The organism is Streptomyces sp. NPDC050509 (assembly GCF_044457965.1).
Lineage (GTDB): Bacteria > Actinomycetota > Actinomycetes > Streptomycetales > Streptomycetaceae > Streptomyces.
Map to the genome: position 1 here is coordinate 401,528 of NZ_JBITHL010000001.1, position 749,706 is coordinate 1,151,233.

Annotated in this window: 562 protein-coding genes, 3 tRNA genes, 14 pseudogenes and 1 riboswitch (1 of these 580 running past the window's edge); of the genes and pseudogenes, 247 read left to right on the forward strand and 332 right to left on the reverse strand. The window is 72.2% G+C overall.

The window, feature by feature from the left end; translation table 11 throughout:
- Both ACIBJC_RS01485 and ACIBJC_RS01490 read right to left on the reverse strand, forming a co-directional pair.
- Positions 1-18, reverse strand: partial view of a DUF5133 domain-containing protein gene (locus ACIBJC_RS01485; RefSeq protein ID WP_399286135.1) — the 5' portion only. Its footprint begins 282 nt before the window's first position; the window shows 18 of its 300 coding nt (coding positions 1-18); its start codon is at positions 16-18; its stop codon lies beyond the left edge, outside the window.
- Between the two features lie 137 nt (positions 19-155).
- Complete coding sequence (locus ACIBJC_RS01490; protein WP_399286138.1) at positions 156-1,454, reverse strand: alpha/beta fold hydrolase; 1,299 nt, start codon at positions 1,452-1,454, stop codon at positions 156-158.
- Positions 1,455-1,690: 236 nt separating this feature from the next.
- Here ACIBJC_RS01490 and ACIBJC_RS01495 point away from each other — a divergent pair, with 236 nt between their 5' ends.
- Complete coding sequence (locus ACIBJC_RS01495) at positions 1,691-2,866, forward strand: ABC transporter ATP-binding protein (RefSeq protein ID WP_399286140.1); 1,176 nt, start codon at positions 1,691-1,693, stop codon at positions 2,864-2,866.
- A gap of 146 nt (positions 2,867-3,012) precedes the next feature.
- Positions 3,013-3,984: an acetylxylan esterase gene (locus ACIBJC_RS01500; RefSeq protein ID WP_399286143.1), complete on the forward strand. Its 972-nt coding sequence runs from the start codon at positions 3,013-3,015 to the stop codon at positions 3,982-3,984.
- Between the two features lie 4 nt (positions 3,985-3,988).
- On the opposite strand, the gene ACIBJC_RS01505 is transcribed toward ACIBJC_RS01500, so the two are convergent.
- From ACIBJC_RS01505 to ACIBJC_RS01515, 3 genes are read right to left on the reverse strand one after another with little or no spacing between them, the layout of a single operon-like run.
- Positions 3,989-4,948: an ABC transporter substrate-binding protein gene (locus tag ACIBJC_RS01505; protein ID WP_399286145.1), complete on the reverse strand. Its 960-nt coding sequence runs from the start codon at positions 4,946-4,948 to the stop codon at positions 3,989-3,991.
- Positions 4,945-5,619 carry an ABC transporter permease gene (locus ACIBJC_RS01510; protein ID WP_399286148.1) on the reverse strand — a complete coding sequence of 225 codons (675 nt, stop codon included), beginning with the start codon at positions 5,617-5,619 and terminating at the stop codon, positions 4,945-4,947. The genes ACIBJC_RS01505 and ACIBJC_RS01510 overlap by 4 nt, the downstream gene beginning before the upstream one ends.
- Positions 5,616-6,296: an ABC transporter permease gene (locus ACIBJC_RS01515; RefSeq protein ID WP_399286150.1), complete on the reverse strand. Its 681-nt coding sequence runs from the start codon at positions 6,294-6,296 to the stop codon at positions 5,616-5,618. Before ACIBJC_RS01515 ends, ACIBJC_RS01510 begins: the two co-directional genes overlap by 4 nt.
- Before the next feature lie 322 nt (positions 6,297-6,618).
- Between ACIBJC_RS01515 and ACIBJC_RS01520 the strand changes: the two genes are divergently transcribed.
- The 3 genes from ACIBJC_RS01520 (at position 6,619) to ACIBJC_RS01530 (ending at position 9,958) form a co-directional block, all read left to right on the forward strand.
- A complete protein-coding gene (locus tag ACIBJC_RS01520; RefSeq protein ID WP_399286152.1) occupies positions 6,619-7,827 on the forward strand; it encodes a cytochrome P450 in 1,209 nt (402 codons plus the stop codon).
- Between the two features lie 9 nt (positions 7,828-7,836).
- On the forward strand, positions 7,837-8,937 hold the full coding sequence (locus tag ACIBJC_RS01525) for a type III polyketide synthase (RefSeq protein WP_399286155.1): 1,101 nt from the start codon (positions 7,837-7,839) through the stop codon (positions 8,935-8,937).
- 232 nt (positions 8,938-9,169) lie between these two features.
- Positions 9,170-9,958 carry an SAM-dependent methyltransferase gene (locus ACIBJC_RS01530; protein ID WP_399286158.1) on the forward strand — a complete coding sequence of 263 codons (789 nt, stop codon included), beginning with the start codon at positions 9,170-9,172 and terminating at the stop codon, positions 9,956-9,958.
- Positions 9,959-10,058: 100 nt separating this feature from the next.
- Here the strand turns inward: ACIBJC_RS01530 and ACIBJC_RS01535 are convergent, their stop codons facing one another.
- Positions 10,059-10,460, reverse strand: a complete 402-nt coding sequence (locus ACIBJC_RS01535) for a DUF6221 family protein (protein WP_399286161.1) — start codon at positions 10,458-10,460, stop codon at positions 10,059-10,061.
- A 215-nt stretch (positions 10,461-10,675) separates the two neighbouring features.
- On the opposite strand from ACIBJC_RS01535, the gene ACIBJC_RS01540 reads away from it, so the two are divergent.
- From ACIBJC_RS01540 to ACIBJC_RS01550, 3 genes are read left to right on the forward strand one after another with little or no spacing between them, the layout of a single operon-like run.
- A complete protein-coding gene (locus tag ACIBJC_RS01540) occupies positions 10,676-11,512 on the forward strand; it encodes an alpha/beta fold hydrolase (protein ID WP_399286164.1) in 837 nt (278 codons plus the stop codon).
- Entirely contained in the window at positions 11,500-12,768 is a 1,269-nt protein-coding gene (locus tag ACIBJC_RS01545; RefSeq protein WP_399286166.1) for a hypothetical protein, read from the forward strand. The genes ACIBJC_RS01540 and ACIBJC_RS01545 overlap by 13 nt, the downstream gene beginning before the upstream one ends.
- Positions 12,769-12,809: 41 nt before the next feature.
- Entirely contained in the window at positions 12,810-13,337 is a 528-nt protein-coding gene (locus ACIBJC_RS01550; protein WP_399286169.1) for a GNAT family N-acetyltransferase, read from the forward strand.
- Between the two features lie 14 nt (positions 13,338-13,351).
- Here the strand turns inward: ACIBJC_RS01550 and ACIBJC_RS01555 are convergent, their stop codons facing one another.
- From ACIBJC_RS01555 to ACIBJC_RS01585, 7 genes are all read right to left on the reverse strand, one after another.
- Positions 13,352-14,620 (reverse strand): cytochrome P450, encoded by a 1,269-nt coding sequence (locus tag ACIBJC_RS01555; protein WP_399286172.1) that lies wholly within the window; start codon positions 14,618-14,620, stop codon positions 13,352-13,354.
- 117 nt (positions 14,621-14,737) lie between these two features.
- Complete coding sequence (locus ACIBJC_RS01560) at positions 14,738-15,601, reverse strand: SAM-dependent methyltransferase (RefSeq protein WP_399286175.1); 864 nt, start codon at positions 15,599-15,601, stop codon at positions 14,738-14,740.
- 26 nt (positions 15,602-15,627) lie between these two features.
- Positions 15,628-17,061 (reverse strand): NAD(P)/FAD-dependent oxidoreductase, encoded by a 1,434-nt coding sequence (locus ACIBJC_RS01565; RefSeq protein WP_399286178.1) that lies wholly within the window; start codon positions 17,059-17,061, stop codon positions 15,628-15,630.
- Between the two features lie 81 nt (positions 17,062-17,142).
- Positions 17,143-23,232, reverse strand: coding sequence for a type I polyketide synthase (locus tag ACIBJC_RS01570; RefSeq protein ID WP_399288036.1), 6,090 nt, complete (start codon positions 23,230-23,232; stop codon positions 17,143-17,145).
- 35 nt (positions 23,233-23,267) lie between these two features.
- On the reverse strand, positions 23,268-44,999 hold the full coding sequence (locus ACIBJC_RS01575; protein ID WP_399286180.1) for a type I polyketide synthase: 21,732 nt from the start codon (positions 44,997-44,999) through the stop codon (positions 23,268-23,270).
- 27 nt (positions 45,000-45,026) lie between these two features.
- The gene (locus tag ACIBJC_RS01580) at positions 45,027-64,244 is read right to left on the reverse strand and encodes an SDR family NAD(P)-dependent oxidoreductase (RefSeq protein WP_399286183.1); all 19,218 of its coding nucleotides are present in this window, start codon (positions 64,242-64,244) and stop codon (positions 45,027-45,029) included.
- Positions 64,245-65,441: 1,197 nt separating this feature from the next.
- Positions 65,442-66,470: a LacI family DNA-binding transcriptional regulator gene (locus ACIBJC_RS01585; RefSeq protein ID WP_399286185.1), complete on the reverse strand. Its 1,029-nt coding sequence runs from the start codon at positions 66,468-66,470 to the stop codon at positions 65,442-65,444.
- 181 nt (positions 66,471-66,651) lie between these two features.
- Between ACIBJC_RS01585 and ACIBJC_RS01590 the strand changes: the two genes are divergently transcribed.
- Both ACIBJC_RS01590 and ACIBJC_RS01595 read left to right on the forward strand, forming a co-directional pair.
- Entirely contained in the window at positions 66,652-67,452 is an 801-nt protein-coding gene (locus ACIBJC_RS01590) for a TIM barrel protein (protein WP_399286188.1), read from the forward strand.
- A 69-nt stretch (positions 67,453-67,521) separates the two neighbouring features.
- Positions 67,522-68,544 (forward strand): Gfo/Idh/MocA family oxidoreductase, encoded by a 1,023-nt coding sequence (locus ACIBJC_RS01595; protein ID WP_399286191.1) that lies wholly within the window; start codon positions 67,522-67,524, stop codon positions 68,542-68,544.
- On the opposite strand, the gene hypB is transcribed toward ACIBJC_RS01595, so the two are convergent.
- Positions 68,545-69,354, reverse strand: coding sequence for a hydrogenase nickel incorporation protein HypB (gene hypB, locus ACIBJC_RS01600; protein WP_399286194.1), 810 nt, complete (start codon positions 69,352-69,354; stop codon positions 68,545-68,547).
- A 4-nt stretch (positions 69,355-69,358) separates the two neighbouring features.
- A complete protein-coding gene (locus ACIBJC_RS01605; RefSeq protein WP_399286197.1) occupies positions 69,359-69,688 on the reverse strand; it encodes a hydrogenase maturation nickel metallochaperone HypA in 330 nt (109 codons plus the stop codon).
- A gap of 176 nt (positions 69,689-69,864) precedes the next feature.
- On the opposite strand from ACIBJC_RS01605, the gene ACIBJC_RS01610 reads away from it, so the two are divergent.
- From ACIBJC_RS01610 to ACIBJC_RS01700, 19 genes are all read left to right on the forward strand, one after another.
- Positions 69,865-70,920, forward strand: a complete 1,056-nt coding sequence (locus ACIBJC_RS01610) for a hydrogenase expression protein HypE (RefSeq protein WP_399286200.1) — start codon at positions 69,865-69,867, stop codon at positions 70,918-70,920.
- Positions 70,921-70,949: 29 nt separating this feature from the next.
- Positions 70,950-72,722 carry a nickel-dependent hydrogenase large subunit gene (locus ACIBJC_RS01615; RefSeq protein WP_399286203.1) on the forward strand — a complete coding sequence of 591 codons (1,773 nt, stop codon included), beginning with the start codon at positions 70,950-70,952 and terminating at the stop codon, positions 72,720-72,722.
- Position 72,723: 1 nt separating this feature from the next.
- Positions 72,724-73,734, forward strand: coding sequence for a NifU family protein (locus ACIBJC_RS01620; protein ID WP_399286206.1), 1,011 nt, complete (start codon positions 72,724-72,726; stop codon positions 73,732-73,734).
- Positions 73,731-74,441, forward strand: a complete 711-nt coding sequence (locus ACIBJC_RS01625; protein ID WP_399286209.1) for a DUF5947 family protein — start codon at positions 73,731-73,733, stop codon at positions 74,439-74,441. Before ACIBJC_RS01620 ends, ACIBJC_RS01625 begins: the two co-directional genes overlap by 4 nt.
- A complete protein-coding gene (locus tag ACIBJC_RS01630) occupies positions 74,438-75,154 on the forward strand; it encodes a DUF6084 family protein (protein ID WP_399286212.1) in 717 nt (238 codons plus the stop codon). Before ACIBJC_RS01625 ends, ACIBJC_RS01630 begins: the two co-directional genes overlap by 4 nt.
- The gene (locus ACIBJC_RS01635; protein WP_399286214.1) at positions 75,151-76,620 is read left to right on the forward strand and encodes a hypothetical protein; all 1,470 of its coding nucleotides are present in this window, start codon (positions 75,151-75,153) and stop codon (positions 76,618-76,620) included. The genes ACIBJC_RS01630 and ACIBJC_RS01635 overlap by 4 nt, the downstream gene beginning before the upstream one ends.
- Positions 76,602-76,721, forward strand: a complete 120-nt coding sequence (locus ACIBJC_RS01640) for a DUF6893 family small protein (protein ID WP_399286217.1) — start codon at positions 76,602-76,604, stop codon at positions 76,719-76,721. The genes ACIBJC_RS01635 and ACIBJC_RS01640 overlap by 19 nt, the downstream gene beginning before the upstream one ends.
- 51 nt (positions 76,722-76,772) lie before the next feature.
- On the forward strand, positions 76,773-77,315 hold the full coding sequence (locus ACIBJC_RS01645; protein ID WP_399286219.1) for a hydrogenase maturation protease: 543 nt from the start codon (positions 76,773-76,775) through the stop codon (positions 77,313-77,315).
- A 4-nt stretch (positions 77,316-77,319) separates the two neighbouring features.
- Complete coding sequence (hypF, locus tag ACIBJC_RS01650) at positions 77,320-79,911, forward strand: carbamoyltransferase HypF (RefSeq protein ID WP_399286222.1); 2,592 nt, start codon at positions 77,320-77,322, stop codon at positions 79,909-79,911.
- Between the two features lie 77 nt (positions 79,912-79,988).
- Entirely contained in the window at positions 79,989-80,285 is a 297-nt protein-coding gene (locus ACIBJC_RS01655; protein ID WP_399286225.1) for a HypC/HybG/HupF family hydrogenase formation chaperone, read from the forward strand.
- Positions 80,282-81,385, forward strand: a complete 1,104-nt coding sequence (gene hypD / locus ACIBJC_RS01660; protein WP_399286228.1) for a hydrogenase formation protein HypD — start codon at positions 80,282-80,284, stop codon at positions 81,383-81,385. Before ACIBJC_RS01655 ends, hypD begins: the two co-directional genes overlap by 4 nt.
- The gene (gene hypE / locus ACIBJC_RS01665; RefSeq protein ID WP_399286231.1) at positions 81,382-82,515 is read left to right on the forward strand and encodes a hydrogenase expression/formation protein HypE; all 1,134 of its coding nucleotides are present in this window, start codon (positions 81,382-81,384) and stop codon (positions 82,513-82,515) included. Before hypD ends, hypE begins: the two co-directional genes overlap by 4 nt.
- Positions 82,516-83,256: a DUF6390 family protein gene (locus ACIBJC_RS01670; RefSeq protein ID WP_399286234.1), complete on the forward strand. Its 741-nt coding sequence runs from the start codon at positions 82,516-82,518 to the stop codon at positions 83,254-83,256.
- A 61-nt stretch (positions 83,257-83,317) separates the two neighbouring features.
- On the forward strand, positions 83,318-84,871 hold the full coding sequence (locus tag ACIBJC_RS01675; RefSeq protein WP_399286237.1) for an SDR family oxidoreductase: 1,554 nt from the start codon (positions 83,318-83,320) through the stop codon (positions 84,869-84,871).
- Between the two features lie 126 nt (positions 84,872-84,997).
- Complete coding sequence (locus tag ACIBJC_RS01680; RefSeq protein WP_399286240.1) at positions 84,998-86,383, forward strand: cryptochrome/photolyase family protein; 1,386 nt, start codon at positions 84,998-85,000, stop codon at positions 86,381-86,383.
- A 66-nt stretch (positions 86,384-86,449) separates the two neighbouring features.
- Positions 86,450-87,997 carry a trypsin-like serine protease gene (locus tag ACIBJC_RS01685; protein WP_399286243.1) on the forward strand — a complete coding sequence of 516 codons (1,548 nt, stop codon included), beginning with the start codon at positions 86,450-86,452 and terminating at the stop codon, positions 87,995-87,997.
- A 147-nt stretch (positions 87,998-88,144) separates the two neighbouring features.
- Complete coding sequence (locus tag ACIBJC_RS01690; RefSeq protein WP_399286246.1) at positions 88,145-88,453, forward strand: trypco2 family protein; 309 nt, start codon at positions 88,145-88,147, stop codon at positions 88,451-88,453.
- Between the two features lie 15 nt (positions 88,454-88,468).
- Positions 88,469-92,449 (forward strand): tetratricopeptide repeat protein, encoded by a 3,981-nt coding sequence (locus ACIBJC_RS01695; protein ID WP_399286249.1) that lies wholly within the window; start codon positions 88,469-88,471, stop codon positions 92,447-92,449.
- Entirely contained in the window at positions 92,433-92,882 is a 450-nt protein-coding gene (locus tag ACIBJC_RS01700) for a DUF4913 domain-containing protein (protein WP_399286252.1), read from the forward strand. The genes ACIBJC_RS01695 and ACIBJC_RS01700 overlap by 17 nt, the downstream gene beginning before the upstream one ends.
- 53 nt (positions 92,883-92,935) lie before the next feature.
- Here ACIBJC_RS01700 and ACIBJC_RS01705 read toward each other — a convergent pair whose 3' ends face one another.
- From ACIBJC_RS01705 to ACIBJC_RS01750, 10 genes are all read right to left on the reverse strand, one after another.
- Positions 92,936-96,133 carry an amidohydrolase family protein gene (locus ACIBJC_RS01705; protein WP_399286254.1) on the reverse strand — a complete coding sequence of 1,066 codons (3,198 nt, stop codon included), beginning with the start codon at positions 96,131-96,133 and terminating at the stop codon, positions 92,936-92,938.
- 69 nt (positions 96,134-96,202) lie between these two features.
- On the reverse strand, positions 96,203-96,601 hold the full coding sequence (locus ACIBJC_RS01710) for a VOC family protein (RefSeq protein ID WP_399286257.1): 399 nt from the start codon (positions 96,599-96,601) through the stop codon (positions 96,203-96,205).
- Positions 96,602-96,730: 129 nt separating this feature from the next.
- Positions 96,731-98,110, reverse strand: coding sequence for a carotenoid oxygenase family protein (locus ACIBJC_RS01715; RefSeq protein WP_399286259.1), 1,380 nt, complete (start codon positions 98,108-98,110; stop codon positions 96,731-96,733).
- A gap of 227 nt (positions 98,111-98,337) precedes the next feature.
- Positions 98,338-98,850 carry a DUF4232 domain-containing protein gene (locus tag ACIBJC_RS01720; protein WP_399286262.1) on the reverse strand — a complete coding sequence of 171 codons (513 nt, stop codon included), beginning with the start codon at positions 98,848-98,850 and terminating at the stop codon, positions 98,338-98,340.
- Positions 98,851-99,039: 189 nt separating this feature from the next.
- Positions 99,040-100,077, reverse strand: coding sequence for a MerR family transcriptional regulator (locus ACIBJC_RS01725; RefSeq protein ID WP_399286265.1), 1,038 nt, complete (start codon positions 100,075-100,077; stop codon positions 99,040-99,042).
- Positions 100,071-100,754 (reverse strand): HEAT repeat domain-containing protein, encoded by a 684-nt coding sequence (locus ACIBJC_RS01730; protein WP_399286268.1) that lies wholly within the window; start codon positions 100,752-100,754, stop codon positions 100,071-100,073. Before ACIBJC_RS01730 ends, ACIBJC_RS01725 begins: the two co-directional genes overlap by 7 nt.
- A 164-nt stretch (positions 100,755-100,918) precedes the next feature.
- A complete protein-coding gene (locus ACIBJC_RS01735; protein ID WP_399286271.1) occupies positions 100,919-102,565 on the reverse strand; it encodes an MFS transporter in 1,647 nt (548 codons plus the stop codon).
- 130 nt (positions 102,566-102,695) lie between these two features.
- On the reverse strand, positions 102,696-104,024 hold the full coding sequence (locus ACIBJC_RS01740; RefSeq protein ID WP_399286273.1) for a hypothetical protein: 1,329 nt from the start codon (positions 104,022-104,024) through the stop codon (positions 102,696-102,698).
- 150 nt (positions 104,025-104,174) lie between these two features.
- Positions 104,175-104,540, reverse strand: coding sequence for a cupin domain-containing protein (locus ACIBJC_RS01745; RefSeq protein WP_399286276.1), 366 nt, complete (start codon positions 104,538-104,540; stop codon positions 104,175-104,177).
- 265 nt (positions 104,541-104,805) lie between these two features.
- Positions 104,806-105,309, reverse strand: coding sequence for a GNAT family N-acetyltransferase (locus ACIBJC_RS01750; protein WP_399286279.1), 504 nt, complete (start codon positions 105,307-105,309; stop codon positions 104,806-104,808).
- Between the two features lie 134 nt (positions 105,310-105,443).
- Here ACIBJC_RS01750 and ACIBJC_RS01755 point away from each other — a divergent pair, with 134 nt between their 5' ends.
- Positions 105,444-105,611: a 6-pyruvoyl trahydropterin synthase family protein gene (locus tag ACIBJC_RS01755; RefSeq protein ID WP_399286282.1), complete on the forward strand. Its 168-nt coding sequence runs from the start codon at positions 105,444-105,446 to the stop codon at positions 105,609-105,611.
- Between the two features lie 148 nt (positions 105,612-105,759).
- Here ACIBJC_RS01755 and ACIBJC_RS01760 read toward each other — a convergent pair whose 3' ends face one another.
- Together ACIBJC_RS01760 and ACIBJC_RS01765 are read right to left on the reverse strand one after the other, a co-directional pair.
- Entirely contained in the window at positions 105,760-106,725 is a 966-nt protein-coding gene (locus ACIBJC_RS01760; protein ID WP_399286284.1) for a pirin family protein, read from the reverse strand.
- A 76-nt stretch (positions 106,726-106,801) separates the two neighbouring features.
- Positions 106,802-108,208, reverse strand: a complete 1,407-nt coding sequence (locus ACIBJC_RS01765) for an NADP-dependent succinic semialdehyde dehydrogenase (protein WP_399286287.1) — start codon at positions 108,206-108,208, stop codon at positions 106,802-106,804.
- Between the two features lie 252 nt (positions 108,209-108,460).
- On the opposite strand from ACIBJC_RS01765, the gene ACIBJC_RS01770 reads away from it, so the two are divergent.
- Positions 108,461-108,922 carry a DUF5709 domain-containing protein gene (locus ACIBJC_RS01770; RefSeq protein WP_399288039.1) on the forward strand — a complete coding sequence of 154 codons (462 nt, stop codon included), beginning with the start codon at positions 108,461-108,463 and terminating at the stop codon, positions 108,920-108,922.
- Positions 108,923-109,003: 81 nt separating this feature from the next.
- Here ACIBJC_RS01770 and ACIBJC_RS01775 read toward each other — a convergent pair whose 3' ends face one another.
- Positions 109,004-109,390: a hypothetical protein gene (locus ACIBJC_RS01775; protein WP_399286289.1), complete on the reverse strand. Its 387-nt coding sequence runs from the start codon at positions 109,388-109,390 to the stop codon at positions 109,004-109,006.
- A complete protein-coding gene (locus ACIBJC_RS01780) occupies positions 109,387-110,442 on the reverse strand; it encodes an amino acid ABC transporter permease (RefSeq protein WP_399286292.1) in 1,056 nt (351 codons plus the stop codon). Before ACIBJC_RS01780 ends, ACIBJC_RS01775 begins: the two co-directional genes overlap by 4 nt.
- Before the next feature lie 591 nt (positions 110,443-111,033).
- On the opposite strand from ACIBJC_RS01780, the gene ACIBJC_RS01785 reads away from it, so the two are divergent.
- From ACIBJC_RS01785 to ACIBJC_RS01810, 6 genes are all read left to right on the forward strand, one after another.
- Positions 111,034-112,170 (forward strand): LLM class flavin-dependent oxidoreductase, encoded by a 1,137-nt coding sequence (locus ACIBJC_RS01785; RefSeq protein ID WP_399286295.1) that lies wholly within the window; start codon positions 111,034-111,036, stop codon positions 112,168-112,170.
- Entirely contained in the window at positions 112,167-112,730 is a 564-nt protein-coding gene (locus ACIBJC_RS01790; protein ID WP_399286298.1) for a GNAT family N-acetyltransferase, read from the forward strand. The genes ACIBJC_RS01785 and ACIBJC_RS01790 overlap by 4 nt, the downstream gene beginning before the upstream one ends.
- A 4-nt stretch (positions 112,731-112,734) precedes the next feature.
- The gene (locus ACIBJC_RS01795; protein WP_399286301.1) at positions 112,735-113,691 is read left to right on the forward strand and encodes an ABC transporter substrate-binding protein; all 957 of its coding nucleotides are present in this window, start codon (positions 112,735-112,737) and stop codon (positions 113,689-113,691) included.
- A gap of 16 nt (positions 113,692-113,707) precedes the next feature.
- Complete coding sequence (locus tag ACIBJC_RS01800) at positions 113,708-114,682, forward strand: amino acid ABC transporter permease (protein WP_399286304.1); 975 nt, start codon at positions 113,708-113,710, stop codon at positions 114,680-114,682.
- A gap of 83 nt (positions 114,683-114,765) precedes the next feature.
- On the forward strand, positions 114,766-115,518 hold the full coding sequence (locus ACIBJC_RS01805) for an amino acid ABC transporter ATP-binding protein (protein WP_399288041.1): 753 nt from the start codon (positions 114,766-114,768) through the stop codon (positions 115,516-115,518).
- Positions 115,519-115,588: 70 nt separating this feature from the next.
- Positions 115,589-116,593 (forward strand): ABC transporter substrate-binding protein, encoded by a 1,005-nt coding sequence (locus ACIBJC_RS01810; protein ID WP_399286307.1) that lies wholly within the window; start codon positions 115,589-115,591, stop codon positions 116,591-116,593.
- 188 nt (positions 116,594-116,781) lie between these two features.
- Here the strand turns inward: ACIBJC_RS01810 and ACIBJC_RS01815 are convergent, their stop codons facing one another.
- The 9 genes from ACIBJC_RS01815 to ACIBJC_RS01855 all read right to left on the reverse strand — a co-directional run bounded on the left by ACIBJC_RS01815 (position 116,782) and on the right by ACIBJC_RS01855 (position 126,360).
- Complete coding sequence (locus tag ACIBJC_RS01815; RefSeq protein WP_399286310.1) at positions 116,782-117,219, reverse strand: RidA family protein; 438 nt, start codon at positions 117,217-117,219, stop codon at positions 116,782-116,784.
- On the reverse strand, positions 117,216-118,364 hold the full coding sequence (locus ACIBJC_RS01820) for a M24 family metallopeptidase (protein WP_399286313.1): 1,149 nt from the start codon (positions 118,362-118,364) through the stop codon (positions 117,216-117,218). Before ACIBJC_RS01820 ends, ACIBJC_RS01815 begins: the two co-directional genes overlap by 4 nt.
- On the reverse strand, positions 118,339-119,310 hold the full coding sequence (locus ACIBJC_RS01825) for a carbon-nitrogen hydrolase family protein (protein WP_399286316.1): 972 nt from the start codon (positions 119,308-119,310) through the stop codon (positions 118,339-118,341). Before ACIBJC_RS01825 ends, ACIBJC_RS01820 begins: the two co-directional genes overlap by 26 nt.
- Positions 119,301-121,853 (reverse strand): ArgE/DapE family deacylase, encoded by a 2,553-nt coding sequence (locus ACIBJC_RS01830; RefSeq protein ID WP_399286319.1) that lies wholly within the window; start codon positions 121,851-121,853, stop codon positions 119,301-119,303. The genes ACIBJC_RS01825 and ACIBJC_RS01830 overlap by 10 nt, the downstream gene beginning before the upstream one ends.
- Complete coding sequence (locus ACIBJC_RS01835; RefSeq protein ID WP_399286322.1) at positions 121,850-123,076, reverse strand: pyridoxal phosphate-dependent aminotransferase; 1,227 nt, start codon at positions 123,074-123,076, stop codon at positions 121,850-121,852. Before ACIBJC_RS01835 ends, ACIBJC_RS01830 begins: the two co-directional genes overlap by 4 nt.
- A 129-nt stretch (positions 123,077-123,205) precedes the next feature.
- Positions 123,206-123,934: a GntR family transcriptional regulator gene (locus tag ACIBJC_RS01840; RefSeq protein ID WP_399286325.1), complete on the reverse strand. Its 729-nt coding sequence runs from the start codon at positions 123,932-123,934 to the stop codon at positions 123,206-123,208.
- A gap of 4 nt (positions 123,935-123,938) precedes the next feature.
- Positions 123,939-124,715 carry an amino acid ABC transporter ATP-binding protein gene (locus ACIBJC_RS01845; protein WP_329826537.1) on the reverse strand — a complete coding sequence of 259 codons (777 nt, stop codon included), beginning with the start codon at positions 124,713-124,715 and terminating at the stop codon, positions 123,939-123,941.
- 77 nt (positions 124,716-124,792) lie between these two features.
- Positions 124,793-125,509: an amino acid ABC transporter permease gene (locus tag ACIBJC_RS01850; protein WP_399286328.1), complete on the reverse strand. Its 717-nt coding sequence runs from the start codon at positions 125,507-125,509 to the stop codon at positions 124,793-124,795.
- Positions 125,509-126,360, reverse strand: a complete 852-nt coding sequence (locus ACIBJC_RS01855; protein ID WP_399286331.1) for an ABC transporter substrate-binding protein — start codon at positions 126,358-126,360, stop codon at positions 125,509-125,511. Before ACIBJC_RS01855 ends, ACIBJC_RS01850 begins: the two co-directional genes overlap by 1 nt.
- A gap of 633 nt (positions 126,361-126,993) precedes the next feature.
- Between ACIBJC_RS01855 and ACIBJC_RS01860 the strand changes: the two genes are divergently transcribed.
- The 5 genes from ACIBJC_RS01860 (at position 126,994) to ACIBJC_RS01880 (ending at position 132,050) form a co-directional block, all read left to right on the forward strand.
- Positions 126,994-128,874 carry an APC family permease gene (locus ACIBJC_RS01860; protein WP_399288044.1) on the forward strand — a complete coding sequence of 627 codons (1,881 nt, stop codon included), beginning with the start codon at positions 126,994-126,996 and terminating at the stop codon, positions 128,872-128,874.
- A 121-nt stretch (positions 128,875-128,995) separates the two neighbouring features.
- Positions 128,996-129,178, forward strand: coding sequence for a hypothetical protein (locus ACIBJC_RS01865; protein WP_384918554.1), 183 nt, complete (start codon positions 128,996-128,998; stop codon positions 129,176-129,178).
- Complete coding sequence (locus tag ACIBJC_RS01870; RefSeq protein ID WP_399286334.1) at positions 129,175-129,939, forward strand: hypothetical protein; 765 nt, start codon at positions 129,175-129,177, stop codon at positions 129,937-129,939. The genes ACIBJC_RS01865 and ACIBJC_RS01870 overlap by 4 nt, the downstream gene beginning before the upstream one ends.
- A gap of 66 nt (positions 129,940-130,005) precedes the next feature.
- Positions 130,006-130,929 (forward strand): DUF6895 family protein, encoded by a 924-nt coding sequence (locus ACIBJC_RS01875; RefSeq protein WP_399286337.1) that lies wholly within the window; start codon positions 130,006-130,008, stop codon positions 130,927-130,929.
- Positions 130,926-132,050 carry a serine hydrolase domain-containing protein gene (locus tag ACIBJC_RS01880; protein ID WP_399286340.1) on the forward strand — a complete coding sequence of 375 codons (1,125 nt, stop codon included), beginning with the start codon at positions 130,926-130,928 and terminating at the stop codon, positions 132,048-132,050. The genes ACIBJC_RS01875 and ACIBJC_RS01880 overlap by 4 nt, the downstream gene beginning before the upstream one ends.
- Before the next feature lie 24 nt (positions 132,051-132,074).
- Here ACIBJC_RS01880 and ACIBJC_RS01885 read toward each other — a convergent pair whose 3' ends face one another.
- Positions 132,075-133,445 carry an LCP family protein gene (locus ACIBJC_RS01885; protein WP_399286343.1) on the reverse strand — a complete coding sequence of 457 codons (1,371 nt, stop codon included), beginning with the start codon at positions 133,443-133,445 and terminating at the stop codon, positions 132,075-132,077.
- 247 nt (positions 133,446-133,692) lie between these two features.
- Between ACIBJC_RS01885 and ACIBJC_RS01890 the strand changes: the two genes are divergently transcribed.
- Positions 133,693-134,160: a hypothetical protein gene (locus tag ACIBJC_RS01890; protein WP_399286345.1), complete on the forward strand. Its 468-nt coding sequence runs from the start codon at positions 133,693-133,695 to the stop codon at positions 134,158-134,160.
- Between the two features lie 38 nt (positions 134,161-134,198).
- Here ACIBJC_RS01890 and ACIBJC_RS01895 read toward each other — a convergent pair whose 3' ends face one another.
- Positions 134,199-137,426, reverse strand: coding sequence for an alpha-L-rhamnosidase (locus tag ACIBJC_RS01895; protein WP_399288047.1), 3,228 nt, complete (start codon positions 137,424-137,426; stop codon positions 134,199-134,201).
- A gap of 252 nt (positions 137,427-137,678) precedes the next feature.
- Between ACIBJC_RS01895 and ACIBJC_RS01900 the strand changes: the two genes are divergently transcribed.
- Positions 137,679-139,457 (forward strand): hypothetical protein, encoded by a 1,779-nt coding sequence (locus ACIBJC_RS01900; protein WP_399286347.1) that lies wholly within the window; start codon positions 137,679-137,681, stop codon positions 139,455-139,457.
- An 80-nt stretch (positions 139,458-139,537) separates the two neighbouring features.
- Here ACIBJC_RS01900 and ACIBJC_RS01905 read toward each other — a convergent pair whose 3' ends face one another.
- Positions 139,538-139,702, reverse strand: a complete 165-nt coding sequence (locus ACIBJC_RS01905) for a hypothetical protein (RefSeq protein ID WP_399286349.1) — start codon at positions 139,700-139,702, stop codon at positions 139,538-139,540.
- Here ACIBJC_RS01905 and ACIBJC_RS01910 point away from each other — a divergent pair.
- Genes ACIBJC_RS01910 through ACIBJC_RS01920 form a run of 3 tightly spaced genes read left to right on the forward strand, consistent with a single transcriptional unit; the run spans position 139,686 to position 140,543 of the window.
- The gene (locus ACIBJC_RS01910) at positions 139,686-139,889 is read left to right on the forward strand and encodes a thiamine pyrophosphate-dependent enzyme (protein WP_399286352.1); all 204 of its coding nucleotides are present in this window, start codon (positions 139,686-139,688) and stop codon (positions 139,887-139,889) included. The two genes, ACIBJC_RS01905 and ACIBJC_RS01910, sit on opposite strands and share 17 nt — an antisense overlap.
- A gap of 7 nt (positions 139,890-139,896) precedes the next feature.
- Positions 139,897-140,313 carry an ATP-binding cassette domain-containing protein gene (locus ACIBJC_RS01915; protein ID WP_399286355.1) on the forward strand — a complete coding sequence of 139 codons (417 nt, stop codon included), beginning with the start codon at positions 139,897-139,899 and terminating at the stop codon, positions 140,311-140,313.
- Complete coding sequence (locus ACIBJC_RS01920; protein WP_399286358.1) at positions 140,310-140,543, forward strand: hypothetical protein; 234 nt, start codon at positions 140,310-140,312, stop codon at positions 140,541-140,543. The genes ACIBJC_RS01915 and ACIBJC_RS01920 overlap by 4 nt, the downstream gene beginning before the upstream one ends.
- Here the strand turns inward: ACIBJC_RS01920 and ACIBJC_RS01925 are convergent.
- From ACIBJC_RS01925 to ACIBJC_RS01945, 5 genes are all read right to left on the reverse strand, one after another.
- Entirely contained in the window at positions 140,529-142,325 is a 1,797-nt protein-coding gene (locus tag ACIBJC_RS01925) for a hypothetical protein (protein ID WP_399286361.1), read from the reverse strand. The two genes, ACIBJC_RS01920 and ACIBJC_RS01925, sit on opposite strands and share 15 nt — an antisense overlap.
- Positions 142,326-142,353: 28 nt before the next feature.
- Positions 142,354-143,370, reverse strand: a complete 1,017-nt coding sequence (locus ACIBJC_RS01930) for a carbohydrate ABC transporter permease (RefSeq protein WP_399286364.1) — start codon at positions 143,368-143,370, stop codon at positions 142,354-142,356.
- Positions 143,367-144,182, reverse strand: a complete 816-nt coding sequence (locus ACIBJC_RS01935; RefSeq protein WP_399288049.1) for a carbohydrate ABC transporter permease — start codon at positions 144,180-144,182, stop codon at positions 143,367-143,369. The genes ACIBJC_RS01930 and ACIBJC_RS01935 overlap by 4 nt, the downstream gene beginning before the upstream one ends.
- A 137-nt stretch (positions 144,183-144,319) precedes the next feature.
- Complete coding sequence (locus tag ACIBJC_RS01940; RefSeq protein WP_399286367.1) at positions 144,320-145,567, reverse strand: ABC transporter substrate-binding protein; 1,248 nt, start codon at positions 145,565-145,567, stop codon at positions 144,320-144,322.
- A gap of 147 nt (positions 145,568-145,714) precedes the next feature.
- Positions 145,715-146,635 carry an ROK family protein gene (locus ACIBJC_RS01945; protein WP_399286370.1) on the reverse strand — a complete coding sequence of 307 codons (921 nt, stop codon included), beginning with the start codon at positions 146,633-146,635 and terminating at the stop codon, positions 145,715-145,717.
- Between the two features lie 112 nt (positions 146,636-146,747).
- Between ACIBJC_RS01945 and ACIBJC_RS01950 the strand changes: the two genes are divergently transcribed.
- From ACIBJC_RS01950 to manD, 3 genes are all read left to right on the forward strand, one after another.
- The gene (locus ACIBJC_RS01950) at positions 146,748-147,950 is read left to right on the forward strand and encodes an ROK family transcriptional regulator (protein ID WP_399286373.1); all 1,203 of its coding nucleotides are present in this window, start codon (positions 146,748-146,750) and stop codon (positions 147,948-147,950) included.
- 351 nt (positions 147,951-148,301) lie between these two features.
- Positions 148,302-149,855, forward strand: coding sequence for a mannitol dehydrogenase family protein (locus ACIBJC_RS01955; RefSeq protein ID WP_399286376.1), 1,554 nt, complete (start codon positions 148,302-148,304; stop codon positions 149,853-149,855).
- Between the two features lie 65 nt (positions 149,856-149,920).
- Positions 149,921-151,135, forward strand: coding sequence for a D-mannonate dehydratase ManD (gene manD, locus ACIBJC_RS01960; RefSeq protein ID WP_399286378.1), 1,215 nt, complete (start codon positions 149,921-149,923; stop codon positions 151,133-151,135).
- Positions 151,136-151,211: 76 nt separating this feature from the next.
- On the opposite strand, the gene ACIBJC_RS01965 is transcribed toward manD, so the two are convergent.
- Positions 151,212-154,544, reverse strand: coding sequence for a glycoside hydrolase family 2 TIM barrel-domain containing protein (locus tag ACIBJC_RS01965; RefSeq protein WP_399286381.1), 3,333 nt, complete (start codon positions 154,542-154,544; stop codon positions 151,212-151,214).
- A 137-nt stretch (positions 154,545-154,681) separates the two neighbouring features.
- Positions 154,682-156,115, reverse strand: coding sequence for a dihydrolipoyl dehydrogenase family protein (locus ACIBJC_RS01970; protein WP_399286384.1), 1,434 nt, complete (start codon positions 156,113-156,115; stop codon positions 154,682-154,684).
- 136 nt (positions 156,116-156,251) lie between these two features.
- Between ACIBJC_RS01970 and trxA the strand changes: the two genes are divergently transcribed.
- Positions 156,252-156,632, forward strand: coding sequence for a thioredoxin (gene trxA / locus ACIBJC_RS01975; RefSeq protein WP_329826508.1), 381 nt, complete (start codon positions 156,252-156,254; stop codon positions 156,630-156,632).
- A 109-nt stretch (positions 156,633-156,741) separates the two neighbouring features.
- Here the strand turns inward: trxA and ACIBJC_RS01980 are convergent, their stop codons facing one another.
- From ACIBJC_RS01980 to ACIBJC_RS01995, 4 genes are all read right to left on the reverse strand, one after another.
- The gene (locus tag ACIBJC_RS01980) at positions 156,742-158,178 is read right to left on the reverse strand and encodes a benzaldehyde dehydrogenase (protein WP_399286387.1); all 1,437 of its coding nucleotides are present in this window, start codon (positions 158,176-158,178) and stop codon (positions 156,742-156,744) included.
- A gap of 133 nt (positions 158,179-158,311) precedes the next feature.
- Complete coding sequence (locus tag ACIBJC_RS01985; protein ID WP_399286390.1) at positions 158,312-159,502, reverse strand: thiolase family protein; 1,191 nt, start codon at positions 159,500-159,502, stop codon at positions 158,312-158,314.
- A gap of 182 nt (positions 159,503-159,684) precedes the next feature.
- The gene (locus tag ACIBJC_RS01990) at positions 159,685-159,966 is read right to left on the reverse strand and encodes a hypothetical protein (protein ID WP_399286392.1); all 282 of its coding nucleotides are present in this window, start codon (positions 159,964-159,966) and stop codon (positions 159,685-159,687) included.
- A 107-nt stretch (positions 159,967-160,073) separates the two neighbouring features.
- A complete protein-coding gene (locus tag ACIBJC_RS01995; protein WP_399286395.1) occupies positions 160,074-161,120 on the reverse strand; it encodes a LacI family DNA-binding transcriptional regulator in 1,047 nt (348 codons plus the stop codon).
- 125 nt (positions 161,121-161,245) lie between these two features.
- On the opposite strand from ACIBJC_RS01995, the gene ACIBJC_RS02000 reads away from it, so the two are divergent.
- On the forward strand, positions 161,246-161,725 hold the full coding sequence (locus ACIBJC_RS02000; RefSeq protein WP_399286398.1) for a type II toxin-antitoxin system PemK/MazF family toxin: 480 nt from the start codon (positions 161,246-161,248) through the stop codon (positions 161,723-161,725).
- On the opposite strand, the gene ACIBJC_RS02005 is transcribed toward ACIBJC_RS02000, so the two are convergent.
- On the reverse strand, positions 161,691-162,653 hold the full coding sequence (locus ACIBJC_RS02005) for a TIGR02452 family protein (protein ID WP_399286400.1): 963 nt from the start codon (positions 162,651-162,653) through the stop codon (positions 161,691-161,693). The two genes, ACIBJC_RS02000 and ACIBJC_RS02005, sit on opposite strands and share 35 nt — an antisense overlap.
- Before the next feature lie 172 nt (positions 162,654-162,825).
- Here ACIBJC_RS02005 and egtA point away from each other — a divergent pair, with 172 nt between their 5' ends.
- Genes egtA through egtD form a run of 4 tightly spaced genes read left to right on the forward strand, consistent with a single transcriptional unit; the run spans position 162,826 to position 167,190 of the window.
- The gene (egtA, locus tag ACIBJC_RS02010; RefSeq protein WP_399286403.1) at positions 162,826-164,121 is read left to right on the forward strand and encodes an ergothioneine biosynthesis glutamate--cysteine ligase EgtA; all 1,296 of its coding nucleotides are present in this window, start codon (positions 162,826-162,828) and stop codon (positions 164,119-164,121) included.
- Positions 164,118-165,473: an ergothioneine biosynthesis protein EgtB gene (gene egtB, locus ACIBJC_RS02015; protein ID WP_399286405.1), complete on the forward strand. Its 1,356-nt coding sequence runs from the start codon at positions 164,118-164,120 to the stop codon at positions 165,471-165,473. Before egtA ends, egtB begins: the two co-directional genes overlap by 4 nt.
- On the forward strand, positions 165,473-166,231 hold the full coding sequence (gene egtC, locus ACIBJC_RS02020; RefSeq protein ID WP_399286408.1) for an ergothioneine biosynthesis protein EgtC: 759 nt from the start codon (positions 165,473-165,475) through the stop codon (positions 166,229-166,231). Before egtB ends, egtC begins: the two co-directional genes overlap by 1 nt.
- The gene (gene egtD / locus ACIBJC_RS02025; RefSeq protein WP_399286411.1) at positions 166,228-167,190 is read left to right on the forward strand and encodes an L-histidine N(alpha)-methyltransferase; all 963 of its coding nucleotides are present in this window, start codon (positions 166,228-166,230) and stop codon (positions 167,188-167,190) included. The genes egtC and egtD overlap by 4 nt, the downstream gene beginning before the upstream one ends.
- Here the strand turns inward: egtD and ACIBJC_RS02030 are convergent.
- The 3 genes from ACIBJC_RS02030 to ACIBJC_RS02040 all read right to left on the reverse strand — a co-directional run bounded on the left by ACIBJC_RS02030 (position 167,085) and on the right by ACIBJC_RS02040 (position 169,712).
- Entirely contained in the window at positions 167,085-168,089 is a 1,005-nt protein-coding gene (locus ACIBJC_RS02030; RefSeq protein ID WP_399286414.1) for a lysophospholipid acyltransferase family protein, read from the reverse strand. The two genes, egtD and ACIBJC_RS02030, sit on opposite strands and share 106 nt — an antisense overlap.
- Positions 168,086-168,889: a GNAT family N-acetyltransferase gene (locus ACIBJC_RS02035; RefSeq protein ID WP_399286417.1), complete on the reverse strand. Its 804-nt coding sequence runs from the start codon at positions 168,887-168,889 to the stop codon at positions 168,086-168,088. Before ACIBJC_RS02035 ends, ACIBJC_RS02030 begins: the two co-directional genes overlap by 4 nt.
- A gap of 169 nt (positions 168,890-169,058) precedes the next feature.
- Positions 169,059-169,712: a histidine phosphatase family protein gene (locus tag ACIBJC_RS02040; RefSeq protein WP_399286420.1), complete on the reverse strand. Its 654-nt coding sequence runs from the start codon at positions 169,710-169,712 to the stop codon at positions 169,059-169,061.
- 172 nt (positions 169,713-169,884) lie between these two features.
- Here ACIBJC_RS02040 and ACIBJC_RS02045 point away from each other — a divergent pair, with 172 nt between their 5' ends.
- Positions 169,885-170,100: a dodecin gene (locus tag ACIBJC_RS02045; protein ID WP_329826494.1), complete on the forward strand. Its 216-nt coding sequence runs from the start codon at positions 169,885-169,887 to the stop codon at positions 170,098-170,100.
- Positions 170,101-170,160: 60 nt separating this feature from the next.
- Here ACIBJC_RS02045 and ACIBJC_RS02050 read toward each other — a convergent pair whose 3' ends face one another.
- The 4 genes from ACIBJC_RS02050 to ACIBJC_RS02065 form a co-directional block, all read right to left on the reverse strand.
- Positions 170,161-171,105: a hypothetical protein gene (locus ACIBJC_RS02050; RefSeq protein WP_399286424.1), complete on the reverse strand. Its 945-nt coding sequence runs from the start codon at positions 171,103-171,105 to the stop codon at positions 170,161-170,163.
- A gap of 85 nt (positions 171,106-171,190) precedes the next feature.
- Positions 171,191-171,937, reverse strand: coding sequence for a succinate dehydrogenase/fumarate reductase iron-sulfur subunit (locus tag ACIBJC_RS02055; RefSeq protein WP_399286427.1), 747 nt, complete (start codon positions 171,935-171,937; stop codon positions 171,191-171,193).
- Entirely contained in the window at positions 171,934-173,892 is a 1,959-nt protein-coding gene (locus tag ACIBJC_RS02060) for a fumarate reductase/succinate dehydrogenase flavoprotein subunit (RefSeq protein ID WP_399286430.1), read from the reverse strand. Before ACIBJC_RS02060 ends, ACIBJC_RS02055 begins: the two co-directional genes overlap by 4 nt.
- 1 nt (position 173,893) lies before the next feature.
- Positions 173,894-174,601 carry a succinate dehydrogenase gene (locus tag ACIBJC_RS02065; protein WP_399286433.1) on the reverse strand — a complete coding sequence of 236 codons (708 nt, stop codon included), beginning with the start codon at positions 174,599-174,601 and terminating at the stop codon, positions 173,894-173,896.
- A 93-nt stretch (positions 174,602-174,694) separates the two neighbouring features.
- Here ACIBJC_RS02065 and ACIBJC_RS02070 point away from each other — a divergent pair, with 93 nt between their 5' ends.
- Entirely contained in the window at positions 174,695-175,654 is a 960-nt protein-coding gene (locus ACIBJC_RS02070; RefSeq protein ID WP_399286436.1) for a LysR family transcriptional regulator, read from the forward strand.
- A 30-nt stretch (positions 175,655-175,684) separates the two neighbouring features.
- Here the strand turns inward: ACIBJC_RS02070 and ACIBJC_RS02075 are convergent, their stop codons facing one another.
- The 3 genes from ACIBJC_RS02075 to ACIBJC_RS02085 all read right to left on the reverse strand — a co-directional run bounded on the left by ACIBJC_RS02075 (position 175,685) and on the right by ACIBJC_RS02085 (position 179,864).
- Positions 175,685-177,853: a putative bifunctional diguanylate cyclase/phosphodiesterase gene (locus ACIBJC_RS02075; RefSeq protein ID WP_399286439.1), complete on the reverse strand. Its 2,169-nt coding sequence runs from the start codon at positions 177,851-177,853 to the stop codon at positions 175,685-175,687.
- Positions 177,850-178,662, reverse strand: a complete 813-nt coding sequence (locus ACIBJC_RS02080) for an SAM-dependent methyltransferase (protein WP_399286442.1) — start codon at positions 178,660-178,662, stop codon at positions 177,850-177,852. The genes ACIBJC_RS02075 and ACIBJC_RS02080 overlap by 4 nt, the downstream gene beginning before the upstream one ends.
- A 206-nt stretch (positions 178,663-178,868) precedes the next feature.
- On the reverse strand, positions 178,869-179,864 hold the full coding sequence (locus ACIBJC_RS02085) for an SCO0930 family lipoprotein (RefSeq protein ID WP_399286444.1): 996 nt from the start codon (positions 179,862-179,864) through the stop codon (positions 178,869-178,871).
- Between the two features lie 875 nt (positions 179,865-180,739).
- Between ACIBJC_RS02085 and ACIBJC_RS02090 the strand changes: the two genes are divergently transcribed.
- Together ACIBJC_RS02090 and ACIBJC_RS02095 are read left to right on the forward strand one after the other, a co-directional pair.
- Positions 180,740-181,507, forward strand: coding sequence for a hypothetical protein (locus ACIBJC_RS02090; RefSeq protein WP_399288052.1), 768 nt, complete (start codon positions 180,740-180,742; stop codon positions 181,505-181,507).
- A 175-nt stretch (positions 181,508-181,682) separates the two neighbouring features.
- Positions 181,683-182,213, forward strand: coding sequence for a hypothetical protein (locus ACIBJC_RS02095; RefSeq protein ID WP_399286447.1), 531 nt, complete (start codon positions 181,683-181,685; stop codon positions 182,211-182,213).
- A gap of 162 nt (positions 182,214-182,375) precedes the next feature.
- Here the strand turns inward: ACIBJC_RS02095 and ACIBJC_RS02100 are convergent, their stop codons facing one another.
- A complete protein-coding gene (locus ACIBJC_RS02100; protein WP_399286450.1) occupies positions 182,376-182,861 on the reverse strand; it encodes a hypothetical protein in 486 nt (161 codons plus the stop codon).
- A 331-nt stretch (positions 182,862-183,192) separates the two neighbouring features.
- Here ACIBJC_RS02100 and ACIBJC_RS02105 point away from each other — a divergent pair, with 331 nt between their 5' ends.
- Complete coding sequence (locus tag ACIBJC_RS02105) at positions 183,193-183,855, forward strand: class F sortase (RefSeq protein WP_399286453.1); 663 nt, start codon at positions 183,193-183,195, stop codon at positions 183,853-183,855.
- A gap of 82 nt (positions 183,856-183,937) precedes the next feature.
- Here ACIBJC_RS02105 and ACIBJC_RS02110 read toward each other — a convergent pair whose 3' ends face one another.
- Complete coding sequence (locus tag ACIBJC_RS02110) at positions 183,938-184,822, reverse strand: polysaccharide deacetylase family protein (RefSeq protein WP_399286456.1); 885 nt, start codon at positions 184,820-184,822, stop codon at positions 183,938-183,940.
- A gap of 270 nt (positions 184,823-185,092) precedes the next feature.
- Between ACIBJC_RS02110 and ACIBJC_RS02115 the strand changes: the two genes are divergently transcribed.
- Positions 185,093-185,551, forward strand: a complete 459-nt coding sequence (locus ACIBJC_RS02115) for a universal stress protein (RefSeq protein ID WP_399286459.1) — start codon at positions 185,093-185,095, stop codon at positions 185,549-185,551.
- A gap of 51 nt (positions 185,552-185,602) precedes the next feature.
- Here ACIBJC_RS02115 and ACIBJC_RS02120 read toward each other — a convergent pair whose 3' ends face one another.
- Entirely contained in the window at positions 185,603-186,787 is a 1,185-nt protein-coding gene (locus ACIBJC_RS02120; protein WP_399286461.1) for a CapA family protein, read from the reverse strand.
- Between the two features lie 321 nt (positions 186,788-187,108).
- Between ACIBJC_RS02120 and ACIBJC_RS02125 the strand changes: the two genes are divergently transcribed.
- A complete protein-coding gene (locus tag ACIBJC_RS02125; protein WP_399286464.1) occupies positions 187,109-187,687 on the forward strand; it encodes a sigma-70 family RNA polymerase sigma factor in 579 nt (192 codons plus the stop codon).
- Here ACIBJC_RS02125 and ACIBJC_RS02130 read toward each other — a convergent pair.
- Complete coding sequence (locus ACIBJC_RS02130) at positions 187,624-187,848, reverse strand: zf-HC2 domain-containing protein (protein ID WP_399288054.1); 225 nt, start codon at positions 187,846-187,848, stop codon at positions 187,624-187,626. The genes ACIBJC_RS02125 and ACIBJC_RS02130 overlap by 64 nt on opposite strands.
- A gap of 142 nt (positions 187,849-187,990) precedes the next feature.
- Here ACIBJC_RS02130 and ACIBJC_RS02135 point away from each other — a divergent pair, with 142 nt between their 5' ends.
- Positions 187,991-188,551 carry a hypothetical protein gene (locus ACIBJC_RS02135; protein WP_399286467.1) on the forward strand — a complete coding sequence of 187 codons (561 nt, stop codon included), beginning with the start codon at positions 187,991-187,993 and terminating at the stop codon, positions 188,549-188,551.
- A 55-nt stretch (positions 188,552-188,606) separates the two neighbouring features.
- Here ACIBJC_RS02135 and ACIBJC_RS02140 read toward each other — a convergent pair whose 3' ends face one another.
- From ACIBJC_RS02140 to ACIBJC_RS02155, 4 genes are all read right to left on the reverse strand, one after another.
- Positions 188,607-189,797, reverse strand: coding sequence for a sensor histidine kinase (locus ACIBJC_RS02140; RefSeq protein WP_399286470.1), 1,191 nt, complete (start codon positions 189,795-189,797; stop codon positions 188,607-188,609).
- Positions 189,798-189,846: 49 nt separating this feature from the next.
- A complete protein-coding gene (locus ACIBJC_RS02145; protein WP_399286473.1) occupies positions 189,847-191,346 on the reverse strand; it encodes a cation acetate symporter in 1,500 nt (499 codons plus the stop codon).
- The gene (locus ACIBJC_RS02150; RefSeq protein WP_399286476.1) at positions 191,343-191,708 is read right to left on the reverse strand and encodes a hypothetical protein; all 366 of its coding nucleotides are present in this window, start codon (positions 191,706-191,708) and stop codon (positions 191,343-191,345) included. Before ACIBJC_RS02150 ends, ACIBJC_RS02145 begins: the two co-directional genes overlap by 4 nt.
- Before the next feature lie 118 nt (positions 191,709-191,826).
- The gene (locus ACIBJC_RS02155) at positions 191,827-192,576 is read right to left on the reverse strand and encodes a LytR/AlgR family response regulator transcription factor (RefSeq protein WP_399286479.1); all 750 of its coding nucleotides are present in this window, start codon (positions 192,574-192,576) and stop codon (positions 191,827-191,829) included.
- Positions 192,577-192,677: 101 nt separating this feature from the next.
- Here ACIBJC_RS02155 and ACIBJC_RS02160 point away from each other — a divergent pair, with 101 nt between their 5' ends.
- A complete protein-coding gene (locus ACIBJC_RS02160; protein ID WP_399286482.1) occupies positions 192,678-193,343 on the forward strand; it encodes a zf-HC2 domain-containing protein in 666 nt (221 codons plus the stop codon).
- Positions 193,344-193,420: 77 nt separating this feature from the next.
- On the opposite strand, the gene ACIBJC_RS02165 is transcribed toward ACIBJC_RS02160, so the two are convergent.
- Positions 193,421-194,317 carry an Fpg/Nei family DNA glycosylase gene (locus ACIBJC_RS02165; protein WP_399286484.1) on the reverse strand — a complete coding sequence of 299 codons (897 nt, stop codon included), beginning with the start codon at positions 194,315-194,317 and terminating at the stop codon, positions 193,421-193,423.
- A 176-nt stretch (positions 194,318-194,493) separates the two neighbouring features.
- On the opposite strand from ACIBJC_RS02165, the gene ACIBJC_RS02170 reads away from it, so the two are divergent.
- Complete coding sequence (locus tag ACIBJC_RS02170) at positions 194,494-195,216, forward strand: alpha/beta fold hydrolase (protein ID WP_399286486.1); 723 nt, start codon at positions 194,494-194,496, stop codon at positions 195,214-195,216.
- Here ACIBJC_RS02170 and ACIBJC_RS02175 read toward each other — a convergent pair.
- The 5 genes from ACIBJC_RS02175 to ACIBJC_RS02195 form a co-directional block, all read right to left on the reverse strand.
- Positions 195,204-196,055: an amidohydrolase family protein gene (locus tag ACIBJC_RS02175; RefSeq protein WP_399288057.1), complete on the reverse strand. Its 852-nt coding sequence runs from the start codon at positions 196,053-196,055 to the stop codon at positions 195,204-195,206. The two genes, ACIBJC_RS02170 and ACIBJC_RS02175, sit on opposite strands and share 13 nt — an antisense overlap.
- 5 nt (positions 196,056-196,060) lie before the next feature.
- Positions 196,061-196,372 (reverse strand): L-rhamnose mutarotase, encoded by a 312-nt coding sequence (locus ACIBJC_RS02180; protein ID WP_329826468.1) that lies wholly within the window; start codon positions 196,370-196,372, stop codon positions 196,061-196,063.
- Positions 196,369-197,361 (reverse strand): aldo/keto reductase, encoded by a 993-nt coding sequence (locus ACIBJC_RS02185; RefSeq protein WP_399286489.1) that lies wholly within the window; start codon positions 197,359-197,361, stop codon positions 196,369-196,371. Before ACIBJC_RS02185 ends, ACIBJC_RS02180 begins: the two co-directional genes overlap by 4 nt.
- Before the next feature lie 153 nt (positions 197,362-197,514).
- Entirely contained in the window at positions 197,515-199,671 is a 2,157-nt protein-coding gene (locus ACIBJC_RS02190; RefSeq protein ID WP_399286491.1) for a SpoIIE family protein phosphatase, read from the reverse strand.
- A 148-nt stretch (positions 199,672-199,819) separates the two neighbouring features.
- The gene (locus ACIBJC_RS02195; RefSeq protein WP_399286494.1) at positions 199,820-201,049 is read right to left on the reverse strand and encodes a DUF6777 domain-containing protein; all 1,230 of its coding nucleotides are present in this window, start codon (positions 201,047-201,049) and stop codon (positions 199,820-199,822) included.
- 167 nt (positions 201,050-201,216) lie between these two features.
- Between ACIBJC_RS02195 and ACIBJC_RS02200 the strand changes: the two genes are divergently transcribed.
- Positions 201,217-202,059 (forward strand): YndJ family protein, encoded by an 843-nt coding sequence (locus ACIBJC_RS02200; RefSeq protein ID WP_399286496.1) that lies wholly within the window; start codon positions 201,217-201,219, stop codon positions 202,057-202,059.
- Positions 202,056-202,571: a DUF1990 family protein gene (locus ACIBJC_RS02205; RefSeq protein ID WP_399286498.1), complete on the forward strand. Its 516-nt coding sequence runs from the start codon at positions 202,056-202,058 to the stop codon at positions 202,569-202,571. The genes ACIBJC_RS02200 and ACIBJC_RS02205 overlap by 4 nt, the downstream gene beginning before the upstream one ends.
- A 57-nt stretch (positions 202,572-202,628) precedes the next feature.
- On the opposite strand, the gene ACIBJC_RS02210 is transcribed toward ACIBJC_RS02205, so the two are convergent.
- The 4 genes from ACIBJC_RS02210 to ACIBJC_RS02225 form a co-directional block, all read right to left on the reverse strand.
- The gene (locus ACIBJC_RS02210) at positions 202,629-202,820 is read right to left on the reverse strand and encodes a hypothetical protein (protein WP_399286500.1); all 192 of its coding nucleotides are present in this window, start codon (positions 202,818-202,820) and stop codon (positions 202,629-202,631) included.
- Positions 202,821-203,108: 288 nt separating this feature from the next.
- A complete protein-coding gene (locus ACIBJC_RS02215) occupies positions 203,109-204,638 on the reverse strand; it encodes an SDR family NAD(P)-dependent oxidoreductase (RefSeq protein WP_399286503.1) in 1,530 nt (509 codons plus the stop codon).
- Between the two features lie 133 nt (positions 204,639-204,771).
- Positions 204,772-205,485 (reverse strand): GNAT family N-acetyltransferase, encoded by a 714-nt coding sequence (locus ACIBJC_RS02220; RefSeq protein WP_399286506.1) that lies wholly within the window; start codon positions 205,483-205,485, stop codon positions 204,772-204,774.
- 213 nt (positions 205,486-205,698) lie between these two features.
- Positions 205,699-208,284, reverse strand: coding sequence for a PA14 domain-containing protein (locus tag ACIBJC_RS02225; RefSeq protein WP_399286508.1), 2,586 nt, complete (start codon positions 208,282-208,284; stop codon positions 205,699-205,701).
- A gap of 124 nt (positions 208,285-208,408) precedes the next feature.
- Between ACIBJC_RS02225 and ACIBJC_RS02230 the strand changes: the two genes are divergently transcribed.
- The 5 genes from ACIBJC_RS02230 to ACIBJC_RS02250 all read left to right on the forward strand — a co-directional run bounded on the left by ACIBJC_RS02230 (position 208,409) and on the right by ACIBJC_RS02250 (position 214,276).
- A complete protein-coding gene (locus tag ACIBJC_RS02230) occupies positions 208,409-209,449 on the forward strand; it encodes a LacI family DNA-binding transcriptional regulator (RefSeq protein WP_399286511.1) in 1,041 nt (346 codons plus the stop codon).
- Between the two features lie 188 nt (positions 209,450-209,637).
- A complete protein-coding gene (locus ACIBJC_RS02235; RefSeq protein WP_399286514.1) occupies positions 209,638-210,723 on the forward strand; it encodes an ABC transporter substrate-binding protein in 1,086 nt (361 codons plus the stop codon).
- A gap of 49 nt (positions 210,724-210,772) precedes the next feature.
- Complete coding sequence (locus ACIBJC_RS02240) at positions 210,773-212,302, forward strand: sugar ABC transporter ATP-binding protein (protein WP_399288060.1); 1,530 nt, start codon at positions 210,773-210,775, stop codon at positions 212,300-212,302.
- Positions 212,295-213,260 carry an ABC transporter permease gene (locus ACIBJC_RS02245; RefSeq protein WP_399286517.1) on the forward strand — a complete coding sequence of 322 codons (966 nt, stop codon included), beginning with the start codon at positions 212,295-212,297 and terminating at the stop codon, positions 213,258-213,260. Before ACIBJC_RS02240 ends, ACIBJC_RS02245 begins: the two co-directional genes overlap by 8 nt.
- Entirely contained in the window at positions 213,257-214,276 is a 1,020-nt protein-coding gene (locus ACIBJC_RS02250) for an ABC transporter permease (RefSeq protein ID WP_399286520.1), read from the forward strand. Before ACIBJC_RS02245 ends, ACIBJC_RS02250 begins: the two co-directional genes overlap by 4 nt.
- A 68-nt stretch (positions 214,277-214,344) precedes the next feature.
- Here the strand turns inward: ACIBJC_RS02250 and glgC are convergent, their stop codons facing one another.
- Both glgC and glgA read right to left on the reverse strand, forming a co-directional pair.
- The gene (glgC, locus tag ACIBJC_RS02255) at positions 214,345-215,562 is read right to left on the reverse strand and encodes a glucose-1-phosphate adenylyltransferase (protein ID WP_399286523.1); all 1,218 of its coding nucleotides are present in this window, start codon (positions 215,560-215,562) and stop codon (positions 214,345-214,347) included.
- An 11-nt stretch (positions 215,563-215,573) separates the two neighbouring features.
- Positions 215,574-216,785 carry a glycogen synthase gene (glgA, locus tag ACIBJC_RS02260; protein WP_399288063.1) on the reverse strand — a complete coding sequence of 404 codons (1,212 nt, stop codon included), beginning with the start codon at positions 216,783-216,785 and terminating at the stop codon, positions 215,574-215,576.
- 327 nt (positions 216,786-217,112) lie between these two features.
- On the opposite strand from glgA, the gene ACIBJC_RS02265 reads away from it, so the two are divergent.
- Positions 217,113-218,141 (forward strand): DMT family transporter, encoded by a 1,029-nt coding sequence (locus tag ACIBJC_RS02265; protein ID WP_399286525.1) that lies wholly within the window; start codon positions 217,113-217,115, stop codon positions 218,139-218,141.
- Here the strand turns inward: ACIBJC_RS02265 and ACIBJC_RS02270 are convergent.
- The 7 genes from ACIBJC_RS02270 to ACIBJC_RS02300 form a co-directional block, all read right to left on the reverse strand.
- Positions 218,022-219,356, reverse strand: a complete 1,335-nt coding sequence (locus ACIBJC_RS02270) for a transglycosylase family protein (RefSeq protein ID WP_399286528.1) — start codon at positions 219,354-219,356, stop codon at positions 218,022-218,024. The two genes, ACIBJC_RS02265 and ACIBJC_RS02270, sit on opposite strands and share 120 nt — an antisense overlap.
- Positions 219,357-219,647: 291 nt before the next feature.
- Complete coding sequence (locus ACIBJC_RS02275) at positions 219,648-220,583, reverse strand: carbohydrate kinase (RefSeq protein WP_399286530.1); 936 nt, start codon at positions 220,581-220,583, stop codon at positions 219,648-219,650.
- A complete protein-coding gene (locus ACIBJC_RS02280; RefSeq protein ID WP_399286533.1) occupies positions 220,580-221,569 on the reverse strand; it encodes a zinc-dependent alcohol dehydrogenase family protein in 990 nt (329 codons plus the stop codon). The genes ACIBJC_RS02275 and ACIBJC_RS02280 overlap by 4 nt, the downstream gene beginning before the upstream one ends.
- On the reverse strand, positions 221,569-222,459 hold the full coding sequence (locus ACIBJC_RS02285) for a carbohydrate ABC transporter permease (RefSeq protein WP_399288066.1): 891 nt from the start codon (positions 222,457-222,459) through the stop codon (positions 221,569-221,571). Before ACIBJC_RS02285 ends, ACIBJC_RS02280 begins: the two co-directional genes overlap by 1 nt.
- A gap of 5 nt (positions 222,460-222,464) precedes the next feature.
- Complete coding sequence (locus ACIBJC_RS02290; RefSeq protein WP_399286535.1) at positions 222,465-223,445, reverse strand: carbohydrate ABC transporter permease; 981 nt, start codon at positions 223,443-223,445, stop codon at positions 222,465-222,467.
- The gene (locus tag ACIBJC_RS02295) at positions 223,442-224,800 is read right to left on the reverse strand and encodes an ABC transporter substrate-binding protein (protein WP_399286538.1); all 1,359 of its coding nucleotides are present in this window, start codon (positions 224,798-224,800) and stop codon (positions 223,442-223,444) included. The genes ACIBJC_RS02290 and ACIBJC_RS02295 overlap by 4 nt, the downstream gene beginning before the upstream one ends.
- Before the next feature lie 139 nt (positions 224,801-224,939).
- Complete coding sequence (locus tag ACIBJC_RS02300; RefSeq protein WP_329826446.1) at positions 224,940-225,701, reverse strand: DeoR/GlpR family DNA-binding transcription regulator; 762 nt, start codon at positions 225,699-225,701, stop codon at positions 224,940-224,942.
- A gap of 481 nt (positions 225,702-226,182) precedes the next feature.
- On the opposite strand from ACIBJC_RS02300, the gene gndA reads away from it, so the two are divergent.
- Positions 226,183-227,625, forward strand: a complete 1,443-nt coding sequence (gene gndA, locus ACIBJC_RS02305; RefSeq protein ID WP_399286541.1) for an NADP-dependent phosphogluconate dehydrogenase — start codon at positions 226,183-226,185, stop codon at positions 227,623-227,625.
- A gap of 411 nt (positions 227,626-228,036) precedes the next feature.
- Here the strand turns inward: gndA and ACIBJC_RS02310 are convergent, their stop codons facing one another.
- Together ACIBJC_RS02310 and ACIBJC_RS02315 are read right to left on the reverse strand one after the other, a co-directional pair.
- On the reverse strand, positions 228,037-228,684 hold the full coding sequence (locus ACIBJC_RS02310) for an arylsulfatase (RefSeq protein ID WP_399286544.1): 648 nt from the start codon (positions 228,682-228,684) through the stop codon (positions 228,037-228,039).
- Between the two features lie 45 nt (positions 228,685-228,729).
- A complete protein-coding gene (locus ACIBJC_RS02315) occupies positions 228,730-229,080 on the reverse strand; it encodes a GNAT family N-acetyltransferase (RefSeq protein ID WP_399286547.1) in 351 nt (116 codons plus the stop codon).
- Positions 229,081-229,552: 472 nt separating this feature from the next.
- Here ACIBJC_RS02315 and ACIBJC_RS02320 point away from each other — a divergent pair, with 472 nt between their 5' ends.
- Positions 229,553-230,503 carry an MIP/aquaporin family protein gene (locus ACIBJC_RS02320; protein WP_399286550.1) on the forward strand — a complete coding sequence of 317 codons (951 nt, stop codon included), beginning with the start codon at positions 229,553-229,555 and terminating at the stop codon, positions 230,501-230,503.
- 81 nt (positions 230,504-230,584) lie between these two features.
- Here ACIBJC_RS02320 and ACIBJC_RS02325 read toward each other — a convergent pair whose 3' ends face one another.
- From ACIBJC_RS02325 to ACIBJC_RS02395, 15 genes are all read right to left on the reverse strand, one after another.
- A complete protein-coding gene (locus ACIBJC_RS02325) occupies positions 230,585-231,136 on the reverse strand; it encodes a DoxX family protein (RefSeq protein WP_399286552.1) in 552 nt (183 codons plus the stop codon).
- 127 nt (positions 231,137-231,263) lie between these two features.
- Positions 231,264-232,484, reverse strand: a complete 1,221-nt coding sequence (locus tag ACIBJC_RS02330) for an SGNH/GDSL hydrolase family protein (protein ID WP_399286554.1) — start codon at positions 232,482-232,484, stop codon at positions 231,264-231,266.
- A gap of 201 nt (positions 232,485-232,685) precedes the next feature.
- A complete protein-coding gene (locus ACIBJC_RS02335; RefSeq protein WP_399286557.1) occupies positions 232,686-232,889 on the reverse strand; it encodes an antitoxin in 204 nt (67 codons plus the stop codon).
- A gap of 97 nt (positions 232,890-232,986) precedes the next feature.
- Positions 232,987-235,290 (reverse strand): MMPL family transporter, encoded by a 2,304-nt coding sequence (locus ACIBJC_RS02340; RefSeq protein ID WP_399286560.1) that lies wholly within the window; start codon positions 235,288-235,290, stop codon positions 232,987-232,989.
- A 121-nt stretch (positions 235,291-235,411) separates the two neighbouring features.
- Positions 235,412-237,724 (reverse strand): alpha-xylosidase, encoded by a 2,313-nt coding sequence (gene yicI / locus ACIBJC_RS02345; RefSeq protein ID WP_399286563.1) that lies wholly within the window; start codon positions 237,722-237,724, stop codon positions 235,412-235,414.
- An 83-nt stretch (positions 237,725-237,807) separates the two neighbouring features.
- On the reverse strand, positions 237,808-238,680 hold the full coding sequence (locus ACIBJC_RS02350; RefSeq protein ID WP_399286566.1) for a carbohydrate ABC transporter permease: 873 nt from the start codon (positions 238,678-238,680) through the stop codon (positions 237,808-237,810).
- Entirely contained in the window at positions 238,677-239,684 is a 1,008-nt protein-coding gene (locus ACIBJC_RS02355; protein WP_399286569.1) for a carbohydrate ABC transporter permease, read from the reverse strand. Before ACIBJC_RS02355 ends, ACIBJC_RS02350 begins: the two co-directional genes overlap by 4 nt.
- Positions 239,685-239,700: 16 nt before the next feature.
- Positions 239,701-240,927: an ABC transporter substrate-binding protein gene (locus ACIBJC_RS02360; RefSeq protein WP_399286572.1), complete on the reverse strand. Its 1,227-nt coding sequence runs from the start codon at positions 240,925-240,927 to the stop codon at positions 239,701-239,703.
- A 296-nt stretch (positions 240,928-241,223) separates the two neighbouring features.
- A complete protein-coding gene (locus ACIBJC_RS02365; protein WP_399286575.1) occupies positions 241,224-242,333 on the reverse strand; it encodes a LacI family DNA-binding transcriptional regulator in 1,110 nt (369 codons plus the stop codon).
- Between the two features lie 147 nt (positions 242,334-242,480).
- Complete coding sequence (locus ACIBJC_RS02370) at positions 242,481-242,978, reverse strand: hypothetical protein (protein WP_399286578.1); 498 nt, start codon at positions 242,976-242,978, stop codon at positions 242,481-242,483.
- Positions 242,979-243,103: 125 nt separating this feature from the next.
- A complete protein-coding gene (locus tag ACIBJC_RS02375) occupies positions 243,104-243,904 on the reverse strand; it encodes an SDR family NAD(P)-dependent oxidoreductase (RefSeq protein WP_399286581.1) in 801 nt (266 codons plus the stop codon).
- A 45-nt stretch (positions 243,905-243,949) separates the two neighbouring features.
- Positions 243,950-244,723: an SDR family NAD(P)-dependent oxidoreductase gene (locus tag ACIBJC_RS02380; protein WP_399286584.1), complete on the reverse strand. Its 774-nt coding sequence runs from the start codon at positions 244,721-244,723 to the stop codon at positions 243,950-243,952.
- A gap of 89 nt (positions 244,724-244,812) precedes the next feature.
- Positions 244,813-246,162: an MFS transporter gene (locus tag ACIBJC_RS02385; RefSeq protein ID WP_399286587.1), complete on the reverse strand. Its 1,350-nt coding sequence runs from the start codon at positions 246,160-246,162 to the stop codon at positions 244,813-244,815.
- 266 nt (positions 246,163-246,428) lie between these two features.
- Entirely contained in the window at positions 246,429-247,307 is an 879-nt protein-coding gene (locus ACIBJC_RS02390; RefSeq protein ID WP_399286589.1) for a polysaccharide deacetylase, read from the reverse strand.
- A 111-nt stretch (positions 247,308-247,418) separates the two neighbouring features.
- Complete coding sequence (locus ACIBJC_RS02395; protein ID WP_399286592.1) at positions 247,419-248,474, reverse strand: asparaginase; 1,056 nt, start codon at positions 248,472-248,474, stop codon at positions 247,419-247,421.
- Positions 248,475-248,671: 197 nt separating this feature from the next.
- Between ACIBJC_RS02395 and ACIBJC_RS02400 the strand changes: the two genes are divergently transcribed.
- From ACIBJC_RS02400 to ACIBJC_RS02415, 4 genes are all read left to right on the forward strand, one after another.
- Positions 248,672-249,706, forward strand: a complete 1,035-nt coding sequence (locus ACIBJC_RS02400; protein WP_399286595.1) for a LacI family DNA-binding transcriptional regulator — start codon at positions 248,672-248,674, stop codon at positions 249,704-249,706.
- 141 nt (positions 249,707-249,847) lie between these two features.
- Positions 249,848-251,488: a phosphoglucomutase (alpha-D-glucose-1,6-bisphosphate-dependent) gene (pgm, locus tag ACIBJC_RS02405; protein WP_399286598.1), complete on the forward strand. Its 1,641-nt coding sequence runs from the start codon at positions 249,848-249,850 to the stop codon at positions 251,486-251,488.
- A gap of 192 nt (positions 251,489-251,680) precedes the next feature.
- Positions 251,681-252,994 carry an MFS transporter gene (locus tag ACIBJC_RS02410; protein ID WP_399286601.1) on the forward strand — a complete coding sequence of 438 codons (1,314 nt, stop codon included), beginning with the start codon at positions 251,681-251,683 and terminating at the stop codon, positions 252,992-252,994.
- A 27-nt stretch (positions 252,995-253,021) separates the two neighbouring features.
- Positions 253,022-253,771, forward strand: a complete 750-nt coding sequence (locus tag ACIBJC_RS02415) for an SDR family oxidoreductase (protein WP_399286604.1) — start codon at positions 253,022-253,024, stop codon at positions 253,769-253,771.
- Between the two features lie 33 nt (positions 253,772-253,804).
- On the opposite strand, the gene ACIBJC_RS02420 is transcribed toward ACIBJC_RS02415, so the two are convergent.
- Positions 253,805-255,985, reverse strand: a complete 2,181-nt coding sequence (locus ACIBJC_RS02420) for a SpoIIE family protein phosphatase (protein WP_399286607.1) — start codon at positions 255,983-255,985, stop codon at positions 253,805-253,807.
- Positions 255,986-256,282: 297 nt separating this feature from the next.
- Here ACIBJC_RS02420 and ACIBJC_RS02425 point away from each other — a divergent pair, with 297 nt between their 5' ends.
- Entirely contained in the window at positions 256,283-258,736 is a 2,454-nt protein-coding gene (locus ACIBJC_RS02425; protein ID WP_399286610.1) for a SpoIIE family protein phosphatase, read from the forward strand.
- Positions 258,737-258,828: 92 nt separating this feature from the next.
- On the opposite strand, the gene ACIBJC_RS02430 is transcribed toward ACIBJC_RS02425, so the two are convergent.
- The gene (locus tag ACIBJC_RS02430) at positions 258,829-260,622 is read right to left on the reverse strand and encodes a bifunctional sugar phosphate isomerase/epimerase/4-hydroxyphenylpyruvate dioxygenase family protein (protein WP_399286612.1); all 1,794 of its coding nucleotides are present in this window, start codon (positions 260,620-260,622) and stop codon (positions 258,829-258,831) included.
- A 143-nt stretch (positions 260,623-260,765) separates the two neighbouring features.
- Between ACIBJC_RS02430 and ACIBJC_RS02435 the strand changes: the two genes are divergently transcribed.
- Complete coding sequence (locus tag ACIBJC_RS02435) at positions 260,766-261,593, forward strand: IclR family transcriptional regulator (protein WP_399286615.1); 828 nt, start codon at positions 260,766-260,768, stop codon at positions 261,591-261,593.
- Positions 261,594-261,778: 185 nt separating this feature from the next.
- Here ACIBJC_RS02435 and ACIBJC_RS02440 read toward each other — a convergent pair whose 3' ends face one another.
- Positions 261,779-263,479, reverse strand: a complete 1,701-nt coding sequence (locus tag ACIBJC_RS02440) for an acyltransferase (protein ID WP_399286617.1) — start codon at positions 263,477-263,479, stop codon at positions 261,779-261,781.
- 309 nt (positions 263,480-263,788) lie between these two features.
- Between ACIBJC_RS02440 and ACIBJC_RS02445 the strand changes: the two genes are divergently transcribed.
- On the forward strand, positions 263,789-264,223 hold the full coding sequence (locus ACIBJC_RS02445; RefSeq protein ID WP_399286619.1) for an excalibur calcium-binding domain-containing protein: 435 nt from the start codon (positions 263,789-263,791) through the stop codon (positions 264,221-264,223).
- 16 nt (positions 264,224-264,239) lie between these two features.
- Here the strand turns inward: ACIBJC_RS02445 and ACIBJC_RS02450 are convergent, their stop codons facing one another.
- A complete protein-coding gene (locus ACIBJC_RS02450; RefSeq protein ID WP_399286621.1) occupies positions 264,240-264,635 on the reverse strand; it encodes an HIT family protein in 396 nt (131 codons plus the stop codon).
- A gap of 128 nt (positions 264,636-264,763) precedes the next feature.
- Between ACIBJC_RS02450 and ACIBJC_RS02455 the strand changes: the two genes are divergently transcribed.
- Positions 264,764-265,228 (forward strand): DUF1801 domain-containing protein, encoded by a 465-nt coding sequence (locus ACIBJC_RS02455; protein WP_399286624.1) that lies wholly within the window; start codon positions 264,764-264,766, stop codon positions 265,226-265,228.
- 152 nt (positions 265,229-265,380) lie between these two features.
- Positions 265,381-265,647: a hypothetical protein gene (locus ACIBJC_RS02460; protein WP_399286627.1), complete on the forward strand. Its 267-nt coding sequence runs from the start codon at positions 265,381-265,383 to the stop codon at positions 265,645-265,647.
- A gap of 419 nt (positions 265,648-266,066) precedes the next feature.
- Here ACIBJC_RS02460 and ACIBJC_RS02465 read toward each other — a convergent pair whose 3' ends face one another.
- On the reverse strand, positions 266,067-266,675 hold the full coding sequence (locus ACIBJC_RS02465; RefSeq protein WP_399286630.1) for a TetR/AcrR family transcriptional regulator: 609 nt from the start codon (positions 266,673-266,675) through the stop codon (positions 266,067-266,069).
- A gap of 159 nt (positions 266,676-266,834) precedes the next feature.
- Between ACIBJC_RS02465 and ACIBJC_RS02470 the strand changes: the two genes are divergently transcribed.
- The 3 genes and pseudogenes from ACIBJC_RS02470 to ACIBJC_RS02480 form a co-directional block, all read left to right on the forward strand.
- Positions 266,835-267,548: an SDR family NAD(P)-dependent oxidoreductase gene (locus ACIBJC_RS02470; protein WP_399286632.1), complete on the forward strand. Its 714-nt coding sequence runs from the start codon at positions 266,835-266,837 to the stop codon at positions 267,546-267,548.
- A gap of 137 nt (positions 267,549-267,685) precedes the next feature.
- Complete coding sequence (locus ACIBJC_RS02475) at positions 267,686-267,880, forward strand: hypothetical protein (protein ID WP_399286635.1); 195 nt, start codon at positions 267,686-267,688, stop codon at positions 267,878-267,880.
- 15 nt (positions 267,881-267,895) lie between these two features.
- Positions 267,896-268,855: pseudogene (locus ACIBJC_RS02480) on the forward strand (IS630 family transposase); the annotation flags it as partial.
- Positions 268,856-268,999: 144 nt separating this feature from the next.
- Here ACIBJC_RS02480 and ACIBJC_RS02485 read toward each other — a convergent pair.
- The 3 genes from ACIBJC_RS02485 to ACIBJC_RS02495 are packed head-to-tail and all read right to left on the reverse strand — an operon-like array spanning position 269,000 to position 272,339.
- Positions 269,000-269,836 carry an ABC transporter permease subunit gene (locus tag ACIBJC_RS02485; RefSeq protein WP_399286637.1) on the reverse strand — a complete coding sequence of 279 codons (837 nt, stop codon included), beginning with the start codon at positions 269,834-269,836 and terminating at the stop codon, positions 269,000-269,002.
- On the reverse strand, positions 269,833-271,395 hold the full coding sequence (locus ACIBJC_RS02490; protein ID WP_399286640.1) for an ABC transporter permease subunit: 1,563 nt from the start codon (positions 271,393-271,395) through the stop codon (positions 269,833-269,835). The genes ACIBJC_RS02485 and ACIBJC_RS02490 overlap by 4 nt, the downstream gene beginning before the upstream one ends.
- Entirely contained in the window at positions 271,392-272,339 is a 948-nt protein-coding gene (locus ACIBJC_RS02495) for an ATP-binding cassette domain-containing protein (protein WP_399286642.1), read from the reverse strand. Before ACIBJC_RS02495 ends, ACIBJC_RS02490 begins: the two co-directional genes overlap by 4 nt.
- A gap of 119 nt (positions 272,340-272,458) precedes the next feature.
- On the opposite strand from ACIBJC_RS02495, the gene ACIBJC_RS02500 reads away from it, so the two are divergent.
- Positions 272,459-273,715 (forward strand): sensor histidine kinase, encoded by a 1,257-nt coding sequence (locus ACIBJC_RS02500; protein ID WP_399286645.1) that lies wholly within the window; start codon positions 272,459-272,461, stop codon positions 273,713-273,715.
- A complete protein-coding gene (locus ACIBJC_RS02505) occupies positions 273,712-274,389 on the forward strand; it encodes a response regulator transcription factor (RefSeq protein WP_399286647.1) in 678 nt (225 codons plus the stop codon). The genes ACIBJC_RS02500 and ACIBJC_RS02505 overlap by 4 nt, the downstream gene beginning before the upstream one ends.
- Positions 274,390-274,431: 42 nt before the next feature.
- On the opposite strand, the gene ACIBJC_RS02510 is transcribed toward ACIBJC_RS02505, so the two are convergent.
- Positions 274,432-274,599 (reverse strand): hypothetical protein, encoded by a 168-nt coding sequence (locus ACIBJC_RS02510; protein ID WP_399286650.1) that lies wholly within the window; start codon positions 274,597-274,599, stop codon positions 274,432-274,434.
- A 95-nt stretch (positions 274,600-274,694) separates the two neighbouring features.
- Positions 274,695-274,802: pseudogene (locus ACIBJC_RS02515) on the reverse strand (hypothetical protein); the annotation flags it as partial.
- Between the two features lie 310 nt (positions 274,803-275,112).
- Between ACIBJC_RS02515 and ACIBJC_RS02520 the strand changes: the two are divergent.
- Positions 275,113-275,271 (forward strand): hypothetical protein, encoded by a 159-nt coding sequence (locus ACIBJC_RS02520; protein WP_399286653.1) that lies wholly within the window; start codon positions 275,113-275,115, stop codon positions 275,269-275,271.
- A 74-nt stretch (positions 275,272-275,345) separates the two neighbouring features.
- A complete protein-coding gene (locus ACIBJC_RS02525) occupies positions 275,346-275,609 on the forward strand; it encodes a hypothetical protein (RefSeq protein ID WP_399286656.1) in 264 nt (87 codons plus the stop codon).
- A gap of 239 nt (positions 275,610-275,848) precedes the next feature.
- Here ACIBJC_RS02525 and ACIBJC_RS02530 read toward each other — a convergent pair whose 3' ends face one another.
- From ACIBJC_RS02530 to ACIBJC_RS02550, 5 genes are all read right to left on the reverse strand, one after another.
- Positions 275,849-276,934: a Dyp-type peroxidase gene (locus ACIBJC_RS02530; RefSeq protein ID WP_399286658.1), complete on the reverse strand. Its 1,086-nt coding sequence runs from the start codon at positions 276,932-276,934 to the stop codon at positions 275,849-275,851.
- A 280-nt stretch (positions 276,935-277,214) separates the two neighbouring features.
- Positions 277,215-277,889, reverse strand: coding sequence for a hypothetical protein (locus ACIBJC_RS02535; protein WP_399286661.1), 675 nt, complete (start codon positions 277,887-277,889; stop codon positions 277,215-277,217).
- Positions 277,890-277,897: 8 nt separating this feature from the next.
- Positions 277,898-283,390, reverse strand: a complete 5,493-nt coding sequence (locus ACIBJC_RS02540) for an RHS repeat-associated core domain-containing protein (protein ID WP_399286664.1) — start codon at positions 283,388-283,390, stop codon at positions 277,898-277,900.
- The gene (locus ACIBJC_RS02545; RefSeq protein WP_399286667.1) at positions 283,387-285,813 is read right to left on the reverse strand and encodes an IPT/TIG domain-containing protein; all 2,427 of its coding nucleotides are present in this window, start codon (positions 285,811-285,813) and stop codon (positions 283,387-283,389) included. Before ACIBJC_RS02545 ends, ACIBJC_RS02540 begins: the two co-directional genes overlap by 4 nt.
- A gap of 482 nt (positions 285,814-286,295) precedes the next feature.
- Positions 286,296-286,369, reverse strand: a tRNA-Pro gene (locus ACIBJC_RS02550).
- Between the two features lie 106 nt (positions 286,370-286,475).
- Between ACIBJC_RS02550 and ACIBJC_RS02555 the strand changes: the two genes are divergently transcribed.
- Positions 286,476-286,949 (forward strand): DUF309 domain-containing protein, encoded by a 474-nt coding sequence (locus ACIBJC_RS02555; protein WP_399286669.1) that lies wholly within the window; start codon positions 286,476-286,478, stop codon positions 286,947-286,949.
- A 34-nt stretch (positions 286,950-286,983) separates the two neighbouring features.
- Here the strand turns inward: ACIBJC_RS02555 and ACIBJC_RS02560 are convergent, their stop codons facing one another.
- From ACIBJC_RS02560 to ACIBJC_RS02570, 3 genes are read right to left on the reverse strand one after another with little or no spacing between them, the layout of a single operon-like run.
- Positions 286,984-287,628 carry a lactate utilization protein C gene (locus ACIBJC_RS02560; protein ID WP_399286672.1) on the reverse strand — a complete coding sequence of 215 codons (645 nt, stop codon included), beginning with the start codon at positions 287,626-287,628 and terminating at the stop codon, positions 286,984-286,986.
- Complete coding sequence (locus ACIBJC_RS02565; RefSeq protein ID WP_399286674.1) at positions 287,625-289,196, reverse strand: LutB/LldF family L-lactate oxidation iron-sulfur protein; 1,572 nt, start codon at positions 289,194-289,196, stop codon at positions 287,625-287,627. The genes ACIBJC_RS02560 and ACIBJC_RS02565 overlap by 4 nt, the downstream gene beginning before the upstream one ends.
- Entirely contained in the window at positions 289,193-289,912 is a 720-nt protein-coding gene (locus tag ACIBJC_RS02570) for a (Fe-S)-binding protein (RefSeq protein ID WP_329823778.1), read from the reverse strand. Before ACIBJC_RS02570 ends, ACIBJC_RS02565 begins: the two co-directional genes overlap by 4 nt.
- Before the next feature lie 139 nt (positions 289,913-290,051).
- Between ACIBJC_RS02570 and cobF the strand changes: the two genes are divergently transcribed.
- Positions 290,052-290,831, forward strand: a complete 780-nt coding sequence (gene cobF, locus ACIBJC_RS02575) for a precorrin-6A synthase (deacetylating) (protein ID WP_399286678.1) — start codon at positions 290,052-290,054, stop codon at positions 290,829-290,831.
- A 133-nt stretch (positions 290,832-290,964) separates the two neighbouring features.
- On the opposite strand, the gene ACIBJC_RS02580 is transcribed toward cobF, so the two are convergent.
- Both ACIBJC_RS02580 and ACIBJC_RS02585 read right to left on the reverse strand, forming a co-directional pair.
- Complete coding sequence (locus tag ACIBJC_RS02580) at positions 290,965-294,222, reverse strand: family 78 glycoside hydrolase catalytic domain (RefSeq protein WP_399286681.1); 3,258 nt, start codon at positions 294,220-294,222, stop codon at positions 290,965-290,967.
- Between the two features lie 245 nt (positions 294,223-294,467).
- Positions 294,468-294,863 (reverse strand): ATP-binding protein, encoded by a 396-nt coding sequence (locus tag ACIBJC_RS02585; protein ID WP_329823781.1) that lies wholly within the window; start codon positions 294,861-294,863, stop codon positions 294,468-294,470.
- Between the two features lie 404 nt (positions 294,864-295,267).
- Here ACIBJC_RS02585 and ACIBJC_RS02590 point away from each other — a divergent pair, with 404 nt between their 5' ends.
- Positions 295,268-296,407, forward strand: coding sequence for a phosphatidylserine/phosphatidylglycerophosphate/cardiolipin synthase family protein (locus tag ACIBJC_RS02590; protein ID WP_399288069.1), 1,140 nt, complete (start codon positions 295,268-295,270; stop codon positions 296,405-296,407).
- Positions 296,408-296,510: 103 nt separating this feature from the next.
- On the opposite strand, the gene ACIBJC_RS02595 is transcribed toward ACIBJC_RS02590, so the two are convergent.
- Both ACIBJC_RS02595 and ACIBJC_RS02600 read right to left on the reverse strand, forming a co-directional pair.
- Positions 296,511-296,885, reverse strand: coding sequence for an STAS domain-containing protein (locus ACIBJC_RS02595; RefSeq protein WP_399286684.1), 375 nt, complete (start codon positions 296,883-296,885; stop codon positions 296,511-296,513).
- Between the two features lie 206 nt (positions 296,886-297,091).
- Positions 297,092-297,607: a MarR family winged helix-turn-helix transcriptional regulator gene (locus ACIBJC_RS02600; protein WP_399286687.1), complete on the reverse strand. Its 516-nt coding sequence runs from the start codon at positions 297,605-297,607 to the stop codon at positions 297,092-297,094.
- 103 nt (positions 297,608-297,710) lie between these two features.
- Here ACIBJC_RS02600 and ACIBJC_RS02605 point away from each other — a divergent pair, with 103 nt between their 5' ends.
- Positions 297,711-298,865, forward strand: a complete 1,155-nt coding sequence (locus tag ACIBJC_RS02605) for a PP2C family protein-serine/threonine phosphatase (RefSeq protein ID WP_399286690.1) — start codon at positions 297,711-297,713, stop codon at positions 298,863-298,865.
- Positions 298,866-298,944: 79 nt separating this feature from the next.
- Here the strand turns inward: ACIBJC_RS02605 and ACIBJC_RS02610 are convergent, their stop codons facing one another.
- The 4 genes from ACIBJC_RS02610 to ACIBJC_RS02625 form a co-directional block, all read right to left on the reverse strand.
- Positions 298,945-299,412, reverse strand: coding sequence for an ATP-binding protein (locus ACIBJC_RS02610; protein ID WP_399286693.1), 468 nt, complete (start codon positions 299,410-299,412; stop codon positions 298,945-298,947).
- A gap of 103 nt (positions 299,413-299,515) precedes the next feature.
- Positions 299,516-299,980, reverse strand: coding sequence for a response regulator (locus ACIBJC_RS02615; RefSeq protein WP_399286696.1), 465 nt, complete (start codon positions 299,978-299,980; stop codon positions 299,516-299,518).
- Entirely contained in the window at positions 299,977-301,722 is a 1,746-nt protein-coding gene (locus tag ACIBJC_RS02620) for an ATP-binding protein (RefSeq protein WP_399286699.1), read from the reverse strand. The genes ACIBJC_RS02615 and ACIBJC_RS02620 overlap by 4 nt, the downstream gene beginning before the upstream one ends.
- Entirely contained in the window at positions 301,719-303,017 is a 1,299-nt protein-coding gene (locus tag ACIBJC_RS02625) for a PP2C family protein-serine/threonine phosphatase (protein WP_399286702.1), read from the reverse strand. Before ACIBJC_RS02625 ends, ACIBJC_RS02620 begins: the two co-directional genes overlap by 4 nt.
- Positions 303,018-303,329: 312 nt before the next feature.
- Between ACIBJC_RS02625 and ACIBJC_RS02630 the strand changes: the two genes are divergently transcribed.
- The 4 genes from ACIBJC_RS02630 to ACIBJC_RS02645 all read left to right on the forward strand — a co-directional run bounded on the left by ACIBJC_RS02630 (position 303,330) and on the right by ACIBJC_RS02645 (position 307,125).
- Positions 303,330-303,743, forward strand: a complete 414-nt coding sequence (locus ACIBJC_RS02630; protein WP_399286705.1) for an ATP-binding protein — start codon at positions 303,330-303,332, stop codon at positions 303,741-303,743.
- Between the two features lie 221 nt (positions 303,744-303,964).
- Complete coding sequence (locus ACIBJC_RS02635; protein ID WP_399286708.1) at positions 303,965-305,596, forward strand: PP2C family protein-serine/threonine phosphatase; 1,632 nt, start codon at positions 303,965-303,967, stop codon at positions 305,594-305,596.
- Positions 305,597-305,672: 76 nt separating this feature from the next.
- Positions 305,673-306,059 (forward strand): STAS domain-containing protein, encoded by a 387-nt coding sequence (locus ACIBJC_RS02640; RefSeq protein ID WP_399286711.1) that lies wholly within the window; start codon positions 305,673-305,675, stop codon positions 306,057-306,059.
- A 145-nt stretch (positions 306,060-306,204) separates the two neighbouring features.
- Positions 306,205-307,125, forward strand: a complete 921-nt coding sequence (locus ACIBJC_RS02645; RefSeq protein WP_399286714.1) for an AEC family transporter — start codon at positions 306,205-306,207, stop codon at positions 307,123-307,125.
- Positions 307,126-307,157: 32 nt separating this feature from the next.
- Here the strand turns inward: ACIBJC_RS02645 and ACIBJC_RS02650 are convergent, their stop codons facing one another.
- From ACIBJC_RS02650 to ACIBJC_RS02680, 7 genes are all read right to left on the reverse strand, one after another.
- On the reverse strand, positions 307,158-309,020 hold the full coding sequence (locus ACIBJC_RS02650) for an FAD/NAD(P)-binding protein (RefSeq protein WP_399286717.1): 1,863 nt from the start codon (positions 309,018-309,020) through the stop codon (positions 307,158-307,160).
- The gene (locus ACIBJC_RS02655; RefSeq protein WP_399286720.1) at positions 309,017-310,057 is read right to left on the reverse strand and encodes a dipeptidase; all 1,041 of its coding nucleotides are present in this window, start codon (positions 310,055-310,057) and stop codon (positions 309,017-309,019) included. The genes ACIBJC_RS02650 and ACIBJC_RS02655 overlap by 4 nt, the downstream gene beginning before the upstream one ends.
- 59 nt (positions 310,058-310,116) lie before the next feature.
- Positions 310,117-310,917 (reverse strand): ABC transporter permease, encoded by an 801-nt coding sequence (locus tag ACIBJC_RS02660; RefSeq protein WP_329823795.1) that lies wholly within the window; start codon positions 310,915-310,917, stop codon positions 310,117-310,119.
- Positions 310,914-311,900, reverse strand: a complete 987-nt coding sequence (locus ACIBJC_RS02665) for an ABC transporter permease (protein WP_399286723.1) — start codon at positions 311,898-311,900, stop codon at positions 310,914-310,916. Before ACIBJC_RS02665 ends, ACIBJC_RS02660 begins: the two co-directional genes overlap by 4 nt.
- On the reverse strand, positions 311,897-313,030 hold the full coding sequence (locus tag ACIBJC_RS02670; RefSeq protein WP_399286726.1) for an ABC transporter ATP-binding protein: 1,134 nt from the start codon (positions 313,028-313,030) through the stop codon (positions 311,897-311,899). Before ACIBJC_RS02670 ends, ACIBJC_RS02665 begins: the two co-directional genes overlap by 4 nt.
- The gene (locus ACIBJC_RS02675; protein WP_399286729.1) at positions 313,023-314,129 is read right to left on the reverse strand and encodes an ABC transporter substrate-binding protein; all 1,107 of its coding nucleotides are present in this window, start codon (positions 314,127-314,129) and stop codon (positions 313,023-313,025) included. The genes ACIBJC_RS02670 and ACIBJC_RS02675 overlap by 8 nt, the downstream gene beginning before the upstream one ends.
- An 83-nt stretch (positions 314,130-314,212) precedes the next feature.
- Positions 314,213-315,424, reverse strand: coding sequence for a peroxidase-related enzyme (locus tag ACIBJC_RS02680; RefSeq protein ID WP_399286732.1), 1,212 nt, complete (start codon positions 315,422-315,424; stop codon positions 314,213-314,215).
- A 391-nt stretch (positions 315,425-315,815) separates the two neighbouring features.
- Here ACIBJC_RS02680 and ACIBJC_RS02685 point away from each other — a divergent pair, with 391 nt between their 5' ends.
- The 4 genes and pseudogenes from ACIBJC_RS02685 to ACIBJC_RS02700 all read left to right on the forward strand — a co-directional run.
- Positions 315,816-316,700 (forward strand): GntR family transcriptional regulator, encoded by an 885-nt coding sequence (locus tag ACIBJC_RS02685; protein ID WP_399286735.1) that lies wholly within the window; start codon positions 315,816-315,818, stop codon positions 316,698-316,700.
- A gap of 134 nt (positions 316,701-316,834) precedes the next feature.
- Positions 316,835-319,219, forward strand: a complete 2,385-nt coding sequence (locus ACIBJC_RS02690; RefSeq protein WP_399286738.1) for a zinc-dependent metalloprotease — start codon at positions 316,835-316,837, stop codon at positions 319,217-319,219.
- Positions 319,220-319,388: 169 nt separating this feature from the next.
- Positions 319,389-320,384 (forward strand): lytic polysaccharide monooxygenase, encoded by a 996-nt coding sequence (locus tag ACIBJC_RS02695; protein ID WP_399286741.1) that lies wholly within the window; start codon positions 319,389-319,391, stop codon positions 320,382-320,384.
- Positions 320,385-320,432: 48 nt separating this feature from the next.
- Positions 320,433-321,677 (forward strand): annotated as a pseudogene (locus ACIBJC_RS02700) (pyridoxal phosphate-dependent aminotransferase); the annotation flags it as partial.
- A gap of 50 nt (positions 321,678-321,727) precedes the next feature.
- On the opposite strand, the pseudogene ACIBJC_RS02705 reads toward ACIBJC_RS02700, so the two are convergent.
- Positions 321,728-322,350 (reverse strand): annotated as a pseudogene (locus ACIBJC_RS02705) (substrate-binding domain-containing protein); the annotation flags it as partial.
- A 119-nt stretch (positions 322,351-322,469) separates the two neighbouring features.
- On the opposite strand from ACIBJC_RS02705, the gene ACIBJC_RS02710 reads away from it, so the two are divergent.
- Together ACIBJC_RS02710 and ACIBJC_RS02715 are read left to right on the forward strand one after the other, a co-directional pair.
- A complete protein-coding gene (locus tag ACIBJC_RS02710; protein ID WP_399286744.1) occupies positions 322,470-323,648 on the forward strand; it encodes a phytanoyl-CoA dioxygenase family protein in 1,179 nt (392 codons plus the stop codon).
- 127 nt (positions 323,649-323,775) lie between these two features.
- Positions 323,776-324,672: an LLM class F420-dependent oxidoreductase gene (locus ACIBJC_RS02715; RefSeq protein ID WP_399286747.1), complete on the forward strand. Its 897-nt coding sequence runs from the start codon at positions 323,776-323,778 to the stop codon at positions 324,670-324,672.
- Between the two features lie 6 nt (positions 324,673-324,678).
- Here ACIBJC_RS02715 and ACIBJC_RS02720 read toward each other — a convergent pair whose 3' ends face one another.
- Complete coding sequence (locus ACIBJC_RS02720) at positions 324,679-325,587, reverse strand: YceI family protein (RefSeq protein WP_399286750.1); 909 nt, start codon at positions 325,585-325,587, stop codon at positions 324,679-324,681.
- A 440-nt stretch (positions 325,588-326,027) separates the two neighbouring features.
- Here ACIBJC_RS02720 and ACIBJC_RS02725 point away from each other — a divergent pair, with 440 nt between their 5' ends.
- Positions 326,028-326,528 (forward strand): hypothetical protein, encoded by a 501-nt coding sequence (locus ACIBJC_RS02725; RefSeq protein ID WP_399286753.1) that lies wholly within the window; start codon positions 326,028-326,030, stop codon positions 326,526-326,528.
- A gap of 119 nt (positions 326,529-326,647) precedes the next feature.
- On the opposite strand, the gene ACIBJC_RS02730 is transcribed toward ACIBJC_RS02725, so the two are convergent.
- On the reverse strand, positions 326,648-327,553 hold the full coding sequence (locus ACIBJC_RS02730; RefSeq protein ID WP_399286756.1) for a LysR family transcriptional regulator: 906 nt from the start codon (positions 327,551-327,553) through the stop codon (positions 326,648-326,650).
- Between the two features lie 119 nt (positions 327,554-327,672).
- Here ACIBJC_RS02730 and ACIBJC_RS02735 point away from each other — a divergent pair, with 119 nt between their 5' ends.
- The 9 genes from ACIBJC_RS02735 to ACIBJC_RS02775 all read left to right on the forward strand — a co-directional run bounded on the left by ACIBJC_RS02735 (position 327,673) and on the right by ACIBJC_RS02775 (position 338,052).
- Positions 327,673-329,799 carry an acetate--CoA ligase family protein gene (locus tag ACIBJC_RS02735; protein WP_399286759.1) on the forward strand — a complete coding sequence of 709 codons (2,127 nt, stop codon included), beginning with the start codon at positions 327,673-327,675 and terminating at the stop codon, positions 329,797-329,799.
- The gene (locus ACIBJC_RS02740) at positions 329,796-330,668 is read left to right on the forward strand and encodes a MaoC/PaaZ C-terminal domain-containing protein (RefSeq protein WP_399286762.1); all 873 of its coding nucleotides are present in this window, start codon (positions 329,796-329,798) and stop codon (positions 330,666-330,668) included. Before ACIBJC_RS02735 ends, ACIBJC_RS02740 begins: the two co-directional genes overlap by 4 nt.
- Positions 330,669-330,721: 53 nt before the next feature.
- Positions 330,722-331,471 carry a 3-oxoacyl-ACP reductase FabG gene (gene fabG, locus ACIBJC_RS02745; RefSeq protein WP_399286765.1) on the forward strand — a complete coding sequence of 250 codons (750 nt, stop codon included), beginning with the start codon at positions 330,722-330,724 and terminating at the stop codon, positions 331,469-331,471.
- Positions 331,472-331,680: 209 nt separating this feature from the next.
- Positions 331,681-333,057, forward strand: a complete 1,377-nt coding sequence (locus tag ACIBJC_RS02750) for an MFS transporter (protein ID WP_399286768.1) — start codon at positions 331,681-331,683, stop codon at positions 333,055-333,057.
- A complete protein-coding gene (locus ACIBJC_RS02755) occupies positions 333,054-333,902 on the forward strand; it encodes a MaoC family dehydratase N-terminal domain-containing protein (protein WP_399286771.1) in 849 nt (282 codons plus the stop codon). The genes ACIBJC_RS02750 and ACIBJC_RS02755 overlap by 4 nt, the downstream gene beginning before the upstream one ends.
- The gene (locus ACIBJC_RS02760) at positions 333,899-334,858 is read left to right on the forward strand and encodes an HpcH/HpaI aldolase/citrate lyase family protein (RefSeq protein ID WP_399286774.1); all 960 of its coding nucleotides are present in this window, start codon (positions 333,899-333,901) and stop codon (positions 334,856-334,858) included. Before ACIBJC_RS02755 ends, ACIBJC_RS02760 begins: the two co-directional genes overlap by 4 nt.
- A complete protein-coding gene (locus tag ACIBJC_RS02765) occupies positions 334,855-335,691 on the forward strand; it encodes an enoyl-CoA hydratase/isomerase family protein (RefSeq protein ID WP_399286777.1) in 837 nt (278 codons plus the stop codon). Before ACIBJC_RS02760 ends, ACIBJC_RS02765 begins: the two co-directional genes overlap by 4 nt.
- Complete coding sequence (locus ACIBJC_RS02770; protein ID WP_399286780.1) at positions 335,688-336,884, forward strand: acetyl-CoA C-acetyltransferase; 1,197 nt, start codon at positions 335,688-335,690, stop codon at positions 336,882-336,884. Before ACIBJC_RS02765 ends, ACIBJC_RS02770 begins: the two co-directional genes overlap by 4 nt.
- Complete coding sequence (locus tag ACIBJC_RS02775; RefSeq protein ID WP_399286783.1) at positions 336,859-338,052, forward strand: CoA transferase; 1,194 nt, start codon at positions 336,859-336,861, stop codon at positions 338,050-338,052. The genes ACIBJC_RS02770 and ACIBJC_RS02775 overlap by 26 nt, the downstream gene beginning before the upstream one ends.
- A gap of 16 nt (positions 338,053-338,068) precedes the next feature.
- On the opposite strand, the gene ACIBJC_RS02780 is transcribed toward ACIBJC_RS02775, so the two are convergent.
- Positions 338,069-339,136, reverse strand: a complete 1,068-nt coding sequence (locus ACIBJC_RS02780; RefSeq protein WP_399286786.1) for an Lrp/AsnC family transcriptional regulator — start codon at positions 339,134-339,136, stop codon at positions 338,069-338,071.
- 166 nt (positions 339,137-339,302) lie between these two features.
- Between ACIBJC_RS02780 and ACIBJC_RS02785 the strand changes: the two genes are divergently transcribed.
- The 4 genes from ACIBJC_RS02785 (at position 339,303) to ACIBJC_RS02800 (ending at position 344,974) form a co-directional block, all read left to right on the forward strand.
- Positions 339,303-340,205 (forward strand): polysaccharide deacetylase, encoded by a 903-nt coding sequence (locus tag ACIBJC_RS02785; RefSeq protein ID WP_399286789.1) that lies wholly within the window; start codon positions 339,303-339,305, stop codon positions 340,203-340,205.
- A 418-nt stretch (positions 340,206-340,623) separates the two neighbouring features.
- A complete protein-coding gene (locus tag ACIBJC_RS02790; protein ID WP_399286792.1) occupies positions 340,624-341,928 on the forward strand; it encodes an MFS transporter in 1,305 nt (434 codons plus the stop codon).
- Positions 341,928-342,734, forward strand: coding sequence for an SDR family NAD(P)-dependent oxidoreductase (locus tag ACIBJC_RS02795; protein ID WP_399286795.1), 807 nt, complete (start codon positions 341,928-341,930; stop codon positions 342,732-342,734). Before ACIBJC_RS02790 ends, ACIBJC_RS02795 begins: the two co-directional genes overlap by 1 nt.
- Positions 342,731-344,974, forward strand: a complete 2,244-nt coding sequence (locus tag ACIBJC_RS02800) for a 2-dehydropantoate 2-reductase (protein ID WP_399286798.1) — start codon at positions 342,731-342,733, stop codon at positions 344,972-344,974. Before ACIBJC_RS02795 ends, ACIBJC_RS02800 begins: the two co-directional genes overlap by 4 nt.
- A 295-nt stretch (positions 344,975-345,269) precedes the next feature.
- On the opposite strand, the gene ACIBJC_RS02805 is transcribed toward ACIBJC_RS02800, so the two are convergent.
- Entirely contained in the window at positions 345,270-345,764 is a 495-nt protein-coding gene (locus tag ACIBJC_RS02805) for an Lrp/AsnC family transcriptional regulator (protein ID WP_399286800.1), read from the reverse strand.
- A 312-nt stretch (positions 345,765-346,076) separates the two neighbouring features.
- Here ACIBJC_RS02805 and ACIBJC_RS02810 point away from each other — a divergent pair, with 312 nt between their 5' ends.
- On the forward strand, positions 346,077-346,565 hold the full coding sequence (locus ACIBJC_RS02810) for a DUF2000 domain-containing protein (protein ID WP_399286803.1): 489 nt from the start codon (positions 346,077-346,079) through the stop codon (positions 346,563-346,565).
- Positions 346,566-346,607: 42 nt separating this feature from the next.
- Here the strand turns inward: ACIBJC_RS02810 and ACIBJC_RS02815 are convergent, their stop codons facing one another.
- The 5 genes from ACIBJC_RS02815 to ACIBJC_RS02835 all read right to left on the reverse strand — a co-directional run bounded on the left by ACIBJC_RS02815 (position 346,608) and on the right by ACIBJC_RS02835 (position 350,916).
- Entirely contained in the window at positions 346,608-347,357 is a 750-nt protein-coding gene (locus ACIBJC_RS02815; RefSeq protein WP_399286806.1) for a sulfite exporter TauE/SafE family protein, read from the reverse strand.
- Complete coding sequence (locus ACIBJC_RS02820) at positions 347,354-347,737, reverse strand: rhodanese-like domain-containing protein (RefSeq protein WP_399286808.1); 384 nt, start codon at positions 347,735-347,737, stop codon at positions 347,354-347,356. The genes ACIBJC_RS02815 and ACIBJC_RS02820 overlap by 4 nt, the downstream gene beginning before the upstream one ends.
- Positions 347,738-347,787: 50 nt before the next feature.
- Positions 347,788-349,164: a rhodanese-like domain-containing protein gene (locus ACIBJC_RS02825; protein ID WP_399286811.1), complete on the reverse strand. Its 1,377-nt coding sequence runs from the start codon at positions 349,162-349,164 to the stop codon at positions 347,788-347,790.
- A gap of 463 nt (positions 349,165-349,627) precedes the next feature.
- Entirely contained in the window at positions 349,628-350,032 is a 405-nt protein-coding gene (locus ACIBJC_RS02830) for a nuclear transport factor 2 family protein (RefSeq protein WP_399286814.1), read from the reverse strand.
- Positions 350,033-350,070: 38 nt separating this feature from the next.
- The gene (locus ACIBJC_RS02835) at positions 350,071-350,916 is read right to left on the reverse strand and encodes a DUF1684 domain-containing protein (protein WP_399286817.1); all 846 of its coding nucleotides are present in this window, start codon (positions 350,914-350,916) and stop codon (positions 350,071-350,073) included.
- A 346-nt stretch (positions 350,917-351,262) separates the two neighbouring features.
- On the opposite strand from ACIBJC_RS02835, the gene ACIBJC_RS02840 reads away from it, so the two are divergent.
- Positions 351,263-351,922, forward strand: coding sequence for an NADPH-dependent FMN reductase (locus ACIBJC_RS02840; RefSeq protein WP_399286820.1), 660 nt, complete (start codon positions 351,263-351,265; stop codon positions 351,920-351,922).
- An 82-nt stretch (positions 351,923-352,004) separates the two neighbouring features.
- Here the strand turns inward: ACIBJC_RS02840 and ACIBJC_RS02845 are convergent, their stop codons facing one another.
- A complete protein-coding gene (locus ACIBJC_RS02845) occupies positions 352,005-352,301 on the reverse strand; it encodes a VOC family protein (protein WP_399286823.1) in 297 nt (98 codons plus the stop codon).
- Positions 352,302-352,396: 95 nt separating this feature from the next.
- On the reverse strand, positions 352,397-353,047 hold the full coding sequence (locus ACIBJC_RS02850; RefSeq protein WP_399286826.1) for a TetR/AcrR family transcriptional regulator: 651 nt from the start codon (positions 353,045-353,047) through the stop codon (positions 352,397-352,399).
- Positions 353,048-353,208: 161 nt separating this feature from the next.
- Here ACIBJC_RS02850 and ACIBJC_RS02855 point away from each other — a divergent pair, with 161 nt between their 5' ends.
- Positions 353,209-354,771 carry a serine hydrolase domain-containing protein gene (locus tag ACIBJC_RS02855; RefSeq protein ID WP_399286829.1) on the forward strand — a complete coding sequence of 521 codons (1,563 nt, stop codon included), beginning with the start codon at positions 353,209-353,211 and terminating at the stop codon, positions 354,769-354,771.
- Positions 354,772-354,845: 74 nt separating this feature from the next.
- Here the strand turns inward: ACIBJC_RS02855 and ACIBJC_RS02860 are convergent, their stop codons facing one another.
- Complete coding sequence (locus ACIBJC_RS02860; protein WP_399286831.1) at positions 354,846-356,066, reverse strand: glycosyltransferase; 1,221 nt, start codon at positions 356,064-356,066, stop codon at positions 354,846-354,848.
- A gap of 310 nt (positions 356,067-356,376) precedes the next feature.
- Here ACIBJC_RS02860 and ACIBJC_RS02865 point away from each other — a divergent pair, with 310 nt between their 5' ends.
- The gene (locus ACIBJC_RS02865; RefSeq protein WP_399286834.1) at positions 356,377-357,066 is read left to right on the forward strand and encodes a hypothetical protein; all 690 of its coding nucleotides are present in this window, start codon (positions 356,377-356,379) and stop codon (positions 357,064-357,066) included.
- A gap of 68 nt (positions 357,067-357,134) precedes the next feature.
- Here ACIBJC_RS02865 and ACIBJC_RS02870 read toward each other — a convergent pair whose 3' ends face one another.
- Entirely contained in the window at positions 357,135-357,506 is a 372-nt protein-coding gene (locus ACIBJC_RS02870; RefSeq protein ID WP_399286837.1) for a signal peptidase I, read from the reverse strand.
- A gap of 61 nt (positions 357,507-357,567) precedes the next feature.
- Positions 357,568-358,179 (reverse strand): hypothetical protein, encoded by a 612-nt coding sequence (locus ACIBJC_RS02875; protein WP_399286840.1) that lies wholly within the window; start codon positions 358,177-358,179, stop codon positions 357,568-357,570.
- Positions 358,180-358,446: 267 nt separating this feature from the next.
- Between ACIBJC_RS02875 and ACIBJC_RS02880 the strand changes: the two genes are divergently transcribed.
- The 3 genes from ACIBJC_RS02880 to ACIBJC_RS02890 all read left to right on the forward strand — a co-directional run bounded on the left by ACIBJC_RS02880 (position 358,447) and on the right by ACIBJC_RS02890 (position 361,452).
- Complete coding sequence (locus ACIBJC_RS02880; RefSeq protein WP_399288071.1) at positions 358,447-360,213, forward strand: histidine kinase; 1,767 nt, start codon at positions 358,447-358,449, stop codon at positions 360,211-360,213.
- A 108-nt stretch (positions 360,214-360,321) separates the two neighbouring features.
- The gene (locus tag ACIBJC_RS02885) at positions 360,322-360,984 is read left to right on the forward strand and encodes a response regulator (RefSeq protein WP_399286843.1); all 663 of its coding nucleotides are present in this window, start codon (positions 360,322-360,324) and stop codon (positions 360,982-360,984) included.
- 186 nt (positions 360,985-361,170) lie between these two features.
- Positions 361,171-361,452: a DUF6234 family protein gene (locus tag ACIBJC_RS02890; RefSeq protein ID WP_399286846.1), complete on the forward strand. Its 282-nt coding sequence runs from the start codon at positions 361,171-361,173 to the stop codon at positions 361,450-361,452.
- 71 nt (positions 361,453-361,523) lie between these two features.
- Here ACIBJC_RS02890 and ACIBJC_RS02895 read toward each other — a convergent pair whose 3' ends face one another.
- Positions 361,524-363,098: a hypothetical protein gene (locus ACIBJC_RS02895; RefSeq protein ID WP_399286848.1), complete on the reverse strand. Its 1,575-nt coding sequence runs from the start codon at positions 363,096-363,098 to the stop codon at positions 361,524-361,526.
- A 168-nt stretch (positions 363,099-363,266) separates the two neighbouring features.
- Here ACIBJC_RS02895 and ACIBJC_RS02900 point away from each other — a divergent pair.
- The 5 genes and pseudogenes from ACIBJC_RS02900 to ACIBJC_RS02920 form a co-directional block, all read left to right on the forward strand.
- Positions 363,267-366,059: pseudogene (locus ACIBJC_RS02900) on the forward strand (RHS repeat-associated core domain-containing protein); the annotation flags it as partial.
- Positions 366,060-366,520: 461 nt separating this feature from the next.
- A complete protein-coding gene (locus tag ACIBJC_RS02905) occupies positions 366,521-366,784 on the forward strand; it encodes a hypothetical protein (RefSeq protein WP_399286851.1) in 264 nt (87 codons plus the stop codon).
- A gap of 293 nt (positions 366,785-367,077) precedes the next feature.
- Positions 367,078-369,378, forward strand: coding sequence for an N-acetylmuramoyl-L-alanine amidase (locus ACIBJC_RS02910; protein WP_399286854.1), 2,301 nt, complete (start codon positions 367,078-367,080; stop codon positions 369,376-369,378).
- Between the two features lie 408 nt (positions 369,379-369,786).
- Positions 369,787-370,305 carry a PfkB family carbohydrate kinase gene (locus ACIBJC_RS02915; protein WP_399286857.1) on the forward strand — a complete coding sequence of 173 codons (519 nt, stop codon included), beginning with the start codon at positions 369,787-369,789 and terminating at the stop codon, positions 370,303-370,305.
- 211 nt (positions 370,306-370,516) lie between these two features.
- Entirely contained in the window at positions 370,517-372,598 is a 2,082-nt protein-coding gene (locus tag ACIBJC_RS02920; protein WP_399286860.1) for a pectinesterase family protein, read from the forward strand.
- Positions 372,599-372,692: 94 nt separating this feature from the next.
- Here ACIBJC_RS02920 and ACIBJC_RS02925 read toward each other — a convergent pair.
- The 3 genes and pseudogenes from ACIBJC_RS02925 to ACIBJC_RS02935 form a co-directional block, all read right to left on the reverse strand.
- Positions 372,693-373,772: pseudogene (locus ACIBJC_RS02925) on the reverse strand (multicopper oxidase family protein); the annotation flags it as partial.
- Positions 373,773-373,895: 123 nt separating this feature from the next.
- On the reverse strand, positions 373,896-374,561 hold the full coding sequence (locus tag ACIBJC_RS02930; RefSeq protein ID WP_399286862.1) for a DUF305 domain-containing protein: 666 nt from the start codon (positions 374,559-374,561) through the stop codon (positions 373,896-373,898).
- A gap of 95 nt (positions 374,562-374,656) precedes the next feature.
- Entirely contained in the window at positions 374,657-375,121 is a 465-nt protein-coding gene (locus tag ACIBJC_RS02935) for a DUF6153 family protein (protein WP_399286866.1), read from the reverse strand.
- A 159-nt stretch (positions 375,122-375,280) separates the two neighbouring features.
- Between ACIBJC_RS02935 and ACIBJC_RS02940 the strand changes: the two genes are divergently transcribed.
- Positions 375,281-375,763 carry a DUF4396 domain-containing protein gene (locus ACIBJC_RS02940; protein ID WP_399286868.1) on the forward strand — a complete coding sequence of 161 codons (483 nt, stop codon included), beginning with the start codon at positions 375,281-375,283 and terminating at the stop codon, positions 375,761-375,763.
- 51 nt (positions 375,764-375,814) lie between these two features.
- On the opposite strand, the pseudogene ACIBJC_RS02945 reads toward ACIBJC_RS02940, so the two are convergent.
- Positions 375,815-376,200 (reverse strand): annotated as a pseudogene (locus ACIBJC_RS02945) (MFS transporter); the annotation flags it as partial.
- Positions 376,201-376,523: 323 nt separating this feature from the next.
- A tRNA-Pro gene (locus tag ACIBJC_RS02950) sits at positions 376,524-376,597 on the reverse strand.
- A gap of 259 nt (positions 376,598-376,856) precedes the next feature.
- On the opposite strand from ACIBJC_RS02950, the gene ACIBJC_RS02955 reads away from it, so the two are divergent.
- From ACIBJC_RS02955 to ACIBJC_RS02965, 3 genes are all read left to right on the forward strand, one after another.
- Positions 376,857-377,504, forward strand: a complete 648-nt coding sequence (locus tag ACIBJC_RS02955) for a transketolase (RefSeq protein ID WP_399288073.1) — start codon at positions 376,857-376,859, stop codon at positions 377,502-377,504.
- A 94-nt stretch (positions 377,505-377,598) separates the two neighbouring features.
- Entirely contained in the window at positions 377,599-378,498 is a 900-nt protein-coding gene (locus ACIBJC_RS02960) for a transketolase family protein (RefSeq protein ID WP_399286871.1), read from the forward strand.
- A gap of 61 nt (positions 378,499-378,559) precedes the next feature.
- Positions 378,560-379,087, forward strand: a complete 528-nt coding sequence (locus ACIBJC_RS02965; RefSeq protein ID WP_399286874.1) for a DinB family protein — start codon at positions 378,560-378,562, stop codon at positions 379,085-379,087.
- A 35-nt stretch (positions 379,088-379,122) separates the two neighbouring features.
- Here the strand turns inward: ACIBJC_RS02965 and ACIBJC_RS02970 are convergent, their stop codons facing one another.
- Positions 379,123-380,010, reverse strand: coding sequence for a LysR family transcriptional regulator (locus ACIBJC_RS02970; RefSeq protein ID WP_399286877.1), 888 nt, complete (start codon positions 380,008-380,010; stop codon positions 379,123-379,125).
- Positions 380,011-380,296: 286 nt separating this feature from the next.
- Here ACIBJC_RS02970 and ACIBJC_RS02975 point away from each other — a divergent pair, with 286 nt between their 5' ends.
- The 3 genes from ACIBJC_RS02975 (at position 380,297) to ACIBJC_RS02985 (ending at position 385,702) form a co-directional block, all read left to right on the forward strand.
- A complete protein-coding gene (locus ACIBJC_RS02975; RefSeq protein WP_399286880.1) occupies positions 380,297-381,154 on the forward strand; it encodes an aldo/keto reductase in 858 nt (285 codons plus the stop codon).
- A 180-nt stretch (positions 381,155-381,334) separates the two neighbouring features.
- Positions 381,335-384,799: a ThuA domain-containing protein gene (locus ACIBJC_RS02980; RefSeq protein WP_399286882.1), complete on the forward strand. Its 3,465-nt coding sequence runs from the start codon at positions 381,335-381,337 to the stop codon at positions 384,797-384,799.
- A gap of 177 nt (positions 384,800-384,976) precedes the next feature.
- Complete coding sequence (locus ACIBJC_RS02985; RefSeq protein WP_399288076.1) at positions 384,977-385,702, forward strand: sugar phosphate isomerase/epimerase family protein; 726 nt, start codon at positions 384,977-384,979, stop codon at positions 385,700-385,702.
- Between the two features lie 292 nt (positions 385,703-385,994).
- Here the strand turns inward: ACIBJC_RS02985 and ACIBJC_RS02990 are convergent.
- From ACIBJC_RS02990 to ACIBJC_RS03035, 10 genes and pseudogenes are all read right to left on the reverse strand, one after another.
- A pseudogene (locus tag ACIBJC_RS02990) lies at positions 385,995-386,180 on the reverse strand (transcriptional regulator); the annotation flags it as partial.
- Between the two features lie 46 nt (positions 386,181-386,226).
- Entirely contained in the window at positions 386,227-387,072 is an 846-nt protein-coding gene (locus ACIBJC_RS02995; RefSeq protein WP_399286885.1) for an ABC transporter ATP-binding protein, read from the reverse strand.
- Between the two features lie 13 nt (positions 387,073-387,085).
- Complete coding sequence (locus ACIBJC_RS03000; protein WP_399286888.1) at positions 387,086-388,108, reverse strand: ABC transporter substrate-binding protein; 1,023 nt, start codon at positions 388,106-388,108, stop codon at positions 387,086-387,088.
- Positions 388,109-388,145: 37 nt separating this feature from the next.
- Positions 388,146-389,003 carry an ABC transporter permease gene (locus tag ACIBJC_RS03005; protein ID WP_399286891.1) on the reverse strand — a complete coding sequence of 286 codons (858 nt, stop codon included), beginning with the start codon at positions 389,001-389,003 and terminating at the stop codon, positions 388,146-388,148.
- A 212-nt stretch (positions 389,004-389,215) separates the two neighbouring features.
- Positions 389,216-389,746 (reverse strand): GAF domain-containing protein, encoded by a 531-nt coding sequence (locus ACIBJC_RS03010; RefSeq protein WP_399286894.1) that lies wholly within the window; start codon positions 389,744-389,746, stop codon positions 389,216-389,218.
- A 196-nt stretch (positions 389,747-389,942) separates the two neighbouring features.
- Positions 389,943-390,539, reverse strand: a pseudogene (locus ACIBJC_RS03015) (GTP-binding protein); the annotation flags it as partial.
- Complete coding sequence (locus ACIBJC_RS03020) at positions 390,517-390,888, reverse strand: DUF742 domain-containing protein (RefSeq protein WP_399286896.1); 372 nt, start codon at positions 390,886-390,888, stop codon at positions 390,517-390,519. The gene ACIBJC_RS03020 and the pseudogene ACIBJC_RS03015, both read right to left, overlap by 23 nt.
- Positions 390,889-390,890: 2 nt before the next feature.
- A complete protein-coding gene (locus tag ACIBJC_RS03025; RefSeq protein WP_329827633.1) occupies positions 390,891-391,328 on the reverse strand; it encodes a roadblock/LC7 domain-containing protein in 438 nt (145 codons plus the stop codon).
- 7 nt (positions 391,329-391,335) lie between these two features.
- Positions 391,336-393,180, reverse strand: a complete 1,845-nt coding sequence (locus ACIBJC_RS03030) for a sensor histidine kinase (RefSeq protein WP_399286899.1) — start codon at positions 393,178-393,180, stop codon at positions 391,336-391,338.
- A 309-nt stretch (positions 393,181-393,489) separates the two neighbouring features.
- Complete coding sequence (locus ACIBJC_RS03035; protein WP_399286902.1) at positions 393,490-394,389, reverse strand: SIS domain-containing protein; 900 nt, start codon at positions 394,387-394,389, stop codon at positions 393,490-393,492.
- 187 nt (positions 394,390-394,576) lie between these two features.
- Between ACIBJC_RS03035 and ACIBJC_RS03040 the strand changes: the two genes are divergently transcribed.
- Positions 394,577-395,359 (forward strand): DeoR/GlpR family DNA-binding transcription regulator, encoded by a 783-nt coding sequence (locus ACIBJC_RS03040; RefSeq protein ID WP_399286905.1) that lies wholly within the window; start codon positions 394,577-394,579, stop codon positions 395,357-395,359.
- A gap of 193 nt (positions 395,360-395,552) precedes the next feature.
- Here ACIBJC_RS03040 and ACIBJC_RS03045 read toward each other — a convergent pair whose 3' ends face one another.
- The gene (locus ACIBJC_RS03045; RefSeq protein ID WP_399286908.1) at positions 395,553-396,821 is read right to left on the reverse strand and encodes an MBL fold metallo-hydrolase; all 1,269 of its coding nucleotides are present in this window, start codon (positions 396,819-396,821) and stop codon (positions 395,553-395,555) included.
- A 322-nt stretch (positions 396,822-397,143) separates the two neighbouring features.
- Here ACIBJC_RS03045 and ACIBJC_RS03050 point away from each other — a divergent pair, with 322 nt between their 5' ends.
- On the forward strand, positions 397,144-398,022 hold the full coding sequence (locus tag ACIBJC_RS03050) for a carbohydrate kinase family protein (RefSeq protein WP_399288079.1): 879 nt from the start codon (positions 397,144-397,146) through the stop codon (positions 398,020-398,022).
- A gap of 133 nt (positions 398,023-398,155) precedes the next feature.
- Here ACIBJC_RS03050 and ACIBJC_RS03055 read toward each other — a convergent pair whose 3' ends face one another.
- Together ACIBJC_RS03055 and ACIBJC_RS03060 are read right to left on the reverse strand one after the other, a co-directional pair.
- Positions 398,156-399,247, reverse strand: a complete 1,092-nt coding sequence (locus tag ACIBJC_RS03055) for a DUF6745 domain-containing protein (protein WP_399286910.1) — start codon at positions 399,245-399,247, stop codon at positions 398,156-398,158.
- A gap of 99 nt (positions 399,248-399,346) precedes the next feature.
- Positions 399,347-399,685 (reverse strand): hypothetical protein, encoded by a 339-nt coding sequence (locus ACIBJC_RS03060; RefSeq protein ID WP_399286913.1) that lies wholly within the window; start codon positions 399,683-399,685, stop codon positions 399,347-399,349.
- Positions 399,686-399,865: 180 nt separating this feature from the next.
- Here ACIBJC_RS03060 and ACIBJC_RS03065 point away from each other — a divergent pair, with 180 nt between their 5' ends.
- The 5 genes and pseudogenes from ACIBJC_RS03065 (at position 399,866) to ACIBJC_RS03085 (ending at position 405,168) form a co-directional block, all read left to right on the forward strand.
- Entirely contained in the window at positions 399,866-400,819 is a 954-nt protein-coding gene (locus ACIBJC_RS03065) for an STM4015 family protein (protein WP_399286915.1), read from the forward strand.
- 3 nt (positions 400,820-400,822) lie between these two features.
- Positions 400,823-401,989 (forward strand): STM4014 family protein, encoded by a 1,167-nt coding sequence (locus tag ACIBJC_RS03070; RefSeq protein WP_399286918.1) that lies wholly within the window; start codon positions 400,823-400,825, stop codon positions 401,987-401,989.
- 92 nt (positions 401,990-402,081) lie between these two features.
- Positions 402,082-402,894, forward strand: a complete 813-nt coding sequence (locus ACIBJC_RS03075) for an STM4013/SEN3800 family hydrolase (RefSeq protein WP_399288082.1) — start codon at positions 402,082-402,084, stop codon at positions 402,892-402,894.
- Positions 402,891-404,259 (forward strand): annotated as a pseudogene (locus tag ACIBJC_RS03080) (STM4012 family radical SAM protein). Before ACIBJC_RS03075 ends, ACIBJC_RS03080 begins: the two are co-directional and overlap by 4 nt.
- Positions 404,260-404,322: 63 nt before the next feature.
- Positions 404,323-405,168: an STM4011 family radical SAM protein gene (locus ACIBJC_RS03085; protein ID WP_399286921.1), complete on the forward strand. Its 846-nt coding sequence runs from the start codon at positions 404,323-404,325 to the stop codon at positions 405,166-405,168.
- Positions 405,169-405,245: 77 nt separating this feature from the next.
- Here ACIBJC_RS03085 and ACIBJC_RS03090 read toward each other — a convergent pair whose 3' ends face one another.
- Both ACIBJC_RS03090 and ACIBJC_RS03095 read right to left on the reverse strand, forming a co-directional pair.
- Positions 405,246-406,082 (reverse strand): SGNH/GDSL hydrolase family protein, encoded by an 837-nt coding sequence (locus tag ACIBJC_RS03090; protein WP_399286924.1) that lies wholly within the window; start codon positions 406,080-406,082, stop codon positions 405,246-405,248.
- A 213-nt stretch (positions 406,083-406,295) separates the two neighbouring features.
- Positions 406,296-407,303, reverse strand: coding sequence for a peptidoglycan DD-metalloendopeptidase family protein (locus tag ACIBJC_RS03095; protein WP_399286927.1), 1,008 nt, complete (start codon positions 407,301-407,303; stop codon positions 406,296-406,298).
- A 4-nt stretch (positions 407,304-407,307) separates the two neighbouring features.
- A riboswitch (cyclic di-AMP (ydaO/yuaA leader) is annotated at positions 407,308-407,474 on the reverse strand.
- A 460-nt stretch (positions 407,475-407,934) separates the two neighbouring features.
- Between ACIBJC_RS03095 and ACIBJC_RS03100 the strand changes: the two genes are divergently transcribed.
- Positions 407,935-408,747: a tyrosine-protein phosphatase gene (locus tag ACIBJC_RS03100; protein ID WP_399286930.1), complete on the forward strand. Its 813-nt coding sequence runs from the start codon at positions 407,935-407,937 to the stop codon at positions 408,745-408,747.
- Between the two features lie 31 nt (positions 408,748-408,778).
- On the opposite strand, the gene ACIBJC_RS03105 is transcribed toward ACIBJC_RS03100, so the two are convergent.
- The 18 genes from ACIBJC_RS03105 to ACIBJC_RS03190 all read right to left on the reverse strand — a co-directional run bounded on the left by ACIBJC_RS03105 (position 408,779) and on the right by ACIBJC_RS03190 (position 428,945).
- Positions 408,779-408,952 carry a DUF6126 family protein gene (locus ACIBJC_RS03105; RefSeq protein WP_399286933.1) on the reverse strand — a complete coding sequence of 58 codons (174 nt, stop codon included), beginning with the start codon at positions 408,950-408,952 and terminating at the stop codon, positions 408,779-408,781.
- Positions 408,953-408,974: 22 nt separating this feature from the next.
- Positions 408,975-409,598, reverse strand: coding sequence for a helix-turn-helix domain-containing protein (locus ACIBJC_RS03110; RefSeq protein WP_399286936.1), 624 nt, complete (start codon positions 409,596-409,598; stop codon positions 408,975-408,977).
- 116 nt (positions 409,599-409,714) lie between these two features.
- Positions 409,715-411,124: an aspartate aminotransferase family protein gene (locus ACIBJC_RS03115; RefSeq protein ID WP_399286938.1), complete on the reverse strand. Its 1,410-nt coding sequence runs from the start codon at positions 411,122-411,124 to the stop codon at positions 409,715-409,717.
- Positions 411,121-413,016, reverse strand: coding sequence for a 1-deoxy-D-xylulose-5-phosphate synthase (gene dxs, locus ACIBJC_RS03120; RefSeq protein WP_399286940.1), 1,896 nt, complete (start codon positions 413,014-413,016; stop codon positions 411,121-411,123). The genes ACIBJC_RS03115 and dxs overlap by 4 nt, the downstream gene beginning before the upstream one ends.
- Before the next feature lie 94 nt (positions 413,017-413,110).
- On the reverse strand, positions 413,111-414,130 hold the full coding sequence (gene hpnH, locus ACIBJC_RS03125) for an adenosyl-hopene transferase HpnH (protein WP_399286943.1): 1,020 nt from the start codon (positions 414,128-414,130) through the stop codon (positions 413,111-413,113).
- A gap of 5 nt (positions 414,131-414,135) precedes the next feature.
- Positions 414,136-414,792, reverse strand: coding sequence for a 1-hydroxy-2-methyl-2-butenyl 4-diphosphate reductase (locus tag ACIBJC_RS03130; protein ID WP_399286946.1), 657 nt, complete (start codon positions 414,790-414,792; stop codon positions 414,136-414,138).
- Entirely contained in the window at positions 414,792-416,807 is a 2,016-nt protein-coding gene (shc, locus tag ACIBJC_RS03135) for a squalene--hopene cyclase (protein WP_399286949.1), read from the reverse strand. The genes ACIBJC_RS03130 and shc overlap by 1 nt, the downstream gene beginning before the upstream one ends.
- Before the next feature lie 101 nt (positions 416,808-416,908).
- Positions 416,909-418,024, reverse strand: coding sequence for a polyprenyl synthetase family protein (locus tag ACIBJC_RS03140; protein ID WP_399286951.1), 1,116 nt, complete (start codon positions 418,022-418,024; stop codon positions 416,909-416,911).
- Entirely contained in the window at positions 418,021-419,409 is a 1,389-nt protein-coding gene (gene hpnE / locus ACIBJC_RS03145; protein WP_399286954.1) for a hydroxysqualene dehydroxylase HpnE, read from the reverse strand. Before hpnE ends, ACIBJC_RS03140 begins: the two co-directional genes overlap by 4 nt.
- A 148-nt stretch (positions 419,410-419,557) precedes the next feature.
- On the reverse strand, positions 419,558-420,508 hold the full coding sequence (hpnD, locus tag ACIBJC_RS03150) for a presqualene diphosphate synthase HpnD (protein WP_399286957.1): 951 nt from the start codon (positions 420,506-420,508) through the stop codon (positions 419,558-419,560).
- Positions 420,505-421,425 (reverse strand): squalene synthase HpnC, encoded by a 921-nt coding sequence (gene hpnC, locus ACIBJC_RS03155; RefSeq protein ID WP_399286959.1) that lies wholly within the window; start codon positions 421,423-421,425, stop codon positions 420,505-420,507. Before hpnC ends, hpnD begins: the two co-directional genes overlap by 4 nt.
- Before the next feature lie 397 nt (positions 421,426-421,822).
- The gene (locus ACIBJC_RS03160) at positions 421,823-422,608 is read right to left on the reverse strand and encodes an ABC transporter ATP-binding protein (RefSeq protein ID WP_399286962.1); all 786 of its coding nucleotides are present in this window, start codon (positions 422,606-422,608) and stop codon (positions 421,823-421,825) included.
- Positions 422,601-423,530, reverse strand: a complete 930-nt coding sequence (locus ACIBJC_RS03165; protein ID WP_329827657.1) for an ABC transporter permease — start codon at positions 423,528-423,530, stop codon at positions 422,601-422,603. The genes ACIBJC_RS03160 and ACIBJC_RS03165 overlap by 8 nt, the downstream gene beginning before the upstream one ends.
- Positions 423,531-423,628: 98 nt before the next feature.
- Positions 423,629-424,534, reverse strand: a complete 906-nt coding sequence (locus tag ACIBJC_RS03170; protein ID WP_399286965.1) for a glycosyltransferase family 2 protein — start codon at positions 424,532-424,534, stop codon at positions 423,629-423,631.
- A gap of 5 nt (positions 424,535-424,539) precedes the next feature.
- Positions 424,540-425,325: a CDP-alcohol phosphatidyltransferase family protein gene (locus ACIBJC_RS03175; protein WP_399286967.1), complete on the reverse strand. Its 786-nt coding sequence runs from the start codon at positions 425,323-425,325 to the stop codon at positions 424,540-424,542.
- Entirely contained in the window at positions 425,303-426,364 is a 1,062-nt protein-coding gene (locus ACIBJC_RS03180) for an iron-containing alcohol dehydrogenase family protein (protein WP_384917133.1), read from the reverse strand. Before ACIBJC_RS03180 ends, ACIBJC_RS03175 begins: the two co-directional genes overlap by 23 nt.
- Positions 426,352-427,101 (reverse strand): sugar phosphate nucleotidyltransferase, encoded by a 750-nt coding sequence (locus ACIBJC_RS03185; RefSeq protein WP_399286971.1) that lies wholly within the window; start codon positions 427,099-427,101, stop codon positions 426,352-426,354. Before ACIBJC_RS03185 ends, ACIBJC_RS03180 begins: the two co-directional genes overlap by 13 nt.
- Positions 427,098-428,945 carry a DUF5941 domain-containing protein gene (locus ACIBJC_RS03190; RefSeq protein ID WP_399288085.1) on the reverse strand — a complete coding sequence of 616 codons (1,848 nt, stop codon included), beginning with the start codon at positions 428,943-428,945 and terminating at the stop codon, positions 427,098-427,100. Before ACIBJC_RS03190 ends, ACIBJC_RS03185 begins: the two co-directional genes overlap by 4 nt.
- Positions 428,946-429,253: 308 nt before the next feature.
- On the opposite strand from ACIBJC_RS03190, the gene galE reads away from it, so the two are divergent.
- The 3 genes from galE to idi all read left to right on the forward strand — a co-directional run bounded on the left by galE (position 429,254) and on the right by idi (position 432,085).
- Positions 429,254-430,237 (forward strand): UDP-glucose 4-epimerase GalE, encoded by a 984-nt coding sequence (gene galE / locus ACIBJC_RS03195; RefSeq protein ID WP_399286974.1) that lies wholly within the window; start codon positions 429,254-429,256, stop codon positions 430,235-430,237.
- 195 nt (positions 430,238-430,432) lie between these two features.
- Positions 430,433-431,371, forward strand: a complete 939-nt coding sequence (locus ACIBJC_RS03200; RefSeq protein ID WP_399286977.1) for a cation diffusion facilitator family transporter — start codon at positions 430,433-430,435, stop codon at positions 431,369-431,371.
- 120 nt (positions 431,372-431,491) lie between these two features.
- Positions 431,492-432,085, forward strand: a complete 594-nt coding sequence (gene idi / locus ACIBJC_RS03205) for an isopentenyl-diphosphate Delta-isomerase (protein WP_399286980.1) — start codon at positions 431,492-431,494, stop codon at positions 432,083-432,085.
- 112 nt (positions 432,086-432,197) lie between these two features.
- Here the strand turns inward: idi and ACIBJC_RS03210 are convergent.
- Positions 432,198-432,635 (reverse strand): annotated as a pseudogene (locus ACIBJC_RS03210) (ATP-binding protein); the annotation flags it as partial.
- Between the two features lie 234 nt (positions 432,636-432,869).
- Here ACIBJC_RS03210 and ACIBJC_RS03215 point away from each other — a divergent pair.
- A complete protein-coding gene (locus tag ACIBJC_RS03215) occupies positions 432,870-433,646 on the forward strand; it encodes an enoyl-CoA hydratase/isomerase family protein (RefSeq protein WP_399286983.1) in 777 nt (258 codons plus the stop codon).
- On the opposite strand, the gene ACIBJC_RS03220 is transcribed toward ACIBJC_RS03215, so the two are convergent.
- On the reverse strand, positions 433,624-434,268 hold the full coding sequence (locus ACIBJC_RS03220) for a DJ-1/PfpI family protein (protein ID WP_399286986.1): 645 nt from the start codon (positions 434,266-434,268) through the stop codon (positions 433,624-433,626). The genes ACIBJC_RS03215 and ACIBJC_RS03220 overlap by 23 nt on opposite strands.
- Positions 434,269-434,306: 38 nt before the next feature.
- A complete protein-coding gene (locus ACIBJC_RS03225; RefSeq protein WP_399286988.1) occupies positions 434,307-435,272 on the reverse strand; it encodes a GlxA family transcriptional regulator in 966 nt (321 codons plus the stop codon).
- Between the two features lie 189 nt (positions 435,273-435,461).
- Between ACIBJC_RS03225 and ACIBJC_RS03230 the strand changes: the two genes are divergently transcribed.
- The gene (locus ACIBJC_RS03230; protein WP_399286991.1) at positions 435,462-437,879 is read left to right on the forward strand and encodes a Tex family protein; all 2,418 of its coding nucleotides are present in this window, start codon (positions 435,462-435,464) and stop codon (positions 437,877-437,879) included.
- A gap of 99 nt (positions 437,880-437,978) precedes the next feature.
- Here the strand turns inward: ACIBJC_RS03230 and ACIBJC_RS03235 are convergent, their stop codons facing one another.
- Positions 437,979-439,616: an ABC-F family ATP-binding cassette domain-containing protein gene (locus tag ACIBJC_RS03235; RefSeq protein ID WP_399286994.1), complete on the reverse strand. Its 1,638-nt coding sequence runs from the start codon at positions 439,614-439,616 to the stop codon at positions 437,979-437,981.
- Between the two features lie 185 nt (positions 439,617-439,801).
- On the opposite strand from ACIBJC_RS03235, the gene ACIBJC_RS03240 reads away from it, so the two are divergent.
- The gene (locus ACIBJC_RS03240; RefSeq protein ID WP_399286997.1) at positions 439,802-440,764 is read left to right on the forward strand and encodes an FAD-dependent oxidoreductase; all 963 of its coding nucleotides are present in this window, start codon (positions 439,802-439,804) and stop codon (positions 440,762-440,764) included.
- Positions 440,765-440,844: 80 nt separating this feature from the next.
- Here ACIBJC_RS03240 and ACIBJC_RS03245 read toward each other — a convergent pair whose 3' ends face one another.
- Positions 440,845-442,230, reverse strand: a complete 1,386-nt coding sequence (locus ACIBJC_RS03245; RefSeq protein WP_399286999.1) for a M14 family metallocarboxypeptidase — start codon at positions 442,228-442,230, stop codon at positions 440,845-440,847.
- Between the two features lie 8 nt (positions 442,231-442,238).
- Entirely contained in the window at positions 442,239-444,266 is a 2,028-nt protein-coding gene (locus tag ACIBJC_RS03250; protein ID WP_399287002.1) for a Xaa-Pro dipeptidyl-peptidase, read from the reverse strand.
- A gap of 231 nt (positions 444,267-444,497) precedes the next feature.
- Between ACIBJC_RS03250 and ACIBJC_RS03255 the strand changes: the two genes are divergently transcribed.
- On the forward strand, positions 444,498-445,538 hold the full coding sequence (locus tag ACIBJC_RS03255; RefSeq protein WP_399287005.1) for a LacI family DNA-binding transcriptional regulator: 1,041 nt from the start codon (positions 444,498-444,500) through the stop codon (positions 445,536-445,538).
- Between the two features lie 130 nt (positions 445,539-445,668).
- Here ACIBJC_RS03255 and ACIBJC_RS03260 read toward each other — a convergent pair.
- Positions 445,669-447,918, reverse strand: a pseudogene (locus ACIBJC_RS03260) (glycosyl hydrolase); the annotation flags it as partial.
- 304 nt (positions 447,919-448,222) lie between these two features.
- On the opposite strand from ACIBJC_RS03260, the gene ACIBJC_RS03265 reads away from it, so the two are divergent.
- The 8 genes from ACIBJC_RS03265 (at position 448,223) to ACIBJC_RS03300 (ending at position 456,857) form a co-directional block, all read left to right on the forward strand.
- Complete coding sequence (locus ACIBJC_RS03265) at positions 448,223-449,524, forward strand: ABC transporter substrate-binding protein (RefSeq protein ID WP_399287008.1); 1,302 nt, start codon at positions 448,223-448,225, stop codon at positions 449,522-449,524.
- Between the two features lie 94 nt (positions 449,525-449,618).
- Entirely contained in the window at positions 449,619-450,587 is a 969-nt protein-coding gene (locus ACIBJC_RS03270) for a carbohydrate ABC transporter permease (protein WP_399287011.1), read from the forward strand.
- Positions 450,584-451,495, forward strand: a complete 912-nt coding sequence (locus tag ACIBJC_RS03275) for a carbohydrate ABC transporter permease (RefSeq protein WP_399287014.1) — start codon at positions 450,584-450,586, stop codon at positions 451,493-451,495. The genes ACIBJC_RS03270 and ACIBJC_RS03275 overlap by 4 nt, the downstream gene beginning before the upstream one ends.
- Positions 451,496-451,626: 131 nt before the next feature.
- Complete coding sequence (locus tag ACIBJC_RS03280; RefSeq protein ID WP_399287017.1) at positions 451,627-453,024, forward strand: GH1 family beta-glucosidase; 1,398 nt, start codon at positions 451,627-451,629, stop codon at positions 453,022-453,024.
- A gap of 326 nt (positions 453,025-453,350) precedes the next feature.
- Complete coding sequence (locus tag ACIBJC_RS03285) at positions 453,351-454,724, forward strand: MFS transporter (protein WP_399287020.1); 1,374 nt, start codon at positions 453,351-453,353, stop codon at positions 454,722-454,724.
- A 29-nt stretch (positions 454,725-454,753) separates the two neighbouring features.
- Complete coding sequence (gene aroQ, locus ACIBJC_RS03290) at positions 454,754-455,224, forward strand: type II 3-dehydroquinate dehydratase (RefSeq protein WP_399287023.1); 471 nt, start codon at positions 454,754-454,756, stop codon at positions 455,222-455,224.
- A complete protein-coding gene (locus ACIBJC_RS03295; protein ID WP_399287026.1) occupies positions 455,221-456,090 on the forward strand; it encodes a shikimate dehydrogenase in 870 nt (289 codons plus the stop codon). Before aroQ ends, ACIBJC_RS03295 begins: the two co-directional genes overlap by 4 nt.
- A gap of 107 nt (positions 456,091-456,197) precedes the next feature.
- The gene (locus ACIBJC_RS03300) at positions 456,198-456,857 is read left to right on the forward strand and encodes a TetR/AcrR family transcriptional regulator (protein ID WP_399287030.1); all 660 of its coding nucleotides are present in this window, start codon (positions 456,198-456,200) and stop codon (positions 456,855-456,857) included.
- 75 nt (positions 456,858-456,932) lie between these two features.
- Here the strand turns inward: ACIBJC_RS03300 and ACIBJC_RS03305 are convergent, their stop codons facing one another.
- The 5 genes from ACIBJC_RS03305 to ACIBJC_RS03325 all read right to left on the reverse strand — a co-directional run bounded on the left by ACIBJC_RS03305 (position 456,933) and on the right by ACIBJC_RS03325 (position 462,919).
- On the reverse strand, positions 456,933-459,152 hold the full coding sequence (locus tag ACIBJC_RS03305) for a 3-hydroxyacyl-CoA dehydrogenase NAD-binding domain-containing protein (protein ID WP_399287033.1): 2,220 nt from the start codon (positions 459,150-459,152) through the stop codon (positions 456,933-456,935).
- A gap of 124 nt (positions 459,153-459,276) precedes the next feature.
- Positions 459,277-460,491, reverse strand: a complete 1,215-nt coding sequence (locus tag ACIBJC_RS03310) for an acetyl-CoA C-acetyltransferase (protein WP_399287036.1) — start codon at positions 460,489-460,491, stop codon at positions 459,277-459,279.
- An 82-nt stretch (positions 460,492-460,573) separates the two neighbouring features.
- Positions 460,574-461,713, reverse strand: a complete 1,140-nt coding sequence (locus tag ACIBJC_RS03315) for a CaiB/BaiF CoA transferase family protein (RefSeq protein ID WP_399287039.1) — start codon at positions 461,711-461,713, stop codon at positions 460,574-460,576.
- Between the two features lie 249 nt (positions 461,714-461,962).
- Positions 461,963-462,139: a morphogenic membrane protein MmpA gene (gene mmpA / locus ACIBJC_RS03320; protein ID WP_399287042.1), complete on the reverse strand. Its 177-nt coding sequence runs from the start codon at positions 462,137-462,139 to the stop codon at positions 461,963-461,965.
- A gap of 48 nt (positions 462,140-462,187) precedes the next feature.
- Positions 462,188-462,919, reverse strand: coding sequence for an endonuclease V (locus ACIBJC_RS03325; RefSeq protein WP_399287045.1), 732 nt, complete (start codon positions 462,917-462,919; stop codon positions 462,188-462,190).
- A gap of 46 nt (positions 462,920-462,965) precedes the next feature.
- Between ACIBJC_RS03325 and ACIBJC_RS03330 the strand changes: the two genes are divergently transcribed.
- A complete protein-coding gene (locus ACIBJC_RS03330; RefSeq protein ID WP_399287048.1) occupies positions 462,966-463,262 on the forward strand; it encodes a YciI family protein in 297 nt (98 codons plus the stop codon).
- Positions 463,263-463,347: 85 nt separating this feature from the next.
- Here the strand turns inward: ACIBJC_RS03330 and ACIBJC_RS03335 are convergent, their stop codons facing one another.
- A complete protein-coding gene (locus tag ACIBJC_RS03335; RefSeq protein ID WP_399287051.1) occupies positions 463,348-464,472 on the reverse strand; it encodes a WD40/YVTN/BNR-like repeat-containing protein in 1,125 nt (374 codons plus the stop codon).
- Positions 464,473-464,730: 258 nt separating this feature from the next.
- On the opposite strand from ACIBJC_RS03335, the gene ACIBJC_RS03340 reads away from it, so the two are divergent.
- The 5 genes from ACIBJC_RS03340 (at position 464,731) to ACIBJC_RS03360 (ending at position 470,264) form a co-directional block, all read left to right on the forward strand.
- Positions 464,731-465,147, forward strand: a complete 417-nt coding sequence (locus ACIBJC_RS03340; protein WP_329828118.1) for an SsgA family sporulation/cell division regulator — start codon at positions 464,731-464,733, stop codon at positions 465,145-465,147.
- Positions 465,148-465,430: 283 nt separating this feature from the next.
- Positions 465,431-467,068 (forward strand): ABC-F family ATP-binding cassette domain-containing protein, encoded by a 1,638-nt coding sequence (locus ACIBJC_RS03345; protein ID WP_399287054.1) that lies wholly within the window; start codon positions 465,431-465,433, stop codon positions 467,066-467,068.
- A gap of 127 nt (positions 467,069-467,195) precedes the next feature.
- Positions 467,196-467,972, forward strand: a complete 777-nt coding sequence (gene ddaH, locus ACIBJC_RS03350) for a dimethylargininase (protein WP_399287057.1) — start codon at positions 467,196-467,198, stop codon at positions 467,970-467,972.
- A gap of 266 nt (positions 467,973-468,238) precedes the next feature.
- Positions 468,239-469,213 carry an acyl-ACP desaturase gene (locus tag ACIBJC_RS03355; protein ID WP_399287060.1) on the forward strand — a complete coding sequence of 325 codons (975 nt, stop codon included), beginning with the start codon at positions 468,239-468,241 and terminating at the stop codon, positions 469,211-469,213.
- 127 nt (positions 469,214-469,340) lie between these two features.
- Complete coding sequence (locus ACIBJC_RS03360) at positions 469,341-470,264, forward strand: chitosanase (protein ID WP_399287063.1); 924 nt, start codon at positions 469,341-469,343, stop codon at positions 470,262-470,264.
- 70 nt (positions 470,265-470,334) lie between these two features.
- Here ACIBJC_RS03360 and ACIBJC_RS03365 read toward each other — a convergent pair whose 3' ends face one another.
- The 3 genes from ACIBJC_RS03365 to ACIBJC_RS03375 all read right to left on the reverse strand — a co-directional run bounded on the left by ACIBJC_RS03365 (position 470,335) and on the right by ACIBJC_RS03375 (position 472,625).
- Positions 470,335-470,592 (reverse strand): WhiB family transcriptional regulator, encoded by a 258-nt coding sequence (locus tag ACIBJC_RS03365; protein ID WP_329827690.1) that lies wholly within the window; start codon positions 470,590-470,592, stop codon positions 470,335-470,337.
- A gap of 74 nt (positions 470,593-470,666) precedes the next feature.
- On the reverse strand, positions 470,667-471,464 hold the full coding sequence (locus ACIBJC_RS03370; RefSeq protein ID WP_399287066.1) for a VOC family protein: 798 nt from the start codon (positions 471,462-471,464) through the stop codon (positions 470,667-470,669).
- 120 nt (positions 471,465-471,584) lie between these two features.
- A complete protein-coding gene (locus ACIBJC_RS03375; RefSeq protein WP_399288088.1) occupies positions 471,585-472,625 on the reverse strand; it encodes a multicopper oxidase domain-containing protein in 1,041 nt (346 codons plus the stop codon).
- 230 nt (positions 472,626-472,855) lie between these two features.
- Here ACIBJC_RS03375 and ACIBJC_RS03380 point away from each other — a divergent pair, with 230 nt between their 5' ends.
- On the forward strand, positions 472,856-475,372 hold the full coding sequence (locus tag ACIBJC_RS03380; RefSeq protein WP_399287068.1) for a ThuA domain-containing protein: 2,517 nt from the start codon (positions 472,856-472,858) through the stop codon (positions 475,370-475,372).
- 86 nt (positions 475,373-475,458) lie between these two features.
- Complete coding sequence (locus ACIBJC_RS03385; RefSeq protein WP_399288091.1) at positions 475,459-477,636, forward strand: OmpL47-type beta-barrel domain-containing protein; 2,178 nt, start codon at positions 475,459-475,461, stop codon at positions 477,634-477,636.
- A gap of 115 nt (positions 477,637-477,751) precedes the next feature.
- On the opposite strand, the gene ligD is transcribed toward ACIBJC_RS03385, so the two are convergent.
- Entirely contained in the window at positions 477,752-478,771 is a 1,020-nt protein-coding gene (gene ligD, locus ACIBJC_RS03390; protein WP_399287071.1) for a non-homologous end-joining DNA ligase, read from the reverse strand.
- A 99-nt stretch (positions 478,772-478,870) separates the two neighbouring features.
- Between ligD and ACIBJC_RS03395 the strand changes: the two genes are divergently transcribed.
- Both ACIBJC_RS03395 and ACIBJC_RS03400 read left to right on the forward strand, forming a co-directional pair.
- The gene (locus ACIBJC_RS03395) at positions 478,871-479,935 is read left to right on the forward strand and encodes an ATP-dependent DNA ligase (RefSeq protein WP_399287074.1); all 1,065 of its coding nucleotides are present in this window, start codon (positions 478,871-478,873) and stop codon (positions 479,933-479,935) included.
- A 70-nt stretch (positions 479,936-480,005) separates the two neighbouring features.
- On the forward strand, positions 480,006-482,126 hold the full coding sequence (locus tag ACIBJC_RS03400) for an MDR family MFS transporter (protein WP_399287077.1): 2,121 nt from the start codon (positions 480,006-480,008) through the stop codon (positions 482,124-482,126).
- 3 nt (positions 482,127-482,129) lie between these two features.
- Here the strand turns inward: ACIBJC_RS03400 and ACIBJC_RS03405 are convergent, their stop codons facing one another.
- The 4 genes from ACIBJC_RS03405 to ACIBJC_RS03420 form a co-directional block, all read right to left on the reverse strand.
- Positions 482,130-482,612, reverse strand: coding sequence for a YchJ family protein (locus ACIBJC_RS03405; protein ID WP_399287080.1), 483 nt, complete (start codon positions 482,610-482,612; stop codon positions 482,130-482,132).
- A 178-nt stretch (positions 482,613-482,790) separates the two neighbouring features.
- Positions 482,791-483,669 (reverse strand): ATP-binding cassette domain-containing protein, encoded by an 879-nt coding sequence (locus tag ACIBJC_RS03410; RefSeq protein WP_399287083.1) that lies wholly within the window; start codon positions 483,667-483,669, stop codon positions 482,791-482,793.
- A gap of 5 nt (positions 483,670-483,674) precedes the next feature.
- The gene (locus ACIBJC_RS03415) at positions 483,675-484,769 is read right to left on the reverse strand and encodes an ABC transporter permease (protein WP_399287085.1); all 1,095 of its coding nucleotides are present in this window, start codon (positions 484,767-484,769) and stop codon (positions 483,675-483,677) included.
- Positions 484,769-485,791: a sugar ABC transporter substrate-binding protein gene (locus ACIBJC_RS03420; protein WP_399287088.1), complete on the reverse strand. Its 1,023-nt coding sequence runs from the start codon at positions 485,789-485,791 to the stop codon at positions 484,769-484,771. The genes ACIBJC_RS03415 and ACIBJC_RS03420 overlap by 1 nt, the downstream gene beginning before the upstream one ends.
- Before the next feature lie 386 nt (positions 485,792-486,177).
- Here ACIBJC_RS03420 and ACIBJC_RS03425 point away from each other — a divergent pair, with 386 nt between their 5' ends.
- A complete protein-coding gene (locus ACIBJC_RS03425; RefSeq protein WP_399287091.1) occupies positions 486,178-487,203 on the forward strand; it encodes a LacI family DNA-binding transcriptional regulator in 1,026 nt (341 codons plus the stop codon).
- Between the two features lie 193 nt (positions 487,204-487,396).
- On the forward strand, positions 487,397-488,413 hold the full coding sequence (locus ACIBJC_RS03430; protein WP_399287093.1) for a sugar phosphate isomerase/epimerase family protein: 1,017 nt from the start codon (positions 487,397-487,399) through the stop codon (positions 488,411-488,413).
- A 57-nt stretch (positions 488,414-488,470) separates the two neighbouring features.
- Here the strand turns inward: ACIBJC_RS03430 and ACIBJC_RS03435 are convergent, their stop codons facing one another.
- Positions 488,471-489,226, reverse strand: a complete 756-nt coding sequence (locus ACIBJC_RS03435; RefSeq protein WP_399287096.1) for a GntR family transcriptional regulator — start codon at positions 489,224-489,226, stop codon at positions 488,471-488,473.
- Between the two features lie 173 nt (positions 489,227-489,399).
- Positions 489,400-490,170, reverse strand: coding sequence for an IclR family transcriptional regulator (locus ACIBJC_RS03440; RefSeq protein ID WP_399288094.1), 771 nt, complete (start codon positions 490,168-490,170; stop codon positions 489,400-489,402).
- A gap of 165 nt (positions 490,171-490,335) precedes the next feature.
- On the opposite strand from ACIBJC_RS03440, the gene ACIBJC_RS03445 reads away from it, so the two are divergent.
- The 6 genes from ACIBJC_RS03445 to mmsB all read left to right on the forward strand — a co-directional run bounded on the left by ACIBJC_RS03445 (position 490,336) and on the right by mmsB (position 497,615).
- Complete coding sequence (locus ACIBJC_RS03445) at positions 490,336-491,499, forward strand: mandelate racemase/muconate lactonizing enzyme family protein (protein ID WP_399287099.1); 1,164 nt, start codon at positions 490,336-490,338, stop codon at positions 491,497-491,499.
- Entirely contained in the window at positions 491,496-492,557 is a 1,062-nt protein-coding gene (locus ACIBJC_RS03450) for a zinc-binding dehydrogenase (RefSeq protein WP_399287102.1), read from the forward strand. The genes ACIBJC_RS03445 and ACIBJC_RS03450 overlap by 4 nt, the downstream gene beginning before the upstream one ends.
- Positions 492,558-492,693: 136 nt before the next feature.
- Positions 492,694-493,671, forward strand: coding sequence for a hypothetical protein (locus ACIBJC_RS03455; RefSeq protein ID WP_399287104.1), 978 nt, complete (start codon positions 492,694-492,696; stop codon positions 493,669-493,671).
- A gap of 7 nt (positions 493,672-493,678) precedes the next feature.
- Positions 493,679-494,785: a multiple monosaccharide ABC transporter substrate-binding protein gene (gene chvE / locus ACIBJC_RS03460; protein WP_399287107.1), complete on the forward strand. Its 1,107-nt coding sequence runs from the start codon at positions 493,679-493,681 to the stop codon at positions 494,783-494,785.
- A gap of 53 nt (positions 494,786-494,838) precedes the next feature.
- Entirely contained in the window at positions 494,839-496,359 is a 1,521-nt protein-coding gene (gene mmsA / locus ACIBJC_RS03465) for a multiple monosaccharide ABC transporter ATP-binding protein (protein ID WP_399288097.1), read from the forward strand.
- Between the two features lie 5 nt (positions 496,360-496,364).
- A complete protein-coding gene (gene mmsB, locus ACIBJC_RS03470) occupies positions 496,365-497,615 on the forward strand; it encodes a multiple monosaccharide ABC transporter permease (protein WP_399287110.1) in 1,251 nt (416 codons plus the stop codon).
- A gap of 148 nt (positions 497,616-497,763) precedes the next feature.
- Here mmsB and ACIBJC_RS03475 read toward each other — a convergent pair whose 3' ends face one another.
- Both ACIBJC_RS03475 and ACIBJC_RS03480 read right to left on the reverse strand, forming a co-directional pair.
- On the reverse strand, positions 497,764-498,000 hold the full coding sequence (locus ACIBJC_RS03475; protein WP_329827709.1) for a DUF397 domain-containing protein: 237 nt from the start codon (positions 497,998-498,000) through the stop codon (positions 497,764-497,766).
- Positions 498,001-498,864, reverse strand: coding sequence for a helix-turn-helix transcriptional regulator (locus tag ACIBJC_RS03480; protein WP_329827710.1), 864 nt, complete (start codon positions 498,862-498,864; stop codon positions 498,001-498,003).
- A gap of 208 nt (positions 498,865-499,072) precedes the next feature.
- Here ACIBJC_RS03480 and ACIBJC_RS03485 point away from each other — a divergent pair, with 208 nt between their 5' ends.
- Together ACIBJC_RS03485 and ACIBJC_RS03490 are read left to right on the forward strand one after the other, a co-directional pair.
- Positions 499,073-499,624, forward strand: coding sequence for an ATP-binding protein (locus tag ACIBJC_RS03485; RefSeq protein ID WP_399287113.1), 552 nt, complete (start codon positions 499,073-499,075; stop codon positions 499,622-499,624).
- Entirely contained in the window at positions 499,618-500,085 is a 468-nt protein-coding gene (locus ACIBJC_RS03490; RefSeq protein WP_399287115.1) for a hypothetical protein, read from the forward strand. Before ACIBJC_RS03485 ends, ACIBJC_RS03490 begins: the two co-directional genes overlap by 7 nt.
- Here ACIBJC_RS03490 and ACIBJC_RS03495 read toward each other — a convergent pair.
- From ACIBJC_RS03495 to ACIBJC_RS03505, 3 genes are all read right to left on the reverse strand, one after another.
- A complete protein-coding gene (locus tag ACIBJC_RS03495) occupies positions 500,082-500,804 on the reverse strand; it encodes a FadR/GntR family transcriptional regulator (RefSeq protein ID WP_399287118.1) in 723 nt (240 codons plus the stop codon). The two genes, ACIBJC_RS03490 and ACIBJC_RS03495, sit on opposite strands and share 4 nt — an antisense overlap.
- Positions 500,805-500,849: 45 nt before the next feature.
- Positions 500,850-501,608 (reverse strand): SDR family NAD(P)-dependent oxidoreductase, encoded by a 759-nt coding sequence (locus tag ACIBJC_RS03500; RefSeq protein ID WP_399287121.1) that lies wholly within the window; start codon positions 501,606-501,608, stop codon positions 500,850-500,852.
- Positions 501,609-501,697: 89 nt separating this feature from the next.
- Positions 501,698-503,782 (reverse strand): alpha-galactosidase, encoded by a 2,085-nt coding sequence (locus ACIBJC_RS03505; RefSeq protein ID WP_399288100.1) that lies wholly within the window; start codon positions 503,780-503,782, stop codon positions 501,698-501,700.
- Between the two features lie 227 nt (positions 503,783-504,009).
- Here ACIBJC_RS03505 and ACIBJC_RS03510 point away from each other — a divergent pair, with 227 nt between their 5' ends.
- Positions 504,010-505,293: an ROK family protein gene (locus ACIBJC_RS03510; protein ID WP_399287124.1), complete on the forward strand. Its 1,284-nt coding sequence runs from the start codon at positions 504,010-504,012 to the stop codon at positions 505,291-505,293.
- 103 nt (positions 505,294-505,396) lie between these two features.
- On the opposite strand, the gene xylA is transcribed toward ACIBJC_RS03510, so the two are convergent.
- Entirely contained in the window at positions 505,397-506,566 is a 1,170-nt protein-coding gene (gene xylA / locus ACIBJC_RS03515) for a xylose isomerase (RefSeq protein ID WP_399287127.1), read from the reverse strand.
- 223 nt (positions 506,567-506,789) lie between these two features.
- Here xylA and xylB point away from each other — a divergent pair, with 223 nt between their 5' ends.
- Together xylB and ACIBJC_RS03525 are read left to right on the forward strand one after the other, a co-directional pair.
- Complete coding sequence (gene xylB, locus ACIBJC_RS03520) at positions 506,790-508,265, forward strand: xylulokinase (protein WP_399287130.1); 1,476 nt, start codon at positions 506,790-506,792, stop codon at positions 508,263-508,265.
- A 198-nt stretch (positions 508,266-508,463) separates the two neighbouring features.
- On the forward strand, positions 508,464-509,648 hold the full coding sequence (locus tag ACIBJC_RS03525) for a hypothetical protein (RefSeq protein WP_399287133.1): 1,185 nt from the start codon (positions 508,464-508,466) through the stop codon (positions 509,646-509,648).
- A gap of 14 nt (positions 509,649-509,662) precedes the next feature.
- On the opposite strand, the gene ACIBJC_RS03530 is transcribed toward ACIBJC_RS03525, so the two are convergent.
- From ACIBJC_RS03530 to ACIBJC_RS03545, 4 genes are all read right to left on the reverse strand, one after another.
- The gene (locus ACIBJC_RS03530) at positions 509,663-510,577 is read right to left on the reverse strand and encodes a LysR substrate-binding domain-containing protein (RefSeq protein ID WP_399287136.1); all 915 of its coding nucleotides are present in this window, start codon (positions 510,575-510,577) and stop codon (positions 509,663-509,665) included.
- A gap of 73 nt (positions 510,578-510,650) precedes the next feature.
- Positions 510,651-511,850 carry a glycine C-acetyltransferase gene (locus ACIBJC_RS03535; protein ID WP_399287139.1) on the reverse strand — a complete coding sequence of 400 codons (1,200 nt, stop codon included), beginning with the start codon at positions 511,848-511,850 and terminating at the stop codon, positions 510,651-510,653.
- Between the two features lie 83 nt (positions 511,851-511,933).
- Positions 511,934-512,968 (reverse strand): L-threonine 3-dehydrogenase, encoded by a 1,035-nt coding sequence (gene tdh / locus ACIBJC_RS03540; protein ID WP_399287141.1) that lies wholly within the window; start codon positions 512,966-512,968, stop codon positions 511,934-511,936.
- 189 nt (positions 512,969-513,157) lie between these two features.
- Entirely contained in the window at positions 513,158-514,240 is a 1,083-nt protein-coding gene (locus tag ACIBJC_RS03545) for a DMT family transporter (RefSeq protein ID WP_399287144.1), read from the reverse strand.
- 463 nt (positions 514,241-514,703) lie between these two features.
- Here ACIBJC_RS03545 and ACIBJC_RS03550 point away from each other — a divergent pair, with 463 nt between their 5' ends.
- The 4 genes from ACIBJC_RS03550 to ACIBJC_RS03565 all read left to right on the forward strand — a co-directional run bounded on the left by ACIBJC_RS03550 (position 514,704) and on the right by ACIBJC_RS03565 (position 518,686).
- Positions 514,704-515,300 carry a TetR/AcrR family transcriptional regulator gene (locus tag ACIBJC_RS03550; RefSeq protein WP_399287147.1) on the forward strand — a complete coding sequence of 199 codons (597 nt, stop codon included), beginning with the start codon at positions 514,704-514,706 and terminating at the stop codon, positions 515,298-515,300.
- Positions 515,301-515,515: 215 nt separating this feature from the next.
- The gene (locus tag ACIBJC_RS03555; RefSeq protein WP_399287150.1) at positions 515,516-515,956 is read left to right on the forward strand and encodes a hypothetical protein; all 441 of its coding nucleotides are present in this window, start codon (positions 515,516-515,518) and stop codon (positions 515,954-515,956) included.
- On the forward strand, positions 515,953-517,164 hold the full coding sequence (locus ACIBJC_RS03560; RefSeq protein WP_399287153.1) for an epoxide hydrolase family protein: 1,212 nt from the start codon (positions 515,953-515,955) through the stop codon (positions 517,162-517,164). Before ACIBJC_RS03555 ends, ACIBJC_RS03560 begins: the two co-directional genes overlap by 4 nt.
- Before the next feature lie 439 nt (positions 517,165-517,603).
- A complete protein-coding gene (locus ACIBJC_RS03565) occupies positions 517,604-518,686 on the forward strand; it encodes a hypothetical protein (RefSeq protein WP_399287156.1) in 1,083 nt (360 codons plus the stop codon).
- Between the two features lie 30 nt (positions 518,687-518,716).
- Here the strand turns inward: ACIBJC_RS03565 and ACIBJC_RS03570 are convergent, their stop codons facing one another.
- From ACIBJC_RS03570 to ACIBJC_RS03610, 9 genes are all read right to left on the reverse strand, one after another.
- A complete protein-coding gene (locus ACIBJC_RS03570; RefSeq protein WP_399287159.1) occupies positions 518,717-520,351 on the reverse strand; it encodes a cytochrome P450 in 1,635 nt (544 codons plus the stop codon).
- A gap of 138 nt (positions 520,352-520,489) precedes the next feature.
- On the reverse strand, positions 520,490-521,104 hold the full coding sequence (locus ACIBJC_RS03575) for a GTP-binding protein (protein WP_399287162.1): 615 nt from the start codon (positions 521,102-521,104) through the stop codon (positions 520,490-520,492).
- On the reverse strand, positions 521,085-521,459 hold the full coding sequence (locus ACIBJC_RS03580; RefSeq protein ID WP_329827729.1) for a DUF742 domain-containing protein: 375 nt from the start codon (positions 521,457-521,459) through the stop codon (positions 521,085-521,087). The genes ACIBJC_RS03575 and ACIBJC_RS03580 overlap by 20 nt, the downstream gene beginning before the upstream one ends.
- Positions 521,456-521,863 (reverse strand): roadblock/LC7 domain-containing protein, encoded by a 408-nt coding sequence (locus ACIBJC_RS03585; protein WP_329827730.1) that lies wholly within the window; start codon positions 521,861-521,863, stop codon positions 521,456-521,458. Before ACIBJC_RS03585 ends, ACIBJC_RS03580 begins: the two co-directional genes overlap by 4 nt.
- Complete coding sequence (locus ACIBJC_RS03590; protein WP_399287165.1) at positions 521,860-523,584, reverse strand: sensor histidine kinase; 1,725 nt, start codon at positions 523,582-523,584, stop codon at positions 521,860-521,862. The genes ACIBJC_RS03585 and ACIBJC_RS03590 overlap by 4 nt, the downstream gene beginning before the upstream one ends.
- 360 nt (positions 523,585-523,944) lie before the next feature.
- Positions 523,945-524,751, reverse strand: a complete 807-nt coding sequence (locus ACIBJC_RS03595; protein WP_399287168.1) for an ABC transporter ATP-binding protein — start codon at positions 524,749-524,751, stop codon at positions 523,945-523,947.
- A complete protein-coding gene (locus ACIBJC_RS03600) occupies positions 524,748-525,512 on the reverse strand; it encodes an ABC transporter permease (RefSeq protein WP_399288103.1) in 765 nt (254 codons plus the stop codon). The genes ACIBJC_RS03595 and ACIBJC_RS03600 overlap by 4 nt, the downstream gene beginning before the upstream one ends.
- An 86-nt stretch (positions 525,513-525,598) precedes the next feature.
- Positions 525,599-526,390, reverse strand: a complete 792-nt coding sequence (locus tag ACIBJC_RS03605) for an ABC transporter permease (protein WP_399287170.1) — start codon at positions 526,388-526,390, stop codon at positions 525,599-525,601.
- Complete coding sequence (locus tag ACIBJC_RS03610; protein ID WP_399287172.1) at positions 526,387-527,370, reverse strand: ABC transporter substrate-binding protein; 984 nt, start codon at positions 527,368-527,370, stop codon at positions 526,387-526,389. Before ACIBJC_RS03610 ends, ACIBJC_RS03605 begins: the two co-directional genes overlap by 4 nt.
- 362 nt (positions 527,371-527,732) lie before the next feature.
- Between ACIBJC_RS03610 and ACIBJC_RS03615 the strand changes: the two genes are divergently transcribed.
- Complete coding sequence (locus ACIBJC_RS03615) at positions 527,733-528,521, forward strand: IclR family transcriptional regulator C-terminal domain-containing protein (protein ID WP_399287175.1); 789 nt, start codon at positions 527,733-527,735, stop codon at positions 528,519-528,521.
- A gap of 90 nt (positions 528,522-528,611) precedes the next feature.
- On the opposite strand, the gene ACIBJC_RS03620 is transcribed toward ACIBJC_RS03615, so the two are convergent.
- From ACIBJC_RS03620 to ACIBJC_RS03630, 3 genes are all read right to left on the reverse strand, one after another.
- A complete protein-coding gene (locus ACIBJC_RS03620) occupies positions 528,612-529,001 on the reverse strand; it encodes a roadblock/LC7 domain-containing protein (protein ID WP_329827738.1) in 390 nt (129 codons plus the stop codon).
- Between the two features lie 175 nt (positions 529,002-529,176).
- Positions 529,177-530,088: a hypothetical protein gene (locus ACIBJC_RS03625; protein ID WP_399287177.1), complete on the reverse strand. Its 912-nt coding sequence runs from the start codon at positions 530,086-530,088 to the stop codon at positions 529,177-529,179.
- 98 nt (positions 530,089-530,186) lie between these two features.
- Entirely contained in the window at positions 530,187-530,552 is a 366-nt protein-coding gene (locus ACIBJC_RS03630; protein WP_399287180.1) for a hypothetical protein, read from the reverse strand.
- Between the two features lie 115 nt (positions 530,553-530,667).
- Here ACIBJC_RS03630 and ACIBJC_RS03635 point away from each other — a divergent pair, with 115 nt between their 5' ends.
- Positions 530,668-531,033, forward strand: coding sequence for a hypothetical protein (locus ACIBJC_RS03635; protein WP_399287183.1), 366 nt, complete (start codon positions 530,668-530,670; stop codon positions 531,031-531,033).
- A gap of 388 nt (positions 531,034-531,421) precedes the next feature.
- On the forward strand, positions 531,422-532,957 hold the full coding sequence (locus tag ACIBJC_RS03640; protein WP_399287186.1) for a hypothetical protein: 1,536 nt from the start codon (positions 531,422-531,424) through the stop codon (positions 532,955-532,957).
- Here ACIBJC_RS03640 and ACIBJC_RS03645 read toward each other — a convergent pair.
- Positions 532,941-535,127 carry a tetratricopeptide repeat protein gene (locus tag ACIBJC_RS03645; protein WP_399287189.1) on the reverse strand — a complete coding sequence of 729 codons (2,187 nt, stop codon included), beginning with the start codon at positions 535,125-535,127 and terminating at the stop codon, positions 532,941-532,943. The genes ACIBJC_RS03640 and ACIBJC_RS03645 overlap by 17 nt on opposite strands.
- Before the next feature lie 366 nt (positions 535,128-535,493).
- On the opposite strand from ACIBJC_RS03645, the gene ACIBJC_RS03650 reads away from it, so the two are divergent.
- Both ACIBJC_RS03650 and ACIBJC_RS03655 read left to right on the forward strand, forming a co-directional pair.
- On the forward strand, positions 535,494-536,408 hold the full coding sequence (locus ACIBJC_RS03650; RefSeq protein ID WP_399287192.1) for a helix-turn-helix transcriptional regulator: 915 nt from the start codon (positions 535,494-535,496) through the stop codon (positions 536,406-536,408).
- Between the two features lie 126 nt (positions 536,409-536,534).
- Entirely contained in the window at positions 536,535-537,896 is a 1,362-nt protein-coding gene (locus tag ACIBJC_RS03655; RefSeq protein WP_399287194.1) for a D-alanyl-D-alanine carboxypeptidase, read from the forward strand.
- 53 nt (positions 537,897-537,949) lie between these two features.
- On the opposite strand, the gene ACIBJC_RS03660 is transcribed toward ACIBJC_RS03655, so the two are convergent.
- The 5 genes from ACIBJC_RS03660 to ACIBJC_RS03680 form a co-directional block, all read right to left on the reverse strand.
- Complete coding sequence (locus ACIBJC_RS03660; RefSeq protein ID WP_399287196.1) at positions 537,950-538,798, reverse strand: pentapeptide repeat-containing protein; 849 nt, start codon at positions 538,796-538,798, stop codon at positions 537,950-537,952.
- 114 nt (positions 538,799-538,912) lie between these two features.
- Positions 538,913-541,612 (reverse strand): ATP-binding protein, encoded by a 2,700-nt coding sequence (locus ACIBJC_RS03665; protein ID WP_399287199.1) that lies wholly within the window; start codon positions 541,610-541,612, stop codon positions 538,913-538,915.
- 266 nt (positions 541,613-541,878) lie between these two features.
- Positions 541,879-548,028 (reverse strand): hypothetical protein, encoded by a 6,150-nt coding sequence (locus ACIBJC_RS03670; protein ID WP_399287202.1) that lies wholly within the window; start codon positions 548,026-548,028, stop codon positions 541,879-541,881.
- 89 nt (positions 548,029-548,117) lie between these two features.
- Positions 548,118-550,412, reverse strand: coding sequence for a hypothetical protein (locus ACIBJC_RS03675; protein WP_399287205.1), 2,295 nt, complete (start codon positions 550,410-550,412; stop codon positions 548,118-548,120).
- 347 nt (positions 550,413-550,759) lie between these two features.
- Positions 550,760-550,885 (reverse strand): hypothetical protein, encoded by a 126-nt coding sequence (locus ACIBJC_RS03680; protein WP_399287209.1) that lies wholly within the window; start codon positions 550,883-550,885, stop codon positions 550,760-550,762.
- Between the two features lie 503 nt (positions 550,886-551,388).
- Here ACIBJC_RS03680 and ACIBJC_RS03685 point away from each other — a divergent pair.
- Entirely contained in the window at positions 551,389-552,252 is an 864-nt protein-coding gene (locus ACIBJC_RS03685) for a helix-turn-helix domain-containing protein (RefSeq protein ID WP_399287212.1), read from the forward strand.
- A 162-nt stretch (positions 552,253-552,414) separates the two neighbouring features.
- Here the strand turns inward: ACIBJC_RS03685 and ACIBJC_RS03690 are convergent, their stop codons facing one another.
- The 4 genes from ACIBJC_RS03690 to ACIBJC_RS03705 all read right to left on the reverse strand — a co-directional run bounded on the left by ACIBJC_RS03690 (position 552,415) and on the right by ACIBJC_RS03705 (position 556,435).
- Positions 552,415-553,383 carry an aldo/keto reductase gene (locus ACIBJC_RS03690; protein ID WP_399288106.1) on the reverse strand — a complete coding sequence of 323 codons (969 nt, stop codon included), beginning with the start codon at positions 553,381-553,383 and terminating at the stop codon, positions 552,415-552,417.
- Between the two features lie 126 nt (positions 553,384-553,509).
- On the reverse strand, positions 553,510-554,988 hold the full coding sequence (locus ACIBJC_RS03695; protein WP_399287215.1) for an MFS transporter: 1,479 nt from the start codon (positions 554,986-554,988) through the stop codon (positions 553,510-553,512).
- A complete protein-coding gene (locus tag ACIBJC_RS03700; RefSeq protein ID WP_399287218.1) occupies positions 554,985-555,662 on the reverse strand; it encodes a TetR/AcrR family transcriptional regulator in 678 nt (225 codons plus the stop codon). The genes ACIBJC_RS03695 and ACIBJC_RS03700 overlap by 4 nt, the downstream gene beginning before the upstream one ends.
- A gap of 86 nt (positions 555,663-555,748) precedes the next feature.
- Positions 555,749-556,435, reverse strand: a complete 687-nt coding sequence (locus ACIBJC_RS03705; protein ID WP_399287221.1) for a DUF2848 domain-containing protein — start codon at positions 556,433-556,435, stop codon at positions 555,749-555,751.
- Positions 556,436-556,581: 146 nt separating this feature from the next.
- Between ACIBJC_RS03705 and ACIBJC_RS03710 the strand changes: the two genes are divergently transcribed.
- The gene (locus ACIBJC_RS03710) at positions 556,582-557,958 is read left to right on the forward strand and encodes an MFS transporter (protein ID WP_399287224.1); all 1,377 of its coding nucleotides are present in this window, start codon (positions 556,582-556,584) and stop codon (positions 557,956-557,958) included.
- Between the two features lie 70 nt (positions 557,959-558,028).
- Positions 558,029-558,832 (forward strand): carbon-nitrogen hydrolase family protein, encoded by an 804-nt coding sequence (locus ACIBJC_RS03715; RefSeq protein WP_399287227.1) that lies wholly within the window; start codon positions 558,029-558,031, stop codon positions 558,830-558,832.
- Positions 558,833-558,900: 68 nt separating this feature from the next.
- Here the strand turns inward: ACIBJC_RS03715 and ACIBJC_RS03720 are convergent, their stop codons facing one another.
- Positions 558,901-559,527 (reverse strand): GntR family transcriptional regulator, encoded by a 627-nt coding sequence (locus ACIBJC_RS03720; RefSeq protein ID WP_399287230.1) that lies wholly within the window; start codon positions 559,525-559,527, stop codon positions 558,901-558,903.
- A 717-nt stretch (positions 559,528-560,244) separates the two neighbouring features.
- On the opposite strand from ACIBJC_RS03720, the gene ACIBJC_RS03725 reads away from it, so the two are divergent.
- From ACIBJC_RS03725 to ACIBJC_RS03740, 4 genes are all read left to right on the forward strand, one after another.
- Complete coding sequence (locus ACIBJC_RS03725; protein ID WP_399287233.1) at positions 560,245-561,432, forward strand: S1 family peptidase; 1,188 nt, start codon at positions 560,245-560,247, stop codon at positions 561,430-561,432.
- Between the two features lie 132 nt (positions 561,433-561,564).
- Positions 561,565-562,491, forward strand: a complete 927-nt coding sequence (locus ACIBJC_RS03730; RefSeq protein WP_399287235.1) for an XRE family transcriptional regulator — start codon at positions 561,565-561,567, stop codon at positions 562,489-562,491.
- A gap of 89 nt (positions 562,492-562,580) precedes the next feature.
- Complete coding sequence (locus ACIBJC_RS03735) at positions 562,581-562,946, forward strand: ArsR/SmtB family transcription factor (RefSeq protein ID WP_399287238.1); 366 nt, start codon at positions 562,581-562,583, stop codon at positions 562,944-562,946.
- A 162-nt stretch (positions 562,947-563,108) separates the two neighbouring features.
- Entirely contained in the window at positions 563,109-563,480 is a 372-nt protein-coding gene (locus ACIBJC_RS03740) for a hypothetical protein (protein WP_329827767.1), read from the forward strand.
- Positions 563,481-563,581: 101 nt separating this feature from the next.
- On the opposite strand, the gene ACIBJC_RS03745 is transcribed toward ACIBJC_RS03740, so the two are convergent.
- Positions 563,582-563,953, reverse strand: coding sequence for an ArsR/SmtB family transcription factor (locus ACIBJC_RS03745; RefSeq protein WP_399287242.1), 372 nt, complete (start codon positions 563,951-563,953; stop codon positions 563,582-563,584).
- A 166-nt stretch (positions 563,954-564,119) separates the two neighbouring features.
- Between ACIBJC_RS03745 and ACIBJC_RS03750 the strand changes: the two genes are divergently transcribed.
- The gene (locus ACIBJC_RS03750) at positions 564,120-564,884 is read left to right on the forward strand and encodes a class I SAM-dependent methyltransferase (RefSeq protein ID WP_399287245.1); all 765 of its coding nucleotides are present in this window, start codon (positions 564,120-564,122) and stop codon (positions 564,882-564,884) included.
- Here the strand turns inward: ACIBJC_RS03750 and ACIBJC_RS03755 are convergent.
- Positions 564,871-566,052: a Gfo/Idh/MocA family protein gene (locus ACIBJC_RS03755; RefSeq protein ID WP_399287248.1), complete on the reverse strand. Its 1,182-nt coding sequence runs from the start codon at positions 566,050-566,052 to the stop codon at positions 564,871-564,873. The two genes, ACIBJC_RS03750 and ACIBJC_RS03755, sit on opposite strands and share 14 nt — an antisense overlap.
- 132 nt (positions 566,053-566,184) lie before the next feature.
- Here ACIBJC_RS03755 and ACIBJC_RS03760 point away from each other — a divergent pair, with 132 nt between their 5' ends.
- Both ACIBJC_RS03760 and ACIBJC_RS03765 read left to right on the forward strand, forming a co-directional pair.
- Positions 566,185-567,288, forward strand: coding sequence for a LacI family DNA-binding transcriptional regulator (locus tag ACIBJC_RS03760; protein WP_399287250.1), 1,104 nt, complete (start codon positions 566,185-566,187; stop codon positions 567,286-567,288).
- Positions 567,289-567,385: 97 nt separating this feature from the next.
- Positions 567,386-567,511, forward strand: a pseudogene (locus ACIBJC_RS03765) (MBL fold metallo-hydrolase); the annotation flags it as partial.
- A gap of 165 nt (positions 567,512-567,676) precedes the next feature.
- Here ACIBJC_RS03765 and ACIBJC_RS03770 read toward each other — a convergent pair.
- The 6 genes from ACIBJC_RS03770 to ACIBJC_RS03795 form a co-directional block, all read right to left on the reverse strand.
- Positions 567,677-568,702, reverse strand: a complete 1,026-nt coding sequence (locus ACIBJC_RS03770; protein WP_399287252.1) for a hypothetical protein — start codon at positions 568,700-568,702, stop codon at positions 567,677-567,679.
- 51 nt (positions 568,703-568,753) lie between these two features.
- Entirely contained in the window at positions 568,754-570,040 is a 1,287-nt protein-coding gene (locus ACIBJC_RS03775) for a transporter (RefSeq protein WP_399287255.1), read from the reverse strand.
- Positions 570,041-570,043: 3 nt separating this feature from the next.
- Positions 570,044-570,676, reverse strand: a complete 633-nt coding sequence (locus tag ACIBJC_RS03780; RefSeq protein WP_399287258.1) for a hypothetical protein — start codon at positions 570,674-570,676, stop codon at positions 570,044-570,046.
- Entirely contained in the window at positions 570,673-572,802 is a 2,130-nt protein-coding gene (locus ACIBJC_RS03785) for a hydantoinase/oxoprolinase family protein (protein WP_399287261.1), read from the reverse strand. Before ACIBJC_RS03785 ends, ACIBJC_RS03780 begins: the two co-directional genes overlap by 4 nt.
- A gap of 137 nt (positions 572,803-572,939) precedes the next feature.
- Complete coding sequence (locus tag ACIBJC_RS03790) at positions 572,940-574,550, reverse strand: FAD-dependent oxidoreductase (RefSeq protein WP_399287263.1); 1,611 nt, start codon at positions 574,548-574,550, stop codon at positions 572,940-572,942.
- 38 nt (positions 574,551-574,588) lie between these two features.
- On the reverse strand, positions 574,589-575,692 hold the full coding sequence (locus ACIBJC_RS03795) for a LacI family DNA-binding transcriptional regulator (protein WP_399287265.1): 1,104 nt from the start codon (positions 575,690-575,692) through the stop codon (positions 574,589-574,591).
- Positions 575,693-576,218: 526 nt separating this feature from the next.
- Here ACIBJC_RS03795 and ACIBJC_RS03800 point away from each other — a divergent pair.
- Positions 576,219-576,587, forward strand: a complete 369-nt coding sequence (locus ACIBJC_RS03800) for a peptidase inhibitor family I36 protein (RefSeq protein ID WP_399287268.1) — start codon at positions 576,219-576,221, stop codon at positions 576,585-576,587.
- Between the two features lie 161 nt (positions 576,588-576,748).
- Here the strand turns inward: ACIBJC_RS03800 and ACIBJC_RS03805 are convergent.
- The 4 genes from ACIBJC_RS03805 to sucC form a co-directional block, all read right to left on the reverse strand.
- Positions 576,749-576,836: transfer RNA gene (locus ACIBJC_RS03805), tRNA-Leu, on the reverse strand.
- Between the two features lie 176 nt (positions 576,837-577,012).
- A complete protein-coding gene (locus ACIBJC_RS03810) occupies positions 577,013-578,554 on the reverse strand; it encodes an aldehyde dehydrogenase family protein (protein ID WP_399287271.1) in 1,542 nt (513 codons plus the stop codon).
- 127 nt (positions 578,555-578,681) lie between these two features.
- On the reverse strand, positions 578,682-579,584 hold the full coding sequence (gene sucD, locus ACIBJC_RS03815; RefSeq protein ID WP_399287274.1) for a succinate--CoA ligase subunit alpha: 903 nt from the start codon (positions 579,582-579,584) through the stop codon (positions 578,682-578,684).
- A 13-nt stretch (positions 579,585-579,597) separates the two neighbouring features.
- Positions 579,598-580,731: an ADP-forming succinate--CoA ligase subunit beta gene (gene sucC, locus ACIBJC_RS03820; RefSeq protein ID WP_399287277.1), complete on the reverse strand. Its 1,134-nt coding sequence runs from the start codon at positions 580,729-580,731 to the stop codon at positions 579,598-579,600.
- A 161-nt stretch (positions 580,732-580,892) separates the two neighbouring features.
- On the opposite strand from sucC, the gene ACIBJC_RS03825 reads away from it, so the two are divergent.
- From ACIBJC_RS03825 to ACIBJC_RS03845, 5 genes are all read left to right on the forward strand, one after another.
- Entirely contained in the window at positions 580,893-582,575 is a 1,683-nt protein-coding gene (locus ACIBJC_RS03825; protein WP_399287279.1) for a thiamine pyrophosphate-binding protein, read from the forward strand.
- Between the two features lie 12 nt (positions 582,576-582,587).
- On the forward strand, positions 582,588-583,853 hold the full coding sequence (frc, locus tag ACIBJC_RS03830) for a formyl-CoA transferase (RefSeq protein WP_399287282.1): 1,266 nt from the start codon (positions 582,588-582,590) through the stop codon (positions 583,851-583,853).
- Positions 583,850-586,006 carry an acetate--CoA ligase family protein gene (locus tag ACIBJC_RS03835; RefSeq protein WP_399288109.1) on the forward strand — a complete coding sequence of 719 codons (2,157 nt, stop codon included), beginning with the start codon at positions 583,850-583,852 and terminating at the stop codon, positions 586,004-586,006. The genes frc and ACIBJC_RS03835 overlap by 4 nt, the downstream gene beginning before the upstream one ends.
- 85 nt (positions 586,007-586,091) lie before the next feature.
- Entirely contained in the window at positions 586,092-587,486 is a 1,395-nt protein-coding gene (locus tag ACIBJC_RS03840) for an OFA family MFS transporter (RefSeq protein ID WP_399287285.1), read from the forward strand.
- Between the two features lies 1 nt (position 587,487).
- On the forward strand, positions 587,488-588,906 hold the full coding sequence (locus ACIBJC_RS03845) for an OFA family MFS transporter (RefSeq protein ID WP_399287288.1): 1,419 nt from the start codon (positions 587,488-587,490) through the stop codon (positions 588,904-588,906).
- Positions 588,907-588,990: 84 nt separating this feature from the next.
- On the opposite strand, the gene ACIBJC_RS03850 is transcribed toward ACIBJC_RS03845, so the two are convergent.
- The 19 genes from ACIBJC_RS03850 to ACIBJC_RS03940 all read right to left on the reverse strand — a co-directional run bounded on the left by ACIBJC_RS03850 (position 588,991) and on the right by ACIBJC_RS03940 (position 612,760).
- A complete protein-coding gene (locus ACIBJC_RS03850) occupies positions 588,991-590,046 on the reverse strand; it encodes a sugar phosphate isomerase/epimerase family protein (protein WP_399287291.1) in 1,056 nt (351 codons plus the stop codon).
- Between the two features lie 18 nt (positions 590,047-590,064).
- Positions 590,065-591,501 carry a nucleotide pyrophosphatase/phosphodiesterase family protein gene (locus ACIBJC_RS03855; RefSeq protein ID WP_399287294.1) on the reverse strand — a complete coding sequence of 479 codons (1,437 nt, stop codon included), beginning with the start codon at positions 591,499-591,501 and terminating at the stop codon, positions 590,065-590,067.
- Positions 591,498-592,667, reverse strand: coding sequence for a metabolite traffic protein EboE (gene eboE, locus ACIBJC_RS03860; RefSeq protein WP_399287297.1), 1,170 nt, complete (start codon positions 592,665-592,667; stop codon positions 591,498-591,500). Before eboE ends, ACIBJC_RS03855 begins: the two co-directional genes overlap by 4 nt.
- Positions 592,668-592,671: 4 nt before the next feature.
- Positions 592,672-593,520, reverse strand: a complete 849-nt coding sequence (locus ACIBJC_RS03865; protein ID WP_399287300.1) for a TatD family hydrolase — start codon at positions 593,518-593,520, stop codon at positions 592,672-592,674.
- Positions 593,520-594,122, reverse strand: a complete 603-nt coding sequence (locus ACIBJC_RS03870) for an EboA domain-containing protein (protein ID WP_399287303.1) — start codon at positions 594,120-594,122, stop codon at positions 593,520-593,522. Before ACIBJC_RS03870 ends, ACIBJC_RS03865 begins: the two co-directional genes overlap by 1 nt.
- Positions 594,119-594,964 (reverse strand): sugar phosphate isomerase/epimerase family protein, encoded by an 846-nt coding sequence (locus tag ACIBJC_RS03875; RefSeq protein ID WP_399287306.1) that lies wholly within the window; start codon positions 594,962-594,964, stop codon positions 594,119-594,121. The genes ACIBJC_RS03870 and ACIBJC_RS03875 overlap by 4 nt, the downstream gene beginning before the upstream one ends.
- Entirely contained in the window at positions 594,961-595,920 is a 960-nt protein-coding gene (locus tag ACIBJC_RS03880; RefSeq protein ID WP_399287309.1) for an SCO3242 family prenyltransferase, read from the reverse strand. Before ACIBJC_RS03880 ends, ACIBJC_RS03875 begins: the two co-directional genes overlap by 4 nt.
- A complete protein-coding gene (locus ACIBJC_RS03885) occupies positions 595,917-597,092 on the reverse strand; it encodes an inositol-3-phosphate synthase (protein ID WP_399287312.1) in 1,176 nt (391 codons plus the stop codon). Before ACIBJC_RS03885 ends, ACIBJC_RS03880 begins: the two co-directional genes overlap by 4 nt.
- A gap of 160 nt (positions 597,093-597,252) precedes the next feature.
- Positions 597,253-600,954 carry a ThuA domain-containing protein gene (locus ACIBJC_RS03890; RefSeq protein WP_399287315.1) on the reverse strand — a complete coding sequence of 1,234 codons (3,702 nt, stop codon included), beginning with the start codon at positions 600,952-600,954 and terminating at the stop codon, positions 597,253-597,255.
- 393 nt (positions 600,955-601,347) lie between these two features.
- Positions 601,348-602,352, reverse strand: coding sequence for a sugar phosphate isomerase/epimerase family protein (locus ACIBJC_RS03895; protein WP_399287318.1), 1,005 nt, complete (start codon positions 602,350-602,352; stop codon positions 601,348-601,350).
- A 43-nt stretch (positions 602,353-602,395) separates the two neighbouring features.
- Positions 602,396-603,640, reverse strand: coding sequence for a Gfo/Idh/MocA family protein (locus tag ACIBJC_RS03900; protein ID WP_399287321.1), 1,245 nt, complete (start codon positions 603,638-603,640; stop codon positions 602,396-602,398).
- Between the two features lie 109 nt (positions 603,641-603,749).
- A complete protein-coding gene (locus ACIBJC_RS03905; protein ID WP_399287324.1) occupies positions 603,750-604,790 on the reverse strand; it encodes a substrate-binding domain-containing protein in 1,041 nt (346 codons plus the stop codon).
- A gap of 57 nt (positions 604,791-604,847) precedes the next feature.
- Entirely contained in the window at positions 604,848-606,017 is a 1,170-nt protein-coding gene (locus ACIBJC_RS03910) for an ABC transporter permease (protein WP_399287327.1), read from the reverse strand.
- A complete protein-coding gene (locus ACIBJC_RS03915; protein ID WP_399287329.1) occupies positions 606,014-607,558 on the reverse strand; it encodes a sugar ABC transporter ATP-binding protein in 1,545 nt (514 codons plus the stop codon). The genes ACIBJC_RS03910 and ACIBJC_RS03915 overlap by 4 nt, the downstream gene beginning before the upstream one ends.
- Positions 607,559-607,960: 402 nt before the next feature.
- On the reverse strand, positions 607,961-609,145 hold the full coding sequence (locus ACIBJC_RS03920) for an ROK family protein (protein WP_399287332.1): 1,185 nt from the start codon (positions 609,143-609,145) through the stop codon (positions 607,961-607,963).
- Positions 609,146-609,428: 283 nt separating this feature from the next.
- Positions 609,429-610,106, reverse strand: a complete 678-nt coding sequence (locus tag ACIBJC_RS03925; RefSeq protein ID WP_399287334.1) for a GntR family transcriptional regulator — start codon at positions 610,104-610,106, stop codon at positions 609,429-609,431.
- A 127-nt stretch (positions 610,107-610,233) separates the two neighbouring features.
- Positions 610,234-611,181, reverse strand: a complete 948-nt coding sequence (locus ACIBJC_RS03930; RefSeq protein WP_399287336.1) for a beta-ketoacyl-ACP synthase III — start codon at positions 611,179-611,181, stop codon at positions 610,234-610,236.
- Positions 611,182-611,295: 114 nt separating this feature from the next.
- On the reverse strand, positions 611,296-611,442 hold the full coding sequence (locus ACIBJC_RS03935; protein ID WP_329827818.1) for a hypothetical protein: 147 nt from the start codon (positions 611,440-611,442) through the stop codon (positions 611,296-611,298).
- A complete protein-coding gene (locus ACIBJC_RS03940) occupies positions 611,405-612,760 on the reverse strand; it encodes an OFA family MFS transporter (RefSeq protein ID WP_399287339.1) in 1,356 nt (451 codons plus the stop codon). The genes ACIBJC_RS03935 and ACIBJC_RS03940 overlap by 38 nt, the downstream gene beginning before the upstream one ends.
- A gap of 225 nt (positions 612,761-612,985) precedes the next feature.
- On the opposite strand from ACIBJC_RS03940, the gene ACIBJC_RS03945 reads away from it, so the two are divergent.
- The 5 genes from ACIBJC_RS03945 (at position 612,986) to fdhD (ending at position 619,704) form a co-directional block, all read left to right on the forward strand.
- Complete coding sequence (locus tag ACIBJC_RS03945; RefSeq protein WP_399287341.1) at positions 612,986-613,969, forward strand: 2-dehydropantoate 2-reductase; 984 nt, start codon at positions 612,986-612,988, stop codon at positions 613,967-613,969.
- Positions 613,970-614,036: 67 nt separating this feature from the next.
- Entirely contained in the window at positions 614,037-616,010 is a 1,974-nt protein-coding gene (locus ACIBJC_RS03950; protein WP_399287345.1) for a molybdopterin oxidoreductase family protein, read from the forward strand.
- Positions 616,011-616,016: 6 nt separating this feature from the next.
- A complete protein-coding gene (locus ACIBJC_RS03955; RefSeq protein WP_399287347.1) occupies positions 616,017-617,975 on the forward strand; it encodes an NAD(P)H-dependent oxidoreductase subunit E in 1,959 nt (652 codons plus the stop codon).
- Positions 617,972-618,829 (forward strand): 2Fe-2S iron-sulfur cluster-binding protein, encoded by an 858-nt coding sequence (locus tag ACIBJC_RS03960; RefSeq protein ID WP_399287350.1) that lies wholly within the window; start codon positions 617,972-617,974, stop codon positions 618,827-618,829. The genes ACIBJC_RS03955 and ACIBJC_RS03960 overlap by 4 nt, the downstream gene beginning before the upstream one ends.
- A gap of 35 nt (positions 618,830-618,864) precedes the next feature.
- Positions 618,865-619,704 carry a formate dehydrogenase accessory sulfurtransferase FdhD gene (gene fdhD, locus ACIBJC_RS03965; RefSeq protein WP_399287353.1) on the forward strand — a complete coding sequence of 280 codons (840 nt, stop codon included), beginning with the start codon at positions 618,865-618,867 and terminating at the stop codon, positions 619,702-619,704.
- Between the two features lie 279 nt (positions 619,705-619,983).
- Here fdhD and ACIBJC_RS03970 read toward each other — a convergent pair whose 3' ends face one another.
- Entirely contained in the window at positions 619,984-621,027 is a 1,044-nt protein-coding gene (locus tag ACIBJC_RS03970; RefSeq protein WP_399287355.1) for a bile acid:sodium symporter family protein, read from the reverse strand.
- A gap of 135 nt (positions 621,028-621,162) precedes the next feature.
- Between ACIBJC_RS03970 and ACIBJC_RS03975 the strand changes: the two genes are divergently transcribed.
- The gene (locus ACIBJC_RS03975; RefSeq protein ID WP_399287358.1) at positions 621,163-622,056 is read left to right on the forward strand and encodes a LysR substrate-binding domain-containing protein; all 894 of its coding nucleotides are present in this window, start codon (positions 621,163-621,165) and stop codon (positions 622,054-622,056) included.
- 87 nt (positions 622,057-622,143) lie between these two features.
- A complete protein-coding gene (locus ACIBJC_RS03980) occupies positions 622,144-622,389 on the forward strand; it encodes a hypothetical protein (protein ID WP_399287361.1) in 246 nt (81 codons plus the stop codon).
- A 489-nt stretch (positions 622,390-622,878) separates the two neighbouring features.
- Here the strand turns inward: ACIBJC_RS03980 and ACIBJC_RS03985 are convergent, their stop codons facing one another.
- Both ACIBJC_RS03985 and ACIBJC_RS03990 read right to left on the reverse strand, forming a co-directional pair.
- Positions 622,879-623,514 (reverse strand): NADPH-dependent F420 reductase, encoded by a 636-nt coding sequence (locus tag ACIBJC_RS03985; RefSeq protein ID WP_399287365.1) that lies wholly within the window; start codon positions 623,512-623,514, stop codon positions 622,879-622,881.
- A 34-nt stretch (positions 623,515-623,548) separates the two neighbouring features.
- Positions 623,549-624,283 carry an SDR family NAD(P)-dependent oxidoreductase gene (locus ACIBJC_RS03990; protein ID WP_399287368.1) on the reverse strand — a complete coding sequence of 245 codons (735 nt, stop codon included), beginning with the start codon at positions 624,281-624,283 and terminating at the stop codon, positions 623,549-623,551.
- A gap of 144 nt (positions 624,284-624,427) precedes the next feature.
- On the opposite strand from ACIBJC_RS03990, the gene ACIBJC_RS03995 reads away from it, so the two are divergent.
- Entirely contained in the window at positions 624,428-625,039 is a 612-nt protein-coding gene (locus ACIBJC_RS03995) for a TetR/AcrR family transcriptional regulator (RefSeq protein WP_399287371.1), read from the forward strand.
- Positions 625,040-625,606: 567 nt separating this feature from the next.
- Here ACIBJC_RS03995 and ACIBJC_RS04000 read toward each other — a convergent pair.
- Positions 625,607-626,518: a LysR family transcriptional regulator gene (locus tag ACIBJC_RS04000; RefSeq protein ID WP_399287373.1), complete on the reverse strand. Its 912-nt coding sequence runs from the start codon at positions 626,516-626,518 to the stop codon at positions 625,607-625,609.
- Between the two features lie 192 nt (positions 626,519-626,710).
- Here ACIBJC_RS04000 and ACIBJC_RS04005 point away from each other — a divergent pair, with 192 nt between their 5' ends.
- The 5 genes from ACIBJC_RS04005 (at position 626,711) to ACIBJC_RS04025 (ending at position 632,376) form a co-directional block, all read left to right on the forward strand.
- Positions 626,711-627,343 (forward strand): NADPH-dependent F420 reductase, encoded by a 633-nt coding sequence (locus ACIBJC_RS04005; protein ID WP_399287376.1) that lies wholly within the window; start codon positions 626,711-626,713, stop codon positions 627,341-627,343.
- Between the two features lie 92 nt (positions 627,344-627,435).
- Complete coding sequence (locus ACIBJC_RS04010; protein WP_399288112.1) at positions 627,436-628,371, forward strand: SDR family oxidoreductase; 936 nt, start codon at positions 627,436-627,438, stop codon at positions 628,369-628,371.
- A 79-nt stretch (positions 628,372-628,450) separates the two neighbouring features.
- Positions 628,451-629,110, forward strand: a complete 660-nt coding sequence (locus ACIBJC_RS04015; protein WP_399288115.1) for an NADPH-dependent F420 reductase — start codon at positions 628,451-628,453, stop codon at positions 629,108-629,110.
- 508 nt (positions 629,111-629,618) lie between these two features.
- Positions 629,619-631,442 (forward strand): AMP-dependent synthetase/ligase, encoded by a 1,824-nt coding sequence (locus ACIBJC_RS04020; protein ID WP_399287379.1) that lies wholly within the window; start codon positions 629,619-629,621, stop codon positions 631,440-631,442.
- 106 nt (positions 631,443-631,548) lie between these two features.
- A complete protein-coding gene (locus ACIBJC_RS04025; RefSeq protein WP_399287382.1) occupies positions 631,549-632,376 on the forward strand; it encodes an aldo/keto reductase in 828 nt (275 codons plus the stop codon).
- A gap of 49 nt (positions 632,377-632,425) precedes the next feature.
- Here ACIBJC_RS04025 and ACIBJC_RS04030 read toward each other — a convergent pair whose 3' ends face one another.
- Positions 632,426-632,731: a 4a-hydroxytetrahydrobiopterin dehydratase gene (locus tag ACIBJC_RS04030; RefSeq protein WP_399287384.1), complete on the reverse strand. Its 306-nt coding sequence runs from the start codon at positions 632,729-632,731 to the stop codon at positions 632,426-632,428.
- A 122-nt stretch (positions 632,732-632,853) separates the two neighbouring features.
- Here ACIBJC_RS04030 and ACIBJC_RS04035 point away from each other — a divergent pair, with 122 nt between their 5' ends.
- From ACIBJC_RS04035 to ACIBJC_RS04045, 3 genes are all read left to right on the forward strand, one after another.
- On the forward strand, positions 632,854-633,711 hold the full coding sequence (locus ACIBJC_RS04035) for a helix-turn-helix domain-containing protein (protein WP_399288118.1): 858 nt from the start codon (positions 632,854-632,856) through the stop codon (positions 633,709-633,711).
- Between the two features lie 117 nt (positions 633,712-633,828).
- Entirely contained in the window at positions 633,829-634,725 is an 897-nt protein-coding gene (locus ACIBJC_RS04040; protein ID WP_399287387.1) for an RNA polymerase sigma factor SigF, read from the forward strand.
- 112 nt (positions 634,726-634,837) lie between these two features.
- Positions 634,838-635,098 (forward strand): hypothetical protein, encoded by a 261-nt coding sequence (locus ACIBJC_RS04045; RefSeq protein ID WP_399287390.1) that lies wholly within the window; start codon positions 634,838-634,840, stop codon positions 635,096-635,098.
- Positions 635,099-635,192: 94 nt separating this feature from the next.
- On the opposite strand, the gene ACIBJC_RS04050 is transcribed toward ACIBJC_RS04045, so the two are convergent.
- The 5 genes from ACIBJC_RS04050 to ACIBJC_RS04070 all read right to left on the reverse strand — a co-directional run bounded on the left by ACIBJC_RS04050 (position 635,193) and on the right by ACIBJC_RS04070 (position 642,920).
- A complete protein-coding gene (locus ACIBJC_RS04050; protein WP_399287392.1) occupies positions 635,193-638,270 on the reverse strand; it encodes an alpha-mannosidase in 3,078 nt (1,025 codons plus the stop codon).
- Between the two features lie 185 nt (positions 638,271-638,455).
- Positions 638,456-639,709, reverse strand: a complete 1,254-nt coding sequence (locus ACIBJC_RS04055) for a glycosyl hydrolase (RefSeq protein ID WP_399287394.1) — start codon at positions 639,707-639,709, stop codon at positions 638,456-638,458.
- Between the two features lie 60 nt (positions 639,710-639,769).
- Positions 639,770-640,630: a carbohydrate ABC transporter permease gene (locus ACIBJC_RS04060; RefSeq protein WP_399287397.1), complete on the reverse strand. Its 861-nt coding sequence runs from the start codon at positions 640,628-640,630 to the stop codon at positions 639,770-639,772.
- Positions 640,627-641,610, reverse strand: a complete 984-nt coding sequence (locus ACIBJC_RS04065; protein WP_399287400.1) for a carbohydrate ABC transporter permease — start codon at positions 641,608-641,610, stop codon at positions 640,627-640,629. The genes ACIBJC_RS04060 and ACIBJC_RS04065 overlap by 4 nt, the downstream gene beginning before the upstream one ends.
- A gap of 17 nt (positions 641,611-641,627) precedes the next feature.
- Positions 641,628-642,920, reverse strand: coding sequence for an ABC transporter substrate-binding protein (locus ACIBJC_RS04070; RefSeq protein ID WP_399287403.1), 1,293 nt, complete (start codon positions 642,918-642,920; stop codon positions 641,628-641,630).
- A gap of 457 nt (positions 642,921-643,377) precedes the next feature.
- Here ACIBJC_RS04070 and ACIBJC_RS04075 point away from each other — a divergent pair, with 457 nt between their 5' ends.
- Positions 643,378-644,394, forward strand: coding sequence for a LacI family DNA-binding transcriptional regulator (locus tag ACIBJC_RS04075; RefSeq protein ID WP_399288121.1), 1,017 nt, complete (start codon positions 643,378-643,380; stop codon positions 644,392-644,394).
- A 59-nt stretch (positions 644,395-644,453) separates the two neighbouring features.
- Here the strand turns inward: ACIBJC_RS04075 and ACIBJC_RS04080 are convergent, their stop codons facing one another.
- The 4 genes from ACIBJC_RS04080 to ACIBJC_RS04095 all read right to left on the reverse strand — a co-directional run bounded on the left by ACIBJC_RS04080 (position 644,454) and on the right by ACIBJC_RS04095 (position 647,976).
- Positions 644,454-644,642 (reverse strand): hypothetical protein, encoded by a 189-nt coding sequence (locus ACIBJC_RS04080; RefSeq protein WP_399287406.1) that lies wholly within the window; start codon positions 644,640-644,642, stop codon positions 644,454-644,456.
- An 81-nt stretch (positions 644,643-644,723) separates the two neighbouring features.
- Complete coding sequence (locus ACIBJC_RS04085) at positions 644,724-645,119, reverse strand: hypothetical protein (protein ID WP_399287409.1); 396 nt, start codon at positions 645,117-645,119, stop codon at positions 644,724-644,726.
- Positions 645,120-645,211: 92 nt separating this feature from the next.
- Positions 645,212-647,473: a phage holin family protein gene (locus ACIBJC_RS04090; protein WP_399287412.1), complete on the reverse strand. Its 2,262-nt coding sequence runs from the start codon at positions 647,471-647,473 to the stop codon at positions 645,212-645,214.
- A 95-nt stretch (positions 647,474-647,568) separates the two neighbouring features.
- On the reverse strand, positions 647,569-647,976 hold the full coding sequence (locus ACIBJC_RS04095) for a hypothetical protein (RefSeq protein WP_399287414.1): 408 nt from the start codon (positions 647,974-647,976) through the stop codon (positions 647,569-647,571).
- A 247-nt stretch (positions 647,977-648,223) separates the two neighbouring features.
- Here ACIBJC_RS04095 and ACIBJC_RS04100 point away from each other — a divergent pair, with 247 nt between their 5' ends.
- Both ACIBJC_RS04100 and ACIBJC_RS04105 read left to right on the forward strand, forming a co-directional pair.
- Complete coding sequence (locus ACIBJC_RS04100) at positions 648,224-649,030, forward strand: MBL fold metallo-hydrolase (RefSeq protein WP_399287417.1); 807 nt, start codon at positions 648,224-648,226, stop codon at positions 649,028-649,030.
- Complete coding sequence (locus ACIBJC_RS04105; protein WP_399288124.1) at positions 649,030-649,782, forward strand: DedA family protein; 753 nt, start codon at positions 649,030-649,032, stop codon at positions 649,780-649,782. The genes ACIBJC_RS04100 and ACIBJC_RS04105 overlap by 1 nt, the downstream gene beginning before the upstream one ends.
- Before the next feature lie 11 nt (positions 649,783-649,793).
- Here ACIBJC_RS04105 and ACIBJC_RS04110 read toward each other — a convergent pair whose 3' ends face one another.
- Positions 649,794-651,011, reverse strand: coding sequence for a pyridoxal phosphate-dependent aminotransferase (locus ACIBJC_RS04110; RefSeq protein ID WP_399287420.1), 1,218 nt, complete (start codon positions 651,009-651,011; stop codon positions 649,794-649,796).
- 242 nt (positions 651,012-651,253) lie between these two features.
- Between ACIBJC_RS04110 and ACIBJC_RS04115 the strand changes: the two genes are divergently transcribed.
- The 6 genes from ACIBJC_RS04115 (at position 651,254) to ACIBJC_RS04140 (ending at position 655,964) form a co-directional block, all read left to right on the forward strand.
- Complete coding sequence (locus ACIBJC_RS04115; protein WP_399287423.1) at positions 651,254-652,756, forward strand: bifunctional phosphatase PAP2/diacylglycerol kinase family protein; 1,503 nt, start codon at positions 651,254-651,256, stop codon at positions 652,754-652,756.
- Positions 652,757-652,816: 60 nt separating this feature from the next.
- Entirely contained in the window at positions 652,817-653,392 is a 576-nt protein-coding gene (locus tag ACIBJC_RS04120) for a GNAT family N-acetyltransferase (protein WP_399287426.1), read from the forward strand.
- Between the two features lie 18 nt (positions 653,393-653,410).
- The gene (locus ACIBJC_RS04125) at positions 653,411-654,187 is read left to right on the forward strand and encodes a VOC family protein (protein WP_399287428.1); all 777 of its coding nucleotides are present in this window, start codon (positions 653,411-653,413) and stop codon (positions 654,185-654,187) included.
- 73 nt (positions 654,188-654,260) lie between these two features.
- A complete protein-coding gene (locus ACIBJC_RS04130) occupies positions 654,261-655,070 on the forward strand; it encodes a methyltransferase domain-containing protein (RefSeq protein WP_399287431.1) in 810 nt (269 codons plus the stop codon).
- 63 nt (positions 655,071-655,133) lie between these two features.
- Positions 655,134-655,493, forward strand: coding sequence for a VOC family protein (locus tag ACIBJC_RS04135; protein WP_399287434.1), 360 nt, complete (start codon positions 655,134-655,136; stop codon positions 655,491-655,493).
- A gap of 120 nt (positions 655,494-655,613) precedes the next feature.
- Complete coding sequence (locus ACIBJC_RS04140; RefSeq protein WP_399287436.1) at positions 655,614-655,964, forward strand: DUF6204 family protein; 351 nt, start codon at positions 655,614-655,616, stop codon at positions 655,962-655,964.
- Here ACIBJC_RS04140 and ACIBJC_RS04145 read toward each other — a convergent pair.
- The 7 genes from ACIBJC_RS04145 to ACIBJC_RS04175 all read right to left on the reverse strand — a co-directional run bounded on the left by ACIBJC_RS04145 (position 655,930) and on the right by ACIBJC_RS04175 (position 664,698).
- Positions 655,930-656,484, reverse strand: a complete 555-nt coding sequence (locus tag ACIBJC_RS04145) for a GNAT family N-acetyltransferase (RefSeq protein ID WP_399287438.1) — start codon at positions 656,482-656,484, stop codon at positions 655,930-655,932. The genes ACIBJC_RS04140 and ACIBJC_RS04145 overlap by 35 nt on opposite strands.
- A 42-nt stretch (positions 656,485-656,526) precedes the next feature.
- Positions 656,527-657,474, reverse strand: a complete 948-nt coding sequence (locus ACIBJC_RS04150) for an LD-carboxypeptidase (RefSeq protein WP_399287441.1) — start codon at positions 657,472-657,474, stop codon at positions 656,527-656,529.
- Positions 657,471-659,489 (reverse strand): S9 family peptidase, encoded by a 2,019-nt coding sequence (locus ACIBJC_RS04155; RefSeq protein ID WP_399288127.1) that lies wholly within the window; start codon positions 659,487-659,489, stop codon positions 657,471-657,473. The genes ACIBJC_RS04150 and ACIBJC_RS04155 overlap by 4 nt, the downstream gene beginning before the upstream one ends.
- A gap of 93 nt (positions 659,490-659,582) precedes the next feature.
- Positions 659,583-660,923 (reverse strand): M20/M25/M40 family metallo-hydrolase, encoded by a 1,341-nt coding sequence (locus ACIBJC_RS04160; RefSeq protein ID WP_399288130.1) that lies wholly within the window; start codon positions 660,921-660,923, stop codon positions 659,583-659,585.
- Position 660,924: 1 nt separating this feature from the next.
- On the reverse strand, positions 660,925-661,758 hold the full coding sequence (locus ACIBJC_RS04165; protein ID WP_399287444.1) for a M55 family metallopeptidase: 834 nt from the start codon (positions 661,756-661,758) through the stop codon (positions 660,925-660,927).
- 211 nt (positions 661,759-661,969) lie between these two features.
- The gene (locus ACIBJC_RS04170) at positions 661,970-664,060 is read right to left on the reverse strand and encodes a SulP family inorganic anion transporter (protein ID WP_399287447.1); all 2,091 of its coding nucleotides are present in this window, start codon (positions 664,058-664,060) and stop codon (positions 661,970-661,972) included.
- A complete protein-coding gene (locus tag ACIBJC_RS04175) occupies positions 664,054-664,698 on the reverse strand; it encodes a carbonic anhydrase (RefSeq protein WP_399287450.1) in 645 nt (214 codons plus the stop codon). The genes ACIBJC_RS04170 and ACIBJC_RS04175 overlap by 7 nt, the downstream gene beginning before the upstream one ends.
- A gap of 236 nt (positions 664,699-664,934) precedes the next feature.
- Between ACIBJC_RS04175 and ACIBJC_RS04180 the strand changes: the two genes are divergently transcribed.
- Together ACIBJC_RS04180 and ACIBJC_RS04185 are read left to right on the forward strand one after the other, a co-directional pair.
- Positions 664,935-665,981, forward strand: a complete 1,047-nt coding sequence (locus ACIBJC_RS04180; RefSeq protein ID WP_399287453.1) for a response regulator transcription factor — start codon at positions 664,935-664,937, stop codon at positions 665,979-665,981.
- Complete coding sequence (locus tag ACIBJC_RS04185; RefSeq protein WP_399287456.1) at positions 665,981-667,459, forward strand: sensor histidine kinase; 1,479 nt, start codon at positions 665,981-665,983, stop codon at positions 667,457-667,459. Before ACIBJC_RS04180 ends, ACIBJC_RS04185 begins: the two co-directional genes overlap by 1 nt.
- A gap of 46 nt (positions 667,460-667,505) precedes the next feature.
- Here the strand turns inward: ACIBJC_RS04185 and ACIBJC_RS04190 are convergent, their stop codons facing one another.
- The 4 genes from ACIBJC_RS04190 to ACIBJC_RS04205 all read right to left on the reverse strand — a co-directional run bounded on the left by ACIBJC_RS04190 (position 667,506) and on the right by ACIBJC_RS04205 (position 674,131).
- Positions 667,506-668,225, reverse strand: coding sequence for a class I SAM-dependent methyltransferase (locus tag ACIBJC_RS04190; RefSeq protein ID WP_329827863.1), 720 nt, complete (start codon positions 668,223-668,225; stop codon positions 667,506-667,508).
- 96 nt (positions 668,226-668,321) lie between these two features.
- Entirely contained in the window at positions 668,322-670,781 is a 2,460-nt protein-coding gene (locus ACIBJC_RS04195; protein WP_399287460.1) for a SpoIIE family protein phosphatase, read from the reverse strand.
- Between the two features lie 135 nt (positions 670,782-670,916).
- Positions 670,917-673,430: an MFS transporter gene (locus ACIBJC_RS04200; protein ID WP_399287462.1), complete on the reverse strand. Its 2,514-nt coding sequence runs from the start codon at positions 673,428-673,430 to the stop codon at positions 670,917-670,919.
- Positions 673,431-673,684: 254 nt separating this feature from the next.
- Positions 673,685-674,131, reverse strand: a complete 447-nt coding sequence (locus ACIBJC_RS04205; RefSeq protein ID WP_329827866.1) for an SRPBCC family protein — start codon at positions 674,129-674,131, stop codon at positions 673,685-673,687.
- A 139-nt stretch (positions 674,132-674,270) separates the two neighbouring features.
- Here ACIBJC_RS04205 and ACIBJC_RS04210 point away from each other — a divergent pair, with 139 nt between their 5' ends.
- Positions 674,271-675,362, forward strand: a complete 1,092-nt coding sequence (locus tag ACIBJC_RS04210) for an Rv2578c family radical SAM protein (protein WP_399287465.1) — start codon at positions 674,271-674,273, stop codon at positions 675,360-675,362.
- A gap of 22 nt (positions 675,363-675,384) precedes the next feature.
- Here the strand turns inward: ACIBJC_RS04210 and ACIBJC_RS04215 are convergent, their stop codons facing one another.
- On the reverse strand, positions 675,385-675,957 hold the full coding sequence (locus ACIBJC_RS04215) for an adenylosuccinate lyase (protein WP_399287468.1): 573 nt from the start codon (positions 675,955-675,957) through the stop codon (positions 675,385-675,387).
- A 388-nt stretch (positions 675,958-676,345) separates the two neighbouring features.
- Between ACIBJC_RS04215 and ACIBJC_RS04220 the strand changes: the two genes are divergently transcribed.
- From ACIBJC_RS04220 to pssA, 9 genes are all read left to right on the forward strand, one after another.
- Positions 676,346-678,127, forward strand: a complete 1,782-nt coding sequence (locus ACIBJC_RS04220) for a 3-hydroxyacyl-CoA dehydrogenase family protein (protein WP_399287470.1) — start codon at positions 676,346-676,348, stop codon at positions 678,125-678,127.
- Positions 678,128-678,266: 139 nt separating this feature from the next.
- The gene (locus tag ACIBJC_RS04225) at positions 678,267-679,079 is read left to right on the forward strand and encodes a TetR family transcriptional regulator (protein ID WP_399287473.1); all 813 of its coding nucleotides are present in this window, start codon (positions 678,267-678,269) and stop codon (positions 679,077-679,079) included.
- 388 nt (positions 679,080-679,467) lie between these two features.
- Positions 679,468-680,805: a crotonyl-CoA carboxylase/reductase gene (gene ccrA / locus ACIBJC_RS04230; RefSeq protein ID WP_399287476.1), complete on the forward strand. Its 1,338-nt coding sequence runs from the start codon at positions 679,468-679,470 to the stop codon at positions 680,803-680,805.
- Positions 680,806-680,878: 73 nt separating this feature from the next.
- Complete coding sequence (locus ACIBJC_RS04235; protein WP_399287479.1) at positions 680,879-682,891, forward strand: protein meaA; 2,013 nt, start codon at positions 680,879-680,881, stop codon at positions 682,889-682,891.
- Positions 682,888-683,874: an HpcH/HpaI aldolase/citrate lyase family protein gene (locus ACIBJC_RS04240; RefSeq protein WP_399287482.1), complete on the forward strand. Its 987-nt coding sequence runs from the start codon at positions 682,888-682,890 to the stop codon at positions 683,872-683,874. Before ACIBJC_RS04235 ends, ACIBJC_RS04240 begins: the two co-directional genes overlap by 4 nt.
- 3 nt (positions 683,875-683,877) lie before the next feature.
- Positions 683,878-684,384 carry a MaoC family dehydratase gene (locus ACIBJC_RS04245; protein ID WP_399287485.1) on the forward strand — a complete coding sequence of 169 codons (507 nt, stop codon included), beginning with the start codon at positions 683,878-683,880 and terminating at the stop codon, positions 684,382-684,384.
- 4 nt (positions 684,385-684,388) lie between these two features.
- Entirely contained in the window at positions 684,389-685,594 is a 1,206-nt protein-coding gene (locus ACIBJC_RS04250; protein ID WP_399287488.1) for an acyl-CoA dehydrogenase family protein, read from the forward strand.
- A 180-nt stretch (positions 685,595-685,774) separates the two neighbouring features.
- Positions 685,775-686,422, forward strand: coding sequence for a phosphatidylserine decarboxylase (locus ACIBJC_RS04255; RefSeq protein ID WP_365808997.1), 648 nt, complete (start codon positions 685,775-685,777; stop codon positions 686,420-686,422).
- Positions 686,415-687,269 carry a CDP-diacylglycerol--serine O-phosphatidyltransferase gene (pssA, locus tag ACIBJC_RS04260; RefSeq protein WP_399288133.1) on the forward strand — a complete coding sequence of 285 codons (855 nt, stop codon included), beginning with the start codon at positions 686,415-686,417 and terminating at the stop codon, positions 687,267-687,269. The genes ACIBJC_RS04255 and pssA overlap by 8 nt, the downstream gene beginning before the upstream one ends.
- An 82-nt stretch (positions 687,270-687,351) precedes the next feature.
- On the opposite strand, the gene ACIBJC_RS04265 is transcribed toward pssA, so the two are convergent.
- The 23 genes and pseudogenes from ACIBJC_RS04265 to ACIBJC_RS04375 all read right to left on the reverse strand — a co-directional run bounded on the left by ACIBJC_RS04265 (position 687,352) and on the right by ACIBJC_RS04375 (position 749,503).
- A complete protein-coding gene (locus ACIBJC_RS04265) occupies positions 687,352-688,506 on the reverse strand; it encodes a glycerate kinase (RefSeq protein ID WP_399287490.1) in 1,155 nt (384 codons plus the stop codon).
- A gap of 169 nt (positions 688,507-688,675) precedes the next feature.
- Complete coding sequence (locus ACIBJC_RS04270) at positions 688,676-689,680, reverse strand: SMP-30/gluconolactonase/LRE family protein (RefSeq protein ID WP_399287493.1); 1,005 nt, start codon at positions 689,678-689,680, stop codon at positions 688,676-688,678.
- A 248-nt stretch (positions 689,681-689,928) separates the two neighbouring features.
- Positions 689,929-692,133: an MMPL family transporter gene (locus tag ACIBJC_RS04275; RefSeq protein WP_399287496.1), complete on the reverse strand. Its 2,205-nt coding sequence runs from the start codon at positions 692,131-692,133 to the stop codon at positions 689,929-689,931.
- Between the two features lie 12 nt (positions 692,134-692,145).
- Entirely contained in the window at positions 692,146-693,003 is an 858-nt protein-coding gene (locus ACIBJC_RS04280) for a TetR family transcriptional regulator (protein ID WP_399287499.1), read from the reverse strand.
- Between the two features lie 84 nt (positions 693,004-693,087).
- Positions 693,088-693,855: a DUF4097 family beta strand repeat-containing protein gene (locus ACIBJC_RS04285; RefSeq protein ID WP_399287501.1), complete on the reverse strand. Its 768-nt coding sequence runs from the start codon at positions 693,853-693,855 to the stop codon at positions 693,088-693,090.
- 291 nt (positions 693,856-694,146) lie between these two features.
- On the reverse strand, positions 694,147-695,406 hold the full coding sequence (locus ACIBJC_RS04290; RefSeq protein WP_399287503.1) for a hypothetical protein: 1,260 nt from the start codon (positions 695,404-695,406) through the stop codon (positions 694,147-694,149).
- Positions 695,399-696,751: an MFS transporter gene (locus ACIBJC_RS04295; protein WP_399287506.1), complete on the reverse strand. Its 1,353-nt coding sequence runs from the start codon at positions 696,749-696,751 to the stop codon at positions 695,399-695,401. The genes ACIBJC_RS04290 and ACIBJC_RS04295 overlap by 8 nt, the downstream gene beginning before the upstream one ends.
- A gap of 253 nt (positions 696,752-697,004) precedes the next feature.
- Positions 697,005-697,766, reverse strand: a complete 762-nt coding sequence (locus tag ACIBJC_RS04300; RefSeq protein WP_399287508.1) for a thioesterase II family protein — start codon at positions 697,764-697,766, stop codon at positions 697,005-697,007.
- 31 nt (positions 697,767-697,797) lie between these two features.
- Positions 697,798-698,868, reverse strand: a complete 1,071-nt coding sequence (locus ACIBJC_RS04305; protein WP_399287511.1) for an HAD-IIIC family phosphatase — start codon at positions 698,866-698,868, stop codon at positions 697,798-697,800.
- The gene (locus ACIBJC_RS04310) at positions 698,865-700,010 is read right to left on the reverse strand and encodes an acyl-CoA dehydrogenase family protein (RefSeq protein WP_399287514.1); all 1,146 of its coding nucleotides are present in this window, start codon (positions 700,008-700,010) and stop codon (positions 698,865-698,867) included. The genes ACIBJC_RS04305 and ACIBJC_RS04310 overlap by 4 nt, the downstream gene beginning before the upstream one ends.
- Before the next feature lie 12 nt (positions 700,011-700,022).
- Positions 700,023-700,283 (reverse strand): acyl carrier protein, encoded by a 261-nt coding sequence (locus ACIBJC_RS04315; protein WP_399287516.1) that lies wholly within the window; start codon positions 700,281-700,283, stop codon positions 700,023-700,025.
- Positions 700,284-700,428: 145 nt separating this feature from the next.
- Complete coding sequence (locus tag ACIBJC_RS04320; protein WP_399287519.1) at positions 700,429-701,301, reverse strand: 3-hydroxyacyl-CoA dehydrogenase family protein; 873 nt, start codon at positions 701,299-701,301, stop codon at positions 700,429-700,431.
- Positions 701,302-701,387: 86 nt separating this feature from the next.
- Positions 701,388-705,164, reverse strand: a complete 3,777-nt coding sequence (locus tag ACIBJC_RS04325) for an SDR family NAD(P)-dependent oxidoreductase (RefSeq protein WP_399287522.1) — start codon at positions 705,162-705,164, stop codon at positions 701,388-701,390.
- Positions 705,161-714,889 carry a beta-ketoacyl synthase N-terminal-like domain-containing protein gene (locus ACIBJC_RS04330; protein ID WP_399287525.1) on the reverse strand — a complete coding sequence of 3,243 codons (9,729 nt, stop codon included), beginning with the start codon at positions 714,887-714,889 and terminating at the stop codon, positions 705,161-705,163. The genes ACIBJC_RS04325 and ACIBJC_RS04330 overlap by 4 nt, the downstream gene beginning before the upstream one ends.
- Positions 714,886-725,934, reverse strand: a pseudogene (locus ACIBJC_RS04335) (SDR family NAD(P)-dependent oxidoreductase); the annotation flags it as partial. The gene ACIBJC_RS04330 and the pseudogene ACIBJC_RS04335, both read right to left, overlap by 4 nt.
- A 103-nt stretch (positions 725,935-726,037) precedes the next feature.
- Positions 726,038-731,635: an SDR family NAD(P)-dependent oxidoreductase gene (locus tag ACIBJC_RS04340; protein ID WP_399288136.1), complete on the reverse strand. Its 5,598-nt coding sequence runs from the start codon at positions 731,633-731,635 to the stop codon at positions 726,038-726,040.
- A gap of 24 nt (positions 731,636-731,659) precedes the next feature.
- Complete coding sequence (locus ACIBJC_RS04345) at positions 731,660-741,712, reverse strand: type I polyketide synthase (protein ID WP_399287528.1); 10,053 nt, start codon at positions 741,710-741,712, stop codon at positions 731,660-731,662.
- A gap of 359 nt (positions 741,713-742,071) precedes the next feature.
- Positions 742,072-742,644 carry a response regulator transcription factor gene (locus tag ACIBJC_RS04350; protein ID WP_329827907.1) on the reverse strand — a complete coding sequence of 191 codons (573 nt, stop codon included), beginning with the start codon at positions 742,642-742,644 and terminating at the stop codon, positions 742,072-742,074.
- A 351-nt stretch (positions 742,645-742,995) separates the two neighbouring features.
- Positions 742,996-744,666: a LuxR C-terminal-related transcriptional regulator gene (locus ACIBJC_RS04355; protein ID WP_399287531.1), complete on the reverse strand. Its 1,671-nt coding sequence runs from the start codon at positions 744,664-744,666 to the stop codon at positions 742,996-742,998.
- A gap of 160 nt (positions 744,667-744,826) precedes the next feature.
- Positions 744,827-745,687: a 3-hydroxybutyryl-CoA dehydrogenase gene (locus tag ACIBJC_RS04360; RefSeq protein WP_399287534.1), complete on the reverse strand. Its 861-nt coding sequence runs from the start codon at positions 745,685-745,687 to the stop codon at positions 744,827-744,829.
- Entirely contained in the window at positions 745,684-746,694 is a 1,011-nt protein-coding gene (locus ACIBJC_RS04365; RefSeq protein ID WP_399287536.1) for a 3-oxoacyl-ACP synthase III family protein, read from the reverse strand. Before ACIBJC_RS04365 ends, ACIBJC_RS04360 begins: the two co-directional genes overlap by 4 nt.
- A gap of 5 nt (positions 746,695-746,699) precedes the next feature.
- On the reverse strand, positions 746,700-748,163 hold the full coding sequence (gene ccrA, locus ACIBJC_RS04370) for a crotonyl-CoA carboxylase/reductase (protein ID WP_399287539.1): 1,464 nt from the start codon (positions 748,161-748,163) through the stop codon (positions 746,700-746,702).
- Positions 748,164-748,357: 194 nt separating this feature from the next.
- Positions 748,358-749,503, reverse strand: coding sequence for an IS4 family transposase (locus ACIBJC_RS04375; RefSeq protein WP_399287542.1), 1,146 nt, complete (start codon positions 749,501-749,503; stop codon positions 748,358-748,360).
- Positions 749,504-749,706 lie beyond the last annotated feature (203 nt).

Consider the following 749,706-nt stretch of genomic DNA (forward strand, 5'->3'; position numbering starts at 1 on the left):
TCTGTCGGGCAGCAGCATGTCCACCACCTCCGCTTCCGCGGGACCGGCCGTCGCGCGCAGCGTCGCACAGTCCCCTGTCCGCCATTCTCCACCCGGCGCGCCGCATCCGCGCGACGAGCCCCGCGCCCGCTCCACGCGCCCGGCCCGCCCCGCGCTCAGTCCTCCCCGCGCGCCAGTGCCAGCAGCCGGTCCAGGACGCGCGGCCCGCCCGCCCGTACCCCGTCGTGCTCGAACTCGTCGGTTACCCAGGTGCGCAGGCCGCGGATCGCGCGCGCGGTGCGCAGCGAGTGCTCCGTGTCCACGTACATGTCGTCGTGGTAGACGGCCGCCGCCACGGGCACCTCGTTGGCGGCGAGCCGGGCCGTGTCGTACAGGGCGGGCCAGTCGGTGCGGGTGGCGAACAGTTCCGCGGTCTCGCGCAGCGGGCGCAGCGCCGGGTCGTTGTCGAAGTGCCAGGGGTGGATGGACTCGCCCGTGAAGTAGAGCGGGCCTTCCCCGGCGAGGGTCTTGGCGGCGTCGAACCGGGCGAACTCGCCCCGTACCCGCTCGGCGGCCCAGTCGGTGCCCCGGCCGCCCTGCGCGTAGATCGCCTCGTGGACCAGGGCGTACAGCGGGTGTCCCGCGAAGGAGAGGGAGGAGGCCACGTTCTCCTGGAAGGCGTCGGAGAGGGCGGGGCCCTTGGGCGTACGGACGAAGGCGTTCTCCAGCAGGTAGTGGAGTTGATGGCTGCCGTCGCCGGAGCCGAGCACGATGCCGAGGGACTGGAACGCCTCGGGCGTGAGGGTGTAGCCGCCCGGAAGGACGGGCCGGTGCTCGGCCACGTACCACGCGACGGCGCGGGCCCGCTCGACGTCCTGGGGGTAACGGGCGTAGTGCGCCTCCACCTTGCGCGCGATCCGCGGGTACGCGGCGCGGTAGACCTCGTCCGCGGTGGCGTCCAGGGACGGCAGCCCACCGGTGATCAGTACGGTGTCCAGGCCCTCGGGCGCGGCGCAGAGGTAGTGCGTGGCGCAGAAACCGCCGAAGCTCTGGCCGAGTACGGTCCAGGGCGCGCCGCCGGTCAGCAGGGGGCGGATGGTCTCGCAGTCGCGGACGATGGAGTCGGCGCGGAAGTGGGCGAGGTGGTCGGCCTGTTGGAGCGGGCCGCCGTGCAGCGGCAGGGTCTGCCGGTTGACGGGTGTGGAGAGGCCGGTGCCGCGCTGGTCGAGCAGGAGCACCCGGAACTCCTGGAGGGCGCGGCCGAGCCAGGCCTGTCTGCCGATGAAGCGGCGGGCGCCGAAGCCGGGTCCGCCCTCCAGGTACACCAGCCAGGGCAGGTCCGCGCCGGCCCGGGCGCTCGCCACGGCCTCGCGCGCGAACAGCTCGATCCGCTCGCCCCCGGGATCGTCGTGGTCCAGCGGGACCGTGAAGCGGTGGTCGGTGAGGACGACGCCGGGCTGGCGGTAGCTGGTCAAGGGGGCTCCTGTTCTCGGTCGCCCCTGGGGGCGGTCACGCGCCACCGGGGCGGGCACGCCGGACATTTCAGCACACGAGCGACGGGCGTCCCCCGCCCGCCCCGGTGGATACGGACCGGACACGGGGCGTGTTCAGCCCGGGACGGCCGGGAACCGTCCGGGACCGGCCCCGGACGGTCGCCGGACGGCCGCGGCCCGGTGTGCGCGCGGGGCCGGCCGGTCCTAGCGTGAGGGGCATGATCCGGTTCGAGCAGGTCGGCAAGGTCTACCCGGACGGTACGGCCGCCGTGGACGACCTGTCCTTCGAGGTGCGCGAGGGCGAGCTGGTGACGCTGGTGGGCCCCTCGGGGTGCGGCAAGACGACCACGATGATGATGGTGAACCGGCTGATCGAGCCGACCTCGGGGCGGATCTTCGTCGAGGGCCGGGACATCTCCGGGGTCGACCCGGTCGCGCTGCGCCGCCGGATCGGCTATGTCATCCAGCAGGTCGGGCTGTTCCCCCACCGTACGGTGCTCGACAACACCGCGACCGTCCCCGCGCTGATCGGCTGGAAGAAGGCGCGGGCGCGCGAGCGGGCGGCTGAGCTGCTCGATCTGGTGGGGCTCGACCCGGCGACGTACGGTCCGCGCTACCCCGCGCAGCTCTCGGGCGGGCAGCGCCAGCGGGTCGGGGTGGCGCGCGCGCTGGCCGCCGATCCGCCGGTGCTGCTGATGGACGAGCCGTTCGGCGCGGTGGACCCGGTGGTGCGCGAGCGGCTGCAGAACGAGTTCCTGAAGCTCCAGGCGACGGTGCGCAAGACCGTGCTGCTGGTGACCCATGACATCGAGGAGGCGGTACGGATGGGCGACCGTATCGCCGTGTACGGGGAGGGGCGCATCGAGCAGTTCGACAGCCCTGGCACGGTTCTCGGTACCCCGGCGACGCCGTACGTGGCCCGGTTCGTCGGCGCCGACCGGGGGCTCAAGCGGCTCTCGGTGACTACGGTCGAGCCGGCCGATCTGGAGCAGCCGCCGGTTGCCAGGACCGGTGAGCCCGCGCGGGACGCGGCGGCGCGGATGCGCGCGGAGGGGGCTCGCTGGGCGGTGGTGCTCAACGACGACGGGGAACTGCACGGCTGGATCGCGGCCGACGCGCCGGCCCGCGCGGGGGCGGACGGGTCGGAGCCCGGTTCGGTGGGGGATCACGCCCGGCGGATGGAGGCGTGGGTGCCGCTCGGCTCGCCGTTGAAGCAGGCGTTCAGCGAGATGCTGCAGCACGACGCGGGGTGGGTGGCGGTGCTGGACGGGGCGCGCTTCGTGGGGGTGCTGACCCCGGCGAAGCTCCATGAGGCGCTGCGCCGCTCGGTCGACGCGGACGCGCAGGGCATCGGGCGGGGCGAGGTCGACTTCGACTCGGTCTCGGACGCCTAGACGAGTTGGGGGCTCGTGAGCCGGCGTGCCGTCGCCCGTGCCCCCGTCGTGCTCAGGGTCTCGCGGTCTTCTGCGGCCCGCCCTCCGGTCGTACGGTGTGATCTTCCGATGTCCCTGAGTGATTCAGCCGACCGAGGTGGTCCCGCATGCCCCAGTCCGATCTGCCCCTCGACCAGCTCCGCGCCTACCGGAGCACGTCCGAGGAGCCCGAGGACTTCGACCGGTTCTGGGCGAAGACCCTCACCGAGACACGCGGTCACGATCTCGACGTCCGTTTCGAACCGGTCCCGACGGCGCTGGCGACGCTGGACGTCTTCGACGTGACCTTCGCGGGATTCGGCGGCCACCCGGTCAAGGGCTGGCTCGTGCTGCCCGCATCCGCCCGTGAGCCGCTGCCCGTGGTGGTGGAGTACATCGGGTACGGCGGCGGGCGCGGTCTGCCGCACACCCATCTGCTCTGGGGTTCGGCCGGGTTCGCACACTTCGTGATGGACACCCGGGGGCAGGGCGCCGGGTGGAACGGCGGCGACACCCCCGACCCGGTGGGCAGCGCCTCCTCCTACCCCGGCTTCATGACCCGGGGCGTCGAGGACCCGCACGACTACTACTACCGGCGGCTGTTCGCCGACGCGGTACGCGCGGTGGAGGCAGCCCGGTCCCACCCGCTGGTCGACGCCGCGCGCACGGCGGTCGTCGGCGCCAGCCAGGGCGGCGGGATCGCCCTCGCGGTGGCCGGTCTCGTACCGGATCTGACGGCGGTGGCGCCGGACGTGCCGTTCCTCTGCGACTTCCCCCGGGCGACGACCATCAGCGCCCGTCATCCGTACCGCGAGGTGGGTCTCTACCTGAAGACCTACCGGGGCCGGACGGAGCAGGTGTGGCGGACGCTCGGCTACTTCGACGGGGTGCACTTCGCGGCGCGCGGCAGCGCCCCCGCGCTGTTCTCGGTGGCCCTGGAGGACGAGACCTGCCCGCCGTCGACGGTGTTCGGCGCCTTCAACGCGTACGCGCACGAGGACAAGGCGATCGAGGTGTACGACTTCAACGACCACGAGGGCGGCGGCGCGTACCAGCAGGCCGCCCAACTGGCCTGGCTGCCGGGACGCTTGACGGGCTGACCGGTCAGTTCCCGCCCGGCGCCAGCAGTTTCCGCGACTCCAGATAGCTTCTGGCGACGTCCTCGGGCAGCCGCCGCCAGCCGTCCACCCGCTGGTTCATGCCGGCCAGGTCCGCGGTCGTCAGTACGGTGTTCAGCCGGTCCAGGGCTTCGGTGACGCCTTTCGCGCCGGCCCTGGCACGGTTGACGACGGGCACGATGTTGTCGGCGTTCTGGAGGTGCTTGTCGTCCGCGAGGAGCACCAGCCCGAACTGACCGAGGGTCGCGTCGGTGGTCGTGGTCAGCACCATCTGGTCCTGGCCGCGCTGGACGGCCTGTTTGGCCGGTGTGGTGCCGACGCCCTTGGGGTCGATCCCGGTGATGTCGATCCCGTACGTCCTCCTCAGCCCCGGCGCGCAGTACGGGCGCCGTACGCACTCGTCCCCGGCGGCGAGCCGTACGGGCAGCCGGGAGCGGCCCAGGTCGCTCAGGGTTCTGAGGTGGTGCTTCCTGGCGTAGGCGGCGGAGACGGCGAAGGCGTTCTGGTCGACCGCCCGGCCGGGGTCGAGGACGGTGAGCCCGCGCGCCGAGGCGAGGGTGCGCAGCGCCTTCATCGTGGTGGCCAGGTCGGGCGAGCCGACCGGCCGGGCGTCGGGGCCGTGGGCCTTGGCGTTCAGCCAGTCGGCGAAGGTGGCCGCGTACTCCGGCACGACGTCGATCCGGCCGCTCTCCAGGGCCGGTTCGTACAGCTCCCGGTTGGTGACCGAGAGGATCCGGGTGTGGTACCCGGCCCGTTCCAGCAGGAGCGCGTACATCTGGGCCAGCAGGTCGCTCTCGGTGAAGCCCGCGGTCCCGATGGTGAGGTGTTTGCTGTCGCCCGGCGGGGCGGTGACGGCGCCGCGGTCCTCCAGGGACGGCCCGGTGGTGCAGGTGGCGGTCGCCAGGAGCAGGGCGCCGCAGACGGCGGCGGTACGCAGCGCTCTCACCCGGCGCCGCCCCGCACCCAGCGCGGTCCCAGCCGCAGCGCCGCCTCGAACGCCCCCTCCACCAGCAGCGCGAGCACGGCGACCAGGACGGCGCCCGCCACCACCTGGGCCGTGTCGGCGAGGTTGAATCCGGCGGTGATGATCCGGCCGAGTCCGCCGCCGCCGATCAGGGCGGCCAGCGTCGCGGTCGCCACGAGCTGGACGGCGGCGATCCGTACGCCCGTGAGGATCAGCGGCAGCGCGAGCGGCACCTCGACCCGGCACAGGCACTGGCGCGCGGTCATCCCCATGCCCCGGGCGGCCCGGACGACATCACGGTCGACGCCCCGCATCCCGACGTAGGCGTTGGTGAGCAGGGGCGGGATCGCGAAGAGGACCAGCGCGATGATCGTCGGCCACTGTCCGTACGCGCCGATGGGGGTGAGGAGCAGCAGGACGAGGACGGCGAAGGTGGGGACGGCGCGGCCCGCGTTGGAGATGTTGACGGCGAGGGCGCCGCCCTTGCCGAGATGACCGAGGACCAGGGCGACGGGCAGGGCGAGCGCGCAGCTCAGGGCGAGGCAGACGACGGTGAGGTAGAGGTGTTCGGTGAGCCGGTTGGCGATGCCGTCGGTGCCCGGCCAGTGGGCGGGGCTGGTGAGCCAGGACCAGGCGGCGGCGAGGGTGTTCACGCGGGGGCCCGCCTGGTCCAGGGGGTGAGCCGGCGCTGGAGCAGGAGGAGGGCCACGTCGGCCACGACGGCGATGAGGACGCACAGCACGGAGGCGGTGAGTACCTGCGCCTTGAAGAAGGTGTTCATCCCGGCGTAGATGAGGTTGCCGAGTCCGCCGTGTCCGACGATGGCGCCGATGGTGACGAGGGAGACGGCGGAGACGGTCGCGATGCGCAGCCCGGCCATGGCGGCGGGCAGGGCGAGCGGCAGTTCGACGGTGAGCAACAGCCGGAGCGGGCCGTATCCCATGCCGCGGGCGGCCTGCCGGGTCTCCTCGGGGACGCCGCGCAGTCCGGCGAGGATGTTCCGTACGAGGAGGGTCAGCGAGTAGAGCACGAGCCCGGCGACGACGAGTGAGGCGGACAGTCCGTAGAGCGGCAGCAGCAGCGAGAACATGGCGAGCGACGGGATGGTGTAGAGGACGGTCGTGACGCCGAGCACGGGGGCCGACGCCGCCTTCCAGCGCCGGGCGGCGAGCGCGAGGGGTACGGCGATGACCAGGCCGATCAGGACGGCGGCGAAGGTGAGCCGGAGGTGCTCCAGCACCGCGTCCCACAGGATCGTGCGCCGGCTGGAGAGGTAGGCGCCGCAGATCCACTCGTTGCGCGCGAGGCAGTCGTCCGGAGGCGCGGTCACCTGCCCATTGGAGCGCCGCCCGGTGCCGGGCGCGCGCCGTGCTGGACCGTACGGGTGGACGCGGGGCGTCGCCCGGGGGCGTCGCGGTGGAGTGCGCGGAGTGTTCCCGTGGCAGCCGCCGGGGCCGGACGAGTCATGTCGCCGGGACATGCCGCCGGGTCCCAATTTGCCTGAATGATAAGGATGTTGCGTGAGATTACCGGGAAATAGCTCTTACGGGTGAACTAAGCGGAATTACTTGCGCTCGGCGTGGATCACCATGGCATGCTCCGATCAATCAGGACTACTCGCCTTCTGTCCCTTTCCCCGAGGAAGTGCCGCGATGACCCCTTCGGACTCCGTGCGAACCTGCCCGGTCCGTCATGACAACGCTCTGGAACCCGACCCCTTCATGACCCGGATGCGGACCGAGGCACCGGTCACCCGGGTCCGTATGCCCTACGGAGAGGGCGACTGCTGGCTGGTCACCCGGTACGCGGACGTACAGACCGTCACCTCGGACCGGCGGTTCAGCCGGGCCGCGCTGATCGGCAAGGACTTCCCGCGGATCACCCCCGCCCCCATCGCCCAGTCCGAGGCCATCAACCTCATGGACCCGCCCACGCTCAACCGGGTGCGCCGGCTGATCATCAAGGCGTTCACCACCCGCCAGGTCGAGGAGCTGCGGCCCTGGACACAGCGGAGCGTGGACCGCCTGCTCGACACGATGGCCGCGGAGGGCGAGCCGGGCGACGTGGTCGCCGCTCTCGCCGACCGGCTGCCCCTGATGTCGATCTGCGAGCTGCTCGACATACCCGAGGAGGACCGCCGCCAGTTGCGTGACTGGGCCATGGCGATGATGTCGATGAACGCCGCGGACCGCGACTCCGCGGTCGGTGCGAAGGCTGGGCTGCGGGCGTACTTCACCGAACTGACCGCGGCGCGCCGGCGCGACCCGGGGGACGATCTCATCAGCGCGCTCGCCACCGCCCGGGTGGGCGAGGAGATGCTCGACGAGGCGGAACTGGCCGTACTGGCGATGCTCCTGGTCGTCACCGGCCACGACACCACCACGTACGAGATCAGCAACATCGTCTTCACGCTGCTGACCCACCCAGCGCACCTGTCGCAGCTACGGGCCCGCCCCGAGCTGCTGCCCCAGGCCATCGAGGAACTGCTGCGGTACATCCCGTTCCGCCAGGGCGTGGGCATCCCGCGCGTGGCCCTGGAGGACGTCGACTTCGACGGGGTGACCGTCAAGGCGGGCGACACCGTCCATGTCTCCTATCTGACGGCCAACCGCGACTCCCTCGTCTACGAGCGCCCGGACGAGCTTGACTTCGGGCGGGAGAGCCTCGGCGTCCACATGACGTTCGGGTACGGAAGCCACCACTGCCTCGGTTCCCATCTCGCGCGGATGACCCTCCAGGTCGCCGTCGGCACCCTGTTCACCCGGTTTCCCGCGCTGCGGCTGGCCGTTCCCGAGGACGAGGTGCGGTGGAACACCGACTCCATCTGGCGCTATCCGCTGGCGCTTCCGGTCGCCTGGTGAGGAGCTGACATGGCAATCCTGTGCAGACCGGCGATCGCCGTGCCCGAGCACGTCATCACCCGGGAACAGACCCTGGAGTTCGCGCGCACCCTGCACGCCGGACACCCGCAACTTCCGCTGGCCCTGCGGCTGATCGGCAACACCGGGGTGCAGACCCGGCATCTCGTCCAGCCCATCGAGGACACGCTCCGGCACCCCGGCTTCACGGCCCGCAACGCCCTCTACGAGACCGAGGCCAAGTCCCGGCTGCCCGAGGTCATCCAACGGGCGCTCGCCCACGCCGAGCTGACGCCCCACGACATCGACATGATCGTGTACGTGTCGTGCACCGGCTTCATGATGCCCTCGATGACCGCGTGGCTGATCAACACCATGGGGTTCAGGTCCGCCACCCGCCAACTGCCCATCGCCCAGCTCGGCTGCGCCGCCGGCGGCACCGCCATCAACCGCGCGCACGACTTCTGCATCGCGTATCCGCACGCGAACGTGCTCATCGTGTCCTGCGAGTTCTGCTCGCTCTGCTACCAGCCGGAGGACCTGGGCGTCGGCAACCTGCTCTCCAACGGGCTCTTCGGGGACGCCGTCGCCTCCGCCGTCGTCCGCGGTGAGGGCGGGGCGGGGGTACGGCTCGTACAGAACGGCTCGCACCTCGTGCCCGGCACCGAGGAGTGGATCTCGTACGCCGTCCGGGACACCGGATTCCACTTCATGCTCGACAAGCGGGTCCCCGGCACGATGTCCATGCTCGCCCCCGCCATGCGGGACATGGCGGAACCGTTCGGCTGGGACATCTCCGACCTGGACTTCTACATCGTCCACGCGGGCGGGCCCAGGATCCTGGACGACCTGAGCAAGTATCTGATGCTGCCGTCGGAGACCTTCCGCTACAGCAGGGCCACCCTCACCGAGCGCGGGAACATCGCCAGCGCGGTCATCTTCGACGCGCTGGACCGGCTCTTCGAGGAGGGCGGCGCCGCCGAGGGGGCCCGCGGGCTGATCGCGGGCTTCGGTCCCGGCATCACCGCGGAGATCTCCCTCGGACGCTGGACCCGGCCGGACACCGCCCCGGTGTCCGCCGGCCACGCGAGCGCCCCCAGGACCGCCGCGTGACCGCCCGGGAGATCCGGGCGGCCCGCTCCGAACGGCCCCCGGCTCTCCCGGGCCCGCACCACCTGTGCCGGTGAACCGGCAGGCTCCTGGCGGGTGTCCGGGCCGCTTCGTGATCACAGCCTGGTCCCGGGCCGCCCCTGTCGCCTAGGCTGTCCGCCCGCCTGTATCGCACCGCGCCCACCCGGCGCGTCGGCGATCGCGGCGGCCCCGGTCACCCACACAGGAGCGCCTCATGACGGCACACCCGCCGCCCCAGACCCGGATCGACACCAGCAAGGCCCACCCGGCACGGGTGTACGACTGGCTTCTCGGCGGCAAGGACAACTACGCGGTCGACCAGGTGGTCGGGGAGCGAATACCCCCGGAGGCCAAGGGCAACGCCTTACGGAACCGGGCGTACATGCGGCGCGCCGTCGCCTGGACGGCGCGGCAGGGCGTCGACCAGTACCTCGACATCGGTACGGGGATCCCCACCGAGCCGAATCTCCATCAGGTCGTGCAGGAGATCATCCCGACGGCCCGGATCGTGTACGCCGACAACGACCCCATCGTGCTGCGCCACGCCGAGGCCCGGCTCACCAGCACACCGGAGGGCGCCACCGACTACATCCAGGCGGACGTCCGGCAGCCGGAGACCATCCTCGGCCACGCCCGCACCCTGCTGGACTTCGACCGGCCCGTCGCGCTCTGCCTCATCGCGCTGCTGCACTTCGTCCCCGACGAGGACGACCCGTACGGGATCACCCGCACCCTGGTGGACGCCCTGCCCTCCGGCAGCTATCTGATCTTCTCGCACACCACCTTCGACGAACATCCGCAGTACAAGGACGTCGTCACGACCGCCTACAAGGAGGGCGAGATCCCGCTGCGGATGCGGGACCGTACGGAGGTGGCGCGCTTCTTCGACGGTCTCGACCTGGTGGAACCCGGGCTGGTGACGGCCGCCCACTGGTACAAGGACGGACCTGCCCCGGCGCCCGAGCTGAGCGGGTTCTACGCGGGCGTCGCCCGCGTCCCGTAGCCGCCACGCGCTCCGTGGCCGCCGCGCGCGTTCCGTGGCCTCCCCCGGCGGGCCGGCACCGGACCGGTCCGCCGGGGAACTCCCCTGGTGGGGAACGTCCCTAGTGGGAGAACCGGGGAAGCCACTTCACCTGGTAGTCCGCATGGTGGGCGTGCTCCGCGGCCATCTGGCGGACGACGAAGCCCAGCCCCACCGCGCGGCCGGAGGCGAAGCCGTCGTCGGGGCGGTCCACGTCCAGGGCCGCGACCTCCGCGTACTCGTCGAGCAGCACCCGGCTCGTCTCGATACGCCGGAGCGTGTACGCCGGGTCCTGACGGGCGATGTGGCCGTCGTACCCGTGGGTGCGCAGGCTGAACGCGATACTTCCGGTGCGGTCGTGGATCTCACCGGGCTGCTCGGGCGGGCACCTCCAGGAATCGCCGCCGGCTTCGCGCGCGATCCCCTCTTCCTCGTCGAGGCGTGCCCGCACGAACGCCATCAGTCCAGCGTTGTGGTCTGTCATCTGGTTCCGGTCCTTCTGGCCATGACGGATCCGCTCCGGGCAGTGCCCGTGCCGGGTCCGTTCCACTCGTCCCGCAGAGCATGCCGCACTTCGCGGGCCGCCCGCTGCGCCGTCCACCCCGACCATCACCCGTACGAGGTCGGCGGAACCCGGTGACCGGCCCGCGCCACGGGTAGCTACCTGACGTACACACATCGTGAGGGGGCTGGAGTGTGATGGACCCACGGGAGAGCGGCAGCGGCACCCTGGCCGTACCGGGAGCCAGGCTCCACTACGAAGTGCGCGGCGAGGGTCCGCTGCTGATACTCATAGCCGGCGGCAACTCGGACGCGGACGTGTTCGGAGGGCTGGCCGCCGTGCTCGCCGCCGGCCACCGCGTCGTCTCCTACGATCCGCGCGGCAACTCGCGCAGTGTGCTCGACGGGCCGCCCGCCGACCAGCGGATCGAGGTGCACGCGGACGACGCGTACCGGCTGCTGGACGCGGTGGCCGCGCCGGGCGGGACGGCGTCGGTGTTCGGAAGCTGCTCGGGCGGGCTCATCGCGCTCGAACTGACACTCCGCCATCCGGAGAGGGTCGGCGCCGTGGTCGTCCACGAGCCGCCGTCGCTGAGCCTGTTGCCGGACGCCGAGGGCCAACTGGCGTTCATCGAGGAGGTCCACGCGGTGTTCCGCCGGGAGGGGGTCGGGGCGGCGATGGCGAAGTTCAGCGCCCTCTTCGGCGGCCGGGCCGCGCCCGTACTGCCCGAGGCGCAGGACAACAGCGCGTTCTTCCTGGCGCACACGATGCGGCCGTTCACCCGCTACCTGCCCGACACGGCGGCGCTCGCGCCGATGGCGGGGCGCGTCGCGGTCGCGGGCGGCCGGGAGTCGCGGACGCAGGTGGCGCACCGTCCCGCGGTCGTCCTCGCCGAACGACTGGGCCGGGAGCTGGTGGAGTTCCCCGGCGGTCACTCCGGCTACGCGAAGTGGCCGGCGGAGTTCGCCCGACTGCTCCTCGGCGTGTTCGCCGCGCTGCCCACCGGCCGGGGGCGGGCGCCGTGCGGATCGTGATGGGGGCGCAGAACTGCGGCTTCGGACCGGCGGCCGAACTCGTCGCGGTCTCCCGGCTGCTCCCCGGCCACCACCGGGTGTTCGTGGGGGACGGCGTGGCGGCCTCGTTCGCGCGCCGTAACGCGGACGCCTTCGACGTCATCCACGAGATGTCCCGGTCGGAACCGGTCCAGGCCGCCGCGCTCGACGGGCTGCTGGCCTCCTGCGACCAGGTCGTCTCGGTCATGGACGCCGAACTGGCCCTGCGGGCCGTGGTGGCGGGCCGGCCCGTCGTCATGGTGGACAGCCTCTTCAGCTTCTGGCGGACGGAGCGCCCACCGGCCGCGATCGGCGCCTTGTGCGCGAGCCTGCCGCGCTCCTCCTTCGCCGCCGCGGACCGGCATCTCGCCGTGCTCTCCCCGCACGAGCGCGTGCTCGCCGCGCATCTGCTCGCCCACCACAGCGTGGTGCAGAACTTCCCGGGCGTCGCCGACCGTACGGCCGCGTTCGCCGCCCTCGGCAGCGGCCCGGTGACGCATCTGTCCGGGCCGGTCATCGACCTCGCCGGGGTGCGCGACGTACCGCGCGGCGGCGCACCGGAGTACGACCTGCTGATCAACGTCGGCGGGTTCAAGAACTTCCTGCTGGACTTCGACGTCAACAACGACTACCTGCGCCTGCTCGACCGGTGGATTCCCGATCTGCTGCGCGACTGGCCCCGGTTCCGGCGTGTCCTGGTCTGCGGCGGCCCCTACGGCGCGCGCCGCGAACGGAGCTACGAGAGCGCCGGAGGGCGGGCCGACTGCCGTTTCCTGCCGCAGCGCGCCCTGCTGCGGCAAGTCGCGACCATCCCGTACCAACTGCTGGCGCCGGGGCTCACGGCGCTCCACGAGGCGCTGGCGCTCGGCCGGCTGCCGCTCGGGCTGCACGAGCAGCACTACGCGCACGTCTTCACCGTACGGCGGCTCGGCTCCACGCTCTTCGGCCGGTCGGCCGGGCGGTTCGCGGATGTGCTGCCGCGGCACCGGATACCCGAGGACGACCTCGCCGGGACCGCGGCCCTCGTCGAGATCGCCGCCCGGGTCCGTACCGACGACACGCTCTACGCGCTGTTCCGGCGCACGCTCAACGAGCGGATCGAGCGGTACGTCGCGCTCACCCCGGCCGAGCTGCGCCACGGCGTGGCGGAGCTGCGGGAGGTCCTCGGCGGTCCGCCGGTCTCCTCGGTGCTCGCCACGATCTTCGGCGAGGCGAAGGGCGGGGCGCCTGCGGAGTAATCCCATTGCCTCGCGGCGCGGCGTGGTTCCAGACTGTGCCGGTGCTGATCCGACGCGAGACCCCCGCAGACCATGCCGCCGTACGGGCCGTCACCACGGCCGCCTTCGCGACACCGGAGAGGCCGGAGCCCGTGGAGGCCCCGCTCCTCGACGCGCTGCGCACCTGTGACGACTGGCTGCCGGCGCTGTCGCTCGTCGCCGTCGGCGACCGGGGCGGGGAGGAGGGTCAGGTCGTCGGGCATGTGGCGTGCACACGCGGGCGGGTCGACGGCGCCCCGGCGCTGCTGCTCGCTCCGCTCAGCGTGCACCCCGGCCATCAGCGGCGCGGCGTCGGGCTGGCGCTCGTCCACTCCGTGCTCGGCGCGGCGGACGCCCTCGGCGAACCGCTCGTCGCGCTGCTGGGCGACCCCGCGTACTACGGCAGGTACGGCTTCCGGACCAGCACGGAGTACGGGATCGTGCCGCCGGAGCCGTCGTGGCGCGCGTACTTCCAGGTCCGTACGCTGTCCGCGTACCGGGAAACACCGCGGGGCACCTTCCGGCTCGCGGAGCCGTTCGACCACATCTGACTCCGGGCGTCACCTCAGACCGGCCCGGTGAGCGCGACGGGAAGTTCCTCCAGGCCGCGCATGATCGCGATCTCCCGCCAGCGGATCTCGTCCTCCGGCACTCCGAGGGAGAGCCCCGGGTACCGGCGCAGCAGTGAGCTGATCGCGATCTCGGTCTCCATCCGGGCGAGGAAGGCGCCCAGACAGTTGTGGATGCCGTGGCCGAACTGGAGATGGCCCTCGTTCTTCCGGGTGATGTCGAGCGTGTCGGGCGCGGCGAACCGGTCCGGGTCCCGGTTCGCGGCGGCGAGGACCACCTTGACCAGGGCTCCGGCCGGGACTACCTGGTCGCCCAGCGGGATCGGCTCGGTCGCGACGCGCAGGATCGCGGTCTCCAACGGGCCTTCGAAGCGCAGCAGTTCGTCCACGGCCCTGGGCAGCAGGGACGGTTCCGCCCGGAGCGCCGCGAGCTGGTCCGGATGGCGCAGGAGGTTGAGCACGGCGTTGCCGATGCCGTTCACCGTGGTCTCGTGTCCGGCGATGAGCAGTTGTACGGCCATGCTCACCAACTCGTGCTCGGAGAGCCGGCCTTCGTCGGTGTCCCGGACCGCGATCAGCGCGGAGAGCAGATCCCCGGACTCCTCGGTGCCCGCCGCCCCCCGGCCGGTCTCCGGCCGCTCGGCGCGCTTGGCGGCGATGAGTTCGCTGAGGTAGCGGCGCAGGTTGCGCATGGCGTCGGTCGGTGACATGCCGTCCCCGACGTCGGCGGGGAGCACGAACATCGTCGTCGTCCACCGTTTGAAGCTGTCGTAGTCCTCCGGGGGCACCCCGAGCAGTTCGCAGATCACCGCGATGGGCAGCGGCGCGGCCACCGCCTCGATCAGGTCGGCGTGTGCGGTGTCCGGTCCGAGCGCGTCGAGCAGTCCGTCCATCAGCTCCTGCACCCGGGGGCGCAGGGCCTGGATCCGGCGGGCGGTGAAGGTCCGGTTGACCAGTCTGCGCAGCCGGGTGTGGTCGGGCGGGTCGCTCGACAGCAGGGTGTGCGGCGCCTCGTTCTCCGGGTCCAGGTAGCCGTACGCGAAGGCCCCCAGCGCCTTCTGGACGACCTCGCCGTCCATGGATAGGCGGGAGTCACCGAGCGCCGCCTGTGCCTCGGCGTAGCGGGTGATCAGCCAGACGACGAGCCCGTCGGGGCGCTCGACGCGGTGCACGGGGCCGGCGTCCCTGAGCCGGGTCAGCGCGGGGTAGGGGTCCTTGAAGTACGCGGGGGTGTAGAGGTCGTGCGCGGGGCAGGTCTCGGTCATGGTGTCCTCCGGGAGGCGTTCGTCGGCCGGGGCTGGGCGGGGCGGTCGGCCGGTCAGCGGCTCGGGCGGTGGGCGGCACAGGCGGTAGGCAGCTCTGGCGGTGGGCGGTTCGCGCGGTCAGCGGTTCGGGCGGTGCGCGCTGATCAGGAGGTAGCCGAACTCGGGGATCTCCGCGAGGCGTTGCCAGCCGCGCAGCTCCTCCGCCACGGCCGCCGGGGGCGACCCCAGGTCGTTGAGGATCGTGTCGAGGCGGTCGTTCGCCTGACGCCAGAGGGTGCGGAACGTGGGGCGGACGGTCCGGTCGGTGAGGTCCGTGATCGCCTCGGGCTCAAGACCGGCGCCCGTCAGCAGCTCCGGGTACGCCTCCGGGGTGGCCAGGGACCTGATCATGTTGGCGCGCAGATAGCCGGCGACGGTCTCGTCGTCCTCGGCGCGCTCGGCGGGGATCGGCGCGCGGAGGACCTCGTCGGTCAGGACGAGCCGGCCGCCGGGCCGCAGCACCTTCGCGATCTGCGCGAGCACGGCGGGCCGGTCCATGTGCATGATCGATTCAAGACCGAAGACCGCGTCGAACGCCCCCTCCTCGAACGGCAGGTTCATGGCGTCGGCGTACTGGAACACCACCTGCCCGGCCAGGCCCTCGGCCCGGGCCAGGCCGGTGGCCTTCGTGATCTGTTCCCGGCTGACGGTGATGCCGACGACCTCGGCGCCGGTGGCGGAGGCGAGCTTGACGGCGGGGCCGCCGACCCCGCACCCGAGGTCGAGCACCCGGCTGCCGGGGCCGGCGTCCAGCCCGCCGATGACCAGATCGGTGAGGCGTCCCATCGCGTCGGAGAGACCGCCCTCGTCCTCGGGGTGCTCCCAGTACCCGAAGTGCAGGCTCTCACCGAACGCCAGCAGTTCGGGCACCCGCGACAGCCGGTCGTAGCGGTGACCGACCTCCTCCGTCGTCCACAGGGTCTCCTCGGTGCTTCGACTCATCTCGCTGCCCTTCCGGTCGCCGGTGATCACTGCGTGGTGTCCTGTTCCGTTTTCCGTGCGGGCTCCCGTGGGTCGCGGGAGAAGAGCGCGCGCTCCCTCTCGGTGAAGGGCGGGGCCGTCAGGGGCGGGGCGCCGGGCCCCCGCAGGGCGCCGAGCACCGCCTTCGGTGCCAGCAGGCGGGACACCGGCGCCGACAGGGTGAAGATGTCGGCGATCGCGGCGGCGACGGCGGGCCGGGTGGCGGAGGCGCGCGCCGCGCGGGCGGAGTAGCGCCGCATCAGCTTCGCCGCGACGCCGGGCCGGGGGCCGATGACGTCCGGGTACTGGACGTCCTGGCCGACGGCGAGGGCCCAGGCGTCGTTCACGGTGGCCGCGACGGCGCGCTGGACGTGCCGTGAGCGCTCCGGTAGGTATCCGTACCGTTCCAGGTCCGTACGGAGCGCGGTCGCGGCCTTCGCCGCCACGGACATGCCGTGCCCGTACACGGGGTTGAACGCGGCCAGCGCGTCCCCGAGGGCCACGAACCCGTCGGGCCAGACGGGGAGTTCCTCGTAGTACCGGCGGCGGTTGGCCGTGCTGCGGGAGCCGCACACCGGGCCGAGCGGCTGTGCCGCCTCGATGAGGTCGCCGATGACGGGGGTGCGCAGGGTGCGGGCGAACGGCAGGAAGCCCGCGTCGTCCGTCGGCGGCTGCGCGGGCCTCAGGCCCGTCAGGGTGACCAGCCACCGGCCGTCCTCGATCGGCAGCAGGGTGCCCGAGCGGCCGGGGACCGGGTCGGCGGGGCTCGGCATCACGGTCACGGCCGGGAAGTCCCGCTCCGCACCGGGCGGCACCCGGAACAGGCGGGTGGAGTAGGCGAGTCCGGTGTCGACGGTCTCCTCCCGTACCCGGGGTGTCCCCAGCTCCTCCAGCCAGGTGCGCGCGGCCGAGCCGCGGCCGGTCGCGTCGACGACGAGGTCCGCCCCGATCAGCGACGCCTCGCCGGTGGCGCGGTCGCGGACCCGGACGGCCGTGACACGGCGGCTGTCGCCGTCGAGCCCGGTGACGTCCGTGCCCTGGAGCAGGGTCACGCGCGGGTCCAGGAGGACCTGTTCCCGTACGGTCCAGTCCAGCAGGGCCCGCCCGCAGGTGATGACGTACTGGAGGTCCGCGGACCTGGGCACCCAGCCCTGCGCGGTGGAGGAGACGAGGCCCTTCCGTACGCTGACGCGGTGCGCCCCGGCGGCGTAGAGGCTCTTGGTGACGCCGGGGACGAGCGCGTCGATCGCCTCCGCTCCGCTGGACATCAGCATGTGCGCGTGGCGCGCCTGGGGCACCCCTGTGCGCTCCTGGGGGCCGGCGGGCATCCGGTCGCGTTCGACCAGGGTTATGTGGTCCGCGTGGCCCGCCAGTGCGGCGGCGGCCAGGGTGCCGGCCAGACCACCGCCCAGGACCACCGCGCGGGTCGCTCGTGCTGCCATCGCCGTGACGTTCCTTCCTCGTGTGAACCAGGGGACGTGAGGTGGCGCGTACGTGAGTCGGTGTGTACGTCGGTACGTGGGTCAGGAGAGGCCGGACAGCCACTCCTGGACCAGGCGGGCCGTCTCGCCCGCATGGGTCTCCAGCATCGTGAAGTGGTCGCCGGGCGCGTCCACGGCCGTGTGCGGGTGCGGCCAGGCCGAGGACCAGTGGTTGTCCGCCGCCCGCACCAGCAGGGTGGGTACGGAGATCTCCGCGGGCTCCCAGGTCGCGAAGGCCCGTACGTAGCCGCCCATGGCGGTGAGGCGTTGGTCGTCCGGCGACGCGGCGTCCCCGTCCCGCTCCCGCAGACCGGCGGCCAGATCGGACTGGAAGCCGGGGAGCGCGTGCACGTCCGTCGGGACGACGTCCAGGAGCACCACGGCCCGTGGCGGGGCGCCGAGTTCTTCCAGGCGGGCGGCGACGGCGTACGCGATCATCGCGCCCGAGGAGTGGCCCAGCAGGGCGTACGGGGCGGGGCCCGCGTGGCGCCGTACGGTCTCGGCGTGGAGCGCGACGAGCGCGCCGACGCCGGCCGGGAGGGGGCCGCCGTCCGTGAAGCCCGGTTCGGGGAGCACCGTCACGTCCCGTACGCCGCGGAAGGCGGCGGCGAACCGCGCGTACTGCTGGGGTCCCGCGATGGCCAGGAACGAGGGGAAGCAGAAGAGCCCGGGGGTCTCCTCCCCCGTCGCGAGCCGCAGCGGCCTCGGCGCCGGGCCCGTACCGTCGGTGAAGGTGGGCCGGAACGAGGCGGCGTCGCCCAGCAGTTGGACGAACGCCTCGAACCGGCCGTCGTCGCACGCCGTGCGGAACAGGGCACTCAGGCCGGCGCCGGACGCGGCCGACGGCCTTGGTCCGGCGCTCTGTTCGGGTACCGCCACCACGGAGCGCAGCCGGGCGGCGAGGGCGCGGGGCGTCGGGCACTCGAAGAGCAAGGTGGCCGGGAGCGGTGAACCGACGGCCTCCGCAAGGCAGTTGCGCAGTTCCACGGTGGTCAGCGAGTCGAACCCCAGCTCGATGAAGTCCTGTTCGGGGCCGACCGCGTCCGGGGACCCGTGGCCGAGCACCTCGGCCGCGAGGCCCCGGACCAGTTCGAGTACCGCGCCGTCCCGCTCGTCCTCGGTGAGGCCGGCCAGGCGCCGGGCGAGCGAGGGGGCGTCGGCGGGTGCGCCGGCCCGGCGGGGCGGCGGGGGCACCAGGGTACGCAGCGGCCCGGGGACGCCGCCGGTGCGGGCGCGGGCCCGCAGCCCCGCGAGGTCGAACGCCGCGGGGACGACGACCGCCTCGTCCTGGGCCCAGCCGAGATCGAACAGGGCGAGTCCGTCCTCGGCGGACAGGGCCCGCATCCCGGAGCGCGCGATCCTGGCCCGGTCGGAGTCGTCCAGGGTGCCGGTCATGCCGCCGCCCGGTGCCCAGAGCCCCCAGGCCAGCGAGGTGGCGGGCAGCCCGGCCGCGCGCCGGTGGCCGGCGAGGGCGTCCAGGAAGGCGTTGGCGGCGGCGTAGTTGGCCTGGCCGGGGGTGCCGACGATGCCCGCGACCGAGGAGAAGAGCACGAAGGCCGTGAGGTCGGCGTCGGCGGTCAGTTCGTGGAGGTTGAGCGCGCCGTCGACCTTGGGGCGCAGCACCCGGTCGAGCCGGCCGGGGGTGAGCGCGGTGACGACGGAGTCGTCGAGGACGCCCGCCGTGTGCACCACGGCGGTCAGCGGACGGTCGGCCGGCACGCGTCCCAGCACGTCGGCGAGGGCCGCGCGGTCGGCGGTGTCGCAGGCGGCGAACTCGGCCTCGGCGCCCAACTCCCTCAGTTCGGCGAGGAGATGGTCCGCGCCGTCGGCGGCGGCTCCGCTGCGGCTGAGCAGCAGCAGCCTCCGTACGCCGTGCGCGCGCACGAGGTGCCGGGCGACCAGGCCGCCGAGCGACCCGGTGGCGCCCGTGACGAGGACGGTGCCCGCCGGGTCCGTGGTGACGGTACGGCCGGAGGCGGCGAGCCGCGTGAGGCGGGGCGTGTACGGGGTCCCGGCGCGGACGATCACCTCGGTCTCGCGGTGGGCGAGGGCGGCGGGCAGCGTACGGTGCCGGTCCGCCGGGTCGTCGAGGTCCACCAGGGCGAAGCGGTCCGGGTGTTCACTCGCGGCCGACCTGACCAGGCCCCACAGGGGCGCGTGCACCAGGTCGGTGACGCCCTCCCCCACCGCGCCGCTGGTGAGGAAGACCAGCCGGGACGGGGCGAACCGGTCGTCGGCGAGCCATTCCCTGACGAGGTCGAGCGCCCGGTGGGTGGCCCCGTGGGCGTCCCGGCCCGACAGGCAGGGCACGACGACCGCGTCGGGGACGCGCAGGCCGTCGTCGATCGCCTTGGTGAGTGCTTCGAGACCGGCGTACGAGGCGGTGCCGGGCGCCCCGTACGCGGTGCCGTCCTCGTCCTCCAGCGCGGCCAGCCGCAGGGCCCGGAACTCCTCCCCCGCCGGGGGCAGTTCGGCCAGGGTGATACGGAACAGGGCGTCGCGGACGGCCCCTGTCGCGGCCCTGAGCCGGTCAGCGGCGACGCTCCGCAGGGCGAGGGAGCCGATGGACACCACGGGTCGGCCGGTGGCGTCGGCCGCGTCCAGGGCGACGGAGTCGGGCCCGGTGGACGTCATGCGTACGCGCAGCTCGGCGGGGCCGCTCCCGTGGAGCCGTACGCCGTTCCAGGAGAAGACGAGCCGGTGCGAGGCGGCGCCCCGGTCCTCGTCCCCGGCCGACAGGCCCAGCACGTGCAGGGAGGCGTCCAGCAACGCGGGGTGCACACCGAACCCGCCCGCGCTCTCGCGCTGTTCGCCGGGGAGGCGGACCTCGGCGAAGGTCTCCGCGCCGCGCCGCCAGGCACGCCGTACGCCCTGGAACGCGGCGCCGTAGTCGTAGCCGAGGTCCGCGACGGAGGCGTAGAGCCCGTCGACCTCAAGCGGGGCGGCCCCGTCGGGCGGCCACGTGGTGAGGTCGAAGCCGGCCGGTTCGGTGTCCGGTGCGAGCACGCCGCTCGCGTGGAGCGTCCACGGCAGGTCGGAGCCGTCGGGCCTGGCGTGGACGGAGACGGTACGGGTGCCGTGCTCGCCCCTTTCGCCGACGGCGACCTGGATCCGGGCGGCGCCCTCCTCGCCCAGGACGAGGGGCGCCTCGACGAGGAGTTCGTCGACGCGTCCGCAGCCGACGTACGCCCCGGCGTGGAAGGCCAGTTCGAGGAAGCCGGTGCCGGGGAAGAGGACCGTACCGCCGACGGCGTGATAGGCGAGCCAGGGGTGGGAGCGCAGCGAGAGCCGTCCGGTGAAGACGGGGCCTCCCCCGGCGGCGGGCTCCAGGGTGGCGCCGAGCAGCGGGTGTCCCGCCGGGGTGAGCCCGGCGGCGCCGACATCGGCCGACGGGCCGGGGCTCGCCCAGAAGCGGCGGCGGCGGAACGCGTACGTGGGCAGGTCCACGCGCCCGGCGCCGGGGAACACGGCGCGCCAGTCCACGGGCACGCCGTCCGCGAAGAGTTCGGCCAGCGCGGTGTACGCGCCGAGCGGACCGCCGCTGTTCCTGCGGACGGCCGCGACCAGGGCCGCGGGTCCGGTCAGGCAGGTCTCGGCCATCGTGGTGAGGACCGCGTCGGGGCCGATCTCCAGATAGGCGCGGGCGCCGAGCCGTTCCAGGGCGCGGACGCCGTCGCGGAACCGTACGGGCTCCCTGACCTGCCGTACCCAGTACTCCGGCTCGTCCAGTCGGGTCGCGGGCTCTCCGGTGAGGGTGGAGACGACCGGGACGCGGGGCGCGGAGAAGGTGAGGCCCGCGACGACGGTCCGCAGCTCCGCGAGCATCGGTTCCATCAGCGGCGAGTGGAAGGCGTGGCTCACGCGCAGCCGCCGTGTCCTGCGCCCCCGCGCCTCCCAGTACCGGGCGGCTTCCATGACAGCCTCCTCGTCCCCGGCGATGACCGTGGAGGCGGGCCCGTTGACGGCGGCGACACTCAGGCGGCCGGTCCGGCCGGTCCGTCCGGTCAGCGAGGCGACGACCTCGTCCTCCTCGGCCCTGACCGATACGACGGCGCCGCCCTCGGGCAGTGCCTGCATCAGCCGGCCCCGGGCCGCGACCAGCGCGCACGCGTCAGGGAGGGACAGCACACCGGCGACGTGCGCGGCGGCGATCTCGCCGATGGAGTGGCCGAGCAGCAGGTCAGGGGTGGGCCCCCACGACGTGAACAGCCGGAACAGGGCCACCTCGAAGGCGAACAGCGCGGGCTGGGTGAACTCCGTACGGTCCAGGAGCGCCGCCTCCGGTGTTCCCTCGGCGGCGAACATGACCTCCTTCAGCGGGCGGGGCAGTCGCGGGTCGAGCTGCGCGCACGCCTCGTCCAGGGCGTCCGCGAAGGCGGGGAACGCGTCGGCCAGGTCCCGTCCCATGCCGGGCCGTTGGGCGCCCTGCCCCGAGAAGAGCCAGGCCGTCCTGGGGCCGGGGCGCGCGGTGCCCCTGACCGGTCCGGGCGCGCCGGTGGCGAGCGCGTCCAGGCCGCGCAGGAACGTCTCCCGGTCGGCGGCGACCACGGCCGCCCTGTGCGGAAAGGCGGAGCGGGTCGTGGCGAGGGAGAAGCCGATGTCGGCGAGGCTGTCGCCGGGCCTGGCGGCGAGATGGGCGGCCAGCCGCGCCGCCTGGGCGCGCAGCGCCTCCTCGCTCCTGGCCGACAGGATCCAGGGCAGGGCGCCGGGGCGCGCGTCGACCGGTGGTGGCGCTGGCTCTCCCGGCGCGGGCTCCTTCCGCGCGGTCGGTGCGGGTGCCTCCTCCAGGACGACGTGGGCGTTGGTGCCGCTGACGCCGAACGAGGACACCCCGGCCCGCCGGGGGCGCCCGTGCCGTACCCAGAGCCGTGCCTCGGTCAGCAGCGACACGGCGCCCGCCGCCCAGTCCACCCGCGGGGTCGGCGCGTCGACGTGCAGCGTCCTCGGCAGTACGCGGTGGCGCAGCGCCAGCACCGTCTTGACCACGCCCGCCAGCCCGGAGGCGGCCTGGGTGTGGCCGATGTTGGACTTGACCGAGCCGAGCCACAGCGGGCGTTCGCGGTCCTGCCCGTACGTGGCGAGCAGCGCCTGCGCCTCGATCGGGTCGCCCAGGGCGGTGCCGGTGCCGTGCGCCTCGACGGCGTCCACATCGGCCGGGGTGAGCCGGGCGGCGCCCAGCGCCTCGCGGATGACGCGCTGCTGTGCGGGGCCGTTCGGCGCGGTCAGGCCACTGCTGGCGCCGTCCTGGTTGACGGCGCTGCCGCGCACGAGGGCCAGTACCGGATGGCCGTGGCGTTCGGCGTCCGAGAGCCTTTCCAGCAGCAGCATGACGGCGCCCTCGCCCCAGCCGGTGCCGTCGGCGGCGGCGGCGAAGGACTTGCAGCGGCCGTCGGCGGCGAGCCCGCGCTGCCTGCTGAACTCGACGAAGGTGCCGGGGGTCACCATGACGGACACCCCGCCCGCCACGGCGAGCGAGCACTCGCCGCGGCGCAGCGCCTGTCCGGCGAGGTGGAGGGCGACCAGCGACGAGGAGCACGCCGTGTCGACGGTGAGCGCCGGGCCCTCCAGGCCGAGCGTGTAGGCGATCCGCCCCGAGATGACGGAGGCGGCGCTGCCGGTCAGCAGATATCCCTCCAGGTCCTCGGGCGGGGGCCGCAGCCGGGTGCCGTACCCCTGGTCGGCGGCGCCGACGAAGACGCCGGTCCGGCTGGAGCGGAGGGTCGCCGGGTCGATTCCGGCGTGCTCGAACACCTCCCAGGCGGTCTCCAGGGAGAGGCGCTGCTGCGGGTCCATCGCGGCGGCCTCGCGGGGCGAGATGCCGAAGAAGGCCCCGTCGAACCCGGCCACGTCGTGGAGGAAGCCGCCGACGCGCACGTACGAGGTGCCGGCCCGGTCCGGGTCGGGGTCGTACAGCGCCGCCAGGTCCCAGTCGCGGTCCGCGGGGAACGGGGTGAGCGCGTCCCGCCCCTCGGAGATCAGCTCCCACAGCTCGTCGGGGGTGGCGACCCCGCCGGGGAAGCGGCAGCTCATGCCCACGATCGCCAGCGGCTCGGCGGAGGCGGCGGTGAGTTCGTCGTTCTGCCGCCGCAGTCTCTCGTTGGCCTTGAGGGAGGCCCGGAGCGCGTCGACGATCCTCTGCTCGGTTCCGGTGGGGGCGCCGGTGCCGGTCATGACATCTCCAAGTCCGAGTCGGCGTTCTCGTACGCCAGCTCAAGCAGTCCGTCGAGCCCCATGGAGTCGATGGGGTTCTCCGACGGGGGTTTCGCGGGGTCGGTGCGGTCGGCGGCGCCGGTGGCGGTGGGACCCGCCGGATCCGTCCCGGGGTCCGGGGCCAGTGCGTCGCGCAGGTGCCGGGCGAGGGCGAGCGGGGTCGGGTGGTCGAAGACGAGGGTGGCGGGGAGGCGGAGCGCGGTGGCGGCGTTCATCCGGTTGCGCAGTTCCAGCGCCGTCAGCGAGTCGAAGCCCAGGTCGAGGAAGCCCCGGTCGGGGTCGATGGCGTCGGCCGTGGCATGGCCGAGGACGGCGGCGGCCTCGGTCCTGACGAGTTCGCCGAGGACCTGCTCGCGTTCGGCGGCGGTCAGGGCGGCAAGCCGGCGCGGCCACTCGGGGGCGGTCGCGGACGCCGTCGTTCCGGCCGGGGACGCCGGACGCCGGGCCGGCGCGGTGACGAGGCCGCGGAGCAGGGCCGCGGGTCCTTCGGTGCCCGCCGCCGGGGTGCGCAGCGCTGCGAGGTCCAGGAGTACGGGGACGACGAGGGCCTGGTCGGCGGCGCCGGCCGCGTCGTACAGCGCCAGGCCCTGGGCCGGTGTCAGGGAGGCCATGCCGCCGCGGGCGACGCGGGTGAGGTCGGTGGACGTGAGGTGCTGGGTCATGCCGTCGTCCGGGGCCCAGGGGCCCCAGGCGAGCGACTGGGCGGGCAGTCCGGCGGCGCGGCGCCGCCGGGCCAGGGCGTCGAGGAAGGTGTTCCCGGCGGCGTAGGCGGCCTGCCCCGGGCTGCCGAAGACGGCGGCGGCCGAGGAGAACAGGACGAACGCGGCGAGGTCGTGGTGGGCGGTCAGTTCGTGCAGATGGAGCGCGGCGTCCACCTTGGGGCGCAGGACGGCCTCGATCCGCTCGGGGGTCAGCGCGGTGACCACGCCGTCGTCGAGGACGCCGGCGCAGTGGACGACGGCGGTCAGGGAGAGCCCGGAGAGCAGCCGGGCCAGGGCGTCGCGGTCGGTGACGTCGCACGCCGCGGAGGTCGCGTCGGCGCCGAGCGCGAGCAGTTCGTCGCGCAGGTCGTCGGCGCCGCGGCGGCCGACGAGGAGCAGGGTGCGGGCGCCGTGTTCGGTGACGAGGTGGCGCGCGACGTGGGAGCCGAGAGCGCCGTTCGCGCCGGTGATCAGGACGGTGCCGGCCGGGTCGAGCGGGCGGGGCACGGTGAGGACGACCTTGCCGATGTGCTTGGCCTGGCCGAGGTGGCGGAACGCCTCCCGGGCGCGGCGCACGTCCCAGGTCCTGACGGGCAGCGGGGTCAGCGCGCCGGACGCGAACAGGCCGAGGATGTCGGTGAGCATCTCCCGGATGCGCGCGGGCCCCGCCTCCATGAGGTCGAACGCCCGGTAGGCGACGCCCGGATGGCCGGTGCCCACCGCGTCGGCGGTCCTGATCTCCGCCTTGCCCATCTCCAGGAAGCGGCCTCCCCGGGGCAGCAGGCGCAGCGAGGCGTCGATGAACTCGCCGGTGAGCGCGTTGAGGACCACGTCGACGCCGCGTCCTTGCGTGGCGGTCAGGAACTGGCCGGCGAAGTCGGTCGTACGGGAGGAGGAGACGCGGGCGGCGGGCAGCCCCGCCCCGGTGAGGGTGGCCCACTTGCCGGGGCTCGCCGTGCCGTACACCTCGGCGCCCAGATGCCGGGCGAGCTGTACGGCGGCCATGCCGACCCCGCCGGCCGCGGCGTGGACGAGGACGGACTCGCCCTCCTTCAGGCCGGCGAGGTCGGTGAGGGCGTAGTACGCGGTCAGGAACGCGACGGGGACCGATGCCGCCTGTGCGAAGGACCAGTCCTCGGGGAGTCGCGCGACCATCCGGTGGTCGGTGACGGCGGTCGGTCCGAACGCGCCGGAGAAGATGCCCGCGACCCGGTCGCCGGGGGCCAGGTCGGGTACCCCGGCGCCGGTTTCGGTGACGATGCCGGCGCCCTCGATGCCGATGACGGCGGGGCCGGGATAGGCGCCCAGCGTGGTGAGGACGTCGCGGAAGTTGACGCCCGCCGCGCGGATCGCGACCCGGATCTCGTGGTCGTCCAGGGGTGCGGTGGCGGCCGGTTCCGCGACCAGGCGCAGATTGTCCGGGGTGCCCTGGACGGGGATGTCGAGCCGCCAGGCGGCGGTTCCGGCGGGGGGCACCAGCGCGTCGTCGGAGGAGAGCCGGGTCAGCCGGGGCACGGTGACCGCCCCGGCGCGTACGGCCAGTTCGGGTTCGTCCAGCGTGGCGAGGGACGGGAGCAGGCCGAGGCAGGCGGCCGGGTCGTCGGCGTCCACGAGGAGGAACCGGCCCGGGTGTTCGGCGCGCGCCGAGCGGACCGCGCCCCAGACCGGCGCCTGGCCGAGGCCGTCGAGCGTGCCGGCGCCGTATGGACCGTCGGGGCTGTCGGGGCTGTCGGGGCTGTCGGGGCCGAGGGTGGTGGGACCGTCGGGGCCTGCCGCGCCGCTGGTCAGGAAGGCGAGACGGGATCCGGCGCACCGGGGGTCCGCGAGCCAGGCCTGAAGCAGCTCCACCGTCCGGTGCACGGCGCCGCGGGCCTGGTCGGCCGCCGTGCCCGCCGTGCGGGGCAGTTCCACGGCGACGAGGCCGGGGACGTCGTCCAGCGCGGCGAGATCGGCGGCCGTGGCGATCCGTACGACGGATGCGACAGGTGCTACGGGTGCTACGGGTGCGATGGAGTTGTCGACGGGCTTGTCCACAGGCTTGTCCACAGGCTTGTCCACGGGCTCGTCGACGGGCTCGTCGACGGGCTTGTCGACGGGCGTCGTCTCCAGCGGGGTCCACTCCACCGTGTGGAGTGCGTCGGTCCTGGCGGGGGTCGCGCCGAGCCCGGCGGCGACCGGGCGGAGTTTCAGCGACTCCACGGTGGCGACGCTCACCCCGGCCGGGTCGGCGACGGTCAGGGCGACCGTGTCCGTCCCGGTGGCGGTGAGCCGTACGCGCAGCGCGGCGGCGCCCGAGGCGTGCAGTGCGACCCCGGACCAGGAGAACGGCATCCGTCCGATGCCGTCCTGGCCGGCCCGGGAGAGCGCGACGGTGTGCAGCGCCGCGTCGAGCAGGGCGGGGTGCAGGCCGAACCGGCGGGCCTCGTCGGCCGCCCCGTTCCCCTCGGGGAGGGCGACCTCGGCGTACACCTCGTCGCCCCGGCGCCACGCGGCGCGCAGCCCGCGGAAGACCGGTCCGTAGCCGAACCCGGCGTCGGCGACCGTACGGTACAGGTCGTCGACCGGCACCGGCTCGGCGCCGGACGGCGGCCATGCCGTGAGGGCGTCCCCCGGCGCGGTGGCGCCCCGCGCGAGGACTCCGCCGGCGTGCCGGGTCCAGGCGCCGGGCGCGTCCGGGTCGTCGTTCCCTGCCCGTCCGTACAGGCTCAGTGCGCGGCGTCCCGAGGCGTCGGGTCCGTCGACCCAGAGCTGGATCTGGACGGCGCCGCGCTCCGGGAGCACCAGGGGTGTCTCGATGGTGAGTTCTTCCACGGTGGCGCAGCCGACCTGGTCCCCGGCGTGCACCGCGAGTTCCACGAAGGCCGTGCCGGGCAGGACGGTCACGCCGGAGACCGTGTGGTCGGCCAGCCAGGGGTGGGTCCGTACCGCGAGCGAGCCGGTGAAGAGCGCGCCCGGGCCGTGTGCGAGCGGCACCCCGGCGCCGAGCAGCGGATGCCCGGAGACGGTGAGCCCGGCGGAGCCGAGGTCGGCGGCGGGTGCGGGGCGCTCCATCCAGTACCGGCTGCGCTGGAAGGCGTACGAGGGGACGGGGACGCGCGCCGCGCCGGAACCGGCGTGGAAGGCGGCCCAGTCGGGGCTCACCCCGGCGACGTGCAGCCGGGCCAGCGCGTCGAGCGCGCCGTCGGTCTCCGTCCGGTCCCCGCGCAGTACGGGGAGGGCGCTCGCCCCGTCGCCGAGGGATTCCAGCACCATCGGGGTGAGCGCGCTGTCCGGGCCGAGTTCGACGAAGACGGTGACGCCGAGGTCCCACAGGGTCCCGACGGCGTCGTGGAACCGGACGGCGTCGCGGGCGTGCCGGGTCCAGTACTGGGCCGTGCCCATCTCGTCCGTGACGCTCCGGCCGGTGAGCGCCGACACGACGGGGATACGGGGCGTGCCGTACGTCAATCCGGCGGCGATGCGGCGGAACTCCGTCAGCATCCCGTCCATGTGCGGCGAGTGGAAGGCGTGGCTGACCCGCAGTCGCCTGGTCCGTACCCCGGAGGCGGTGAGGAGTTCACCGATCCGGGTGACCGGGCCCTCGTCACCGGCGAGGACCACGGAGGTCGGCCCGTTGACGGCGGCGACGGCCACGCGGCCCTCGTGCTCCGCCAGCAGGGGGAGGACGGCCGCTTCGGGGGCGTTCACGGCGAGCATCGCGCCGCCGCCGGGCAGTGCCTGCATCAGCCGTCCGCGCGCCACCACCAGGGCGGCGGCGTCGGGCAGCGACAGGACGCCCGCGACGTGCGCGGCGGCGATCTCGCCGACGGAGTGGCCCGCGACGTACTCCGGGGTGATGCCCCAGTGTTCCCACAGCCGGTGGAGGGCGGCCTCCAGGGCGAAGAGGGCGGGCTGGGTCAGCTCGGTGCGGTCGAGCGGGTCGCTGTCCTGCTCGGGGCCGCTGTCCCGCGCGGGGCCGTGGAACATGGCCGTGCGCAGGGACCCGCCGAGCCGGGGGTCGAGGAGCGGGTCGAGTTCCGCGCAGATCTCGTCGAGCGCGCGGGCGAACACGGGGTACGCGTCGTACAGTTCGCGCCCCATGCCCGCACGCTGCGAGCCCTGCCCGGAGAACAGGAACGCGACGCTCCGCCCGGTCCTGGCGGCGCCGGTGACGACTCCGGCCGCGCTCCGGCCCTCGGCGAGCGCGTCGAGTCCGCTCCGCAGCGTGTCGCGGGAGCCGGCGAGCACCACGGCGCGCCGGTCGAGCGCGGAGCGGGTGGTGGCCAGCGAGAACGCGATGTCCCGGAGCGCGTCGTCCGGACGCGCGTCCAGATGCGCGCGCAGCCGCACCGCCTGGGCGCGCAGGGCCGGTTCGGTCCGCCCGGACAGGACGACCGGCAGGGGCGGGGAGCCGGGTGCGGCGGGGTGTACGGGACGGGACGGGGCCGCCGGTCCCTGTTCGAGGATGACGTGGGCGTTGGTACCGCTCACCCCGAAGGACGACACCCCGGCGCGGCGCGGCCGTTCGCCCGCGTCCCACGGCCGCTCCTCGGTCAGCAGCGACACCGCGCCCGCCGACCAGTCGACCTGGGAGGTCGGCGCGTCCACATGGAGGGTCCTGGGCAGGGTCGCGTGCCGCATGGCCTGCACCATTTTCAGCACCCCTGCCATGCCCGCCGCGGCCTGGGTGTGGCCGAGGTTGGACTTGACCGAGCCGAGCCACAGGGGGCGTTCGCGGTCCTGCCCGTACGTGGCGAGCAGCGCCTGTGCCTCGATCGGGTCGCCGAGGGTGGTGCCGGTGCCGTGCGCCTCGACGGCGTCGATGTCGGCCGGGGAGAGCCGGGCGTGGGCGAGGGCCTGGCGGATCACCCGCTGCTGCGCGGGGCCGTTCGGGGCGGTCAGGCCGTTGGAGGCGCCGTCCTGGTTGACGGCGCTGCCGCGCACGAGGGCCAGTACCGGATGGCCGTGGCGTTCGGCGTCGGAGAGCCGTTCCAGCACGACCAGTCCGGCGCCCTCGCCCCAGCCCGTACCGTCGGCGGAGTCGGCGAACGCCTTGCACCGGCCGTCGGGGGCGAGGCCGCGTTGCCGGGAGAACTCCACGAACGCGGCCGGGGTCGACATCACCGACACCCCGCCGGCCAGCGCGAGCGTGCACTCGCCCTGGCGCAGGGCCTGGGCCGCCCAGTGCAGGGCGACCAGCGCGGAGGAACAGGCGGTGTCCACGGTGACGGCCGGGCCCTCCAGGCCGAAGGTGTAGGCGATGCGTCCGGACACGACGCTGGCCGCGTTGCCCGCCAGCAGATAGCCCTCGGTGCCTTCGGGCGCGTCGCCGGGCCCGCCCGCGTAGTCCTGCCCGTTGGTGCCGACGAAGACCCCGGCCCGGCTGCCCCGCAGGGTGGCCGGGTCGATGCCCGCGCCCTCGAACGCCTCCCAGGCCGTCTCCAGGAGCACCCGCTGCTGCGGGTCCATGGCCAGGGCCTCGCGCGGCGATATCCCGAACAGGTCGGCGTCGAAGTCGGGCGCGTCGTGGAGGAAGGCGCCGTGCCGGGTGTACGTCGTGCCCCGGTGGTCCGGGTCGGGGTGGTGGAGCGCGTCGAGGTCCCAGCCGCGGTCGTCCGGGAACGCGCCGACGGCGTCGCGCCCGGCGGCCAGCAGCTCCCACAGGTCGTCCGGGTTCCGTACGCCACCGGGGAACCGGCAGCTCATGGCGACGATCACGACGGGGTCGCTGTCGGTCGCGGCGAGCGGCGCCGCCGCGTCGTCCGGGGCGGGCGCGTCGTTCGGGGCGGGCGCGTCGTTCGGGGCAGGCGCCTCGTCCGCGCCAAAGAGTTCGCGCTCCAGGCGGTCCGCGAGCAGGGCGGCCGTCGGATGGTCGAAGACCAGGGTGCTCGGCAGTTTCAGTCCGGTGGCCGCGCCGAGCCGGTTGCGCAGTTCGACGGCGGTGAGGGAGTCGAAGCCGAGTTCGCGGAACGCCCGTTCCGGATCCACGGATGCGGGGCCGGGGTGGCCGAGGACGACGGCGGCCTGGGTCCGGACGAGCGTCCGCAGGGCGCGGGCGCGCTGGGCGGCGCCCTGTCCCTTGAGTTGCCGGACGAGATCCGGTGCCGCGTGCGGTGCGGTCCTGTCGGGGGCGGTCGGGGCGCCGGCGAGCCGGCCGAGCCAGGGGCGGGTACGGCCCGCGCCCGCGCCGGTGAAGCGCTGCCAGTCGATGTCGGCGACCATCACCGCCGTATCGCCCTGGTCCAGGGCCTGTTGGAGCGCGCCGAGGGCGAGGTCGGGGGCCATCGGTACGACCCCGCCCTGCTGGAGGCGCCGCTCCACGACGCCCGCGTCCATGGCGAGCCCGCTGTCCGCCCAGGCACCCCAGGCCACGGAGGTGGCAGGGAGGCCGTCGGCGCGGCGCTGTTCGGCGAGCGCGTCGAGATGGGCGTTGGCGGCGGCGTAGTTGGCCTGTCCGGCGCTGCCCAGTACTCCGGCGGCCGAGGAGAACAGGACGAACGCCGAGAGGTCGAGGCCGAGGTCGCGGGTCAGCTCGTCGAGGACGGTCGCTGCGGCCGTCTTGGGGCCGAACACCGTCTCCAGCCTGCCGGTGTCGAGGTGGTCGAGGACGCCGTCGTCCAGGACGCCCGCGGTGTGGACGACCGCGGTCGGCGGGTGCTCGGCCAGCAGCCGCCCCATCGCGTCACGGTCGGCGGCGTCGCAGGCGGCGACGGTCACCTCGGCGCCCGACGCCCGCAGTTCGGCGGCGAGTTCGGCCGCGCCGGGCGCCTCGGAGCCACGCCTGCTGGTGAGGACGAGGTGGCTCGCCCCGGACGCCGCCAGCCAGCGGGCGGCCCGGGCACCGAGGGCGCCGGTGCCGCCGGTGACCAGGACGGTCCCGGACGGGCGCCAGGTCGCGTCCGCGACCCTCGCGGACGCCGCCTCGGGTGCACGGGTGAGGCGCCTGGCGTACACACCGGAGGCGCGGATCGCGAGTTGGTCCTCGTCGTCGGTACGGGTCAGCGCCCCGGCCAACCGCTCCGCCGCGGCCCCGTCGGGCGACTCGGGCAGGTCGATCAGGCCGCCCCAGCGTTCCGGGTGCTCCAGGGCGACGACCCGGCCGAGCCCCCAGATCTGCGCCTGGGGCACCCGTGCGAGCCGCTCGGGGCCGACCGCGACGGCGCCCCGGGTCAGCAGCCACAGCGGGGCGTCCACATCGGCATCGCCGAGGGCCTGCACCAGGGTGAGGGTCGCGGCCGTACCCACGGGCACGGCGGTTCCGGCCGGCCCGGCGCGGCCGTCCAGGGCCAGCAGCGAGACCACGCCCGTGATCCGGCCGCCGTCGGGCAGCGCGTCCCGTACCGCACGCAGCCGGGCGGCGAGGGCGGCCCGGTCCTCGCCGTCCACCACGATCCGTACCGTGGCGTCGCCAAGCGCGTCGCCGAGCGCGTCGGCCCACGCGGCCCCGTCGCCGGTGGCGGGCAGCAGGACCAGCCGGGTGCCTGCGGCCGGCCGGCGCGTGGCGGCGACGGGCTGCCAGGTGATCCGGTAGCGCCAGCCGTCCGTGCGGGAGCGTTCCCGGTGGCGTCGCCGCCAGGAGGAGAGCGCGAGCAGTACGGCGCTGAGGGGTTCGTCCCCGGTCAGGGCGAGGGTGCCGGTCAGCTCGGCCAGGTCCTCGCGCTCGACGGCGGCCCAGAACGCGCGGTCCGCCGCGTCCCTCGGAGCCGTTGCGTCCCTCGGAGCCGTCGCGCGCTGCCTGCCGGACTCCAGCCAGTAGCGCTCGCGCTGGAAGGCGTAGGTGGGCAAGGCGATACGACGGCCGCCCGGGAACGCGGGCGTCCACTCGACGGCCAGCCCGCGCACATGCCCCTCCGCCAGTGACCGCAGGAAGCGATCAGGTCCGCCGTCGTCGCGGCGCAGCGAACCCAGGGTGACGGCGGGCGAGTCGAGGGCGTCGAGCGTCTCGCGTACGCCGACGGTCAGCACCGGATGGCCGCTCGTCTCGACGAAGAAGTCGAAGCCCTGGGTGGCGAGTTCCCGGACGGCTTCCTCGAAGCGGACCGGTTCGCGCAGATTGCGGTACCAGTACACGGCGTCGAGTCGGGTGCCGTCGAGCCATCCGGCGGTGACCGTCGAGAAGAACGGCACGGTGGCGGCTCTCGGCGCCACATCGGCCAGGGTGGTGAGGAGTTCGGCCTCGACCGCCTCGACCTGGGCGGTGTGCGAGGCGTAGTCGACCGGGATCCGCCGGGCCCGCCGGCCGCTCTCCTCGACGGCGGCCCGCAGCTCCTCCAGGGCGGTTGGCTCCCCCGCCACGACCACGGAGCGGGGGCCGTTGACCGCGGCGAGGGTGATCCGGCCGTCCCGGTGCGCGAGTTCGCTCTCGGCCTCGGCGACGGAGAGCGCGAGCGACACCATGCCGCCGTGGCCGGCCAGGGTCGCGGCGATGGCCCGGCTGCGCAGCGCGACGATCCTGGCGGCGTCGGCCAGCGACAGCGCGCCCGCGACACAGGCGGCGGCGATCTCCCCCTGGCTGTGCCCGACGACCGCCGCCGGCTCCACACCGTACGAGCGCCAGAGCGCGGCCAGCGACACCATCACCGCGAACAATGCGGGCTGCACCACATCCACCCGCTCCAACGCCACACCATCGCCCAGCACTTCGGACAACGACCAGCCCGTGTACGGCGCCAGCGCGTCCCCACACTCCGCCATCCGCGCCGCGAACACCGGCGAGGACTCCATCAACTCGCCTGCCATACCCACCCATTGGGAGCCCTGGCCGGGGAAGACGAAGACGGTACGGCCACGCAGGTCCGCGACGCCCTCGACGACATCGGCCCTGGGCTCGCCGTGCGCCAGGGCGTCCGTGCCCGCGAGCAGCGCGGCGCCGTCCGCGCCGATCACCACCGCCCGGTGCTCGAAGCGGGTACGGGTGGTGGCGAGGGACAGGCCGACATCGGCCGGAGAACGGTTCACGGCCAGCGCGGCCAGCCGCTCGGCCTGGGCGCGCAGCGCCTCGGGGGTCTTCGCCGAGAGCACCCACGGCACCGCACCGGGGGCCGGGCTGTCCCGATGGTCGGGCAGGGGCACTTCGGGGGCCTGTTCGAGGATGGCGTGCGCGTTGGTGCCGCTCACCCCGAACGAGGAGACACCGGCGCGGCGCGGCCGTCCCGTCCCGGGCCACGGCCGGGCGTCGGTGAGCAGGCGTACCGCTCCCGCCGTCCAGTCGATGTGCGGGCTCGGTTCGTCCACGTGCAGGGTGCGGGGCAGCAGGCCGTGCCGCAGCGCCTGCACCATCTTGATGACGCCCGCGACCCCGGCGGCGGCCTGGGTGTGCCCGATGTTCGACTTCAACGAGCCTAGCCAGAGCGGGTGTTCACGGTCCTGCCCGTACGTTGCCAGGAGCGCGTCCGCCTCGATCGGGTCGCCGAGCGTGGTCCCCGTACCGTGCCCCTCGACCACGTCCACGTCGGCGGAGGAGAGCCGGGCGTTGGCCAGGGCCTGGCGGATCACCCGTTGCTGGGCGGGGCCGTTGGGCGCGGAGAGGCCGTTGGAGGCGCCGTCCTGGTTGATCGCGGTGGACCGGACGATCGCGAGCACGTCGTGGCCGTTGCGTTCGGCGTCGGAGAGCCGTTCCAGGAGGAGCACTCCGGCGCCCTCGCCCCAGCCGGTGCCGTCGGCGCCCGCGGCGAAGGACTTGCAGCGGCCGTCGGCGGCGAGGCCGCGCTGCCGCGAGAACTCAATGAAGGTGCCGGGCGTCGACATCACCGTGGCGCCGCCCGCGAGCGCCATGGTGCAGTCGCCGGCCCGCAGCGCCTGCGCGGCGAGGTGCAGGGTGACCAGCGAGGAGGAGCAGGCGGTGTCGACGGTGACCGCCGGGCCTTCGAGACCGAGGGTGTAGGAGACGCGGCCGGAGGCGACACTGCCCGCCGTACCGCCGCCGAGATACCCCTCGACGTCCTCGGGTACGGCGTCCGCCCCGGCGCCGTAGTCGTGGTACATGACGCCGACGAACACACCGGTCCTGCTGCCGCGCGCCGTCGCGGGGTCGATACCGGCCCGTTCGAACGCCTGCCACGAGGTCTCCAGCAGCAGGCGTTGCTGCGGGTCCATGGCCAGGGCCTCACGCGGGGAGATCCCGAAGAACGCCGGGTCGAACGCGGCGGCGTCGTAGAGGAATCCGCCCTCGCGGGTGGAGAAGGTGCCGGTGCGGTCCTGGTCGGGGTCGTGGAGCGCGTCGATGTCCCAGCCCCGGTCGCCGGGCATCGCGGCGATCGCGTCGCCGCCCGCCGCCACCAGTTCCCACAGGTCCTCGGGCGAGCGCACCCCGCCGGGGTAGCGGCACGCCATCCCGACGACGGCGATCGGGTCGTCGGACGGTACGACGGTCCCGGCGACCGGCGCGGCCGGTGCCTCGGACGTGCCGGTCAGCCGGGTGCGCAGGGTGGCGGCGAGCGCGGCCGGGGTCGGGTGGTCGAAGACGAGGGTGGCGGGCAGCCGCAGCCCGGTGGCCTCGGCGAGCTGATTGCGGAGCGCCACGGCGGTGAGCGAGTCGAAGCCGAGGTCGCGGGTGGCCGTGTCCGGGTCGATCGCCTCCGGTCCCGGGTGGCCGAGTACGGCAGCGGCGTGGCCCCGTACCAGGTCGAGGAGTTCGCGGTGCTGCTGCTCGACGGGGAGGGCGGTCAGCCGGTGGGCGAGCCCGGAGCCGTCGGCGGTGGCCGTACCGGCGGTGGGGCGCGCGGCGGTCCTGACGAGTCCGCGCAGCAGCGCGGGGACGGGGGCGGCGGAGGCGCGCAGCCGGGCGAGGTCCAGCCGCAGCGGCAGGAGAAGTGCCGGATCCTGAAACGCCGTTGAGTCCGCGCCGGTCACCGAGTCCGTGCCCCGCGTGGCCGTCGCCGCGTCGAAGAGCCGTAGCCCCTCCGCCGACGGGAGCGCGAGGGCTCCGGTCGCCCGCTGCCGGGCGAGGTCGTCCGCGCCGAGGTGGCCGGTCATCGCGCTGGACTGCTCCCACAGGCCCCAGGCGAGCGACACGGCGGGCAGCCCGCCGGCCCTGCGGTGCTGGGCGAGCGCGTCGAGGAAGGCGTTGCCCGCCGCGTAGTTGCCCTGTCCGGGGGCGCCGAACGCGGCGGCGGCCGAGGAGAACAGCACGAACGCGTCGAGATCCTGGGTGAGTTCATGGAGGTGGAGTGCCGCGTCGGCCTTGGGCCGCAGGACGGTGTCGACGCGTTCGGGGGTGAGTGCGCCGATGACCCCGTCGTCCAGCACACCGGCGGTGTGCACGACGGAGGTGATCCGGTGGCCGGCCAGCAGGGCCGCCAGGGCGTCCCGGTCGGCGGCGTCGCAGGCCGCGACGGTCACCTCGGCGCCCAACGCCTCCAGCTCCGCGGCGAGTTCGGTGGCGCCCGGGGAATCGGCGCCGTGCCTGCTGGTCAGCAGGAGATTCCGTACCCCGTGCGTGGCGGCGAGATGCCGGGCGACCAGGCCGCCCAGCACACCGGTGCCACCGGTGATCAGCACCGTACCGTCCGGATCCCAGGACCCGGTCGGCGCCTCGGCGTCCGCCGGCACGCGGTCCAGTCGCGGTGCGCGCAACTCCCCGCCGCGTACGGCGACTTGCGGCTCACCGGAGGCCACCGCGGCGTACAGCAGGGCCGCCGGGTCCCCGGTGTGGTCGATGTCGACCAGGACGATCCGGTCGGGGTGCTCCGACTGCGCCGAGCGCAGCAGCCCGTGTGCGGCTGCCGCGGCCAGGTCGGGCACGTCCTCGTCACCGGTCGCCGCGACCGTGCCCCGGCCCACCACGACCAGGCGGGACCCGTCGAAGCGTTCGTCGCCGGTCCACGCCCGGGCCAGGGCCAGCGCCTCGTGCGTGGCGGTGTGGACGGCGTCCGCCCCCGGCCCGCCCGACAGGGTGGCGAACACCGGCCCGGCCGCCGGGCGGGCGGCGGCGAGCGTGTCGAGGTCGGGGTACGCGGGCAGTCCGAGGCCGAGAATGTCCTCGCCCAGGACCACCCCGCCCGTACCGGGTGCGTCACCGGCCGGGTCCGGGGCGAGCGGCTGCCAGACGATCCGGTACAGCGGGCCGTGTGCGGCGAGTCCGGCGACGGGGACAGGCCGGGAGGTCAGGCCGCCCACGGTCGCCACCGGCGCGCCCCTTTCGTCGGCGGCCTCGACGCGGCCTCCCTGGGCGAGCCGGACCCGTAGCGCGCTCGCGCCCGTCGCGTGGAGGGCCACCCCGGTCCACGCGAAGGGCAGCGACACCTGTCCGTCGTGCGTGTCGCCGTCCAGGACGCCGGTCAGGGACGGGTGGAGCGCCGCGTCCAGCAGGGCGGGGTGCACTCCGAACAGCCCTGCCTCGTCGCGCTGTTCGGGGGCGAGCCGTACCTCGGCGAACAGGTCGTCGCCACGCCGCCAGAGCGCGCGGAGGCCCTGGAAGGCGGGGCCGTACCGCAGCCCGATGCCGGGCAGCCGGTCGTAGAGGTCGTCGACCGCGACGGGGGTGGCGCCGGGCGGCGGCCACGCGGTGAAGTCCGTGGCGTCGGGGCCCGGTCCCGGCGCGGCGGCCGTCGGTTCCAGGACGCCGGTGGCGTGCCGGGTCCATGGCTCGTCGTCGTCCTGCCGGGAGCCGGCCGTGAGGGGCCGCCTGCCGTGTTCGTCCGGCTCCCCCACCGTGAGCTGGAGGCGTACGGTGCCCCGGGCGGGCAGGATCAGCGGTGCCTGGAGGGTGAGTTCGGCGAGTCCGGCGCAGCCGACGTGGTCCCCGGCGCGCAGCGCCAGTTCCACGAAGGCCGTGCCGGGCAGGAGGACCGTGTCCCCCACGGTGTGGTCGGCCAGCCACGGGTGGGTGGCCAGGGAGAGCGCGCCGACGAGGAGTACGCCGTCGCCCTCGGCCATCGGGACCCCGGCGCCGAACAGCGGATGGCCGCTCGCGCTCAGTCCGAGGGCGGTGAGGTCGCCGCGCCGTCCGGCGCGCGGGGCGGGCCAGTACCGCTCGGCCCGGAACGGGTACGTCGGCAGCGGGACGCGGCGCGCGCCGAGCCCGGCGAAGACCGCCTGCCAGTCGAGCCGTTGGCCTCCGGCGTGTGCTTCGGCGAGGGAGAGCAGCAGGCGCTCGGGGCCGCCGTCGTCGCGGCGCAGCGAGCCGAGGACCTGGCCGTCGGCGCCGAGCTCTTCCAGGGTCTCGCGGATCCCCACGGCGAGGACGGGGTGCGGTCCCATCTCGATGAAGCGGTGGTGGCCGCTGTCGGAGAGGGCCCGGGTGGCCTCGTCGAACCGTACGGTCTCGCGGAGGTTGCGGTACCAGTAGGCGGGGTCGAGTGCGGTGGTGTCGAGGAGGCCGCCGGTGACGGCCGAGTAGAAGGCGACGCGGCCGGGGCGTGGTGCGATGCCGTCCAGGACGGTACGCAGCTCCTCCCGGACGGCTTCGACGTGCGCGGAGTGGGAGGCGTAGTCGACGGGGACACGGCGGGCGCGGATGTCGTCGGCCTCGCAGGAGGCCAGCAACTCGTCGAGGGCCTGGTCGTCGCCGGCCACCACGACGGAGCGGGGTCCGTTGACCGCGGCGACCGACAGACCGTCCCAGCGGGCGAGGCGCCCGGCCGCCTCGGCGGCGGACAGGGGCAGTGACACCATGCCGCCGCGTCCGGCGAGTGCCAGGATCGCCCGGCTGCGCAGGGCGACGACCTCGGCCGCGTCGGGCAGGGAGAGTCCGCCCGCGACGCAGGCGGCGGCGATCTCGCCCTGGGAGTGTCCGACGACGGCGGCGGGCTCCACACCGTACGAGCGCCACAGTGCGGCGAGCGAGACCATCACGGCGAACAGCGCGGGCTGGACGACGTCCACGCGCCGCAGCGCCTCGGCGTCGCCCAGGACGTCCCACAGGGACCATTCCACATGGGGGGCGAGCGCGGCGGCACACTCCTCCATCCGGGCCCGGAACACCGGGTGTCCGAGCAGGTCGACGGCCATGCCGGGCCATTGGGAGCCCTGACCGGGGAAGACGAAGACGGTCTTGCCCGTGGGGCGCGCGGTGCCCCGTACGATCCGGTCCGAGACGGTGTCGGTCGCCAACGCGTCGAGCAGGGTGCGGAATGCGGTGTGGTCGTGGCCGACGAGGACGGCCCGGTGGTCGAAGGCGGACCGGGTGGTCGCCAGGGACAGTCCGACATCGGCGGCGGTGGCGCCGGAGGCCTCCGGGTCGTCGTCCAGGTGCCGGGCGAGCCGGACGGCCTGTTCGCGCAGGGCCTGCGGGGTCTTCGCGGAGAGGATCCAGGGCACCGGCTCCGTCAGCGGCGGCACCTCGCGGGCCCGGGGCGGGGCGGCCTGGCGCGGGGCCTCTTCGAGGAGGGTGTGCGCGTTGGTGCCGCTCACCCCGAAGGAGGAGACACCGGCGCGGCGCGGTCGTCCCGTCCCGGGCCACGGCAGGTTCTCGTGGAGCAGCGAGACGGCGCCTGCGGACCAGTCCACGTGCGGTGACGGCTCGTCCGCGTGCAGGGTCCTGGGCAGGACGCCGTGCCGGATGGCCTGCACCATCTTGATGATGCCGCCGACGCCCGCGGCGGCCTGGGTGTGCCCGATGTTGGACTTCAGCGAGCCCAGCCACAGGGGGCGGTCCCGGTCCTGTCCGTACGTGGCGAGCAGGGCCTGCGCCTCGATCGGGTCGCCCAGGGTCGTCCCCGTACCGTGTCCTTCCACAATCTCGATGTCGGCGGCGCCGAGCCCGGCGTTGGCGAGGGCCTGGCGGATGACGCGCTGCTGGGCGGGGCCGTTGGGGGCGGTCAGTCCGTTGGACGCGCCGTCCTGGTTGACCGCGCTGCCCCGGACGACGGCGAGGATCTCGTGGCCGTTGCGCTCGGCGTCGGAGAGCCGTTCCAGCAGGAGCAGGCCGACGCCCTCGGACCAGCCGGTGCCGTCCGCGTCCGCGCCGTACGCCTTGCACCGGCCGTCGGGCGAGAGGCCCCGCTGGCGGGAGAACTCGACGAAGGTGGTGGGGGTGGACATGACGGTGACGCCGCCCGCGAGCGCCAGGGTGCACTCGCCCTGCCGCAGCGACTGGGCGGCGAGGTGCACGGCGACCAGTGAGGAGGAGCACGCCGTGTCCACGGTGACGGCGGGGCCTTCGAGGCCGAAGGTGTACGAGAGGCGCCCTGATGCCACGCTGGCGGCGCTGCCGCCGGCGATGTGCCCTTCCAGGTTCTCCGCCAGGCACTGTGCGTAGTCGTTGTACATGACCCCGACGAAGACACCGGTCGGGGTCCCCTTCACTGTCGCCGGGTCGATACCGGCGCGTTCGAACACCTCCCAGGTGGTCTCCAGCAGCAGCCGCTGCTGCGGGTCGGTGGCCAGCGCCTCGCGGGGGCTCATCCCGAAGAAGGCCGGGTCGAACAGGCTCGCGTCCCGCAGGAATCCGCCGTGCCGGGTGTACGAGGTGCCCGGCCGGTCGGGGTCCGTGTCGTACAGCGCGTCCACGTCCCAGCCCCGGTCGTCCGGGAAGGCGGAGACGGCGTCGACGCCACCGGTGACGAGGGACCACAGCTCCTCGGGCGAGCGCACCCCGCCGGGGAGGCGGCACCCCATCGCGACGATGGCGATCGGCTCCTGGTCGGTACGGGCGCGCGTCTGGGCGGCGGGGGCGGCGGCGCCCGGTTCGCCGGTCCCGGCGAGTTCGGCGGCGAGCCGGTCGGCGAGCACCAGCGGGGTGGGCGCGTCGAACAGGAGGGTGGCGGGCAGCCGGAGCCCGGTCCGCGTGTGCAGCGCGTTGCGCAGCTCCACGGCGGTCAGCGAGTCGAAGCCCAGCTCCTTGAACGCCTTGTCGGCCTCGATGGTCCCCGGATCGGCGTACCCGAGGGCGAGGGCGACCTCGGTACGGACGAGGGTGAGCAGTTCGGCCGCGCGGTCGGCCGGGTCGAGCGCGGCCAGCCGCCGCGCCAGGGCGGTGGTGCCGCCGTCCCCGGCCCCGCCCGCCGCGCCGCGCCGACGGGGCGGCCGGACCAGGCCGCGCAGGAGTTCGGGCACGGGCTCGCCGGAGTCCCGTACGGCGGCGGTGTCCAGCAGCATCGGGACGAGCAGCGGCCGGTCCGCCGCCTGTGCCAGGTCGAGGAGGCCGAGTCCGCGCTCGGCGCCGAGCGGCAGCATTCCGCCGCGCGCCATCCGCCGGGTGTCGGCCGCGTCCAGGGCGCCGGTCATGCCGTGGTCACCGGCCCAGGCTCCCCAGGCGAGGGAGAGCGCGGGCAGTCCCTGTGCGGTACGGGCAGTGGCGAGGGCGTCGAGAAAGGCGTTGGCGGCGGCGTAGTTGGCCTGTCCGGCGCCGCCGAGCAGTCCGGACGCCGAGGAGAAGAGGACGAACGCGTCGAGGTCCGGGGCGAGTTCGTGCAGGTTGACGGCGGCGTCCACCTTGGGCCGCAGGACGGCGTCGAGGCGCTCGGGGGTCAGCGAGGCGATGACACCGTCGTCCAGCACGCCCGCCGTGTGCACGACGGCGTTCGGCGGGTGCGTGGCCAAGAGGGCGGCCAGGGCGTCCCGGTCGGCGGCGTCGCAGGCCACGACGGTCACCTCGGCACCCAACGCACCTAATTCCGCAGTGAGTTCGGCCGCGCCGGGGGCCTCGGGTCCACGCCTGCCGGCCAGGACGAGCCGGCGCATCCCGTGCGCGGTGACGAGATGGCGGGCGACCAGGCCCCCGAGTCCGCCCGTACCGCCGGTGATCAGTACGGTTCCGGACGGGGACCAGGGGGCGGGGCGCTCCGCGCCACCGGCGGCGCCCGCCCTGGTGAGTCGGGGAACCCTCAACCGCCCTTCTGTCAGCTTGAGTTGGGGATGATCGACGGCCAGTCCCGCGCGGACGCCCTCGGGGGTGATCTCGTCCAGGTCGAGCAGGGTGAACCGGCCGGGGTGCTCCGACTGCGCGGCGCGTACGAGGCCCCAGACCGGCGCGTTCGCCAGATCGGCGGTGAGCGCGCCACGGGTGAGAAAGACCAGCCTGGACGCCGCGAACCGTTCGTCGGCGAGCCAATCCTGTACGAGCGCGAGCGCCCGCCGGGTGGCGGTGTGGGCGGCGCCCGCGAGGTCCGTGCCGCCCGCACCGGGGGTGAGGAACGGCGCGAGGACGGTGTCCGGCACGGTGTCCAGCTCCGCGAGTGCGGCGTGGACGCGCGCGGCGGGACCGACACCGACACCGGCATCGAGGTCGAGTCCGAGGCCGTCGCCACCGAGCACCACCAGGCTCCCGGGTTCCCGTTCCGGAGTGTCGGCGGGCGGGAGTTCGGTCCAGTCGAGCCGGAACAGCGCGTCGTCGCCCCCTCCGGCCGCCGTGAAGTCGCCGGCGCCGGCCGCCCGTACGGTCAGCGCGTCGACCGAGGCGACGGGGCGCCCCTCGTCGTCCGTCACGTACACGGAGAGCGCGCCGTCGTCCGCCGGGGCGACCCGCACGCGCAGCGCGGTCGCGCCCGAGGCGTACAGCGACACGCCGTTCCAGGAGAACGGCAGCAGCCTCGCGCCCCCGTCGCCGAGGGTCCGTACGGCGGTGGCGTGCAGGGCGGCGTCCAGCAGCGCCGGATGGAGGCCGAACGCCGCAGCGTCCCGCTGCCCCACCGGGTCCAGGGCGACCTCGGCGAAGACCTCGTCGCCGCGGGTCCAGGCCGCGCGCAGCCCCTGGAACGCGGGCCCGTATCCGTAACCCCGTTCGGCCAGGCGCGCGTAGACCCCGTCGACCGGCAGCGCCGTGGCGCCCTCGGGCGGCCAGACCGCGAGGTCGTCCGGTGGCGGGGTGGTGGACGGGGCGAGGAGACCGCTCGCGTGCAGCGTCCACGGTTCGTCCGCGCCGTACCCCTCGGGCCGGGAGTGCAGGGTGACGGCGCGCCGGCCCGCGGGATCGGGCGCGCCCACCGCGATCTGGAGGCGTACCCCGTCGTGCGCGGGCAGGACGAGCGGGGCGAGCAGGGTGAGTTCGTCGACGCGGTCGCACCCCGCCTCGTCCCCGGCGCGTACGGCCAGTTCCACGAAGGCGGTGCCGGGCAGCAGGACGGTGCCGTCGACGACGTGGTCGGCGAGCCACCGGTGGGTCGCGGTGGCGAGCCGGCCGGTGAACAGCAGCCCGTCGCCCGCGGCGAGGGTGGTGACGGCGCCGAGCAGCGGGTGGTCGGCGGCGCCGAGCCCGAGGGCGCTCGCCCGGCCGGGCGCGGACGTGACGGGGTCGAGCCAGTACCGCTCCCGCTGGAAGGCGTAGGTGGGCAGGTCGGCGGGGCGCGGGTCGGTGCCGGCGAAGTACGCGGGCCACGCCACCGGTACGCCGTGCGCCCACAGGCCGGTCAGCGCGGCGGCGGCGGAACGCTCCTCGTCACGGTCCTTGCGCAGCACCGGCAGGACCAGCGGGGCGGCGCCCGCGGCCATGGCGGAGAGGGTCGCGTCCGGGCCCAGTTCCACGAGCGCGGTGACGCCGAGGGCGGCCAGTTCGGTGACGGCGTCCGCGAACCGAACGGCGTCCCGCGCGTGGCGGACCCAGTAGGCGGGGGTGGCCAATTCATCGGTCACGGCCCGGCCGGTGACGGTGGAGACGAAGGTGAGCTCGGGCGGGGCGAACGACAGGCCCTCGACGACCGCGGCGAACTCGGCGAGCATGGGCTCCATCAGCGGGGAGTGGAAGGCGTGGCTCACCCGCAGCCGTTTGGTGCGGACGCCTCGCTCCTCGAAGTGCGCGGCGATCTCCCGTACGGCGCTCTCGTCTCCCGAGACGACGGTGGACGTCGCGGTGTTGACGGCGGCGACGGACGCCCGGGCCGCCGCCACGGACGCCCGGGCGCCGGTGACCGAGGCGCGGATGCCGGTCGGCGGGCCGGTGAACGGGGCGACGAGCGGAAGGACTTCGGCCTCCGGGGCCTCGATCGCCACCATCGCGCCGCCCTCTGGCAGGCACCGCATCAGCCGCCCCCGGGCGGTCACCAGCAGCGCGGCGTCGGCGAGCGTCAGCACCCCGGCGATGTGCGCGGCGGCGATCTCCCCGACCGAGTGCCCGGCGACCGCGTCGGGCCGGACACCCCACGACTCCAGCAGCCGGTGGAGCGCCACTTCCAGCGCGAACAGCGCGGGCTGGGCGTGGTCGGTGGAGTCCAGGGTCGGCCCGTCACCGTCGATGACATCACGCAGCGCCCGGTCGAGATACGGGTCGAGGGCCGCGCACACCGTGTCGAGCGCGGCGGCGAACACCGGGAAGCGCGCGGCGAGTTCCCGGCCCATACCGACGCGCTGGGAGCCCTGGCCCGCGAAGAGGAACGCGACCTTGGGGCCGGAGCCGGCCACGGTGGTGGCCGCCGATCCGTCGGCGATGGTCCGCACCGCGGCGAGCAGGCCGTCCCGGTCCCCGGCGACGGCCGTGGCGCGGTGTTCCAGCGCGGCCCGCGTGGTCGCCAGGGAGAAGGCGAGGTCGGTGTCGGTGACGGCAGCATCGGTGTCGGCGGCGGTGTCGGTGACGGCAGCATCGGTGTCGGCGGCGGTGTCGGTGTGCGTGTCGGTGGGGTCGGCGTGGTGGTCCCGGCGCGGGTCCAGGAAGGCGAGCAGCGCCTCGGCCTGGGCCCGCAGGGCGGGCGCGCTCCTGGCGGAGAGCACCCAGGGCGTCGCGGCCGGTGCCCGCCCCGGCGCCCGAGGGGTCCCCTGGCGGGCGGGCGGCTCCTCCAGGATGACGTGCGCGTTCGTACCGCTGATACCGAAGGAGGAGACGCCGGCCCTGCGGACGCCTCCGGCGCCGGGCTCCCACGGCCGGGGCTCGGTGAGCGGTTCCACCGCCCCGGCCGACCAGTCCACCCGGGGCGAGGGCTCGTCGGCGTGCAGGGTCCTCGGCAGGACACCGTGGCGCATCGCCTGCACCATCTTGATCACACCGCCGACACCCGCGGCGGCCTGCGTGTGCCCGATGTTGGACTTCAACGAGCCCAGCCACAGCGGACGTTCACGGTTCTGCCCGTACGTCGCGAGGAGCGCCTGCGCCTCGATCGGGTCGCCGAGTGTGGTCCCCGTACCGTGCGCCTCGACGGCGTCGACCTCGGCCGGGTCGAGCCCGGCGGCGGCCAGCGCCTCCCGGATGACGCGCTGCTGGGCGGGGCCGTTGGGGGCGGTCAGCCCGTTGGACGCGCCGTCCTGGTTGACCGCGCTGCCCCGGACGACCGCCAGCACCCGGTGTCCGTTGCGCTCGGCGTCCGAGAGCCGTTCCAGCAGCAGGACGCCGACACCGTCGCTGAACCCGGTGCCGTCGGCGCCCGCGCCGAACGCCTTGCACCGGCCGTCGGGGGCCAGTCCGCGCTCCCGGCTGAACCGGGTGAAGGCGTTCGGGGTGGCCATCACGGTGGCCCCGCCCGCGAGCGCGAGGGTGCACTCCCCCGTGCGCAGCGACTGCACGGCGAGGTGCAGGGCGACCAACGACGACGAGCAGGCGGTGTCGACGGTGACCGCGGGCCCCTCGAAGCCAAAGGTGTACGCGACGCGGCCGGACATCACACTGACGGCGTTGCCCGTCATGAGGTGTCCCTCGGAGACCTCGGCGGAGGTGTTCAGGCCCAGCGCGTAGTCCTGGTGGCTGATCCCGGTGAAGACTCCGGTCCTGCCGGCGCGCAGGGCGGCCGGGTCGATGCCCGCCCGCTCCAGGACCTCCCACGACGTTTCCAGCAGCAGCCGCTGCTGGGGGTCCATGGCCAGCGCCTCGCGCGGCGAGATGCCGAAGAACGGCGCGTCGAAGTCGGCGGCGCCGGCGACGAAGCCGCCCTCCCTGCCGTAGGACGTGCCGGGCACATCCGGGTCCGGGTCGTAGAGCCCGTCGAGGTCCCAGCCGCGGTCGTCGGGGAAGGGCGTCACGGCGTCGGTACCGGAGGCGACCAGCTCCCACAGGTCCTCGGGTGAGCGCACCGCGCCGGGGTAACGGCAGGCCATCGCGACGATGGCGACGGGCTCCGGCGACTCCAGTTCACGGACCCGGCGCCGGGCTTGCTGAAGATCGCTGGTGGCTTTCTTGAGGTAGGCGAAGAGTTCTTGTTCGGTCGCCACGGTGTCTCCTAGCAAGTGGGGGGAGCCTCAGACGTCGTCGTGCTGCCCGTCGATGAGTGCGAAGATTTCGTCGTGCGTGGCCGAGGAGAGGTCGAGTGCGCCGTCGGGCCCGGCCCGCCCGTTCGGTTCGGCACGCTCGGCCCGCTCGACGCGCTTGAGGAGCGCGCGCAGCCGGGTGGTGACCTGGGTCCGGTCGAACGTGTCGGGGGCGGCCAGGGCGAGGGCCGCTTCGAGCCGTTCCAGTTCGGCCGCCGGGGAGGCGCCCGCCGGTTCCTCGTCCGCGAAGAGTTCGGCGCGCAGATGTTCGGCCAGGGCGAGGGGCGTCGGGTGGTCGAAGACGAGTGTCGCGGAGAGCCGCAGTCCGGTGGCGCCGCTCAGCCGGTTACGGAGTTCCACGGCCGTCAGCGAGTCGAACCCGAGTTCCTTGAAGGGCCGTCCCGGTGTGACGGAGGCGCTGTCGCCGTGTCCGAGGACTGTCGCCGCGTGGTCGCAGACCAGTTCGCGCAGCGCGCGCTCCCGGTCAGCCCCGCGCAGGGCGGCGAACCGGTCGCGTACCCCCTCGGAGGCCGGTGGTGCCTCGGCCGCCCGGGGCGCCGGGGCCCGGACGAGACCGTGGAACAGGGGCGGGAACGCCGGGTCCCCGGCGTGTGACCGGAGCGCCGCGAGGTCCAGCCGCAGCGGTACGACGGCGGCCTCGACGGCGGCGCGGCCCGCGTCGAAGAGCGCGAGGCCGTCCTCGGTGGTGAGCGGCACGATGCCCGAACGGCCCATGCGGGCCAGGTCGTTGTCGTCCAGATGCCCGGTCATCGCACTGCGCTCGGCCCATAGCCCCCAGGCCAGCGAGGTGGCGGGCAGGCCCGTCGCGCGGCGGTGCTGGGCGAGGGCGTCCAGATAGGCGTTGGCCGCCGCGTACGCCGCCTGGCCCGCGCTGCCGAGCGTCGCGGCGGCGGAGGAGAAGAGGACGAACGCCGACAGGTTCAGGTGGCGGGTCAGTTCGTGGAGATGGGCCGCGCCGTCGGCCTTGGGCCGCAGGACCGTGTCGATACGTTCCGGGGTCAGCGAGTCGACCATTCCGTCGTCGAGGACCCCGGCCGCGTGGACGACCCCGGTGAGCGGATGGGGGCCGGGGACCGCGTCCAGGAGGCGGGCCAGCGCCGTACGGTCGGCGATGTCGCAGGCGGCGGCGGTCACCGTGGCGCCGTGCGCGGTGAGTTCGGCGCACAGTTCGGCACAGGGGCCGCTGCGGGAGGCGAGCACCAGGTGGCGTACGCCGTGCCGGGTCACGAGATGGCGGGCGACGGCGCCGCCCAGGGTCCCGGACGCGCCGGTGACCAGGACCGTTCCGTCCGGGTCGAGCGGGGCGGGCAGGGTGAGGACGAGCTTGCCGAGGTGTTTGGCCTGGCTGAGAAAGCGTACGGCGTCCGGCGCCCTGCGGATGTCCCAGGTGGTCACGGGCGCGGGGGCGAGGACGCCGCGTTCGAAGAGGGTCAGCAGCTCGGCGAGGATCGCACGGACCCGGTCGGGGCCGGCGTCCATCAGCTCGAACGCCCGGTAGGTCACGCCCGGGTACCGCGCGGCGACCTCGTCGGGGTCGCGGAGGTCCGTCCTGCCCATCTCGGTGAACCGGCCGCCTTCGGCCAGCAGCCGCAGGGAGGCGTCCGTGAACGCGCGGGCCAGGGAGTTGAGGACGACGTCGACGCCACGTCCGCCGGTGGCGTCGCGGAAGCGCTCCTCGAAGTCGAGATCGCGGGAGGACGCGATGTGGTCCTCGTCCAGGCCGAGGGCGCGCAGCGCGTGCCATTTGCCGGGGCCCGCGGTCGCGAAGACCTCCGCGCCGAGGTGCCGGGCGAGTTGGACGGCGGCCGTACCGACGCCGCCGGTCGCGGCGTGCACGAGCACCGACTCGCCGGGGCGCAGCCCCGCCAGGTCGACCAGGGCGTGGTAGGCGGTGAGGAAGGTGACGGGGACGGAGGCGGCGTCGGAGAAGGACCAGCCGGCCGGGACCTTCGCGACCAGCCGCCGGTCGGCCACCACACGGGGCCCGAAGGACCCGGCGAGGAACAGGCCGAACACGGCGTCGCCGACGGCGAGTCCGGTGACTCCGGGACCGGTTTCGAGTACGGTTCCGGCGCCCTCGCTGCCCATGATGCCCGCGCCCGGATACATGCCCAGCGCGATGAGGACATCGCGGAAGTTCAGCCCGGCGGCCCGTACGGCGACCCGTATCTCGCCCTCGTCCAGGGGCGCTTCGGCCTCCGGCGCGGGCAGGAACGCCAGGTTCTCCAGGGTGCCGGGGCTGGTGACGTCGAGCCGCCACGCCTCGTCCGGGGGTGGCAGCAGGGTGCCGTTCCGGTCGAGTCTGTCCAGGCGCGGGACGAGGAAGCCGCCGGAGCGCAGGGCGAGTTGGGGTTCGCCCGACGCCAGCGCGGCGGGCAGCCCGGTGAGGGGCGGCTCCCCGGCGCCGAGGTCGAGCAGGGCGAACCGGCCGGGGTGTTCCGCCTGTGCCGTACGGACGAAGCCCCACACCGCGGCCTGCGCGAGGGAGGTGATGTCCTCGTCGTGGCGGGTGGAGACCGCGCCGCGGGTCACGAGGACCAGACGCGAGGCGGCGAACCGGTCGTCGGCGAGCCAACTCCGTACGAGGGCGAGGGCTCGGTGCACGGCCTCGCGCGGGGTGCGTCCCGGCAGGTCGCCGGTGAGCACCGACAGGGGAACGGGTGCGTCCTCGGTGGGGTTCCAGTCGACCAGGTCCTGGCAGACCTTCACCGGAGCGCCGGCCGTCTCCAGCGCGGCGCGCATCCCGAGGCGGTCCGCGCCGAGCACGAGGAGCGGGCCCTCGACGGCGCCGTGTGCGGCCGGCCGGGGCTGCTCACGCCATGCGACGTGGAACAGCGCGTCGCGTACGGCGGGGGCGGCGGCGGGCCGCTCCGGGGAGAGGGGCCGTACGGTGAGGGAGGCGACCGTGGCCACCGGCGCCCCGTCGGGTCCCGCCAGGGTGAGCGACACGGTGTCGGGTCCGGTGAAGCGGGTACGGACCCGCAGCGCGGCGGCGCCGACCGCGTGCAGGCTCACCCCCTGCCAGGAGAACGGCAGCAGCGGCCGGTCGTGCCCGCCCAGGGCCTTGCCGAGCCCGACGGTGTGCAGGGCCGCGTCGAAGAGGGCGGGGTGCAGCCCGAACAGCGCGGCCTGCGCGTGGTGTTCCTCGGGCAGCGCGATCTCGGCGACGATGTCCTCGCCGTCGCGCCAGGCGGCGCGGAGCCCCTGGAAGGCGGGCCCGTAGCCGTAGCCGCGGTCGGCGAGCCCGGGGTAGAAGGCGCCGAGGTCGAGCGGGGTCGCGCCGGTGGGCGGCCATGCGGTGAGCGCTTCGCCGGCCTGTTCCGGGGCGGGAGCCAGGACACCGGTGGCGTGACGCGTCCAGGCGTCCTGACTGTCGGAACCGTACGCGTGCACGCTCAGGGTGCGCCGGCCCGACGCGTCGGGCGCGCCGAGTTCGAGCTGTACGGGTACGCCGCCGCTCGCGGGCAGCGCGAGCGGCGCGTGGAGGACGAGTTCTTCGAGGTGGGGGCAGCCGACCTGGTCCCCGGCCCGGACGGCGAGTTCGGCGAGCGCGGCGCCCGGGAGCAGGACCGTGCCGAGCACGCCGTGGTCCGCGAGCCAGGGGTGGTCCTCCCGGGAGAGCCGTCCCGTGGCGAGGTGGCCGCCCGATCCGGGCAGGGCCACGGTCGCGCCCAGCAGGGGGTGTTCGGCGGGGTGGAGTCCGGCCGAGGTGACATCGACGGGCCCGCCGGGGGTCTGCTCCAGCCAGAACCGTTCACGCTGGAAGGCGTAGGTGGGCAGGCCGACCCGGCGGTACGTACCGGGGAACGCGGGCGTCCAGGTGACGTCGACGCCCCGGACGTGGGCCTCGGCGAGGGAGGTGAGGAAGCGGCGCGGCCCGTCCTCGTCGCGGCGCAGCGAGCCGACGACGACGGCGTCCTCGGCGCTCTCCTGGAGCGCGACGGTGAGGACGGGGTGCGGGCTTGCCTCGACGAAGACGCCGTACCCCTCCGCGACGAGCGCGCGGGTGGCGGCCTCGAACTCGACGGTCCCCCGCAGGTTCCGGTACCAGTAACCGGCGTCGACGGGCTCGGTGAGCCAGCTCGCTGAGACGGTCGAGAAGAAGGGGATGCGCGGGGCGCGGGGGGTGATCGGGGCGAGGTCGTCGAGCAACCGGGCCCGCACGGACTCCACATGGCCGGAGTGGGAGGCGTAGTCCACCGCGATACGGCGGGTGCGTACCCCTTCGGCGGTGAGGGTGCCGAGGAGCGCGTCGAGGGCGAGGGGGTCTCCGGAGACCACGGTGGACGCGGGCCCGTTGACGGCGGCGACCGACAGCCGCTCGGAGAGCCGGGGCCCCAGCGCGTCCCTGCCGAGCGCCACCGAGGCCATGGCGCCGCGCCCGGACAGTTCGGTCAGCGCCTGACTGCGGAGCACGACCACCCGGGCGGCGTCGGCCAGGGAGAGCGCCCCGGCGACACAGGCTGCGGCGATCTCCCCCTGGCTGTGCCCGAGCACGGCGGCGGGCTCCACACCGTACGAGCGCCACAACGCGGCCAGCGACACCATCACCGCGAACAACGCGGGCTGCACCACGTCCACCCGCTCCAACGCCTCGCTGTCGCCCAGCACTTCGGACAGCAACCAGTCCGTGTACGGCGCCAGCGCGTCCTCGCACTCCGCCATCCGCGCCGCGAACACCGGCGAGGACTCCATCAGTCCGAGGGCCATTCCGGCCCACTGGGAGCCCTGGCCGGGGAAGACGAAGACCGTACGGCCGTGGCCGCCGGCGCTGCCGACGACGGCGGGTCCGCCACCCTCGGCGAGTGCGGTGAGGCGCGCCAGGAACTCGGGGCGGTCGGCGGCCACGAGGACCGCACGGTGGTCCAGGCAGGCGCGGGTGGTGACCAGGGAGTGGCCGACCTCGGCGGGACCGAGGCCGTCGTGGGCCGCGAGGAAGGAGAGCAGCCGGGCGGCCTGGGCCCGTAGCGCCGGCTCGCTCCTGGCGGAGAGCACCCAGGGCAGCGGGGCGGTTTCCCCGGCGGAGGCCGTGGCAGCGGGAACGGCGGGCGTTTCGGCGGTCGGGCCCTGCTCCGTGATCAGGTCCTGCTCCGTGATCGGGCCCTGCTCCGTGATCGGGCCCTGTTCGATGATGACGTGGGCGTTGGTACCGCCCGCGCCGAAGGAGGAGACCCCGGCGCGCCGGGGTGTCCCGCCGGGCCACGGCCGGGCCTCGGTCAGCAGTTCCACCGCGCCGCGCTCCCAGTCCACTTCGGGCGAGGGCTCGTCGGCGTGCAGGGTCCTCGGGAGGGTGCCGTGGCGCATGGCCTCGACCATCTTGATGACGCCGCCGACCCCGGCGGCGGCCTGGGTGTGCCCGATGTTCGACTTCAACGAGCCCAGCCACACCGGGCGTTCACGGTCCTGCCCGTACGTCGCCAGTACGGCCTGCGCCTCGATCGGGTCGCCCAGCGTCGTGCCCGTACCGTGCCCCTCGACCACGTCGATGTCCTGGGTGGTCAGCCCCGCGTCGGCCAGGGCCCCGCGGATCACGCGCTGTTGAGCGGGGCCGTTGGGCGCGGTCAGGCCGTTGGACGCGCCGTCCTGGTTCACGGCGGTGCCGCGCAGCAGGGCGAGGACCTCGTGGCCGTTGCGTTCCGCGTCCGAGAGCCGTTCCAGCAGCAGGACGCCGACGCCCTCGCCCCAGCCGGTGCCGTCGGCCCCCGCGCCGAACGCCTTGCAGCGGCCGTCGGCGGAGAGCCCGCGCTGCCGGGAGAACTCCACGAACAGGGTCGGTCCTGCCATCAGTGTCACCCCGCCCGCCACCGCCAGCGAACTCTCGCCCTGGCGCAGCGATCTGGCGGCCAGGTGCAGGGCGACGAGCGAGGAGGAGCACGCGGTGTCGACGGTGATCGCCGGGCCTTCGAGACCGAAGACGTAGGCCAGCCGCCCGGAGGCGACACTGCCCGCGCTGCCGGTGAGCAGTTGTCCTTCGACGGTGGCGGGGGCCTGGTGGATGCGGGAGGCGTAGTCGTTGTACATCGCGCCGACGAACACCCCGGTGCTGCTGCCCTTCACCGACAGCGGGTCGATGCCCGCCCGTTCGAAGACCTCCCAGGTGGTCTCCAGGAGCAGCCGCTGCTGTGGATCGGTGGCCAGGGACTCGCGGGGGCTCATCCCGAACAGTTCGTGGTCGAAGTCCGCCGCGTCGTGGAGGAACGCGCCGCTCCGCGTGTACGACGTGCCGGTCCTGGCGGGGTCCGGGTCGTACAGCGCCTCGACGTCCCAGCCCCGGTCGGCGGGGAAGTCGGACACCGCGTCCGTACCGGCCGCGACCAGCTCCCACAGCTCCTCGGGCGAGGTGACACCGCCCGGGTAGCGGCAGGCCATCGCGACGATCGCGATGGGCTCGTCGCCGGGGACGGGGGCGGGGACGGGGACCGGGACCCGGGCGGCGGGCGGGGCGGAGGCGCCGGTGGTGGTACCGGTCAGCCGCCGCGCCAGGTCGGCGGCGAGCGCGAGGGGGGTGGGGTGGTCGAAGACCAGGGTGGCGGGCAGCCGCAGCCCGGTCAGGGTGGTGAGCCGGTTCCGCAGTTCGACGGCGGTCAGCGAGTCGAACCCGTTGTCCCGGAAGGGCCGTCCCGGCAGCAGTCCGGCGGAGCCGGTACGGCCGAGGACGGCGGCGGCGTGGCGCAGCACCTCGGCGAGAAGGAGCTGTTCGCGCTCCGGTACGGAGAGCCCGGCGAGCCGGTCCGGCAGCGCGGTCCCGCCTGCCGTGGCGGCGGGGCCCCCGACGGCGCGCCGGGCGGGTGTCCTGACGAGGTCGCGCAGCAGGGCGGGGACCTGAGCCCGGGGTGTGGTGTCGAGCCGCGCCGCGACCGCGAAGGGTTCCGCCAGGCCCTGCGCGGCGTCGAAGAGCGCGAGTCCGCGCCCGGTGGTAAGCGGAAGCACCCCCGTACGCTCCAGGCGGGCGATGTCACCGGCGGCGAGGCCACGGGTCAGCTCGCTGGTCTGCTCCCAGTAGCCCCAGGCCAGGGAGACGGCGGGGAGTCCTGCTGTACGGCGGTGGTGGGCGAGCGCGTCGAGGAAGGCGTTGGCGGCGCAGTAGGTGGCCTGTCCTGCGGTGCCGAAGGTGGCCGACGCCGAGGAGAACAGTATGAACGCCTCCAGATCGTCGGTGAGTTCGTGCAGGTTGAGGGCGGCGTCGACCTTGGGCCGCAGGACGGGGGCTAGCCGGTCGGGGGTGAGTGATTCCAGGACGCCGTCGTCCACGGCGCCCGCCGTGTGCACGACGGCCGTCAGCCTGACCGGGAGGTCCGCCAGCAGCGCGACGAGCTCGTCCCGGTCGGCGGCGTCGCACGCGGCGATGGTCACCTCGGCGCCGAGGGCGGTGAGTTGGGCGCTCAGCTCGGCGGCGCCGGGCGCGTCCGGGCCCCGGCGGCCGATCAGTACGAGGCGGGCGACCCCGTGGGCGGTGACGAGGTGCCGGGCGACGAGGCCGCCGAGGGTGCCGGTGCCTCCGGTGATCAGTACGGCGCCGTCCGGGTCGAGCGCGGGGACGGGGACACGGGTCGCCGTCGGCCGGGCGAGCCGCGGCACCAGTACGGCGCCGCCGCGCAGCGCGGCCTGCGGCTCGCCGGCCGCGAGCAGGGCGGCGACGGCCGCGTCGACAACCGGTTCCGCATCCGAGTCCGTGCCGGTGTCCGTGCCCGTATCCGTGTCGAGGAGCAGGAACCGGTCGGGGTTCTCGGTCTGCGCCGCGCGGACGAGTCCCCACAGGGGCGCCTGCGCGAGATCGAGGATGTCCTCGTCCGCCCGGACGGCGACGGCGCCCCGGGTGAGGATCACCAGTCGGGTGGCGGCGCGCCGGTCGTCGGCCAGCCAGGTGCGCAACAGCTCCAGCAGGCGCCCGGTCGCCGCGTGGACGCGGGCAGCCATATCGCCCTCGACCGGCGCGTCGGGCAGCACGGCGACGACGGCGGGCAGCGACGCGCCCGCCGCGAGGGCCGCGTCCAGCGCCGCCGTACCCATGAGGGGGATCCCCCTGACGGGCCCGGCCTGAATCGACGACGGGATCGGAGCCGGGGCGGTGAGCGGGTTCCAGACCAGTCGGAACAGCGCGTCGTGGTCGTCGTGGCGTACGGCGGTGAGCTGCCCGGCGGCCAGGGGCCGCAGGACCAGGCCCTCCACCGTGGCGACCGGTGCGCCCGCCGGGTCGCTGACCGTGACGGAGACCGCGTCACCGCCGGACGGGGAGATCCGTACGCGTACGGATGTGGCGCCCACCGCGTGCAGCCGGACCCCGGTCCAGGCGAACGGCAGCCGTGTCCCGGCCCCGGCGCCCGGCTCGGACCCGAGGCCCTTTCCGAGCCCCTGTCCGATCCCCGTTCCGAGCCCCAGCGGATGGAGGCAGGCGTCCAGCAGCGCGGGGTGGAGCGCGAACCCGTCGGCCGACTCGCCGTCCGGGAGCGCCACTTCGGCGAGGAGGTCGTCGCCGTCCTGCCATACGGCGCGCAGGCCCTGGAAGGCGGGGCCGTAGTCGTAGCCGGTCGCGGCGAGCGCCGTGTAGAGGCCCGCCTGTTCCACGGGACGTGCCCCGGGCGGCGGCCAGGCCGCCTCCGCCCCGGCCGGGGACGGGGACGGCGCTTCTCCGGCGCACAGGGCACCGTCCGCGTGCCGGGTCCAGGGCGCGCCCGGGGCCGTACGGGAGTGCACCGTCACGGCGCGTCGCCCGTCGGCGTCGGCGGCCCCGACGAGGACTTGGAGGGTCACCTCGCCGTCGATCAACAGCGGTTCGCTCAGGGTCAGTTCGTCGATCCGGTCGCAGTGCGCCTCGTCCCCGGCGCGCAGCGCGAGTTCGACGAACGCGGTGCCCGGCAGCAGTACGGTGCCGGACACGGCGTGGTCGGCGAGCCAGGGGTGGGTACGGAGGGACACCCGTCCGGTGAGGACGTACTCGTCCGTGCCGGCCATCTCCACGGCGGCGCCGAGCAGCGGGTGGGCCGCGGACCTGAGCCCGAGGCCCGCCGCGCCGTCCGCGAGGGCGCGCCCGGACGTGGTGACCGGGTCCAGCCAGTACCGCTCGTGCTGGAAGGCGTAGGTGGGCAGATCGGTCCTGCGGCCCCCGGTGAGAAGCCCGGACCAGTCGACGGGGGCGCCGTGGACATGGGCCTCGGCGAGGGAGGCCAGCCAGCGGTCGGCCGCCCCGTCCTCCCTGCGCAGGGTGCCTAACGCGGCGATGGGCCGTCCGGCCCGCTCGGCGGTGTCCTGAACGGCGGTGGTGAGGACGGGGTGGGCGCTCGGCTCGATGAAGATGCCGTGTCCCGTGTCGATCAGGGCCCGTACGGTCGGTTCGAAGAGGACGGGCCTGCGCAGGTTGGTGTACCAGTACGCGGCGTCCAGCCCGGTGGTGTCGAGCGGTGCGCCGGTGACGGTGGAGTGGAACGGTATGCCGGCCCGGCGCGGGGTGATCGGGGCCAGGTCGGCGAGCAGCCGGTCGCGGATCTCCTCGACCTGCGGCGAGTGGGAGGCGTAGTCGACGGCGACGCGGCGGGACTGGATCCGTTCGCGCTCGCAGTGGGCGTGCAGCGCGTCGACGGCCTCGGGGTCCCCGGCGACGGTGGTGGAGTTCGGGCCGTTGTACGCGGCGATGGTGAGCCGGCCGTCCCAGGGTTCGATCAGCCGGGCGGCCTCGTCGGGCGCGAGCAGCAGCGCCACCATCGCGCCACGTCCGGAGAGTTCGCGCAGAGCCTGGCTGCGCAGGGCGACGACGCGCGCGCCGTCCTCCAGCGACAACGCACCCGCCACACACGCCGCGGCGATCTCCCCCTGACTGTGCCCCACCACCGCAACCGGCTCCACACCGAACGAACGCCACACCTCCGCCAACGACACCATCACCGCCCACAACACCGGCTGCACCACATCCACCCGCCCCAACACCTCACCGTCGCCCAGCACCCCGGACAACGACCAGTCGACGAACGGACCCAACGCCTCCGCACACTCCGCCATCCGCGCCGCGAACACCCCCGAAGACTCCATCAACTCCACCGCCATCCCCACCCACTGGGAACCCTGACCGGGAAAGACGAAGACGGTTCCGGCGTCCTCGTCGGCGATGCCCCGGGCGCAGATGCCCCGGGCGCCTACGTCGTCGCCGATGGCCAACGCGTCGAGTGCGGCGGCGAACCCGGCGCGGTCGGCCGCGACCACGACGGCCCGGTGGTCGAGCGCGGTCCGGCCGGTGGCCAGGGTGTACGCCACGTCGAGCGGGGTCGTGTCCGGGTGGGCGGCGAGATGTGCGGAGAGCTTCCGCGCCTGGTCGCGCAGGGCCTGTTCGGTACGGCCCGACAGCAGCCAGGGCAGCGCGCCGGGGGCGTCGGCGGGCGGGGTGACGGGGGCGGGCTGCGGGCCCTGTTCGACGATGACATGGGCGTTGGTCCCGCCCACACCGAATCCGGAGACGGCCGCGCGGCGCGGGCGGCCGTCGTCGGGCCAGGCCCGCTCCTCCGTGAGCAGTGACACGGCGCCCGCCGACCAGTCGATCCGGGGCGAGGGCTCGTCGGCGTGCAGGGTCCTCGGCAGGACGCCGTGGCGCATCGCCTGCACCATCTTGATCACACCGCCGACCCCGGCGGCGGTCTGGGTGTGGCCGATGTTGGACTTCAACGAGCCGAGCCACAGCGGACGTTCACGGTTCTGCCCGTACGTCGCGAGCAGCGCCTCGGCCTCGATCGGGTCGCCGAGTGTGGTGCCCGTACCGTGTCCCTCGACCGCGTCGACCTCGGCCGGGGTGAGTCCGGCGTCGGCCAGGGCGCGCCGGATGACGCGCTCCTGCGAGGGGCCGTTGGGTGCGGTCAGCCCGTTGGACGCGCCGTCCTGGTTGACGGCGCTCCCCCGGACGACGGCGAGGATCTCGTGGCCGTTGCGTTCGGCGTCGGAGAGCCGTTCCAGCAGGAGCAGGCCCACGCCTTCCGACCAGCCGGTGCCGTCGGCGCCCGCCCCGAACGCCTTGCACCGGCCGTCCAGGGCGAGTCCGCGCTGCCGGGAGAACTCGATGAACACGCCGGGGGTGGACATCACGGTCACCCCGCCCGCGAGGGCCATCGAACTCTCGCCGCGCCGCAGGGACTGCGCGGCGAGGTGGAGTGCGACGAGGGAGGCGGAGCATCCGGTGTCGACGGTCATCGCCGGGCCTTCGAGGCCGAAGGTGTACGAGACGCGGCCGGAGGCCACACTGCCGATGTTGCCGGTGAGCAGATAGCCCTCCAGGTCCTGCGGTGCCTCGTGCATCCGGGGCCCGTAGTCCTGGGACATCGCGCCGACGAACACCCCGGTCGGGGTGCCCGCCAGCGACCGGTGGTCGATGCCCGCGCGCTCGAACGTCTCCCAGGCCGTCTCCAGCAGCAGCCGCTGCTGGGGGTCGGTGGCCCGTGCCTCGCGGGGGCTCATCCCGAAGAGTTCGGCGTCGAACTCGGCGGCTTCGTACAGGAATCCGCCGTGCCGTACGGAGGAGGTGCCCGGCCGGTCGGGGTCGGCGTCGTACAGGGACTCCACGTTCCAGCCCCGGTCGGCGGGGAACTCGGACACCGCGTCCGTGCCGGCGGCGACCAGCTCCCACAGGTCCTCGGGGGAGCTGACGCCGCCCGGGTAGCGGCAGGCCATCGCGATGATCGCGACGGGTTCGTCGGAGACCTCGGTGGTCCCGGTCCCGGTGGTGGCGGCGCCGAACAGCAGGGTGTCGAGGTGGCGGGCGAGCGCGGTCGGTGTCGGCCGGTCGAAGACGAGGCTCGTGGGAAGCCGCAGGCCGATGGCGGAGACCAGCCTGTCGCGGAGTTCGACGGAGGTCAGCGAGTCGAAGCCGCTCTCCTTGAAGGGCCGTCCCGGCCGTACGGAGCGGGGGTCGGTGTGGCCGAGTACGGCGGCGGCCTCGGCGCGGACGAGTTCGAGCAGGGCGGCGGTGCGCCGGGCCTCGGGCAGGCCCTCCAGCTTCCGGATCCGTTCGGGCCGCCGGGTCGCGGCGGCCGGGTCCGTGGTGGTGTCATCGGTGGGCCCGTTCAGGGCGCGCCGCGCCTCGGGCAGGTCGGTGAGGAGCGGCCGGGGTCCGGCGGACGCGAAGGCCGGGGCGAAGCGGCGCCAGTCGATGTCGGCGACGGTGAGGGTGTTCTCCCCGGCGTCCAGGGCCCGTTGGAGCGCGGTGACGGCGGATCCGGGGTCCATGGGGAGGACGCCGAGGCGCCGCCAGAGGTCCTCGGCGCCGTCGACGGCGCCCATCCCGCCGCCGCCCCACGCGCCCCAGGAGACGGCCGTGGCGGGCAGCCCGTGGTCACGGCGGTGCCGGGCGAGCCCGTCGAGGTAGGCGTTGGCCGCGCCGTACGCGCCCTGTCCGCCGCTGCCCCAGACACCGGCGCCGGAGGAGAAGAGCACGAACGCGTCGAGTTCTCCGGTGAGTTCGTGGAGATGACGGGCGGTCTCGGTCTTGGCGCGCAGGGTCTGTTCGAGTTCTTCCGTGGTGAGGGTGCGCACGGCGGACTCGACCAGGACTCCGGCGGTGTGCACGACCGTGCGCAGCGGACGGTCCTCGGGTACGGAGTCCAGCAGCGCGGCCAGTTCCTCGCGGCGGGCGGTGTCGCAGGCGACGATCTCCACCGAGGCGCCGAGCGCGGTGAGTTCGGCGCGCAGCGCGGCGGCTCCCGGTGCCCCGGGGCCGCTGCGGCTCGCCAGGACGAGGTGTCCGGCCCCGGCGGCGGCGAGCCAGCGGGCCACATGCGCGCCGAGCGCGCCGGTACCGCCGGTGATCAGCGCGGTGTCACGGGGACGCCAGGCGGCAGCCGTGACCGGCGGGAGCGCGGCCCGCACCAGTCGCCGTACGAAGAGACCGGCGGGGCGTACGGCCACCTGGTCCTCGTCGCCGTCGCCGGTGAGCGCGGCGGCGAGCAGAGCCGCCGCAGTGTCGTCGAGGTGGGCGGGGAGGTCCACCAGACCGCCCCGGTCCCGGGGGGATTCGAGGGCGAGGGCGCGGCCCAGGCCCCAGACGGCCGCCTGTTCGGGGTGGTCGAGCCGGTCCTCGGGGTCCACGGCGACGGCGCCCCGGCTGGCGAGCCACAGCGGTATCTCCCGCCCCGCCAGTGCCTGGGCCAGCGCGACGGTGTCGAGGAGTCCGCGCGGCGCGGAACGGTCCGGTACGCGGCGCTCGTCGAGGGCGAGCAGGGAGAGGACCCCGGCGGGCGTTCCCGCAGTGAGCAGGTCGGTGAGCGCCGCCGGGTCGCCTGCGGCCGGCCGGAGGACCTCGGCTCCCGCCTCCATCAGCGCCCGTTCACACCGCGCGACGAGGGGTGCGCCGATGCCCTCGGCGGGGGCGAGCAGCAGCCACTGTCCGGCCGGTCGCGGTGCGGGCCGGGGGATGACGGGGCGCCAGGTGACGCGGTAGCGCCAGTCGTCCGGTCCGCTCACGGCCCGGCGCACCGGCTCGGGCAGCAGCCAGTACCGTTCGCGCTGGAAGGCGTACGTGGGCAGCTCGACCCGGGGTCCCGTGCCGAGGAGGCCGGACCAGTCCGGGGTGCCGCCCTGGGTGTGGGCCGTCGCGAGCGAGGTGAGGAACCGTTCCTGCCCTCCGTCGTCGCGGCGCAGCGACCCGAGGGCCACGGCGTGTGCCTCGGTGGCCTCGATGGTCTCCTGGAGGCTGGGGACGGTCACCGGATGCGGGCTGACCTCGATGAACAGGTCGTACCCCTGGTCGAGCGCGGCCCGGGTGGCCTGCTCGAAGCGGACGGTGGTACGCAGGTTGGTGTACCAGTACGTGGCGTCCAGGGCGGCGGTGTCGAGCGGTCCGCCGGTGACGGTGGAGAAGAAACGGACGGGAGCGGTGCCGGGAGCGGTGCGCGGCCGTACGGTGGCGAGGGCGTCCAGGAGGTCGTCGCGGATCTCCTCGACCTGCGGGGAGTGCGAGGCGTAGTCCACCGGGATCCTGCGGACCCTGACCTGCTCGGCGGCGAGCGTGGCCAGCAGTTCGTCCAGCGCCTCCGGTGTACCGGAGACGACGGACGCCGTGGGCCCGTTGAACGCGGCTGCGGAGAGCTGTCCGTCCCAGGCTTCGAGGCGCGGCACCAGCTCCTGGGGGGCCAGCGCGACCGAGGCCATGCCGCCCCGGCCGGCGAGTTCGGCGAGGATCAGCTTGGCGCGCAGGGCGCTCACCCGGGCGGCGTCCTCCAGCGAGAGGGCCCCGGCGACGCAGGCGGCGGCGATCTCGCCCTGGCTGTGCCCGAGCACGGCGGCGGGCTCCACACCGTACGAGCGCCACAGCGCGGCCAGCGACACCAGCACCGCGAACAGCGCCGGCTGGACCACGTCGACCCGCTCCAACGCCTCGGCGTCGGAGAGCACTTCGGGGAGCGACCACGTCACATGCGGGGCGAGGGCGCGGGCGCAGTCGGCCATGCGCGCGGCGAACACCGGCTCGCTGGCGAGCAGTTCGACGGCCATCCCGGCCCACTGGGACCCCTGGCCGGGGAAGACGAGGACGACGCGTCCGGTGGTGCCGGCGCTGCCCTGGACCAGCCGGGGGTCGGTCCGCCCGTCGGCCAGTGCGGTGAGCAGCCCGCGCAGTTCGTCGCGGTCGCGGCCGAGCAGTACGGCGCGGTGCTCGAAGGCGGACCGGGTGGCGGCGAGGGAGCGGCCGACGTCGGCGGCGCCGAGACCGGGCCTGGCGTCGAGATGGCCGGCGAGGCGCCGCGCCTGGGCCCGGAGCGCCTGGGGCGTACGGCCGGAGAGCTGCCACGGGAGGGGCCCCGGGCCCGCGGCTTCGGCGGGCGGTGGGCCGGGCACGGACTCCGGTGCCACCTCGGTTTCCGGCGGGGCCTGTTCGATGATGGTGTGCGCGTTGGTGCCGCTGACACCGAACGACGACACGGCGGCCCGGCGCGGGCGCCCGGTCTCCGGCCAGGCCACGTTCGCGGTGACGGGCGCGACCTGCCCCGCCGACCAGTCCACCTGGGGCGAGACCTCGTCCGCGTGCAGGGTCCTGGGGACGATCCCGTGGTGCAGGGCCAGGACCGTCTTGATCACCCCGCCGACCCCGGCGGCGGCCTGGGTGTGGCCGATGTTGGACTTCAACGAACCGAGCCAGAGCGGCTGTTCACGGTCCTGTCCGTACGTGGCGAGCAGCGCCTCGGCCTCGATCGGGTCGCCCAGGGTGGTGCCCGTACCGTGTGCCTCCACCGCGTCCACGTCGGACGGGGCGAGTCCGGCGTCGGCGAGCGCGCGCCGGATCACCTCCTGCTGGGAGGGGCCGTTGGGCGCGGTCAGGCCGTTGGACGCGCCGTCCTGGTTGACGGCGGAGCCGCGCACGAGCGCCAGCACCGGGTGTCCGTTGCGCCGTGCGTCGGAGAGCCGCTCCAGGACCAGCATCCCGGCGCCCTCGGCCCACCCCGTACCGTCGGCGCCCGCGCCGAACGCCTTGCACCGGCCGTCCGGCGCCAGTCCGCCCTGGCGGGAGAACTCGACGAACATGCCAGGGTTGGCCATCACCGTCACACCGCCCGCCAGCGCCAGGGAGCACTCGCCGCGCCGCAGGGCCTGGGCGGCGAGATGCTGGGCGACCAGCGAGGAGGAGCACGCGGTGTCCACGGTCAGCGCGGGGCCGCGCAGGCCCAGGACGTACGAGATGCGGCCGGAGGCGACGGAGCCGGTGGAGCCGGTGAGCCCGTACCCGGCGAACCCCTCCGGCGCCTCGTGCAGGCGGGGCACATAGTCCTGGGCCATCGCCCCGACGAACACACCGGTGTCGCTGTCGCGCAGCGTGGCCGGGTCGAGACCGGCGCGTTCCAGCGCCTCCCAGGAGATCTCCAGCAGCAGCCGCTGCTGAGGGTCGGTCGCGAGCGCCTCGCGCGGGCTGATACCGAAGAACGCCGCGTCGAACTCGGCCGCGTCGTGCAGGAATCCGCCGTGCCGGGTGTGGCTGGTCGCGGCGAGCGCGTCGAGGTCCCAGCCCCGGTCGGCGGGGAACGCCGAGATCGCGTCCGCGCCGGAGACCACCAGGTCCCACAGGTCCTCCGGGCTCCGTACGCCGCCGGGAAAGCGGCAGCTCATCCCGACGATCGCGATCGGGTCACCGTCTGTTGCGGAGCCGCCGGAGCGGGCGGCGGGGCGGGGTGCGGGGGCGCCGGTGAGATGGGTGATGAGCGCGTCCGGCGTCGGATGGTCGAAGAGCAGGGCGGACGGCAGCCGCCGGCCGAGCGCGCCGCTGAGGCGGTTGCGCAGTTCGACGGTCATCTGGGAGTCGAAGCCGAGGTCCTTGAAGGGCAGGTCCGTCTCGACCGCTGCCGGGGTGGTGTGACCGAGGACGGCGGCGGCGTGGGCCCGGACGAGCTGCCGCACCCGTCCGGCGTCGAGGACGTCCGGCCCGAGGGGGGTGTCCTCGTACGCCGGTTGCCCGTCGTCCACCCGTTCGCCCGCGCCCGTCGGCTCCCTCGCGCCCACCGGGTCACCGGCATCCGCCGACTCGCCTTCGTACGCAGCCGCTTCGGGCGCCGGAGCGATCCAGTAACGCTGTCGCTGGAAGGGATAGGTGGGCAGCTCGACGCGGCGTCCACCGGGGAAGACCGCCGTCCAGTCGATACCGGCCCCGCGCACGGACAGTTCGGCGAGCGAGGCCATCACACGCGCCCGCGTGCCGTCGTCCCGCCGGGACGAGGGCACGACGACCACGGGGACGCCCACGGCCTCGGCGGTCTCCTGGACGGCCATCACCAGTACGGGGTGCGGGCTCACCTCGATGAACGCCCGGTGGCCCGCTGCGAGCAGCCCACGGACCGCCTCCTCGAAGCGGACGGTGCGGCGGAGGTTCCGGTACCAGTAGTCGGCGTCCGTCGCACCGGCGTCGAGCCACTGCCCGGTCAGCGTCGAGAAGAACGGGACCGAGGCGGTCCGTGGTGTGATCGGGGCCAGCGCGGTGCGCAGCCGGTCGCGGATCGTCTCGACGTGGGCCGAGTGCGAGGCGTAGTCGACGGCGATACGGCGGGCCCTGACGCCCCGGTCGGTCAACTCCGCCACCAGGGCGTCGATCGCGCTCTCGTCACCGGCGACCACCGTGGAGCGCGGTCCGTTGACGGCGGCCACCGACAGGGAGCCGCCCAGGGTCAGTTCACCGGCGGGCAGGGCGACGGAGGCCATCGTGCCGCGCCCGGAGAGTTCGCGCAGGGCCTGGCCGCGCAGGGCGACGACGCGCGCGCCGTCCTCCAGCGACAACGCCCCCGCCACACACGCCGCCGCGATCTCCCCCTGACTGTGCCCCACCACCGCCACCGGCTCCACACCGAACGAACGCCACACCTCCGCCAACGACACCATCACCGCCCACAACACCGGCTGCACCACATCCACCCGCCCCAACACCACACCGTCGCCCAGCACCTCGAACAACGACCAGTCGACGAACGGACCCAACGCCTCCGCACACTCCGCCATCCGCGCCGCGAACACCCCCGAAGACTCCACCAACTCCACCGCCATCCCCACCCACTGGGAACCCTGACCGGGAAAGACGAAGACGGTGCCGCCCGGGACGTCGGCCGTGCCCTCGACCACCCCCGGGGCCGCGTCGCCGGAGGCGAGGGCGTCGAGTCCGGCCAGGTATCCGGCCCGGTCGGCGGCGGTCACGGCGGCCCGGTGGCGGAAGGCGGTCCTGGTCCTGGCGAGGGAGCGGCCCAGGTCGGACAGGTCGGTCTCCGGCTGGTCCGCGACCTGCGCGCGGAGGCGCGCGGCCTGTTCCCGTACCGCCGCCACCGAACGGCCGGAGACCACCCAGGGCGCCCCGCCGCCCCCGGACCCGGCCGAGGCCTCGGATGCGACCTCGACCGCCACGTCAGCCGAGGCCCCGGCTTCGGTCTCGGCCGCGGCCTCGGAGAGGACGACGTGGCAGTTGGTCCCGCCCACCCCGAACGAGCTGACCCCGGCGACCAGCGGCCGGTCCGGTGCGGGCCACTCCCCGTGTGCGACGCGGACTTCGAGGTTCAGGTCGGCCAGCGGGATCCGCGGGTTCGGCGCGATGAAGCCGAGGCTCGGCGGCAGCAGTCGGTGCCGTATCGCCAGCGCGGTCTTGATGAGCCCGGTGATACCGGCGGCGGATTCCAGGTGGCCGACGTTGGTCTTGACCGAACCCACCTGGAGCGGGGCCGCCTCGCCGCGCGCCGCGCCCAGCACGGCGCCGAGGGCCGCGGCCTCGATCGGGTCGCCGAGCCGGGTACCGGTGCCGTGCAGCTCCACGTACTGGACCGAGGCGGGGTCCACCCCCGCCCGCTCGTACGCGAGGCGCAGCACCTCTTCCTGCGCGGGGCCGCTGGGCACCGTCAGCCCGTCACCGCCACCGTCGTTGTTGACGGCGCTGCCGTTGATGACGCAGTGGACACGGTCCCCGTCGGCGAGCGCGGCGGCCAGGGGTTTCAGCACCACGACACCGCCGCCCTCGCCGCGGACGAAGCCGTTGGCCCGGGCGTCGAAGGTGTAGCAGCGGCCGTCGGGAGAGAGCGCGCCGAGCTTGGCCGCGCCGACGGCGCCCTCGGGGGTGAGCGTGAGGTTCACACCCCCGGCCAGGGCGATGTCCGCCTCTCCGGTCCGCAGGCTCTGTACGGCCATGTGCACCGCGACCAGGGAGGACGACTGTCCGGTGTCCATGGTCACGCTGGGCCCGCGCACGCCGAGGAAGTAGGAGACCCGGTTGGCGATCAGGCTGCGCTGCACTCCGGTGAAGGTGTGCTGGTCGACCTGGCGCAGCCCGGCGCGGCGGGTGAGTGTGGCGTACTCGTCGTTCATCGCTCCCATGAACACGCCGGTCCTGGTGGACGCGAGGCTGCCGGGGACGATCCCCGCGTCCTCGATCGCCTCCCAGCTCAGTTCGAGCGCGAGGCGCTGCTGCGGGTCCATGGCGGTGGCCTCGCGCGGCGAGATCCCGAAGAAGGCGGGGTCGAACCGGTCGACCTGGTCCAGGAAGGCGCCCCTGCGGGTGTTGACCTTCCCCGGTGCGCCGGGGTCCTCGTCGAAGTACTCGGCATGGTTCCACCGGTCCGCGGGGACGTCCGTCACCCCGTGGGCTCCGTCGGCCAGCATCGTCCAGAACGCGTGCCTGTCGGCGGCCTTCGGAAGACGGCAGGACAGCCCGACAATGGCAACAGGTCCTTTATGACCATGGCCGTCAATTGTTGAATCAGCCACGTCCCCAGCCGTCCTCACGCGCCCACCACCGTTTCTCTCCCGTTTTCAACAGAGATTGCAAGCAGCACACATCATCGGTGCGGCGCACCGGGCTCCCACTTCGCCCGAGCGCGATCCGGTGGCTCTCCCGGATTTGTAAAGTTCCGGAAAACTCTCGATTACGGTTCGCCGGATCGATATCCGTCATCGGGGCTTCGTCGCCGGAATGCCGGAAGGCTCCCGCACCGCTCCGACCTCGGGACGAAGAGCGCCGGTCCGGTCCGGGGACGTAGGGGTGACCCGCGGGTTCACGCCCAGCGCCGCCCCGCCCTCAGTCGCCGATGACGGAGAACGGACCGGTCCACGAAGGCTCACCCGGAGCCGGCGGGCCGACGGCTGAAGAAACGTAGCGGATCTCGCCGATCAGGGGAAGAACGCCTTTTCCCTCTGATCCAGAAGAACATCGCGTGCGTCTGCGCGCCAGGAGTTCACCACGCACTTACGCCCTCCCCGCCATCAGTCATTCGATTTCTCACTGCAGACCATACGAGCCCGCGGCGACAAATCTGAAGGGGCGAAAACTGGACAGTCCGAGCGTCCCGCGCCTCAGGAACGTCCGGCCGGGTCGGCGCGACCGTCGAAACGGACGGGACGCCGAGGATCAAGGAATTAGATCTTTCCAGCCGGATCATGGGAAATTGACGTGGTCATATTGCTTCATGGATTCAGGGCGAACAGGATACGGAGGAGATGCGCCCCCGCGCTCCCCTCCGGACTCCGACCGCCCGGCTCCGCCCGGCCGCGACGGCGCGAACCGCGCAGGCCAGGTCCCGTACGCCAGAGCCCGTGAGGATCAAGTGACTTGGCGTACGGGAGTGACCGGTGCCGCCTGCCCTCACCCGGTCAGCCGAGGGCGGCTCCCGCGAGAGCGGCGGCGGAGACCGGCGACAATCGGTCATCGACCGTGCCGACCCGCCGAACACGGGCGAGACCGCCCGTCTCGTGCGGAAGCGGCCGACACGGGACCAAGTCATCGCACCCTGGCCGGAATTGACTCCGCCGCTTCGGTCCAGGAGGTGGAGAGAACCGGTAATCCAGCACAAAGCGGCCACCATTGCCGTAGATCTGTCCGGAAAAACGTAGTGACAGAGCCGATGTTCTGTAAGGGGCGGCCCGGCGGCCCCTCTGTTCAGGCCCACCGCACGCCCAGGCCCGGGGCTACCCGGGCGGCGCCGCCGTGGTCGTGCGGATGACGAGACGCGGGGCCACCACGGTCTCCCGGTCGGGGACCGGATCGCCGTCGAGCCGTCCCACGACCCGTGCGACGGCCTCCCGGGTGAGGCGGGCGACGTCCTGGCCGACGGTGGTGAGGTCGATGTGGGCCAGGCGCGCGAGCCGACTGTCGTCGAAGCCGACGACGGAGACCGCGCCGGGGACGGCGACACCGGCGCGCAGGAAGGTGTCGAGGACGCCCGTGGCACAGCGGTCGTTGAAGGCCAGTACGGCGGTGGGGCGGGTCAGGGCGGCCGACAGCGTGCGGGCGGCTGCCGCACCGTCCTCCTCGGTCGGTCCACCGGGCAGGACATACGTGTGCCGGGCCAGCCCGTGGCGGTTCATGGCGGTGCGGTAGCCGCGGCGCCGGTCGGCCGCGCCCGGGGCCCGGCCGCCGTCGATGTGGGCGATGGCCCGGTGGCCGAGTTCGACCAGGTGGTCCACGGCCTGGCGGGCACCCTCGTCATCGGCGGTCCGTACCACCTCGACGGCTCCGGACGGCTGCCGGAGTCTTCTGGCGACGGAGACGACCGGCATCTGGCCGGCGAGTTCAGTCAGGCGTGCGGCGGGGAGTTCGGGACCGAGCAGGATCAGCGCCTCGCAGCGGTCGGCGAGCAGCGTCTCCAGGGCGTGCTGTTCGCCGCGGCTGGGCGCGACCGCGCTCAGCGCGACCTGGTACCCGGCGGACTCGGCCGCACCGTAGACGCCTTCCACCAGGTCGGCGTGGAAGGGGTGCTGGAGTCCGAACTGCACCCCGAGCAGACGGGAACGGCTGCTGCGCAGCAGCCGCGCCCGGGTGTCGGGCCGGTAGCCGATCTCCCGCGCGGCTTCGAGGACCCGCTCACGGGTGGCGGCGCCGGCGCCCTTGGCCCCGCGCATCACGACGGAGACGAGCGCCGTGGAGACGCCCGCGCGCGCCGCGACATCGGCGAGGGTGGGCCGTTTCCGGTCCCCCGCCGCGGAGATCGGTGGCACGCCTGGCCTCCTCGGTAGACAACTCCCCCGGCCGCCGATCGTAGACCAGATGGTACGGCCGCCTCCCCGCCCTACTGCAACGTTCCAGTTCCGGCGCTCCCGACCCTTGACAGCCAGGGCGGCGGACTGGCGTACTGCAACCCCGACTAGAACGTTATAGAAGATGAGAGGCGGGTGGCGGATGTACTCGTTGGCGATCTGCGCCGAGATGGTCTTCCGGGACCTTCCGATCCAGGAGCGGGCCCGGCGCATCCACGACGCCGGCTTCCAGGTCGAGATCTGGGACTGGAGCCGGCATGACCTCGACGCGCTGGCCAGGACCCCGGCCGCCTTCTCCTCGATGACCGGCTACCTCCGCGGCACCCTGACCGACGAGGACGGGGCGGCGGAGCTGCTGCGCACGGCCGAGGAGTCGGTCAAGGCCGCCGAACATCTGGGCTGCCCGCGGCTGAACCTGCACGGCACCGGCCTGGACGGCGCGGGCCTGCCGGTGGTGCCGGTCTCCGGTGAAACCACCGCCTCCATGTGGTCGGCCGCCGTGCGGACGCTCGACAGGATCGCGGAGCTGGGCGAGCGCGCCGGAGTCGTCTTCACACTGGAGAACCTCAACACCGCGGTCGACCACCCCGGGGCGCCGTTCGCCAGGGCCGCCGACACCCTGGCCCTGGTCGCCGCAGTGGACCGGCCGGGCCTGCGGATGAACCTCGACCTGTACCACGCGCAGATCGGCGAGGGGAACCTCGTCGAACTGGTCCGGCGGGCGCACGGCCTGGGGCTGATCGGCGAGATCCAGGTCGCGGACGTCCCCGGCCGCTGCGAGCCCGGGACCGGCGAGATCCACTACCCGGCCGTCGCCCGCGCCCTCACGGACCTCGGCTACGAGGGCACCGTGGCCATGGAGGCCTGGGCCTCCACCGACAGCGACCTGGCCATGGAGCGCTTCCGTACCGCCTTCACCAGTACCGCCTTCACCACCACCTGAACACACTCCCCCGGCCAGGGCCCGGCCCTGCCCGGTCACCGCGTACGTACGGAGATACGGAGATTCCGCATGCCCTCTCAGCCACCCCTCGCCGTCGGCCTGATCGGCGCCGGACGGATGGGTTCCTTCCACGCCACGACCCTCGCCCAGCGCATCCCCGGCGTCCGTCTCGCCGCAGTCGCCGACCCCGTACCGGACGCGGCGCGGCGCCTCGCGGACCATCTGGGCGCCCCCGTGGCGTACACGGACATCGCCGCGTTCCTCGCCGACCCGGAGATCGACGCGGTGGTCATCGCCACCCCGGCCCGCACGCACGCCGATCTCGTCGAGGCGGCGGCGCGGGCCGGCAAGGCGGTGTACTGCGAGAAGCCCATGGCCGTCACCCTCGCGGACGCCGACCGCGCCGTCTCCGCGGCCCGCGAGGCGGGCGTGGCCCTCCAGGTGGGCTTCAACCGCCGCTACGACGCCGGTTTCCGCGCCGCCCACGACAAGGTCGCCGCCGGCTCCATCGGCACCCCGCAGCTCCTGCGCTCACTGACCCGCGACCCGAAGCTGGCCGACCCCGCGCCCATCCCGCCATGGACGATCTTCCTGGAGACGCTGATCCACGACTTCGACACCCTGCGCTTCCTCAACCCCGGTGCCGAGGCCGTCGAGGTCTTCGCCCTGGCCGACGCCCTGGTCCGCCCCGACTTCAAGGACCGCGGCCTGCTGGACACCGCCGTGGTCACCATCCGCTTCGACAACGGCGCCCTCGCCACCGCCGAGGCCAACTTCCAGGCGGTGTACGGCTACGACGTACGCGGCGAAGTCTTCGGCTCGGCGGGCATGCTCACCATGGGCGAGGTGCGCCGTACCCATCTCACGTCCTACGGCCCGGACGGTGTCAGCTCCGAGAGCGTCAGCTACGACCAGGACCTGTTCCGCGACGCCTACGTCGCCGAACTCGCCGACTTCACCGACAGCGTCCGCACCGGGCGCGCCCCCGCGGTCACCGGCGAGGACGCCCGCGCCGCGCTGGCCATCGCCCTCGCCGCGATCGGGTCCGTCACCACCGGCGGCCCGGTCCGGGTGGAGCGGCCGGCGGAGTGATCAGGGGCGCGCGACCCAGTCGTACCAGGCCGCCATCCCCTCGCCGGTGGTCGCCGAGACGGTCAGCACCCGCAGCTCCGGATTGACCGACCGGGCGTACTTCTCGCACTGCTCGACGTCGAAGTCGACGTACGGGAGCAGGTCGATCTTGTTGATGATCACGAGGTCGGCGGCGGCGAACATGTACGGGTACTTGAGCGGTTTGTCCGTGCCCTCGGTGACCGAGATGATCACGGCCCGGCTGTGCTCCCCGAGGTCGAAGAGCGCGGGGCAGACCAGATTGCCCACGTTCTCGACCAGGATCAGCGAGCCCGGCTCCGGCTCCAGGGCCGTGAGCGCGCCCCGCACCATCTCCGCGTCGAGGTGGCAGCCGGCGCCGGTGTTGATCTGGACGACGGTGCCGCCCGCCCGCCTGATCCGCTCCGCGTCGAGCGCCGTCTCCTGGTCGCCCTCGATGACGGCGACCGGGCGGCGGCCTGCGAAGTCCCTGAGGGTGCGTTCGAGGAGGGTGGTCTTGCCGGCCCCGGGCGAACTCATCATGTTCACGGCCACGATGCCCCGTTCCGCGAGCCAGGCGCGGTTACGGACGGCCAGGTCGTCGTTCTTGACGAGGACCTTCTGTTCGAGGGTGATGGTCTCGCCGTCCCCCGCGCTCCCTCCCCCGGCCGACGGATGGTCCCGTACGCCGGTGTGGTCATGGCCGTGACCGGCGTGAACCAGGTCGTGGTCGTGCGGGTGGGCGTGCGGTACGGCGATCCTCGCCCCGCCGCCCTCACCGCTTCCGCCGACGCAACCGCAAGTACCGCACATGGGGTCAGCCCACTCTCATCGAGACGATCTGCAGCTCCCGCCCCGACGTGATATTCACGTCGGCGCTGCCGCACGGACACAGCAATACAAGATCGGTCAGGGTGAAGTCCTGCTCACACGCCCGGCAGTGCGCCGTTCCGGGGGGCTGGTCGATCTCCAGGAGCGCGCCTTCCGCGACCGTGCCCGCGGTGGTCAGATCGAAGCAGAACCGCATCGCGTCGGGCACCACCGCGGTCAGCGCCCCCACCCGGAGCCGGACGGTACGCACGGGTCTTCCCGCGGCACGCTCACACACCGCGTCGACCACGCTCTGGGTGATTGATAATTCATGCATCAATGACCAGCTTTCCCTTGCTCACCCATTCGGCCCTGGCCGGACCGGGGCTAATGGATGGTCACCCGGAACAATCTCGTGTTGACAGAACAACCGGGCGGATTCTAGATGGTAGCAAGGTGAGTGTCGCCACCCTCACTGGTATCGGGCGGTCCCATCCCGGAAGGCAGCGGGCTATGCCGACAGAAGCAGCGGTAAAAGCGGAGAACACTCTCATCCATGTCCTGTGGATCAACGCGGGGCTGAGTTGCGACGGGGATTCGGTGGCACTCACCGCCGCCACGCAGCCCAGCATCGAGGAAATCGCGCTCGGCGCGCTGCCCGGTCTGCCGCGGATCGCCGTGCACTGGCCGCTCATCGACTTCGAGTGCGGCCCCACCGGTGGCGCCGACGATTTCCTCGAATGGTTCTTCAAGGCCGACCGGGGCGAACTGGAACCGTTCGTCCTGGTGGTCGAGGGGTCGATCCCCAACGAGAAACTGCACGAGGAGGGGTACTGGTCGGGCTTCGGCAACGACCCGGCGACCGGGCAGCCGATGACCACCAGTGAGTGGCTCGACCGGCTCGCGCCCAAGGCCACGGCGATCGTCGCGGTCGGTACGTGCGCCACGTACGGCGGCATCCATGCCATGGCGGGCAACCCCACCGGCGCCATGGGCGTGCCGGACTACCTGGGCTGGGAGTGGAAGTCCAAGGCGGGTATCCCGATCGTGTGCGTCCCCGGCTGCCCCATCCAGCCGGACAACCTGTCGGAGACCCTCACCTATCTGCTCTACATGGCCACCGACCAGGCCCCCATGATCCCTCTCGACGAGTCGCTCCGTCCGACCTGGCTGTTCGGCCGTACGGTGCACGAGGGGTGCGACCGGGCCGGCTACTACGAGCAGGGCGACTTCGCGACGGAGTACGGCCAACCCGAGTGCATCGTCAAGCTGGGCTGCTGGGGCCCCACCGTGAAATGCAATGTGCCCAAGCGCGGCTGGATCAACGGTATCGGCGGCTGCCCCAACGTCGGCGGAATCTGCATCGGCTGCACCATGCCGGGATTCCCCGACAAATTCATGCCGTTCATGGACGAGCCCCCCGGCGGAAAGCTCTCCACGAATGCCGTCGGGCTGTACGGCTCGACGATGCGGCGGCTGCGGAACATCACCACGCACACCCTCGACCGCGAGCCCAAGTGGCGTACACGCGGCAAGAAACTGACCACCGGCGCCACCCGCACCTGGTAACGCACCGAAAAGGAAAAAGAGGCGGCCTCATGACGACGACGAGCCAGGGTAAAGACGAGCTGGTGGAGATGGCGTGGGATCCCATCACCCGTATCGTCGGGAGTCTGGGCATCTACACGAAGATCGACTTCAAGCAGAAGGTCGTCGCCGAGTGCCACAGCACCAGCTCGATCTTCCGCGGCTACTCGGTCTTCATGAAGGGCAAGGATCCGCGCGACGCCCACTTCATCACCAGCCGGATCTGCGGGATCTGCGGTGACAACCACGCCACCTGTTCCTGTTACGCGCAGAACATGGCGTACGGCGTGAAGCCCCCGCACATCGGCGAGTGGATCGTGAACCTCGGCGAGGCCGCCGAGTACATGTTCGACCACAACATCTTCCAGGAGAATCTGGTCGGGGTCGACTACTGCGAGAAGATGGTCGCCGAGACCAATCCCGGCGTCCTCGAACAGGCCAATCGCACCCCTTCGCCGCACGCCGACGCCCACGGGCACCGGACCATCGGCGACATCATGCGCGCGCTGAACCCGTTCACCGGCGAGTTCTACCGCGAGGCCCTCCAGGTCAGCCGCATGACCCGCGAGATGTTCTGCCTGATGGAGGGCCGCCACGTGCACCCCTCCACGCTCTACCCCGGTGGTGTGGGCACGGTGGCGACCATCCAGCTCATGACGGACTACATCACCCGTCTCCAGCGCTACGTGGAGTTCATGAAGAAGGTCGTGCCGCTGCACGACGACCTCTTCGACTTCTTCTACGAGGCGCTGCCCGGCTACGAACAGGTGGGCAACCGCCGTATCCTGCTGGGCTGCTGGGGCTCCTTCCAGGACCCGGAGCACTGCAACTTCGAGTACCGGGACATGACCGCCTGGGGCCGGAAGATGTATGTGACCCCCGGCATCGTCGTGGACGGCAAGCTCGTCACCACCGACCTGGTGAAGATCAACCTCGGTATCCGCATCCTGCTCGGCTCGTCGTACTACAACGACTGGGAGGAGCAGGAGATGTTCGTGACCCACGACCCGCTCGGCAACCCGGTCGACCGGCGGCATCCGTGGAACCAGCACACCAACCCGCAGCCCCAGAAGCGCGATCTGGGTGACAAATACAGTTGGGTGATGTCGCCGCGCTGGTTCGACGGCACGGACTACCTCGCGCTCGACACCGGCGGCGGGCCGCTCGCCCGGCTGTGGACCACCGCGCTGGCGGGTCTGGTCGACATCGGCTACATCAAGGCCACCGGCACGAGTGTGCGGATCAACCTCCCCAAGACCGCCACCAAGGGCCCGGTCGAGTTCGAGTGGCACGTCCCGCGGTGGAGCAACACCATCGAGCGCAACCGGGCGCGCACCTACTTCCAGGCGTACGCGGCGGCCTGCGCGCTGCACTTCGCGGAGAAGGCGCTCGTGGAGATCCGGGCCGGCCGCACCAAGACCTGGGAGAAGTTCGAGGTGCCGGAGGAAGGTGTCGGCTGCGGCTTCACGGAGGCCGTGCGCGGGGTGCTCTCGCACCACATGGTGATCAGGGACGGCAAGATCGCCAACTACCACCCGTACCCGCCGACCCCGTGGAACGCGAGCCCGCGTGACTCCTACGGGACGCCCGGACCGTACGAGGACGCGGTGCAGGGCCAGCCCATCTTCGAGGAGAACGACCGGGAGAACTTCAAGGGCATCGACATCATGCGTACGGTACGCAGCTTCGACCCCTGCCTCCCCTGCGGCGTCCACATGTATCTCGGTGAGGGCAAGAAGCTGGAGCTGCTGCACTCGCCCACGCAGTCCGCGGGCAGTGAGTGACATGGCGGAGCGGCAGACGCAGGAGCCCGCGCCGTCCGAGGCCTGGCGGGCGACCGGGGAACGCATCGACGCACTGATCTCGGCCGGCGCGGCGGGCGGCCCGGCGGCGCGCGAGCGCGGCGAGGAGCTGGTTCGGCTGGTCACCGACTTCTACGGGGCCGGACTGGAGCGGCTGCTCGACCTCGTCCACGAGCACGGCGGGCTGGACGACAGGGTCCTGGCCGCCCTCGCCGACGACGATCTGGTGGCCAGCGTGCTGCTGGTGCACGGACTGCACCCGTACAGCGTGGAGAGGCGGGTCGAGACCGCGCTGGAGAGCGTCCGGCCGTATCTCGGCTCGCACGGCGGTGACGTGGAGCTGCTCGGCGTCACGGCGGACGGGGCCGTACGGCTGCGGCTGCTGGGCAGTTGCGACGGCTGCCCGTCCTCCTCCGCCACGCTCGCGCTCGCCGTGCGGGGCGCGGTCGAGGCGGCGGCGCCGGAGATCAGCACCATCGAGGTGGAGGACGCGGCCGGGACGGAACAGGCGCCGGGTCCGCTGGTACCGGTGGACTCCCTGTTCTCGCGGCTGCGCGAAGCGGCTCCGGCCGGTACGGATGGCGGTACGGCCGCCGAGGCCGGCACCGCCGATGCCGGCGCCGGCGGCTCGGGGGCGAGTTGGCAGCCGGTGCCGGCGCTGCTCGCCCTGGAGTCCGGCGGGGTCGAGCGGCTGAGCGCCGCCGGGTTCCCCTTGGTGGCCTGCCGGATCGGCCCCGACGTGTTCGCCTTCCGCGACCGGTGCGCCCGGTGCGAGCAGCCGATGAAGGGCGCGACGCTGGCCCGGCGGCTGGGCGGCGGCGCCGGGGACGGGGTGCTGCGGTGCTCGGCCTGCCGCGCGCACTACGACGTACGGCGGGCCGGTGCCTGTGTCGACACGGACGCGGACGGCGCGCACCTGGACCCGCTGCCCGTACTGGCGGACGGGGCCTCGGTCTCGATCGCCGTACCGGCCGCGCCCGCGGTCGCGACATGAGCGCGCCGACGGGCCGTTCGAGGTCGCCGGTCGCGGCGCTGCTGCGGGTCACCCGCAACCGTCCCGAGCCGGTCACCGGGGAACGCTGCGAGATGTGCGCCGCGCCGGTCGGTGCGGAGCACCAGCATGTGGTGAACCTGGAGAGCCGGGGGCTGATGTGCTCCTGCCGGGCCTGCTACCTGCTGTTCACGGAGGACGGCGCGCATCTGCGCTACCGGGCGGTGCCCGACCGGTATCTGAGCTTCGACGGGCTCCCGCTGGACGCGCGGAGCTGGGACGAGCTGCAGATCCCGGTGGGGCTGGCCTTCCTGTTCCGCAACTCGACGCAGGACCGCACCGTCGCGTTCTACCCCGGCCCGGCCGGGGCGACGGAGTCCGAACTGCCGCTCGACGCCTGGACCACGCTGGTGGCCGCCGCCCCCGAACTGGCGGTGGTGCGCGCCGATGTCGAGGCGCTGCTCGTGCGCCGTACCGGACGGGACGGACGCGAGGGCGTGGCGTCGTGCCATCTGGTGCCGATCGACGCCTGCTACGAACTGGTGGGCCGGCTGCGTACGGTGTGGCGCGGCTTCGACGGCGGCCAGGAGGCGCACGCCGCGATGGACGCGTTCTTCGAGCGGGTCAGGGCGCGCAGCAGGCCCGCGCACCCCGAGCGGACGACGGCGGCAACGACGACAGGCGCGACGGCCGTGGAGGGTTCCTCATGAGCCTTCCCGCGGCGCCCGGCCTGGAGTTCTCCGTACGCGACATCGTCGCCGAACCGTACAGCGCGGCGCCGCAGCTCACCGCGCGGCTGCGGATCGAGGACGGTTCCGACGAGCCGGTCCATGCGATCGTGCTGCGCTGCCAGGTCCGTATCGAACCGCAGCGCCGCCCGTACGACCAGGCCGAACAGGACGGGCTGCGGGGCCTGTTCGGGGAGCGGGAGCGGTGGTCGGACACGCTTCGGCCGTTCCTGTGGATGCAGTGCAACACGACGGTGCAGGGGTTCACCGGCTCCACCGAGGTCGATCTCGCGCTGCCCTGCACCTACGACTTCGACGTCGTCGGCTCCCGCTATCTGCACGCGCTCGGGGAGGACGGGACGGTACCGATCAGTCTGCTGTTCTCGGGCACCGTCTTCGCCCGGGGCGGGGGCCGTTCGGGGCTCGGCGTGCGGCAGGTGCCCTGGGACCGTGAGGCGCGGTACGAGCTGCCGGTCGCCGTGTGGCGGCAACTGATCGCGTTCCACTTCCCCCACTCCGGCTGGATCAGGCTGGATCACGACGTGCTCGCCGGTTTCGCGGACTTCCGTGAGCGGCGCGGGCTGATCAGTTGGGACGAGACGGTGCGGACGGTGCTGGCCGACGCGGGTGCGGACGGGGGCGTGGGGGCGTGCGCCGCGGCCGCCTCCGATGATCTCGACGAGGTGGTCCGGTGACCGGGACGACTCCGGTGGGCCTCGACCACGTACGTGAGGTCGCCGACGCGGTGCTGTACGAGGGCTACTTGCTGTACCCGTACCGCGCCAGCGCCCACAAGAACCGGTCCCGTTGGCAGTTCGGCGTCCTCGGGCCGCCCTCCGCGACCCCCGCGAGCTTCGCCGAGGAACCGGGCATGGCGATGGAGTGCCTGCTCTCGGTCCCGGCCGACGCGCCGGGGACGGCCGGGGTGACGGTACGGCTGCGGTTCCTCCAGCATCAGGTGCGCGAGGTACGGCGGCGGACCGAGGACGGCGGCCATGTCGCCGTCGGCGAACTCACCGTGGCCGGTGTGGCGGTGCTGAGCTGGGACGAGGCGGTCGAGCGGGAAGTCGACCTGGGGGCGGTCCCGTTGAACGGGGCGAGCGATCAGCTCTGTACGGTCGCCGGGGGCGAGGAGACCGAGCCCCTGACGGACGCGGACGGGGTGGCGGTCGGCGCGGTCGTACGGCGCCGCGAGCCGCTGGTGGCCCGGGTCCGTACCCGTACCACGGAGGACGGCGGATTCCTGCGGCTGTCGGTCTCGGTGGAGAACGAGCACGCCGGGACCGTCGCCGGCAAGGACGCCGCGATCCGCGTCTCGCTGATCGGCACGCATCTGCTCCTCCAGGCCCGGGGCGCCCGCTTCGTCTCCCTGCGCGAGCCCCCGGACGCGGCGGCCCTCGCGGCGGCCCGGTGCGCACAGCACCGGTGCTGGCCGGTCCTGGCCGGGGCGAAGGGCGCCACGGACACGGTGCTCGGCGCGCCGATCATTCTCTACGACCACCCGGAGATCGCCGAGCAGAGCGCGGGCGCCCTGTTCGACTCGACCGAGATCGACGAGATCCTGACGCTCCGGGTGATGACGATGACGGAGCGGGAGAAGGCGGAGGCCCGGGCCACCGATCCCCGCGCCCGCGAGATCATCGACCGCTGTGACGCGATGACACCCGGGGACCTCCAGCGGCTCCACGGCCTGCTGCGCGACCCGCACGGTCCGCTCCCCGCCCCGGGTCCGGCGACCGACCCGGACACACCCGGGGCGACCGCCGCCTTCGACACCGGGGGCGCCCCGTGGTGGGATCCGGCGGCGGACGCCGCCGTGTCACCGGGTTCCGACAGCGTGGTGATCGACGGGGTCCAGGTCGCCAAGGGCAGTCTCGTACGGGTGCGTCCGACCCGCCGCGCCGACGCGCAGGACCTGTTCTTCGACGGTCAGGTGGCGCGGGTGACGGCTGTGCTCTCGGACGTGGACGGCGGTGTGCATGTCGCCCTCGTCCTCGTCGACGACCCGGCGGCCGACCTGCACGACTGGTACGGCCGCTACTTCTACTTCGCCCCCGAAGAGCTGGAACCGCTGCCCGCCGGCGATCCCGGCCCGCCCATCCCCGATCCCCCGTCACCGGAGTTCCGGAAGGAGAACCCATCGTGCGATTCCTCGGACTGATCACCACGGGTGTGGTCGCCGCCATGGCGGCGGTCGCCGTCGCCATCGGCGTGCGCTCGATCCCCGACATCCGCAGGTACCTGAGAATGCGCTCCATGTGAGCGCGCGGCAGGAACCACCAGCGCGGCCACCCGCCGAGAGCCGGTCCTGACATGACCGGAGGCGTGCTCGTCGCGGGCATCGGCAATCTCTTCCTCGGCGACGACGGTTTCGGCCCCGAGGTCGTACGGCGGCTCGCCGCCGACCCGGGGCCGCCGCTGCCCACCGGGGTCCGGATCGTCGACTACGGCATCCGGGGCATGCACCTCGCGTACGACCTGCTCGCCGGGTACGACGCGCTGGTGCTGGTGGACGCGTATCCGGGGGGCGGGCCACCGGGTGAGCTGACGGTGCTCCGGATCGGCCCGGACGACCTCGGTACGGGTGAATTCGACGCACACGGCATGAATCCGGTCGCGGTGCTGGCAAATCTGGACCAACTAGGCGGTACGCTCCCGCTGACCCACCTCGTGGGCTGCACCCCGGCCGGTGTCGAAGAGGGCATCGGTCTCAGCGAGGCGGTCACCGCGGCCGTCCCCCGGGCGGTGTCGGCGGTGCGGGCGCTGGTCCGCCAACTGCCGGCGGCCGGAGCCGGACCGTCCTCGGAGCCCGACCCCGCCCTCACATCCGCGCCCGACCGGCCCCGGAGGTCCTGATCCCATGTGTCTCGGCATTCCCGGGCGAGTCGTGGAGACCGTCGAGGGGTACGCGGGCCAGCTCGCCCTCGTCGATGTGGAGGGCGCCCGGCGCCGTGTCAACGTCGGCATGCTCGACGCGCCGCCGGCCGCCGGTGACTGGGTCCTGCTGCACATGGGCTTCGCTCTGGAGATCATCGACGAGGCGAAGGCCGCGCAGGCGCTGTCGGGGCTGGAGATGATGGGCAGCGGCGCTCGCGAGGAGGACACGCGGGAGGCGGATCCGGTACCCCGACAGCCCCGTGTACGCCGCCGGTTCGAGGTGCGCGGCGTCGTCCAGGGCGTGGGCTTCCGCCCCTTCGTCTATGTCACGGCCGCCGAGCTGACCCTCACCGGCACGGTGTCCAACACCGGCGCCGGCGTGATCACCGAGGTGGAGGGCGACCCCGAAGCGGTGACGGAGTTCGGCCGGCGCTTGCGGGACCGGCCGCCCCCGCTCGCGGTCGTGGAGTCAGTGACGGAGACCGACCTGCCGCTCGTCGGCGGCGCCGGGTTCACCATCGAGGACTCCAGCGCGAGCGACCGGGCCCGCACCCTGGTCTCCCCCGACATCGCGACCTGTCAGGACTGCCTGACCGAACTGCGCGATCCGGAGAACCGTCGCCACCGCCACCCCTTCATCACCTGCACCCACTGCGGACCACGGTTCACGATCGTCACCGGCCTGCCCTACGACCGCGCGGCGACGACCATGGCGGCGTTCGCGATGTGCGCGGACTGCCGCACGGAGTACGGCGATCCGCGCGACCGCCGCTTCCACGCCCAGCCGATCGCCTGTCACGCCTGCGGCCCCCGTCTCGAACTGATCACCAAGGACGGCGGAACGCCGCTGCACGGCGACGAAGCGCTGCGTGCGGCACGGCGGTTGCTCGCCGAGGGGCGGATCGTCGCGGTCAAGGGACTCGGCGGCTACCACCTCGCGTGCGACGCCCGCGACGAAGCGGCGGTCGCCCGGCTGCGCCGCCGCAAGCACCGGGGTGGCAAGCCCTTCGCGGTCATGGTCGCGGACCTCGGTACCGCCGGGGAGCTGGTGACCCTGACGGAGGGCGGGACAGCGCTGCTCACCGGCGCGCGGAAGCCGATCGTGCTGCTCCCCCGCCGGGCGCCCGCCCCGGCCAGGGGGATCGCGCACGCCGTGGCGCCCGGCAGTCCGGATCTCGGGCTGATGCTCCCGTACACACCCCTGCATGTCCTTCTCCTCGGCCTCGACGGCGACACCCCGGGGCCCGACGCGCTCGTGATGACGTCCGGCAACCGCTCCGGCGAACGGATCGTCACCGACGACGCGAAGGCGCTGAGCGAACTCGCACCGCTGGTCGACGCCTGGCTGCGGCACGACCGGGCGATCCAGGTGCCGTGCGACGACTCGGTCAGCCGGTTCGTCGCCGACGCCGAACTGCCCCTGCGCAGATCGCGGGGGTACGCGCCGCTCCCCCTCGCCCTGCCCTTCGAGGTGCCGCCGCTGCTCGCGGCGGGCGCCGATCTCAAGAACACCTGCGCGCTGGGCGAGGGCGGCTACGCCTGGGTCAGTCAGCACGTCGGCGACCTGGACGACCTCTCCACGGTCGAGGCACTGACCCGTACGGCGGACCATCTGGCGCTGCTGACCGGTGTCGCACCCGAACAGCTCGTGGCCGACCGGCACCCCGGCTACCGCTCCGGCGTCTGGGCCCGTACACACGCCAGGGGCCGCGCCGTGCGCACCGTACAGCACCACCACGCGCACATCGCCTCCGTGATGGGCGAGCACGGCCTGGGCGCCGGCGAGAGCGTCATCGGCTTCGCCTTCGACGGCACCGGCCACGGCACCGACGGTGCGGTGTGGGGCGGCGAGGCCCTGATCGCCGGCTACAAGTCGTTCCAGCGGGCGGCGCACCTGGCGTACGTGCCGCTGGCGGGCGGCGACGCGAGTGTGCTGCGGCCGTACCGGATGGCGCTCGCGCATCTGCGGGCCGCGGGTGTCGCCTGGGACGAGGAGCTGCCCTCGGTGGCGGCCTGCCCGGCCCCCGAACGGGGCGTGCTGGCCCACCAGTTCGCGACGGACTTCGGCTGTGTACCGACATCGAGCATGGGGCGCCTCTTCGACGCGGTGGCGTCGCTGGCGGGGGTGCGGCACGAGGTCGCGTACGAGGCGGAGGCGGCGACCGAGCTGGAGGGGCTGGCCCGGGCGGCGCCGAAGGAGCCCGCCGGGAGCGGCTACGCCTTCGGCATCCGCCCGGCGCCGGGGCCCGGCGAACCGGTCGTCGCCGACCCCGGTCCGGTGGTCCGCGCGGTGGTGTCGGACGTACGGGCGGGCGTCGCACCGGAGTTGATCGCCGCGCGTTTCCACACGGCCGTCGCCCGGCTCACCGCCGACCTCGCCGAGCTGTGCCGGAAGCAGACCGGACTCGGGGTGGTGGCGCTGGGGGGCGGGGTCTTCCAGAACGCCGTCCTCCTCGAAGCGACACAACACGCCCTGGAGGAACGGGATTTCACCGTGCTGCGCCCGCGCCTGCTGCCGCCCAACGACGGCGGTCTCGCCTTCGGCCAACTGCTGATCGCGGCGTCGGGCGGCTGACAGCACACGTGAAACCCACCGACGAACCGTGATGACCGATGACGACCCGCGATGACCCGCGGAGTGAGGAAGGCACCATGTGTCTGGCAGTTCCGGGGCGCGTCCTGCGCACCACCGAGGTCGACGACACCCTGATGGCGGAGGTCGACTTCGGCGGTGTGCGTAAGGAGGTCTGCCTCCAGTACGTACCCGACGCGGCGGTCGGCGAATACGTCGTCGTCCATGTCGGCTTCGCCATTCAACGGCTCGACGAGAAGTCGGCCCAGCAGACCCTGGCCACCTTCGAGAAGCTCGGACTCCTGGAGGAGGAGTTCGGTGACGGCTTCGAACTGGCCGCCAGACAGCGTGACACGGTGAAAGGAACCGACCGGTGAAGTACCTGGACGAATTCAGCGACCCCCAACTGGCCGAGCGGCTGCTGGAACAGATCCACGCGGCCTCCACCCGTCCGGTGGCGATGATGGAGGTCTGCGGCGGGCAGACCCACTCGATCATCCGGCACGGCATCGACCAACTGCTCCCCGATCACATTGAGTTGATCCATGGACCGGGCTGCCCGGTCTGTGTGACCCCGCTGGAGATCATCGACCGGGCGCTGGCGATCGCCGCCCGCCCCGGCGTCATCTTCTGCTCCTTCGGCGACATGCTGCGGGTGCCGGGCAGCGGCCAGGACCTGTTCTCCGTGAAGAGCGCGGGCGGTGACGTACGCGTCGTGTACTCGCCGCTCGACGCGCTGAAACTGGCCCGCGAGAACCCCGACCGGGAAGTCGTCTTCTTCGGTATCGGATTCGAGACGACCGCCCCCGCCAACGCCATGACGGTCCACCAGGCGCGGCGGCTGGGCGTACGCAACTTCTCCCTGCTCGTCTCGCACGTCCTCGTACCGCCCGCGATCGCCGCCATCATGGAGTCCCCCACCTGCCGGGTGCAGGCCTTCCTGGCCGCCGGACATGTGTGCAGTGTGATGGGGACGTCGGAGTACCCGGCGCTGGCGGAGAAGTACCAGGTCCCCATCGTCATCACCGGATTCGAGCCGCTCGACATCCTCGAAGGCGTCCGCAGGACGGTCATCCAGTTCGAGGAGGGCCGGCACGAGGTGGAGAACGCCTATCCCCGCGCCGTGCGCGCCGAGGGAAACCTGCCCGCCATGGAGATGCTGCGGGACGTCTTCGAGGTCACCGACCGGACCTGGCGCGGCATCGGGATGATCCCCGCCAGTGGCTGGCGACTGTCGGAGAAGTACCGGGAGTTCGACGCCGAGCTGCGGTTCGACGTGGCGGAGATCCGTACGGCCGAGTCGCCGCTGTGCCGGTCGGGAGAGGTGCTCCAGGGGCTGATCAAGCCGCACGAGTGCCCCGCGTTCGGCAAGGAGTGCACGCCGAGGAATCCGCTGGGCGCCACGATGGTGTCCTCCGAGGGCGCGTGCGCCGCGTACTACACGTACCGCCGACTGGAACTGGTCGATGCGAAGTGACTGAGACGAAGAATCACGTACCCGCCCCCGCCCCCGCGATCTCGCTGTCCGCCGCCTCGGACGTCGGGCCGGACACCGTGCTGGACTTCGAAGGCTGGGCCTGCCCGGTCCCGCTGCGCGAGACCCCGACGGTGGTGATGGGGCACGGCGGCGGCGGTGCGATGTCGGCCGAACTGGTCGAGCACCTGTTCCTTCCGGCGTACGGCTCGGCGGCGGCGTCCGAACTGGGCGACTCCGCCGTGCTCACCGTCGGGGACGGCACACGACTGGCCTTCTCCACGGACTCGTTCGTGGTGAAGCCGATGTTCTTCCCCGGCGGATCCATCGGTGACCTCGCGGTGAACGGAACCGTCAACGACCTGGCGATGTCGGGCGCCGTACCACTCTTCCTGTCCTGTGCGTTCATCCTCCAGGAGGGGACCGCGCTGAGCGAACTCGGCCGGATCGCCCAGGACATGGGCGCGGCGGCGCGGGCGGCGGGCGTGCGGCTGGTCACCGGTGACACCAAGGTCGTCGACAGCGGCAGTGGCGACGGCGTCTACGTCAACACCTCGGGGATCGGTGTGATCCCGGACGGTGTCGACATCGGCCCGCACCGCGCCGGGCCCGGTGACGCCGTGCTGATCAGCGGCGACATCGGGGTGCACGGCATCGCGGTGATGAGCTGCCGGGAGGGCCTGGAGTTCGGCACCACGGTCGAGAGCGACACCGCGGCCCTGCACGACCTGGTCGCCGCGATGATCGCCACCGGCGCCGGGATCCACGTACTGCGCGACCCCACCCGCGGTGGGGTCGCGGCCTCGCTCAACGAGATCGCCACCGCCTCGGATGTCGGCATCGAACTCGTCGAGCGGGATCTGCCCGTACCGCAGACCGTGCGCGACGCGTGCAGCCTGCTGGGACTGGACCCGCTCCAGGTCGCGAACGAGGGCAAACTGGTCGCCATCGTGCCGGCCGATTCCGCCGACCGGATCCTCGCGGCGCTGACCGCGCACCCGCTGGGCCGCGGGGCCCGCCGGATCGGCACCTGTGTGTCCGGCCACCCCGGCATGGTGGTGGCCAGGACCGGCCTCGGCGGCTCCCGGGTGGTCGGCCTCCCGGTCGGTGAACAGCTCCCGAGGATCTGCTGAATGAGCGAACGGGGCGCGGTCCTCTTCGCGCGGTACGCGTACCCGCCCAACGAGCTCGGCTACTGCGGGCCCGCCGACGCCGCGGCGCTGCTCCGCACCGAGGAGACGGCGGGCATCGAGCGCCACGCCCGCCGGTTCGAGGGCGCCTGGTGCTACCTCGAACTGCTCGCTGAGACGGCCGGCCTCGCCGATCCGCTCGACGAGCGGGTGGTCGAGGCGTACTGGATCGGGAACGAACTCCTGGACCTGACGGCCCCGGAGGCCCTGCTGGCCCGGCTGCGGGACCGTTTCGGCGGCCAGCAGGGCGGTACGTGGCGCGAGGCGTCCGACCGCGCCCTCGCGCACCACAGTTTCCAGGTCTTCGACGTGTACCCGTGGGCCCGGCTGCTGCGTACCCCGGCCACCCCGACGGCGCTCTCCGTCCTCGACCGGTGCCGTATCCGTACGGGTGTGGTCCACTCGGTCAGCGGCGAGAGCGCCACGGTCGAGTCCCGTCCGCTGCGCTGGACGGGCACCCATCTGGCCCCGGGACCGCCCCGCCGGGAATCCGTACGCTGGTCGACGGGCGGCCGGTCCCTGCTCCCGGGGCTCGCGCCCGGCGATCTGGTGGCGCTGCACTGGGACTGGGTGTGCGACGTCCTCACGCAGCCGCAGGCGGCGCGCATCGAGTCGACGGAGACCCGCCAACTGACGGCACTGGGGCTGGCTCCTCACCGGCCGCCCTGTCCATGGCCGTCGTGAGGCGGAATGAGCTCGGTGCGTACACGGTGGGAGTACCTGTACGAGCCGATACGGAGGCACCATGGAAGCCGAGGAGACCGGGACCGGAAGCGAGGCCGGATCCGAGGCCGGGCTGCGCTGCCTGGTGACGGGGGCGACGGGGTACATCGGCGGCCGTCTCGTCCCCGAGTTGCTGGAGGCGGGCCATGCGGTGCGCTGTCTGGCCCGTACCCCGCGGAAGCTGCGGGACCATCCGTGGGCGCAGCGGGTCGAGATCGTCGAGGGGGACGTCACCGACGCGGCCTCGGTCGGCGCGGCGATGCGGGGCATCGATGTCGCCTACTACCTGGTCCACGCCCTCGCCGCCGGACCGGGTTTCGAGGCGACCGACCGGACGGCGGCACGGGTCTTCGGCGAGCGGGCACGGGCCGCGGGCGTGCGGCGCATCGTCTACCTGGGCGGTCTGACGCCGGACGACGTCCCCGTGGAGGAACTCTCACCGCACCTGCGCTCCCGCGCGGAGGTGGGCCGGATCCTCCTCGACTCGGGCGTGCCGACGACCGCGCTGCGCGCCGCGGTCATCATCGGTTCCGGCTCGGCCTCCTTCGAGATGCTGCGCTATCTCACCGAGCGCCTTCCGGTGATGGTCACCCCGAGCTGGGTCTCGACGAGGATCCAGCCGATCGCCGTACGCGACGTGCTGCGCTGTCTGGTGGCCGCCGCGCGGATGCCCGAGGACGTGAACCGCGCCTTCGACATCGGCGGCCCCGACATCCTCACCTACCGCGACATGATGCAGCGGTACGCGCGGGCCGCCGGGCTGCCCCGCCGGCTGATCGTGCCGGTCCCGGTGCTGACGCCCCGCCTGTCGAGTCACTGGATCGGCCTGGTCACCCCGGTCCCGCGGTCGATCGCGCGCCCCCTCGCGGAATCACTGCGCTACGAGGTCGTCTGCCGGGAGCACGACATCACGCGCTATGTCCCCGAACTGCCCGGACGGCCCTTCACCTTCGACCGGGCGCTCGCGCTGGCGCTCCAGCGGGTGCGCGAGGCGAAGGTCACCACGCGGTGGTCCTCGGCCTCGGTCCCGGGGGTGCCCAGCGATCCGCTGCCGACCGACCCCGACTGGGCGGGTGGCAGTCTCTACACCGACGTACGGGAACGGGACGTGGATGCCTCACCGGGCGCCCTGTGGCGGGTCGTCGAGGGCATAGGCGGTGATCACGGCTGGTACTCGTTCCCCCTCGCCTGGGCCGTCCGGGGCCGGCTGGACCGGCTGGTCGGCGGGGTGGGGCTGCGCCGGGGCCGCCGGGACGCCGAGCGGCTCCGGGTGGGGGACTCGCTGGACTTCTGGCGCGTCGAGGAGATCGAACCGGGGCGGCTGCTGAGGCTGCGCGCCGAGATGCGGCTGCCGGGGCTGGCGTGGCTGGAGATGTACGTGGAGGAGGGGGAGGGCGGCGGCTCCCGCTACCGCCAGCGGGCCCTGTTCCATCCGCGAGGGCTCCTGGGGCACGCCTACTGGTGGAGCGTCTCCCCCTTCCACGCGGTGGTCTTCGGCGGGATGGCACGCAACATCGCCCGCGCGGCGATCCAGGGCGCGGAACCCGCCCGGGCCGTATCCGCCACGTCCCGGTGACCGTCGCGTCCCGGTGACCGTCGCGTCCCGGTGACCGTTGACCGTCGCGCCTCCTGGCTCCGGTGGGGCCGACGTACCAGTGTCCGGAGGATCCGTGTCCGTCCGGCCCGTCACAGGAGCAGCCGTATGAGTGTGGCCGTCGTCCTCTTCACCTCCGATCTGCGTCTGCACGACAACCCGTCCCTGCGCGCGGCGCTCGCGGCGGCCGACGAGGTGGTCCCGCTCTTCGTCCGGGACCGGCGCATCGAGGAGCTGGGCTTCGCCGTGCCCAATCGCCGGGCGTTCCTCGCGGACTGTCTCCGGGACCTGGACGCGGGGCTCCGGGAGCGCGGTGGCCGGCTGGTGGTCAGGTCGGGCGAGGTGGCCGAGGAGGTCTGCCGGGTCGCCGCGGGTACGGGGGCGCGGGACGTGTACGTGGCCGGTGGTGTGAGCGGTTACGCGCTGCGTCGCGAGGGGAGGCTGCGCGGGGCCCTGGAGTCCCAGGGCCGCCGGTTGCACGTGCACGACGCCGTGGTGACCGCCGTGGCGCCGGGTGCGGTGACACCGGCGGGTTCCGGTACGGATCATTACGCGGTGTTCACGCCCTACTTCCGGCGGTGGTCCCGGGAACGGATCCGGGACCCGCTCGGCGCGCCGCGCACCGTGCCCGTACCACGGGACGTGGGATCGGAGGCGCTGCCGTCCCGCGCGGAGGTCACCGGTGTCTCGGAGGGGCTCGCCGAGGGCGGTGAGCGGGCGGCACGGCGGCGCTTGACGGCCTGGCGCCGTACGGGGCTCGCCCGGTACGAGGACCGCCATGACGAGCTGGCGGGCGACGCCACCTCGCGGCTCTCGCCCCATCTGCATTTCGGCACCCTCTCCCCCGCCGAGCTGGTCCACCGGGCCCGGGCGGCGGGCGGACCGGGCGCGGAGGCCTTCGTACGGCAGCTCTGCTGGCGGGACTTCCACCATCAGGTCCTGGCGGCGCGCCCGTCGGCGGCCCGCACCGACTACCGCACGCGGCACGACCGATGGCGCACGGGGGCGAAGGCCGCCGCCGAGATCGAGGCGTGGAAGGCGGGACGCACCGGCTATCCGGTGGTCGACGCGGCCATGCGGCAACTGCGGCACGAGGGGTGGATGCACAACCGGGGGCGGCTGCTCACCGCGAGCTTCCTCGTCAAGACGCTGTACGTGGACTGGCGCGTCGGGGCCCGCCACTTCCTGGACCTGCTGGTGGACGGCGACATCGCGAACAATCAGCTCAACTGGCAGTGGGTGGCGGGAACCGGGACGGACAGCCGGCCCCATCGCGTACTGAACCCGGTGGTCCAGGGGAAGCGGTACGACCCGGACGGCGGGTACGTACGCCGCTGGGTGCCCGAACTTCGGGGGATCGACGGCGGCGCGGTCCACGAACCGTGGAAATCGCGCGGGCGGGGGCCGGAGCGCGCGCGGTACGGCTATCCGGAGCCCGTGGTGGAGCTGTCCGAGGGGCTGGCCAGGTTCCGGCACGCCCGTGGCCGGGACTGAGCGCTGTCGCGAGACGGTCATACGGTGATCCCGGGGCGCGCACATCGGCTGCCTAGCGTGCGGCGCATGCGAAGTCGTTCTCTCCTGCTCGGTGCCGTGCTCGCGCTGGCCGCGCCCCTGATGGCCGCCTCTCCGGCGCAGGCCGTCGTGGGGGGCACCGAGTCAACTCAGGCCTACTCGTTCATGGGCTCGTTCCAGCCCTCCTTCCCCGCGCCGCCGCGCCCGGACCGGCACGGCTGCGGGGTGGAGGTCCTCGCTCCGCAATGGGTGCTGACCGCCAGTCACTGCGCCGGCCGGAACCCGACCGGGGCGAGGGTGGGTGTCCCGCGTGGCTGGAAGGTCCGGGTCGGGTCACTGGACACCACGTCCGGAGGCGAGGTCGCCGAGGTCGACCACTACTACCGGCTGGCGACCAACCACGACGAGGGCGGGTTCTGGGGCAAGGACCTCGCGCTGCTGCACCTGCGGACCCCGGTTCGGGCCGAGCCCGTACGGATCGCCTCGACCACACCCCCGGACAACACGCCCGTCCGCATCATGGGCTGGGGCATGACCTGCGACGACGGCGAAGATCCCGCGTGCTTCCCCACGCGGCTGCGGGAGGCCGACACCGTGGTGCAGCCGACCTCGGCGTGTCCGGTGGCCGAGCCCACCGGAGAGCTGTGCGTCGGCAGCCGCGACGGCAGCGTCGCCGCGGCCAACATGGACTCCGGCGGGCCCGCGCTGGTCCGCGAGGGCGACGCGTGGGCGGTGGCCGGTGTGGTCAGCGGCCCCGGCGGCGAGAACGCGCCGACGCTGTACACCGATGTCACCCGGCACGCCGGCTGGATCAACGGCATCATCTCCGGCTCCGACGTGCCCCCGGACGACGAGATCCCGAACGTGGAAGGGGCGGTGGAGCTGAACGGCTGTGTGGGTTCGGTGGTCCGCACCCCCGCCTCCCGGCCGAAGGACCCCGCGCTGATGCTGACCAACGGTCACTGCGTACAGGAGCAGTGGGCCGCGCCCGGAGCCGCGCTGGTGGACCGGCCCGCCGACCGTGAGGTGCCGGTCGCCGACCGCCAGGGCTACCCCCGGGCCACCGCCCGTGCGAACCGGCTGGTGTACGCGACGATGACCGGCACCGACATCGCCCTCTACCGACTGGACAAGACCTACGCGCAGTTGCAGGCGAAGGGCGCGAAGGTCTTCCGGCTCACCTCCACCCCCGTGCGCGCGGGTGACCCGCTGACCATGGCCTACACCAGCCTCCGGCTGAACTGCACCGCCGAGGCCGTGGTCCCGCACCTGCGGGAGGGCGGCTACCAGCAGGACGACTCGATCCGCTACGCCACCGGCGAGGACTGCGCCCCCTGGTCCGGCACGTCGGGTTCGGCGCTGCTGGCGCCCGACGGCACCACGGTCGTGGGGATCCACAACACCCACAACGACGCCGGCGAGCAGTGCACGGACAACAACCCCTGCGAGGTGGGCCCGGACGGGGCCGTGACCTCCGTACAGGGCCGTGGCTACGGCCAGCAGGTCCACATGATCGCGGACTGTCTGACCGAGGGGTCGAAGCTGAACCTGTCCGGCAAGGGCTGCACCCTCCCCGGTGGCGCCCCCACGCGCTGACCCGATCGCCCCCGGAGGCGGGGCGTCACCGGCCACCGGGCCGGCGGCGCCCCGCGTCGTGGTGACCGATGGCGGTCGTCAACGGCACATCCCCGACAGGGGCACTAGCATGGCCACCGGCCAAGAACGCGGTGACGGGGGTAGGGCATGGCACGCGAGGAGTACGGTGACGGCTGGCTGGACCTGGCCGACGCCATCGAGGTACTGCGGTCCCAGCTTTCGGAGGCTCAACGGCGCGGTCAGGACTCCTCGTTGCGCTTCGTCCTGGGGGAGATCACCGCGGAGTTCGAGATCGAGTTGGTCCGGGCGAAGAACGGTGGCGGGAAGCTGCGGTTCGGGGTCGCCGAGGCGGAGGCCCGCGGCGAGCGCTCGACACGCTCCGCACAGCGTGTGACCCTGCGCCTGACCCCGGAGCACCGCGGTGGCGGCGACGTGGCCGTGGGCGACGTCGAATAGTCCGGGGACAGGCTCATGGAGTGGAAGCAGGTCGTCCAGGTCCGTGGCGCGAGCTTCGGCAGCGGTTACCTCATCGCGCCCCGGCTCGTCCTGACCGCCGCGCATCTGCTGGCGCCGGACGCGTACGGAGACATCACGGTGTCCCTCCCGGACGCAGCGGCGCGGTTCCCCGTGGAGGCGCGGTGGCGCCGGCTCGACGAGACGGTGGACGCCGCCCTGTTGGAGATCCCCGCGGATGTCCGGGACTGGCCGACGCCGGACACCCTGCTCGGCGCCCGGGGCCGCCACCCGCAGCGCTGGGGCCACTGTGTGACGGGCGGGACCGAACTGCGGCTCACCGCCACGGGGTTCCCCCGGCAGGAGCGGACAGCGGACCGCCGGAACCAGGCGGCGCTGGTCGGCCGGGTCAGGCCGCACGGTGGCCCGACCTTCGAAATCCTCGACGACATCGGCCTGTTGGACATCGACACCTCGGGCCTGGACCCCGGAACCGCCGACCGGACCACCCCGTGGTCCGGGATGTCGGGCGCGGCCGTCTTCCCGCTCGGCGAGAAGCTGCTCCTGGGCGTGGTGCGAGCGGACCGCCGACCGCACCAGGGCACACGGCTGACGTACACCCGCAGCGAGGACCTGCTGGCCTCCGACGGCTTCCGCGAGGTCGTCCGCCAAGCGGCCGGCGTCGACCCGCGGCTCGAACCGGCGGAGCTCGTCGGCCTGCTGGATCCGGCGCCGCCCCGACGCGACGTGCCGTCCCCCATCATGCTGCTGCGGGCCGATGCCGAGGTCGTGTCGTTCCACGGCAGGGAGGACACGCTCGCCGACCTGGAGGAGTGGTGCCGGGCGGATCCGGACGGTCCGCTCGCCGCCCGCGTGCTCACCGCTCCGGGCGGCCAGGGAAAGACGCGGCTGGCACGGCAGTTGATGGCCCGGATGCGGGACCACGGCTGGGTCGTAGGACAGGTGGCCCACGACCCTCGTGACCTGCGGGCGCTGCGTTCGGTCCAGCATCCGCTGCTGCTGGTCATCGACTACGCCGAGACCCGGCCCGAGCTGGTCAGGAAGGTTCGGGAGCAGACCCGGGAGGTCAGGCATCCGGTGCGGCTGCTGCTGCTCGCCCGGTCGCTCGGCTCCTGGGGGACCCGGGCGACCGGCGCTCTGCCCGAGACCAGGCTGCACGCGCTCAGCCTCGGCGCCGTCGACCGGGAGGAGGCGTTCCGGACGGCGGTCAGGGACCTCTCCCGTCATCTGGCGGAGGTGACCGGCGGGGCGGACGTCGACTGGTCCGGGCTCGCCGATACCCTTCCGGCCGCCCGCCCCGCGACGGGCCTCGGGGCCGAGACGGCGCTGACCGTGCAGATGGCGGCGCTGGCCGCGCTGTTGAGCCGCGTACGGCCGCTCCAGCGGGACGGGAGGACGCTGGAGGACGAACTCCTGGACCACGAGAGGAAGTACTGGCAGGAGACCGCCGACGGGTGGGACCTGGGGTCCCGGGGAATCCGGCATCTCGAACCGGCGGTGGCAGCGGCCGTGCTGTGTCCCGCACAGGACGAGCGGGAGGCGCGGGAGACCGTCGCACGGCTGCTGCCCGACGAACCGCCCTGGCTGGTCACGGACCTCGTCGGCTGGCTGCGCGACCTGTATCCGCCGCCCGAGGGCCGCCACTGGGGCCAGCTCGAACCGGACCGGCTGGCGGAGTACCACGCCTCGGAGCAGATCGTCGCCGACCGCGGGCTGCTGGGGAGAGTGTTCGGCCGGGCCCCGGACCACCAGCGGGTGCAGACCCTCACCGTACTGGCCCGGTCCGCCGTGGCCCACGCCAACGAGGGCCGCCCGGACCAGGCGCACACCATCGTCGGCCGGCTGCGCGAGGCGCTGCGCTCCGTTCCCGCCGACGCACCGCTGACCGCCACCGTGCTGCGCGCGCACTCGGACGCGCTGCCGATACAGTCCCACGTCCTGCGCGACCACGCCCTCGATGTCGCCCGCGAGTTGAGCGGCCTGTGCCGTGCCACGAGCGACGACCCGCAGGCCCTGAGCGACCGGGCGTGGGCGCTGCACAACCTGGCCGAGCGGCATCTGGCGCTCGGCGACTGGGGGGACGCCCGGGAGGCAGCCGTCGAGGCGGTGGCGATTCGCCAGGGCACGGCGGACGACGGGGCGATGACACACCGCACGGAGCTGGCCGACGCGCTGCTGGTGCTGTCGGACGCCTGCCGTATGACCGGGCATCTGATGGAGGCGTACGACGCGGGCGACAAGGCGTTGAACCTCTTCCGGGCACTGGCGGCGCAGCACGGCGAGGGGTGGGAGAACCGCGAGCGCGGACTGGTGCGGGCGCTCGTCAACCAGTCACAGGCGGTCTGGCAGCTCGATCCGAGCGCGATTCCCTTCGACCAGATCGCCCGCTCCGACGCGCACACGGAGGAGGCCGTCCGGCGCGCCCGCCCGCTGGTGGACCGGTACCCCGAACTGGATCCGCTGCTGCTCGCCACGACGCTGACGGAGCGCGGCGCGAACCTCTGGCGTCTGCGGCGGCATCCGGAGGCGCTGACGCTGGGCGAGGAGGCGGTGGAGACCTCGCGCCGGCTGGCGAAGGAGAATCCCGACGCGTACGCCGCCGACCTCGCGCGCGCTCTGATGGGCCTCGCGGTCGACTACAGCGTCGCCTCGCGACCGTACGGTGAGGTGATGGCGCTGGAGCAGGAGGCGAAGGAACTGCTGCGCCCGCTGGCCGGGGAAGCTCCCGAGGCCCACGGCTCCACCCTGGCGCAGATCCTGCACAACCTGGCCTGGGGGCATTCCAACGAGGGGGACCACGCGGCGGCGCAGGAGTTCATCCGCGAGGCCATCGGGTACCGCCGGGCCCTGGCGCGCGCCCCATACGGCGTCGCGGACCCCCGCCTGGCCCATTCGGTCAGCGCGCTCGCCACCTTCCATGTGCGCACGGGCGACCACCGAGCGGCGGTGGAGGGCTTCGAGGAGGCCCTGGAGATCTACGCACACGCCCCGTTGCCGCTCAGTGCGAGCAATCTGAACGCCCGGTCCGGAACGGCGCTGGATCTCGCCCTCGCCTACGACGCCCTCGGCCGCCGGACGGACGCGGTGGCTCCCCTGGGACAGTCCCTCGCCATCCTGCGGCAGCTCAGCGAGTACGCCCCCGGTTTCTACGCGGAGGGGTACGCCCTCAGCCTCCTCGACGGCGCCTACCTGTACCGGAGGCTCGGCCGTCCCGTCGCGGAGCGCATCCTGCTGCGCCAGGCCCTGCCGCACCACCGTCGGCTGTCCCGCGACAGCGAGGAGGGCCGCGAGTGGCTGGCGCTGTGCCTGCACAACCTCGGTACGAGCTACGCGAGGTCCTGGACGACGGAAGAACGCGCGGTGCGCGCGCTGCGGGAGGCGTACGAGCTGCGCGTGGAGCTGGCGGCGGAGAAGGCGAGCCACGAGGCGAACCTGGCGGACACCTGCGCGGAACTGGCATACGCGCTCCTGGAGACGAGCCGCTTCCGCGACTGCGTCCCAATCGCGGAGCACGAGGTGCGCCTTCGCCGCAAGCTGCTCGTCGCGGACCGTGACGGCCAGGAGCAGCCGCTCGCCCATGCCCTGTTGCGGCTGGCCGAGGGGCAGACGATGGCGGGACCCCTTTCCACGGCCTGGCGCACCGTCCTCCGGGCCGAGGAGGTGTGCCGGGTGCTGGCCGACCGCCCTGGCCGGCCACCGGACCAGGTGGCGCTGCTCCTCAAGCGACTGGCCCACACGGTGAGCCTGTGCGGGCGGCACGACTGGCGCCGGGCGGTCCGTGCGGTGGAACCGGCCCGACAGGCCGTCCGAATCTACGAGGGCCTGGTGGATCAGGACCCGGGCAACGCTCAGGCCCAGGCCAACCTGCGATGGACCCTCATCGTGCTCGCCAGGGTCCTGGACCGGATCGGCCACCACGACGAGGCTGTCGACGTACAGCTGGGCAGAGGAGCAGGACACCATGACAGCACCCCGTGAAGAGGGACAGGACGAGTCGCTCGACGCCATCCGGCGCGATGAGGAGAACGTTGCCCGATCGGCAGAGCTGTTCTACGCGAACGTCCAGGAATTCGTCACCGATCGGTTCGCCTACTTCGTTCCCCGCCCGGCCCCCGGCTCCGGGCAGGTCTGGTGCCCGCAGTGGTTCACCCATGTTCCGGCGCTCTCCCGGCTGGACGCGGTCTGGCGGGCCTGGGAGATGTTGCGCTTCGACGGCGCCCTGGGCATGTCGAACTGGTGGATCCACCACGTGGACCCGCATATGCGTGCCCTGATGGACCCGGTCACCGGCCCGTTCGCCCAATGCGTCGACGGTCATCAGAGCGGCGAACCGCTGCCGCTCGCAACCCCGCCGGAAGGGCTGTTCAAGGACCAGAGGGAGACGCCCAGGGACCCGTTCGCCTTCGACTGAGCCCGTGCCCGGCGCCGGTGGTGCGACGCCGGGGTCACCTCACGCGTCCTCGCTCAGACCCCCGCATCGCAGCATCCGTCCCGCCTCATCAGCCGTCCCACCGCGAGCCAGTCGTCCTCGCCGCCGTCGGCGGCGGTACGGCGTGCCGGGGTCTCGAACGCGGCCACCAGGTCCTCGGTCGTGTACAGCACACCTCCCCTGAGCACCGACACGGTCCGTACGAGCGTGTCGAAGTCCGTGAACGGGTCGCCGTCCACCACCGTCAGGTCGGCGATCCTGCCCTGCTCCACCGTGCCGAGGTCCCGGTCGACTCCGAAGAGCCGGGCCGGCAGTACGGTCGCGGTGCGCAGCGCCGCCGCCGGCGACAGCCCGCCCCGGTGCAGCGCCCGGAGGCCCAGGTGCAGGGAGAGGCCGACGGGGACGAGGGGCGCGTCCGTGCCGAGGGCGACCAGACCGCCCGCGGCCAGCACCCGCCGGTAGACGTCGGTCTCCGTGCGCAGGGTCGCCAGTTGGGCCGGGGTCGGCGCCACGCCCGCCGACTGCCGTACCGCCGCGACGTCCCACGGCGGCATCACGGCGGTGACCCGGGGGTCGTCGGCGAGCCCGGGATCCGCGCCGAGCAGGGGCACAGCGGTGAACGGGGTGGCGATGAGGCCGAAGTTGACTCCTCGCGCGCCGTAGATCTCCACCACGTCCTCGAAGGCGTGCCCTGACGCGGTCACCGCGTGCCCGGACTCGCCTCGCTGAGTGGCCTGCAGATGTGTCGTCAGGTCCTGCCCCAACTGGACGCCGGGCGAGAGGAGATGGCTGCCGGCCCGTACACCGAGTCGCTCGTGCGCGAACCGGGCCGCTTCCTCCATCACCCAACCGGGGGCTCTGACATAGGTTTTGACGAAGTCCCAGTCGAGCGCGGCGCCTCGCTCCAGGGAGCGCCGCAGCCCTTCGCGGGTGCGGTGGGCGCGCCCCATGCTGTAGGCGACGCGGGCCCCGTCGAGGAGTTCGCCGGTGGTCAGCAGCCGGGGACCCGCGAGCTGTCCGGCGGCCACCGCCTCGCGGATACGGGCCTGTTCGTAGGCGAATCCGCCGAGGGACACGGCGGTGGTGATCCCGTAGGTCAGTTGGCCGACGCTCTGGCGTCCGCCGTAGGTGCTCTGCCACGGGTGGGTGTGGGTGTCCCAGAGGCCGGGGACGACCGTGCGCTCCGAGGCGTCGATCCGCCGGAGGGCGCCGGGGCGCGCGGCGCGGTGCGGTTCGACCGCCGCGATACGGCCTGCGCGTACGACGATGTCGACGTCGTCCCGTACGGCGTCACCGGTGCCGTCCCACAACCGCCCGGCGTGCACCACGGTGTCGGCGGGGGTGGGCGTGCGCCGGTCCAGCGGTACCCGGACGGTGCGGGCGTGGGTGCCGTCGGTGCCGATGAGCCGCAGTTTCGAGCCCGACAGGTACATCAGTGTGCCGGAGTCGCCGGACCAGGAGGGGTGGTCGGCCGGTTCGTCGGTCAGGGTGCGGAGTGCTCCTCGCGGGGTGCCGTCGGACGCGACGGGCAGCAGACACAGCGCGGACTCCACGATCACCGCCATCCAGCGTCCGTCGGGTGACCAGACGGGCCCGGAGTCGTACCGGTCGGCGATCGACACATGGGGCGCGACGGCGTGCAACCGGTCGGCGCCGGTCGTGGTGTCCACGACGCGGATGAGGTTGTAGCCCTCCCTGAAGCGCAGGTTGAGGCGGTTGCGGTCGCAGAAGGCGAGGTACCGCCCGTCGGGCGACCAACTCGGCCGGCCGGGCAGCCCGCCCCCGCCGAGCGGGGCCACGAGGACACGTTCCGCACCGGTCGCCAGGTCGCGGACGACGAGTTGGCCGGTCATGTCGAGGCAGGCGAGCCTCGTGCCGTCGGGCGAGAGCGCCGGATGCACCCGGCCGCCCGTCGCGAGCGCGGTCTCGTCGCCGGTGGCCAGATCTCGCCGGTACACGCCGAGGAGTCCGTCGCGGTCGTCGGCGTACAGCAGGGAGCGCCCGTCGCGCGCCCACACCGGTCCGAGCGGATAGCGGGTGGCGGACGACCGGCGCAGCCGCTCGGGCGGGCGTGCGCCCGAAGTACCGGCCAGCCAGATCGTGTTGAGGGCGGCGAAGGCCACCCGCCGTCCGTCGGGCGAGAGCGCGGGCAGATGGATGCCCCGCACCGGCCGCACCCGCGCTTCCCCCAGGTCGTACTCCTTGACGCGGTACCGCGGCCGGTCCACGGGGAGCACCCCCTCGAAGGGGATGGTCTCCGGTTCCTCCGGCTGTCCGGGGCGTACGAGGGTGAAGCGGCCGTCGACCGTGAGCAGCAGTTCTCCCCGGTCCGTCCAGCGCGGGGGGACGGCCGCGAGGTCCCCGGCGACGGTGACCGGCTTGCCGTCGACGACGAGCGCGCAGGAGGCGTGGGGCGCCGCCGTGGTCCGCAGATAGGCGAGCCGGCGGCCGTCCGGCGCGAGGGCCGGTGTCATGACCTGCGCGGCCTCGGTCTCGGTGTGTGCGACCACGACCGGTCCCGCTCCCCCGGCCGGGACGGCGGCGACGGTACGGGCGTCCAGGCCGAGCCCGGTGGCGGTGGTGACGGCCCGCGCCCGTACGAACAGGATCCGCTCGCCGTCCGGCGCCCAGGTGGGGTCGAAGTCCTCCCAGGCACCGTCCTGAAGGGGGCCTTCCTGTCCGGCGAGCCCGCTGACGCGGGTGATGTCGCCGGTCCGCAGGTCCAGGACATGGATGCGGTACGGTCCGCCGGTCACCGGGTCCCCCGCGCGCTCCGAGGCGAAGGCGACCCGGGTGCCGTCCGGGGACCAGGCCGGGCCCCGGTCGTCCCAGGGCCCTTCGGTCCGCTGCCGTACATCCGTTCCGTCCGGCCGCATGGTCCACACGTGGTATCCGCCGCCCTGGTAGGCGCAGAACAGGATGAGGGTGCCGTCCGGGGAGTGTGTGGGACGGTTGGGTTCGAGGCCCGCCGGGGTGAGCGGCACGGCCGTACCGCCGGTACGCGGCACCGACCACAGGACGTTCTGGATCTCGGCGATCAGCCGGTCCCCGTCGGGTGAGAGCGTCGCCGCGCCGTTGGTGGCCGTCGTGAAGGACAGCGAGAGCCCGGTGTGCGACCGTGCCGCCGCCGGAGTGGCACCGATGACGGCGACCCCGGTGGTGGCGCCCGCGGCGGCCAGCAGTTGACGGCGGGAGAGCGAGAAGGCGGCGGTGTTGCTTCGTTCGCGATCCATGACGAAGCAGGCTCGCGCACCTCGAAGCACAGGGGCAACACCGCCATTCACGCCAAACGGGGACTACCGTCACTCGGGCAGATTGAGCTGCCAGGAGACGCCGAAGCGGTCGTTCACCCAGCCGAACTTGGGGCTGAAGCCGTACGAGCCCAGGGGCATGAGCTCCGTGCCCCCTTCGGCGAGGGCGCCGTAGAGGCGGTCGAGCTCGGCCTCGGTGTCGCACTCGACGAACAGCGATACCGCGGGAGTGAACCCGAAGGCGTGCTTGACGTGGCTGTCGATGCACATGAACCGCTGTCCGGCGAGCGAGAACGTGGCGCGCTGAACCGTGCCCGCCTCGCCGGGACCGTCGGCGCCGTAGCGGGAGATGTCGACGATCTCGGCGTCCTCGAACAGGGACATGTAGAAGGTCAGCGCCTCCTCGGCCCTGCCCTCGAACATGAGGAACGTGGTGATCTTCTGTGGCATCGAGGCCATGATGCTGCCCTTCGGGTGCTGGCGTGCGTCCGTCGAGGACGAGGTTAGTGCCTGTCCGGGCGCGGAAGCGGTGGCCGGGCTCTGTGACCAGGTGTGCGCAGGCGGCGGTCGGTGGCGGGGTCAGACGGGGTCGGGGATCCAACTGCCGTGGAAGCCGGCCGGGACCCGGACGGGCAGGTGGACGGTGGCGACCGGTGGGCCGGTGAAGTCCTCGGCGGAGAGGATGACGAGGTCGGTGGCGCCGCGCCCGGGGTCGAAGACGAGGACCAGCAGGTAGCCGTCGTCCTCCGCGCGGGCCTCGGCGGTGGGTACGAAGGCGGCCTCGCCGGTGTAGTGTCCGTCACCGAACGCACGTACCACGGTGGACTGTTGAGAGACGTCATGTTTGATCAGCGCGTCGCCGGAGGCGGTCGGGGGCGACCCGTCGAGGGCGTCTGCCGGGCCCAGGGCGCGGAGCAGCGCGGAGGCGACGGCGGAGTATCCGTAGCGGTGGGCGCGGCCGATGACGGCCGGGTTGACCGCGGGGAACTCCTGGGGGCGGTCATCGAGCCGGGTCTCCTTGGCCTCGCCGGTGAGGGTGTCGAGCTCCCAGCGGTCCAGAGTGGGGGAGTCCGGGCTGTTCAGCGCGGAGCCGATGAACATGCGCGGGTAACGGACGACGTCGATGATCACCCGATGGCCGTCCTCGTAGGCGTTGAGGGTGTGGAAGACGAAGCAGGGCTCGACGTCGAACCAGCGCACCTCGGTGCCGTTCCTGGGCAGCAGCCCGACGCGCGCGCCGCGGGCTTCGTTCCACATGACCGGGAACGGCTTGCGCGCCACGTCGGAGACCGGGTCGACCGTGACGGAAAGGTCGTAGACGACCACGTGGCGGGGGGTGAGGGCCATGTCGTGGACCACCGGCATGTGCGGCGCCGGGATGTCGGCCGCGCGGACGACTCTGCCGTACGGGGAGATCACCACGTGCCGCAGCCGGTCGCAGCCGGCCCGCTGCCAGGTGATGGCGTGCAGTTCACCGGTGGCCGGATCGAGCTTGGGGTGGGCGGCGAACCCGTCGGGCAGGGTCCCGCCGAAGTCGGTGGCGCCGACGGTCTCGATCTCGTAGGAGAGTTCGTAGGGCCGGAAGCCGCCCTCCACCAGGGCGAAGGTGCGGTCCGCGTGGCCGATGACATGGGTGTTGGGCCCCACGTCGCCGATCCGTACCGCGGCGCCGGGGCGAGGCCGCTCACCCAGCGCCTCGGCCACGGCGGCGCTGCGGATCCAGCGGTTGCGGTACCACTTGGCCCGGCCACCGCGCAGCCGCACCGCGTGCACCATGGCGGTGCCGGCGAAGAGATGCGGCCGGCCCGGGGCGCCGGGGTCGATGGGGTTGGGACCGTTGCGCAGATAGCGGCCGTTCAGGTCGTCCGGGATCGTGCCGGTGACCGGCAGGTCGTAGACGGTGACCTCGTCCCGCACCGGAGCGTAGGCGCCGGTGAACGGGTTTCCGGTGGCGGGCATCGTGGTCCTTCCGGTCCGTCCGACCCCTCCGGGGGCCGGACGGACCGGGTGAGGAGGAGCACTGGCTGCTCCCACTGTGCCCGCCCGACGGCGGCGCCGGGAGACCGGTCATGGCGGTTACCCCGATCGAGCGAACTCCCGCACGACGCGTCGGTCCGCCGCGTCCTGCCATATCCCGAGGTACGGGCGACGAGCGAAATCGTGGCCGGCCGATGGCGCCCCCGCGCTCAGGAGGCGCCGCTCTGGACGGGACCGATGACGGTGCCCTTGGCCACCTTGAGCGCTCCCTCGGCGAAAGATGTGCCGGGGATCTGCCCGCCCGGGGCCTGGAGGGCGAACGATGCCTCGTTCGCGGGAGTGCCGAGGTCGCCGCTCGGAACCTGGATGTCGAAGTGCACCGGGCGGCCCGGGCCGAAGGTCACCACGGTTTCCTGGCTGCCGTAGCGGCCGGCGGTGACTCCGCTGTCCGAGCCGTGGTTCGAGAACCGTACGTCGGTGGGCGAACCGGCCAGCGTGCACGGCTCGTACCCGCGCGGCGCGGTCAGGGTGACGCGGTAGTGACGGTGCCCTGAGCTGGCGGCCGCCTCGGTGATCTTCGCGGTGTGGTTGGCCGGACGACAGGCCGAGGGAGCGGCCCCGCTGCCCGCGGTCGGTGAGGCCTGCGCGGCTCCCGCACCGGCAGCGCCCGCCAGCACCGTGGCGGCGAGGGCGACGGCGATCCCGCTGTTGGTACGCATCATGAACGCTCCTTGCCTTGCTCGTCGGCCCTGCGGGGGTGTTCCGTCAGAACCATGGTCGACGCCATCCCTGCCCGCCTTCCCGCGCGGGAAATGTCCCAGGATCGCCACAGCCGGGTCTCCGGTACGTGAGGTGCAGGCTCCTCGGCCCGGGCATCGCGGGGTCGCCCCACGCGCCTCGATGGCGCGCTTTCAGGAATCCTCGTCGGCTCGGTCCTGGGGTGACCGCTCTTCGAGGACTCCGGCGAGGGCCGAGGCGACAAAGGCGACGGCGCGGTCGTCGTCCTGGGCCAGTTGGTGAAGGATCTTCTGCGCGGTGGTTCCGCCGAGCTCGAAGAACGCCTGGGCGAGGCGGATCCGCGTCGCGGAGTCCGCGGTGGGCGCGGCGAGTTCGTCGACCAGGGCGGTCGTGATCCGGTCCGCGCACCCGGGGTCCCGGAACAGCGTTCCCAGCGCCTCCGCCGCGTCCACGTCGTGGGAGCCCTCGACCACCATGGCGACGAGTGTGGGCACGGCCGCGGCCACGCCATGCCTGCCCAGAGCCAGAGCGGCGTGCCCGCGCACCGTCGTGTCCGGGTCCCCGAGGGCGTCCGCGAGCACCGCGGTCGCACCCGGAGCCTCGGGCATCTCGGCGATCGCCCGCACCGCGCGCCGCCGGATGTCGACGTCCTGCGAGTGCGCGCCGGCGTCCAGTGCCGCCACGACGTCGCCGCCCGATCGGGCGAGCGCCCAGCGCAGGGCACCTGCGACGTGCGGGTCCGATTCGACCAGGACCGCCGCGGCCAGCAACTCGGCGGGAACCGACGCGCCCTCCGACCGGGCCAGGACGGCCTGCTGCCTGCGGGCGGCGCTGGTCGAGTTGAGTGCCCGCATGAGTTCGACGGTACGCAGGACGCCCTGCCAGCCGGTGGGCGCCGACGCGTCGATCGCACGGAGCCGCACAAGCAGTTCCTGTTCCCGCGCCAGGCGGTCCTCCGTGGAGCGGATCAGGCCGCTGACCAGGGCGGACGGCGTGAAGGCCGGGTCCTCCAGCGCGCGCACGACCTGCTTGAGCGAGAGCCCGAGGGACCGCAGGCTCTCCACGTGGAAGATCCTGCGGATGTCCTCGGCGGAGTACTCGCGGTAGCCGCCGGCGGTGCGGCCCGTCGGCCGCACCAGCCCCAGGGCGTCGTAGTGCCGAAGCATCCGGGTGCTCACCCCGGAGTGGCGGGCCACCTCACCGATCAGCAATCCGCGGTCTCCGAGGTCCCGGTGCCCACCGACGCGGCCACGGCGGCGGCAGCGGCTCGTTCCGGGCCGAGTGTGACCACGCGCTTCGCCTCTTCGACGGCCGCGTCGAAACCGGCCTCCGGGTTCTGCCGGAGCAGTTCGGTGGCACGGGCGTGCGCGGCCACCGCCGGGTCGGGATGCTCCGCGGCCTTCTCCAGGGCGGGCCCGATCACGTCGCCGAGGTCGACGAAGGCCCGGCTCAGGCTCATCCGTACGTCGCGGTCGCCGCGGCCGAGCTGCGGAACCAATGCGTCGACCAGGCCCTTTTCCTCGTCCTCGGGCACGAGGACGACCGCGACGCGCCACGCGGTCCGTGCGACCTCGTCGTCGGCGTCGCGCAGCAGGTCGCGGGTGATCCAGGCCCAGGTGCCCTTGTCGCCGATCTTGGAGAGCGTGTGGAGCGCCTGGCTGCGGGCCTGGGTGCGTTCGGAGCCGAGCTCCTGGCGGATCCGGGGCAGGGTGATCTCCGGCGAGAGGCGGGTCAGCGCCCAGGACAGCATGTCCCGTACGTAGAAGTCCGGCTCGACCGCGCACCGCTCGACAAGCGTCTCCAGGAACACGGGGTCGGGGTTCGAGCCGACCGCCAGGGCCGCCTGTAGCCGGATCGACGAGTCCTCGGCGCCCAGGGCATGGGCCACGCGGGTGTTCCGCGGGGTTACGTTGGTCGTGTTGATCAGGACCACCTCCTGCGCCCGATGGAAAACCCTATCACCGTGTCAAGGTCAAGCCCGTGACCAGCGCATGGGGAAATCCGCTGGTCACAGGCGCCCCCAGGACGCTGGGTGACCGTACGCACTCTTGCTCAGGTGCGGGGACCACGGCCAGGAGATCCGCCGCCTGCCGACGAGCCGGGCTGGGCCGTCGGGATTCGGTGGGTGAAGAACAGCGCGACGAGGGCGGCGAGCGCGAGGACGGCGAGGGCGGCGCGCAGACCGTCGAGTCTCGCCGCGGCGTTCGCGTCGAGCGCGGCGGCGGTCACGTCCGCACTCGCGTCGGCGTCCTTGAGGGCGGTCTTGAGCTGGGCGTCCGACAGGAAGGGCACGCCGCTCTGGAGCTGGACGTTCGCCTGGGTCTTGACCGCGGTCGGGACTGCCGGATTCTGTTCGATGCTGGTCAGGAACGATGTGGTCAGCGTGGCGATCAGGATCGACCCGGCGAGTGCCGTACCGATCGAGGCCCCGAGGTTGGTGACGGAGTTCTGGACGCCGCCGACCTCCGCGCTCTGCTCGTCCGGCACCGAGGACACGGTGACCGAGCCGAGCTGGGAGGCCAGCGCGCCCATGCCCAGCCCGATCAGCAGCAGCGGGATCGTGACGATCTCCGCCCCCGCGCCCGCGTCGAGCGCGGCCATCAGGGACACGGCCCCCGCGAACATGGCGAGGACACCGAGCCGCACCACCCGCCGCGGTGAGACGTCCGGGAGAAGGCGCGGGATCAGGATCGCGGCGGCCAGCAGCGTCAGCGAGAGCGGAAGAATACGCGCGCCGGTGTCGAGCGCGGAGAGGCCGAGCGCCACGGACAGATAGAGCGGTACGACGAAGAACACGCCCATCTGTACGAGGTACTGGAAGAAGAACATCGTCAGGCCACCGGTGAGTTGCCTGTTGCCCAGCAGCGCCGGGTCCACCAGCGGTTCCCTGCCCTGGGCGACGAGCCGGGCCTCCCAGCGGAGGAAGACCCAGATCAGGAACAGGCCCGCCAGCATCAGCCACACGACCGGCGAGACCCCCAGCCACGAGGGGGCGTCAGGTTTCGGCCGGAACCAGCCCCACTGGTCCGAGCGCAGGACGCCGAACACGAAGATCCCGAGCCCCAGGGCGGAGAGCACGGCCCCGACGAGATCGAGGCGCGGACGCCGGTCGGGCACCGCGTCGGCGACCCGCCGGGCGAGCACCAGGATGCCGAGCACGAGCACCACCTCACCGGCGAACACCCAGCGCCAGGAGAAGTACGTCGTCGCCACACCCCCGATGAGCGGCCCCACCGCGATCGCCACGGCCCCGGCGGCGGCGACGAGTCCGTAGGCGCCCGGACGGCGTTCCACGGAGAAGTTCCCGGCGACGAGCGCCACGATCGCGGGCAGGATCAGCGACGCCCCGACCCCCTCCAGGAACGCCCAGCCGATCAGCAGCACCGGCAGGTTCGGAGCGAGCGCGGTCGTCAGCGAACCGCAGCCGTAGATCCCGCAGCCGATCATGAACGCCCGCTTGCGACCGATCAGCGCGCCGACCTTGCCACCGGGGATCATGAGCATCGCCATCACGAGCGTGTACGCGGTGATCGCGCCCTGGATCCCGGTCACGGTACTGCCGACGTCGTCGGCCACCGTCGCGATCGACACGTTCATGACGGAGCTGTCGAGCGCCATCAGGAACTGGCCCGCCGCGAGCGTCGGCAGGACGACCCGCGTCGATGTCGAACGCCCGCCCGTGTCTGCCTTGGGGGTCATGGCCGCATTGTCACCACGGTCGTGGTCCACTCCTCCGGCGACCCGCCATGAAGATCATCCGATTGGCCGCTGGTCGCTTCGACACATCGCGGTGTGCCACGCGGCAGCGTCGAGCGGACTCCGCGGCGCTTCAGCGTGCGGCGTCACCGGCACGTGTTCCGGCGGGCGGGGTGGTGCCGGCATCCAGGAATTCGCGGATCGCGAAGGCGACCAGTGTGAGTACCGCCGTCCACACCACGACCATCGTGGTCGGGTAGGTCCAGGTGAACAGGACGATCGCCGCGACCACCAGGATGGCGACCCCGATCCAGCGCTTGAAGCGGTGCACGAACCGCCCGACCGCACCCAGAGGAAGTCCCGCCGACACCGCCACCTCGCGCAGAGCGGCAACGCTTCTGCGGCAGCCCGTACGCGTGAGTACGGCGACCCGGGACGGACCGGCGAGGAAGGCGCCGACGGCGGTGAAGAGAGCGACCGCGGCAAGCGACCGCACACCGGCGCGCAGGAACCTGACCAGCGCGTCGTACACGGCTCCGGCAGCCGCCCGGGACGCCCCCGGAGGCAGATGATCGAGGTAGACGTCGCGCGCGACGGTGAGGGAGACGCCGAGAACCAGCATGGCGACGAACACCGCCAGCGCGGCCCCGGTCAGCGCATGACGGCGGTTGAACGCCGCGTACACCCCGGCGGCGGCGACCAGCAGGGCGATGACGGGCAGCCAACCGCCGAGGATCTGCAGCACCCGCAGCCACGTCTTGACCTTGCCGACATCCTCCGACTCGAACACGACGAAGCTCGTGTGGACGGCCGGGATCTTCGCGGCGGGAGCGAAGCCGGCGCCGACCAGCCGGTCCTTGACCTCAGCGACGATCGGAGCCACGTCAATGGCGACCTGGTTGTCCTTCAGCGAGACCGCGCCCTCGGCATGCCCCGTCAGCGCCTTGTCGAAAGCGGCGTGCGCACGGCGGTTGCCCTTCACCCAGACCGTCTCGAAGGCACTGCTGGTGACCACCCGCTTCACCGTGCCGCCGATCAGTTGTTCGAGACCCTTGGTGATCGGCCCGTCCAGGCTCTTCAGCGACTTCGCCACCCGCGGCGGAACGCCCTTCTGCGAAGCCGCCGTCGACACTTCCTTGACCAGAGCATCCACGTTGATCTGTGCCAGTACTACAGCCGTGACACGGTTGGTGACCGCCTTCTGCACAGCGGGGTCGCCGGCCAGCGGCCCGACGGTGGCGACGTAGCGATCCGTGTCCCGCACGATGCTGTTCGCCCACACCGCCACGACGGACAGCAGTGTCAGCAGCGCGGCGAAAAGGATCAACAAGGCCGAGCTGAGCGAACGGACCCGGTGATGCCCCGGCGGCCCGGCCCTCTCCAGGACGCTCAACCGCTTTCGCAGTGCGTCCAGCTCGCCGCGCTCCCGGTCGGAAAGCCGGGCGTCGCCATCGTCACTCATGACGCCAAGGGGACGCCCCCGGCGCGGAACGCGCGACCTGGGCGAACCGTGCGTGTGAACGCACTCGGCCATTGGCCGTCGGGCGCGGTACGCGGGAAGCCGCACCGTGCCCGACGGCTGCCGGACCTGACGTCACCGCTCCGACAGCCCTCAGCTCTGCTGGGGCCGGCCGTACTCCTGCGCCATCGCGCCCGCGAAGTCGTACACGATGACCTGTTCGTCGCCGACAACCCAGGCATCGTGACCGGGCGGGCAGACGAAGACGTCCCCGGGGCCGATCTCACACTCGGCGCCGTCGTCCATCCGGAGGCCCATCCTGCCCTGGACCACGAAGCCGTTGTGATGGACCTCGCAGCTCTCCGTGCCGGCCAGGGGACCCACCGACTCGGTCCAGTGCCATCCGGGCTCGAACGTGGCCACGGCGAAATCCAGCCCCGTCAGGTGAAGAGCTTCGAGGTGGCCGCGCGGAAAGTCTCGCCGTTCATCAGGCTTTTCGATCGTCTTGACTTCCATCATGAGGGATTCCTCCAACCGCCCCCCTCGTCCTTCCATGGTGCTGCTACCGGAGGGCCGCTGGCTACCCCTGGCGGCAAAAGCCTCGGAAGCGGTCCGGAGCAGCGCCGTATCCCCCTGCGCGCCCCATCGGCACGGGGAGCCCGCCGGGGCGGGACAGGCGAAATCGCACGATCGTGCGATTCCCTACGCTTGGAGTCGTCACTCACCATCTCTGCCTGAGCACACTCGATCAGGTAAGCATCAGTTCCTGGGGCGCGACCCCGCGTCACGGCAACGAGCGCGTGAGCCACACCACTTCACCACTGTCCTCCGTGGAAACGTGATCCCGCTCGAACCCGAGCTTCTCCAGGACACGGAGCGACGGTGTGTTCCACACACCGACGGTCGACCAGAGCCGTTTGCGCCCCGTCGCCACAGCGGCATCGAGTACCGCGCCGGCCGCCTCGGTGGCGTAACCACGCCCATGCGCGCGCTGGAACAGCTCATACGCGATTTCCGGCTCCTCCACGGTGGAGCGACCGATGATCAACCCGCAATAGCCGATGAAGTCGCCCTCGTCACGGCGCTCGATGGGCAGCAGGGCGATCCCCGTTGCCGCCGTCGCGGCGAGCAGCTTCGCGATGGACGTCCGGGTGTGCTCAACCGTGGGCGTCCCGTTGCCGCGTTCGGAGAGGAGCGCGCTGAACTCGGCGGCGTCCGACTCGGCCCACGGCCGCAGTATCAGCCGCTCGGTCTCCAGGTGGAACGACATCGTCTCGTACGTAGCCATGGGACCTACTCTGCACCACGGGTCACCACGGGTCACATGTGGCGCTGCTTCGGTAGACGGGCCGGTATCTCTCGGTATCAGCCCGTGATGTGCGCGGACGCCGGTTCCTCCAGCCTGGGGACAGGAGGCGAACCATGACCTGTCACATCAGCAAGGAGTTCCACTTCTCCGCGAGCCACCAGCTCGACGGGCTGCCGGAGGACCACCCGTGCGGACGCCTGCACGGCCACAACTACGTAGTGGCGCTGGAGCTTTCCGCGCCCACGGACGGGCTGGACACCACCGGTTTCGTGCGTGACTAAGGGGATCTCAAGGAGTTCAGCATCTGGCTGGACCATGAAGTGGGCCACCAGCGGATGTCGTACCCGGCGAGTCGCCATGCGCCACCGATATACGACACGACCGACTACCCCTGCGCAGGCGTAGGGCGAGGGGCGACGTCGCCGCGGGTCAGCGCACCCGGCCCCGTGGTTTCAGCGCCACCGGGGGCAGTTCCGGGGCGGGCAGCCGGGCGCCGTCGTAGCCGGTGACCTCTCCGAAGCGGGAGGTCTCCGTCCAGTCCTTGCGGGCCTGCTCGATCTCTTCGTGTGATCGCGCCACGAAGTTCCACCACATGACCAGTTCCTCCTCGAAGGGCTCGCCGCCGAGGAGCATCAGTCCGGCGTCGGACTCGGCGCGCAGGGGGAGTTCGGTACGGCCGCAGCCCAGGTAGAGCATGGAGCCGGGGAGTACGGGCACACCGTCGACCTCGGTCTCGCCGGACATGCACAGGACCGCGTACTCGAAGTCGGGTTCGAGGGGCAGCCGGGTCTCGGTGCCGCGGGCCAGTGTGAGGTCAGCGCCGACCAGGGGGGTGTAGGTGGTGCCGGGTGAGACCGCGCCGTCGAGTGTGCCCAGGATGACGGTGGCGGTCAGGCCGGGGGCGGTGACTTCGGGCAGGTCGGCGTGGTGCTGGAAGTGCGGGGTGACCTCGCGGTGGGCGTCCGGGAGCGCGACCCAGAGCTGCGCGCCGTGCAGGAAGCGGGCGTGGGAGCGGGGGCTCTCCTCCGAGTGGGAGATCGCCCGGCCCGCGGTCATCAGGCCGAGTTCGCGCGGGCGTACGGTCTGGAGGCTGCCGAGGCTGTCGCGGTGCAGCACTTCGCCGTCGTGCAGCCAGCTCACGGTCTGGAGACCCATGTGCGGGTGCGGCGGGACCTGCATGCCGGGCTCGTCGGCGATGTCGTCGGGCCCGTAGTGGTCGACGAAGGCGAACGCGCCCACCATGCGGCGGCCGAGGTTGGGCAGCAGTCTGCGGACTTCGGTGGATTCGCCCAGCCGGACCGCGCGGGGACTCAGCAGTTCTCGTACCGGCTCGGCGACGACGAAGCCGCGACCGCCGCAGACGGTGGCGGTGGCCTGACGATCAAGATTGCTCATGGCGCCCAATCTAGCGCCCCTCCCGGCACGCTTGGCCGGTCGCGGCACGAGCTCTGTGACAGGGGCAGAGGTCCTGTCACGGGTCGATGGTGTCCGGGGCGTGCCACACCGTGGTCGTGTTGCAGAACGCGCGGATGCCCTGCCCGGACAGCTCACGCCCGTATCCCGAGCGCTTCACGCCGCCGAAGGGGAGGGCGGGGTGCGAGGCCGTCATCCCGTTGAAGAACACACCGCCCGCCTCCAGGTCGCGTACGAAGCGGTCCGCCTCGGCCTCGTCGCGCGTCCATACGTTGGAGCTCAGGCCGAACGGTGTGTCGTTGGCGAGTGCCACGGCCTCGTCCAGATCCTTGATCCGGTAGAGCGTGGCGACGGGGCCGAACGTCTCCTCGTGGTGGATGCGCATCGCGTCGGTGATGCCGGTGAGGACGGTCGGCTCGTAGAACCAGCCCTTGCCGTACTCGTTGGGCCGCTGTCCGCCGCACAGCGCGGTCGCTCCCTGCCGTAGCGCGTCCTCGACCAGTTCCTCCAGATCGGCGCGGCCCCGTTCACCGGCGAGCGGGCCGATGTCCGTGGACTCGTCCAGCGGGTCGCCGACCGTCAGATCGCGCATCCCTGCGGTGAACAGGGCGGCGAAGGTGTCGAACACGTCCTCGTGGACGATGAAGCGCTTGGCGGCGATGCACGACTGGCCGTTGTTCTGCGTCCTGGCGGTCACGGCGGTCCGCGCCGCGCGTTCGATGTCCGCCGAGGGCATCACGACGTACGGATCGCTGCCGCCCAGTTCCAGGACGGTCTTCTTGATCTCGTCGCCCGCGACGGCGGCGACCGCGCGGCCGGCCGGTTCGCTTCCGGTGAGGGTGGCGGCGGCCACGCGGGGGTCGCGCAGGACGGTCTCGACCGCGTCCGACCCCACGAGCAGGGTCTGGAAGCAGCCCTCGGGGAAGCCGGCCCGGCGGAAGAGATCCTCCAGGTAGAGCGCGGTCTGCGGGACGTTGGAGGCGTGTTTGAGCAGGCCCACGTTGCCGGCCATGAGGGCGGGGGCCGCGAACCGTACGACCTGCCAGAGGGGGAAGTTCCACGGCATGACGGCGAGAATCACCCCGAGCGGGCGGTGGCGGACGAGGGCCCGGGCGGCGCCGGAGTCCTTCACGTCGGCGTCCGAGGGGTGTTCGTCGGCGAGCAGTTCGGCGGCGCGGTCCGCGTACCAGCGCATCGCCTTCACGCACTTGGCGGCCTCGGCCCGGGCGGCGGCGACCGGCTTGCCCATCTCGGTGGTCATGGTGCGGGCGATGTCGGCCTCGTCGTGCTCCAGCAGGTCGGCGGCGCGGTTGAGCAGTCCCGCCCGCTCGTCGAAACCGGTCGTGCGGTACTGCCGGAACGCGCTGTGGGCCGCCGCCAGGCGGGCCTCGATCTCGTCGGCCCCCAGCGGGTCGAAGGTCAGCAGCGTCTCTCCGCTGGCGGGGTTCACCGTCGCGATGGGCATGGCGATTCCTCCTCGAATTCGGCCGTCGGCCCCGTACTCCCGGCTCTTCAGGACCCTTCCCCGACTCGCCGTGGCGCGCAACAGGGGAGGTACGGCGTACGGGTCCTGGCGGGCGCCGTACGGCCTCTCACCGGCCGTTTGACACGGTGGTGAGAGGTGGGAGGGTGGGAGGACGGAGGGACGGGCACGCCCGTCCTGGCCACGGGAGCGAGGAGAACGGAGAGCGACGTGAGCGGCGACAGCGGCCCGGTGATGGGGGACGAGGTCTACCAGCCCGACGGCTCCGACATCGGCGAGGACGAGGGCATCCTCGACGACGAGGACACCTTGCAGAACCGTGGCTCCGACCCCTTCGACGAGGGCTGGTCGCCGCCCGAACGGCCCCTGGGCGTCGAGAGCACGGGGACGACCGCCGCCGAACGCTCCGCCGGCGAGTCGCTCGATCAGCGGCTCGCCGAGGAGGTCCCCGAGCTGAGCCCGCTGGACGGGGACGGCATCGGGGACCTGCCGTACGGCGAGGGTGAGCAGTTGGACGACGAGGTGGGCGACGACCGGTCCGGGCGGCTGGTGGCCCCCGACGAGGGCGCCCACGAGGATGCCGAGAAGGACATGATCGCCAGCGATGTGGGGATCGACGGCGCCGCCGCTTCGGCGGAGGAGGCAGCCGTACATCTGATCGCCGAGGCTCCCGAGGGCGAGGGCGACGGGGAGTGACCTTCGGACGCGTACACGCGTCCGAAGGAGCGATCGTCAGGGATGCGGAGGGGTGCGGCCGAACGGGCCGACGCGCCCGGCTCAGCGGTTCTCCAGCCGTACCTGGATCTCCTCCTCCTGGTCGCCGGAGGCCTTGCCGACGACCCGTACGGTGAACGCCGAGGTCAGGGTCTTGCGTACGTGTTCCACCGCCGTGTAGCCGCCCTGGAGGGTGGCCTCGACCGGCGCCGTCAGCCGGGTGGCCGCGGGGTCGTGCCGCAGCTCCGTCGAGTCGAAGGTGGCGATCCACACGGTCGAGCGCACGCCGGGCACGTCCTGCGGGAGGTCGTCGGGCGCCCGGTCGCAGGTGTAGGCCGTACGGAGCGCGCCGAACACCGCGTGCGCGTCCTCCTTCGCCCCGCCGGTGAGGGCCACGACGACCTCCGCCCCCGCGTGGTCCACCGCTCCGGCCTCGTCCGCACTGTTCACGTGGATCGTTCCTCTCCGTCGTCGCCTCGGGGACTCCCCCTTCCAGGCTCTCCCCGGCGGCGCGAGGCCGCGACCCGGACGCGCACCGCGGTGACCTCTGCGCGCAGCCGGTCCAGCGGGGTGGGCGGCAGTTCGCGGGCGGCGCCGCGTGCGTAGTGGCGCTCGACGAAGAACTGCGCCACCGACAGCACGGTGGTGACGATGACGTACCAGAGGGTCGCGACCATCAGCAACGGGATGATCTGGTACGTGCGGTTGTAGACGAGCTGTACGGAGAACAGCAGGTCCTGGACGGCGAGCACACTGACGATACTGGTGCCCTTGAGGGTGCCGATGAGCATGTTGCCCGCCGTGGGGACGATCGAGCGCATCGCCTGCGGCACGATCACCCGGCGCAGCACCCGCCACCGGCTCAGGCCGAGCGAGGCGGCGGCCTCCGACTGGCCCGCGTCCACGGAGAGGATGCCGCCGCGCACCACCTCGGCCGCGTAGGCGGCCTCGTGCAGGGTCAGTCCGATCAGCGCGGTGAGGGCGGGGCCGAAGAGGTTCACGGTGGTGAAGGTGAGGAACTCCGGGCCGAAGGGGATGCCGATGCCCAGGGTCGGGTAGAGCGCGCCGATGTTGAACCAGAACAGGAGCTGCACCAGCAGCGGTGTGGCGCGGAAGATCCAGATGTAGCCCCAACTGATCGTGTTCAGCACGGGGTTGGCGGACAGACGCATGACGGCGAGGGCGGTGCCGATGAGGAAGCCGAGCACCATGACGGCGGCGGTCAGCCACAGGGTGAGCAGCAGGCCGTCGAGGACAGCGGGGGTGGTGAAGTACCGCCCGACCACGCCCCATTGGAACCGTTCGTTGCGGATGACGGAGTTGACGGCCATCCCGAGGACCAGCAGGGCGACGGCGGCCGACAGCCGGCGTCCGGGGTGGCGGCGGGGGACGATGCGGGTGATCTCGTCGGGTTCCTTCGGGGCCGTGGGCCGCGGGGAGGTTCCGGGCGGGGCGGACGCGCGGGTGGTCCGGGGGCCGTCGAGCGAGGGCGAGAGGGACATGTGAGGGCTCCGGCGGGGAGGCGGCGGGGTGCGGTCGATGGCATGGACCGGGCGGCAGGGGTCGTCACGCACACCGCGTCCCTCAACGCGGCCGGTGCGTACCGGAGTTCACACGGAAGCGGCACAGCGGCCGTCCGTGCCGGCCGGTGCCGCACACCCCTGGATCGTACGGGTGTACGACGGATCGCTGTCAAGTGCGCCCGACGGTCCTGGCGCACCGGGGCGGCGCCCGGCCGCCTGCCCACAGGGCGAGCACGTGTTGACTTCGTGTGACGTCCCGTGCTCAATTGACACCATGCAGAAGCAGCAGCCGTTGGTCACCCGCGGCCACATCGACTTCGGTCGCGTGTGGTCCGCCTCTTGTTGCGCCTGACCCGGCAGCGGGCCGCCTGACCGGCCCCTCCCTCCCTCGGTGACCCCGTCGCGGGCCGAGCTCCACCCTCTCACCGGGCGCACGCTGCCGCTCTCCCCCGGCTTCACCTGACGCACCTCCGTCGTCACGCACCCTCTCACCTCCCCCTGCCACGGGGTCCGTTCGGCATGCCTTCCCCTGCCGCGCCCCGGCCCCGGCCTCCGTACGAAAGGTCCGTCATGCCTGTGGAGTTCCTCGGTATCGCCGCCACCCACAACGGGTCGGAGACGACATCCCGCTCCGGCGCCTCGTTCGACAAGGAGTACACGCTCAAGCTCGCCCGGGCCCACGAGGACCACGGCTGGGACCGGGTGCTGTTCGCGTACGGATCGGGCTCGCCCGACCCGGCGCCGGCCGCCGCGTACATCGCCTCCCGTCTGGACCGGCTCCAGATCCTGCTGGCACACCGGCCGAACGTCTCGTACCCGACGTTCGCCGCGAAGACCTTCGCCACCCTGGACCGGATCAGCGACGGACGTCTCACCGTCCACTTCATCACCGGTGGCAACGACCACGAGCAGGGCCGGGAGGGCGACACGCTCACCAAGGACGAGCGCTACGCCCGTACCCGGGAGTACATCGGCATCGTCAAGCGGATCTGGACCTCGCACGAGCCCTTCGACCACGAGGGCGAGCACTACCGGTTCCACGACTTCGTCAGCGATGTCTTCCCGGTCCAACAGCCGCGTCCCGACGTCTCGTTCGGCGGCTCCTCGCCGGCGGCGTACGCGGCGGGCGGCGCCGAGGCCGACATCTACGCCCTGTGGGGCGAACCGCTGGCGAGGACTGCGGAGCAGATCGAGGCGGTGAAGGCCGCCGCGCGGGCCGCCGGGCGCACCACGCCGCCGCGCTTCCAGGTGGCCTTCCGACCGATCATCGCCCCCACGGAGGAGCTGGCCTGGGAGAAGGCACACCGTACGGTCGCGGCGATCAAGGACCACACCGCGCGGGGCGCGGCGAGCGTCGTACGGCACCACTCCCGGCTCGCCCCGGAGAACACCGGGGCGCAGCGGCTGATCGCGATCGCCGAGGCGGGCGAGCGGTTCGACCGGGCCCTGTGGACGCCGACGGCCGCCGCCACCGGTGGCGCGGGCAACTCCAACGCGCTGGTCGGCACACCGGAGACGGTCGCCCAGGCCCTGCTGGACTACTACGACCTCGGCGTGGACATCATCTCGGCCCGCGGGTACGACCTGCTGGACGACGCCATCGACTTCGGACGCCATGTCATCCCGCTGGTGCGCGCCGAGGTCGCCAGGCGTGAGGCGGCGGGCGCTCCGCGCGGCCCGCAGACCCTGGTCGGGGCGGGCCGATGACCTCCGTCGCCGAACCCCGTGGGCTGACCTGGCGGCGGACCGTGGTCTCGGATCCGCTGGTGCGGCCGATGCTGGAGGAACTGGGCAACGAGTACTCCGCGCGCTACGGCAAGGACGCGCACGGCGAGCTGGCCCGGTATCCCGCCGAGGAATTCGCCCCGCCGCACGGCGAGTTGCTGCTGTTGCTGGAGCACGGTGTGCCGGTCGCCGGGGGCGCGTTCCGCCGCTTCGACGAGCACACCGCGGAGCTGAAGCGGATCTGGACGCACTCCGCGCACCGGCGGCGCGGGCTCGCCCGGCAGGTCGTCGCGGAGCTGGAACGCGTCGCGGCCGTACGCGGCTACCGCCGGATCCACCTCACCACCGGACCACGCCAGCCGGAGGCGCGCGGGCTCTATCTGGCGGCCGGGTACACACCGCGGTTCGACACCGCGGCGGACCCGGAGACCATCGGCCCGCTGCCGTTCGAGAAGCGTCTGGTGGCTCCGGCTCCGGCACCGGACGCCGCCGGGCGGCCCACCGGAAGCTCCGCCGAGAACTCCACGGAAAGAGAGGGATGACCGCGTGCGCACCCTGATCCCGGGCCGCTCCCGGACCGCGCTCCGCGCCGCGGCGGGCGCGCTGACGGCCGCCCTGGTCCTGCCGCTCCTGACGGGCTGCGGCTCGGACGCGGTGACGTCCGAGGAGGCCGGCGCCGCCCCGCCCTCCTCGGATGTCACCGCCGCCCTGAAGAAGAACCCCGCGCTGGCGAAGCTGCTGCCCGAGGAGGTACGGAAGCGGGGGACGCTCACACTCGGCGCCTCCGTGGGCGCGGCGCCCAGCTCCTACTTCCCCAGCACGTCGAGCAAGGTCCCGGCCGGTCAGGACGTCGACATCGCCGACGCCATCGGCAAGCTGCTGGGGGTGCGGCTGACGCGGCAACAGGCGAGCTTCGACGCGATCCTGCCCGCGCTCGGCAGTGGGAAGTACGACGTGGGCACCGGCAACTTCGGGGTCACCGACGAGCGCAGGAGAACGATCGACTTCGTCACGTACATCAACGACGGGCAGGGGTTCGCCGTCCGCGAGGACGACACGAGCCTGGACAAGGTGACCCGGCTCGACCAGCTCTGCGGAAAGTCGATCGGGGTGGGCGCGGGGACCACGTTCGAGGCGACGCTCGAAGCCGAGAAGAAGGTCTGCGCCGCCGCGGGCAGGAAGCCGTACACGGTGCACGTCTACTCGGACAACGGGTCGCTGCTCACCAGCCTCCAGCAGCACCGGGTCGAGGTGGTGATGTCGACGATCAACGGGCTGCGTTACCAGGCGGCCCGGCCCGCCGCCGGTACACGGTTCCTGAACGAGTACCACCGGCTCGACGTGGGGTTCGCGTTCAAGAAGGGGTCCCCGTTGCCGAAGGCGTTCCAGGCGGCCGTCAACGAACTGATCCGGGACGGTACGTACCGGAAGATCCTCGACCGGTGGGGGACACGGGAGTCCGCCATCGAGGAGTCCCGGATCAGTCCCCCCGAGCAGAAGTGACCGGCAGGAGCCTCTGATGAACGTCTCGCCGCCGGCCCCCTCCCCGGTTTCGTACGAGGTCCCGTACGAGGAGGACGGGTACGCGTCGCTCACGGTCGTTCCGGCGCGCCACTACTGGCGCTGGGCGGCCGGTGTGGCGGCGCTCGTCCTCGTCACCCAGTTCGCGCACGGCCTGGTCACCAACCCGGGCTGGGAGTGGGACACCTTCTTCCTCTATCTGACCGCCGACACGATCCTCAAGGCCGTCTGGGTAACCCTCCAACTCACCCTCTACGGAACGGCCCTGGGCTTCGCGCTCGGTGTCGTCCTCGCCTTCATGCGGCTGAGCAGGAGTGTGATACTCCAGACCGTCGCATGGACGTACATCTGGGCGTTCCGCTCGATCCCGCTGATCGTCCAGCTCCTGTTCTGGTTCAACCTGGCCTATCTCTACAAGGAGTTGGGGATCGGTATCCCCTTCGGTCCTGTGTTGTGGAGCTTCGACACGATGAACCTGGTCGGCGCGCTCTCCGCCGCCGTCATCGGTCTCGCGTTGCATCAGGCCGCCTACGCCGCGGAGATCGTCCGCGGCGGGATCATCTCCGTCGACGGCGGGCAGTTGGAGGCCGCGGCGGCGCTGGGCATCCCCCGGGCGCGCCAGCTCCGGCGCATCCTGCTGCCGCAGGCGATGCGCGGGATCCTGCCCAACGCGGCGAACGAGGTGATCTCGCTGTTCAAGGGCACCTCGATCGTCTCGGTGATGGCCATCGGCGAGCTGTTCTACCAGGTACAGGTGGTCTACGGCCGGAACGGGCGGGTCGTACCGCTGCTGATGGTCGCCACCGTCTGGTACATCCTGCTGACCACGCTGCTCTCCGTCGTCCAGTACTACGTGGAGCGGCACTTCGCGCGCGGCGCCGAGCGCACTCCCCCGCCCACCCCGCTCCAGCGGGCCAGGGCCTTCACCCACAGGATGCGGGCTGCCGCCGCCACCGGAGGTTTCCAGAAATGAGCACGGTCCCCGTCTCCGCCCCGACGGCCCCGGACACGGACGCGACCCCGGCTCCGGGCACAGCTCCGGCCGGCGCCGGTCCGATGGTCGACATCCGCGGCGTTCACAAGAGCTTCGGCCCCCTCGAAGTGCTGCGCGGGGTCGATCTTCAGGTACGCACCGGAGAGGTCGCCGTCGTCCTCGGCCCCTCCGGCTCCGGCAAGTCGACCCTGCTGCGCAGCATCAACCATCTCGAAAAGCTCGACCGCGGCCGCATCTCCATCGACGGCGAGCTGATCGGCTACCGGCGTTCCGGCTCCAAACTGCACGAGCTCAAGGAGCGGGAGGTGCTGAAGCAGCGTCTCCACATCGGATTCGTCTTCCAGAACTTCCATCTCTTCCCGCATCTCACGGTGGTCGAGAACATCATCGAGGCGCCCATCTCGGCGCTGCGCCGGCCCCGCGCGACGGCGCTCGCGCAGGCCGGGGCGCTGCTGGAGCGGGTGGGGCTCAGCGACAAGGCCGACACCTATCCGCGGCAGCTCTCCGGCGGCCAGCAGCAGCGGGTGGCCATCGCCCGCGCCCTCGCCCTGGAGCCCAAGGTGCTGCTCTTCGACGAGCCGACCTCCGCGCTCGACCCCGAGTTGGTGGGCGAGGTACTCGATGTGATCAAGGACCTGGCCCGCAGCGGCACCACCATGATCGTCGTCACCCATGAGATCGGCTTCGCCCGTGAGGTCGCCGACACCGTCGTCTTCATGGACGACGGTGTGATCGTCGAGCAGGGTCCGCCCGCCGAGGTGCTGGACCGGCCGCGCCACACACGTACCAGAGCCTTCCTGTCGAAGGTCCTCTGAGGCCGCCGGCCTCCCCTCCTCATTCCCTTCCCTGCTTTCTCTCCGCCCGCCCCCGTCAAGGAGCCGTCCCGTGCCACCCCGACGTACTCTCCGTATCACCGCCGCCCTGCTCGGCCTCGTCTCCGCCCTCTCGCTCACCGCCTGCGGCAACCCGGCCGACGGCACGGGTTCCGGACCGGGCGGCGCCGCGGCCTCGTCCGGTTCCGGCGACGGCAAGGGCCTCCAGATCGATCTGGGACCCGACCAGAAGCGGGTGTCCACCTCCACGGTGGACTCCATCGCCGCTCTCGTCCCTGCGGAGATCCGCCGCAAGGGCACCCTGGATGTCGTCAACTCTGCTGGTTCCGTACCCCCGTTGACGTTCCACGCCACCGACGACAGGACCGTGATCGGGGTGGAGCCGGACATCGCCTCGCTCGTCGCGGACGTACTCGGGCTGAAGCTGCGCTACCACCCGGTCGACTGGGCGAACATCTTCGTCGGGCTCGACAGCGGCAAGTACGACCTCGGGCTCAGCAACATCACGGTGACCGAGGAGCGCAAGGAGAAGTACGACTTCGCGACCTACCGGCTGGACAACATCGCGTTCGAGGCGAAGAAGGGCTCCGGCTGGAAGGTACGGGGGCCGCGCGACGTCGCGGGCAGAACCATCGGTGTGGCCTCCGGCACCAACCAGGAGAAGGTGCTGGTCGACTGGAGCACGTCCAATGTGGAGAAGGGGCTCAAGCCCACCGACATCAAGATCTACCAGAACACCAGCGACTACTACCTGGCACTCGGTTCCGGCCGGCTCGACGCCTACTTCGGGCCCAACCCGGTCGCCGCGTACCACGCCGCCTCCACCGGACAGACCGAGATCGTCGGTACGTTCTCGGGGGCAGGGGACGCGGTCCAGGGCAAGATCGCGGCCACCACGAAGAAGGACAACGGCCTGATCAAGCCCGTCCACGAGGCGCTGAACACCGTGATCAGGAACGGGACGTACGGAAAGGTCCTGAAGCGCTGGGGACTGGCGAACGAGGCGGTTCCGTCCTCGGAACTGAACCCCGCGGGGCTGCCGAAGACCGCCTCGTAGGGCTTCCGGCAGGGCTGCTGAGGCCATCCCGTCAGGCCGTCCCGCGACGTCCTCCGGCTCCGTCCCCAGGGTCGGTGGGGTTCCGCGACCGCGCGTACTTCAGCCGGGTGTTCCGCCGGGTCACCGGCGAGGCGCCGCACGCCTTCCGCAGCCGGGGTCCCGAGGAGCACGTGGGCTGACGGGGCGACCTAGAAAGCCTCCGTGGTGAGAACGAGCGTCACCTCCACCGGCGCTCCGGACGGCAGGCTCGCCACGCCGACGGCCGTACGGGCCGGGGGCGGGCCCGCCAGCAGGTGGCGGATACGGGCGCTGGCGCCGTCCGCGACCCGGCTGTGCGCGGTGAAGGCGGGCGTCGCGGCGAGATGGACGGTCATGGAGACCGCGGGGCCGAGCCGCAGCCCCGCCCCGGCCGCCGCGATCCGGCCCGCCTCGACGGCGCGCTCCGCCGCGAGCGCGGCCAGCGGGACGGCGTCCTCGACGGAGAGGTCCGCGCCGAGCGTCCCCGCGGCGAGGACGGCGCCACCGGCGCGCGGGGTCATCCCGGCGGTGAAGACCAGCCCGCCCGCCACGCGCGCGGCGGCGTAGTCGCCCGCGGGGACGGGCGCGTCCGGGACCGTACGGGTCACCGGCCCGGCTCCGTGTCGCAGACGGTGAGGACCTCGTGTCCGGTCTCGGTGATCAGGACGGTCGCGGAGAAGCCGATTCCGGCGGTGTCCCGCAGCCGCAGCGTGGGGACGACGTGGACGACCATGCCGGGGGCGAAGCGGCGCTGTTCGTTCTCGCCGAGGGAGAGCAGGTGGCCCTCGCCCCAGTCCGGCGCGAAGGCGATGCCGACCGAGTAGCCGCTGCGCTTGCGGTACGTGTGAGCGAGGCCCGCGTCCGCGATGGCCGCCTTGCACGCCGCGTGCGCCGCGGCCGGGGAGCCGCCGGGCACGACCTCGGCCAGGGCCGCGTCCCTGGCCGCCGCGCAGGCCGGGGCCATGGCCGCCGCCTCACCGGTCAGCGCGCCGGTCCATACGGTGTGCATGAGGGGCGCGTTGTAGCGTCCCGTGGTGGCCGACATCTCCAGCAGGACGGCCTCGTTCGCGCCGATGACCCGGTCGGTCCAGCTCGCGTGGATGGTGCCGGCGCGCGGCCCCGAAGCGACGAACGGCTCCATGCCGAAGTACTCGGAGCCGGACGAGATGAGCCCGCCGAACGCGGCGGCGGCCACGTCGCGCTCGGACGCGCCGGGGACCGCGGCGGCGGCCGCCGCGGCCATGCCCGCGTTGGTGCTCCGCGCGGCGGCCCTGATCTGTTCGATCTCCAGCGGTGACTTGACGAGCCGGGCCGCGGCCAGCGCGTCGTCGATGTGGGTGACCCGGGCGCCCGCGGCGTCCAGCAGCGCGCCGAGCCGCAGGAAGGGCTCGGGCGGCAGGAACCAGGAGCGTGCCTCGACCCCGACCGCCCGTGCGCCGGGGGCGAGTTCGGCGAGGAGGGCGGCGGTGGCCAGGACGGGGTCGGAGCTGTCCGGGTAGCCGGTGATCCGCTCGAAGTAGGTGGTCTCGGCCGCGTTGACGGTCTCGGTCTCCCGCATGAGCAGGGCCGCTTCACCGTCGGCGGTGACGATCAGACACTGGTACGTGTAGTAGCCGGGCGTGGCGTGGCCGGAGAGGTAGCAGACGTTCTCCGGGGTGTGCACGACGACGGCGTCCAGCTCCTTCTCCTTGAGCGTGGCGCGCAGCGCGGTGAGCCGCCGGTCGTACTCAGTCGCGGGAAAGACGGGAGGCATGGAGGGCTCCTGGGGTGGTGTGGTCGGGGTGCGGGACAGCAGAGGCGGGTGCGGCCGTTACGGAGCCGGCCCTTACGGGGGCGAGGGGTGCGGGGGCGGAGAGGCGGGTGAGCGGGGGCGTCGGCGGCTCGCCCAGCAGATCGGTGCGCAGATCGCCGAGGTACGGGAGCTCGCGCCGTACGGCGGCCGTCTCCGGGGCCGAGACGGTCACGACGCGCAGTTCGCTCACGTCGTCGGCGCACCGGGCCAGCGGCCGGCCGTCGGGGCCCCAGGCCCCGCTGCGGCCGAAGTAGTGCTCCCCCGCGAGGTCGCCGACCGCGTTGACGACGAGCACGCAGACGGTGTTCTCGACCGCCCGCGCCGGGTGGTAGACCCCGTAGCGGTACTCGGTCGGTCCGGTGGCGAACGCCGAGCCGAACAGGACGGCGTGGGCACCGGCCCGGGCGTAGGCGCGGGTCAGTTCGGGGAAGCCGGCGTCGTAACAGATGCCGAGCCCGACGGAGACTCCGCCGTCCTCGATCAGGACGAGTCCGGTGCCGGGGTCGAAGGCGTCGCGTTCGCCCTGCCACAGGTGGGACTTGCCGTAGTGGCCGCGCACGGTGCCGGTCGGGTCGATGACGAGCAGGGCGTTGTGCGGCCGTCCCGCCGTGGCGACGGCGGCGCCGAGGAGGACCCAGACCCCGGCCGTGGCCGCCGCCTCCGCGAGGGGCGCGAGCGGCGATCCCGGGGCGGGCACCGTACCGTCGGGCGGCGGTGTCAGGGACCACCCTTGCGGGTCGGCGGCGATCGACTCCGGGTCGTATCCGCAGGCGAACAGCTCGGGCAGGGCCAGGACACGGGCTCCGCGCCGGCCCGCCTCGGCCGTCAGCCGGGCGGCCAGGGCGAGGTTGGCGGGGAGGTCTCCGGGGGTGCTCGGCGCCTGGCCGAGGGCGATCCTCAGCTCCATACCGGTCCCTCCCCGGTCTGTGCCCCGGTCCCGTCCGCCGTGCCGAACGCTTCGGTGAGGACGGCCCGGTAGAGGCCGACGGCGTCGACGAGTTCGTCGACGACGATGTGTTCGTCCACCGCGTGCATCACTTCGAGCCGGCCGGGTCCGCAGACCAGGGCCGGTACGCCCGCCGCCCTGAAGTGCGTCATGTCGCAGTTGACGGTGAGTCCGCCCAGGCTGTCGTCGGCCCCCGCCGCCGCCAGCGCCCGGCGGCACAGCGCCACGAAGGGGTGGTCGTCGGGTGTCTCGGAGGGGCCGCCGGTGCTGGGGGCGCACGCGACGACGGAGGCGCTCGCGCCGTGCCCGCCGTCCGCCGCGCCCGCGTTGAACTCCGCGAGGACCGCGCCGACCTCGGCGAGCACGGACTCCTGGGTCTCGCCGGGCAGCAGTCGCCGGTCCAGGGTGATCCGGCAGCGTTCGGGGACGGCGTTGGGTGCCTCGCCGCCCTCGATCAGTACGGGGGTGCAGGTGGGCGCGCCGAGCAGCGGGTGGCCGTGGGCGGCGAGGGAGTCGGCGTACCGCTCCAGCAGGGCGATCACGGTGGCGGCGGCGGTCACGGCGTTGACGCCCTGAGCCGGGGTGGCGGCGTGCGCGGCCCGGCCGACGACCTCGACGACCGGGCGGACCGAGCCCTTGTGCGCGGTCAGCAGCCGCATCCCGGTGGGCTCCCCGACGATGACGGCGTCGGGCAGCCGGCCCTCAGCCGCCAGCAGGGGTACGAGATGGCGGGCGCCCAGGGAGTCGCCCTCCTCCTGCGACACGGCGGAGAAGACGATCTCCCCGCGTACGGGGCCCGTGCCGGCGTCGGCCGCCCGCGCCACCTCGATCGCGGCGCAGGCCATGGCGGCCAGTGGACCCTTGGCGTCCGCGGTGCCCCGGCCGTACAGCTTGCCGTCGCGCAGGGTGGGGGCGAACGGCGGGCTGGTCCAGCCGCCGCCCGCGGGGACGACGTCCAGATGCGAGTTGAGCATGACGACGGGCCCTCCCGCGCCGAACCGGCGGCGTGCGGTGAGGTTGACGCGTCCCGGGGCCAACTGTTCGGTCTCCACCGCGAATCCGGCGCCGGAGAGTACGTCGGCGAGGAGCGCGGCGGTGGACTCCTCCTCGCCGGTCGGGGTGGTGGAGTCGCAGGCGACCATGGCGCTGAGGAGGGCGGTCACGTCGACCGTGTCGGTCCTGCCGCTGCTGACAGTGGTGCTGGTGGTGGTGCTGGTGGTGCTCATGGAGAATATGTCCTTGCTCGGTCCGGAGGGCTCGGAAGAGGGGCGCGGGCCGTGCCCCACAGGGGTCAGTGCCGCCGGGTCCACACCGACGCGTACGCCGAGACCCGCGCCGTCCGGCAGCCGGACGGCGCCCCGGTGCAGGGTGAGGCCGTCGGTGACGTCGTGCGCGAGATGGGCGCAGCCCCAGAGTTCGGCGACCTCGATACGGAGGCCGGCGGCGAGGTGGGCGGTGGTCGCGCAGCCCAGGCGCCCGCAGTCCATCTGGCCGAGGCCGACGGCGAGTCCACGGGAGCGGGCCGCGCCGACGGCCGCCGCCAGCGCTGCGACGGTGCCCGCCTTCTCCAGTTTGAGATGGACGCCGTCGACGGCGCCCGCGTCGGCGACGGCGTGCACCGAGGCCGCGTCGCGCACCGACTCGTCGGCCCAGACGGGCACGGGCGAGGCGACGCGTACGGCGGCCATCGCGGCCAGGTCGCCGGGCGGGGTGGGCTGTTCCAGCCAGGCGACGCCGTGGTCCGCGAGCCATCGCGTGGCGGCGCGGGCGGTGTCCACGTCCCAGCCGCCGTTGGCGTCGACGGCGAGAACGACCGTGCCGGCGCCCGCGACCCGGTCGACGGCGCCGCGTACGGCGCTCACCCTGGCCCGGTCGCGGTCCTGGTCGCCGCCGACGCGGATCTTCACCCGGCCGAAGCCGGCCTCAGCGGCGGCGACCGCCAGCGCGGCGGCCTCCTCCGGTGTGCCGAACCCGATCGGAGCGTGGGTCGGCAGCGGCGGGTGCGCGACACCTACGGGAGCGGTGAGGGGTACGGACGCGGGGGCCGGTTCCGTACGGACGGCTTCCGTCCCCGGGCCGCTCCGGCCGTCCCGCTCGTCCGGCTCGTCCGGCGCCCTCAGCGTCGCCCACAGCGGCAGGCCCCGGGAGCGGGCCGCCGCGTCGCGCCAGGCGATGTCCAGCAGTGCGGCGGCCGGTGGGCAGTGGGCGGCCAGGCCCGTGGCGAGCGCGGCGGGGTCGGCCCAGGCCGGGTCGCTGGCCTGGGGCAGTCCGGCCAGCGCGGCGCTGATGGAGTCGGCCGTGTGGTGGGTGGCGTACGCGCCGTTTCCCCGGGTCTCGGCCCAGCCGGTCGCCCCGTCCGCGAGCCGCACGCGGAGGAAGACCTCCGTCAACTCCGCGGTGTCCACGGAGTGGTGACGGAGCTTCAGTCGCAGGGGGAGCCCGACGACGCCGTACTCCGCCCCGGTCACCGCCGGTGGTGCGGTGGGCCGGCCGCCGGCCGTCATGCGGGGTCCAGCGAGCCCACGACCTCGATGACGCGGTCGAGCGCCGCGTCCCACACGGTCTCCTCCTGGGCGAAGCAGAGCCGCATACGGCCGGTGCCCGCGAGGCCGAACTGGTAGCCGGGGTTGACGACGACTCCCGCGTGCTCCTTCAGCGCGAGCGCCACGGCCTGGTCACTCGCTCCGGTCAGCACCTCGGGGAAGAGGTACGCCGTGCCGTAACTCGCGTTGACCCGAAGGACGGAGGAGGCGTTGATCTTCTTGACGGTGGTGTCGCGCAGCGCCTGGTACTCCACGAGCCGCCGGTCGAGGAAGTCGCCGTCCTCCGCGATCCAGCGCGCCAGCAGGTGCTGCGCGTAGGCGGGGGCGCGCAGCGCGGTGCAGGACTGCACGTCCTCCATGGCGTCGACCAGCGCGGTGGGCGCGACGGCGACGCCGAGCCGGTACCCCGACAGGGATTCGGTCTTGGAGGGGCCGAGGAGGGTGACCGTACGTTCGGCCATGCCGTCGAAGGCGGCGAGGTGGTGGAAGCGCTCGCCCTCGTACACCAGCCGGCAGTACAGCTCGTCGGCGATGACGGTGAAGTCGTGGCGCCGGGCGGCGTCCGCGATGGCCTCGATCGTCTCCTCGCCGTAGATGGCGCCCGTCGGGTTGTTGGGGTGGGAGAAGACCATCAGGCGTGGTCCCTCGGCGGCGGCGTCCTCCAGCGCCTGGAGGTCCAGGGTCGGGCGGGTCCTGGCACCGCCGGTGGACTCGTCCGGCCAGATCATCGGGATGCGGCGGACGCGGGCGCCGAAGTAGCGCAGCATCCGTTCGGTGGAGAGGTAGTCGGGGTCGGGGAGCAGGACCAGGTCGCCGGGCGAGAGGATCGCGGCGAGCGCGGTGAACAGGGCTCCCTGGGTGCCGGGGGTGAGGATGACGTCGGCGGGTCCGGCGGCGGGTATGCCGAGTCCGGTGGAGACGTTGTGGGCGACGGCCTCGCGTACGGCGCGGTCGCCTCGGTAGGGGGTGTACGTCATGCCGTCGCCGCCCGCGGCGGCGGTGAAGGTGGGCAGCGCCCACTCGGGTGCCGGGAAGCGGTGGGTGTCGGCGTAGGTGGCGTCGAGGAGGACGTCCGGCCCCGGGCCGTTCTCCAACTGGCGTTCGGCGTCGCGTACGGACATCCCGAGCCGTTCGGTGTGTTCGGGCAGGGAGAGTCGCGCGATGGCCTCGGGCTGGTTGATCACGATCTGGTTCCTCACTGTGGTGCGTGCGTCGGGGCGGTGGGGTGACGCGGGTCGGGATGCGCGGGGTCGGGGTGACGCGGGGTCGGGGTGACGCGGGGTCGGGGTGACGCGGGGTCGGGGTGACGCGGGTCAGCCCGGGTCCGAGAGGGTGGCGGGCTGGCGGTCGATGGATCCGGTCAGTACGCCGAGGCCGCCCAGCACATGGGCGCGGGTGAGCGCGGCGGACTGTTCGGCGTCGCCGCCGAGGAAGGCGTCGAGGATGGCGGTGTGTTCGTCCACGGAGTTCTGCGCGCGGTGGGCGTCGGCCAGGTAGAGCGCCACGTACCGGTCGCTCTTCGCGCGGAGCTGGTCGAGCGCGGCCAGCGTGGCGGGCATGGCGGCCTGCGCGTAGAGGGCGTCGTGGAACTGCCGGTCGAGCAGCCGTACCTGTGCGGTGTCGCCGAGGGAGACGGCGACGCGCTGGCGTTCCAGCAGCAGCCCGAAGTCGGCTGCCAGGGAGCCGCGTTCACCGAACGTGGCCTGGGCCGCCGCCGCCGCGAGGACGCTCTCCAGGGCGGCGCGTCCGTTGTAGATGTCCCTGGCGTCCGCGACGGAGACCTCCGCGACGACGGACTTCTGGTGCGGGCGGTCCACGATCAGGTGCTCGGCGGCCAGCCGGGACAGTGCGTCGCGCAAAGGGCCGCGGCTGATGCCGAGTTCACCGGCGAGGGCTTCCTGGCTGAGCTGTTCGCCGGGTGCGAGAGCGCCGGTGAGGATGCGCTCGCGCAGTTGCTGGTAGGCCCAGTCCTGCTTGCGCAGGCTCCAGGGGGCGTGGGGGCGGGTGGTGTTGAGGCGGCCCGGAGGGGGCGGGGTGGTCATGGTCCTACTCTCCGAGGATCTGCTCGAAAAAGACGCGTGTTCGCTCCTGCCGGGGCGTGTTGAAGATCGTCTCGGCGGGTCCGTCCTCGACGATCCGGCCGTCGGCCATGAACACGACGCGGTCGGCGCTCTGCCGGGCGAAGCCCATCTCGTGGGTGACGACGACGATGGTCATGCCGCTGTCGGCCAGATCCCGCATGACGGCGAGCACTTCGCGGGTGAACTCGGGGTCGAGGGCCGAGGTGGGCTCGTCGAAGAGCATCAGCTCCGGGCTCATCGCGAGGGCGCGGGCGATGGCGACGCGCTGCTGCTGGCCGCCGGAGAGTTCGTACGGATAGTGGTCGCGGCGCTCGGCGAGCCCCACCCGTTCCAGCAGGGTGTGCGCCTCCTCCCTGGCCCGCTGCCGGGGGACGCCCCGTACCCGGACGGGGGCGAGCGCGACGTTCTCGGTGGCGGTGAGATGCGGGAAGAGGTTGAACTGCTGGAAGACCATGCCGATCCGGCCGCCGACCGAGCGCGGTTTGGTGCCGGCCTTCGACAGCAGTTCGCCCTGGAAGCCCACGCTGCCGGTCTCCAGGGGTTCGAGCCCGGCGAGACAGCGCAGCATGGTGGACTTGCCGGCCCCCGAGGGGCCGAGGACGGCGACGGTCTGGCCGGCCGGGATGGTCAGGTCCACCCCGCTGACCACGGCGTTGCCGTGGTAGCTGCGGCCCAGGTTCTCCGCCACGAGGACGGTCCGTCCCTTGGTGGTCACGGCGGCGCCCGGTGCGGTGGTGCTCATGGCGGTGCCCTTTCCGGTTCGGGTCCCGGCTGTGTGGCCGGTGGCGATGGCGGCCCCGGTCGCCGGCCGCGCGGCCCTCATCGGGCCGCCGGGTCGAGGGCCGCCGTGCGGCCGGGGTCGGGGTCCTTGGCGCGGCGTGCCGAGGCGCGCCGGTTGACGTCGAGGCGTCGCTCCACCTGCCGCAGGGCGAGGGTGAACACCGTGGTCAGGACGAGGTAGTGGACGGCGGCGGCGCCGAGGGAGCCGACGTAGTCGAAGTCGGCGGCGGCCTGCCGCTGGGCGGTGAGCATCAGGTCCTGGACGCTGACGACGGAGGCCAGCGCCGAGGTCTTCAGCATCCCGATGAACTGGTTGCCGGTGGGCGGCAGGATCAGCCGGGTCGCCTGTGGGAGGACCACCCAGCGCAGGATGCCCGTCTCGGAGAGTCCGAGCATGTGGGCGGCGGTGCGCTGGCCCTTGTCCACGCCGAGCAGTCCGCCTCGTACGATCTCCGCCATGTAGGCGACCTCGTTGAGGCTGAGCGCGATCACGGCGCAGGTGAACGGGGACAGGCTCAGCCCCCACAGCGGGAGCACGTTGAAGACGAAGATGAGCTGGAGCAGGACGGGTGTGCCGCGGAAGAACCAGATGTAGGCGTCCGCGAGCCACCGCAGCGGGGCGAACGGGGCCCCCTTGACGAGGGCGAGCAGCATCCCGCCCACGATGCCGAGGGCCATCGACAGGACCGTCAGGGCGAAGGTCAGCAGGGAGGCCGTGAGGAAGTCGGCGGAGAGCGCCTTGTCGAGGAATCCCATCAGGACCCACCGGCCGGGGCGGAGGTGGCGGGGGACGACGGGGCGGAGGCCGTGAAGTAGTCGGAGGACTTGGGCAGTTTGTACGTGGCCATCAGCTCGGCGTAGCCACCGCCGCGTACGAACCGGTCCAGCGCCTTCCTGACGGCGGTGGCGGTCGCGGTGTCCCCCTTGCGGACGGCTATGCCGATCTTCGTCTCGTTCTTGAAGGTCGCGGCGAGGGTGAACCTGCCCTTCGTCCCGGCGAGCGTGGCCGCCGCGCCCGGGGTGGAGGTGTCGAAGGCGTCGGCCCGGCCGCTCCGGACGGCGAGCATCGCGTCCTGGTTGTTGGGCAGAGACATGATCTTCATCTCCGCGCGGCCCTGCTTCTTCAGGTCCTTGTTGAACTCGTTCATGTACGTCTCGCCGATCGCGCCCCGGGTGACGGCGACGGTCCTGCCGGAGAGGTCCTCGGGTACCCGGGAGATCTTCTTCGGGTTGCCCGACGGGGTGAGCAGGGTCTCCCCGATGATCATGTAGGGGACGAAGTCGACCTGCTTCTCCCGCTCGGGCGTGATGTACATGGCCGAGTTGATGATGTCGGTCCGTTTTCCGGCCAGCGCCGGGATGAGTCCGTCGAAGTCGATGTCCAGGGGCTTGGCCTTCAGCCCCATCGACTTCGACAGGGCGGAGATCATGTCGATGTCGAAGCCCTGCAGATCGCCGTTGCCCGCCTTGGACTCGAAGGGCGGGAAGGTGGCCGCCGTACCGTAGGTGAGGGTGCCGGACGAGGCGAGGTCCTCAGGGGGTGCGACCTCGGCCGGGGTGGCCGGCGCGGCCGTCCCCGACCCGCCGCAGGCGGACAGGACGGCCATCAGGACAACAGCCGTGCACACCGCGGCTGTTCGCGTGGTTCCAACTCTCACCGGACTGCTCCCTACTGGCGTTCTCCCTGTTCAGGAGGTTCTGTAAACAGTTGCCAGTCACTGTCGCCGCGCTCCGGGTCCGGCCGGTTGCGCTTCCGTTAAACCAAGGTTTCCGGTCACCCCGCGCTCATTCACTCACCCGGCGTGACCGGATCCGTTCGGTTCGGCCGTACGGGTTGTCGCCATGTCCGCGCGGGTGTCACGGGTGTCAGCCGGGGCGGTGGGCGCGGTCCTGCGCGGAGACTCGTCGGCGTGACGGATCCTCAAGCGTCCCGGGCATCCGGGAGAGACGACGAGACGCTGCGCCTGATCGGGCAGGAGTGGGGGCGGGCGTCCGCCGCCCCCGCCGCGTGGCGTGGCGCGCTGCCCGTCGACCCGGACCTGGGCAGCTACCCCGAGCCGGAGCAGATCGTGCCGCCCCGCTTCGGCAGGTTCGTCCATGTCACCACGGTCGGCGGGCCGCCGGGAGCGGTGGTGGGCACGAGCCGTACGGGACCGGCCGCGGCCGGCGGGTTCGGCGCCCGGCTGCGCAGGGCCGTCCTGGGCGCGCCGCTGCGGTCCACGGCCATCGTGCGGGAGCGGATGCGCAAGCTGGTGGCGCTGCCGGTGCTCTCGGCGGACGCCCTGTCGTCGGTGGCGTACGGCCCCGAGGCGCTGCTCGCGGTGCTGGTGCTGGGCGGTACGGCGGGGCTGGCCTACTCGGTGCCGGTGGCGCTGGCGATCGTCTTCCTGATGCTGGCCGTGGGGCTGTCGTACCGTCAGACGATCCGCGCGTACCCGCACGGCGGCGGCTCGTACATCGTCGCGACCGACAATCTGGGGCGGATCCCGGGACTGGTGGCGGCGGCCGGGCTGATGACGGACTACATCCTCACCGTGGCGGTGTCGGTGTCGTCGGGGATGGCCGCGGTCACCTCGGCGCTCCCCGGCCTGTCCGGGGATGTGGTGCTGATCGGCGTGCTGGTCATCGCCGTACTGCTGGCGGGGAACCTGCGGGGGGTCAGACAGGCGGGCGCGCTGTTCGCGGCGCCCACGTACGCCTTCATCGTCGCCGTCCTCGCGCTGGTGGCGTTCGGGCTGTACGACGCGGCGGGGCGCGGCTTCGAGCCCGTTCCGCATCCGCCGCTGCACGCGGTGGAGGGGGTGGGGCTGCTGCTGGTGATGCGGGCGTTCGCGTCGGGGTCGACGGCGATGACCGGGATCGAGGCGATCTCCAACGCCGTGCCCGCGTTCAAGCCCGTCCCCTGGCGCAACGCGCGGACGACGCTGTCGTGGATGATCGGTCTGCTGATCGCCCTGTTCGCCGGCACGATCGCAATGGTCCATCTGGAGGGGGTCGTCCCCCGGTCGGGCGAGACGGTGCTCTCGCAGCTCGCCCACCGCAGTTTCGGCTCCGGCGGGATGTACGTCTTCACGCAGGCGGCCACGGCGCTGGTGCTGCTGCTCGCGGCGAACACCGCGTACAACGACTTCCCCCGGGTGCTCTTCCTGCTGGCGCGCGACAACCACGCGCCACGCATCTTCCTGCGGCTGGGCGACCGGCTGGCGTTCAGCAACGGGATCATCGTGCTCTCCGTGGCGGCGGCGCTCGTCTATGTGGCGTTCGACGGCGACACGGCGGCGCTGATCCCGCTGTACGCCGTGGGGGTGTTCCTCGCCTTCACCCTGTCGCAGAGCGGCATGGTGGTGCACTGGTGGCGCCGGAGGGACCGGCACTGGCGCAAGGGCCTCGGCTTCAACGCCACCGGCGCCGTGCTGTCGGCGCTCGTCTTCATCACGGCGGGCATCACCAAGTTCACCGAGGGCGCGTGGCTCGCGATCCTCACCGTCGGGGTGTTCCTGCTGGTGACGACGCGGATCCACCGTCACTACGCGCGGGTGACCGAGGCGCTGCGGCTACGGCCGCAGAAGATCGAGATCCCGAGCCGTACGATCGCGCCCCTGTCGGACGGGGAGCCGGGCCCGGCCCGGGAGGCAGGGGACGCGGAAGGTACGGAAGGTACGGGGAGCGCGCGGGACGCGGAGCCGGAGGAGTCCCCCGAGGAGATCCGTCATCTGTCCGTCGTGGCGCTGGACTCGCTGCACCGGGCGAGCATGCGCGCCCTGGCCTACGCCGCCTCGCTCCAGCAGCCCGTCCTCGCGCTGCACGTCAGCCCGAGCGACGAGGACGCCGAGCGGTTCCGTGCGGCGTGGCTGCTGTGGGGCGACCATCTGCCGCTGCGGATCATCGTCTCTCCGTACCGGGCGATCGTCACACCACTGATCAGTTATGTGGAGTCGCTGCATCATCAGCGCCCGGATCTGACCATCACCGTCATCATCCCGGAGCTTGTCGTACGCCATTGGTGGCACCGCGTTCTGCACAGCCGGCTGGCGGGGCGGCTGCGGCGCGCACTCCGGCCGCTGCCGAAAATCGTGGTGACCACGGTTCCCTTCCACATCCCTGACGGACGATCGACTTAGAACGGACATACGGAATGAAGTATCAAACTCTTGTCCCAACTGGTTGATTTGTCGATACATGCCTAAAGTTGGCTTCGGCATAGCCCACAAAGGGCGATGGCATCTACATGAGGAGCCCACCATGCTTTCTCAGACCATGAGGCCGACCGAAATCACTCTGGACACCGACGCGTTGGGTACGGCGATGGCCGAACCCGAGGCACCCCTGAGCGACGCCCCGGTGTACGCGCCGGAAGCGGCCGGGGTTCTGCTGCTGCTGGCCCTTCTGTCCCCGAAGGAGCCCAAGGAGCCGAAGGGCCGATGAGCCCCGACCGGTCGCAGACCTCCTATCAAGAATCAGCGGCCGGCCTGGCACGACGTGCCCTCGGTGCCCTTCGGGGCGCCGGGGGCACGGCCATGGTCGCCGAACACGTCGAGAGCGCACCCGACCCCGGGGCGGCGCTGGCCGCCATCAGGATCCTCGGCGCGGACGCCCTCGCCCCCGCCCTGCTCTCCGGAGGCACCGTGCACCCCCGGGACGCGGAGGCCGTCGCGCTGGCCTTCACCGCCCTGCCGCCCGCCCGGGACGTCACCCCGCCGCCGCCCGCCGGGCCCGCGAACCCCTGGCTGATGGCCTGGCGCGACTGGGGCACCGTCACCCTGCTGGCCGTGCTGTCCGACGAGACCGCCGGAGGCAGGGTCCGCGGAACGGACGGGCGGCTCACGGTCGTTCAGCCCGCGCCTCCCCCGCCCGCCGGAGCCGCCACGGGGAACGACGACGCCTGGGCAGCCTGGTCCGTGACGATGGGACAGCTCTCCACCCTGGCCCTGCCAGGACTCGACGGCCCGGTGCACGACGCGGCGCGCAGCTCCCCGCTCGGCCTGGCGCGCGGCGCGACCCGCGCCGTACTGCGCCGGGACTACCCGACCGCCGCCCGGATCGTCCGCTGGCTGGCCTGGCTGCACAGCGACGGGGTACGGACACCGCTCGACCCGGCGCCGCTCGTGGAGCACATCTCCCTGCTGGCGGGCGGTGACCGGCTCGCGCTGGACACCGCGATCGCCCGCAGGCTGCTCACCGTATGACTCCGGTGGCCCCCGCCGCCGTCCGACCCGCACCCCGCCGAACCGCCCCGATCGGACCGAGACCCGATGGCCATGTCCGTCACACAGACCGCCCACCTCGTCAGCCTGCACGCCCTGAACTGGCTGCACACCCATCGCGAGCACGGCGCGCTCCCGCCCGACACCACCGCCGAACTCGCCGAGCCCAACACCGTCTACAAGCCCCTGGGCGAGACCGCGCTCGCCGCCTCGCTGGTGCTGCGGGAGGCGGTGGCCGGCAGTACGGAGCTACGGCTCGCCCGCGAGCTGCTGGACTTCACCTGGAAGCAGCTCGGCGGCGGGGACATGCTCCATGAGCGGCTGCTGCGCTACCCGCTGATGAGCGACCCGCTGGAGACGTACGCGCACTTCGCGCGCAGCGGCTACCGCCACGACGACCTGGACCGGCTGCTCGACCACACCACCTCGCTGCGCTCGGCGCGCGCCATGGAGATGGTGCCCAACCGGCGTCTCGCCGTCGCCAACGCGGCCCGCATCAGCGGCTTCGACGGGGGCGAGCGCGCCGCCGACTGGGACCGGCTGACCCGGGAGACCTGGCTGGGCGCGCTCCCCGAGCCGTGGCTCATCGACTGGATGACCGCGTACAACATGACGCACACCGTCTTCCACATCACCGACTGGGGACGTCTGCCCGGGGACCTCCCCGCCGATCTGGCCGCCTACCTCGTCCGCTGGCTGCCGGCCTGGATCGACATCTGGGCCGAGATCGGCGAATGGGACCTGGTGGCCGAGCTGATGATCGTGGGCAGTTGTCTGCCCGAGCCGCACATCGACCCGGCCGACTGGGCGCGGCTCGCCGCCGTCCAGCAGGAGGACGGGCTCATGCCCAGGGACGGCGCTCCCCTCGAGGGCGACCCGGGGGAACGCTTCGAGACGCACCACCACACCACCGTGGTGGCGGCCGTCGCCGGCACCCTCACGGTCGCGCGCGCCCTCGGCGGCGACCGGTGACGGCACCGGCGCCGTCCGTCCGGCCTGCGGACGGCGGTGGTGAGCGCGAACCGACCCCCGCGCCACCGCCCGCGTGGGCGCGCGCCCCCGCCGACGCCCTCGCCGCCGCGGCCCGCGGCGCCTGCGCGGTGGTGGTCGCGCTGCGCCGGGGCGAGGAGCGGGCCGTCGTGCCGTACGGCACCACCGCGTTCGGCGGCGGCGAACCGGTCACGGCGGACACCCGGTTCGAGATCGGCTCGCTCACCAAGTGCTTCACGGCGCTGCTCCTCGCCGAACAGGCCGCCAGGGGCGAGGTCGGCTACGGCGATCCGCTGTCCCGCTTCCTGCCGCCCGAGGTACTGCCACAGCAGCGCGGCGCCCCCATCACCCTGCTCCATCTCGCCACGCACACCGCGGGGCTGCCCCGGCTGCCGCCCGGTCTGCTCGCCGGGGCGGCGTCCCACTGGTTCTCCAACCCGTACGCCGCGTTCTCCACCGAGGACCTGCTGCGCTCCCTCGCCCGGACCCGGCCGGGCGCCCGCCCCGGCGACCGGGTGCGGTACTCCAACTTCGGTGTGGGGCTGCTCGGTCACCTCCTCACCCGGGCCGCCCCGGACGGCCCGGAGTACGGGGAACTCCTCGCGGAGCGCGTCCTCGGCCCCCTCGGGCTGCGCCGCACCGGAGGCGATCCCGACCTCCCCCAGGCAACCGGCCACTGGCACGGCAGGCCGCGCCCGTCCTGGCGGATCCCCGGCCTCCCGGGCGCGGGCGCGCTCCGCTCCAGCGCGCCCGATCTGCTGGCCTTCCTCGACGCCCTGGCGGACGGGGCGGCGCGCGGGGCGACGGTGGACGGAGTGGCGGTGGACGGGCCGCTGGGCGCGGCGCTCACGGAGGCGGTACGGCCCCGGCTCGCCCTGCGGGGCGGCACACGGCGGCTGGCACTGGTCTGGAACATCCGTGTCCGGCCGGAGGGGGCGGCGTACCACCACTCCGGCGGCACCCGGGGCTTCACCGCCTTCGCCGGTTTCGTCCCGGACCGGCGCACCGCCGTGGTCGCGCTGGCGAACACCACCCCGGCCGTCGACCAGGCGTTCCTCCAGCTCGCGTACACCACCTTGGTCACCCTCCACCGGCAGGGGTGAACCCCTCAGCGGCGGTGCGCGCGTTCATCCCGTGGGCTCGGGCAGGTCCGGGCCCACGGTGAGCGTCACCGTGCCCGGGGCCGCCGTGTCGTCGGGGAGCGGTTCCATCCCGGGGAGCCGCTCGGCCAGCGTTCTCGCCTGCTCCGCGAGCCCCTCGGGGAAGGTGAGGGAGGAACTCCCGGCCGGTACGGGGGCGTTGCCGGTGGCGGCGATACGGAAGCCGAGCGCCCGCAGCCGGTCGGCGGTCGCGCGGGCCCTGCCGGGGACGCCGGTGCCGTTGAGGACGGTCACCGTCACGGCGCCCGCGGCCGGGGGCAGCGGCGGCGTCGCCCCCGCGAGCCGGGCGCGGGTCAGCTCCCGGTCGTGGGTGAGCGCGGTGAAGAGCGTCCGGGCGGCGGACGGGTGCCACAGGACGTTGGCCATGTCCTCCGGCACATCGCGCTGCCGGGGGTAGTTGGGCACGGTCAGGAACGAGATCCGGTCGGTGGGCAGGCCCCTGAGGCCGGCGGCCAGTTCGTGCAGCGGCGCGAGGCCGGCCAGTTCGGGGTCGGTGGTGAGCGCCCCGGTGGCGGAGTCGAGGAACCGGTAGAGCGCGGTCGGCCGGTGGAGCGCGGCCTTGGCCTTGGTGGCGAGCGCCCGCATGAACTCCTGCTGACGGCCGATCCGGCCGAGGTCCGTGCCGTCGCCGAGGCTGTAGCGGGCCCGTACGTATCCGAGCGCCTGCTCGTTCCTGACCGTCTGGCAGCCCGCTTCGAGATCCAGCCGGGCCCGCGTGTCGTGGATCGGCGCCGTGGGGCAGACCTCGACGCCGCCGAGGGCGTCGACCATGCCCGTGAACCCCCGGAAGTCCACGATCACGAAGTGGTCGACCCGTACCCGGGTGTTCTGTTCGACGGTTCTGATCGTGCAGGCGGCGGCCTTGGCCGTGTCACCGCCGGAGCCACCGATCGCGAACGCCTCGTTGATCTTGAAGTGGTGGGGGGCCGAGGTGGCGCCGCCGCCCTGGTCGCAGGCGGGGATCGAAACCCAGGAGTCACGGGGGAAGGAGACCACGGTGGCCCATCGGCCGCTGCCGCCGAGGTGCAGCAGCATCAGCGTGTCGGACTGCATCGAGGTCAGTCCGCTGCCGTAGGCGTCACCGGAGCCCGCCCGGCTGTCCGAGCCGATGACCAGGATGTTCTCGCCGCCCTTGGTGGCGCGCGGCCGGTTGTCGCCGAGTGCCCCGGCCACACCCGCGCCGTGGATGTTGCCGCTGAGCCGGGTGTAGATCCAGCCGCCCGTGGTGGCCGCGCCCAGGACGACGAGCGCCGCCGCCAGCGCGAACCAGCGGCCGATCCGGCGGCGGGGGCGCGGGGCCGGCAGGGTCCACACCAGGCTCTTGTCGCTCGGATTCACTGCGTCAGACTCCTCACTGCGTCACTGCGGTGTCACCGTGCCAGCGCGTCGCCGCGCGGACCGGCCATCAGGTCAACAGCGGAGCGGGCCCGCTGGGCACGGCCATCGCGTACGTACCTCGGCGGGACGGGAGCTGTCCGCGGGCCGGTACGCCGGACGGCTCCGTCCCGGTGGCCCGGCGGCGGGGCGTGCCGTGTAGTGGGAGGTGCCGTGCGGGGAGGTGCGGACGCCGAGCCCGGGAGGAACGATGTCCTCAAGCCAGTTCACCGCGCCAGCGCGTCCGCGCCGGACCCTGCGTCTGCTGCGCGCCGCGGCCCGGCTGCTGGCCGCGGCCGGGCTGGCGGTGGACGCGTATCTGCACGCGCGTCTCGCGGACCGGTACGACACCGTCTCCGCCGTTGTCAGCCAGGGCGACCTGTTCCGCGTCGAGGCCGGTCTGGCGGCGCTCGCGGCGCTGCTGGTGCTGGTCTGGCGCCGGGTGCCCGGCGACGTCTTCGCCTGGCTGGTCGCGGCGGGCGGCCTGGCGCTCCTGCTGGTGTACCGCTATGTCGACGTGGGGACGCTGGGGCCGGTCCCCGACATGTACGAGCCCGTCTGGTTCGGCGAGAAGCGGCTGACGGTCGTCGCGCAGGCCGTCGCCGTTCTCGCCACGATCTTCCTGCTGTGCACCTATCCGCGGGGCGGCGCCCACGCGCGGCGCGACCGCCTCGGGTGAAGGCCGGCCCTCCCCGCTCCAGGAGGGCCGGCCTTGGGTCAGCTCGTGAAGTGGTGGCTGCCCGGTCCCGCGGCGTAGACCGCGCAGCCGTCCGCCGTCCGCAGGAAGCGGGTCTCCCCGTGGCGTACGCGCGCCGCGTCCGTGGTGGGGATCCAGACCTCGGCGGTGGTGTTGGCCGGCAGGGTGACCGTGAGCCGGAAGCCGCCGGAAGCCGCCTTCCAGCGGGTGGTGACCGGTCCGTAGAGGGAGTCGAAGCGCCCGCTCGCCTCCGTCACCCCGCCGCCGGGACGCGGCCGGACGATGATCTTCCGGAAACCCGGGGCGCCCGGTGCGATGCCGGCGATGTGCGCGTACATCCACTCCCCCACCGAGCCGTACGCGTAGTGGTTGAAGGAGTTCATACCGGCGTCCTGGAAGGTGCCGTCGGGCCGGATCGAGTCCCAGCGCTCCCACATCGTCGTGGCGCCCTGGTCGATCTGGTACCCCCAACTGGGGAAGGTCCGCTGGAGCAGCAGCCGGTACGCGACGTCGATGTGTCCGGTGTCGGTGAGTACGGGCAGCAGCCGCGGGGTGCCGAGGAACCCCGTCGACAGGTGCCAGCCCTTGGCCTCGATGAGCTGGACCAGCCGGTCCGCGGCGGGCGCGCGGTCGGCGTCGGCCAGCAGGTCCATGGAGAGGGCCAGGACGTACGCGGTCTGGGTGTCGCCCTTGATCCGCCCGTTCGCGGAGACGTACGCGGCGCGGAAGGCGTCACGGACCGCGCCGAACAAGGTGGTGTACGGCTCCGGGTCCTTGCCCAGGACCGCGGCGGTCCGCGCGACGAGGTCGGCGCTGTGGGCGAAGTAGGCGGTGCCGATGACGTCCCTGGGCGTCTCGTCCTCGATGTTGAGCCAGTCCCCGAACCCCTCGTCGGGGCGGAGGAGTCCGCTGCTGTGCGCCTTCAGGTAGTCGAGCCAGGCGAGCATCGGGGCCCAGGACTCCTCCAGGACGCGGGTGTCCCCGTACGCCTGGTAGAGCGCCCAGGGCACGGTGACCCCGGCGTCCCCCCAGCCCGCCACCCCCGCGCCGACGTTCTCCCCGCCGATGTCCGGCGCGACATTGGTGAACGCGCCGTCGGGATGCTGGCCGTCGCGCAGGTCGCCCAGCCACTTGGTGAGGAAGCGCGCCGACTCCATGGTGTAGGCGGCGGTGGGGGCGAAGACGTTGATGTCGCCGGTCCAGCCGAGCCGTTCGTCGCGTGCGGGGGTGTCGGTGGGTACGGAGAGGAAGTTGCCGCGCTGTCCCCAGGTGATGTTGCTGTGCAGTTGGTTGAGGAGGGGGACGTCCGTCCTGAAGTCCATGGTGAACGGCGCGGAGGTGTGGATGACCTGACCCACGACCGCGTCGGGTGACGGCCTGCCCTGGACGCCCGTCACCTCGACGTAGCGGAAGCCGTGGAAGGTGAAGCGCGGCTCGTACGTCTCCGTGCCGCCGCCCTTGAGGGTGTACGTGTCGGTGGCGCGGGCGGTGCGCAGATTGGCGGTGTAGAGGGTGCCGTCGGGGTTCAGGACCTCGGCGTGGCGCAGCCGTACGGTGGTTCCCGCGGCGCCCGAGACGGTCAGCCGGACCGTGCCGACCATGTTCTGGCCGAGGTCGAAGACGAAGACCCCCGGCTTGGGCTCGGTGACCTTTTTGGCGCGGAGTTCGGTCTCCACCCGTGAGGGGGCGTCGATCTGGGCGACCAGCGCGGCGGGGGCGCGGTCGGCGGTGTCGACGGGCAGCCACCCCGTCGTGTCGAACCCCGGGCGCGTCCAGCCGTCGGTCTCCAGCCGGGCGTCGTACGCCTCGCCCATCACCAGATCGGCGGCGGTGACCGGCCCGGTGGCCGCGCGCCAGTCGGTGTCCGAGACCACCCGCTCGGTGGTGCCGTCGGTGTAGGTGACCTCCAACTGGGTGAGCAGGGCCGGGCGTTCGCCGTAGTTGTGCGCGCCGAACCAGGCGATGTTCCCGGCGTACCAGCCGGCCGCGACGGTGACGCCGAGCGCGTTGGCGCCGGGGCCGACCAGGGCGGTGACGTCGTACGTCTGGTACTGGGCCCGCTTGCCGTAGTCGGTCCAGCCGGGCGCGAGCCGGTCCTCGCCGACCCGCTCGCCGTTGAGGTGGGCCTCGTACAGGCCGAGGGCCGTGGCGTAGAGGCGGGCCCGCGCGACCTTCTTGCGCGGCAGCCGGAAGGCGCGGCGCAGTTGGGCGGCGGGGGCGTACGCGACGCTGACCTTGCCCCAGGGTCCTGATCCCCACGGGGCGAGGACCCGGGCGGCGGACCAGGAGGCGTCGTCGTAGCCGGTGGACGTCCAGTCGGCGGAGGGCTGGCGGTCGGTGGTGCGCCAGGTGGCGTCGGTGGGCAGGACCCGTACGCCGTCGGCGGTGGTCAGCTCCAGCAGGCCGAGCAGACCGGCGGGGCTCTCCGTCGCGTTGACGGCCGACACGGCGATCACATTGGCGCCGGGGCGCAGCGCGTCCGTCACCTCGGCGACGAAGGGGCGGCGCCAGTTCTCGGCGGGGCCGTCGGCGTCGGTGTGCGCGACCTCCACGCCGTTCACCAGGGCGGTGCAGCCGTCGTCCGCGGTGAGGACGAGGCGGGCGCGGGTGACGCCCTCCGGTACGTCGATCCGGGTACGGAACCAGCGGGTGGCCGCCGGGACGTTGCCCCCGGGGACACCCTCGGGGAACCAGATCCAGGAGGCGGCGTTCAGCGCGGGGGCGCCGACCAGCGCGGCGGGCGCGCCGATCCAGCGCGCCGACCAGTCCGAGGGTGCGAGGAGTCCGGTCTCCCACCAGGAGGGGGTGGTCCACTCGGAGGGGGAGCCATCGGCGCCCCAGACGCGCACGGTCCAGTGGTAGCGGGTGCGCGAGGCGAGCGCCGGGCCCGCGTACGGCACCAGGACGGATTCCGTCGAGACCACCTTGCCGCTGTCCCAGACGTCGGGCCGGCCCAGGCGTCGCGGGGCGGTGGCGACCCGTATCTGGTAGGCCGTCTGCCGCTGGCCGGGGCGGGCGGACACGAAGGGCCAACTCAGCCTGGGACGCGGAGTGTCGAGGCCCAGCGGCTGCCGTACGTACTCGACGGTCGGCGCGGTCACCCGCAGGGCCGCCGCCGCGGCCCCCGTCGTCCCCGCGGCGGGGGCGGTGGTGGCGGTGGCGGCCCGCGCGACGGGAAGGGGCCCCGCGGCCAGGGTGGTGCCCAGGACTGTTGCGGTGGTTCCGAGCAGTCGTCTTCTGCTGATCACCATGCGGCTCCGATACGACTCGGCAGTGAATCGTTTCACTTGCCCCGTGAAAGTAGGGAGCCCCGTGGGGCCTGTCAAGGGTCCTGTGGTGAAGGAGCAAGCGGACAACGGCAGTTGCTCCCGGTGTCCTACGAGGTTTCGCCCCAGGTCATGGGCGTGCGTGCGGGGGCTCGCTACGGGGCAAACATGGTCGGGAGGGGCACTACAATGCGGGTCCGCATCGAGTGTGTTCGACGACTGGGGGGAGTCGCGATGTCTTGGGACGAGCAGCGCGGGAACGGGGAATCCGGCAGAGCCGGCGGGTTCGGCGGAGCGGGCGGGAACGGTGGGGCCACGGGTCCCGGTGAGTTCGGCAGGCCCGAGGAGCCCGGCGGTCTCGGTGGGCACGGCGGGGCCGGTGGATACGGCGGGCCCGGTGGATACGGCGGGGCGGGCGGCTACGGCGGGGCGGGCGGCTACGGCGGGGCGGGCGGCTACGGTGCGGGCGGCGGCTTCCCGGTGCCTCCGCCGCCGCCCGCACCGCCCGCCGTACCCCGGGGACCGGCCGACCCGCTGCGCGCCGTGGCGGTGGGACTGCTCAACCTGAGCGGTCTCGGGCTCGGTTACGCCCTGGTGCGCCACTGGCTCGCGATGGTCGTCTGCTGGGTGGCGACCGGCGCCCTGCTGCTGATCGCCCTGCCCGCTGACCCGGACGGTGTCTCCGGCGGCGTGGTCACCGCGTACCTGCTCTTCCTTGCGCTCGCGGCCGTTCACGGCGCCGCCCGTGGGCTGCGCACCCCGTCGGCCTGGCCGCCGAGGGCGCCCGTCGCCCTCGCGCTCGCCCTGGTGCTGCTCGCCGCGCCCGTCGGCGGTGTGGTGCTGTACGACCGGGCGCGCGAGGAGGCCACGCAGAAGCTGCTGCTGGACCGGCTCGGCGAGGCCGACCAACTGGTCGAGAGCGCGCGGATCGAGCCGTTCGCCACGGCCAAGCCCTCCTTCACCCAGGCGCTCGCCACCTACCGGACCCTCCAGAAGGACCACCCGGACTCCCGGGCCGCGGGGCGCGTCCCGAGCAGGCTGACCGCGTACTACGAGGCGGTGGGGACGCCGTACGGGGAGAAGGACTACTGCGGTGCGATAGAGCCGCTGAAGTATCTGCGGACGGTCCCGGGCACGATGGACAAGAAGCAGCTCGGCCCGCTGGTCACCTGGCCCGACGACCGGCTCGCCACCTCGCTGTACGAGTGCGGTGTCGGCGACCTGGGCAAGAGCACCGCCGTCACGCAGGACGGCGGCAACCTCGCCGAACTGCTCACCACCTTCCCGAAGTCCGGCCAGGCAGCGAAGGTCGAGCCGGCCGTCCGCACCACGATCGAGACGAAAGCCAAGGGCCTCAAGGGCTCCAGCCCCTGCGCGGTCACCGATGAGCTGCGTACGCTCAGGGCGCAGGCGGCGTCGCTGCCCGGACAGCAGGCGGGCGTGGCCGACGCGCTCACCGAGGACACCGGGAAGGCGGACGCGCACATCCGGTCCGGTACGTACGCGTGCGGCGTCGATCAGTACAAGGACGGCGACTTCGACACGGCGCTGACCACCATGAACGACTTCCTGACCACGTACAAGCACGACAAGAACCGGGCGCGCGCCGAGAAGATCGCCATCGCCGCGGAGATCGCCCAGGACGAACCGGCCGCGGGCAAGCGGCTGCCCACGACGGCCTCCGGTGGCTCCATCTCGGTCACGATCAAGAACGACAGCCCCGACGAGGTCGAGGTCCTGTACACGGGCCCGGTCACCGGCAGTGTCACCCTCAAGGGCTGCGGAAGCTGCTCGCGGTACTCCACCGCGGTCACCGCCTCGCTCACCGCCTGCAAGGGCAACAAGAACTACCCGCAGAAGACGATCAGTCTTCCGGCCGGCACCACGTACTTCCTGCACAAGTCCAGGAGCAGCACGGCCACGTCCTCCGGCGCCGACACCGCGAAGATCCAGTCCGGCTACATCTACACGGAGTGCGCGTACGTCGTGGAAGGTCTCGGAACCGGGTTCTAGGAGCAGGGTTTCCGGGTGTACGGATTGGGCGGGGCCCGCCGGTCGACGGCCGGGCCCCGACCCGTGAGGTCCGCCGCCTGTCAGACGACCAGCCGGAGCAGGCCGGTCAGGGCGAAGCCGATCACGCCCATCGCCGTGGTCAGCACGGTCCAGGTGCGCAGACCGTCCCGTGGCCGACCAGTTGGCGGCGCGGTGCGGGCGCTGGGGCACCGGATCGGGGTGGCTCCGGTGCCGGGTACGGACATCGCCGGGATCGACTTCGCCGCGCTGGCCGCCTCGTTCGGCTGTCCTGGCAGTGCGGTCGAGCGCCCGGAGGAGCTGCCCGCGGCGCTGGACCGGGTCCTCTCCCTCGGCCCCGACGAGGGTCCCGCGCTGCTGCGGATCCGGGTCCCGGCCGACGGCTCCCCGCTCTACGAGCCCTGGGCCAGGTGACCGGCGCATGCTGCGTATCGAAGGACTCGGCCACCGCTACGGCGCCGGGGCGGGCGGGTCCGCCTCCGCCGACGACGGGACCGAAGCGCTCCGGGACATCGAACTCACCGATCCGAAAGGGCAGTTGCTCACCATCGTGGGGCCCTCCGGATGCGGCAAGTCCACACTGCTGCGGTGTGTCGCCGGACTCGTCCGGTCGACCTCGGGCCGGATCACCCTGGACGGTGTCCCCGTCGACGGTGTGCCCGAGCGGCTCGGGATCGTCTTCCAGGACTACAGCCGCTCGCTCTTCCCGTGGCTGTCCGTACGGGACAACGTGGCGCTCCCGCTGCGCCGCCACGGCCTCGGCCGGGCCGAGCGCCACACCGCGGCGGCCCGCATGCTGGAGCAGGTCGGGCTGGCCGGCGCCGCGCGGCGGGCATGACGGTCCTGCTGGTCACCCATGACATCGACGAGAGCGTGTACGTGGGCGACCGTGTCGTCGTCCTGGCGCCGGGCCCCGGCCGCGTCCGCGCCGATCTGCCCGTACACCTCCCGGCGGAGCGGGACCGGATCGCCACCCGCCGGCTGCCGGAGTTCACCGAACTGCGCTCCGAGGTGGGCCGGTCGGTACGGGGGGCCACCGCGCCGGAGGCGGGATCACCGGGCGGGTGAGGAGGACTCCCCGGAGGCGCCCTCTCCCGTGAGCGTCAGCGTGTAGACGCCGGGGACCCGCCCGGTGACACGGACCCGGGTGCCCGGTGCGGGGTCGCGCGCGCCCAGGTAGGTGAAGCGCTCGCCGTCGTCGAAGTGGGCCGGCTGCGCGGGCCCCGTACCGTTGCCGGGTCCGAAGCGGATGGTGTCCTCGCCCACGGTGTAGCTGCCGACGCCGTCGACCAGTTCGAAGGCCTCGCTCTCCGGCAGGGGGCGGGCGCCGGTGAGAACTCCCCCGGTCCGGAAGGTGAGTTCGAGGACGAAGGAGGTCGGGACGCCGGTCAGGTCGAGCCGTACGTCCACCCCGGATCCGGTCGGTACGATCTCGGCGTCGATACGCAGCCGGTGCTCGTCGGCGGGGCGGTGCGCGAAGTCCATGGCGGCGAAGAAGCGTCCCTCGCCACCCAGTCGGTATCCGCCACCGGTGCGGAGCCGCTCCTCGGGCAACGGCTGGTAGAAGTGGGCGGTGGTGGTCCGGGTGAGCGAGCAGCGGCCGTCGTCCGCCACCCGCAGGGACTCGCCGCGGAAGGGGCCGAGGCCGAAGAAGTTCGCCGACAGCCGGACCGCGTCGAGGACGGCGGCGCCCTGCCGGAACCTCAGGAAGGTGGGGTTGGTGGCGAGGCCCGAGGCGATGTCGGGGAAGCGGGCGTTGTCACCGCCGCCGAAGACGGTGACGGTGCGGCGTCCCGTACGCCACCTGGCCAGGCCGGATTCGGCGAGGACCGTCCGCGGGTCGGCGGGCCCGGCCGCCGGGGGCACGGGCAGGGGCTGCGCGAGGGTGGGGTCGAGCAGGATCTCCGCGAGGGCGTCGGCGGCGAGTTCCGCGCCGATGGGGCGCGCGAGGATCCCGGTGACGATCGCCGCGTAGTCGCCGCGCCGCTCCCGTACGGCGAAACGGCGGTACGGGAGGAGGAATCCGGCCCCGTCGAAACGGCCGCGCTGGTCCTGGCGCCGGGAGTGCACGGACTCCACCGTGCCGTCCTCGTCGAAGAGGCCCGCGAAGGCGTCGAGGTTGCGCCGTACGGGATCGAGCAGCGCGGGACGGTCGAGGGCGTCAGCGACGGCGATGAGCGACGGGTTCGTCACATGCGCGGCGTAGAGCGGGCTGCGTTCGGAGTACATGCCGTCCGGCTGGAGGTCGATCCCCTCCGCGAGCCACTGGTCGACGCGGGCGGGCAGCCGCGGGTCGGGGTCGATGCGGTGGAGCCGGGCGAGGGCCGCGCACAGCTCCCACCGGTGGTTCGGTGTGTGCACCCCGCCGCTCAGCAGCGCCGGCGTCACGGCGCGCCGGATCGCGGCCAGTCCCGAGCGCAGGTCGGCCAGTCCTGAGCGCGGGTCGGCCGGCCCCGTACCGCCGGGGGAATCGGCGGAGTCGGCGTGCGTGTCGATCAGCCGGGTGGCGATACAGACGTCGTTGATGGTGAACGACGAGTCGGGCGGCGAGGCGAGGTTGTCACCGCCGAAGAGTCCGTCCGCCCCCTGGAGCGTGGCGAGCTGGTCGAGCAACCGCTGCGCGGGAGGCAGGAGTTCGGGGTCGGCGTGCCAGCGGGAGCGCGGGCTCAGATACGCGGTGAGGAGCGCTTTGACACCGCTCGCGAGGGCGCGGTGCTGGGCGGTGTCGTACGCGCCGTCCGCGAGCGCGGCGCGCAGTTCGGGCACGTACCGGTCGAGCGGCGCCACCAGGCGGTCCACGAAGGGCAGATCGGTGCGGGGCGGCGGCGCCTGGGTGTGCTGTCGGGTCATCGGGTGGTTCACAGTCCTCGGCTCGTTCTCAGTCTTTCAGGCCCGCGTTGATGTCGGCGTTCATGACGTAGCGCTGGAACACCAGGAACATCACCAGCAGGGGCAGCAGCGAGATGACGGACGCGGCGATCAGCACCGGCCAGTCGATGTTCTGCGCGCCGATGAGGTTGCGCAGCGCGACCTGGAGGGTGAAGCGCTTCTGGTCGCCGAGCACGATCAGCGGCCAGATGTAGTCGTTCCAGCGCCATTGGAAGGAGAAGATCGCCAGGGTCACCACGATCGGCCGGGCGATCGGCAGCATGATCCTCACGAAGATGCCGATCTCGCTCGCGCCGTCGATGCGCGCCGCCTCCAGGATCTCGTCGGGGACGGTCATGAAGAACTGGCGGAACATGAAGATGCCGGTCGCGGTGATGATCGACGGGACGATGATCCCGGCGAGGGAGTCGTACAGCCCGAGTTCGCGTACGACGGCGAAGGACGGGGTGAGGATGACCTCGGTGGGCAGCATCGTCGTCGCCAGGACACAGACGAAGAAGATCCTGATCCAGCGGGCGGAGTACTTCGCGAGGGCGTACCCGGTACCGGCGCTGGCGAGGACGGTGAGGACGGTCGTGATGGACGCGACGAGCAGGGTGTTGCCGAAGTAGCGGGCGAAGTGGATGCGCTGCCAGGCGTCGGCGAAGCCCTGGACCGTCCAGTCGCGGGGCAGGACGGAGAGCGGATAGCTGAAGAGTTCGCTGCCCGGTTTGAAGGCGCTGAGGACGAACCACACCACCGGGAACGCGAAGCAGGCGGCCAGCGCCCACAGGACGAGGGTGACGGCGACCGTACGGGTGCCGTTCCCGCCGCTCCGGTCCGACCGGGCCGCGGGCGCGCGGGGCGCGTCGGGGCCGTCCGGTGCGCCGGGGCCGTTCGAGGGCCCCTTCGTGAGCGTCGTTCCGTCGTCCTTCATGACGCCGTTGTCTTTTATGAGGCCGTCGTCCTTCATGAGGCCGTCGTCCTTCATGAGGCCGTCGTCCTTCATGAGGCCGTTGTCCTTCATGAGGCTCCCCGCCCTCGGCCGATACGCATCTGCACCAGCGCGACCACCAGCAGGATCGCCATCAGCACCATGGAGACGGCGCTGGCGTAGCCGACCTCGGCCTTTTTGAACCCGGTCTCGTAGATGTACTGCACGATCAGGCGGTTGTCGGTGCCGGGACCGCCGCCGTTGAGCGCCTGGACCATGGCGAATTCCTTGGTGGCGTTGATCGTCGACAGCAGGATCACCATGAAGGAGGTCGGGGCGATCGCCGGCAGGGTGATGTGGCGGAACCGCTCCCAGCCGTTGGCGCCGTCCAACTCGGCCGCCTCGTAGTACGACGTCGGTACGTTCTTCAGGGCCGCGATGAACAGCAGCATGTTGAACGCGGTGCCTCCCCACGCCGTGGCGAGGACCACCACGGCGAGCGCGAGATCCCCGTCCGAGGACCACTGGACGTCCGAGACGCCGATCGTGCCGAGGACGAAGTTGACGAAGCCGAAGTTCTCTCCGAAGAGCCAGCGCCAGATCACACCCGTGACGATCGGGGAGATCAGCCACGGGAAGAAGAAGACGACCTTGGCGACGGTCGTGCCACGGGCGAACCGGCTGACGAGCAGTACGGCGACGAGCAGCGAGAGGACATAGGTGAGGGGGACGGACAGCACGACGTACACCGCCGTCCGTCCCAGGGCCGCGTAGAAGTCCGCGTCCTCGAACAGGGTGCGGTAGTTGTCGAACCCGACGAAGTCCGGCTGTCCGAAACCCCGGTAGTTGGTGAAGGAGTAGAGCAGTCCGAGCGCGCCCGGCCAGACGAAGAACAGGAGGAACATCACGATGTTGACCGCGGCGAGCACGAGCGGTGCCAGGGTGTAGCGGCCCCGCCGTCGTCGGCGGGGCGCCGCGGGAAGCGGTGGTGGGCTGCTGGGGCGGCGTTCCGCGACGGCCGCCGCCGACGTCGGCTTCATCCTCAGCCGCCGGCCTGCTCGGTGAACGCCTTCTCGATGGCGGAGACGGTCGTCCTCACGTCCTGGTCGCCGTTCAGGTACTTGACGGTCTCGTCCCTGATCGGGTCGTCGGTGGAGCCCTTGCCCTCGTAGGCCGCGGTCAGTTCGCTGCGCATCTGGAGGGAGTCGATCGGGGCGGACTCGGCGATCTCGTCGTTGTAGACGTCGAAGGCCTCCTTGTCGGCGGCGTACTTCACGTCGGTGCCGTCCTCGACCGGGAGGAAGCCGGAGATCTCGCAGAGCTTCCGGTAGTTCTCCGGGGTGTACAGCCAGTCGATGAACTTCGACGTCTTCTCGGCGGCCGGGCCGTCGAATCCGACGAGGTAGTTGGTGCCGAGGTTCGTGGCGCGTACGGGCTGCTTCGGCATCAGGACGGACTTCCACTCGAAGTCCTTGATGTTCTGGGAGAAGTCGGTGATCTGCCAGACGCCCGAGTAGTACGCGGCGACCCGGCCGCTCTTGAACAGGGCGTTGGCGTCGTCCCCGGAGAGCCAGACGGAGCGGGGCATCAGCTTGTCGTCGTTCATCGCCTTGAAGCGTTCCAGGGCGGTGGTGGTCTGCGGGTTCGCGGCGTACTTCCCGCTCGCGTCCGGACCGAAGCCGTTGCTGCCGTGCTGGTAGAGGAAGGAGCGCAGCCGGTGGCTCGAACCGTCCATCACCATGCCGTACTTGGCGCCCGCCGACTGCTGGACCTTCTTCAGGGAGGCGGTGAACTCGTCCCAGGTCCACTGATCGGCGGCCGACTTCGGGTAGGGGACCTTCGCCTTGTCGAAGAGGCTCTTGTTGATGAACAGGCCGACCGCCGTCAGGTCGGTCGGGATCGCGTTGATCTCTCCCTTCGACGACTTCGCCAGGAGGTTCGCCTTGACCTTGTTCTTCTCGGCGGTGGCGGTCAGGTCCAGCAGGGAGCCCGCCCAGAGGGGGTCCACCGAGGACACACGGGCGAGCGCGGGCAGGTCGTTGGCCTGGGCGGCGTTGCGCAGCTTGGTGCGCAGATCGTCGTAGGGGATGTCGACGACATCGATCTTGACGCCGGTCTCCTTGGTGTACTCCTTCGCCATCGCGGCGAACCCACCACCCTGGTTCCCGTCGCCGGAGAGCCAGAACTTCAGGGTGTCGGAGTCTCCCCCCGCGCTGCTCTCACCGCCGAACGCGCAGCCCGTGAGGGCGAGCGAGAGGACGGTCGCTATCGGGATGAGCTTCTTTCGCATGCGGCCAACTTTCTTTGCGCTCGACCGAGCACAGGTTCTGCCTCGGCTCGGGCATCGGTGCGGACGGAGGCGAGGGGGTTGTGGGGGTGGGGTGGTGGTGGTGTCGGGGGTACGGCTCCGCGGGAGGCGGTGCGCCCCGCCGTCTCCTCACGGCTCCGGGCTCAGCGCTTCCCGCGCCGCGATCAGCGCCCCGGTGAGGGCCGCGTCGTCGTAACCGCGGGAGCGCAGCAGTGCGGGCGGGAAGGGGACGAGCCGTTCCAGCGCCGCGGTGAGCGCCGTGAACACCTCGTCGTGCCGGGCCATTCCGCCGCCGACGACGATCCGCGCCGGGTCGAAGGCGATAGCGAGATTGGCGACGGCGGCGGCGAACCTGTCGATCCGTCCGCCGATCTCCTCGCCGAAGGCGGCCTCGGTGCCCGCCAGTTGGAACGCCGTGCCCGCGGTGGCGCCGTCCCCCGCCCTGGCGCGGGCGAGTGCGGTCAGCGCCGCGCCGGAGAAGGCTTCCTCCAGGGGCGCCCTGCCCTCCCGTACGCCCGGCTCCGCCGGGTCGAGGACCTGGTAGCCGATCTCGCCCGCGGCCCCGTGCTCGCCGGTCAGCACCGTTCCGCCGACGACCAGGGCGCAGGAGAGGCCGGTCCCGACGTTGAGGTAGATGCCGTGTCCGACATCGGCCAGCCCGCCCTGTCTGGCCTCGGCCAGCGCCGCCGCCTTGACGTCGTTCATGACGGCGATCCTGGCCTCGGGGAAGAGCGTGGCGACCACCTGGCGCACCCGCAGTTCCTCCCAGCCCGGTGTGTGGGGCGCGTACAGCACGCCGGTCCCGGTGACGATCCCCGGGCAGACCAGCCCGACGGCGGTCACGTCCGCGCGGTGCACGCCGGGGCCGAGCAGGGTGTCCACCGTGTCCGCGATCCGCGCGAAGAGGGGGTGCGGGCCCTCCTCGGGGAGCGTGGGTATGCGGTCGGTACGGCACGTCGAGCCGTCCTCCGCGTCGGCGACGAGGAGCGCGGTCTTGGTTCCGCCGATGTCGACGGCCACGACGGGCCCCGAGATGGCAAGCGCTTTCATGAGCGATGATTGTAAGGGAGCCTCCTAAATAAACAAGAGGTTCAACCGATGTCCCCTTCACCGACCGCAGAGCAGAAGTACGACCACCAGTCCGACCTGAAATGAGGGTCCGTTGCCGAAGTCGTCCCCGATCGCGACCAGCACGACGTACATGCGTCACCTCAACGAGCGCTCCGTCTTCCACCACGTCTACGCGGCCGGATCCGTCTCCATCCCGCAGCTCGTCACGGCGTCGGGCCTGTCGAAGCCCACGGTGAGCGCGGCGGTCGCCGCGCTGATCGACAACGGGCTGCTGCGGAAGCTGGGGGTGCGGACGGGGCAGGCCGGCCGGTCACCGCAGCTCTTCGGCCCCGAACCCACCGCTGGCTGGGTCGCCGTGCTGGACATCGGGCGGCGCTGGGTCAGGCTGGCGCTGACCGATCTCACCGGTGACATCGTGCGGTACGTACGGGTTCCCTCCGCCCAGGACGCGGAGGAACTGGTCGGCGTCATCGAGGAGTTGGTGTCGTCCGTCCTCACCGAGCGGTCGCTGGCGATGTCGGACCTCCTCCAGGTCGTCGTGGGCAGCCCGGGGGTCTACGACGCCGGGGAGGAGTCCTTCCGGCTGGCCTCGAACCTGCCGGGATGGGGGTACTCCCTGCATGTCAGGAGGCTCCGCGAGTTCTTCACGGAGGCGGGCGCCGTCCGCTTCGAGAACGACGTGGACCTGGGCGCGCTCGGCGAGCGGACGAGGGGGCTGGGCCAGGACGTCGACAACTTCGTCTATCTGCACGTCGGTTCGGGGGTCGGCGCCGGAATCATGGTGAACGGCAGACCGCTGCGCGGCACGCGCGGCATGGCCGGCGAGATCGCCTTCATGCCGGTGCTGCCGGTGCCGCGGCGCGGGCTGCCCGCCGAGGTGCGCGAGCGCGGCATGCTGGAGACGGCGGCGGCGGCCGACGCGATCGTCGGCGCGGCGCGGAAGAACGGGCTGGTGCACGCGACGACCGCCGAGGAGGTGATGGCGGCCGCGGCGGCGGGCGACCCGCGGGCCCGTGCGGTACTGACCGAGGAGGCCAGGCTGCTGGCCCTGACGGTGGCATCGGTCATCACCGTGGTGGACCCGGCGCTGGTCATCCTCGGCGGCGGCGTGGGCCGCCGGCTCGGCGACTACGTCCCGGTCATCCAGGAGCGGTTGTCCCAGATCCTGCCGTTCGAGCCGCCCGCGCTGGAGGCGTCGTTCCTCGGGGACCGGGGAATCCTGTACGGCGGGGTCGCGGCCGGGGTCGAGCTGGCGCGGGAGATCGCCCTGGCGCGGCGCTTCGCCAACGGCTGAGGCGGCGCGGGCCGGGGCGCGCCGTAGGGGCCGGGGGCGACCGGGCGCACGGGGCGCGCCAGGGCCGACCGGCCGGGCGCGCCGTACGGTCCGGAGCCGGGCGCGCCGTACCGTCCGGAGCCGGGCGCGGCGTACGGTCCGGAGCCGGGCGCGCCGTACGCCCGTCCGGAGCCGGGCGCGCCATACACGCCCGTCCGGAGCCGTCGGGGTCGCCGGGCCTGTGCCCACGTCCTCCCGACACCACCGTTGCCCCTACCATACAAGGCTTGTATGGTAGTCCTCGCCGGAGATCGAGGGCGCCGCGACGGACCGGCGTCCACCCCGTCGGCGAGACCCATCGAGGAGCCCCGCGTGAACACCGACCCGAGCCAGAGCCGGAGCCCGAAGCCGAGCGCGCCGCCGCTCTCCCGCTCCCGGCTTCCCGTACCCGGCCTGGCCCGTCCCCGCACCGCTCCGGAACGGGGCATCGTCCATCTCGGGCTCGGCAACTTCCACCGGGCCCACCAGGCCGTCTACACCGCGGAGGCGCTCCGGCACGCGGAAGGCCCCTGGGGCATCACCGGGGTGGTCACCGGGCCGACACAGCGCTCCAGGACCGTCGTGGAGGGCATGACCGCCCAGGACGAGCTCTACACCGTCCTCACGCTGGACGGCGACGGCTCCGTACGGGCGGACGTCCCCGGCGTGCACCACGCGGGGCTGCTCGGCGGGGACCAGGCCGAGGCCGTGGTGGACGCCATCGGCGCGGCCGGCACCCGGATCGTCACCCTGACCGTCACGGAGAAGGGGTACACCTTCACCCCGTCCGGCGGCCTGGACCTGGACGACCCGCGCGTCGCCGCGGACCTCACCGGCGAGGCCGCCCCGCGCTCCCCGCTCGGCCTGCTGCTGCGCGGTCTGCAGCGCCGGGTACGCACCCACGCCGCCCCGCTGACCGTACTGACCTGCGACAACCTGATGGACAACGGCAGCAGGCTGCGGCGGCTGCTGGACGAGTTCGCGGCGGCCCTGCCGTCCGGTGAGCGCGAGGAGCTGGCCGCCTACCTCGCCGCCTCCGTGTCGACCCCCAGCAGCATGGTCGACCGCATCGCGCCCGCCACCACCGACGCGCACCGCGCCCTGGTCACCCGCCGCTTCGGGGTGCGCGACGCGGTACCCGTGCCGGCCGAGCCGTACCGGCTGTGGGTCCTCCAGGACGACTTCCGCGCCGGGCGGCCCGCCTGGGAGAAGGCCGGCGCGATCCTCACGCCCGAGGTCGCGGGCTACGAGACGATGAAGCTACGGCTCCTCAACGGCGCCCACTCCCTGCTCGCCTACCTCGGACTGCTGCTCGGCCACGCCTCCGTCGACCGCGCGGTCACCGACCCGGTCCTCGGCGCCGCGGTACGGCACGCCATGACCCGGGAGATCCTGCCGAGCCTCGACGTGCCGGACGGTGTGGACGGCGCCGAGTACATCGGGGAACTCCTCGAACGCTTCGCCAACCCGGCGCTGGGCCACCGCACCGCGCAGGTCGCCACCGACGGCTCGCTGAAGATCCCGGTGCGCTGGGCGGGACCGCTCGCCCACCACCTCGCCTCCGGCACGGTGCCCGATGTGCTGGCGCTCGGTGTGGCCGCGTACGTCCGGGTCGTCACGCGGGGCGAGGACGCCTACGACGAGCGGGCCCTCGGCGCCGTACGGGACGACGCCACGCCCAGGCTGCGCGAGCTGGCGGACCGCGCCGGTGAACCCGGCGCCGCGGCGCGACTGGTGGTGGAGGCGGGCGACCTCCTGCCCGAACCCGTCGCGGGGTGGCGGGAGTTCACCGACCGGGTCGCCGCCCACGCACGGGACCTGGACCGGCACGGCGCCCGCGCCACCCTGGACGCCGCGCTGCGCGGAGCCCCGACTCCCCCTTCCTGAACGCCTCTTCCCCATCCGCACACCCGACTCCTCCACCCACACACCCAGAAAGGCGGGCCGCCCGCATGGCCACCATCGTCGACGCCCAGGTGTTCGTCACCAGCCCTGGACGCAACTACGTCACCCTGAAACTGACCACGTCCGACGGCGTGACGGGCATCGGCGACGCCACCCTCAACGGCCGCGAGCTGTCGGTGGCCTCCTACCTCAGCGACCATGTCTGCCCCACCCTGATCGGGCAGGACGCGGACCGGATCGAGCAGATCTGGCAGTACCTCTACAAGGGCGCCTACTGGCGTCGCGGACCGGTCACCATGACCGCGATCGCCGCCGTCGACGTGGCGCTGTGGGACATCAAGGGCAAGGTCGCCGGGCTCCCCGTCTACCAGTTGCTCGGCGGCGCGGCCCGGGACGGCGTCACCGTCTACGGCCACGCCAGCGGCAACGACATCCCCCAGCTCCTCGACGACGTGGACCGCTTCCTCGGCCGCGGCTTCCGCGCGGTCCGGGCGCAGGCCGCGGTGCCCGGACTGGAGCGCGTGTACGGCATGCGCAAGGGTGACGGGGTCACCTACGAGCCGGCCGACGGGAGCCTGCCGAGCGAGGAGAACTGGGACACCGGCGCCTACCTCGACTTCGTGCCCACCTACATGGCCGCGGTCCGGGAACGGTTCGGCTACGGCTTCCAGCTCCTGCACGACGTGCACCACCGGCTCTCCCCGATCGAGGCGGCGCGCCTGGGCAAGTCCCTGGAGCCGTACCGGATGTTCTGGATCGAGGACCCCACCCCCGCCGAGGACCAGGACGCCTTCCGTCTCATCCGCCAGCACACCACGACCCCGCTGGCGGTCGGCGAGATCTTCAACAGCATCTGGGACTGCCAGCACCTCATCACGGGCCGGCTGATCGACTACATCCGTACGTCGGTGTCGCACGCCGGCGGGATCAGCCACCTCCGCAAGATCTTCTCCCTGGCGGAGCTGTACGGGGTGCGTACCGGCTCGCACGGCGCGGGCGACCTCTCGCCCGTCTCCTTCGCCGCCGCGCTCCATGTCGACCTCTCCGTGGCCAACTTCGGCATGCAGGAGTACATGAGCCATCTCAGCCCGTACGAGGAGGTGTTCCAGACGTCGTGGCGGTTCGAGGACGGTCTGATGCACCCCGGTGACCGGCCCGGGATCGGCGTCGACTTCGACGAGAAGGCCGCCGCCCGCTTCCCGTACAACCGCAAGTACCTGCCCGTGAACCGGCTGCGCGACGGCAGCGTCCACGACTGGTGACGGCGGCGGCTCTCCCCCGCCGCGAGGGGCGGGTCCGCACACGGACCCGCCCCTCGTGGCGCCACGGGTTCCGCTCTCACTCCTCCTGGACGCGGGGCAGGGCGGCGGGCCGCAGCCGGTAGGCGTACGTGTAGGCGCGGCCCGCGTGCAGGAGGTACTGCTCCAGCGGGGCGGCGCCCCAGGAGTTGATGCCGCCCACCCCGGTCTGCCGGTGGTTGACGCCGAGCACCGTCTCGGGGCGCCGGGTCAGTTCGTACGGGTGCCGGGGCCCGTCCAGGTCGGACGGCGCGTAATGCAGGGCGCTGGTCTCCAGCAGGGGTTCGCCGGGCGCCGGATCGGCGGCCACGAACAGGCCGTCGCCGGTGCGGTCGGTCAGCGCGAGATGGCGCACGTCCGTCATGTTGCCCATCTGCTGCGGGCGGACGTACGGCGGCGGCTGGTCGTCGACCGTGGAGCGGTAACGGCCCACGAACGCGGCGGACTTGCGGTCCCAGTAGTTCTCGTGCGGGCCGCGTCCGTACCAGTCGATCCGCTCGAATCCGGCGGGAACGGTCAACAGGACGCCCACCATGGGCAGATCGGGCAGTCCCGCGGGCGCCCGCAGGGTGTGTCTGATCCGCAGCTCCGCGTCGCCGCGCACGGTGAGCACCGTGTGCCAGTCGGAGACCGCCGGAGCGGTGGGCAGGGTGGCGCCGATCTCGATGGTGACCTCCCCCGGTGCGGAGTGCCGGGCGGTCACGGAGGTCACGGTACGGCGCGCGCCCGCGTCCCGCCAGGTCTTCGCGGTGTTCTGGGCGCCGCGTCCGATGTCGTTGTCGGTGGGCGCGCGCCAGAAGTTGGGCACGGGCCCGGCGGTGAGCAGCGGTTTGCCCCGGAAGCGGTACGCGGAGAGGGTGCCGGCCGCCTTGTCGAGGACGACCTCCACGTTCCGGCCGCTCACCCTGATCTCGCCCGCCGATTCGCTGAGTTGGAGATCGGGCAGCGGACGCCGGGACGCCGAGGGGCCCGGGGCGGGAACCGCCGCCGTCCGCCGCTCCAGGGCCAACTGCTCGGCGGCCACCGTGTGTCCGGCCCCGGCCCAGTCGGTCTTCTCGCGCAGCACGAACGCCAGGTTCAGCCAGTGTTCCGCGCCGGGCGCGGACGGCCCCGGGGCGCGGAACGGGATGTGTACGGTCCCGGTGGCGCCCGGTGCCACGTCCGGCGCGGGCAGGGTGCCGTGCTGGATCCGCTCGCCGTCGCGGGTGAGCGTCCAGCGGAGCTCGTACGCCTCCAGACCGGTGAAGAGCTGCTTGTTGTGGACGCGCACCGTGCCGCCTGCCGTGTCCCCGGACAGCTCACCCGCGGTGATACCGACCGGCTGGTACATCTGCTTGATCTCCAGCAGCCCGGGGTGGACGGAGCGGTCCGCGTCGACCAGACCGTTGCAGGAGAAGTTGCCGTCCGTCGGATATCCGGGCTTCCAGTCGCCCCCGAACGACAGGTAGGTACGTTTCGGGTCCCCGGGCACCGGCAGCCGGATCGCCTGGTCGACCCAGTCCCAGACGAAGGCTCCGTGCAGGTTGGGGTAGCGTTCGAGGACGTCCCAGTACTCCCGCACATTGCCGCCGCTGTTGCCCATCGAGTGGTTGTACTCGCACAGCAGATACGGCTTGGGGTTGCCCGACCTGCCGTACGCCTCGACGCCGGCCGGGCTCGTGTACATCTCGCTGTGCAGGTCGGCGACGGCGTTCATGCCCTCGTAGTGCACCGGCCGCGAGGGGTCACGGCCGTGCGTCCACTCCGCCATGGCACGGAAGTTGGAGCCCTGGCCCGCCTCGTTGCCGAGCGACCAGACGATGACGCTGGCGTGGTTCTTGTCGCGCTCGACGACCGCGTGCATCCGGTCGAGGCAGGCGTCGGTCCACTCGGGCAGCGAGCCGGGCACCCGGTCGCGCACCCCGTGGGTCTCCAGGTTCGCCTCGTCGATCACGTACAGGCCGTACTCGTCGCACAGCTCCAGCCAGCGCGGGTGGTTGGGGTAGTGCGAGGTGCGCACGGCGTTGATGTTGTGCCGCTTCATCAGGACGATGTCCTGGACCATCCGCTCCTCGCGCACCGCCTGACCGTGGTCCGGGTCGCTCTCGTGACGGTTGGTGCCCCGGAGCATGACGGGCGCGCCGTTGACCGTGAACCGGCCGGGCCCGTACTCCACTTGGCGGAATCCGATCCTGGTGCGCTGGATGTCGACGGCCCGGCCCGCCTCGTCCGCGAGGGTCACGACGAGTGTGTAGAGGTGCGGCGCCTCCGCCGACCAGAGCGCGGGGGACGGGACGGCCGCTTCGAGAGTGACGGCCACGTCCCCGCCGCCCTTCGCACCCGGGCCCCTCTTCGTGCCCTCGCCGCCGAACGCGACATCGCCTTCGAGCGGCCCGCACCGTACGCGGCGCCCCTTCGCGTCGTACAGCGTGGCGGTGAGCCGGTGCCCGGCCGGGCGGCCCGGGGCCAGGTTCCGTACGGTGACGTCGAGGGTGAGCACGGCGTCCCGGTAGGCCGCGTCCAGCGCGGTGTGCGCGAAGAGGTCCTGCACCCGCACGGTCGGGGTCGCGTACAGATAGACGTCCCGGAAGATCCCGGACAGGTCGATCATGTCCTGGTCCTCCAGCCAACTGCCGTCGGACCAGCGGAAGACCTCCACCGCCAGGGTGTTGCGGCCGGGGCGCAGCCGCTCGGTGATGTCGAACTCGGCGGGGGTGTAGCTGTCCTCGCTGTAGCCGACGCGCTCGCCGTTCACCCAGACGAAGAACGCGGACTTCACCCCCTGGAAGGAGAGCAGGGTGCGCCGCCCGTCCCAGGAACGTGGCACGGTGAAGACCCGGCGGTAGGAACCGACAGGGTTGAACTCTTTGGGAATGTCCGGGGGTTCGGGGGTCTCGTATCCGACCCACGGGTATTTGATGTTGAGGTAGATCGGCTCCGGGTAGCCCTTCATCTCCCAGTTGGACGGGACGGGGATACGGTCCCAGCCGCTGTCGTCGAAGTCGGGGGCGTGGAAGCCGACGGGGCGCCTCTCCGGGTTCTTGGCCCAGTGGAAGCGCCATGTGCCGTTCAGGGAACGGTAGTAGGGCGAGCGGGTCAGGTCGCCGCGCAGGGCGTCGGCGATCCCCGCGTACGGTACGAGCCGGGCCCGGTGGTCCTCCCGGTTCACCTGGAAGACCCGCGGGTTCGCGTCCCACTCCGTACCGTCGGCGGGTACGGCGCTCGGGGTACTGGTGGTGCTCGTGGTGCTCTCCGTGGCGAACGCGCGCTTCTGCGAGGTGAACACGGACCAGCCCGCGAGGCCGGCGGCCCCGGCGGCGAGGAGGGCCCGGCGGCGAGGCCCGGCACCGTACGGGAGGTTCTGGGCGAGGTCGTTCGATCGGTCTGCACTCATCCGGCGGCTCCGAACGGAAGGCGACAAGAACCACCAGCTTCCGACCGAACCACCCACCACACAAGGCCCGATGGCCGACTTTCGGCCCACCGGGCCCGAGCCCGGGCCGGGTGGGCCGTGCCGTCCCCGGTGTCAGCTCACCGGTCGCGGTACGTCTCCAGCAGCCGCAGCCAGATCTCGCTGATCGTGGGGAACGAGGGAACGGCGTGCCACAGCCGGTCGATCGGGACCTCACCGACCACCGCGATGGTCGCGGAGTGCAGCATCTCGCCGACCCCCGGGCCGGCGAAGGTCACACCGCGCAGGATCTCCCGGTCCAGGTCGACGACCATACGGGCGCGCCCGCGGTAGCCGTCGGCGTACAGGGCCGCGCCCGAGACGCCGGAGAGGTCGTAGTCGACCGCGTGGACCCGGTGGCCCGCCGCCTCGGCCTCCGCGAGGCTGAGACCGACCGCGGCCACCTCCGGGTCCGTGAAGACGACCTGGGGGACGGCGGTGTGGTCGGCGGTGGCGGTGTGGTCGCTCCACGCGTCCGAGGCGGACACCGTGGCGCCCTTGGCCCGCGCGGCGATGGCGGCGCCCGCCGTGCGGGCCTGGTACTTGCCCTGATGGGTGAGGAGCGCGCGGTGGTTGACGTCGCCGACCGCGTACAGCCAGTCGCTCCCCTCCACCAGACAGGTGTCGTCGACCGTCAGCCACGAGCCCGGCTCCAGGCCGACCGTCTTCAGTCCGAGGTCGTCGGTGCGCGGGGCGCGACCGGTGGCGAAGAGGATCTCGTCGGCCTCGATCCGCTCGCCGTCCGCCAGCACGGCGGTGACGGGCCCGGTCCTGCCGTCGCGTTCGACCGCGGCGACCGACACGCCCGTACGGACGGTGGCGCCCGCCTCGGTGAGCGCCTCGGTGACCAGCTCGCCCACGAACGGCTCCATCCGCGGGAGCGGTCCGCCGCCCCGGATCAGCACGGTGACCTCCGAGCCGAGCGCCCGCCACGCGGTCGCCATCTCCATGCCCACCACGCCGCCGCCGACGACCACGAGCCGCGCCGGGACGGTCGGGGAGCTGGTGGCCTCCCGGCTGGTCCACGCGCCGGCCCCGTCGAGTCCGGGCAGTTCGGGCAGGACGGCCCGGCTGCCGGTGCAGACGGCGACGGCGTGCCGCGCCGTCAGCGTCCGCCCGGCACCGTCGGGGCCCGTCACCGTCACCCGCCGGGGGCCGTCCAGTCGGCCGTGGCCGCGGTACAGGACCGCGCCGGTCCCCTCCAACCAGCCGACCTGGCCGTCGTCCTTCCAGTGCGACGTGAAGTAGTCGCGGTGCGCGAGCACGGCCGCGGCGTCCAGCGGACCCCGGGCCGACTCGCTCAGCCCCGGCACCCTGCGCGCCTCGGCGCGCGCGAGGGCCGGGCGCAGCAGCGCCTTGCTGGGGATGCAGGCCCAGTACGAGCACTCACCGCCGACGAGTTCGCTCTCCACCACCGCCACGTTCAACCCGGCCGACCTGGCCCGGTCGGCGACGTTCTCCCCGACCGGGCCCGCGCCCAGGACCACCACGTCGTACTCCACCGCTTCAGTCATGGGGCCAGTCTGGAGGTGAGTGGGCCGCATGGCCACACGATCACCGGGCAGGGGCCCGGGGTATCAGGAATACGGCGACGGCACGGACCGTTGTCGCAGGCGGCTTCACCCGGAGAGCAGGAAGAGGTACCAGGCCATGGCCACAGTGGAACTCACCAAGGAGAACTTCGACCGGACGGTGTCGGAGAACGACTTCATCCTGATCGATTTCTGGGCTTCCTGGTGCGGTCCGTGCCGCCAGTTCGCCCCGGTCTACGAGAAGGCGTCGGAGCGTCACGACGATCTGGTCTTCGCCAAGGTCGACACGGAGGCCCAGCAGGAGCTGGCCGCGGCCTTCGAGATCCGTTCGATCCCGACGCTGATGATCGTCCGGGACAATGTCGCGGTCTTCGCCCAGCCGGGCGCGCTGCCCGAGACCGCCCTGGAGGACGTGATCGGCCAGGCGCGCGCGCTCGACATGGACGAGGTGCGCAAGTCGGTGGCGGAGGCCGAGGCGAAGGGCGCGGACGAGGGCTGACCCCGGGTCGAGGGCGCCGGGGCCAGGGGCAGCCCTGGCCCCGGCGCACCGGCCCCGAGGGCACTCGCCGGAAGGCTGAGAGCCGAAGAGGCCGGGAAGGCCGAAACGGCTAGAAGGGGTGCCCCGCCGGTTCGCGTCGTACGGTCGTCCAGCGCAGCTCCGTGAACGCCTCCAGGTTGGCCTCGCCGCCGAAGCGCGCGCCCGTTCCCGACGCGGCGACACCGCCGAAGGGCGCGACCGCCTCGTCGCTGACGGTCTGGTCGTTGATGTGGGCGATCCCGGTGGGGATACGGTCCGCCAGCTCCAGGCCGAGCGCCGTGTCCCGGGTGACGATGCCCAGGGAGAGGCCGTACGGGCCCGCCGCCGCGAGCGAGGCGGCCTCGTCCAGGCTGGTGAACGGGCGTACGGGTGCGACGGGGCCGAAGACCTCCTCCGTATAGGCGGGAGTGTGGTCGTCGGCGTCGGCGAGGACCGTGGGCCGGTAGAAGAGGTCGCGGTGGGTACCGCCCGCGACGACCCTGGCCCCGCGCGCCGCGCTCGCCTCCACCAGGGCGTCGATCTTGGCCAGTTGGGCCGCGTCGATGATCGGGCCGAGATGGACCTGCTCACGGTACGGGTCCCCCACGGCCAGCGACTCGGCCTTGGCGGCCAGCCGCTCCACGTACTCCTCGTACAGCGAGGCGTGGACGAGGTGGCGTCCGGTGGTCATGCAGATCTGGCCCTGGTGGAAGAAGGATCCCCAGGACGCCTGGGCGACGGCGGCCTCGATGTCGGCGTCTTCCAGGACGACGAGGGCGGAGTTGCCGCCGAGTTCGAGATGGGCGCGTTTGAGGGCGCCGCCCGCCGCCCGGCCGACCACGCGCCCGGCCGCCGTGGAGCCGGTGAAGGAGATCACCGGCACCCGCGCGTCCGCGACCAGCGCCTGTCCGGTCTCGGCGCCGCCGGGCAGGATGTGCAGCAGCCCCTCCGGCAGTCCGGCCTCCGCGAGGACGGCGGCGAGCGAGAGGCCGCCGCAGACGGCGGTGCGCGGGTCCGGCTTGAGCAGCACCGCGTTGCCGAGGGCCAGGGCCGGGGCGACCGACCGGATGGAGAGGATCAGCGGGGCGTTGAACGGGGCGATGACGCCGACGACACCGGCCGGGACCCGGCGGGTGTAGGAGAGCCGGGGCTCCTCGCTGGGCAGCACCTGGCCGGTGGGGCGGGAGGCGAGCGCCGCGGCCTCGTAGCACTCCTGCGCGGCGACGTGCAGTTCGAAGCCCGCCTTGCCGGGGACGGCCCCTGACTCCCGTATCAGCCAGTCGCGCAGTTCGTCGGCGTGCGCGGCGAACAGGTCGCCCGCGCGCCGCAGCACCCCGGCCCGTACCAGGTGCGGGGTGGCCGACCAGGCCCGCTGCGCCGCCTCGGCGGCTTCCGCGGCGGCGGCGACGTCCTCGGGAGAGGCGAGGGCGATCGTGCCCAGGACGTCGCCGGTCGCGGGCTCCACGACCGCGGACTCACCTCCCGACAGTCCGACGGGCTGCCAGGTCTTGGGGTCGAGCAAAGTCATGGAGGCTCTCCAGTGGCTCGGATGATCGGGTACGGTACAGCGGATCCGGGGCCGTGGCGGCGGGTTCCGCGAACACGGCGTCCCGCCACCTTCGGCCGAACTCCGTTTCCTCTGGCGGGAGTTGGCGTCGTGGTCAGCGTTCGAGGACGAGCGCGAGCCCCTGGCCCACCCCGATGCAGAGCGCGGCGAGCCCCGTGCCCGAGCCGGCCGCGGCGAGCTGGTGGGCGACGGATCCGGCGAGCCGGGCCCCGGAGGCGCCCAGCGGATGGCCGATCGCGAGGGCGCCGCCGCGCGGGTTGACGAGGGCCGGGTCCAGCTCGGGCCACTCGGCGAGGCAGCCCAGCGACTGGGCGGCGAACGCCTCGTTCAGCTCGAAGGTGGTGAGGTCGGCGAAGGTGCGGCCGGCCTTGCCCAGGGCGCGCCGGACGGCCTCGACCGGGCCGAGGCCGAAGAGCTGCGGCTCGATGCCGGTGACCGCGGAGGCGCGGATCCGGGCGAGCGGTTCGCGGCCGGTCTCGCGCAGGCCGTCCTCGTCGACGAGGAGCAGGGCGGCGGCGCCGTCGTTGAGGGGTGAGGCGTTGCCCGCCGTCACCGTCCCGGTGCCGTCCTTGCGGAACGACGGCTTCAGCTTGGCGAGCGCCTCCATGGACGTGGTGTCGCGGACGCATTCGTCCCGGGTGAGTTCCACCCCGTCGTACGGGACGACCTCGCCGTCGTACAGTCCGGCCGCCCAGGCGTCGGCGGCCTTGCGGTGGCTGGCGAGGGCGAAGGCGTCCTGCTGTTCGCGGCCGATGGCGTGCTGGTCCGCGATCAGTTCGGCGCCCTCGCCGAGCGGCACGCTCCACTGAGCGGGCATCCTCGGGTTGGTCATGCGCCAGCCCAGGGTGGTCGAGTGGAGCTGCTGGTGGCCGGCCGGGAAGGCGCGTTCCGGTTTCTGGAGCACCCACGGGGCGCGCGACATGGACTCGACGCCGCCCGCCACGACGACGGAGGCGTCGCCGAGGGCCACCGCGCGGGCGGCCTGGATGACCGCTTCGAGGCCGGAGCCGCAGAGCCGGTTGACGGTCACGCCCGGGACGGAGACGGGGAGTCCGGCGAGCAGCACGGCCATCCGCGCCACGTCGCGGTTGTCCTCGCCCGCACCGTTGGCGTCCCCGAGGACCACGTCGTCGATCCTGGCCGGGTCGAGGTCGGGCGAGCGGTCCACCAGCGCCTTCACCACATGGGCGGCGAGGTCGTCGGGGCGTACGGAGGAGAGGGCGCCCCCGAACCTGCCGATCGGGGTACGGACGGCGTCGACGATGTAGACGTCGCGAATGCTCATCGGATCTCCGGCTTCTCTCCCCTGGCGCACGCCCGCCACCTCGGCGGCTGTTCGCCTGGTGAACTTTGGTTCATAACGGCGACCGTCAGAGTCTCTGCCCGCCGCCGACCGCTGTCAACGGCCGTCACGGGGGCGCCAAGGGCCGTCAAAGGGCGTCAAGGGGCGGAGAGAAGCCGCGGGAATCAGGCAGGGGCCTGGTCCGGCGGTACGGCGACCACCCGCACCGACAGCCCGTAGTCCAGCTCGTCCCCGTCGACCAGCAGCGCCTCCACGGTGCGGGTCTCGGGGTCGATGTCCGCCTCCATCCCGTTACCCGCGTACCGCGGATAACCGGAGGCCCCGGTGTCGCCCGTCGCCTCGACCACGGCCGAGCGCAGGGCGTTCTCCGCCCAGGGCGGCCCCTCGTGCTCCTCGGTGAACTCGGCGACCAGCAGAAGCTCGAAGCGGCGCGGAACAGTAGTCATACCGCCGACGCTAGCCATCCGGCCGGGCCACCGCACCTCGCGTGGCCGCCGCACCTCGCGTGGCCGCCGCACGTCGCGTGGCCGCGCGAAAGACCTCCACCGGCCCGTCAGCTCGACTCGCGGTGGACGACCCGCGCCCCCATCAGGTCATGGCGCTCCGGTTCGGCCTCCGGGTCGCGGACCGCGCGGTCGACGAGCTGGGCCAGCCGCGGCCCGGTCGCCATGTCGACACGGATCGTGGAGAGCCGGGGGCGCAGCAGCCGCCCGAGCAGCAGATCGTCGGCGCCGATCACCGCGGTCTGGGCCGGTACGCCGATCCCCTCGTCCTGGAGGGCCCGCATCAGAAGCATCGCGTACTCGTCGTTGTACGCGAAGACGGCGTCGAGGCCGAGACCGCGCCAGCGGGCCGCGAGGGCGGCGGCGGACTCCTCCGTGTACGCCAGGGGCAGCGGCGTGACGCGGACGGCGCCGCCCGGATCCAGGGCCGCGGCGCGGGCGCCCGCGAGGCGCGGGGCGGCGTACAGCTCCAGGCCCGGTTCCCGCGGCATCACCACCCCGATCGCGCGGCGCCCGCGTGCGACGAGATGGGCGACCGCCCGGCCGCCGATGGTCCGCTGGTCCATGACCAGCGCGTGCGCGCCCGCGATCCGCTGCGAGCCGAGCGTGATCACGGCCCGGGCCCCTGACCTCTTGAGCAGGTCCACCGCCTCCGGGGTGAGGAGCGTCTCGCCGAGCGAGACCACGGCGACGGGCCGCAGTTCGGCCCAGGCGCGGGCCGCGCCCGCCGCGTCCAGGCCGAGGCCGCCGTACTGCACCACCGTGTAGCCGAGCCGGCGCAGCGCCCGCTGGAACTCTTCGAAGATCCGGCTGTAGAGCGGGCCCACGGGGACATGGCCGGTGGGCAGCAGCACCGTCCGGGTGTGTCCGGCGCGCAGGCTGCGGGCGGCGGCGTGCGGCACGTACCCGAGCCGCTCGGCCGCCTCCCTGACCCGCAGCCGGGTGGGTTCGCTGATCCGTACGGCGGTGATGCCGTTGAGCACGTACGAGACGGTGGCCCGGGACACCCCCGCCAGCCGTGCGACATCGGAACTGGTCGGCAGGGGCCCGGCCGCCGGGGCGGCTCGGTCGGCGGAGTGCTCGGTGGGCTGGCTCATCGCACCCGGCATCCTGCCAGAACGGCCCCCGGCGGGGCACCCGGCGGACCGATCCGGTCCGCGATCCGGTGCGCTCCGGCCGACCCGCCCGGCGATCGCGGCCGGCCACGTTCTACCGTCTACGGATGATCGCTTCGTCCCCCGGCTCTCCCGGTTCCTCCAGCTCCTCCGCGTCTCCCGACTCCCCCGGCCGCAGCGGGCCCGGCGCCACGGCCGAGGCCGACCCGCGCGCCGTCGGCCCGGTCCGTACCTCCTACGCGCCCGAGCACGACGGCGACCCCGACCCCGGCGAGATCGTCTGGACCTGGGTGCCGTTCGAGGAGAACGACGGGCGCGGCAAGGACCGTCCGGTCCTGGTGGTGGCGCGCGAGGCGGCGGGCACCCTGCTCGCCGTGCAGCTCTCCAGCAAGCGCCATGACCGGGACCGCGAGTGGGTGCCGATCGGGGTCGGGCCGTGGGACCGCGAGGGGCGCGAGTCGTGGGTGGACGTGGACCGGGTGCTCCGCGTCCACGACCGGGGGATGCGGCGCGAGGCGTGCGCCCTGGACCGGGGGCGGTTCAATCTGGTCGTCAACCGGCTGAAGGAGCTGTACGGCTGGAAGTGAGCTCCTGGCCCCCCGGGCCCGGCGGGTCCTGGACGGGCCGGCCCGTGGCCCGTGGGCCCAGGACCCGCCGGAACGCCCCCAGGGTTGTGGCCTCCCGCGTCCGGTCCAGCACCGCGAAGACCGTCTCGTCGAAGGCCCCGGCGAACCGGCCCGCCCCCGTGAGCAGCGCCCGGAAGGCCTCCGCGACGGCCGCCGGGTCGTTGCGGAACACACCGCACCCCCAGGCGCCCAGCACCAGCCGCCGGTAGCCGCCCGCCACGGCCGTCTCCAGGACCCGTTCCGCGCGGGCGGCGAGAGCGGCCGGGACGCGGTGGACGTCCTCGGGGGCGCGCCGCGCGATCACCCCGGCGTTCGGCGCGGGCGAGGTGAGGAAGCCCACCTGGTACGGGGTGTCGAGCAGCCGGCCCCGGTCGTCGCGGAAGACCGGCACCCCCGGTGAGTGGATCACCCGGTCGGTGTAGAACGGGTCCCGGTCGGCGCGGTGGTGGGCGTAGAACTCCGGCGCCGCCCGCAGCGTGGTGTGGAGCGCGGAGGCCCGGCACAGCGCCTCCTCCTGGGCCTGCGCGCCGTTCAGATAGCCGCCGCCCGGGTTCCGCGCGGACGCGAAATTCAGTACGGCCACGGGCGCCCCGGGATCCGCCGCCGTCAGCCGGCGCGCCGCGTCCAGGCTGCTCTCGCCGGTGACCTCGACGGCCGGCGCGCCACGGTCCGTACCCCCGGAAGCGGCCCGGTCCGTACGGCCGGACGGAGACGGCGCGGCGGGCGGACCCGCCGGGCCGACCGGCCCCGGGCCGTACATCCTCGTGCCCGCCACCGCCGCGTCCACCGCGGCGCGAAGGAACACCTCACGGCCGTCCGGAGCACGGTAGACCCCCGATCGGACGATCTCCTCTGTTTCCTTCGCAATGCCCCGCAGCCGTGCGCTCATACGGGAATTCTGCGTGAACGATCTCTCCCGGGGCAATGGCATTTCTGACGATAAAGTGACCGCGCGGGCACTCTTGTGCGAAGCGGCGAGAGTGGCTTTAGGTTGGACGAAGCGCTCGCCCCGAACCCGGGGCGGAGTACGGTCACGCGGTCTTCGACAGGAGGATCCGCACATGCCACCCGACAGTTTCAACGAGGGATCACCGCTCGGTGAGGACGACGCCGAGGACCTGCTGCGCGGCATCTGTTTCAAGACGGGCCCGCCCCGCACCGTGGGTGTCGAACTGGAATGGCTCGTCCACGATCTGCGTACCCCCGAAATCCCCGTCCCGGCCCACCGCCTCCGAGAGGCGTTCGAGGGGCTGCGGGCCCTGCACCTCCGATCCGCGCTCACCTTCGAACCCGGCGGCCAGGTGGAGCTCAGCTCCGCGCCCGCCGCGTCCCTGACGGAGTGCGTCACCTCCACCTCCGCCGACCTGGACGCCGTGCGTCCGGTTCTGCGTGCGGCGGGACTCACCCTCACGGGGCTGGGTCAGGACCCCTGGAACTCCCCGGAGCGGATGCTGCGGGAACCCCGCTACGACGCCATGGAGACCTATCTCGACCGGATCGGTCCGGCCGGCCGCGCCATGATGCGGTCGACCGCCTCCATCCAGGTCTGTCTGGACGCGGGGCACGAGGAGCCGGGGCCGCTCGGCCACGGACGGCGCTGGCAGCTCGCCCACCTGCTGGGCGCGGTGCTCGTCGCCGCCTTCGCGAACTCTCCGATGCGGGAGGGCGAGGAGACGGGATGGCGCTCCACCCGGCAGGCGATGTGGACCCAGCTCGACCCGCCCCGTACCGCCGCGCCGTCCTCCGCGCTGTCACCGCGGGACGCCTGGGCCGCGTACGCGCTCGACGCGCCGGTGATGTGCGTACGGGCCGCCGAGGGGCCCTGGACCGTTCCCGAGGGGCTGACCTTCCGGGAGTGGATCCGCTCCGGGCTGCCGCGTCCGCCGGTCCGCGCCGACCTCGACTACCACCTCACGACGCTCTTCCCGCCGGTCAGACCGCGCGGCCATCTCGAACTGCGGATGATCGACGCGCAGCCCGGTGAGGACGGCTGGCTGGTGCCGCTCGCCGTCACCACCGCGCTGTTCGACGACCCCGAGGCGGCGGAGACGGTGTACCGCACCGTCAAACCACTCGCCGAGACGGCGGGCCCACTGCCCGCCCCGGCCAATCCGCTCTGGGTCAACGCCGCCCGGTACGGGCTGGCCGACCCGGAGCTGCACGCGGCGGCGATCTCCTGTTTCGCCGTCGCACGGGAAGCGCTGCCGCGCATCGGCGCGACACCCCAGGTGCAGGAGGTGGTCGACCGGTTCTTCGACCGTTACGTCCTGCCGGGCCGGTGTCCGGCCGATGATCTGCGCGCGCCCGTGGCAGGGAACGCGCCAGGGAACGCGCCAGGGAAGGACCTCCGCACATGACCGACCTCGCCGGCCTGTCCACCGAGGAGCAGCTCAAGCAGCGTGCCGTCGACTCGCTGACGGCGGCCCGGGCCCGTACCGCCCTGCTGACCTCCTGTGTCGACGACCACGACCTCACCGCACAGCACTCGCCGCTGATGTCCCCCCTGGTCTGGGACCTCGCGCACATCGGCAACCAGGAGGAGCAGTGGCTCCTGCGGACCGTCGGGGGCCGCCCCGCCGTACGTCCCGAGATCGACTCCGTGTACGACGCGTTCGAGCACCCCAGGGCCGCCCGGCCCACCCTGCCGCTGCTGCCGCCCACCGAGGCGCGGGCGTACGCCGCCGACGTACGCGGCCGGGTCCTCGACATCATCGAGCGCACCCCGCTGCACGGCGGTCCCCTGCTGGACGCGGGGTTCGCCTTCGGGATGATCGCGCAGCACGAACAGCAGCACGACGAGACGATGCTCATCACCCACCAGTTGCGCACGGGACCGACCGCGCTGACCGCGCCCCCGCCGCCGACCGGGGACACGACGGGGCTGCCCGCCGAAGTCCTCGTACCCGGGGGCCCGTTCACCATGGGAACCTCCACGGAGCCATGGGCGCTGGACAACGAGCGGCCGGCCCACCAACGGATCGTCCCGGCGTTCTGGATCGACACCGTGCCCGTGACCAACGGCGACTACCAGCGGTTCATCGAGGACGGCGGCTACACCGAGGAGCGCTGGTGGGCGCCGGAAGGATGGGCGCAGATCCGGGAACACTCCATCGGCGCCCCGCTTTTCTGGCGGCGCGACGGCGGACAGTGGCTGCGCCGCCGCTTCTCGGTGCTGGAACCGGTCCCGGCGGACGAGCCGGTGCTCCATGTGAGCTGGTACGAGGCCGACGCCTACGCCCGCTGGGCGGGCCGGCGGCTGCCGACCGAGGAGGAGTGGGAGAAGGCCGCGCGGCACGACCCCGTCTCGGGACGGTCGCTGCGCCATCCCTGGGGTGACGGCGAGCCCACCGAACTCCACGCCAACCTCGGCCAGCGCCATCTCCAGCCGGCCCCGGCGGGCAGCTACCCGGCGGGCGCGTCGCCGCTCGGGGTACGGCAGTTGATCGGGGACGTGTGGGAGTGGACGTCGAGCGACTTCCTGCCGTACCCGGGCTTCGCCGCCTTCCCCTACCGCGAGTACTCGGAGGTGTTCTTCGGCAGCGCGCACAAGGTGCTGCGGGGCGGGTCGTTCGCGGTGGACCAGGTGGCCTGCCGTGGCACCTTCCGCAACTGGGACCTGCCGGTGCGCCGGCAGATCTTCTCGGGGTTCCGAACGGCGCGCACCGCGGCCCCCGGCGCCCTGACTGCCGCTGCCACCGGAGATGTCTGATGTGCCGTCATATCGCGGCCCTGGGAACGCCGATGACACTCGGCGCGGTGCTCATCGAGCCGCCGCACGCGCTGTACCGGCAGTCCTGGGCGCCGCGCAGACAGCGCAACGGGACGGTCAACGCCGACGGTTTCGGCGTCGGTTGGTACGCCGAGGGCGATCCGGTGCCCGCGCGCTACCGCCGCGCGGGCCCCATCTGGGGCGACCTGGGCTTCACCGACCTGGCCCGGGTGATCCGTACCGGCGCGCTGCTCGCGGCCGTACGGGACGCCACCCTGCCCGGCGCCGACGGGGAGGCCGCCGCGGCGCCCTTCGCCGCCGGGACCTGGCTGTTCAGCCACAACGGCTCGGTGGGCGGCTGGCCCGGCTCGCTCGCGGGCCTGGCCGCGGCGCTGCCCGCCGAGGAGCTGCTCTCGCTGGTGGCGCGCAGCGACTCGGGGCTGGTGTGGGCGCTGGTGCTGCACCGGCTGCGGGCGGGCGACGACCTCGGTCAGGCGCTGGCCGACACCGTCGTCGAGGTGGCGGACGCGGCGCCCGGGTCCCGGCTCAACCTGCTGCTCACCGACGGCGCCCGGATAGCGGCGACAGCCTGGGGGGACACACTCTGGTACCGCGCCGGATCCGGTGACGATCCCACCCTGGTGGCCTCGGAGCCGTACGACGACGACCCGCGCTGGCGCGAGGTCCCCGACCGCACGCTGCTCGTGGCGAGCCGCGGCGACGTCCTGCTCTCCCCTCTCAAGGAGCTTCCCGCGTGAGCCCGTTCCTGCTGACCCGCACGCTGCCCGAGGACGCCACGGACGCCGCGCTGCGCGCCGATGTGCTCCACGGGCTGACCCGTACGCCCAAGACACTGCCGCCCAAGTGGTTCTACGACGCCCGGGGCAGTGAGCTGTTCGAGGAGATCACCACACTGCCCGAGTACTATCCGACGCGCGCCGAGCGGGAGATCCTGCACGCCCGCGCGCCCGAGATCGCGGCGGCGACGGGCGCGCGCACCCTGATCGAGCTGGGGTCGGGGTCGTCCGAGAAGACCCGTCTGCTGCTGGAGTCGGCGCCCGACCTGACCAGTTACGTACCGGTCGATGTCAGCGAGAGCGCGCTGAGCGGGGCCGCCGAAGGGCTGCTCGCCGACCATCCGGGGATCGACGTGCACGCGATCGTCGCCGACTTCACCGGCGGCCTCTCGCTGCCCGGCACCCCGGGGCCCCGGCTGGTCGCGTTCCTCGGCGGCACGATCGGCAATCTGCTGCCCGCCGAGCGCGCCGCGTTCCTCGCCTCGGTCCGCGGGCTGCTGGCCCCCGGCGACGGGCTGCTGCTCGGCACGGACCTGGTCAAGGAGGAGTCCGTACTGGTCAGGGCGTACGACGACGCGGCCGGTGTGACGGCCGCGTTCAACAAGAACGTGCTGACCGTCATGAACCGTGAGCTGGGCGCCGACTTCCCGCCGGACGCCTTCGACCATGTGGCGCTCTGGGACCCGGAGAACGAGTGGATCGAGATGCGGCTGCGGGCCCGCTCCCGGCTCACCGTGAAGATCCCGGAGCTGGATCTGGTGGTGCACTTCGACGCGGGTGAGGAGGTACGTACGGAGGTGTCGGCCAAGTTCCGTCAGGACCGGGTGAGGTCCGAACTGTCCGCCGCGCGGATGGAGTTGACGCACTGGTGGACCGACGGGGCGGACCGGTTCGCCCTGTCGCTCGCGAAGGCGGTCTGACGGGGGACGCCCCCGGCCCTCGCGTACGGCGCGGCGCCCCCACGGGCGCCGGCGCCGTACGCGAGGGCGCCGTATGTGATCGCGCGGTGCGCCGTACGGGCCAGCGCGCGGCGATCGGTGTGGTGGCCGGCCGGGATCGGCGGCAGGAGGGTGATCTCCGCGATGAGCCCGCCGGCCGCCACGACCCGCCACAGCGACGCGGGCAGTGTGTCGTCCCCGACGAAGGCCGGCGCCCCCGAGGGCTCCCCGTCCGGAGCGCGGTAGGTGATCCGTACGGGCCGGACGGCGGCGCCCGCGTCCACCGCGGCCTGGAAGACGGCCGAGGTGAACCGGCCCTGCTCCCGGCCGCACCAGGTGCACGCCTCGGGAAAGGCGATCACCCGCGAGCCCGCCCCGAGGGCGCCGGAGAGGGTGCGTACGGCGTCGGGCAGCGCGCGCAGCCGCTCACGCTCCACGAACAGCGTGCCGCCCCGGGCGGCGAGCGCGCCCAGCAGCGGCCAGCGCCGGATCTCGCTCTTGGCCAGCATCCGGCCGGGGAAGACGGCGGCGAGGAGCGGGATGTCCAGCCAGGAGATGTGGTTGGCGACGACCAGCACCCCGGCGCCGCGTGGGGCCACGGCGCCCGCCGCCCCGCGCGCCCCGGTCCCGTACTCCCCCGCACCGCGCACCGTGATCCGCAGACCGAAGGCGCGCAGTACGGTACGGGACCAGCTCCGGGTGAGCCGGTCCCGTACCGCCGCGCCCAGCGGGGCGAGGAGCGGCGCGAGCAGCGCGCCGCACAGGACGAGCGGGATCCCCAGCAGCAGACGGCCCGCCCCGGTCGCCGTACCGGCCGCCGGGCCGGGGTGGCGCGAGCAGTCGCGCGGGGTGCAGGGCGCGGCGGGCAGCCAGGCGCTCATGCGGCGGGGGCGAGGGAGAGGAAGTGCCGCAGATAGCGCGGGTTGGTGCGGCGCATCGACAGCAGGACGTACAGGTCGGCGACGCCGAACTCCGGGTCGTGCGCGGGCGCGCCGCACACCCAGGCGCCGAGCCGCAGATAGCCGCGCAGCAGCGGCGGCAGTTCGGCGGGGGCGGCGGCCACGGCGGCGGGCTCCGGGGTCCAGAGCCGGTGCGGGGTGACCCAGTACTCCTCGGGGGCGAGGTGCTTGTCCTTGACGCGGTTCCAGGTGGAAGCGGCCAGCGCGCCGCCGTCGGCGAGGGGCACCGAGCAGCAGCCCGCCAGCCAGTTGTGTCCTGTGGTGGTCATGTAGCGGGCGAGCCCGGCCCAGATCAGGGCGATGACGCCGCCGGTGCGGTGCAGCGGGTGGACGCAGGAGCGGCCCACCTCTACCAGGTCGTGGCGGATCGGGGCGAGCCGGGCGAGGTCGAACTCGCTGTCGGAGTAGATCCGTCCGGCGGCCCTGGCGCGCTCGGGCGGCAGCAGCCGGTACGTGCCGACGACCTCGCCGGTGGACTCCTCCCGGACCAGCAGATGGTCGCAGTACGCGTCGAACGCGTCGGTGTCGAGACCGGGCTCGGGTCCGTCGAGCCGGGCGCCGAGCTCCCCGGCGAAGACGAGGTGCCGCAGGCGCTGGGCGGCCCGTACGTCCTCCTGGGTACGGGCGAGCTGGAGGAGGTAGCGCGGCTCGGCACCGGCGGCGGGGCCCGGAGTGGGGAGCGGGGCGGGGGAGAGCACGGTGGCGGGAGCGGGGGCGGGCATGGCGGACTCCTGTGCCGTAGGGAGGGCAGGGTGCCGGGTCCGTCGCGGGCGCGTGGACCCGGCACCTCGTTTCTTCCGTGACCGACTGGATTTGACATGACCACACGGCGGAGTGCGGATGTGAGGCGGCTGAATGCCGGGGACCGCACCACGCCGGGGCGCTCCCGCGCTACAGCGCGCGGCCGGCGGGCCCACCGTCCTCGGCCACGACGTCGCGCGGGGAGACCACCGTGCCCGCCCAGGTCAGGGCCTTCCACCCCGCCTCGGAGGTGCCTTCCAGGGCCACGACGCCCGTGTTGGCCAGCGCGTGGGCGGCGGCGAAGTCCACCTCCACGTTCTGCGCGCGGGCGGCGGTCCACATCCGGATCGCCGCGCCATGGCTGACCAGCGCGACCGTACCGGCGCCCGTCGCCGCCGCCTCCGCGACCACCGCGTCGAACCGGGCCAGCGCCTCGGCCCCGCTCTCGCCGCCCGGCATCCGCAGCTCCGTTTCGCCCGCGGACCAGGCGAACGCGGTGGTCAGATAGCGCCGGACCGACTCCTCGTCGCCGCGCATCTCCAGCTCTCCCGCCGCCAGCTCCCTGATCCCCTCCCTGACCCGGATCTCCAGACCGCGCGCGGCGGCCAGCGGGGCCGCCGTGAGCCGCGTACGGACCAGGGTCGACACGTACAGCGCCCCGATGTCCTCGTCGGCCAGCACGGCGGGCAGCGCGGCGGCCTGCCGCTCCCCCGTCCCGGTGAGCCCGGGACCGGGCGCGGCGGTGTCCAGGAGGCCGGCGAGGTTGGACGGTGTCTGGCCGTGGCGGATCAGCAGCAGGCGCATGAGGTCGCATCCCTCCGGATGGGCGTACGGGTACCCGTACCACTCTCCCAGAGGGCGGCGGGTGCCATCGTGGCCTCGCGGGGAACGGCGGGGTGGGGCACGGTGGAGTGACGTCGCGGGCCCCGCGACGTGTGAAGGCGTGAACGTGAAACCTGCAGAGGAGAACGGCCCCATGTCGCACCACACCTACCGGGTCACCGAGATCGTCGGCACCTCGCACGAGGGCGTCGACGACGCCATCCGCAACGGCGTCAGCCGCGCGGCCCAGACGCTGCGCGGGCTGGACTGGTTCGAGGTGACACAAGTACGCGGCCACATCGTCGACGGCGACATCGAGCACTACCAGGTCGGCATGAAGGTCGGATTCCGGCTCGACGACACGGAGTGACGCTCCCGTGCGCGACACGGAGTGACGCTCCCGTGCGCCCAGCGCCGGTCAGGCCGGCGCTCAGGCCGTGAACCCCGCGTGGACGTGGTCGTGATGGGTGGCGTCGCTGAAGAACTGGCCCGCGGCGCCGCCGGAGAGCTGGACCGGACCGCCCACGTTGTACGAGCCGGCCGCCGCCGCGTCCCGCATGAAGGCCTCCACGAGCCTGCGCGAGGTGGCCGGGTCCACGACCGCGTGGCCGTCGATCTGCCAGACGTCGAAGGCCCGGCCGCGCGGATGGTCGCTGGGCCGGTCGGTGCCGAAGACGTCCAGCGGATGGCCGGAGCGGATCACACTCACGTACATCCGGTACGTACCGGCCAGTCGCAGCAGTGCCCGCAGCACGCTCTCGTGGATGTGGCCGCTGCGGATGTCCGCCTCCGCGGCGGGCGGCAGGGTGATCCGGGGTTCCTTGAGGACCTGGCGCGCGGCGGCGGGCAGCGCGGGGACGGCGGCGCCGGGCCTGGCCGGGTGGAGCGCGGTGACCTCCCAGCGGGGCCGCGCCCGACTGAGCCGTACGTCCACGGTGGTACCGGTCGTGCCGGTCGGGTGTTCCTGGGTCCACTGCCGGCAGACCACCAGCACACTGGCCGAGTCCGCCAGGATCCCGCCGTACTGGGCGTCGACCACCTGGAGCGCGGCCTCGTCGGCTGCGGGCAACAGCGCCCCCGCCGCGTCCACGAGCGCGGGCGCCGCGCCCAGCGCGGCCACCCGTCGCCTCGCCGCCGCCGCGCCGCCCTGCCCGGCCGGCCAGGCGCCGATGGCCTCCACGACCTGTACGGCGCGCAGCTTGACCGCGGGGTCCACGTCGTCGCGGTCGGGCCGCCACGGGGTGGTCGTCGGCAGCGGTACGGGCGAGCGTGTCGCGACGGCGGCTTCCGTCCGCGCGGCCCCGGAGCACCCGGTGGCGGCTCCCGCCAGCAACCCGCCGGTGCCGAGCAGCAGTGCCCGCCGTCCGAGTCCCATGGCTCCACCCGTTCCCTGGTCGCTCCTGTGCTCCAGGGTGCGGGACATCGGCTTCGGCCGCACGCCGCCGGGGTCCGACGGGCCGTCAGCGGGCGACTTTACGGGTGGCCCGCAGCCACTCCTTGTTCATCGCCGCGATCGACGGCAGGGGGATCCCCTTCGGGCAGGCGGTGGCGCACTCCCCCGCGAGTGTGCAGCCGCCGAAGCCCTCCTCGTCCATGGTGGCGACCATGTCCAGGACGCGGGTCTCGCGCTCGGGCGCGCCCTGCGGCAGGACATTGAGGTGGTTGATCTTGGCCGAGGTGAAGAGCATCGCGGAGCCGTTGGGGCAGGCCGCGACGCAGGCGCCGCAGCCGATGCACTCGGCGTGCTCGAAGGCGGAGTCGGCGTCGGGTTTGGGCACCGGGGTGGCGTGTGCCTCGGGGGCAGCGCCGGTGGGGGCGGTGATGTAGCCGCCGGACCCGATGATCCGGTCGAAGGAGGAGCGGTCCACGACCAGGTCCTTGACGACGGGGAAGGCACCGGCCCGCCAGGGTTCGACGTCGATGGTGTCGCCGTCGTCGAAGTGACGCATGTGGAGCTGGCAGGTGGTGGTGCGTTCGGGGCCGTGGGCGTCCCCGTTGATGACGACACCGCAGGCGCCGCAGATGCCCTCGCGGCAGTCGTGGTCGAAGGCCACCGGCTCGTCGCCCTTGAGGATCAGCTCCTCGTTGAGGGTGTCGAGCATCTCCAGGAACGACATGTCCTCGGAGATGCCGTCGAGCCCGTAGGTGACCATGGCGCCGGGGGTGTCGGCGTCGGGCTGGCGCCAGACGCGCAGGGTGAGCCTCATGCGTAGCTCCGCTGGGTGGGGTGGACGTACTCGAAGACGAGGTCTTCCTTGTGCAGGACGGGTGCGCGGCCGGTGCCGGCGAACTCCCAGGCGGCGGCGTACGAGAACTCCTCGTCCCTGCGGGCCGCCTCGCCGCCCTCGGTCTGCGACTCGTCACGGAAGTGGCCGCCGCAGGACTCGGTGCGGTGCAGGGCGTCCAGGCACATCAGCTCGGCGAGTTCCAGGTAGTCGACGACGCGATTGGCCTTCTCCAGCGACTGGTTGAGCTGTTCGCCGGTGCCCGGCACCTTGATCCGGCGCCAGAACTCCTCGCGGATCTGCGGGATGCGGTCGAGCGCCTTGCGCAGCCCGCTGTCGGTGCGGGCCATCCCGCAGTGTTCCCAGAGGAGTTCGCCGATCTCCTTGTGGAACGACTCGGGCGTACGGTCGCCGTCGACCGCGAGCAGCAGCCGCAGCCGGTCCTCGGTGTCCGCGACGGCCTCGGCGACATCGGGGTGGGAGTCGTCAACCGTGTCGTGGTGCGGGTGGCGGGCGAGGTAGTCGTTGATGGTGGACGGCAGGACGAAGTAGCCGTCCGCGAGCCCCTGCATGAGGGCGGACGCGCCGAGCCGGTTGGCGCCGTGGTCGGAGAAGTTGGCCTCACCGATCGCGAACAGGCCTGGCACGGTGGTCTGGAGGTCGTAGTCGACCCAGAGTCCGCCCATGGTGTAGTGGATCGCCGGGTAGATCCGCATCGGGACCTCGTACGGGTTCTCGGCGGTGATCCGCTCGTACATCTCGAAGAGGTTGCCGTACTTCTCCTCGACGGCCCCGCGGCCGAGCCGGGCGATGGCGTCGGCGAAGTCGAGGTAGACGCCCTGGCCGCCGGGGCCGACGCCGCGCCCCTGGTCGCAGACGTTCTTCGCGGCGCGCGAGGCGATGTCGCGGGGGACGAGGTTGCCGAAGGACGGGTAGATCCGCTCCAGGTAGTAGTCGCGCTCGTCCTCGGGGATCTCGGCCGGCGGGCGGGTGTCACCGGGCGCCACGGGCACCCAGATCCGGCCGTCGTTGCGCAGCGACTCGCTCATCAGGGTCAGTTTCGACTGGTGGTCGCCGGAGCGCGGGATGCAGGTGGGGTGGATCTGGGTGAAGCAGGGGTTGGCGAAGTGGGCGCCGCGCCGGTGTGCCCGCCAGATCGCGGTGGCGTTGCTGTTCTTGGCGTTGGTCGACAGGTGGAAGACGTTGCCGTAGCCGCCGGAGGCGAGGACGACCGCGTCGGCGAAGTACGGGGTGATCTCGCCGGTGATCAGGTCGCGGGCGACGATGCCGCGCGCCCGCCCGTCGATGACGAGCAGGTCGAGCATCTCGGTGCGGGCGTGCATCTCGACGGCGCCGGCGGCGATCTGCCGGGAGAGCGCCTGGTAGGCGCCGAGCAGGAGTTGCTGGCCCGTCTGGCCGCGCGCGTAGAACGTACGGGAGACCTGGACGCCGCCGAAGGAGCGGGTGTCGAGGAGTCCGCCGTACTCCCGGGCGAACGGGACGCCCTGGGCGACACACTGGTCGATGATCTCGACGGAGACCTCGGCGAGCCGGTGCACGTTGGACTCGCGGGCGCGGAAGTCGCCGCCCTTGACGGTGTCGTAGAAGAGCCGCTGGACGGAGTCGCCGTCGTTACGGTAGTTCTTCGCGGCGTTGATGCCGCCCTGGGCGGCGATGGAGTGGGCGCGGCGCGGGGAGTCCTGGTAGCAGAACTGGACGACGTGGTAGCCCTGTTCGGCGAGGGTGGCGCCCGCGGCGCCGCCCGCGAGGCCCGTGCCGACGACGATCACGGTGTGCTTGCGGCGGTTGGCGGGGTTGACGAGCTTGGCCTCGAAGCGGCGCCGGTTCCACCGCTCGGCGACGGGCCCGTCCGGTGCCTTGGTGTCGGCGAGCGGCGCGCCGGTGGTGTACTCGGTGTAACGGGTGGGTTCGTTCATCTCAGCTCACCACTCCGGTCATGACGGCGACGGGTACGGCGACGAAGCCCGCGGTCAGCGCCAGCGCCAGCACGTCGGCCGTGGCCTTGAGGACACGGTCGCGGGCGGCGCTGCCCACGCCGAGGGTCTGCGCGGCGCTCCAGAAGCCGTGCCGGACGTGGAGTCCGAGGGCGACCATCGCGGTGATGTAGACCGTGTTGCCGTACCAGGTGGAGAAGGTGTCCACGACGTTCTGGTACGGATGGCCCGGCTGGAAGCCGCCGGGGTGCGCGGTGCCGGTCGTCAGGTCGAGGATGTGCCAGACGATGAACAGGGCGAGGATGATCCCGCCCCAGCGCATGGTGCGGGTCGCGTAGCTCGTGCGCGCCCGCCGGTGGACGTAGCGGCTGGGGCGCGCCGCGATGTCGCGGCGGCTGAGCTGGTACGCGCAGACCCCGTGCAGGACGACGGCGGCGACGAGGACGATCCGTACGAGCCACAGGGCCCACTCGTAGTGCAGCAGCGGCTCGCCCAGGGTGCGCAGCCAGTGGGCGTACCCGTTGAACTCGGAAGCGCCGAAGAAGATCTTGAGATTGCCGAGCATGTGCGCGACGAGATAGCCGAGCATGATCAGGCCGCTCACGGCCATGACCGTCTTTTTCCCTATCGTCGATCCCCAGAGGGTGCGGGGCATGGACGCCCGTTTGTCCGTCCGCGTTGCCAGAGCCATGTTCATGACGCTAGGCCGCCGCACCCGAGAGGTCCAAGACATGGTCCGGCTGATGTCCATAGGCAGTGCCTATCGTGGTCGTACCCTGGGGAGATGCAGTTCCAGCAGCTCGTCTATTTCGTGGCCGTCGCCGAGACCCGCCACTTCACCCGCGCCGCCGAGCGCGTGCACGTCTCACAGCCGTCGCTGTCGCAGCAGATCAGGGCGCTGGAGAAGGAGCTGGGCGCCGAGCTGCTGAGCCGCGCCCGGGGCAATGTCGCCCTCACCGACGCGGGCGAGGCGCTGCTCCCACTGGCCCGGCGGATCCTCGCCGACGCGGAGACCGCGCGGGTCGAGGTCCAGGAGCTGGCGCAGCTCCGGCGCGGCCGGGTCAGGCTGGGCGCGCCGCCGAGTCTGTGCACCAGCCTGCTGCCCGAGGTGCTGCGCGCCTTCCACGATCAGCATCCCGGCATCGAGCTGCTGATCGAGGAGAGCGGTTCGCACGATCTGGTGCGGGAGCTGGCCCGCGGCGCGCTCGATCTGGCGTTGGTGGCGATGCCGCTGCCGGCCGCGTCCCCCGCGCTGACCACGGTCGAACTGCTCCACGAGGACCTGGTGGTGGTCTCCTCGCCGGGCGCCCCGGCCCCCGGGAGTCCGGTGCGGATCGCCGATCTGGAGGGCCGGCCGCTGGTGATGTTCCGGCACGGCTACGACCTGCGCGAGCTGACCGTGGCCGCCTGCCGGGCCGCCGGGTTCGAGCCGTCGTTCACCGTGGAGGGCGGCGAGATGGACGCCGTGCTCGGTTTCGTACGGGCCGGGCTCGGCATGGCGGTGGTGCCGAGCATGGTGGCGGCGCGGGCGCACGATCTGCGGGTGACGCCCCTGGCCAGGCCGGGGCTGAGCCGTACGATCGCGCTCGCCCACCGCAGCGATGTCGCGCCGCCGCGTGCCGCCCGGGAGTTGCAGAGGGTGCTGCTGTCCACGCAGGGCGAGGCCGGGACGGCGGCGGCCCGGACCGCGGGGTCGTCGCCGTCCGGCCGCCGCTCCGCTCGGAGCCTGTCGGGTGACCTCTGACCGGGCGGCCACGGGTCACCCGACAGGCTCTCAGACCGCGTCCGCCAGCGACAGGGTGTGAAGGTGCTCGGGCGGCCCCGGCCTGGCGTAGTACCAGCCCTGCGCCGTGTCGCAGCCCAGCCGGCGCAGATGCTCCGCCTGCGCCCCGGTCTCCACGCCCTCCACCGTCACGGCCAGCTCCAGGCTGTGCGCCAGGGAGACGATCCCCTCGACGATCTTCAGATCGACCGGGTCGGCCGGATGCTGCTGCATCCCCTGGGTGAAGGAACGATCCAGCTTGAGCACGCTCACCGGCAGCCTGCGCAGATTGGCCAGGTTGGAGTAGCCGGTGCCGAAGTCGTCGAGCGCGATGTCCACGCCCATCTCGGCGAGCTGGCGCAGCGGTTTGAGCAGATCCTCGTCGGCGCCGATCAGCGCCGACTCCGTGACCTCCAGGCAGAGCGCGCCCGGCGGCAGCCCGACCCGCTCCAGCACCTCGACCGTGTCGGCGACGAGTCCGGGGTGGTGGAGCTGGGCCGGGGAGAGGTTCACATTGATCCGCAACGGTCCGCCGAGCGCGCCCTCCGGGAGCTCCTGCTGCCAGAACCGGGCCTGCCGTACGGACTGTTCCAGCACCCAGCGGCCGAGCGGCACGATCAGCCCGGTGTGCTCGGCGAGCGGGATGAACCGGTCAGGGCCGAGCACGCCGTGCTGCGGATGGGCCCAGCGCACCAGCGCCTCCGCGCCGTGCACGGTGCCGTCGTCGAGATGGACCAGCGGCTGGTACTCGATGAAGAACTCACCGCGTTCCAGGGCGGTCGGCAGCGCCGTGGTCAGCCCGTGCCGGGTGATGGCGCGGGCGTCGGCCTCCGGGTCGGCCAGCTCGAAGCGGTTGCCGCCCGCCGCCTTGGCCCGGTACATGGTGATGTCCGCGCTGCGCAGCACCTCCGCGGGGCTCCGCCCGGCGGCCGGCCCCTCCACGATGCCGATGGAGCCGCGTACGGTGAACTCCCGGCCCTCCAGCCGGATCGGGGTGGTCAGCACGCCGAGGATCCGGGAGGCGAGGTCGGTCACCTCGCTCTCGGTGCCGGGCCCGGTCGTCAGGGCGACGAACTCGTCGCCGCCGATCCTGGCCACCATCTCGCCCGGCGCGGTGGCGCACGACTGGAGCCGGTCCGCGACCTCGACCAGCAGCCGGTCGCCCGAGGAGTGGCCGAGACTGTCGTTGATCGCCTTGAAGCCGTCGAGATCGAGGTAGCAGAGGCCGAAGCGCGCGTCGCCGCCCGCGGCGAGCGTCTTCTCCAGGCGCTCGAAGAACAGCGTCCGGTTGGGCAGTCCGGTCAGCGCGTCGTGGGTGGCCTCGTACCGCAGCCGCAGATTGAGCAGCCGCCGCTCGGTGGTGTCCTCCATCAGCGCGAGCTGGTACTGCGGGGCGCCCTCGGTGTCCCGGAGCAGCGAGAGCGTCAGGTTGGTCCAGAGCACGGTGCCGTCGTTGCGGTAGAACGCCTTCTCGACCCGGAAGTGCTCGCGCTCGCCGCGCACCAGTTCGCCGTACAGACGCCACACGTGGGGGCCGTCCTCGGGATGGACCCACTCGCTCACGTTGCGGCTGCGGACATGGTGTTCGAGCCCGCCGAACATCTCGGTGAGGGTGTCGTTGACCTCCAGGACGTTGCCGTCGAGGTCGGCGATGCCGATCCCGATGGCCGCGCCCTCGAAGACCGCGTGGAAACGGGCCTGGGTGGCGTGGAGGGCGTCCTCCGCGTCGCTGCGCGCCGCCAGCGCGGAGCGTGCGACGGCCTCCTGCTCGGCGAGGGTCCGCTCACGCAGGGCCAGGGCGTACCCGGCGGCCAGGGCGTGCTGGAGGCGGGCGCACCGGGCGCGGCTCTCCTCCCCGGGCAGTTCGTCCGTACCGCAGTACAGGACCAGGTACGAGTCGATGACGCCGAGGGTACGGCTCAGGGCCTCGGGGTCGGTGCAGTGCGCGGCGACCAGGGCGGTGCCCGCCGCTCCCGCGGGGGTGCTGTCGAAGGGGCGGGCGTGCAGCGCCTCGCGCAGCGCGCGGGCCAGCGGCAGCAGGCACTCCTCGAACTCGGCGCGCGTGAGCGACGTGGCCGTCGCCGGGAAGATCGCCCGGCTCCAGATCGTCGCGAACCTTCTGATTCTGTCCTCCAGGCCGTCCGGGTCCGCCGGGCCCGGCTCCCGCTCCTGCTCCCTCACGCCTTGCGTCCCACTCCGGCGAAGCCCGAGTAGGCGTACGGATCCTCCTGGTCGGCGGGGCTGCCGGGGCGCCAGTCGGGCAGGGACACCAGGCCGGGCGGGACCAGCTCGAAGCCGTCGAAGAAGCGGGCTATCTGCTCGCGGGAGCGCATCACCAGCGGGCTGCGGGTCTCCGTGTAGACGGCGACGGCGGCGTCCGTGTCCTCCACGGAGGCCGGGACACCGTCGTAGGAGGCGTGGGTGACGGTGATGAGGCTGCCGGGGGCGAGCGCGTCGCGCAGTTCGGCCACGGCCCGGTAGGGCTGGTCCTTGTCCTCCAGGAAGTGCAGGACGAAGTTGAGCAGCACCGCCACGGGCCGCTCCAGGTCGAACAGTCCGGCCGCCTCCTGGCTGTGCAGGATCTTGCGGGGCTCGCGGAGATCGGCGTTCACGACGGCGGCGTTGGCGTTGCCTTCGAGGACGGCCCGGCTGTGGGCGACGGCGACCGGGTCGTGGTCGACGTAGAGCACCGTGGCGTCCGGGTCGAGCGAGGCGGCGACTTCGTGGACATTGCCGAAGGCCGGAATCCCGGATCCGATGTCGAGGAACTGGCCGATGCCTTCGGCGGACGCGAATTCCACGGTGCGGCGCATGAACGCGCGGTTCGCTTTCATGATCTTGGGCAGTCCCGGCATGAAACCCATGGCCCGGCGCGCGGCTTCCCTGTCGACCTCGAAATTGTGCGAACCGCCCAGATAGTAGTCATAAATGCGGGAAACGCTCGGCACCGAAATGTCGATGCCCTGCGGGGCCCAGGCGGGACGCTCCATCGATGTCTCCAACAAGTCGCCACGGGGTGCGGCCTGATAACGGCCGGTTGTTCGAGCCGAGGCTACTGATCGACCGCCAAGAGAGCGAGCCCAAACGGAAATTAGCGATCCGTTCTTGGTCACATACAGTCGGCATGTGCATGTGGTCCGCCGCCACACCGAGGAGTGTGACGGCGGACCGTTGGGCCGGAGACGCGGCGTGGGAACTACTCGGATGCTCCGACCAGCTCATTGTCGGGAGAGACGGCGAACCAGGTGCCGCCGACGCCCTGACCGTTGGTGTCGCCGGGCTTCTTGTCGCCCGCAAAGGTGTAGATGGGCGAGCAGTTGAGGGTCTGCTGCTTGATTCCGTCGGGCCGGTCGAAGGTGACGAAGCCCTTGGTGGTGACGCCGTCGACGTCGTTCTTGGAGACGGGGGCGACCACCGGCCACTTGTCGAGGCAGGCGCCGGTGCAGGCGGTCTTCATCGGCCATGCCGTGTCCTTCGTGAACCGGTAGACCGTCATGCCCTTCGCGTCCACCACGACGTCGCCGAGCTTCGGGTCCTTGCGGACCGAGAGGCCCGCCAGGTCGCCCGAGGGCTCCTCGGCCGCGGCGCCCGAACCGCCGCCGGCGGCCGCCGGGGAGGCCTTCTTGCCGTCGGGGGCTGACGCGAACCAGGTGCCGCCCACGGCCTGGCCCTTGGCGTCGCCGGGGCTGGTGTCCTTGACATAGCGGTACATCGGCCAGCCGTCGACGGTGAGTTGCTTGGTCCCGTCGGTCCTGGTGACCTCACCGAGCAGGGAGGCCTCGGTGCCGGCGGCGGCCTTGGCGTCGCCCGCGGTCACGACGGGCCACGTGGTGGCGCAGTCGCCCTCGCAGTTGGACTTCGGCGGGGCCGGTGTGTCCTTGTCGAAGCGGTAGAGGGTGAAGCCCTCACTGTCGGTGAGGACCTTGCCGAGCTTCTTGCTGTCCCACACGGCGAGTTGCCCCGCGGGCTTGGCCGCCGCCGCCGTGCCGGCCCCGGCGGCGCCGGCCCCTGTTCCCGCCCCGGCGCCGGTGCCGGTGCCCGCGCCGTATCCGCTGTCGGCGGCGCCGGCCGGGTTCGCGGCGCCGACGGACTGTCCGTTGGTGTTGGTGCCCGGGTCCTGACCGCACGCCGTCGTCAGGGCCAGTACGGCCGCCGCGGTGACCGCGAGCGAGGCGTTCCGCCAGGTGTTCATGTCAACTCCTGATATCCATGGGCCGGTTGAGGCGCTCGGGTGCGCTGCTCATGGTCCTAAGTACGGAGCGGAGACGGCATCCCGTTCAACGCGGCCGGAAAAAACTTCCGCGGCGTGTTCTCGACGGCGCCAAATACCCCCTATCAGGGGGAATCCGAGCAACTTCCGGCGTGCCGGGGCCCGATCATGACCAAGCTCCTGCCCGTGTATGGATCGCTCGTCGGACGGCTGCTCACAGCCGCCGCACTCATCTCGCTGTCGGCCGCCGCCCCGGCGCCCGCCGCGGCGGACAGTTGCGCCTACGCCTCGACCGGTACGGGCGACGCGGTGGAGGCGGTGGCCGTGGCGGGCAGCGGCGGCTGCCGGCCGACACCGACGCCTCCCCCGCCACCCGAACCACCGCCGAAGCCACCACCCCCACCGCCCCCGCCACCGCCGCCTCCACCCCCTCCCCCACCACCTCCTCCGCCGACTCCACCACCGCCACCACCGACGCCACCGCCCGTGGTGGTCACGCCGAAGCCGCCGCCCCCGCCCGTCGTCCGGCCCACCCCGCGACCGCCCCGCCCGGCACCGGCACCGCCGCCCGCCGCCGCGCCCCGGCCGCGTCCGGTGACGGTCGCGCCCGCGCCGCCCCGTCCCGCGCCGCCCCCGCCCGCTCCTTCTCCGACACCGACACCGAGCCCGACCCCGTCCGCCGAACCGTCGCCGCCCGCCGTGGCCCTGCCGGCCTACCGCCAGGCGACCCGTCAACAGCCGCCGAGCGGCGCCTCCCCCGTCCTGCGGATGCTTCTGATCACGGCCCCCGCCGTACTCGCCGCGGCCGTGCTGCGTCCCCGCTCCCGCTCCCGTTCCCGCTGATCCACGGAGGTCCCATGTCGGACTGGCTCGTCCTGGGCATCGCGATGGCCGCCGCCTGCGCGGTCGTCCTCACCATCGTCATCTTCAACAACCGGGGCGTCAGCGAGGAAGCCGACGACCCCGCCGAGGTCCCCGGTGTCATGGACTACATGACCATGATGATCGGCGTGGTCTACGCGATCGTCCTCGGTCTCGCGATCGCCGGCGTCTGGGAGGCCAGGGGCGCCGCCCAGGAGTCGGTGCGCCAGGAGGCACAGGCGCTCCACGAGATCCAGCAGCGCGTTCAGGTCTACCCCACAGAGGTACGGGAGCAGATCCGCGGCGACGTCGACGCGTACGTCTCGTACGTCGTGCACACCGAGTGGCCGCACATGTCCCGGCACGAGGCGCTCAGCGCGAAGGGCACCCAGCTCCTCGACAAGCTGCGCGCCGATGTCTCGCAGTACGCGCCGCGCACCGACCTGGAGGGCCAGGCCTACCAGCCGCTGGTCGACCAGGTGGCCACCGCCGACGACGCCAGAGGCGCCCGGGGACAGAACGCGGGCGACACGATGCCGGGGGTGGTCTGGTTCGGCCTCATCATCGGCGCGGTGGTCACCGTGGGGATGATCTTCGTCCTGCAGATCCGCCGCTCGTTCCGTGAACTGCTGCTCGCGGGGCTCTTCAGTGTGCTGATCGCCTTCCTCCTCTTCCTCATCTGGGACTTCGACGCCCCGTACGGGCGCGGCATCGGCGCGACCACGGCGCCGTTCCTCGAACTGTTCCCGCAGATCGGCCGCTGACCGGCGGCGAACGGGGTACGACTGTCCGCCGCCCGGGGGACGGCCGTGCCCCATTCGCCCGTCAGCGATCGCGGCTGTGGTAGGGCGCTCCTAGCGTTTCCGGCATCGAGGCGCATGTACCGGCTTCTGTGGAAATAGGTTCCACTGCTGCTCCTCGGAGACCCGGAGGCTCATCATGCGCGCGATACGTGCCACGACCACCGCTCTGCTGGGAGTGGCCGCACTCGCCCTGACGGCGCCCACCGCGGTGGCGGCGGTGCACGGCGGCGCCACGCCGTTCGGGTTCACCGTCACGCCCTCCACCGTGGCCCCGGGCGGGAGGGTGACCCTCGGCGTCACCAACTGTGCGTCCTCCGCGACCGCTTCCTCCGCGGTCTTCGACACCGTGAACATCCCCTCGGGCCGTACGGGGACCGCCACCGTGGACTGGGACGCGAAGCGGGGCGCGGTGTACCAGGTCTCGTTCACCTGCAACGGGACGACGGGCCGCACCAACCTCACCGTCGCGGGTGCGGCGACCACCGCGCCCCGCGCGCCGACCGTGTCCGCCACGAGCGTCTCACCCGCCGGGGTACGGGGCGGTCTGGGCGGCAGCATGGACGGTGTCGGCACGGGCGAACTCGCCGCGGGCACGGCGCTCGTGGTGGCCGCCGCGGCCGGAACGGTCTGGACCGCGCGCCGGCGGGCGGAGGGCCGCGGCCACTGACCGCACCCACGCCCCCGCACCCGCCCGGCACCCGACGCCGGACGCCCGTCGCCCCGAGCCACGTTCCGGCTCGGGGCGACGGGCGTCCGGCGTCCGGCGTCCGCGCTCCGCCATGCCCGTTCGGGTTCTCCCGGCCGGGGCGGCCCGCCGGGACCCGTCCGGTCAGACGCCCACGGTGTTCAGGCGCCGACGACGGGTGAGGAAGAACGATCCGCCGACGGCCGCCGCGGCGACCAGACCGCCGCCGAGCACCATCTCCGTGGAACTGGGTCCGACGGAACCGCCGAGCCCGCCGAGCGCGCCCCGGCCCTCCAGCACCCGGAACTGGTGCGTGACGGTACGGGGGTCGTCGCTGCACCGGACCGCCAGGTTGTAGTGCCCTGGCGTGGTGAAGTCGTGGATCCGGGCGCGCGCCGAGGAGTGCCCCGACGAGTTGACGGACAGTTCGACCCGGGAGAAGGCGTTGGAGGTGACCGTGCCTCCGTGACCACAGCCCTCCACCCGGATGTGGAGTGTGCCGCCCCGGTGGACCTCGAACGGGTTGACGGAGACATCGCGGGGGCCATTGGTGGCGCCGGCCAGCGGAGCGGAGAGCGCCACGGCCGCGCAGGCGGTCGCGGTCACCGCGAGAGCGCGTGAAGCACGCATCGTTGAACCTCCAGCGGAAGACGCCCCAAAGCGGCGCTCCGGGAAATTCGACGAGAACGCCTTCCATGACGAACCCTCACGGGGCAACCGGAAGCGCGCATTTCGACCCGGTAGGCGCAGGTGTGCCGACACGCCGTCAGAAGGCCCCCCGGCCGGGCAGAGCCGCAGGTCACGGACCGTCAGAAGTTTTGTCGGCGGGTTACTCGGTTGGAGCGTTCCGGTTACTCGCCTGGGGTACTCCGGGCACCCGCGCCACCCGTTCGCCCGCCAGTGATCGCCGGTCGGCCACTCCGCCCTTACCGTGCGTGCAGGCGTCCACGAAGGGAGAAACATGGGCCAGGACCATCACGCCCCGGAGTCGAGGAAGCGCTCGCCCTGGGGCGTACTGGCTCTCGTCATGCTCACGGGAATCGCCGTGATGCGCAACGGGGTGGACGTACCGCTGGGACCGCCGCAGCCGGCGGCCGCGGCGGCGCCGGTCAGCAGGCCCGACCCGGCCGCCCTGGCCACCTCGGCACTGCCGGACATCAAACCGCTGCCGTACGCCCCGATGTCCCGGATCCGCATTCCGGCGATCAAGGTGGACGCGCCGGTGATGGACGTGGGGCTCGACCCGGACGGCTGGATCGCCGCGCCGCCCCCGCAGGACCCCAATCTGGCCGGCTGGTACCAGAACGGGGTGTCACCGGGACAGCGCGGTACGGCGGTGGTCGTCGGCCATGTCGACAACCAGGCGGGTCCCACCGTCTTCTACGGTCTGGGCGCGGTGGCGAAGGGGCGGCACGTCGAGGTCGACCGGTACGACGGCAGCACCGCCGTGTTCGAGGTGTACGGGGTCGAGGTCTTCGCCAAGAACGACTTCCCCGGCTCCCGGGTCTACGGTGACACCGGCCACGCCGAGCTGCGGGTGATCACCTGCGGCGGCGGTTACTCCAGGACTCAGGGGTACGACGGCAACGTCGTCGTCTTCGCCCGAATGGTCGGCACCCGCTGACGGTACGGGGCCGGTCCCGCGGCGGGACCGGCCCCGTACCCACGCACCCCCGTACACACCCCCCGTCCCCCGCCCCCGCGATTCAGCGGTGCGGCACCGCGATGCGGTAGCCCTCGTCCAGCAGCCGGGGCAGATACCGGCGCAGCGCCGTCACGCTCTGCGAGCGGTCGCCGCCCGCGTCGTGCGAGAGGATGACGACGCCCGGTCCCGCGCCGTCCAGCACCCTGCGGACGATGGTCCGGGTGCCGGGCGTGGTCCAGTCGAGGGAGTCGACGGTCCAGGCGAGGGGTTCCATGCCCATTTCCGCGCCGAGCTCGAAGGAGTGCCGGTTCCAGGCGCCGTACGGCGCGCGGTACCAGAGCGGCGCGGCCCCGACGGTCTCCTCGACCACCTCGCTGGTCCGTTCCAGCTCACCGCGGATCCCGGAGCGGGTGAGCTTGGTCATCTGCGGATGCGACCAGGAGTGGTTGCCGATGACATGGCCGTCGTCGGCGATCTCCCGCAGCAGGTCGCGGTGGACGTCGACCATCTCGCCGCAGACGAAGAACATCGCGCGGACGTCGTGGTCGCGCAGGGTGCGCAGGATGCCGGGCGTGTACGCGGGGTCGGGTCCGTCGTCGAAGGTGAGCACCATGGTGTGGCCCAGTTCGGGCAGTTCGAGGAAGGGCTTGCGGCGTACCGGGGGCAGGGGTCTGCCGAGGCCGCTCGGCGCCCCTTCGGTCATGGGCTGGAGCCGGTACGCGGAGGGCCGCAGCCCGACGCCGGCCGGCGGCCCCGCGGCGCCCTGTGGGGGCATGTCCGGCACCGGCACCGGCACGTCCGGCCCCGCCGCGGGGGGCGGCCCCGCGGGGCGGCCCGGTGTCCCGGCCTCGCCCGCGGTCAGCAGCCGGGCGGTGACCGCGACGCCGAGACAGGCGGCGAGCCGCAGCACACCACGGCGCCCCAGAATCATCTGATCCTTTTTCATGACCAATGGTTCGTACGGCGGATGCTCCGCGCCGTTCACCAACACTGGTTATCCCGGGGAAAGCACCCGATGGGATGAGGGAGCGAGCGCGACTCGGCCCCCGCGCGCCAGCGGGACCGGCAGTGTCTCACGGCAGGGTCGGCCCGGTGAGGACCATGACGCGCCGGTCAGCACCGGTGCCGGGCCCGCCGGTGGGCGGCGTCGCGTACTCCAGCGCCGACGGGCGGCCCGGCGCCGGGCCGCCCGTCGGGAGCGGATAACCTGCGTGCCGTGACTCAGCAGCCAACCAAATTCGAACGCGGGACCGACGGCCCGAAGGTGATCGTCGTCGGTATGGACGGTTCCCAGTCCTCGTTCCGTGCCGCCGCGTACGCCAGTGGTCTCGCCCGGCGGCAGAACGCGCTGCTGGCGATCGTCTACGTACAGCCCGTGCTGGCGGCGGGCGCCGCCCTGGGGGCCCCGGTCGCGGAGGCGACCGGGGAGATCGCCGAGGGTCTGGTGGCCGAGATCCGCGGGTCGCTGGAGCGGGTCAAGGACACCTGGAACGTCCGCTGGGAGTTCCACACCTTCCACGGCGATCCGTACAACGGCCTGGTCACGGCGGCCGAGGAGCTGACGGCGGACGCGGTGGTGGTCGGCGCGTCGGAGTCGGCGGGGCACCGGTTCGTCGGTTCGGTGGCGGTACGGCTGGTCAAGGCGGGCCGCTGGCCGGTGACCGTCGTTCCGTAGGGGCCTGCGTAGGGGCCCTGCCACGGGGGCGCGTCCACCGCCCCGCTCCCGTCAGCCGGCGCCCTCGGTCAGTCCGTCGGCGGCGGCGCCGCGGCTCAGCACCGCCGAGCTGATGGACGACCTGGCCTCCTGGTAGTCGTCGCGGTCGGGCTCGTCGCGCAGGGCGCGCGGCAGGCTGACGACGCGGCCGGACGTGAGGTCCATGAGCTGCGGGACGAACTCGGCCTTCTCGACGCGCCAGCGCTGCCCCGGCGCGGCGGGCGGCGCGAAGGTGAAGCGGCCGATCGAGCCCTGGTTGCCGCGTCCGTCCTGGTCGCCGTCGTCGTTGGCCATCGTGCCGGCGATCTGGTCGCCCATCCCGTAGATGATCCACGTCCCGTTGACCTTCTCGTACGCCTGCGGGACATGGGCGTGGGTGCCCAGGATCAGGTCGATGTCGGGACGGCCCCCGGTGCGGGACGCGGTGAGCTTCCGGCCGAGGACGAGCTGATCGTCGTCCGGAGCGGTCTGCCATTCGGTGCCCCAGTGCAGGCTGACCACGACGACATCGGCGCCGGCTGTGCGGGCGGCGCGCGCGTCGGCGACGATCCGGCGCTCGTCGATGAGGTTGACGGCCCAGGGCTGCCCGTCGGGGAGCGGCTGGTCGTTGATGCCGTAGGTGTACGCGAGCTGCGCGACCCGGGCGCCGCCCGCGGTCAGCAGGGCGGGGCGGCCGGCCTCGGCCGCGGAGCGCGCCGAGCCCGTGTGCTTCACCCCCGCCTTGTCGAAGGCGCCGAGGGTGCGGCGTACACCGTCGGCGCCGTCGTCCAGGGCGTGGTTCGAGGCGGTGGAGCAGGAGTCGTAGCCGGTCGCGCGCAGGCCCGCGGCGATCTGGGGCGGGGAGACGAAGGCCGGGTAGCCGGAGAACGGCCCTTCCTCCTCGCCGTACACGGTCTCCATGTGGCAGATCGCCAGATCGGCCCCGGACACGACCGGTTTCACCCCCGCGAGCATGGGCCGGAAGTCGTAACCGTCACCGTCGGCGGCCTCGTTGCCCCACGCGATGACGGAGTCGTGCGGCAGGACGTCGCCGGAGGCCACGAGCGTGAAGCCGCGCTGCGCGGCGGGGCCGTGTGCCGGTGGTCCGTGCGGGGCGGGCGGCTGTCCGGGGCCGGCACAGGCCGCCGTGGTGCCGAGGAGCAGGGCGCCGAGGAGCAGGGCGGTGGCCACGGCTCCCTGTCGCATGCGCTGGGTCATCGGGTGGGCTCCGGTTTCCGTGATGACGGACGAAACGACGGACGAGGTAGCGGGACGAGGCAGCGGGACGAGATGGCGGAATACCAACCCAATGAATCCATATAGTCATATAAATGCATGTCAAGGAGCCAAGCCGACAGCACGCCCGAATGGGGCCGAACGCCACCGCCCGACCGTTCACCGCACCACTCGCCGCAGTGAGCGACCGCTCGTCGCAGATCTCGGTGCGCTCCCTGTCCCTCGGCGCCGCCATGGGTTCGTATACGGCAGGCGGCAGCGCACACCGCAGGACAGCGACCCCGACGGGAAAGGGCGTTCACCATGACCACCGCCACGGCCACGGAGACGACCGACGAGCGGGCGCTGACGGAGCTTCAGCGCGACCACGGACCCGCCCTGCTGAACTTCCTGCTGGGGCTCACCTACGGCGACCGGCAGCGGGCCGAGGATCTGCTCCAGGAGACCCTGGTACGGGCCTGGCTCCACCCCGAGGCGTTCGAGGGACCCTTCGAGTCGATGCGGCCCTGGCTCTTCACCGTCGCCCGCAGGCTGGCGATCGACGCGCGCCGCTCACGCCTCGCGCGCCCCCCGGAGGTCAGTGACGGGATCCTCGCCGCCACGGCCGACCCCGAGGACCGTACGGAGAGCACGGTCGCGGCGCTCGACGTACGCCAGGCGGTGCGGGCGCTGAGCCGTGAGCACCGCGCGGTGCTGGCCCAGATCTACTTCCGCGGACTGAGCGTGAACGAGGCGGCGCGGGCGCTGGGCATCCCGCCCGGCACGGTCAAGTCCCGCTCGTACTACGCCCTGCGGGCGCTCTCCCGCGAGCTGCCCGGCTACAGCAGGTCGCCCTCGTCCAGCAGCGCGAGCAGCGACGGCGCGTCGGCCACCTCCAGATAGGCGGCGCCGCACGCGTCGCACCCCGCGAGGTGGTCCGCGACCCGCCGGTCCTCCGCCGGCTCCAGCGCCTCCAGCACGTAGGCGCCGAGAAGCGACCGCACATGCGGACCGGAATCGTCCGCTCCATCGCCGGGCGCGTCACTCTCGGCCTCACCCGTCACAATCCGCTCCCGTCCGCCACCGGATCCTGCTCTTCTGGCCACGCGGGGCGGTCTCCGCCGGTTCAATGCTCCCTTAAGACCGACCGGCAATTGGTGGTCGGTCTCAGCAGGCTTCGGGGGAGGAAAGGAAGGCGGAAGAGCAATGCGTCCGGAATGTACCGAAGGGGCCGGCGGCGGCCTTCTGGTGCCCATGGCTTGGATGTACGCCGAGTACATCGCCGACGAGCTGCTGCGCACCGGGGATCTGATGCCGCCGACGACACTGGAGTACCGGGCGGGCCGGGACGCGCTCGCCCTGACCATTTTCCTCTCGGACGGCTCGGTGGGCGGCCCGCGTGTCGTGGCCAGAATGGAGGAGTGGCGCTCACTGACGGCGTACGGGACGTCCTGGCGGGACTGGGTGTGCGGACGCCTGGACCTGTTGGAGGCGGCCGACTTCGAGTCGGCCTCGGAGGTCCGCGACCCCGATCTGGCACTGGCCGGTGACGCCTGGCGCTGGCTGGAGGAGACGGAGCTGCTGGCGCCGGACCTCGACGCGGTGGCGCCACCGCGCGGGAGCGCGCTCCGCCCGGGTGGTTACGCGGCGGAACCTGCCCCGGAGTGCACGGGCGAGTTCCCGGGAGAGGAACAGGGACCGCGGGTGTGGACCCCGGCCTGGCAGCTCGGGCTGCCGCTGGGCCATCTCGCGATCCATCTCTTCTGACTGTCCCGGCGCCCAGCCCCGCCGCCCTGTGCCCGCGGTACGGACCGGCCGCCGGTCAGGTGCCGTGCACCCCCGCGCGGTACTTGGGCACCCGTACCGTGATCTTCGTACCCGCGCCGACCCCGGTCTCGATGACCAGGCCGTACGCGTCGCCGTAGACCTGGCGCAGCCGCTCGTCCACGTTGAGCAGCCCGATGCCGGTGGAGGCGTCGCCCTCGCCGCGCAGGATCCGGCGCAGCCGGTCCGGCTCCATGCCGACCCCGTCGTCCTCGATCACCACCTCCGCCTCGGCGCCCGCGTCGAGCGCGCTGATGGTGATCCGGCTCGTGGTGACGGCGCCTTCGAGTCCGTGCTTGACGGCGTTCTCGACGAGCGGCTGGAGACAGAGGAACGGCAGTGCCACGGGCAGCACTTCGGGGGCGATCTGCAGGGTGACCGAGAGCCGTTCGCCGAACCGGGCCCGGACGAGGGCCAGATACTGGTCGATGGAGTGGAGCTCGTCGGCGAGGGTGGTGAACTCGCCGCGCCTGCGGAACGAGTAGCGGGTGAAGTCCGCGAACTCCAGCAGCAGTTCACGGGCCCGTTCCGGGTCGGTGCGGACGAACGAGGCGATGGCGGCGAGCGAGTTGAAGATGAAGTGCGGGGAGATCTGCGCCCGCAGCGCCTTGATCTCCGCCTCGATCAACCGGGTGCGGGAGCGGTCCAGTTCGGCGAGTTCGAGCTGCACGGAGACCCAGCGGGCCACCTCGCCGGCCGCGCGGGCGAGCACCGCGGACTCGCGCGGCGCGTAGGCGATCAGGGTGCCGAGCACCCGGTTGTCGACGGTCAGGGGGGCGGCCACGCCCCAGCGCAGCGGGCAGTCGAGATCGTCGCAGCCGTCGCTGAAGGCCGTGCCGCGCCCGCTGGCGAGCAGCTCCCCGGCCCGCTCCATCGCCCGCTCTGCGTGGTGTCCGCCGAGCCCGTCCCAGGCGAGGACCCGCTCGCCGTCGGTGAGGCAGAGCGCGTCCGTGCCGAGCAGGGAGCGCAGCCGGTGGGCGGCCTTGCGGGCGCTCTCCTCGGTGAGGCCGGCCCGGAGCGGAGGCGCGGCGAGCGACGCGGTGTGCAGGGTCTCGAAGGTGGCGTGCTCGACGGGGGTGCCGACGTCGCTGGTCCGCTCGGGGCGCGCGGTGCGGCGGCCGAGGACGAAGCCGCCCGCGAGGAGCAGCGGGCCGAGCACGATCAGCACGGCGAGGGCGGCTCCGCTCATCGCACGCCCCCCGCGGCTCCGCTCATGACCTGCCTCCCGGCGGCTCCGCTCATCGCGTGCCTCCCGTACTGTCCCGGCCGCCCGGCATCAGCGTCTCCGGGAGGTGGAAGCGTGTCATGGCGGCGTTGGTGCCGGGCGGTATCCGGCTCCGGGTGGCCAGGGACACCAGGATCATCGCGAGGAAGCCGACCGGTACGGACCACACGGCGGGCCAGGCCAGCAGCGCGTGCGGCCAGCCGGACCGTACCGTACCGCTCACCGTGATCACGGTGGCCGCGAACGAGAGACCGCCGCCGAGCAGCAGCCCGGCGATCGCGCCGGGCGGGGTGAGCCGCCGCCACCAGATCCCGAGCACGAGCAGCGGACAGAACGACGACGCGGAGACCGCGAAGGCCATCCCGACCGAGTCCGCCACGGGGATCCCGCTGACCAGCAGGGAGCCGCCGAGCGGGACGGCCATGGCGAGCGGGGTCGCCAGCCGGAAGTCCCGTACGCCACGCGAGGGCAGGACGTCCTGGGTGAGCACCCCCGCGACGGCTGTCGTCAGCCCCGAGGCGGTCGACAGGAACGCCGCGAACGCCCCGCCCGCGACGAGCGCGCCCAGCAGATCCCCGCCGAGCCCGCCGATCGCGCGCTCCGGCAGCAGCAGGACGGCGGCGTCGGCGTACGCGCCGTGCGGGAGTTCGGGCACGTACAGCCGGCCCAGCGCGCCGTAGATCGGCGGCAGGAGGTAGAACGTGCCGATCAGCGCCAGGACGAACACGGTGGTGCGGCGGGCGGCCCGCCCGTTGGGGCTGGTGTAGAAGCGGACGACGACATGGGGCAGTCCCATCGTGCCGAGGAAGGTCGCCACGATCAGCCCGTAGGTCGCGTAGAGGGGATGGTCGGCGCGTCCGGCGACGGCGGCCGTCAGATCGAGGTCCACGGGCGGCCGGCCGTCGCCCTGCCAGGCCAGCAGCAGGAAGATCGCGGGCACGAGCAGCGCGGTGAGCTTGAGCCAGTACTGGAACGCCTGCACGAAGGTGATGCTGCGCATCCCGCCCGCCGCGACGGCCACCACCACGACAAGGGAGACCAGCACCCCGCCGAACCAGTCGGGCGCGCCGGTGAGGATCTTCAACGTCAGCCCGGCGCCCTGGAGTTGGGGTACGAGATAGAGCCATCCGGCGCCGACCACGAAGACGCTCACCAGCCGCCGCACCGCCCGGGACTCCAGCCGCCCCTCCGCGAAGTCGGGCAGGGTGTACGCGCCCGACCGGCGCAGCGGGGCGGCGACGAAGACGAGCAGCACGAGATAGCCGGCGGTGTAGCCGACCGGGTACCAGAGCATGTCGGGGCCGTGCAGCAGCACCAGTCCCGCGACCCCGAGGAAGGAGGCGGCGGAGAGGTATTCGCCGCTGATCGCGGCGGCGTTGAGGGCCGGCCCGACGGTGCGGGAGGCGACGTAGAAGTCGGAGGTGGTACGGGAGATCCGCAGCCCGAAACCGCCGACGAGGACGGTGGCGAGGACGACGACGGCGATCGCCACCGCCGGATGGCTCTGGCTCACGGAACGGGCCGGCCCTTCACCAGCCGGGCGAAGTCACGTTCGTTGCGCTCGGCGCGCCGTACGTACCACCAGGCGAGCAGGGTGAGCAGCGGATAGGCGGCGAAGCCCAGCACGGCCCACACGACGGTGGCGTCGCGCAGCGTGGCGAAGGCGAGGGGCAGGGTGCCCGCGACGAGGGCGAGGACGGCGAACGCGGTGAGTCCGGCGCGCAGTTGACTGCGCATCAGGGAGCGTACGTACGCGTCGCCGAGCGCGGTCTGCTCGGCTATCTCCGCCTGGGCGCGGTAGCGCGGCAGGGGCCGTACCCGCCGGGGCTCCCCGGTGACGATCTCGCGGCGCGGCGCCGCGGGGTCCCCCGCCATGGTGCCCCCTCCCCCGCCGTACCCGTCGTACCGCCGTGCCCTCCGTACCGCGCCCCGGTCGGGCAGCGGCTCGCGCCCGGAGTGTACGCAGCCCGGCGATCCGAGGGGAAGGCCCTGGTCAGCGACTGGTCTGCCGCATCAGCAGATCCCTCAGCGCACGGGCGTGCCGACGGCTGACAGCCAGCTCCGCGTCGCCGACACGCACGCTCATCGCGCCCGCGTCCAGCCGCATCTCGTCGATCCTGGCCAGCGCGACGAGATGGCGGCGGTGGATCCGTACGAACCCGCGCGCCCGCCAGCGTTCCTCCAGCGTGGTCAGGGGGATCCGCACGAGATGGCTGCCGGTGCCGGTGTGCAGCCGGGCGTAGTCGCCCTGCGCCTCCACGTAGGCGATGTCGTCGACGGCGACGAAGCGGATCACCCCGCCCAGCTCGACGGCTATCTGGTCGGCGGCCGGGGCGGCGTGCGGCGTACGCTCCCCCACCAGTTCGGCGACCCGGCGGACGGCCTCCGCCAGCCGCTCCCTGCGGACGGGCTTGAGGACGTAGTCGACGGCCTTCAGGTCGAACGCCTGGACGGCGAAGCCCTCGTGGGCCGTGACGAAGACGATCAGCGGGGGCTCGGCGAACCCCGCGAGCAGCCGGGCGACGTCGAGTCCGCTCAGTCCGGCCATGTGGATGTCGAGGAAGACGACGTCGACGGCGGCGGAGTCGTCCGGCCCGGCGTCGAGCGCCGCGCCGATTCCGCGCAGCGCCTCGGTCGCGCTGGTGGCGCCCTCGGCCCGCCGGATCCGCGGATCGGCCCTGAGCAGGTAGAGAAGCTCCTCCAGGGCCGGTTCTTCGTCGTCCACAGCCAGTACACGCAGCATGACGCCGGAGTGTAACGACCTGGTCGTCGGTGGTGGACACGGCTTCTCTGTGTGATTCGGCTTCTTTGAGTGATTCGGCGCCCGGCTGCGTACCAGACACCATGCGGACCTTGGACCTCCATCGCGATGTCGGCGCCTATGCACTGGGCGTGCTCGACGCCGCGGACGCCTTTCGCTTCGAGGATCACCTCATGGAGTGCCCGCAGTGCACCCTGTCGCTGAGTGACTTCGGCGGGGTGAAGACACAGCTCGACCTCTACGCGCGCCAGACCCCGGCGGGGATGGCGCCGGTCGCCGTCGCGGGCCCGGAGATGCTGGCGCGGCTGCTCGGGCGTACGGCGGAGGGGCGGCGCCGCAGCCGCAGGCGGCGGCTCGCGCTGGTGGCCGTGGCGGCGGCGCTGGTGGTGGGCGGTCCGCTCACCGTCCTCGGGGTGACGCGTACGACGGTCGCGGGCCCCGCGGCGAGCACGCAGTGGACGGCGTCGGACCACACGACGGGGACGGCGGCGATGGTGACGACGACGGAGACCGACTGGGGCACGAACATCGATCTGGAGCTGGTGCGGCCCGCCGTCACCGGGGTCTGCGCGCTGATCGCCGTGGGCGTGGACGGCTCCTGGGAGACGGTGACGACCTGGGCGTCCCGCACGGAGGACGGCGAGCGGCTGATCACCCGTGGGGGCGCCTCGATGCGGCCCGGCCAGATCGACCACTTCGAGGTACGGGCCGTGGACGGCCACACGCTGGTACGGATCGGCGGCGGCTGACCGGCCCGACCGTACCGCCGCTGACTTCGCTGCTTCCGCTGCCGTGAGCGTCGTACGCACCCGTCCCGGCTATGTGGCTATTTGAGCAGCCGGGACATCCTGCGGTCGGCGAGCGGTTTGCCGCCCGTCTGGCAGGTGGGGCAGTACTGGAGCGAGGAGTCGCTGAAGGAGACCTCCCTGATGGTGTCCCCGCAGACGGGGCACGCCTCGCCGGTACGGCCGTGCACCCGCAGCCCGGTCTTCTTCTCCGCCTTGAGCGCTCCCGCGGCCACCCCGCGCGAGCGCTCGACGGCGTCGCCGAGGGTGGTGCGCAGCGCCTCGTACAGCTCGGTGATCTCGTCCTCGGAGAGGTTCTTGACCGGTTTGAACGGCGACATCCGCGCGGCGTGCAGGATCTCGTCGCTGTAGGCGTTGCCGATGCCCGCGAGGAGCCGCTGGTCGCGCAGGGCGCCCTTGATCTGGCGCCGTTCTCCGGCGAGCAGCCGGGCGAACGCGGCGCGGTCGAAGGAGGCGGCGAGCGGATCGGGGCCGAGCCGGGCGATACCGGGGACGTCCGCCGGGTCGCGGACGAGGTGGACGGCGAGGCGCTTGGTGGTGCCCGCCTCGGTCAGGTCGAAGCCGTCGCCCTCGGCGAGGACGGTCCGCCAAGCGAGGGGTCCCTTGCCGGGGCGCGGCGGGGCGCCGGAGAACGAGTCCTTCCAGCGCAGCCAGCCCGCACGGGCCAGATGGACGGCGAGATGGAGTTCTCCGTCCCCCGTACCGTCTGCGCCTGCGCCTGCGCCTGCGGTGACGATGTCGAGATACTTGCCGTGGCGGCCGACGGTGGTGACCGTGGTGCCTTCGAGCGCCGAGAGCGGCGGATCATAGGTCTTGAGGACATTGACCGTCAGCGGCAGGACACGGACGATTTCCTTGCCGACCAGGTGGCCGTCGAGAAAGGTGCGCAGCGCTTCGACTTCGGGTACTTCCGGCATGGTTCCAGCGTGCCGCAGGGGCCCGGGGAACGCCCGGCGGGCTCTCCTCCCGGTGTACGGGTGATCCACGGCACACCGGGGGGCCGGGAGGCGTCCGGGGCCGCCGCGGCTCCGAATCGTCCGGGAAGGGACGGCCCTCACCGGGGTTTCCCGCACCCGCAGGAAGGAAGGCCCACGTGCCCGTAAGCGACCGGCGAGCCGCCGTCCGGCCCGCCCTTGTCCTCGACAGGACCGCCGCGCGCCCCCGCGCCGTCGTCCTGATGCTGCACGGCGGACGTTCGGAGAGCGAGCGTCCGCCGACCCGGCTCAATTCGCCGGGGGTGCGCATGCGGCCGTTCACCCGCGCGGTGCTCCGTGCCACCGAGGGGTACGACGTGGTGGTGGGCCGGGTCCGCTACCGCCACCAGGGGTGGAACGGGGCGCGCGCCGACGCCGCGCGGGACGCCCGGCGGGCGCTGGACGAGCTGGAGCAGTTGGTCGGACCGGTGCCCGTGGTGCTCGTGGGGCATTCGATGGGCGGGCGCGCCGCACTGGCCGCCGCCGCGGCCGAGCAGGTCGTCGGCGTGGTGGGGCTCGCCCCGTGGTGCCCGCCGGGCGAACCGGCGGACCATCTCGGGGGCCGCCGGATCGTTCTGCTGCACGGCGACCGCGACCGGACGACGGATCCCCGGGAGAGCGTGGCGCTGGCCGCCCGCGCCAGGGACGCGGGCGCCGAGGCGTGTGCCGTGCTCCTGGCCGGCGGCGATCACCCGATGCTGCGCAGGTCCGGGACCTGGCACGCGCTGGCGACCGGTTCGGTCACCGGGCTGCTCGGGCTCGGCCGGTTCCCCGACGAGGTGCGGGACGCCTTCGCGCGGGCCGCCGCCGGAGAGGAGACGGATCCGGTTCAGAGGGTGTAGACGCGGCGCGCGGTGCCTCCGAAGACGGCGTCACGCTCCGCCGCGCCGAGCCCGTCGGTGACCGTACGCGCCGCGTCGAGGACGTCGCCGTACGGTGCGGCCAGCCGGCACACCGGCCAGTCGGAGCCGAACATCAGCCGCTCGGGCCCGAAGGCGTCGAGCGCGATGTCCGCGTACGGACGCAGGTCCTCGGCCGTCCAGGAGTCCCAGTCCGCCTCCGTGACCATCCCGGAGAGCTTGCAGACGGTGTTGGGCAGGGCGGCCAGCTCCCGGAAGCGCTCCGCCCAGGGGGTGGTGCGGCCCTCGGCGACGGGCGGTTTGGCGAGATGGTCGAGGACGAAGGTGAGCCCCGGCAGGGACCGGGCCGCCCGGGTCGCGGCGGGAAGCTGATGCGGGCGCACCAGCAGGTCGTACGCGAGCCCGGCGTCCGCGACGGCGGCCAGCCCGCGCAGCACGTCGGGACGGAGCAGCCACGCCGGGTCGGCCTCGCTCTCCACCGGATGGCGTACGGAGACGAGCTTCCGGCCGCCGGGGCGGGCGCGCAGTTCGGCGAGGGTGTCGGCGACGCCGGGCGCGGTGAGGTCGGTCCAGCCGACGACGCCCGCGACGAGACCGCTGCCGTCGGCGAGGGCCAGGAACTCGGGGGTCTCCTCGGCGACGGCGACGGTCTGGACGAGGACGGTGGCGCCCACCCCGGCGGCCCGTGTCTCGACGGCCAGTTCCTCCAGGGTGAAGTTCCGGCGGATGGGGTCCATCCGGCTGCCGGTCATCCACTCCTGAGGTCGTACGGACAGGTCCCAGACGTGGTGGTGGGCGTCGACGACGGGGGCGGGGGTCACCGGGGTCACAGCTCCCACACCACGGGCAGTCCGGCGTCCGCGCCGCCTTCGGAGTAGTCGTGGACGACATCGAGGAGTTCAGCCATCCGCGCCTGCCAGGCGATGTTGACCGGGAGCCGGTCCAGGGCGGCGAGCAGGGCCGCGTAGTCCGCGCACTCCAGCAGGTGGAACAGGTCGGTGCCGCTGCGCCAGATCGTCCAGGAGGTGGCGCCCGCGGCACGGATCGCTGCGGTGAGTTCGGCGGGCACCTCGCGGTGGGCCTCCTCGTACGCCTCGATCCGGTCGGCGCGGACCCTGGTGTGCAGGGCGACTCTCATGCGGGGGCTCCGTTCTCGGTGAGCAGTCCCTCGGCGCGCAGTTCGGCCCAGAGGTCGTCGGGAAGGGTCAGTTCGGCCAGTGCGGCGGCGTCCCGTACCTCGGCGGCGGATCTGGTGCCGACCAAAACGCTCGCGACGGCCGGATGGCGCAGGGCGTAATGGAGGGCGGCGGCGCGCAGCGGCACGCCGTACCGCCGGGTGACGGCGTCCATGCGCAGGGCCCGGTCGAGCAGGGCGGGCGGCGCGGCGGTGTAGTCGTACGTCGCGCCGGGGCGCGGGTCGGCGAGCAGCCCGGAGTTGAAGACCCCGCCGACCACGACGCTCCTGCCGCGCGCCGTGGCCTCGGGGAGCAGTTCGGTGAGCGCCGACCCGTCGAGCAGGGTGAGGCGGCCGGCGCACAGCACGACATCGGTGTCGGTGTCGCGCAGGAAGCGGGTGAGCATCGCGGTCTGGTTCATCCCGGCGCCGATGGCGCCGACGGTCCCCTCGGCGCGCAGCCGCTCCAGCGCGGGGTACGCCTGGGTGAAGGCTTCCTCGGCGTGGTCGTCGGGGTCGTGCAGATAGACGATGTCGATCCGGTCGAGGCCGAGCCGGGTCAGGCTCTCCTCGACGGAGCGGCGTACGCCGTCGGCGCTGAAGTCCCACACCCTGCGGTGCGTCGCCGGTACGGCGAAACCGTGGGCCAGGTCGTCGGGCACGGTGGTGGCGGCGCCCTGCACGGGTTCGAGGATCCGGCCGACCTTGGTGGAGAGCGTGTACGCGCTCCGGGGCCGCTCGCGCAGCGCCTCGCCGAGCCGCCGTTCGGAGAGGCCGAGGCCGTAGTGGGGCGCGGTGTCGAAGTACCGGATGCCCACCTCCCAGGCGGCGTCGACGGCCTCGCGCGCCTGCTCGGGGTCGACCGGGGTGTAGAGATTGCCGATCCCGGCCGCCCCGAAGGACAGGCCGGTCACCCGGACCGTGCCGCCGGTCCTGAGCGTGGTGTGCCGCATACCGCTGCCGCCTCCCCTGTGCCGACGTCCGTCCGTCGTCGATCACGACGAATATTCATCGGATGACTGAGGACGTCAACACCCCTGAAGCAGCCTTCGGGGATTTTTCCCCGCCGACCTGTCCGATCTATCGGCCGAGTGCGGGGAAGCGCTTCAGCGCCCGGGCCGGTCCGGGACGACGAATTCGCACCACACGCACTTGCCGCTGCCGCGCGACTCCACACCCCAGTCGTCCGCCAGCTCGTCCACGAGCAGCAGTCCGCGCCCCGAGACTCCGGACTCCCCGGCCTCGCGGCGGTGCGGCAGGGCGCTCGAACCGTCCTCGACCTCCACGCGCAGCCGCCGGCCCGTCCCGGGCCGCTCCGGCTCCGGCGGCCCGGCGCCCGGCGCCCCCGGGTACCCCGGCTCCCGCTGCTCCGGCTCCGGGCGCTCCGCCCGTGGCAGTACGCGGACCACGACGGCCGCGCCGCCGTCGGTGTGCACCAGGGCGTTGGTGATCAGCTCGTCGGCCGCCAGTTCGATCGCGTCGGAGCGCTCCCGGGCGCCCCAGGCGGTGACCGCCGCCCTGATCATGTGGCGGGCGGTGGCCAGCCCCTCGGCGTCGTCCCGCGCGACCCGCTGGTAGAGCCGGCCGCCGGAGCGCGGGGCACGCGTACCGCCACGGCGCAGCAGCAGGACGGCGACGTCGTCCTCGCCGCCGCGCGCGTCCACGACCTCGCAGAGCCGGTCGGCGAGGTGCTGGAGATCGCGCGGCCCGTCCCGTACCAGCGTGGCCAGCATCTGCATCCCGTCGTCGAGATCGGCGCCCGGCTGCTCCACGAGGCCGTCGGTGTAGAGCAGCAGGGTCTGTCCCGGGTCCAGTTCGACGGTCTCGACCGGGTAGTCGAGCCCACCGAAGGCGGCGGAGAGCCCGAGCGGCATCCCGCCGGGCAGCGGCAGTCTGCGGCAGGTTCCGTCGGTGTCCCTGAGGAGCGGATCGACATGGCCGGCCCGGACGAGCTGGACGACCCCGGTCGTCAGGTCGGCCTCCGCGTAGGTGCAGGTCGCGAAGCGGTCGGTGTCCAGTTCGTGCAGGAAGACCGAGGCGCGGGCCATCACGGTGGCGGGCTCGTGCCCCTCGGCGGCGTACGCGCGCAGCACGATCCTGAGCTGTCCCATCACGGCGGCGGCGTGGGTGTCATGGCCCTGGACGTCCCCGATGACCGTCCCGACCCGGCCGCCCGGGAGGGGGATCACGTCGTACCAGTCGCCGCCGATGTCCCGGCCGAGCCGCGCGGAGCGGTAGCGTACGGCGATCTCGGCCCCCGGCACCGCCGGGATCCGGCGCGGCAGCATCGCCTGCTGGAGCCCCTCCGCGAGGTCGTGCTCCTGCTCGAAGAGCACGGCGCGCTGGAGGCTCTGCGCGATGCTGCTGCCGAGGGCGACGAGCAGATTGCGGTCCTCGGCGCTGAAGCCGATCCTGTCGCGGTAGAGCAGCCCGAGCGCCCCGATGGGCCGCGCCTGGGCGATCAGCGGCAGATAGGCGGCGGCGTTGATGCCGAGGCCGTTGATGGAGGGCCAGAGCATGGGGTAGCTGTCCGCGAACTCCTGGGCGGATTCGATGAAGCGGGGCACGAGCGTGCGCACCACCTCGCTCATCGGGTACGCCTCGTCGGTACGGGTGACCCGGGTACCCGGTACGTAGGAGCCCTCGGGGCCCTCGGCGACCAGATGGATACGGCCCGCGTCCACCAGTCCCATGACCAGGCTGCTGGCGCCGAGGTGGGCCAGCCCGTGGGACTGCTTGAGGACGTCGATGACGTCCTGGACGGTCCTCGCGTGGGCGAGCGCGGCGGTGACGCCCTCGACGACGCCCGCGCCCACCCGGCGCAGGGCGCCCAGTTCATGGCGCGCGACGGAGTCGGCCAGCTCCTGGGCCGCGTCGCGGACGAGACCGATCACACGGTGGGGCCGCCCCGCGGCGTCCCGGCGGATGACGCCCTGGACGTGGGTCCAGCGCAAGCCGCCGTCCCGCCGCCGGACGCGGAAGTACGCGCCGTACCCCTCGCTGCCGTCCCGGAGCGCCTGGGAGACCAGCTCGTCAAGACGGATGGACTCGGTGGGCGGAACCCGGGGCGCCAGGCCCTCGGGGCGGCCGTCGTACTCGTCGGGGCAGAGGTCGAAGACGTCCAGGGCCGGGGCGTCGAGATGCAGCCGCCCGCTGTCGAGATCCCAGTCGAAAGTGCCCATCCGGTTGAGGGACAGGCTGATGTCGGCGTGGGCGGGCCAGTCGTCGGGGAGCGACAGGGGACCCGCTGCCCGTTCAACCATGTGGACACTCTGTCATCATTTGTCGGATTTTTCGAGTGATCCCGGTGCGCCCGGGACGTACGGCGGGCCCGGTCGGCCCGACGAGCCCGGCGAACCCGCCCGGCCAGGTCGGCCCGGGTCGGCCCGGTCGGCCAGGGAACGCGCCCGGTCAGCCCGGAAACGCGTCGGCGGCGGCCGGCCCGTCGGGCAGGACCGGCCCACCGGGGTCCGGCCGCCCGTCGGGCTCCGGCCGCCCGTCAGGCTCCGGCTGCCCGTCGGGCTCCGGCGGGTACAGCTCGTCCACGGGCGGGGCGAGGTCGTCACCGGGCACCCCGCCGGATCCGCCGCCGGGGCCGGCATCGGCCTCCGGCAGGGGCTCCGCCTCGTCCACGGGGAGCGGCGGCCGCTCCGGTACGGCGGGCCGCTCCCGCCCGGCCGGGGCGCCCGACGGTGAGGCGCCGACGCCGCCGGGCGGCGCGGACTCCGCGCGGCCGGCGGCGTCGGGGGCGACCGCTCCCGGCGCCTTCACCGCCTCGGGGTCGGTGATGTCGGCGTCCGGGGCGTACGGCGGCGGCGTCCCGGGGGTCCGGTCCTCGCCGCCGTCGGTACCGATCCGCCGCTCGACCCAGGCATGGTCGACCAGGTCCACGATGACCAGGGCGTCGACGGGGCGCGCGGCGCGGTTGACGACGACGACCCGGTCGGCCTCGTAACCCCGCCAGGGCTTGCCCCGGTAGGTGACGGAGCCCTGGGCGGCGACCGGCGCGCCGAGGGGGCTGCCGCCCGCGCAGCGCACCCTGGGCATGCCGTACTCGTCCACCATGACGGCGGTGCCCGCCTGGAGCACGGACTGGAAGGCGGTGGCCGCGCCGTCGCGGTAGCCGTGGGCGGTGACCCGGACGTCCGCCCGGACCACCACGGGGGTCAGCCCGCGCAGGAAGTCGGGGACGGGCGCCCGGCCGAGCGCCGCGCCCCGCGCGAAGGCGCGGGCCTTCGCCGGGTCCCCGGCGAGCAGGGCGACCTGCCGCTCCACATCGCAACTGGCCGACGGGGAGCCGCCGTAGAGGCCGGGGGTGGAGCCGGGCAGGGCGCGTGGCTTCCGTACGTCCGCGCTCGCGCCCCGCGCGCCCTCCCGCCCCCGTGGGGCCACCGGGCTCGGGGAGCTCCGCGCGTCGCGCTCCGCCGGCCCCACGGGAGCGGGCAGGGTCACGGCGGTCGAGGAGGTGAAAGGGTCGGGCCCGGAGGCCGCGACGGGCTGGAAGTGCAGGTCCTTGCCGGTCGGCGCGCCCTCCCCGCCGCCACCGCCACTGCCGCCGCCCCATCCGCAGCCCGCCGTGATCAGAACGCCTGTGGACAGCGCGACGAGCGCGGCACTCCGTCGACCGATGGGTGAGCGCACCAGAATCTCCTGCCTTTTCCTCCATGGATGACCCCCTATGTCTGCCGGATACACCCGCGGCCCGCAAGCCGGACGAGCCCGACGCGCCCGGGACTTGAACGCGTTCAATAAACGACTTAGGCTCGCCGAAGAAACTGAACGCGTTCAAGTCCGGGGGGTGGCGTGGGATGTCCGTGCTGGTCAGCATGATCGTGACGGTCGGCATGCTGGCGATCGTGCCGCTGGGGCTGCGGCTGCTGGAGACACCGGAGAGGCCCGCCACCGCCGGCCTGCGGGCGCTACGCCGCCTGTGGCCCCTGCCGGGCCTGCTGGGCGCCATCTCCCTCTGGCTGCCACGCGGGGCGCCGGCCACCGCACTCGCCGTCTGCTACGCCCTCGCCACTCTCGCCCTGGCGCTGCTCGCCGTGATCCGCGCCGCGCGAAGCCGGACCCCGCTCCCGGCCCCGGCGGAGGTGGCGGCGCTCACCGCGCTCGTGACCCCGTCGATCGCGGGGGTCGCCCTGGTCGCGGAGCGGTGGGGGCATCACCTGCTCGGCTTCGACCTGACGACCCTGCGGCTGACGGTCGCGCACTTCCACTTCGCCGGCTTCGCCGCGGCACTGACCGCCGGCCTGGTCTGCCGTACGGTGCCGGGCCCCGCGGGCCGGTTCGCGGCGCTGAGCGTCCCGCTCGGCACCCTGACGGTCCTGATCGGCTACTTCACCGGCGAGGCGACCGAGCTGGCCGGTGCGGTCGTGCTGACCGCGGGGATGTGGACGGTCGCGGTGCTGACCTGGCGTGACATCAGACCCGGCGCGCGGGACCGGTGCACGCGCGCGCTGCTCGCCGTCTCCTCCGGTGTGCTGGCGGCGACCATGGTCCTCGCGCTGAGCTGGGCGCTCGGCGAGGCCACCGGGCTCCCCCACCCCACCCTCACCTGGATGGCGGCCACGCACGGCCTGGGCAACGCCCTCGGTTTCGCCCTCTGCTCGATCCTGTCCTGGCGACGACTCAAGGAGACCGCCGCATGAATGCCGCCACCTTCACCTACCCCGACGTGGGCGCCACCCGGCTCGGCCCCCTGCCGGACGGTTACCACCATCTCCACCACCGGACCAGGATCGGCCGGGGCCGCCCCGCCTTCGAGGCGGCGGGAGCGGCCGTCACCACCTTCGCCCTGCACCGGCGGTCGGGCGCCGGGGTCGCGGCCACCTCTCCCCGGGCGGAGCAGGGCACCGGGGTGCGGGTCTCGCTCGGGGTGGGGCGGCTGCGGGTGACCGCGCCGTGCCAGGTGGTGTGGACCGCGTACGAGAAGGACCGTACGGGCTTCGCGTACGGCACCCTGACCGGGCATCCGGAGTGCGGCGAGGAGTCCTTCGTGGTCGAGCTGGGCGAGGACGGCTCCGTCTGGTTCACCGTCACGGCCTTCAGCCGCCCGGCCCGCCGGTACGCCCGGCTCGCGGGCCCGCTGGTGCCGGTGCTCCAGCGCGCGTACGCCCGGTGGCTGGGCCGGACCCTGACCAGGATCGCGCGCGACGCCTGAGGCGCGCCGTCCCGTACCCCGGCTCGCGCGGGGGTACGGGACCGAACCGCGGGCCGGTCAGTCGACCCCGGGCAGGATGTGCGGTTCGGCGAGGTCGTCCTCGTACCCCGCGAGCCGGATCGGGGCCGACCGGGCCCAGACCTCCAGATTGCCGATCTTCTCGGGACCTCGACCACGCTTCTCGGGCCCGCACCCACGCTCGACGGACTCCGTCGGACGTTGTTCTCGCTGCGTCAGATCTGGTGTCACCGCGCACTCCTCTGTGTCGGGTAACTCTGGGACAGGTGGTTCCGTCGCGGTGGCGCCGTTTTGTCGGACGGGACCGCGGCCGTGGTAGGGGGCCTGTCCCAGCACGGCCGTGGGGATGGTGTGTCCCCTGCTTGGCCGTCCGTGCGCATCAGAGTAACCAGATGAGCGCCAGTCCGCTCTATAGGGCTGGCTTTCGGGTGAACTTCCGGCCAACCGGACCAGTTCCGGTCGGCCGGGGTTCCGTCGGTGGTGTAGCGGGAGCCCTGTGACGGGGTGTCGGTCCCGGGGCTACCAATTGGCGGGCGCGTAGTCCTTGAGGAAGCAGCCGTACAGGTCCTCGCCGCTCTCGCCCCGCACGATGGGGTCGTACACCCGGGCGGCGCCGTCGATCAGGTCGAGCGGGGCGTGGAAGCCCTCGTCGGCGAGGCGCATCTTGTCCGGATGCGGGCGCTCGTCGGTGATCCAGCCGGTGTCGACGGCCGTCATCAGGATGGAGTCCGACTCGAACATCTCCTGCGCGCTCGTGCGGGTGAGCATGTTCAGCGCGGCCTTGGCCATGTTCGTGTGCGGGTGTCCCGCGCCCTTGTAGCCACGGCTGAACACTCCTTCCATCGCGGAGACGTTGACGACGTAGGCGCGGGCGGCGGCGGCCCGGGCCATCGCCGGGCGCAGCCTGCTGATGAGGATGAACGGCGCGGTGGAGTTGCACAGTTGCACTTCGAGGAGTTCGACCGCGTCCACCTCGGAGACGGTCTGCACCCAACTGTTGGAGTCGTGCAGATCGGGGACGAGGCCGCCCGCGTCGATCGCCGTGCCCGCCTCGATCCTGGCGAGCGTGGCGGAGCCGCCGACCAGGGCGAGCCCGGTGACGTCGGACGCGCTCAGGGCCTCGGCGCCGCCCGCCGACAGCACGGCCTGGGAGCCGCTGCCGAACGCGCCGATGACCTGCGAGGCGGGCAGCTCGCCCGCGGGCAGGGGCGCCGACTCGGCGGCGAGCAGTTCGCTGTAGGCCTGCGGGGAGCGGCGTACCGTCTGCGCGGCGTTGTTGATCAGGATGTCCAGCGGTCCCGCGGCGGCGACGGAGTCCGCGAGGGCCACCACCTGCGCCGGGTCCCGCAGGTCGATGCCGACGATCTTCAGCCGGTGGATCCAGTCGTCGCTGTCCGGCATGGCCTTGAAGCGGCGGACCGCGTCGGCGGGGAACCGGGTGGTGATGGTGGTGTGGGCGCCGTCGCGCAGCAGCCGCAGCGCGATGTACATGCCGATCTTGGCCCGGCCGCCGGTCAGCAGCGCGCGGCGTCCCGTCAGATCCGTACGGGCGTCACGGCGGGCCCGGTTCTCCGCCGCGCACGACGGGCAGAGCTGGTGGTAGAAGGCGTCGACCTCGGTGTAGCGGGACTTGCAGATGTAGCAGGAGCGGGGGCGCTGGAGGATGCCCGCGATCTCCCCGGCGGCCGAGGAGGACGGCAGCAGGCCCTGGGTCTCGTCGTCGATACGCTCGGCGGAGCCGGTGGCGGTGGCCTCGGTGACGGCCTTGTCGTGGGCGGTCTTGGCGGCCCTGCGCTCCTGGCGGCGGCGCTGCTTCACCGTCCGGTAGATCCCGGCGGTGGCGCGCCGGACCGCGATCGCGTCGGGGTGGTCGACGTCCAGCTTGTCGAGTTCGTCCAGCACGCTCAGGCAGACGGCCATCCGCTCGGCGTCGATGCCGGGACCGAACTCCGGGCCGCCGTCCCGGGGCTCCGGGATGCCGCCCCCGGCCGGGCCGGCCGGGTCCGCCTGGCCGCCGCCGTACGCCGGGCTGTCCTCTGTCACCGTCATCGTTGTTGCCGTTCCTCGAAACACTGATCACTGATCACTGGGGGTGGTGCCGGCCGCCGAGATCGTCACCGCGGGTCAGGAGCGTACCGACGGAGCGGGAGCCAACAAAATCCCATCATCCTATCCCGTCGTGCTATCCCGTCGTGACGGCCGTCCCGGCCGGGACCCGTACGCCCAGGAACTTCATGGACCGGCGCAGCCGGAAGCCGAGCGACTCGTAGAGCCGTACGGCGTTGGTGTTGTCGGCGGCGGCGTGCAGGAAAGGCGTCTCACCGCGGGACCGTATGCCGTCGGCGACGGCCAGGACCAGCCGGGCAGCGAGTCCCTGGCCACGGAATTCCGGGGCGGTGCAGACGGCGCTGATCTCGGTCCAGCCCGGCGGGCGCATCCGCTCCCCCGCCATCGCGACGAGCGCGCCGCCTCGGCGGATGCCCAGGTAGGTGCCGAGTTCGACGGTGCGGGTGAAGAAGGGGCCCGGCCGGGTGCGCTCGATCAGGTCGAGGATCTCCGGCACGTCGGCGGGGCCGAGGCGTACGGCCTCCTCGTCCGGCTTCGCGGCGAGTCCGGCGTCGACCATCTGGACGCCGTCGCCCTGGAAGGTGACCTCCCAGCCGGCCGGCGGCGCCCCGGCGAACCCGGCGAGCGCCAGGGCGCCGCCGGGCCCGGCGAACGCGGCGACGTCGGCCCAGTCGGTCTCTTCCGGGTCGGCGGGCAGCGCCAGCCAGGGAGCCATGTCGGCCGGGTAGCGCAGCAGCGCGCCGTACCGCTCGGCGACGTGCGCGTGCGGTCCGGTGAGGGCGGCGCGCGCGGGGTTGTCGAGCGGGTGCGGCACAGGGGCGTGGGGCATGGACGGGGCTCCTCCATCTGACCGGTGGGATCGGTCGCCCCTGAGGCAACCTCCCCTTGGTAATGCGGACAGGTGGCAGGCTATTCCGGCCGCCCGGAGTGCCCCGCCCCGGCCCCGGCGGCCCTGAGCGTCCGACGCCGGCGGCCCCGGTCCGTCCCTGGCGGGGGCGGACCGGGGCCACCGGTGTCGATCGTCAGGGCCGTGGGACGGCCGTCAGGAGGTGCCGCACTCCATGGCGGCCGGGTTCTCGGCGTCGCGGATCAGCGCCTCGTGGGCCGCCTTGAGCCGCTGGGTGTCGGGCTTCAGCACCTTCCGGTCGTAGGTGAGCAGTCCGTTCAGCTCGCCCTCCACATCGGCGATCTGGGTGTAGACCGCGCCGTTGCTTCCCTTGCAGGCGAGCGCGCGCACCTTGTCGAGTTCGGCCAGATACGCGTCGGTGTACGCGGCCTGGTCCACCCCCACGTAGGTGTGCTGCACCGGCCAGGCGTGGCCGGGAACGGCGAGGCCGAGGCCGCCGTACTCCCCGCTGACCAGCGCCCGCTTGCCGTCGGGCGCGGGCAGTTGCGCGCTCGGATAGCCGTGGGCGTCGGCGATGTCCCCGTTGCGGCCGTCGACCGCGCCGCAGCAGTTCACCCCGCTCATGTTGTTGATCAGCCGGGTCGGGTCCCAGGCCTTGGCCTGGTCGGCGACGCGTGCCTGGTCGTACTGGCCCCAGCCCTCGTTGAAGGTGACCCACATGATCACCGAGGGGCTGCTGCTGTGCTGGTCGATCATCCGCTTCATCTCGTGCTCGTACTGGGTACGGGACGCCGCGTTCGGATTGATCGTGTTCATGGCGGGCATGTCCTGCCAGACCAGCAGCCCGAGCCGGTCCGCCCAGTAGAACCACCGGTCGGGTTCGACCTTGATGTGCTTGCGTACGGAGTTGTAGCCGAGCTTCTTGTGCGCCTTGAGGTCGTACGCGAGGGCCTCGTCGGTCGGTGCGGTGTGCAGCCCGTCCGGCCAGAAGCCCTGGTCGAGCGTGGCCATCAGGAAGGTGGGCTTGCCGTTGAGGACGGTCCTGGGGGTGCCGTCGACCTTCTCGACCGTGAGCGAGCGCATCCCGAAGTAGCTGCCGACGCGGTCCTTGCCCGCCGTCACTTCGAGACGGTAGAGGTACGGATCGTCCGGCGACCACAGGTGCGGGTCACGGACCGGCACGCTGAGGGCGGTGCCGCTGCGGCCGGTGACCGTGCCGACCTTGCGCCGGCCGTCGTAGGCGGTGGCCGTGACGCGCACGCCGTCCCGTATGCCGCGCACCTCGACGGCGAGCTTCTCGCCCGCGACGTCGGGGGTGAGCTTCAGGGAACCGATGTGGTCGGCCGCGACCGGCTCCATCCACACCGTCTGCCAGATCCCGGAGGACGGGGTGTACCAGATGCCGCTGGGGTCCAGGCGCTGCTTGCCGATCGGCGGGTTCTCGCCGTCCTTGGAGTCGGTGGGGTCGTAGACGCCGACGATCAGCTCCTGGGTGCGGCCGGGCTTCAGCGCGTCGGTGACATCGGCGCTGAAGCGGTCGTAACCGCCCTTGTGCTCGGTGACCTTGGTGCCGTTGACATAGACCTCGGCCTGCCAGTCGACGGCGTCGAAGTTGAGGTTGAGCCGCTTGCCCTGGCCCACCTGCCAGGTGGACGGCACGGTGAAGGTGCGGCGGTACCACATCCGGTCCTCGTGCCGTTCGACGCCGGAGAGCTTCGACTCCACGGGGTAGGGGACGAGGATCTTCTCGCGGAGGTTCTTGCCGACCGGCGGGCTCTCGCCCTTCGTAGCGGCGGCGAACTGCCACTGCCCGTTGAGGTTCTGCCAGGCGTTACGGGTCAACTGCGGCCTGGGGTACTCGGGAAGGGCGTTGCGGGGCCCGACCTCCTTGGCCCAGGGGGTGGTGAGCTGGTACTCCGAGGTGTTGGGTCCGCTGCTCCAGAAGGGGTCGACGGGTGCGCCGAGGTCGGCGGTGAGACCGCCGGCCCCGTCGTAGCGGAGGTCGGCGCTGCCGCCCCTGCCGACGACCGGTTCCTTGAGCGTGACCAGCAGCCGCCGGGCGTCCTTCGGGTCCCTCTTGACGGTGCCGAGCGGCCACTGCGCGCCGCCGATGACAGCGCTGAGGTGGCCGGCCAGACCGGCGGGCGGGGCGGCGAGCTTCTGCCCGAAGTCCAGGCGCAGGGTGCGGCCGTCGGGCAGGACGGTGGTGGCGAGGGCTCCGTTGTACGCGAAGCCGTCGGGCAGCCGGAACGCGGAGGAGGGCACGGGCTCCTTGGTGCCGCCGGGCTCGGTCCACCGCAGGCGGAGGTTGGAGCCGCCGTAGTGCTCGAAGTACTCCACCTTGATGTCGTAGGCCTGCCCCTTCGTCAGGTCGAGGGGCTGGGCGGTCTGTTCCTTGTCCCAGTCGTCGACCCAGTGGTCGATGGCGAGGCGTCCGTCGACCCAGAGCCGGAAGCCGTTGTCGCCGATCATCGAGAACGTGTGGGCGCCGGAGGTCTCCGGGACGATCTTCCCGGTCCAGCGTACGGAGACGTCGTCGGCCCGTCCGGTGGTGGCGGTCAGTCGCGGCTCCAGATTGACGAAGTCGATGACCGGGTCGAACACGGTGGCCTTCAGCTCGTGGAAATCGAAGGCGCCGGGGGCGGACTGGGCGTAGTACTCACCCTTGAGTCCACGTGCCTCGGCCGGGTCGTCCGCGGCCGAGGCGGCGGGGACCGCGGTGAGTCCGGCGACGCCGAGGACGGCGGCGAGCAGGAGGGCCAGTTTTCTTCGGATGCGCACGAATCCTCCTTGCGAAGAGAGGGTGGCGGCTCGTTGCGTCAGTCTGTACAACGTTGGAAGGAACGGCAGTTGGCATGACAGCACGCCATTTGCGGCACTGTCCAGAGTCGGGGAGCAGATATCGGTGAGCGTCAGCCTCAAGGACGTCGCGGAACGCGCGGGCGTCTCGATCAAGACCGTGTCGAACGTGGTCAACAACTACCGGCACGTCACGCCCTCGATGCGGTCCCGGGTGCAGCGGGCCATCGACGAGCTGGGGTACGTGCCGAACCTGACGGCCCGCCACCTCCGCAAGGGCCGTACGGGCATCCTCGCGCTGGCCGTGCCCGAGCTGGGCAACCCGTACTTCGCCGAGCTGGCGGGCGCGGTCATCGACGCCGCCGCCGAGCACGAGTACACCGTGCTGCTCGACCACACCGGGGGCAGCCGGGAGCGGGAGATCCTGGTCAGCCAGGGGTTCCGGGCGCGGGTCATCGACGGGCTGATCCTGAGCCCGATCGAGCTGGAGGCGGAGGATCTGCACGGCCGTGACCAGGACGCGCCGCTGGTGCTGCTCGGCGAGCGGGAGTACGACCTGCCCTACGACCACATCGCGATCGACAATGTCGCGGCGGCCAGGACGGCCGTACGTCATCTGCTCGCGCTGGGCCGGTCGCGGATCGCGTTCCTCGGGGCGCGCACGGACATGGTCAACGAGCCCTCCCAGCTCCGACTGCGCGGCTGGCGTGCGGAGTTGGCGGCGGCGGGGATGCCGGCGCCGGACTCGCTGATCGCGCCGACCGGCGGCTGGGCGCACGCGGACGGCGCGGCGGCGATGGCCCGGCTGCTGGACTCGGGCGAGCTGCCGGACGCGGTCTTCGCGTACAACGACCTGATCGCCATCGGCGCGATGCGGGTGCTCTCCGAGCGCGGGCTGCGGGTGCCCGAGGATGTGGCGGTGGTGGGCTTCGACGACGTCACGGAGGGCCGGTACGGGACGGTCACCCTGACCACGGTCTCGCCCGCGAAACACACCATCGCGCGGCTCGCCGTGCAGTCCCTCGTGGAGCGGCTGCACGGCGGCCGGGAAGAGGCCGGTGGCCCGGGCACGGGCCAGCGGCCGGCGCGTGAACTCCGCGCGGAATTCCGGCTGGTGGAGCGTGAGAGCACCCGCGGCAGAGCGTGACGTGCCCGTACGGAGTGTTCGCGGGACCGTGTGGCGCCGTTCTCGCGCGAAGGGTTTACAGGATCCGTACAACGATGTAAAAAACCTTCCGAACAAGCGCAGCAGACCGTGCAGACCAGCAGACCGTACGAGCAGATCTCCCGGGCGGTGTTCCTCGCGCCGGGGCCGTGCCGAGATGGGGTTCCGCCATGAAGTCTTCCGCTGTCCGCTCCACCACCACGACCGTTCTCGCCGCGAGTCTCGTCGCCGCACTCGCCCTGTCCGGCTGCGCCAAGTCGGAGGACGACGCCTCCGGCGACAGCAAGGCGGCGGCCGGGGGCGGCGACCAGGTGGTGGCCTCCCCCAGCGCCGGGACCGACAAGACCTGCGCCCTCGACCGGTTCGGCGGGAAGAAGCTGGACCTCGCCGGCGCGACCGTCGGTTTCTCCCAGTCCGAGAAGGAGGCCAACCCCTTCCGGATCGCGGAGACGGCCTCCATCAAGGCGGAGGCGGCCGACCGGGGGATCAAGCTCCTCACGGCCAACGCCCAGTCGCAGTTCTCCAAGCAGATCAGCGATGTCCAGGACCTGATCACCAAGGGGGCGGACCTGCTGGTCATCGCCCCGCTCAACTCGGACGGCTGGGGCCCGGTGCTGCGCTCGGCGGCGGCGAAGAAGATCCCGATCGTCACCATCGACCGGAAGATCAACGCGACGGCCTGCAAGGACTATGTGAGCTTCATCGGCTCGGACTTCGTCGAGCAGGGCAGCCGCGCGGCGGACCGGATGATCGAGGCGACCGGCGGCAAGGGCAAGGTCGCCATCCTGCTCGGCGCCGCCGGGAACAATGTCACCACCGAACGCACCAAGGGGTTCAAGGACCGGATCAAGGCCGAGGCGCCCGGACTCCAGGTGGTGTTCGAGCAGACCGGCGAGTTCGCCCGGGAGAAGGGCCAGCAGGTCACCGAGCAGCTTATCCAGTCCAACCCGGACATCACCGGGATCTACGCCGAGAACGACGAGATGGGCCTCGGCGCCGTCAACGCCCTCAAGAGCGCGGGCAAGAAGGCGGGCGACATCAAGATCGTGACGGTCGACGGCACGCGCAACGCGGTGCAGGGCATCGTGGACGGCTGGATCTCCGGCGTCATCGAGTCCAATCCGCGCTTCGGGCCGCTGGCCTTCCAGACCCTGGACACCTTCACCCGGGGCGAGAAGGTCTCCCAGGACATCGTCATCCAGGACACCGCGTACACCCCGGAGAACGCCAAGGCCGATCTGGGCAAGGCCTACTGACGTGCCGTCGAACGCCCTCACGGACCCGACGGACGGCGTACGGCCGCATCTGCTGTCGGTCACCGGGCTGACCAAGTCCTTCCCCGGCGCGCGGGCCCTGGACGGCGTGGACCTCGCCGTCGGCCCCGGCGAGGTCCACGCGCTGATCGGCGAGAACGGCGCGGGCAAGTCCACCCTCATCAAGGTGCTCACCGGTGTGTACCGGCCCGACGGGGGCGAGATCGTCCTGCGCGGCGAGCCGGTACGGTTCGCCACCCCGCTGGAGGCGCAGCACGCCGGGATCTCCACCATCTACCAGGAGGTCAACCTCGTCCCCCTGATGAGCGTGGCCCGCAATCTCTTCCTGGGGCGCGAGCCCCGCGGCCGGTTCGGGCTGATCGACTTCGGGCGGATGCACCGCGCCGCCGACGAGGCGCTGCGCGGTCTCGGACTGCGGGTGGACGTCCGCCGGCCGCTGCGCTCGCTCGGGGTCGGCGCCCAGCAGATGGTGGCCCTGGCGCGGGCGGTCTCGGTCGACGCGCGGGTCGTCGTCATGGACGAGCCCACCTCGTCGCTCGAACCGCGCGAGGTCCGCACCCTGTTCGGGGTGATCAGGATGCTCAGGGAGCGCGGGATCGCGGTGATCTACGTCAGCCACCGGCTGGACGAGCTGTACGAGATCTGCGACACCGTCACCGTGCTGCGCGACGGCCGCCGGGTCCACACCGGCCCGATCGCCGGACTGGACCGGCTGCGGCTGGTCTCGCTGATGCTGGGGCGCGAGATGGGCGAGGTGCGCGGCGAAGGGCTCACCAAGTTCTCCGGCGGGCACGACACGGGCGGCGAACCCGTCCTGGAGGCACATGACCTGACGGTCCGTCAGATTTTGCACAGAGTGTCGGTACGGGTACGGCCCGGCGAGGTGGTGGGGCTGGGCGGGCTGCTCGGTTCGGGCCGCAGCGAGACCGCGAAGGCCATCGCGGGCGCGCTGCCGCCCGACTCGGGCCGGGTGGTGGTGGCGGGGGCGCCCGTACGGACCGGGTCCACGCCCGCCGCGATCCGGGCCGGTATCAGCCTGCTGCCCGAGGACCGCAAGGCCGAGGGCATCGTGCCCGGGCTCTCCGTACGGGAGAACATCGCGCTGGCCGCACTGCCGGGGCTGTCCCGTTTCGGGCTGGTCGACGACGCGCGGATCGACCGGCTGGTGGACACCTTCATGAAGCGGCTGCGCATCAAGGCGTCGGGTCCGCACCAGAAGGTCGGTGAGCTGTCCGGCGGCAACCAGCAGAAGGTGCTGCTCGCCCGATGGCTGGCGATGCGGCCCAAGGTGCTGCTCCTGGACGAGCCCACGCGCGGTATCGACGTCGGCGCGAAGGCGGAGGTGCAGGGGCTGATCGACGAACTCGCGGGCGAGGGGCTCGGGGTGGTGCTGATCTCCTCCGACATGGAGGAGCTGATCGAGGGCTCCGACCGGGTCGTGGTGCTCAAGGACGGTGCGGTGATAGCGGAGTTGACCGGCGCCGAGGTGACGGAGGACCGGCTGCTGCACGCCATCGCGGCAGGGAGCGCACCCCAGGAGGACGAGGGCCGTCATGACTGATCTCGCGGCGCCGCGGCGCGTACCCCTGGACCGGGCACGGCTGTTGACGCTCCTCCAGGAGTACGGCGTCTACGCGGGCGTGGCCGTGCTGCTGCTGGCCAACACCCTGCTCACCCCGCACTTCCTGTCCGCGGAGAACTTCCGTACCCAGGCCGTGCAGGTCGCGCCCGTCATCATCGTGGCGCTCGGGATGGCGCTGGCCATCGGCAGCGAGGGCGTGGACCTCTCCGTGGGCGCGGTGATGGCGCTCTCCACCTCGCTGCTCTCCCTCTATCTCGGGTACGGGCCGTGGATCGCGCTGCTCGTGGCCGTGATCGGCGGGGCCGCCGTCGGGCTCGCCAACGGTTCGCTGATCGCGTTCATCGGGGTGCAGCCCATCGTGGCGACGCTCGCCCTGATGGTCGCCGGGCGCGGTCTCGCGCTGGTCCTGCTCCCCCAGCTCAAGGACGTCAGGGACCCGGGTCTCGCCGCGCTGGGCTCGGGCGATCTGCTGGGCGTCCCGTACCTCGTACTGATCGCCGCCGCGCTGGCGCTGGCGGTGGGCTTCACCGTACGGCGCACGACCTTCGGCCGGCAGCTCCTCGCGATCGGCGACAGCAGACCGGCGGCCCGGCTCGCGGGGCTGCCGGTGCGCCGGGTGCTGATCCTCGTCTACGTCGGCTCGGGCGTCCTGGCCGCGGTGGCCGGGGTGCTGGCCACCGCCAGGCTCCAGGCGAGCGACCCGACCTCGCTCGGCACGCTGATGGAGCTGTCGGCCATCACCGCCGTGGTGGTGGGCGGTACTCCGCTGAGCGGTGGCCGGATCAGGATCGGCGGGACCGTGGCGGGCGCCGTGCTCATCCAGCTCCTGACCGCCACGCTCATCAAACACGACCTGCCGCCGTCCTGGACCCAGATCGCCCAGGCCGTGGTGATCGTGCTCGCGGTGTACGCGGCACGGGAACGGGGGAAGCGGTGACCACGGTGGATACCCGGGAGGCCAACTCCCTGAACGACGAAGGGGATCCGTTCGGCGTGAGCCGGGCCGAGCGGCTGAGCGCGCTCGCCCAGCGGCACGGCGCGCTCGTCACCCTCGTGGTGGTGGCCGTCGCCGCGTCCGTCGGCTTCGACACCTTCGCGACCGGCGACAACGTGGCGAACATGGCGGTCTCCTCGGCGTTCCTCGCCGTCGTCGCCCTCGGTATGACCTTTGTGATCATCACCGGCGGGATCGATCTCTCGGTGGGTTCGCTGTTCGCGCTCGGCGGGGTGCTCGCCGCCTGGGGTTCGCGGTACGGCACGGCCGTCGCGCTGCTGCTGCCGCTCGCGGTCTGCGGGCTGATCGGCCTGGTCAACGGCCTGCTCATCGCACGGGCGCGGCTGGCCCCGTTCATCGTCACGCTCGCCGCGATGCTGCTGGCGCGCGGGGTGCTGCTGTCGGTCACCGACGAGGGCGCCAACACCTATCTGGTGGACGGGACGTCCTTCTTCGCCCGGCTCGGCCAGGACACCCTGTTCGGGATCGGCCTGCCGGTGTGGATCACGGCGGCGCTCTTCGTGCTGGGCGCGGTCGTGCTGCGCCGCAGCCGCTTCGGCCAGTACGTGTACGCGGTCGGCGGCAACGAGGACGCGGCGGCGCTGATGGGCGCCCCGGTGGCCCGTACGAAGATCGCCGTCTACACCCTCTCGGGGCTCTGCGCCGGGCTCGCCGGGGCGCTCAACGCGGCCTGGCTGGTCTCCGGGGTGACCATCCTCGGTACGGGGATGGAGCTGGAGGCGATCTCCGCCGTCGTCATCGGGGGCACCCTGCTCACGGGCGGCTTCGGGTTCATCAGCGGATCGCTCGTCGGGGTGCTGCTGCTGAAGGTCATCCAGAACGTCATCAACCAGATCGGCTCGCTGGACTCCGCCTACCAACAGGTCGTCAGCGGCGCCTTCCTGGCGGTGGTGGTGATCGCCCAGACCTGGCTGGGACGCCGGCGCCGAATGCTCTGAGGCCCGGTCCGCCGCCCGGAGAGGAACCGGGCGGCGGACCGGACCACGGATCCCGGCCCCGGCCCCGGTCAGACCACCCGCTGGCCCTTGCCCAGCGCGATGACACCGTTCTTCGACACGGTGTACAGCTCCCGGTCGCGCCCGGGGTTGACGCCGATCGTCGCCCCGGGCGGCACGTCCACGTTCTTGTCGAGGATCGAGCCGCGCACCACCGCCCCGCGTCCGACCCGTACGTTGTGGTGGAGCACCGAGCCCTGCACCATCGCGCCCTCGGCCACCACCACACCGGGGGAGAGCACGGACCGGCTCACCTGGCCCCGGATCACACAGCCCGGACCGACGACGGAGTCGGTCGCGATACCGCCCGCTACGAAGCGCGCCGGGGGCAGTTGGCCGGGGTGGGTGTAGATGGGCCAGCGGCGGTTGTCGAGGTCGAACTCCGGCTGGGGCGAGATCAGGTCCATGTGCGCGTCGTAGTACGAGTCGAGGGTGCCCACGTCGCGCCAGTAGCCGTGCTGGCGCGCCGACTCGCCCGGTACGTGGTTGTTCCGGAAGTCGTAGACCTGGGCCATGCCCCGCTCGGTCAGCATCGGCAGGATGGAACCGCCCATGTCGTGCACGGAGTTCTCGTCCTCGGCATCCCGGTGCAGCGCGTCGACGAGGACCTTCGTGGTGAAGAGGTAGTTGCCCATCGAGGCGAACACCTGCTCGGGGTCGCCCGGCAGCCCCGGCGGATCGGCCGGCTTCTCCAGGAACCGTTCGACCTGGACGCCGTCGGCGCCCGGGGTGATGACCCCGAACGACGACGCCTCGGCGCGCGGCACCCTGATGCCCGCGACGGTGGCGCCCGCGCCGTTCTCGACGTGCTGGGCGAGCATCTGGCGCGGGTCCATCCGGTAGACGTGGTCCGCGCCGAACACCGCGATGTAGTCGGGGCGTTCGTCGTGGACGAGGTTGAGGGACTGGAGGATCGCGTCGGCGCTGCCCAGGTACCAGCGCGGTCCGAGCCGCTGCTGCGCGGGCACGGGGGTCACATAGTTGCCGAGCAGGCTCGACATCCGCCAGGTGGTGCTGACATGGCGGTCCAGCGAGTGCGATTTGTACTGGGTGAGCACACACATCCGCAGGATGTCGCCGTTCACCAGATTCGACAGGACGAAGTCGACGAGCCGGTACGTACCGCCGAACGTCACCGCCGGTTTGGCCCGGTCGGCGGTGAGCGGCAGCAGACGCTTGCCCTCCCCGCCGGCCAGGACGATCCCGAGCACCGAAGGTCCACCGCGCATGGCCGCTCCCTCTACTGGGTCCTGAGAAGCTCCTGGTACACCTCGTACGTACGGCGGGCCACCTGGTCCCAGCCGAACTCCCGTACGGCACGTTCGCGGCCCGCGGCGCCCATCCTCCGCGCCGACTCGGGGTCGTCGAGCACCCGGTTGACGGCTTCGGTGAGCCCCGACTCGAAGTCCTCCGGGTGGCGTTCGTCGTACGGCACGAGGAGCCCCGTACCGCCGTCGTCGACGACCTCGGGGATCCCGCCGACCGCCGAGGCGACCACGGCGGTCCCGCACGCCATGGCCTCCAGATTGACGATGCCGAGCGGCTCGTACACCGAGGGGCAGACGAACACCGCGGCGTGGGAGAGGAGTTGGATCACCTCGGGGCGCGGCAGCATGTCGGGGATCCAGTGCACCCCGTCGCGGGTACGGTCCAACTCCTCGACCAGTTCCCGGAATTCGGCGCCGATCTCCGGGGTGTCCGGCGCGCCGGCGCAGAGGACGAGCTGAGCCTGCGGGTCGAGGGCGCGGGCCGCGCGCAGCAGGTGCGGGACGCCCTTCTGGCGGGTGATCCGGCCGACGAAGAGCACGTAGGGCCGGTCCGGGTCGAGACCGATCCGCTCCAGTACGCCGGTGCCGGGGTCGGGGCGGTAGAGCCGGGTGTCGATGCCGTTGTGGACGACGCGCACCCGCTCGGGGTCGAGGGCGGGGTAGCACGCGAGGATGTCGGCGCGCATCCCCCGGGACACGGCGATCACGGCGTCCGCCGCCTCGAAGGCGGTGCGCTCGGCCCAGCGCGACAGCGCGTAGCCGCCGCCGAGTTGCTCGGCCTTCCAGGGGCGCAGGGGTTCCAGGGAGTGCGCCGTCACCACGTGCGGGATGCCGTGGAGCAGTTTGGCGAGATGTCCGGCGAGGTGGGCGTACCAGGTGTGCGAGTGGACCAGGTCGCGTCCGCCGAGCGCGGCGGCCATCGACAGGTCGACCGAGAAGGCGCGCAGGGCGTCGTTGGCGTCCGCGAGCCCCGGCGCGGCCCGGTGGCGTACCACTCCCCCGGCGCCCGTGCCCGCGGCGGGGCCGGCCGCGGCAGTGGTCTCCGCGGTCTCCGTGGTCTCCGTCCAGCAGTGCACTTCGAGGTCGGCCAGCGAACGCAGTTCCCCGGCCAGGAACTCCACATGGACGCCCGCGCCGCCGTAGACCTCCGGCGGATACTCGCGGGTGAGCAGACCGATCCGCACGCCCCACCCCCGTCCTCGCCCGGCGATCGCACGCGGCCCTGTCATGGTCACCCGGAATCCGTCCGCGCGGAAGACCGCCGCGGCGCCCGGTCGGCGACCCGGCCCACCCGGGCGGTCACGCTCCGCGACCGCTGGTCGGCGCGGAGTGGGAACGTGCCCGGTTCGTCCCGTCCGGGTGCCGCCCGTCCCGGGACCATGGGGACGGCGCTGACCTGGAATACCGCCCACGGGTGGAGATCGGCCCTGCTCCGTCCTCCTGCGGCATTACGCCGGATTGACCTCTCCAGGACGACGCGCGAACCGTCCGGGCGAGAGATCGTGGAAGGCATGAGTGCACTCGCCCTGTCCGTTCTCCTGTCGCTGGTCTCCGCGGTCGCCTACGCGTCCGGGGCGATCCTCCAGGAGCATGTCGCCGCGGACACCCCCGCCCGCCCGTACGCGCCGCTGCACCACGGGGTGTGGTGGGCCGCCGTGGCCCTCAACGGGCTCGGGGCGGCGCTGCACGTCGTCGCGCTGGCCTACGGGCCGCTCAGCGTCGTCCAGCCGCTCGGCGCGCTCACCATCGTCTTCGCGCTGCCCATGGCGGCGCTCTTCGTGGGGCGCAGGGCCGGACGCACCGCGTGGCGGGGCGCGCTCATGGCGTCCGTGGGGCTGGCGGGGCTGCTCGCCCTCACCGAGGGTACGGACACGCACTCGCTGGACGGCGGGGAGCGGCTGGTCCTGGCCGCCGGCACGTTCGGCGCGGTGGGGGTGCTCTTCCTGGTCGCGCAGCTCGTGGGGCGGCCCGCCGTACGGAGCATGCTGCTGGCGGCCTCGGCCGGGGTCGCGTTCGGCATCGCCTCGGTCTTCACCAAGACCGTCGCGGTGGACTGGACCTCGGACCGTCCGACCGTGCAGGTGCCGAGCCTGGCGGTGATCGCGGTCCTCGCGGCGGGCGGGCTGCTGCTCTCGCAGGCGTCGTACCGGGGCGCGGGGCTGGCGGGCCCGCTGGCCACGGTCACGGTCGTGAACCCGGTGGTGGCGGCGGCCGTGGGACTGACGCTGTTCGGTGAGGAGTTCCGGTACGGGGCGCTGGGTACGGCGCTGGCACTGACCTCGGGTGCGGTCGCGGCGGGCGGGCTGATCCTGCTCACCAGGGAGCGGCTGGCCGCGTCCCGGGCGGCGCGGCGGGGCAGCGCGGGGTCATCGGTCCCGGCTGCCCGGACGCCACGGGCGCCACGCCCGCCGGAGCGGGGCTCAGAGGCGGACGCCGCCCGCGCGCAGGTAGGCGAGCGGGTCGATGTCGGAGCCGTAGCCGGGCCCCGTACGCATCTCGAAGTGGAGATGCGGTCCCGTGCTGTTGCCGGTGGATCCTGACCGGGCGATCCGCTGGCCGCCGCCGACGTTCTGGCCCTCGCGCACGGTGAGCGCGGAGAGGTGCGCGTACTGGCTGTACTTGCCGTCCGCGTGCCGGATGACGACCTCGTAGCCGTACGCCCCGGCCCAGCCCGCCGAGACCACGCGGCCGGCGGCGACGGCCTTCACCGAGGTGCCGGTGGGGACGGGGAAGTCGACGCCCGTGTGGTAGCCGCTGGCCCACGAGCCGGACTGGCGGTACTGGGTGCCGGTGGAGGCGGAGACCGGGGCGGACATGCCGGCCGTCTTCGGTTTCGCGGCCGGGGCTTCCGCCTTGACCTGCCGCTTCTCCTCCTGCTTGGGCTTCTGTTCCTGCTTCCGTTCCTGCTGCTGCTTCGGCTTCTCCTGCTGCTGCGGCTTCTCCTGCTGCTTCGGCTTCGCCGTCTCCTGGGCCTTGGCGGTCCGCTTCGGCGCCTCGGTCCGCTTCTGCTTCTCGGCGGGGACGGGCGTGGCCGTCTCCTTGGGCCCGGTGGCGGTGCCCTTCGCGGGCGCCTGGAGCACGAGCTTCTGCCCCGGGAAGATGAGATCGGGGTCGCTGCCGATGACGCGGCGGTTCTCCTCGTACAGCCGCTGCCAGCCGCCCTTGACGGACTCCTCGGCGGCGATCCCCGAGAGGGTCTCGCCCCGGGCGACGGTGTACCCCTCGCGCTGTGTCGGTACGGAGGTGGGCGAGGCGGCCTTCCTCGTGTCGGCCTTCTTCGGTTCGGCCTTCGCGGGGGCGCTCTTCGTCCGTGCGTCGGCCTGGACCGCGGTCCCGGTGTCGCGGGCCTTCGCCGGGGTGATCTCGGGCGCGTCGCCGCCCCGGGTCAGCCCGGCGCGGACCGAGCAGGCGGGCCAGGCGCCGGGGCCCTGCCCCTTGAGCACCTTCTCCGCGACGGCGATCTGCTGGTCCTTGGTGGCGAGGTCGGCGCGCGGCGCGTAGCGGGCGCCGCCGTACGCCTCCCAGGTGGACTGGGTGAACTGGAGCCCGCCGTAATGGCTGTTGCCGGTGTTGATCTGCCAGTTGTTGGTCGACTCGCAGGCCGCGACCTTCTCCCACACGTCCACCGGCGCCGCGTGCGCGGTCGCCGCGGCGAGGAGCGGCAGCGCCATGCCCGCCCCGCCCGCCGTGACGGTGAGCGACGCACGGTTGATACGGCTCGGCTGGTATCGGCGATGCCGACCGGTTGCGGCCATGATGTGGCTCCCCCACTGGCTGTAGGACACGTCGCGGCGGCCAACGTAAAGGCTCCGCAAGGACCGTGACAAGGCCTCACTGGCCGCGTCCGGGTCACCGGACGGCCGCGTATCGGCACACAGCGTGCCATCCCGGAACCCGTGGCGTCCCCGGAGTCGCGAAATTCGCCACCGGTATCTCAGCGGTCGGGTACGGGGGCGTCCGCACACGCCGTGGGCCGCCGTCCCGCGGGGAGGCGGGGCGGCGGCCCACGGCGTGGTCCGGGTACGGCGTCCGCCGTACGGGGATGGTCAGGTGCCCGGCGGTCTCGTCGGCTCCGTGCCGGTCTGGGCGCAGACCGAGGCGGCCACCCGGGACGCGAAGTCGAGCATCTCCGTCACCCGCTCGCGGGGCAGCCCGGCGACGCCGCCGGCCCCGTCCACGCCGTGCGTGGTCAGCCAGTTGACGACGCCCGCCATGAAGGCGTCACCGGCGCCGATCGTGTTGACCACCTCGACGGGCACCGCGGGCACGGAGACCGGCTCCGCGCTCCCCGCGAACGCCGTGGCGCCCTTGGCGCCCCGGGTGAGCACCACGAGGCGCCCCTCCGCGGCCAGCCGCCGGCCGCTCTCGTCGGGGTCCGTGCCCGGCCAGAGCCGGACAAGGTCCTCGTCGCTCGCCTTGACGACATGGGCCAGCGAGCAGAGCTCGCGCAGCCGCCGCAGGGCGGGCTCCGGGTCGATCGTCCGGTCCTCGCGCACATTGGGGTCCACCACCAGCAGCGAACGCGCGGCGCCCGCGCGGGCGGTGGCCTCGACGGCCCCGGCCGCCGGCTCGACGACGGCGGCGACCCCGCCCACGTACACGGCGGCGAACCGTTCCACCCGGGCCGAGAGGTCGGGCAGTTGGAAGGTCGCCGTCCGACTGACGTGGAAGTGGTAGCCGGTGCCGTCCGGGCCCGGGTCGGCGACCGCGAGCGTCGTGGGCAGCTCCGAGCGCGCGCAGAGGCCGAGTTCCGTACCGGCGTCGGCCAGCCGCCGCTCGATCATGCGGGCGAAGCCGTCGCCGCCGAGCGCCCCGGCGAACCAGCTCGGCGTACCGAGCCGGGCCAGCCCGGCCGCGACGTTGGCGGGCGCGCCGCCGGGCTGGGCCCGGTACGTCTCCGGGTCGTCCGGCACGGGGACGAGGTCGATGAGCGCCTCGCCCATCACGAGCACGGCGCCGGGGGCGGGGACGGCCTCGGTCACGGCTGGACCACGATCTTGCGTCCCTGGCCCGCCTTGAACTTCTCGATGGCCTGCGGGTACTCCTCCAGGGACAGCCGGTCGCTGATGAAGACCGCCGGGTCGAGCACCCCGGAGGCGAAGAGCGCGGCGGCCCGCTCGTAGCTGTGCAGCACGGCCATGGAGCCGGTGATCGTGATCTCCTGGTTGTAGATCCGGTACGGCTCGATGACGGCGGTCGTCGCGTAGTCGGCGACCCCGAACTGGAGGAACGTACCGCCCTTGGCGACCCGGCCCAGACCGTCCTGGATGGCGCCCGCGTTGCCGGTGGCGTCGATGACGACGTCCCAGCCGGTGGGCCGGTCGAACTCGTCCGCGGAGGAACCGGAGCGCGAGCAGCCGAGCTTCCCGGCGGTCGCCAGCCGCTCCGGGTTGATGTCGAGGACGTCCACGGAGGCGGCGCCGGTCCGCTTGGCCAGCTCCAGCATCATCAGGCCCATGGTGCCGGAGCCGTAGATCAGCACCTCGGCGCCGAGGGTCGACCTGAGCACGTCGTATCCGCGTACGGCGCAGGAGAGCGGCTCGATCAGCGCCGCGTCCTTGACGTCGATGTGGTCGGGCAGCTTGACGCAGTTGGCGACGGGCGCGACGGCGAACTCCGCCGCACCGCCCGGCTTGCTGACCCCGATGGCGTTCCACCGGTCGCACAGGTTGCCCCGTCCGGTACGGCAGTAGCGGCATTCGTGGCAGTACAGGGACGGGTCGACGGCGACCTTGTCGCCGATCGCCAGTTCGGTGACGTCGGCGCCGATCCCGACGATCTCACCGGCGAACTCGTGCCCCGGAATGATCGGCAGGGTGGGCGCGAACTCGCCTTGCAGGATGTGCAGATCGGTGCCGCACAGTCCGCACGCGGCGACGGAGACGACCACGTCCCGAGGGCCAGGGGTGGGGTCGGGAACCGTCGTGACGGAGACCTTGCCGACGGCTTCGACGATCGCAGCCCTCATTACTTCACAGCTCCAAGAGAAAGGCCCTGGACCAGCTTGTCCTGGGCGGCGAATCCTGCGGCGAGCACAGGAAGGGACACAACGACGGAGGCCGCGCACAGTTGGGCCAGGAAGAGCCCCTGGCTGGTGACGAAGCTCGTCAGGAACACGGGAGCGGTCTGCGCCGTGACCCCGGTGAGGACCCGGGCGAAGAGCAGCTCGTTCCAGCTGAAGATGAAGCAGATCAGCGAGGTCGCCGCGATCCCGGGCGCGGCGACCGGCGCCACCACCCGCAGCAGGACGGTCGGCAGCCTGGCCCCGTCGACCTGCGCGGCCTCGATGATGGAGACCGGCACGTCCGCGAGGAAGGACTGCATCATCCACACGGCGATCGGCAGGTTCATCGAGGTGTAGAGGATGACCAGCAGCCAGATGTTGTCCAGCATGCCGACGTTCTTCGCGAAGAGGTAGACGGGCAGCAGCCCGGCGACCACCGGCAGCATCTTCGTGGAGAGGAAGAAGAACATGACGTCCGTCCACTTCTCCACCCGCTTGATGGAGAGCGCGTACGCCGCCGGGAGGGCCAGCAGGAGCACGAAGAGCGTGGAGAAGAGCGACGCGGTCACGGAGTTGATCAGCGGCGGCCAGGGGCTCGCGCCGCCGCCCTCGCCGAAGAACACCCGGTAGCTGTCGAGGGTGAGTCCGGCGGTGAGCGAGGGCGGGTTGGTCGCCGCGTCGGCCTCCGAGTGGAAGGAGGTCAGCAGCATCCAGAGGGCCGGCAGGCAGAAGACGATGCCGACGATCCAGGCCAGCAGGCCCAGTCCGGCGGAGCGCCGCCTGGCCCGCCGGGCGGCGGGGGCGTACTTGTCGACATGTGGCCGGGCGGCCACACCGGTGGTGGACACGGACAGAGCGCTCATGCGCGGTTCGCCTCCTCACTGAAGAGGGACGAGACGACGCGCAGGGCGAAGGTCGCGATCACGATCGTACCGATCACGACGACGACTCCGGCGGCGGAGGCCAGTCCGTACTCGTGAGCCTGGTAGAAGGTCTGGTAGATGGTGTACGGCAGGTTCGCGGTGCCGAGTCCCCCGGAGGTGAGGGTGAACACGGCGTCGAAGTTCTGCACGATGTAGATCGAGCCGAGCAGGATGCCCAGTTCGAGATAGCGGCGCAGGTGGGGCAGGGTCAGATAGCCGAACATCTGCCATCCGGTCGCGCCGTCCAGCTTGGCCGCCTCCATGATCTCGACGGGCCTGCTCTGGAGTCCGGCGAGCAGGATGAGCATCATGAACGGCGTCCACTGCCAGATCAGCGCGGCCTCGACCGCGAGCAGCGGCATGTCGGAGATCCAGTCGGGCTGGGTGGGGTTCTCCACGCCGAAGAGCCCGGTGAACCAGGCCCAGCCGCCGTTGAGGAGCCCGTACTCCGGGTTGTAGAGGACGTGCTTCCACATGAGCGCGGCCGAGACCGGGACCAGCAGGAACGGTGTGATCAGCAGCGTACGGACGAAGCCGCGGCCGATGAACTTGCGGTCGAGCAGCAGCGCGAGCAGCAGTCCGAGCACCACGCTGACGATCACGACGGTCGCGGTGAGCAGCACGGTGGTGAACACCGATTCGCGCAGGGCCGCGTCCGTGAACACCGAGCCGTAGTTGCTGATCCCGGCGAAGCTGCGGTCGTCGGGGGCGAGCGAGTTCCAGTCGAAGAGCGAGATCACCAGGGTTGCCACGAAGGGCAGTTGGGTGACCGCGACGAGGAAGATCAGGGCGGGCAGCAGGGGGGCCCGGGTGGCCCATGCGCGGGCCTTGGAGCCGCCCCGGCCGGAATGGTGCGACGCGGAGGGGCGCGGCGCTCCGGCCGGGGAACGTGGGGGTGTGCCGACGGAGGTACTCACTTCTGGTCCTTGCCCACCTTTTCGGCCAGCGCCTGCGAGTTCTTCAGCGCTTCGGCCACGGTCTTCTTGCCGGCGATGGCGGCACTGATCTCCTGCGAGACCTTGGTGCCGAGGTCGGTGAACTCGGGGATGTCGACGAACTGGATGCCGACGGTGGGACGGGGCTGGGTGCCCGGGTCGGTCGGGTTGGCGTTGGCGATGGCGTTCTTGGTCACCTCGGCGAACGCGGCGGCTTCCTTCAGGTACTCCGGGTTCTCGTACGTCGAGGCACGCTTGCCGGCCGGGACGTTCGACCAGCCGACCTTCTCGCCGGCGAGGGTCTCGTACTCCTTGCTGGACGCCCAGGAGATGAACTTCCAGGCGTTCTCGGTCTTGCTGGACGCCTTCTGCATGCCCCAGGCCCAGGTGTAGAGCCAGCCGGAGTTGTCCGTCTTGTCGACCGGGGCCGGCACGTAGCCGATCTTGCCCTTGACCGGGGAGCCCTTGGCCTCCAGCGAACCGGCGCCGGCGGTGGCGTCGTACCACATGGCCGACTTGCCCTGCGTCATGTTGTTGAGGCACTCGGCGTAACCGGCCTGCGGGGCGCCGGCCTCACCGTGCTCGCGCACCAGGTCGACGTAGAACTGGGTGGCCTTGGTGAACTCGGGCGAGTCGAGCTGCGCCTCCCAGTCCTTGGTGAACCAGGTGCCGCCCATGGTGTTGACCACGGTCGTCAGCGGCGCGATGACCTCGCCCCAGCCGGGCAGCCCGCGCAGACAGATGCCCTTCATACCCTTCTCCGCACCGTCCGCCTTGGCGGCGAGGTCCGCGACCTGCTGCCAGGTGGGCTTGTCGGGCATGGTCAGCTTCTTCGCCTCGAAGACGTCCTTGCGGTACATCAGGAAGGACGACTCGCCGTAGAAGGGCTGGCCGTAGAGCTTGCCGTCCTCGGCGGTGAGGGAGTCGGAGAGGGGCTTGAGTATGTCGCCCTGGTCGAACTTCGTGTCCTTCTCGGTGTACTCGTCGAGCGCGTGCAGCCAGCCGTTCTTCGCGAAGAACGGCACCTCGAAGTTGCTGATGGTGGCGACGTCGTACTGGCCGGCCTGGTTCGAGAAGTCCTGGGTGATCTTGTCCCGGACGTCGTTCTCCGGCAGGACGGTGAATTTCACCTCGATGCCGGTCTCCTTGGTGAAGTTGTCCGCGGTCAGCTTCTGCAGGTCGACCATCTGCGGGTTGTTCACCATGAGGACGTTGAGCGTGTCGCCGCCGGCGGAGGAACCCCCACCCGCGCCACTGCACCCCGCGAGAAGCGCCGTCAAGGCCACGCTCGCGCCCATACGCATGCGGACTCCACGACGTCGTTGTTGGAAGTGCATGTGAGATCTCCTGATTGTTCGGGTGGGAATTGGGGGATGGTCAGAGAGAGGACGGTGCGCCGGGGTGGCCGGTGCGCCGCAGGGGGGTGACGGGATGTCAGGGGTGGTGCGGTGCGCGGTCGGTCGCGGGGCCGCGCCGTCAGACGCGTATGACCTGCGGCCCGAGCAGCGAGTACCGCTGGGCCTCCGCCGAGGGCAGCCCGGAGTCCGTGACGATGGACTCGAAGTCGCCGACCTCGGCGAAGCGGCAGAAGCTCACCGCGCCGAACTTGGTGTGGATCCCGGCGAAGACCCGGCGGCGGGCGCTGCGCATCGCCTGCGCCTTCACCTCGCTGACGGCCGGGTCGGGGGTGGTGAGCCCGTACTCGCGTGAGATGCCGTTCGCTCCGACGTACGCGAGGTCGATGACGAATTCGGAGAGCATCCGGGTGGTCCAGTGGTCGACGGTGGCCATCGTGGAGCCGCGCACCCGGCCGCCGAGCAGCAGTACGGCGATCTTCTCGGCGTCGGCGAGGGCGGTGGCCACGGCGAGCGACGCGGTGACCACGGTCAGCGGCCGGTCGCGGGGCAGTGCCTCGGCGACGAGCTGCGGGGTGAACCCCTCGTCGACGAAGACCGTCTCGGCGTCGCCGAGGAGATCGGCGGCGGCGGCCGCGATCCGGGACTTCTGGGGGACGAGCCGGGTGGTGCGTTCCGCCAGGGTCGTCTCGAACCCGGCGCTCTCCACCGGATAGGCACCGCCGTGGGTGCGCCGTACCAGCCCGTGCCCCTCCAGGGCGTGCAGGTCCCGCCGTACGGTCTCCTTGGCGACCTGAAGCCTCCCGGCCAACGCGGTGACTTCCACCGACCCGTCGCTTCGGGCGATCTCCAGGATTTCTCGTCGACGCTCGTCGGTGTCCACGACCACACACTTCCCTGCTTTGCTGCGGCTCAGCACCCGTTCGGGCTCATGCGTCGTTTGTACAAGCAGGGAACCCGCTGCGACCAGGCTCTTCGCAGCATTGAGTGAGTCCGAGTCTGCCCGTTTGACCAAGGACGTATGCCCTGTTCACACCCACTGTCGGGGCCGGTGTTACACGGATCACTGCCCGAATGGGGTCACTTCGGCGCCCGATCGGTGCCCGGTGCGGTCCGGGCCATGACGGCAAACGGAGCCCGTTTCCGGGCGGGCGCGGGCAGGTGCTGGCGCGGGCGGGGCGTGTCCCGCGCCGGGCGCGGGCGGCCCCGGACGCGGTGAACAGCCGTGTTCGGAGGTACGTATCCCTCCCCGGCGGCCCGGTCAGGCCGGCCCCGTGACCGCGGGTATTTCTTGGCGTGCCCGGGTGTGGGGGTCTTTACTGGCGGTGCACGGCACAATTCGACGGATATCCAGGAGCACACGCATGAGTGGTACAGCCCAGATCGGTGTCACGGGGCTCGCGGTGATGGGCCGCAATCTCGCCCGGAACTTCGCCCGCAACGGATTCACCGTCGCTCTGCACAACCGCACCGCGTCGAAGACCCGTGCACTGGTGGACGAGTTCGGTGACGAGGGCACGTTCGTCGCCGCGGAGTCGGCCGAGGAGTTCGTGGCGGCGCTGGAGCGGCCCCGCCGGCTGGTCATCATGGTGAAGGCCGGCGACCCGACCGACGCCGTGATCGAGGAGTTCGCCCCGCTGCTGGAGGAGGGCGACGTCATCATCGACGGCGGCAACGCCCACTTCGCGGACACCCGGCGGCGCGAGAAGGACCTGCGCGAGCGCGGCATCCACTTCGTCGGCGTCGGCATCTCCGGCGGCGAGGAGGGCGCGCTGCACGGACCGAGCATCATGCCGGGCGGCTCCACCGAGTCGTACGCCTCGCTCGGCCCACTGCTGGAGAAGATCGCCGGCAAGGCGAAGGACGGCACGCCGTGCTCCACGCACATCGGCCCGGACGGCGCCGGCCACTTCGTCAAGATGGTGCACAACGGCATCGAGTACGCCGACATGCAGCTCATCGCCGAGGCGTACCACCTGCTGCGGTCCGTCGCCGGCTACTCCCCCGCGAAGATCGCGGAGACGTTCAAGGCGTGGAACACCGGCCGCCTCGACTCGTACCTGATCGAGATCACGGCCGAGGTGCTGGCCCATACGGATGAGGCGACCGGCAAGGCGTTCGTGGACGTCGTGACCGACCAGGCCGAGCAGAAGGGCACCGGCCGCTGGACCGTGCAGATCGCCCTCGACCTGGGCGTCCCGGTCTCCGGCATCGCCGAGGCGGTCTTCGCCCGTTCGGTCTCCGGCCACGCCGGGCTGCGGGAGGCCTCGCGTACGCTGCCGGGCCCGTCGGCGGCGCCGCTGGGCGAGGCCGACGCGGCCCGCTTCGCGGACCAGGTCGAGCAGGCGCTGTACGCGTCGAAGATCGTGTCGTACACGCAGGGCTTCCACCAGCTCCAGGCGGGCAGCGCGGAGTACGGCTGGGACCTCGACCTCGGTTCGATCGCGGCGATCTGGCGGGCGGGCTGCATCATCCGCGCCGCTTTCCTCGACCGGATCCGCGAGGCGTACGACACGCAGCGCGACCTGCCGAGCCTGCTCTCCGACAAGCAGTTCGCCGAGGAGATCGGCGCGGCTCAGGAGGACTGGCGCGCGGTGGTCGCCTCCGCCGTGCACCAGGGCGTCCCGACGCCGGGCTTCGCCGCGGCGCTCGCGTACTACGACGCGCTGCGCGCCGAGCGGCTGCCCGCCGCGCTGACCCAGGGCCAGCGCGACTTCTTCGGCGCGCACACCTACCGGCGTACGGACCGTGAGGGCTCGTTCCACACGCTGTGGGGCGGCGACCGTTCCGAGGTCAAGACGGACTGATCCGGCGACGCCTCGGCCGGACCGGCAGAGGTCCGGCCGGGGCCGGTCTCAGCCGAGGGGCCCCGGCGCCGGCTGTGGCTCCGGCTGCGGCAGGGGGCCGGGGTCCGGCGGGCCCGGGACCGGGTCGGGGCCCGGGACGGGCGCCGGACTCGGCGGCGTGGGCACGGGGGACGGCGCGGGGCCCGGGGGTACGGGATCCGGCGCCGGCCCCGGTCCTGGCGGGCCGGGCGGCGGGGTGGGCGACGGCGGAACCGGGTCGGGATACGGGCTGGTCATGCCTGTCCTCCTGAAGTGCGGGAGTCGTGCCTTCCCAATGTCTCCCGGTGCGCGTGCCCACGCGCGCCGGGTCCACGCATGATCCCGTGATCCCGCTGCACGGATCGCGCGGCGTACCGGGTCGTACGGCCGCGATCAGCGGCCGGCCGCCGCTGCGGCCACGGCCACCGCCGCGGCCAACCCGCTCCCGGGGCCCGCGAGCACGGGCACATCGCCTCGGACCCGCCCGGCCGCGTCCGCCATCGACACCTGGGCGAGGACGACCACCTCGTCCGCGCCGGGCTCCGTGGACGCGTCGACGGCCGCGGCGACCGCGTCCAGATAGCCGTCCCGGTCCCCGGCCTCGAAGCGCTCCCAGGCACCGTCGGCCAGCACCGTACGCAGTTCCAGGGGCCGGGCCCCAGCCGCCTCGCGGATCAGCGCGGCCGTCGGCCCCAGGGTGGACTCCAGCGCCGCGACCACCACGACCCGGCCCGCCGCCGCCGCTGCCTCGGCCATCGGCCGGTCGACCCGCAGCACGGGCACGCCGAGCGCGGGCCCGGCCTTCTCCGCCACCTCCCCGATCGTCGAGCAGGTGCACAGCACGGCGCTCGCGCCCGCGGCCACGGCCGGGGCGAGCACGGCCCGGATCTCCGCCGCGACGGCCTCGGGCCCCTCGGCCCTGGCGCGGGCGAGCAGTTCCTCGGCGACGAGATGGCGCAATGTCACACCGGGGTGGCCGGCGTCCCGCAGGGCGTCGAAGACCGGGACATGGACCGGGGAGGTGTGCAGCAGAACGAGCATGGCCCGATGCTATGCCCGGGGCCGCGCCTCCCCTCATCCGCCGTTTCACGCGTTCCTCACCTGCGCCTTCGCGGCCTCGACCACCTCCGGCGGGGCCTCCGGCGCCGATTCGGGATGGCGCTGCGCCCAGCGGGCCGCGTACGGGCAGAGCGGGACGACGAAGGCGCCCTCGCGCGCCGCCATCGCGTAGAACTCCCGCACGAGGGTGCCCGCGATGCCCTTGCCCTCGTACCCCTCGTCCACCGCGGTGTGCACCGCGACCAGCGCGGCGGGCACGGCGGGGGTCTCCGGGGTGGCCTCCAGGGCGACGTACGCGATGGTGCCGACGGCGTGACCGTCCTCGTACGCCTCGAAGCGGCCCTTGGGCCGGTTGTCACGGATGTTCAGGTCTGCCATGGGGCCTGTCTCCCTGCTGGTCGGTCGGATCCGGGCCGGTTCTGGTCCGGACCGGTTCTGCCCCGGACCGGTTCTGCCCCGGGCCGGATCGAGTTGCGGACCGGTCCCGGTGGGTCCGGATCCCGTACGGTACGGGCGCCGCTCGGGCCGGGTGCGCGGCGCGATCGCCCGGACGGCCGACGGGCCCGCGAGGAAAACCCACGCGTTTCCCGCGAAGCTCCGCCGCGTTCCCCGGACACGGGTGGAGTGCGCGCCGGTGTCCGTGCGTTCCCTGCCCTCCGGCGGCCGTTCTGATTCCCTTTCCGTAATTCCCGGCCCCCGCGCGGCGCGTGGAATCACCGGTCTGCCGTACGCCGTCGGACGGAACGGACGGCTTTTCCGACCGGCCGTCCGGACGCGGTGGCCCGGCTCGGCACCTAATGTCAGGCAGGTGTGATGCGCGGTGCGGAACCGCCCGGGAAAAGGAGAGCACATGGCCGTACGCAGTCCACGCCGAAGAGGTTATCCGGAAGGCCTCGGCGGCGAACTCGTCGCCGAGTTCCTGGGCACTCTCGTCCTGCTCCTGCTGGGCTGCGGATCCGTGGCCGTCGCCGTCGTCGGCCTGCCGGGTTCGGGCCGTCAGGTCGCGGCTTTCGGGCCCGCCAACTGGCTCATCATCTCGTGGGGATGGGGCCTCGCCGTGGTGTTCGGCGTCTATGTCGCCGGCGGTATCAGCGGCGCGCACATCAACCCCGCGGTGACCCTCGCATTCGCGGTCCGGCGGACCTTTCCGTGGCGGAAGGTCCTCCCCTACTGGGGCGCCCAATTGGTGGGCGCTTTTGTCGGCGCCGCGCTCGTCTATGCCACCTATCGGTGGGCGATCGACGCGTCCAACGCCAAAGCGGGAATCGGGCGGGAACAGTCCCTTTCCACCTACTCGATCTTCGCCACGTTCCCCGCGGAGTATTTCGGCAATTCCTGGTGGGGACCACTGCTGGACCAGATCGTGGGGACCGCGGTCCTGCTCCTGCTGATCTGCGCGCTCATCGACACGAAGAATCTGGCACCGGGGTCCAACCTCGGCCCGTTCCTCACCGGTCTGGTCGTCTTCGCGATCGGCCTGACCTTCGGCACGAACGCCGGTTACGCGATCAACCCGGCCAGGGACTTCGGTCCCCGGCTCTTCACCTTCTTCGAGGGCTGGGGCTCCATCGCGCTGCCGGGCAGCTACCAGTGGTTCAGCCACTACTGGTGGATCCCCATCGTCGGCCCGCTCATCGGCGGCGTCATCGGATCCCAGCTCTACGAGCGGCTGATCGCCCCGATCATCAGGGCGCGCGGCGGACCGACCGAGGAGGGCCGCGTCCCGGCCAAGGACGCCCCCGTGCCGTCGGGCCCTTCCGCCGGCAGGCCGCCCGTCAACGAACCCCCGACGGAGGCGTAGCGCCACCGCACGGACGAACCGCACGGACGAGGGGTGGGCCACCACGGAAGGTGGCCCACCCCTCGTCCGTGCACCGGCGGGTCAGTGCGGCGCGGAGCCGTCGTCCGCCGCGCCGTTCCCGGCCTCCGCCGCCAGGGCCCTGGCTCGCTTGCCGATCACCACGACCGCCGCAGCCGCGCTGGCGGCGAAGGCCACGGGGACCATCCAGTGCCGGTCGAGCACATGGCAGGTGGCGTGGTCGAGGGAGTAACGGCCCGCGCCCATCAGCCCGATGGAGGCAGCCGTCCAGCCGAGGAAGCCGGGGTACTCGAAGCCGCCCGACTGGGCGAAGAACCCGCTGGGCGCGTGTACGGACGCCGCGCCCGCCATGCCGCCCGCCGCCGCCGCGCCGGCCGCCGGGGTGGCGAGGCCGAGCGCCAGCAGGACGCCGCCGCCCGTCTCGGCGAGCCCGGCGGCGATCGCGCTCTCCCGGCCGGGGCGGAAGCCCATGGCCTCCATCCCCTGGGCGGTTCCGTCGAGCCCGGCTCCGCCGAACCAGCCGAACAGTTTCTGCGTGCCGTGCGCGGCGAGCACCGCACCGGTGCCGAGTCGCAGGGCGAGCAGGCCGAGGTCGCGTCGGACGGAACAGGTCATGGCGTGGCTCCGGGGGTCTCGGTGGCGCGGACGTGATCGGGCGTACGTCTCCACTCTCGGCCGCGCGGCGCCGGAGGGGGGCCCGTTGCTGGGCCGTACGGGTCCTCCGCGCCGCGCGGCCCGCGGTCTACCTTCCGCAGCGCAGGGCGCGGATGTCGACGGTGTCCGCCATGGCCTTCATGCCCGCGTCGTTCGGGTGCAGATGGTCCCCGCTGTCGTACGCGGGCAGCAGGCGCGCCGGGGCGGCCGGGTCCCCGGTCGCCGCGTCGAAGTCGACGACGGCGTCGAACGCGCCGCTCCGGACGAAGGCGTTGACCTCCTGGCGTACCGCCTCACCCTTCGCGTTCCACTCGCCCCAGCCCTGGTACGGCATGACGGTCGCCCCGACCGCGCAGGCCCCCGCGGCGTGCGTCCGCGCGATGATCCGCCGGTAGCCGTCGATCAGCTCGGCGGCCGTGGGCGCCGGGGTGGCCTTGATGTCGTTGACGCCTTCGAGCAGGATCACCGTCCGCAGGCCGCGCTGGGACAGGACGTCCCGGTCCAGCCGCTTCAGCGCGCTCTCCCCCGCGCCGTCGGAGAGGAGCTTGTTGGCGGAGATCCCCTCGTTGGCGACGCCCTTGACCGTGGTCCGCCGGTCGTCGCCGAGCCGGTGCGCGAGGAAGTCGGGCCAGCGGCGGTTGGTGTCGGCGGTGGAGCCGGCGCCGTCGGTGATCGAGTCGCCCAGCGTGACGACGGCCCCGGTGCCGCGCGGCGCGTCGGCCACCACGGCGTCGAGGTAGTAGCGGAAGCTCGTGCCCCGGGTGTACGCCGTGGCGTCGTCCTCGGCGGCGTGGTCGCCGGTGGGCGCGATGTACGAGGTCTGGTGCCCCATCCGGTGACCGGTGGCGGTGCCGGACGCGTCCCGTACGTACAGGCTGACGGCCAGGTCCGCGTGCGGCCGTACGGTGCCCGGCAGCGGATCGCTGTAGACGGAGCCGCCCGCCGGTACGGTGACGGACGCGGCGCCGCGGAAGGTCAGCGGGCGGTTGGTGCCGGGCACCACGGAGGCGCCCGAGGCCACGGTGCCCGCGTAGGCGCGGCCGAAGGTCACCGGCTGCTCGCCGAAGGCGTTGGAGAGCCGGATCCGCAGGGCGCTGCCGCCCGCGCTGGTGCGGACGAGGACGCGGTGCGTCCGTTCGGGGACGGCGGTGTCCAGCCGGTCGGCGCTGGCGGCCCAGGTGACCACGGGGGTGGTGCGCGCGGCGGGGGCGGCCGAGGCCGCCGGGGGAACGGTGGCGACGGCACCGAGGGCGAAGGCCATGACGACGGCCGCGCGCCGGGCGCGGCGAGGTAACTCCACACTTCTCATTGCGGGTTGATGCCTCTCGTAGCGACAGTCGTGCCCATGTCATGAAGCAAGGCCACCTCCAGGTGTGACCTCACTTCATGACACGGGCACGGGGCGCTTCCGGTTCGACGCCCCCGGCGGTCCTGCCGTACGGCGGTCCTGCCGTACGCGTACGGCGTGTGCCACGCTCGCGCGCGGCACACGCCGTATCGACCGGGAGGGTCAGCTCTGCGGCGGACGGTCACCGCCCCGGGGCGGCTCCTGCGTCCCGAGCTCTTCGTTGATCTTCTTCTGGGCGGTGTCGACCTGGCCCTGGTACTTGTTCCCCGTCTTCCGGTCGAACGCGTCACCGGCCTTCTCCACCCCTTGTCGGGCGGTGCTCTCATGCCCCTTGATGAGGCTCTTCAGCTTGTCGAGCATCGACATGTTCGGCTCCTCGCTCGGAACGTATCCCCGACCACCATCACCGCTCCCCGGCCATCGCGCACCCCGGCGCGGTCCACCACGGGGATACCCGCGGCTCTCAGCGCGGCGGGGTGGCGGCCCTCGCCTCCACCGCCTCGCCCTCCGTGTCCACGTGCGGCAGGACGCGGTCCAGCCGGCGGGGTGTCCACCAGGCGGCGGGGCCCAGCAGCGTCATGACCGCGGGGACCATCAGCAGCCGGACGACCGTGGCGTCGATCAGGACGCTGACGGCCAGACCGAGGCCGAGCATCTTGACCACGATGTTGTCGCTCAGGATAAACGCGGCGAAGACGCTGACCATGATGAGCGCCGCGCAGGTGATCACCCGCGCGGTGATCTCCAGACCGTGCGCGACGCTGCCCCCGCTGTCGTGGGTGCGCCGCCACGCCTCGTGGACCCGGGAGAGCAGGAAGACCTCGTAGTCCATGCTCAGTCCGAAGACGATGGCGAACATCATCATCGGCACGTAGCTCTCGATGGGCACGGTCCCGGAGACGCCCAGCGCGGGCCCGCCCCAGCCCCACTGGAAGACGGCGACGACCACTCCGTACGACGCGGCGATCGAGAGGAGGTTGAGCACGGCGGCCTTCAGCGCGACCAGGATCCCGCGGAACACGATGAGCACGATGAGGAAGGCGAGGGCGACGACCGCGCCGATGATGAGCGGCAGCCGGGCCGAGATGAGGTCGAGGAAGTCCTCCTGGGCGGCGGTCGTGCCCGTCACATAGGTCGCCGCGTCGGTGCCCGCGGCGCCGCGCGGCAGGACGTCGTCCTTGAGGTGGCGGAAGAGCGCGGCGGTCCCGGCGGACTGCGGTGAGGTACGGGAGAGCACCGTGGCGGTCAGCACCTGGCCGTCGCTGGTCGGGGCGAGCGGGCCGACGCTCGCAGCGCCGGGGACGCCGGTGAGCGCCTTCGTCATGTTCGCCGCGAGCGCCGAACGGTCGGCCGACGGGACCTTGCTCTGGTCGACGACGACGGTGAGCGGGCCGTTGGCGCCGGGCCCGAAGCCCTCGGAGATCAGGTCGTAGGCGCGCCGGTCCGTGAAGCTGGTGGGGTCGGCCCCGTCGTCGATATGGCCGAGGCGGATGGAGAACAGGGGGATCGCGAGGACGCCGACGACCACCAGCCCGGCCAGCAGGAACCACCAGGGGTGGTGCTCCACGCGCTGGGCGTACCGGTGCCAGCCGCCGCTCGTCCCGGTGTGGACCCGCGTACTTCCGGCCCGCCGCTCGGCGCGTACGACCGCCGGATCGGCGACACCCTCGGCGACCGGGCGCCGGACCCGGTAGCGGTCGATACGGCGCCCGGCGAGCCCGAGCAGGGCCGGTACGAGGGTGACCGCGCCGATGACGGCCGTGACGACGGTGACGGCCGCCGCGGCGCCGAGCTTGCCGATGAAGCTGATCTGGGAGACGTACAGCCCGGCCAGGGCGACGATGACCGTACAGCCGGAGACGATGACGGCCCGGCCGCTGGTGGCGACGGCGCGGCCCGCCGCGGTCACCGGGTGGGCGCCGTCCATCGACTGCTGGCGGTGGCGGGTGATCAGGAAGAGCGCGTAGTCGATGCCGACGCCGAGGCCGATCATCGTGGCCAGGGTGGGCGAGACGCTCGCGAAGGTGAAGGCCGCGGCGATCAGGCCCAGGCAGGCCAGCCCGACGACGACCGCGATCAGCGCGGTGAGCAGCGGGATCCCGGCGGCGATGACGCTGCCGAAACCGATCAGCAGGACGATCACCGCCACGCCGAACCCGATGACCTCGCTGGTGAGCTCCTCGGCCTTGGGGCGGGCCAGTTCGCCGAGCGGTCCGCCGTACTCGACCTCGACGCCCGCGGCGCGCAGTGGTTGTACGGCCCGGTCCACGCCGTCGAGATAGGAGTGGCCGAACGTGGTGGGGCTGCTGCTGAAGCGGACGGTGATGTAGCCCGTCCGCCCGTCGGAGGTGAGCGCTCCGGTGGGCGGTGAGGAGGGCGTGGCTGGCAGCGGGTTCGCCACGGACAGGACGTGCGGGAGTTCCTGGAGGGAGGTGACCGTCCGGTCGATCTGGCTCTGTACGGCGGTGAGGGACTGCCGCCCATCGTGCAGGACGATCTGGGCCCCGGTGCCGCCCGCCCCGGGCGCGTGCTCGCTGAGCACCCGGGCGCCGGTGTCCGACTGGGTTCCCGGGAGGACGAAGTCGTCGGAGTACGTGCCCCCGAAGGAGTTCGCGAGCACGTGCAGCCCGCCGAGGGCGACCAGCCAGGCGACGACGACCACGACGAAGTGGCGTGCGCACCACTCCCCGAGGCGCTGGAGGCCGGGCCCCGCCCGGTCCGCCGGCGGCGTCCTCTCCGTACCGTCCGTACCGCTCGGTGCGGTCATGCGTACCCCCAGAGGGTGCGAACATCAGCCGTCCATGACACATGCGGTCATCCACATGCGATCATTTCTCCCCATTTGATCAGGACGGCGGTGGTGACGCTCTGGGGGAACGCGGAGGGGCTCAGCTCAGGCGGACCGCCAGCCGGTGGGTGCCCGCCGGGGCGCTGTGGAGGGCGCCGAGCGGATCGGGGGCGGCGTCCCCGGTGGGTTCGGCGCCCACCAGCAGGACCTTCCAGGGCAGTGCGCTCCCCGTCTCCACGACGATCTCGTCGCCGTCGCGCCGGGTGGTGAAGACAGCGGCGGGTCCTGATCCGTCGGGCGCGGGGACGGTCGTGACCACCTCGGCGCCGTCCGCCGGGGTGTGCACGCGCAGGGTGACGCCGTCCGCCCAGTCGTACTCGGGGCCCTCGTCCACGGCGCCGAACGGCAGCACCGCGCCCGGCCTGGCCAGCAGCGGCAGGGTGTCGAAGCCGTGGGTCTCGCTCCGCCAGCCGGGTCCGGTGACCTGGGCGCCGGTGAGGATGTTGGTCCAGACGCCGTCGGGCACGTAGTACTCGACGGAGCCGTCCTCGGTGAAGACGGGGGCGACCAGCAGGTCGTCGCCGAGCAGGTACTGCCGGTCGAGCGGGCGGCACGCCGGGTCGTCGGGGAACTCCAGCACCATGGCGCGCATCACGGGGGTGCCGGTGTCCCTGGCCTGGGTCGCGGCGCGGTAGAGGTACGGCATCAGCCGGTGCTTGAGCCGGGTGAAGTCGCGGGTGACGGCGACGGCCTCGTCGCCGTAGTCCCACGGCACCCGGTAGGACTTGGAGCCGTGCAGCCTGCTGTGCGAGGACAGCAGACCGAACTGGACCCAGCGCTTGAAGAGCGCGGGCGTCGGGGTGCCCTCGAACCCGCCGATGTCATGGCTCCAGAAACCGAATCCCGACAGGCCCAGCGACAGCCCGCCGCGCAGCGACTCGGCCATGGCCTCGAACGTCGACTCGCAGTCGCCGCCCCAGTGCACGGGCAGCCGCTGGCCGCCGGTGGTCGCGGAGCGGGCGAAGACGACGGCCTCGCCCTCGCCACGCTCCTCGCGCAGCAGTTCGAAGACGGTCTCGTTGTAGATCTGCGTGTAGTAGTTGTGCATCCGCTCCGGGTCGGAGCCGTCGTGCCACGCGACATCGACGGGCACCCGCTCGCCGAAGTCCGTCTTGAAGCAGTCGACGCCCTGGTCGAGCAGGACGCGCAGCTTGTCGGCGTACCAGGCACGGGCGGCCGGGTTGGTGAAGTCGACCAGCGCCATGCCGGGCTGCCAGCGGTCCCACTGCCAGACGTCGTCGTCGGGCTTCCTGAGCAGATACCCCTCGGCCATCCCCTCGGCGAAGAGGGGAGACTTCTGCGCGATGTACGGGTTGATCCAGGCGCAGACGCGCAGCCCGCGCTCACGCAGCCGGGCGAGCATGCCCTCCGGGTCGGGGAAGACGTCCGGGTCCCAGACGAAGTCGCTCCACTGGTACTCGCGCATCCAGAAGCAGTCGAAGTGGAAGACGCTCAGGGGGATTTCGGCGTCGGCCATGCCCTGGACGAACCGGTTGACGGTGGCCTCGTCGTACGAGGTGGTGAAGGAGGTCGAGAGCCACAGGCCGAAGGACCAGGCGGGCGGCAGCGCGGGGCGGCCGGTGAGCGCGGTGTACCGGGCCAGGATCTCCCGGGGTCCCGGGCCGTGGATGACGTAGAACTCCAGGCTCTGGTCCTCGACGCTGAACTGGACGCGGCCGACGGCCTCGGAGCCCACCTCGTAGGAGACCTGGCCCGGGTGGTTGACGAAGACGCCGTAGCCCCGGCTGGTGAGATGGAACGGGATGTTCTTGTACGCCTGTTCGCTGCTGGTGCCGCCGTCCGCCTGCCAGATGTCCACGGTCTGGCCGTTCTTGACGAACGGGGTGAAGCGTTCGCCCAGCCCGTACACGCTCTCCCCGACGGCGAGGGAGAGCTGCGCGAGCATGAAGTGGCGGCCGTCGGCGTCGGTCGCGAAGCCGGCGCCGCGGCTGCCGATCGAGGTCAGGGTCTGTCCGCCGGCCGTGAAGTCGAGCTGCCAGGGCGCGTCGGTGTCGGTCCTCAAGGAGAGCTCACCGGAGGCGAGTTCGATCGTGGAGCCCTCCCTGACGACCTTGCCGGCATCGGTCGTGGAACCGGTGGTGAGCGCGAACTCCGGTGTCCTCGGGGCGCGTCCGCCGTGGTGGGTGACGCGGACACCGATGACGCCCTCGGCGGGCGACCAGCAGTCGACGGTCACGAGAGGGGCGTTGAGAGTGTCTCCGCGGTGGGTCACCCGCCCCACCGGAGCGTGGAGGGTGACGCGGTCGTCGGTGACATCGGCGTCGGCGACGGAGACCGCGTACCGGGCGGTCACGCCGGGGCGCATCTGCCAGTACCCGTCGGTGAACTTCATCAGTGCTCCTGCTCTGTGGAAGGGGCTGGTGGGCAGGGGTGGCCCATCGGGTCGATGGTCCCTGTTCGGCGGGGCGGCGGCCGTTATTTGACGGACCCGCCGGTGATACCGGCGGCCACGTACTTCTGGGCCACGACCAGCAGGATCGCGGCGGGGACCGCGGAGACGACCGCGGTCGCCATCACCGCGCCCCAGTCGCTGACATGGGCGCCGATGTACTCGTACATGGCGAGCGTGATCGGTTTGACGTCGTCCGTGGTGTTGAGCGTCAGCGCGAACATGAAGTCGGACCAGGCGAAGAGGAAGGTGAACAGGCCCGCAGTGATCAGGGCGTTGCGGCTCATCGGCAGGACGATCCGGACGAAGGCGGTGAACCGGTTGGCGCCGTCGACGAGCGCCGCCTCCACGATCTCGCGCGGGATCGACACCATGAAGGCGCGCAGCAGCACGATGGAGAACGGCAGTCCGAGCGAGGCGTCGGCGAGGATCAGCCCCAACGAGGAGTTGACCAGCCGCAGTTCGACGTAGGCGCTGTAGAGGGCGTTGGCGATGACGATGCCCGGGACCATCTGGGTGATCAGCGTGGCGAACACGATCGTACGGCTGCCGCGCAGCCCGAGCTGGGCCAGGCCATACGCGGCGGGCGCGGCCAGCGCCAGACAGACCACGACGGCGCCGAGCGCGACGACGAGGCTGGTCACCAGCGAGCCGCCCTGACTGCTCAGCGCCCGCTGGAAGTTGTCCCAGCCGGGCGAGGTGGGCAGCCAGTGGGTGGCGGCCAGGCTCTCGCCGGGCTGGAGGGCGATGTTGACCATCCAGTAGAGCGGGAAGAGCAGGACGGCGAGGACGAGGAGCGCGAAGGCGGTGGAGAGGCCGCCGCGCGGGCGGCCGACGGAGTGGACGGTGGAGTGGGGGGCGGAGTGGGTGGTGGAGTTGGTGGCGGACATGGCGGTCACTTCCCCTGGCCGAAGTCGGAGCGGTTGGCGCGCAGATAGAGCACGGCGAAGACCGCGCTGACCAGGATGAGAACGTTGCCGACCACCGCGCCCTGCCCGAAGTTGAGCTGCTGGAAGGAGAGTTGATAGGTGACGGTGCCGAGGGTCTGGGTGGAGTCTGCGGGGCCGCCACCGGTCAGGGCGAGGATCAGGTCGAGGATCTTCACCGTGGACATGAAGCCGAGGATGAGGACCACGGTGACGACCGGGCGCAGCAGCGGCAGGGTGAGGCCGCGGAAGGTGCGCCAGGGACCGGCGCCGTCGAGCGCGGCGGCCTCGTACAGGTCGCGGGGTATCTCCTGGAGCCCGCCGTAGAGGATCACCATGTTGAACGGGATGCCGATCCAGATGTTGACGAGGATCGCGGAGAGCAGGGCCACACTCGGGCTGCTGAGCCAGGGCACGGCGGACGAGGTGAGGTGCAGGTCCATCAGGAGTGTGTTGAGGACGCCGGTGTCCTGGTCGAGGAGTTTGCGCCAGACGACGGCCGAGACGACCATCGGGACGAGCCAGGGCAGCAGCAGGACCGCGCGGACGAAGCCGGAGAGCCGGAAGCGGCGGGAGAAGAAGACGGCGAGCGCGAGGCCGATGACGAACTGGCCGAGCAGGGAGCCCGCGGTGAAGAGCAGGGTGTGCCAGAGGGAGCCGGTGAAGAGCGGATTGCCGAAGACCCCGCGCCAGTTGTCGAGCCCGTTGAAGGGGGCCTCGCCGGTGAAGTAGGTGCGCGGGGTGAAGCGCTGGAAGCTCATGACGACGTTGCGCACGAGCGGATAGCCGAAGAAGGCCAGCATGTAGAGGACGGCGGGGGCGACGAAGAGCAGCCGCAGGAGCGCGGTCCGGCGTCCGGGCCGTGCGGGCGCGCCGGTGGCGCCCGAGGTGAGGGTGCCGGTGGCGGTATCGGCGTCGGCGTCCCCGGAGGGAGTTGGGGCGGGCGCCGGGACGGCGGCCGGTGTGGTGGGTGTCATGGCGGGTCTCCTCACGTCACTCACCGGCCGTGGCCCGTGACTGGGCCTGCTTCAGGGCGGCTTCGGGTGTGGAGCGTCCGGTCAGTACGGACTGGAAGGCGCCCGCGAGGGCGTCGGAGACGACCGGCCAGCGGGAGCCGACCCGGTCGGTGCGGGAGCGTGCGGTGGCGACCTCGTCGGCGAACGCGCCGAGCTTGGGGTTCTGGGCCTTGTACGCGGCGGCGGCGGCCGTACGGGTGGGCACGTTGTAGACGGCCTCGCCCCAGGCGACCTGGTTGCGCTGCTCGTTGAGGCAGTCGATGATCCGTGCCGCGGTCTTCTGGCGCCCGGTGTCGCCGGTGCGGGGAAGGGCCATGACCGTACCGCCGATCGGTGGCACCGGAGGGCGGCCGGCCTCGGGGACGGGGATCGCGGCGACCGCCCAGTCGAGGTCCTTGTGCTCGCCGAGCACCGGGACCTGCCACGGTCCGTTGATCATCATCGCGGCCCGTCCCGCGATGAACTGGTCGTTGACGTCCTGCTGGTTCCAGGTGACGACGGCGCTGGAGGCGGACTTGTCGTCGATCAGGTCCTTCCAGAGGCGCAGGGCGGGGGCGCCCCGGCCGTCGTCGAGCCGCGCCTCGTCGCCGCCGGCCGACCAGAAGAACGGCAGGAACTGGTAGACGCCGTCCGCGTCGGGGGTCGCGCTGAAGGCCATCCCGAACGTCCGGCCCTGGGTGAGCTTTCTGGCGGTCGTCTTCAACTCGTCCCAGGTGGTGGGTGGTTCGACGCCCGCCTTGCGCAGCAGATCGGCGTTGTAGATCAGCGCGAGGGAGTTGACGGAGCGGGCGATGCCGTACTGGTCGCCCCGGAAGCTGCCCAGGGAGACGGCGCCGGGTGACATCCCGGTCACGTCCACGCCCGCGTCCTTCAGCGGGACGAGACCGCCGGTGTCGGCGAACTGCGGGAGTTCGGAGCCGTCCAGTTCGAGGATGTCCGTCAGCGAGTGGGACGAGGCCATCCGCAGGGCCTTGGACACCACCTGGTCGGCGGGGACGCTGGTCTGTCTGACCTTCACGCCGAGCGGCTTCGCGCAGCGGTCGAAGAACTTCTGCTCCTGGTCGTGCTCGTGGGTGTCGGTGGCCGAGTTGAGAACCGTCAGCGTGCCGGGGTCGGGCAGCCGCGCGCAGCCGGCGAGAGGGGCGAGGGCCACGAGCGCGGTGAGGAGCACGGCCGGCGCCGGAAGGCGGCGGATCGGGTGCATACGAGGGGCTCCGTTCGGTCTACAACGCTGTATGGAGACGGAGAGGTACGGAGGTACGGGGAGGTGTACGGACGTGCGGTGGGGGGTGAGCGGCGACGGAGGGAACGGGCGGGAGAACAAGTGCCGAGCGGGCGGAAGAACACGGGGTGAGCGGGCGGAAGAAACAGGGCGAGCGGGCGGGAGAAACAGGCGTCGAATCGATTCGATTGAGCGCTGCGGCGATGGTAGGCGCTCGCCGAAACGGCGACAAGAGCCGAGCGGTGTCTTCGGTGCGTACGGGCGGGATCCGGCCGGGGTCAGTCGCGCGGCGCGCCGAGCGGCAGCGCGCCCGCCAGCAGGACCGGTGCGATCAGCAGATGTCCGACGGAGTCGGCGAGCAGCCGCGCGCCCGGCTCCGCGTGCTCCGTACCGCGCGCGGTGTCCTCCCGCAGCACGGCGGCGGCGGCCACGGCGAGCCGGGTGACCTCGGTGGCCAGCGTCCGTACCGGCAGGTCGATCCGGGGCAGCCGGCTGCTCGACGGATCCCCGGGGAGCGTGCCGATGACGACGACGGTGACGTCCTCCGGCACCCGCAGTCCGGCCGCGGTCACGGACGCCAGGATGTGGTGGTGCGCGGAGGGGTGCTGCACGATCAGGGCGGTCGGCGCCGCGCCGGTCCCGGCGTCGCCGCCCGGCCGCCGGGTCCCGTCGGCCGTCCGCTCCCCCAGCAGCGTACGGAGCCGGTGCGCCAGCTTGGCCGGATCGCCGACGGAGTGGACGACCCGGACGGCCGCGCCGGTGGTACGGGCACCCCGGCGGGCGCCGGCGATCCCGCGCAGCGCGTAGCTGCGCCGCCCCCGTACCTCCGGTTCGCCGGGCGCGAGATAGACCAGCTCGCGGTGGCCGGCGGCGGCGAGTTCACGGACTGCGAGCGCCGCGGCCTCCTCCCAGTCGAGGTCGGTCCAGGGCAGGGCGTCCTCGTCGGCGGGCCGCCCGATCAGGGCCGCGGGGAAGACCAGTTCGCGTACGACGTCGATCCGCGCGTCCTCCATGTCGACCGCCATCAGGACCGCCGCGTCCGCGAGTCCGCTGAGCGCCACGCGCCGCAGCCCCTCCGCCTTGTCCTGGGAGGTCGTCAGAAGCAGGTCATGGCCGAGGGTGTTGGCGGCGTCGCTGACCTCGATCGCGAACCGGCCGTCCACGGCGTGCCGTTCACCGGCGGCGCGGGGAAGCGCGAGGGCGATCACACGGGTGCGGCTGCTGCGCAGGGTCCTGGCGCTGGCGCGCGGGTGGTAGCCGAGCGCGTCGACGGCCTCCTGGACGCGTCGGCGGGTCTCCTCGGAGATCGAACGGGAGCCGTTGAAGACATAACTGACGGTGCTGGGCGCGACCCCGGCCCGCTGGGCGACGTCCCTGATGGTAGCCATCTCGACCCCTTCGGTGATGCGGGAACGACGCCGGAGGACGTGCGGCAGCCCTGGTCGTTCATCGTATCGAACGGGCTGACGCACTGGTCGGCGCACGCCCCTGAGCAGGCAGCTCCTGAGCAGGCAGCTCCGCAGCAGGCACAGGGGTCATGCCGGCTCGTCCGGCGGCGCGCACACCCGCGCCAGGTGCGTGGCGAGCGTGCGGGCGCCCCACGGTGCCTCGACGCGCACACCGCCGGCCGCCGGATCGCTCTCCTCGCGGTGGAGCACGGGAGCGGTGTCCGGATCCGCCCCACCGGTCAGCGACCAGCCCGCCGCCCGTACGGTGAGCGCGCCGGACGCCGGGCCCGCGCGCAGCGCCGCCGCCGTCCAGACGACCAGCGTGTGCGGATCGGGCGCGTACGGCCGGGGCAGGCTCCAGTCGCGGGTGGTGTCCCCGGGGTCAGGGGTGATCACCGGCCCCGACAGGGCGCGTACGGCGGTCCAGAGCGCGTCGAGCCCTTCGCAGTGGCGCCAGCGCCCGGCCCGGTCGGCGAGCTGCCAGCCGCCGCCGGGCCACGGCCTGGCGGTCAGCCGGGTCCTGGCGAGCAGCCGTCGTACGGCGCGGTGCCGGGCGGCCGTACCGCCGGGGCCGAGCGGCGCCACACGCTCCGTCCAGCGGGTCGCGGGACGGCCGCACCCTCCGCACACGGCCGGTCAGCCCCTCGCCGTACGGCGGGCCACCGGGGCGCGGCGGCCCGCGAAGCGCCCGGCCGGCTCCTGGCCGGCCGTCATGCCATCACGTCGCCGCTGTTGGGACCGAGGGTCTGCCCCACGTAGAGGTTGCCGCCGGGGTCGGAGGCGAGGAGCAGCACGGTCGGCGCGATCTCCTCCGGCCGTCCGAACCGGCCGAGCGGCAGCTCCGCCTGCTTGGCACGCTTCCACTCGGGGCTGAGACCGTCCACCAGCGGGGTCTCCACCGGCCCCGGGGCGACCGCGTTGACCAGCACGTGGTGCGGGGCGGCCTCGCGGGCGAGCGCCTTGGTGAAGCCGATGACCCCGGCCTTGGCGGCCGAGTAGTGGGTCAGCCCCTCACCGCCCTTCTGACCGAGCTGCGAGGCGATGTTGACGATCCGGCCGCCGCCCCGCTCGATCATGTGCGGAAGGGTGTAGCGGCAGCTCAGGAAGACGCCGCGCAGATCCACGGCGATGGTCTCGTCCCAGACGGCCGGATCCATCTCCGCCAGCGGGACCTCGGTGAGGATGCCCGCCGAGTTGACGAGGACGTCCACCCCTCCGTGGCGGCGTACGACCTCCTCGACCGTCTCCCTGACCTGGTCGGCGTCGGCGACGTCGAGCGTGTGCAGGGTGACGGCGGACGTACGGGGCAGCCGGTCGCGCAGGGCTTCCAGCCGGTCGGTGTCGCGGTCGGCGAGGGCGAGCCCGGCCCCCTCGCGGGCGAACGCCTCGGCGACGGCGGCGCCGATGCCACTGGCCGCGCCGGTGATCAGAACGGTGCGCGGGGCCGAGGTCGGGGCTGGGGGCGGGGTCGGGGCTGGGGACGGGGGCGGGGTCGGGGTCGGGGTGGTCATGGTGTCTCCGTGAGGTGGGTCGGGCCGGGGTGGGGCGGGGCGGAGTCAGTCGGGGAAGCGGACCGTCAGACCGCCGTCCACGACGAGCTGCTGTCCGGTGATGTACGAGGCCTCGGGCGCGCACAGGAAGCGGATGGCGGCGGCCACCTCCGCCGGGCGTCCGACCCGGCCGGCCGGGATGGACGCGCCCGCCGCGCGCAGCCCCTCGGGGCCGAGCGAGTTACGCGCGTCCAGCGACTGCGGCGTCTCGATCAGCCCGGGGATCACGGAGTTGGCGCGGATGCCCCGGGGCGCCAGCTCCACGGCGAGGGAGCGGACCAGGCCCAGCACCCCGGCCTTGGCGGCGGCGTAGTGGGCGTGCTCGCCCCAGCCGTACACCCCGCCCGCGATGGACGAGACGGCGAGCAGCGCGCCAGGTCCTGTCATCCGCGCCGCCGCGGAACGGAAGGTGCGCATGACGCCGGTGAGGTCGACACCGAGCATGTCCTGCCAGGCGTCGTCGGTGAGTTCGGCGAGCGGCGCCCGGCGCAGGATGCCGGCCGCCGCGACGGCGATGTCGAGCCGGCCGTACGTGTCCACGGCGGCCCGCGCCAGCCGTTCGGGGCCCGCTTCGGCCGCGACGTCCGCCTCGACGGCGAGACATCGGCCGCCGGCCGCGCGGACCGCTTCGACGGTCTCGGCCGGGTCGTGCGGGTCGGCGGTGTGGAAGCCGATCACGGTGTCGACGCCCGCTTCGGCGAAGGCGACCGCCGTCGCCCGGCCGATACCGCTGGCGCCTCCGGTGATGAGGGCCGCGCCGCGCTGTCGTTCTCCGGTCATGGTGTCGGGATCTCCTTGTCGGACGGGCTGGGTTTGAAGGGTGGACCGGACGTGAAGGACGGGCTGGACGTGAAGAGGAGGTGTAGGGGTCAGACGGCCGCGGGGGCCGGTACGGGCGTACGGCGGCGGTCGACGTCCCGGGCGCCGAGCATCACCAGTCCGGAGCCGAAGATGCCGACGGCTCCGGCGACGAAGGCGGCGACGGTCATCGAGGCACCGGCCGAGAGCAGCGCGCCGAGCAGCGCGGAGCCGACGATGGCGCCGACCGGGCCCATGGTGTGGGCGACGTTGGAGCCGACCCCGCGGACCTGCTCGGGGAACGACTCGCTCATGTAGAACAGCATCGCCGAGTAGGGGCCGGTCAGGAAGAACAGCCCGAGCGCGTAGAGGCCGATCACGGCCGCCGTCGAGGTGGGGCCGAAGAGCATGGCGGTCATGGCGACGCCGCCGCAGCTCCAGCCGATGATGATGGTCGTACGGCGGCCGATCCGGTCACCGAGCCAGCCGTGGAAGACGTAGCCGAAGAAACCGGCCAGGTTGGCGAGGACGAGGACCAGCAGCGCGCTGCTGAACGAGACACCCTTGGCCTCGACGAGCACGGTCGTGCCCAGCACCGAGAAGATCTGGATGCCCATCCAGTTGAGCAGCCAGGCGGCCGAGAGGCAGAGCGTGTGACGGCGCAGCGCGGGCGCGAAGACCTCCCGCAGACCGGCCTTGGACGCGTCGGTCTCGATCCCGGCCGATTTCTCGACGGCCTCGGCCTCGGCGCGGCGTCCCTCGGCGCGCAGGGCGCGGGCCTTCTTCAGGCCGAGGAAGACCGGGGACTCGGGCAGGGTGCGCATCAGCAGGGCGATGACGAGCGCGGGGACGGCCGCGATCACGAAGCTGCCGCGCCAGCCGAAGGTGGGCAGGGTCAGGGCCGTCACTCCGGCGCCGACCAGGGCGCCGACCGGCCAGCCGCTCTGGACGAAGCTGAAGAGCAGTCCGCGCCGGGGGTGCTTCCCGTAGATCTCGTTGAGATAGACGGTGTTGACGACCTCCTCGGAGTAACCGAACCCGGAGAAGGCGCGGATGCCGACCATGGAGATCGCGCCGCCTGCCAGGGCGGTCGCTGCGGAGGTGAGGGCGGCCCCGGCCGAGGTGATCATCAGGGCCGGGCGGCGCCCGAAGCGGTCGAGGATCGGGCCGACGCAGAGTGAGACGACGAAGGTGCCCGCGGTGACGCCGGTGACGACATTGGCCGCGGTGGCGGTGGACCAGCCGAAGTCCTCGGCGATCTTGGGGAGCAGGGTTCCGAAGAGGGTGAAGTCGTACACGCTGAAGACCCAGGCCAGGAAGCAGATGACCGACGCGCGGACGACGAGCTTGCGGGGCGGGGTGTCCGGGTCGGTTATGCCGGGGGTTTCGGCGGCGGACGAGGATGTCGCTGACGTGTTCACGGGCGGACTCCGATACGTACGAAGAGGACGCGGGGACGGTGCGATGCGCTGCGGGGAGGCGCGGTGGGGTGCGCGGCGCGGGGCGGCGCCGTGACAGCGCGGGTGCCGGAGGCCGGGAGCGGGCCGGGCCCCGGCGCCGGACCGGGGACGGGGCCGGCGCCGCGCCGGTGGCCGGGGCACGGAGGGCGGCGGCCACCACGGGGAGGAGCGAGGAGCGGAAAGCGGAAAGGGGAAGGGAACGCGAACGGGAACGGGACGGGGCCGGGTCAGCCGCGGGGACGGCGGCGGACGAAGTCCTTGGCGATCTGGTCGAAGGTGACCCAGCGGACGCCCTCGTGGCCGCCGATGTGGTCGATCAGCCGCTCGTGCATCAGCAGGTTCTGCGGCCGTCCCGACACGTCGGGGTGCACGGTCATGGTGAAGACGGCGTAGTCGTTCTCGCGGTAGACCCAGTCGAACTGGTCGCGCCACGTCTGTTCGAGCTCACGGGGGCTGACGAAGCCGTGGCTGTTGGGGCTGGCCTTGACGAACATCATCGGCGGCAGGTCGTCGAGGTACCAGTTGGCGGGGATCTCCACCAGGTCGGTCTCCTCGCCCCGTTCCAGCGGCTTCATCCACTCCGCCGCCGGACGGTCGTAGTCGATCTTCGACCAACTGTCGCCGACCCGCACGTAGTACGGCTCGAAGTCGCGGTGCATCAGGGAGTGGTCGTACGCGATGCCCCGCTCCAGCAGGAGTTCGTTGGTGACCGGGGAGAACTCCCACCAGGGGGCGACATAGCCGGTGGGCCGCCGTCCGGTGCGGGTGGTGATGAGGTCGATGCAGTGGTCGAGGATGTCGGACTCCTGCGTCCGGCTCATCGCGATCGGGTTCTCGTGGCTGTAGCCGTGCACCCCGATCTCGTGACCGGCGGCCGTACACGCCTCGAACTGCTCGGGGAACGTCTCGATCGAGTGGCCCGGCCAGAACCAGGTGGTGGTCATCCCGCGGCGCCGGAACAGCTCCAGCATCCGGGGCACGCCCACCTCGCCCGCGAACAGGCCGCGCGAGATGTCACAGGGGGAGTCCTCTCCCCCGTACGAGCCGAGCCAACCGCCGACCGCGTCGACGTCGACGCCGTAGGCAACCAGAATCTCTTTCGCCATGTCGGTTCTCCTCTGGGTGTGCTGGTGGGGGTGTCTTCCGGTGGTGGTGGTGTACGTGGTGGCCGGTCGCCCGTGAGGGAGGCGCGCCCGGCCGGTGGTGGGCCGTCGTGATCAGCCGCCGGGGTGCGCGGCATCGTGGTGCCCGCTCTCGGGGTGCGCGGCGTCGTGGTGTCCCGCGTCGGCGAGCCAGTCGCGGATCAGCGCGGCGGCCCCCGCGGGCCCCCGCCCGGCGGCCCGGTGCAGCGCCGCGGCCAGGAGCAGCCGCAGATGCCACGGGGAGAGGTCGGCGGCGAAGACCGCGCCCGCCCGCAGCAGGTCGGCGCCGCCGCCCGCGCCGTACGCCGCCGAGGTCGCCCCGGCCGGCACCCGGCTGGCGACGGCGACCGCGACCCCGTCCGCCACCAGCCGCGCGACGGCCTCGGTGACGTCCGGCGGGGCGTTGCCCGCCCCGAAGGCGCACAGCACCACGCCGCGCGCGCCGGCGGCCACCGCGGCGTCGAGCAGCGCGGTGTCGCAGCCGACGTAGAGCGGGACGATGTCCACCCGGGGCAGCCGGCCGAGGTCGTCGGCCCGGATCAGCGGGGCGGGGCGGGGCGGCCGGCCGATCAGCCGGACGCGGCCGTCGTCCACGCGGGCGACGGGCCCCCGGCCCGGTGCGCCGAAGGCGGCGGGGGCCAGGGTGTCGGTCTTGCGGAGCCCGATGGCGGGCCAGACCGCGCCGTCGAAGACCGCGCTGACGCCATGGCCGCGGGCCGCGGGGTGCGCGGCCCAGGTCAGGGCGGTGGCGAGATTGCGCGGCCCGTCGGCCGCCGGGTCGTCGGCGGGGCGCTGCGCGCCGGTGAGCACGATGGGGCGGTCGTCGGCGTGGACGAGGGAGAGCGCGAAGGCGGTCTCCTCCATGGAGTCCGTGCCGTGGGTGATGACCACCGCGTCGGCCCCGTCGCGCAGGCTCTCACCGACGGCTGCGGCGAGCGCGGCGAGGTCGGGGAGGCCGAGCGAGAAGCTGGCCCGCAGGCCCATCTCCGCGCAGGTCACCTCGGCACACTCCGGCACGGGGAAGGCGCGCGCGGTCTCCAGCAGCTCCTTCACCGTGACGGAGGCGACCCTCCCGGTGGGCGTGGAGCGGCTGGCGATGGTGCCACCCGTGCCGATGAGACGAAGCTGCATACGAGGCTCCACAATCGATTGCGAGAACGATTGCGCAACCATGCTCCACACTCACCCCGGAGGGCAACCCCCTTGATCGGATCTTCATGGAAGATGATGGCTCCCGAAACACGGCCACCCGGGCCGACGGCGCCGGCGCCGTGACGGGCCGCTCCCGGCCCGTCACCCCCAGCAGGACAGGAACGAGGACCACGGCCTTGATACGACAGCCCGCAGCCGGCCGCGACCCGGGCGAGAACGGTGTGACCCTGGCCGATGTGGCCGCCGACGCGGGTGTGCACCAGTCCACCGCGTCCCGGGCGCTGCGCGACGGGGCCGGAGTGGGAGCCGCCACCGCCGACCGCGTACGGGAGTCCGCGAGACGGCTCGGCTATGTCGTGAACCCCGCCGCGTCCAGCCTGCGGACCGGCCGCTCCCGGCTGCTGGGCGTGCTGGTCCCCCGGCTCACGGACATCGTGCTGGCCACGGTCTACGAGGGCATCGAGGCGGGCGCGGCGGCGGCCGGGTACCAGGCCGTCGTCGCCAACACCGGGGACGATCCGGCGGTCCAGCGGGCCAAGGTGGAGCGGCTGCTGGCCCTGCGGGTCGACGGCCTGCTCCTCGGGGACGCGCGGGGCGACACGACGCTCGCCTCCGAACTGGTCGCGCGCGGGGTGCCGGTGGCGCTGGTCTCCCGACGGCTGCGCGGGGTCACCTCCTTCACCTGCGACGACATCGTCGGCGGGCGTCTGGTGGCGGAGCATCTGCTGTCGCTGGGGCACCGCAGGGTGGCGGTCGTGGCGGGCGAGCCGTACGCCTCCACGGGGGTCGAGCGGACGAAGGGCTTCACGGACGCGTACGCGAAGGCGGGGGTGCCGGTGGATCCGGCGCTGGTCGTCAACGCGCCGTTCGACGTGTACGGCGGCGAGCGCGCCGCGCACCGGCTGCTGGCCGCCGAGCCCCGCCCCACGGCGGTCTTCGCGGTCAACGACTTCGCCGCGATCGGAGTCATGGGCGCGCTGCGCGCCTCCGGTCTGGTGCCGGGGCGGGACGTCGCGGTGGCGGGCTTCAACGATGTCCCGCTCTCGGCCCAACTGCCCATCCCCCTCACGTCCGTACGCTCGCCGATGCGCGCCATGGGAGAGCGGGCGGCGACCGCGCTGGTGGGGATGGTCGAGGGGCGCCCTGCGCGGTCGCGCCGGTTCACCCCGGAGCTGATGGTGCGCGCGTCCACGGTCGACCCGGACCGGTAGGACCGGCAAGACAGGCAAGACAGGCAGGACCGGTGGGACCGGCCGGCCTGACGGGCTGTCCGGCGGGGCGGTCGCCGGTCACGGCGGCGACCCGCGAAGATGAACCGACAAAACGATCGACCGATCTGGAGGAGTGGGCAGATGCCGCACGAACGAGCGGGACAGCCGGCCCGGCCGGAGGACCTCATCGATGTCGCCAAGCTGGTGACCGCGTACTACGCGCTGCATCCCGACCCCCAGGAGCCGGGCCAGCGCGTGGCGTTCGGGACGTCGGGGCACCGCGGTTCGTCCCTCGCCACCGCGTTCAACGAGGACCACATCGCCGCGACCAGCCAGGCGATCTGCGAGTACCGGTCCCTCCAGGGCACCGACGGACCGCTCTTCCTCGGCGCCGACACCCACGCGCTCTCCGAGCCCGCCCGGGTGACCGCCGTCGAGGTGTTCGCGGCCAACTCCGTGACCGTGCTCATCGACAGCGCCGACGGCTACACCCCCACCCCTGCGGTCTCGCACGCGATCCTCACGCACAACCGCGGCCGTACGGTGGGTCTCGCGGACGGCGTGGTGGTCACCCCGTCCCACAACCCGCCCGCCGACGGCGGTTTCAAGTACAACCCGCCGAGCGGCGGCCCCGCCGGGTCCGACGCGACCAACTGGATCCAGGACCGCGCCAACGACATCATCGCGGGCGGCCTCAAGGACGTCCGCAGGCTGCCCTACCGGCGCGCCCTGGCCGCCCCCGGCACCGGGCGGTACGACTTCCTCGGTACGTACGTGGCCGATCTGCCGTCCGTGCTCGACCTGGACGCGGTGCGCGCGGCGGGGGTACGGATCGGCGCGGACCCGCTGGGCGGCGCGTCGGTCGCGTACTGGGGCCGGATCGCCGAGGAGCACCGGCTCGACCTGACCGTGGTCAATCCGCTGACCGATCCGACCTGGCGGTTCATGACGCTGGACTGGGACGGGAAGATCCGGATGGACTGCTCGTCGCCGTACGCGATGGCCTCGCTGATCGAGCGGCGCGACCGGTTCGCGATCGCGACGGGCAACGACGCAGACGCTGACCGGCACGGCATCGTCACCCCGGACGGCGGGCTGATGAACCCCAACCACTATCTCGCGACCGCGATCTCCTATCTCTACGCCCACCGCGAGCGGTGGCCCGCGGGCGCCGGGATCGGCAAGACACTGGTGTCGTCGGGGATGATCGACCGGGTCGCCGCGGACCTCGGCCGGCCGCTGGTGGAGGTGCCCGTCGGCTTCAAGTGGTTCGTGGACGGGCTGGCCGGTGGGTCGCTCGGCTTCGGCGGGGAGGAGTCGGCCGGGGCGTCGTTCCTGCGCCGCGACGGCTCGGTGTGGACCACCGACAAGGACGGCATCATCCTGGCGCTGCTCGCCTCCGAGATCCTCGCGGTGACCGGGAAGACCCCTTCGGAGCAGTACGCCGCGCTCACCGCGCGGTTCGGGGAGCCCGCGTACGCCCGGATCGACGCGCCCGCCACCCCGGCGGAGAAGGCGGTCCTCGGGCGCCTCTCGCCGGAGCAGGTCACCGCGGACACCCTCGCCGGGGAACCGGTCACGGAGGTGCTCACCGAGGCGCCCGGCAACGGCGCGCCGATCGGCGGCATCAAGGTGTCCACGGAGAACGCCTGGTTCGCCGCCCGCCCCTCCGGCACCGAGGACGTCTACAAGATCTACGCGGAGTCCTTCCTCGGCGCGGACCATCTCGGCCGGGTCCAGGAGGAGGCGAAGGCCGTGGTCTCGGCGGCTCTGGGCGGCTGACCCCGTCCGGCGGGGCCCGGGGCCCGGGGCGGCGCGACCGGGCGGATCTCGGCGGCGCGGCGCTCCGGAGCCCGCCGCCGGGCGACGCGGACGGCACAATGCGCGGCGGGCACCGAGCCACGGGGCCCGCCGGCCGCCGTGGTCGTCCGCCGCCGTCGGCGGCGGCGCAGGCCGCCGCGACCCGGAGGAAGCATGGCCACCGCCGTCAGCCCGACCGTGCCGGAGCCGGACCCCGCCACCCTCCGGCGCGTCACCCTCGCGGGGTCTGTCGGTGTCTTCGTCGAGCTGTACGACAACGGTGTGTACGGGTTCCTCGCCGGCACCCTCGCCGTGGTCTTCTTCCCGGAGCGGAGCCCGCAGGCGGCGCTGCTGCTCACCTTCCTGACCTTCGGCATCCCCTTCTTCGTCCGGCCGCTCGGCGCCATGGTCTGCGGGTACCTGGGCGACCGCGTCGGCCGGCAGCGGATGCTGGTCTTCGTCATCCTGCTGATCAGCGCCGCCACCGCGGCGATCGGCCTGCTCCCCGACCACGCGGCGATCGGGATCGCGGCGCCCGCCCTGCTGATGCTCCTCCGCTTCGCGCAGGGCTTCTCGGTCGGCGGCGAGGCGGCGGGCGCCGTGACCTTTCTCGCCGAGTACGCGCCCGAGGGCCGTCGCGGCAGGCTCACCAGCTACGCCCAGATCGCCTCGTTCACCGCGCTGCTCGCCGGTACGCTCACCGCCGCCCTGCTCAACGCGGCGCTGAGCGACGAGGCCATGCGGTCGTGGGGGTGGCGGATCCCCTTCCTGCTGGCCGTCCCGATGGGCGCCGCCGGCTTCTACATCCGTAACCGGATCGCGGACACCCCGCGCTTCGAGCGGCTCAGGGCGGCGCACGGGCTCTCCCGCAACCCGCTGCGCGAGGCGTTCACCAGCCCCGTCCACCGCAGGGCGATCCTGCTCGCCGTGGTCATCCCGCTGCTCAACGGGTCCGGCTACTACGTGCTGTTCGCGTACATGCCGACCTATCTCAACAAGGAGCTGCACTTCAGTGTGGTGCAGGGCCTGATCGTCACCGCGTGCTCCCTCGTCGCGGTCATCGCGGCCATCCCGTACGCCGGCCGGCTCTCCGACCGGCTCGGCCGCCGCGCGGTCGTCGGGGGCTCCGCCCTGGCCATGGCCGTGCTCGGCTACCCGTGTTACCTGCTGCTCGTCCAGGGGTCCATGGCCTCGGCCGTCCTCGGCGCGGTCCTGCTGGCGGTGGTCTTCGCGGGCCACACCGGAGTGATCCACATCCTGCTGGTCGAGCTGTTCCCGACCAGGGTCCGCTACTTCGCCTACGGGTTCGGCTACAACGTCTCCGCCGCGCTCTTCGGCGGCTCCGCCCCCTTCCTGATGACCTGGCTCATCGGGCTGACCGGCGACACCCGCGTCCCCGCCTACTACGTCGTCGCCACCGCGCTCGGCACGTTCCTCGCGGTGCTGACCATCCGCGAGACCGCCCACACCCCGCTGCGCGACCGGTGACACCCACCTGAGGAGAGAACACCCGCCATGACCTTTTCCGACTACAGGACCGCGCTGGTGACCGGCGCGTCGACCGGGATCGGCGCCGTCGTCGTCGAACGCCTCGCGCGCCAGGGGCTCCGGGTCCACGCCGTGGCGCGTGACACGGACCGGCTCGCCGCGCTCGCCGCCCGCACCGGCTGCGTACCGCACGCCGTGGACATCACGGACACCGACGCGCTGGCCACGACGGTCGCGGGCATCGACGTCGACGTGCTCGTCAACAACGCCGGGGTCTCGCGCACCGGCACCGTACTGACCGCCGACGCGTTCGCCGTGGACGAGCAGATCGCGGTGAACCTCCGGGCCGTGCTCCATCTCGTACGGCTGCTCGTGCCCGGCATGGTGGAGCGGGACCTCGGCCATGTCGTCAACGTCAGCTCGATCGCCGGGATCTACCACTTCGCCGGCAACACGGTCTACCACGCGACCAAGTCCGCCGTGCACACGCTCTCCCGCCAGCTCAGGATCGACGCGTTCGGCACGCGGGTCCGGGTCACCGAGATCTGCCCGGGACGGGTCGAGACCGAGATGTTCGGGCGGCTGCTCGGCGACATGGAGAAGGCCAGGCGCCTCTACTACGAGGGCTACGAGTGCCTGAAGCCCGAGGACATCGCCGACGCCGTCGACTACGCGATCGGCGCGCCCCGGCACGTCAACATCGGTCACCTTGAGATCCTGCCGACCTTCCAGGTGCCGGGAGGGCTGGGCTTCCACCGGGAGCGGGAGGAGGTCTGAGACGGCCCTCCCCGAGCGGGTCTGGGCGCCGGGTCAGGGCTCCTGGCCAGGCTCCGGGTCAGGGCTCGGGAGGGGCTGCTCCGCCCAGATCGCCTTGCCGCCGGGGAGCTGGCGGGTGCCCCAGCGCTGGGTGAGCCGGGCGACCAGCAGCAGCCCGCGCCCGCCCTCGTCGTAGACCCGGGCCCGGCGCAGATGCGGGGCGGAGGTGCTGGTGTCGCAGACCTCGCACAGGAGCGTACGGTCGCGGATCAGCCGGAGCTGTACGGGGCCGCGGCCGTGCAGGATCGCGTTGGTGAACAGCTCGCTGACGACCAGTTCGGTGGTGAAGGTCAGCTCTTCGAGTCCCCACACGGCCAGTTGGCCGGAGACACGCTCGCGCACCTCGGCGACGAGTTCGGGCTCCGCGGCCAGTTCCCAGGTGGCGACCTGGTCCGCGTCGAGGGCGCGGGTACGGGCGAGCAGCAGGGCGACGTCGTCGGTACGGGACGGCGAGAGCAGCTTGTCGAGGACGGTGTCGCAGGTGGTCTCCAGCGAAGGGGACGACGCGGCGAGGATCGCGCAGAGGCCGTCGACGCCGGAGCCGGGGTCCGTGCCCATCCCCCTGCCGGTGCCCGCGCCGTGCTCGTGGGACTCGATCAGTCCGTCGGTGTAGAGGGCGAGCGTGCTGCCCACGGGGACCTCGAACTCGGCGCACTCGAAAGGCAGACCGCCCAGGCCCAGCGGCGGACCCCCGGGCAGGTCGAGCAGGCGCGCCACGCCGTCGGGGGTGGCGAGCACGGGCGGCGGATGACCGGCCCTGGCCGCGCAGCAGGAGCGGGAGACCGGGTCGTAGACCACGTACAGACAGCTCGCGCCGGTGTACTCGTCGGTGCCGGGGGCGCCGTCCGGGCCCGTACTCCCGGAGTTCTCCGAGGCGAGCCGTACGACCACGTCGTCGAGGTGGGTGAGGAGTTCGTCCGGCGGCAGGTCGATGTCGGCGAGGGTGCGCACGGCCGTACGGAGCCGGCCCATGGTGGCGGACGCGTGGATGCCGTGCCCGACGACGTCCCCCACCACCAGCGCGACCCGGGAACCGGCCAGCGGGATGACGTCGAACCAGTCGCCGCCCACACCGTGCCGGGGGTCGGCCGGGCGGTAGCGCGTGGCGACCTCGGCGGCCGACTGCGCGGGCACCCCGCGCGGCAGCAGGCTGCGCTGGAGGGTGACGGCGGTGGAGCGCTCGCGGGTGTAGCGGCGGGCGTTGTCGATGCAGATCGCCGCCCGGGCCGCCAACTGCTCGGCGAGGGCGAGATCGTCCTCGGTGAAGGGCTCCGGGTGCAGGCGCCGGGTGAAGAGCGCCGCGCCCAGGATGTTGCCCCGGGCTACCAGCGGCGCCGCCACCATCGACTCGGCCCCGAAGTCGGTGGTCTTCGATCTGCGCCGGGGATCGCGCGCCATCCAGTCGGTGTACGCCTGGTCCCCGGGGCCGGTGAGCACGGCGCGGCCGGTGGCGAGGCAGCGGGCCGGGGGCGAGAACTCGGGGTAGCTGTCGACGTCCCCGACGGCGACGGCGGCCTCGCGGGCGTCCGGGTGCTGGGCGGACTCGTGGGCGACACGGCGCAGCGGTACGTCGCCGGAGACCGGTCCTGAGGTCGGTTCGTCGCCGCGCAGTACGGAGTCCAGGAGGTCGACGCTGATGAAGTCGGCGAAGGCGGGCAGCGGTGTGCTCGCCAGTTCCTGGGCGGTGCGGGTGACGTCCAGGGTGGTGCCGATCCGCATGCTGGCCTCGTTGAGCAGGGCGAGGCTCGCGCGGGCCCTGCGCTGCGCGCTGTTCTCGAAGCCGGTCACGGCGAGGGCGTACACCCGTCCCGCCGTGTCCCTGAGCGGCGAGAGGGAGAGGGCCCAGGAGCGGGCTTGCCGCTCGCCGTGGGCGCGGCGGGAGGTCTGCAGGGACTCGGCCTCGCCCGTGCGCAGCACCCTGCGCATGGCGGCTTCGATCCCCCCGGCCGGTGCCGCGGTGCCGCCCGCGTCGTCCGTACGGTCGACGTCGGCTCCGTCGTACAGCAGGAAGCCCGAACGGTGGCCGCGCATCCGGTCCCCGGTGCGGCCGGTGATCCGGCCCATCCGGTCGTTCGCGTGGAGCAGCCGCAGGTCGGCGTCGTACACCGCCATGGGCAGGTCCGACTGGGTGAATGACAGCGCCTGCCAGAAAGCCGCTCCGCGCGTGTCATCCATCGTGCTTCGCTCCCCGCCGGGCTATGCCCTGGGCTTCCGGACAACCACCGGCAGCCCAGGGGGTCAAGGCTACAACTCGGGATGAACCACCCCCTTCCCTCAGTTTTCCCCTTTCTCCTCCGTCCCACCCTCTCCCCACCCTCTCCCCGCCCTCTCCCCGCCCTTCTCGGGAGCAGCCTTAAGGAGCAGCCCCGGTTGTTGGGGAGCCCCGTGTGCACCACGCTGGGGACGTGGTTCCGTACGGCGTGGCGCCGAGCCACGTGTGGGGGCAGTGCGGCGAACGTGGGACGGTCGACGATGACGCGCCAAGGCAGTCCTCCCTCTGGCCCCGGCGACCGGCCCGGCGACCCCTTCGACCACGCCGCCGCGGCCAGGGCCACGGTGGACGGGCGGGGCGTCCTCACCTCGTGGAGCGAGGGCGCCGAGCGGCTGCTGGGGTACCCGGAGTCGGAGGCCGTGGGGCGCGGGGCCACGATGCTGCTGGCGGACGGGCTGCCCGAGGGGGGTCTGCCCTCGGGTCTGCTGCCCGACGGCGGGGCGCCGCGCTGGAACGGTACGGTCACGCTGCGGCACCGGGACGGCCGTCCGCTGGACGTCCGGGTCCTGGCCCACCGGCAGGACGCGACGGACGGTTCCCCGGGCGGCTGGCTGCTGGTGTCCGCGCTGCGCGGTACGGAGGCCGTGGCCGAGGACGCCGAGCTGGGCCGCTGGGCGTTCGACCAGTGCCCGAGTGCCATCGCCGTGTACGACACCCGGCTGCGGCTGCGCCGGGTGAACACGGCGATGGGCGGGGTCATCGGACTCCCGGAGGACGAGATCCGCGGTCTGAGCCTCCCCGAGATCGGCGGCAAGCCGCAGAGCCGTGAGCTGGACGAACAGATGCGCGCGGTGCTGACCAGCGGCACCGGGATCGACGCCCGCACCTACATGCGGACCGGTGGCGAGGCCGAGGAGCACGCCTGGTCCGCCCGGCTCGCCCCACTGCGCGACGAGGAGGGCCGGGTACGGGGTGTGTGCCTGGCCGCGCACGACGTCACCGAGGAGGTCCTGGCACGGGAGCGGCTGCTGCTGCTCAACAGTGCGAGCCTCCGGATCGGCACCACCCTGGACGTGAACCGGACCGCGTGGGAGCTGGCCGACGTGTGCGTGCCGCAGCTCGCGGATTTCGTCAGCGTCGATCTGCTGGAGCATCTCAGCGCCGGAGCCGAGCCGCCGCCCGGCCCGGTCAACGGCCCCGTACCGCTGCGCAGGGTGGCGCACCGCTCCCGTTCGGAGGAGGGCGCTCCCGACGCCTGGGTGAGGGAGGGGGCCGTACAGGTCTATCCGGACTTCACTCCCCTGGCGGCCAGTCTGGCGTCGGGCCGTCCCGTCCTGAACGTGATGACCGACCCGGCCATGCGCCGCTGGGCCGACCTGATCCCCGAACGCGCCGCGTACGCCAGGAAGCACGGCTTCCACTGGGTGATGGCCGTACCGGTCCTGGCGCGCGGTACGACGCTCGGTGTGGCGGTCTTCTCCCGGTTCCTGGGCGCCGTGCCGTTCGCCCCCGACGATGTGCTGCTGGCGGAGGAGATCACCGCGCGGGCGGCGGTGTGCATCGACAACGCGCGCCGCTTCACCCGGGAGCAGAACACCTCGCTCGCGCTCCAGCGCAGTCTGCTGCCGCACCATCTGCCCCGGGCGAACGCCGTGGAGATCGCCTCCCGCTATCTGCCGGCCTCCCCGCACCCCGGGGTCGGCGGGGACTGGTTCGACGTGATCCCGCTCTCCGGCGCGCGGGTCGCGCTGGTGGTGGGCGACGTGGTGGGGCACGGCATCCAGGCGTCCGCCACGATGGGCCGGCTCCGTACAGCGGTGCGCACCCTCGCCGATGTCGATCTGCCGCCGGACGAACTCCTCACCCATCTCGACGATCTCGTGATCCGGCTCTCCGCCGAGGCGGGCGCCGAGCAGACCTCGGGCGAGGTGGGCGCCACCTGTCTGTACGCGGTGTACGACCCCATCTCGCGGCGCTGCACCCTGGCGGGGGCGGGCCATCCGCCGCCCGTCACGGTCACCCCGGACGGCCGGACGCACCCCGTCGAGATGTCGGTCGGCCCGCCGCTCGGGGTCGGCGGGCTACCCTTCGAGTCGGTCGACTTCGAGCTGCCCGAGGGCACCGTGCTCGCGCTGTACACCGACGGTCTGGTGGACGGCAGGGGCCGTGACGCCGACGAGGGCCGCCGGGTGCTCGGCGAGATCCTGGCGCGCCCCGCCGCGTCGCTGGACGCGGTCTGCGGGGCGGTCCTGAGCGCGCTGCTGCCGGACGGCGGCGCGCCGGACGACGTGGCGCTGCTGCTGGCCCGTACGAAGGTGCTGGACGCCGCGCACGTGGCCACCTGGGACGTGCCCGCCGACCCCGCCGAGGTGGCCAGGACCCGCGGCTATGTCACCGAGCAGCTCAGGGACTGGCGGCTGGAGGACGCGATCTTCGCGACCGAGCTCATCACCAGCGAGCTGGTCACCAACGCCATCCGGCACGCCGCGCCGCCGATCCAGCTCCGGCTGATCCACGACCTGACGCTGATCTGCGAGGTCTCCGACTCCAGCACGACCGTGCCGCACCTGCGCCGGGCGCGCGCCTTCGACGAGGGCGGCCGGGGGCTGCTGCTGGTCGCCCAGCTCACGCAGCGCTGGGGCAGCCGGCACAACCCGACGGGCAAGACGATCTGGGCGGAGCAGATCCTCCACGAGGAGAACGGCCAGGCGTAGGCGTGCAGGGGCAGGGCGTCAGGGCGTCAGGGCGTCAGGGGGGAACGAGACGTAGCGCGGGCAGGGCAGGGCGGGCGGCGCCGCCGGTCCGCTCAGTGGTCCGCCGCGCTCTGGGCCGCGAGCCGGACGGGGGCGTTGGCCGCGCCGTACCCCTGGTAGCCGCCGGTGCGCTGGACCACCTCGAAGAAGATCCGGCCGGTCGACGCCGTGTAGAAGTGGCGGAACTCCCCGCCCCGTTCGTCGCGGTCGTAGAGGATGCCCAGTTCGCGGTAGGTGTCCAGCTCGCCGGGGGCGAACACGAAGCGGGCGTCGAGGTCGTCGTGGTAGTTGGCCGGGATGTCCAGCAGCGCCGCGCCCCTCTCCCGTACCAGCCGGGCCGTGGCGACGATGTCGTCCGTGGCGAACGCGAGGTGCTGTGCGCGTCCCGCGTCGCCGGTCGGTACGGGGGCGAGGTTGAGGACGAGCCGCGCCTCCCCCGTACCGCCGGTCAGCGCGCGGCTGCGGAACAGGCCGTACGGGTCGGCGATCTCGACGCTGTCGTGCGGGCTCAGGCCGAGCACGGTGCGGTGGAACAGGACCGCCTCGTCGTACTGGTGCCACGGCTGGGTGAGCGCCACGTGGTCGACGCGGCCGATCCCGGTCCCCCGGGCCGCGCCCCGGGCGGGCACGGTGGGGAAGTCGCCGGTCCAGTCGGGCAGTCCACCGCGGCCGGTGGCGCAGAAGAAGAGCGCGGTGCCGTCGGGGGCCGCGACCGCGTCCAGCGGTACATCGCCGCCGGCGCGGCGGCGCGGCAGCACCGGAGCGAGCAGCGCCTCGGCCCGCCGGGCGGCGCCGCCGGGGTCGGGGGTCTCCAGGCCGATCGCGGCGAGCGCGGTGGAGGCGCGCCGGCCGCCCGCCGCGGTGTTCAGCAGGACCCGCGCCTCGCCCTGGGTCCACAGCTCCACCGGCTTCGTGGTGTGCTTCCCGGTACGGGCGAAGCCGAGGGCGCCCAGCAGTTCCCCGACGGGTCCGGGGTCGGGGGTGGCCAGTTCGGCGAAGGCGACCCCGGAGGGCACCACGGGTCCCGGCAGTCCGGCGATCCCGGCGGCGTCCTCCAGGGCGATCAGCGAGCGCAGCGCGTCCACGGCCGTGGAGCCCGCCTCCGCCTGCCGGAAGACATCGTTGAAGACCTCCAGCGAGAGCGGCCCCTCGTATCCGGCGCGGACCGCCTGGCGGACCAGTCCGGCGACATCGAACCCGCCCTGCCCCGGGAAGCAGCGGTAGTGCCGGCTCCACTGGAGGACGTCCATCGCCATCAGCGGGGCGTCGGCGAGCTGGAGGAAGAAGATCTTCTCGCCGGGGATGTCCGCGACACCCCGGGGGTCTGAGCCCCGGGACAGGATGTGGAAGCTGTCGAGGCAGACCCCGAGCGCCGGGTGCCCGGCCGCCGCCACGATCCGCCAGGCGTGGTCGTACGTGGAGACATGGCGCCCCCAGGCCAGCGCCTCGTAGGCGATCCGTACCCCGGCCTCCCGCGCCCGTTCGGCGAGGGCGTGGAGCTGGGCGGCGGCGAGCGCGTCGTCGTCCTCGGCGTGCGGGGAGACGCTGGAGCAGACCAGCAGCGTGTCCGTGCCGAGCCGGCGCATGACATCGAACTTCCGCTCGGCGCGGCGCAGGTTGCGCGCGAACAGCTCCGCGGGGACGGCCTCGATGTCCCGCATCGGCTGGTACAGGTCGATGGTCAGGCCCAGGTCCGCCGCGCGGTCCCGTACCTCTTCCGGCGCGAGCGGGGAGGCGAGCAGGTCGTTCTCGAAGATCTCGACGCCGTCGAAGCCCGCGCGCGCGGCGGCGGCGAGCTTCTCACCGAGCGAGCCGCTCAGCGAGACGGTGGCGATGGACTTGCGCACAACAACCTCCGATGGTCCACTCTGCGGATCAAATGGTCCGTCCTGCGGAGCGTACGGCGGACGGACGGGACCGGCAAGGGCCCCGCGCCCACGGGGATAAGGTGCGGGGGACGCGGTACGACGGGAGCGTGGAGGCGGTGGCGGTGGACGACGGAACCGACCGGTCCGACGGCGAACGGGACGCCGGTGGCGCGGGGGTGCGCAGTGTCCGGCGGGCCCTGGACATCCTCACCCTGCTGACGGAGGACCGGCCGGTCGTCTCACTCCGGGAGATCACCGAGGCCACCGGGCTGCCGAAGACGACGGTGCTGCGGCTGGTCCACACACTGGAACAGAGCGGGCTGCTGTGGTCCGCCGCGGGCGGCTACACCGCGGGGCCCGGGCTGTGGCGGTGGGCGCATCTCGCGCGCAGTCAGTGGGAGGTGACCCGGGAGACCCGCGGGCTGATGCGGGAACTCGCGGACCGGACCCGGGAGACGGTCAACCTCTTCGTCGCGCACGATCTGCACCGGGTGTGCGTCGCGCACGAGGAGAGCCCGCATCCGCTGCGCCATGTGATCGAGGTGGGCGACCAGCAGCCGCTGTGGGCCGGCGCCTCCTCGAAGATCCTGCTCGGTGACGCCCCGGACGCGCTGCTGCGGCGTGTCGCGCTCGCCTCACCGGACGGTGAGCCCGCCGTGGCGGACCTGCGCACGACGGCGCGTGAGGCGCGGCGCCGCGGCTACGCGGTGAGCAGCGGCGAGTGGGACGACGGACTGACCGCCGTCGCCGTACCGGTCACCGGCCGGTCGGGCGCCGTGATCGCCTCGCTCTCCCTGAGCGGTCCGAGCCACCGCTTCCCGTACGAGGCGATCGAGCGGTTCGCTGCCGATCTGACCGAGGTGGCCGGGCTGATCTCGGAACAGGGCTTCAGCCATCCGCTGACCGGAGCGGCCGAATCCGTCCACCGGAACGTGGCGCGCCGCGCCTGACGCGCGGCGGCGGGGTGCCGCGTGGCGGGTCGCCCTGGCGCCGGACACGCTGGAGGACGTACTGCACCGGGCGGAGCTGTCGGACGGCGCGGAACCGGACCTGCTGCACCGGATCGGCGAGGGCGTACCGCTGGAGGAACTCCTCCCTCTCGGCCAGGAACCAGGAAGGCCCCCGGTCGCCGCTCTCAGCCGCCCCAGGGCCGCCCGGCAGGTTCCGGACGGTGGACGCCGCGCGGCCGGTAGCCCAGCCGGTCCGCCACGCCGACCAGATCGGCCAGCAGCCAGATGATGGCGAGCCACATCTCGGTGCCCTGCAGCCCCGGCTCCCGGCCGGGTCCCGCGCCTCCCTCACCCGCCGGACCGAAACCGAAACCGGCCCCGTCCCGCCAGCGCCCCAGCGCGCGCGTCAACCGCTCCTCGGCCCATGCCCGTACCTCGGCCGCCCGATGGCCGGTCTGCCGCCCGGCGAGCCACAACGGATGTGCGACGTCCAGCACGTTGCAGGCGTTCTCCCGGCCCGCCGCGAACCAGCGCGGATCACGGCCGTGGTCCAGTACGGTGTCCACGACCCGCTCCGGGTACGGCACCGCCAGCCCGAACTGCGCGAAGGAGCCGCGGGTGAGGCGGTAGTAGCCGTTGACCAGTTGCAGCCGTCCCTCGGCCGGCGAGGCGGCCTCGCCCCACATCCCGGTCCACGGATCCACCCGCGTGGTCAGCCAGCCGAACAGCGTCTCCAACGCGCCCGGGGCTCCGGCCCCCCACGCGAGGTTGCGGTGGGCGGCGGTCGCCCAGCAGTCCACCCAGGCGCCGGCCGACCAGGCCCGGGTCCGCCACGGCAGCTTCTCCAGCCGGGCGACGAGCTGTTCGGGCGTCATCCGCGCCGCGACGTGGACCGGGTGGGCGAAGCGGGAGTCCAGCAGCTCCAGGGCGTAACCCACCGCCAGAACGTGGTACTCGGCGCCGCCGTCCTCGACCCAGCCGTCGTGGGCGGGTGCGGGCAGCAGACCGGGCCCGCCGTCGGGAGCCAGTTCCGGGACGAGTCCGCCGGTGGGGTCCTGGAGGCTCCGTAGCCGCTCGGCGTGCTCGGCGGCGGTCATGTGCGCGGGCGGCGAGCCCAGCAGCAGGTCGGCGACCTCGATGGCGTCGCAGTGCGCGCGTACGGTCGCCGCGACGCCGGGACGGTCGCTGTACCGGCCGGTGCCGGCGTTCCAGCAGCGTTCGACGACCTCCGCGGCCTGTGCTCGGGCCCGGTCGCCGAAGCGGGCGACGGCATCCCCCGTACCGCCCGACGGCGCCCCGCCACGCGACGCGCCGGGCGCACGCCGGTCGCGCATCGGCCGGGCCGGGTTGCCGGCGGCGATCGTCCACGGCGGCAGGTCCTTGGTGACGACGGAGCCGGCCCCCACCACGCAGTGGTCGCCGATCGTCACCCCGTCCAGGACAACGACGTTCGACCCGATCCACACGTCGTCGCCGACGGTGATCCCTTTGCTGCTCAGGGGCTGCCGGTGGACGGGCTCGTCGGGGGCGAAGCCGTGGTTGAAGCCGAGCAGGGAGCTGTGCGCACCGATCCGTACGCCGTCGCCCAGGGTGATCCGCCCACGGACGGTGGCGTACGGATTGACGGTGCAGTCGGCGCCGGTCGTCACCTCGCCGGTGACGTAGGCGTGCCCGGCGAGGTAGGAGCCCGCCCCCAGGGAGAGGGCGTCCGGGAAGACTCCGGCGGCCTCGGAGACGAAGCAGCGCGGCCCGAACCGCGCGCCCGCTTCGGACAGGCGTCGCTGGCGCGCGGCTTGCGCGGCGCGCTGCGCGGCGGAGGCATGGCGAGGGAAGTCCCAGGGGCAGTAGTCGAAGTAGGCGTCCTCGAAGGACGGTTCCGAGTCCATCACCCCAGCCTATAGAGAGCGCTTACTTCGAGTGGCTCGACGTCCGGCCGCCGATACGAGCGCCTCGTACGACAGCGACGCAACCTCCACGTGATAGTCACAACTCCATCACTACCTGTGCGCATCTCTCACACGCTGCGGCATTCCCTGGTTACGGTCGTCGCTTCACGAACTACCTCAGGGGGACTCATGTCGCACAATCCGCCACCGCAGCCGCCGCCTTGGGGACAGCCGCCCCAGCCCACCGGGCCCACCCCCTCCGTACCGCCCGGACCGCCCGAGCGCCGGTCGAGGTGGACGCGGAAGCGGGTGCTGATTCCGGCCGCCGGTCTCCTCTTCTTCATGGGCGTCGGCATCGGCGGCGCCGACGACCCGGCGCAGGCGGAGAAAGCGGCCGAGGTGAGAAGCGCGCCCAACGCCACGGTCACCGCGACGGCCACCGAGACCACCGCGCCCGTTCCGGCGGTCACGGAGACCGTCACCGCCGACCCCGAACCCGCTCCCACCGTCACGGAGACGAAGACCGTCAAGGTGACCGTCGCACCGGCCGCCGACAGCGACGACGACACCGCCGGATCGGGCGGATCCGGGTCGGGGTCAGGGTCCGGGTCGGGCCAAGGCGGCTCCGTGTACTACGAGAACTGCACGGCGGCCCGCGCCGCCGGCGCCGCCCCCGTCCGCACCGGCGACCCTGGCTACGGGCGTCATCTCGACCGCGACGGTGACGGAGTGGGCTGCGAGTAGGGGGCGGCCACCGCCGTCAACCCGCTGTGGTGCTGAGCGAGGATCCGTTCGTGCTCGGCGGTGAAGCAGCGGCGCCCGGCACCCACCTCCAGCTCATCGGCGGCACCGCTGGGCGCGGTGTCCGGTACGAGGGCTCGGCGAACTGCGCCACGTAGGTCTTGACGCAGCCCGTCACGTCGCGCAGTGCCCGGGACAACCGCACCTGCCACGTTCCCAGCGTCGCCGCCTCGGCGTCGGTGAGTTCATGAACCGCTGTGACATGACGGCGGGGCAGCAGAACCAGCCAGCCAGGCAGTGCGGTGTCAAAGGCATGAGCCACACGCCAGTGCCGGTCCAGAACGATCCGTTCACTGAGCGGCAACTCTTCAATACGGGCTTCCTGGCCGCAGGTGTAGCAGTCCGGGGACGTCATGACCGGATCGTAAGGCCATGGAGCCGTTCACGGGACACGCATCGATCAGGAATCGAGAAGCACCGGTTCCCCGACACGGCTGGCGTCAGCAGCACTTCACACCCTTCACGACCAGGAAGGTGACCATGATGGGCGCGGACGCCGGCGCGAAAGGCAAGAAGAGCACGGACGGCTTCTCCGAGGAGGAGCGCGCTGCCATGCAAGAGCGGGCCACGGAGCTGAGGAAAGAGGCGAACCGTGGTCGCGGCAACAAGGCAGCCGTCCAGGAACTCGACGTGCTGGCGAAGATCGCGGAGATGGAGGCTCCGGACCGGGCAGTGGCCGAACGTATCCACGCCCTCGTCACCACCAACGCCCCGGAGCTGTCGCCGAAGCTGTGGTACGGGCAGCCGGCCTACGCCAGGAAGGGAAAGGTCGTGTGCTTCTTCCGCAGCGGGCACGTCGACAAGGAGCGTTACTCGACCTTCGGATTCACCACCGAAGCGAACCTCGACGACGGAAGCGGCCTGTGGCCCACGTCCTACGCCGTGACCGAGTTGAGCGACCAGGCCGAGGAGACGATCACCAGCCTCGTCAAGAAGGCCATGCGCTGACCGCGCGCCGCGTACCGACCCCCACCGCGCCCTACGCGCCCTCCGCCGAACGGCGCCATCGGCATACGACGCCTGTGTGTCGGAGCGCGCCGCATGCCAACGGCCCCTACGTTCTGCGTTGTAGCCCCTGACTCCTTCCGGAAGGCACTGTCATGAACCGTTCCCTGCGCAGACCCGCCCTGGCCGCCCTCACCGTACTGGTCGCCGCGGCCCTGGCCTCCGTGTCCGCCCCGGCGTTCGCCGCGGGCCCGGGAGACACGAACGTCTACATCATCGGCAGCAAGGTGCAGTACGCCGGGGACGACAACTTCAACGCGGGCCGCGACAACACTGTCGGCTCCAACAACGGCACCGCGCCCCCGGCGACCGCCCTGGGCACCGCCCTCTTCGACTCCGCCGACCTGGCCGTCGACTTCTAGACGAGGCCACCGCACCGCCGGGGGCCCGGCCTGTGAGGGTACGGCCGCGCGCCGGCCGCCAGGCCGCCCCCGGCACGCCGCTACGGGGAACGCGTACGCGCCGACGATGGCGACAGGGGTCCTGCCGCCCGTCGGCCTTGTGGGTTTCACCGCGCCCGCCCTACCCACATTCGGCGACATCGTAGGCGTCGATGTATGCCACCCGCCCCGCACCGTAAGTGGTCGGCGCTGGAAGTTCTTCGGGGGTTGGCTTGAAGCACTCGTCTTGTGGAGTCCAGGTAGCGGACCGGACGTGCCACTGGTGTCGTTTCGCATGACGCCAGCGTGGCCCACTGGGAGATCCGGATCTGGACCCGTTCTGTGGCAGCGGATGTGCCCAGTTTCCGTCCACGGTTTCCGGGCTGGTTGGCCGCTGCGGGTCAGCCGCGCACCGCAGCCAGGCACTCGTCGTACAGGTCCATGATTTCGCCCTTGCCGTCGTTGGCGACCCACGTGATCGATGCGGCATCCAGGCACGCGAACGCCGTCGCAATTACCGCGCGGGCCTTCGCGCCCTCGTTGCCGGTAGCTGCGTCCATACGGGTCTCGATGAGCGGCAGCAGGTCCTCCTGGAACCGCAGTCGCTTTTCGAGCCAACCGGCACGCAGCGAGGCGGTGTTGTGCAGGAGACGGAACCGCTCCAGGGTCTGTTCGCGGCTGTCGTGCAGGGTCAGTACGGCAGCAACCCCTGCGCGCAGGGCCTCCCAGACGCCGACGTCGGCCGGCAGTTCGCTGATCGTGTCTGTCAGGACCTGCCCGAAGCGCTCCTGGTCGCCGCCGAGAAGGTCCTCCTTGGTGCCGAAGTAGCGGAAGAGGGTGCGCTGGGAAACGCCGGCCTCCCGGGCGATCTGGGCGATGGTCGTCTCGTCGTAGCCCTGCTCGATGAACAGGCGCAGGGCCGTCTCGAGGATCTCTCGGGAGGCCATCTGTCGTGTCCGGTCCCACAGCGTGGTCGGAGTCCTCGTCGCTGCCTTGGCGTCCTGCTGCATACCACCAGATTACCCGGCGCTGCCAGGACGGCATGCACATCCCATGTGACAGTCACCGCCAACCTGGCATACGCCGCCAGGAGCGGTGTGCGGCACCGCCCACTGCTCCCCGGACAGAGCCGCTCACCCCCCGCCCAGAAGTACGCAAAGGAGCGCATCATGCCTGCACCCACAGCTCTGATCACCGGTGGAACCAGCGGCATCGGCAAGGCGACCGCCGAACTACTCCACTCCCGCGGCTACCGCATCATGGTCACCGGCCTCGGCAATGTCGCCAACGCCGGACTTCCCGAAGACGTCACGGTTGTCCGGGCCGACGCACGGTCCCTGCCGGACATCGACCAGGCGATGAACCAGGCGCGCCGGCAACTCGGCTCCCTCGACCTGCTCTTCCTCAACGCGGGCATCTCCCGCCCCGGCCCGATCGAATCAACCGACGAAGACGCCTTCGACGCCCTGTTCGACATCAACGTCAAGGGAAACTTCTTCACCCTGCAAAAGGCGCTGCCGCTCCTCAACGAGGGTGCCTCGGTCGTGTTCACCGTGGGCGCCGCCGAAGGGCTCGGGGCCGCGATGACAGCCGCCAAGGGCGCTCTGCTGCCCCTCATACGGTCCCTCGCACTCGAACTCGCCCCCCGCCGCATCCGCGTCAACGCGGTCAGCCCGGGACTGATCAACACCCCTGCCTACAGCAAAATGGGTGTCTCCCAGGAAATGATCGACTCCTGGGCCCGGGACGTCCCGCTCGGCCGCGTCGGCGCTCCCGCCGACATCGCCGAAGCCGTGGCCTTCCTCGCCTCGGACGCCGCCGGCTACATCACCGGCGGCAACCTCACCGTCTCCGGCGGTATCGGTGTTCACTCCAACGCCTGACGAGTAATTTGGCTCTGACCTGGAAGGTTCACCGGGTCCAATGCTCAGGCTGTGGCCCGGGCGAGCCGACGGCCCGTGCGGGAAGCCGGCCCCGCAACTTCGTTCTCCACCACGGATAGATGGGCCGCCCTCCTTCCATGCCCGTGTGCTCCGCCGTGCCCTTGGAACTGACCGCTGCCGAGCGCCACCGGCTCAAGAAGATGGCCTACGGTCACAAGACCCCGCACCAGGCACGCCAGCGGGCGACGATCGTGCTCCTGGCAGCACGAGGCCGCAGCAACGCCCGGATCGCCGCTGAAATCCACCTGCACATGGACACCGCGCGCCGCTGACGCGGCCGATTCGCGGCCGGCCGGGTGCCCGCCCTGGCCGACCGCAAGCGGTCGGGGCGGCCTCCGACATTCACCGCGCTGCAGATCGCCGAAGTCAAAGCACTGGCCTGCCAGTTACCGGCCGAGACCGGCGTGCCGCTGTCGCGCTGGTCATGCCCGGAACTGGCAGCCGAGCTGACCGCGCGTGGAATCACCGACAGCATCTCGGCGTCCACGATGCGCCGCTGGCTGGCCCAGGACGCACTCAAACCCTGGCGGTACCGCTCCTGGATCTTCATCACCGACCCGGACTTCCGCGCCAAAGCCCAGCGGGTGCTGGACCTGTACGCCCGCACCTGGCAGGGCGAGCCCCTGGGCACGGACGAATACGTCATCAGCGCCGACGAGAAGACCTCCATCCAGGCCCGCTGCCGCTGCCACCCCGCCCTGCCACCGAGGCGGGCCCGAGCAATGCGGGTGAACCACACCTACGGGCGCGGCGGCGCGCCGGCCTACCTGGCCGCCTACGACGTCCACGCCGCGCAGGTATCCGGCCGCTGCGAGCCGACCACCGGCATCGACCCGTTCATGAGCCTGGTCACGCAGGTCATGAGCCAGGAGCCCTACGCGAGCGCGAAGCGAGTGCTCCGGGTCGTCGACAACGGTTCCTCCCACCGCGGCAGGAAGGCCGCGGACCGACTGTCGGCCGCCTTCCCGAACGCAATCCTGGTCCATACCCCGGTGCACGCCTCCTGGTTGAACCAGATCGAGATCTTCTTCTCCGTCGTGCAGCGCAAGGTCGTCTCACCCAGCGACTTCACCGACCTGGCCCAGGTTGGGGCCCGGCTCCGAGCATTCGAAGACCGCCACAACGCCACGGCACAGCCGTTCCAGTGGAGGTTCACCACCTCCGACCTGGACGATCTACTGACCCGGCTCGACCGACACACACCCGCCGACCGACACCAAGAATCCTCCGCTGCCCTGGCAGCCTGATCAACCCCCGAAGGACTTCCAGCCCCGCACCGTAAGGACCTGCCAGGGCCAGGAGCGGCGGCCCCGGTCGTCCTCACGTTCCACCCGCAGCCCGGCCTTCTGGAGTCGCAGTCCTCGTGGCTGGACCGGCTCGGCCGCAATCCGCTACGCGTCGCGCCGGTGCAGCAGCAGGCCGCCGACCAGCAGCGCGGCCACGGCCCACGCCGCGAGCACGCCCAGGCCGGCCCATGGGCCGATGGGCAGATCGGCCAGACGGACGGTGGCCTGGACCGCGAGTCCGGCGGTCATGGGCGAGACCTGCTGGAGGTGACGCTGCCACTCCGGGTCGTTGACCACCTGGGTGACGACCGGGAAGAGGTAGAGCAGCCCGAGCACGATTCCGATGGCGGTCGCCGCCTCCCGTACCGCCGTCGCCACGCCGAGGCCGATCAGGGCGATCAGGGCGAGGTAGAGGACCGAGCCCACGGCCGCGCGCAGGGTCGGGCCGTCGGCCAGGGACAGCGGAGCATAGCCGTGCGCCTCGGTGAATCCGTTGCCGGGCAGGAGGAAGCGGCCGGCGAGGAGGGAGGCCAGGACGGCGGCCGTCCCGGAGGCCAGGACGACCGTGGTGAGGACCGTCGCCTTGGCGGTGAGGACGGTGAGCCGGTTCGGCACCGCCGCGAGCGTGGTGCGGATCATCCCGCTGCCGTACTCGCCGCTGACGGTCAGCACCGCGAGGACGGCGATGACCGCCTGCCCGACGGTGACGCCGGTCAGGGCGAGCCTGACGGCGTCCTGGCCGCACCCCGCGTCCGGGCACTTCACGGCCTTGGCGGCGCCGCAGCCGACGGCCACGGTCAGCGCGACGGCGAGCAGGAGCAACCTCCCCGTCTCCCCCGCGGTACGCAGCTTCGTCCACTCCGCGCGCAGGGCGCGGCCGAAGTCCCCTCGCCACGCGCCGTCCACCGTGCTCGTGCGTCGTGCGCCGCTCAGGAGCCTCATACGTCCCTCCCGCGCAGCCGCACCACGGCCAGACCGAAGGCGAGCGCGGCGTATCCGCACAGCACGGCGAGGCCGGCCCAGGGCGCCAGCGGGTAGTAGCCGGTCGACGGCTCGTACACGCTGAGCACCTGCGCGTACCGCGGCAGGGTCTGCTGGACGGCGAAGCCCGCGGACGGAGTCACCCGCAGCAGCCACTCCGCGACGCCCGCGGGCAGTACGCCGGAGGTGGCGAGCAGGAAGGGCAGCACGATCGACCCGATGACCAGGGCGACCGCCGTACCGCTGCGACGCAGCAGGGCACCGACGCCCAGAGCGAGCACGGCGGTGGCCGCGCAGAGCAGGCCGGTGCCGACCATGACGCGCACTTCGGTCGCCGACGTGACGGGGAAGACATGGAAGCCCCTGCCGCGCGCGCTCCGTTCCCCGAGAGGAAGGGTGATCGCGGCGGCCACCAGGCCGACGGCGAACGCGACGCCCCCGGCCACGAGCGCCTTGGCACCGAGCACCCGGCCGCGCAGGGGAGTTGCCGCCATGGTCGTACGCAGCAGACCGCGCCGGTACTCGCCGGTGATGAACACCGTGCCCACGGCGATCACCACGATCAGCCCGGCGAAGGTGCCGACGAGGAAGTTCTCGACGGAGAAGCCGACGCCCATGACGGGCCCGCCGACGACCGGTGCGATGTCACCGGCCCCGGTCACGGTGAACCCGCCGTCGTCGGTCCGGGTGAAGCCGCCCTTGGTGGTGTTCGTGTAGCTGCCGGAGGTGCCCGCGTCGCCGCCCACCTGTGTGCCGCTCCACGCGCTCCCCGACCAGTCGCCGGCGAGGCCGGGACGGCCGAAGGCGCCGGTGGCCACGGCGGGGCTGAAGCCCGTGCCCGCCGCGGTGTCCCGCATCGCCTCCGGTGACGTCGCGAAGAGCCCGGCCTGCACGGTGCGCGCGAGCCCCGGCAGCCTCGCCTGGCCGACCTCGGTCCAGTGGGAGCCGTCGGTGGAGGTGGAACCGGTGAGACGGTCGCCGGAGCGGACCAGGCGCAGCCAGCGCGGGGACTCCTGGGAGACCTTGCCGGAAGGGCCCGCCGTGTCGTGCGTGTAGTCGTACTGCATGCGCACGCCGTGGCCGCCGGTGGCCATGACCGCCGCGTACGGGGATCCCTGGGTGAGGCTTTCCTTCACGATGATCCCGGCCTTCGCCCAGGGCTGGGCGCTCCGGGCCGCCTTGCCGGTCCCGGTGCCGGCCACACCGGTCAGCGAGCGCAGGGGAACGGTGAGGGTGCCGTCGCCGGTGAGCGTCTTGCGGACGAAGAAGAAGCTGTCGTTGACGGCCTCGCCGCCGGGGCCCTGCGGGTACGAGGCGGAGTCGGCGCCGCGACCGCCGGGGGCGGGGGCGGCCGTGCCGAGCAGGCCGACCACGATCGTCACCAGGAGCGCCCCCGCCATGGCGAGGACCCAGCCGCGTACCGTACGGAACTTCGTCCACTCGGCGTGCAGCGTCCTGAGGAACCCGCCCCGCTCGGGGCGCCTCGTGGCCGGGGGGCGAGGGGTGAGGGTGGCGGTCATCGCGTGGCCTCCCCCGCCGGGACGCCCCGGTACTCCACCGCGTCCCGGGTGAGCTCCATGTACGCCTCTTCGAGCGTCGCCCGGTGCGCGGACACCTGGGAGAACGGCACCTCGTTCCGGGCGAGCAGGGCCACGATCTCCTCGTCGGGCAGGCCCGTGACGCCGAGGGTGTCGGGGCCGGTGGCGACCACGGTGGCGCCCGCGCCGTGCAGGACCTGGGTGGCGCGCGGAGGCGCGGAGGTACGCAGGGTGACCCGGCCGCCGGACGCCTCGGCGAGCAGTGCGGACACGCTGGTGTCCGCGACGACCCGGCCGCGGCCGATCACCACGAGATGGTCCGCGGTGTCTTCGAGTTCGCTCATCAGGTGACTGGAGACCAGGACGGCGCGGCCCTGCCGGGCCAGCGACGACAGGAAGCCGCGCATCCACACGATGCCGTCGGGGTCGAGGCCGTTGAACGGCTCGTCCAGCATGACGACCGGCGGGTCGCCGAGCAGCGCCGCCGCGATCCCGAGGCGCTGGCGCATGCCCAGCGAGAAGCCGCCTGCCTTGCGCCGGGCCGCCGTGCCCAGGCCGGCCTGTTCGATGACCTCGTCCACCCGCCGGGCCGGCACGCCCTGTGAGTGGGCCAGCCACAGCAGGTGGTGACGGGCGGTGCGGCTCGGCTGCAGCGCGGAGGCGTCGAGCAGCGCCCCCAAGTGCCGAAGCGGGCGACGCAGGGTGCGGTACGGCACCCCTCCGACCAGTGCCTTTCCCTCCTCGGCCGCGTCAAGGCCCAGGATCACGCGCATGGTGGTGGACTTGCCCGCGCCGTTCGGGCCGACGAAGCCGGTCACCCGTCCGGGCCGCACGGTGAACGTCATCCCGTCCAGAGCCACCTGTGGCCCGAAGCGTTTGCGCAGACCGATGACCTCGATCGTCGCCTTCGTACTCTCGTTGTTCATGGGCCCCACCCTGTGACGGAGCGCGTTACAGGGGCCGAACGGCCGCTGTCATCTCGCTGTTAGGCGCCTCGGCTTAGCCTGGCCCGGTACGTGTCCTGGTGCGGTGGCGAGAGGGGAGCATGCGCATGGAATGGGGTTCGCCCCCACGGCTCGCGGGCCTGACCGCCCGGATCGGCCTGCGCCGTGGCACTGCCCGCACCCGCTTCACCGCCTTGTACGTGACCCTGTTCCTTCTGTCGGGAACGGCGCTGCTCGCCATCGTGGCCGTGGTGGCGTCCGGCGGATCGCGCTCCAGCCGGACCGCCCCCGGCGGCGGCGCCCGGCCCGCCACGGCGGCACAGGCCCAGGGCCGCATCGACGACCTGGAGCAGCAACTCGCCCAGGCGCACGGCACCCAGTCCCAGCAGATCCTGATCGGCTCCGCCATCGCCCTCGGCGTCATGGCGGTGATCTCGGTCGGCCTCGGCTGGTTCGTCGCCGGCCGGGTGCTGCGCCCGCTGCGCGTGATGACAGCGGCCACCCGCCGGATCACCGCCGACAGCCTGCACGAACGCCTGGCCATCGGCGGCCCCGGCGACGAGGTGAAGGACCTCGCCGACACCATCGACGGCCTCCTCGGCCGCCTGGAGGGCTCCTTCGACGCCCAGCGCCTCTTCGTCGCCAACGCCTCCCACGAACTGCGTACCCCACTCACCACGATGCGGGCCTCCCTGGACGTGGCGCTCGCCAAGCCGGGCCCCGTACCCGGGACCACGGCCACGCTGGCTGCCCGGATGCGCGCCGAACTCGACCAGGTGGACCGGCTGCTGGAGAGTCTCCTCGTCCTGGCCCGCAGCCAGCACGGCGAGTTCACCGACCGGGCACGCCTCGCTCTCGGCCACCTCGCGCAGACCGCCCTGACCGGACGGGCGAAGGACATCGCGGCCAAGGGCCTGACCGTGCGCGAAGACCGGATCGACGGCTCCGCGTGGGTGTGGGGCAGCCGGACGCTGCTGCGCCGCGTGGCCGACAACGTGGTCGACAACGCGATCGCGCACAACGACCCCGGGGGCTGGATCAGTGTCGCGGTACGGGCTGAAGGAGACGACGCGGGCGCGGTGTCCCTCGTCGTCGAGTCCGGCGGACCGGTTCTCGACCAGCAGCGGGTGGCGGAGCTCGCGCGGCCTTTCCGCCGCCTCGGCGCCGACCGGACCGGCACCGGCCGGGGCAGCGGCCTCGGCCTCTCCATCGTCGCGGCCATCACCCGGGCCCACCACGGCACCCTGGACCTGCGCGCCCGCCCCGACGGCGGCCTGCGCGTCACCATCACCCTCCCCCGTACGGACGGCGGGGCGACGGCGGAAGCCCCCGGCGCGGAGACGGGCGTGGCGCGTTGAGAGTCCTGGTGGTCGAGGACACCCGCCCCCTCGCCGAAGTCATCGCCGAAGGGCTGCGCGACCAGGGCATGGCCGTGGACGTGGCGTACGACGGGCTCGACGCCGCGGCCAAGCTGGACGTCACCACGTACGACGTCGTCGTGCTCGACCGCGACCTGCCAGGCATCCACGGCGACACCCTCTGCCAGATGATCACCGAGCGGGACGGCCGTGTGATGGTCCTGATGCTGACCGCCGCCGACTCGCCCGGCGACCGCGTCAGCGGCCTGACCCTGGGCGCCGACGACTACCTCGCCAAGCCCTTCCACTTTCCCGAACTCGTCCTGCGCATCCGCGCCCTGGCCCGCCGCCGCCCCGCCGCCCGATCCCGCACCCTGCGCGCGGCGGGTATCGAACTCGACCCGATGCGCCGCACCGCCGGCCGCGACGGCCGCCAACTCGACCTATCCGTCAAGGAGTTCGCGCTACTCGAAGCCCTCCTGAACGCGAGCCCCGCCTTCCTCAGCACGGAGGACCTCCTCGAACAAGTCTGGGACGAACACGCCGACCCGTTCACCAACACCGTCACGGTGACCATCAGCCGCCTGCGCCGCAAACTCGGCGGCCCCCCGGTCATCGCCACCACACCCGGCGTGGGGTATCGGATCATCGACCCGGCCGTCCCACCCGGCTGAGCAGCCGACAGGGGCCGGCGGCCCGGCGAGCGGAGGCCGCGCTCAGCGCACCCGACTCCAGTCATCTGTGCGGCCGACGTCGGGGAAGGACCGCAGGCCGCCGATGGAGGGGAAGTTGACGATGGTGCCGCTGCGGCGGGCGCGGGCGCGCATGCCGGGAAGTGCGGCGCGGTCCATCGCGGGCAGGCCGACGACGTTGCTCTCGAACATGCGGCGAATCTCGTCGTGGGTGCTCTCCTCCCCACCGCGGCGAAATTGCCGATGCCCACGTTGTCGACCAGCACGTCGATGCTGCCGAAGCGGTCCTCGGCCGTATCGACGGCGGCCTGGCTCTGACTCTGGGTCGGATCGGTGACGTCCAGGGCCAGGCCCAGAGCCCGGTCGGGCGCGGCGGCGACCAGGTCGTTGCCCTGCTCGGGGCGGCGGGCGGTGACAACAGCGCGGTCGCCGCGGGCCGGCGCGGTGGCGGCCGAAGCCCGTCGAGTAGCCGGTGATCAGCCAAGTGGTCATGAAAGAAGTCCTTGCCGACACGCTGCGCCTGGACGACGCGGAGCGGGCGCACCTGCACGACCTGGTGAAGACCAGGCCCGGCCGCCACGACCGGCGCACCGCGCCCAGCGTGCAACGCGCCCGTCCTGGCCTACTGCGACTCCTGGAATCCTTCCAGGACCACGCCGCCTTCATCCTGTGCAAACGCGGCGGCATCCTGGCCACCAACCACCTGTGCCGAATATCTACTACCAGGCCCTCATCCCGCCCGGCGAAGACGACCAGCCCCTCTTCCTCTACTGCCCGCCCCTGGCCCTGGTCACCGGCGCCTCGGGCGGCATCGGCTACGAGATCGCCCACCTCTGCGCCGCCAACGGCAGCGGACGGACCTGATCACCTCGTCGCTGTCCGCGACCCTGCCCACCCCGGACAAGACCGAGTACGGGCCATCCCCTGCCCTCACCCGCATGTTCAACCTCGGCCTGCGCGAAGAGCTGAAGGAACACAGTGTCAGCGTCACCACGCTCATGCCCGGTGCCACCGACAGCGACTTCCACACCCGCGCCGGCATGAACAACACCGCCTTCGGCCTCGAACCGCTGCGGACTCGCGACCACAACCGGTACCGCGAGGTCGACCATCCTGAAGTCGGCCTTGAAGTAAGCGAGGACTTTGGCCTGTTGCGGCGGACAGAGGCAGGCGAATTTCCGCAGCTCTGGTACGCGGCGTAGTGCTTACGTTGAACCCGGTTGACGCCGCCGCCCCGGCGGTCGGACGCGTGACCAACAGCGCCCAGGACCGGCAGGCTTACCTGCGTCTCTTCGACGCCTTCGCGGCCGCCGACACCACCAGCCACGAATACGCCACAGCACAACCCCTGCTACCCCACCGCCTGTTTCGGCGCAGACAGATGGCAGGTGCGGACGGGCGCGAACGGCAGGCACTCATAGTGGGTGTCGGCCCACAGACTTCAGCGGGGCGCCAGCGCGTCCGCCCACCCGTCGCCTGGCGGGGGAACGAAGAAGTAACCGCCTCCGGTGGTCAGCAAGTACTTGGCCATCGCTTCGCCCTCCAGGCGTTTCTGTACGGCCTCGAAGCCCTGGGCCAGGTCGCGCTGGAAGCAGGAGAAGACGAGCCCGGTATCCCCGTCACCCCGGTCGTAGCTGTATCCGCGCCGCACGAGAGGTGCGGGGGTACGGCGGTCCGGCGTGGCGAGCCGTACGTGGGAGCCGAGCGGGGTCAGCCGGCCCCGGGGGTCGGCACGGTAGTTCGGCTGCTCGTCCGCAGGCGCCCCGTCGAGCCAGCGTCCGTCCCGGCGGCGCCCGATGATCCGCTCCTGCTCGTGCACGGAGTCCTTGTCCCACAGTTCGGTCGCCAGCCGGATGATCCGTACGACCTGGTAACTCCCGCCGACGGCCCATGGGGGCTCGCCTTGGCCGTCCCGTACGAGAGCACGGTCCAGGGCTTCCCGCTCCTCAGTCGGATTCCCGAACCCCTCGGTGAAGTGAAACGGATTCCGGGCCAGACCTCTGCCGCCCTCCACTCGATTCTCCGCCCGAAACCCCTCGATCCGCCACCGTTCTGCCCATCCGGGCAGGCCCGTCGCCAACCGCTCGACGGCCGTGCGCACATCAGCGGTTCGCTCCCCCGCGACCTGCACCAGCACATCACCATGCGACTGACCGGGATCCAGCAAATCACCTGCGAACCCCGGCATCTCGACCAGTTGCCGTGGCCGTTCAGCGGCGGCTCGAAACAGCCCGCCTCCCAACGCCACTCCGACGGATACGCCACGCCCCTCAACACGTCGAACCCCCGACACCAACTCCCGCAGCGAACTGGCCCCTTCGCCCGCTCCGGGCCGCCGGTCGAACGTCACCAAGGCTACCCGCCTCTCGGGCAGCGATCTGCTCAGTTGCATCGGCTGCACAGCCCCGCCAGAAATAACCCCGATTCCGGCACCAACAGCACTGCTCCGCACGCCGTAAACGGCAGCGCCGCCGACTGCAAGCCCCACGGCCGAGGAGCCAAGCAACAAGGTCCTCCGCTGCACCATTTATACCCCCTGCCGCTTCCACCTTGCCGAAAAATTTCCGTGAAGCCGTCAGGGAAACCGTTGGTCCACTCTCCGGTGATCAAGCAGAATTTCTTGCAACCCAACAAGTACCAGAATGACTCCAACTTCCCAGCCCTGAGCCCTTAGAGCTCACCCCTGCCACAGAAATCATGTTTACCTACCCCAGCAACATTTCCGCAACCTGCTTCCAATTTCGAGGGTGAATCTAATTTCCACCCGGACAATCCGAAATATTCACCTTGACTTCGATTCACATACCCTAATCAGATTCGAGGGCAGTATCGAGAGTCAAGAAATCAAGAGAAGATATTAGATCTTCTCCGAGCGCCAGCCGGGAGGCGATTTTTTCATACTCGACCCGGGAGTCACGGGACACCGGAATAAAATTGGATACATGAGTCCTCAAGAGGATTCTAAATGCAAGGTCAGGGGAAGCTGATTGCGCACAGACGTCAAGCGCATCGCGCATTTCCATGACATTGGATTCGAAATATCTGCGAAGTTCATCAGGGATACGCAGGGGGGTGTTGGCGATAGCGTTACGCACCTCGTTCACTGCGTCGAGAGAAAACCATGCCTGGTCATCCTCCGCAGACACGTATCCATACGTATCCTGCCATCGCTGACAAACCCTACTGACGCGACCCAAAAATGTGCGGCCCGTCCCCTCATCCCGAAAGCGATAATTCCATGAAGTCGACATCGAGACCAGGGTCTCAATTCTGCGGTCACTCAGAGAAGAATCGGCGAGCTTAGTGACGTCACGTTTGAGCTCGGCGGCCTCCTTTCGTTGCGCCTCGTCGGCGGCAATATCCTCCCCGACGGAAAGATAAGAATGAACGACGCCCTCCACCCCTCCTAGGCGAACCCAGTCCTCATGAAACAGGGCAGTCAATGCCGACAAGCCGAAGTCGAAACTCGTGAACCTTTCCATGACATTCCTCACTTCGGGTAAAGAGTCGAGATATAGAATCCACCCGGATGCCCCTTGGCTCGCGTCAACTGAACAAAATACCCATTCCCTGTAGCGGCACGCGACCCATCTCCATGGAACGTAACTCCAAGAGGATTATTGGCGCCAAACCTTCCAGAGAACGTCAGCTGCTGCTGTGACCCTCGCAGCCATTTACCAATACGGGCCTGATTGAAAGCGACGGCGTAATCCGCAACCTGCTGCGCTGTCTGGTGATCAATGAAAACGCTGTTCCTCCCGCCCGGCTTGCCTGCGGCCAAGGCGATTGCTCTGGCATCCGATATCCCGACGTGTTCATCAAGGGTATGAGCCACCCCAGGGAAGCTATTGCCAGCAGTCGTGAGGCAAGACGAGTTGTGTACGAGGACCGGCGTCTGCCCCGCCAGCACATAGTACGTGTGGAGGTCATCGACGGTGAGGTTGTAGACCGTGGTCGACTCGGCGCGGTGGCTGACCGCCTTGATCTGTGTCCACGTGCCTGCGCTCGTGCGGAGCCATTGTCCTGGCTGGAGTTTGCCCGCGTCGATCCAGGCATCCAGTTCGGGGACCCAGAAGGGGTGGCCGTCCGTGGCGGTGATCGTGCTGGGTTTGCTGCTCTCCTTGGTGGTGAGGGTGATGTCCGTCAGGCTTTTGTCGCCGGTGGCTTCGATGAGTGCCGTGACTCGGCGTGGTCCGCTCTCTCCCGTCTCCGGGTCCGTTGCGTGGACCTCGTCGCCGACCTTGACGTCCTTGATGGGCTTGCGGGTGCTGTCCGCCATCAGGACCGGGGTGTCGGCCGTGAAGCTGTTGGGCAGAAGGCTGCCTGGGCATCCACCACGCCCTGCCCACTTCGCTCCGCCCGCCGCTCCCAGCATGCCGCCCAGGCATCCCATCGCTGCCGCGCCGCCGACCTGGCCCCAGTTGACCTTCCGGCCGGAGAGGCGCTGCGTCAGCCAGTCGATGCCGCCGTCGAGCAGGCCACCGCCCAGGCAGCCCGCGATCATCGGGTTGTTGCCGCTCGGGTCGGTGTACGTCGTCGGGGAGCTGAGTGCGTACTCGTAGAGGTTGGTGCCGCCTGCGTAGCCGATGGGGTCCTGTGAGATGAAGCGGCCTGTCTCGGGGTCGTAGTAGCGGTTGCGGTAGTGGAGCAGGCCCGTGCCGTCGTTCTCGCGGCCCGTGAAGGTGTAGGGGTTGGTCGAGGCGGCACCCGTCGTGGTGGGCTGGCCGTTGGGGTCGTACGTGTAGCGGGTGGCGACCGTGCCGTCCGGGTCGGCCAGGCCGACCACCGTGCCCAGTGCGTCCGTCAGGTAGACCTGGGTCCTGCCGTTCTCCGTGCGGGTCAGGTACTCGTCCAGGCCCGATGTCGCCACCGTGGCCTTCGTCTCGCCCGAACCGGACTGCTGCGTCAGCGGGTTGGAGCCGTCGGTGAGGAAGCGGTTCGTCGTGCCGCCCACCGTTGTGGAGGAGCGTGTGCCGAGCGGGTCGTAGGTGAAGGTGCTGGCCAGGCCGGTGCCGGCCGTAGTCAGACCGGTCAGTTCGCCTCGGGCGTTCCAGGTGTACGTGCGTTTGCCGTCGGAGGTGAGCTGTCCTTCGTCGTCGTAGGTGAAGGAGCGGCCGTTGAACGTGGTGAGCCGGTTGTCCTTCCCGTATTCCGCGCCCGTCTCGCCTGCCGGGAGTGCCACGCTTGCCAGGGAGCCGGTCAGGCCGGTCTGGAGGCCGCGTTCGTCGCGGGTGTAGGTCAGGTCGCCCATGGGTGCGGTGCCCCGGGCATAGGAGATCGCTCGTGTCGTGCCGGTCTTGTCGTGGTCCGTGGTGCGGGTGATCCCGCCGGGCAGCGTCGCCGTCTTCTCCCGGCCTACCGCGTCCAGGGCGAAGGCGACCGTCTGGTTCCCGGTGGTGACCGAGGTGAGGATGCTGGAGGCGTCGTAGCCGTAGCGGGTCGTCGTACCGGCGGGCGTGCCGGAGGCCGTCATCTGCGTGCGCCGGTCGGCGGCGTCGTAGTCGTAGCCGACCGTGCCGGTCGGGCCGGTCACCGTCTTCGTACGGTCGTAGGCGTCGTACGTGAAGGACTGTGCGACGGCGGCCTGGCCGGCCACCGTGTCCGTGACGGTCTTCGGGAGGTCGACGCCGTCGTAGGCGTAGGTCGTCGTCGATTCGGCGCCGCCCGCTACGTTCACGCCGTACTTGGCGTTGGTCGGCCTGCCCAGCAAGTCGTACTCGGCCGTCGCGACCTGCCCTGTACGGCTGGTGGCCCGTGTCGGGCGGCCCGCCGCGTCGTAGCCGAACAGTGCCTGCGCGCCGAGTGGGTCCGTGGCCGACTTCGGGCGGTCGGCGTTGTCGTAGGCCCAGGTCGTGGGGTTGCCGCGGGCGTCGGTCAGTGTGGTGAGGTTGCCGTTGTCGTCGTAGTCGAGGGCGGTCGTACGGCCGAGTGGGTCGGTGACTTTGCGGGGCTGGTTGAGGACGTCGTACGTCACCTCCGTACGCGCGCCCGCCTCGTCCGTCGTCGCCGTGGGCCGCCCGGCCGCGTCGAGGAAGCGTCGGGCCGTGCGGCCTTCCGCGTCCTTGACCGATACCAGGTCGCCACGGGTGTAGGTGTACGTGGTGACCGCGCCGGACGCGTCGGTGACCGTCGCGAGCTGCCCCTGTGGGGTGTGGGTGAAGGTGGTGGCCCGCTTCTCCGGGTCGGTGACCGTTTGGAGATCACCGTCGGCGTCGTAGGCCAGTCTGGTGGTGTGGCCCAGCGGGTCGGTGACGGAGGTCGGCTGGTCGTACGGGCCGTTGAAGACCGCCGTCCCGGAGGAGCGGGCCTGCGGCGTGCCGGCCTGTTCCTTCGTGGAGGTGACGTAGCCGTTGGCGTCATAGGTGAGTTCGGTACGGCGGCCGTACGGATCGGCCACCGCGTCGATCCGGTGGTAGGGGCCGCGTTCGTACATGGTGGTGCGGGCCAGAGGGCTGCCGTGGGCCTGGGTGTCCTTCACCCCGTATCCGTCCGCGTCGAACTCGACCCGCCGCACGGAGCCGCCGGGCTGGGTGACGGTCGCGGAGGTGACCTTGCCCGCGCCGGTCTGCGTGTACTCGAAGGCGTACTTGGCGCCCTCGGTGAGGGTCTGGTCCTTGACGCGGCCATCGGTGTCGAAGGTGTTGGTCATGTACGTGATGCCGCGCGCGTCGACGGCTGTCTTGACGCGGTTGGAGGTGCCGTCGTACGTGTAGCGGCTGACCTTGCCCGCGGGATCGGTGACGGTTTCCAGGCGGCCCGCCGAGTCATAGGCGTAGCGGGTGGTGCGGCCAGTGTTGTCCTTGGCCGACGAGACGCGGTGGTTGGTGTCGTAGGCCAGGGAGATCCAGCGGCCGGAGGGGCCGGTGATGCGGGTGATCTCGCCCCGCCCGGCCGCCGTCAGGCGGGTCAGTTTGATGGTGTTGCCGTGGCGGTCGCGGATCTCCCGCAGCGGTGCGTACATGGGGAAGACCCACACGCCCCCGTCGCGGAACCTGAGTTCCCAGGTTGTGGCAGTGCTGACGATCTTCGAGCCCCGGAACGCGGAGGGCGTGTCGAGGGGTTCGAAGACTGCGTCCGAGTAGCTGGTGCCGGCCGACGTCCGGACGAAGTGGACCTTCGCGCCGCCCGGCAGATACAGATCGACTTGCTCCCACTGTTTTTCGGAGTGCAGGAAGGCGTTGTACGACAGGTCGCGGCCGATCCCGAAGGCGCGCTTACGGGTGTCTCCCTGCCAGTAGGTGCGGTTGACCTCGACCGATCCCAAGGGGTCGGAGACCGCCAGGTCGGTGCGGGAGTCCGTGAGCATCCCGGTGGACAGGTCCACCGGATCTCCGGAGAGCCAGTCGAGCACGTCCTGGGCCCAGGAGAGATCCCAGGGCACCAGGTCGGAGACGTTGAACATCGCCCCGTGGAAGGCCCAGACGCGCGTCTTGGGATCCGGGACGACCTGTCGGCCGTCCGCGCTGACCTGGCCGTGTCCGTAGACGTACCAGCCCTTCTTCTTCGGGTCGTAGTCCATGAACTCGACGCGACTGCCCGGGGCTTCGCGTGTGTAGTTCGGGTAGATGACCCGCGCGCCCTCGGGGAAGACGTAGGTGCCGCCGGGCTGGACGGTGAAGTAGACCGGCACGACACCGTTGGTGGGCAGCGGGAACGGCGGCCGGTCGATCGGGATGGCCGTGATCCCCAACTCGGTCACGGGCTTGCCGTGTTCGTCGCGGACGACCGAGCCCTTGGGGATCCGGACCTCAAGGCCGGGGATCTTCGGGGTCTTCAGTACGACCTCGGCTTTGGCCGGGGCGTCGAACCGTACGGTGTGTTTGGTGTCCAGCGGTGTCATCCACACCGGAAAGCCCAGGTCGGTGGTGCGGCCGGGCGTAGGCTCGATGTGGATGTCGAAGCGGCCGTACTGACGGTCCGCGGTGTTCGCGCTCGTCCCGTCCACCACCAGGGTGGGCGTCTCCGCGTCGATCCCCGCCAACAGGAATCTGCCGCGCGCATCGGTCTGGGCCGCCTTCTTGCCGGCCCTGACGGTGACTGCGGCCAGCGGCTTTCCGTCGAGCTTCAGGACACGGCCGGTCAGCGCCGTCTTCCCGGGCGGGCCGCGCAGCGCGGGCGGGGCCTTGGGGGCCTTGCCGCGAGAGGTCAGCCAGTCCCGGCCGGCGAGTTGCGAGGTGCCGGGCTGCCAGGCGTCGGGGCCGGTGGGAACTGTGGCCGCGGAGGTGGTGGGGGTGGCTGAGTCGGGGGGTGTCTTCTCCGTCCTGTCCGACTCCGTCCTCTGTGCTGCCGCTGTCGAGGTGGCGGTCAGGCCCACTTGGTACGTACCCGTCTGGGACGAACTGGGGTCGACCGTCACCGTGTACGTGCCGTCCGCCGGAAGCGCGGCCAGCGCGTACGAAAGCGTCGTGGCGCTCATCGTGCGAGCGTTCTCCAGCCAGGTGCCGGTCGGGGTCCGGACGGAGAGGGCCCATGCCGAGGGCGGCTGACCGTAGTTGAGCGTGAGCTTCTGTCCCTTGACCCCGGTGAAGGCATAGTGGCCGTGGCCTCCCGCAGTGGCGATCGCTACCGGCCGGGTCCCGCCTCCCACCGTGAGTGTCCCGCCGTCCACGTCCGGTATCAGCACCGCCGTCAGCTTGCCGGTGGCGGGAGAGAGGGGCCGCGCGTACAGGTGGTGTGTGCCACCGGCCAGCGGGGCCCGCAGGGCCAGGTCGATGGCCGCGCTACCCACCGACCCGAGCGTCACCTCGCTGGTTGCACCCGGCGCGAGATGGCTGACGCGCGGCGACGAGGTGAGAGTGGAACCGCTGAACATGACCGCCGCGCCGTCACCCTCCCTCGCTTGGACGGTGTACCGGAGCTGGCGCCCGGGCCGGTCGATCTCACCGGTGACGGCCGTGCCCGATGCGGAGAGGTTCAGGGTGACGGGCGCGGAGAACCAGAGAGACAGCGCACCGGTCACCGGGGCGTCGGGTGTCACCGTCACGGTGTACTTCGTACCGGGGTGAGCCCGGTGGCGTACGCGACGTCGTTGCTGTTCTTGGTCACGAGGGTGAGCAGGGTTCCGGTGCCGCCCGTCGGCCCGACCAGCCGCAGCCAAGTCTGTTCCGGCACGGTGTTGTCGGTGACACCGAACCCGAGTGTTCCGCTGTCCGGTGCGGTGAATTGGGCCGTGGCGCGCTGCCCGGGCCGGGCGAGATCAAGCTTCGCCGAGGCCCCGTCGATCTCGGGGCCCGCCCGCACATCGGCGGAGAGTGTCAGGAACAGGCCACCGGTAGCACCCTGGTACGCGTCCACCACCAGCCGGTAGACACCGGACTCCGGCAGGCCCGGAAGGGACACCACGGACGCCAAGCCGGCGGCAACATACTGCTGGTTGACGACCTTGGCACCAGAGGGCGCGAGGACGGTCACATACGAGAAGGACGTAAAAGTATTCTCGGTGATACCGACCGAGAGAGCATCCCCTGCCTGCGCCCGGAACGTCGCCTCGCCGTCCTGGCCGAAGCGATCGATCACCAGTGGCGTCTTCGCACCGGCCGTCGTCAACTCACCCGCGTACGAGGGGAGCGAGAGGGCAAGGGTGAGCGTCCCTGTCCCGAGCGAACTCGGCTTCATCTGGACGGTGTACGTACCGGACACGGCCAAGGTGGGGCTGTCCCATTCCGTACGGGATCCCGCGGCGACAATGAAGCTGTCGCCGAACCGCTTCCCGTCGGGACCCAGGACCTCCACCGCGGTGTACGCGGTGAATCCCTCCGCTGCCATGCCGAGCGACACTCGCTGGCCGGCCTGGCCGGTGAAGCGGGCGATGCCGTACTGGCCCGGCCGAGTGACCGGCAGCGTGCTCTCGGGCCCCACCATGCCGAGGGTGCCCGCGTCGGCGATGCGGGAGAGGGTGGCCAGGACCCGTCCCGTACCGGCCTGGGTGGGATCGACCCGTATCGTGTAGCGGCCCGACCGCGCCAACGTCTCCAGGTCGATGTTGCCGGTGAACCCGCCCGGCACATACGCGCTGTCCACCTGGGCCCCGTCCGGCCCGTACACCAGGACCGTGGTGGTCTTCGTCATCCCGGTCATGTCGAAGCCGAGGGTCCGCGATTCCCCCGCCGTGCCGTCGAACGTCAGCTTCGCGTCCTGGCCCACCCGAGTGAGCTGCAACTCGCTGGTCGGCTCGTCCGGGTCGAGCGTCCGGGTCACCGGGCTGGAGAAGGTTACCTTCGCAGCGCCGAGATTGTTCGTGCCCGGTTTGAGGATCAGTGAATACCGCCCGCTGAGCGGCAGATCATGGAATTCCAGGTCAGAGACGGAGTCGTAGAAGGACCCGCTTCCCACCTGGTTTCCCTGGGGGTCGATGAGCTGGATCGCCACGGTGGTGTTGAAGGTACTGTCGGTGAAGGCGAAATTGGCGTCGTCGCCCTCGTCGGCGTCGAAGAGTACTTCGGCCCAGTTCCCGGGCGTCGTCACCGCCACCGTCGACGGCGAGTCGTCCGTCACCGAGACGGTCACCGACGTTTCCAGCTCACCGTTTCCGCTGCCCGACATCATGATGAACCTGTTCGTGGAAACAGCCTTTCCCTCGGCCGTCTCCACCTCGACGGGGCCCGTCTCCGCGTCGGTCGGCACCCTTACGGTGAGCGCCGTGTCTCCGCGCTCGGTCACCTCGGCCACAGCGCCGCCGCCGAACCGGACCACGTTGCCGGGGACGGAAGCCGCGAACCCTGCGCCGCTCAGCGTGACGACTGTGCCCACCGGGCCCGTCTCCGGGGCCACCTTGGTGATCGACGGTCCGGCTGCCGCCAGGGCGAAGGTCTCCGGGGTCTGCTCCGTCGCGCCGCCCGCCGTCACCGAGACCTTGCCGTCGGCCGCACCCGCCGGGACCGTGATGACCAGGCGTGTCCTGGACGCCGAGACGACCTCGGCCAGCTTGCCGCCGAACGAGACGGTGTTGGACACCGGTGTGGTGGCGAAGCCCGTACCGGAGAGAGTGATCCGTCCGCCCGCCGCCGCGCGGACCGGCACCAGGGAGAGGACCGACAACTGGCTGGACGGATAACGGTCGACGCCCACACGGTTGCCCGCCGCGTCATAGCGATAACGGGCCGTCTCACCGTCCGGGTCGGTCACACCGACCAGGCGACGCGCGGCATCGTACGCGTAGACGGCGTTGCCGGTCGCCGGCGCTTCGGCAGCACGGGCAGGGCCAGAGGCGGGTGCGGGCGGGCCGCTCTTCGTGGGCTTCGGCGTCGGCGCCTGCTCTGTACGTGACGGAGGCGCGGGCGACGCCGTATCCGCCACAGCCTCCGCCGATACGAGGCCGGCCGACAGGGCCACCACCAGCAGGCCGACCGTCAGCGCTCTTGCTCGTGCCGACAGTTGAACCCCGAACCGCTCGCCGTGCAGACGCACGTGCCCTCCCCAGAGCAGCAGCAACACGCAGGTCACAGAAGACCCACAGCGCCCACACAACACATGCGGACCGTCACGACCTATCCACAACTCGTCACCAAGGGAACAGGATTAGGCGCGGTCACGCCAAGTTCATTCCCGCGTCATCACCGGCTGGTGGACCCACGAGTACGGCTACCCACACGGGCCCGGCGCCTTTGGACGGCCATCAGCCTGTGCCCGGCCACCCGCTACAACGAAGCTCCCGGCGACGAACTCGACACGCTGGTCACCTACCTGGAGGAAGCCGCCGACATGCTCGAAGCCCGGGCCCGGGCCCTGGCCCTGGCCACGCGGGACAGGCCCGGCCTGATCGGCGGGACACTGGTGTGGGGCAGCAGCACGGCGCTGCCAGACCCCGTGGTCCCCGACTGGTCCCCAAGAAACACCGAAAGGCGGCACCGGATTTCTCCGATACCGCCTACGACCTGCGAAAACACAAGTCGGGACGACAGGATTTGAACCTGCGACCCCTTGACCCCCAGTCAAGTGCGCTACCAAGCTGCGCCACGTCCCGGCGTCCTGCCTCCCGGGGAAGATCTCCCCGGCGGCTGGCCACGCAGAGAACATTACCCCACTCCGCGCTACGGAAAGACGCGGCCCGTCCGCGCGACAATCGGTACATGAAGGAAGAGCGGCGGGATCGTGACAGCGAGGGGCGGGCGCGCAGTGCGCGGCCGCGGGACGGGTTGGGGCGGCCGTTGGCGTACGGGGCTGCTGGGGTGGAGCGGCAGCCGGAGGGGGTGGTGCGTACGCCCGCGGAGACCCTGCGGGAGGCGCAGCGGCTGCTGGACTCGGGGATGCCGTTTCACGCGCACGAGGTGTTCGAGGACGCGTGGAAGTCCGGTCCTGAGGCGGAGCGGTCGCTGTGGCGGGGGATGGCCCAGCTCGCGGTCGGGCTGACGCATGCCGCCCGGGGCAATACGGCGGGCGGGGCGCGGCTGCTGTTGCGCGGGGCGGGGGTGATCGACGCGTATCCGGACCGTTCTCCGCACGGCATCGACGTGGCCGGGCTGACGGCGTGGGCCTCGGAGCTGGCGGGGCGCGTCGGTGACGGGCCGGTGGACGCCGCCCGTGAGGCGCCCCGGCTGACGTGACCCGGCCTCGCCGATCCCCCCGCCGTAGCCGTGGTCAGTCGGTGAGCAGGACTACTTCGAGTCTCCGGGGGCCGTGTACGCCCTCGACCCGGTCGAGTTCGATATCGCTGGTGGCGGACGGGCCGGAGATCCAGGTGAGCGGGCGGGTCGGGTCCAGGCGCGGCATCGCCTGGGGTACGGAGCCGACCACCTGGTCCAGGGTGCGTACGACGCAGATGTGGTGGTCGGGTACGAGGGTGATCCTGCGGCGGCCCTGGTCCGGCGCCGCGTCGAGGACGAGGGTGCCGGTCTCGGCGATGGCCAGGGCGCAGCCGGTGACGACGCTGTCGACCGTGTCGAGGGCGCCGGCGCTCGCGCCGGGTTCGTCCTGTACCCGGGTCACCGTCTCCGGTGTCGCGGAGAGCCAGGTCTCCGGCAGCAGCGGGGGTACGAGGACGGTACGGGCGCCCCGTTCGGCCAGGAGGCGGGCGACGAGGGCGGGGAGCCCCGCGGTGTCCGTGCGGTGGACGAGGGCGCGGTAGTCGGCGAGGTTCTCGGCGAGCAGGTCGACGATCCGGCTCCCCGGGGTGTGCGTGTCGAGGTAGTCGCGGGGGGCCTCCGGGGCGTCCGGGGCGTCGGCGACGGCGCTGCGGATACGGGCGAGGATCCGCTCGCGCGAACCGGAAGCGGTGCTGGTCATGTCCCGGTGTCCTTACGGTTGTTGTTCTCACCGTTACGGTTGTTGTTCTCGCCGCTACGGCTGATGTTCTCGCCGCTACGGCTGATGTTCTCGCCGCTACGGCTGATGTTCTCGCCTTCGCCGCCGGCTTTGCCGGAGTTGTCGGCGCCGTTCTCGCGGTGGTGCTTCCACCAGTCGCGGAACGACTCGGCCGGCATCTTCGGCAGGTCCCGCGCGTCCGTCCAGGCCCCCGCGCCCGGCAGTTTGGCGGGGTGCAGCGCCCGGGTCCTGGACGCGACGCGCTCCCCCGCCGCCAGGACGCGCGGGTGGTCGAAGACCCAGCCCGCCGCCTTCATCGCCGCCTTCTCCAGCCGGTGCCCCTTGCCTCCCTGGTCCGCGACCCGTTCGCGGAGGTGGACCAGGACCTCGGGGATGTCGATGGCCACGGGGCACACTTCGTAGCACGCCCCGCAGAGCGAGGAGGCGTACGGCAGCGAGGCGTCGATCTCGCTCCGCGTGCCCCGGAGTTGGGGGCTGAGGATGGCGCCGATCGGGCCGGGGTAGACCGAGCCGTACGCGTGTCCGCCGGCCCGCTCGTACACCGGGCAGACGTTGAGGCAGGCCGAGCAGCGGATGCAGCGCAGCGCCTGTCGGCCGACCTCGTCGGCCAGGGTGTCCGTGCGGCCGTTGTCGAGCAGGACCAGGTGGAAGGTGCTCGGGCCGTCGGTGTCATGGGTGCCCGTCCACATGCTCGTGTACGGGTTCATCCGCTCCGCCGTCGAGGAGCGCGGCAGCGTCTGGAGGAAGACCTCCAGGTCCCGCCAGCTCGGCACCACCTTCTCGATGCCCACCACCGAGATCAGTGTCTCGGGGAGCGTCAGGCACATCCGTCCGTTGCCCTCGGACTCGAAGACCACGAGGGTGCCGGTCTCGGCGACCATGAAGTTGGCGCCGGAGACGCCGACCTTGGCGCGCAGGAACTTCTCGCGCAGGTGCAGCCTCGCCGCCTCGGCGAGTTCGGCGGGGGTGTCGGAGAGGCCGTCGGGGGCGGCCTTGCCCCAGTCGGCCATCCGGTCGCGGAAGATGTCGCGGATCTCGCCGCGGTTGCGGTGGATCGCCGGGACCAGGATGTGGGAGGGCCGGTCGTCGCCGAGCTGCACGATGAGTTCGGCGAGGTCGGTCTCGTACGCGGAGATGCCCTCGGCGGCGAGTGCTTCGTTGAGGCCGATCTCCTGGGTGGCCATCGACTTGACCTTGACGACTTCCGTCTCGCCGGTGGCCTTGACCAGGTCCGCGACGATCCGGTTCGCCTCGTCGGCGTCGGCGGCCCAGTGGACGGTGCCGCCCGCCGCCGTGACGGACTCCTCCAACTGGACCAGGTAGCGGTCGAGATGGCGCAGCGTGTGGTCCTTGATCCGCTTGCCCGCCTCCCTGAGCCGGTCCCAGTCGGCCAGTTCCGCCACGGCCACGGCGCGCTTGTCGCGGATGGTGTGGGTGGCGTGGCGCAGGTTGCCGCGCAGTGTCTCGTTGGCGACGGCTTCCTTGGCGGCCACCGGGAAGGCCGGCATCCCCAGATACGTACCGCTCATGACCAGGGCTCCTCTTCGGTCGACGCCAGGATCTCCGCGAGATGCACGGATCGCAGCGGGGCGGCCTCGCGGCTCGCGATGCCGTCGATGTGCATCAGACAGGAATTGTCGGCGCCGCACAGCACCTCGGCTCCGGTGGAGACCGCGTGCTGGACCTTGTCCTGGCCCATCGCGGCGGAAACATCGGAGTTCTTCACGGCGAAGGTGCCACCGAAGCCGCAGCACTCCATCGCGCCCGGCAGCTCTCTCAGCTCCAGCCCGCGCACCGCTTCGAGCAGTGTGCGGGGGCGCTCGCCGAGGCCCAGCAGACGCACTCCGTGACAGGAGGGGTGGTAGGTGACGGTGTGGGGGAAGTACGCCCCGACGTCGGTCACGCCGACCACGTCGACCAGGAACTCGGTCAGCTCATAAGTGCGCGCGGCCAGTGACGCCGCCGCCTCGTCGCCGATCTTCGGGTAGTGGTGGCGGACCATCGCCGCGCAGGAACCGGAGGGGGTGACCACATAGTCGTACCCCTCGAAGGCCCTGGTCATCCGCCGTACCAGCGGCTCCGTCTCGCGCCGGTAGCCCGTGTTGAACTGCGGCTGGCCGCAGCAGGTCTGCGCCTCGGGGAAGTCGACGTCGACGCCGAGGCGTTCGAGGAGGCGTACGGTCGCGATCCCGGTGGACGGGTACACGGCGTCATTGACGCAGGTGACGAAGAGGGCGGCGCGCATGGGCGGAGCATATGTCGGCTCCGGTTCCGCAGGGTAGTCCCCCGCGCCGGGTGATGGGTTCTCAGACATCCTATGAATGTGTCCGCTCTCGTGGTGCTGTCCCCTGCGGAACCGGCCGCCGTGCGGCAGACTCCGCAGGGTGAGGAAGATCTATGTCATCGGTATCGGGGCGGGCGACCCCGACCATCTGACCGTCTCGGCGGTCAAGGCGCTCCAGCGGGTGGATGTGTTCTTTCTGCTCGACAAGGGCGGGGAGAGGGCCGGTCCCGTCGACTTGCGCCATGAGATCCTGCGCCGCCACACGGGCGGGCACGCCCATCGGCTGGTCGAGATCCCGGACCCCGAGCGGGACCGGAGCACCGACGGCGCCGGTTATCCGGGGGCCGTCGACGCCTGGCGCGGTCGACGGGCCGCGCTGATCGAGCGTGCCATCGCCGGCGAACTGGACGGGGACGCGGGCCCGGACGGCGCGCGGACCGGGGCGTTCCTGGTCTGGGGCGATCCCTCCCTGTACGACTCGACGCTCGCCGTGCTGGAGGAGGTCCTGGCCCGTGGCACCGTCCGTTTCGAGTACGAGGTGATCCCCGGCATCAGCAGCGTCTCCGCGCTGGCCGCCCGCCACCGCGTCGGGCTGACCAGGGTGGGCCGGTCCGTGCAGATCACCACGGGGCGGCGGCTGGCCGAGGGCTGGCCGGACGGGGTGGACGACGTCGTGGTCATGCTCGACGCGCAGCAGGCCTATCTGCGCCATCTGGATGCCGACCCCGTCATCCACTGGGGCGCCTATGTGGGCACCGAGGACGAGATCCTGGTCTCCGGCCGGCTCTCCGAGGTGGCGGAGCGGATCGGGGAGCTGCGCGCCGCGGCGCGGGCCCGCAAGGGCTGGATCATGGACACGTATCTGCTGCGACGGGAGTGAATCGTTCCCGCGCGGGGGCGGCGGGGCCGGGGCGCGGGCCGTCGACAGGGTCCACGCCGCCGTCACCGCCATCACCGCCGTCGCTGTCGGCACCGCCGTCGCTGTCGTCGCCGTCATCCGGGCAGGGCTCTCATCAGGCGCGCCCCACGAAGTCCCAGGCTCCGTGGCCCGCCCGGTAGACCACGAACCCCGGCTCCGTGCGCAGGTAGGCGGCGCCGCCGGGCGCCTTGACCTGGTCGGGGTGGGCGGCCGGTACGTGGATCTCCGCCGTCGCCCCGACGGGGACGTGTACGGAGAGCCGCAGCGCGCCGCCGATCGCCGACCAGGCCACCGACGCCTCGCCCCGGACGGTACGGATCCAGGTGCGGGCCCAGGTGACCCCGGTGCGGCCGTCGGGCCGTACGGTGAAGGTGCGGTAGCCCGCGTCCCCGGGGCGCAGCCCGGCCACGTTCTCGTACAGCCACTGGGCGACCGTGCCCTGGAAGTAGTGGTCGCGCGAGCGCGAGTCGACGGGCCACATCTCCCACATGGTGTCCGCGCCGTTGTCGAACCAGTAGCCCCAACTCGGGTACGTACGCTGGGTGGCGATGGCGTGTGCCACCTCGGGGTGGCCGTGTGCGCACAGGACGCGCAGCAGCACGCTCGTGCCGAGCGCCCCGGTGTTGAGGTGGTTGCCGCGCGCGGTGATGTCCGCGACGAGGCTGTCGACGACCGAGGCACGGGCGCCGCTCGGGACCAGTCCGAAGGCCAGCGGGAGGGCGTTGGACGTCTGCCGGTAGTCGGGGTCCTTCGCCGTTCTGTAGTGGCCGGAGGCGTCGAGGAAGGTGGCGTTGAAGGCGTCCTTGAGACCGTTCGCCGCGCTGCGGTAGCGCGCCGCTGTCCCTCCGTGGCCCAGCAGTTCGCCCATCTCGGCCGTCTGGATGAGCGCGCGGTGCAGATAGGCGGTGGCCGTCAGCCGGGTGTCCTCGGGCGGGTTGCCGCCGTAGCCGGGCGGCAGGTAGTCGCCGAGCGCGGTGATCGCGAGACCGCCGACCAGCCGCTCCAACTCCCAGTCCAGATAACGGGTCAGGGTGGTCCAGTGCTCCCCGGCCACCCGGTCGTCGCCGTAGATCCGGTACATCTCCCGTATCAGGAACGGGTATACGGTCGTCCACTCGGGCGAGGGGCCGAGGTCGCCGTAACCCCAGCCGCCGCTGGGGACGATCACCGGCAGTTGCCCGTCGGGGTTCTGGCTGTCCGCCAGGTCGCCGAGCCACTTGGTGAGGAAGCGGTGCACTCCGAAGGCGTACTCCATGACGGGCGCGCCGAGTTGGGCGTCGCCGGTCCAGCCGTTCTTCTCGTACATCGGGGTGTCGGTGGGTATCCCGTGCAGGTTGTTGAGCAGGGTGCGGCGCATCGCCCGGTCGAGCTGTTCGTAGAACGGCTCGGAGCAGTCGAAGCCGCTGACCTCGGCCACCTTCGTATGGACCGTCCTGCCCATCACATCGGACGGGCGCGGACGGGTCGGCAACCCGCTGACCTGCACATACCGGAAGCCCTTGTACGAGAACGACGGCTCCCACACCTCGGTGGCGCCCCCGCCCGCGCAGATGTACTCGTCGCGCTGGAACCGGCCCGGCACATGCCCGGTCTCGGCGTGGACGCTGCCGTCCTCCTTCAGTTTCTCGCCGTGGACCAGGGAGACGACGGTGCCGGCCGGTGCCCGTACGCTCAGCCGGGTCCACCCCGCCGTCGTACGGCCCATGTCCACGACGTACACCCCGGGGGCCTGCTCGGTGATCGCGGTGGGGGTGTGGGTCTCGATGACCTCGATGGGGTCGTGCGGCTGGGCGCGCAGGGTGCCGCCGGGTGCGGACTGCTCGGCGGGGTGGCGCCAGGAGCTGTCGTCGAAACCGGGCAGGGTCCAGCCCGCCGGGGCCAGCCGGGCGTCGTAGGTCTCCCCCGCGTAGAGGGAGTTGGTGAGGGTCGGGCCCTCGGTGAGGCGCCAGTCGGTGTCGGAGACGACGGTGGTACGGGAGCCGTCGGGGTGGTCGGCCTCCAGCCGGCACAGCAGACGCGGTTCGCCGTGCCACGGGGGCCGGTGCCAGTTCCACACGTTGGGGGTGGTCATGCCGTAGAAGCCGCGCCCCAGGGTGACACCGATCGCGTTGGCGCCGCGCTTCAGGAGCGCCGTCACATCGTGCACCGCGTACATGACGGTCTCGTCGTAGTCGGTGAAGGCCGGGTCGAGTACCTGGCTACCGACCCGCTCTCCATTCAACTCGGCCACGTAGTAGGCCAGTCCGCTGATGTAGAGACGGGCGCGGCTGACGGGCTTGGGTACGGTGAACGCGCGGCGCAGCAGGGGCGCGGGCGCCTCCGGTACGGCGACGGAGACCCCGCTGCCCCACGGTCCTTGGCCGTAGGGCGCGAGCACGGTGGCGGCGGTCCAGCCGGTGTCGTCGAACTCGGGCCGCTCCCAGCCCGGTTGCCCGGTGTCGGTGGCGCGCCACCGCTCCCCGGTGGTCAGTTGACGGGTGGCGCCGTCGGCGGCCTCGACCAGGAGCCGCACGAGCAGTCCGGCCGGGTTGACGGAGGCGGCGCCGCGGTTGGTGGCGACCGCCGCCAGGACGACCGGACCACCGGCCGCGGCGCGTACGGCGGCGGTGACATCGGCGGCCCTGCCGGTGCGCCAGGCGTCCACCTGCTCGGGTGCTTGCAGGACCTGGCGGCCGTTCAGATGGAGGGTGAAGTCGTCGTCGGCGGTGGCGACGAGAGTGGCCCGGGTGATCTCCGTACCCTCGGGAAGCGTGAGGGAGCCGCGGAACCAGCGCGGGCCGACCGGGGCGCCGCCGGTGGTCGCCCCCGCCGTCCAGATCCAGGACGCTCCGTCGAATCCCGGCGGCGCGGCGGGCTGGTCGGCGCCTATCCACCGCGCGTGCCACCGCTCCGCACCGAGCGCGGTCTCCCACCAGCCGGGCTCGCTCCACGCCGAGGCGCGCCCCTCGTGGTCCCAGACGCGGACCTGCCAGTGGCAGCGGGTACGGGGCGGCAGCACGGGGCCCGCGTAGGGCACGGCGACGGTTCGGTCCGAGGCCACGCGGCCGGTGTCCCAGAGGAGTTCACGGCCGGCCGCGAGGGCGCGCCGGCCGGTGGCGGCCCGGATCTGGTACCCGCTCTGCCGTGCGCCCCGGCCGCCGTCGAGCACCCAGGACAGCAGGGGCGCGGCGGCATCGGTGCCGAGGACGTGATCGGCGTACTCGACGGTGGCGGAGGCGATACGGAGCCGCCCGGCCCGGCCCCCCGTCGGGGCCGCCGCCGCGGCCGGGGAGCCCACGGCCGGACCGGCGAGCAGGCCCGCCCCCGCCCCCAGCGCGGAGGTGTGCAGAAGACCCCGGCGTGTCCAGCCCATGCCCATCGCAGCCCCCAGGATTGAAACGTTTCATGTCTCGGGTATGCATCGTAGGGCCGACCTGTCCGCGCTACAAGAGGTGCGGACGCTGCAAGAGGTGCGGGAGGGGTGGCCGCCCGCGCGGGGCGTCAGGCCGGGTGCGTGGCCGCACGGCCGCTGCCCGCCACGCGGAACGTGGCGGCACAGTCGCGCTGCCCACCACGGAGGACGTGGTGGGCAGCGACCCCGCGCCGGGCGCCCGCGCGCTAACGGGTGAGCACGGCGCGGATGGTCTTGCCGCCACCCGCGCGCGGCAGGACGGTGACCCTCTCGGCCAGGCGCTGGATCATCGGCCAGCCGAAGCCGCCGGTCCGGCCGGTGAGATCGGGGGTCCGGTCCTGCGGCGGGGTGGGGCTCGGGTCGTGCACCACGATCTGCAGGCTGCGACGGTCCGCACGCAGATGCAAAGAGGTCACCTCGCCCGCGTGCCGGATCGCGTTCGTCACCAGCTCGGAGACCAGCAGGACCAGATTCTGGGAGGTGTGCGCGGAGGGCTCGGGGGAGAGACCGGCCAGAAATCCGTAGGTCGCCTCCCGTGCCTCTGCCGCCAGCTCCGGGCGCAGCGCCCACTCGACATGGTCGTGGGGCCGCGTGTCGCTCATGGGAGGTTGTTGCATCGGACTCACCCCGTCGTTCGGATGTCGGTGCGGCTGTCTCCTGCCGTCGTTTACCCCAGCAATCACCATCGAAGAGTGTCCGAGTGCATCTTGTTTTCGGTGAGTCGTACAGGAAGTCCGCTATGCGAGCACATGGTCTCCACCGGCGGGGGCAGACGCGAGCACGGCGGACGGCGGCGCCCGGCGTGCGGACCACGCCACGCGCGCCCTCCGCACCACCATCCGACGACGGAAGGCACGTCCGTGCACATGACCCACCTCGCGATACCGCCCGCGCTCCCCGTTCCGAGGGTCCGATGACGGTCTGCCAGGAGCCGCCGGAGCCCACCGTCCCGACACCCGCTCCGGTCACCTCGCCGGTCGCCGCCGCTCCGGCCGCGGGGCCTCGGATGCTGCGCCGCCGGCTGGAGCGGCTGATCGGGATCGCCGCGACCGAGGGCAACGAGCTCGTCAGGCTGCGCAACGGCGATCAGATCTTCGCCGCGATGCTGGCGAGCATCCGGGGCGCGGAGCACACCGTCGACATGATGACCTTCGTCTACTGGCGCGGTGACATCGCCGCGGAGTTCGCCGGGGCGCTCGCCGACCGGGCCCGCGCGGGGGTACGGGTGCGGCTCCTGCTGGACGGTTTCGGCAGCCGGCTGATCGAGCGGGGGCTGCTGAGCGCGATGACGGAGGCCGGGGTCGAGGTGGCCTGGTTCCGCAGACCGCTCTGGATCACCCCGCTCAAACAGAACCACCGCTGCCACCGGAAGGTCCTGGTGGTGGACGAGTCGACCGCGTACACCGGCGGGGTGGGAATCGCCGAGGAGTGGTGCGGCGACGCCAGGAACGAGCACGAGTGGCGGGACACCCATGTACGGGTGCGCGGCCCGGCCGTGGACGGTATCGCCGCCGCGTTCTCGCAGAACTGGGCGGAGTGCCACGACACGCTCTTCGACGAGCGGGACCGGTTCGTCGAGCACCCGCCGCGGGGTGGCGCCGCCGTACAGATCGTGCGGGGTTCCGCCAGCTTCGGCTGGCAGGACATGCAGACCCTGATGCGGGTGGTGATCGAGTCCTCGCAGGAGCGGCTGCGGCTGGCCACCGCCTACTTCGCGCCCGACCCGTACTTCGTCGAGCTGCTCTGCCGGGCGGCCGGGCGCGGGGTGGAGGTGGAGATCCTGCTGCCGGGGCCGCACACCGACAAGCGGGTCTGTTCGCTGGCCGGGCAGCGTCACTACGAGGATCTGCTCGCGCGCGGTGTACGGATCTGGGAGTACCGGCCGACGATGATGCACGCCAAGGTAATCACCGTGGACGGGCAGGCCGCGCTCGTGGGCTCCAGCAACTTCAACCGGCGCTCGCTGGACCATGACGAGGAGGTCATGCTCGCGGTGCACGACCAGGAGTTCACCGCCGTCCTGGACGCCGACTTCGACGAGGACCTGCGGGTGAGCGAGCGGATCGAGCCGGCCCGCTGGAAGCGGCGCTCCGTGGGGCGGCGCGCGCTGGAACGGGCGGTCGCCCCCATCCGCCGCTACCTCTGAGAGCCGGGGGCGTCCGGCCGCTCACCCCGGCCGGGACGGTCGCGCACCGGCCGGGACGGTCGCGCACCGGCCGGGACGGTCGCGCACCGGCCGGCGCCCCGCGTCAGCCGGTCGCGTCGGTCCCGTCGGCGGGCGCCCCCGGCGCCCCCGCGGCTCCTTCGGGCGCGAGCGCGGCCTCGATCGTGGCGTACACCGGCACGGCCTGCTCCAGTCCGATGACGTCGAACAGGCGCTGGACGAAGGAGGAGGGCCGGGCGAGCCGCAGCCTCGGGCCCAGCGTGCCGTGGGCCTGGAGGAGCACGTTCACCGTGGTGGAGTCCGCGAAGGTGATGCGGGACAGATCCACGACGACGGGGCCCGGGGCGCTCTCGCCCGCCTCGGCCAGCGCGGTGACGAGCGGGGCGATGTTCTCCACGTCGAGATCACCGCTGACGGTGACCACGACCGCGTCGCCGTTCTGTCCTGTGGCCAGTCCCATGGCCTGACCTGCGCTGTGATGAGGTTGCACAGGATTCCTTCGTGGGCTGTAGAGGTCAGGAGTGGCACCACGATAGAAGTGATAGTTGCCATTTGACAACATTCTCTGGTGCGCAACAATCTGTTCACTGCTTCCGCACAAGTGCTCTGCGCGGAGAGTAACGCGTCGATGCCAGGAAGTGGGCCCGAATGAAGCTAAGCGCCGAGCTACGCGCTGTCCGCCACGTGGCTCCGTACAGAGGCCTCGGCCGCCTCGGCCCCGACCCCCTGAGCCTGACTCGCCGCGGCCCGGAAGGCGCTCAGCCCCTCCGCGAGCATCAGCACGTCCGACGGCTCCATCCGCTCCAGCACCAGCCCCACCTCACGGGTGCGGAAGGCGCGGTACTCGTCCAGCGCCTGGTGGCCGCGCCGGCTCAGCCGCAGCTCGACCTCACGACGGCTCGCACGGCTCTGGGAGCGGGTCACGAGCCCCATGGCCTCCATCCGGTCGCAGAGTCTGCTCACGGAGGAGGGACGCGAACCGAGGGCCTCGCCGAGGGTCCGCAGATTGGCGCCCTCATGCGTTTCGATGACGAGAAGGGCCCGTAGCTGGGACGGCGGGACCGGACCCGACGGCGCGGCCTCCTGGCCACGTCCCCACAGCACTTCGAGCAGTTCCGAGGCGGCACAGGCGGCCTCGGCGACCTGCTCACGACGGCACGGCTGACCGGTGAAACGGGACATCGATCCACCCTTTCATCCGGCGTTGCCCTTTGCCAGCCCGGACCGACCCCGGACCGAACCGCCCCTTGAGGAAAGCCGAACGACAGTGACTCTACTCGCGGATGTGGAAAGAGCGGTCCGCGCGGCGGCGCCGCACGACCTGGTGGACACGTTGCGCGGCGTGCTCGCGACGGCGTACGGCACGACCTCCGTCACGCTGTACCTCGCCGACTACGCGCTCACGGTGCTCCGTACGGTCGACGACCCCATGGCCCCCGCCGCCGACGGGCTGTCGCTGCACAACACCCCGGAAGGCCGGGCGTTCGGCAGCCAGGAGCCGCGTGAGCAGCAGGTCAGGCACCGGGACGCGGTGGACCACCACCTTCCGGTCACCGTACGCGGCGAACGGCTCGGCATCCTCACGGTCCGGCTGCCGAGCGAGCTGTCCACCCCGGGGACCGTCGACGACCTGACCCAGGTCGCCGATCTGCTGGGCCACGAGATCCTGGTGGCGGAGCGGGACACGGACCTCTACCAGCGGGCGCGCAGAGCGAGCCGGCTGACCCTGGCGGCCGAGATGCAGTGGGAGCTGCTCCCGGCCCGCGCCTGCACCGCCCGGGAGTACGCCATCGGCGCCCAGCTCGAACCCGCCTACGCGATCCATGGCGACAACTTCGACTGGGCGTCGGACGCGGACGAGCTGACCCTCGCTGTGACCAACGGGATGGGCGAGGGCATCCAGGCCTCCCTGCTGACCAATCTCGCCGTCAACGCCCTGCGCAACGCGCGCCGGGCGGGCATCGGCATCGCCGACCAGGCGGCGCTGGCCGACCAGGCGCTGTACGAGCAGCACCGGGGCATCTCGTACGTGTCGACGCTCCTGCTCCGTTTCGAGCTGGCCACGGGGCGGGTCGAGGCGGTGGACGCAGGGTCGCCCGAGCTGTGGCGGCAGCGCGACAAGACCGTGGAACGCATCGACCTCGACGCACAGCTCCCGCTGGGCATGTTCGAGGAGTCGGACTACGTGGCGCAGTCGCTCCAGGTGCTCCCCGGCGACCGGCTGCTCTTCGTGAGCGACGGCGTGTACGCGGCGCTCTCGCCGCAGGGCGAGGCGTACGGGGACCGGGCGCTGGCGCGGGCGATCAGCGCGACGAGTCTGCTGCCGGCGGCCATGGTGCCGCGCGCGGTGCTGCGGGAGCTGGCGGCCTACCGGGACGCCGAGTCGGCGGACGACGCGCTGGTGCTCTGCCTGGACTGGTTCGGCCGCCAGGAGGAGTGACCCGGGCCGAGTCGCCCAGGAGAGCCGGGTACCCCGGGAGAGGTGACGGCGAAGGCCCGTGCGGTACGGGCGGCGGGTGTCAGGCCGGGACCTCGCGGGCCGCCAGGTCGAAGACGGCCTGGACCCGCTTGCCCACCGGGACGCGCTCCGCCGTGAGCCGGTCGGCGAGGGCGTGGACGATCTCCAGACCGTGCCCGCCGAGCCGGGCGGGGTCGCGCGGGTAGCGGCGCGGCAGGGCCGAGCTGCTGTCGTACACGGTCACGAGCACCTGCTGGTCCGTGCCCTCCAGCTCCAGCAGATACGGTCCGTGGCTGTGCCGCTCGGCGTTGGTGACCAGCTCGCTGACGACCAGCAGCAGATCGCCGGTGGCGCGGTCACCGAGGGTGGCGAACCACTCGGCCTCCAACTGCTGGAGAAACCGTTCGGCCAGCAGCCGGGCCTCGGCGATACAGCCGGGCTCCCCGCTGAACTCGCCGGCCCGCCGCAGTGGCTGTACGGAATCGGCCATGGCCGTGAGGGCCGTTCCCGTGATGGTCTGTTCGTTCATAGCTCCTGCCCGCGCACCGGTGAGGCGATCGGGGGACCCCCTTCTCCGATTGCCCTTATGCCCTCACACGCCGCCGGTATGCCCGCCGGTTTCGTGAAAGGTGTCACCTGTGCCCGGGAATCCGCCCGGGAAGGCGGACCACGGAGACGAAGAACTCATCGATCTGCCGGACGGCTGCGATGAATTGATCGAGGTCGACCGGTTTCGTCACGTAAGCGTTCGCGTGCAGTTTGTAGCTGCGCAGGATGTCCTCCTCCGCCGACGAGGTGGTGAGGACGACGACGGGGATGAGGGCGAGCTCGGGGTCGGTCTTGATCTGCTCCAGGACCTGGCGGCCGTCGTACTTCGGCAGATTGAGGTCGAGCAGGACCAGATCGGGCCGGGGCGCGTCCGTGTGGGCCCCTCGCCGGTAGAGGAAGTCGAGGGCCTCCTCCCCGTCGCGCACCACGTGCAGGGTGTTGCGGATCTTGTTGTCCTCGAACGCCTCGCGGGTCATCAGCTCGTCGCCGGCGTCGTCCTCGACGAGCAGGACCTCGATCGGCTCGACGCGCGGGGGGTGCGAGTTCACAGGGCGGCTCCAGGGGAGGTGTGCGGCGGCCTCGCCTGACCGGCCGCCTCGTCGGGCGACTCGGCCGGCTCGGGACGATCGGGTTGATCGGACTGATCGGCGGATTCGAACTGATCGGTCCGATCGGCGGATCCGGGCTGATCGGCGGACTCGGACGATCCGGCGGACGGCTCGGGCTCGTCCGGGATGGCGGGCAGCGTGAAGTGGATACGGGTGCCGCCCTCGGCCACGGACTCCAGCCAGATCCGGCCCCCGTGGAACTCGACGATCTTACGGCAGAGCGCCAGCCCGATGCCGGTGCCGTCGTACTCGTCCCTGGCGTGCAGCCGCTGGAAGATGACGAAGACCTTCTCGGCGAACTCGGGCGCGACGCCGATGCCGTCGTCGGTGACGGTGACGTGCCACTCCTCGCCCTCGGCGACGCATCCGACGGTGATCCGCCCGGGGCCGTCCGGGCGGCGGAACTTGACCGCGTTCCCGACGAGGTTCTGGAGGAGCATGGCGAGGGTGGTCGGGTCGCCGGTCACACGGGGCAGCGGGTCCTCCCGTACGACCGTGACCCCGGACTCCTCGACGGCGAGCGCGAGATTGCCGAGGGCGCGGTCCAGGACCTGGTCCAGTTCGACGGCCTGCCACGCGTCGTGCACGCGGCCCACCCGGGAGAAGGTGAGCAGATCGTTGATCAGGATCTGCATGCGCTTGGCGCCGTCGACGGCGAAGTCGATGTACTGCTTGCCCCGGCCGTCGAGCTGCTCGCCGTACCGCTTCTCCAGCAACTGGCAGAACGAGGCGACCTTGCGCAGCGGCTCCTGGAGGTCGTGCGAGGCCACGTAGGCGAACTGCTCCAGCTCCGAGTTCGAGCGGCGCAGTTCCTCGGTCTGTTCCGCGAGCAGGTCCTCGCGCAGTCGCGTGGCCGCGATCTCGTCGACCAGCCGGCGGCGCATGTCCTCCACCGCGGCGCCGACGGCCCGCAGGTCGGAGGGGCCCCGTACCTCGATGCGCCGGTCGAACGCCCCGTCGCGTACGCCGTCGGTCGCGGCCCGCAGCGCGTTCAGCGGCCGGCCGACCATCCGGTGCAGGACGACGGCGAGGCCCAGCACCGCCAGGACGAAGCCGCCGAGGATCACGAGGAAGACGGTGTCGCGCAGCGCGCGGGCGTCGCTCAGATCGGCGCGTGCGTGGTCCCTGGACTCGTCGAGATGGCGCTGCTGGACGGTGAAGAGCCGGCGCAGTTCGTCGAACGCGGCCTTGTTCCCGGCGAGCCGTTCCCCGGACGCCGTGACGGTGCCCATGGTCCGTACGGACTCGATCAGGGGCTCCGCCTCGTCGCGCCGCCACTGTCCGGCGGCGCGGGTGAGCCGGTCGAGGTCGGCGGCGGCCCGCCGGTCGGACCCGACGATGGCGCGCATCCGCGCGGTGAACCGCTCCTCGTCGGCGCGGCCCTGGTCGTACGGCGCGAGGAACGACGGGTCGGCGGTCAGCGCGAAGCCGCGCACCCCGGTCTCCTGGTCGAGCAGGGCCCGCTGGAGCTGGAAGGCGGTGGACCGGGCGGGCTGGATCCGGTCGACGAGTTCGTTGGTGCGGTCGTTGGTCCGGGACAGCAGCACGCCCGCTATGACGGTGCAGCCGCAGACGACCAGCACCAGGGTGACCAGGATGAGGCGCACCCACCCCTGGACCGAGAGCCGGGCGCGCGCGGTGCGCCACACCGAGGAGGGGCTCGCCCACGGAGGCCGCGTCACGGGGTGCCGCCCCAGCCGAGGTGGAGCACGGCGACGTCGTCCGCGAGTCCACCGTACGGCGCCGCCCCTTCGGTGGCGCCGTCGACCAGCGCGTCCACGAAGGCGCGCGCGGGCAGTTCGCCGTGGAGCCGCGCCAGTCGCAGGAGCCCGTCCTCGCCGAGCCGGGTCGTCGGCCCCGTACGGCCTTCGAAGAGGCCGTCGGTGAAGAGCACCACATGGCCGCCGGGCGGCAGCGGGATGGTGGTCTCGGTCCAGCGGCCCGCGCCGGGCAGCAGCCCGAGGGCCATGCCGACCTGGGGCTCCTCCCAGGCGACGGCGGCACCGTGGCGTACGAGCAGACCGGGGTGCCCGGCGCGCACGACGCGGAACTCGCGGCCCCCTGGCGGGAAGACCAGGGAGGTGACGGTGGCGAAGAGGTGGTGGTCGGACCGTTCCGCGACGAGGATCTCCTCCAGGAGCCGTACCCGGTCCAGCGGCGGTGTCCCGCACAGGACGGCGGTGCGCCAGGCGACGCGCAGGCAGACCCCGAGGGCCGCCTCCGCGGCTCCGTGGCCGGACACGTCTCCTATCACCGCGTGGACGGTGCCGTCCTCGGTCTGGACGACGTCGTAGAAGTCTCCGCTGAGCAGGCCGCGGACCCGGCCGGGTTCGTACCGCGCCCTCGCCTCGAAGTCGTCGCCGCGCAGCAGGGGAACGGGCAGCAGGCCGCGTTCCAGCCGGGCGTTCTCCTGGGCGATCAGTTCATTGGCGCGCAGGGCCGCGGCGGCCTGTTCGACCTGCTTGCGCTGGAGGGCGTAGCGGACGGCGCGGCTCAGCGCCTCCGGATCGATGCGCCCCTTGACGAGGTAGTCCTGCGCGCCGGTGGCCACGGCGGAGAGCCCGGTCTCTCCCTCGGCCATGCCCGTGAGGACGACGATGGCTGCGTCCGGGGCGGTGCGCAGGATACGGGTGACCGCGTCGACGCCGTGGACGTCCGGGAGGTGGAGGTCGAGCAGGACACAGACGGGAGCGGTGCGGTCGGCGAGGAACCGCTGGCCCTCGGCGAGCGTCTGGCACCACGTGAGCGAGGAGTCGAGATCACTGTCGGCGAGCATCTCCTCGACGAGCAGCGCGTCACCCGCGTCGTCCTCGACGAGCAGCATGACCGCGTCGACGGCCCACAGGGAGTCACGTACGACGGCGGGGGTGGCTTCCCGTACAGATGTGCCCTCGCGCGGGGCGGGCGGGGACAGGGCCCCGGAGGTACGGCGCCCTCGCACCGGACGCGACGAGAAGCCCACGGGCAACTCGACCACACTCCACCCCCTCACCCGGCGTCGCCGGTCACCCGGCGTCATCCCGGCGGGAAGCATATGCGACATCCGGAGTACCGCTCCGCACACGGTGTGAGGAACGCTCCCCCGGGAGAAGTTACGGCAAACCGGCGGAGCGGAACGCGGTGTTCCCGCACACTGGTTCCCGCGCACCGGTCCGCGCGCGGGGGAAACATGCGATGCTCTCCGCCGGGCTCGGGGCCGTGTGCGGTGTGACACGGAGCTGACGCCGGGCAGAACTCGGCGGGCGGACTCAGCGGCAGGGAAGCCGGAGCCGTACGGGGGGGTGCGGGGATGACAACGGTCGACGACGGGGCGGACAACGCGGTGTCGGGGGCGCAGTCGTGGCTGGACGCGCGCCCGGCGGGTACGGCGGAGGCCCGCGCGCTGGCGCGCTCCTTCCTGGACCGGCACGCGCCGGGCGTGCCCGAGCAGGCGGCGGTCGATGTACTCCTGGTGGTGTCGGAGCTGGTGACGAACGCCATACGGCACGCGGGTGGGGTGACGGGCTTCCGGATCTCGGCGGGTACCGGAGTGGTCGAGATCGCGGTACGGGACGCGAGTTCGCGGCTGCCCGCGCTCGCGCAGCGGCGCGAGGAGTGGCTGCCGGGCGGCTACGGCTGGCCGCTGGTGCACCGGCTGGCCGAGGTGACGGTCACGCTCCTCGGGGACGGCGGCAAGCTGATCAGGGCGCTGGTACGGCACTGAACGGGGCGGTGGCGCCGCCGGGTCGGGGCCGTTCGCGCCTCCCCGTTCCGGGCCTCCCCCATGGCCGCTCATGGCATGCTGATGCTCCCTGAGTTCCGGCCGCCCCGGAAGGGGATTCCATCCCCATGACGACGGCGACGACGACGGCGACGATGACAACGACGTACGCGAAGCAGTGAGAGGGTGAAGGGGATTCGTGCCGAGGCACGGCGTCCCACTATGTGAGGCATTCACCGAAGACCTCCTCCGCGACCGGCGGGGCCGTGGGCGACGTGGCCCTGGAGTCCTCGCCGCACCCGGTGATCGTGGCCGACAGGACCGGTGTGGTCCGGCTGGCCAACGCGGCGGCCGCCACCCTGCTGCCCGGTCTCACCGCGGGCAGCGACCTCTCCCGGCGGGGCCCGCACTGGCTCGCCGAGGCGCACGCGGGGCGCGAACACACCGCGTACGGAGCCGTGGGCGAGCGCTCGTACCGGGCGCGCGGCGCCGAGACCGGCTCCGGCTCCCTGACGACCTGGTGGCTCAGCGACGAGACGGACCACCGGGCCACGCAGCAGGCCCTGGACACGGAGCGCAAGCGCACCGCGTTCCTCATCGAGGCGTCCGACCAACTGCTGTCGTCCCTCAACGCCCGCACATGCGTGGACACCACGGTGCTGCTCGCCGCCGCGCACCTCGCCGACGCGGCGGTCGTCGTCGGTCCGCGTACGGGCCGCCGGACGCCGCTCACCCGCGCCACGCGGGACGGCTCCCTCACCCACGGGTCGCTGGCGGCCGACCCGGCGGACGTGCCCGGTCTCGCCGAGGCGCTCCGGGGCTTCCCGCCGGCGCCCTCGCGCCGGATCGCCCCGGGGAGCACCCCCGCGTGGCTGGCGCCCGAGGGGTTCGGCGAGATCGGCCCGGTCGTGGTGACGCCGCTGCCCGGCAACAGGGTCCCCGCGGGCGCGCTGATCCTGCTGCGCCGGCCCGGCCGTACCCCGTTCACCGAGGGCGAGGAGACCTTCGCCCGGATCTTCGCCGCTCGCGCGGGCGCGGCCGTCTCGGCCGCCCTGCTCTTCGCCGAGCAGTCCTCCGTCGCGGATCTGCTGATGCGCGATCTGCTGCCGCCCCGGCTGCACCACTACGACGGGGTGGAGTTCGCCGGGGGCTACCGGCCCTCCCGTGACGGTCAGCGCGTGGGCGGGGACTTCTACGACTTCTACCCGGCCGAGCAGCGGGGCGGCGAGACCCAGGCCGTGCTGGGCGACGTCTGCGGCAAGGGGCTGGAAGCCGCCGTACTGACCGGCAAGATCCGCAACACCCTCCAGGCCCTGCGGCTGGTCGAGCCCGACCACGAGCGGCTGCTGAAGCTCCTCAACGGGGCGCTGCTCACCTCGCACCACACCCGGTTCGCGACGCTGGTGCTCGCCTCGGTGACGCGCCGGGCGCACGGGGTGGAGCTGCGGCTGACCAGCGGCGGTCATCCCGCGCCGCTGATCGTACGGTCCGACGGCACCGTGGAGGTGGCGCGGACCAGCGGCACCCTCATCGGAGCGCTGCCCGAGGTGTCGGCGCTGACGTTCCGTACGGTCCTGCGTCCTGGCGAGACCTGCCTCCTGTACTCCGACGGGATCACGGAGGCCAGGGGCGGGCCGTTCGGTGACGCCCTGTTCGGCGAGGAGCGGCTGATGTCCGCCCTCGGCGAGTGCGCCGGTATGCCCGCGGAGGCGGTCGTCGAGCGCGTCCAGACGCTCGCGACCGAGTGGGTGGGCCCGGGCAGCCACGACGACATGGCGCTCGTCGCCGTCACCGCGCCGCGCCGGAACCTGCTCAGCGCGGTGGGAGGCCACGGACCGGGCAGGTTCACCCCATGACCCGTACCCACCCGGCTCCGGCGCATCGCCGCGGAGCCCCGCCCGCCCGGCCGGTCCCGTCCCGAGGGCGGCCCGGATGACCGCCACACCGCCGGAACCGCTGGCCGTCGTCGTCACCACGCCCTCACCCGACACCGTCGAGGTGCGGCTCGACGGCGAGATGGACTACGAGACCTCGTACGAAGTGATCGACACCGTACGGCAGTTGCTCCGTACCCACCGGGGTGTGGCACGGCTGGAGCTGCGCTGCGGCGGGCTCACGCTGTGCGACTCGATGGGCCTCTCGGCGCTGCTGATGATCCGGCGCCTCGCGGAGTCCGACGGCGTGCGCCTCGTGCTGACGGAGCGCCGGCCGTCGCTGGAGCGGGTGCTGCGGGTCACCGGCACCCTGGGCCATCTGGACGGGGAGGAGGGGGACGGGCGCGAGGAGCGGGCGCCGTCGAGCGACACCGGCCCCGGGTGAGATCGTCCGCCGTTCCCACCGCTCCCGGCCCGGGGTGAGCCAGCCCACGTTGACCCGGAGCGATGTTCCTCGGGAGGGTTGGCTGCATGGCCCACCTATGTGCTCCACCGCCGTCGTCCGCGCTGCTCTGTGACGGGGACATGCCGTGCAGGGAGTACTGACCGGCTTCGCCGTCATCGCCGTCGTCATCGGGGTCGGGTACGTGATCGGGCGGCGCAGGTATCTCGGCGACAACGGGCGTGAGGTGCTCACCAAGCTGGCCTTCCACGTGGCCACGCCCGCCCTGCTCTTCACCACCCTCGCGCGGGCCGATCTCTCGGTCGTCCTCTCCAGCCGGCTGCTGATCACGGCGATCAGTACGGCCGTTGCGGCCGGCGCCTTCGTGGCCGTCGCCCTGGTCCGCCGCTGGGACCTCGGACGTACCACGATCGGCGCGCTGTGCTCCAGCTATGTCAACGCGGGGAATCTCGGGATCCCGATCGCCGTGTACGTCCTCGGGGACGCCTCGCTCGTGGCACCCGTCCTGCTCTTCCAGCAGCTCGTGATGACACCGATCGCCCTGACCGTGCTCGACCTCGCGCGGCCGGGCGAGAAGCTGCCGCTCTGGCAGCGCCTGACCACACCGCTGCGCAACCCGATCGGCGCGAGCTCGCTGTGCGGGGTCGCCGTCGCGGCCACGGGGTGGACGGTGCCGGGTCCCGTACTCGACCCGCTGCTGCTGATCGGCAACATGTCGGTCCCGGCCGTCCTGCTGGCGTTCGGGATCTCGCTGTGCGGCTCCACGCTGCCGGGGCGCGGCCCCGACCGTCACCCCGTGCTGCTCTCCGCCGCGCTGAAGTCGGTCGGCCAGCCAGCCGCCGCCTGGGCGCTGGGCGCCCTGGTGTTCGGGCTGCACGGCGCCGCGCTGCTCGACGTCGTGGTGACCTCGGCGCTGCCCGCGGCGCAGAACCTGTTCACGTACGCCTCGCGCTACCGGGTCGCCGAACGGCTGGCCCGGGAGTCGATCCTGCTCTCCACACTGCTGTCGGTACCGGTCCTGGTGGTGATCGCGGCGCTCCTCGGCTGAGGGCGTCGCGATCACCCCGGCGCCCCGGCGTGTTACGGCCGGCCGGTCGCCGCTCCGAGCGCGGAGCGGGCGATCGTGTCGGCCTGCCGGAACATCGCGGCGTTGCCGCGCGCCCGCGCGCCGATGGCGGTGTTCCACTCCACGCCCTCGACGGGGATGCCGAACGCGAAGAGATGCGGATGCGGCCGGCCCGAGGCGTCGCGCACCCGCAGCTCCGCGGGGACGATGTCGAGCGCGCCGGTCGCCGTGGCGTCCTCCCCCACGCCCGCCAGGTGCGGGCGGGCCAGCCCCGATGCGACGAGCCCGGCCAGCAGCGGGTCGGCGGTACGGGCCAGGTCCTGGCCGGGCAGCCAGGCGTCCAGCAGGGCGCGGGCGGTGGCGGGCGGGCCGCCGGTGGTCGGGGAGAGCGCGGTGAAGCGGCCCGCCCCGCCGTCGACGGTGACGGTGGGGCGCGCGCCCAGGAACTCGACGACGCCCGCCTCGCTGAGCGCGATCAGTTCGGCGATCCTGCGGGCGGGCGGGCCGCTGGCGACATGGGCGCCGTACGACCGGAACCAGGCCAGTTCGGGGTGCGAGGCGCCGGTGAGCACGCCTGCGGCGACGACCCGCCGTATCTGCCCCTTCACCGCGGCGATCGCCGCCGCGGCGGCCTTGACCGGGCTGCGCCCCGGCGCGCGCGCCGCCGCCAGGTCCGTACGCATCCACTCCCGCGCCCAGACGCCGAACGCCGCCCGGTCGGGGAAGGTCCGGCCGGCCAACGGGGTGTCGAGGTCGAGCGCGTCGAAGCGGTCGGCGGGGTCGCGCAGCCCGTCGGCGAGCAGCTCCGCCTGGGCGTCGGAGCCGTGCCCGGCCGCCGCGTACCGCTCCAGGAACGTCCCGGCCGGCAGTCGGGCCGCCGAAGGCCGGAGGTCGAGGAGCGTCCGGTACCAGGCCGCGCCCGCCTCCTGGGCGATCAGCGGCCACACCTCGGTACGGAAGCCGACCGTGCCCGGCGCGCGGGCGGTCAGCCGTCCGACCGCCGCGTCGTCGAAGAAGGCCAGGGTGTGTCCCGGTGGCATCCGGCCCGGTGTCTCGGCGCGCGCGAGGTACGGCACGCCCCGGCCCGAGCCCGCGATCAGGCGCGGTTCGCGTCCCGAGGGCAGATAGCGCAGCGCGCCGCTCCCCGTCTCCTCGAACCGGCCGCCGCGCCCGGCGGTGACCAGGGTGAGCTGGTCGAAGAAGTTGAGCGCGAGGCCGCGTACGAGGACCGGCTCGGCCGGCTCCAGCAGATCGAGCGGGGCCTCGTGCGGATGGCCGGGCGGCAGATACCGCAGCCCGTAACGCTCGGCGGTGGCGGTCAGCGTCCGTACCTCGTCCGAGGGGCGCTGGTCGGTGTGGCCGGTGGCGAGGACGGCCGCGTCGACGAGCAGGCGCGTGCCGTCGTCGAGTCGGAGCAGCAGCCGCCCGTCCGCGGCCTCGTCCAGGGCGACGGCGCGCCTCGGGTGCGGGACGATCCGGAGGGAGGGGGCGGCGCCCCGGACGATCCGGTCGTGGGCCCAGGCGAGATAGCGGCCCATGAGCGCGCGGGAGGGGAACTCCCAGGCTTCGGTGCCCGGTTCGTGTTCGCTCGCCCACTGGGCCAGGGAGGGCCCGGTGGTCGCGGGCCCCGCCATCGTCACGGTGTCGTCGGGGAACGCGGTGGCGTGCCCGGAGAGCGTGTTCATGAGCAGGTGTCCGGACTGCCCTGGGTGCCAGATCCGCCCGGCGCCCGGCGGGTGCTCGTCCACGACGTGCACCTCGGCCGGGGTGTCCGACCAGGGCCCCGCCGGGCCGAGGTTGGCCGTGAGGCGCTCCAGTACGGCGGTGCCGCGCGGCCCGGCCCCGATGACGGCGATACGGAGCGGCCGGGCGCTCACGCCTCGGTGTCCCAGATGTCGGTCAGCACACGGTGCATGTTACCGCCGAGGATCTTGGTGATGTCCTCGGCGGTGTAGCCGCGGGCGGCCAGCAGCTCGGTGATGAGGGGCAGGTCGGCGGGGGTGCCGAGGCCCTCCGGGTGGATCCGGTCGAGGTCGAGGTCCTCACCGACGATGGGGATCTCCGGGTAGAGCCTGCGCACCCGCGCCATGCCCTCGCGGGAGTACTTGCGCTCGTCGCCGACGTCCGTGCCGACGATGACGTGGTCGATGCCGATCAACTCGACCAGGTAGTCGATGTTGTCGGCGAAGACATCGGCGCCCGGCTTGCGGGTCAGCCCGTCGGGGGTGAGGAAGCCGGACTTGGCGGCGAGGCCGAACACACCGCCGCGTGCGGCCAGTTCACGGGCGACGACATCGCTCTTGTTGCGCGGGCTGTCAACGAAGTGGGTCAGGCCCGCGTGGGTGACGAGGACGGGCTTCCCGGAGACCTCGATGGTCTCCAGAGTGGAGCGCTCGCCGGTGTGCGACAGGTCGAGTGCGACGCCGAGCCGGTTGGACTCCTTGACGAGGGAGCGGCCGAAGCGGCTCAGCCCGCCGTTGGCGCTCTCGCCGCTGCCGTCACCCGCGTAGTTCCGGTTCTGGTACGTCAGCCCCATGAAGCGCAGGCCCAGTTGGTGCAGGGCCTCCAGCCGCCACAGGTCCTCCCCCACCGGCTTGCTGTCCTCGAACCCGGCGAACCAGGCCACGCTGCCCTCGCGCTGGGCGCGGGCGACATCGTCCAGACCGTACGCCTGGAAGACCCGGCCGCCGGTCTCGGCGAGCCGGTGCCGCCAGCCGACGATGGCCGCCGCGGCGGCGTCGTACCCCTGGGAGATGGAGACCGCGTGGTTGATCGCCGTGACCCCGGAGACGGCGAGCTTGCCGAGGTAGGTCTCGTCGGCCCAGGGCAGCGGGGTGCAGTCGAGCGCGTTGAAGACGACGCTGTCGCGGTGCAGTGCGGTGGCGTCGAGGGGCTGCGCCGGGGTGACGGGCACGGTGTTCTCCTTGCGGCGGGTGGGGCGTTCGGTCGAAACGTGGGGGGCGTGGGTTCCGCTCAGCCGGATCGCAGGGTGCGACGCAGCCCGAGTCCGCGTTCCACCAGGACGACCACGACGACGGAGAGCAGGACGAGCAGGACGGAGAGGGAGGCGACGGACGGGTCGCTGCGGTACTCGACGTACTGGAGTACGGCCACCGGCAGCGGCACGGTGTTCTGCCCGGAGACGAACAGGGAGATGACCGTCTCGTCGAAGGAGAGCAGGAACGCGATGATCGCGCCGGAGAACAGACCGGACCTGATGGTCGGCAGGGTGATCCGCCAGAACGTGACGAGCCCGTTCGCGCCGAGGGTCCGCGCCGCCTCCTCCGCGCGCGGGTCCGCCGAGACCAGGGAGGCGGCGACCGTCCGTACGACATAGGGGACGGTCACCCCGAGGTGGGCCAGGATCAGCCCCCAGTAGGTGTCGGTGAGCGGGATCGGCGCCAGGATCAGCAGCAGCGCGAGGCCGAGCACGATGTGCGGCACGAGCAGCGGCGAGAGGAAGACCGCTTCCAGGGCGGCGCGGCCCCGGAAGCGCAGCCGGGTCAGCGCGAGGGCCGCCGGTACGCCGGTGACGACGGCGAGCAGGGCGGTCACCGCGGCGGTGACCCCGCTGACCTTGAAGCCCTCACGGAAGGCGTCGTTGGCGAAGACCTGCCGGTAGGCGTCGAGGCTGAAGCCCTCGGGTGGGAAGCGCAGATAGGTGGAGGTGTCGAAGGACTCCACGAGCACGATGAGGATGGGCGCGAGGAGGAACAGATAGAGGACGGTCAGAACGACGGCCCACACGGCGCGGGTCGGACGGCTCGCGTTCATGAACGGGCCTCCCCGGGTCCGGTGAAGCGTGCTTCGAGGGCGCGCTGGGCCCACAGGTAGACCGTGATGACCACGCCGAACACGGCGAGCAGCAGCATCGACAGGACGGCCGCGACCGGCCAGTCGAGGCTGGTGATGGCCTCGTCGTAGATCTCGGTGGCCAGGACGAAGACCCGCCCACCGCCGATGAGCCGGGGGGTGACATAGCCGCTGAGGCTGAGCACGAAGACCAGCAGCGCGGCGGTGAGCACCCCGGGCAGGGTGAGCGGCAGGACGACGCGGCGGAAGACGGTACGGCGGGGCGCGCCCAGGGACGCGGCGGCGTGCTCCAGCGCGGGATCGAGCCGGCCGAAGCCGCTGATCATCGCGAGGATGGCGAACGGCATGTAGATCTCCGTCGAGGCGATGACCACACCGGTGAGGTTGTTGGCGAGATGGAGCGGGCTGTCGATCACTCCGATGCCGGTGAGCGTCTTGTTGACGACACCCTGGCTGCCGAGGATCGCCATCCAGCCGAAGGTGCGCGCCACGGAGGAGATCAGCAGCGGCGCGATGGCGAGCGCGACGAGCAGGCTGCGCCAGCGGCTGGTGGTACGGGAGAGGAAGAGCGCCACCGGATAGGAGACGACGAGGGTGAACACGGTGACGAGGGCGCCGAGTTCGATCGTCTGCCCGATGACGTTCCAGTAGTGGGAGCTGGACAGCACCTCGCCGAAGGTGGCGAGGGAGAAGGTCTGCCGGATGAGACCGCCGTCCACCGACTCGTTGAACGACATGCGCACCACCCAGACCAGCGGCAGGGCGTACGTCAGCAGGAGCGCCAGCAGTCCGGGCAGCAGCAGCGCGAGGGCGAGCCGGGCGGTGCCGCCGCGTCGCGGGGACGTCTTCGCGGGGGCCTGCGCCGTTGCGGGTGCCTGCGGCTCCGTGGGTGCCGATGTCTCCGTGGGGGCTTCCGTGGGTACGGAATCGGGGTCCGCCGTCATGACGGGTCCTCCGGGTGGTCCGTGCTCTCCTGACCGGCCACCAGTCGCGGCGCCGCCGGGTCCCAGGACAGCTCCACCCCGGCGCCGGGGCCGAACGGCTCCTGCGTCCCGGTGGGCCGCTCGACGTCCAGGACGGGCCCGTCGGCGCCGACGCGCACCCGGTAGGCGACGGTCTCGCCCGCGTACCCGGCGGAGAGCACCGTACCGCGCGCGCCGCCGCCGCTGCCCGGGGTGGCCGGGGCGAGGGTGATGCGGTGCGGGCGCAGCATCACGGTGGCCGTACGGCCGGACTCCGCCGCGTCGCCCGCCGCGGGGACGGTGCCGAGACCGGGCAGGTCGACCGGCGTCCGGCCACCCTCGCGGTCGCGGGCCGTACCGTCCAGCAGGTTGGCGCGGCCGACGAAGCGGGCGACGAAGGCGCGCTCCGGCCGCTCGTAGATGTCCTCGGGGGTGCCCACCTGTTCGATCCGGCCCTGGTTCATGACGGCGACGCGGTCGGCCATGGAGAGGGCTTCCTGCTGGTCGTGCGTGACGAAGACGGTGGTGACACCGGTCTCGCGCTGGATCCGGCAGATCTCGTCGCGCATCGCGGAGCGCAGTTGCGCGTCCAGGTTCGACAGGGGCTCGTCGAGCAGCAGCACGGCCGGCTCCACGACCAGCGCGCGGGCCAGGGCCACGCGCTGCTGCTGGCCGCCGGAGAGCTGGGCGATCCGGCGCCCGGCGAGATGGCCGAGCCGTACGAGCGTGAGCGCGTCGTCGACCCGGCGCTTCAGCTCGGCCTTGGGGATCTTGCGCATCTCCAGGCCGAAGGCGATGTTGCGGGCGACGTCCAGGTGCGGGAAGAGCGCGTACGACTGGAAGACCACGCCCATGTCGCGGCGGTGCACGGGGGCGTCGGTGATGTCGCGGCCGTCGACCCGTACCCGCCCGGCGGTGGGCGGGACCAGCCCCGCGATCATGCGCAGCGTGGTGGACTTGCCGCAGCCGGAGGGACCGAGGACGGCGAGCATCTTCCCGCGTTCCACGGCGAGGTCGATACCGCGCACGGCGGCGCCGTCCTTGCCGGGGTAGATCTTGGCGAGCCCGTCGAGCACCAGGTGCCCGGTGGCCGCCTCCGGCGCGTCAGCCACCGATGACCTCCTGCTTGATGCGGTCGACCCAGCCGGTGTAGCGCGTGGTGAGCCAGCGCCAGTCGACCGGGATCTGGTTCTTCTGCTGCTGGTCGGAGGCCGTGGTGCGCTCCTTGGTCGCCGCGGCCAGCTCGACGTCCTTGTTGACGGGCGCGTAGAACGCCTCGTCGTCGAACGCCTTCTGGGCCTCGGCGCCGATGGCGTAGTTGATGAACTTCTGCGCGGCGGCGCTGTGCCGGGACTTGTTCACCAGGTTGATCGTGTTGACCTGGGTGACGGTGCCCTCCTTGGGGAGGACAGGCTGGACGACGCCCTTGGAGGCGTCCTTGTAGTACTGGCCGCGGGCGTTCCAGCCGACGGCGACGTCCGCGTCACCGGACTGGATCGCGGTGTAGACGTCCGGCGAGGGCTGCCAGGTCTGGACGGCGGGCGACAGCTTCTTCAGCTTGTCGATCGCCGGGTCGATGTCCTTCTTGTAGTCGCCGCCGAGGATCTTCTCCAGGGCGATGATCAGGGCGACGCCGCGGGTGTCCGCGATGGGCATCGCCAGCTTGCCCTTGTACTGGGCGTCCCAGAGGTCGTTCCAGCTCGTCGGCGCCTTCTTGACGTTCTTCGCGTTGTAGAGGATCGAGAGGCTGTCGAAGGTGACGGCGGGGCCGTAGCCGTCCGGGCTCTTCGCGGTGTCGACGAGGTGCGTGAGGTTGCCGACCTTCGACGCGTCGATCGGGGCGAAGAGCTTCTCCTTGTTGGCCGTCGGGGCCACGGAGCTGTCCATGAGGGCGACGTCGGCGACCGGCCGGCCGCTGCTCGCGCGCAGCTTGGCCAGCACCTCGGCGGAGTTCTGGATGGGGACGTACTTGACCGTGATGTCGGGGTTGGCCTTCTCGAAGGGCTTGATCACGGTCTTGGTGAAGGAGTCCTGGAAGGTGCCGTAGAACCCCATGAACGTGATGGTCTGCTTGCCCCCGGCGTTTCCGCCGTCCGCCGCCGCACCGGACGGGTCGGCGGCGTTGGAGGTGCAGGCGGTGGCCAGCAGGGCGGTGGTGGTCAGCGCGGCTGCGGCGGTGAGGGTGGTGCGGAGGGTACGGCGGGAAGGCATGGCGGTCTCCGGTCGGGCGGATCGGGAGATACGGGCGAGGGGGCGGAAGCCGGAGCGACGTCGGGCCGGGGCCACGGGGACGGCTATGCGTCGCCGGTCCGTGGCGCGGGGGCCGACGTCCCACTACAGGACTCCCGTGCGTCGGTGCGCGGGGATCCGGCGTCCGGGAGCGGGGAACCGGGGTGGTGCGCGTCGCCGAGGACGAGCATCAGCCGGTTGGCCCAGCCGAAGAGGGCGACGGCGTGGACCAGGTCGGTCAGTTCGGCGTCGTCGAGTCCGGCGGCGCGCAGTGCGGCGAGGTGACGGGCGCCGGCCTCCGGGGGTGTACGGGTCTGGGCCTCGGCGAAGCGGGCGACGGCGGAGCCGCGCGCGTCGGTCTCCGTTTCCGCCGCCTCGGGTGTCCCGGGGGCGGTGAACGCGTCGGCCCCGTCGCGCAGGACGCGCAGCGCCCTCGCCTCGTCGCGGGAGAGCTGGGCGTACTTCCGGCCGTGCACGGAGGCGCAGTACACGCACCCGTTGACCCGGGAGACCACCAGCGTGGCCAGCTCGCGCTCGGCGCGGGGCAGGCCGCCGCGGCCGTACATGACCGCGTTGTAGACATGGGTCCGGTGGTCGAGCGCGGCCGGGTCGTGGAGCAGGGTGCGGTAGTACGGAGAGGCCGTGGAGAGCGTGGCGTGCGCGTCGATGACGGCGCGCTGCGCCGCGGTGAGCGCGTCCGCGTCGACGGCGGGGATCCGCGGCTGCCAGGTGAGCTGGTCGAGCGTGAAGGGCGCGGCGTCCCCGGCCCCGGGCGCTTCCGTGACCGGCGCTCCCGTGACCGGCGCTTCCGGCTCGGTGACGGGCAGGCCGTCGGTCCGTACGGCCGGGCCGCCGGCCAGGAGCGCGAGCCCTGCGGCGACGCGCGCCTCGTACGCGACGAAGGCGCAGATCTGGGCAAGGGCGACGACGGCCGGCGCGTCGAGCCCCTGGGCGCCCAGGGAGGCCAGCAGGTCGGCTCCGGCCCGGTCAGGGGCGAGGGTGACGCGGTCGGTGAAGGCGAGGACGGCGGCGGTCCGCGCGTCGTTCCGCTCCTCCCCCGCGGTGTGTCCGGGCGCCAGGTCGCGGTAGGCGGCGGCGAGCGCGGGCTGTCCGGCGAGTTCGGCGGCGCGGGCGGCGGCGGCGATCCGCAGCCCGGTGGCGAGGGTCCCGGGGAGCGACGGTGCGAGCAGGACGCGGCGGGTGGCGGCCGTGTGCTCGCCGATTCCGGCGCGGGGGGCGGTGCCGGTTCCGGCGTGCTGCCCGATGTGCTGGGTCATGATCCGTCCTCCTCACCTGTCGTCCGGGTGGGCCGTGCCTCTGTCCACCGTTCCGTCCGCCTGGTGAGACGCCTCGTGCGGACAGGCCTCATGCGGACAGGAAGTGAAAGTTAGCCCCGGCAGGAGCCCCGCGCAAAGCCCTGTCCGATCCCGAACAGCGCTGTTCAGACCCCTCGCACGGCGGTACGGGGCCGCGTGCGGGCGGCCCCCTGATGCATCAGGTTCCGCGAGGGGCGTGACAGACTGCCGTGGAAAGTGGATTTTCGGCCTCACCTGATGCATCAGGCCATCGGCGAACCATCCGGAAGATCCGTTTCGGGCGGACTCCGGCCGGGCCGGCCCAGGAAAAACTTCTCGCATGGTGAGACGCAGTCCAGAAAGTGAGACAGGGATGGCGGTCGCGGCGTACCGGACGGTCGCGGAGGATCTGCGGCGCCGGATCGACGAGGGCGAGTTCGCCCCGGGCGATCCGCTCCCCTCGCGCGCCGCTCTCGCGGACCACTACGGCGTCGGCTCGAACGTCGCCACGGCGGCGGTACGGCTGCTCACCACGGAGGGCCTCGTCAAGGGGCGCGCGGGGCGTGGTGTGTTCGTACGGGAGCGGGCCTCCTCCGGGACGATGGCCCGTTCCTGGACCCAGGAGCGGCTGCAGGGCAGGCTCGCGGTCACGGCGGGCGGCGGGGAGGCGTCCGGCACGGGCGCCCAGGGAAGCCCTTCGGACCCCGAGCGCGCCGTGCTCGACACCGGCCACCCCGGCGGCACCGGTCGCCCCGGTCGCCCTGGTCACCCCGGCGACGGATCCCCCGCCGACGACGGCCGTACGGTGCGCGGCGCCCCCCGTTCCACCACCGGCGAGGCCCCCGAGGAGATCGCCCGGCGCCTCGGGGTCCCCGCAGCGGAGCCGGTGATCCGCAGCGAGTACCTGCTCACCCGGGACGGCAGACCGGCCATGCTCTGTGTGAGCTGGGAGCCGCTGGGCATCACCGGCGGCACCCCCGTCTCGCTGCCCGGCGCCGGTCCGCTGGCGGGCAGCAGCGTGGTGGCGCGGATGTCGTACATCGGGCTGCAGATCACCCGTTCCACCGAGACCGTCACCGCGCGGGCCGCCACCCGTGAGGAGGCGGACGCCCTCGATCTGACGCCCGGCGCGCCCGTCGCCGCCATCGAGCGCACGTACTTCGCCGGGGAACGCCCTCTGGAGACCGCGGATCTCGTCGTCCCCGGCGAGCGCTTCCGGCTCGCGTACGAGATCCCCGCCGAGCCCGCCGGCGGCTGAGCACAGCTGCTGAGCACAGCTGGGAGCACAGCAACCGCCGAGCACAGCGAACGCCGAGCACACCGCGGGCCGCGCGGGCCGGGGACGTACCATCTCCCCTGCCCTCAGATCCCCCAGCGAGAAGCGAGCCCGGCGTGAACGACCTGTCGCCCGCACCGACACCGGGCGCGGCCCCGGACCCTCACCCCTTCCTCGAACTGTGCGCGGACACCGAGGGGCACCGGCTGCTCCTCGCCGTCCGGCGGTTCGACGAACCCTTCCTGCTGATGGCCTCGCTCTCACACGGCGTGGGCTCCAGCCGGCTCGCCCTGGACCGGGGCAAGGCGGGAAAGATGCGGGTCGCCGTGTTCCGGCGGATCGCCGGACGGGTCGTGCTCGTCCAGCGCAACAAGCACCATCTCGCCACCGGTGACGCCGCCGCCGTCCGCGCGGGCGAGGAGTCCTTCGCCACGTCGGTGCTGTGGAGCGGCCCGGCGCTGCGCGAGCAGGACGGCGCCGTGGTCGTGGACGCGACCGGGCTGACGCTCACCGATCACCACGGCGTGGCCGCGCAGTTGGCGGCGCTGGAGCAGGGCGCGTACGAGATCGACCCGGACGCCTCCTTCCCGCTGGCGGACGAGGCGGGCCTCGGTGCGCGCGGTCTCCGGCTGCCCGCCCTGCTGACCTTCCGCGGCTCCTCGCCGGGCGCGGCGGTGCGGGACGTGGTGCCGGTGCCGGGCTCGCTCAGCGTCGTCCAGCAGCTCCATCTGGTCCCGCTGCCCGACCCGCCGCTGCCGGTGCGCCGTTACCACCCGGGCTCCGGCGGGTACGGCATCGGCCACGACGACCACGGCGCCGGTACGACGGCCGGCCGCCGGGTGAAGGTCCAGCCGCGGTTCCGGCTGGAACCGCTCGACCCGGCCGCCCCGTCGGGCCCGGTGCGCCGCCCGATCGTCTTCAGTGTCGACCCGGCCGTCCCCGAGCCCGTACGGAGCGCCGTCGTGGAGGGCGGCAACTGGTGGAGGGAGGCCTTCGAGCAGGCCGGGTTCACCGACGCCTACCGGGTCGAGGTGTCGCCCGAGGGGATCGACGACAACGATCTCGCCGTCAACTCCGTGCGCTGGGTGCACCGGGACGGCCGCGGCTGGTCGCACGGCCAGGCCCTCACCGACCCCCGTACCGGCGAGATCATCAGCGGCCGGGTCCGGCTCGGCTCGCAGCGGGTGGAGCAGATCACCGCGCTCGCCGAGGCACTGCACGCCCCGTACGGGCAGCCCGACGAGCCGGAGCGGCTGGCCGCCGTGGAGCGGCTGGTGCTCGGCCGGATGCGGCAGCTCGCGGCGCACGAGATCGGTCACGCGCTGGGCTTCATGCACAACTTCGCCAGTACGCACCATCCCCGTCCCTCCGTGATGGACTATCCGCATCCCCGGGTCACCGTCACGCCCGACGGGCGGATCGACTCCTCGGAGGCGTACGGCGAGGGGCTCGGCCCGTGGGACCACTTCCTGGTCGCCCACGCCTACGGCCGCTTCCCCGGCCGGGCCGACGGTCATGCCGACGGCCACGACGACGCTGGGGCCGACGAGAGCGCGCTCGCCGAACTGCGGCGGGCGGCGGCCGAACAGGGCCTGGTGTACGTCACCGACGAGGACGCCCACGCCCCCGACGCCGCGCACGCCGACGCGGTGCTCTGGGTCTCCCCCGTCGCCGACCCGTTCGCCGCGCTGGACGAGGCACTGGCCGTACGGCGGGTCGCGCTGGCAGGGTTCTCGCGCGCGGTGCTGCCGCCCGGCCGGCAGACCGGCGAGCTGGAGGAGCGCGCGGTCCTCGTCCAGCTCTACCACCGCTCCCAACTCGCCGCCGTGGCCCGGCTGATCGGCGGTACGCGGTACGGGTACGGGCTGGCGGGCGAGGCGGGCGGCGGCGGCGTACCGGTGGCGGGCGAGGAGCAACGGCGGGCCCTGGCACGGCTGTCGGAGCTGCTGCGCCCCGAACACCTCGCCCTGCCCCGGCAGATGCTGGACGCGCTCACCCCGCCCGCCATCCGCTACGGGCGGAGCCCCGAGTACTTCGACACCCGGGCCGGGCGGGTCTTCGACCCGTTCGGCGCGGTGGAGGCGACGGCGGCGCTCGTCACGCAGGAGCTGCTGGATCCCGCCCGGCTCAACCGGCTGGGCTGGCAGCACGCGGCGGATCCGGCCGTGCCGGGCCCCGGGGAGGTCCTGGACGCCCTGCTGGACACGGTGTGGCGGGGGGACCCTCCGGCGGACGACGGCCCGGTCGCGGCGGCGGCGGTGCGGGAGACCGCGGGGTGGGTGGTGCTGCGCTCCGCCGTCGACGCGGTGCGGGGCGACCTGCTGCACGGTGCGGTACGGACGCGGCTCACCGCCGTGCTGCGCCGGCTCGCCGAGGAGTTGCGCGCGGCGGACGGTACGGCGGAGCGCGAGGCGTCCGCGACGCTGAGCGCGTTCCTGGCGGGCGACGACTCCGTACGGCTCGGCCCGCCGCCCCGTATCCCGCCCGGCGCGCCGATCTAGACCGGGTTCGTAAGGCACCCGCCGGGTCCGACCGGCGGTCCTGAGTGCCCCGCGTACGCCTCCTGAAGATCGTTGGTTTCTCGCTGAACACCCGGCGGGCCCCGGCCGTAATACACAGCACGCTGCTGGGGCCGAGGCTGTCGGGGCCCGCCGAGGAGGTCTGTCAGGTATGTTCCGCCAACGCACCGTCGCCACGGTTCTCACCGGGGCCGTGCCCCTGCTGCTCGCGGTCTCGGCGGTGCTGACGGCGGGACCGGCGTACGCGCACGGTGCGCCGACCGACCCGCTGAGCCGTACCGCCGCGTGCGGCCCGGATGGTGGTGCCGCGGCGTCAACAGCGGCCTGCCAGGCGGCCGTCGGCGCCAACGGCGGCCAGACGTTCGAGGCGTGGGACAACCTCCGTATCGCCGATGTCAACGGCAGGGACCGGCAGTTCGTGCCGGACGGACAGCTCTGCAGCGGCGGCCTCGACGCGTACCGGGGCCTCGACCTCGCCCGCGCGGACTGGCCGGCCACCCGGCTGAGCCCCGGCGCGGGCCTCACGGTCACCTATCGGACGACGATCCCGCACACGGGAACGTTCGACCTCTACCTCACCCGGGAGGGATACGACCCGACCACCCCGCTGCGCTGGGACGATCTGGCCGGGAAGCCCTTCATCTCGGTCACGGACCCGCCGGTCGTGAACGGCGCGTACCGTCTCTCGGGCACGCTTCCGGCGAACCGTACCGGCCGGCACGTGCTCTACACGGTGTGGCGCAACACCAGTACCCCGGACACGTACTACTCGTGCTCCGACGTCGTCTTCCCCGAGGGTTCCGGCGACTCCGCGGGGTCCGGCGACTCCGCCGGTTCCGCCGGGCAAAACGCCCCCGGGCAGCCCACGGTCCCGACCGCGCCGGCGTCCCCCACCGCCGTCACGGATCCGGTCCCCGAGACCCCCGCCGCTCCCTCGTCGCCCGAAGCGGCCGTCGTACCGCCTTCCGACGCCGCCACCGTCTCCCCCACGCCCCCCGACGGCCGGCCCGTCCCCGTGGCCGCCGCTCCCCAGGCCGTCCCCGTATCCGCGAACTCGCCGTCCGAGTATTTGCCGGTGGCAGTGGGCGGGGTCATGACGGTCGTGGGCATCGGAATCTTCGTGATGCTCAGGCGGCGCGCCCGCTGATCACCGCGCGCCTCCCCCGCAAGCACCGACCGTAAGGAGACCTCCTTCATGTCCCAGCCCCTCGAAACGGGCCTCCTTCGTGCCACCGCGCACAGTCCGTCCTGGGCCATGCTGAGCCGCCTGTCGCCGGGCACCGGCCCCTCGGACCCGTCAGGACAGGAGCCCTATCGCAGGGCCGAAACCACGCATGAGCAGCGTGTCGACTTCTGCATCCCGTGCAACCCCTACTTCCCCACGCCCGAGATGTTCGGCCGTATGCAGGGGTCCCTGGAGTCGATCCTCAAGTACTACCCGAGCGACGCCGACACCGTCACCGCCGAACTGTGCTCGGTACTCGGTCTCAACCCCCAGACGGTCGCCATGGGCAACGGCTCCACCGAGCTGATCACCTGGATCGACCATCTGCTGGTCCGCGAGAGCCTGGCCATCCCGATCCCCACCTTCGGGCGCTGGACGGACCAGCCGCTGGAGACCGGCAAGCGCGTGGACATGTTCCCGCTCCAGGAGGAGCAGGACTTCACCCTGGACCTCCAGGAGTACGTACGGTTCATCCGCCAGCGCGGGTCACGGGTCGCGGTCATCTGCAACCCCAACAACCCCGACGGCGGCTATCTCAAGCGGCATCAAGTGGTCTGGCTGCTGGACGAGTTGTCGGATCTCGACCTGGTGGTGGTCGACGAGTCGTTCATCGACTTCGTCGACGCGGAGCGTGCCCCGTCCGTCGCCGACGAGGCGTCCATCCGCTCGAACGTGATCGTGCTGAAGAGCCTCGGCAAGAACTTCGGGCTGCACGGCATCAGATTCGGCTATCTGGTGGCCAACCCGGCGCTGGCGGCGAAGGTACGCAAGGCACTGCCCAAGTGGAACCTCAACTCCTTCGCCGAGAGCGTCGTCTTCATGCTCAAGGAGTACGGGGTCGAGTACCACCAGTCCCTGGCGCTGCTCTCCCGCGACCGGGCCGGCATGGCGCAGACCCTCGCCGCCGTTCCCGATCTGGTGGTCTTCCTGTCCCAGGGGAACTTCCTGCTGGTCAAGTTGCCCGACGGGGTGGACGGAGCGGCGCTGCGGGACCGGATGCTCACCCAGTACGGCGTCTTCATCCGCGAGTGCGGCAACAAACTCGGCAGCACCAGCCAGTTCCTGCGGCTGGTGGTCCGACCGCAGGAGGACGTCCAGCGGCTGGTGGCCGCGCTCCAGGCCTGCCTCCCCGCGGGCCCCACCGGCCTGGCCCGGCAGCAGGGGCACACCGCCGCGCCGTCCCTCACGTCGTCACTGCCCGCGCTGGCCCCGGCGCGCTAGGGTCCCCCGCGTCGGCCGGTCAGCCGCCGGCCGGCGCGGGGGCCGTCACCTCCGGGGGCAGGTTGTACGGCGTGACGACCTGGATCGCGGAGGGCAGCGCGGGCGAGACCGTCGCTGCCGGTGACCTCCACGAGGGTGCGCCCGGGGTGCGCGGCGCGCATCGCGGCGCGGAACGCCATCTCGCGCTCCTCCTCGCCGCGGAAGAACCCGCGGCTCACGGTGGTCAGGACATGTGCGGGGCGCTCGCCCAGCCACTGTCCGACGAGATACGCGGCGGTGGCCCCCGCGGCCCGGTTGTCGATGCCGACGTAGGCGAGCCGGGCGATGCCGGGCAGATCGGTCACCAGGGTCACCACCGGGATGCCCGCCGCGACCAGCCGGCCGCCGGCGGCGCCGGTCTCGGGAGTGTCCGGCGCCTTCAGGATCACCCCTGGGAGCCGCGCGCGGCGATCCGGTCCAGTGTCCCGGTCAGCTCGGACACCGGGCCCGTCTCACGGAAGTGGAAGCGCGAGCGCAGCACGGCGGGGCGCGGGGAGGGCAGTTGGGACTCCAGGGCCTCCCGCACGGAGGAGGGGAACCGCTCGGGTGCCCGCATCACGATGTCGATCACGAAGGTGCGTCCGCCGAGGCGTACCTGGGTACGCTGCCGGTCCAGATCCCTGACACTTCCTGAACTGGGCCGACGGGGTTCGGGCCTGAGGGGTTTTTGATGGCTTTCTGCGGGTTGCCCACCACCCCTCGGCCCCTGAGACTGACAGAAACCACCGCTTCCGGGAAGGATCCGCCATGTCCAGCACCCCCACGGGACCCTCGGCGTGGCTGCGTGCGGACGACTGCGATCTCGCGGAGCTGCGCGCCCTCGTCTCGACGCGGACGGACCCGCGCGACTGCCCGTCCGCCGAGGGTGTCGAGCGGAACGTGCCGCTGTACGACAGCGCGCGGCTGCGCGCCCTGGCCGCCACGCCCGAGGGGTTCCGTACGGTGAGCGGCGAGTTGGCCGGCGTACTGCTGGAGGGGCCTGGCATCGTCGTCCTCAAGGGCGCCTTCGCCGATCACGGTGTGGTGGACCGGGCCACGGCGGTCTTCCGGGCGCTCATCGAGGAGGAGCGCGCGACGGGCGCTGCCCGCGGTGACCACTTCGCCGAGGCGGGCGCGAACGACCGGCTGTGGAACGCGCTGGGCAAGATGGCCGTACGGGATCCCGAGGTCTTCGCCGACTACTACGCCAACGAGGTGCTGGCGCTCGTCGCCACGGCGTGGCTCGGCCCCGGGTACCAGGTGACCTCGCAGATCAATGTGGTCAACCCCGGCGGCGCCGCGCAGCGCGTGCACCGTGACTACCACCTCGGTTTCCTCTCCCAGGAGCGGGCGGCCGGCTATCCGGCCCAGGTCCACCGGCTCTCCCCCGCGCTGACGCTCCAGGGCGCGGTCGCCCACGGCGACATGCCCGTGGAGTCGGGGCCGACGCTCTACCTGCCCCACTCGCAGAAGTACGCGCCGGGCTATCTCGCCTGGCGGCTCCCGGAGTTCGTCGCGTACTTCGAGGAGCACCACGTCCAGGTGCCGTTGGAGAAGGGCGACGCGGTCTTCTTCAACCCGGCGCTCTTCCACGCCGCGGGACACAACAGGTCCGCGGAGATCCGGCGGATGGCGAACCTGCTGCAGATCTCCTCGGCGTTCGGCCGCGCGATGGAGAGCGTCGACCGTGCGGCGATGTGCGAGGCCGTCCATCCGGTGCTGCTGCGGCGCAAGGAGGAGGGCGCCGACGAGGGGTGGCTGCGCCGCGTGGTCGCCGCCACCGCCGAGGGGTACGCCTTCCCCACCAACCTGGACCGCGACCCTCCGGCCGACGGGCTGGCGCCGCCGTCCCAGGCCGACCTGGTGTGGCGCGCGCTGGCCGAGGAGTGGTCGCCGGACACACTGCGCGCTGAGCTGCGGGCCGGCGCGGAGCGCCGCCGTCCCTGACGGATACACGGAACACACCGGACACACGGACAGGGCGAAGGACGAGAGGCACCGGGATGAGGGGCCGAACGGAGTAACTTCCGCCGGGCCCGGAATAGGGCGGGCGCGGGCCCTGGTTGGCAGACGTATGACTTCTGACACCGCTGACCGCACCGCCCGCTTCGGCCCTATCGGCATCTGGAGTCCGGCCCTGCACCGGCCCGCCCCCGGTGACGCCGGAGGCGTCGCGGAGGCCGTGGCCGAACTGGACGAGCTGGGGTACGGAACGATCTGGGTGGGCGGCAGCCCCTCGGTCGAGGAGGCCGGGGCCGTCGTCGGGGCGACCCGCCGGATCACCGTGGCGACCGGCATCCTCAGCATCTGGCAGCACGAGGCGCCGGCCGTCGCGGAACAGGTGGCCGCGATCGAGCGGACCGCGCCGGGGCGGTTCGTCCTGGGGCTCGGGGTGAGCCACGACGCGCTCACCCCGCGGTACGCGCGCCCGTACTCGACGATGGTGTCGTATCTCGACGCCCTGGACGCCGCCCCCGAGCCGGTGCCCGCCCGGAGCCGGGTGCTCGCCGCGCTGGGCCCGAAGATGCTGGCGCTGGCGAGTGAGCGGTCGGTGGGCGCGCATCCGTACCTGGTCACGCCGGAACACACCGCCCAGGCCAGGGCGGCGCTCGGTCCTGACGCCCTGCTGGCGCCCGAACTCGGTGTGGTCCTGGACACCGACCTCGACCGGGCCAGGACCACCGCGCGCGCCATGCTCTCGTTCTACCTCGGGCTGCCCAACTACACGGACAATCTGCTGCGCCTCGGCTTCGCCGAGGACGACTTCACCGACGGTGGCAGTGCCCGGCTGCTGGACGCCCTGTTCGCGCTGGGCGACGCGGACGTGGTGCGCGCCCGCGTCGACGCGTACCGGGCGGCGGGCGCGGACCATGTCGCGCTCCAGGTGCTCCACCACGACCCGGCCGCGGGACTGCCGCGCGCCCAGTGGCGTGAACTGGCCGGCGTCTTCTCCCTGTCGGGCTCCGCGTAGGGACGGCTATTCCGGTGGGGTCGGCGTCTCGTCGCAGCGGAACATCACCTGAATGTCCAGTTCGAGCTGGATGGTCGGCCCCACGATCGCGATCCCCCTGGCGAGCATCGAGCGCCAGTTCAGCGTGTAGTCCTCGCGATGGAGTTCGGTGCGCGCCTTGGCGGCGCACCGCAGTTCTTCCCCGTAACCGCCATTGACGGATCCGAGATAGTCGGTTTCGAGACTGATGGTGCGGCTGATTCCGTGCAGGGTGAGGCTGCCGTGCACGGTCCACCGGTTGCCCGCGTGGCGCTGGAAACGTTCGCTGACGAACTGGATGTACGGATAGTTCTCCACATCCAGGAAGTCCGCGGAGCGGAGATGGGTGTCGCGCGTATTGTTTCCGGTGGTGATACTGGCCGCGTCGATGGTGCACTCGGCGTAGGAATCCTCCGGCCGTTCCCCGACGCGTACGCCGCCGTCGAACCGGGTGAACCGGCCGTGCACATTGGCCATGCCGACATGCCGCGCGATGAACCGAATGGCGGTGTGCGGCGGGTCGAAGAGCCAGATTCCGGGCTGCGGCGGTTCCAGGGGGCGCGAGTGCTCCAGCGTGACCCGGAAATGGCTCTGGCGGCCCGCGTCGACATCGACGGTGAGGTGGGTCGGGAGCAGGCCGTCCGAGGTGATCAGGACGGTGTACCGCCCGGTGGGCAGGCCGACGGTGAAGGTGCCGAACGGGTCGGTGCGGCCCTGCATCACCACGTGCCCGGTGTGGTTCGCCTTCACCTGGACGCCCGCGCCGTCCAGGGGATGGCCATTGGGCTGGCCGACCTCCAGGGCGAACGCCCCGGCCGTCAGAGGTATCCGGGACAGCAGGTCCGCCCGCTTGCCGTCCGCTTTCGACTTCCCCCGCCGCAGCAACGAGAGGCCCATGTTGACACCCTTCTTCAGACACCGAAAGGGAGTCGCGAGACCCCCGGAGAAGCAGTGGGCCCCCTTTCACGAGAATATCGGCCGCGTTTCGCCGCACGGCCGTTCCGCCACTGCCCCGCCGAGTGTCCGGCCGTACGTCAAAGAGGTGGCCCCGAGAGATAGTAGACCAATCGTCCACGCTTCAACGACCAGGTTCCCGTATATCCGGCCTGTGTTTATCGGGTGAAGGTTTCCACGCACCCGAAACAATTATCCTCACATTGTGAGGGTGCGTGGAATTTCGAGCCGGGCGATGGACCGGCGTTCGGCGCTGAAGGTGCCGGTCCGCCCCTGACCGGTCGTCGGCCCCGGAGGAACGGGACGCCGACGCTCCGGTGACGATTCCCCTACGATGAGTGAGCAGCGCGGGGAAGGGTCCCCGGCATCGTGGGGAGGCTCCTGTGGACGCTGGGCTCGGCGGCGGCCGCGACTACCCGCCGAAGACACCGCCTCCGCCCAAGAAGCCCGTCTCGCCGCCGTTTCCCGACCCGCCCGGGCCGAGGGCGGACCGCCGTGTCGCGACGCGGGACCGGCGCCGGGTGATGATGGCCGGCCGCCGTGGCGTCAACTGGCCGCTGGAGCGCCAGGAGTGGACGCCGGCCGTCGCCGGCCGACGAGTGGTCGACCAGCTCAGGACCTGGGGGCACCGGCCGGACGAGGAGACCGTCGCCGGGGTCGTCGCGCTCCTCGTCCGTACCGCCGCGGCGGACGGCGGTACGCGGGTGAGCCTGCACCTGGCCGACGAGAAGCGGCACGCCCTGGTCCTGGTCCTGAACCACTGCCCCGGCATGGCGGCCCCCTCGGACCAGGTCCTTCAGGACCTCGTGGCGCTCGGTGCGACCGACTGCGGGACCGACACCGGCGAGGACGGGCGCCGCGTCTGGGCGCTGCTGGACCTGTAGGCCCACTGGACCTGTGGATCCACTGGACCTGTAGATCCACTGGACCTGTGGATCCACTGGACCTGTAGATCCACTGAATCTGTGGCTCCACCCCTGACGGCTCTGCGCTCCGCCACCCCTCAGGACAGGGCGGCCTCGGTGCCGACCTCTTCGGCCAGTGCGCGGAAGCGCAGTCCGGCCTGGCTCTCGTAGCGGGGGTTCCAGGCGACGGCGAGGCCGAGCCGGGGCTGGGGCACCTCGGTGATGAGTTCGCGGAACTCCACACCGTCGCGGCCCTTCCGGGCGGCGCTGGAGGGGACGAGGGCCACCCCCATCCCGCTGCCGACCAGGAAGAGCACGGTCTCCACCTGCACCGCCTCCTGGGTGACCCGCGGCGTCACCCCTGCCTCCCGGAACAGCATGGTGGACAGGGCGTGCAGACCGGGGATGGCGTGCTGGGTGTAGTCGATGAACGGCTCGTCCGCGAGATCCCGGAGTGTGATCCGCTTCTGGCGTGTGAAGCGGTGTTCCTTCGGCAGGGCGAGGACGAAGCGGTCGGCCTCCACCGTGACGTACTGGAGGTCGCTGCGGCGGACGAGGGGGACACGGACGATGCAGACGTCCAGTGTGTGGCGTTCCAGGGAATCGATGAGGCCCGTGTTGGTGTCCTCGGTGAACTTCAGTGTGACGCCCGGGTAGGTCCCGCGGAAGGCGCGCAGCAGCAACGGCAGCAGCCGGTTCTTCGCGGACCCGACGAAGCCGACGCGCAGGGTGCCGGTGGCGCCCGCGGCGGTGGACTCGGCGACCCGCGCCAGTTCCGCCGCGTGGAAGACGGCGGCGCGGGCGTGTTCCAGCGCCGCCTCGCCGGCCGCGGTCAGTTCGACGCTGTGGGTGGACCGGACGAAGAGCCGGGCGCCGATCTCGTCCTCCAGCTTCCGGATGGAGACCGAGAGCGGGGGCTGTGTCATGTGCAGACGATCCGCCGCCGTACGGAAGTTGAGGGTTTCGGCCACCGCCAGAAAATGCCTGAGCTGCCGCAGCTCCATGGTGATACCTCACGTGTATCAAGAGTTGGCGAATGGGCTGCGGGCATTGTATGACCACGGCGGGGTCGGCAGGGTGACTCGCACCACACACGCACGGACAGCACCCAGGGAGCCGCCCCATGTCAGCCGTGCCGTCTCCGCCTGTTCCGACAGGCTTCGAGCAGGCATTCCGTCCGCGTTCTGTCGCCGTGATCGGCGCTTCGGACGACCCGAGCAGGATCTCAGGACGGGCCTTGCACTACCTGCGCCGTGCCGGTTACCGGGGCAGCGTCTACCCCGTCAACCACAAACGGTCGACGGTGCAGGGGCTGCCGGCGTACCCCACGCTGGACGCGGTGCCCGAGGTGCCGGACATGGCGCTGATCGGCCTCCCCTCGCGTCTGCTCAAGCAGGCGGTCACCGACTGTGTGGCGAAAGGCGTGGGCGCCGCGGTGATCTACGCGGCCGGCTTCGCCGAGACGGGCGAGGAGGGCCAGGCGCTCCAGGAGGAGCTGGCGGACATCGCCCGGCGGGGGAATCTGCGGCTGTTCGGCCCCAACTGTCTGGGCCTGCTGCACGCGGCCAGTGGCTTCGTCGGCACCTTCAGCAGCGCCTTCGACGAGGCGATTCCCACCGGCGGCAACGTCGCGGTGGTCAGTCAGAGCGGTGCGTACGGCGGTCATCTCGCCTATCTGTGCCGTCGCCGTAACATCGACGTCGGCTATTGGGTGTCGACCGGGAACGAGGCCGGCACCGATGTCGCCGAATGCATCCACTGGCTCGCCCTCCAGGACGACGTGTCGGTGATCCTCGCCTATGCCGAGGGTGTACGGGACGCCGGGCGGCTGCGTACCGCGCTGGCGGTGGCGCACGAGCGGCGCAAGCCGGTGGTGTTCATGAAGGTCGGGTCCTCCGACGTGGGCGCCGCCGCGGCGCAGTCCCACACCGCCTCGCTGGTGGGCAGTGACACCGTCTACGACGCGCTCTTCCGGCAGTACGGCGTGCACCGCGCCCGTACCACCCAGGAGCAGGTCGATCTGGCGTACGCGTGCAGCAGGGGTGTGCTGCCGGCCGGGCGCAGGGTGGGCGTCGTCACCGTCTCCGGCGGCTTCGGTGTGCAACTGTGCGACGCCGCCGAGCGGTACGGGCTGGACGTCGCGGGCCTGCCCGAGGAGGCCAGGGCCCGGCTGCGCGAGATCAACCCGATGGGAAGCGACGACAACCCCTGCGACACCACGGCGGGCTGGCTCAACGACATGAGCCTGATCACCGACACCTACCGCGTCATGTACGCCCAGGGGGACTACGACAGTGTGATCGGCTCGTTCACCATGCTGCCGGACTCGCCCACGTACGGCGAGTCCATCAAGGAGGCCATCCGCAAGGGCACGTCGGACTTCATGGACCGGCCGACCGTGCTGTGCATGGAGGCACGCCCCGAGGTCGTACGGTCCTACGAGGAGGCGGGCTTCCTCGTGTACGACGACTCCGAGCGGGCCGTCGCGGCCCTCGACGGGCTCGCCCGGCTGCGGGAGGGGTTCGAGCGTCCGCTGCCCGCGCCGGACGGGGCGGCGGCGCCGCGCCGGGAGGTGCCGGACGGGCCGCTGTCCGAGGCCACCGCACAGCGGCTGCTCGCCTCGGTGGGTGTGCCGTTCCCCGACTCCCGGCTGGTGACCTCGGCCGCGGAGGCCGCCGAGGCCGCGACGGCGACCGGGTTCCCGGTCGTCATGAAGATCGTCTCGCCCGACATCCCGCACAAGACGGAGATCGGCGGTGTGGTGCTCGGTGTCGCGGACGCGGAGGCCGCGTTCACCGCGTTCACCGCGCTGACCGGCCGCGCCGCCGCGGCTCGGCCCGACGCCCGGGTGGAAGGGGTGCTCGTCTCGCGGACGGCGCCGCCCGGCGCGGAGGTGATCGTGGGTGTACGGCGCGACCCGGTCTTCGGCCCGGTCGTGATGTTCGGCACCGGCGGGGTGCGGGCGGAGCTGTTCCGCGACGTCGCGACCCGGGTCGGCGCCGTCGACCGGGACGAGGCGCTGCGGATGATCACCGAGACGCGGGGGCACGCCCTGCTGACCGGCTTCCGCGGCCTGCCCGAGGCCGATGTCGACGCGGTCGCCGATCTGCTGGTGACGGTCTCCGCGTTCGCGGTCGCCCACGCCGACCGGATCGAGACCCTGGAGCTGAACCCGGTGGTCGTCCGGGAGGCCGGACAGGGTGTGCTGGCCCTGGACGCCCTGGTGGTGCCGCGCGGGGTGACCTCATGACGATGGATCCGCAGAGGCTGCTGCGGCGGGAGTTCGCACCGGTGCGCCAGCGGTACACCGCCCGGGACTCCGCCCTCTACGCGCTGAGCCTGGGGGTCGGCGCCGATCCGCTCGACGCCCGCCAGCTCGCGTATGTGAGGGAGGAGGACGCGCGGGTCTTCCCCACCCTGCCGAACGTGCTCGGCTACCCCGGTTTCTGGGCCCGCGAGGCGGACACCGGGATCGACTGGCGGCGGCTGCTGCACGTCGAGCAGTCGATGACACTGCACGCGCCCCTGGCGCCGCAGGGCGAGGTGGTGGGCCACACCCGGGTCACCGGCGTCGTGGACAAGGGCGTGGCGAAGGGCGCGCTGCTCCACCAGGAGCGGCGGATCGTGGAGGCCGGCAGCGGACGGCTCCTGGCGGAGGTCGGCCAGGTCAGCCTGTTGCGCGGCGACGGCGGCTGCGGCAGCACGCGGGACGCCGCCGCGCCGCCGCACCGGATGCCCGGGCGGCCCCCGGACGCGGTCCGCGATCTGCCGACCCTGCCGCAGGCGGCGCTGCTCTACCGGCTCAACGGCGACACCAATCCCGTGCACGCCGACCCCGCGACCGCGCGTGCGGCGGGGTTCGACCGGCCCATCCTGCACGGGCTGTGCACCTTCGGCGTGGCCGTGCACGCCCTGCTGGCAGGCGCCCTGGACTGGGACGAGTCCCGGCTGCACCGGCTACGGGTCCGCTTCACCGCCCCCGTACTCCCCGGGGAGACGCTGCGGACCGAGTCCTGGACCGACGGGGACGTCGTGTCCTTCCGCACCACCGCGATCGAACGCGGCACGGTCGTCCTGGACGCCGGCCGCGCCGACCTGATCCGGCCCGACACGGCCTGATCCGACCCGACCCGATACGACCTGATCCGCCCCGACACAGCAGGAGCCGCACCATGGATCTGGAACTCAGCGACAAGACCGCCGTCATCACCGGCTCGGCCCGGGGACTGGGCGCGGCGACAGCCCACCGGCTGGCACGGGAGGGCGCGCGCGTCGTCATCACCGACATCGACGGGGCGGGCGCGGAAGCGACCGCCAGGGAACTCACCGATCTGGGCCACCGGGCGATCGCGGTCCGGGCCGACATCACCTCGGGCGCGGATGTGGAGGCCCTGGTCTCGACGGCCGTCGAAGAGTTCGGCGGGGTGCACATCCTCGTCAACAACGCCGGCTTCCCCCGCGACACCCTCCTCACGAAGATGACGGACACCGACTGGGACTCGGTGATCGAGGTGATCCTCAAAGGGTCGTTCCTGGCCACCCGGGCCGTCATGCCGCATCTGATCGAGCAGCGCTGGGGCCGGGTGGTCAACATCTCCTCACGCAGCTATCTGGGCAACCCCGGCCAGGCCAACTACTCCACCGCCAAGGCCGGCGTTCTCGGCTTCACCCGTGCGCTCGCCGCCGAGCAGGGGCGGTACGGCATCACCGTGAACGCCGTCGCCCCGGGCTTCATGGAGACCGAGGCCGTCCGCGCGCTGGACCACTACGAGAAGATCCGGGAGAAGGCGGTGGCCGCCCAGCCGCTGCGCCGTACCGGGCAGCCCGCGGACATCGCGGACGCGGTGGCGTTCCTCGCCTCGGAGCGCGCCTCCTTCATCACCGGCGAGACCCTGCACGTGACCGGCGGCCGCTTCGGCTGACCGTCCGGCGCCGGGGCACCCGCCCCGTCCACACCACCCGCCCGTCCACACCGCCCGCCCGTCCACACCGCTCACACCGTCCACTCCGTCCCCGTAACTCCTCCTTCGCCGCCGCAACCCCCCACGGGCCGCGCCGACTTGCCCGCACGAATTCCGCGGTGCCGCCGAAGTTCCCCAAGCCTGCCCGATGATGTCAATGGAGATATCCCATGGCCGCTTCCCAGGAAGCCGTCGCCGGGGCACGACGCCCCGTCGGCTCGTCACCGTCCCCTGGCCGCAGCAGAGCGCGTTTCCTGATCGTGGCGCTGCTGTTCCTGGTGTCCACGCTCAACAACGCCGACCGGGCGATCCTGTCCATCACCGGCACCGAGATCCAGGACCAGGTCGGCATCAGCGATGTCACCCTCGGCTACCTGTTCTCCGCCTTCTCCTGGGCCTACATGCTGGCCCAGTTGCCCGGCGGCTGGATCGTGGACCGGTGGGGCGCCCGCCGGGTGTACGCGGGCAGCATTCTCGCGTGGTCGGTGGCGACCCTGCTCCAGGGCTTCGTCCCGCTGTTCGGACTCGCCTCGGCGATGATCGCGCTGTTCGTCCTGCGGATCGCGGTCGGCCTGGCCGAAGGTCCCGCCTATCCGGCCAACGGACGTGTGGTGGCGACCTGGTTCCCGGCCGCCGAACGCGGCACCGCCTCCGCGATCTTCAACTCCTCGCAGTACGCGGCGCCGGTGGTCTTCACCCCGTTCATGGCCTGGCTCACACACGGCTGGGGCTGGCCGTCCGCGTACTTCGTCATGGGCGGTGTCGGTGTCGTGCTCAGCGTCTGGTGGTGGATCGCCTACCGCCAGCCACGTGAGCACCCGCGCGTCAACCAGGCCGAGTTGGACCACCTGGTCGAGGGCGGCGCGCTCGTCGACATCGAGGAGGCCGCCGCGGTCGGCACCAAGGACGGTGTCGACACCTGGTCCGTCGTACGGCAACTTCTCAGCAGCCGGATGATGATCGGCATCTACCTGGGCCAGTACTTCATCACCACGATCGTCTACTTCTTCCTGACCTGGTTCCCGATCTACCTGATCAAGGAACTGGGCATGCCCCTGCTGGAAGCCGGGTTCACCGCGTCCATCCCCGCCCTCTTCGGCTTCGTCGGAGGCATCCTGGGCGGTCTGCTCTCCGACGCCCTGCTGCGCCGCGGCATGTCGGTGACCGCGGCCCGGAAGATCCCCATCGTCACCGGGCTCCTCCTGTCCACCTGCATCATCGCCTGCGCCTGGACCTCGACACAGACCGTCGTCATCGTCCTGATGGCCGTGGCGTTCTTCGGCAAGGGGCTCGGCAGTCTCGGCTGGACCGTCGTCTCCGACACCTCCCCGAAGGAGGCCGCGGGCCTCTCCGGCGGCCTGTTCAACACCTTCGCCAACCTGGCCGGCATCACCACCCCGATCGTCATCGGCTACGTCGTCGACATCACCGGGTCCTTCGACGGCGCGCTGATCTTCGTCGGCGCCTCCGGCCTCGGCGCGGCGCTGTCCTTCCTGCTGGTCGTCGGCCGTATCGAACGCATCCGTCTGAAGGAGACCACCGCATGACGGCAACGGACGCCTACGCGGCCTGGAAGGGGCGGCGCGAGAAGGCCGAGGACACACTGAGCGCGGACACCGCGTCCCGGCTGGCCGCGACCTTGGACCATGCCCCGGCCGGGACGGACGTCGCACCGCTCCTCGCCCACTGGCTCTGTTTCCTGCCCTGTACACCGCACAGCGACCTGGGACCCGACGGACACCCCCGGCGCGGCGGCTTCCTGCCCCCCGTCCGGCTGCCCCGCCGCATGTGGGCCGGCGGCGCGCTCCGCTTCCCGGGGGCGCTGCGCACCGGTGTGCCCGTGCGCCGTACGTCGGTCGTCGCGGACGTACGGGAGTCCGAGGGGCGCAGCGGCCCCCTGGTCTTCGTCTCCGTCGACCACGAACTGCGGCAGGAGGGCGCCCTGGTCCTCACCGAGCGGCAGGACATCGTCTACCGTGCCGCCGCCGGCCCCGCGGAATCCGTCGCGGCACGGGAGCGGTCGCCGGAGGAGGCGCCCGCGCCCGGAACCTGGCAGCGCTCCCTCGTACCGGACCCGGTGCTGCTGTTCCGCTACTCGGCGCTGACGTTCAACGCGCACCGCATCCACTACGACCGTCCCTACGCGCGGCAGGAGGAGGGCTACCCCGGACTGGTCGTGCACGGGCCGCTGACCGCGACGCTGCTGCTGGACCTCTACGTACGGCAGCGGCCCGACGCTCGGGTCACCGGCTTCCGCTTCCGCGGGGTACGGCCCGCCTTCGACGGCCGGGAGCTCACCCTGCACGCCACGCCGACCGGGGCCGGCGCGGTCCTGTACGCCGCCGACGACCGGGGCCGGACCGTGATGAGCGCCGAGGTGGACGCCGTATGACCGGCACGGACCTCACCGCGCGGCGGTCGCTGCTGTTCGTCCCCGCCGGCGACGAACGCCTGCTGGCGGGGGCCCATCGGCGGGGCGCGGACGGGCTGATCCTCGATCTGGAGGACGCCGTCCCGGAGTCCGGGAAGGAAGCGGCGCGCCGCGAACTGCCCGGCCATGTCGACCGGCTGGCTTCGGAGGGCCAGTACCTGGTGGTACGGACCGGCTCGGCCCGCGAGGACTGGGAGAAGGATGTGCGGGCCGCGCTCCGTCCTGGCCTGCGGGCGGTGATGCTGCCCAAGGCCGAGCGTCCGGAACAGCTCGCCGGGATGGCCGCGTTCCTCCGCGTGCTGGAGGAGGAGCGGGGGCTGCCCGACGGCTCGGTCGGGCTGATCGCGCTGATCGAGTCGCCGGCCGCGCTGTTCGCGCTGACCGCCCTGGCAGGGGCGCCCCGGGTGTGCGCGCTGGCGTTCGGCAGTGAGGACTTCTCGCTGGCGCTGGGCGTGGCGCCCACGCCGTCGGTGCTGACCGAACCGTGCCGCTGGATCGCACTGGCCGCCTCGGCCGCCGGAATCGCCTCCTTCGCGCTGCCGCTCTCCCTGGCCCTTCTGGACCGGCCCGACGCACTGGCGGACGCCGCGCGGCAGGCCCGGGAGCTGGGCGTCACCGGAGCCCTGTGCGTCCACCCGAAGCAGGTGGCGGCCGTCCACGCGGCCCGGGCCCCGGACGAGGCCGGGACCGCCTGGGCCCGCAGGGTGACCACCGCCTGGGACACCGCCCGCGCCGGCGGGCACACCCCGGGCGTCCTGCGCGTCGACGGACAGATGGTCGACGCGCCCGTCCTGCGCCGCGCACGCGCCCTTCTCTCCGCGGCCGAGGCCGCGGAACAACACACAGGAACAGGAACAGGAACAGGAACCGGAACCGGAACCGGAACCGGAACCACCGACCATGGAGGTGACAGATGAGCGGCGCACAGGTCCGCCTGGACGTCACGGACGGGGTGGCGACCGTTGTCTTCGACAACCCGCCCCTGCACGTGTGGAACGCCGCGATGACCCGCGGCCTGACCGAGGCGCTGGACGCCGTGGAGAACGATCCGTCCGTCGGCGTCGTGATCCTGACCGGCGCCGGGGACCGGGCGTTCTGCGCGGGGTCCGACATCGTCGAGTTCGCGCCGATGCGGGCGCCGGGCGAGGCGGTGGCGAAGAAGCTCCGCCCGCAGCACGAGCTGTTCGCGCGGCTGGCGGCCTTTCCCCGGCCGGTGATAGCCGCGCTGAACGGGCACACGCTCGGCGGTGGTCTGGAGATCGCCGTCTGCTGCGATCTGATCGTCGCCGAGGAGCAGATCAGCATCGGCTCGCCGGAGATCACGCTCGGAGTCTTTCCCGGCAGCGGGGGCACGTTCCGCGTCGCCCGTCGTATCGGGACCGGGCGCGCCAAGGAGATGCAACTGCTGGGCGAGCCGGTGGACGCGGCGACCGCGCTGGCCTGGGGCCTGGTCAACCGGGTCGCGCCGCGTGGCGGTGCGGTCGGGGTCGCCAGGGAGCTGGCGGACGTTCTGCTACGGCGTCCGCCCCGCGCGACGGTCCTGTGCAAATCGGTGATCGACGCGGCCCACGACCTCACCGAGGAGGAGCTGATCGAGCGTTCGCTGGCCGCGAGCGACGAGGCGTTCACCTCCGCCGAGAGCGCCGAGGGTGTGCGGGCGTTCCTCGCCAAGCGTGCCCCCGACTTCCGGGCCCGCTCCGTCAGCACCGTCGAGCCCGTCAGCAGCGTAGAGAAGGAGACCCCCGCATGATCCGCGCGGCGATCGTCGCCCCTGTCCGTACCCCCATCGGCGCCTTCGGCGGCGGCCTGCGGCACGTTCCCGTCGAGAAGCTCGGCGCCGCCGTCGCCACGGCGGCGGTCGAGCGGGCCGGTCTCGACCCCGCCCTGATCGAGGATGTGGTATTCGCGCAGTCCTACGCCAGCAGTGAGACGCCCTGCGTCGGACGCTGGATCGCGCTGGAAGCCGGATTCCCGGTCGAGGTCGCCGGGATGCAGCTCGACCGGCGCTGCGGCGGCGGGCTCCAGGCGATCGCGACGGCGGCCATGATGGTGCAGTCGGGGGCCGCCGAGGTCGTCATGGCGGGCGGCGTCGAGAGCATGAGCAATGTCGAGTACTACACGACCGACATGCGCTGGGGCGGACGCTTCGGCTCCACCGTCTTCCACGACCGGCTCGACCGGGGCCGCGAACGGGCCCAGCCCGTGGAGCGGTTCGGGGAGATATCCGGGATGATCGAGACCGCCGAGAACCTGGCCCGTGACTACGGGATCAGCCGCGAGGAGGCCGACGCGTACGCCGTGCGCAGCCAGCGGCGGGCCGCGGCGGCCTGGGACTCCGGCGCGTTCGCGGGCGAGGTCGTCCCGGTGACGGTGCCACGGCGCAAGGGCGCTCCCGTAGTCGTCGACCGCGACGAGGGCCTGCGTCCCGACACCACGCCGGAGAAGCTGGCGGGGCTGCGTACGGTGGAACCCGGTGGGACCGTCACCGCCGGGAACGCCTGTCAGCAGAACGACGCCGCTGCGGCCTGCCTGGTCGTCGCCGAGGACCAGTTGGAGCGGCTGGGACTGACCCCGATCGCGTACCTCAAGGGCTGGGCCGCGGCGGGGTGCGAGCCCTCCCGGATGGGTATCGGCCCGGTCCCCGCCACCGGTCGGCTCCTGAAGCGGCTGGGTCTGGGTCTGGCGGACATGGACCTGATCGAGGTCAACGAGGCGTTCGCCTGCCAGGTGCTCGCGGTGCTCAAGGAGTGGGGCATCGACGACGCGGAGCGGGTCAATGTCAACGGTTCGGGTATCTCGCTGGGCCACCCCGTCGGTGCGACGGGCGTACGCATCATGACCACGCTGCTCCATGAACTGGAGCGCAGAGAAGCCCGGTTCGGACTGGAGACCATGTGCGTCGGAGGAGGTCAGGGCATTGCTGCCGTCTTCGAACGCCCCTGAGGAACGGCGCGGCCCGCTGGCGGGGCTGCGCGTCGTGGAGGTCTCGGCCTTCGTCGCGGCCCCGCTGGCGTCCATGACCCTGGCCCAGTTGGGCGCCGAGGTGATCCGTATCGACCCGGTCGGCGGAAGCATCGACTACCACCGCTGGCCGGAGACCCAGGACGGGACCAGCCTCTACTGGGCCAGCCTCAACAAGGGCAAACGGTCGGTCACCCTGCCGCTGGACACCCCCGAGGGGCAGCGGGCGGCGGCCGACATCATCTGCGCGGACGGCCCGGGCTCCGGCATCCTGATCACCAATCTGCCGGGGCGCGGCTGGCTCGACTACGCGCGGCTCTCCGCGCGGCGGCCGGATCTGATCATGATGCGCCTGCTCGGGGACCACGACGGCTCCCCTGCGGTCGACTACTCCGTCAACTGCGCCAGCGGCTTCCCGCACGCCACCGGTGAGGGACCGGCGCCGGTCAACCATGTCCTGCCGGCCTGGGACGTGGCCGCCGGGCTCTACCTGACGGTCGGGCTGCTGGCCGCCGAGCGCCGCCGGCGGGCGACCGGAGAGGGCCAGGAGGTGTCGCTGGCCCTCTCCGACGTCATGCTCGCCACGGTGGGAAACCTCGGCTACCTGGCGGACGTCCAGATCAACGGCGCCTCCCGGGAGCCGATCGGCAACAGCCTCTACGGCGCCTTCGGACGGGACTTCGGTACCGCCGACGGCCGCCGGGTCATGGTGGTGGCCCTCACCACCCGCCAGTTCCGGTCCCTGGGCCGGGCCACCGGTCTCACCGAGAAGCTGGAGATGACCGGCCCGCTGATGGACGTGGACCTGACGACGGAGGGCGGGCGGTACACCGCCCGGCATGCCATCGCCGCGGTGCTCGAACCATGGTTCGCGTCCCGGACGCTGGACGGGGTGCGCGCCGTACTCCAGGGCTCGGGGGTGCTGTGGGGCCCGTACCAGACCTTCCGGCAACTGTACGAGGAGGATCCGCGCTGCTCGGCGGAGAACCCGCTCTTCTCCTGGATCGAGCAGCCGGGCATCGGCAAGCTGCTCGCCCCGGGGTCGCCGCTGGTGTTCTCCGGCGACCCGGCGCCCGCCGCCGCGCCGGCGCCCCGGCTCGGCGCGGACACCGGAACCGTCCGCTCCCGGGGAGAGGCCACGAGGAAATAAACGGGACGGCGGCGGGTCAGCCGGTCTCCGGGGGCGCGATGTCCCCGTCGCTCCACGGATCGATGGGCGCGCTCTCCAGGCGGCGCCCCAGCTCGTCCAGGATCCATCCCTGCCGCTTCACCGTCCGCAGCACGATGCCGTGGTCGACGATCTCCAGCCCCGGGCACTGGGCCCCGATCCGGTCCTCCAGGTCGTGGGCGCTGTCCACGGAGTGCAGCCAGGTGGAGAGGAGGATGTTCGTCTCGCCGCTGGTCGCGGTCAGCAGCCGGACGTCCGGCATCCGGCTGAGCCGTTCACAGACCTGCCGCCGCCGCGGGACCGCCACCCGCGCCCACATGAGGGAGGTGACCGGCCACCCCGTGATGTGCTGGGCGATCTCGCAGCGGAACGCGACGGCGCCCGTACGCTCCAGCCGCGCGAGACGGCGACGGGCCGCCGTCTGACTGGTGCCCGTGCGCTCCGCCAGATCGGAGACGGGCAGCCGGCCGTCGGGGGCGAGGGCCAGCAGCAGTTTCCTTTCCGGGCCGTCCAGCGTGCCGGGTACGGCCTGGCGCGGCGCGGTCTCGTCCGCGACGGCCTGGAGGAGCATCTGCTCCGCGCGGGGGAGCGCGTCCAGCCGCCAGTCGCTCCCGGCGACGAGGATGCGCGTGGTGATCTGGGTGTTGACCCGCACCACACCGGGCAGGCGGCTCACCCGCTCCAGGATGAACCGGGAGAGGCCCGGAAGATCCCGGGTGACGGCGTTGACGTGGATGTCCCGGCCGCTGGCCAGCTCCATCACGGACTTCGTCCGCGGGTCCCTGGCCAGCGCGAGCGCCACCGTGTGCCGGGCCGACGGCTCGCAGTCCACGTCGATGAACGCGTTGCACAGCGAGCGCCACAGGCCGGGGCTGCCGGTCGCCGTCACCCAGGCCAGGCCGCGGTCCGAGATCCGCCCCCAGCGGCGGGCGACCGTCACCGCGCTGAGGCCGAGCACCTCGCTGATCGCCGTCCAGGAGGCACGTGGCGCGATCTGCAGGGCGTGGGCGATGGCCAGGTCCGTCTCGTCCAGCTCGGCCTGGAGCGAGGCGGCGGAATCCTTCACGCGAGGACGATCCATGGCGATTCTCGTCGATTTCCCGGGTTGGTGAACAGGAGATGGCCACGATGGACCATCACCAACGGGCCACGCAAGAGCAGTGGCGGACGGAGTGGTACCTCTTCGGGCACGCCCCGGAGCACACATATCTCTCACGGAAGGCCGGATTCTGATGCCGCAGAGCGAACAGCAGCCGTGGGAATGGGACGAACCGACCTGGCGCGGCCATGTCGGACACGTACGCGCCGGGCGCTCCCTCGCGCCGGACATCTGGCCCGGCGGGGCCCGCTGCGCGGTGGCCGTGTCCTTCGACTCGGACCACGAGACCCCGGCCCTGCGCGACGGCGAGACGCGTCCGGCGAAGCTCGCCCAGGGCGAGTACGGCGCCCGCGTCGCCGTGCCGAAGATCCTCGCCCTGCTGGAGCGCCACCGCGTACCCGCGAGCTTCTTCATGCCCGCCGTCTGCGCGCTGCTGCGTCCGCAGGAGGCGAAGGCCTACACGGCCGCCGGCCACGAACTGGCCGTCCACGGCTGGATCCACGAGCGCAACACGTCGCTCCCCCCGGAGACCGAGCGTGAGCTCCAGTTCAGGGCCGCCGACGCCCTGGAGCGGATCGGCGGCGTACGTCCTGTCGGCATCCGCACGCCGAGCTGGGACTTCTCACCGCACACCCTGGCGATCACCCGTGAGATGGGCCTGCTCTACGACTCCTCGCTGATGGCCGACGACGAGCCGTACGAGCTGGTCGAGGACGGCGAGGCGACCGGCGTGGTGGAGATCCCCGTGGAGTGGATCCGCGACGACGCGCCCTACTTCATGATGGAGCGCTTCGCCTCGCTGCGGCCCTACATCGCGCCGCGCGACGTGCTCCGGATCTGGCAGGACGAGTTCGCCGCCGCGTACACGGCCGGCGGCCTGTTCCAGCTCACCATGCACCCGCACATCATCGGCCACCGCTCGCGTCTGGTCGTACTGGACGAGCTGCTCGCGCACATCGGCGAGCACGACGGGGTGTGGTTCGCCACCCACCGGGAGATCGCCGAGTACTGCCTCACGCGGCACCCGGCCCACTGACCCGCACACCCGCGCGCCGCGCCGTACCCCCGGAACCCGGGGAGGACCGGCCCGTACGGTTGCTCCTCCGGTCCTCCGGTCCCCCGGTCCTCCGATCGCCTGATCCCCTGATCCTTGACGACGACGGCGCCCCCTTGCCCACCCGGCACGGGCCCCGTCCCCGTCACCGGCCGGTCGCACCCCGGCGTCCCGAACCCCCGGGACACCCTCGCGGCCCCCGCTCCCCCGCCGCCGTACCCGCTCCCCCGGCGGCGCGGGCGCACACCGCGCGCCTGTCTCCGGCGCGCCCGTTCCACCAGGTTCCGTCCCGCCTGTCCCGGCACGGCGGAACCGCACCCCCCCACAGGAATCAGGACCCGCACTCCCGCATCCCGATCCGTCCCCCTGTGACGCTCCAAGGAAGGCGAGGAACCCCCTCGTGACAACCGACACCGCCGCATCCGGTACCGCCCCGTCCACCAAGCTGACGCCCAAGCAGCGCAAGGCCATCGTGGCCGGATCCGTGGGCAATACCGTCGAATTCGTCGACTGGGCCCTCTACGGCATCTTCGTGAAGATCATCGCGGATGTCTTCTTCCCGAAGGCCGAAGGAGCTGTCGCACTCCTCTCCACCCTCGCCGTCTTCGCCGTCGGCTTCGTGATGCGGCCGGTGGGGGCCGCCGTCCTCGGCGCGTACGCCGACCGGCACGGCCGCAAGAAGGGGCTCGCCCTCACCATCGGTCTGATGGCGGGCGCCGGTTTCGTCATCGCGATCACCCCCGGATACGAGACGATCGGCATCGCCGCCCCGGTGATCCTGCTGCTGGCGCGGCTCGCCCAGGGCTTCTCCGCGGGCGGTGAGTTCGGCTCGTCCTCGGCGTTCCTGGTGGAGTCCGCCGCGCCGGGACGGCGCGCCTTCGCCGGGTCCTGGCAGCAGGTGTCGGTCGCGGGCGGTGTCCTGATCGCCTCGCTGCTCGGTACCACCTTCACCTCGCTGCTCAGCGAGGACGCCCTGCACTCCTGGGGCTGGCGGGCCGCCTTCATGATCGGCGCGCTGCTCGGCCTCGTCGGGCTCTGGCTGCGCGTCACCGTCGAGGACACCGACTCCTTCAACGAGACCAAGGCCGGCGGACAGGACAGGAAGAACCCGCTGAAGGCCATGTTCGTCGAGCACCCGGCCGCCGCGCTGCGGGTCGCGGGCATCACCGTGGCCGGCACACTGACGTACTACATCTGGGTCAACTACCTGCCGACCTACGCCAGTCTCACCACCGGTATCCCGCTGGAGCGGGCGCTGCTCTCGCAGACCCTGTGCCTGATCGTCTTCATCGTGCTGCTGCCCTTCGCCGGGCTGCTCTCCGACAGACTGGGGCGCAAACCCACCCTGTCGGGGTTCGCCGTGGGATTCGTCCTCCTCTCCTGGCCGATGCTGCACCTCCTGAACGACAGCTTCCTCGTCCTGTTCCTGGTCCAGCTCACCGGCATGCTGCTGATCCTCGGCTACTCCGCGAACTGCGCGGTGATCATGGCCGAGCAGTTCCCGCCGGAGGTGCGCGCCACCGGCATCGCCCTCCCGTACGCGCTGGCCGTCGCCGTCTTCGGCGGAACCGCCCCGTACATCACGACCTGGATGAGCGACTCCGGCCACGCCGACAAGCTCTGGATGTACGTCTCCGGCGCCGCCCTGATCTCCCTCATCATCTACCTGACCATGCCCGAGACGAAGGACAAGGAGTTCGCCTGATGGCGCACGTACTGGTCACCGGCGCCGCGAGCGGCATCGGACGGGCCGTGGCCGAGCACTTCGCCGCGGCCGGCCACCGACTGACGCTCGTCGACATCGACGCCACCCGGCTCGCGGACACCGCGAGCGCCCTGGGCGCGGCCTGCCAGGTCCGCGACCTGTGCTCGGCCGAAGGACCGGCCACCGCCGTCGGCGACGGCTGGCAGACCCACGGTCCTGTGGACGTGCTGGTCAACGCGGCCGGCATCTACCCGTCGCTCGACATGACCGAGGTCACCGCCGAGGGCTGGGACCGCGTCTTCGCGCTCAACACCCGCGCCCCGGTGCTCGCGACGGCCGAACTGGCCCGGCGCGCCATCGCCTCGGGCCGGACCGCCTCGGTGGTCAACATCTCCTCCGGCGCCGCGCTGCGCGCCCGGCCCGGCGGGGGCCCGTACGCCAGCTCCAAGGCGGCGCTGGAGATGGCGACCCGCGCGGCGGCCCTCGAACTGGGCCCGCACGGCATCCGCGTCAACGCCGTCAGCCCCGGCTTCATCGGCGTCGACAGCACCTGCAACCCCGTGGCCGACGAATACGCGGCGGCCGTCTCCGTCAACCCGCTGGGACGGCCGGGGACCCCGGCGGACATCGCCCGCGCGGTCGTGTGGATCGCCGGTCCCGACGCCTCCTGGGTGACCGGCGAGATCCTGCGGGTGGACGGCGGCAGCGGCACCGGCGCGACCCACCTGCCCCGGCTGTGGCCCCCGGCCGGCGGCTCCCCCACGCAGGACACGCACGCGAACACCCCGAAGGGACACACCTCATGACCGGCGATGCCTACACCGTGGTCGGAGCGGGCGCCATCGGCGGCACCCTCGCGCACCGTCTCGCGGCGGCCGGACACCAGGTCACCGTCATCGACACCGACGCCGCCCACGTGGCCGCGATCCAGACGGACGGGCTGACCATCCTGCGCGGCGAGGAACGCGAGAGCGTCCGCCTCGACGCCGCCACCCCCGACACGTACCAGGGACCGCCCCTCGGACGTGTCCTGCTCAGCGTCAAGGCGCAGGCCACCGACGCGGCCATGCGGTGGATCGCGCCGCGCCTCGCCCCGGACGGCTGTGTCGTCTCCGTACAGAACGGTTTCAACGAGGCGCTCATCGCCGAGCACGTCGGCGCGGACCGTACCGTCGCGGCCTTCGTCAACATCTTCGCCGACCTCGTCGAACCGGGCGTGGTGCGGGACGGCGGTCCCGGCGCCTTCGTCATCGGCGAGGTGGGCGGCGCGCCGGTCTCCGCGCGGGTGCGCGCCCTGGTCGCCGACCTCCAGGCGTGGGGCCCCGCCCTGGCGAGCGACAACGTCGAGGGCTATCTGTGGGCGAAGGCCGCGTTCGGCGCGATGCTCTCGGCCACCGCGCTGGCCGACGCCCCCATGGCGGACCTCACGGACCGTCACCGCGCCACGATGTACGCGCTGACCGCCGAGGTGTACGCGGCGGCCGACGCGGCAGGGATACGCCTGGAGTCCTTCGACGCCTTCGAGGCGCCCGCCTTCCGGCCCGGCAACGACCCCGCCCTGCGCGACGCCGCCTGCGACCGGCTGACCGCGTGGCTGCGCACCCAGCCCAAGGACCGCAGCGGCATCTGGCGCGACCTGGCCGTGCGCCGCCGTCCGGTGGAGGTGACCACGCATTACGCGACGGTGTTCGAGCAGGCGCGGCGCGCGGGCCGGGACGCCCCGGTGCTCCGGGCCGTCCTGGACGGTCTGCGGGAACTGGAGCAGGACCCGTCCACCATGTCCGAGTCCCGGCTGGACGCCCTCGACCGCCTCGCCGGGTCCGTCGGTCACCCGGCGGACGCGGGCGGCGGGCGTGACGACCTGCCCGCCGGGCCCGTGCTCACCGACGCACAGGCCGTCGCCGTCCACCGCTGGCTGGACGAGCACCGTGACGCGATGGACGCCGACCTCGCCGCGTACACCTCCCAGGAGAGCTCCAGCGACGACACCGTGTCCCTCACGGCCTGCCTCGACTGGCTGCGCGGCTGGCTCGACACCTCCCTCGGCTCCCCGGCGAGCGAGGAGCTGATCCCGCGCGAGGACGCGGGCGACATCATGATCCGCCGCTACGCCGGTACAGGTCCTTCCACCGGCGCCCCGCTGCTGCTCGTCGGCCACTACGACACCGTCTGGTCCACCGGAACCCTGGCGGACCGGCCCTACCGCCGGGAGGGGGACCGTATCTCCGGGCCCGGCGTGTTCGACATGAAGGCCGGACTCGTCCAGGCCGTCTGGGCGCTGCGCGCGCTCACGGCGCTCGGTCTGCCCCGTCCCGAGTGCACCCTGCTGCTCAACGGGGACGAGGAGACCGGCAGCGAGGCATCGAGCGGCGTCATCGTCGCCGAGGCGCGGAAGTCCCGGGCGGCGCTGGTCTTCGAGGCGAGCGCGGACGGGGCGGTCAAGACGACCCGCAAGGGCGTCGGGCTGTTCTCCCTCACCGTGACCGGTGTGGAGGCGCACGCCGGGCTCGACCCGACGTCCGGTGCCAGCGCGGTCAACGAGATCGCCCGTCAGGTGCTCGCGCTGGAGGCCCTCGCCGACCCGGCGGCCGGGACGACCGTCAACGTCGGCGTGCTGCGCGGCGGCACCCGCAGCAACGTGACGGCGGGAGAGGCGACCGCGCACCTGGACATCCGGGTCGCGACCTCCGGCGAACGCGCCCGCCTGGACGCCGCCCTGGCCGGACTCGCCCCGGTCGACGCCCGGACCGGCCTGAAGGTCGAAGGCGGCTGGAACCGTCCCGTCTTCGAGCGCACCGAGGGCGTCGGCCGGGTCTTCGCCCTCGCCAGGTCCTGCGCCGCGCCGCTCGGTCTCGATCTGCGCGAGACGGCCGTGGGCGGCGCCAGCGACGGGAACTTCATCCTCGCCGCGGGCACCCCCGTCCTCGACGGACTCGGCGCGGTGGGCGGCGGCGCGCACGCCCGCAGCGAGCATGTGACGCTCAGCGGCATGGTCGAACGCTCCGCCCTGGCTGCCGGTGTCCTCGCCGCCTTCACCACCGCCTGACGGCCCCCGTTCGCGGGGGCGGCGCCCTCGCCCGCCCCCGCGAACGCGTGCCGACGGGGCCAGGGCGCGGGGCGCGCGAGGAACCGATCCGTGAACAGACAGCCCTCCTCCTCGCGCTCGGCGAGCGCACCCCGCGCCTCCTGCCGCCCGCGGAGATCACCCCGCTCGCGGAGATGTACGCGTGGCCATGGACCGCGGCGGGCGGCACCGCGGATCGGGGCGGGACGCGTTCCTGAGGCACGGGGCGGGAGGCGGAGCCGACCGGGAGGTACGGGTCCGAGGCGGAGCCGACCGGTCAGCGGGCTCTGCGGGAGAAGCGGGGGCGATCGGGGCCGGCCGGCTCGATGCAGCGGGACTGGACGTGCTCATAGGCCATGGTGGTCTGCACGTCGGCGACTTCTCTGCGTTCGGTGAGGCGGTCGATGACGAAGGCGTACACGCCGTCGACGTCGGCGACGGCGATGTGCAGGAGGAAGTCGTGCGTGCCGGAGGTGACGAACAGGCCGATCACCTCCGGCAGGCGTGCGGCCCATTCCCGGAACCCCTCGATGACGGGGCGGGCCGGGGGCCGGATGCGCACCGAGATGAGTGCCTGGACGGGCCGGCCGGCCGCATCGAGATCCAGGGCGGCGTGGTAGCCGGTGATCACACCGCGCTCGCGCAGCAGCCGTACCCGCTCCAGCGATGTGGAGGGGGAGACCCCGGTCTTGGCCGCGAGGTCGCGGTTGGTCTGCCGTGCATCGTTCTGCAGCTCCCGCAGAAGGGCCAGGTCCAGCGCATCAAGTTCCATGAAATCGACCTTATGGCGTACGACGTGCGGCTACTGGCTGTGTTGCTGGGATTCTCCTTGGTGTCGTCGGCCATGGATATACGAACGAACAGCCCATTCCTCGGCGCGGGGTTGGTGTGATCACCATGTGCCTGCCGCCGCGGTTCCTCCCCGGCTCCGCATGGATGCCGGGGATTTCCCGCGACAGGCGCATCACGTCCGCCGAAACCCTTGATCCTCGCGCATCCGGCGAACGAAGTTCAGAACAGGGCTCGCAGTTCCGCACGTCTGCCTAGTCTCTGCCTACCTGGTCGAACAAACAAAGAGGATCACATGTCTGTGGTGAACGCTCCCGAGACGACGGCGGTCGGCTTCGCGCCCGAGGAGATGGACTACTCCCTGTCCACCCGCCAGGCCCGGCTGAAGTGGGTCGTGGTCGTCGACTCCGGCCTTCCGCCCGGCCGGGCCGCCAACGCCGCCGTCTGCGCCGCGGCCCCCACCGTGGCCTCGGTCCCCGGCCTGCTGGGCACCCACGCCGCCGACGCGGAAGGCGTCGTGCACCCGGGCCTGCCCTGGACGGGCTGCTCGGTGCTCGTCGCCGACTCCGCCACGCTGCGTGCCATCCGTACCAAGGCGATGTCCCGCCCCGACACCTTCGTGGCCGACGTGCCCGCCGCCGCCCAGAGCACCCGCGTCTACAGCGACTTCATCGCGGCCGTGGGCACGTCCCCAACCGAGGACATCGAGTACTGCGCGGTCAGCATCGTCGGCCCGCGCAACCGGGTCGACAAGATCATCGGAAAGCTCCCCCTCATGCCCTGATGCTTTCTCGGCAGCAGCGCACCCAGGGTGGGCCGGCCCGGTTCAGGTGAGGCCGTCGACGAGCATGAAGGCGGCCACGGCCAGCAGCACGACGGCGAAGGTGCGTTGCAGCAGGGGGCCGGTGACCTTGGCAGCCAGGCGTTTGCCGTCCCGGACGCCGAGGATCGCCGCGCCCGCGAAGGGGCCGACCACCGCCCAGTCGATACCGGCGGTGGTGGCGCCGCGGGTGGCCAGGGAGGCCAGGGAGTTCGCCGAGATGACCAGCAGGCTGGTGCCGACGGCGGCCTGCATCTCGAATGCGAGCACGGTGACCAGGGCGGGGACGGCGAGGAAGCCCCCGCCGACCCCGAGGAGCCCGGTCAGCGCACCCAGCCCCGCACCGGCGCCGGCGGCCTTCGTGGGGTGCACCACAGGCATCCGGCCGGTGCTCGCCCGGCCGGGACGCAGCATTCTGACGGCGGCGAGTGCGGCGACGGCGGCGAACGTGGCGGTCAACACCGCTTGGGGCAGGCGGGAGGCGGCGGCTCCGGCCGCGGCGGCGGGCAGGAGCCCGGCCGCGGCGAACAGGGCGCCGGCCCTCCAGCGGACGTTGCCGCTGCGGGCGTGGGCGTACAGGGCGGTGAGCGAGGTGGCGGTGACGATGATCAGGCCGGCGGTGGTGGCGGCGGCCGGGGTGAAGCCGAGCAGATAGATCAGCGCGGGCACCGCCAGGACGCTGCCGCCCCCGCCGAGGGCGCCGAGGGCGATGCCGACCACGGCCCCGCAGATCAGGGCCAGGACCAGCGCGCTCACGCTATGACACCGCTGCCGCCGCCTTCGCCGGTGACCGGCAGGCCCTGGCGTGCCCAGGCGGTCATGCCGCCGGTGACGTCGGTGGCCTCGACGCCCCGTCCGGCCAGCAGCTCGGCCGCCTGCTGGGAGCGGTGACCGGAGCGGCAGATCGTGACCACCGGCTTGCCCTGCGCGGAGGCCGGCAGGGCAGCGCCCGCGATCAGGCGGGAAAGCGGCAGGTGCAGCGCGCCGGGCGCGTGCCCGGACTTCCACTCCGCTGTTTCGCGGACATCCAGCAGTACGGCCTGGCCGTCGCCGGTCTCTTGGTGGGCCTGCTGAGGGGTGAGGCGTACGGGCTGAGGGATGAGGCGTTCGGGGTCGCGGTGAGGATGCGGGGACATGGCCTGATCTCTTTCGTGCGGGTGGTGCGGGTGGTGCGGGACAGGGCGGGTCAGTCGGTGCCGTCGGGGCGGGTGAGGATCAGTCCCGCCTCGGTGGCGGCGTCGAAGCCGTCGTCGACGGCGACCACGTCGCGGCCGGCGGCGTCCAGCAGGGAGGCGGCGATCGCCGCGCGCATGCCGGCGGCGCAGTGCACCCACACCGTCCCGGGCGGTACTTCGCCGATGCGCCCGGGCAGCTCGTGGATCGGGATGTGGACCGAGCCGTCGATGAAGCCGCCCGCGCGCTCGGAGTGCCGGCGCACGTCCAGGACGACCACGCCGTTGCCGCGCTCACGGACATCGGCGAGCTCGGCGAAGCGGGCGCGAGGGAAGGAAGCGAGCCGCTCGCCGGCGCGGACCCAGGTGCCCGGGTCGCCGGTGGCGGCGGCGGCCGGGCGGTCGATGCCCACCCGGGTCAGTTCTCGCTGTGCGTCGGTGATCTGCTCAGAGGTGTCGGCGAGCAGGGTGACGGGCTTGCCCCACGGGATCAGCCAGGCCAGATAGGTGGCGAGCTTGCCCTCGCCCTCGAAGTTGAACGACCCGGTCACGTGCCCCTCGGCGAAGGCCATTCTGCTGCGCAGGTCCACCACCCACTCACCGGCGGCCAGCCGGGAGGCGATCTCCTCGGCGTCCGCACGCCCCGGCGGGGTGAGGTCGACCGGCGCGGGTCCCGCGGCGTTGGCCGGGCCCATGTGCGCGTAGTAGGCGGGCACGTCGTCCAGCCCTGCGAGCATCTGCGCGACGAAGGTGTCCACGTCCAGGGCCAGCGCGTCGTTGGTGGCGCGTTCCTGGCCGATCGTGGTCGCGTCCCCCTCGTCCTGTGAGGAGGAGCAGAAGCTGCCGAAGCCATGGGTGGGCAGCACCGGCACCTCGTCGTCCAGCTCATCGGCCAGGCGGTGGGCGGAGGCATGCTGGGCACGGGCCAGTCGCTCGGTCAGCCGCGGCTCGACCAGATCGGGGCGGCCCACCGTGCCGATCAGCAGCGATCCGCCGGTGAACGCCGCCACACCGCGCCCGTCCTCGGCGAGGACGTAGGAGGTGTGGTGCGGAGTGTGTCCGGGGGTGGCGAGCGCGCGCAGCACCAGGCCCTCGTCCACCGTCACGGTGTCGCCGTCGGCCACCGGGGTGTGGGCGAAGGACACGTGCGCCGCGGCCGGCACCAGGTAGCGGGCCCCGGTCACCCGGGCCAGTTCCAGGCCGCCGGTGACATAGTCGTTGTGCACGTGGGTCTCGGCGACGAAAGCGATGCGCACCCCTCGCCGGGCCGCCGCGGCGATGACCTGATCGATGTCACGCGGCGGATCGATGACCACCGCCGAACGGGGTCCGCCGGACAGGTAGCTGCGGTTGCCCAGGCCCTCGAATTCCAGGATGTCGACGAAGAACACGACGATGACTCCTCTTGAACGATGTACCCATGAGGGGTATTTCAGGATGAAGAGCGCCCCTTGCCGGGTAGCGCCGCACCCCACTCGGGTACGCGGTGGGGTCGCGCGGGGGAAGAGATGGGGACCGTCGCCGCCGTCGGCGGGGGAAGGCCGGCTGATGCTCGGCGGGCGATGTCATGGGCGACGTCGTGCATCCGTGCCACGGTCAACGGGCGTGACCGCGCGGCCCGGTGGACACGTCGACCGGGAGGGCGCGAGGCCCGTTCGCCAGAGGGGGCGGCGCCGTCGGCTGTCACCGGGGCGCCTGTCACCGGCTCGGCTGTCAGCGGGTCGGCTGTCAGCGGGTCGGCTGTCAGCGGGTCGGCACGGACGGGGTCGCGGTCTCCTCGCACGAGGCAGGGCCCGGGCCGGGTGGTGCTGCCGGGCCCTGCCTCAGCCGACCGCGCGGCGGGAGCGGCCGCGATCAGCGCTGTTCGGGCGAGCCTGACGACGGCACGGATTCGTTGAGCGGTACGACGTTGAAGTATTCCTCGATGCGGTCGATGAGGCCGCCGTCGAACCGGAAGTACATCGCCGCGTGTACGTCACTGCGGGACCCGTCGGTCATGGTCAGGTGGAGTACTTGCTGCTGGAGCACTTCGTCGCCGTCCTGGAACTGCCGCAGGATGTCGTACCGAAGTGTCCCGACGTCGGCGGCCAACTGCTTCAGCAGTTCCATGTTCTCGTCGATCGGCTGGTCACCGCTTCCGTCGCTGTGCCACACGACGGCGGTGTCGGTGCACAGGGATCGCATCGTGACGTAGTCCCGCGCCTCCCACTGCCGGAGGTAGTGCACCGCTGCCGCGCGAAGGTCCTGGTCGGGTGTCATTGTTTCTTCCTTTCGGGGTGCGCCGGTTGCGGCGGATGTCAGACGGCGGGGCCGGTGGTGGCGCCGACGGCCGCGTTCTCCTCGAAGACGGGGGCGCGTTCTCCCGCTTCGACGCGCAGGGGGAGGTGGTTCTCCCGGGGTGGCAGGGGGCAGGGGAAGGCCGCCGAGAACATGTGGTGGGGAACGACGGCCCGGTTGAAGTCGAGACGGGCCGTGCCCATGCCGTCCTCGGGCCGGGGCAGGATCAGCCACCGGCCCATGCCGGGCGTGTCCGTACCGCTGGTGCCGTCGGTGAACGTGATCAGCAGGGTGTCGCCGCCCACACCGAACGCCCGGAGCGTGTGCCGCTCGCCTCGCAGATCGAAGACGAGGTCACCAGGGGCCGGGAGAGTGTCCCGCATACTCGGGCTGGTCAGGCGGGTGAATTCCAGGAGGCGTCCGGCATCCGCCGGACGGTACTCCGCCTCGACGGTCCAGGCCGGGTCCCACGGCCACGCCTCGATCCCACGCAGGCCGACGAGGGTGGGCGCGGCCGGATCCCACACGACCAGGACATGGGCTCCCCGCAGTTCCTCGACGGTGCCGCGCCGCCCGCCAGGGAAGGACAGGCGGCTGGCGCTGGTCAGTTCCACCGCGCCGTCGACGGCGCGGTCATCGACGGACACACCCTCCGCACGGGCCGCGGTCAGGGTCAGGCTCTCCGAGAAGCCGGTGGACGTCCACCGCCCCGGAACCTCGGGGAGTTCCTGACCCGGTTCCGTGATCAGTCGATAGGCGACGCGGCCCGCCTTCCCGTCCGGGCCCGCCATCTCCTCCCATCGGCTCCGACGCCACCTGTCGTACCCGGTCAACGCGTCGTCCCCGTCGAAGCAATCGCTGGACACAGTGTTCTCCTCTGTAGGTGGCGTGCCGATGGCGGTCACCCGCGACCGCCGTCAGGACTCACCGCCGGCCGGAAACCTCGACCGGTTCGACGGCCGGTCGATGGTTTGGATGGTGCGTCCGCCCCGAGAGAACAAGCAAAACCGTTTGCTGTTACGGCAAATGCGGAAAGGGCCCCGCGCCGACGGTCGGGCTCTCACCTCACCCTGGAGAACCCGGTCTCCGAAGGACCGGCCGACCGGGAGTCGGCCGGCTTCCGGCAGGGTGGTCGAGTGTCGTGTGGTGCGGCGGGCCGGGCTGGGGAAAACTGGCCGACGGGGACAACCGCCCGGGGAAAGAGACCGCAGGATGACCATGGACGCTCAGCCGGCTCCCGTTCGGGTCCTGGTGTTCGGCGCCGCACTGCGCGCCGGGTCCACCAACGCGCAACTCGCCTCGCTGGCGTCGAACCTGATCGCCGAAACCGGCGCCGACGTCGACCTGGCCAGGATGCGGGATTTCGACATGCCGCTGTACGACGGGGATGTGGAGGATTCCGAAGGGCTGCCCGCCGGCGCCCTGGCCCTGTGCGAACGGATCAAGCGCTGCGACGCGTTCGTGATCTCGTCGCCCGAGTACAACGCCTCCGTTCCGGGCCTGCTGAAGAACGCCATCGACTGGGTCTCCCGAGTACGGCCGCAGCCGTTCAAGACCAAGCACGCGCTGCTGGTCTCGTCCTCCCCGTCGATGATCGGCGGCAACCGCGGCCTGTGGGCGCTGCGGGTCCCGCTGGAGCACCTGGGGACACGGGTCTACCCCGACATGTTCAGCCTGCCCCGCGCGTACGAGGCCTTCACCGAGGACGGCCGGCTCACCCACTCCGGCTCCCAGGAGCGGCTCACCGACACCGTCTGCGGGTTCATGCGACTGGTACGCGCCGACGTGGAGTTCGTGTGCCTGCGGCGCCGCTGGTACGAGTTCCCCGGTGACCGCACCGACGCTCCGGTCACCCACCGGAGCGAGGACTGACCCACGTCTGCCGACCTGCCGTCAGGGAACAAGGGTGGAGATGCGGAACGGGCGGCCCCTCCCGCCGGGCATGGCACCGCGGTCACGTCTGCTCCTGGACGGTGAGCACGACCGTACGGCCGTCGGGGTCGGTGAGGGTGTGCCGGCCGGGGGTGGCACCGGCGCCGGCCGGGAGGGTGAGACCGAGGCGCAGTGAGCCGGTGGCGGGGCGGCGGGCACTGCTGGGGTACAGCTCGAAAATCGTGCCGTCCAACTCGGCGGCGTAGTGCTCCGGGCCCGCGCCGTGCCGCTCCTTGGCGAAGGTGAGCCCGAGCCCGGCGTAGAAGGCGCGGCAGGCGTCGAGTTCGTCGCTGTAGATGACGAGCAGGTCGATGTCCATGGGGCTCTCCCGCCGGCGGCCGATGTGACGGAGGGGTGGCTGCCCTGGACCGTCGGCGTACGCACAGCGGTAGGCGCACTGTCCGACGGCGGGCATCAACGGGGCCTGACTCCTGGCGGCTTTCCCCGCAGACGGCATTCACCGGTGAACACCCCCGCGAGGAAATCGCCGAGCGCGACGAGCGAGGCGTCGGCGCTCAGACCGTCCGGGTCGGTGTACAGATGGGTGGCCAGCCCCTCGGCATAGGCGGCGATGCGGGCGGCGGCGAGGGTGGCGTCCGTGGTGGCTGGGACCTCTCCGCACTCCTTGGCGTTGGTGACGGCGGTCGCGATGAGGGAGCGCAGTCGGCGCAGTGCCGTTGTCTTGACTTCGCCGAGGTGCGGGTCGTCGGTGGCGCGGCCGGTGAAGGCGAGGGCGACCCGGCACTCCTGGCGGCGCCGTTCATCGAGCGGCAGGGTCTCGGCGAGCCCGTCGAGCAGGATGTGTTCGATGCGCGTGCCGGCCTTCTCCGCGCGGACGACGAGCTCCGCCAGCCGGTGTTCCACGCTTTCCAGGATGTACCGGTAGGTGAAGAGCAGCATCTCGTTCTTGGTGCGGAAGTAGTGCTGCACCAGGCCGACCGAGATTCCGGCTTCAGCCGCCGTCTTGGCAACGGTGACTGCGTTCAGGCCCTGGGTGGCGATGAGCCGGCCTGCGGCTGCGGCCACCTGATGGCGGCGCTCTTCGTGATCGGCTACGCGAGGCATGAGGTTACCGTACCGCCGTATTGCAAAAATAACCGTACAGCCATACGGTTATGAGGGTGCAGAGCCGCCTCTCCACGTCCGGGGAGGTGCGATCGCAAGGGACGGGGGCGCTGGTCATGGAATGTCGAGGGCGTGGTTCGAGGTGGCTGCGGGGAGTCGGCGTGGCTGGCCTCGCGCTGCTGGCAGGACTCGCACCGGCGGCCGCCTCCGCCGCCGAGCGCGCACCCGGGCCGGCGGTGCTGGAGAAGGCGGACCGGTTCGTGCGGGAGCAGAAGGAACGGGCGGACATCCCCGGAGTGGCCTATTCGGTCGTACGCGGCGACGACATGGTCCACAGCGGGGTGTACGGGCAGGACGGCCGGGGCGATCCCGTGACCACCCGCACGCCCTTCCTCGTCGGCTCCTTGGCCAAGCCGGTCACCGCGCTCGCGGTGATGCGCCAGGCCGAAGAGGGCAGGGTCGGGCTGGATGCGCCGGTACGGCGCTACCTGTCCTGGTTCCGGCCGAGGGGCGAGGGACAAAAGCCCGTTACGGTACGTCAGTTACTCAACCAGTCGAGTGGACTTTCCGAGCGTGACGGCATCGCGCGAGCCGACCGCTTCGACAATGAGCCGGACGGTGTCCAGCGCCTGGCCCGGGATCTGGCCAACGTCTCGCTGTCCGCTGCGCCCGGCGAGCGGCACGAGTACAGCAACGCCAACTACATGCTGCTCGGCGCCCTGTTGGAGGAGGTCACCGGGAAGCCGTTCGACGCGGAGCTGAGGGAGAACGTACTGAAACCGCTGGGCATGGACGGTGCCATCACCAACAGCGAGGAGGCCGAGCGGGCCGGGCTCGCTCCCGGACACCGCTTCCTCTTCGGTCAGCCGAAGAAGTTCGACTACGGCTACGACACCTCGGGCGTGCCTTACGGCTATCTCGGCGCGAACCTGGAGGACCTGAGCGCCTTCGCCTCCGCCCAACTGGAGGGCGGCGGGCGGGGCGTGTTGTCCCGGGAGGGCTTCCGGCAGATGCATGAGGGCACGGTCTCCGTCCACGACCGTCATCGTTACGGTTTTGGCTGGCGTGACGACGATGTGGACGGACTGGGCGAGCGGATGGTGTGGCACTCGGGGGCGACCCCCGGTTACCACGGCATCGTGGTGCTGCTCCCGGAACGTGACCTCGCGGTCGTCGTGCAGTACAACGCCGCCGGGCTCGCCAAGGAGAACCTGCTCAACAACACCGCGTTCGGGGTCGCCCGCATCCTGCTCGGCTCCGAGCCCCGGCCGGTCGATGAGGGCTCGTGGTTGACGCGGCTCCTGGTGGTGCTCGGCGCGGTGGCAGTTGTACTCGCTGCGGCCGTCGGCCGGTCGGCCTTCCGTGTCGTACGCCCCCGGTGCGGGCGGCGGCGCAGCGCCTTGCGGATCGTGATCGGCGGCGTCACAGCGGTGACTCTCTGTCTGTTGACCGCCGCAGCCGCCTGCTTCGTGTTGCCCGAACAGATGGGCGGGACTTTGCGCGTGGCTCTCCTGTTCGTTCCGGATGCGGGGTGGCTGCTCGTCACCGTGGCCGGGCTCGCTCTGGTTCTCGCCCTACTGCGGGCGGGGGTGACGATCCGGGCGCTGACGCGTCTGCGGCAAGGGACTCCGGAACGGAGGGCGCGCGACCCTCTGGCGGTGAACCGCCCGGAACGTAGCCGAACAACCCCGGTGAGCCAAACCGGCGTTCCTGGAGACCGTTGACAGCTCAACGTCACCGCACCCCGTCGTCGCCGACGACCTGTTCACCACCTGCCTGACCTGGACCACGGGCAGCCTCACCGCCCGCCATGTCCCCGGAGGCCGTCGGCCAGCAGGCTCGCGGCCACCGCCGCTCCGTCGGTGCGGATCTCGGTGCCCAGCGCCTGTGCCCGCGCACGGGTCCCGGGCGCCAGGGCCGTCTTGAACGCGACGCTCAGGGACTCGACGGACGGAGCCGGACCGTCGAGTGCCGCACCGATGTCCAGGGCCGCCACCCGGCTTGCCCAGTACGGGTTGTCCGACATCTGGGCGGCCACCACCACTTGCGGCACGCCCGCCCGGGCAGCCGTCGCTGTCGTACCCGCGCCGCCATGGTGCACCACGGCGGCCACCCTGCCGAACAGCCGCTGATGGCTGACCTCGCCGATGGCGAAGCAGTCGTCTCCGTCGTCGATCAGGCCCAGGTCGGCCCAGCCGCGGGAGACCAGCGCGCGGTGCCCCTGTGCGCGGAGCGCCTCGATGACCCCGCGGGCGATGTCCTGCGACGGGCGCATGCTGCCGAACCCCACATAGACCGGCGGATCACCCGCCTCCAGGAACGTCACCAGGTCGGCGGGGAGCGGGCGTTCGTCCGCCAGGCTCCACGCGCCCGTCTGTGTCACGTCGAGGCCCGGAGTCTCCCGCCACGGCCCCAGGGCCGGGTCCGCCGCCAGCCACGGCCGGTCGGTGAGGACGTGGTCGCGGACGTTGTCCACCGGTGGAAGACCGATCGATGCCCGGTGGCCGTTGAGCGTCTCGCCGAATTGCGCGTTCACGTGGTGGGCGTCCAGCTCCCACCGCGTCAGGTTGTCGTTCACCTCCGGCTCCGGCCAGCCCGGCCGTGGCGGCGGGGCATGGTGCGGCGACGGCAGGTGGACCGCCGCGTAGCTCGCGTACACGTAGCGGATGCCAGCGGCCTCGGCCACGGACCGCGCGGCTATCTGCGCCAGACCGGCCGCCACCAGCACGTCACATCCGTCGACCGCCGCGGGGAAGATGTCGAACTGCGTGTCCACCAGCTCCGTACGGTACCGGGACAGCTCCGCCGCCGACGGCAGAGCCGTCCCGCGCATCAACTCCCGCACCGGTGGCCCGACAGGCACCAGTTGCACCCCGAGACCGGCCAGCCGCACCGCGAACTCCTCGTCCGGCGGGGCGCATATCCGCACCTCCACACCGAGCGCCCGTAGCCGCACCGCGAGTGCCACCAGAGGTTCGACATCTCCACGCGTCCCGTATGTGGACAACAACACCCGCATTCCGCGCCCTCTTTCGTTCTCTCGCCTGTGCCTTCGGTCCGTACCTTCGGCCCGCGCCCAGCCCGGACCGGCCTTCGAGCAGGGCTTGTTGACGGCGTTGCGTCGGTCGTAAGGAATATGCGGCAGCAGTGTAGGTCGTGCGGTGCTCACTGCGGCAGTGGTCCCCGAACACCGAGGTGATGATCGAATCGATTGACGTTGCATCTCGCCCGGAGCCGTCCTCGGTGACTACGGTGAGCGCCAGCGTGCCTTCCCGGCCGGTTCCCGATCGTCAACACAACCTGAGAGCTGCTGAATGCATAGTTCGCCGGTGTTCGTCCCTGATGTTTCGGTCATATTGCCCTGCGCCGGACTCGGAACGCGCTTCAGTGCGCCCTACCCGAAGGAGTTGCACTGTCTGGCTCCTGAGGTCACGGTCCTGGACCGCAGCCTGGAGACCGTGGTCGAACTGACCAAAAGCGGACTCAACGTACGTCTGGTCGTCGTATTCGGGACACACAAGCTGGAAACGGTGCGTTATCTCGCGCGCTACTCCGAGACCTTTCACATGGTCTTTGTCTACCAGAACGAGTCGTTTGAACCGGGTCTCGACGGAGCGATCCGGTCCGCCCTGCCCATGACGCAAGGGCCGGTGGCCCTTGTCCTGCCCGACATCGTTGTCTCCGGCGGGGACAGCGCCGGCAGTCTCCTCGCCGCGTTGCGGCACACAGAGGTGACGGGTTGGAGCGTCGTGGCCGCCGAAGAGCGGGATCCCGACATACTGCGGCAGATGGGCGCGTTGGCCGTGGTCGAGGCGGACGGCGTCCTGACCGTGGGGGCGGCCACCGACAAGCCGACGGACCCCTCGGGCTTCAACGCGTTCTGGGGCATGGTCGCAGCCGCCGAGAACGAGGCACACAGGTTGCCCGATGTGGTGGCGAAAGGGGCGGACAGTCCACTGGCCGGTGCGGTCGCTCTCATGGTGGAAGGAATCGTCAACTACAACACTCCTGCGGGCTGACATCCCAGGCGCCGGTGCCGGTGCCGGTGCCGGGATGGCGTGCGCGACGATCCGTCGGCGACCGGTGGTCACTCCGCTTCGGGTGTCTTGTAGCCGGGGATGGAGGGCCATCGGACCGTCATCACGACCGAGTCGTCCTCCGCGGTCCAGGAGTGGTCGACACCGGGTCCCCACACCACGTAGTCGCCTTGTTCGTCGAGGAGGACGCTGTGGTCGGGGAACTCCATACGGAATCGGCCGCTGATGAGGATGAGGAGTCCCGTGCGTTCTTCCCGGGTGACCCATGCGGTGCGCCGGTCGCCGCGCCGGTGGGTGCCCCATTTGATCTCGGCGTCGTGGCTGTGCCGCGGGTCCCCGGGGGCTTTGAAGTGGCCGAGGAGCCAGCCCCGGTCGTCGGCCGCGTCCTTGCTCGCGTTGCCCACGTACACACCGCTGTTCACGGTGAGGACGCTAGCAGAGGGAGCCGGCACCATGAGGACGTACGCCGCCGGCTGCCCCGCGTCAGCGCTCCTCCAGCGCGTCCAGTGCCACGGCCTGCGCGATGGCCAGGCGGCGGTCGAGGTCCGGGGCGAGAATGTCGAGCACGTACCGGTCTCGCAGCCCGAACTTCTTGTCGACCGCCATCAACCGCTTGCCGCTCTCCAGGAAATCGAAGTGGTACGGCCAGAGGAACGGCACGAAATCCGTGAACGGCAGCCACTCCCAGACCCGGCGCACCCCGGCCACCACCCGGTTGCGCTCGCGCCCGGTGAGGTCCATCGTGCCCGGCTGTCGCATGCTCCAGGTCGAGCGGAAGAGAGAGGCGACGGATTCGTTGCGGAAGGACCCGACGATCTGGCCCACCGCGTCGCGCACGTCGTAGACGGTTTCGGGGTCGAGGATCTGGCGGGCCTCGAAGGTACAGAGGACGTGTTCCTTGGACTCGTCGGTGTAGAAGGCCATCTGTTCGCTGAGCGTGATCCGTTTCTGCTGGGCGAAGGCGACGACCTCGCCGTCGGAGCCGTCCGGCCGGGCTGCGGTCACCACGTACTCCTTGGTCATGAGGGTCATCTTCTGCCGGATGGTGAACCGCACGTGTGCCTGTACGTGTGCCTGTACGTGTGCGCTGTCCATGTGACGTCTCCCGTTTTCCGTTGCTCGTACTGCCCGGCCGTGTGCCGTGTGCCGCCTGCCGGGCTTCCGGCTCGACCGGTCCATCGTCACCGTGGCGGCCGGCCCGGCGCAGTCCCCGGAAGTAGCGGCCGGGAACGACTGACGGAGACAGTGCGGGAGCTCCAACAGCGTTCGCCCTGGTTGCGGTTGGCGACTTTCGTCGTTCGCCGGTACGACGGGGGGATGATGCGGGTGCTCCCGCTCTTTGCCTATCGTCGGTCCGTGGACGTGGAAGAAGCAGACACCCCTCGCACCGTCCGGGCGCTCCTGCCCCGGCTTGCCGCCGCGTCGCCCTGGAGCCGCCACCGGATCGCCGGGGAGGCCGTGGTCACCGTCGCTCTCGCCGGGATCGCGGGGGTGTTCGACGCCGTGGGGAGCGGGTTCGGTGCCCGGACCTTCGCCGTCGTCGCGGGCGTCGCCCTGCTGTCACTGATCCGGCGCGCGCTGCCGGCGACGGTGCTGGTCCTCTCCGCCGCCGCGGCCGGGGAGCTGATCGCCGCGGTTCCACTGCTGGTCTACGCGAGTTGGTCGGCGGGCAGCCGCATCGTGAAACCCTGGCGCGTGGCCGCCGCGTACGCCGCCGCGCTCGTGGCCCACACCGCCCTGGGCGTCCGCAACGAGATCGTCACCGGATCCGACCTGTCGCTGGCCATCACAGGCGGGCTGAGCACGGGGGTGTTTCTCGCGCTGGCGATCGTGCCGGGACTGGCCGCCCGCTACCGGGCCCAACGCCGCGCGCTGCTCGGTGCCCTGCGGAGCAACAACGCCCAACTCGTACGGGAGCAGGCGATGGTGGCACGGGAGGCGCGCCTGCTGGAGCGCACCCGTATAGCCCGGGACATGCACGACAGCCTCGGTCACCAACTCGCCCTGATATCGGTGCACTCGGGCGCCTTGCAGGTCGATCCGGAGCTGACCGACCGCCAGCGGGAAGGGGTACGGATCCTGCGGGACGCCTCCGTGACCGCGATGAGGGAGCTGCGCGAGGCCGTCGGCATCCTCCGCCAGGACCAGGAGGACCAGGAGGATCGGGGTGACCGGGGTGACCGGAACCCGCCCGACGGCCCGGACGCCGGGGGCTCCGTCCACCGGTCGGTCGACTCGATCGACGCTCTGGTCGACTCCTCCCGCGCCGCCGGCGCGACCGTCCAGGTGCACCGGTCGGGCACCCGGCGGCCACTGATGCCCGCCGTCGGGCACGCGGCGTACCGCATAGCCCAGGAGGGCCTGACCAACGCCCACAAGCACGCGCCGGGTGCCCCGATCGGCCTGGCCCTGCGCTACGAGCCGGACAGCCTGGTGGTGGAGGTCGCCAACGGGCCCCGTCCGACCGGGGCAGCGGCACAGGGCCCGCCCGCGATCAGCGGCGGCCAGGGGCTGAGGGGCCTGCGGGAACGGGCCCGGCTCGTCGGCGGCATGGTGCACACCGGTCCCACCGCGGACGGCGGTTTCCGTATCGCCGGCATGCTGCCGTACGGCACCGGGGACGGTGGGCCGAGACCCGTCCCGGACGGCGCGACCTCCGTCGGCCCCGGGAACGACTTTGTGGGGCAGATGAGCAGGGGCGTGGCGGGCGACGGTGGAGCGGTCATCAACCGCATCGATCCGCCAACGGAGTTCACCACCGTCATGACCAACAAGAAGAACCTGGCCATCGGCTGCGCCGTCACCGCTGTTGTCCTGATCGGAGGCACCATCGCCCTGGGTGCCTGGGGAATGAGCGAGGTGACGAAGGAGATGGAGAAGGCCGAGATCTCGCCGCGTGTGTACGAGTCGGTGAAGGTGGGCGACGCCGAGTCGGACGTACAGAACGAACTGCCCGCCGAGGACTCGTGGCTGACGTCGGATCTGAAGGACCAGGGTCCCGCGCTGCCCGAGGGCGCGACCTGCCGCCACTTCACCTCCGACGAGGACGACCTCGACACCGTGACCGTCTTCCGGTTCTGCTTCCGCGACGGGAAGCTGATCGCGAAGGACACCTTCGCAGCGACGTGACCCGGCGCGCCGTACCGCGGGACCTCTGTGCGACACACCCGGTCGGGTCAGGGCATGATGGCGGGGCCACGCCATCCGCTCCACGACCGACACCGCGCAGGAGGCTCTGTGATCCGGGTCCTCGTCGCCGACGACGAGCCGCTCATCCGGGCCGGCATCAGGATGATCCTCACCTCGGCCGACGACATCGACGTCGTCGCCGAGGCGGGCAACGGCCGTGAGGCGGTGGAGACCGCGCGGGGCACGGCCGTGGACGTGGCCCTGCTGGACATCCAGATGCCGGTGATGGACGGGCTGACGGCCCTGGCCGAGCTGCGCCGCGCCGCGCCGGACGTGCGGGTGCTGGTCCTCACCACGTTCGGCGAGCGTGACAACGTGCTGCGCACGCTCGGCCACGGCGGCGTGGGCTTTCTGCTCAAGGACTCCGCGCCCGACGAGCTGATCCACGCGGTACGGGCGGCGGCGGCCGGGAACGCCTATCTCTCGCCCGCGGCCACCCGGCACGTGGTGGACGCCCTCGCCTCCCCGGGAGCCACCACCCGCGCCGACGAGGCCAGACAGCGCGTGGACGGGCTGACGGCGCGGGAGCGCGACGTGCTCGCGCTGCTCGGCGAGGGCCTCTCCAACGCGGACGCCGGCCGGCGGCTCCACATGAGCGAAGCCACGGTGAAGACCTATGTCAGCCGCATCCTGACCAAGCTCGGATGCGACAACCGGGTACAGGCGGCGCTCCTCGCCCGCGACGCCGGAGTACACCCGGGCGGAGTATGACCGTTGGGGCCGTACGGCACCGGCGTTGTCCGGTCGCGGTGGCTGTTTCTCGCGCCCCGCCGGTCGGAGCGCCTCTGGCTGGTCCTGCCAGGTCGAGAACCACCTGAGTACGCCTGCTCAGGACCACGGTCCGCTTCTGGGGGACGCTGGGCCCATGACCACGCCGCCTCTCCCCGACACCCTGCCGTGGCCGACAACTCGTCCGTCCCCCTCACCCTCCCCTTCACCTGCGTAGCCGTGGTCGGCGGCATCGTCCTGGTCTCCGCGTTCCTTCCGCTCATGGCCCGCGCGATCATCAGCAGCGGCGTCCATGTCCTCGCCGGACCGGTCCTGGTGCTCGTGGCCGTCATCGGAATACACGACACGGACCGCACCGCGCACCCGCGGCCCGCCCCGGCCCCTCCCTCCGTCGACCCGGGCGCGCGGTGCCGGTCCCGCGGCGACAACAGCGAACGCGGCGGATCCTGAGCCTGTCGTTCACCCCCGCCAGGAGGTGACGTGTCCGGAGAGGGGCAAGGTCCGGCGCGAGCCCGGGGAACTCAGGCCGAGGACAACTGTTCCGCTATCTCTTTGACCCAACTGTCGCTCTTCGCCGGGTCGTTGAGGGAGTCCGCCCACTCGTCCGGGCTCAGTCGGTGGTGGGCGGGACCTGCTTTGAGAGCGACGAGGAGCGCTCTGGCCGAGTCCCGCATTTCGGCCGTTGTGCTGCCGCTCCCCTTGATGTCCGCGCCCGCCGCCAATCCGTAGACTTTACGGGCCATGGCCTGGCGTTCGCCGTTCTCCACCTTCTTCCAGAACTTCAGGGCCTCCTTCAGCGCATCCTCGCGGGAGGCGGGCTCCGCCGGGGTCTCGTCCGCCGCCGCCCAGCGTTCGGGGTGACGGGCCCCGTCGTAGCGCTTCTTGCCCGCGCGGCCCGCCCGGTAGGCGGTGACGCCGAGGATCAGACCGGCCGCACCCGCGGCGAGGCCCCAGCCGACCGGGTTGCTCGCCAGTCCGGCTCCTCCCGCTGTGGCGGCGACCGCCGTCACGATGCCGCCCGCGGCCTTGGTGGACTCGCCCACGGCGGTGAACGCCTGCTTGCCCATCTTGTTGCGCTGCTTGCCGAGCGCGTACGTGTGCACCGTGTCCATCGTGTTCACGTCCTCGGCACGCCGGACGTCCGTGGCCGCGTCGCGGGCGGCGCCCATCGCCTCCCAGGCCGCGTCGATGGCCTCGGAAACACGCTCCAGCCGGTCATCGCCCTCGTTGCCCCAGTGCGCGTCCAGCGCGACATACGCCTCGGCCGCGGCCCATTCGGCATCCTGCCGCGCCTGGTTCAGCCGGTCGAGCGCCTCCTCGCCGACGCGGTCGGACTTCCCGAGCCCCTTCAGGGCACGGTATTTGCGGGCCGTCAGACCGAAACGGCCCGCCGCGCGGGCGCCCTTGGCCGCGCCGACAACACTGGAGCCGATGCCGCTCGCCTCGGACACTGTCGCGGCGTTCGCCACCTTCTGGGCTTTCGTCAGCTCCTTGGCGATACCGAGGGCGTAGTTTCCCGCACTGGCGGCGCCGACGACCGCGTCGGCCGTTTTGGAGTTGGCTTTCTTGTCCGCTCCGTGGAAGGCGGCCCCGTCCTTGTGCTTCTTGGCGTCCTTCTTGGCCTTGGCCGCCTCCATGCCACTGAGCAGGGCGCCGGCGGACTCCGTGACGATGTTCTCCGACGCGGCGGCGGTCCCCGAGGAAGCGGCGGAGTGTTTGAGGCCGTCGTTGACAGTGGCGGAGGCCTGCTGGGAGAAGCCCGCGTTGGCGGGGACATGGACGCCCTTGACAAAGGTGTCGATGAATTCGAGATGTCTCTTGAGCTTGTCGAGGACCCCGGCGATCCGGTCGCGATAACTCTTCGATCCGGTGGACGCGTCGCCGTTCTCCGGCGCCTTCCCTTTCGCCGTACCCCTGGCGCGCTGCACCGCCGCGGTCGCTGCTCGGTTGCCGGCGCTGGACTGGATCTGGAAGAGGGCGCGCTCCGCAGAGTTGTCCGACGGACTCCCGACCCGGCCCCGTTCCCGGGGCTGCAGGGTCGGCGTCAGGGTGGCCACTGACTGCCGAGTTGAGGTGCGATAGACCGGGGTGCTCATGAACGTACCTCTCCTGTGCCGGACCAGGGCGAGTGGAGACTAGCCAGGCATGGCCAACAGAAGGGGTGTGCTGGGAGAACTCCTCATGGATGCTGCGGAACGCGTTCCCGTGCACCCGTTGGCCCTTGCGTGCCGCAGGCCTACCGGCGCGCAAACCACTCAACTCCTCTGGCCCTTGCGGCCGCTCCGGACGGATCGGTCGAGCCGAAGGCACACCCACGCGGCCTGCGGCTCGCCGGCCGGACCGGCACTCCGGCGGCCTCGCTGAAGGCGACCCGGACAGCCACGGGCACGGATCTGGTCACGCTGGGCGAGGGTGACCAGCAGATCACACTCCAGTGGAAGGGCGGGTTGCCCGCCTCGAAGCTGCGGGGGACCCGGGCGGAGTACGCCAACGCCGTGCCCGGCGCCGACGTGGTGGTCCAGGCGACCCGTACCGGCTTCGAGCAGTACGTCGAGATCAACCAGCGCCCTGCCGCCGGCGGCTATACCTACACGCTGCCGCTGCGGGCCAAGGGCCTCCGGGCCGAGCAGCAGAAGGAGGCAGCGTCCTCTTCACCGACGCGAAGAGAACGAAGCGGGCCGTGATGCCGGCTCCGGTGATGTGGGACGCCACCGTCGACGAGGTCTCCGGCGAGCACACCCGGCGGGTGCCGGTCGCCATGAAGGCCGTGACCAAGGGCTCCACGGTCGATCTGGTCATCACCCCGGACGCGAAGTTCCTGGCCGACCCGGCCACGAAGTACCCGGTCACGGTCGACCCCTCGACCTCCTCGCTGGGCAACCTGTTCGACACCTACGTCCAGCAGGGCGAGACGGTCGACTGGTCCGCCGACACCGAACTCGACATCGGCAACCCCGGAACCACCAACGCCGACGGCACCCCGCGCACAGCGCAGTCCTTCATCTCCTGGAATACCGCGCCCATTTCCGACGCGCTGGTCTCCGACGCCAAACTGTCGCTGTGGAACTTCCACTCCGGCAACCCGGACTGCAAGGCCTACCCGTGGGAGGTGTGGTCGTCTCCCGCCGCGACCACCGCCAGCCGTTGGACGAACCGGCCCGTCATGACGGCGAAGAGGGCCACCTCGACCGAGACGCGCGGCAACCACCGACGGCAGCGCCGGCGTCAAGGACCAGGTCACCAAGGTGACCGTGGGAGCACAGGTCCGTGAGCACCCCGGGGTCCAGGGCGAGACCAGGGCCACCCAGACCGTCTACGACTGGCCCCGGGGCCTGCCGGTCAGGAAGATCCAGGACCCTGGTGGCCTGGCCATCACCACCACCTCCGAGTACGACGCGAAGGGCCAGGTGATCAAGGAACTGTCACCCGGAGCCACCGGGACCGACGCGGCCACCCGCGTGACGAAGTACTGGTCCGCCACTGGCACCGCCGCCTGCGAGGGACGTCCCGAGTGGGCCGACCTGCTGTGCTCCGTCGGTCCCGGCGGGGCCATCACCGGCGGCGGCAGCAACCCCGGCCAGCTCGCCACCAGCACCTATGAGTACGACTCCTGGGGTAACACCACATCGATCAGCAACAACGCCAATGGCGTCACCCGCACCACCACCACGACGTACGACGACGCGGGCCGCGCCACCACGGTCGCGGTGACCGGTGGAGTGGGTGAGACCGTCCCGACCACCACCACCGGCTACGACAGCGTGACGGGCCGGGTTCTCACCGTCAGTTCCCCGACAGCCGGGACGATCACCAAGGCGTACGACTCGCTCGGCCGCCTGATCTCCTACACCGACGCGGACGGCGGCAGGACCACGACGGAGTACGAACTCCTCGACCGCCCCGCCAAGGTCAGCGACACGGTCCCGTCCGTGCTCACCTTCACCTACGACCACAGCGTGGAACCCCGCGGCCTCGCGACCAAGCTCACCGACTCCGTCGCCGGGGTGTTCAGCGCGACGTACGACCCCGAAGGCAGCCTCCTCACGGAGAAGCTGCCGGGCGGCTACACCATGACCGTCCGCAACGACTCCATCGGAACGGCGATCGGCCGCACGTACACCCGGGACAGCGACTCGGCGGTCGTCTACTCCGACAGTACGACCGCATCCGTCCACAACCAGACCACCAGCCACGCGGGTTGGTCCGACCAGACCTACCGCTATGACGCCGCCGGGCGTCTGGTGACCGTCCAGGACACGTCCGACACGGTCTGCACCCGTCGGGCCTACGGCTTCGACGCCCGCACCAACCGCACCACGGTCACGGAGGCCACGGCGCCGGCGGGCGCGGACTGCCCGGCCGGCGGCGGGACCGCGACGACCACGACCTACGACTCGGCCGACCGGCTGAATGCCACCGGCTACACGTACGACGCCTTCGGCCGCACCACAGCGCTGCCGGGCAGTGTGACCGTCGGCTACTACGCCAACGACATGGCCCGTCAGGAGACGACGAGCACCAGGCGCCAGACCTGGGCGATGGACGCGGCCCTGCGGCTGCGCTCGTGGACCGTCGAGGCCAACACCTCGGGCACCTGGGCGAACGTAGCCACGAAGACCAACCACTACGACTGCGACTCCGACAACCCGCGTTGGGTCGTCGAAGACGCCTCGACCGGCGCGGTGACCCGCAATCTGACCTCGCTCGCGGGAGGTCTCGCCGCGACGACCAGTGCCACCGGCTCCACGGTTCTCCAACTGTCCACAATCCACGGGGATATCGCCCTGCAGCTTCCCCTGGACGCGGCCCAGGCCCCCGTGGCACTGGACACCGACGAGTACGGCACGCCCAGGGCAGGGCAGGCCGCCACCCGGTACGGCTGGCTGGGCACCAAGCAGCGCTCCGCCGAGACCGTCACCGGGCACACCCTCATGGGTGTACGGCTCTACAACTCCGCCACCGGCCGGTTCCTGTCCGTCGACCCGGTCCACGGCGGCGGAGCCAACCGCTACGGCTACCCGGGCGACCCGGTCAACCAGAACGACCTCGACGGTCGGGCATGGAAGTGCAAGGCCAAGTGCAACATCGAGGGCAAGGGCTCGCACTGCACCGGCCACCTCTGGGGCGCCGGCTCCGGGAAGACGAAGGACGCCGCGGTGAAGGACGCGAAGCGGGACGCCACCCAGCAGGCGCCCCGTGGCTGCTATGCCCGTCATTGCCGGGCGTACGACTGCACCAAGAACCGGGTCAGGCAGTGGTGGGACGGCAACTACAACCCACGCACCATGCACCGGCACAATCCGCCGAACTGGATGAGGCGCGCCAACCACAACTCCTGGGGAATCCTGTTCCGCGGCGAGGTGTGGAGGGGTACCTACGGCAGCTTCTGCGGCTGCAGCCCCTGATCACCGATAGGGTGCGGCACCCGTGTTCCGACCTCGGCCCGGGGTGCCACCCCGGGCGGGTACAGGTCCGCGGAGCGCGGCACACCAGTCTAGTTCGGAACGAGGACCACATCATGAGCGAAGCCGAGGCAGAAGTCGCCGGCACGACAGCGGAGCCCGAGCTGTGGCAGGTGAACATCGCCTTACTGGCGACAGCCGCCCAGCACGAGGAACTGATGGACCGGCTGGTGGAACTGCTGTGCCCTGACTCCTCGCACGAAGGGCCGTGCCCCATTCCCTGGGGCATGCACAGCGTGAACGGTGACTCCCTCTCCAAGAAGAAGCGGAAAGCCCTCCGGGAGGAAATCGCCGAAACCAACGGTCCGGATCCGGTCTGACCGACGCTTTGAGCCCGGTTCCGCAAGCCATGCGGAACCGGGCTCGTCCATGGCGGGGTGGATCTTCGTCGGCGGTGGAACAGACGGTCGCCGAGGGAAGGGGGCCGGTATACCCAACTCTTGCAGATTGATGCCTACTTGGGACCAGTGATGTGAGGGATCCCGGGGGATTCGGTGTACGTTCTCGCCCAGGGGTGCACCGGGAGTGCGCTGTCGGGTGCATCCGGTCACCGGTTGTCGGTGGGGAAGTCGGATCAAAGGGGTGGGGTCGCGTGGCGCGAAGACGGATCTGGATGACTGCGGCGACGGTGGTGGCCGGGGTGACAGGGGTGCTGGTGTTCCAGGCACCCCCCGACGACACGGGGAGGAGCGACGCGGCCGAGGGCAAGGCCGGCCCGGTCCAGGCGCAGGCGCGTACCGCCGAGTTGACGTTGGACGGCGACGGCCGTAGCGCGTCGCTGGCGCGGCGGGAGACCGCGCCGTTCAGCATGGTGGGGGTGACGTGGACCGATCCCGCCGCGCGGGCCACGGGAACGGTGGAGGTCCGTACGCGTGCGTCCGGGTCCGGGACGTGGTCGTCGTGGCTGCGGCTGGACGGGGACAGCGGGCAGGGCGAGCGGGGAGCGGCCCGGGGCGGTACGGAGCCGGCCTGGGTGGGGCCGTCCGACAGTGTCGAGGCGCGGGTGCGTTCGGGTGCGCAGACGTCCGCGGAGCTGCCCGACGGTCTGCGGCTGGACATGATCGACCCGGGCGCGGCTGCGGTCACCTCGATGGATCCGGCGTCCTTCAGCGTCGGTGGGGACGAAGAGCCGCCTTCCTCCGACACCACGCCGCTGCCCGGTGAGGGCTCACCGACGGCCGATCCCTCGGAGCAGGCGTCGGCGGAGCCCCCGGTCCCCGAGGGTCCGGAGGAGACGGCGGGCGACACGCCGAGCACACCTCCGTCCGCCGAGGTGCCGCCGTCCGACGCGCCGTCCGGCGGTACGCCGACGCCGTCCGCCCCTGACACGTCCACCCCGGCACCGACCGCCCCGGCGCCGACGACTTCGGTGCCGCCCGACCGTCCTTCCACCGTGCCGCAGCCGCCCGTGACGTCCCGGGCGGCCTGGGGAGCGGACGAGTCGATCAGCCCGGAGGAGCCCGGCTACCTCCCCGACGGCAAGGTCAAGGCCGTGGTGGTGCACCACACCGCCGAGTCCAACACGTACACCTGCGCCCAGGCGCCCGCCGTCGTACGCGGCATCTACGCCTACCACGTCAAGCAGTTGGGCTGGAAGGACATCGGCTACAACTTCCTCGTCGACAAGTGCGGCACCGTCTACGAGGGGCGCAAGGGCGGCATCGGCCAACCCGTACAGGGCGCGCACGCCTATGGTTTCAACGCCGAGACCGCCGGAATCTCGGTGCTGGGCACCTACACCGACACCGCGCCCGACCAGGCCGCGATGACGTCCGTCGCCCGTGTCGCCGCCTGGAAGCTCGGGCAGTACGGTGTCGACCCCGCCGGCACCACCACGCTCACCGCCGGTGACAGCGGCCGCAGCTTCACCGGCAAGACCTGGGCCAAGGGCGCCAAGCTGCCCTTCCCCACGATCCACGGCCACCGCGACGGCTACAACACGCAGTGCCCCGGCAACTCCTTCTACAACCAACTGCCCGCCCTGCGCACGCTGGCCGCGGGCCCGGTCACCGGACTGACCCTCACCTCCCTCACCGGAGCCGCGAAGTCCGGGACGACCTACTACACCAAGTCCGCCGTCACCGTGAACTGGTCGTCCAAGACGCCGAGTTCACTCATCAGGCAGTACGACGTCCTTGTCGACGGCACCGCCGCCGCCAAGACCGCGGGCAGCGCCGGCTCCGCCAAGGTGACACTCACCCCTGGCAGCCACAAGATCAGCGTGCGCGCGGTGCACCAGTCCGGCAGGACCGCCACCACAGCGGCCACCACCGTCATCGCGGACACCACCGCCCCCACCTTCACCACCAAGCCCCACCTCAGCCTGCGCACCGGCGTCGTCAACACCACCGCCGTACCTCTCACCCTGGGGTGGAAGGCCACCGACAAGGCGGCGCTCAAGGATGTCCTGCTGACCACCCCCGTGGCCAAGACGTACGGGCCGACCACCACCAGCGCCGCACACAGCGCCAAGTCCGGTGCCTCGACAAACTGGAACATGACGGCCCGCGACCAGGCCGGCAACACGGTCACCGCGTCCGTGGCCGGAAAGCCGACCATCCTCCAGGAGACCGCCGCCGCCAAAACCGGCACCTGGACCACCAAGTCCTCCGCCAACTACCTCGGCGGGAAGTCCTACGCCAGCTCCGCCAAGAACGCGAGCCTGACCTGGACCTTCACCGGCAAGTCCGCGGCCTGGGTGGTCTCCCGCGCCGCCACCTCCGGACAGGCCCACGTCTACGTCGACGGCGTCAAGACCACCACGGTCGACCTCAAATCCGCCACCACCACCTACCGCCACGCCATCTGGACCAAGAGCTGGACCACCAGCGCCAAACACACCATCAAGATCGTCGTCGTCGGCACCACAGGACGCCCGACCATCACCACCGACGGCCTCGTCCACCTCCCCTGACCGGCCACCCCGCCATCGCCCTTCGGAGCGGGAGCGTCTTGAGCCGCCCCTGCTCCGAGCCGCGAGACGTGGTGATCGCTGGAGTGATCACCACGAGGTGGTCGACGGAGTCCTGTTCCGGGTCCGGAGCTCGCCAACTGGTCCCCGGGCAGCAGACCCTGCCCTCTCACCCTGCACCGATGGCGAAGCCTGCCGCACGCCCCGACAGGACCGCTCCGCCCTCCACACCCGCTCGCGCCGAGGGGACATCATGAAGACACGGCGAGTGATGACGACATACAGCCCGCACGGCGCCTTGCCGGTCAGGCCCACCTGATGGGGCGAGCGTCAGGGCGAGAACCCTAGACGAGGCGCTGATGTGGATCAGCCACGGGCGGACCGGCCAACGGCGGGCGCGGAACGATCACGATGGCCGAGGCCGTCACCTGCTGGCGTTCCAGCTCTCGAACCATTCGAAGAGACCGGAGGCTGGCCCAGACCGTTCGAAGCGTGCACTCCGGTGGCGCCTCCGTACGTTTCGTAGCGGGCGGGGTCCTCGCCCCACATGCCGGGGAAGACGTACGGTTCGCCGAACAGCTCATCCCCGAGCGGCTGGCTGCCGTATCCCTGTCCTTCCACTTCGACGACTTGGAGGTCGGCGAGGCAACTCGTCCGCGGAGCACGGCTCTTGTTCACCAACGCGTACGAAGCCGCGCTGCACCAGGAACGTACGGGCTGGACGGAGAGGCAAGTCCTGGGTCGTCACACCCGAGGCGGCTCCGGTACGTCCATCAAGGCAGCGGGGCTCCGGTCCTCGCCGTCCCGGCCAGGCAGGTCGCCGACCCGACGGGCGGCGGCGACGCCTTCCGGGCCGGCTATCTGGCCGGCCTGGGCCGCGGCCTGTCACCGGAGCGCTCGGCGCAAGTGGGAGGGGTGGGTACGGGATGACCAGGACCCGTACCCCGGCCTGAGGTCGATCCGCGCTGGAGTACCCGGCGACGCGGCCCCCGGCCGGTGCCCGCGTCACGGGATCCCTGCCGGGCCCGTCCGGGGACGTCTCTCTGTTCCGGGGCCGGTGCGCGGCAACCTTCGCCGCGCCGGCGGCAACCCCTCCGTATCTCCCTTCCCCCACCGTGTCCGACACAGATCGGAAGAATCCATGAATGAGATACGCAGTACGTCCCGCCCCCGCAAGCGGTGGACCACCCTGGCCGCCGGTGTCCCGCTGGCCCTCGCCGCCGCCGGTGTCATGGCGTACGGCAGCGGCCCCGGGGCGTTCCGGGCGGACGGGCAGCGGACGGTCGCCGCGGCGGTTCCGGTTGCCGCACCCGCCTGGGCCGCCGATGTGGCGGACGGGTTCGCCTCCGTCAACGCCCTCGGCCAGGACGGGACGTACGGCGGGCGGGACGGCAGGACCGTCACCGTGACGACGCTCGCGGATCTGGAGAAGTACGCCACCGCCGCGGAGCCGTACGTCATCGTCGTGGCCGCGGCCATCACCATGAATCCGGTCGGCAAGGAGATCAAGGTCTCCTCGGACAAGACGATCGTGGGCCGGGGGACCTCCGGGCAGATCGTCGGCGGTGGGTTCTTCCTCGGCCAGGGCGTGCACAACGTGATCATCCGGAACCTGACGATCCGTGACTCGTACCAGGGTGTCTGGAACGACAAGGACCACGACTTCGACGGCATCCAGATGGACGGTGCCCACCACGTGTGGATCGACCACAACGACTTCCGGCGCATGGCCGACGGGCTCATCGACAGCCGCAAGGACACCACCTACGTGACGGTGTCCTGGAACAAGCTGAGCGACAACAACAAGACCTTCGGCATCGGCTGGACCGAGAGCGTCACCGCCGCCCTCACCATCCACCACAACTGGTTCCGCGAGACCGAGCAGCGCAATCCGTCCACCGACAACGTCGCCCAGGCGCACCTCTACAACAACTACCTGGAGGATGTGGCGGGCACCGGCATCAACTCCTCCTACGGCAACTACTCGCGCGGGAGCACGAGGATGGTCCTGGAGAACAGCTACTTCCAGGGCATGAAGAACCCGGTCCAGAAGGACTCCACCGCCTCCGTGGTCCAGCGGGGGAACGTCTTCTCCGGCACGAGCGGGCGCAACGAGAGCGGCGGTGCGGCGTTCGACCCCAAGGCGTACTACAGCTACACACTCGACAAGGCCGCCGACGTCCCGGCGCTCCTCAGGTCCGGGACGGGGCCGCGTAGTTCGATCGGGGCGGTGAGCGCGGTGAGTGCGGAACGTACGGCAGCCGCTGCTGCCACGATCACCGTTGCCAAGGACGGCAGCGGCCAGTACACCAGCGTGCAGAAGGCCGTCGACGCCGTACCGGCGGGCAACGCCTCCCGGGTCGTCATCCTGGTCAGGCCCGGTACGTACCGCGAGACCGTCAAGGTCCCGTCGAACAAGCCGCACGTCACCATCCAGGGCTCGGGCGCCGGCCGCAAGGACACCGAGATCGTGTACAACAACGCGGCGGGCACCGCGAAGCCGGGCGGGGGTACGTACGGCACCAGCGGCAGCGCGAGCGTCGCCGTCGAGGCCGACGACTTCCAGGCCCGCAACCTGACCATCAGCAACGACTTCGACGAGGCGAAGAACCAGAGCCTCTCCGGTCATCAGGCCGTCGCCCTGCGCACCGCCGCGGACCAGGTCTTCCTCGACGGGGTCATCGTCAACGGTGACCAGGACACCCTGCTGCTGGACACCGCGGCCAAGGACCGGCTCGGCCGGGTCTACGTCACCAACTCCTACGTCACGGGCAACGTCGACTTCATCTTCGGCCGCGCCAGCGCCGTGATCGACAGGTCCGTGATCACCCTCAAGAAGCGGTGGGACGGCAGTTCGGCCGGGTACATCACCGCGCCGAGCACCGCCGCGGGCCGCAAGGGCATCCTCATCAACCGCTCGACGGTCAACGGTGACGTGTCCTCGGCGAGCTTCTACCTGGGCCGGCCCTGGCACGCGGGCGGCGACGCCTCACTCGACCCGCAGACCACCGTCCGCGAGTCCACGCTGAGCGCCGCGATCAAGACGACCCCCTGGACCGACATGAGCGGCTTCTCGTGGAAGGACGACCGCTTCGCCGAGTACAAGAACACCGGCCCCGGTTCCGGCTCGGCGAGTGGCGACCGGCCGCACCTCAACGACTCCCAGGCGGCGGGTCAGGAGGTCGCGGACTGGCTGGGCGACTGGACGCCCACGGCCGGCTGAGCGGGCTGCCCGCCGCGGCGCCCCGTCCGCCGTGACGCTCCGTCCGCTGCTGCGGGCCGGGCGCCGCGGCGGACGGGTGCCGTCAGGCGCGGTGGAACACCCCGTCGCCCAGGGTGACCAGGACGTCGTAGCGTTCGCCCATGCCGATCAGCAGCGCGTCCACGTCCCGGTGTTCGACCGGGAAGCCGTCGGTGTGGGTGACGGTCAGTCTGTGGCCTCCGAGGGCGACGCGGTAGGCGGTGTCCGAGCCCGCGTTGATGATCCGCAGGCGGACCCTGTCGCCGGGTTTGCCGGTGTGGACGGCCGGGTCGGTCGCCACCCGGCCGTTGATGAGGTGGTGCGGGTACCTCACGTCTCCGGCGTCACCTCCGAGCAGCGCGCTGGTGGCACCCATGAGCATGAAACCGGTCGGGGCGGGTGACGAGGGCGACGCGGAAGCGCTTGCGCTGTGCCCGCTCATGTCTCCCATGTCGCCGTGGTCCATGCCGGCCGGACCTGAGCCGCCTCCCGTGTCCGTGTCCGTGCCGTCCATGCCTCCCATGCCCTGCCTGAGTTCCGAGAAGACGTCGTCCGGGGTGCCGGTGACGCCGTCGACCCAGTCGTCCAGGACGACGACCCATTCGTCGTCGTACCCGAGAGGCTCCCTGGGGTCGTCGACGATCAGCGGGGCATACAGGCCGCGGTCGAGCTGGACGCCGACGTGCGGGTGGAAGAAGTAGGTGCCGGGGGCGTCGGCTATGAACCGGTAGGTGAAGGCGGAGCCGGCCAGTACGGAGGTCTGAGTGACCGGCGGCACGCCGTCCATGTCGTTGCGCAGTGCGAGGCCGTGCCAGTGGATCGACGTGGCGGTCCGGTCGGGGAGCTGGTTGGACAGTTCGGCCACGAGGGTGTCGCCGACGGAGACCCGGATCTCCCTGCCCGGGGCGCGGCCGTCGTACGCCCAGGTCCTGGGCGTGACGCCGCCGCCCAGGTCGACCCTGGCGGGTGCGGCGGTCAGTGTGACCTTCCGTTCCCGTCCGCTGGTGGGGCGCTTCTTCTCGGTCGCGGCGACCGCGGGATCCGACGGGCGGACCAGGGCGGTGGACGCGCCGGGCCCGCCGCAGGCGGCGAGCGCGCCGGCGCCGACGGCCCCGAGTCCGGCGAGCAGGACGGAGCGTCGATTGATGCTGTTCATTCGGTGGTGTCCTCCGAGGGTGCTGCTCCCGCAGGCGTGCCGCACGGTGCCACGCGGGGGCGCGGCTGTTCCGGGCCGCACAGGGACGGGCCCGGAACAGCCGCGCGTCGGGTGGGGGAGGGATCAGAGCCGGTCGAGGATCTTCTGGAACGTGTCGACCTCGGCGGACTGGGTGCGGACGACGTCACCGGCGAGCTTCTTCGCCGTCGCGTCGCGACCGTTCTTCCGCGCGTCCTCGGCCATGGTGATCGCGCCCTTGTGGTGGGCGATCATCAGCTCGGCGAACATGCGGTCGAAGTCCGTGCCCTTGGCGGCCTTGAGGTCGGCCATGTCCTGGTCGGACATCATCCCGGACATGGCGGAGTCACCACCGTGGTCCATGCCGGGCATGCTGTCCGACGCGGCTTCTTCCTTGCCCCAGGACTTCAGCCAGCCCTTCATCGTCCGGATCTCGGGGTCCTGAGCCTTCTCGATCTCCCCGGCGAGCTTCTTGATCTCCGCGTCCGAGGCGCGACCGTCGGCCAGCGCGGACATCTCCAGGGCCTGCTCGTGGTGCGGGATCATCGACTGCGCGAACGTCACGTCCGCGTCGTTGAAGGCACCTGCCCCGGGGCTCTTCTCCGAGCCGGTGGTGGCCGTGGCGGACGTCCTGTCGCCATCCATGCCGGCCATGCCGTGGTCCTCGCCGCCGCCACAGGCGGTCAGGGTCAGCGCTCCGGCCGCCAGGACGCCGACGAGGGCGAGACGGCGGGCGGACGGGCGCGACGAGACGTGTTTGAAGTAGGCCATGACGAAAACACCTTGCTGTGAAGTCATTCTGCGGATCTGTGGGCACGACGTGTCTCCGGGCGGCGCGGCATGGCGCGTCCGGGGCGCGTGTCGGCCTAGGTCCGCAGGACCGACAGTTCGGTGAGATCGGGCGGGCGGGGCGGTGGACCGGGGCGCGGTGAGAAGACCGCCTTCGGCAGGTGTACGCCCGACAGACCCGGCAGGCGCGTGAACGCCGCGTACAGCAGGCCCGCCAGTACCCAGGCGCCGAGCACGGCGACGCAGAGGGAGGTCATGTCCATACCGGTGGAGGACCCGTGGGAGGACGCGGAATCGTGCGACGCCTTGGCGCCGTTCGTATCGTTCGCGTCCTTCATGACCGCGGCAACCGTGACGTCCCCGGTGGTCATGCCGGTGGCTACGGGGCCACTCATATGAGAGGAGGACGCTCCCGTGGCCGGGCTCGACGTGCCTTCGGGGTGCCCCAGCGTGTGCATGACGAACACCCCGAGCGCGAGCACGACGACCAGCAGGAGGTGTCCGACGACACCACCCGCCCGTGCGTGCCTGCTCGCGATCATCGTTCTCCGTTCGGTTTCTCACCGTAGCCGACAGGCCGAGGAGTAAAGGGCCGAGAAGCCGGGGAAACCTGATGACACCATACCCTACAGGGGTATAGATTTCCGGTCGATGTGAGCCAGATCTCGGCACACGGTCGACGGAGGAGCCACGGAGGCGTCATGGACCACTCAAGTCATCACGAGCATGCCGGACACACGTCTGAGGCGCCGTCTTCCTGGCGCACCGCCTCACAGGCGACGCTGCACTGCCTGACCGGGTGCGCCATCGGCGAGATTCTGGGCATGGTGATCGGCACCGCGGCCGGCCTGTCCGCCGGTGCCACCATCGTCCTCGCCATCGCCCTGGCCTTCGTCTTCGGTTACGCGCTCACCATGCGCGGCGTCCTGAAGGCGGGAGTGCCGTTGCGCCAGGCGCTGAAAGTGGCGCTGGCCGCCGACACTCTCTCCATCGCCGTCATGGAGCTCGTCGACAACGGGGTCATGGTCACCGTCCCCGGGGCGATGGACGCGGGGCTCACCACCTTCCTGTTCTGGGGAGCGCTGGCCTTCGCCCTGGCCGTCGCTTTCGTGCTGACCGTGCCGGTCAACCGCTGGATGATCGCCCGGGGCAAGGGCCACGCGGTCGTCCACGCCTACCACTGACCGGAGGGGCGAGCGGCTGTGCCGCCGCCCGCCCCCAGGACCCGTCGGGCGTCAGGCCGTTGCCGGTGCCCGTGCCGGCGCGGCCCCTGTCAGGCGACCCGTGCGGTGCAGCCCGTACAGGGCGCCCGCGCAGGTGAGGCGAGTGCGAGCAGGCAGAGCCAGGGCAGCACGGACATCCCCGCCGAGCGGGCGGCGTCCAGGGACGCCCCCTTGAGCAGATTGCCGAGCGTGATCCCGACCCCGCAGATGGTGTTGTAAAGCCCGTAGTGGGTGGCGACGAGGCGGTCACCCGAGAGCCGGACGATGGTGTTCATCTCGAAGGGGTACGCGATCATCGTCCCCAGGGCGAGCAGCAGCGCGGAGAGCGCCGACGGAACCGCCGCGAGCAGCCACAGCCCCACACCGCCCGGCGGTACCGGTACGGCCGCCGCGAGCATCCGCACCGCCCGACGCCAGATGAACCGCGTCCCCCACAAGCGCTTCATCGAACGAGAGCGAAACGATGCGCGCCTCACCGCGCGAGCGGAGGTCACCCGTGACCGTGAGCAGACCTGCACCAGGCTCCGTCCGACGACCAATCACCAACGCCGGCCGCGCCCTCACCGCACACCTCAACCCCGTCCGCGCGCCCCTCACCCTCGCCGTCAGCAGGCGGCAGCACGACGCCGCTGGACCCCATGGTCCCCAACTGGTCCCCGGGAAACACGGAAAGGCGGCACCGGATTTCTCCGATACCGCCTACGACCTGCGAAAACACAAGTCGGGACGACAGGATTTGAACCTGCGACCCCTTGACCCCCAGTCAAGTGCGCTACCAAGCTGCGCCACGTCCCGGTGCCCGTCTGACCTGGGGTTTCCCTGGCCCGAACGCGCATGAGAACAATACCGCACTCAGGCCGATGGTCACGAATCGCTTTCCCGGCGGGGCAGCCTTGACCTCAAGTGCGCTTGACGTTGCACCGTGGCTCGTATGACAAGCACAGGGACGACGACACGCACGAACGGCACGACGGGCGCCGCCTCCAGCTCCGTACCGGGGACCCACCGGGCGCCCTCGCCTCCCGGGCCCGCCCTCCAGGAGCTGAACCGGCTCATGGCCCTGATGACCGGCGACGAGAAGCACGGGCCCGCCGCGACCTCCACCCTCGACGCGCTCTGGGTGCTCTACGACCGGGTGCTGCGCGTGACGCCCGGGAGCGCCGACGCGGCCGGGCGGGACCGGTTCCTGCTCTCCAAGGGGCACGGGCCGATGGCGTACTACGCGGTCCTCGCCGCCAAGGGGTTCCTCTCCGAGGAGCTGCTGACCGGCTTCGGTTCGTACGACTCACCGCTGGGCCACCACCCCGACCGGACCCTGGTGCCGGGGGTCGAGATCAGCAGCGGCTCCCTGGGGCACGGGCTGCCGCTCGGCGTGGGCAGCGTGCTCGGGCTGCGGGCGCGGGGGCTCGCTGAGCCGCACGTATGGGTGCTGATCGGCGACGCCGAACTGGACGAGGGCAGCAACCACGAGGCGATCGCCTACGCGGGCTCCGCCGGGCTCGAACAGCTCCACACCGTCGTGGTCGACAACAGCTCCGCGACCCATGGCTGGCCCGGCGGCATCGCCTCCCGGTTCGAGGCGGCCGGCTGGTCGGCCGCGACCGTCGACGGCCGCGACCACGAGGCGCTGTACGCGGCCTTCACCGCGCCGCACGCCGGGCGGCCCCGCGCGGTCGTGGCCCGTGTCGAGCCGAAGTCCTGACCCCGTCACCCCGAGTCCCGTCACCCCGAGAAGCCGCGCGAACCCGCCGCGTACCGGACGAGGGCCGGACGCGAACCGAGAGAGGTACAGCTCCATGGACACCATGCGCGACCGTTTCATCTCCACCGCCTCCGGGCTGCTGGACGAGGACCCGCGCCTCGCGGTCGTACTCGCCGAGATCAGCGCCGCCGGTTTCACCGAGGCGGAGCGCCGCCATCCGGACCGGGTGATCAATGTCGGCATCCGCGAACAGCTCCTGGTCGGCGTGGGCGGCGGGCTCGCTCTCGCCGGCCTGCGCCCGATGGTGCACACCTTCGCCAGCTTTCTGGTCGAGCGCCCGTTCGAGCAGGTCAAGCTGGACTTCGGCCACCAGGGCGTGAGCGGGGTACTGGTGAGCGCGGGGGCGTCGTACGACTCGCCGGAGGGCGGCTTCACCCATATGGCGCCCGGCGATGTCGCGCTGATGGACACGCTCGACGGCTGGACGGTCCAGGTGCCGGGCCACCCGGACGAGGCCGAGGCCCTGCTGCGGCAGGCCGCCGCCGGGGACGACCGGGTGTACGTACGCCTGTCGCTCCAGAGCAACAGCCGGGCGCGCGAGGTGACGGGGACCGGCTTCAGCACCGTACGCGAGGGACGGGGCGGGGTCGTGATCGCCGTCGGGCCCCTGCTGGACAACGTCCTGGCGGCGACGGAGGGCCTGGACACGACGGTGCTGTACGCCACGACCGTACGGCCCTTCGACGGCGCGGCGCTGCGCCGGGCCGTCGCGGGCGCGGACCGGGCCGATGTGGTGATCGTGGAGCCGTATCTCGCCGGGACCTCCACGGCCGCCGCCAACGACGCGCTCGTGGAGACGCCGCACCGGGTGCTGGGGCTCGGGGTGGCCCGTCGTGAACTGCGCCGCTACGGCTCGCTGGACGAGCATGTCGCGGAGCAGGGGCTGGACCCGGCCTCGCTGCGCGAGCGCGTCTCGGCGTTCCTGGCGCGCTGAGGTCCGGCGGGAGAGACCCTGGAGTGAGTCCGGGAGAGTCAGAGGAGCAAGGGAGCCAGCCATGACCGACACCCCGACCAGCCCGAGCGCGGATCTGCTCATCGACGCCTTCGGCCGGGTCCGCGAGACGGTCCACGAGGTGGTCGGCGGCCTCTCCCCCGACGAGCTGGAGGTACGGCTCGACGACGGGGCGAACTCGATCGCCTGGCTCGTCTGGCATCTCACCCGGGTCCAGGACGACCACATCGCGGACGCCGCCGGTACGGAGCAGGTGTGGACGGCGGAGGACTGGCTCGGACGGTTCGGGCTGTCGTTCCGTCCGGGCGCCACCGGTTACGGGCACTCCGCCAAGGACGTGTCGAAACTCGGCGGCGTCACGGCGGAGCTGCTGGCCGGTTACCACGACGCCGTCCACGACCGCACCGTCGCGTATCTCGGCACGCTCGGGGACGCCGACCTCGGACGGGTCGTCGACGAGGGGTGGACCCCGGCGGTGCCCCTGGGGGTGCGGCTGGTCAGCGTCCTCTCCGACGATCTCCAGCATGCCGGGCAGGCGGCCTTCGTCCGGGGATGGCTGGAGCGGCCCTAGAGCCTAGCTGCGCAAGCCCTGAGCCCCGTCAGGTCTCAGGGCTCCTCCGTCAGGTACGAGAGGAGCCGGCGCGCCGCCGGGCCGGTCCGTTCGGGCTCCGGCAGGGCGGCGGATACCTCCCAGAGCTCCCCGTCCCCCGCTCCCACCAGCGGGACGGTGCTGAGCCCGGCCGCCTGCTCCTTGCGGGCGATCGGGCGGGGCACCACCGCGATGCCCAGGCCGTGGCCGACCAGTTCGATCAGGCTGTGCACGTCGTTGACCTCCAGCGCGACCCGTCGTCGCGTCCGCGCGGCGGCGAAGACGCGGTCCGTGAGGCCGCGGGCTCCCCAGTCGGCGTGGAAGTCCACGAAGACCTCCTCGCCCAGCTCGGACCAGGCGGCCCCGTCCGCGCCGGCGAGCCGGTGGCCCGGGTGGCAGAGCAGCACCATCGGTTCGCGGGCCAGCGGTACGAGCCGTACCCCCTCCGGTACGGTCCCGGCCGGCGCGACGAACGCCAGGTCCAGCCGCCCGGCCGCCACATCGTCCACGAGCGTGGCGGAGCCGGCCTGCCGCAGCCGTATCTCGACCTCGGGGTGTTCGGCCCTGAAGCGGGCGAGCAGCCCGGGGACATGGACGCCGCTCACGCACTGCTCGGTGCCGACGGACAGTGTGCCGCGCAGCAGCCCCTGGACCGCGGCGACCGCTTCCTTGGCCGCCCGTACGCTCGCCAGGGTGCGTGACGCCTCCACGAGCAGGGCGCGGCCCGCCCCGGTCAGTTCGACCCGGCGGGTGGAGCGGACGAAGAGCGGCGCCCCCAGTTCACGCTCCAGGGAGCGTACGGAGGCGGAGAGCCCCGACTGCGAGACCATCAGCCGCTGGGCCGCGCGCGTGAAGTGACGTTCCTCCGCGACGGCGACGAAGTATTCGAGATGCCGGAGTTCCACAGGACGGGAGCCTAATCCGGGACGGCGCCGCGGGTCGCGCCGCGGGCAGGGCCCGTTGAGAAGCCGGATCGCTCAATCCGTTCGTTTTCTTCTATTGGACGCGCCGTCGCGCAGCGGCGAGGCTGGAGGCGCGTCCGCCGGGAGCTCGGCGGGTGGCGCAGCACGACCGCGACCGACCTCAACTGACCGCAACCGACCTGAGCGACACTCGCGACACGATGCTCAGCACGAACCCGCGGCACGAACCCGCAGCACGGCCCCCGCAGCAGGAAAGGTGCTCCTCACCATGAAGACTCGCCGCATCGGAACCGTCGACGTCAGCGCGATCGGCCTGGGCGGTATGCCGATGTCGATCGAGGGCCGGCCCGACGAGGCCCGTTCCCTGGCCACTCTGCACGCCGCGCTGGACGCCGGAGTGACACTGATCGACACGGCCGACGCGTACCACCTCCTCGCCACCGACGTCGGCCACAACGAGACCCTGATCGCCAAGGCTCTCGCCTCCCATCCGCGCGGACGCGAGGTCCTGGTCGCCACGAAGGGCGGCCATCTGCGCCCCGGCGACGGTGCGTGGACGCTGGACGGCTCCCCCGAGCATCTGAGGCGTGCCTGTGAGGCGTCGCTCGGCCGGCTCGGGGTGGAGGCGATCGGGCTGTACCAGTTCCACCGTCCGGACCCGAAGGTGCCGTACGAGGAGTCGATCGGCGCCCTGCGCGATCTGCTGGACGAGGGCAAGATCCGGCAGGCGGGCATCTCCAACGCGAACCCGGAGCAGATCCGCTCGGCGAACGAGATCCTCGGCGGCCGGCTGGTCTCCGTACAGAACCAGTTCTCGCCCGCATTCCGGTCCAGCGAGCCGGAGTTGGAGCTCTGCGCGGAGCTGGGTATCGCGTTCCTGCCGTGGAGCCCGTTCGGCGGCATCAAGAACGCCGGTGAACTCGGCTCCTCGTACGCTCCGTTCGCCCGGATCGCCGAGGCGCACGGGGTGAGTCCGCAGCGGGTCTGCCTGGCCTGGATGCTGGCCAAGTCCCCCACGGTGGTGCCGATCCCGGGCTCCAGCCGTCCGGAGACCGTCGTCGACTCGGCGGCGGCGGCCGAGCTCGTCCTCACCCCGGCCGAGGTGGCGGAGCTGGACGCGGCCTGACGCGACCGGTCGGGCCGAGGTGGTCCCGGCGGGCCCCGCTCAGCGGGGCCCGCCGCCAACTCCCCTGCCACAGAAGGCCCGTCCGACCCATTGCCACTGCGTAACACGCGCCCTACGCTGTGCGACGTACTCCTGAAAGCGCTTTCCAGCCCGCCGGCCCCACCAGCACCGGGAGCGCCCATGAGAGCCTCGTCGCCCTTCCTCGTCATCACCGCGTTACTGGCGCTCGTCCTCGGTGCCGGGGTGGCCGCCCCGCCCCGGGCCGAGGCGGCGCCGTTCCGCGTCCTGGTCTTCTCCAAGGTCACCAATGTCGAGCACGACTCGATCCCCGCCGGAATCAAGGCTGTTGAGCGGCTGGGCAGTGAGAACGGCTTCGACGTGGAGGCCACGTCCGACGCCGCCGCCTTCACCACGGAGAACCTGGCCCGCTTCCAGGCGATCGTCTTCAACAACACCAACTCCACACCGGAGAGCGGCGATCTGCTCGACGCCGCCCAGCGCGCCGCCCTCCAGGCGTTCGTGCGCGGGGGCGGCGGCTGGGTCGGACTGCACTCCGCGTCCGCGAGCGAGCGCGACTGGAGCTGGTACGAGGGCCTGGTCGGCGCGGTCTTCGACAAGCATCCGGCCGTCCAGACCGGCCGGGTGAAGGTCCTCGACCGGGCACACCCCTCCACGCGGGGGCTTCCCCAGCTCTGGGAGCGTACGGAGGAGTGGTACAACTGGCGGACCAACCCGACGGGGAAAGTGCACACCCTCGCCCAGATCAAGGTGAACGACGGGATCGACGGTCTGGACGAAGGCGTCGACCACCCGTGGTCCTGGTGCCAGAACTACGACGGCGGACGCTCCTGGTTCACCGCGGGCGGCCATGACGCTGCCTCCTTCGAGGAGGACGCCTTCCTCTCCCATCTGCTCGGTGGCATCCAGTGGGCGGCGGGCAACGCGCCCGGCGACTGCACCGCCACCCGCACGAGCGCCTTCCAGCGCACCCCGCTGGTCACCAGCGACCTCGCCGACCCCTTCGAACTGGCCGTGGCGCCCGACCGCCGGGTCTTCTTCATCGAACGCACCGGCAAGCTCAAAGTGATCGACCAGGCCACGCTCCGGGTCTCGACCGCGCTGGACCTCGCGTACACACCGGACATGACGAGCCAGTCCGACGGCCTTCTCGGGCTGGCACTCGACCCGGACTTCGCCACGAACCACCGGCTCTATCTGCTGCACTCCGACAAGACCGAGAAACAGCTCAACCTGTCGCGCTTCACGGTCACGGGGAACACGATCGACCCCGCCTCCGAGAAACGCCTGCTCACCGTCCCGACCCTGCGCGGCGAGGGCAGGGCCAACTCGCACATGGCCGGGTCGATCGCCTTCGACAAGGCCGGGGACCTGTATGTCGCGACCGGTGACAACACCGATCCGTTCGCCTCCGACGGGTTCGCCCCGATCGACGAGCGGGCCGGGCGCCGCGCCTGGGACGCCCAGATGACGGCAGGCAACACCAACGACCTGCGGGGCAAGGTCCTGCGGATCACACCGCGGGACGACGGCACGTACACCGTCCCCGAGGGCAATCTCTTCGCCCCCGGTACGGAGCTGACCCGCCCCGAGATCTACGCGATGGGCCTGCGCAACCCGTTCCGTATCACCACCGACCCGCTGAGCGGGGCGCTGCTGGTGGGCGACTACGGGCCCGACGCGCGCGCGGCGGTCGCCGACCGGGGGCCCGAGGGCACCGTCGAGTACAACCGGATCACCAAGGCGGGGAACTACGGCTGGCCGTACTGCACCGGCTCCAACACCCCCTTCAACGACTACGACTTCGCGACCGGAACCCCGGGCCCGAAGTTCGACTGCGCGAACCTCGTCAACGACTCGCCGAACAACACCGGTCTGCGTGAACTGCCGTCCGCCACACCGGCGACGGTCTGGTACGCCTACTCGGCCTCGTCCCGCTTCCCCGAACTGGGTACGGGCGGTGGGGCGCCGATGAGCGGCCCGGTCTACGCCTACGACCCCGACAACACCTACCCGTCCAAGTTCCCGGCCTACTTCGAGGGGAAGTGGCTGGTCTACGAGCTGACCAGGACCTGGTTCAAGACCTTCTCGTTCCAGGAGAAGGACCAGACGTTCACGGATCCGCGCTTCCCTCCGGTGAAGGCCGGTGAACTCCACTCCATCAACGGCGTGTTCGGTGACATGAAGTGGAACCAGCCCTTCGACGCGGACTTCGGCCCCGACGGCGCGCTGTACGTCATCGACTTCGGGCTCGGCAGCGGCACGGGCCGGGGCGGCAGCAACGAGGGCTCGGGCATCTACCGTATCGACCACGTCGGGGACAACCGGCTGCCCGACGCCAAGACCACCGCGACCCCGGACACCGGGGCGGCGCCGCTCACCGTGAAGTTCTCCAGCGCGGGTTCGGGGCTGCCCGACGACCGGCCGGTCGGCTACGCCTGGGACTTCGACGGCGACGGGACCACCGACTCGACGGAGCCGAACCCGTCCCATGTCTACCGGGACACGGGCCGGTTCACCGCCCGCCTCACCGTCACCGGACCCGGCGGGCTGACCGCGCTCTCGGTCCAGGAGATCACCGTCGGCAACACCCGCCCGGTCGTCACGATTCAACAGCCGCCGGACGGAGGGATGTTCAGCTTCGGCGACACCATCCCGTTCACCGTGAAGGTGAAGGACCGCGAGGACGGGACCACCGGCCGCGGCGGCCGGATCGACTGCGCACGGGTCGTCGTCCAGTCGCAGCTCGGCCACGACAGCCACCTCCATCCACTGGACAACTACACCGGCTGTACGGGGGAGATCGTCACCGACGCCGGGGACAGTCACGGCCCCGGCCAGAACCTGTACTACGGGATCACCGCACGCTACGAGGACCAGGGCGGCGCGGACGGCGTGCCCGCCCTCACCGGCTCGGCCTCGCTGACCCTGCGTTCGGCCTTCCGCGAGGCGGAGCACCGCACCTCGACCGGCGGCGCGCACGGCGGGGCCGTGGCCGTGGACCGCGCGGACTCCTCCGGCGGCAAGCGGCTGGGCGAGATCGAGGACGGCGACTGGATCGCCTTCACCCCGGTACGGCTGAAGGGCATCCGTTCGGTGACGGTCGGCGCGTCCTCGGGAGGCATCGGCGGGGACGTCGAGTTCCGCGCGGACTCCCCCACCGGCCGGCTCCTGGGCAAGGTCTCCGTCCCCGACACCGGCGGCTACGGCAACCTCGTCTCCCCCACCGTCGATCTCGTCGACCCCGGGGGCTCGGTGACGCTGTACGCGGTCTTCACCAACCCCGCCTGGTCCGAGACCGGTCCGGATCTCCTCGCGCTGGACTGGCTGCACTTCAACGGCCCCGGGGTCGAGAAGAAACCGGCCACCAAGGTGACGGCGGCGGCGGCTCCGGCGGGCGGCACCACACCGCTGACGTACCAACTCACCAGCAAGGTCAAGCCGTTGTCCGGGCGCACCATCGCGTCGTACCACTGGGACTACGGCGACAACACCCGGCCCGCCGGGCCGGAGGGCCCGAGCGCGGCGCACACGTACGCCAGGGCGGGCGCGTACACGGCCCGTCTGACCGTCACCGACGACCGGGGCGACACCACGACCGGCGCTGTCCGTATCGACGCACGCTGAGAGGAGAGCGGGATGAGGGCCACCACCGGTTTCGGCGACCACACCGGCCGCGCCGGCACCAGACGAGCGTTCCTCGGCACCGCGGCGGGCACGGCCGTCGCCCTGAGCGGTACGGGGACCGCGAGCGCCACCGGCCACGGGCGGCGGCGCAGGCGGATCCCGCCGTCCGCGATCGGGATGCACCTCTACACCATGCGCACCCCGCTGGCCACGGACTTCCGGGGGACGCTGGAGCGCCTAGCGCGGATCGGCTACGCGACGGTCGGGGTCAGCGGGCGGCACGGCAACAGCGCGACCGCCATCCGCGCGATGCTGGACGCCACCGGGCTCCGGGCGGTGCTGGAACACGTCGCCTATCCGACGGTCACCGGCAGCGGTCTGCCGCAGGCGATCGAGGACGTCCGTACGCTCGGCGGCCGGTGGATCGTGGTGCCGAGCCTGCCCACCGGAATGCACTCACCGGCCGGATACCGGGAAGCGGCACGGCAGTTGAACGAGGCGGGCCTGCTCGCCCGGCGCGCCGGTCTCAGGGTGCTCTTCCACAACCACGACGGCGACCACGCCACCGTCGACGGCGAGAGCCTGTACGGCATCCTGCTCAAGGAGACCGATCCGGAGCTGGTGGGCTTCGAGCTGGACGTGTACTGGGCGTCGAAGGGCGGGGACGATCCCCGGCGGCTCTTCGTGACCCATCCAGGACGGTTCCCCGTACTGCACGTGAAGGACATGGCGCCGGACGGCGGGTTCGAGGATGTCGGATCCGGTGTGCTGGACTTCCCTGCGATGTTCGACACGGCGCGGTCCGGTGGCGTACGGCAGTGGCTGGTGGAGCACGACACACCGGCCGACCCGTTCCTGACCGCGCTGCGCAGCCACCGGTATCTGGCGCGGCTGCGCTACTGAGCCGCGCGGTCCGGCCCCGTCCGCCGCCCCGCCATTTCGCCAACCGACCTACGCCTTGAGCTCCTTGTAGAAGAAGGTGGTCGGACGGAGCGTCCCTCCCGGCGCCGTCCCTCCCGTACGGCGGGGGCCTGCGCGCGCCACCACCGCGCCGCGGTCCCCCGGTCCAGGGGGTCCAGGAAACCGACCGAGGCGCCGCCGGCCACCGCGTCGACCAGCAGGCCACCCAACTCGTCTACGGAGGACAGCAGTTCGTCGGCGTAGAGCGGCATGACAACGGCGTCGGCGCTCCCGCTCACGGCTGGACCACCACGACCGCGTACCGGACGGACGCGGGGCCCGGGCAGCGGAAGCGGGTGGGACCCCACAGCCGCATCGCCGCGGCGGTGCGACGGAGCGGCGGTGAGACGGAGCGGCGGACGAACCCGGACCGTTCGTCGGTCCACACGGTCTGCTCGGCCGCTCTGATCAGGTGCGCTGGGGAGGTCGGCCCGGAGCGAGGAGGCCGGCCCGGACGACGCGCCGGCTCACTCCCGTGCCGAAGCCGCCCCCAGCAGCCCCCGGACCCGGGCCGTCGCCGTACGGAACTCGGGGCGCCCGAGGGTCTGCGTGTAGTCGCGTTCCGCGGGCAGCCCCACGTCGATGATCTCCGTGATGGTGCCGGGGCGCGGGCTCATCACCACCACGCGCTCGGCGAGATAGACCGCTTCCGAGATCGAGTGGGTCACGAGCAGCACGGTGGTGCCGGTCTCGCGCCAGATGCGGTTCAGCTCCATGTTGAGCTGCTCGCGGGTCAGCGCGTCGAGCGCCCCGAACGGCTCGTCCATCAGCAGCACGGGCGGCGCGTGGAGCAGTGCCCGGCAGAGCGCGACGCGCTGCTGCATACCACCGGAGAGTTCGTGCGGATACGCGTCCTCGAAGCCGGTGAGCCCGGTCATCTCGATGAGTTCGTCCGCGCGTTCGCGGGCCGCGGCGGCGTCCGTCCGCCGTATCTCCGCCTGGAGCAGGATGTTGCGCCGGGCGGTGCGCCACTCCAGCAGCGCGGCGCGCTGGAAGACGTACCCGATGTCGTGCCGCGGCCCTTCGACCCGTTCGCCGTGCAGCCGTACGGCGCCCGCGGACGCGGTCAGGAGACCGGCCACGAGTTTGAGGAGGGTGGACTTGCCGCAGCCGGAGGGCCCGACGAGGGCGACGAACTCTCCTGGCGCCACATCGAGGGAGACCTGGTGCAAGGCGGTGACCTCGCGTTTTTTCGTACGGAAGCGGACGGCCACCTCGTCGAGGCGGACCGCCGGCCCGCCCGGGGGTACGGGGGTGTGCCGCGCGCCGTCCTGGCGCGCCGCCGGGTCCTGGAGCTTCGCGTCCCTGGCCATGGTGTGTTCCGCCCTATCCCTTCAGCGCCGTGCCGCTGTCCCAGTACTCCTGTACGGCCTTCGGGCTCTTCACCAGACCGGCCCGCGCGAAGATGTCGACGGTCCGCCGCCAGTCGTCCTCGGTGTTGACGCCCGGGGCGCTGCCGCGCGTCGCGTCGGTGTGCAGCAGTGTGATCGTCGTGGTGAACTGCTCCGACAGGACGCTCCCGGGCGGCAGTTGCTCCGAAGCGCCGTCCATCGCGGCGACCGCAGGCTGCGGCGCCTTCTCGGCCGCCGCCCATGACTCGCTGACGGCGCGCACCATGCGCCGGGCCAGTTCGCCGCGTTCGGCGAGGATCCGCTGCCCGGCGATCAGACCGTTGGAGTAGAAGTTGAGCCCGTGCTCGGAGAATCGGAGGTACGAGACCTCCTTCTTGGCCTTGTCCCGCATGGTCGGGCCCTGGTCGCTGGCGTAGCCGAGCAGCGCGTCCGTCTTCCCCGAGATCACCGCGGCGATCTTGCCCGCCGGGTCGGTGTTCTGGACGGTGACGTCCGATTCCTTCAGACCGTTCTTCTCCAGGAAGATCGGGAAGGTCTTGGTGAGTGCGTCACCGGCCGTGCCCGCGATGGTCTTGCCCTTGAGATCGGCGGGCGTGGTGACGTTCTCGCTCTCGAAGAACTGTACGGACGAGGGCGTCGTCTGGAGGAAGACCCCGAGGCTCTTCACCCGGACGCCCTGATCCACCCCGCTGAGCAGGGCGGGGGTGTCGGCCCAGCCGAAGTCGGTCTGTCCGGCGGCGGTCGCCTGTACGGTCTTCTGCGAGCCCTGGCCCGCTCTGATCGTCAGGTCGATGCCGTGCTTCTCGAAGATCTTCCGCTGCTTGCCGTAGTAGAACGGCGCGTGTTCGCCGTACGGGTACCAGTTGAGCGTCAGGGTCACCTTGTCGAGCTTCTTGCCGGAGTCGCTGGTGGTGGTCCCCTGGCCGTCCCCGCCACAGGCGGTGGCGGCGATCAGAGTCAGCGGTACGAGGCCGATCAGGAGTCTGCGCGGGTGCATGGCTTCTGGCCCTTCCGGGAGCGGGGGCGGGTCGTGCTCAGTACGTGGTGGTGACGTCGGTGTCCCGGCGGCTCGCGTGCCAGGGCAGCAGGAGCTTCTCGGCGGCTTCGACCAGCGCGAAGAGGACGACGCCGATCAGTGACATGACAAGGAGTCCGGCGAAGAGCATCGGGGTGTCGAGATTGCCGTTCGCCTGGAGGATCACATAGCCCAGCCCCTCGTTGGCGCCGACGAACTCGCCGACGACCGCGCCCGTCACCGCGAGGGTGACGGCGACCTTGAGCCCGGAGAACAGATGGGGCAGCGAGGCCGGGAAGCGGATCTTGACGAAGGTCTGCCAGGGTTTCGCGCCCATGGTCGCGGAGAGCTGGAGCATCTCGGGATCGACCGCCTTCAGTCCGGTCACCATCGAGATCACCACGGGGAAGAAGGCGATGAGGACGGCGATCAGGATCTTCGGGGTGATCCCGAAGCCGAGCCAGACCACGAACAGCGGCGCGACGGCGATCTTCGGTACGACCTGGGCGAAGAGCAGCAGGGGGTAGAGCGTGCGCTCCACGGCCGACGAGCGGACCATCACCACCGCCGCGAACACACCGACCACGGAGGCGATGAGGAAGCCGAGCAGCGTCTCGTACGTCGTCACCCACGTGTGGTGCCAGAGATACCCCGCCTTCCCTGTCAGTACATCGAGCGTCGCGCCGGGCGAGGGGACGAGATACGGCTCCACCAGCTCGGCGGCGGCGACCGCCCACCACAGGACACCGCAGCCGGCCAGCAGTGCCACGGGGCGCTTACCGGCCTCGACGGCACGGGCGATCCGCTCCCCCGCGCCCGACGGCCGGACGCGCTGCGGCGAGGGGGACGGCGGCACGGGCAGGACGCTCTGGCTCACTGTGAACTCCTCGGGGAAACCGGGTAGTTGTCACGTGCGCTGCGCCTCGGGGACACGCTTCGGGGGACCGTGTCGCGAATCGTTCGGGCCGGCCTTCGGTCCGTACGCGGCCGACGCCCGGTCGGCGCTTCCCTCTTGAAAGCGCTTTCCGACAGGGTTGATCCGTCACGCTAGTGACTGCCCGTCCCTACGGTCAAGGGGCCGTCCCGGGGTCATGCGAGGCCGTCCTCCCGGCGGTGGATCTGCAACATCAGTTGCGCCGCACACGACTTGATGGTGTCGAGCCCGGCGCGCCCCCAGCGCCGCGGCTCGGTGTCGGCCACGCAGACGGTGCCCAGGGCCATCCCCGTACGGTCGATGAGGGGCGCCCCGAGGTAGGAGCGGATGCCGGTCTCGTCCACGAGCGCGTTCCCGGCGAACCGGGGGAAGTCGCGGACGTCCTCCAGGACCAGCGCCTTGCGCCGTACCACCACATAGGGGCAGTAGCCGTGGTCACGGGACTTGACGCGCTCCTCGGCCCCGCCCTGCGGTGTGTGCAGTCCGGCGAAGAACTGCCGTTCCTCGTCAAGGAAGTTGACCATCGCGTAGGGGGCGCCCGTCATCTGTGCCATCTGCCCGGCATAGGCGTCGAGGGCCGGTTCCGGGCGTTCGCCCAGCCCGAGCCCGCGCAGCCGCACCACGCGCTCGGGGGCCTCCTGGTCGACGGGGGTGAGCAGCAGCCGGGCGATCGGGTCGTACCTCATCCGCGCACTCCGTCGCTCGGGGCGATCGCCACCGACGGCCTCATTCGGCGAGCTCCGGAGCGGGCGCGGGCGCGAAGGCCATCGGTGACGGGACCGAAGCCGCGGAAGCGGACGAGGCAGGGGCAGGGAACGGGGCCGTGGCCGTGGCCGTGGCCGTGGCCGTGGCCGTGGCCGTGGCCGTGGACAGCACCAGGGACGGGGAGGGAGACGGGGACGAGGTGAGGAGATGCTGGACGAGTGTGACCAGCGTCCGGATGCCCGAACTGGCGATACGGGCATCGCAGAGCACGATCGGCACCTCCGGCTTGAGGTCTATCGCGGCCCGCACCTCCTCCGGGTCGTAACGATACGAGCCGTCGAACTCGTTGACGGCGACGACGAATCCGATGCCGCGCTGTTCGAAGAAGTCCACCGCGGAGAAGGAGTAGTCGAGCCGCCGGGTGTCGGCGAGCACGATCGCGCCGAGCGCGCCCCGGGACAGTTCGTCCCACATGAACCAGAAGCGTTCCTGTCCGGGCGTGCCGAAGAGGTACAGCACATGGCGTTCGTCGAGCGTCAGCCGGCCGAAGTCCATGGCGACCGTCGTCGACGTCTTGGTCTCGACGCCCGTCAGATCGTCGGTCGCGGCGCTGACCTGGGTCAGCAACTCCTCCGTACTGAGGGGCGCGATCTCGCTGACCGCCCCCACGAAGGTCGTCTTGCCGACGCCGAACCCGCCCGCGACAAGGACCTTCAGCGCGGTGGGAAAGGGCTGGGAGCCGGGATAGGGGTCAGAGCTGTCGTCGTAGACCATCGAGCACTGCCTCCAGCAGGAAACGGTCGGTGGGGTGGTCGAAGGTGTCCGGCGGCCGTGCGGTGATCGCCCCGCACTCCACCAGGTCGGAGAGGAGGACTTTGGTCACCGTGACGGGCAGCCGGAGCTGCGCGGCGATCTCCGCGACGGAGGTCGGCCCCGCGCACAGGCCGACGGCCTCGGCGTGCTCGGGGCCGAGGTGCGGCTGCGGCGCCGCCCCGGTGGAGATCACCAGCGTCAGCAGGTCCAGGACGGCCGTCGGTCTGGTCCGGCCCCCGCTCACGGTGTACGGGCGGATGAGCCGGCCCGCCGCGTCGTCGAGCCACGGCCCGTCCGTGGAGAGGGGCACGGTCAGTGCCCCGCGGCGCTCGGTGAGACACCGGCGCCATGCCGCAGTGGCGTCGCCAGATACGGCCGTACGCTCTTGACCAGCATCGCCATCTCGTAGCCGAGGACCGCGGCGTCCGCCTCGCGGCCAGCCAGCACGGCCAGACAGGTGCCGGATCCCGCCGTGGAGACGAAGAGCAGGGTGGAGTCCAGCTCCACCACGACCTGACGGACCTCGCCGCCGTCGCCGAAGCGGATCCCGGCGCTGCGGCCCAGCGAGTAGAGGCCGGAGGAGAGGGCCGCCATGTGGTCCGCGCTGTCGGGGTCCAGGCCGTGCACGGATCTCACCAGGCCGTCGGAGGAGAGCAGCACCGCGCTGCGGGTGTACGGGACTCGCTGGACCAGACCGCTCAACAGCCAGTCGAGGTCGGAGACATGGCCGGTCGGCACATCGCTCGCCATGGTGAATCTACTCCTTGGGGGTGGTGTCGTGGCGCGGTGATTCCGGCAGTTCGGGAGAGGGCGGTGCCGCTCCCGTGGGTCGCGCGACGGGCTGGGCCTCGGCGAGACCGATGCCCCGCCGGAAGGCGGCCATCAGACCGGGATCGTGGAGCGCGGGTTCACCGGCGGGGGCCGGCGCGGGTGCGTCCCGCAGCTGCGGGACGAGGTGCTCCTGCCCCCGGCGCCTGGGCAGTTGGGGCCGGCTCGCCGTACCGCTGATCACGCCGTCGCCGGTGGGGGTGACCGCGGGCCTGACCGGGATCACGGGGGCGGGCGGCTGCTCGGGCCGTCCGGCGTGGCGGGCGCCGGGGCGCGCGGCGGCGGGGGTGGGCCGCTCGGCGCGGGCGCTCCGTACGGGCAGCGGCGCGGGTCCGGCGGGAGCCGGTGCGGCAGGATCCTGCGCGGCGGGGCCCGGTCCGGGAGGCCCCGGTACGGCGGGAGCCGGTACGGGAGAACCCGGTACGGGAGGAGAACCCACTGCGGGAGGAGGGCCCTCCTCCCGCACCGGGGCCGGTGGGGCCGGCTGTGGGGCCGACTGCCCGGCCTGATCCGGGTGTTCGGCCGGGTCGGAGCCCAGCAGTGTGCGCGGCAGTACCAGTACGGCCTGGATCCCGCCGTAGATGTTGGTCTGGATCCGGACCGCGATCCCGTGCCTGCGCGCCAGCGCGGACACCACGAACAGGCCGATCCGCCCGTCCTGGAGGAGGTGCGCGACATTGACCTGGTCCGGGTCGGTGAGCAGCGCGTTCATCTTCTTCTGCTCGGTGAGGTGCATACCGAGCCCCCGGTCCTCCACCTCGATCGCCAGCCCGGCCGTCACCTGCTGGGCCCGGAGCAGCACTTGGGTGTGCGGGGACGAGAACAGCGTGGCGTTCTCGACCAGTTCGGCCAGCAGATGGATGACATCGGCGACGGCGTGGCCGCGCAGGGTGCCCTCGATCGGCGGCACGAGCTTGACCCGCGGGTACTGCTCGACCTCGGCGATGGCGGAGCGCAGGACCTCGGTCAGGGTGACCGGCCTGCTCCACTGCCGTCGGGAGATCGCCCCGCCGAGGACGGCCAGGTTCTCGGCGTGCCGGCGGATCCGGGTCGCGAGATGGTCGACCTGGAAGAGACCTTTCAGCAGCTCAGGGTCCTCGACCTCGTTCTCCAGGTCGTCCAGCAACTGGATCTCGCGGTGGACGAGGGACTGGAGGCGGCGGGCCAGATTGACGAAGACCTCCACCTTCTGTTCGTTGCCGACACTGCTGGAGAGCCGCGCCGCCTGGATCACGGCGCCGACCGCGGTCTCGTGCGAGCGGCCGAGTTCCGCCGCGAGCAGGTCGAACTCGTCCCCGCCGTGGCCGGTGCCGGCGGGTGGCGCGGGGCGCGCGGGCACGCGCTCGCCCTGTCTGAGCTGCTCGCCGACGGCGCGCAGTTCGGCCTGTCGGCGCGCGCTGGAGCGGCGCAGCGCGTTGCACCGGCCGAGGACCGTCCGCGCCGTGCGCTCGGCCCCCAGGGCCGCTGCGGCGATGGCGGCGAAGGCGAGCAGCGCCGTGCCGAACAGGGCCGTCCAGATCAGGGCGGTGGGTTCCGCGGTGGTGGAGCGCAGGACGAGCACCACGGCCGCGGCGCCGCTCAACGAGGCGACGGTCGCGGGCAGGACGGCGGTGCGCAGGAGTTCGGCACGCAGGGGTCGCGGCCGTATACGGGCGTCCGGTGGGGTCGCCGCTTCCGGCCCGGCCGCGGACGGGAACGAACGGGAGTCCGGTCGGCCGTGCCGCCCGCCCTCTCGGCGTTCCGGCCGCGCGACGGGTGCGCGAAGATGAGACATCTGTGTCCTCGGTACGTGCGGCCCCAGGATCGGCATGCGTGCTGGTGCTGGTGCGGCGGCGGACGTGGTTCACGGCGCAGCGGCAGGACCGGCGCATGCCGGATGAGCCCTCCGTTGATCACCGAGCACACACGGTAGTCGCCAAGCGGTCATTCACGGCGGGCAGTTGACAAAGTTGCCCACAGAGCATCCCGCCCTGGTATGAGCCATCGCACATCAGCCCGAAATAGCCCAGGGGCGGCACGCGTTCGGCCCGGTGCGGGGCACCGGGCCGAATCGTTCAGCTCAACTCCCTTTTCCGGCGGCTCCCTACGACGCCGGGAGGATCACCGAGCGGGTGAGGTGGCGCGGGCTGTCCGGGTCGAGTCCGCGCCGCCGCGCGAGCGCGAGGGCGAGCCGCTGGACCCGTACCAGTTCGGCGAGCGGGTCGAGGTCCCCCGCCACCCACAGCCCGCCGGTCGCCGCGACCTGCTCCGCCAGGCCGTCGGGGGCGTCCCCGAGCATCCAGGTCGCCGTGCCCTCGGTCGTGATGCTGATCGGGCCGTGCCGGTACTCCATCGCCGGGTACGCCTCGGTCCAGGAGAGCGAGGCCTCCCGCATCTTGAGGGCGCCCTCCTCGGCGAGCCCGACCGACCAGCCCCGGCCGAGGAAGGTGAACTGGGTGCACTCGGTGAGGGAGTCGGGCAGCGGCTGCGCGAGAGCCGTCTCCCCGTCCGCGACCACGGCGTCGCTGTGCAGTCCGAGACGGGCCCGGAGCAGGGTGAGCGCCGTGGTCGCGAAGCGGGTCTGGACGACGGACCGCTCGTCGGCGAAGTCCAGGACGATCAGGTCGTCGACGGCGTCACGGACCGGCGTGGCCGGGTCCGCGGTGATCGCGGTCGTACGGACCGTGCCGCGGACGTCCGCGAGGAGGGCGAGCACCTCGGTGGTCGTACCGGAGCGGGTCAGCGCCACGATCCTGTCGTAGCGTCGCCCCGAGGGGAACTCGGAGGCGGCGAAGGCATCGGTCTCCCCCTGCCCCGCGCCCTCCCGGAGGGCGGCGTAGGCGCGGGCCATGAAGAACGAGGTGCCGCAGCCGACGACGGCGACGCGCTCCCCGGGCGCGGGCAGCGCGTCGGCCACCCCCGGCTCCTCGGCCAGCGCGGCGGCCCGGCGCCAGCAGGCGGGCTGGTCGGCCAGTTCGGTCTCCACATGTGTCGCCTGAGCCATGCGTGCTCTCCGCTCCCGGTCCGCTGACCGATGAAGTCCCACAGAATGATTTTTTCTGCATGCTAGAGCAGCTTTCCAATCAGAAACAAGCATCACGTTGAGCGGTACGCTCAGGGGCAGCCCGCCCGGCAGCAGGACCCGGCAGCAGGGCCCGGCCGGTCGACGTCGAGAAGGATGCGGTGATGCGGTGAATCGCCACGAGCGGCACACGGCCCTGCTGGAGCTGCTGACGCAGCGGCACCAGGTCGAGGTCGAGGCCGTCGCCGCCGAGCTGGGGGTGTCCGTCGCGACCGTACGCCGCGACCTCGACCACCTCGCCGAGCAGCAGTTGCTGACCCGCACCCGGGGCGGGGCGGTGGCCCACTCCGTGGCGTACGAACTTCCCCTGCGCTACAAGGCGGTGCGGCACGCCTCGGAGAAGGAACGCATCGCGCGGGCGGCGGCGGCGATGGTCGAGCCGGGGATGGTGGTCGGGCTGAACGGCGGCACGACGACAACGGAGGTGGCCCGCGCCATCGCCACCCGCGCCGACCTCGGGGGCTCGGCCGAGGAACCGGCGGTCACGCTCGTCACGAACGCGCTGAACATCGCCCATGAGCTGGCGGTACGGCCGCACATCAAGGTCGTGACGACGGGCGGGGTCGCGATGCACCAGTCGTACGAACTGGTCGGCCCGCTGGCCCGGCACATCCTCGGCGAGGTCAGCCTGGACCTCGCCTTCCTCGGGGTGGACGCCGTGGACGCGGAGGAGGGCGCGGGCGCGCACAGCGAGCACGAGGCGAGCGTCAACGCGCTGCTCGCCGAGCGGGCGCGGACGCTGGTCGTGGTGGCGGACAGCTCGAAGCTGGGCGCCCGCGCGTTCGCCAGGATCTGTCCCGTGGAGGACATCGGGACACTCATCACCGACACGGGCGGGGCACGGCACACCGCCCGCTTCGAGGAGCGCGGGGTCCCGGTCGTCCTGGTCTGACCGTACGGACGGGTGCGATCGTACGAACGGGTGCGACTGTACGTACGCGCCCGACCGGACGCACGCGCGCCTCGTACGGACGGGTGCCCCGGCCCGGGGCACGCGCCCGGGGCCCGCGCGCGGGGCGGGCCCGGTGGCGCGGGCGGCCGTCGTGGCCGTACGCCACCGGAGCCGTACCCCGCGGCCCGCGCGGCTACGCCGGGGACGCGCTCTCGGCCGTCTCCTCCGTCTTTCCCGTGGCGGGCTTCCCGTCGGCCTCCGCGGCCGACACCGTTCCCGTACCGGCCGAGGCCACCAGCGCGTCGGGGGCGGCCGTCGCGTACTCCGGCCAGCCACCGGCCGGCGGGGCGGCCACCGAGCGCCACCACGGGGCGTCGGGGACCGCGTCCCCGGTGGGTTCGAAGGGCTGGCCGGGGTGCGGCAGCGCGAGCCCGGCGCCCGCCGCAGCGGCGGCCTCGACGGTGCCCTCGCCCGGCTCGGCCCACGGATGCGGGGCCAGGTTGAACGTCCCCCAGTGGATCGGCATCATCACGCCGGAGGGCCGGCCGCCCTGGAGGTCGAGGTGGGCGCGCATGCCCTCGGCCGGGGTCATGTGGATGTCGGGCCAGTACTCGCTGTACGCGCCGATCTGGATCATCGTGGCGTCGAAGGGGCCGTGCTCGGCGCCGATGTCCTTGAAGCCGGGGAAGTAGCCGGTGTCGCCGCTGTGGTAGACGCGGTGCTCGGGCCCCGTCACGACCCAGGACGCCCAGAGGGTGTGCTGCTGATTGCGCAGCCCGCGCCCGCAGAAGTGGCGCGCGGGGGTGGCGGTGAGGCGGATGCCGGCGACCTCGGTGGACTCGTTCCAGTCGAGCTCGCGCAGCCGGGACGCGGGCACGCCCCAGCTCTCCAGGTGGGCTCCCACGCCGAGCGGCACCGCGAAGAGGGTGTCGGTGGAGGCGAGGGCGCGGATCGTGGGCAGATCGAGATGGTCGTAGTGGTCGTGGGAGATCACGACGACATCCACCGGACCGAGCGCGGCGAGCGGTACGGGGACGGGGTGCAGTCGCTTCGGGCCCGCGAAGGAGAACGGCGAGCAGCGCTCACCCCACACCGGGTCGAAGAGCACCCGCCTGCCGTCGATCTCGGCGAGGACGCTCGAATGCCCCATCCAGGTGAGCCGCAGGCCCGAGGCGGGGGGCGCGGCCAGGTCGGCGAGGGTCGTGGGGTGCACGGGGATGGTGCCGATCGGGGAGCGCCGGGCCCGTGCCTCCTTCTGGAAGTAGATCTTCGCGAGTTCGACCCCCGAGGCCCCGGACGGTCTGGTCCTGGCGCCCTCGGGGTTCTGGAACACCCCGTCGGCGAAGTTCGGCGAGCGGTGGATCCGCTCCAGTCTCTCCCCCGCCGAGTCGGCCCCGAAGGCCGCGGGTCGCAGCGAGCGCAGCCGGGAGCGCAACGGAAGGGGGGAACCAGCGCCTGTCACAGCACCTCCTGGAGGTTCGGTGTTGTCCCATTATGGCCGGGAGTATTCATCGGTGTGGGGTGAAATGACCGGAATTGATCACTCTCGCCCCGTCCCGCGTACGCCCGTCCAACGTTCGTCACTGCCCCGGGGATTCCCGGTCATGCCCCCGATTCTCGTGATCTCTCCGGAGAGCACCGGACGGCGACGGGCGGCGAGGCGGCCTCTTCGCCGGGGCGGGCGGTACGGCCATACTGGGGGGCGGTCGGACCGTCCGGACCGTGAAAGGGAGACTGTGACGCAGCCGCAGACCGATCAGAGCGACCAGTTCCACCACGATGTGCTGGTCGTCGGGGGCAGCGGGGTGGATACCGTCGTCCGGGTCGATTCGCTGCCGGTGCCGCTCGCCGATTCCGTCCCGGTGGGGCCGATCCGCGAATGGCCCGGACACACGGGTGGCAATGTGGCTCTGGGCTGCCGGAACTTGGGGCTGAACGTCAAGTTCCTCGACTACATAGGCGACGACTGGACCGGCGTACAGGTCAGGGAGCGGCTTTCCGCGGGCGATGTGGACTTCGAGGCGCTGATCTCGCCGGAAGGCACGCGGCGCGCGGTCAATCTGGTGGACAGGACAGGCCGCCGGATGTCCTTCCACGACGCCAGGGACCCCGAAGATCTGCGGATGCCGCGCGAGTTCTATCTGCCGCACCTGCGGCGCGCCCGCCACGTCCACCTCTCGATCACCAACTTCACCCGGTTCCTCTTCGACGACCTCGAAGCGCTCGGCGTGCCGGTCTCGACCGATCTGCACGACTGGGACGGACTCGACGACTACCACCGGGAGTTCGCCTTCCGCTCCGACCTGGTGTTCCTCAGCGCGGCCGGGGCGGGTGAGCGGATCGCCTCGGTGATGCGGGAGATCCTGCGCGAGGGGCGGGCCGAGGCGGTGATCGCGACGGCGGGCGCGGGCGGCTCGTACCTGATGACCCGCGAGGGCGGGCGCACCCCGCGCCCGGTGCCGGCGACCGCACCGCCCGCGCCGGTGGTGGACTCCAACGGCGCGGGTGACGCGTACGTCTGCGGTTTTCTGTACGGGCGGCTGGCGGGCCTGGACCTCGAACGGAGCGCGGCGCTGGGCGCGGTCGCGGGCGCCTACGCCTGTACGGCCGAGGGCAGCGCGGCCCTGATCGGCCGGGACGACCTGCTCGCGGTCACGGTGTGACGCCCGGGGCGGGGGCGGCGCCGGGCCCACCTGCGCCGCCCCCGCCCGGGCCCAGCCACTCCCGCCCCGGGCCCAGCCCGCCCCGGCGCGAGCCCCGTTCCGGCACGGGCCCCGCTCCGGCACGGGCCCCGGCTCAGGTCTGGCGCACCGGTTCGTACGCCTCCGCTTCGAGCCCGAACGTCCAGGCCACGCCCTGCTTCGCCGAGCGCACCGTGGGCGGCACCCGCAGCCAGTAGGTGCGGTGGGTGCCGTCCGGTTCCGGCGTGGAGTTGACCACCTCGACCATCGCTATGTCCTCGTCGCCGGTCAGCGCGATCCGCCACAGGACGCCGGTCTCGTCCCGGTGGACGGGCCGCGCGTCCGACTCGCTCAGATAGCGCTCGAAGCCGTAGTACTCCAGCATCACCCGGCGCAGCTCGGCGTTGGGCTCCTCACGGATCCGCTCGGGGGTCAGCGAGGGCAGCTCTTCGAGGAACGCGGCGGGGACCGGCATGCCGCGCCAGGCGTACAGCGCGAAGCCGTCCGGGTAGGCGATCGCCGGGCCGTCCCCCCGGTCCAGCCGTCCCGCCTCGTCGCGGTGGAGGACGGCGGGGCGCTCGCAGATGACCACCGCGTGTTCGTACGGCCACCACCAGCCCGCGTGCCGCGCCACCTCGGCGAGCCCCTCCAGCCGCTCGCTGCGGCCGTCGAACGCGGCGAGCCAGGCCGCGTCGTGCTGGCCGAGCACCGCGTCCAGCAGCACCGAACGGATCGTGGCCCGCGCGCCGAGCGCGCCTGCCGTTCCGTCCCGCCCCTCCTTACCGGTCTGCCCGACCGCACCGGCCGGTGCGGTCCGGCCGGTCTCCACGCTCTCCCCGGTGTCCTCCTCGACCGCGTCCAGGACGCCGGTGCGTATCCGGTCGGCGAGCGCCCGCGTGGTGTCCCAGAGCCTGGCCCCGGTGGCGTTCCAGTGCCGGGCCCAGCCGTCCGGGCCCAGCGTGTCGTGCGCCCTGCGCCGCTCCTCCGCCCAGGGGTACGTACGGACCTCGTCGCGCACGGACCGCCCGGCCCCGGTGAGCAGCAGCGCGGCCCGCGCGCCGGCCAGCGGCGATCCGGCCCAGACGATCCGCTCCGGTTCCGGGAGCCCCGCCCTGCGGTAGGCGAGCCGTACGCCCTGCTCGGCGGCGCGCCGGTCCGTACCGCCCGTCGCCGCCGCGACGGCCCGCCATGTGTTCATGTCGCTCATCGTCATCGCTCCGCTCCCCGTCGTCCCTGCCGGCCGTCCGCTGTTCGTCGTCACCGCCGGCACCGCTGTCACCGCCCCCACCGCCACCTCCGCACCCGCTCAGTCCGCGACGACGCGTACCGCGCCCGGCACGTACTCACGCTGGCGCACCACCCGGAACCACCCCCTGGGCAGCGGTATCGCCGCGTGTTCCTCGTGCACCACCCGTCCGCCGTCCGGAAGGTGCAGGAACACGGGCCCCGCCGTGTCACCCGACTCCCTGATCAGCCGGCCGGGGCCCGGTATCGCGTGGGCGTGGCCGGTGACCTCGCCGAGCGCCAGGACCAGCCGGCCGCGTGCGTCCCTCGGCTCACCGGACACCTTCTCGGCGTCCACGAGGTACGACGGCACGGCCTCCTCCGCCACGGGCACGATGAGTACGTCTCCCTGTCGGAACATGGCTCTCCCCTCGACCGGCGACGCCCGGTGCGCCGACCTGTGAACGACGCTAAGGGGAGGGTCTGACAACGGGGCTCCGGACGCCCGGACCTCGCCCCACCGACCGGAGTTGTCAGTGGCGCTTGGTAGAACTTCTCCACATCAGCCGATCACTGCCCGCCGGTGTCTGGAGCGTTCGTCATGGTCATCAACCACCACCAGCAGAAGCTGTACGGCCTGCCCGTGTTCAGGTTCCCCGAAGCCGATCGGAGCGACGGGCTGCCGGACCCGGACGCGGTGGCCTGGCGCATCTCGGTCGGTTCGTACGAGTCGACGGAGGCCTGGGAGGAGGCGTTCGCCCGCTTCACGGCGAGCGTCGACACCACCGGCGTCCGGGCGCTGATCGTCGGTTCGTGGAGCGAGGCGTACGAAGAGGGTCCCGAGCCGGTCGTGTCCGCCCTGGTCGCCGCCCGCGACCGGCTGCCCGGACTGCGTGCCCTGTTCATCGGTGACATGACGTTCATGGACTGCGAGATCTCCTGGATCAACCAGGGGCTGCTCAGCCCGCTGCTGGACGCCTTCCCCGAGCTGGAGGAGTTCGGGTCGCGCGGCGGCAACGGCCTGGAGTTCCCCGCCGTACGGCACGAGCGGCTGCGCTCGCTCAGGATCGAGACGGGCGGGCTGAGCTCCTCGGTGGTGCGGGACATCGGCGCGAGCGACCTGCCCGCGCTGGAGAGTCTGGACCTCTGGCTCGGCGCGGACGAGTACGGCGCGGACACGACCGTGGCCGACCTGGCGCCCATCCTGGCCGGCTCCCGCCTCCCCCGGCTGCGCCATCTGGCGTTGCGCAACAGCGTCATCCAGGACGAGATAGCGATCGCGCTGTCCGGCGCCCCCGTCGTGGCCCGTCTGGAGAGTCTCGATCTCTCGATGGGCACCCTCGGCGACGAGGGCGCGGAAGCCCTCCTCGGGGGCCAGCCGCTCACGCATCTCAAGAAGCTCGACCTGCACCACCACTTCGTGAGCGAGCCGATGCGGGAGCGGCTCCTCGCCACGCTCGGCGCGGCCGGGGTGGAGGTCGACCTCTCCGAGGTCGAGGAGGCGGAGGACTGGGACGACGGCGTGGAGCACCGCTACGTGGCGGTGGCGGAGTAACCGATGAGTTCCTTCCCCAGCGGCCGGGACCGGGAGCCGCGACTGACCGTCGTGGGGATCCCCGGCAACCGCCGCCTCGCGCTCTTCCAGGACGCCGTTCGGGCCGCCGGGCTGGCACCGGCCCGGGAGGTCGGCTGGCTCGACGTGCTGCGCGGCCGGGCCGGATTCGGCGCCGGCGAGACCGTACGGCTCGACTCCCCCGGCGAGGACCCCGAGGTGGACCGGCTGCTGCGCGGCACGGACGACCAGACCCGCGTCGAGGGGACGGGCCGCTGGTACGAGCGGTTCACGGCGGCCGCCCGTGACCTGGGCGGGGCGGTCACGGCCGCCGGGGCCGAGCTGCTCGACGACCCGGACGAGCTGGCGGTCCTCTTCGACAAGCGCCTCACCCACGGGGTGCTGGACAAGGCGGGGGTGCGGGTCCCCCTGTCGCCCACCTCGGGCGCCACGGCGCCCGCCGTGTCGGGCTGGGACGACGTACGGACCCTGATGGCGGAGGCCGGGCTGCGCCGGGCGTTCGTCAAGATCGCCCACGGCTCGTCGGCGTCCGGGGTGCTCGCCGTCCGGACCGCGGGCCCCGGCCGGGTGAGCGCCATCACCTCCGTGGAGCTGGACGGCTCGGGCCGCCTCTTCAACTCCCTGCGGGTGCGCCGCTACACGGCCGAGCGCGAGGTGGCGGCGATCATCGACACCCTCGCGCCCGACGGGCTGCACATCGAGCAGTGGGTGCCCAAGGGGACACAGGACGGCCGCGCGGCCGACCTGCGCGTGGTGGTCGTCGCGGGCCGCGCCACGCACGCGGTCGTCCGTACCAGCGCCTCGCCCATGACCAACCTCCATCTCGGCGGGGCCCGGGGCGATCTCGACGCGGTCCGGTCCACGATCGACGCGGCGGGCGGCAGCTTCTCAGCCGTTCTCACGATGTGCGAGGCGGCGGCGGCCCGCTTCCCCGCGACCCACTGCGTGGGGGTCGATCTGCTGCCCGCCCCGAACTGGCGGCAGTACGCGATCGCCGAGGTGAACGCCTTCGGCGACCTGCTGCCCGGCCTCACCGGGCTGCCGGAGCGCGAAGCCGCGGGCCTGGACACCTACGCGGCGCAGCTCGCGGCCCTGCCCCGGCGGGCGGACCGTACCGCGGCGCGTCCACGGCCGTGCGGAGGTCCCGCATGACGTCGCCCCGCCCCGGGGCACCCGCGCCCGCCCCTTCGCCCGGCACGAACCCCGACGTGAACCCCTACACGAACCCCGGCACGAACCCCGACATGAACGAGGTCGTCGGGCGCGACGACCTGCTGCTCGTCACCCTCGACACGCTGCGCTTCGACGTGGCGCGCGAGCTGGCCGCGGCGGGCCGTATCCCGAACCTCGCCCGCCATCTGCCGGCCGGCCGCTGGGAGGAGCGGCACGCCCCCGGCAGCTTCACCTACGCCTCGCACCAGGCGATCTTCGCCGGTTTCCTGCCGACACCCGCGGCCCAGGGCCCGCACCCCCGGCTGTTCGCCGCGCGCTTCGGCGGCAGCGAGTCGACGGCCCCCAGGACATTCGTCCACGACACACCGGACCTGGTCGCGGGCCTCGCGGCGGCGGGTTACCGCACGGTCTGTATCGGCGGGGTCGGTTTCTTCAACCGGCAGGGCGCGCTCGGCTCCGTCCTGCCCGGGATGTTCCAGGAGAGCCACTGGGAGCCGGAGTTCGGCGTGGCGTCCCCGGTCTCCTTCGAGGCGCAGATCGCCCGCGCCGAGCAGGTCGTCGCCGGACTCGACCGGGAGCGGCGGCTGTTCCTCTTCGTCAATGTGTCCGCGCTGCACCAGCCCAACTGGTTCCACCGGCCCGGCGCCACAGAGGAGGCGGGCGACACCCGCGCCACCCACGCCGCCGCGCTCGAATACGTCGACCGGCACATCGGCCGGCTCTTCGCCGCCGCGAGCAGCCGCCGCCGGTGCTTCGCGATCGTCTGCTCCGACCACGGCACCGCCTACGGCGACGACGGCTGGAGCGGCCACCGGCTGGGCCACCCGTCCGTCTGGACGGTGCCGTACGCCCACTTCTTCCTTGAGCACGGGACCGCCTCATGAAAACATCGCCGTCGCCCACGCCCCCGGGCACCACCTCACGTCCGTACGAGAGCTACGTCTACGCCTATCCGCACAAGACGGCGTACCGCCCGCTCGACGACCGTCCAGCGCTGGCCGCCGAGTGGGCCGGTGAGAGCAAGGACGCGCTCTCCCTCTATCTGCACATCCCGTTCTGCGAGGTCCGCTGCGGGTTCTGCAATCTCTTCACCCGGATCGGCGCGCCCGGGGAGCTGACGACGCGCTACCTGGACGCGCTGGACCGGCAGGCGACAGCGGTACGTGACGCGCTGGACGCGACCGGGGGCGCGGAGGGGCCCGTGCGGTTCGCCGCCGCGGCCTTCGGCGGCGGCACGCCCACCTATCTGGAGGCGGGCGAGCTGGAGCGGCTCTGCGACATCGCCGAGAAGCGGATGGGCGCCGACCTGCGCGCCGTCCCGCTCTCCGTCGAGACCTCCCCCGCCACCGCGACCGCGGACCGGCTGGCGGTCCTCGCCGACCGGGGCGCCACCCGGCTGAGCATCGGCGTCCAGAGCTTCGTGGACGCGGAGGCGCGGGCCGCCGTACGCCCGCAGCGCCGCGACGAGGTCGAGGCCGCCCTCGGCCGGATCAGGGACGCCCGGATCCCCGTCCTCAACATCGATCTCATCTACGGCATCGACGGCCAGACCGCGGCGACCTGGCGCCACTCGCTGGACGCCGCGCTCGCCTGGCGGCCCGAGGAGCTGTATCTCTACCCGCTGTACGTACGGCCGCTCACCGGCCTCGGCAGGCTCGGCGCGGGCCAGTGACGCCGAGTGGGACCGGCAGCGGCTGGCTCTCTACCGGCAGGGCCGCGACCATCTCCTCGCCGAGGGGTACGAGCAGGTGTCCATGCGGATGTTCCGCCGCCGGGACGCGCCGCCGCAGGGCGCCGACGACCACGCGTGCCAGACCGACGGCATGATCGGCCTGGGCTGCGGGGCCCGCTCGTACACCTCGCGCCTGCACTACTCCTTCGACTACGCCGTCGACATGCGCGCGATACGGGCCATCATCGACGCCTACACGGCGACGGAGGACTTCTCCCGCGCCGAGGTGGGCCGTCGCGTCGACGGGCACGAGGCGCGCCGCCGCCATCTGCTCCAGTCGCTGCTCCAGGCCCGGGGCATGGCGGTGGCGGAGTACCGCGCGCGTTTCGGCGCCGATCCGGGCGAGGACTTCGGGGCGGAGCTGGACCGGTTCGCGGACCTCGGCTGGCTGGACAGGGGTGCGGGCCCCGGGCTGCTGCGGCTCTCCCCCGAAGGGCTCGCGCACTCCGACGCGCTGGGGCCCGCGCTGTTCTCACCCTCCGTACGGGCCGCGATGGCCGCGTACGAATCGAAGTAGACCGCCCGGGCGCGGACGGGCCCGGGCCCCCGCCGAAGTGGACCACGATCTGAAGGGAGCCCCATGGATCTGACGATCCTCTACCGCGGGCCGCTCGCCTCCTGCGACTACGACTGCCCCTACTGTCCCTTCGCCAAGCGGCGGGACAGCAGCGAGCAGCTACGCGTCGACCGGGCGGCCCTGGAGCGGTTCACCGCGTGGGCCGCCGCCGCGACGGACGACCGGCTCTCCGTGCTGTTCACGCCCTGGGGCGAGGGGATGGTCCGCTCCTGGTACCGGCGGGCGCTCACCGAGCTGTCGCTGCTGCCGCACATCCGCCGGGTGGCCGTCCAGACGAATCTCAGCTTCCGTACGGACCGGCTGGCGGACGCCGACCCCGCGAAGCTCGCCCTGTGGTGCACGTACCACCCGGGGCAGACGCCGTACGACCGCTTCCTGACGAAGGCCCACGAGCTGGCGGAGCGCGGTATCCGGTTCAGCGTGGGGGTCGTCGGCCTCGACGCGCATCTGGAGCACGCGCGCCGGCTGCGCGCGGAGCTGCCCCCACACGTCTACCTGTGGATCAACGCGGCCGAGGGGCACTCCTACACGGACGAGGAGGCCGCGCGGTGGACGGAGCTGGACCCGCTGTTCCCGTACAGCCGCCATCCGCACCGTTCGGCCGGGCTGCCGTGCCGGACGGGCGAGTCGGTGATCTCGGTGGACGGCGAGGGCACGGTACGGCGCTGCCACTTCGTCCGCGCCGAGCTGGGCAATCTCTACGACGGCTCGTACCGTCGCGCGCTCGCGCCGCGGGCCTGTCCGCTGGCGGTGTGCGACTGCCATATCGGCTATGTCCATCTGGAGACGCTGCCCCTGTACGACGTCTTCGCGGGCGGGGTGCTGGAGCGGATCCCGGCGGGGGCGTGAGGTCACGCGAGGCGTGAGTCACGCGGGGCATGAGGTCCCGCGTCGCCGCCCCCGCCGCCCGGGACCCGGAGGCCGCGTCAGTGTTTCAGGGGCAGGAGGTCCGGCCTCTTCGCCTCGATATGGTCGCCGGAGGAGGCGCCGCGCAGCCTGCGCCCGATCCAGGGCACCAGGTACTCGCGCGCCCAGTGGATGTCGTCGCGCCGGACTTCGAGCGTGCCGCGCGGGGGCAGCGGCGGCCACGGCTGGTCCGGGTCGGCGGGTACGTCGACGCCCAGCACCTGCCCGGCGCGCAGCGCGACGCGGGTGTGCCCCTCGGCCGACAGATGCAGCCGGTCACCGTCCCAGGCCCGCCGGTCCTGGACGGTCCTGAAGGACCAGAGGTCGAGGACGGGGCAGCCGTAGCGGTCGGCGATGGCCCGCGTGTGTTCGTTGAACGTGGCGATCTTGCCGCGCAGATGGCGCAGTACGGGCACGCGGCGGGTGTCGAAGCCGGTGGTCAGCATGACCGTGCCGACGGCGCCGGTGAGGTCGGCGACGGCCCGCTCGAAGCGCTCGGCGACATCGTCGGGGTCGGTGCCGGGGCGGATGATGTCGTTGCCGCCCGCGCAGAAGGTCACCAGGTCCGGGGCGAGTTCCCTGGCCCGGGGGATCTGCTCGGCGACAATCTGGTCGAGGAGCCGGCCGCGTACGGCCAGGTTCGCGTAGCGGAAGTCGCCGTGGACGGGGTCGGCCGTCGCACCGGAGACCGGAAGCTGGTCGGCGAGCAGGACCGCGAGCCGGTCCGCCCAGCCGACGAACAGCCCGTCGGGTCCTGGATCTCCCACGCCCTCCGTGAAGCTGTCACCGATCGCCGCGTACGACCCGAATATGTTGTCTTTTCTTGCTCTCGTTCTTGCTCTCGAATCGTCTGCCACAGCAGGGTATTTTCCACCCGGCCATGTGACCTACGCGACCGTAGGCAGGGGTTGACGTGGGGTGAGAAACACCATCGGTCAATTTTCTTTCAAGTGGGAATAGCGAAAAGCCGCGCGGCCCGGCACATTCGGTGCCGGGCCGCGCGGTGGAGACGAAAAGCGTCACGGTGTCGCCGGACGGATCAGCCCGACCGGACTGATCAGGCGGGCGGATCAGATGGAGACGCCGTTCTGCCGGAGGAAGGCCAGCGGGTCGACGTCCGAGCCGTAGTCCGGTCCCGTCCGGATCTCGAAGTGCAGGTGCGGTCCCGTCACATTGCCGGTGGCCCCGGAGAGACCGATCTGCTGGCCCGAGCCGACGCTCTGGCCGGCCGAGACGGAGAGGGAGGAGAGGTGGGCGTACTGGGAGTACATGCCGTCCTCGTGCCGGATGACGACCTGGTTGCCGTACGAGCCGCCGGCGCCGGCGGACACGACGGTGCCCGCGCCGACCGCCTTCACGGTGGTGCCGGTGGAGGCCACGAAGTCCACACCGGTGTGGTAACCGCTGGACCAGCTTCCGCCCGCGGCGCGGTACGACGTACCGACGCCGACGCCGTCGACCGGCAGGGTGAAGCCGGAAGCGCTGCTCCGCGCCGCGGAGTTGGCGGCGGGGGCCGCGCTCTTGGCCGCCGAGGAGGACGTGCCGGACGAGGAGGACTTCGACGACTTCGAGGACTTCGAAGCCCCGGAGGACTTCGACTCGGAGGACCCGGAGGACTTCGACGACTTCGAGGGGGCGGGCGCCTCGGAGCGCGCGGAAGCGCCCTTGCCACCGAGGGTGAGCTTCAGGCCGGGGTGGATCAGCGCGGGATCGCCGCCGACGGCCTGGCGGTTGTCCTCGTACAGCCGCTGCCAGCCGCCCTGGACGTTCTGCTCGTCGGCGATCTTGGAGAGGTAGTCACCGGCGACCACCGCGTACGTCCGCACCTTCGTGGCGGCCGACCGCGTCACCTGCGTCGCGGCATCCGCTCGCGGCGCGGCGGCGGGCAGGTTCTGGGCGGTGTGCGCGGTGGCGGGTGCGGCCTGGGGGGCCGCGGCGGGTGCGGCCTGCTGCGCCGCGTGTGCGCCGGTGGCGCCGATGAGCGGCAGCGCGATGGCGGCGCCGCCTGTTCCGGCGGCGATGAATCCGCGGGAGAACGGGTTGGTCCTCGGGCGGCGGTGCTTACCCTTCGCGGGCATGGCGATGTCCTCTCCGGCGCCTACGAGGTGAGCTGTCGGGTTCGGACTGGAGCTGCCCGGCCGCGCGTGGTGCGCGACTTCACCCCGAGCCGTCCCTGATGCCGGAGCACCGGAACGGCGTACTACCTGGGTCCCCCGCTCCTGCCACGCGTGAATGGGTGGATGGTGTCCCCGAGGCGGCGGCAGGATTCGGCGTTCCGCTCGGATTGAGGGTGAACGTAGGCGAGTGGGACGGCCGGAACAAGCCACCCTTTTCCATCGGCGACATACACGTCCCGTTGCCGGAAGATCGCCCGTCACCCTGTGTGGAGACCGCTCCCCAATTCCCTTTCGAGGTGGCCTTTCCCTTTCGCGCCGTCACCACGGAACGTCACGGATATGATCCTGCTCACCAGCCGCCACCCATCTCCCCCGCGACCGGGGCAGGTTGTGCGGAATCAGTCAATCCGGACAGAGGACTGTTTGGGCGTTTTATCCCCGCGTGCGCTGTCCGCATGCACGCGCTCATCGGCCACTCATCGGCCGCTCCGCAGCCGCTCCTCGGCACTGACGAGCGCGCGAACGGATGTCGTAGGGTCGGGAATCGACTCCGCCGGCGAGCAACGCCGACGGCAGACACGGAGGAGCAGGCGTGACGCAGCAGTCGCCGCAGGTCCCGTCCACCGAGCCGGAGCTGTCCGGGGTGCGCAACTTCCGTGATGTCGGCGGCCTGCCGGCCGTGGACGGACGGCGGGTGCGGTACGGCGCGCTCTACCGCAGCGGGCATCTCGCCCACGCGAGCGTCGAGGACGCCGCCTTTCTCACCGGCCTCGGTCTGCACACGATCTTCGACTTCCGCAACTCCGCCGATCTGCGGCTGGACGGCGCGGACGTGGCGCTGACGGGCGTACGCCATGTGAACATCCCGCTCTCCGACCCGGCCGACGGCGCCGAGTTCTGGCGGATGGTCCGGTACGGCGACATCGACCAGCTCCGCTCGCTCCTCGGGGACGGCAGGGCCGCGGCCCGGATGACCGGCTCGTACGCCGCGATCGTCACGGAGCGCACCGCGGAGCACGGCCGCCTGCTGCACGCGCTCGCCGAGGACAGCCTCCCCGCGCTGCTGCACTGCGCGGCGGGCAAGGACCGCGCCGGTATCTCGGTCGCCGTGGCGCTGCTCGCGGTCGGCGTCGAGCCGGAGGCGATCGAGGCGGACTACCTCAAGTCGAACGACCCGCACCGCCGCTACCTCTTCCGCCGCGCCGACCGCACGCCCGCCGCGGTGTCGGGTGAGGCGTCGGCGCTGCTCAGCCCGCTCTTCGACGCCCGCGCCGACTACCTGCGCGCCGCCTTCGACGCCATCGGGAAGACCTGGGGCTCCACCGACCGCTATCTCTCCGACGGCCTCGGCCTCACGCCCGGGACCCGCGAGCGGCTGCGCGCGCGCCTCCTGGACGAGGGCTGACGCCGCCGGGGGCTCCTTCGCGTGCCGGCGGTCACTGCCCCTGGGCTCCGAGGTGGAAGAGGAGATAGAGGAAGGCCGCGAAGATGTGCCCGGCCACCAGATAGGCGAAGAGCCGGATCACCAGCCCGCGCGGGAACCTCTTCTCCTCGTCCATGACATGGTGCGGTGCTCCGTCACGAGGCACCGGGTGCTCGGTCTCCGACATGGTGGGGGCCTCTCTCGTCAGGTCAGACACGGTGGGCCGGGCCGCCGAGGCACAGGTCGGCGGTCGGGCTCTGGAGCAGGGTGTGGACGAAGAGCAGCTCGGTCCCCTCGGGTCCGGCCGCCGCGATGCGGTGCGGGGTGAGCGAGTCGAAGTGCGCGCTGTCGCCGGGGCCCAGCAGGTGCGGGGTGTCGCCGAGGCTCAGCCTGAGCCGGCCGTCGAGAACGTACAGCCACTCCTCGCCGGGGTGCACCCGGACCAGGTCGCCCTGCGCCCCGTACGGCACCTCCAGCCGCAGCGGCTGCATGGCACGTCCGGAGCCGCCCGCCTGGTGGTACGTCCATCCGTCGGCCTCGACGGGTTCGGCCCGGCCGGCCCGGACGATCGGCTCGCGCTCCGGCGGCGCCTCGCCGAGCAGTTCGGAGATGGTCGTCCCGTAGATCCGGGCCAGCCCGAGCAGCATGGGCAGGGAGGGCTGTCTGCGGCCGGTCTCCAGCCGGGAGAGATGGGCGGGAGAGAGCCCCGCCCGCCGGGCGGCGGCCTCCAGGGTGAGCCGGCGGCCACGGCGCAGCTCGCGCAGTCGCGGCGCGACGTCGGGAAGCTGGTCGGGCAGCTCGTCGGCCGCCTCTCCGGCAGGAGGTGTGCTCATACGTCCATTGCGCCAGGAACTTTCCTCCGGGGCAAATTTCTTGCCCCGGAGGCAAAAGAATCCGGTGCGGACCGGCCAGGCCGGACGCCGTGGCCGCTACCGGTTAGCGATGCCCGCTACCGGTTGGCGACGGCCTGTTTCACCAGTGTCCTGCCGAAGTCCCACATCAGTCCGCCCCCGGCGTGCGCGTCGTCCATCACCGCCGTGAAGGCGGCCACGAAGCGGTCCACCTCGCGCTCCCCGATGATCAGGGGCGGAATCAGCTTGATCACCTCAAGATGGTCGCCGGAGACCTGGGTGAGGATGCGGTGCTTCTGGAGCAGCGGTACGACGACCATCTGGGCGAAGAGACCCTTGCGCGCGGCCTGGAGCATCGCCCAGCGCCCGCGCAGCTTGATCGAGTCGGGCCGGCCGAACTCGATGCCGATCATCAGCCCCCGGCCGCGTACCTCGTGCAGCAGCTCGTAGCGGTCCACGAGGGCGGCCAGCCGGGAGCGGAGCAGCTCGCCGGTGGTTCGTACGCCCGCGACGATCTCCTCGTCCTCCAGCACCGACAGGACGGCCAGCCCCGCCGCCATGGCCTGGGCGTTGGAGCCGAAGCTCGCGGAGTGGACCAGGACCCGGTCCATCGAGGAGTAGACGCGTTTGAAGATCCAGTCCTTGCCGAGGGTCGCGCCGACGGGCACGTAGCCGCCGGAGAGCGCCTTCGCGACACAGACGAGGTCCGGCTCCACCCCCTCCTCGTGCTGGTACGCGTAGAAGTCGCCGGTCCTGCCGAGACCGGTCTGCACCTCGTCGGCGATGAGCAGCGCTTTGTGGCGGTGCAGCAGCTCCTGGGCGGCACGCAGGAAGCCGGGCGGCGCGGCGTGCACACCCTTGCCCTGGATCGGCTCCACGACGAGTGCGGCCACGTCGCCGCGGGCCAGCTCACGCTCCAGCGCGTCGAGGTCGCCGAGTGCGATCGCGGTGTCGGGCAGCAGCGGGGCGAAGCCGTCGCGGAAACCGTCCTCGCCGTTGACGGAGAGCGACCCGGTGGTCAGCCCGTGGAAGGCGTGGTCGCAGTAGAGGATCCTGGGCCGGCCGGTGGCGTACCGGGCGAACTTCAGGGCCGTCTCGACGGCCTCCGTACCGCTGTTGCCGAAGAACACCCGGTCCAGGTGCGGGCTGTGCGCGAGGAGTTTCTCGGCGAGGAGGCCCGGCAGCGGCTGGCAGTCGAAGCGGGTGAGGTCGGCGAGGGAGGCGTCGAGGACGTCGTGGAGCGCCTTGCGGACGACGGGGTGGTGCCGGCCGAGGCCCATCACGCCGAAGCCCGCGAGCATGTCCAGGTAGTCGTTGCCGTCCGCGTCCCAGAAGTAGGCACCCTCGGCCCGTTCGTACACCCGGTCGAAGCCGATGGTGTGCAGCATGCGCGGGAGCTGGTGGTTGAGGTGCTTGGTGTGCAGCTCGTAGCGCTCGGCGCCGCGCTCCGCGAGCAGGCTCGGCAGATCGAACCCCTTGGACGGTGCCGGTCTGGGGGATCCGCTCATCGCTCGCTCTCCTCGCCTGTCAGGGCGGCGCTGATCCGTCCCGCGATCTCGACCGGGGTGAGGCCGATGTCGGCCAGCACCTCACCGCGTTTGGCGTGCGCCAGGAACTGTTCGGGGATGCCGAAGGTACGCAGCGGTACGTCGACGCCCGCGTCGCGGAGCGACTGGCCGACGGCGGAACCCACGCCGCCGCTGCGGCAGTTGTCCTCGGCGACCGCGACCAGCCGGTGCCGGTCGGCGAGCGGCGCGAGCTGTTCGTCGACGGGTTTGACCCAGCGCGGGTCGACCACGGTGCAGCCGATGCCGCGCTCCGCGAGGAGTTCAGCGGCGCCGAGGCAGACCGGCGCGAGGGCGCCGACCGCGACGAGCAGCACATCGTCAAGGGCGCCGGCGCCATCCGGCGCCCGGCGCAGGACGTCCATGCCGCCGACGCGCCCGACCGCGGGGATCTCCGGTCCCACCGCTGCCTTGGGGAAGCGCAGCACGGTCGGCGCGTCGTCGACGGCGACGGCCTCGCGGAGCTGGGCGCGCAGTTGGCCGGCGTCGCGCGGCGCGGCGATCCGCAGACCGGGCACGCACTGGAGCATCGACATGTCCCACATGCCGTTGTGCGAGGCGCCGTCCACACCGGTGACCCCGGCCCGGTCCAGGACGAAGGTCACTCCGCAGCGGTGCAGGGCGACATCCATCAGAAGCTGGTCGAAGGCGCGGTTGAGGAAGGTGGCGTAGACGGCGACGACGGGATGGAGTCCGCCGGTGGCGAGTCCGGCGGCGGAGACCGTCGCGTGCTGTTCGGCGATCCCCACGTCCCAGACGCGGTCGGGGAACCGTTCGGCGAACTTCGTCAGCCCCACGGGGTGCAGCATGGCCGCCGTGATCGCCACGACGTCGGGGCGCTCCTCCCCGATCTCGGCGATCTCGTCGCGGAACACCGACGTCCAGGAGGGGCCCGCGGCCGGTGCCAGCGGCTCGCAGGTCAGCGGGTCCATCACACCGACGGTGTGGAAGCGGTCCGCCTCGTCCTCCAGGGCCGGGGCGTAGCCGCGCCCCTTCTCGGTGAGGCAGTGGATCAGTACGGGGCCGTGGAAGCGCTTGGCCCGGTGGAAGGCCGACTCCAGGGCGGCGATGTCATGGCCGTCGACCGGTCCGACGTACTTGAGGCCGAGGTCCTCGAACATCCCCTGGGGGGCGAAGGCGTCCTTGAACCCCTTCTTGGCGCCGTGCAGCGACTCGTACAGGGGTCGGCCCACGACCGGGGTCCTGTGCAGGACCTCCTTGCCCCAGGCCAGGAACCGCTCGTAACCGTCGGTGGTGCGGAGCGTCGCGAGATGGTCGGCGAGGCCGCCGATCGTCGGCCCGTACGACCGTTCGTTGTCGTTGACGACGATGATCAGCGGGCGGTCCTTGGCGGCGGCGATGTTGTTCAGCGCCTCCCAGGCCATGCCGCCGGTGAGCGCGCCGTCCCCGATGACCGCGACGACATGGTCGTCGCCGCCGAGCACGTCCCGGGCCTTGGCGAGGCCGTCGGCCCAGCCGAGCACGGTGGAGGCGTGCGAGTTCTCGATGACGTCGTGGACCGACTCCTCGCGGGAGGGGTAGCCGGAAAGGCCGCCCTTGCCGCGCAGCTTGGAGAAGTCCTTCCTGCCGGTGAGGAGTTTGTGGACGTAACTCTGGTGGCCCGTGTCCCACAGGATGCGGTCGGCGGGCGAGTCGAAGGCCCGGTGCAGGGCGACGGTCAGCTCCACCACCCCGAGGTTGGGCCCGAGATGGCCCCCGGTCCGCGCCACCGCCTGGATCAGGAACGCTCTGATGTCCTCGGTCAGTTCGCCGAGTTCGCTCGCCGTCAGTGCCTTGAGATCGTGCGGCCCACGGATGTGCTCCAGAACAGACACGCCCGTCCCCCTCTCGGATTCGTTCAGCTTCGCGACCGGCCGGGCCGGCGGCGTGGGGAGCCCCAGCGCCGCCGGCTCTCCCGTGGTCATGCCGTCAGCGCGTCCCGACGACCGTTTCGCGGGCCGCGCGCAGGGACTCCTTGAGGGAGCCCATGGTGGCGAGGACGGCGGTCGGTTCGTAGCCGCAGTGCGCCATGCAGTTGGCGCAGCGCGGGTCCTTGCCGCGGCCGTACTTGCTCCAGTCCGTCTCCTCGACGAGCTGGCGGTACGTCGGGACGTATCCGTCGCTCATCAGGTAGCAGGGGCGCTGCCAGCCGAAGAGCGAGTAGTTGGGGATGGCCCACGCGGTGCAGGGGAAGTCGGCCTTGCCTTCGAGGAAGTCCAGGAAGAGCGGCGAGTGGTTGAGGCGCCAGCGCGCCCGGTTGCCGCCGGCGAAGGACTTCTTGAACAGCTCCCGGGTCTGCTCGACGCCCAGGAAGTGCTCCTGGTCGGGGGCCTTCTCGTAGGCGTAGGCGGGCGAGATCATCATCTCGTCCACCTTCAGGTCGTCGTTGAGGTAGTTGAGCACCTCGATGACGGTCTGCGGGGTGTCGGTGTTGAAGAAGGTCGAGTTGGTGGTCACCCGGAATCCGCGCCGCTTGGCCTCCTTGATCGCGGCGACGGCCTCGTCGAACACGCCTTCCTTGGCGACGGACTCGTCGTGCCGCTCGCGCAGCCCGTCGATGTGCACGGCGAAGGCGAAGTAGGGCGAGGGGGTGAATTTCTCGATCTTCTTGCGCAGCAGCATGGCGTTGGTGCAGAGGAAGACGTACTTCCTGCGGGCCACGAGCTGCCGGACGATCTCGTCCATCTGGGGGTGCATCAGCGGTTCGCCGCCGGCGATGGAGACCATGGGCGCCCCGGACTCCAGAACCGCCCCGACGGCCTGCGCGACGGGCATGCGCTGTTTCAGCACCCCGGCGGGGTGCTGGATCTTGCCGCAGCCCTCGCATGCCAGATTGCAGGCGAAGAGGGGTTCCAGCTCGACGATGAGCGGGAACTTCTCACGCCTGCGGAGCTTCTGTTCGAAGAGGTACGTCCCGACCCTGATGGTCTGACGGAGTGGCATGGCCATCTAGCTCACCTCCTGGGGAGCAGCAAAGAACGGTGCCATTCATAGAAAGCTGGAAGGACGGCACGAAGTACACGGAAGGCTGATATTCCACCGCCTACTGTGCCAATACGGACGAGCTCATGCTCCGGAGCGTCCACGACCACCCGGACGGCCGCAACCGCGCGTGGCCCCGCGGCGAGGGCGCACCGCAGCGTGGTGGCGGACTCCATGTCCACCGCGAGCGCCCCCGTGGCGCGCAGCGCGGCCCGTTCGTGACCGCGTACGACGTGGTCGGAGCCGGTCAGCGGGCCGGTGTGGACCGTGCGTCCCGGTACGGCCCGGGTCAGCGCCTCCACGAGGAGGCCGGTGCCCGTACAGGGGGTGGCGCCGTTCCTGTCGCGGGTCTCGTCGGCGACGATCAGGTCCCCGGGGTTCATCCCCGGGGTGAGCCCGGCGCAGAATCCGGCGGCGATGACGGCCGCGTCCCCGTGCCGGGGCTCGCCGAGCGCGCGGGCCACGGCGCGCTCGGCGTTCCTGGGGCCCATGCCCGTACGGAGCACGGTGACGGGGCCCGCCGCGGCGCCCCGTCCCGAGCCGCGCAGGGCGAAGCGCTCGATGGAGAGCGCGCAGGCGATCAGCAGCGGCGTACCGGAACCGGAGGACGGCCCCTGGGGCCGCTCCATCAGACGCCCTGTCGGACGCCGGAGCGGGTGGCGAGGGCCTTCGGTTCCCCGTGGAGGTAGCGGCCGAGGGCCGTCAGGGGGAAGACCTGCCGGTAGAGGTGGTAGTTGATGGAGAAGTCCCACGGGAAGCCGGTGCCCGTGAAGTACGGCTCGTCCCAGGAGCCGTCCTCGCGCTGGGTCGCCGCGAGGACGGCGATGCCCCGTTCGACGGCCTCGCTGCCGTGCTCCCCCGCCGCGAGGAGCGCGAGGAGCGCCCAGGCGGTCTGGGAGGCGGTGGTGGCGCCGTGCCCGATCCACTCCTCCTCGCGGTAGGAGCGCAGGTCCTCGCCCCAGCCGCCGTCCTCGTTCTGGACGGATTCGAGCCAGGTGACCGCGCGCCGGATCGCGGGGTGGGAGGGCGGCAGTCCGGCCGCGGTGAGGGCGGGCACCACCGCGCCGGTGCCGTAGACGTAGTTGACGCCCCAGCGGCCGAACCAGGCGCCGTTGGTCTCCTGTTCGGCGAGCAGCCACTCGATGCCGCGCCGGGTGGCGGGGTGGTGGGACCTGCCCTCGTAGGCGAGCATCTCGACGACGTGCGCGGTCACGTCGGCGGACGGCGGGTCGATGACCTCCCCGAAGTCGCAGAAGGGCAGCCGGTTGGGGAACGGGCTGGTGTTGTCGGCGTCGAAGGCGCCCCAGGCCCCGTTGCGCGACTGCATGCCGAGGTTCCACCGGGCGCCGCGGTCGACGGCCGCGTCGAGCCGTTCGGGGTCGGGGTGTCCGACGCGGCGCAGCGCGAGGATGACCTCGGCGGTGTCGTCGATGTCGGGGTAGTTGTCGTTGTGGAACTCGAACGCCCAGCCGCCGGGGGTGAGTCCGGGTCTGCGTACGGCCCAGTCCCCCGGCCGGACGATCTGCTCGCCGATCATCCAGTCGGCCGCCTTGACCAGGGCAGGGTGGTCCGGGCTGAGGCCCGCGTCGGCGAGCGCGATGGTGGCGAGGCAGGTGTCCCAGACCGGGGACTGGCACGCCTCGATCATCCGGGCGCCGTCCTCGCGCCAGACGGCGAACCGGTCGAGCGATTCGAGTCCGGCCCGCATGATCGGGTGGTCGAGGTCGTAGCCGAGCAGGTGCAGGGCGATGACCGAGTAGACGGCGGGTGGCTGGATCCCGCCCCAGCAGCCGTCGTTCTCCTGCCGCTCGATGATCCAGCGGGCGGCGGCGTTCATCGCGGTACGGCGCAGCAGGCGCGGCGCGAAGCGGTGGTAGGTGTGCAGGGCCTTGTCGAGGCGCTGGAAGGCGCCGTCCCAGCTCGCCATGGGCGAGAACGGCCGGCGGGGGCGGGGGCGGGCCGCGTCGGAGTGCAGTTCGTCGAGGGCGAAGGGGGCTGGCCGTACGGGCCGCTTCGCGGAGACGATGGTGAGGGGCACGATGGTCTGCCGCGCCCAGCAGCCGAAGTCGTAGATGTTGAGCGGGAACCACTTGGGGAGGAAGATCAGTTCGGGCGGCAGTTCGGGGAGGTCGTCCCACTTCCACCAGCCGAAGAGGGCCAGCCAGACCCGGGTGAAGACGCGGCTCGCGGCGATCCCGCCGTGTTCGCGCACCCATTGGGAGGCGCGCGCCATGTGCGGGTCCTCGGGCCGGTCCCCGGCCAGCCGCAGCGCGACATAGGCCTCGATGGTGGCGGAGAGTTCGGGCGGGCCCCCGTAGAAGGTGGCCCAGGTGCCGTCGGCGCGCTGTTCGCCGCGGATGAAGAGAGCCGCGGCCTCGGTGGTACGGGGGTCCTGCACACCCAGGAACTGACGGAGCAGCAGATCCTCGGCGTCCATCGTCACATTGGTGGCCAGATCCCCTTTCCACCACCCCTGGGCGTCCTGCCGGCCGAGCAGGTGCTCGACGGATCGTGCGGTGGCCCGCTCGGCGGCGACCCGGAGGTCACCGCCCGCCGCGGGGAGGGTGGTGGTGTCGGTCGGTCCGCTGGCCGAGGCTGCGCGGGGTCCCATGGCCCCGGGGCTTCCGTCGGTCGTCGCTGTCATGGCTTCCCCTTCGTGCAGTGGTGTTCTTCTGCTGTGCCTGGGGTCTCCGTCGTCCGGTGCCGGTGGCGCAGGACGGCGACGCGGTTATATGGGAATGGTGATCATCTCTTTCGTACGACGACGAAGTCCGCGAGCGCGACGAGCTGCGCGCGGATCCTTTCCGGCATGTCCACGTGGTCCAGGGCCTCGATGGCGATGGCGTGCTGCCTGTGGGCCTCCTGGGAGGCCCACTCCCGGCCGCCCGCCTCCTCGATGAGCGCCGCCCTGGTCGCGAATTCCTCCTCCGAGAAGCTCTCGAAGTCGCTGCTCTTGGCGTCGGCGGCGAGCAGTTCGCCGAGTCGCTGCGAGGCCGGTCCGCCCGCGGCGAGCGCGGCGACGACCGGCAGGGACTTCTTGCGCTGGCGCAGATCGCTCCAGGTCTGCTTCCCGGTGGCCTCCGGGTCGCCCCAGATGCCGAGCAGGTCGTCGACGGCCTGGAAGGCGAGTCCGAGGTGGTGTCCGTACGACTCCAGGGTGTCGGCCGTACGGTCGTCGGCGCCGCCGAGGACGGCGCCGATGGAGGCGGCGCAGGCGAGCAGGGCGCCGGTCTTGTTGCCCTCCATCTCCAGACACTCCTCGACGGTGACCCGCTCGCGGTGCTCGTAGGAGATGTCCTGGGCCTGACCGTCGATCAGCTTGCGGGTGGCGGTGGTCAGCCGGCGGGTGGCGCGGCCCGCCTCGACCGTGCCGAGCTCCAGCAGCACCTCGTTGGCGAGCACGAACAGGGCGTCACCGACGAGGATGGCCTGCGCGGGGCCGTGCACCTTCCATACGGTGTCGCGGTGGCGGCGCTGCTCGTCGCCGTCCATCAGGTCGTCGTGCAGCAGCGAGAAGTTGTGGACCAGTTCCACGGCGACGGCGCCGGGGACGCCCTTCTCGGGGGCGGCGCCGGCCGCCTCCGCGGAGAGCAGGGCGAGCGCCGGGCGGATGGCCTTGCCGCCGTCGCCGTCGGCGGGGCGGCCCTCGGCGTCGATCCAGCCGAAGTGGTAGGCGGCGACGGTGTCCATGGGCGTGGCCAGCCGGTCGACGGCGGCGCGCAGGACGGGCGTGGACAGAGTCCGTCCCCGCTCCAGCAGCGCGTAGACGTCCGCGGTGTCGACAACCGGGTTGGCCGGGGGCACAGTCGGCACGGTCTCTCCTCTTGTTCCAGTACTCGTCGGTGCGGTACTCGGGCTCATTCCGCCTCCTGCGAGGGGGGTTGACGGCGGTGGCCGAGTGCGGAGAGTGCGGCGCCCGCGGCGTCGAATCCGCTCCGCACCGCGCCCTCCATCGTGGCGGGCCAGCCGGTGGCGGTCCACGCGCCGGCCAGGAAGAGACCGGGGGCGCGGGTACGGGCCCCCGGGCGCAGCCGGCCCACGCCGGGGGCGGGAGCGAAGGTCGCCGTCCGCTCCCGGGTGACGAAGAAGTCCCGTACCTCCGCGCCGCGCGCGGCGGGCAGGAGCCGTTCCAGTTCGGGGAGGTAGCGCTCGCGCAGCTCCGGGACGGGGGTGTCGATCTCGTCCTGGGCGGCGGACTGGGAGACCGCCAGGTACTGGCCGTCCGTCAGTCCCGAGGCGTGGCTGCGGTCGAAGACCCACTGGACGGGCGAGCCCAGCGCGGCGAAGAACGGGCGGCGCAGCACCCGGCGGCCGTACACGACATGGAGGTTGAGGATGGGCGCGGTGGCGATCTCCAGCAGCCGGTCGGGGGCGTCGAGCGCGCCCTCGGGCAGCAGGGCGTGGGTCTCGCGCTGGGGTACGGCGAGGACGACTGCGTCCGCGTCGAGCCGTTCGCCGTCCACGTCCACGTGCCAGCCGCTACCGTCGTCGGCGCGGGAGACCCCGCCGACCCGGGTGCGGACCTCGGTGCGTACGCCCGCCGAGTCCAGGGCCTTGCGGGCCAGGGTGTCGTGCAGGTCGCCGAGCGGGACCTGGGCCCAGCCGATGTCGGCGGCGCCGGGCTCGGAGAGCAGCCCGGTCTTGAAGACCATCGCGGCGAGCGCCAGGGAGGCGTTCGGCGCGGTGGCGTTGAGGGTGGCCACCCCGACGAGGTCCCAGAGGGCTTCGATCGTACGGGCCGACTGTCCGTGGCGGTGGAGCCAGGTGGCGAAGTCGGTGCCGTCCAGCGCGGGGTCCGTGAGGTCGAGCCGCTGGAGGGCGAACGCGGCGCGGGCCACGGAGGCGCGCTCGGCGAGCGAGAGGTGCGGGTACGCCGCGAGTCCGGGCGCGAGGTGCAGGGGGACGGGCAGGGCGGTGCGGCGGATCCGGCCGAGACGGGGCCGGTCCCCGCCGACATCCAGGACGGGTACGTCGAGGCGGTCCTGGAGGGGGGCGAGCTCGGCTCCGTCCACCCGGTCGAGGAACCAGCGGTACGCGGTGCAGCAGCGCAGGTAGACGTGCTGGCCGTTGTCGACGGTGAGGTCGCCTCGACGGAAGGAGAAGGCGAGTCCGCCGAGGCGCGGCCGGCCTTCGAGGAGGGTGACCCGTACCCCGGCGTCGGCGAGCTGGAGGGCGGCGGTGATGCCGGCGAGCCCGCCGCCGACCACCACGGCGCGGCGGGCCCGGCTTCCTTCGGCCGCTGTCATGCGTTCCCCCTTGTCGTCGGGCCCGTGGGGCGGTGCGGTGCCGCCGGGCCCTCCGTAGGCAGGGACGCGTCATGTCCACGTGAGGTTGAGCATCCTTCGTGCGGATATGCGTGCGAAGGAGCGGGGGCGACCGGTCTCGGCTCCCGCATCAGCCGCGCCTCCTGACGGCCTGCCGGGAGATGGTCCTGGCGTCGAGCCCGGAGAGCCCGCGCACGGCGACGTACGCCTTCTCGTGGCCGGGGAGCGAGACCCGGCCGCGGAGCACGGCCTCGGGGTCGCGCTCGATGCGGTCGAGCAGCCGGCGGTAGATACCGGCCATGGCGGCGACGCAGGCACCGCTGCGCCGGTCGAGCAGGGGCAGCAGCCGGTAGCCCTCGGCGAAGAGCGCGCGGGCGCGGCGGACCTCGAAGTGGACCAGTCCGGCGAAGTCGGCGCCCGGGGCCGGGGACGCGCTGTGGAACCCGGCGGAGCAGCCGAACTTGGCGAGGTCGTCGGCGGGCAGGTACGTACGGCCGTTGGCGGCGTCCTCGCGGACGTCGCGGAGGATGTTGGTGAGCTGGAGGGCGAGCCCCAGCGTGTCGGCGTACTCGGCGGCGCGCTCGGCCCCGGGGGCGCCGGGGGCGGTGCCGAAGATGCCGAGGGAGACCCGGCCGATGGCGCCCGCGACACACCGGCAGTAGACCTTGAGGTCGTCCCAGGTCTCGTACGTGTCGCCCCTGACGTCCATCAGGACGCCGTCGATCAGCTCGTCGAGCCCGTCGAGGGGCACCGGGAAGCGGCGCGCCGCGTCCGCGACGGCGACCGCCACGGGGTCGGTGTCGTCCTCGTCCACCTCGCCCGCCCTGACCCGGTCCAGCAGCGCCCGGGTCTCTTCGAGCCGGGTCTGCTTGACCTTGGGCGCGAGCGTGCCGTCGCCGATGTCGTCCACTCTCCGGGAGAGGGCGTACATCGCGGACATGGCCTGCCGCTTGTCGGTCGGCAGCAGCCTGATGCCGTAGGCGAAATTACGGGCCTGCTGCCCGGTGACGGCCTCGCAGTAGCTGTAGGCCGCCAGTACCGGCGCGGACATGGGCGTCTGTCCCTCCACGTTCCGGCTCACCCCTCTCTGTGCGCACTTCGCAAGACAGCTCCCACTTCACGCAGCAGACGTGGCTTGGTGGGTTTGGGCGGCCCGGGGAGCACATCGTGCCCGGCCGCCGCGATCGAAGCGAGGGCGGCGCGCCCTCCCGCCACAAATCCGGCGAGGAGGAGACGGAGCCTGCCGTGGACGCTGCCCACCAGGGCGGTGCCTTCGTCCAGCAGCAGCCGGGCGCGTTCGGCCTCGTGGGCGACCAGGGAGCGTACGGAGGCGTTCGCGGTGGGAGCGGCCAGGTCCGCCTCGGTGACATGGAAGCGCTTCATGTCCTCGGCGGGGAGGTAGATCCGGTCGCGGCCGAGGTCCTCGGTCACGTCCTGGAGGTGTTCGACGATCTGGAGCGCCGTGCAGACGGCGTCGGAGCGGCGCAGCCGCTCGGGGCTCGCGGTGCCGGTGATCCCGAGGACGAGGCGGCCGACCGGGTTGGCGGAGAGCTCGCAGTAGGCGAGCAGGTCGTCGTAGGTCTCGTACCGCCGCACCACCTGGTCCTGGCGGTTGGCCCCGATGAGTCCGAGGAACGGCTCGGGGGGCAGTGAGCGGCGCCGTACGGTCGGGGCCAGGGCGCGCAGCAGCGGATGGCCGGGGGCGGGGCCGTGGAGGTCGAAGACCCGCCGCAGGTCGGTCTCGAAGGCGTCGAGCACGGCGGTCCTGTCGTCGGCGAGGCCGGGGGCGACGCCCAGGTGGCGGGCGTCGGCGCCGCCGGGGGCGAGATCGCCGTCACCGATGTCGTCGACGAGGCGGGCGTACCCGTACACCGCCATCAGGTCGTCGCGCCAGGCGCGCGGCAGGAAGAAGGGGGCCACGGGGAAGTTCTCGTCCGCGGCCTTGTCGAGCGTGGTGCGCGAGGAGTGGTCGGGGCGCACATCCGGGGTGCCCGTCACTGCGCGCTACCCGTTACGGGGACGGCGGAATCCTCGCGGAGCTGGAGATTTTCCGTCATTGCCGTCACATCTCCCGTTCTACACTGCCGACCCAATACATCCCATTTCGGACACGCCGCCCGTCCCTCCGAGTAAAGGAGGCCCGCTGGCAGCCGGGTCGCCCGTGGGTATCGCCCCACTTGCCGCGAATCGGCCCGGCCCAGCTTACGTTGTACAAGCAAGAGGAACACGTCGGGGTGTCAGTCGCATGACGAGAACGCGGCATTACCTGCCAACCTTCCCCCGACCCACCGGACTTGACCGATCCTTGACCAACGATGATCGGTTCGTATCATGCCAACGCCCCCGTCCGATCGCTCCGGCGGGGGCGTTGGTCAGTCTCTCGGGCGTCCCGGGCCTACCTGCCGGTCTCCTTCTCGTAGGCCTTGATGACCTCGTCGGTAGGACCGTCCATCAGCAGCTCGCCCTTCTCCAGCCACAGCACGCGGTCGCAGGTGTCCCTGATCGACTTGTTGCTGTGACTGACCAGGAAGACCGTGCCGGCCTCCTTGCGCAGCTCGCGGATCCGCTGCTCGGAACGGATCTGGAACTTGCGGTCGCCGGTGGCCAGGGCCTCGTCGATCATCAGCACGTCATGGTCCTTGGCGGCGGCGATGGAGAACCGGAGCCGGGCGGCCATGCCCGAGGAGTACGTGCGCATCGGGAGCGTGATGAAGTCGCCCTTCTCGTTGATGCCGGAGAAGTCGACGATCGACTGGTACCGCTCCCGGATCTGCTCGCGCGACATCCCCATGGCGAGACCGCCGAGGATGACGTTGCGTTCGCCGGTCAGGTCGTTCATCAGCGCGGCGTTGACGCCCAGCAGGGACGGCTGGCCGTCGGTGTAGACCTTGCCGCTCTCGGCGGGCAGCAGCCCCGCGATGGCGCGCAGCAGGGTCGACTTGCCGGAGCCGTTGGTGCCGATCAGGCCGATCGCCTCGCCGCGGTACGCGGTGAAGGTGACGCCCCGCACGGCATGGACCTTGCGGACGCCTCGCGACTCCCCCTTCTCGCGGCGGAGTATGCGGCTCAGGGCCGCGGTCGCGCTGCCCTTGCCGCCGCCACCGCCGTTGACGCGGTACACGATGTGCACGTCGTCGGCGATGACCGTGGGGACGCGTCCCTGCTTGTTGTCCTCAGCCACGGCCGTACCGCTCCTCAGCCTTCCAGAAGTACACAAACCCGACGACGCCCATCAGCACGGACCAGGCCAGCGCGACGAGCCAGACGTGCGCGGGCAGATTCTCCGAGCCGTACCCGTCGATCAGCGCGAACCGGACCAGATCCATGTAGATCGCGGCCGGGTTGTACTGGAGCACGTCGGCGATCCAGCTCGGCTTGTCCTTGAGCATGATCGGGATCGAGAACATCACACCCGACGCGTACATCCACGTGCGCATCACGAACGGCATGAGCTGGGCGAGGTCGGGCGTCTTGCTGCCCAGCCGCGCCATGATCAGCGCCAGGCCGGTGTTGAAGAGGAACTGGAGCGCCAGGGCGGGCAGGACCAGCAGCCAGCTCAGACTCGGGTAACTGCCGAAGATGACCGCCACGGTGACCAGCACGACCATGGAGAACAGGAGTTGCTGAAGCTGCTGGAGGGAGAAGGAGACCGGCAGCGAAGCCCGGGGGAAGTGCAGGGCCCGGACGAGCCCCAGATTCCCGGAGATGGCGCGGACCCCGGCCATCACCGAACTCTGGGTGAACGTGAAGACGAAGACGCCGGTGACCAGGAACGGGACGAAGACCTCCTGCGGGATGCCCCGCTTGGTCTGGAGGATCAGCCCGAAGATCAGGTAATAGACAGCGGCGTTCAGCAGGGGGGTCGCCACCTGCCAGAGCTGCCCCAGCTTCGCCTGGCTGTACTGGGCCGTGAGCTTCGCCTGGGAGAAGGCCAGGATGAAGTGCCGACGGCCCCAGAGCTGGCGGACGTAGTCGCGCAGCCCTGGCCGGGCACCGCTCACCGACAGGCCGTACTTGGCGGCGAGCTCCGCCGCGGACAGACCGTCGTCGGGCGACGGGGGGGCGCTCACAGCGATCGCACCCTCATGGGTTGTGTCACTCACAAGTTGAAACTTTCGTCTTCAAGATGCGCAGCCGGTCGGGCACAGGCGCGGACGGCCAGGCCCCGGAAGTAAACCCGATGCTCTCAGAACTGAGCTTGTCAGATGACAGGCGGTCGGCCCAGCCGGGTCAGCCGCCATACCGTACGCCACTTCATCGGGCGCCGCGGACCACACGGTGTGGCCCAGCCTTCCCGGAACCCCCCGAACCATGCCTTCAGGGCGGGCCCTGACGGGCGGCGTACCAGGGTGAGCAGCAGCCAGACGCCGAGATAGAGAGGGACAACGGGGGCAGGGAGGTTACGGCGGGCCAGCCACACCCGGTTCCTGGCCACCATGCGGTGGTAGACCGCGTGCCGGGACGGCGGCATCGTCGGGTGGTTCAGCACCATGTCGGCGCGGTAGTCGATCATCCACCCCGCGTCCAGGGCCCGCCAGGCGAGGTCGGTCTCCTCGTGGGCGTAGAAGAAGTGCTCCGGCAGCGGGCCGACCTCCGCGAGGACCTTCGTCCGTACGGCGCTGGCGCCGCCGAGGAAGGTCGTCACGCGGGAGGAGCGCATCGGGTCCGAGGCACGCAGCCGGGGCACGTGCCGGCGCTGGGTGAGCCCGGTCTCCGGGTCGGTGATCCGGAAGCTGACGATGCCGAGGACGGGGTCGGCGGCGAAGGCGTCGCGGATCAGCGCGGCCGTGTCGGTCCGGGGAAGCAGCCCGTCGTCGTCCAGGAAGAGCACGACGTCCACCTCGGAGGCCGCGGCCCCGAACGCCTCGATGCCGACGTTGCGGCCGCCGGGGATGCCGAGGTTCTCCGGCACCTCCACGGTCCGTACGCCGGGCGGAACGGCGCCCACCGGGGCGCCGTTCCCGACCACGACGATCTCGACCGGGTCGCCGTCCTGACGGACCACGGAGTCGAGCAGCGCACGCAGATCGTCAGGGCGGTCACCCATCGTGATGATCACCGCGCCGAGGGTCTGTCCGGTGATCCGCCGGACAGGCCCTGGCCGCATGTCAGTCACCTCAGCCTGCTGGACGCCAGGATGGAGACCAGGTGGAGCAGGGTCTGGAGGAGGGCGATCCCGGCGAGGACCGCGATCCCGAGCCGGCTGAAGAACAGGTCGCCGTTGACCTGGTCGAGGATCGCCACCACGAGGATGAAGAGGCTGGCCTCGATGCCGCCGACGAGCCGGTGGAACTTGAGCATGGCGGCGGCCCGGCGGGCCAGCGCGAGGCCGGAGGAGCGCGGCACGGACGCCTCGTCCTTGACGGCGGGCAGTCCGCTGCGCTGCCTGGCCACGTCCACCAGGTCGGTCTCGGCCTTGATCAGGATCGCGCCGAGCGCGGCGAGCGTGCCGAGGAAGGCCCACAGCCAGTTGGTGGAGGTGCCGTTCTGGTGGAACACGTCGGCGCCGCGCACCCCGAAGCCGACCAGCAGCGCGGCCTCGCAGAGGTAGTGGCCGATGCGGTCGAGGTAGACGCCGGTGATGGAGGTCTGCCCCCGCCAGCGGGCCACCTCGCCGTCGACACAGTCGAGCAGCAGATAGATCTGGAAGAGGACGACCGCGAGGATCGCGCCCGGCAGTCCGGGCAGCAGCAGCGCGGCGCCACCCGCGATCCCCACGACCACCATGAGGTAGGTGAGCTGGTTGGGCGTGATCCGGGTGTTCACCAGGTACGGGTCGATGTGCAGCGAGATTTCCCGCATGTACAGACGTCCGGCCCAGTGCTCACCACTGCGCCGGTCCTTCACTCCTTCCGGGTGGACGACCGGGCGGAGTTCAGCTACTGAGGGTCGAGGCATAGTCGGCGTACGCGTCCCTGATCTGGTCGGTGGAGAGGTCGAGGTGCTCAAGGATGGTGAAACGGCCCGGTCTGGTCTGCGGCGCGTAGGCGACGGCCCGTACGAACTCGTCGACGGTGAAGCCGATCTCCTCGGGCAGCACGGGCAGCCCGTGGCGCCGCAGCACCTCGGTGAAGAGCAGTGATTCCTCTTCGGCGCCGCGCAGCCGCATGGCGAAGGCGGCACCGAAGCCGACCTGTTCGCCGTGGAGCGCGGAGCGCCCCGGGTAGAGGAGGTCGAAGGCGTGGCTGATCTCGTGGCAGGCGCCGGACGAGGGACGGGTGTCCCCGCTGATCGACATCGCGATGCCGGAGAGGACCAGCGCCTCGGCGAGCACGGTGAGGAACTCGTCGTCGCCGACCCCGCCGGGGTGGCGCAGCACGGCTTCGCCCGCCGTACGGGCCATGGCGGCGGCCAGTCCGTCGACCGGCTCGCCGTTGACCCGGTGGGAGAGTTCCCAGTCCGCGATGGCCGAGATGTTGGAGACCGCGTCCCCGATGCCGGAGCGGACGAAGCGGACCGGCGCGTCCCGGATGACGTCGAGGTCGACGACCATGGCGATGGGCGTCGGGACACCGTACGAGCCGCGGCCGTTGTCGTTGTCGAGGATGGAGACGGGCGAGCAGATGCCGTCGTGCGAGAGGTTGGTGGCGACGGCCACCATGGGCAGCCCGACCCGGGCCGCCGCGTACTTCGCCACGTCGATGATCTTGCCGCCGCCGAGGCCCACCACCGCGTCGTACCGCTTGCCCTTGATGTCGTCGGCGAGCCTGACCGCCGAGTCGATCGTGCCGTCGGCCACGGCGTACCAGTCGGCGTCGGGGAGGACCGGAGCGAGCCTCTCGCGCAGCGCCTGGCCCGAGCCGCCGCTGACGGCGATCGAGAGCTTTCCCGAGCTGGAGATCCGCTGGTCGGCGAGGAGCCCGGCGAGATCGTCCATGGCGCCGGGCCTGATGTCCACGACGACCGGTGACGGGATGAGCCGGGTCAGTACTGGCACGCGATCTCACGGCCCTTCGCGAGGTCGGCGTGGTTGTCGATCTCGACCCAGGGGATGTCGCCGATGGGAGCGACGTCGAGGGTGAAGCCGCGGTTCACCAGCTCCTGGTAGCCGTCCTCGTAGTAGAGGTCGGGGTCCTTCTCGAAGGTGGCCTTGAGCGCGTCCGCGAGATCGGCGGCGGCCTCGGGCTCGATCAGGGTGACCCCGATGTACTCGCCGGTGGCGGTGGCCGGGTCCATCAGCTTGGTGATCCGGCGTACGCCCCGGTCGCCGTCGGTGATGACCTTCATCTCCTCGTCGGCGAGGGACTTGACCGTGTCGAGGGCGAGGATGATCCGGCGGCCCTCGCCGCGCGCGGCGAGGAGCGTCTTCTCGACGGAGACGGGGTGGACGGTGTCGCCGTTGGCCAGGATCACGCCGCGCGCCAGGATGTCCCGGGCGCACCAGAGGGAGTAGGCGTTGTTCCACTCCTCGGCCTTGTCGTTGTCGACCAGGGTGAGCCGGAGGCCGTACTTCTCCTCCAGGGCGGCCTTGCGCTCGTACACGGCCTCCTTGCGGTAGCCGACGACGATCGCGGCCTCGGTCAGTCCGACCTCGGCGAAGTTGCCCAGGGTCAGGTCGAGGACGGTGGTGGTGCCCTCCCCCGCCGGGTCGACCGGCACGAGGGCCTTGGGCAGCGTGTCGGTGTAGGGGCGCAGACGCCGTCCTGCTCCGGCTGCGAGTACGAGGCCGATCATGCGGGTTCTCCTTCGTCGTGTACGGCGGGGGCTCCGGAGGACACCCAGAACCGGATGGACTCCACGAGCGCGATCAGCGCCACGGCGACGGCGAGCACCGTCAGTTCCAGCGGGAAGTCGAAGGCGCGGGTGGAGAAGGCGGCGCACAGGGCGACCAGCAGCGTGCGGCCCTCGTGTCCGCCGAGCGCCCGGACGAGCCCTCGGGGCGGGGCGCCGGTGCCGCCGCGGATGCGGTACACCGAGTCGTAGTGATGGTAGGCGACGGCCGCCACCAGCCCGAACGCCGCCGGCAGGGCGCCGGGGGCGTCGGCGCGGGCGGCGAGCACCAGTACGGTGCCGTACTCGGCCGCCCGGAAGACCGGCGGTATGAGCCAGTCGAGTGCGCCGCCCATCCGGCGGGCGACGGCGAACCCCGAGGTCAGGACGTACACCAGGGCGCTGCCGATGAGCACAGCGCCGTCGAAGGACCCGTTGTCGGGCCCCGGGATCCCCAGCGGGCCGAAGGCCGCCGCGGCGACGACCGTGACACCGCCCACGAGGGCGATCAGGAAGGGCAGGATCCCCGGGAGCGCGCGGGCCGGGCGGCGCAGCACACGGGCGACGAGTTCGGCGAGCGGTCCCGAGTCGGCGAGGTCCGCGAGCGCACCGGCGGCCCGGTCGGTCCGCACGGCCTTGCGGGTCACGGAGCGCAGGACGCGTCCCGCGGTGGTGTAGCAGGCGGCGAAGCCGCAGCCGACGAGGAGCGCGTAGAAGACGATCCGGGGCGTGGTCAGGGCGGTCAGCACGGCGATCATCGCCCAGCGCTCACCGATCGGCAGCACGATCATGCGGCGTACCCAGACCGTCCAGCCGACGCTGTCGAGCCTGCTGGAGAGCGCGGCGGTGGGGGTGCCGACGACGGCCTTGCCGCCGCCCTTCACCGCCTCACTGTCGACATTTGCCTCGTTGAAGGAGAAGTCCACCACATGGCGGCAGGTCTGGAGGACCATCGCGCCGAGCGCGAGCGCCCAGACGTCATCGCCGCCACGGGCCGCGCCGAGGGCGAGCCCCGCGTAATAGGCGTACTCCTTGGCGCGGTCGAAGGTCGCGTCGAGCCAGGCGCCCATCGTGGAGTACTGGAGCGAGTAGCGGGCGAGTTGCCCGTCGGTGCAGTCCAGGACGAAGGAGAAGAGCAGCAGCGCCCCGGCGGCGACATAGCCGCCGCGGGTGCCGGTGGCCGCGCAGGCCGCCGCGATCAGGGCGGTGACCAGCGAGGCGGTGGTGACCTGGTTGGGGGTCAGGCCGCGGCGGGCGCACCAGCGCGCGAGATAACGGGAGTAGGGGCTGATGCAGTACGTGGTGAAGAAGCCGTCGCGGGCCTTCACCGCGGAGCGCAGCCGTACGGCCTCGTCGTCGACGGCAGCGACGGCCGCCTCGGCCCGCTCGCGGGCGGGCGCGTCGGCGGGTACGACGGCGACGAGCGACCCCAGCTCGGGGCGGGTGACGGCGGTGCCCCCGGCGTCGAGCGCGGTGGCGACCCGGTCGGTCAGGGACACGTCGCCCTCCACCTCCACGGCCGTGAGCGCGCTCAGCAGCGCTCCCCGGGCCGCGGGCTGGGCGGTGAGCGCCCCGGGGGCCGCGGCGGCGGGGAAGCGCGGGTCGGTCAGGGCCAGGCGCAGGGCGTGGACGTGGCCGACGAAGCGGGCGTCGACGAGTGCGACGCGCTCGGACGCGGGGGCCTCGGCGAGCAGGCTCCGGGCCTCCTCGGCGCCGGGCGCGGTCCGTACGTCGAAGCCCAGGGACCGCAGATCGCCTTCGAGCGGCGATCCGGGTACCGGAGCACCGGTGAGGATGGCGGTCGACAGACGAACTCACTCCTTGACGCTGACAGGGCTGGGTGCGCGGCGGCAGGCCCCGGGATCCGGGGGGCGGCACGTCGGCAGAGGCTATCGGATGAACGAAAGGGCGAGTTCATCGCCCGTTTACGCCCTGTTCCGTACGGGACGGATGTCCCGGACACCCTCATCGGGGCCGGGAGCGGCCATGCGGAGATCATCATTGTCGATCCGGGGGCCGCCCCACAAACCGTGCCTCCGGGGAGCACCGGAGGAAGCACCGGGCGGCGACGGGGACAGGGCCCGGCGACGAGTGGGACAGGGCCTAGGGTGACGGCATGACATGGCTGATCACAGGCGGAGCGGGATATATCGGCGCACATGTGGTGCGTTCCCTGACGGCGGCGGGGGAACCGGTCGTCGTGCTGGACGATCTGTCGAGCGGCTTCGCCGAACGGCTCCCGGAAGGGATCCCGCTGGTCCGGGCGTCGCTGCTGGACCGGGAGACCGTCGACCGGGTCCTGGCGGAGCACGAGGTCACCGGTGTGATCCATCTCGCGGCGAAGAAGCAGGTCGGCCAGTCCGTCGAACAACCGCTGACGTACTACCGGGAGAATCTGCACGGGCTCACGGTGCTGCTGGACGCCGTCGTGGCGGCGAGGGTGCGGCGCTTCCTCTTCTCCTCCTCAGCAGCCGTGTACGGGGTGCCCGATGTGGAGTTGATCACCGAGCGCACGCCCGCCGTCCCGATCAATCCGTACGGCGAGACCAAGCTCGCGGGCGAGTGGCTGGTCCGGGCGGCCGGCAAGGCGCACGGAATCTCCACGGGTTGCCTGCGGTACTTCAACGTGGCGGGCGCGGCCCTGCCCGAGCTGTCGGACATCGGGGTGTTCAACATCATCCCGATGTTCTTCGACCGGATCAGCCGGGGCGAGGCGCCGCGGATCTTCGGCGCGGACTACCCGACGCCGGACGGCACCTGTGTCCGTGACTACATCCATGTCGCCGATCTCGCCGAGGCCCATCTCGCCGCCGCGCGCCATCTGACCGGGCACCCCGGCGGCCAGGACCTGACGGTGAACATCGGCCGCGGGGAGGGCGTCTCGGTGCGCGAGCTGGCCGATCTGGTGGCGGAGGTCACCGGGGACCGTACGGAGCCGGTGACCGAGGCCCGCCGCCCCGGGGACGCCGCGCGGGCGGTCGCCTCGGTCGAGCTGGCCACCCGGGAGCTGGGGTGGACGGCGACCCGCGACGTACGCGCGATGGTCGGGTCGGCGTGGGCGGGCTGGCGACTGCACCACCCGGTGGCCCCGATCGGGTGATCCGGTCGTCATCCTGGATGATCTCGTCGTCTCGGACGATCCTGCGGTCATCGCATCGCGCACCGCTCTGACCTGGCATCATTTCCGCAGGTCAGAGCATATGACAACGGTGTTCACTGCCGTGTTGCCGGATACCCCCCACCCGTAGTTCACTGACGTGGTCAGCACTCGTCCAGACGACCGGGAGGCGTCCTCATGGGGGCAGGGCACAACCACGGGCACAGCCACGGAGGACCGCCGGCGGGCACCGCGACCGCGGCCTACCGCGGCAGGCTGCGGATCGCGCTGGGGATCACGCTCTCCGTGATGGTGGTGGAGATCATCGGCGGCATCGTCTCCGACTCCCTCGCCCTGATCGCCGACGCGGCCCACATGGCGACGGACGCGGTGGGGCTCGGCATGGCCCTGCTGGCGATCCACTTCGCGGCCAGACCCGCCGACGAGAGCCGCACCTTCGGTTACGCGCGGGCCGAGATCCTCGCCGCCCTCGCCAACTGTCTGCTGCTGCTCGGCGTCGGCGGCTATCTGCTCTACGAGGCCGTCGAACGCTTCATCACGCCGCCCGAGACCAGAGGCGGGCTGACGATCGTCTTCGCCCTGATCGGCATGGCCGCCAACCTCGTCTCCCTCTCGCTGCTGACGCGGGGGCAGAGCGAGAGCCTCAATGTGCGCGGCGCGTATCTGGAGGTCCTCGCGGACACGCTCGGTTCGTTCGCCGTGCTGGTCTCCGCCGGGATCATCCTGGCCACCGGGTGGCAGCTCGCCGACCCGATCGCGGGGCTGCTCATCGGGCTCATGATCGTTCCACGTACGGTGAAACTGCTGCGGGAGACGTTGAACGTCCTGCTGGAAGCGGCACCCAAGGATGTGGACATGAGTGAGGTACGCGCACACATGCTCGCCCTGCCCGGGGTGGCGGACGTCCATGACCTCCATGCCTGGACGATCACGTCCGGGATGCCGGTCCTCTCCGCGCACGTGGTGGTGGACCAGGACGCGCTGGACGCGGTGGGGCACGAGAAGATGCTCCATGACCTGCAAGGATGCCTCGGCCATCACTTCGACGTCGAACACTGCACCTTCCAGCTCGAACCCCGGGGGCACGCCGAGCACGAGGCGAAGCTCTGCCACTGAGCCGTCCGCCGCTCACACCGTGGGGCGTGGCATGGAACGGACATGCCACGCTCCCGGAGTGCGGACACGGGACCTTCGTGCGGCAGACTTGGCAACCGAGGCCCGAAGCGAAGGATGGTTATGCCGACCACACCAGTCACCGCGGCGAACAGCCCGTCGACCGCCGCACAAGAAACGATCATGCTGGAACTGGTAGACGAGGACGGCAACACCATCGGCACGGCCGAAAAGCTCTCGGCCCACCAGCCACCAGGACAGTTGCACCGGGCGTTCTCCGTCTTCCTCTTCGACGAGCGGGGGCGGCTGCTGATCCAGCGCCGCGCGCTGGGCAAGTACCACTCCCCCGGTGTCTGGTCGAACACCTGCTGCGGCCATCCGTACCCGGGCGAGGCGCCCTTCGCAGCGGCGGCCCGCCGTACCCACGAGGAGCTGGGCATCTCGCCCTCCCTGCTCGCGGAGGCCGGCACCGTGCGCTACAACCACCCGGACCCGGACTCGGGACTGGTCGAGCACGAGTACAACCACCTCTTCGTCGGGCTGGCGCAGTCCGCGCCACTGCCCGACCCGGAGGAGGTCTGCGAGACCGTCTTCGTCACCCCGGCGGAGCTGACGGAGCGGCACAGCGCGGCGCCGTTCTCCGCCTGGTTCATGACCGTGCTGGACGCCGCGCGTCCGGCGGTACGGGAGCTCACGGGGCCGGCCGCGGGCTGGTGACACCGCCGGGCCCGGCCGGATCCGTCCGGCCCGCCCGGTCTCCAGGGTCTGCAGGGTCTCCAGGGGCGCCCTGGCCCTTCCGGTCCGCCGGGCCCGGCCGTCCCCCGTCGAAGGGGAGCACCGCCCAGACGATCTTCCCGCCCCCGGCGGTGTGCTCGGCGGCGCATCCCCCACCTGCCTCCCGGGTGATCTCCCGGACCAGCAGCAGCCCGCGCCCACCGGTCCTGGCATGGTCGGTCTCCAGCGCCGTGGGCCGGTAGGGATGGTTGTCCTCGACCGACACCCGGATCCAGCCGGCGCCGACGGCGACCTCCACGGCGATCTCGGGCGAGAGCAGGGCTGCGTGCCGTACGGCGTTGGTGACCAGCTCGGAGAGGACGAGCAGCACCCCGTGCACGGTGTCGCCCCTGACGGGCACCCGCTGCCGCACCAGCAGTTCGCGTACGGTGCGTCTGGCCCGGGGCACGGAGATGTCGAGCGCCGGGACGGTGAAGCGCCAGACCCCTTCGTACGACCGGGTCCTGACCGGAACACTTCCGCGGCTCTCCATTCCGTGGCTCCCACCTTCGGATCGACCGGTGCGCTCTCCGTCGCTCTTCATCGGTGACGAGTCTTGGCAAGGAAGCGACCCGCACCGGAATGCTGAACAAAAGTCAGCCCTACTTGGTGGAGTGCGATCACCTGAGAGCCGGAAAGCTGAACATGTGCGCGATCCTGATCGCTCGTTGTCGATCGAAGATCGGCTCGCGGCGCTCCAGGTGATCGCGGGGATAGCATCCGGCCCATGGAGCCCCAGCTTGTGCACACGGTCGAGGACGGCGTCGCGACCGTGGTGATCCACCACCCCGCCAAACGCAACGCGATGACGGCGCCGATGTGGCGTGAACTGCCGCCGCTGCTCGGGCGGCTGGCGGACGACCCCGCCGTCGGGGCACTGGTGCTGACCGGGGCGGGCGACACGTTCTGCGCGGGCGCCGACATCTCCTCCCTGCGGGGGCCGGGGCTGCCGGGCGGTCCTGGCCTGCCCGGCGAGGACCCGCAGGCGCTGGCCGTACGGGCCGAGGAGGCGCTGGCGGCCTTCCCCGTGCCGACGCTCGCCGCCGTACGCGGCCACTGCGTGGGCGGCGGCTGTCAGCTCGCCGCCGCGTGCGATCTGCGGTTCGCGGAGGCGGGCGCCTCGTTCGGGGTGACCCCGGCGCGGCTCGGGATCGTCTACCCGGAGTCCTCGACCCGGCGGCTGGCCGCGCTGGTGGGGCCCGCGACGGCCAAGTACCTGCTTTTTTCGGCCGAGTTGATCGACACGGAACGGGCCCTGCGCACCGGGCTCGTGGACGAGGTGCTGCCCGCCGGGCAGTTGGCCAAACGCGTCGCGGAGTTCACCCGGGTCCTGCTCTCCCGCTCGCGGCTGACGCAGGCGGCTGCCAAGGAGTTCGCCTCGGGCCGGGCCGGCCGCGCCCCGCACTGGGCGGAACAGGCGCGCGGCAGCGGCGACGCCGCGGAGGGCATCGCCGCCTTCCTGGAGCGCCGCGCGCCGGAGTTCACCTGGCCGGCCGGGCCGTGAAGCGGCTCCTGCCGCGCGCCTCCTCGACCAGGGCCGCGGGGGCCTTCTCCGGCGAGCCCGCGTCGTAGGGCGGCTGCGGGTCGTACTCCGTGATCAACTGGACGGACCGCGCGAACCGTTCGTCCACGAGCGAGCCGGCCAGGGTGAGCCCCATGTCGATCCCGGCGGAGACACCGGCCGCCGTCAGGTACTTCCCGTCGGTGACGACGCGTTCCCCGACGGGCTCGGCGCCGTACGCGCGCAGTGCGTCGAGGGCGAGCCAGTGGGAGGTGGCCCGGCGTCCCGTGAGCAGCCCGGCGGCGGCGAGCAGCAGGGAGCCGGTGCAGACGGAGGTGGTCCAGGCGGTGGTGGCGTCCACCGCGCGCAACCAGCCGAGCAGCGACTCGTTCGTCATCTGACCGCTCTGGCCGGGGCCGCCGGGCACGACGACCACGTCCGGGGCGGTGACCTCGGCGAGAGTCTTGCGCGCGACGAGCGAGAGCGATCCCGGCTCGTCGTGCACGGGTCCGGTGCGTTCGGCGACGAAGACGGTCTCGGCGCCGGGGACCCGGTGCAGGATCTCGTACGGGCCGACGGCGTCCAGCGCGGTGAAGCCGTCGAAGAGGAGGATGGCGATCTGCATGGGGGGCCGGCTTTCTTGGTCGACAGGTCTCGGACGGGTCAGGGCAGGGGGGCCGCGCGGAAGCGGCGGCGGTATTCGGCGGGGGCCGTGCCGAGGGTCTTCACGAAGGCGCGGCGCATGGCCTCCGGAGTGCCGTAGCCGCAGGAGCGGGAGATCGCCTCGACCCCGTCGGCGCTCTCCTCCAGCATCCGTCTGGCGTGTTCGAGCCGTACGCGCTCGACGTAACGGCCCGGCGTCGTGCCGGTCTCGGAGCGGAAGGCGCGGGCGAAGTGGCGCGGCGAGAGGCGGGCGCGTCCGGCCAGCGCCTCGACCGACAGATCGTCCCCGGGGTGCTCACCGATCCAGCTCTGCACCGCCAGCAGCGGGGCGCTCAGCGCGGTCCGGGCGGTCGGCTCCGCGCTGAACTGCGCCTGGTTGCCGGGGCGGCGCAGGAAGACCACGAGGTGGCGGGCGACGGAGAGCGCCACGTCGCGGCCGAGGTCCTCCTCGACGAGCGCGAGGGCGAGATCGATGCCGGAGGTGACCCCGGCGGAGGTGAAGATCTCCCCGTCGCGTACGTAGATCGGGTCCGGGTCGACGTCCACGGCCGGGTGGTTCCTGGCCAGGAGGTCGGTCGCGCCCCAGTGGGTGGTGGCGCGGCGCCCGTCGAGCAGCCCCGCCTCGGCGAGCAGCAGGGCGCCGGTGCAGACCGAGACCAGCCGCCGCGCGCGGGGCGCCCGCTCGCGCACCCAGTCGATCAGGCGCGGGTCGGGGCCACGGGTGCCCGCGCCGCCGGGCACCAGGAGGGTGTGCGGGTCGGGGGCTGCGGCGAGCGGGGTGTCCGGGACGAGGGTGAGCCCGCTGGAGGTGCGGACCGGCGCGCCGTCGAGCGTGGCCGTACGGATCCGGTACGCGGCGGGGTCGCCGGACGCGGTGTTCGCCGCGGCGAACACCTCCACGGGGCCTGTCACGTCGAGGCTCTGCACCTGGTCGAAGAGGACGACCAGGACGGATCGCTCTGTCATGGTGCTCATCCTTCGCCCGGGAGCGGATGTCCGCAATGACGAATACCCCGCCTTTACTGCCATCGCGGCTACGGCCGGTCCCGTGCCCGGGCCGCGCCCGCCGCCGTACGGCTGTTCCGGCCTGCCCGCCGATGTCCGTGCCACCTGCCACAATGCAGGCGCCGGACCACAGAACAGCGGAGCGTGATCGTGACGACGTCCATCGAAGGCAGGATCGCCGAGGAAATCGGCGTACGCGAGCGGCAGGTGAGGGCGGCCGTCGAGCTGCTCGACGGCGGATCGACGGTGCCGTTCATCGCGCGTTACCGCAAGGAGGCCACCGAATCGCTCGACGACGCGCAGCTCCGCACCCTGGAGGAGCGGCTGCGCTATCTGCGGGAGCTGGAGGAGCGGCGGACCGCGATCCTGGAGTCCGTGCGCGAGCAGGGCAAGCTGGACGACGCCCTGGAGGCGCGGATCAGGGCCGCCGACACCAAGGCGCGGCTGGAGGACATCTATCTGCCGTTCAAGCCCAAGCGGCGGACGAAGGCGCAGATCGCCCGCGAGGCCGGTCTTGAGCCCCTGGCCGAGGGCCTGCTGAGCGACCCCTCGGTGGAGCCGCTCGCCGCCGCCACCGCGTTCGTGGACGCCGACAAGGGCGTCGCGGACCCGGCCGCCGCGCTGGAGGGCGCGCGCGCCCTCCTCACGGAGCGGTTCTCGGAGGACGCCGATCTCATCGGTGAGCTGCGCGAGCGGATGTGGACACGGGGCCGGCTCGCGGCGAAGGTACGGGACGGCAAGGAGGAGGCGGGCGCCAAGTTCGCGGACTACTTCGAGTTCTCCGAGTCCTTCACGGAGCTGCCCTCGCACCGGGTGCTGGCGATGCTCCGCGGGGAGAAGGAGGATGTCCTCGATCTGGTCCTGGAGCCCGAGGAGCCCTCCGAGCTGCCGGGCCCGACCATGTACGAGAACATGATCGCGCGGCGCTTCGGCATCGCGGAGCGGGGCCGCCCCGGGGACAAGTGGCTCGGTGACACGGTCCGTTGGGCGTGGCGCACCCGGGTTCTGGTGCATCTCGGCATCGATCTGCGGCTGCGGCTGCGGACGGCCGCCGAGGACGAGGCGGTACGGGTCTTCGCGGCGAACCTCCGCGACCTGCTGCTGGCCGCGCCGGCCGGGACGCGCGCCACGCTGGGCCTCGACCCCGGGTTCCGTACGGGCGTGAAGGTCGCCGTGGTCGACGCGACGGGCAAGGTCGTCGCCATCGACACGATCTATCCGCATGTCCCCGCGAACAAGTGGGACGAGTCCCTCGCCAAGCTGGCGAAGCTGGCCGAGCGGCACTCGGTCGACCTGATCGCCATCGGCAACGGCACGGCGTCCCGTGAGACCGACAAGCTCGCCGCCGACCTGTGTGCCCGGCACCCGGAGCTGAAGCTCACGAAGGTGATGGTCTCCGAGGCGGGCGCCTCGGTGTACTCGGCGTCCGCGTTCGCCTCGCAGGAGCTGCCGGATCTCGACGTGTCGATCCGCGGCGCGGTCTCGATCGCGCGCCGGCTCCAGGACCCGCTCGCCGAACTGGTGAAGATCGACCCCAAGTCGATCGGCGTCGGCCAGTACCAGCACGACCTGTCCGAGGTGAAGCTGTCCCGCTCGCTCGACGCGGTCGTGGAGGACTGTGTGAACGGGGTGGGGGTGGACGTCAACACCGCGTCCGCACCGCTGCTCTCACGGGTGTCGGGGATCGGCGCGGGGCTCGCCGAGAACATCGTCGCCCACCGCGACGCGAACGGTCCCTTCCGGTCGCGGCGCGCGCTCAAGGACGTGGCCCGGCTCGGCCCGAAGGCGTACGAGCAGTGCGCGGGCTTCCTCCGTATCCTCGGCGGCGACGACCCGCTGGACGCGTCGAGCGTCCACCCCGAGGCGTACCCCGTGGTGCGGTCCATGGTGAAGTCGACGGGCGGCGAGGTCGCGTCGCTGATCGGGAACGGGTCCGTGCTGCGGTCGCTGCGGCCCGCCGACTTCGTGAACGACTCCTTCGGGCTGCCGACCGTGACGGACATCCTGCGCGAGCTGGAGAAGCCGGGACGGGACCCGCGGCCCGCGTTCCGGACGGCCACGTTCAAGGAGGGCGTCGAGAAGCTGGGCGACCTGGCGCCGGGCATGGTGCTGGAGGGCGTGGTCACGAATGTCGCGGCGTTCGGCGCGTTCGTGGACATCGGGGTGCATCAGGACGGGCTGGTCCATGTGTCCGCGATGTCCAAGAACTTCGTCAAGGACCCGCGTGAGGTGGTGAAGCCGGGCGACGTGGTCCGGGTGAAGGTGATGGACGTCGACATCCCGCGGAAGCGGATCTCCCTGACGCTGCGTCTGGACGACGAGGCGGGGGCCGCGAAGCCGGAGCGGGACCGGTCTGGAGGCGGCGGCCGGCCGCCGCAGCAGCGGCAGGGCAGGGGCGGCCGTGGCGAGCGCGGCGCCAAGAGCGCCGGCAGCAGGAGCGGCTCCGGCAGCAGGGGCGGCGGACGTCAGGCCGCGGCGCCGCCCCCGGCGAACAGCGCGATGGCGGACGCCCTGCGGCGGGCCGGGCTGACGGACCCGAAGGGCGGCGGGGGCGGCCGGCGGGGCTGACGCCCGGTGGGGTGCCGGCCGAGGCCGGACCGGCACCCCACCGCCGGGGTCGTAGCTCCGTACGGCCGGGGCCCGGCACCCCACGGCGGAGGTCCGCGGTCAGATCTCCGTGACGCGGCCCGCCGACACGTCGAGACGGCGTGTCGTGCGGACCGCGTTCAGCATCCTGCGGTCGTGCGTCACCAGCAGGAGGGTGCCGTCGTAGGAGTCCAGAGCCGACTCCAGTTGTTCGATCGCGGGCAGGTCGAGATGGTTCGTCGGCTCGTCCAGTACCAGGAGGTTCACACCCCGGCCCTGGAGGAGCGCGAGGGCCGCCCGGGTGCGTTCGCCCGGGGAGAGGGTCGTCGCGGGGCGCAGCAGATGGTCCGACTTGAGGCCGAACTTGGCGAGCAGCGTACGGATCTCGGCGGGTTCGGTGTCGGGGACGGCCGGGCGGAAGGCGTCCAGCAGGGTCCCGGGGCCGTGGAAGAGCGCGCGGGCCTGGTCGACCTCGCCGACGACCACGCCGGAGCCGAGGGTGGCGTGGCCCGTGTCCAGCGGCAGCCGGCCGAGGAGCGCGGCGAGCAGGGTGGACTTGCCGCTGCCGTTGACGCCGGTGATGGCGACGCGGTCGGCCCGGTCGACCTGGAGTGTGACGGGGCCGAAGCGGAAGCCGCCGCGGGTGACCTCGGCGCCGTTCAGGGTCGCGACGACCGCGCCGGAGCGGTCCGCCGAGGCGATCTCCATCCGCAGTTCCCACTCCTTGCGCGGCTCGTCGACCACGTCGAGGCGTTCGATCATCCGCTGCGTCTGGCGGGCCTTGGCGGCCTGCTTCTCGGTGGACTCCGTACGGAGGTTGCGGCCGATCTTGTCGTTGTCGGTCGCCTTGCGCCGGGCGTTCTTGACGCCCTTCTCCATCCAGGCGCGCTGGGTGTGGGCCCGTGTCTCCAGGGCCGACTTCCTGTCCGCGTACTCCTCGAACTCCTCGCGGGCGTGGCGCCGCGCCCGCTCGCGCTCCTCCAGATACGCCTCGTAGCCGCCGCCGAAGAGGGTGATCTTCTGCTGGGCCAGGTCGAGTTCGAGGACCTTGGTCACCGTACGGACGAGGAATTCGCGGTCGTGGCTGACGACGACCGTGCCGGCCCGCAGCCCGGTGACGAACTTCTCCAGGCGTTCGAGGCCGTCGAGGTCCAGGTCGTTGGTCGGCTCGTCCAGCAGGAAGACGTCGTACCGGGAGAGCAGCAGCGAGGCGAGGCTCGCGCGGGCGGCCTGGCCGCCGGAGAGGGAGGTCATGGGCTGGTCGAGTCCGACGGTCAGACCGAGCGAGGCGGCGGTCTCCTCGGCGCGCTCGTCGAGGTCGGCGCCGCCGAGGCCCAGCCAGCGCTCCAGGCCGGCGGCGTAGGCGTCGTCCGCGCCCGGCGCGCCGTCGACGAGCGCCTGCGTGGCCTCGTCCAGGGCGCTCTGCGCGGCGGTGACCCCGGTCCTGCGGCCCAGGAAGTCCCGTACGGTCTCCCCGGCGCGCCGCTCCGGCTCCTGCGGAAGGTGGCCGACGGCGGCGGTGGGCGGCGAGAGGCGCAGCTCCCCGTCCTCGGGCGTGTCGAGTCCGGCGAGCAGCCGGAGCAGGGTGGACTTCCCGGCGCCGTTGGCGCCCACGAGCCCGATCACGTCGCCGGGCGCGACGACGAGGTCGAGCCCGGAGAAGAGCGAGCGGTCGCCGTGCCCCGCGGCGAGGTTCTTGGCTACAAGTGTGGCAGTCATCAGAGCGTCCGATCGTAGCGGAGTGCCGGTCGTGGCAGACCCGCCGTCGCGGCTCGTGCAGGGCCGTCGCCGGGCGGCGCTCCCGCAGGTGGGGGCGGGGGAGCAGGGTCTCGCGGGCAACACGGCGCCGTCCAGCGGATATTGAAGGGGCCAAGGGCCCTTCTCCGGCCTTATAGGGTCGGTGCATGAGTGGCGGAACGTGCGATGTGGTCGTGGTCGGCGGTGGGGTCATCGGGCTGACGACGGCGGTGGTGCTGGCGGAGAGCGGCCGGCGGGTGGGGCTGTGGACCCGTGATCCGGTGGCCAGGACCACGTCGGCGGTGGCCGGGGCGCTCGTCTGGCCGTACCGCATCGAGCCGGCCCGGCAGGTCGGTCCCTGGCTGGAGCTGTCGCTGGAGCGGTACGAGGGGCTCGCGCGGGACGCGGAGCGTACGGGGGTACGGATCGTCCCGGGCCTGATGGCGCACACCCCGCTCGACGGGCTGGGGAGCTGGACGTCCCGGGTGCGGGGGCTGCGCGAGGCCCGCCCCGACGAGCTGCCCGAGGGGGTCGGCCAGGGGCTGCGGGCCGCGGTCCCGCTGATCGACATGCCGGTCTATCTGCGGTATCTGAAGGCGCGGCTGCGGGCGGCGGGCGGCACGGTCGAGCGGCGCTCGGTCACGGATTTCGGCGAACCGGCCGCCGTGGCGCCCGTGGTGGTGGACTGCACGGGGCTGGGCGCCCGGGAGCTGGTGCCGGACGTGTCGGTCCATCCGGTGCGCGGGCAGGTGGTGATCGTGGAGAACCCGGGGATCGAGGAGTGGTTCGTGGGCGCGCTGCCGGGCGCGAGCGAGATGACGTATGTGCTGCCGCAGCCGTACGGCGTGCTGCTCGGCGGGACGGCGACCGAGGGCTCCTGGGACCTGGGCCCCGACCAGGAGGAGGCCGACACCATCGTGGCGCACTGCGCGCGGGCCGTGCCCGCGCTGGCGGGCGCGCGGGTGCTGGAGCACCGGGTGGGGCTGCGGCCCGCCCGCCCCCGGGTGCGGCTGGAAGCCGTACCGCTGCCCGGCGGCGGGCGGCTGGTGCACAACTACGGGCACGGGGGCGCGGGCGTCACCGTGGCCTGGGGGTGCGCCGAGGAGGCCGCGGCGCTGGCCGTCGGCTGAGCGGGCCTGAACGGGAGCCGGAACCCGGGCCGGAGCCGGGGCCCGTGGCGCGCGGCGGGTCCGGCTCCCGGCTCAGGGGGTCAGCAGGCGGCGGGGGTGGCCGCGGTCAGGTGGTAGTCGGCCCGCCCGTCGAGGAGCAGCGCCGCCAGGGCACGCTGGGACTGGCGCAGGGGGACGAACGCGCCCTTCCCGGTGGGCAGCGCCACCACTGCGTGCAGCGCGAGTTCGTCCTTGACCTCCGCGTACTGCGCGGCGTCGAGCCGGTAGCCGCAGGGCGGGTCCTGGATGATCCGGTCGGGGGCCGCGGGCTCGTTGTCGGCGCCGCCGAGATGGATCGGGCCCCGGTCCTTCAGTCCGGCCACCCGGGCGGAGGCGGTGGCCGCCGCGATCCGCGCCCGGCGCTCGTCGGTGAAGGAGAACAGGCCGCCCAGGGAGTCGAGCTGGCTGGTCACCCGGCGCCGGTTGTTGAGGGACGGGTCGGCTTTCTCGGCGTCGGTCAGCGGGTTCACCCGGCTCTCGATGAGCAGGCTGACGGAATGCTTGACGCCCGCCGCGTTACGCAGGATGCGCTCCTGGCCGTCGCCCGCGGTCTGCCGGATGGGGTCGCCGGTCACCGGGTCGGTCCAGATCCCGTACGTGCCCGTGGAGTGGCCCGCGGCTTCGGCCGCGGGGCGTATGTACCGCTCGGACAGGCTCTGTGACGCGTCGTGGACACCGGGGGCGGTGTTGAGGTTGCGCGGCCAGAGGTCGAAGAGGTCCTTGTCGTAGTAGGGCGGGGTGGCGCCGTACTCGTGCAGGTCGTAGACGATGTCCGGGGTGCGGTCGCGGATGACGGCCGCCATGGCGCGGGCCTCGGCGGTGGCCAGCTCGATGTGGTCGCGGTTGATGTCGACGCCGTCGGAGTTGCCGCGGGTGTCGGCGGCCCGGCCGTCCGGGTTGGCGGTGGGCAGGACGAGGACGCTCGTACGGTCCAGGAAGCGCCGCGTCTCGCGGTCCTCGGCGTAGGCGAGGTCACGGACGGTGGTCAGGCACGCCTCGCGCCCCGACGGTTCGTTGCCGTGCTGGCTGCACACCAGGAGGACGGTGACGGGGGCGCGCCGGGCGCCGAGTTCGACGAGCTGGAGCGGGCGGCCCTGCTTGGTGGTGCCGATCGTGCGCAGGGAGACGCGGTCGCCGCCCCGGGCGACGGCGGAGAGGAACTCCCGTTCCTGGGGCTGGCTGGTCCAGTCGGCGCCGTCGCTGGTCTCGAAGCCCGTACGGGGCGCGGTGGAGGCGACCGAGGCGGAGGCGGTGGGTACGGCGTGCGCGGGGACGGTGGCCATCGGAAGGACCAGGGCCACCGAGGACGCCGCCAGGACGAGGGCGCGCAGCGCGACGACGCGGCGGAGCAGGGCGGCGCAGCGCGTACGGGGCAAGGAACGGGGCGTCGTCCGCGGGGCCGCCTGGGCGGCCGTCTTCATCTCCATCGTCGTCCTCATCGGATGTGGTCTCCCGGGATCGGAAGGGTCGGGCGGAGCTCGGTCACGCCGCCGGCCAGGGGCTCACGCGGGGCGCTGTGCGGGGGTACGGCGCCGGTGGTGGCGCGGGCGAACGCCTTGGCGCCGCCGACGAACGGGACGTACGCGGCCGTGCGGGCCAGGTCGACGGTGAGGGTGGGCGTGGTGGACGGCGGGTCGATGAGACCCCGGTCGGTACCGGCGACGATCAGCGCGAGCCGGTGCCCGGCCGGGACGACATGGTCGGTCGCGGCGAGTTCGAGGGTGATCGTGTACGGCGTGCCGGGGGTGAGCGGACGCCCCTGCTCCGCCGAGGCGTAGGTGCCCAGATCGGCCCAGCCTCGGCTGACGACGTTGTGGTCCACGTCCGCGGTGTGGGCCGCGGTCTCCCGGTAGCAGGAGCTGTCCGCCGTGGTGCTCGGACCCCAGCAGGTGCGTTCGGTGAGGGTGGTGATGCCTTCGCCGGACGCGCCGTAGTCACGGATGGTGTCGGGGCCGAGATCGACCAGTACGGCGGAGAGATGGGCGGTCGAGGTGGACGGTGTCGCGGTGACGGTCACCTTGGAGGAGCCGGAGAGCCGCAGATCCTGGCTGAGGGGGCGGGTGACGAAGCCGGTCTTGGCCGGGGTGGAACGGTCGACGGCGGCGGCCCAGTCGCTCTCGCCGAGGCGCCGGTCGTCGGTGAAGGTCTCGATGGAGCCGGGCGCGGCGGGGGTACGGCCGAGCGTGCCCACGCCGGGCAGCGCGCCGCTCGCCGGACGGAGGATGGTGGCGGCGGTGGTGCGCGGCGGCCAGACCTGGTCGGTGGTCCACCGGTCGGGGGCGCGCTCGATGTCCGCCATGGGCTCGCGGTCGATGCCGTTCTCGTAGCCGAGGAGGTAGTGGTCGAACCAGCGGTGCAGGGTGGTGACCCAGGTGGCGCGGCGGAAGTCGAACGGGTCGACGTGGCCGGTCTGGGAGAGCCAGATCTTGCGCTCCACGCCCGCGTCGGCGAGCGCGTCCCACCACTGGCCGAGGTGTTTCGTACGGACGTTGAGGTCCTGCATGCCGTGGACGGCGAAGACGCTGGCCTTCACCTTGGACGCGTCCTTCACGTAGTCGCGCTCGGTCCACAGCGGGGTGATGTCGCCGCTGCGCGGGGCGCCGTCGACCAGCCGCTGCTGGACCGCCTGGCAGCGGGTGCGGGCCTCGGGGCTCTCCACGTAGTTCGAGAGCCAGTCGGGGCCCGAGCCGTAGAGGGGCGCGCCCTGGGCGAAGTAGTAGTCGTACCAGGAGGAGATGGCGGCGATCGGGACGATGGTCCTGAGGCCCTCGACACCGGTGGCGGCCACGCCGTTGGCGATGGTGCCGTCGTAGCTCTTGCCGATCATGCCGGTGGCGCCGGTGGTCCACCCCGCCCGTACGGGATCGGTGCCGGTGCGGCTGCCGTAGGCACGGGCCCGGCCGTTCAGCCAGTCGACGACGGCTTTGGCGGACTGGACGTCGGAGCGCCCGCCGGTGTCCACGCAGCCGTCCGAGCGGTTGGTGCCCGTCAGGTCGACGGCGACGAAGGCGTAGCCGCGCGGGACGAAGTAGTTGTCGTAGTGCAGGGGGAAGCCGGTCGGGTCGCCGTCGGCGTCGTAGGTCTTCTTCTGGCTCTCGTTGCCACGTCCGCAGCAGGAGTAGTAGGGGCTGGCGTCCATGATCACGGGGACTTTGCGGCCCCGGAGCGCCGGCTCGTGCGGGCGGACGATGTCGACGGCGACGCGGTCCGTCCTGCCGTCCTCGTCGCCGTCGAGGCCGGTGTCGACCCAGACGGACTCCCTGACGGCGTCCTCGTAGGAGTAGACCGGCCGGCTCTCCTTCACCCGCTGACCGCTCACCGCCGGTGGTGTGCCCGGCTCCGCGCCCTGCGCCGAGGCGGGGGTGAGCAGGACCCCGAACAGCGCGGCGGAGGCCGCCGCGGCGAGTGCTCCGCGCGACCAGCGTTCGAATGATCTGCGGGCAGCCCGCGACCGGATCTCCATGGGGCGGAAGCTACCCCGGTCAACTCCCGTTCAAAAGAGGGCAGTCCTGGGATCAGGGAGACATCGGGAGGACACCGGGGGAAATTCAGGGACCGGTGCGCGAATGGGAGCGCTCTCAGACGCCATGGTCAACGGCTAGTCTGGGGGCCGTCCGGCTGCCGCGCCGCGCCTGCGCGCGGGCGCCACCGCCGTACGGTCCGCCGCCGTATCCACCGACGAGGAGCGCACGTCGTGTCCGAGCCGACCCCTGGGGCACGCCCCACACTGGAAGCCGTCGCGGCGCGCGCCGGTGTCTCCCGGGCCACGGCCTCCCGGGTCGTCAACGGCGGCGCGGGGGTGCGCAGCCCGCTGGTGGAGAAGGTGCGGCGGGCCGTCGACGAGCTGGGGTACGTACCGAACCACGCGGCCCGCTCCCTGGTCACCCGGCGCACCGGCGCGGTCGCCGTGATCATCGCGGAGCCGGAGATCCGGATCTTCTCCGATCCGTTCTTCTCCCAGCAGATCCGCGGGATCAGCAAGGAACTGACGGCACACGACACCCAGTTGGTGCTTCTGCTGCTGGAGGGGCCCGGCGACTACGACCGGATCGCCCGCTATCTGGCGGGCGGCCATGTCGACGGCGCGCTCGCCTTCTCCCTGCACACCGACGACCCCATCCCGGCGATCACCCAGCGGGCCGGGATCCCGACGGTCTACGGGGGCCGGCCGAGCTGGACGTCGGCCGCGGACCAGCGGGTCGTGCCGTACGTGGACGCCGACAACCGCGGCGGCGCCCGGGAGGCCGTGCGCTATCTGCGGGACCTGGGGCGGCGGCGGATCGCGCACATCGCGGGGCCGCTGGACCAGACCTCGGCCACGGACCGGCTCGACGGCTACCGGGACGTGCTGATGGACGAGGATCCGGCGCTGGTCGCGGCGGGCGCGTTCACCGAGGAGAGCGGGGCGCGGGCGATGGCGGAGCTGCTGGAGCGCTGCCCCGGTCTGGACGCGGTGTTCGCGGCGAACGATCTGATGGCGGCGGGCGCGCTGCGGGTGCTCAAGGAGCGGGGCCGCTCGGTGCCCGGCGATGTGGCGGTGGTGGGCTTCGACGACATGGACGCGGTGGTGGGCGCCACGGATCCCGCGCTGACCACCGTCCAGCAGGACGTCGACGGGCAGGGGCGGCTGATGGCGCGGCTGCTGCTGCGCGGTCTCGACCGGGAGCGGGAGGGCTCCGCCGCGCCCGCCTCGGTGATCACACCGACCACACTGGTGCGGCGGGACTCGGCCTGAGCCGTGTCCCGCCGCACCGGTGGATCCGCCGCACCGCTGAAGCGGCCGTACCGGTGGATCCGCCGGCGGACGGTGAGGTGAGGTGAGGTCCGCCGGCGGTGTGTCCGCTGCTGCGTCGCGCCCGCTACTTCGTCGCGGTGGACCGGGCCGGCACGTCGAGCGTCGTGCCGTCCGAGAAGGTGACGGTGGTGGCGGTGGCGCCGAAGTTGTGCGCCGCGTAGACCCGTACACCGTTCTTGCTGAAGACGGCCGAGGTGGGCAGGGACCCGCTCACCGTCGCGTCAGGGGCACCCAGCGCGTCCAGTGTGCCGATCCAGTGGTACGTGTGGGCCTTGGACTCACCGGCCTCCGGTGTGTAGTTCGCGCCGCCCGCGTCCCACTTGGCCTTGGCCGCGACGGGGTCGGCCAGCGCCTCGAACTCCCAGAGGATGTCGCGCCATTCGACGGCCGGGCCGCCGTTCTCCCGTTCCATCTCGGCGAGATTGCGCCGGATGGCGTCCTTCTCGCGGCCCAGGTGGAGCGAACCACCGGTGACGGGAAGGACGTTGATGCCGTGGATCTCCTCGGGGTTGGCGGTCCACCAGGTGGAGTACGCGCCACCACTGCCCCACACCATGCCGACCGTGTCATGGCCGAAGGAGGACGGGAAGACCTCCTGGTCGGCGTCGAACCAGTACTGGGCGATCGCCTCGGACTCGGTGGCCAGCAAGTAGCTTCCCAGGTCGCGCAGTTCGGCGTTGCCCGTGGCGGATCCCCAGAGCACCAGGGCGGCGCTGAGGTTGGTGGACTCCGAGGACGACTCCTGGTTGTTGCCCGCGGCGAAGCCCTGGTGCCCGGAGGCCCAACTGTGGCCCGCGTACACGTCGAAGCCGCGCAGGAACGGGAACTCGGTGTCGGTACGGCTGGGGTTGGCGGTGTCGCGTACCAGCGTCTTCACCATCGAGCCCCAGGCCCCGTCGGCGGCCCACGCCTGGTCGTACTGGGCGACGATCGCCGCCGCGTAGACGTAGTAGCTGTAGTGGAAGTGGTGGTCGTTCAGCTCGGTGTCGCTGCCGTAGGACGCCGGGTAGCCGGTCAGTGTCTTCCACTGCTTGTCGTAGCTGAACTCGCTCGCGCCGCCCGCCGTGAACCACTCCTCCAGCCTGCCCTTGAGCAGTCCGATGAGCTTGTCGCGGGTCGCGGTCTCACCGATCTGGTCGGCCATGGGCACCAGTTGGGCGAGCCGGCCCAGCGCCTTGCCGGTCCAGTACGTGTCGGTCGCGCCGGAGAACGGATCGGCCGCACCCGCCGCCTCGTCCAGATATCCCTTGAGCCGCGCCCGGTCCACACCGCTGGAGGCGGGCAGCGCGGGCAGCACCCCGGAGGAGCGCTGGCTCGTGGTGAAGGAGGTGGCCTCGCGGACCTTCATGGTGCCGCGCGGTGAGACGTACGTGTACGGGGTCAGCGCGTCGGTGGTGTGCAGCCACTGGTGCCGGTAGAGGGCCTGGAGGGTGCCGGTCTCGGTGCCCTCCTTCGGCTCGGTGGTGAGCCGGTAGGTCGCCTTGACCGTACCGGCGTCGGTGCTCCAGCTCACCTGGGAGCCGGTGACGAAGCTGTACGCGTACTTCCGGTACGTCGCGAGGGCGTCGGTGGAGGGCAGGACGGCGAGGGAGAAGTAGTCCTTGGCTCCGAGCCCTGCCGTGATGGTGGAGCCGGCGACCGACCAGTCGCTGCCGGTGGGCGCGAACAGGGCGTAGTGGTGGCCCGCGACGGTGATGCCGAGGACGTTGCCGTCGTCGGCGAAGACGGTGGGCGCGGCGGCGGTGGTGATGCGCGCGTCGCCGCCGGAGCCCTTGGCGTAGACGTAGGGCAGCCCGTGGCCGATGGTGGTCCGCAGGGTGCGGGCACCGTCCGACCAGTAGGGCGTGACCGTCCAGTCCGACCAGTCGTCGGCCTTGGTGTCGGGCGAGTTGAGCCCGGTCAGGCCCAGGGTGAGATCGGCCTTGTGGGCGTACTCGTACTGGCGGCCCTCGCCGACGATCGCCGGGGTGGTCGGGTAGCCGACCTCCAGGCCGCCCGAGGTCGCCTGGTAGGTGAGGGGGTGGCCGTACATCGGGGTGGAGTACGGGTTGTCGCCGTACCGCTGGAAGGCGAGGGAGGACCACCAGTCGTTGGTGGGCACCGGCTTGTTCCGGGCGGCCTCGGTCACCTTGGGGGTGACGGGGGTGCCGGTGTTGGTGGTCGGGCCGGACGTGCCGGCGGGCCGGGTGTCCGAGTAACTGCCCGCTCCGACAGGAACGTTGGCGGCCACGGCCGGGGAGGCGGCGGGGCCGAGACCGATGGCGGCCAGGGTGCTGACCAGGACCAGCGCGGCGGCTGGTCTGGCACGGGAGACAGACATGGGCGGCACCTCACGGGGGTTGTGGGGGTACGTGGGGGGGGGTGGGTCGGTGGGTGTGTGGGGGACATGGACGACGGGGGGGGAAGGCCGAGCGTTCGAGAGCGCTCTCAGACGCCAGGAAACGTAAAACTTCTGAAACAGAAGTGTCAATACGTCGGACACAGAGGCGAGTTAACGCTCCCCGGCGTCCGTTACGCGTTCGAGTCTTGACGGGGCGGTGCGCTCCGGGGCACGCTCCACCCCAGATTCTGAGAGCGCTCTCAATCGGCTCTCGTGTGTACTCCGAAGCCAAGGGAGGCTTCTCATGCCCATCGCCCGAGCCGCCAGCAGGGCCGCGGTCCGTCTCGGTGCGGTCGTGCTCTCCGGGGCACTGCTCGTCGCCTGCGGGTCCGGTTCCTCAGGGACCTCCGACAGCGCGGGAGGCAAGGTCACGCTGACCGTCGACCTCTTCGGATCCTTCGGCTACAAGGAGGCCGGGCTCTACGCGGAGTACCAGAAGCTCCACCCGGACATCACCATCAAGCAGAGCGACACCGAGGACGAGGCCGACTACTGGAAGTCCCTCCAGACCCGGCTGGCCGGCGGCGGCGGGCTCGCCGATGTGCAGGGCGTGGAGGTCGGGCGGATCGCCTCGGTCACCCAGCAGCAGTCCGACAAGTTCGAAGACTTGAAGCGGTACGGGGCGGACACGCTCAAGGACCAGTTCGCCGAGGCCAAGTGGTCGGCGGCGACGACGCAGGACGGCCGGATCCTGGGCCTCGGCACCGATGTCGGGCCCGAGGCGATGTGCTACCGCTCGGACCTGTTCAAGAAGGCGGGACTGCCGACCGACCGCACCGAGCTGGCGAAGAAGTGGTCCACGTGGGACGGCTATCTCGCCCTCGGCAAGGAGTACATGGCGAAGGCGCCCGCGAAGAGCGCCTGGCTCGACAGCGTCGGCAGCCTCTACTCGATCATGTCCGGCCAGGAGAAGGAGCGGTACTACGACACCTCCGGCAAGCTGATCTACGACCAGAACCCGGCCGTGAAGACCGCCTGGGACACCTCGGTCAAGGCCGCGGACTCCGGGCTGAGCGCCAAGCTCGACCAGTGGTCGCCGCAGTGGAACCAGGCGTTCGCGGCGGGCTCGTTCGCCACCATTCCGTGCCCGGCATGGATGCTCAGCTACATCAAGGGCCAGGCGGGCGAGACCGGTTCGGGCAAGTGGGACATCGCCGCGCTGCCCGGCCGGGCCGGCAACTGGGGCGGCTCGTACCTCTCCGTACCGCGTGCCGCCGAGCACAAGAAGGAGGCGTACGAGCTGATCAAGTGGCTCACCGCCCCCGAGCAGCAGGCCAAGCTCTTCAGGAAGCAGGGCATCTTCCCGTCGTCCACCGGCGCCATCGAGCAGATCGCGGACACGAAGGACCCGTACTTCTCCGACGCGCCGACCGGCCAGATCTTCGGTGACGCCGCCAAAGCCGCGCCCGTCCAGGTCCTCGGCGTCCATGACGCCAACGTCACCCAGCAGATCACCAACGCGCTGAGCGAGGTGGAACGCAAGGGCGTCGCGTCCGACAAGGCGTGGTCGACGGCGAAGAAGGGCGTCGAGAACGTCATCGGCTGACACGGTTCCCCGGCCGGTCCCGACCTGGGCCGGCCGGGACCGGTCCTCCGCCCCCACCCCGGTTCTCCTCTCCCCCGCTTGCGAAGGCCGATCCATGACCCTCACCGCCACCGCGAAGGCGGCGCCCCCGCCCGCGCCGGGCCCTCCGGCGTCCCGGGCGTCCGCGCTGCGCCGCTCCTGGCGCGCGTTCTCGCCGTACGCCTATCTCGCCCCGTTCTTCACCCTGTTCGCCGCCTTCGGGCTCTTCCCGCTGCTCTACACGGCGTATGTCTCGCTCTACCGGGTGGAGTTGCAGACGCCGGGCGACATGGAGTGGCGCGGCCTCGGCAACTACACGGCGATCTTCACCGACGCGTACTTCTGGACCGCGCTGCGCAACACCTTCACCATCGGTGTGCTCTCCACCGTGCCGCAGCTCGTGATGGCGCTGGGACTGGCCCATCTCCTCAACTACAAGCTGCGCGGCCGGACGTTCATCCGTACGGCGATGCTGCTGCCGTACGCGACGTCCGTGGCCGCCGCGACCCTGGTCTTCGCCCAGCTCTTCGGCCGTGACTTCGGTCTGGTCAACTACGTGCTGGGGCTGGTCGGTGTCTCCCCGGTGGACTGGCAGACCGGCACCGTCGCCTCGCAGATCGCCGTGTCGACCATCGTGATCTGGCGCTGGACCGGGTACAACGCGCTGATCTATCTGGCGGGCATGCAGTCGATCCCTGGCGAGCTGTACGAGGCCGCCGAGGTCGACGGGGCTTCGCGCTGGCGGCAGTTCATCCACATCACCCTGCCGGGACTGCGCCCCACGATCGTCTTCACGGTCGTCGTCTCGACCATCGGCGCCACCCAGCTCTTCGGTGAGCCACTGCTCTTCGAGGGGTCCATCTCGGGCGGCATCTCGCACCAGTACCAGATGCTCGGCCTCTACCTGTACGAGCAGGGCTGGGGCTTCTTCCACCTCGGCCGGGCCGCCGCGATCGCCTGGGTGATGTTCCTGCTCATCCTGATCCTCGTCGGCATCAACGCCCTGGTCGCGCACCGCCGTTCGCGTAAGGAGGCCGGGCGATGACCACACTCACCGCGCCGCCGACCCCACCGTCCCCGCCCGCCGGGAAGGAGCCGGGTCCCACGCCCGTTCGGCGCCGGAGCCGCGCCGGGCGCACCATGCACGGCGGATGGATCTCGTACGCGATCCTGACCGTCGCGCTGCTCTTCTCCGCGTTCCCGTTCTACTGGACGATCGTCGCGGCCAGCCGCTCCAACGCCGATCTGGCGAAGGTGCCGCCGACCCTGCTGCCGGGCCCTCATCTCATCGACAACTTCCAGGCGGTGCTGGAGGAGGCCGACATCGGCAAGGCGCTCCTCAACTCGCTGATCGTCGCCGGGTCGATCACGGTGGGGACGGTGCTCTGCTGCACCCTGGCCGGGTTCGCCTTCGCCAAGCTGCGCTTCCGCGGGCGCGGTGTGCTGCTCGCCGTCACCATCGGCACGATGATGATCCCGCCGCAGCTCGGGGTGATCCCGCTGTTCATGCTGATCGCCGAGCTCCAGTGGGTGAACCAGCTCCAGGCCGTCATCCTGCCCGGACTCGTCTCCGCGTTCGGTGTGTTCTTCATGCGGCAGTACCTGGTGCAGTCGCTGCCCGACGAGCTGATCGAGGCCGCCCGCGTCGACGGCGCCTCCACCGCGCGGATCTTCTGGTCGGTGGTGGTGCCGATCGCCAGGCCGGGGATGGCCGTGCTCGGGATGCTGACCTTCATGGCCGCGTGGAACGACTTCTTCTGGCCGATCATCGCGCTCTCCTCGCAGAACCCGACCGTCCAGGTGGCGCTGCGCCAGCTCGGCGGCGGCTATGTGCACGACCAGTCCGTGATCATGGCGGGCACCCTGCTCGGCACCCTGCCGGTGCTGCTGGTCTTCGGTCTGCTGGGCCGCCAGATCGTCGGCGGCATCATGCAGGGCGCCGTCAAGGGCTGAGCCCCGCCCGGCACCCCGGCATCCGCACCCGCCCCCGCCGGGCACCCCCGCCCGGCACCACCCGTATCCCCCCCCCACCGCACCACCCGAACCCCCACCGTTCCGTCGCTCACTCACGGGAGCCCTTCTTCATGACCGCTGTCGACGCTCGCCCTCAGACCGCCGTGGAGGCCCGCTTCCCCGCCGGCTTCCGGTGGGGCACGGCCACCGCCGCGTACCAGATCGAGGGCGCCGCCACCGAGGACGGCCGTACCCCGTCCATCTGGGACACCTTCAGCCGGACGCCCGGCCGGGTACGCAACGGCGACACCGGTGACATCGCCGCCGACCACTACCACCGGATGGACGAGGACGTCGCGCTGCTCAAGGAGCTGGGCGTCACCGACTACCGCTTCTCGGTGTCCTGGTCGCGTGTCCAGCCCACCGGGCGCGGCCCCGCCGTCCAGCGCGGCCTCGACTTCTACCGTCGGCTGGCGGACGCCCTGCTGGCGGCGGACATCAGGCCCGTCGCCACCCTCTACCACTGGGATCTGCCGCAGGAGTTGGAGGACGCGGGCGGCTGGCCGCAGCGGGACACGGCCGGGCGGTTCGCGGAGTACGCGCGCCTCGTCGGCGAGGCGCTCGGCGACCGCGTCTCCACCTGGACCACGCTCAACGAGCCGTGGTGCGCGGCCTTCCTCGGCTACGCCTCCGGGGTGCACGCCCCCGGGCGTACGGATCCGGTCGCCGCGCTGCGCGCCGCGCACCACCTGAACCTGGCCCACGGCCTGGGCGTCCGGGCGCTGCGCGACACACTGCCGCGCAAGGCCGAGATCTCGCTGACGCTCAACCTGCACGCGCTGCGGCCGCTCACCGACACACCGGCCGACCTCGACGCGGTGCGCAGGATCGACGCCGTGGGGAACCGAATCTTCCTCGACCCGGTCTTCCACGGGCGGCTGCCGGAGGACCTGGTCACCGACACGGCCGGGCTGACGGACTGGTCGTTCGTCCAGGACGGCGATCTGGAGACCATTTCCGCGCCCATCGACTCGCTGGGGATCAACTACTACTCCCCCACCGTCGTCGCCGCGGGCTCCTCGGAGACCCCTTCGCCGTGGCCGGCCGCCGAGGGCCGGGTCCGCTTCGTACCGGCTCCCGGGCCGCGTACGGCCATGGACTGGCCGGTCGACGCGGACGGGCTGTACGAACTGCTCACCCGGCTGCGTGACGAACTGCCCGGCACCCCGCTGATGGTCACCGAGAACGGGGCGGCGTACGACGACTACGCGGACCCGTCCGGCGAGGTCCACGACCCCGAGCGCGTGGCCTACCTCCACTCGCACCTCAGCGCGGTCCACCGGGCGATCGCGGACGGCGCGCCGGTGGGCGGCTACTTCCTCTGGTCGCTGCTGGACAACTTCGAGTGGGCCTACGGCTACAGCAAGCGCTTCGGCATCGTCCATGTCGACTTCGCGACACAGCGCCGTACGGTCAAGGACAGCGCGCGCTGGTACGCGCAGGTCATCGGGCGCGGCGGCATCGGCTGAGCCTCCCCCACCCCCGTCCGGAGCCCCTCCGGCCCCAACGCGCTCACCCCCCGGACCCACCGTCCGGGGGGTGAGCGCGTTCCGGGGGTGCGGGGCGTGTGGGGCGGCGGGGGGCGTGTGGTGCTGCGGGGAGTTTCCGCGCGATGTCTTGACAGTTACGGACGCCGGTCCCAGGATCCTCGGCAACGCAATTAACTACCTAGTGCGTTAATTAGCGCCGCCGGACCGGACGCCGGACCGGCCCTGCCGCATCCCCTCCCCGTACCCCCGTCCCTTCTCCCCCGTCCCCTCCCGATCTCCCGATCCCCTCCCGCAGAGGAGCACGCGTGTCCGCTCACTCGCTCGACGCCTCGCAACCGTCCCCGACGCCGCAGGGCAAGCCCCGCAAGGCGGCCGTGGCCGCCTGGATCGGCAGCGCGCTGGAGTACTACGACTTCTTCATCTACGGCAGCGCCGCGGCCCTGATCTTCCCCAAGGTCTTCTTCAACCCCGACCATCCCGCGACCGCGACGCTGATCTCGCTCGGCACCTTCGGCGTGGCGTACGCGACCCGGCCGCTCGGCGCGCTGTTCCTCGGGCACATCGGCGACCGGGTGGGCCGGCGCCGGGTCATGGTCCTGACGCTGATCCTGATGGGCATCTCCACGTTCCTCATCGGGTGTCTGCCCACGTACGACCAGATCGGGGCCGCCGCCCCCGTCCTGCTGGTCCTGATGCGCATGCTCCAGGGGATCTCGGCCGCGGGCGAGCAGGCCGGCGCCAGCTCGATGACGCTGGAACACGCGCCGGAGAACCGGCGCGGGTACTACTCCAGCTTCACCCTGAACGGGACACAGGCCGGCCAGATCCTCGCCACCCTGATCTTCATCCCGGTCGCCGCGCTCCCCGACGATCAGCTCTACACCTGGGGATGGCGGATCCCGTTCCTGCTGAGCGCCTTCGTCGCGGTGGCCGGCTATCTCATCCGGCGCACCCTGGAGGAGACCCCCGTCTTCCAGCAGGAGTCCGCTGGCCGGGCGCCGGCCGAACTGCCGCTGGTCCATCTCCTGCGCCACCACTGGGCAGATGTGCTGCGTGTCGTCGCCGCGGCGACGATCGCGACCGTCTCCACCATCTTCACCGTCTGGGCGCTGTCGTACGCCACCAGCGACGCCGTCGGCATGGACAAGACGGCCATGCTCTGGGTCGGTGTCGCCGCCAACGCCGTGGCCCTGCTCGCCATCCCGCTCTGGGCGAGGCTCTCGGACCGGATCGGCCGCAAGCCCGTCTTCCTCATCGGTTCGCTCGGCTCCGGCGTGATGATCTTCGTCTATCTGTGGGCGATCTCCACCGGCTCCTACCCGCTGGTGCTCCTCGCCGGCATCGCGTTCTTCGGTGTGGTCTACAGCGCGGCCAACGGCATCTGGCCCTCCCTCTACGGGGAGATGTTCTCCACCCGGGTCCGGCTCTCCGGCATGGCCATCGGTACGCAGATCGGCTTCGCCGTCGCCGGGTTCGCCGTCAGCTTCGCGGCGCAGATCGCGGGCCCCGACGGGGACAACTGGGCCGGTGTCGCGATCTTCACGGCCGCCTTCTGCGTCCTCAGCTCGCTCGCGGTCGTGACCGGCCGGGAGACGTTCAAGGTGCCCACCACGGAACTCGGCGCCCGGCGGGAGACAGCCCCGGAGCAGCCACGGGCCACCACGTCGGTCTCCTCCTGACCCTCTCCCCCACCGGAAGAAAGAACACGATGCCGCATTCGTCCGACCGGACTCCGGAGAGCTCCGTACTCGTCCTCAACGGTCCCAATCTCAATCTGCTCGGCCTGCGGGAGCCCGCGGTGTACGGCACGGACACGCTCGCCGACATCGAGGCGCTGTGCCGCACCACCGCGGCCGGACACGGCCTGCGGGTCGACTTCCGGCAGAGCAACCACGAGGGCGTGCTCATCGACGCCGTGCAGGAGGCGCGTACCGCGCACCGCGGGATCCTGATCAACCCGGCCGGCTACAGCCACACCTCGGTGGCGCTGCGCGACGCGCTCGCCGCCGTGGACCTGCCGGTCGTGGAGGTACATCTGTCCAACATCCACCGGCGCGAGGCGTTCCGGCACCACTCGTACGTCTCGGCCGTCGCCGACACCGTGATCTGCGGGGCAGGGGCGCACGGCTACGTGCTGGGTGTCGCCCACCTGGCCCACCTGGTGGAGGCCGCCCGATGACCGGGACCTCGTACCTCACCGGTCTGATCGGCGCGGGCATCGGCCCCTCGCTCAGCCCCGCGCTGCACGAGCGGGAGGCGGACCGGCACGGTCTGCGCCTGCTCTACCGCACCATCGACATCGACGAGTTGGGGATCGGCCCGGAGGCGGTGGGTGAACTGGTGCGGGCGGCGCGCTCGCTGGGCTTCGACGGGCTCAACATCACCCATCCCTGCAAGCAGTTGGTGATCGAGCACCTGGACGAGGTGGATCCGGCGGCTGCGGCGCTCGGCGCGGTCAACACCGTCGTCCTGCGCAACGGCCGGGCGACCGGTCACAACACGGACGTCACCGGCTTCGCCCGGTCCTTCGCCCGGGGCCTGCCCGGCGTCGCCACCCGGCGGGTCGTGCAGCTCGGGGCGGGCGGGGCGGGCGCCGCCGTCGCGCACGCCCTGCTCACCCTCGGCGTGGACCGGCTCTCCCTGGCGGACACCGACCCGGTCCGGGCCACCGTGCTCGCCGACGCGCTGAACCGCCGCTTCGGCGCCGGGCGGGCGAGCGCCGTCGCGCTGCCGTGGCTCGCCGCGCGTCTCGCCGACGCCGACGGTCTCGTCCACGCCACGCCCACCGGCATGGCCGGACACCCGGGACTGCCGCTGCCCGCCGGGCTGCTCCGTCCCGGAATGTGGGTGGCGGAGGTGGTCTACCGGCCGCTCGACACCGAACTGCTGCGACTGGCCCGGGAGATCGGCTGCCCGACGCTGGACGGCGGCGCCATGGCCGTCTTCCAGGCGGCCGACGCCTTCCGGCTCTTCACGGGACGGGAGCCGCACACGGAGCGGATGCTCGACGATCTCGCCGACCTCGTCGGGGCTCCCACGGCGTGAGCCCGGTACGGGAGGGAGCGGGGGCGGCGCGACCGGGCGGCGCACGGGCGTCTCGATAGACTGGGGCGCACCGTGCCCGACGCGGGCCCGACGCCACGAGGAGCCGTATGGCAGCCGCTGTCCCCCCGCCGCCCCCGCCCGTCACGCGGACCCGGGACGCGGCACGGACCCGCGAGGAGATCCTCGACGCGGCGACGCGGGAGTTCGCCCGGGTCGGTTTCGCGGGCGCCCGGGTGGACGAGATAGCGGCGCACATCCACACCACCAAGCGGATGATCTACTACTACTTCGGCAGCAAGGAGCGGCTCTTCACGACCGTCCTGGAGCGGGCGTACGGGGTGATCCGCGCGATCGAGCAGGGCATCGACGTCGAGCACCTCGACCCGGAGTCCGCGATCAGGCGGCTCGCCGAGGTCACCTTCGACCACCACGAGGCGCATCCGGACTTCATCCGGCTGGTCAGCATCGAGAACATCCACGAGGCCGAGCACATCAAGGCCTCGGCCACGCTCGGCTCGCTCAACTCCCCCGCCATCGACGTCATCCGCCGCATCCTTCAGGAGGGCCGGGCGAAGGGGGTCTTCACCGCCGATGTCGACGCCCTCGACCTGCACGCGATGATCAGCTCGTTCTGCTTCTTCCGGGTCGCCAACCGGCACACCTTCGGCACCCTCTTCGGCCGCGACCTGACCGCCCCGGACCGGCGAGAGCACTACCGCACCATGCTGGGCGACATGGTCATCGCCTACCTGACGGCCGAGGCGTGACCCCCGGCGTCCGACGGCCGACGCGTGGCACCCGACGGCCGGGCCGTCATGGCCCGGCCCGGCGCGCGCGGCCCTCTACGTGTCGCTGAACGTCTCGCCCTTCTCCGCCTTCGCGACCAGCGCCGCCGGCGGCGCGAACCGCTCGCCGTACAGCTCCGCCAGCTCGCGGGCGCGCGCCACGAAGCCGGGCAGGCCGCCCTCGTACCCGTTGATGTACTGGAGCACGCCCCCGGTCCAGCCCGGGAAGCCGATGCCCAGGATGGAGCCGATGTTGGCGTCGGCGACCGAGGTCAGGACGTTCTCGTCCAGGCAGCGGACGGACTCCAGCGCCTCGGCGAAGAGCATCCGCTCCCCCATGTCGCGCAGCGGGACGTCGGTGTCGCCCGTACCGAAGTGCTGCCGCAGCCCCGGCCAGAGCCGCAGGCGCTCGCCGTCCTCGCCGTACTCGTAGAAGCCCGCGCCGCCCGCGCGTCCCGTGCGCCCGAACTCGTCCACCATCCGGTCCACGACCGCGTCCGCCGGGTGTCCGGTCCAGCTCCCCCCGGCCTCCTCGACCGCGCGCCTCGTCTCCTCGCGGATCCTGCGGGGCAGGGTCAGCGTCAACTCGTCCATCAGGGCGAGCACCTTGGCCGGGTAGCCCGCCTGCGCGGCGGCCTGTTCGACGGAGGCGGGCTCCAGCCCCTCGCCGATCATCGCGACGCCCTCATTGAGGAAGTGTCCGATGACCCGGGAGGTGAAGAAGCCGCGCGAGTCGTTGACGACGATCGGGGTCTTCTTGATACGGCGCACCAGGTCGAAGGCGCGGGCGAGGGCCTCGTCGCCGGTCCGCTCCCCTCTGACGATCTCGACCAGCGGCATCCTGTCGGCCGGCGAGAAGAAGTGCAGTCCGACGAAGTCGGCCGGGCGCGACACGCCCTCGGCGAGCCCGGTAATGGGCAGGGTGGAGGTGTTGGAGCAGAGCAGCGCGTCGGGTTCGACGATCCCCTGGATCTCCTGGAACACCCGGTGCTTGAGCGCCGTGTCCTCGAACACCGCCTCGATCACGGCGTCGCAGCCGGCCAGTCGCGCCGGGTCGGCGGTGGGGGTGATCCGGGCGAGCAGCGCGTCGCGGTCCGCCTCGGTGGTACGGCCCCGGGCGAGCGCCTTGGCGAGCAGCTTCTCCGCGTACGCCTTGCCCCGGGCGGCGGCTTCGGCGGAGACGTCCTTGAGGACGACGTCGAGCCCCGCACGCGCACACGCGTAGGCGATGCCCGCGCCCATCATCCCGGCGCCGACCACGGCGACCCTGCGGACCTCGCGCGGTGCGATGCCCCGGGGCCTGCTCGCCCCGGAGTTGACGGCCTGGAGGTCGAAGAAGAACGCCTGGATCATGTTCTTGGCGGTCTGTCCGGTGACCAGTTCGGTGAAGTAGCGCGCCTCGATCGTCTGCGCGGTCCCGAAGTCGACCTGCGCGCCCTCGACGGCCGCCGCGAGGATGTTGCGCGGCGCCGGGTAGGGGGCGCCGGCGAGCTGCTTCTTCAGGTTCGCGGGGAACGCGGGGAGATGGGCGGCGAGACCCGGGCTGGACGGCGTGCCGCCGGGGATCCGGTACCCCTTGACGTCCCAGGGCTGGTGGGACTCGGGGTGTGCGTCGATGAAGGCGTGCGCCCGGGCCAGCATCTCCTCGGTGGTGGTGGCGACCTCATGGATCAGGCCGCTTTCCAGCGCGCGGCGCGGGGAGTACCGGGTGCCCTGGAGGAGCACCTTGAGCAGGGCGTCGGCGAGGCCCATCAGCCGTACGGTACGGGTGACCCCGCCGCTCCCGGGCAGCAGTCCGAGGGTGACCTCGGGCAGCCCGATCCGGGATCCGGGGGCGTCGAGGGCGATGCGGTGGTGGCAGGCGAGGGCGATCTCGTAACCGCCGCCCAGCGCCGCGCCGTTGATGGCGGCGACAACCGGTTTCCCGAGGGTCTCGATCCGGCGCAGGGCGTGCTTGACGGCCATGCCGCTCTCGAAGACCCGCCGGGCGTCGCCGGGGCCCAGCTCCATCATGTCCTTGAGGTCGCCGCCAGCGAAGAACGTCTTCTTGGCGGAGGTCACGATGATGCCGCGGATGGTGTCGCGCTCCGCCTCGGCGCGGTCGGCGACGGCCGTGACGGAGTCCCTGAACGCCTGGTTCATGGTGTTCGCGGACTGGTCGGGGTCGTCCAGGACGAGGGTGACGACGCCGCTCGCGTCCCGCTCCCAGCGGATGGCCGCCGGTGCGGGGTTCGAGGCGGGTGTGGGGTGCGGAGGGGCGGTGGTGGGCTCACTCATGCTGCTGCTCCGTTGCTCCGTAGCGGGAGAGATCCGTAGCGGGAGAGATCCCTGGTGGAAGGGATCCGTAGCGGAAGAGATCCCTGGCGGGAGGGATCCCTGGCGGAAGAGAAGGGACGGCCGGTCAGAGACGCTCGACGACGGTGGCGACCCCCATGCCCCCGCCGACGCACAGCGTGGCGAGGCCGTACCGCTGGTCCCTGCGCTCCAGTTCGTCGACGAGGGTGCCGAGGATCATCGCGCCGGTGGCGCCGAGGGGATGGCCGAGCGCGATGGCGCCGCCGTTGACGTTGACCTGGTCGAGGGAGAGCCCCATCTCGTCGACGAAGCGCAGGACGACGGCGGCGAAGGCCTCGTTGATCTCGACCAGGTCGATGTCGTCGATGGTCAGTCCGGCCTTGGCGAGGGCCTTGCGGGTGGCCGGGGCCGGTCCGGTCAGCATGATGGTCGGCTCGGACCCGGAGACCGCCGCGGAGACGATCCGGGCGCGCGGCGTGAGCCCGTACCGCTCCCCCGTCTCCGGTGAGCCGATGGCGACGAGGGCCGCGCCGTCCACGATGCCGGACGAGTTGCCCGCGTGATGGACGTGGTCGATCCGCTCGACCCGGTGGTACTTCTGCAGGACGACGGCGTCGAAGCCGCCCTGCTCGCCGATGCCCGCGAAGGACGGCTTCAGCGCGGCGAGCGAGTCGGCGGTGGTGCCGGGGCGCGGGTGCTCGTCACGGTCGAGGACGGTGAGCCCGTTGCGGTCGCGTACGGGGACGACGGAGCGGGCGAAGCGGCCCTCCTTCCAGGCGGCGGCGGCCCGTTCCTGGGAGAGCGCGGCGAACTCGTCCACGTCGCGCCTGCTGTAGCCGCCGAGGGTGGCGATCAGGTCGGCGCTGACGCCCTGGGGCACGAAGCCGGTGGCGAAGCTGGTCATCGGGTCCATCGCCCAGGCGCCACCGTCGGAGCCCATCGGCACGCGGGACATCGACTCCACGCCGCCCGCCAGGACCAGGTCCTCCCAGCCGGAGCGGACCTTGGCGGCGGCCAGGTTGACGGCTTCGAGGCCGGAGGCGCAGAAGCGGTTCTCCTGGACCCCGGCGACCGTGTCGGGCAGTCCGGCGGCGAGGGCCGCGATACGGGCGATGTCCGAGCCCTGGTCGCCGAGCGGGCTCACCACGCCGAGGACGATGTCGTCGACGGCGGCCGGGTCGAGTCCGGGCAGTCGGCGGCGCAGCTCGTGGATGAGGCCGACGACGAGGTCGATGGGCTTGGTGCCGTGCAGGGCCCCGTCGGCCTTGCCGCGACCGCGCGGGGTGCGGATCGCTTCGTAGACGAACGCTTCGGTACTCACGGCGGCTGCCTTCCGTTGCGGAGAGTGCGAGGGGCGGGGCCCGTCCGGCGGCCCGGGCCGGGTCGTGTCGCGTGAGGTCGGATCAGGCCGGGTCGTCATGCCCTTCCGGCCGGTCGGGCAGGTCCCAGTCGCGGGCGACCTCGGCGGCGTCCGCCCCCGGCCGCGCGGGCGGGCGGCGTACCGACCCCGGGGTGGCGGAGAAGCGGGGCGCCGGGGCGGGCTGGCGGAGCCCCGCGTGGTCGGTGAAGGTGCCACGGGCCGCGAGGTGGGGGTGGTCGGGCGCCTCGCGCAGCGAGAGTACGGGGGCCACACAGGCGTCGGAGCCCGCGAAGACGGCGGTCCACTCCTCGCGCGTCCGCGTCCTGAACCGGTCGGCCACGGCGGCCCGCAGCTCGTCCCAGCGCGCGAAGTCCCGGCGGTCGGGTACCTCCCCGGAGAGCCCGAGCAGGTCGATGAACTCGTTGTAGAAGCGCTTCTCCAGCGCGCCCACCGCCATGTACGCGCCGTCGGAGGTCTCGTACGAGCCGTAGAAGGGGCTGCCGCCGTCCAGCAGGTTGGCGCCGCGCCGGTCCTGCCAGCCGCCCGCGCCCATCATGGCGTGGATCATGGTGGTCAGATGGGCGGTGCCGTCCACGATCGCCGCGTCCACGACCTGTCCCGCGCCGTCCGGGGTACGGGCGTGCTGGAGCGCCGCGAGGACGCCGATGACCAGGTAGAGCGCGCCGCCCGCGTAGTCCCCGAGCAGGTTCGCGGGGAGCGCGGGCGCCTCCTCGGCCTTGCCGATCATGGACAGGGCGCCGGTGACGGCGATGTAGCCGATGTCGTGCCCCGCCCGGTCGGCGAGCGGCCCTTCCTGGCCCCAGCCGGTCATCCGGCCGTACACCAGCCGGGGGTTGCGGTCGAGGCACTCCTTCGGGCCGATGCCCAGGCGCTCGGCGACGCCGGGGCGGTACCCCTCGACGAGGATGTCGGCGCGCTCGACCAGATCGAGGACGCGGGCGGCGCCGTCCTCGGCCTTGAGGTCGATCAGTACGGACCGCTTGTTGCGGTTGGTGAGGTCGTACGCCGGGTCGATACCGAGCCCCGCGCCACCCGGCCGGTCGATCCGTACGACATCCGCGCCGAGGTCGGCCAGTGTCATCGCGGCGAAGGGGCCCGGCCCGATCCCGGCCAGCTCGACCACGCGTACGCCGGTCAGCGGACCGTTCGTCGTCCCTGTCATCCGACCCCCAGCGGTGGGGCATCACCCGGGGAGACACCCGGTGACGCCGAGAACACGTCCGCTCCGCGCAGGACCCTGCGCGGAGGGGGCAGAGCAAGCGCTTAGCCCTGTGCCGAGCCTATGCCGTACACCGGGTGTTCGGCCAAGCCGGTGCGGCGCGAGGCACCGCTCCCGGCCACGGGGCAGCGGACGGACCGCGTGGCGGACAGGACCTGGCGCCCCTCCCGGCAAGCTCTGCCCGTCGCGGCGCTAGAGACCGGCTGCCCAGTCGGCGATGGTGTAGATCATCGAGCCGAGCCAGATCACCCCGACGACCGTGGCCACCAGCAGCACGGCCGGCATGCCGCGCCCGCGCACGGGGGAAGGGGCGGCGGAGGTACGGGCGGGAGCGTGGGGCGTCCTGAGCGCGGCTCGGCTGTTTGTCATGATCAGATCCTGTCGACCGCGAGCGGGTGACGGTATCCGTACGCGTACTCAGTTCCCGCGTACCCAGTTTCCCGCGTCCGCCGTGCCCCCACCGGCCTCCCGCGCGACCGCCTCACGCAGGGCCTCGCGGCAGAGCGCGTCGGCCCGCCGGGTGGTCTCCGGCAGCCGGTAGTCGGGGGCCAGCCGCAGGGTGTGCGCACAGGCGGTGGCGAGGTCGACGCGGTGGCCCACCGAGACGAAGACCGGCTTCACGCCCTCCCGGGTGCGCAGCGCGCGGCCGACCTCCTCGCCGTCGTCGGCGAGGAGCGGCGAGGAGTCGCCGCGCCGGGCGCCGGGCGGCGCGTACGAGAACGTGAACGGGTTCTTCGCCACGCCGATCACCGGGTGCCCGGTGACCACGCCGAGGTGGGAGGCGAGCCCGAAGCGGCGGGGGTGGGCCCGGCCGTAACCGTCGCAGACGATCAGTCCCGGTCCGGCGGTGAGCGCGCCGAGGGCGGCGAGCACGGTCGGGATCTCCCGGAAGGCGAGCAGGCCGGGAACGTACGGGAAGGCGACACGGCCGACGGCGGTGGCCTCGTCGACCACGGCGAGGGTGGCGGCGTCGAGGACGACGGCCGCGGCGGCGACGATGTCCCGCTCGTCGTCGTAGGCCACGTCCACGCCGGTCACCAGCCCCGTTCCGGGCGGCGGACCGGCTTCGCCGAGCACGACACGCCCGCGCAGTTCGTCCTGGACGGCGCGGGCCTCGGCCTCGTCGGCGGGTGTCCTGATCGTCTCCATGATGGCCACAGCCTATGCGCCGGTCACGGTGGCTACCCTGGCGATCATGTTCGTACTGGAATTGACCTACGCCGCCCCCATCGAACGCGTCGAGCCGCTCCTCGGCGCCCATGTCGCCTGGCTGGACGCCGCGTACGCGACGGGCGTCTTCATCGCCTCCGGCCGCAAGGTCCCGCGCGACGGCGGGGTGATCCTGGCGGTCGGGGACGACCGGGCCGCGATCGAGCGGCTGGTGGCGACCGACCCCTTCGTGACCGGTGACGTCTGTACGTACCGGATCACCGAGTTCACGGTGACGAAGACCGCGCCGGAGCTGGCCCCGTACCGCGAGGAGCAGGCGTAGGGCCCGCGGTTCGCGGTACGGCGCCCCTGGGCGGCGCGGTCCGAGCGGGCGGCGGGGCCCTGGTGAGCGGCGGGGCCCGCGTCGGTCAGGGCGACAGGCGTGCCACGCGGCCCTGTTCGCCCGCCGCCCAGCAGCCCCGGTCGGGGGCGCAGTCGACCGTGTCGTACGAACCCGTGTCGACCGTCCGCCAGGTGCGGCCCCCGTCGGTGGTCAGATCCGTTCCGGTCGGGCCGACCGCGAGCGCGGCGCCGCCGCCGGGCGCCGGCCAGGCGACGCCCGAGCGGTAGGCGGGCGGCGGGGTGGCGGCCCGGCGCCAGTTCCGGCCGCCGTCGCCGGTCACGGCGGCGGCCCGCCCGGACGGCTGACCGGCGCGGTAGTCGCCGCCGACCGCCAGACCGTGGTGCCGGTCGCGGAAGGCGAGCGCGAAGACGCCGCGCGCCGGGTCGCCCGCCGGGAGCGTCGACCCCGCGACGGTCCAGGTGAGCCCGCGGTCCGCGGAGTGCAGGACGCGGGCCTCGGCGGCGCCTCCCGTGGCCAGCCAGACGTCCTTCGGCCCCGAGCTGACCAGGCACTGGCCGCTCGCCGCGAAGGCCGCCTCGCCCGGCAGCGCGGCGGGCATCCCGGTGTCGGGCAGCACCCGCCAGGTCGCGCCGCCGTCGCCCGTCGACAGGATGCGGAACCTGCCGTCGACCGGGTCGCTCACCGCGAGTCCGTGGCGCCGGTCGAAGAAGGTCATGCAGTCGTAGAAGGCCCGGGGTTCGGGGTTGCGGAAGGTCTCCGTCCAGTGCGCGCCGCCGTCCTCCGTGCGGAAGATCCGGGACGCCTCGCCCTCGCCGATGGCCAGCGCCACGGCCCGCCGCGCGTCGAACGCCTCGATGTCCCGGAACTCCAGCCCGGCCGCCCCCGCCGGGGAGACGTCGCGCCAGGTGCGTCCCGCGTCCGCCGTGCGCAGCACCGTACCGCCGGAGCCCGCGACCCATGCGGCGTCGCGCCCGACGGCCGCCAGGCCGCGGAAACGCGCGTCGGTGCCGGTGTCGGTGAGGCGCCAGCCGGGCGTGCCGTACCCTGCCGGGCCCCGCCCCCGCTCCGTGCCGTACGGCTCCGTGCCGGCCCGCGCCGGTGCGGCCAGGGCCGTGACCAGCGCCGCTCCGCTCACCCCGCAGGCGAGCGCCGTCCTCAACGCGCGTCGCGTCTTCCCCATGGATCTCATGGCGGTGGAAGCTAACCCACGGGCCGGGGCCCGTCCAGAGGGCGCCCGGCCGCCCTCCAGCGCGAGCGTGTGATACAGATCACCGCACGGTGACACAGCTCACTCCTGATTCGGAGCACGTATTGAGCCGCTCCACCGTCTTTCCCTGTAGGAGGGGGCCGCACCCGGTCCCCCTCCCGTACGAAGCGGTGCGACGTCCGTACCGAACCCGTACGGCTGAGCCCGGCGCAGTCCGGATCCGACGAAGGGGAGCAGGCCATGTCGCCCGTCATCGAACAGGCCGTGCAGGCCCGGCTGGTCTCGCCCACGCCCCGGATGGAGACCGTCCCCGCGACGCTCTGTTACGACCGGGCCGATCCGTTCGCCGTACGGATGGAGTTCCCGCCCCCGGCGACGCTCGAAGGCACCGAGGTCACCTGGGAGTTCTCCCGTGAGCTGCTGGCGACGGGGATGACCGAGCCCGTGGGCGTCGGCGACGTACGGGTACGGCCCTTCGGCTACGGCCGTACGGTCCTGGAGTTCCACGCGCCGGAGGGCACCGCGATGGTGCATCTGCGCACCTCGGAGCTGCGCCGTTTCCTGGAGCGCTCGCAGGGCCTGGTCCCGGCCGGCCGCGAGCACCTCTATCTCGACCTGGACCACGACCTGACCGAACTGCTGCGCGACGCACGCTGACGGGGTCCGCCCCCGCCCCGCCCGCACCGGCTTTAATTCCTTTGACCGCCGCCGGGCGGCTCCGTACCGTGTGCCGTGGTCCTGTTGTCGTCGATCGGAGTGGACCGTTGCGCATCTGAGGTCCTGAGACACCGTGCCGCACAGCCGTGGTTCCTTCCGGCTGTCCGCCTCGTGTGTGACCTCGGCTGCCGAGCCGTCCCCTCGACCTGGACTTCCGTCCTTCTCGCGGTGTCTCCATCTGTTGCCCTGCCCCCTTGAACCTTCGCAGCAACCGGAGACGTGTATGTCCGCCGCCCCCGCCCACCTCACCTGTACCGCCCTCTCGTTCGCCTGGCCGGACGGGACGGAGGTGTTCGACGACTTCCAGCTCGCGATCGGCCCCGGCAGGACCGGGCTCATCGGCCTCAACGGGTCGGGAAAATCAACCCTGTTGAAGCTGATCGCGGGCGAACTCGCCCCGACCGCGGGCCGGATCAGGATCGCCGGCGAGGTCGGACACCTCCCCCAGACCGTGACCCTCGCCACCGCACTGCGGGTGGACGAGGCCCTCGGTATCGCCGCGACCCGCGCCGCGCTGCACGCCATCGAGGCGGGCGACGCGAGCGAGGAGCACTTCACCGCCGTCGGCGACGACTGGGACGTGGAGGAACGGGCCCACGCCACCCTCGATCAACTCGGCCTCGGCCGGCTCGGTCTCGACCGGACGGTCGGCGAGATGTCGGGCGGCGAGTGCGTGCTGCTCGGCCTGGCGGCCCTGCTGCTCGCCCGCCCCGCGGTCCTGCTGCTGGACGAGCCGACCAACAACCTCGATCTGCACGCCCGGCGGCGGCTGTACGACGCCGTCGGCTCCTGGTCCGGTGTCCTGGTCGTGGTCAGCCACGACCGCGAACTCCTGGAGCGCGTCGACCAGATCGCCGATCTGCGGGACGGCGAGGTCCGCTGGTACGGCGGCGCCTTCTCCGCGTACGAGGAGGCGCTCGCCCAGGAACAGCAGGCGGCGGCCCGCATGGTGCGGGCCGCGGAGGCCGATGTACAGCGTCAGAAGCGTGAACTGTCGGAAGCACAGATGAAGTTGGCCCGGCGCAAGCGGTTCGGGCAGAAGATGTCGGACACCAAGCGCGAGCCGAAGATCGTCATGAACGGGCGCAAGCAGGCGGCCCAGGAGTCCGCGGGCAAGCACCGCATCCTGCACACCGAGCGGCTCGCCGAGGCGAAGGAGCGGCTGGACGAGGCGGTGGAGGCGGTACGGGACGACGACGAGGTCCGTATCGAACTGCCGCACACCGTCGTCCATCCCGGGCGCGGCGTGCTGACCCTGCGCGATCTGCGGCTGCGGTACGGGGCCGAGGTCAGCGGCGAGTACGCGATCCACGGCCCCGAGCGGATCGCGCTGGTCGGCCGGAACGGAGCGGGCAAGACGACGCTTCTGCGCACCGTCGCCGGGGAGTTGGCGCCGGAGTCCGGCGAGGCGGTGGCCCATGTGCCGCTGCGCTTCCTGCCGCAGCGGCTCGATGTGCTGGACGACGCGCTCACCGTGGCGGAGAACGTCGCCCGCTTCGCTCCCGCGGCGACCAACAACCAGATCAGGTCCCGGCTGGCGCGCTTCCTCTTCCGGGGCGCGCGGGCCGACCAGCCGGCCGGGACCCTCTCCGGTGGCGAACGGTTCCGGGCCTCGCTCGCCGCACTGCTGCTCGCGGAACCGGCGCCGCGGCTGCTGCTGCTCGACGAGCCGACGAACAACCTGGACATGGCGTCCGTCCGCCGGCTCACCGCCGCGCTGGAGTCGTACGAGGGCGCGCTGATCGTGGCGAGCCACGACGTGCCGTTCCTGGAGTCGATCGGGATCACTCGCTGGCTGCGGCTCGACGGTGAGTTGCGGGACACCGACGCGGAGGAGGTACGGGCCTTCGGGCACGGGTGACCGGGCACGGGCGGACCGGGCGCGGGCGGACCGGCACGGGCGGACCGGCACGGGTGATGATGGCCGGGCGACCGGTCCCGTACCACCTCGGCCGGTCACCCGACCAGGACGAAATGGAGTGACGATCGTGCCCAGCAGGAAAGCCCTGATCCGACGCCCGAGCCCACGCCTCGCCGAGGGGCTGGTCACCCACCTCGAACGGACCCCGGTCGACACCGCGCTCGCGGTCGAGCAGTGGGAGCGGTACGGCGCGACGCTGCGCGCGCACGGCTGGGAGACCGTCGAGGTGGACCCGGCCGACGACTGCCCGGACGGCGTGTTCGTCGAGGACACCGTCGTGATGTTCCGCAATGTCGCGCTGATCTGCCGCCCCGGCGCCCTCTCGCGCCGCGCCGAGACCGCCGCGGTGGAGGAGGAGCTGGTCCGGCTCGGCTGCTCGGTCAACTGGATCCGGGAGCCCGGCACCCTTGAGGGCGGCGATGTCCTGAGGACCGGCGACACGATCTACGTGGGGCTGGGCGGCCGGACGAACGCGGCGGGGGTGCGGCAGCTCCGCGCGGTCTTCGAACCGCTCGGGGCGCGGGTGGTGGCCGTACCCGTCACCAAGGTGCTGCATCTCAAGTCCGCGGTGACGGCGCTGCCCGACTCCACCGCCATCGGCTTCGAGCCGCTGCTGGACGCCTGGTCGCTCTTCCCGCGCCGGCTCTCCGTACCGGAGGAGCCGGGCGCGCATGTCGTACTGCTCGGCGGCGGGAAACTGCTCATCGCGGCGAGCGCGCCGCGGACCGCCGAACTGCTGTCGGATCTCGGCCATGAGCCGGTGCCGGTCGACATCAGCGAGTTCGAGAAGCTCGAAGGGTGTGTGACCTGCCTCTCGGTGCGGCTGCGGGAGCTGTACGTCTGACGGACACGAGCCGGGGCGCGCACGAACTCGTGTACGAGTCTTCGCGATCCCGTGCGGGGCTCGGCGCACCCCCCGCACGGGACCGGACAACCGTGGCTGACCTGCGCCTTAACCCCCGATGGCGACAGCGTGCCACGTGTGCGACCTGAGGTGATCGTGCGGTGATCCGGGGTCCAGGCTTGGCCTCTCACTTACTCGGGCCTTAACCTACGGTGTCGTAACCTACGAACCCGTAGGTAAACAACTCCCGTCCCCCTGGAGCACCCGTGTCGATCACCTCTCCCCACCTCGGCAGTTCGGACGCGTGGACCGACGCCCGACTGCTGTACGCGCTGGAGGAGGTGGTGGAGAAGGAACTCAACCGCCATCTCAAGGTCGCCAAGGACTGGATGCCGCACGAGTACGTGCCTTTTTCCGACGCCCGCAACTTCCCCGGATTCTTCGAGGACGGCGAGGCGTGGGACCCGGCGCAGTCGAAGGTCACCGACATCGGCAAGATCGCGCTCGTGGTCAATCTGCTGACCGAGGACAACCTCCCCAGCTACCACCACGAGATCGCCAGCCTCTTCGGCCGCGACGGCGCCTGGGGCACCTGGGTGCACCGCTGGACCGCGGAGGAGGGCCGGCACGGCATCGTGATGCGCGACTACCTGCTCGCCTCGCGCGCCGTCGACCCGGACAAGCTGGAGCAGTTCCGGATGGCGCACATGGCGGAGGGCTTCGAGTCCGACAACCGCCACTCGATGCTGCACTCCGTCGCGTACGTCGCCTTCCAGGAGCTGGCGACCCGCGTCTCGCACCGCAACACCGGCCACCAGTCGGGCGATCCGGTCTGCGACCGGATGCTGGCGCGCATCGCCACCGACGAGAACCTGCACATGGTCTTCTACCGGAACCTGCTGGGCGCCGCCTTCGAGATCGCCCCTGACCTGACGATGCAGGCCGTCCGCGACGTGGTCGTGCAGTTCCGGATGCCCGGACACGGCATGCCCGGCTTCGAGCGCGCCGCCGCGCAGATGGCCATCGGCGAGATCTACAACATGCGCATCCACCACGACGACGTGCTCCAGCCGGTGCTGCGCTTCCTGAAGGTCATGGACATAGGCGGTCTCGGCCCCGAGGGTCTGAAGGCTCAGGAGGAACTGGGCCTGTACATGGGCGGTCTGGACAGCGAGGCGAGCAAGTTCGACGTGAAGCTCGCCGCCCGCAAGGCCCGGATGGCGGCGCGCGCGGCAGGCTGACCGCCCGGCAGCCCGGCAGGACAGCGCCCGGTAGGCACCAGGGCGCGCAGGTACGACGAGGGAGCGCGCGGCGCGCAAGGGGGCGTACGGTGTGGGCCGCGCGCCGGTGCGCCGTACGCTGTGCCGGATGAAGCCTGTTACGCGCCTCTTCCTCATAGGCGCTCCCGTTCTGGTCGCCGCCGTCGTCCTCTTCGGCGGCGGCGACGGCGACTCGGGGGTGCTCGCCGACCATCCGCCGGAGTATCCCGGGCAGAGCGGCACCCCCGATCCCCTCCTGTCCGGCGACCCGGACGAGCGCAAGGAGCTGGCGGAGCGGATCGAGAAGCTGCCGCCCGGCCTCGCCGCTCCCGCGCAGAAGGAGATCGCCGCGCGGCTCGTGGCCAGCGCGGAGAACTCGACGCTCGACTGGCGTGGCCAGTACGGCGCCATCGAGGACCTCGGGGACGGCAACGGCTACACGGCCGGGATCATCGGCTTCTGCTCCGGCACCAACGACATGCTGCAGCTCGTGGAGTCGTACACGAAGTCCCACCCGGACAACCCGCTCGCGCCCTATCTCCCGGCGCTGCGCGCGGTGGACGGCACCGACTCGCACAAGGGCCTGGACCCCGGCTTCCGGGACGCCTGGGCCGAGGCCGCGGAGTCCCGGGACTTCCGCCTCGCGCAGGACAGGACCCGGGACACGCTGTACTTCGACCCGGCCGTCCGGCTGGCCAAGATGGACGGCCTCGGCACGCTCGGCCAGTTCGTCTACTACGACGCGATGGTCCTGCACGGGCCGGGTCTCGACACACAGGGCTTCTACGGCATCCGGCAGGCGGCCATGAAGAAGGCGAAAACGGCGGCCGAGGGCGGCGACGAGAAGGTGTACCTCGGCACCTTCCTCGACGCGAGCAAGGCCGTGATCAAGACGAAGCCCCTCACGGCGCAGCGCGACTCCTCCCGTATCGACACCGCGCAGCGGGTCTTTCTGCGCGACGGCAACATGGATCTGCGGCTGCCGCTGCGCTGGCAGGTGTACGGAGAGGCATTCCACATCGACGCGGTGTGAGCGACGGGCGCCGGGACGGCGGCCGGCGCGGGGTGAGGCGCCGGAGTCCGCAGGGGTGCACGGGATGCGCTCAGCGGCTCTGGCGCCGGAGGTTCTGCCGCTCCTTCTCGGAGAGCCCGCCCCAGACCCCGAACCGCTCGTCGTGGTTGAGGGCGTACTGGAGGCAGGCCACCCGCCCCTCGCAGGCACCGCACAGCCGCTTGGCCTCGCGGGTGGAGGAACCGGGGGCGGGGAAGAAGAACTCGGGCCCCGTCTGGGCGCACAACGCGCTCTCCTGCCAGGAGAGTTCGTCGGTCGTGGTGGTGCTGGTGATGATGTTGATCGGCATGCCGCACAGGTTGCCCGTCCGCGATAAACGAATGATGGACGAACCATCAACGGCCTGATGGACAGGGCCTGTTGTCAGGCGTCCCGGGCCACGCCCTGGAGGATCGCGAACCGTGCCCCGGAGGGGTCGGCCAGCTTGGCGAACCGTCCGACACCCTCGATGTCGGTCGGTGCCACGCGCACCGTGGCGCCGAGCCCTCGGCCCGCCGTCACCGTAGCGTCGCATTCGGTGACCGCGAAGTACAGTTGCCAGTGCGGCGCGCCGCCCGACTCGCTCGGATCCGAGCCGAGCGTCACGAACCCGCCGAACATGCCGTCCGGGCCCTGCCCGCCCGGATGGACCATGCGGTACGTGCCGCTCCCGTCGGGCAGCGGCATGGCGGAGGACTCCCAGCCGAAGACGGCCTGGTAGAAGGCGTACGCGGCGGGCTCGTCGGCGGTGTACAGCTCGGCCCAGCAGAGACTGCCCGGCTCGTTGACGACGTCCAGGCCGTGGTTGGTGCCGGGCTGCCAGATCGAGAAGGCGGCGCCGCCCGGGTCCGTGAGGACGGCCATCCTGCCGATGTCCATGACGTCCATGGGGCCGACCACGACGGAACCGCCGTTGCCCTGCACGGACTTGGCGGTGGCGTCGGCGTCGGACGTACGGAAGTACAGCGACCAGGACGGCGGGCCCTGCTCGGCGGCCAGGGGCATACCGCCCGCCGCGGTCCTGTCACCGAGCTGGAACATGCCGTAGCCGCCCGTGTCGGGTCCCGCGGGCCTGAATTCCCAGCCGAAGAGCCCTCGGTAGAAGGCGGCGGCGCCGTCGATGTCCGGGGTGCCGAGGTCGACCCAGACCGGGGAGCCGTTGACATAGGGGGAGGTGAGCATGGCGCGCGCTCCTTCGTGAGGTCCCGTGCTCTCCTTCCGAGTCTCCCTCCACGGCGGCCTCCCCGCCTCCTGGACGGGGGCGCGGGCGGAGGGCGCGCGTCCCCCGCCCGCGGGCGGGGGTCAGTGGCCCGTGTGGTCCGCCTTCGCGTCGCCGTCCGCCTTCGTACCGCCGCCCGCCTTCGTACCGCCCGAGGCCGCCGGGTGGTGCGGCTCGTACCCGGGGATCGTGCCGTCCGGCTTGGCGACCAGCAGCAGGCCGGCCATGCCCATGTCGGAGTGGCTCTGGACATGGCAGTGGTACATCCAGGCGCCCGCGCCCCCTCGTTCGCCCGCGATGATCTGGAAGCCGAAGGAGTCCGCCGGTCCCGTGATCTTGTTGTCGATCACCCGGCTGGGGTCGTCGGGGCCGGTGAGCAGGCCCGTTCTGTTGTCCGCCCAGCGATGCCCGTGGACATGGAACGTGTGGTAGAACTCGCCGTGCGTGATCATGATGATCTCGACGCGATCGCCCACGGTGGCCTCGAAGTTGGGGCTCTCCGCGCCGGGCTTGTTGTTGATCGACATGTCGTTGAAGACGATCGTGAACTGCTTGTCCGGCAGGATGTCGCCCTTCCTGCGGACCACAACGGGACCGTACAGCCCCTTGCGGATCCCGCCCGTGCCGTGGTCCGTGCCCACGACATGGTCGTGGTAGTGCCAGTAGCCCGCGCTGCCCGGCTGCCAGGTGCCGTCCTTGCGCGTACCCGGGGCGTGGGTGCGCCAGGTGTACGTACGGGTGCCGCCGGGCTCGACGTGGCTCTTGCTCATCCGCGTGCCGTCGTTGGCGATGTCGTAGTCCACGCCGTGCGGGTGGAGGCTGACGTCGACGTCGCAGTTGTTCTCGAAGTCGATGTGGAGGGTGTCGCCCTCGTTCAGCTCGATCAGCGGCCCCGGGATGGTGGCCTTGCCCTTCTCGAAGCCGTACCCCATCTGCCCGTTGGGCAGCTTCTCGGCGTACATGCTGATACGGCGCACCTGGCCGCCCGCCGGAGCGGTCCTGGGCGGGGTGTCCGCCGCCGTGGCGGAGGGGGCCGACGCGGCGGCGACCGACAGGGAGGTCGCCCCGGTCGCGGCGACCGCGCTCCCCGCCAGCAGGCGTCGGTTGAAGCTCCTTCGGTCCATGGCCATCGTGAACTCCCCTGTGCCGTAAGGACGTTTGCGGGGCGCATGAGACCCCGGAGACGGCCACACGGTAGTCCAGGGAACTTTGTTTATCCACACTCAGGACAAAGTTGGTGGGATTGCGGTCGTACCTATTGGCGCGCCGACGAAAGAGGTCTAGTTTCAGGCGCTGTTGCTGTGCCCGCAAGACCGTGTCCGAAGACTGTGACCAGAGAGGGGTGGGTGAACACATGCAGCCTGCACCGCATCACCGGTCGAGATTCCCGAGAGCCACGAGTTCGAAGAGGTCGAGGAGATCGAGACGCGGCGTGGCCGCGGCTCTGGCAGCAGGCGCCCTGGCGGCGTCGCTGCTCGGCTCCAACGCCGCTACGGCCAGGCCGTATCCCGAGCCGGAGTCGACAACGTTGTCCCTTCCGTCGCCGCCCGGCGGCGAGAACGTGAGGGTGCTCGTCTTCCACGCCTCGGCCACCGAGGAGTCGCCGGTCGTCAACGCCGGTATCGAGGCCATCGAGTCGATCGGCCTGTCGGGTCCCGCCGCCGAACGGTTCAAGACCGTGGCCACGGACGACCCCTCCGTCTTCACCAACGCCACCAAGCTCGGCAAGTACAACGCGGTCGTCTTCCTCACCGGCGGCGGCGATGTGCTCGACCCCGCACAGGAGTCGGGCCTCGAAGCGTTCATGAACGCGGGCGGCGGCTTCCTCGGGATCCATGAGGCGGCCCGCACCGAGCCGTACTCCGACTGGTTCACGGGGCTGATCGGGGCCCGGCCGACAGGCGCCCCGAGCACCGTGCAGCGTGCGACGGTCGAGATCGGTGACCGGCTGAATCCCGCCACCAGGAACCTTCCGCTGGAGTGGAAGCGGCCCGACAAGTGGTTCAACTGGTCGACGAACCCCAGCGGCAAGGTGCACACGGTCGCCCGCGTCAGGGAGGCCAGCTTCAAGCCGGCGACCGGCGCCAACGGAGCCGACCACCCGGTCTCCTGGTGCCGTGACTACTCCGGCGGCCGGTCCTTCTACACCGGCATGGGCGGTACGGCCGACTCGTACGCCGAGACGGACTTCCGCGACCATCTGCGCGGCGCCCTCAACTGGACGACGCGGATCTCCCGCGCCGACTGCAAGGCGACGATCGACTCCAACTACGCGGCCGAGCGCGTCACCCAGCCCAACCAGGCCGGTCAGCAGGACCAGATCGGCGAGCCGCACGGCATGGTCACCGCGCCCGACGGGCGGGTGCTCTACATCGGCCGCGGCGGTGGTGACAACGCGGCCCCGGTGGTGACCGACTGGAACAATCCGGAGATCGGCAAGGGCCAAGGGCAGATCCACGTCTACGACCCGAAGACGAAGAAGGTGACGCTCGCGGGCTCCCTCACCGTCTTCGGCAACAAGGGCGGCGGCGACGAGCTGATCAAGGTCGAGGAGGGGCTGCTCGGGATCGAGCTGGACCCGGCCTTCGCGACCAACGGCTGGGTGTACCTGCACTACACACCGCACTCCCAGCTCAACCGCGACACCCAGATCGCCGAACGGCGCGTCTCTCGCTTCACCCTGGACCGTACGACGAACAAGCTGGACCTCGCCTCCGAGAAGGCCCTGCTGAAGTGGCCGGTACAGGTGCACAGTTGCTGCCACGCCGGCGGCGGGCTGGCCTGGGACTCCAAGGGGAACCTGTACATCGCGACCGGCGACAACAACTCCTCCGGTTTCAGTGACGGTTACTCCGGCAACAACCCGCAGCCCGCGTACAAAGGCGTCTCCTTCGCGGACGCGCGCCGCACCGCCGGCAACACCAACAACCTCAACGGCAAGATCCTGCGCATCCACCCGGAGCCGGACGGCACGTACACCCTGCCCGAGGGGAACCTCTTCACCGGCAAGGAGCAGGCCGAGGGTGGTGGCAAGACCCGCGGCGAGATCTATGTGATGGGCGTGCGCAACCCGTCCCGGATCTCCGTCGACCGGAAGACCGACGCGCTGTACGCGGGCTGGGTCGGTCCTGACGCCGGTGCGCCGAGCACCACCTGGGGTCCGGCGAAGTACGACACCTTCTCCATGATCACCAAGGCGGGCAACCACGGCTGGCCGTTCTGCATGGGCAACAACCAGCCCTACCGGGACCGCAACCTGCCCGATCCGTCCAAGCCGCTGGGGTGGTACAACTGCGCCGCCCCGAAGAACGAGTCCCCCAACAACGACGGTCTGGTGAATCTGCCGCCCGTCACCGGCAACACCATCTGGTACTCGCCGCAGGGCGGCGCCCCCGACTTCCCGCGGGACGCGAACGGTGTGCCCAGCTACAAGCAGAGCGAGTCCACGTACCTGCTCCCGTGGCTCAAGGGCGGCGGCCAGGCGACCATGAACGGACCCGTCTACCGGTACGACGCGGAGAACACGAACGCCGCGAAGTGGCCGGAGTACTGGGACGGCAAGTGGTTCGTCGGTGACTTCTACGACGCGGCGGACAGCCCGCGCCACGCGGTGGTGACCGATCCGAAGACCGGGGGCAAGGGCGGGCTGCCGGTGCACGCCGAGTCCCTGAAGAAGATCATCCCGGTCGGTCAGGGCGGCATCCGCAACCTGATGGACTGGAAGTTCGCCCCGGACGGCTCGCTCTACGTCCTGGACTACGGGCGCGGCTTCTTCACCTCGGACTCCCAGTCCGCGCTGTGGCGCGTGACCTACAAGGGCGGCGAGCCGACCCCGGCCGCCGGTGACCTCGCACGGAAGGCGGCCCAGTGAGACGCGAGTTGAGACACCGGCCGGGGCGCCGTCCCTGGGCACACCGGTCGCCGCGCCTGTGGACGGCCCTGGTGGGCGCGTTCCTGATGGTGCTGGGACTGACCTCCACGGCCGCGTACGGGCGGCCCGCCGGCGCCGGCGACGAGGGGGGCGCCGGTACGAAGGCGGCAGCGGCCCAGGTTCTGACCTGGGCCGCGGGCGACCCCATCGACAAGTACCTCAGCTTCCCCACCACCGCGGTGGCCGGGCCGACCACGATCGTCTTCGAGAACAGCACGGCCACCGGCAACACCACCGGGATGCCGCACACGCTGACCTTCGACGTGTCGGATCCCGAGTACAACAACGATGTCCCGCTGAACATCCTGGCCAACCCGGGTGACGCCAACGGCGGCAAGTACACCACCGAGGTCAACCTGACCCCGGGCACGTACCGCTACCACTGCGTCATCCCGGGCCACGGCACCATGACCGGCATCCTCACGGTGACCGAGGCGGGCGGCGGCGACGACACCACCGCCCCCACCACCTCGGCCACGGTCGAGGGCCAGCAGAACGCCGACGGCGCGTACGTCGGTTCCGCGACGGTGGCCGTGAAGGCGACCGACGACGGATCCGGTGTGGCGACCACCGAGTACGCGGTCGGCGCGGACGGGGAGTGGCAGCCGTACACCACCCCGGTGGTGGTCGACCAGGTCGGCGAGCACACGATCCGCTACCGCGCCACCGACAAGGCGGGCAACGCGGCGGCGGAGAAGTCCGTCGCGTTCACCGTCGTCGCCCCGCCGACCGACGACACCACCGCGCCGGAGACCTCGGCGACGGTGAGCGGTGACCAGGACGAGGCGGGCGACTACCTGTCGATGGCCACGGTCACCGTCACCGCCTCCGACACCGGTTCCGGCGTCAACACCATCGAGTACGCGCTCGGCGCCGACGGTGGCTGGCAGCCGTACACCGCCCCGGTGATGGTGCACGAGGTCGGTACGCACACGGTCCGCTACCGCGCCACCGACAAGGCGGGCAACGCGGCTGCGGCCAAGTCCGTGTCGTTCACGGTGGTGGCGCCGCCGGTCGAGGACACCACCCCGCCGGTGACCGGAGCGGTGGTGACCGGCGACAAGAACTCCAACGGCGCCTACATCACCAGCGCGAAGGTGACCCTCACGGCGACCGACAGCGAGTCGGGGGTGGACCGGATCGAGTACTCGCTCGACAGCGGTCCCTACCTCGCGTACACCACCCCCGTCGTCGTCGACCGCGTGGGCTACCACGCGCTCTCCTACCGGGCGACCGACAAGGCGGGCAACACCGCGCAGGCCAAGCAGCTCTCGTTCACCGTCGCGCAGAGCGGCGGCGTACCGGCGCCCAACTGCCCGGAGTTCGACGATCGGTTGACGGTCATCGTGGGGACGGTCGACTCGGGGGTGCCGAACCGGCTGACCCGTAACCGGTGCACGATCAACGAGTTGATCGAGGACGAGAAGGAGTGGACCTCGCAGGCCCTCTTCCTCAAGCACGTCGACAGCGTGCTCGACAAGCTGCTGTCCGACAACGTCATCGACGACCGCGAGTTCAAGCAGATCACCAAGGCCGCCAAGCAGTCGAAGATCGGAACCCCCGGGCAGACCGAGGGCTACCGACCGCTCTTCGACGGTACGGCCGAATCCCTGGCCAAGTGGGAGCAGGTCGGCGGCGGCAAGTTCGCGCTGAGCGGCGACGGTGCCATCACCAGCAGCACCACCGTCGAGGGCATGGGCATGCTGTGGTTCCCGCAGCGCACCTACGGCGACTTCTCGCTGAAGCTGCAGTTCCGCGACGACGCCCCGGGCAGCGGCAACGCCAACGGCGGTGTGTTCGTACGCTTCCCGAACGTCCACAACCACCCGGAGGAGTCCCGCCCCGAGTGGGTCGCCATCAACTACGGGCATGAGATCCAGATCCTGGACCGCCCGGACGGCGACCTGTACAAGACCGGCTCGGTCTACGGCTTCGACCGGGTGGGTCTCGGCGGCGCGGGCGTCACCCCGAAGGGCACCTGGAACGACTACGAGATCCGGGTGGAGGGTCAGCACTACACCATCCTGCGCAACGGTGTGCTGATCAACGAGTTCGACAACGTGGGCGGGCAGACGTTCTACCCCGCACGCGCGGGCGACCCGGGCACGGACGGCCGGCGCTACGCCACCGGCCATGTCGGGCTCCAGGTCCACGGCACGACGGACGTCATCTCGTACCGCGACATCCGTATCAAGGAGCTGTGACCCTCAAGGAGCTGTGACCGCGTTCGCGGCCCGTCAGTGGGTCGCGAACGCGGCCCACTGACGGTGTGTCCCCTCTCGGCGGAGCGGGGACACACCTTCGTGTTCGCCAACTCCCTTATTTCTCCTCGCGCTTGGCGCGGCTCGGCTGGACCCGCTTCGGCTCCCCCGGCATCTTCGGGTAGTCCGGCGGGTACGGCATGTCCCCCAGTCCGTGGTCCCGTTCGTACCGGTCGGCCAGCTCCAGCAGCCCGTCGAGACGGTGCGGCCGGTCCGCCATCTCCGCGTGCACATCGCCCACCTCGGCGTAGCGCACCGGCATCGTCACCAGATCGAAGTCGTCCGGCGCCACGTCGTCCAGCTCCGCCCAGCGCAGCGGCGCGGAGACCGGGGCGTGCGGGCGGGGGCGTACGGAGTAGGCGGAGGCGATGGTGCGGTCGCGCGCGGTCTGGTTGTAGTCGACGAAGATCCGCTCGCCGCGCTCCTCCTTCCACCACGCGGTGGTCACCCGGCCCGGCATCCGCCGCTCCAGCTCATGACCGACGGCGATCGCGCACCGCCGCACCTCGGCGAACGTCCAGCGCGGCTCGATCGGCACGAAGACGTGCAGCCCCCGGCCGCCGGAGGTCTTGGGCCAGCCGTGCAGCCCCTGCTCCTCCAGGAACGCGTGGAGTTCGTGGGCGGCCCTGACCGCGTCGGCGAAGTCGGTGCCCGGCTGCGGATCGAGGTCGATGCGCAGCTCGTCGGGGTGGTCGGTGGCGTCCCGCCGTACCGGCCAGGGGTGGAAGGTGAGACAGCCGAGGTTCGCCGCCCAGAGGACGGCGGCCGGTTCCGTCGGGCAGATCTCGTCGGCCGAGCGCCCGCTGGGGAACTCGATCCGGGCGGTGGGGATCCAGTCGGGAAGGTTCTTCGGGGCCCGTTTCTGGAAGAAGGACTCGCCGTCGACGCCCTCGGGGAAGCGTTGCAGGGTGGTGGGGCGGTCGCGCAGCGCGCGGGTGATCCCCGGCGCCACGGCCAGGTAGTAGCGCGCGACGTCCAGCTTGGTGTAGCCGCGCTCGGGGAAATAGACCTTTTCGGGGCTGGACAGCCGTACGGTCCTGCCGCCCGCCTCCAGCTCCACCGCCACGCCTGCGCCCATGTGCGCCACGGTAGGCCGGGGGCGCGCGGAGCGCATCACGGGACGGCGCCGCGCGGGACATGTCGGGCACCCCGGGAGGTTCTGGCCGACAATCGGTCCATGGACCTGCCGGTGATGCCGCCCGTGAAGCCGATGCTCGCCAAGTCCGTGGCCCGTATCCCGCCCGGCATGCAGTACGAGGCCAAATGGGACGGCTTCCGGGCGATCGTGCACCGCGACGGCGCCGAGCTGGTGATCGGCAGCAGGACCGGGAAGTCGCTCACCCGCTACTTCCCCGAGCTGGTCGCGGCCCTGCTCGCGGAGTTGCCCGAGCGCTGTGTCGTCGACGGCGAGATCGTGATCGTGCACGGCGACCGGCTCGACTTCGAACGGCTCACGGAGCGGATCCACCCGGCGAAGTCCCGGGTGGACCTGCTCGCCGAGCGCACCCCGGCGAGCTTCGTCGCCTTCGATCTGCTGGCGCTCGGGGACGCCTCGCTGCTCGGCGTGGACCAGGCGCGCCGCAGGGAGGCGCTGGAGGCCGCGCTCTCCCCCGCGCGTCCCCCCGTCCATCTCGCGCCCGCGACCGGCGACATCGACGTGGCGCGGCAGTGGTTCGAGCGGTACGAGGGGGCCGGTCTGGACGGGGTGGTGGCCAAGCCGCTGGATCTGCCGTACCGCCCCGACACCCGGTCCATGTACAAGATCAAGCATGAGCGGACGGCGGACGCCGTCGTGGCCGGCTACCGGGAGCACAAGAGCGGCCCGGTGGTCGGTTCGCTGCTCCTCGGTCTGTACGACACCGCGGGCGTGCTCCAGCACGTCGGGGTCTGCGCCGCGTTCCCCATGCGGCGCCGCGCCGAGCTGGCGGCGGAGCTGGCCCCGCTGCGCATGGAGGGCGCCGAGGGCCATCCGTGGGCGGCGTGGACGGAGGAGTCCGCGCACGAGAGCGCCCGGCTGCCCGGCGGGCCGAGCCGCTGGTCCGGGACGAAGGACCTGTCGTGGCTTCCCCTGCGGCCCGAGCGGGTGTGCGAGGTGGCGTACGACCACATGGAGGGCGACCGGTTCCGGCACACCACGCAGTTCCGCAGGTGGCGCCCCGACCGTACCCCTGCGAGCTGTACGTACGCGCAGTTGGAGGAGCCGGTGCGGTACGACCTGTCGGAGGTGCTGACGGCACGGTGAACGGCCGGGGATCTCACCGGTCTGGCCGACCCCGCATGCGTCCGGACGGCCGCGGTGTGACCGTGCAGGGGTGACCTCAGCCAGCGAGACCGGCCCCCCGGCGACGACGCGGGCGCCGGAGTCCGCCCCCGCACCGCCCGTGCTCGACGGACGGCAGCGGAACATCGTCTTCGCCACGATCATGCTCGGTGTGCTGCTCGCGGCGCTCGACCAGACGATCGTCGGCACGGCCCTGCCGACGATCGTCTCGGACCTGGGCGGCGCCGCCCACATGTCCTGGGTGGTCACCTCGTACCTGCTCGCCGAGACGGTCTCCACGGTCCTGGTCGGCAAGTTCGGTGATCTCTTCGGCCGGAAGCTGGTCTTCCAGGTCTCCGCGGTCGTCTTCATCACCGGTTCGTTCCTCTGCGGTCTCGCCACCGACATGACGCTGCTGATCTCCTGGCGCGCGCTCCAGGGCATCGGCGCCGGCGGGCTGATGGTCACCGCGATGGCCCTGATCGCGGATGTCATCCCGCTGCGCGAACGCGGCAAGTACCAGGGGGCGATCGGCGCCGTCTTCGGGGTCTCGACGGTCGTCGGCCCGCTGCTCGGCGGGGTGTTCACGGACAATCTGAGCTGGCGCTGGGCGTTCTACATCAATGTGCCCATCGCGATCGCCGTGGTCATCGCGGCGGCCCGGACCATCCCGTCCGTCAAGGCGGTCTCCCGCCCGGTCATCGACTACCTGGGCATCGCGCTGGTGGCGATCGGGGCCAGCGCCCTGATCCTGGCGACGAGTTGGGGCGGCAACCAGTACGGCTGGGGCTCCCCCGTGATCCTCGGCCTGTTCGTCGGCGGTGTCGTCGCGCTCGCGCTGTTCTGCCTGGTGGAGACGCGCGCCGCCGAACCGATGCTGCCGATGCGGCTGTTCCGCAACCCGGTCTTCACGGTCTGCTCCGTCCTGAGCTTCATCGTGGGCTTCGCGATGCTCGGGGCGATGACCTTCCTGCCCACGTATCTCCAGTACGTGGACGGCGACTCGGCGATCGTCTCGGGCGTCCGTACGCTGCCGATGGTCTTCGGCCTGCTGCTCGCCTCGATCTTCAGCGGCACCGTGGTCAGCAGGACGGGCGCCTACCGGATCTTCCCGATCGTCGGCTCGGTGGTGATGGCCGCGGGGCTCTACCTGCTGTCCCGGATGGGCCCCGACTCCGGCGTGTGGCGGGAGTCGGGGTCGATGCTGGTGCTGGGTCTGGGGATCGGGCTGGTCATGCAGGTGCTGACGATCGCGGTGCAGAACACCGTCGAGTACGCGGACCTCGGCACCGCCACGTCCGGGGTGACCTTCTTCCGTACGCTCGGCAGCGCCTTCGGCGCGGCGGTCTTCGGCACGATCTACGCCAACTCCCTCGGGCCGAACCTGCGGACGGGCATCGCCGGGGCGGTACGGGCGGCGGGGGCCGGGGCGGACCCGGCGGCCATCGCGAAGGCGGCGGGGAGCCCGGAGGGGCTGCACGCGCTGCCGCCCGCGCAGTCCGCGCCGATCGTGCAGGCGTACACGGAGTCGTTGCAGACGGTGTTCCTGTGGACGGTGCCGGTGGCGCTGCTCGGGTTCGTGGTGGCGCTCTTCCTCAAGCAGGTGAAGCTGCGGGACTCGGCGCGGGCGAGCTCCACGGACATGGGCGAGGGGTTCGGTTCGCCGGTCAGCTCCGGTGACTCGGAGCAACTGCTGGAGCTGTCCCTCGCCAAGATCCTGCGCTCCACCCGGCCGGACACCGCGCGGCGGATCATGCTCTCCGCGGACACCCGGCTGGACATCGCGGGGGCGTGGGCCGTGATGCAGGTCGAGCTGTTCACCCGCATGGTCGGCCATGCCGGCCTCGGGCTGATCGCGGAGCGCCACCGGCTGCCGCCCGAGGTGGTGTTCCCGGTCTTCGACCGGATGGTCGAAGAGGGCTATCTGAGCCGGACCGGGAACATGCTCGCGCACACGGAGGCGGGCGCCCGGGAGGCGGCCGTGATCAACACGGCGTGGGCGCACTGGCTCAACGGACAGCTCGACGCCGACCGGGGCCGGCCCAGCGGCACCGAACTGCGCCGCGCGGTGGACGCGATCGCGAAGCGGCTGCTGGCCGAGGATCTGGCGCAGGACCTGTCCGGCAGGACCCGTGTCCCGGCCGGCTCGACGCCCGCGACCGCGCGGCGCTGAGGGTCAGAGGTCCTGGTCGGGGAAGGTGCCCTCCACATAGACCCAAGCGCCGTCGTGCCGCGCGAACCGGCTGCGCTCGCGCAGTTCGCCCGGCCCGCCCCCGTCGGTGAAACGGGCGCGGAAGGTGACCGTACCGGTGGTGTGGAAGGCACTGCCGTCGGTGGTCGCCAGGATCTCCAGCCCCTGCCAGCGCGTGGCGGGGTCCAGATCCAGGCGCGCCGGGCGGGTGGCGGGGGCCCAGGTCCTGAGCAGGTACGCCGCGTCGAGCACGGCGAAGGCGCTGTAGCGGGAGCGCATCAGCAGCGCGGCGGTGGGCGCGGTGGCGGCGGTCCCCGTCCCGGATCCGGTATGGAACCGCCCGCAGCACGCGCCGTACGGGGCGCCCGCTCCGCAGGGGCAGGGCGACGCGTCGGTGACGCGCCGCCCTGCTCCTGCGGGCTGGTCGGATCGGCCGGGGCGACGGGTGCGTGCGGGGCGTCGGGCCATGTGGTGCTGTGCTCCAGGACGGGACGGGGCTCGTTCGGTGTGCCGGGCGGCTGGGCGGCCGGGCCGCCCGGCCCGCCTCCCGTAGGTGCACAGCCTAGGCGTCCCCGGGCGTCCCCGCGCGGTCCGCCGGGTCGGCGTGCCCGGTCCGGCATACGCGCCCTGTCCGTCGTCCGCCGGGTCAGCCTGTGCCGTTCTCCGCGCCGGCCGGCTCCGGCAGCTCCTCCACGTCCACCCCGGAGACCTGAGCCAACTCGTGCTTGAGCGCGGCGAGTTCGGCGCCGCCCGCCATGTGGTTGGTGAGTGCTTCCAGGCTGACCTCGCTGCGCGCGGAGCTGAGTTCCAGGGTGCCGAGCCGCAGCACCGTGAAGTGGTCGCCGACCATGTAGGCGTGGTGCGGGTTGTGGGTGATGAAGATGACGCCGAGGCCGCGTTCCCGGGCGGCGGCGATGTACTTGAGCACCACCCCGGACTGCTTGACACCGAGCGCGGCGGTCGGCTCGTCCAGGATCAGCACCCGGGCGCCGAAGTAGACGGCGCGGGCGATGGCCACGGACTGCCGCTGGCCGCCGGAGAGCGAGCCGACGGGCTGGTCGAGGTCGTCGAGGACGATGCCCATGTTGCGCAGTTCCTGGTCGGTGATGCTCTTCATCCGCGGGATGTCGAGCATCCTGGCCGGCCAGGGGCCCCGGGTCAGCTCGGAGCCGAGGAAGAAGTTCCGCCACACCGGCATCATCGGTACGGTGGCGAGGTCCTGGTAGACCGTGGCGATGCCGTGGCCCAGGGCCTCACGCGGGGTGGTCAGCCGGACCGGCTCGCCCTCGATGAGGAACTCGCCCTCGGTGTGCTGGTGCAGTCCCGATATGACCTTGATCAGGGTGGACTTGCCGGCGCCGTTGTCGCCGAGCACACAGGTCACCCGGCCCGGCCTGACGGCCAGGTCGACGCCGTGCAGGGCGCGGATGTTGCCGTAACTCTTGCCGACGCCGCGCAGTTCGACGATCGGCGCCTCGGCGTCGTGGCCGGCCTTCCCGCCCTGGGCTGTCGTGGTGGTTGCCATGGGGTTCACCTCCGGGTCGCCTGCTTGCGTACCCACAGATTGAGGAGGACGGCGACGAGCAGCATCGCGCCGAGGAAGAATTTGAACCAGTCGGGGTTCCAGTTGGCGTAGACGATGCCCTGGGTGACCATGCCGAACATGAACGCGCCGACCATCGGGCCGAAGGCCGAGCCGTAACCGCCGGTCAGTACGCAGCCTCCGATCACCGCGGCGGCGATGTAGAGCAGTTCGTTGCCGATGCCCTCGCCCGACTGGACGGTGTTGAAGGCGAAGAGCTGGTGCATGCCGACGAACCAGGCCGCGAAACCGACGATCATGAAGAGGGAGATCTTGGTGAAGGTCACCGGGACACCGACGGCGCGCGCGCTGTCCTGGTTGCCGCCGACCGCGAAGATCCAGTTGCCGTACTTGGTGCGCAGCAGCACCCAGGTGGCCAGGATGCCGAAGACCACCCACCACACCACGGTGATCCGGACGCTGGTCCCGCCGACGGCTATCTCGGAGGAGAAGATCCTGCGGGCCTGGTCGAAGCCGTCCATGTCGCGGATGGAGTCGGTGGCGACGTTGCTGGTGATCAGCTTGGTGACCGCGAGGTTGGCGCCCTGGAGCATCAGGAACGTGCCGAGGGTGACCAGGAAGCTGGGCAGACCGGTCTTGACCAGCAGGAATCCGTTGAAGGCCCCGACGGCGAGGGAGACCACCAGCGCGAAGACCACGCCCACCCAGACGTTCATGGAGAGCTGGAAGGCGAACATGGAGGCGGTGAGCGCGGAGGTGACCACGGCGACACCGGCCGACAGGTCGAACTCACCGCCGATCATCAGCAGCGCCACGGCCAGCGCCATGATCCCGATGGTCGACGCCTGGTAGAGCACGGTGTTCAGCGAGTCGAGCTGCCGGAAGGTCGGCGCGACGGAGAAGAAGAAGACGTAGACGACGACGGCGCCGATCAGCGCGCCGATCTCGGGCCGGCCCAGCAGCCGGTGCACCGGCGAGCGCCGGGCGGTGCGGCCGTCCTTTCCACCGGCCGGCGGCGGGGGTCCCGGCGTCGCCGCCGGGGCCGGATCCGGCGCCGGGCTCACTGCGGACTCCACACTCATCACCGGGTTCCCTTCTCGGCGAACGCCGCGATCTTGTCGATGTTCGACTCGTCCACGAACGCGGGTCCGGTCAGGACCGGTTCGGCGCCGCCGCCGCTGAAGTTGCCGTTGTTCTTGTACAGCCAGAGGCCGTCGACCGCCAGATAGCCCTGGAGGTAGGGCTGTTGGTCGACGGCGAACTTCACGTCGCCGTCCTTGAGGGCGTCGACCAGTTCCTTGTTGAGGTCGAACGTGGCGACCTTCGCCTTGCTGCCGGCGTCCTTCGCCGACTGGACCGCGGTGAGCGCGATCGGGGCGCCGAGGGTGGCGACGTAGTCGATCGACGTGTCCTGCTGGAGCTTGGCCTCGATGGTCGACTTCACCGACGGCATGTCCTTGCCGTTGACGTAGAGGATCTCGGCCTTGCCCTTGAACGTCTTCTTCACGCCCGCGCACCGGGCCTCCAGGGCGACATGCCCCTGGTCCTGGATGACACAGATGGTGTGCTTGGCGCCCACCTCGTTGAGGCGGTTGCCGAACGCCTCGCCCGCGACCTTCTCGTCCTGCCCGTAGTAGGACTGGAGCCCGAGGTCCTTCCAGTCGTCGAGACCGGCGTTGAAGCCGACGACGGGGATGCCGGCCCGCTCCGCCTTGGCGAGCACGGTCTTCATGGCCTCGGGCTTGGCGGCGGTGACCGCGATCCCGTCGACCTTCTGGTCGATGGCGTTCTGGATCAGGTTGGCCTGGTCGGCGGCCTTCTCGTCACTGGAGTAGACGAGTTCGACGTTGTCCTTGGCCGCCGCGGCCTGGGCGCCCTTGCGGACGATGTCCCAGAACGTGTCACCGGGAGGTGCGTGGGTGACCATGGCGATCTTCATGCGGGCGGTGGTCGCCTTGCCGGTCGTCGCGGCGTTCTGGTCCTCCTGGGCCTTCTTGCCACCGGACCCGCTGGAGCAGCCTGCGGCCAGGAGGACCGCCGCCATACCGACGGCCGCGGCTGCGACGGTTCTGCGGGAGCCTCGGGAGCGGATAGTGCGATTCATCGTCCTGCACCTCACGGAGTGAGTGGGCGGAGAGGGGGCATGAGCCCACCGGACCGCAACGGAGGGATACGGCACAGGGGCCAGTTCGGAGTTTTCGGCCATGAGCCGGAAACGTCGCCGTTACTGGACTGGAGCAAACTCCAGCGGCGGCCCGGTGTCAATGGTTTGTCAGGACAACACTTCATCCGGACGTAACGGCACGATAACGTCGCAGCCGCGGAAGGCCGCGCCGGTTCCGCCCCTCGACGGGCCCTGTCGGCACCGTGCGGGAGGGGCGTCGATCTCCAGAGTCAGTTCCTTGACGTCTGGATCGATCCAGACCCAGACTATGAGGTTGTGTCACCATCAGTGTCAATAGTCATGCGACGACAGGGTCGGGAGGCCGTGTGGAACGGACCGGGGGCGGCCGGACCAGGCGCGCCACGATGCAGGACGTGGCGGCGCGGGCGGGAGTGTCACGGTCGCTGGTGTCCCTGGTCTTCCGCGGCGAGCCGGGCGCCAGCCCCGGGACCCGGGACAAGGTGCTGCGGGCCGCGGACGAGATCGGCTACCGCGTCGACCCCACCGCACGCCTGCTCCGCAGCAGCCGCAGCAGGCTGCTCGGCGTCGTGCTCGACACCCGTAACGCCTTCCACGCCGATCTCGTGGACGGGATCTACGCCTCGGCCGAGGAGACCGGTTACGAGGTCTCGCTGAGCGCCCTGGCCCCCACCCGTGACGAACGCAAGGCCGTCGAGCGGCTGATCGCCTACCGCAGCGAGGCCCTGATCCTCCTCGGCCCCGAGACCACCGCCGAGGAGCTGTCGGAGCTCGGCCGGCGGATCCCGGTGGTCACGATCGGCCGCGGCGCCACGGCGGAGACCGTCGACTCCGTACACATCGCGGAGATGGACGGCGCGCGCCAGTCCGTCGACCATCTCATCGGCCTCGGACACCGCGCCATCGTCCATATCGACGGCGGCCGGGCGTCGATGGCGGGCGAGCGGCGCAGGGGCTACCGCCAGGCCATGCGGCGGCGCGGGCTGGCCGACGAGATCCGGGTGATCCCGGGCGACCACAACGAGACCTCCGGCGCCGACGCCGCCCGTACGCTGCTGGCCGGGCGCGCCCTGCCCACCGCCGTGATCGCTTACAACGACCGCTGCGCCACCGGCCTTCTCGACGCCTTCCTGCGGGCGGGGGTACGGGTGCCCGCCGATGTCTCCGTCGTCGGCTGCGACGACAGTTCGCTGGCGCGGCTGGCCCACATCAGCCTCACCACGCTCTCCCAGGACGCCGAGCGGATGGCCGAACTCGCCGTCCAGGCGGCGGTGGAGCGGCTGGACGGCGGGCGGAGCAAGCCCCGGGACGTGGTGATCAGTCCGCACCTGGTGGTACGGGCGAGCACCGCGCGCCCGCGTACGGCCGGCTGAGCCGGGAGCGGGACACCCCGGAAAAGGAACCACGCGAACAGGAACCGCGCGCCACGACTTCTTGACAGCGGGCGGCGGGCCGCCACATAGTCGCTACTGGATCGATCCAGTGTCGAGCGAGTCCCTCCCCGCGCCTCCACCCTGATCTCCCTGATTCCCCCGAGTCACCTCCGACCGATATGGAGAACACCCCATGAAACTCGGTGCCTACACCGCCTGCCTGCACGACAAGACGCTCGACGAGGTCCTTGAGGTGGTCCGCAAACTGGGGCTGACCGCCGTCGAGTTGAACGCGGGCGGCTTCCTGCCCGCCCCGCACATCCCCGTCGACGCCCTGCTCGCCGGCGAGCGGGCGCGTACGGAGTTCCTGGCCCGGCTCGACGCGGCCGGTGTGGAGCTGACCGCGCTGAACGTCAACGGCAACCCCCTGCACCCCGACCCCGAGGTCGGCACCAAGCACGCCCGCGATCTGCGCACCGCGATCGAGCTGGCCGGGCTGCTGGGCGTACGCCACGTGATCACCATGTCCGGCCAGCCGGAGGCGCACCCGGGCGGGCTCACCCCGGCGTGGACGGTGGAGCCGTGGCACAGCGGGGCCACGGAGGTCCTCGACTACCAGTGGAACGAGGTGGCGGTCCCGTTCTGGAAGGGCATCGAGGAGCTGGCCCGGCGCGCGGACGTGCGGGTGGCCATCGAGATGCACCCGCACAACCTGGTCTACAACCCCGTCACCCTGATGCGGCTGATCGAGCGGGTGGGATCCACCCACATCGGCGCCGAGATGGACCCGAGCCACCTCTTCTGGCAGGGCATGGAGCCACTGGTCGCCATCGAGTACCTGGGGGACCGCGTCTTCCACGCGGCGGCCAAGGACGTACGGATCAACGAGGACCACGTCAAGCTGCACGGCGTCCTCGACGACCGGTTCCGTACGCCGACGCCGGAGCAGCCCGGCGTGGTGGGCCTCATCGGTCTCGGCGGGCGCTATCTGCTCAACGAGTTCCCGGCGGACGCCCCGTGGCAGTTCGTCGCGGTCGGCCGGGGGCACTCCACCGCGTACTGGACGGAGTTCCTCGCCGCCCTGCGCCGGATCGACCCGGACATGGCCGTCAACATCGAGCACGAGGATCTGGAACTGGGCCAGCTCGAAGGGCTCCAGGCCGCCGCCGACACGCTGCTCGCGGCCGTGGCGGCGCTGCCGGCCGACTGACCGCCGTCCACGCCCTCGCCGGGGCCGCACCCGCCCCGGGTACGGCCCACCGGGCGGTCAGGGCTGGACGAGGAGCTGGAACTCGAAGGCGTACCGCGACGCCCGGTAGATATGGGTGCCGTACTCGACGGCGCGGCCCGTGTCGTCGTACGTCGTGCGCTGCATCGTCAGCAGTGCGGCGCCCTCGGCCTCGCCCAGGCTCTCGCCCTCCGGCGCGGTGGCGTTGCGCGCGCCGACCGTCTGGCGGGCGCTGTGCAGGGTGATCCCGACGGCCCGCATCAGACGGTAGAGGCCGGTCTCCTCCAACTCCTCGGTGTCCAGGCGCACCAGCCCCGGCGGCAGGAAGTTGCGCAGGTACGCCATCGGTTCGGCGTGGCTCAGCCGCAGCCGCTCCAGGACGACGACCTCGCTGCCCTCGGCGACCCCGAGCGCGGCGGCGACCTCGGCGGAGGCCGGCGCCGTCCCGTTGAGCAGGACGCGGGTGGTGGGGCTCTGTCCGGCCGCCCTCAGGTCGTCGTAGAGGCTGCTCAGTTCCAGCGGTCGCTTGACCTGGCTGTGCACGACCTGCGTCCCGATGCCCCGGCGGCGGACCAGCAGCCCCTTGTCGACCAGCGACTGGATGGCGTGCCGGACGGTGGGGCGGGAGAGCCCGAGCCGTCCGGCCAGCTCGATCTCGTTGCCGAGCAGGCTGCCCGGGGAGAGCCTGCCGTGCTCGATGGCGCTCTCCAACTGCTGGGCGAGCTGGTAGTAGAGCGGCACCGGACTCGACCGGTTCACCGAGAGTTTGAGTGCCGTGGGATCAGGGGTGTTCACGGGGCGAGAATATCCGCCGTAAGGGTGACAGGCACCTCCGACGTCAGATTGTTGTGACAATAGGGGACTTCCCGCGCACCGCGCCCGTCCTGCCCCGCCCTGCCCCGGCGCGCCCCGCCCCGCCCCGTCGTCGCGGGCCTGCCCGTCAGCGCCTGCCCCTCAGGGCCTGACCCTCAGGGCCTGACCCGGTGCCCGAGGCGTACGGAGAGCGCGCCCGCGCCCTTCACCGCGAGCTGGGACAGCTCCTCCTCGCGCTCGTCGCTCCAGCGGATCATCGGTACGGAGATGGACAGCGCGGCGACGACCCGGCCCGCCCGGTCCCGTACCGGCGCGGCCACGCAGCTCACGTCGGGGTTCGACTCGCGGTGCTCGACGGCGACCCCGCGCTCCCTGATCCCCGCCAGCTCCGCGTGCAGCACCTCGGGGTCGGTGATGCTGTCGGGCGTCATCGCGAGGAACTCGTGGCCGTCGATACGGGCCGCCAGCTCGCTCTCGGAGAGCGAGGCGAGCAGCATCTTGCCGACCGAGGTGCAGTGGGCGGGCAGTCTGCGCCCGGCGGCGGAGACCATCCGGACCGCGTGCGTGGAGTCCACCTTCGCGATGTATATGACGTCGGTTTCCTCCAGGATCGCGACGTGGACGGTCTCGTCGCAGGTCTCGGCGACCTCGCGGGCGACCTGCCGGCCCTCGGCCGCGAGGTCGAGCTGTTCCGCGTACCGGCTTCCGAGCTGGTAGGAGCGCACGCCGAGCCGGTAGCGGCCGGGCTGTCCGGGAACGGGCGCCAGGTAGGAGCGGGCCGCGAGCGTGGTGATCAGCTCGTGCACGGTGGTGCGCGGCAGTTGCAGTTTGCGGATGACATCGGGCGCGGAGAGCGTCCCGTCGCCCTCCAGGAACAGTTCCAGAATGTCCAGGGCCCGCGTCACCGCGGGGACGAGCCGTCCCATGGCCGACCACCCACCCGTCTCGTTCGGTACTTCGGCCATCGGCCGGAATGACGAACACAGGCTAACCGCCGCGCTACCCATTGACACCCCTCGGAGCGTCTGAATACCGTCACGCCACGATTTCGAACGTGTGACGAAATACCGAACACACCCTGGGGACCTGTCTTGCGCATCACGGGAATCAGCACACACGTCGTCGGTACGCCCTGGCGTAACCTCACCTACGTCCTCGTCCATACCGACGAAGGTCTCACCGGCGTCGGTGAGACGAGGATGCTCGGCAGGACCGACGCGCTCATCGGTTATCTGCGTGAGGCCGAGGCCAATCATCTTCGCGGATCGGACCCCTTCGCGGTAGAGGATCTCGTACGCCGGATGAAGTACGGCGACTACGGACGCGCCGGTGAGATCGTGATGTCGGGCATCGCGGTCGTCGAGATGGCCTGCTGGGACATCAAGGGCAAGGCGCTGGGCGTACCGGTGTGGCAGCTCCTCGGCGGGAAGGTCACCGACCGGGTCAAGGCGTACGCGAACGGCTGGTACACCACCGAGCGCACCCCCGACGCGTACCACAAGGCGGCCCAGGCCGTGATGGCGCGCGGCTACCGGGCCCTGAAGATCGACCCGTTCGGCACCGGCCACTTCGAGCTGGACCGGGCGGCGAGCAACGAGGCCGTGGCCCTGATCGAGGCCGTACGGGACGCGATCGGGCCCGAGTCCGAGCTGATGCTGGAGATGCACGGCCGGTTCAGCCCGTCGACGGCCGTACGGCTGGCCCGCGAGCTGGCGCCGTTCGCCCCGGCCTGGCTGGAGGAGCCGGTGCCGCCGGAGAACCTGAAGGCGCTGAGCAAGGTCGCCGACAAGGTCGACCTGCCGATCGCGACCGGTGAACGCATCCACGACCGGATCGAGTTCCGGGAGCTCTTCGAGTCGCAGGCCGCCGACATCATCCAGCCCGACGTCGGCCACATCGGCGGCATCCTGGAGACCCGGAAGCTGGCGGCGACCGCGGAGACGCACTACACGCTGATCGCGCCGCACAATGTCGGCGGCTCGGTGCTGACTGCGGCGAGCCTTCAAGTGGCCGCCTGCACACCGAACTTCAAGATCCTTGAGCACTTCAACGACTTCGCCGACGCGGAGATCAAGAAGGTCGTCAAGGGCGCCCCCCAGGTCGACCCGGAGACCGGCTGCTTCGAGATCTCGCACGCGCCGGGGCTGGGCGTCGAGTTCGACGTGGACGCGGCGGCCGAATTCCCGCAGCAGCAGGCGCGGTTCGACCTGTGGGCCGAGGGCTGGGAGAAGCGCGACCCGAAGGAGCCGCGATGAGCGACCGGCCAGCGGCGGGCGGGGACACGCCCGCCGGGCCGGCGGCGACCGGCAGATCGGTCGTCGTCGACCGGCCCGGCGTCCACCGCCTGGTGACCGGCCCGGTGCCCGTACCCGGCCCCGGCGAGGTACGGGTACGGGTGGCGGCGGCCGGTATCTGCATGAGCGACCGGGAGGTGTACGACGGCCACCGCGACCCGGCCTATGTGCGCTACCCGGTGACGCCGGGCCACGAGTGGTCGGGGACCGTCGAGGCGGTCGGCCCCGGCGTGGCGCCGGAGCTGGTCGGGCGCAAGGCCGTCGCCGAGGGGTTCCGCGCCTGCGGGACCTGTACGCGCTGCCGCACGGGCGAGACCTCGCTGTGCACGGGCGGGTACGAGGAGACGGGCTTCACCGTGCCGGGCGCGTTCGCCGACCATGTCGTCGTTCCCGGGCGCCTGTTGCACCTGCTTGACAACGATGCCGACCTGCGGGCCGCCGCCCTGCTGGAGCCGGCCGCGGTGGTGGCCGCTGCCGTGCGGACCTGCCGCCCCGAGCCCGGTGAGCGGATCGCCGTGGTCGGCGCGGGGACCCTGGGGCTGCTCGCCGTCCAGTTGCTGGCCGCCACCTCCCCCGCCGAGCTGACGGTCGTCGATCCCCGGGCCGAACGCGGCGCCACCGCACGGCTGTTCGGGGCGACGGACTCCGGCACCCCGGAGGAGGCCAAGGAGGCGCACGGGCGCTACGACCTCGTCGTGGAGACCGCCGGGGCGCCGACCACCGCCGCCGCGGCCTGCCTGCTGGCGCGGCGCGGCGGCCGGGTGGTGCTCACCGGGATGTTCGCACCCGGCGCGACCGGGATCGACCCGGCGCTGCTGACGCTCGGTCAACTCACCGTGCACGGCGTCTTCGGGGCGCCGTCCGCCGCCTGGGCCTTCGCCGTACGGGCCTTCACCTCCGGGGTTCTCGACCCGGGGCCGCTGATCACCCACGAGTTCCCGCTGGAGCGGTTCGGCGAGGCCGTGGCGCTGGTCGGCGGGGGCGATCCGGGTACCGGAAAGGTGCTGCTGCGGCCATGACCCGGCGTTCGGCACCCCGCGCGGGACACCGCCGTCCCGCACTCCTCGTACCACAGAGCACACAGAGCACACAGAGCACACCGCACACGACCGACGCGTACGACCGACGCGTAGGACCGAACCGAAGGACTCGTCCGTGACCGACGCATCAGCCCCCGCCCCCCGCCGTCCAGGCGAGCAGGCGCTCGCCACGCTCGGCCTGGCCGCGCCCGCCCTCAGCCCCGCGGACGCCTCCGCGCACGCCTTCCCCGACGGGGGGCTGTGGCGGACCGAGATCCCCTCCGTCGAGGGCCCTGAGAGCCTGGCCGAGGTCCTCAAGGAGTCCGCCCGGCTCGATGTGCCCATCCACCGCATCAGCCAGGGCAGCGGCGTGTGGATGCTCTCCGACGCCGACATCACCGAGATGGTCGACGCCTGCGCGTCCCGCGACATCGAGCTGTGCCTGTTCACCGGGCCGCGCGGCACCTGGGACATCGGCGGCTCGACCCGTACGGACTCCGGCGGCGCGGGGCTGCGCGCCCGTGGCCACGACGCGCTGGCCGGCTGTGTCGAGGACGCGCTGCGCGCCACCGGGCTCGGGGTGAAGTGCCTGCTCGTCGCCGACGAGGGCGTGCTGTGGACCCTGCACCAACTGCGCGCGCGGGGCGTACTGCCCGCCGACACCACGCTCAAGGTGTCGGCGCTGATCGGGCCCGTCAACCCGGCCTCGTACGCGGTCTTCGAGCACCTCGGGGCCGACTCGGTCAACATCCCCTCGGACCTCGCGCTCGCGCACTTCACCGAGATCCGCCGGGTCAGCCGCGCCCCCATGGACCTCTACATCGAGGCCCCCGACGACCTCGGCGGCTACATCCGGATGTACGAGGCGGCGGAGCTGATCCGGCGCGGCGCCCCGATCTACCTCAAGTTCGGCCTGTCGAAGTCCCCGGGTATCTACCCGTTCGGAGCCCAACTCCGCGAGACCGCCCTCAGCAGCGCCCGGGAACGGGTACGCCGGGGCCGGCTCGTTCTCGATCTGCTCGGCCGCCACGGCGCCGACGGCGGCATGTCCCCGCTAGGCTCCCGGCTTCCGGGTCCACTCAATCGTTTTTCACTGACCGACGACAAGGACTGATGTACCCATGCGAACTCGCCGAGCCGCACTCGCCGTCACCGCGCTCTCCCTGGTGCTCTCACTCGCTGCCTGCGGGCAGAGCGGCGAGGGTGGCAGCAAGGACGACACCAAGGGCGGCAAGGGCTCCACCGTCGGCATCGCGATGCCGACCAAGTCGTCCGAGCGCTGGATCGCGGACGGCAACAACGTTGTCACCGAACTGAAGAAACTCGGCTACAAGACCGACCTCCAGTACGGCGAGGACAACGTTGCCCAGCAGGTCGCGCAGATCGAGAACATGATCACCAAGGGCGTGGACGTCCTGATCGTCGCGGCCATCGACGGCAGCGCCCTGAGCGATGTGCTCCAGCAGGCGGCCGACAAGAAGATCAAGGTCGTCTCGTACGACCGGCTCATCCTCGGCACGAAGAACGTCGACTACTACGCGTCGTTCGACAACGAGAAGGTCGGTGTCCTCCAGGCCACCTACCTGATCGAGAAACTGGGTCTGAAGGAGGGCGGCAAGGAGGGCCCGTTCAACATCGAGCTGTTCGCCGGTTCACCGGACGACAACAACACCCAGTACTTCTTCAACGGCGCGATGAAGACCCTCAAGCCGTACATCGACGACAAGCAGCTCGTCGTCCGCAGCGGACAGACCAAGCTGAACCAGGTCACCACCCTGCGCTGGGACGGCGGCACGGCCCAGCGGCGGATGGACGACCTGCTCACCAGGGCGTACGGCTCGGACAACGTGGACGCGGTGCTCTCGCCGTACGACGGCATCTCCATCGGCATCCTGTCATCGCTCAGGTCCGACGGCTATGGGACGAAGGCGAAGCCGTATCCGGTGGTCACCGGGCAGGACGCCGAGGTCGCCTCGGTGAAGTCGATCATCGCCGGCCAGCAGACCATGACCGTCCTCAAGGACATCCGCCTGCTGGCCAAGACGGCCGCCCAGATGACGGACGCGATGCTGAACGACAAGAAGGTCGAGGTCAACGACGAGAAGTCGTACGACAACAAGGTCAAGGTCGTCCCGGCGTTCCTGCTGACGCCGGTCGGCGTCGACAAGTCCAACTACCAGAAGGAACTGGTGGACTCCGGCTACATCAAGGCCGAGGACCTGAAGTGACCCTTCCAGTAGGCACGGCGGGGGCGGCCGGTGCGGCGGCCCCCGTCCTGGAGATGCGTTCCATCGTCAAGACCTTCCCCGGGGTCAAGGCGCTCTCCGATGTCACCCTGACCGTGGCCCCGGGCGAGGTGCACGCCATCTGCGGTGAGAACGGTGCGGGCAAGTCGACCCTCATGAAGGTCCTCAGCGGGGTTCACCCGCACGGGAGTTACGAGGGCGAGATCCTGTTCGAGGGCTCCGGGTGCGCCTTCAAGGACATCAAGGCCAGCGAGTCCCAGGGCATCGTGATCATCCATCAGGAACTCGCCCTGATCCCGTATCTGTCGATCGCCGAGAACATCTTCCTGGGCAACGAGCACGCGACCCGGGGCTTCATCAGTTGGAACGACACGCTCCGGCACGCCGCCGAGCTGCTCAAGCGGGTGGGTCTCAACGAGCATCCGCAGACCCGGGTCGCCGACATCGGGGTCGGCAAGCAACAGCTCGTGGAGATCGCCAAGGCGCTCGCCAAGCGGGTCAAGCTGCTGATCCTGGACGAGCCGACGGCCGCGCTCAACGACAGCGACAGTGCCCAGCTCCTGCGCCTCATCAAGGAGTTGAAGGAGCAGGGCATCACCTCGATCATCATCTCGCACAAGCTGAACGAGATCGCCGAGGTGGCGGACTCCGTCACCATCCTGCGGGACGGCAGGACCATCGAGACGCTGGACGTGAGCGCGGAGTCGACCACCGAGGACCGGATCATCCGGGGCATGGTCGGCCGCGATCTCGACCACCGCTTCCCCGAACGCACCCCGTACGAGGGCGATCCGGAGGCGCGGCCCGCCCTGGAGGTGCGGGACTGGACCGTGCACCACCCCATCGACCAGCAGCGCAAGGTCGTGGACGGGGTCTCCGTCGAGGTCCGCAGGGGCGAGATCGTCGGTATCGCGGGGCTGATGGGCGCCGGCCGCACCGAGTTGGCGATGAGCGTGTTCGGCCGCAGTTACGGCCGCAACATCAGCGGGACGGTCCTCAAGGACGGCACGGAGATCCGGACGAGGACGGTGCCGGAGGCCGTGGCGCACGGCATCGCCTACGTCACCGAGGACCGCAAGCAGTACGGGCTCAACCTCATCGACACCATCGGCCGCAACATCACCCTGGGAGCGCTCTCCAAGGTGTCCCGGCGCGGGATCGTCGACGAGCACGAGGAGGGCCGGGTCGCCGAGTCGTACCGCAAGAGCATGAACATCAAGACGCCCACGGTGTTCGAGCAGGTCGGCCGGCTCTCCGGCGGCAACCAGCAGAAGGTCGTCCTCAGCAAATGGATCTTCGCGGGTCCCGATGTGCTGATTCTCGACGAGCCCACCCGCGGGATCGACGTCGGTGCGAAGTACGAGATCTACACCGTCATCGACCAGCTCGCCGCGGAGGGCAAGGCCGTCGTCTTCATCTCCTCGGAACTCCCCGAACTGCTCGGCATGTGCGACCGCATCTACACGATGGCGGCCGGCCGGCTCACCGGTGAGATCCCGCGGGCGGAAGCGACCCAGGAAGTACTGATGCGCCACATGACCAAGAACACGAGGTAGTCGACATGGGTCCGGTCACCACCGACACGCCGAAGGGCGACACACCGAAGGACGCCCCACCGACGCCTCCGTCCGGGCGCTCCGCGACGGGGGCGCTGCTCATGGATGCCGCACGCCGCAACATGCGGCAGTACGGCATGCTCGTCGCGCTCGGCCTGATCGTCGTCCTGTTCCAGATATGGACGGACGGGGTCCTCCTCAAGCCGAACAACGTCACCAACCTGGTTCTCCAGAACAGCTACATCCTGGTCCTGGCCATCGGCATGATGATCGTGATCGTCGCGGGCCATATCGACCTGTCGGTCGGCTCGCTGGCCGCGTTCGTCTCCGCGGCCTGCGCGGTGATGATGGTCGAACACGACATGCCCTGGGTGCCCGCCCTGATCCTGGGGCTGCTGATCGGCGCGATCGCCGGGGCCTGGCAGGGGTTCTGGATCGCGTACGTCGGCATCCCGTCGTTCATCGTCACCCTCGCCGGGATGCTGATCTTCCGCGGCGGTACGCAGATCTTCCTGGGGTCGCGCTCGCTCGGCCCGTTCCCCGAGGGCTTCCAGAAGATCTCGACCGGCTATCTCCCCGAGGTCGGTCCGTCCACCAACTACCACAACCTGACACTCCTGTTGGGGCTGGCACTGCTGGCGTTCGCGTTCTTCCAGGAGTTCCGGGACCGGCGCCGGCAGCAGGCGTACGACCTGGACGTCCTGCCCTTCAACCTGTTCGTCGTCAAGCTGGTGGCGCTGGCCGCCGCGGTGCTGGCCTTCACCATGACCCTGGCCAGCTACCGGGGTGTGCCGGTCGTCCTGCTGCTGCTGGCGGCGCTGCTGATCGGCTTCGGCTACGTCATGCGCAACGCCGTCGTCGGCCGCCACGTGTACGCGCTGGGCGGCAACCAGGCGGCGGCGAAGCTGTCCGGCGTCAAGGACAAGCGGGTCACCTTCCTGGTCTTCGTCAACATGGGTGTGCTGGCGGCGCTCGCGGGCGTCGTCTACGCGGCGCGGCTCAACGCGGGGGTGCCGCAGGCCGGCATCAACTTCGAACTGGAGGCCATCGCCGCCGCGTTCATCGGCGGCGCGTCGATGACCGGCGGCGTCGGCACGGTGTTCGGCGCGATCATCGGCGGTCTGGTGCTGGGCGTCCTGAACAACGGGATGTCGCTGGTCGGTATCGGCACCGACTACCAGCAGGTCATCAAGGGCCTGGTGCTGCTGGCCGCGGTGGGCTTCGACGTCTGGAACAAGCGCAGGGTGGGTGCCTGACCCGACCTGACCCCGCCTGACCCGGTGACCCCGCCCCGGTGACACCAGCGCGGCGCCGCAGCGCACCTGAAAGTGCTGCGACGCCGCGCTCCCCGTGATTCAGTGACAGCTCGGGTGCCGCCGCCGTACGTCCCGGTACGGCGGCGGATCACGTGAGCAGGAAGTCCGCCTGCCCCGACTTGGCGCCCTGGATGAAAGCGGCGATCTCACTCGTGGTGTAGATCAGCGCCGGACCGCCGGGATCGGCGGACTGACGCACGGCGACCCGGCCGTCGGCCAGCTTCATGGCCTCGACGCAGTTGCCGCCGTTGCCGCCGCTCCACGGCTTGTACCAGCCTTCGGTGCCGAGGTCGGCGGCGGGCATGCCGTTGTATATGGGGTCCATTCACAGCTCCTTGCGGACATCCTTGAGGATCTCCTTCGTGCGTTGTGCAGTTGCGGCCTGGGCCGCCATCCGGTCCATGACCTCAAGGTGGGTGGCCACTTCGGGACGTGCGTCAAGGTAGACGGCACCGGTCAGGTACTCGCTGTAGACCATGTCAGGCAGCTCGGGCACGGCGAAACGGAAAAGAACGAACGGCCCGTAGGTACCCGGGTGGTGTCCGCTGGAGAACTCCGCGATCTGCAGGGTCACGTTGGTCAGCTCGGAGGCTTCCAGAAGCCTGTCGATCTGTGCCCGCATGACCTGCGGGTCCTCCCCGACGGGGCGGCGCAGCACGGTCTCGTCCATGATCACCCAGAATCTGGGCGCGTCGGCACGTGTCAGGAGCGACTGGCGTTCCATGCGGAGCGCCACATGCCGTTCGATCTCCTCCGGCTGGGCCTGCCCCACGGCCCCCGCGTGCATGACGGCCCGGGCGTACTCCTCGGTCTGGAGCAGTCCGGGAACGAAATGGGGCTCGTACGCCCGAAGGAGGGACGCCGCGCCCTCCAGGGAGACGTACATGCTGAACCAGTCCGGCAGGATGTCGTGGAACCGCTGCCACCAGCCGGGCTTGTTCGCCTCCTCCGTCAGCTCGACGAAGGCGTCCGCCTCCTCCTCGGGTACGCCGTACGCCCTGAGCAGTAACTGTACGTAAGGGATCTTGAGCGCGACCTCGGCCGTCTCCATGCGGCGGATCGTGGCCGGAGCCACCCGCAGGAGTCTGGCGGCCTCCTCGCGTCTCAGGCCGCGGCGCTCGCGCAGGTCCTGCAGACGTCTGCCGAGTACGACCTGGCCCACGGTCGGGGCGGACCGCGGTTCACTCACTTTTGGGTCCTTCCCACGCACGGTTACCAGCAGTCTGCCATGCCGCCCCGACGAAGAACATGGCACTCTGAATTTTTCAGAGTGCTACTTGCCAAGTGTCCTCGGCGGGTGGACAGTGGACCGGTGAACCAGTTCACGCGGTTGTCGCGCTCTGCCATGGGAGAGGTCTTGCACGCATCCGCTGCTCCCCCACCGTTAGGAATCGGTCGTGGCACCTGGTAACGCGCTCACCCCCCAGCTCATAGCCCTGTGCCCTGGCAACGCAGTCCGCCGCTACGGGTTCCGCCTGCCGGCTCACGCGGAGTCCGTCGCACGCGCCAGACAGCTCATACAGGCCCGCCTCGTCCTCTGGGACCTGGACGAGGAGACCCGCGACACCGCGGTCCTCGTCGTGTCCGAGCTGGTGACGAACGCGATCGTGCACGCCGCGGGCGACCGCGTCATCTGCGAGATACGCGACGGCGAGGGACGCCTGCGGATAGCGGTGGAGGACCAGGGCTACGGGCCCACCGGGCCCCAGCTCCATCACACGGCCGAGGGTGAGGCGGAGGGCGAAGGCGGGCGCGGGCTGTTCCTCGTCGACTCGATGTGCAGCGGCTGGGGAGCCCACGACACATCGGGTTACGGCCCCGGGCGCGTCGTCTGGGCCGAACTGCCGCACGCGGGCGGGGCGCCGCACGGCGCCGGCCGCACGCTGAAGCACGGCGCCGGGCCGGCCCGCGCGACACAGGCACCGCGCGGAACGGAGCCGCCGTGCTGAGGACCGCGCTCCAGCGGCTGGCCCGCGGCCTGCGGGACACCACCACGCCGCGCGGGATCGAACTGCCCCTGCCGGCCACGCTGCCGGCCTCCCTGGGGTGTGACGCGGTGGGCGTGCCCGCGGAGCACGGCTTCCGGCTGATGGCCCGGCTGCCGAGGACGGGCTGTGTCTTCGCGGACACCGACTGGTGGTGGTGGATCGTCCCGGCGGGCTCCGACCTCGATCTGACCTGGCCGTCCCCCGCGCGCTACATCAGCGGTACGAAGGTCCCCGCGGTCCACCCCAAGCTGATCCACTGGCCTCAGGCGCCCACCCCGTACACCCCGCCGATCCCCTTCTACCTGATGGTCTGCCAGCTCAGCGGAACGGCCCCCGCCTGGGCGGACGGCGGTACGGGAGCGGGCGCGGGGCCAGGGACGGGGACGGTGCCCGCGCAGCGTCCGGCGCGCCAGCACGGCTAGGGTCCTTCGTTCGGATCCTGCCGGGGACCGCTCTGGTCCCGTACGCCGCCCAGGTCCCGTACGCCGAGCAGCGCCCGCATCGCCCGTTCGGCCGCGTCCCGGTCCCGGGCCCGTACCGCGTCGAGGACGGCCCGGTGGCCGGGCACCGGGTCCGCCGGCCGCGGGGAGCCGTGGTGGGCGGGGCCCGGCCCGACGACCATCTCCATCCGCGCCAGCAGCTCGTTGCCGGTGGCCGCGAGGAGCCCCCGGTGGAAGGCCAGACCGGCCTCGGCGGCGCGGGTGGGGCTGTCGGCGCTCTCCGCCAGCACCCGGAGGGCTGTCTCCAGGGCGGTGAGGTCCGCGTCCGTACGGCGCTCGGCGGCCAGCCGGGCCGCGGCCGGCCCGACGACGGCACGGACCTCGTCCAAATCGCGCAGCAGGGCGGGTCCGGCCGGTGTGCCGGGACCGTCCGCGAACTGCCAGCGCAGCACGTCGGCGTCGAGCAGGTTCCAGTCGGAGCGGGGCCGCACGAAGGTGCCGCGCTTCTGCCGGGCGTCGACCATGCCCTTGGCCGCGAGCACCTTCAGCGATTCCCGCAGGACGGTCAGGCTGACGTCCAACTCCCGCCGCAGCGCGCCGAGATCGAGCGTGGCACCCTCGGGGATCTGCCCGCCGAGCACCCGGCGCGCCAGCGTCTCCACCGTCCGGCCGTGCACGCCCCGGTGTGTGTACGGCGCCATACGGGTCCGCCTCTCTCCTGCGTTCGGGGCCGGCGGCCCGCCCGTTCAGGCGGATGCCTTCACGACACTCCACCCGCCGTCCACGAGCAGGCTCGATCCGGTGATGTACGAGGCCTCCTCGGCCGCGAGGAAGGCGATCGCCGCGGCGACCTCCTCGGGGGTGCCGAAGCGGCGCGCCGCGGTCCCGGCGGCGCTCCGCGCCCGCTCCTCCTCGGGGATCCCGTCCCAGGCCGCGGTGAGGATCGGACCCGGCAGGACCGCGTTGACCCGTACCTCCGGCCCGTACTCCACGGCGAGTTGAGCGCAGAGCGAGAGCAGGGCGCCCTTGGAGGCGGCGTAGGCGGGGCGGCCGGGTATGCCGTGGTGGGCGTGGACGGACGAGGTCAGCACCACGGCGCCGCGCCGGGCGCGCAGGTCGGGCAGGACCGCCCGGAAGCCGAGGAATCCGCCGGTGAGGTTGACGGCGAGCTGCCGTTCCCAGGAGGCGAGGGTCATCTCGTGCGCCGCCGTGACGTCCACGGTGTACGCGTTGCTGACCAGGACGTCCACGGGACCGAAGGTGTGGGCGGCGGTGACGATACGGTCCCAGCCGTCCTCCTGCGCCACGTCGGCCAGCACGAACGCGGCCCGCCCGCCCTCCTCGCGGATCCGCGCGGCGGCGGGCACACCGCGCTCCGCGTCGGTGTCGGCGAGGACGACCGAGGCGCCCTCGGCGGCGAGGCGGCCCGCCGTGGCGGCGCCGATGCCCGAGGCGGCGCCGGTGACCACGGCGATCCGGTCGGTGAAGCGGGCGATTCCGTTCATGGGGCGCATGGGACGGTACGACTCCTCGGCCTTCGGGGACATGGACTGTGTCCCGAGGTTACGGCCTGGTGTCCGAAGGCTCCGGCCGCCTACTGCCGTACCAGGACGACGAGTTCGGCGTCGTACTGGTCCGTCCACGCGAACGGCAGCCCGTAGTGCGTCAGATGGGCCCCGCCGTATGTCTCGCCCGACGCGGCGTCGGTGTAGCGGGCCGCCGGGTCCACGCCGCGCAGCCGCAGCCTGGCCGGGCGGCCCGGGACCAGGGGCGCCCCGTCGAGCCGGCCGGTGCTGAGGGCGGTGACGACGATCCGGCCGCCGCCGGGCTCCTCGTACTGGACCCCGCAGGTGGCGTCGGCGGGGGTGTTCAGCAGCCGCGCCTCGCCGTGGTGGACGATCTCACGGACCTCCTTGTAGCGGGCGACCCAGCGCGCGGCCTCGGCGCGCCGCTCCGCGCTCCAGGTACGGATGTCGGCGCCGATCCCGAGGACACCGGCGCTCGCGTTGACGAAGCGGAAGCCGAGGGAGCGGGGGCGCGGGTCGAAGATGCCGGGTGAGTCGGTGACCCAGGAGCTCATGGTGTGCGGGGCGTGCGCGTGCAGATAGCCGTACTGGATGGCGAGCCGGTCGAGCGGCGCCGTGTTGTCGCTGGGCCACACCACGTCGGTACGGGCGAGCGTGGCGTGCTCGATCCGGCCGCCGCCCGCCGAGCAGCCCTCGACGGTGACGTGCGGGTGGCGGGCGCGGAGGTGGTCGAGGACGCGCAGATAGCCGGCGACGTGCGCGGCGTCGAGGTCGAGTTCCTCGGCGGGGCCGCCGCCGGGACGGCCGCGTTCGGTCGGCGGGCGGTTCATGTCCCACTTGAGGTAGCTGATCTCGTGGTCGCCGAGGAGCCGGTCGAAGGTGGCGAGCACGAAGTCCTGGACGTCCTCACGGCCGAGGTCGAGCAGGAGCTGGTTGCGGACCAGGCGGGCGGGGCGGCCCGCCACCCGGTAGACCCACTCGGGATGTGCGGCGTACAGCTCGGAGCGGGGGCTGACGCACTCGGGCTCCACCCAGAGGCCGAAGTCCATGCCGAGGGCGCGGACTTCGCCGACGAAGTTGTCGAACCCGGCCGGGAAGGACGCCGGGTCGGGCCGCCAGTCGCCGAGACCGCCCGTGTCGTCGGCCCGGCCGGGGAACCAGCCGTCGTCGACGACGAACAGTTCGGCGCCCATGTCGGCGGCGATCCGGGCCAGTTCGAGCTGGCTGTCGGCGTCCACGTCGAAGCCGGTGGCCTCCCACGAGTTGTAGAGGACCTTGCGGGTACGGTGCATCCGCTCGCCGGTGAGCCCGCGCTCGTAGCGGTGCCAGACCCGGGCGAGGCCGTCGAGGCCGTCCGGGCTGAAGGCGCAGGCGAGCTTCGGGGTGGTGAGGGAGGCGCCGGGGGCGAGCCGTACCGCGCCCTCGTGGGGCAGCCGTCCCGCGCGGACGCGGACCGCGCCACCGGGCTCGGCGTCGGTGGTGATGTGCCAGTTCCCGGGCCACTGGAGGGCGACGCCGTAGGTGGGGACGCCGGTGGCCCCGTCGGGGTGCGCGGCGTCCTGGACGGCGAGCCAGGGGGCGTACGCGTGGCCGGGCACGGCCTGGGTGGAGGCCATCTCGAAGCGGCCACGGGTCAGTTCGAGCTGGGTGCGCTGGAACTCCTGGGCCCACTGGCCGGTGAGGTACGTGAGCCGGGCGCCGGCCGTCACGGGGATGTTCACGGCGGCCGAGTCGAAGCGTTCCAGGCGCAGTTCGCTGTCACCGGTGCAGACCAGCTCGGTCCAGCGCAGGATCACGTCCGTGCCGGGGACGCTCTCGTAGTGGAGCGTCGCGTCGAGTCCCAGGGTCTCGTCGGTGAAGACGAGCCGCAGCGCCCGGTCCCCGTCCGTCTCGGCTCCGGCGAAGGCCCACCACACGCCGCGGTCCTCGCCGGGGCGCTGGGCGAGCAGGTCGGCGCCGGTGAACGGCCGCAGCCCGTACGGGATGTACTCGGCGGGGGCCAGGTCGGCCGGGGTGACGAAGTGCGTACGGCGTGACCAGTCGAGCGGCGAGGGGCCGCTCTCCACGCCGTGCGGTCCCCAGGCGGTCAGTTCGGCCCACTGGCCTTCCGGGGCGAGCGCGACGGCATAGGTGGTGTTCTCCGTGCGCAGGATCCACCGGTCGGCCGGGGCCCGGTCGCCGGGGTTGTGGTCGGCCGGGGGCTGGTCGGGCGCGTGCGTGGTCACGTGGCTGCTCCTCGTTCGGCGGCCCCAGCCTGACGGGGCGCCGCGACCCCGTCAAGATTAATTACTAATTAATCGCACCATCGGGCGGAATGAGACATCCTGCTTGCCGAGTGACCCGTTCCGGCCGATTCCGATCACATAGGCTCGTCCGCGAGATGAACACCAACCAGACCCCCCTCGGCCCCAAGGCCGACAAGGAATCGGTGCGCCGGCACAATCTGAGCCTTGTGCTGCGGGCGGTGCGGGACGAGGGCGAGACGACCCGGGCCGGGGTGGCGGCGCGGGTGGGGCTGACCCGGGCCGCGGTCTCCTCGCTGGCCGAACAGTTGATGGAGAGCGGATTCCTCTCCGAATCCGGCAAAACCTTCAGCGGGCAGGCCGGGCGCCCAGGCACCGTACTGAAGGTGACGCGTTCGGGACCCGCCGGGATCGGCGTGGAGATCAATATCGACTACGTGTCGGTGTGCGTGGTCGATCTGTCCGGCACTGACCGGGTACGGCTGACCGAGCACCTCGACAACCGCGGTACGGAGCCCGCCGAGGTGCTGGCCCGCGGCGCCCGGATCGCCGCGCGCACCCTGGAGTCGGCGGCCGAGCAGGGGCTGCACCCGGTCGGGGTCCAACTCGCCCTGCCGGGGCTGGTGTCGGGGGGCACGGTGCGCCAGGCGCCGAACCTCGGCTGGAACCGGGTACCCGCGCAGGCGCTGTTCGCGCGCGCCCTGGCGGGGCAGCGCCCCGCGGCGCCCGAACTGCCGGTGAGTTCGGAGAACGAGGCCAATCTGGCGGCGCTGGCCGAGCTGTGGTTCGGCGGCCCGGGACCGCTCCGCACCTTCCTCTACCTGACCGGCGAGATCGGTGTCGGCGGGGCGCTGGTGCTGGACGGCGAACTCCTGCGCGGGGCCCATGGGTTCGCCGGGGAGATCGGCCATGTGGTCGCCGACGCGGACGGACCGCTGTGCCGGTGCGGCGCCCGGGGGTGCCTGGAGCAGTACGCGGGCCAGTCGGCGCTGCTGCGGGCGGCGGGCATCGACGAGGACGCCGGAGTACCGGGCGTGGCGGAACTGGAGCGCCGGGCGCTCCAGGGCGACGCGGCGGCGCTGGCGGCGGTCGAGCGGGCCGGGACCATGCTGGGCCGGGTGCTGTCGGGAGCGGTGAACCTCCTCGACCCGGACGCGGTCGTGCTCGGCGGGATCTACCGGGAGCTGATGCCCTGGCTGTCGCCCGCGGCGGACCGGGAGCTGACGGCCCGTGTGGTGTCGGGCCTGTGGCCGCGCGGCAGCGGACGGCTGCGCGCGTCCTCCTCGGCGGGGGACGCGGCACGCGGCGGGGCGGCGCTGGTGGTGCGGGCGGTGCTGGCCGACCCGGTGGCGTACGTGGGGCGGGGCGGCCCCGTCGACGGCGGGACCAATCCGGCCGACCGCGGCGCCGGGAACGGCTGACCGCGGCGCCGACAACGGATGACGCCGGACGGGTCCGGGAAGGATCCGTCCGGCGTGCGCGCGTGCCGCGTGGGCGCGTGGCCGTGTCCCGGAGGCCGTCGGGTCAGCGGGCCCCGAGCAGGTGGTCCATCGCGAGCTGGTCCAGGTGCTCGAACGCCATCCCGCGCGCCCCGGCCGCCTCGACGTCGAACTCCTCGTACGCGGCGCGGTCCGCCAGCAGTCCGGCCACCCCGTCGGCGGCGGAGGGCTGTGCCAGCTCCCCGACGCGCGAGGCGCTCAGCGCCTCCTGGACCAGCGGGTCGGCGCGGAAGGCGGCGGCCCGCTCCTTCAGGATCAGGTAGTTGCGCATGCAGCCCGCGGCGGAGGCCCACACCCCGTCGAAGTCCTCGGTGCGCGGCGGCTTGAAGTCGAAGTGCCTGCTGCCGTCCCAGCCCGCGTTCTCCAGCAGGTCCACGAGCCAGAAGGCGGCCCGCAGATCACCGGCGCCGAAGCGCAGGTCCTGGTCGTACTTGATGCCGTTCTGGCCGTTGAGGTCGATGTGGTAGAGCTTGTCCGCCCACAGGGCCTGGGCGATGGAGTGCGGGAAGTTCAGCCCCGCCATCTGCTCGTGGCCGACCTCCGGGTTCACCCCGAACAGCTCGGGGCGCTCCAGTTGTTCGATGAAGGCCAGGGCGTGGCCGACGGTGGGCAGCAGGATGTCGCCACGCGGCTCGTTCGGCTTGGGCTCGATGGCGAAGCGCAGGTCGTACCCCTGCTCGGTGACGTAGTCGCCGAACAGGTCGAAGGCCTCCTTCATCCGGTCGAGCGCGGATCGTACGTCCTTGGCGCCGCCCGACTCCGCGCCCTCACGGCCGCCCCAGGCCACGAAGGTCTTGGCGCCCAGCTCGGCGGCGAGGTCGATGTTGCGCAGGGTCTTGCGCAGCGCGTAGCGGCGGACGTCGCGGTCGTTGGCGGTGAAGGCGCCGTCCTTGAAGACGGGGTGGGTGAAGAGGTTGGTGGTGACCATGGAGGTGACGATGCCGGTCGCGTCCAGGGCCTGCCGGAAGCGCTTGATGTGCGACTCGCGCTCGGTGTCGGAGGAGCCGAAGGGGATCAGGTCGTCGTCGTGGAACGTCACGCCGTACGCGCCGAGATCGGCGAGGCGCCGCACGGACTCGACGGGGTCGAGGGCGGGGCGGGTCGCGTCCCCGAACGGGTCCCTGCCCTGCCAGCCCACCGTCCAGAGGCCGAAGCTGAACTTGTCCTCAGGGGTGGGGGTGAAGCGTTCCGTCATGCTCTGGCCGCCTTCGATACCTCGGGTCCGGGGGTGCCGTAACCTTTTTGTTTTCTGACATGACTAATAATGCATGCCGGTCGCCGCACGGAAAACCCCCGCGCCGCATCCCGGCCGACTCCCCGCCGGGGGGCGATGATCGGCGGTACGGTTCCCGTGCGCCGCGCCATCGCGTAATTTGTTCTTCCGACGTCCAAAACCGCTGCTCGGAAGAGGTACGCCCATGTCGCAGAGCCCGGTCGTGATCGGCGTGGACAGCTCCACCCAGTCCACGAAGGCGGCCTTCACCGACGCCGCCACCGGTCGGCTGCTCGCCGTGGGCCGTGCCCCGCACCGGGTGTCCGGCGAGGGCGGGGCCCGGGAGAGCGACCCGGAGAACTGGTGGGACGCCCTGCGCGAGGCGGTCGCCGCCGGACTGAAGGAGTCCGGTACGGACCCCTCGGCCGTGACCGGGATCGCGGTCGCGGGACAGCAGCACGGACTGGTGGTGCTGGACCGCGGCGGCAAGCCGCTGCGCCCGGCGCTGCTGTGGAACGACACCCGCTCGGCCCCGCAGGCCGCCGCGCTCACCGACGCGCTCGGCGGCCCCGGCGCCTGGACGGCGCGTACGGGCTCGGTGCCGGTGGCATCGATGACGGCCTCGAAGTGGCAGTGGCTGCGGGAGAACGACGCGGCCGTCGCGCGGGCCACGGCGGCCGTCAGGCTCCCCCACGACTTTCTCACCGAACGGCTGTCGGGGGTCGCGGCGACGGACCCGGGCGACGCCTCGGGCACCTGCTGGTACTCGACGGCGACCGGCGGGTACGACGAGGAGTTGCTGACGCTCCTGGGCCTCGACCCCGCGCTGCTGCCCGCCGTCGCGGCGACGGGGGCCACCCGGGTCGGCTCGCTGACGGCCGGGGCGGCGGCCGAACTCGGCCTGCCCGCCGGTGTCGCGGTCGCCGCGGGGACCGGCGACAACATGAGCGCGGCGATCGGTCTGGGGTTCGGCGGCGCCGGGCTGCTCGACCACCCGGTGCTCTCCCTGGGCACCTCGGGCACGGTCTTCGCCGCCACCCGTACCCGCCCCGCGTCCACCGCGCTCGCGGGGTTCGCCGCCGCCGACGGTACGTACCTTCCGCTGGCCTGCACCCTCAACTGCACGCTGGCCGTGGACAAGGTGGCCGCGCTGCTCCGGCTCGACCGGGAGGACGCGGTGCCGGGCGGTGAGGCCGTCGTGCTGCCGTATCTCGACGGGGAGCGCACCCCCGATCTGCCCGCCGCGTCCGGGCTGCTGACCGGGGTGCGCCACGACACCACGCCGCAGCAGCTCCTGGGCGCCGCGTACGAGGGCGCGGCCGTCACCGTACTGCGGGCGCTGGACGAGGTGTTGCGCGCGTGCGGGCTCGATCCGGCGGATCCGGCGGTGGCCACCCGCCCGATGCGGCTGGTGGGCGGCGGCGCCCAGGGCCGGATGTGGGTGGAGACCGTACGACGCCTCTCGGGCCGGCCGCTGATCGTGCCGGCGGGCGGCGAACTGGTCGCCCTCGGCGCGGCGGCGCTCGCGGCGGGCGCGGCGACGGGCGAGGACCCGGTGGCGGTCGCGACATCGTGGGACGCCGGCGGCGGGGCCGAACTGGAGGCGGTGGAGCGGGACATGGAGACCTGGGAGCGGGTGGGCACGGTGCTGGACAAGGCGGCGCCGAGCCTACTGGCCTGACCCCGGACGGGCCCGCGTCCCGCCGCACGGCGGCCGGACGGCTGCTGTACGGGGGCCGGACGTCCGCTGCACGGCGGCCGGACGCGCGCCGGTTCCGCGCCGACGAGCGCCCCCGCGCGCCACTTGAGGGGGCGTCGGCCGCCCCTCTACGCTGCGGTCCTGAGCGGGCGCGGCCCGCGTCGGGGAGGGGAACCGGCCATGTCCGACGCACCGTCCGGGGAAGAGCCGTACGAGAAGGCGGTGTTCGGCTCGGAGCCCTCCGGCTCCGACGGGGAGCCGTCCGAGGAAGCGCTCCTCGAAGCCGTCCTCGCCTGCGGTGGCGGCACCAGCCGTACCCGCCATCCGCACCGCGAACTGGCCGAGCGGGTACGGAAGATCGAACGCCATCAGCTACTCCGCGCCAGAACCGTGCGCTGTGTCGAGACCCGCACCGAGGACAAGGCCGAGCACCACGGGCCGGTCGATCTGTCCGGCCGTCCCCGCTACCAGGACGACGTGGGGAGTCATGTCCTCGCTCCCCCGAAGGACGCCCACGAGACGCTGAAGCTGGAGCTGGTGCGCGAGGGCTCCGACCGGGAGATCATCTGTAGCTGCGACAACGGCCGCATCTCCTGCCCCGGTTGTCAGGGCCGGGGCAAGCGCCCGTGCCCCGACCCGCAGACGGCTCCCTGCCCGGACTGCCTGGGGGTCGACTCGTGCACCCACTGCCCGGACCCGCGGCGCCGCGAGGAGAGCGGGAAGCAGACGGCGGACGGTACGGCGCGGGCCCGCGAGACCGACGCGCCGCCCAGAACCACCTGTGCCCGCCGCCACCGCAAGGAGACGGCATGCGCGACCTGCAGGGGCCGGGGCGTCGTCACCTGCGCCACCTGCGGCGGCAAGGACGTCGTACGGTGCGAGGAGTGCGACGGCTCCCGCCGTATCGAGCACGCCCAGTGCGGCGGCAAGGGCAGCGTCGTCCGCTGGGTCGAGGGGATCATCCGGCGCAGGACGTCCGTCCGTACGCTGGAACTGCCCGAGCGGAGCTGGCCCCGCCCGGTCCGCACGCGGCTGGAGCGCACCACGACCCGCTGGACCGAGCTGACCGGTGCGGGGAGCGACCCGTTCGCGGTGCCGGACGGCGTCGACCGGGCCCACCGCCGCTCCCTCGAAGGCCATCTCGCCCGTGAGCCCAGGGAGATCGCGCGGGAGGTGAGCGTCCGGAGTCTGCGGCTGACCCGGCTGAAACTGGTGAACCAGCCGAACTGGGTCTTCTACGTGCTCCCCGGTGAGCGCGGGCTCGTCGTCACCCGCGTACCGTCCCGGCGGTTGCTGCTGCACGCGTCGGGGATCGCGGCGGGCGCGCTGACCCTGCTGATCCTCCTGCTGACGCTGCTCGGCTGAGATCCGCGGGCCCCTCAGCCCGTCGTCACCCCGGCCGCCGCCAGCGACAGGGCCGCCAGGACCGGCCGGATCAGCGGATGGTCCTCCGCGCCCCTGCGTACGGCGGCGAAGACGCGGCGGGTCGCGGCCGGGCCCACCACGGGGCGTACGACCGTGCCCTTCAGCTCCATGCCGCGCAGCGCCGAGCGGGGCACCAGGGCGACCCCGGCGCCCGCGCCCGCGAGGGCGACGACCGCGCGGAAGTCGTCCGAGGAGTGCGCCAGGCGGGGCTGGAAGCCGGCCAGTTCGCAGGCGAGCTGTATGACGTCGTGACAGGGGTTGCCCGGGTAGGGGCCGATCCAGTCGCTGTCGGCGAGACCGTCGAGCGTGACCTCCGCGGCGAGGCCCAGCGGATGGGCCGCGGGCAGCACCGCGTCGAAGGGCTCCGCGTACAGCGCCACCCGGGAGAGCCGCAGGTCGTCCTCGCGCGGGGCGCCCCGGTACTCGACCGCGACGGCCACGTCCGCCTCCCCGTCGAGCACCAGCGGCAGGCTCTCGTCGCCCTCGGCGTCCCGTACCCGTACCCGGATGTCGGGGTGTTCCCCGGCGAGCTGCCGCAGGGCGGGGGCCAGTACCTCCGCGATGCCGGTGGCGAACGCGGCGACCGTGACCTCGCCGGCCGTGCCGCCCGCGTACGCGGCCAGCTCCGCCTCCGCGCGTTCGAGCTGGGCGAGGACCTGGTGCGTGTGGGCGAGCAGGATGTCCCCGGCGGCGGTCAGCCTGACCCCCCGGCCACTGCGGGTCAGCAGGGCGTGGCCCGTCTCCTGCTCCAGCGCGGCGAGCTGCTGGGAGACGGCCGAGGGGGTCAGGTAGAGCGCGGCGGCCGCGGCGGTCACCGTACGGTGTTCCGCGACGGCCCGCAGGACGCGCAGCCGGCGGGGGTCGATCACCCGCGCCATCCTGCCAGGTCGCCCGCGTGTCACCGGACCGCCCCGCCCGCGCCTGTTCCCGGCCCCGCCCCGGTCAGCTCTCGTTCTTCATGACGTCCCGCGCGTCGATGAACGCCCCGACCGCCCGCTCCACGTCCGCGGTGGAGTGCGCGGCGGAGAGCTGCACCCGGATCCTGGCCCGGTCCATCGGCACCACGGGGTAGGAGAAGCCGATCACGTACACGCCGCGCTCCAGCAGCAGTTCCGCCATCCGGCCCGCCGCCGCGGCGTCACCGATCATGACCGGGGCGATGGCGTGGTCGCCGGGCAGGATCTCGAACCCGGCCTCGGTCATCCGCGTACGGAAGAGCCGGGTGTTGGCGTTCAGCCGCTCCCGCAGTCCGTCCGCGCCCTCCAGCAGGTCGAGCACCTTGAGGGAGGCGGCGGCGATGACCGGTGCGAGGGAGTTCGAGAAGAGGTAGGGGCGGGAGCGCTGGCGCAGCAGTGCGACGATCTCGGCGCGCGCGGCGACATAGCCGCCCGACGCGCCGCCGAGCGCCTTGCCGAGCGTGCCGGTGAGGATGTCGACGCGGTCCAGCACGCCGTGCAGTTCGGGCGTGCCGCGGCCACCGGGGCCGACGAAGCCCACGGCGTGCGAGTCGTCGACCATGACCAGCGCGTCGTAGCGGTCGGCGAGGTCGCAGATCTCGTCGAGCGGGGCGACGTACCCGTCCATGGAGAACACGCCGTCCGTGACGATCAGCCGGCGCCGGGCGTCCTGCGCCTCCTTGAGCCGGGTCTCAAGATCGGCGAGGTCGCGGTTGGCGTAGCGCAGGCGGCGGGCCTTGGAGAGCCGGATGCCGTCGATGATGCTGGCGTGGTTGAGGGCGTCGGAGATGACGGCGTCCTCCGGGCCGAGCAGGGTCTCGAAGACACCGCCGTTGGCGTCGAAGCAGGAGGAGTAGAGGATCGTGTCCTCCTGGCCGAGGAACGCGGACAGGCGCCGCTCCAGCTCCTTGTGGATCTCCTGGGTGCCGCAGATGAACCGTACGGAGGCCATGCCGTAGCCCCAGCGGTCGAGCGCGTCCTTGGCGGCGGCGACGACCTCGGGGTGGTCGGCGAGGCCGAGGTAGTTGTTGGCGCAGAAGTTGAGTACGTCGCCGGGAGGGCCGCCCGCGGCGACGGCGACGGAGGCGCTCTGCGGGGTGGAGATCACGCGCTCGGGCTTGAAGAGACCGGCGGCGCGGATCTCGTCGAGGGTGGCGGACAGTTCGTCCCGGACGGACCCGTACATGGGGGCTCCCTGTGCGTTCTGTGGGCTTCAGCGGGGCGGGCGCGGCGTCGGCCGCCCCGGAGGTGATGGGGAGGGGGCCGGGCTCAGCCGGTCCAGTCGAGGATGATCTTGCCGCTGCGGGCGGTGGCCGCCTCGTCGAACGCGGCCTCGAACTCCTCGAACCCGTAGCTGCCGGTGATGACGGGGGTGAGGTCGAGCCCGCCTTCGAGGAGCACGGTCATCGCGTACCAGGTCTCGAACATCTCGCGGCCGTAGATGCCCTTGATCGTGATCATCGAGGTGACGATCTTCGACCAGTCGATCGCGAACTCCTCCGCGGGCAGGCCGAGCATGGCGATCCGGCCGCCGTGCGTCATGTTGTCGACCATGTCGCGCAGCGCCTCGGGCCGGCCCGACATCTCCAGACCGATGTCGAAGCCCTCCTTGAGGCCGAGCCGGCGCTGGGCCTCCGCGATGCCGCTGCCGGGGGCGGAGACGTCGAGGGCGAGGGTGGCGCCCACCTTGCGGGCCAGTTCCAGGCGGTACGGGCTGACGTCGGTGATCGCGACATGGCGCGCCCCGGCGTGCCGGGCGACGGCGGCGGCCATGATCCCGATGGGGCCCGCGCCGGTGATCAGCACGTCCTCGCCGACGAGCGGGAAGGAGAGCGCGGTGTGCACGGCGTTGCCGAAGGGGTCGAAGATCGCGGCGATGTCGAGGTTCACGTCGGAGCGGTGGACCCAGACGTTCGAGGCCGGCAGGGCGACGTACTCCGCGAACGCGCCGTCCCGGCCGACGCCGAGGCCGACCGTACTGCGGCAGAGATGGCGCCGGCCCGCGAGACAGTTGCGGCAGGTGCCGCAGACGAGGTGGCCCTCGCCGCTGACGAGATCGCCGACGGCGATCTCCCGTACGGCGGCGCCGACGGCGACGACCTCACCGACGAACTCGTGGCCGAGGATCCGGGGTGCTGTGACGGCCTGCCGGGCCCAGCCGTCCCAGGAGCGGATGTGCAGATCGGTGCCGCAGATGCCGGTACGGGCCACCTTGATCAGCACGTCGCCGTCGCCGGTCTCCGGCTCGGGGACGTCCATGAGCCACAGCCCCGGCTCGGCCTTCTGTTTCACAAGTGCCTTCATGGGGCGCGGCTCCCGGGGTGATGGTGCTGAACGGTGATCACTGTGCTGTGATCACCGTGCGGTGATCGCAGTGAAGTGATCGCAGTGAAGTGATCGCTGTGCGGTGATCGACTCCAATGTGCCGACCCCGACCGTTCCGGTCCATCGAGGATTTCTTAAGCGGCCCCACAGCGCAGCTTCACACCGGCTTCACGCGGCGGCCCGGGAGCGCCGCAGCAGCCGCCGTTGGCGTGGTACGCGCCCCAGGGGGCCGGTGACCTCGGCCTCTTCCGGGTCGGCCGGTACGGAGCAGATCGCGCGCCGGGACACGGCCGACCGGGTGGCGCCGGACCTCCGCCGGCGGCGGCGTTCGACGCGGAGGGTGGCGGCGCGGTACGTGGGGGCGGAGACGGCCGGGACGGGCTCCGGCGTCAACGACGCGCCCGCCGTCCGTGCCGTCACCGCGGCCGTCCGCGTCAGCAGCACCACGCCCCGCGCCGCGACCACGGCGCCCACGAGCGCGGCGGCGACGCCCAGTTCACCGCCCTGGAGCCGTTCGCCCAGCAGCGCCAGGCCTATGACGGACGCGGCGACCGGGTTGGCCAGGGTCAGCACAGCGAGCGGGGCTCCCAGGCCGCCCCGGTAGGCCGTCTGCGAGAGCAGCAGACCGCCCGAGGCGAAGGCCGCGACGACCAGGGCCACGGCCCCGACCTGCCAGAGGGGCAGCGTGCCGGTGGCCCCGTCGCGCTCCGTGGCGGCGACCGTGACCGTCTGCGTGAGGGCGGAGGCGACGCCGGAGATGATCCCGGAGGCCGCCGCGTGACGCAGTCCCGGCCGGGCTCCGGGCCTGGTCAGCAGGGCGACCAGGGCCATGGCGACGCCCGCGACGCCGAGTGCCTGCGGCAGGGTGAGCGTCCGCTCGGGAGAGGCCCCGGCGGCCGTCAGCAGGATGATCGCGAGACCGGCCAGGGTGAGCGCCGTGCCGTGCCACTCGCCCCGGCTGACCTGGCGCCCGGCGCGGCGGGCGCCCAGCGGTACGGCGGCGACGAGCGTGAGCGCGCCCAGCGGCTGGACGACCGTGAGCGGGCCGTACGTCAGCGCCACGACATGGAGCAGCGCGCCGGTCGCGTTCAGCCCGACGGCCGACCACCAGGCTCCCCGGCGCAGCAGGGTGAGGAGCGGGGTGCCCTGCCGCGTACGGGCGGCGAGGCGTTCCTGTGCGACGGCCGCGCAGGCGTAGGCGACGGCGGAGACGAGGGAGAGCGCCACCGCGACGGCCATCCCGGCGCTCATCGGACCGCTCCCGCGGCGGTGCCCCGGACCGCGACCGGAGCCCCGGGCACAGGCTCCGGCTGCGAATCCTGTGGCCGCGCCGGCACGGCCGACCGTACGACCAGGGATCCGTGCGGCGCGTCCTCATGGCGCGGCGCTCTGAGGAACGCCGGTGTGACGGCGAGGCGCCTGCCCGGTTCGCAGACCGGGAACACTCCGGTGACGAGCATCGGCTCTCGTACGAGGGGCGGTCGGGCGGAAGAGCGCTGCTTCCGTTCGGCGGGCCCTGTGCGGGTGTGGTGGTGCACCACCCGACCCCCTTGCATGGACGACACGGCGTCCTGCGACGACGTGGTGGTACGGCGGCGGGGTCTGCACCCGGCCCTATCGATACGCCAGTGTACCGATACGGATTCGTATCGGTACACTGGCGTATCGGTACACTGACGTATCGATGTGTGAGTGCGAGAGCCAAGGAGAGACGATGACGTCGCAGCGCCGCTCCAAGATCACCCCGGAACGGGAACGGGAGTTGTACGAGGCGGCTCTCGACCTGCTCAGGGAGAGCGGCTACGACGCGCTGACCATGGAGGGCGTCGCCGCCCGCTCCCGCTGCGGCAAGTCCACGCTCTACCGGCAGTGGCGTACGAAGCCGCAGCTCGTCGCCGCCGCGCTGCGCGGCACCCGCTGCGCCATGCTCGCGGATGTCGACACCGGCGGGCTGGAAGGGGACTTGAGGGCGGCGGTCCGTGTGGCGGCGCTCGGCGCGGGACGCGACACGGCGCTGCTGCACGCACTCAGTCATGCCGCGCTCCAGAACCCGGAACTGCTGCTGGCGCTGCGGGAAACGCTCATCGAACCGGAGATCACGGCCATCGAGGCCATGCTGGAGCGCGCCGTGACCCGGGGCGAGCTGGCCGCGGACAATCCCGCCATCGAGTTCGTGGCCGCCCAGCTCATCGGCGTGATGCGCGCGCGGCCGACGACGGAGGGACGGTACGCGGATGAGGCGTATCTCACGCGGTTCCTGGAGGCCGCGGTCTTTCCCGCGCTCGGTCTGCGGACCGGCGCGCACCCCTGACCGGCGGACCGTCGTTCCGAGCGGATGACGACGGTCCGTCCGCGCCGCACCGTGGGGACGGGAGCGGCGCACCACATGACGGTGGGCTCCTTCTCCGGAAGGGGCCCACCGTCATGTCCGGGGCCGGGCGGGTTCACGTACGGGGCCGGACGGGTCGCCCCGCGCGTTCGTCAAGAAACCTTGACGTCAAGCCGCCCTGACGGAAGGCTCGGCCCATGCCCACCCCCGATGAGCTGGAAACCCGCTTCACCCTGCGCACCGCCGTCGCGCGCTACGACGAGCTGCGCACCCGCGAGTCGCTTTCCGCCCCCGACGAGGACGGCGCCGACGGCCCGGACGGCGCGTTCTCCGACGTCGCCGCGCTGAGCCGTGACGAGACGCTGGAGCTGCTGGCGCTGGGCGAGCTGATCGCCCGCAAGGCGGCGTACGGGCGTCAGCTCTCCGTACGGTCGGCGCGCCGCGCCGGGGCGTCCTGGTCCCGGATCGGAGCGGCCCTGGGCACCAGCAAGCAGGCCGCCTGGGAGGCCCACAACCGCTGGATCGACGAGCAGGACGGCCGACAGCCGCGGAGCGGCTCGATCGGCTGGGACGCCACGGAAGTGGCGGCCGCGCGGGCTCTGGCCGGCGGCCCGGACGACGACAGGGACCGCGCATGACCGCCTCCCCCATCTCTCCCGCCTCCCTCGTCCCTCCCGCCTCCGCCGCGCTCGCCCCCTTCACCCTCGCCGTACCGCAGCGGGAGCTGGACGAGCTCTCCGCCCGGCTGGCGGCGACCCGCTGGCCCGTCGCGGCCACCGGTGCCGGATGGTCGCAGGGCGTCCCGCTCCCCTATCTCCAGGAGCTGGCCGGGTACTGGGCCGACGGCTACGACTGGCGCGCCCAGGAGGCCGAGCTCAACGGCTTTCCGCAGTTCACCACCACGATCGACGGCGCCACCGTGCACTTCCTGCACATCCGTTCGCCCCGGCCCGGCGCGCTGCCCCTGCTGCTCACCCATGGCTGGCCCGGATCCGTGGTCGAGTTCCTCGATGTGATCGGCCCGCTGACGGATCCTCCGGCGGGGGCCGGCGGCGACGCGTTCGATCTCGTGATCCCCTCCCTCCCCGGCTACGGGCTCTCGGGGCCGACCCCCGGCCCCGGCTGGGACGTGTGCCGCGTCGCGCGGGCGTGGGCCGAGCTGATGCGGCGGCTCGGGTACGACCGCTACGGCGCGCAGGGCGGCGACTGGGGCCACGCGATCACCCTCGAACTGGGCCGCGCGGACGCCTCCCATGTCGTCGGCGTCCATGTCAACACCCTGCTGACACCGCCGCCCGACGATCCGGCCGTGGCCGCCGCACTGGGCGACGAGGACCGGGAGCGGCTGCGCCGTACGGCCGACGCGTACGCCGAGATGTCGGGGTACGCACTGCTCCAGAGCACCCGGCCGCAGACGCTCGGGTACGCGCTCACCGACTCGCCGGTAGGCCAACTCGCCTGGATCGTCGAGAAGTTCGGGGAGTGGACGGACTCGGCGGGGGTACCGGAGGACGCGGTGCCGCGTGACCGGCTGCTGACCAACGTGATGCTCTACTGGCTGACCCGTACGGCGAGTTCGTCGGCGCGGCTGTACTGGGAGCACGCCCACTCCCCGCACACCCGTACCCCTTCCGGTCCGGTGCGCGAGCCGTATCCCACACCGACCGGTGTCGCGGTCTTCGGCGGGGACCTCGCGCGTCCGGTGCGGCGGCTCGCCGAGCGGGACCACCCCGTCGTCCACTGGACGGAGTTCGACCGGGGCGGCCACTTCGCCGCCCTGGAGCAACCCGGCCTCTTCGTCGGTGATGTCCGGGCCTTCTTCCGCCGCTTCCGCGAGGGGCGCTGAGCACGGCCGGAGGATGAGGGCCGTGCTGAGATGGATCGAGTGCGTTCGTCTCCTCAGGGGACCGATCATTGACGTAGTGTCAGCGATCCGGAGAATGGTCGAATCTGCACGGCCCGGACACGGGCCGTGACGAAAACGCCGCCGGGAGCCCCGTCGCGGGCGCCGGCCGGGGCGTGGTGAGGAGGCGGATGACGGCGCTCGGCGGCGCGAGGAAGTCCGCACCAGGGGGGCGCGAAGCGACCTCCCGTGAGGATTACCGGAACGCGCACCAGCTTGATCAGGACAGCTCACAATCAGTCAATTCCAGCCAGGCGGCGGGCACATGCACCGGTGTTGACGATCCGACATGGCCAGATACGCTCCACTACGCCTTGTCCCCATGACATCGCGCCTCGTCAGCGCACCGCACTACGCCCGTCCCCGCATCTGGAGGCCGATTGTGACCTGCGTCTCGGAACAGCGCCTGGCTCAGCAGCTTCCGGCCGTGCCGTTCTACTGTCCGGTTCCGCCCGCCCGGCACCGCTCGGGCGAGGCCCTCAACGAACGCACCGTACGGTGGATGCGCCGGCAACGGCTCGACCAGGACGAGCGGCAGCTCAAACGTCTCGCCGTCTGCGACTTCGGCGGACTGGCCGCGTCGACGATGCCGTACGGACGGCTCGAACCCCTCACGCTGATGGCCAAGTTGCACGCCGTCCTCTTCTCCCTGGACGACGGGGTGTGCGACGAGTCGGCGGCGACGGCGGATCTGATGGTGCAGGAGACCTCACGCATCATGCGCGCCCTGGAGGCACCGGACGCGCGTTCGGCCGCCGACTCCCCGCACACCGCCGCGCTGCGCGGGATCCGGCGGGAGCTGGAGCGGTACGCCTCGGCCCGCCAGCTCCGGCGGTTGACCGAGGCGATGCGCGTCTACACCTCGGGGCTGGTGTGGGAGGCGTCCTGGCGGAGCGACGCCCGGCTGCCGTCGATCGACGACTACGTCACGCTGTGGATGCGGGCCATCGGCATGGCGCCGTCCACCGCCATGATCGAGATCGTCGGCGGCTTCTCCGTGTCCGACGAGGACCTCCAGGACCCGCGCGTACAGGCCCTCACGGAGATCACCTGGACGCTGGTGAGCTGGGACAACGATCTCTACTCCCGCAACAAGGAACTGGAGCGGGCGGGCGACGACCTCAACCTGATCGATGTGGTGTGCCAGGAACAGGGGTGTGATCCGCAGCGCGCCCTCGTCCGGGTCGTGGCGATGCGGGACCGGGTGATGGTGCTCTTCGACCGGCTGGCCGCGCAGGTCGAGGCGGAGGCGGACGACGGTCTGCGCCGTTATGTGCGGGGGCTCGGCCAGTTCGTCCGCGGTCATCTCGACTGGGCGTCGCACTGCCCCCGTTACACCGTGTCCTCGGGTCCGCGTACCCCGCCCGGCGGGTGGTGGAAGCAGCAGCCGGCCGACAACAGCCTGGAGCCGCTGCCCATCCCGACGATCGCCTGGTGGTGGGACCAGCTCGCCCCGGCGCGCTGACCCACCTCCCTCCCCCTTCATTTCCTTCCGTCAGTACCCGCGCCACCAGCGGGCCACGGCCCGCCACGCCCGCCGGGGCGCGCTGCTGCCCGTACGCTGCTCCGGAACCCCTGCCACCGGCACCGGCCCGCCGTCGTCCGCGGGCGGTGGCTCGGGGGCCGGCGACGCCGCCGCCTCGGGGACGTACGGCCTGCTCGGTACCGTGCCGGGCGAGGGCGAGTCGACCTGCCACCGCGGACGCGGTACGGGGGACGTCGCGTTCGGCGGTCCGGTGACGTCCTGCGGCGGCCGGGGCGCGAACGTCACCGGCAACTCACGCAACTGGCGGGACATCAGCGCGGCCGACCAGCGCAGTTCGTGCTCCTCCACCGCGAGTTGCAGGTCCGGCAGGCGCAGCAGCAGCGCGTCGATCCCGGTGTCCGCGATGGCGCGTCCGATGTCCTGTCCCGGGCACTCGTGCGGGCCGCCGCTGAACGCGAGATGCGCGCGGTTGCCCCGCATGGACGCGTGGACGTCGGGCCGTACCACCGGGTCCACATTGGCCGCCGCGATCCCGACGACCAGCGCGTCGCCCGCCTTGATCTGCTGCCCGCCGAGTTCGGTGTCACCGACCGCCCAGCGGCCGAAGATCGTGGTGAACGGCGGCTCGTCCCACAGGGTCTGCTCGACCGCCTCCGGCAGTGTCATGTGGCCGCCGCTCAACTGGGCGCGGAACCGGGGGTCGGTGAGCACCATCCGCAGCACATTGGCGATCAGGTTGGCGGTGGTCTCGTACGCAGCGATGAGCACCAGCCGCAGATGCTGGCTCACCTCGTCGTCCGTCAGCCCGGCCGGATGCCGGGTGAGCCAGGTCGCGAAGTCCTCCTCCGGTGCGATACGGCGCCGCTTGACCAGCCGGGTCAGGGCGGCCATCACATACGCGTTGCTCTCGTTGGCGGTGGCGGTGCCCTTGATCATGTCGCGGGCGGCCTGCACCAGTCGCTCGTTGTACTCCTCCGGCATCCCGATGATCTGCGCCATCACCATCATGGGCAGGTGCTCGGCGAAGCTGCTGACGAGATCGGCGTGCCCGGCCTGGCAGAACTCGTTGACCAGCCGGTTGCTGTAGCGGTTGATGTAGCGGCGTACGCCCCGGTGGTCGATGCGGGCGATCGAGTCGGTGACCGCGCCCCGCAGCCGCTCGTGGTCCGCGCCGTCGGCGAAGACGCAGATGGGCTGCCAGGTGAAGATCGGCGCCAGGGGGTGGTCGGGCGGCGCGCTGCCGTCGTGCAGCGCACGCCAGCGCCGGGAGTCGCGGGAGAACTGCGACGGCGTGCGCGTCATGTGCAGGTTCTCGCTGTGGCCGAGGACGAGCCAGGCGGGGACGTCGCCGTGCAGGAGCACGGGCGCCACGGATCCGTGTTCGGCGCGCAGTTTCTCGTACAGGCCCATCGGGTCGCTCTCGGCCTCGGGCCCGTACAGCCGGCGCGGCCCGGCCCGGAGCGGGATTTCCGGGGTCGCGCCGTCCGGGGCGGGGCCGTCCTCGCCGGGGCCCGTGCCGTTCACGCGGCCGATGGGCAGGCCGGTGCCGGGCAGGGCGCCGGTGCTCATGCCGTGGGCCGGACAGCCGGGGGGCGGCGCGGCATGGCCGTCCGGCCCGGGTCGATGGGGAAACGGGGTGGTCACGGTCGCTCCAGGGGTCGGGCCGGAAAGGGGGCGTACGAGCCGGAAAAGGGGCGTACGCGAAGGGGGCGTACGCCAGGACGGGTCGGTGCGCGAGGGGCGCCGGGCGGCTCGGGCGGGCAGGGGCAGGGGCGGGGCGGCTCAGCCGGGCGGCGCGGAGAGTTCGTGCAGATAGCTCATCAGCCTCAGCAGCACATCGCGGCTCGACGCCCGCAGCCGCGCGTCGCAGTCGACCATCGGCACCTCGTCGGGCAGGTCGAGCGCGGCGCGCAGGGCCTCGACGGGGTGGTGCGGCGCGTCCGGGAAGGTGTTGACGGCGACGACGAAGGGCACGCCGCGCTCCTCCAGCCGTCCGATGACGTCGAAGCTGACTTCGAGACGGCGGGTGTCGACGAGGACCACCGCGCCCAGGGCGCCTTCGAAGAGGCCGTTCCACAGGAACCAGAAGCGTTCCTGGCCGGGGGTGCCGAAGAGATAGAGCACCAGGTGCTCGGTGATGCTGATCCGGCCGAAGTCCATGGCGACGGTGGTGGCGGTCTTGCTCTCCACACCCCGGTTGTCGTCCACCCCCACCCCGGCCTGGGTCATGGTCTCCTCGGTGGTGAGGGGCCTGATCTCGCTGACGGAGCCGACCATGGTCGTCTTGCCCACCCCGAACCCGCCCACGATCACGATCTTCACCGCGGAGGTGGCCGTGGTGGGCAGGATGTCCTCGGTCCTGGGGCCGGTGATCGTGTCAGAGTTTCTGGAGTCCATGCATCACCGCTTCGAGAAGGGACCGGTCGGGAAGCGCGGCGCGGACGATGGGCGCGCGCGATTCGACCAGCTCGGTCGCGAGGAGTTCGGTCAGCAGCGCGGTCACCACGCTGAAGGGGAGGCTGAGATACGCGGAGATCTCGGCCACGGAGAGCGGTCGGTGGCAGAGGCGCAGGATGGCGGCCTGTTCCGGCTGGACCGTCGGGGACGGGTCGTCCTGGGCCACGATCATGGTGACCAGGTCGAGCGGGGCCCGTTCGGCACCGTCCGGGCCGCCGGTGATCACGTAGAGCCGTTCCGGGTCTCCCACGTCCGCTTCGGGCATACGGCGTTCGCGTCGGGGAGGCGGGGTCATCCGGACTGCCCGTCATGGCGTGGCGGACTGGTGAGATGGGCTCCGATCCGGACCACCATGTCCCGCATCCGCGCGCCGACCAGCCCCGCGTCCACGGTGTCGTCGGCGAGGACGGCGAGGTAGGCGCCCGTGCCCGCCTCCATCAGGTAGAAGAAGCCGCCCCCGACCTCGATGACGACGAGCCGCATCCGGCCGTCGCTCAGCGGGATCTCGGCGGCCACCGCGGCGGCCAGGCTCTGGAGCCCGGCGCAGGCCGCCGCGAGCCGGTCGGCCACATCCGGGTCGCCGCCGTGCCGGGCGATCCTGAGTCCGTCGGCGGAGAGCACCACGATCTGCTGGATCTGCGGCACCCCGTCGGCGAGCTCCTTGAGCATCCAGTCCATGTTCGCCCGCTGCTGGATCACTTCAGATCTCCCTTGCCCCGTACATCGTCGGATTCGCCGTGATCGCCGGTCCGGCCCGGCGGCTCGTCTGCCCCGGCCGACGGCTCCCCGGGGGTGCCGTTGACCGCTTTCGTGAACGCTTCGAGCCAGATGCCGGGTCCGGGCTTCCCCTCCGGGGTACGGTCACCGGCCCCGGGGTCACCGGCCTCGGCCGGTGCGCCGGCCCCACCGTGGCCGTACGGCGCGCCGTCGACCTGGCCGTTGGGGGTGCCGTTCGTGCCCCCGTTCGACGGGCCGTACGCCCGGCCGCCGTCCCGGGGCCCGGTGGAGTGGAGGCCGAGGTTGTGCGAGCCCAGCGGGGCGCGGCCCCGGCTGCGCCGCTGCGGCAGTCCGTTCTCCGTCCACTCCGTCACCACCGGCGCGTCGTCCTCCCCCGCCGCCGCGACCGGGGCCGGGCGCCGGGGTCCTGTGACCGGCCGCGGCACACGGTTGGCGGGGCGCAGTACATCGGTCGTGGGCAGGTCCGACGTGGTGCCCCGGGGCAGCGCCGAGGCGCCGATGCCATGGGCGATACCGGGCGCGGGCCCGGTGGTCACGATGGAGCGCGGCACGATCAGCACGGCGCGGACGCCGCCGTACGCCGACTGCCGCAGCGAGACCTGGAGGTGGTACATCTGGCAGAGCCGCCCGACCACGGCCATGCCGAGCCGGGGGGTGTCGCCGAGGTCGTTGAGGTCGATACCGGCCTGGGCGCGCGCGAGCATGCTCTCGGCACGGGCCCGCGCCTCCTCGCTGAGGCTGACGCCGCCGTCCTCGATCTCGATGGCGATCCCCGTCTGCACCTCGACGGCGGTGACATGGACGCGGGTCTGCGGAGGCGAGTAGCGGGTGGCGTTGTCGAGGAGTTCGGCGCAGGCGTGGATGAGCGGTTCGACGGCGGTGCCGATGATCGCGATCTTGGCGATCGAGTGCAGGTCGACGCGCTGGTACTCCAGGATCCGTGACATCGCCCCGCGTAACACGCTGAACAGCGGTACGGGCCTGGGCCATTGACGGCCGGGTCGGGCCTTGCCGAGTACGGCGATGGAGTCGGCGAGCCGGCCGATCAGCGCGGTGCCGTGGTCGATGCGCAGCAGGTCGTCGAAGACCTCGGGGTTGCGGCCGTGGGCGTTCTCCATCTCCCGCAGCTCACTGGCCTGTTGGTGCACGAGGGACTGGACGCGGCGGGCGATGTTCACGAAGGCGCGCTGCGCGGACTCGCGCATGGCCTCCTCGTCGTCGACGATCTGGAGTACGGACTTGAGCAAGGCACGCTGCGCGACGGGCAGTTCGCGGTAGCGCTCGTCGCCGTCGACCACGGCGCGGATCACCTCGTCGGGTGATTCGCCCTGGCGGAGCCGGTACACCGCGGCGGGCATCAGCTCCTTGCCGAGCCGCACGCTCTCCTCGTCGTGCTGCGCGAGGCGGCCCTCCAGCAGGGAGATCCGGTGCGCGTAGCGCTCGTGGAGCACACCGACGGCCCGGCGGCGGCGCGCCAACTCCAGGGCGCACCAGGCGATGACGACCAGGGCTCCCGCTCCGTACAGCGCGAGCGGTATCCGTGCGGTGTCCTCGGCGAGGACCACCACGAGGGCGGTCACCGCGGTGACGAGGAGGACGGGGAGGAGCAGCACGCGGATTCCCGGTGACGCCTGTTCCTTGGGTGGTGCCTGTTCCTTGGGTGGTGCTTCAAGACGAACCATGTAAGCCCTCTGGCGGTCGATTCAGGTCGGTTTTCGAACAATCAAGGAACCTGGGAACAAGTGCCTGATTACGTATCAACTCGGCGCGTAACGCGAGAGCCTAGCCCGGCCTGATCGGCACTTCGGCATATTCACGCAACCTCACGCACAGGCGCCCCATGGGGCATAGACTTCGCCGATTTGCACGCTGTGGTGATGTGACAGCACCAAGGGTGACGACATCAGTGCGGCCTACGAACACCCGCCCGGAACGCCGGTGCGGGCGCGCCTCTTCGAGAGACCCGGCTGAGCGACCCGCCAGAGCAACCCCTCAGGCGACCCCTCAGGCGACCCCTCAGGGCAACCTCGCCCAACGTCCCGTCAGGGCGCCCCGTCGCCGCGCTTGGCGAGCTGGATCTGCTCGTACACCCGCGTGCGCAGCTCCGCGAAGCGCGGGGCGACCCGGGTGTGGAGCTGGTCCCGCTCCTCCGGCAGGTCGACCTTCACCTGTTCCTGTACGACGGTGGGCGAGGCGGAGAGGATCAGCACCCGCTCCCCCAGGTAGACGGCCTCGTCGATGTCGTGCGTGACGAACAGGATCGTCATGCCCCGCTCACGCCAGAGCCCGCGCACCAGGTCCTCCAGCTCGGCGCGGGTCTGGGCGTCGACGGCGGCGAACGGCTCGTCCATCAGCAGCACTTCGGGTCCGTACGCCACGGCCCGGGCGATGGCCACACGCTGCTGCATGCCACCGGAGAGCTGCCACGGATAGGCGCCGCCCGCGTCCGCCAGGCCGACGGCGGCGAGGGCGTCCTCGACCAGTTCGCCGCGCCGCTTCCGGTCGAGCGACTTCCGCCCGCGCAGGGGCAGTTCGACGTTCTCGCGCACCCGCATCCAGGGGAAGAGGCTGCGTCCGTACTCCTGGAAGACAACGGCCATGCCGGGCGGCGGCGCGGTGATCCGCCGTCCCGCCAGGCGGACTTCGCCGTCGGTCGGCGCGAGCAGCCCGGCGACACACTTGAGGAGGGTGGTCTTGCCGCACCCCGAGGGGCCCACCAGGCAGGCCAGTTCGCCGGCGCCGAGGGAGAAGGTGAGGTCGCGGACGGCCTCGACCCGGCGGCCCTGCCCCTCGTAGACCTTGCGCAGCCCCCGTACGTCGAGCATCCTGTCCCCCTCCTTGATGGTCATGACGACCGCCTTGACCTGCGCAGACCGTGGTACCAGCCGAGAGCCCGGCGCTCGACCGCGCGGAACAGCAGGGAGAGCAGGAAGCCCAGGACGCCGAGCAGCAGGATGCCGCTCCACATCTCGGGGATGGCGAAGCCGCGCTGGAACTGGACGATGGCGAAGCCGAGGCCGTTGCTGGCCGCGAACATCTCGCTGATGACCATCAGGATGATCCCGATGGACAGGGCCTGGCGCAGCCCCGCGAAGATCTGCGGGCTCGCCGAGCGCAGCACGAGATGGCGCATGCTGGCGGCACCGCCGATGCCGTACGACCGCGCGGTCTCGGCCAGTACGGAGTCCACCGCCCGTACGCCCTCGACGGTGTTGAGGAGGACGGGCCAGACGCAGCCGGTGGCGATGACCACGATCTTCATCGTGTCCCCGATGCCCGCGAAGAGCATGACGACGGGCACGAGCACGGGCGGCGGCACGGCCCGCAGGAACTCCAGGACGGGTTCGGTCGCGGCGCGCACCCTGCGATACGAGCCGATGACGACTCCGAGCGCCACTCCGGCGACGGCGGCCAGCGCGTACCCGGCCGTGAGGCGCAGCAGGCTGGGCACCACGTCGTCGGCGATCCGCGCGCCCGTCCACACCGTGCCGAAGGCGGCGGCCACGGTACGCAGCGGCGGCGCGTAGAGACTGGTGCTGGAGTCCGAGACGATCCACCAGCCCGCCACGAGCAGGGCGGGCAGCCCGAGGGCGAGGAGCACCTGGCGCACGGCGCGCCGGGGCGCGGTCGTGGCGGAGGGAGAGACGGCGCGAGCTGCGGGGGCGGAGGCGGGAGTGGCGGAGGCGGCGGTGTCCTTCACAGGGCCGCCTCGCCCCGTACGGACTGGTGCCAGGCGAGCGCACGCCGCTCGACGGCCCGGGCGCCGACGTTGATGAGCAGGCCGAGACCCCCGGTGACCACCACCAGCGCGTACATCTCCGGCACCGCCTGCGAGCTCTGGGCGACCGCGATCCGTGCGCCGATCCCCGGTGTCCCGATGACGAGTTCGGCGGTGATCGCGAGGACGAGCGCGACGGCGGCGGCCAGTCGTACGCCGGTCATGATGTACGGCAGGGCGGTCGGCCAGAGTACGTAGCGAATACGGGCCCAGGTACCGAGCCCGTACGAGCGCGCGGTCTCATCCGCGATCGGGTCGACGTCCGTGACGCCGTACAGCACCTGGACGAGGACCTGCCAGAACGAGGCGTAGACGACGAGCAGCAGGGTGGAGCGCAGATCCGTGCCGTAGAGGAGGACGGCGAGCGGGATGAGCGCCACCGAGGGGATGGGCCGCAGGAATTCGACGGTGGAGGCGGTCGCCTCGCGCAGATACGGCACGACGGTCAGGACGACACCGGCGGCGACGCCCGCGACGACGGCGATCAGCAGGCCGAGCGCCCAGCCGGTGAGCGTGTCGCCGAGCGCGGTCCAGAACGTGGCGTCGGACAGCTCCGTACCGAGAGCGCCCGCCACCCGGACGACGGGCGGGAGATAGTCGGCGGAGACCAGTCCGGTACGCGGGACCAGCTCCCACAGGGCGAGGAGAACGGCCACGCCTCCGGCCCCCAACGCGGCGTTGACCAGGCCGTTTCCGCCTGCGCGGGTCATGGGAGGAGCGTGTCCAGATCGGGCGTGGAGCCGAGGGTGCCGTCCTGCTCGCCGAGCTTCGCCAGGGTCTCGATCGACGCCCGGTCGGGCCGCGCGGGCCAGCGGGGCAGGATCAGGTTCGGCAGCATCGACTCGGGGATCTTCGTGTAGGTGGTGAGGATCCGGCGGACCTCGTCGGGGTGGCGGTTGGCGTACTCCAGCGACTCGGCGGTGGCCTCCTGGAACTTCTTCACCGTCTCCGGGTTCCGCTGGGCGTACTGGGTGGAGGTGAAGTACATCGCGACGGTGAGATCGGGCGAGACGTCGACGTAGCTGGAGGCGATGACGGTGCCACCCTGGCTCTTGACCGTGGCCAGCGCGGGTTCGACCACCAGGGCGGCGTCGACCCGGCCGCCGGCCAGGGCGGCGGGCATCTGGTCGAAGGGCAGCTCGACGAAGTCGACCTCGGCCGGGTCGCCGCCCGCCTTGCGGACCGATTCCCGTACGGAGGTGTCGCCGATGTTCTTCAGCGTGTTGATCGCGACCTTCTTGCCCTCCAGCTCCTTCGCCGACGTGATCGGGCTACCCTTCCCCACGGTGAGGCCGGCGAAGTCGGCGCCCTGCTCGCCGGTGGTCGCGATGCCGTTGGCCACGGCCTTCACGGGGACGCGGTTGCTCTGGGCGATCATCAGGGTGGTCATGTTGGAGAAGCCGAACTGGAACTGTCCGCCGACCACGGCGGGCACGATCGCCGCGCCGCCCTGGGCGGTCACCATGGTGAGGTCGAGGCCCCGCGAGGCGTAGAAGCCCTTCTTCTCGCCCAGATAGAGGGGCGCGACATCCACGATGGGGATGATCCCGACCGTGACGCGGGCCGTGCCGCCCGACGCCCCTTCGCCCGTACCACCAGGGCCCGCCGGGCCTCCCGAACCGGATCCGCCGCACGCGGTGGCGGTGACCAGGAACGCCGCGGCGATGGCCGCGATGGACAGTCGACGCATGAACCCCCCTTTGCCGGACGGAACGTGCCACGGACCGTGCGCAGCCCGCACAGCGTTTCCCAGCGGGAACATAGGGGCAGCCGCAGTCACCGGTCAACGGGGCATGGCGCTCTCATCAACCCTTTGGCGCAAGGGAGTTGGGAATTGGGTGAAAGAACGGCGCGGCGCACGAGGCGTTGTTGACAGCCCTCGGACCCGGCTCCTAGCGTGCGCGTCACGCACAGACGTACACAGTCGTACACGGATCACAGTCGTACATGGATGAGCACTCGTACACGGAACAGCAGTCGTACGCGGGCCAGCAGTCGTACGCGGACCAGCGGATCACCCGTCACACACATCAGGGTCGACGGAGGCAACTGATGAGTGCAGCCCCGGCACGCGAACCCCACTTCGTCCAGTCCTTCGAACGGGGACTGTCGGTGATCCGCGCCTTCGACGCGCACCATCCGGAGCTGACGCTCAGTGAGGTGGCCCGGCTCTGCGGCCTCACCCGGGCCGCCGCGCGCCGGTTCCTGCTGACGCTCGCCGATCTCGGCTATGTCCACACGGACGGGCGGCTGTTCCGGCTCAGCCCTCGCGTCCTCGAACTGGGGTACGCGTATCTCTCCAGCTTCTCGCTGCCCGAGATCGCCGAGCCGCACCTGGAACGGCTGGTCGCCGAGGTACGCGAGTCGTCCTCGCTCTGCGTGCTGGACGGCGACGCCGTCGTCTATGTGGCGCGGGTCGCGGTGACCCGGATCATGACGGCGTCGATCACCGTCGGCACCCGGTTTCCCGCCCATGCGACCTCGGTCGGGCGCGTACTGATCGCCTTTCTCCCCGACGAGGAGCGCGACACCCGCCTCAAGGGCACCGAGCCGGCCGCTCTCACCCCGTACACCACCGTCTCCGTCGACCTGCTGCGCGCGGAGCTGGAGCGCGTACGGCGTCAGGGGTACGCCCTGGTCGACCAGGAGCTGGAGGAGGGCCTGCGCTCGGTCGCCGCGCCCGTACGGGACCGGACGGGCACCGTGGTCGCGGCGGTCAACGTCCCGGTCCACGCGAGCCGTCACTCGATCGAGTCGGTACGGCGTGATCTGCTGCCCCCGCTGCTCGCGACGGTCGCCCGGATCGAGGCCGACCTGCGCGTGGTGGCGCCACGGAGATGAGCGGAGGGGAACCGGGGCGGATGGTCCCGGGTGTACGGGGCCGCGCCGCCGCCACCCCGTACGCCCGCGTCCGCCCCGGGACCCGCCGGTTCAGGCGGGCACATCCCCTTCGAGGAGCTTGACCAGCTCGTCCACGAGGGCGGGAGCCTCCCGCTTCAGCGCGGCGATGTCCATCCCCTCGTCGCCCAGGATGGAGAGCAGCGCCCGGTCGCCCACCGCGAGGACGATGATCTGCCCGGCCGCGCAGCGGATCACCACATCGCGGAGGGCGCCCGCGTCGGCCTGCTGCGCCATGCGCTGGCCGAGCCCCAGGGTGGCGGCGGCGAGGGCCGCCACGGACTCCGGCTGGAGTGTGTCGGTGTCGGCGGCGACCATCAGGCCGTCGGCGGTGGACAGAACGCTCTCCGACGCCCCCATCACCCGTTCCCGCAGCGAGGCCAGAACTTCGACGAGTGACGTGACGGACGAGTCTGCGTGCATGGTTATCGCTCCTTGGTGATGATCCGGCAGCGGTCCTGCCGTGGGGCCTGCCGTGGGGCGTTCTACAAGGCTCCGGCCGCGTATCGGGGCCGGGCCACAAGCCGTCCGTCTGTCCTGAGGGTTTCTGATGTGCTGAAGGCTTCCGGTGTGCTGAGGGGTCCTGATGTGCTGAGGGTTACCGGTGCCCCGGGTGTTCCGGCCCCGTCGCTCCGCCGGGTGACGTCGGCGCCGCTCCCGGCTTGACGCCCGGTGCCCACTGGGGGCTGGGGCCGGGGACCCGGCGCGGCAGGGACCCGGCCGGTGGTGGCGCCGCCCCGGACCCGCCGGTGGGGGCGCTCGCGCCCGGGACGCGGGGCGCGGTGCTCGGTCTGCCCGCCGGGCGCCGGTCGCCTTCCCACTGGACGAGCTTGAGTTCGTCCATCCTGATCAGATCCACCATCACCGCGAACAGCCCCCGGCCGAGGAAGAAGGCGAGGTCGCGTGGTGTACGGCGGCCGTTGGCGAGGGCGAGGAGCGCGGTATGACGCGGGGCCAGCCTGCCGGCCGCCCGTTCCGCGACGACCGAGGGCCGCAGCCGGGTCCTGGCCAGTTCGCCGGGCGACCCCCAGTGAGCGGTGACGAACGCCAGCCGCCGCGCGGTCTCCTCGGCGACGCTCTGCGGCTGCGCGGGATGCCCCGCGAGTACGGTCTGGGCGGGGGCGCCCACCTCCCAGCCGTCCGGCCGGGCGAGCGCCATCGCGAAGGCGCCCTCGTAGATCGTCGCGGTGCAGAGGACCTCCAACTCGGTCTCGCCCACCAGTCCCTGGCCGACGAGGGCCGCCCCGAGACCTGCCACGTCCTGGGTCGCCGCGAGAGCGGACGCCCACCCCTCGTCCCCGATCCGGCCCGACTTCAGCAGAGCGGACTCGACCGAGGGTGTCCCGGGGGTTTCGATCGCGCTGATCAGGCCGTTCCTGAGGTGAATCGTTCCGCCAGGTGCCCCGGAGACCGACACCGTACCGCTGTAGCCCTCCTGGTGCAGCCGTACCAGCAACGCCGTGACATTGCGCGGCGCGGAACCGGCCGGGACCGGAGCCTGTGGGGGCAACTCCCCCGGGGCTTGCGCGCGGGGAGCCGCCAAGGTCTGCGAGGGACCCGTCCACAACGGGACAGGCTGCGAATGCCGTTGAGGGTCGGACCCGTCGTTCATGCGAGTACGCCTTCCGCGTGCTCCGCGAGCCGGCGAATCGCCAGGGCGAGGTTCGTCCGGTCGCGGTCCAGCGCCGCGACCAGCAGTACGGGGTCGCCCGCGCGCCGCACCGCCTGTACCACGTGGTAGCGGCGCACGCTCGTCACGATCACGCTCTCCAGCTCGCTTTCGTCCCCCACGCGGTCCATCTGGCCCGCGATCACGGCCGTGACTTCGGCCGCCTCCCTGCCGTCCCCGACCTCGAAAGCGTCTCCGACCACGCAGTACGTGAGACCGGTGACCGCATCCACCAGAGCGGCCCCTGTCATCCCCGGCATCTCCATGAGCCGGGAGAGGGACGATTCGATCGCTGACACGGTCATCCCTTCGAGTTACGGCTGATTTCACAGTACTCTAGTCTTCAACTAGTCCCTTGGTGACCAGGTTTGGCATTATTTCGTCCGCAAAGTTTCGGCTCTTTCAGAACAGGACCACACGATGAACCTTGAGACCGCGCTCAAAGAGGCCATGGCGATCGACGGTGCGCTCGGGGTGGCCGTGGTCGACTACGAGAGCGGGCTGTCGCTCGGAACGCTGGGCGGGGACCAGGGACTTGACCTGGAGGTCGCGGCGGCGGGGAACACCGAGGTCGTGCGCGCCAAGATCCGCACCCTCGCGACGCTGGACATCGACGACACCGTGATCGACATCCTGATCACCCTCGGCAAGCAGTACCACCTGATCCGCCCGCTGCTGTCCACCCAGGGATCGCTCTTCCTCTACCTCGCGCTCGACCGCACGCGCGCCAACCTCGCGCTGGCCCGCCACAACCTCAAGCGGATCGAGAACGAACTCTCGATCTGAGGTCGCGGCGGGGCGTCGACGCGGGGCGGATGGATGGACGAGGGGCGGGACGGCTGGATACGGGTGCCGGTGGGCGCCGGTTCCGCGCGGTGGACGACGCGCGGGCGGTGCCGGCTGGTGCTGTTCGTCGTGCACAACGTGACATCGGCGACCCGACTGCTGGACGTAATCCCGCTCTTCAGGGACGACCTGCGGATTCAGATGCTCGCCACGTGCACCGGTTCGTCACCGTTCCAGTCCGGGGTGGCCGGCCTCCTGGCGGAGACCGGCGTGCCGGTGCTTCCGTGGGAGCAGGCGGTGGCCCTCCCGGTGGATCTGGCGATCTCGGCGAGTTTCGGCGGCCAACTCCACGAAATAAAAGGGAAGTTGACCGTCCTCTCCCACGGCGTTGGCTACAATAAGAGGCTGGCAACACCGGACACCGGACACCGGACACCGGACACCGGACACCGGACGCCCTTCGGCCGATGGGGATGCGGACGCCGATGAGGATGCCGGTGCGGCGGCGCCCGTCTTCGGGCTCTCTCCCGAGTGGCTGCTCACCGACGGCACACCGCTGGCGGACTCGCTGGTCCTCTCCCACCCCGAACAGGTGGAGCGGCTGCGCGCCGCCTGCCCGGAAGCCGTTCCCACCGCCGTCATCGCCGGTGACCCCTGCTTCGACCGCATGCTGGCCGCCCTGCCGTACCGCGAGCGCTTCCGCCGGGCCCTCGGTGTCCATCAGGGGCAGCGGCTCGTCCTGCTCAACTCGACCTGGAACCCGGACTCCCTCTTCGGCGACAGCGGGGCCGACGATGTGCTGCCGTCCGTGCTGCCGCGCCTCACCTCCGAGCTGCCCGCCGACACCTACCGTCCGGCGGCCGTGCTGCACCCCAACATCTGGCACGGTCACGGCCCCGGGCAGGTCCGCGCCTGGCTGGACCGGGCCCGGCGGGGTGGTCTGGCGCTGGTGGACCCCCTCGACGGATGGCGTCAGGCGCTGATCGCGGCCGATGTGATCATCGGGGACGGCGGTTCCGTGACCTACTACGGGGCCGCGCTCGGCACCCCCGTACTGCTGGGCGCGGCATCGACGGACGGCCTCGACGCGGGGTCGCCGGTCGCCGCGTTCGTACGGCGGGCGCCCCGGCTCTCGTCCCACGCGCCGCTCCGTCCCCAGCTGGAGGCGCTGCTGGACGGACGGCCTGGTCCGCCGCCGACTCCGGGCCCCCCGCCGGCCACGGAGCCGGAGCCAGGACCGGCCGAGCTGGTCTCGTCGGTCCCCGGTGCGGCGGCGGCCTTGCTCCGGCGCCACTTCTACGGGCTCATCGGCATCCCCGAGCCCTCGGAGCCCGCGCTGCTGGACCCGCTGCCGCTGCCGCCCTACGAGCGGGTCACCCGAACGGCCCCGCTCAGGGTGGTGACCCGGCTGCTGGGCGCGGGCGAGGTCGAGGTGGCCCGGTACGCGGATCGCCGGTCGGAGCCCCCGGGAGACGGGGACGCGCACACCGCCGTGCACGAGGACACCCTGGACCCCGGGCGGCTCGCCCTGGCGGATGTGATCTTCCGGTACGGCGCGGCGGACGACCCCCGGTTCGGCGGCCCCGAGCGGTGGACCGAGGAGGTGCTGGCCCGCCATCCGCACGGTGCCCTGGCGGCGTTCGTCGCCGAGGGCGGGGTGTGTACGGTCCGTACCCGCGCCGGATCCCTGCTGCGGCTCGTCGACCGTTCCCCCGACGGCCCCCTGTCCGGGACCGACCCCGCCGCCCATGCCTCCGCCCTCCATGCCTGGCTGGCCGGGGGAAGGACACTGGAGGAGCTGCCGGCGGGCGTGCTGACCGTGCGGACCGGCGCGGGCGTCCGTCAGGTGTCGGTCACACCGATCGTGCCGGTCACACCGGACGCATCGGTCGGCCCCGCCGCACCGGTCATTCCTGAGCGCTGACGCAGCGCTCGCGCAGGGCCCGCAGATGGGCGAGGTGGTGGGCGGCCCTCTCCTTGTCGAGTGTGGCCGTCGCCTCGTCGATCAGTGGCAGCGCGCTCTCCGGACGCCCCTCGGCGAGACGGGTCTCGGCCAGATCGGTGAGCGTCCTCGCCGCGTTGTACGGATCGGCGCCGGCCCGGAAGAAGCCGAGCGCCGTCTCCAGGCGCTCCGTGGCCTCGGGGAAGCGGCCGAGTCCCCGCAGGGCGCGGCCCCGGTGCCGCTCCAACAGGGCGCGGGCGCGCGGCAGATCGCGGGCGCCCTCGTCGTCGGGTCCTGCCCCGTCCAGGACGGCGGACGCCTCGTCGAAGCACGCGTACGCCTCCTCGAAGCGCCACTGCCGCAGCCGCAGCAACCCGAGCGACTCGACGGCGGACGCCTGCCCGCGCCGGTGCCCGGCCTCCTCCTCGGCCCGTACGGCGGCGGTCAGATGCGTCTCGGCCTCCTCGTACTGCCACAGCTCCATCAGATTCAGGGCCAGCAGCACATGCATGCGCCCGGCCATCCGGGATCCGGGGTGGTGGGTGTCCACCACCCGTGCCCCCGCGCGGAGCGCCGGAAGGATCTCGTCGTGGTGGCCCGCCTTGAGCTGGAGCGGCCAGAGGGCCTGGCAGAGTTGGTAGACGGAGTCGGGGTCGCCGAACTCCTCGGCGGCCAGCACCGCCTGGACGAGGTTGCCCAGCTCGGCGCGGAGGGCGGTGAGCGCCTCGCCCTCGTCGCCGTACGGGCCGGCGCTCGCCGCCAGTTCGTCGTAGAGCGGGCCGATCGCCCAGGCCTGCGGCAGGGCGGCGAGCCGCGCCCGTACCGCGAGGCGCAGATACCACCGCACCGTGCCGGTCATGGCCGCCGAGCAGGCCGCGATGCCGTCCGTGCGGAAGGCGGTCTCCTCCGCGTGGCCCCGGATCGCGGGACGGTAGCGGAAGTGGCCGGTGTCCGTCAGCTCCAGCAACTGCCCGTCGGCCAGCGCTCCGAGGGACCGGGCCGCCTCGGCCTCGGGGATCCCCGCGACCTGGGCGACGACGGCCGGTCCGAGCGCGGGCCACTCCCGCAGCGACATCAGCCGGTAGATCCGGGCCGTACCGGGCTCCAGCCCCCGGTACGTCCGCTCGGCCGCGGTACGGACGGGGTCGTGGGCGGACACGGAAGGATCCTCCTCCGTACGGTGCCGGGTCAGGGCCGGGTCGGACAGCGCAGCCGCCTCCGCCACCGGAACAAGATCCGGCTCCGGCTCCAGAAGAAGGGGCGCGGCTGCCCGCAGCGCGTACGGCGAACCGCCGCACCGCTCCAGTACACGCGGCAGCGCGGCGCGGGCGGCGGCCACGGTCTGTCTGCCCGCGAGTTCCGTGAGCAGCCGGCGCGCGTCCTTGTCGGAGAGCGGTCCGACCGGAACGGGCACCGCGTCCAGTCCGGGCAGCGGCCGGCGCGCGACCACCACCGTGAACACCCCGGGCGCGGAGGTCACCAACGGCCGGACCTGCGCGGAGGAGTGCGCGTGGTCGAGCACGACGAGCAACCGCCGGTCGGCCGCACAGCGCCGGAAGGCGGCGCGCCGGTCCGCCGCGCTCGGCGGGATGTCGTCCTGGTCCATGCCCAACTGGACCAGGAGACTGCGCAGCACCACGGCGCTGTCGAGAGCGGTCCCCGCGGAGGCGCCGCGCAGATCGGCGTAGAGCTGTCCGCCGGGGAACCGGGCGGCTTCCCTGCATCCCCAGTGGACGGCGAGGGCGCTGGTGCCGATGCCCTCGGGGCCATGGACCAGCGCGAGCCTGGGACGTCCGTCGGCCTTGCGCGAGGCCTCCCGCTCCAGCAGCCTCATCGGTTCCTGACGGTCCGTGAAGAACCGTACGGAGGGCGGCAGTGCGGGTATGCCGTCCACCGTGGCGGGGAGAGGAGCCGTACGGACGAACGCCGCCCAGGCGCGGGCGAGCGCGGGATCGTCGCGTATGCCGTCGTGGACGAGCCGGGCCACGGCGGACAGCTCGGCCGGTCCCGAGGGCGCGGCCACCTCCCGCCCGACGATGCGCCGCACCAGGCCGCCGGCCGATTCCCAGGCCCACTTCCCCGCCTCGTTGGCCATCCCCGCGCCCACGGCGGCCAGCGCCGCGGCGATCGCCGCCGACATGGGATCCAGCATGTCCCGCTCCCCCGCTCCCCTGATCTGTGGCCCGGCGTCGGAGCACGCCTCGCACCACGGTTCGGGATCAACGGTAGTCCTGATCAGGGCCCTTCGGGCAAGGTTGGCGTCTACTCGCAAGACTCTCCCCGGAACGTGGCATTCAGGAATGCGCGCCGCGGTGGCGGGGAAGAGGTGCGCGGGAACGGGCCAGGACCGCGCGGCCCCGGCCTCTGCCCCGGCCCCGGTCTCTCCCCCGGCCGGGCCGCCTCCCCGGGCCGCCTCCCCGGCCCTCCCCAGCCCTCCCGCACCGCCGCCGACCAGGGCACCCGTCCGGGTACCCGCCGGTATCAGGCGGGGGCAGCCGTACGCGCTGATACTGACCCCATGACCCGACACGGAGAGCTGGGCACGGCCCTGCACCGCTGGCGTGACCGGATCGCCCCGGCCGAGGCCGGGCTGCCCGCGGACGAGCCCGGCAGGACGGGCGGGCTGCGGCACGAGGAGCTGGCCCGGCTGACCGGTCTGTCCGTGGACTATCTCGTCCGGCTGGAGGAGGGACGGGCCACCTCCCCTTCCGTGCAGGTGCTCACCTCGCTGGCGTGCGCCCTGCGGCTCTCCGACGACGAGCGCCGCCATCTCTTCCTGCTCGCCGGGCAGTCCCCGCCCGCCGTCGGCCGGGTCCCCGACCACGTTCCCGCCAGTGTGCGGCGGCTGCTCGGGCGGCTCGCGGGGACCCCGATCGGGGTTCATGACGCGTCCTGGAACCTGATCACCTGGAATCCGCTGTGGGCCGCCCTGGTCGGTGACCCCGCGCAGGCCCCGCCCCGCGGGCGCAACGCCGCCTGGCAGCACTTCACGGGCCAGCCCAGCCGGATCGTCCACACCGTGGAGCAGGAGGCCGGGTTCGAGGCGGCGCTCGTCGCCGATCTGCGGGCGGCCACCGTGCGCTACCCGACCGATGTGCGGCTGCGCTTCCTCATCGGTGAGCTGCGGCGCGCCAGCAGCCGGTTCGCGGTGCTCTGGAACTCCCGGATCGCCGGTGCGCACGGCAGCGGGACCTGGACCGTCCATCACCCGGATGTCGGACCGGTGACGGTCGACTGCGACACGCTCACCGTGCCGGGGTGCGATCTGCGGATCGCCGCCTACTCCGCGGCGCCCGGCACCGACGCCGCCGAGAGGCTCGCCCTGCTCGATGTGATCAGTACGGACGTGATCGGTACGGACGTGATCGGTACGGACGTGATCGTTACGGACGTCATCGGCACGGATCCCGCCGCCGCGCCCGCCGAGCGCTGAGTTCCCCGCGGCCTCGGCCGCCTCACCCGATCGGGTGCCCGGCCGGGAGGGGCCGACCGGGGTGGTGATACATCCGGTCGGCCCACGCGAGGGGCGCGCCGCGCGGTCCGTTCCTACCGTGGCCGAATGATCACCAGATCCGTGATGCGCTCCGCTCTCTCCGGCACAGCGGCTCTCGCCGCCGGCCTGCTGGTCCTTCTGCCGGCGTCCCACCCGGCCGCCGCGGATTCCCGTACCGATCCGGTCGTACGGGCGCCGGGCCTGCCCGAGGGCGCCGCGATCGCGGTCGCGGGCGCCCCCGGCACCCCAGCCCCGAGCGGTTCGGCCACCCCGCACCGCTCGGTGGCCCCGGCCGCGCCGGCGCACCTCGGCGCGGGCCCCGAGGTACCGGTGGACGGTTCGCTGCTGCGCCGCGACGGTGTCCAGGTCCTGCCCGCGCATGGCACGCCCGCGCCGCCGGAGCTCTCCGCCCTGTCCTGGCTGGTCGCCGACGCCCGGACGGGCGAGGTGCTCGCCGCGCGCGACGCCCACCGCCAACTGCCGCCCGCCTCCACCCTCAAGACGCTCTTCGCCGTCACCACGCTGCCGCGGCTGTCCGAGCACGCCGAGCACCTGGTCACGGAGGAGGAACTGGACGACATCGGTCCGGGCAGCAGCCTGGTGGGGGTCGTCCCCGGCGTACGGTACGAGGCTGCCGACCTGTGGCGGGGCGTCTTCCTCAGCTCCGGCAACGACGCCGTACGCGCCCTCTCCGAGATGAACGGCGGCCTGGACGCGACGGTCAAGCAGATGCGGGACAAGGCGAAACTGCTCGGCGCGCTCGACACCCATGTGGTCTCCCCCGACGGCTACGACGCCCCCGGCCAGGTCTCCTCGGCGTACGACCTGGCGGTCTTCGGCCGTACCGGGCTGGCCTCGCCGGACTTCGTCCGCTACAGCTCGACCGTCGACGCCGAGTTCCCCGGCTACGGCGGCACCTTCGGCATCATGAACACCAACCGGCTGCTGACCGGCGCCGACGGGGTCGCGGCGTACCCGGGGCTGATCGGTGTCAAGAACGGTTACACCACGGACGCCGGCTACACCCTGGTCGCCGCGGCCCGGCACGGCGACCGCACCCTGATCGTGACGGTGATGAACCCGCAGTGGGGCGGGGCCCACGCCGTGTACGAGGAGGCCAGGGAACTGCTGGACTGGGGGTTCGGCGCCCATGGCCGGGTGACCCCGGTGGGGTCGCTCCGGCCGCCCGCGGCGCCCCTGCCGCCGCGCCCGACGGTGGAGGCCGCGGGTCCCGAGCCGGGTGCGGTCGAGAAGGCCGTACGGGCCCACCCCGTGCCGTCGGCGACGCCCGCCGCGCACGCGCAGGCGGCCGGGTCCGGGATCGGGGGCGTCCTGCCGGTGGCGTTCATCAGCGCCGCCGCTCTCTCGGGGCTCGCGCTCTTCCTCGTACGGCGCGCCGGTGCCAGGAGCGACCCGGCCGACGGGTGAGACGGGGCGCTGCGGCTACCGGTGGAGACGGCGCCTACCGGTGAGCGCGGCGGCTACCAGTGGGCGGGGCGCACGAGAGGCGGTGGCAGCCTGGTGTCCGCGTCGCCCCGCGCCGCGTTGACCTGGGGCTGGACGAGGAAGATGCTGCCGGTCAGATCGGCACCGCGCAGATCGGCGTCCCGGAGGTCGGCCCCGATCAGGTCGGCCAGCCGCAGGTCGGCGCCGCGCAGGTCCGCGGCGATCAGATACGCCCCGCGCAGGTCCGCGCCGCGCAGATCGGCGCCCTTGAGCCGGGCCCCGAACAGGTCGGCGCCCCTGCGGTTCTTCTTCTTGCCCCTGACCTGGGCCCGGACGAGTTCGCTGGTCCGCAGCAGCAGGGGGTTGACGGCGGCGCGGCGGGCCGCGACGTCCAGGGCCAGCAGGGTGGCGGGGTCGGCGAGGGTGAGGCGTTCGATCTCCTCCAGCGCGGCGCGGAGTTCGCCGTGGAGCGCGCGGGCCGGCTCCAGGGTGAGGGCCTCGGTCAGATAGCGCAGGAGTTCCTGGAGCTGGCGTACCACGGGGAGCAGCGCGAACATCTCGTCGGCGGTGCCGGGAGCCTGCCGCCAGTCCTGTCCGCCGTAGGTGATCCGGGAGATCTTCTGCCCGGCGCCGAAGCAGTCGTAGACGGTGCAGCCCTGGAAGCCGCGCTGCCGCAGCTCGCGGTGGACGGAGCAGCGGAAGTCCGTACGCAGATGGGAGCAGGGTTTCCCGGCGGCCTTGTGCACGGGGAAGTCGGCCGAGACGGAGAAGGTCAGGGCGACGCAGCACAGCCCGAAGCAGTTCGCGCAGTCGGCCCGCAGCCCCGGGTCGTCGAGTGCGGCGTGGCCGGCGCCGTGGCCGGTGGGGTCGGGCTGGTGGGACAAGGGGTCCGGTCTCCTGTCACGGAATGGGCGTGTGGTCAGAGCCTACTGTCCGCCCTGTGCACGCCCGCCCTCCCCCAGGCCTCTCGTTCGGATCCCGCCCGTCCCCCGGGCGTCTCAGCGCTGCGCGTGGTGGGACTCCATCGCCAGGCGTGCGCGGGCCGCCAGCCCGTCGGCGCCGCAGCTCTCGGCGAGTTCGAGCCCGCAGGACAGTTCGGCGTGGAACCCGGCGGCGATGCCGTACTCGACCCGTGCGACGGCGCGTTCGTACGCGCAGGGCGACGCTTCGAGGTGGGCGACGGCCTGCGCCAGCAGCTCGACCCGTTCCGGGCCCTCCTTCAAGGACGCCGTGCAGCAGAGCGCCACCCCGATGGCGGTGTGCGTGCCGAAGCGTTCGGCGCGGTCCCTGGCGTACGAGGCGAGCTGGGCCGCGCGGCGCGGGTCCTCGTCGGCGAGCGCCCGCGCGAGGTCGAGCGCCCAGGGCGCCATGACCACGCTGTGCCGTCCCCGGGCCAGCAACGCCTGTCCGGCCGCCTCCAGTTCGGCGACCGCCTCGCCCTTGCGGCCGAGGGCGAGCAGCAGCCGGCCGCGGACCGAGGGGGCGTCGGGGATGACGATCGTCGAGGAGTACGGCGGCGCGAACGCGTACCGCTCGGCGGCCTCCCCGGCCTCTTCGACATGGCCGCGGGCGAGCAGCGTGTCGATGAACATGCAGACGGCGTCCCAGTTCATCGGCAGGCCGTTGCCGACCCGGTCGGCCAGGCGCAGGCTCTCGCGCAGATACATCTCGGCGTCGGCGAGCCGGCCGCGCCTGCGGTGGACGTAGCCGACCAGCGCGTGGGCGAAGGCGAGATGTCCGCCGCTCCAGCCGGAGATCTCGAAGGCGCGCAGCGCCTCGGTGAACAGGCTCTCGGCGCGGTCGAGCCGGTCGGCGAAGGCGTACGAGAGCCCGAGGAGGGCCGGGGGTTCGAAGCCCCATCCTGGATCGGCCCAGCCGACACCGGGCGGCAACGCGCCGTCCTTCAGGGCGCGTTCACCGATCTGGACGACTTCCTCGGCGCTCTCGCCGCGGGCCGTGCCGTCGAAGGCGCGCAGCATCAGCAGGACGCGTTCGGTGTTGTCCCGCCCGCTGAGTGGCGCCACCGTCCGGGCGAGACGGCGCGAGCGGTCCGGGCCGTCCTCCTCTATGGCCTGGACGCCCTCCCAGAGGAAGTGCGCGGCATGGAGCCGCATCCGGGAGGGGCCGTCCTCGGTACGGGCGGCCTCGGTGGCCACCACGTGGGCGGCGTCGCCGGTCTGGTTGTTGTGCGTCAGGGCCTGCGCGAGCCGGAACACCACGTCCACGCGCAGGGCGTCGTCGAGGTGCGGGGTGTCGAGCGCGGCGCGCAGATGACCGACCGTGGTGGCGGGCGAGGTCAGCAGGGTGGAGCAGCCCAGCTCGTACAGGAGGGGTCCCCGTACGGTGGACAACGGCGGTTCCGCCAGGGCCCGTTCGAGGCAGCGGCGCGCGGCGTCCGGGGCTCCGACCGCGAGGTGTTCCGCGGCGGCCTCCCGTAACTGCTCGACGAGTTCGGGGTCGCCGTCGGGGTGCACTTCGAGGAGGTGCGGCGCCGCGGCGGCGGCTCCCCGGCCGCTCCGGGAGACCGCCCAGGCGGCGAGGCCGTGCATCGCGGCGCGTACGGCCGGCGGGATCGCGCGGTAGACGGCCCCGGCGATCAGCGGATGGACGAACTCCAGCGGGTCGGAGCCGACGAGGATCCGGGCGGCGCGCAGCCGCTGCGCGCACTCGGCGGCCTCCTCGTCGCTCATGCCCGCGAGCGAGATGGTCAGGTCGAGAGAGATGTCCGTGCCGAGGATCGCGGCGGCCCAGGCGAACCGGGTGGTGGCCGTGCCCAGTTCCTCCAGCCGTGCGATGAGCCCGGTGCCGCGCGCGGAGGCGCCCAGGGCGCGCAGTTCGCCGGCGTTGGTGCCGACGGGGTCGATCGCGCTGTCCCGTACCTTCGCGAGGAGTTCGACGCTCTCGTACGCGTTGCCGCCGGTCACCTCCCACACCTCGCGGCAGAACGGATCGTCCGCGTGCTCCCCGAGCGCGGCGCGCGCGAGCCCGGCCGTGGCGTCGGGGGTGAGTTCACGGAGGGTGACCAGCAGCCGGGCCGCCGCGCCCAGCGTCCTCAAATGCTCCTCGGCCTCGCCGACGGCCTCCTCGGTGCGGTAGCCGACCACCACGAGGACGGGCAGGGCGCGCCCCGGGCGCCGCGCGAAGGAGGCGAGCCAGGCGAGGGTCTCCAGGTCGGCCCACTGCGCGTCGTCCACGGTGAGCAGGAGCGGGCCGTGCACCCCCGCGAGCCGTTCGACGAACGCGTCCAGGCCGTCCCTGACGCCCTGCGGATCGGCGGGGTGGTCACCGGGCGGCAGTATCCCGAGCGCGGGACCGACGATCTCGTACCGCTCGCCGAGCAGGCCGGCCGCGGCCCCGTACGCGTCGCGCCCGCCGTCCTCCGCGTGCTCGCCCGGCCCGTCCGGGGATTCGGCGACCACGAGTGCGGGCTGGAGGAGTTGCCGTACGACATGGAACGGCACGGAGGTCAGGCTCTCGCCGCCCCGCGCGGCCCACACGGCGCAGCGCCCGGCGGCGAGCCGGCGCACCTCGGAGAGCAGCGCGGTCTTGCCGAGCCCGGCGGCGCCCCGGTACACGAGGACCCCACCGGAGGGCGTCGCTCCGCACAAGGCGTCCACCGCGCGTGCCGCGGCGGCCAGTTCGGGTTCACGCTCCAGCAGCGGGAGAGCGACCATCTGCTCCGGCGGATGCACCGGCATCCCTCCCCCTCCCTCTCGGACAGCGCCCAGGTCACGTGACGAGCCTAGACCCGGAGCGCACCGAGTGGACCCGAATATGCACGAATTCGGCAGTTCGACTGCGCATCGACGCGGAAAGGAGTAAGGGAGTCCGTGGGTACGGAGTACGGTCGAGCAAGGCGTCCCGGACATGCTCGCGGCCGAACAGAGCCACCGCCGGCGCCATCGGTCTCGTACCGGGGCGGCCGCTCCTCACGGAGAGGCCGCCCCGGTACATCACCCGGTCGTCACCCGCCGCACGACCAGCAGCCCAGCAGCACGGGTTCCAGCCTCAGCCGTGAACCGTCACGTTCGAACACCTGAAACGCTTCCAGGCACGCGGAGACCCAGTCGGCGTCCTGTTCCCCCGCTCCGGCCAGATCGATCGCGGCGTGGATGTCGCCGTCCTCAGCCCACGCACCACCGAACTCCTCGACCACCGCACGGTATCCGGCAGCGACGAGCGGATCCGCGGTGAGTCCCGAGGCGTGGACCAGTTCAGCCGCAGGCGCCTTTTCCTGGAGCTCGTCGATGAGCAGGCGGAGAGCCCGATCCTGGTCCCCGCATGTGCCGTGCAGTTCGGCGGCCCGGTCGAGAAGTACCGGCCAGCCTCCCGTTGCCTCCAGCAGGCGGGTCACTCTCTCCTCGGTGTCGAAGACGCCGCCTTGAGCCCATGACTTCAGACCACGCCAGTCGTGGCGTCGCAGCACGACCGCCAAGGACGCCACCCCGGCGGGGGCGGACAGCAGCTCCCGCCACAGGGCGAGTTGGCCGGTCCCCGCGACGAGGACAACGGCCCTGGTGACACCGGCCCGTTCGGGAACGGTCTGGCGTGCCAGTGCCAGGGACTCACGGCAGGAGTCGTCGCTCACCCCGTGGCGCGCGAGATCGCTGATGACGACCCTTCGCTCCCCCGGCCGTCCCGCGCCGAGTTCCTGGCGGAACACACCGATACGCCCGATGGGCGGCAGCACCCACTCGTCCACACCGCGGGTGACGTCCCGCAGTGTGTCCTCGACATCACCGACGTTCGTAGCGGCGGTACCGAGCACGATCCGGGTCTGGTTGGTGCGTTCACCCAGAAGATCGTTGACCTGGGTGACGGTGAGCGGGGCCGGCCTGCCTCCGGAGAGCTCGGGCCGTCCCGCCAGCACAACGGTCTCCTCCAGAAGGCACTCGCTCTCGGCACTGAGCAGTTGGCTCTCGATCTCCTGGGCCGTGCCGATCATCCGCAGCGCGTTGGGTCCGCGCAGATGCCAGCCGCGGCCGTCATGATTCGGAGCGAGCACCCCGAGCCCCACCATCTCCTGGAGGTAGGCACGGAATCCCTCGCTGTCGAGCCCGCTGAATCCCACGGGCCACCAACTGGCGCACTCGTCGCGCAGCTCCATATCGCTCAGTCTGGCTTCCAGCCCGTTGTCCCGGGCACGCCGCGCCAGCACATTGGCGATGACGTTGTAGCGGTCGTCGAGCGTGAGGGTCTCCTTGAACGCCGCGGTAATACCGTCCCGCAGTGAGGGGTCCGACTCGACGGCCTCCACCTCGGAGGCCTCGATGGCGTACGGAGGCCCTGCCGTGTCCCCACGGGTTCGCCGTCGCTGCATGACCTCCACCAGCCGGCTGCCGAACATCTGGAGCAGGAAGGGCTGGTACGAGCAGTAGCCGAGCACCCGGTTCACCAGGTCCACGTCGGCGAACTCGAAACCCAGCGCCCGCATGGGAAGTGCCAGCAGATCGGCCGCGTACTGCGGCCTCAGCGGTCCCACCACGGTCGGGGTCTGTGCCAGGTGGCTGAACGGCCCGTTGCGGGCCAGCCGGGTGAACCGTTGCACGGAGTGCAGTCCGGCGAAGACGACCTTCATGCGTCCCGGGGTCTCCACGCAGAGGCCTTTGAGTCGCCGGGTCTCGGTGCAGTGCGGGGCATCGGCCTCGAAGAACAGATCGCACTCGTCCATCAGGATGAGCAGCCGCCGACGGGGATCCGCGTCCAGCCATTCCTTGATGCCTGACCGGACCCTGCTCCAGGGATGGGTGGCACGGGACTTGCGCCGCGGTTGAGGCGGCAGTACCTGGAGACTTGTCAGCTCGTGGTCCAGAACGTTCCAGATCGTCTCCGACCCCAGCGCCTTGCCCTTGCCGATGTTGTGGTGGTCGAGGTTGAGGTAGACCGTGCAGTGATAGCCGGGCTGCTGCTCGGTGAAACGGTCGCCCGCGTCATTGAGCAGGGCCGATTTGCCGAGTCCGCGCCCACCGAAGATGATCTGCGTACCGTCGGGATCGAGGATCTTCTTGCGCTCCGCATCGCGCCCGTAGAACATCTCACGTCCGATGCGGCCACGTTTCTCCTTGATGTACGGGTTGACCCCGGAGAACGGCAGCAGTGTTTCCGTCGCCACACTGACCTGCCGGTTCCCACGGGCCGCCAGGTACGCGAGGGCCGCGTCGTCCACCACCATGAGCGGCGCGCCGCCGGAGGACTCCCGGGCCAGCTCCGCCCTGGCATCAGGTCCGAGCGTGCCGAAGTAGACGACGAGCAGGCTTTCACCGCTGGGCTCCTTCGCCGCCCGGCTCAGTACCAACTGGGCCGGCGGGCGTCCCCAGAGCAGCAGAACGCGCAGCCTGCTGCCCTGTTCGAGGATCTTCGTACCGAACGCGGGGGCCCAGGCACGGCCGTTGATGTCGATGTCCATGACATCGACGAAGCGGTACTCGTTGCTGCGCGGCAGATCGTTGCGCACGGGCGCCTTCGTGGCCTCGTAGCCGATGAGCCGCAGCGCGGGAAGCAGCAGGTCACGTCGGACGTTGAGCCGCTCCTTGGGTTCGGTGGCGGCGAGTTCCCGCCATCCGTCCAGAGCGGTCGCCGCCTGCGCGGCCTCGTCCTCCGAGAGATGCGTGTAGTCGAGGACGGGCAGGTCCGGATGGCATCGACGCCCCCGGACCGTCGCGATGAGCTCCGTGGTGATCCCGCCGGGCAGCCCCGCGGGCACACCCGGGAAGAATCCCGCGAGGTGCGACTCCCCGGCCAGGATCTCCGGTACGGGCTCCCCCAGTTCGAGGAAGTAGACGAGGTCCGCCGCGGTGGCGAGGCCGTCGGTCTCCAGGTGGCGCAGTACCTGCCCGCGCTCGTCGGGGCTGACATCGGGCAGGGCGTCCAACCGGGCCCGCAGCCGGTCGGCGGCCTCCTTGCGGTACCGGGGCAGCAGCTCAGCGACCCGGGCGAGGGTGCGCCGTACCGGAGCCAGCTCGCGCGGTGTCCCGTCCTCCGCCACGGGGAGGGCGTCGGCCAGGAGTTCCTGGAGTGTCACATCCTGGTCGTCGGAGAGCGCGCCGTCCGCCTGTGCCCGCCGGAGCTCGGCGGCACGTTCCTGATGGCTCTCGGTCAGCTCCGCGCGGCGGCGCACCGCCGACTCGTCGAGGCGGGTGCGCCACGCCTCGGGCCGGCTCAGCGAGGTCGTTCCGGGCAGGGTTCCCCGGTGGTGCAGGTCGAGGATGCGCCGCGCCATCGCGAACTCGTCCTGTTCGAGCTGAAGTTCCAGCGCCTGGTCCCAGGTCCTGTCCACGGCCGCGAGCAGATCCTCCAGCGACGGCTGCTCGCCCGGCCCCAGCGGGATCTTCAGCAGCTCCGCGTCGATCACCCGCTGCGCGTCGTCCTCCGGTTCGGAGCGCTGGACCGCCGCTCCGTGTTCAAGTTCCTGGAAGAGGCGGGTGAGGCTGTCATGGGCCGCCCGGGCCGTGGCGGTGCGCAAGGCGCTGGGACTGCCACTCGCCGCCGCCAGTTCGCTCAGGACGGCTCCCTGTTGCGCGAGGACGCTTCTGCGCATGTCGGAGATCTCTCTCACCGCCCAGTCGTTGTCGACAACCTGGTTGCGGCGCAGCGCCTCGTTGCTGTTCAGCCAGGCTTGGGCCCAGTCCACGGCGCGTTCGACGACATGCACCAGATCCTGTCGCCCGGAGCCCTGGAGAGGGCGACCACTGGAGCCGCGGAGTTCCCGGTCCCGGCGGTCGATCTCGGTGTGGACCTCGGACAGCCGCGACAACCGCTCAATGGTCGCGCGTGCCGTCGTGTCCGCTCCGGGTTCGTCGTTCGCGATGCCCAGCAGCATCGCGCCCAGCATTCCGTCCGCGGCCAGCCATCCCTTGGCGATGGTCGTCGCCCTGTTGTACCGCAGGCGCTGCGGTTTCAGCAGATCACGGCAGCGTTCGGCGATCTCCCGCAGCCCGGCCTCGGACTCGGACGCATCGGCGATGACCGCCATCGGAGGCGCGGTCAGCAGGGCGGTGTTCAGCGCTCTGTCGGCCACCGCCATCGCGATGCCCGACAGTCCTTCGGGGAGCCGTGGGGCCAGCGTCTTCAGTTGGGCGCCTGTCACCGCCTCTCCGGTGACCAGTGCGGCACGTACGAGTGCGGGGAGGAGCAGCAGTTCGGTTCCGTCACTGGGGTGCGTGGCGAGATCGTCCCATCGCTGGATCGCCTCGCCGACGACCCTGGCACCGCTGCCGGATCCAGGACGGAGAACGGCCGCGGCAGCCGCTACGCTCAGCGCGGCCGACTCGTCCTCGGGGCGCCCCGCGGCGCGCGAGACGCCGGCCGCGAGTCCGAAGCGTCCCTGGGAGACGAGCCTGAGGAGGGCGCTCTCGGCGGAGGCTGTCAGCGGGCGGGCTTCTGCCGCCACGGCGCCGTCGGACGACGGCGGTTCAGGAGAGGGCTGCTCGGGCTGGGCGGGCACGGTCGTCGAAATCCCGGGAACGTCCACCGGTACGGTCCGGGTGGCTACGGCCATAAGGGCCTGGGCCTGCCCGGAGTCCGCGGGCGTCTCCTCGCCCGACCGTGCGCCATCGCGCGGTAACTCCACGGTCGGGTCGGGCGCCGCCGGAAGATCCGCCGGGCTCCCGACCGGGACAGCCGCGCTCTCGTCGGCCTTCTCGGTCCGGGCGGTCACGATGGCGCTGGGTTCCGTGGCCGGTTCTCCGGGCGGACCTGCTGTGGCCTGTGCCGTCTCCTGCCCCGCCCGCTGTCCGGGCAGGTCCCTCGTCCCGGGGTGCGAGGGCAGTGACAGTTCCTGATGCATCACCGCGGCCATCACACACTCCGGGAGATGCTTGCCCACCCGCTGGGTCAGGGCGTTGACCCGGGAGTCGGCATCAGGTCCGTCCCTCAGTTCCACCAGGTGCACCAAGGCGGTGAGCGACTCCAGTTGTGCCCGCTCAGGTTCGCCCCAACTACGGGCTCCGAGAAGCTGCCGGGCCCGCTGGTGGGCCGCGTTCAGTGCCGAAGCCGCGAACCCGTCGTCGCGGCATTCGATGGCCAGCAGGGTGTGGAGGGCCTGCCGCTCAGCCGCGTCCCGGTCCCGTTCGACGCGATAGGCGCCCACCACGCGGGTCAACTCGTCCAGCCGACGTAACGGGGCGCTGTGCCCGGCGGCGGCCAGGACTTCCTCGGCGCGGGCGAACTTCTCCGCCAGGGAGGAGAGCTGCCGCAGGTCGCCCGGGGCGGGAGGGCGACCGTCGTCGAGCGTCTCGACGATACGCCGTGCGTCTCCCTGGGCAGCCCGGAAGGAAGCGGTGAGCGCCGTGTAGGCGGAAAGCACCGCGTCGCTCTCCCTTTCCTCCGCCGGCTCCTCGGCCCGCTCGGCGTCCTCGGCCGAACCCCGTGGTGTCGGAGCGGGCAGGGGTTCACCGGCGTCCGTACGGGAGCCGTCCCCTTGAGGCGGCTCGACCCTGGAGAGGGCATCAGCGGTGACGGACTCTCCCGCACGAGCGGGTCGGACGTCGTCCCCCTCGGCGCTAGCCGGCTCCCCACCCCTGGTGAAGCCGGGGGTCGCCTCGACGACGCCGGCGGCCGCCTCGCGTACGGCCTCCAGGCCCTTGACGCCCGCGTCGAGACCGAGCCAGTCCCGGTCGGCGGCCCACATCAGCACCCGGGCGTCGAACGCGGATGCCTGGCACCAGGCGAAGACGGTCAGCCGGACCAGCGTGTCACCCCACCGTGCCACCGGGTCCGCGAGCGTTCCGGTATCGGACTTCGGGTCGCTGCCCTGGGCGACGGCGGCGCGCTGCACATCCACGGACACACGTGCCGTCAGCCGCCGGGCGGAGCAGGAGCAGCCGTTCTGTTTCGCCGCGCGACGCATGCGGTCGCCTACATCGCGGCAGAGCGACTTGCTCGCCCTGCGGGGGGCGGCCAGATTGATACCCAGCCCCCGCAGCAGTGCCTGGCGTTCCTTGTACGTGACGGAGTTGAAGGCCAGCTCGACCATGTCGGACGTGAGCTCGTCCAGCGCGTCGGCGACCGGGGTGCCCAGCGCGTTGAGTGCCGCCGCGAGCGATCCGAGCAGCGCCGGTGGGGTGCCCGGCGGAGACAACGGCGGCTCCGCGCTCACGTAGTACCGATCGTGCATGCGTACTCCATTCCTGTGTGACGTTGCCGAGTGAAGCGAGAGAGGCGCGAGGGCTTGGCGGGCCACCGGCTCCGACGGACGGACAGTGGTCAGCGGCCCCTGGTGTGGGGTGTGACGAATGTGTAGCCGACCGGCAGTTCCCAGCCGTCGGCCTTGCCGAGCTGTCGGCAGTACTCCCGGAAGGCCACGCGCTGCCCCTCACTGGGCGAACTTCCCGGCAGCAGACGCCGTACGTGCCCGGGGACGTGGTGCAGCGCCACGGACTCCATCGGCCGGCTCCTGCCCGGCCCTTCGGGTTCGCCGGCCGGGCGCGGGAGGGCGATCGGATCCGGGGTGTAACCGACGAGGGGAATCACCCGCTCGCCGGGGCGCCCTGGATGGTGCGGGTGACCGTCACGGTCACGGCTGCCGAGGGCCGGGTAGAGGCTGCCGGACGCGAAATGCCGCTCCACGGCAGCTTCCAGGGTGTCGCGGGGACACGTCGCGGGGCGGCCCCGGCGGTACTCCGCCCCGTACACGGTGGAGGGGAGCACCGCACGATCCAGCAGCGCGTGGCCGTCCGGGGCCAGGAACCCGCAGCGGCGCACGGCCCGCATCACCAGTCCGTCGGTGTCGAGTCCGGCGGCGGAGTCACGGGTACGAGAACTTCCCGGGGCGTCCTCGCGGGTGAGGACGGACGGATCGTAGACATGCCCGATGACCCGCCCCTCCACCGATACGGGCGTGTCCAGCGGCATCGTGGTGGCGTGAATGACGCGTCCGCCACGCGGTAGGCGCAGCCGCAGTTCGAGACCGGGGAAGAAGTCGGGCGGCCAGAGGACAGGCAGCAGCCGCCCTGTGTCGTCATCCAGTTCGGCTCGGGTGTGCTGCGTCGCCTCCGCCTCCGTCAGCCCCTGCCCTGGGTGGGCGAGCTCCAGTCGTACGGCGAGCTGCCCGGAACCGGCACCCCGCAGCGCGTCGACGACCACCGACCGCAGCGGCAGGTATCCCCCGGCAAGGTGGGCGAGCCGCAGCGGCAGCCGCCAGACGATCCCGGTGTCATCGATCCTCAGCAGTTGCCCGGGCCCCAGCTCGGCTGTGTCCGGGAGCGGCAGGTCCACAGGCTCAGGCGGTTGGTCGTCCTGACTCGGTTCGAAGGACCGGAGGGTTCCGCGCCAGCCACGTCCCGCCGCCTGGAGCGGGTCGTCGCCCTCGTCCGTGCCGGGGTGACGGGACCGCCATACCCCGCCGCCCTCGAAGGGGTCGTCAAGGCTGACCCTGACGCCGTTGTCGAACAGGCCGTTCTCGCTCTCGCCCCGGAGCACATCGGCGAGCGCGAGGTTCGACCGGCACACTGCCGCGGCGTACCCGACGCCTTTGAGCAGCGGTTCGGCCCCAGGAAAGTGGCGCAGCCGTGGCCCGATCGCGGTATGGACGGTGATCGGGGCGGGTAGGCCGTAGCGCCGCCGGACCGCCGGTCTGGCCGCGTTCCGCAGGGTGGCCGCCAGAGTACCCATGTCGTCCCCGCCCAGCGGCCCTTCATCGCGCCAGCAGGCGGCGAGGGACGCGCACGACATCGCGTAAAGGCCCCACATGCGCACCGCATCGCTGGAGGCGAGCACGCGCCCCACCACATCGAGGAGGCGGCTCAGTGTGTGGGACAGCCGCTCCTCGTCCCGTCCTCCGGCCAGTTGGGCGAGGGACATCGGCACGGTGGGGCTGAGCAACTGCGCCCGCCCCGTCGCCAGAAGGTGGGCGGCGTAGGCGTGTACATCGCCACGCTCGGCCGACTCCCCTGACGGATACACGGCGTTGACCAGGACGTGCCCGTTCTGATCGATCCAGCGCCGCTGCGCGCGGAAACGACCCAACTGGGCGCTGCTCGGACTCAGCGCGTCGCCGAAGACGTGCAGGTCGGGAACGAGCAGCTCACGGCGCTCGGGTATGTTCTCGGAGCACGGCCTCCCCGGCCCCTCCGCACCGACGGGGGCTCCGGACACCCAGTCAGGTACATCGCCGAGTTCTCCGCTCTCCGGATGTCTGCCTTCCTTGTAGACGATCTCCGCGTACAGCGGCTGCGATCCGGTGGCGATGTGCACCATCGCGCCGACAGGCAGGGCTGGGGCGCTCTCTCCGAAAGCGACCACGGGAAAGGCGTCGAGGTCGAGCGGGCTGCCGCCGTATCCGTCGCCTCCCAGGTCATAGCCGAAGTAGACGGCGTTGAAGGCCACGGATACATGGACCGGCGCGCGCCGGGCGGAGACGAGGGCCTCCAGATACGTCCGTAACCGGTCCAGTTCCGCAGTCGGCACGGCGTCGTACCCGTCGGCCATGGCACGCGTCAGCAGGGGCTCGTCCTCGTACGGGCGCCACACCCTGTTCCGTGTCTCCGAGACCGTGGCCATATGCTCCCGCCTTCCTGAGGACTCCACCAACCATCACGCGGGCCGCCGACTGCCTCACGCTCTGTGATCTCAGGAGGCTACGCTCAACCTGCCCCACCAGGAACATCTTTGAAGATATTCCGTGAAGAATGATCGTTTTTGGTGTTTACCGCACAGGAAGCCAGAACACATGACTCACGCAGTTCCGCGATTCACGAGGAGCGGGCGCAGGTCCCGTCGCCGCCGGAGTTCCCCCATGTGATCGGCGGCCCTCCGCGGCGCCGCGCCACCACGGACGAGACTACTGGCGCCGCGAGGGAGCCGTCGGCCGACGCCGGACCCACCCTCTCCGCAGGCCCCGACCGGGCTCAGCCGGTGATCGTGACGTCCTCCGTGGTCCAGGCCGCCGCCCGGTCGCTGAGGGAGAGGCCGAGGCCCGGGCGGCTGGGGACGGTCATGCGGCCGTCGCGGAGTTCCAGGCGCTCGTTGAACATCGGTTCCAGCCACTCGAAGTGTTCGACCCAGGTGACGCTCGGGTGCCGCGGCGAGGTGGAGGTGGATCTCCACCATCACCTCGCCGCGACCACCAGAGCGCCGATCAGCAGTGGTTTGCGCCGCCCCGTGCGGTCGCCGATTCGGGCGAGGGTGAACATGGCGGAGATCGCGTATATCCAGGGCAGCTCCGTGTGGTGTCAAGACCCACGACAGACCCACGAGACCCACAACAGCCCCGGGAAGAAGCCGAAGAGACCGACGAAAGCCCGGCCGGAGCCCCGTGAACGCCGATGGGGCCGCGCCCCGGCTGTGGGACGCGGCCCAGGGTCCGCCTTACGACGGCCGGATCTCACCGCCTTCGCCTTGCCTCCCCCTCCTCCGCCGTTGCTCCTCTTCGTGTGCGGCCCGCCGCACAGACATCACGAGCCGTCAACAGGGCCTCCTCACCCCCGTACCGCTGTGACAGACTCCCCGGTATGGCACCGGTCGTCGGGGGTGGAGTGTGAGTGAGCCTCGGTCTGCCCCCACCATCGGGCAGCTCGTTCTCGGCAGGCAGCTCCGGAACCTCCGCGAGAGGGCCGGGTTCAGCCGGGAGCAGTCGGCGAGGCTGCTCCGGGTCACCGCCGCCACGGTCCGCCGGATGGAAACCGCCGAGGTCTCCCTCAAGATCCCCTACCTCCAGTTCCTGCTGCCCGAGTACGGGGTGGGCCCCCAGGACACCGAGGTCTTCCTCCGGCTGGCCGAGGAGGCCAACAAGCCCGGCTGGTGGCAGCGGTTCCACGACATACTCCCCGACTGGTTCAGCGGATACGTCAGCCTCGAAGAGGCCGCGAAAACCATCCGCTCGTACGAGCCGCACTTCGTGCCGGGGCTGCTCCAGACCGAGGAGTACGCACACGCCGTCCTGGCCACGGGGGCGGTCGGCCGGACCACCGACCCGCACCGGATCGAGCGCCATGTCGCCTTACGGATGGAGAGACAGGCGCTGCTCACCCGCTCCGACGCCCCGGCCTTCTGGGCCGTCCTGGACGAGACGGTGCTGCGCCGGCCCGTCGGCTCGAAGGCCGTGATGCGCGCCCAGATCGACCGGCTGATCGAGGCGGTCGAGATGCCGAACGTGACGCTCCAGATAGCCGAGTACGGCGCGGGGCCGCACCCCGGCACGTACAGCCCGTTCGTCCTGTTCCGCTTCGACATCCCCGAAGTGCCCGACATGGTCTACATCGAGTATCTGACCGGGGCGCTCTATCTGGACGACGCCCACGAGGTGTCCGCGCACATGCAGGCGATGGACCGGATGGTCACCCACGCGGAGCCCGCGAACCATACGAAGCAGCTTCTGGCCGCTTTCCGCCGGGAACTCTGAACCCGTAACCCTGAACTCGTAACCCTGAGCCCGTCACTCCGCACGCCGGAAACCACCGCGGGCCGGAAACCACCGCGGGCCGGACACACCGAGGGGCCGACCGGCTTCTCCTCCGGTCGGCCCCTCGTACCCGGGCCCTGCCACGTCACCCCGTGCCGGTGGCTACGCCACTGCGCTGTCCGCCAGCAGAGCGTCGATCGCCGCCAGTTCCCGCTCCGTCAGGGGCGCGGCGTCCAGGACGGCGAGGTTCTGGTCGAGTTGGCCGACGCTGCTGGCGCCGATCAGCACCGAGGTGACGCGCGGGTCGCGCAGCACCCAGGCCAGCGCGAGCTGGGCCAGGGTCTGGCCACGCTCGCCCGCGACCTTGTTGAGCGCGTGCAGCAGGGTCAGCTTCTCGTCGCTGAGCGCGTCCCGCTTGAGGAAGTGGCCGACGGCCATCCGCGAGTCGGCGGGCACCCCGTTCAGATAGCGGTCGGTGAGCTGCCCCTGCGCGAGCGGCGAGAAGGCGATGACCCCGGCGCCGACCTCGTCGGAGGCGGCGATCAGCCCGTTGTGCTCGATGACGCGGTCGAGCATGTTGTACGCGTGCTGGTTGATCAGCAGCGGGGTGCCCAGCTCCTTGAGGAGTTCGGCCGCGCGCCGCATCTGCTCGGGTGGATAGTTGGACAGCCCGGCGTACAGGGCCTTGCCCTGCCGTACGGCCGAGGCCAGCGCCCCCACCGTCTCCTCCAGGGGGGTGTCCGGGTCGAAGCGGTGCGAGTAGAAGAGGTCGACGTACTCGACGCGCATCCGGCTCAGCGACTGGTCGAGGCTCGACAGCAGGTGCTTGCGCGAACCGAACTCGCCGTACGGACCCGGCCACATGTCGTAGCCCGCCTTGGTGGAGAGGAACAGCTCGTCGCGGTAGGGCCGGAAGTCCTGCGCGTAGACCGTCCCGAAGTTCGCCTCGGCGCTGCCGTACGGCGGGCCGTAGTTGTTCGCGAGGTCGAAGTGGGTGACGCCCCGGTCGAACGCGCGGCGCAGCACGGCGCGCTGGTTCTCCAGCGGGGCGGTGTCACCGAAGTTGTGCCACAGGCCCAGGGAGACCTGGGGCAGCCGTACGCCACTCAGACCGCTGCGCTGGAACCGCATGCCCTCGTAGCGGTCGGCGGCGGCGAGGTAGGGCGGTCGTTTCAACGAACTCTCCTGTGGGGTCGGGCGGGGCGTGAGGGCCGGTTCACCAGGAGCCCGGCGCCTCGACGCTACACACGAGTCGGACTATTGGGAACGCCCGGCCAAGATCCGAAGGTTTCCGCCGGACCCGCTGCCCGGGACCGCCCCGGGCCCGGGCAGCCTCGTCGCGAACAGTGCGCCGAGCACGGCGACGGCCGCGAGGACCGGCAGCGTGGAGCCCATCGCTTCGAGGAAGACTTCCCCAGCACCGGGCCCACTCGGCCCGTCCGGCCCGCTTCCGGAGAGGGTGAGCAGCGTGGCGGCCGTGGCGACGCCCAGCACCGGGCCGATGTTCATCGCCGTCTGCTGGAGCCCGCCGGCCACTCCGGCCCGGGCGACCGGCGCGTGGCGCACGACGACGGCCGTCGCGGTGACCATGACCGTACCGAAACCGGCCCCCAGCACGAGGAAGCCGCCGCTGACCCACAGGAGTGGCGAAGCGCGGTCGAGCGGGGCCAGCACCAGGATGCCGAGGGTGATCAGGAGCATCGCCGGCCCGGCCGTCCCGCGCGGCCCCCACCGGCGGGACAGCACCGCGGCGGCGGGTGCGCTCAGCACCATCAGCACGGCCAGGGGCAGCACCCGCACCCCGCTTTCGAGCGGGTCCATCGCGAGTACGTCCTGAAGGAAGTACGTGGCGACGAAGAGGGTGCCGAACAGCGCGGCCGAGGCGCACAGAAGGACGGCGAGCGCCGGGCCGAGCGCCGAGCGGCCGAGGAGGCCGGGCGGCACCAGCGGGTTCGCGGTCCGCCGTTCGTGGCGTACGAACGCGGTGGCGGCGACCGCGACCGCCAGACACCCCAGCGCCGTCGCCGGTGTCCAGCCGGTCCCCGGCAGCCCGACGAGGGTGTGGACCAGACCGGCCAGGGCCACCGCGAGCAGCCCGGCGCCGGGCAGGTCGAGCCGGGCGGTGGCGTCCCCCGGCCGGTCCGGGACCCGGACGGTGAGGGTCAGGACGCCGATCACGAGTGCGGGGACGACGTTGAGGAGGAAGACGGCGCGCCAGCCGAAGTGGGCGGTGAGCGCGCCGCCGACGACCGGGCCCGCGGCGGCGGCCACCCCGATGGCGCCGGTACGCAGGGCGATGGCCGCAGCGAGCCGGTCGGGCGGGTACGCGGCACGCAGCATCCCGAGGGTGGCCGGTTGCAGCAGGGCGCCGAAGACCCCCTGGACGACGCGCAGCCCGATCACCCAGCCGGCGCCGGGCGCCAGGCCGATGCCCGCCGAGGCGGCGCCGAAGCCGAGCATCCCGACGGCGAAGATCCGGCGGTGGCCGTACCGGTCCCCGAGCCGTCCGGCGAGGACGAGCAGGCCGGCCACGGCGATGAGGTAGCCGGTGCTGGTCCACTGGACCTGGGGGAAGGTGGCGTGCAGATCGCGCCGCATGCTGGGCTGCGCGATGGTCAGTACGGTGCCGTCGAGGGCGACGATCGCGGCGCCGGTGACGCTCCCGGCGAGGACCAGGCGCTGCGGGAGTCCGGCTCTCCCGGGCGCTCCGTGCTTCGTCGCCTCTTGGACGTTCACGGGCGCTCCGGCCCGAGGTGCGCGTCGAGCGCGGCGCGGAGCAGCGGCTCGGCGTCGTCGACACCGGAGGCGAGCTGGAGACTGCCCCAGGCCCACAACTGCGCGATGCCGTGCAGATTGGCCCACAGCGCGCCCGCCACCACCTCCGGCGTCGGCGACCCCTCGGAGCGGGGCCTCACCCGGGCGACCAGATCCACGAGCACACCGAAGAGCGGCAGGCTGGTCTCCCGTAGCCCGGGAGCCTGTCCGGGCCCGCCGTTCTCCAGCAGGTCGTGGCGGAACATCAGCTCGAACATGCCGCGGTTGGCGGCGGCGAAGCCGAGATAGACGCGTCCGAGCGCCAGGATCCGGGCGCGCGGGCCCACCGCCCTCCCATCGACCACCGCCTCACCGTCCGCCGCTGTCCTGCTGTCCGCCACCGCCTCACCGTCCGCCGGCCCACCGCCGTCCGCGACCGCCGCGGCGGCCTCGGCCGCGAGTCCGGCGAAGCCCTGGTGCGCGATGGCGGACAGCAGGGCGGCGTGTGTCGGGAAGTAGCGGCGCGGCGCGCCGTGCGAGACCCCGGCCTGCCGGGCGATCTCGCGCAGGGAGAGCGCCTGCACCCCCTCCCGGGCCACGAGATCGACACCGACCGCCACCAGACGGGCCCGCAGGCCCGCGTCGTATGCACTCATAGACACTGTCCACCACCCTGGGTAGACAGTGTCTACGCGTCGCGAGCGCGAGCCGGGCTCCGTCGGCGTGGCCCCGGCGGCGCGGCTCAGCCGATGGGCGCCGGCAGGCGCACCACGTCGTACGCGAGCCCGATCGTGTCGCCGGTGGCCGGGTCGCCCAGCTCCACCCGCCAGCGGTCGGCGAACTGGTCCACGCCCTCGACCATGGGGATCGTGCCGGAGATCAGCACCGTGCCGGGCACGAGGTCGCCGCGCTCCCGCAGCACCTCCGCCCAGTACGCGGGGGTGAGCAGTTCGGCGAGCGTGCCGTCCTGGATGAGGGATTCCGCGCCCTCGCGGCCCACCCAGGCCCGCAGGGTGATGCTGTCGAGCCGGTCCTGCACATCGGCCAGCCGCCAGGCGCGGCGGGCGAGCACGTCCGGGCCGGCGTTCTTGCTCCAGGCCACCCCGTGCACCTCCAGCTCACGGTCGGTGTGGTCGCAGGCGGCGGTCAGCAGCAGCTCACCCTCCCCGTCCACGACCAGCGCCCATTCCGCCTCACCGGAGGTGCGGCCGTGCTGGACGCTGACCTGTTCGGTGTGCTGGGCGAGGTAGGGGGAAACCGGGTAGAGGGCGGGGGTGACGGACGGAGCGGGCACACCGAGTTCGGCGAGTTCGGCCACGTGCGCGGCCACGTCGTCCTGGCTGCGGCCCGCGTAGCCGGCGTTGAGCACCTGGACGACATCGGCCTGCCGGGTGGTGCCGTCGGGCAGTTCGAAGGTGAGCAGCGCCATGGGAGTTCTCCACATCGTTCACGGTATCGGCGAGGTTAACTTTGCGCGGAAGGCTTGCGCATACCACCTGTATACAAGAAGTATGCCGGAAGGTCGACAGTGCGCCCTCCCCCGATGGCGGCGCGCCCCACCCAAGGACGGATGTCGTGAACCACACCAGCACGAGCACGGATCAACCCCCGCCCAGCGGCTCCGCGGTCCGCCGCGCCTTCTTCGCCAGCCTCACCGGAACCGCCCTGGAGTGGTACGACTTCGCCATCTACTCCGTGGCCGCCGCCCTGGTCTTCGGCGAGGTGTTCTTCCCCTCGGAGGACCCGGCCACCGGCACCCTGCTGGCGTTCTCCACGTACGCCGTCGGTTACGTGTCCCGCCCACTGGGCGGTTTCGTCTTCGGCCGTCTCGGCGACAAGATCGGCCGCAAGAAGGTCCTCATCGCGACGCTCGTGCTGATCGGCGTCGCGACCCTGTTCATCGGTCTGCTCCCGTCGTACGCGACGATCGGTGTGACCGCCCCGATCGTGCTGGTGATCCTCCGCTTCGCGCAGGGTGTCGGGGTCGGCGGCGAGTGGGGCGGCGCCGTACTGCTGTCCAGCGAGTTCGGCGATCCGAAGCGGCGCGGCTTCTACGCCTCGGCCGCGCAGGTCGGCCCGCCCGCCGGCAATCTGCTGGCCAACGGCGTCCTCGCCGCCCTCGGAATCATGCTCACGGACGAGCAGTTCGTCAGTTGGGGCTGGCGCGTGGCGTTCCTGCTCTCCGGGGTCCTGGTCGTCTTCGGGCTGTGGATCCGTACGAAGCTGGAGGAGACCCCGGTCTTCCAGGCCATGGAGGCGGAGGAGAAGCGCCCCGAGGCCCCGATCAAGGAAGTCTTCACCACTCATCCGCGCGCACTGGCCGCCGCGATCCTCAGCCGGATCGCCCCTGACGTGCTGTACGCGCTGTTCACCGTCTTCGTCCTGACGTACGCGACCGGCGAGCTCGGCATGTCACGCGGCTCGGCGCTGGGCGCCGTCCTCATCGGCTCGACGTTCCAGATCTTCCTCATCCCGCTGGCGGGCGCCCTCTCCGACCGGATCAACCGGCGTCTGCTGTACGGGGTTTCGGCGCTGGCGGCCGGGGTGTGGCCGTTCGTGTTCTTCCCGCTGACCGCCGGCGGGAGCTGGCCGCTGCTCGCCGGGGGTGTGGTGGTGGCGCTCGCCATCCACTCGCTGATGTACGGCCCGCAGGCGGCCTTCATCTCGGAGCAGTTCTCGCCGCGGCTGCGCTACACGGGCTCCTCGCTCGCCTACACACTGGCCGGGGTCGTGGGCGGGGCGGTGGCTCCGCTGCTGTTCACGGCGCTGCTCGACGCGTACAACTCCTGGGTGCCGCTGGCCCTCTACGTCGCGATCACCGCGGTCGTCACGATCGGCGGCGTGTGGCTGGGCCGCGACGCGAAGGACGCCGACGAGGAGGAGCCGCCGAGCCCGCCGACCGGGGACGCGGCCGTGACATCCGTACGGCCGGACGGAGCACCCGCCCGCTGACCGCACCGCTTCGACCCCCTTGCCCACGGCACCCGCACGCCCCGTCCCGTACACACGGAAGGAACCGCCCATGCGCATCGCGCTGAGCCAGCTCACCACCGGCCCCGACCCCGGGTCGAACCTCGGCCTCCTGCGCGAACAGGCCCACCGCGCGGCGGACGGGGGCGCCCGCGCCGTCGTCTTCCCCGAGGCCTCGATGGCCTGCTTCGGCACCCCGCTCGCCCCGGTGGCCGAACCGCTCGACGGCCCCTGGGCCGGGGAGGTCCGCCGGATCGCCAAGGACACCGGGCTCGTGGTGGTGGCAGGGATGTTCACCCCCGCGCCGGACGGCAAGGTGGCCAACACACTGCTGGCCACCGGTCCCGGGGTGGAGGCCTCCTACGACAAGATCCACCTGTACGACGCCTTCGGCTTCGCCGAGTCCGACACCGTGGCGCCCGGCTCCGAGGTGGTCACCATCGAGGTGGACGGTATCCGTATCGGCCTCGCGACCTGCTACGACGTCCGCTTCCCCGAGTTGTTCCGGGCCCACGCCGACGCGGGCGCGGTGGTCTCGCTGCTGCCGGCCTCCTGGGGCGCGGGCCCCGGGAAGCGGGAGCAGTGGGAGCTGCTGACGCGCGCCCGCGCGCTCGACGCGACGCTGTGGCTCGCCGCGGTGGGTCAGGCGGACCCGGCGGCGTCCGGTACACCCACGACCTCGAACGCGCCCACCGGGATCGGCCACAGCGCGGTCATCGGCCCCGACGGAACCGTACGGCAGTCGCTCGACGGGGCCCCGGGGATGCTGCTGGCCGACCTCGACCCGGATGAGGTGACGACCGTACGCCGGGCCATCCCCGTACTCGCCAACCGGCGTCTTTCCGGATTGAGTTGACCTGACCCTTCGGTTCCAGGTCTTTCGTTTGGGTCTGGCTGAGCCCAGCAAGATCCAAACGAGGGGCCCTAGCCTGCGAGGAGGACCTTGAGGGTCGTCGCCAGGTGGCTGTCGATCGCCGTGCACGCGGCCCCCGCGTCACCGGCGGCGATCGCGGCCAGGATCGCCTGGTGTTCCCGCAGCACGGCCTCCTGCCGGCCGTGCTGGTTGTAGAGCGCCACCACTCCGGCCCGGATCTGCCGGCTGCGCAGCCCGTCGTAGTGGCGGGTGAGCAGCGCGTTGCCCACGGCGGCGATCATCGTCGCGTGGAACTGGTGGTCCACCGCGATGAATTCCTTGGCGTGCTCGGATCCGCTGAGAGCGCGCTGCCGCTCCAGCAGCGCGGTCAGCTCGGCCACGGGAGCCCGGCCGTCGGGGACGACACGCTCGGCGGCGTACCGCTCGACGATGCCGCGCAGCTCCATCAGTTCGGTGATCTCCCGCCCGGAGAGGGGCACGATCTGCGCGCCGCGCTTGGGGACCAGCCTGACCAGGTCCTCGGCGGCGAGCAGCAGCAGCGCCTCGCGGATGGGGGTGCGGGAGACTCCGATACGGTCCGCGATCTCCTGCTCGGAGAGGAACCCGCCCTGGAGTTCGGGGTCGGTGAGGACTTCCTCCTTGAGGAACGCGTACGCCTTCTCCCGGCCCGACGTCACGACTTCCCCCAGGGTTGCATACAACGAGTATACAAAAACTACCACGCGGGTTCGCTGCCGGGCCTCTCCCACCGGTCCGCGCCGCGCGCGACAGCCTCCCGGAGCGCGAGGAGCGCGTCGCGGATCCGTACGGGGACCTCGACCCAGTTCGCCCCCGAAGCCCCAGGCCCTCTCGCGCATCTCCATCGTCTTCCCGGGGGTGAGTCGGCGTGTCCGTACCCGAAGCGATGCCCGATCCGGTCTCCGACCCGGTGTCCACAACATCCCTCCGGTCGTACATACGGCAACTCCTCGGCGACGTAAGCAAAACGCAGGTCGGTCGGATCGAGGCGTCAACGACCCGGCCGACGGCCTCCGTGCGCCGCTCGACGCCCCCTTTCGGCTGCCGGTCCGACGCACCGGACGAAACGCCCCTCCACCGAACGACCGCCACGAGTACACCGTTCGGGCACATTCACCGCACCCGGCGCCCGGCATATTCCTCTTTTTCCCTTTCCTCTCAAGCCGTTTCAACAGTGCGGCTCAACTCTGTTGAATTTCGGCCGTAGGAACTCTCTTGAACCGGCCCGAGAAAATAGGCCAGAGTTCCGGTCACGGCCACCAAGCACCCTGGTTGCCGCCGGACACACGGCTCCCCCCTCTGTGAAATCGGCTTCCCCACGCCGATTTCCTCCCCCCATGCACGGCCGTGTGCTCCGTGAACCGGAAGGAATGACTGTGCGAGTCTCCCGGAACATTCTCGTGGCCGCGGCCGCGGGCGCCCTGCTCTCCGTCAGCGTCGTGACCGGCGCCCAGGCGGGCGAACAGACCGCCGAGCGCTACGACCCCGCGATGGTCAAGGCCCTGGCCACCTCACTCGGCGTCAGCGAGACGGCGGCCGTCGAGCGGCTGGACGATCAGGCGGACCAGCAGGCCGAGCTCTCGAAGCTCGACCGGCAGGGGGTCGCCACGGACGGCGCCTTCTTCGACAGAGCCGGCAGCCTGGTCGTCAACGCCGCCGACACCCGCGCCGAACAGCGCATCGAGGACGCCGGTCTGACCCCGCGGGTGGCCGAGCACGGCCAGGCCGCGCTCGACCGCATCAAGGCGGAGCTGGACGCCAAGGCGCTCAAGCAGACGCCGGCCGGCGTCACCGCCTGGTCGGTGGATCTCGCCACGGACACGGTCACCGTCGAGGTCAACAGCGCGAAGAGCGCGGCGGCGAAGTCCTTCATCAAGGCCGCGCGGGCCCACGGCGACGCCGTCCGCGTCGTCGAGGGCAAGGAGGAGCTGTCCACGCAGGCGGTCGTCTCCCCGGGCGACGAGATGTCCTTCAACGGCTATGTCTGCTCCGTCGGTTACGGCGCCCGTGACGGATCCGGCCGCCAGTACCTCGTCACCGCCGGCCACTGCATCGAGGACCTGCCCGTCCTGTCGTACAAGGGCACGCGCTTCGCCCAGGGCACCAACAGCCGGTTCGCGGTGGGCAGTCGCAGTGTCGACATGGGCATCGCGGCCGTCGACTCGGGCAGTTCGATAGCCACGCAGGTCGGTACGTACGGCAGCGCGGGCACCGTCGCCGTCCAGGGCAGCGCGCGGGCCGCGTCCGGCGCCGCCCTGTGCAAGTCGGGCCGTACGACCTTCTGGACCTGCGGCAAGGTCAACTCGTACAACGTGACGGTCACCTACAGCGACGCCAACGGCGGTCCCGACACCGTCGTCACCGGCCTGGGCAGTTCCTCGGTCTGCACCCAGGGCGGCGACAGCGGCGGCGCCTACATCTCCGGCAACCAGGCCCAGGGGATGACCTCGGGCGGCCCGTCCGCGCAGCGCTGCACCGGCAGCGTCAACTCGCCGGGCTCCTCCTACTTCCAGCCCCTGGACGACGCCCTCTCGCACTACGGCCTGACCCTCAACACCAACTGATCACCCCCCGGCGGTAAGCCCCACCTGCCGCATCACCGGGCCGCCCCCACCGGCCCCCAGGACCGCCCATCGGATACGGTGGGCGGTCCTGCCCGTGCGGGCACGGCACCGCTCGACCCGGAGGGGAATCCAGTGCACCAGGATCCGGATTCCTCCTCGCCGGTCTTCGCCGAGGTCTTCCAGCAGGCCATCAAGAGACGCGGCCTGTCCCTGGAGCGCGTCCGCAGCCGGCTCGCCGAGCAGTCCATCCAGATCAGCCTGACCACCCTCAGCTACTGGCAGCGGGGGCGCAGCGAGCCCGAACGGGCCGATTCGCTGCGGGCCGTGGACGCGCTGGAGACCATCCTCGAACTGCCGCCAGGGACACTGCGTTCGCTGATCGGCCCGTACCGCCCGCGCGGCCGGGTCGCACCGCCCGCCCACGACCTCAGCTCCTCCCACCGTGTCTTCGGCGAGAACTCCCTGGCGGAACAGATCCTCGGCCCCGACTTCGCGCGGCTCAACGAGGCCATCAGCACGCTGAGCATCCGGGAGACCGTCACCATCGACGAGAACCGGCGCCTGTGCTCCATCGCGATCCAGCAGGTACTGCGCGCGGCCCGCGAGGGCGCCGACCGGCTCACCGCCGTCCACACCGTCGACAGCGGGGCGCGGGCGGTCCGCACCACGGTTCGCTGCGGAATTCCCGGGCCTGTCCGCTTTCTTCCCGAAGTGAGTACGGTCGTCATCGACATACGGTTCGGCCGGAAACTCGCGAAGAACGAGACGGTGGTCATCGACTACACCCTTTCCGTCGATCCCGGGGACGGTGTCGACGACCATTACGAGCGCCGCACCCGTGTCCGGCTGCGCGATTATCTGCTCCATGTCTATTTCCATCCGGCGGCGCTGCCGGTGGTCAGTCACCGCTATTACCGCGAGCACTCCGGGGCGGACATGAGCTACAACCACCGGGTCGCCCTGGACGCCTCGCACACGGTCCACTCGGCGCCGGGCCGCTGCCCGGCGGGCATCCACGGTGTCTCCTGGGAGTGGCCGGAGCAGCCGCGGCACCCCTGAAACGGCCGCCGTGAGGGGGCATTAGGGTGGAGGACTTCTGCCGTGGTGGGGGCGCCGGGGTGGCGCCTTCGGAGAGTGAGGGACGTTCCGTGACGGGGGCACAGATTCCGCTGTACCAGGCGAAGGCGGAGTTCTTCCGCATGCTGGGGCATCCGGTGCGCATCCGTGTGCTGGAACTGCTCCAGGACGGGCCGATGCCGGTACGGGACCTGCTCACCGCGATCGAGATCGAGCCGTCCAGCCTCTCCCAGCAGCTCGCGGTGTTGCGCCGCGCGGGAATCGTGACGGCGACACGGAGCAGTTCGACCGTCGTGTACGAGCTGGCCGGCGGGGACGTGGCGGAGCTGTTGCGGGCGGCGCGGCGGATTCTGGTCGAACTGCTGGCCGGGCAGGAGGATCTGCTCTCGCAGTTGCGCGAGAACGGGCGTTCCCTGGAGCGGGAGGAAGTTCCCTAGGGAGCCCGGCTGCCCCACGCACCCCTGTGGACCGTCCGGACGGACGGCAGAAGCGGAATCACATCCTCTAGTTGAAGATATCTTCAATTCGCCATCCCAGGTAAGTCGTTACTCGATAAACTCGTCATCCTGAGGGTTCACAGGCCGAGAGGACCGGGGTTCATGGCAAGCGCGGACGTGGCACTGAAGGACGCGATGATGATCGAGGGCGCCCAGGGCGCCGCTCTGGTCGACTACACCAGCGGCATGGCGCTGGGCACGCTGGGCGGGAGCAAGGATCTGGACCTCGCCGTCGCCGCGGCGGGGAACACCGATGTCGTACGGGCCAAGATGCGGACCCTGGAAACGCTCGGCATCCAGGACGCCATCGAGGACATCCTGATCACGCTGGGCTCCCAGTACCACGTGATCCGGCCGCTGTCCGGCTCGGCCGGCCAGGGGCTGTTCCTGTATCTCGTACTGGACCGGGCGCGCGCCAATCTGGCCATGGCGCGCCACCAGTTGAAGCGGATCGAGAACGAGGTGGACGTGTAGGCGGCGGAGCGGCGAGCAGATGCGGGAAGCCTTCCGCGAAGGACGGCGGCGCTGGTCGGGCTCTCGTCCCGGCCGGCCCGGGACCTCTCGTCCCGGCCCGCTCAGGTCCCCTCGTACGGACCGTCCTGCGGAGGTGTGGCGCCGGAGTCCGCGGCGCGCAGATCGGCGAGGAGTTCGGCCTGCCCTGCCAGCACCCCGGAGAGGATCGCCCGTGCGACGCTCAGCAGCTCCGCGAGATAGGGGTGGGCGAGCGCGTAGTGGACGGCCGAGCCCTCCCTGCGCGTCACGACGAGATTGGCACGGCGCAGCACGGCCAACTGCTGGGAGAGCTGGGCGGGTTCGACACCGACCTCCGGAAGCATCTCGGAGACCGCGTACTCCCGCTCGCTGAGCAGTTCGAGGACCCGGATACGGACGGGGTGCCCCAGCGTCTTGAAGAACTCGGCCTTCAGTTGGTACAGCGGCGCGCTCACCGGCCTTGCCTCATTTCCCGCGCGTACCGCGTACAGCGCATCTGCCCGGAAGTCCCTGCCACGGGGCCGTTCCCATGCCGTCAGGGCCGCCAGGGCCGTCACCTCCACGTGATGCCCCTGGGAAAATCCCACATTACCGGCCGGGTACCCAGGGTATACAGGCTCCATGGTCGACCGACTCTTCTCCGACCGGGATCTGGCCGCGCTGTACGACGCGGTCTGCGCGGGCCGCCCCGACTTCGCGTTCTATCTGCCGCTGGTGATGTCGGCGCGCTCCGTACTCGATGTCGGCTGCGGTACGGGCGACTTGCTGCACCAGGCCCGCGCGGCGGGGCACCCGGGGCGGCTGTGCGGTCTCGACCCGGCGGACGGCATGCTGGAGCAGGCCCGTCGCCGGACGGACGTCGAGTGGATCCTCGGCGATCTCTCCACCACCCACTGGGACCGCGCGTTCGACCTGGTCGTGATGACCGGGCACGCCTTCCAGGTCCTCCTGGAGGACGAGGAGGTACGGGGCACGTTCGCGGCGGTCAGGGCCGCCCTCACCGACGAGGGCCGCTTCGTCTTCGAGACCCGCGACCCGGCGGCGCGCGCCTGGGGCGAATGGACCCCGGACCGCGCCGTCGAGGTCGTCGACGCCACGGGTGCCGTCGTACGGGTCGCCAACGAGGCCGATCCGTACGACGGCGGGGACAGGGTCAGCTTCACCACCCGCTACACCAGCCCCGGCTGGGACGGCCCCAGGCTGAGCCGCTCCACCCTGCGCTTCCTCGGCGCGGACGAGGTGACGTCGTTCCTGGCGGGCGCGGGGCTCACCGTGGAGGCCCAGTACGGTGACTGGCTCCGGCAGCCGCTGACCGGGACCGGCCCGGAGATCATCACCGTCGCCGCACGGGGAAGGGGCCAGGAGAAAGGGGCTACCCGACCGTGACGCTCTTGCCGTCCGCGTTCGCGGCGGCCACGGCCGCGTCGAGGACCCGGAGATTGTGCAGCCCGTGGGCGAGCGGAGGGCAGTGCGGCAGCCGGTCGAGACCGGCGATCTGATCGAGGAACGCCCGCGCCTGGAAGGCGAAGAACTCGTTCTGCCCGTGGCCCACGCTCGGGAAGTCCATGGGCAGCCCCCGCGCGATGTACGGGTGGTCGGGGCCGATCAGGACCTGCCGGTATCCGTTGACGGGCCCGGCCGGGGAGGCGTCGGCGATGGTGAACTCACCGGGACGCACCAGGTCGAACGCGGCGGCCCCGCCGTCACAGAAGACCTCGAACCCGAGGGAGTTGGCGAGGCCGTAGGCGACCCGGGAGACGGAGATGGTGCCGACGGTGCCGCTGCGGAAATTCAGGGTGAAGGTCGCGATGTCCTCGTTCTCGACCGGCACCCGCTCGTCGCTGACCTGGACGTCGGCGGAGTGGCCCACGGCGGTGCCCAGCGGGGTCGGCCGGTCGGGGACCACGGTGGTCAGAACCGTACCGCGCACGCTCTCGACAGGTCCGCACAGGAATTCGCCGAGGTCGACGAGGTGGCTGCCGATGTCGGCGAGCGCGCCGGAGCCGGGTCCGCCCCGGTAGCGCCAGCTCATGGGGGCGTCGGGGTTGTGCCCGTAGTCGCACCAGTAGTGGCCGTTGAAGTGGCGCACCTGGCCGAGGCCGCCCTCGGTGATCTGCTCCCGGATCGCGTTGATCGCGGGCGAGCGGCGGAAGGTGAAGCCGACGGCGGCCACACGGTCCGTCCGCGCCGCGGCGTCGACCATGGCCTGCGCGTCGGCCGTGCTCGGCGCCAGCGGCTTCTCGCACAGCACATGCTTTCCGGCCGCGAGCAGTCCCTCGACGATCTCGCGGTGCAGCGGGTTGGCGACCACGACGCTCACGGCGTCGATGTCCGGCGCGGCGGCGATCGCCCGCCAGTCGGTCTCGGCGCGCTGGTAGCCGTACCGGCGGGCGGCGTCGAGGGCGAACGGCTCATGGGCGTCGGCGACGGCGACGAGCCGTACCTCGGGCAGGTCGGGGTCGAAGAGGGTCGACGCCGTGCGGTACCCGTTGAGGTGCGCCCGGCCGGCCATCCCGGCTCCGATGACTGCCACCCCGATCGACGATGTGGACATGGAATCCTCCTTCGTCACTCGTTCACCGAGTGTTTTTAAAGCGCTTTAAGTCGCTGGTACTATCGGCCGGGTCACCACGGGGTGTCAAGGGGTGTCGCACAGAACGACCGGACGGCCTTGGAGGGTCAGCCAGTGAAGAGACCGGGCTCCGACGGCCGGGACAGCGCAGAGACCGACGGCGGCGCGCGGAACCGCCGCCCGCGGCTGGAGGACGTCGCCGCGCTGGTCGGACTCTCACCGGCGTCGGTCTCACTGGTCCTCAGGAACGCCCCGGGCCCCAGTGCGGGGACCCGCGAGCGGGTCCTCGAAGCCGCCGCCCGGATCGGCTACCGCCCCGACCGCACGGCCAGCCTCCTCGCGCGCCGGCGCAGCCGCGTGCTCGGCGTCACCTTCGACATCCGCAACAGCTTCCACGCCGAACTGGTCGAGAACCTGTACGTCGCGGCCGAGGAGGTCGGGTACGACCTGGCGCTCTCCACGCTGACGCGCATCCGCGACGAGGGTCAGGCCGTGGAGACCCTGCTCGACTTCCGCGCCGAGGCGCTGGTCCTGCTCGGCACCGAGATACCCGCCGCGCGGCTGACCTCGCTCGACCGCCGGCTGCCGGTGATCTCCGTCGGGCGGCGGATCCCGGCGGCCGACCTGGACGTCGTACGCGCCTCGGACGACGAGGGGCTGGGCCGGGCGGTGGCCCATCTGGTGGAGCTGGGCCACCGCGACATCGCCTTCATCGACGGGGGCAAGGGCAGCATCGCGGCGGACCGGCGCCGCGGCTACCGCACCGCCATGCGCGCCCACCGGCTCACCGACCGGATCAGGGTGCTCCCGGGCCACCACACCGAGGAGGCCGGGGCGCGGGCGGCGGAGCGGCTGCTCGCGGAGGACGCGCTGCCGAGCGCGGTCATCGCGTGCAACGACCGGTGCGCGGTGGGCGTGCTGAGCACCCTCGGTCAGGCGGGCGTCTCCGTACCGGACACCCTCTCGGTCGTCGGCTACGACGACAGCGTCCTGTCCCGGCTCGCCAGTTTCGACCTCACCACCGTCAGCCAGAGCCCGGAGGAACAGGCACGCCACGCCGTGGCGGCGGCGGTGGAGCGGCTGGACGGCGGGCGCTCGGTCCCGCGCGAGATCGTCCTGACGCCGCGCCTGATGGTCCGCGGCACGACCGCGGCCCCCGCGAGGACGCGGCGGCCGGCCGAGGCGTACGAGCGCGGTCTGCCGCGCCCGGAGAGCTGAGCCGGCCCCGTACGCGTGGCGGCGCCGCCTCAGGCGTCGCCGTACCCGGGGGACTTGAGGCCCGCGGTCACGGGCATCCCCTCTCCCCTCCTGGACCGTGGGCGACGTCACCGTCCACCGCGTCGACGAGGCCCCCCTGCCGCCCGTGACCGGACAGTGGCTGCTGCCCGACGCCACCCCCGAGGTGGTGACCGGTCAGGAGTGGCTGCACCCTCACGCCGCCCACCGCGGGCCGCGTGATCAGGCACGGGGACGCCTGCCGGCTGCTGCCCGTCCCCGCCGCCTGACCCGGCCGCCCGGTCCGGCCGGAGCCGGCAGCGGCCCGCACCGGAGCAGCCCGTACGCACGGCATCGGGTCGCTCCGGTGCGGGAAGGGGCCGCGCGGCGGTCAGCCCCTGGCGACCGCGATGCTGCCCTGGAGGCGTTCCCCCGCCTCGTACACCATGTAGGGCACGCCCCCTTCGGTGCCGAAACTGGGGGCGGCGCTGCGGCCGTTGTCGGGGGCGCCGTTCCCGGAGTCGTAGAAGCGGCCGAGGTGGCGGCGGAGCGTGAAGTCCTTCCCGACCTCGGTGATCATGAGGTCGCCGCCGCTCGACTTGTCCTTGTTGTAGACGACGTAGGCGCTGCCGTTACGGGTCAGCAGGTGCGGGCCGCCGATGTTGACGGCCGACACGTCGGTGTGGCTGACGAGCGCCTTCTGGTCGAAGGTCCAGGTACGGCCGTCGGCCGACCAGCCCCAGTGGATGTCCCGGTGGTTGGTCCGGTTGTTCAGCATGAAGAGCATCACGTAGTGGGCGTTCTTCGCGGGCAGTTCGTGCGGGAAGACCCGGGCGTACGAGGTCTCCGTGGTGCCCGCGGGCAGCATCGACGTGGTGAGGACCGTCTTGTCGTAGGTGAAGTTGATGCCGTCCTTGGACCGGGCCAGTCGCGTCGTGGTGTTCTCGCCGTGGAAGTAGAGCCACATCTCCTTGGCGCTCTCGTTCCACATCACGTGCGGGGAGGACACATGGCTCACGGAGTAGTGCGGCTGCCAGACGTTGGCGACGAGCGGGTTGCGCGGGTACTCGGTGAACGGCCCTTCTATGTGGTCCCCGTAGGCGAGGCAGATCCCGCCGGGCGCGTCGTGCGGCGCGTAGTAGAGGTAGTAGCGGCCCAGCGGTGCGGAGAGCCGTCCCGCGGTGCCGCGGATGCACGGGAAGATGATCTCGCCGGTGGGGTTGTACCTGAGCTGTGAGGGCTTCAGCAGGGTCTTGACGTAGCGGTAGTCGGGGAAACCGCCGGGCGCCGCGGCCGGTGCGGCCGTGGAGGCGGCGGCCGGCGCCGAGGAAGCCGTGGAGCCGACGGCGAGCGCCGCCGCGGTCGCGCCGACCGATGTGAGGAGGATGCGGCGGCTGGGGTGGGGTGTCTCGTGCATGAAGTACTCCGTCCCGATGGGGGTGACGTTGTCCGTGCCGGGGATGAGCGGTCAGAGGGCGGTGGCCGCGGTGACGCAGAAACCGCCGAGGGCGACGAACCAGACGTAGGGCAGGGTGCGCGCCATCACCTGCTGGGGGCCGACCCCCGCGTACTGCGCGCTCCACACGGTCTGGGTGCTGGTGGGGTCGGCGACGCCGAACACCTGGTTGTAGGAGGCGGTGAGCCCGAGGACGGCGACGGCCGGGTAGATCCCTGCGGCGATGAGGACGCCCGCGATGCCGGCGCCGAGGCCGTACACGTTGAGCGGTCCGCGGTACAGGCACAGCGGCACCAGCGCCGTGAAGACCACGACGAACAGCACCGGGTTCTGCGGGCTGACCGCCTTGACCAGGGGTTCGAGTGCGTTCACGGCACCGGGGAGCTTGACCGCCGCGAGCAGGATGCCGATGGCCACGAACAGAGTGATGGGCGCCGCGGCCACCTCGAAGCCGTTGTACAGGGTGCGCAGCAGCCGGCGGTTCATGTCGCGTGGGCGGGTGGTCGTCACGAGCGCGTAGAGGACCCCGGCGAGCAGCGAGGGGATGATCGCGATCTCGAACCCGAGGGCCAGGACGAGGGGGACGGCCGGGGTGAGCAGCGCGTACCACGGGGCGTCGCCGAGGAGGGCGCGCCGCTTTCCGGCCCGGGTGCGCGGCTCCTCCGTACGGAAGGCCCAGGCGTGTTCGACCCCGCGCCTGCGGGACTCGACGAGCACGAACAGGACGGCGCCGGTCAGCGCGAACGGGAAGAGCTTGATCATGAAGTCGCGCACCTCGGGGACCGGCAGGTCGAGGGCGCTGGAGAAGAACTGCCACACCGGCAGCTCGAAGGGTATTCCGGCGGCGATGCCCATGAGGATCGTCCCGGCGGCGGTCACCTTGGGGATGCCGACGGCGATCATGGCGGGGATGCCGATGATGCCGGCGAGCATCGCGGCGGGCGCGGAGCCGGTCACGGTGCCGATGAGGGTCGAGACCATCAGCACGCCGAGCGCGACGACCGTGGGCCGGTCGCCGCCGAACTCGACGATCTTGCGGACGAGGGTGCCGGCGATGCCGGTCTCGTCGAGCAGCTTCCCCAGCCAGGAGCCCAGCAGGATCGCGATCATCGTCGCGGCGAGCATGGGGGCGCCCTCTTGGAGGACCGTGTCGAAGACGCTGTTCTCGCCGGTGACCGGGGCGCCCGAGACAAAGGCGATGACCACGCCGAGCAGGACGAGCGCGAAGGCGGTGGGGAGTTTCTTGGTGAGCATCGCGGCGACACCGGCCGCCATGATGATCAGGATGACGATGCCCATGACTTACTTCTCTCTTGCCGGGGCGGCGGACGCGGCCAGGGCGGCGGACAGCAGGAGCGGACTGCGGCCCAGGCCGCAGACGGATTGCGCGTAGGCGTGCGCGGCGAGTTCGTCGGCGCCCGCGACATGGGCGAGGACCCGCAGGCGCCCGAGGCGCAGCGCGGTGTGGCCGAGGGCTTCCTTGAGCGCGGTGCGCCCGGGACCGTGGTGCAGCCGTTCGTGGACGCTCTCGTGGGCGAGGGCGGCGGCGCGGACCGAGCCGGCCGGGAACCACTCCCGCCAGCCGTGGGTGGTCACCAGGCGCTCCGCCGCGGCGACGGAGTCCGTGTACAGCTCGACGGTGGGGGGCCGGGAGGTGTAGCGGGCGAGGAGCCCGCGCTCCAGGCCGCCGTCGCGCTCCACGATCCGCGGTGGTGCGGGCGTCCCCGCGGGGGTGAGGGCGGCGCCGAACGCGGCGGCGGTGGCGGCCCAGTGGCGCAGCAGTGCGGGGTCGCGGCCCTCGTGCAGCGAGAGGGAGCCGAGGAAGCGCGCGCCGTACTCGATGTCGTCGACGGCGGCGAGGCCGGCGGCCCGCGCGGTGGTGGCGGTGGGGCGGGCAGTGGCCGTGGGGCGCGCGGTGGCGGTGGGACGGGTCATGACCGCTCCTCCACGATGGCGACGACGGGCTCGTCGCCGGGACGGCCCTCCATCTCGGTGCGGGCCAGCGCCAGCAGGGGCCCCGGGTCGAGCACCCCGGAGAGGTCGGCGATGCGGGAGCCTATGAGCAGCCGCAGCGCGGGGGCGCGTACCCCGCCGTCGCCGTAGGCGGTGGCCTCGCCGACGAGCGCGGCGAGGGTCCCCTGCGCGGAGGCGACGGTGGTGGTGCTCACCCGTGCGTCGGGGGCGTGCAGCCGGACCACGCCGTCGGCGTCGACCACGCGCACGGGCCGGCGTACGCGGCGCAGTCTGCGGCGCAGTTCGGTGCCGTAGACGGTGTAGGCGGGGGTGCCCGCGAGGATGTCGACCCGGCCCTCGGGGACCTTGAGGCTCGCGGCGGCCAGCCGCAGCCGTTCGGCGTCGTCGGCGCGGTGGGCGCGGTCCTGGGTGCGCAGTTCGGTGGCGCCCGTGGCGACGGCGCGCACGGTGTTGGTCTGCGGGTCGACGGTGACCTCCACCTCGACGGCGTCGGCGACGGCGCCCTGGGCGACGACGGCCCGTTCGGCCTCGGAGCGCACCGCGAGGATGTCCTCCTGGCCGGCGCCGGGGATGATCCGCTCGACCTGTTCGCGGACGAGGGCGAGGGCGACCCCGATGGGGCTGATGACCTCGCTGTGCGCGGCGATACGGCCCTCGCGGCCGGTGGTGGCGGCCAGGTGCGGGGTGACGGCGGCGGCGCCGCCCCCTCCGCCGACGAGCTGGACGGTGTCCTTGTCGAGGCGGTAGTCGTCGATCATGGTGTCGACGACGGTTGCGACCTGGGCGATCGCGGCGTCCAGCACCTGGGTGGCGGCGGTGTCGACGTCGGTGCCGAGCGCGGCGGCCAGCGGGGCGAGCGCGACGCGGGCCACCTCGCGGTCCGCGCGCGCGAAGTCGCCCTCGGGGACCCGGCCCAGGGCGTTGGCGGCGCAGGTCAGGGTGAGCGCGTAACGGCCGCCCGCGGCGTCGAGCACGACATGGTCCGCGGCGTCCTCGGGCAGCGGGCTGACGGTGGCGAGCCGTGCGCCGGCGAGGTCGTCGGCGGAGGCGAAGCAGGCGTAGGGCAGTGCGGCGATGTGCGCGCTGCGCGGGCCGACGGTGGTGACCTTCCCGCCGCCGACCCGGATCATCGAGCCGCCGCCGACGCCGACGGTGCGTACGTCGAGGGCGGAGAGGTAGGAGGATCTACCGAGGAGGGTCGCGTGGCGCACGGCGACCCTGCCCCGGCGTACGACGCTGATGTCGGTGGAGGTGCCGCCGGTCTCCAGGAAGACGCCCTCGCTGACGCGCTCTTGCATCAGCGCCCCGGCGACGCCGGCCGCGGGGCCCGACAGCACGGTCAGCAGGGGCCGGCGGCGCATCTCGTCGAGGGACATGACGCCGCCGTCGCACCGCATCACCATGAGCGGGGCGGTGACACCGGCCTTGGTGATGGAGGCGTCCACGAGGTCGGCGGTGGCGAACATCTTCGGCAGGATCGCGGCGTTGACGACGGCGGTGCGGCTGCGCTTCTGGAGGCCGTACAGCGAGGTGATGTCGTGGGCGGCGGTCATCGGCAGACCGCGCTCGGCGGCCACCTCGCGCACCGCGTCCTCCCCTTCGGGGCGGTCCACACTGAACGGCTGCGTGGCTACCAGGACCTGGGCGCCGTCGCGGGCCGCCGCGTCGACTGCGGACTCGACGGCGGCCCGGTCCCCGGGGTCGGCGATGTGCGCGTAGGTCAGCGGGAGCCGCTTGCCGGGCGAGAGTTCGAGCTTGGCGAGGGAGGCGAGGCGGCGGGTGAAGGCCGCCCCGGCTCCGGTGCCGATGCCGAGCAGTCCGACGGTGGCCACGTCGCCCTCCAGCAGGGCGTTGGTAGCCTGGGTGGTGCCGTGGGCCAGAAAGGCGACGTCCTCAGGGGCGTGTCCGGTCTGGTCCAGCAGGCGGTCGAGTGCTTCCACGATGCCGTGGGCGACCCCGTCCTGATGATGGTGGCTGGTGGGAACCTTCACCTGCCCGAGCAGGTCGAGGGTCGTGGCGTCCACGGCCACGGCGTCGGTGAAGGTCCCGCCCACGTCGATGCCGACGCGTATGCGGTGGGTGTTCATGTCCGGGCACCTCCTTGTGCTGGGTCGGCGCTGACGCGGGCGGTGGGCCGGGCGGGGCAGGTGGAGCTGCTCCCGTCCGGCCGTCCCGCCCTCGGGAGACCGGGCGCGCCGTGCTGCTTCCCGGTCTCCGGTGGGGTTCAGTAGCCGCGCACCCGCGGCCAGTGGCGTTCGACTCCGGCCCGCTCCAGCAGGGCGGCGAAGGTGTCGAAGCGCTTCTCCTCGGCCTGCACCTCGTACGGTTCGACGCCCTCGTCGAGGCAGTGGGCGGCGAGCGCGCCGGCGACCTCGCCGATGTTCCACTCCACGGGGTGCAGCCGGTAGCAGCCGTTGGTGATGTGGGTGGTGCCGATGTTCTTCGCGGCGGGCAGCAGGTTGCGCGTACGGCGCGGGATCAGTGCGCCGAGCGGGATCTCGAACGGTACGGAGCCAATGTCGATGTAGTTGTCGCCGCCGGTGGAGGGGTGCAGGTCGATGCGGTAGCTGCCGACGCCGACCGAATCCCGGTGGCGGGTGCCGCCGGTGGGGCCGACGAGGTCGATCGCCACGTCGTGTTCGGTGACGGTCGTGACGGCCTTGATCCGGCGGGACTCACGTACGTACGGGGCCTTGGCGAGGCCGTCCTCGGTGCCCATGACGTCGGGGCGGGGCCGCAGCCCGGGGAAGCCGGTGCCGCCGTCGGGGCGCGGGGCCTCGGTCTGGAGCCAGTACAGGACGGACAGCGACAACTCCCGGGCCTCGCGGACCGCTTCGGCCGCCGTCTGTTCGCCGGCGCCGATCAGCGGCTTGAGCCAGTAGTCGTTGAGGGGCCAGTTGACGAGGGTGATGTCGGAGTCGAAGGCCCCGTCCCGGTGGAGCTTCCTGGCCAGGATGCGGCGGAAGCCGAAGAGTTCCTTGTCGCCCGCGTCGGCGGACTGGTCCGCGCTGACGGCGAGCGGGTCGATGTCCGGGTTCGGTACGAAGGTGCGCGCCACCGCCTCCAGCGAGCGCGGGTCGGGGGCGAGGAAGCCGAGCAGCGGGCCGGGCCAGAAGTCCGGTGTGTAGGCACGCCAGAAGTCGTAGTCGGCGGGCCTCTCGATGGTGTGGTCCTCCCCCTCGTGGTGGGAGAGGGCGAAGCAGAAGGTGATGCCCTGCTGGTTGAGCGGGTCGGCCTGCTCGGGGGCGTGCGGTTCGCCGAACTCGGCGCGGGACTCGGCGCCCAGCGCGTACTCGACCCCGGCCAGCTCCAGCAGCTCGCCCGTCTCGGTGGCGTCGAGGACGTAGGAGGCGGTGAAGGTACGTCGGCCACCGCCGCGCAGATCCTCCAGGGTGACGGACCGTACGGTGTCGCCGTCGGTCTCGGCGGCCACCGGCCGGTGTTCGGTGAGCAGGGTCAGCCGGCCGGCGGAGCGGTGCGGGGCGAGCAGTGCCTCCAGCGCGGCGAGCGCGACGCGGGGCTCGGCGCACAGCTTGCTGACGCGGCCGGCACCGGGGTTGAGGGCGGGCAGGGCGGCGGCCTCGGCGCGCAGCGGGTACCAGTCGCGGTAGTAGCCGCGGATCGCCGCGCGCAGCGCGCGGTAGGAGGCGGTGACACCGAACTGCTCGACCCATGGGTGCTCGTCCGGCGGGACCGCCTGGGAGGTGAGCTGGCCCCCGATCCAGTCGGTCTCCTCGGTGAGGACGACCGTACGGCCGGCACGGCAGGCGGCGAGGGCGGCGGCGACGCCGCCGAGTCCACCGCCGACGACGAGGATGTCGGGTTGGCTGATCACGGTTCTCCTTGTGGTGCGTGGTAAGGCGGTCGTACGGGTCAGGCGCGGTGGGGCGGTGCTCCGGCCGTGGCGCCGGCCCGGAACGGGCAGACGACGAGGGGTTCTTCGGCCTCCTCCCCCGCGACCAGGGCGGCGAGCAGCCGTACGGCGGCGGCGCCGAGCTGGGGCCGGGGGATGTCGAAGCCGGTGGGGACCTCCTGGGCCGCGAGGTCGGCGGGCGGGCTGCCGAGCAGGGCGAGGCTCAGCTCGCCGGGGCAGTCGAGACCGGCCGCGTGGACGGCGGCGCGCAGGGCCCGCCACGGGCTGCCGGTGTCGGTCTCCTCGGCGACGAAGGCGGTCACGCCCTCGTCGAGCCAGCGCCGCAGCCGCTCGGGGGTGAGGGTGCGCGCGGGATCGGCGGTACGGAAGACCGCGTCGGGGCCCCCGGGCAGTCCGGCGCTCTCCAGTCCCTTGAGGAAGCCGTGTTCACGGTCGGTGGAGGCGGGCGCGTCGTCGTCCTCGCGGATCAGCACGAGGCGCCGGTGGCCCAGCGCGGCGAGCCGGGTGACGACCTCGTGGCTCGCGCTCACATAGTCGGCGCCGACCCAGGCCAGGCCCTCCAGTTCGTCCCTGCGGCCCAGGTGGACGACGGGAAAGCCGTCCGCGACCAGGCGCCGCAGCTCCTCGGTGGGCACGTGCCGCCCAAGAAAGAGACAGCCGTCGGCGAGCCGGACCCGGCTGAGCGCGTCCGGTCCGCCGGCCCCGGCGCCGCCGGAGCTGGAGCCGGTGAAGAGCACGAGGTCGTAGCCGCGGGCGGCGGCCTCCCGCTCCACACCGACCAGGAAGGGGTAGTACGAGTGCTGCACGTCGGTGGGAAAGGTCGCGGTGAAGCTGAAGACGCCGAGCAGGTCGTTGCGCGCGGCGGCGAGCCTGCGGGCCACCGGATCGGGCACGTAGCCGAGGCTCCGGGCCGCGTCGAGGACCTTCTGCCGGGTCTCCGCCGAGATCGCCACGCCCTGCTTCCTGCCGCCGAGCACCAGCGAGACCGTGGCCTGCGAGACTCCGGCCAGCCGCGCGACCTCGGCCTGACGCGGCCGTGAGGTGCGGTGGCCCGGGGGCGCGGGGGCGCGTCCCGGCCTGGCTCGCTTGCGTGGTTCCTCCACCGGCACTCCTTCTCGGGACGCGCGGGACGACCGCCCGAGGGGCGCCATCGCTCGTTAATGCGCATTAGTAATGCGCATTAACGAGCACCTTCGACCCCGGGCGGGCTCACGTCAAGAGAGTGGACAGGACTTTCCCTCGCAGGGATGGAGCCGTCGGCCGCTCTGCGGCCCTACCGGCGACGGGACGGCGGACCGGCAGGCCCTCCTGTTCGCCAGAAGGGCGATCGCGACTCGAAAACTTTGGGCGGATTCTGGTAGGACCATCGCGAAATGTCGTATACGCCTGCCCCGTTGACCCATCATGAGGCGGCAAGCCCGTTCCCGACGCGGCAGTTGCGACCCCGCGTACCACGGAGAGGACGCCCATGCGCGCATCACGCGGAACACGAATACCGGTACCACCGGCGAGGACACCGACTCCACGCACCGCACCCCGCACCACCCGGCGCCGGCAACCGCCCGCACCTGAGACCCGGGCCCCATAGGGCCGGACCGCTCCTTCGGGAGCACGAGGAAACGAGTACAGATGAAGAAGGCAGCACTCTGCGCGGCCCTGGGACTCGCCGCGGTCGCCATGGCAGCCATGCCCACCGCCCAGGCGTCTCCGACCACCGCCAGAACGTACGCGGACTGCCCGGCCGGCTGGTTCTGCGCCTGGGAGCACGAAGGCGGAAAGGGCAAGATGGTGCGCTTCCAGAACGGCGTCAAGAAACTCAGCGACTTCGGGATGAACGACAAGATCTCCTCGGTATGGAACCGAAGCGGCCAGATCTTCTGTACGTACCTGGACAACAACTACAAGGGCGCCACGTGGGCGGTGGGGAGCTGGCAGGGCAATACCGCCAAGTACCACCGGAACGACAACATCAGTTCCCTGAGGGCGGGGGAATGCTGATCGCCCAGGGCATGCCGGTCACCCCGCCCGGAGGGGACCTGGCCGGGGACGAGCACGCGTCTCCTTGACGGGTCGCCCCCGACACAGCAGAACTCCCAGCCCGGACGAGTCCGTGCTGGGAGTTCCGTAAAACCAACCTGGGCACTTGCGTGAAATACCCGTGGTGTCCGAGGGGGGACTTGAACCCCCACGCCCGATAAAGGGCACTAGCACCTCAAGCTAGCGCGTCTGCCATTCCGCCACCCGGACGAGTGGTCGACCCGCGGTGATCTCAGCGATCTCCCCGCGGCGACAGAGACAACGATACCAGGGGTTCGAGGTGCCCTTCACCCGTATATCCGGTGGTCAGCGGTGCGCGATCGGGCTGCCCAGAGGGGCTGCGCACGGACTGTCGCGGCATACGTACGGGCCGTACCGCCGGGTGGTCATGGCATCAGGTGGTAGTCGGGGAAGTTGCCCGGCGGGCGTTCGTCCGGGGGGCCGTCGGTCACGGCGCGGACCAGGAGCTCGCCGCCGACGAAGGCGCCGCGCCAGGAGTGGCCGAAGCCGCCGAACAGCTCGTCGCGGTCGCCCCGGGAGCGGGGTTTCCCGTGGCCGGTCTTGAAGGCGCGGATCTGGGGTGCCAGCCGTGCGTACGTCGCCGGGTCGTCGGTGGACAGGGTCGCGACCAGGGCGCCGTTCGAGGCGTTCATCGCGGCCAGCAGCTCCGCCTCCGTGTCGACCAGGACGATCGTGTCGACCGGGCCGAAGGGTTCCGCGTGGTGCAGCGGGGAGGACGGGGGCGGGTTGAGCAGGGTGACGGGGGCCAGATACGCGCTGGTGTCCTGGTCGGGGAGGAAGCGGGCGTCCGCCAGGGCGCCCCGGTGGAGCGGTACGGCGCCGCGGCCGATCGCCTCGGTGACCTGGTCGGCCAGCTCCTTGGCCTTGGCGGCGTTGATGAGCGGCCCGAAGTCCAGCTCCGGCGGCGGGTCGTCCGGGGATTCGACCGCGAGGGGGTGGCCCAGCCGGATCGAGCGTACGGCGGGGAGGTACGCGGCGAGGAAGTCCGCGAAGAGGGAGCGCTGGACGACGAAGCGCGGGTACGCCGTGCAGCGCTGCTTCCCGTAGTCGAAGAGCTTGGGGATCACGGCGGTCAGGGCGGCGAAGTCGGTGCAGTTCCAGACGCCCCAGGTGTTGAGCCCCTCCTGTTCGAGGACATGGCGTTTGCCGAGGTCGGCGACGGCGGTGGCGATCCTGGCGCCGGTGTCCCGGCCGCCGACGAAGGAGACGCAGCCGATCTCGGGCGCGCGCACCAGCGCCTCGGAGAGTTCGCCGCCGCTGCCGCTGACGAGGGTGACGGGGATGCCCTCGCGGGCGGCGAGCGCGCAGGCCAGGGTCAGACAGGCCACACCGCCGTCGGTGGGGGCCTTGGCGATGACCGCGTTCCCGGCCAGCGCCTGCACCAGCAGGGCGTGGACGAGGACGGACATCGGGTAGTTCCAGCTCGCGATGTTGGAGACCGGCCCCGGCAGCGGGGTACGGCCTTCCAGGATCGGCCCGGCGCCGTCCACGTACCAGCGCACGCCGTCGATCGCACGGTCGACGTCGGCCTGGGCGAGGCGCCAGGGTTTGCCGATCTCCCAGACGAGGAGAAGGGCGAGCAGTTCGCGGTGTTCGGTGAGCGCGTCGAGCGTCGCGCTCACGCGGGCGGCGCGCTCCGGCAGCGGGATGTGGCGCCAGGCCCGGTGGGCGTCCAGCGCGGCGCGCACCGCCTCCCGGGCGGTCGCGCCGTCCAGCCGGGGCGGGCCGGCGATCGGACTGCCGTCGACGGGGCTGGTGGCGGGCAGGGCGCGGCCGTCGGAGCGCCACGCCCCGGCCCAGAGGTTGCGTACCCGGTCGTCGTGGAAGGCCTCGGGCGCGGCGGCGAGGCCGCGCTCCCAGGCGTCCGACCAGGCTGTGCCCGGTTTGAGGATCAGTGAGGGTGCCATTGAGGGTCTCCGCTCGGATGAGGCGGGAGGTGCATGGCTCGGTTCAGGACCGCCGGCCGGCCGTCGGGCGACGTCTCGCGGTTACTCGACGGTAGTGAGCCGGTGGTGCGGTGGCACGCACTCGCCGTCAAGTATGAGTGACGCCACCTGACGGCGCGAGCTGTTCCAGGACCAGTCGCGCGGTCTCGGAGGGGGTCGAGCCGACCCGTATGCCGGCCGCCTCCAGGGCCTTGCGCTTGCCCTCCGCGGTGCCGGAGGAGCCGGAGACGATCGCGCCCGCGTGTCCCATGGTCTTGCCCTCGGGCGCGGTGAAGCCGGCGATGTAGCCGATGACCGGCTTGGTCACCCGCTCGGCGGCGTAGGCGGCGGCGCGTTCCTCCGCGTCGCCGCCGATCTCGCCGATGAGGACGACGAGTTCGGTGTCGGGGTCGTCCTCGAAGGCGGCGAGGCAGTCGATGTGACTGGTGCCCACGACGGGGTCGCCACCGATGCCGACCGCCGAGGAGAAGCCGATCTCCCGCAGTTCGTACATGAGTTGGTAGGTGAGGGTGCCGGACTTCGACACGAGTCCGATCCGGCCCGGCTTGGTGGCGATGTCCGCGGGGATGATCCCGGCGTTGGACTGTCCTGGGCTGATCAGACCGGGGCAGTTGGGGCCGATGATCCGGGTGGCGCGCTCCTTGGCGTACGCGGTGAAGGCGACCGCGTCGTGGACGGGGATGCCCTCGGTGATGACGACGGCGAGCCCGATCCCGGCGTCCACCGCCTCGGTCACGGCCGCCCTGGCGAACTGCGGGGGGACGAAGACGACGGTGACGTCCGCGCCGGTCGCCCCGATGCCCTCGCGTACGGAGCCGAAGACGGGCACGGTGGCGCCGTCGAGGTCGACCTGGCTGCCCGCCTTGCGCGGGTTGACGCCGCCGACGACCGCGGTGCCCGCGGCGAGCATCCGCCGGGTGTGCCGCATACCCTCGGCGCCGGTCATGCCCTGGACGAGTACCTTGCTCTCCTTGGTCAGGAAGATGGCCATGGTGTTCCTCTCCTCATCCAGCGTTCGCGAGCGCGGCGGCCTGCCGGGCCGCGCCGTCCATGGTGGTGGCCTGCTGTACGAGCGGGTGCGCGCGCTCCGCGAGGATCGCCCGGCCGCGAGCGGCGCTGTTGCCGTCGAGGCGGACCACGAGCGGCCGGGTCAACGTCACTGATTCCAGGGCCCGTACGATGCCGTCGGCGACCGCGTCGCAGGCCGTGATGCCGCCGAAGACATTGACGAAGACGGATTTCACGGCCGGGTCGGAGAGGATGACGGACAGCCCGTCCGCCATCACCTGGGCGGACGCCCCTCCCCCGATGTCGAGGAAGTTGGCGGGGCGGGCGCCGCAGCCGGCCACCACGTCGAGGGTGGACATGACGAGGCCCGCGCCGTTGCCGATGATGCCGACCTCGCCGTCGAGCTTCACGTAGTTGAGCCCCTTGGCCGCCGCCCGCGCCTCCAGCGGGTCGGTGCCGGGGCCGGCCGGGGCCTCCCCCCAACGCGCCTGGCGGAAGAGGGCGTTGTCGTCAAGGGTGACCTTGCCGTCGAGGGCGATAATCAGCCCTTCCGTGGTGCGTACCAACGGGTTCACCTCGACCAGCAGGGCGTCCTCGCGGACCAGTACCCGCCACAGCGCCCGGAGTACGGGGACGGCCTCGAACGGGAGTCCGGCCGCCGCGGCGATCCGGGCGGCCACCGCCTCGGTGACGCCTTCCGCCGGATCGACGGGGATACGGGCCACCGCCTCCGGCCGTACGGCCGCGACCTGCTCGATCTCCATGCCGCCCTCGGCCGAGGCGATGGCGAGGAAGGTCCCGGCCGCCCGGTCGAGCACGTAGCTCACATAGAACTCGCTCTCGATGGCGACGGGTTGGGCGAGCATCACCGTGGAGACCGGATGGCCCTTGATGTCCATGCCGAGTATCTGGCGTGCGGTCAGTTCGGCCGCCGCCGGGTCGGCCGCGAGCTTCACACCGCCCGCCTTGCCGCGCCCTCCGGTCTTCACCTGGGCCTTGACGACCACGCGCCCGCCGAGCCGCCGCGCGGCGTCCCCGGCGTCCTTGGCGGTGGCCACGACCTCGGCTTCCGGCACCGCGATGCCGTGTTCCGCGAAGAGTTCCCTTGCCTGGTGTTCGTACAGATCCATGCCGGCTCCCTTTTGCCGAAAGTGGCGTACGCCCCCTGGACACCACCCGCCCGGATGCGGGATAACAAGCTTCATACAGTATTCGTCGACTGTATGCAATGTACCGGGACGGGCGCTTCTCCCTCCCCGGTGAAGGACTACGAAGGGACAGGGACCTCCTCATGCCCGACGACAGCCAGGAACTCATCTCCGGTGGTCATCTCGTCGCCAAGGCACTCAAAGCGGAGGGTGTCGAGGTCATCTACACCCTCTGCGGCGGCCACATCATCGACATCTACGACGGCTGCGTCGACGAGGGCATCGACGTCGTCGACGTACGTCATGAGCAGGTGGCCGCCCACGCCGCCGACGGCTACGCCCGTATCACCGGAAAGCCCGGGTGCGCGGTCGTCACCGCGGGGCCCGGGACCACCGACGCCGTCACCGGGGTCGCCAACGCCTTCCGCGCCGAGTCGCCCATGCTGCTGATCGGCGGCCAAGGGGCGCACACCCAGCACAAGATGGGGTCGCTCCAGGACCTCCCCCACGTCGACATGATGACCCCGATCACCAAGTTCGCCGCCACCGTGCCGGACACGGCGCGCGCAGCGGACATGGTCTCGATGGCGTTCCGCGAGTGCTACCACGGCGCCCCGGGACCGTCCTTCCTGGAGATCCCGCGCGATGTGCTGGACGCCAAGGTGCCCGTGGACAAGGCCCGGGTCCCCGCCGCCGGGCGGTACCGGGCCTCGACCCGCTCGGCCGGCGACCCCGAGGCGGTCGAGAAGCTCGCCGACTTGCTCGTGCACGCCGAGAAGCCGGCGATCCTGCTCGGCAGCCAGGTCTGGACGACCCGGGGGACCGACGCGGCGATCGAGCTGGTACGGACCCTCAACGTCCCCGCGTACATGAACGGGGCCGGCCGCGGCACACTGGCCCCCGGCGACCCGCACCACTTCCAGCTCTCGCGGCGCTACGCCTTCTCCAACGCCGACCTCATCGTCATCGTCGGAACGCCCTTCGACTTCCGTATGGGGTACGGCAAGCGGCTCTCGCCGGACGCGACCGTCGTCCAGATCGACCTCGACTACCGTACGGTCGGCAAGAACCGCGACATCGACCTCGGCATCGTCGGGGACGCCGGGCTCGTGCTCTCCTCCGTCACCCAGGCCGCGAGCGGACGGATCAACGGCGGTTCGGTGAAGCGGAAGGCGTGGCTGGACGAGCTGCGCGCCGCCGAGCAGACGGCCATCGAGAAGCGGCTGCCGCAGTTGCGCTCGGACGCCTCGCCCATCCACCCGTACCGGCTGGTCAGCGAGATCAACCAGTTTCTGACCGAGGACTCGATCTACATCGGGGACGGCGGCGACATCGTCACCTTCTCCGGCCAGGTCGTCCAGCCCAAGTCGCCGGGGCACTGGATGGATCCGGGGCCGCTCGGCACTCTCGGCGTCGGGGTGCCCTTCGTGCTCGCCGCCAAGCAGGCCCGGCCCGACAAGGAGGTCGTGGCGCTCTTCGGGGACGGCGCCTTCTCGCTGACCGGCTGGGACTTCGAGACGCTGGTGCGCTACAACCTGCCCTTCGTCGGCATCGTCGGCAACAACTCCTCGATGAACCAGATCCGTTACGGCCAGAAGGCCAAGTACGGCGACGCGCGCGAGCGCGTGGGCAACACCCTCGGGGACGTCCACTACGACAAGTTCGCCCAGATGCTGGGCGGTTACGGCGAAGAGGTCCGCGACCCGGCCGACATCGCGCCCGCGCTGCGGCGCGCCCGCGAGTCCGGACTGCCGTCGCTGATCAACGTCTGGGTCGACCCCGACGCGTACGCCCCCGGAACCATGAACCAGACCATGTACAAGTGAAGGAGCCCTCCCATGACCCAGGCTCTTGAGACCTCGCCCACCGGAACCACCCCCAAGGCGCTCTCGGGCGTACGCGTCCTGGACATGACGCACGTCCAATCGGGGCCCTCGGCCACGCAGTTGCTCGGCTGGCTCGGCGCGGACGTGGTGAAGCTGGAGGCGCCGAGCGGGGACATCACCCGCAAGCAGCTCCGCGACCTGCCCGATGTCGACTCCCTGTACTTCACGATGCTCAACTGCAACAAGCGGTCCATCACCCTCAACACCAAGTCGGAGCGCGGCAAGGAGATCCTCACCGAACTGATCCGCCGCTCCGACGTGATGGTGGAGAACTTCGGCCCGGGGGCCGTGGACCGGATGGGCTTCACCTGGGAGCGCATCCAGGAGATCAACCCGCGGATCGTCTACGCCTCCATCAAGGGGTTCGGGGAGGGCCCGTACACCAACTTCAAGGCGTACGAGGTCGTCGCGCAGGCCATGGGCGGCTCGATGTCGACGACCGGCTTCGAGGACGGGCCGCCGCTCGCCACGGGCGCGCAGATCGGCGACTCCGGCACCGGCATCCACGCCGTCGCCGGGATACTCGCCGCACTCTTCCAGCGCGAGCACACCGGGCGCGGCCAGCGCGTCAACGTGGCGATGCAGCACGCCGTGCTCAACCTCTGCCGGGTCAAGCTCCGCGACCAGCAGCGGCTCGCCCACGGCCCGCTCGCCGAGTACCCGAACGACGACTTCGGCGACGAGGTGCCGCGCAGCGGCAACGCGAGCGGCGGCGGGCAGCCCGGCTGGGCCGTCAAATGCGCGCCCGGCGGTCCCAACGACTACGTGTACGTGATCGTGCAGCCGGTCGGCTGGCGGCCGGTCACCGAGCTGATGGGCCGGCCCGAGCTGGCGGACGACCCCGAGTGGGCGACGCCCGAGGCGCGGCTGCCGAAGCTCGGCAAGATGTTCCAGCTCATCGAGGAGTGGACGGCCACCCTGCCCAAGTGGGAGGTGCTGGAGCGGCTCAACGCCCACAACATCCCCTGCGGCCCGATCCTCTCCACCAAGGAGATCATCGAGGACGCCTCCCTCGCGGCCAACGAGATGGTCGTCGAGGTCCCCCACCCCCAGCGCGGCTCGTTCACCACGGTCGGCAGCCCGCTGAAGCTCTCCGACTCCCCCGTGGACGTGTTCACCTCGCCGCTGCTCGGTGAGCACAACGCGGAGGTGTACGTGGGAGAACTGGGCCTGGGCGACGAGGAATTGCGGCTTCTCAAGACGGACGGAGTCATCTGACGGTGGACAGCAACGACGCGAGCAGGAAGACCGTACGGGCGCTGCTGGACGCGGCGCTCGCCGAGGGCCGCACCGCGCTCACCGCGCCCGAGGGCAAGGCCGTCACGGACGCTTACGGGATCCCCACCCCGGCCGAGGCGCTGGCCGAGAGCGCCGACGAGGCGGTGGCGCTGGCCGACCGGCTCGGCTTCCCGGTGGCGATGAAGATCGTCTCGCCGGAGATCCTGCACAAGACGGACGCGGGCGGGGTACGGATCGGGCTGGCCTCGGCCGCCGAGGTGCGCGGCGCGTTCACCGAGATCGTCGCCAACGCCCGTACGTACGACCCGGACGCGCGGATCCTCGGCGTGCAGATCCAGCAGATGGTGCCCGAGGGCACCGAGGTGCTGATCGGCACCGTCACCGACCCGACCTTCGGCAAGATCGTGGCGTTCGGTCTCGGCGGTGTGCTGGTGGAGGTCCTGAAGGACGTCACCTTCCGGCTGGCGCCCGCCTCCACGGACGACGCGCTGTCGATGCTCGACGGGATCCGCGCGGCGGAGATCCTGCGCGGGGTGCGCGGCGCCGAGCCCGTCGACCGGGAGGCGCTGGCCGGGCTGATCGTCAAGGTGTCGCGGCTCGCGTCCGACTTCCCCGAGATCGCCGAGGTCGACCTCAACCCGGTGTTCGCCTCGGCGCACGGGGTGATGGCCGCCGACGTACGGATCCTGCTCGACCCGGAGCGGCCGGCCGAGCGGCGCACGTACAGCCGCGAGGAGATCCTCGTCTCGATGCGGCGGCTGATGAAGCCCAGCTCCGTGGCGGTGATCGGGGCCTCCAACGAGCAGGGGAAGATCGGCAATTCGGTCATGCGGAACCTCATCGACGGGGGTTTTCCGGGCGACATCCACCCGGTGAACCCCAAGGCCGATGACATTCTCGGCCGTAAGGCGTACAAGAGCGTGATGGATGTTCCGGGTGAGCCCGATGTGGCGGTCTTCGCGATCCCCGCGAAGTTCGTGCCCGCCGCGCTGGAGGAGGTCGGCCGCAAGGGCGTCCCGAACGCCGTGCTGATCCCGTCCGGCTTCGCCGAGACCGGCGAACACGAGCTCCAGGCACGGATCGTGGCGATCGCCGAGCAGTACGGCGTACGGCTGCTGGGGCCGAACATCTACGGCTACTACTCGACCTGGCAGGACCTCTGCGCCACGTTCTGCACCCCGTACGACGTCAAGGGCGGCGTGGCGCTGACCTCGCAGTCCGGTGGCATCGGGATGGCGATCCTCGGCTTCGCGCGGTCCACGAAGACGGGGGTCTCGGCGATCGTCGGCCTCGGCAACAAGTCCGACCTGGACGAGGACGACCTGCTGACCTGGTTCGGCGAGGACCCGCACACCGAGTGCATCGCGATGCACCTCGAAGACCTCAAGGACGGCCGTGCGTTCGTGGCGGCGGCGCGTGCCACCGTACCGAAGAAGCCGGTGGTCGTCCTCAAGGCCGGGCGTACGGCGGCGGGCGCGAGGGCGGCGGGGTCGCACACCGGCGCGCTCGCCGGGGACGACGCGGTGTACGGCGACATCCTGCGCCAGGCCGGGGTCATCAGGGCGCCGGGGCTGAAGGAGATGCTGGAGTACGCGCGGGCGCTGCCCGTGCTTCCCACCCCGAAGGGTGACAACGTCGTCATCATCACGGGCGCCGGCGGCTCGGGGGTGCTCCTCTCGGACGCCATCGTCGACAACGGGCTCTCCCTGATGGAGATTCCGCCGGATCTGGACGAGGCGTTCCGCGCGTTCATCCCGCCGTTCGGGGCGGCCGGCAACCCGGTGGACATCACCGGGGGCGAACCGCCGTCCACGTACGAGGCGACGATCCGGCTGGGTATGGAGGATCCGCGGATCCACGCGCTGGTCCTCGGGTACTGGCACACGATCGTCACCCCGCCCATGGTCTTCGCCGAACTGACGGCGCGGGTCGTGGCGGAGTTCCGGGAGCGGGGCATCCACAAACCGGTGGTGGCCTCCCTCGCGGGCGATGTCGAGGTCGAGGAGGCGTGCCAGTACCTCTTCGAGCACGGGGTGGTGGCCTACCCGTACACCACGGAGCAGCCGGTCGCGGTGCTCGGCGCCAAGTACCAATGGGCCCGGGCTGCCGGGCTGTTGGGAGGCGGTTCATGACCTGACCCCACCCGGGCACGGCACGAAGGTTTTGGACAGGGGGCGCTGGCCAGTTCTTTCGATGCAAGGGGTGCGAGAGACCACCATGAAAACGACAACGACTCAACTCGACAGTTCCGTCCCTTACCAGGAGGTGACGGACCGCAACGGACGCGTGTACCGGATCGGTGAGAGCGACCGGGACATCATGGGCAGGCCCCGCTGGACGATGGTGCTCTTCCCCTGGATGGGCATGCTGGGCATCAGTTCCTCGGAGTACGCGTTCACCTCCGCGGAGGACACGCTGCACGAGGCCCATCTCTGGAGCAGCGGACACATCTTCTGGCTGATGGGCGTCTGGGTCTTCTTCCAGGCGGCCGTCGCCTTCCCCGCCGGGCAGCTCAGGGAGAGCGGCAGGCTGCCCGCGCGCTACGCGATGATGCTGGGCGCGCTGGGGACGTTACTCGGATATGTCTCCCTGGCGTACGCCCCGCACGTGATCGTGGCGTACATCGGCTTCGGCATGTTCAGCGGAATCGGCGCCGGTCTGGTGTACGCGACCTGCGTCAACATGGTCGGCAAGTGGTATCCCGAGCGCAAGGGAGGCAAGACCGGCCTCGTCAACGGCGGTTTCGCCTACGGCTCGGTGCCGTTCGTCTTCCTCTTCACCTCGTACATGGATCTGAGCAACTACCGGGGTGTGCTGGTCTTCGTCGGGGTGGTGTGCTGCCTCGTCGTCGCGGTCGCCGGCTGGTTCTTCAAGGACCCGCCGAAGTACTGGTGGCCGCGGGGCGCCGATCCGCTGAAGGTCTCCGACGACCCGAGGGTCCGGCGCGCGCTGGAGAAGAACCCGCCGGCGGTGAAGCAGTACACACCGCGGGAGGCGGCCCGCACACCGGTGCTGTGGCTGATGTGGTTCTGCCTGCTCTGCACGGCGGGGATCAACATCTTCGGCATCGCGTTCCAGGTGCCCTTCGGCAAGGACATGGGGTTCGCGGGCGGGATCGTGGCCACCGCGATGTCGCTCAAGGCGATCGTGAACGGTACGGGGCGCGGTGTCATCGGCTGGATCTCCGACCGGTACGGACGCCGCCACACCCTGATCTTCGTCTGTCTGGTGCTCGGCAGCGCGCAGTTCGGTGTGCTGATATCCGGGACGCTCGGCAGTATGCCGTTCTTCCTGTTCTGCTCGATGGTCTCCGGGTTCGGCGGCGGCGCGATCTTCCCGCTGTTCGCGGCGATGACCGCGGACTACTTCGGTGAGAACAACAATGCCTCGAACTACGGCATGGTCTACAGCTCCAAGCTCATATCGGGCCTCGTCGGCTCCGGTGTGGGGGCTGTCGTGGTGGCCGCCTGGGACTACCAGGGCGCGTTCGTCATCGCCGGCAGCATCGGGCTCGCCTCCGCCGTACTGGCGGTGTTCCTGAAGGCGCCCGGCAGGCCCGACCTCAAGAAGATCCAGCCCAACCCGAACCCGATCGGCCGGGAGATCACCTGAAATGACCACGGAACCACTCTCCGGGACGTCCTCGCCGGCCACCGCCGGCGTGGACTACCACGAGATCACCGACGCCCATGGCCGTGTCTACCGGATCGGCGAGTCCGACCGGCAGATCCTCGGCCTCCCCCGCTGGACGATGGTGGCCCTGCCCTGGCTCGCCATGCTCGCCATCAGTGTCTTCGAGTACGCCTTCGGGGCGGCCGAGGAGACCCTGTCCAGGGCACATCACTGGACCTCGACGAACACCTTCTGGGTGCTGAGCGTCTGGATCTTCTTCCAGGCGGCGGTGTCCTTCCCCGCCGGACGGTTACGGGAGAAGGGCATCCTCAGCAGCAGAGCGGCCATGCTGATCGGCTCGTTCTGCTCGCTGCTCGGATTCGTCAGTCTCAGCCACGCGCCGAACTTCTGGTTCGCGCTGGCCGGTTTCGGACTGCTGGGCGGGCTCGGCTCCGGACTGATCTACTCGACCTGCGTGAACATGGTCGGCAAGTGGTACCCCGAGCGACGGGGCGGCAAGACGGGCCTGGTCAACGGCGCGTTCGCCTACGGCGCCGTGCCGTTCGTCTTCCTCTTCACGTACGGCTTCGACACCTCGAACTTCCACACCGTGCTGGACCTCGTCGGTGTGTACGTACTGGTGCTGACGCTGGTGTCGGGGCTGTTCTTCAAGGATCCGCCGAAGAACTGGTGGCCCCAGGAAGTGGATCCGCTGCACCGCTCCGGGGACACCAAGTCGTCGCTGGCCCTGGCCAAGAACCCGCCGGCGGTGAAGCAGTACACACCGCCGGAGGCGTTACGGACCGGGGTCGTGCCCCTGATGTGGCTGTGCATGCTGTGCTGCGCGGGTGTCTCGATCTTCGGGATCTCGTTCCAGGTGCCGTTCGCCAAGGAGATGGGGTTCGGCCCGCTGATCGCGGCGTCGTCCATGGGGCTGATGTCGGTGATCAACGGTACGGGGCGGGGTGTGGTCGGCTGGCTCTCGGACAAGCTGGGCCGGCGGCCGACGCTGACGTACGTGTGTCTGGTGCTGGCCGTGGCACAGTTCGGTGTGCTGTGGGCGGGTGAGATCCGCAGCCAGACGCTCTTCCTCGTCTTCGCCTTCCTGTCCGGCTTCGGCGGCGGGGCGTTCTATCCGCTGTTCGCGGCGCTGGTCCCGGACTACTTCGGGGAGAACTACAACGCGTCGAACTACGGCATGGTGTACAGCGCGAAACTGGTCAGCGGATTGTTCGGCGGCGGGATGGGGGCGGTCGTGGTCGCCTCGTGGGGGTACGTCGGCGCCTACCTGGCGTCCGGTGTGGTCTCGCTGATCGCCGCGGGGCTCTCGCTGGCCCTGCGTCAGCCGGGCGGCCCGCACGGCGGGCGACGCACGGTACGGCTGCCGTGGGCGCGGCAGCCGGGACAGGCGACCGCCTGACCACGGACGGACCGACGGCCCTCCCCGCGGCGCTGCGATGAGCCGCGCGGAGGGCCGCCGTCATTCCCTTATGCCGTAGGGCAGTTACCGCTTCTCGCGCAGCGAGTGGAGATGCGCCGAGGACTTGCGGGCGAACGCGAGGGAGTCCACCGGCTGGTCGTGCTCCACCTGCCAGTGGTGGCCGCGCCGGCCGCCGTGGGTCCTGTTGACCGCCGAGATGAAGCGCTGGTAGTCGATGTCACCGTCGCCGACGTCCACCATCCGGTAGCCGTCCCTGGCCGCGATGTCCTCGATGCCGTCCTTCACGTGGAAGAGCGGGTAGCGGTGGGGCTGCTTGAGGACGTACCGCAGCGGGTCGAAGGGCGCGGGCCTGCCCTCGGGGGTCCTGCTGAACCGGAACTGCCCGGCGTACGCCCAGTAGATGTCCATCTCCAGATAGACCAGGCTCGGGTCGGTCTCGGCGAGCAGGACGTCGTAGAGCCGCACGTTCGGCTGGTCGGTGGCGAAGGAGAACTCCTCCGCGTGGTTGTGCTGGTAGAACTTCATGCCACGCCGCTTGGCCGCCGCGCCGTAGGCGTTGAAGTCCGCGGCGGCCCGCTTCCAGGCGTCGACGGTCGATCCGTGCCGGAAGGGTCCTGAGGCGGTTCCTATGTGGTCCAGGCCGAGTTCCTGGGCGTCGTCCAGGACCTTGGTGAGGTTCTGGGCGAAGCTGTAGGCGTTGGGGTTGTTGTCGTCGGCGTAGTTGACGTGGCTGCCGATGGGCTTGAGGCCGTGGTCCCTGGCCAGTCTCTTCAGCTGCGGCAGGGTGATGGCGCCGGCGCTGCCCTGGGTGTAGCCAGCGAACTCGATCTCGTCGTAGCCGAAGCGCTCCAGCTCGTCGAAGACCTTGGCGAAGCCGATCGTGGACACCTTGTCGCGCAGGGAGTAGAGCTGGATGCCGAGCCGTCCCGGCGGCAGGACGGGCTGCCCCTTGCCGTGGCCGTGCCCGGGGTGGTGGCCCGTGCCGTGGGCGGCGGCCGGGGTGGCGGCGGCCGAGGCGCCGACCACCGCCGCCGCGGTGGCTCCGGCGGCGACACCGAGCATGCCGCGCCGGCTGAGCTGGTGCGCGAGTTCAGGGTCTGCTGACGTCTTGCGGCTCATTTAACGGAACTCCTTCGGTCAGTGCAGTCCGGCAAGGTGCAGGAGCAGGCTCTTCACCTCGGTGGCCGCGACGCGGTCACCGACGGCGTCGGGGGTGGAGCAGAGGATGAGCGGACCTTCGTCGTCGCTCGCGGGGAGGCGGCCGTGGCTGCCGCGGATGGGGGAAGGGTCGAGGGGGACGACGGCGAGCCGGTAGCGCATCCCGAGCTTCTTGCGGGCGATCGCCTTGGCCGCCTTGAGGCGTACGTACGGATCGAGCGGGTCCATGAACAGCTCGACGGGGTCGTAGCCGGGTTTGCGGTGGATCTCCACGAGCTGCGCGAAGTCGGGCGCCCGGTCGTCGTCCAGCCAGTAGTAGTACGTGAACCAGGCGTCGGGTTCCGCGACGGCCACCAGTTCGCCGGAGCGGGGGTGGTCCAGACCGTGCGCCTTCTTGCCCTCGTCGTCGAGGAGTTCGTCGATGCCTTCGAGGTCCTTCAGCGCCTCGCGGGTCGCCTCCAGGTCCTCGGGGCGGCGTACGTAGACATGCGCGAGCTGGTGGTCCGAGACGGCGAAGGCGCGGGAGGCCATGGTGTCCAGGTACTCCATGCCGTCCTGGGTGTGGACCTCCAGCAGCCCGGCCCTGCGCAGCGCGCGGTTGATGTCGACGGGCCGGGAGACCCGGGTGATGCCGTACTCGGAGAGCGCCACGACGGTACGGCCCTCGGCCTTCGCGTCCGCCAGCAACGGGGCGAGCGCGGCGTCGAGTTCGGCGGCGGCCCGGTGGGAGCGGGGGTCGTCGGGGCCGTAGCGCTGGAGGTCGTAGTCGAGGTGCGGGAGGTAGCAGAGCGCGAGGTCGGGGTGGCGGGTCGCGACGATGTGGCGGGTCGCGTCCACGATCCACTGGGAGGAGACGAGGTCGGCGCCGGGTCCCCAGAAGTGGAAGAGGGGGAACGTGCCGAGTTTCTCTGTGAGTTCGTCGTGGAGCGCGGGCGGCCGGGTGTAGCAGTCGGGTTCCTTGCGGCCGTCGGCGTAGTAGACGGGGCGCGGGGTGACGGTGTAGTCGGTGTCCGCGCCCATCGCGTACCACCAGCAGATGTTGGCGACGGTGTAGCCGGGGTGGGCGCGGCGGGCCGCGTCCCAGAGCTTGTCGCCGGAGACGAGGCCGTTGTGCTGGCGCCAGAGCAGGACGTCGCCCAGCTCGCGGAAGTACCAGCCGTTGCCGACGATGCCGTGCTCGGCGGGGAGGGTGCCGGTGAGGAAGGTGGACTGCGCGCTGCAGGTGACGGCCGGCAGCACGGTGGTCAGCGGGGCCCGCGAACCGGTCCCCGCGAGCTCGGTCAAGTGCGGCATGTGCCGCAGCAGTTGCGGGGTGAGGCCGACGACGTCCAGGACCAGCAGCGGGGTCGGGCGCGCTGCCGGGGTGCCGGGCGTGGACCCGGCGGAGGTGGTGGTCGCGGCCGGGGTGTCGCTCATGGCAGCTCCTTCAGGCCGAGGTCGACCAGCAGGTCCCTGGCCAGGGTGAGTTCGGCGGCGATGCCCTCGGCGAGCCGGCCGCGTGTACGGGGCCGCAGCTCCGGCGGGAGCGCCTGCCAGGTGTACGTCTCGACCTCCAGATGGCGGGTGCGCGGCTCGGCCCCGCCGACGAGCCGGCCCAGCGCCTCCTGGAGCACGGGGAGGGTGGAGGTGAGCGGTGGGGCTGGCGGGGCGTGCAGCGGTACGTGGAAGTGGGCGCGCCAGGGCGCCCCTTCGGGCAGCGATCCGCCGGCCAGCGCCTCGTCCAGGTCGTCGGTGCCACGCAGCCCCGCGGCGGTGCTGGTGCGGGTCTGGTGGAGGAAGCGTGGCTCGTCGAAGGCCCGCAGGGCCTCCCGTACCTCGGGCAGGTGCGGGTGCTCGGCGTGCAGGGCGGCGGAGAGCTGCGCCTTGGGGATGGGGATGCGGGCGGCGTCGAGCGCGTCGAAGGCGGCGGCCGGGTCCTCGAAGGAGGTGGCGAGATGGCAGGTGTCGACGCAGATGCCGATGCGGTCGCCGGTGAGCGCGGAGAGCGGGCCGATCGCGTCGGCGGTGGTCTCGACGATGCAGCCGGGCTCCGGCTCCAGGGCGATCCTGATGGACTTGCCGGTCAGCTCCTCCAGGGCGTCGAGGCGTCCGGCCAGGGTGGTGAGCGCGACGTGGGCGGTGCGGTCCGCGGTGTCGTCCCAGGCGGTGCGCCAGCCGAGCGGCAGGGTGGAGACGGAGCCCTCGGTGACATCGTCGGGCAGCAGCGCGGCCAGCAGCCTGGCCAGGTCGGCGGTGTAGGAGAGCCGCTCGGGGTCGGCCCAGTCGGGCTGGTACACCCGGTACTTGACCTCCTCGGCGCCGAAGCCCTCGTACGGGAAGCCGTTGAGGGTGACGACCTCCAGGCCGCGCCGGTCGAGTTCGGCGCGCAGTCCGCGCAGCACGACCGGGTCGTTGATCAGGGCCTGGGCGGCGTCCTTGGCGAGCCAGAGGCCGATACCGAGCCGGTCGCGGCCGAGGCGTTTGCGTACCGGTTCGCAGTGGTCGCGCAGTTGGGCGAGGACGCCGTCGAGGGTCTCGGCGGGGTGGACGTTGGTGCAGTATGCGAGGTGGACGGTGGAGCCGTCGGGGTGGCGGAAGCGCATCGGCTCACTCCCCGCCGCGCAGCACGGAGTTGCCCTCGTGGAGGGCTTCCGGTGCGGGGACGTCGAGCTGGAGCCGGCCGCTGAGTCCGTAGAAGGCGACGGGGTTGCGCCACAGGACGAGGTCGACGTCGTCGGCGTCGAATCCGGCCGCGAGCATGGCGTCCGCGACCTTGCGGGTCTTGAGGGGGTCGCTGTTGCCCCAGTCGGCGGCCGAGTTGACGAGGACCTTCTCCGTGCCGTGCTCCTTGAGTACGGCGACCATCCGGTCCTCGTCCATCTTGGTGTCCGGGTAGATGGAGAAACCGAGCCAACTGCCGCTCTCGGCGGCCTCCTTGACGGTCGTCTCGTTGAGATGGTCGAGCAGGACCCGGTCCGGGTCCAGGGCTGATTCCCGTACGACGTCGATGGTGCGGCGCAGCCCGGCGAGCTTGTCGCGGTGCGGGGTGTGGACAAGGGCGGGAAGGCCGTGGTCGGCGGCGAGCTGGAGCTGCGTGGCGAGGGCGGTGTCCTCGGCCGGGGTCATGGAGTCGTAGCCGATCTCGCCGACGGCGACGACGCCGTCCTTGACGAGATAGCGGGGCAGTTCGTCCAGGACCGGGGTGCAGCGCGGATCGCCCGCCTCCTTGGGGTTGAGGGCGAGGGTGCAGTGGTGGGCGATGCCGTACTGGGCGGCGCGGAACGGCTCCCAGCCGAGCAGGGCGTCGAAGTAGTCGTAGAAGCTGGCGGGCGAGGTACGGGGCTGGCCGAGCCAGAAGGACGGCTCCACCAGGGCGCGTACCCCGGCGGCGTACATCGCCCGGTAGTCGTCCGTGGTGCGGGACGTCATATGGATGTGGGGGTCGAAGATACGCATCAGGACTCCTCGCCGGTCAGTTCGAGCGCACGGTGCAGGTCGGCGGGTACGGGGCGGCCGGCGGCGGTGCGCTCGGCGGCGAAGTCGCGGAGCATACGGGCCAGTTCGGCGTCCCCGTGGGCGCGTACGGCCAGGTCGGCGACGGTGTCGAGCGCCACCCCGGTGAAGAGGCACTTGAGGACGGCGTGCCGCCAGCCGTGGGCGTCGAGATGGGCGGCGGCGTACGGGCCGACGGCCGCTGCGACGAGCCGGGTATCGTTGGTCCGCAGCGCGTCCTCGACCAGGGGCAGGGCGCCGGGTCCGGTGACGCGTTCGGGCAGGGCGAGCAGGACGGCGCGGCGCTCGGCCGCGGTGCCCCGGTGGTAGAGCCGGGTGAGGGTGGCCGCTCCGGCTCCGGCCCGCTGGAGCAGCAGGGTGCGGACGGCGTCGGCGTGGTCCTGGCCGCAGTGGCGCCCGGCGGCGGCGAAGCGCAGCTCCCAGGGGACGGCAACGTTGTCGTCGTCGCGTCCGGCCGCGGCGGTCGCCTCGGCGAGCGCCGAGTCGAGCCAGGAGACGGCGCCGGGGGCGATCAGGCCCGCCAGTTCCGGGTGGCGGTGCGTCATGCGCGTACCCCCGGCCCACGGAGGAACTCGATGGACGTACGGGCGAGTTCGGGCCCGGCGTGGGAGTGGCGGGGCAACTCCACGACGGTCAGGCCCTGGTAGCCGGTGGCGGCGAGCGCGTCGAGCACGGGCGGGAAGTCGATCTCACCGTCACCGAACGGCAGATGCTCGTGGACACCGCGTCGCATGTCCTCGATCTGGACATGGCGCAGCCAGGGCGCGGCGTCCCGTACGCAGTCGGCGGGCGACGCGGCCTCCAGACACTGGCAGTGGCCGATGTCGAGGGTGAGTCCGAGCTGGTCGGGGTCTCCGAGCCGGTGTCTGAGCTGGTGGAAACCGGCGAGGTCCCCGACGAGGTGGCCGGGTTCGGGCTCGATCGCCAGCGGGATGTCGGCGGCTTCGGCGGCGTCGAGCACGGGGCCCATCGCCTCTTCGAGCCGCTTCCAGGCGGTGTCGGGGTCGGTACCGTCCGGGGTGACGCCGCTGAAGCAGTGCACGGCGTGGGCGCCGAGGTCGGCGGCGACCTGGACGGCGGTGACGAGCAGCCCGGTCCTGGCGGCGCGTCCCTCGGGGTCGGGGTCGAGCAGGGTGGGGCCGTGTTTGCGGCGCGGGTCGAGGACGTAGCGGGCGCCGGTCTCGACGGTGACGTCGAGCCCGAGCTCCGCGAGCCGGCCGGCGACCCGGCGGGTGCGGGCGGCCAGTTCGGGCGCCATCGGGTCGAGATGCATGTGGTCGAGGGTGAGCCCGACGCCGTCGTAGCCGAGGTCGGCGAGGAGGCCGAGGGCGTCGTCCAGCCGCAGATCGGTGAGCCCGTTGGTGCCGTATCCGAGACGCAGACTCATGTGGGGCTCACTTTCCGTGCGACGGTGCGGGCCAGCGGTACCAGCCCCATGACTCCCAGCGCCACCCCGACCGCCCCGCCGCGCGCGGCCAGCGCGCCCTGGAGCGGGATCATGGCCCGGATCCCGCCGCCGACGGCGCGCTGGGTGAGGGCGGGGGACGGGTTGAGGGCGGCGTGCAGCAGGGGCCGCCCGGCGGTCCCGGCGTAGACGGCGGCGAGGGTGGCGGCGAGCGCGTGGCGGGCCGTCCGGCCGGGGGCGCCGGGAGCCGGGGCGCCGGGGCCGGCCGGTGGCGGGCAGCGGCCGAGCAGCGCCCCCACCGTCCCGGTCACCGCGAGCGCGGCGAGCGGCAGTGCGGTCGAGCCGCCCTGCGTCTCGCGGCGCGAGACGGTGGTGACGGCGGCGGTGTGCGCGCCGAGGACGGCGGCGGCCGGCAGCGCGGCGCGCACACCGCTCCGGGTCGCCTGCCCGGCGCCCGCCGCCGGGGCACTCGCCGTGGCCCCGAGCAGCAGGTCCAGGGAGCGGGCCGCGCCCATCGCCGCCGGGCCCGCCGGGGTGTGCTTGAGGTGCAGGTCGTACGCCCAGACCGTGGCCGCCAGCGCCGTGCCCACCGCCAGTGAGGGCCGGCCGGCGCGGGCGGCGAGCGCCAGGCCCGCGGCGGTCAGGGTCCCGGCCGCGGCGAGGGCCGCGGGCGGGGAGATCCGGCCCGAGGGGATCGGGCGGTGCGGGCGGTCGATCGCGTCCTCCTCGCGGTCGGCCCAGTCGTTGAGCGCCATGCCCGCCTCGTACAGGCAGAGCGAGGCGCCCACGGCGAGCGCGGTGGCGCGTCCTGGCCGTACGCCGAGCGCCGCGGCGCCCGCGAGTCCGTCGCCGACCACGGTGAACAGGGCGGAGACCCGCAGCAGTTCGGCCCAGGCCCCGAGCCGGCCGGTGTCCGGGCTCCCGGTACGAGCGCTCATCCGGCCTCCCCCAGGGCCTGTGCCGCGGGCCCCAGCCGGCCGGCGAAGGAGAGCAGCGCCTCGAACTGTTCGGCGAGCGCGGCGGGGCCGCCGTCCGGGTCCTTGAAGTAGAAGCCGAGTTCGGGCAGCGGGCCGCTCAGCCCGGTCTCGTGGGCGCGGGCCACGAGGCGGGCCAGGTCGAGGACGAGCGGCGCGGCGAGCGCCGAGTCGCACCCCTGCCAGATGGTCTGGAGGATCATCCGCGAGCCGAGGAAGCCGTCGAAGGCGATGTGGTCCCAGGCGGTCTTCCAGTCGCCGAGCGCCGGAACGTCGTCGATGTGGACCTCGCCCTCGGGCGAGGCGCCCAGGGTGTCGGTGAGGACGCGCTCCTTGCCCGCGTTCTTGGCCGCAGCCGCGGCCGGGTCGGCCAGCGCCGCTCCGTCCCCGCCGCCCAGCAGGTTCGTACCGGACCACGCCCGTACGGTCAGGGCCCGCTGGACGAACATGGGGGCGAGTACGGAACGGAGCAGCGTCTGGCCTGTCTTGCCGTCACGGCCCGCGTGGGGAAGTCCGCGGGCCGCCGCGGCGGCGCGGAGGGCCGTGGTGCGCAGCCCGGTCGAGGGGGTGAAGTTGACGTACGGGCAGCCGGCCCGTACCGCCGCCGCCGCGTAGAGCGAACTCGGGGGCAGGCGCGGGTCGTCCGGGTCCGGTTCGGCCTCGGTGGAGGAGACGTTGACGACGACGGTGCGACTGACGCCGGTGCGCCGCGCGAAGTCGGTGAGGTCGTCGGCGAAGCCTGCGATGATCTCGTCGTCGCTCCTGGTGTCGCCGGGCTGGGGGCCGCCGGCCCGTATCTCCCGGTCGGCGGCGGAGAGTTCGGTGTGGATCGCGGCGGTCAGCCCGTGCGGCAGGACGCCGGCCGCGGTCAGCGCCTCCGCGCGTTTGGGGAGCGGGCAGCTCGCCGTGTCGTGTCCGCCGAAGACGAGCGAGGACAGGGCGGGCAGCCCGGCCCCGGCGAAGGGCGCGGTCTCGGTGACCATGCCCGTCGGGGGATGGAGCCCCGCGGTGACGGCCGCGCACCCCGCGACGGCTGTGGTGGCGACGGAGCCGCGGGCCCCGACGAACCAGACTCCGGTGCGTACGGCGGCCCCGGCCGTCCCCGCTGCTGTCGATTCCGTACCGGTCGTGGTCACGGGCTGCCTCCCTGCGGTGGTGCGATGGGGTGGTGGTGCTGTGCGGCGGTGGTGCTGTGGCGGTGGTGGTGCTGTGGCGGTGGTGGTGCTGTGGCGGTGGTGGACGGCGGGCGGGGGGTACGGCGCCTCCCCGCCCGCCGCCGGTCGGCGGTCCCGCCCGTCAGGACGAGGGCAGTTCCTTGAGCTGGATGTCGCGGAACGACACCTGGTCGTCGGCCCCGTGGTTCTGGAGCCCTATGTAACCGTTCTTCAGACTGCGGGCCGGATCCTTGTTGGTGAAGTCGTTGATCTTCACCCCGTTGAGGAAGATCTGGAGCCGCTCACCCTGGACCTTGATCTCGTAGTTGTTCCACTGGCCCGGTGGGCGCAGCACCCGGTCCCTGGCCTTGAGGTCGGCGGACTTGAAGCCGTAGACCGATCCGGTGGTGCGGTCGGGGGTGTCGGTGGCGTCGATCTGCACCTCGTACCCGTTGTTCACCGCGGACCAGGGGTCGTCGGAGGCCGGGAAGCCCACGAAGACACCGGAGTTGTCGTCCCCGGCCATCTTCCAGTCCAGCTTCAGGGAGTACGAGCCGAGCTCCTTGGCCTGGTGCCAGAGCAGCCCCATGCCGCCCTTCGAGCGCAGTTCGCCGTCCACGACGTCGAACGTGCCGGGGCCCGCCTGCTTCCACCCTTCGAGGGTCTTGCCGTTGAAGAGGGAGCGGTAGCCGGTCCTCGGCTTGCAGTCGGCCTTGACCTGCCCGGCCGCGTACCGCAGTCCGCCGAGCAGGTGCTCCCGGAAGGGCGCCTCGGCGTACGACTCCTTGGTGTGGCCGCCGCCGGTGTAGAAGGACCGGCCGCCCTCGTAGGTCTGGCACCAGGCGATCGGGTGGTCGCCCTTCATGGTGCCGCCCTGGTAGGTGGTCTCGTCCAGGGTGGCCAGGACGCGGGCCTGATCGCGCGGGTTGGTGCGGTAGTTGTACCACTCGTCGGTGCGCTGCCACTCGTCGTCCAGGTGCGCGGTGGCCGGGTGGTCGTGGTCCTCCACCCGTACGGTGGCGGGCTGGATCGCCGGGTGCGATGCGAAGTAGGCGCCGACGAGGCCGCCGTAGAACTCCCACTCGTACTCGGTGTCCGCCGCGGCGTGCACGCCCATGTAGCCGCCGCCGGTGGCGACGTAGTTCTCGAACGCCTTCTGCTGGTCGGCGCCCAGCACATCACCGGTGGTGGAGAGGAAGACGACCGCGTCGTACCGGGCCAGGTTGTTGGTGGTGAACTGGCCGGCCTCCTCCGTGGCGTCCACGGTGATCCCGGTGGTCTTCCCCAGCTCCTTGAGGGCGGTGACGCCCTCGGCGATCGAGTCATGACGGAATCCGGCGGTCTTGGAGAAGACCAGGACCCGCTTCTCGGTCTTGCCGGGCACGGCGTTGGAGAGCTGGAAGTCGTCCACGTCGAAGAGCGCGCCCGAGCCGCCCTTGAAGACCAGGAAGAGTTCGGTGGTCTTCTTCGGTACGGAACGCAGCGGTACGTCGATGTCCTGGAAGGTCTCCCAGCCTCCGGTGACCGGGATCGGCGCGGAGCCGAGCAGGTTGCCGGTGGCGGAGCCGGTCCGTACCTCCAGGAAGCCGCCGGCGCCGCCGGAGGAGATCCGGGCGGTGAGTGTCTTCGACCCGGTCAGGTTGTACGGCTTGAAGGAGATCCAGTCGCCGTTGTCGATGTCGCCGACGGTCTTGCCGCCGTTGGCCGGGGCCTTCTCGGAGACCGTGACGCCGGAGGAGTTGTTGAAGTGCTCGGCCTGCCGGTGGCGCGGCTGGAGCTGCGCCTGGTCGTGGGTGGTGAGCGCGGCCTGGCCGCCGCCTCCGCCGTCGGTGTACTCGGCGTCGATCACACCGAAGATGTTGGCGTTGGGGTCGTGCTCGGTGTCGGCGGGTGCGGTGATGGTGCCTTCGCAGCCGTTCGCGGAGGTGATCGGGTGGCCGTGGCTGTCATGGCCCAGGATGTAGCGGACGACGACCTTGGAGCAGTCGATCGTGCCGTCCTCCGGGTCGGTGACCTTCACCTTGAAGGGGATCTTGTCCCCGAAGTTGAAGAGGTGTCCGTCCGCGGGGAGTTCGAGGGTCACCTTGGGTGCGGTGTTGCCGACGACCACGCGCACGGACGCGCTGCCGGTGCGCTCCGTCGGGTCGGTGACGGTGAGCCGCGCGGTGTACGTGCCGTTCTTCCGGTACGTGTGGGCCGGGTTGGCCTCGGTGGAGGTGGCGCCGTCGCCGAAGTCCCAGGCGTAGCTGAGCGCGTCGCCGTCGGGGTCCTGGGTGCCGGCCGAGGAGAACGTGACCTTCAGCGGGGTGGTGCCGGAGGTCTTGCTCGCGGCGGCCACGGCGATCGGTGACTTGCCGCCGGTGGAGTTCTCGATGCGGTAGAGCGCGGAGTGCTCGTCGCCGCCGAACCAGGAGAGGCCGTAGTCGAGCACGTAGAGCGCGCCGTCCGGGCCGAAGGCCGAGTCCATGACCTGGGTGCCGGTCCACGGGAACGGGTTGATCTTCTCGACCGTGCCGTCGTCACCCTGCTCGATCCGCTTGATCCACTGGCGGCCGAACTCGGTGGCGAAGAAGTCGCCGTCGTACTCCTCGGGGAACTTCACCGGGGAGTCGAGGTCCGCGTCGTAGCGGTAGACGGGGCCGGCCATCGGGGACTCGGAGCCGGTGCCGAACTCGGGCACACTGCTGCCGTCGTAGTCGATCCAGGCGGGCTGGGCGGGCGGCAGATCGGTGATCCCGGTGTTGTTCCGCGAGGTGTTCTTCGGCGCGGCGCAGTCGAAGGCGGCGCCGGATTCCTTGGTGCCGAAGTCGTAGTCGACGAACGGCTCGTTCTTGCCGACGCAGTACGGCCAGCCGTAGTTGCCGGGCTTGGTGACCCGCGCGAACTCCACCATGCCGGCCGGGCCCCTGGCCGGGGAGGCGGCGCCCGCGTCGGGGCCGTAGTCGCCCACGTACACGACGCCGGTCTGCTGGTCGACGGATATCCGGAACGGGTTGCGGAACCCCATGGCGTAGATCTCGGGGCGGGTCTTCTCGGTGCCCGGGGCGAAGAGGTTGCCCTCGGGGACGGTGTACGAGCCGTCCTCGGCGACCTTGATGCGCAGGAGCTTGCCGCGCAGGTCGTTGGTGTTGCCCGCACTGCGCTGGGCGTCGAACGCCGGGTTGCGGTCGGCCCGTTCGTCGATCGGGGTGTAGCCGTCGGAGGCGAACGGGTTGGTGTCGTCGCCGGTCGACAGGTACAGGTTGCCGTCGGCGTCGAAGGCGATGTCGCCGCCGACGTGGCAGCAGGTGCCGCGGGTGGCGGCGACGTCGAGGACCTTCTTCTCGCTCGCCTTGTCCAGCGTGCCGTCCTCGTTCAGCGTGAAGCGCGAGAGCCGGTTGATGCCGTCGAAGGGCGCGAAGTCGGCTGCTGTGCCGTTCTCGGGGGCGTCACCGGCCGGGGTGTCCAGCTCGGGCGCGTAGTAGAGGTAGATCGCCCGGTTCTCGGCGAATCCGGGGTCCACCCCGACGCCCTGGAGACCTTCCTCGTCGTGGTTGTACACGTCGAGGGTGCCGGAGACCATGGTGTCGCCGCCGGCGTCGGTGAGGCGCAGGGTGCCGTCGCGCGAGGTGTGCAGGACGCGGCGGTCCGGGAGTACGGCGAGCGACATCGGCTCACCCACCTCGTCGGCGCCCTTGGCGAGGGTCACCTGCTGGAAGCTTTCCTCCGCCGCCGACGGTCCTGCCCCCGCGGCGGACGCGGGTACGGCGCTCAGGCTCGACCCGGCGAGCAGGACGCCCGTCAGGAGTGCGAGGAGGTTTCTGGCTCGGGGGTGCTGGCCGGCTCGGGGGCGTTTTCTGTGCACGAAAGTCCTCCACGGTGGGCTGTTCGTACCTGCGAGGTGCCGGGAGAGCGCGGTCCCTCGCGCTCTCGCCTCCTCGGGGGGGGTGCTCGTCCGGCACCGGGTCCCCGTGGAGGTGGCTGTGTCACCGACGTGCGCCGTCACATCGGGGACCACCGTTTTGCTGTGTCATGTCATGTCATGTCGCACGCGCTACGTTGTTCTGTACAACTCAATCGTCATGGACGGTAGCCGGGTTCGTCCCGTACGGAAAGACCTTGCGCACGGGTGAAGTTGAACTTCTTCCAGTTTCTGGACAAAGCGCCCGCCGGGCAGGCCGGACCGCCCGGCGGCGGCTCGCGCCACCGGGCGCCCCGGAATGTGCGGTACGGGACGGACCCCGTACCCCTGCCGGAGCTACTCGCCGCCCCCGAAGGCCGCGTCGAACGACGCGCTCGGCGGGTCGAAGTCGAAGCGCTTCAGACCGGCGAGGGCCTCGGGCGCCCCGGCCAGCCGGTCCATGCCCGCGTCCTCCCACTCGACGGAGACGGGCCCCTCGTACTCGATCGACCGCAGCATCCGGAAGACGTCCTCCCACGGCACATCGCCGTGCCCGGCCGAGACGAAGTCCCAGCCGCGCCGCGGATCGCCCCACGGCAGATGGGAACCGAGGCGTCCGTTGCGGCCGTCGAGGCGCTTGCGGGCCTCCTTGCAGTCGACGTGGTAGATCCGGTCGCGGAAGTCGTAGAGGAAGTTGACCGGGTCCAGGTCCTGCCAGACGAAGTGGCTCGGGTCGAAGTTCAGCCCGAACGCGGGACGGTGGTCCACCGCCTTCAGCGCCTCGTGCGTGGTCCAGTAGTCGTACGCGATCTCGCTCGGGTGGACCTCGTGCGCGAAGCGGACGCCCTCGGCGTCGAAGACGTCCAGGATCGGGTTCCACCGCTCCGCGAAGTCCTCGTACCCCCGCTCGATCATGCCGGGCGGCACGGGCGGGAACATCGCGACGAGATGCCAGATCGAGGAGCCGGTGAAGCCGACGACCGTGTCGACCCCGAAGGCCGCCGCGGCCCTGGCGGTGTCCTGGATCTCCGCGGCGGCGCGCCGCCTGACGCCCTCGGGCTCGCCGTCGCCCCAGATCCGGGACGGCAGGATGCCCTGGTGGCGCTCGTCGATGGGGTGGTCGCAGACGGCCTGGCCGACGAGATGGTTGGAGATCGCCCAGCACTTCAGCCCGTACTTGTCGAGCAGTTGGTGGCGGCCTGCCAGGTACGCGGGGTCGGCGAGGGCCTTGTCGACCTCGAAGTGATCGCCCCAGCAGGCGAGTTCCAGGCCGTCGTAGCCGAAGTCACGGGCGAGCCGGCACACCTCCTCCAGGGGCAGATCGGCCCACTGGCCGGTGAAGAGTGTGAACGGACGTGGCATTCGGACCTCCTTCTGGGAATTCCCGGACCCTCCGGGAACGCTGTTACGCCGGTGCCGGTGACTCGTCCGACGACGCCGCCGCCGGCGGTACGGGCGTGTACACGGCGTTCTTCGCCGCGCTGTCCTCCACCGCGGCGAGCACCCGCTGCACCTGGAGCCCGTCCTCGAACGACGGCACCGGGTCGCGTCCGGCGGCGACCGCCTCGACCAGGTCGCGCACCTGGTGCACGAACGTGTGCTCGTACCCCAGCGCGTGGCCCGGCGGCCACCACGCCTCCAGATAAGGATGCTCCGGCTCCGTGACCAGGATCCGGCGGAACCCCGACGAGACCGCGGGCTCGGTGTGGTCGTGGAACGACAGCTCGTTCAGCCGCTCCAGGTCGAAGGCGAGCGAGCCGCGCTCGCCGTTGATCTCCAGCCGGAGCGCGTTCTTGCGGCCCGAGGCCATCCGGGTCGCCTCGAAGGAGGCCAGCGCGCCCGAGGCCAGCCGCCCGGTGAACACCACCGCGTCGTCGACGGTCACCGCGCCGGTCCCGGCCCCGCCGGTCCCGGACAGACCGGCGGTCGCACCGCTGAGGACGGGCCGCTCCTTGACGAAGGTCTCGGCGAGCGCCGAGACCCCCACCAACGCCTCCCCCGTCAGGAACTGCGCCAGATCGACGATGTGCGCGCCCAGGTCGCCCAGCGCCCCCGACCCGGCGTGCTCGCGCTTGAGCCGCCAGGTCAGCGGGGCCGCCGGATCGGCCAGCCAGTCCTGGAGGTAGGTGACCCGTACATGGCGCAGCGTGCCGAGCCGGCCCTCCTCGATGAGCTTCCTGGCGTACGAGACGGCCGGCACCCGGCGGTAGTTGAAGCCGACCATGGCGAGCTGGCCACGGGAGCGCGCGGCCCGCGCCGCCCTGACCATCGCCTCGGCCTCGGCCACCGAGTTGGCGAGCGGCTTCTCGCACAGGACGTGTTTGCCCGCCTCCAGCGCGGCGATCGCGATCTCCGCATGGCTGTCCCCCGGTGTGCAGATGTCGACCACCCGCACATCGTCGCGCGCGATCAGCTCCCGCCACTCCGTTTCGGCGGCCGCCCAGCCGTGTTTCCGCGCGGCGGCCTGCACGGCGGTCCGGTCCCGGCCGCAGATCGCGGCGAGCACCGGCCGCATCGGCAGGTCGAAGACGTGTCCCGCGGTGCGCCACCCCTGCGAGTGGGCGGCGCCCATGAACGCGTATCCGATCATGCCGATGCCGAGTGTCGGCGGTGCACCGGCTGCTTGCTCCGCCGCTTCCCTGGGGGTCATCGGAGTACTCCTCGTCTCTCGCTCGGTGGGGGGTGGCCCGGTGCCGCCCGTACCTTTCTCCGGCACGGGCGGGTCCGGTCCGGGCCCTGGCCTAATGCCGAGAGGGGCACTAGTTGAAGCCCGTGGGCAGGTACTGGTCGACGTTGTCCTTGTCGACCACGGCCGAGTAGAGGGTGACGGAGGCCGGGATCTCCAGCTCCGCCATTCCGCTGATGCCCTTGGCGTTGCCCAGCGCGCGGGCCAGGTCGATGGCGGAGGCGGCCATCGTCGGCGGGTAGAGAACGGTGGCCTTGAGCACACTGTTGTCGGCCTTGATCGCGTCCATCGCCGACTTGGCCCCGGCGCCGCCGACCATCAGGAAGTCCTTGCGGCCCGCCTGCTGGATGGCGCGCAGGGCGCCCACGCCCTGGTCGTCGTCGTGGTTCCACAGCGCGTCGAAGGAGGACTGCGCCTGAAGGAGCTGGGCCATCTTCGCCTGGCCGGACTCGACGGTGAAGTCGGCGGCCTGGCGGGCGACCTTCTTGATGTTCGGGTAGTTCTTCAGCGCGTCGTCGAACCCCTTGCTGCGCTGCTGGGTCAGCTCCAGGCTGTCGACCCCGGCCAGCTCGATGACCTTGGCGTTCGGCTTGTCCTTGAGCCGCTGGCCGATGTAGTTGCCGGCGCTGACGCCCATGCCGTAGTTGTCGCCGCCGATGTAGGCGCGGTACGCCTGCGGGTTGGAGAAGATCCGGTCGAGGTTGATGACCGGGATCCCGGCGCGCATGGCCTTCAGGCCGACCTGGGTGAGGGCCTTGCCGTCGGCCGGCAGGATCACCAGGACGTCGACCTTCTTGTTGATGAGCGTCTCGACCTGGCCGATCTGCGCGGCGATGTCGTTGGAGCCCTCGGTGATGTCGAGGGTGATCTCCGCGTACTTCTTCGCCCGCGCCTTGGCCTGCTCGTTGATCGCGTTGAGCCAGCCGTGGTCGGCCTGGGGGCCCGCGAAGCCGATGGTGAGGGCCTTGCCGGGCTTGTCGTCGGCGGCGGGCGCGTTCTCGGCCGCCGTCTCCTTGCTCGCGGCGGGCTCGTTGCTGGTACAGGCGGTGAGGAGGGCACCCGCGGAGACGGCTGCGGTGCCGAACAGGAGTCCTCTGCGGCTGGTTTCTGGCATGGCGGTTCAACCCTTCGGATAGGGCGGTACGACGGTGAGCGGGTACGAGGCGGGAGCTCAGGCCTCGCCGTTGCGCGCGGTGCGGCGCTGGACCAGTACGGCGGCGACGATGATGGCGCCCTTGGCGATCTGCTGGACGTCGCTCTGGAGGTTGTTCAGAGCGAAGATGTTGGTGATCGTGGTGAAGACGAGGACCCCGAGGACGGAGCCGACGATGGTGCCGCGGCCCCCACTGAGGAGCGTGCCGCCGATGATCGCCGCGGCGATGGCGTCCAGCTCGTACAGGTTTCCGTTGGTGTTCTGCCCCGAGCCCGCCAGGATGATCAGCAGGAAGGCCGCGATGCCGCAGCACAGCCCGGAGAGCAGGTAGAGGTAGAGCCGCTGCCTGCGCACGTCGATCCCGGCGAGCCGGGCGGCCTCCGCGTTGCCGCCGACGGCGACGGTACGCCGGCCGAAGGTCGTACGGTTCAGAATCAGCCAGCCGATGACGGTGACGAGGGCGAAGACCAGGACGAGCGGCGGGATCCCCAGGATGTACGCGTCGGGGACTCCGAGGTCGAGGACCGGGTTCACGGTGACGATCTGGGTCTTGCCGTCGGTGATCTGGAGCGCGAGGCCCCGGGCGGAGGCGAGCATCGCGAGGGTCGCGATGAACGGCACCATCCCGCCGTACGCGATCAGCACCCCGTTCACCAGGCCGCAGCCGAGCCCGACGATCACCGCGGTGAAGAGGATCCCGGCGAACCCGTACTCCTGGGTGGCCAGGGTCGTCGCCCAGACCGAGGCGAGGGCGACGATCGCGCCGACCGACAGGTCGATACCGCCGCTGGTGATCACGAAGGTCATGCCGACGGTGACCACACCGATGACCGACGCCTGGGTCAGCACCAGTTGGAGGTTGTTGGTGTCGAGGAACTGGTCGGGCTTGGTGATGCCGCCGACCACGATCAGCGCGGCGAGCACCCCGAGCAGCGAGAGGTTACGGACATCGAGACGCATCCCGAGGGCGCGCCAACCCCCGTTGTCCTGAGGCGACTTGGCGGCCCGAGCGGCCTTGGTCGCGGGGGCCGTGGCGGCCGTGCCGTCGGACGGCCCGGCCGGTTCGGCGAGCGAGGTGTGCGAGGCGGTCGCGGTGTGCTTGGCGGTCGAGGTGTGCGCGGCGGGTGGCCCGGACGCGGGGGCGTCTTCGGGCCCGCCCCGCCGTTCCTCGGAGGCGGGCTGTGTCATGGCGTCGGACTCCCTTCCATCACAAGATCGAGTACACGGTGCTCGTCGAGCTCCTGGGCCGGCGCCCGGTGGACGACCCGGCCCTCCCGGAGCACCAGCACCCGGTCGGCGAGGCCCAGTACCTCGGGGACCTCGCTGGAGACGAGCAGTACGGCCAGGCCTTCGTCGGCCAGCCGGCGGATCACGGCGTACAGCTCGGCGCGGGCGCCCACGTCGACCCCGCGCGTCGGCTCGTCGAGCAGCAGCACCCGGCAGCCGCGCAGCAGCCAGCGGGCGAGGACCGCCTTCTGCTGGTTGCCGCCGGAGAGGGTACGGATACGGGCGTCCGGGTTGTCGGGGCGCAGGGAGAGTTCCCTGGTGGCGCTCTGCGCGGCGGTGCGCTCGGCGGTGTGGTCGAGCCAGCCGCCCCGGGAGAAACGGCCCAGCGAAGACACCGACACGTTGCGGGTGACCGATTCGAGCATCAGCAGGCCCTGCGCCTTGCGCTCCTCGGGTGCGAGCCCGAGCCCCGCGCGGACGGCGGCGCGCACACTGCCGGGGCGCAGCGGTACGCCGTCGACCAGGACCCGGCCCGCGCTCGGCCGGCGCGCCCCGTAGATCGTCTCCAGGATCTCGGAGCGCCCGGAGCCGACGAGCCCGGCGAGCCCGACGATCTCCCCGGGCCGCAGTTCGAGGTCGACGGGGGCGAACTCCCCTTCCCTGGCGAGCCCTTCGACGCGCAGCACGGGCTCGGGGCGCGGGACGCCGTCCGTCGTGCCGGAGGCGGCGGGCCGCTCGGGGAAGACGTACTCGACGTTCCGGCCGGTCATCAGCGCGACGACCTCGCGGGTCGGGGTCTCCTTGGCGGGCAGCGCGACGGCGACGGTGCGGCCGTCCTTGATGACGGTGACCCGGTCGCCGATGCGGCGGATCTCCTCCAGCCGGTGGGAGATGTAGATGACCGCGACCCCGTCGGCGGTGAGGGTGCCGACGATACGGAAGAGGTTGTCGACCTCGTCGGGGTCGAGGGCCGCGGACGGCTCGTCCATCACGATGAGCCGTACCTCGTGGGAGAGGGCGCGGGCCATGGAGACGATCTGCTGCTGGGCGGCGGAGAGCGAGCCGACGGCGCGGGTGGCCTGGATCTCGGGGTGGCCGAGGCGGGCCAGCAGCGCGGTCGCCCTGGTCCGCGCCTCGCGGCCCCTGACCACGAATCCGGCGGTGGTGGGCTCGTGCCCGAGGAAGATGTTCTCGGCGACCGACAGCCCTTCCACCAGGTCGAGTTCCTGGTAGATGGTCGCGATGCCGAGCCGCATGGCGGCGATGGGCGACTTGAGGGTGACCGTCTCGCCCTGCCAGGTGATCACACCGCCGTCGGGCTGGTGGGCCCCGGCGAGCGTCTTGATGAGGGTGGACTTGCCGGCGCCGTTCTGGCCGAGCAGACAGTGCACCTCACCCGCCTCGACCTCCAGGTCCACCCCGTCGAGGGCGCGGACACCGGGGAACGTCTTCGTGATGCCGGACATGGTGAGCAGCGGGGGCGGTGGTGGAGCTGGTGCCATGGCGAAATCCCCTCGGCGGATGGCGGCCCGATCCACGGGGCGCGACGGCCCACGGGCAGGGTGCGGCGGAGCTGACGGCTGTGGTGTACGGACGTCGTGTCGTACGGATGCGGTGTGGCGCGGCTCGTGCGAGTGGTGCGGCTCTGACGGCTCGTGCGGCTCGGTACGCGGTGTGGCTCGTGCGGTGGTACGGCTCGGTGTGGCTCGTGCGGTGGTACGGGTGACGCGCGATGGTGCCGGTGGTACGGATGGCGGGATGCTGCCGGTGGTACGGGTGGTACGGATGGCGCGATGGTGCCGGCGTACGGGTGGCGCGGCTCTTGCGGTGGGACCGGGGTGGGTCCCTGGCGGTACGGAGGTGGTACGGGGTGGGGCGGGCGGATCAGTGGTGCTGCACCGGCGTCAGGCCGGTGAGAACAGGTGGTCGCTGATGAGCCGGGCCGCGCCGGTGACTCCGGCGGTCGGTCCCAACTCGCCCAGGACGATGGGGAGGTTGCCGGTGGCCAGCGGCAGGGACTGCCGGTAGACCTGGGTCCTTACGCTGGCCAGCAGGGTGTGGCCGAGACCGGTCACCCCGCCGCCTATCACCACGAGACCGGGGTTGAAGAAGCTGACGAGCCCGGCGATGACCTGGCCGACGCGGTTGCCGCCCTCGCGGATGAGCTGGAGCGCGGCCGGGTCTCCCGCCGCCGCCGCGGCGGCGACGTCCACGGCGGTGAGCGGTCCCCCCGACTCCTCCAGACGGGCGGCCAGTTCGGGCGAGTGGCCGGTTCGGGCCGCGTCCTCCGCGTCCCGGGCGAGCGCGGCGCCGCTGAAGTACGCCTCCAGGCAGCCCTTGTTGCCGCAGGCGCAGGGGCGGCCTTCCGCCTCGACCTGGATGTGGCCGATGTCGCCGGCGCTGCCGGTCGTTCCCCGGTAGACGTCGCCGCCGACCACGATGCCGCAGCCGATGCCCGTACCGATCTTGACGCAGAGGAAGTCACCCACGGAGCGTGCGACGCCCGCGTGCTGCTCCCCCATCGCCATCAGGTTCACGTCGTTGTCGACCATGACCGGGCAGCCCAGCTCCTGGCTGAGCGCCTCCCGTACGGGGAAGCCGTCCCAGCCGGGCATGATCGGCGGTGCGACGGGAACGCCCTCGGGGAAGCGGACCGGGCCCGGCACCCCTATGCCCGCGCCGTCGAACTCGTCGGCCAGGCCGCTGACTTTGAGCTTGGCGGCCATGACGAGGACCTGCTCGAAGACGGCGACGGGGCCCTCGCGGACGTCCATCGGGTGGTTGAGATGGCCCAGGACCTCCAACTCGGCGTTGGTGACGGCCACATCGATGGAGGTGGCGCCGATGTCGACACCGAGGAAGCGCATGGCGGGCGCCAGCCGGATGTTGTGGGAGCGCCGGCCGCCGCGCGAGGCGGCGAGTCCGTCGGCCACCACGAGGCCGGTCTCCAGCAGCCGGTCCACCTCGACGGCGAGCTTGGAGCGCGAGAGGTCGACCTGATCCCCGAGCTGGGCACGGGAGTTGGGTCCGCCGTCGCGCAGCAGCCGGAGCAGCCGCGCCTGGTGAGCGTTTGCGGGTCGTGCGGTCATCCGTCTCACGCGCCCCTCCCCGCCTTCTCGGCCGTAATGCGTCGGTGTGTGCGGCCGGGCCGTCCGTGAGCCGGTGTGCCGCGCTTTCGAGGGAACGTAGCAGCGCTTGCCCGCAGGGGGAAGAAGTTGCGCAGGAATCCGTACCAACTTTCTCCACACCGAGGACAAAGCCGGGGCGGACACCGCCCGGATCCGGACAGCACGACGGCCGTCACACGGTTTTCGCGTGACGGCCGGGGAGGTATGGGGAGGTACGGCGGAGCCGCGGTGACAGCGGCCGGGGTCAGGTGCGTTCGCGCTGGTGGTACGTGGTGCGGGTGTGCTCCGTGTGCGCCTTCATGATCTCGGTGGCGCGGCCTTCGTCCCGTGCGGAGATCGCGGCGATCAGCTCGCGGTGCTCGATCCAGGACTGCTTGCCGCGCTGCCGGGCGACCGGTGTGTAGTACCAGCGGACCCGGCGGTGGACCTGCGCGGCCAGCTCGGCCAGGACGAGGTTGCCCGCCAGCTCCATCACCTTGGCGTGGAAGGCGGCGTTGGTGGCGACCGCCAGGTCCACGTCGTCGTCCGCCACGGCGCGCTCCCCCCGGGCGCACAGCTCCTCCAGCGCGGCGATCCCCGCCGTACCGGAGTTGGCGGCGGCGAGCCGGGCGGCGTCCGCCTCCAGCAGCGTACGGACCGAGAGGAGCTGGTCGGCCTCCTCCTCGGTCGGTTCATGGACGAACGCGCCCTGCGCCGGGCGGAGATCGACCCAGCCCTCGGTGTTGAGGCGCTGGAGCGCCTCACGCACCGGCTGCCTCGACACTCCGAGGTGGCCCGCGAGTTCGCTCTCGACGAGATGCTGGCCCGGCTGGAGCGCCCGGGTCGTTATCAGTTCGAGCAGGGCCTCGTAGACGCGCTCCCGCAGTGGACCCGGTCGTTCGAGCTTGGGCACGGATCCCTGCGCCAACTTCGCGGACAGCATCGCGGTCCCCCTCCTGGCCGGCAGTGTCGATGACGGTGGAGACAGCCCGTGGCGAAGCGCCCGCACCTGGAATGTGAGGGCGTCACCACATTGGCTATCGTCTACAGTCTACCGAGATCCGCCGGGTTCATGGGCAGCGGATGACCTGACCCGCGTAGGAGAGATTGCCTCCGAAGCCGAAGAGCAGCGCGGGAGCCCCGGACGGAACCTCCCCGCGCGCCACGAGCTTGGAGAGAGCCATCGGGATCGAGGCGGCGGACGTATTGCCCGATTCCACGACATCCCGGGCGATGACCGCGTTGACCGCGCCGATCTTCTGCGCGACGGGCTCGATGATCCGCAGATTCGCCTGGTGCAGCACGACGGCGCCCAGCTCCTCCGGCGCCACGCCGGCGCGCTCGCAGACCTTGCGGGCGATCGGCGGGAGCTGGGTGGTCGCCCAGCGGTAGACGGACTGGCCCTCCTGCGCGAAGACGGGCGGGGTGCCCTCGATCCGTACCGCGTGCCCCATCTCGGGCACCGAGCCCCAGAGCACCGGGCCGATCCCCGGCTCCTCGCCGGGCTCGGTCGCCACGACCACGGCCGCGCCCGCGCCGTCCCCGAGCAGGACGCACGTCGTACGGTCCGTCCAGTCGGCGACGGCGGCCATCTTGTCCGCGCCGATGACCAGCACACGGGAGGCGGAGCCCGCCCGTACGGCGTGGTCGGCGGTGGCGAGGGCGTGGGTGAAGCCCGCGCACACCACATTCAGGTCCATGACGGCCGGTGACCCCATGGAGAGCCGGGCGGCGACCCGCGCGGCGGTGTTCGGCGACCGGTCGATCGCCGTGGAGGTGGCGACCAGCACCATGTCGATGTCGGCCGGGGTGAGACCGGCCGCGGCGAGTGCCTTGGCACCCGCGTGCGCGGCCAGTTCGTCCACCGGTTCGTCGGGACCCGCCACGTGCCGGGTCTTGATCCCGACCCGGCTGGTGATCCATTCGTCACTGGTGTCGACCATCGCCGCCAGGTCGTGGTTGGTGAGCACTTTGGCGGGCTGATAGTGCCCCAGCGCGGCGATACGAGTTCCGGTCATGCTCCGGACCCCCTCTTCGTCGACGTACAGGAATGCTCCAGTCTCGTCAGCGACTCACCGGTAAGGGTGCAGGGGAATCAACAGGATTCTTCCGCGTCGGTTGGAGACTCCGCCTTATCCGGTGAAAAGCTGGGCGGCCTTCAGGACCAGCTCGTACACACCGTACGCGAGGGGGATCCCCACCCAAAGCCAGGCGAAGACGATCAGACCGGTACGGCGGGGTTCAGGCGTGGTGGCGCTGGTCGCCGGCGAGCTGGTCATCGGCTGCCTCCCTCGGTGCGGGAACGTGGTGACGGGGGTGGACGGGCCTGACGAGCTCATTGGCGACGAAACCGACGACCAGCAGACCGATCATGATCGTGAACGAGAGCCCGTAGAGCCCCGCGCCACTCCTGCCCGCCTCTTCCTGGCTGTCGGCGACACGGTTGACGATGAGCGGGCCGAGGACCCCGGCGGTGGACCACGCGGTGAGCAGCCGGCCGTGGATGGCGCCCACCTGGTAGGTGCCGAAGAGGTCCTTGAGATAGGCGGGGATGGTGGCGAAGCCGCCTCCGTAGAAGGAGAGGATCACCAGCGCGCAGACGACGAACAGCGGCTTGGAGGAGTCGCCGAACAGCGCGATGAGCAGATACATGACGGCGCCGGCGCCGAGATAGACGCGGTAGATGTTCTTCCGGCCGATGAGGTCGGAGGTGGAGGACCAGCCGATCCGGCCCGCCATGTTGGCGGCGGAGAGCAGGGCGACGAACCCGGCGGCGGCCGACACGGAGACGGGCGTGGACGTCTCCGCGAAGAAGTCCGTGATCATCGGGGCGGCCTTCTCCAGGATCCCGATACCGGCGGTCACGTTCATGCACAGGACGAGCCACAGGCACCAGAACTGCGGGGTGCGTACGGCGGACCTGGCGGAGACCTGCGCGGTGGGGGCCGGGGCGCCCGCCGCCGTCGCCTCCCCGGGCGCCTTCTGCCGGTAGCCGGGCGGGGGGACCCGGACCAGCAGCACGCCGAGCGACATGAACACCGCGTACACCAGTCCGTGGGTCAGGAAGGCGTACGCGATCCCGTCCGGGCCGCTGCCGTACGACTTCAGCATCTGCGCGGACCACGGGGAGGCGATGAGCGCGCCGCCGCCGAACCCCATGATGGCGATGCCGGTGGCCATGCCGGGGCGGTCGGGGAACCACTTGATCAGGGTGGAGACCGGGGATATGTAGCCGATGCCGAGGCCGATCCCGCCGACGAATCCGTAGCCGAGGACGATCAGCCAGAACTGCTCGGTGGCGGCGCCGAGCGCGGCGATGAGGAAGCCGGACGAGAAGCAGCACAGGGCGACGGTCATCGCCCAGCGCGGCCCGTTGCGTTCGACGAGGGTGCCACCGAAGGCGGCGGACAGACCGAGCATCACGATGCCCAGTTGGAACGGGAGGGCGCTCTGGGTACCGGAGAGACCGAGCGCGGATTCGAGCGGTGGCTTGAACACGCTCCAGGCGTACGCCTGGCCGATCGAGAGGTGCACCGACAGCGCGGCGGGGGGCACCAGCCAGCGGCTCCAGCCGGCGGGTGCGAGTGGTGGGGTCATGGTCACGGACTCTAGGAACCCGTGTGCCCTGTTGGGAAGATCTTCAACTGCCCGGTTGGAAAGATCTTTCACGGCGGTCACCGGCCCGTACGGACGGAAGCCCGGTCGGCCAGGAGCCTTGTCGGCCAGAACTCCATACTGTAGACAATATTTCGTCGACAGAAAAGAGTCGTCGGCGAGACAGAGCCTTCCCTCGGTCCCCTCAACCGAACGGAGAGCATCACCGTGAAAGTCGCAGTCGTCGGCGCCGGAGCCATCGGCGCCTACGTCGGAGCCGCCCTGCACCGGGCCGGCGCCGATGTCCATCTCATCGCCCGTGGACCGCATCTGGCGGCCATGAGGCAGTACGGAGTCCGGGTGCGCAGTCCGCGCGGCGATTTCACCGCGCGGGTGCACGCCACCGACCGGCCGGACGCGATAGGTCCGGTCGACTACGTGTTCCTGGGTCTCAAGGCGAACTCCTACGCGGCGTGCGGGCCGCTGGTGACGCCACTGCTCCAGGAACGGACGGCGGTCGTCGCCGCCCAGAACGGCATCCCCTGGTGGTACTTCCACGGCCACGGGGGTCCGTACGACGGCCGGCGGGTCGAGAGCGCCGACCCCGCCGGCTCCGTCAGCGCCGTCCTGCCGCCCGAGCGTGCGATCGGGTGTGTGGTGTACGCGGCGACGGAGCTGGCGGGGCCCGGTGTGGTCCGGCATCTCGAAGGGACCCGGTTCTCCGTCGGGGAGCCGGATCGCTCGGTCTCCGCGCGCTGCCGGGAGTTCAGCGACGCCATGCGGGCGGGTGGTCTCAAGTGCCCGGTCGAGCCGGAGGTGCGCGAGGACATCTGGATCAAGCTCCTCGGCAACATCTCCTTCAACCCGATCAGCGCGCTGACCCGCGCCACCATGCGGGAGATGTGTCTGCACCGCTCCACCCGTGAGGTCATCGAACTGATGATGGCGGAGTCCCTGCGGGTCGCGGCGGCGCTGGGCTGCCGCCCCGACATCTCCGTGGAACGGCGGCTCGCGGGCGCGGAGCGGGTCGGCGACCACCGGACGTCCACGCTCCAGGACCTGGAGAAGGGCAAACCGCTGGAGCTGGACGTCCTGCTCGCGGCCGTCGTGGAGCTCGCGGAGATCACCGGGGTGGACGTGCCGACGCTCCGCACGGTGGGCGCGATCTCCGATCTGCTGGACGAGTCGTTCCGACGGGGCGCCGCGGCCTGACGGGGCGGGTGCGTGGCCGAATCCCGGTCCATGGGGTTCCGTCCCGCACCCGCCTACAGAATACTGTATGCACATCCGTTGGTACGGCCGCCGGCCCGCACTCCGAGGAGAGCGCAGCGTGAAGAAACGAGACCGCACGCCGAAGACCTACGCCCGCATCACCCACCCGATGGTGCGGGACACCAAGGACGGCCCCCTGCGCCGGGCGACCTGGGACGAGGCGCTGGACCGGGCGGCCGAGGGACTGGGCGCCGCGCGCGGCGCGTTCGGGATGTTCTCCTGCGCCCGCGCCACCAACGAGATGAACTACGTGGCGCAGAAGTTCGCCCGCGTGGTCATGGGCACCAACAACGTCGACTCCTGCAACCGCACCTGCCACGCGCCGAGCGTCGCCGGGCTCTCCGCCGTCTTCGGATCCGGCGGCGGCACCTCCTCGTACGGGGAGGTCGACCACACGGACCTGATCGTGATGTGGGGCTCCAACGCCCGCTTCGCACACCCGATCTTCTTCCAGCACGTCCTGCGCGGCATCAGGAACGGCGCGCGGATGTACGCCGTCGACCCGCGCCGCACCTCCACCGCCGAGTGGGCCGAGAGCTGGCTCGGGCTGAACGTCGGCACGGACATCCCGATGGCCCACGCGGTCGGCCGCGAGATCATCCACGCGGGGCTGCACAACACGTCGTTCATCGCGCGCGCGACCTCCGGCTTCGAGGCGTACGCGGCCGAGGTCGAGCCCTGGACGCTCACGGCGGCCGAGCGGGTGACCGGGGTGCCCGCCGAGGCGATCAGGGACCTCGCCCACGCCTTCGCCCGCGCCGAACGCGCCCAGCTCTGCTGGACCCTGGGCATCACCGAGCACCACAACGGCACCGACAACGTACGCGCCCTGATCAACCTCGCCCTGCTCACCGGACACGTCGGGCGGTACGGCTCCGGCGTGCAGCCGCTGCGCGGCCAGAACAACGTGCAGGGCGGCGGCGACATGGGCGCCATCCCGAACCGGCTGCCCGGCTTCCAGGACATCCTGGAGCCGGACGTACGGCGGAAGTTCGAGACCGCGTGGGACACCGTCATCCAGCCGCGCTACGGGCTCAACCTGACCGACATGTTCGAGGCGATGGAGTCCGGCGCACTCCGGGCCGTCTACTGCATCGGCGAGAACCCCGCCCAGTCGGAGGCCGACAGCGAGCAGGCCGTGCGGCGGATGCGGCAGCTCGACTGCCTCGTGGTCCAGGACATCTTCCTCACCAGGACCGCCGAACTCGCCGACGTGGTGCTGCCCGCCACCGCCGCCTGGGCCGAGACCGACGGCACCACCACCAACAGCGAACGCCGCGTGCAGCGCGTCCGCAAGGCCGTCGAACCACCCGGCGAGGCACGCGAGGACATCGACATCATCTGCGACCTCGCGGGCCGCCTCGGTCACGCCTGGAAGTACGCGGACGCCGAGTCCGTCTGGAACGAACTGCGTTCGGTCTCCCCCGACCACTACGGCATGACCTACGAGCGGCTGGCCGAGCACCAGGGCATCCAGTGGCCGTGCCCCGCCACCGACCGGCTCGAACCGACCTTCCTGCACGGCCGGTTGTGGGAGGACGATCCGCAACGGCTCGGCAGGCGCGCCCCCTTCGGCCTCGTCCGGCACGACCCGCCCGTCGACCTCACCGACGACCTCTACCCGGTCAGGCTCACCACGGGACGCCGACTCGACTCGTACAACACCGGTGTGCAGAGCGGGAGTTTCGCCTCCCCGCTACGCCGGGGCGAGTACGTCGAGCTGAGCCCGGAGGACGCCGAGCGGTACGGGGTGACGACCGGCGAGGAGGTACGGATCAGCTCCCGGCGCGGCGCCGTACAGGCACCGGTCTGGATCGACCCGGGGCTGCGCCCGGGACTGGCCTTCATGACCATGCACTTCCCGGACGAGGTGGACACCAACCAGCTCACCATCGAGGCCAACTGCCCGATCGCGGGCACCGCCGAGTTCAAGGCGTCCGCGATCCGGATCGAGAAGCTGCCCCAACCGACCAGGAGTTGACCTCAGGTGGATCTGCGCTTCGGTGACAGCAAACCGACCGACGAGGAACGCGCGGCGGTCGACGCCCTGCTCGGCCCGCCCGACTCCGCCTGGCAGGGCGCGGACGACCGTACGGACACGGACCTGCGCTGGGCGCGCGGCGGCCGGGAGGCGCGCGAGCGGCGCGATCTGCTGCTGCCGGGGCTGCACGCGGTCAACGACCGGGTCGGCTGGATCAGCGAGGGCGCCCTGGACTACCTCTGCCGGCGGCTGACCGTACCCCCGGCCGAGGCGTACGGCGTGGCCACCTTCTACGCCATGTTCGCCGTCGGGCCACGCCCCGCGAAGGTGCTGCACGTCTGCACCGACCTGGCCTGCGCGAGCCGGGGCGCCACCGGACTCCGCGCCGCCCTGGAGGAGCGCCTCGGCCCGGCGGGCACCCCGACCGGCGGTGGTACGGGCGGGGGCCTCGTCTGGCAGCCCAGCCCCTGCCTCGGCCTGTGCGAACGCGCCCCCGCCGCGCTGCTCGTCCAGGCGGGGGCCCCGGCGGGCGGCCAGGCGGACGCCCCGGCCGGACCCGCCGCCGGGCGGCCCGCCGCCGGGCCGGGCCCGGAGGAACGCCCGTACGCCACGGCCGTCGTCGCGCCCGCCACCGCCGACGCCCTCGCGCGCGCCGCCGCCGACCCCGTCACAGCCCCCGCGGAACCGGGCGCCCGGAGCGCCGTACCGCAGGCGGGACAGCCCGGACTCACCCTGCTGCGCCGCGTCGGGGTCGTCGACCCGTACAGCCTGGACGACTACCGCGCGCACGGCGGCTACTCGGCGCTGCGCCGGGCCTTCGACCTCGGGCCCGCCGGGGTCATCCGCGAGGTGACCGACGCCGGTCTGCTCGGCCGGGGCGGCGCCGCGTTCCCCACCGGGCGCAAGTGGCAGGCCACCGCCTCCCAGCCCGCCCACCCGCACTACCTGGTCTGCAACGCCGACGAGTCGGAGCCGGGCACCTTCAAGGACCGCGTGGTCATGGAGGGCGACCCGTACTCCCTGATCGAGGCGATGACCATCGCCGGATACGCGGTCGGCGCGCACCGCGGCTTCCTCTACCTGCGCGGCGAGTACCCGCGCGCCCTGCGCCTGCTCCAGCACGCGATCGGCCAGGCACGCACCCGCGGGCTGCTCGGCGACGACATCCTCGGACACGGGTACGCGTTCGACATCGAGATCAGGCGCGGCGCCGGGGCGTACATCTGCGGCGAGGAGACCGCCCTGTTCAACTCCATCGAGGGCTACCGCGGCGAACCCCGCTCCAAGCCCCCGTTCCCCGTGGAACAGGGCCTGTTCGGCAGACCGACCGCCGAGAACAACGTCGAGACGCTGATCAACGTGCTCCCCATCCTGACCGGCGGCGCCCAGGCGTACGCGGCGACCGGCACCGCCGGATCCACCGGACCGAAGCTCTTCTGCGTCTCCGGGAACGTCGGCCGCCCCGGCGTCTACGAACTACCCTTCGACACCACCCTCGGCGAACTCCTCGACCTCGCCCGGGCGCCCGGCACCGTACGCGCCATCCTGCTCGGCGGCGCCGCCGGCGGCTTCGTACGCCCCGACGAACGGGACATCCCGCTCACCTTCGAAGGCACCCGTGCGGCCGGCACCACCCTCGGCTCCGGGGTCGTCCTCGTCCTGGACGACACCGTCGAACTGCCGCGGATGCTGCTCCGTATCGCCGAGTTCTTCCGCGACGAGTCCTGCGGACAGTGCGTACCCTGCCGGATCGGCACCGTCCGCCAGGAAGAGGCGCTGCACCGGATCGCCGACCGTACGGGCGCGGCGGCTGCCGGGGACATCGCGCTGCTCCGCGAGGTCGGACAGGCCATGAAGGACGCCTCGATCTGCGGACTCGGGCAGACCGCCTGGAACGCCGTCGAATCCGCCATCGACCGACTCGGTGTCTACGACACCGGCCACGAGACCGAGGGGGCCCTGTGACCGCGATACCGCTCCAACCGCCGCGCCGGCTCGTCGAGTTCACCCTCGACGGCCAGGAGACCCGGGTGCCCGAGGGCGCCACGCTCCTGGACGCCTGCCGCGCCGCGGGCAAGGACATCCCCACCCTCTGCGAGGGCGACACGCTCACCCCGAAGAACGCGTGCCGCGTCTGCGTGGTGGAGGTCGAGGGCGCCCGTACGCTCGCCCCCGCCTGCTCACGCCGCGCCGAGCCGGGCATGACCGTCCGCACCGACACCGAGCGCGCCCGGCACAGCAGAAAGATCGTCCTCGAACTCCTCGCCTCGTCGACGGACCTCTCGACCACCCCCCGGGCCGCCGAGTGGATCAAGGAGTACGACGCGAAACCGGCCCGCTTCGGCCCGGACGCGGCCCGGCTCAACGAGGAACCCAAGATCGACAACGAGCTGTACGTCCGCGACTACGACAAGTGCATCCAGTGCTACAAGTGCGTCGACGCGTGCGGCGAACAATGGCAGAACACCTTCGCGATCTCCGTCGCGGGCCGCGGCTTCGACGCCCGTATCTCCACCGAACACGACGCGCCGCTCACCGACTCCGCCTGCGTCTACTGCGGCAACTGCATCGAGGTCTGCCCCACCGGAGCACTCAGCTTCAAAACCGAGTTCGACATGCGCGCGGTGGGTACATGGAACGAGGCGGCCCAGACCGAGACCACCACCATCTGCGCCTACTGCGGCGTCGGCTGCAACCTGACGCTCCACGTACAGGAGAATGAGATCGTGAAAGTCACGTCACCGCACGACAACCCCGTGACACACGGCAACCTCTGCATCAAGGGCCGCTTCGGCTTCCAGCACGTACAACAGCGCTGAACAGGCCGACATCACGACGAGTAGGACTGAACACCATGGGACGGGTCACCGAGCGCCGCCGCACCATCCGGATCCGGGACGGGGTCGTCACCACCCGCCCCGACACCCTGGTCGCCGAAGAACCCCTGGAAATCCGGCTCAACGGCAAAGCCCTCGCCATCACCATGCGCACCCCCGGCGACGACTTCGCGCTCGCCGCCGGCTTCCTCGTCAGCGAAGGCGTACTCGCCGCCGCCTCCGACGTCCGGTCCATCGTCTACTGCGCCGGGGCCAAGGACGACGGCACCAACACCTACAACGTCGTCGACGTACAGCTCGCGCCCGGCGTACCCGTCCCCGACATCACCCTCGAACGCAACGTCTACACCACGTCGTCCTGCGGACTCTGCGGCAAAGCCAGCCTCGACGCCGTACGGACCACAGCCCGCTTCCCGATCCACGACACTCCCCCGGTCCAGGTCGAACCCGCCCTGCTCGCCGGCCTCCCCGACCGGCTGCGGGCGGCGCAGGCGGTCTTCGACCGGACCGGGGGGCTCCACGCCGCGGCCCTCTTCACCGAGGACGGCGAACTCCTCGACATCCGCGAGGACGTCGGCCGCCACAACGCCGTCGACAAACTCGTCGGCCGCGCCCTGCGCCAGGACCTCCTGCCGCTCTCCCGGGCCATCCTCCTGGTCTCCGGACGCGCCTCCTTCGAACTCGCGCAGAAAGCCGTGATGGCGGGCATCCCCGTACTGGCGGCGGTCTCCGCGCCGTCGTCGCTCGCCGTCGACCTGGCCGCCGAAACAGGACTGACACTCGTCGGCTTCCTCCGCGGCCCCTCCATGAACGTGTACGCGGGAGACGAGCGGATCGCACTGCACACCGGCGTATGACCCCCGGGGTGCGACCCTCCCCCGCCGCACGGGAAGGGACCCGGCCGGCGGGGAGCGCCCCCTGCGTCGGCCGGGAACCCCTTTCTTTTTTGGGCTCGGTTCGCCTCCGGGGCGCTTTATGTCACCGTCGACGGTTGACCGTGCTCGGTTTGCTCGTTCCTCACAAACCTGCGCGCGCTCGCCCTTTCGACGGCGACGCGCCCCTTCGGCTCACTCGCCGGCCTGGTGGGGAGGCGGGGTGAAGACGTTCGGCACCGGCTGAACCGCGAGCCCCGGGGGTCAGCGTGTCGCTGCTGTTACGGCCTCTTCCGGGGCCGGGGTGTTGGTCAGGGGGGTCGGGTCCGGTTCCGGATCGTTGGCGCGGCGCTTGGCCAGGACCGCGCAGACCATGAGCTGCATCTGGTGGAAGAGCATCAGCGGCAGCACCGCCAGGCTCGCGTGCGCGCCGAAGAGCACGCTCGCCATCGGCAGGCCCGCCGCCAGGCTCTTCTTCGACCCGGCGAACTGGATCGCGACGCGGTCCTCCCGTACGAAGCCGAGGCGCTTCGCCCCGTACCAGCTCACCGCCAGCATCACCGCGAGGAGCACCGCCTCCACGGCCAGCAGCGCCCCGAGCCTGCCCGGGGTCACCTGGTGCCAGATGCCCGTCACCATGCCCTCGCTGAACGCGGTGTAGACGACCAGCAGCACCGACCCCCGGTCGACCAGGCCCAGCAGCCTCTTGTGGCGGGTGAGGAAGCCGGTCACCCAGCGGCGCAGGAGCTGTCCGGCCAGGAACGGCAGCAGGAGCTGGGCGACGATCTTGAACAGGGAGTCCGCGGAGAAGCCCGTCATACCTCCGCCGATCAGCAGCGCCGCCAGCAGCGGGGTGATCACGATGCCGACGAGGCTGGAGAAGGAGCCCGCGCAGATCGCGGCCGGGACATTGCCCCGGGCGATGGAGGTGAAGGCGATGGACGACTGGACCGTCGACGGCACCAGGCAGAGGAAGAGCAGCCCGCTGTAGAGCTGCGGGGTGAGGACGAACGGCACCAGCCCGCGCGCCGCGAGTCCCAGCAGCGGGAAGAGGACGAACGTACAGGCGAGGACGGTCACATGGAGCCGCCAGTGCCGCAGCCCGTCGGCCACCTCGCGGGTGGAGAGCCGCGCCCCGTAGAGGAAGAACAGCAGGCCCACCGCGCCGGTCGAGGCGCCGCCCGCGAAGCGCGCCGCGGTACCGGAGACCGGGAGGAGCGCGGCGAGGCCGACGGTCGCGAGAAGGGCCAGGACGTACGGGTCGACCGGCAGCCGGGACAGCATGCTCGGGACGGTGCGGCGGTTCATGTGCTCCACTACTGGCGGTCTCGCGGGTCGGTACAGATCGTGCCTCCCCATGGTGCTCGCTCCGGCCCTGATCGGGAATCCCGCATACCGCTCTGACTGTCATCACGTTGCGCGATGAGCCCGTACGGTGGAGGGATGTACGACCCCGGACAGCTCCGCACCTTCCTCGCCGTCGCGCAGACGCTCAGCTTCACCCAGGCCGCCCGGCGGCTGGGGGTGCGCCAGTCCACGGTGAGCCAGCATGTCCGGCGGCTGGAGGACGCCACGGGCCGGCCGCTGTTCACCCGGGACACCCACAGCGTGGAGCTGACGGAGGACGGTGAGGCCATGCTCGGCTTCGCCGGGACGATCCTCGCGGCGCACGACCGGGCGGCGGCCTTCTTCACCGGGACGCGGCTGCGCGGGCGGCTGCGGTTCGGCGCGTCGGAGGACTTCGTGCTGACCCGGCTGCCGGAGATCCTGGAGTCCTTCCGGCGCGACCATCCCGAGGTCGACCTGGAGCTGACCGTCGGACTGTCGGGCACCCTGCACGAACAGCTCGCGGCCGGCGGACTCGATCTGGTGCTGGCGAAGCGGCGCCCCGGCGACACGCACGGACGGCCGGTCTGGCGGTCCACGCTGGTGTGGATCGGGGCGCCGCGCCTCCGGCTCGACCCGGACCGTCCGGTGCCGCTGATCGTCTTCCCGCCGCCCGGGATCACCCGGGCCCGGGCGCTGGAGGTGCTGGAGGCGCACGGCAGGCGCTGGCGCGTCGCGTGTACGAGCGCCAGCCTGAGCGGGCTCATAGCGGCGGCCCGCGCGGGGCTCGGCGTGATGGCGCACACGCGCGGGCTGATCCCGCCGGGGCTGACCCAGGTCCCGGCCAGGGCCGGCCTGCCGGAGCTGGGCGAGGTGGAGTTCGTCCTGCTCGACGGCGGCCGGGGCGGCGGGCACGGGCGGGGGAACGCGGCGACGCGGGAGGCGGCGGACGCGCTGGCCGCGGCGATCCTGGCGGGCGGCGACCGGCTGCACCGTCCCGCCGACGACTGACACCCGGGTACGCACAGGTTCCGCAGACGGCGCTCCTTTCGCCACGTCAGTGAGGGCGGGTTCGATGCCCGGCGGTGCACGGTCGAGATGCTGCCGGAGAAGGCGGCGAACGCCGTGTTCATGCTGGAGATCCTGACCAGGATGATCCTGTCCGCCCTCGCCGGGAAGATCGCCGAGGGCGGACAGGATGCTTTGCCGGCCGAACACGCCAACCTCAACGCCCCGCTGATCGTTCAGCGGCTGCTCGGACACCTGCACGCCAGCTCCACGATGCGGTCCCTGCGCCACATCCGGCGGACGAACCTGCTGGTTGCGAGGGCGATCGCGGAGTGAAACGACCAGGACAAGACCTACGCCGACTACGCGAGGCGTCTGGCGGAACGGCAGGCGGTCCGATGCCCGGACGAGGAGAACGCAGGTCCCGGCAGGCGGCGAAGCCGCTTGAGCGGGGCGGGCAGGTGTCCCGGATCGAGACGCGTGAGCTGATCCACACCAAACCCAAGGGCACGGCCATGCGGCGCATGATCCGCCCGGGGAACTATCGATGCTCGCAGCTGGTCGCCCAGTCGGCGCCCGCCTGGATCGCCCACCACCGGGCTACGGCCTTGGCGCACAGCCAGGCCCTACACGCGCGTGATCAGGCTGCTTGCCGGGTTCACCGACGGCTGCCTGGCGGCCCGGGGGCTGGAGGCGGCCGAGGCACGGCTGGACGGAGCGGTCATCGACCTGACAGAAGCGATCTTCGCCTTCGATAAGGACGTGCAGGACCGCTACCCCACCGACTCGCCACGGGCTCACTTGGCGAGTCCCTTCAGTGATCCGTCAACCGTTTACTCGGACGGGAAGTTCGGTGATGCCGAGGGCGAAGTCCAAGTTCCCCACCCCGTGGTTGGCGAGGCCCACCGTGACCACGCCCGCTCCTTCCAGCCAGTGCGCCATTTTCAGGCCGCCGACGTCCAGCGGGCGCAGCCCGAGGCTCTCGACGAACGCCCCCACGCCTGCCTTGGCCTGCGCATTGTCGCCGGCGATGAAGACGTCGGGCCGACCCTGCTCCAGGACATGGCGGAAGACGGTGTTGAACGCCTTCACCACGCTGGCGCCGGCCGGGGCGGCCTTGGCGACCTCCTGGGCGATGGAGGTCTCCTCGCGGTGGGCCAGCCCGTCGAACGTGGAGTTGAAGGGATTGCTGATGTCGACGATGACCTTGCCCGCGAGAGCGTCTCCGTACTGCGCGACGACCGGCACGACACCGTCGTACAACAGGGCCACGATGACGATGTCCCCGGCCGGGGCGGTGCCCCATTCTCCCGTCGTGGCGCCGCCGCCGAGAGCCTTGGCCAGGTCAGCGGCCTTGGAGTGATCGCGGCCCATGACCTCGACGGTGTTGCCGCCCGCTACCGCCCGCGCGCCGAGAGTGCGGGCCATGTTCCCGGTGCCGATGATGCTGATGTTGCTCATGAGATGTCCTGCCCTGGTTGTGTGTTGTTCGGGTTCAGATGGCGGTGGTGCCGCCGTCGGCGACGAGCTCCATGCCGTTGACGTAGCTGGAGTCGTCGGAGGCGAGGAAGAGGGCGGCGGTGGCGATTTCGTCGGGGCGGCCCATCTGGCCGCGGGGGATGAGGGACTCGAACTGGCGCTTGGTGGCCTCGTCGAAGAGTTCTTCCTGCTTGGCGGTGGCGACCTGGCCGGGGGTCAGGACGTTGACGCGGATGCGGCGGTCCTTGAGCTCATTGAGCCAGACGCGGGCCCAGGCCTGCTGGACGGCCTTGCTGCCGGCGTAGACGCTCCAGCCGGGGAAGCCGCCGAGGGAGGCGTTGGAGCCGGTCATGAGGATGGAGCCGCCGTCGTTGAAGAGCGGGAGGGCCTTCTGGACGGTGAACAGGGTGCCGCGGGCGTTGAGCCCGAACCAGGTGTCGAACTGGGCCTCGGTGATCTCGCCGAGCGGGGCGGGCTCGCCCCCGCCTGCGCTGGCCCACAGCACGTCGAGGCTTCCCTTCTCCCGCTTGACGGTGTCGTACAGGCGGTCCAGGTCGTCCAGGTCGGCGGCGTCGCCCTGGACGCCGGTGACGTTGCGGCCGATCTGCTTCACGGCCTCGTCCAGGGCGTCCTGGCGGCGGCCGGTGATGAAGACGTGCGCTCCCTCGTCGACGAACAGCTTCGCGCCGGCCAGCGCCATGCCGGTGGTGCCGCCGGTGATGACCGCGACCTTGCCGTCGAGCTTTCCCATAGTCATTCCTTCGGGTCGGTGGTGCCGTGTGCACCTGGGGCGACGGCGTTAAGTACACCGCTCTGTGTGCTTACCGTACGGGGCGGGCGACCGGGACGCAAACTATGTACACCGGTCGTTACCTAGCTGCGGTACGATGGGCCCATGACGGAGTTGGAGAAGGGCCCCACGGGCCGCCGCCGCGGCCGGGGCGCCCGCGAGCGCATCCTCAGCGCGTCCCAGCAACTGTTCCGCGAGCAGGGCATCAACCGCACCGGCATGGACCAGCTCTGCGCGGTGGCCGAGGTGTCCAAGCGCACGGCCTACCAGCACTTCACCGGCAAGGAGGAACTCGTCGCCGAGTACCTGCGCCGGTTCGACCCCTCCGTTCTGTCCGGCGTGTTCGACCGCACCGACCTCACGCCCCGCGAACGGCTCCTCGCCGCCTTCGACGTCCCCCCCACCACCCCCCTGTGCCCCTACATCGCCGCCGCCGTCGAACTCCACGACCCCCGGCACCCCGCGTCCCAGTACGCGCGCGACTACAAGCAAGCCGTCGCCGCGCGGCTCGCCGAGACCGCCCGCGAAGCCGGCGCCGCCGACCCTGAACAGCTCGGCGAGCAGCTCGCGCTGCTCATCGACGGCGCCGCGGCCCGCACCCGGGTCCTCAACGCCGACGCCTTCCCCACCGCCGCCGCCATCGCCGCCGTCCTCATCGACAACGCCATCCCCGCCACAGCCGGCGATGACCGGCGACGGGAGGAAGTGTCGAGTTGACTTGCCACTCCGCGACCGGGCTGGACGCGCTGCCGGTCGGGCGGATGCACCGGCTGGTACGCGACACCAGTCGCCCGGCACCTGGCCCGGACTTGCTGGCTTTTACGGAACTGGCCGCCCGCCCGCTGAAGGCCGCAGCAGAGACCGCCGGGGCGGCCGGCGACCCGAAGGCTTCAGGAGTTCGAGGCCGTCATCCTGGCCCAGGGCGCTGACGCGTCGCCGGCTCGAACAGACGGCTGATCACATAAGTCAGCCACTCCACCGCGGCGCTCTCCTCGCGGGGCAGCACGGCGCTGACTTCCGGGCCGAGCCATCTGAACCATTCACGCTGAGCATCAGTGAGCGGCCCATCCGGGCCACGCCAGCCCGAAACGAAGGCCAACAGGCGATCAGCCGACCTCAGCCGCGTCCGCAGCACGTACTTCCAGGAGGTCTCAGGTGCTTCGGGGCCCCTCGGACAACTGCTGCCCGAAGAACGGAACCGGCTCAGAGGTCAGCGGCAACAGCACCGCCCCGTCAGGCCATTTCACTCTCCAGCGCATGATGAACGGGGGGCAGTCGACCTACTCAAGCGTGCCTTGAGGCGACTTCGCCTCCAAGCCGCCACATCTCATAGTTCCCACATTCTGCCGTGATCTCGGCCGTCGACCGAGCCGCAGAGACGAAGTCATCCACTACCGGCGAGGTGTGCGATGCCGCCACCGCGAGGCACACCTGGTCGGGCGCCAGATCCGGGATGGGCACATAGACGACGTCCGGATGCGAGTAGAACACGGACGCCGAACGGGCCAGGAAGGAGATTCCCCGTCCGGCCGCGACATGCTCGAGCGTCTCGTCCACCCCGCGCACCGGGTACCCGGCATTGGGGAGCGGGCGCTTGGTGGGCTGCGTGCTCGGGCCACCGTGCCAGACCAGCAGTTCGCCGGCCAGGTCGGCCTCGGTGACCTCCCCCTTGCCGGCAAACCGGTGTCCGGCGGGCAGTACCGCTACCCGCGGCTCGGTGTACAGCGGGGTGACGCGCAGGCCGGCCTCGTCGATGGGCAGCCGCACATAGCCGACGTCGATGCGGCCGTCGAGCAGCATCGCAGCCTGGTCGTCCCCTTCGATCCGCTGCACGTCCACGACCACGTCCGGGTGCCGGTCCTCGAACGCACGGGACGCCGGGATGACTGCGACGCCGGCCCGGAAACCGACCATCAGCCGCCGCTTGCCGCTGGCTGCCGCGGACACCCGGCGGCGGACCGCGTGGGTTGAGGCGAGCAGCGGAACGGCGTCGGCCAGCAGTTGCCGGCCCGCATCTGTCAGCTCTACGCCGTGGCGATCCCTGGTGAACAGCGAGGTGCCGAGATCCTGCTCAAGCGCGCGGATCTGCCGGCTGAGCACCGGCTGTGCGATGTGAAGCTCTTCGGCGGCGCGGCCGAAATGCAGCCGATCGGCCACGGTGACGAAGTAACGCAGTTTGCGCAGATCCAGATCCATTGAACCCCCAGCCCGGTGATACCTCCAGGGTATCACTACGGCTTCAATAGGTCTTGGACGCCACTCAGAACCGATGGCAGCATGAAAACAGGCGCTTACGGGCGTCGAAGTGAATTCGGCACAGGAATTCGACACTGGAATTCGACACTGGAATTCGACGGCAGGGCCGAAGCCCGGAAAGCAGGAACACCGATGAGCAGCATCAGCGCTATCGGACTGGGAAACATGGCCCGCGCTTTGGCCGGCCGGGCGCTCGCCGGCGGTAACGCCGTCGAGATCATCGGCCGCGACCAGGCCAAGGCCAAGGAATTGGCCGCCACGCTCGGCGGTGCCCCGGTCGGGACGGCCGGGGCCGTCCCGACCGGGGACATCGTGATCCTCGCCGCGCCGTACGCCGGCGCGGCGGCGGTGGTGAGGGAGTACGGGGACGCGCTGCGCGGCAAGATCATCGTCGACGTCACCAACCCCGTAGCCTCCGACCTGCAGGGCTTCGTCGTCCCCGACGACAGTTCCGGCGCACAGGAGATCGCCAAGGCGGCTCCCGACGACGCGCATGTCGTCAAGGCGTTCAACACTGTGTTCTCCCACGTTCTGGCGGCCGGCCCGGCCGAGGACCGCCCTCTGGACGTGTTCATCGCCGGCGACGACGCGCAGGCGAAGGCACGCGTGTCGGCGTTCGTCGAAAGCCTGGGGCTGCGCCCCTGGGACACCGGAGAACTGTTCATGGCGCGGGCACTGGAGAACGTCGGCCTGCTGGAGCTGGGCCTCATGAACCACTCCGTCAAGCACACCAATTTCTCCCTCGGCCTCACCCTTCTCGGCTGAGCGCACCTCTACCAATACCTCTCGTGCCGCATTACGCCAGTTCGCTTACGGCACGGAAAGACCCTGCACCTACCCTCACAAGGACAGTTCAGATGCGTGTATTCGTCACTGGGGGGACCGGCCATTCCGGTTCGTACATCATCCCCGAACTCATCGCCGCCGGGCACGAGGTCACCGGCCTGGCCCGGTCGGACGCTTCCGCGGCGGCCCTGTCCGCGCTCGGCGCGAAGGTGCGTCGCGGCGACCTTCAGGATCTCGACGGGCTCAAGGAGGCGGCCTCGGGCTCCGACGGCGTCATCCACGTCGCCCACAGGCAGGATCTGCTGCCCTCCGGCGGGATGGACGCGGTGGCCGCTGCGGAGCTCCCGATCATGCTCGCGTACGGCGAGGCACTCGCGGGAACCGGAAAGCCGCTGGTCACGGCGGGAAGCATAGGCTCGCCCGGGAACCTGGAGCGGCCGGCCACCGAGGAGGACCCGGCCCTCCCCGCCGGCGAGGAGCACAAGGGCACCCTGCGGGTCCGCAACGTCGTGGAAAGGGCCGTTGTCGACCTCGCCGAGCAGGGCGTGCGGTCTTCGGTCGTGCGGATCGCCAACATCGCCCACAGCACGACCGATCGTGCCGGCTTCCTCCCCACGCTGATCGCGCTCGCGAAGGAAAAGGGGTTCGTCGGCTACCACGGCGACGGCTCGAACCTGTGGAACGCCGTGCACATCCGCGATGCCGCCACCTTGTTCCGCCTGGCGCTGGAGAAGGGGCCGGCCGGCCAATACTGGCACGCGGTCGAGGACGGGGGCATCATGTTCCGCGACATCGCCGAGGCCATCGCCAGCCGCCTGGGCCTGCCCGCCGTGAGCGTTCCCGACGATGCCCTGATGACGCCGGGGTACTTCGGGTTCCTCACGAATATCGTCACGCAGAGCTACCCGGCGTCCAACCTCATCACCCGCCGGACCCTCGGCTGGGAACCCGCCCGGCCCGGCCTGCTCGCCGATCTGGACAACGGCCATTATTTCCCCGCCGGCTGACGGCGGGAACCCGGATCGTAACGAGGCCCGGCAACCGGCAAGTTCGGCTCTTCTGAAGGACGTTGAGATTATGACAACAGTGGGATTCATCGGAAGCGGAAGCATCGGCAGGACCCTCGCGCGACTCGCTGTCGGGGCGGGGCACCAGGTGGTGCTCAGCAACTCGCGCGGTCCCGCAACGCTCGTGGACGCGGCCGAGGAACTGGGGCCGCGGGCGTCCGCGGCGACGAGCGAAGAGGCCGCGGCGGCCGGTGACATCGTCGTGGTCACGGTGCCGGTCAGCGCCTTCCCCCACGTGCCCGCCGCGCCACTGGCCGGGAAGACGGTCATCGACACCTGCAACTACGGCCCCGAGCGTGACGGGAACATCCCCGAGCTCGACAGCAAGTCCCTCACCTCGAGCGAACTGCTTCTGCGGTACGTCCCGGACGCCCTGCTCGTAAAGGCGTTCAACAACATCTTCTTCAAGCACCTGCTGTCACTCGCCCGCCCGGCAGGGGCGGCCGACCGCTCCTACCTGCCGATCGCCGGGGACTCCGCACCGGCGAGGGCGGCGGTGACCGAATTCATCGACTCCATCGGCTACAGCGTGGTGGATGCGGGAACGCTGGCCGACAGTTGGCGGCAGGCGACGGGTACGCCGGTCTGGGGAACACCCTATGGGCCGTACTCGAACGAGAAGGGCCGGCCGGTCGGCGAGGACGCCATCCGCGCGGCACTGGCCACCGCAACGCGGTAACCGTCAATTATCGGGGACCGTGATGGGGTCCGGCCCTGCCCTGCCCCCGCCGACGGAGAGGCCAGCTGTACGGGGTTCACCGGCAGGAGGCCGCGCTTGGCCGCTATCCGTACAGCAGCTTCAGCGCGGCCTGCTCCTTCGCCCACGTTCCCCCGTCGACGGGGGCAGGGTTCGTCGCCCCTCGCCGACGCCGGTCCTCCCGGTCCTCGACGTCCTCGCGCTCGCCCGCGTGCCTCCAAGTCCTCCCAGCCGGCAACCGGCTTGCCACCATCCCCGTCGCGCCCCCGTAGAGCGCCGGTGAGCGCGGCGTACGGATTCGGTGGAGATTCCCGCGTTGTCTGCTTACTCCAGGGTCGGAACAGGGCCGCCGGCCGCCGAATCGTTCCTGCTGTCCGGCTCTGACCTGCGGTGATGCCGAGTGGTACCGGTTGCGGGCGGGGCACGGTCCCGGCTCGGGCCGTGGGGTACCGTCACCGCGCTGTGCGGAGCGCCACAAGGAGCCAGGTCATTGCGCGAGTTCACCGTCCCCCCTCTGACGGCCGCGCCCCACGTCGGTGGGCTCGCGGACGCCGTGTTCGACCATGCCCTGGACGACCCCGACCGGGTCGCGCTCGGCCGCAAGGACGCGGAGGGCCGCTGGTACGACGTGACCGCCGCGGCCTTCCGTGACGAGGTGCTCGCGCTGGCGAGGGGGCTGCTGGCGCAGGGCGTGCGGTTCGGGGACCGGGTCGCGATCATGTCCCGTACCCGCTACGAGTGGACGCTCTTCGACTTCGCCCTCTGGTCCGTCGGCGCCCAGCCCGTACCGCTGTACCCGACGTCCTCCGCCGAGCAGATCTACTGGATGATGCACGACTCCGGGGTCTCGGCGTGCGTGGTCGAGGACGAGGACCACGCGATGACCGTCGGTTCGGTCATCGGCCGGCTGCCCCGGCTCGGGCGGCTCTGGCAGCTCGACGCGGGCGCGGTCCAGGAGCTGTACGCGGCGGGCGCGGCGATCGACGACGAGGTGGTGCACCGGCACCGTACGGCCGTCACCCCGGACTCCGTGGCCACGGTGATCTACACGTCGGGCACCACGGGACGCCCCAAGGGGTGTCTGGTCACCCACGCGAACTTCATGTTCGAGGCGGACACCGTGCTGGCCCGCTGGGAGCCGGTCTTCCGCTCCAGGTCGGACGACGAGGCGTCGACGCTGCTCTTCCTGCCGCTCTCGCACGTCTTCGGCCGGATGATCGAGATCGCGGCGGTCCGCGGCCGGGTCAAGCTCGGCCATCAGCCGGTCCTCCAGGCGAGCGCGCTGCTGCCCGATCTGGCCGCGTTCCGGCCGACGTTCATCCTGGCCGTGCCGTACATCTTCGAGAAGGTCTACCACGCGGCGCGGCGCAAGGCGGAGACGGAGGACAGGGCCGGCGCCTTCGACAAGGCCGTCGAGGTGGCGGTGCGGTACGCGGAGGCGCTGGAGCAGCGGGCCTTCGACCTCGGTCCCGGGCCCTCCGCGGGGCTGCGGATGCAGCACCAGTTCTTCGACCGGGCGGTGTACGGGCGGATACGCGAGGCGATGGGCGGGCGCGTCCGGCACGCCATGTCGGGCGGTTCCGCGATGGACCGGCGGCTCGGGCTGTTCTTCGCGGGCGCGGGCGTCCGGATCTACGAGGGGTACGGGCTGACGGAGTCGTGCGCGGCGGCCACCGCCAACCCGCCCGAGCGCACCCGGTACGGGACGGTCGGGCAGCCCATCCCCGGCACCTCCGTGCACATCGCGGACGACGGCGAGGTGTGGCTGCGCGGCGGCCACATCTTCGCGGGCTACCTCAACGACCCGAAGTCCACCGACTGCGTCCTCAACGAAGGGTGGCTGGCCACCGGCGACCTGGGGGCGCTGGACGAGGACGGTTATCTGACCATCACCGGACGGAAGAAGGAGATCCTGGTCACCTCCGGCGGCAAGAGCGTCTCGCCGGTGTTGCTGGAGGAGCGGGTGCGGGAGCATCCGCTGGTCGCGCAGTGCGTCGTGGTCGGCAACGACCGGCCGTACATCGCGGCGCTGGTGACCGTGGACCAGGAGGCCGTCGACCACTGGCTCGCCATCCGGCGCAAGCCGCCGCTCAAGGCGGCCGAGCTGGTGCGGGACCCCGATCTGGAGTCGGAGATCCGGCGTGCGGTGGTGGCCGCGAACACGGCGGTCTCGCAGGCCGAGTCGATCCGTACGTTCCGGATCCTGGCGTATCCCTTCAGCGAGGCGCAGGGGCTGCTGACGCCGTCGCTGAAGCTCAAGCGGAAGGCGATCGAGGCCGCCTATGCGGCCGAGGTCGCGGCGCTCTACCGTTGAAACCCTGTTCTCAGGGGACGGTCGTTCCCGGTGGGCGGGAATCCGTCGGGCCCTGAGATCGTTGGAAAACCGAGCAGCACATCGACGACGTTAGGATCGACCGCCCGTGAGCAAGGTCCCCACCCTCACTCTCAACAACGGCATCGAGATGCCTCAGCTCGGCTTCGGCGTCTGGCAGGTGCCGGACGACGAGGCGACGCAGGCCGTGACGACCGCTCTGGAGGCCGGCTACCGCAGCATCGACACCGCCGCCATCTACGGCAACGAGGAGGGCACGGGCAAGGCCCTCGCCGCCGCGGGCACCGCCCGTGAGGACCTCTTCGTCACCACGAAGCTGTGGAACGGCGAGCAGGGCTACGACACGACGCTGCGCGCGTTCGACGTGTCCCTCGGCAAGCTCGGCCTCGACTACGTCGACCTGTATCTGATCCACTGGCCGACCCCGGCCGTCGACAAGTACGTCGACACCTACAAGGCGTTCGAGAAGATCCTCGCCGACGGGCGCGCCCGGGCCATCGGTGTCTCGAACTTCCTTCCCGAGCACCTGGAGCGGCTGATCGGCGAGACCTCCGTGGTCCCGGCGGTCAACCAGATCGAGCTGCACCCGCAGCTCCAGCAGGCCGAGTCGCGCGCCTTCCACGCCGAGCGGTCCATCGCCACCGAGGCGTGGTCGCCGCTGGGCCAGGGCAAGGGGCTGCTGGACGTCCCGACGGTGCTGGCGATCGCGCGCAAGCACGAGCGGACCCCGGCCCAGGTCGTGCTGCGCTGGCACCTCCAGCTCGGGAACGTGGTGATCCCCAAGTCCGTGACCCCGTCCCGGATCCAGGAGAACATCGACGTGTTCGGCTTCGAGCTGGACGCCGACGACCTGGCGGCGTTCGCGGCGCTGGACGAGGGCAAGCGCCTCGGCGGCCACCCGGCGGAGGTCAACTGACCCGCGCGGCCCTCGATCCCGACGGACCACGGCGTAGGTGCCCGCTCCCTCAGCGGGCGCCGTGCGCCGGGGCCAGCTCCTCCACGCGGTGCGCGAGCGCGAAGTCCTTGGCGGTGACGGCGCCGCCCGCGTCGTGCGTGTGCACGGCGAGGGCGACGGTGTTGTAGCCCAGGGTCAGGTCGGAGTGGTGGTTCAGCTCGTCCTGGACCGCCGCGACATGGACGACCAGCGCGGCGGCGGCGCGGTGCGAGGGCAGCCGGTACGTGCGGGTGAGGCGCCCGTCCTCCAGGGTCCAGCCGGGCAGCTCCCGCAGCCGGTTCTCGGTCTCGTCCTGCGACAGCGGCTCGGTGGCCATGGCCGGGGCTCCTCGGCGAAGGGGAAGGTGAGGGGAAGGGGGCGAAAGGGAGAGAGGGAACGGTCGGGCGACGCGGCCGAGGATACGGCGTGTACTACGGTCCTCGTATGGCGGCGCGCGCGATGACAGCAGACGGTACGACGGCCTCTTCCTCTCCTGGTCCCGCGGTCGGCCCGCTGCTGCGCGGCTGGCGCACCCGGCGGCGGCTCAGCCAGCTCGAACTGGCGCTGCGCGCCGACTCCTCCGCCCGCCACATCAGCTTCGTCGAGACGGGCCGCGCCCGTCCGAGCGAGGAGATGGTGCTGCGGCTCGCCGAGCACCTCCGCGTCCCCGTGCGGGAGCGCAACGCCCTGCTGCTGGCGGCCGGCTACGCGCCCCGCTTCACGGAGACAGCGCTGGACGACCCGGCCATGGACACGCTGCGCGAGGCGCTGACGCGGCTGCTGCGGGGGTACGAGCCGTACCCGGCGCTGGTCGTGGACGGTACGTACACGGTGGTGGCCGCGAACCGGGGCATCGCGATGCTGCTGGAGGCGGTGCCGGAGAAGCTGCTCACGCCGCCGCTGAACGCCATGCGGCTCACCCTCCACCCGGAGGGGCTCGCCGCCCGGATCCGTAATCTGCCCGAGTGGCGCGGGCATCTCCTGGACCAGATGGGCCGTCAGCTCGCGCTGCACCGCTCCCCGGCGCTGCGGGAGCTGTACGAGGAGGTGGCGGCGTATCCGCCGCCGGAGCCGCGCGAGGAGCCGGGGGCCGTGGCGGCGGAGGCCGTGAAGGCCGTACCGCTCTTCGCGCTGCCGATGCTGATCGAGCACGACGGGCGGATCCTGTCCTTCGTCTCGTCCATCTCCACGTTCAACACACCGATGGACGTGACCGTCGCCGAGCTGGCCATCGAGACGTTCGTCCCGGCGGACCCGGGGACGGTCGCGTACCTGGCCTCGCTCACCGCACGGGACGGGAGCGGCGGGCCCCGGTGACCGGGCGGGCCTGTTTCCGAAGGCGTTTCAAAAACTCTTGACAGAAAGAGGAATGAGAGCAGGAAGCCGGGGCACAAGCCGAACTTGTACGGTCCGCTGCGTTGGAGGGTGAGTGTCATGACGACCAGAACTGTGAGTGCTGTCGAGGCGGAGCAGATGTCGGGCGTCCTGGCGGCCGGAGCGGTGGCACCCGCGGGAGCCGGTGAGCTGCCGCGTATCGAGGACCCTGCCCAGGTCGCCCCGAGGGACGCGCGGGCGCTGTCGAAGCTCTTCTTCGACCAGCTCGGTGTCCTGGAGGAGGGCACGGCCGAATACCAGTACGCCCGCAACACGCTGATCGAGATGAACCAGTCGCTGGTGCGGTTCGCCGCGGGGCGCTTCCGTAACCGGGGCGCGGGCGACATGGAGGACATCCTCCAGGTCGGCACGATCGGTCTGATCAAGGCGATCGACCGGTTCGATCTCTCCCGCGAGGTCGAGTTCACCTCCTTCGCGGTGCCTTACATCGTGGGTGAGATCAAGCGCTTCTTCCGCGACACGAGCTGGGCCGTCCATGTTCCGCGCCGCCTTCAGGAGCTGCGCGTCGAGCTGGCCAAGGCCAAGGAGCACCTGGCGACGGTCCTGGACCGGGACCCGACCGTCAAGGAGCTCTCCGAACTGCTCGGCCTCACGGAGGAAGAGGTCATCGAGGGTCTGGTCGCGACCAACGGCTACACCGCCGGTTCGCTGGACATGCCCACGAACGAGGACGGCACGACCGGTGGCGGGCGGACCTTCGCCGATGTGCTGGGCGAGGCAGACCCGGCGATGGAGAAGGTCGAGAACCTGCACGCGCTGGCACCGCTGCTGGAGCAGCTCGACGAGCGGGAACGCTCCATCGTGACGATGCGGTTCGGCCAGGAGATGACGCAGTCGCAGATCGGCACCGAGCTGGGCGTGTCACAGATGCACGTGTCGCGACTGCTCAACCGGATCATCACGCGGCTGCGCGCGGGGATGCTCGTCGAGGAGTAGGCGCGGAGCGGGCGAGCCCCGTTGTCAGACCCATGGATCAGACTTGAGGGTCCGGCGGATTCCCGGAGTTCGGGGATTCGCGGATCCACGGATTCATGGGGAGGAAGCCACGATGGCCACCATCACGTCCCGTACCCCCGGCGCCTCGGACGAGCGCTCCGCGGCCCGCGCCTATCTGCGGCTGCTGGCGGCCGTACGCGCGGTCCTGGACGACCCCGTGCGGGCGTCCCAGGCCGCGCCGCTGCTCGCGGCCCCGATGGCGGAGGCGGACGCGGCGCTCACGGCGGCCGGGCTCGCGGGCAACGAGCGGACTTTCCTCGACCTGGTGTCCGCCCAGGCACTGGGCGGCGCGGGCCCGGAACGTCGCGTATGAACCATGAACGCCGAGGCGGTACGAGCGGCCCCGCGGACCCCGGGCAGGGGTCCGCGGGGCCGCTCGTCGTCACACGGGTCAGCCGTCACACGGGTCAGCCTCGGGTCAGCCGCAGCGTGACCAGTTCGAAGGGACGCAGCGACAGCAGGACCGCGCCGTCCGTCAGCTCCGGTCCGCCCGCGCCGCCGGCCGGGTCGGTCAGCGGGCGCTCCAGCAGGTCGGTGACGGCGAGGCCGGTGGCGTCGAAGCCCAGGCCGACGCGTGCCCTGGCCCGGCCGCCGGTCGCCTCGTAGAGACGTACGACGAGGTCGCCGCTCGCGTCGTCGGCCAGCTTGACCGCGCTGACGACGACCGCGTCGTTGTCGACGGTGACCAGCGGGGCGACCTCTCCCGATCCGGTGAGGCGGCGCTCCGGCAGGTTGACGCGGTAGCCCTCCCGTACGGCGTCACCGATGGCCGCGCCCGGGGCCAGCGCGTGCCGGAAGCGGTGGATGCCCTGGTCGGTCTCCGGGTCGGGGAAGCGCGGTGCGCGCAGCAGGGAGACCCGGACGGTGGTGGTCGTCCCGGCGTCGGACGGGCGGACCGTACGGGTCACGTCGTGTCCGTATGTCGAGTCGTTGACCAGCGCGACGCCCCAGCCCGGCTCCTCCAGGTGGACGAAGCGGTGGTTGCAGGCCTCGAACTTGGCGGCCTCCCAGCTCGTGTTGGTGTGGGTGGCCCGGTACACATGACCGAACTGGGTCTCCGAGGCGTACCGCTCCGCGTGGATGTCCAGCGGGAAGGCGGCCTTGAGGAACTTCTCGGTCTCGTGCCAGTCGACCTCGGTGTCGATGTCGAGCCGCTTGGTGCCGGGCGCGAGGGTGAGGAGCTGGGTGACCTTCGACGCGCCGAAGGAGCGCACGACGCGCACACCGACGGCGCCGGCACCGGCGCCGCCCGTCGCACCGTCCGCCGCTCCGTTCGTGTCGATCGCGGTGAGTTCGTCGACGTCCGTCAGATCGGTGACGGTGTTCCGGTAGAACTCGTCGACGTCCCACGCGTCCCACTGGTTGGGGAAGTCGGGGTGGATCTGGAGGAGGTTGGCGGCCTCGCCCGGGGCGATCGTCTCCCGCTCGGCGCTGATGTCGTACGCCGAGACGACCAGGCCGCGGCCGTCGATCTCGACCTCCAGCAGGCCGTTGCTGAGCACGTACCCGCCGCCGTCGCGCGCCGTGAGCTGCGCGCCCGCGCCGCCGCCGGCCGGTCCCGCCGCGCCCGCGGCGACCCCGCCGCGGGTGTGCGGCGCCGCGTTGAAGACCAGGGGTGTCCCGCCGGACGGGTCACCGGCGAGGGCGCGCTGCGCGGTGTCGATGACTTCGGTCAGCTCCGCGGCGACCTTCGCGTAGGTCTTCTCCGCCTCGCGGTGGACCCAGGCGATGGACGAGCCGGGCAGGATGTCGTGGAACTGGTGGAGCAGCACGGTCTTCCAGACCCGGTCGAGCCGCTCGTACGGGTAGGCGGCGCCGGTCCTCACCGCGGCGGTGGCGGCCCAGAGCTCGGCCTCCCGCAGCAGGTGCTCGCTGCGCCGGTTGCCCTGCTTGGTCTTGGCCTGGCTGGTGAGCGTGGCGCGGTGCAGCTCCAGGTAGAGCTCGCCGACCCAGACGGGCGGGTTCGGGTACTCGGCCTCGGCCTTGGTGAAGAACGCCTCCGGGGTCTCCCACTCGACCGTCGCCGAGCCTTCGAGGCTGCGCAGCCTGGCCGCCTTGGCGATCATCTCGCGGGTGGTGCCGCCGCCTCCGTCGCCCCAGCCGGTGGGCGCGAGGGAGTGGCGGGCGGCGCCCTTCTCCTTGAAGTTCTTCGCGGCGTGGGCGATCTGCTCGCCCGTCATGGAGCAGTTGTACGTGTCGACGGGCGGGAAGTGGGTGAAGATCCGGGTGCCGTCGATGCCCTCCCAGCGGAAGGTGTGGTGCGGGAACTTGTTGATCGTGGACCAGGAGATCTTCTGGGTGAGCAGCCACTTGGACCCGGCGGCCTTGATGATCTGCGGCAGCCCGGCGGCGAAGCCGAAGGTGTCGGGGAGCCACGCCTCGTCGTTCTCGATGCCGAACTCGTCGAGGAAGAAGCGCTTGCCGTGCACGAACTGCCGGGCCATCGCCTCGGAGCCGGGCATGTTGGTGTCGGACTCGACCCACATGCCGCCGGCCGGCACGAACCGGCCCTCCGCGACGGCCTTCTTGACCTTGGCGTAGACCTCGGGGCGGTGTTCCTTGATCCAGGCGAACTGCTGGGCCTGGGACATCGCGAAGATGAACTCGGGCTCGTCCTCCAGCAGCGCGGTCATGTTGGCCGTCGTACGGGCGACCTTGCGGACCGTCTCGCGCAGCGGCCACAGCCAGGCGGAGTCGATGTGGGCGTGGCCGACCGCGCTGATCCTGTGGGAGGTGGCCGGCGCCGGGGTGGTGAGCACACCGGCGAGGAGTTCGCGGGCGGCGGCGGCCGTGCCGTTCACGTCCTGGAGGTCGATGGCGTCGAGCGCGCGGCTGATGGCGCGCAGGATGTCCCAGCGGCGGGCGCCCTCCACGGGCAGCTCGGCCATCAGCTCGCCGAGCACCTCCAGGTCCTGGACGAGGTGCCAGACGGTCTCGTCGAAGACGGCGAGGTCCATCCGGGCGAGGGTGTACTGCGGTTCGCTGCCCGCGGTCTCCTTGTCGCCGAGCCGCGTCGGCAGGAAGGGGTGGTAGTCGAGGATCACCGGGTTGGACGCGGCCTCGACGTGCAGCAGCACCTCTTCGCCGCCGGCCACGGGCGCGCCGATCCGTACCCACTGGTTGCGCGGGTTGAGGCCCTTCACGGGGGTGCCGTCGGGGCGGTAGACCAGGCCCTCGCACTGGAATCCGGGCATGTTCTCGTCGAAGCCGAGGTCGAGGACGGCCTCGACGGTGCGGCCCGCCCACTTCTCGGGGACGGTCCCGGAGACCCGGAACCAGCTCGTGCCCCAGGGCGCGCCCCAGCGGTCGCCGACCGCGACCGGCTCGACGGGCCCGGCGATGCCCTCCTCGACGGGGACGGGCTCGCCCGGCGCGTGCCAGACGGCGATGTCGAGCGGGATCGACTCGGGGTGGACGGCGGGCCTGACGCGTTCGTCGAGGACGCGCTTGAGGCGGCCTTCGACGAGGGTGCGGTCGTCGTGCATGAGGGGGACTCCTGAGGTGCGTGGGTGCGTGGGGTGCCGTGAGTGCCGTGAGTTCCGTACGTACGCGGGTGTCCAGTGTGGCCGCGTGGCCGGGACCGGACCTGACCGGGCCTGACCTGATCGGACCGGCCCTGATCGGACCGGCCCTGATCGGCCCGGCCCTGACCGGCCCGGCGCCGGTCCGGTCAGGGGATGTCGTCGGGGTGGACGACCTCCGTGATGGAGCGGGCCGCGAGATGGGCGCTGTCCTCGGCCCGGCTCGCGAGGACGGCGGTGGGCCGGGCGCCCGCCTCGGTCAGCCGGGCGAACGCCTCGAAGAACGCGCCGCCGGGGGCGCAGGTGGCGCGGTCGGGCGCGGTCGTGTCGTCCCCGGTGTCGACGGCGAGCGCGAGCGTACGGGGCGCGGGCGCGTAGGCGCGCTCGCGCCACTCGGCGACGGTGCGGGCGAGGGATTCCCCGGCCGGTTTGACCTTCCGTTCGTTGGTCAGCAGGCCGAGGTCGTACTCCAGTTCGGGGAAGTCGGCCAGCGAGCGCGAGACGTCGTGGGAGCACCACCAGGTGATGCCCCAGACGTCGGCGCAGTCCAGCGCCGCCGCCACCGTGGCGTCGGTGAAGGCGGCGGCGTGCTCGGCGGGGATGAGCGGCGCGGGGGCGCCGACCTCCTGGAGCCAGACCGGCCGGTGCGGCTCCAGCGCCCACGCCTTGGACAGCTCGATCAGGTACGCGGCGTGGTGCTCGGTGGCGGTGCCGGTACGGCCGTGGCGCTGTGCTGTGCCGTTGAACACCCAGGAGTGCACGGCGGTGACGGCGCCGATCGTGGCGGCGTGCGCGGGGGTGAAGGCGTGCCCGTCCTGGTACCAGGCGGCGTCGTACTCGGCGTGCAGATGGAGCTTGCCGGGCGCGCCCTCCTCGCACGCCGCGAGCAGCGTGCGCAGCCAGCTCCCCGCCTGGTCCGGGGTGACGGGGTCCGGGTCGGGGTGCGGCGGCCCGGAGAACTGGTTGATCTCGTTGCCGATGGTCATGCCGATGAAGTTCGGCCGGTCCGCGAGAGCGGCGGCGAGCGTACGGAGGTACGCGGCCTGCCCGGAGACGACATCGTTGTCAGTGAACAGGTTCCGCCGGTGCCAGGTCCGGGTCCAGGCGGGCAGGAAGTCGAAGCTCGACAGATGGCCCTGGAGCCCGTCGACATTGACGTCCAGACCGCGTTCGGCGGCGGCGTCGGCGAGCTGCACGAGCTGCTCGACGGCGCGGGGCCTGATCAGGGTGCGGTTGGGCTGGAAGAGCGGCCAGAGCGGGAAGACCCGGATGTGGTCGAGGCCGAGCCCCGCGATCGAGTCCAGGTCCGCGCGTACGTCGTCCAGGTCGAAGTCCAGCCAGTGGTGGAACCAGCCCTGGCTGGGCGTGTAGTTGACGCCGAAGCGCGGCGCGGGAGTGCTCATGGGGGGCAACGTTGTCCTGCTTCTGTGCGGTGCGTGCGGTGGTGCGTGCGGCACGGGAGGTCAGCCCTTGACGGCGCCTTCGCCGACGCCCCGGAAGAAGTAGCGCTGGAGGCAGGCGAAGAGCACGATGAGCGGGGCCACGGCGATGATCGTCCCCGCGGCGACCAGCCGGGGGTCCTGGGCGAAGGTGCCGTGGAGGTAGTTGAGTCCGATGGTCAGGGTGAAGTTCTCCGGGTCGCTGAGGACGATCAGCGGCCAGAGGAAGTCGTCCCAGGCGCCCATGAACGCGAAGATCGCGACGACGGCGAGGGTGCCCTTGACGGCGGGCAGGGAGATGCGCAGGAAGCGCTGCCAGACGTTGGCGCCGTCGACGAAGGCGGCTTCCTCCACCTCCGGCGGCAGGTTGAGGAACGCGTTGCGCATCAGCAGGACGTTCAGCGCGCCGATGGATCCCGGCAGCAGCACACCGATGAGGGTGTTGTTCAGGCCGAGGTCCCGCATGGTGGTGAACTGGGCGATGATGATGCCCTCGACGGGGACGAGCATGGCGAGGATGAACGCCAGGGTCGCGGCGGCACGGCCCCGGTAGCGCAGCCGGGCCAGCGCGTAGCCGGCCAGGGCGGCGCCGACGCAGTTGGTCACCACATTGGCGAGGGCGACCTTGAGCGAGTTGAACGCGTACTCCCATACCGGGATGATCTCGGCGACCCGGGTGTAGTTGTGCAGGGTCACGTCGTCCGGGAGGAAGGTCGGCGGGTAGCTGTAGATGTCCTCCGTCGGGCCCTTGAGCGAGGTGGAGAGCTGCCAGAGGAACGGCCCGATCATCACGGCGAGCATGACGAGCAGCAGGGTGTAGCGGAGCACGAGCTGCCAGGGCGCGATGCGCCGGCCCTCGGCGTCGGTGGTCTTCAGGATGCTCACGCGTCCTCCTTGCGGTCGGCGCGGAGCACCAGCAGCATCAGGCCGACGGTGACGACGAAGACGACCACGGAGATCGCGGAGGCGTAGCCGACCCGGCCGCTCAGCCCGGTGCCGACGCGCTGGACGAGCATGACGAGGGTGGTGTCCTCGCCCGCCGGGCCGCCGCTGGGGCCCGCCATCAGATAGACCTCGGAGAAGACCTTGAAGGCGCTGACCGAGGAGAGCGCCGCGACGAGGACCATCGTGGAGCGTACGGCGGGCACGGTGACGGTGACGAAGCGGCGTACGGCCCCGGCGCCGTCGACGGCCGCGGCCTCGTGCAGCTCGCGCGGCACGTTGGCCAGTGCGGCCAGGTAGATGATCATGTAGTAGCCGAGGCCCTTCCAGACCGTGACGGCCATCGCGCTGAATAGCAGCAGCCACTGGTCGCTGAGGAAGCCGACCCGGCCGACACCCACGGCCTCCAGCACCGAGTTGACCAGTCCGCGGTCGTCGAGCAGCCAGACCCAGATGAGGCCGACCACCACGATCGAGGCGACGACCGGGGTGTAGAAGGCGGAGCGGAAGAAGGTGATGCCGGGGATCTGCCGCTGGACGAGCATCGCCAGCAGCAGCGGCAGCAGGACCAGGGCCGGAACGACGCAGACGACGTACAGCGTGCTGTTGCGCAGCCCGATCCAGAACATCTCGTCGTGGATCAGCTCCCGGAAGTTGTCCAGGCCCACGAAGCTGCCGGAGATCAGGGTCCGGCGGTCGGTGAAGGAGTTGATGAGGGTGCTGATGAAGGGATAGAGACTGAAGGCGCCGACGACCAGCAGTCCCGGGGCCGCGAACAGCCAGGGACTGAGGGAGAGTTGGCGCCGGATCCCGCGCGCGGGCCCGCGGCGGGGCCCACGGCCGCCGGAGCCGGGGCTCCGGAGCGTGGGCCCCGCCGCGGCGGAGTCCGGGGGAAGTGCCCGGGGGGCGGTGGAGCTTTTCATGGTGCGGGGCTCAGCTCTCAGCTCTGCTTGAGCAGACGGTCACAAGCCTCGACGGCCTGGTCGAGCGCGGCCTGAGGGCTCTGCTTGCCCTGGAGCGCCTTGGCGACCTGGTTGCGCAGCTCGGTCTTCATCTGCTCGCTGAACAGGACGGGCGTGTAGTTCTCGGCCTTCTTCAGGGACTTGGCGGCGGCGATCCGTACGCGGGTCTCGTCGGTGCCGTCCTCCTTGGTGAAGTACGGGTCGTCCAGGGAGCCCTTGGTGCTCGGGAAGATGGCGACCTGCTTGGCGAAGGACATCTGGCGGGTCGCGTCGGTCACGAAGTGCGCGAAGGCGACGGCGGCGGGCTTCTGCTTGGTCTTGGAGTTGACCATCACGCCCATGACGTACATGTTGACCTTGCCGGTGTTGCTGATCTGGTCCGTGATCCCGATGTTCTTGTAGAGCTTCGGGGCCTTCGTCTTGAAGTTCTCCAGGTCCAGCGCGCTGCCCGGGTTCATGGCCACGGACTCGGTGAGGAACTTGGTGCCGGAGGACTCGGGGGTCGCGGTCAGCGCCTGGGAGTCGAGCGCCTTGGCCTCGAAGAGCTTCTTGTACTCGGTGATCAGCTCGACACCCTTGGCGTCGTTGAAGGAGAAGCCGGTGCCCTCCTTGTTCATGAGCTGGACGCCGTAGCGGCCGAAGTCCTCGATGGTGGGCACCTGGGCGAGCGTGGCGATCTTGCCGTTGCTCTGCTCGGCCAGCTTCAGCCCGTCCTTGAAGACCTGGTCGTAGGTGGTCGGGGGGTTCTCGGGGTCGAGCCCGGCCTCGCTGAACAGGCGCTTGTTGTAGAAGGTGGGGCCGGTGTTCAGGTACCAGGGGAAGCCGTACGTACCCTCCATGCCCGGTATCTGGTGGCTCTTCCAGGCGTCCGGCAGGTACTCCTTGCCGAAGGCGGCGGCCGTCTTGTCCTTGTCGAGGTCAAGGGCGAGACCGGCCTTGGCGAGCGGGGTCACCAGGTCGGGGGAGATGTTGACGACGTCGGGGAGCGTGCCGCCCGCGGCGTCCGCGCTGAGCTTGTCGGCGTAGCCCTCGGCGGGCCGGTCGATCCACTTCACCTCGGTGTCCGGGTACTCCTTCTCGAAGTCCTTGATGACTCCGTTGAAGTAGTCCTTGAAATTGGCCTGGAGGTTCCAGGTCTGGAAGGTGATCTTGCCCTTGATGTCGCCCGAGGCGTCGGAGGACTCGTCGTCGGATCCTCCACCACAGGCACTGAGAGGCAGGACAGTGGCGAGAACAGCGGCGAGGGCGACTGCTCTTCGGGAGATGCGCACGGTGAACGGCTCCTTCTGCTCAGACCGGACGTGCGGTCGGCGAGCCGGAGCTTCGGCGCCCCGACTCCTTATGCCCAGCAGACCTTGCAATGCGTGCGCGTGAAAGTCAACACATTCTCGTCACAAACACGGCTTCGGCTGGTTTCGCCGCAGCTCAGACCGGTTATTACGACTTAGTTGCAGTGCAGGACTAATGCGCTTTAGAATGCTGCGACTCAAGCGCATTAGTCCGGGGTCCAGATGGCTCGTCCGATACGGCAGGAAAAGGGGCACCGGGGTGACAGGGAAGCAGCCGTCGGCCGGTAACGCCCGAGCCGCCGCGGACCCCCGGGACGCCGCGGATCCCCGTGCTGCCGCGGACCCCCGGCCGGTCACGGACACCCCCTCGGCCACCGGCACCCGGCCACCGGACGTGGAGACTCCGCCGGTCCGTCGTACCCCCGCGCGCCGCCCGACGATGAAGGACATCGCCCAGCGGGCCGGGGTCTCGGAGAGCGCCGTGTCCTTCGCCCTCAACGACCGCCCCGGCGTCTCGGAGGTCACCCGCGCCCGGGTCCGCCGGGTCGCGGAACAGCTCGGCTGGCGCCCCAACACCGCCGCCCGCGCGCTCTCCGGCGAGGGCTCGGCCACCGTGGGCCTGGTGCTGGCGCGCCCGGCGGCGTCCCTCGGCGTGGACTCGTTCTTCCTGCAACTCATCTCCGGCATCCAGGAGATCCTGTCAGAACGTCAACTCGGCCTCCTCTTCCAGGTGGTGGAGGACGTGTCCGCCGAGTGCGCGGTCTACCGCCGCTGGTGGGCCGAGCACCGCGTGGACGGTGTCCTGGTCGTCGACCCGAGGACCGACGACCCCCGTCCCGGAGTCCTGGACGAGCTGGGGCTGCCCGCCGTCGTCATCGGCGAACTGCCGGACGGCGACACGCGGACCCACCCGGCGCTCTCGCGGGTACGGGCGGACGACGCGGGCGCGATGACCGCCGTCGTGGGCCGGCTGCACGAACTGGGGCACCGCAGGATCGTCCATATCGCGGGGCTGCCCTCGCTCGCCCACACCGAGCGGCGGATCCGCTCGCTGCGCGCCGAGGCGGAGCGCTACGGCCTCCCCGAGGTGCGTTCGCTGACCACCGACTACTCCGACACGCAGGGCGCGGCGGTGACCCGCCGGGTGCTGGAGGAGGACCGCCCGCCGACGGCCCTGATCTACGACAACGACGTGATGGCGGCGGCCGGCGCGGCGGTCACGGCCGGGCTCGGGCTCGCGGTGCCCGGCGACGTCTCGGTCGTCTCCTGGGAGGACTCGGCGCTGTGCCGGCTGGTCCGGCCGTGGCTGACCGCACTGTCCCGCGACTCGGTCGCGTTCGGCCGGATCGCGGCGCGCGAGCTGGCCGCGCTCCTCGACGGCGGCGCGGCCCGGACCGTACAGGTCCCGCTCCCCCGGCTGATCGAGCGCGAGAGCCTGTCCAGGGGCCGCGCCTGAGCGGCGCGCTCCGGTCGTACCCGCGTACAGGGCGGGCACGACCGGAGGTTCGGCGGCGATCAGCTCGCCGCCGTACCGCTCCCGCCGGGTTCCCCGTCCGTGGACGGCCGTTCGGCGGCCGGGACGAGTTCGGGGGCGGTGTCGGACGGACTCGGGCTCGGGGAGCGGCGGCGGGGCTTCGGAGTCTCGGCGCGCGCGGCCTCCGCGCGGATCAGGGCGTTGAGCGCGGCGAAAGCGTCGATGGGCATGGCTGTGTCCTTAACGTGAAGGGGGTGACGTGCTGCTGGACAGGCGGGAGAGTTCCCGGGGACGCGCGGGTGCCCGTCCTGTCAGCAGCGCAGCACCGCACAGCGCGTCGGGCCCGCCACCCGCGGAGCTCCCGCGGGGATCCCGCGGCCCGGGTCCGGGGACGGCCTCATGGCGTCCGGCACCAGCAGGTCCGGCGGCTCCATCCGGGCCCTCGCCGGACGCTCCGTCCTGGCGGGGTCGGTGTGCTGATCGGTCTCGGCGGTGTCCTGCTGTCCTTCGCCCCGCCCTTCGCCGCCCGGTTCCGGTGTGCCGGAGGCGGGCGGCAGGGGGTCGGCGGCCCGCGCGGTCGCGGAGCAGGAGGCGGCGGAGCTCCCCAGGAAGGCGATCAGCACCAGCAGCGCCACCACCACGGCCCGGCGCACGGCTGCGGCGTGCGCGGCCGCGGCGCGGGGGGCGAGAGGCGGGGCACAGCGCATGGGCATGACCTCCTGGGACATGCCACCCCTGCCCATGCGCGGCCCGGCCCGGTCCTGCTACCGGCGGAAACCGCTCGCACGGGGTACGCGCGCTACGCCGGGTCCCGCTCGTTCTCGGTCGTGCGTGCTCCGGCAGACAGCGCATTCGCCTCGGGGCCGGCGCCGGCTCCGGTCCCGGAACCCGCGAGGGACGCCGCCGCCTCCGCCGCGTCCGTCGCTTCCGCGGCCTCCGTCACCTCCGCCGCCTCCGTCACTTTCGCCGCCTCCGCCGCATCCGTCGCCGCCCCGAGCGGCACCTGCGGCCCGCCGCCCTCGCGCAGCCACCGCCGGAGCACGGCGTGCACCCGCTCCGCGCCGACGAGTTCACCGCGGTCGGGCACCGGCGCGCTGAGCACCAGCGGCGACAGCAGGAAGGGCCGCGCCTGTTCGCCGCCGAGCCCGCCGTGCGAGCCGATCTGCTCCTCGAAGGCGTGCACCCGGCCCGTCCCCGGGTCGTACATCGAGTTGACCATGATGTCCGCGACATGCGGGAAACCATCGGTACGGCGCACCGCGTCGGCCGCGCCGGGGCCCATGCCCGCCAGCGGCCCGTCGTCGTCCAGCGCGTCGATGGGGACCTCCACGCCGCCGTGGCCCAGCACCACGGAGCCGTGCTCCTCGCTCCGTACCAGCAGGAATCCGATGCCCGGATGGCTGGCGAGGGTCCGCAGCAGCGCGGGGTGGCGCCGGTCGATCTCCTCGCGGCTCATCCGGCCCGGTACGTCCGGGAAGGAGATCAGACCGAGGTTCCCCGAGGCGAGCACGACCGGCTCGGAGGAGCTCGCGGGGGGCTCCGCCCCGTCGTCGTCGGTGCGCTCCGGCCGGTGCAGCGCGCCGAGGACGGCGTGGCGCGCGGCATCGCGCGCCTCCGCGCCGCTCCTGGACCGCCCGGCCCTGCGGGAGACGGGCAGCCCGCACCCGGCCCGCACGAGGTCCTTGAGCGTGAGCCCGTACGCCCCCTCGAAGGTCTCGCCGGGGCTCTGGCCGTGGTCGGAGAGGAGCACGATCCGGTACGTACGGGGGGCGTGCTCGGCCACCCTGGCGATCAGCCCCACCGACCGGTCGAGCCGGGCGAGGACCCGCACGGCGTCCCGGCTGTGCGGCCCCGAGTGGTGCGCGACCTCGTCGTAGGCGACCAGGTCCGCGTAGACGGCGGTCCGGCCCGCCAGCATGTCGCCGAGCACCGCCGCGACCACGACGTCCCGCTCGACGACGGTCGCGAAGGCCCGGATGAACGGGTAGAGCCCGCCGCGGCCCACCCGCGGCCGGTCGCCGCGCAGCCGCGCCCGGGTGGACTGGCCGATCTCGCGGCAGACGTCGGCCACGAACGAGACGACCGTACGGACGGCGTTGGCCGGGTCGGAGAAGTACGCGAAGTAGCCGGCCCGGGAGCGGTTGGCGCGGGCCCGCCGGGCCGCGATGGAGAGCACCAGGGCGAGCTGGTCGGCGCCGCCGCTGAAGAGGTTGCCGCGGCTGGCGCCGTCGAGGGTGAGCAGCCCGCCGTCGCCGGTGCGCTCGATGGCCCGGCGCTGGAGTTCGGCGGCGCTCGCGGGCCGGTTGCTGACCATGACCCGGCCGGTGTCCTTCTCGTACCAGCGGAAGGCGGGGACGTCGTGGTTGGAGCCGTGCAGGATGCCGAGCTGGCTGGCCCCGGTCTGGCTGGACCAGTCGGTGCGCCAGGGCGTCAGCCGGTGGGTGGGGCGCTCCCCTGGGGCCAGCCAGCTCGCGATGTGCGGCACCTCCCCCGCGGCGACCGCGTCCAGCAGCACCTGGTGGCCCACCCCGTCGAGCTGGAGGAAGACCGTGCCGGGCACGTCGCCCCGGCGGCCGTCGTCGCCGTCGCGACCTCGTCTGCGCCGTCGGCGGTCGGCGAGGCGCGAGAGGCGGTGCCGGTACGCCTCGTCGTCACCGACGGCGAGGGCGGTGGCGGTCGCGGAGGCGACGGCGGACATCACGGCGGCGACCACCACCGCGGTCTGCGGGTCGGCGGCGCCCCGCCCGTCGGGGATGAGCCGTAGCGCGATCAGCAGCAGCGAGCCGTTGAGGAAGAACACCAGCAGGCCGAGGACGAGGGCGGGGACCAGCAGCAGCGCCCGGACGAGCACGGGCCAGACCAGCGCGCCGAGCAGACCGAAGGCGCCCGCTCCCCAGGCCGCGGTGACCGCGATCCTGGTGGGGCTGTCCCCGTCCGGGGACTGGAGCTCGAAGTCGGGCAGGATGCCGGCGAGCGCCAGCATCGTCACCGTGGACACCGCCCATACGATGATCACCCGCAGCAGGGCTCTGCCCGTCGTACGCCATCGCCCCTTGAACACTCCGCCGTCACCTCGCGTCCGGGCCCGTACGGCTCACGGGCTCGGCCCCCAGCCTCGCACAGCGCCGCGCGGACCCCGCGGTCCTCCCTGCGGGATCACAGCGGTGTGGAGCGCGCCCTCGCCGGTATCGAGAGCCTGCGGTGGACCTCCGCCTTCCGCTCGGCGTCGTAGCACGGCTCGTCCAGGCCGGCCGTCTCCAGCCGTACGCCCCGGCGCTCGCACTCGGCGGCGAAGGCGGGTACGGAGGTGAACGCCCGGTCGAGGACCCGGTCGTTGGCGGCGACGAAGAGATCGACCAGCCCCTCGTCGACATCGGTCCACAGGCTGCAGTGGTCGGGGCGCAGCCGGTAGAAGTAGAGCTGGCGGGTGACGGTGTAGCCCTTGTCGGCGGCCCAGCGCGCGCACATCAGGTGCTGGCCGTGGGTGTCCACCAGGAAGGGGTCGTGGTCCAGTTCCTCCAGCGGCGTCAGGCTGGCGATCGCCGTCACGCGTACCTCGCCCATGCCGCTCCCCCGCTCCCCCGCGCACCCTCGGGCCCGTCCCCCGGGGCCCGCCTTCGTTCCGCAGACCCTAACCCGCGCACGCCTTCGTGAGGCAGGCGCGCACGGGGCGGTCGGAGGCGCGCGTCCGGGCGCACCCCGTCCGCCCGGACGGGTGGCGGCCGTACGCTGAGGGCGAGGAGCAACCCCGGGTGGGGAGCGGGAGACCCCGCGCCCCCGCGCGCGCCGGGCGGATGGAGCTGAGGTCGGGTTGGGAACGGTCGGGTCGGGAACTGTCATCACCTGGTGGGGCCATGCCACCTGCACGGTCGAGGATTCCGGTGTACGGATCCTGACGGACCCGGTGTTCGTGCGCCGGCTCGCGCATCTGCGCCGGCGCCTGGGGCCCGTACCGCCGCCCGAGGCGGGGGTCGCCGACGCGGTGCTCGTCTCGCATCTGCACTCCGACCATCTCCATCTGCGGTCGCTGGCCAGGCTCGCGCCCGGCACCCGGCTGATCGTGCCGCGCGGCGCGGTGCGTGCGGTGCCGGGGCTCCGGCGGCTCGACGCGCGCCGCAATCCGGCGGGGCTGCGGATCACGGAGGTGGACGCGGGCGACGAGGTGGAGATCGGTCCGGTACGGGTACGGGCGGTGCCCGCGCACCACGACGGGCGCAGGCTGCCGGTCGGACCGCACCGCTCCCCCGCGCTCGGCTATGTGATCACCGGCGAGTCGCGGACGTACTTCGCGGGCGACACGGGGCTCTTCGACTCCATGGCCGAGACCGTGGGGCCGGTGGACGTGGCGCTGCTGCCGGTCGGCGGCTGGGGGCCGCACCTCGGGCCCGAGCACCTCGACGCGGGGCGCGCGGCCCAGGCGCTGGCGCGGCTGGCGCCGAGCGCGGCGGTGCCGGTGCACTACGGCACGTACTGGCCGATCGGGTTCGACGGGGTCAGACCGCACGAGTTCTACGCGCCGGGCGGCGAGTTCGTACGGAAGGCGGCGCGGCTCGCTCCGGAGGTGGCCGTCCATCTGCTGCGGCACGGCGAGAGCGCGCGACCGGAGGTCGTACGGTGATCGACCGGCTCCTGGCCCAGTTCGCGGTGCTGCCCCCCGAGTCGACACAGCAGGCCGTGGGGTATCCGTCGGTCTTCCTGCTGGTGGCGCTCGGCGCGCTGGTGCCGGTGGTGCCGACGGGCGCGGTGGTGAGCACGGCGGCGGTGGTGGCGCTCCACACGAGTTCGCCTCGCCCGGCGCTCACGGCGCTCTCGATGGGCTGCCTCTTCCTCGTGGCGTCCTGCGCGGCCTTCCTCGGCGATGTCGCCCTGTACTGGCTCGGGCGGCGCGGGGTCGGCTCGAAGAACGGTTCACGCTGGCTGGCGGCGCTGCGCAGGAACGCCCCGCCGGACCGGCTCGAACAGGCGCAGCGCAAGCTGCGGGAGCACGGGGTGACGGTGCTGGTGCTGTCCCGGCTGGTGCCCGCCGGGCGGATTCCGGTGATGCTGGCCTGCCTGCTCGGGGAGTGGCCGCTGCGCCGGTTCGCCCGGGGCGACTGGCCGGCGTGTCTGGCGTGGGCCGCGACGTACCAGCTCATCGGGGTGGCGGGCGGCTCGCTGTTCGCCGAGCCGTGGGAGGGCGTGCTCGCGGCGGTGCTGTTGACGGTGCTGGTCAGCGGTGTCCCGGCGCTCTGGCGCAGGCTGCGACGGCGGCGTACGGACGAGGCGGGCGGGACGGGCGGGACGGGCGGGCCGGAATCCGGCCGGCTCGCGGGTACCGAGGTCCGGCCGGCACCCGAGCCGCACCCAGGACCGGAGGGCGGGCGGCCGTAGGAGCGGTGGGGTCAGCGCAGTTCGTCGAAGGCCGCCGCGAAGCCGGCGAGCGCGCGCGCCACGTGCGGCAGTTCCAGGGGCGCCGCCGCGCCGAGGGTCTCCAGCCCCTGCTCCGGGGTCGCCCCGAGCAGCGGGCCGGTCGGCAGCCGGACGCGCAGGGCGCCCAGTTCCTCCCCGAACCGGTGGCCGCCCGGGGTGTGGGTCCCCAGGCGCGCGCCGAGATGGTTCTCCAGTTCCAGGGAGTCGGTGACGCCGAGCGCGGCCAGCCGCGGGCGCAGCGGCCCGAGGTCGGCGTAGAGGTGGCGGCCCGCCCGTGGTGTGCGGGCGAGGGCGCCGGAGACGAGCACCGCGTGGTGGGCGGCCTCGGCGATCCGCCCGTACAGCGTGGCGGCGTCCCGCGCCCGCGCCGTGACCGTCGCAGGCTCGTCCAGCGCGTGGGCGGCGGCAGCGGCGACGGGACCGGCCACGAAGGCGCCGAGCGCGGTGAGGATGTCGAGGGTCCTGGCGCGCAGGGCGGCCCCGGCCGGGGTGGCGGGGTAGCGGGCGACGGCCAGGGGCCAGGCGGCCGGGAGGAGCGAGCCCACCGCGTCGCAGACGACGGTGACCTCGTCGGGCCACATCCCGGCCGGGCTGAGCAGCACCGTCTCGTGGGGCCGGTGCAGGGTGTCGCGCCAGGTCTCGTCGCTGATGATGTGCAGCCCTTCGCCGACCGCCGCCTCGCACGCGGCGCGGACCGGTTCGGGCGGGGCGACGGTGGCGGTGGGGTCGTCGGCGAGGGAGAGCAGCAGCACGCGCGGATCGCCGCCTTCCGCCCGGACCCGCCGGACGGTCTCCAGCAGGGCGTACGGATCGGGCACGCCGCCCGCGTCGGCCGGGGCCGGTACGTGGTAGGCGGGCCGGCCCAGCAGCCGGGCCTGCGGTGTCCACCAGGCGGGGCAGGGCCGGGGCATCAGCACGTCGCCGCCGTACGCGGCGAGCAGCGCGAGGAGCAGCGGCTGCGCGCCGGGGGCGGCGGCCACGTCGTCGAGGCCGCCGGGCAGCCCCCTGCGGGACCAGTAGCCGCAGGCGGCCTCGCGGAGGACCGCGCCGCCGCCGGGCGGCTCCGGTTCGGTGCGCCCGGCCGCCGCCGCGCACGCCTCGACCAGTTCGGGCAGGGCGGGCAGTCCCGCCTCGGGGGCGGGCGGGCCGTAGCGTACGGGACCACGGCCCTCGGGAGCCGTCCGCCGCATATGCGCCACCTCCGTGGCCGCCCGTGGGCCGGTCCGTCCCGTGAGCCGGTTATCTTGAGCCCTTTATACGGAGGTTTGTCCCTGTGCGCTTCTCGGGTTCCGCCACCCCGCCGTCCGGCCCGTCCTCCGACCCGCTGTCCGGCCCGTCCTTCATGCCTCCGCCCGGCCCGTCCCGCTCGCCGGGGGCGTCCGCCGTACCGGCCGGTCCGCTTGATCCCTCCTCACGGGGGTACCCGCGTGCCATGCCGAACACCGCTGCCCCCGCCGCCTCCGCCCTCAGCCGCGCCCGGATCGCCGCGCTGCTCGAATCCTGGGACGACCGGGCCTTCCGGGCGGTCGCCGGCCGGCACTGGCCGGGCGCGGACCCCGTACTGCCCCGGCTGAGCCGCGGCGCGAACCACGGGCTGCTCTGGTTCGGGGCGGCGGCGGGGATGGCCGTGCTGGGCGGCAGCGCGCGCTCGCGCCGGGCGGCGCTGCGGGGTGTGGCATCGCTGGCTGTCGCGTCGGCCACCATCAACACGGTGGGCAAGCGCGCGGTGCGCAGGCAGCGTCCGCTGCTCGATGTCGTGCCGGTGATACGGCGGCTCAAGCGGCAGCCGTTCACCTCGTCCTTCCCGTCGGGCCACGCGGCCTCGGCGGCGGCGTTCGCGACGGGGGTCGCGCTGGAGTCGAAGGGATGGGGCGCCGCGGTCGCGCCCGTGGCCGCCGCCGTGGCGCTGTCCCGGGTCTACACCGGCGTGCACTATCCGAGCGATGTTCTGGTGGGCGCGGCGCTGGGCGTGGGGGCGGCCTTCGCGGTACGGGGGATGGTGCCGACGCGTTCCCAACTGCCCGCCCCGGGACGGCCGCACACCCAGGCGCCCGCGCTGCCCGGCGGCCAGGGGCTGACCGTCGTCGTCAACCGGGCCTCGGGATCCTCGGACTCGGCGGAGCTGGTGCGCGACGCGCTGCCGTTCGCGCGGGTCGTGGTCTGCGCGCCGGAGGAGGTGGACACGGAGCTGGAGAAGGCGGCGGGCGACTGCCGTGCGCTGGGCGTCCTCGGCGGCGACGGAACCATAAACCGCGCCGCGTCCGTCGCCGTACGCCACACGCTGCCGCTGGCGGTCTTCCCCGGCGGCACGCTCAACCACTTCGCGTACGACCTGGGCATCGAGAGCGTCCACGACACCTGCCGGGCGCTGACGGCCGGGGACGCCGTACGGATAGACCTGGGGCGGTTCACCCCGGGCCCCGGGGGCGGCGAGCCCGGCCACTTCGTCAACACCTTCAGCCTGGGCGTCTACCCGGAGCTGGTGCGGGTGCGCGAGCAGTGGGCGCCCCGGATCGGCGGCTGGCCCGCCGGGGTGCTGGCGGCGGCGCGGGTGCTGCGGGGCGAGCACCAGATCGACGCGGAGTTCGAGGGCAGGCGGCGGTCGCTGTGGCTGCTGTTCGCGGGCAACGGGATCTACCAGCAGATGGGCCCCACCCCGGGCCACCGGCAGAACCTGGCCGACGGCCTGCTGGACCTGCGCATCGTGCACGGCGGCCGGGCGCCGGGCGCGCGGCTGCTCGCCGCCGCGCTGGCCGGCCCACTGAGCCGCTCGCCCGTCCACGCGGCGGTACGGATGCGCCGGGTCCGGATCAAGAACATCGCGCCGGGCACCCGGCTCGCGTACGACGGTGAAGTGGCCGAGGCGCCGAGGGAGTTGACGCTGGACAAGGCGATCGAGGCGCTGACGGTCTACCGGCCGCAGGCGCTGCTGTAGCGGCCCCCGCCGGGGTATATCCGCTGGACAGCCCCCGGCGCGCGGCCGAGGATCGCCGGGGTGGACACGGAACACATCCTGGAGACCGGCAGGCTGCGCCTGCGCCCCTTCATGGACGACGAGGCGGAGGTGGCCCGGGTCGTCGCGCTCGACAACGACCCGGGCGTGCGGCGGTTCATCGACGGCGGTCGGCCCGTCTCCCCGGACACGGTCCGGCGTACGACCCTGCCGAGGCTGCTGGGCCCGGGGTTCTGGGCGGCCGAGGAGCGGGCCACGGGCGCATGGCTCGGCTGGTTCTGTCTGGAGCCGGGCCCCGGACCGGTCCCCGGCGGAGAACCGGACTGGCGCGCCCCGGAGTTGGGCTACCGGCTGCGCCGCGCCGCGTGGGGCCGGGGGTACGCCACCGAAGGGGCGCGTGCCCTGGTCCGTACGGCGTTCACCGCGCTCGGCGCGCAGCGGGTGACCGCGCAGACCATGACCGTCAACACCGGGTCGCGGCGGGTGCTGGAGAAGGCGGGGCTGCGGTACGTCCGTACCTTCTTCGAGGAGTGGCCGGAAACGATCGAGGGCTCGGAACAGGGCGATGTCGCGTACGAACTGACCCGGAAGGAATGGGGGAAGGTTGGCCTCACCTGACCAGATCGAGGAGGCGCCGTGACCCTGGAACCACCCCTGCCCGAACAGCCGGAGTTCGACCATCTCGTGCACTGCGTACCGGACGTGGAGTCCGCCGCCCGCGCCTACACGCGGGCCGGACTGCCGGCCCACGCCAACCCGGAGTACCTGGGCTACCGCAACGGCGCCTGGCGGCTCGACACCCGCTACATCGAGCTGTCGAGCGTCGTCGACCGCGCCGCCTTCCTCGACTCGCCGTACGGCAGGGCCATGCGGGGCTGGCAGCCGCGTTACGACGCGCTCGTCGCCCGGGGCGGCGGCGCGCTCAACTTCTGCGTCCACGTGGACGACGTCGGCGCCACCACGCGGCGGCTGCGCGCCGAGGGGCGCACGGTAGAGCTGCTGACCTTCGCGCCGGAGGGCTCCCCCGTCTCGTTCCGCGAGGCGATCCTCCGGGACGTGCCGCCGTGGGCGCCGTTCTTCGTGACGTACACGCCGGACCGTCGGACGATCCTGACGCGGTACACCGCGCCGGGCCGGGTGAACCGGGGGCCGCACGATCTCGCCGGCATCCTGATCGAGACCCCGGACCCGGTGGCCTCGGCGGCCTGGCTGGGCGGGCTGCTCAGCCTGGAGCCCGGGGGGTCGGCCACGGTGGTGGAGCTGCCGCTCGGGGCGGTGCACTTCACCGAGGGGGACGCCGACGCGATCACCGCGCTGCTGCTCTCGGAGGGCGCGCCGCCGACCGCGGTGATCGACGGGCTCGCCGTACGGCCGCTCGGCTCCGTCCCCTCCCTCAGCAGCCCGTCCGTATAGCAAGACACGCATCTCATCATGCGGCACAGAGGCGTAGCGTGGCCTGACCACTTCACGACGAGGGAGTCCGGCCATGCCTAAGGAGACCGCCGTCTACACCCACGGGCACCACGAGTCCGTGCTGCGCTCGCACACCTGGCGCACGGCCGCCAACTCCGCCGCCTACCTCCTGCCCGAACTCCGGTCCGGCCAGGACGTGCTGGACGTGGGGTGCGGGCCCGGGACCATCACCGCCGACCTGGCCGCGCTCGTCGCGCCGGGTACGGTGACGGCCGTCGACGCCTCCGAGGACGTCCTCGGCACGGCACGGGCGACGGCCGAGGCCGCGGGCGTGACCAACGTCCGCTTCGCGGTCGCCGATGTCCACTCCCTGGACTTCCCGGACGACTCCTTCGACATCGTCCACGCCCACCAGGTCCTCCAGCATGTCGGCGACCCCGTCCGGGCCCTGAGCGAGATGCGCCGGGTGTGCCGGCCCGGCGGGACGGTGGCGGCGCGCGACTCGGACTACGCCGCCTTCACCTGGTTCCCCGCCGTACCGGTGCTGGACGACTGGCAGGAGCTGTACCGCCGCGTGGCGCGCGCCAACGGCGGGGAGCCGGACGCGGGGCGCCAACTGCTGTCCTGGGCGCGGCGCGCCGGGTTCACCGAGGTCGAGACGACCGCCACGGCCTGGTGTTTCGCCACGCCCGAGGAGCGCGCGTGGTGGAGCGGGCTGTGGGCGGACCGTACGGTCGCGTCGGGCTACGCGGCGCGGGCGGTCGACGGCGGACACACGACGCGCGAGCGGCTCGCGGAGATCGCCGCGGCGTGGCGGGAGTGGGGCGAGGCGCCGGACGCCTGGTTCATGGTCCCGCACGGCGAGATCCGCTGCCACGCCTGAACACCGGGCCTCCCCCGCGCCCCTCACCGCCTTCCTCGCGCCGGGCCAACTAACCTGGTGGGCATGGAAATCCTGGGAACCACGCTGCGCATCTGCGTCGACGACCTGGAGACGTCGGTGGCGTTCTACGAACGCCTCACCGGAAGTCCCGCGCTCCGCTTCGAGCGTGGCGGGGTCTCCGTCGCCGCCGTCGGCTGCTTCCTCCTGATGAGCGGTCCCGCCTCGGAGATCGACGTCCTGCGCAAGGTGCAGGCGACCATCGCGGTCAAGGACGTCGACGAGACGCTGACGGTGCTCACCGGTGGCGGCGCCCGGGTCGTCGCGGGCCCGGTGCCGACCCCGGCGGGGCGCAATCTGATCGCCGTGCACCCCGACGGCTCGGTCTTCGAGTACGCCGACCGCAAGGTGGTCCCCGCGCCCTGACCGGCCGCCGGGTCCGCCGGGCCGGGTCGGAGGGTGCGTCGACGGCCACGAAATTCCGCGTGCGCGCCATCCCCTCCGTCGTACGCTGCGGCCTCAAGGGAAGAGGAAGTGAGCGGCGGGATGAGCATGCAGCACACGTACCGGGTGATCGTGCGCGGGACCTGGGAGGGGCTGACGGAGGAGAGCCGCGCCCGGCTCCTCGCGGAGCTGGATCTGCACGGACTGGCGCGGATGCGGTTCACACCGGAGGGCTCGCTCACGTACGACGCGGCGCTCAAGCACTTCAGCTACCGGTACGAGGTGGTCTCGGACGCGGCGGACGGCGAGGAGATGGCGGGCGCGCTCGCCGAGGAGCGTGCCGAGTCGGCGCTGCGGGAGCTGGGCTGCGGCCACGGGGCGCTGCGGTCCACGGTGACCGATCTGGACACGATGAAGATCAACCGGAAGGGGTCCAGGACGGCCCCGCGGTGATCGCCCAGCGCTCGTGGCCGCGCCACTCGCCGTCGACGAGGAGGAAGTCCGGCGAGTAGCCCTCCAGCCGGAACCCGGCGCGCCGTACGAGCGCCACGGACGCGGTGTTGGCGGGCTGGACGTTGGCCTCCAGACGGTGCAGACCGAGCCGGCCGAAGGCGCGGCCGATGACCAGTCCCAGCCCCTCGCTCATCAGCCCGCGTCCGGCGGCGTGCGCGAAGGCGCCGTACCCGAGCGCCCCGCAGCGGAACGCGCCCCGGACGATGTTGTTGATGTTGACGAACCCCGCGATGCGGTCGTCGTCGCGGGCGCAGACGAGGTGGCCCGCCCGCGCGGGGTCCTCGATGAGCCGGCCCGCGTATGCGGCGTACGCGGCGGGCTCGTCCGGCGGGAAGAGCCAGGGGCGGTGCAGTTCCCCGCTCGCGCGGGCGAGGGCGGTGAACTCGTCGGCGTCCTCGGGGCGGAACGGGCGCAGATAGGTGCGGGGGCCCTCGGCGAGCGGGGTGGGAGGTCCGGGCATCGCGCCAGCCTACGACCTGTTCGCCGCTCGCCCCGGGGCCCGTCAGGTCAGTGCGGGCACGTCCAGGGTGAGTGTGGCGCTCTCCGCGTCCAGTACCCCGGGCACGCCCAGCGGCACCGTCAGCGCCGTGTCGCCGTGTCCGAAGCCCAGTTCCTCGACCACCGGTACGCCGAGACCTCCGAGCCGGTCGAGCAGCAGCGCGTGGACGTCCTCGTACGGGCCGCACCCCGCCCAGGAGCCGAGGCCGATCCCGGCGACGCCGTCCAGCCAGCCGGAGCGCAGGAGTTGGGTGAGGATGCGGTCGAGGCGGTACGGCTCCTCGCCGACGTCCTCGATCATCAGCAGCCCCCCGGCGGCGGAGGTTCTGGCGTACGGGGTTCCGAGGTCGGCGGCGAGCAGGCTGACGCAGCCGCCGAGGGTGACGCCGCGGGCCCGCCCCGGGACCAGCCCGCGTGCCGTGTCCAGGCCGAGGGTGCGTACCGACTCGGGTGCGAACAGCGTGGCGCGCAGCGACTCCTGGGTCGCGGGGTCCTTGAGGAAGGTGAGGGCGGCGGTCATCGGGCCGTGCAGGGTGGCCAGCCCGGCCCGGACGGCGAACGCCTCGTGCAGCGCGGTGATGTCGCTGTAGCCGACGAAGACCTTGGGGCCCGCGGCCCGGATCGCGGTCCAGTCGAGCAGGTCCACCATGCGCTGGACGCCGTACCCGCCCCGGGCGCAGAACACGGCGGAGACGGACGGGTCGCACCACGCCTCCTGGAGGTCGCGGGCGCGGTCCGCGTCGCTGCCGGCGAGGTAGCCGTGGGGGTGGACGTCCAGGACGTGCGGGGCCACGACCGGGTCGAGGTCCCAGCCGCGCAGGATGTCGAGCCCGGCGTCGAGCCGGTCGGCGGGGACGGGGCCGCTGGGCGCCACGACGGCGACGCGGGCCCCCGGACGCAGCCGCGCGGGCCGGGTCAGGGGCGTCGGCCGGAACGCGGACAAGGGTGTCATGTCGTCAGCTCCAGACGCGGGACGTCGGTACGGGTGAGGCCGAAGGTCTGTGCGTACAGGGAGAGTTCGGCCTCCAGCGCGCGGACCATCGTATCGGCCCTGCGGAAGCCGTGCCCCTCGCCCTCGAAGGCGATGTACGCGTGCGGGATGCCGCGTCCGGCCGTGCGCGCCAGGAAGCGCGCGCTCTGGGCGGGCGGGCAGATCACGTCGTCGAGCCCCTGGAGCAGCAGGAACGGCGCGGTGATCCGGTCGACGTGCTGGAGGGGCGAGCGCTCGCGGTAGCGGCCGGGGACCTCGGCGAACGGGCCGATCAGCGAGTGGAGGTACTGGGACTCGAAGTCGTGGGTCTCGTCGGTGGCCCAGCCGACCAGGTCGAGGACCGGGTAGATGATCGTGCCGCAGGCGTAGACGCTCGTGCCGGTGAGGGAGGCCGCCGCGGTCCAGCCGCCCGCGCTGCCGCCGCGTACGGCGATCCTGGCACGGTCGGCGGTGCCCTCGGCGGCCAGCGCCTCGGCGACGGCCGCGCAGTCCTCGACGTCGACCACGCCCCACTGTTCGCGGAGCCGGTCGCGGTAGGCGCGCCCGTAGCCGGTGGAGCCGCCGTAGTTGACCTCGGCGACGCCGATGCCGCGCGAGGTGAAGTAGGCGATCTCCAGGTCGAGGACGAGGGGCGCGTGTCCGGTGGGTCCGCCGTGGGCCCACACCACGTACGGGGGCAGTTCGTCGGCGGGGGCGCGCAGGCCGGGGTGGTGCGGCGGGTAGATGTGGGCGTGGATCTCGCGGTCGTCGGGCCCGGTGAAGGTACGGATCTGGGGTTCGGGGTAGTACGCGGGGTCCACCGGGTCGTGGTGGGCCGAGCCGATGACGCGGGCCTCTCCGGTACGGGTGTCCACCTCCACGACCTCGTACGCGCTGCGCGGGCTGGCGGCGACGCCGATGACGCGGTCGCCCCGGACGGCGAGGGTGGGGGCCCATTCGGTCCAGGGGCCCGCGGCGTCGACGAGTTCGCCGGTCCCGGGGTCGAGGATGCCGAGCGTGGTGGAGCCCCGGCCGTGGATGACGGCGATCAGCCCGTTCTCCAGCGGCCGGAACCACCGGAGGCCGATCTTCCACAACGGTCCGCCGAACTCCTCCTGGCGGCCGGGGCAGAGCGCCGTGCTCGCCACGGCCCCGTCGCCGGGCCGTTCGGGGCGGATGCGCTGCAACTCCCACCAGCCGCTCAGGTCGGAGACGAGGAGCAGGGAGCCGTCCGGCGCCCAGTCGGCCTGGGCGACCGACTCGTCGGTGTCCCCGACCACCGGCCGGGCCCCGGTGAAGGGGGCCGTGGCCGTCCCGGGGGCGGGTGCGGACACCTCGCCGAGCATCACCACCGTGCCCTCCCACGGCATCCGGGGATGGTCCCAGGCGATCCAGGCGACGGAGCGCCCGTCCGGCGAGAGCCGGGGTCCGGTGACGAAGCGGTGCCGGTCGTCGGAGAGTTCGGTGACGGCCGTACGGTCCTCGGCGGCCGAGCCGTCCAGCGGTACGGCCACGATCGCCCGGCGTACGTCGGTGGGCCGTTCGCCGGTGAACTCCTCCATGACGCACCAGACCTCGCCCCGGTCCAGGTGGATCACCGGGTCGGCCCAGCGCAGCCCGCCGCCGACGGCCGACACCGGGGTGAGCGGGCGTGGTTCCGCCGTGCCCTCCGGCTCGTACGCGTACAGGCGCTGGTCGGGCAGGTGGACGAAGACGGCGAGCGGGCCGCCGGCGGGGCGGTCGGCGCCCGCCCAGGGCAGGCCGCCGTACTCGATCACCCGGCTGCGGACGTTCCAGGGTTCGGGCAGTACCGGTTCCTCCCGGCCGTCGGCGCGGCGGCGTACGAGCGCGCGCCGGCCGCCCTCCTCCGGGCGCGGCTCGGTCCACCACACCTCGCCGCCGACCGTTCCCACGTACTCGGGGCGCCCGTCGTGCGAGGCCGCCAGGGTGGCGTCGATGGGGGACGGCCAGGTCCCGTAGGGCCCGATGGGCAGTATCACGAGCGTTCCTCGCTCCTCGGCACGGCGTGCGCGGACGTACTCGGTCGGGTTCAGACGAGTTCGGTCAGGTTCAGGCGATTTCAGATGGTTTCAGGCGGACTTCAGATAGTGGTCGAGCACCCGGACACCGAAGTGCAGCGCCGAGACCGGTACGCGTTCGTCCACGCCGTGGAAGAGCGCCTGGTAGTCGAAGCCGGGGGGCAGCCGGAGCGGGGAGAAACCGTAGCCGGTGATGCCGAGGCGGGAGAACTGCTTGGCGTCCGTGCCGCCCGACATGCAGTACGGCACGACGTGCCCGGCCGGGTCGAAGCGTTCGACGGCGGCGCGCAGTTTGGCGAAGGTCGGTGAGTCGACGGGCGCCTGGAGGGCGACCTCCCGGTGGTGGAACTCCCACTCCACATCGGGGCCCGTCAGCATGTCGATGGTGGTACGGAACTCCTCCTCGCCGCCGGGCACCATCCGCCCGTCGACGTACGCCGTGGCCTGCCCCGGGATCACATTGACCTTGTAACCGGCCTCCAGGACCGTCGGGTTGGCGCTGTTGCGCACCGTCGGCTCGACCAGCGCGGCGGCCGGTCCCAGCTTGCCCAGCAGGCCGTCCACGTCGAGGTCATCGGCGTACACGTCGGTCTCTATGCCGTGCAGCACGGCGATCTCGGCGAGCGCCGCCCGTACGGTCGGGGTGAGCCGGACGGGCCACGGGTGGTCGCCGATCCGGGCGATGGCGGCGGCGAGCCGGCTGACGGCGTTGGCGCGGTTCACCTTGGAGCCGTGCCCCGCCGTGCCGTGGGCGGTCAGTTTGAGCCAGCCGGTGCCGCGTTCACCGGCGGCGATCGGGTAGAGCGCCATGCCGGGGCCCGCGTGGAAGGTGAAGGCGCCGGATTCGCTGATGCCTTCCGTGCACCCCTCGAACAGCTCGGGGTGGTGGTCGGCGAGGAAGCCGGAGCCGTCCTCGGCGCTGGCCTCCTCGTCGGCGGTGTAGGCGATGACGATGTCGCGGCGCGGCCGGACCCCGTTCCTGGCCCAGGCCCGGACGACGGACAGGACCATCGCGTCCATGTTCTTCATGTCGACCGCGCCCCGGCCCCACACCACCCCGTCCCTGATCTCGCCGGAGAAGGGGTGGACGGTCCAGTCGGCAGGTTCGGCGGGTACGACGTCGAGATGGCCGTGGACGAGGAGCGCGTCGGCGGACGGGTCGGTGCCCTCGATCCTGGCCACGACGTTGGTGCGCCCCGGGGTCCGCTCCAGGAGGGTGGGTTCGAGCCCGGCCGCGGCGAGACGCTCCGCGACGTACTCGGCCGCCGGCCGCTCCCGGCAGTCCCCGCCTCCCCGGTTGGTGGTGTCGATACGGATGAGGTCGGAGGTGAAGGTGACCACCTCGTCGAGCGCCGCCGTATCGAGAGCATCACTGGTGTCGCTGCGCGTCATGTCAGCCATACTGCTCCTCCACGGCGGCCGAAACGATCGTCGTGACCGCTTTGAAGGTGCGAATGGCCTCATACATCGTCCCGCTGGTGTACGAGACGCGCCGTTCGCCGCTCGGCGCGACGCCGGGTACGACCGTGGCGGCGGCGGAGAGATGGGCCGCGTCGAACTCCAGCTCCAGGGTGAACGGGCCGCCGTCGACGGGGGCGTGGCGTACGGCGAGGGCCGTCGCGTCCTTCGCGGCGGCGCGGATGTCGGCGGCGGTACGGGCCGGGGTGCGGCAGACGGCCGCGTACCGCGAGACATGGTCCTTCACGGCGACCTTGTGCGCCTCGGGCGCGTAGCCGATCGCGTCCTCGCAGGTCAGGTCGTCTCCGGTGACCAGGACGACGGGGACGCCGTACTCGGCGACGACCTGTGCGTTGAGCAGGCCCTCGCTGGCGCGTACACCGTTCAGCCAGACCCCGGTGAGGGAGTTGGCGAGATAGGTGTGGGCGAGGACGCCCTCCGTGCCGGCGCCGGTGTGGTAGCCGACGAAGGCGATGCCGTCGACGTCGCCGTGCTGCACGCCCTCGACCATGGAGAGCGACTTGTGACGCCCGGTGAGCATCTCGGCGCGCTCGTCCAGCTTCTCCAGCAGCAGATTGCGCATGGACCAGTGCGCCTCGTTGATGAGGACCTCGTCGGCGCCGCCGTCGAGAAAGCCGAGCACCGCCGCGTTGACGTCCGAGGTGAACAGGGCGCGGCAGCGATCCCACTGCGGCGTCCCCGGCAGGACGTCGGCGGGCCAGGTCACCCCCGTGGCACCCTCCATGTCGGCGCTGATGAGGATCTTCACAGGTGGCTCCGTTCTCCGCCCGGCGCCGCGCGGCCGCACGCCGGTCCTGAGGGCAGGGTGAGTGTAGACCGACAGGACGCCTGCCCCGTAAGGGTCCCGCAGAAAAGGGCATGTCCTCGCCGATACGCCACATCCGCACGACGCCCCCCGCTCGGGAGGGGGCGCCGTACGGATGTGGGGTGTGAGGGGCCGCGCGTCGGGCGTGGAGGCGTCAGCGCATGCGCGCCGAGGGCCGGTACTGGCCCTGCCCCGTCCCGTCCGTCGGGCCGAAGGGGTCCATCGGGTCGGCGGAGGTCCTGAACTCCTCGACCGGCGTCGGGTCGAGGTAGAACCACTCGGCCGTCGGTCCCGGTGTCGCCCCCAGATCCCCCTGGGTTCCCTGCCCCGCGACCGAGGAGGGCGGCGCGGCGGGCGGCACGGGCGCGTTGGGGGTGTTGGGCCGCAGCAGTTCCACCCGTACCTCGCCGGTGCCCCGCTGCTGGGCCACGAACTCGTCGACCTGGCTGCGGCAGGCGTGGTCCCAGTGGGTGACGGCGGTCAGGTCGAGGCGGATCCTCGGCATCCCGGCGGAGGCGACCTCCTCCAGCGCGTCGATCAGCTTCGGCAGCCGCAGGAAGGTCGCGTTGCCCGCCATGACCAGCTTCGCCGTGTCGCCGGACACCTCGGTGCGTACCGAGGTCTGCGACATCCGCAGCGCGGCCAGGATGATGCCCGCCGCGAGGCCCACGAGGACGCCTTCGAGCAGGGCGGTGGCGACGATCACGACCGTGGTGAGGGTCATGACGACGAACTCGCCCCGGTCCTGGCGCCACATCTTCGGGAACTCGTGCGGCGCGAACAGCTTCCAGCCGCTGTGCACCAGGACGCCCGCGAGGACGGAGATCGGGATGAGGGCGAGCACTCCGGGCAGCAGCACGGCGAAGGCGAGCAGCCACAGGCCGTGCAGGGTGCGGGAGAGCCGGGTCTTGGCGCCCGCCTGCACATTGGCGGAGCTGCGGGCGACGACGGCGGTCATCGGCAGCGCGCCGAGGAAGCCGCAGATCGTGTTGCCCGCGCCCTGCGCGATGAGTTCGGAGTTGTAGCGGGTGCGTTCGCCGGTGTGCATCCGGTCCACGGCGGCGGCCGTGAACAGGCTCTCCGCCGAGGCGATGATGGTGAAGGTGAGGACGGTGGTGAGGACCGCGCCGTTGGCGAGCAGCGCGAACTGCGAGGGCCCGGGGATCTGGACGGACGCCAGCAGGTTGCCGACCTGGAGGGTGGTGATGTTCACCCCGGGCAGGGCGGCCACCCCCATGCCGCCGGCCACCGCGACCAGCGCGGCGGGCATCTTGTTCACCGGGGCCGGCATCTTCTTCCAGAGGAAGCTGAGGACGACGGTGCCGATCCCGAGCGCGGCGGCGATCATCTTCTGCGGGTCGGCCAGGGTGTCCGCGATCAGCCCGGGGATGCCGAGCATGTTCTCGATCGGTACGCCGATGGCCTTGGCGTCGGCCATCGGGTACGCCTGGCTGAACATCAGCGGCAGCCCGATCCCGGCCAGCATGCCCTGCACCACGGCGATGGAGATCGCCTGGAACATCCGGCCCAGACGGATCAGTCCGAGCCCGATCTGGAGCAGCCCGGAGGCCAGCACGATCACGCCGAGGGTGGCGAGTCCGTGCTCCAGGACCGCCTCGGCGACCAGCGCGGCGAGACCGGCGGCGGGACCGCTCACCTGGAGGGTGGAGCCGCGCGCCATGCCGACGACCAGACCGCCCACGACACCGGAGATGATGCCCAGCTCGGGCGGGGTGCCGGAGGCCACGGCCACGCCGATGCAGAGCGGCAGCGCGACGAGGAAGACGACGAAGGACGCGGTGATCTCGGTGGCGAGGTCGGGCTTCTGACCGGCCCCCGGCTTCTTCTTCCCGGCCGCCTTGCCCGGCGCCTTCCCGGGCGCCGGCGGTGGACCCGGCGGCCTCGGCGGGGCGGACGGCGCCCCGTAGGACGCCGGGGCGGTTCCGTGGGGATCCGTCGCGTACGGGTCCCGGGCGTAGGCGTCCGCGGTCGCGTACGGATCCGCGTACGGGTCCGGCCCGTACGGATCGGCGACGGGGTACGGGTCGGCGTACGGGTCCGTGGGCGCGTACGGGTCGGCGCCGAAGGCGTCGAACGGATCCGGCCGCACCGTGCCGTACTCCGGTTCGGGCTCGGGTTCGTGTGCGCGGTTCTGGCCGCGGCCCGCATGCCGGCCGCGGTGGCGGCCGTTGCCCGGCGGACCGGGCTGGACGGGGCCGCCGTATCCCTGCCCCGGGCTCAGCACGCGTGCACCCGGAAGGTGTCGTCGTCCTCGTTGAGCTCCCACAGCTCGCCGGTGTGGACCTCGTAGTACCAGCCGTGCAGCGTCAGCCTGCCCTCCGCCAGCCGCCGCCGGGCCGCCGGGTACTCGCGCAGCGCGGCCAGTTGGACCCGTACGTTGAGCTGCGCCAGCTCCGTGACGCGCGCGTCACCCGGGGCGGGCGCGGCGGCCGGATCCGTGCCGTCCGCCGGCCGACGGTCCAGGACGGAGGCCAGCCCCGGCCGGGCGTTCTCCAGCCAGGCGCCCACGCCGGGCAGGGCGGAGAGGTCCTTGCCGGAGGCCAGGGCGCCCATCGCGCCGCAGTGGGAGTGTCCGCAGACGACGATGTCCCGTACGTCGAGCACTTCGAGCGCGTACTCGACGGTGGCGGCCTCCCCGGAGACGAGATGCGGCACATGCGGGGGGACGATGTTGCCGGCGTTGCGTATTTCGAAGACCTCACCGGGTCGCGCACCCGTGATCAATGCGGGGATGACGCGGGAATCGGAACAGGCGACGAAGAGTGCCTGTGGAAATTGCCCTTCGGCCAGTTTCCGATATGTCTCGCTTTCGAAATCTACCCGGCGTCGGAACGAGCGGGCGCGTTCGAGCAGAGCCTTCATAGTGCCTCCCCAGCGGGTGGTTGTAGCCAGGACCTGGTTCAACACCGTAGAGAGCGCCACCCAAGACGAAGGTTAGAGGAACACTAAGGCAATGCCATGATTCGGCCGAGCGCTGTGACCTGGCTCCCACTCCCGCGAAAACTGTGTTCGCCGGATCCTTTTATCGTACGGTGTTCGCCCCGGCGCGAATACGGGAAGAACTCGTGTCGGTCGAATTCACGGAGAAACGGAAATACATGACCCTGAGGGCCCTGCTCATCGAGGACGACGAGACGATCGCCGAGCCCCTTGTCGAGGGTCTGGGCCGCTACGGCGTGACGGTGGGCCGGGTGTCCACGGGCGCGGAGGGACTGCGCGGCCCGTACGGCGACATCGTCCTGCTCGATCTCGGACTGCCGGACATGGACGGTATCGACGTCTGCCGGGGCATCCGGCAGGTCTCGGACGTGCCGATCATCATGCTCACCGCGCGCGGCACGGAGGCCGACCGGGTCCTGGGCCTGGAACTGGGCGCCGACGACTATCTCGCGAAGCCTTTCAGCGTACGGGAGTTGATCGCCCGGATCCGGGCCGTGACCCGCAGGACCGCCGCCTGGGCGGCCCCGGCGGGCGCCACGCCCATGGACCCGACCGGCGCCACGGGGGCCTTCGGCGGGATCCCCGCGCCCATCGGGGTGGAGGTGACGCACGGGCGCGGGGCGTTCCCGTACCCGATGCCGACCGCTCCCCCGGCGCCCGCGCCCCACCGGGCACGGCAGGCTCCGTCCGCTCCCGCCGCGCCGCCCGCGCCGCCGTCCCCGCCGGAGGCCGCGCCCGCGCCCCCGCCGGCCCGTGAACGGGCGTCGGTCCGTGAACCGGCGCAGGCCCGCGAGTCCGCGCCCGCCCGTGAAGCGGCCCCGGGGGGAGGAGACGTACTGCCGCCGCCCTCGGCCACGGGCGCGCTGATCGTCGACCGGCGCACCCGTCAGGTCTGGATCGGTGAGCGGTCGGTGATCCTCACCCCCAAGGAGTTCGATCTGCTGGCCCTGCTGACCGAGGATCCCGGCGCGGTCTACTCGCGCCAGCAGATACTCGACCGGGTGTGGGACCCGAACTTCCACGGCCCGACCAAGACCCTCGACGTCCATGTCGCCACGCTGCGGCGGAAGTTGGGGAATCCGGCCTGGATCCAGACACTGCGCGGGGTAGGGTTGCGGCTCGCCGTGCGGACCGACCCGCATCAGGAGCAGCAGGGCCCGGTCGGCGCCGGGCACGCCTTCGACCACCCGGGGTCACGGTTCTGATGACACAGAGACTGCTGGTCAGCTATCTGACCCTCGCCGCCCTCGTCCTGATCTGCCTGGAGATCCCGCTCGGCTACGTCTACAGCGCCGCCGAGCGCGAACGCGCCACCAACGCCGCCCACGAGGAGGCCGAGTCGATCGCGGACTACGCGTCGCTCTCCCTCGCCTACGGACGCCCCGAGGAGCTCGCCGCGCAGGTCGCCGCCTGCGCGAAGCGCATCGGCGGCCGGGTACTGGTCGTGGACCCCTCGGGCACCCCGCTCGCCACCTCGCACCCGATCGACGCGGACGAGCGGGCCGGTCTCGCCAAGCGGGCCGAGATCTCCGCGGCGCTGCTCGGCGGCAACGGCGCCGATGTGCGGACCTCCTCGATCGGCGGGGTCAACTGGCTCTCGGTGGCCGTCCCGGTCCGGCACGGTGCCACGCTCCAGGGCGCCGTACGGCTCATCGTCCCGACCGACGCGGTCGCGCGCGACGTCCACCAGGTGTGGCTGGGGCTGGCGCTCGGCGGGGTCGGGGTGCTCACCGCCGTCGGTACGGTGGCGTTCGCGCTGGCCCGCTGGATCGGCGGACCCATCCGTGAACTGGAGCGCGCCGCCCGTACGTTGGCGGGCGGCAGCCTCACCACCCCGGCGTCAGTCACCACGGGCCCGCCCGAAGTACGGGTACTGGCAGCCACGTTCAACCGTACGGCCGCCCTGCTGGAGCATCTGCTCGCCTCCCAGAGCGCGTTCGCGGGCGAGGCGTCCCACCAGCTCAAGACACCGCTCGCGGCGCTGCGGCTGCGCCTGGACAATCTGGAACCCGATGTGCCGCCGCATCTGCGCGCCAACCTCAACGCCGCGATGACGGAGACCGAGCGGCTGGCCAGGATGGTCGAGGGGCTGCTCTCGCTGGCCCGGATGGAGGAGACCGCGCTCACCCCCGAGCCGGTCGACCTGGACGAGGCGGCGAAGGAACGCGTCTACGCCTGGGGCGGTCTCTACGAGCAGCACGGTGTACGGCTCCTGCTGCTCGGCGATCCGATCGGCCGGGCCCTGGCCGTCCCCGGGGCCGTGGAACAGATCCTGGACAACCTGCTCTCCAACTCCCTGCGGGTGGCGCCGATGGGGAGCACGGTGACGGTGTTCCGGCGGCTGCGCGGCAGCGGCGCCGAACTCCATGTCGCCGACCAGGGGCCCGGGATGACCGCGGAACAGCGGCGGCGCGCCTTCGACCGGTTCTGGCGGGCGCCCGACGCGCCCAAGGGCGGCACCGGTCTCGGGCTCGCCCTGGTCCAGCGCCTCACCCTGGCCAGCGGCGGCGAGGCGCTGCTGCTGCCGGCGCCGGGCGGCGGCCTGGAGGCCGTCATCCGGCTCCAGACGCTGACACCCCGGCGCGCCGGCGGGTTCCCGCTGCCCATCCCCCACCCGCGCCGCCGCCCGACGGCCGGGGCGAAGGCGGGAGCGGGGGCGGGCGTGGGAGCGGGCGACGCGTGACCTCGTCCGTACGGGGGCCTTGCAACCGCCCCCGTACGGACGCCCGTTACTGTCCGGCGAGGACGAACCACCGCGCGGGCAGGTCGATCCGGGTGCCGTCGGGCAGGTGTTCGGTCTGCGGGAGCGCGGTGTCACCGCTGGCGAGGATCTCCAGGCCCGCTCCGCGCAGCAGTTCGGGCACCTCCTCGTCGGTCACGCCCGCGGGCCTGAGCCCGTGCTCGAAGACCCGCCGCAGCTTCTCCGGCGGGCCGCCGGGGCCCTCCACCGCTCCTTGGAGCACCGCCTTGGAGGCGGGGGTCAGCTCGGCGACGAAGGCCCGGCCGCGCGTGCCGACCAGCTCCGCGACGGCCGCCGCGACCGCGGGCCGGTCCTGCGGGTCGCTCTGGTGGATCACGGCGCGCATGTAGACGTTGGTGTCGCCGGTGCGCTCGCGCAGCGCGCGCACGGCGTCCTGGTCGACCAGATCGATCTGTTCGAACTCGGCCGTCCCCGTGGTGTCGGCGCGGCGCGCGTGTGCGATCGCCGCGTGCGAGAGATCCACCCCGATCGCACGGGCGAAGCGGGTGGCGAGGTAGCGCGTCTGGGTGCCGTTGCCGCAGCCGAGGTCGACCACGGGCAGTGAGGCGTCGGCGTGCGGCAGGAGCAGTTCGCTGTGCGGGACGGAGCCCAGCGACGGGTCGCAGTCCCAGATCGCCTCACCCGGCGCGCCGGAGGTCTCCCGCCAGTAGCCTTCCCAGGATTCGCGGTAGCGCGACGACACATCCATGTCGGTCCTCCCCGTGCAGGGCTCACCGGGCGCGAGCTGTCGCATCATGGAGTACCGCCCGTGGGGCGTGGGAGGCAAGAGGGCCTGGTGGTTCCTTCACCTGCCCTTCGCACGGGTGCGCGTGGTGTGCGGGAGCGCCTGCTCGAACCAGACCGTCTTCCCGTGTGCCGAACTGCTGCTGCCCCACTCGCGGGCGAGCGCGCTCACCACCCGCAGTCCGCGGCCGAACTCGTCCGAGCGGCCCGCGCTGAGCAGCGTGGCGGGCGCGGGCTCGTCGTCGAGGACCTCGCACAGCAGGGCGTCCGTACGGACCAGCCGCAGCCCGACCCGGCGGGAGCGGGCATGGTTCACGGCGTTGGTGACCAGTTCGCTGACCATCAGTTCGGCCGTGTCCACCACCGTGCCGGGCAGGTCCCAGCCGAGGAGCCGGTCGCGTACCAGACGCCGGGCGCGCCGCACCTCGCGTGGGTCCAGGGCGAGTTCGTACTCCGCCACGTCGTCGGTGGGGATGCCGTTGAGCCTGGCCATCAGCAGCGCCACGTCGTCCTTGCGCCCGCCGCGGGTGTTCAGGGCGCGGATGATCGTGTCGCAGGCGTCGTTCATCGAGGCGGCGGGGTGGGCGGCGGAGGCGCAGAGCGCCGCGAGACCGTCCCCGATGTCCTCCCCGCGTACCTCGACCAGGCCGTCGGTGCAGAGCACGAGCCGGTCGCCGGGACGGATCCGTACGGTCGCCGTCTCGAAGGCCACGCCGCCGACGCCGATGGGCGCTCCGGTGGGCACGTCGAGGACCTCGCTGCTGCCGTCCTCGGCGCGGACGAGCACCGGCGGGATATGACCCGCGTTGGCGATCTGGACCTCGGAGCGGATCGGGTCGTACACCGCGTACAGGCAGGTCGCCAGGTACTGTTCGCCGAGCCGCTGCGCCAAGTCGTCCAGATTGCGGAGCAGTTGGGCGGGCGGCATCTCCATGGTGGCCATCGTCTGGACGGCGGTGCGTAACTGGCCCATCATCGCGGCCGAGTTGAGGCCGTGGCCCATCACGTCCCCGACGACCAGCGCCGTACGCGATCCGGGCAGTTTGACGGCGTCGAACCAGTCGCCGCCGATCCGGCCGAGCCGGGTGCCGGGCAGGTAGCGGGTGGCGATGTCGCATCCCGCCATGCGCGGCGCGACCTGCGGCAGCATGCTGTCCTGGAGCGTCTCGGCGACGTTCTCCTGGTAGGTGTACATCCGGGCGTTGTCGAGGACGAGCCCGGCGCGGGCGGCGAGTTCGGCCCCGGTCGTACGGTCCATGGCGTCGAACGGCTCGCGCTCGGGCCGCCGCATCAGCACCATGAAGCCGAGCACCACGTCGCGCGCCTTGAGCGGGACGAGCAGCATGGAGCGGTGGTTGATGAGGGGCCGCAGGTCGCGCTTCTCGAACTCGCCGGAGATCCGGTTGCCCTGCTCCTCGCTGATCCGCGGGATGAGCACGGGCTCGCCGGTGACCATGCACTGGAAGAACGGGGTGTGTTCGGGGAAGGCGATGGCCTCGCCGACCGGGACCGTGTCGTCCCAGCGGCCCGGCTCGTCGTTGTGTTCGACCCAGACGCGGTGCCAGATGGTCGTGACGTCGGGCGGCCCGTCGGGGAACCCCTCACCGGCCAGGACGGCGGCGCGCAGATGGGTGCCGGCGAAGTCGGTGAAGCGGGGCACGGCCGCGCTGGTGACCTCACGGATGGTGCGGGACAGATCGAGGGAGCTGCCGATCCGTCCGCTGACCTCGTTCAGGAATTCGAGGCGCTCGCGCACCTCCGCGTACTCCAGGTCGAGTTCGGGCCGGGGTGCCGCACGCCGCCGCGGTGTGTCCTGCGCGTCGGGCGTGGTGTACCCCGGGTGGTCCTGCGCCCGTTTCGGCACCCCCCAGTCCGGGGTGACGGGGACCCGTTCGTGACGACTGAACTCCAGTACGGGGTAGCCGAGTTCGAGGACCTGGGAGACGATGCGGCCGGCCGCGGCGGGCCCCATGTTCGGCAGGATGTCCGGCAGCCGTCTCGCGAGCCGGTCGGCGTCGGGGAACTCCGTGTGCAGGGCGAAGGCCGGGGTGATGCGCAGCGCGCCGCCGCCCGGATCACCGGTCGCCTCGCCGTCCGCGGAGCGGAACTGGGCCGCGTCGGCGGCGAGGACGAGATGGCGCCCGGGGCCGGGGCCGACCAGCGGGTAGGCCCACCAGAGCACGTCGAGTCTGCCGCGCCCCGGCTCGGAGAGCTTGGCGCACCCGGCGGTCGCGTAGGAGCCGAGGGTGTGCAGCTCCGGGCCCAGCTCGTCCTGGCCGTCACGGTCGTCGTAGCCTCCGTGGGCCACGCTCCGCTCCTGCCGCGCGAGGGCTCCGGCCACCGGCATCAGGTCCGCCGCCGGCTGGCCGACCGCCTCGTCCCGGGTGGGCCCGAACAGCCGTCGGGCCCCGCTCGACCAGTGCGACACCAGACCGTCGCCGTCCACGACGACCACGGCGAGCGGAATCCGGCCGGCCGCCGCGAATCGCTCCGGCGGCCCCGGCGGAATACCCCTGTCCATGGGTGGGAGGCTCCTTCCCTGCCGCCAGGATCCGCGGCTCCGCCCTCCACGGTACGCACTTCCGCACAGGTTGCGCCGGGCAATGAACTAATAGGTAGTGCGCCCGCGCACAACCCTTTGCCGACTGAATTTCAGTCAGTCCTCGTGGCCCAATTGGAGATCGCGTTCGGTGCGCCCGCCGCCCGCCATCCGGAGCACGGTGGCGACCGGAGGATAGCCCGCCGCGATGACCGTGTATTCGCCGGAGGAGAGGTCGACGAAGCGGAAGGTGCCGTCGGCGCCGGTGGTGAGGGTGTCCACCACGTTGCCCGCCGCGTCGAGCAGGGTGACCCGGGCGTCCTCGACGGGACGGCCGCCCCCGGCCCGTACGGTCCCCCGCAGCACCGCCCCGCCGGCCAGCTCGATGTCCTGCCGGGTCTCCCGCGACGCCTGCACGGTGACGGGGAGCGCGGCGGGCCGGAAGGCGGGGGCGCTCGCGGCCAGGGTGTACTCGCCCGCCACCAGCTCCGAGATCACATAGCCGCCCTCGCGCCCGCTGCGGGTGGTCGCCACGACGTCCCCGCGGACATCCGTGAGGGTCACGGCGGCGTCCCGTACGGGGGTGCCGTCGGCGGTGACCACGGCCCCGGCGAGACGGCCCGCGCCGCCGAGCACCACGTCCAGCTCGACCGGGCGTTCGCCGACGGTCACCGTGACCGCCTGCGGCTGGTGCCCGCCGGCCGCCGCGATCATCACGTACGAACCGGCCCCGGGCACGCTCAGCGCGTACCGCCCGTCCGTGCCGCTCGCGCCGCGCCCGATCTGGTGCCCCTGGACGTCGATGAGGGTGAGCGCGGCGCGGGGCACGGTGGACCCGTCGGGGTGCTGGACGGTGCCGCAGACGGCCACGCCCTGGAGATACGCCGCCGGACGCTCCGGGCCCGCCGGGGCCGAAGGCGCCCCGGGCGCGGGCCGGGCGGCGCGTGGGAGGGGGACGGCGACCGGCTCTGCGGCGGTGGGCTCGGCGGCGGAGGCGTTCTGGGACACCAGCGGTTTCTCCTTGAGGAAGAAGGCGGTCAACAGGCCGAGCGCGAGCACCGGCACGAGATAGAGGAAGATCCGCGGCATGGCGTCCGCGTACGCCTGGACGTAGCCGTCGCGCAGTGCGGGCGGCAGTGCGTGGACCATCTGCGGGGTGATGGAGTCGGGGCTCGGCAGCCCCGCCCCGGCGGGGACGCGGTCGGCCAGCGCGTCGGCGAGGCGGCCCGCGAAGAGCGTGCCGAAGACGGCGGCGCCCACGCTGCCGCCGATCTGCCGGAAGTAGTTGTTGGCGCTGGTGGCGGTGCCGAGGTCGGCGGGGCGTACGGAGTTCTGCACGGCCAGCACCAGCACCGGCATCACCAGGCCCACCCCGAGCCCGAGGACCGCCTGCGCCACCCCGCAGGCGAACCGGGACGTGTCGGCGTCCAGCCGGGACAGCAGCCACATGCCGACGACCGCGAGCGCGGAGCCGAACACCGGGTAGACCTTGTAGCGCCCCGTACGGCTGACGAGTTGGCCCGCGACGATCGAGGAGCAGACGATGCCGCCCATCATGGGCAGCATCAGCAGCCCGGACTCGGTGGCGCTCGCCCCGTCGACCATCTGGAGGAAGGTCGGCAGATAGCCGGCGGCGCCGAACAGCGCGACGCCGGCGATCGCGCCCAGCAGTCCGGTGACGTTGAAGACGGAGTCGCGGAAGAGGCGCGGCGGGATGATCGGTTCCACGGCGAAGCGCTCGACGACCAGGAAGAGCAGCGTCGTCACGGCGGCGCCCGCGGCCAGGCCGAGGATGACGCGGGAGCCCCACGCGTACTGCGTACCGCCCCAACTGGTCAGCAGCACCAGGCAGGTGGAGGCGGCGGCCAGGAGCAGCGTCCCGAGGACGTCGAGACGGGCGCGGGCGGCGGGTTTGGGGAGCTTGAGGACCACGGTGACGACGGCGAGGGTGACCAGGCCGAAGGGCACGTTGAAGTAGAAGCACCAGCGCCAGGAGACATGGTCGGTGAAGAAGCCGCCGAGCAGCGGTCCCGCGACGGAGGCGACCCCGAAGGCCGCGCCGATGAGCCCCATGTACCGGGCGCGCTGCCGGGGCGGGACGATGTCCGCGATGATCGCCTGGACGCCGATCATGAGCCCGCCCGCGCCGACCCCTTGGAGGGCGCGGAAGGCAATGAGCTGGTCCATCGTGCGGGACCAGCCGGCCAGCGCGGAGCCGATGACGAAGACGACGATCGCGAACTGGAAGACACCCTTGCGGCCGAGGAGGTCGCCGAGCTTTCCGTAGACGGGCAGGCCGATCGTGGCGGTGAGCAGATACGCGGTGATCGCCCAGGACATCCGGTCCAGGCCCTGGAGTTCGCCGACGATCTTCGGCAGGGCGGTGGCCACGATCATCTGTTCCAGCGAGGCCAGCAGCAGCGCGAGCATCAGCCCGAGGAAGACCAGGCGGATCCGGCGGGGGCTGAGCGGGGCGGTGGCGGCGGCGCCCGGGGCGGGGGTGTCAGGACCGGCGCCGTGGAGGGCGTGCCGCCCGCCGTGGCCGTTGCCGTCGTCGGCGGCGCCGTCGTCGGACCCGTCGTCGCGTTCGACGACCGGTCCGCCCTCCGTCACCAGAGTGGTCCCACCCACGTACCGCTCCCCTCGTCGCACCTGCGCGGCGTCATTCTTCGCATTGGCCGCCGAGCAGGAGCAAGCGGGAGGCTCTCCCCCGAAGAGGAGTGTGACGGGGGGAAGTTGAGGGGAAAAGGTGGCAACGGGGCGCTCATCAGGGGCTTTCCCGCGACGCCGCACGCCGGGGGCGCACAACCGCGCCGCGGGGAAGACCACTCGAAACGGTGAGCCCGGGAAAGCCCGAGCGGGCCCGCTGCCGGGCCGGTGGGAGGTCAGCCCTTCTCGGTCTCCGTGGCGAGCTTGGCCAGCAGCTCGTCGTAGATGCGGGCGAGCCCCTTCGGGGCGAAGGTCCGCTCGAAGAAGCCGCCGACACCGCCGGCGCCGTCCCAGACGGTGGAGACGGCGGCCTTCGAACGGCCCTCACCTGCGGGGGTGACGGTCCAGGTGGTGACCATGGAGGAGTTGCGGTCCTTCTCCACGAGGCGGCCGTCGCTGGGCTCGGTCACCTCCAGCAGGCAGTCGCGTACGCGCTTGCTGGTGGCCTGGAGCCGCCAGTGGACGAGGGTGCCCTCGCCGTCGCCGCCCTCGCGGACCTCGTACTCGCTGAACTGCCCCGGAAGGAGCTTCGCGCGGGTGTTCTCGTAGTCGGCCAGAGCATCGAACACCGTCTCCGGGTCCGCCGCGATGACTCGCTCCGTCGTGGCCTCGACCTGCGCCATGGATCTTCCTCCAGCACTCGGTTCTTAAGCGGGGTGCGGCCAGCCAACCACCCCCCGGTACGCCCGCCCAAATCCGGGCCGGAAGCGATCAAGGGAACAAGTGTTCTATTCTGTCGCCAGTGCTACCGAGGAGGCACCCATGCGCTGGGACAATCTGGCCGAAAGCCCACCCGACACCGCGGGGACCGGAACGCCCGGAGCGACCGGGGTACCCGGGACACCGGGGTCGCCGTCCGGGGAGATCGCGCTCTTCGGTACGGACGCGGTGACCACTCGTACGTTCGACACCCCCGAGTTCCGAGGAATCACGTTCCACGAGATCCGGGCCCGTTCGATCGTGAACCGGGTGCCGGGAGCGTCCCGTATGCCGTTCGAATGGACGGTGAACCCTTACCGCGGCTGCACCCACGCCTGCGTCTACTGCTTCGCCCGCAAGACCCACAGCTATCTGGACCTGGACACCGGTCTGGGCTTCGACTCGCAGATCGTCGTCAAGATCAACGCCCCGGAGCTGGTACGCCGCCAGCTCGCCTCCCGCCAGTGGCAGGGGGCGCACATCGCGATGGGCACGAACGTCGACTGCTACCAGCGGGCGGAGGGCCGCTACCGGCTGATGCCGGGCATCATCGGGGCGCTGCGCGACCGCGCGAACCCGTTCTCCATCCTCACCAAGGGGACGCTGATCCTCCGCGATCTCGATCTGCTCCGGGAGGCCGCCGCCGTCACCGACGTCGGCATCTCGGTCTCGGTCGGCTTCACCGACCAGGAGCTGTGGCGCACGGTCGAACCCGGCACGCCCTCCCCCGAACGCCGCCTCGACGTCGTACGCGCCCTGACCGGCCAGGGCATCGACTGCGGGGTGCTGATGGCCCCGGTCATCCCCTTCCTCGGCGACCGCCCCGAACAGCTCAGGGAGACGGTACGGGCGATCGCCACGGCCGGGGCCGCCTCCGTGACCCCGCTCGTACTGCATCTGCGGCCGGGGGCGCGCGAGTGGTTCATGGCCTGGCTGGGACAGCACCATCCGCATCTGGTGGCGCAGTACGAGCGGCTGTACGCGGAGGGGGCGTACGCCCCGAAGTGGTACCAGCGGCGGATCACCCGCCAAGTGCACGAACTGGCCGACGAGTTCGGGATCGGCCCCGCGGGCCGGGGCGCCGCGCGCCACATCCGTCCCCCGGCCGCCGCCCCGCCCCAGGAACCGGGCGCGACCCAGCTCACGCTGTTGTGAACCCTGCCGGGGCCGCGGGGAGTCAGGTGCCCGGGAGGCGGCCGAGCGCCTCGCCGGCCGCCGTCGCGAGGCGGGGGTGGTCCCTGGCCGCCGTCAGGACGGGGCGCGCGCGGGCGTCGCCGAGGCGGCCCAGGCCCTCTACGCAGGCGAGCGCGACGCGCCAGTGCGGCTCGTCCGGGGAGAGCAGCCGTTGCAGTGTGGTGATCAGCGCCGGTACGGACTCGGGCGCCCGTAACTCGGCGAGCAGGCGCACGGGGTGCAGCGCGTAGGCCGTACGGAGCCCGTTGGTGGCGAGCGCGGCGGCGGCCCGGGAGGTGCGCGGGTCACCGAGCCGGGCCAGGGCGTACGAGGCGGAGACGCAGCGCTCCGGATCGCGGTGGTTGAGGAGCAGCACCAGCGCCTCGAAGGCCCGCGCGTCACCGGCGCAGCCGAGCCGGAAGGCGGCGATCTCCAGCGCCCACAGGGGCTGGCCGCGCCCGACGAGGACATCGGCCAGCGCTTCCGTGTCGTCGGTGCCGATCAGCCGCCGGTACACGACGGAACCCCCGGACTCGTCCTTCGTCCGGTCGGCGAGCGAGCGGAAGTCCTCGTCCATGAGATCAGGATATCGGCGCCCACCAGCGTCAACCACGCCCCGACCGGCCACTCTTGGGAGGGACGGAGCCGTCGCCGCCCGGAGTGACGCGGCGCACAGCGACCCAGATCTGGCGCGCTCGTTACCGGTCGGTTAACCTCAGATGAGCGGATACCCTCCGCTGCTCGCGAAGGCCTGGTGACGCAGCCGCCGCGAGTGCTCCCCGGCGGTGCTGTCGGTTCAGCACCGCGATACGGCGTGGCCCCGGAACAGGGTCCGCCGCCGCTCCACCGCGCTTTTTCCCTGTGCCGTGCTCCCCGCCGCGTGCCCGCACGCCGGCCCACGCGCCCGCCGCGCCCCGCGCCCGCGCGCCCCTCAGCAAGCCGTCACTCACCCCTGGAGTCCCCTGATGGACATCCCTCTCTCCACCATCGCCGTCGTCGGCCTCGGCACGATGGGGACCGGCATCGCCGAGCTCCTGGCCCGGGCGGGCCGCGAGGTCATCGGCATCGACGTCAGCGCCGCCGCCGCCCGCCGCGCGGTCGAAGCCCTGGAGGCTTCCACCGCGCGGGCCGTCGGGCGCGGCCGGATCAGCGCGGCGGAGCGGCGGACCGCCCTCGCCCGGTTCCGTACCTTCTCCGATCTGCACGCCGCCGCCGACGCCGGCCTGGTGATCGAGGTGGTGCCCGAGTCGTACGAGACCAAGCTGGGGGTCCTGCGCGCGCTGGACGGGATCGTCGCGCCCTCCGCCGTCCTCGCGACCGGCACCAACGCCCTCTCGGTGACCCGGCTCGCGGCCGAATCGGCCCACCCCGAGCGGGTGCTCGGGCTGCACTTCTTCCATCCGGCCCCGGCGATGAAGCTGGTCGAGGTGGTCTCCTCGGTGCTCACCGCGCCGCGGTCCGTCGCCGCCGTCACGGCGCTCGCCCGCGAGCTGGGCAAGGAGCCGGTCGCGGTGGGCGATCGGCCCGGCTTCGTCGCGGACGGGCTGCTCTTCGGCTATCTCAACCAGGCCGCCGCGATGTACGAGGCCAAGTACGCCTCCCGTGAGGACATCGACGCGGCGATGCGGCTGGGCTGCGGGCTGCCGATGGGGCCCCTCGCGCTGCTCGACCTGATCGGCGTCGACACCGCCCGTACGGTGCTGGACGCGATGCACGCGGCCTCGCACGACCGGCTGCACGCCCCCGCGCCGGTCCTGCGGCAGCTCAGCGACGCCGGGCTGACCGGCCGGAAGGCGGGGCGCGGCTTCTACACGTACGAGGCGCCGGGCAGCGCCGTCGCCGTGCCGGACGCGCTCACCCCCTCCCCCGCGGCGGGCGCCGTCCCCGGCCGTCAGGTCGCCTCGGTGGGCGTCGTGGGCTCCGGCACGATGGCGAGCGGGATCGCGGAGGTCTTCGCCGTGGCGGGGTACGGAGTGGTCCTCGCCGCCCGGAGCCCGGAGAAGGCGGCGGCGGCCAGGGACCGGATCGCGACATCCCTCGCCCGTTCCGTCGAGAGAGGCAGGATCAGCGCCGGGGCCGGGGACGCCACGCTCGCGCGGATCGTGCCGGCCGGGTCGCTCGACGCGCTCGCCGAGGTGGATCTCGCCGTCGAGGCGGTGGCCGAGGACCTGGAGGTCAAGCGGCGGCTCTTCGCCACGCTCGACAAGGTCTGCCGGCCCGGCGCGGTGCTGGCCACCACGACCTCCTCGCTCCCCGTGGTGGCCTGCGCGCGCGCCACCTCACGCCCGGAGGACGTCGTCGGCATGCACTTCTTCAACCCCGCCCCGGCGATGAAGCTGGTCGAGGTGGTCCGTACGGTCCTCACCTGCGACGAGGCCCACGCCACCGTCCGCGAGGTGGCCGCCACCGTCCGCAAACACCCGGTGGAGTGCGGCGACCGCGCGGGTTTCATCGTGAACGCGCTGCTCTTCCCGTATCTGAACAACGCGGTGAAGATGGTCGAGCAGCACTACGCGACGCCCGACGACATCGACGCCGCGATGAAGCTGGGCGGCGGCTATCCGATGGGCCCCTTCGAACTGCTCGACGTGGTCGGCCTCGATGTCTCCCTCGCCATCGAACGCGTCCTGCACCGTGAGTTCCGCGACCCGGGGCTGGCCCCGGCGCCGCTGCTGGAACATCTCGTGGCGGCGGGGTGCCTGGGCCGCAAGACGGGCCGCGGCTTCCGCGAGTATGCGCGGCGCTGACCCGGGCGCGGGATGCGGCGGACCGCCCGGCCCCGAGCCGGGCGGCCCCCGGCCGGGTGCTCCCGAGCCGGGCGGTCCGAGGCCGGGCGGTGCGGGCCCGCGGGCGCGCTCTCCTGCGCCGATGCAGTACGTTCACCTCATGTCCCAGCCCGCCAAGTCCTCCCGTACGAGCACCCGGTCCGACGCCCCGGAGAGTGCGGCGGGCACCCGTGCCGCCGCCCAGCGGCTGAAGATGCGCCGCGAGCTGGCCGCGGCGGCCATGGAGCTGTTCGCCACCAAGGGGTACGAGGCGACGACGGTCGACGAGATCGCCGCCGCCGCGGGGGTCGCGCGCCGTACCTTCTTCCGGCACTTCCGCTCCAAGGAAGAAGCGATCTTCCCGGACCACGACGACACCCTCGTCCGCGCGGAGGCGGTGCTGAACGCCGCGCCCTCCCACGAGCACCCGCTCGACACGGTCTGCCGGGGCATCAAGGAGGTCATGCGGATGTACGCGGCCTCCCCCGCGGTCTCCGTGGAGCGCTACCGGCTGACCCGCGAGGTCCCCACGCTCCGGGAGCGCGAGATCGCCTCCGTGGCCCGCTACGAGCGGCTGTTCACCCGCTATCTGCTGGGCCACTTCGACGAGCGCGACCACACCGACGGCAATGACGACCCGCTGCTCGCCGAGGTGGCCGCGTCCGCCGTCGTCACCGCGCACAACCATGTGCTGCGCCGCTGGCTGCGGGCCGGCGGCGAGGGCGATGTCGAGGGGCAGCTCGACCATGCCTTCGCGATCGTCCGCGACACCTTCGGCACGGGCATCGGCGCGGGCCGGGCCATGGGCCGGACGCCGCGGCGGCCGGCGGCGTCCGCCCGCACCAGCGGGGAGGTGCTGGTGACGGTGGCGCGTACGGACGCGCCGCTGGACGAGGTCATGCGCGTGATCCAGCAGGCCCTCAAGGACGCCTGAGCACCACACCCAGCCCCCGCAACCCCGCCCCACCCCGGACCGGTGCCGTCGCGCCGGGAAGTGATACGTACCGGCCTCCGGGCGGTAGGTATGGCTCATGCGTGCCACGTGCCCGACAACTGAGACAGAAAAATGGCACCCAGTGCCTTGCCAGGTGTCACAGGGTGCCATACGTTGATGTTGTCCGGCTGTTCCCGCGAGCGATCCCGCCCGTGCGCCTGGACGCCTGCGTCACAGGCACCGCACCTCCGCGCCCACCCGGCGCCGTTCCAGCGGCAGATCGACAGCCGCCGCACCCGTCAGACCCGCCGAACCGACGGCACACCTCCACCGCAGTCACGTACGCGACCCCCCGCATTCGCATCCCAGCTTCGCCGGAGGCACCACCGTGAAGGACATCCTGGACGCGATCCAGTCGCCGGACGCCACGCCCGCCGACTTCGCCGCACTGCCCCTGCCCGGCTCGTACCGCGCGGTGACCGTGCACAAGGACGAGACGGAGATGTTCGCGGGTCTGGCCACCCGGGAGAAGGACCCGCGCGCCTCGCTCCATCTCGACGAGGTGCCGGTGCCCGAACTCGGCCCGGGTGAGGCCCTCGTGGCCGTCATGGCCAGCTCGGTGAATTACAACTCCGTCTGGACCTCGATCTTCGAGCCCCTGCCGACCTTCGGATTCCTGGAGCGGTACGGCAGGCTCAGCGACCTCACCAAGCGGCACGACCTGCCGTACCACGTCATCGGCTCCGACCTGGCGGGCGTCGTCCTGCGTACCGGACCCGGCGTCAACGCCTGGCATCCCGGGGACGAGGTCGTCGCGCACTGCCTCTCCGTCGAGCTGGAGTCGTCCGACGGGCACAACGACACGATGCTCGACCCCGAGCAGCGGATCTGGGGGTTCGAGACCAACTTCGGCGGTCTTGCGGAGCTGGCGCTGGTGAAGTCCAATCAGCTCATGCCCAAACCCCAGCATCTGAGCTGGGAGGAGGCGGCGGCGCCCGGACTCGTCAACTCGACCGCGTACCGCCAGCTCGTTTCCCGCAACGGTGCCGGGATGAAGCAGGGGGACAACGTGCTGATCTGGGGCGCGAGCGGAGGGCTCGGCTCGTACGCCACACAGTTCGCGCTCGCCGGTGGGGCGAACCCGGTCTGTGTCGTGTCCAGCGACCACAAGGCCGAGCTCTGCCGGCGGATGGGCGCCGAGGCGATCATCGACAGGACCGCCGGGGACTACCGGTTCTGGAAGGACGAACACCACCAGGACCCGCGCGAGTGGAAACGATTCGGCAAGCACATCCGCGAGCTGACCGGCGGCGAGGACGTGGACATCGTCTTCGAGCACCCGGGGCGCGAGACGTTCGGCGCCAGTGTGTACGTCACCCGCAAGGGCGGCACGATCGTCACCTGCGCCTCGACCTCCGGCTACACCCACGAGTACGACAACCGCTACCTGTGGATGTCGCTCAAGCGGATCGTCGGCTCGCACTTCGCCAACTACCGCGAGGCGTGGGAGGCCAACCGCCTCGTCGCCAAGGGGAGGATCCACCCGACCCTGTCGAAGGTGTACGCGCTGGAGGACACCGGCCAGGCCGCGTACGACGTGCACAGCAACCGGCACCAGGGCAAGGTCGGCGTGCTGGCGCTGGCACCGCGCGAGGGCCTGGGCGTGCGCGACGAAGAGCTGCGGGCCCGCCATCTCGACGCCATCAACCGCTTCAGGGACGTCTGACCCGGCCCCGCCCGAACGCCCGACCGCCCGACCGACTGAATGCCTGAACGCCTGAATGTCTGAGGGTTCCCACATGACCGATCGTCAGAAGGACCGGCCCTGGCTCATGCGGACGTACGCCGGTCACTCGACCGCCGAGGCGTCCAACGAGCTGTACCGGCGCAATCTCGCCAAGGGCCAGACCGGCCTGTCCGTCGCCTTCGACCTCCCGACACAGACCGGCTACGACCCGGACCACATCCTCGCCCGCGGCGAGGTCGGCCGGGTCGGGGTGCCGGTCTCGCACCTCGGCGACATGCGCCGGCTCTTCCAGGACATCCCCCTGGAGCGCACCAACACCTCGATGACCATCAACGCCACGGCCATGTGGCTGCTGGCGCTCTACCAGGTGGTCGCGGAGGAGCAGGGCGCGGATCCGGCCGCGCTCCAGGGCACGACGCAGAACGACATCGTCAAGGAGTACCTGTCGCGCGGGACGCATGTCTTCCCGCCGGTGCCGAGCCTGCGGCTGACCACGGACATGATCACGTACACGGTGAACCACCTGCCCCGGTGGAACCCGATCAACATCTGCAGCTACCACCTCCAGGAGGCCGGGGCGACCCCGGTCCAGGAGATCGCGTACGCGATGTCCACCGCGATCGCCGTGCTCGACGCGGTCTTCGCGTCGGGCCGGATCCCCGAGGAGCGCCGGGGCGATGTCGTCGGACGGATCTCCTTCTTCGTCAACGCGGGCGTGCGCTTCGTCGAGGAGATGTGCAAGATGCGGGCCTTCTCCCGTATCTGGGACCGGATCACCCGGGAGCGGTACGGCATCGAGAACGCGAAGCAGCGCCGCTTCCGCTACGGCGTCCAGGTCAACTCCCTGGGGCTGACCGAGGCCCAGCCGGAGAACAACGTGCAGCGGATCGTCCTGGAGATGCTGGCCGTGACGCTCTCCAAGGACGCCCGCGCCCGCGCCGTCCAGCTCCCCGCCTGGAACGAGGCGCTGGGGCTGCCGCGGCCCTGGGACCAGCAGTGGTCGCTCCGTATCCAGCAGGTGCTGGCGCACGAGAGCGATCTGCTGGAGTACGCGGACCTCTTCGACGGCTCGCACGTCGTCGAGGCCAAGGTCGCGGAGCTGGTCGACGGGGCCCTGGCGGAGATCGGCCGGATCGAGGAGATGGGCGGCGCGCTGGCGGCCGTCGAGTCCGGGTATCTCAAGTCGCGGCTCGTGTCCGCGCACGCGCAGCGCCGGGCGCGGATCGAGTCGGGCGAGGAGCGGATCGTCGGCGTCAACTGTTACGAGTCCACGGAGCCCAGCCCGCTCACCGCCGACCTCGACACGGCGATCATGACGGTCGACCCGACGAACGAGGCCCGGGTCGTGGCGGCCCTGGGCGCCTGGCGGGACGCGCGGGACGAGACCAGGGCCACCGACGCGCTGACCGCCCTCAAGAAGGCCGCCGCCTCCACCGCCAATCTGATGGAGGCGACCGTGGAGTGCGCCCGCGCCGGGGTGACGACCGGCGAGTGGTCCTGGGCGCTGCGCGACGTGTTCGGCGAGTTCCGCGCGCCCACCGGGGTGGGCGGGGCGCCGGTCGCGGTGACCGCCGAGCCGGGCACGCCGCTCGCCGCCGTACGGGAGAAGGTGACCCGTACCGCCGCGGAGCTGGGCTCCGGGCGGCTGCGGCTGCTGGTCGGCAAGCCCGGGCTCGACGGGCACTCCAACGGGGCCGAGCAGATCGCCGTACGCGCCAGGGACGCCGGCTTCGAGGTGGTCTACCAGGGCATCAGGCTGACGCCCGAGCAGATCGTCGGCGCCGCCCTCGCCGAGGACGTGCACTGTGTGGGTCTGTCGATCCTGTCGGGCTCGCACGCCGCGCTCGTGCCCGATGTGCTCGGGCGGCTGCGCGAGGCAGGCGCGGGCGAGCTGCCGGTGATCGTCGGCGGGATCATCCCGAACGCCGACGCCGAGGCACTGCGGGCGGCCGGAGTGGCCGCCGTCTTCACCCCGAAGGACTTCGGGATCACGGAGATCATCGGCCGTATCGTCGACGAGATCCGGAAAGCGAACAAACTCGACCCCTTGGAGGTCCCCTCATGACCGCGCCCGCCACCCCCGAGAGCCCCGCCGGGAACCGGCTGCGTCCGCGCCGCTCCTGTCTCGCCGTACCGGGCTCCAACCCGCGATTCCTGGAGAAGGCGCAGGGACTCCCGGCCGACCAGGTCTTCCTCGATCTGGAGGACGCGTGCGCGCCGCTCGCCAAGGAGGGCGCCCGGCACACCATCGTCGACGCGCTCAACAAGGGCGACTGGACGGGCAAGACGCGCGTCGTACGCGTCAACGACTGGACGACGCAGTGGACGTACCGCGACGTCATCACGGTCGTGGAGGGCGCGGGGCAGAACCTGGACTGCCTGATGCTGCCGAAGGTCCAGGACGCGCAGCAGATCATCGCCCTCGATCTGCTGCTCACCCAGATCGAGCGGACGATGGGCTTCGAGGTCGGCAGGATCGGCATCGAGGCGCAGATCGAGAACGCCAAGGGGCTGGTGAACGTCGACGAGATCGCCGCCGCCTCACCGCGTCTGGAGACGATCGTCTTCGGTCCCGCCGACTTCATGGCCTCGATCAACATGAAGACGCTGGTGGTCGGGGAGCAGCCGCCCGGCTATGGCGCGGACGCCTATCACTACATTCTGATGCGCATCCTGATGGCGGCCCGTACCCACGATCTCCAGGCCATCGACGGCCCGTACCTTCAGATCCGTGATGTGGACGGGTACCGCGAGGTGGCGCGGCGGGCGGCGGCGCTCGGTTACGACGGCAAGTGGGTGCTGCACCCGGGGCAGATCGAGGCGTCCAACGAGATCTTCTCGCCGTCGCAGGAGGACTACGACCACGCCGAGCTGATCCTGGACGCGTACGAGTGGCACACCTCGGCGGCGGGCGGGGCGAAGGGCTCGGCGATGCTCGGCGACGAGATGATCGACGAGGCCAGCCGGAAGATGGCGCTGGTGATCTCGGGCAAGGGCCGGGCCGCGGGGATGCGGCGTACCGCCGGCTTCGAAGCGCCGGAGGGCTGAGCGATGCGGTTCGGACGCACCTTCGAGGAGTTCGAGATCGGCGCGGTCTACAAGCACTGGCCGGGCAAGACGGTCACGGAGTACGACGACCATCTGTTCTGTCTGCTCACCATGAACCACCATCCGCTGCACCTGGACAGCAACTACGCGGAGAACACGACGGACTTCGGGAAGAACGTCGTCGTGGGGAACTACGTCTACTCGCTGCTGCTGGGCATGTCGGTGCCGGACGTGTCGGGCAAGGCCATCGCCAATCTGGAGGTGGAGTCGCTCAAGCACGTGGCGCCCACCTTCCACGGCGACACGCTGTACGGCGAGACGCTCGTGCTGGACAGGACACCGTCGAGGTCCCGGAGCGACCGGGGCGTCGTGTACGTGGAGACCAGGGGTTACAAGCAGGACGGCACGGTCGTCTGCGTCTTCCGGCGCAAGGTGATGGTGCCGACCGCGACCTATGTGAAGGAACGCGGCGGCGAGCAGCCGGGCCGCCCTCAGCCGCAGGAGAAGTGACGCCATGAGCCGACTCGCCCGGACCGCCGACCTGACCGAGGTCCAGCGGGAGATCCTGGCCACCGTGAGGGACTTCGTCGACAAGGAGATCCTTCCGGTCGCCACCGAACTGGAGCACCGCGACGAATACCCCACCCGGATCGTCGAGGGCCTGCGGGAACTCGGGCTCTTCGGGCTGATGATCCCCGAGGAGTACGGCGGTCTCGGCGAGTCGCTGCTCACCTACGCGCTCTGTGTGGAGGAGATCGCCCGGGGCTGGATGTCCGTGTCGGGCATCATCAACACCCACTTCATCGTGGCGTACCTGCTCAAGCAGCACGGCACGCAGGAACAGAAGGACACGTTCCTGCCGCGGATGGCCGAGGGCGAGGTGCGTGGCGCGTTCTCGATGTCGGAGCCCGGGCTCGGCTCCGATGTCGCCGCGATCACCTCGAAGGGGGTCAGGGACGGGGACGCGTACGTACTGAACGGCCAGAAGATGTGGCTGACCAACGGCGGCACGTCGAACCTGGTCGCGGTGTTGTGCCGGACGGACGAGGGCCACCCGGAGGGCACGGCTCCGCACCGGTCGATGACCACGTTCCTGGTCGAGAAGGAGCCGGGCTTCGGTGAGGTGCTTCCCGGGCTCACCATCCCCGGGAAGATCGACAAGATGGGGTACAAGGGCGTCGACACCACCGAGCTGATCATGGACGGAGTGCGCATTCCGGCCAATCGGGTCCTCGGTGGGGCCACCGGCCGAGGGTTTTACCAAATGATGGACGGGGTGGAAGTGGGCCGGGTGAATGTCGCGGCGCGTGGTTGCGGCGTCGCTCAGCGCGCCTTCGAGCTGGGCGTCTCGTATGCCCAGCAGCGTCACACTTTCGGCAAGCCGATCGCCGAGCACCAGGCGATCCAGTTCAAGCTGGCCGAGATGGCTACCAAAGTCGAGGCCGCCCATGCCATGATGGTCAACGCGGCACGCAAAAAGGACTCCGGGGAACGAAACGACCTGGAGGCAGGGATGGCGAAGTACCTCGCCTCCGAATACTGCAAGGAAGTCGTCGAGGACGCCTTCCGGATCCACGGCGGTTACGGCTTCTCCAAGGAGTACGAGATCGAGCGCCTCTACCGCGAAGCGCCGATGCTGCTGATCGGCGAGGGTACCGCCGAGATCCAGAAAATGATCATCGGCCGCCGCCTGCTGGAGGAGTACCGATTCCAGGGTTAATTATCGGCTTTGAACCGCTTTGTCGGCGAAGAAAATCACACCCTGTCGTGCTCTGCCGCACGCTTCAAGCCGCCCGACTCGGGTGCTGGCTTGCTCAGTTGCGGCTTGTAACCAGTACCATCGCTGGAAAGCCGCCGTCCCCCGTTGCCAGCGCGGCATCATCCGCTACGAAGGTCATCCATGCCCCACAGCCAAACCTCTGCACCACGCGGCCGGGTCCGCATCGCTCGCGGAGCATCGCCGTGGCTTCTCCCGACCGTCGCCACCGCGGCGATCGGACTGGCCCGCGCGCGCAGCTCCAAGCGTGCGGCAGTCCTCGCTGTGCCCGCCACCGCGCTCGCGGCGGGCATGCTGTGGTTCTTCAGAGACCCGGAGCGCGAGATCACGCAGGGCCGGGTCATCTCCCCGGCCGACGGTGTGGTGCAGAGCATCATGCCGTGGAAGGACGGCCGTACGCGGGTCGCCATCTTCATGAGCCCGCTGAACGTCCATGTCAACCGCGCTCCCCTCGCGGGAACCGTGACGTCCGTGGAGCACGTCCCCGGAGGGTTCGTCCCGGCGTTCAACAAGGAGAGCGAGAACAACGAGCGCGTCGTCTGGCACTTCGACACCGAGCTGGGTGACATCGAGATGGTGCAGATCGCCGGCGCGGTGGCCCGGCGCATCGTCCCGTACCTGCCCCAGGGGACCAAGGTGGAGCAGGGCGAGCGCATCGGCCTGATCCGCTTCGGCTCGCGCGTCGACATCTACCTTCCGGAAGGTGTCGAGGTCGCCGTCGAGGTCGGCCAGACCACGACCGCAGGGGTGACTCGAATTGACCGTGATTGATCCCGACACGCAAGCCGGGTGGGCCGCGGAGGCCGAGGCCGAGGCGGACGCCGACGCGGAGGACATGCCGCTCTCACTGCGGCTGTCGATAGCGGACACCCTCACGCTGGGCAACGCCACCTGCGGCTTCATGGCCGTGTACTTCACCACGACCGGCATCCTGATCCCGCATCTCACGGGCAGTGACGAGACCGGCATGGCGCGGCACTCCGCCGCGACCGCCGTGATCCTGATGCTCGCGGCGGCGATCTTCGACCTGCTCGACGGGCTCGTGGCACGCAAGCTGCGCAGCTCGCCGATGGGCGCGGAGCTGGACAACCTCTCCGACCTGATCAGCTTCGGTCTCGCCCCGGCCTATTTCGTACTGGTGTACGGAATGGTCGCGGACGACGCGCATCAACGGGTCTCGGCGCTCGCCGCGGTCGTGGTGCTGCTGGCCGTCGTGCTACGGCTCGCGAGATTCTCCTGCGTGACGCTGAAGGACGGCATGTTCCAGGGGATGCCGTCCCCCTTCGGCGCGCTGACGGTCGTCTCGATCGTCCTGCTGGAGCTGCCCTTCGTACCGACGACGCTCGCGATCGTCGGGGTGGCGTGGCTGATGGTGAGCCGCGTCGAGTACCCGAAGCCGCGGGGGGTCCTCGCGGTGGCCATGCTGGGCTGGATCGTGGCCGCGATGGGGCTGCTGGCGGCGTGGGCGTTCGACGCGCCCGGCGGTCAGCTCCTGCTCCAGACCGGCTGTGCGCTCCAGGTGGTGACGGGTGCGGTGATCCCGCTCTTCGCCACGGCACGGCGGGTGAACACCTTCCGCGGCAACCGCCGCGAGGCACGGGCCGCGCAGCTCCCGTAACAGCGCGCGGACGGCATACGGAAGGGGCCCGGGCGGACAGCCCGGGCCCCTTCCGTATCCGTATGTCCTGATGTCCGGCGGCTCAGCTCAGGAAGTCGCGGGCGATGTCCGCCGCCACACGTTCCAGCAGGGGGCCCGCCTGGGCCATGCAGCGGGCCGGGTCCGGTTCGAGGTGGGTGAGGGCGTAGGCGCGGCGGATACCGGCCTTGCCCAGCGCCTCCGGTGGCAGGACCAGCCGGCCGCAGACCGCGATCACCTCGATGCCCCGCGCGCGGGCCGCCGCCGCGACACCCGCGGGCGCCTTGCCGTGCAGCGTCTGCTCGTCGAGCGAGCCCTCCCCCGTGATCACCAGGGTGGCCCGGGCCAGGGCGGGGGCGAAGCCCAGTACGTCGAGCATCACCTCGATGCCGGGGCGGAAGGCGGCGCCGAGCCCGACGAGCGCGCCGTAGCCGATGCCGCCCGCCGCGCCGGCGCCCGGCGAGAGCGCGAGGGTGGCGGCCCGGGGGCCCACGGCCGTCGCCAGGACCGTGGCGTAGTGGGCGAGGGCCGCGTCGAGGACGGCGATGTCCTCGGGGCTCGCGCCCTTCTGCGCCCCGTAGACGGCGGGGGCGCCCTGGGGTCCGGTCAGCGGGTTGTCGACATCGCTGGCGAGGACGATCTCCGTACCGGCGAGCCGGGTGTCGAGGCCGGAGAGATCGGCGGTGGCGAGGTCCCGCAGCCCGCCGCCGCCCGGGCCGACGGGCTTGCCGTCCGCGTCCAGGAAGCGCGCGCCGAGCGCGGCGAGCATCCCGGCGCCGCCGTCGGTGGTGGCGCTGCCGCCGACGCCGAAGACGATGGTCCGCGCGCCCGCGTCGAGCGCGGCGCGCAGCAGCTCGCCGGAGCCGTACGTCGTGGCGGTGAGGGGGGCGAAGACGCCCTCGGGGAGGTGCTGGAGGCCCGACGCCTCGGCCATCTCCAGGACGGCCGTACCGTCCCGCAGGGCGTAGGCGGCGGTGACCGGGTCGCCCAGGGGGCCCGTCACACGGGTCTCGTGCCGCTCGAAACCGGCCGCCACGGCCGCCGCGACCGTACCGTCGCCGCCGTCCGCGACGGGCAGGGTCTCCACCGGCACGTCGGGGGCGACCTGCCGGAGCCCGGCCGTCACCCGCTCGGCGACCTGCGCCGCCGTGAGCGATCCTTTGAACTTGTCCGCCGCGATCAGTACCCGCGCGGTCGTGGACACCGCTCCGTCCGTCACTATGCATCCCTTACGTTCGAACAGGCAGTCGCGCCGGTCCTGACCTTATCCGTACGGGTGGCTCCCTGCCCAGAAGCGGTGGCGCGGGCGCGGACCGGGAGAGGGCGGTGGCGGGCGACCGGGATTCACCCGTTCCCCCGCCACCGCCCTCAAGCGCGGCGACACCGTCCTAGGACGCCGTCCCCGCGTTCATCCGCCATCTGGTCGCCGCCGCAGCCACCTCGTGCTCGGACCGGACGCGGAGGCAGGCGCCCGGGTTGCCGATGGCCGGGGCTCCGGTCACCGCGACGACGAGGGAGTAGAGCGTCGACGACGCAGTGATGAAGAGCCGGTTGTTCCTGGGGCCGCCGAAGCACATGTTCGAGATGCCCACCGGGAAGACGATCCGGCCGATCAGGGTGGCGTCGGGGGCGTAGCAGTGCATCCCTCCGGCGCCGGCGGCCACCCAGACGCGGCCCTCGTCGTCGAAGCTGATGCTGTCGAACTGGCTGTCGGTGAGCGGCGCCTCGGCGAAGACGGTGCCGTCGGAGAGCTTCTGGCCGTCGTACACGTCGTAGGCGCGCACCTGGCCCGCGAGGGTGTCGGCGATGAGCAACTGCCGCTCGTCCGGGGAGAAGCTCAGGCCGTTCGGGGCGCCGAAGCCGTCGGCCATGACGCGGACCCTGCCGGTCTCCGGGTCCACCCGGTAGACGTTGCTGGCGCCGATCTCGCTCTCGCCGCGGTGTCCCTCGTAGTCGCTGATGATGCCGAAGATCGGGTCGGTGAACCAGATCGAGCCGTCGGAGTGCACGACCACGTCGTTCGGGCTGTTGAACCTCTTGCCCCGGTAGCGGTCGGCGATCACGGTGATCGAACCGTCGTACTCGGTACGGGTGATACGGCGGTTGCCCTGCTCGCAGGTGATCAACCGGCCCTCGCGGTCGAGGGCGTTGCCGTTGCTGTTGCCCGCGCCGGTCCTGAACTCCCCGACGGTGCCGGTCGCTTCGTCCCAGCGCAGCATGCGGTCGTTGGGGATGTCGCTGAAGATCACCTGACGCCAGGCGGGGACGTACACGGGGCCCTCGCACCAGCGCGAGCCGTCGAAGAGCAGTTCCAGGCGCCGGTCCCCGTTGGCGGGGATGCGGAACCTCTCGTCCAGGATCTCGTAAATACCCGAGCGCGGTTCTAATGCCACGGTCTCTCCCGTTCAGGGTCTATATCAAGCCTCATTCAGACTTAGGCAGATTTACAGGGTTGCCTGTGATACCCACAAGGGTTGGCAGGAAATCTCCACAAACGAAACCTTCACAACCGAAATGCCCTAGGGTACTTGGGGCCTGTGCCCTCCGGTACGGACAGCGGAAGGCCCGGCCGCGACGGGGGTCGCGGCCGGGCCTGTGGGGGGATGGCTGGGCGGGAACTACGCAGGCCGGACGGGTGGGGTCAGCGGACCGCTGTCAGCAGGCTCCGGTCCTCCTCGGGCTCGGCCCTGTCCAGCTTGGCGCCCTCGATGTCCAGGTCGGGCAGGAGCCGGTCGAGCCAGCGGGGCAGCCACCAGGCGCCCTTGCCGACCAGCGCGAGGATGGCCGGCACCAGCGTCATCCGGACGAGGAACGCGTCGACCATGATGCCGACGGCGAGACCGAAGGCGATCGGCTTGAGCGTGAGGTCCTCGGCGGTCACGAAGCTCGCGAACACCGCGAACATGATCAGCGCCGCGGCGGTGACGACCCGCGAGGCGTGCCGGGAACCGGCGATCACCGACTCGTAGTGCCTGCCGGTGTGGACGAAGTCCTCCCGCATCCGGGAGACGAGGAAGACCTCGTAGTCCATCGCCAGTCCGAACAGCACCGCGATCAGGATGATCGGCATGAAGCTGAACACCGGTCCCGCGGTCGGCACACCGATCAGATCGGCGAGCCAGCCCCACTGGAAGACCGCGACGACCGCGCCGAACGCCGCGCCCACCGAGAGCAGGAATCCGAAGGCCGCCTTGAGCGGGACGACGATCGAGCGGAAGACCAGCAGCAGGAGGACGAGCGCCAGTCCGACCACGATCGACGCGAACGGCACGAGGGAGGCGCTGAGCTTGTCGGAGACGTCGATCGCCGCGGCGGTCGAGCCGGTGACCAGGATCTCGGCGTCCGCCTTCGCGGCCAGCTCGGGTGTCTCGGCGCGGATGTCGCGGACGAGTCCCTCCGTACGCTCGTCACGCGGCCCGGCCTTCGGGACCACGGTCAGGACCGCCGTGGTGCCGTCCTCGCTGACCTGGGGCGCGCTGATGGAGACGACCTCGGGCAGGTCGAGCCGCCCCAGACCGGCCGCCACCTCGGCGGCGGCGGGCGCGGGGTCGCCGTCCGCGCTCTGGACGAGGACGAGCAGCCGGCCGTTGCGTCCGGGGCCGAAGGCGTCGGAGATCAGGTCGTACGCCTTGCGCTGGGTCGACTCGGGCGCGGCGGTGCCGTTGTCGGGCATGGCCAGGGCGAGCTGGGAGGCCGGGACAGCGACGGCGCCGAGCCCGATGACGACGGCGAGCACGGTGGCGAGCGGCCTGCGGGTGACCAGCCGGGCCCAGCGCTCGCCGCCGGACGGCCGCCTGCTGCCGCCGGTGGCGCGCTCGCGGCGCTCGGCCCGCGAACCGGGCTTCGGCCGCAGCCGGGTCCCGGCGAAGCCGAGCAGGGCGGGCAGCAGGGTGATCGCGACCGCCACGGCCATCAGTACGGTGCCGGCGGCGGCCAGCCCCATGACGCTCAGGAACGGGATGCCGACGACGGAGAGCCCGGAGAGCGCGATGATCACGGTGAGTCCGGCGAAGACCACGGCGCTGCCCGCGGTGCCGGTGGCCCGCGCCGCCGACTCCTCCGCGTCCATGCCGTTCGCCAACTGGGTACGGTGCCGGGAGAGGATGAGCAGCGCGTAGTCGATGCCCACCGCGAGCCCGACCATCAGCGCCAGGCTCGGCGCGGTGGAGGAGACGGTGGCGATGTTGGACACCAGCAGCAGTCCGACGAGCCCGATGGCCAGCCCGATCAGGGCGGTGAGCAGCGGCAGTCCGGCGGCCAGCAGGGAGCCGAAGGTGAGGATGAGGACGATGATCGCCACACCGAGGCCGATCACCTCGCCGATGCCCACGGTGAGCCCGGCGGTGCTGTAGATCGTGCCGCCGACCTCGGCCTGGAGGCCGCTGGAGCGCGCCGAACCGGCGATCTTCTCCAGTGCGGTGACGCTGGAGTCCTCCAAGGCGTCGCGCTTGATCGGGTAGAGGACCTGGGCCAGCGCCGTGCGCTGGTCGGCGGAGACGGACTTCGTCTCGAAGGGGTCGACTGCGGTCTCGACCTGGGGTGCCTTCGCGGCCTCCCGTACGGTCTTCTGGATGACGGCGCGGAAGGCGGGGTCGTTGACGGTCGCGCCCTCGGGGGCGACGAAGACGAGTTGCGCGGTGACACCGGTGGCGGCGGGCTGCGACTTCTCCAGTACGTCGATGCCCTTCTGCGACTGGGAGCCGGGGATGGTGGCCTCGCTGTCGAGATGCGAGCCGAAGGTGGCTAAGCCGCCGATCGTCAGCGCGATCAGGAGCAGCCAGCCGATGAGGAAGCCGCCTCGGTGACGGAACGCGGTCCGGCCGAGCGAGTAGAGCAGGGTGGCCATCGAATTGTTCCTTCAGCCGTTGGAATGTTCGGAATCGTCGGTAGGAGAAGAAGGCGCGCTGTGCGGGGCGCGCGGGCTCTGCGGATCGTGCGAGCTGTGCGGGCTGTGCGGGTCGTGCGGGGTCTGCGGGTCGTGCGGGGTCTGCGGGTCGATCAGTGCCGTCAGGACCGCGGCGAGCGCCTCCTCGACCGTGTCGGCGCCGATCGCCTCCGGGTCGGCGATGCACTCGTTCGACAGGCCGTTGCACAGGCAGTGCAGGATCAGCGCGGCCAGTTCGGGCCGGACGGCCGGTCGGACGCCGGTGCGTTCGGCGACGGACGCGATCGAACGGGCCGCGGTGGCGCGCTGCGCCCGGCGCAGCGGGGTCAGGATGGCCCTGGTCCGCTCGTCCCGGGCGGCGCGGGCCGCGAACTCCAGTCCGAGCCGGCCCCGTTCGGCGTCGCCCACGATGCGGCGCGCGACCGTACGGGCGGCCAGGCCGACCGCCTCGGCCGGCTGGTCGGTGTCGCCCAGCTCCTTCATGACGGCGGCGAACTCGCTGTCGGCGCCGTCACCGAGGATGGCGCCGAAGAGCTCCCGCTTGCCGGCGAAGTTCGAGTAGACGGCGCCTTTGGTGAAGCCGGCGGCGTTGGCGATGTCCTCCAGCCGGCTGTCGGCGTAACCGAGTTCGGCGAAGGAGCGTGCGGCGGCCGTCAGCAGCCGGCGGCGGACCTCGTCGCGCGGGACGCGCGGGACGGGCCCCTCGTGCTCGGCGGGGTACGAAGAGGCGGGGTGGGAGGGGGCGGAGTGCTCCGGTGTGCCGGGATACCCGGGGTATTCGATACCCGGAGTACCGTGCCGCGGTGAGCCTCCGCCGGACGGGGAGCGCATGGTGGTTTTCCCTGGGTGCGACTGGGGTGACTGGGGTGACCGGGTGTGAGGAGGCGCGGTCCGTGGTTCCGGTACGGGGGGGGCTCAGCCGGCGGTGCGCAGGGTGATTCCGCCGTTCTCGGTGGTGGCCGTGATGGCGTGCGCGCTGCCCGCGTCGCTCGGCAGGTCGACGTCCACCTTGCCGTTGTCGGTCTTGGTGGTGACCTTGTACGTGCCGTCCGGGACCTCGACCGTCACACCGCCGTTGTTCGTCTTCACGCCCACCTGGTCGGGGACGCCGGCGAAGGCGAGATGCACCTTCCCGTTGTCCGAACCGGCCTCGACGCGCGGCGACTTGAGGCCGGTGGCCGACACCGCGCCGCTGCCGCTGCGTACGGTGAGGGCGCCGGAGGCGTCGTTGACGGTGACCGCCCCGTTGTCCGAGGTGATGTCCAGGTCGGTGGTGAACCCCGACGCGGTGGTCTTGCCGTTGTCGCCCTCGACGGTGAGCGCGGTCTTCCGCGGTACGAGCACCTCGTACCGTGCCGTGCAACTGCCGATGACGGATCCGCAGTCGGTGGTCAGGCTGAGCTTGTCGCCGCTGAGCTTCCACGACGCCTTCGGCTTGTCGCCGACGGCGGACCAGCCGGAGAACCAGCGGGTGACCTCGACCTCGTCGACGTCGGCGGGCTTGACCGTGAGGTCGCCGTTGCTCCGGGAGATGGTGAGCTGGTCCCCGACCGGTCCGAAGGAGCGCTTCTCGGGGGTGTTCTCGTCCCCCGTCGACTCACTGCATCCGGTGACGGCCACCAGGGCGAGTAACGCGCCGCCGGCCAGGATCGAGGTGCGGGAGATGCGGTTGAGCGTGGCCACGGGGTGCCTCCGAAGTCTGGGGTCGTACCGACCGGGTGGACTTATGACGCTACGGAGGAATCGATGGGCCTTCGATCCGGTCCGCCCCCCAGATTTTGGGGGGCTACCCCCCGATCCCGCCGTACGGTCCGCCTCCCCCGGTGCGTTCGGGCAGCGACGAGCGTCAAACCGGCAACGACCGTGCGTGAAAAGGCCGTTGTCCGAGCTGAGGAACGCGCGTGAGCCCGGCCGGGGCATCCCCGACCGGGCTCGTACCGCGTTCTCGTCCGGTGTCCGCGCGCGCTTCCCCGGCTATTCCTTGAGCAGTTGACGCCATCCCTCCGCGCTCAGGGCGTGCGCGGGGGCCCCGGTGCCCGCCACCCGTTCCCAGAGGCGTGGTGCGACCAGCAGGAGGGCGCTGACGATGCCCAGCGGCAGGGCGACGGCCGGATCGGAGCGGACCGGCAGCAACTCCTCCTTGCTGCCCGCGTACCAGCCTCTGCGGGTCACCGCGCCGGCCAGCTCCCGCAGGACGGCCCGGCGGCCCCGGCCCACCTCCACATGGCGTACGAGGGCCATCAGGAGCATGTGGCTGCGTACGCCCGCACGGGGTGGCGGCAGCGCTCCGGTCCGCTCGCCCAGGGAGACCGCCAGCCAGCGCCGGACCAGGTCGGCGCCGGCCAGTTCGGCGTTGACCGGTTCGACCAGGCGCGGGTTGACGTCGATGTAGTGGACCAGTCCGAAGTCCTCGTCCAGCACCGCGTCCAGGGACATCGGGCCGTGCCAGCCCAGCGTCGCGCCGAGCTTGGTGAGGTGCAGGGTGACGTCGGGCAGGACGATCGACTCCTTCGCCGACGAACTGCCCTGCACGCCCTCGCGCCTGCGCAGGACGGTGTGCACCCCGACCAGGGCGCCCTGGTCGAACATGGCCTGGACCATGACGACGGGGCCCGGCAGGGAGCGCTGCACCAGCACCTCGCCGCCGGTGGCGAAGGTGTCGCGTACAGCGGGTTCGGCGGCGATCCTGGCGAGCGCGGCGGCGTCCTCGGCCTGCCACACCCCCCGGCTCGACGTCGCCACCGGCAGCTTGACGTAGGCGGGCAGGGTGTCGCTCCGCGCGAGCAGCGCGCTCTCGTCGCCGACCAGCGCGGTGTCGGGCTGCGGGAGCCCCAGCTCGTCGAAGAGCCGGATGCAGGCGGCCTTGTCCTGGACCCTGCGTACGGCGGCGAAGTCCGGCACCGCGAGCCCGGTGACGAGCCGGCCGAACTCCTCACGGTGCCGGGAGAGCGCCACGAGCTGCTCGTGGGTGGGTAACAGGATGTCGTACGCGTGGTGCGCCAGGACCTCGCGCAGGGCGTCGAGGTAGACCAGCGGGTCGTCCGCGAACCGCGGGCTCTTGTGACGGCGCTTCACCCACCGCGAGAGCGCGGTGAAGGAGAACCCGCCGCTGTCCATGACGCCCACCTCGTGGCCCTGGCGGCCCAGTACGGTGAGCACCTCCCGGGCCGAGGCGCTGGACACCTCGGTGAGCAGTACGCGGTGGCGGCGGGTGTCCGCCCCGGTGTCAGCCATGAGTCATCTCCTTCTGTCGCCGTTCCCGTCCCTTGCCGGCCACGGAACCGAGCACCAGGGCCAGCGCGCCCGCCAGGAAGAACACCAGGATGGACAGCCAGGCGACGCGGTAGCTGCCCGTCCACTGGAGCACGAGGCCGAAGGCGGCCGGGCCCAGGAAGGCCAGGCACCGGTTGACCGTCTCGAAGATCCCGAAGTACTCCGCCGCGCGTTCCCTGGGCACCAGGCTGACGAAGACCGAACGCGACAGCGCGTAGGTCCCGCCGACCACGAACCCCGCGCCGACGCAGAGCGTGGTGAACGCCGCGGCCGACCGCTCGGGGATGGTGGCGCCCGCCACCACCGCCACGAACCAGACCACCACGAACCCCAGCAGTACGTTCCGGCCGCCGTACCGCTCCGCGAGCCGGCCGCCCACGATCGCGCCCACGAAGGCCACGAACTGGACCGCGAGCACGGCGGTGACCACGTCGTCCTGCTTCAGCCCCAGCTCCTCCACGGCGAAGGTGCCCACCAGTGAGGTGACGCTCTGCATGCCGTTGTTGTAGAGCAGGAACGCCACCAGGAACCAGATCGCCCCGGGGTAGGAGCGCATCTGCCGTACCGCCGCGAACAGGGCGCGGTAGGTGCCCGCCCGGCCCGACGGTCCCACGGTGTCCGCCGTCGCCGCCGGGGGCGCGCCGTAACCGCGCAGCAGCCGTACGGAGACGGCGCCGAAGACGAGCCACCACACGCCGGCGCCCAGCATGATGAGGCGTACCGCCTCGCTCTCCGTCATCCCCCAGGTCTCGTGGCGGGCGTACACCAGCAGGGCGGCCATCAGGACGACGCCGCCGCAGAGGAATCCGGTGGCGGACGCCTGGGTGGAGGTACGGTCGCGGCGTTCCGGCGGCGCGAGGGCCGGCAGATAGGTGTTGGCGACCGTGTTCGCGGCGCCCAGCGCCATGGTGGCCACCGCGAAAAGCGTTCCGCCGAGCAGATAGTCCGTCTCGCCGATGGTGTACATGCCCATTCCGGCGCCCGCGCCGCAGAAGCCCAGGGCGCCGAGCAGGACGCCCTTGTCGAATCGCTCGGTCAGGGCGGCGGCCGTCGGCAGCACGAAGATCTGGAGGAGTACGGACAAGCCCACCAGAAAGGGGAAGAAGGAGCTGGCCAGCACCGGAATCCCCAGGGGATGCAGATAGCCCTGGGCATCGGCCGCGCGCTCGCAGACATCGGTGATGAACGGGCCGAAGAAGATCGAGATCACGGTGGTGGCGAACACCGAATTCGCGCCGTCATAGCAGTACCAGCCCACGCGGCCGCGCCGTCCCGAGCGCCAGACGGCTTCACCGTCCTCTGCCACGCATGTTTGCTGGGAAGCGGCCATGGGGGGTCCTCCGCATTTCGAGAAGTGCCGTTCCGGACTTCTCAAATTACGGAGGGTGGACTGATTCACCGATCCGGCCCGCCCCCGAATTGTTGGTGGGGATAACCCCCGGTCACGATAGGCGCTTTTATTGGACTAAGCCATCGGAGATGTACGGACTTGGAGTACATTTCTGGCCACATGGGCATGCCCCCGGCAGACGGCCGGGGGCACATCGTACGACACCTGGTCAGGCGAGTAGTGATTTCGCCATTCTTTGGAGCAATACATTCGCGGTGTCGTTGATGAAGAAGTGGCCCCCCGGAAATAGCCGAATGTCGAAGCCGGCGGTGGTGAGGCTTTCCCACGCGAGGAGCTCCGCCTCCCGCGCCCGCGGGTCGTCCCGTCCTCCGAAGACGGTCAGCGGGAGGTCGAGCGGCGGTTCCTCGCGGTACGTGTAGGTCTCGTTGACCGCGAAGTCGGCGCGCAGCAGGGGCAGCAGCGCCGCCATCAGTGACTCCTCGCGCAGGACCTCCGGCGGTGTGCCGCCCATGGCGGCGACCTCGTCGAGCAGTTCACCGGTCGGCAGGTCCCGCAACTGTTTTCGGCCGTCCGGGAGTTGGGGCGCGGCCCGGCCGGAGACGAACAGGTGCACCGGCGGCTGCGCACCGGCCCGGCGCAGCCGCCGGGCCAGCTCGAAGGCGACCAGTGCGCCGACGCTGTGGCCGTACAGGGCGTACACCCCGGTGAACTGGGGGCGCAGCGCCTCGGTCAGCCCGTCGAGGAGCGTGTCGAGCCGGTCGTACGGTGTCTCCCTGAACCGCTCCGCCCGGCCGGGCGGCTGCACCGGGCACACGGTCATCCCGGCGGGGGCCAGCCCGCGCCAGGTGGCGAAACTCGCCGCTCCCGCCCCGGCGTTGGGGAAGCAGAAGAGCCGTGGGCCGGAGGCCGGCGCCTCTCCGAAGGGCAGCCAGGCCCGGGCGGGCCGCTGCGTCGTGGTGGTGTGGTTCATGGCCGGTTCCGGCTCCTCGCTGTCATGGCGCTCACCGGACGGTGACGGTCAGATACTCCGGCGGCGGCTGGATGCGCTCCAGATCGGACTGGAGGAGCACCCGGTTGCCGTCCCGCCCGGCCTCGTGGAACCCGGCGAACGCGTAGGTGACGTACATGACCCGGTTGCGGCCGGTCTCGACGAAGTCCGCCCGCAGGACGGCGCCGTCCTCCTTGGCCAGCGACATCACATGGTTGAGGAGGACCGTCCCGACGCCGCGGGCCATCACCCGGCAGGACATCAGCATCATGTGGAGGTGCCAGGCGGGGTCGGCCCGCTCCACGAGGGCGAGCCCGATCTTGCCGTAGCTGCCGTAGCGGTCCGTGAGTTCGGCGACCAGGAGGAGATGGTCCGGGTCCTGGCGCAGGTGGTCGAGTTCGTCGTACGAGTAGGTGCGGCCGGTGGAGTTGAGCTGGTTGGTGCGTACGGTCAGCTCCTCCGCGCGCTGAAGGTCCTCGCGCTGGGCCTCGGAGATGGTGAACCGCATGCCGAGCGTGGCCAGGAACTCCTCGCTCGTGCCGGTGTACTCCTCTTCCACCCGGTCGCGGTCGACGGCGCTGCGGTACATCTCGCGGCGCTTGCGCGACTCGTCGGTGACGAACTTCGGCCGGAACTCCGGGGCCTTCAGGGTCTCGGCGAGCCCTTCGACGTCCACGGTGAGGACGGCGGGCAGGTTGTGCTCCACCTCGGCGCGCTCGAAGGGCTGGTCGTCGACGAACGCGATGGCGTCCAGGCCGATGTTGATGGCCTTGGCGATCTGTTCGACGGAGCCGGACTTGGGGTTCCAGTTGATCTGGGGGTAGAGGAAGTACTCGGCCAGGTTCTCCTCCTCCAGGCGCCGCATCGCGGCGTCGTGGTCGTTGCGGCTGGCGATGGAGTGCAGGACGCCGAGTTCGTCGAGGCGGCGGATCTCCGCGACGACCTCGGGTTTCACGGTGACCCCGGCATCCTCCAGGAGGACGCCGTCCCACAGGGTGTTGTCCAGGTCCCACACCACGCACTTGATCCTGCCGCGCCCCGGCTCGGTGCCGGGATCGCTCCGTACGGTCCGGCCGGTGTTCACCGTGCCACCTCCCGGTAGGCTTCGCCCGCTATGGTGATCTGCTGCAACTCGGTTGATCCTTCGATGATTTCGGCGACCTTGGAGTCGCGGAAGAGCCGGGCGGCCGGGTAGTCGGCGGTGAAGCCGTTGGCCCCGTGGATCTGTACGGCGTCACTCGCGGCGGCGGTCGCCGCGGTGGAGGCGTGGTACTTGGCCACCCACGTCGCCATGATCGTGGCGGGGTCGTCGGCGTCCTTGAGGCGGCCCGCCTCGGCGCAGAGCAGCCGCGCCGCCCGGCCGTTGACCACCATGTCGCTGATCTTCCGCCGGATGAGCTGGAGTTCGGAGAGCAGCCCGTCCCTGACCCGGCGTTCCGAGGTGTAGGCGACGCAGGCGTCCAGGCAGGCCTGGACGACGCCCACGGAGCCGCAGGCCACGCTGTAGCGGCCGAGGTCGAGGGCGCCGGTCATCACGGTGCCCGCAGCCCAGCCGGGCGGGCCGATCAGCGCGTCGGGACCGACGCGCACGTCCCGCAGCACGATGGTCGCGAGCATGCTGGCGCGCGTGCCCATCACCCCCCGGATGGGGGTGATCTCCACACCGGGGGCCCCGGCGTCCACCAGGAAGGCGCTCATCCCGGTCTCCGTCTGTGCGAACACCAGCAGCAGCCCCGCGGCCTGCCCGGCGGTCATCCACTTCTTCTCGCCGTTGATCACCCAGCCGGATCCCGCCGGGGTGGCCACCGTGCCGGGCGCGGCGGCGTCGCTGCCGCTGCCCGGCTCGGTGAGGCAGAAGGCGCCGAGGAGTTCCCCGGTGGCCAGCCGGGGCAGCCAGCGGTCGCGCTGGGCGTCGCTGCCCCAGCGGTGGACCGTCCAGGTGACCATGGTGTGCACGGTCAGGAAGGAGCGGACGGACGAGCAGCCCCGGCCGATCTCCTCGTGGAGCCGGCCCAGGGCACTCCACGGCGCCCCGCTGCCGCCCGCGTCGGGCGGCAGGAACGGGGCCCACAGGCCCAGTTCGCCCATCCGGGCCAGCAGCGGGGCGGGCAGGCGCTCGTCCTGGTCCCAGGTGTCGGCGTACGGCACGATCTCGGTGTCGACGAAGGCGCGGACCTCCGCGGGGCTCGCCAGGGTCGCGCCGGCGGCGGTGAGGGGGACAGTCATGGTCTCCCCCGTTCAGCCGGCCGAGATCCGGGTGTCACCGGAGACCCGTCCCACCAGTTCGGCCATGGAGTCGAGCGTGCGGAAGTTGTCGATCCGCAGCTCCTGGTTGGGCACCCGGACGCCGAAGCTCTTCTCCACGAACATGACCAGCTCCATGGCGAAGAGCGAGTTGACGAAGCCGAGGGCGAAGATGTCCTCGTCGTCCTTGAGGGAGATCTGCGGGAACTTGGCGGAGATGAACTCGCGGATCGGGGTGCGCGCGTCGTCGGACATGGTCACTGGACTCCTCGGTCGGCCGTGGGAACGGGCGTGTCTGCGGTGCTGTGACGGGTGATGACGGTGGTCGTCGCGGTGGCAGTGGCAGTGGCGTTGGCAGTGGCGTTGGCGGTGGCGTTGGCGGTGGCAGCGGAGAGGTCGGTCATGAACGGGCGGGCGCCGTGGCGCCGGTCGGGCCGTACGAGTAGAAGCCCTCGCCGGACTTCCGGCCGTGCAGCCCCGCGTCGGTCATCTTCTTGAGCAGCGGGCAGGGCCGGTACTTGCTGTCCGCGAAGTGCTCGTACAGCACCTCGATGCTGTAGAGGATCGTGTCGACCCCGATGAGGTCGGCGGTCTCCAGCGGTCCCATCGGGTGCCCGAAGCAGCTCCGGAACACCTCGTCGACGGTCTCGGCGGTGGCCACGTTCTCGTACACCAGGCAGGCGGCCTCGTTGACGGTGAGCATGAGCACCCGGTTGGAGACGAAACCGCAGGCGTCGTTGACCGGGATCGCCTTCTTGCCCATGGACGTGAGGAGTTCGCGTACGGCCTCCAGCGCCTCCGGAGAGGTGTGGTGGCCGGGGATCAGCTCCACGGCCGGCTTCATCGGTACGGGGTTCATGAAGTGCACGCCGACGAACTGCCGGGGGCGCCCGGTGAGCGAGGCCAGCCGGGTGATCGGGATCGCCGAGGTGTTGGCGACGAACACCGCGTCGGGCCGGACCAGCGGGTCCATCTCCTGGTAGAGGGAGCGCTTCAGCTCCCAGTTCTCGGTGATGTTCTCGATCACGATCTCCGCGTCGGTGAGCAGCGAGAGTTCGGTGCCGGCCTCGATCCGCTTCAGGACCTCGTCCGCGTCGATCTCGGGTCCGCCCAGCAGCCGGCTCATCCGGCAGTTGGTCTCGACGGTGCTCAGCGCCTGCTTGACGGCGTCGGGGCTGGTGTCCACCAGCGCGACGGTGTGGCCGGAGTGGGCCAGGTTCTGCGCCACCCCGGCGCCCATCACTCCGGCGCCGACGACTCCCACGTGTGTCACAGGGGTGCTCCTTCTCTCGTTGTCGCTTCGTTGCGTCGCTTGCGTGTGTGGCGTGTGTGGCGTGTGTGGCGTGTGTACGGTCCGGGTCAGTTCCGCGCGGTGAGGACCTTGCAGAAGCTGCGCACCGTCGGGTTCTCGATCAGCACGTCGCCCGGGAATCCGCCGAACTGGGCGCGGACCTGCGCCATCATCCGGACGGCGGCCAGCGAGTGGCCGCCCAGCTCGAAGAAGCTGTCGTTGGCCCCGATGCCGTCCACGCCGAGGATCTCGCTCCAGATCTCGGCGAGCGCGGCCTCCTCGTGGGACGCCGGGGGTTCGAAGGGGACCGGGAGGTCCGGCCGGGGGTAGCGGCTGCGGGGCGGCTCCGGCGCCGTACGGTCCAGCCGCGTCCACTGATCGAAGCGGCGCTCCAGGGGGCCCGTGGAGAGGGTGAGCTGGCGGACCCGGCCGGTGACGGAGAGGGCCCGTTCGAAGACCTCGCACCCTTCGGCGGCGTCGAGGAAGTAGTCCTTCATCGTGACGCCGAAGTCGCCGTGCGGGTCCTCCCCCAGGTTCCAGGTGTCCCAGTTGACGGGGAGCCACCGGCCTTCCGGTCCGCTGCCGAGCGTCCGGGCGTACGCGTCCATCGCGGCGTTGGCCGCGGCGTACGGTCCGTACGCGACGCCGCCGAGCACCGCGGCCAGTGAGGACATCGTCATTCTGAGCGGCGCCTCGTCCCGGCCGAGCAGGGCGTCCAGCACGCGCAGCCCGGTCACCTTGGAGCGGAAGTGCGTCTCGCAGACCGCCCGGCTCAGCCCGGGGGCGAAGCCGAAGTACTCCCGGCCCTGGGCGCCGGAGGCGTGGACGACGACGTCGATCGGGCCGAAGTGGTCCCTGGCCAGGTCCAGCACCTCGGCCATCCGGTCGCGGTCGGCCACGTCGGCGCCGGCCACCAGCACGGCCGCGCCGCGCTCCCGCAGCTCTCGTACCGTACGGATCCGGTCCGCGGTCCGGTCCGCGCCGGGGTGCTCAGCGAGCCAGGTGTCCCACCGGTCCTCGGGCGGCAGCGGTGTCCGCGCGGTGAGGACCAGGCGGCAGCCGTACGCGGCGGCGAGGTGCGCGGCGAGCGCGGAGCCGACCGTGCCCAGACCGCCGGTGATCAGGACGGTGGCGCCGCGCGGGATCACCGGGCGGTCCGCGGGGACCGGGCCGACCCGTACGGGGGCGAAGGAGCGGACCCAGCGGTCGGTGGAGCGCAGCGCCACCGGGTCCGTGGTGGTGTCGGCGGCGGCCTCGGCGAGGAGTTCACCGGCGAGCGCGTGGACGGAGCCGCGCGCGCGGGCGCAGCCGTCGGTGTCGAGGTCGACGAGCCGGCAGGTGAGGTCGCCGAACTCCTGGTTGATCACGGGTTGCAGTCCGGCCAGGGTGGCCTGCTGCGGCCGGCGCAGATCGCCGCCGGTGGCCTCGACGGCGCCGTCGGTGCAGAGCAGCAGGTCGACCTCGCCGGGCTGGGCGTCCTGGGAGAGGGCGCCGACGAGGGCGAGCACGGAGTAGAAGCCGAGCCGCTGGGCCTCGGCGAACGCCGCGTCGCCGCCGTCCCCGTCCCCTGCCGCGGCTCCGGGTCCGGCCCCGGTCCCGGCGGCCTCCAGGCTGAGGGTGTGCAGCACCCCGCGCGGGCGGCCGAGTGCGGTGAGCGCGGCGGCGAAGTCCTCCCGCGAGGCGGGGTCGATGTCGCGTACCCGCAGCCCCGCGATGTCGGTCGGCCTGCCGCCGGGCCGGTCCGCCGGACACAGCACGACGACCTCGGCCCCGAGGTCGGTGAGCCGGTGGGCGGCGGCGAGTCCGGGGCCGTCCCCGGCCACGACCCACCACGGGCCCTTCTCCCGCAGCCTTCCGGCGTCCGCGCCGCGCAGCAGGGGTACGGAGCGCCACACGGGGTGGGAGAACCAGTCGGCCATGTCGGCCAGCCGGCCCCCGACCAGTGCGGGGGCGCTCCCGGCGGCCGGGGCCGTGCCGCCCGGAGCGGCGGCCAGGCCGGGGAAACCGGCCGGGAGGTCCGCCGGGTCGAGGAAGTAGCGCTGCCGCTCGAAGGGGTAGGTGGGCAGCGGCACGCGCCGCCGCGGCCCGTTGTGCAGCGCCGTCCAGTCGATGTCGGCGCCGGTCAGCCACCGTTCGGCGGCCTCGTGCGGGTCGGCGGCCTTGTGGGTGACCCCGGCGGCGGTCACGGGTCCCGCGGTGACCCTCCGTGCCGGGTCGCCGAGGGCCCGTACGGCGTCCTCGGCGCCGTCGCAGACGACGGCCGTCCGGTGGGCGAACCCGGTGCGGCTGGCCTGGAGGGTGTACGCCACGTCTGCCAGGAGCCGGTCGTGCTCCAGGACGCGGTCGCGCTCCAGGACCCGGTCGTGCTCCAGGACCCCGCCGTCCACGGCCCGGTCGCCGTCCCCGGGGCGCCCCTCCCCCAGGGTGTCGCGCAGATGGTCGCGCAGGCGCCGTACGGCCGCGTCCAGAGCGGCCGGGGTACGGGCGGACAGCACCAGCAACTGCGGGCCCGGCGCGGCCTGTTCGGCCGGTCCGGCAGCTCGCTCGGGGGCTTCTTCGAGGACGACGTGGACATTGGTGCCTCCCGCTCCGAAGGAGTTCACGCCGGCCCGGCGCGGGTGTGCCGTACGCGGCCAGGGCCGGTCCTCGGTCAGGACGGTGAACCGGTCCCCCGCCGTGGCGAGGGCCGCGTTGGGGGTACGGAACCCCCGGGTGGCCGGCAGGACGCGGTGGTGCAGCGCCAGCGCCGCCTTCATCAGCCCGGCGACCCCGGAGGCCCGGTCCAGGTGCCCGATGTCCGGCTTGAGGGTCGACAGGACCCGGGGCGCGGCGGGCACGTCGGGGAACGCCCGGTCCATGGCGGCGAGTTCGATGGAGTCGCCGAGCCGGGTGCCCGTGGCGTGGCACTCGACGTAGCCGATGGTCCCGGGGTCGATGTCGGCCACGGCCAGTCCGTAACTGATCACGGCGCTCTGTCCTTCGACCCCGGGCGCGGAGTAACCGGCGCGTGCCGCGCCGTCGTTGTTGATCGCGCTGCCCAGCAGGACGGCCCAGACGTGGTCGCCGTCCCGGCGGGCGTCCGCGAGCCGTTTCAGCGCCACGACGCCGACGCCGTTGCCCATGACGGTGCCGCCCGCGTCGGCGTCGAGGCTGCGGACCACCCCGTCGGGCGAGGTGATCGAGCCCTCCTCGAACTGGTAGCCCGTGGGCAGCGGGTCGGGGATCGCGGCGCCGCCGGCCAGCGCGACGTCGCAGTCGTAGGTGAGCAGGGACTGCGCCGCCAGGTGCACCGCCACCAGGGAGGTGGAGCAGTTGGTCTGCACGCCCACGACCGGCCCGGTCAGGCCGAGTTTGTAGGCGACCAGCGCGCACAGCGAGTCGGCGGTGGTGCCCATGCCGTACTGCTCCAGGGTGATGGTGGCCATCACCTCGGGGCGGATCAGCACATGGCGCATGCCGTACTGGCTCGGGGCGACGCCGCCGAAGACACCGACCTGGCCGGGTACGGCGTTGGGCCGGTACCCGGCGCTCTCCAGCGCCTCCCAGGCGCACTCCAGGAACATCCGGTGCTGCGGATCGGCGACCTCCGCCTCGCGGGGGCTGTAGCCGAAGAACGCGGCGTCGAACAGTTCGGTGTCCGCGACGGGCGCGCCGCGCCGTACGTACCGGGGGTCGGCCTGCGCGGCGGGCGGCACCCGGGCGGCGGTCAGCTCCTCCTGGGTGATCTCGCGGATGCCGCCCGCGCCCCGGGTGAGGTTCGCCCACAGCGCGTCCGCGCTGGCCGCGCCGGGGAAGCGTCCGGCCATCCCGACGATGGCCAGCGCGGACTCGTTTTCCTCGCTCATGCGCCTTCCGCCTCCCGGTTCTTGGTACGGCGCAGGCTGCGCCTGCGCCGGTCGCTGCGGGCCTGGTCCTCGGCCGCGGTGTCCGTGGCGCCGTCGCCGGGCGTCTCGGCGGTGCGCGCGGCGAGCAGCCGCGCCAGCCGGGCGACGGTCGGCGCCTCGTAGAGGATGTGCGGCGCGAGTTCGTCGACGGCGAGGCGGCGCCGGATGCGCGCCATGACCTCCATGCCGATCAGGGAGGAGCCGCCGAGGTCGAAGAAGCTGTCGTCGGCGCCGATCTCGTTCAGCCCGAGCAGATCGCACCAGACGTCGGCGATCGCGCTCTCGACCTCCCCGGAGGGCGGCACGAACTCGGTGACCAGGTCGGGGCGCGGATGGCGGGTGCCCTCCTGCCGCTGGGCGCTCTTGCCGCCGCCGACGAGTTCGATGGTGAAGTGCCGGCTCATCCGCTCCATCTGGGAGAACTCCTGGCTGTTCACCACGACATAGGGCTGGTCCTGGGAGACCGCCCTGAGCAGGGCGCGCCAGCCGGCGTCGAAGCCGATGCCGAACTTCTGCCGGTTGGTACGGAAGAACTCCTGGATCTCCACGTCGTACCCGGCGAGTCCGGCCTCCCAGGCGTTCCACTGCCACTCGCCCCAGCCGATGGTCAGGGTCCTGCGGCCGTCGCCGCCGCCGTCGCCCGGGTGGGCGGCCTCCCCGTACGCGTCGAGGAAGGCGTTGGCGGCGCTGTAGTCGACCTGTCCCGGGCCGCCGCCGGTCGCGGAGGTGATGGAGGAGAACAGCACGAGGAAGTCCAGCGGTACGCCGTCGAGCGCGTGCTCCAGGGCGAGGGTGCCGCCGATCTTGGGCGCCATCACCTTGCGCATCTCGGCGGTGGTCTTGAACTGCATGAGTCCGATGCCGGGCAGTCCCGCGGCGTGCAGGACGCCGTGCAGGGCGCCGAACCGCTCCAGGGCGGTGGTGACGGCCCGTCCGGTGTCGGCGGGGTCGGCGACGTCACCGGTGACGACGGCCACCTCGGCGCCGTACTCCTCCAGTTGGCGGACGCCGGTGAGCCGGCGGCGCACCTCGTCGCTGACCGCCGGGTCGGCGAGCGCGGCCTCCCAGGTGTCGCGGGGCGGCAGCCCGGTCCGGCCGAACAGCACCAGTTTGGCGCGGCAGTCGCGGGCCAGGCGCTCCGCCATGGCGAGGCCGATGCCGCCGAGCCCGCCGGTGACGAGGTAGACGCCGCCCTCGCGCAGGGGCCCCGGCACCGGCCGGGCCGCCCCGGCGTCGCCGGGCTGCGGGGTGTGGTCGGGCAGGGTCTCGTAGTCGGGCAGCCAGCGCCTGCCGTTGCGCAGCGCCACGACGGGGTCGCCGTCGCCGTCGCCGAGTTCGGCGGCGATCTGCCAGGCCAGCCGCTCCGCGGTGGCGGGGTGCACGGGGTCGATGTCGATGAGCCGGCAGGAGACCTCCGGGTACTCCAGCGGGATGCCGCGTACGGGCCCGGTGACGGTGGTCAGTTCGGGGCGGATCCGTTCGGCGCCGGTCACCGAGCGGGTGCCGCAGGTGACCACGTCCAGCGACCACTTCTCGGCGCCGACGTCCCCGGCCCCGGTGGCGAGCGCGACGAGGGTGTCGGTGCCGCGCACCATCGCGGTCTCGACCTCCTCGGCGGACGGCGTGGTGCCTTCGGGGGCGGGCAGGGAGAGCGTCCACAGGTGGACGATCCGTTCGGGCAGTCCGCCGTCGTCCCTGAGCCGGCGCATCAGCTCGCGGATCCGCGGGCCGTCGCCGGGCCGTACCCGGTACGCGCCGTCCTCGTCGGGGCCTTCGAAGCCCTCGGCCCCGGTGGCGGGGCGTACCAGGACGACGCTGCCGCCCGCGTCGGTGAGGCGGCGGACCAGCGGCCCGCTCACCTCGTCGGCGGCGCCGGTGTCGGTGAGGATCAGCCAGCGGCCCAGCGGCAGCCGTCCGCCGCGCGGCGCGGTCTGCCGCCAGACCAGGGCGTGCAGCCACTCCTCCTCGGGGAGCAGCGGCAGCGGGGAGCGCCGTACGTCGTCCAGGTCGGTCACTTCGAGGACGGGCGCGGGGCCGCCGGCCGTCCTGGGCGCGGCCGGGGCCAGCCAGTACTCGGCGCGCTGGAAGGGGTAGGTGGGCAGCGGGATCCGGCGCGGCGCCCGGCCCCCCTGGTAGGCGGTCCAGTCGATGTCGGCGCCGGCGAGCCAGAGGCGGGCCACGGTCTCGGCGGCCACCAGGTCGTCGGGGCGGGGGTCGGCGGCGGCGGGCAGGGTCGGCACGATCAGCGGCCACCGGTCGCGCGAGCAGTCGGGGTGGACCCGGGCCATGGCGCCCAGGGACTGGCCGGGGCCGATCTCCAGGAGGACCGGGTCGGGGTCGGCGAGGAGCAGGGCCAGGCCGGCGGAGAACCGTACGGTCGAGCACATGTGGCGGGCCCAGTAGCCGGGGTCGGCGACCAGGTCGGCCGTGACGGGTGCGCCGGTGACATTGGACAGGTAGGGCAGTTCGGGGGCCCGGGGCCGCAGGTGGGCGGCGGCCCAGGCGGTGAGTTCGTCGCGTACCGGTTCGAGCATCCGGGTGTGGAAGGCGTGGGTGGTCGCGAGCTTCCGCCCGGGGACGTCGGCCGCGGCGAGCCGGGCGGCGAAGGCGTCGATGACGTCGCAGGGCCCGCCGACGACGGTCAGTTCGGGGCCGTTGATCACGGCGATGTCGATGCCCTGGCCGGCGAGGTCGCCGAACCGGGCGCCGAGCTGTTCCGGCGAGAGCGGCAGGGCCAGCATCGCCCCGGCGGGCAGCCGGGCGATGAGCCGGGCCCGGAAGGTGACCAGGCGCAGCGCGTCGGCCAGGGTGAGGACTCCGGCCAGGCAGGCTGCGACGTACTCCCCCAGGCTGTAGCCGAGCATCCTCGTGGGGCGTACGCCCCAGCTCATCAGCAGCCGGGCGAGGGCGTAGTCGGTGACGAACGCGGCGGGCTGGGCGATCTCGGTGCGGGCCAGCTCCGCCGCCGCGGCCTGCGCGTCCGCGTCGGGGGCGGGGCCCCGGCCGAGCATGGCCGACAGGGTGTCGCCGTCCCCGGCCGGCCGGTCGCGGCCGGTGGTGAGCAGGTGGACGAGGTCGACGCCGTCGCCGAGCGTGTCGCCCAGCAGTGCGGCGCACTCGTCGACGGCGGTACGGAACTCCGGTTCGCGCCGGTAGAGTTCGCCGATCATCCCGGGGTACTGCTCGCCCACTCCGGCGAGCAGGAAGTCCACCGGCCGGTCGAGCACGGCGTCGGTGCGCCGCATCATCCCCGCCACGGCTGCGGGGGTCTCCTCGTCGTCCGGGGCTGCGCGCAGGGCGTCCAGCGAGTCCGCGACGAGGATCCTGCGGTGCTCGAACCGTTCGCGTCCCGCCTGGAGGGTGTACGCCACGTCCAGCGGAGGTGTGGCGGGCTCCTCGCGCAGCCGGGCGCGGAGCCGGGCGACGGCCTCGTCGGCGGCCTTCTCGCTCCGCGCGGAGACGGGCAGGATCTCGTACCGCCGGTCGGGCCCCTCCCCGTCGGCGGCCTGTCGTGCGGCGGGCTGCTCGGGCGGCTCCTCCACGACGACATGGACGTTGGTGCCGCCCATGCCGAGGGAGTTGACGCCGGCGATACGGCGGCGGCCGTCCTCGACGTGCCAGGGTGTGAGCGCGGTGTTGACGAAGAAGGGGCTGTCCGGGAAGTCGATCTCGGGGTTGGGTTCCTCGAAGTTGAGGCTCGGCGGGATCTGGCGGTTCTTCAGCGAGAGGACGGTCTTGATCAGTCCGCTGGCCCCGGCCGCCGCGCCGAGGTGCCCGATGTTGGTCTTCACCGAGCCGATCGCGCAGTACTGCTTGCGGTCGGTGGCGCCGAACGCCCGGGTGAGCGCGGTGACTTCGATCGGGTCGCCGAGTTCGGTGGCGGTGCCGTGCGCCTCCACGTAGCTGACGTCCTCGGGGCCGACCCCGGCGGACGCCATCGCGTCGGAGACCACGGTGGCCTGTCCGACGACGCTGGGGGCGGTGTAACCGACCTTCAGGGAACCGTCGTTGTTGATGGCCGAGCCCCTGATGACCGCGTGCACCGTGTCCCCGTCGGCCAGCGCGGCGTCGAGCCGCTTGAGCAGCAGCACCCCGACGCCGTCGCCGAAGAGGGTGCCCTTGGCGCGGGCGTCGAAGGTACGGACGCGGCCGTCGGGCGACTCCATGCCGCCGGGGGTGTAGAGATGGCCGACCCGGTCGGGCACATGGATGCCGACGCCGCCCGACATGGCCATCTCGCACTCCCCGGCGCGCAGGCTCTGGCAGGCGAGGTGGGTGGCGACCAGGGCGGTGGAGCAGAAGGTCTGTACGGAGAGGCTGGGTCCGGTGAGCCCCAGTTTGTAGGAGACACCGGTGGCGAGGGAGTCCTTGTCGTTGCCGATGACCGTGGAGTAGAGGTCCGCCTCGCCCGCCGTGGCCAGGTTGGCGGCCTGGAGCATCAGATACGTACTGAGGTTGGACCCGGCGAACACACCGACCCGGCCCCGGCCGCGGGCCGCCCCGTAACCGCCGTGCTCCAGCGCCTCCCAGCAGCATTCGAGGAAGAGCCGGTGCTGCGGGTCGGCGAGCGCGGCGTCGCGCGGGCTGTAGCCGAAGAACCCCGCGTCGAAGGTGCGGATGTCGTCGAGCACCGGGCGCGCGGGGACGTAGTCGGGGTCACGGATCTGGTCCAGGGAGAGCCCGGCGGCGAGCAGTTCCTCCTCGGAGAACCGGGTGACGGACTCCAGGCCGTGGCTGAGGTTGTGCCAGAAGGCCCCGATGTCGGACGCCCCGGGGAAGCGGCCGGTCAGACCGATGACCGCGATGGGGACGGTGCCGGTCGGCGCCGCCTGCGGTACGTCGCCGCGCGCGGGCTCCCGTACCGCCACGGCCCGCGGCTTCGGTGCCGCGTTCGGTACGGCGGCGGGGCTCCCGTCGCCGCCCAGGCTGTCGATCTTCTGGATGAGGGCGTGCACGGTGGGCGCCTCGAACAGGGTGATCGGGGAGACCGCGACGCCGAACGCCTGCCGGATGCGCTTGACGAGCTGGAGCGCCATCAGCGAGGTGCCGCCGAGGTCGGAGAAGTTGTCGCGGGCCCCGACCCGGTCGATGCCCAGCAGGTCGGCCCAGAGTTCGGCCAGCCTGCGCTGGCGCTCGCCGCTCGGGGGCACGTACTGCTGGGCGAGTTCGGGCCGGGGGAAGCGCTCGCTGGAGAACCTGGCCGGGGCCGGCGCGGCGGGGGCGGCGGGCCGCTCCACCCACTGCACGAGGCGCGCGGGCAGGTCCCCGGCGCAGACCAGGGTGCGCGGCCGGGGCGCGGCCAGCACCCGGTCGACGGCGTCCAGCGCCTGGCGCTCGGTCAGCGAGTACTGCACGAGGGAGGCGCCGAACGACTGTCCGCCGAGGCCGGCCGCGGTGGACGGCCAGGTGTCCCAGTTGACGGCGAGCCAGCGGGTGGCGTCAGCGCGGTGGCGGTCGACGACGGCGTCCAGGAAGGAGTTGGCCGCCGTGTAGCTGGCGAAGCCGATCCCGCCGAGGACGGCGGACATCGAGGAGAACAGCAGGCAGAAGGCGGCGGGCACGTCCTGGAGCACCCGCTCCAGCGCCAGCGCGCCGTCGGTCTTCGCGTGGAAGTGCGCGTCGCGCTGCTCGGGGGCGAGCCCGGAGATCGGGCTCAGACTCTCGGCGTCGGTGACGGCGGCGAGATGGATCACGCCGTGCAGCGCGCCGTGACGGGCCACGACGGAGGAGACGACCTCGCGCAGGGCGCCCTCGTCGGTGGCGTCGGCGGCGACCGCCTCCACGGAGATCCCCTGTTCCGCGAGGCGCAGCAGTGCGGTGACGCGGGTGCGCAGGGCCGGTTCCGCGGTGTCGTCGGCGGCGACACGGTCCCACTCGGCGCGCGGCGGCAGGCCGCGCCGCCCGGTGAGCACGAGCTTCGCGCCGTAGGTACGTCCCAGGTGTTCGGCGAGGAGCAGGCCCACGGGGCCGAGTCCGCCGGTGATCAGGCAGACGTCGCCGGGCCCGGGCAGTACCGAGGTGTCACGGGGCTCGGCGGCTCCGTCCCCGGCCGGTACGGGCGCGGGCTCCGGGGCGGGTACGTAGTCGAGCGCCAGCCGGGTGCCGGCGCGCAGGGCGGCCACCCGGCCCTCGCCGCCGCCCGCCAACTCGGCGTACAGGGCGGTCGCCACGGCCGCCGGGGAGTCGACCGCGTCGCTCACGTCGACCGCGTCGGCCGCGTCGGCCGGCTCGGCTTCGGCGGAGAGGGTCACGTCCAGGGTGCGGACGTCGATCGCGGGGTACTCCTGCGGCGCGACCAGGCACGGGCCGAACGCGGTGGCGCGTTCGGGGGCCACCGGCGGGTCGTCGTCGCGGACGGCGCGCGCGGACTCGGTCGCGACCAGCAGGCAGAGCGGTCCTTCGGGACCGGCGTCGCCGAGTGTGGCGGTGAGCGCGCGCAGGCTGTCGAAGCCCCGTTCGCGGGCGCGCAGTCCGGTGGTGTCCTGGGCGGCGCCGCTGTCGAGCCCCCAGAGGTGGACGACCGCGCTCGGCGCTCCGGCGCTCTCCAACAGGGCCTGGTAGTCGTCCTGTTCGCCGGGGCGCACCGTACGGCCCCCGGCCGGGGCCGGTCCGCCGTCCGGGTGTACGAGCACGGTCTCCCGGCCGTCGGCCGTGAGCCGGGCGGCGAGCGCGTCGGCGACGCCTCGGTCGTCGGCGAAGATCCAGACGGGGGCGCCGGACGGGGCGGGGCCCGCCGGGGAGGCGGGCAGCGGACGCGCGGTCCAGCGCGGGACGAACAGCCCCTGTGCGGTGAGCGGGTCCGACGCGTCCGACGGCGCGGTCACGGGGGCCGCCGCCACGGGGGCCGCGGTGACGGTCACGGGGGCGGGTGTGGCCGCGTCGATCCAGTAACGCTCGTGCTGGAAGGGGTAGTCGGGCACGGAGACCTTACGGGGGCTCCTGCCCTCGTGGTACGCCTGCCAGTCGACCTCGACGCCCGTCAGCCACATCCGCGCGAGCGACCCGGCCAGCACCTCCTCGTCGCTCGACGGATCGGCCTGGGCGGGCAGTGTGGGCAGCAGCAGCGGCCAGCGGTCGGGGGTGCAGCCGGGGTGGTTGCGGGCCATCGCGCCGAGGGACTGCCCCGGGCCCAGCTCCAGCAGGATGTCCTCGCCCTGGGCGAAGGTGTGCGTGAGCATGTCCGAGAACCGCACGGTGCGGCACATGTGTTCGGCCCAGTAGCCCGGGTCGCTGAGCTGCTGCTCGGTGACGGGCGCGCCGGTCACATTGGAGAGGTACGGGATCCGCGGGGCCCGCGGCTTCAGTTCGGCGCGGGCCCACGCGGTGAGGGCGGGCGCGGCGGGGCGGAGCATCGCGGAGTGGAACGCGTGCGTGGTACGGAGGCCACGGCTGGGTACGTCGGCGGCGGCGAGCCGTTCGGACAGCTCGGCCACGGCGTCGGCGGGCCCGGAGAGCACGGTGAAGCCGGGCCCGTTGACGGCCGCGACATCCACCCCGGTCCCCGCCAACGGGCCTATCTTGTCGGCGAGTTCGGCGACGGAGAGCGGCACGGCGGTCATGGCCCCGGCGGGCAGCTCGGCGATGAGCTGGGCGCGGTGGGCCGTCAGCGCGGTCGCCTCGGGCAGGGTGAGGGCGCCGGCCAGGCAGGCGGCGGCGAACTCCCCGACGCTGTAGCCGAGCAGCAGCCGGGGCCGGATGCCCCAGGACATCAGGAGCGTGCCGAGCGCGTAGTCGGCGGCGAACATGGCGGGCTGGATGATCTCGGTGGCGACGGGTTCGGCGGAATCGGCCGACGGTGTTCCCGTACGGCCGAGGAGCCCCGCCAGGTCGGGGGCGCCGGAGCGGCGCTCCGCGAGGAAGGTCTCCACCGGGTTGACGCCGAGCCGCTCACGGAAGAGGTCGGCGCAGGCGTCGATCGCCGTACGGAAGACGGGTTCCGAGCGGTAGAGGCCGCCGACCATGCCCTGGTAGTGCTCACCGACCCCGGCGAGCAGGAAGCCGACCGGCCTGCGGGTGACGGCGTCGTGGCGGGCGAGGACGCGGTGGTCGGCGTCCTCGCCGAGGGCGCGCAACGCGTCGGCGACGGCTCCCCCGTCCGTACCGGCGGCGCCGGAGGACGTGACCAGCGCGCGGCGGTGGTCGAAGACGGCCCGGCCGGTCTGGAGGGTGTAGGCGGCATCGGCGACGCCCCGCTCCCCGGTGGCGTCCGGCTCCCAGGCGCGGCCCTCGCCCTGCTCGGCGAGGAGGTCGCGCAGGTGTCCCGTCGTCTCGTCGGCCGCGTCCGCCGTACGCGCGGACCACACCAGTACCTGGTGGTCGCGCGGGGCGGGGCGGGGGTCCCGCGCGGGTGCGGCGGTCTCCTCCAGGACGACATGGGCGTTGGTGCCGCCCATCCCGAAGGCGCTGACCCCGGCGCGGCGGGGCCGTTCGCCCCGGGGCCAGGCCCGCAGGTCGGTCACGACCTCCAGGCGGCCCGCGGAGCGTTCGAGCTGGGGGTTGGGCCGGTCGAAGTGGAGGGTGGGCGGGATCTCCTCGTGGTGCAGGGCCAGGGCGGTCTTCATCAGACCGGTGACCCCGGCGGCCCGGTCGAGATGGCCGAGGTTGGTCTTCACCGAGCCGATCGCGCAGCGGGTGACGCCGTCGACGTCGTAGACGCGCTGGAGTGCGGCGATCTCGATGGCGTCGCCGAGGCCGGTGCCGGTGCCGTGGGCCTCCACGTAGTCGATGTCGGGCGCGGTCAGCCCGGCGCTGGCCAGGGCCTCCGCCATCACGCCGGACTGGCCCCGTACACCAGGGGCGGTGAACCCGGCCCGGTTGGCGCCGTCGTTGGTGACCGCCCAGCCCCGGATCACCGCGTAGACGCGGTCCCCGTCGGCGAGCGCGTCCTCCAGCCTGCGCAGGGCGACGACCCCGACACCGCTGCCGACCGGGGTGCCCTGGGCGGCGGCGTCGAAGGCCCGGCACCGGCCGTCCGGGGAGGACATCCCGGCTTCCTGGTAGAGGTAGCCCACCCGGTGGGGCACGAGGACGGAGACCCCGCCGGCCAGCATCATGTCGGCCTCGCCGCTGACCAGCGCGGAGCAGGCCAGCGACACGGCGACCAGGGAGGTGGAGCAGTAGCTCTGGACGCTGTAGCAGGGCCCGGTGAGGTCGAAGGCGTACGCCGCCCGCGTGGCCAGGGAGTCCTTGTCGTTGCCGAGGCCGATCTGCACCTCGCCGACCGACTCGGCGAGGTCGGGCCGGGTGGACAGGTTGTTCATCATGTACCAGCTGATGCCGGTCCCGGCGACCACGCCGATGGATCCGGCGAAGCGCGCGGGGTCGGTGCCCGCGTCCTCCAGGGTGTGCCAGGCGGTCTCCAGGAACAGCCGCTGCTGCGGGTCGAGGAGCTGGGCCTCCTTGGGGGTGTGGCCGAAGAAGCCCGCGTCGAACAGGTCGATGCCGTCGAGCACCGATCCCGCCCGTACGTACGCCGGGTCGGCGAGCAGTTCCTCGGACACGCCCTCGGCCCGCAGCTCCTCCTCGGTGAAGCGGGTGATGGTGTCCTTGCCCGCCCGGATGTTGTGCCACAGTTGCCGGACGCCGTCGGCGCCGGGGAACCGTCCCGCCATGCCGACCAGGGCGATGTCCGTGCCCTCGGCGCCGCTCTGCGGGTCGTCCTCGCTCGTCTGCCAGTCCACCGTCACTTGCCTGTCCTCCTGCGCTTGATGGTCGAGGCACCGGCCTGGGCCCTGCGCCGCTGTCCACGTGCCGCACTGCCGTCCTCCCGGCCCGGTGCGGGGGATGCGGGCCCGGCGCCGTCGGTGTCACCGCTTGAGCTGCCCCCGCTGCCCACTCCGGGGCCGGCCGTACCGGAGCCGGCCGTATCCGAACTGCTGCCGCCGAGGGTGTCGAGCAGCTCCGCGAGCTGGGCGACGGTGGGATGTTCGAACAGGCTCGCCGCGGCCAGCTCGACCCCGAACTCGGCGGCCAGCCGGTTCACCAGGGCCAGCCCGACGAGCGAGGTGCCGCCCAGCTCGAAGAAGGGGTCGTGCACCCCGACGCGCTCCATGCCGAGCAGTTCCCGCCAGGTGTCGGCGACCCCGCGTTCGGTCCCGGTGCGCGGGGCGATGTACGAGACCCGCAGATCGGGCCGGGGATAGCGGCGTTCGGGCGCGGTCGCCCCCGAACCCGTGCCGGTGGCGGATCCCTTGCCGTTCCCCGACAGCGCGTCCGGGTCGGAGAGCATCCGCATGGCGTCGACGAGGTCGTCCAGCGGCTGGTTGAGCGCGTAGAGATGGGAGGGCCCCGCCGCGATGATCCGGCCGAGCGCCGCGGTCCCCTCCTCGTCGGTGAAGCCGTACTCCTCCCGGATCCGGCGCGCGCGGTCCCGCAGCGCGGGGGCCGCCGCGTACGCCTTGGTCTGCCAACTGTCGTGCTGCCAGGCGCCCCAGCCGACGGAGACGACACGGTTCGCCACCGTCCCCGCCCCGTCCTCGGCCGCGGCGAAGGCGTCGAGGAAGGCGTTGGCCGCGCCGTAGTCGCCCTCACCGTGCCCGCCGACCGCGGTGACGGTGGAGGAGTACAGCACGAGCAGCTCGGGCGGCGCCTCCCGCAACGCGTCGGCGACGGCGAGCGTCCCGGCGATCTTGGGGGCCAGCACGGCGGCGGCCTGCTCCCTGGTCTTGTACTGGAGCAGTCCCTCGCCCGGTACGCCCGCGGTGTGGATCACCCCGTACACCTCGCCGAAGTGCTCGCGTACGGTACGGAACGCCTCGGCGGCCTCGTCGGGTCGGCTGATGTCCGCCGAGACGGGCAGCACCTCGGCGCCGGCCGCGCGGAGCTGTCGGATCGCGAGGAGTACGGCGCTGATCCGGTCGTCGGCGCGGTGGCTGCTGATCCACCAGTCCCACAGGGCGGGTTCGGGCAGTTCGGTCCTGCCGATCAGGGCGAGCCTGGCGCCCATCGGGGCGAGCCTGCGGGCCAGCGCCATGCCGAGGCCGCCGACGCCGCCGGTGATCGCGTACACACCGTCGGGCCGCCAGACCTGGTCGTCCAAGACGGCGGGCAGCCCCACCTCTTCGAGGCCCGGGAGCCAGCGCCGCCCACGCCGCCAGGCGCTCGGGGAGGTGTCGGAGGTGGTACCGAATCCGGCTGCGTTTCCGCTTCCGCTTCCGGCTCCGTTTCCGTTTCCGTTTCCGGCTCCGTTCCCGGCTCCGGCTCCGGTGAACAGGCTGAACTCGCGCAGGAGTTGTCCGGCGGCCTGGTCCAAGGCCGCCTCCGGATCCAGGTCGACGCAGCGGGTGCGGATCCGCGGGTACTCCACGCCGATGGAGCGGGCGAGGCCGACGACCGGGGCGGACAGCGGGTGCACCCGCTCGCCGCCGAGGACGTCGAAGGTTCCGGAGAGCGCGACGACGAGTTCGACGTCCCGGCCCGGCAGGACCCGGCCGATCGCCTGGATCAGCCACAGCACGCTGTAGAAGCCGCGGTCCAGGGCGCGTTCGAGCCCTTCGGTCCCCTCGGAGTCGTGGGAGTGGTGGGAGTCGTGGGAGTCGTGGCCGAAGGCGTGCACGATGCGCAGCGGGCCGGTCGGGGCGGGGGTACCGCCGGTGTTCAGCTCCGTCAGCAGCCGCTCGTACTCCTCGGGGTTCCCGGGGTCGATCGTGGTGCCCTCCCCGGTCCGCGGGGAGCCGTCACCGGCCTCGACGAACACGACCTCGTCCCCGTCCGCGGCGGCCTGTTCGGCCACCTGGCGGCCGAGTCCGGCCCGGTCGGCGAGGACCAGTACGGTCGCGGGCGCCGTCGTCCCCGGCGTGGGGGGCAGGGCGTCCTGCCGGCGCCAGGCCGAGGCGAGGAAGCGGGTGCCCCGGGCGTCGGCCGCTGGCGCCCCGCCGTTCGCCGGTACGGTTCCGGCCGTGGCGGCGGGCCGCGCGGCGGGCATCGGCCAGTAGCGGGCCCGCTGGAACCGGTACCCCGGCAGCCGCAGCAGTTCGCGCCGTACGGGGTGGCCTGCGGCCCAGTCGACGGTGACGCCCAGCTCCCACAGCCGGCCGATCCCGGCCAGCCACGTCGTACGGTCGGCGTCGCCGCCGGGCGCGGGCAGCAGCCGTACGGTCGCCGGGGGCGCGGGGGCCTCGGCCGCGCCGTCGGTGGGCGCGGGCTCCGCCGGGAACGCTGTCGCGTCCAGGGTGGTGGCCCAGCCCGCCTCCACCAGCACACTGGCGTACTGCGCGAGGCCGTGCGGGCCGGCGGCGTCCGCGACCGGGCGTCCCGGCCGGGCGGCCCAGTACGCGGGGTCGGCGCACTCCCGCGGTGTGAGCGGCCGGCCGGTCTCGGCGGAGAACAGGCTGACGCGGGGCTCGTGGACGGTCACCGACGCGGCGCGCGCCGGGTCCAGGGCCAGGCTCATCGCGTCCGGCAGATCGAACACCCCGGCCGCGCAGGCCGCCACGTACGCGCCGACGCCGTGGCCCAGGATGACGGCGGGCCGTACTCCGTACGCCTCCAGCAGCCGCACGAGCGCGTACTGCACGGTGAACGCGGACAGGGTGGAGACGGCCGTCGCCTCCCCGTCCCGTACCGGCCGGCGGTGTGGGTCGCGCAGACCGGACAGGTCGGTGTCGAACCGCTCGGCGGCCAGCTCGGCGCACGCGTCGACCGCCGCCCGGAACGCCGGCTCCGTACCGTAGAGCCCGCCGGTGGCGCCGGACGGCGCCTCGTCGCCCGGCAGCAGCAGGCCGATGCGGTGCTTACGGGCCGGCGATACGGTTCCGTCGGCGCCGCCGGGGTCGCGCAGCCGCTCGATCGCGTCCGGGAGGTCCCGGCAGAGCAGCGCCCTGCGGACCGGGAAGGCCGTGCGTCCGGTCTGGGTGGTGAACGCCACGTCGGCCAGGGCCAGTTCGGGTTCCCGCTCCAGATGGGCGGCGAGGGCGGTGGCGGCCTCGCGCAGACTCGCGGCGTTGGTCGCGGAGAGGGTGACGAGGTGGCGCGGTTCGGTCCCGGTGGCGGTTCCGGTGGGTTCCTGGGTCAAGGGCGCCGGCTCCTGGACCGGTGGCGCCTCCTCGACCACCAGGTGGATGTTGGTGCCGGACCAGCCGAAGGAGCTGACCCCGGCGCGGCGCGGGGCGCCGGGCGCGGCGGGGAACGGCTGCCGGAACTGCGCCGGGCGCACGGGGCCGTCCAGGGACACGTCGGCGTTGGGCCGCTCCAGGTGCAGATTGGCGGGGAGTTCGCCGCCGCGCAGCGCGAGCACCGACTTGATCAGGCCGGCCATTCCGGCGGTCGTCAGCAGATGCCCGACATGGGTCTTGACCGCGCCGATCAGCAGCGGGTGGTCCACCTTGCGGTCGCCGAAGACCTCCTGGAGGGCGCTGAACTCGATGGCGTCGCCCAGGCTCGTACCGGAGCCGTGCGCCTCGACGAAGCCGATGTCGTCGGGGCGCAGGCCCGCGTCGGAGAGCGCGGCGCGCACCACGGCCGCCTGGGCGGGCCTGCTGGGGGCGGTCAGCCCGTTGCTCCGCCCGTCCTGGGTCATGGCGGATCCCCGGATCACGGCGTGGGCGGGGCGGTGCTCCGCCTCGGCGTCCTCGGCGCGTTGCAGGACGATGGCGGCGCTGCCCTCGCCCGCCACGAAGCCGTCGGCGGCCTCGTCGAAGGTTTTGCAGCGGCCGTCCGCGGCGAGCATGCTCATCTTGCACGCCTGGACGAGGGCGCTCGGGTCGATGAGCGCGGAGGCCGCGGCGATGATCGCCAGGTCGCACTCGCCGCGCCGCAGGCTCTGGACGGCGAGATGTGTGGCGGTGAGCGCCGAGGAGCACGCGGTGTCCACGGTCATGCTCGGGCCGCGCAGGTCCAGGTGGTACGCGATCCGGCCCGCGGCGGCGCTGGAGGACAGGCCGAGGAAGAAGCTCGGGTCGTCGAAGCAGGCCAGGCCCTCCGTCTCCACCTGCCGCCGCGAGTACTGGCTGGAGTCGCTCAGCCCGAGGAAGACCCCGGTCCTGCTGCCGCGCAGCCGCTCCGCCGGGATCCCGGCGTCCTCCATGGCGGTCCACACCATCTCCAGGAGCAGCCGGTGCTGGGGGTCGAGCCGGTACGCCTCCTGCGGGGTGCAGCCGAAGAACTCGGCGTCCCAGTCGGCGAGATCGGGGACGAAGGACGCCTTCCTGGTGTACGCCTTGCCCGGCACGCCCTTGCGGGGGTGGTAGTAGGCGTCCATGTCCCAGCGGTCCGGGGGCACTTCGGAGGCGGCGTCCACGCCGTCGAGCAGGTTCTGCCAGAACAGCTCCGGGTCGGCGGCGCCGCCGGGGAAGCGGCACCCCATGCCGACGATGGCGATCGGCGCGTCGGACGCGACCGGGACGGCGGGCGCCGCCCGGCCCCCGGCGGGCAGTGCCACGACGCCGGCCGATCCGGTCGCCCCCCGCGTGGTCGGCTCCGGCGGTCCCGTCAACTCGGCCAGACCGTCGACGAGTTCGTTCTGCAGGTGGTGGGCGAGGGCGAGCGGGGTGGGGTGGTCGAAGGTGAGTGTGGCGGGCAGCCGGAGCCCGGTGGACCGGGAGAGCCGGTTACGCAGCTCGACGGCGGTCAGGGAGTCGAAGCCCAGTGCCGTGAACTCCTTGCTCACGTCCAGCACGGCGGAGGGCGCGTGCCCGAGCACCGTGGAGACCTGGCGCGCCACCAGGTCCACCAGATGGCGGTCCTGTTCGGCGGCGGACAGGGCGGCGAGGCTCCGGCGCAGCCCTTCGGCACCGTCGTCGCCGTCCCGCTCGGCGCCGCCGAGCGCGGTACGCCGGCCGGTGGCCGTGGCGGGCGCCAGGGCGCTGAGCAGTGGGGGCAGCGGGCCGGAGCGGGCGAGGCGGGTCAGGTCGAGTTTCACCGGCACACTCAGCGGCAGGTTGTGCGCCAGCGCAGCGTCGAACAGCGCCAGTCCCTCGTCCGGGCTCATCGGCGCCACACCGCCGCGCGCGAACCGTTCCCGGTCGGCCTGGCCGAGCCCGCTGGTCTGCCCCTTGCCCTGGCCCCACCAGCCCCAGGCCAGCGAGGCGCCGGGCAGCCCGGCGGCCCTGCGCGCGGCCACCAGGGCGTCGACGGCCGCGTTGGCCGCCGCGTAGTTGCCCTGCCCCGGGCTGCCGAGCACGCCGGCCGCCGAGGAGAACACCACGAAGAGGCTCAGGTCCGCGCCGCGGGTCAGCTCGTCGAAGTGGCGTACGGCGTCCACCTTCGGGGCGAAGGCCCGCCGTATCCGCTCGGGGTCGAGCGCCGGGATCACCCCGTCGTCCAGGGTGGCGGCGCAGTGCACGACGCCGGTCAGCGGACGGTCTGCCGGGATCCCCGCCAGCAGCTCCGCCACCGCCTGACGGTCCGTCACATCGCAGGCCACCACGTCGACCTCGGCGCCGATCTTCTCCAGTTCGGCTCGCAACTCGGCCGCGCCTTCGGCCTGTTGGCCGCTCCGGCTGACGAGCACCACGCGCCGTACGCCGTAGCGCGACACGAGGTGGCGGGCCACGAGCCCGCCCAGATCGCCGGTGCCGCCGGTCACGACGACCGAACCGGCCGGGTCGGGCGCGCGATCCACGGTGAGGACGATCTTCCCGGTGTGCCGGGCCTGCGCCATGAGCCGGAACGCCTCGGGCGCCTGCCGTACGTCGAAGAGCGTGGTCGGCAGCGGGGACAGCGCCCCGCGCTCGAACAGCTCCATCACCTCGGCGAGCATCTCGGCGACCCGGTCGAGCCCGGCGTCCAGACCGTCGTACGCCTGGTAGCCGACATCGGTGCGTACCGCGGCGACCTGCTCGGGGTCGCGGATGTCGGTCTTGCCCATCTCCAGGAACCGTCCGCCCGGGGCGAGCAGCCGCAGTGAGGCGTCCACGTACTCCGCGGCGAGGGAGTTGAGCACCACGTCCACGCCCCGGCCGCCGGTCGCGGTACGGAAGGTCTCCTCGAACTCCAGGGTCCGGGAGTTCGCGATACGGTCAGGGGAGATGCCCAGCCCTTCCACGACGGCCCACTTGGGCGGGCTCGCGGTGGCGAACACCTCAGCGCCGATGTGGCGGGCGAGCTGGATCGCGGCCATGCCCACACCACCGGACGCGGCGTGCACGAGCAGGGTCTCCCCCTCCCGCAGCCGCGCCAGCCGGTTCAGTCCGTAGTAGGCGGTCAGGAACACCACGGGGACCGTCGCGGCCTGCGCGAAGGACCAGGCGTCGGGTATCCGCACCCAGCCGCGCCGGTCGCTCACCACCACCGAGGCGAAGGAGCCGAGGGCGAGCCCCGTGACCCGGTCGCCGGGCGCCAGATCCGTGACCTCCGCCCCGACGTCGAGCACCACACCGGCGGCCTCGGTGCCCAGCAGGCCCACATCGCCGCCGATCATGCCCAGTCCGGCGACCACGTCACGGAAGTTGAGCCCGGCGGCGCGGACCGCGACCCGGATCCGGCCGGGCGCGAGCTCCTGCCGGACGTCGTCGGCGGGCAGCCACTCCATGTTCTCGGCCGAGCCGGCCGCCCGCATCCCGATCCGTACCGCGTCCGGGGCGCCGGTGTGTCCGGCTGCCGGTTCCGGTACGGCGAGCCGCTGGGGCGGGAGGGGCAGCGGAACCCCGGCCCCGCCGCTCGTCATCCGGACGAGGCGGGGAGCCCGTAACCCGTCCTGGCTCAGGGAGAGTTGCGGTTCGCCGGTGGCCAGTGCACCGGCCAGCAGGGGTACGGTCGGCCCGGCGCCCGGCGTCACGTCCAGCAGGACGATCCGGCCCGGGTTCTCCGCCTGCGCGGAGCGCACCAGGCCCCACACAGCGGCGGCCCCGGCGTCGACGGGCTCGCCGGATGACACACCGACGGCTCCTGAGGTCACCACCACGAGCCGGGAGTCGGCGCACGCCTCGTCGGCCAGCCACCGCTGAAGGGTGTCCAGGGCCTGGCAGGTCACGGCCCGTACGGAGTCGATCTCAGGTACGGAGCCGATGTCAGGTACGGAGCCGGTGTCGTCCCGGGTCGCGCGGGGGGCCGACCACACCACCACGGTCGGCGGTGCCGCGTCAACGGATCCGGTGGGTGCGCCAGGTTCGGTCAGTGACCGGCAGGGCGGCAGGGCCAGGCCGTAGGTGTCCTCGCCCGCCACCGTCCAGTTCTCGTCCGGGGCGGGGGCGGCCGGTTCCGCGGTCAGCGGGGCCCAGTCCAGCCGGAACAGGTCGTCCGTGCGGACCGGGGGCGTCAGTCCGCCCTCCGGCAGCGGTCGCAGGGTCAGCGAGTCCACCGTGAGCACCGCGCCGCCGGCCGCGTCGGTGACATCCAGCCGCATCGCGCCCGGCTCGGCGGCGGTGATCCTGACCCGTACCCGGGAAGCGCCCTCCGCGTGCAGCCGTACCCCCGACCACACGAACGGCATCCACGGCACCCCGGACTCGATGCCCGGCACGGCGCCGCTGAGCACCACGGCGTGCAGTACGGCATCGAGCAGCGCCGGGTGCACACCGAACCCACCGACATCCGCCTGGCCCTCCTCGGGGAGCCCGACCTCCGAGAACGTCTCGTCGCCCCGCCGCCACACCGCCTCCAGGCCGCGGAACACCGTGCCGTACTCCAGACCACGGGCCGCGAAACCCTCGTACACCTCGCCCACCGGTACGGGTTCCGCGCCCGGCGGCGGCCATGCCGTCGTCTCCCGCGGGGCGGGCCCGGGGCCGTCCCCGGCGTTCGCCAGCAGCCCGGTGGCATGGCAGACCCAGGCGCCGTCGCCGTCCTCGGCCCGCGCGTGGACCGTGACGGCACGGCGGCCGGAGCCGTCGGCCTCGTCGACCACGATCCGCACCACGGCCGCGCCGGTCCCGGTCAGTACGAGCGGCACCTGGATGACCAACTCCGCCAGGTCCGGGCAACCGGCCTCGTCACCGGCCCGGATCGCCATCTCCACCAGCGCCGCCCCCGGCACCACCACCTGCCCCAGCACCCGGTGCCCGGTCAGCCAGGGCTGATCCCGCACCGACAGCCGGCCGCTCACCACCACCCCACCGGAGTCCGGCAGTTCCACCACGGCGCCCAGCAGGCAGTGGCCGCCCATCGAGGTCAGCCCGTACGTCCCGACATCACCGGCGGTGTCCGCACCGGTCATCCAGTACCGTTCGCGCTGGAAGGCGTACGTCGGCAGCTCGACCGGCCGCAGACCACGCCCCGCGAACACCGAGCCCCACTCCACCCGCACACCGCACACCGACAGATGCCCCGCCGACAGCAGGAAGCGGCCCAGACCGCCCTCACCCCGGCGCAGTGTGCCACCGGCCACCGCACCGGAACCGACCGACGCCGCGATGTCCTCCACGCTCGCCGTGATCACCGGATGCGGACTGACCTCGACGAACGCGTCGAAGCCCCGCTCCATCAACGACCGCACCACCGGCTCGAACCGCACCGGCTCCCGCAGATTCCGATACCAGTACCCCGCGTCCAGCTCACCACCATCGACCAGCCCACCCGTCACCGTCGAAAAGAACGGCACCCCACCCGAACGCGGTGCGACGGACGCGAGAACGTCCCGTACCTCGTCCTCCAGGAACTCCACATGGGCGGAGTGGGAGGGCACGGACGACGCGATCCTGCGGGCCCGTACCGACTCCTCCGCGCAGAGGCCCAGCAGTTCGTCCAGGGCGTCCGTATCGCCCGCGATCACCACGGCGGAGGGGCCGTTGACGGCCGCCACGGTCAGCCGGTCGCCCCAGCGCGCGAGCCGTTTCTCCGCCTCCGCGGCAGGCAGCGCGAGTGACACCAATGCGCCGCGGCCCACGAGCCGCAGGAGCAGCCGGCTCCGCAGGGCGACGACGGTCGCCGCGTCCTCCAGGGAGAGCGCCCCCGCGACGCAGGCCGCGACGATCTCGCCCTGGGAGTGGCCCACCACCGCCTCGGGCTCCACACCCATCGAGCGCCACAGGGCCGCCAGCGAGACCATCACCGAGAACAACACGGGTTGCACGACGTCGAGTTCGGTGAGGTCGGGGGCGTTCTCCCCGCCGCGCAGCGCGTCCCGTACGGACCAGCCCACCAGGGGGCGCAGGACCTCTTCGCACTCCAGCAGCCGGTCGCGGAAGACCTCGGAGGACTCCATCAGCTCCTGTGCCATGCCCTCCCACTGGGAGCCCTGGCCGGGGAAGACGAACACCACCCGGCCGCCATCGGCCACCACCGGTGACCCCTCGGCGGTCACCACACCGGCGGCCGGCTCGCCGCGCCCCACGGCGGCCAGGCCCGTCAGCAGCTCCTCGCGGTCGGCCCCCACCACCACCGCACGGTGGTCAAGCCGCGCACGCCCCACCGCCAGCGACAGACCCACCTCGCCGGCCGTCACCTCCGGCCGCTCCCGCACCGACCGCTCCAGCCGCTCCGCCTGCGCCCGCAACCCCGCCGCCGAACCGCCCGACACCACCCACGGCACCGGGCCCGCATCCCCGGCAGCGGCCTCCGGTTGAGCCTTCGCCGGTGCCTGCTCGACCACCACATGTGCGTTCGTCCCGCTCACACCGAACGACGACACCGCCGCACGCCGCGGCCGGTCCACCACCGGCCACTCCCGCTCCTCCGTCGCGAGCGCCACCGCACCCGCCGACCAGTCCACATGGGTCGACGGCGAGTCGATGTGGAGGGTGCGCGGGACGATGCCGTGGCGCATCGCGAGCACCATCTTGATGACGCCCGCCACCCCGGCCGCCGCCTGCGTATGACCGATGTTCGACTTCACCGAGCCGAGCCACAGCGGCCGGTCCTCGGGCCGGTCCAGGCCGTACGTGGCGAGCAGGGCCTGCGCCTCGATCGGGTCCCCCAGCGTGGTGCCCGTACCGTGCGCCTCCACCACATCGATGTCGGCCGACGCCAGCCGCGCGTTCGCCAGCGCCTGGCGGATCACCCGTTGCTGGGAGGGGCCGTTGGGCGCGGTCAGCCCGTTGGACGCGCCGTCCTGATTCACCGCACTGCCCCGGACCAGCGCCAGCACCTCGTGCCCGTTGCGCTCCGCGTCGGACAGCCGCTCCAGCAGAACCAGCCCCACACCCTCGGAGAAATTCGTTCCGTCGGCGGAGTCGGCGAACGACTTGCACCGGCCGTCGCGCGCCAGACCGCGCTGCCGGCTGAAGTCCACGAACATGCTCGGGGTGGCCATGACGGAGGCGCCCCCGGCGAGCGCCATCGAGCACTCCCCCGCGCGCAGCGACTGGCACGCGAGGTGCATCGCCACCAGGGAGGACGAGCACGCCGTGTCGATCGTCACGGCGGGGCCCTCAAGGCCGAAGACGTAGGAGATACGGCCCGAGGCGACGCCACCGGCGCTTCCGGTGCCCTGGTAGCCGTCCATGGCTTCCAGCGCCGCGTTGGACCAGGAGCTGTAGTCGTGCTGGATGACTCCGGCGAACACACCGGTGCGGCTTCCGCGGATCGACTCCGGTGCTATTCCCGCCCGTTCGAAGGTCTCCCAGGCGGATTCGAGCAGCAGTCGCTGCTGGGGATCCATCGACTGGGCCTCGCGGGGGTTGATTCCGAACAGTCCGGCGTCGAACTCGTCCGCGTCGTAGAGGAATCCGCCGTTGAGCGAGTAGGTCTTGCCCGCCGCGTCGGGGTCGGGGTCGTACAGCCCCTCGACGTCCCATCCGCGGTTCTCGGGGAACGGCGCGATCGCGTCCCGCCCCTCGGCCACCAGCCGCCACAGATCCTCCGGCGAGTCCACCCCGTCCGGGAAACGGCACGCCATTCCGACGATCGCGATCGGCTCCGCGTTCTTCTCGTCCTGGTCGCGCAGTTGGAGCCGGGCGTTCTGGAGCTCACCGCTCACCCGTGCGAGATAGTCGCGGAGTTTGGCGTTCTCATCCATCGGATCAGGCTCCCAATTGCTTGTCGACGAACTGGAACAGCTCTTCGGTGGAGGACAGTTGGAGTTGCTCCGTCACTTCGTCCCCGCGTGTCTCCGCCGGGGCTTCTCCGGAGGGGACGAGGAGGGCCCTGATCCGCTCCGTGACCCGCGCGTGTGCCGCGTCGTCCGGATCGAGCCGTGACAGGATCTCCGCCACCTTGTCGAGGTCCCCCAACACCCTGTCGAGCGTTTCCGCTTCGGTCTGTACGAGCTCGCCGCGCAGATGGTGGGCGAGGGCGAGCGGGGTGGGATGGTCGAAGGTCAGGGTGGCGGGCAGGCGCAACCCCGTGACCTGCGCGAGCCGGTTGCGCAGTTCCACCGCGGTGAGCGAGTCGAAACCGAGTGCGCTGAACGGCTTGCCCACCTCCAGGCCGGCCGCGCGCGCGTGGCCGAGCACGGTGGCGACCTGTCCGGTCACCAACTCGACCAGCTCCCGCGTCTGTTCCCCTTCGGGCAGCGCGTCGAGCCGGCGGCGCAGGGCGTCGGCGCCGCTCTGCGCCGCGCCGCTGTGCGCGGTCCTGCGGGCCGCCGCTCCTCCGGCGACCAGGCCGCTGAGCAGCGGTGGCAGCCCGCCCGACGCCGGGGCGCCCGTGCCAGGACCGGCGCCGGCCGCTTCCGCCAGCCTGGCGAGGTCCAGTTTCACCGGCACCATCACCGGCAGGTTGTACGCCAGGGCCGCGTCGAACAGCGACAGCCCCTCGTCGGCCGTCATGGCGGCCACGCCACCGCGCGCGAACCGTTCCCGGTCCGTCCCGGTCAGATCGCCGGTCAGTCCGCTGCCCTTGCCCCACCAGCCCCAGGCCAGCGACACCCCGGGCAGCCCGGCCGCCCTGCGCGAGGTGACCAGGGCGTCGACGGCGGCGTTGGCCGCCGCGTAGTTGGCCTGCCCCGGGGTGCCGAGCACGCCGGCCGCCGAGGAGAACACCGCGAACATTCCCAGGTCGGCGTCGCGGGTGAGGGCGTCGAGATGGCTCAGGGCGTCCGCCTTCGGGGCGAACACCCGCCCTACCCGCTCGGGGTCGAGCGCCGGGATGACACCGTCGTCCAGGGCGCCCGCGCAGTGCACCACACCGGTGAGCGGACGGTCGGCGGGCATGGCCGCCAGCAGCTCCGCCACCGCCCGCCGGTCCGTCACATCGCAGGCCCGTATGTCCGCCTCCGCGCCGAGGGCCGCCAGTTCGCCCCGTAGCTCCCCGGCTCCCTCGGCACTCGCGCCGCGCCGACTAGCCAGCACCAGGTGCCGTACGCCGTACCGCTCCACGAGATGCCGGGCCACCAGGGCACCCAGGTCGCCCGTTCCGCCGATGACCAGTACCGTCCCGGCCGGGTCGAGGGTGACGGTCTCCGTGGGCCCGTCCGTCATCCGGGCGAGGCGTGGTGCCCGTAAGCCGTCGTCGCGCAGGGCGAGTTGGGGTTCTCCGGTCGCCAGCGCCCCGGCCAGCAGGGGTACGGTCGGTTCAGCGCCCGGGGCGATGTCCAGCAAGGTGATCCGGCCGGGGTTCTCGGAGTGCGCGGAGCGCACCAGCCCCCAGACCGCGGCGGCGCCCGCGTCCACCGGCTCGCCGGGCGCCACACCGACGCCACCTGAGGTCACCACCACGAGCCGGGAGTCGGCGCACGCCTTCTCGGCCAGCCAGCGCTGCACCGTGTCCAGTGCCGCACACGCGCTCGCCCGCGCCCCCGCCGGGTCGGCGCCGCCCGGGGCACACCACACCACCACCTCGGGTTCCTCGCCCGTCAATTCGGCCGGTGACGCGAAGGCCGTGAGTCCTAGACCACAGCGGTCCTCCCCCACCAGGACCCAGCCTCCGTCCGGGGCCGTCGCACCGGATCCGGGCACACCGGCGGCAGGCGCCAACGGCACCGGCACCGGCACCCAGTCCAGTCGGAACAGGTCGTCCCGGGGACGGGCCCGCGCGGTCAACTCGCCGGAGGGCAGGGGGCGTAGCGTCAGACCGGCCACCGTGAGCACCGGGCCGCCGGCCGGGTCGGCGACCTCCACCCGGAGGACTCCCGCCTCGGCGGCGGTGATCCTGACCCGTACGCGGGCCGCGCCCACCGCGTGCAGCCGTACCCCCGACCACACGAACGGCAGCCAGGGCACACCCGCTTCGACACCGGGCAGCGCGTCGCTCAGCACCACCGTGTGCAGTACGGCGTCGAGCAACGCCGGGTGCACACCGAACGCGGCGACTTCGCCCTGCCCCTCCTCGGGGAGCCCGACCTCCGAGAAGGTCTCGTCGCCCCGCCGCCACACCGCCTCCAGGCCGCGGAACACCGTGCCGTACTCCAGACCACGGGCCGCGAAGTCCTCGTACACACCGCCCACCGGGACCGCCTCCGCGCCCGCCGGAGGCCACACGTCCAGCTCCTTCAGCGCCTCGTCCATAGCCGTGTCGGGCCGGGCGAGTACTCCGGTGGCATGGGCGGTCCACGGGCCGTCGTCCCGCTGGGCCCGCGCGTACAGGGTCAGGGGCCTGCTGCCGCCGTCCTCGACGTCGCCCACGGTGATCCGTACGAACACCGCGCCGGACTCCGGCAGGACGAGCGGCACCTGAATGATCAGCTCCGCCAGGTCCGGGCAACCGGCCTCGTCACCGGCCCGGATCGCCATCTCCACCAGCGCCGCCCCCGGCACCACCACCTGCCCCAGCACCCGGTGCCCGGTCAGCCAGGGCTGGTCCCGCACCGACAGCCGGCCGCTCACCACCACCCCACCCGACTCGGGCAGCTCCACCACGGCGCCCAGCAGCGGATGGGCCTCCATCGCGGTCAGTCCGTACGCCGCCACATCGCCCGTGCCGCCACCGCCGGCCAGCCAGTACCGTTCGCGCTGGAAGGCGTACGTCGGCAGCTCGACCGGCCGCAGACCGCGCCCGGCGAACACCGAGCCCCACTCCACCCGCACCCCGCACACCGACAGATGCCCCGCCGACAGCAGGAAGCGGTCCAGACCGCCCTCACCCCGGCGCAGTGTGCCACCGGCCACCGCACCGGAACCGACCGACGCCGCGATGTCCTCCACGCTCGCCGTGATCACCGGATGCGGACTGACCTCGACGAACGCGTCGAAGCCCCGCTCCATCAACGACCGCACCACCGGCTCGAACCGCACCGGCTCCCGCAGATTCCGATACCAGTACCCCGCGTCCAGCTCACCACCATCGACCAGCCCACCCGTCACCGTCGAAAAGAACGGCACCCCACCCGAACGCGGTGACACCGACGTGAGAACGTCCAGCAGGTCCTTCTCTATCTCCTCGACATGTGCGGAGTGGGAGGCGAAGGAGACGGGGATCTGGCGCGCCCGTACGGAGGTCTCCGCGCACCAGGCGAGCAGTTCGTCCAGGGCGTCCGTATCGCCCGCGATCACCACGGCGGAGGGGCCGTTGACGGCCGCCACGGTCAGCCGGCCGCCCCAGCGCGCGAGGTTCTCCTCCGCCTCGGCCACGGGCAGGGCGACCGACACCAGTCCGCCGCGGCCCGCCAGCCGCATCAGCAGCCGGCTCCGCAGGGCGACGACCCGCGCCGCGTCCTCCAGCGACAGCACGCCCGCGACACAGGCGGCGGCGATCTCGCCCTGGGAGTGCCCGATCACCGCCTCGGGCTCCACCCCGGCCGAGCGCCACAGCGCCGCCAAGGACACCATCACGGCAAAGAGCACCGGCTGCACCACGTCGTCCCGAGTGAGGTCCGGGGCGCCCGGCACACCACGTAACACGTCGAGCACCGACCAGCCCACCAGGGGCCTGAGCGCTTCCTCGCACTCCAGCAGCCGGTCGCGGAAGACCTCGGAGGACTCGACCAACTCCAGTGCCATGCCCTCCCATTGGGATCCCTGGCCGGGAAAGACGAACACCACCCGGCCGCCATCGGCCACCACCGGTGACCCCTCGGCGGTCACCACACCGGCGGCCGGCTCGCCGCGCCCCACGGCGGCCAGGCCCGTCAGCAGCTCCTCGCGGTCGGCCCCCACCACCACCGCACGGTGGTCAAGCCGCGCACGCCCCACCGCCAGCGACAGACCCACCTCGCCGGCCGTCACCTCCGGCCGCTCCCGCACCGACCGCTCCAGCCGCTCCGCCTGCGCCCGCAACCCCGCCGCCGAACCGCCCGACACCACCCACGGCACCGGACCCGCATCCCCGGCAGCGGCCTCCGGTTGCGACTTCGCCGGTGCCTGCTCGACCACCACATGCGCGTTCGTCCCGCTCACACCGAACGACGACACCGCCGCACGCCGCGGCCGGTCCACCACCGGCCACTCCCGCTCCTCCGTCAGCAGGGAGACCGCGCCCGCCGACCAGTCGACGTGGGGGCTCGGCTCATCGACATGCAGTGTTTTCGGCAGGAGACCGTGGCGCATCGCGAGCACCATCTTGATGACGCCCGCCACCCCGGCCGCCGCCTGCGTATGGCCCATGTTCGACTTGAGCGAGCCGAGCCACAGCGGCCGGTCCGCCGGGCGGTCCTGGCCGTACGTGGCGAGCAGTGCCTGCGCCTCGATCGGGTCGCCCAGGGTGGTGCCCGTACCGTGTGCCTCGACGGCGTCGACCTGGTCGGGGGTGAGCCGGGCATGGGCCAGGGCGCTTTCGATCACCCGTTGCTGGGAAGGGCCGTTGGGCGCGGTCAGCCCGTTCGACGCACCGTCCTGATTCACCGCACTGCCCCGGACCAGCGCCAGCACCTCGTGCCCGTTGCGCTCCGCGTCGGACAGCCGCTCCAGCAGAACCAGCCCCACACCCTCGGAGAAATTCGTCCCGTCGGCCGCCGCGGCGAAAGCCTTGCACCGGCCGTCGCGCGCCAGACCGCGCTGCCGGCTGAAGGCGACGAAGGGGGTCGGGGTCGCCATGATCGTGACGCCGCCCGCCAGGGCGAGGGTGCAGTCCCCCGCGCGCAGGGCCTGGCACGCGAGATGCATCGCCACCAGGGAGGACGAGCACGCCGTGTCCACGGTCACCGCGGGCCCCTCCAGGCCCAGCGCATAGGCCACCCGGCCCGAGATCACCGAGGAGAATCCCCCGGTCGGGATATAGCCCTCGACCTCGGCGGAGGAATGCGCCGTGAGCAGGGTGCTGTAATCGTGTTCGTAACTTCCCGTGAAGACGCCCGTCGATGTGGCGCGCAGGCTGGTCGGATCGATTCCGGCCCGTTCCAGGGTTTCCCAGGCGGTTTCCAGTACGAGGCGTTGCTGCGGGTCGGTGGCGATGGCCTCGCGCGGACTGATGTGGAAGAAGGCGGCGTCGAAATCACCGGCGTCGTAGAGGAATCCGCCCTGACGCCCGTAGCTTTTCCCTGGGGCGTCCGGGTCCGGGTCGTACAGCGTCTCCAGGTCCCAGCCACGGTCGGTGGGGTAGCCGGAGATCACGTCCTGTTCCTCGCTGACCAGCCGCCACAGGTCGTCCGGCGACTCCACGCCCCCGGGGTAGCGGCAGCCCATGCCGACGATCGCGACCGGTTCGAACCGGTCGGACTCGACCTCGCGCAGCCGCTGACGGGCCCGGCGCAGATCGGCGGTCACACGGCGCAGATAATCCCGGAGCTTCTCTTCGTCCGACATCAGAAGCGACCATCCTCACGTTGAAGGTCAGGAGATTCCGAACTCGTTCTCGATGACGTCGAATATCTCGTCGTCCGTCGCGGAGCTGAGATCGTCGTCGGATCCGTCCGGTCCGTCCGGCGAGACGCTCTCCGTTGTTTCGCGCCATTTCCACAGCAGACCTTCGAGGCGTTTTCCGATCGCTCCGCTCCGGGCGGTGTCCGTGGAAAGAGCGGACAGCGCGTTGTCGAGGCGGTCGATGTCCCGGAGTACGTTCTGTGCGACGTCGGCGGCGCGCGGGCTGAGCCGGGTGTGCAGATGGGTGGCGAGCGCGGTGGGTGTGGGGTGGTCGAAGACCAGGGTGGGAGAGAGCCGCAGCCGGGTCGCGGCGGTGAGCCGGTTGCGCAGTTCGACGGCGGTGAGGGAGTCGAAGCCGATCTCCTTGAAGGCGTGGGCCGGGGTGATGGTGTCGGGGGTCGGATGGCCGAGGACGGTGGCGGCGTGGCTGCGTACCAGGCCGAGCAGGTAGTGGTGTTGCTCCTCGGACGAGAGCCTGACCAGCTCGTCGGTCAGTCCGTTGCCGTTGCCGTTGCCGTGGCCGTTGCTGTCCCCGTTGGCGGAGGTGACGTTGCCGGTGGTCGCCGCCGTACGCCGGGTGGGGGCGCCCGGCAGGGCGCGCAGCAGGGCGGGGAGGGCGGCGGGGTCGGCGGGCGGGGTGAGGGGCGACGGCAGCAGGAAGGGCTGGTCGAGCCGGAGTGCGGTGTCGAGGAGCGCGAGGGCGTGTGCGGTGGTCAGCGGGGTGATCCCGGCGTGGCTGATGACGCGCCGCCGCTGACCGGTGTCGAGGTGGCCGGTCATGCCGCTGGCCTCCTCCCACAGTCCCCAGCCGAGTGAGGTGGCGGGCAGCCCGGCGGCGCGGCGGTGGGTGGCGAGGGCGTCGAGAAAGGCGTTGGCGGCGGCGTAGTTGGCCTGTCCTGAGCTGCCCAGGGTGGCGGCGGCCGAGGAGAACAGGACGAACGCGGCCAGGTCGAGCCCCGCGGTGGCGCGGTGGAGGTTCCAGGCGGCGTCGACCTTGGGCCGGAAGACGGTCTCGACGTGGCGGGGTGTGAGGTTCTCCAGGGTGCTGTCGTCCAGGGTGCCCGCCGCGTGGACGACCGCGGTGAGGGGATGGTCAGCGGGGACCGCGTCGAGCAGGGCCGCGAGGGCGTCCGCGTCGGCGGCGTCGCAGGCGGCGACGGTGACGTGGGCGCCGAGGCCGGTCAGTTCGGTACGGAGTCCGGCCGCGCCGGCGGCGTCCGGGCCGCTGCGGCTGGTCAGCAGGAGGTGGCGGACGCCGTGGCGGGTGACGAGGTGGCGGGCCACGAGTCCGCCGAGGGTGCCGGTGCCTCCGGTGATCAGTACGGTGCCGGCCGGGTCGAGCGCGGGCGGCAGGGCGAGGGTGATCTTCCCGATGTGCCGGGCCAGGCTGAAGTGGCGCAGGGCGTGGCGTGCTTGGGAGAGCGGCCAGGTGGTGACCGGCAAGGGCTGGAGCGTGCGGTCGGCGAAGAGGCGGGCGAGGTCGGCGAAGAGCGCGCCGATCCGGTCGGGGCCGAGGTCCAGCAGGTCGAAGGCGCGGTAGAAGAGGCCGGGACGGGCGGCGGTGACCTCTTCCGCGTCGCGGATGTCGGTCTTGCCCATTTCGATGAACCGGCCGTGGGGGGCGAGCAGCCGCAGCGACGCGTCGACGGCTTCGTGGGCCAGGGAGTTGAGGACGATGTCCAGCCCTTCGGGGGCGTGGGCGAGGAAGTCCTGCTCGAAGTCGAGGGTGCGCGAGGAGGCGATGTGGTCGTCGTCCAGGCCCAGGGCGCGCAGGGTGCCCCACTTCGTGGGGGACGCGGTGGCGTAGATCTCGGCGCCGAAGTGCCGGGCGAGCTGGACGGCGGCCATGCCGACGCCGCCGGTGGCGGTGTGGATCAGGATCTTGTCGCCGGGCCGGATCCGGGCGAGGTCGACCAGGGCGTGGTAGGCGGTGAGGAAGGCCGCGGGGACCGTGGCGGCCTCCGTGAAGGTCCAGTCGTCGGGGATACGGGTGACGAGGCGGTGGTCGGTGACGCGGACCGGGCCGATGCCACCGACGGTGGACATGCCCATCACCCGGTCCCCCGGGGCCAGTCCGGTGACCCGGTCGCCGACCTCGGTGACGATCCCCGCCTCTTCCCCGCCGATCGGCACCTTGATCGGGACGAGGCCCAACGACACCATGACGTCACGGAAGTTGAGACCGGCGGCGCGCACGGCGATCCGTATCTCCTCGGGTCCCAGCGGCCCTTCGCGTTCCTCGGAGGCGGCCAGCACCACCTGGTCGAGCGTGCCGCCGCTTCCCGATGCCTCCAGGTGCCAGCGGTCGGTGCCGGCGGGCGGGACGAGGGCGCCGCCCGCGGTGGCGGGGGTGAGCCGGGCTACGGTGATCTGCCCTTCGCGCAGGGCGAGTTGGGTCTCCCCGGCGGCGAGGGCGGCGGCGATCGCGGTGGGCAGCGCCTCGGCGGAGAGGGCGTGGTGGTCGGTGTCGAGCAGGAGGAACTGGCCGGAGTTCTCCGCCTGTGCGCACCGGACCAGGCCCCAGACGGCGGCGTCGGCCAGGTTGGCGGGCGGGGCCCCGGCGACCGAGGTGGAGACGGCGTGGGTGGTGACGAGGACCAGGGTGCTGGTCACGTAGTGGGGTGTGGCGAGCCAGTCCTGGAGCAGCCGCAGGACGGTGGCGGTCCGGGCCGCGGTACGGGCGGGCAGCCTCTGGTCCGCCCGGTTCGGGTCCTCGTCCATCTCCGGGGCGGGCGCGGGCAGGACGGCGATCACGACGTCGGGGGCGGGCGCCCCCGCGTCGCCCATGTCGAGCGCGTCGCCCGAGTCGCCCGGGCCGTCTGCGTCGAGCGCGCCTCCCGAGTCTCCCGCGTCGAGCGCGGCCGTGAGACCGGCCAGGTCCTCGTGGCGGGTGAGGGTGACACCGGCGGTCCCGGCGAGGGACGCGTACGGGCCGGAGTCGGCGCCGGGGCCGGGAGCGCCGAGCAGTGCGAGACGCCGTACGCCCGTGGTCGGGGGCGGCCCGTCCAGGGGCAGCGGATGCCAGTCGAGCTGGAACAGGGAGCGCAGGGTGTCGTGTTCGGGGGTCAGCCCGCCCGCGTCCAGGGGCCGGAGGGTGAGGGTGTCGACGGTGATGACGGGCCGGCCGGCCGGGTCGGTCGCCGTGAGCCGGACGGTGTGGTCGCCGGTCGGGGTGAGGTGGACGCGGAGGGTGTCGGCGTCGGTGGCGTGCAGGTGGACCCCGCTCCAGGAGAACGGCAGCTCGATCCCGCTCGGGGCGTCCCCCGTGTCCCCGGCGTGCCCGGGGGTGAGGAAGAGCGTGTGGAGGGCGGAGTCCAGCAGCGCGGGATGGATCCCGAAACCGCCGGTGGGCAGGTCGGACCCGAGGCGTATGTCGGCGTACAGGGTGGTGTCCTGCCGCCACGCGGTCCGCAGGTTGCGGAAGGCGGGGCCGTAGTCGTAGCCGCGTTCCGCGAGCCGCGGGTAGAGGCCGTCGACCGGTACGGGCTCGGCCCCGGCGGGCGGCCACGCCCCGGATGCCGCTTCCGTCCCGGCCTGGTCGGGCGCCGCGGCGGGTGTGGACGTGAGCGTGCCGGTGGCGTGGTGGGTCCAGGGCCGTCCGGGGTCGGTGGTCCCCGGCCGGGAGTGGATCTCGACACGCCGCCGTACGCCGCCCTCGGTACCGGTGTCCTGATCCGGCGGTGTCACGGTGATGTGCAGATGGACGGGCCGGTCGCCGTCGAGCATCAGCGGGGCGTGCAGGGTGAGTTCCTCCAGCGCGGGGCAGCCGGTGGCGGTGCCCGCGTGGAGCGCGAGGTCGAGGTGGGCGGTGGCGGGCAGCAGCGGGGTGCGGGTGACCGCGTGGTCGGCCAGCCAGGGCTTGGCGCCGGTGCTCAGGACGCCGGTGGCGTGCCAGGTCCCGTCGGGCAGATGGCTGGTGCTCGCCAGCAGCGGATGGCCGGCGCTCTGGAGCCCGAGACCGGACGCGTCGGTGAGGACGGGCGCGGAGGTGAGCCAGTGGCGCTGCCGCTGGAAGGGGTACGTGGGCAGGTCAGGCGTCACGGAGGGGTGCGCGGGGCCGTCGCCCGGCCGGGCGAGCGCACCGTGCCACGCCACCGGTGCGCCGTGCGCGTACGCCCTGGCCAGGGCGGTCAGGAACTGCGGCCACCGGCCCGCGTCCCGGCGCAGGCTCGCGACGGCGACCGCCCCGGGCCGCTCGGTGCCGCCTTCGTCGCCGTCGGCACCGGCGGCGTGCAGGATGTGCTGGATGCTGGGGATCAGTACGGGGTGCGGGCTGGTCTCGACGTACAAGCCGTGCCCGTCGTCGACCAGTTGGCGCAGGGTGGAGTGGAAGAGCACCGGGCTGGTGAGGTTCTCGTACCAGTACGCGCCGGTCAGCGCGGTGGTGTCGAGCAGGCCGCCGGTGACGGTGGAGTAGAAGGGCACCTCGGCGGCGGTGGGGCGCACCTCGGCCAGTGCGGAGCTCAACTCGTCCCGCAGCACCGCCATATGGGGGGTGTGGGAGGCGTAGTCGACGGGGATCGCCTTCGCGTCGATGTCCTCGGCCGCACAGTGGGCGAGGAGGCGGGCCAGGGCGTCGGTGTCACCGGCGACGACGGTGGTGGCCGGGCCGTTCACGGCCGCCAGGTGCAGGCCGGCGCGGTCGGCGATCAGGGCGCGCGCCCGGTCGGCGGAGACCGGCAGGGAGGCCATCCCGCCCGTACCGGCCACCCGGACAAGGGACTTGGAGCGCAGGGCGACGATCCGGGCGGCGTCGTCGAGCGTGAGGGCGCCGCAGACGTACGCGGCGGCGATCTCGCCCTGGGAGTGGCCGATCACCGCGTCGGGTTCGACGCCGTGGGCGCGCCAGAGGGCGGCCAGGCCGACCATGACCGCGAACAGGGCGGGCTGGACGACATCGACACGGTCCAGTCCCGGCGCGCCGGGCCGCTGGTGGAGCACATCGAGCAACTGCCAGTCGGTGTAGGGCTCCAGGGCCCGCGCGCAGGCGTCCATCCGCTCGGCGAAGAGCGGTGAGTCGCGCAGCAGTCCGGCCGCCATGCCGGTCCACTGGGGGCCCTGGCCGGGAAAGACGAACACCGTCCTGGCGGTGCCGGTGCCCGCGGCGACGCCGGTGATCACCCCGGGGGCGCTCCGCCCGGTGGCGAGCGCGTCCAGCCCGTCCGTCAGGCTCGCGGTGTCCTGGCCGAGGACCACCGCCCGGTGTTCGAAGTGGGAGCGTCCGGTCGCCAGGGCGAGCGCCACCTCGCCGCAGGCCCTACCCGTACCCGTACCGGTATCCGTATCCGCGTCCGGGCCCACATCCGGTCGGGACCGTACCCAGGAGGCCAGTTGACCGCTCCGCGCGGCCAGCGCCTCCGGGGCGCGCCCGGAGACCACCCAGGCCGTCACCGGTCCTGCGGCCTCCGACCAGACGCCGTCGGCGGAGCCGGAGCCGACCACGGAGCCGGAACCGGCGCCCGACGCCACGGGACCCGGCACCGGCGGGTCCGCGTCCGGCGCCTGCTCCAGCACGAGATGCGCGTTGGTGCCGCTGATGCCGAAGGAGGAGACGGCGGCGCGGCGCGGGCGGCCCGTCGTGGGCCACGCCGTCCCCTCCGTCGCCAGTGCCACCGCGCCCGCCGCCCAGTCGACCCGGGAGGACCGGGCGTCGACATGGAGGGTGGGCGGGACGACGCCGTGGCGCATCGCCAGCACCATTTTGATCACGCCCGCCACCCCGGCCGCCGCCTGCGTGTGGCCGATGTTCGACTTCACCGAGCCGAGCAGCAGCGGCCGGTCCACCGGCCGGTCCTGCCCGTACGTGGCCAGCAGCGCCTGCGCCTCGATCGGGTCCCCCAGCCGGGTTCCCGTGCCGTGCGCCTCGACGACGTCCACCCCGGAGGCCGGTACGCGGGCGTCGGCCAGCGCCTGCCGGATCACCCGGCGCTGCGAGGGGCCGTTGGGCGCCGTCAGCCCGTTGGACGCGCCGTCCTGGTTGACGGCGGAGCCGCGTACCACGCCCAGCACCCGGTGGCCCAGGCGCCGCGCGTCCGACAGCCGTTCCAGCAGCACCAGCCCCACGCCCTCGGCCCATCCGGTGCCGTCCGCGCCCTCCGCGAACGCCTTGCACCGGCCGTCCTCCGAGAGCCCGCGCTGGCGGCTGAACTCGACGAAGATCCCGGGGGTCGACATCACCGTGACACCGCCGGCCAGCGCCATCGCGCACTCGCCCGAGCGCAGGGCGCGGCTCGCGAGATGCAGCGCCACCAGCGAGGACGAGCACGCGGTGTCCACGGTCACGGCCGGGCCTTCGAGGCCGAGGACGTACGCGATCCGGCCGGACAGCACACTGGACGTGGTGCCGGTCAGGATGAAGCCGCCCTCCGTGCCCTCGGACGTCTCGTGCATCCGTGGCCCGTAGTCCTGGGCCATCGCGCCGACGAACACACCGACCTGTCCGCCGCGCAGGGTACGGGGGTCCATCCCGCCGCGTTCGACGGTCTCCCACGCCACCTCCAGCAGCAGGCGCTGCTGCGGGTCGAGGGAGGCCGCCTCGCGCGGCGAGATACCGAAGAAACCGGCGTCGAACCGGGTGGCGTCGTGCAGGAAGCCGCCCTTGCGGGTGTACGAAGTGCCCGCGTGGCCGGGGTCCGGGTGGTAGAGCCCGTCGAGATCCCACTCCCGGTCGACGGGGAAGTCCGACAGGCCCTCGCCGCCCGCGGCGATCAGCTCCCAGAGCTGTTCCGGGGTGCGGACGTCCCCCGGGTAGCGGCAGCCCATGGCGACGATGGCGATGGGCTCGTCGGTGCCCGGTACGGCGGTGCCCGGTACGGCCGTGTCACCGGCGGGCGTGGGTGTGTCCTGGTGGTCCGCGGCCGGGTCGAGTGCGGCGCGCAGGTGGGCGATGACGTGTTCCGGGGTGGGGCAGTCGAAGATGAGACCGGCGGGCAGGTTCAGCCCGGTGGCGGTGGACAGCCGCCGGCCGAGTTCGGCCCCGCTCACGGAGTCGAGTCCCAGGTCCTTGAACGTACGGTCCAACTCGACCGATCCGGGCCGCAGATGGCCGAGGACTGCGGCGATCGCGCCCTGCACCAGGCCGGGCAGGGCGGCGGGCGTACGGTCGGCGGCGGGACGCGGCGCCTCCGTGGCCGCCGGTGTGTCCGGGGACGGGGTGCCCGGGGTGTCCACCGCCGTGGTGGTGGTGTCCAGCCAGTGGCGTTCGCGCTGGAAGGCGTACGTGGGCAGGGCGACGCGGCGCGCGACGCGGCCGGCCCAGTACGACGTCCAGTCCACCGGCGTGCCGTGCGCGTACGCCCGCGCCAGGGACATCAGCATCCGGGTCCGGCCGGACTGCTCCCGGTGGAGCGAGCCGACCGCGAGGGCCGCGTCGCCCAGGGTCTCCTCGACACTGAACGTCAGCAGCGGGTGGGGGCTGCTCTCGACGAACACCGTGTACCCGTCGGCGGACAGCGCGCGGGTGGCGTCCTCGAACCGTACGGCGTGGGACAGGTTGGCGTACCAGTAGGCGGCGTCGAGCCCCGCGGTGTCGAGGAGTCCGCCGGTCAGCGTCGAGTAGAAGGGGATGTCCGAGGTACGGGGCGCGATCGGCGCGAGCCGTGTCAGCAGTTCCTCGCGGACCGGCTCGACCCGTGGGGTGTGCGAGGCGTAGTCGACGGATTCGATGACGCGCGCCCGTACCTGCCGGGCCTGGTAGGCCGCCACCAGCTCCTCGACCGCCGCCGGTTCCCCGGACACGGTCGTCCGGGCCGGGCTGTTGATCCCGGCGATGCGGAGGCGGTCGCCGTACCCGGCCAGGTCGGCGCGTACCGCTTCGGCGGAGAGCGGGACCGTCGCCATCCGTCCCGAACCGCTCAGCGCGCCGACCGCGCCGGCGCGGTGTGCCACGACGCGCGCGGCGTCGTCCAGCGAGAGCGCGCCGCACACGTACGCGGCGGCGATCTCGCCCTGCGAGTGCCCGACCACCGCGTCCGGCTCCACGCCCAGCGCGCTCCACGCGGCGGCCAGCGACACCATCATGGCGAAGAGCACGGGCTGCACCACGTCGATCCGGTCGTACGGCGGCGCGCCCTCCGCGCCGCGCAGTACGTCCAGCACCGACCAGCCGGTGTACGGGGCGAGCGCCTCCGAGCAGGCCTCAAGCCGGGCGCGGAACGCGGGTGAGGAGCGCCCCAGTTCATCGGCCATCCCGGGCCACTGGCTGCCCTGGCCGGGGAAGACGAACACCGTGCGTCCGCCGCCGGCCCGCCCGGTCACCACCTGGCCGGCCGCCGGCCCCTCGGTCTCGCCGCGGGCGAGCGCGTCCAGCGCGGTCAGCAGGTCGTGCCGGTTCTCCCCGAGGACCACCGCGCGGTGCTCGAACGCGGAGCGTGTGGTGGCGAGGGAGAGACCGATGTCCGCGATCCTTGGCCCCGTATCAGGCCCGGCGGCCGACGCGGCAGGGTCCTTCACGAACTCCGCCAGGCGGGCGGCCTGCGCGGCCACCCCGGCCGCGGACCGCGCCGACACCACCCACGGGAGCACGCCCCACTCGGAGTCGGACTCCTCCGGCCGGAGTTCCCGCTCCTGGGGCGTCGGCGCCGAGGCGAGTACGAGATGGCAGTTGGTGCCGCCGACGCCGAACGACGAGACACCCGCGAGCCGTTGGCCGTCCTCCGCCCCGACCGGCCAGGGCGTGAGCTCCTGGGCCATCCGCAGCTTCCACTCCGCGAGGGGGATCCTCGGGGAGGGCTCGGCGAAGTTGAGCGTGGGCGGTATCTCACCCTCGCTGAGCGCCAGGGCCGTCTTGAGGAATCCGACGATGCCCGCGGCGCCCTCCAGGTGGCCGACGTTGGTCTTCGCGGATCCCAGCAGCACCGGCACGTCGCTCTCCGTCCGCGCCGCGCCGAGCACGGCGGCGACGGCGGACGCCTCGACGGGGTCCCCGACCTTGGTCCCGGTGCCGTGCAGTTCGACGTACTGCACCGCACGGGGGTCCACTCCGGCGCGCCGGTACGCGCTCCGCAGCACGGCGCTCTGGGCCTCGGCGCTGGGGGTGGTCAGGGTGGTGCTGGGGCCGTCGTTGTTCATGGCGCTGCCGCGGATGACGCAGTACACGCGGTCGCCGTCCGCGAGGGCGCGGGAGAGTGGCTTGAGGACGGCCATGGCGCCGCCTTCGCCCCGTACGTACCCGTTGGCGCGGGAGTCGAAGGTGTAGCACCGGCCGTCCGGGGAGAGCGCGCCGAGCCGCGCGACGGTGAACGCGCTCTCCGCCACGAGGTTGAGGTTCACACCGCCGACGAGCGCGAGCGTGGACTCCCCCGTCCGCAGGCTGGCACAGGCGAGATGCACCGCGACGAGGGAGGAGGACTGGCCGGAGTCGACGGTGAGGCTCGGGCCCTGCGCGCCGAGAACGTACGAGAGCCGGTTGGCGAGGAGGCTGCGGTGCAGGCCGGTGAGCGTCCGGTGGTCCGAAGTCTCCCTGCCGTGGCGGTCGTTGAGGAGAGCGTAGTCGTCCCAGATCGACCCGATGAAGACACCTGTCCTGCTGGTGCGCAGCTCGGCGGGTATCCGGCCCGCGTCCTCCAGCGCCTCCCAGCCCAGCTCCAGCATCAGCCGCTGCTGCGGGTCCATGGCGGCGGCCTCGCGGGGCGAGACACCGAAGAAGCGTGCGTCGAAGCCGGCGACGTCGTCGAGGAATCCGCCCCAGCGCGCGTCGGCCAGCGGAGCGGGGAGCGCGTCCGGGTCGAATCCACCTGCTCGCCGCTCGCCTCCTTCCCGCCGCTCGCCTTCCTCCTGCCGCTCTCCTTCCCGCCGCCGCTCTCCTTCGTCCCGCCGCTCTCCTTCGTCCCGCCGCTCTCCTTCGTTCCGCTCCCCGGCCGTGTACCGGGCCGTGCTCCACCGTCCGGACGGAACCTGCGTGATGGCGCTCGTTCCACCGCGGAGCAGCGACCAGAACTCCTGGGGGCTGCCGGCCTTGGGCAGTCGGCAGGAGAGCCCGACGACGGCTATCGCCTCGTCGTGCGGCAGGTGTGTCTCAGACATCGCAGCTCCAGACAGTTCTGGGTGAACGCCGATCGTGAGTGTGCGAATGCCGATGCCCTCGGCAGCCGACCGGTCGGTGCGCGCCATGACGGGCGGTCCCGGTTCGGGCCCTCAGGCAAGCACCACCGGTGACGGCGCGGCAACCTCGGCCGGGGGTGACTGCCTGTTCGTACCTCAACGTTGCCCATGTATCGCGGCCCGGGCTCCGGACCGTTCATACGGCCTTTACGTGCCCTACGGCTTCGCGTGTGTCCGGGCATGGCGAAACGGCTGAATCGCCGCAGTGGTACGGGCGGGCGATTCAGCCGTGTGTCCGTTCAGCCGTGCGTCACGCGTCAGCCGTGCGTCACGTGATCAGGTCAGATCAGACCGGCCCTGATGGCATAGGACACCACATGGGTCCGATTCCTGAGATTGAGCTGCTTCATCAGGCCGTAGAAAATGTTCTTGATCGTCCGTTCCGAGTAGGACAGTTCCTGGGAGATCTCGGCGATGGCGTGCCCTTCGGCCGCCAGTCGCAGCACATCGATCTCCCTGGCGGAAAGGCCGGAGGCCGTGAGCCCTCTCGGAGTGAGCACGTCGCATTGAACGCGACGGACGTGATCGACCAAACCGCCCTGTAAAGACGAAGGAAAGTCTGCCCATCCCTCATTGACCAGACGGATCACATGAACAAACCTGTCAGGAGTGAAGTCGGCGCGCCAGAGCACAGCCCTCACCCCGTATTCGGCCGCCATCGAATAATCGGCGTGCCAGCTGTTGTCCACCACAAGACAAAAGCGGGTCGACGTACTGTACAGCTTTCTCAACAGGTCCATGGTGGCGGCATTCACGGTCTCCACCGCCACCACCATGACGTCGGCCTCCACCCCCGGCTCCGACTCGCTCAGAGCCAGTTGCGGATTCGCCTCGATCGGACCGACCAGCCCCATGCACGTGATGGGATCTTCCGCATGGACCGCCACTCGTATTAACCCCAACGTTCCCCCCAGGTCGAATGGTCCTTCCACAGCACACACCGGTACACGCATCGATATGCTTGCACGCCCACCGCAGGAATTTTCGACTCCGCCCCGGCCGAGGGCTAGTTGTAGGGAAAAATCACGCGAATCCCGGGGCGCGCTGCCGTGCCCTGCACAGGCCGCCGACCAGCGGCCTTCTCAAATGTGAACCGGTCGCGACAGTTATTTTCCAAACAGGTTACCAAATGCGATCTCACCCGCCCTCTCCACGATATTCACCTGCGTGGGGGCGACGGAATACATTGTTCCGTTGCCTGCCGGCTAGGAGATCATTGCGGGCAGCCGGGTCAGATCCGCCCGGTTCCGGATTCCGAGCTTCCGGTAGATCTGGGTGAGGTGCTGTTCCACCGTACCGACCGTGAGCGACAGTTCCTCGGCGATCAGCCGGTTGCTGCGGCCCGCCGCCGCCAGCCGTGCCACCCTCCGCTGACTCGCGGTCAGCGGGTGCGGCGGCCCGGGTGGTGGCGGACTCTGGGCGGGCGCTCCGCCCCCCGGATCCCGGCCGCCGGCCGCTCCGAGCGCGGCGCGGATCCGCTCCGCCAGCGCCGTCGCCCGGCACTCCCGGGCCGCCAGGAACGCCTCGTCCAGCGCTTGTCGCGCCGCGCCGCGGTCCTGTGCGGCCAGCAGCTCCGTACCGGTGGCGAACAACGTGCGCGCCCACTCCAGCCGGGCACCGGCGCTCTCGTGCGACCGGGCGGATTCCTGGAGCAGATCGAGCCGGAACGGGGCGTCGGCGACGGACGCGGCCCTGCGGAGGCTGATCCCCAGGGCCCGGGGCGCGGCGCAGGCGCGGGCGAGCCGTACCTCCTCCAGTGCGAGGGCGAGCGCGCGCTCCGGGCCCCGGCCTTCGCGGCCGTCACGACCGTCGCTGCCGTGACGCGCGACGTGGGCCGCGTGAGCCGCGTGGGCGCGGGCGGCGCCCGACCGCCAGCGGATCACCGTCGGCCGGTCGATGTCCCACGCGCGCAGGGCGCGCCCGCAGCGCAGGAAGTCGGCGAGTGCGGCGCTGTTCCTGCCGCGCGACAGCCTCAACTGCCCCCGGAGTGCGAGTTGGTCGGCCCACAGGAGACTGGTCGGCGGTGGCGCGCCCTCATGTACGTCTCCGTCACCGGCTCCGCCATCAGCCCCGTCATCAGCTCCGGATCCGTCATCGGCTCCGGACCCGGCTCCATCGCCGGTTGCCGTTCCGGCTCCGGCGGTCAGCGCGTCGATCCCCCCTCTCATCAGCAGTGCGGACCGCCGCCACGGCCGGTGCTCCCCGGCCGGTGCGGCGGCGAGCGCCGAGGTGATGTGGGCCCTGGCCGAGGGAAGTTGGCCCTGCCGGTACTCGGCGACGGCCAGCAGGACAAGGAACTCCGCTTGCCAGGCGGGGGCGTTGCCCCGGTCGGCCTCGCGGGCCAGCCGCAGACTCCAGGTCGCGGCGGGGGCGAGCCGGTCCGCGTGGAGCAGCGCCCGGATCGCCAGCAGGGCGGAGGGCGCCGATCGGCGGCCCAACTCCATTACGGAGAGGGCGTGTTCGGCGCGGGGGGCGATCTCGTACGCGGGCAGTCCCGCCAGTGCGCCGGCCAGTGCGGCGGCGGCGGCCACCGCGGGCCGGGCGGCCCGGACTTCTTCCCAGGCCCCGGGGGCCGGCGCGGCCGGGGCGCCGTCGATTCCCGGGTGGTCGCAGCGCATCAGGGTGCGTACGGCGTGCAGGTCGTCCCGCGCAGGACCGTCGGCCGGGGCCCCGCCCGGCGTCCCGGGACCGGCCGTCTCCCACTCCTCCAGTACGGCGAGCGTCCGTGTCCCGTGCCCCGCCCTGATCAGCCGTTCGGCGAGGCGGAGCACGGTCCAAGGATCGTGTCCGTGGCGGAGGGCCGCTCCCAGCCGGGCGAGGCGTTCCCCGGGGTCGTGCCGGTCCGTCGTGACGAACGCGCGCCGCACCTCGGTCACCGGTGAACTCCCACTCCCCCGTCGGACCGGAACGTCCGCCAGAGAAACACACCGTGTGCGCCGGGGCAACCACGCCGGGCGACGACTGCCCGTTCGTACGCGCGCCCTTGCCGATCCGTCCCTGCCTGAGGTGCGGCACAACGCAGGGGCCGGACCTGCCTCAGGCGTAGGAGTGGAAGCCCTCGCCGGTCTTCTTGCCCAGGAATCCGCCTTCGATCATCCGCAGCAGCAGCGGCGGGGGCGAGTACAGCGGCTCCTTGAGCTCCTCGTGCATCGACTCACCGATGGACGCGATCGTGTCGAGCCCGATCAGGTCGATCAGCGCCAGCGGCCCCATGGGGTGGCCGCAGCCGAGTGTCATGCTCCGGTCGATCGCTTCGGCCGTGGCCGCGCCCGATTCGAGCATCCGGACGGCCGACAGGAGGTACGGCACGAGCAGCGCGTTGACGACGAAGCCCGGCTGGTCCTGGCCCCGTACCACTTCCTTCCCGAGCGGTCCGGTGGCGAAGGCCGCCACGCGGTCGAGGGTGTCCGGCCGGGTGCGCAGCGAGCCGATCAGCTCCACCAGCGGCATCATCGGCACGGGGTTGAAGAAGTGCACCCCGGCCACCCGGCCCGGGTCCCGGGTGACGCGCCCGAGTTTCATGATGGGGATCGAGGACGTGTTCGACGCGAGGACCGCGTCCCGGTCCTCGACGATCTCGTCCAGCTCGGCGAAGACCTCCAGCTTGTCCTTGAGGCGTTCACTGACCGATTCGAGGACGAAGTCGTGGTCCCGCAGGTCCTTGAGGGCGGTGGAGAAGGAGATCCGTTCCAGGGTGTCGTCCCGCTCGGTCTCGGTGATCCGCCCTTTCCGCCGGGCCCGTTCGAGGGAGTTCAGCAGCCGTCCCCTGCCCCGGTCGGCGGCTTCCTCGCCGCGGACCACGACCGTCACCCCCAGCCCCGCGCGGGCGCAGACCTCGGCGAACCCCGAGCCCATCAGGCCGCATCCGACGACGCCGATCCTCTCGAAGCCGCTCATGACGGCCCCCCGGCGGGCGACCAGCGCAGCAGGCAGGCGCCCGCGGACATGCCGCCTCCGAAGGCCGACAGCAGCACCAGGTCGCCGTCGACGATCTCCCCGGAGCGGACGGCGTCGTCCAGGGCCACCGGTACGGAGGCGCTGCCCACGTTGCCGTACTTCTCGACGACGAGATGGGTGTGCGCGCCCGTCAGTCCGCACCGCTTGACGAGTTCGCCGAGCAGTACGCCGTTCGCCTGGTGCGGTACGAAGCAGTTGATCTCGTCGACGCCGACCCCGGCGCGGCCCAGCAGCCGCTCCAGCATGGGCGGCACGTTGTCCATCACGAAGTCGCGGACCCCGCGGCCCTGCATGGTGAAGAAGTGTCCGCCCTCCGCGAGGGTCCGCCCGGAGGTCGGCGTCCTGCTGCCGCCCGCGTGCACCTTGATGAGGTCCTGCGCCTCGCCGTGGGTGCTCAGGTCGAGTTCGAGCACCCCGTGCCCCTCGGCCACCTCGCCGACGACGACGGCGCCGGCCCCGTCGCCCAGCAGTACGGCGGTGCGCCGGTCGTCGAAGTCCAGGATGCGGGAGTAGACGTCGGCGCCGATCACCAGGGCGCGGCTGCCGGGGCGGGCGGTCACCAGACCGCGGGCCAGCTCGACGCCGTACACGAACCCGGCGCACACCGCGTTGATGTCGAAGCACGCGGCGTCGTGGGCGCCGATGAGGTGCTGGACGATGCTCGCCGTGGGCGGCTGCGGGAAGTCGCCGGTCGAGGTCGACAGGATGATGTAGTCGATGTCGTCGGCGGTCAGTCCGGACCGGTCCAGCGCGTCGAGCGCCGCCCTGGCCGCCAGGTCGGAGGTGGCCTCGTCCTCGGCCGCGTACCGCCGGCACAGGATCGCCGTCTTCCGCTCGATCCACTCGGCGGTGATGTCCGGGACCTTCGCGACGATCTCGTCGTTGGTCACCTCACGCTCGGGTACGTACGAGCCGGTGCCCAGGAACCCGATGGCACGTGGTGTCATCGCCCTCACCTCTCCTCTGCCGACGCGCCGTTGGCGGCCCCGGATCCCGCGGACCGCTGGGACCCGCCGGACCCCTGGGAACCGCCGGACCCCTCGGACGCGCCGGACCCCTGGGAACCGCCGGACCCCTGGGAACCGCCGGACCTCCACAGCGGGTTGAGCCGTTCCGCGCCGATCCGGGCGCGGAGTTCGGGGTTGGTGACGCCCAGGCCGGGTTCCGGCGCCATGCACAGGACGGCGACCTTGCCCCGGTGCGCGTTGGTCTGTACGAGCCGGGTCGCCTCACCCACCTCGGCCAGCGGGTAGAGCGCGGACATCGTGGGGACGATCCGTCCCGCGTCGATGAGCCGGCCGCACTCCCACTGCTCCTGGAGGTTGGCGATATGGCTGCCGATGACCCGCTTCAGCTTCATCCAGAGGTAGCGGTTGTCGAACACGTGGTGGTAGCCGGTGCTCGATCCGCAGGTCACGACGGTGCCGCCGCGCCGTACGACGAAGACCGAGATCCCGAAGGTGGCGCGCCCGACATGCTCGAAGACCACATCGGGGTCGCGCCCGATGTGTCCGCGGATGATCGAACCGAGCCGCTTGCCCGTCTCGATCACCCGCGCGGGGTCGTCCGAAGGATCGTCGTCGAGACCGATCTCGGAGCGCTCGATCACGATGTCGCAGCCGAGCCTGCGTACGGCGTCCGCCTTGGCCGGCGAGCTGACCACGCCGATCGGGATGCCGCCGCCGTTCTTGACGAACTGCACGGCGTACGCGCCGAGTCCGCCCGCCGCTCCCCAGATCAGCACGGCGTCCCCCTGCTTGATCCTGGCGCCGTGCTCCCCGACGAGCATCCGGTAGGCAGTACCGGCGCACAGGGTGTTGCAGGCCGCTTCCTCCCAGGTCAAGTGGGCTGGTTTCGGGACGAGTTGGCTGGCCCGTACCACGGAGTACTCGGCGAGGCCGCCGAAGTTGGTCTCGAACCCCCACGCCCGCTGCTCGGCGCCGAGCATCCCGTCGGCGTGCGTGGCTGCCTCCTGCTCGTCCACATGGGCGGGGCTGAGCACCACATGGTCGCCGATCCGCCAGCGCCGTACGCCGGATCCGACCCGTACGATCACGCCGGCACCGTCGGAGCCCACCACGTGGTACGGCTGGTCGTGCCGGGCCGCCCAGCCGCCCTGCCGGGCGAACTGCTCCAGAAAACGGAAGGTCGGAATGGGCTCGAACATCGCCGACCACACGGTGTTGTAATTGATCGAGCTGGCCATGACGGCGACGACCACCTCGTCCGGCGCCAGTTCCGGCATCGCAACGGGGCCCAGCCGCAGCGACTTCCGTACGTCCTTGTCGGCCACGCCGCGGAACATGTCCGCGTCGTCCTTGCGGAGATGGGTGGCCAGATATTCCCGGGGCAGCGACAGCCGCTCGATCTTGTCGGGCGCCGCGCCGCCGATCAAGGCGTCAGCCAAAGAACTCATGGCCACCTCTTCTTCTCTTCGTGGTAGTCGAGGCTGTGGCAGTCGGGGCTTTCGAGACAGTCGGGACTGCCGGGATCCCTCCCGCCGCATTACCGGGATCGGGGAGATCGACGGGAACATTCCCGAGGCCCGGGAATTCCGGTGAGAAGCTATCGACGCGCCGTCCGGCCTGGCCAGCCCCTACACCCCCGGGGTCATGACTTAAGGGTCTCGGGGTGGGGCATCAGGGTGCGCAGGGCCTGGTAGACGCAGAGCAGCGCCCACAGTTCCTGGCGTACGCCGTCGGGCGTACGCGACCGCAGGACGCCTCCGGGCCTGCGGAGGTCGGCGCCGAGCGGCCGGCACAGGTCCTCGATCCGCCACCGGGCGGCGTAGCGGCGTACGAGCCAGGGCGCCGGAGCCCGTACGGGGTCCAGGAGCGTGGTGATCAGGGCCGCGGGCCCGGTCGCACCGTCGCGGTGGCCGTGGCGGTCGCGGTGGCCGTGGCCATCGCGGTGGCCGGGCGCGAGGAACGTGGGGTCGAGCACCCGTACCGGCAGGCGTTCGTCCGCGCGGGCGCCGCGCAGTTCGGCCAGGTACGTGCCGTCCGGGAGGCGTTCCCCGGCCGGCGGGGCGAAGGCTCCTGACACGCCCCACAGCATCTGGGCGCCGCCGGCCACGGCCCGCTCGCACAGTGCGTACGTGGGGACGTCGCGCTCGGCGAGCAGCAGCGTCCCGGGGCCGAGCCGGGCGAACAGGGCCTCCAGCAGGGGGCGTTCACCGGTGTCGATGGGGTCGAGTGCCGCGCCGAGCAGGGCGAGGCTCCCGCAGTCGGCGAGCACGACGAGGCGGGCCTGCGGGCGTACGTCGCCGGCCGGTGTGCCGAACTCCGCCCGGTTGCGCTCGCTGGGCGGCAGGTCGACGACCGTGCTGTCGACGGCGACCTCGCGCAGCCCGCCCCCTGGCCCGCCGTCGGGACCGGCCAGGGCGGCGGCCCGCGCCGTGCCCTCGAAGAGGAGGCGCAGGGGCTCGCTGCCCAGCCGGGTCCGCGCCCGGGAGATCGCCCCGTCGGTGGGCACCGGGCCCCCGCACGCGTACGCGTCCCGCTCGCCCCAGCGCAGCCCGCCGAGGACGGTGCGCAGCACCGCGACGTATCCGGCCCGGGGATCCAGCCACATCGCCATCGCCAGATAGGCCGTCAGCCAGGCGGGCAGCGCGCGGTGGCGTCGCTCGCGCCGGCCCGCCGCCTCGACCGCGGCGCGTACCGCCGTACGGGGAAACACCGTCGTCAGCAGCGCGATCGCCATATGGTCGGCCAGCTTGCCCGCACCGAATTCCTTCTCCTGGTCCCCCTGGTCCACCCGGTCCCCCCGCCTCCGCGTACGCCGTTAAGTCAACTCCCGATTCTGGCAGTTTTGAGGGGTATGCAGAAGATGGTCTCGCGTCGTATCGGAATCGGATTTTCCCGCCGGTTCCCGCCCACGGCAGCGCGGTGGGGGGGGGGGGGGGGGAGGGCGCGCGCCCCCCCCCCCCCCCCGGGTTATTACCGCCCCCCGCGGGGGAC

Coding starts and splice junctions, on each gene's coding strand:
- ACIBJC_RS04195 (WP_399287460.1), bottom strand. CDS start 670,781: ATGGACAGGGGTATTCCGCCGGGGCCGCCGGAGCGATTCGCGGCGGCC.
- ACIBJC_RS03940 (WP_399287339.1), bottom strand. CDS start 612,760: ATGACCCCACCACTCGCACCCGCCGGCTGGAGCCGCTGGCTGGTGCCC.
- ACIBJC_RS03280 (WP_399287017.1), top strand. CDS start 451,627: ATGACCGCTGTCGACGCTCGCCCTCAGACCGCCGTGGAGGCCCGCTTC.
- egtC (WP_399286408.1), top strand. CDS start 165,473: ATGTGCCGTCATATCGCGGCCCTGGGAACGCCGATGACACTCGGCGCG.
- ACIBJC_RS01680 (WP_399286240.1), top strand. CDS start 84,998: ATGAGTGTGGCCGTCGTCCTCTTCACCTCCGATCTGCGTCTGCACGAC.
- ACIBJC_RS01685 (WP_399286243.1), top strand. CDS start 86,450: ATGCGAAGTCGTTCTCTCCTGCTCGGTGCCGTGCTCGCGCTGGCCGCG.
- ACIBJC_RS01645 (WP_399286219.1), top strand. CDS start 76,773: ATGACCGGAGGCGTGCTCGTCGCGGGCATCGGCAATCTCTTCCTCGGC.
- ACIBJC_RS01785 (WP_399286295.1), top strand. CDS start 111,034: ATGCCTGTGGAGTTCCTCGGTATCGCCGCCACCCACAACGGGTCGGAG.
- ACIBJC_RS01565 (WP_399286178.1), bottom strand. CDS start 17,061: ATGGCAGCACGAGCGACCCGCGCGGTGGTCCTGGGCGGTGGTCTGGCC.
- ACIBJC_RS04365 (WP_399287536.1), bottom strand. CDS start 746,694: ATGACACCACGTGCCATCGGGTTCCTGGGCACCGGCTCGTACGTACCC.
- ACIBJC_RS03850 (WP_399287291.1), bottom strand. CDS start 590,046: ATGAGCCGCAAGACGTCAGCAGACCCTGAACTCGCGCACCAGCTCAGC.
- tdh (WP_399287141.1), bottom strand. CDS start 512,968: ATGAAGGCACTTGTGAAACAGAAGGCCGAGCCGGGGCTGTGGCTCATG.
- ACIBJC_RS03870 (WP_399287303.1), bottom strand. CDS start 594,122: ATGACGCACCGCCACCCGGAACTGGCGGGCCTGATCGCCCCCGGCGCC.
- ACIBJC_RS03770 (WP_399287252.1), bottom strand. CDS start 568,702: ATGCACGAGACACCCCACCCCAGCCGCCGCATCCTCCTCACATCGGTC.
- ACIBJC_RS04240 (WP_399287482.1), top strand. CDS start 682,888: ATGACCGCGCCCGCCACCCCCGAGAGCCCCGCCGGGAACCGGCTGCGT.
- ACIBJC_RS02295 (WP_399286538.1), bottom strand. CDS start 224,800: ATGCACTTCCAACAACGACGTCGTGGAGTCCGCATGCGTATGGGCGCG.
- ACIBJC_RS03740 (WP_329827767.1), top strand. CDS start 563,109: ATGGCAAGCGCGGACGTGGCACTGAAGGACGCGATGATGATCGAGGGC.
- ACIBJC_RS04245 (WP_399287485.1), top strand. CDS start 683,878: ATGCGGTTCGGACGCACCTTCGAGGAGTTCGAGATCGGCGCGGTCTAC.
- ACIBJC_RS03555 (WP_399287150.1), top strand. CDS start 515,516: ATGCCCACCCCCGATGAGCTGGAAACCCGCTTCACCCTGCGCACCGCC.
- ACIBJC_RS03985 (WP_399287365.1), bottom strand. CDS start 623,514: ATGAGCAACATCAGCATCATCGGCACCGGGAACATGGCCCGCACTCTC.
- ACIBJC_RS03330 (WP_399287048.1), top strand. CDS start 462,966: ATGTTCGTACTGGAATTGACCTACGCCGCCCCCATCGAACGCGTCGAG.
- ACIBJC_RS02040 (WP_399286420.1), bottom strand. CDS start 169,712: ATGCGCCTGCTGCTGATCCGCCACGGCCAGACACCGTCCAACCTCGCC.
- ACIBJC_RS02820 (WP_399286808.1), bottom strand. CDS start 347,737: ATGTCCCCGCATCCTCACCGCGACCCCGAACGCCTCATCCCTCAGCCC.
- sucC (WP_399287277.1), bottom strand. CDS start 580,731: ATGGATCTGTACGAACACCAGGCAAGGGAACTCTTCGCGGAACACGGC.
- galE (WP_399286974.1), top strand. CDS start 429,254: ATGACATGGCTGATCACAGGCGGAGCGGGATATATCGGCGCACATGTG.
- ACIBJC_RS04045 (WP_399287390.1), top strand. CDS start 634,838: ATGGCCACCATCACGTCCCGTACCCCCGGCGCCTCGGACGAGCGCTCC.
- ACIBJC_RS01675 (WP_399286237.1), top strand. CDS start 83,318: ATGGAAGCCGAGGAGACCGGGACCGGAAGCGAGGCCGGATCCGAGGCC.
- ACIBJC_RS02910 (WP_399286854.1), top strand. CDS start 367,078: ATGACTGCGGCGACGGTGGTGGCCGGGGTGACAGGGGTGCTGGTGTTC.
- ACIBJC_RS03595 (WP_399287168.1), bottom strand. CDS start 524,751: ATGACCATCAAGGAGGGGGACAGGATGCTCGACGTACGGGGGCTGCGC.
- ACIBJC_RS03755 (WP_399287248.1), bottom strand. CDS start 566,052: ATGTCCACATCGTCGATCGGGGTGGCAGTCATCGGAGCCGGGATGGCC.
- ACIBJC_RS02315 (WP_399286547.1), bottom strand. CDS start 229,080: ATGGCAGACCTGAACATCCGTGACAACCGGCCCAAGGGCCGCTTCGAG.
- ACIBJC_RS03880 (WP_399287309.1), bottom strand. CDS start 595,920: ATGAGCGCTCGTACCGGGAGCCCGGACACCGGCCGGCTCGGGGCCTGG.
- ACIBJC_RS02555 (WP_399286669.1), top strand. CDS start 286,476: ATGAAGGAAGAGCGGCGGGATCGTGACAGCGAGGGGCGGGCGCGCAGT.
- ACIBJC_RS03450 (WP_399287102.1), top strand. CDS start 491,496: ATGAGCGACCGGCCAGCGGCGGGCGGGGACACGCCCGCCGGGCCGGCG.
- ACIBJC_RS02030 (WP_399286414.1), bottom strand. CDS start 168,089: ATGAGCGCCTGGCTGCCCGCCGCGCCCTGCACCCCGCGCGACTGCTCG.
- ACIBJC_RS01705 (WP_399286254.1), bottom strand. CDS start 96,133: ATGGATCGCGAACGAAGCAACACCGCCGCCTTCTCGCTCTCCCGCCGT.
- ACIBJC_RS04065 (WP_399287400.1), bottom strand. CDS start 641,610: ATGAAAAGCTCCACCGCCCCCCGGGCACTTCCCCCGGACTCCGCCGCG.
- ACIBJC_RS03980 (WP_399287361.1), top strand. CDS start 622,144: ATGCTGCCGGAGAAGGCGGCGAACGCCGTGTTCATGCTGGAGATCCTG.
- ACIBJC_RS02070 (WP_399286436.1), top strand. CDS start 174,695: ATGCAGTTCCAGCAGCTCGTCTATTTCGTGGCCGTCGCCGAGACCCGC.
- ACIBJC_RS03975 (WP_399287358.1), top strand. CDS start 621,163: ATGTACGACCCCGGACAGCTCCGCACCTTCCTCGCCGTCGCGCAGACG.
- ACIBJC_RS03915 (WP_399287329.1), bottom strand. CDS start 607,558: ATGGCACCAGCTCCACCACCGCCCCCGCTGCTCACCATGTCCGGCATC.
- ACIBJC_RS02485 (WP_399286637.1), bottom strand. CDS start 269,836: ATGAGGCTCCTGAGCGGCGCACGACGCACGAGCACGGTGGACGGCGCG.
- ACIBJC_RS04350 (WP_329827907.1), bottom strand. CDS start 742,644: ATGGGGCTGGTCGGTCCGATCGAGGCGAATCCGCAACTGGCTCTGAGC.
- ACIBJC_RS01920 (WP_399286358.1), top strand. CDS start 140,310: ATGACGGTCCTGCTGGTCACCCATGACATCGACGAGAGCGTGTACGTG.
- ACIBJC_RS03420 (WP_399287088.1), bottom strand. CDS start 485,791: ATGAATCGCACTATCCGCTCCCGAGGCTCCCGCAGAACCGTCGCAGCC.
- ACIBJC_RS04220 (WP_399287470.1), top strand. CDS start 676,346: ATGGACATCCCTCTCTCCACCATCGCCGTCGTCGGCCTCGGCACGATG.
- ACIBJC_RS04360 (WP_399287534.1), bottom strand. CDS start 745,687: ATGAGCGGCTTCGAGAGGATCGGCGTCGTCGGATGCGGCCTGATGGGC.
- ACIBJC_RS02730 (WP_399286756.1), bottom strand. CDS start 327,553: ATGGAGCTGCGGCAGCTCAGGCATTTTCTGGCGGTGGCCGAAACCCTC.
- ACIBJC_RS02035 (WP_399286417.1), bottom strand. CDS start 168,889: ATGCCCGCCCCCGCTCCCGCCACCGTGCTCTCCCCCGCCCCGCTCCCC.
- ACIBJC_RS01700 (WP_399286252.1), top strand. CDS start 92,433: ATGACAGCACCCCGTGAAGAGGGACAGGACGAGTCGCTCGACGCCATC.
- ACIBJC_RS03535 (WP_399287139.1), bottom strand. CDS start 511,850: ATGTACGGGTCCGTCCGGGACGAACTGTCCGCCACCCTCGACGAGATC.
- sucD (WP_399287274.1), bottom strand. CDS start 579,584: ATGGCCATCTTCCTGACCAAGGAGAGCAAGGTACTCGTCCAGGGCATG.
- ACIBJC_RS02995 (WP_399286885.1), bottom strand. CDS start 387,072: ATGGCCAGGGACGCGAAGCTCCAGGACCCGGCGGCGCGCCAGGACGGC.
- ACIBJC_RS03070 (WP_399286918.1), top strand. CDS start 400,823: ATGAGTTCCTTCCCCAGCGGCCGGGACCGGGAGCCGCGACTGACCGTC.
- ACIBJC_RS01525 (WP_399286155.1), top strand. CDS start 7,837: ATGGCAATCCTGTGCAGACCGGCGATCGCCGTGCCCGAGCACGTCATC.
- ACIBJC_RS02830 (WP_399286814.1), bottom strand. CDS start 350,032: ATGACACCCGACCAGGACCTTCGCGCGGCAGCGGTGCACTACCTCCGG.
- ACIBJC_RS03495 (WP_399287118.1), bottom strand. CDS start 500,804: ATGGCGCCGTACACACACCGGGGCGTGCACGGCCGGACGGTGGAGACG.
- ACIBJC_RS02895 (WP_399286848.1), bottom strand. CDS start 363,098: ATGAGCACCCCGGTCTATCGCACCTCAACTCGGCAGTCAGTGGCCACC.
- ACIBJC_RS02425 (WP_399286610.1), top strand. CDS start 256,283: ATGACGCGCCAAGGCAGTCCTCCCTCTGGCCCCGGCGACCGGCCCGGC.
- ACIBJC_RS03305 (WP_399287033.1), bottom strand. CDS start 459,152: ATGAGTGAGCCCACCACCGCCCCTCCGCACCCCACACCCGCCTCGAAC.
- ACIBJC_RS02935 (WP_399286866.1), bottom strand. CDS start 375,121: ATGATCGCGAGCAGGCACGCACGGGCGGGTGGTGTCGTCGGACACCTC.
- ACIBJC_RS03365 (WP_329827690.1), bottom strand. CDS start 470,592: ATGCCGATCAACATCATCACCAGCACCACCACGACCGACGAACTCTCC.
- ACIBJC_RS02985 (WP_399288076.1), top strand. CDS start 384,977: ATGCACCTCTACACCATGCGCACCCCGCTGGCCACGGACTTCCGGGGG.
- ACIBJC_RS02065 (WP_399286433.1), bottom strand. CDS start 174,601: ATGGCTCTGGCAACGCGGACGGACAAACGGGCGTCCATGCCCCGCACC.
- ACIBJC_RS04345 (WP_399287528.1), bottom strand. CDS start 741,712: ATGTCTGAGACACACCTGCCGCACGACGAGGCGATAGCCGTCGTCGGG.
- ACIBJC_RS01945 (WP_399286370.1), bottom strand. CDS start 146,635: ATGAAAGCGCTTGCCATCTCGGGGCCCGTCGTGGCCGTCGACATCGGC.
- ACIBJC_RS01655 (WP_399286225.1), top strand. CDS start 79,989: ATGTGTCTGGCAGTTCCGGGGCGCGTCCTGCGCACCACCGAGGTCGAC.
- mmsA (WP_399288097.1), top strand. CDS start 494,839: ATGCGTTCCATCGTCAAGACCTTCCCCGGGGTCAAGGCGCTCTCCGAT.
- ACIBJC_RS01935 (WP_399288049.1), bottom strand. CDS start 144,182: ATGTTCCTCCTGTTCTTCGTCTGGCCGGGCGCGCTCGGACTGCTCTAC.
- ACIBJC_RS02860 (WP_399286831.1), bottom strand. CDS start 356,066: ATGCGGGTGTTGTTGTCCACATACGGGACGCGTGGAGATGTCGAACCT.
- ACIBJC_RS02915 (WP_399286857.1), top strand. CDS start 369,787: ATGGCCGAGGCCGTCACCTGCTGGCGTTCCAGCTCTCGAACCATTCGA.
- ACIBJC_RS01595 (WP_399286191.1), top strand. CDS start 67,522: ATGCCCTCTCAGCCACCCCTCGCCGTCGGCCTGATCGGCGCCGGACGG.
- ACIBJC_RS02800 (WP_399286798.1), top strand. CDS start 342,731: ATGACCGGCGATGCCTACACCGTGGTCGGAGCGGGCGCCATCGGCGGC.
- ACIBJC_RS02460 (WP_399286627.1), top strand. CDS start 265,381: ATGAACCGTTCCCTGCGCAGACCCGCCCTGGCCGCCCTCACCGTACTG.
- hypF (WP_399286222.1), top strand. CDS start 77,320: ATGTGTCTCGGCATTCCCGGGCGAGTCGTGGAGACCGTCGAGGGGTAC.
- ACIBJC_RS03705 (WP_399287221.1), bottom strand. CDS start 556,435: ATGGCGCTGCTCACCTTCGAACTGCCCGACGGCACCACCCGGCAGGCC.
- ACIBJC_RS02930 (WP_399286862.1), bottom strand. CDS start 374,561: ATGGCCTACTTCAAACACGTCTCGTCGCGCCCGTCCGCCCGCCGTCTC.
- ACIBJC_RS03935 (WP_329827818.1), bottom strand. CDS start 611,442: ATGACCAGCTCGCCGGCGACCAGCGCCACCACGCCTGAACCCCGCCGT.
- ACIBJC_RS02955 (WP_399288073.1), top strand. CDS start 376,857: ATGGCCCTGATGACCGGCGACGAGAAGCACGGGCCCGCCGCGACCTCC.
- ACIBJC_RS04030 (WP_399287384.1), bottom strand. CDS start 632,731: ATGGCCACCGAGCCGCTGTCGCAGGACGAGACCGAGAACCGGCTGCGG.
- ACIBJC_RS03130 (WP_399286946.1), bottom strand. CDS start 414,792: ATGGAGCGGCCCCAGGGGCCGTCCTCCGGTTCCGGTACGCCGCTGCTG.
- ACIBJC_RS02770 (WP_399286780.1), top strand. CDS start 335,688: ATGATCCGCGCGGCGATCGTCGCCCCTGTCCGTACCCCCATCGGCGCC.
- ACIBJC_RS03810 (WP_399287271.1), bottom strand. CDS start 578,554: ATGGCACCCTCACTGATCCTCAAACCGGGCACAGCCTGGTCGGACGCC.
- ACIBJC_RS03635 (WP_399287183.1), top strand. CDS start 530,668: ATGAACCTTGAGACCGCGCTCAAAGAGGCCATGGCGATCGACGGTGCG.
- ACIBJC_RS02375 (WP_399286581.1), bottom strand. CDS start 243,904: ATGACCACCCCGACCCCGACCCCGCCCCCGTCCCCAGCCCCGACCCCG.
- ACIBJC_RS02340 (WP_399286560.1), bottom strand. CDS start 235,290: ATGACCGCACCGAGCGGTACGGACGGTACGGAGAGGACGCCGCCGGCG.
- ACIBJC_RS03840 (WP_399287285.1), top strand. CDS start 586,092: ATGAAAACGACAACGACTCAACTCGACAGTTCCGTCCCTTACCAGGAG.
- ACIBJC_RS02675 (WP_399286729.1), bottom strand. CDS start 314,129: ATGCCTTCCCGCCGTACCCTCCGCACCACCCTCACCGCCGCAGCCGCG.
- ACIBJC_RS03750 (WP_399287245.1), top strand. CDS start 564,120: ATGGTCGACCGACTCTTCTCCGACCGGGATCTGGCCGCGCTGTACGAC.
- ACIBJC_RS03510 (WP_399287124.1), top strand. CDS start 504,010: ATGAACACCAACCAGACCCCCCTCGGCCCCAAGGCCGACAAGGAATCG.
- ACIBJC_RS03630 (WP_399287180.1), bottom strand. CDS start 530,552: ATGACCGTGTCAGCGATCGAATCGTCCCTCTCCCGGCTCATGGAGATG.
- ACIBJC_RS03800 (WP_399287268.1), top strand. CDS start 576,219: ATGAAGAAGGCAGCACTCTGCGCGGCCCTGGGACTCGCCGCGGTCGCC.
- fdhD (WP_399287353.1), top strand. CDS start 618,865: ATGGGACGGGTCACCGAGCGCCGCCGCACCATCCGGATCCGGGACGGG.
- ACIBJC_RS03610 (WP_399287172.1), bottom strand. CDS start 527,370: ATGCGTCGACTGTCCATCGCGGCCATCGCCGCGGCGTTCCTGGTCACC.
- ACIBJC_RS03700 (WP_399287218.1), bottom strand. CDS start 555,662: ATGAGTGCATACGACGCGGGCCTGCGGGCCCGTCTGGTGGCGGTCGGT.
- ACIBJC_RS02630 (WP_399286705.1), top strand. CDS start 303,330: ATGACAACGGTCGACGACGGGGCGGACAACGCGGTGTCGGGGGCGCAG.
- ACIBJC_RS01670 (WP_399286234.1), top strand. CDS start 82,516: ATGAGCGAACGGGGCGCGGTCCTCTTCGCGCGGTACGCGTACCCGCCC.
- ACIBJC_RS02180 (WP_329826468.1), bottom strand. CDS start 196,372: ATGAGAGTCGCCCTGCACACCAGGGTCCGCGCCGACCGGATCGAGGCG.
- ACIBJC_RS03620 (WP_329827738.1), bottom strand. CDS start 529,001: ATGCACGCAGACTCGTCCGTCACGTCACTCGTCGAAGTTCTGGCCTCG.
- ACIBJC_RS03105 (WP_399286933.1), bottom strand. CDS start 408,952: ATGTCGGAGACCGAGCACCCGGTGCCTCGTGACGGAGCACCGCACCAT.
- ACIBJC_RS01830 (WP_399286319.1), bottom strand. CDS start 121,853: ATGACGGCCGGCGGCCGGCCCACCGCACCACCGGCGGTGACCGGGGCG.
- ACIBJC_RS02695 (WP_399286741.1), top strand. CDS start 319,389: ATGTTCCGCCAACGCACCGTCGCCACGGTTCTCACCGGGGCCGTGCCC.
- ACIBJC_RS02490 (WP_399286640.1), bottom strand. CDS start 271,395: ATGACCGCCACCCTCACCCCTCGCCCCCCGGCCACGAGGCGCCCCGAG.
- ACIBJC_RS02875 (WP_399286840.1), bottom strand. CDS start 358,179: ATGGACAGCGCACACGTACAGGCACACGTACAGGCACACGTGCGGTTC.
- ACIBJC_RS02090 (WP_399288052.1), top strand. CDS start 180,740: ATGTCGGACTGGCTCGTCCTGGGCATCGCGATGGCCGCCGCCTGCGCG.
- ccrA (WP_399287539.1), bottom strand. CDS start 748,163: ATGAGTTCTTTGGCTGACGCCTTGATCGGCGGCGCGGCGCCCGACAAG.
- frc (WP_399287282.1), top strand. CDS start 582,588: ATGACCCAGGCTCTTGAGACCTCGCCCACCGGAACCACCCCCAAGGCG.
- ACIBJC_RS02200 (WP_399286496.1), top strand. CDS start 201,217: ATGTCCGTGCTGGTCAGCATGATCGTGACGGTCGGCATGCTGGCGATC.
- ACIBJC_RS02095 (WP_399286447.1), top strand. CDS start 181,683: ATGCGCGCGATACGTGCCACGACCACCGCTCTGCTGGGAGTGGCCGCA.
- ACIBJC_RS02590 (WP_399288069.1), top strand. CDS start 295,268: ATGCTGCGCCGCCGGCTGGAGCGGCTGATCGGGATCGCCGCGACCGAG.
- ACIBJC_RS01970 (WP_399286384.1), bottom strand. CDS start 156,115: ATGACTGAAGCGGTGGAGTACGACGTGGTGGTCCTGGGCGCGGGCCCG.
- ACIBJC_RS04145 (WP_399287438.1), bottom strand. CDS start 656,484: ATGCCCGGACCTCCCACCCCGCTCGCCGAGGGCCCCCGCACCTATCTG.
- ACIBJC_RS02185 (WP_399286489.1), bottom strand. CDS start 197,361: ATGCGGCACACCACGCTCAGGACCGGCGGCACGGTCCGGGTGACCGGC.
- ACIBJC_RS03605 (WP_399287170.1), bottom strand. CDS start 526,390: ATGACCCGCGCAGGCGGAAACGGCCTGGTCAACGCCGCGTTGGGGGCC.
- ACIBJC_RS03240 (WP_399286997.1), top strand. CDS start 439,802: ATGAGTGGCGGAACGTGCGATGTGGTCGTGGTCGGCGGTGGGGTCATC.
- ACIBJC_RS03035 (WP_399286902.1), bottom strand. CDS start 394,389: ATGGCTCAGGCGACACATGTGGAGACCGAACTGGCCGACCAGCCCGCC.
- ACIBJC_RS02410 (WP_399286601.1), top strand. CDS start 251,681: ATGGCCACCGCCGTCAGCCCGACCGTGCCGGAGCCGGACCCCGCCACC.
- hypB (WP_399286194.1), bottom strand. CDS start 69,354: ATGTGCGGTACTTGCGGTTGCGTCGGCGGAAGCGGTGAGGGCGGCGGG.
- ACIBJC_RS02365 (WP_399286575.1), bottom strand. CDS start 242,333: ATGGCTACCATCAGGGACGTCGCCCAGCGGGCCGGGGTCGCGCCCAGC.
- ACIBJC_RS03085 (WP_399286921.1), top strand. CDS start 404,323: ATGGATCTGACGATCCTCTACCGCGGGCCGCTCGCCTCCTGCGACTAC.
- ACIBJC_RS02715 (WP_399286747.1), top strand. CDS start 323,776: ATGACTTCTGACACCGCTGACCGCACCGCCCGCTTCGGCCCTATCGGC.
- ACIBJC_RS02420 (WP_399286607.1), bottom strand. CDS start 255,985: ATGGATGACACGCGCGGAGCGGCTTTCTGGCAGGCGCTGTCATTCACC.
- ACIBJC_RS02610 (WP_399286693.1), bottom strand. CDS start 299,412: ATGAACGAACAGACCATCACGGGAACGGCCCTCACGGCCATGGCCGAT.
- ACIBJC_RS02440 (WP_399286617.1), bottom strand. CDS start 263,479: ATGGACTCGGAACCGTCCTTCGAGGACGCCTACTTCGACTACTGCCCC.
- ACIBJC_RS03395 (WP_399287074.1), top strand. CDS start 478,871: ATGGACCTGCCGGTGATGCCGCCCGTGAAGCCGATGCTCGCCAAGTCC.
- ACIBJC_RS03410 (WP_399287083.1), bottom strand. CDS start 483,669: ATGGCAACCACCACGACAGCCCAGGGCGGGAAGGCCGGCCACGACGCC.
- ACIBJC_RS02920 (WP_399286860.1), top strand. CDS start 370,517: ATGAATGAGATACGCAGTACGTCCCGCCCCCGCAAGCGGTGGACCACC.
- ACIBJC_RS01500 (WP_399286143.1), top strand. CDS start 3,013: ATGCCCCAGTCCGATCTGCCCCTCGACCAGCTCCGCGCCTACCGGAGC.
- ACIBJC_RS03500 (WP_399287121.1), bottom strand. CDS start 501,608: ATGAACGGAATCGCCCGCTTCACCGACCGGATCGCCGTGGTCACCGGC.
- idi (WP_399286980.1), top strand. CDS start 431,492: ATGCCGACCACACCAGTCACCGCGGCGAACAGCCCGTCGACCGCCGCA.
- ACIBJC_RS03095 (WP_399286927.1), bottom strand. CDS start 407,303: ATGCCCGCGAAGGGTAAGCACCGCCGCCCGAGGACCAACCCGTTCTCC.
- ACIBJC_RS02190 (WP_399286491.1), bottom strand. CDS start 199,671: ATGGTTGAACGGGCAGCGGGTCCCCTGTCGCTCCCCGACGACTGGCCC.
- ACIBJC_RS02060 (WP_399286430.1), bottom strand. CDS start 173,892: ATGAACGAACCCACCCGTTACACCGAGTACACCACCGGCGCGCCGCTC.
- ACIBJC_RS02840 (WP_399286820.1), top strand. CDS start 351,263: ATGACCATGGACGCTCAGCCGGCTCCCGTTCGGGTCCTGGTGTTCGGC.
- ACIBJC_RS03645 (WP_399287189.1), bottom strand. CDS start 535,127: ATGCTGGATCCCATGTCGGCGGCGATCGCCGCGGCGCTGGCCGCCGTG.
- ACIBJC_RS02355 (WP_399286569.1), bottom strand. CDS start 239,684: ATGACACCCACCACACCGGCCGCCGTCCCGGCGCCCGCCCCAACTCCC.
- ACIBJC_RS03235 (WP_399286994.1), bottom strand. CDS start 439,616: ATGACTGCCACACTTGTAGCCAAGAACCTCGCCGCGGGGCACGGCGAC.
- ACIBJC_RS02845 (WP_399286823.1), bottom strand. CDS start 352,301: ATGGACATCGACCTGCTCGTCATCTACAGCGACGAACTCGACGCCTGC.
- ACIBJC_RS02150 (WP_399286476.1), bottom strand. CDS start 191,708: ATGGCGGGGGACCCCGCGGCGCCGCGCCGCGAGATCGTCACCGGGGAG.
- ACIBJC_RS04225 (WP_399287473.1), top strand. CDS start 678,267: ATGTCCCAGCCCGCCAAGTCCTCCCGTACGAGCACCCGGTCCGACGCC.
- ACIBJC_RS01800 (WP_399286304.1), top strand. CDS start 113,708: ATGAACGTCTCGCCGCCGGCCCCCTCCCCGGTTTCGTACGAGGTCCCG.
- ACIBJC_RS01750 (WP_399286279.1), bottom strand. CDS start 105,309: ATGGCTACGTACGAGACGATGTCGTTCCACCTGGAGACCGAGCGGCTG.
- ACIBJC_RS04175 (WP_399287450.1), bottom strand. CDS start 664,698: ATGAAGGCTCTGCTCGAACGCGCCCGCTCGTTCCGACGCCGGGTAGAT.
- hpnE (WP_399286954.1), bottom strand. CDS start 419,409: ATGACAGCGGCCGAAGGAAGCCGGGCCCGCCGCGCCGTGGTGGTCGGC.
- ACIBJC_RS03060 (WP_399286913.1), bottom strand. CDS start 399,685: ATGTTCCGACAGGGAGACGTACTCATCGTGCCCGTGGCGGAGGAGGCC.
- ACIBJC_RS02680 (WP_399286732.1), bottom strand. CDS start 315,424: ATGACCCAGCACATCGGGCAGCACGCCGGAACCGGCACCGCCCCCCGC.
- eboE (WP_399287297.1), bottom strand. CDS start 592,667: ATGCGCTTCCGCCACCCCGACGGCTCCACCGTCCACCTCGCATACTGC.
- ACIBJC_RS03440 (WP_399288094.1), bottom strand. CDS start 490,170: ATGGGACGGCTCGTCCCCGCGGTGACGCGGGCCCTGGACATTCTGGAA.
- fabG (WP_399286765.1), top strand. CDS start 330,722: ATGGATCTGGAACTCAGCGACAAGACCGCCGTCATCACCGGCTCGGCC.
- ACIBJC_RS03575 (WP_399287162.1), bottom strand. CDS start 521,104: ATGGACTCCAGAAACTCTGACACGATCACCGGCCCCAGGACCGAGGAC.
- ligD (WP_399287071.1), bottom strand. CDS start 478,771: ATGGGCGCAGGCGTGGCGGTGGAGCTGGAGGCGGGCGGCAGGACCGTA.
- ACIBJC_RS03170 (WP_399286965.1), bottom strand. CDS start 424,534: ATGCGGCCAGGGCCTGTCCGGCGGATCACCGGACAGACCCTCGGCGCG.
- ACIBJC_RS01620 (WP_399286206.1), top strand. CDS start 72,724: ATGGCGGAGCGGCAGACGCAGGAGCCCGCGCCGTCCGAGGCCTGGCGG.
- ACIBJC_RS03680 (WP_399287209.1), bottom strand. CDS start 550,885: ATGTTCAACGAGCGCCTGGAACTCCGCGACGGCCGCATGACCGTCCCC.
- ACIBJC_RS03665 (WP_399287199.1), bottom strand. CDS start 541,612: ATGCCGGTGCATCCGCCGGAGCAGATGGTCGCTCTCCCGCTGCTGGAG.
- ACIBJC_RS02510 (WP_399286650.1), bottom strand. CDS start 274,599: ATGTTCGAGAGCAACGTCGTCGGCCTGCCCGCGATGGACCGCGCCGCA.
- ACIBJC_RS01850 (WP_399286328.1), bottom strand. CDS start 125,509: ATGGGATTCCTCGACAAGGCGCTCTCCGCCGACTTCCTCACGGCCTCC.
- xylA (WP_399287127.1), bottom strand. CDS start 506,566: ATGACGGAACGCTTCACCCCCACCCCTGAGGACAAGTTCAGCTTCGGC.
- ACIBJC_RS01695 (WP_399286249.1), top strand. CDS start 88,469: ATGGAGTGGAAGCAGGTCGTCCAGGTCCGTGGCGCGAGCTTCGGCAGC.
- ACIBJC_RS01825 (WP_399286316.1), bottom strand. CDS start 119,310: ATGGAGCTGAGGATCGCCCTCGGCCAGGCGCCGAGCACCCCCGGAGAC.
- ACIBJC_RS02565 (WP_399286674.1), bottom strand. CDS start 289,196: ATGAGCGGTACGTATCTGGGGATGCCGGCCTTCCCGGTGGCCGCCAAG.
- ACIBJC_RS01735 (WP_399286271.1), bottom strand. CDS start 102,565: ATGACCCCCAAGGCAGACACGGGCGGGCGTTCGACATCGACGCGGGTC.
- ACIBJC_RS02785 (WP_399286789.1), top strand. CDS start 339,303: ATGCCGCAGAGCGAACAGCAGCCGTGGGAATGGGACGAACCGACCTGG.
- ACIBJC_RS02280 (WP_399286533.1), bottom strand. CDS start 221,569: ATGAGGGCTGCGATCGTCGAAGCCGTCGGCAAGGTCTCCGTCACGACG.
- ACIBJC_RS03380 (WP_399287068.1), top strand. CDS start 472,856: ATGCAGCCTGCACCGCATCACCGGTCGAGATTCCCGAGAGCCACGAGT.
- ACIBJC_RS03675 (WP_399287205.1), bottom strand. CDS start 550,412: ATGGCCACGGTCTCGGAGACACGGAACAGGGTGTGGCGCCCGTACGAG.
- ACIBJC_RS01985 (WP_399286390.1), bottom strand. CDS start 159,502: ATGAGCATTCGCGACGTCTACATCGTCGACGCCGTCCGTACCCCGATC.
- ACIBJC_RS03950 (WP_399287345.1), top strand. CDS start 614,037: ATGCACATCCGTTGGTACGGCCGCCGGCCCGCACTCCGAGGAGAGCGC.
- ACIBJC_RS01990 (WP_399286392.1), bottom strand. CDS start 159,966: ATGACTACTGTTCCGCGCCGCTTCGAGCTTCTGCTGGTCGCCGAGTTC.
- ACIBJC_RS02595 (WP_399286684.1), bottom strand. CDS start 296,885: ATGGGACTGGCCACAGGACAGAACGGCGACGCGGTCGTGGTCACCGTC.
- hpnH (WP_399286943.1), bottom strand. CDS start 414,130: ATGGCCATGCCACTCCGTCAGACCATCAGGGTCGGGACGTACCTCTTC.
- ACIBJC_RS03225 (WP_399286988.1), bottom strand. CDS start 435,272: ATGACAGAGCGATCCGTCCTGGTCGTCCTCTTCGACCAGGTGCAGAGC.
- ACIBJC_RS02100 (WP_399286450.1), bottom strand. CDS start 182,861: ATGCGTGCTTCACGCGCTCTCGCGGTGACCGCGACCGCCTGCGCGGCC.
- ACIBJC_RS02560 (WP_399286672.1), bottom strand. CDS start 287,628: ATGACCAGCACCGCTTCCGGTTCGCGCGAGCGGATCCTCGCCCGTATC.
- ACIBJC_RS03200 (WP_399286977.1), top strand. CDS start 430,433: ATGGGGGCAGGGCACAACCACGGGCACAGCCACGGAGGACCGCCGGCG.
- ACIBJC_RS04000 (WP_399287373.1), bottom strand. CDS start 626,518: ATGGATCTGGATCTGCGCAAACTGCGTTACTTCGTCACCGTGGCCGAT.
- ACIBJC_RS01790 (WP_399286298.1), top strand. CDS start 112,167: ATGACCTCCGTCGCCGAACCCCGTGGGCTGACCTGGCGGCGGACCGTG.
- ACIBJC_RS04115 (WP_399287423.1), top strand. CDS start 651,254: ATGCCGAACACCGCTGCCCCCGCCGCCTCCGCCCTCAGCCGCGCCCGG.
- ACIBJC_RS03295 (WP_399287026.1), top strand. CDS start 455,221: ATGACCGGGACCTCGTACCTCACCGGTCTGATCGGCGCGGGCATCGGC.
- ACIBJC_RS02265 (WP_399286525.1), top strand. CDS start 217,113: ATGAGTGCACTCGCCCTGTCCGTTCTCCTGTCGCTGGTCTCCGCGGTC.
- ACIBJC_RS04005 (WP_399287376.1), top strand. CDS start 626,711: ATGAGCAGCATCAGCGCTATCGGACTGGGAAACATGGCCCGCGCTTTG.
- ACIBJC_RS02000 (WP_399286398.1), top strand. CDS start 161,246: ATGATCGCTTCGTCCCCCGGCTCTCCCGGTTCCTCCAGCTCCTCCGCG.
- ACIBJC_RS02685 (WP_399286735.1), top strand. CDS start 315,816: ATGGCGGTCGCGGCGTACCGGACGGTCGCGGAGGATCTGCGGCGCCGG.
- ACIBJC_RS01710 (WP_399286257.1), bottom strand. CDS start 96,601: ATGCCACAGAAGATCACCACGTTCCTCATGTTCGAGGGCAGGGCCGAG.
- ACIBJC_RS02580 (WP_399286681.1), bottom strand. CDS start 294,222: ATGGGCTGGACACGCCGGGGTCTTCTGCACACCTCCGCGCTGGGGGCG.
- ACIBJC_RS01875 (WP_399286337.1), top strand. CDS start 130,006: ATGGCCATGTCCGTCACACAGACCGCCCACCTCGTCAGCCTGCACGCC.
- ACIBJC_RS01615 (WP_399286203.1), top strand. CDS start 70,950: ATGACGACGACGAGCCAGGGTAAAGACGAGCTGGTGGAGATGGCGTGG.
- ACIBJC_RS02755 (WP_399286771.1), top strand. CDS start 333,054: ATGACGGCAACGGACGCCTACGCGGCCTGGAAGGGGCGGCGCGAGAAG.
- ACIBJC_RS04205 (WP_329827866.1), bottom strand. CDS start 674,131: ATGGCGCAGGTCGAGGCCACGACGGAGCGAGTCATCGCGGCGGACCCG.
- ACIBJC_RS02585 (WP_329823781.1), bottom strand. CDS start 294,863: ATGAGCGACACGCGGCCCCACGACCATGTCGAGTGGGCGCTGCGCCCG.
- ACIBJC_RS03560 (WP_399287153.1), top strand. CDS start 515,953: ATGACCGCCTCCCCCATCTCTCCCGCCTCCCTCGTCCCTCCCGCCTCC.
- ACIBJC_RS04135 (WP_399287434.1), top strand. CDS start 655,134: ATGGAAATCCTGGGAACCACGCTGCGCATCTGCGTCGACGACCTGGAG.
- ACIBJC_RS01840 (WP_399286325.1), bottom strand. CDS start 123,934: ATGACCACCCCGCCCCCTCCGGGCCGCCTCAACACCACCCGCCCCCAC.
- ACIBJC_RS02395 (WP_399286592.1), bottom strand. CDS start 248,474: ATGCAGCTTCGTCTCATCGGCACGGGTGGCACCATCGCCAGCCGCTCC.
- ACIBJC_RS02535 (WP_399286661.1), bottom strand. CDS start 277,889: ATGGAAAGGTTCACGAGTTTCGACTTCGGCTTGTCGGCATTGACTGCC.
- ACIBJC_RS04150 (WP_399287441.1), bottom strand. CDS start 657,474: ATGACACCCTTGTCCGCGTTCCGGCCGACGCCCCTGACCCGGCCCGCG.
- mmpA (WP_399287042.1), bottom strand. CDS start 462,139: ATGACAAACAGCCGAGCCGCGCTCAGGACGCCCCACGCTCCCGCCCGT.
- ACIBJC_RS03065 (WP_399286915.1), top strand. CDS start 399,866: ATGGTCATCAACCACCACCAGCAGAAGCTGTACGGCCTGCCCGTGTTC.
- ACIBJC_RS03115 (WP_399286938.1), bottom strand. CDS start 411,124: ATGAGCGGATCCCCCAGACCGGCACCGTCCAAGGGGTTCGATCTGCCG.
- ACIBJC_RS02850 (WP_399286826.1), bottom strand. CDS start 353,047: ATGCCTCGCGTAGCCGATCACGAAGAGCGCCGCCATCAGGTGGCCGCA.
- ACIBJC_RS03930 (WP_399287336.1), bottom strand. CDS start 611,181: ATGACCGGAACTCGTATCGCCGCGCTGGGGCACTATCAGCCCGCCAAA.
- manD (WP_399286378.1), top strand. CDS start 149,921: ATGGCCACCATCGTCGACGCCCAGGTGTTCGTCACCAGCCCTGGACGC.
- ACIBJC_RS03580 (WP_329827729.1), bottom strand. CDS start 521,459: ATGACCCCGCCTCCCCGACGCGAACGCCGTATGCCCGAAGCGGACGTG.
- ACIBJC_RS04210 (WP_399287465.1), top strand. CDS start 674,271: ATGCGCTGGGACAATCTGGCCGAAAGCCCACCCGACACCGCGGGGACC.
- ACIBJC_RS04140 (WP_399287436.1), top strand. CDS start 655,614: ATGAGCATGCAGCACACGTACCGGGTGATCGTGCGCGGGACCTGGGAG.
- ACIBJC_RS03345 (WP_399287054.1), top strand. CDS start 465,431: ATGTCCGCCGCCCCCGCCCACCTCACCTGTACCGCCCTCTCGTTCGCC.
- ACIBJC_RS03925 (WP_399287334.1), bottom strand. CDS start 610,106: ATGCTGTCCGCGAAGTTGGCGCAGGGATCCGTGCCCAAGCTCGAACGA.
- ACIBJC_RS03250 (WP_399287002.1), bottom strand. CDS start 444,266: ATGGAGATCCGGTCGCGGGCTGCCCGCAGATCATTCGAACGCTGGTCG.
- ACIBJC_RS04050 (WP_399287392.1), bottom strand. CDS start 638,270: ATGCACGACGACCGCACCCTCGTCGAAGGCCGCCTCAAGCGCGTCCTC.
- ACIBJC_RS01555 (WP_399286172.1), bottom strand. CDS start 14,620: ATGACCGAGACCTGCCCCGCGCACGACCTCTACACCCCCGCGTACTTC.
- ACIBJC_RS03900 (WP_399287321.1), bottom strand. CDS start 603,640: ATGACCCCCAGGGAAGCGGCGGAGCAAGCAGCCGGTGCACCGCCGACA.
- ACIBJC_RS03265 (WP_399287008.1), top strand. CDS start 448,223: ATGCCCATCGCCCGAGCCGCCAGCAGGGCCGCGGTCCGTCTCGGTGCG.
- ACIBJC_RS01625 (WP_399286209.1), top strand. CDS start 73,731: ATGAGCGCGCCGACGGGCCGTTCGAGGTCGCCGGTCGCGGCGCTGCTG.
- ACIBJC_RS03215 (WP_399286983.1), top strand. CDS start 432,870: ATGGAGCCCCAGCTTGTGCACACGGTCGAGGACGGCGTCGCGACCGTG.
- ACIBJC_RS02080 (WP_399286442.1), bottom strand. CDS start 178,662: ATGGAGCGTCCCGCCTGGGCCCCGCAGGGCATCGACATTTCGGTGCCG.
- ACIBJC_RS02325 (WP_399286552.1), bottom strand. CDS start 231,136: ATGACCTGTTCCGTCCGACGCGACCTCGGCCTGCTCGCCCTGCGACTC.
- ACIBJC_RS02470 (WP_399286632.1), top strand. CDS start 266,835: ATGCCTGCACCCACAGCTCTGATCACCGGTGGAACCAGCGGCATCGGC.
- ACIBJC_RS04185 (WP_399287456.1), top strand. CDS start 665,981: ATGACACAGAGACTGCTGGTCAGCTATCTGACCCTCGCCGCCCTCGTC.
- ACIBJC_RS02455 (WP_399286624.1), top strand. CDS start 264,764: ATGGGCGCGGACGCCGGCGCGAAAGGCAAGAAGAGCACGGACGGCTTC.
- ACIBJC_RS02125 (WP_399286464.1), top strand. CDS start 187,109: ATGACCACCGCCACGGCCACGGAGACGACCGACGAGCGGGCGCTGACG.
- ACIBJC_RS02710 (WP_399286744.1), top strand. CDS start 322,470: ATGTCCAGCACCCCCACGGGACCCTCGGCGTGGCTGCGTGCGGACGAC.
- ACIBJC_RS03905 (WP_399287324.1), bottom strand. CDS start 604,790: ATGCCAGAAACCAGCCGCAGAGGACTCCTGTTCGGCACCGCAGCCGTC.
- ACIBJC_RS03185 (WP_399286971.1), bottom strand. CDS start 427,101: ATGATCGGCCTCGTACTCGCAGCCGGAGCAGGACGGCGTCTGCGCCCC.
- ACIBJC_RS02220 (WP_399286506.1), bottom strand. CDS start 205,485: ATGCCCCACGCCCCTGTGCCGCACCCGCTCGACAACCCCGCGCGCGCC.
- ACIBJC_RS03615 (WP_399287175.1), top strand. CDS start 527,733: ATGAGTGCAGCCCCGGCACGCGAACCCCACTTCGTCCAGTCCTTCGAA.
- ACIBJC_RS02160 (WP_399286482.1), top strand. CDS start 192,678: ATGCGGACCTTGGACCTCCATCGCGATGTCGGCGCCTATGCACTGGGC.
- ACIBJC_RS03995 (WP_399287371.1), top strand. CDS start 624,428: ATGACGGAGTTGGAGAAGGGCCCCACGGGCCGCCGCCGCGGCCGGGGC.
- ACIBJC_RS03920 (WP_399287332.1), bottom strand. CDS start 609,145: ATGACCGCACGACCCGCAAACGCTCACCAGGCGCGGCTGCTCCGGCTG.
- ACIBJC_RS03335 (WP_399287051.1), bottom strand. CDS start 464,472: ATGAGATCCATGGGGAAGACGCGACGCGCGTTGAGGACGGCGCTCGCC.
- ACIBJC_RS03910 (WP_399287327.1), bottom strand. CDS start 606,017: ATGACACAGCCCGCCTCCGAGGAACGGCGGGGCGGGCCCGAAGACGCC.
- ACIBJC_RS01765 (WP_399286287.1), bottom strand. CDS start 108,208: ATGCCCATCGCGACGGTGAACCCCGCCAGCGGAGAGACGCTGCTGACC.
- ACIBJC_RS01630 (WP_399286212.1), top strand. CDS start 74,438: ATGAGCCTTCCCGCGGCGCCCGGCCTGGAGTTCTCCGTACGCGACATC.
- ACIBJC_RS02330 (WP_399286554.1), bottom strand. CDS start 232,484: ATGAGAAGTGTGGAGTTACCTCGCCGCGCCCGGCGCGCGGCCGTCGTC.
- ACIBJC_RS03865 (WP_399287300.1), bottom strand. CDS start 593,520: ATGCGTATCTTCGACCCCCACATCCATATGACGTCCCGCACCACGGAC.
- ACIBJC_RS04010 (WP_399288112.1), top strand. CDS start 627,436: ATGCGTGTATTCGTCACTGGGGGGACCGGCCATTCCGGTTCGTACATC.
- ACIBJC_RS04290 (WP_399287503.1), bottom strand. CDS start 695,406: ATGGCTGACACCGGGGCGGACACCCGCCGCCACCGCGTACTGCTCACC.
- ACIBJC_RS03550 (WP_399287147.1), top strand. CDS start 514,704: ATGACGTCGCAGCGCCGCTCCAAGATCACCCCGGAACGGGAACGGGAG.
- ACIBJC_RS02335 (WP_399286557.1), bottom strand. CDS start 232,889: ATGTCGATGCTCGACAAGCTGAAGAGCCTCATCAAGGGGCATGAGAGC.
- ACIBJC_RS01940 (WP_399286367.1), bottom strand. CDS start 145,567: ATGCGAAAGAAGCTCATCCCGATAGCGACCGTCCTCTCGCTCGCCCTC.
- chvE (WP_399287107.1), top strand. CDS start 493,679: ATGCGAACTCGCCGAGCCGCACTCGCCGTCACCGCGCTCTCCCTGGTG.
- ACIBJC_RS01995 (WP_399286395.1), bottom strand. CDS start 161,120: ATGAGCCAGCCCACCGAGCACTCCGCCGACCGAGCCGCCCCGGCGGCC.
- ACIBJC_RS02320 (WP_399286550.1), top strand. CDS start 229,553: ATGGCCGTACGCAGTCCACGCCGAAGAGGTTATCCGGAAGGCCTCGGC.
- ACIBJC_RS02905 (WP_399286851.1), top strand. CDS start 366,521: ATGAGCGAAGCCGAGGCAGAAGTCGCCGGCACGACAGCGGAGCCCGAG.
- ACIBJC_RS01740 (WP_399286273.1), bottom strand. CDS start 104,024: ATGAGTGACGATGGCGACGCCCGGCTTTCCGACCGGGAGCGCGGCGAG.
- ACIBJC_RS04315 (WP_399287516.1), bottom strand. CDS start 700,283: ATGTCCGACGACGCGCGCACCCCGATCCGCGAGTTCATCTCCGCCAAG.
- ACIBJC_RS02600 (WP_399286687.1), bottom strand. CDS start 297,607: ATGTCCCGTTTCACCGGTCAGCCGTGCCGTCGTGAGCAGGTCGCCGAG.
- ACIBJC_RS02720 (WP_399286750.1), bottom strand. CDS start 325,587: ATGGGCCTCTCGTTGCTGCGGCGGGGGAAGTCGAAAGCGGACGGCAAG.
- ACIBJC_RS03220 (WP_399286986.1), bottom strand. CDS start 434,268: ATGCAGATCGCCATCCTCCTCTTCGACGGCTTCACCGCGCTGGACGCC.
- ACIBJC_RS01560 (WP_399286175.1), bottom strand. CDS start 15,601: ATGAGTCGAAGCACCGAGGAGACCCTGTGGACGACGGAGGAGGTCGGT.
- ACIBJC_RS02640 (WP_399286711.1), top strand. CDS start 305,673: ATGACCGCCACACCGCCGGAACCGCTGGCCGTCGTCGTCACCACGCCC.
- ACIBJC_RS02975 (WP_399286880.1), top strand. CDS start 380,297: ATGAAGACTCGCCGCATCGGAACCGTCGACGTCAGCGCGATCGGCCTG.
- ACIBJC_RS02005 (WP_399286400.1), bottom strand. CDS start 162,653: ATGAGCGCACGGCTGCGGGGCATTGCGAAGGAAACAGAGGAGATCGTC.
- ACIBJC_RS02570 (WP_329823778.1), bottom strand. CDS start 289,912: ATGCGCGCCGCCCTCTTCGTCACCTGCGTCAATGACGCCGTGTACCCG.
- ACIBJC_RS01865 (WP_384918554.1), top strand. CDS start 128,996: ATGCTTTCTCAGACCATGAGGCCGACCGAAATCACTCTGGACACCGAC.
- ACIBJC_RS01715 (WP_399286259.1), bottom strand. CDS start 98,110: ATGCCCGCCACCGGAAACCCGTTCACCGGCGCCTACGCTCCGGTGCGG.
- aroQ (WP_399287023.1), top strand. CDS start 454,754: ATGCCGCATTCGTCCGACCGGACTCCGGAGAGCTCCGTACTCGTCCTC.
- ACIBJC_RS03525 (WP_399287133.1), top strand. CDS start 508,464: ATGTCCGACGCACCGTCCGGGGAAGAGCCGTACGAGAAGGCGGTGTTC.
- ACIBJC_RS03405 (WP_399287080.1), bottom strand. CDS start 482,612: ATGGCCCGACGCCCCGCACGCACCCGTCGCCCCGGCCGATCCGACCAG.
- ACIBJC_RS03025 (WP_329827633.1), bottom strand. CDS start 391,328: ATGGCGAGCGATGTGCCGACCGGCCATGTCTCCGACCTCGACTGGCTG.
- ACIBJC_RS01760 (WP_399286284.1), bottom strand. CDS start 106,725: ATGAGCAATCTTGATCGTCAGGCCACCGCCACCGTCTGCGGCGGTCGC.
- ACIBJC_RS02940 (WP_399286868.1), top strand. CDS start 375,281: ATGGACCACTCAAGTCATCACGAGCATGCCGGACACACGTCTGAGGCG.
- ACIBJC_RS04110 (WP_399287420.1), bottom strand. CDS start 651,011: ATGCGGCGGACGGCTCCCGAGGGCCGTGGTCCCGTACGCTACGGCCCG.
- ACIBJC_RS02245 (WP_399286517.1), top strand. CDS start 212,295: ATGACTGATCTCGCGGCGCCGCGGCGCGTACCCCTGGACCGGGCACGG.
- ACIBJC_RS04035 (WP_399288118.1), top strand. CDS start 632,854: ATGACAGCAGACGGTACGACGGCCTCTTCCTCTCCTGGTCCCGCGGTC.
- ACIBJC_RS02960 (WP_399286871.1), top strand. CDS start 377,599: ATGGACACCATGCGCGACCGTTTCATCTCCACCGCCTCCGGGCTGCTG.
- ACIBJC_RS04310 (WP_399287514.1), bottom strand. CDS start 700,010: ATGACTGTCCCCCTCACCGCCGCCGGCGCGACCCTGGCGAGCCCCGCG.
- ACIBJC_RS02235 (WP_399286514.1), top strand. CDS start 209,638: ATGAAGTCTTCCGCTGTCCGCTCCACCACCACGACCGTTCTCGCCGCG.
- ACIBJC_RS03075 (WP_399288082.1), top strand. CDS start 402,082: ATGAACGAGGTCGTCGGGCGCGACGACCTGCTGCTCGTCACCCTCGAC.
- ACIBJC_RS04040 (WP_399287387.1), top strand. CDS start 633,829: ATGACGACCAGAACTGTGAGTGCTGTCGAGGCGGAGCAGATGTCGGGC.
- trxA (WP_329826508.1), top strand. CDS start 156,252: ATGGCCACAGTGGAACTCACCAAGGAGAACTTCGACCGGACGGTGTCG.
- ACIBJC_RS03690 (WP_399288106.1), bottom strand. CDS start 553,383: ATGCGGTTCCAGCGCAGCGGTCTGAGTGGCGTACGGCTGCCCCAGGTC.
- ACIBJC_RS03855 (WP_399287294.1), bottom strand. CDS start 591,501: ATGAGCGACACCCCGGCCGCGACCACCACCTCCGCCGGGTCCACGCCC.
- ACIBJC_RS03360 (WP_399287063.1), top strand. CDS start 469,341: ATGAAGCCTGTTACGCGCCTCTTCCTCATAGGCGCTCCCGTTCTGGTC.
- ACIBJC_RS04085 (WP_399287409.1), bottom strand. CDS start 645,119: ATGCGCTGTGCCCCGCCTCTCGCCCCCCGCGCCGCGGCCGCGCACGCC.
- ACIBJC_RS04055 (WP_399287394.1), bottom strand. CDS start 639,709: ATGAGCACTCCCGCGCCGCGCTTCGGCGTCAACTACACGCCCAGCCAG.
- ACIBJC_RS02140 (WP_399286470.1), bottom strand. CDS start 189,797: ATGAGCGGAGCCGCCCTCGCCGTGCTGATCGTGCTCGGCCCGCTGCTC.
- ACIBJC_RS01495 (WP_399286140.1), top strand. CDS start 1,691: ATGATCCGGTTCGAGCAGGTCGGCAAGGTCTACCCGGACGGTACGGCC.
- ACIBJC_RS03370 (WP_399287066.1), bottom strand. CDS start 471,464: ATGCTCACCTCCCCCTATGTCAACGGCTCCCCGGTCTGGGTCGACCTC.
- ACIBJC_RS02050 (WP_399286424.1), bottom strand. CDS start 171,105: ATGGGACTCGGACGGCGGGCACTGCTGCTCGGCACCGGCGGGTTGCTG.
- ACIBJC_RS01900 (WP_399286347.1), top strand. CDS start 137,679: ATGTCTTGGGACGAGCAGCGCGGGAACGGGGAATCCGGCAGAGCCGGC.
- ACIBJC_RS02205 (WP_399286498.1), top strand. CDS start 202,056: ATGAATGCCGCCACCTTCACCTACCCCGACGTGGGCGCCACCCGGCTC.
- ACIBJC_RS04190 (WP_329827863.1), bottom strand. CDS start 668,225: ATGGATGTGTCGTCGCGCTACCGCGAATCCTGGGAAGGCTACTGGCGG.
- ACIBJC_RS02735 (WP_399286759.1), top strand. CDS start 327,673: ATGTCAGCCGTGCCGTCTCCGCCTGTTCCGACAGGCTTCGAGCAGGCA.
- ACIBJC_RS03650 (WP_399287192.1), top strand. CDS start 535,494: ATGACCCGACACGGAGAGCTGGGCACGGCCCTGCACCGCTGGCGTGAC.
- ACIBJC_RS02360 (WP_399286572.1), bottom strand. CDS start 240,927: ATGCACCCGATCCGCCGCCTTCCGGCGCCGGCCGTGCTCCTCACCGCG.
- gndA (WP_399286541.1), top strand. CDS start 226,183: ATGAGTGGTACAGCCCAGATCGGTGTCACGGGGCTCGCGGTGATGGGC.
- ACIBJC_RS02055 (WP_399286427.1), bottom strand. CDS start 171,937: ATGAGGCTCACCCTGCGCGTCTGGCGCCAGCCCGACGCCGACACCCCC.
- ACIBJC_RS04235 (WP_399287479.1), top strand. CDS start 680,879: ATGACCGATCGTCAGAAGGACCGGCCCTGGCTCATGCGGACGTACGCC.
- pgm (WP_399286598.1), top strand. CDS start 249,848: ATGCCGCACGAACGAGCGGGACAGCCGGCCCGGCCGGAGGACCTCATC.
- ACIBJC_RS03475 (WP_329827709.1), bottom strand. CDS start 498,000: ATGGACCCCATATACAACGGCATGCCCGCCGCCGACCTCGGCACCGAA.
- ACIBJC_RS01780 (WP_399286292.1), bottom strand. CDS start 110,442: ATGTCCCTCTCGCCCTCGCTCGACGGCCCCCGGACCACCCGCGCGTCC.
- ACIBJC_RS03175 (WP_399286967.1), bottom strand. CDS start 425,325: ATGCCTCGACCCTCAGTAGCTGAACTCCGCCCGGTCGTCCACCCGGAA.
- mmsB (WP_399287110.1), top strand. CDS start 496,365: ATGGGTCCGGTCACCACCGACACGCCGAAGGGCGACACACCGAAGGAC.
- ACIBJC_RS02450 (WP_399286621.1), bottom strand. CDS start 264,635: ATGACGTCCCCGGACTGCTACACCTGCGGCCAGGAAGCCCGTATTGAA.
- ACIBJC_RS02165 (WP_399286484.1), bottom strand. CDS start 194,317: ATGCCGGAAGTACCCGAAGTCGAAGCGCTGCGCACCTTTCTCGACGGC.
- ACIBJC_RS04280 (WP_399287499.1), bottom strand. CDS start 693,003: ATGCGCTCCCCGTCCGGCGGAGGCTCACCGCGGCACGGTACTCCGGGT.
- ACIBJC_RS04160 (WP_399288130.1), bottom strand. CDS start 660,923: ATGACGCGCAGCGACACCAGTGATGCTCTCGATACGGCGGCGCTCGAC.
- ACIBJC_RS03655 (WP_399287194.1), top strand. CDS start 536,535: ATGATCACCAGATCCGTGATGCGCTCCGCTCTCTCCGGCACAGCGGCT.
- ACIBJC_RS02415 (WP_399286604.1), top strand. CDS start 253,022: ATGACCTTTTCCGACTACAGGACCGCGCTGGTGACCGGCGCGTCGACC.
- ACIBJC_RS03385 (WP_399288091.1), top strand. CDS start 475,459: ATGGTGCTGGGACTGACCTCCACGGCCGCGTACGGGCGGCCCGCCGGC.
- ACIBJC_RS03315 (WP_399287039.1), bottom strand. CDS start 461,713: ATGACAGGGACGACGAACGGTCCGCTGACCGGCGTACGCGTGGTCGAG.
- ACIBJC_RS01980 (WP_399286387.1), bottom strand. CDS start 158,178: ATGACTTTGCTCGACCCCAAGACCTGGCAGCCCGTCGGACTGTCGGGA.
- ACIBJC_RS04250 (WP_399287488.1), top strand. CDS start 684,389: ATGAGCCGACTCGCCCGGACCGCCGACCTGACCGAGGTCCAGCGGGAG.
- ACIBJC_RS01720 (WP_399286262.1), bottom strand. CDS start 98,850: ATGATGCGTACCAACAGCGGGATCGCCGTCGCCCTCGCCGCCACGGTG.
- ACIBJC_RS03275 (WP_399287014.1), top strand. CDS start 450,584: ATGACCACACTCACCGCGCCGCCGACCCCACCGTCCCCGCCCGCCGGG.
- ACIBJC_RS02805 (WP_399286800.1), bottom strand. CDS start 345,764: ATGGAACTTGATGCGCTGGACCTGGCCCTTCTGCGGGAGCTGCAGAAC.
- ACIBJC_RS01690 (WP_399286246.1), top strand. CDS start 88,145: ATGGCACGCGAGGAGTACGGTGACGGCTGGCTGGACCTGGCCGACGCC.
- ACIBJC_RS02965 (WP_399286874.1), top strand. CDS start 378,560: ATGACCGACACCCCGACCAGCCCGAGCGCGGATCTGCTCATCGACGCC.
- ACIBJC_RS03875 (WP_399287306.1), bottom strand. CDS start 594,964: ATGAGTCTGCGTCTCGGATACGGCACCAACGGGCTCACCGATCTGCGG.
- ACIBJC_RS04215 (WP_399287468.1), bottom strand. CDS start 675,957: ATGGACGAGGACTTCCGCTCGCTCGCCGACCGGACGAAGGACGAGTCC.
- ACIBJC_RS04300 (WP_399287508.1), bottom strand. CDS start 697,766: ATGAACCACACCACCACGACGCAGCGGCCCGCCCGGGCCTGGCTGCCC.
- ACIBJC_RS01845 (WP_329826537.1), bottom strand. CDS start 124,715: ATGAGCACCACCGCACCGGGCGCCGCCGTGACCACCAAGGGACGGACC.
- ACIBJC_RS03785 (WP_399287261.1), bottom strand. CDS start 572,802: ATGAACACCCACCGCATACGCGTCGGCATCGACGTGGGCGGGACCTTC.
- ACIBJC_RS01530 (WP_399286158.1), top strand. CDS start 9,170: ATGACGGCACACCCGCCGCCCCAGACCCGGATCGACACCAGCAAGGCC.
- ACIBJC_RS01745 (WP_399286276.1), bottom strand. CDS start 104,540: ATGATGGAAGTCAAGACGATCGAAAAGCCTGATGAACGGCGAGACTTT.
- ACIBJC_RS02750 (WP_399286768.1), top strand. CDS start 331,681: ATGGCCGCTTCCCAGGAAGCCGTCGCCGGGGCACGACGCCCCGTCGGC.
- ACIBJC_RS02810 (WP_399286803.1), top strand. CDS start 346,077: ATGTCTGTGGTGAACGCTCCCGAGACGACGGCGGTCGGCTTCGCGCCC.
- egtA (WP_399286403.1), top strand. CDS start 162,826: ATGCCACCCGACAGTTTCAACGAGGGATCACCGCTCGGTGAGGACGAC.
- ACIBJC_RS03340 (WP_329828118.1), top strand. CDS start 464,731: ATGTCGCCCGTCATCGAACAGGCCGTGCAGGCCCGGCTGGTCTCGCCC.
- ACIBJC_RS02530 (WP_399286658.1), bottom strand. CDS start 276,934: ATGGTGCAGCGGAGGACCTTGTTGCTTGGCTCCTCGGCCGTGGGGCTT.
- ACIBJC_RS02525 (WP_399286656.1), top strand. CDS start 275,346: ATGTTCAACCTCGGCCTGCGCGAAGAGCTGAAGGAACACAGTGTCAGC.
- ACIBJC_RS04255 (WP_365808997.1), top strand. CDS start 685,775: ATGCCCCACAGCCAAACCTCTGCACCACGCGGCCGGGTCCGCATCGCT.
- ACIBJC_RS03670 (WP_399287202.1), bottom strand. CDS start 548,028: ATGCACGATCGGTACTACGTGAGCGCGGAGCCGCCGTTGTCTCCGCCG.
- ACIBJC_RS01930 (WP_399286364.1), bottom strand. CDS start 143,370: ATGAAGGACAACGGCCTCATGAAGGACGACGGCCTCATGAAGGACGAC.
- ACIBJC_RS01540 (WP_399286164.1), top strand. CDS start 10,676: ATGGACCCACGGGAGAGCGGCAGCGGCACCCTGGCCGTACCGGGAGCC.
- ACIBJC_RS03325 (WP_399287045.1), bottom strand. CDS start 462,919: ATGGAGACGATCAGGACACCCGCCGACGAGGCCGAGGCCCGCGCCGTC.
- ACIBJC_RS03245 (WP_399286999.1), bottom strand. CDS start 442,230: ATGGAGATGAAGACGGCCGCCCAGGCGGCCCCGCGGACGACGCCCCGT.
- ACIBJC_RS03715 (WP_399287227.1), top strand. CDS start 558,029: ATGCGCATCGCGCTGAGCCAGCTCACCACCGGCCCCGACCCCGGGTCG.
- ACIBJC_RS03055 (WP_399286910.1), bottom strand. CDS start 399,247: ATGAGCGACATGAACACATGGCGGGCCGTCGCGGCGGCGACGGGCGGT.
- ACIBJC_RS03590 (WP_399287165.1), bottom strand. CDS start 523,584: ATGGTTCGTCTTGAAGCACCACCCAAGGAACAGGCACCACCCAAGGAA.
- ACIBJC_RS02085 (WP_399286444.1), bottom strand. CDS start 179,864: ATGAACACCTGGCGGAACGCCTCGCTCGCGGTCACCGCGGCGGCCGTA.
- ACIBJC_RS03895 (WP_399287318.1), bottom strand. CDS start 602,352: ATGCCACGTCCGTTCACACTCTTCACCGGCCAGTGGGCCGATCTGCCC.
- ACIBJC_RS01755 (WP_399286282.1), top strand. CDS start 105,444: ATGACCTGTCACATCAGCAAGGAGTTCCACTTCTCCGCGAGCCACCAG.
- ACIBJC_RS02135 (WP_399286467.1), top strand. CDS start 187,991: ATGCGTCCGGAATGTACCGAAGGGGCCGGCGGCGGCCTTCTGGTGCCC.
- ACIBJC_RS03000 (WP_399286888.1), bottom strand. CDS start 388,108: ATGCACCCGCGCAGACTCCTGATCGGCCTCGTACCGCTGACTCTGATC.
- ACIBJC_RS02110 (WP_399286456.1), bottom strand. CDS start 184,822: ATGAAAAAGGATCAGATGATTCTGGGGCGCCGTGGTGTGCTGCGGCTC.
- ACIBJC_RS01965 (WP_399286381.1), bottom strand. CDS start 154,544: ATGAGTGCAGACCGATCGAACGACCTCGCCCAGAACCTCCCGTACGGT.
- ACIBJC_RS01905 (WP_399286349.1), bottom strand. CDS start 139,702: ATGTCCGTACCCGGCACCGGAGCCACCCCGATCCGGTGCCCCAGCGCC.
- ACIBJC_RS02475 (WP_399286635.1), top strand. CDS start 267,686: ATGCCCGTGTGCTCCGCCGTGCCCTTGGAACTGACCGCTGCCGAGCGC.
- ACIBJC_RS02155 (WP_399286479.1), bottom strand. CDS start 192,576: ATGCTGCGTGTACTGGCTGTGGACGACGAAGAACCGGCCCTGGAGGAG.
- ACIBJC_RS02215 (WP_399286503.1), bottom strand. CDS start 204,638: ATGACGGTGACAGAGGACAGCCCGGCGTACGGCGGCGGCCAGGCGGAC.
- ACIBJC_RS04130 (WP_399287431.1), top strand. CDS start 654,261: ATGCCTAAGGAGACCGCCGTCTACACCCACGGGCACCACGAGTCCGTG.
- ACIBJC_RS01590 (WP_399286188.1), top strand. CDS start 66,652: ATGTACTCGTTGGCGATCTGCGCCGAGATGGTCTTCCGGGACCTTCCG.
- ACIBJC_RS01535 (WP_399286161.1), bottom strand. CDS start 10,460: ATGACAGACCACAACGCTGGACTGATGGCGTTCGTGCGGGCACGCCTC.
- ACIBJC_RS03430 (WP_399287093.1), top strand. CDS start 487,397: ATGAAACTCGGTGCCTACACCGCCTGCCTGCACGACAAGACGCTCGAC.
- ACIBJC_RS02795 (WP_399286795.1), top strand. CDS start 341,928: ATGGCGCACGTACTGGTCACCGGCGCCGCGAGCGGCATCGGACGGGCC.
- ACIBJC_RS03825 (WP_399287279.1), top strand. CDS start 580,893: ATGCCCGACGACAGCCAGGAACTCATCTCCGGTGGTCATCTCGTCGCC.
- ACIBJC_RS01915 (WP_399286355.1), top strand. CDS start 139,897: ATGCTGCGTATCGAAGGACTCGGCCACCGCTACGGCGCCGGGGCGGGC.
- ACIBJC_RS01805 (WP_399288041.1), top strand. CDS start 114,766: ATGGTCGACATCCGCGGCGTTCACAAGAGCTTCGGCCCCCTCGAAGTG.
- ACIBJC_RS01820 (WP_399286313.1), bottom strand. CDS start 118,364: ATGCCTCCCGTCTTTCCCGCGACTGAGTACGACCGGCGGCTCACCGCG.
- ACIBJC_RS02120 (WP_399286461.1), bottom strand. CDS start 186,787: ATGACCCAGCGCATGCGACAGGGAGCCGTGGCCACCGCCCTGCTCCTC.
- ACIBJC_RS03270 (WP_399287011.1), top strand. CDS start 449,619: ATGACCCTCACCGCCACCGCGAAGGCGGCGCCCCCGCCCGCGCCGGGC.
- ACIBJC_RS03010 (WP_399286894.1), bottom strand. CDS start 389,746: ATGAGGTACGACCCGATCGCCCGGCTGCTGCTCACCCCCGTCGACCAG.
- ACIBJC_RS03415 (WP_399287085.1), bottom strand. CDS start 484,769: ATGAGTGTGGAGTCCGCAGTGAGCCCGGCGCCGGATCCGGCCCCGGCG.
- ACIBJC_RS01870 (WP_399286334.1), top strand. CDS start 129,175: ATGAGCCCCGACCGGTCGCAGACCTCCTATCAAGAATCAGCGGCCGGC.
- ACIBJC_RS02310 (WP_399286544.1), bottom strand. CDS start 228,684: ATGCTCGTTCTGCTGCACACCTCCCCGGTCCATGTCCCGGTCTTCGAC.
- ACIBJC_RS02500 (WP_399286645.1), top strand. CDS start 272,459: ATGCGCATGGAATGGGGTTCGCCCCCACGGCTCGCGGGCCTGACCGCC.
- ACIBJC_RS02495 (WP_399286642.1), bottom strand. CDS start 272,339: ATGAACAACGAGAGTACGAAGGCGACGATCGAGGTCATCGGTCTGCGC.
- ACIBJC_RS04275 (WP_399287496.1), bottom strand. CDS start 692,133: ATGGCCACCCTGCTCTACTCGCTCGGCCGGACCGCGTTCCGTCACCGA.
- xylB (WP_399287130.1), top strand. CDS start 506,790: ATGTCGCAGAGCCCGGTCGTGATCGGCGTGGACAGCTCCACCCAGTCC.
- ACIBJC_RS02765 (WP_399286777.1), top strand. CDS start 334,855: ATGAGCGGCGCACAGGTCCGCCTGGACGTCACGGACGGGGTGGCGACC.
- ACIBJC_RS02270 (WP_399286528.1), bottom strand. CDS start 219,356: ATGGCCGCAACCGGTCGGCATCGCCGATACCAGCCGAGCCGTATCAAC.
- shc (WP_399286949.1), bottom strand. CDS start 416,807: ATGACAGCGACGACCGACGGAAGCCCCGGGGCCATGGGACCCCGCGCA.
- ACIBJC_RS02760 (WP_399286774.1), top strand. CDS start 333,899: ATGACCGGCACGGACCTCACCGCGCGGCGGTCGCTGCTGTTCGTCCCC.
- ACIBJC_RS04180 (WP_399287453.1), top strand. CDS start 664,935: ATGACCCTGAGGGCCCTGCTCATCGAGGACGACGAGACGATCGCCGAG.
- ACIBJC_RS02380 (WP_399286584.1), bottom strand. CDS start 244,723: ATGACCGGAGAACGACAGCGCGGCGCGGCCCTCATCACCGGAGGCGCC.
- ACIBJC_RS04325 (WP_399287522.1), bottom strand. CDS start 705,164: ATGAGCGAGGAAAACGAGTCCGCGCTGGCCATCGTCGGGATGGCCGGA.
- egtB (WP_399286405.1), top strand. CDS start 164,118: ATGACCGACCTCGCCGGCCTGTCCACCGAGGAGCAGCTCAAGCAGCGT.
- ACIBJC_RS03845 (WP_399287288.1), top strand. CDS start 587,488: ATGACCACGGAACCACTCTCCGGGACGTCCTCGCCGGCCACCGCCGGC.
- ACIBJC_RS02665 (WP_399286723.1), bottom strand. CDS start 311,900: ATGACGGCGGACCCCGATTCCGTACCCACGGAAGCCCCCACGGAGACA.
- glgC (WP_399286523.1), bottom strand. CDS start 215,562: ATGCGCGGTGGACCTTCGGTGCTCGGGATCGTCCTGGCCGGCGGGGAG.
- ACIBJC_RS01520 (WP_399286152.1), top strand. CDS start 6,619: ATGACCCCTTCGGACTCCGTGCGAACCTGCCCGGTCCGTCATGACAAC.
- ACIBJC_RS03545 (WP_399287144.1), bottom strand. CDS start 514,240: ATGAGCGCCGGGATGGCCGTCGCGGTGGCGCTCTCCCTCGTCTCCGCC.
- ACIBJC_RS04075 (WP_399288121.1), top strand. CDS start 643,378: ATGAAGGACATCGCCCAGCGGGCCGGGGTCTCGGAGAGCGCCGTGTCC.
- ACIBJC_RS01605 (WP_399286197.1), bottom strand. CDS start 69,688: ATGCATGAATTATCAATCACCCAGAGCGTGGTCGACGCGGTGTGTGAG.
- ACIBJC_RS01890 (WP_399286345.1), top strand. CDS start 133,693: ATGTCCTCAAGCCAGTTCACCGCGCCAGCGCGTCCGCGCCGGACCCTG.
- ACIBJC_RS04080 (WP_399287406.1), bottom strand. CDS start 644,642: ATGCCCATCGACGCTTTCGCCGCGCTCAACGCCCTGATCCGCGCGGAG.
- ACIBJC_RS03140 (WP_399286951.1), bottom strand. CDS start 418,024: ATGAGCCCGAGTACCGCACCGACGAGTACTGGAACAAGAGGAGAGACC.
- ACIBJC_RS02465 (WP_399286630.1), bottom strand. CDS start 266,675: ATGCAGCAGGACGCCAAGGCAGCGACGAGGACTCCGACCACGCTGTGG.
- ACIBJC_RS01770 (WP_399288039.1), top strand. CDS start 108,461: ATGGGGGACGAGGTCTACCAGCCCGACGGCTCCGACATCGGCGAGGAC.
- ACIBJC_RS03775 (WP_399287255.1), bottom strand. CDS start 570,040: ATGGGCATCGTCATCCTGATCATCATGGCGGCCGGTGTCGCCGCGATG.
- ACIBJC_RS01925 (WP_399286361.1), bottom strand. CDS start 142,325: ATGACCCGACAGCACACCCAGGCGCCGCCGCCCCGCACCGATCTGCCC.
- ACIBJC_RS03375 (WP_399288088.1), bottom strand. CDS start 472,625: ATGGACCGAAGGAGCTTCAACCGACGCCTGCTGGCGGGGAGCGCGGTC.
- ACIBJC_RS02980 (WP_399286882.1), top strand. CDS start 381,335: ATGAGAGCCTCGTCGCCCTTCCTCGTCATCACCGCGTTACTGGCGCTC.
- yicI (WP_399286563.1), bottom strand. CDS start 237,724: ATGAAGTTCACCGACGGGTACTGGCAGATGCGCCCCGGCGTGACCGCC.
- ACIBJC_RS03990 (WP_399287368.1), bottom strand. CDS start 624,283: ATGGGAAAGCTCGACGGCAAGGTCGCGGTCATCACCGGCGGCACCACC.
- ACIBJC_RS02660 (WP_329823795.1), bottom strand. CDS start 310,917: ATGAACGCGAGCCGTCCGACCCGCGCCGTGTGGGCCGTCGTTCTGACC.
- ACIBJC_RS01610 (WP_399286200.1), top strand. CDS start 69,865: ATGCCGACAGAAGCAGCGGTAAAAGCGGAGAACACTCTCATCCATGTC.
- ACIBJC_RS02390 (WP_399286589.1), bottom strand. CDS start 247,307: ATGGCGAAAGAGATTCTGGTTGCCTACGGCGTCGACGTCGACGCGGTC.
- ACIBJC_RS03780 (WP_399287258.1), bottom strand. CDS start 570,676: ATGACCCGTCCCACCGCCACCGCGCGCCCCACGGCCACTGCCCGCCCC.
- ACIBJC_RS03970 (WP_399287355.1), bottom strand. CDS start 621,027: ATGAACCGCCGCACCGTCCCGAGCATGCTGTCCCGGCTGCCGGTCGAC.
- ACIBJC_RS04095 (WP_399287414.1), bottom strand. CDS start 647,976: ATGGGCGAGGTACGCGTGACGGCGATCGCCAGCCTGACGCCGCTGGAG.
- ACIBJC_RS01860 (WP_399288044.1), top strand. CDS start 126,994: ATGCGCAAGCTGGTGGCGCTGCCGGTGCTCTCGGCGGACGCCCTGTCG.
- ACIBJC_RS02045 (WP_329826494.1), top strand. CDS start 169,885: ATGTCGCACCACACCTACCGGGTCACCGAGATCGTCGGCACCTCGCAC.
- ACIBJC_RS03300 (WP_399287030.1), top strand. CDS start 456,198: ATGGCAGCCGCTGTCCCCCCGCCGCCCCCGCCCGTCACGCGGACCCGG.
- ACIBJC_RS03110 (WP_399286936.1), bottom strand. CDS start 409,598: ATGAGCACACCTCCTGCCGGAGAGGCGGCCGACGAGCTGCCCGACCAG.
- ACIBJC_RS02740 (WP_399286762.1), top strand. CDS start 329,796: ATGACGATGGATCCGCAGAGGCTGCTGCGGCGGGAGTTCGCACCGGTG.
- ACIBJC_RS02105 (WP_399286453.1), top strand. CDS start 183,193: ATGGGCCAGGACCATCACGCCCCGGAGTCGAGGAAGCGCTCGCCCTGG.
- ACIBJC_RS01855 (WP_399286331.1), bottom strand. CDS start 126,360: ATGGCCGTCCTGTCCGCCTGCGGCGGGTCGGGGACGGCCGCGCCGGCC.
- ACIBJC_RS03030 (WP_399286899.1), bottom strand. CDS start 393,180: ATGTCTCATCTTCGCGCACCCGTCGCGCGGCCGGAACGCCGAGAGGGC.